Source organism: Pseudomonas sp. LG1D9, assembly GCF_002949995.1.
GTDB lineage: Bacteria > Pseudomonadota > Gammaproteobacteria > Pseudomonadales > Pseudomonadaceae > Aquipseudomonas > Aquipseudomonas proteolytica.
This window is the reverse complement of sequence record NZ_CP026881.1, coordinates 1195774-2110539: the sequence shown is the minus strand read 5'-3', so window position 1 is coordinate 2110539 and position 914766 is coordinate 1195774. Positions and strand designations below refer to the sequence as shown.

Here is a 914766-nt window from a genome sequence, read left to right as displayed (position 1 = left end):
GTTTCCTGGAGGAACCCGGTGCCTGTGAGTTTTTCGCGAGCAAGCTCGCTCCTACATTGATCCAGTTCCTTCAGTTGGGTCTTCAGCCCAGGTTCTTGCCCAGCAGGGCGTGGTACAGCTCGCTGTCCCCCAGAATCCCCACCACCTTGTTGTTGTCGTGCAGCACCAGCTTGTTGCCGGTCTGGTAGCGAATCTGCAACGCATCACGCATGCCGATATTCGAATCCACCAACGTCGGCAACCGCCCCAGGCCTTCCACGGCTTGGCCCGGCGCCCAGTTCTGCAGGTTCATCGCTACGCCATTTTGCCGCGCGCCCTGGATGGTGTTGCCTTCGGCCAGGTCCAGCCACGAGTCGCCGCCCGGATCCAGGCATACCGAACCGTTGACCCGCTTGCAGTTGTCCAGGGTGCGCATCAGGCTGCGGCCGCACAAAACGTTGAGCGGGTTGGTATGGGCGACGAACGTGCGCACATAGTCATCCGCCGGGTTCAGCACGATCTCTTCCGGCACGCTGTACTGGATGATCTTGCCGTCTTTCATGATCGCGATACGGCTGCCCAGCTTGAGTGCCTCGTCGAGGTCGTGGCTGACGAACACGATGGTCTTGCTCAGCTTGCGTTGCAGCTCCAGCAATTCGTCCTGCAGGCCCTGGCGGATCAGCGGGTCGAGGGCCGAGAACGGTTCGTCCATCAACAGGATGTCGGCGTCCATCGCCAGGGCGCGGGCCAGGCCGACGCGCTGCTGCATACCGCCTGAGAGTTCGTCGGGTTTCTTGTTGCGCCATTGGGTCAGGCCGACCAGTTCGAGCTTTTCGTCCACCAGCTTGCGCCGCTCCTTCTCGGGGCGACCCTGCATCTCCAGGCCAAAGCTGATGTTTTCGCGCACAGTCAGCCAAGGCATCAGGGCGAACTTCTGGAACACCATGGCGATGCGCTTGGTGCGCATCATTTTCAGCTCTGCCGGCGTGCACGAAGCGATGTCGATCTGGCGACCTTCATGCTCTACAAACAACTGGCCACGGCTCACGGTGTTAAGGCCGTTGATACAGCGCAACAGGCTCGACTTGCCGGAACCGGACAGGCCCATCAACACGCAGATCTCGCCTTTCTCGATATCCAGGCTGGCTTTTTCAACGCCGACAATCTGCCCGGTCTTTTTCAGGATTTCGTTGCGGTGCATCCCCTCGTCCAACAGCTTGAGGGCTTCGCGTGGGTCTTTGGAGAAGATCACATCGACATTGTCGAATCGGATAATGCTCATGCATCACCCCCTACTTTGGCATCGGGTTGTTTGCAGATACGGTCGAGCATGATGGCCAGCAGCACAATCGCCAGGCCCGCTTCAAAGCCCAGGGAAATGTCGGCGGTGTTCAGCGCGTTGACCACGGGTTTGCCGAGGCCGTCGGCGCCCACCAGGGCCGCGATCACCACCATCGACAACGACAGCATGATGCATTGGGTAATACCGGCAGCAATGCTCGGCATGGCGTGGGGCAGTTCGATGCGCGAGAGCAGTTGGCGGCGCGAGCAGCCAAAGGCCTTGCCGGCATCCATCAGTTCTTGCGGTACATCGCGGATGCCCAGGTAGGTCAGGCGGATTGGCGCGGCGATCGCGAACACCACCGTGGAGATCAGCCCGGGTACCACCCCCAGCCCGAAAAGGGTCAGGGTCGGGATCAGGTAGACGAAGGTCGGCACGGTCTGCATCAGGTCGAGCACCGGGCGCATCATCGTGTAGAACATCGGTTTGTGCGCGGCAACGATGCCCAGCGGCACGCCGATCAACACGCAAACCAGGGTGGCGAACAGCACCTGGGCCAGGGTCTCCATGGTTTCCTGCCAGTACCCCAGGTTGAGGATCAACAGGAAGGAGACGATGACAAAAACAGTCAGCCCCCATTTACGTTGAATGTAGTGTGCAAGCAGCGCAATCAGACCGATCAATGCCAGCGGATTGAACCAGGTCAGCGCGAACGTCACGCCGTGGATCATCGTTTCCAGTGTCGATGCGATCGCGTCGAAATAATCGGCGCCGTTCTGCGTCAACCATTCGACGAAGGCAGCGATGTACTGGCCTAGGGGGATTTTCTGTTCAGTCAGCATGGTAGTGAATGTCCACATGCGAAGAGGGAAAACATCCTGGGCCGGCACGCCGGCCCAGGGTCAGCGATTACTTGTCGAGATAGGCTTTTACGGCGGCAAGTCCTGGTTTGCCATCAAGGGTGGTGACCCCGGCGAGCCAGGTGTCGAGTACTTGTGGGTTTTTCTTCAGCCAGGCCTTGGCGGCGGCATCGGGTTTGATTTTGTCGTCGAGGACGTTACCCATCAGGGTGCTTTCCATGTCCAGGGTGAACACCAGGTTTTTCAGCAACTGGCCCACGTTGCTGCATTCCTCGGAGTAGCCCTTGCGGGTGTTGGTGTAGATGGTGGCCTGGCCGTAGTTGGGGCCGAACGAATCGTCACCCCCGGTCAGGTATTTCATCTTGAAGCGCGTGTTCATCGGATGCGGTTCCCAGCCGAGGAACACGATGGCCTTGTCGCGTTTGCTGGCACGTTCGACCTGGGAAAGCATTCCGGCTTCGCTGGATTCGACGATCTTGAAACCGGCCGATTTCAAGCCAAAGGCGTCCTTGTCGATCAGTGTCTGAATGGTGCGGTTGCCGTCATTGCCAGGCTCGATGCCGTAGATCTTGCCATCCAGTTCGTCCTTGAATTTGGTGATATCGGCGAAGTCTTTCAGGCCCTTGTCGTACAGCGCTTGTGGCACTGCCAGGGTGTACTTGGCGTTTTCCAGGTTGGCGCGCACGGTTTCCACGGTGCCGGCATCACGGTACTGCTTGATGTCGTTCTCCATGGTCGGCATCCAGTTGCCGAGGAAGATATCCATGTTCTTGCCGTCGGCCAGGGACTTGTAGGTCACGGGTACGGAAATCATCGTGGTGCGGGGCTTGTAGCCCAGGCCCTTGAGGATCTCGCTGGTGGTGGCGGTAGTGACGGTGATATCGGTCCAGCCGACATCGGAGAAGTTGACGGTACTGCACTGCTCGGGATCAGCAGCGTGAGCCGCAAGGGGAAGACTCAGCATGGCGGCCAACAACAACGGGGGGGAACCTTTCATGGGTTTGGACTCCTGGTGTTTTTCCGGCGGTGCTTGACCGCGCTTATAAGTGTTGCAGTTGGGGCGTGCGAGCTAGGTGCCGCCTTGGTGCCTTGCAAACGAGTCGAGACTGATCATGTACCAGTGAAAATCTGACGCCTACAGGGTGCGTCGTATCCAGTACAGGGATGGTCGTATCCAGTGTCGGTGACGTCGCTTACAGGTTTTTCCACAGGCAAAACTGCACTTTTTCTCGATCTGCACCGCCAAAAACGGCGATTACGCCCCATTGCGCGGGGACGACGCTGGTGAGCATGGGTATGTCGGTGTGAGACGCCGGACGGCGCAGCGAAAGCTTGATGATGCGGCCATCTGGGCGACTTGAGCGTAGCAGCTCCGCCAACAGGCGTTATTGCGCCTGGACTGTGCTATCGAGGAGTTTCGCGCAATGGCTATCAGCGTTTTCGACCTGTTCAAGATTGGCATCGGGCCGTCCAGTTCCCACACCGTCGGCCCCATGCGTGCCGCGGCGTTGTTTGTGCAAAACCTGCGTGAGCGTGCTCTTTTGGAACAGGTGCAGCGCGTCGAAGTTCAGCTGTATGGCTCGCTGTCGGCCACCGGCATCGGCCATGGCAGCGACAACGCGGTGATCATGGGGCTGATGGGCGAATGGCCGGACGCGATTGATCCGTCGCAGATCGGCCTGCGCATCGAGACCCTGCGCCAGACGCAGACGCTGCTGCTGGACAACCGCGTGCCGGTGCCCTTTGTATGGTCGCGGGACATGCGCCTGATCGACGAGAACCTGCCGTTCCATCCCAATGCCATGACCCTGGTGGTCTACGGCGCCCAGACCGAATTGCATCGCGATACCTACTATTCGGTGGGGGGCGGTTTTGTGGTGGATGAAGCCCAGGCGCGCAGCGGCGTGGCCGATATGGACCGCACCGAGTTGCCCTATGATTTTTCCAGCGCGGTGGAGCTGTTGCAGTTGTGTAACACCCACAATCTGCGCGTTGCCGAATTGATGCTGGCCAACGAAAAGGTCTGGCGCTCGGAGGAAGAAATCCGCAGTGGCCTGATGAAGCTCTGGCGCGCCATGCAGGACTGCGTTGAGCAGGGCCTCAAGCACGAAGGCATCCTGCCCGGCGGCCTGAATGTGCGCCGCCGCGCTGCCAAGTTGCACCGCAGCCTGCAGGAATTGGGCAAGCCGAATGTGATCGGCTCGACCTTGAGCGCCATGGAATGGGTCAACCTGTTCGCCCTGGCCGTCAACGAAGAAAATGCCGCCGGTGGGCGCATGGTCACCGCACCGACCAATGGCGCGGCGGGGATCATTCCGGCGGTGCTGCACTACTTCATGAAGTTCAGTGAGCAAGTCACCGAGGCCAACGTGGTGGACTACTTCCTCGGTGCGGCGGCCATCGGCATCCTGTGTAAAAAGAACGCTTCGATCTCCGGTGCCGAAGTGGGTTGCCAGGGTGAAGTCGGCTCGGCCTGCGCCATGGCCGCGGCGGGGCTTGCCGAGATTCTTGGCGCAACCCCGGAGCAGGTGTGCAACGCCGCCGAAATCGGCCTGGAACACAACCTGGGCCTGACCTGCGACCCGGTGGGTGGCCTGGTGCAAGTGCCGTGCATCGAGCGCAACGCGATTGCGGCGGTCAAGGCGATCAACGCGGCGCAGATGGCCTTGCGTGGCGACGGCCAGCACTTTATCTCCCTGGACCGGGTGATCCGCACCATGCGCGATACCGGCGCGGACATGCATGACAAGTACAAGGAAACATCGCGGGGTGGGTTGGCGGTGAGTGCCGTCGAATGCTGAGACCGAGTCGCCTGCATCGCAGGCAAGCCAGCTCCCACAAAAGTGATTTGTGAATACATTCAAATGTGGGAGTGGGCTTACCCGCGATGGCGGTAGTTCAAACACCGCTGCTCATAAAGTGAACACCCCCGCCAAAAGCGCTGCCTTTTAGCGCGTCGCAAACAGATAAGTAGCTCCCAAACGATATTCCCGCCTGCCACCCGTCGCCCGTGCGTGTGGTGACACCCGTTTCCTACGTCCTGAAAGCGCCTTCCCACAAGTGCTACCGATCTGCTCACAGACCTTGAACGTAGGCTTTTTCCACGTCATATCCTCACGCCGGGCGGGGGCTTATATAGACACCTCACAGGTCGTTTTTAGGATTTATTGAATGCCTATTCAAGTTTAGGCATGGCATTTGCTCTATCAATCCAAAGCCTCTCTCCTGATGGATGAAGAGTGCAATAACAAGAGCCTCGCCTGAGGCCATCACCCGCTTTGTGTGAGGAGATACCGCGATGACGTCGTTCAACTCCGGGGCCCAACCCCAGAACCGTGCGCCTCAATCCATCGGCTTTTTGCTGCTGGACAATTTCACGCTGATTTCCCTGGCGTCCGCAGTCGAACCGCTGCGCATGGCCAACCAATTGTCCGGCCGCGAGCTGTATCGCTGGACCACCTTGAGCGTCGACGGCAACCAGGTATGGGCCAGCGATGGCCTGCAAATCACCCCCGATTGCTCCATGCACAAAGCCCCAGCCCTGGACACCGTGATTGTTTGCGGTGGCGTGGGTATCCAGCGCACCGTGACCCGCGAACATGTGTCGTGGCTGCAAAGCCAGGCGCGCCAGTCCCGTCGCCTCGGCGCGGTGTGCACCGGTAGCTGGGCCCTGGCCTGCGCCGGCCTGCTCGACGGATTTGACTGCAGCGTGCACTGGGAATGCCTGGCATCCATGCAGGAAGCCTTCCCACGGGTGTCGATGAGCACGCGCTTGTTTACCCTCGACCGCAATCGCTTCACCAGTTCGGGCGGCACCGCGCCGCTGGACATGATGCTGCACCTGATCAGCCGCGACCACGGCCGTGAACTGTCGGCGGCGATTTCCGAGATGTTCGTGTACGAGCGCATCCGCAACGAACAGGATCACCAGCGCGTGCCGCTCAAGCACATGCTCGGCACCAACCAGCCGAAGCTGCAGGAAATTGTCGCGCTGATGGAAGCCAACCTGGAGGAGCCGATCGACCTCGATGAACTGGCCGTGTACGTCGCCGTCTCGCGGCGTCAGCTGGAGCGGCTGTTCCAGAAATACCTGCACTGCTCGCCGTCGCGCTACTACCTCAAGCTGCGCCTGATTCGTGCGCGGCAGTTGCTCAAGCAAACGCCGATGTCGATCATCGAAGTAGCCTCGGTGTGCGGGTTTGTGTCCACGCCGCACTTCTCCAAGTGCTACCGCGAATACTTCGGCATTCCGCCACGGGATGAACGCGTAGGTTCCAACACCACCCAGCAAGTGGCGATGATGCCGATCCCGCAGGCGTTGGTGTTGTCACCGTTGGCCGGGCCGATGTCGGCGTTGAGCCAGGCGCGCAATGAGTCGACGTTTGCCAGTGTAAGGCTGTAGACCGAGGCGTCTGTATTCGCGAGCAAGCCCGCTCCCACATTTGACCGAGTTCCACCTTTGAAATGCAGTCAAATGTGGGAGCGGGCTTGCTCGCGAATGCGGTGTATCAGGCCCCGGAGTTCTGCTTGAACTGCACCAGGGCCGGGAACAACTGCTTATCAATCGCCTGGCGCACCGCCGGCAGAATCGTCGCGCTGCCGGTGTACATCTGCTCAACCATGCCCTTGAGCGCCTTGGCCCGCGCTTCACTCAAGCCGCGTACCGCGCATTCACAGGCCTGCTCGGCGGTGGCGCCGTTGGGCACCTCGAAACCCAGGGAGCGCAGTTGGCTCAACAGGTCATCCTGATCAATCAAATCCGCGTGCATCATGATGTTCATCCTGGTTAAGAAAGACTTCAATCAGGTTTGATTCTGGTGGGCCGCCAGCGGGTCGGCAAGGCCTGAATGCTGCAATGGCTGGGACGACTATGAACAGGTCGTTTTCGGGCCAGTTACCGGGCAGCGTTGCGGGCACACTTAGGTTCAAGCAAGCGGTTTGACGGTTTGGTCACCCTCGGGACGCACGCTCACACAAAGCACTCTGCCTCGATCTTGTCACGGCTTGATCGGGGCTTTTTTATGCCTGCTTTTTTGTAGGCGCGAGCTTGCTCGCGAAAAACTCAAGGACGCCGCGTCTAACCAGGCAGCGCGCGTTATCGTTGACGTTCTTCGCGAGCAAGCTCGCTCCTACACGGTTAGCGTTGGGGCAGGCCGATGACGCGTCCGAGCAGGGCAGGCCGGGGCAGGTCTGCTTGCTCGGCGCTGAGCATCGCCAACCGCTGCGCAACCGCCTCGCTGAACGGTGCCGAGCGTGGCCCGGCCAGGTCGACATGCAGCAGCATCTGTTCATTGCCCGCCAGTTCCCGTGCTTCGCCGACCCGATGCAGGCTGTGATAGAGATGCAGGCGCTTGCTGTCATGGGCGATCAGTTGGGTGTGCACTTCAACATCGGCGCCCAGCTTCACTTCGTGCAGGTAATTGAGGTGCAGTTCCAGGGTGAACAACGAATGGCCGCTGGCTTCGCGGTTGTCGCTGTCCAGGCCCAGGGTGTCCATCAACGCATCGGTGGCGTAGCTGAAGATCAGCAGGTAGAACGCATCGCGCAGATGGCCGTTGTAATCGACCCAGTCGGGGATGATTTTGGTGGTGTAGGTGGTCAACGTTGGCATGTCATGAATCCCAAGGTGTACGCAGTCAAAATGTGGGAGCGGGCTTGCTCGCGAAAGCGGTGTGTCAGTTGGTGCATTCGGTGCTGATGCATCGCTTTCGCGAGCAAGCCCGCTCCCACAGGGTTATTCAGTGAAGCTCATGCCGTGTTTGGCCTTGGTGGTCTTCACCGCTTCCAGTACCGCCAGCAAACAATCATCACGATAGCGCTCCAGCGCTGAAATGCTATGGCTGCCCAACTGCTCGCGGGTGCCATCGACCACATCATCAATCAGTTTGTCCGTCAGTTCCGGTGCCGGCAGGTACGTCCACGGCAGTTGCAGTGCCGGGCCGAATTGCGCCATGAAATGCCGCATGCCGGCATCGCCGCCGGCCAGGGTGTAGGTCAGGAACGTGCCCATGAACGACCAGCGCAAACCGGCGCCAAAGCGGATCGCATCGTCGATCTCGCCGGTGGTCGCCACACCGTCGTTGACCAGGTGCAGCGCCTCGCGCCACAGCGCTTCGAGCAAGCGGTCGGCGATAAACCCCGGCACTTCCTTGCGCACATGCAAGGGGCGCATGCCGAGGGACTCGTAGACTTTGATGGCTGCCTGGATTGCTTCGGGTGCGGTGTGTTTGCCGCCCACAACTTCTACCAGCGGCAGCAGGTACACCGGGTTGAACGGGTGACCGACCACGCAGCGCTGCGGGTGGGTGGCGCTCTCATAAAACTCACTGGGCAGCAGGCCCGAGGTGCTGGAGCCGATCAGCGCGTCGGGCTTGGCCGCCGCACTGATCTTGCTGTGCAATTCCAGTTTCAGCTCCAGGCGTTCCGGGGCGCTTTCCTGGATGAAGTCGGCGTCTTGCACGCATTCTTCGATGGTCGCGACAAACCGCAGGCGGTCCTGGCTGGCGCCCGGTGCCAGGCCCTGTTTTTCCAGGGCGTCCCAGGCATTGGCGACACGTTTGCGCAAAGCCGCTTCGGCCCCGGGCGCAGGGTCCCAGGCCACCACATCCAGGCCGTGGGCGAGGGCGCGGGCCACCCAGCCACTGCCGATGACACCGCTGCCCAGGGCGGCGAAGGTTTTGATCTCGGTGATAAAGCTCATTTGGGTAATTTCCAGTGCTAAAGAGGTTCATTGTGGGAGCTGGCTTGCCTGCGATAGCGGTGGGTCAGTGCCATATGTCAACTGATGCACCGCTATCGCAGGCAAGCCAGCTCCTACATTTTTGAGCGGGTTGCGGCAGGGGGATCAGCTGCGTTTGGTCAGGCCCATTTTTATGCGGCCTTCTGCCGGGGTCAGCACTCGCGCGCCCAGGCGGCTGAGGATTTCCCCGGCGCGCTCCACCAGTTGCCCATTGGTCGCCAGTACGCCCTTGTCCAACCACAGGTTGTCTTCCAGCCCGACCCGCACATTGCCGCCCAGCAGCACGGCTTGCGCCGCCATCGGCATCTGCATGCGCCCAATCCCGAAGCCGGCCCACACCGCATCAGCCGGCAGGTTGTCGACCATGGCCTTCATGGTGGTGGTGTCGGCCGGGGCGCCCCAGGGGATGCCCAGGCACAGCTGGAACAACGGGTTGTCGAGCAGGCCTTCCTTGATCATCTGCTTGGCGAACCACAGGTGGCCGGTATCGAAAATCTCCAGCTCGGCCTTCACCCCCAGTTCCTGGATACGCTTGGCGCCTGCCCGCAACTGGGCCGGGGTGGAGACGTAAATGGTGTCGCCATCGCCGAAGTTCAGGGTGCCGCAGTCCAGGGTGCAGATTTCCGGCAGCAGTTCTTCGACGTGGGCCAGGCGGGTCAACGGGCCGACCAGGTCGGTGTTGGGGCCGAACTCCATGGGAGTCTCGCCGCCACCGATTTCCAGGTCGCCACCCATGCCGGCGGTGAGGTTGACGATGATGTCGATATCCGCCTCGCGGATGCGCTCCATCACTTCGCGGTACAACGCTACGTCGCGGCTGAACTTGCCGGTTTGCGGGTCGCGCACATGGCAGTGCACCACGGTGGCGCCGGCTTTGGCAGCCTCCACCGCCGCCGCGGCGATTTGCTTGGGCGTGACCGGCACGTGTGGGCTTCTGGCGGTCGTGTCGCCAGCACCGGTGAGTGCGCAGGTGATGATGACGTCGTGGTTCATGGGGCGGGTTCCTTACAGGCGTGAGGGTGCTGTTCGCGGCCGTTGATGGCCGCGAAACGGGGATTCAGGAGAAGTTACTTGCTGGTCAATTGCAGGTTGGCGGCCGCCGGCTTGCCATCGAAGGTCGTCACGCCTTCCAGCCAGCGCTGCTGGTCCTGGGGGTGATCCTTGAGCCACTGTTTGGCGGATTCCAAGGCATCCTTGTGCTCCAGCAGCGGCTGCATCATCCGGCTCTCGTCGGCGGCGGTGAAGGTCAGGTTGGTCAGCAACTTATGCACATTCGGGCACTGCTCGGCGTAGGTCGGCGTGGTGACGGTCCAGACCGTGGCCATGCCTTCGTTGGGGCCCAGGGCGTCCTCGCTGCCCGACAGATAGGTCATCTGCACATTGACGTTCATCGGGTGCGGCGCCCAGCCGAAGAACACCACCGCCTCCTTGCGGCGCACGGCGCGGTCCACGGCGGCGAGCATGCCGGCCTCGCTGGACTCCACCAGCTGGAACTTGCCCAGGTCGAACTGGTTCTTGGCAATCATCGCCTTGATCTGGGTGTTGGCCCCCGAGCCCGGCTCGATGCCGTAGATCTTGCCGCCCAGTTCTTTGTGGAAATTGGCGATGTCGGCGAAGGTTTTCAGGCCCTTGTCGGCCAGGTAGGTCGGCACTGCGAGGGTGGCGCGGGCGTCCTTGAGGCTGGGCGTGTCGAGGACTTTCACTTGGCCGGCGTCGACGAACGGGGTGATGGTCTGGGTCATCAACGGGTTCCAATAGCCGAGGAACAGGTCCAGGCGCTGGTCGCGAATGCCGGAGAAGATGATTTGCTGGGAAGCACTGGTTTGCTTGGTGGTGTAGCCGAGGCCGTCGAGCAGCACCTGGGTCATGGCGCTGGTGGCGATCACATCGGTCCAGTTCACTACACCCATGCGCACGTTTTTACAGGAGGCGGCATCGGCGGCCCACAGGCTGGTGCTCAGGACGGCGCTGAGCGCGAGCACGCAGCGGCTGATCAGTCGGTTCATGATGGATCCCTCGGCAGGTCGTTATTGTGGGTTCCGGCGTCTTTGTGCACCGTGTCGCCAAGTTACCCACCTTGATGCCCGGTAAAACGCACGGCGGCGACCCGATCTTGCACTGTGGCGACCTGTGCCCTTGAATGGGCGTTGGAACTGACGTATCACAGTGACCACGCTACCCGTCCCACGAGTGCGCACCATGTCCCAGGATTTCTACTTTCTGCTGATGCCGGGGTTTTCCGCCATCGGCTTTATCTCTGCCATCGAACCGCTGCGCGTGGCCAACCGTTTTCGCGGCGAGTTGTATCGCTGGCACGTATTGAGTGCGGACGGCGGCGCGGTGCTGGCGAGCAATGGCATGTCCGTCAACGCGGACGAGGGGCTGGCGCCACTGAAAAAGGGCGCGACTTTGCTGGTGGTCGCCGGCTTCGAACCGCTGGAGTTCGTCACGCCAGCCCTGGAGCACTGGCTGCGCCGCCTCGATCATGACGGTGTGCCTCTGGGCGCCATCGACACCGGCAGCTTCGTCCTGGCCCAGGCCGGCCTGCTCGATGGCTACCGTCTGACCCTGCACTGGGAAGCCATCGATGCCTTCAAGGAGTCCTATCCCGCGCTGGCCGTGACCCAGGAACTGTTCGAAATCGACCGTCGGCGCATCACCTGCGCCGGTGGCACCGCCTCCATCGACTTGATGCTTGACCTGATCAGCCAGGCCCACGGCCCGGAACTGGCGATCCAGGTCTCCGAACAGTTCGTGCTGGGCCGCATCCGCCCGCGCAAAGACCACCAGCGCATGCAGATCGCCACTCGCTACGGGATCAACAACCAGAAGCTGGTGCAGGTGATCGGCGAGATGGAACAACACACCGAACCGCCCCTGAGCACCCTGGCGCTGGCGCAGATGATCAAGGTCACACGGCGCCAACTGGAGCGTCTGTTTCGCCTGCACCTGAACGAAACACCGAGCACCTTCTACCTAGGCCTGCGCCTGGAAAAAGCCCGCAAACTGCTGCGCCAGAGCGGCATGAGCGTGCTGGAAGTGAGCATTGCCTGCGGGTTTGAGTCACCGTCGTACTTCACCCGAAGCTACCGGGCGCGGTTTGCCAAGTGCCCACGGGAGGATCGGCGGCGGTAGGGCATACGCCGACACAAAATGTGGGGCTTGCCTGCGATCGCTGTGGGTCAGCAACTTATCTGCCAACTGATACACCGCTATCGCAGCATGAGTATCTACACGACCCGCTCTTCTGGGTATGTGTACATATCCGTTGCCGCGGTCGCGGCGGGTATGGGTTCCGCTTTTACAGCCAGCCCTTTCAAGGTCTTTTGAGCTTAGCTGCCTTGAGTACCCGATCCGTCGACACGTGAGCATTCGCGGCTTTGCCTTCCAGCCACTCTTTGGGTTTAGGCACCTTTGGCCCCCGTTTGCTCTTGGCGACCGCTTTAGGTAGGACGTTTTTCGCCAGCGTCAGTAAGTACGGAGCCAATCCTGCTTCAGGAATTGGGATCGATAAGGGCTCTGGCGGCAAGGCAATCTGCATGCCTTCATATCCGCTGCGTACCTGTACCGTCAGGTGGAAAATCGATGCTTCCCAATCGTCGGGCAGGATCTGGCGATGAGCCTGCTCAACGCTGCGTTTGAGCACCGCCAAAACGTTGTAAGCCAACACGGCCGACGCAAACCCCAACAGGGCTGCTTTGGGGTTGCCCAAGGTTTCGATTTCACTGTCCAACACCGCTTCCAGGCGCTGGAACATCCCTTCGATACTCCAGCGACGGCGGTACAAATCGGCGATTTGCTCGGCACTGATAGAGTCAGGCAAGTTGCTCCAGAACAGCAGCGTGGTGTCGCCGGATTCGGTGGGTTTTTGCAGCTTCAGTTCGACTCGCCGCCACTGGCAACCACCTTTTACTTCGATGATTTGCTCGCGCACGCTGCCTGCCGCAACCGCGATAGGCTCCTGCCAATCGCCTTCCTTAAGCAGACGTGGATGTTTGCTCTGTTCGCGGATGATGAACGAGGCCCCGGTATCTTCACAGGCCCCCATGACCGGGAGTGTGCAGTAGAGTCGATCAGCCATCCACAGTTGTCCCGCACTGGCTTTTTCCAGCAATGGCAGCACGCTGACGCGTTCGCTGGCATAGGCATCTTCACAAGGCTGAAGATCGACGACCTGGTCCAGATCGGGGTCGTAAACCACAACGGAAAAACCAGGCCGGGCGGCGCCCCGTTCCCTGCGCAAAGCGCCCAGGCGCTTTTCGCTGGAAGGCAGGTGGTTACCGTCAACGACCCTTAATTGCCAGCCAGGCAAAATGGCTGAGTGCCCCAGCTCTTTTATCGTCGGGGCCAAGCGCTCTGCGCTCCCGGTGACCAGGGCGCGCAGCAGCGCAGGCTCTGTGCGGCTGACCTTGTCATACAGCGCCGCCAAGCTAACAGGAAGGTCTTCCATCTGCCGCGCGGCGGCATGCAGAGAAGGTCGCAAGCCCAATGAAACAAGGGACATCAGTTCAACAATGGTTGAAAACAAAAGCTCGCGTGGGTACTGCCGCTGACGATGTTCTTCGAACACCTGATCGACCCATTCAGCAGGAACAGCCTGTTCCAATATCACTTTGGTCATGACACTGGCCGGTGCTTTTTTCTCAAACCGCGCTAGAACTTCTGCCCACATCGATTTCGTTCCCCTGACTGGCGTTTTGGGGGATTTTATCAAAGACCTTGAAAGGGCTGGCTTTTACAGCGGCTCACTTTTGAACAGCGCAAAAGTAAGCAAAACGCTCATGCCCCACCACTCGGCACCTCGCCTAGGCTCGGTGTGCCCGTCATCCGACATTGATTTTGGGAGTCGCCGCGATGGGCCATCCATGGCCCAGCGCGGCTAAACCGGCGTCCTGCCGGTTTACTCCCAAAATCAATATCGGATGACGGCCAGCGTGGTTCAACGGGGCGCTAAGATCAAAATCACAAGCAAAGCGAGGCGGCCTGACAGCCGACCTGATCGTCGAATCGTGCGCGTACCCCTGTGGGAGCGGGCTTGCTCGCGAATGCGCTGGGTCAGTGATGGATATATTGACTGATACACCGCATTCGCGAGCAAGCCCGCTCCCACAGGGGAATGCAGCTTCGCGCTCTGGCGTTGCTGTTGATCTGGCTTTTGATCTTAGGCGCCCCGTTAAACCACGATGGCCGCAGGCAGGTATTGCGCAGTGGGCACCCCGGCAGGATGCCGGGGTAGCCGCGACACGGCCATGGATGGCCGATCGCGGCGGGCCCACGGAGCAATGCCTGACTGCGGGCATGCCGAGCCTAGGCGAGGCACCGAGTGGTGGGGCAAGAGCGTTTTGCTTACTTTTGCGCTGTTCAAAAGTGAGCCGCCGTAAGGGCGGAACCCATGGCCGCCGTGACCGCAGCAATGGATATGCCCCCTACATCAGCCCAAAACCCAGAGCCCAGAAGTATCAGAGAGTTGTGTAGATACTCATGGCTATCGCAGGCAAGCCAGCTCCCACATTGGATGTATGGGGTGGCTTATTTTTTTACCAACGCCGAGCACGCGGTTTTAAAGGCTTCATGCTGATACTTGTTCAGCGTCGCCGGCAGTTCGAAGTTGTGCTTCTTGTACTGCGCATTGATGGTCTGCGGCGACAGCAGGGTCACTTCAACGCCGTCCAGCAACTGCAACACGCCTTCGATCTTGAACGTGGTCGGGCCGCCGGCGAATTCGCCTTTCTTGCTGCGCTTCTTGATCGCGATGCGGGTGATGCCGTTATCGCGCACAAACGCGGCCACTTGGCTGGCGAAGGCTTTGACGTTGGCAGCCTCGTCATCGTCCTCAAGGGCGATTTTCTTGGTGGCCATGGTGACGTGGGTCAGGTCCGGGGCGGCAACGGCGATGATGGCTTCGCTGCCTTTGATTTCGATGCCGCACAGAGTCATGGGTAGCCTTGGTTCAGAGGAAAGGATGCGCGCGATTGTCGCTTATTCCTGGCCAATCGACTCCAAAAACTCCGACCGCTCATCACTCATCCGCGCCAGGCAGTCATTCTGCGCAATGGCGTAGGCCTTGGTGCCGGTAACTGCCGGGAAGGTGTCCACCGCGCAATCGGCATCCCGCAGTTTTTCCCACTTCTGCTGGGCATCCTTCAGACGAGCGGTAATGTCCGCCAGTTTGGTCTTGTCGCTGCCGTAGGTAGAACCCATGCGTTCCAGCAGGCCTTGATAGTTGTCTTTCAACAACTGCTCGGCGGTGGTTTTGTTGTAGGAGGCGCATTCCAGGGTCTGTTTGTCGTTTTCGATGCCATCACACGGGGTGCTGTCGGTGTCTTCGGCCGCGTGGACGCCAGTGGCGAGGAGTGCCAAAGCCAGGAAAATCGGTTTCATTGCGCCTTCTCATATCGGTGGATGGGTCGAATTCTGGCTCAAGCGTAGGCCAAAGAACAGATGCACGACAGACACGTCCGTGCACCCTTTGTCGTGGATTGACGCTTTCGGCAATTCCCCTGTCGTTTTTGCACCCGGCTCGCTCAGTCCCTGGGCATATGCTGGCCCCAAAGCGCCGGCAGACGATTCGGCGCATGAATCGCCAATAAGGGGACGCCTGATGAGCCCAGCCGAACTGCACGCCGACAGCATCGTTATCGACGGGCTGATCATTGCCAAGTGGAACCGCGACCTGTTCGAGGACATGCGCAAGGGTGGCCTGACGGCCGCCAACTGCACGGTGTCGGTGTGGGAAGGCTTCCAGGCCACGATCAATAACATCGTGGCCAGCCAGACCCTGATCCGCGAGAACAGCGACCTGGTGATCCCGGTGAAAACCACCGCCGATATCCGCCGCGCCAAGGAGCAGGGCAAGACCGGCATCATCTTCGGCTTCCAGAATGCCCACGCGTTTGAAGACCAGCTCGGCTACGTCGAGATCTTCAAGCAGCTCGGCGTCGGCGTGGTGCAGATGTGCTACAACACCCAGAACCTGGTGGGCACCGGCTGCTATGAGCGCGACGGCGGCCTGTCGGGCTTCGGGCGCGAAATCGTCGCTGAGATGAACCGCGTCGGTGTCATGTGCGACCTGTCCCATGTCGGCTCCAAGACCAGTGAAGAAGTCATCCTCGAATCGAAAAAACCAGTGTGCTACTCCCACTGCCTGCCGTCCGGCCTGAAAGAGCACCCGCGCAACAAGTCCGATGAAGAACTCAAGTTCATTGCCGACCACGGTGGTTTTGTCGGCGTGACCATGTTTGCGCCATTCCTGGCCAAGGGCATCGATTCGACCATCGACGACTACGCCGAAGCCATCGAATACACCATGAACATTGTCGGCGAAGACGCCATTGGCATCGGTACCGACTTCACCCAGGGCCATGGCCAGGATTTCTTCGAAATGCTGACCCATGACAAGGGCTACGCCCGCCGCCTGACCAGCTTCGGCAAGATCATCAACCCGCTGGGCATCCGCACCGTGGGCGAGTTCCCCAACCTGACCGAGACCCTGCTCAAGCGCGGCCACAGCGAGCGCGTAGTACGCAAGATCATGGGCGAGAACTGGGTCAACGTGTTGAAAGACGTCTGGGGCGAATAAGCCACCGTTTTTTCTCCCCCGGCCATTCGTGCCGGGGCATTACCAAGAATTTTCTGGAGTTAAGTTTCCATGGCCAAGATCGCCCCGCAATTGCCAATCGAAGTCGACAGCGAAACCGGTGTCTGGACCTCCGACGCCTTGCCGATGCTGTACGTACCGCGTCATTTCTTCGTCAACAACCACATGGGCATCGAAGAGGTGCTGGGCGCTGATGCCTACGCCGAAATCCTCTACAAGGCCGGCTACAAATCCGCCTGGCACTGGTGTGAAAAAGAAGCCGAATGCCACGGCCTGGAAGGCGTCGCGGTGTTCGAGCACTACATGAAGCGCCTGTCGCAGCGCGGTTGGGGCCTGTTCAAGATCCAGGACATCGACCTGGATAAAGGCACCGCCAGCGTCAAGCTCGAACACTCGGCATTCGTCTACGTGTACGGCAAGGTCGGGCGCAAGGTCGACTACATGTTCACCGGCTGGTTTGCCGGCGCCATGGACCAGATTCTGCAGGCGCGCGGCAGCAATATCCGCACCGTCGCCGAACAAGTCTACGGAGGCTCCGAAGAGGGCCATGACGACGGTCTGTTCACCGTCAAGCCGTTGTAAGCCGAGGACCGTGCCATGGCTTTCGAAGCAATGTTTGCGCCGATCCAGATCGGCAAACTGACCATCCGCAACCGCGTGCTCAGTACCGCCCACGCCGAGGTGTATGCCACCGACGGCGGGATGACCACCGACCGCTATGTGAAGTATTACGAAGAGAAAGCCAAGGGCGGCATAGGCCTGGCGATCTGTGGCGGCTCCTCGGTGGTGGCGATCGACAGCCCGCAGGAGTGGTGGAGTTCGGTGAACCTGTCCACCGACCGCATCATCCCGCACTTCCAGAACCTGGCTGACGCGATGCACAAGCATGGCGCCAAGATCATGATCCAGATTACCCACATGGGCCGTCGCTCGCGTTGGGACGGCTTCAACTGGCCGACCCTGATGTCGCCGTCGGGGGTGCGCGAGCCGGTGCACCGTGCGACGTGCAAGACCATCGAGCCGGAAGAAATCTGGCGGGTGATCGGCAACTACGCCAGCGCTGCAGGCCGGGCCAAGGCCGGTGGCCTGGATGGCGTGGAGCTGTCGGCGGTGCACCAGCACATGATCGACCAGTTCTGGAGCCCGCGGGTCAACAAACGGACCGATGAATGGGGCGGCAGCTTCGAAAACCGTATGCGTTTCGGCCTCGAAGTGCTCAAGGCCGTACGTGCGGAAGTCGGCCCGGATTTTTGCGTGGGCATCCGTTTGTGCGGGGATGAATTCCATCCGGACGGGCTGTCCCACGAGGACATGAAGCAGATCGCCAAGTACTACGACGACACTGGCATGCTCGACTTTATCGGGGTGGTCGGCTCGGGGTGCGACACCCACAACACCCTGGCCAACGTGATCCCGAACATGAGTTACCCGCCGGAGCCGTTCCTGCATCTGGCGGCCGGGATCAAGGAAGTGGTCAAGTCCCCGGTGCTGCACGCGCAGAACATCAAGGACCCGAACCAGGCCACGCGCATCCTCGAAGGCGGCTACGTGGACATGGTCGGCATGACCCGTGCGCACATGGCCGACCCGCACCTGATCGCCAAGATCAAGATGGGCCAGATCGACCAGATCAAACAGTGCGTCGGCGCCAACTATTGCATCGACCGCCAGTACCAGGGCCTGGATGTACTGTGCATCCAGAACGCCGCGACCTCCCGGGAATACATGGGTGTGCCGCACATCATCGAAAAATCCACCGGGCCCAAACGCAAAGTGGTGGTGGTCGGTGCCGGCCCGGCCGGGATGGAGGCCGCTCGGGTTGCTGCCGAGCGTGGCCATGATGTGACCCTGTTCGAGAAAAAAGACTTTATCGGTGGGCAGATCACCACCGCCTCCAAGGCGCCGCAGCGCGACCAGATCGCGGGCATCACTCGCTGGTTCCAGCTGGAACTGGCACGGCTCAACGTCGACCTGCGCCTGGGCGTGGCGGCGGATGCCGCAACCATCCTCGACCTGCGTCCCGATGTGGTGGTGCTGGCGGTGGGCGGGCATCCGTTCATCGAGCAGAACGAACACTGGGGCGCGGCAGAAGGCCTGGTGGTCAGCAGTTGGGATGTGCTCGACGGCAAGGTGGCGCCGGGCAAGAACGTGCTGGTGTACGACACCATCTGCGAATTCACCGGCATGTCCGTGGCCGACTTTCTGGCCGACAAGGGTTGCCAGGTCGAGATCGTCACCGACGATATCAAGCCCGGCGTGGCCATCGGCGGTACGTCATTCCCGACTTACTACCGCAGCATGTACCCCAAGGAAGTGATCATGACCGGCGACATGATGCTGGAGAAGGTCTACCGCGAGGGCGACAAGCTGATAGCCGTGCTGGAGAACGAATACACCGGCGCCAAGGAAGAGCGGGTGGTGGACCAGGTGGTGGTGGAGAACGGCGTGCGCCCGGATGAAGAAATCTACTACGCCCTCAAGCAAGGGGCGCGCAACAAGGGGCAGATGGACGTCGAAGCGTTGTTCGCGATCAAGCCGCAACCGTGCCTGAGCGAACCGGGGGAAGGGTACTTGCTGTTCCGCATCGGTGACTGTGTGGCCCAGCGCAATACCCACGCCGCGATCTATGACGCCCTGCGTTTGTGCAAGGATTTCTGACGGCCTGTGGAGAACCCTGTGGGAGTGGGCTTGCCCGCGATAGCGGTGGTTCAGTAGACATTTGTGTTGGCTGACACACTGCAATCGCGGGCAAGCCCGCTCCCACAGGAACTGAGCAAGGCATCTCGGGCTGCATGACCCGAGGTCTTTGGGAGCTTCACCATGTTGAACACCCTTCTTCCGATTCTCCTGTTTGCAGCGCTGGGCCTCGCTGTCCTCGGCGCTTTGCGCCGGGTGAACATGTGGCGCCGTGGCCGTGCCGCCAAGGTCGACCTGCTGGGCGGCCTGCTGGCCATGCCCAAGCGCTACATGGTCGACCTGCACCACGTGGTTGCCCGCGACAAATACATCGCCAATACCCACGTGGCCACGGCCCTGGGCTTTGTGTTGTCGGCGATGCTGGCGATTCTGGTGCACGGTTTCGGCCTGCACAATCGCATCCTCGGCTACGCCTTGCTGCTGGCCTCGGTGCTGATGTTTGTCGGCGCCACCTTCGTCTACCTGCGCCGGCGCAACCCACCCGCGCGCCTGTCCAAAGGCCCGTGGATGCGCCTGCCGAAAAGCCTGATGGCGTTCTCGGTCAGTTTCTTCCTGGTGACCTTGCCGGTGGCCGGGATCCTGCCTGCCGACTTCGGTGGCTGGCTGCTGGCCGCGCTGCTCGGTGTGGGTGTGCTGTGGGGCGTGTCGGAGATGTTCTTCGGCATGACCTGGGGCGGGCCGATGAAGCATGCGTTTGCCGGTGCCCTGCACCTGGCCTGGCACCGCCGCGCCGAACGTTTTGGGGGTGGCCGTTCCACCGGCTTGAAGCCGTTGGACCTGAGTGACAAAAGTGCGCCCCTGGGCGTGGAAAAACCCAAGGACTTCACCTGGAACCAACTGCTCGGTTTCGACGCCTGCGTGCAGTGCGGCAAGTGCGAAGCCGCGTGCCCTGCGTTCGCCGCCGGCCAGCCGCTGAACCCGAAAAAACTGATCCAGGACATGGTGGTCGGCCTGGCCGGTGGCACCGATGCCAAGTTCGCCGGCAGCCCGTATCCGGGCAAGGCCATCGGCGAGCACAGCGGCAACCCGCACCAACCGATCGTCAACGGCCTGGTGGACGCCGAGACCTTGTGGTCGTGCACCACCTGCCGTGCCTGCGTCGAAGAATGCCCGATGATGATCGAGCACGTGGATGCCATCGTCGATATGCGCCGCCACTTGACCCTGGAAAAAGGCGCGACGCCGAACAAGGGCGCCGAAGTCCTGGAGAACCTGATCGCCACCGACAACCCTGGCGGTTTTGCCCCCGGCGGGCGGATGAACTGGGCGGCGGACTTGAACCTGCCGCTGCTCGGCGACAAGAAGACAACTGACGTACTGTTCTGGGTTGGCGATGGTGCCTTCGACATGCGTAACCAGCGGACCTTGCGCGCTTTCGTCAAAGTGCTGAAGGCAGCCAAGGTCGATTTCGCCGTGCTGGGCCTGGAGGAGCGCGACAGTGGCGACGTGGCCCGGCGCCTGGGGGATGAGGCGACGTTCCAGCTGCTGGCCGCGCGCAATATCCAGACCCTGGCCAAGTACAGTTTCCAGCGCATCGTGACCTGTGACCCTCACAGTTTCCACGTGCTGAAAAACGAATATGGCGCCTTCGACGGCCATTACCTGGTGCAGCACCACAGCACCTACATGGCCGAGCTGATCGACGCCGGCGCGCTGAACCTGGGCCAGCACAAAGGCAACAGCGTGACCTATCACGACCCGTGCTACCTGGGCCGTTACAACGGTGAGTACGAGGCACCGCGCCAAGTGCTGCGGGCGCTGGGGATCGAGGTCAAGGAGATGCAGCGTTCGGGCTTCCGTTCCCGTTGCTGTGGCGGCGGGGGCGGCGCACCGATCACCGATATTCCCGGCAAGCAGCGCATCCCCGACATGCGCATGGAAGACATCCGCGAGACCGGCGCCGAACTGGTGGCCGTCGGTTGTCCACAGTGCACGGCGATGCTCGAAGGGGTGGTCGAGCCACGCCCACTGATCAAAGACATTGCCGAACTGGTGGCGGATGCCCTGCTCGAAGAGCCTGCACCGGCCAAGACCCCGAATTTGCGTGAACCTGCGGAGGTGCATTGATGAGCGACATTATCCGCCGCGATCCACGGGCCGAATGGATCGCCCGCAACCGCCTGCACCCGCTGCATGCGGCAATGCAGCCGGAGCAGCACAGTTGGATGGGGCCTAACGGCATCATCCGCAAGAATGTGCACGGCATGGGTTTTATCGGCCCCAACGGCATCAAGCGTATCGACCGCAGCGGCGCCCAGCAGGGTGGCGCTACCAAGCGCACGGCAGCGGTGCAAGTGCAGTTGCCGCTGCACCAGGTGCCAGCCCCGGCGTTCTACATCAACGTGGTGCCGGATATGGTCGGCGGCCGCCTGAGCAGCCACGACCGCGACTTGCTGGGCCTGGCGCGGCAACTCGCCGGCAGCGACGGCGCGGTGCTGGCGGTGCTGTTTGGCGAGCACAAGGAAAGCGCGTTCGACACGGCCGGCGTGGACCGCCTGCTGGTGTTGGATGGCCGCGAATTCGACGGTTATTCACCGGAGCAACGGGTCCATGGCCTGCGGGCTGTGGATAACCAGTTCAGCCCGCGTCACTGGCTGCTGCCCGACAGCCGCAGTGGCGGTGGCGAACTGGGGCGGCGCTTTGCCGCGAGCCTCAAGGAACGCCCGGCCACCCGGGTCTGGCAGATCAAGGGCGGCGAGTGTATCGGCCGTGCCGGTGCGGGCCGGGAGGACCTGGCGCGAGCGCTGCCAAGGCTGATCCTGGCCGCGGTGGAATGTGCCGATCCCGTCAGCGATACGCGCCATGAAGTGTTGCCGGTGGAGTTATCCACAGCGCTGGCGCGCAGTTTGCCGCGTATCGAGGACCTGGGCGCGGTGGCGGTGGACCCGGGCGCGATTCCCATGGCCGAGGCCGAGTTTATTTTCTCGGGTGGCAATGGGGTCAAGGACTGGGAGCTGTTCCACCAGACCGCTGCCGCCCTGGGGGCTACCGAAGGTGCGTCGCGGGTGGCCGTGGACGATGGCTTCATGGCACGGGACCGGCAGGTTGGCGCCAGTGGTATCTGGGTCACCGCACGGGTGTATGTGGCCGTGGGGATCTCCGGGGCGATCCAGCACCTGCAAGGCATTGGTGCCTGCGACAAAGTCGTGGCGATCAACCTCGATCCGGGTTGCGACATGATCAAGCGCGCCGACCTGTCGGTGATCGGTGACAGCGGCGAAATTCTCCGGGCCTTGATCGCAGCGGTCCAGGCCCACCGCAACGGCGCCAAGCGCGATGCGGCTTAAGCAAAGGATATGGCCATGACGACCCATGTAATCAGCCTGGTCTCCATAGGCGCCCACCCGACCTCCGGCCGCCCCCGTCGCGCCGAGCAGGATGCCCGCGCCGTGGAATTGGGGTTGCAACTGGCTGGGGATAACCTGCAAGTGTTGCATGCCGGCGACATCGCCGAACCGACCCTGCGCGCCTACCTGGGCATGGGATTGGCGCAGTTGCACGTACTGGAGCAGCCGGCCGGCGCCGATGCCTTGCCGGTACTCGGTGACTATCTACAGGACGCTGGTGCCCAGGTGGTGCTTACCGGCAGCCAGGCAGAAACCGGCGAAGGCTCGGGTATGCTGCCCTTCCTGTTGGCCGAACACCTGGGCTGGCCGCTGATTGTCGGGCTGGCCCAGGTGGAGTCCATCGACAGCGGTGTGGCCCATGTGCTGCAAGCATTGCCGCGCGGGCAGCGGCGGCGCCTGAAGGTGCGCCTGCCGTTTGTGGCCACGGTGGATAACGCTGGGCCCAAGCCGCGGCAAAGCGCCTATGGCCCGGCCCAGCGCGGTGTGCTGCAGGAGCACGACGTGCAGGTGGTGGACGATGAGTTATTCACAGGCGCCGTGCTGCAACCGGCCAAGCCTCGGCCCAAGCGTCTCAAAGTGATCAAGGCCAAGAGTGGCGCCGACCGCATGAAGGCCGCCACGGCCAAGGCCAGCGGCGGCGGTGGCCAGGTGCTCAAGGGCCTGGGCCCCGAGGCGGGCGCCGAAGCCATTCTCAAGCTGCTGATCGAAGAAGGCGTGGTGCGCTGACCCCCTGTAGGCGCGAGCTTGCTCGCGAAGAACCTGAGCGCGCAGCGTTAAACCAGACACGCTGCGTTACCGTTGGCCTTTTTCGCGAGCAAGCTCGCTCCTACAAGGCGTGTGCGTGGGTGTTTACCCACAATCCCTGTTAACCCACCTGTGGATAACCTGTTCGCGGCTGTCCACACCCCATGTAAATCAAGCGCTACAGCCCTCTGTACGAAAAACAACCAACCTAAGCGCCGGTTTTTACTGGGCTTTTTCTGTGGATAAGGAAAAAGCCCGGCCCGGAGTTGCCCCCAAAGTCTGTTGGTGCTTCTGTGGATAAGATGTTCGCTACCCGCTACAGGCCTTATAAATAAAGGCGTGCAGTGGGTTGGTTGAAATATGATCAATGTGGCCGTTTCCGCTTGAATCTTCGCGTAAAGCCTCGATTTTGCTCGGTTGCAGACGGTTTTCCACAGATAGGCCAAAGTTGCCCCCAAAGTCTGTTGGCGCTTCTGTGGATAAGGTGTTTGCGTTCCGCTACAGGCTATATAGAACGTGGCTTGTAGGCTTTAGGTCAAAAAATGATCAATGTTGGATAAAACCCGTTGCTTTGAATAAGTCACGGATTTTCTTGGTTTTATTTCGAGGTAAGAGCGCAGTTGCCCACAATTGCTGTGGGTGGGTTTGTGGATAAGTTGTTGGGGGATGGCTGCAGGGCAGGATAGCAGTGGGCTGACGGCCCTATGCTCAATTTTTGACCAGATGCGGACCCAAATGTGGGAGCGAGCAAGCCCGCTCCCACATTTTTTGATCCCGGGTGGGTCAGTTACTCGTGTGCGGCAATGCCCTTGAGGTACGGGGCCGGTGCCGCTCCCAGGTTGTTGAGCATGCGCTCGCTGTACCAGTCCACAAAGTTCACCACGCCAAACTCATAGGTCTTGGAATACGGCCCTGGCTGGTAAGCGGTGGAGTTGATCCCGCGCTGGTTCTCTTCGGCCAGGCGCCGGTCCTGGTCATTGGTGGCATCCCACACTTGGCGCATGCGGTCGACGTCGTAGTCCACACCTTCCACGGCGTCCTTGTGCACCAGCCACTTGGTGGTGACCATGGTTTCCTGGGCGCTGATCGGCCATACCGTGAAGACGATGATGTGATCGCCCATGCAGTGGTTCCACGAGTGGGGCAGGTGCAGGATGCGCATCGAGCCCAGGTCGGGGTTCTGGATCCGGCCCATGAGTTTCTTGCAGCCCTGCTTGCCATCCAGGGTCATGGAGACGGTGCCCTTGAGAAGCGGCATGCGCACGATGCGGTTCCGCAGGCCGAAGCTGGCGTGGGCGTAAGGGATCTTCTCGGCGTCCCAGGCAGCGGCGGATGCGGCGACGTGGTCTTTAAACGCCTGGTCGGCCCGTGGGTCGGTGACGTCGTCCCATTCCAGCAGGGTTTTCAGCAACTCGGGGTGCGAGGCGTTGCAGTGGTAGCACTCGCGGTTGTTTTCCAGCACCAGTTTCCAGTTGGCTTTTTCAAACAAGGTGGTCTGGATCGCCACCTTGGTGTTTTCCATGTCGTAGGGTTCCATGTAGTGGTTGAGCGTCGACAGAAAGTCATCGATGGCCGGTGGGTTTTCGGCCAGGCTGATGAAGATGTAGCCGCCGGCGGTCTTCACGTTTACCGGCTTGAGGCCGTACTGCTTCATGTCGAAGTCGGCGCCCATCTCGGTGCCGGCGAACAATAGGCGCCCGTCCAGTTCGTAGGTCCACTGGTGGTAATGGCAAACCAGTTTGGCGACCTTGCCCTTGTCGCTGGTACACAAGCGCGAACCGCGGTGGCGGCAGACGTTGTGAAAGGCATGCACCACGCCTTCGGCGCCACGGATCACGATGATCGGGTTCTTGCCGATCTGCAGGGTCAGGTAGTTGCCCTTGGTGGGGATTTCGCAGGTCATGCCGGCGATCAACCATTCCTTCTGGAAGATCTCCTGCATGTCGATATCGAACAGCCGCTGGTCAGAGTAAAACGGCTGGGGCAACGAAAAAGTGCGCTCGCGCTCTTGCAACATTTGCGCGGTGGCCTTGCGTGCGGGTTCCAGCGGATCGCCCAAGCTCAAGGTTGCGGTGACGTCCATCGTATGTGTCCTCAAGGCCATTCTGTGTGGCCGCGATAAGTGGCTAATCAGGTTTGCAGCAAGGCGTAAAGAAAGCGTCGTTGTTGGCTGCGAGTGTGGGCCCGGCGCTGCCCGCAACCTTGTCCATTAACGACATGGCCCACTCTGTTCCCGACGCGCAACCCCAGTGGTATGGGGGCTGGTCGCGATAAGTATGCGAATGTCGCAGATAGGTAAATGGCAGGTCGCGGCGTTACGCAGAATCGCCAGCATCAAGCCGAACTACGGCCGTGGAGAACAGCATGTCCAACACCTTCCTGAATCCTGTCACTACCCAGACCTGGGCCAATGGTCGGCACATCGTCCGGTGCGTCAAAGTCATCCAGGAAACCTGGGATGTGCGCACCTTCTGCTTTATGGCCGACCAGCCGATCCTGTTCTTTTTCAAGCCGGGGCAGTTCGTCACCCTGGAGCTGGAAATCGACGGCCAGCCGATCATGCGGTCGTACACCATTTCCAGCTCGCCATCGGTGCCCTACAGCTTCTCGGTGACCATCAAGCGCGTGCCGGGCGGGCGGGTGTCGAACTGGCTGCACGACACCCTGCATGAAGGGCAAGAGTTGGCGGTGCACGGGCCGGTAGGGCTGTTCAACGCCATCGACTTCCCGAGCCCTAAAGTGCTGTACCTGAGCGGCGGTGTGGGGATCACCCCGGTGATGTCCATGGCCCGTTGGTTCTATGACACCAACGCCAATGTCGACATGACCTTTATCCACAGTGCGCGCTCGCCCAAAGACATCATTTACCACCGCGAGCTGGAGCACATGGCCTCGCGCATCGACAACTTCAGCCTGCACCTGATCTGCGAGAAACACGGCCTGGGCGAACCCTGGGCCGGGTATCGCGGCTACCTGAACCACAAGATGCTGGAATTGATGGTGCCGGACTTCCTCGAGCGGGAAGTGTTCTGCTGCGGGCCGACGCCTTATATGAACGCGGTCAAACGCCTGCTCGAAGCGGCGGGCTTCGACATGGCGCGCTACCACGAGGAATCCTTCGGCGCCACGCCAGCGGAAGCCCGCGCCGATGCGGTCGAACAAGCCGAACAAGCCGCCGACGCGCCGCAAATCGACCAGGCGGATTTGCATCAAGTGGAATTCATTGCGTCGGGCAAGAGCATCCGCGTGGCACCGGGCGAAACCGTGCATGCCGCCGCCGCCAAGCTCGGCCTGCTGATCCCCAAAGCCTGCGGCATGGGGATTTGTGGCACATGCAAAGTGATGAAGCTGGGCGGGGAGGTCGAGATGGAGCACAACGGCGGCATCACCGAAGAAGACGAAGCCGAGGGCTACATCCTGTCGTGCTGCAGCGTGCCGAAGGGGGATGTGCGGATCGAGTTCTGACGCTCAGTACAACTGCGGCCGCCGATCCTGATGCACATGGTTGTGTGCGCTGATGAACTTGTCCCGGGCCTGGGCCAGAGGCAGGTCCGCCACCAGGCACTGTGCTTGTTGATGAGAGGTTGCACCTGCCTGGGGGTAGCCGTCGGCATCGACGATGACTGACCCTCCCACCCAATTGACGCCGCGTTCTTCGCCATGGCGGTCGCAGGCGGCAATGAACAGGCGGTTGACGGCCGCATTGGCCTGGACCCGGACGATTTCTGCCGGCCTTTCGCCGGCGGGGCGCGGGCCATCTGGCCAGTTGACGGGCGCACACAGCAGGTCGGCACCGGCCAGGGCGGCCAGGCGTACCCACTCGGGCAACTCCAGGTCGTAGCAGATCATCACGGCGATGCGGCCGACGGCGGTGTCGACCACCGGCGGGGGCTGGGTGCCGGGAGTGAAGATCAACGTTTCGCGATCCCACAAATGCGCCTTGCGGTACACCGTCAGCTTGCCGTGCGGCTCTATCAGGGCGGCGCTGTTGGCCACCTGCGTTGCCGTCAGCCGCTCACAAAAGCCGGCCACGACAATGATGTTTAGTGAGTTTGCCAGGGTTTTCCACAGGGTCAGTGTCGGGCCATCGAGGGGTTCGGACACCCTGAGGGCTTCCTGCGTGTCAGTGAACACATAACCGCTTTGGGTCAACTCCGGCAGCACCACCACCTGCGCGCCCAGCGCCGCTGCACTGCGGATGGCCTCGGCGCTGAGGGTGCGGTTGTACTCGGCGTCGCCGATACGGGGGGCCAGTTGATGACAGACGACACGTACGCTGTTCATGGGGTGTTTCCTTCCAACATGGCTTCGCTGGCGGCAATCGCACGGCGCTCGGCGTTACGGTCAAGGTTGCGGTTCATTGCACAGTAGACGAGCGCGGAAACGGCCAGGCCGATCACAAACGCAATGTCGGCACCGCCCAGTGCCACGGCGACCGGCCCCACGTAGAAGCTCAACGACATGAACGGCACCATCGAGGCCATGCCCAGGCCATAGGCGATCAGGCCCGCTTTGCCCCACTGGCCATAGATGCCGGCGGAGTTGAAGATGTCGCTGATGGCGTATTGGCCTTTGCGCACCAGATAAAAGTCCGCGAGGTTGACGGCGGTCCACGGCACCAGGAAATACAACATCAGCAGCACAAACGTATTGAAGCTGGCCAGGTAGCTGTCAGGAATGCTCAGGGCGATCAGGAAAATCACCACGGCCACCAGGCCAATGCCAATGATCCGGCTCTTGAGGCGCGGCTGGATCTTCACGAAACCGTCGATGGCACTGATGCCAGTCAGCATGGCGCCGTAGCAGTTGACCGCCATGATGCCTATCAACGCCGGCACTGCGATCAGCACGGTGAAGGTGCCGAAGCCGGGGATCACCTGGTTGCCCACGGTGCGCACGCTGGTGATGGCATCCGGCGAAGGCAGCGCCGAAGCGAGGAATGCGCCCAGGGACATCAGCCACAAGGCAGAGCCGGCAGCGCCCAGGTAAGTCCAGAAAATCACCCGGCGCGACGGCGTTTGGTGGGGCAGGTAGCGCGAGTAGTCCGAGACGTACACGGCGTAGCTGATCTGATAACCGGCAGCGGCGCTGAGCTGAATCAGGAACGCCGACCACGAGAAGTGGGCATCGGCCACCGCTGCGTCGGCCGACAGGCTCATCAGGGCGGCGACGGTCAGCACCGCGAATACGCTGATCATCACGTAGGTCAACCAGCGTTGCACCGTGTGCAGCAGGTCATGGCCGATCACGGCGATTACCACCGCGAGGATGATCATCAGCGCATACCACGGCGCGCGGCTGCCCGGCAGGACCGTGTTGATGGCATCGGTGGCGAGAATCACGTTGAACACGTTGAAGCCGATGTACACAAAGATCACCGCGATAAACGGCACGATGGCCCCGCGCAGACCGAACTGGGCGCGTGACTGGATCATCTGCGGCAAGCCCATGCGCGGGCCCTGGTTGGCGTGGAACGCCATGGCGAAGGTGCCCAGGCACACACCAATGACAATCGCCAGCACGGCATAGACCAGGCTCAAGCCCAACGCAGCCCCGGTGAAGCCGGTGACCATGGTGGTGAGGACGAAGTTGCCCGTGAACCAGAACGGACCCTGGTGCCAGACTTTGCCGTGGCGTTCGCTACGCGGAACGTAGTCAATGGAGCGGGTCTCGATTTTCAGGCCGGGAGCGGCGCGGGGAGCGGTCTTGTCGGATAGGGCGTTCATAGGTTCACGGCTTGTTTTTATAGGGGCTGAGTGCCGGAGCATCGGGTAACTGGCGGGCCAATTGAATCGTGATCTATAAATAATTACTTCAGACTTTCCTTAAGTAATGGTTTTTCGTGGGCGGCGACGGAACCGCTTTGTCTTATTGCAAAGCGATATAACCAGGGTGCGGTCGGTCTTCTAGTCTGGTTTTTAGTCCCGTCGCAGTCGCCTTTAGCCGTGTCGTAAAGGGTGGACGCTCACCCTATCTGCAAGGAAGCCACCATGTCTGCGATTCCCTCCCGTTCCCAGGGGGCCCAGCGGCTGTTGAACAAAAACGTCACGGCGCTGATTCCTGATTTTCCGTTCCATTACGCCCGCTATCTGTGGCAGGCGGCGATCCTCAAGAAACCCCTGGGCCATGTCGCGGTGCCGCATTATGGCGAGCAGGTGTTGATCGTCGGGGCCGGCGTGTCCGGTCTGGTGGCCGCCTACGAGGCGATGCGCATGGGCCTGCATCCGATTGTGGTGGAAGCCTCCGGGCGCATTGGCGGGCGGCTCTACTCCCAGGTGGTGGGTGATCGCAACGACCCGCACGCCCGGGTGATCTGTGAGCTGGGGGCCATGCGTTTTCCCAAGTCCGGCAAGGCGTTGATGCACTACTTCAATAAGGTCGGGATGGACGCAAACTCGACGGACTTCCCCAACCCCGGCTCGCTCGCCGCCCCCAGTACCGTTGTCGATTACGAGAACGAACAGACGTACTACGAACGCAATGACCTGCCGGAAAAATACAAACGAATCGAAGACATGTTCTTCGGCGACTTCCTCGAGCAGGCTCCGATCCGTTTTACCGACATGGAAAATGCGATGCAGGAAACCGCGGTCGATCAGGGCGAAATCAAGGCAATCTGGAACACGATCCTGAGGGCGGGCTGGGATGACCTGAGTTTCTATGCGGCCATGGTCGAGCAAGCCAGGTGGGGCAGGGAAGACATTGACCTGTTTGGCCAGATCGGCTTCGGCACCGGCGGTTGGAACACCGACTATCCGAACTGTTTCCTGGAAGTGTTGCGGGTGCTTTACACCGGCCTGGATACCAACCACACGTTGATGTATGACGGCTCCAGCGAGCTGCCCCTGCGTTTATGGAGCCGCACGCCGGCTTCGTTCGGCGACACCCAGGTCCATTGGCCAGCGGACGCGACCGTGGAGAGCCTGACGCGGCGGGAGATTGCCGACCCTCTCAATCAGGAGGTCCGGCAGATTCACCGCCTGGCCGATGGCACCTTCGATGTGTACCTGCATGACAACAAACTGGGTCGAGACACCCTGCGCAACTTTAAAAGTGTGGTCTATACGCCTCACGTACGGGTGCTCGACAAGTTCCGCTATATGGATGGCAAAGACCGCTTTACGCCGATGAACAGCTTGTTGCCCCAGGCTACCTGGGAAGCGGTCATGTACACCCATTACATGCAATCGGCGAAGATCTTTGCCAACACTCGACGGCCGTTTTGGAATGATGTCGAGAACGGTCGCTACAAGATGAGTGTGACCTTGTCGGACCGGCTCACCCGAGGCACCTATCTGTTGGACTATGCCCCAGGTGCTGGGGTGAACAAGGGCAGCGGCCTGTTCCTCTCCTATACCTGGAACGATGACAGCCTGAAATTCCTGGGGGACCGTAGTGCGCCGTTGCCGACCCATGTGCAGTTGTGTACGACCTTGCTCGATACGGTGTACGCCGACACACAACTGGACCTGGCGGCCGAGTTCGGCATGGTTGACCCCTTCATCGAAATCAACTGGGAAGATGAGCCGTTTTACTTGTGCGCCTTCAAGATGAACCTGCCGGGGCAGTATGAGTATCAGCGCCTGCTGTTTTCCCAGTTCATGAGTGGTGTAAGGGAAGGGGTGCCGGACGGTTTCATTCTGTCTGGCGATGATATTTCCTGGACCGGGGGCTGGGCCGAAGGCGCTGTGACCACGGCCTTGAATGCGGTGAACAAGCTGGCGGTCACGTTTGGCGGTGGGACGCTCGAACACAATCCCGGGCCGATTGACCAGTGGGATGCGTTACAGCCTCTCCAATTGTAGGAGTTTGCCGGCGGAGGCGACCTCAGGATCGCCATCGCCGGCAAGTCGGCTCCTACAAGGGGATCAGGCGCCCATCACTTCGCGAATATCCGCCGCGAGTTCACGCACCCGTTCTTCCTCGGTATCCCACGCACACATGAAGCGTGCGCCGCCCTTGCCGATAAAGGTGTAGAAGCGCCAGCCCTTGGCCGTCAGCGCGGCGATGGCCGGCTCCGAGAGTTGCAGGAACACGCCGTTGGCCTGCACCGGGAACATCAATTCCACGCCGGGAATATCCGCCACCAGGCTGCTGAGCAACTGCGCGCAGTGGTTGGCGTGGCGTGCGTGTTTGAGCCAGGCGTCGTTTTCCAGCAGGCCGACCCACGGCGCTGACAGGAAGCGCATTTTCGAGGCCAGTTGGCCGGCCTGTTTGCAGCGATAGTCGAAGTCTTCAGCCAGTTTGTGGTTGAAGAACAGGATCGCCTCACCCACCGCCATGCCGTTCTTGGTACCGCCAAAACACAGGACATCCACCCCGGCTTTCCAGGTCAGGTCGGCCGGCGAGCAGCCGAGGAAGGCGCAGGCGTTGGAGAAGCGTGCGCCATCCATATGCAGGTTCAGCCCCAGCTCCTTGCAGGTGACGCTGATGGCGCGGATTTCATCCGGGGTGTACACGCTGCCCACTTCGGTGGCCTGGGTCAGGGTCACGACGCGGGGCTTGGGGTAGTGGATATCCTGGCGCTTGAGGGCGATCTCACGGATCGATTCCGGGGTCAGCTTGCCATTCTCGGTGCGCGCGGTGAGCAGCTTGGAACCGTTGGAGAAGAACTCCGGTGCGCCGCATTCGTCGGTCTCGACGTGGGCGGTTTCCGAGCAAATCACGCTATGGTAGCTCTGGCACAGCGAAGACAGGGCCAGGGAGTTGGCCGCTGTACCGTTGAAGGCGAAGAACACTTCACAGTCGGTTTCAAACAGTTTGCGGAAACCGTCGGCGGCGCGGTGGGTCCATTCATCGTCGCCATAGGCGCGTTGATGGCCCTGGTTGGCGAGTTCCATGGCGGCCCAGGCTTCCGGGCAGATACCGGAATAGTTGTCGCTGGCGAATTGTTGGCTCTTGTCGGTCATGGCCCGTTCCTGTGGTCGATGTTGGTGCGCACTTTAACCAAGAATATCCGGCGGGCGCACGCACTGTTAATGCAAAGTCTCTGGGGAATTATGCACGGTACTGAAACGATTCCTGTAAGGCGTGGCCGCGATGGCGCGCTGGACCTGCTCAAATGGCTGGCGCTGCTGAGTATGGTGCTCGATCACCTGCGCTATGTCGGTTTGAGCCTCGATGGCCTGTACGTGCCGGGGCGCCTGGCGTTCCCCTGGTTTTGCCTGGCGATTGCGGCGAACCTGCACCGGGTCAAGGCGGGGCCGGCGATCTTTCAATGGCGTTACCTGGGCTGGTTGCTGCTGTTCAGCGTGATCAGCGAGGTGCCCTATCGGATGTTTATCGAGGATGCCGATACATTGAATGTGCTGCCGACCCTGGCGCTGGGTTTGCTGGTTGCCCGGGGATGGCAGCAGAAGACGCTTTTTGATCGAGGATTGGCGCTGATCGCCTTGTTGTTGGCGGCGGTATTCTCGTCGAGCCTGATGTTCGGTTTTTTTGGTGTATTACTGCCGTTGGCGATGCTGTTGGTGTTCAGTCGCCCCTGGTATTTCAGCGTGTTGCCGGGGTTGGTGTGTGTAGCTGCCAATCAATGGCAGGTCTTACTCAATAGCGGCAATCTCGTCGCGATGCTCGGGTTGGCGACGTGCCTGATTGCGCCATTGGCCGGATTGGTCTTGTTGCGACAGGTCACACATGTCTCACCGCCGGCTATGCGGCGCTGGGCGTATGCACTTTATCCCGCGCATTTCTTACTGCTGCTACTCCTTCGAAAGGTCATCACATAGTCCCTGTGGGAGCGGGCTTGCTCGCGAATGCGGTGGACCAGCCAATGCATGTGCTGCCTGACACACCGCATTCGCGAGCAAGCCCGCTCCCACATTTGTTCGGTGTTGTTCTGGCCATGTCGTAAACGCACCTTTGCGTGGCGTGCGTAGGCATTTGACCTGTCTGCGCCAGCCCTACCATCGCATCAAAGGGCCCTGCACGGGCCTCAACAATACGAAAGGCTGGGAGAGACGCGATGTTCAGCAAACAAGACCAGATCCAGGGATATGACGACGCACTGCTGGCGGCCATGAATGCCGAGGAGCAGCGTCAGGAAGATCATATCGAGCTGATCGCGTCGGAGAACTACACCAGCAAGCGCGTGATGCAGGCCCAGGGCAGTGGCCTGACTAACAAATACGCCGAAGGCTACCCGGGCAAGCGCTACTACGGCGGCTGCGAGCATGTGGATAAAGTCGAGGTCCTGGCCATTGAGCGCGCCAAGCAGCTGTTCGGCGCCGATTACGCCAACGTGCAGCCGCACTCTGGTTCGTCGGCCAACAGCGCGGTGTACCTGGCGCTGCTGAACGCCGGTGACACCATCCTCGGCATGAGCCTGGCCCACGGCGGTCACCTGACCCACGGCGCCAAGGTGTCGTCCTCGGGCAAGCTGTACAACGCCGTGCAGTACGGCATCAACACCGACACCGGCCTGATCGACTACGACGAAGTCGAGCGCCTGGCCGTGGAGCACAAGCCGAAAATGGTCGTGGCCGGTTTCTCTGCCTACTCCAAGACCCTGGACTTCCCGCGCTTTCGCCAGATCGCCGACAAGGTGGGCGCGCTGCTGTTCGTCGACATGGCCCACGTCGCAGGCTTGGTTGCCGCCGGCCTGTACCCGAACCCGCTGCCGTACGCCGATGTGGTGACCACCACCACCCACAAGACCCTGCGCGGTCCACGGGGTGGCCTGATCCTGGCCAAGTCCAACGAAGAGATTGAGAAAAAACTCAACTCCGCCGTGTTCCCAGGCGCACAGGGCGGCCCGCTGATGCACGTGATCGCGGGCAAGGCTGTGTGCTTCAAGGAGGCGATGGAGCCGGGCTTCAAAGCTTATCAACAGCAGGTGATCGACAACGCCCAGGCCATGGCCAGCGTGTTTATCAAGCGTGGCTACGATGTGGTGTCCGGCGGCACCGATAACCACCTGTTCCTGGTCAGCCTGATCCGCCAGGGCCTCACCGGCAAGGACGCAGACGCTGCCCTCGGTCGTGCCCATATCACCGTCAACAAGAACGCCGTGCCCAATGACCCCCAGTCGCCGTTCGTGACCTCGGGCCTGCGCATCGGCACCCCGGCGGTGACCACACGCGGTTTCAAAGTGGCGCAGTGCGTCGAGTTGGCTGGCTGGATCTGCGACATCCTCGACAACCTCGGCGACGCCGATGTCGAGGCCAACGTGGCCAAGCACGTGTCTGCCCTGTGCGCTGATTTCCCGGTTTATCGCTGAGCGCGGTTTTGGAGTAATGACTATGCAACGCTACTCAGGCTTCGGCCTCTTCAAGCACTCACTCAGCCACCACGAAAACTGGCAGAAGATGTGGCGCACGCCGACCCCTAAAAAGGTGTATGACGTGGTCATCGTCGGCGGCGGCGGGCATGGTCTGGCGACCGCTTATTACCTGGCCAAGGAACACGGGATCACCAACGTGGCCGTGGTCGAGAAAGGTTGGCTGGGCGGCGGTAACACCGCGCGCAACACCACTATCGTGCGTTCCAACTACCTGTGGGATGAGTCGGCGCACCTGTACGAACACGCAATGAAGCTGTGGGAAGGTCTGTCCCAGGACTTGAACTACAACGTGATGTTCTCCCAACGTGGCGTCTACAACCTGTGCCACACCCTGCAGGACATCCGTGATTCCGAGCGTCGCGTGAGTGCCAACCGCCTCAATGGCGTGGACGGTGAGCTGCTCAACGCCAAGCAAGTGGCCGACGAGATCCCGTACCTCGATTGCTCGAAGAACACCCGCTATCCGGTCCTCGGCGCCACCGTGCAACGGCGCGGCGGCGTGGCCCGTCACGATGCCGTGGCCTGGGGCTTTGCCCGCGCCGCCGACGCCCTGGGCGTGGACCTGATCCAGCAGACCGAAGTCATCGGGTTTCGCAAGGAAAACGGCGTGTGCATCGGCGTGGAAACCAACAAAGGCTTTATCGGTGCCAAGCGCGTCGGTGTGGTCACCGCCGGTAATTCCGGGCACATGGCCTCGCTGGCAGGCTTCCGTCTGCCAATCGAATCCCACCCGCTGCAAGCGCTGGTGTCGGAGCCGATCAAGCCGATTATCGACAGCGTGATCATGTCCAACGCGGTACACGGTTACATCAGCCAGTCCGACAAGGGCGACCTGGTGATCGGCGCCGGTATCGACGGCTACAACGGCTACGGCCAGCGCGGCTCGTACCCGGTGATCGAACACACCATCCAGGCCATCGTCGAGATGTTCCCGGTGCTCTCGCGGGTGCGCATGAACCGCCAGTGGGGCGGCATCGTCGACACCACGCCGGACGCGTGCCCGATCATCTCCAAGACCCCGGTGCCGAACATGTTCTTCAACTGCGGTTGGGGCACCGGCGGCTTCAAGGCTACCCCCGGCTCAGGCAACGTATTTGCCGCGAGCCTGGCCAAGGGTGAAATGCACCCGTTGGCGGCACCTTTCTCCATCGACCGTTTCCACAACGGTGCGCTGATCGACGAACACGGCGCTGCGGCCGTCGCCCACTAACAGGAGAAATTCCCTATGTTGCATATCTTCTGTCCTCACTGTGGCGAACTGCGCTCCGAAGAGGAATTCCACGCCTCCGGCCAAGCGCATATCCCGCGCCCGCTGGACCCCAACGCCTGCACCGACGAACAGTGGGGCGACTACATGTTCTTCCGCGATAACCCACGCGGCCTGCACCACGAACTGTGGATTCACGCTGCCGGTTGCCGCCAGTATTTCAACGCGACCCGCGACACCGTGACCTACGAAATTCTTGAAACCTACAAGATCGGCGAGAAGCCACAATTCACCGCCAAGGCTTCTGGAGAGAAGGTATGAGCCAGATCAATCGCCTGTCCAACGGTGGCCGCATTGACCGTAATAAAGTCCTGACGTTTACCTTCAACGGCCAGAGCTACAAAGGCTTTGAAGGCGACACCCTGGCCGCAGCCTTGCTGGCCAACGGCGTGGATGTCATCGGCCGCAGCTTCAAGTACTCGCGCCCGCGCGGCATCTTTGCCGCTGGTGCCGAAGAGCCGAACGCGGTGCTGCAGATCGGCGCCACCGAAGCCACGCAGATTCCCAACGTGCGCGCCACGCAACAGGCGCTGTACCAGGGCCTGGTCGCCACCAGCACCAACGGCTGGCCGAGCGTGAACAACGACATGATGGGCATCCTCGGCAAGGTCGGCGGCAAGCTGATGCCGCCGGGTTTCTACTACAAAACCTTCATGTACCCGCAATCGTTCTGGATGACCTACGAGAAGTACATCCGCAAGGCCGCAGGGCTGGGTCGCTCGCCGACCGAGAACGATCCGGACACCTACGACTACATGAACCGCCATTGCGACGTGCTGATCGTCGGCGCCGGGCCTGCAGGCCTGTCCGCTGCCCTGGCGGCTGCGCGCAGTGGTGCGCGGGTGATCATCGCCGATGAGCAGGAAGAATTCGGCGGGTCGTTGCTGGACTCCCGTGAAAGCCTGGATGGCAAGCCGGCGGCCGAGTGGGTCGCCAGTGTGATTGCCGAGCTCAAGGCCCTGCCGGACGTGGTGCTGCTGCCTCGCGCCACAGTCAACGGCTATCACGACCATAACTTCCTGACCATCCACGAGCGCCTCACCGACCACCTCGGCGACCGCGCGCCGATTGGCGTGGTGCGCCAGCGTATCCACCGTGTGCGGGCCAAGCGCGTAGTGCTGGCGACCGGTGCTTGCGAGCGCCCGCTGGTGTACGGCAATAACGACGTGCCGGGCAACATGCTGGCGGGCGCGGTTTCGACTTACGTGCGCCGTTACGGCGTGGCGCCGGGTAAAAAACTGCTGCTGTCGACCAACAACGATCACGCCTACCGCGTGGCGCTGGACTGGTTCGACGCCGGCCTTGCAGTCGTAGCGGTAGCCGATGCCCGCCACAACCCACGCGGTGCGCTGGTGGAAGAAGCCCGCGCCAAAGGTATTCGTATCCTCACCGGCAGCGCTGTGATCGAGGCCCGTGGCAGCAAGCACGTGACCGGTGCGCGAGTGGCGGCTATCGATGTCAAAGCCCACACCGTTACCAGCCCCGGCGAATGGCTGGACTGCGACCTGGTGGCCAGCTCCGGCGGCTACAGCCCGGTGGTCCACCTGGCCTCGCACCTGGGCGGCAAGCCGACCTGGCGTGAAGACATCCTCGGTTTTGTACCGGGCGAAGCCCCGCAGAAACGCGTGTGCGTCGGTGGCATCAACGGCGTCTACGGCCTGGGTGACTCACTGGCCGACGGCTTTGAGGGGGGCGTACGTGCCGCCAGCGAAGCCGGGTTTGCCCCGGTGGAAGGTACGCTGCCCAAGGCCCTGACGCGCCTTGAAGAGCCAACCCTGGCGCTGTTCCAGGTGCCGCACGAGAAGGCCACTGCGCGGGCGCCCAAACAATTTGTCGACCTGCAAAACGACGTCACCGCCGCCGCCATCGAACTGGCGACCCGCGAGGGCTTCGAGTCGGTGGAGCACGTCAAGCGCTACACCGCGCTGGGCTTCGGTACCGACCAAGGCAAGCTGGGCAACGTCAACGGCCTGGCCATTGCTGCGCGTTCGCTGAACGTGACCATCCCGCAGATGGGCACCACCATGTTCCGCCCCAACTACACGCCGGTGACTTTCGGCGCCGTGGCGGGCCGGCACTGTGGGCATATCTTCGAGCCGGTGCGCTACACCGCGCTGCAAGCCTGGCACGTCAAAAACGGCGCCGAGTTCGAGGATGTCGGCCAGTGGAAACGCCCGTGGTACTTCCCACGCAACGGTGAAGACCTGCACGCGGCAGTCAAGCGCGAATGCCTGGCCGTGCGCGACAGCGTTGGCCTGCTGGACGCCTCGACCCTGGGCAAGATCGATATCCAGGGCCCGGATGCCCGTGAGTTCCTCAACCGCATCTACAGCAACGCCTGGACCAAGCTCGATGTGGGCAAGGCGCGTTACGGCCTGATGTGCAAGGAAGACGGCATGGTCTTCGACGATGGCGTGACTGCCTGCCTGGCGGACAACCACTTCCTGATGACCACCACCACCGGCGGCGCCGCCCGCGTGCTGCAGTGGCTGGAAATCTACCAGCAGACCGAATGGCCGGACCTGAAGGTGTACTTCACCTCGGTCACCGACCACTGGGCGACCATGACCTTGTCCGGACCCAACAGCCGCAAGCTGTTGAGCGAAGTCACCGACATCGACCTGGACAAGGACGGCTTCCCGTTCATGACCTGGAAAGAAGGCCTGGTGGGCGGCGTGCCGGCACGGGTGTTCCGTATCTCGTTTACCGGTGAGCTGTCGTACGAAGTCAACGTGCAGGCCGACTACGCCATGGGCGTGCTGGAACAGATCGTCGAGGCCGGCAAGCAATACAACCTGACCCCGTACGGCACCGAGACCATGCACGTACTGCGGGCCGAGAAGGGCTTCATCATCGTGGGGCAAGACACCGACGGCTCGATGACCCCGGACGACCTGAACATGGGCTGGTGTGTTGGCCGTACCAAAGCGTTTTCGTGGATCGGCTGGCGTGGGATGAACCGTGAAGATTGCGTGCGTGAAGAACGCAAGCAACTGGTGGGCTTGAAGCCGATTGATCCGAAGGTGTGGCTGCCGGAAGGCGCGCAATTGGTGTTTGATCCGAAGCAGACGATCCCGATGAAGATGGTCGGTCACGTTACTTCGAGTTATGCCCATAACTCCCTTGGGTATTCGTTTGCGATGGCGGTGGTCAAGGGCGGTTTGAAGCGTATGGGTGAGCGGGTGTTTTCACCGCAGGCGGATGGCAGTGTGATCGAGGCCGAGATTGTGTCTTCGGTGTTCTTTGATCCGAAGGGTGATCGCCAGAACATCTGATAGACCGAGTCGCCTGCATCGCAGGCAAGCCAGCTCCCACAGGGGAATGCATTCCAAAGGTGGGAGTGGGCTTGCCCGCGATGGCGCCAGTAGATTCACCACAGAATTCAAGAAAGGTGCTTTATGACCGCAGCCAATGTGTACCAACAACGCCCCACCGCCGGCGCCAAGGCCGAGTCGTCGCTGCACCATGCCGACCTCGCCAGCCTGGCCGGCAAGGGCCGCAAGAACGCCGGCGTGACCGTGCGTGAAAAGAAACTCCTTGGCCACCTGACCCTCCGTGGCGATGGCCATGACGCCGGGTTTGCCGCTGGCGTACACAAGGCCCTGGGCATCGAGTTGCCCGGCGCCCTGACAGTGGTCGTCAACGGTGAAACCAGCCTGCAATGGCTCGGCCCGGATGAGTGGCTGCTGGTGGTGCCTAGCGGTGAAGAGTTCGCTGCCGAGCAAAACCTGCGTGCCGCCCTGGGGGATTTGCATATCCAGATCGTCAATGTCAGCGGCGGCCAGCAGATCCTCGAACTCAGCGGCCCGAACGTGCGCGATGTGCTGATGAAGTCCACCAGCTACGACGTGCACCCCGACAACTTCCCGGTGGGCAAGGCGGTGGGCACGGTGTTCGCCAAGTCGCAACTGGTGATCCGGCATACCGCCGAGGACACTTGGGAGCTGCTGATTCGGCGCAGCTTCTCGGATTACTGGTGGTTGTGGTTGCAGGACGCGGCGGCCGAATATGGCCTGAACGTCCAAGCCTGACATGACCCTGTAGGAGCGAGCTTGCTCGCGAAAAACGTCAACGAAAACGCGCGCATCCTGAATGAACGCGGCGCCCTTGGATTTTTCGCGAGCAAGCTCGCTCCTACAGTAAGCAGCATCGCTGTATGAGGAGTTAACTGTAATGAGCCGCGCACCCGATACATGGATTTTGACCGCCGATTGCCCCAGCGTGCTCGGCACGGTGGACGCGGTCACCCGCTATCTGTTCGAGCAGGGCTGCTACGTCACCGAGCACCACTCGTTCGATGACCGCCTCTCGGGGCGCTTTTTTATCCGCGTGGAATTCCGTCAACCCGACGGCTTCGACGAACAGGGTTTTCGCGACGGCCTGGCCACCCGTGGCGAAGCCTTTGGGATGATTTTCGAGCTGACGGCGCCTAATTACCGGCCAAAAGTGGTGATCATGGTCTCCAAGGCCGATCACTGCCTCAACGACCTGCTGTATCGCCAGCGCATCGGCCAACTGTCGATGGATGTGGTCGCGGTGGTGTCCAACCACCCTGATCTCAAGCCCCTGGCCGACTGGCACCAGATTCCCTACTACCATTTCCCCCTCGACCCCAACGACAAACCGTCCCAGGAGCGTCAGGTGTGGCAGGTGATTGAAGAGGCCGGCGCCGAGCTGGTGATCCTTGCGCGCTACATGCAAGTGCTGTCACCGGAGCTGTGCCGCAAGCTCGATGGCAAGGCGATCAATATCCATCACTCGTTGCTGCCGGGGTTCAAGGGCGCCAAGCCGTATCACCAGGCCTACAACAAAGGGGTGAAGCTGGTAGGCGCCACTGCGCACTACATCAACAACGACCTGGACGAAGGCCCGATCATCGCCCAGGGCGTGGAGGTGGTGGACCACAGCCATTACCCCGAGGATTTGATTGCCAAGGGGCGGGATATCGAAGGGCTGACCTTGGCCCGGGCGGTGGGGTATCACATTGAGCGGCGGGTGTTTTTGAACGCCAATCGAACGGTGGTGCTCTGATGGACGCCTTCGCGAGCAAGCCCGCTCCCACATTTGACCGTGTTCCAAAGTTGGAATGCAGTCGAATGTGGGAGCGGGCTTGCTCGCGAAGAGGCCCTCACTAACAGCGCAAAAAACAGCATCTGCAACCCGAGCACTTAAACGCGCAGCCCAACCCAAGGGCTACGCAGTTCCATAAAAACAACAGCGAGGTGAAAGCATGTCTGGTAATCGTGGTGTCGTGTATCTCGGCAACGGTCAGGTCGAAGTACAGAAAATCGACTATCCCAAAATGCAGGACCCCCGTGGCAGGAAGATTGAGCACGGCGTCATCCTGCGCGTGGTCTCCACCAACATCTGCGGCTCCGACCAACACATGGTGCGCGGCCGCACTACCGCCCAGACCGGCCTGGTACTGGGCCATGAAATCACCGGCGAGGTGATCGAGAAGGGCAGTGATGTCGAGAACCTGAAACTCGGCGACCTGGTATCGGTGCCCTTCAACGTTGCTTGCGGGCGCTGCCGTTCCTGCAAGGAGCAACACACCGGCGTATGCCTGACCGTCAACCCGGCCCGTGCCGGTGGTGCCTATGGCTACGTGGACATGGGTGACTGGACCGGCGGCCAGGCCGAGTACGTGCTGGTGCCGTATGCCGATTTCAACCTGCTCAAGCTGCCGGATCGCGACAAGGCCATGGAGAAAATCCGCGACCTGACGTGCCTCTCCGACATCCTGCCGACCGGCTATCACGGTGCAGTCACCGCCGGCGTCGGCCCTGGCAGTACCGTCTACATTGCAGGCGCCGGTCCGGTTGGCCTGGCTGCTGCGGCCTCCGCTCGCCTGCTGGGTGCGGCGGTGGTGATCATTGGTGACGTCAACACCATCCGCCTGGCCCATGCCAAGGCCCAGGGTTTTGAAGTGGTCGACCTGTCCACCGACACCCCGCTGCACGAACAGATTGCCGCGCTGCTCGGCGAGCCGGAAGTGGACTGTGCTGTTGACTGTGTGGGCTTTGAAGCGCGCGGTCATGGGCACGACGGTGTCAAGGCGGAAGCCCCGGCCACGGTACTCAACTCACTGATGGGCGTGGTGCGCGTCGCAGGCAAGATCGGCATCCCCGGCCTGTACGTCACCGAAGATCCGGGTGCGGTGGACGCTGCCGCGAAAATGGGCAGCCTGAGCATTCGCTTCGGCCTGGGCTGGGCCAAGTCCCACAGCTTCCACACCGGCCAGACCCCGGTGATGAAGTACAACCGCCAGTTGATGCAGGCGATCATGTGGGACCGCATCAACATCGCCGAAATCGTCGGCGTACAGGTGATCAGCCTGGACGACGCACCACGCGGTTATGGCGAGTTCGATGCCGGTGTGCCGAAGAAGTTTGTGATTGACCCGCACAAGCTGTTCAGCGCGGCGTAATCACAGCCACCGATAGCAATGTGGGAGCGGGCTGATGTGGGAGCCGGGCTTGCCCGCGATGGCAGCACCTCGGTCTATCTGAAACACCGAGTCGATGCAATCGCAGGCAAGCCAGCTCCCACACCAGCCCGCTCCCACATTGGTTGTGTGGTGTTTGAGCGTTAGCGAATTGCCAGCGCGCCCTGGTACACCGTCGGGCCGGTAGGCTGCTTGCTCACCGAGCCACCCTTGGTTTCCGAACTGACCATCAACTCGACCGGCTGGCTGATGGTTTCCTGTTGGCGCGGATTCAGGCCGATGATGCCTTTGCCATCCTCCGGCAACAGACCCAGGGATACCGGCGTGCCGCCCGCCGGCAGGGCCCACAGCTCGAGGCTGCGGTCCGGCTCCGGCGCAGTGGCCGCAATCGGTTGGACTTCCAGGTAATCCTTGTGCGCCATGATTTGCGCAGCCGGTTGTTGGGTGGTGCTCACCAGGGTCGCGGCGGACTTCACGCTGTCCTGTGTGTAGAGCGCGCCGCCGATACCGGCAACCACCACCACGCAGACGCCGATGAACAGGCGCGGGCGGGTCCAGAATGAGGGCTTGTGCTCGATCACTGGGGGTTGGGACGCAGTCATAAGGCTCTTCCTGACAAGTTTTGTAGTGTGTTGATTGACCCTGTGGCGGGCGATGGGTTCCTAGTGGCAGTTTGATGGTGTGAGGCTTTGGGGCTTTTCTGAACAAATCTGTGGTGTGGAACAACCTATTGGATGCTGAGTCCAACGGCTGCTTCAGCTCCTAAATTTACGAGGTTGTCTCGATGAAGATTTCACGCGGTTTTGCCCTGTCCTGCCTTCTGACCGTGGCGGCCAGCCCGGTGTTTGCAGCAGGCTTCAGCCTGGGCGATGTGGCCAACGCCGTCGCCGGTGCCCAGGGTACCAACAAGGCCGCTGCCGCTGCGCCAACGTCACAGACCGCCGGCCTGCTGGGCGCTTTGACCAAGCAGTTGAATGTCACCCCGGAGCAGGCTGTCGGTGGTACCGGCGCCATGTTGGGCCTGGCCAAGAACCAACTCAGCAGCACTGACTATTCGCAGTTGGGCAAAAGCGTACCGGGCCTGGACAAGCTGTCGGGTAGCAACGCATTGGGCAGCCTGGGCGCCCTGAGCGGCATGCTCGGCCAAACCGGTGGCAGCAAGACCAGCGGCCTCGATGGCCTGCTGGGTAACGTCAAGGACACCAACGACCTGAACACCGCGTTCAGCGCCTTGGGCATGGACAGCGGCATGATCGGCCAGTTTGCCCCGGTGATCCTGCAATACCTGGGCGGTCAGGGTGCCGACAGTTCATTGCTTGGCAAGCTGGCCCAGGCCTGGGGTACCGGCAGCTAAGGCCGTTCGGCGCGCAGTTGGGCGATGCGCGCATCCTTCTCCATCCAGAGCTGGTTGACCCAGTTCTGGACGCTCTGGCGAAACGCCGGATCATTCTCGTAATCCCCCTGCCACAACGCTGGATCCAGCTCGCGGGTGCGGATATCGACAATCACGCGGGGCACCGCGCCGCTGATCAAATCCCAGAACCCCGGAATCTTCTCCTGTGGATACACCACGGTCACGTCGAGGATCGCGTCCAGCTGTTCGCCCATTGCCGCCAGCACAAACGCCACGCCACCGGCCTTGGGCTTGAGCAGGCGGGTGAAAGGTGAGCCCTGTTGGGCACGCTTGACTTCGGTGAAGCGCGTGCCTTCCAGGTAGTTGACCACCGTCACCGGCTGGCGCTTGAACAGCTCGCACGCCTGTTTGGTGATCTTCAGGTCCTGGCCCGCCAGTTCCGGGTGCTTGGCCAGGAACGCCTTGCTGTAGCGCTTCATGAACGGGTAGTCCAGGGCCCACCAGGCAAGGCCCAGGAACGGTACCCAGATCAGTTCCTTTTTCAGGAAGAACTTGAAGAACGGCGTGCGCCGGTTGAGGGTCTGGATCAGCGCCGGGATATCCACCCAGGATTGGTGGTTGCTGATCACCAGGTACGAGGTGTCGCCGCGCAGGCCGGTATCGCCGCGAATGTCCCATTGGGTGGGAATGCACCAGGCGAAGATCAGCTTGTCGATCTCGGCCCAGGTCTCGGCGATCCACATCACTGCGGCTGAGGCGTAGTCCCGTGAACGACCGGGGGCCACCAGCTTGAGCAGGGCGAAGACCAGCAGGGGGCCGATCAGGATCAGCGTGTTGAGTAACAGCAGCAGTGTGACGAAACAGCCGGTGAGCAGGCGGCGCATAAGGAACTCTTGCAAGCGGTTGGACGGGCCATGATAAGCAGCTTGAGTCTAGAGGCCAAATCGCAAATGGCCTGACGAATGTTTCACTTTGTGTTGCGTATGCTGGGTAACGATCCAACTTTGGGCTGCGTTTGCAGTCTAGTATTCGCCTACTTACCTCAAGGAATCCTCCTACGTGAAATCTCTCCTTGCCCTATTAGCCGTGGTGGCCCTGCCGGTCATGGCCGCCGAACCGACCCTGTACGGGCGCTACGAATACATCCAACTGCCGGAGATCGGCGAGACCTTCAAGGCCAAGATGGACACCGGCGCGCTGACCGCGTCGCTGTCGGCCCGTGACATCGAGACCTTCACCCGCGATGGCGAGGACTGGGTGCGCTTCCGCCTTAGCGGCAAGGATGTGAGCAACAAGGTCTACGAACACAAAGTGGCGCGCATCAGCAAGATCAAGAACCGCGCGGACGAAGACGAAGACGGCGAAGAAACCAGCGTGGCCAAGCGCCCGGTGGTGGATCTGGAGATGTGCCTGGGCAACGTCAAGCGCACCGTCGAAGTCAACCTCACCGACCGCAGCAGTTTCAACTACCCGCTGTTGATCGGCGCCAAGGCCCTGCGTGAATTCGGCGCCGCCGTGAACCCGGCTCGCCGCTACACCGCCGACAAACCCGACTGCTGATTGACGCCGCATAAGGCATGGGGCACCGTTCACCTTTAGCTCCCAGTGCTCGGACGCCATGCCCCATATCCTGATTGTCGAAGACGAAGCGGCCATTGCCGATACGCTGATTTTTGCCCTGCAAGGCGAAGGCTTCACCACCACCTGGCTGACCCTCGGCCAGGCCGCGCTGGAGCATCAACGGCAGACCCCGGCAGACCTGCTGATCCTCGACATCGGCCTGCCGGACATCAGCGGTTTTGAAACCTGTAAGCAACTGCGCCGTTTCAGCGAAGTGCCGGTGATGTTCCTCAGTGCCCGCGACGGCGAAATCGACCGCGTGGTGGGCCTGGAAATCGGCGCCGATGATTATGTGGTCAAGCCCTTCAGCCCGCGGGAAGTGGCGGCGCGGGTCAAGGCGATCCTCAAGCGTGTCGCGCCGGTTGCGGCGCCAGCCAGCGGCGGGCTGTTCCAGGTGGACCACGAGCGCGTGCAGATCCACTATCGCGGGCAGTTGCTGGGCCTGACCCGGCATGAGTTCCGTTTGCTCAACTGCCTGCTGGAGCAGCCCGAGCGGGTGTTCAGCCGCGAGCAACTGCTGGATGCCGTCGGCGTGGCCGCCGATGCCGGCTACGAGCGCAATATCGACAGCCATATCAAAAGCCTGCGCAGCAAGTTGCGGGGCGTGGCCGCCGATGGCGAGCCGATCCAGACCCATCGGGGCCTGGGCTACAGCTACAGTCCGAGCCACGCCTGATGCGCATGGGGCTGCGGATTTTCCTGGTGTATGCGCTGTTCATCGGCCTGACCGGCTACTTTGTGCTCAACACGGTGATGAAGGAAATCCGCCCCGGCGTGCGCCAGTCCACTGAAGAAACCCTGGTGGACACCGCCAACCTGCTGGCGGAAATCCTGCGTGAGGACGTGAAGCACGGCACCCTCGGCCAAAGCCACTGGCCGACCGTGCTCAAGGCCTACGGCGAGCGCCAGCCCGGCGCGACGATCTGGGGGTTGGCGAAGAATCAGGTCAACCACCGTATCTATGTCACCGACGCCAAGGGCGTTGTGCTGCTGGATTCGGCAGGAGTGGCAGTGGGCCAGGACTACTCGAAATGGAACGACGTGTACCTGACTCTGCGCGGCGAATACGGCGCCCGCTCCACCCGCAGCGATGCCGATGATCCGGCCTCGTCGGTGATGCACGTTGGCGCGCCGATCCGTGATAACGGGCAGATCATCGGCGCGGTCACGGTGGCCAAGCCCAACAGCTCGCTGCAACCTTATGTCGACCGTACCGAGCGCCGCCTGCTGTGGTACGGCGCCGGCCTGGTGGCCCTGGGCCTGTTGCTGGGGGCGCTGTTGTCGTGGTGGCTGAGTGCTGCGCTGCGGCGCCTGACCACCTATGCCCAGGCTGTCAGCGAAGGGCGGCGTGCCGAGTTGCCGCACTATCGCGGCGGTGAGTTGGAGCAGCTGTCCACGGCGGTGGAGCACATGCGCACGCAACTGGAAGGCAAGGCCTATGTCGAGCGTTACGTGCACACCTTGACCCACGAACTGAAAAGCCCCCTGGCCGCGATCCGGGGTGCGGCGGAGTTGTTGCAGGGTGAAATGACTGCGGCCCAGCAGCAGCGCTTTGTCGGCAATATCGCCAGCGAGAGCGCACGTCTGCAGCAGTTGATCGAGCGCCTGTTGAACCTGGCCCAGGTCGAGCAGCGCCAAGGGTTGGAGCAGCAAGCCACGGTGCCTTTGGCCGCGTTGGTGGATGAAGTCCTCAAGGCGCAATGCGCGCGGATCGAACAGGCCGGGTTGCAGGTCGAGCGTCTGATCGAGGCGGATGTAAAGCTGTATGGCGAGCCATTCCTGCTGCGCCAGGCCTTGGGCAACCTGCTGGAAAACGCCCTGGACTTTACTCCGCCCGGCGGCACTCTGCGCTTTAGCGCCCAGGTGCGGCATCACGATGTCGATGTGTGCCTGTTCAACCAGGCCGAGCCGATCCCCGAATACGCCCTGCCGCGCCTGAGCGAGCGTTTCTACTCCCTGCCGCGCCCGGCCAGCGGGCGCAAAAGCACCGGCCTGGGCCTGAACTTTGTCGAAGAAGTCATGAAGCTGCACGGCGGCTCATTGCAGATCGGCAACGTGCCGGGCGGGGTGCAAGTGGTGCTGCATCTCCACACAGTCTCCACATTGCCCTCATAAATCCCCCACAGGCTGGCGCCAGACTCTCCCCATCAAAACAGGGAGATACCCATGAACCGCAGCCTGCTATTCAAACTGGGCGCCATTGCGCTGCTGATCCTGCTATTGCTGATTCCGTTGCTGATGATCAGCGGCATCATCAACGAGCGCCAGGCGCTACGCGACGGTGTATTGATGGACATTGCCCGCAGTTCCAGCTACAGCCAGCAGGTGAGCGGGCCGTTGATGGTGGTGCCGTATCGCAAGACCGTGCGTGAGTGGAAGCTCAATGAAAAGCTCAACAAACGCTATGAAGTGCTCAGCGAAGAGCAAGGCCGCCTGTACTTCCTGCCAGAACATTTCGAGCTCGACGGCAAGGTGCAAACCGAACTGCGGGCGCGGGGGATTTACCAGGCGCGGCTGTTCCATGCCGACAACCGTATCAGTGGCCGCTTTGTGCTGCCGGCGCAGATGGGGATCAAGGAAGACTTTGCCGATTACACGTTTGAACAGGCATTCCTGGCCGTAGGGATCAGCGACATTCGCGGGATCGAAAACGCCCTGAAACTGGAGCTTGGCAGCCAACGCCTGGAGTTCGCCCCGGGCACCCAAGTGAGTTTCCTTGGCGCCGGGGTGCATGTCCCGCTGCCCGCCCAGGACAGCAAGAACCCTGCGCCGCTGGACTTCGCGTTCGATCTGCAGCTGCAAGGTACCGAGCAATTGCAAGTGCTGCCGGTGGGCAAGACCAGTGTGGTCAAGCTGGCGTCCAACTGGCCCCACCCAAGCTTTGTCGGCAACTTCCTGCCGGTGCAGCGCGAGATCAACGACCAAGGGTTCAGCGCCAACTGGCAGACCTCGTTTTTCTCCACCAACCTTGAAGAGTCGTTGTACGGCTGCGTGGTCGCCAGTCGCTGCGACGACTTCAACCAGCGCAGCTTCGGCGTGAACTTTATCGACCCGGTGGACCAGTACCTCAAGAGCGACCGTGCGATCAAATATGCGCTGCTGTTTATCGCCCTGACGTTCGCCGGCTTCTTCCTGTTCGAAGTGCTCAAGAGCCTGGCGGTGCACCCGATCCAGTACGCGTTGGTGGGGGTGGCCCTGGCGTTTTTCTACCTGCTGCTGTTGTCGCTGTCCGAGCATATCGGCTTTGCCCTGGCGTACCTGATCTCGGCCAGTGCCTGTGTGTTGTTGATCGGTTTTTATGTGTGCCATGTGCTGCGCAGCGTGGCCCACGGCCTGGGATTCTCGGCGGGGTTGGCGGCGTTGTACGGCTTGCTGTACGGGCTGCTGAGTGCCGAGGATTACGCGCTGTTGATGGGCTCGTTGTTGCTGTTCGGGCTGCTGGGCACGGTGATGGTGCTGACACGCAAACTGGACTGGTATGGCGTGGGCAAGCGCAAGGCGAGTGAACAGGAGGCGATGCAATGATCGGGCTACGGGAGGACCAGCGGGAGAGGGCGCAACTGGTGGGGAAAATCAACGCACTGTTTGTGCAGTTGCGCGATGCCTTTGGGGCGAGCGGGCCTGTTGTGGCTAACAGGCCTGTTGTGGCAAACGGGCTTGTTGTGGCGAGCGGGCTTGCCCCGCGCTGGGCTGCGCAGCAGCCCCAACCCCAAGCACCGAGGAGTCCCTGACACACCGCATTCTGCTGGATTGGGGCTGCTGCGCAGCCCAGCACGGGGCAAGCCCGCTCGCCACAACAAGCCTGCTCGCCACAAGAGGCCTTCTTGCCACGGCAACCTGGTAGCTGCAGGCCTCAGGCCGGCGGCTGGGTCGCCAGCATCGAAGGCCGCTGGCTGACTTCGGCGTACCAGGCGGCCAGTTTGGGATTGCTCGAACGCCACTGCAGGTCCGGATGGCGAAAATCCACATAGCCCAAGGCGCAGGCGACACTGATGGCTGCGATGTCGAAATGGCAGGCCAGCTCGGCGATAGCGTCCCGTTCCAGCTCGGCCAGGGTGCGGCGGATTTTGTTGCGCTGTTCTTGCAGCCAGCTTTCCCACTGCTTGTCGGCCGGGCGCAGGGCAGTTTCATAGCGCATCAATACGGCCGCGTCCATGATCCCGTCGGCCATCGAGGCCAGGGTCAGGCGCCGCCAGCGGGCCGAGCCGTCACGGGGGATCAGCGGGTTGCCGACGTGCTGGTGGTCGAAGTAGTCGAGGATCACCCGGCTGTCGTGCAACACATTGCCATCGGCCAGGCGCAGGGCCGGGATCTTGCCCACGGGGTTGCCTTCGTTCAGCGCGGGGATCGGGTTGACCGGCGTGACCAACACAGTCTCCAGGGCGACCCGGTCTTGCTGGCCGGTTTCGTGGAGCAGGACCAGGACTTTGCGGACAAACGGCGAAGCGGGGTGCTGGAACAACGTCATGCTGGGCGCGGACATGGGCAATCCTCGGAAAAGGTCGGCCATAGACTAGACAGTTGCGAGGTGACTGGCGAGGGGGATCTGGTTGTTTTTACGGGCCTCATCGCAGGCAAGCCAGCTCCCACAATTTGATTTGTGAACACCATCAAATGTGGGAGCTGGCTTGCCTGCGATGGCGTCCTCAAGGCCTGCGCACCAACCCCCACACCCCGACAACTGCCGGTATTCCCAACCCCAGCCAGCTAAGGGAATCCCAAACCCCATCCCCCAACAGCGCCGCAAACAACCCCCCGGCACTGAGCAGCCCGATTGCCAGCGGCACCCCGAACACCTTCCAGAAATTCGATTGCCGCGGCCTCATGGCTTGGCCGCCTTGCGCCGCACCAGCCACAGGTACACACCGCTGCCCAGCACGATGATGGTCAGCACATCCAGCACCGCCCAGAGGATTTTCATCGGCATGCCGCCATAGTCGCCAAAGTGCAAGGGCTGGGACATGCCCATGGCGTCCATGTACCACGGCCGCCCGGCCACGGCGGTGACGCTCAGATCGCTGGCGTCGATCAGCACCGGCGTCAGCAGGTGCGAGGTCAGGTGTGTGCTGCCTTTCATAAACACCGCGTAATGGTGCTCGCTGGAAAACCGCGTGCCGGGGAACGCAATAAAGTCAGGGGTCATGCCCGGCGCGACCTGTTCGGCGATTTTCAGCAGGTCAGTGGCCGGCGCCCGCAAGGTCAGCGGCGGTGCGTTCTTGTAGGGTTCGATCATCGCGGTCAGGCTGTCATTGCGCCAGGCGGCGATGATCAGGTCGGCACAGGCGCTGATCACCCCGGTGACGCCCACCACCAGCGCCCAGGTCAGGGTGACGACGCCGATCAGGTTATGCAGGTCCAGCCAGCGCAGGCGCGTGGATTTGTCCTGGCGCACGGTGGCGAACTTCAAGCGCCGCATGAACGGCAGGTACAACACCGTGCCGGAAATGATCGCGACCACAAACAGCACACCCATGAACGCCAGCAGCAACTTGCCCGGCAGCCCGGCGAACATATCCACATGCAGGCGCAGCAGGAACATCGTCAAGCCGCCATTGGCCGAGGGCATCTCCACACTGTCCCCGGTGCGCGCGTCCAGCATGAAGGTGTGCGACGAATTGGGCTCGGTCCCGGCGGTGGCCGCCATGATTGCAATCACGCCGTTCTTGTCGTCTTCGTCCCAGGCCAGGTACTGCATGGCTTCGCCAGGACGATGGGCCTGGGCCTTGGCCACCAGTTGCTCAAGGTTGAGCTGCGGGGTATCGGCCGGCATCTGCTTGAGCTCGGGCTCGTTGCCCAGCAAGTGATCGATCTCATGGTGAAAGATCAACGGCAGGCCGGTCAGCGCCAGCATCAGCAGGAATACGGTGCAGATCAGGCTGGTCCAGGTGTGGATGAAGGACCAGCGGCGGATGGTTGTGCTTTTCATTTCATAGCCTTCAGACAAGCCAAAGCCGCCCACGGGAGGCGGCCTGGCTGTGGAGCAGGTTAGCTCAGTGCATTACCACTGGTAGGTGGCGCTGGCGACGACGCTGCGTTGGTCGCCGTAGTAGCAATAGAAGCCATCACAGGTCGAGATGTACTCTTTGTCAAACAGGTTGGTGGCGTTGAGCTTCACCGAGGCACCTTTGAGACTGTTGTCCAGACGTCCGAGGTCGTAATGAACGGCGGCATCGAACACGGTGTAGGCATCGGCCTTGCCTAGCCAAGTATTGCCTTGGTCGCCGTAAGTGTTGCCAGTGTAACGGGTGCCAAAGCCCACACCGAAACCGTCCAACACGCCGTCGTGCCAGGTGTAGTCGGTCCACAACGAGGCGGTTTGATTTGGCATCAGTTGCAGGCGATTGCCTTTGTGATCGCCTTTTTGTACCTCGGACTTGGCCAAGGTGTAAGCCGCGATGACTTTGAGGTTTTCGGTCACGTCAGACACCGCTTCCAGTTCCAGGCCTTTAACCTTTACTTCACCTGTCTGACTGGTGACCGGGATGCTGCCAACTGTAGTGGTGGTTGCCAGCACGTTTTTCTGGGTCAGGTCATAGACCGCTGCACTCAGCAGGGTATTAGTGCCAGGCGGCTGGTACTTGACTCCCAGCTCCCATTGCTTGCCTTCAGTCGGCTTATACGACTCGGTAGGTGACACGCTTGCGTTGCTGGCCGGTTGGAAGGATTCGGCGTACGAGATATACGGCACAAAACCCGAGTCGAACACATAGCTCAGTGCAGCGTTGCCACTGAAGTTTTTGCTGCGGTCGGTGTTAGTCACGCCGCTTTTGTTGAGGTAAGTGGTGCCTTGATGAACCCAGTCTTCACGACCACCCAAGGTCAAACGCCATTTATCCAGCGCCATCTGGTCTTGAACATAGAGACCTGTCTGCACGGTTTTTTGGTCGTAGTCATAGAGGGCATCTGAGCGGGAGGGACGAAGGATCGGTTGGCCGTATATCGGGTTGTTGACGTTGGTTGTCAGGCCGTCACCGAAAATTGAAGTGTAAGAAGTATTGGTGCGTTGATGATCCAGCCCGAGCAGCAGGGTGTGTGTGATATCACCGGTGGCGAAGTCTGCTTGGAAGTTGTTGTCGACGGCAAACTGACCGATATCCTCGTCAGCATTGGTCGAGGTACGACCCACATTGCCGTTGGCATCAACCTGAGTCCAGGGATATGCGCCCACAGTCAGTTGTTGGAACGACAGCTCCGACTTGGTGTAACGCAAGTTCTGCTTGAACTGCCAGGTATCGTTTAAACGATGCTCAAAGGCATAGCCCAGTGCGTAGTAGGTCCGGTCGTAGAACTCGTAGTCCGGGTCACCCAGGTTCTTGTGGTGTGAGATCTTGCCCAGCGGCGATTTGATCTTGGTGCCCTGGATCGGCAGGAACTGACTGGTAGCGCCGGTATCGTCGCGAGTGAACTGCGAGAGCAGGGTCAGCTTGGTATCGGTATCGATATTCCAGGTCAGGCTCGGCGCGATGTTATAGCGCTTGTTGTCGATGTGATCGACTTGTGTGCCGGCGTCCCGCACCACGCCACTGAGGCCATAGAGGAACTGACCTTCATCATCGATCTTGCCGGTGCTGGCGAAGTTGATCTGGCGATAGTTGTCGCTGCCGTACTGCACCTGGATGGCATTGCTCGATTCTGCGCTGGGGCGTCGGCTGACCATATCCAGCAGACCGCCTGGTGGGGTCTGGCCGTAGACCGACGAGGCAGGGCCACGCAGCAGGGCGAGGCGGTCGAGGTTCCAGGTTTCTGCTTTCGGGTTGGCGTAAACGCCACGCGGCAATGGCAGGCCATCGAGGAAATGGGTGGGTTCGAAGCCTCGTACGCGCATCCAGTCGTAGCGAGTGTCACTGCCGTAGCTGGCGGAAACGATGCCGGGCATGTACTTGACCGCGTCATCCAGGTTCTGCACGTTGCGGTCCAGCATCTGCTGGCGGGTCGCTACGGAGATTGAACGTGGTGCTTCTACCAGCGCGGTATCAGTCTTGCTCCCCGCCGCCGTACGCGTAGCGACATAACCTTCCACCGGGCCCCAGGCGCTTTCATAGTTGCCCTGGCCAATGATGCTGGTCTCGGGCAGGGCAACGACACCCTCCGGAACCGGCACCAGGCTGAAGGTGCCGGCGCTGCTCTGCTCCAACTGCAGACCGCTGCCGCGCAAGGCTTCACGCAGGGCGCCCTGGGCGTCGAACTGGCCCTTGACCGGGGCCGAGGTCTTGCCTGCGGCCAGTGCTGGGTTGAGGGTCAATGCCAGGCCGGCCTGGCTGGCGATCTGGTTCAGGGTGCTGGCCAGGGGAGCGGCAGGCAGGTTATAGGCGCGCACGCTTGACGCCTGTTCGGCGGCGATCAGCGCAGTGCTGGCCAGCGGGGCGCTGAGGGCAATGGCCACGGCTAACAGGCTGGGGCGCAACAAGGTGTCTAGCGTGCGGGACATACGGCGGCTCCTGAATGGAAATATTTCTCAATTGCCTGTGTGCCGAGCGAGAATCAAAAAGTGATAGGGCGAGGTGAAAATATTTTTTGTCTGGGGGGAAATGGAGGGCTTTGAGGGCCTTATCGCCGCATAGGTATCTGCACAACTTTCAGAAACAGACGAACTTTCCTGTGGCGAGCGGGCTTGCCCCGCGCTGGGCTGCAAAGCAGCCCTAAACCCGGCCATCGTGGTTTATCTGAAGAAACGCGGCGGGCTTTTTGGGGCTGCTTCGCAGCCCAGCGCGGGGCAAGCCCGCTCGCCACAACTGCGCTATCTGCCTGGATTTAGGCGTTGCGGCAAAGTTGTGTAGATACCGATGCTTATCGCCGGCAAGCCAGCTCCCACATTTTTGAATTGTGAACACCCTCAAGTGTAGGCGCTGGCTTGCCGGCGATAGGGCCCTAAGGCTTACCCGTAACCTTTGGCACCACCGTCACCCACCACGGCGTACGCTGCTGGATCTGCACTGGCAGGGTTGGCAGCAGCGCATTCAAGGCCAGGTCGGTGTCCTGCAACGGGAAGCTGCCAGTGATGCGCAGGTCGGCCACGTTTTTGTCCACACCCAGGTAGCCGCTGCGGTAGCGGCCGAGTTCCTCGACCACATCCGCCAGCCGTGCGTTGTCTACCACCAGCATGCCACGGGTCCAGGCGTCGGTGCCGGGGCTGACGGTCAGCAGTGGGCCGAGGCCGTCATGGCGCATCAACACCTGCTGGCCTTCCTTGAACACCTGCTCCTGCTGCAACGCCTCGGGCTGCGCCGCGACGGCCGACTGCAAAACGCTGAGCCGCGTACCGTCGTCCTCGCGTTTGACGATAAACCGCGTGCCCAGGGCGCGCAGGCTGCCGTCGCGGGTCTCGACGATAAAGGGGCGGGCATCGTTGTGGCCGGTCTCGACGAGGATCTCGCCGTCCTGCAACACGATCACCCGGCGTTTTTCGTCAAAGCGCACATCAATGGCGCTGTGGGTATTGAGGTTGATCAGCGTGCCATCCGCCAGCCTCAGCGTGCGTTGTTCGCCGGTGGCGGTGCGTTGGTCGGCCAGCCAATAGTTGATCGGCACGTAGCGCTGGCCGGCGAACAGCACCAGGCCGCAGACCAGCACCACACTGGCCAGGCCGCTGCCGAGCTTGCGCACCCGCTGGCGGATGTTTTCACGCGATTGCAGCAGCGCCGCCCGCGCCGGGCCGCTGGCCACGCTGAAACGCTGATCGAGCATGCCCAGTTGGCGCCAGGCACGGGCGTGCTCATCGTTGCTGGCCAGCCATTTCCTGAATTCTTCATGCTCCACGGCACTGCGCTCCCCGGAATCGAGGGACAGTTGCCAGGCAATCGCAGCATCCAGCACGCGTGCCGAAACCGGTTTGGAGCTGATCTGAGTCACAGCGGCTCGCCATACAGTGCGATGTAGCACTGGCGAATGCCCTGGGCCAGGTACTGTCGCACCCGCGGCACGGAAACCCCCAGGCGCTGGGCGATTTCGGCGTGGCCCAGGCCATCGAGGCGGTTATAGAGGAAGGCGGCGCGGGCCTTGCTGGAAAGCTTGCCGAGCAGGCGGTCGATGGCCTTGAGGTCTTCGAGGATCAGGTGCTGTTCTTGTGGGGAAGGGTGCTCGCTTTCCGGGATCAGCATCAGTTCGGTGAGGTAGGCCTGTTCCAGCGCCGCGCGGCGGAAATAGTCGAACAGCAAGCCCTTGGCGACGGCCACCAGGAAAGCCCGGGGTTCGCGGGGCTCGCGCAGTTCTTCACGGCCCAGCAGGCGCATGAAGGTGTCCTGGCTCAGGTCCTCGGCACGGCTGGGGCACGCCACGTTGCGCCGCAGCCATGCCAGCAGCCAGCCGCGATGGTCACGGTACAACGTGCCAACAAGCTCACTGTGGGGACTTTGGGCTGACGACAAGGCATCACCAATCGGCAAGTTTAAACTAACGAGAATTATTCGCGATTGTGGCAGAGGCGATGAGGCGGCGCAATTGGCGTTGGTCGGATGATGGCACCACAACCCATTTCAGGAGCCGGGTTGTGGTGTTTAGAAGGACGGGGCTTGCTTGCGACGTTTCCACTGGCTCAGGCGCTGCTGCAACAGTGCCGGGCTGTCCAGCCCTTGCTGGCGGGCGCGGCTGAACAGAATCAACATCAACTCGGCGGTGGCCAGGGCATCGGCGCTGGCATGATGGCGTTCACCGACTTGCAGGTTGAAGTGGGCGATCCAGTCATCCAGGCCCGCTTCGCGAATATGCGCTTGGGGACACAGCAGCGGCGCCAGGTCTGCCACGTCGAGAAACGGATGGGCCAGGCGATAACCCAGGCTGTCCTTGAGCGCCCGGCCGAGCATGTGTTGGTCGAACGGTGCGTGGAATGCCAGCAGCGGGCTGTCGCCGACAAAATCCATGAAATCCAGCAACGCTTCGGCAGGATCGCAACCGGCGGCGATCGCACTGGGGCCCAGGCCGTGGATCAATACACTGGGGCTGAGTTTGGTGTGCGCCCGCAGCAAGGTGCGCTCGAACTGCTGGGAAAAGTCGATGGCACCGTCTTCGATCACCACCGCGCCAATCGACAGTACCAGGTCGCGATTGAGGTTCAGGCCGCTGGTTTCCAGGTCCAGGACCACCCAGCGCTGGTCACGCAAGGTGTTTTCGCCGAGTGCGCCGGCAGTTGGCAGTTGCGCCAGCCGTACTTGTTGATGCTCATCCAGCCCCGGCCGGTGAGGGCGTAGCCAACTGAACAGGCTCACAGCTGATACCTCAGGGCCAGGCTGCTTTGCAGGCGCTGGGCCTGGCGCAGGGATTCGCGCAGGATGCGCCGGTCCAGGTGGTTGAGGCTGTCTGGGTCGACCCGGTTGGAGTACGGCTGGTTCTCGCGGGTCTGCAACTGGTGCTGCTGCATGCGGGTTTGCTGGATAAAGTGGTAGGCCTCTTCATAGGCTGCGCCGTCCAGGCGTTCGATCACCTCTTTATCTACCAGTTGGCGTAAGCGTTCCAGGGTGTTGTTGGCGGCGATCCCATTGGCCAGGGCCAACAGGCGGGCACCGTCTACGAACGGCGTCAGGCCCTGCACCTTGAGATCCAGGGTGGCCTTGTCCGAGCCTTTGCGCGTCAACACAAAGTCCCGGAAGCGCCCCACCGGCGGGCGCTGGCGCAAGGCGTTCTCGGCCATCATCCGTTGGAACAGGCGGTTGTCTGCGACCTGGTCAAGAATGCCCTGGCGCAACTGGTCGCAGCCCAGTTCATCGCCCCATACCACGCGCAGATCGAAGTAGATGCTGGATTTGAGCAGGTTCTCCGGCGTCGCCTCGCGGATAAATGCGGCAAAGCGCCGGGCCCACTCGGCGCGGGACAGGCACAGCTCGGGGTTGCCGGCCATGATACTGCCCTTGCACAGGGTAAAGCCGCACAGCGCCAGGCTTTGGTTGATCTGCTGCGCCAGCGGCAACAGCAGGCCGCGGATCTCGGCCGCGTGGGCGGCGTCCCGCGCATCAAACAGGATGCCGTTGTCCTGGTCGGTATGCAGGGTCTGTTCGCGGCGGCCCTCGCTGCCGAAACACAGCCAACTGAACGGTACGCCGGGGTCGCCTTTATCGGCGATGCTCAGTTCGATCACCCGGCACACCGTGTGATCGTTGAGCAGCGTGATGATATGGGTGATCTGGGTCGAGGACGCGCCATGGGCCAGCATGCGTTCCACCAGTTGGCCGATTTCGCCACGCAGCGCCACCAGGTTTTCCACCCGTGGTGCATTGCGGATGGTGCGGGCCAGGTGCACCAGGTCGACCCGTTGCAGGGAAAACAGGTCACGCTCGGACACCACGCCACACAAGCGTCGATCCTTGACCAGGCACACGTGGGCGATGTGCCGTTCGGTCATGGCGATAGCCGCGTCGAAGGCGCTGTGATCCGGGCTGAGGAAGAACGGCGCCTGGGTCATATGGCGTTCGATGGCCTGGGTGAAGTCGCTGGTGCCATCGGCTACCACATGGCGCAGGTCACGCAGGGTGAAAATCCCCAGGGGCGCCTTGTGTTCATCGACCACCACGATGCTGCCGACCTGCTGCTCATGCATCAACGTGACCGCCTCACGCAGCGGTGTCAGCGGGCTGCACGTTACCGGATGGCGCATGGCCAATTCACCCAGGCGGGTATTGAGTGAATACTGGGTGCCGAGGTTTTCTACGGCTTTCTGCTGGACTTGCTGGTTGACCTGGTCCAACAGGCTACTGACCCCGCGCAAGGCAAAATCGCGGAACGCCCCGGACAGCGCAAACAGCTTGATAAACGCCGGTTTGTTCAATTGCAGGCAGAAGGTGTCTTCGGCGGCCTTGTGCTCGGTGCGGGTGGCCCGCTCCCCCAGCAGCGCGGCCAGGGGGAAGCATTCTCCGGTGGCGATTTCGAAGGTGGTTTCGGCCGAATCCGGGCGCTGCCCGACCACGCGGCCCTGCTTGACGATATAGAAGTGCTCCACGGGGCCCGCCGACGGTTTGAGAATGCTCTCGCCGGGGCCGTAGAAGCGCAATTGGCACTGTTCCACCAGGAACGCCAGGTGGGCGTTTTCCATCTGGTTGAAGGGCGGGAACCGTTGAAGGAATTGCAGGGTGCCGTGAATGTTCTGCAACACCGCAGTTTTCCCTGCCTGGGTGAAAGCATCAGCTTTACTCATAACCATGACCGCAGTTTTTTGTCGTTATCGTCCTTCATGGTCGACCCCCACGCGGCGGGTGCCCATTGGACGTAAGTCTAGGTAGCTATAAGACCTTCGATGACTAAGGAAAAACCCTACATGAATATCGTCCAGACCCGTAGAACGCCCACTAGGAAAACTATCCGACGAAGTGCACATTATTCGCCCTTCCGGCGATGTCTGACTAGTGTGCTGGGAGATTGAGAAGAACTGCCGAGAGACGTATGCCCGACCTAGATATTCTGAGTGACGCCGAGCGCGAAGCGCTGAGCGCCGTGATGCTGGAGCCTGATTTACCGCCGCAGCGGGTGCTGATCGTCGATGACGATAAAGACGCCCGGGAATTGCTGGCCGAAATCCTGGGGCTGGACGGCATTCGCTGCATGACGGCGGACAGTGGCGAGGCAGCGTGGGAATTGTTGAAGTCCAGCACTTCCATCGGCTTACTGATCACCGACCTGCGCATGGCACCCAGCAACGGCCTGCAACTTATCCGCCAGGTGCGCGAATCCACACGCGCGGCATTGCCGATCATCATCATGTCCGGGGACGCCGAAGCGCCGGACGTGATCGATGCAATGCATCTGAGTGTGGTGGACTTTCTGCTCAAGCCGATTGATAGCGTGAAGTTGGCGAAGATGGTCAAGCGCGAGTTGGGGATGGCGCAGTAGTTACCACTCATCGAAACTGTCAATTCTGACAGTAGAACTCATGGTGCTGAAATTGTTTAGTGCTCTGAAAGCACTGGAACGCAAGTTCCATGCTTCATAGACCACTGAACAGGAGCTCATCATGAACGTTAAAAAAATGTCTATCGACGATGCTGAACTAGAAGAAGCCAGGGGCAAGGCTGAAGAGGGGCAAGCCTATATTTTGGTCATTGAGAACAATTCTGCTCGTCTTTTCGTGGCGGATGAGGTGTTTGGATATTTGTCTTGGACAGCGATACTGGGGCCGGAGCCCGAGCGTATTGACCTGCGTTATGGGAGTGACTTACAGACGGGCTTTCATACTTTCGATGCCGTGGATTTAAGGCCTTGGTACCGTGCGCCCGACGGCGAACTTTACACTTCCGCTTTAGAAGGTAAGGTTTTTATCAATGTCACTGGGCCAGGGTCTGGCACTGAGTTTGAACATACTGGCGTACTGCTGAACGTACGTTTCGAGAAGAGTGATGGCTCTCCTATTGTGCTCAATGGCACGTTCAATAACTCATCCACCTGATGGTTTTGTTGTTGGAACCACGCATTAAAAAGCCCTGATCTTTCGATCAGGGCTTTTTTACGTGCGGTTACTCAAAGACCATTCTTGGCCTTGAACTCCCGACGCCGACGATGCAACACCGGCTCGGTATAACCGTTGGGTTGCTTGGTCCCTTCAATCACCAACTCCACCGCTGCCTGGAACGCGATATTGCTGTCGAAGTCCGGGGCCAAGGGACGGTACAGCGCGTCCCCGGCATTCTGCCGATCCACCACTGGCGCCATGCGCTTGAGGCTTTCCATTACCTGGGCTTCGCTGACCACGCCATGGCGCAGCCAGTTGGCGATGTGCTGGCTGGAGATACGCAGGGTGGCGCGGTCTTCCATCAGGCCCACATCGTTGATATCCGGCACTTTCGAGCAACCCACGCCCTGGTCGATCCAGCGCACCACGTAGCCGAGGATGCCCTGGGCGTTGTTGTCCAGCTCGTTGCGGATTTCTTCCTCGGACCAGTCGGTGTTCTGGGCCAGGGGAATAGTCAGGATGTCGTCCACCGAAGCGCGTTCGCGCTTGGCCAGTTCGGCCTGGCGGGCAAATACGTCGACCTTGTGGTAATGCAGCGCGTGCAGGGCGGCAGCCGTCGGCGACGGTACCCACGCGGTGTTGGCGCCGGCCAGCGGGTGAGCGATTTTCTGCTCGAGCATGGCGGCCATCAAGTCGGGCATTGCCCACATGCCTTTACCGATTTGCGCACGACCTTGCAGGCCAGTGCTCAAGCCGATATCAACGTTCCAGTTCTCATAGGCGCCGATCCATTTTTCCGCCTTCATCGCCGCCTTGCGCACCATCGCGCCCGCTTCCATGGAGGTGTGGATTTCGTCGCCGGTGCGGTCGAGGAAGCCGGTGTTGATAAACACCACGCGCTCGCTGGCAGCCTTGATACAGGCCTTGAGGTTGACCGTGGTGCGGCGCTCCTCGTCCATGATGCCGACCTTGAGGGTGTTGCGCGGCAGGTTCAGCACCTCTTCGGTGCGCCCGAACAGTTCGTTGGTGAACGCAGCTTCTTCGGGGCCGTGCATCTTCGGTTTAACGATGTACACCGAGCCGGTGCGGCTGTTCTTGCGGCTGTTGTTGCCGTTGAGGCTGTGGACCGCTGCCAGGCTGGTGATCAGGCCGTCGAGGATGCCTTCTGGCACTTCATTGCCCTGGGCATCGAGGATGGCGTCGATGGTCATCAGGTGGCCAACGTTGCGCACGAACAGCAGCGAGCGACCATGCAGGGTCACCGCATTGCCGTCGACACCGGTGTAGGTGCGGTCGGCGTTCATGGTGCGGGTAAAGGTCTTGCCGCCCTTGGCCACTTCTTCGGCCAGGTCGCCCTTCATCAGGCCGAGCCAGTTGCGGTAGATCACCACTTTGTCGTCGGCATCGACGGCGGCGACGGAGTCTTCGCAGTCCATGATGGTGGTCAGCGCGGCTTCCATCAGGATGTCTTTGATGCCGGCGGCGTCGGTCTGGCCGACCGGGGTGCTGGCGTCGACCTGGATTTCGAAGTGCAGGCCGTTGTGCTTGAACAAGATGGCGATTGGTTGGGCGGCATCGCCCTGGTAGCCGATCAACTGGGCATCGCTGCGCAGGCCGCTGTTGCTGCCACCCTTGAGGCTGACCACCAACTTGCCGTCGACGATCTTGTAGCCGGTGGAATCGACATGGCTGCCGGCGGTGAGCGGTGCGGCTTCGTCGAGGAAGGCGCGGGCGAAGGCGATGACCTTGTCACCGCGCACCTTGTTGTAGCCCTGGCCTTTCTCGGCGCCGTCGGCTTCGCTGATGGCGTCGGTGCCATACAGCGCGTCGTACAGCGAGCCCCAACGGGCGTTGGAGGCGTTGAGGGCGAACCGCGCATTCATCACCGGCACCACCAACTGCGGGCCGGCCATACGGGCGATTTCGTCATCGACGTTTTGTGTGGTCGCCTGGAAATCCGCCGCTTCTGGCAGCAGGTAGCCAATGTCTTGCAGGAAGGCTTTGTAGGCCACCGCGTCGTGGGCCTTGCCGGCGTGGGTCTGGTGCCAGGCATCGATCCGCGCTTGGAAATCGTCGCGTTTGGCGAGTAGGGCTTTGTTCTTCGGTGCCAGGTCGTGGATGACCTTGTCGGCGCCGGCCCAGAACTGGTCGGCGGTCAGGCCGGTACCGGGAATGGCTTCGTTGTTCACGAAGTCGAACAGGACTTTGGCGACCTGCAGGCCACCGACTTGAACGTGTTCAGTCATTGCTTGCCTCACTCTGCGGAGCTAATTCGCTTTTCAGCTTTTCAATTTACCAATGAAGCCTCTGGCCATTTAAACCACAAACCCAAGGCACCAGTACATGCCATCAACGGCGGCTGGGTGGTTCCAATCAACGGCGCAAGGCTTGCTGACGGGCTGTTCGGGGTTCTGACGGCGCCTGGGCAGACATCGACCTAACGTTATGTAGTGCGCGCCGAGGCATACTACATGATGAGTTGCGGTTGTGAAAATTAGACTAAATACGTCGTTTAGCGACCCACTTTGGTTGTACGGTCACAGCGGGGAATGGGATGTTCTCAAAAAACCAATGGATTGTTCCATATAAATATAAAAATGGTACACGATTTGTTTTGCGGCTCGCTCCTACAGGCAGGTGCCTATAATCGAGTATTCATCACCAGAGGACTGTTGCCATGGACCATCTCGTACTCACCGTCATCGCTGCCGACAAACCCGGCGTGGTCGAGCGTGTAGCCCACTGCATTGCCGAGCGCGGTGGCAACTGGCTGGAAAGTCGCATGGCCCATATGGCCGGGCAATTTGCCGGGATCCTGCGGGTCAGTGTGCCAATGGAAAACCGCAGTGAGCTGGTCAGTGCCCTGGAGGACCTGTCCACCCATGGCATTCGTGTGCTGGTCGGTGAAAGCAGCGGCGCGCAGGCATCGGCAAGCAAGCCGATCCTGATGACCCTGGTGGGCAATGACCGGCCAGGTATCGTGCGCGAAATCACCGCGCTGTTGAGCAAGCAAGGGGTGAACCTGGAGCGCCTGAGTACCGACGTGCGCCCGGCGCCCATGAGCAGCGACCCGTTGTTTCACGCCGAGGCCGCGCTGGCGGTGCCTTCCACCCTGGCGCTGGACACGTTGCAGGCTGCCCTGGAAACCCTGGCCGATGATCTGATGGTGGAGTTGCAGCTGCGCAGCGAGGAATAACCATCCACAGGGTTGTTCATGGAAATCTTGCATGGGCCTGTGGATAAGCTGTAGAGACTCGGCGCCAGGCCGCGCCGGCCGTGGCTTGCGGCGTGTTGAGCAAAAAACGAGCAATTTCAAAGGCTTGTGCACAAACGCCGGGGATCAGGTTGTGGATAACCTTGGGGTGAAACCCTGCAAGCCAAGCCGGCTGTGGCTTGCAAGGGTTTGTACATTATTTGATCAGCGTTTGCGCAGGCTCAGCCATGCGTCGATGCTGTAGACCGCAAGCCCCGCCCAGATAAACACGAACGCGACCAGGCTGGCGGGGCTCATGTGTTCGTCGAACAGCAGCACCGCCTGCAGCAGGACCAGGGTTGGCGCCAAGTACTGCAGGAAACCGAGTGTGGTGTACGGCAAGTGCCGCGCGGCGGCGTTGAAACACACCAGCGGGATCAATGTCACCGGGCCTGCCGCCACCAGCCACCAGGCTTCGGATGTGCTCCAGAACGCCATATTGGCGCTATGGGCGGTGGGGTTGAGCAGCAGCCACGCCAGGGCAATCGGCACCAGCATCCAGGTTTCCACCACCAGGCCCGGCAATGCCTTGACCGGCGCCTGCTTGCGGATCAAGCCGTAGAAACCAAAGGTCAACGCCAGCACCAGCGACACCCACGGCAAACTCCCGACCTGCCATACCTGTTGCGCCACACCCACGGCGGCCAGCCCGACGGCGACCCATTGCAGGCGCCGCAGGCGTTCGCCGAGCAGCAGCATGCCCAGCAGCACGTTGACCAGCGGGTTGATGTAGTAACCCAGGCTGGCTTCGAGCATGCGCCCACTGTTGACCGACCATACATAGGTCAGCCAGTTGCCTGCGATCAACGAGCCGCTCAACGCCAGGATCGCCAGGCGCTTGGGGTTGTCCCGCAGTTCGCGCCACCAGCCGGGGTGTTTCCACACCAGCAACAGCAAACCGCCGAACAGTGCCGACCACAGCACGCGGTGGACGATGATTTCGGCGGCCGGCACGCTGGCGATGGCTTTGAAGTAGAGCGGGAACAGGCCCCAGATGACGTAGGCACTCAGGCCCAGGATATACCCGCGACGCGGGTTGGCGGCTTGCATGCAGAATCCTTGCATAGGCAGCTAACAAAGCCGTGATTGTAAGGAAGTTTGTCTATCGATGGGTCGGCTTTTTGTAGGAGCGAGCTTGCTCGCGAAAAACCTGAGGGCGCCGCTGGGTGCCAGGTTTCCCGCGTTATCGTTAACGACCTTCGTCGGCACGCCGCCCGGGAACAAGCTCGCTCCTACATGATGAGCGAGCGTGATTTCCTAGAACAATTTCAGCGGTTCTTCGTTGAGCGCCGACAATTGCTCGCGCAGCGCCAGCACCTGGTCGCCCCAATACCGCTCGCTGCCAAACCACGGGAAGCTGTGGGGGAATGCCGGATCATCCCAGCGCCGTGCCAGCCAGGCGCTGTAGTGCATCAGGCGCAGGGCGCGCAGAGGTTCGATCAGCGCCAGTTCGCGAGGATCGAAATCGTGGAATTCCTGGTAGCCGTCCATCAACTCCGACAACTGCCCCAGGCATTCCTGGCGATCGCCGGCGAGCATCATCCATAAATCCTGGACCGCCGGGCCCATGCGGCAGTCGTCGAGGTCGACGATATGGAACATCTCATCGCGACACATCATGTTGCCGGGGTGGCAGTCGCCATGCATGCGGATGTTCTTGTGCGGCGTGGCGCTGTACACATCCTCCACGCGTTTGAGCAAGTCACGGGCCACGGATTCGTAGGCAGGCAGCAGGCTCTTGGGAATGAAGTTGCCTTCGAGCAACGTGTTCAGGGAGTCATGACCGAAGTTCTTCACCCCCAGGGCTTCGCGGTGTTCGAAGGGGCGGGTGGCGCCCACCGCATGCAAGCGCCCGAGCAACTGCCCAAGGCGGTACAACTGATCGAGATTGCCCGGCTCCGGCGCCCGGCCACCACGGCGAGGGAACAGGGTGAAACGAAAGCCCGCGTGTTCGAACAGGCTTTCGCCGTTATGGACCATCGGGGCGACGACAGGCACTTCGCATTCGGCCAGTTCGAAGGTGAAGCGGTGTTCTTCAAGGATCGCTTCGTTGGTCCAGCGCTGGGGCCGGTAGAACTTGGCGATCAGCGGCTCGCAGTCTTCGATGCCGACTTGATACACCCGGTTTTCGTAGCTGTTGAGCGCCAAAACGCGGGCGTCGCTGAGAAAACCGATGCTTTCGACAGCGTCGAGAACCAGGTCGGGGGTCAATGTTTCAAACGGGTGGGCCATGCGAACTCCTGCGCGCAGCAGGTCGCCGCGTCCGGCCGGGTATGGTAGCGCACCGGGCTGGAGATAGGTGGTGTGTGTACTATCGCCTTCGCGAGCAAGCCCGCACACTTGGCCGGTGTACACAGAAACACTGTGGGCTTGCCCGCGATGAGCATAGGTATCTACACAACTTTGCCGCAACGCCTAGATTCAGGCAGATAGCGCAGTTGTGGCGAGCGGGCTTGTCGGAACGCCGCATCGCCCGCGCTGGGCTGCGAAGCAGCCCCAACAAGCCCGCCGCGTTTCTTCAGATAAACCGCGATAGGCGGGTTTAGGGCTGCTTCGCAGCCCAGCGCGGGGCAAGCCCGCTCGCCACGGGGGAGTTCATTAGTTTGTGAAAGTTGTGTAGATACCTATGCCGCGATGAGGCCCTGAAGATCACCTAGACCGGCGTGCCCAGCAGCACATTGCTCGGCGCAAACTGCACCTGAACCTGCGTGCCTTCACTTGCCGCCACCGCCTTGAGCTGCTCGGGCGCCGCCAGTGCACATAGCACCAGGCCATTGGGCAAGGTGATGCGCACCTCACTGGGGCCGTCATCGGCATCAAGCATGGCCTCGATCACGCCGCCCATGCAGTTGAATCCAGGCGTCGGCGCTTGGTCAGCGGCGATCAGCTCCAGCCAACCGGCCTTGATCAGCGCGACCACTTCAGTGCCGATTTCCAGTTCCAGGCGCAGGGTGCTGTCATGGGTGATTTGCGCATCGAGGGTCAAGCCACCGGCCAGCTCCAGGCGCACTCGATCATTGCGGCCATGGCTGTCGATGGCGATCACTTGGCCATGCAATTGGTTACGCGCACTGGTGCGCAGCATCAGGCGGCCCAGCAGGTTGAAATCGCTGGCGTCTTCGGCAGCCTCCAGGACCTGGGCCTGCACAGTCTGCAAGCGCTGATACAGGCGCAATACCCGTTCACCTTCGGCCGAGAGCCGCGCGCCGCCGCCGCCCTTGCCGCCGACGCTGCGTTCAACCAGGGGCTTTTGCGCCAGGTTGTTCAGTTCATCGATGGCATCCCACGCGGCCTTGTAGCTCAAACCGGCGCTTTTCGCAGCACGGGTGATGGAGCCCTGCTCGGCGATATGTTGCAGCAAGGCGATACGCTGGGGGCGACGAACGATGTGTTGGCTCAACAGAGACGGTAAAGGCATGGCGAACGGCTGCACACTGGCTTGGGATACGCGGGACGTTGCGGGCAGGCGTCGCCGGAGTCAAGTCATGTGCCGGGCTTGGGTGTGCGCGCCAGGCAATACACATCGACCTGGCGCGCGCCGGCGTGTAGCAGCAGGCGGGCCAGGCTGTGGGCGGTGGCGCCGGTGGTCAGCACATCGTCCACCAGCGCCAGGTGCTGGCCCTGTACCTGCGCGCCCGGGGCCAGGGCAAAGGCCTTGAGCAGGTTGCGCTGGCGCTGCCTGGCGTCCAGTTGCTGTTGGGCGATGGTGTCCTGGGGGCGCAGCAGCAGTTGTTCATCCACAGGCAGGTCGAGGTCCCGGCCCAGCCAGCGGGCGAGCATGGCGGCCTGGTTGTAGCCACGTTGGCGCAGGCGTTTGGTGGCCATCGGCACAGGAAGCAGGCGGTCGGGGCGTGCCAGTTCGGCGTTGTCGAAGCGGTCTTGCAGGCATTGCCCCAGCAGGCTTGCCAGCAGATGCCCCAGGGGCCATTTGCCCTGATGTTTGAAGCGGCTGATCAGGCTGTCCAGGGGAAAGCCATAGGTCCAGGGCGCCACGACTTGCTGGAATGCCGGGGGTGAGTGCAGGCATTGGCCGCAGGTCAGGCCGCTGACGGGTAAGGGCAGGGCGCACACCTGGCAGCAATCCGTCAGCCACGGCAGGTCGATTTCGCAGGCATTGCATAGCGTAGCGGGGGAGTCCGTGGCTTCATCGCAGAGCAAACAGGTCTGGTTGCTTTTTAACCAGATGTAAACCTCGTGTTTGTAGTCAGGTTGACAGTGCATGAATCTTCCTTAAATATGCCGAGCATCCGTGTCGTGCCTGTGGGTATTGCCCTTCCCACAGCGCTTGCCCAAGCATAAACAAGGAATCGCCCATGAGCGCCAGCCTCACTGCCACCTTGCGTCACGACTGGTCTTTGGCCGAAGTCAAAGCCCTGTTCGTCCAGCCGTTCAATGACCTGCTGTTCCAGGCGCAGACCGTGCACCGCGCGCATTTCGATGCCAATCGAGTGCAGGTTTCGACCTTGCTGTCGATCAAGACCGGTGCCTGCCCGGAAGATTGCAAATATTGTCCGCAGTCGGGCCACTACAACACCGGCCTGGAAAAAGAAAAGCTGATGGAAGTGCAGAAAGTCCTCGAAGAGGCGGCACGTGCCAAGGCCATCGGTTCGACCCGCTTCTGCATGGGCGCCGCCTGGAAGCACCCATCGGCCAAAGACATGCCCTATGTGTTGCAGATGGTCAAAGGCGTCAAGGCCATGGGCCTGGAAACCTGCATGACCCTGGGTCGTCTGGACCAGGACCAAACCGAGGCCCTGGCCCAGGCCGGCCTGGACTACTACAACCACAACCTGGATACGTCGCCGGAGTTCTACGGCTCGATCATCACCACCCGCACCTACAGCGAACGCCTGCAAACCCTGGCGTATGTACGTGATTCGGGGATGAAGATCTGCTCGGGCGGTATCCTCGGCATGGGCGAATCCCTCGACGACCGCGCCAACCTGCTGATCCAGCTGGCCAACCTGCCGGAGCATCCGGAATCGGTGCCGATCAACATGCTGGTGAAGGTGGCCGGTACGCCCCTGGAGAATGCCGAGGATATCGACCCGTTCGACTTTATCCGCATGCTCGCCGTGGCGCGCATCCTGATGCCGCAATCCCATGTGCGGCTGTCCGCCGGCCGTGAAGCGATGAACGAGCAGATGCAGGCTTTGGCGTTCTTTGCCGGTGCCAACTCGATTTTCTACGGCGACAAGTTGCTGACCACCGCCAACCCGCAGGCCGACAAGGACATGCAGCTGTTCTCACGGCTGGGCATCCTGCCGGAAGCTCGTGAAGAGCACGCCGATGAAGTGCACCAGGCGGCGATTGAGCAGGCGTTGGTCGAGCAGAAAAGCAGCGAGCAGTTCTACAACGCTGTCGTCTGATTGAAATGCCATCCAAATGTGGGAGCGGGCTTGCCCGCGATCAGGGAGGGTCAGTCAAGACATTAGCTGGCTGACACACCGTAATCGCGGGCAAGCCCGCTCCCACATTTTTGATCGAGTTCAATCCCTTGAATATGAGGCCAGCATGTCTTTTGATCTCGCCGCGCGCCTCGCTGCCCGCCGTACAGAACACCTCTATCGCCAGCGTCCGCTGCTGCAAAGCCCCCAGGGCCCGCAGGTGGTAGTGGACGGCCAGCCGTTGTTGGCCTTTTGCAATAACGACTACCTGGGCCTGGCCAATCACCCGCAAGTGATTGAAGCCTGGCAGGCCGGTGCTGCCCGTTGGGGCGTGGGCGGAGGGGCCTCGCACTTGGTCGTCGGCCACAGCACGCCACACCATGAGTTGGAAGAGGCGCTGGCCGAGTTCACCGGGCGCCCGCGTGCGCTGTTGTTCACCACCGGTTATATGGCCAACCTCGGTACCGTCACCGCCTTGGTGGGGCAGGGCGATACGGTACTCGAAGACCGGCTCAACCACGCGTCCCTGCTGGATGCAGGCTTACTGTCCGGCGCGCGGTTCAATCGCTATCTGCATAACGATGCGGTCAGCCTGGCCAAGCGCCTGGAAAGAGCCTGCGGCAATACCCTGGTAGTCACTGACGGCGTGTTCAGCATGGACGGCGACCTTGCGGACCTACCGGCCCTGGCCCGCGAAACTCGGGCCAAGGGCGCCTGGCTGATGGTGGATGATGCCCATGGCTTCGGGCCGTTGGGCGCCACGGGCGGCGGGATCGTCGAGCATTTTGGCCTGAGCCAGGAGGATGTGCCGGTGTTGGTCGGCACCCTGGGCAAAGCCTTCGGGACCGCCGGGGCGTTCGTCGCTGGCAGCGAGGAGCTGATCGAAAGCCTGATCCAATTCGCCCGCCCGTATATCTACACCACCAGCCAACCGCCGGCGCTGGCCTGCGCCACCCTCAAAAGCCTGGAACTGCTGCGCAGCGAGCACTGGCGGCGTGAGCATTTGCACACACTGATCCGCCAGTTCCGCCAGGGTGCCGAGCAGATCGGCCTGGTGTTGATGGACAGCTTTACCCCGATCCAGCCAATCATGATTGGCGACAGTGCGCGCGCGGTGCGCCTGTCGCAGATGCTGCGCGAGCGCGGCATCATGGTCACGGCCATCCGCCCGCCTACCGTGCCGGCCGGCAGTGCCCGTTTGCGTGTGACCTTGACGGCCGCCCACACTGAGGCGCAGGTGCGACTATTGTTAGACGCATTGGAAGAGTGTTTCCGCTTGTCAGACCCGGAGTCCGACCATGCGTGATCGACTGATACTGCTCCCCGGCTGGGGGCTGGGTGTGTCGCCACTGGAGCCCTTGGCCGCCGCCTTGCGCGGTCTGGATGAGCGCTTGCGGGTGGATATCGAACCGTTGCCGGTGCTCACCAGCAGCGACCCTGATGAATGGCTCGACGAGCTCGATGCCACGTTGCCAGACAACGCCTGGCTGGGCGGTTGGTCCCTGGGCGGAATGCTCGCATCCGAGTTGGCGGCACGGCGCGGCGATCGCTGCTGCGGCTTGCTGACCTTGGCCAGTAACCCCTGTTTTGTGGCGCACGAGGGCTGGCCCAGCGCAATGCCGGCCGAGACGTTCGACGCGTTCCTGGCGGGTTGCCACGCCGATTCGCAAGTCACCCTCAAGCGCTTTGGCCTGTTGTGCGCCAAGGGGACGCAAGACCCACGGGGCATCGCGCGCTTGCTGGTCAGCAGCGCGCCGGCTACGGCGTCCAGTGCGCTGATGAGTGGCCTGGAGCTGCTTGCACAACTGGACACCCGCGAGGCCCTGCAGGCTTTTCGTGGCCCGCAGTTGCACGTGTTCGCCGGCCTGGATGAGTTGGTGCCCTGCGAGGCCGCCACTGAGCTGCTGAAGTTATTGCCTGATGTTGAGGTCGGTCTGATTGAACAGGCCGGACACGCTTTCCTACTGGACAACCCCCATGGAGTGGCGGCGGCGATCCAGGCTTTTTTGCATGAGTGCGGCGATGACTGATTTGTCCCATCCTCCACTGCCGGGCGCCTTGCCCGACAAACGCCAGGTGGCGGCGTCGTTTTCCAGGGCGGCGGCCAGTTATGACAGCGTTGCAGCGTTGCAGCGTGACGTGGGCAGCGAGTTGCTTGGGCGCTTGCCATCGGCGTTGATGCCCCGGCGCTGGCTGGATCTGGGCTGCGGCACCGGATTTTTCAGCCGCGCATTGAATAGCACGTTCCCGCAGGGCCAAGGCCTGGCGCTGGATATCGCCGAAGGGATGCTCAGCCACGCGCGGCCCTTGGGCGGTGCCGAGCACTTTGTCGCCGGGGATGCCGAGCGTTTGCCGCTACAGGACGGTAGTTGCGGGCTGGTCTTCTCCAGCCTGGCGGTGCAGTGGTGTGCTGACTTCCCGGCGGTACTCAGTGAGGCGCGGCGGGTGTTGCAGCCCGGTGGCGTGCTGGCGTTTGCCAGCCTGTGCGTCGGCACCCTGGATGAGTTGCGCGACAGTTGGCGGGCGGCGGACGCAATGGTTCACGTCAACCGGTTCCGCCCGTTCAGCACGTACCAACAGCAGTGCGCGGCCAGTGGCTTGCGCGTGGTGAGCCTGGAGCAGCGCCCCCACGTGTTGCATTACCCGGATGTACGCAGCCTGACCCACGAATTGAAAGCTTTGGGGGCCCACAATCTCAACCCGGGGCGCCCTGGCGGCTTGACGGGCCGGGCGCGGATTGTTGCCTTGGTGCAGGCCTACGAGCAGTTGCGCCAGGCCCAGGGCCTGCCAGCCACCTATCAAGTCGTGTATGCCGTACTGGAGAAGCCCTTATGAGCGCTGCCTATTTCGTCACGGGCACCGACACCGATGTCGGCAAGACCACCGTCGCCGCAGGCCTGTTGCATGCGGCCCGACAGGCCGGCAAGAGCACCGCTGCCGGCAAGCCGGTGGCCTCGGGCTGCGAAGTGACCACACGGGGCTTGCGCAACGCTGATGCTCTGGCCTTGCTGGCGGAGTGTTCGTTGCCGCTGGCCTATGCCGAAGTCAATCCACTGGCCTTTGAACCCGCCATCGCGCCGCACCTGGCGGCCCGTGAAGCGGGTGTGGCGCTGACCGTGCAAGCCCTGCTCAAGCCGATGCAGCACATCCTCGACAAACACGCGGACTTCACCCTGATTGAAGGTGCCGGTGGCTGGCGCGTGCCGCTGGCTGATCAGGACAACCTGTCGGATTTGGCCAAGGCCTTGCAGTTACCGGTGATCCTGGTGGTGGGCGTGCGCCTGGGGTGTATCAATCATGCGCTGCTGAGCGCCGAAGCCATCGCCCGGGACGGTTTGCCGCTGGCGGGATGGGTGGCCAATATCATCGATCCGAAGACCTCCCGTCTGGAAGAAAACCTCGCCACCTTGGCCGAACGCCTGCCGGCGCCGTGCCTGGGCCGGGTGCCACGGCTCAAGCAACCCACGGCCGAAGCGGTGGCCGAGTACCTGCAACTGGACTTGCTTGATTAGTTTTTTCTAGGGATAAGGCATTATGCCATTAGTGTTATTGACGGGCCTTTTGCCAGATTGTCTGCTTCAATAAGGATTCACGATTTATTGCAAGGCAGGTTTACGCCATGGAAATCTCTGGAAGCAGTGCGTTTTATTCAGGCCTGAGCACTATTCAGGCCGGGCAAAACCGCGTCGACCAGGCCGCCGGCAAAATCGCCAGTGCTGCCACCAGCCAGCCTTCGGATGCGCAGAATGACCGCTTGCAGGCGGTCAATCGCGGCCAGCCGACCAGCTCCGCGAGCAATATGGTGGAACTGGCTGAAGGCAAGCTCCAGGTTGAGCTGGGCGCGAAAGTCGCCAAGGCTTCCGACGAAATGCTCGGCACGTTGATCGACACCTACGCCTGATCCAGCGGGATCATTGTGGCGAGGGGGCTAGTCCCCCGTTGGGCTGCGCAGCAGCCCCAAAACCTGCCACCTCGGTGTATCTGATAAGTCTCGGTGTGTCTTATCGGGGCTGCTTTGCAGCCCAACGGGGGACAAGCCCCCTCGCCACGACAAGCCTCTAGCCACCCCGATTTCGTCAACATACCTATCTTCCAATCTTTGACCGGTCATGCGGCATCACGCTGCAGGCCTTGTTGCGCCTGGCGTTGACCTGTGTCATGACAAACGGCATCTGCGGGGCGCTTGACAAGGATTGGGCGTAAACGTATGTTTCAAACAACTGTTTGACCGCTACAACAAATCCACGCGGTTGTTCATTCCAGGATTCATCAGCAGAGGTTTATCGCTATGCCTGACTACAAGGCCCCCTTGCGTGATATTCGCTTCGTTCGTGACGAACTGCTCGGCTACGAAGCGCACTATCAGAGCCTGCCGGCTTGCCAGGACGCTACCCCAGACATGGTTGACGCCATTCTCGAAGAAGGCGCCAAGTTTTGTGAGCAAGTGCTGGCCCCGTTGAACCGCGTCGGTGACATCGAAGGGTGCACCTGGAGCGAGTCAGGCGTAAAAACCCCTACTGGTTTCAAAGAAGCCTACAAACAATTCGTCGAAGGTGGCTGGCCAAGCCTGGCCCACGACGTGGCGCACGGCGGCCAAGGCCTGCCGGAATCCCTGGGCCTGGCCGTCAGCGAGATGGTCGGTGAAGCGAACTGGTCGTGGGGCATGTACCCAGGCCTGTCCCATGGCGCGATGAACACCATTTCCGAGCACGGTACCCCCGAGCAGCAAGATGCCTACCTGACCAAACTGGTCTCGGGCGAATGGACCGGCACCATGTGCCTGACCGAGCCGCACTGCGGCACCGACCTGGGCATGCTGCGCACCAAGGCCGAACCTCAGGCCGACGGTTCCTACAAAGTCTCCGGGACCAAGATCTTCATCTCGGCCGGTGAACACGACATGGCCGACAACATCGTCCACATCGTACTGGCCCGCCTGCCGGATGCTCCGGCTGGCACCAAAGGCATTTCGCTGTTTATCGTGCCTAAGTTCCTGCCCAACGCCGATGGTTCGGTGGGTGAGCGCAACGCGGTGTCCTGTGGCTCCCTGGAACACAAGATGGGGATCCACGGTAACGCCACCTGCGTGATGAACTTCGACGCGGCCACCGGTTACCTGATCGGCCCGGCGAACAAAGGCCTGAACTGCATGTTCACCTTTATGAACACCGCTCGCCTGGGTACCGCGCTGCAAGGCCTGTCCCACGCCGAGATCGGTTTCCAGGGTGGCTTGAAATATGCGCGTGACCGCCTGCAAATGCGTTCCCTGACTGGCCCGAAAGCGCCGGACAAGGCCGCTGACCCGATCATCGTCCACCCGGACGTGCGTCGCATGCTGCTGACCATGAAAGCCTTCGCTGAAGGCAACCGTGCGATGGTGTACTTCACCGCCAAGCAAGTGGATATCGTCAAGTACGGTACCGACGACGAAGCCAAGAAACAGGCTGATGGCCTGCTGGCTTTCATGACCCCGATCGCCAAGGCGTTCATGACCGAAGTCGGGTTTGAATCTGCCAACCACGGCGTACAGATCTACGGCGGTCACGGCTTCATCGCCGAGTGGGGCATGGAGCAGAACGTTCGCGACAGCCGCATCTCGATGCTGTACGAAGGCACCACCGGCATCCAGGCGTTGGACCTGCTCGGCCGTAAAGTGCTGATGACCCAGGGCGAAGCGCTCAAGGGCTTCACCAAGATCGTGCACAAGTTCTGCCAGGCCAACGAAGGCAACGCAGCGGTCAGCGAGTTCGTCGCACCGTTGGCGGCACTGAACAAGGAGTGGGGCGAGTTGACCATGAAGGTCGGCATGGCTGCCATGAAGGACCGTGAAGAAGTCGGTGCCGCCTCCGTGGACTACCTGATGTACTCAGGTTATGCCTGCCTGGCTTACTTCTGGGCCGACATGGCGCGCCTGGCTGCCGAAAAACTGGCTGCCGGTACCAGCGAAGAAGGCTTCTACACCGCCAAGCTGCAGACTGCGCGCTTCTACTTCCAGCGCATCCTGCCGCGTACCCGTACCCACGTAGCGACCATGCTGTCGGGTGCCAACAACCTGATGGACATGAAAGAAGAGAACTTCGACCTGGGCTACTAAGCCCCGGCGGGTTCACTGCCAGGCCGCCGCTCTTTCGGGAGCGGCGGCGTTTTTATAGGCGGGTGAAAAAACCTGAGTGGCGCGCTCAGGGATTGCCCGTTGCTGCCGTTACAGTGATGGCAATGTGATACAGGTCACATTGAGTGTGCTTAACTGTCAGCAGTGAAGGCACTGTGCCATCTTTTTTGTGGGTCGGAGCTTTACCCTTGTCGCGCGCGTCTGCTGTACGTTTCAGTCATTTCCTACCATCGTTGCTGTTATTGCTGGCGGGGTTGTCGGCTGCTTACGTCAAGGACCTCAACGTCTTCTTCACCTCGCTGTTCAACGTGCTGCCGACCCTGGTGTTGCTGCTGGGCGGTGCCTATTGCGCGGTGTACCGCCGCCAGCGTGAGCTGTTCCTGATGGCGACGGTGTACGTCGCTTACTTCCTCCTGGATACCCAGACCGATTTCTATCGCGATCATGGCCGCGTGCGCGAAGACGCTGCCGTGGTGTTTCATCTGGTGTGCCTGCTGTTGCCGATGTTGTTCAGTATCTATGCCCTCTGGCAGGAGAAAACCCACCTGTTCCGCGACTTTGTCGCACGTTGCGCGGTGCTGCTTGCCGTGGGCAGCGTAGCCCTTGGCCTGGAGCAGAGTTACCCGGGACCGTTGCTCAACTGGTTGGCGGAGATTCGCTGGCCGGCGTTGCATGGCGCGTGGATGAGCTTGGTCCAACTGTCGTACCCGATGTTCCTGCTGGGTTTTGTCGCCCTGGCAGCCCAGTACTGGCGCGAGCCGCGGCCGTTGCATGCGGCGCAGTTGGTGGGGTTGCTGGGGATGTTCTGGATGTTGCCGCAGACCTTCATTCTGCCGTTCACTCTGAACATCATGTGCAGCCAGGTGATGTTGATGATCGCTGCGGGCGTGTCCCATGAGGCCTATCAAATGGCCTTTCGCGATGAGCTCACCGGCCTGCCGGGGCGTCGCGCCCTCAACGAGCGCATGCAGCGCCTGGGGCGCAACTATGTACTGGCGATGAGCGACGTCGACCACTTCAAGCGCTTCAACGACACCCACGGTCACGACGTCGGCGACCAGGTGCTGCGGTTGGTCGCCAGCAAACTGTCGAAAGTCAGCGGCGGCGGTCGGGCCTATCGGTATGGCGGCGAAGAATTTGCCGTAGTGTTCGCCGGCAAGACCCTGGATGAGTGCCTGCCGCACCTGGAAGCAATCCGCGAGGTCATTGCCAACTACCACATCAAGTTGCGCAACCAGGACAGTCGCCCCCAGGACGATCACCAGGGGCGTCAGCGCCGTTCGGGTGGCGGCGACTCCAGCGTGTCGGTGACCGTCAGCATCGGCGTCGCCGAGCGCCAGGTCGAGCAGCGCACCCCGGAAGAAGTGCTCAAGTCTGCTGACCAAGCGCTGTACAACGCCAAGGGTGCCGGGCGTAACTGTGTGGTGGCGGCCGGCCAGAACCGCCGTGGCGCGGTGCGCATGCAGGGCGCTGCCGGTTGAGTGATGGTGGTGTATTCAGCGCCTGTACAGTGATTGTCCGGGGGCACCTACGGCAGTAGGTTGCAGTCATCTGCCGCCGGAGACATCACCATGCCTGCCTATAAAGCTCCCCTGCGCGACATGCGCTTTCTGATTGATCACGTGTTTGATTTCCCTGCTCACTACGCGGCCCTGGGCGCCACCGAGGCCAGCCCGGACATGGTCAGCGCGATCCTCGAAGAAGGCGCCAGGTTCTGCGAAAACGTGCTGGCACCGTTGAATCGCCCGGGTGATGAAGAGGGCTGCCATTTTGATAATGGCGTGGTGACCACACCCAAAGGCTTCAAGGAAGCCTTTGCGCAATACGTCGAAGGCGGCTGGCACGGCCTGGCGGCGGACCCGGCCTACGGCGGCCAAGGCTTGCCGTCCTCCCTGGGCTTGGTGCTCAGCGAGATGATCGGCTCCAGCAACACTTCCTGGGGCATGTACCCCGGCCTGACCCACGGCGCCATGTCGGCGATCCACGCCCACGGCACTGCCGAGCAGAAAGACACCTACCTGACCAAACTCACCGCCGGCCAGTGGACGGGCACCATGTGCCTGACCGAAGCCCACTGCGGCACCGACCTTGGCATCATCAAGACCCGCGCCGTGCCCCAGGCCAACGGCAGCTATGCGGTAACCGGCAGCAAGATTTTCATCTCCGCCGGTGAACACGATATGAGCGAAAACATCATCCACCTGGTGCTGGCCAAGTTGCCGGACGCGCCGGCTGGCACCAAGGGCATTTCGCTGTTTATCGTGCCCAAGTTCCTCGCCGGTTCCGGCGCGCGCAATGGGGTCAGTTGCGGCTCCATCGAACACAAGATGGGGATCAAGGCCTCGGCCACCTGCGTGCTGAACTTCGATGGTGCCGAGGGCTATCTGATCGGCGAGGCCAACAAGGGCCTGAACTGCATGTTCACCATGATGAACCATGCGCGCCTGGGCACGGGCATGCAGGGGCTGTGCCTGGGTGAAGCGAGCTTCCAGGGCGCGATCCAGTACGCCAACGACCGTCTGCAGATGCGCGCCCTGACCGGCGCCAAGGCCCCGGATAAGCCGGCAGATCCGATCATCGTGCATCCCGATGTGCGGCGCATGCTGCTGACCATGAAAGCCTTCAACGAAGGCAACCGCGCCCTGACTTACTTCACCGCGCAACTGCTGGACACCGCACACCTGAGCGACGACCCGCAGCAGCGCCAGCAGGCCGAAGACCTGTTGGCGTTCCTCACGCCGATCTGCAAAGCCTTTATGACCGAAACCGGGCTGGAGGCGACCAACCACGGCATGCAGGTGTTTGGCGGCCACGGTTTTATCCGCGAGTGGGGCATGGAACAGTTGGTGCGCGACTGCCGGATCGCGCCGATCTACGAAGGCACCAATGGGATCCAGGCCCTGGATTTGCTGGGGCGCAAGGTGTTGGGCAGCCAGGGCAAGTTACTGCGCGGCTTTACCAAAATCGTGCATAAGTTTTGCGCGGCGAATGCCGAGCATCCACAACTCAAGGCCCAAGTCGCGCAGCTCAATGAGCTGAACCAACAATGGGGCGAGTTGACGACCAAAGTCGGCATGGCGGCGATGAAAAATCCCGATGAAGTTGGCGCGGCGGCCCTGGATTACTTGATGTACAGCGGTTACATCATCCATGCCTACCTGTGGCTGCGCATGGCGCTGGTGGCCCAGGCGCAGTTGGATGCAGGCCAAGGCGATGCGGACTACGCCCGTGGCAAGTTGGCGACCTGCGAGTTTTACTTCAAGCGTCTGTTGCCGCGCACCAGTGCACATCGGGCGGCGGTGGAGGCGGGCAGCGATTGCTTGATGAGCCTGCCTGCCGAGCTGTTCGCCTTGTAGGAATCGGTGGTGTGACTGTGAAATACCAATTGGTCACAAGCAGACCCTATGTGTCACAAAAGTTGTTCGGTTACACTCCGGGTCTGTGAAACCGATCCTACCGAATCACTTTTAACGTTCCTACGAGGTTTGCCATGGCTGACTACAAAGCGCCGCTGCGCGATATGCGCTTCGTCCTCAACGAAGTATTCGAGGTTGCCAAGCTGTGGGCGCAATTGCCGGCCCTGGCCGAGACCGTCGACGCCCAAACCGTCGAGGCAATCCTTGAAGAGGCTGGCAAAGTCACCGCCAAGACCATCGCCCCGTTGAGCCGCAGCGGCGACGAGGAAGGTTGCCGCTGGGACAATGGCGTAGTCACCACGCCGGCCGGCTTTCCCGAAGCCTACAAGACCTATGCCGAAGGCGGCTGGGTGGGCGTCGGTGGCGATCCTGCCTACGGTGGCATGGGCATGCCCAAGGCCGTGTCGGCCCAGGTCGAAGAAATGATCAACTCCTCGGGCCTGGCGTTTGGCCTGTACCCGATGCTGACGTCCGGCGCTTGCGTGTCGATCAACACCCACGCCAGTGAAGAACTGAAAGCCACTTACCTGCCGAATATGTACGCGGGCGTGTGGGCCGGTTCCATGTGCCTGACTGAGCCCCATGCCGGTACCGATCTGGGGATTATTCGTACCAAGGCCGAGCCCCAGGCAGACGGTTCCTACAAGGTCAGCGGGACCAAGATCTTCATCACCGGTGGCGAACACGACCTCACCGAAAACATCATCCACCTGGTGCTGGCCAAGTTGCCGGACGCTCCGGCCGGTCCCAAGGGCATCTCGCTGTTCCTGGTGCCCAAGTTCATGGTCAATGCCGATGGCAGCCTGGGCGCACGCAACCCGGTGACCTGTGGTTCGATCGAACACAAGATGGGCATCCAGGCCTCCGCCACTTGTGTGATGAACTTCGACGACGCCGTTGGCTACCTGGTCGGCGAGCCGAACCGTGGCCTGGCGGCGATGTTCACCATGATGAACTACGAGCGCCTGGGCGTCGGCATCCAGGGCCTGGCGACCGGCGAGCGCTCTTACCAGAACGCGGTGGAATACGCGCGTGACCGTCTGCAAAGCCGTTCGCCGACTGGCCCCAAGGCCAAGGACAAGATCGCCGACCCGATCATCAACCACCCTGACGTGCGTCGCATGTTGCTGACCATGAAGGCGGCGAACGAAGGCGGCCGTGCGTTTTCCACTTATGTGGCGATGCAACTGGACACCGCCAAGTTCAGCGAAGACGCCGCGACCCGCAAGCGCGCGGATGACCTGGTGGCGCTGCTGACCCCGGTATCCAAGGCCTTCCTCACCGACCTGGGCCTGGAAACCACCGTGCACGGCCAGCAGATCTTCGGCGGCCATGGTTATATCCGTGAGTGGGGCCAGGAGCAGTTGGTGCGTGACGTGCGTATCACGCAGATCTACGAAGGCACCAACGGCATCCAGGCGCTGGACTTGATGGGGCGCAAGATCGTCGGCAGCGGCGGGGCGTTCTACACCCTGTTTGCCGATGAGATCCGCCACTTCATCGCCACGGCCAGCAGCGACCTGGCTGAGTTCACCCAGCCCCTGAGCGCTGCGGTGGACGAGCTCGACACCTTGACTGCCTGGGTGCTGGATCGCGCCAAGACCAACCCGAATGAAATCGGCGCGGCCTCGGTGGAGTATCTGCATGCCTTCGGCTACATGGCCTATGCCTATATGTGGGCGTTGATGGCCAAGGCGGCTTTGGGCAAGGAGACCGAGGAAGACTTCTACGCCAGCAAACTGGGGACGGCGCGCTTTTACTTCGCTCGTCTGCTGCCGCGTATTCACTCCCTGAGTGCCTCCGTGAAGGCCGGCAGCGAATCGCTGTTCTTGCTGGACGAAGCGCAGTTCTAATCGGGGGAGGTCATGTAAGCATTCTCTTACATGACGTACTGCTAATCGTCCTCTATCGCCAGATTGGATCCACAGCTAATCTACTTCACATGGACGTCGCGCAGGAAGCGCAAAGCAACAACAGGGACACGTAGGATTCTGCCAGGGTGGCGGAGTGAAATGGATGTCAGGGAAACAGTCTGCAAAGCCCCGCTTCGGCGGGGTTTTCTTATTGCCCGCGAAAAAGTTCAGGCCAGCCCGTCTACCGTGCTTGCCGGCCCATGTGGCCCATTCATCACGTCTTCGAGCAAGGTGCGCAGCAACTCCAGCGTGGCTTGCTGACGTTGTACATCCCGGCACACCAAACCTACTTTCAGCGGCACCCGTGGCTCACTCAAGGGCTTCCACAATAGCGCGTGGCTGCTGTGTTCATCCTGTGATCGGCCAGGCAGTACTGTCGCCAGCCGCGTATGAGGCAGGCTGTCGAGAATCCCCACCATGGTGTTCAGCTCGGCCTGGACCTGCGGCCGGCGCCCCAGGTTCGCCAGTTGCGCCTGCCAGATCTGCCTGATCTGGAACTCTTCCCCGAGCAACAGCATGGGCAGTTCCGCTGCTTGTTTGAGGGAGACCTTCTTGAATTCACGCAAAGGATGGTCGGCAGGGATGACTACTTTCAGTTCATCTTCATACAGCAGTACGCCGTGCAACCCCGGTTGGCGTGCCGGTAGGTAGCTGATGCCAATGTCCAGCGAGCCATTGAGCAGGCGACGTTCGATCTCCAGGCCCGTCAGCTCATAGATCTGCACCACCAGGTGGGGCTGGGCTTTGCGCACGCGTTCGAGCATCTGCGGCACCAGGCTGGTGTGCACGGTTTGCAGCACACCGATAGCCAGGGTCCGCAGCGCCTGGCCCTTGAAATGCCGCAGGGCCTCGACGGCTTGCTGCATGCCATCGAGCAACGGCAGGGCATGGTTGTACAAGGTGTGGGCAGCCAGGGTCGGCAACAGGCGTTTACTGCTGCGTTCGAACAAGCTGACATCGAGGTGCTGCTCCAGCTGGCGGATCTGCTGCGACAGCGCTGGCTGGGAGATCGACAGGCGCTCTGCGGCCCGGCCCACATGGCCCTCTTCGTACACCGCGACGAAATAACGCAGTTGCTTGAAATCCATAAGTAATGCTTATCGAAAATGCTGGAAAATCGAAATGGCTGTACGCCCCCAAGGCGCCTAGTCTAGCGCCTATTCATAGGGCTTACAGGGCCAAGACGCGAGATGAATACCGTTTACAGCGATGGTGTTTACATAGGCAAGGCAAAAAACGAATTGCCGGGCTTCCGCCAATCCAGGGTTGCCAACAACCCGTGGGGTGTGCAGGCATGAACCTGTTCAACTTGCGCCGTCCGGCGCCGAGCCTGGACGATCTGTTACTGGACGCGAAAACCCCGATGCTGCGTGATGAGCTTTCCACTCAATCCCTGATGCCCACAGTGGCCCGCCCTCCGCAGGTTTTCGTACGCGGCCAGGGTTCGTGGCTATGGGACAGTGAAGACCGTGCCTACCTCGACTTTACCCAGGGTGGTGCGGCCAACAGCCTTGGCCACAGCCCTTCAGTTTTGGTGCGTGCGTTGGCCGACCAAGCGCAAGCGCTGATCAACCCCGGCAACGGCCTGCACAACCGTAGCCAACTGAACCTGGTGGACCGCTTGTGTCACAGCACCGGCAGCGACCAGGCCTACCTGCTCAACAGCGGTACGGAAGCCTGCGAGGCGGCGATCAAGCTGGCGCGCAAGTGGGGCCAGCTGCACCGTGGTGGCGCTTATCGCATTATTACCGCTGGCAACGCCAGCCACGGGCGCAGCCTGGCGACGCTGGCGGCCTCTGGCGACAATCGCTTCGAGCCACAACTGCCAGGCTTCTGTCACGTACCGTTCAATGACCTGCCAGCCCTGCACGCAGCGGTCGACGCACAAACCGTCGCGATCATGCTGGAACCGATCCAGGGCGAAGCCGGCGTCATCCCGGCCACCGAGCATTACCTCAAGGGTGTGGAGCGGCTGTGCCGGGAGTTGGGCATTCTGCTGATTCTTGATGAAGTACAGACTGGGATGGGCCGTTGCGGCACCTTGCTGGCCGAACAGCGCTACGGCGTGCGCGCCGATATCGTCGCCTTGGGTAAAGGCCTGGGTGGCGGAGTGCCATTGGCTGCGCTGCTGGCTCGCGGCAAAGCCTGCTGCTTTGAAATCGGTGAGTTGGAAGGCACCCATCACGGCAATGCCCTGATGGCGGCCGCCGGCGTCGCTGTGCTCGATAACGTGCTGGGGCACGGCTTTCTCGAACACGTACGTGATACCAGCCAGTACCTGGGCGAAGGCCTGGCGCGGCTTGCCCACCGCTATGGCCAGGGCGAACTGCGGGGCCAGGGCCTGTTGTTGGGCCTGAGCTTGTCAGATGATTCGGCAGATGCGGTGGTAAAAGCGGCGCTTTATGAGGGCCTGATCCTCAATGCCCCACAACCCAACTGCCTGCGCTTTACCCCGGCGTTGACGGTAAGCAAGAGCAATATCGACGAAATGCTACTGCGCCTGGCCCGTGCGTTTTCCCGTGTGCACACCGCCCAACTGCAATGCCGCAAGGGCATCGCTGTTTAACCCTTATTCCTGAACCGTCTCGCGGTATACGCAGCGCCTCCAGCTTGATTCTTTTGGCTGGGGGCGTTTTTTTTGTGTGTAATTTCTGGATTGAAAAGGACGCTTGAGGCTCATCGAGAAAAATGGCTTTTTAGCGGGCACCGGCAGGGAGTGCCGGAAGGGCGCAAAGATTTTTTGTGACCCCTATTTTTAATCTGTACCACCAGGTGGTATGTTTATGGGGAAGGGATGCCTATGAAGCTGCGACTGTTCAAAAGCCGGCATTTTGCTGATGCAGCCAGCAAGGCCTGGATCTGCGATTCGCAATTAAGAGAGGCATTTGGTGAGATGCTCAGGGGCCAGGCGGACAATCTGGGTGGTGGAGTCTGGAAGAAACGCCTCAATCACAACCGGCATCGCTCCATCGTCCTGGCGAAGGGCAGGCATTACTGGGTTTATCAGTTTCTGTTCGCCAAGCAAGACCAAAGCAATATCAGTCACAAGGAATTGACTGGGTTTCGGGCGTTGGCAAAGGCCTATGAAGGCTTAAACGAAATACAGATCCAGCAGTTGCTGGATCTCAGGGAGTTTGTGGAGATACATCATGACCAAAAAATATGAAAGCCAAGCGCTGGAGTCCATTCACCAATCGGCCAGCGCGCTGCATTCGATTGGCGCCATCAGCAAGACCACCCTTCGTGAATTCGATGAGCTGTGCATTGCGCCTGTGCCGGCACAGATACCTGCCGACCAGATCAAGCAACTGCGCGAGCGCAGTCATGTCAGCCAACCGGTGTTCGCCCGCTACCTGAACACCAGTGCGTCGACAATCAAGCAATGGGAGTCCGGCGAGAAGCAACCCAGCGGCATGGCGCTCAAGCTGCTGAGCATCGTGCAAAAGCACGGATTGGAGATCCTTGCCTGAGGAGGATGGCCCGGTGCCAGATTCCACTGAACCCTCACGCGCGGCCAGGGTCGATTAGCTGTACGGCTCACACGAGCCGATTATTCGGAGCTGACCCATGGATTTCATTCGTATCATCATCGCCATTCTGCTGCCGCCACTGGGTGTGTTCCTGCAAGTGGGTTTCGCCGGCGCGTTCTGGCTGAATATCCTGTTGACCCTGTGCGGCTACATCCCTGGCATCGTGCATGCGGTGTACATCATCGCCAAGCGTTGATCGGTCAGCCTTTGGCGATCAGCCGGGAGTTTCGCTCATTGCGAAAAGCCAGGTGCTCGATGGTCTGCGTAGCGTGCTCGGCTTCGAGCCGGGCATTGAGGATGATGCCGTGATCGGCGGATTTGCTGCACACCGGGTCAGCATTGCTGGCATCCCCTGTGAGCATGAACGCCTGGCAGCGGCAGCCGCCGAAGTCCTTTTCCTTCTCGTCGCACGAGCGGCATGGCTCTGGCATCCAGTCGTAACCACGAAAGCGGTTGAAGCCAAACGAGTCGTACCAGATGTGCTGCATGCTGTGGTCGCGCACATTGGGAAACTGCACCGGCATCTGTCGGGCGCCGTGACAAGGTAGGGCAGTGCCGTCTGGTGTCACTGTCAGAAAGATACTGCCCCAGCCATTCATACAGGCCTTAGGGCGTTCCTCGTAGTAGTCCGGCGTGACAAAAATCAGCTTGCACGGATGCCCTTCGGCTTCCAGCTTGGCGCGGTATTCGTTGGTGATGCGCTCGGCGCGGGTCAGTTGTTCCTGGGTCGGCAGCAGGCCAACACGGTTGAGCTGGGCCCAGCCATAGAACTGGCAGGTGGCGAGTTCGACAAAGTCTGCCTCCAGCGCAATGCACAGTTCGATGATGCGGTCGATCTTGTCGATATTGTGCCGATGGGTGACGAAGTTCAGCACCATCGGATACCCATGGGCTTTGACCGCCCGGGCCATTTCCAGCTTTTGCGCAAAGGCTTTTTTCGAGCCGGCCAGCAGGTTGTTCACCTGTTCATCGCTGGCCTGGAAGCTGATCTGGATATGGTCCAGGCCGGCTTTCTTGAAGTCGCTGATCTTCTGCTCGGTCAAGCCGATGCCGGAGGTAATCAGGTTGGTATAGAACCCCAGCTGGCGCGCCTCGGCGATCAGCTCGGCGAGATCCTGGCGCACCAGTGGCTCACCGCCGGAAAACCCCAGTTGTGCCGCGCCCATTTCCCGGGCTTCGCGAAACACCTTGATCCATTGCTCGGTACTCAACTCCTTGCCCTGCTCGGCGAAATCCAGCGGGTTGGAGCAGTACGGGCACTGCAGCGGGCAGCGATAGGTCAGCTCGGCGAGCAACCATAGCGGCAGGCCGATCTCGGGCTTTTCAGGCAAGTTCGATCCAGTGCTGTGCACGCGCCACCTCCATGAATTGCTCGATGTCTTCACCGAGTTCGGGTACGCCGGGGAATTGCTGCTCCAGCTCGCCAATGATGGCCGCCACACTGCGCTCGCCGTCGATCAAACCGCCAATCAACGCGGCGCTGTCGTTGAGCTTGATCATGCCTTCGGGGTATAGCAACACATGGCCCTTCTGCGCTGGCTCGTACTGGTAGCGGTAACCTTGGCGCCAGGTCGGCTTTTTGCTGCGGTCGAAACTCATAGCGTGATCCCTTTATGCCAGACCCGTTGCGCGGTCACGCTGTGATAAGGCGGGCGGTTCAGTTCGTAGGCCATACTCATGGCATCGAGCATGCTCCAAAGGATGTCGAGTTTGAACTGGAGAATCTCCAGCATCCGCTCCTGACCGGCGCGGCTGGTGTAGTGCGCAAGCGTGATCGCCAGCCCGTGCTCGACATCACGCCGGGCCTGGCCCAGGCGGGTACGGAAATACTCGTAGCCGGCAGGGTCGATCCATGGGTAATGCTGGGGCCAGCTGTCGAGGCGCGACTGGTGGATGTGCGGGGCGAACAACTCGGTCAGCGAGCTGCTGGCGGCTTCCTGCCAACTGGCCCGGCGGGCGAAATTGACGTAGGCATCCACGGCAAACCGCACGCCGGGCAACACCAGTTCCTGGGAACGCAGTTGATCCGGGTCCAGGCCCACCGCCTGGCCCAGGCGCAGCCAGGCTTCGATGCCGCCGTCTTCGCCGGGTGCGCCGTCATGATCGAGCAGGCGCTGGATCCACTCGCGACGGATTTCCCGGTCCGGGCAGTTGGCCAGGATCGCGGCGTCCTTCAGCGGGATGTTCACCTGGTAGTAGAACCGGTTGGCGACCCAGCCCTGGATCTGCTCGCGGGTGGCCCGGCCTTCATACATCGCCACGTGGTACGGGTGATGGATATGGTAGAACGCGCCCTTGGCCCGCAAGGCCTGTTCAAATTCGGCGGGGGTCAGCGGTGTGTCGGTCATTGGGGCTCTCCTACAATTCAATGCTCATGCCGTCGTAGGCTACTTCTACATTGCGCCGCGCCAACTCGGCCCGTTCAGGCGAGTCTTCGTCGAGGATCGGGTTGGTGTTGTTGATATGGATAAGTACCTTGCGCTGCTTGGGCAATTGCTCCAGCACTTGCAGCATGCCGCCGGGGCCGTTCTGCGCCAAGTGGCCCATTTCGCGGCCCGTGCGGGTGCCGACGCCACGGCGCTGCATTTCGTCGTCATCCCACATCGTGCCGTCCACCAGCAGGCAGTCGCTTTGCGCCATGATTTGAAGCAGCGGCGCGTCGATTTTGCCCAGCCCGGGGGCGTAGAACAGTTTGCCGCCGGTGCGCAGGTCTTCGACGATCAAGCCGATATTGTCACCCGGGTGCGGGTCGAACCGATGGGGCGAGTAGGGCGGCGCGGCGCTGCGCAGGGGCAACGGGGTAAAGCGCAGGTTGGGGCAGGCAGGAATGCTGAAACTGGCGTCCAGTTCGATACGGTTCCACGCCAGGCCGCCATTCCAGTGGGTCAACATGGTGAACAGCGGGAAGCCGGTGCTCAGGTCTTCATGGACCATGTCGGTGCACCACACCTGGTGCGGGCAGCCCTCGCGCAGGCTGAGCAGGCCGGTGGTGTGGTCGATCTGGCTGTCCATCAGGATGATTGCGCTGATACCGGTATCGCGTAGCGCGCGGCCAGGTTGCATCGGCGCAAAATTTTGCAGTTGGGCGCGGATATCCGGCGAGGCGTTGCACAGCACCCAGTTCACGCCATCGTCGGATAGGGCGATGGACGATTGGGTGCGCGCCTGGGCCCGCAGGCTACCGTCGCGAAAGCCGGCGCAGTTCACGCAGTTGCAGTTCCACTGCGGGAAACCGCCACCGGCCGCCGAACCTAGAATCTGGACGAACATCGCTGCTCCTTTACACAAGACTCAAAATAAAAACGCCCCGGCGAGCCGAGGCGTTGCATTGCAATACAAAAGCAATCAGCGGCTGGCGAAGTACATGGTGACTTCAAAACCAATACGCAGATCAGTGTAAGCAGGTTTGGACCAGGTCATATTCATACTCCTACGAAGGGATGGGACGTTTACTACCAAGTAATACATATAGTCCACCTCCAGTCGGAGATGTTCAGATGCGTGGCGCGATTTTACTCATTTCTGGTCAAGCTAGCGCTGTCTTGGTGGAAAAAGCCTGTTGCAGCATCGGCAACGATCAACGTCATATCTGCCAGTGATCGCCCGCTGGTGCGCCATTGGCCAGGCAGCGCCAGCCGCCTGCGGCTTGGCTGAGTTGCGCCGCCGCCTCCACCAGATGCTGGCGTGTACGGGTCTGGATCAACTCGCTTAATTGTTCAAGATAGTTCGCGCCATGCCCGGCCAACCTGGCCTGCCAGAGCAGCTCGGCGGCTTGGGATGTGGGCAGCGCCTGCGGCGAAAATTGCCGGGCCAGGGCCGCGTTGCCCAGCTCGTCGCTCCCATTGATCAAGGCCGGCAATTGCTTGATGAAGGCCTGGATGTGGTCGAGCAGGTCCGCCAGCGCCACATCGGGCGACTGCACGCCAAACAACAGACCGGTTTGCCCGTTGAACTGTCGGATACCGCTGAATACGGCGTAGCCCACCTGCAATTCGCCCCGTAGACGCTGGTAGAACGGAGTCTGGGCCAAGTGAGCGAGCAATCGCCAGTCGGCCTCGTCGGCCAGGGATTGGCTCGGGGCTGGGCACAGCAGCAGCAAGGCGGCTTCGGTGGAAGCGGTGTCTAGCTGATGCCAGCGATACAGTCCATTGATGGGGTGGGCGATGCGTGCAGTCTCGGCACATTGCCCGGGTAGGCGTGCGGCCGCATGTTTGATCGCTGTTTCGCACGCAGCCGGCAGGCCCATGCCCAGGCCTTGCCACGTGGCAGTGGTCCATCCGTTGGGCAATGGATGGAGGTGCCCAGTGGAGGCAATGTCGGCAGCGCAGGCCGGCAATGCCTTGAGCAGTTCGCGGATGGCCATCTGTGGCGTCGGGCTGGCGGGCGCGTCTTGTTCAAGGTTGGCGTCGGCCTGGGTCAGTTCGCGAGCCAGTTGCTCGACGATAGCGGGCATGGGGTCATGCAGCCCGCTCATTTTCAGCAGCCAACAATTGCCTACAGCTTCGCAGGACATTTCCACGCCGGCCTGGCGGGCGTTGGTCTGCAAAGTTTGCAGGCTGGCGCCTATGCCATGGGCGGTCGAATCCAGTTGCCAGCACAGGTAAAGGGCGCCCTCATCGTGATCGGCGGGCAACGCTTGGCTGAATGAAAGGCCTGGCAGTTCGCGCCGGCCACGGGAGCGATCCTGGGCGAAGGTGCGCAAGCCACGATGGGCGCTGGTCTGGCCGCGAATCAGTCCGGGGCGTGGTTCCTGGGCTTGCGGTCGCAAGAATGGGTTGCCCGGCGGCAACTGCCAGGCCTGTTGCGCAGGAGCCGATTGCAGCAGGTTCAGCAGGGTCTTGAGCGCTTGGCAATGCTGCTCGGACAACGGCGCCTCGAGGTTCTCACTGTCATGGCGGGCCAGGGCCAAGGCGCCATTGATCTGCTGTTGGCGGTTGATCAGCAGCGCGTACTCTTCGCGCAATGCAGTCCAATCGCTGTGGGCGAAAAAGCTCAACCAGTCGTTCAACAGGGCTTCGATTGCCAGGGACTGTTGTGAGCCCTGTGGCCCCAGGGTGAATTCGATATCCAGCAGCGCCTGCCCGGCGAACGAGTACAGCACCCTGGCGTGCAGTGCGCTTGCCCAGCCCCGGGTTTTCAATTCGGCCAGCAGACCACCGGGTGCCGTGGCATTCAGCCAGGTGCAGAGGAAATCCAGGGCTTCGCGGGGCGCGTTACAGGCGATGAGGTGATGCAGGTGCTGGTTGTCGAGGTATTGATAGCGATATTTATCGTCGTCCATCAATGCCGGTGGCGGTTGCTGCGTGCGTCGCGTGCCCGGGCGCAGGCACTCGCCAAAGTGCTCGGCCAAGGCTTGCAGTTCTTCCAGCGATTGCGGGCCGGCCAGGCTCAAGGTCAGCTGTCCTGCTTGATAGAAGTCTTGATAAAACCCCAGCAAGCCTTGTTGGAAATCCTCCTGTGGCACCGGCAGGCTATCTCGGTTGCCCGCATGAAAACCCCGCAGCGGATGCCCGGCAGCGAGGCCTTCAAGGATCGCGACTTGATGCTGTGCCTCGGCATCCTGGGACCAGGCGATAAACTCGGCCTGCAGCACTTCGCGCTCGCGCAGTTGATCGTCCATGGCCAGGCGCGGATGAGCGAGCATATCGGCCAGGCGCTGCAGTGCGCCGTCAAACACCGTGGCAGGTACTTCAAAGAAGAAGTCCGTGGTGTGCTCACGGGTGCTGGCGTTGACCTGTCCGCCATGGCGCTGCACGTAGGCCATCAAACCGTCCGGTGCAGGAAAAGCCTCGGTGCCAAGAAACAGCAGGTGTTCCAGAAAGTGCGCCAGCCCCGGCCAGGCCAACGGCACGTCATGGCTGCCCGCCGCTACCCGCAGGACAGCTGCACAGCGCTTGAGACGTGGGGCATGACGCAGGGAAACCCGCAGGCCATTGGCCAGGGTCAGTTGCAGGTGATGAGGGTGGGCCGGCACAGGCATGAGCACTTCCAGAACGTAGGAAGTGCCTATGCTAGCGCAAAGCGCAGTGGTCAGTGTTTATGCAGCGCGGCATAGAGTTCGGGACGACGGTCCGCCAGGTAGTGGTTGGCCGCCTGCGCGGCGTGTATCACCTGGCGGTCGAGGGTCGCGACGATCAGCGCCTCATCCAGCCCCGCCAGGGCGACGCGTTGCCCATCCGGCGCGGCGATGCTGCTTTGCCCGCAATAGTGGATCTGGTCTTCATGCCCGCAATAGTTGGCGTAGGCCACATAGCACTGGTTTTCAAAGGCCCGTGCGCGCACGGTGACGTCCGCGACGAAGTCGAAGGGCACCATGTTGGCCGTCGGTACCAGGATCAACTCGGCACCTGCCAGGGCCAGGCGCCGAGTGTTTTCCGGGAACTCCAGGTCGTAGCAGATGAGAAACCCCAGCTTCCAGCCGTTCAGTTCGACGACAGGGAACTCGTCGCCACCGGGGCTGAACATCGAGTGATCAAGGTCACCGAACAGGTGGGTCTTGCGGTAGTTGCACAGGCGCTGGCCATTGGCGTCGATCAGCTGCACGGCATTGTAGATCTGGCCGTCCTCGGCCCGTTCCGGATAGCCATAGAGAATCGCCAGGCCCGTGTTGCGCGCCAGTTCGGCAATGGTCTGGGCCGACTGCCCGTCCTGCGCTTCGGCCAGGGCGCCGACTGCTTCAGCACCGATGTTGTAGCCGGTGAGGAACATCTCCGGCAGCACCAGCACGTCGGCATCGCACGCTTCATGCGCAACGCTGTGCAGACGCTTGAGATTGCCAGCGACATCCAGCGGCAATGGCGGGCATTGATACAGGGCAACACGCATGGCTTGGCTCCTTATTCGGCCAGGGCGATAGGGCCGATCTCGTCGAACACATCCCCCGGCCCCGGGTTTTGCGGGTGGGTACTGCCACCGAAGTGGGTCATGATGCCCCAAACCGCGTTCAACGAGGTCTGCACTGCGCCTTCGACCCAGGCTGGGGTCCAGGACACATCGTCGCCGGCGATGAAAATCCCGCGCTGCTCGGCTGGCATATCCTTTTGCATGAAGTGCGCGTACATGCGCTGGTTGTAGCGGTAGTGGCCCGGCAAAGCGCCCTTGAATGCGCCGAGGAAGTGCGGATCGGCTTCCCAGGAAACGGTGATCGGGTCGCCAATGATGCGCGCCTTGATATCGACCTTCGGGTAGATTTTTTTCAGCGCATCGAGGGCCAGCTTCACCCGTTTATCGATGGGCTGCGGGAGCATTTTCAGGGCGTCGCTCATCCACGAGTAAGACAGGCAAATAACCCCCGGCTTGTCGTCGCCATTGTCGAACAGGTAGGTGCCACGGGTCAGGCGATCGGTGAGGGTCATGCTCATCAGGTCGCGGCCGGTTTCCGGGTCCTTGTCCTTCCAGAAAGGCCGGTCGACCATGACAAAGGTTTTCGACGACTGCATATAGCGCGTGCGGTCCAGGGCCATCCACATTTTTTGCGAGAACAGGCTTTCGTCGCATTCGATCTGGGTGGTCAGCAGCCAGCTCTGGCAAGTGGTCAGCACGGCGGCGTATTCCCGGGTGTCACCGTAGTTGTCGGTCACCGCAAAACGCCCATCGGCGGCATGGGCAATGCGCTTGACCCCTGCCCGTGGCGCGCCGTGATGCAGGGAGCTGAGGCTGGTGCCGGCCGGCCAATGGGCGCATCGCTCTGGCACATGGCGCCAGATCCCCATGGGTACTTGCGCCACGCCACCGACCACCAGGTGTTGGTGATCGTCGCAGTTGGTCATCACCACGCGGAAGATTTCCAGCATCGAGTTGGGGAAGTCCGAGTCCCAGCCACCGGTGCCGAAACCTACTTGGCCAAACACTTCGCGGTGATGGAACGACAGCTTGGCGAATGCCTTGGACGTGGCGACGAAGTCGTAGAACGTGCGGTCGTCCCACAGCGGCACCAGCTTGTTCCACAGCTCCTTGAGCCGTGGCACGTCACGGTCGCGAATCGCTTGCTGGATATCACCGAACTGCGAACCGGCCTCCAGGGCGTCGGCCCAGGCGTCAGCCACTTCCTGGAATAGCGCAGGAAGGTCGGAGATTTTCTGTGCGTAGTGAGTCTGGCCTTCCAGGTCGATCACAGTGCTACCCGAGGCCGGTGTCAGCGGGTTGGGGAACGGCTTGGTTTCAAGGCCCAGCTTGTCCACATAGTGGTAGAACGCCGTCGATGACACCGGGAAGCGCATCCCGCCCAGCTCGGCGATGATGCCTTCGGCCCCTTCAAAAGCCTGGGAGCGCAGGCGCCCGCCCATTTTCGAGGCTTCGTACACCACCGGCTTGAGGCCCAGCTTCATCAACTCGTAGGCGGCCACCAGGCCGGCGATACCCGCACCGACAATCGCCACTTCGGCGCCATGGTTGGCGGCGGGAATACTGCCCAGCCCGACGGGGTGTTCGATCCAGTCATCAAAGGCGAACGGAAAATCCGGGCCAAAGATAGTGATGGGGTTTTTACCGTCTGCAGGGTGGCGATTGTTCTTGTAGGTGGCGTTCATGGCTGACCTTGCTGGCACTCGACGGGGCACGACCCGTGAAGTATAGGAAAAGATGGCAGCCATTCTAGGGAGCGTAGCGCTCGTTAATAAGACGCAATGTGTCGTCGTATTGAATTGTTTTTAGTCGAAGTGACGAGGTTGGCGGTCAGATTGGTTGGCCGCGATCCAATTTGTTACTGAGGATGATCGAGGTGGTGGTCTTTTCTACCCCATCGACACTGCCGATCTGGTCCAGCAGTTGATCCAACTGTTCCGGCGAATCGGTACGCAGCCAGGCCACATAATCAAACTCACCACTGACCGCACACAACTGCTGAACCTGGGCCATGGCGCTGAGGCGACGCAGCACTTCCTTGCCGGAGCGCGGTTGCACGGTAATCCCCACATACGCCTGCAACCCACCATCCACCACGCGCTGGCCAAGGCGCACGCCATAGCCGGTAATCACCTGGGTCTTTTCCAGGCGCGCCAGGCGCGAGGTCACGGTGGTGCGGGCAATCCCCAGCTGGCGAGCGAGCATGGCCACGCTTTCACGGGCATTGATCTGCAAGGCGGCGATCAACTGGCGGTCGATCTCATCGAGAACGGGAGGGCGGGGGGCGGACAAGATGGGCTCCGGCGTGGGTGGCAATGGGGGAGCATGTTACAGGCTCGTGTTCGCGGGTGGCGATTGCGGTGACCTTTCATGTGCGCTAGATCCGGACTGCCTAGGATCAGAATTAGGCCGCGCCCGCAGAGTTGACGAGGCTGGCCAATGTGGCATTACACATTTGCGATGCACCTGGCCTGCGTGACAGCCGCCACCCATCATTTAGCAGTGATTTTGGCGGCATCTAACCTACGTTAGGCGTTACCAGTATGTTCAAAGTAACCCCCCAATCCGCCGGCAAGGTCCAACGCTAAGATCATCGATCAACGCGCTGTTGATCGACTGTTGTCCCATCTGATTTGGGGGCAGAGACGGCACCGAGAAATCGTGCCAGGGCTTCAGTCCCCCTCCGTGAACCGCCGCCGCGTCAGGAAAAGCACCACACCCAGCGGCACGGCCAGCAGTGCTAGCAGCTCCAGGTCAAAGCCCAGCACCTGCTGCTCACCCACCTTGAAGAGGCTGACCAAGCCCGTTGCCAGCAGCGCCAAACCCAGCCACTTGCGCAGCGGGTATGGTTTCAGAAACTGAACGAGAATCGCGCCCAGCACCAGAAGGACGACAGTTTGCATGATGTAGGGCATGTGCAGTTCCTCAGACCTTGATGACCAGCGTCACGACAGAGCGCTGTGGGCCAATCCCGCCATGGACCTCTCCCTGGATGCTGACCAGCACGTCACTTGCATGCAGGGTCGGCAGGGCTCCTTTGAGGTACCAGTTGACACCTGTCGTCACGACTGCACCTGAAGCCCAGCCAATGAGCGGCCCGCCCAACGCACCTACCCTCCCGGCAACACCACCTGAGGCCGCAGCAATTCCCTTGGCGACGTTGCCGCGCATAGTGTTGATAGCATCGGCCTGCTGACGGGTGAGGGGATTGGAAATGCAGACTGTCAGCAGGCATGGCAGGTTTCGAGCCTGCATTCGGTCGTACATATCGACGACCATGCTGTTGACTTGGTAATGGGCGCGTTTCGCTTCGCCAAAGTGCAGCTCGCGCAGGCGACCTCGGTCGCTTTCCACGAGGGTGATTTGAGACAGATTGAAGACGATCCCCTCCTCGGACCTGTACTGCGTGGTCTTCTCGAACTTCATGCGCGTATCCATTCGTGCAAAAAGACGACGATTTTCTACAAGCGGTGACTAAGATGCAAACAGTCTTTGATGTGAGGCCCCGGGGAATTTGACGTCTGCATGGGGCTCATCGCCAGCAAGCCAACTCCCCGGTAACAACAAATCGAATGCGTCGGTTTTGGAGACGTTAGGCCCAGGCGCCTCCGCACGAGGCACTGGCCGGGGCGATTCAGACTGTATCTGCGGTGGTCCATCCAGAAACACAAAAGCCGCGCAATGCGCGGCTTTGAGTATGGTGGGCCCAGTAGGACTCGAACCTACGACCAAGGGATTATGAGTCCCCTGCTCTAACCAACTGAGCTATAGGCCCTCAGTAGGTCGCGGATTATAACGATGGTTTCTCCACTGTGCTATCCGAAAAATCTGAATGGGTCATGTGAAGGAAGGTCGCGGCGAAGATGTCGGCGGGTAGGGGCAGGCTGACGATGTAGCCTTGCATTTGTTCGCAGCCCTCGTCGGCAAGGAACGCTTGCTGGGCGGGGGTTTCGACGCCTTCGGCGATGATGGTGAATTGCATGCTGTGGCCCAGGGCGATGATGGCGCGCACGATGGCGGCATCGTGGGGGTCGTCTGGCAGGCCGCGGACGAAGGACTGGTCGATTTTCAGGAAGTCCAGCGGCAGGCGCTTGAGGTAACTCAAGGACGAGTAGCCGGTGCCAAAGTCGTCGATGGCCAGTTGGACGCCCAGGCGTTTGAGTTTATGCAGCACTTCAAGAGCCTCTTCGGCCTGGCTCATGATGAAGTTTTCGGTGATCTCCAGTTGCAGGCAGTCCGGCTCCAGGCGGTTGTCCCGCAGCAGTTGCTCGATGCGCCCCAGCAGGTTGGGGTGGCGCAGTTGGGCGCCGGCAAGGTTGACGGAGAGCGGGCCAAAGTCGTCATAGGTTTTGCGCCACAGGTGCAGTTGGCGGCAAGCCTGTTCCAGGACCCAGTCGCCGATTTGCAGGATCATGCCGTTCTCTTCGGCCAGGGCAATGAAGTGCTCAGGTGGCACGTCGCCAAAGGTGGGGTGGCGCCAGCGGATCAGGGCTTCGGCGCCGATCAGTTGCTGGGTCTCCAGGCTCAGCTTTGGCTGGTAATACAGAAACAGTTCGTCGCGCTCTATGGCGCGGCGCAATTCGTGTTCGAGGGCAACGCGCTCGTTGGCCTGGGCGGTGAGGTCCTGGGTGTAACGTTCGACCCGATTGCGGCCCTTGGCTTTGGAACGGTACATGGCGGCATCGGCGTTTTTGACCAGGGTGGCGACGTCGATGCCGTCCTGCGGGTAGAGGCTGGTGCCGATGCTGGCGCTGATAAAGAACTCGTGCTCGCCCGCCTGAAAGGGCAGGGTGAAGCAGGCCAGCAGTTTATTGGCCAGGTGCTGCGCGTCGCTGGCTTGTTGCAGGCCGGGCAGCAGGATGATGAATTCGTCACCGCCCAGGCGGGCCACGGTGTCGATGTCGCGCAGTTGCTCCTTGAGGCGCACCGCGATGTCCTTGAGCAGCAGGTCGCCAATCGGGTGGCCGAGGCTGTCGTTGATGTGTTTGAAGCGGTCGAGGTCGAGAAACAGCACCGCACCCTGGCTGCCGGTTTCCTGTTGGCCGGTGAGGGCGGTCTGCAGGCGGCTCTCAAACAGTGTGCGGTTGGGCAGCCCGGTAAGCGGATCGTGATGCGCCTGGTAGTCGAGCCGCGCCTGGGCGTGCTTGAGGCTGGAGATGTCGGCAAATACCGCCACGAAGTGGGTGATTGACTGCTCGTGGTTGCGCACGGCACTGATGGTCAGCCAACTGGGGTACAACTCGCCGTTCTTGCGTCGGTTGGAGATCTCGCCTTGCCAGTGGCCGTTGGCGGTCAGTTGATGCCACATGGCCGCGTAGAACGCGCTGTCGTGCAGGCCGGAGGCCAGCAGGCGCGGGGTGTGGCCGAGGGCTTCGGCTTCGCTGTAGCCGGTGATTTCGCTGAAGGCACGGTTGACGGCGCTGATGTTTTGCCGGGTATCGGTGATCAGTACGCCTTCGGCCGTGCTTTCAAAAACCGTCGCGGCCTGTTGCAGTTTTTCCTGCATCAACTGGCGTTCGGTAATGTCGCGGGCGATGGTCAGCATACAGTCGTCATCCCCGATCGGCAGTGGACGACTGGACACTTCGCACAGGCGAATCTGGCCGTCACTGCGCCGGATATGACAGACAAAATCACGCACCAGGCCGTCGCGGTGCAGCAGGTCGAGCATGTGTCTGCGTTCGTTCAAGTCCACCCAGATGCCCAGGTCCAGGGTCGACTGGTCCAGGGACATTGCACTGTTGAAACCGGTGATGCGGCTGAAGCCTTCGTTGACCTCCAGCAGTAGGCCATCATGCTGGCGTGTCAGCAGCAAGCCGTCGGGCGAGGCATGGAAGGCCTTGGCGAACTTTTCTTCGGAAGTCTGCAGTAGTTGCTGGGTTTCCTTCAGTTGGGTGATGTCCCGCACCACCACGACCAGCGCTTCGGTTGCATCGAGTTGGAAGGGTTCGGCGGAGATCAGCCCGGTAAACGCCTGGCCATTACTGCGCAGGAACGGCATCTCCAGGTTGCGGATGCTGGTGGTCTGCACGCGCTTGAGCAGGTTGGGGCCTACGCCCTGGATGCCCCAGATGTTCAGCTCGGTGGCGGTCTTGCCGATGACGTCTGCAGCACTCAGGCCTATCTGGTCCTCGAATGCCTTGTTGACCTCCAGCAGGCAACCATCGGACAGGCGAGCGATCACGAGTATGTCCGGGCATTGCTGGAACACCGAGGCGAACTTCTCCTCTGAGAGCTGCAATGCTTCCTCGGTGCGCTTGGCCTCGCTGATATCGATCATCAGGCCTCGCATGACGGGCTCATGCCCATGCTTGATCAGGCTGACAATGTCCCTGACCCATAGGCAACGGCCGTCGGCGGTGATTACCCGGTAATCGATGCTGTGGTCGCGGTTGGCGCGGGTTTCCCGTTGGCAGAAGGTGTCGGCGCGGGTCAGGTCGGCGGGGTGGATGATATTGCGCCAGAAGCCTGGGATCAGCCAGTGCGCCCTTGGATAGCCCAGTAGTTCCTCGGCGTGGGGCGACACATAGCTGTAGGTGAAGTCATGGATGTCAGCTTCCCAGGCGATGGCTGACAGGCTTTCTACCAACCCGCGGTAATGGTATTCGCTGCTGCGCAACTCCTGTTCCAAGGCCACCCTGCGGGAAATCTCCGAACTGAGCCGACGATTGATCCGAATCACGATGGCCAGCACGGTACTCAACAGCAGCACCGCAGGCAGGCCGTAGAGCAGCAAGTCGGTCCAGAAGGCGCGGTGATCGATGACATTGCCGACCCAGTGCTCCTGGATCTCATCAATTTCCCGGGGGCTGAGGTCGGCGAGGACTTTATCCAGGATGCCAATCAGCATTTTGTTTTCGCGGGGCACGCCCATCGCCAGTTGATAGCGATAAGGCGTTTCGCCACTGACATATAAACCATCGAGCTTGAGTTGGCGCAGGCTCCAGACACTGGAGGCCAGGTCCCCGACGACGGCGTCCACCTCATCGGTAGCCAGGGCCTGTAACGTCGAGCTGACGTTGGGCATCGCCACCAGGTTCAAGTCGGGATGGTGGGTGCGCAGCAACTCGTGGGGGGCATAGTTCTCCACCACGGCAATCTTCAACCCATACAGGTCCTTGAGGGAGCGGGGTTGGGCGCCGCCTTCGTGGGCGAGGATGACTATCGGGAAGTCGAGGTAAGGCCGGGAAAATGCCAGGAAACCCTGACGCTCCGGGGTGGACATAATGCCCGGCAAGAGGTCGAGCTGGTTGTTCCTGGCCTGCTCCAGCAGTGCGCTCCAGTTGGCGGGCTCGATCAACTTGACCTTGATACCCAGGCGATCCTGGATCAGTCGAACATAGTCAGCCGCCAGGCCCTGGTAGCGGCCTTCTTCATCGCGATATTCAAATGGCGGCCACGACGCATCAACGCCCAGGCGCAACTCCGGGTGGTCCGCCAACCAGCCATGCTCTTCATCAGTGAGAGTCAACGCGCCAGCCGTTGCGGTCCAGGTCAGCAGCGACAGCAGCAGCACGGTCGGCAGTCTGGGCATAACGGTCTCGTTATGGCACGGGGAATATTTCGAGTGTAGACGGGCATTGCGAGGGGAGGTAAAGCGGGGGGAGATTTAATCTGCACAAAGCAAAACCCCCAGGCCTGGGCCTGGGGGTTTTGTGATCACTCGTCGAGGAAGGAGCGCAAATGCTCGCTTCTCGTCGGGTGGCGCAACTTGCGCAGCGCCTTGGCTTCGATCTGACGGATCCGCTCGCGGGTCACGTCAAACTGCTTACCGACTTCCTCAAGGGTGTGGTCGGTATTCATGTCGATGCCGAAACGCATGCGCAGTACCTTGGCTTCACGGGCAGTGAGGCCGGACAGTACGTCGCGTGTCGCTTCTTTGAGGCTCTCAACGGTGGCGACATCAATTGGCGACTGCATGGTCGAGTCTTCGATGAAGTCACCCAGATGGGAGTCTTCGTCATCACCAATCGGGGTTTCCATGGAGATCGGCTCTTTAGCGATCTTCAATACCTTGCGGATTTTATCCTCAGGCATTTCCATGCGTTCACCCAGCTCTTCCGGGGTCGGTTCGCGACCCATTTCCTGCAACATCTGCCGGGAAATACGGTTGAGCTTGTTGATGGTCTCGATCATGTGCACCGGAATACGGATGGTGCGGGCCTGGTCGGCGATCGAGCGAGTGATCGCCTGACGGATCCACCAAGTGGCATAAGTCGAGAACTTGTAGCCGCGACGGTATTCGAACTTGTCCACAGCCTTCATCAAGCCGATGTTGCCTTCCTGGATCAGGTCGAGGAATTGCAAGCCACGGTTGGTGTACTTCTTGGCGATGGAGATCACCAGACGCAAGTTCGCTTCAACCATCTCTTTCTTCGCGCGACGGGCCTTGGCCTCGCCGATCGACATGCGACGGTTGATGTCCTTGATCTCGGCAATCGTCAGACCGGTTTCGGTCTGCAATGCAGTCAGCTTCTGCTGGCAACGAACGATGTCGGCCTGGAAGCGACCAATGGCTTCAGCGTATTTGCTTTTGCCCTTGGCCAGTGCGTCGGTCCAGCTTTCGTCAACTTCATTGCCCGGGAACTGGCGCAGGAAGTCGGTACGCGGCATGCGCGCATCACGGACACAGAGCTGCATGATCGCACGCTCTTGTGCACGCAGACGCTCAAGGGCGCTACGAACCCGCTCAACCAGGCCTTCGAATTGCTTCGGCACCAGTTTGATCGGCATGAACAGCTCAGCCAGGGCCAGCAGCTCGGCGGTTGCCTGCTTGCTGCCACGACCGTGCTTCTTCAGGGCCTTGCGCGCCAGTTCCATCTGATCGGAGACCGCGCCAAAGCGCTGGGCTGCGATGATCGGATCCGGGCCGCTTTCGACTTCTTCTTCGTCGTCGGTGCTGGCTTCAGCCTCGTCGTCGTCGGTTTCGTCGTCCGCTTTCACGGCCTTCGGGTCGACAGGTGGCGGTATTTCGGCGGCAGGCGGCGTAATGCCGTCGTCCGGGTCGATATAACCGCTCAGGACGTCGGACAGGCGGCCACCTTCGGTGGTAACGCGGGTGTACTCGGAGAGAATGTGGTCAACCGTGCCGGGGAAGTGCGCAATTGCGCCCATCACTTCGCGGATGCCCTCTTCGATACGCTTGGCGATTTCGATTTCGCCTTCGCGTGTCAGCAGCTCGACGGTACCCATTTCGCGCATATACATGCGCACAGGGTCCGTCGTGCGGCCTATATCGGTCTCCACTGCAGCCAGCGCGGCAGCAGCTTCTTCAGCGGCGGCCTCGTCGGTATCAGCGTCGGCCAGCATAAGGGAATCCTTATCTGGCGCGACTTCGAATACGTTGATCCCCATGTCATTAATCATGCGGATGATGTCTTCCACCTGCTCTGGATCTGAAATATCTTCAGGCAGGTGGTCGTTGACCTCCGCGTAAGTCAGGTAACCCTGCTCACGACCGAGTGTGATCAACTCTTTGATACGAGACTGCTGTTGCGCTTTTCCGGACATAACACCCTATCCACTGAAGGTCTTGGCGGGCAAAAAACAAGCCGAGGATTATACCCGAGCTATGACCTCACACGCCAGCTGAGGTCGGGTTTGATGCGGAAACATTCTGTTTTAAGAGGTCGCGCATCTGCTTTGCTATCTGAATTTGCTCTTCAGCCGACAATCCTGGCTGCCTTGCTTTCTTGATAAGTTCATCGAGGGTCTGCGTGTGCTGACCCGCGGATAACCTAGTAATGGTGTCTAAAAACTGTTGTTCAAGGTTATCGCCGTCAATTAACCACTCCTTTTCTGCGAGTGCTTTCAACAAACGTCCTTGCTCCGTGCCATGCCAGCGAGCCATCAGCTGGATTGAGTTTAGCTTAGGATTTTTCTGCACGGCCTCGATCAGGGCAATCAGCACCTGGGCGTAGGTGTTGCTTTCGTTGGCAAAATGTTCGGCGCTTTCCACTCGGCCCGCCAGTTGCGGGTGGTGGATCAGGGTGCGCAGGGCAATCAGCGTCGGCGCTTCTACGGCCACCGGCGTGCGCGGGGCGTACGGTTCGTCGCGGTCGCCGCGCTTGCCGTTTTTGTTCCAGGGCTTCTTGTCCCATTTCTTGCCGCCGGCGCCGGGTTTTTTCGGTGTCCAGTCCTGTTGCGGCACAAAGGCTTCTTGAGGCTGGTGAAAATCCCCATAGTCCGGCATGGCGTCGTAGTCGAAGCCCGGGTCGTAGGCCGGTGGCGCATCCTGGGGTGCGCTGTGCACCAGCTGGCTGACCGCCTCGCCGCTCAGCCCGGTGATTTCCAGCAAGCGCTGGCGCATCAGGGCCTTGAGGTTGGCGCCGGGAACCTTGTCGATCAGCGGTGCCGCGAGGGTGGCCATGTGGGCCTTGCCTTCGAGGGAGCGCGGGTCGGCTTCTTCGGTCAATTGCTGGAAGAAATAATCGGCCAGCGGCTGTGCGTGCTGATGAATGCGCGCGCGAAACGCATCGGTACCTTCGGAGCGCACCAGGGTATCCGGGTCTTCACCTTCGGGCAGGAACAGAAAGCGCGCGCGGCGCCCGTCCTGCAGGCTCGACAAAGTCGCTTCGAGGGCGCGCCAGGCGGCATTGCGGCCGGCCTGGTCACCGTCGAAGCAGAACAGCACGCTAGGCACCACGCGAAACAGGCGTTTCATGTGTTCTTCGCTGGTGGCGGTGCCGAGGGTAGCCACGGCATTGCGCAAGCCTTGCTGGGCCAGGGCGATAACGTCCATATAGCCTTCAACCACGATTATTTCATCGAGGTTGCGGTTGTTCTTGCGCGCTTCAAACAGGCCGTAGAGTTCCTGGCCCTTGTGAAACACCGGGGTTTCCGGGGAGTTCAGGTATTTGGGCTTGTCGTCACCCAGTACCCGGCCGCCGAAGGCGATGATGCGGCCACGGCTGTCGCGGATCGGGAACATCACTCGGTCGCGGAAGCGGTCATAGCGCTTGCCGGTCTCGGCATTTTCCACCAGCAAGCCAGCGTCGATCATGGCTTTTTGCTGCAGGGTATCGCTGCTCAGGTGCTTGTACAGGTTGTCCCAACCCGGCGGGGCGAAGCCCAGGCCGAAGTCGCGGGCAATTTCCCCGGTCAGGCCGCGGCCCTTGAGGTAATCCACGGCGGCTTTGCGCTGTGGATGGCTTTTAAGGGCCTGGCGGTAGAACTCGGCGGCGGCGGTGAGCAGCGGATACAGCGGCGAATCCGTGGGCTGGCGTGGTTTGTGCGGTCGGCCACTTTCTTCGCGGGGGATTTCCATGCCGGCGGCTTTTGCCAGTTCCTCGACGGCCTGGGGGAAGTCCAGGTTGTCATGGTCCATGATAAAGCCGAGGGCGTTGCCGCCCGCGCCGCAACCGAAGCAGTAGTAGAACTGCTTGTCGGGGCTGACGCTGAACGATGGAGTCTTTTCTTTGTGGAACGGGCAGCAGGCGGTGTAGTTCTTGCCGGCCTTTTTCATTTGCACGCGCGAGCTGACAACATCGACGATGTCGGTGCGGTTCAGAAGGTCGTCAATAAAGCTCTGGGGAATTAGCCCGGCCATGGCGTTCTCGTCATCACTGCGTGTAAATGAGGGCCCGTGACGCACTCAAGTCGCACATGTCGGCGGCTTGATCATCGATTGTCTGTTTGGGCTGTCAGGAAGTCTATCTGTCGAGCGTTCACTGACGTTAGTTCCAATCAGTCTTCGACGTATCTGAAAGTGTTGCCCTGGAGTCCGGTCACGGCCAATGGCGGCCTCGGAAGCTCATCGTGGGGCACAGCCGACCTATTGATCGCCTGTTTGGAAAATAAGTGTGCTCGTCAGTAGCCTTGTTAGGCTCGTCAGAAGAGACGTGCACCGCTGGCAAAAGAGCCAGTCCTGACGTTTGAAACAGTGAAGCTTTGTCTCGGTCGCATGTGCGGCGTCGACGGTGAAGCATCAAGCGATATCCGCAAATGCCAACAGCCCGGCTGAGGGCCGGGCTTGGCAGAAGCTTGCTACGAACGTCTGTGTATTAGTACAGACGAACGGCGCGGCGCTGTTCGCGCTGAACTTTCTTGGCGTGACGCTTAACAGCGGCTGCTGCTTTACGTTTACGCTCAGAAGTTGGCTTCTCATAAAATTCGCGGCTACGAACTTCAGCCAGAACACCGGCTTTTTCGCAGGAGCGCTTGAAACGACGCAGAGCTACGTCGAAGGGTTCGTTCTCTTTTACTTTGACGGCTGGCATCCAGAGCTACCTTCTTTCATTACCGGGAATCAACGTTCTCGTCGCAAAAAATTCGCGGCTGAGGTCGTCGGTTTTTAAGGGTTGCGGATGTTAACCCCTCATTGCCCGGAATGCAAAGCCTCTGATCGAAAACCGCTAGTCGGGAGGGGGCATGGCGACTATTATGCGCGCCTTCGAATTCAGCCTCTACAAGGCGCAAACCCATGTTAGTACTGGGCTTAGAAACCTCCTGCGACGAGACCGGCGTCGCGCTTTACGACAGTGAACGCGGGCTTTTGGCCGATGCACTGTTCAGTCAGATAGACCTGCATCGCGCCTATGGTGGCGTGGTGCCGGAGCTGGCCAGCCGTGATCACGTCAAACGCATGTTGCCATTGATCCGCCAGGTGTTGGACGAGGCCGATTGTGTCGCGACCGAGATCGATGCCATTGCCTACACCGCCGGCCCTGGATTGGTCGGGGCCCTGCTGGTTGGGGCTTCCTGCGCCCAGGCGCTGGCATTTGCCTGGGGTATTCCAGCCCTTGGCGTGCACCACATGGAAGGCCATTTACTGGCGCCCATGCTGGAAGAAAACCCACCCGAGTTCCCGTTCGTCGCTTTGTTGGTTTCGGGCGGCCATACGCAGCTGGTTCAGGTCGATGCAATCGGTCAGTACACGCTTCTGGGGGAAACCCTGGACGATGCCGCCGGTGAAGCGTTCGACAAGACCGCCAAGATGATGGGCCTCAATTATCCCGGTGGTCCGGAAATCGCACGCCTGGCGCAAAAAGGTGTGGCTGGGCGCTATACCTTCCCCCGCCCCATGTGTGATCGCCCAGGCTTGATGTTCAGCTTCAGTGGCTTGAAAACCTCGGCCTTGAATACCTGGCAGCAAAGCGTCAGCGCCGGGGACGACAGTGAGCAAGCCCGTTGCGACATCTCTCTGGCGTTCCAGCAGGCGGTGGTGGAGACTTTGACCATCAAGTGCAAGCGCGCCTTGAAGCAGGCCGGGATGAAGCGCCTGGTGATTGCGGGCGGCGTCAGCGCCAATAAGGCCTTGCGTCTGTCCCTGGAGAAAATGCTCGGCGACATGAAGGGCAATGTGTTTTACGCGCGCCCCGAGTTCTGTACCGATAACGGCGCGATGATTGCCTTTGCCGGGTGCCAGCGCTTGCAGGCAGGCCAGCACGAGAGCCTGGCCATCAGCGTGCAGGCGCGCTGGCCGATGGAGCAGTTGCCGCCCTTGTGAGCAGACGAACATGAGCCGGGCTCACCGGGCATATTTAAAAATGCCGTTCGCGCCCGGCAAACAGGTCGCGTAAATTGCCGCGATGGCGCCAGACGATCAGCAGGGTGAGCACGCTCATCGGCAGCAGCGCTGCCGGCTCCTGCCAGGCCAGTAGTGGCAGGGTCAGGGGGGTGGCGATCAACGCTGCGAGGGAGCTGGTGCGGGTCAGGTAGAACGTCAGCAACCAGGCGGCAATGGCCAGCAACGCCGCTGGTGGGTAGATTCCCAGCAGCATGCCGGCCGCCGTCGCGACGCCCTTGCCGCCGCGAAAGCGAAAGTACAGTGGGAACAGATGGCCGAGCACGGCGCATACGCCAATCCAGGCCTGTTGTTGCAAGGAGAGGCCAGCCAGATCGGCTATCAGTACCGGCAGCAGGCCTTTGCAGACGTCGCCGAACAAGGTCAGCACGGCGAGTTTTTTGCCGGCCAGGCGCAACATATTGGTGGCGCCGGCATTGCCTGAGCCACTCATTCGCGGGTCGGGATTTCCCGTCAGGCGGCTGAGCAAGATGGCAAAGGACAGCGAGCCGAGCAGGTAGGCGAGGGTCGCCAGTAACCAAGACATGCTAACTATTCCGGGCGAGGACGCCTTGATTCTAACGGGGCATTGCGCCCTTGTCGTGCTGTGGAGAAGAGTGCTTGGACAGAGTGTTTATCGAAGGCCTGGAAGTCGACACCGTGATCGGGGCCTACGACTGGGAGCGAGGTATCCGTCAGTGCCTGCGCCTGGACCTGAGTTTCGCCTGGGACAATCGCCCCGCCGCGGCCGGTGATGACCTGACCCTGGCGCTCGATTACGCCAGTGTTTCCGCACGTATCCAGGCCTTCGCCGCGCAGGCGCAATTCCAACTGGTGGAAACGTTTGCCGAGCGCCTGGCGCAAGTCCTGATGGAAGAATTCCAGATTCCCTGGCTGCACCTCAAGTTGACCAAGCCCGGTGCCGTCCCGGCCGCCAAGGGCGTGGGCGTGGAGATCGAGCGCGGATGTCGCTAACTCAGGTTTACCTTGGTCTTGGCAGCAATATCGAGCGCGAGTCCCATCTGTGTGCGGGCCTTGACGCGTTGGCGGGCTTTTTGACGGACTTGCGCTGTTCGGCGGTGTTCGAAAGCCAGCCAGTGGGAATCAAGAGCGGGCCGTTTTTCAACCTGGTGGTGTCGGCATATACCGATTTGCCCTTGATGGAACTGGATCGCCGCTTGAAGTTCATCGAGGCCGACAATGGTCGCTATGCGCCGGATCGCAAGGGCTTGCCTTTGGATATCGACGTGCTGCTGTATGGCGACCTGAGCGGTAACTTCGATGGATTGGTGTTGCCGCGGGCAGAAATCCTGAAGAACGCCTTTGTGTTGTGGCCGCTGTCGTTGATGGCGCCAGAGCGCGTGCATCCGGAGGTGGGCAAGACGTTCGCCACGCTGTGGCGCGACGCGCAGATCGATCAGGTGCTGGCCCCGGTTGCCTTCAAGTGGCGCGACCAGCAGCTCACCCAGGGCCTGTAGAGGGTGGCCTGCCGGCGACGGCGCCCTCTGGTTTGCGGGGATGCTGCTGACGCCATCGCGGGCAAGCCCGCTCCTACACTGAATGCTGTTCTTTGTAGGCTTTCAGGGCGTTGAGTCGTTCACGCTTGAGTGCCTCGCCCAGTTGCGGGCCCTTGAAGCCTTTCTCCAGCAATGGCGCCACTGCAACACCTCGCGCCACCTGCGCAGCACCCCGTAGATAATCCGCCTGTGGATAACTTCTCTGCTCAAGGCCCTTGCGGCCCCGCGCGTCCATTTCGCAGGCGACGACAAACTCTTCAAAGCGCTGTGGCCGACGGAACACGTCAAAACTCTGCAGCAACTCCAGCAGGGTCGAGGCCTTGAGCTCCAGTGCCCGATGCCCATGGGTGTGATACTCGCCGACCAGCAGTGCCAATTCCTGGCAGTCCTTTGGCACTTTGAAGCGCTCATTGACCGCTTTGATCAGCTTCAGGCCTCTCTGCTCGTGAGCGATATGCCTGGGTAACTTATCCACAGGTGTCAGGCCTTTGCCCAAGTCGTGCAGCAGGCAGGCCCAGCGCACAGTCAGGGGGTGGGTGTGCAGGGCGGCTTGCTCCAGCACGCTCAGGGTATGGATGCCCGTATCGATCTCGGGGTGGTGGGCCTCGGGCTGGGGCACACCGAACAGCGCATCCACTTCTGGCAGCAGGGTTTTCAAGGCGTGGCAGTCGCGCAGCACCTGGATAAACACCTGTGGCTGATCTTCCATTAGGGCTCGGGAGATTTCCTTCCAGCTGCGCTCTGGCGTCAGGGCTTCCAGTTCACCGGAGTCACTGAGTTGGCGCATCAATTCCAGGGTTTCGGGGGCGATAGTAAAACCGAGGCCGGCATAACGGGCGGCAAACCGTGCGACGCGCAGCACGCGCAGCGGGTCTTCGGCGAACGCCGGGGAGACGTGGCGCAATACCCGCGCTTGCAGGTCGCGCTGGCCGTTATACGGGTCGGTCAGGTTGCCGTCGTCGTCTTCGGCCATGGCATTGATGGTCAGGTCGCGGCGGATCAAGTCTTGTTCGAGCGTGACTTCGGGGCTGGCATGAAACACAAAGCCGCCATAACCCCGGCCACTTTTGCGCTCTGTACGGGCGAGGGCGTACTCCTCGTTGTTGTTCGGATCAAGGAACACCGGAAAGTCAGAGCCTACGGGCCGATAGCCCTTGGCGAGCATTTGTTCGGTGGTGGCGCCAACAACGACCCGATCTATATCGGTAACGGCAATGCCCAGCAAGCGATCACGCACTGCTCCGCCGACTTTGTAGATTTGCATGAAAAAGCCTCCATTAGCCCTACAGGATAACGCCTGTGCCAGGCCAATGGAGGCATTGCTGCGTCAAAGGTGAACCACGGCCAGGTCCAGGCGGCCGTAGTCGTTGTCGTTGTGGTCGTTGCGCGGCGGAACATGGTGGGTCTTCATGACCTGATCGCCTTGCAGCGTCTCCAGATGGATGTCGAACCCCCACAGCCGGTGCAGGTGCTTGAGCACTTCATCCGTGGATTCACCCAGGGGTTTGCGATCATGCTGCTGGTGACGCAGGGTCAGGGAGCGATCACCACGCATATCGATGCTGTAGATCTGCACGTTGGGTTCGCGGTTGCCCAGGTTGTATTGGGCCGCCAGGGTTTCGCGGATCGTGCGGTAACCGGCCTCGTCGTGGATCGCGGGTACCAGCAGGTCGTCCTTGAGGTCGTCATCCATGATGCTGAACAGCTTGAGGTCGCGAATCACTTGGGGCGACAGGTACTGCAGGATAAAGCTCTCGTCCTTGAAGCTGCTCATGGCGAACTTGATGGTTGATAGCCAGTCACTGCCGGCGATCTCCGGGAACCAGCGGCGGTCCTCTTCGGTAGGGTGTTCGCACATGCGTCGGATATCCCGGTACATGGCGAAGCCCAGGGCATAGGGGTTGATGCCGCTGTAGTAGGGGCTGTCGAAGCCCGGTTGGAAGACCACGCTGGTGTGTGAGGTGAGGAACTCCATCATGAAGCCGTCGGTCACCAGCCCTTCGTCGTAGAGGTCGTTCATCAGCGTGTAGTGCCAGAACGTGGCCCAGCCCTCGTTCATCACCTGGGTCTGGCGCTGTGGATAGAAGTACTGCGCGATCTTGCGCACGATCCGTACGATCTCCCGTTGCCATGGCTCCAGCAGTGGCGCGTGTTTTTCCAGAAAATACAGGATGTTTTCCTGGGGTTCGACGGGGAAGCGCGCATTGTCCTTGTCGCTGTTCTTGTCGGCGCGTTTGGGGATGGTGCGCCACAGATCGTTGATCTGTTTCTGCAAATGCTCTTCACGATCCTTCTGGCGAAGCCGTTCTTCTTCGGCGGAGATAGGGTAGGGGCGTTTGTAGCGGTCCACACCGTAGTTCATCAGGGCATGGCAGGAGTCCAGCAGATCCTCCACGGCGTCGATCCCGTGGCGTTCCTCGCACTGCATGATGTACTGCTTGGCGAACACCAGGTAGTCGATGATCGAACTGGCGTCGGTCCAGGTACGGAACAGATAGTTGCCCTTGAAAAAGCTGTTGTGACCGTAGCAAGCGTGGGCAACTACCAATGCCTGCATGCAGATGGTGTTTTCTTCCATCAGGTAGGCGATGCACGGGTCGGAATTGATCACGATCTCGTAGGCCAGGCCCATCTGGCCACGGGTGTAGGATTTCTCGGTGCTGAGGAAGTGCTTGCCGTAGGACCAGTGGTGATAGCCCAGGGGCATGCCCACCGAGGCATACGCGTCCATCATCTGCTCGGCGGTGATCACTTCGATCTGGTTGGGGTAGGTATCCAGGGCATATCCGGCCGCAATACGGCTGATTTCCCGGTCATAGGCCTGGATCAGTTCGAAGGTCCATTCGGACCCCGTGGAAATGGGTTGGCGCTTATGCTCTTTGGCGGTCATGTCACTAACCTGCGCTGGAAGAGTTCACGGAAGACCGGATAGATATCGCCGGCCGAGACCAGTTGTTGCTGGGCGAAGGTATCGGCGAAGGCTTCACCGATGCGCTCGTATTCGAACCACAGGGCCTGGTGCTCGCGGGGGGTAATCTCCACATAAGTGTAGTACTGCACGAACGGCATGATCTGGTTGACCAGGATGTCGCGGCAGATGGGCGAGTCGTCGTTCCAGTTGTCGCCGTCGGAAGCCTGGGCGGCGTAGATGTTCCACTCGTTGGCCGGGTAGCGCTCGGCCATGATTTCCTGCATCAATTTCAGCGCGCTGGACACGATGGTGCCGCCGGTCTCCCGTGAATAGAAAAACTCTTCTTCGTCGACCTCACGGGCACTGGTGTGATGGCGGATAAACACCACGTCGATCTTGTCGTAGTTACGCTTGAGAAACAGGTACAGCAAGATAAAAAAGCGCTTGGCGATGTCCTTGGTCGCCTGGGTCATCGAGCCGGAAACGTCCATCAGGCAAAACATCACTGCCTTGGAACTGGGGTTGGGTTGCTTGACCAACAGGTTGTACTTCAAGTCGAAGGTATCGAGGAATGGCACGCGGTGAATGCGCGCGCTGAGTTTTTCGATTTCTGCCTCGATTTCCTGGATATCGCCGAAGTTGTCCGGTTCTTCGCGCTTCAAGCGCGCCAACTCTTCCTTGGCCTCCTTGAGTTTGGCGCGGCTGCTGCCGGACAGGGCAATACGCCGGGCATGGGCCGAGCGCAGGGTGCGGATGATATTGATGCGTGAGGGGTTACCCTCGTTGCTGATGCCCGCGCGTACGGTCTTGAACGTGTCGGTGCCGGTCAGGTTGCGCTTGACCAGGTTGGGCAGCTCCAGGTCTTCGAACATGAACTCGAGGAATTCTTCCTGGGTAATCTGGAACACGAACTCGTCCATGCCTTCGCCGGAATTGCCGGCCTTGCCTGGACCTTTACCACCGCCACCGCCTTGAGGGCGCTGGATATGCTCGCCGGTGGTGAATTCCTTGTTTCCCGGGTGAACCACAGTCTGTTTGCCGCCACGGCCGTGATGCAGCACCGGTTCGTCGATATCCCGGCCGGGGATGCTGATCTGCTCGCCGTGTTCCATATCGGTGATGGAACGACGACTCACCGCCTCTTCGACGGCCTTTTTGATGTGGTCACGGTAGCGCCGCAGGAAACGCTGGCGGTTTACCGTGCTCTTGTTCTTGCCATTGAGGCGTCGGTCGATCACATAGCTCATAGGGAGCCCTCCGGGCAGCTTCACGTTACAAGCTTCAAGCCGCGAGCTGGAAGCTTAGAGACAAGCGGTCAGCTGCCAGGCCTGGGGCCCGGCAGCGCGCGCCTGTCGCTGCCTTACTGCGATTTGCGAACCCGCAGGTACCACTCGGAAAGCAGCCGTACCTGTTTGTCGGTGTAGCCACGCTCGACCATTCGTGTGACGAAGTCGTTGTGTTTTTGCTGGTCCTCCTTGCTGGCCTTGGCGTTGAAGCTGATGACTGGCAGCAGGTCCTCGGTGTTGGAGAACATTTTCTTCTCGATGACCACCCGCAGCTTCTCGTAGCTGAGCCAGGTAGGGTTCTTGCCGTTGTTGTTGGCCCGGGCGCGCAGTACGAAGTTGACGATTTCGTTGCGGAAATCCTTCGGATTGCTGATGCCGGCCGGTTTTTCGATCTTCTCCAGTTCCTCGTTGAGGGCTACGCGGTTAAGGATCTCGCCGGTTTCCGGGTCACGGTATTCCTGGTCCTGGATCCAGAAATCTGCGTAAAGCACATAGCGATCGAAGATGTTCTGCCCGTATTCGCTGTAGGACTCCAGGTAAGCAGTCTGGATTTCCTTGCCGATGAATTCGATATAACGCGGCGCCAGGTACTCCTTGAGGAAGCGCAGGTAGCGCTCGCGGGTTTCGGCCTGGAATTGCTCCTGTTCGATCTGCTGCTCCAGTACATAGAGCAGGTGCACCGGGTTGGCAGCGATCTCATGGGGGTCGAAGTTGAAGACCTTGGACAGGATCTTGAACGCGAAGCGGGTCGACAGGCCGTTCATGCCTTCATCCACGCCCGCCGTATCGCGGTATTCCTGGATCGACTTGGCCTTGGGGTCGGTGTCCTTGAGGTTTTCCCCGTCGTAGACGCGCATTTTCGAGTAGATATTCGAGTTTTCCGGCTCCTTGAGGCGCGACAGCACGGTGAACTGGGCGAGCATCTTCAGGGTGTCTGGCGCGCAATGGGCCTTGGCCAGGGAGCTGTTGAACAGCAACTTGTCGTAGATCTTGATTTCATCGCTGACCCGCAGGCAGTACGGCACCTTGACGATATAGATCCGATCGATGAAAGCTTCGTTGTTCTTGTTGTTGCGGAAGGTGTGCCATTCCGATTCGTTGGAGTGGGCCAGCAGGATACCGGTGAACGGAATCGCCCCCAGGCCTTCGGTACTGTTGTAGTTGCCTTCCTGGGTCGCGGTGAGCAGTGGGTGCAGCACCTTGATCGGCGCCTTGAACATCTCCACGAACTCCATCAGGCCCTGGTTGGCCCGGCACAGTGCGCCTGAGTAGCTGTAGGCATCGGCGTCGTTCTGCGGGAATTCTTCCAGCTTGCGGATATCGACCTTGCCCACCAGCGCCGAAATGTCCTGGTTGTTTTCATCCCCTGGTTCGGTCTTGGCCACGCCGATCTGGTTGAGGATCGACGGATAGAGTTTGACCACCCGGAACTGGCTGATATCGCCGCCAAACTCGGCCAGGCGCTTGGTGGCCCAGGGCGACATGATGGTATTGAGATAGCGGCGCGGGATGCCGAAGTCTTCCTCGAGGATCGCGCCATCTTCCGTGGCGTTGAACAGGCCCAGGGGCGACTCGAACACCGGGGAGCCCTTGATCGCGTAGAAAGGCACCTTTTCGATCAGTTGCTTGAGTTTTTCGGCCAGGGAAGATTTACCGCCGCCCACCGGGCCGAGCAGGTAGAGGATCTGTTTCTTCTCTTCCAGGCCTTGGGCGGCATGGCGGAAGTAGGAGACGATCTGGTCGATGCATTCTTCCATGCCATGGAAGTCTTCAAAGGCCGGGTAGCGGCGGATCACCTTGTTGGAAAATATTCGCGACAGTCGCGAATTGTTGGAGGTGTCTACCAGCTCCGGCTCGCCAATCGCCAGTAGCAGGCGTTCGGCGGCAGACGCGTAGGTGCTGCGGTCCTTTTTGCACAGCTCAAGATACTCTTGCAGCGTGAGCTCTTCCTGCTGTGTGGACTCGAAGCGTTGTTGGAAGTGGCTAAAAATACTCATGACGTCGTCACCTCGCTCGATACGTGGAGCCGACGCCGGATCAATCAGTCGATGCTGGCAGCCAGTGGCGCTTGCCGTGGCCATTTCCCCCCAGAACACCCTGAAACGCTACCGATGACCCGCACGCCGGTGTACCGGCTCTCCCCTGTTTTGGATGGCCTGCGCTTAATGATAGTTGGGAATCCGGGAGGTCAAGGCGAGATGCCGAATTAGTTTGGGCGCACCGTTCGTCAGAATCGGCGCAAGCCCAAGCGTCACGCGGGGTAGCGGGGTTTGAAAAAAATTATTGCGAATCGCCTGTGACAATTTCCGCAGGATACGTCGCACGCCATAGCTCAAAGCCACCGTCCAGGCTGTAGACATCGGAGAAGCCCTGGCTGACCAGATAGGCGGCAGCGCTCTGGCTGGAGTTACCGTGATAGCAGGCCACTATCAGCGGCGCGTCGAGGTCGGCTGCGCGGATGAAGTCGGCGATATTGACGTTGTCCAAATGCTTGGCCCCGGTGATGTGGGCAGCAGCGTAAGTAGGCTGGTCACGGATATCCACCACCACGGCGCCCTGCTCGCGCAGGGCCTGGGCTTGTTCGGGGGGGATGCGTTTGAATTCGGTCATGGCGGGCTCCTTGGGCGGGCGGCAAGCGGCGTCTAGCGCTTGGCGGCAGCCGGCTGTGTTACGGGAAGGGGAGATTCACACTGGCAGCTCAGGCGCTCGCCGGTGTCGATGTTCATCAAGGTCATGGCCCCGCCCCATACACAACCGGTGTCGAGGGCGAAGACGCCGGGCTCGTCGCAATGGCCTTCAAGGGCGGCCCAGTGACCGAAGATGATCTTCGTGTCGCGGGTCTTGCGCTCCTTGTGGGCGAACCAGGGTTTGTAGCCGGGCAGGGCGGTTTCGGCGCCTTCCTTGCTCTTGAGGTCGAGTTTGCCTTCGGCGGTGCAGAAGCGCATGCGCGTGAAGTAGTTGGTAATGACCCGCAGGCGGGTGATGCCGGTCAGGTCGTTATCCCACTTCACCGGCTCATTGCCGTACATGCCGTCCAGATAGGTGGCGAACAGGGTGTCATCGGCCAGGACGGTTTCGACTTCGGCGGCACATTTGAGGGCTTTTTTCAGGGTCCACTGCGGCGGGATGCCAGCATGCACCAGGGCGGTATTACGGCTTTCATCGTAATGGACGAGCTTTTGCCTGCGCAGCCAGTCGAGCAGTTCGGCGCGATCCGGGGCCTCGAGGATTTCCCGCAGGGTGTCGCCCTTTTTCAGACGCTCGATGTTATTGCCGGCCGCCAGTAAGTGCAGGTCGTGGTTGCCCAGCACGCAGACCAGGGAATCGCGCAGGCGATACAGGTAGCGCAGGGTCTCCAGGGATTGCGGCCCACGGTTGACCAAGTCGCCCACCAGCCACAGCCGATCTTCGGCCGGGTCGAAGGCTACGCGTTCAAGCAGGCATTTAAGCGGCTCCAGGCAACCTTGCAGGTCGCCGACAGCATAGGCTGCCATCAGTGCAGGGCTCCCGGCACCGCCAGGCGGAAGGGGGCAATGATGGCGTCGAAATGTTCGCCGTCTTCGGCCAGCATCTGGTAGCTGCCCTGCATCGTGCCGACCTTGGAGGTCATCACGGTGCCGCTGCTGTAGGTGTGGCTGGCGCCGCTGTCGATCAGTGGCTGTTGGCCGATGACGCCGGCACCGCGCACTTCTTCGACATGGCCGTCACCGTCGGTGATCACCCAATGACGCGACAGCAGCTTGGCGGGCACTTGGCCGTTGTTCTTCACCGTGACGGTGTAGGCAAAGGCGTAGCGGTTCTGTTCGGGTTGCGATTGTTCCGCCAGGAAGCGGGTGACGACGCTGACGTCGATCTGATAGCGAGGATCGGACATGCAAGAGGCCTTAAGAGCAAAAGCGGAGGACAGCAGATGCGGATCAGTCTAGGCCATGAGGTGGGCACTAGGCCAGACATGCTGTCTGACCGGGTGTCCACCCTTGTAGGAGCCGGCTTGCCGGCGATGGCGCTGGGTCAGTCGGCAGTGGGTGCCGGCTGAATCGCTAGCTGGTCGGCCAAGCGTACGAACGCGGCCAGGTCCAACTGCTCCGGGCGCAGGCTGCCGTCAACACCGGCAGCTTCGATCTCGGCGTTGCTCAGCAGCGCCTTGAGCGTATTGCGCAAGGTCTTGCGCCGCTGGTTGAACGCTTCGCGCACCACACGCTCCAGCAGGCGATGATCCTTGGCCGGATGCGGCAGCACGGCGTGTGGTACCAGGCGCACAATCGCCGAATCAACTTTTGGCGGTGGATTGAACGCGCCCGGCCCCACATTGAACAGGTGCTCGACCCGGCAGTGGTACTGAACCATGATCGACAGACGACCCCAATCACCGCCGCCAGGACCGGCCGCGAGACGTTCGACCACTTCTTTCTGCAACATGAAATGCATGTCGCGGATGATCCCGGCGTTGTTCAGCAGGTGGAAGATCAGCGGCGTGGAGATGTTGTATGGCAGGTTGCCGACCACCCGCAGGCTGTGGGGGGCGGCATTGAGGCTGTTGAAGTCGAACTTCAACGCGTCGCCTTGGTGCAGGTTGAAGTTGGACTTGCCGGCAAACTGCTGGTTGAGGATCGGAACCAGGTCCTTGTCCAGCTCAATCACATCCAGCTGGCCGCCACTATTGAGCAGGCCCTGGGTGAGTGCGCCCTGGCCCGGGCCGATTTCCAGCAGGCGGTCTTCGGGCTTGGCATGGATGGAGCGCAGGATACGGTCGATAACGCCAGCATCGTGCAGGAAGTTTTGCCCGAAGCGCTTGCGCGCCCGGTGTTGGTAATGCTCGGTCATATACGGGTCTCGGCCATCTGATAGGCGGTTTCCAGGGCCACGTGCAGGCTGCCGGTATCGATCTTGCCGCTGCCCGCCAGGTCCAGGGCGGTGCCATGGTCGACGGAGGTGCGGATGATCGGCAGGCCCAGTGTCACGTTGACTGCGGCGCCGAAACCTTTGTATTTCAGCACGGGCAGCCCCTGGTCATGGTACATCGCCAGCACTGCGTCGCAGTGCTCCAGATATTTGGGGGTAAACAGAGTGTCCGCAGGCAGTGGGCCACGCAGGTCCATGCCTTCTTGGCGCAGACGCTCCAGGGTTGGTTCGATGATGTCGATTTCTTCATGGCCCAGGTGGCCGCCTTCACCCGCGTGGGGGTTGAGGCCGCACACCAGGATCCGTGGCTGGGCGATGCCGAACTTGTGTTGCAAGTCAGCGTGCAGGATGCGCGTTACGCGCTCCAGGCGTTCAGGGGTGATGGCATCGGCAATCTGGCGCAAGGGCAGGTGAGTGGTCACCAGTGCCACGCGCAGGCCGCGGGTTGCCAGCATCATCACCACTTGTTCGGTGTGGGTCAGCTCGGCAAGAAACTCCGTGTGACCGGAAAAGGCGATGCCGGCTTCGTTGATCACGCCTTTATGCACCGGCGCTGTGATCATCCCGGCGAAGTCGCCGTCGATGCAGCCTTGCCCGGCACGGGTCAGGGTCTCCAGCACAAAGGCCGCATTGGCCTTGTCCAGATGCCCGGCGATCACCTTGGCTTGCAGCGGGGTATCCCACACATACAGGCTGCCCGCGGGTGCCGGCAGGTTGGGCCAGTTGCCCGGTGCGGCGTCCAGCAGGTTGACAGCCACGCCCAACTGCGCGGCCCGCTCAAGGAGCAGGTCGCGGCTGGTAATGGCAATCAGGGGGTGGGGCTGAGCTTGCGAGGCGAGCAGCAGGCACAGGTCTGGACCTATGCCGGCCGGCTCGCCGGGTGTCAATGCGAAACGCTGGGGTTTCACTGGGCTGCCTGGTCGGTGCCTGTTGTGTCGGCGCCAGGAAGCTTGTTTTCCACGTAGGCTTCGTCACGGATCTGACGCAACCAGGTTTGCAGCTCTTCGTCGTACTTGCGGTTACGCAGTACGGTCAGCGCTTGTTGCTCACGGGCCTGGGTGGTGTTGTCGGTGGCGCGGCGGCCAAGGACTTCCAGGACGTGCCAGCCATATTGGGTCTTGAACGGCTTGGACAGCACGCCTTGCGGCGTATCGTTCATGACCTGCTGGAACTCGGGCACCAGGGCACGTGGGTCGATCCAGTTAAGGTCGCCGCCGTTGAGGGCAGAACCCGGGTCTTCCGAGAAGCTTTTGGCCAAGGTGGCGAAGTCTTCACCGCCTTCGATGCGCTCATAGATCTTTTGCGCCAGTTCCTTGGTTTGAGCCTCGGTGCGAATCTCGCTTGGCTTGACCAGGATGTGGCGGACATGCACTTCGTCTTTCAACGAAGCCTCACCGCCGCGACGCTCCAGCAATTTCAGAATGATGAAACCACCCGGCGTACGCGCAGGTTGGGTGATGCCACCCACTTCCATGGCGCTCAGCTCACGGTCAAACGGTGGTGGCAATTGAGCAGCTTTACGCCAGCCCATATCACCGCCTTCGAGGGCGTTATCGCTGCCGGACTGGGCAATGGCCATCTGGGCAAAGTCAGCACCGGCCTTGAGGCGGTCGTAGATCGCCTGGGTCTTGGCCGCTGCGGCATTGAGTTGCTCGGCGTTGGCGCTGTCTGGCGTCGGGATCAGGATATTGGCCAGGTGCAGTTCTTCGGAGAGCTGCATCTTGCCCAGGTCCGAGGCCAGGAAGTTCTTCACTTCCTGCTCAGAGACCTGCACGCGTTCGGCCACACGGCGCTGGCGCACACGGCTGATGATCATTTCGCGGCGGATCTGGTCACGGGCGTCCTCATAGGAGAGGCCGTCACGAGCCAGGGCTGCACGGAACTGATCAATGCTCATGTTGTTGCGTTGAGCGATGGTGCCGACGGCCTGGTTCAGCTCTTCGTCGGTGATGCGGATGCCGGAGCGGTCGCCAATCTGCAGTTGCAGGTTTTCGACGATCAGGCGTTCCAGCACCTGTTGGTCCAGGACGCTGGTCGGCGGCACGCCACCGCCACGCTTGGCGATGGTTTGCTGAACTTCCTTGACCCGTTGGTCGAGTTGGCTCTGCATGATCACGTCGTTATCGACGATGGCCACTACTTTGTCCAACGGTTGCACTGCAGCGTGCGCCGCTGCAGTACCCAGGAACAACGCGCCCAGCATCAGCGGGCGCAGACAATCAGAAAGCTTGATCTTCACGTTCACGATAACCTTGGATGCCTTTGTCGAGGAAGCTCTCTACCTTGGCGCCAGTCAGGCCGCCGAGTCCCTTGAGGACGATTTGGAGGAAGAGCCCGTGGTCGCCTTTTTCGTTCTGTGGGGCGATCTGGGTGTATTCGTCGTTGGAAACCCAATAACGGTTGATCACACGCAGTTTCCAGCAGCAGTTGTCGTACTCGAAACCACCGAAGGCTTCCAGGGTACGGTTGCGTGCATAGTCATACTGCCAGCGGGTGATCAGGTTCCACTGTGGAACGATCGGCCACATCATCGAGAAGTCGTGTTGCTGGATTTTGTAGTAATCCTTCACGAAGTTCGGTTGCCCTGCTGTCCCGTAGTCGCCGCCAAACTGCCATTTACCAGTCAGTTGGTTGTAGACCACCTGGTCATTGCGATAGCGATAACCGACGTTGATCACCTTGTTCAGGTTGTCTTCCGGCTGGTAGTGGAACATCGCGCTGCCGGAGCGTGCGGAGTGCTCCTCGGTGTCCCAGTTGTAGTCGGCGGTCGCGCGCCAGTCGCGGTTGAAGCGGAACTCGTAGTCCAGGGCGATTGGCGAGACGTCCGACCGGGAGTCGGCGCGATCGGCAGCCACGATGCCAGGCAGTTGAACCTCACGGTCCTTGAAGTACAACGCTTGGCCGATGGCGACACGCTGACGCTCAAAGCCGTTGTCTTCGATCCAGCGGCTGGTCAGGCCCAGCGACAGTTTGTTTTCGTCACCGATCCGGTCAGTGCCCGAGAAGCGGTTGTCGCGGAACAGCGAGTTGTAGTTGAACGTGGTTTCGCTGCTATCGAACACCGGGATATCGGACTGGTCTTTCTCTGGAACATAGAGATAGAACAGGCGCGGCTCCAGGGTTTGGGTGTAGTCCTTGCCAAACCATTGGGTGCTGCGGTCGAAAAACAGCCCGCTATCGACACTGGCGATCGGAATGGAGCGATCTTGAGAACTCTTGAAGTCCTGGCCCGCGCGAGCCATATCGGCCTTGCCAGTGCCGTCAAGGTCCAGGTCATACTTGGTATAGGCGTATTTGAGCTTTGGCGTGATGAAGCCGTAACTCGAGGTCATCGGTAGCGAAATGCTTGGTGCTACGTTCAATCGAGTGCCGTTGGCACGGGTCAACCCAGTTACATATGTATCCAGACGGCGTTCGCCGTCAGGGAACGGGCCTCCGTCTTTATTGAAGATATTGCCAGTCCTCAGATCCCGATCAAACCGGACGGCCTCGGCGTCATAAGCAAAGTACAGCCCGCCAGGACGGTAAGGCAGTGCACCATTGATGGTTAACTGCGGCAACCGGTTGTATGGAGTGATCTGCGAGATCGTCGCCAGTTCGTAGGCTTGAAGATTCAGTTGAGCCGTATAGGTATCGCCACGGTAGCTAGCGGCACCTTGCTGGTTAACGAATTCACGAGATTCAACGCCGATCTGATTGGACTTCAAATCCTGGAAGTAGAACGGGTCGCTGATCTTGGTGTAGTCGATCTCAGTCAACAGCCGCGAATCCAACCCGCCCTTGTGTTGCCAATTGAGCATGTAGCGGGTTTTGTTGTAGTCGCTCTGTTTCTTCCGTTCGTCGCTGTCATCGTTCAGATACGCGCCGCCGAACTGACCTTCGCTGGACTTGGTGAGGTAGCGGAACTCGCCTTCCATCAACATGCCGCGCTTGGTCATGTATTGCGGGTACAACGTGGCATCGTAGTTCGGCGCCAGGTTGAAGTAGTAAGGCGTTACCAGGGTAAAGCCGCTTTCCCCACCCGAGCTGAAGCTCGGCGGCAGGAAGCCGGATTGACGACGATCGTCAATCGGGAAGTAGATGTACGGGGTGTACAGGATCGGGATGTTCTTGACCCGCAACGTCGCGTTGGTCGCCGTACCGAAGCCGGTGGCCGGGTTCAACGTGATGTTGTTGCCACGCAGTTGCCAGGCATTGCTGTCTGGTTCGCAGGTGGTGTACGTACCATCCTTGAGGCGGATGATCGCGTTTTCGGCACGCTTGGCGTACAGCGCGTTACCGCGGATGCGCGATTTGTGCATCACGTATTCGGCGTTGTCGATCTGGGCCGCACCGGTGTCCAGCTGGACCTGGGCGTGGTCGCCGACGATCAGCGCGCCGTTATCGCGCATACGCACGTTGCCGTTCAGCTCGCCACGGTTCTCGGCCTGGTACAGGCTGGCCTCTTGGGCCTCGACCTGCATGCTGCCCTGGCGCATGACTACGTCACCGGCCAGGGTTGCGACTTGGGTTTCCTGCTCGTAACGAGAGGCTTTGGCACCGATGAAGGTCGGCGCGTCGCTCTTGTCCGTCTTGTCGTTCATGCCAGGACGGATCGGCTCGATGTACGCACCGGCGCAATAAGGACCGGTTTCGGCCAGTTGCGCGGCGGTGAGTTTCTCGCGAGGGACCCAGTCCAGGTGGCTGTAGTCGGCGCTGCGCGAGCGCAGGCCACGGCCCTTGGATTCGGTGACCAGCGTGGTCTGCGGCACGGCTTCGGTACCAGCAGCTTCGCCTTGCGGCGTGCCGTTGGCCGAGCTGACGGCACTGCCGTCATGCACCGGACGCGGTGGCAAAGGGGCTGCGCTGGCTTTCGGCGCGCAATCCCAGGCACCCGAAGCAGAGACTGAGCAGTCATACTGTTCCGCGGCGACCACGAATGAGGTGGCGAAAGGTTGCATGGCCAGCAGACTGCCGGTTACCAGCAACGGAAATTTTCTACGAAACGCGGGGGATTTCAATGCCATCTTATTAGTCCGGGCTTCCTGCGTGCCATCTGCCCGCGGTGTGGGCCGCACGCCTCTCGATGGTCTGAAAAAGATGCGTGATAATAAAGCATGACCCGCTTGACGGCTAGCGCCGTCGGAGACCCTTGTAATGCCCGACCAAGATCTACGTTTGCAACACCTGAAAGTCTGGCTTGATCAGCAGTTACCCGAGCTTTTCCATGCCCAGGGTTGGGGGCCCGTCCCCCCGGCTACATTGACTGCGGCCAGCAGCGACGCGAGTTTCAGACGGTACTTCCGTTGGGAAGGCGAAGGTCGCACATTCGTCGTGATGGATGCCCCACCCCCCCAGGAAAACTGCAAACCTTTCGTCGATATCGCACGAATGTTGGCCAAATCGGGAATAAATGTTCCACAAATTTATGCCGAAGATCTGTCCCAAGGCTTTCTTTTGCTCAATGACCTGGGCAAAAACACCTACCTGGATGTGATTGACGGTGAAAATGCCGACCAATTATTTGCCGAGGCCATCGACGCGTTGCTGGCTTTCCAGCAATTGCCGATGGACGCCGGGTTGCCCAGCTACGACGTGCCGTTGTTGCGCCGGGAGTTGGAGTTGTTCCCCGAATGGTACGTGCGCCGGCACCTGGGCATTGAGTTCGATGAGCAACAGGCGGCGTTATGGCAGCGGGTCAGCCAATTGCTGATCGAGAGCGCCCTGGCCCAGCCCAAGGTCCTGGTGCATCGCGACTATATGCCGCGCAACCTGATGATCAGCGTGCCGAACCCTGGCGTGCTGGACTTCCAGGATGCGGTCTACGGCCCCGTGACCTACGACATTACCTGCCTGTTCAAGGACGCCTTCCTCAGTTGGCCCCAAGCGCGGGTGCGTGAATGGCAGCGTGGTTACTGGGAACGTGCTGGCCAGTTGGGCATCCCGGTACAGGCGGATGTTGAAGACTTCCTGCGTGCCAGCGACTTGATGGGGGTGCAGCGTCACCTCAAGGTCATCGGGATCTTCGCGCGTATCTGCCACCGTGACGGCAAGCCGCGCTACCTGGCGGACGTGCCGCGCTTCTTTGCCTATATAGACGCGGTGCTGGCTGATCGCCCGGAACTGGCCGACCTGGGCGAGTTGCTGTCCAGCCTGCGGCAACCGGTCGAGGCCCACGTATGAAGGCCATGATCCTGGCGGCCGGCAAGGGCGAGCGGATGCGTCCGCTTACCCTGCACACCCCCAAGCCACTGGTCCAGGCCGGTGGCAAGCGCCTGATCGAGTATCACCTGGAGGCGCTGGCGAAAGCCGGATTCACCGAAATCGTCATCAACCATGCCTGGCTGGGCCAGCAAATCGAGAGTTACCTGGGCAATGGCGCTCAATACGGCGTGCGCATCCAGTATTCGCCCGAAGGCGAACCGCTGGAAACCGGCGGCGGGATTTTCCAGGCCCTGCCCCTGCTGGGGGACCAGCCGTTCCTGGTGGTCAATGGCGATATCTGGACCGACTACGACTTCGCCCGCCTCAAGCAGCCCTTGAGCGGCCTCGCGCACTTGGTGATGGTCGACAACCCGCCTCATCACCCCACTGGTGGCGATTTCTATATCAAGGACGGTTTGCTTCATGATGCCGCGCCCGATGCCGATAACCTGACCTTCAGTGGCATTTCGCTGCTGCATCCCAAGCTGTTCGCGGGTTGCAGCGCCGGTGCCTTCAAGCTGGCGCCCTTGTTGCGCACGGCGATGGCTCAAGGCTTGGTTTCGGGGGAACACATGGATGGACGCTGGATTGACGTCGGTACGCTGGAGCGCCTGGCGCAGGTTGAAAGTCTGCTGACCGTGGGCCAGTAAGATGCTGTGGCCAGGGACTCTGATCGGAGCCGGGGCGGGGTTTGCCATCGCCAGTATTCCGGGGGCCATGTTGGGCGCGCTATTGGGCCAGGCGCTGGATCGGCGCCTGCAATTGCGCAGTTGGGCGCATCTGCGCGAGCGCCTGGGTGGCCGACCGGCGCTACGCAATGACGAATTGCTGTTTGTGTTGCTCGGCCGCCTGGCCAAGAGCAACGGGCGGGTGGTGGACGGGCATATCCAGCAGGCGCGGGTGGAGATGCGCTCGCTGGATATGACCGAGCCGGCGCAGCGCCGGGCGATCGCGGCGTTCAATCGGGGCAAGTCGGGGACCGATCGTGTGCGCAGTTACCTGCGTGTGCTCAAGTCCCAGCCCCATGCGGCCGAAGGTGTGCTGCGTGCTTGCTGGCGCATGGTCTGGGCTGACGGCAAGGCCAGCCTCGCCGAGCGCGACCTGATCGCGCTATGGGGCAAATGGCTGGGGTGGACGCCACAACAGATCCAGGCACTGGCCCATGATTACGAGCCGGAGCGTAAACCCTTGGCCACTCGCGGCGGCACTTACCAGGATGCGCTTCGGATTCTCGGGGTCAGCGCGACTACTGAGCCGGCGGTCATCAAGCGTGCCTATCGACGGCTGCTCAGCCGTCATCACCCGGACAAGATTGCCGGCAGCGGCGCCAGCCCCGCGCAGGTACGCGAGGCCACGGAACGTACGCGGGAACTGCATAGTGCCTACACGATCATTCGCGAGCAGCGCAATTTCCGCTGAGCCGACGGCCTGTGGCTAGGGGGCTTGTCCCCCGTTGGGCTGCGCAGCAGCCCCAAAACCTGCTATCTCGGTTTATCTGATAGACCGGGGGGAGGCTTATTGGGGCTGCTGTGCAGCCCAACGGGGGACAAGCCCCCTCGCCACAACAAGCCCCTCGCCACGCTGGGATCAGCTTGCGCTGTTTTGCGGGCTCAACCAGCCGCGAATCCGCCGGTACAACTGTTCCTGGGCCGCTGCGCTATTGCCGGGGATCGTCTTCAACGACACCTGCTTATAGTTGTCATTCTTCAGCCGCTTGCTCGCCTGGCCGCGTTCGAGCGCCAGTTTGCTTGCCAGGGCGCTGTCCTGATAGAAGACATCGGCAGTCGCCAACTTCAAGGCCGGCACCAACTGTTGCAGGTCCGGTTGACGACCCACCGGCGTCTGCGCGGCGACCATAACGAATTTCTGCACCTGGGCTGGTTGTTTTTCGCTCAGGTAGCGCGCTGCCCACCAGGCCCCGGTGCCGTGCCCCAGCAGCACGACGCTGCGGGCGTTCTGGGTCTGGGCATAGGCGACAGCGGCATCGATACGGGCGAAGATCCGTGTCGCATCGGTCTTGTCCTGCTCGTCCACGCCGGGAACCACGACCGGGTCGGTGCCCTCGGCTTCGGCGCTGGCCGCCTGTTCGATCGGCTTGGGTGCGGCGCTGCTGGCATCCTTGCTGCTGGTGTCGACGGCCGCGTCGGGCGCCTGCATGACCCGAGGTGGCAGGGTGTCCAGGCTCAGGTCGGGCAGCGACAGGCTCAGGCTGCCCCACGCGGCATCCGGCAATTTCTGGCGCAAAGGCCCGATTGCTTGCGGCCAGTCAGCCGTTTCTCCGGCGCCGGGGACGATAATCACCACACCTTGCGGCTCGGCGCTGTTGGCCGGCTTCCACAGGGCCAGGAACGACTCGTCGCCGGCCTGTAACTGTTGCTGTTCCTGAGGCGGCAGTTGCCGCACCAGGGCGCTGGCTTCTTCTTGGCTGCGCTCGGGTAACGGCTGGCGTTCCGGTGGCTTTTCGGCGGTAGCCGGCGCGGTATCAGCCGCCTGTACGCAAAAGGTGCTGGTAAACAGTAGCGACAGGCACAATGCTGGCAGTGTCGAACGGTGAAGCAGGGGCATAGTGGAATCCCGGCCAGAAGTGATCCCGGCAGCCTAATGGGTTGGATGTGAGATGTGAATGATGATTTTTCGCTGTCTGCTGGTTATCGGCTATCTGTGCTTTCCCTTGATGGCGAGTGCCGCGCCTGCTTCCGTGGTGCCGCCGGCGGTGCTCAGTGCCCAGCAGCGCGAGTGGCTGGCGCAGCACCCGCAACTGCGGGTCGGTGTGGTGTTGCAGGCACCCTACGCACAATACGACCGGCGCCTGCAGCGCTTGTCCGGGGCCAATGTCGAGCTGATGCAGGCGCTGGCCAAGGCGCTGAATATCGAACTGACCTGGCGCAACTTCCCCACGCAAGAGCAGTTGGAGGACGCCTTGCGTGAGGACGCGGTCGACCTCGCGCCTGGCCTGCTGCAAACCCCGGCCGGCCTGCGCCTCTGGCTGTTTTCCGACCCCTATATGCGTGTGCCCCAGCACATCGTGGGTATCCGTGACGGCAGCGGCGCAGTGGACCTGGAAAAGCTCGACGAACACTCGCGGGTTGCGGTGCGCATGCCCAGTGCCGTGGCCGAATACCTGCGCAGCAATTACCCCAACCTGAACCTGCAAGGCGTGCCCCTGGAGCGCCAGGCCCTGCAATTGTTGGTCAGCCAGCAGGCGCGCTATGCGGTGATCGATGAGGCGCAGTTGAGTCGGTTGTCGGTCGAGCCCGAATTCGCCGGCCTGGCGGTGGTCGGTGATATTGGCCTGCCGCAACTGCTGCGGGTGGCCACGCGGCGTGACTGGCCACCCTTGGCGGACATTGTCGAGAGCGGCCTGCGGGCCATTCCCGCCCGTGAGTTGGAGCAATTGCACGCCCGTTGGCTGCAACCCAAATATCCGCGGCTCTCGGAGTCACCGGGGTTCTGGCAAAACCTCAGCCTGCTGCTGGGCCTGCTGTTGCTCGCGTGCCTGGCGATCGCTGTATGGCAGCGTCGGCAAAAACATGCCCTGGAGCACCAGTTGCTGGCCGCCCGTGAGGAAAGCGCGGCCCGTGCCGCCGGCGCCGAAGCGTTGCGCCTGACCCAGTTTTCCATCGACCAAAGCACCGTCGGTATCCTCTGGGTCAATTGGGACAGCCATGTGCGCTATGCTAACGTCGCCGCCGAAGCCATGCTCGGCTACGCCCCTGGCGCGCTGATCGAGCGCCCGTTGATCGAGTTCGAACCCAACCTGAGCATGGACCGCTGGCTGAACCTGTGGAAACGCGCGCGTGCCAGCGAAGACGGCCCCCAGAGCTTCGCCACCCAGTGCCTGCGTGCGGATGGCAGCCTGTTGCCCACGGATGTGTCCCTGAGTTTCCTGCGCTTTGCCGGCGGTGAGTACCTGGTGGTGTACCTCAACGACGTCACCGAACGGCGCCGGGCACTGGCTGCGCTGCAGGAAAGTGAAGCGCGCCTGCAAGGCATCGCCGCCAACGTGCCAGGGCTGGTGTTTCGCCTGGAGCGCCTGCCGTCGAGCGCGGCCATCGACTTTGCGTATATCAGCGAAGGCAGCGAGCGCCTGGTGGGCTACTCGCCGTCCGTGCTCAGCCATCGCGATGTGGGGATTCGCAGCCTGGTACACCCCGATGACCGCGCCAGTTACCACCAGACCCAGGACCAGGCCATCGACAGCGAGAGTAACTGGTCGTGGCAGGGCCGCATCCTCACTCGCCAGGGCGAGCAGCGCTGGGCCGAGATCAAGGCCGTTACCCGGCGCCTGGAGGATGGTGCGGTGGTCTGGGACGGGATCGTTTGGGACATCAGCGACAGCAAGCGAATTGAATTGGAACTGGATGCCTCGCGTGCGCAACTGCGCGAGCTGTCAGCCCACCTGGAGACGGTGCGCGAGGAAGAGAAGGCGCGGATTGCCCGCGAAGTCCACGATGAGCTGGGGCAGATGCTCACGGTGCTGAAACTGGAAACCTCCATGTGCGAGCTGGCCTACGCGCAACTGGACCCCGGCCTGCACGAGCGCCTGAACAGCATGAAGCGCCTGATCGCCCAGTTGTTTCAACTGGTGCGCGATGTGGCCACCGCGCTGCGCCCGCCGATTCTCGACGCAGGGATTGCCTCGGCCATTGAATGGCAAGCGCGGCGCTTTGAGGCGCGCACGCAGATCCCTTGCCTGGTGCAGGTGCCAGATAACCTTCCGGCATTGAGCGACGCCAAGGCCATTGGCCTGTTCCGCATCCTGCAAGAGGCGCTGACCAATGTCATGCGCCATGCCCAGGCGCATACTGTGGAACTGACCCTGGCGGTGGAGGGCGCCAATCTGCGGCTGACCATCAGCGACGATGGCGCAGGCTTTGTCGCCGCGCCGGGGCGGCCGGTGTCGTTTGGCCTGGTGGGCATGCGCGAGCGGGTGCTGATCATGGGCGGGCAGTTGAGCCTGGACAGCGAGCTGGGGGAGGGCACCACCCTGAGCGTGACGGTGCCGTTGGATGCGCCCTAGGCCCCATGTGTGCGGGCTTGCCCGCGATGGCGGTGTCACAGTCAGCGGATGCATGGGCTGCTAAACCGCCTTCGCGAGCAAGCCCGCTCCCACATTTTGAATATCGGCGTTTAATCGTTATAGAGAGGAAAGTCCTGTGATCCGCGTATTGGTAGCCGAAGACCACACCATCGTCCGTGAAGGCATCAAGCAGTTGATCGGCCTGGCCAAGGATCTGCTGGTGGTGGGCGAGGCGGGGAATGGCGAACAGCTGTTGGAAGCCTTGCGCCATACACCATGCGAGGTCGTGTTGCTGGATATCTCGATGCCTGGGGTCAATGGCCTGGAAGCGATTGCACGGATTCGCGCGCTGAACAATCCGCCGGCGATCCTGGTGCTGTCGATGCATGACGAAGCGCAAATGGCTGCCCGGGCGTTGAAGGTCGGCGCGGCGGGGTACGCGACCAAGGACAGTGATCCGGCGCTGCTGTTGACGGCGATTCGCAAGGTGGCTGCGGGCGGGCGCTATATCGACCCGGACCTGGCCGACCGCATGGTGTTCGAAGTCGGCCTCACCGATGCCCGGCCCTTGCATTCGCTATTGTCCGAGCGTGAATTCTCGGTGTTCGAGCGTTTGGCCCAGGGCGCCAATGTCAACGATATCGCCCAGCAACTGGCCCTGAGCAGCAAGACCATCAGCACCCACAAGGCGCGGTTGATGCAAAAGCTCAACATCACCTCCCTGGCAGAACTGGTGAAGTACGCGATGGAGCACAAACTCCTGTAGGCGCCCGGCTTGCCGGTGGTGGCTATCGTTAGGGCGCCATCGCCGGCAAGCCGGGCTCCTACAGGGAGGCGTATCTATTTGCGACACCCCGGCAGCACCCCGCAGCCCATGCCTGCGGCTTGTCGCGTCCTCCTGGCCGCTCAACTGTCCCATGCCCGCCATCCGTGTAGGGCAATCCCTACCCCGAACCTTCCACCGCGCTGATGCCAATCTCTCTTGCGCCCCGATTTTCGTGGGCTGGCGCCTGGACTACGCTTGCTCCACAGCAGTCCAAAACACAAAGGTGCGGGTATGAGCGAGGTGGATTCAAATGATGTGCTGGTCAGCTTTCGTGGTGTGCAGAAGAGCTACGACGGCGAGAACCTGATCGTCAAAGACCTCAACCTGGACATTCGCAAAGGCGAGTTCCTTACCCTGCTGGGCCCGTCCGGCTCGGGCAAGACCACCAGCCTGATGATGCTGGCGGGCTTTGAAACGCCGACCGCCGGGGAAATCCTCCTGGCCGGACGCTCGATCAACAACGTGCCGCCGCACAAGCGTGACATTGGCATGGTGTTCCAGAACTACGCGCTGTTCCCGCACATGACCGTGGCCGAGAACCTGGCGTTCCCCCTGACAGTCCGGGGTTTGAGCAAGACCGATGTCAGTGAGCGGGTCAAGCGCGTGCTGAGCATGGTGCAACTCGACGCCTTCGCCCAGCGCTACCCCGCGCAACTTTCCGGTGGCCAGCAACAACGGGTCGCGCTGGCCCGTGCATTGGTATTCGAACCGCAGTTGGTGTTGATGGACGAACCCCTCGGCGCCCTCGATAAACAGCTGCGTGAGCACATGCAGATGGAGATCAAGCACCTGCACCAGCGCCTCGGCGTGACCGTGGTCTACGTGACCCACGACCAGGGTGAAGCGCTGACCATGTCCGACCGCGTGGCGGTGTTCCATCAGGGCGAGATCCAGCAGATCGCACCGCCGCGCACCTTGTATGAAGAGCCGAAAAACACCTTCGTCGCCAACTTTATCGGTGAGAACAACCGCCTTAACGGCCGCCTGCACAGCCACGCCGGTGAGCGTTGCGTGGTCGAGTTGGCGCGGGGCGAAAAGGTCGAGGCGCTGGCGGTCAATGTCGGGCAGATCGGCGGCCCGGTGACCCTGTCGGTGCGCCCGGAACGGGTCAGCCTCAATGGCTCCAGCGAAAGCTGCAGCAACCGTTTCTCGGGCCGGGTGGCCGAATTCATCTACCTGGGCGATCACGTACGTGTGCGCCTGGAAGTCTGCGGCAAGGCTGATTTCTTTGTGAAACAACCGATCGCCGAGCTGGACCCGGCACTGACGGTCGGCGATGTGGTTCCGATTGGCTGGCAAGTCGAGCACGTTCGCGCACTCGACCCACTTCTAGAGGCGAATTGATCGCCCCCTTGGCTTCACCCAACCCTGCACGTGGAGAGAACAATAAATGTTGAGATCCCTGAAATTGACCGCCCTGGCCATTGGCCTGGCGGGTGCTTCACAGGTCATGGCAGGTCCCGACCTGACGGTGGTGTCGTTTGGCGGCGCTAACAAGGCGGCCCAGGTCAAGGCTTTCTATACCCCGTGGGAAAGCGCGGGCAACGGCAAGATCATCGCCGGCGAGTACAACGGCGAGATGGCCAAGGTCAAAGCCATGGTCGACACCAAGAGCGTGTCCTGGGACCTGGTGGAAGTCGAGTCGCCGGAACTGTCCCGTGGCTGTGACGAAGACATGTTCGAACCGCTGGACCCGAAACTGTTCGGCAACCCCGACGATTATGTGAAAGGCGCGATCCAATCCTGCGGCGTGGGGTTCTTTGTGTGGTCCACAATAATGGCCTACAACGCCGACAAACTGAAGACTGCGCCCACCAGTTGGGCAGACTTCTGGGACACCAAGAACTTCCCGGGCAAGCGTGGCCTGCGCAAGGGCGCCAAATACACCCTGGAGTTCGCCCTGATGGCCGACGGCGTGGCGCCCAAGGATGTCTACAAAGTGCTGGCCAGCAAAGACGGCCAGGACCGCGCCTTCAAGAAACTCGATGAACTCAAACCGTCGATCCAGTGGTGGGAAGCCGGCGCACAACCGCCGCAGTACCTGGCCTCGGGTGATGTGGTCATGAGCTCGGCCTACAACGGCCGGATTGCTGCGGTACAGAAAGAAAGCAACCTGAAGGTGGTGTGGAACGGCGGTATCTATGATTTCGATGCCTGGGCGATCCCCAAGGGCCTGAGCAAGGAACGCGCAGACGTGGCGAAGAAATTCATCGCCTTCTCGGTCGCCCCGCAACAACAGAAAATCTACTCCGAAAACATCGCCTACGGCCCGGCCAACACCCAAGCCGTGCCGCTGCTGGCCAAGGACGTCCTCAAGGATATGCCGACCACCCCGGAAAACATCGCCAACCAGGTGCAGATCGATGTGAGCTTCTGGGCGGATAACGGCGAGCAGTTGGAGCAGCGCTTCAATTCCTGGGCCGCCAAGTAATAAGCCGCGTCACATAACCCATTGTGGGAGCGGCCTTGCTCGCGATGGCGGTGTATCAGTTACACATGAGTCAACTGACAGGCCGCCATCGCGAGCAAGCCCGCTCCCACAGGGGATCTGCGTTGTTCAGCAGATTGCATTTATTTTCGTTACCCGGAGTTTGCCATGGCCATCGCCGTTCCCTCGAACGAGGTCACCACCCCCAGCTTGAAGCAGCGCCTGGCGCGTGCCGAGCGGCTTAACCGCTGGAAGGCCCAGGCGCTGATCGCGCCACTGGTGGTGTTTTTGCTGCTGGTGTTCCTGGTGCCCATCGTCGCGCTGCTCTACAAAAGCGTCGGTAACCCGGAGGTGGTCGCCGGCCTGCCGCGCACCGTGGTGGCGGTGACGGCCTGGGATGGTCGTGGCTTGCCCGGCGAGCCGGTGTACCAGGCCATCAGCGAGGACCTTGGCGAAGCCCGCAAAAACCAGACCCTGGGCGATCTGTCCAAGCGCCTGAACATGGAACTGGCGGGCTATCGCAGCCTGCTGACCAAAACCGCGCGGGCGCTGCCGTTCAGCGAAGTGCCGGCCTCTTATAAAGAAGCGTTGGAAAACCTCGACGAACGCTGGGGCGACCCCGCGTACTGGCAGGCAATCCGCCGCAATACCAGCAGCCTGACGCCTTACTACCTGCTGGCGGCGGTCGATCATCGGATCGACGACCTGGGCGAAGTCGCCCCGGCCACGCCGGACCAGGCGATCTACCTCGATATCTTCGCCCGCACCTTCTGGATGGGCCTGGTGATTACCGTGTGCTGCCTGTTGCTGGCCTATCCGCTGGCGTACCTGCTGGCCAACCTGCCGGCGCGGCAGAGCAACCTGTTGATGATCCTGGTGCTGCTGCCCTTCTGGACCTCGGTGCTGGTGCGGGTCGCCGCGTGGATTGTGTTGCTGCAGTCCGGTGGCTTGATCAACGGCGCGCTGATGAGCATGGGCATCATCGATAAGCCCCTGGAGTTGGTGTTCAACCGGCTTGGGGTCTACATCTCCATGGTGCATATCCTGCTGCCGTTCATGATTTTGCCGATCTACAGCGTAATGAAGGGTATTTCACCGACCTATATGCGCGCGGCGATTTCCCTGGGCTGTCATCCGTTTGCCAGTTTCTGGCGGGTGTACTTCCCGCAAACCTATGCGGGCGTCGGTGCCGGTTGCCTGTTGGTGTTCATCCTGGCGATTGGTTACTACATCACCCCGGCGCTGCTGGGCAGCCCGAACGACCAGATGGTCAGCTACTTCGTGGCGTTCTACACCAACACCAGCATCAACTGGGGCATGGCCACCGCGCTGGGCGGCTTGCTGCTGCTGGCGACCGTGGTGCTGTACCTGATCTACAACTGGCTGGTGGGCGCCAGCCGCCTGCGCCTGAGCTGAGGAGCGCCTGATATGTCCAGCAGTCCTTACATGTCACCCATCGAACGGGTGTGGTTCTACAGCTTGCGGATCCTCTGCGGCCTGATCCTGTTGTTCCTGATCCTGCCGGTGTTGGTGATTATCCCGCTGTCATTCAACTCCGCAAGTTTCCTGGTGTACCCGTTGCAGGGGTTTTCGCTGCACTGGTACCAGGACTTCTTCGCCTCGGCGGAATGGATGCGCGCCTTGAAGAACAGCATCATCGTCGCCCCGGCAGCGACGGTGCTGGCGATGGTATTCGGTACGCTGGCGGCCATCGGCCTGACCCGTGGCCATTTCCCCGGCAAGGCGCTGGTGATGGCCCTGGTGATTTCGCCGATGGTGGTGCCCGTGGTGATTATCGGCGTGGCCAGTTATCTGTTCTTTGCCCCGCTGGGATTGGGCAACAGCTTCTTTTCGCTGATCGTGGTGCATGCGGTGTTGGGCGTGCCCTTTGTGATCATCACGGTGTCGGCGACCTTGCAGGGGTTCAACCATAACCTGGTGCGCGCGGCGGCCAGCCTGGGAGCATCGCCGTTGACCGCCTTTCGCCGGGTGACCTTGCCGTTGATTGCGCCGGGGGTTATTTCCGGGGCGCTGTTTGCCTTTGCCACGTCGTTCGATGAGGTGGTGGTGACGCTATTCCTCGCCGGGCCCGAGCAAGCGACTTTGCCACGGCAGATGTTCAGCGGCATCCGTGAAAACCTCAGCCCGACCATTGCCGCGGCGGCGACCTTGTTGATCGCCTTCTCGGTGGTATTGCTGCTGACCCTGGAATGGCTGCGTGGGCGCAGTGAAAAACTGCGCACCGCGCAGGTCTGACTGCTGAAACCCGATCACCTGTGGGAGCTGGCTTGCCCGCGATGGCATCACCTCGGTACACCTGAGACGCCGGGCCGATACCATCGCAGGCAAGCCACCTCCTACAGTGACCGTGCCTGCCTGGAGTCATCCGACCATTCAGCCGCTGAATGGCAGACAACCCATATTCCCCAGCTATTCTTGTGCCAGCCCCCCAACTTATAAGAGGCCGCGCACATGAGTACCTCCTCATTCAAGATCGCCCATAAATTGCTCACCGGCCCAGGCGCCATTGAACAATTGGCCGCCGAGCTGACCCGGCTGGATATCGATAACCCGCTGATCGTCACCGATGCCGCGCTGGTCAAGTCCGGTACGGTGCAACTGGCGTTGGCGCAGTTGGGTGATCGTCCCTATGAGATTTTCGACCGGGTGTTGCCCGACCCGGAGATCGCCATTGTCGAAGACTGCATGCAGGTCTACCGCGAAGGCGGGCATGACGGCCTGATCGGTGTGGGCGGTGGCAGTGCCATTGATATCGCCAAGAGTGTTGCCGCCTATGCCGGTTATCACGGCGCCCTCGCGGATTTGTTCGGCGTGGACCAGGTGCCGCGCAAGGGACCGCCGCTGATTGCGATTCCCACCACGGCCGGCACCGGTTCGGAAGTGACCAATGTGGCGATTCTTTCAGACAAGGCCGCGCAATTGAAAAAAGGCATCGTCAGCGACTATCTGCTGCCGGATGTCGCGCTGATCAGCCCGCAAATGACCCTGACCTGCCCGCGCAGTGTCACGGCGGCCAGTGGCGTGGATGCCCTGGTGCATGCCATCGAGTCCTATCTGTCGCTGAACGCCTCGCCGATCACCGATGCCCTGGCCATCGGTGCGATCAAGTTGATTGCCAAGGCCTTGCCCAAGGCTTATGCCAACCCGGCCAACCTGCAGGCGCGTGACGATATGGCCACCGCCAGCCTGATGGCCGGCATGGCGTTCGGTAATGCCGGGGTGGGCGCGGTGCATGCGCTGGCCTATCCGTTGGGCGGGCGCTTCAATATTGCCCATGGGGTGAGCAACGCGTTGCTGCTGCCCTACGTGATGCACTGGAACAAGCTGGCCTGTGTCGAGCGCATGCAGGATATTGCCCAGGCCATGGGCGTGAATGTCAGCGCTTTGAGTCTCAACGACGCTGCCGACCAGGCGGTGGAGGCGATGACGCGGCTATGTGCCGCAGTGGAGATCCCCCAGGGCCTGCGCAGCTTCGGCGTGCCGGAGGAGGCGATCCCGGCCATGGCGGTAGAGGCAGCGGGAATCGAGCGGCTGATGCGCAACAACCCGCGCAAGCTCAGTGCGGCGGATATCGAGAAAATCTACCGCGCCGCCTATTAGCCATTGAGTCAGGTCACGGTGCGCGCAGCAAAGCATGAGGTATACAATGCGCGCCATCGTGATTTAGCTCAGAAAAGGTGCGTCATGCAGCCCTTCGTTATTGCTCCATCGATCCTCTCCGCCGACTTCGCCCGCCTGGGTGAGGAAGTGGACAACGTGTTGGCCGCCGGTGCCGACTTCGTGCACTTCGATGTCATGGACAACCACTATGTGCCGAACCTGACCATCGGCCCGATGGTCTGTGCAGCGCTGCGCAAATACGGCGTGACCGCGCCGATTGACGTGCACCTGATGGTCAGCCCGGTGGATCGCATCATCGGCGACTTCATTGAAGCCGGCGCGACCTACATCACCTTCCACCCGGAAGCCACGCTGCACATCGACCGTTCCCTGCAGTTGATCCGCGAAGGCGGTTGCAAGGCCGGGCTGGTGTTCAACCCGGCGACGCCGCTGGACACGCTCAAGTACGTGATGGACAAGGTCGACATGGTCTTGCTGATGAGCGTCAACCCAGGCTTTGGCGGGCAGAAGTTCATCCCCGGCACCCTCGACAAGCTGCGTGAAGCCCGCGCGCTGATCGATGCCTCTGGCCGCGATATCCGCCTGGAGATCGACGGGGGGGTCAACGTCAACAACATCCGTGACATCGCGGCGGCGGGCGCCGACACCTTCGTCGCCGGCTCGGCGATCTTCAACACCCCTGACTATCAGGCGGTGATCGCCAAGATGCGTGCAGAACTGGCGCTGGCGCGTCCATGAGCGGTTTTGAGCAGTTGTTCCCCGGCAAGTTGCCACGGCTGGTGATGTTTGATCTGGACGGCACCCTGGTCGACTCGGTGCCGGACCTGGCAGTGGCGGTGGACCAGATGCTGCTCAAACTGGGGCGCAAGCCTGTGGGTATCGAGTCGGTGCGCGACTGGGTCGGCAACGGCGTGCAGATGCTGGTGCGCCGGGCCCTGGCCAATCATATCGACGCCCAGGGTGTCGATGACGTGGAGGCCGAGCACGCGCTGGAATTGTTCAACGCCGCCTACGAAGACGGCCACGAACTGACCGTGGTTTACCCCGGCGTACGCGACACCCTCAAGTGGTTGCACAAGCAGGGCGTGGAAATGGCCCTGATCACCAACAAGCCGGAACGCTTCGTTGCGCCGCTGCTGGACCAGATGAAGATCGGCCGGTATTTCCGCTGGATCATCGGTGGCGATACCCTGCCGCAGAAAAAGCCTGATCCGGCGGCGCTGTTCTTCGTGATGAAAATGGCCAACATCCCGGCGTCCCAATCGCTGTTTGTCGGCGATTCGCGCAGTGATGTGCTGGCGGCAAAAGCGGCGGGCGTGCAGTGCGTGGCCCTGAGCTACGGCTATAACCATGGCCGGCCGATTGCTGAAGAGTCGCCGGCGCTGGTGATTGACGACCTGCGACTGCTAATCCCCGGTTGCTTGGGAGCGGGCGCTGAGATAACGTTGCCCGACGCCGTCCCATCCCCTTCTGGAAATCCCATCGTGGTGGTCACTCGCAAACTCTGGATGAAAGTCATCAAGGCCCTGGCCCGCTGGCGTTGGCGCGCCTGACTGATCCTGGCCGCGCTGCGGCACGTTTGCATACCTGACCGTTAGACCCTCACGCCACGAGGCACCTCATGATCCGCGAAGAATTCCTGCGTTTGGCCGCTGCCGGCTACAACCGTATCCCCATGGCCCGGGAAACCCTGGCCGACTTCGATACGCCGCTGTCGATCTACCTGAAGCTGGCCGACGAGCCCAATTCCTACCTGCTGGAATCGGTGCAAGGCGGTGAAAAGTGGGGCCGTTACTCGATCATCGGCCTGCCGTGCCGCACGGTCCTGCGGGTGCATGACTATCACGTCAGCATCACCCATGACGGCGTCGAGATCGAAAGCCACGATGTGCAAGACCCGCTGGCCTTCGTCGAAGCGTTCAAGGCGCGCTACAACGTGCCGACCATCCCTGGCCTGCCGCGCTTCAATGGCGGCCTGGTGGGGTATTTCGGCTACGACTGCGTGCGTTACGTGGAACAGCGCCTGGGCAAATGCCCAAACCCCGATCCTTTGGGGGTGCCGGACATTCTGCTGATGGTTTCCGACGCGGTGGTGGTGTTCGACAACCTGGCCGGCAAGATGCACGCGATCGTCCTCGCCGACCCGGCCCAGGCCGATGCTTTCGAGCAAGGCCAGGCCAGCCTTGAGGCCCTGCTGGACAAGCTGCGCCAGCCGATCACCCCACGTCGCGGCCTGGACCTCAGCCGTCCGCCGGCGGCCGACCCGGTATTTCGCTCCAGCTTTACCCAGGATGACTACGAGCGCGCGGTCGATACCATCAAGGAATACATCCTCGCCGGTGACTGCATGCAAGTGGTGCCGTCGCAACGCATGTCCATCGACTTCAAAGCGGCACCCATCGACCTGTACCGGGCGCTGCGTTGCTTCAACCCTACGCCGTACATGTACTTCTTCAACTTTGGCGACTTCCACGTGGTGGGCAGCTCGCCGGAAGTGTTGGTACGTGTCGAAGATAACCTCATCACCGTGCGCCCGATTGCCGGCACCCGGCCCCGTGGCGCCACCGAAGAGGCCGACCTGGCGCTCGAAGAAGACCTGCTGTCCGACGACAAGGAAATCGCCGAGCACCTGATGCTTATCGACCTGGGGCGTAACGACACCGGGCGCGTTTCGGAAATCGGCTCGGTGAAACTCACCGAGAAAATGGTGATCGAGCGTTATTCCAACGTGATGCACATCGTCTCCAACGTCACGGGCGAGCTGAAGGCAGGGCTGACGGCAATGGACGCGTTGCGCGCGATTCTGCCGGCGGGCACCTTGTCTGGTGCACCGAAGATCCGCGCGATGGAAATCATCGATGAACTGGAGCCGGTCAAGCGCGGTGTCTACGGCGGCGCCGTGGGCTATTTTGCGTGGAATGGCAACATGGACACCGCCATTGCGATCCGCACGGCGGTGATCAAGGATGGCGAATTGCATGTGCAGGCGGGCGGCGGGATTGTTGCCGACTCGGTACCGGCCCTTGAATGGGAAGAGACCCTGAACAAACGCCGGGCGATGTTCCGGGCGGTGGCGTTGGCCGAGCAGAGCCCGCAGGACTAACGGCCGGTCCAGATCTAACTGTGGGGCGGGCTTATGTGGGAGCGGCGGTGCGACGATTCGACTTGCCCGCGATGGCGGTCTGTCAGTCACCGATGTAGTGACTGAACCACCGCTATCGCGGGCAAGTCGAATCGTCGCACCGCCGCTCCCACATGGGTTTTATGTTGTTTTTAAGGCCGTATTAGAAATCCAGGCTTACCCCGACACTGACTCCCTGCTGGGTCAGGCTGTCATCCTTCCTTACGTTATAGGCGGCCCGCAACGCCAGCTCCTGGGTCAACTTGTGGCTGACCCCGAGGCTCAGGCGCTCCGAGTTGCTGCGGGGCGTGTAGCCGTCCAGCTTGAAGTCGATCCCCTGCACGCTGTTGAGCGAAATGTTCACCTTCTGGGTGTCATTCTCGAACTCATGCTCGTGAGCCACTTCGCCAAACACCTGGGTTTGTGGGGTGACTCGGTAGCTGCCTTGCAGGCCAACCCCCAGGCGTTTGGAGTCGCGCTGCTGGTCATCAAAGGTCAGCGCCGTGGAGCGGTTGCCTTTTTCCCCGTAGCCATCGACTTCGACCCGCGCATAGTCGGCGCTGATGAACGGTGACAGGTGCCAGTCGCTGCCGACCCCGGCAATGTCATAACCCACGCGGCCGCTCAAGGCCCAGAGCCAGCCGTCGGTGTCGCCTTTTTCGGAGCCTTCGCTGACGCCCAGGGCGAATTTGCGCTTGAGGCTGTCGAAGTCCAGGCGGCCACCGGTCAGCGCGGCATCGGCCCACCAGTGATTGTGCTGATACTGCGCGAATGCGCTGCCCATGTAGCTGTTGAGCTTGTAGTCCGAGTCGTTGGCGCCGGCTTCCAGGGTCTGGCGATACAAGCCAGCCGCGACGCCGACGCGCCAACTCTCGTCGAGCCGATAGCTGGTGCCGACATTCAGGTTGTAGCCACTGCCGTCGCCACTGGCCGAACTGCGTTGATCATCAAAGTCCAGGCGCTGGCCACCGCCGGCCACAATTGCGCGCCATTGGCCAACGGCCTGCCAGTTGCCATTGTCCGCTTGCCATTGGTTGCGCAGCTCATCCTGGTGGGCACGCAGGGTGCCCTGGGCCATTTCCGGCAGCAAGGTCAGCTCCCAGGGGGCGGCCAGCAGGGAATAGGCGTAGTCGGCGATCAGGCGCTGCCCGGCGACGGTGGGGTGGACCGAGTCGTTGTAGATCAGTTTGGTCGGATCCGGGTTGGTGCCGCCAATGCCGTAGACCGGGTTGGCGGTGCAACTGTTGCCACTGAAGCAGGTGCCGGTAAGGTTCTGCCCGGTCGCCAGGCCAAATCGGCCCGGGTCGGCGAAGGATTCTTGCAACAACAGTGGAATATTCAACGGGATGATCTGGGCATCAATCTGCGACAGGCGTTGTACCAATGCCTGGTTGAAAATATTACTCAGGGCGGAGGTCGCTGCCTGCTGTGGTGTGCCGTTGATGGCAGGTGTCAGGCCCAGGTCGGGTAGCATCCACACCATGATGTAGCGCGCACCGGCTTGTTGCAGGACCTGGGCGCTGTCGGCCAGGCGCCCGCCTGCCGCAACGGCGTCGCCAGGGCTGCCGATGCGCTGTTGCAGGAAGTCATTGCCGCCACCGGACAGAAAGTACAGGGCATTGGGGTCGGCGCGCCCGTCGTTTGCCGGCAGGTAGCCCTGGCGACTGCGCAACACCGTGCCCGCGCCCGCATTGCCGGGTGGGATCGCGGTGTTGGATACCGAGGTGATGGAATCCAGGATGTTGTCGGTCCGGTAACCACCGACCGCCCAGTTGTTGCCGTCAGGCAAGCCTTGCGCCGCGCGAACCGGGGAGGTGGAGGCATTCAGGTCGTTTGGCGCTACGCCCAGTTTCGAGCCCAGCAGGGTTGATGACACCAGGCCATAGTCGCCTTGGAATGTCGGACCGGTACGGTTGGTGAAGCGCAGGCTGGCGCCAGACAACCCGTCGGGGAACTGGCCGGCGTCCGCCAGGCTATCGCCGAAAACGACCATGGTTGAATAAGGTGAAGGTGCTGCAAACGCCTGCGCGCAGGCCAGTGCCAAGAGGCAGCCGGCAAGGGGCGCAACAAAATATGGTCTGAGCATACGAAATTCCATGTGATTGTTTTTGTATCGGAAGTGGAACACTAGCAATGTAGTGGGAGTTGCCTGTGAGGAAAAACGTTTTTTCCTACAAACCCTTGGTCATCGCCCCCGTATTTGCTGCTCCATATTGCACGGCCGGCGAGGCTACGTTACTGTGCGGGAACGTATGAATGAGACCCTCCCCGTGTTGATCATCAGCAAACTCTTGATGCGAGTAGTCAAGGCACACGCCCGTTGGCGTTGGCGCGCCTGAATTTTCTCTGCCGGCCCCGCCGGACCTGTACCGATTTGCCTTCTTCACCCTTTGTTCGACGCCCCTTGCCGGCTCACCCTGGCAACCGGAAAGTGCGTCTGGCAGCGGGTCACTCTCTTGGAAGGCGGTCATTCGAAATCAGTGAATTCAAGAGGTTTGAACCCACATGTTGCTGATGATTGATAACTACGACTCCTTTACCTACAACGTTGTGCAATACCTGGGCGAGCTGGGTGCCGAGGTCAAGGTGGTGCGCAACGATGAAATGACCGTGGCGCAGATTGCGGCCTTGAACCCGGAGCGCATCGTCGTTTCGCCCGGGCCGTGTACGCCGACCGAGGCGGGAATTTCCCTTGAAGCGATCAAGTATTTCGCCGGCAAGCTGCCGATTCTCGGGGTTTGTCTGGGCCACCAATCCATCGGCCAGGCGTTTGGTGGCGATGTAGTGCGTGCCCGCCAGGTAATGCACGGCAAGACCAGCCCGGTGTTTCATCGTGACCTGGGCGTGTTCCAGGGCCTGAACCTACCGGTGACGGTGACCCGCTACCACTCACTGGTGGTCAAGCGCGAAACCCTGCCCGAGTGCCTGGAACTGACGGCCTGGACCCAACTGGAAGACGGCTCGGTCGATGAGATCATGGGCCTGCGGCACAAGACACTGAATGTCGAAGGGGTGCAATTTCACCCCGAATCGATTCTGACCGAGCAGGGCTACGAGCTGTTCGCCAACTTTCTCAAGCAGAGCGGCGGCACGCGCTAAGGACTTTCCATGGATATCAAGACTGCCCTGAGCCGTATCGTCGGCCATCTGGACCTGAGCACCGCTGAAATGAGCGATGTCATGCGCGAAATCATGACCGGTCAATGCACCGATGCGCAGATTGGCGCCTTTATGATGGCCATGCGCATGAAAAGCGAGAGCATCGACGAAATCGTCGGCGCCGTCTCGGTGATGCGCGAACTGGCGGACAAGGTCGAACTCAAGACCCTCGACGGCGTGGTCGATGTGGTCGGCACCGGCGGCGATGGTGCGAATATCTTCAACGTATCGACGGCGTCTTCCTTTGTGGTGGCGGCCGCTGGCTGCACCGTGGCCAAGCATGGCAACCGCGCGGTATCGGGCAAGAGCGGCAGTGCCGACCTGCTGGAAGCGGCGGGTATCTACCTGAACCTGACGCCGGTGCAGGTGGCGCGCTGCATCGATAACGTTGGCATCGGCTTTATGTTTGCCCAGTCCCACCATGGGGCGATGAAGCACGCCGCTGGCCCGCGCAAGGACCTGGGCCTGCGTACCCTGTTCAACATGCTTGGCCCGCTTACGAATCCGGCCGGTGTGAAACATCAGGTGGTGGGCGTGTTCAGCCAGGCGCTGTGCCGGCCTTTGGCCGAAGTCCTGCAACGCCTGGGCAGCAAGCATGTGCTGGTGGTGCATTCCAAGGATGGCCTGGACGAATTCAGCCTGGCGGCCCCGACCTTTGTGGCGGAGCTCAAGAACGACCAGGTCACTGAGTACTGGGTCGAGCCAGAAGACCTCGGTATGAAGAGCCAGAGCCTGCATGGCCTGGCGGTAGAAAGCCCGGCGGCCTCCCTGGAATTGATTCGCGATGCCTTGGGGCGCCGCAAGACCGAAAACGGCCAGAAAGCGGCTGAGATGATTGTTCTGAATGCTGGCGCGGCACTTTACGCAGCCGATCACGCCTATAGTCTTAAAGAAGGTGTCGCCTTAGCCCACGATGCGCTGCACACGGGTCTGGCTCGCGAAAAACTCGAAGAGCTGGGAGCATTCACGGCCGTATTCAAAATGGAGAATGAAGGATGAGTGTGCCAACAGTCCTGGAAAACATCCTCGCCCGCAAAGTTGAAGAAGTCGCCGAGCGCCGCGCCCGCGTGAGCCTGGCCGAGCTGGAAGGCCTGGCGAGAAGCGCCGATGCGCCGCGCGGCTTCGCCAATGCCCTGATTACCCAGGCCAAGCTCAAGCAGCCGGCGGTGATCGCAGAGATCAAAAAGGCTTCGCCGAGCAAGGGTGTGATCCGCGAGCACTTCGTGCCAGCAGAAATTGCTGCCAGTTACGAGAAGGGCGGGGCGACCTGCCTTTCCGTGCTGACTGACATCGACTATTTCCAAGGTTCCGACGCTTACCTGCAACAAGCCCGCGCCGCGTGCAAGTTACCGGTGATCCGCAAGGACTTCATGATCGACCCGTACCAGATCGTCGAAGCCCGGGCATTGGGCGCCGATTGCGTGCTGCTGATCGTTTCGGCGCTGGACGACGTGCAGATGGCCGAGCTGGCGGCTGTTGCCAAAGGCGTGGGCCTGGATGTACTGGTCGAAGTCCACGACGGTGACGAGCTGGAGCGCGCACTGAAAACCCTCGATACACGGCTGGTTGGGGTCAACAACCGCAATCTGCATACCTTTGAAGTCAACCTCGAAACCACCTTGGACTTGCTGCCGCGCATTCCCCGCGACCGGCTGGTCATTACCGAGAGTGGGATCGTCAATCGTGCGGATGTGGAGCTGATGGAAATCAGCGACGTCTACTCGTTCCTGGTCGGCGAAACCTTTATGCGTGCGGAAAATCCTGGGGCTGAGTTGCAGCGCCTGTTTTTCCCGGAGCGTGGTGTGCCGGTCAGCGGTTCGACGCTGGATTGATTTGAAACGCGGTCACTGTGGGAGCTGGCCAGCTCCCACACAAGCCAGCTCCCACATTTGCTTTTGTGTTTATTCAGAGAGGTAAATGCCCGATGATCCAGCCCGTAGCGATGACCGTTGAAGCAGGCCTTGCCGCCGAGCAGGACTTGCTGGCCGCCGTCTGTGCGGGTGAGCAGTCATTCGGGCTGCTGTTCTGGCAACCCAGCGACCAGGCATTGGTGATGCCTCGCCGCCTGAGCCGCTTGCCTGCGTTTGAAGCGGCGAGCCAAGTGTCGGCCGCCCATGGTTGGCCGGTATTGCTACGGGAAACCGGCGGTGAACCGGTGCCGCAATCGAGCGCGACGGTCAATATCGCTCTGGTCTACGCACCGCCGCGCAGTGAAGGCGACCAGGGCCGGATTGAAACCGGGTACTTGCGTCTGTGCCAACCTATCTGCGATTTGCTGACTGAGTTGGGGGGCGATGCTTCTGTAGGCGAAATCGACGGTGCCTTTTGCGATGGCCGCTATAACGTCAACCTCGACGGACGCAAGATGGTCGGTACTGCCCAGCGTTGGCGCCAGAGTGGTGGGCGCCCGGTGGGCCTGGTGCATGGCGCACTGTTGCTGGATAACCATCGCGAAGAACTGATTGCTGCGGTCAATCGCTTCAACCAGGCGTGTGGCCTGGAGCAACGGGTTCGTGCCGACAGCCATATCGCCCTGCATGAAGCCTTTGCTGCCCCGGATGCGATCAGCCGCCTCGACGCTTTATACCGGCAGATGCTGGCGCAGGTCTTTGCTCCCTAGCGGGTGCCGAACACCACCATCGTCTTGCCTTTGACGTGAACCAGGTTGCGCTCTTCCAGATCCTTGAGCACCCGACCGACCATCTCCCGCGAGCAACCGACGATGCGCCCGATCTCTTGGCGCGTAACCTTGATCTGCATACCGTCAGGATGAGTCATGGCATCTGGCTGCTTACACAACTCCAGCAGGCAGCGGGCGACGCGCCCTGTGACATCGAAGAATGCCAGGTCGCCGACTTTGCGTGTGGTGTTGCGTAAGCGCTGGGCAATCTGGCCGCTCAGGGCGTAGAGAATTTCCGGATCCTGTTGGGCCAGCTCGCGAAATTTTGCGTAGCTGATTTCCGCGACCTCACACTCGATCTTGGCTCTCACCCAGGCGCTACGTTCCTGTTCTTTGCCGGCTTGCTCAAACAGCCCCAGTTCGCCGAAAAAATCACCGGTGTTGAGGTAGGCGATGATCATTTCACGGCCGTCTTCATCCTCGATCAGGATCGTGACCGAACCTTTGATAATGAAGAAGAGGGTTTCCGAGCGTTCCCCGGCGCAGATGATGTTCTGTTTCGCCGGATAGCGTCGCCGCTGACAATGAGTCAGTAGCTTGTCGAGGTTCTTGATCTTGGGTATGGGGGTAATAGCAACCATGGTTGTATCCCGAAAAGACTGCACGGTGTGGTTGGACTTGTATTTTTTATCGAGCGAGGTCCATCCAATGGATGGCAATGCGCCATTGATTTGGCGCCAGCTTAACAGACGCATTCTGACTCGATCAGGGAATTTATCTATCAAGGCCTACTGTTGAGCGCATTGCGGTAGAAGACTGCGCTCGCGGGGGCCTGTGATAAGCTGGCGCCCCTTTTTTAGCAGTGGAGTCTGGGCGATGAAGGCACGCATCCAATGGGCGGGCGAAGCCATGTTCCTCGGTGAGTCGGGCAGTGGCCATGTGGTGGTCATGGATGGCCCGCCGGAGGCCGGTGGTCGCAATCTGGGGGTACGGCCCATGGAAATGCTCCTGCTAGGCGTGGGCGGCTGCAGTAATTTCGATGTGGTCAGCATCCTGAAGAAGTCGCGCCAAGCGGTGGAAAGCTGCGAAGCCTTTCTGGAGGCCGAGCGCGCCACTGAAGATCCAAAGGTGTTTACCAAGATCCATATGCATTTTGTGGTCAAGGGGCGCGCGCTGAAGGAGGCGCAGGTCAAGCGGGCTATCGAGCTGTCGGCGCAGAAGTACTGCTCGGCCTCGATCATGCTTGGCGCGGCCGGAGTGGCCATTACTCATGATTACGAGATCATTGAGCTGGGTTGACCTTTTGTAGGAGCGAGCTTGCTCGCGAAGAACGCCAGCGACAGCGGGTTTAGTAAGGCCGCCCGCGGTGCTCTTGAGTTTTTCGCGAGCAAGCTCGCTCCTACAATGTTCGTGCGAGGTTTAAATGCGGTAAGTGCTTTTGGTCATGACCTTGGCCATCAGGCTCATGCCAAACCTTACTGGCGCCGGGAAGCGGAATCCGCCGGCATCCAACGCGCTTTCGGCGTGGTGCTCTTCGTCGATACGCATCTGCTCAAGAATCGCCCGGGATTTTTCGTCCTCGGCCGGCAGTTGTTCCAGATGTTCATCCAGGTGCTTGCACACCTGATGTTCGGTCGCCGCGACAAAACCCAGGCTGACCTTGTCGCTGATCAACCCCGCAGCGGCCCCGATACCAAACGACAAACCGTAAAACAGTGGGTTCAGCACGCTGGGGTGGCTGCCCAACTGGCGGATGCGCTGTTCACACCAGGCCAAGTGGTCGATCTCTTCCTCGGCCGCATGCTCCATGGCTGCGCGTACTTGCGGCAGCTTGGCGGTCAGGGCTTGGCCCTGGTACAGCGCCTGGGCGCAGACTTCACCGGTATGGTTGATACGCATCAGGCCGGCGACATGACGGGTGTCCGTCTCGCTCATTTGCGCTTCGGGTTGCACGATGGCGGGTGATGGGCGATACGGCTGGCCGCTGAAGGGTAGCAGCGTGCGCATGGCCGTATCGGCTTGCAGCAGCAGTCGGTCAATCGGCGAGTAGTGACGTTGGGTAGTCATGCTGACCTCCGGGAAAAATCTCGGCGCCCAGTTTACCGCAAGACAGGGGCGTGCGTTTGCGCTGGGTCATGCTTCTTGTAGGGGGTGCGGCTTGCTGGCGATGAGGCTCCTGAGGGTTACGGTGCTCTGGAGGGCGACATCGCCGGCGAGCCGGCTCCTACAATAGGGTTTCAGCCCGGTGGCCAGTTCATCTGGCGTTGACCCAATACATGCATATGAATGTGATAGACGGTCTGGCCGCCATCCTCATTGCAGTTCATGACCACGCGAAAGCCTTTTTCACAGCCTTGTTCCACGGCCAGGCGCTGGGCGGTGTACAGGATGTGTCCAGCCAGGCCTTTATCTTCTTCCGTCAGGTCGTTGAGGGTGCGGATCGGCTTTTTCGGAATCACCAGGAAATGCACGGGGGCCATTGGCGCAATATCGTGGAAGGCCAGGACCTGGTCATCCTCGTAGATAATCCTCGCGGGTATTTCTCTGTTGATGATCTTGGTGAACAGAGTATCCACAGCTGTTTCTCCATTATGAAAGTGCAGGGTGAGTGTACTCAGCAGTTCAACGCGGGCAATAGGCCTTGTTGATGGCGCCGGCAATCTTGCGGGTCAACCAGCGTGGGCTCAAGCGCGGGCTGAACGCCAGCCAGCGATTACGGCGCCCGGGAATAATGATCGCTTTGTTCTTTGCCAGGGCGCGAACGGTGTGCAGCGCCACCTCTTCCGGGCTCATCAACGCCAAGCGGTCCAGCTTGGCGGTGTCCATCTGTGCGGTACCGAAGAACGCGGTGCGTGTCGGGCCGGGGCAAAGTACTGAAACCTTGATGCCGCAGCTCTTCAGCTCTTCGCGCAGGCCTTCGGAGAAGTGCAGCACATAGGCTTTGCTGGCGTAATAGGTGCTCATCCATGGTCCCGGCTGGAAGGCTGCGACCGACGCGACGTTGAGAATCTGCCCGCCACCCTGCAGGGCCATGGAGTTACCCAGTGCGTGGCACAGACGAGTCAGGGCCAGGACGTTGACTTCGATCAGGTCCTGCTCGGTCATCCAATCCTGGGCCAGGAATGGCCCGCTGGTGCCGATGCCGGCGCAGTTGACCAGCAAGTCTATCTGCCGCTCGCCTTCTTCCAGCTCCAGCAGGAACCCGGACAGGCGCAACGGTTCGCCCAGGTCGCAGGCACGGAACAGCACCTCGACGCCAAAGCGTTGGGTCAGTTCTATGGCAATACTTTCCAACTGATCACGCTGGCGGGCCACCAGAATCAAGCTGCGGCCGCGACGGGCCAGTGCTTCGGCCAAGGCCAGGCCGATGCCGCTGGAGGCACCGGTGATCAGAGCGTAACGGGTCATGCGTTTCTCCATCGCAACGCCACCGCGCCTGCGACAGATGCGTCACAGGCGCGGGGCGTTTCTTCATTCTTCCGGAGAGTCTACAGGTTCGGCCGCATCGTCAGCACTTTGCGCGTCTTCTTCACCGGCTATGACGCTCTGGTCCGCGTCTTCATCGGTGGTCATGGAGCTGCTTTCATAGCCGCTGTCCACGCTGCTTTCGAGCTGGTCCAGGTAACCGCCCATGGCCAGCATCACCATAGCGGCGAAGATCAATGGGAGCAGCGCTAGCCACAGGGTGGCCAGGACCTTCACCGCCGTCGAGTTGCGTGGCGGTGGCGCACCATATTGGTTGGCGCCCGCATTGCCTGGCAGCACGATCAGCAGGATCGGGAAAATGCTGCCTACGATCGGTACGAGGTTCAGGAACCATAACCAGCCGGACCAGCCCAGGTCATGCAGGCGCTGTACGGTGATCTGGACACTGATCCACACAGACGCCACGAGTACGACGAAGCCAAGCAGCGAGCCAATGATGATTGCGGCGGTGGGGGAGGCTGCGGCAATACCCAGGCCCACGGTGAACAGGGCGCCCACGATGGCGAACATCGCCAGGCTCAGCACCAGGGTCCAGGCCAGGAAGCGCAGGCGCCCGATACGGCCGTTGACGGTAAACACCTTGAGGGTGGAAAACTCGGGAAGGTTATCCCCCACAGCTGCGCGCGGCGGTGCGTATGGCGAAGCAGCCGCGCTTGAGACGTCAGAGCGGGCGGAGTCAGTCTCGTGAGTTTCAGCCAGGCTGAAGGCCACGGGTTGTTCGGCTTCGATACGTGCATCAATCCCGGTGTTTTTCAGGGCCGTCAGGTAGGTTTCGGCATCGGGGTGAGACAGGTCGCGCTTCAGGGCGACCGGACGACCGGTGAAAAGCTTTTCGATCGCTTCAACGTCGCTTTTAAACAGTTCGGCCAGGTTCAGCTTGGCGGTGGTGCTTTCGACACCCGGGAGCAGGGCTCCATCAAACACAATCTTGAAACGGTTGTCGCTCATGCGGGCATCCTTGTCACTTTCCAGGGGTAGGTAATGCAGGCCTGCTTCAATCGGCAGGCCTGGGGGGGTGTCAGCGTGGCCAGCGCAATTGTGCCGCTTGCTCACGCGCCTTGCGGTATTCGGCATCGAGACGGGCAACCAGTTCATCGACGCTGGGTAAGTCGTCAATTTCACCGACGCCCTGGCCGGCGGACCATACAGTCTTCCAAGCCTTTGCCTCGTCGCTGAGAGGCTTGAGCTTGGAGCCGAAGTTGACTTCACCTTTGCCTTGCAGGGCGGCGAGGTCGAAACCGGCGTTTTCCAGGCTTTGCCGCATAAAACTGGCAGGCACGCCGGATACCGCTGGAGTGTGCACGATATCGGCTGCGCGGGATGTGAGCAGCATCTCTTTATAGGCATCGGGGGCGTGGCTTTCAGTGGTGCCGATAAAGCGGGTACCGAAATACGCGAGGTCAGCACCGAGCAATTGCGCGGCGAGAATCTCGTGCCCATGGTTCAAGCAGCCGGCCAGTAGCAGGGTCTTGTCGAAAAACTGGCGGATTTCGGCGATCAGCGAGAATGGACTCCAGGTGCCCGCGTGACCACCAGCCCCTGCGGCTACGGCGATCAGCCCGTCGACCCCGGCCTCGGCGGCTTTCTCGGCATGGCGTCGGGTGGTGACGTCGTGGAACACCAGGCCGCCGTAACTGTGTACGGCGTCTACCAACTCCTTGACCGCACCCAGGCTGGTGATAACGATCGGCACCTTGTGCTCGACGCAGATCGCCAGGTCAGCCTCAAGGCGCGGGTTGCTGTTGTGCACGATCAGGTTGACCGCGTAAGGCGCGGGATTGTCCAGTAGCGCCAGGCCCGCTTCGATTTCCTCCAGCCAGGCCTTGAACCCGCAGCTCTCGCGCTGGTTGAGTGCCGGGAAGCTCCCGACCACGCCATTGCGACAGCACGCCAGGACCAATTGCGGATTGGAAATCAGGAACATCGGCGCAGCCACCACGGGCAGGCGCAGACGTTGTTCAAGCAAAGCGGGCAGCGACATTGGAAGTACCCCGGTTTAGGTGCGGCTGATTAGAGTTAGAACGGCTTTACGACGACCAAAATTACAATAGCCAGCAATATCAGAACCGGCACCTCATTGAACCAGCGATAAAAGACATGGCTGCGGGTGTTTTCGCCACGGGCGAAACGTTTTACCTGGGCGCCACACATCTGGTGGTAACCGATCAGGATTACTACCAGGGTCAGCTTGGCGTGCATCCATCCACCCTGGCTGAATACGCTTGGGTTAAGGCTGATCAACCAGATGCCGAATACCAGGGTGGCGATCATCGCTGGCAGCATGATGCCCTTGTACAGCTTGCGCTCCATCAGGCTGAAACGCTCCTGACTGACGGCATCCTGGCTTTGTGCGTGGTAGACGAACAGGCGCGGCAGGTAAAACAGCCCGGCAAACCAGCAGACAATGCTGACGATATGAAAGGCTTTGAGCCATAGATAAAGCATTTTTAGTTATTCCCAGGTTCACGGTGACTGGAGATAGTAGAGGTTAGAGTGCGCGCACGTCACGTTGACGGTTGTCGCAGAACGATACGACCCCTATTATCGACGGCTTTCCAGTGGGTTCGTTGAGGGCAGGTTTATGGTCAAGGTCGGTATCGTCGGCGGCACGGGTTACACCGGTGTCGAATTGCTGCGTCTGTTGGCTCAGCATCCGCAAGCTGAGGTGGTGGTCATCACCTCCCGATCCGAGGCTGGCCTGGCCGTTGCCGATATGTATCCGAACCTGCGCGGCCATTACGATGGCCTGGCGTTCAGCGTTCCGGACATCAAGACCCTGGGTGCCTGCGACGTCGTGTTCTTCGCCACACCACATGGGGTTGCCCATGCCTTGGCGGGTGAGTTGCTGGCGGCCGGTACCAAGGTCATCGACCTCTCGGCGGACTTCCGCCTGCAGGATGCCGATGAGTGGGCCAAGTGGTACGGCCAGCCCCACGGTGCTCCAGAGCTGCTTGAGGAGGCGGTGTATGGTTTGCCTGAGGTCAATCGCGAGCAGATCAGCAAGGCACGCCTGATTGCCGTGCCAGGTTGCTATCCTACGGCGACCCAGTTGGGCTTTCTGCCGCTGCTAGAAGCCGGTCTGGCGGATGCTTCGCGCCTGATTGCCGACTGCAAGTCGGGCGTCAGCGGCGCTGGTCGTGGTGCGGCCGTAGGCTCCTTGTACGCCGAGACCTCGGAAAGCATGAAAGCGTATGCCGTAAAAGGGCATCGCCACTTGCCGGAAATTCGCCAAGGCCTGCGTCGGGCTGCCGGCAGTGACGTCGGTCTGACGTTCGTGCCGCACCTGACCCCGATGATCCGTGGGATTCACTCGACGCTGTATGCAACCGTCAAGGATCGCTCGGTGGACCTGCAGGCACTGTTTGAAAAACGCTATGCCAATGAACCGTTCGTCGATGTGATGCCAGCTGGCAGCCACCCGGAAACCCGTAGCGTGCGCGGCGCCAACGTATGCCGGATCGCCGTGCATCGTCCGCAGGACGGCGACCTGGTCGTGGTGCTGTCGGTCATTGATAACCTGGTCAAAGGCGCGTCGGGCCAGGCTGTGCAGAACATGAACATCTTGTTCGGCCTCGATGAGAAGCTCGGTTTGTCCCATGCCGGCATGCTGCCTTAAAGCGTCGGCTGCTGTGCAAAAGGCCCGTTGATCGGGCCTTTTGCGTTTTTAAGGGCGGCTACGCAGATTGATATACCGTAACAATAGTTGACCGCTTTTCTAGGAGAAGCGGATAATGGCCGCCATCACGCATATGGCGGCGCTACGCCGGGAGATTATCAGCATGAGCGTTGAATCCTTCACCCCCACGGCTTTGCAATTCACCCACGGTGCTGCGCACAAGGTGAAGAGCCTGGTCGATGAAGAGGGTAATGATCGCTTGAAGCTGCGCGTATTCGTTACGGGCGGCGGTTGTTCAGGGTTTCAGTACGGCTTTACCTTCGATGAAGATGTGGCCGATGACGACACCATCGTCGAGCGCGAGGGCGTAAGCCTGGTCGTGGATCCGATGAGCTTCCAGTACTTGGCAGGTGCCGAGGTTGATTACCAGGAAGGTTTGGAAGGCTCGCGCTTTGTGATCAAAAACCCGAATGCCACCACGACTTGTGGTTGCGGTTCGTCGTTCTCGATCTGATCGATAGCGGATAGGCAAAACGCCGTTTGGCTCTTATGGGGCCAAGCGGCGTTTTGCTATCTGTGTGTCAGGCGGGGTAGATCGCGCCAAGTACGCGAAGGCCGCGGGCGCCGGTAACGCTTGGACGGTTGGCGGCGATGCCTTCAAGGCAGCAATGGGCCAGCCAGGCGAAGGCCATGGCCTCAACCCAGTCGGGATCGACGCCGTGGGTGGCGGTGCTGCTGACGCGAGTGGCCGGCAGCAAGGCTGCGATACGGTTCATCAGCGTCGTGTTATGGGCGCCACCACCACATACCAGCAGGGTTTCGGTTTGCGGCTGTGCGGTTTTCAGCGATTCGACGATGGTCTGCGCTGTCAGCTCCAGCAGCGTGGCCTGGACATCCTGCGCATTGAATGATGGCAGTCGACCGAGGTGGTGTTCCAGCCATGGCAGGTTGAAGACTTCGCGCCCCGTGCTTTTCGGGCCCTTTGTCAGGAAGAAAGGGTCGCTGAGCAGCGCGGCCAGCAGTTGTGGTTCGATCTTTCCTGTGGACGCCCATTGGCCGTCACGGTCAAAGCTATCGCCCCTTTGCTGGTGAATCCAGGCATCCAGCAGGACATTGCCCGGGCCGCAATCAAAGCCAGCTACCGGTTTACCGGTCTCGATCAGGCTCAGATTGCTGAAGCCGCCGACGTTCAGTACTGCGCGGTTGCCGGCAGCCTCGCCAAACAACGCTTCGTGAAAGGCTGGCACCAGCGGCGCACCCTGGCCGCCGGCGGCCACATCGCGGCTACGAAAGTCACTGACCACGGTGATTCCGGTCAGCTCGGTCAGTAGTGCGGGGTTGCCGATCTGTACGGTAAAACCGCGGGCGGGCTCGTGGCGAATGGTTTGCCCGTGGCTGCCAATGGCGCGGATGTCGTGATGAGTGAGCTGCTGTTGCTCCAGCAAGGCTTGAATGCCATGGGCGGCGAGTGTTACCCAGTTTTGCTGGGCAATCGCCGAGCGGGCAATCTCGTCCGGGCCGCTGGCGCAAAGACCCAGCAGCTCCGCCCGCAGCGTTTCAGGCATGGGAATGTAATGGGTGGCGATCAGTTTGACCGCCGTGTCCTGCTCGATCAGCGCAATGTCCAGGCCATCGAGGCTGGTCCCGGACATGACACCTATATAGAGCGCCATCGCTTAACGCTTCGCCGAAGCCAGCATGGTGGCGCGTTCCTGGTCCATACGTGCCATCAGCGGTTGGCTTTGCTGAAGGAAGCGCGCGCGCTCGGCCTTGGCGATCGGGTCGGCCATCGGCAGCTTCTGGCCCAGTGGGTCGACGTGCACGCCGTTGACCTGGAACTCATAGTGCAAGTGCGGCCCGGTGGACAGGCCGGTGGTGCCGATATAGCCGATCACCTGGCCTTGCTTGACGTTGCCGCCGGTTTTCACGCCTTTGGCAAAGCCTTGCATGTGGCCGTAAAGCGTACGGTAGCTGTTGCCGTGCTGGATGATCACGGTGTTGCCGTAGCCGCCGCGGCGCCCGGCCAGCAGCACCTTGCCATCGCCGGCAGCCTTGATCGGCGTGCCGCGCGGTGCGGCATAGTCGACACCTTTGTGGGCGCGGATTTTGTTCAGAATTGGATGCTTGCGGCCCATGGAAAAACGCGAGCTAATACGGGCGAAGTCAACAGGAGTGCGGATGAAGGCCTTGCGCATGCTATTGCCATCGGCGGTGTAGTAGCTGCTGTTGCCTTGTTTGTTGGTGTAGCGCACGGCGGTGTAGGTCTTGCCGCGATTGGTAAAGCGCGCCGACAGGATATTGCCGGTGCCGACGACCTTGCCGTTGGCCACCTTTTGCTCGTAGATCACGTCGAATTCGTCACCCTGGCGAATATCCTGAGCGAAGTCGATGTCGTAGCCAAACACGCTGGCCATGTCCATGGTCATGCTATGGGACAGGCCTGCGCGTGCCGCCGACTGGGACAGCGAGCTGTTGATCACGCCATGGATGTAGGCAGAGCGCATCACCGGCTTGGTGGTCACGCGATTGAAGGCAAATCCCTTGGCGCCCTTGGTCAAGGTGATGCTTTCAAGATCGCTGAGATTGGTGTGCAGGGTGGTCAGTTGACCTTCTGGGCTCAGCTCGAACTCAAGTTTCTGGCCGCGCTTGAGCTGGGTGAATTGCTTGGCTTGCTTATCGCTGGCCAGCACATCGTTAACGGTCGCGGCTGGAAGGCCGACTTTTTCGAACAGCGTCGACAGCGTGTCGCCTTTGGCCACGATCACTTCGCGATGCTCGGGGCCCTTTGCTACCTGGGGTACAGGTGCGGCCTGGGCGGTTGTCTTGGTGTCACCCGCGCTGTCTTCAATCTGTGCAAATGGCGACTCGACGCTCGCGGTTGTGGCTTGTTGCGCGTCAGAAGCGTCTTGATCTTGTGTCAGTTGTTCAATCGGGCTCTCCAAGTCAAGGCTCAGAGTCGTTCGTTTGGCTTCTACGTCACTGGAAGGGAATACCAGGAGTGCCAGGCTGAGAAGGGCGGCGATACCACTTGCTGCGAGCAGGTGGGTCTTCGGGTAAAGCGGCGGCGCTTTAGACGGTTCAGTGGTCATAGGTAATTTTGACTTTGAAAAGATGAAATGGAAAAGATGAATGACATGATGAAGATGAAATAACTGTATAAAATATAACCAAATCATCTGTGGTGCAAGCTTGCGAATGCCGGGCTCGCCGAATGGTGCTCGTTTGCAGGGCAAAACTTGTAATTAGTCCCTGATCTTGTATGGTTGGTTCCCTTTGAATCTGAGCCTTGCGGGTCTGTTATGAAGTCGGTTGAAGAGCAGCTAGCGCTGATCAAACGTGGTGCGGAAGAACTGTTGGTCGAGGCCGAGCTGATCGAAAAGCTCAAGCGTGGCCAACCCCTGCGTATTAAGGCTGGCTTTGATCCGACAGCGCCGGATCTGCACTTGGGTCACACCGTGCTTATTAATAAGCTGCGCCAGTTCCAGGAGCTGGGGCATCAGGTGATCTTCCTTATAGGTGATTTCACCGGGATGATCGGTGACCCGAGCGGTAAGAGTGCCACACGCCCGCCGCTGACCCGCGAGCAGGTTTTGGACAATGCCGAGACCTACAAGACCCAGGTCTTCAAGATTCTCGATCCGGCCAAGACCGAGGTGGCGTTCAACTCCACGTGGATGGATCAGATGGGGCCGGCGGACTTCATTCGCCTGACATCCCAGTACACCGTTGCGCGGATGCTTGAGCGCGATGACTTCGATAAGCGCTACTCCACCAACCAGCCTATCGCTATTCATGAGTTCCTGTACCCGCTGGTTCAAGGGTATGACTCGGTGGCCCTGCGTGCGGATGTCGAGTTGGGTGGTACCGACCAGAAGTTCAACCTGTTGATGGGGCGCGAGCTGCAGCGCGCGTATGGTCAGGAAGCTCAGTGCATTCTGACCATGCCATTGCTGGAAGGGTTGGATGGCGTGAAGAAAATGTCCAAGTCCTTGGGCAACTATGTCGGCATCCAGGAGGCGCCGGGGGTGATGTACGGCAAGCTGGTTTCTATCCCGGATGCGCTGATGTGGCGTTACTTCGAGCTGTTGAGCTTCCGCTCCATGGATGAGATCAACGCATTGCGTGCCGACGTTGAGGCTGGTGCGAACCCGCGGGACGTCAAGATCAAGCTGGCGGAAGAGATTGTTGCGCGCTTCCATGGTGAAGAGGCTGCGGCCAGCGCTCACCGTGCTGCGGGCAATCGCATGAAGGATGGCGAGCTGCCGGATGATCTGCCGGAGATCGAGTTGACTGCCACCGAAGCGATGCCGATTGCCGCTGTCCTTAATAAGGCGGGCCTAGTGAAGAACTCGGCAGTGGCGCGCGACCTCCTGGGGTCTGGCGGTGTGCGTATAGATGGTGAGGTTGTCGATCGCACCTTTATATACGAGCTGGGCGCGACCCATGTCTGTCAGGCCGGTAAGAAGGCATTTGCGCGTATTACGCTTAAATCCGAATAAACCTGGAATTAACGGTTGACGGCGAATTATATCTGTCTATAATTCGCCCCACTTCCGGCGCAGTCGAAACGTAAAACTCCTTGGTAAACAATGAGTTATGCGAAATTCGACAGCAAGTTGCTTCAGTTCATCGAAGTCAAAAGGAAGTTGAAAAAGAGGTGTTGACAGCAGCGTGTAACGCTGTAGAATTCGCCTCCCGCTGACGAGAGATCGGAAGCGCAAGTGGTTGAAGTTGTTGAGGAAAACCTCGAAAGCTTCTGAAAATAACCACTTGACAGCAAATGAGGCTGCTGTAGAATGCGCGCCTCGGTTGAGACGAAAGATCTTAACCAACCGCTCTTTAACAACTGAATCAAGCAATTCGTGTGGGTGCTTGTGGAGTCAGACTGATAGTCAACAAGATTATCAGCATCACAAGTTACTCCGCGAGAAATCAAAGATGTAACCAACGATTGCTGAGCCAAGTTTAGGGTTTCTTAAAAACCCAAAGATGTTTGAACTGAAGAGTTTGATCATGGCTCAGATTGAACGCTGGCGGCAGGCCTAACACATGCAAGTCGAGCGGTAGAGAGAAGCTTGCTTCTCTTGAGAGCGGCGGACGGGTGAGTAATGCCTAGGAATCTGCCTGGTAGTGGGGGATAACGTTCGGAAACGGACGCTAATACCGCATACGTCCTACGGGAGAAAGCAGGGGACCTTCGGGCCTTGCGCTATCAGATGAGCCTAGGTCGGATTAGCTAGTTGGTGGGGTAATGGCTCACCAAGGCGACGATCCGTAACTGGTCTGAGAGGATGATCAGTCACACTGGAACTGAGACACGGTCCAGACTCCTACGGGAGGCAGCAGTGGGGAATATTGGACAATGGGCGAAAGCCTGATCCAGCCATGCCGCGTGTGTGAAGAAGGTCTTCGGATTGTAAAGCACTTTAAGTTGGGAGGAAGGGTTGTAGATTAATACTCTGCAATTTTGACGTTACCGACAGAATAAGCACCGGCTAACTCTGTGCCAGCAGCCGCGGTAATACAGAGGGTGCAAGCGTTAATCGGAATTACTGGGCGTAAAGCGCGCGTAGGTGGTTAGTTAAGTTGGATGTGAAATCCCCGGGCTCAACCTGGGAACTGCATTCAAAACTGACTGACTAGAGTATGGTAGAGGGTGGTGGAATTTCCTGTGTAGCGGTGAAATGCGTAGATATAGGAAGGAACACCAGTGGCGAAGGCGACCACCTGGACTGATACTGACACTGAGGTGCGAAAGCGTGGGGAGCAAACAGGATTAGATACCCTGGTAGTCCACGCCGTAAACGATGTCAACTAGCCGTTGGGAGCCTTGAGCTCTTAGTGGCGCAGCTAACGCATTAAGTTGACCGCCTGGGGAGTACGGCCGCAAGGTTAAAACTCAAATGAATTGACGGGGGCCCGCACAAGCGGTGGAGCATGTGGTTTAATTCGAAGCAACGCGAAGAACCTTACCAGGCCTTGACATCCAATGAACTTTCTAGAGATAGATTGGTGCCTTCGGGAACATTGAGACAGGTGCTGCATGGCTGTCGTCAGCTCGTGTCGTGAGATGTTGGGTTAAGTCCCGTAACGAGCGCAACCCTTGTCCTTAGTTACCAGCACGTTATGGTGGGCACTCTAAGGAGACTGCCGGTGACAAACCGGAGGAAGGTGGGGATGACGTCAAGTCATCATGGCCCTTACGGCCTGGGCTACACACGTGCTACAATGGTCGGTACAGAGGGTTGCCAAGCCGCGAGGTGGAGCTAATCCCACAAAACCGATCGTAGTCCGGATCGCAGTCTGCAACTCGACTGCGTGAAGTCGGAATCGCTAGTAATCGCGAATCAGAATGTCGCGGTGAATACGTTCCCGGGCCTTGTACACACCGCCCGTCACACCATGGGAGTGGGTTGCACCAGAAGTAGCTAGTCTAACCTTCGGGAGGACGGTTACCACGGTGTGATTCATGACTGGGGTGAAGTCGTAACAAGGTAGCCGTAGGGGAACCTGCGGCTGGATCACCTCCTTAATCGACGACATCAGCTGCTCCATAAGTTCCCACACGAATTGCTTGATTCATTGAAGAAGACGAAAAGAAGCAGCCCGAAATTGGGTCTGTAGCTCAGTTGGTTAGAGCGCACCCCTGATAAGGGTGAGGTCGGCAGTTCGAATCTGCCCAGACCCACCAATTTTGTGTGGGAAACGCCTGTAGAAATACGGGGCCATAGCTCAGCTGGGAGAGCGCCTGCCTTGCACGCAGGAGGTCAACGGTTCGATCCCGTTTGGCTCCACCACTACTGCTTCTGTTTGTATAAAGCTTAGAAATGAGCATTCCATCGTTGTGATGGTGAATGTTGATTTCTAGTCTTTGACTAGTTCGTTCTTTAAAAATTTGGGTATGTGATAGAAAGATAGACTGAACGTTACTTTCACTGGTAACGGATCAGGCTAAGGTAAAATTTGTGAGTTCTCTTAGTTGAGAAATTCGAATTTTCGGCGAATGTCGTCTTCACAGTATAACCAGATTGCTTGGGGTTATATGGTCAAGTGAAGAAGCGCATACGGTGGATGCCTTGGCAGTCAGAGGCGATGAAAGACGTGGTAGCCTGCGAAAAGCTTCGGGGAGTCGGCAAACAGACTTTGATCCGGAGATGTCTGAATGGGGGAACCCAGCCATCATAAGATGGTTATCTTACGCTGAATACATAGGCGTAAGAGGCGAACCAGGGGAACTGAAACATCTAAGTACCCTGAGGAAAAGAAATCAACCGAGATTCCCTTAGTAGTGGCGAGCGAACGGGGACTAGCCCTTAAGTGGCTTTGAGATTAGCGGAACGCTCTGGAAAGTGCGGCCATAGTGGGTGATAGCCCTGTACGCGAAAATCTCTTAGTCATGAAATCGAGTAGGACGGAGCACGAGAAACTTTGTCTGAATATGGGGGGACCATCCTCCAAGGCTAAATACTACTGACTGACCGATAGTGAACTAGTACCGTGAGGGAAAGGCGAAAAGAACCCCGGAGAGGGGAGTGAAATAGATCCTGAAACCGTATGCGTACAAGCAGTGGGAGCCCACTTTGTTGGGTGACTGCGTACCTTTTGTATAATGGGTCAGCGACTTATTTTCAGTGGCGAGCTTAACCGAATAGGGGAGGCGTAGCGAAAGCGAGTCTTAATAGGGCGTCTAGTCGCTGGGAATAGACCCGAAACCGGGCGATCTATCCATGGGCAGGTTGAAGGTTGGGTAACACTAACTGGAGGACCGAACCGACTACCGTTGAAAAGTTAGCGGATGACCTGTGGATCGGAGTGAAAGGCTAATCAAGCTCGGAGATAGCTGGTTCTCCTCGAAAGCTATTTAGGTAGCGCCTCATGTATCACTGTAGGGGGTAGAGCACTGTTTCGGCTAGGGGGTCATCCCGACTTACCAAACCGATGCAAACTCCGAATACCTACAAGTGCCGAGCATGGGAGACACACGGCGGGTGCTAACGTCCGTCGTGAAAAGGGAAACAACCCAGACCGTCAGCTAAGGTCCCAAAGTTATGGTTAAGTGGGAAACGATGTGGGAAGGCTTAGACAGCTAGGAGGTTGGCTTAGAAGCAGCCACCCTTTAAAGAAAGCGTAATAGCTCACTAGTCGAGTCGGCCTGCGCGGAAGATGTAACGGGGCTCAAACCATACACCGAAGCTACGGGTATCATCTTCGGATGATGCGGTAGAGGAGCGTTCTGTAAGCCTGTGAAGGTGAGTTGAGAAGCTTGCTGGAGGTATCAGAAGTGCGAATGCTGACATGAGTAACGACAATGGGTGTGAAAAACACCCACGCCGAAAGACCAAGGTTTCCTGCGCAACGTTAATCGACGCAGGGTTAGTCGGTCCCTAAGGCGAGGCTGAAAAGCGTAGTCGATGGAAAACAGGTTAATATTCCTGTACTTCTGGTTATTGCGATGGAGGGACGGAGAAGGCTAGGCCAGCTTGGCGTTGGTTGTCCAAGTTTAAGGTGGTAGGCTGGAATCTTAGGTAAATCCGGGATTCTAAGGCCGAGAGCTGATGACGAGTTACTCTTTGAGTGACGAAGTGGTTGATGCCATGCTTCCAAGAAAAGCTTCTAAGCTTCAGGTAACCAGGAACCGTACCCCAAACCGACACAGGTGGTTGGGTAGAGAATACCAAGGCGCTTGAGAGAACTCGGGTGAAGGAACTAGGCAAAATGGCACCGTAACTTCGGGAGAAGGTGCGCCGGTGAGGGTGAAGGACTTGCTCCGTAAGCTCATGCCGGTCGAAGATACCAGGCCGCTGCGACTGTTTATTAAAAACACAGCACTCTGCAAACACGAAAGTGGACGTATAGGGTGTGACGCCTGCCCGGTGCCGGAAGGTTAATTGATGGGGTTAGCTAACGCGAAGCTCTTGATCGAAGCCCCGGTAAACGGCGGCCGTAACTATAACGGTCCTAAGGTAGCGAAATTCCTTGTCGGGTAAGTTCCGACCTGCACGAATGGCGTAACGATGGCGGCGCTGTCTCCACCCGAGACTCAGTGAAATTGAAATCGCTGTGAAGATGCAGTGTATCCGCGGCTAGACGGAAAGACCCCGTGAACCTTTACTATAGCTTTGCACTGGACTTTGAATTTGCTTGTGTAGGATAGGTGGGAGGCTTTGAAGCGTGGACGCCAGTCTGCGTGGAGCCAACCTTGAAATACCACCCTGGCAACTTTGAGGTTCTAACTCAGGTCCGTTATCCGGATCGAGGACAGTGTATGGTGGGTAGTTTGACTGGGGCGGTCTCCTCCTAAAGAGTAACGGAGGAGTACGAAGGTGCGCTCAGACCGGTCGGAAATCGGTCGTAGAGTATAAAGGCAAAAGCGCGCTTGACTGCGAGACAGACACGTCGAGCAGGTACGAAAGTAGGTCTTAGTGATCCGGTGGTTCTGTATGGAAGGGCCATCGCTCAACGGATAAAAGGTACTCCGGGGATAACAGGCTGATACCGCCCAAGAGTTCATATCGACGGCGGTGTTTGGCACCTCGATGTCGGCTCATCACATCCTGGGGCTGAAGCCGGTCCCAAGGGTATGGCTGTTCGCCATTTAAAGTGGTACGCGAGCTGGGTTTAGAACGTCGTGAGACAGTTCGGTCCCTATCTGCCGTGGACGTTTGAGATTTGAGAGGGGCTGCTCCTAGTACGAGAGGACCGGAGTGGACGAACCTCTGGTGTTCCGGTTGTCACGCCAGTGGCATTGCCGGGTAGCTATGTTCGGAATAGATAACCGCTGAAAGCATCTAAGCGGGAAACTAGCCTCAAGATGAGATCTCACTGGAACCTTGAGTTCCCTGAAGGGCCGTCGAAGACTACGACGTTGATAGGTTGGGTGTGTAAGCGCTGTGAGGCGTTGAGCTAACCAATACTAATTGCCCGTGAGGCTTGACCATATAACACCCAAGCAATTTGCGTCGAAAGGCCAGATTGCGGTGTGTGAAGACGAAACGAACCGAAAGTTCGATTCTTGCAAACACCGACTTCTATTACATACCCAATTTGCTGAAGCGAGGCCAACTGGCCACGACTCAGTACCCGAATTTCTTGACGACCATAGAGCATTGGAACCACCTGATCCCATCCCGAACTCAGTAGTGAAACGATGCATCGCCGATGGTAGTGTGGGGTTTCCCCATGTGAGAGTAGGTCATCGTCAAGATTAAATTCCGAAACCCCAATTGCGAAAGCAGTTGGGGTTTTGTTTTGGGCGGTCGAAAAGTGCGACAGGGCTGGTGGGTTGTCCAATTGAAGTCCTTGCTTGCTTTCTATGCAATGGCTCTACGCATAGCTATCATGCGTGCCTCATTGTGAGGCGAGACTTGCATGCTGACGTTGTTAACACTTCTGAAAGATGGCCGATTCCACTCGGGTGAAGCGCTAGGCGCAGCCCTGGGTGTCAGTCGCAGTGCTGTGTGGAAGCAGCTCCAGCATCTGGAGGTTGAGCTGGATCTGACAATTCATAAGGTCAGGGGGAGGGGCTATCAATTGGCATCCCCTCTGGTTCTGTTGAATGCTGACGAGATCACCTTGAGCTCGTCGATCTGCGCTGGTTCGATTTTCATATCGGATACCATCGACTCCACTAATGCAGAGGCGTTGCGTCTAATCGATGCGGGGCAGGCGTCGCCATTCCTGGTTCTATCGGAGCGGCAGACTGCGGGCAGGGGGCGTCGAGGGCGCAAGTGGGTCAGTCCATTTGCGCAGAACCTTTACTACAGCCTTGTGCTTCGTATCGATGGGGGGATGCGCCAGCTTGAGGGGCTGAGCCTTGTCGTGGGCTTGGCGGTCATGCAAGCCTTGCGCGACGTTGGTGTCCATGGCTCAGGTTTGAAATGGCCGAATGACGTTCTTGTTGGATCGAAGAAGGTTGCAGGCATCCTTCTTGAGCTGGTCGGTGATCCTGCTGATGTCTGTCATGTAGTGCTCGGTATTGGTATTAACGCCAACATGCAGAGCGCTGAGGAGGTTGATCAGCAGTGGACATCGATACAGCTCGAAACAGGTCGTTCGGTGGATCGAAATCATCTGGTCGCTCATCTGAGTCAGGCATTGCAGGCTTATTTGGAGCGCCATAGGGACTCTGGTTTCTCGGTAATCCGGGATGAGTGGGAGCAGAATCATCTCTGGCAGGGTAAGGCTGTGTCGTTGATCGCAGGTGTTAACCAGGTAGACGGCATCGTGCTGGGCATTGATGATCAAGGTGCCCTGCGTCTCGACGTAAATGGTGTTGAGAAAACATACAGTGGTGGTGAGTTAAGCCTGAGGTTGCGTGATGATTCTTGAGCTCGACTGTGGGAATAGCTTCATCAAGTGGCGAGTCCTCGAGGCAAGCCAGGCAGCCGTTTTTGCTGAGGGCGTTGTTGATTCCGATGTGGCGCTGCTGGGTGCTCTTCATTCGCTGATCGGTCTTTCGCTGCAACACTGCAGGCTGGTCAGCGTGCGCGCCCTGGAAGAGACGGATCGCCTGGTCGGCGTTTTGGTTGCGGCCTTTGGTGTCTCTATCAGTTGTGCTGCGCCATCGCGTGAGATGGCGGGTGTGCGCAATGGTTATGACGAGTATGCCCGCCTGGGGCTTGACCGCTGGCTGGCGATGCTTGGGGGCTTCCAGTTGGCCTCTGGAGCATGCCTGGTACTAGATTTTGGTACAGCCGCCACGGCCGATTTTATTACGGCAGATGGGGAGCATCTTGGAGGATTTATCTGTCCTGGCATGCCGCTGATGCGTAATCAGCTGCGAACCCATACCCGTAAAATACGGTATGACGACGTTGCAGCTGAGCGTGCGCTGGAAAGCCTGGTGCCTGGGCGTACGACTGCGCAAGCCGTTGAGCGGGGTTGTACGCTTATGCTCCGCGGTTTTGCTCACTCACAGCTGGAGTTGGCCCGCAGTTACTGGGGGGAGGATTTCTCGGTTTTCCTTACGGGTGGGGATGCTGAGCTGGTAGCCGACGCCTTGCCGGGTGCTCGCTTCGTTCCGGACCTGGTATTTGTTGGCTTGGCGATGGCGTGCCCTTTGTCTTGAGGTTTTTATGCGTTGGTTGTTTCTGTTGTTGCTGGTTCTCAATGTCTTTTATTACGTCTGGCACCAGCAAGAGGCTCCGTTGCGTGCGAAGGATGTAACGCCCCTGGCGCTATACAAGGGCTCTCAGCAGGATATTCAGTTGCTGAGTGAGTCAGCTGAAGCAATGACGCGCCGTGATCGGTCTCGGGCTCCAGAGGTGCCCGCTGGTTGCTTGTATATCGGCGGTTTTGCCAGTCAGGAGCAGGCGCAGTTCCTTGAGCAGCGCCTGATCAGCCTGGATATCAAGGTGAGGATCCAGCAAATGCTTGCCGCAGGTGTGCCTGCTTTTTGGTTGCGCGTGGCGCCTGAAAGTCGCCGCCTGGCTGACGATCTGCCGTTTGAAAGCCTTGCTAATGAATTCAATGAGTTAAAACATAAAATAATGCCGTGCGAAGGCATTGCAACTGTCGAATAGTTTGCATAGAATGGCGCCCGCTCCACAGTGATGACCCTTTAGGGAAGTTGGTGTGAGGCGATCGTCACGCAGCTAACCTCATATTTTTAATGAGAAAATGCTTGACAGAAGGTCGGCGTAATGTAAAATGCCGGCTCGCTTAGGAGGGGTTCCCGAGCGGCCAAAGGGATCAGACTGTAAATCTGACGTCTACGACTTCGAAGGTTCGAATCCTTCCCCCTCCACCATTTTTAGCGTGAGCTGCAAGCTCCGCGGGTATAGTTTAGTGGTAGAACCTCAGCCTTCCAAGCTGATGATGCGGGTTCGATTCCCGCTACCCGCTCCAAGTTTGCAGGTTGTGCAAGATGTTTCGCTCTTGTAGCTCAGTTGGTAGAGCACACCCTTGGTAAGGGTGAGGTCAGCGGTTCAAATCCGCTCAAGAGCTCCATATAACAAGGCAGATATGAAAATATCTGCCTTTGTTTTAACAGCTGTCTCGGCTTGATTCTGTTTTACCTGGTTTTGCTGGGTTGTTTCAAGTCTCTTGGGGTTGGTTGTTGTAAAGTCTTTTTCAGGCCTGCATAATGGTCGGCCTGATTTTGTTTTAGGTCAGTAGCTCAATTGGCAGAGCGACGGTCTCCAAAACCGTAGGTTGGGGGTTCGATTCCCTCCTGACCTGCCAGATTCACGTGGTGTATCTGGCTTTCTTTTCACAGGATCTTCATAGATGACTCCTAAGGCTGAAGCTCAAAGCTCTCGTTTCGATCTGGTTAAGTGGCTCGCTGTCGTCGCTTTGGTGGTCGTAGGCGTTGTTGGCAATCAGTACTATTCTGCTTCGCCGATCCTGTATCGCGTACTCGTATTGCTCGCTCTTGCTGCTGTGGCTGTCTTCATTGGTCTGCAGACTGTAAAGGGTAAGTCTTTCGCTGTACTGGTAAAGGAAGCTCGCACCGAAATACGTAAAGTCGTTTGGCCGACTCGCCAAGAAACCACGCAGACCACGCTGATTGTTGTGGCTGTTGTTTTGGTTATGGCGTTGCTGTTGTGGGGGCTAGATTCCCTGCTCGGCTGGCTTGTTTCCTTGATTGTTGGCTAAGGGTGTCCCGTGGCTAAGCGTTGGTACGTTGTGCATGCTTACTCGGGTTACGAGAAGCATGTCATGCGCTCTTTGCTAGAGCGCGTAAAGCTGGCAGGCATGGAAGATGGCTTCGGCGAAATTCTGGTTCCCACTGAAGAAGTGGTTGAAATGCGGAATGGCCAGAAGCGCAAAAGCGAACGCAAGTTCTTCCCTGGCTATGTGCTGGTACAGATGGACATGAACGAGGGTACTTGGCACTTGGTCAAGGACACTCCTCGCGTGATGGGCTTCATCGGCGGTACCGCTGACAAGCCTGCGCCGATCACCGACAAAGAGGCAGAAGCGATTCTGCGTCGTGTTGCTGACGGTAGCGACAAGCCGAAGCCGAAGACGTTGTTCGAGCCGGGCGAAGTTGTTCGTGTCACAGATGGTCCGTTTGCTGATTTCAACGGTACTGTCGAAGAAGTTAACTACGAAAAGAGCCGGATCCAAGTGGCGGTGCTCATTTTCGGTCGCTCTACTCCGGTAGAGTTGGAGTTCAGCCAGGTCGAGAAGGTCTAGCTGACAAAGCATCCCAACCCCGCAGCCTTAGGCTGTGGGGTTTTGTCGTCACTGGGATAAACGCGCAAGTAACCGGGGAGCCTTTCGAGGCGCTTGAACCCGTAATTGGAGTGCCTCATGGCCAAGAAGATTACCGCTTACATCAAGCTGCAAGTGAAGGCCGCTCAGGCCAACCCTAGCCCACCCGTCGGTCCAGCTCTGGGTCAGCACGGCGTGAACATCATGGAATTCTGCAAGGCCTTCAACGCCCGTACTCAGGGTATTGAGCCAGGTTTGCCGACTCCAGTGATCATCACTGTATATAGCGACCGTAGCTTCACTTTCGAAACCAAGTCGACCCCGGCTTCGGTTTTGTTGAAGAAAGCTGCTGGTCTGACTAGCGGTTCCGCTCGTCCGAACACCGTTAAGGTTGGCACTGTAACTCGTGCTCAGCTGGAAGAAATCGCGAAAACCAAAAACGCGGATCTGACTGCAGCTGATATGGATGCAGCCGTGCGTACCATCGCCGGTTCTGCTCGTAGCATGGGCCTTAACGTGGAGGGTGTGTAATGGCTAAGCTGACCAAGCGCCAAAAGGCTATCGCCGGCAAAATCGAAGCGGGCAAGTCCTACAACTTTGTAGACGCTGCCGCCCTGCTGACCGAGCTGTCGACTGTCAAGTTCAGCGAGTCCGTTGACGTTGCTGTAAACCTGGGTGTTGACCCACGTAAATCCGACCAGGTCGTTCGTAGCGCTACTGTGCTGCCACACGGTACTGGCAAGACTGTACGTGTTGCTGTCTTCACCCAAGGCCCGGCAGCTGAAGCTGCTCTGGCCGCTGGCGCCGATCGCGTTGGCATGGACGACCTGGCTGCCGAAATGAAAGGCGGCGACCTGAACTATGACGTAGTAATTGCCTCCCCGGATGCAATGCGCGTTGTAGGTCAGTTGGGTCAGATCCTGGGCCCACGTGGCCTGATGCCTAACCCGAAAGTCGGTACCGTAACGCCAGACGTAGCCACCGCGGTTAAAAACGCCAAGGCTGGTCAGGTTCGTTATCGCACCGACAAAAACGGCATCATTCACACCTCCGTTGGCAAGGTTGGCTTCGACGCCGTCAAGCTGAAGGAAAACGTTGAAGCCCTGATCGCTGATCTGAAGCGTATCAAGCCAGCTTCCTCGAAAGGCATCTACGTCAAGCGCGTTACCCTGAGCACCACTATGGGCCCAGGTCTGGTCATCGACCAAGGTTCGCTGGACGTATAAGACACAAATTGGCGCGAGTGATCGTGCCAGTTGAAAAATTGGGGTCCCTGCCTGGCGGGGGCTATCCAAGACCGTAGGCGACGCAAGTCTTAAACCATCAAGCCTACGCAGATGGTGCTCCCGGTTCCTTACCGAATCAGACACCAAAACGACATCCGGCCTAGGCCAGATGAAACGGTAACAAGCAGGAGTTAAACCCGTGGCAATTAATCTCGAAGACAAGAAGGCCATCGTCGCTGAAGTCAACGAGGCTGCCAAAGCTGCTCTGTCCGCTGTCGTGGCTGATGCCCGTGGTGTGACAGTAGGCGCTATGACCGGACTCCGTAAAGAGGCTCGTGAAGCTGGCGTATACGTACGTGTTGTACGTAACACCCTGCTCAAGCGCGCTGTTGCTGACACTGAATACAGTGTCCTCAACGACGTGTTCACCGGCCCGACTCTGATCGCGTTCTCCAAGGACCATCCAGGCGCTGCTGCCCGTTTGTTCAAGGAATTCGCCAAGAGTCAGGATAAGTTCGAGATCAAGGCAGCTGCGTTCGAGGGCAAGTTCCTCGCAGCTAACCAAATCGACGTACTGGCAACACTGCCGACCCGTAACGAAGCTATTTCGCAGCTGATGAGCGTGATTCAAGGCGCTACCAGCAAGCTGGCTCGTACTCTGGCTGCAGTTCGCGAGCAAAAAGAAGCTGCCGCAGCCTAAGGCTGAGCACTTTCTCTCGCGTATTTTTGTTTATTTCGATGGCCGCGTAGGCCGTCCCCCAATTCAGGAAATACAGCAATGTCTATCTCCCAAGACGATATCCTCAACGCCGTAGCTGAAATGTCGGTTCTGCAGGTTGTTGAGCTGATCAAAGCTTTCGAAGAAAAATTCGGCGTTTCTGCTGCCGCTGCTTCCGCCGGTCCAGCTGCTGCTGCTGCCGTTGTTGAAGAGCAAACCGAATTCAACGTCATGCTGCTGGAAGCTGGCGAGAAGAAAGTAAACGTGATCAAGGCAGTACGTGAACTGACCGGTCTGGGCCTGAAAGAAGCCAAGGCTGTAGTTGACGGCGCTCCTGCCCAGGTTCTGGAAGCTGTGTCGAAAGACGCTGCTGACAAAGCCAAAGCTACTCTGGAAGAAGCAGGCGCTAAAGTCGAGCTGAAGTAAGCATCGACCTTGCGTTTCCAGCCCAAGCGTTAAGCTGAAGGCTGATGGCTGGTGGCTCTTGCCACCGGCCTTTTTCCGTTCTTGGCTGTCGACTCGGTCGCCGCCACTAACGCGCTGTAGCCACCCGATGCGGTGGTGCAAACCATGGGGTTTGCAAGATTTTCTGGCTGCTCCCGTCGGGAGGGCCAAACAAGCAGGTGACCAAGCTGGGGAACGCTGATGGCTTACTCATATACTGAGAAAAAACGTATCCGCAAGGACTTTAGCAAGTTGCCGGACGTCATGGATGTCCCGTACCTTCTGGCTATCCAGCTGGATTCGTATCGTGAATTCTTGCAGGCGGGAGCGACCAAAGATCAGTTCCGCGACGTGGGCCTGCATGCGGCCTTCAAATCCGTTTTCCCGATCATCAGCTACTCCGGCAATGCTGCGCTGGAGTACGTCGGTTATCGCCTGGGCGAACCGGCATTTGATGTCAAAGAATGCGTGTTGCGCGGTGTTACGTACGCCGTACCTTTGCGGGTAAAAGTTCGTCTGATCATTTTCGACAAAGAATCGTCGAACAAAGCGATCAAGGACATCAAAGAGCAAGAAGTCTACATGGGCGAAATCCCGTTGATGACTGAGAACGGTACCTTCGTTATCAACGGTACCGAGCGTGTAATCGTTTCCCAGCTGCACCGTTCCCCGGGCGTGTTCTTCGATCACGACCGTGGCAAGACGCACAGCTCCGGTAAGCTCCTGTACTCCGCGCGGATCATTCCGTACCGTGGTTCGTGGTTGGACTTCGAGTTCGACCCGAAAGACTGCGTGTTCGTGCGTATCGACCGTCGTCGCAAGCTGCCGGCCTCGGTACTGCTGCGCGCGCTCGGCTATACCACCGAGCAGGTGCTGGACGCTTTCTACACCACCAACGTATTCAGCCTGAAGGATGAAACCCTCAGCCTGGAACTGATTGCTTCGCGTCTGCGTGGTGAAATTGCGGTCCTGGACATCCAGGATGAGAAGGGCAAGGTCATCGTTGAGGCTGGCCGTCGTATTACTGCGCGCCACATCAACCAGATCGAAAAAGCCGGTATCAAGTCGCTGGACGTGCCTCTGGACTACGTCCTGGGTCGCACCACTGCCAAGGTCATCGTTCACCCGGCTACAGGCGAGATCCTGGCCGAGTGCAACACCGAGCTGAACACCGAGATCCTGGCAAAAATCGCCAAGGCTCAGGTTGTTCGCATCGAGACCCTGTACACCAACGATATCGACTGCGGTCCGTTCGTCTCCGACACCCTGAAGATCGACTCCACCAGCAACCAATTGGAAGCGCTGGTCGAGATCTATCGCATGATGCGTCCTGGCGAGCCACCAACCAAAGACGCTGCCGAAACCCTGTTCAACAACCTGTTCTTCAGCCCAGAGCGCTATGACCTGTCTGCTGTAGGCCGGATGAAGTTCAACCGTCGTATCGGTCGTACCGAGATCGAAGGTTCGGGCGTGTTGTGCAAGGAAGACATCGTTGCGGTGCTGAAGACCCTGGTCGACATCCGTAACGGCAAAGGCATAGTCGATGACATCGACCACCTGGGTAACCGTCGTGTTCGCTGCGTAGGCGAAATGGCCGAGAACCAGTTCCGCGTTGGCCTGGTACGTGTTGAGCGTGCGGTCAAAGAGCGTCTGTCGATGGCTGAAAGCGAAGGCCTGATGCCGCAAGACCTGATCAACGCCAAGCCAGTGGCTGCGGCGGTGAAAGAGTTCTTCGGTTCCAGCCAGCTCTCGCAGTTCATGGACCAGAACAACCCGCTCTCCGAGATCACCCACAAGCGCCGTGTTTCTGCACTGGGCCCGGGCGGTCTGACCCGCGAGCGTGCTGGCTTTGAAGTTCGTGACGTTCACCCGACGCACTACGGTCGTGTATGCCCGATCGAAACGCCGGAAGGTCCGAACATCGGTCTGATCAACTCCCTGGCCGCTTATGCGCGCACCAACCAGTACGGCTTCCTCGAGAGCCCGTACCGTGTAGTGAAAGACGCTCTGGTTACCGACGAGATCGTGTTCCTGTCCGCCATCGAAGAAGCTGATCACGTGATCGCTCAGGCTTCGGCCACGATGAACGACAAGAAAGTCCTGATCGACGAGTTGGTAGCTGTTCGTCACTTGAACGAGTTCACCGTCAAGGCGCCGGAAGACGTCACCTTGATGGACGTATCGCCCAAGCAGGTAGTTTCGGTCGCAGCGTCGCTGATCCCGTTCCTGGAACACGATGACGCCAACCGTGCGTTGATGGGTTCCAACATGCAGCGTCAAGCTGTACCGACCCTGCGTGCCGACAAGCCGCTGGTAGGTACCGGCATGGAGCGTAACGTAGCCCGTGACTCCGGCGTTTGCGTCGTGGCTCGTCGTGGCGGCGTGATCGACTCCGTTGATGCCAGCCGTATCGTGGTTCGTGTTGCCGATGACGAAGTTGAAACTGGCGAAGCCGGTGTCGACATCTACAACCTGACCAAATACACCCGCTCGAACCAGAACACCTGCATCAACCAGCGTCCGCTGGTGAGCAAGGGTGATCGCGTTCAGCGTAGCGACATCATGGCCGACGGCCCGTCCACCGATATGGGTGAGCTGGCTCTGGGTCAGAACATGCGCATCGCGTTCATGGCGTGGAACGGCTTCAACTTCGAAGACTCCATCTGCCTGTCCGAGCGTGTGGTTCAGGAAGACCGCTTCACCACGATCCACATCCAGGAACTGACCTGTGTGGCGCGTGACACCAAGCTTGGGCCTGAGGAAATCACTGCAGACATCCCGAACGTGGGTGAGGCTGCACTGAACAAGCTGGACGAAGCCGGTATCGTTTACGTAGGTGCTGAAGTTGGCGCAGGCGACATCCTGGTTGGTAAGGTCACCCCGAAAGGCGAGACTCAACTGACTCCGGAAGAGAAGCTGTTGCGCGCCATTTTCGGTGAAAAAGCCAGCGACGTTAAAGACACTTCCCTGCGTGTGCCTACCGGTACCAAGGGTACTGTCATCGACGTACAGGTCTTCACCCGTGACGGCGTTGAGCGTGATGCTCGTGCACTGTCCATCGAGAAGACCCAGCTCGACGAGATCCGCAAGGACCTGAACGAAGAGTTCCGTATCGTTGAAGGCGCGACCTTCGAACGTCTGCGTTCCGCGCTGGTAGGCCACAAGGCCGAAGGCGGCGCAGGTCTGAAGAAAGGTCAGGACATCACCGACGAAATCCTCGACGGTCTTGAGCATGGGCAGTGGTTCAAACTGCGCATGGCTGAAGATGCTCTGAACGAGCAGCTCGAGAAGGCTCAGGCCTATATCGTTGATCGCCGCCGTCTGCTGGACGACAAGTTCGAAGACAAGAAGCGCAAACTGCAGCAGGGCGATGACCTGGCTCCAGGCGTGCTGAAAATCGTCAAGGTTTACCTGGCAATCCGTCGTCGCATCCAGCCGGGCGACAAGATGGCCGGTCGTCACGGTAACAAAGGTGTGGTCTCCGTGATCATGCCGGTTGAAGACATGCCGCACGATGCCAATGGCACCCCGGTCGACGTCGTCCTCAACCCGTTGGGCGTACCTTCGCGTATGAACGTTGGTCAGATCCTTGAAACCCACCTGGGCCTCGCGGCTAAAGGTTTGGGCGAGAAGATCAACCGTATGATCGAAGAGCAGCGCAAGGTCGCAGACCTGCGTAAGTTCCTGCACGAGATCTACAACGAGATCGGCGGCCGCAAAGAAGAGCTGGACACTTTCTCCGACCAGGAGATTCTGGATCTGGCGAAGAACCTGCGCGGCGGCGTTCCAATGGCTACCCCGGTGTTCGACGGTGCCAAGGAAAGCGAAATCAAGGCCATGCTGAAACTGGCAGACCTGCCAGAAAGCGGCCAGATGCAGCTGTTCGACGGCCGTACCGGCAACAAGTTCGAGCGCCCGGTTACTGTTGGCTACATGTACATGCTGAAGCTGAACCACTTGGTAGACGATAAGATGCACGCTCGTTCTACCGGTTCGTACAGCCTGGTTACCCAGCAGCCGCTGGGTGGTAAGGCTCAGTTCGGTGGTCAGCGTTTCGGGGAGATGGAGGTCTGGGCACTGGAAGCATACGGTGCTGCATACACTCTGCAAGAAATGCTCACAGTGAAGTCGGACGATGTGAACGGCCGTACCAAGATGTACAAAAACATCGTGGACGGCGATCACCGTATGGAGCCGGGCATGCCCGAGTCTTTCAACGTGTTGATCAAAGAAATTCGTTCCCTCGGCATCGATATCGATCTGGAAACCGAATAACACGTGACGCGAATCGAGAGCGGGGCTGTTTAGCCCGCTCTCTGCTCCGCCAGGAGGAAAGGCCTTGAAAGACCTACTGAATTTGCTGAAAAACCAGGGTCAAGTCGAAGAGTTCGACGCCATCCGTATTGGATTGGCATCGCCTGAGATGATCCGTTCGTGGTCGTTCGGTGAAGTTAAAAAGCCGGAAACCATCAACTACCGTACGTTCAAACCTGAGCGTGACGGCCTGTTCTGCGCCAAGATCTTTGGCCCGGTAAAGGATTACGAGTGCCTGTGCGGTAAGTACAAGCGCTTGAAGCACCGTGGTGTTATCTGCGAGAAGTGCGGCGTTGAAGTCGCGCTGGCCAAGGTTCGTCGTGAGCGCATGGCGCACATCGAGCTGGCTTCGCCAGTTGCCCACATCTGGTTCCTGAAATCGCTGCCGTCCCGTATCGGTTTGCTGATGGACATGACCCTGCGTGATATCGAGCGCGTTCTCTACTTCGAGAGCTATGTCGTTATCGATCCAGGCATGACCACCCTTGAAAAGGGTCAGCTGCTGAACGACGAGCAGTACTTCGAAGCGCTGGAAGAGTTCGGCGACGATTTCGATGCCCGCATGGGTGCCGAGGCTGTCCGCGAACTGCTGCACGCTATCGACCTGGAGCACGAGATTGGTCGTCTGCGCGAAGAAATTCCGCAAACCAACTCCGAAACCAAGATCAAGAAACTGTCCAAGCGTCTGAAGTTGATGGAAGCCTTCCAGGGCTCCGGCAACCTGCCAGAGTGGATGGTGCTGACCGTTCTGCCGGTTCTGCCGCCAGACCTGCGTCCGCTGGTACCGTTGGACGGTGGTCGTTTCGCGACGTCCGACCTCAACGACCTGTACCGCCGCGTGATCAACCGTAACAACCGCTTGAAGCGCCTGCTTGATCTGTCCGCTCCGGACATCATCGTGCGCAACGAAAAGCGTATGTTGCAAGAAGCGGTCGATGCCTTGCTCGACAACGGTCGTCGTGGCCGCGCTATCACCGGTTCGAACAAGCGTCCTCTGAAATCCCTGGCTGACATGATCAAGGGTAAGCAAGGTCGTTTCCGTCAGAACTTGCTCGGTAAGCGTGTTGACTACTCCGGTCGTTCGGTAATTACCGTAGGCCCGACCCTGCGTCTGCACCAGTGCGGTCTGCCTAAGAAGATGGCGCTGGAGCTGTTCAAGCCGTTCATCTTCGGCAAGCTGGAAATGCGCGGTCTTGCGACCACCATCAAAGCGGCCAAGAAAATGGTCGAGCGCGAACTGCCAGAGGTTTGGGACGTTCTTGCTGAAGTGATTCGCGAACACCCGGTTCTCCTCAACCGTGCACCGACCCTTCACCGTCTGGGTATCCAGGCGTTTGAACCGGTACTGATCGAAGGTAAGGCTATCCAGCTGCACCCTCTGGTCTGTGCTGCGTACAACGCCGACTTCGACGGCGACCAAATGGCCGTGCACGTACCGCTGACACTGGAAGCCCAGTTGGAAGCGCGTGCGTTGATGATGTCGACCAACAACATCCTGTCGCCAGCCAACGGTGAGCCAATCATCGTTCCGTCGCAGGACGTTGTATTGGGTCTGTACTACATGACCCGTGAAGCGATCAACGCCAAGGGCGAAGGTCGTGTATTCGCTGACCTGCAAGAAGTTGACCGTGTGTTCCGTGCCGGCGAAGCCGCACTGCACGCCAAGGTCAAGGTGCGGATCCACGAAACCGTCAACGACCGTGACGGCGGCAGCGTGAGCAACACCCGTATCGTCGACACCACTGTCGGCCGTGCGCTGTTGTACCAGGTTGTGCCAAAAGGTCTGTCTTACGACGTCGTCAACCTGCCGATGAAGAAAAAGGCGATCTCCAAGCTGATCAACCAGTGCTACCGCGTGGTTGGTCTGAAAGAGACCGTGATCTTCGCTGACCAGTTGATGTATACCGGTTTCGCTTACTCGACCATTTCCGGCGTTTCCATCGGTGTTAACGACTTCGTTATCCCGGATGAAAAAGCCCGCATCATCAGTGCCGCCACTGATGAAGTGAAAGAGATCGAGAGCCAGTACGCCTCCGGCCTGGTAACCCAGGGCGAGAAGTACAACAAAGTGATCGACCTTTGGTCCAAGGCCAACGACGAAGTGTCCAAGGCGATGATGGCCAACCTCTCGAAAGAGAAGGTCATCGACCGCCACGGCGTCGAAGTCGATCAAGAGTCTTTCAACTCGATGTACATGATGGCCGACTCGGGCGCACGGGGTTCTGCTGCGCAGATCCGTCAGCTCGCCGGTATGCGTGGCCTGATGGCCAAGCCGGATGGTTCCATCATCGAAACGCCGATTACTGCGAACTTCCGTGAAGGTTTGAGCGTACTTCAGTACTTCATCTCCACGCACGGTGCTCGTAAAGGTCTGGCGGATACCGCGTTGAAAACCGCTAACTCCGGTTACCTGACTCGTCGTCTGGTAGACGTTGCACAAGATCTGGTTGTAACCGAGATCGATTGCGGCACCGAGCACGGCCTGCTGATGACTCCGCACATTGAAGGCGGTGACGTTGTAGAGCCGCTGGGTGAGCGCGTATTGGGCCGTGTTATTGCCCGTGACGTATTCAAGCCAGGTACCGAGGAAGTTATCGTTCCTGCCGGCACCCTGGTAGATGAGAAGTGGGTCGAGTTCATCGAACTCAACAGCATCGACGAAGTGATTGTTCGCTCGCCGATCAGCTGCGAAACCCGCTACGGCATCTGCGCCAAGTGCTATGGCCGTGACTTGGCTCGTGGTCACCAGGTGAACATCGGTGAAGCGGTCGGCGTTATCGCTGCCCAGTCCATCGGTGAGCCGGGTACCCAGCTGACCATGCGTACGTTCCACATCGGTGGTGCGGCTAGCCGGACCTCCGCAGCTGACAGCGTTCAGGTGAAGAATGGCGGTACCGTCCGCCTGCATAACCTCAAGCACGTTGAGCGAGTGGATGGCCACCTGGTTGCTGTGTCCCGTTCCGGTGAGCTGGCAATCGCTGATGACTTCGGTCGTGAGCGTGAGCGTTACAAGCTGCCGTACGGTGCTGTGATTTCGGTTAAAGAAGGTGACAAGGTCGACGCTGGCGCAATCGTGGCCAAGTGGGATCCGCACACTCACCCAATCGTTACCGAAATGAAAGGTACCGTGACCTACGTGGGCATGGAAGAAGGCATCACGATCAAGCGTCAGACTGACGAATTGACCGGTATGACCAACATTGAAGTACTCGACGCCAAAGATCGTCCAGCTGCCGGTAAGGACATCCGTCCTGCCGTGAAGATGGTCGATGACAACGGCAAGGATCTGTTGCTGCCAGGCACTGACGTTATCGCTCAGTACTTCCTGCCAGCCAACGCCTTGGTCGGTGTAGCGGATGGTGCGAAGATCGCGATCGGTGATGTTATCGCTCGTATCCCGCAAGAAACTTCGAAAACCCGCGACATCACCGGTGGTCTGCCGCGTGTTGCCGACTTGTTCGAAGCTCGTCGTCCGAAAGAAGCGTCGATCCTGGCTGAAGTCAGCGGCACCATCGCGTTCGGTAAAGAGACCAAGGGCAAGCGCCGTCTGGTCATTACCCCGAACGACGGTAGCGATCCGTATGAAGAGCTGATTCCGAAGTGGCGTCACCTGAACGTCTTCGAAGGCGAACAGGTAAACCGCGGCGAAGTTATCTCCGACGGCCCGAGCGATCCTCACGACATCCTGCGTCTGCTGGGTGTGAGTGCGCTGGCCAAGTACATCGTCAACGAGATCCAGGACGTTTACCGTCTGCAGGGCGTGAAGATCAACGATAAGCACATCGAGACCATCCTGCGTCAGATGCTGCGTAAAGTTGAAATCGCTGAATCCGGCGATTCGAGTTTCATCAAGGGCGACCAGATGGAACTGACTCACGTACTGGTAGAAAACGAGCGCCTGAGCACGGAGGACAAGTTTGTCTCCAAGTTCACTCGTGTTCTGCTGGGTATCACCAAGGCGTCGTTGTCCACCGAATCGTTCATCTCGGCGGCTTCCTTCCAGGAAACCACTCGCGTACTGACCGAAGCGGCGGTAACCGGCAAGCGCGACTACCTGCGCGGCCTGAAAGAAAACGTGGTTGTGGGTCGTCTGATCCCGGCCGGTACCGGCTTGGCCTACCACAGCGAGCGTAAGCGTCGCCGTGAACTCGACAAGCCGCTGCGCGTAAGCGCCAGTGAAGTGGAAGCTGCACTGACCGAAGCGCTGAACTCTAGCGGTAACTGAGTTCTGCGATAAATAAGACCGGGCCCTGGCAGCCCCGTTCGTCGGAACAAGACAGTTTTGTCGGGTTTCGGTGGAGGGGGAGGTCGGGGCCTTGCCTTGACTGGGGGCAAGATCCTCTTTAGACTCTTGTACCCCTAAATTTGGCGGGAATTCGTTCCTGCCATTTTGCTTTTCTTGCAAGACAATAGCGTCGCAAGACAACAGTGGAGCTAGTAGATGGCAACTATCAACCAGCTGGTACGTCAGCCGCGTAAGCGTATCGTCGAGAAATCCGACGTGCCTGCGCTGCAGAACTGCCCGCAACGTCGTGGCGTATGCACTCGCGTGTATACCACTACGCCGAAAAAACCTAACTCGGCACTGCGTAAAGTATGCCGTGTGCGCCTGACCAACGGTTTCGAGGTTTCCTCGTACATCGGCGGTGAAGGCCACAACCTGCAAGAGCACAGCGTGGTACTGATCCGCGGCGGTCGTGTAAAAGACTTGCCAGGTGTTCGTTATCACACCGTACGCGGCTCCTTGGATACTTCCGGCGTTAAAGGTCGTAACCAGGGTCGTTCGAAGTACGGTACCAAGAAGCCTAAGTAGTAGCGGCTTTTTGTAAACTGAATCATCTTATTTTCTGAGTCGATAAGAGTAAGGTCGGAGGCGTCCCGCAAGGGCACCGATTCCGAACGAACCTGAAGACCGTTTGAGGGCTTATCCATGCCAAGAAGACGCGTAGCAGCCAAGCGCGAAGTGCTTGACGATCCAAAATACGGAAGCCAAATCCTGGCCAAGTTCATGAACCACGTGATGGAAAGCGGCAAGAAAGCCGTTGCCGAGCGTATCGTTTATGGCGCGCTGGAAAAGGTTAAAGAACGCAAGAACAGCGACCCCCTGGAAATCTTCGAGAAAGCTCTCGACGCCATCGCTCCGCTGGTCGAAGTGAAGTCGCGCCGTGTAGGCGGTGCTACTTACCAGGTTCCGGTTGAAGTTCGTCCGTCCCGTCGTAACGCCCTGGCAATGCGCTGGTTGGTAGACTTCGCCCGTAAGCGCGGCGAGAAGTCTATGGCTCTGCGTTTGGCCGGCGAGCTGTTGGACGCTGCTGAAGGTAAAGGTGCTGCTGTTAAGAAGCGTGAAGACGTGCACCGTATGGCTGAAGCTAACAAAGCTTTCTCGCACTACCGCTTCTAATCTTAGCTTCACTAATTTTGCGAGGGCTTTATGGCTCGTACTACTCCGATTAGCCGCTACCGTAACATCGGTATCGTTGCTCACGTGGATGCTGGTAAAACCACCACCACCGAGCGCGTGCTGTTTTACACCGGCAAAAGTCACAAAATGGGCGAGGTGCATGATGGCGCCGCGACCACAGACTGGATGGTTCAGGAGCAGGAGCGTGGTATTACCATTACTTCTGCTGCTATTACCGCCTTCTGGAAAGGTTCTGCCAAGCAGTACAAAGACGAGCATCGCTTCAACGTAATCGATACCCCGGGCCACGTTGACTTCACTATTGAAGTTGAACGTTCCCTGCGTGTACTCGACGGCGCGGTCGTTGTGTTCTGCGGTACTTCGGGTGTTGAGCCTCAGTCGGAAACCGTATGGCGTCAAGCCAACAAGTACGGTGTTCCGCGTCTTGTTTACGTAAACAAGATGGACCGTGCTGGTGCGAACTTCCTGCGCGTGATCGGTCAGATCAAGCAGCGTCTGGGTCACACTCCGGTGCCAATCCAATTGGCTATCGGTTCCGAAGACAACTTCCAGGGCCAGATCGATCTGATCACCATGGAAGCCGTCTACTGGAATGACGCCGATAAAGGCATGGTTCCTGTTCGCAAGCCTATCCCTGCAGAGTTGCAGGAACTGGCTGACGAGTGGCGCAATAACCTGGTTGAGGCTGCTGCCGAAGCCAGCGAAGAGCTGATGAACAAGTACCTCGAAGGTGAAGAACTCACCAACGTGGAAATCAAGGCCGCTCTGCGTCAGCGTACTATTGCTGGTGAGATCGTCTTGGCTGTTTGCGGTTCTTCCTTCAAGAACAAGGGTGTTCCCCTGGTTCTCGACGCCGTTATCGACTACCTGCCTGCTCCAACCGACATTCCTGCTATCAAGGGTACCAACCCTGATAACGAGGAAGAAGAGATGGAGCGTCATGCTGACGACAGCGAGCCGTTCTCGGCTCTGGCGTTCAAGATCGCTACTGACCCATTCGTGGGTACTTTGACCTTCGTCCGCGTTTACTCGGGCGTGTTGGCCTCCGGTGACGGCGTGATCAACTCGGTTAAAGGCAAGAAAGAGCGCGTGGGTCGTATGGTGCAAATGCACGCAAACGCCCGCGAAGAGATCAAGGAAGTGCGCGCTGGTGACATCGCGGCCCTGATCGGCATGAAGGACGTCACCACTGGTGAGACTTTGTGCGACGCTGCTAAGCCAATCATCCTGGTTCGCATGGACTTCCCGGAGCCGGTTATCTCGGTTGCCGTAGAGCCTAAGACCAAGGATGACCAGGAAAAAATGGGTATCGCTCTGGGCAAGCTTGCTCAGGAAGATCCATCTTTCCGCGTCAAGACTGATGAAGAGACTGGTCAAACGATCATCTCCGGCATGGGCGAGCTGCACCTGGACATCCTGGTTGACCGGATGCGCCGTGAGTTCAACGTCGAAGCCAACATCGGTAAGCCTCAGGTTTCCTATCGTGAGCGCATCACGAAGAACTGTGAAATCGAAGGCAAGTTCGTTCGTCAGTCCGGCGGTCGTGGTCAGTTCGGTCACTGCTGGATCCGTTTTGCTCCTGCTGACGAAGGTCAGGAAGGTCTGCAATTCGTGAACGAAGTAGTAGGTGGTGTGGTTCCTAAGGAATACATCCCTGCTATCCAGAAGGGCATCGAAGAGCAGATGAAGAACGGTGTTGTTGCCGGCTATCCGCTGATCGGCCTGAAAGCAACCGTTTTTGACGGTTCTTACCACGACGTCGACTCCAACGAGATGGCGTTTAAGGTGGCTGCTTCCATGGCAACCAAGCAACTGGCCCAGAAGGGCGGTGGTGAGTTGCTTGAGCCAATCATGGCGGTAGAAGTTGTTACACCTGAAGACTATATGGGTGATGTCATGGGCGACCTTAACCGTCGTCGCGGCATGATCTTGGGTATGGAAGACACGGTTTCCGGCAAAGTGATTCGCGCCGAGGTTCCGTTGGGTGAGATGTTCGGTTATGCGACCGACGTTCGTTCCATGTCCCAGGGTCGCGCAAGCTACTCTATGGAATTCAAAAAATACAACACAGCTCCGGCGCATATCGCTGAAACTGTATCCAAAAAACAAGGCTGATTCAGTCCTTTAGGCAAGGAGTTAATTGTCGTGGCTAAAGAAAAATTTGATCGTTCCCTACCGCACGTCAACGTTGGCACCATCGGTCACGTTGACCATGGTAAAACCACTCTGACTGCTGCTCTGACTCGCGTTTGCTCCGAAGTATTCGGTTCCGCAATCGTTGATTTCGATAAAATCGACAGCGCGCCAGAAGAAAAAGCTCGTGGTATCACCATCAACACCGCGCACGTTGAATACAACTCGCTGATCCGTCACTACGCTCACGTTGACTGCCCAGGTCACGCTGACTATGTGAAGAACATGATCACCGGTGCTGCCCAGATGGACGGCGCAATCCTGGTTTGCTCGGCCGCTGATGGTCCGATGCCACAAACCCGTGAGCACATCCTGCTGTCCCGTCAGGTTGGCGTTCCGTACATCGTGGTCTTCCTGAACAAGGCTGACCTGGTAGACGACGCTGAGCTGCTGGAACTGGTTGAGATGGAAGTGCGCGATCTGCTGAGCACTTACGACTTCCCAGGCGACGACACTCCGATCATCATCGGTTCTGCTCGTATGGCTCTGGAAGGTAACGACGAAAACGAAATGGGCACCACTGCCGTTCGTAAACTGGTTGAGACTCTGGACAGCTACATCCCAGATCCAGTTCGTGTTATCGACAAGCCGTTCCTGATGCCAATCGAAGACGTATTCTCGATCTCCGGTCGCGGTACTGTTGTAACTGGCCGTATCGAGCGCGGTATCGTCAAGGTTCAGGATCCACTGGAAATCGTTGGTCTGCGTGACACTACCGTCACCACCTGCACCGGTGTTGAAATGTTCCGTAAGCTGCTCGACGAAGGTCGTGCTGGCGAGAACTGCGGCGTTCTGCTGCGTGGTACCAAGCGTGACGACGTTGAGCGTGGCCAGGTTCTGGTTAAGCCAGGTTCGGTTAAGCCGCACACCAAGTTCGAAGCTGAAGTGTACGTGCTGAGCAAAGAAGAAGGCGGTCGTCACACTCCGTTCTTCAAAGGCTACCGTCCACAGTTCTACTTCCGTACTACCGACGTAACTGGTAACTGCGAACTGCCGGAAGGCGTTGAGATGGTAATGCCAGGCGACAACATCAAAATGGTTGTCACCCTGATCAAAACCATCGCAATGGAAGACGGTCTGCGCTTCGCTATCCGTGAAGGCGGCCGTACCGTTGGTGCTGGTGTTGTAGCTAAAATCATCGAGTAATTATCTCTTCTGAGGTAGCTCGGTTTTTTGAGAAGGCCTCCGCTTAGCGGAGGCCTTTTTTATTGGGTTGACACCTATCTGGGGCGTCTATAGAATTGCGCCTCCTTTTAACGGGCGTATTGCGCTCGCTGGGAATAGCAGCCGGAGTCTGAAATCCAATGCAAAATCAGCAAATCCGTATCAGGTTGAAGGCTTTTGACCATCGCCTGATCGACCAATCCACCCAGGAAATCGTGGAAACCGCGAAACGTACTGGGGCACAAGTGCGTGGTCCTATTCCACTGCCTACCCGCAAAGAGCGGTTCACCGTTCTGGTCTCCCCGCACGTCAACAAAGACGCGCGTGACCAGTACGAGATCCGTACTCATAAGCGCGTTCTGGACATCGTCCAGCCAACGGATAAAACCGTTGATGCTCTTATGAAGCTTGATCTGGCGGCCGGTGTGGAAGTACAGATCAGCCTCGGCTAAGACTCGGGTCTTAGTCGTGTAACGCTCTGAAATGGGCGGCCATAGCGGGTGAAAGCCCCGTACACTCATGAGGTTTACAACATGACTATTGGTGTAGTCGGTCGTAAATGCGGTATGACCCGTATTTTCACCGAAGAAGGTGTCTCCATTCCGGTCACGGTCATTGAGATCGAGCCGAATCGCGTCACCCAGTTCAAAACTGAAGAAACCGATGGCTATCGTGCAGTGCAAGTCACTGTCGGCGAGCGTCGTGCTTCGCGCGTGACTGCTGCTCAAGCAGGTCACTTCGCTAAAGCAAACGTTGCAGCTGGTCGTACTGTCATGGAGTTCCGTCTTGAAGATGGTGACTACCAGGCTGGCGATCTGATCAACGCTGAAATCTTCGCCGCTGGTCAACTGGTTGATGTAACCGGTCAGTCCAAAGGTAAAGGCTTCCAGGGTACGATCAAGCGTTGGAATTTCCGTGGCCAAGACAACACTCACGGTAACTCCGTTTCCCACCGCGTCCCGGGCTCTATTGGCCAGTGCCAGACTCCTGGTCGTGTATTCAAGGGCAAAAAAATGTCCGGTCATATGGGCGCTGAGCGCGTGACCGTGCAGTCCCTCGAAGTAGTGCGCGTCGACGCTGAACGCAATCTGTTGTTGGTCAAGGGTGCTGTTCCTGGCGCTACTGGCGGCAACCTGGTTGTACGTCCAGCGGCCAAGGCTCGCGGTTAAGGGGAAGCTGACATGCAATTAAATGTAAATGACGCTCAAGCGATCGAAGTTTCCGAACTGACATTTGGCGGCGAATTCAACGAGACGCTCGTTCACCAAGCAGTCGTGGCCTACATGGCCGGCGGCCGTCAAGGTAGCAAGCAGCAAAAGACCCGTTCCGACGTTCGTGGTGGCGGTAAGCGCCCTTGGCGTCAGAAAGGTACTGGCCGTGCTCGTGCCGGTACTATCCGTAGCCCAATCTGGCGTGGCGGCGGTACCACTTTCGCAGCTCGTCCACAGGATCACTCTCAGAAGCTCAACAAGAAGATGTATCGCGCAGCACTGCGCTCCATCCTTGCTGAACTCGTGCGTACTGATCGTCTGGTCGTGGTTCAGGACTTCGCTGTTGAAGGTCCAAAAACCAAAGATCTGCTGGGCAAGCTGAACAACATGAATCTGACCGACGTTTTGATCGTGTCCGAAGCTGTTGATCAGAACCTGTACCTGGCTGCTCGCAACCTGCCACACGTTGATGTACGTGACGTGCAAGGTTCCGATCCAGTTAGTCTGATCGCATACGACAAGGTGTTGATCACCGTGTCGGCCGTGAAGAAATTCGAGGAGCTGCTGGGATGAACCAGGAACGCGTATTTAAAGTTCTGCTTGGCCCGCACGTTTCCGAAAAGGCTACGGTTCTGGCTGACAAGAAAGGCCAGTTCGTTTTCAAGGTTGCAACTGACGCAACCAAGCTGGAAATCAAGAAGGCCGTCGAAAGCCTGTTCAGCGTGAAAGTAGAGCGTGTTACTACCCTGAATGTTCTGGGTAAGAGCAAGCGCACTGCTCGCGGTCTGGGCAAGCGTAATGACTGGAAGAAGGCAGTTATCTCCCTTCAGCCAGGCCAAGATCTCGATTTCAGCAGCAGTGCTGAGTAAGGAAGGGGTGCATCATGGCAATCGTTAAATGCAAACCGACTTCCCCTGGCCGCCGTTTTGTGGTCAAGGTGGTCAACCAGGAGCTGCATAAAGGCGCTCCTCACGCACCGCTGCTCGAGAAGAAATCGAAGACTGGTGGTCGTAACAACAATGGTCGTATTACCACTCGTCACATCGGTGGTGGCCATAAGCAGCATTATCGTCTGGTCGATTTCCGTCGCAACGACAAAGATGGCATCTCTGCCACTGTCGAGCGTATCGAATACGATCCAAACCGTACTGCTCACATCGCTCTGCTGCTGTACGCAGATGGCGAGCGTCGCTACATCATCGCGCCTAAAGGCGTGAGTGCTGGCGACCAGCTGATCGCAGGTGCCCTGGCACCGATCAAGCCGGGCAACGCTCTGCAACTGCGTAACATTCCAGTTGGTAGCACCGTACACGGCATCGAATTGAAGCCAGGTAAAGGCGCACAGATCGCTCGTTCCGCTGGTGCTTCGGCTCAGCTGATCGCTCGTGAAGGTGTCTACGTGACCCTGCGTCTGCGTTCTGGTGAGATGCGTAAAGTACTGGCTGAATGCCGTGCGACCCTGGGCGAAGTCTCGAACTCCGAGCACAGCCTGCGTTCGCTGGGTAAAGCTGGTGCCAAACGCTGGCGTGGCGTTCGCCCAACCGTTCGTGGTGTTGCCATGAACCCGGTTGACCACCCACACGGTGGTGGTGAAGGTCGTACCTCTGGTGGTCGTCATCCGGTATCGCCATGGGGCTTCCCGACTAAGGGCGCGAAGACTCGTGGTAATAAGCGTACCGACAAAATGATCGTCCGTCGTCGCAAGTAAATAGAGGGATACGACAGTGCCACGTTCTCTGAAAAAAGGTCCTTTTATTGATCTTCACCTACTGAAGAAGATCGAAGTGGCGGCGGAAAAGAACGATCGCAAACCAGTTAAGACCTGGTCGCGCCGTTCTATGATCCTGCCACAAATGGTCGGTTTGACCATCGCAGTACACAACGGTCGTCAACACGTCCCAGTTCTCGTTAACGAAGACATGGTCGGCCACAAACTGGGCGAGTTTGCCGGTACCCGCACTTACCGTGGGCACGTGGCAGACAAGAAAGCCAAGCGTTAAGGGGTTAGGAAATGGAAGTAGCCGCTAAGTTGTCGGGCGCTCGAATCTCCGCCCAGAAAGCCCGCTTGGTCGCCGACCAGATCCGCGGGAAGAAGGTGGGCGAAGCGCTCAACCTGTTGGCTTTCAGCAGTAAGAAAGCCGCCGAGATCATGAAGAAAGTGCTGGAGTCGGCCGTAGCCAACGCCGAGCATAACGAAGGCGCAGACGTTGATGACCTGAAGGTCAGCACCGTTTTCGTCAACGAAGGGCGTTCGCTGAAGCGTATCATGCCGCGTGCCAAAGGCCGTGCTGATCGCATCGTCAAGCGGTCTTGCCATATCACTGTCAAGGTTGCTGACAAGTAACGGAGTCGAAGAGATGGGTCAGAAAGTACATCCCATTGGCATTCGCCTGGGAATCGTCAAGGAGCACACCTCCGTCTGGTACGCAGACGGTCGGACTTATGCGGACTATTTGTTCGCTGATCTGAAGGTGCGTGAGTATCTCCAAGACAAACTAAAAAGCGCGTCCGTAAGCCGTATCGATATCCATCGTCCGGCTCAAACTGCACGTATCACCATCCACACCGCTCGTCCAGGTATCGTTATCGGGAAGAAAGGTGAAGATGTTGAGAAACTGCGTCAGGACCTGACCAAGCAAATGGGTGTGCCTGTGCACATCAATATCGAAGAGATCCGCAAGCCGGAGCTCGACGGTATGCTGGTTGCGCAGAGCGTAGCTCAGCAGCTGGAGCGCCGCGTAATGTTCCGTCGTGCTATGAAGCGCGCCGTGCAGAACGCAATGCGTATTGGTGCCAAGGGCATCAAAATCCAAGTGAGCGGTCGTCTCGGCGGTGCTGAAATCGCACGTACTGAATGGTATCGCGAAGGTCGTGTGCCGTTGCACACCCTGCGTGCCGACATCGACTATGCCAACTACGAAGCTCACACCACTTACGGTGTGATCGGTGTAAAGGTTTGGATCTTCAAAGGCGAAGTAATTGGTGGTCGCCAAGAAGAACTGAAACCACAAGCACCAGCGCCTCGTAAAAAAGCTGCTAAGTAAGGGGTACGCCAAATGTTGCAACCTAAGCGTACGAAGTTCCGCAAGCAGATGACAGGCCACAACCGTGGTCTGGCTCAGCGCGGTAGCAAAGTCAGCTTCGGCGAGTTCGCGCTGAAGTCTGTAGCTCGTGGTCGTCTCACCGCTCGTCAGATCGAGTCAGCGCGTCGTGCACTGACCCGTCACGTAAAACGTGGCGGCAAGATCTGGATCCGTGTATTCCCGGACAAGCCGATCTCCAAAAAGCCTCTCGAGGTTCGGATGGGTAAAGGTAAGGGTAACGTGGAATACTGGGTAGCCCAGATTCAGCCAGGTAAAGTCCTGTATGAAATCGAGGGTGTAACTGAAGAGCTGGCGCGTGAGGCTTTTGCCCTGGCTGCTGCAAAGCTGCCGCTCGCCACCGCCTTTGTTAAACGGACGGTGATGTGATGAAAGCGAATGAACTTCGTGAAAAATCCGCACAGCAGCTGAACGAGCAACTGCTCGGCCTGCTGCGCGACCAGTTCAATCTGCGTATGCAGAAAGCAACTGGCCAGTTGGGGCAGTCTCATCTGCTCTCGCAAGTTAAGCGTGACATTGCTCGCGTGAAGACTGTGCTCAACCAGCAGGCAGGTAAGTGATCATGGCTGAAGCCGAAAAGACTGTCCGTACGCTGACTGGCCGTGTTGTCAGCGACAAGATGGACAAAACCATCACCGTTTTGATCGAGCGTCGCGTTAAGCACCCGATCTACGGTAAATATGTTAAGCGTTCGACTAAGCTGCACGCGCACGACGAAACCAACCAGTGCCACATCGGCGACAAAGTCACTATTCGTGAAACTCGTCCGCTGGCCAAGACTAAGTCTTGGGCGCTGGTTGATGTTCTCGAACGCGCTGTGGAAGTCTAAGGACTAGGGGTCGGAGAAATTATATGATTCAGACTCAATCCATGCTCGATGTGGCCGATAACAGCGGCGCTCGCCGTGTTATGTGCATCAAGGTGCTGGGTGGCTCCCATCGTCGTTACGCTGGTATCGGTGACATCATCAAAGTTACCGTCAAGGAAGCAATTCCTCGCGGTAAAGTGAAAAAAGGCCAAGTGATGACTGCTGTTGTAGTCCGCACTCGTCACGGCGTACGTCGTGCTGATGGCTCCATTATCCGCTTTGATGGCAACGCTGCTGTTCTTCTGAACAACAAGCAAGAGCCGATCGGCACCCGTATCTTTGGGCCAGTGACCCGTGAACTTCGTACTGAGAAGTTCATGAAGATCGTCTCGCTCGCCCCAGAAGTGCTGTAAGGAGATCCGACATGCAAAAGATTCGTCGTGACGACGAGATCATCGTGATCGCCGGCAAAGACAAAGGTAAGCGCGGTAAGGTGCTGAAGGTTCTTGCTGATGACCGTCTGGTCATTGGTGGTCTGAACCTGGTCAAGCGTCATACCAAGCCTAACCCCGCGTCGGGCGTACAGGGCGGTATCGTCGAGAAAGAAGCGCCATTGCACGCTTCTAACGTCGCCATCTTCAACGGCGAAACCAACAAGGCTGATCGCGTTGGTTTCAAAGTAGAAGACGGTAAGAAAATTCGTGTCTTCAAGTCGACCCAAAAAGCGGTTGATGCTTGAACACTGCTAGGTAGATAAGACCATGGCACGACTAAAAGAGATTTACCGGAAGGAAATCGCTCCGAAGCTTAAGGAAGAACTTAAGCTTTCGAACGTGATGGAAGTTCCGCGCGTTACCAAAATCACCCTGAACATGGGTCTGGGCGAAGCGATCGGTGACAAAAAAGTCATCGAGCACGCTGTTGCTGACCTGGAAAAGATCACCGGTCAAAAAGTCGTTGTGACTTACGCTCGGAAATCCATCGCTGGCTTTAAAGTCCGTGAAGGTTGGCCGATCGGTGTCAAAGTGACTCTGCGCCGTGAGCGTATGTACGAGTTCCTGGATCGTCTGCTGTCGATCTCCCTGCCTCGGGTTCGCGACTTCCGCGGCCTGAATGCCAAGTCCTTCGATGGTCGTGGTAACTACAGCATGGGCGTGAAAGAGCAGATCATCTTCCCGGAAATCGACTACGACAAGATCGATGCTCTCCGCGGTCTGGACATCACCCTGACCACCACTGCCAAGAACGATGATGAAGGCCGCGCTCTGCTGCGTGCGTTCAAATTCCCGTTCCGCAACTGATTGGAGTAGGACCATGGCCAAGATGAGCATGAAAAACCGCGAGCTGAAGCGTCAGCTCACGGTTGCCAAGTACGCCAAGAAGCGTGCAGCACTGAAAGCTATCATCGTTGATCTGAGCGCAAGTCCAGAAGCGCGTTGGGAAGCTACAGTAGCTCTGCAGAAGCAGCCACGTGACGCAAGCGCCTCGCGCATGCGTAACCGCTGCCGCCTGACCGGTCGTCCACACGGCGTTTACCGCAAGTTCGGCCTCGGCCGTAACAAACTGCGTGAAGCGGCAATGCGTGGTGACGTACCAGGTCTGGTTAAAGCCAGCTGGTAAGTACTTTCGAAGTCCAGGTGGCCAGGATCGCAAGATACTGACCACCGGTGGCCTAGAATCTGGAACAAGCCCCTTTTGGGGCTTGTTTCATTTCCGGAGTGTGTCTAAAATACGCGGCTCGCCTGAGCCCGTGTGTTTTATGCTCGGAGATTCTCGGTGACATATGTAGCCGCAAGGCTAATTTTTTTGTATTAGGAGCGTCTAGCCCATGAGTATGCAGGACCCGTTAGCGGACATGCTAACTCGTATCCGTAATGCCCAGATGGCTGAAAAGTCCGTCGTAAGCATGCCATCTTCCACGTTGAAGGTAGCTGTTGCCAAAGTCCTGAAAGACGAAGGCTACATTGCGGGTTATCAGATCAGCAGCGAAATCAAGCCACTGCTGTCCATCGAGCTGAAGTACTTCGAAGGCCGTCCGGTCATCGAGGAAGTGAAGCGCGTTAGCCGTCCAGGCCTGCGTCAGTACAAGTCCGTTGAAGATCTGCCGAAAGTTCGTGGCGGTCTCGGTGTGTCTATCGTCTCCACCAACAAAGGTGTGATGACGGATCGTGCTGCGCGCGCTGCCGGTGTCGGCGGCGAAGTTCTTTGCACTGTGTTCTAAGGGGGGATAAGCATGTCTCGCGTCGCTAAGAACCCCGTTAAGCTGCCAGCCGGTGTCGAAGTAAAATTCGCAGGCCAACAGCTTTCGGTGAAGGGTGCCAAGGGTACTCTTGAACTGAACATCCATTCGTCCGTTGAGATCGTTGAAGAAGCTGGTGAGCTGCGTTTCGCTGCTCGCAATGGCGATCAACAAACTCGCGCAATGGCCGGTACCACGCGTGCGTTGGTAAACAACATGGTCCAAGGCGTAAGCCAAGGCTTCGAGCGTAAGCTCCAGCTGGTCGGTGTTGGTTACAAAGCGCAAGCAAAAGGCACGGTTTTGAACCTGGCCCTTGGCTTCTCGCACCCAGTGGATTACGAACTGCCGGAAGGCATCACCGCTGAAACTCCTAGCCAGACCGATATCCTGATCAAGGGCATCGATAAGCAGCTGGTAGGTCAAGTGGCTGCCGAGATCCGCGACTTCCGTCCACCAGAGCCGTACAAAGGCAAAGGTGTGCGCTACGCGGACGAAGTCGTCCGTCGTAAAGAAGCCAAGAAGAAGTAGGGCATAGCAAATGACCGACAAAAAAGTTACTCGACTGCGTCGCGCTCGCAAAGCACGCCTGAAAATGCACGAACTCGAAGTCGTGCGTCTCTGCGTGTTCCGCTCGTCGCAGCACATCTACGCCCAGGTCATCTCGGCCGACGGCAACAAAGTCCTGGCAAGCGCCTCGACTTTGGATAAAGAACTGCGTGATGGTGCCACTGGCAACATCGACGCGGCCACTAAGGTTGGCCAGCTGGTCGCTACGCGTGCTAAGGCCGCTGGCGTCTCGCAAGTGGCTTTCGACCGCTCTGGCTTCAAGTACCACGGCCGCGTTAAAGCGCTGGCTGATGCTGCTCGTGAAGCTGGGCTGGAGTTCTAAGTTATGTCAAATAACGACCAAAAGCGCGACGAAGGCTACATTGAGAAGCTGGTTCAAGTTAACCGCGTAGCCAAGACCGTTAAAGGCGGCCGTATCTTCACCTTCACCGCGTTGACCGTGGTTGGTGATGGTAAGGGCCGTGTTGGCTTCGGCCGTGGCAAGTCGCGTGAAGTGCCTGCTGCGATCCAGAAGGCAATGGAAGCTGCTCGTCGCAACATGATCCAAGTTGACCTGAACGGCACCACCCTGCAGTACGCAATGAAGTCTGCCCATGGCGCTTCGAAGGTGTACATGCAGCCTGCCTCTGAAGGTACCGGTATCATCGCTGGCGGCGCTATGCGTGCTGTCCTCGAGGTTGCTGGCGTTCAGAACGTTCTGGCCAAGTGCTACGGCTCGACTAACCCGGTAAACGTGGTTCACGCCACTTTCAAAGGTTTGAAAGCTATGCAATCTCCTGAATCCATTGCCGCCAAGCGTGGCAAAAGCGTCAAGGAGATCTTCTGATCATGGCTACCGTTAAAGTAACGCTGATCAAAAGCATGACCGGCCGCATCCCTAACCACAAATTGTGCGTTAAGGGTTTGGGTCTGCGTCGCATCGGTCACACTGTAGAAGTCCAGGATACTCCCGAGAATCGCGGGATGATCAACAAGGCTTACTACATGCTGCGTGTCGAGGGTTAATCGATGAAACTCAATGATCTGAGTCCAGCGCCGGGTTCCCGTCGCGAAAAGCATCGTCCGGGCCGTGGTATCGGTAGCGGTTTGGGTAAGACTGGTGGCCGTGGCCACAAAGGTCAAACCTCCCGCTCCGGTGGTACCATCGCTCCAGGCTTTGAAGGCGGTCAACAGCCGCTGCATCGTCGCCTGCCGAAGTTCGGTTTCGTTTCCCTGAAGGCCATGGATCGCGCAGAAGTGCGTTTGTCCGAACTGGCTAAAGTGGAAGGCGACATCGTTACTCTGCAGACCCTGAAAGATGCCAACGTGATCAACGTCAACGTACAGCGTGTGAAAATCATGCTGTCCGGTGAAGTGACTCGCGCTGTCACTATCGGCAAGGGAATCGGCGCCACCAAAGGTGCGCGTTCGGCTATCGAAGCAGCTGGCGGCAAGTTCGAGGAATAAATGGCTAAGCAAGGTGCTCTCTCAGCGCTCGGCAAAGGCGGTATGTCTGAACTTTGGGCTCGTCTGCGTTTTCTGTTCCTGGCGATTATCGTCTACCGAATAGGCGCACACATCCCGGTTCCAGGTATCAACCCGGACCGACTCGCAGACCTGTTTCGACAGAATGAGGGGACCATTCTTAGCTTGTTCAACATGTTTTCCGGCGGCGCGCTGGAGCGGATGAGCATCTTTGCACTGGGGATCATGCCGTACATTTCGGCATCGATCATCATGCAGTTGATGAGCGCCGTCAGCCCGCAGCTGGAGCAGTTGAAGAAGGAAGGTGAAGCTGGTCGTCGCAAGATTAGCCAGTACACCCGCTACCTCACTGTCGTTCTTGCTCTTGTCCAGGCTGTTGGCATGTCCATCGGTCTGGCAGGGCAGGGCGTAGCGTTCACTGGTGACTTTGGCTTCCATTTCGTCGCGGTAACCACATTTGTGGCTGGTGCGATGTTCATGATGTGGCTGGGTGAGCAGATTACTGAGCGTGGTGTTGGCAACGGTATCTCGATGTTGATTTTCGCAGGTATCGTCGCCGGTCTTCCGAGGGCAATCGGGCAGTCTTTCGAGTCTGCACGTCAGGGTGATATCAATATCTTCGCCTTGGTTGCCATCGGTTTGCTGGCAGTAGCGATTATCGGTTTTGTGGTGTTCATTGAGCGTGGTCAGCGTCGTATTGCTGTTCACTACGCCAAGCGTCAGCAGGGCCGCAAGGTCTTCGCTGCGCAGACCAGCCACTTGCCGCTGAAAGTGAATATGGCCGGTGTTATTCCTGCTATCTTCGCGAGCAGCATTTTGCTGTTTCCGGCTTCGTTGGGTGCCTGGTTCGGTCAGTCTGAAGGTATGGGCTGGTTGCAGGACATCTCGCAGTCGATCGCTCCTGGTCAGCCGTTGAATATTCTGCTGTTTAGTGCAGGGATTATTTTCTTCTGCTTCTTCTATACGGCGTTGATGTTCAATCCGAAAGACGTAGCGGAAAACCTGAAGAAGTCCGGTGCCTTTATTCCGGGTATTCGTCCGGGCGAGCAGTCGGCGCGCTACATTGATGGCGTTCTGACCCGTTTGACCCTGTTCGGTGCTCTATATATGACGGCCGTGTGCTTGTTGCCCCAGTTCCTGGTGGTTGCAGCCAACGTTCCGTTCTACCTTGGCGGGACCTCGTTGCTGATCGTCGTCGTGGTTGTGATGGACTTCATGTCCCAAGTACAATCGCACCTCGTTTCGCACCAGTACGAATCCCTGATGAAGAAAGCCAACCTGAAGGGCTACGGCAGCGGCATGTTGCGCTGAGTACCCCATAAGGTTCGAGGAGTTGGTGATGAAAGTTCGTGCATCGGTGAAAAAGCTGTGCCGTAACTGCAAGATTATTCGCCGCGAAGGTGTTGTTCGAGTAATTTGCAGCGCGGAACCGCGTCACAAACAGCGCCAAGGCTGAGTGTGATCCGCTTGAAGCCCGGCAGCTAGTGCGCTGCCGGGTTGATTATTTGTTATTACAGCGATATTATCTCGCGCCCTATTTCTTGGCTTCCGGGGCGTAGGTAGCTGTCAATTGGAGTCCCACTGAATGGCCCGTATTGCAGGCGTTAACATTCCAGATAACAAGCACACTGTTATCTCGCTGACCTACATCTATGGTGTTGGTCGCACTACTGCGCAGAAAATTTGCGCAGTTGCTGGGGTAAACCCAGCCGCTAAGATCAAGGATCTGAGCGACGAGCAGATTGAATTGCTGCGTGGCGAAGTGGCGAAGTTCACCACTGAAGGTGACCTGCGTCGCGAAATCAACATGAAAATCAAGCGTTTGATGGACCTCGGTTGCTATCGCGGTCTGCGTCATCGTCGTGGTCTTCCAGTACGCGGTCAGCGTACCAAGACTAACGCGCGTACCCGTAAAGGTCCGCGTAAGCCGATCCGCAAGTAATCGCCCCAGCGAATCGACAGGAAAATTATCATGGCAAAACCTGCTGCTCGTCCTCGTAAAAAAGTTAAAAAGACAGTGGTTGATGGCATCGCCCACATCCATGCATCTTTTAACAACACCATCGTGACCATCACCGACCGTCAAGGTAACGCGCTTTCTTGGGCTACCTCTGGTGGTTCGGGTTTCCGCGGTTCCCGCAAGTCCACCCCGTTTGCTGCTCAAGTAGCTGCTGAACGTGCTGGTCAAGCTGCGCTGGAATATGGCCTGAAAAACCTCGACGTTAACGTCAAGGGTCCAGGTCCAGGTCGTGAGTCCGCTGTCCGTGCTTTGAACGGCTGTGGCTATAAGATCGCCAGCATCACCGACGTGACGCCAATCCCGCACAACGGGTGCCGTCCGCCGAAGAAGCGCCGCGTGTAATCCAGGAGATTGTAAAGAATGGCTCGTTACATTGGTCCAAAATGCAAACTCGCTCGTCGCGAAGGCACCGATCTCTTTCTGAAGAGCGGCGTGCGCGCGATCGAATCGAAGTGCAACATTGAAGCAGCACCTGGTATCCACGGCCAACGCCGCGGTCGCCAGTCCGACTACGGCACCCAACTGCGTGAAAAGCAGAAGGTCCGTCGTATCTACGGCGTTCTCGAGCGTCAGTTCAGCGGCTACTACAAAGAAGCTGCTGGCAAGAAAGGTGCAACCGGTGAAAACCTGCTGCAACTGCTCGAATGCCGTCTGGACAACGTTGTATACCGTATGGGCTTTGGTTCGACTCGTGCCGAATCCCGTCAGCTGGTATCGCACAAATCCGTCAGCGTAAACGGCCAAACCGTTAACGTCCCGTCCTACCAGGTTCGTGCTGGTGACGTGGTCGCGATTCGCGAGAAAGCAAAAAACCAACTTCGCATTGTCCAAGCTCTCGATCTGTGTGCCCAACGTGGCCGCGTAGAATGGGTAGAAGTAGACACTGAGAAGAAGTCGGGCGTTTTCAAGAACGTTCCTGCTCGCAGTGATCTGTCCGCCGACATCAACGAAAGCCTGATTGTCGAGCTCTACTCCAAGTAAGGGCTAGAAAATAGGTGCATCCATGCAGATTTCGGTAAATGAGTTCCTGACACCCCGCCACATTGATGTGCAGGTTGTCAGTCCAACCCGCGCCAAGATCACTCTCGAGCCTCTCGAGCGTGGTTTTGGCCACACCCTGGGCAACGCGCTGCGCCGCATCCTGTTGTCCTCAATGCCCGGCTGTGCAGTAGTCGAGGCCGAGATTGACGGTGTGCTCCACGAGTACAGCGCCATCGAAGGTGTACAGGAAGACGTAATTGAAATCCTGTTGAACCTTAAAGGTCTGGCTATCAAGCTGCACGGCCGTGACGAAGTTACGCTGACCTTGTCGAAGAAGGGTTCGGGGGTGGTTACCGCTGCCGATATTCAGCTGGATCATGATGTCGAGATCGTTAACCCCGATCACGTAATCGCTAACCTGGCGTCTAACGGCGCTTTGAACATGAAGCTCACCGTAGCTCGTGGTCGTGGTTATGAACCGGCCGACTCGCGTCAGAGCGATGAAGACGAAAGCCGCAGCATTGGTCGCTTGCAGCTTGACTCTTCGTTCAGCCCGGTTCGCCGCATCGCATACGTGGTGGAAAACGCCCGTGTCGAGCAGCGTACTAACCTGGACAAGCTGGTTATTGATCTGGAAACCAACGGTACTCTGGATCCTGAAGAGGCTATTCGCCGCGCTGCAACCATTCTGCAACAGCAGTTGGCTGCGTTCGTCGACCTCAAAGGTGACAGCGAACCAGTGGTAATCGAGCAGGAAGACGAGATCGATCCGATCCTGCTTCGCCCGGTTGACGATCTGGAACTGACTGTACGTTCGGCTAACTGCCTTAAGGCGGAAAACATTTACTACATCGGTGACCTGATCCAGCGCACCGAAGTAGAACTGTTGAAGACTCCGAACCTGGGCAAGAAATCCTTGACTGAAATCAAGGACGTTCTGGCCTCCCGCGGTCTGTCCCTCGGCATGCGCCTCGACAACTGGCCGCCTGCAAGTCTTAAGAAGGACGACAAGGCGACTGCCTGATCGTCGTAATCACCGAACGTGAGTTTGGTAAGGAATGAACCATGCGTCATCGTAAAAGTGGTCGTCACCTGAGCCGTACCAGCTCGCACCGCAAGGCCATGTTTCAAAACATGGCGGTGTCGCTGTTCGAGCACGAGCTGATCAAAACTACACTGCCGAAAGCCAAAGAACTGCGTCGCGTTGCTGAGCCGCTGATCACTTTGGCCAAGACAGACAGCCTGGCTAACCGCCGTCTGGCTTTCGACCGTACCCGTTCGAAAGCTATCGTTGGTAAGCTCTTCAACGACCTGGGCAAGCGTTATGCTACCCGTGAGGGTGGCTACCTGCGCATCCTCAAGTGCGGTTTCCGCACTGGCGACAACGCGCCTATGGCGTACGTCGAGTTGGTTGATCGTGCTACTGCTGGCGAAGCTGTATCCGCCGAGTAAGACGACAGTCTGCTACGAAAAACCGGGCCTAGTGCCCGGTTTTTTGTGGGCGATAGAAAAGCCCATGGCGGGTCTTGATTGAGTTTTGGCTATGCGAGCCATTACATCGTTAGTAATTAACTATCGATAGGCATGATTTAATAAATTTGATGGTGTCATCTTCCTGGTCAATACTTCTTCCAAGCCGATTAGCCGGCAGTTCCAAGACTGACCTGAGGAAATTGAGCATGAGCCAGAAAACCCTTACAACCGCCAGCGGCGCTCCCGTTGCCGATAATCAGAATTCCCGTTCCGCCGGCCCGCGTGGCCCGTTGCTGCTCGACGACTTCCACCTGATCGAGAAGCTTGCCCACTTCAACCGTGAAAACATCCCAGAGCGTCGTGTACACGCCAAAGGCTCGGGAGCGTACGGAACCTTCACGGTCACCAAAGACATCACCCAGTACACCAGCGCCAAGCTGTTTGAAGCTGTTGGTAAGCAGACGCCGACCTTCCTGCGCTTCTCGACAGTCGGTGGCGAGCGCGGCTCCGCAGATACCGAGCGCGACCCACGTGGCTTTGCGTTGAAGTTCTACACCGAAGAAGGCAACTGGGACATTGTCGGTAACAACACCCCGGTGTTCTTTATCCGTGACCCGCTGAAATTCCCTGACTTTATCCACACCCAAAAGCGCCTGCCGCAAAGCAACCTGAAAAGCGCGCAGATGATGTGGGACTTCTGGTCGCATTCGCCTGAGGCGCTGCACCAGGTCACCATTCTGTTTTCAGACCGTGGCATCCCGGACGGCTACCGTCACATGCACGGCTTCGGTAGCCATACCTACAGCTTGATCAGCGCCAATGGCGAGCGTCACTGGGTGAAGTGGCACTACAAGACCAAGCAAGGCATCAAGAATCTGGCGCCTGCCGATGCGGCGCGCATTGCGGGTACTGACCCGGATTACGCCCAGCGCGATCTGTTTGAGGCCATCGAGCGTGGTGACTTCCCGAAATGGCGCGTGTGCATCCAGATCATGACTGAAGCCCAGGCCAATGCTCACTACGAGAATCCCTTCGACGTGACCAAGACCTGGTCGCAAAAAGAGTTTCCGCTGATTGAGGTCGGTGAGTTGGAGTTGAACCGCAACCCACTGAACTACTTCGCCGAAGTGGAGCAGGCAGCGTTCGGCCCAAGCAACATGGTGCCAGGTGTCGGTCTGTCGCCGGACCGCATGCTGCAAGGCCGTGTGTTCGCTTACGCTGACGCGCACCGCTACCGGATTGGCACTAACCATCAGCACCTGCCGGTGAATGCTTCGCGCAGTCCGGTCCATAACTACCAGCGTGATGGCTCTATGGCGTTTGGCAGCAACGGTGGCGCGGCTCCCAACTACGAGCCTAATAGCTATGGGGATGCACCTAAGCAGGCGCCGCAGTACGCAGAACCTGCCTTGGCACTCAGTGGCGCGGCGGATCGTTATGATCACCGTGAAGACACCGATTACTACAGCCATGCCGGTGCGCTGTTCCGCCTGATGAATGCCGAGCAAAAAGCGCTGTTGATCAACAACATCGCCGGTGCGATGGCGGGTGTTTCCAGCGATGTGGTTCAACGTCAGCTGCAACACTTCTTCAAGGCAGATCCGGCTTATGGAGAAGGAATCGCAACTGCGCTGGGTGTATCGCTTAACTAACTCTAAGTGATAAGCAGAACCGCCCTCATTTGGGCGGTTTTTGCGTTATTTCAGCTACTTTTCTCTGAAAATCTTCACTTTTCTGCCGTTCGTCCCGTGACCTGCAGGTCAGCATGGTTCAAACTAGGGCCTTTCAAGCAGGGAGATGTAGGGCGATGCAAGGTCACCCCGACGTAATCGATTACCTCAACACGTTGCTGACGGGCGAACTGGCAGCTCGTGACCAATATTTCATTCACTCGCGTATGTACGAAGACTGGGGCTTTACCGAGCTCTACGAGCGTATCAACCACGAAATGGAAGAAGAGGCACAGCACGCCGACGCGCTGATGCGTCGTATCCTGATGCTCGAAGGCACGCCGCGTATGCGTCCTGACGACCTGGATACCGGCACTACGGTGCCTGAGATGCTCGCCAGCGACTTGCGCCTGGAGTACAAAGTCCGCGCCGCGCTATGCAAGGGCATTGAGCTTTGCGAGAAGCACAACGACTACGTGACCCGGGAAATCCTGCGCGTACAGTTGAACGACACTGAAGAAGATCACACCTACTGGCTGGAAAAGCAGTTGGGCCTGATCAAGTTGATCGGCCTGGAGAACTACCTGCAATCGCAGTTCTGATTCAGCCGGCAATAAAAAAGCCCCTGTCACCGCTATGGTGACAGGGGCTTTTTGTTGGGCCTGGCAATCAGGCCCGGTCGCGCGCCAGTAACGGCTTCAGATAGTAGCCAGTATGGGATTGCGGCATCTCGGAAACCTGCTCCGGCGTGCCCACTGCAATTATCTGCCCGCCCTTGGAGCCGCCCTCCGGACCCAAGTCGACCAGCCAGTCGGCTGTCTTGATCACATCCAGGTTGTGCTCGATCACCACCACAGTATTGCCGTGATCGCGTAGACGGTGCAGCACGTCGAGCAATTGCTGGATGTCTGCGAAGTGCAGGCCGGTGGTCGGTTCATCGAGGATATACAGGGTCTTGCCGGTATCGCGCTTGGACAGCTCGCGAGACAGCTTCACCCGCTGCGCCTCGCCACCGGACAAGGTAGTCGCTGACTGCCCCAGCTTGATATACGACAAGCCCACGTCCATCAGGGTCTGAAGCTTGCGTGCCAGGGCCGGCACGGCGTCAAAGAACACCCGCGCTTCCTCGATGGTCATCTCGAGGGTTTCATGGATGTTCTTGCCCTTGTACTTGATCTCCAGGGTCTCGCGGTTGTAGCGCTTACTCTTGCACACATCGCATGGCACGTAGATGTCCGGTAGGAAGTGCATCTCCACCTTGATCAAGCCGTCGCCCTGGCACGCCTCGCAGCGCCCACCCTTGACGTTGAAGGAGAAGCGCCCAGGTCCATAACCCCGGGACCGGGACTCCGGCACGCCGGCGAACAGTTCGCGAATCGGCGTGAACAGCCCGGTATAGGTCGCGGGGTTGGAGCGGGGGGTGCGACCAATCGGGCTCTGGTCGATATCCACCACCTTGTCCAGGAGCTCCAGGCCCTTGATGCTGTCATGCGCTGCAGCTTCCAGGGTGGTGGCGCCGTTCAACGCCGTGGCGCTGAGGGGGAACAGGGTGTTGTTGATCAGCGTGGATTTGCCTGACCCGGAAACACCGGTGACGCAGGTCAGCAGGCCCAAGGGGATTTCCAGGTCGACATTGCGCAGATTGTTGCCGCGCGCGCCCTTGAGGTGCAGCGCCTGTTTTTTGTTGCGTGGCGTACGCTTGGCTGGCACCTCGATTTTGACCCGGCCAGACAAGTATTTGCCGGTCAGGGAGTCCGGGTGGGCCATGACTTCGGCTGGCGTGCCCTGGGCAACGATGTGCCCGCCATGGACGCCAGCGCCGGGGCCGATATCGACCACATAGTCCGCCAGGCGAATGGCATCCTCATCGTGCTCGACCACAATCACCGTGTTGCCGATATCACGCAGGTGCTTGAGCGTGCCCAGCAAGCGATCATTGTCGCGCTGGTGCAGGCCGATTGAAGGCTCGTCGAGGATGTAAAGCACGCCCACCAGGCCTGCACCGATCTGGCTGGCCAGGCGAATGCGCTGGGCTTCGCCGCCAGACAGGGTGTCGGCACTGCGGTCCAGGGACAGGTAATCCAGGCCCACATTGACCAGGAACTGCAGGCGCTCGCGGATCTCCTTGAGGATCTTGTCGGCAATCTCGCCGCGTCGCCCGGTCAGCTTCAATACACCGAAGTATTCGCAGGCATCACCGATGGGCAGGTTGGTCACTGCGGGCAATGTTTTCTCGCCCACCCATACGTGGCGTGCCTCGCGACGCAAGCGGGTGCCACGGCAATCCGGGCAGGGCTGGGTGCTGAGGAACTTGGCCAGTTCCTCGCGCACGCTGGCCGACTCGGTTTCCCGGTAGCGGCGCTCCAGGTTGGGCACGATGCCTTCGAATGGGTGGGAGCGCTTGACGATATCGCCACGGTCATTCAGGTATTTGAAATCGACGTTCTGCGAGCCGCTGCCATGCAGGATGACTTTCTGCTGCTCTGCCGGTAGCTCGTTGAACGGTACTTCCAGGCTGAATTTATAGTGGGCAGCCAACGACCCGAGCATCTGGAAGTAGTAGACATTGCGCCGGTCCCAGCCGCGTATGGCGCCCTCCGCCAGCGTCAGGTCGCCATTGACCAGGCGCTTGATATCGAAGAACTGCTTGACCCCCAACCCGTCACAGGTCGGGCAGGCGCCGGCCGGATTGTTGAAAGAGAACAGCTTGGGTTCCAGTTCGCTGATGGCGTGGCCGCAGATCGGGCAGGCGAAGCGTGCAGAGAAGATGATTTCTTCACCGGGCTCGTCGTCCATCGGTGCGACCAGGGCGATACCGTCCGCCAGCTTCAGCGCGGTCTCGAACGACTCCGCCAGGCGTTGCTGCAGGTCGGCACGTACCTTGAAGCGGTCGACCACCACATCAATGGTGTGCTTCTTCTGCTTATCCAGCTTCGGTGCTTCGTCCAGCTCATACAGCTTGCCGTTGATCCGGGCACGGACAAAACCCTGGGCGCGCAGCTCTTCGAAGACCGACAGGTGTTCGCCCTTGCGCTCGCGGATCACCGGCGCCAGCAGCATCAGCTTGGCGCCTTCCGGCTGGGCCAGCACCAGGTCAACCATCTGGCTGACGGTCTGGGCTTCCAGCGGGATATCGTGATCCGGGCAGCGTGGAATACCTACGCGTGCGTACAGCAGGCGCAGGTAGTCGTAGATTTCGGTGATGGTGCCCACGGTGGAGCGTGGGTTGTGAGAAGTCGACTTCTGTTCGATGGAAATGGCTGGCGACAGGCCTTCAATGGTGTCGACATCAGGCTTTTCCATCATCGACAGGAACTGCCGGGCATAGGCCGACAGCGATTCCACATAACGACGCTGGCCTTCGGCATACAGCGTATCGAACGCCAGCGATGACTTGCCGGACCCGGACAAGCCGGTGATGACAATCAGTTTGTCCCGGGGCAGGGTCAGGTCGATGTTCTTCAGGTTGTGGGTTCTAGCCCCACGAATCAGGATCTTGTCCAAGATGGCCTCGCACGGCGGGCGTATAAATAATGCAGGAGTATACGGCTAAAGACTGGATGAATATACACTGTCAGTTTGCCCATTTCAGCCTTACATGAAAGCTGCGCGGCAAAGCGCCGCATATACCCTCTCAATCGATGGGACTGGTAGAATCGCCGCCGGTTCACACGAGGTTTTTCCATGCACGATCCCCACAGCGAACGCATGAGTAGCGGCGAGACCCGAGCGGCAAGCGGTCTGGCCCTGGTGTTCGCCTTCCGTATGCTGGGCATGTTCATGGTGTTGCCGGTACTGGCGACCTATGGCATGGACCTCGCAGGCGCGACCCCGGCCTTGATTGGCCTGGCGATTGGTGCCTATGGTCTGACCCAGGCGATTTTCCAGATTCCGTTCGGGATCATTTCCGACCGCATTGGCCGCCGGCCGGTGATCTACCTGGGGCTGATCGTGTTCGCCCTGGGCAGCGTGCTGGCAGCCAATGCCGATTCGATCTGGGGCGTGATCGCCGGACGTATCTTGCAAGGTGCCGGGGCGATTTCTGCGGCGGTGATGGCGCTGCTGTCAGATCTGACCCGCGAGCAGCATCGCACCAAGGCCATGGCCATGATTGGCATGACCATCGGTCTTTCGTTTGCCGTTGCGATGGTGGTTGGCCCGCTGCTGACCCGCGCGTTCGGCTTGCACGGCCTGTTCCTGGCCACCGGCGGCATGGCGCTGGTTGGGATCGTGATCGTGGCCTTTATGGTGCCGCGCTCCACCGGGCCGCTGCAGCACCGTGAATCGGGCGTGGCAAAGCAAGCATTGCTGCCGACGCTCAAGCACCCCGACCTGCTGCGCCTGGATTTAGGTATCTTTGTATTGCATGCGATGCTGATGTGCAGCTTCGTCGCCTTGCCCCTGGCCCTTGTGGAAAAAGCCGGGTTGCCCAAGGAGCAGCACTGGTGGGTCTACCTCACCGCCTTGTTGATTTCATTCTTCGCCATGATCCCGTTCATCATCTACGGCGAGAAGAAACGCAAAATGAAACGAGTTTTACTCGGCGCCGTCGCGACATTGATGCTCACTGAACTATTCTTCTGGCAGTTCGGCGACAGCCTACGGGCACTGGTAATCGGCACGGTGGTGTTTTTCACCGCGTTCAACCTGCTGGAGGCGTCACTGCCTTCGCTGATCAGTAAAGTTTCACCGGCAGGCGGCAAAGGCACGGCAATGGGGGTGTATTCCACCAGTCAATTCCTTGGTTCGGCGCTGGGCGGCATCATGGGCGGCTGGATGTTCCAGCATGGCGGTTTGTCGGTTGTGTTCCTCGGATGCGCCGGGCTGGCTGCACTTTGGCTGGTCTTTGCTGTTACCATGCGCGAACCTCCCTACGTCACAAGTCTGCGTTTGCCGCTATCGCCCGAGGCGATCCGTGAAAGCGGTCTGGTAGAGCGCCTGAAGGCCGTCGTAGGGGTGACAGATGCAGTCGTGGTCGCTGAAGAGGCGGCCATTTACATCAAATTGGACACCGAACTATTGGATCGCGCGACGCTCGAGCAACTGGTCAACCCAGTGCCGACAGCGCGCCCAGCCTAGGAGAACGTTATGGCCCGTGGGGTTAACAAAGTCATATTGGTCGGTACATGCGGCCAGGATCCCGAAGTTCGCTACTTGCCTAACGGTAACGCCGTGACCAACCTGAGTCTGGCGACCAGCGAACAATGGACCGACAAGCAGACCGGCCAGAAGGTCGAGAAAACCGAATGGCACCGTGTATCGATGTTCGGCAAGGTTGCAGAGATCGCCGGTGAATACCTGCGCAAGGGTTCGCAGGTCTACATCGAAGGCAAACTGCAGACCCGCGAGTGGGAAAAAGACGGTATCAAGCGTTACACCACCGAAATCGTGGTCGACATGCAAGGCACCATGCAACTGCTGGGCGGCCGTCCACAGGGCGACCAACAGGGCCAGGGCGGTATGTCCAACTCGGCGCCGCGTCCACAGCAGTCGCGTCCGCAGCCAAGCCAGCAGCCACAGCGTGAGTCGCGTCCAGCGCCACAGCAGGCGGCACCGCAGCCGGCCGCTGACTTCGACAGCTTTGATGACGATATCCCGTTCTAAGGTATCGAAGCCAAACGCTGCAAATTGAAAACCGCGCCGCCGACCAGGCTACGCGGTTTTTTCATGCCCATTATTCAGCTCAAAGCTGTGCGAAGTTCAACATATCGTCGTTAACTCGCTGCTTGTGAGTGTCGGTCAGCCCATGAGGCGCGCCGCTATACACCTGCAAAAGGGCGTGTGGAATCAAACGTTGGCTCTCCAGTGCCGATGGACGGATTGGCACGATTTGATCGTCACTGCCATGGATAATGAGCGTCGGCATACTGAAGTGCGTCAGGTCCTCCCGAAAGTCAGTCTCTGAAAATGCCTTGATGCTATCGAAGGTGTTGATGTGCCCGCCCATTACACCCTGCATCCAGAACGAATTGATCAAGCCTTGGGAACGTTCGATACCCGCGCGGTTGAATCCGAAGAATGGGCCACTGGCCAGATCAAGATACAGCTGCGAGCGATTAGCGATGGAGTTGGCACGCATCCCATCGAAAACCTCGATTGGAGTGCCGTATGGGTTGCTGGGGGTCTGCAACATCAGGGGCGTTACCGAGCAGATCAACCCTGCCTTTGCTACACGGGCAGTGCCATGACGCGCGATGTAGCGTGCAACTTCACCCCCGCCGGTAGAAAACCCGAAAAGTATCAGGTTGGTCAGATCCAGGTGTTCGATCAGTTCCGCCAGATCATCGGCGTAGTGGTCCATGTCATTGCCATCCCAGGGCTGGCTTGAGCGGCCATGCCCTCGGCGGTCATGCGCAATGGCACGAAAACCGTTGTTGGCGAAATGCAACATCTGCGACTCCCAACTGTCGCTGTTTAGCGGCCATCCGTGGCAAAACATTACGGGTTGGCCGCTACCCCAATCTTTGTAAAAAATATCGTTGCCTTCACGTGTTTTAAGATAAGCCATGGCATAGCTCCAATGACGTATTGATGTGGCTGCGATAGCCAGAAAAATCGTCCGTGGACACTACGCTGGCCTCTTTTATTCGTGACCATTTCAAAGGTCGCACCTAGGCTGGTCGAAAATAAGGTTAGTCCGATTTCGCGAGTGTCGCGCCGGGAAGATAAGCAGCTTTTAATGCTGCGCTAATCACCCGCGCTCAAAACCGCTTTAACCCGTGAAGGCACGTTGCCAGATGCAATGGCGCCATTGCCTGCGCCGCCAATCCTGGAGTTTGTCCTCGTGGCTCACAAGATTTAGGCTGTGCCCACCGACAAAAAAGTAGGAACGCCGTGATGACCTGGTCAGCCAAGCAATACACGTTGTTTGAACAGCAGCGTACCCGCCCCGTCCACGACCTAGTGGCGGCCATACCCAATACCGAGGTGCGTACCGCCGTCGACCTGGGGTGTGGGCCAGGCAACTCCACGCAAGTGTTGGCCCAGAGGTTCCCGCGAGCGCAAGTCTGTGGCATGGACAGCTCCGACGACATGTTGGCCGATGCCCGCAAACGCTTGCCGGCGCTGCGCTTTGAGCAGGCCGATATCGGCGCCTGGCAGCCTGCGCAACAGTTCGATGTGATCCTTGCCAACGCCTCGCTGCAGTGGGTGCCCGATCACGCCAACCTCTACCCGCACCTGGTGGCGCAACTGGCACCGGGCGGTACGCTGGCGGTGCAAACCCCGGACAACCTCAACGAACCCGCCCATCGCCTGGCCCGTGAAGTGGCAGCGCAAGGGCCGTGGGCGGGCAAGATCGGCGCGGTCAAACATGAAGCGCGTCACCCGGCGAGTTACTACTTTGAATTGCTGAGCAAGCATTGCAGCGCCGTGGATGTATGGCACACCACTTATTACCACCCGCTCAGCGGCCATGAGGCGGTGGTGGAGTGGTTCAAGGGCACGGGCCTGCGGCCATTCCTGGCGTTGCTGGATGAGGCCGAGCAAGGCGCCTTCCTTGACGCCTATCTGGCGCGCATCCGCGAGGCTTACCCGGCCCTGGCCGATGGCACAGTGTTGCTACCGTTTCCACGCCTGTTCATTATCGCCACGCGCTGACAGTCAGCCTTCAGGCCTTGAGGAACTCGTCCGCCGAAACCACGCTGGCATAGGCAAATGCCAGCGACGCCATGTAGGCCTCATGCACCTGGGCCGCCGCAACAGTCTTGCCATTGAATTCCAGGTCACGGGTGGCACAGGCATCGTGGATCACGGTAACGGTGTAGCCATAGTCCGCCGCCGCCCGAACCACGGCGTCGATGCACATATGGCTCATGCTGCCCACCACCACCAGGTCGGTGATGCTGCGCTGTTCCAGCACCTCGCGCAGGTTGGTTTGGCGAAACGCATTTACAAAATGCTTGAGCACCACCGGTTCGTCATTCTCGTTCAGCACCTTGGGATGCAAGTGCGCGCCTTCGGAACCTGGCGTGAAGAAGGGAGCGTCGTCGGCGGTGAACTCATGGCGCACATGGATCACCGCATCACCTGCCTGGCGAAACGCCTGGAGCAGCTGTTGTGCCTTGTCTGCGGCAGCCTCGACATCAACCAGTGGCCATTTGCCCTGGGGGAAGTAGTCGTTCTGGATATCAATTAGGATAAGTGCTTGCTTGGCCATGAGTATTTTCTCGTGATGGGTTGATGCGTCCAGTATCGTGGCTGGCGCGAGGCTCAGGGATTGGCTGCACCGACAATAACAGGGGGAAAACTGACAATGGCTCTGGAACGCTCGATCGTCGAGCTTGGCGTGCTGATTTACAGCGGTGCGCAGATGGCTGCTGTACACGGTTTGACCGACCTGTTTGGGGTCGCCAACCGCATCGCCGCCGAGCATCAGGCCGAGCAGTTGCCCGTGTTGCGTATCAGCCATTGGCAGGTTGATAGCGATGGTACTCCTGTTCGGGCTTTCGACAGCCTGCCTGGGCTCGAACAACCCTTGATGGCGGTGCTGGTACCGCCCTCGATTGGTGAATTCTGCGAAGAACAGGCACCGCCCCGGCTGTTGCAATGGCTGCGCGAGCAACATGCAGCCGGCACGGTGCTGGGAGGCGTGTGCATCGGTTCGATCATGCTGGCGCGCAGCGGCTTGCTCGATGGGCGCAGCGCCACCACCCACTGGTCTTCGGCCAGCACCTTTGCCAGGCGTTTTCCCGCGGTGCGCTTGGAGGCCGACAAACCTATCGTCGATGATGGCGACCTGATTACCACCGCCGGGCTGATGGCCTGGTCCGAACTGGGCCTGCGCCTGGTCGACCGCCTCATGGGCCCGAGCATCGCGGCCGGCACCGCGCGTTTTCTGGTGATTGAACACAGTGACAGCGCCAGCCAGTGCGGCAGCAATTTTGCACCGATCCTGAGCCATGGTGATGGGGCGATCCTCAAGGTCCAGCACGCCTTGCAGGCCAGCGGGGCGGTGGATGTATCGCTCGCGGCAATGGCGCAGGCAGCCGGCCTGGAAGAACGCACTTTCCTGCGCCGTTTTCGCACTGCCACCGGCCTCAAACCCACCGAATACTGCCAGCACCTGCGGGTCGGCAAAGCGCGGCAGATGCTTGAATTTACCAATACCACCATTGATCACATCGCCTGGACCGTGGGTTATCAAGACCCCAGCGCCTTTCGCGCAATCTTCAAAAAAATCACCGGCCTTGCGCCCAGCGATTACCGCAACCGATTCGGGGTAAAAGCCCCCGCCTGACGACCGGACACCCCGCTCCCACATTTTTGCTCGCTGCCAGGCCCTGCATCGTGCAGAACGCCGGACCCTTGATCACGCTTCGTGCAGAATGAGGCAGGCCAAATGCCATCTCCTTCGCGCTAACCGCTTGATCTGCCAACCTTTTGCCCCGAGCGTAGCTTGGCCTGAACCCTGCAACCCTGGTGCTACACACCTGCAAGCCTTGCCCAAGGGGGACGCATGACCCCGACCAACCGTAAAAAAATCGTGGTGGCCCACTCGATCCGGCCCGACGCGCCCCTTCACGAAGTGGAAACCAACCGCGCCCTCGCTCGCTGGCTGGCGCAAATCCTCGGGCTCGACTACGGCGGTAGTTACAGCGTCGACCTGCACGCCCAGGCGGACCTGTACCTGCTGCCCACCCAGACACTGGTCGGACCGGCCCAGGCATTGAGCCTGGGCGTAAAGGGCCCGGAGGACTTGTGGGGCGGTTACGTTGACCATGACTTCATCTGCACCAAAGCCATTACCCACGGCCTGCAGGGCCCTGACGCGGTGGCGCCCGAGGGCTGGTCGCCGCTGTTTGCCGAGCGGGTACGCGCGGTGGTGCTCGACGGCCTGAGCGTGTTTGCCGTGCAAGATGCTCGCGCGGCCGCCATGCAGTTGCTGGAGCTCGGGCCGATTCGCCTGAAGCCGGTGCATGCCTGCGCTGGTCGGGGCCAAGAGGTGGTCGACAGCCTCAAGCAATTCGACGCAATCCTGGCCCGCGCCGATGTGGCAGACCTGTTCGCCCAAGGTGTGGTGCTGGAACAAGACCTACAAGATGTGGTGACTCACAGCGTCGGCCAAAGCTTTATTGGCGGGCGGGTGTTCAGTTACTGCGGCGAGCAATACCTGACCCAGGACGGGCAGGGCGAAGCCGTCTACGGTGGCTCCAACCTGCTGGTGGTGCCGGGGTACTACGAAGAGCTGCTGACCCTGTCGCTTGGCGAGGATGTGCGCCTGGCCATTGAGCAGGCACAAGTCTTCGATAACGCCGCCGATGAGGCCTATCCTGGTTTTTATGCCTCGCGGCGCAATTACGACATTGCCCAGGGCCTGGACAGCCAAGGTACGCAGCGCAGTGGTGTGCTGGAGCAGTCCTGGCGCATGGGCGGCGCGAGCAGCGCGGAGGTCGCGGCGTTGCAGAGCTTTATCAACGATCCCGGCCTGCGCGCGATTCGCGTATCGTCCGTGGAGACCTATATCGACCAGCCATTGCCCGCCAATGCCATCGAGATCTATCGCGGCCCGGCAGAAAACAGCGACTTTCTTCTCAAGTACGTAACGGTCCAACCCTATGACGGCTAGAAGCGAAACCATCACCATTGATATCGACGATGAACAGATGAGCGGGACCTTTCTCAGTCCCAAGTCAAAAGTGCCCGGGGTGTTGTTTGTGCACGGCTGGGGCGGTAGCCAAGAGCGCGACCTGGAGCGGGCCAAGGGCATCGCCGGCCTCGGTTGCGTGTGCCTGACCTTTGATCTGCGCGGGCATGCTGGCAATGGCATTCCCTTGTCGCGGGTCACCCGGGAGGACAACCTGCGGGACTTGCTCGCGGCCTATGATCGCCTGCTGGCGCACCCGGCCATCGACACCTCGGCGGTGGCGGTGGTGGGCACCAGTTACGGGGGCTACCTGGCAGCGATCCTCACCTCCCTGCGCCCGGTGCGCTGGCTGGCACTGCGCGTGCCGGCGCTGTACCGCGACCAGCAATGGCACACCCCCAAGCGCGACCTGGATAAAGCCGACCTGATGGATTACCGCGGCACGCTGGTGCACGCCGAAACCAATCGCGCACTGCACGCCTGTGCCGCCTTTACCGGGGATGTGTTGATCGTCGAGTCGGAAACCGACGACCACGTGCCTCACGCCACCATCATGAGCTACCGCGCTGCCTGCCAGCAGACCCATTCGCTGACGCATCGGATCATCGACGGTGGCGACCACTCATTGAGCGACCCGGTGTCCCAGCAGGCCTATACCTCGATCCTGGTGGACTGGATCACCGAGATGGTGGTGGGCGAGCGGTTGAGCATCATCCAATCCCAATGACGGGTTTACGCGGGTGTTTTCTTCACCCGCAAAGCCTTGGCCTTCGCCTCTACGGCGAGGTACATCACCAGGGCGATCAGCAACGGCAAGATAAAATAGATCGCCCGGTAGGCAATCAACCCGGCGAGCAGGCTACCCCGTGAGGCTTCATGTTGTAGCAGGGCGATAAACACCGCCTCCAACACGCCAAGGCCGGCCGGAATATGCGTCACCACACCGGCAATCGCGCTGATCAGCAACACCCCTAACACCAGCGGATAGTCGAGCTTGGCCGGCAGCAAGGTAAAAATCACCGCCGCCATCAGCGACCAGTTCAACGCACCGAGGGCCAGTTGCAGGCATGCCATGCGCAGCGACGGCAGGTTGATCTCGATCCCGCGAATCGACCAGGCGCGCGTTTTCGAGAACTGACAGGCAGCCAGATAGCCGAGGCTCGCCACTACCAGCAACACGCCGACACCTTGCAGGGCGGCGCTACTGAGTTTCCAGCCCGGCGGCATCGTCACCAGGCCGCTGCTGAACACCACGCCGGCCAAGGCCATATAGCCAAACCAATTGGTGGCCAGGCTCAAGCCAAGGATTTTCGCAATATTGCCGTTGCTCACCCCCAGCCGCGAATACAGCCGGTAGCGCATGGCAATCCCGCCGACCCAGGCGCTGAGGTTGAGGTTGAACGCGTAACTGATGATGCCCACCGGCAGGATCTGCTTGGCGCGCAAGGGCTGGCGGATGTAGGTCCGCCCGATCAGGTCAAAGCACGCATATACCATGAAACTGCACAGCGTCAGCCCGGACGCGATCCACAAGGTGCGTAGCTTGAAGTCGCTGAGGGTGGCAAATACTTCGCTCCAGTCGATACGCCGCGCGAGCAGGGTAAAGAGTACGATCAGCAACAGGAAGAAGGCGACGGTCAGCGGCTTCTTCCAGCGTTTGAACGCGTGGCTGCGCGCATCAGCTGTGTGGGCTTGGCTCATGGTCCTGGCTCCCGGCATGCACGAAGGGTTTCAAGCGCGGTTTGTGTGCGGGCAGCCAGCCGGTCCAGGCCGGGAAATGCCGCAGTACATGGAACACCACAAACCCCACGGTCACCCGCCATAACCAGCCGCGCGGGGTGCGGTTTTCCGGCATGGTCTTGCAGTGGTTGTGGCTCAGGTCTTCTAGGCGCTCGAACAAGTGTTGATTGAACTCCCGGTCACGAATCAGCACGTTGGCCTCAAGGTTCAGTGACAGGCTCAACGGGTCGAGGTTGCTCGAGCCCACGGTGCTCCACGCCTCATCCACCAGGGCCACCTTGCCGTGCAGGGGGCGCTGGCAATACTCGTGGATCACTACGCCTTCCTTGAGCAGATAGTCGTAGAGCATGCGCGCCGCCAGCTTGGCCAGCAGCACATCGGGCTGGCCCTGCATGATCAATTGCACCTGCACGCCGCGCCGGGCGGCATTGCGCAGTTCCCGCAGCAGGCGGTAACCGGGAAAGAAGTAAGCGTTGGCGATCACCACGCGCTGGCGGGCGTGGCGCAGGGCGTGCAGGTAGGCCTCTTCGATATCGCTGCGGTGTTGCAGATTGTCGCGGTAGATCAGGCGTACCAGGCCTTCAACGTCGTCGGTCGCCCAGGACGGTTGCTGGCGCCGTCGCCAACCGCGCCGCGTGCGCACCGGGCGGCCACTTTGCGCCAGGGCAAAGTGATGCAGGTCCGCCACGGCCGGCCCGATCACCTGCACCGCATAATCCTGCTTGGCCTCGGGGCCGAAGTCCGCCAGATGGTCTGCAGAAAAATTGATCCCGCCGATAAACCCCACCTCAGCGTCCACGACCACGATCTTGCGATGCAGGCGGCGAAACCAGTTGGTGCGAAACCCCAGGGTCTTGGGCGCCGGGTCGAACATCTGGACCGTGACCCCGGCCTGGGACAACTCGCCGAGAAACCCGGGGCTCAGTTCGCCGCAGCCAAAGCCATCAAGACTGACCACTACCTTCACCCCACGCTGGGCGGCCTCGATCAGAATCCGGTGCAGTTCATGGCCGACCTTGTCTTCGAACAGAATGAATGTCTCCAGGAGGATTTCCTGGCGAGCCTGGCGCAAAGCCTCGAAGACTTTGGGGAAGTACGCCTCGCCGTTTTCCAGCAGTTGCACCTGGTTGCCGGGTTGCCAGCCGTAGTCCGGGTCCCTGGCCCTGGCGTCATCGGGTGGCTGATCGGTGGCGATATGTTCCACGGCGCCGTTCATAACTCAATCTCCACCGACAGTGGTGCGTGATCGGACAAGTGCGACCAGGGCCGGGCCGTCAGCACTTGCGCGTGATGGACCTTGAGGTTGCGCACGTAAATGCGGTCCAGCGGCAGCAAGGGCAGGCGCGCCGGAAACGTACGCGCCGGTTTGCCATGGGCCTGCACAAACACTTCCTGCAGGCCGCTGTGCCTCAGATCGGCCTGCTGGCGCCAGTCATTGAAGTCACCGGCGACGATCAGCGGCGCGTCGCCGGGGATCTCGGCCACCCGCTGGGCCAGCAATTTGAGCTGTTGTTGGCGATGCACCTCGCGCAGCCCCAGGTGCACGCAAATGGCGTGCACCTCCTGGCCGGTGCCGGGCAGACGTAGCACGCAATGCAGCAGCCCGCGGCTTTCGTGGCCGCTCTGGGAGATATCGAGGTTGTCATAGCGAATGATCTGGAATTTCGACAGCAACGCGTTGCCGTGGTCGCCATGGGGATACACCGCGTTGCGCCCGTAGGCGAACTGCGGCCAGATACTGTCGGCGAGAAACTCATACTGCGGCATGCTCGGCCAGTTGCTGTAGCGCCGGGGGTGGTGCTCATGGGTGCCATGCACCTCCTGCAAGAACACCACATCCGCTGCGACACCCCGCACCGCTTCGCGCAATTCCGGCAGGATGAAGCGTCGATTGAGGGCAGTGAAGCCCTTGTGGGTATTGACTGTCAGCACCTTGAAGCGGGTGATGGCAGCAGTGGGCGTAACAGGCACCCATTCTGGAATCACAGCCATGGTGGCTCCCGTGGGTTGGCGGGGCAGTGGCCTCCGTTCGTTAATGGCTGACTGTGGTGCTCGCGCGAAAGTTTCGACGATCCTACAAACGGCACCCCACTGCAGGAACCGGCTTGCCGGCGATAGGCATAGGTATCTACACAACTTTGCCGCAACGCCTAAATCCAGGCAGATAGCGCAGTTGTGGCGAGCGGGCTCGCCCCGCGCTGGGCTGCGAAGCAGCCCTAAAACCAGCCGCTACGGAGTATCTGATACACCGCATACGGCTTACTGGGGCTGCTTCGCAGCCCAGCGCGGGCGATGCGGCGTTCCGACAAGCCCGCTCGCCACGGGAGAGTTCGTCAGTTTCTGAAAGTTGTGTAGATACCTATGCCCCGAGCCTTGTACCGCCATTGCGTACGCCATCGCTGGCAAGCCAGCGCCTATAAGCGGGCGGGTCAGGATTGGTTACGAGCAGACCCTTAACGCCACTTAGTAAGTGACGGTTGCGTTACAAACCCGCAAAATGCAACGATTCTGGCAAATACCAACGGCACGGCATCAACGCCTGTCGACAATAGCCATCGTTCCAAACAGACCGGGCCTGCTCAATTTATGCGAATGCGCCTTATGTTACTGGGCGGCGGGAATGCCCTCGGGCAGGCGCTGATTCGCCTCGGTGCGGAGGAAGATATCGGTTTCCTCGCCCCGCGCCCGCCCCAAGACGGCTGGGATGCCGCCAGTCTTACCCAATTGCTCGACGACACCCGTCCCGATGCCTTGATCAACCTCGCCTACTATTTCGACTGGTTCCAGGCCGAGAGCGTGAACGAGGCCCGTCTGGCCGGGCAGGAATCTGCCGTCGAGCGCCTGGCGCAGCTGTGCCAACACCACAACATCACGCTGCTGCAACCGTCCAGCTACCGGGTGTTCGATGGCTCGCGCGCCACGGCCTACAGCGAAAAAGACGAGCCGGTGCCCCTGGGCCTGCGCGGCCAGGCGCTATGGCGCATTGAGCAGAGTGTGCGCGCTACCTGCCCGCAACATGTGCTGCTGCGCTTTGGCTGGTTGCTCGATGACAGTGTCGACGGTGCGCTCGGGCGCTTCCTGGCGCGTGCCGAGAAATCCGAGGAGTTGTTGCTGGCCGATGATCGACGGGGCAACCCGACGCCGGTGGACGATGCGGCACGGGTGATTATCTCGGTGCTCAAGCAACTCGATTGTGCGGCGCCGTTGTGGGGCACCTACCATTACGCCGGGCAAGAGGCGACCACCCCTGTGGCCCTTGGCCAGGCGATCCTCACCGAAGCGCGCAATTTCCATGCGCTGGCGGTCGAAGCGCCAACCGCCCAAGCCCACGCCGCCCGGCCAGACGCCGCCGACGAACCGCAACATGCGGTGCTGGCCTGCAAGAAGATCCTGCACACCTTTGGCATCAAGCCCCGGGCGTGGCGCGCGGGACTGCCGGCGCTACTCGATCGCTTCTACCGGCATAACTAGCTGACTGAACACAAAAAAATGTGGGAGCCCGTCCTGTGCCGGAACTGGCTTGCCTGCGATGCACACACCTCGGTCTTTCAAAGACACCGAGGCGATGCATCGCAGGCAAGCCAGCTCCTACACAAGCCGGGCTCCCACATTGTTGTGTAGCGTTTGTTTAACCTAGCTTAGAACTTGTAGCCGATACCGACCATGTAGACCATCGGATCCACGTCCACATTGACCTTGGCACGAGTGCCCGCCGCCAGGGCGTTGTTGTCGACGGTGGCTTTGGTGCTGATATCGATGTAGCGCACCTGGCCGTTGATCATCCACTTGTCATTGATCATGTAGTCCGCGCCGATCTGCGCGGCCCAGCCCCAGGAGTTCTCGGCCTTGAAGTTGCTGAAGCCTTCGCCCTGGGCGCGGCTACCAACGTGTTCGTCGTAGATCCAAGTGTAGTTGATACCGGCACCGACGTAAGGCTGGAACGCCGATTTGCTGTCCAGCGGGTAGTACACGACGCTCAGGGTAGGCGGCAGGTGCTTGAGGGTACCGAGCTTGCCGTTGGCGGCGCCGAGGGCGGTGTTCTTGATCTTCACATCATGCTCGAACGGCGTGGCGGCCAGCAGTTCGATACCGACGTGGTTGGTCAGCATGTAGGCGAAGTTGAGGCCCAGCTGCGTGTCGCTGCTCATGGTCGCCTTGCCACCCAGGTTGGTGCCGGCCAATGGGCCCTGGTCAACCTTGACGCTGCCGCTATCGGCCTTCGGGTTAACGGTGATGGCACCGGCGCGAACGAGGATGTCGCCAGCTTCGTGAGCGTGGGCGAGAGGGGCGGCGAGTGCAAGCGCGAAGAGGGAAGCGCTGAGCAGTGACTTGTGCATGGGTGGCTCCAAAGGACGTTTTTAGTTGGCTGTGTCCAATGGTAAAGATCGTTACGCGTGAGCCTTTGACTCAGCTCAATGAAACCGTGATCCGATAAGCCTGCTCCCATATTTGATTGAGGGTGCTATTCGGGCAACTCGTAGGCGTAGATCTTCTCGGCTTCCATCTGATAGCCCGCATCCGCCAGTTCGCTGGTAGACGGTTTTACCTGCATCTGCCCCTCGATCCAGTACGGCTGGTACAACTCCTCCAGCTTCACGCCGATCTCACTGCGTACATGGACAATCTGGTTGGACGGCGGCGGCGGCACATGGATGCAGGCGCCGAAGTACGGTACCAGCAGGAACTCAGTGGTGCGGCCTTCTTCGCTGACCTCCAGCGGCACGATATAGCCCGGCAGGCGGATGTGCTGGTCGTTGAGGGTTGCGACCACCGGCGCGTTGGGCAAATCCTGCTTGGCCGCTGGCGCTGCCTCTGCTGACAGGGCGTCGGCCATGTTCGACAGGTCGTGCAGCGGCGTCATATTCGGCACCTCCACCGGAGCGTCCGGTGGAATCATTTCCTGCCACGACAAATCCCGAGGCTCGGCGGCCCAGGCGGGCAGGGCGATCATCAATAACAGCGCAAGCAGGGCATGACGCATCAAAGCCTTCCTCATAAACGGATCGACAGGCCATCGGCCAAGGATTGGCGATAGGCGCGCCAGGCCGGCACGCTGCCCATCAGCAGGGCGGCGCCCAGAATACCGGCGAGCAGCGTCCATTCATACGGGCTGGGCAGCGCCAGCGGCAGGTCCAGCCCGTAATTGGCCTGCAAATAGCCACGGGACGCCGCAATACACACATACAGCAGGCCAACCCCCGCCACCACTCCGGCCAGGGCCAGGGCGAAGGCCTCGAAAATCAGCAGGCTCGCAATATGCCAGGGCCGCGCCCCCACGGAACGCAGGATCGCCATTTCCCGGCGCCGCTCATTGAGGCTGGTGAGGATCGCCGTGAGCATGCCGATCAACCCGGTCAGCACCACAAACAGCGAGATCACGAACAACGCCTTTTCCGCAGTGCCCATCATGCTCCACAGCTCTTGCAAGGCCACGCCCGGCAGGATCGCCAGCATCGGCTCGCCTCGGAACTCGTTGATCTGGCGTTGCAGGGCGAAGGTCGAAATCTTGTTGTTCAAGCCCAGCATAAACGCGGTGATGGCTTGTGGCGTGAGGTCCATATTGCGCGCCTGGTCGGCACTGATCCGGCCCTTGCCCTGGGCCGGCACGCCGTTGTGCCAGTCGATATGGATTGCTTCCATGCCGCCCAGGCTGATATGCAGCGTGCGGTCCACCGGGGTGCCGGTGCGTTGCAGAATGCCGACCACGGTGAAGGGTTTGTCATCGTGCTTGACCAGGCTGACCACCGCCACGCCGTGGGCGAGCACCAGCTTGTCACCGAGTTTGTAATGCAGCGCGTCAGCCACTTCGGCGCCGAGCACCACTTCAAAAGGGTCAGTGGCAAAGGCGCGGCCGCTGGCCAGTTGCAGGTTCTGCCTGCGCCCGTATTGGTAGTGCTCGAAGTAGGCGTCGGTAGTGCCCATCACTCGGTAACCGCGATGGGAGTCGCCCAGGGACATGGGGATCGCCCATTTCACCTGCGGGTTGGCGGCGAAGTGTTCGAAGCTGTCCCAGCGGATGTTGTTGGTGGCGTTGCCGATGCGAAATACCGAGTACAGCAGCAGGTTGACCGAGCCGGAGCGGGCGCCGACGATCAGGTCGGTGCCGCTGATGGTGCTGGCAAAGCTGGCGCGCGCCTCGGTACGCACACGTTCGACCGCCAATAGCAGGCACACCGACAGGGCGATGGCGAAGGCGGTGAGGATCGCGGTAAAGCGGCGGTTTGCCAGGCTGGCCATGGCTAGACGGAACAAATACATCTCAAACCTCGAGCGGCGTGGCGGCGCGATTGAGTTCGGCCAACGACAGGTTGCGGTCGAACAGCGAAGCCAGGCTCTGGTCATGGCTGACGAACAATAGGCTGGCGCCCGCCTCGCGGCATTCGGCGAACAACAATTGAAGGAAGGCTTCCCGTGCATCGTGGTCCAGGGCCGACGTCGGCTCGTCGGCGATCACCAGTTCCGGTTGGCCGATCAGTGCGCGGGCGGCGGCGACCCGTTGTTGCTGGCCGATGGACAGCGAGTCGGCGCGGCGTTCCAGCAAGCCCTCATCCTTGAGGCCCAGGTGCGCGAGCAAGGTCGCGGCGGCTTGATCGATGCTGCCATGCCGCTGGGTCGCGCGTTGCGCGCGCAGCTTGGAGAAATGGCAAGGCAGTTCGACGTTCTCGCGTACTGAGAGAAACGGCAGCAGGTTGAACTGCTGGAAGATGTAGCCGGTGTGGTCGACCCGAAACCGATCACGGGCGCCGGCCGACAGTTCGGTCAGCTCCTGGCCGAGCAAGCGAATGCTGCCACGCGTGGGTTTCTGCACGCCGCCCAACAGGCCTAGCAGGGTGGTCTTGCCGCTACCGCTGGGGCCCTTGAGAAACAGGGTTTCCCCAGGCTCCAGGCGAAACGCCGGGATATCCAGCAACTGGGGGTGCCCGGGCCAGTTAAAGCCCAGGTCGGACAGTTCGATCAGTGCTTGGGTCATGGGAACTCAGTATCACCTGCAGAGCGCGGTCACCTGTAGGAGCTGGCTTGCCTGCGATGCAGACTACGCGGTGTATCTGCGACACCGCGCCGATGCCATCGCAGGCAAGCCAGCTCCTACAGTTGAGCGTGTGGAGTCAGAATTTCAGGGTGGCAGCCTTGGCCGTCGTTTCAACACCCTGCTGGCCGCTCGGGCCGATCAGTTGTACCTGAATTTTCTGGGTGGCGGGGAAGGTCTTGAAGAGGTTCGCCAGGTCGAGGTTTTTCAGCGCGGCAGGGCTGGAGCAGGTGAACTGGTAGTGGGCGTGGATTTCACTGTGGTCATGGTCATGGGCAGCGGCGCCTTTGCCATCGGTGGCGTGGTCATGATCGTCTTCTGGCTTGTCGCCGAACAGCGGGCTTTCGAGCTCTTGGCTGCTGACCACACAACCGGCGGCTTTTGGCAGGCTGAACAGCGCCAAGGGTTGTTCCAACTGTTTACGGGCGGCGGCGACCTTGGCTTTGTCTGCATCGGTGGTGGCCAGGTGTTCGAAACCCACCAGGTTCATCGCCGGGCTTTCCAGCTCCAGTTCCAGGGCCTTGCCATCGAGCACCGCGTTAAGGCGGGCAACGCCATGCTCATGGGCGCCAAGGCTGCCGTGTTCATGGTCATGATCGTGGTCGTGTTCGTCAGCCGCCAGGGCAGCCAGGGGCAACAGGGCAAACGGCAAAGCGAGCAACAGGCGGCGCATAGAAAAACTCCCGGGCGTGAATGAATATTTTGTTATGTAATCTTATAACGAAAGCCAGAGGAGTTTGACCGTCTGCTTGGCGCAGCGCAAGACGCATGGGAGCATGCTCGTCAGAAAAGTCTTGGAGGACGAGCAATGATGCGAATTCGTGGAACCATCGGCGAGCTGCCCGTGGACTTGACCCTGGAGTTGGACGAGAGCGATTGGGCACGGCTGGGCGTACACCTGCAGGCGACCACGCCGGTGACGGGCGAGGCGCCTGTCACCCCCGCGCCGCTCAATCAGGACGCAAACCTGTGGCAGGCCGCCCAGGACCTGCTGCGCGAGGCCGGGCAACTCAGCGGGCTGGAGCTGTCGGATCGCCTCGAAGGCCTGGCCGGCAACGCCCAGGCGGGCAAGCGCCTGTTGGTACGCCTGCGCCATAGCGCCAAGGTGAAGGTGGCCAGCGGCGGGGATACGCCGCAATACAGTTGGATCGCTGATTAGTACAGCGCGGCGAACAACTTGCGGCGATACACCGTGACCAGCGGGTGGTCGTTGCCCAGCAACTCGAACACCTGCAGCAGCGTCTTGTGTGGCAGGCCTTCGTTGTAGCTGCGGTTGCGGATAAACAGCTTCAGCAGGCCTTCCAGCGCCGCGTCGTATTGCTGGCGGGCCAATTGCTGCACGGCCAGTTGATACGCGGCTTCATCGTCCTGCGGGTTTTGCGCCAGGCGGGCCTTGAGGTCGGCGGTATCAGGCAGGTCGGCAGCCTGGCGCAGGAAGGTGATCTGCGCCTTGGCACCGGCGAGGGCCGCCTTGTGTGCGTCGCTCTTGACCGCGTCGAGTACGGTCTGCGCTTCGCCCAGTTCGCCACGCTCGGCCAGGCAGCGAGCGTAGAGGATCAACGCCGCGGCGTTGGTGTTGTCTTCACCCAGCAAGGTCACCAGTACGGCCTCGGCCTCACTGATACGGCCCTCGGCAAACAGCGCCTGGGCCTGCTCCAGCGGGTCCTCATCGGCCGGTGGCGGCAGTTGCACATGGGGCTCCAGCAACGCGCGAATCTCAGACTCCGGCTTGGCCCCGGCAAACCCGTCCACCGGCTGACCGTCCTTGAACAGCACCACGGTCGGCAGGCTGCGAATGCCAAAGCGCGCAACGATATCCTGCTCGGCTTCGCAATCGACCTTGGCCAGCAGCAGCTCGCCCTGATAACTCTCGGCAATCTGCGCCAGCAACGGCATCAGCGCCTTGCATGGCGCGCACCATTCGGCCCAGAAATCCACCAGCACGGGTTTGTGGAACGAGTTTTCGATGACAGCCTGATCGAAGGTGGCGGTGGTGACATCGAAAATGTACGGCGTGGGCTCACTCATGGAGGTTCTCAAGGACGCGTGGGATGGGGCAACTATAAAGACTGGCGGTCTCTATCGGAAGCTGCGCAAGGATCAAGCGCGAGATACGTGCCAAAAAGGGTCCTGATACCAGTTACGAGGGAACCCCATCGCCTTTAGGTTGAGGTTGGGAAAGTCGCTGATCAGGTGATAAAGGTGTTGGTCCCAGCGAGTGCAGGGGCTGACCTGATACATCAGGTGGTTAAGTATGCAAAGTGTCGGAAAAATGCGGGTATGGGGTCCTGGCTGGAGGAGATGGTTTGGCCACGGGAAATTGGCTTTCCTCGGTAATTCAGGACGAATGCCCAGTTGCCGATTCCACATCCGTGAGTGATGGGCGCACATGTTCCGGACAGTGGTCAACGTGTGAAGCCAGGACTGCATCAGGGGGGCGGGAAGTCCCAGACGCCTGGCAATGGCTTTTTTATCCGCGTCCCTGGCCAGGCCTTTGTAGAGATGAGAGAGGTCACCCAGCGTCAACTCTTCCAGCATGGCCCAACTCGGCATGAGAGATGGGTGGTCGTAGGTAATTGGATAGTGGCGCGCGTAGCTTTCTTTGGCTCTTTGGCGTTTGAGATGGTCTTTTCGATTGCTGTCTGTGTGCAGTCGGTCGATGCGCAGGCATTCGCGTTCGTAGTCGCGAGCTGCCACAGACTGTTTGGTGTTTAGCGTTGCAAGCAGGCGTTGGTGGTCAAATGTTGGGTGAAAAGTCTGGCCGTCGATGTACCAATGGCTACCGTAGGCGGGGCCCATGTGATTACTGATGACTGCACGTGATGCGATCTCGACCCGCTCGATAGCATCCATAGCCAATAGGCGAAGACGTCGGTCGAAATCGTAGAGTCGTGCCAGTTGATGAAAATGGGTGCCAGCATGGAAGTGGTGGTCGATATCTTCCGGTTGTTGGAAGGGCCGCATATAGGGGCTTAATCGGAAGAAGCTGACCGACTGCAGGAAGCACCGGGCGCCTGTTTCGTCGTCAATTATCAAGCCCCGAGACTTGAGGAGTTCCAGCTGGGCCGGAACGTCAATGGCAGGTTTGTCGAACGCCCTCATGCCGGAAAATCACCAGGCATAAAAAACCCGCACAATTTGTGCTTGGTCGCTGGCGCAACCAGAGGCATGGCGGGTGTATTGCCAAGCAGGTTATGCAACTGCCCAGGCTTTTGCAACGCCTTTGGAGCGACACCGACCAGCGAAACAATGAGGAAATACATGCAGGTCGATCGTCCACGCCGCGTCGGGAGGACGGCATTTTCCATGTCCTCGCGGCCGCTGTCTTAGTCACTCTATTGCTGAAAATTTGTAACTCAGAGACCTAGCGCCGCGAATGGTACAGGCTCACCTTGCGAAACTCCCAAGGCTCCGCCAGATCCGGCAACGTCAACGCCTCCAGAATCCCCAGCCGCTGATAGTCCGGATGCTGGAAATCCCGCACCCGTGAATCGGCGACCAGCGCTTCTCGCCCGCGGGTGAGGAACTGATCCAGCAGCGGCAGGTTCGCCCGGTCGTACAGCACGTCCGCCACCAGGATCAGGTCGAAACGATCGGCCTCGGCAAAAAAATCCGCCGAATAGCCCAGCGTTACGCCATTGAGTTGAGCATTCGCCCGGCAGGCGCCGAGTGCCAGCGGGTCGAGGTCGCAGGCCACCACTTCCAGGGCACCGGCTTTTACTGCGCCAATCCCCGCCACCCCGGAGCCGGCGCCAAAATCCAGGACCCGCTTGCCCGCCACCCACTGCGGGTTGGCCGCCAGGTAACGGGCCAGTGCCAGGCCGCTGGCCCAGCAGAAGCTCCAGTAGGGCGGCTCGTGCAGGATGCGCCGGGTTTCCTCAGGGCTGAAGGCGCGGTGCATGTTGTCGGCGTCCAGCAGCCATAACGACAGGTCGGTGCCCGGTAACGGGCAGGGCACCAGTTGCGCGTCGCCGATCAGCTCGCTCAAGGCTCGTTGCAGGTGCAGCGGTGGCGTCATGGTGCGCGGACGAGTTGCAGTGGCCCGGTGGTCTGGGTGATCGGCTGCTGGATACGCACCGCCGGCAGATGCAGGATCAACTGCCCGGACTGGCTGGCGCGACCACGCAACTCAACGCGGGCGCCGCTAGGGAAGGCTTGGGGGTTGAAGCGCAGGCGGAAGGCCAGTGGTTTGTTGTTGCCGATCAGCACGCTGCTGGCCAGCAGTTGTTGCGGGCGGCTGCGCTCGTCGATCACCAGCAACGCCAGCTCGACTTCGGCGCCGGCCGGCACGCCATTGAGGGTGCCGCTCACTTCACGCTGATACGCCGGCAAAGGCCCGAGAGGCTCCTGGCCGGGGATTTTTTTCTCTTGTTGCGGCGTGGGTTGCGGGGCCGCTGGTTTTGGTGCCTCGCTGCTGCAGGCGACCAGAAAACTGAACATTGTGAGTAAAACCAGCGGTCGTAACGGCATGTACGGCTCCAAAAAGGGCAAAAATCCGTGAACTAAACATAAGAAACATAATAGTCAGCCTATATACCGTAAAGGCTATGGCTTGTCTTGCCACGGGGATGCGCTACCATGGCCCTCCCTTTTTTTGTTGCCTGCCACCATGCACTGTCCCTTCTGCGGTGCCAACGACACCAAGGTCATTGACTCGCGTCTGGTCGCCGAGGGCGATCAAGTGCGTCGCCGGCGCGAATGCCTGGCCTGCGGTGAACGTTTCACCACCTTCGAAACCGCCGAACTGGTACTGCCACGCCTGATCAAGTCCGACGGCAGCCGCCAGCCCTTCGACGAAGACAAATTGCGCGCTGGTATGCAGCGCGCCCTGGAAAAACGCCCGGTGAGTGTCGAGCGGCTGGAAGCGGCGCTGGTGCATATCAAGCACAAGCTGCGGGCGACCGGTGAGCGCGAGGTCAAGAGCCTGGTGGTTGGAGAACTGGTGATGGGCGAGCTGCAAAAGCTCGACGAAGTCGCCTACATTCGTTTCGCCTCGGTGTATCGACGCTTCCAGGACCTCAACGAGTTCCGCGAAGAGATCGACCGCCTGGCCCGTGAGCCGGTCAAAGAATGAACCTTCCTTCTGCTGAGCAGGCCGTGCTTGACGCCCATTACATGGCCCGCGCCCTCGAATTGGCGCGCAAGGGCCTGTACACCACCCACCCCAACCCACGGGTCGGCTGCGTGATTGTGCGCGACGGGCAGGTTGTCGGCGAAGGCTGGCACGAGCGCACCGGCGAACCCCATGCCGAGCCCAACGCCTTGCGCGCTGCTGGCGATAAAGCCCGGGGTGCCACGGTGTACGTGACCCTTGAACCGTGCAGCCATTATGGTCATACGCCACCTTGCGCCGATGCGCTGGTGACGGCTGGCGTGGCGCGGGTGGTAGCGGGCATGCAGGACCCGAATCCGGAAGTGGCCGGGCGCGGCATGCAGCGCCTGGCCCAGGCCGGTATCGAGGTGCTCAGCGGCGTACTGGAAAGCCAGGCGCGCGCCTTGAACCCCGGGTTCCTCAAACGTATGGAACACGGCCTGCCGTTTGTGCGGGTCAAACTGGCGATGAGCCTGGATGGCCGCACCGCAATGGCCAGTGGTGAAAGCCAGTGGATCACCGGCCCTGCCGCCCGCGCCGCCGTGCAGCGCCTGCGGGCCGAGGCCAGTGTGGTGCTGACTGGCGCCGACACAGTGCTGGCCGATGGCGCGCGCCTGACCGTGCGCGCCGCCGAACTGGGCCTGGATGCGCAGACCACCGCCCTGGCGATGTCGCGCCCGCCGCTGCGCGTGCTGATCGACGGCCGCCTGCGGGTGCCGCTCAACGCGCCGTTCTTCAAGGCCGGCCCGGCGCTGGTCATCACCTGCGTGACCCCCGAAAACCAGTTCCCCCGTGGCCCCGAATGCCTGGTGGTACCGGGTGTCGACGGCCAGGTCGACCTGCGCTCGGCGCTGGTGGCCCTGGCGGCCCGTGGCGTCAACGAGGTGCTGGTGGAAGCCGGTCCGAGCCTGGCAGGCGCGTTTGCCCAGCAGGGCCTGGTGGACGAATACGTGATTTTCGTCGCCGGCAAGTTCCTGGGCTCCGCCGCTCGGCCATTGCTGGACTGGCCGCTTGAGAAGCTGGCCGACGCCCCCCAACTCAAGATCACGCAAATGCGCGCTGTAGGCGACGACTGGCGAGTCACTGCCATCCCGCTCCCCCCAGCGAGCGTATAATTCCGACCGGGCGCCCAGGCGCCCGCACTGTTTTCCAGGAGAAGGCCATGTTCACCGGCATTATCGAATCCATCGGCAGCATCCGCGCCATGACCCCCAAAGGCGGCGACGTGCGCCTGTTGGTTGAAACCGGCAAGCTCGACCTTGGCGACGTCAAGCTGGGCGACAGCATCGCCGTCAGCGGCGTATGCCTGACCGTTATCGAACTGCCGGGCAACGGCTTTGCCGCCGACGTCAGCCGCGAGACGCTGGACTGCACCGCGATGAATGACCTCAAGGCTGGCAGCCCGGTCAACCTGGAAAAAGCCCTGACCCCGACCACCCGTTTGGGCGGCCACTTGGTCAGCGGCCATGTCGACGGCGTCGGCGAAGTGGTGGCGCGCAGCGAAAACGCGCGGGCCGTGGAGTTCCGCATCCGGGCCCCTAAAGAACTGGCCAAGTACATCGCCCACAAAGGCTCGATCACCGTCGATGGCACCAGCCTGACCGTGAACGCCGTGAACGGCGCCGAATTCGAACTGACGATCATTCCCCACACCCTCAGCGAAACCATCATGGCCTCATACCAGCCAGGTCGCCGGGTGAATCTGGAAGTGGACTTGCTTGCCCGTTACCTGGAGCGCCTGTTGCTGGGCGATAAGGCCGCAGAGCCTGCAGCCGGTAACATCACCGAAAGTTTTCTGGCCGCTAACGGCTACCTGAAATCCTGACCAAGGGGGTGCCGCGTGGCGCTCAATAGCATCGAAGAACTGGTTGAAGATATCCGCCAAGGCAAGATGGTCATCCTGATGGATGACGAAGACCGCGAGAACGAAGGCGACCTGATCATGGCCGCCGAGTTGTGCCAGCCTGAACACATCAACTTCATGGCCAAGCACGCCCGTGGCCTGATCTGCATGCCCATGAGCCGCGAGCGCTGCGAACTGCTCAAGCTGCCGCTGATGGCGCCGCGCAATGGTTCGGGGTTTGGCACCAAGTTCACCGTCTCGATTGAAGCGACCACCGGCGTGACCACCGGCATCTCTGCCGCTGACCGCGCCCGCACCGTGCAAGCCGCTGCCGCCAAAGACGCCAAGGCCGAAGATATCGTCAGCCCTGGCCATATCTTCCCGCTGATGGCCCAGCCTGGCGGCACCCTGGCCCGTGCCGGCCACACAGAGGCTGCTTGCGACCTGGCGCGCATGGCCGGGTTCGAGCCGAGTGGGGTGATCTGCGAAGTGATGAACGACGACGGCACCATGGCGCGTCGTCCGGAACTGGAAGCCTTTGCCGCCGAGCACAACATCAAGATCGGCACCATTGCCGACCTGATTCACTACCGGATGATCCACGAACGTACCGTTCAGCGGATTGCCGAGCAGCCGCTGGACAGCGAACTGGGGCATTTCAACCTGGTGACCTACCGTGACTCGGTGGAAGGCGACGTGCACATGGCCCTGACCCTGGGCAACATCTGCGCCGAAGAGCCGACCCTGGTGCGTGTGCACAACATGGACCCGCTGCGCGACCTGTTGATGGTCAAGCAGCCGGGCCGCTGGAGCCTGCGAGCCGCCATGGCCGCGGTTTCCCAGGCGGGCAGCGGTGTCGTGCTGCTGCTGGGCAATCCAGTGGATGGCGATGTGCTGCTGGCGCATATCCGCGAAAGCGCTGACCAGGTACCTGTGAAAAAACCGACCACCTACAGCATCGTCGGTGCCGGTTCGCAGATCCTGCGTGACCTGGGCGTGCGCAAAATGCGCCTGATGAGCGCACCCATGAAATTTAATGCGATATCCGGTTTCGACCTGGAAGTAGTAGAATACGTGCCCTCCGAATAAAGGCCGGCGATTATCGCTCCTTGTTCGCGGTTCAAATATCACTAAGGGGCGCGTCATAGACGCGTCCCGGCTCTTTAAGAGATTTGTCGAATGACCCTGAAGACCATCGAAGGTACCTTCATCGCCCCCAAAGGCCGCTACGCCCTGGTGGTTGGCCGCTTCAACAGCTTCGTGGTTGAAAGCCTGGTAAGCGGTGCCGTGGACGCCCTGGTTCGCCATGGTGTGAGCGAAAGCGATATCACGATTATCCGTGCCCCTGGCGCCTTCGAAATTCCACTGGTTGCGCAGAAAGTTGCCCAGCAAGGCGAATACGCAGCGATCATCGCCCTGGGCGCGGTCATTCGTGGCGGTACTCCGCACTTCGAATACGTGGCTGGCGAGTGCACCAAGGGCCTGGCCCAGGTGTCCATGGAGTTCGGCGTGCCAGTGGCCTTCGGCGTACTGACCGTTGATTCCATCGAACAAGCCATCGAGCGCTCCGGCACCAAGGCCGGCAACAAAGGCGCTGAAGCTGCCCTGTCCGCCCTGGAAATGGTCAGCCTGCTGTCGCAGTTGGAGGCCAAGTGATTTCCGACGAGAGCGATCGTTTCAACCCACGCGAGCCACGTCCTGCGGACGCCGGCAAACCGTCGAAGAACGAAAAACGCCGTGCTGCCCGTCAGCTGGCGACCCAGGCGCTGTATCAGCGTCAGATGGCGGGTACTTCGCTGAACGAAATCGAAGCGCAGTTTCGCGTCGATAACGACTTTACCTTCGCCGACCTGCCGTACTTCCACGACATCCTGCACGGCGTGCATGCCAACCTGAGCGAGATCGACACGGCCCTGGCACCTTGCCTGGACCTGACCCTCGAAGAGTTGGACCCGGTTGAACTGTGCGTGATGCGCCTGTCCACCTGGGAGCTGCTCAAGCGCGTCGACGTGCCGTATCGCGTTGTGATCAACGAAGGTATCGAACTGGCGAAAGTCTACGGTTCGACCGACGGTCACAAGTTCGTCAACGGCGTGCTCGACAAGCTGGCCCCGCGCCTGCGTGAAGCCGAAGTGAAGGCGTACAAGCGCTAACCTGCGCTTGGCTCCCTGATGGGCGAGTTCGAGCTGATCCGCACCTATTTCGCCGCCGCGCCCTGTGCGCAAGGCGGCGAAGGCATTGCCCTGGGGATCGGCGACGACTGCGCCTTGCTGGCGGTTCCCCCCGGGGAACAGCTGGCGATTTCTACCGATACCCTGGTGGCCGGCGTGCACTTTGCCGACCCCTGCGATCCGTTCCTGCTCGGCCAGCGCTCGCTGGCGGTGGCAGTCAGCGACCTGGCGGCCATGGGCGCCTGCCCCCTTGCCTTTACCCTTGCACTCACCACACCTACGGTCGCGGCCGATTGGTTGCAACGCTATGCCCAGGGTTTGAACGCCATGGCCCAGCGCTGTGGCGTGGGCCTGGTGGGCGGCGACACTACCCGTGGCCCGTTGAGCCTGACCGTCACCGTGTTTGGCCGTGTCCCGGCCGGGCTGGCGTTGACCCGTAGTGGCGCGCAACCGGGCAACCTGCTGTGTGTCGGCGGCGACCTGGGCAATGCCGCGGGGGCCTTGCCGTTGGTATTGGGGCAGCGTAGCGCCGCAGCGCAAATCGCCGAGCCGCTGCTGGGCCACTACTGGTCGCCACAACCGCAGTTGGCCTTGGGCATGGCGTTGCGGGGCAAAGCTACGTCTGCGCTGGATATCTCTGACGGCCTGCTGGCCGATTGTGGGCATATCGCCAAGGCTTCGGCCGTAAGCCTGGTGATCGAGCGACAACGGCTGCCGCTGTCGGCCGCGTTGCTGGCCTTTCTCGGCGATGAGCAGGCGCGTTCTGCGGCCTTGAGCGGGGGGGATGATTACGTCCTCGCGTTCACCTTGCCACCCACTGAGCTGGGGTCATTGCTGGCTGAGGGGTGGCCGGTGCATGTCGTCGGGCGGGTGGAGGCGGGAGCGGGAGTGAGGCTGCTGGATGCCGGTGGCCACGACATCACCCCGGCCGTGCGCGGTTATCAGCATTTTCGCGAGACGCCGTGACACGGCTGGCTGCGCTACCCTTTACAACGTTACAGAAAAGGTCGCTTTCCCAGGAGGACGTCATCATGGGCCTACGTCGCTGGTTGCTGATCCTGCTGTGTGTTGGCGCATCTGCCGGGTGGGCCGCTGACACTCCCGAAGTACCCGGCCAGATTCGCCTGGCCAGTGAAGCCTGGAATGACTACACCAACGCCGATGGCAGCGGCCTGGCCTGGGACGTGCTGCGGGAAGTCTTCGAGCCCGCCGGGGTCAAGGTCAAGATCCGCAGCGTGCCTTACACCCGTTCGGTCGGCCTGGCGCGGCGCGGCGAAGTAGATGCCTGGGTCGGCTCCTATCACGATGAGACCGAGGGCGTGCTGTACGCCCGCTGGAACTATGACGCCGACCACATCTACGCCCTGGGCCTGGCGAGCAGCCCAGAGCCGACGCTGAAGACGCTGGGTGCCTACCGCCTGGCCTGGGTGCGCGGCTACAAGTACGAGGAATACCTGCCCAATATTCACCGTTTCAACCAGATCGAACGGCGCGGCGGGATTTTGCCGATGCTCCAGCACGGGCGGGCCGATTTCTACATCGATGCCCTGGCCGAACTGAAATACATCCTTGGCCAAGCCGACGACCCCGCGGTGTTCAAGCTCACGCACATTGCCGAGCTGCCGCTGTTCCTGGGGTTTACCGACAATGAGCGGGGCCGGGCGTTGATGGCGTTGTTTGACCGGCGCATGGAGTCGCTGGTGACAAGTGGCGAGTTGAAACCCATCTTCGAACGTTGGCACCAGCCCTATCCGTTCTGATCACCCCGCTTTTATGTAGGAGCGAGCTTGCTCGCGAAGAACGTCAACGATAACGCTTGGTTGCAGGATAAGCGCGGCGCTCTCTGGTTCTTCGCAAGCAAGCTCGCTCCTGCATGCAAAGCTGAGCATTCATAGAACCAAGGCAAAGGCCAATCGAACCGATTGATCTTTATCAGCGATAATTCAGCTTAAGCGTGTGTAGGAACGTGCTGTTACAATGCCCGCCTCTGTGAAATCTGAAATCAGGAGCACACGGTGCCCGTCGTTTTCGTCGCTGCTTCCAAGCTGCCTACCCCTTTTGCCACGTTCACCATGCATGGCTTTCTTGAAAAAGCCTCCGGGCGCGAGCATGTCGTGCTCAGCCTGGGCGACGTGGCCGATGGCGCCCCGGTCCTGGGCCGGGTGCACTCCGAGTGCCTGACCGGTGACGCACTGTTCAGCCAGCGCTGCGACTGCGGTTCGCAACTGGAAGCCGCGTTGCAAGCCATCGCCCGTGAAGGCCGTGGTGTGCTGCTGTATCTGCGTCAGGAAGGCCGTGGCATTGGCTTGCTGAACAAGATCCGCGCCTACGAACTGCAAGACGGTGGCGCCGATACGGTCGAGGCCAACGAGCGCCTGGGCTTTGCCGCCGACCAGCGCGACTACGCCATCTGCCTGCCGATGCTGGAACACCTGGGCATCCAGTCCCTGCGCCTGATGACCAACAACCCACGCAAGGTCAAAGCCTTGACCGAAATGGGCATCACCGTTGCCGAGCGCGTGCCGCTGCACACCGGGCATAACCCGCACAACAAACTCTACCTGGCGACCAAGGCCAGCAAGCTCGACCACATGATGGGCAACGAGCACCAGGGCGAGGTTGACCGGGCGTGACGCGCGGCCAGGTCAAGCGTCGGCTGTCGTTCAGTTGGTGGCAGTACCTGGCGCTGGCGGTGTTGCCGTTGTTCGTGATCAACCTGGTATTTGGCCAGGGTGAGCCATTGTTGCCGGTGTTGGCGATGCCGTTCTTTATCGCCGGTGTCGCCTCGATGTTTGCCAGCCTGCGTTACTTCCATGGCTACAAACACGCGCTGATCGCCACCTCCAAGGCCCTCGATACGCCTGAAGAGCCCGCCGCGTGGATCACCCTTGCGGCCCGTCGACGCACGGCGTTGCTGGTCGCGGCATTCCCCGCCTGGATCGGTGCGCTGGCGGTGTTCGTCGGCCTGGAAGCGGTGCCGCTGTTTCTCCTGGCCTTGTCGACCCTGGTGCTGTTCTACCTCTATCGCATCCCGCGTCAGCTCGGTTGATGCGCCTCTGGCTGGCGGTTTTGCTGCTGGCCGCCAGCGCGTCGGCGACGGCGGTCGAGCGGGTGGTCAGCCTCGCGCCATCCTTATCTGAAATCGTCGTTGAACTGGGCGCCAGTGATCTGTTGGTGGGCGTTCTCGACGGCGGCGAACGGCCTGACGCGCTGCGCAATGTGCCCTCGGTGGGGCGTTATGGGCAGTTGGACCTGGAACGCCTGCTCAGCCTGCAGCCTGACTTGCTGCTGCTCTGGCCCGGCAGCGTCGGCCCTGCCCAGCGCGAGCAGCTCAAGCGCTTGAACATCCCGATCTACGTCGCCGAACCCCATAGCCTTGAACAACTGAGCAGCCAGGTCGAGGCCATCGCCCGGCAGTTGGGCCGTGCCGAGGATGGTCGCCAACTGGCCGCCCGCTTGCGCCAACGCTTGGCCGAGCTGCGTCAGCGCTATTACCGCAGCGAGCCGTTGCGGGTGTTCTACCAGGTTTGGAACCAGCCGCTGTACACCGTGGGCGGTGGGCAGATCATCAGCGACGCGCTAAGTGTGTGTGGCGCGCGCAATGTGTTTGACGACCTCAAGCTGCCAGCGCCGCAGGTCAGTATCGAGTCGGTGTTACAGCGTGACCCCGAGGTGATCCTGGCGGCGGATCAAGCGCAACTGGACGACTGGAAGGCCTGGCCCCAGGTGGCGGCGGTGGCCCAGGGGCGCTTGCTGATCGTGCCGGATAAAGGGCTGGAGCGGCCCAGTGGGCAGATGGTGGAGGCGGTGGGCAGGTTGTGTCAGGTGATTGCGCCGAACCGCTGAGACCGCTATCGCAGGCAAGCCAGCTCCCACATTTGTTCTGGGGTGCGGCCAAAATATTCTGTACTGCCGCGTGTGAGTACAGTCAAATGTGGGAGCTGGCTTGCCTGCGATGACGTCGGCCCAGACAACCTCAGAGCTGCGGCGTCCACGTCACCCCAACCATCCACGTCCGGCCTTCTTCCCGATACGGCTGGTTGTTCTGGAAATTCGGATCGTTATAGCTGTACCACGCCCGTGTGTAACGGCGATCCAGCAGGTTATCGACCTTAAGCGACAACGCCACTTCCCGACTCAGCGCCCAGCCGCTGCGCAATCCCACCAGGTAATAGCCCGCGAGGCGGTTCTTGTTGTCCTCGGCGTCGTAGCTGCTGCTGATGGCCTGCCAACTGGCGCCCAGGCTCAACTGATCGAACTGCCGATCCAGGTCCAGGTTCAGGGTGCGCCGGGCGCGGCGGGCCAGGGTATGGCCGCTGGTGCGGTCGCGCGGGTCGATGATCGACAGGCCGAGGTTGCCTTGCCAGCCGAACAATTCTTGCTTGAGGGCGGCTTCGAAGCCGTTGATGCGGGCGGTGGCGACGTTTTGCGGTTTGCCGCCGTCGAGAATGATCGCGTCTTTCAAGTCGGTGCGATACAGCGAGGCCTCCAGCCGCGTGCTGTCGCTGAGCTGGCTGCGCCATTGCAGTTCGTAGCTTTTTGACGTTTCGGGCTGCAGATTTGGGTTGCTGTATTGGGGGTCGGGGTAATACAGGTCATTGAAGGTCGGCGCACGAAAGCCTTCGCTGTAACTCAGTAATACGTCGTTGTCGCTATTGACCGGCAAGGTCAGCGTACCGCTCCAACTGTTCTGCGCGCCGAATTGCTGGTTATCGTCGTGACGCAGCCCCAGTTCGGTGGAAAACCACTCTCCCTTGAAGCGATGCTGGATAAACGCTGCGCGGTTCCAGCGGCTGTTTTCGCTGAACGTGGTGCTGCCGTGAAAACGGTCTTCATACCAATCGCCACCCAGGATCAGGCTGTTTTGCTGATCGAGCGTGAGGTCGTTCTGCCAGTTGATCGAGTCGCGGTAGGTGTTGAACACACTGAAGTCAGGGCTGAGCTTGTCGCGTTTGGTATCGCGGTTTTCGCTGTGGCCCAGCTCCACACGGGTCTGCCATGCCTCGTTGAGTTGGGCGTCGATATAGGCGCTGGCGCTGCTGACGGTGTAGTCGGTATAGGGCTTCTGGCCGACACTTTGCCCAGTGGCGAAATCATAGCGACCAAAGCTATTGTCATATTCCGACTTGCCCCGGCTATCCAGCAGGTTGAAGCCCACCTCCAGTTCATCACTGAACTCATGGCTGAGGTTCAGGCTCAGCGACTTATTGCGATAGGCATCATGGTCACGGTCACTGGGGAATGAGGCGTGGCTCCAATCGATACCGGCGGTTTCATCCAGGCTCGCGCCCAGGTTGAAGCGCGTGCGTTCATCGCCGCCCGACAGCCCCAGGCTGCGCTCCCAGGTGTTGTTACTGCCAAAGCCCAGTTTCAGGCGCGGTTGCAGGCCTTGTCCGGCATTGCGGCGGGTGAATATCTGGATCACCCCGCCAATCGCGTCACTGCCGTAAATCACCGAGCGCGACCCGCGCAGCACTTCCACCCGTTCAATCTGATCGACATTCAGGTATTGCAAGCCGCTGTCGCCGGAGGTGGTATTGGCGATCCGCTGGCCATCCACCAGCACCAGGCTTTGCGCCGACTTGGTGCCGCGTATGAAAATCCCCGGCAAGCTGCCCCGGCCCCCGGTCCGCGCCACTTGCACGCCGGGCACGCGGCTGAGCAGGTCAGTGACGCTGGAGGGTTGCAGGCGGTCGATATCGTCGCGGGTGAACACCATGTTAGCGGCGCTGCTGTCATTGCGCGCCTGCACCTGGCGGTTGGCGCTGATCACCACATCGGGAAGCTTCAGGGCGGCGTCGCGGCTGTCGGCGAGCAGGTCCGCAGTGGGTAAAAACAGGAGTGGCAGGGCAAATCGAAGGTATTTCATGGGCCGTCCATGGGTTCCAAGGCAATACAAAACAAATGTGGGAGCTGGCTTGCCTGCGATGCAGACACCTCGGTCTTTCAGATAGACCGGGGTGATGCTATCGCAGGCAAGCCAGCTCCCACAATTTGATCCGGTTTTTACCGGAGGATTGGGTTACAGGCCGAGCAAGGCCATGCGCTGGCGCACCGCGGCCTCGATTCCTGCTTCATCCAACCCGCACTCAGCCAGCATCTGCGCCGGCTTGGCGTGCTCCACGTAGATGTCCGGCAAGCCCAGGTGCAGCACTGACTTGAGGATATTCTCCCGCGCCAGGAACTCGCTGACTGCAGCACCGGCGCCGCCCATGATGGCGTTTTCTTCAACGGTCACCAGCAACTCATGGCTACCGGCGATTTCGCGCACCAGGGCTTCGTCCAGAGGTTTGACGAAGCGCATGTCGATCACCGTGGCGTCGATTTTCTCCGCCACTTTCAGGGCTTCGGCCAGTTGCACGCCGAATACCAGGAACGCGGCCTTGCTGCCCTGGCGACGCACGATACCCTTGCCGATCTCGATCGGTTCCAGGTCTTTCTCGATCACCGCGTTCGGGCCATTGCCACGGGGGTAGCGTACCGCCGCCGGGCCGTTGTACAGGTGCCCGGTGCTGAGCATCTTGCGCAGTTCGTTCTCGTCGCTTGGGGTCATCACCAGCATGCCGGGGATGCAGCGCAAGTAGGACAAGTCGTAGCTGCCCGCGTGGGTCGGGCCGTCTTCGCCCACTAAACCGGCGCGGTCGATGGCGAACAGCACGTCGAGGTTCTGCACCGCCACGTCATGCACCAATTGGTCATAACCGCGTTGCAGGAAGGTGGAATAGATCGCCACCACCGGCTTGGCGCCTTCGCAGGCCATGCCGGCAGCAAAGGTCACCGCGTGTTGCTCGGCAATCGCCACGTCGAAGTAGCGCAGCGGGAAACGCTCGCTGAACGCTACCAGGTCGGAGCCTTCCTTCATCGCCGGGGTAATGCCCACCAAGCGTGGATCGGCGGCGGCCATGTCGCACAGCCATTCGCCAAACACGCCGGAATACTTCGGCCCGCTGGCTTTTTTCGGCGCCGCCACGGGCGCGTCCAGGGGTTCGAGCTTGGTGATGGCGTGGTAACCAATCGGGTCGACTTCCGCCGGGGCGAAGCCTTTGCCTTTCTTGGTGACGATATGCAGGAACTGCGGGCCCTTGAGGTCACGCATATTGCGCAGGGTGGCGATCAGGGTCGGCAGGTCGTGGCCGTCGATCGGGCCGATATAGTTCCAGCCAAGCTCCTCGAACAGGGTGCCGGGGACCAGCATGCCCTTGGCGTATTCTTCGGTGCGACGGGCGATTTCCCACGCGCCGGGTAGGCGCGACAGCACTTTCTTACTGCCTTCGCGCATGCTGGCGTAGGTGCGGCTGGACAGAATTTTCGCCAGGTAATTGGACAAACCACCGACATTGCGCGAGATCGACATATCGTTGTCGTTGAGGATCACCAACATGTTGGCGTCCACTTCCGGCGCATGGTTCAACGCTTCAAACGCCATGCCGGCTGTCAGCGCGCCATCACCGATCACGGCAATCGCCTTGCGATCGCTGTTTTGCAGACGGGCGGCAATCGCCATGCCCAGGGCTGCGCTGATCGAGGTGCTGGAATGGCCGACGCCGAAGGTGTCGTACTCGCTCTCGGAGCGGCGCGGGAAGGCGGCAATGCCCTCCTTCTGGCGCAAGGTGGCCATGCGCTCGCGGCGTCCGGTGAGGATTTTATGCGGATACGCCTGGTGACCCACGTCCCACACCAGCCGGTCGTCCGGGGTGTCGAATACGTAATGCAACGCGATGGTCAGCTCGATGACGCCCAGGCCGGCACCAAAATGCCCACCGGTCTGGCCGACCGTGTAGAGCAATTCCAGGCGCAACTCATCGGCCAGGGTTTCCAGCTCGGCTTCACCCAGGCGGCGCAAGCCGGCCGGCGTGTTGGCACGGTCCAGCAGCGGCGTGGTCGGGCGCTTGCGGGGAATCTCTTGAAACGTCGTGGGCATCAGGCGAATCGTTATAGGTATAGAAGAGGCGGCAGTTTACCTCAAGCATCGCAAACTGCCCACGCAGAGCACCGAACTTGGCCGATATGCGGCGCTAATGGCCGCTGTAATCAGTGGCGGCGTTCGACGATATACCGCGCCAAGTCACGCAGCGGCTCGGCTGCCGCGTCGAATGGTCGCAGGGCGGCCAGGGCCTGGTCACGCAGCTCCAGGGCATAGGCCTTGGCGGCTTCCAGCCCCAGCAGCGACGGATAGGTCGGCTTGTCACGGGCAATATCGGCGCCCTGGCGTTTGCCAAGGGTCGCGGTGTCGCTTTCTACGTCGAGAATATCGTCCTGCACCTGGAACGCCAGGCCGACAGCCCGGGCATAAACCTGCAAGGCGGCCAACTGCGCAGCTTCGGCGCGGCCACTGGCCAAGGCACCGAGGTGCACGGCAGCCTCGATCAGCGCACCGGTCTTGTGCCGGTGCATATATTCCAGGGCTTGCTGGTCCAGCTTGAGGCCCACTGAACCCAGGTCAATCGCCTGACCTCCGACCATACCGGCCGGACCTGCGGCAGCGGCCAACGCGGTGACCATACGCAGGCGGATCTGGGCATCGACGCCGCTCAGGCGCGGATCAAGCAAGGCGCTGAACGCCAGGCTTTGCAGGCCGTCACCGGCGAGGATCGCACAGGCTTCGTCAAACGCTTTATGGGTGGTGGGCTGGCCGCGACGCAGATCGTCATCGTCCATCGCCGGCAAATCGTCGTGTACCAGCGAGTAGGCATGAATCAACTCCACCGCACACGCCGCACCATTGGCTTGCGCGGCGTCCACACCCAGCGCCTCACAGGCCGCATAGGCGAGCAAGGGCCGCACGCGCTTGCCGCCGTTCATCACGCTGTAGCGCATGGCGTCATACAGCCGCGCCAGCTCCGGGCTTGGCGCGACAAACAGCGGTTCCAGCGCAGCATTGACCCGGGCCTGACTGCCGGCCTGATAAACGTCGATCATTGCGCTTGTTCCGCGTCGAAAGGTTCTTCGGCCAACTCCCCATCCCGTTCCAGCAACACCTGAACCTTCTGCTCGGCCTGCGCCAGGGCGCTCTGGCAATCGCGGGTCAGGCCGATACCTTGCTCAAACGCCGTCAACGAGTCTTCCAGCGACAACTCGCCGTTCTCCAGACGCTCGACCAGGGTTTGCAGATCGGCGAGGGATTGTTCGAAATCGAGTGCAACTTTTTTACGGGCCATGGCGGCTATTCCGGTTGACGGTAAACGGGCGCGACACTAGCAGATAGGGGGGGGAGGGGCAAATTGGGGCACGGTGGTGGGGCGGGCTTGATCGGTCAGGGTCACCAAGTGGACGGATCTTCCAGGCTGGCCTTGTGCAGATCATCTTTCCATTTATCACTAGCTAATCTATAAATCTCCTCAAAAAACTCACGAGGATCATCTATTTCATCTTCGTTCCAGGCCATGTTTATGTATTCATCATGGTTGTCCTCAAAGAAAACGTGAAAATTAAAGCTTTTGATATTTAAAGAGCATTTCAAGGCGTCCATAAGTTTGTATCTGTGTCTGTATGAAAGCTGTTCTTCTGGATCAAGGCAATATTTGATGATCAGTTCTTCTCTATCTTTTGGACTGTTTGGGTCGTATTTTGAGAGTTCAACTCCTTTGGTTTCTTCTTGGTCGTAAATGTCAAAAGCGCCTACGAAATAATTCAAGCTCGCATCGAAAGGTGTATGGCTGGAATGTGGGTGAAATAGCATTTCTATCTTCCTTTGCTGGGGAATAGTGTGAATGGTGTTCCTCCGTCTTTATAGAGTGCCTAAGGGGAGAGGCTGTTTAACGCTGCACGAAAACAATGGCCGTAACTGTTCTCAGTCGTTCACGCACAGACTAAATGTTCGTGAGAACGTCAATGGCGAAATTATTGCTATGTTGACTCGGAATTAAATTGAATTATCTTTTTTATATTTGATTTTTATGTGGTTTTTCTTCGTGTTTCCATAAGGCGTGAACTGACGTGTTTTAACCAGTCCTTTCCGCTTTCCCATTCGTATGGATAGTAATAATTGCAACCTAACTCAAAGAATAGATATTCTTGCAATTCCTGCTCTGTTTTGTCTGATAGTAAAACTTCGCGTAACTCTGTATTCACCTTTGTAAGGGTTTTTTTGGATGAGTCAGCTATAAAACTTGAAATTACGTCGTCTGCGCTGGCGTGATCGTCAGGCCAATCTTGATTAAAGTAGCCGGCAAGAAATTGCTGTAATTCAAGATGATTTTTAGTCATGGGCTTGGGTATCCTGTAAGTATTTTATAGCCGTCGGGCATTTTTTTATCTTTCAATAGCACAAGGTAAATTTTAGTTCCCTGTGTAGTTGCCAATGCTCCTCTCACTAAACTGGTGCCAATGGGGCTTTGGGTGTTTTGAATAATTGTGATTTTTTCTTTGCTGCCTTTAGTGAAGTTGTTAATTTTGGTTCTGTTATCAGCAATTACCTGCGAAATTGTCGACTCAGCAGTTGCGCGATCATCGAAGGTAGAGGCTGTGGGCACGTGAGGTTCGTGCTTTAGTCTCGAGGCCAGTTGCTCATTGGTTCTACCAATATGTTTTTTTATCAAATGCCCTCCTGCTGCTTCATGTGCTGCTAATCCCCCACCTGGGACTATTTCGCTATAAGGGCCGTCGGCGACTGTCGAAGCCGGGCAAGCTGCAGTCTTGCAACTCAACCCCAACGGATCCACCCACCCCGTTGGGTTGGGCACATACAAATACCCGTTCACCCCACCCGCCAACTTCACCGGGTCGGGGGTCAGGTAGCGTCCGTTGTCCGGATTGTAGTAGCGATGCCGGTTGTAATGCAGCCCGCTTTCCCGGTCGTAATACTGCCCCTGAAAACGCAGTGGATTAGCGACCTCGCCTACATCCAGCCGAGTGATTTTCCCGTAGGCCTGGTAATGGGCAGACCAGACGATTTTGCCGTCTGCGCTGGTCAGTTCCTGCGGCGTGCCCAGGTGGTCGAGTTGGTAGTGGAATGCTTGTGTATTGGCTGGACCAAATCCCTCCAGCAAGGCCAGTGGCCTGAAGCTGTCAGGCTCGTAGAGGTAGCTGCGGTGCTGACCATGGGTGTGTTCGGCGATGAGCTTGTCGCCTTGCCAGAAAAACTCGGTGGTCTTGCCCGCCACGGTTTTGCTGATGCGCCGGCCAAACGGGTCGTAGCGATAGCTGGCCTGGCTGCCGTCCGGCTGGGTGAGGCCGATCAGGCGGTGCTGGCAGTCGTAGCGGTATTCGGTGACCAGTTGCTGCGCGCGGCCGCGGCGTTCGCGTATGAGGTTTCCGAAGGCGTCGTAGTCGTAATGCCGGTCGCCTTGTAGTAACAGGCGGTTGCCGACGACGATGCCGGGGCCTGGGCGGTCTTGCATCAGCAGGTTGCCCGCCGGGTCGTGGGCGAAGCGTTCTTGCACGTCTTGCGAGTGGTCGGCGCGGGTCAGGCGGTCGAGGGGGTCGTAGTGGTAGTCGTGCTGGCCCTTGCGGGTGTCGAGCAGGCGGGTGAGGTTGCCGGCTGGGTCGTAGGTGTAGCGGCGAAGGCCGTGGCGGTGTTCGTGTTGGGCCAGGCGGCCCTGGTCGTCGTAGCGGTAGTGGCTCAGCAGGTGGCCCTGCTGGCGCTGCTGTTCGCGGCCGGCCTTGAACAGGTGCGAGGTGAGTGTGCGGCCATTGAGCTCAACGGTGGCGAGGTGCCCGCCCTTGTCGTGGTTGAAGGTCAGGTGGTTGTTGTCGGGCAGGCGCAGGTGGTCGAGTTGGCCGCAGTTGTCGTAGCCGTAACGCAAGGTGCCCCAGCCTTGATGTTCGGCGGTCAGGCGGTTTTGGCTGTCGTATTCGTAGTGCAGCGGCCAGTGGCCGTCGTCGACGCTTAGGAGATTGCCAAGGCGGTCGTAGGTGTAATCCACCGTGCTGCCATCGGGCAGGGTTTTTCGGATGAGGCGGCCGGCGTTATCGCGCTGGTAGGCGGTAATCAGCTGACGGTCATCGTCGCCAAACTCGGTTTTTTCCTGCAGGTGGCCGTTGAGGTCGTAGACGTAGGCGGTGCGTTTGCCGTCGAAGCCGGTTTCCTGCTGGATCAGGCCGTTGGGGTGGTACGCCAATTGATAGCGCTCGCCTGACTCGTTTTCGATTTCGGTCAGCAGCAGGCGGGTGTTGTCGTAGCGATAGCGCAGCGCCGTGCCATCGGGGTTGATCCGGCGACTGATCAGGTGCAGTCCGTCGGCATATTCATACCGGGTCACACGCCCCAGTTCATCGCGCTCGGCGGTGACTTTTCCGTAGGGGTTGTAGCTCAATTCGCGGGTGGCGCCGCCCGGCAATACCACCTTGAGCAGTCGGCCTACCGCGTCCCAGTGATAGTGGGTCAGCGCGCCGTGTTCATCTTCACGGGCAATCTGCCGGCCCAAAGCGTCGTAGCGATAACGCCGCACGCCGCCATTGGGCAGTTGTTCCCCCACCAACTGCCCAAGGTCATTCCACGTCAGGCGCTGACAGCTGTGGTCCGGATACCAAACCGCTAAAAGCTGCCCGCGCTTGTCATAGCTGTACTCGGTAACGTTGCCATCAGGATCAGTCTGGCGGGTGATATCGCCCTGATCATTACGCTGGTACTTCCAGACTGCCGCACCCCGGCGCATGACCCGTACGAAGCCATGCTCATACTCGTAGGCGGTAGGCTCGTCATCCCCCGGAAACAGCGCCACCAAGCGCCCAGCCTCGTCGTACTGATAGGCCGTAATCGCGCCGAGGGGATCCTGCTCAACCGTCAGCCGGCCCTGTGCGTCGTAAGACTTGAAATGCTCGCCGCCGTCCGGGTCAACCCGCTGCACCAGCCGTGCGCGCGTGTCATGCACATACACTTCCTGGCTGCCATCGGCGTTGAGCAGGGTGACGCGGCCGTCGTCATCCCAGACATAGCGCGTATCCATCTGCGCAAAACTGGCCCAATGCCGCACACAGCGCGCCGCCTTGCCAGACCGTTCCCACGCCCAGAAGAAACTCGCCCCACCGGCCAACTGCCGCTCAGTGATCACCGCAAGGCTGTCGTACTGATAGCGCTCGCTTTCGCCTACAGCGTTGGTCGCCTCAACCAGTCGCCACTGTTCGTCGTAGCGGTAGGAAACGACGTTATGCTCAGTCACCCAAGCGTCATCCGCTTCGCTTTCCACGCGAAACACCTGGTAGTCCACCGCCACGATGTGCCCGCGCTGGTAGCGAAACAGCAGCGCCCGCCCGGCATCGTTATCCAGGCGCAGAATCCGCCCCAACCCATCGCGGGAAAGGCGCAGGCGGTTGTCATACCGATCGCTGATCGCCGTCAGCACACCGCCCTGGAAGTGGTAGAACGTTGCCCCTTGAGCCAGCACCAACTCATCCGACGCTGCCCCCCGATAAATCGCCGCCTCTGCCAGGCTATTGCTGATGGCCGGTCGGGCAGCCGTGGGCAGGGGAAAGGTGGTGCTGCGGTTCTCGTGATCGGTCCACACCACCGACTCGCCGGCCACTTCCAGCCGCTGCGCCAGGGAATGGCTCCAGCCAAAGCCCAACCCGCTATCCACCTCCACGGCACTGGTGCGATACAGCCGCGTCCAGGCAAACGGCAGCACGCCCTGCAACTCGCCATCGGTCAGGGTCAGCAGTTCTTCGCCAGTGACCATGGACACCGGGCAGCCATGGGTCGCGGTTTTGTCGGCACTGGCGCTGGCCGCGCCGTTGGGGTTTTTCGCGGAGGAGGGCGCGTCGTCCACCGCTTCAATTTGCTTGAGCGTGGTATTGCGCCGCGCCCCCCAGTGCATCTGCAGGCCACCTTTTTGTAAGCCGCCGACGACGCCGCGCACGGCCACCGCCTTGTAGCGATCCACCGCCGCCGTAAAACGCTTGAGGATGTCGAACACGCCTTTGACGAAGCCCACCGCAAGCTCAACCACCTGCGCTCCATACTTCGCCAGCCGCAGCCCCAGATACGCGATCCCGGCACCTTGCAGGGCAATGGTCAGCACCAGCGCAATCAGCAAATCAATGAGCAGCGACACGGCAAAGCCGGCAATCACCTCGGCGGTTTTCCCCGCCACCTGGCTGGGCGGCAACGCCGACAGCCAGATCATCGCCGTGCGCAGCATCAGGTACAGCGCCGCCTCGTCGCTGGCCAGCAACATCGCCTGTTCCATCACCTGGGGCGCCTCACGCGCCAGGGCCGCCAACTCGGCGGCCTGGGTGCCGAGGCGTTCGATGTGCTTGGCCGGGTCCTTGAGGATGTCCTGCACCAGCGACACGCTGTCCCACACCCCGGAAATGGCTGACCAGGTCCCGGCCAATATCCCACTGCCAATGGCGCTCGCGCTGGAGGCCTGCCAGTGCGGTTTGAACCCACTCCACTCCTTGCGCAGCCAGGCTTCCAGCTCAGCGGTCAAACCGTCGTAGGACGCAAACAGCGCCTCGACCTGCGCCGCCGACACCCCGCCCTGCACACGCACCTGATAGCGCCCGCCGGCCACGCAGTGATGGGAGGCCTGACCCTGTTCATCCAGTTGGATAAACGTGGAACTGCCGTCATCCAGGCCAATCACCTGCACCTGGAGATTGCCCAGCGGCACGTCATACACCGACTCGAACTTGCTCTCGATCTTCAGCTCACCGCCTGCCGGGCACACGGCAACACTGGAAGCAAAGTCGCTGTCGGTCATGCTCACCGACATTTGGGAATCCCCGACCCGCAGCACCCGCTCCATGCCCAGTAACGCCGGCAAGTCCGCGGCATGGCTGGCCTTGTCCAGGGCCTGCGCGTACCAGCTGGTGACCTGCTGGCGATATACCGCCAGGCTCTGGTGAAAGCCATTCAGCTCGTATTCGATCAGGTCGATGGGCGATGAATCAGGGGCAGGGGCTGGCATCCATGACGTCTCTGCAAAAGAAAGGCGTCGGAGAATGCCGCAGGAAAAGGGCGGTTGGAGGTGTGGTCTGTTAAATCAGAATGGGCTTACGTGCAGGGAGAATTTACTGGGTGGAATCGCCGCTTATGCCCACATGAGACGGCGATGCTGCTGATTGGCAAAAGCCGCTTTTTAGTCATATAGCCAAGGCTTCAGCTCCTGCAGGTTTTTCACCACAATCTGCTGGGCCTCGGGTTTGGGGTCCAGCCAACGGTTTTGCCCAGCGCTGGGTTGACGCCATGACGCGGGAAATCCTGGCCGAAGAGCGCGCCCTGCAAAACAAATGGGGCGATCTGCTGAACTAGCTGTTGCGCGCAGTGCCAGTTTCCACCAGCCGTGCAAACTGGCACTGACCCTGGGCCTGCTCCAGGCTGCCCTCAAACGCCACCAGCCCTGCATGCACCTGTTGCAGGGCTTCGATCTGCGTCATCAACTCGCGCTTCTTTTGCGCTATCGCCTGGTTGGCGCGCTGCCATGGCAGCTCATCGCCACGGTGCCCGTGCAGAATCTCCTGCAACTCCTTGAGCTTGAAACCCAGCTGTTGCGCGCACTTGATAAACGTCAGCAGCTCCACGCTCTGCGCCGAGTAAACCCGATACCGCCCCTCGCGTTGTGGCGGTGGCAGCAAGCCGATGTCCTCATAGTGACGAATGGCCTTGATTGTCGTACCTGACAGCTGCGCGGCTTTACCGATGTACATGCAGATCCTTTCCTAAAAGAGTGTGCCGGCCTTTTTCAGCCACTTGTCGCGCTGCGCTGCGGTAGAGCCCAGCACAGGCCCGAACAATAAGGTCTTGGTCGGCTTGATGCCGCAAAAATCAAGGGTGGTCTTGCGCATCTGGTGCAATCCGGGCATGCGGTAGAACCAGCGGTAATACCACGGCGGCGTATCCAGGGCCACCAGCAGGTGAGCGGTTCGGCCTTGCAGCAGCTTGTCGGGGAACGCTTTGCCCTTGCGGTATTTGAAGGCGAAGCCGGCAAGAAAAATCCGCTCGATGAACCCCTTCAACAAGGCCGGAACACCGCCCCACCAGATGGGGAACACGAACGTCAGATGTGTCGCCCACAGAATGTCGGATTGGGCGCCGAGCAAGTCGGGCTCCAGGGGTTGGGCCTGGTGATAGGCATGGTGCAGGATCGGGTCGAAAACCAGCTCGCCAAGGCGCAGGATGCGCACCTCATGGCCGGCGTTTCGGGCCGACTGCAGGTAGGTCTCGGCGAGGGCCGAACAGAAGCTGGTGCTGGAGGAGTGGCCAAGGATGACCAGGGTGCGCTGAACCACGGGGGAAGTCCTGAAGGGAGTGATGTTCAGCGTAGGGTCTGCCGTATAGGGGAGAGTCAAGGCCCGCGACAAAAAAGCCTGCGGTTCAAGGCAGGCTTGGCGCTGTTGCTCCCATCAGTCCGGGAGGCTGGAAAGTGGCGACAGGATCTCGTTCCACACCTTGTCCCGCAGATGGGGCAGTTGGCTCTTCTCCAGTTCGGTCAGCCCGTAGCCATCCGGGTTCTCCAGCACATCGAAGAACTTGACGATGCGGCAGTTGAAACGCTTGTCATCCAATCTTTCGTTAACGATGTAGATAGGCAGTGCCTTGACGTTGAACAGGCGAGTAACCCCCAGGAATTTCCCGATGCTGAATTTGAGGGTGTAGGCCAGTTTTGAGTTACGGCTTTCGGGGTGGTAACTGACGAAGTCGCCGAACGCGTAGATCACCAGCGCATCCTGCTTGCCAGGGCGCGGGATAAGTTCTGCGGGCTGGCTGACATGGGCATGGTTGCCGAGGATCGTGTCTACACCGCAGGCAATCACCTTGCGTGCGGCTTCCACGATATTGACGTGGGGGTACATCTCGAACTCCCAGCCCCAGTGGCAGTAGGCGATGATCCAGTCCGCACCCTTGGCTTTGGCGCGGGCGACCTGTTCTTCGATCAGTGAGTAGTCGGGCGCCGGGTTTACATCGTTGAAGCGCACCACGTTGGCCAGGTACGTCTTGTCAGGCGATGGGTCGCGGCCGTTGAGGTCAAAGGTATAGGCCAGCAGGGCAACCTTGATGCCGTTTTTCTCCACCACCACCACGTCATCCTGCTCGGCCTGGCTGGCGGCAGTGCCGGCATAGTAGGCGCCGGATTTTTTCAGTACATCGAGGGTGGCGAGTACGCCTTGTTCACCCCAGTCCAGGGCGTGATTGGTCGCGGTACTGAAGAAGTTGATGTTCGCCTCATCACGGAACTTGCGGAACATCGCCTCGGAGGTGTTCATCTTGGCCGGTTGCCCTTTGGCCTGATAGCGTCCCAGTTCACTGTGCCGATCAACGGTCGATTCCAGGTTGGCGCTGACGATGTCTGCGGTGCTGTAGAAGTCCGTGATGTCATCGAACAGGTGCGGGGTGTTCTCCGGGGTCAGGACATCGACCGCCAGCAGGTCTCCGGCACATGACACCGAGACCGAGCGCAAAGGCGGGTAGCCGAAGCCTGGGTCCAGCGGCGATTGATTGAGGTTGAAGAAGTTGAACGCCTGCGACTCAAACAGCTCCTCCAGCCCTGAGCCTTTCTCGGCCACCTCAAGTTGATTGAACCAGTAGCGATAAAGCCACTTGAGTTTTTGGAAGGGCTTGCCCGAGATGTCGTACACCCCGGTTTCTGCCTGCGGGTAGTGGAATTGCTCATAGAAAACGTAGCTGGCCAGCAGGACCGCGAGCCGGGTCAGGCCGCGCAGGTCAATGTGCTTGAGAGCAGGGGGGATGATCCCGAACGGCGGGCCGTTGATGAGGTCATCGAAGGTGACGCCCGCGCTCAACTTGGCAGGGTCGGCCAGGATTGGCTGGATCGCGGCAAATACCTTTTGCGGGCCCTCCTGGGCCACCCAGCCGAACAGCACCCGGGCGTTTTCCTGCTCCTGGGGGCTGAGCGTTTCGGTCATCTGCAGTTCGCCAGTGGCTACCTGGCTGAGTGTGGCGACGACCTGATCCTGATGCTGGTCGAGACGGGCCTGGATCTTTTGCATGACCTCTTTTAACGCTTGCACCAAATAGGCACTCATCATGAACATCCTCTGTGGTTTGAGTGGGTACCCCACCGATAGTGGGCATTTTTGTCATTCAAGGCGTGTGGCAAGACCGCGCAGGGTCAGCGCCGTCACTTCGCGGGCTTGTTCCAGTACCTGGCGTTTCCAGCGCTCGGTATCGATGTAGAAAGCATCGCGCAACTGGCGCTTGATCTGCACTCGCCGGGCGTGTGCCGTATCCGGATGGGTGTGCAGCCAGTGATCGGCACGTAGGGCCGCCAGCACCCGTGGCCCCGGCTGTGTGCCGTACTCCAGGGTCAAGCCGTTGTATTGCGCGTGGGGGCATTCCTCCATCACGGCCAGGTCCAGGGTGCCGTTGAGCATGGCCGACGAGGAGGTTCCGTCTGCGCTGGTCGTGACCTGCGCGCCCCACCAGCTTCGCGCCCGTGCAATATCGCCGGGGTGGTTGAGCCCTTTGTAGATCCGCTCACCCACGCCACACGGACCTAGCCCCGTGTGCACATCGATCCAGCCGATGCGCCGGCAGTGGTTGCCCAGGCGACGGATAATCTGGCGCAGTTGCTGATTGCTCCAGGTTGGTGAGGTGCCCGCGAAAAACAGGCCATCCGCGTGGCTGTGTTGGCCGCGGGTAATAGCTGACTGCAGGGCTTTGCTGCCATGGCGCAGGGCGTATCCGGCCAGGCCCAACGTGCTGAGCAGGGTCGGTGGTTGCCGTCGCGGCAGCAGCAGTGGGGCAAGGGCGTGGTAGTCAGGGTTGTCGGGCAGCGGTTGCGCGAAGTCAATGAAGTTACGGTTGAGGTCGACATTGTCTTCGTTGACCCGGCGCAGCCAGGAGAAGCCGTAGGGGTTGATCGCATGCAGGTACAGCACCGCCAGGTCCTGGCGCTGGCCGTGTTGCATCCACTCGCGGTTGCGCAGGTGATCGACCTGCACGGCCGAGCCGCAGAAACCTTCCACGCCATGCACACCGCTGCTCAGGACCAGCAGGTTGGTGGCCGTGGGCGAGCCTGCAAGCGCCACGTCCAGGGCCAGTTCCTCGCCATCGCTGCCCGGCAACGGGTGAGCATGGGATTGGACCTCCAGGCCGGCGTTTGCGCAGGCCTGGAGGAATTTTTGCCGAGCTTCGGCGTAGCTTTGTGAAAAGCAGGATAAGTCCATCGGGTGTTCCCTATTGGCAGTCGTGCTGGGCGCTGCGCGCAGCGATCAAGGTGGTGGGGCCGCCGCTGCGCGGCTTATGCCGGGCTGATGGCCGCAGAACCTGCGTCGGGAATGCTGGCCGTGAGTGCGCGGCGACTGCGTTCCGGGTCGATCAGCGCAAGCCCAAGCAGGCTGAACACCAGCAGGGCAATACCAAACAGGCCGATGGCCAGTTCGAAGCCACGCACCAGGTCGCCGTTCTGCCAGCCGATGGCTTGCCCGACCAGCACGGGCGCGAGCATGCCGGCGGTGGTCAGCAGGGCGATATGGATCGCCAGCATGCTCCCGCGTTGGCGAGCCGGGGCGATATGGGCAACGATGCTGAAACCGAAAGCCGACAGCAGGTTGAGGAGAATGCTGCCGAGCAGGAAGAACCCCAGGGTCACGGTCAGGCTGGTGTTGGTAAAGCCCATCAGGATGTAGGTCACGGCGGCGACCAGGCAAGCCAGCAGGGGCGGCACGACCATCGCCTTGCGGATGCTGGCGCCGCGTTTCATTGCGCGTTGCGCCAGGCTGGAAACCAGCAGGTTGATAAAGATCACCCCCAGTGTGGTGGCCAGCACCAGGTAGCCCGATTGCATCGGCGTCATGCCCAGGCCTCTTTGCAGGTAGGTGGGCAACCAACTGTAGAGCAAGGCATTGGGCAGGTAGCTGCAGAACGCAACCAAGGTAATGCAGACAAACGTGCGGTTGAGCAACAGCCGCTTGTAGGGCAGCGTAGGCAGCAGGTCGCCCTGGGTGTCCCGTGTATCGTCATGTTGGCCTTCGCGGCCATAACGTTGCCACAGCAGCAGCCACACCAGGCCGACACCGGCCAGCAGCACATAGCCCGTGCGCCAGCCGTACTGCTCGATCAACTTGGGCAGCGCCACGGCGCCGGCAATCGCACCGAGCATGATCGCAACCTGAATCAGCGCCGCCGGCAGCACCCGCTCGCGGCTGGTGTACCACTTGAAGCAGGCGTGTTGGGTCACCGCCGTGCCCGGGCCGCAACCGGCGCCGAGCAGGACGCGGCTGGCCAACAGGGTAAAGAAACTGGTGGACAGGGCCGCGAGCAATTGTGCGGTCATCCACACCAGGGCCATGCCGGAGAGAATCCAGCGGCTCGGCATGCGGTTGGCAAGAAAACCCACCAGCACCCCCGAGATCGAATAGAGAAAAAAGAACGCGCTGCTGATAAAGCCGAACTGCGCTGGCGTGAGCTTTAACTCATCAATGATCTGCGGGCCGGCGAAGGCGAAAATGGTCTTGTCCAGCACGCTGATAATCACCACTGTCATCAGCAGGGCAACTACGAGCGGGCGTCGGCTATCGGTCAATGAACGCATGGAAATGGCCTTGTTTTAAGGGGAGTGCTAGAAGCGAATGCCGACACTGGCCTCTAACAGGCTGCGATCTGCCACCAGGTTGTAATCGCCGCCACCGGTGTTCAGGTAGCTCAGATCGAAGGTGTACGTGCTTTTGTAATCGCCGCGCACACTGAGTATTTGTGCGTAGCGGCCCTCGGAAAATACCCCGTCATAGGCATGCCCCTTGATGTCATAGACCAGTGTCAGCGACGGCGTCACGTCCAGCCCGGGCAACACATTCCTGTAGTTGATTTCGCCTTTGACGCGGGTGCCCCAGGCAAACGGCGTGATAAACCCGTCATCCGCGCACCTGGCCGCCGGGCCTGTGCACTTCGCGGCTTTACCGTAGGGCGCGCTGCCGAAACCGGAGCGGCCATAACGGATCTGCTCGGTGTCGGGCAGGTCGTGTACGTATTTCAATCCGGCTTCTGCGGACAGCTTCATCGCGCCGCCCAACACCTGGCCAAAAGGGTGGCTGGCGCCCAGATTCAATTGGCTGACGTGGAAGCGGTCGTAGCCGCTTGCCAGGTAGCCCGTCGGGGTTTTGGACAGGTAGCCCAGGGGCCCGCTGCCGGCGAGCAGCCCGGCAATAAAGTCGGCGCCGTTCCACGCAATCGGTTGATTGGGGCGGTAACTGTATTCGGCATAAATCCCGGTGCCGCCCGGTAGCCGCGTCTTGAAGTTGAGGGCATACAGGCGAATGCGGGTTGGATAGGCGCGCTGATAATAAGCCGCCACGCCGGTTGGCGTTGCCTGCCCCACGTTCGCGGCCGGTGGCGTCAGTACGCCAGGGCCGGTGCGCACCACTTGGGTCAGCACTTCGCGGCTACTGTAGTCAGCGAAATACAAGCCGAACAATCCGACGTCCTTCCACAAATACTGCAGGCTGGCGCCGAACTGATTGTTGCCTGGGCGATGGTCCGGGCCGCGGGCCACGTAGTCCAGGGGGTTGTTGAGGGCCTGGCCATCGCTGGTGTAGATCGGCCGTCCGGCGATCGCGCTCATTACGCTGCCGTTAAGGATGAATTGGTTGCAACCCGGTTGGGCGTAGTCGCTGGTCGACAGAAATGTGCCGCAGCCAGAGTAGGCACTGGGGCGCAATTCAAACTGGTTGAACGCATCCACCGACAGGTTCTCGGTCAGGGCCAGCTTGGCGTACAGGGTCGGCATTGGCACGGTGCGGGCCTCGGCAATCGAGGTGGCCCGGCGTGCCGCCGCCCAGTCAAACGCGTTCACCGCCTGCAGGCCACCGCTGATGGTGGTCGGCGTGACCCACGGGATCGCCTGGTCGCCCAGGCGCACCAGCAGGTCATGCCCACCAGGCTGGAAGTTGCCGTAGACGTAGGCATCGTTGAACAGCGCATTGGAGAAGCGCGCCAGGGAATCGAACCCCGAGTCACTGAGTGGTTCTCCCGAGCGATAGCCGTTGGGGACGCTGCCGTGGTCGACGTCCTGGTGTTTCTGGGTGTAGTCGTACCAACCCTTTGCACTGACGAAAACCCCGAGGTTGCGGTGGCTCAGATCGGCTTGCAGGTAGGCTTCGGCGGACGTAGAAACCGCATCGCCGCGCTTGTAGTTGAGGTTGCCGTCGTTGAACAGGTTCATACCGTATTCGGCGCTGGTCAGGCGGTGGCTTGGGTCGTCCATGCGTCGTACCGTGCCCAGGGCCAGGGCGCCTTTGACCTGCAGGCGCGTGTCTTCATGTTGCCATTGCATGCCGTTACCCAGCCCTGACTTGAGGTCACTGAACACCAGCTCCCCTGCGCTGACTGGAGCGCTGATACCCGCACTGAGCAAGGTCGTGGCCAACCCTGCAGCCACTGGCTTGCCGGTACTTCCCCAGGCGTTTCTTATTGTTGTTTTCACTGACTGATACCCTTGTTTTTTTCTTGCTGAGGCCAGGTGTTTTTCAGTCTAGCGTCGAAGCGATTGCGGTAATACGGCGAATACCGACAGCAATGGAGCCAATATCGCCAAGAAAAAACCAGGGATCTGCTGAGCTTTGTCGAGGGGGCAAGCCTCATCGCCACAAGTCAGCGCAGTGCCAGGGCTGGTTTTTATGAGGCGTAGGGCTAATATCGCCAACCATAAATCCAATATCGCCAGGTAAGCCCATGAATGTCCGCGTCGATTTATTGCATGGCCCGCACAATCTCGCTGGCACGCTGTTTAGCGTTATCGACACGCTGCGCACCTTCAACAACCTCTGGCAGCTGCGCAACCCGGATAAGCGCGGGGCGTTTTTCCACTGGCGCTTGATCGATGCGGCGGGCAATGAACTGCCACTTCCGGACTGGCTGTCGGAAATGCGCCCGCCCAGTCCCGGCCGCAAAACCCTGCGGCCCTCGCAGACGGTCCTGTTTGTGCCTGGCGTGCAGATGAAAAGCGTGCCGGACCTGAACCAGGTTCTTGCTCAATGCACCGACGAGTTGAACTGCATTGCGCGGTATCACGCCCAAGGGCGTGTGGTGGCTGCCAGTTTTAACGGCGCCGTGCTGCTTGCCCGTGCAGGGGTACTGGATGGCCGGCGCGCAACCGTCACCTGGATGATTGCCAATTGGTTTGCGTCCGCCTTTCCTAACGTGCAATTGGCGATGGAAGGCCCGGTGGTAGTCGACGGGCCGGTATTCACTGCCGGAGCCCCTGCGGCGGTCTGCGACCTGATGGTGGAATTGATCCGTCACTTCGCCGGCGAAGAAATGGCCCAGATCGCCACCAACGGCCTGCTTTACCACCCGATGCGTTTTGAGCATTCCAGCCTGAACTTCCCCGGCATCTCGGTAAAAACCCGCGACAGCGTAGTGTTCCGCGCCAAGCAATGGCTGCAGCAGCATATTCAGACACCGTACAGCCTGGACGCGGTAGCCGAGGCCGCGACCGCCAGCCCGCGGACCTTGCTGCGGCACTTCAAAGAGGTGGAAGGCATGACGCCCCTGGACTACCTGCACCGCCTGCGGGTTGAACGGGCCAAGCAATTGCTGGAAGTGACCTTGATCGATCTGACGGAAGTCATGGAGTACTGCGGTTATCAGGACGCCAGTGCGTTTCGCCGCCTGTTTTTGCGCACTACGGGGCTGACGCCTTCAGAGTATCGGCGGCGCTACACCATGCGCATATCCAGCCGGCGGTGGCGGGCGGACGAGACGGGGGAGGATTTGATTGAGGGGTTGGGGCTCGACCGCCTGTAATCTGCGCTGTTTCAGCTGGCGCGGTGAGTCTGCCGATACTCGCCCGGCGGCATGCCGGTGCGGCTCTTGAAGGTGCGGTGGAACGAGCGCGGTTCGGTAAAGCCCAAATATTGGGCGATGTCCTGGATCGGCAGGTCGCTGTGCAGCAGGTAGTGCTCGGCCAGTTCCTGGCGCAAGTCGTCGAGGATCTGCTGGTAGGACGTGCCGGCCTGCTGCAACTGGCGTTGCAAGGTACGCACCGACATGGCGAACTGCTCGGCCACCTGTTCCTTGCGCGGCAGGCCTTCCTTGAGCAACTGGCGCAGGGCGTTTTTCACCCTTAGCGCCAGGGTCGAGTCGTCCAGCGTGGCCATCAGGGCCAGGGCGTGTTCTTCCAGGGTCCGCAGCAGTTGCGCATCGGCCTGGCGCAGGGGTGTTTGCAGGTAGCTCAACGGCGCTACCAGGGCCGAGCAGGGTTGCTCGAAGAGCACCGGGCAACCGAAGAAGTCCTCGTATTGGCTCAGTTGCGCGCCTTCCGGCAAAGGGTGTTCGAGCAGCACCTGGCTGGGCGACAGTTCGGCGTCGGCGATCCAGCGTGCATACACCAGCCAGGACGCCAGCACGTTCTCGACCATATGCCGACGGATCCGTGGCTGCTGGTGGCGGCAGTTCCAAATCAGCCGCACCTGCTCACCGACCATCTCCGCGCGGCTGGTGCCCATGTCGCCCACCAGTTTTTCGAACGGCATGATGCGGTTCATCGCCTCGCCCAGGGTGGCGCAGTTCATGGTGATGTAACCCAGCACGCTCCACGAGTTGGGCAACACGAAACGTGCCGAGTTGAGCCCGAACAGCAGGTCCCCGGAGTGTTCGCAGAAATACTCCAGCAGGCGTTCGTGGACGTGCACGGGCAGGCGCAGGCTGTTGTCGTCCAGTTGGCCGGCAGTGATCCCGGCCGCCGCCAGGGCGGGGGCGGTCGCTACGCCGAGTTGTTCGGCATGGCGCAGATATTTCAGCAGAGGAGGGACTGAGGTCGAGCCGAGTGTCTGCATGATCGGGTTCCTGGCGGGGGTGTTGCCGGCGGCATTACCTTGCGCGCTTCGATGGCTGGCAAGGTAATTTGAAACCGTGGCTAAAGTAAATGCTCCCGTGGCGACATCGGGTAATGGACCGATTGACCCAATTGGCTACTCCATTTGTCCTGATGCGACCGTGACAGCTTGCGCCGGCTGATTAGTATGGGTGGACTGAAAATCACACGATCTGCTGGGAGAAACACGCATGCGACGCTGGAACGGCTGGGGCGAAGAAACCACGCAGATGGAGATGCCGGCCCATGGGGCGGCGTTTTTGCGCGAGCGACTGGGCGAGGGTCACACCCTGCCTGACGCCAGCCTGGACAGCGCCCTGGCCAGGGTTCCCGCCTCGCGCCTGGCGCCCCATCCGCTTTACAGCATCGAGCCCCGTGACCGCCTGATGCATGCCCGGGGCCAGAGCTTGCCGGACTGGCTGGCCCTGCGTGAGGGGACGTTGGGCCAGTATCCGGATGGGGTGGCCCTGCCGGAAAGCGTCGAGCAGATCCGCCAGTTGCTGGCCCTGGCCGACAGTGCCGACCTGTGCCTGATTCCCTATGGCGGTGGCACCTCGGTGGCCGGGCATATCAACCCGCCGGCGTCCTTGCGCCCGGTGCTGACGGTGTCCCTGGCCCATATGAATCGCCTGCTCGACCTGGACGAGCAAAGCCTGCTCGCCACCTTCGGCCCTGGTGCCAGTGGCCCCCAGGTGGAGAGCCAGCTGCGGGCCAAAGGCTACACCCTGGGGCACTTCCCGCAGTCCTGGGAACTGTCGACCCTGGGCGGCTGGGTCGCCAGTCGCTCCAGCGGCCAGCAATCGCTGCGCTATGGGCGGATTGAGCAACTGTTCGCCGGCGGCAACCTGGAAACGTTCGCCGGGCCCCTGGCGATCCCGAGCTTCCCGGCGTCGGCCGCCGGCCCCGACCTGCGGGAAGTGGTGCTGGGCAGTGAAGGGCGTTTCGGCATCATTTCCGAGGTCAAGGTGCGGGTCAGCGCCTTGCCCGAGGATGAACGCTTCTATGGCGTGTTCCTGCCGGACTGGCCCCGGGCCCTGCTGGCCATTCGGCAACTGGTGCAGGCACGGGTGCCGCTGTCGATGCTGCGCCTGTCCAATGCCATGGAAACCCAGACTCAGCTGGCGCTGGCCGGCCACCCCAACCAAATCGCCTGGCTGGAGCGCTACCTGGCGCTGCGTGGCGCTGGCGAGGGCAAGTGCCTGCTGACCTTCGGTGTCACCGGCAATCGTCGGCAGAATGCCCTGTCGTTGCGCCAGGCCCGCCAGCATCTGAAGGCCTTTGGCGGCGTGTTCACCGGCACCCTGCTGGGCAAGAAATGGCAACAGAACCGCTTTCGCTTCCCCTACCTGCGGGAGAACCTCTGGCAGGCCGGCTACGTGGTCGACACCCTGGAGACCGCGACCGACTGGTGCCACGTCGACGCCTTGCTGCACGCGATCGAGGCCAGCCTGCGCGATTGCCTGGCGGCCGAGGGCGAGCGGGTCCATGTGTTCACCCACCTGTCCCATGTCTATGGCGAAGGGTCGAGCATCTACACCAGCTACGTGTTCCGCCCGGCGGCGGACTACCCGGCCACCCTCGAACGCTGGAAGGCCCTGAAGCAGGCGGCCAGCCGCACCATCGTCGAAAACCACGGCACCATCAGCCACCAGCATGGCGTGGGAAAGGACCACGCGCCCTACCTGCCGAGGGAAAAGGGCGAATTGGCGATGGCAGCGCTGCACAGCCTGAGCCGGCATTTTGATCCGGCCGGGCGCCTCAACCCCGGCACGCTGCTGGAAGACTAGGCCCATGAGCAATGACTGGAATGCCCAATGGCGCGAGGCCGTGCTGCCGCAACTGGCGAGTGAAACCTGGGACCTGATCGTGATCGGCGGCGGCATCAGCGGCGCCGGGATCCTGCGCGAGGCGGCCCGGCGCGGCTGGCGCTGCCTGTTGCTGGAGCAGCGGGATTTTGCCTGGGGCACCTCCAGCCGCTCGTCGAAAATGGTCCATGGTGGCCTGCGCTACATCGCCAAGGGCCAGTGGCGCCTGGCCCGTGATTCGGTGCGCGAGCGCCAACGCTTGATGGGCGAAGCGCCGGGGTTGGTGGACCCCATGAGTTTCCTGATGCCGCACTATCGTGGCGGGTTCCCCGGGCCGCGGGTATTCGGCGGTTTGCTGTGCCTGTATGACGCCCTGGCCGGTTGTCGCAGCCGGCAGTTCCACAAGCCTGAGCAACTGCGCTATCTGGCACCGGGGCTCCTGGCGCCGGGGCTGCTGGGGGCTTCGCAGTTTCGCGATGCGCTGACCGACGATGCGCGGCTGGTCATGCGCGTGCTGGCCGAGGCCCGTGCCGATGGCGCCTGGGCGCTCAATGGCCTGCGGGTGCGCCAGGTGTTGCGCGACGGCGAGCGAGTGTGTGGGGTCGAGGTCGAGGACACTGAGGGCGGCGCGGTTATGCACGTGCGCTGCGCGGTACTGGCGGTGGCCACTGGTGCCTGGGCTGAGCGCTTGCAACCGGGCGGGGGGCAGCGCCAGTTGCGGCCCTTGCGTGGTAGCCATCTGTTGTTGCCGGGCTGGCGCTTGCCGGTGGCCCATGCCTTCAGTTTCATGCACCGGCGCGACGGCCGCCCGGTGTTTGTCTTTCCGTGGGAAGGGGCCACGGTGGTGGGCACCACCGACCTGGATCACCGCGAGGATCTGGACCTTGGTGCGAGCATCACCTTTGATGAACTCGACTACCTGCTGGAAGCCTGCGCCCAGCCATTTCCCCAGGCCCAAGTGACGGCGGCGGACGTGCTGTGCACCTGGTCCGGGGTGCGTCCGGTGGTGGGCGCCGCCGACCCCCAGGCCAAGCCATCGAATGAAACCCGCGAGCACGTGCTGTGGCAGGAACCCGGCTGCGTGACCTTGGCGGGAGGCAAGCTGACCACCTTCAGGCCCCAGGCCATTGAGGTGTTGCGGGCCTGTGCCGGGATGCTCGGCAAACCTCTGGAAGATGACGGCGCGCCGGTGTTCCAGGCCGTACCGTTGCAGGCGATCCCCGGGCTGAGCGACACCGGCGTGCGGCGCCTGGCCGGGCGTCATGGCCGCGATTTGCCGCGCCTGGCCAGTCTGATCAACAGCCTGGGCAGTGATTGTGTGGGCGCCAGCGATACCCTCTGGGCGGAGCTGGCGTTTGCCGCCGAGACCGAGATGGTTTTGCACCTGGACGACCTGCTGCTGCGGCGCACGCGCCTCGGCCTGCTACTGGCCGAAGGCGCTGCCCACTACTTGGCGGACATCCGTCGGCTATGCCAGCCTCGCCTGGGTTGGGACGACACGCGCTGGGAACAGGAACAGCAGCGCTACCTGCAACTCTGGCAACGCCATCACAGCGTCCCTTGCGCCTCGATCTGAAGAGTGCCTCATGAAAAAAGAGAGCTTCGTGGATAACAACACCCCCGGCAAAGACTATGTGCTGGCGATCGACAACGGCACCCAGAGTGTCCGTGCGCTGTTGTTCGACCTGCAGGGCAACCTGTTGGGCAAAGGCAAGGTCGAGTTGCAGGCCTACTATTCCAGCCAGCCCGGCTGGGCCGAGCAGGACCCGGACTATTACTGGCGCAAACTGGGGGAGGCCTGCCAGCAGTTGTGGGCGCAGACCGGCATCGATCGCAGTCTGATCCGTGGCGTATCCCTGACCACTCAGCGCGGCACCTTGATCAATGTCGATGCCCAGGGCCAGGCGCTGCGGCCGGCCATCCTTTGGCTCGACCAGCGCCAGTGCGAGCCGGAGGGCGGGATCAAGGGGCCCTGGGGTTGGCTGTTCAAACTGGTGGGGGCCGAGGCCACGGTGGACTACTTCCGCGCCCAGGCCGAGGCCAATTGGATCGCCCAGCATCAGCCGGATATCTGGGCTGCCACTGACAAGTTCCTGTTGCTCTCGGGGTTTCTCAGCCATCGCCTGACCGGGCGTTTTGTCGACTCGGTGGGCTGTTGCGTGGGCTACTTGCCCTTCGACTTCAAGCATCTGCGCTGGGCCGCCCCCCGGGACTGGAAATGGCAGGCCCTGGCGGTGCGTGCGGAACAACTGCCGAGCCTGTACAAACCGGGGGAAGAGCTGGGCCGCATCACCGCCGAGGCCAGCCGCCATACCGGGATCCCCGAAGGGTTGCCACTGATAGCCGCCGGCTCCGACAAGGCCTGCGAGGTGCTTGGTTCCGGCGTGGTGGAAGCGACGACCGCGTGCCTGTCCTATGGCACCACGGCGACCATCACCACCACTCGCTCGCGCTACCTGGAAATTGTCCCGCTGATCCCGCCTTACCCAGCGGCGATTCCCGATCACTACAACTGCGAAGTCATGATCTATCGCGGCTACTGGATGGTCAGTTGGTTCAAAAACGAGTTTGGCCTGCGGGAAATGCAACAGGCCCGCGAGCAGGGCCTGGAGCCGGAACAGTTGTTTGATGCGCTGGTCAACGCTGTGCCACCTGGCTCCATGGGGCTGACCCTGCAACCCTACTGGTCGCCCGGCATCCGCGAGCCGGGGGTGGAGGCCAAGGGGGCGATGATCGGCTTTGGCGATGTGCACACCCGGGCCCATATCTACCGGGCGATTCTTGAGGGCCTGGCCTATGCGCTGCGCCAGGGCAAAGAGCGTATCGAGCGCCGTTCGAAACTGTCGATCACGCGCTTGCGCGTGGCCGGTGGCGGCTCCCAGAGCGACGCGGCGATGCAACTGACCGCCGATATCTTTGGCCTGCCCGCCGAGCGTCCCCATGTGTATGAGGCGTCCGGGCTGGGCGCAGGGATCGCCTGTGCCGTGGGGCTTGGGTTGTACGCGGATTTTGATACCGCCATCGCCGCCATGACCCGCACCGCCGAAGTCTTCATGCCTCAACCCGAGGCGCAACAGATGTACGACCGTCTGTACCGTGAGGTTTACCTGCGCATGTATCGCCAGCTCAAGCCGCTGTACCAGAGCATCCGCGAGATTACCGGCTACCCGGCGTAGGCCCCCCTGTAGGGGCGAGCTTGCTCGCGAAGAACTTGAGAGCTCCGCGTTTATCCTGCAAGCACGCGTTATCGTTGACGTCCTTCGCGAGCAAGCTCGCTCCTACAGGGGCATTAGACCCCGCTACGTGGCGCTATTGGTGAGTCGTTTTGGCAAGATCGGACAGTGTCGGGGCATACCCGGATTGTTAGGCTGAACGCATCTACAACAAGAGCGTAAAGCCATGAAGTTGCCGTCGTTGCTGCTGTGTCTGGGGCTATGGAGTTTGTCGCCGGGGGTTGGTGCCTGGTCCAATCACAGCGTGGGCAGCTACCTGGCCCTGCAAGATTTGCCCGCGTTGCGCGAGGCGCCCGAGGTGCAGGTCGAGACGCTTGAGCAGTTTCTTTCCCAGCAATACGCTGGCCTGGTGGCCCTGCTGGACGAGCAGGAAAACTTCGCCCGCAGCCACTTTCCCGACTATCCGCCGCGCCCCGCTAACCTGCGCCTGGCGCCCCAGCCCGGCGCCGATTTGCGCCGCGACTTCCTCATGGCCCTGCGGGTCAATCCACAGATCCACCTGGCCCAGGTGATCCAGCCCATGCCCGGCGAAGACCTGGCGGGGCGCGCGCAACTCAAGGCGGCCGACGTGATGGTCGAACAAACCCTCTCACCGTGGAATCGCCAGCGCTTTATCCAACTGCAACCGGGGCAGAAGGTCGCGCCGCTGGCGGTGCTGGCGACCGCTGCCGACGAGCCGGATTACGGCCACGATATCAACCTGTTCAGCGATAACCCGGGAGCCGTCGGCGCGTTATATGGCTTTGGCGTGCAGTCGTTTGGCGATGCGCGTTTCCAGTACAGCTCCCAGGCGCCGTTCCATATGGGGTTCTTCCACGAGAGCGCGCTGGTGTATGCCGCTGCGCCGTTCCTGCTGCGCAACTGGCCGGACTGGCGGGCCTACCAGTACTTCGGCCTGGCACGTTTTGCCTTCGCCAATGGCCATCCCTACTGGGGTTATCGCTTCCTCGGCTGGGGCATGCACTACCTGCAGGACCTGACCCAGCCCTATCACGCCACCATGCTGCCGGGCGACGATTTGACCAGCATGCTGCTGATGGAAGGCAAGGCCCTGGCCGGCTATGACAGCGACAAGCGAGCGGCGATCGAACGTGTCGCCACGCGCCACAACGAGGTGGAGCGCTACCAGTTTGCCTGGCTACGTCACCTGCTGCTGACGGGGGCGAACAACCCGATGCTGGCGGCCTATGCCGACACCCGCCAAGACGGCGATTACCCCGGCTATTCGGCGGACTACCTGCGCCAGGTGGTCAGCGCCGAGGCGGATGCCCAGGCGGTGGCGTTCGACGAGGCCATCGGCCAGTGGCTGGCCACGCCCGGGGCAACCCAGAGCTTCAGTGCCGGCAACCAGTTGCCCGTCGAGCGCTACGACCATGCCCGGCTCAACGAGCAGTTGGTGCAGTTGCTGCGCCACTTTGGCGCCCACAGTCGCAACTACGTCCGGGCCGGCCTCGATCGCCCGGCGCAGTGAAACCACAACACATCGCAGTGCAATAACAACAAGAAAGATTGCAGGGGAGAGACCGCAATGAGCACGACAGTGCGCGCGCAAGGCTCGGGATCCGAGGGTAAATGGTCCATCAAATCCACTGGGGCGGGTGTCGGCCTGGTAGGCCTGCTGCAACTGTGCAGCAGCGGGGGCGTGCAGGCCATGGAGTTCAGCCTGCTGGACAAGCAGGTCACCGGCTCGCTCGACAGTACCCTGTCTTATGGGCGCCTGTGGCGGGTCCAGGGGCGGGACAAGGGCAACGACGACGTCAACACCAACGATGGCAATCGCAACTTCGATACCGGGTTGGTTTCCGAGGTGTACAAGATCACGTCAGAGCTGGAAGCCAACTACCAGAACTACGGGTTGTTCGTGCGTGGCACGGCGTTCTATGACACCCAGATCATGGATAAGCGCAACGACTACTACCGCAACAACAGCCCATCGCAACCCAGCCAGAGCCATCCCCAGGATAACCACTTCACTGACCAGACCCGGGATATTGCCGGTAGCCGCGTGGAGATTCTCGACTCCTACGTCTACGGCAACTGGGACGTTGGCCAGATGCCGCTGACTGCCCGGCTGGGGCGCCAGGTATTCAACTGGGGCGAGGGCATCTTCTATCGCGGCGGGGTCAACACCACCAACCCGGTGGACGCGGCCAAGTACCGCCTGCCGGGTGCCGAGGTCAAGGAAGTGCTGATGCCGGTGGAAGCCATCAGCTTCAATATCGGGCTGAGCGACAACCTGTCGATGGAGAGTTTCTACCAGTGGAACTGGAAGGAGACACGCATCGATCCGGTCGGCACCTTCTACTCCCAGAGCGACCTGTTCGCCGATGGCGGCCGCACCGGCTACAACAACTTCACCGGCAGCGCCCTCGACACCCCGACGCCCATCGGCGGCAACGTCATCGGGCTATACGACGCCCTGGGCAACAACCCGATGCTCGGGGGCATGCTGCGCAGCACCGGGCTCTACGCCAACGGCATGACCCCGGCCTACGGCAACACCCTCAAGGTGGCGTCGATCGGCAAGGACTACAACGCGCGCAACGATGGCCAGTTCGGCTTCGCCTTCCGTTACATTGCCGAGGAGCTCAATAGCACCGAGTTCGGCCTGTACCTGGTCAACTACCACGCCAAGGAGCCGACCATCGCCGCTAACCTGGCGGGCTACAAAGGTATCGACATGGCGGCCCTGACCAGCATGCTGTCGTCGGTGGCCGGCAGCCAGGCGGCGGCCCTGGCCAATGGCCTGGCGACGGTGGACGTGATGGGCAACATCCAGGCGCACCGGCGCTACGCTGAAGATATCCGCATGTACGGCTTCAGCTTCAACACCACCCTGGGCAAGGCCTCGGTGTTTGGCGAGCTGGCCTACCGGCCGAACCTGCCCATCGGTGTCGCCGCCACCAACGACCTGATCGGCGACCTGGCCAATGGTGCCGGCGCGGCGGCGGGCGGGCAGTTCATCAATGTCGGCGGGCAGATGGTCAACCTCGACAGCCAGATCGACAACTCCGAGCGCGTAGAGGCTTTCAATACCTCCTTGGGCAGCATCTATAACTTCGGCCCGGGCCTGGGCTTCGACTCACTGTTCGGCGTCTTCGAACTGGCCTCCGAGCACCTGCGCGGCAGTGGCCTGAAGTACCAGGCCTACGATGGCAGCACCCGTTACTACGCGGGCAGCGGCAACACTTCCTATGTGTCGGGTGGTGATCGTGATGACCAGGTCAGCCGTGATTCCTACAGCTACACGGTGATGTTCAACGGTACCTGGAACGACGTGTACGCCGGGGTCAACCTGTCGCCCTACGTGGTCTACAAAGACGACTTCAAAGGCAACTCCTACCAGGCCGGCAACTACATCGAGGGCCGCAAGGCTTACACCCTGGGGCTCAAGGCCAACTACCAGAACAAGCTGGAAGCCGAGCTGCAATACACCGAGTTCTTTGGTGGCGGCCAGAACAACGTTATCCGCGACCGCGACAACATCGGTTTCAACCTCAAGTACTTCCTGTAAGCCGCTGCCATGCTGCGGCGCGAGGGCGGTTGCCCGCCCTCGTTCTTTTGGAGATTCGCCATGTTCCACACACCTCGAATGCTCACCGCCGGTTTGGCGCTGGCCCTCGGCCTAGCCGCTGGCAATGCCCTTGCGGCGCTCTCGCCCCAAGATGCGCAACAGCTCAAGACCCAGCTCACACCCTTCGGCGCCGAGCGCGCGGGCAATGCCGCCGGCACCATCCCGACCTGGGAAGGCGGCATCACCCAGGCGCCCAAGGGCTATGAAAAGGGCAAGCACCACGTCGACCCCTTTGCCGGTGACAAACCGCTGTTCACCATCACCAAGGCCAACCTGGAACAGTACAAGGCCAACCTGACGGCGGGCGAGATCGCCTTGTTCAACAGCTACCCCGACAGCTTCCAGATGCCCATCTACCCGAGCCGACGCTCCGGCTCGGCGCCGCAGTGGGTGTATGACAACACCTTCAAGAACGCCACCAGCGCCAAGCTGCTGGACGGTGGTACCGGCTTCGCCGATGCCTTTGGCGGCGTGCCGTTCCCCATTCCGCAAAACGGCGTGGAAGCACTGTGGAACCACATCACCCGCTACCGCGGCACCTACATCGTGCGCCGCGCCTCGGAGGCGCCCGTGCAACGCAACGGCAGCTTCGCCCTGGTCACGGCGCAGCAGGAGGGGCTGTTCAACTACTACCGCCAGGGCGGGCAATACGCCGACCTGAAAAACATCCTGTTCTACTACCTGACCTTCGTAAAAAGCCCGGCCCGCCTGGCCGGTGGTGCGACCCTGGTGCACGAGACCCTCGACCAGATCAAAGACGCCCGCCAAGCCTGGATCTACGACGCCGGCCAACGCCGCGTACGCCGCGCACCGAACCTGGCCTACGACACACCGATCTCATCTTCCGATGGTCTGCGCACGGCGGACGACACCGACATGTTCAACGGCTCGCCGGATCGCTACGACTGGAAATTGCTGGGCAAGAAAGAAATCTACATCCCCTACAACAACTACAAGCTCGCCAGCGCCGACGTGAAATACGCCGACCTGCTCAAAGTCGGCCACCTCAACCCGCAATACACCCGCTACGAGCTACACCGCGTGTGGGTAGTCGAAGGCACCCTCAAACCAACGGCGCGGCACCTGTACTCCAAACGCGTGCTGTACCTTGATGAAGACAGCTGGGGCGCGGCAGTGGTTGATCAGTACGACGGCCGTGGCGAACTGTGGCGGGTGTCGATGGCCTACTTGAAAAACTTCTACGATTTGCCGACTACCTGGAGCGCATTGGACGTGTTCCATGACCTGCAGGCACGGCGGTACTACGTGCAGAACCTGGATAACGAAGAGCCGCAGACGGTGGACTTTGCGCAGCCGATTCCGGAAGACTCGTACTTCATGCCCTCGGCGTTGCGCTTGCGCGGGACTCGATAGGGCTGTCGTTGTTAGTTAGATGGCGAGAGCCGTGCTTGAGGGTGCGGCTCTTTGCTTTTTTTGAGGTGTCTAGCCTGATGGGTAGTCAGGCTGTTGGGGGCGCTTTATTCGGGGCAATTAAAAAGCCGGCTTGTGGCCGGCTTCTCGGGGACTGGTTAAGTCTATTTTTGGTAAACCTCACCAGCCTTCAATCGTTCACTCAAGCGCTCGCCCAAGTGATAAAGGGGGCATCGGCGGGAACTCCTCCGCGTCGCCGGGCAGGGTGTGTGGGCTTTACGCCGACCCTGCCAAATGTGCCGCGCATGTTACTCACATTTATTTGATTTTCCCAGCGTCTGGTCTGATTTAGAGCTGTCGTGGCCGATCAGGTGGTCGTCCAGCGGGACGGGAGGGCGGCGTTTGTTGAGGGTGGACCACCAGAACACCCAACCCAGAATGTGGACGTTTTGCTCGAAGCGCTGGTCGTAGGTCAGGAGTTCGTCGGGGTGTTCGTTGCTGTTGTGGCTGCGGATGCGCAGGCCGCCGCCGGGTCGGTTGTAGAGGTATTTGATGCGCAGCATGCCGTCGTGTTCGAGGGCGTAGATCTCGCCGTCGATGATTTGCGTGCGGCCGCGGTCGATGGCCAGGATGGCGCCGTCCTGGATGATGTCGATCATGCTGTTGCCAACCATATAGGCTCCCAAGGCGCGGTCGGCGGTGACGTTGAGTTGTTCCAGGGTATGCAGGGACAGGCGTAGGGTTTCCTGGGCGTTGAAGGAGGCGTGGAGGGGGACTTCCACGTCGACTTTTTCCGGGCCGCTGCTGGGGTCGCAGAGGTAGTGGCCGCAGTCTTCGCGTGCGGCGGCGTTGTTTGCGCGGTTGGAGCCTTCCAGGTGGTAGTTGGTCGGCGGGTGTTTGGGGCCTTCGCCGGTACGCAGCCAGCGGCTGGTGACACACAGCAGTTCTGCTATTTCGTCGAGCCGGGCCATGGGCACGCCACGCTTGAACCAGTTATTGACGTGCTGGGGCGTGACGTCGCGATTCTTGGCGAAGTCGGAGGCGGAAAGATGCACTTCCCTAAGTAACGTTCTTAAGCGATCACCTGATGTATTCATAAACGCAGAGTTTACTGGCCGGAAAACTAGATCAAATAAACCATGCGTTGAGTTGGTGTATGTAGGTATTTCCTTATTGCAAGTAAAGTCTTGATTGAATTGAGGTTAGTTAAACGTTAGTTGCTGTTTTGTTTATCTAAATGAACTTGCCGTTTATTTTTTCCCACAAAAAAAGCCCCGAATGATCGGGGCTTTTTTGATTGCCGTGGCAATGAGTAGCGGGTATCAGCCTTTGTAGGCGGCTACCGACTTCATGATCTCGGCGCGGGCGGCGTCTGCGTTGCCCCAACCGTCGATCTTCACCCATTTGCCTTTTTCGAGGTCTTTGTAGTTCTCGAAGAAGTGCTTGATCTGCTCCAACAACAGTGGCGGCAGGTCGGTGTATTCCTTCACGTCGACGTACAGCTGGGACAGCTTGTCGTGTGGCACGGCGATAACTTTGGCATCGCCGCCGCCGTCGTCGGTCATGTTCAGGATGCCCACCGGGCGAGCGCGGATGACCGAGCCTGGGGTGACCGGGTAAGGGGTCACGACCAGCACGTCGAGGGGGTCACCGTCGTCAGCCAGGGTGTTAGGGATGAAACCGTAGTTGGCCGGGTAGAACATCGGGGTGGCCATGAAACGGTCAACGAACAGGCAGTCGCTGTCTTTGTCGATTTCGTATTTGATCGGCGCGTGGTTGGCCGGAATCTCGATGGCGACGTAGATGTCGTTCGGCAGGTCTTTGCCAGCCGGAATCTTGCTGTAGCTCATTGGGCGTTGCCCCCGTTGGTGGCCAGGTAAATTGGCCGGATTGGCCTAAAAGTGGCGGCGATTATAGGCATATTCCTGTGCCGATGCCACGCGCCAGACGTCGTACGGTACTTAGCCTTCAGTCTGATAGCGCAGGTCGCTGGCCTGCAGATGTTTCAGGCGGGCCAGGGGATCCTGGCGGTAAAAGTGGCTCAGTTGCTCGTAGACCTGTGGATAACTCTCAGTGAGTAAATCCGGTGCACTGAAAAAATACTCGCTGGTGACGGCAAAAAATTCCGCAGGGTTTTCCGCCGCGTAGGGGTCGATGGCGGTTTCGGCGTCGGGGTTGTGGTCGAGCTGGCGGTTGAGGTCGTCATAAGCGCTCTGCATCACGCTGGCCCAGTCCTGGACGCGCATGTCGTGGTGCAGGGGTGGCAGGCCGTTGGCGTCGCCATTGAGCATGTCGAGTTTGTGTGCCAGTTCGTGGATCACCAGGTTGTAGCCTTCCCAATTGCCACTGGCCAGCACCCCCGGCCAGGCGAGGATCACCGGGCCTTGCTGCCAGGCTTCACCACTGTGTTCGCCGTCCCATTCATGTTCCACGCCGCTGGCGTCGCGATGGCGCTGGGGGCTGCGGAAGTCATCGGGGTAGAGGATGATTTCGTGGAAACCCTGGTACCAATCGAGGTCGCCCAGGTTCATCAGCGGCAGTTGCGCCTGGGCGGCGAGCAGCAGGCGTTGTTCCTGGTGCAGTTCGACACCGGGCAGGGCGGTGAGGTGCTTTTCGGCGAGGAACAGCACGCTGGCCTCACGCAACCATTGGTCCTGTTCGGCACTGATACCGTCGAGGAAGGTCAGGTGATGGCGCACCCGCTGCCAGGTGTCATCGGCAACGGGATGCTTGGCCAGGAGGCGCCGGCGACGCCAGGCGCTGAGGGACCACATGGCCGATCAGTGCGGCTTGGCTTCGGATGAGGTGCGGCCAAAGCGGCTGCGGGCTACGCCAATGATCATCGGCACCAGCGACAGCAGGATGATGAACACCACCAATAGCGAGAGGTTTTTCTTGATGAACGGTACGTTGCCGAAGAAGTAGCCGAGGGTGACCAGGCCGCCGACCCAGAGGATGGTGCCCAGCACGCTGAAGCCGAAGAACCGCGGGTAAGGCATTCTGGCAACACCGGCGACGAACGGCGCGAAGGTCCGCAGGATCGGCAGGAAGCGCGCCAGGGTCACGGTTTTGCCGCCGTGCTTGTCGTAGAAATCGTGGGTTTTTTGCAGGTAGTCGCGACGGAAGATTTTCGAGTTGGGGTTGCTGAACAAGCGTTCCCCGGCGGTTCGGCCGATCACGTAGTTGGTACTGTCACCCATGATCGCCGCCAGCATCAGCAGGCCGCCCAGCAGGACCGGGTCCATGCCGCCGCCTGCAGCTACGGCGCCGGCAATGAACAGCAGCGAATCGCCCGGCAGGAACGGCATGACCACCAGGCCGGTTTCGCAAAAAATCACCAGGAACAGGATGGCGTAGATCCACGGACCGTAATTGGTTACCAGCAAGTCGAGGTACACGTCGAGATGCAGGATAAGGTCGAGCGGGTTGAAATCCATGGATGGCACCTGTGTGGACGGCCTGGCTCAGCGGGCCTGTGCGGAAGCTTCGGGCAATAAGGCTACAGGCGTATGCCGGTTTTCTTACAGTCCTAAAAGGTCGGCATTATACGGATTGAATGACGAAATGCGTGTTGGTTTTGTAGCGGGGGATGTCGCAGCTATTCTGCCTAGCACTGATCCAAATGTGGGAGCTGGCTTGCCTGCGATGCAGGCACCTCGGTGTGTCAGCCAGACCTCGGTGAGGTTATCGCAGGCAAGCCAGCTCCTACATTTTTTTGCGGTGTTTCAGTCTTCGCTGATCGGGAGCGTGTAGTTCTTGAACTCGGTGTCTTCACGAAAGCCCATGGACTCATAGGTCTTCTGCGCCACGGCGTTATCGCTGCTGGTCGATACGCGCAAGCGCACGGCATTGGTTTCCTTGGCCATCTTTTTTGCGGTACGCATCAGGTTATCGGCCACCAATTGGCGCCGGGCATCCTCGGCGACGTAGATGTCGTTGAGGATCCACACCCGTTTCAATGACAGCGAAGAAAAGCTCGGATACAGCTGGCAAAAGCCGAGCAGTTTGCTGTCGTCGTCATCGGGCAGGGCCAGGTAGATTACCGATTCCTTGCGCCGCAGGCGCTTTTCCAGAAAGGCCCGGGATGAGTCAGGAAAGGGCAGCGCGCCATAGAACTCACGGTATTTGACGAATAACGGGGTCAACAGGTCCAGGTGTTCCAGAGTCGCTTGAGTGATCCGCATGCTAGGCCTCAACTTCTATAGGAATACGACGGCAAACGGTCCTTTACTCGGGCGCCCGCTGCTTGATGCTGCCTAAAGCGGCGAAAAATCGCAATCGTGCTGGTATCAGTCCTTGGGCGGGCTGAGTAGGAAGTTGCCTTTCATCAAGTCCGGATCATCCGTTTCCAGGGTCTGAACCTGCGCCTCGTCCTTGAGGTTGACCCCCGACAGCTGTCGCCGGCAGGCCTCGCGCATCAAGTACAGTAAACGGTGGGCCGCCATGCCGTAGCTCAGGCCCTCCAGGCGCACGTTGGAAATGCAGTTGCGGTACGCATCGGTCAGGCCCACCTTGGGGTTGTAGGTGAAATACAGCCCCAGGCTGTCCGGCGAGCTGAGCCCCGGCCGTTCGCCGATCAGGATCACCACCATTTTGGCACCGAGCAACTGACCGATTTCATCGGCGACCGCGACCCGGCCTTGTTCCACCAGGATCACCGGCGACAACGACCAGCCTTCAGCGTGGGTCTGTTCTTCCATGCGTGTCAGAAACGGCACGGTATGTTTATGCACCGCCAGCGCCGATAAACCATCGGCCACCACTACCGCCAGGTCCACGCCACCCGGGTTGGCCAGGGCGTAGTCGCGCAGGGTCTGCGCCGACTCATCGCTCAGGCGCCGCCCCAGGTCCGGGCGCTGCAGGTAGCTATGGCGGTCGGGGGCGGCGCTGTGCAGCAACAGGCTGTCGCGGCCGCGCTCGGCCATCTGGCTGCTCAGGCCGGCATGGTCGAACGGTAGGTGCACCGCGTCCCGCGCCTGGGCGTGGGCGAACTGGAAGTCCAGTTGCGCGCCGGTGGGGATGCTGGTGCCGGTGCGGCCCAGGGCAATCCGCGCCGGGGTCAGGCGCCGCAGTTCCAGCCATGGGTTATCGCTTGGAGGTGTGTCGGTCTGCACTTCAGGCTCCTTCTTCATCCCAATTGCGCCAAGGCATGGCGGAAGGCCGGTGGCAGGTTGTTGCCAAACTGCACCTTGCCATCGGCTTGCGTGAAGATGCCCATTTTCGCCAGCCACTGTTCGAATTCCGGCGCGGGCTTGAGCCCCAGGGTCTGGCGGGCGTAGAGCGCGTCGTGAAAGGACGTGGTCTGGTAGTTGAGCATGATGTCGTCGGAGCCCGGGATGCCCATGATGAAGTTGATCCCGGCCACGCCCAGCAGGGTCAGCAGGGTGTCCATATCGTCCTGGTCGGCTTCGGCATGGTTGGTGTAGCAGATGTCGCACCCCATGGGCACGCCCAGCAGCTTGCCGCAGAAGTGGTCTTCGAGGCCGGCGCGGATGATCTGCTTGCCGTTGTACAGGTACTCGGGGCCGATAAAACCGACCACGGTGTTGACCAGGAACGGCTTGAAATGCCGCGCCACGGCATAGGCGCGGGTTTCGCAGGTTTGCTGGTCGATGCCAAAGTGCGCGTTGGCCGACAGGGCACTGCCTTGCCCGGTCTCGAAATACATCAGGTTTTGCCCCAGGGTCCCGCGATTCAGGCTCAAGCCCGCATCGTAGCCTTCCTGCAGCACATTCAGGTTGATCCCGAAGCTGGCGTTGGCCGCTTCGGTGCCGGCAATCGACTGGAACACCAGGTCCAGGGGCACGCCCCGGTTGATCGCCTCGATGGAGGTGGTGACGTGGGTCAGCACGCAGGCCTGGGTCGGAATCTCGTAGCGCTGGATGATCGCGTCGAGCATCTCCAGCATGGCGCAGATCGAGGCGATGCTGTCGGTGGCCGGGTTGATGCCGATCATGGCGTCGCCGTTGCCGTACAGCAGCCCGTCGAGGATGCTCGCGGCAATGCCCGCCGGTTCATCCGTAGGGTGGTTGGGTTGCAGGCGTGTGGACAGGCGCCCGCGCAGGCCCAGGGTGCCGCGAAATTGGGTAACGACGCGGATCTTCTGCGCCACCAGCACTAGGTCCTGCACGCGCATGATCTTCGACACGGCGGCGGCCATTTCCGGGGTTAGCCCTGGCGCCAGGGCGCGCAGGCTGTGTTCGTCGGCGGCGTCGCTGAGCAGCCAGTCGCGCAGGCCGCCGACGGTCAGGTGGCTGACCACGGCAAAGGCTTGCTGGTCGTGGGTGTCGATGATCAGCCGGGTGACTTCATCGCTTTCGTAAGGGATCAGCGCCTCTTCAAGGAAGTGCTTCAACGGGATATTGGCCAGGGCCATTTGCGCCGCAACCCGTTCGCCATCGTTCTGCGCGGCGACGCCTGCGAGAAAATCCCCGGAGCGTGCGGGACTGGCCTTGGCCATCACGTCCTTGAGGCTGTCGAAACGGTAGGTCAATGCACCGACCGAATGGGAAAAACTTGCCATACAGACTCTCCATGACGACGCGGGCGCTGGCCCGCATCGTGGTTTACGGCGTTTAGTGCAAGGCGGCCTCTGCGGCCTGGATCGCCGCGAATTCTTCTTCCGGCGTGCCTGCTACCAAGTGATGCCGACTGTAGAAAGCAAAGTAAGCAATTAATACTCCATAGATGATCGCCGCGCCAATCACCACGCGTGGATCCACCAGGAAACCCGCCACGACCGCAATGCAGGCCAGTATCAGGGCCAGGCCCGAGGTGAAGATGCCGCCTGGTGTGCGGTAAGGGCGCTCCATTTTGGGGCGACGGATGCGCAGGGTGATATGCGCGGCCATCATCAACACATAGGAAATGGTCGCGCCAAACACCGCCACCAAAATCAGCAGGTCGCCCTGGCCGGTCAGCGACAGGCCGAAGCCGATGATCCCGGGGATAACCAGGGCCAGTACCGGCGCTTTGCTTTTGTTGGTCTGCGACAGCTTGCGCGGCAGGTAGCCGGCGCGGGACAGGGCAAAGATCTGCCGGGAGTAGGCGTAGATGATCGAGAAGAAACTCGCGATCAGCCCGGCCAGGCCCACCAGGTTGACGAAGCTGCCCATCCAGGTGGAACCGCCGTAGGCCAGGGCCAGGGACTCCACCAGCGGGTTGCCGGACTTGACCAGCGCCAGGGTACCGGCGCCACCGGGTGCGATCACCAGGATCAGCAGGGCAAAACTGGTCAGCACCACAATCGCGCCGATCAGGCCGCGGGGCAGGTCGCGTTTCGGGTTCTTGGTTTCTTCGGCGGCCAGGGGCACGCCTTCGACCGCCAGGAAGAACCAGATCGCATAGGGGATCGCGGCCCACACGCCAACGTAGCCAAACGGCAGGAAACTGCTGGCGCCCTTGGCCTCGGTCACGGGGATATCCAACAGGTTGGCGACGCTGAAGTGCGGCACCATCGATACCAGGAACACGCCCAGGGCAATCGCGGCGACAGCGGTGATCACAAACATCAGCTTCAGCGCTTCCCCGACACCAAAGATGTGGATGCCGATAAAGATGATGTAGAACGCCAGGTAGATCATCCAGCCGCCGATGCCAAACAGCGACTCGCAATAGGCGCCGATAAACACCGCAATGGCGGCGGGGGCGATCGCGTACTCGATGAGGATCGCCGTGCCGGTGAGGAACCCACCCCAGGGCCCGAATGCACTGCGGGCAAACCCGTAGCCACCGCCGGCGGTGGGGATCATGGAAGACAGTTCAGCGAGGGAAAAGCACATGCACAAGTACATGGTGGCCATCAGCAATGTGGCGAGGAACATCCCGCCCCAGCCGCCTTGGGCCAGGCCGAAGTTCCAGCCGGCGTAGTCGCCGGAGATCACATAGGCAACGCCGAGGCCGACTAACAGCACCCAGCCGGCAGCGCCTTTTTTCAGTTCACGTTGTTGGAAATATTCGGAGTCGACTTTTTCGAAGTCGACGGAGGATCCTGTCGGTTCGCTAGGCATGGGGAAGTACCTTTGGTTCTTATTGTTTTATCCCGACTGACTTGAGCCGGATGAGATGCCGAGTATTTATGATGATTCAGTGTGGGAGCTGGCTTGCCTGCGATAGCGGTTTCACATTCAACATGAGTATTGGCTGTACTGGCCTCATCGCAGGCAAGCCAGCTCCCACACTTGATTGCATTTCAAGTGTGGGAGTGTGGTGCTGACGAAACTTAGAAGAAACCCAGTGGATTGATGTCGTAGCTCACCAGCAGGTTCTTGGTCTGCTGATAGTGATCCAACATCATCTTGTGTGTCTCACGACCCACCCCGGACTTCTTGTAACCGCCAAACGCCGCATGCGCGGGGTACAGGTGGTAGCAGTTGGTCCACACGCGCCCCGCTTTGATCGCCCGGCCCATGCGGTACGCACGGTTGATATCGCGGGTCCACAAGCCTGCGCCCAGGCCGAACTCGGTGTCGTTGGCGATCGCCAGTGCTTCGGCTTCATCCTTGAAGGTGGTGATGCTCACCACCGGGCCAAAGATTTCTTCCTGGAACACGCGCATCTTGTTGGTGCCTTTGAGCAGGGTCGGCTGGATGTAATAGCCGGTGGCCAGATCGCCGGTCAGTTTTTCCACTTTGCCGCCGGTCAGCAACTCGGCACCTTCGCCCTTGGCGATTTCCAGGTACGACAGGATCTTGTCGAACTGCTGCTCGGACGCCTGGGCGCCGACCATGGTGTCAGTGTCTAGCGGGTCGCCACGCTTGATCGACTCAACCTTCTTCATCACCACTTTCATGAAGTCGTCGTAGATCGACTCTTCCACCAGCGCGCGGGATGGGCAGGTGCACACTTCGCCTTGGTTGAAGAACGCCAGCACCAGGCCTTCGGCGGCCTTTTCGATAAATTGCGGCTCGGCTTTCATGATGTCGGCGAAGAAGATGTTCGGCGACTTGCCGCCCAGCTCAACGGTGGACGGAATAATGTTCTCGGCCGCGCAATGCATGATGTGCGAGCCCACCGGGGTGGAGCCGGTGAAGGCGATCTTGGCGATGCGCTTGCTGGTGGCCAGGGCTTCGCCTGCCTCCTTGCCGAAACCGTGAACCACGTTCAGCACGCCGGGTGGCAGCAGGTCGCCGATCACTTCCATCAGCACGTTGATGCCCAGTGGGGTCTGCTCGGCGGGCTTGAGTACCACGCAGTTGCCGGCGGCCAGGGCTGGCGCGAGTTTCCAGGCGGCCATCAGCAGGGGGAAGTTCCACGGGATGATCTGCCCGACCACGCCCAGGGGCTCATGGAAGTGGTAGGCGGCGGTGTGTTCGTTGATCTCGGCGCTGCTGCCTTCCTGGGCGCGGATGCAGCCAGCGAAGTAGCGGAAGTGGTCGGCGGCGAGGGGGATATCGGCGTTGAGGGTCTCGCGTACCGCCTTGCCGTTGTCCCAGGTTTCGGTGATGGCCAGCAGTTCCAGGTTCTGTTCGATGCGGTCGGCGATTTTCAGCAGCACCAGCGAACGGTCCTGGGCCGAGGTCTTGCCCCAGGCATCAGCGGCGGCGTGGGCGGCGTCCAGCGCCTTGTCGATATCCTTGGCCGTGGAACGCGGGAAGTCGGCGATGGGCTTGCCGTTCACTGGCGAAGTATTGGTGAAGTAGTTGCCGTCGACCGGTGCCACAAATTCGCCACCGATGTAGTTGCCGTACTTGGCCTTGAACGAAACGATAGCGCCTTCGGTACCAGGGTGTGCGTAACGCATGGTGGGTATCTCCTGACTTCTTATGTTTATTGGAGTGCAGCATTGCTGCGCTTGATAAAGCGTAGAGCAAAGGTCGGGCCAGCGCCCTGCAGCGCAGGTAAATCAAGGGGTTGGGGTTTGTTGCAAGGCTTTGCTGTGACACAGGCGGTACAGTCAGGGTGACACTTTGTGCCACAAGCGATACAGCTTGTGACCCATGGGTCGCCGCGGGATTGCAATGCGCCCAGGCCTGGAGGATGCTGGGCGTCCCGGTCCGCGGTGTGTCCCGCGCAACAGGAGAACAATAAGAACATGCACAACGATCATTTCAGCCGCCATGCCCGGCAAGTCCTGACCGTCACCCGTGGGCAAGACCCGTTGCACGGTCCTGGCAGCGACCCATCGATTGCCCGTTCCTGGCTGCGCTGCGTAGAGGACTATCACCTCGACCCGACGTTGACCGTCGCGCCCACGGTGCTCGAGCATGAGCGCCTGCTGGAAAGCCGCGAGCGCCTGCAGCAAGTGCTGCACATCGCCGGCAACGAAATGAACAGTTTGCATCAACAACTCTCTGGCGCCGGCCACGCGGTGCTGCTGACCGATGCGCGCGGGGTGATCCTCAATTGCGTCACCGCGCCCAGCGAACGCAAGGTATTCGAGGGTGCCGGGTTATGGCTCGGCGCCGACTGGAGCGAAGCCTGCGAAGGCACCAACGGTATCGGCACCTGCCTGGTGGAGCGCCAGGCCCTGACCATTCATCGCGATGAACACTTTCGCGGTCGCCATACCGGGCTGACCTGCTCGGCGAGCCCGGTGTTTGATCCCCATGGCGACCTGTTGGCGGTGCTTGACGTGTCGTCGGCCCGCGAAGCGGTATCGCGCCAGAGCCAGTTCCACACCATGGCGCTGGTCAATCTTTCGGCGAAGATGATCGAGAGCTGTTATTTCCTGCGGCACTTCGAAAATCACTGGTTGCTGCGTTTCCACCTACAGGCCGAATCCGTGGGCCTGTTCAGCGAAGGGCTGCTGGCATTCGACGGCGAAGGGCGGATCTGTGCGCTCAACCAAAGTGCGCAAAACTTGTTGGGCCTACCACGGGGGCGCTTGCTGGGCCTGCCGGTGGAGATGTTTTTCGACTGCACCCTGGATCAATTGCTCGGTCGCGCCAATGCCAGCGCCAGTTGGCCTTTGCGTACCCGTGACGGGCGCAGCGTGTTTGCGGCACTGCGTGGCGAGGCGCGGCGCGCCCCGAGCCCGGTGGTGTCGGCGCCGCCGCCGGTCGAGCGGCCCCGGCTGGCGGGGATCTGCCTGGGAGATGAGGCGCTGCAGAGCGACTTTCGCAAGGCCTTGCGGGTGTTTGAGCGGGACGTACCGTTGTTGGTCAATGGCGAAACCGGCTCCGGCAAGGAGGCCTTTGCCAAGGCCGTCCACCATGCCAGCCAGCGCGCCGACAAAGCCTTCGTGGCCCTGAACTGCGCAGCCATCCCTGAAAGCCTGATCGAGAGCGAGCTGTTCGGTTATCGCGGCGGCAGTTTCACCGGGGCCCGCAAGGAAGGCATGCGCGGCAAGCTGCAACAGGCTGACGGTGGCACCTTGTTTCTCGATGAAATCGGCGATATGCCCCTGGCCCTGCAAACCCGGCTATTAAGGGTGCTGGAAGACCGATTGGTGGTGCCCATCGGCGGTGAACCGCAAGCAGTGAACGTGCGCATCATCAGCGCAACCCACCGTGATTTATTGATGCGGGTGGCCGACGGCACCTTCCGTGAGGACTTGTACTATCGCCTCAATGGTCTGGAGGTGGCGTTGCCGGCGTTGCGTGAGCGTAGCGACAAGTCGCAGCTACTGGACTTTGTGCTGGCCCAAGAGGCAGAAGGGCAGGGGATAGAACTGGATGGCGATGCCCGTCAGGCGCTGCTGGACTTTTCCTGGCCGGGGAACGTCCGGCAACTGCGTACGGTACTACGTACCTTGACCGCGCTGTGTGACGGTGGGCGGATAGGGGTGGGCGATTTGCCGGCAATGATTCGCCAGGTGCCTTCCCAGGTGCAAATTACCGTACCGCGGGAAAAACAGCCGCTGGAGGACGCCGAGCGCTTGGCACTGTTGACCACGCTCGAACAGCAGCGCTGGCATATGACCCAGGCAGCAGAACAGTTGGGTGTTAGTCGTAATACGCTATACCGCAAGTTACGCAAGCATGGTATCGCTTTGCGCTCCGCAGCAGAGTGACGTCAAGGGAGACTCCTGCTCTCTTACTGTCTTTTGGAAGACTCGCCCACGCTCGCCTTTTACAAAAGGTACCGGTGGGCAAGTCGGCGATGTTTTGATCGTACTTTGTAGTGCGTAAATATGTTTGATATGAAGTTCTTATGAGGCTTATACAGCGGAGGGCTGGCTGGAAATAATCTTCGGGTAGTGGCTATTTAATATTTTTTTACTTTGGGTGCTGTTCGAAGTAATGGGCGGTTGTTTTGCTTGGGACAAAATTTCATATTCGATTTTAAATGTGTGTTGGGTGGAACTAAGTGTTGTGTTTTTTATACTTAGGGGTAAGGGATGAGTCATTGCGTTGGTTGTTTGGTTTAGGGATAAGTAAAATTAATAGTTACATATCTATACGATGGGTGAAAACATGAATATTACAGGCTCCCCTGTTTCAACCTCCTTTCAGGTAAAGGACCGGGTATCCGAGGCGCCGGGCCAGCAGGCAGTTGCCGGCACGAAAGGGGCTTCAGATTGGAGCGCGTCCGGGGATAAGCAGAAGACGCAAGCATCCAGCGAGGGGAATACCGCTGGTGAATCCTTGGATGGAATCAATACACGGACTAAGAGGGGGTTTAAGGGAGGGGCCTCCAAAATTTATTCTTTTGTAAGTCCAAAGCCCCCCAAGACTAATTTGATAGCAAATGCTTATAAACCGACCTCTACTCTGGGCCCTACCCGGCCAGTAGGCCCCTCAAACACCCAAGGGGTGACTAAATTCAGGGAGATGGTGTTCAAAACGCAGCACCCAGGCTTATCACTCACCGGCCCGGCCAAACCCGCTGTTGCCAAACCCCAAACATTTGGTGATGTGGCGGCCAATCTCGTTTCAGCTGATCGTCTGGTCAAGGCCGGGGTGTTCAAAACGGACACTAGCTTGAAAACCGTCACGCGGGATGCTTTTGTGGGCGCCTCAGTAAACGGACTTGTCAGCACTCCGCTGAGTATTGGTACCTACGCGGGGTCTGTCTGGACGGGCGAAACGATCAAAGGTAATTTTACTGCCAATACCCCGCTACTTCCTCCGGCTCATCAGCCTGCCCCAAGCCAGGCCGCCAATGCTGCTTCTGCGGCGGGAAGTGGTGGGGCAGAACAAAGTGCTGCATTGGTTAAGACGCGTACAGAAAGTGCTGAGTTAAAAATGACGTATGCCGTCAATACGATTCAGGCCATGGTTGAAGGGGGAGATGGTAAGGCCCTGGAAAAAAGTTCGACATGGCCAGTTGACATAAATGAACGCCTTGATTTGATGGAAAAGATTTACGATGCGTCCGAGAAAAACATGGCGGAAGTTTCGGAGCAAAACGGATTTATTTACAAACCCTATAAGGATGATTCAGCAGTAGGGTCGAAAAGTGTTACTGCCAGGTTGGATGCGCTGGATAAAAGGTATGAACATCTCAATAGTAATGGCATAGGCAGACTTCTGGCGGTGCGGGAGGTGGAGACGAGAAAACCTCAGACGGTGTGAGGCAAGTTTCATTGTTTCTGATTCGTTAGCTAGAGTGCATTTGTTTGTTTCGCCAAAGGTGCGCAATCAAGCCTGGTACTGTGCAGCAATGCCCAAGTACCAGGCGTGATTGCAACTCTTCGGGGCGCAGTAAAAGAGTGCGATTTTCCACGCCCTGCGCTAACCTGCCTCGATGTTTTACGAGGTCCACTATGCACATTCATATTCTCGGTATTTGCGGCACCTTCATGGGCTCAATGGCTGTCCTGGCCAAAGAGCTGGGCCATCACGTCACGGGCTCCGACGCCAACGTCTATCCGCCCATGAGCACGCAATTGCAGGCCCAGGGCATTGAATTGACCCAGGGCTACGATCCGGCGCAATTTGACCCGGCCCCAGACCTGGTGGTGATCGGCAATGCCATGTCCCGTGGCAACCCCGCCGTGGAATACGTGCTCAACAAAGGTTTGCCCTATGTCTCCGGCCCGCAATGGTTGGCCGATCATGTGCTGCAAGGGCGCTGGGTGCTGGCGGTTGCCGGTACGCACGGCAAGACCACCACCAGCAGCATGCTGGCCTGGGTCCTGGAGCACGCGGGCATGAGCCCTGGCTTCCTGATCGGCGGCGTACCGCAGAACTTTTCGGTGTCGGCACGCCTGGGTGATACCCCATTCTTTGTGATCGAGGCCGATGAATACGACAGTGCCTTCTTCGATAAACGCTCCAAGTTCGTCCACTACCGTCCGCGCACGGCGATCCTGAACAACCTGGAGTTCGATCACGCAGACATCTTCCCCGATCTGCCGGCTATCGAGCGGCAGTTCCATCACTTGGTGCGCACCATCCCAAGCGAAGGCCTGGTGATCCATCCGACCACCGAACCGGCCTTGCAGCGCGTGATCGACATGGGTTGCTGGACGCCAGTGCAAACCACCGGCGCGGGCGGGCAGTGGCAGGTCAAGTTGCTGCGTGAGGACGGGTCCCGGTTCGAAGTGCTGTTCGAGGGCGAGCCCCAAGGCATCGTCGACTGGGACATGACCGGCCAGCACAACGTCGCCAACGCCTTGGTCACTCTCGCGGCGGCGCGTCATGTCGGTGTGGTGCCGGCCATGGGCATTGCCGCGTTGAGCGCGTTCAAGAGCGTCAAGCGGCGCATGGAAAAGGTTGCCGAAGTGAATGGGATTACCATCTACGACGACTTTGCCCACCACCCTACGGCGATTGCCACCACCCTCGACGGCCTGCGCAAGCGCGTTGGCGATGCGCCGGTGATCGCGATCATCGAGCCGCGTTCCAACTCCATGAAACTCGGTGCACACCGCGACGGCCTGCCGGAAAGCGTCAACGATGCCGACCAGGTTGTGTGGTACGCGCCGGCCAACCTGGGCTGGGACTTGGCGGCCGTTGCCAAACTCTGCAGCGTGCCGTCGATTGTCAGCGATTCCCTGGAAGGCATCATTGAGCGGGTCAAGAGCCAGGCCAAACCGGGGACGCACGTGGTGATCATGAGCAACGGCGGCTTCGGCGGTTTGCACGGCAAACTGGCCGAGGCGCTGCGATGAGCGGCCCGGAGCGCATTACCCTGGCGATGACCGGCGCGTCCGGCGCGCCTTATGGGTTGCGTTTGCTCGATTGCCTGGTGCGTGAAGACCGCGAGGTGCATTTCCTGATTTCCAAGGCCGCGCAATTGGTGATGGCCACCGAGACTGACGTCTCGCTGCCGCCCAAGGTGCAGATGATGCAGGCCTTCCTCACCGAATACACCGGTGCGGCGGCGGGGCAGATCAAGGTCTATGGCAAGGAAGACTGGATGTCACCGGTGGCCTCCGGCTCCGGTGCGCCTGCGGCAATGGTGGTGGTGCCATGCTCCACCGGCACGCTGTCGGCGATCGCCACCGGCGCTTGCAATAACCTGATCGAGCGCGCGGCGGACGTGACCTTGAAGGAGCGCCGCCAGTTGATCCTGGTGCCGCGCGAGGCGCCTTACTCGAGCATTCACCTGGAGCATATGCTCAAGCTGTCGAATATGGGCGTGACCATCCTGCCGGCATCGCCGGGCTTCTATCATCAGCCACAGACCATCGATGACCTGGTGGATTTCGTGGTGGCGCGGATTCTCAACCTGCTGAATATCCCCCAGGACATGTTGCCGCGTTGGGGTGAGCATCATTTGAGCAGTGATGAATAAACTCTTGTTGATGGTGCTGGCACTGCAACTGATGGGCTGCGCCACCGCGCGCACCCTGGATGCGGCCAAACCCGGCGCGCCAGTGGTGTATGCGGGGACGCGCCTGGACTTGTATGCGATGCAGGGTGGTTGTTGCGCCATGGACCGCTTTGGCGCCGAAGCGCCGAGCTATCCGGGCCTTGATCTGCCGGCCAGTGCGTTGCTCGACACACTGCTGTTGCCGCTGTCGGCGTTGACGGTATTGGGGGTTGGGTTCAATGCGACGGGTGGGTTGTAACGCTGAGCCAAGGTGTAACACCGACCTGAAATGTGGGAGCGGGCTTGCTCGCGAAGGCGCAGTGTCAGTCACTCTCGTTGGTGGCAGTTGCACCGCCATCGCAGGCAAGCCTGCTCCCACTTTTGTTTTGCAGCGTATGCAAAATTCCCTGCCGTCCCGAGATCACCTGTGGGAGCGGGCTTGCCCGCGAAAGCGGTGGTTCAGTCACTCTCGTTGGTGGCAGTTGCGCCTTCGCGAGCAAGCCCGCTCCCACATTGGGCCGGTGCAAAACCGTTGAGCAGACTCACTTGCCGAGCTTGCGCAACTCATCCGACTCGACGATCCGCACTCCATCCTGCTCTTCCAGCGCCAGGCGCCACATGGCCCGGGCCAATTCGCATACTTCGATGCCGCGATATTTGCCGGGAATCAGCCGCGACAGCGGGCCCGCGAGCTTTTCCGCGAGCCGGGTCTCCAGCCGTTCGCCCAGCAGCAGCGAAGGCCTCACGATGGTCAACTGCGGCCAGTCCTGGGCCTGCAACGCCTGCTCCATTTCCCCTTTGACCCGGTTGTAGAACACCGAGGACTTTGGATCGGCGGCAATGGCGCTGATCACAATCAGGTGCCGTGCGCCCATCTCCCGTGCGCGCTTGCCGAACGCTACCACCAGGTCCAGGTCGATCGCGCGAAAGGCTTCCTCCGAGCCGGCCTTTTTCAAGGTGGTGCCCAGGCAGCAGAAGGCCAGGTCGACCCGGCCGCTCAGTTGTGGCAGCAATACGTTGGGATCGCCGACCGGGTTTTCCAGGTGCGGGTGTTCGGCCAGCGGGCGGCGGCTGGGCGCCAATACGCGGGTGACGGTGGGCTCGTTGAGCAGGCGGTCCAGCAGATGTTCCCCGGTCAAGCCCGAGGCTCCGGCAAGCAATATATGCTGAGGCGTCAAGTACATGGTATTTCCCCCTTGATACAGTTTCAGCTTAGTTGCTCTTTGCTTCCTTGCTATTGATAGAGACGCTTTCCAGCGCCTTTCGTGCCTGCTGTTTGCGTAATAATTGCCAGCGGGCGATGACGCTCTTGGGGGCCCAGATCTGTGGTTCGGAGGCTTCGAAGTTGTCAGCCATTTCGCGTTCGGTCACATGCCGTTGGGCCAGCTTGAAAGCATGTTGCAAATCGTCGGTCTGGGTCAGGGCCTGGGCGAACAAGGCATCGCCAAAGTAGGTGAAGTCGGCTTCTTCCGAGCAGCCAAACGACACACGATCGGCGCGCGAGGCGGTCATGATCAGGGTGTGATCATCCTTGAGCGCCGGGATAAACCCACCGGAGTAGCAGGCTGAAATCACGATGACCTTGTCGCGGTTTTTCAGCGGCGCCATCACCGCCGCCAGTTCGTCGCTCGGCAGGTCGGCCAGCTCCATGCGGGGTTGGTCGAGCACCAGTTGGTGTTCGTGGGTGCCGTGGCTGGTCAGGTAGATAAACACCAGGTCTTCGGGGCCGGTGCGCTCGGCCAGGGTCTGCACGGCACGGCGCAGGCTTTCGCGGGTTGCCATCGGGCGGTCGGCGATGTGGTCGCGATGGTTGACCAGGCGGATCTGCCCGCGGGCGCCGAAACGGCTGGCCAGCAGGTTGCTGACATAGTCGGCCTCGCGCAGGAATACGCTTTGCTTGCCGTCGCCGGCCACCACCAGGGTGTACAACTCGACCGCCGGGGTCGACGCCGGCACGGCGGCAAGGGCGTTATCGAGCAGACGCCCCTGGGCCAGTACCCCGACTTCCAGGGCATCGGGCAACAGCTTGCCGTCGGCATCGCGTACGCGCAGGCCATTGGCCCAGGTCCCGGCCTGTACCGTGCCATCGGTGAGCACCAGGGTGCCTTGCCCGTGATAGCTGTCGTTGTCGAAGCCACCGATGTAGAAACTGCCATCGCTGAGGTTCAGGCGCCCTTCACCGGTAAAGCGCCAATCACTGAATTGCCCGATGTAATGGCTGCCATCCACACCGGTCAGTTCGCCTTTACCGCTGAGGGCGCCTTCGCGGAACTCGCCGGTCCACACATCGCCGTCGGCGTTTTCGTAGCGGCCCTTGCCGTTGAGTTGGTTCTGCTTGAAGTGGCCGATGTACATGTCGCCTTCGGCACTGTTGAAGGTGCCGTTGCCTTCCAGTTGGCCATTGACGAAGTGACCGCTGAACTGGTTGCCGCTGTCGTCGTTGCGCTGGCCTTCACCGTTGGGTTTGCCGTGGGCGAACAGCCCCTGGTATTGGCTGCCGTCCGCCAACTCCAGGCGGCCGAGGCCGGAATACTGGTCGTCCTTGAATTCGCCGCGATAGGTCATCTGCCCCTCTCTGAGGGTGCCTTCGCCGTTGCGCCGGCCTTGCTTGAAGCCGCCGACATAGGTGTTGGCTGCGGTGGTCAGGGTGCCCTGGCCATCGAACAGACCTTGCTGGAACTGACCTTTATAGACTTCGCCATTGCTGCCGTGCCATTCGCCCTGGCCATGCCACTGGCCCTTGTCGAATTGCCCGGCGTACCAACTGCCGTTGGGGTAGTCCACCCGGCCCTGGCCTTGCAACAGCCCATCGACCACATCCCCGCGATAACGCCCGCCGTCCGGCAGCCGTGCGTCGGGCGGCAACAGGGGTTCGCCGTCGCCGCAAGCGGTGAGCAACAAGGCCAGAGCAAGGGGAACGATTGGGCGCATAGCGGGATCCGGATAATTGAGCGCCGAGTATGCCGCAGCGGGGGAAGCTATACCTAGTGGTCTGTGTGCTAATACAGACTTGTCGGCGATGGCGCGACTGCTGGCGCTATCGCCGGCAAGCCGGCTCCTACAGATGTATCAGACGAAGCACAGTGACAATGATTCGGCGATGTAGGCGGGTTTTTCCTGGCCCTCGATTTCCAGGGTGCAAGTGGCCTTGAGCAGCCACTGCCCCGGCTTTTTCTCGGTGGCGTCGGTGAGGGTCACTGCCAGGCGCACCTTGGAGTTGACCTTCACCGGCTGGATAAAGCGCACGCTGTCCAGGCCGTAGTTGACCGCCATCTTCAGGCCCTCGGGCATGATCAGGATGTCTTCGATCAACTTGGGGATCAACGACAGCGACAGGAAACCATGGGCAATGGTGCTGCCAAATGGGGTCTGGGCAGCTTTTACCGGATCGACATGGATGAACTGAAAATCGCCGGTCGCTTCTGCGAACAGGTTGATACGCTCCTGGTCGATGGTGAGCCATGCGGAACGTCCCAGTTCCTTGCCGACATATTCATTGAGTTGCGCTACAGGTACGAAAGGCATTGCGACTCTCCTTGGTTCATCAATCTATTCCCTTGTAGGAGCGAGCTTGCTCGCGAAAAACCCAATGTCACCGCGTACTGCCTGGGTGCACCCGTTATCGTCGACGGCTTTCGCGAGCAAGCTCGTTCCTACAGGGGGTTATTGTTTTAGGTGGATTCCCGAGAACCAATGTAGATCATCATGGGCAAATGGCCCGGTCAACCCACCATGCTTTTGGCGAATGCCTGTTCATAGGAGCGGCGTGCTTATAATGCCCACGGGCTTTTGGGGGGAGAAAATCCATGCTGTTACGCGGTCTGACTTGGCTGGTGTTGTTTCAATTGCTGGGCACGGCGATCAATCACTTGTTCCTGCCGATCTTGCCGGGGCCGATTGTCGGCCTGCTGTTGCTGCTGGCGTATCTGGTGTGGCGCGGCGAGGTCGGTGAACCGCTGAGCCTGGCGGCCAGCAGCCTGCTGCGTTACCTGCCACTGCTGCTGGTGCCGCCAGCGGTGGGAGTGATGGTATATGCCAAGGACATTGCCGCCGATTTCTGGGCCATCGTCGGGGCGTTGGTCCTGTCGCTGGTAATCGCCATGGGCGTTGTTGGTGTGATGATGCAAAAACTGGTCAAGCGCCAGGCGCGGCGGGAGGAGGGGCAATGACCTTCGATTGGCAGGGCGCGTGGGCGGCGGTGATCCACCATCCCTTGTTTGGTATTGGCATCACGTTGGGCGCCTATCAACTGGTACTGGCGGGGTTCGAGAAAACCCGCTGGATCTTCCTGCAGCCGGTACTGGTCTCGATGTTGCTGGTGATCGGCGTGCTGCTGGGGTGCGGGTTGACCTATGTCGAGTACCGCAAAAGCACCGAGATCATGAGCATCCTGCTGGGCCCGGCCACCGTGGCGCTGGCGGTGCCGCTGTATTTGAACCTGCGGCGGATCCGCCAGTTGTTCTGGCCGATTTTTACTACGCTGATGGTGGGCGGGGTGTTTGCCACCGGCCTGTGTGTGTGGCTCGGCTGGTGGTTTGGTGCCGAACATATGGTGCTGATGACCATGGCGCCCAAGTCCGTGACCTCGCCCATCGCCATGCTGGTGGCCGAGCAGATCGGCGGCGTTGCGGCGCTGGCGGCGGTGTTCGTGCTGATCACCGGGGTGATCGGTGCGATGATCGGGCCGGCTTTCCTGTCTCGCCTGGGGGTGCACAGCCCTGAGGCACGGGGCATGGCCCTGGGCATGACCGCCCACGCGGTCGGCACCTCGGTGGCCTTGCAGGAAAGCGAAGAGTGCGGGGCCTTTGCCGCACTGGCGATGAGTTTGATGGGCGTGGCCACGGCAGTGTTCCTGCCACTGGCCGTGTCTTTGGTGATTTAAATCGGGTTTAAGGAACGCTTTATGAGTCTGGCGCTGTTCCCTCTCAATACGGTGCTGTTTCCAGGCTGCACCCTCGACCTGCAACTGTTCGAGGCGCGCTACCTGGACATGATCGGCCGCTGCATGAAAAAGGGCGAAGGCTTCGGCGTGGTCTGCATCCTTGATGGCCAGGAAGTCGGCCTGGCGCCCGACGGCTATGCAGTGATTGGTTGCGAAGCGCTGATTCGTGATTTCAAGCAGCAGGACAATGGCTTGCTGGGGATTCGGGTCGAGGGTGGGCGCAGGTTTCGGGTGCGCGAGGCGGATGTGCAGCGCGATCAACTGTTGGTAGCAGATGTCGAGTGGCTGGAAGACCTCCCCGAGCGCCCGTTGGACGAGGAGGATGCTGATTTGTTGGCGCTGCTTGAGGCCCTGGCGGAGCACCCGATGGTCGCCTCGTTGGACATGGGCGCCGATGCGCAGGGGCAGCAGGTGTTGGGCAACCGCCTGGCCTACTTGTTGCCGTTCACCGATGCAGACAAGATCAAGTTGCTGCAACTCGACGACCCCCAGCAGCGTCTGGATGCGATCCAATTGCTGCTGGATGAGTTGCAGGGTGAACTGTTTCCCTGAGCCGGGTTGTCTCGGATTGATCCGCGCAAGGTTCGGATTTTTCTTCGATGCCGGGTGCCCATCGCCTGAAATAGTGGAGCTTCAGCCACTACTATCAGGGAATGAACATGATTCGATTGCCGCCATCGGAGCAGCCGATCTGGGATGCTTTTTTTGTCAGTGTGACCGCGCAATTGATTCAGCAGGCTGGCGATCGTGGCCCGGAGTACATTGCCGAGCGGGCTGCCGAAATCGCCGATGAGATGTTGTTCGAACGCCGGGAGCGCTGTGCTGAGCGGCGTAGCACTCCCGTGGACTGGGTTGGTCCGGCCTAGATCAGTAGGCGTAGCGCAGCAAAGCGTGGGAGGTCCCGGTCAGGGCAAAGAACCCCAGAACCGCCACGCATCCCGGCACGATCAGCCACCAGACCTTTGGCGCCATGGGCGGTAGCGAGCTCTGGCGCTGGCTCAGCGTTAGGCTGAAGGCGCAAACCGTCATTGCCAGCAAGGTGCCAGCCAGGATATCGCTCGGCCAGTGCGCCCCCAGATACACCCGTGACAGTGCAATGGCGGCGGCCGGGATCGCCCCGAGCAGCAGCCAGGCCAGACGCATGCGAATCGGTTGGCCGCGACCGGCCAGCACCGCCAGCGCGAGGAAGAACGCAAACGAGCCCGAGGCGTGACCGCTGGGCATGCTGAAGCTGGTCAGCGGGTCGACGAGGATTTCTGGTCGGCCACGGGCAAAGAACAGCTTGCTCCCGGTATTGATCAGCGCGGCGCCCAGCAGTGTGGCGCCGACAAAGATCCCCTGGCGCCATTGCCGTGCCAGGAACAGCAGGCCGGTCAGCACGGCGCTGGCGACGAACATCTTCTTGAACTCACCCAACTGCGTGATCATCACCATGACCCGGTCCATGGTTGGGCTGCGATGCTCCTGGACCAGGGCCATCAATCCCTGGTCAAAGTGGTTCAGGTACGGATAACCGATAAACATCGCAATCAACAAGGCCAGGCTGGCGCAGCCCACCCACAGAGTGGCGCGGCGGTGGCCGCGCAGGGTGCTGTTGAGGGCGATACCGAACAACACGGCCAGGCAGGCGGCAACCACCCCAGCCTCAGGCCAGAACCCTTCGGGCAGCGGCAGGCGGAACGCTGCACCTGCGGCCCAGCCAGGCAACAGGTAGGCGACCGACCAGCCGGCGGCGGCCAGCACGCTGACGGCAGCAAAGCGCGGGAATGGCATGTCGCACATCCCTGCGACCATGGGCAGCATGGGGCGCAGTGGGCCAATGAAGCGTCCTACCAGCAGGCTGACGATGCCGTACTTCTGAAAGTAGGCCTCGGCCCCGTCCATCCATTCGGGATGATGACGCAGGCCGGGCAGGCGCCGGATGTTCTGGTGGAAATGCCGACCCAGGTAGTAGGAAATCCCATCGCCCAGCAGCCCGCCGAGCAAGCCCAGCAGCAAGGTCTCGCCCAGGGACAGCGCGCCGCTGCCGGCCAGTGCGGCAATGGCGAACAGCAGCACCGTACCCGGCACGATAATCCCGGCGATGGCCAGGCATTCCACAAAGGCGACGATAAACACCGCTGCCGCCAGCCATTGCGGATTGAGGGTCAGCCAGCCGGTAATGCCATCGAGCCATGGGCCCATACAATCACTCCATCAATGAACCGCTACCTGGAATGCGCTTCTCAAAACACCGGCGACCCTTGTAGGGGCTGGCAAGCCAGCTCCTACAGGGCATCGGCTGTGTTGCAGATGCCATTTCCAGCAGAAACGGTTGTTTCAGATATTCAAATCAAAACGTAATCGCGGCCTTCGACCTGGCCGCGTCGCAACGGGTTCCGCGTGCAATAGGGTGCGAAGTCAGCATCGACGAAGCGATACATCAGGTGTTCATCGCGCCCGCCGGGAATGCCCAGGCGGGTGGTCTGGATAATTTGCGTGGGCGCCAGGCCCACATCCTCCACGTAGAGCAGCGCCTGGTCGAAGCGCTTGGCGTCCCACATCGGCACTTTCAAACCCAGGGCCTTGCACAGCAACGTCTGCCCGGCGCAGAGCTTGTGGGCCGGGCGCGGGCGGCCGCTGGCGTCGGGATTGTTCAACAGCATCTGTGCCAGGCTTGCAGGCCCTGAAACCTCATCCACCCACGGGTAGGCCGACTTGATCAGCACGGCATTGCCCGGCCCCTGGGCGCTGAAGTTCAGGGAGTCGCCACCACGGGCGTAGTACATATAGATGTGGCCGCCATCCAGAAACAAAGCCTTACGCTTTTCTGTGTAGCCGAGGGACGCATGGCTGCCTTTTTCGGCCAGGTAATAGGCTTCGGTTTCAATAATTCGCGCCGACAGCCACACCTCGCCGACACGATGACGGATGACTTTGCCCAGCAAATCTTTCGCGAGCGTTTGTGCGTCGCGGTCGAAAAACCCATCAGGCAGGGGCTTGGCGGGGTACTTGGGGGGTGAACTGGACATAACGAAGGGCGGTTGCGTAGGCCAAATGTGACAGGATGATATCAACTCCAGGCTTAATCACCGCTGAACGTCGAGTTTTTACAGTTCATTTCGACCATCCGCCCCTCACCGCTGTCCGTAGGACGGCGCGACAGCTATAATCTGCCGCTTTCCTCTTTGCCAAGACCCCACCAGACCATGACTGAGTCCGTTCTTGACTACATGACCCGCCTGGGTCGCGCTGCCCGTCAGGCCTCGCGGTTGATCGCCCGTGCGAGCACCGCGCAGAAGAACCGTGCCCTGCTGGCTGCCGCCGATGCTCTGGATGCCTCGCGCTCCGAGTTGACCGCCGCCAACGAGTTGGACCTGGCCAACGGCCGGGCCAATGGTCTGGAACCGGCATTGCTGGATCGCCTGGCGCTGACGCCGGCACGTATCGACGACATGATCGAAGGGCTGCGCCAGGTGGCCAAGCTGCCTGACCCCATCGGCGAAATCCGCGACATGCGCTACCTGCCGTCAGGCATCCAGGTTGGCAAGATGCGCGTGCCCCTGGGCGTGATCGGCATCATCTATGAGTCGCGCCCGAACGTGACCATCGACGCCGCTAGCCTGTGCCTGAAGTCCGGTAACGCCACCATCCTGCGTGGCGGCTCAGAGGCCATCAACTCCAACCGCGCTATCGCCGCCTGCATCCAGCAGGGCCTGGCCGTGGCAGAGTTGCCGGCCGAAGTGGTGCAAGTGGTAGAAACCACCGACCGCGCGGCCGTGGGCGCGTTGATCACCATGCCTGAGTTTGTCGACGTGATCGTGCCGCGCGGTGGCAAGAGCCTGATCGAGCGCGTCAGCCGTGATGCCAAGGTGCCAGTGATCAAGCACCTGGATGGCGTCTGCCACGTCTTTATCGATGTGGCGGCCGATCTCGACAAGGCGATCCGCATTGCCGATAACGCCAAGACCCATCGCTATGCGCCGTGCAACACCATGGAAACCCTGTTGGTCCATGCCGGTATTGCCGAGCGCGTGTTGCCGCCGCTGGCTGCGATCTACCGTGACAAGGGCGTGGAACTGCGGGGTTGCGAGCGTACCCGGGCGCTGTTGGGCAGCGATGTGATCGAGGCGACCGAGCAGGATTGGTACACCGAATACACCGCGCCGATCCTGTCGATTCGGATCGTCGACGATCTGGACCAGGCCATCGAGCACATCAACACCTACGGCTCCAAGCATACTGACGCCATTGTTTCCGAGCATTTCAGCGATGCCCGGCGTTTCCTTAACGAAGTGGATTCCGCTTCGGTGATGATCAACGCCTCGACACGCTTTGCCGATGGCTTCGAGTATGGCCTGGGGGCGGAGATCGGGATTTCCACCGATAAGCTGCATGCCCGTGGGCCGGTTGGCCTGGAAGGCCTGACCAGCGAGAAGTACGTGGTGTTTGGTGACGGTCATGTGCGCACTTGATGGGTAAACGCATCGGGCTGTTCGGCGGTACCTTCGACCCCGTGCACATCGGCCATTTGCGCAGTGCCCTGGAAGTGGCGGATACCCTCGGGCTGCAAGAGCTGCGGCTGATCCCCAACGCCAGGCCGCCGCACCGGGACACGCCGCAAGTCAGCGCGCAGGAGCGCCTGGCGATGGTGCAGTGTGCGGTGGCCGGCATTGCCCCGTTGGTGGTGGACGACCGCGAACTCAAGCGCGATAAACCGTCCTACACTATCGACACCCTGGAACAGACGCGGGCCGAGTTGGCCGCCGATGACCAGTTGTTTCTGCTTTTGGGCTGGGACGCATTTTGCGGACTGCCCACTTGGCATCGCTGGGAAGAGTTGCTCCAGCATTGCCACATCCTGGTTTTGCAACGCCCGGATGCCGACAGCGAACCGCCGGATGCCTTGCGCAACCTGCTGGCAGCGCGGTCGGTAAGTGACCCACAGGCCCTGACCGGGCCGAGCGGGAATATTGCATTCGTCTGGCAGACCCCGCTTGCGGTGTCCGCCACCCAGATCCGTCAACTGCTGGCCAGCGGTAAGTCGGTACGTTTCCTGGTGCCTGACGCGGTCCTGGCCTACATCGATGCGCACGGGCTTTACCGTGCGTCGAACTGAAAAGGCGCGCTTGAAGGCACGAATAATCGTGTATTGAAGCGCCCGAACTATTGAGCAAAACGAGTTTTATATGACGAACAAAGACGTAAGCAAAGTTAAGCGCAAAGGCACGTTCAAGAGCGCACCGTTGCCGGTGGAAGCCCTGTTGGTCCCGGCTCCTGAGGGTGAAGCGCTGGTAGCGCTGGCCGTCGCGGCCCTGGAAGACGTGAAGGCCCAGGACATTCAGGTCCTGGACGTGCGTGACAAGCAAAGCATCACCGACTTCATGATCATCGCCACCGGTACCTCCAACCGCCAGATCGGCGCGATGCTGGACAAGGTTCGCGAAGCCGTCAAAGCCCAGGGCGTCAAGCCATTGGGTGAAGAAGGCAAGGGCGACAGCGACTGGGTGCTGGCTGACCTGGACACCGTGATCGTACACATGATGACCAGCAACGCTCGCCAGTTCTACGACCTGGAGCGTCTGTGGAAAGGCGCCGAGCAGAGCCGTGCCGCCGATGGCAAGCACCACAGCCCGGAAGTCGGTCACGCGCACTTCGACAAGCTCAACAAAGACCAGGAATAAGGAACGGCTGTGCGCCTGCGTCTGATTGCTGTCGGTTCACGCATGCCCAAGTGGGTGGAAGAAGGCTGGCATGAGTATGCCAAGCGTCTGCCATCCGAGCTTGCGCTGGAACTGGTGGAAATACCGCTCAACACCCGGGGCAAGAACGCCGACGTGGCGCGTTTTATCCGTCAGGAAGGCGAGGCGATGCTGGCCAAGGTCGGTACCAACGAGCGCATCGTCACCCTTGAGGTGCACGGCAAGCCCTGGAGCACCGAGCAGTTGGCGGTGGAGCTGGATCGTTGGCGCCTGGACTCGCGTACGGTCAACTTCATGGTCGGCGGCCCCGAGGGGCTGGCGCCGGAAGTCTGCGCGCGGGCCGATCAGCGCTGGTCGCTGTCGCCCCTGACGTTGCCCCATCCGCTGGTGCGGATCCTGATTGGTGAACAGCTGTATCGCGCCTGGACAGTTCTGTCCGGGCACCCTTACCACAAATAGTCTGCGCCCTGCCTGATGACCCAGCCGATCCGCATCAAGGACCACGAGAAAGACGCACGCCTTGTACGCGCGCGGGTGATCTTTGGCGCTATCGCGGTGGTGGCGTTGATGTGCGTGTTGATCGCCCGTCTGTATTACCTGCAGGTGATTCAGTACGAGTATCACTCCACGTTGTCGGAAAACAACCGGGTGCATGTGCAACCGATTCCGCCGACCCGTGGCCTGATTTTCGACCGCAATGGTGTGGTGATCGCCGATAACCGGCCCAGTTTCAGCCTGAGCATGACCCGCGAACGCTCCGGTGATTGGCCGCAGGTCCTCGATGTGATCGTCGAGGTGCTGCAACTGACCCCGGAAGACCGTGTGATCTTCGAAAAACGCATGAAACAGGGGCGCCGCCCGTTCGAACCGGTGCCGATCCTGTTTGAGCTGACCGAAGAACAGATCGCCAGGATTGCGGTGAACCAGTTCCGCCTACCGGGTGTGGAAGTGGTGGCGCAGTTGGTGCGCCACTACCCGCAAGGGGCGCACTTTGCCCACTCGGTTGGTTACATGGGGCGGATCAACGAGAAAGAGCTGAAAACCCTCGACCCGGTCAATTACAGCGGTACGCACCATATCGGCAAAACCGGTATCGAGCGTTTCTACGAGCCGCAGTTGCACGGCCAGGTGGGTTACGAGGAAGTCGAGACCAACGCCCGCGGCCGCGTGCTGCGGGTGCTCAAGCGGACCGACCCGATTCCCGGCAAGGACATTGTCCTGAGCCTGGATATCAAGCTGCAGGAGGCCGCAGAAATGGCCCTCGGCGGGCGTCGTGGCGCGGTGGTGGCGCTGGATCCGAACACGGGCGAGGTGCTGGCGATGGTCAGCCAGCCGAGTTTCGACCCCAACCTGTTCGTGACCGGGATCAGCTTCAAGGCCTATGCCGAATTGCGCGACTCCATTGACCGACCACTGTTCAACCGGGTGCTGCGCGGTCTGTATCCGCCGGGCTCGACCATCAAGCCGGCGGTGGCGATTGCCGGCCTGGACGCGGGCGTGGTCACCGCTTCCAGCCGGGTCTACGATCCGGGCTATTACATGTTGCCCAACTACGATCACAAGTACCGTAACTGGAACCGCACCGGCGACGGCTATGTGGACCTGGACACGGCGATCATGCGTTCCAACGACACCTACTTCTATGACCTGGCCCATAAGCTGGGGATTGATCGTTTGTCGACCTACATGGGCAAGTTCGGCCTGGGTCAGAAAGTATCCCTGGACATGTTTGAAGAATCCCCGGGCCTGATGCCTTCCCGGGAGTGGAAGCGCGCCACCCGTCGCCAGGCCTGGTTCCCGGGCGAGACCCTGATCCTGGGGATCGGCCAGGGCTACATGCAGGCCACCCCCTTGCAACTGGCCCAGGCCACGGCGCTGGTGGCCAGCAAGGGCAAGTGGATTCGCCCGCACCTGGCCAAGACCATCGAGGGTGAAAAGCCGGTGGATGAGAACCCGATTGCGGACATCATCCTGCGCGACCCGTCCGACTGGACCAAGGTCAACCACGGTATGCAGCAAGTCATGCACGGTGCCCGGGGCACGGCGCGCAAGGCCGCCGCTGGCGCGCAGTACCGGATTGCCGGCAAGAGCGGTACCGCCCAGGTGGTGGCAATCAAGCAGGGCGAGAAGTACGACCGCTCCAAGGTCCAGGAACGCCATCGCGACCACGCCTTGTTCGTCGGTTTTGCCCCGGCCGACAACCCGAAGATCACCGTGGCGGTGATGGTCGAGAACGGCGAGTCCGGTTCCGGCGTGGCCGCCCCGGTGGTGCGCCAGATCATGGACGCCTGGTTGCTGGACCAGGACGGCAAGCTCAGGCCTGAGTTTGCCAACCCTTCAAGCGCGGAGGCTACGGCCCGTGAAGAGTAATTTTGACCGCATTCTCTCCAGTGAGGATGTGATGCGTCGCCGCGCCACCTTGTTGCAGCGCATGCACATTGATGGCCCCTTGCTGATCCTGCTGCTGACCCTGGCGGCCGGCAGCCTGTTCGTGCTGTATTCGGCCAGTGGCAAGAACTGGGATCTGTTGATCAAGCAGGCGTCGTCGTTTGGCCTGGGCCTGTTGTCGATGGTCGTGATCGCCCAGCTGGAGCCGCGCTTCATGGCGCGCTGGGTGCCGCTGGGCTACGTCGCCGGCGTACTGTTGCTGGTGGTGGTGGACGTCATGGGGCATAACGCCATGGGCGCCACCCGCTGGATCAATATCCCCGGGGTGATTCGCTTCCAGCCGTCGGAATTCATGAAGATCCTGATGCCGGCCACGATCGCCTGGTACCTGGCCAAGCGCACCTTGCCGCCGCAGCTCAAGCATGTGGGGATAAGCCTGATCCTGATCGGCATTCCCTTCATCCTGATTGTGCGCCAGCCGGACCTCGGCACCGGCCTGCTGATCCTCGCCGGCGGTGCGTTCGTGCTGTTCATGGGCGGCCTGCGCTGGCGCTGGATCGTCAGCGTGCTGGTGGCGGCCGTGCCGGTGGCTGTCGCCATGTGGTTCTTTTTCATGCATGACTATCAGAAACAGCGGGTCCTGACCTTCCTCGATCCCGAGAGCGATCCGCTGGGCACCGGCTGGAATATCATCCAGTCCAAGGCCGCGATCGGTTCCGGCGGCGTGTTTGGCAAGGGCTGGTTGCTGGGCACCCAGTCCCACCTGGACTTCCTGCCGGAAAGCCACACCGACTTTATTATTGCGGTGATGGGCGAGGAGTTCGGCCTGGTGGGTATCTGCGCACTGCTGTTGATCTACTTGTTGTTGATCGGGCGCGGCCTGGTGATTACCGCACAAGCGCAGACGTTGTTCGGCAAATTGCTCGCCGGTGCGCTGACAATGACTTTTTTTGTTTACGTTTTCGTCAACATCGGTATGGTCAGTGGCCTGCTGCCGGTGGTTGGGGTGCCGTTGCCGTTCATTAGCTACGGCGGAACTTCGCTGGTGACATTACTGTCAGCGTTTGGGGTTTTGATGTCGATCCATACCCATCGCAAGTGGATCGCACAGGTTTGAATAAGGTGAAGATGTCAATGCAAGCAATGCGCGGCTGGGCTGCTCGATACGCGTCCTGTCTGGGCCTGTTGGGCGCCTTTGGCGCTTCGCCGCCCGCCCTGGCCGGCGATTACGACGGCTCGCCCCAGGTCGCCGAATTTGTCGGTGAGATGACCCGTGACTATGGTTTCGCCGGCGAACAACTGATGGGCGTATTCCGCGAGGCGCAGCGCAAGCAGTCGATCCTCGACGCGATCTCCCGGCCCGCCGAGCGCGTCAAGCAGTGGAAGGAATATCGTCCGATGTTCCTGACTGACGCCCGCGTGGCCAGGGGCGTGGATTTCTGGCGGCAGCACGAGGCCGTGCTGGCCCGCGCCGAGCAGGAATATGGCGTGCCGGCCCAGGTGATCGTGTCGATCATCGGCGTTGAAACCTTTTACGGGCGCAATACCGGCAGTTACCGGGTGATCGACGCCTTGTCGACCCTGGGCTTCGATTACCCGCCCCGTGCCGAGTTTTTCCGCAAGGAACTGCGTGAGTTCCTGCTGCTGGCCCGCGAGGAGCAGGTCGACCCGTTGACCCTCAAAGGCTCCTACGCCGGCGCCATGGGCCTGCCACAGTTCATGCCCAGCAGCTTTCGCGCCTACGCCGTGGATTTTGACGGTGATGGCCATATCAATATCTGGAGCAATCCCGATGATGCCATTGGCAGTGTTGCCAGTTACTTCAAGCGTCATGGCTGGGTAGGTGGCGAACCGGTGGTGATCCGTGCGGACGTCACGGGCGATCGCGCCGATGAGGGCCTGACCCAGGGCATCGAGCCGGTGAAAACCGTCGGGGAGTTGCGGGCGCTGGGCTGGTCAAGTCATGATGCGCTGCGCGATGATATGCCGGTTACCGCCTTCCGCCTGGAAGGTGCAGACGGCCCGGAATATTGGATGGGCCTGAAGAATTTTTACGCAATCACGCGTTATAACCGCAGTGTGATGTACGCCATGGCCGTGCATCAGCTGTCAGACATGCTGGTTCAAGCACGGGGCGTCAAGTAATGCGGGTATCGCCGATCAATAAACCGCTCAAGCTGGTGGCGCTGGCCGCATTGTCCTTGCTGGTTGTCAGTTGCTCCACCAGCCGAGCGCCGGTGCAGAAGGCCGGTGGCCCGGTAGTCCGCGCGCAGCCGGGGCTGGACATCAACCGTGCCCACAAGGACGGCGCGCCGTGGTGGGACGTCGACGTCTCGCGTATCCCGGATGCCACGCCGACCCTGCATACCGGCAACTACAAAGCCAACCCCTACACGGTGCTGGGCAAGACCTACTTCCCGCTGCAAGAGTCCAAGAACTACGTGCAGTCGGGCACGGCGTCCTGGTACGGCACCAAGTTCCACGGCCAGAACACCGCCAACGGCGAGGTCTATGACCTGTACGGCATGAGCGCTGCGCACAAGACCCTGCCGCTGCCTGCCTATGTGCGCGTGACCAACCTGGACAACAACCGCACGGTGATCCTGCGGGTCAACGACCGTGGGCCGTTCTATTCCGACCGAATCATCGACTTGTCCTACGCCGCCGCGAAAAAACTCGGCTATGCCGAAACCGGCACGGCGCGGGTCAAGGTCGAAGGCATCGACCCTGCCCAGTATTGGGCGCAGCGCGGCAAGCCGGCGCCATTGATGCTCAACGAACCACAAAGCGCGCAACCGCAGATCACCGCTTCGGCGGGCAAGGTCGAGCAGTGGACGCCGCCGCCCCAGCAACACGCCGCGCCAGTCGTGGCCGTGCCACAGGCGGCGCCGGGCAGTGCGGCTGGCGGGCAATACCTGCAAGTCGGCGCTTTCGCCAACCCGGATGCGGCAGAACTGTTAAGGTCCAAGCTCAGCGGGATGGTCAGCGCGCCGGTGTTTATCAGCTCCATCGTGCGTAACCAGCAGACCCTGCACCGTGTACGCCTGGGCCCCATCGGCTCGGCGGGCGAGATTGCCCAGGTGCAGAACAGCGTGCGACTGGCCAACCTGGGTCAGCCCAGTGTGGTCAGCGCCGAATAAGCAGTAGCGGATCTAGGGTGCTGGTGCGCTTGCGTGCCGGGGCCCTGGTTGCAGGCTCGTCGAATAATAAAAACCCGAAGGCAAGGGTTGAGCTGGCAACTGAATACGCGACAGCCTGGCAACGGGTTGTCTGAATAGTTTTGCCCGCGAGGGCAAGTTTCCATAAGCAATTTCGAGAGACGGATGAACATCACCACCTTAGCCAAACGCCTGTGCCTGCTTGTCCCGCTGATCATCGCGCCCGCTGCCTGGGCCGTCGAAATGATGCCAGCGCCACCGCAACTGGCTGCCAAGTCCTACGTGCTCATGGATGCCGCCAGCGGCAACGTGCTGGTCGAAAACAATGGTGACCAGCGCCTGCCGCCGGCCAGCCTGACCAAACTGATGACCGCCTACATCGCGACCCTGGAAATCCGTCGTGGCCAGATCGGTGAAAACGATCCGGTAACCGTCAGCGAAAACGCCTGGCGTACCGGCGGTTCGCGGATGTTCATCAAGGTCGGCTCCCAGGTGACTGTCAGCGACCTGCTGCACGGCATCATCATCCAGTCCGGTAACGACGCCAGCGTCGCCCTGGCCGAGCACATTGCCGGCAGCGAAGATGCATTCGCCGACATGATGAACAAAACCGTGACTGACCTTGGCATGACCAACAGCCACTTCATGAACCCGACCGGCCTGCCGAACCCAGACCACTACTCGTCGGCCCATGACATGGCGATCCTGGCGCGCGCGATCATTCGTGTCGACCCGGTGCACTACGCCATCTACTCCCAGAAAGAGTTCTTCTGGAACAACATCAAGCAGCCTAACCGCAACCTGCTGCTGTGGCGTGACAAGACTGTGGATGGCCTGAAAACCGGCCACACCGACGAAGCCGGCTACTGCATGGTGTCCTCGGCTGTACGTGATGGCCAGCGCTTGATCGCCGTAGTGTTCGGCACCAACAGCGAGCAGGCTCGTGCGGCTGAAACCCAGAAGCTGCTGACCTACGGTTTCCGCTTCTTCGAAACCCAGACCTTCTACCAGAAGGGCGCTGAACTGGCCCAGGCTCCGGTCTGGAAAGGCACCGAGCGTCAAGTCAAGGCCGGACTGGCTGATGACCTGACCCTGACCATGCCTAAAGGCCAGCTGAAGAAACTGGCTGCCAGCATGACCATGAACCCACAACTGACCGCACCTATCGCCAAGGGCGATGTGATCGGTAAAGTCGAAGTGAAGCTGGACGACAAAGTCGTACACAGCGCCGATCTGATCGCGCTCGACGCCGTTGAGGAAGGTGGTATCTTCCGCCGCGTGTGGGATAGCATCCGTCTATTCTTCTACGGCTTGTTCAACTGATTGTGTGCACCCGCAAAGCCCCGCGTTGATCCGACGCGGGGCTTTGCCCGTCGCCACGGCTTACCGCTTACGAGGCCGTTACGCCATGACCGATAAAGAAGTAAAGGCGCCAAAGATCGAATTCCCGGTGGTGGACTATCCCATCAAGGTGATCAGCGATACCGGTGTAGGCCGTAAAGACCTGATCCTCGAAATCGTGCGCAAGCACGCTACGATCAACGATCAGCGCGTGGATGAGCGCTCCAGCTCTACCGGCAAATACACCACGATCCAGTTGCACATCGTTGCGACTGATCAAGACCAGCTCTACAACATCAACAGTGAACTGCGGGCCACCGGCTTCGTGCACATGGTGTTGTGATGTCACAGGTCCTGGGCTTTCGCGAGCTCGGCCAGATGGCCTACGAGCCGGTTTGGCATGCGATGCAACGGTTCACCAACGAGCGCGGCACTTCGGCTCCTGATGAAATCTGGCTGGTGGAACACCCGCCAGTGTTCACCCAGGGCCAGGCTGGCAAGGCCGAACATCTACTACTTCCGGGTGATATTCCGGTGGTGCAGGTCGACCGAGGTGGCCAAGTGACTTACCATGGGCCCGGGCAACTGGTGGCCTATCTGCTGCTGGATGTGCGCAAGCTGGGTTATGGCGTGCGCGAGCTGGTCAGTCGCATGGAAAACTGCCTGATCGAACTCTTGGCCAGCTACGGCGTAACGGCAGCGGCCAAGCCCGATGCACCTGGTGTGTATGTCGACGGCGCGAAAATCGCCTCCCTGGGCCTGCGCATCCGCCATGGTTGTTCCTTTCATGGCCTGGCCCTGAACGTGGACATGGACCTGGCGCCGTTTCGCCGGATCAATCCCTGTGGTTACGCCGGTTTGGCCATGACCCAGTTGAGCGATCACGCAACACCCATAGAATTTGCCGAGGTTAGTGCCCGGCTGCGCGCGCAGCTCGTCAAACACCTCGACTATGCTGAGCAGACGACCCTGACGGGCGGAATCGACTGATATGACTACTGATGTTGTGCAAACCATGATCCCGACGCTGGACATTACCGACCGTCCGGCCCCGGCTCCGCGTGCCAAGGTGGAAGCCGGCGTCAAGCTGCGCGGCGCCGAGAAGGTTGCACGCATCCCGGTGAAGATCATTCCGACCACCGAACTGCCGAAAAAGCCCGACTGGATCCGCGTCCGCATCCCGGTTTCGCCGGAAGTCGACCGTATCAAGGCGCTGCTGCGTAAACACAAGCTGCACAGCGTGTGTGAAGAAGCCTCCTGCCCGAACCTGGGTGAGTGCTTCTCCGGTGGCACCGCCACCTTCATGATCATGGGTGATATCTGCACCCGTCGTTGCCCGTTCTGCGACGTTGGCCATGGCCGGCCGAAGCCACTGGACGTCAACGAGCCAGAAAGCCTGGCTATCGCCATTGCCGACCTGAAGCTCAAGTACGTGGTCATCACCTCGGTAGACCGCGACGACCTGCGTGACGGCGGTGCCCAGCACTTTGCCGACTGCATCCGCGAAATCCGCAAGCTGTCGCCGAACGTGATGCTTGAGACCCTGGTCCCGGACTACCGCGGCCGCATGGATGTCGCCCTGGAAATCACCGCTGCCGAGCCGCCAGATGTGTTCAACCACAACCTGGAAACCGTGCCACGCCTGTACAAGGCTGCGCGCCCGGGTTCGGACTACCAGTGGTCGCTGACCCTGCTGCAGAAATTCAAGCAGATGATGCCGCACATCCCGACCAAGTCCGGCCTGATGCTGGGCCTGGGCGAAACCGACGATGAAGTGATCGAAGTAATGAAGCGCATGCGCGAACACGACATCGACATGCTGACCCTCGGCCAGTACCTGCAGCCATCGCGTAGCCACTTGCCGGTACAGCGCTTCGTGCACCCGGACACCTTTGCCTGGTTTGCCGAAGAAGGCTACAAGATGGGCTTCAAGAACGTCGCGTCGGGTCCGCTGGTGCGTTCGTCGTACCATGCCGACGAGCAGGCCAAGCTGGTCAAGGCGAGCCTGGTTTCGTAAGCCGCACCGCAATCAATGTGGAGTGCGGGCTTGTGTGGGAGCGGGCTTGCCCGCGATAGCATCACCTCGGTGCAACTGATATACCGAGGCGCCTGCATCGCGAGCAAGCCCGCTCCCACATTGGGTTCTGCGCTACAGATAGGGAGAACATGGATGACCGCTCAAGCGAGTGCCGTCGTACCCGCGTTGCGAGTTGAAGGCACTATCGGCCTGATCGCCCCCGCCGGCCCTGCCGCGCTGGATGTGGAAAAGGCCGGGCAATGGATGCGTACCCGTGGCTACGAGCTGCGGATCTTCTCGGGGGTGTACGAGCGCGACGGCTACCTGGCCGGCAGCGATAAAGTACGCCTGCGCGACCTGCATGCAGCCTTCGCCGACCCCGATATCGACGCCATCTTCTGCCTGCGCGGTGGCTACGGCACTCCACGTTTGCTCGACGGCGTGGATTTCGCCCTGCTGGCCGCCAACCCCAAGCCCTTCGTCGGCTACAGCGATATCACCGCGCTGCACTTGGCGATCAGCCGCTACGCCGGTTTTGTGACCTTCCACGGCCCGATGCTCAATGCCGACCTGCTCGGTGACAAGCAACAACCCACCGAATCATCGCTGTTCAGCCTGCTGCGTGGGCAACTGGGGGCTGGCAGTGTGCTGGCGCACCCGGTGGCCTACCCGTTGACCACCGTTGAGCCAGGCATCGCCAGTGGGCGCCTGCTGGGGGGCAACCTGTCAATGATCGCGGCCGTGATGGGCACGCCGTTCGAAATCGATGCCGAGGGCATCATCCTGTTTATCGAGGACGTCAACGAACCGATCTACCGCATCGACCGCCTACTGACGCATTTGCGCCTGGCGGGCAAGTTGGCGCAGGTTCGCGGTGTGCTGGTGGGGGATGTAGCGGGGGTAGATAGCGCGGCGCTGGACAGGCTGCTGAAACAGACGTTCGCATCGTTATGCATCCCGGTCCTGTCCGGATGGCGCAGCGGTCATTGCGACCCGAACCTGACCTTGCCGATGGGCGCTTTGGTGCGCCTGGATGCGGGGGAGCAGCGGTTGGTGTTGGAGCAGGATGTGGTGCGTAAGCCTGACTTTAGTGGGCCAGTGCTTTTTGTTGACTAGGCACTGCGCTGTGACGAACGGGCTTTTGTGACAAGCCCGCTCACCACCAAGCCCATCAGCGGTTCTGCAACGACTCCAGTAACTTCACCGTCGGGTACCCATCCGCCGGCCAGCCCAACGACTGCTGGGCCGCACGAATCGCCTTGCGCGTATTGGCGCCGATAATCCCATCCGGGTTGCCCGCCTCATAACCCTTGGCACTCAACACCGTCTGCAACTCGATACGCTGGGAGCGGGTCAGTGGCAGTTCGTCCGTTGGCCAATCCCCGCGAATCACGCCGCCCCCGCCAAAACGCTCGGACAACAGGCCGACTGCCAGGGCGTAGGACGACGAGTTGTTGTACTTGAGGATCGCGCGGAAGTTATCCAGCACCAGGAATGCCGGGCCACGGTGGCCTGCCGGCAGCAGCAGGGCAGCGGAGAGGGTGTCTACGTTGGGCGGCACGCTGGCGCCGGCCGGCACCTGCAGCCCGAGTTTCAACCATTCGCCCACCGGCTTGCGCACCACGCCATCGGCCAGGGCGTAGTCGAAGTTCGTTGGCAATTGCTGCACTTCAAAGCCCCACGGCTGGCCCTTCTGCCAGCCAGAGCTTTGCAGGTAGTGCGCGGTGGAGGCGAGGGCGTCGGCGGAGCTGTTCCAGATGTCGCGGCGTCCGTCACCGTCGAAGTCCACGGCGTGGGTGTTATAGGTGGTTGGAATGAACTGGGTCTGGCCCATGGCACCGGCCCAGGAACCGCGCATCTGTTCGGCTGGGATATCACCATGCTGGATGATTTGCAGCGCGGCCAGCAATTGCGCCTGGGCGAATGCCGGGCGGCGGCCTTCGTAGGCCAGGGTCGCCAGGGAGCGGATCACCGAGTTGTTGCCCTGGAAGGAGCCGAAGTTGCTTTCCATGCCCCACACCGAGACCAATACCTGGCGGTCCACGCCGTAGCGTTGTTCGATGCTTTGCAGAATATCGGCATGCTTGATCAGCAATGCCTGGCCATTGCGCACGCGCAACGCCGACAGGGCACCGTTAAGGTATTCCCACACCGGCCGGGAGAACTCCGGTTGGCTGCGGTCGGCACGGATGATCGCCATGTCAGGGGTGACGTTGGCGAAGGCGCTGTCGAACACTGCAGGCGTAATGCCGGCCTTCAGGGCTTCGACGCGAAAACCCGCCTGCCATTCGGCGAAGGTCTGGGTCGGTTGGATATCGAGATTGGTCACGGCCAGGGGCGCAACTACGGCGGGTGCAGCAACCGGTGCGGTCTGGAGTGTGGGCAGGGGCTGAGCGTCGGCGGCGGTGGGTTTTTCGGCGCAGGCGACTAACAGGATCAGGCTGGAGGCAGCAATCAATTGGCGAAGGTGCCAACGACGGGAAAGACTAGAGGGCATGCACAGGTCCAGGAAATACGAATCAGGTGCAGACCTTATCATGCCAGAGGGGCACTTGCCTTCAGGCAGCCAGAAAGTAAGAAGCCTCCCAGCTATTAGACTGGAAGGCTTCGCGGCGGTAGCTGCCTTTGCCTTTGCCGGCTCGTTCCTGGCGACTGCGGAACAACGGCTGGGCGATGATGGATTTGGCCTTGTTGGGGCCATGCTTGGATGGCTTTTTGCTCATGATCGGTGCTCTCCGATAGGTGGGTAATGCGCTGCGAATCATCTGCCGAAGTTGGCCGGCTGTCCAGCCCGGCGCGATGTAGGACATGGCCTCGGTCTGAATGTGAAATGCCGCTCCCACATTGTTTTGTGTTGCTCTGGAGGATTTATTATTCGGCAGGCAGTGTCAGGCGTTGGCCGGACATAAGCAGCGACAAACGACTCAAACTCATCCACGGCGACCCGGCAGCCTGGCCCTTGATCTGCGCATCGATGCGCTGGGCTTCGAGCAACAATTGCGCCCAGCGTTGCGCCGAGTGCCGTTGCAGCGCCTTGCTCATCAGGGGCTTGCGTTTGTCCCAGACCGGCGGGCGGGCCTGGCTGAAACATTTGTCCAGTGGCGTGCCCTGGCTGTATTGCAGGGCAATATTGGCCAGCACGCGCAGTTCGCGGGCCAGGGCCCAGAGAATCACTGGCGGCTCCACACCTTCGCCGCGCAGCCCTTCGAGCATGCGCAGGGCATGCGCCGGTTCGCCATTGAGGATCGCGTCCACCAGCCCGAATACGTCAAACCTTGCACTGTCGGCCACCGCACCTTGCACGGTTTCAACGGTGATCTGCCCGTCTTCGGCCATCAGCTTGAGCTTTTCGATTTCCTGGGCGGCGGCCAGCAGGTTGCCTTCGACCCGAGCCGCAATCAGCTCGACAGCATCTTGGGTGGCAGACAGCCCGGCTTGCGACAAGCGCTGGCGAATCCATTGCGGCAACTGGCTGCTGTCGACTGGCCAGATCTGGATGAACTGGGTTTGCGCCCCTTCCACCAAGGCCTTGCCCCATTTGGTTTTCTGCGCGCTGCCATCGAGCTTGGGCAGGCTGATCAGTAACAGCGTGTCCTCGGCGGGGCGTGAACAGTATTCCATCAGGGCTGCCGCGCCTTTATCCCCAGGCTTGCCCGAGGGCAGGCGCAACTCCAGCAAGCGTTTTTCGGCAAACAGCGACATGCTGGCCCCGGCCTGGAGCAGGGTGCCCCAGTCGAAGCTGGCATCGGCGCTGAACACTTGGCGTTCATCAAAGCCTTGCTGGCGCGCAGCCTGGCGAATGGTGTCGGCGGCTTCCTGGCACAGCAGCGGATCATCGCCACTGACGATGTACACAGGCGCGAGGTTGCCTTGCAAGTGTTTGGCGAGTTGGGCGGGAGCGAGTTTCATAGGCAGGATGAACGGGGCGCTTGACGCGCCCCGTCTGGTTTACTCGGCTGGGACTTCAACAGGCGATTGCTTGGGGATGCTGTTTTCATAGTCTTGCGCGGCTTTCAGCGCTTCGGCATCCGCCTTGGCCTTGGCGTCGGCAGTCTGCTGCAGGGCATCCAGTTGGGCCGGGCTGATCATTTGCAGGCGTAGCACCATACGCTGGACCAGGTCACGGCGCATTTCAGTGCGCACCTGATTGACCTCGGTGTCCGAGCCGACCAGATTGTTGCCGTCATGAGTCACGACCTTCTGCACTTGCAACTTGTCGCTGATCAGCGGCAGTTGGTCGTGGCCCTGGATCTGGAACATGAGAATGTTGCTCAGCTCGATGTCCGAAGAGCGGCCGGCACTGGCGTAGCTGAGATTACGCTGGGTTTCTTTCTCGTCGATCAGTACCAGCTTGTAAGCTGCACCGGGATAGACTTTGACGCCGCTGTTTTCCAGGGTTTGGCGCAGCTGGGTCACGGTTTCGCCATAGGCGTTGCGTGCGCTGACATCCAGTTCCTTGATCGCCAGTTCCGTGGTGCCGGTGCCGCGCAGCTGGAAGCCGCAAGCGCTCAGCAATACGGCAAGGCCCATAACCAGCAGGTTGCGTTTGATCATTTTATTGCTCCCCTTGAAACCATGTGGGCCTTATCGAGGCCCTGGAGGTTTTGTTCGGCGCCAGGGTTCTTGCCCCGGCGCCCGATCCGATTAGCTAGCGACGATATTGACCAGTTTGCCGGGCACCACGATCACTTTGCGGATCGTCAGGCCTTCGGTGAAGCGCAGCACGTTCTCATTGCAGCGAGCAGCGGCTTCGACTTCTTCACGGCTGGCGCTGGCGGGCATGTCGATCTGGCCGCGCAGTTTGCCGTTGACCTGAATCACCAGTTGCAGCGTGTCCTGTACCAGGGCGCTGTCATCCGCGACCGGCCATGTAGCGTCGATCACCGCGCCGCTGTGGCCCAACTGGCTCCACAGGTCGTGGCTGATGTGCGGAGTAATCGGCGCCAGCAGCAGCACGACGGTTTCCAGGCCTTCCTGTACCAGCGCGCGGTCCTGCTCGGTGACCTGCGGGGCTTTTTCCAGCACGTTCATCAGCGTCATCACCTGGGCGATAGCGGTGTTGAACTTGTGATGCTGGCCCACGTCCTGGCTGGCTTGCTTGATGGCCAGGTGAGTGCTGCGGCGAATGAGTTTTTGCTCATCGTTCAGCGATGCCACGTCCAGTTTGCCCGGCAAGCCCTGGCTGACATGGGCATGGGCCAGGCGCCAGACGCGCTTGAGGAAGCGGTGCGAGCCTTCGACGCCGGAGTCCGACCATTCGGCGCTCATATCGGGCGGCGAGGCGAACATCATGAACAGGCGGCAGGTATCGGCGCCGAACTGATCGATCATCGACTGCGGGTCAACGCCGTTGTTCTTCGACTTGGCCATTTTCTCAGTGCCGCCGATTTCCACCGGCAGGCCGTCGGATTTCAACTTGGCGCTGATCACCTTGGCCTTGCTGTCACGCTCCAACTCGACGTCCGCCGGGTTGAACCAGGTGTAGGCGCCATTGGCTTCGCGGCGATAGTAAGTGTCGGCGATCACCATGCCTTGGGTCAGCAGGTTCTTGAACGGCTCGTCGGAGCTCACCAGGCCTTCGTCGCGCATCAGCTTGTGGAAGAAGCGCGCGTAGAGCAGGTGCAGAATCGCGTGTTCGATACCGCCGATGTACTGATCCACCGGCAACCAGTGGTCGGCTGCGGATTTTTCCACCAGGCCGCCTTCATAGTGTGGCGAGGCGTAGCGGGCGTAGTACCACGAGGACTCGACGAAGGTGTCCATGGTGTCGGTTTCACGCTTGGCAGGCTGGCCGCATTTCGGGCAGGTGCACTCGTAGAACTCGGGCATGCGCGCCAGCGGCGAGCCGGCGCCGTCTGGCACCACGTCTTCTGGCAGTACCACCGGCAGTTGGTCTTCCGGCACTGGCACATCGCCACAGCTTTCGCAGTGGATGATCGGGATCGGGCAGCCCCAGTAGCGCTGGCGGCTGATACCCCAGTCGCGCAGGCGGAACTGGGTGCGCGAGGCACCAAGGTTTTTCTTGATCAGGGCGACTTCCATGGCGTCGAAAGCGCCTGCGAAGTCCAGGCCGTCGAACTCGCCGGAGTTGATCAGGGTGCCGTGCTCGCCGTAGGCGTCTTGCCACGGGGCCGGGTTGCTGTCGCCGGAGCTGGTACGTACCACCGACTTGATCGGCAGGTTGTACTTGGTGGCGAATTCGAAGTCGCGCTCATCGTGGGCCGGTACGGCCATTACTGCGCCATCGCCGTAGTGCATGAGCACGTAGTTGGCGACCCACACCGGCAGTTTTTCACCGGTCAGCGGGTGCTCGACGAACAGGCAGGTCGGCAGGCCTTTTTTCTCCTGGGTGGCGACGTCGGCTTCGGCCACGCTGCCGCCTTTGCATTCGGCGATAAAAGCCTGCAGCTCAGGATTGTTCTTGGCGGCCAGGGTGGCCAGCGGGTGTTCCGCGGCCACGGCGACGTAGGTCGCGCCCATCAGGGTGTCCGGACGGGTAGTGAAGACTTTCAGTGCGCCCTCGGCGCCGATGGAATCGACGTTGTACGGGAACTGCACTTCCATGCCCTTGGACTTGCCGATCCAGTTGCGTTGCATGGTCTTGACCTGTTCAGGCCAGCCCGGCAGGTCGTCGAGGCTCGACAAGAGTTCATCCGCGTAGGCGGTGATCTTGAAGTAGTACATCGGGATTTCGCGCTTCTCGATCAGCGCGCCGGAACGCCAGCCGCGACCGTCGATCACTTGCTCGTTGGCCAGGACGGTCTGGTCGACCGGGTCCCAGTTCACGGTGCCGCTTTTTTTGTAGATCACGCCTTTTTCGAACAGGCGAGTGAACAGCCATTGTTCCCAGCGGTAGTAATCCGGCTTGCAGGTGGTCACTTCGCGGGACCAGTCCACGGCCAGGCCCAGGCTGCGCAGCTGGGACTTCATGTAGGCGATGTTTTCGTAGGTCCACTTGGCGGGCGCTACGTTGTTTTTCATCGCGGCGTTTTCCGCAGGCATGCCGAAGGCGTCCCAACCCATAGGTTGCAGGACGTTCTTGCCGAGCATGCGCTGATAGCGGGAAATCACGTCGCCGATGGTGTAGTTACGCACGTGCCCCATGTGTAGTTTGCCGCTGGGGTAAGGGAACATCGATAGGCAGTAGTAAGTCTCCTTGCCTGGCTGTTCACTGACTTCAAAGGACTTTTGCTCATCCCAGAAAGTTTGGGCGGCATTTTCTATTTCACGGGGCTGATATTGTTCGTGCATGGCTACTTTTGAACTGAATAGGGGTGGCCTAATCCTCTTCGGTGCATTGTCCGGGTTGATCGACACCAAAAAGCGGCGCGTCCGTGCCCAAACCCTGCGGGAAGTGGAGTTACAGGAAGCGCCGTAGCATACATGACCCCACTCTATCGAGGGAAACCCTGATTGCGCAGCACAGGCCGTTGGTCGCGGCGCGCGGTTGGTTGCGTCAGCGCAGCTACGCTGTTTATTGGGGAGTGAGACTTATCTTTAATGAGGTGAGGGGATGGTTGATTCGCAGCGAATGAGAACGAAACCTGACGTGTATGAAGGACTGATCGACCGCTTGGGTCGAGCACTGGACGCAGCCAGAACCGCTGGCCGATTGCGTGACGAACGGCCTGATGAGCTGGAACTGCGAGGCTTGAGCCCCGCAGAGTTTGAAGTGATCAAGGCCTACCTGGACTTGAACGCGCGCCCAATCCCGCAATGGGTGGCTCCTGTGCCAGCCAGGGAGGCGGTGCGATCGTCCAAGGTGGTATGGCTCAAGGACTTGTCGGCCAGCCGTGGCCCGGAAAAGCTGCGGTCTGCACGATTCAAGTAACCTGATCAGCGTTATCCACCGCGTGTAAAGATTGTCGCTAAACCCCGTTACACCTTAGGCTTCGGGCATCTTTGGAGATGCTCGATGCCTATTCGTTATTTCATCAAACAATTATTGCTGCCGCCCGGCATTCTCTTGCTGCTGCTGGCCCTTGCCTGGTGGTTTCGTCGCAGCCGCCCGCGCTTGGCCGGGCTGTGCTTTGCCTTGGGGTTTGGCGGGATGTGGCTGATCAGCCTGCCGGTGATGGTGGAGTGGGGCGCACGGGCGCTGGAAACCGAACCACCATTGGCCGTGGACGACTGGGCCAGCCTGGCGCAACGGGCCGATGCCATTGTGGTGTTGGGCTCGGGTCGCGAGCGGGGCGATCCGGCCTGGGGCGCAGACCAACCGACCGGTGTCGGCCTTGAGCGCCAGCGGTATGCGGCGCGCTTGGCCAAGGCGTCGGGGTTGCCGGTGCTGACCACCGGCGGCCTGCACTATGGCACGCCGCCCAGCGAGGCGGAGTTGATGGCGGTGTCGATGCAACAAGACTTTGACGTAGCCGTGCGCTGGAAGGAAGAACGCAGCCGCACGACCTGGGAAAATGCGCAGATGAGTGCCGAAATCCTGCTGCCCCAGGGCGTCAAGCGCGTGGTGCTCGTGACCCAGGCCTGGCATATGCCCCGTTCGGTGTGGAGCTTCGAAAAGGCCGGCTTTACCGTAGTGCCGGCGCCGGTCGGCTTCCTGGGGGTGGACAATGCCCGGCCGCTGGGTGGCTGGATGCCGGAGTTCAAGTCGATCTGGCAGAGCGGGCAGTTGATCAATGAGGCGGTGGGGCAGGTAGGTTACCGCCTGTTCTACCGTTAACGCCGCAAATCAAAATGTGGGAGTGGGCTTGTGTGGGAGCGGGCTTGCTCGCGAAAGCGGTGGGTCAGTTATTGGATATTTGACTGACCCACCGCTTTCGCGAGCAAGCCCACACACACATTGGGTTTTGTGTTTTTCTGCCTAGACCGTCTTGGCCATGCGCCCCGCCAGCAACGCCCAGCCAAACAGCCCCAGGCACAGGATGATCAGCGGCCACGAGCGCCATTGCAGGTACGGCGTCAGGTTGTGCATCGGTACCACTTCACCGTAAAGGATGCCCCGCTGGAACTGCGGGATCTGCTCGGTGATCTGCCCGTACGGGTTGATCAGGCCGGTCACGCCGTTGTTGGTGGCGCGAATCATCCAGCGGCCAGCCTCGAGGGCGCGCATCTGGGCCATTTGCAGGTGCTGCAAGGGGCCGATGGAGGTGCCGAACCAGGTGTCATTGCTGATGGTCAGCAGCAAGTCGCTGCGGGCGGCGAGGCCGGCTGCGAACTCCGGGTAGACCACTTCGTAGCAGATGTACGGCGCGATCTGATAGCCCTTGGCTTGCAGCAACGCCTGGTCTTCAGGGCCGCGGGCAAAGTCCGACATCGGCAGGTCGAAGAACGCAATCAGGCCGCGTAATACATCCTGCAGCGGTACGTATTCGCCAAAGGGCACCAGCTTCTGCTTCAGATAGGTGCCATCGCCTTGGCCGACCACGGTGATGCCATTGAAGTAGCGCTTTTCATGGCGCACTTCCTGGCGAATCGGCACGCCGGTGATCATTGCGCCGTTTCGGTCAGCAGCGAACTTGCCCATCATCCCCAGGTAGCCCTCGACGGACTCCTTGAGCACTGGCACGGCGGTTTCCGGCCAGATCAGCAGGTCGACGCGCTTGGAGGCAAAACTCATGTCGCGATACAGCGCCAGTTGCTCGTTGAGCTGCGCCGGGTCCCACTTCATGCTCTGTTCGACATTGCCCTGAATCGCGGCGACGGTCAGCGGCTCGCCTGCGGGGCTGGTCCAGGCATGGTGCTTGAGTGCCAGGCCAATGGCCCACGGTGCGACCAGCAGTACCAGGCCGGCGCCGACAAACACGTTGCGGCGGGCCGCCAGCATGCGGGGCAGGTTGACGATCAGCGCAGCGCTCAGGGCCAGGGCAAACGAAATCAGCCACACCCCGCCCAGCGGCGCGAGCCCGGCCAGCGGCCCGTCGAGTTGGCTGTAACCGGAGTACAGCCAGGGGAAACCGGTGAGGAACCAGCCGCGAAATGCTTCCTGGCCCACCCACAGCGCGGCAAACGCCAAGGCATCGGCCAGGGGCGCTTCGTTGCGGCGCAGCCAGCGCGCCCAGAGCCAGGCGGGCAGGGCGAAGAACAGGGCGATCGCTGCGGTGAACGCGAGCATCAACAACCCGGCCAGCAACACCGAAGCGCCACCAAAGTGATGGATGCTGTAGTAGATCCAGCTGGTGCCCGCACCAAACAGGCCAAAACCGAAACACCAGCCACGCCCGAAGGCCTGGCGTGGTGTCAGTTGGCGCATGCCGGCATAGAACACCCCGACCGCCACCAGTGCCAGCGGCCAGATATCGAACGGCGCCAGCGCCAGGGTGGTGATAGCACCGGCCACCACGGCCAGCAGGTTACCGGGCCAGCCGGGTGCGGTGAGACGGCGCATATCAGTCCTTAGCGGGCAATAGGTGTCAGGCGGATCAGGTGGATGCGACGGCTATCGGCATTCAGGATGCGGAAGCGATAGGCGCCGATCTCGGTGGTTTCGTTGCGCTTGGGCAGGTGGCCAAACGCACTCATCACCAGGCCGCCGACGGTGTCGAATTCGTCGTCGGAGAATTCGCTATCGAAGAACTCGTTGAAGTTCTCGATCGGCGTCAGCGCCTTGACCAGGAAATCCCCGCTGGGCAGCGGCTTGATGTAGCTGTCTTCTTCGACGTCGTGTTCGTCTTCGATATCGCCGACGATCTGTTCCAGCACGTCTTCGATAGTCACCAGGCCGGCGACGCCGCCGTACTCGTCAATGACGATGGCCATGTGATTGTGGTTGGCGCGAAATTCGCGCAGCAGCACATTCAGGCGCTTGGACTCAGGCACGAAGGTCGCAGGGCGCAGCAGGTCCTTGATGTTGAAGCTGTCGCCGTTCTCCTTGAGGATCAGCGGCAGCAAGTCCTTGGCCAGCAGGACACCCATGACGTCGTCATGGCTTTCGCCGATCACCGGGTAGCGCGAGTGCGCCGAGTCGATCACGGCCGGGAGGAATTCCCGTGGGGTCTGGGTCGCCTTGATGCTGATCATCTGCGAACGCGGGACCATGATGTCCCGGACTTGCAGGTCAGCCACCTGGATGGCGCCTTCGACGATGGCCAGCGCTTCGCTGTCCAGCAACTTGTTCTGATGGGCCTCGCGCAGCAGCTCCAGCAGCTCCTGGCGGTTTTTCGGCTCGTGGGCAAAAGCCTGGGTCAGTTTACCCAGCCATGACTTTTGCCCGTTGCTCGATCGGTCTTCGCTCATAGCGATTACTCTAAATCCTTGATTGTTTCAGTTGAGTGTCGATTAGTGTTCGTCGTCCGCATAGGGATCAGGATGACCCAACTCTGCAAGCAACGTTCGTTCCAGTGCTTCCATTTCTTCGGCTTCTTCATCATCTATATGGTCGTAACCCAATAGATGCAAGCAGCCGTGCATGACTAGGTGGGCCCAGTGGGCCTCCAGGGCCTTGCCTTGTTCCTTTGCCTCGCGCTCCACCACCTCGACGCAGATCACCAGGTCACCCAGCAGCGGGATATCCAGCAATTCATCCGGTACATCGGCGGGGAACGACAGCACGTTGGTTGCGTAGTCTTTCTGGCGCCAGGTGTGATTCAGCTCGCGGCCTTCAGGCTCATCCACCAGGCGGATGGTCAGTTCCGAGTCGGCGGTGCGCTGGCGCAGGGCCAGTGCGCACCATTGGCGGAACTGTGCTTCGCTGGGGGCTGGCGCTTGGGTGGCCAGTTGCAGGTCAAGCTCAAGCATCGCGACGGTTGTCCTTCGACAGGCCATCGTCGCGGTGTTCGAAGCGCTCGTAGGCCTCGACAATGCGCTGCACCAGCGGGTGACGCACCACGTCCTTGGGCATGAAATGGGTAAAGCTGATCCCCGGCACGTCCTTGAGCACTTCGATGACCTGGCCCAGGCCCGACTTGGTGCCCTTGGGCAGGTCGACCTGGGTGATATCGCCGGTGATCACTGCCGTTGAGCCGAAACCGATACGGGTCAGGAACATCTTCATCTGCTCGACCGTAGTGTTCTGGCTTTCGTCGAGGATGATGAAGCTGTTGTTCAAGGTGCGGCCGCGCATATAGGCCAGTGGGGCGATCTCGATCACCTGGCGCTCGATCAGCTTGGCCACGTATTCGAAGCCGAGCATTTCATACAGTGCGTCGTACAGCGGGCGCAGGTACGGGTCGATCTTCTGGGCCAGGTCGCCGGGCAGAAAGCCCAGCTTCTCGCCCGCTTCCACTGCCGGGCGCACCAACAGGATGCGTCGCACCTGTTCGCGCTCCAGGGCATCCACCGCACAGGCCACGGCCAGGTAGGTCTTGCCCGTACCGGCCGGGCCGATGCCGAAGTTGATGTCGTTGCCGAGGATTTCCTTGACGTAGCGCTGCTGATTCAAGCCGCGTGGGCGAATCATGCCTTTTTTGGTACGCAGCGCCACGCTGGCTTCGGCCACCGGGTTGTTGGCCAGGTCTTCCACGGCTGATTCCTGCAGGTACAGGTGCACCGTCTCCGGCGACAGCTCGCTACCCTTGGTTTCGCGGTAGAGGCGACGCAGCAGGTTTTCTGCAGACGTGGTGTGCTGGGGTTCACCAATGAGCTCGAACTGATTGCCGCGATTGCGGATCTCGATGCTCAGGCGTTGTTCGATCAGGCGCAGGTGCTCGTCGAACTGTCCGCACAGATTGGCGAAACGACGAGCCTCAAACGGCTCGAGGAGGAAACGATGGGGTTCTGCTATGGGTGCGTTCAAGGTTGCTTTTAGCCGCCCTTTGGCTGTTTAGGTGAAATAGAGGATAACGCCAGCCGCCGGTGTGCGAAAGCACTTAAATGGACGGGCTTGGCTCTCAGGAACAACGAAGATCCACTGTGGGAGCTGGCTTGCCTGCGATAGGGCCGCCCCGTTCGAAAGAGATACTGCCTGTTACATCGCTATCGCAGGCAAGCCAGCTCCCACATTTGATCTGCATTTGCCTTCGGATCTGCTCCGTCAGTTGATCAACGAGCCGCGCAGCGAGTGCGGTTGCGCCGCGTCGATGTGCACGTCGGCGAACTGGCCGATCAGCGTCGGGTTATCGCAGCGGAAGTTCACGATCCGATTATTCTCGGTACGCCCCTGCAATTCGCCCGGGTCTTTTTTCGAGTAATCGGTAACCAGAATGCGCTGGGTCGAACCGACCATTTGTCGGCTGATCTCGAAACCCTGTTGGTTAAGGCGATGTTGCAGGGCGTTCAGGCGCTCCTTTTTCAGCGCTTCCGGGGTTTCGTCCGCCAAGTCGGCAGCCGGGGTGCCGGGGCGCTGGCTGTAGACGAAGGAATAGGAGAAGTCGAAACCGACGTCTTCAATCAGCTTCATGGTCTGCTGGAAATCTTTCTCGGTCTCGCCGGGGAAGCCAACGATAAAGTCCGAACTGATGCAGATGCCCGGCACGGCGGCGCGCAGTTTGCGTAGTTTGGACTTGTATTCCAGGGCCGTGTGGTTGCGCTTCATCGCCGACAGGATGCGGTCCGAGCCCGATTGCACCGGCAAGTGCAGGTGTTTGACCAACTCTGGCACTTCGGCGTGTGCCTGGATCAGGCTGTCGGAGAATTCCAGCGGGTGCGAGGTGGTGTAGCGGATGCGCTCGATACCGTCCACCGCCGCGACCACGCGAATCAGCTCGGCCAGGTCCGCCAGGCGCCCGTCATGGGTCTGGCCCCGGTAGCCGTTGACGTTCTGCCCCAGCAGGGTCACTTCGCGCACGCCGTTTTCGGCCAGGTGGATGATTTCCGCCAGCACGTCGTCGAACGGGCGGCTGACCTCTTCACCACGGGTATAAGGCACCACGCAGAAGGTGCAGTACTTGCTGCAACCTTCCATCACCGACACATAAGCGCTTGGGCCGTCGATGCGTGGTTCGGGCAAGTGGTCGAATTTTTCGATTTCCGGGAACGAGACGTCCACCTGCGGCAGCTTGGTAATGCGCGCGGCGTCGATCATTTCCGGCAGGCGGTGCAGGGTCTGCGGGCCGAAGACCACGTCGACATAGGGCGCGCGGTCGCGAATGGCGGCGCCTTCCTGGCTGGCCACGCAACCGCCGACGGCGATCACCATCTCCGGGTTGGCCAGTTTCAGTTCGCGCCAGCGGCCCAGCTGCGAGTAGACCCGGTCCTGGGCCCGTTCGCGGATCGAGCAGGTATTGAGCAGGATCACGTCGGCATCTTCGGCGCGAGCCGTGACTTCCAGGGCCTGATGTTCACCCAGCAGATCGACCATGCGCGAGCTGTCGTACTCGTTCATCTGGCAACCGTGGGTTTCGATGTAAAGCTTCTTGGCCATGGGAATCGTCAACTGGTGGTAAAGAACCGCGCATTATAGGGGGCATGCCCATTGGTTCCTAGCACTGTGCATCGGGTGCCATGCTATAGTTCGCGCCCTCATTTATATCCGCCGATGTGCTGCCCACCCCCCATGACCAAACGTGAAGCTCCAATCTATAAGGTGATTTTCCTTAACCAGGGCCAGGTGTTCGAAATGTACGCCAAGCAGATCTATCAAAGTGATCTGTGGGGCTTCCTGGAAGTGGAAGAGTTCGTCTTTGGCGAGCGCACGCAACTGGTCGTCGATCCGGGCGAGGAAAAGCTCAAGGCCCAGTTCGAAGGCGTGGTGCGCAGCTTTGTGCCGATGCATTCGATCGTGCGCATCGATGAAGTCGAGCGCCTGGGCACGCCAAAAATCAGCGAGGCCCGGGGCATGAGCAATGTCATGCCGTTTCCGATGCCGATGCCTGAGAAGTAGTCTTCTAGACCGCGTCGCGCCCATCGCAGGCAAGCCAGCTCCCACATTTTGATTTGTGAACACATTCAAATGTGGGAGCTGGCTTGCCTGCGATGGCGTCAGAAGGGTTTAGAAAATGTCAGGGCAGTGGCGAAAAGGGCGAACGCCCATCCGCACTCTGCAATTCCTGCAGGTAGTTGCGGAAAATCTGGCCCAGCACCTGGGTCGCCACTTCCAATTCATCGCGCTGCATGTGTTCGGCGACTTCGTCGGCAGTGTCCAGCGCGTCTTCGGCGCCGTTGACCGCGGCCATTTTCAGCACGATGTACGCCTGCACGTTATTGGCCGGCACGCCTTCGCCATGGAAGAACATGCTGCCCAGCTTGAATTGCGCCTGGGCATGGCCCTGCAACGAGGCTTTCTCGAAGAAGCTCAAGGCCTTGTTCAGGTCGCGGGCAGGGTTTTTGTCGTCATAGAAGAATTCGCCCAACTCGTATTGCGCCTGCGCATCCCCACCGTCGGCCAGCGTCTGGCAGGCGCTCAGCGCCTCGGCCTGGCTTTCTGGCTGAGTATTGAGGGTGCAGCGACCCATCGCTGGGATCAACAACGAGTTGCCGCCCGCTTGTGCAAGTGCAAGCAGCGGTTGAAGGAGCAACAGGCAGCCCAGAACCAGGGTGCGGCCGGTGCGTTTCATGGGAATCGACTTACCTCTGACGGGGCGCGTGGAGCCACGTGGGGATCCAATAAGCGCGCATTATGAAATAAGCAGACCTCTGCTTACAAAGTCTTTACTCGTTTTTCTGCTGCGTGGGCAAGTTATCTGCCGGATTGCAGGTGATTTCTCGAAAAAAGAAGGAAATTTCTGTAAGCAAGGTAGCAAATCTGACGCCGCCACGGGCGACGTCAGGTTGTGGCTGGCTTACTTCAGTGCGGCAAAGGCACGTTCGGCGGCGTCCAGAGTCAGCTTCAGCTCGGCGTCGCCATGGGCGATGGAGGTGAAACCGGCCTCAAAGGCACTCGGTGCCAGGTACACACCGCCTTCGAGCATCAGGTGGAAGAAGCGCTTGAACAGGTTGGCATCGCTGCCCATCACATCGTCAAAGGTCACGATGTCGTCGGCGCCACTGAAATACAGGCCGAACATACCGCCGGCCTGGGTGGTGACGAACGGGATGCCCGCCGCATCGGCGCGTTGTTGCAGGCCGTCCAGCAGGCGCGTGGTGTAGTCGGTCAGCTCGGCGTGGAAGCCCGGGCGGCTGATCAGGCGCAGGGTAGTCAGGCCGGCGGCCATGGCCAGCGGGTTACCGGACAGGGTGCCGGCCTGGTAGACCGGGCCCAGTGGCGCGATGTGCTGCATGATTTCGCGCTTGCCGCCGAAGCAGCCTACAGGCATGCCGCCGCCGATGATCTTGCCGAAGGTGCTCAGGTCCGGTGTGACACCGTAGTAAGCCTGGGCACCGCCGAGGGCAACACGGAAACCGGTCATCACTTCGTCGAAAATCAACACCACGCCATGCTTGTCGCACTGCTCGCGCAGGCCTTCGAGGAACCCCGGCGCCGGTGGCACGCAGTTCATGTTGCCGGCGACCGGCTCGACGATGATGCACGCCACGTCCTGGCCGACTTCGCTGAGCATTTTTTCGACAGCGGCGATGTCGTTGAACGGCAGGGTCAGGGTGTGCTTGGCAAACGCTGCCGGCACGCCGGCCGAACTCGGTACGCCCTGGGTCAGCAGGCCGGAGCCGGCTTTTACCAACAGGCTGTCGGAGTGCCCGTGGTAGCAGCCTTCGAACTTGATGATGCTGTCGCGGCCGGTGAAGCCACGGGCCAGGCGGATTGCGCTCATGGTCGCCTCGGTGCCGGAGCTGACCATGCGCACCATCTCCATCGACGGCACGATCGAGCACACCAGGTCCGCCATCTCGGTTTCCATGGCGGTTGGCGCGCCATAGGACAGGCCGTGCTCCAGTTGCTTGCGCACCGCGTCCAGCACGTCGGGGTGGCTGTGGCCGAGAATCATCGGGCCCCAGGAACCCACATAGTCCACATAGCGCTTGTCATCTTCGTCGGTGACGTAGGCGCCTTCGGCGTGCTTGAAGAACAGCGGGGTGCCGCCAACGCTCTTGAACGCACGCACGGGGGAGTTCACACCGCCGGGGATGTGTTTCTGGGCATTGGCAAACAGGGTTTCGGAACGAGACATGGGCAGGCTCTCTGAATTCAGGATTTAAGGAGTTCGTTGAAGGCGCGGGCGCGGCGCGTCACTTCCTGGGGGCTGTCGGCACCGAACAGGCCGTGGACCACGGCCAGCAGGTCGGCGCCGTGCTCCACCAGAGGCGCAGCATTCTCCAGGGAGATGCCGCCGATCACGCAGATAGGCACCTGCAAGCGGGCGCGGGCCTGGGCCAGCATTTCGAGGGTGGCTGCCGGGACGCCGGGTTTGGTGCTGGAATTGAAGAAGCGGCCAAAGGCGACATAGCTGGCGCCTTCGCGCGCGGCCTGTTCAGCCAGTTCGATCTGGCTATGACAGGTGGAGCCGATGATTGCATTGCGCCCCAGCAACGCCCGGGCCGGGGTCAACGGGCCGTCGGTCTGGCCGAGGTGCACGCCGACGCCCAGGCGCGCGGCCAGCTCGGCATCGTCATTGATGATCAACTGGGTCTTGTAGCGCGAGCACAGTTCACGCAGGGCCTCGGCTTCGCGCAGGCGGCGGGCCTCGTCGCTGCTTTTATCGCGGTACTGCAGCAAGGTCACGCCGCCTTCCAGCGCAGCTTCGACGTAGGACAGGAACTTACCGGCCAATAGTTGGCTGTCGGTAATGGCATACAGGCCACGTAGTTTCATCGAGCAGGCCCCTTGATATTACGAACAGAAATCCAGTGGCAGGCGACGCGGCACAAACTGCCCCTGGCCCAGTTGTTCGGCGTCCCGCAGGGTGCGCCAGGTGTAATTGAGTGCCGACTCCACGGCGCTGGCCAGGCCTTCGCCTTGGGCCAGGCGACCGGCGAGGGCGCTGGCCAGGGTGCAGCCGGAGCCGTGATAGCTGCCCGGCAGGCGCTGGCAGGTGAAAGTGCGGCGCGTGCCGTCGCGGCTGTACAGGCGATTGTGCACCTCATGCTCGTCGCCGTGGCCGCCGGTGATCAACAAGTGCTTGATGAACGGCAGTAGTTTCTCGGCGCATTCGTCTGCCGTGCCATCGGGCAGTTCGGCGAGGATGCGTGCTTCAGGCAGGTTGGGCGTGGCAATCAGCGATAACGGCAACAGCCGCTCGCGCATCGCATAGCCGACTTCATCCTTGCCCAGGCTGCCGCCGCCACCGGCGCGCAGCACCGGGTCGCAGACCACCGGCAGGTGCGGGTGCTGCTGTAGCAGTTCGACCACGGTATCAACCATCACCGTAGAACCGAGCATGCCCAACTTGACCGCCGCGACTTCGGAGTCGCCAAGCACGGCGTTGGCCTGGGCCAATACCCACTCACGATCGAGCACGCGGAAGTCACTGACATTCACGGTGTTCTGCACGGTCAGCGCGGTCACGGCCGGGGCCGCGTGACAGCCTTGGGCGAGCAGGGCTTCGATATCTGCCTGCAAGCCGGCGCCACCACTGGGATCATGGCCGGAGAGACAGAGGACAACGGGACGAGAGCTGTAGATATTCATGGTGCGCGAGCTTACCACCAAACGCTTTTTGCGTGGCTGTCGGGCGGCGCCTGTATTTCATGGGGAAATACTTGGAAAGATGGCTACGGGCTATCATTCATTTTCAGCAATTTATGCTCTGAAAGTCCCGTCCTAGAGCCATCCGGAAAATTATTTCAATGGTGTCTTTTGGCCTTTACCGGCTATGCTAAAGTGGATCCAAACAACTTAATGTATCGCCGGTGTACGTCTTCTCAAAAGGAATGGGGGGCTTTTGACATAACCGGACAGGCCACGCTGGGGCTCTATGCGCTATTTGCTGATGTTTCTCTTGTGTGGGCTGCCGCTGCTGGCCGGCGCCGTCGAGTTCAACGAGGCCACCCGAAGCCTTCCCTTGGGCCGGGTCATGCAAGTACTCGAAGACCCAAGTGGTAGCGTCACCATTGCCGATGCCCGTTCTGCGCCAATGGCCACTCGTTACACCCGCCATGATAAAGACACCCTCAATGCCGGCTATTCACGCTCGGCGTTCTGGCTCAAGGTCGACCTGCATTACCTGCCCAAGGATCCCCAGGCCCAGCGCACCTGGCTGCTGGAGCTGGCCTACCCGCCCCTTGATCATCTGGAGCTATACGTCCCTGACGATGCCGGTGGCTATCGCCTGGCCGGGCGTACCGGGGATGCATTGCCCTTTGCCAGCCGTGAGATTCGCCAGAACAACTACCTGTTCACTGTCGACTTCAAGGCGGGTGAACAGAAAACACTCTATTTGCGCCTGCAAAGCGAAGGTTCGATCCAGGCGCCATTGACGCTGTGGTCGAGCACTGCGTACCTGGAAGACCAGCCGCTGCGCCTCTATGTGCTGGGCCTGATCTATGGCGTGCTGCTGGGCATGCTGGTGTACAACCTGTTCATTTACCTCAGCGTGCGCGACACCAGTTACCTCTATTACATCCTCTATATCGCCTCGTTCGGCATGTACCAGCTCTCGGTGAATGGCGCGGCGGTCGAGTATTTCTGGCCCGACAACCCCTGGTGGGCGAATGCGGCGACGCCGTTCCTGATCGGCGCGTCGGCGTTGTTCGGCAGCCTGTTTGCCCGCAGCTTCCTGCACACCGCCCTCTATAGTCGTTGGCTGGACCGGTTGCTGCTGGTGCTGGTGGGCACGGGGGCGGTGGTGATGTTGTTGTCGCTCATGACCAGCTACGCCCTGGCCCTGCGCCTGGCGACCGCGCTGGCCCTGGTTTTCACCGTGACCATCTTTGTCGCCGGGATCAAGGCCTGGTGCTGCGGCCAGCGCGTGGCGCGGTATTTCATCATCGCCTGGTCGGCGTTCCTGATCGGCGGGGTGGTGAACACGATGATGGTGCTGGGCTACCTGCCCAATGTGTTTCTCACCATGTATGCGAGCCAGATCGGCTCGGCCATCGAAGTCGCCCTGTTGTCCTTGGCCCTGGCTGACCGGATCAACGCTATGCGCGAACAGCAGGCGCAAATCCTGTTTGATGCCAGCCAGAAACTGGAAGTGCTCAACCAGCAACTGGCCCACAGCAACCAGTTGAAAGACGAATTCCTCGCGACCCTGACCCATGAACTGCGCACGCCGATGAATGGGGTGATCGGTTCATTGGAGTTGATGCAGACCGTGCCCCTGGCCGGGGACCTGGCGCAATACCAGCACACCGCCGCCGGCTCGGCGCGGGACATGATGCGCATGGTCAATGGCATCCTCACCCTCACCGAATTGCAAGCCGGCCGCCTCAGCGCGCAGGCGCAAGTGTTCAGCCTGCGCGGGGTGCTCGATACCTTGCGCCAGCAATTCCAGGGTAATGCCCAAGGCAAGGGCCTGGAGTTCTCCATCGATGTGGCGGGCCAGTTGCCCGATCGCCTGGAGGGCGACGCAGGCAAGCTGATGCAGTGCCTGGAATGCCTGCTGGATAACGCGTTCAAGTTCACCCATGAAGGCGCCGTGCGCCTGCGGGTGGTGGGCGTGCCGCGGCCTGATGGTCATCTGGATCTGACCTTTATCGTCACCGACTCCGGAATCGGTTTTGCGCACTTGGATGAAGCGACCCTGTATCAGCGCTTCTTCCAAGTGGATGGCTCGATCACCCGTGAATATGGCGGCCTGGGCATTGGCCTGGCGATCTGCCGGCAGTTGATCGAATTGCTCGGCGGGCGCCTGACCCATCATTCCGAGCCCCGCAAAGGCAGCCGTTTCCAGTTGGAGGTGACCGTCATTGCGGTGCCACCGGAGCCGGCCCGGGCCGTGGATCTGCACCGCGCACCCCAGGATTGCACGGTACTGCTGGTGGACGACAACAGCGTCACGCAATTGGTCTTGCGCGGCATGTTGCTCAAGCTCGGTTACCGGGTAAAAGTGGCGGACAGCGGCCCCGTGGCCCTGGCCATGCTGCAGGATGGGGCGTTTGATGCGGTGTTGCTGGATGTGCCCGAGGATGGCTTCTCCCTGTGCTGCCAGATCCGGGCCTTGCCCGGCTGCGCTGAACTGCCAGTGATCGGCCTGAGCGACTCCCTGGGCGGCGCACGCCAGCATTGTCATGGCATTGGCCTTTCCGAGCAGTTGCTCAAACCAATACGTTTTGAGCTATTGCAGGCCGTATTGCAGCGGCGCCTGCTGTGCCCGCTAGAGGGCGAAAGCGCCGGCAGTTAGGCGCATATGCCACTTTTTTAAGCGCAGTGACGATGCTTAACTGAATTCAAGGCCTCAATCAGCGTGGCCTTTTATCAGGAGGCCCGTCATGAATCTGCACCAGTTCGCCGAAACCCACGACGTCACCAACCAGCCGCCGTCCCTGGACGGCGCCAATCTGTATCGCCTCGACCTGCCCCTGCAGGAATGGTCGCGGCGCTTTGGCGCGGGCTGGGCCGAGGCGCGTATCGATGCCTATGGCGCCTTGGCGGGCGGGCCGCTGATGGAGGCCGGGTTCCTGGCGAATCAGAACAAGCCGGTGTTCAGCAGCCATGATCGTTATGGTCACCGCATTGACCTGGTGGAGTTCCACCCGGCGTATCACCAACTGATGCGCACCGCCGTTGAACATGGCCTGCCGTCGCTGCCCTGGGCCCATCCCCAGGCGGGCGCCCATGTCGCCCGAGCGGCCCTGACCTACCTGCACAGCCAGGCCGAAGCCGGCACGGGCTGCCCGCTGACCATGACCTTCGCCTGCGTGCCGGCCCTGCGCCTGCAACCAGACCTGGCCGACACCTGGCTGGCAAAAATCCTCAACACCGAATATGACCCGCGCAACGTCGGCATCGCCCATAAGGCCGGCGCAACCATCGGCATGGCCATGACCGAGAAACAGGGCGGCACCGACGTGCGTGCCAATACCACCCGCGCTTACCCCGTGGGTGCTGGCGGTCCTGGCCAGCCCTATGAATTGGTGGGGCATAAGTGGTTCTGCTCGGCGCCGATGTGCGATGCCTTCCTGACCCTGGCCCAGACCGACAAGGGCCTGACCTGTTTCCTGCTGCCCCGGCACCGCCCGGATGACACGCGTAACCAGTTCTATATCCAGCGCCTGAAAAACAAACTCGGCAATTGCTCCAACGCCTCCAGCGAAGTGGAATTCCGGGGCGCCCTGGCCTGGATGATCGGCGAAGAGGGCCGGGGCGTACCGACCATCATCGAAATGGTCGCCATGACCCGTTTCGATTGCATGGTCGGTTCCAGCGCCTTGATGCGCCAGGCCCTGACCCAGGCCAGCCATCATTGTGCCCATCGTTCGGTCGGTGGCCGCGTGCTCAGTGAACAACCTTTGATGCAAAACGTCCTGGCCGATCTCGCCCTGGAAAGCGAGGCGGCCCTGGCCTTGAGCCTGCGCATGGGCCGGGCGCTGGACCATCTGGGGGATGAGCAAGAAGCCAAGTTCGCCCGGTTGGTGACAGCCGTGGGCAAGTATTGGATCTGCAAGCGCGCGCCGGCCATGATCAACGAAGCCGCCGAATGCATGGGCGGCGCCGGGTATGTCGAGGACAGCATCTTGCCGCGCCTGTACCGTGAGGCACCGGTCAATTCAACGTGGGAAGGTTCTGGCAACGTGCAATGCCTGGACGTGCTACGGGCGTTGTCGAAAGAGCCAGGGGTGCTGGAGACATTGTTCGTCGAATTGGGCGATGGGCATGGCGATAAGCGCCTGGCGCGGCATATCGAGCAATTGAAGTCGGCGTTTATGGACACCCAGGACATCCAGTACCGGGCTCGGCAACTGACTGAGGACATCGCCGTGGCGTTGCAGGCCAAGTTGTTGCTGGAGGCGGGCAACGCCAGTGTCAGCGATGGGTTTATCGGCAGTCGGTTGGGTGAGTCGTCGGGGCGGGTGTATGGCACCTTGCCACGGGGTGTGGATGTGCAGGCCATCGTCGCCCGCTCAACCCCTGCCTAAACGTGATCCCATGTAGGAGCAGGCTGGCCTGCGATGGCGGTTTATCAGGAGCAGATAAGCTGACTGACCCGCCGCCATCGCAGGCATGCCAATTCAGAGTTTGCGTCTGGCGGCGATGCAGGCAAGATGAAGGCCTGCACGTCAGAACACAGGATGCTTACCGTGACCGAAGCTTTTGTTGTCGTCCAAACCGCCGAAGAGGCCGTGGATCGGCTGGCAGCTCTGCATGAGCGAGCCACCGGCGCGCTCAACCAGGCTCTCAAGCAATACCTCAAGGATCGCGTCGAGCCCGACGCCGCACAACGTGCGCTCTTTCGCTACCCCGAACTGCGGCTGACCTACCACTGCCATGGCGAAGTCCCACAGACCACTCGCGCTTACGCCAAGGTGCAGTTGCCGGGCACCTACAGCGTCACCGTCACCCATCCGGCGGCGTTCCGCAAATACCTGCTGGAACAACTGGTGCCACTGATGCACGACTTCACCGTGACGGTGGAGGTGGGCGTCAGCCAGCAGAATATCCCGTACCCGTACGTGGTGGAGCAGGGCGACGAGTTGGCCGGCTCCGGCGTGACCGCAGCGACCCTGGCGCGGGTGTTCCCGAGCACCGACCTGTCCGCCGCCACCGATGGTATCGCCGATGGTCTGTATGACTGGGAAAACACCGATCCGCTGCCCCTGGCCCTCTTCGATGCGGCCCGCGTGGATTTCTCCCTGCGCCGCCTGGTGCACTACACCGGCAGCGATTGGCGGCATGTGCAGCCGTGGATTCTGCTGACCAACTACCACCGTTACGTCGACCAGTTCATTGTCCATGGCCTGGAACAATTGCGCAGCGACCCACGCTTTATCCGCATGGTATTGCCGGGCAACGTGATCATCGAAAAAGGCATGGACCATGGCGAAGCGTCTGCCATTGCCGCAGGCGTGGTCTGGCACCGTTATCAGATGCCGGCCTACCACTTGCAGGCCAGCGACGGCCATGGCGTGACCCTGGTCAACATCGGTGTCGGCCCGTCCAATGCCAAGAACATCACCGACCACTTGGCGGTGTTGCGTCCCCATTGCTGGCTGATGATCGGTCACTGCGGTGGCCTGCGCCAATCCCAGACCATCGGCGACTATGTGCTGGCCCATGCTTACATGCGGCGCGACGGCATTCTCGACCGCGTGGTGCCGCCGAACATCCCGATCCCGGCGCTGGCCGAAGTGCAGATGGCGTTGCAGCAAGCGGCGGCCAACGTCACCGGCGAGAAGGGCGAAGAGCTGAAAAAACGCCTGCGCACCGGCACCGTGTTGACCTACGACGACCGCAACTGGGAGCTGCGCTGGGCCCAGGAACGGCCGTTGATCAACCTGTCGCGTGCGGTGGCGGTGGATATGGAAAGCGGCACCATCGCCGCGCAAGGCTACCGTTTGCGGGTGCCTTACGGCACCTTGCTGTGTGTGTCGGACAAGCCGCTGCACAGTGAAATCAAGTTGCCAGGTTCGGCCAACGCGTTCTATGAGCGGGCCGTGAGCCAGCACTTGAAGATCGGCATCGAGGCGGTGGACTTGTTGCGCACCGAGCTCAACTCGTTGCATTCGCGCAAACTGCGCAGCTTTGACGAGCCGCCGTTCCGCTAAATAGCAGGGTGGTTATTTAACGGTCAGGCCACTAGCATGGTCGGTCCTGACCGTTAGATATTCCGTTGCCATGTCCCGTCCTGCCCGTCCCGACTCGCGCCGCCCTGGCGTGAAACCTCCACATGCCGCTGCTCGCCGTGTCGCCAAGGCGCCGCCGGCCGAGCCGAAGTTGATCCTGTTCAATAAACCCTTCGACGTGCTGACCCAATTCAGTGACGAAGGCGGGCGCGCGACCCTCAAGGATTTCATTGATATCCCCGGCATCTACCCCGCCGGGCGCCTGGATCGGGACAGTGAAGGCCTGTTGCTGCTGACCAACGATGGCCAGTTGCAGGCGCGGATTGCCGACCCCAAGCACAAACTGGCAAAGACCTACTGGGTACAGGTGGAAGGCGAGCCCACCGAGGAGCATCTGCAACGCCTGCGCGCGGGGGTGGAGTTGAACGACGGCATGACGCTGCCGGCCCAGGCCCGGCGACTGGAGGAGCCAGAACTGTGGCCGCGCAACCCGCCGGTGCGGTTTCGTAAAAACCTGCCGACCTATTGGCTGGAACTGGTGATTCGCGAGGGACGCAACCGCCAGGTGCGGCGCATGACCGCCGCCGTGGGCTTGCCGACCTTACGCCTGGTGCGGGTGAAAATCGGTGATTGGTCGATTGAAGGCCTGGACCAGGGCCAATACCGCGAAGTGCCGGCGCGCTTATAACGCCCCGGATTCGATCAGGCCGATCACCACGCTCTTGATGATGAACGCGGCCACGCCCAGGCCCAGCACGAAGAACAGAATCATCGAGCCAAAGCGCCCGGCTTTGGATTTCTTCGCCAGGTCCCAGACGATAAAGCCCATGAAAACGATTAGGAGGGTGACCAGCCCGGTCATCATCCACTCTTCAAACAGCACGGGGTCAATCGAATTCATTGGGCAGTTTCCGACAAAGGCAGGCGCGCAGTATAAGGCAAGGCGGCAGGTGCAACGTTGACCTGCGTCGGTGCGTCGCACCCAGGTGTCACTGCCTGAGCGCGCTCAAAATGTGGGAGCTGGCTTGCCTGCGATAGCGGACTGTCAGATGGCATATCAGCGACTGAAATTCCGCTATCGCAGGCAAGCCAGTTCCTACATGGGTTGGGTGGTGAGTCTTAGGTACGCAGGTGAGTCAACGGCAACTCGGTACTGTTAAGCACCTGGTTGAGCACGAAGCTTGAGCGCACGCTGGTCACCCCTTCAATCCGGGTCAGGTGGCCCAGCAGCAGTTTCTGATAGTGATCCATATCCGGCACCACCACTTTCAACTGATAGTCGGCATCCATCCCGGTGACCAGGCTGCATTCCAGTACTTGCGGCAAGGTGCGGATGGCCGCTTCGAAGTTCTCGAAACGCTCGGGGGTGTGTCGGTCCATGCCGATCAACACGTAGGCAGTAAGGCTTAGGCCAAGCATCTTGCGGTCGAGCAGGGCGACCTGGCGCGAGATATAGCCGTCGTCTTCCAATTGCTTGACCCGGCGCGAGCAGGGTGACGGCGACAGGCCGATCCGCTCGGCCAGCTCCTGGTTGGAGATCCTCGCGTCGCGCTGTAATTCCGCCAAAATACTCAGGTCGTATCGGTCAAGTTTGCTCATGGGGATGGCCTTTGTCGTAACTATTGCTGTGAATTATCTATCCAGGGTTAAAAATTGCGCAAGCACTGTTTATTGACGCAATCTTCGCAATCATCTGTCGGCGCCTCACGCCTATGATTACCAACAGAATCACTGCCCGGACATAGAGTCCACTGCAGCCCGCCCAATCAGGCCGGCTGCGGCCCGCCAACCCCACCGGGTTGGGCCGGCCCCCGGGCTGCACACTGTCCACAAGACGGCGTGAGGTGAGCCAACGTCATAAGCGTTGAGCCAGGACGAAGTTCTCAAGGGGCGACCGACGGGTCGCCCCTTTTCTTTTGCCGGCGAAAATTGTTCTGGCGACTGATAACCTGTTGCAGAACCGGGCCCGGCTTTTCCAGTCTCATGCACAGGCCCTAATCCGCAGTGAGGAATAGCATGAAGCGCATCTGGCGTTTGGCAGGTGTAGGGGTGTTGATGGTCACCTTCGGCACGCAGTTGATGGCCGACGAACGAGACAACTCACCACGGCAGGGGCAAGGCCCGCAGGGCGGTGACGGGCAGCGAGAGAGAGGGCATTCAGCCAACCCGCCGCGCCCGGAACACATCCAGCCAAGCCCGCAGGGTGAGCGCGGCGGCCAGAATGGCCAGTGGCAGGCTCGTCCGCAAGGCCACGAAGCACCACGCCCGGCGCCCCAGGCCGGTAGCAACCTGCCAATCCAGGGCCGGCCCGATTCCGTAGGCCAGACCCAGGAGCCGCGCCAGGGCAATTACCGTGACATTCCCAGGCGCAACGACGGCAACCCGCATTGGCAAGCCGGCGGCCCCGGCTCGCGCCCAGGCTACAACGGCCACCCCAATGACAATCGCTGGCCAGGCCGCCCCGACGGGCATGGCAATGGCTGGGGCCCCGGCCCGCAATATCGGCCGGGCTACACGGTGGACCGCTTCCCCGACCGCAATTACCGCGTGCCCTATCGCGGCCAGGATTATTTCTTCTCGGGTGGTTATTGGTATCGGCCCCAAGGCCCGCGCTATGTAGTGGTCGCGCCACCCTACGGGATTCGTGTGCATTACCTGCCGGACTATGCGCGGGAAGTGTGGGTAGGCAGCGCGCTGTTTTTCCTCGCCGCTGGCGCCTACTACAGCTACGAGAGCAGTACCCAGCAGTACGTGGTGGTGCAACCGCCGGTGGCCAGCCTGCCGCCGCAGCCGGCGCCCCAGGGCAATGGGTATGACGTGGTGGCCTATCCCGCCAACGGTCAATCGCCTGCCCAGGTGCAGCAGGACGGTTACGATTGCTATCGCTGGGCGGTGCAGCAGAGTGGCTTCGACCCGCAGACCGTCACCTACGCGCCTGCGCCAGCGGTGGTGCAAACCTACCGCCAGGCCCAGGGCAACTGCCTGGGCAGCCGCGGCTATCAGGTGACCTACTAAGCCTTGTTGCCGGTGACCACTTCCAGCGGGTCGGCGTGCACCAGCACCTCGGCCCGTGGGTAGGCCTGATGGATGGCATCGGCGGCCTGGTCGCTGATGCCGTGGGCCACCGACAGGCTCAACTCTCCCGGTAACTCCAGATGCAACTGCACAAACCAGTGGTTGCCGGAAATCCGCGTGCGTAAATCATGGGCACCCAATACGCCGGGCACGCCACGGGCCAGTTCGAGCATGTGCTGGCTGACTTCGGCCGGCAGCTCCTCGTCCATCAGCACGGCAAAGCTTTCCCGGGCGATCTGGATCGCGCTCCACAAGATGTAGGCGGCGATCCCCAGGCCAAACCAGGCATCGACTTGATGCAAGCCAAAAGCCGCCAGCACCAGCGCCAATAGAATGCTGCCATTGAGCAGCAGGTCCGACCGGTAGTGCAGCGAGTCCGCGCGCACCGCGTTCGAGCCGGTTTCGCGGATCACCCGGTGTTGCAAGATCAGCAGCGCCACGGTCAGCGCCAGCGACAGCACAATCACCGCGATACTCAGCCATGGCGCGCCCACCGGTTCCGGGTGCTGCAAACGCTGGTAAGCCTGGAAGGCGATCAACACTGCACTGCCGGCGATAAACAGCGCCTGGGCCATGCCCGCCAGGGATTCTGCCTTGCCATGCCCATAACGGTGATCGTCATCCGCCGGGCGCAGCGCGTAATGCACCGCCAGCAGGTTGAGCAGCGACGTCACGCCGTCGAGCAGCGAATCGGTCAGCCCGGCGAGCATGCTCACCGAACCACTGAACCACCATGCGACGGCTTTACCGATAATCAGGATGCTGGCCACGCCGACCGAAGCGCGGGTGGCCAGGCGCAAGAGGCGGGCGTGTTCGGTGCTGGTGCTCATGGGGCAATCAAATCCTTACGCGGCAGGTTGCAGGCCCAGAGACGCGAGTTGTTGCACGCTGCCCTTGAACTGGATCAGGCGTGGGTCGTCCAGCGGCAGGCTGCGGCCGGTTTCGTGTTCGATGATGGTTTGCAGCTTGGTGTTATCCACTTTGCCGTCGGCACCGATGGCTTCTTGCAGCTTCTCGGGGGCCACTTGTGCGCTCTTGCCCGGCTCGAAGTAAATCGCGCCGGTGGCGAAGTCCACGCCAAAGGCTATCAGGCCGGGGATCACGTAGAACAGCAGGCCGACCGCATCGAGCACGGCAATAGCCGGGTCGATCTTGCCGTCGATCTGGCCACGGCGATCAGGATAGAAAATCGAACCGCAGGCCGTCAGTTGGCTCAACAGGGTGACGGCCAGAACACCGCCGATGACACGGGAAGCAATACGCATGGGATTCTCCTGAACTTGTATGGGGTGACTATAAAGCAGATCTACCGCGCGCTACCCCTCTAATGTGGGGGCCAGCGCCTACTTTTAGTCGCATTCCAATTGGAGGCGGCACTCCACCGGTATCCAGCAGTTCGCCGTTATACTCGCCGCTCTGCCTTGGAGCCAGTATGAATTCGTTGCCAATCGATGATGTTTTACCCGCCTTGCGTGAAGCCTTGGCGACGCGCCATGAAGCCGTGCTCGAAGCACCGCCCGGCGCCGGTAAAACCACGCGGGTGCCGTTGGCGCTGTTGAATGAAACCTGGCTGGCCGGGCAAACCATCCTGATGCTTGAACCCCGCCGGCTCGCTGCCCGTGCCGCCGCCGAGCGGTTGGCCAGTGAACTGGGGGAGAAGGTCGGGGAGACCGTTGGCTACCGCATCCGCCTGGACAGCAAGGTCGGCCCCAACACCCGTATCGAAGTGGTCACCGAAGGCATCCTCACCCGCCGCCTGCAGGATGATCCGGCACTCGATGGCGTGGGCTTGCTGATCTTCGACGAATTCCATGAGCGCAGCCTCGACGCCGACCTGGCATTGGCCCTGAGCCTCAATGGCCGCGAGTTGTTTCGCGACGAGCAGCCGCTGAAAATCCTCCTCATGTCTGCCACCCTCGAAGGCGAACGCTTGTCGGGTCTGCTGGACAACGCACCGATCCTGCGCAGCGAAGGCCGCATGTACCCGGTGCAGATGCGCTGGGGGCGGCCATTCCAGCCCGGTGAGTTTATCGAGCCACGGTTGGTGCAGACCATCCTTGAAGCCCTGCACGACGAAACCGGCAGCGTGCTGGTGTTCCTGCCGGGGCAGGCGGAGATTCGCCGGGTCAATCAACAACTGGCCGACGCCCTCGGTGAGCGCAGCGATGTGCTGCTCTGCCCGTTGCATGGCGAGCTCGATCTGACAGCCCAGCGGGCGGCTATCGACCCGGCACCCGCCGGCAAGCGCAAGGTGGTGCTGGCCACCAACATTGCCGAGACCAGCCTGACCATCAATGGCGTGCGAGTAGTGATCGACGCCGGGCTGGCGCGGGTACCGCGCTTTGACCCCGGTAGCGGCATGACCCGCCTCGACACCCAGCGCATCTCCCGTGCCAGTGCTACCCAGCGCGCAGGCCGGGCCGGGCGACTGGAGCCAGGCGTGTGTTATCGCTTGTGGTCCGAAGACCAGCATGAAGCGCTGGCGGCCTATGGCAGCGCGGAAATCCTCTCGGCGGACCTGGCCGGCCTCGCCCTGCAACTGGCGCGCTGGGGCGTGACGCCGACGCAGTTGGTCTGGCTTGATGTCCCGCCCACCGCCGCCTATGCCCAGGCCCAGGATTTGCTGGAACGTTTGGGCGCGTTGAAGGACGCGACCTTGACTCCCCACGGGCAGAAAATGGCCAGCCTGCCGGCGCACCCGCGCATCGCGCATTTGTTGTTGCGGGGGCAGGACCTGGGGCTGGCGAACATGGCGTGTGATGTTGCCGCGCTACTGGGCGAGCGCGACATCTTGCGTGGCGCCGGTGCGGACTTGCACAGTCGCCTGGCGTTGTTGTCCGGCGAGGAGCGCGCCCGTGGCACCCAGGGTGGCGTACAGCGGGCCAGGCAATTGGCCCGGCAATATCGCGGCTATCTGAGAGGCAAGGCCGAGCAGCCGGTGGCCGATCCCGATCACCCGCGTTGGCTTGGGGCGTTGCTGGCGCTGGCCTACCCGGACCGGGTGGCGCAGCAGCGTCGTGCGGGCGGTGCGGAGTATCGCCTGGCCAACGGTCGCGCCGCGTTGTTTGCAGAGGCCGACAGCCTGATGAAACAAGCATGGTTGGTGATTGCCGACCTGGGCAGCCGGCAGGGCCAGCGTGAAGAGCGGATCTACCTGGCCGCGGATTTTGATCCGGCGCTGTTCGATTCGGTATTGGCCGAGCAAGTGCGCTGCTTCGATCAACTGGATTGGGATGAGCGCGAGGGCGTGTTGCGCGCTGAACGCCAGCGCAAGGTCGGTGAGCTGATCCTCAGCCGCGAGCCGCTGACAGGCCTGGACGAGTCCGCCCGCAGCCAGGCGCTGGTCAACCTGGTGCGGCGCAAAGGCCTGGAGCTGCTGCCCTGGACCCCGGAACTGCGCCAGTGGCAGGCCCGCGTCATGCTGCTGCGTCAACTGGATGCCGGCAAACCCAGTGAGTGGCCCGACGTCAGCGACAGCGCCTTGCTCGCCAGCCTGGAACACTGGTTGATGCCGTACTTGGGCAAGGTCTCGCGCTTGAGCCATTTCGCCAACCTGGATGTTTCCAGCTTCCTGCATAACCTGTTGCCCTGGCCGCTGCCCCAGCGCCTGGACGAACTGGCGCCCCATCATTTGAAAGTGCCTTCGGGCTCATCGGTGCGCCTGGACTACAGTGAACAGCCGCCGATTCTTGCGGTGCGCTTGCAGGAGCTGTTCGGCCTGGCCGACACCCCACGCATCGCCGGTGGGCGGCAGGTGGTCAAGTTGCACCTGCTGTCCCCAGCACGGCGGCCGGTGCAGGTGACCCAGGATCTGGCGAACTTCTGGCGCAGTACCTACGCCGAGGTGAAGAAGGATCTGAAGGGGCGGTATCCCAAGCATTACTGGCCGGATGACCCCTTGGTGGCAGAGGCGACTGCGCGGATCAAACCGCGCAAGTAATCCCGATCAAGATCTAACTGTGGGAGCTGGCTTGCCTGCGATGGCGGTGGGTCAGTTAGCCAGGTGCTGGATGACAGACCGCTATCGCAGGCAAGCCAGCTCCTACACGAACCCTATTCCACATTGGGTTTGGGGGTGTTTGCTATTGCGCCGCAGGCAGCAGGAACCGCGCAATCACCGGCAAATGATTGGAAATACGCAACGTATCGTCCTGGCGCACTCTGGCTTCGACCTTCTTCAGCCTTGGGCTGAAGAACAGATAATCCACCGTGCGATCCGGCCCATCGAGGCCCGGGTCGTTGGGGAAGTGGGTCAGCCACTGGGCGCGGTCAATCCCGCTGGACTGGCTGTTGCTGGGGACCATCGGGTATTTGTCCCACAGCAGATGCAGTTCGCTGTCCGGTGAGTACTGCCCGCGTCGGCCAGGGTCCAGGCGCAGGAATTGCCCCAGCGGCAACAGGTTGAAATCCCCGCCAATCAGCCACGGCGTGCCTCGGCTTTCGAATTTATCCAGCAGTTTGATGGTTGCCTGCACTTGTTCGCGCACCGCGCTGTGGCCGGGTGCGCCATTGTCCAGGCGGGTGTTGAGCACTGCCAGTTGGCCGCCGTCGCTCAACGGCAGGTAACTGAGCAGCAACGCAGGCTTGGGTTGGAATTGGCGACTGAGCAGGTTGGCCGAGGCCACGGGCAGTTGCAGGCGTTCGGCGTGTTCGATCTGGTAGCGGCTGAGGGTCACCAGCTTGCGGCCGACGCTGCCGAAGATATGCCAGTCGGGCACAAAGTCGGCTTTCCAGTCGAAAGCCTGGACGCTGCAAGGGTAGAGGTCCACCAGACGCTCCTGGAGCAGCGCCAGTTGATCCTGGTAGTGGGATGGCTTGGCGCCTTCGTCCAGCTCCTGCAACAACAGTACGTCTGGCTGTTCGTCACGGATCACCCGTGCCACTTCGTCCAGGCTGGAGGCCATGTCTTCGATGGTGGGGCGCTCGTCCGGGCCGCTGCCGTCGGGGGTGTCGTACCAGAACACGTAGTTCTTGCCCGCCAGGTACTGCACGTTCCAGGTCATCACCTTGAGCGCCTGGCCGGGCAGCAGCGTCGGCGCGCGCGGGGCGACGCAGCTTACGGGCAAGGTCTGTTTGTCGGCGGGGCGCCAGGTCAGGCTGTAGACCAGGGCGGTCAGCACGCCAGCCAGAATCAGCAGACCTACCAGGGTTGTACGCAGTAAACGGTTCATCGGCTCGCCTTATGGCGCTGCAGGACAGGCACGGAGCATACCCGACCGGCAGCCGGGAGCCCAAGGACCATGTTAGCGGGCGTCTGCATCACCGGCGATCAGCATGAACAGGCGGAACAGCACCACGCTGGTAAACAACTGCAAGAAGCTGTGGGCACTGTCGATCAGCACCGCCAGCAGCGGGTTCTGCAGGTCGGGCCAGGCCGCGACGCTGGCGCCCTTGAGCAGCCACAGTGGGGTCATTACGCATAGCAGGCAGATCAGGATGCGCAGGAAATGCCCTCGGGTCAGCCGGAAACTTTCCTTCATCGCCGCCAGCGCAGGCATGCCGCGCAGTACCAGCAGGTATTCGGCGAAGGCCAGGGTGACCATCAGCCATATCCCCGGCAGGAAATACAGCGACAGCCCCAGCAGGATCAGCAGGGTGCTCATGGCGGTCAGCAGCGCATAGCGAGGCCACAGGGTCAGCGCCATGGCCAGCACGTCGGCGGTGCGCGGCGACTCGCCACGGCTGCGGGCGTCGAGGAACAGGATCAACGCGGCGGTGTAGAGCGGATACACCAGCAGCCCGACGATCATGCTGTAGCCGGTGAACGCCTCCGGGCCCAGCGTGCGATCGAGCACTTGTTGCAGTACGGCTTCCAGGATCACCAAGGGCAGGCACAACTGCACGATGGCGCCCAGGTTGCGCTGGAAGAAATAGAAAGAGTCGCGCAGAACGGTCAACGGATTCATCAAAGTCATCACAGGCCAAAAAAGCAGCAGACACTTTAACTGATCACCGACAAACGTAAACCTTGGGTAAAGACCATTGAAACGCCGCGGCCCAGCCCCATTACTGGTGGCGTACCTTGCCCATTGCGGGCGGGACGCAGATTTTTACCGGCAATCTAACGAGGTCGCCATGAACAGCGAAGAGCAAACCCTGATCGATGGACTGTTTTCACGGTTGCAGCAAGCCGAAACGGATTCAGCCCCCCGCGACGCCCAGGCAGAAGCGCGGATCAAGGAGCACATCACTCGCCAACCAGCCGCCGGGTACTTCATGACCCAGGCGATTCTGGTGCAGGAAGCGGCGATCAAGAGCCTGGATGCGCAGAACAAGCAGCAGGCGCAGCAAATTCAGCAGTTGCAGGATGAGTTGCAACGCACCCGGACAGCCCCGCCGGCCGCAAGCGGTGGTGGTTTTCTGTCGAGCATCTTTGGTGGCAGCTCCCGTGAGCCGCAGCCTGCGCCCAGCGCGCCGGCCTCTGGCGCCGGTGGTTGGCGCGAGCCGAGCCGACCGGGCTTCAACAGCGCGCCTGCGCCACAACAGAGTTATCAGCAACCCCAGCCGGCAGCGCCCGCCGGCGGCGGCTTTCTCGGCGGCGCCCTGAAAACCGCAGCCGGCGTGGCCGGTGGTGTGATGCTGGCCCAAGGTATCAGCAGCCTGTTCAGCCATAACCAGCAGCCGCAGGTGGTGGAAGAGATCGTTCGCGAAGAGCCGGCGCCGGCCAGTGACAACAGCGGTTGGGGCAATGATAGCGCTGACAGCTTCGCCGACAGCGGTTACGCCGACGACTCCTCCTACTTTGGCGACGACGATTCCTTCGTCTGACACCCACTGAATCGGGGCGCTCTGTCGCCCCGGTCTGATTTTTCTCGGAAACCTCCTCTTGGCTGGCATACTGAGCGCCTTTGCGGGCCATCACGTCCCCGGTGCCATGAGGATATGCGGTGAAAAAAATAGCAGTGTTCGCCGATGTGCAGAACCTCTACTACACCGTGCGCCAGGCTTATGGCTGCCACTTCAACTACGCCGCCCTGTGGGCTGATATCAGCCAGCGCGGGCAGATCGTCGAGGCGTATGCCTACGCCATCGACCGTGGCGACAGCAAGCAGCAGCAGTTCCAGCAGATCCTGCGCAACCTGGGCTTTACCGTGAAGCTCAAGCCTTACATCCAGCGCAGCGATGGCTCGGCCAAAGGCGATTGGGACGTGGGCATCACCATCGACATCATGGACGCTGCCGACCATGTCGACGAAATAGTGCTGGCCTCGGGTGATGGCGATTTCGACATGTTGCTCGATCGCATCATTCATAAACATGGTGTCGAAGCCGTGGCCTACGGCGTGCCGGGGCTGACGGCCAACTCGTTGATCCGCGCGGCCAGCCGCTACGTGCCTATCGAAGGCGCGTTGTTGCTCAAATAGATTTTCAGATGGGGTTGGAACAGGTTTGGAACGTATAGCGGTCATCGACTTTGAAACCACCGGCATTTCGCCGAGCAGCAGTTGCCGGGCCACGGAAATTGCCGTGGTCATCCTGGAGCAGGGCCAGATCGTGGACCGCTACCAGAGCCTGATGAACGCCGGCGTGCGCGTGCCGGGGTTTATCGAGCAACTGACCGGCATCAGCAACGCCATGCTGCGCAGCGCGCCGCCGGCGGAGCGGGTGATGAACGAGGTCAATGAGTTTGTCGGCACTACGCCGCTGCTGGCGCACAACGCTGCGTTCGACCAGAAGTTCTGGGACTTCGAACTGGGCCTGATCCGCCGCACCCGCCTGCAAAAATTCGCCTGTTCGCTACTGTTGGCGCGCCGGCTGATGCCTGCAGCACCGAACCACAAGCTTGGCACCCTGACCTCCTACGCTCAGTTGCCCCACACCGGCAAGGCTCACCGGGCCATGGCCGACGCGGAAATGGCAGCCAACCTCACCGCCCACCTGGCGCAGGAACTGCGCCGTGCCCATGGCTTGCGCGAGTTGTCCCATGACCTGCTGTGCAGTTTGCAGAAAGTGCCGGCGGCGAAGATCAATGATCATCTGAAGAAACATCGCGGGTTCTGATAGCAATCCCGAGCCCAACCAAGATCAAACTGTGGGAGCGGGCTTGCCCGCGATGGCGGTGGGGCAGTTTAGCCATTCGGGCCTGACACACCGCTATCGCGGGCAAGCCCGCTCCTACACTTATTCGCAGCCAGCCCCGGCAACCCGATCAACAGTAGGCCTGCGCTCAGGCACCGCCATTCTTCCCTTCCAAATGCCCCAACGGCACCCGCCGCTCTATGGCGCTCGACAGGATGATCGAGGTCTTGCTGAAGCCAAACTTCGCCACCCGGTTGATCAGGTTTTCCAATTCCGGCATCGACCCCACCGCCGCTTGCATGATCACGCAGGGGTCGCCGGTGACCCGGTGGCATTCGGTCAGTTCGGGGATTTCTGCCAGGGCGTCGTAGACCTTCTGGCTGCCGTTGTTGGTCAAGCGCAGTTCGATCGTACATTGGATCGGCAAGCCGATCTTGGACAGGTCGACCTTGGCCTGGTAGCCGGTGATTACGCCGCTGGCCTCCAGCTTGGCCACGCGTTCGGCCACGGCGGGGGCGGAGAGGTTAACGGTACGGGCCAGTTGCGCGTAGGTGGCGCGGCCATCCTCCAGCAGGGCGCTGAGGAGCATGCGGTCGTATTTGTCCATGATAAGGCTCTGGCAGTAGGGGGCTTTCGAATACAAGGCTTATAGCCTTGATAACCATGATTTGAAAAGTGTATGGGCGCTTTAAACAGGTTTTGTAACTTATGTTTACTGGCGCGGATTCCTAAAATAGCGATCCCTTGTCTTGCCGCAGAGCTGCCCATGCCTGGCCCACGTCGTTTTCCGTTACCGTTGATCGCCGCTTTTTTTGCGTTGTACGTGATCTGGGGTTCTACCTACCTGGTTATCCGCATTGGCGTGGAGTACTGGCCGCCGTTGATGCTGGCGGGGATTCGCTTTTGTACGGCGGGGGCGCTGATGTATGGCTACTTGCGCTGGCGCGGGGTGCCGGCGCCGACCTGGGCGCAGTGGAAAGCCGCGGGCATGATCGGCATTTTGCTGCTGACGTTCGGCAATGGCGCCGTGAGTGTGGCTGAACACACCGGCGTGACCTCCGGCGTCGCCGCGCTGGCCGTGGCGACGGTGCCGCTGTTTACCTTGCTCTGTGGCTATTTCTGGGGCGCGCGTAATACCCGTCTGGAATGGGCCGGGGTGATTCTGGGGATGATCGGCATCGCCATGCTCAACATGGGCTCTAACCTGCAGTCGAGCCCCCTGGGCGCTGGGCTGCTGTTGTTCGCCGCCGCTTCCTGGGCGTTTGGTTCGGTCTGGAGCCGGCACTTGCCGTTGCCTCAGGGCGCCATGGCCAGCGCCGCCGAAATGCTGATCGCCGGTGTGGTGCTGTTGATCGGCAGCGCACTCAAGGGCGAACACCTGGAGGCGATGCCGCCGGTGGAAGGTTGGCTGGCCCTGGCTTACCTGACCGTGTTTGGCTCGATCATCGCCTTCAACGCTTATATGTACCTGCTCAAGCATGTGCGTCCGGCAGCGGCCACCAGCTATGCCTACGTCAACCCGGCCGTGGCGGTATTGCTGGGGATTGTGTTTGTCGGCGAGACCATCGGCCTGGAAGAAGCCCTGGCGATGCTCGTGATCATCAGCGCTGTGCTGTTGATCAGCCTGCCCCAGTGGCGTAAGCCGAAGCCGGAAATAAGGTAAACTGCCGCGCATTACGCCCTTGCGCTGAATTTTTCCTACGGTAAACACATGACTTTCGCCACACTTGGCCTGATCGAACCCTTGCTGCGCGCCCTTGAGGCGCTTGGCTACCAGACCCCGACGCCGGTGCAGGCGCAAGCCATTCCGGCGGTGCTGGCCGGTCGCGACCTGATGGCCGCGGCCCAGACCGGTACCGGCAAGACTGCCGGCTTTGCCGTGCCGCTCCTGCAACTGCTGACCATGGAAGGGCCGAAGGTCACCGCCAACTCGGTGCGTGCGCTGATCCTGTGCCCCACCCGCGAGTTGGCCGAGCAGGTTCACGCCAGCGTTGCCCAATACGCCGAACATCTGCCCCTGACCACCTACGCGGTGTATGGCGGGGTGAGCATCAACCCGCAGATGATGAAGCTGCGCAAGGGCGTCGACATTCTGGTTGCCACCCCTGGGCGCTTGATCGACCTGTTCCGCCAGAACGCGCTGAAACTCAATCAGCTGCAAACCCTGGTGCTGGATGAAGCCGACCGCATGCTCGACCTGGGCTTCTCGGAAGAACTGGCGAACATTTACCGCATGCTGCCGAAAAAGCGCCAGACCCTGCTGTTTTCCGCGACCTTCTCCGACGATATCCGCCTGCTGGCCGGGCAGATGCTCAATGACCCTTTGAGCATTGAAGTCAGCCCGCGCAACGTCGCCGCCAACACCGTCAAGCAATGGGTGGTGCCGGTGGACAAGAAGCGCAAGGCCGAGCTGTTTGTGCACCTGATGCGCAAGGGCAAGTGGAAGCAGGTACTGGTGTTCGCCAAGACCCGCAATGGCGTGGATGCGCTGGTAGATAAGCTACAAGGCCTGGGGATTAATGCCGACGGCATCCACGGCGACAAGCCACAAGCTACGCGCCAACGTGCCCTGGACCGCTTCAAGGCCAGCGATGTGCAGATCCTGGTGGCCACCGATGTGGCGGCCCGTGGCCTGGATATCGAAGATTTGCCGATGGTGGTCAACTTTGACCTGCCGATTGTCGCCGAGGATTACATCCACCGCATCGGCCGTACTGGCCGGGCGGGCAACACCGGCGAGGCGATTTCCCTGGTGTGTGCCGATGAAGTGAATATGCTCTCGGCCATCGAGATGCTGACCCGCCAAACCCTGACCCGCAAAATGGAACAGGACTTCGAACCGGAGCACCGCGTGCCGGATACCGATGCCAGTGGCCAGGTGGTGAAGAAGCCGAAAAAACCGAAGAAGCCCAAGACCTCGGGTGGTGGCGGCAAGCGCAACCTGGGCAAGTGGGTGGACAGTGGCGAGGTTGCGCCGGCGGAGCCTTCTATCAAACCCGTGCGCAAGGTGCCTGTTTTTAATACAGGGCCACGGAAGAAAAAGTAACTGTTTTTTGTCAGTCAAATAGCAGTCAATGAGTCTGGTGGGCGAGGCAATCTCGCTCACGTTAGTTTGTCGCAATATAATTCGTTAAATAAGTTCTTGGCTTGAAATCAGCGGGTTGTTGTTTTTCGGAAATGCTTTGTGCGCATGTAGAGTTAGTGGTGTTGGAGTTTTTTTTGATCGATAACCACTGTAGGTCTGTAGTGGTTTTCTATTAGTTTCAATTTCAAGTGGAGAATAAATATGCCACTTCCTTTTGTTACGTTCATTATTGCTGGCCTAGGGGGGCTGCCTGCATCGGTGTCTCTACTCGATTAGTGAGCGAAAAGGCTAGTCACTCCTGCGCACTGCCAATCGCTGCCGCTTCCCTTCTATTACGATTGCCAGATAAATTTTGTAACCTATTCCCGCGTAGATTTCGGAATTTATTTTTGCTGTATGCCACTGAGGGTGGCGACGTTAATCGCATGAAATAAATTCTATAGAGAGCGTGTTTTTATGGTTGCTTCCGTGAATTCTGTTGGTTCTTCAGCAGGTGCAACAGTCCATGCCCCATCTGAAGGTGCTGGAGTCAGTAAGGAAATAGAAAGCCAGCGTGAGTCGCTGAAGGATAAAGTCGCAGGACATACGGCTAGTGGGGATTATCCTCAAGCCTATGGGGCCTATAAAGACTATGTTGATCTCGTAAAGAATCACTACGATTTGGACTCGGACCATTTGCAGAAGTTTGACAATGTCCTTGAGGAGTACAGGGTTCGTGCTCACGGGGCGTAAGTGCGCCTTGGTAATTGCCGCGCGTGAGGACCTGCTTTGGTGAGTTTCAAGAGTGACACTGAGGTCCTGTCCCATGGGCCTATAAGCAGGTGCACTGTACGGTTGCTTTCGGGTGATTGAAGTTTCATCAATGCCGAGAGTGCTTTAAAAACTATTTTCTCTCGTTAAACATTTATTTAGATCAGCATCAGGGGGTAAGCCCATGGCTTACCCCCTGGCAGCCAGAGAAGACAGTGCCTGTAAGCAATCAATGCGCCGGATACTTCATCAACGGATTAAGGGGGTATCGTTGGTTCTCAGCCACTCCAATATGCTGCGCCCAGCCACTTGCCCACTGGCAAAACACCCCGTCAGCAAATACCCGCCCGTCGGCGCTTCCCAGTCCAGCATCTCTCCGGCACAGAACACTCCCGGCAATTGCTTGAGCATCAAGCGCTCATCCAGCGCCTCAAACGGCACGCCACCTGCGGTGCTGATGGCTTCGTCCATTGGCCGGGTTTTCACCAGGGTCAGCGGCAGAGCCTTGATATCGACGGCCAATTGCTGCGGGTCTTTGAAATGTTCGGCAGACGCCAACTCGCGCAACAGCGCGGCCTTGACCCCATCCAATCCCAACTGACTGTGCAAATGCTTGCTCATCGAACGTGAGCCGCGGGGCTTGGCCAATGCAGCCTGCACCTTGTCCAGTGGCTTGCCCGGCAGCAGGTCGATATGCACGGTGGCTGAGCCGTCGCGGTTGATGGCTTCGCGAATCGGCGCCGATAGGGCGTAGATCAAACTGCCCTCGATACCGGTCGCGGTGATCACGCATTCGCCCAATCGGGGTTTGTCATCTGCCAAACCGATGGCGACGTTTTTCAGCGGCGCTCCGGCGAATTTGCTCACCATCAAGTCGCTCCAGGCCGTCACCTCGAAGCCACAGTTGCTCGGTTGCAGCGGGGCGTAACGCACGCCTTGGTCTTCCAGCAATTTGAGCCAGGCGCCGTCGGAACCCAGGCGCGACCAACTGCCGCCGCCGAGGGCCAGGAGCACGGCATCGCTGTGGACAGTTTTCTCGCCATCCGGGCTGTGGATAATTAATCCGCCATCGGCATTCCAGCCCAGCCAGCGGTGGCGGGTGTGGATAACTACCCCTTGGTCGCGCAAGCGCTTGAGCCAGGCGCGCAGCAGCGGCGCGGCTTTCATATCGGTCGGAAACACGCGGCCAGAGCTGCCGACAAAGGTTTCTATCCCCAGCCCATGGATCCATTCGCACAACGCCTCGGCGCCAAACTGGCGCAGCAAAGGGGCGATGTCGGGTGCGCGCTCGGCATAGCGTGAGAGAAATGCCGGGTAGGCCTCGGAATGGGTGATGTTCATGCCGCCAACCCCGGCCAGCAGGAACTTGCGACCCACCGATGGCATGCCGTCATACAGGTCCACTCGGACCCCGGCCTGGCTCAATACTTCGGCGGCCATCAGCCCGGCGGGGCCGCCACCGATGATCGTGACGTGAGGGAGCTGGGCTGGAATCTGGGGCATGGCGGTGACTGCGGTTCGGCGAAGTAGGCCGAGCATTCTACCCGAGCACCGCGAAACTGCCTGATCAAAAAACGTACACGTTCCTACACCCTATGTGGCGTGTGCCTTGCAGGCGCTTACGCTCAACTTATCCACAGGCCGTTCCACAGGCATTGTGGGTAACGCACCCACACTTCAATGACAGCCTGATGATGTCCACACCCGTTGGGCACTGTGATGCAGGATGCCATGGCGACGGGCCAGGGCAGGGCGATCCTTGCTGTAGCCGCCGCCAATTACGCCCACCACCGGGATGTCGCGGCCCAGGCAATGGCGCATCACGCTTTCATCACGTGCGGCGACGCCTGCGTCCGTCAGCTTGAGATAACCCAGGGCGTCGTCCTTGTGCACATCGACACCCGCGTCATACAGCACCAGGTCGGGCTGGTAGAGCGGCAACAGGTAGTTGAGGGCGTCGTCCACCACCTTGAGGTAGTCGGCATCGCCCATGCCCATGGGCAGCGGGATATCCCAGTCGCTGGTGGCCTTGCGCGCCGGGAAGTTCTTTTCGCAGTGCAGGGACACGGTAATGGCATCCGGCGTGTCGTGGAGGATGCGCGCGGTGCCATCGCCTTGATGCACGTCGCAGTCGAAGATCAGCACGCGGTTGACCCGCCCGCTGGCCAGCAGGTAGTGGCTGATCACCGCCAGGTCATTGAAGATGCAAAAGCCCGCCGGGTAGTCGTAGTGGGCGTGGTGGGTGCCGCCCGCCAGGTGGCAGGCCAGGCCGTGTTCCAGGGCCTGTTCGGCCGCCAGCAACGAGCCGCCGACTGCGCGCACGGTGCGCCGGGCCAGGGCTTCGCTCCAGGGCAGGCCCAGGCGCCGTTGGTCTTCGCGGGACAACTCACCGCTCATATAGCGTTCGATATAGCCAGGGTCATGGGCCAGGGCGAGGACCTCGGCCGGGCATAATTGTGGGCGCAGCAGTTGGCTGTCCTGGGTCAGGCCGCTGTCGACCAGGTGATCGCGCAGCAGCCGGAACTTGTCCATGGGGAAGCGATGATCCGCCGGGAACTCGGGGCTGTAGTCGTCGTGGTAGATCAGTGGCAAAGGCATGGCAATTTCTGACAGGAACCAACGACGGATCTTAACAGCGCTGTACACTCACGCACATGGCAAGGGAGGGGAACGATGGAGCCGATACTCGAGTTGGAAAGCGCGCGCCTGGTGCTGCGCCAGTGGCGCGACAGCGATCTGCCAGCGTTTGCCAGGATGTGCGCCGATCCGCAGGTGATGCGCTATTTCCCGGCCCCCTTGGATCGCCTGGAAAGCGCGGCATTGATCGGGCGAATACGTGGGCATTTTGCCGAGTACGGCTTTGGCCTGTGGGCCCTGGAACGCAAGGACAGCGGCGAGTTTATCGGCCTGACGGGGTTGCTGAATGTTGGCTTTGACGCCGACTTCACCCCAGCGGTGGAAATAGGCTGGCGCCTGGCCCGCGAGCACTGGGGCCTGGGGTTTGCCAGTGAGGCGGCCTGGACCGCATTGCGCTGTGGTTTTGACCGTTTGCAGTTGGACGAGATAGTGGCCTTCACCACCGAGGCCAACTTGCCGTCGCAGAAAGTCATGCAGGCCATCGGCATGCATTACGATCCGGCCGCAGATTTTCAGCACCCCAGGCTCGCGGCGGACGATCCGCTGCGCCATCATGTGTTGTATCGCATCACCCGCGCCCAATGGTTGGACACGCTGCACGGATAAGCAGGCGGTAATACTTGTAGGCGCGAGCTTGCTCGCGAAAAACGTCAACGATAACGCACAGGGCCTGATACCCAGCGGCGTCTCTGGTTTTTTCGCGAGCAAGCTCGCACCTACAGTAGAAAATAGAAGGTAGAAACCGTTTTGCTCTGAGGAGAGTGTATGAGCCAAGTGTTGGAAGATCTGGTCGATTTGCTGACCCTGGAACCGATTGAAGAAAACCTCTTTCGCGGCCGCAGCCAGGACTTGGGCTTTCGCCAACTGTTCGGCGGCCAGGTATTGGGCCAGTCGCTGTCGGCGGCCAGCCAGACCGTCGAAGAAGCGCGGCATGTGCATTCGTTGCACGGCTATTTCCTGCGCCCTGGGGATGCCGGCCTGCCGGTGGTCTATCAAGTGGACCGGGTACGCGATGGCGGCAGCTTCAGCACGCGCCGGGTCACGGCGATCCAGAAGGGCAACCCGATCTTCACCTGCAGCGCCTCGTTCCAGTACGACGAGGAAGGCTTCGAGCATCAGACCACCATGCCGGTGGTGGTGGGGCCGGAGAACTTGCCGTCGGAGTTGGAGCTGACCCAGCAACGGGCGCACCTGATTCCCGAAGCCATGCGCGAAAAACTGCTGTGCCCCAAGCCGATCGAAGTGCGGCCGGTCACCGAAAAAGACCCGTTCAACCCGCAGCCCACCGATCCGGTCAAATACGTGTGGTTCCGCGCCGATGGCGCCCTGGCCGACTTACCGGCGCTGCATAAATACCTGCTGGCCTATGCCTCGGACTTCGGCCTGCTGACCACCTCGTTGCTGCCCCATGGCAAGACGGTGTGGCAGAAGGATATGCAAGTGGCCAGCCTCGACCACGCGTTGTGGTTCCACGCCGATCTGCGCGCCGACGACTGGTTGCTGTACGCCATGGACAGCCCATGGGCCGGCAATTCCCGTGGCTTCTCCCGTGGCAGCGTGTATAACCGCGCCGGTCAACTGGTGACCTCGGTGACTCAGGAAGGCTTGATCCGCCATCGCAAGGATTGGGCATGAGCCTGGCGCAGGTTAAACACTGGGTGTTTGATATGGACGGCACCCTGACTGTGGCGGTGCATGACTTCGCGGCGATCCGCGTGGCCCTGGACATTCCGCCTGCCGACGACATCCTCACCCATTTGGCGGCGTTGCCGGCGGCTGAAGCGGCGGCCAAGCATGCCTGGTTGCTGGAGCATGAACGCGAGCTGGCGCTGGGTTCGGTGGCAGCTGCGGGCGCGGTGGAGTTGGTGCGGGACTTGGCAGCCCGAGGCTATCGCCTGGGGATCCTGACGCGCAATGCCCAGGAACTGGCTCACATTACCTTGCAGGCCATCGGCCTGGCGGACTGTTTTGCCGTGGAAGATGTGTTGGGCCGCGACGACGCCCCGCCCAAGCCGGATCCCGGTGGCCTGCTGAAACTGGCGCAGGCCTGGGACGTGGCCCCCGGCGAGATGGTGATGGTGGGTGACTATCGCTTCGACCTCGATTGCGGGCGGGCGGCGGGGACGCGGACGGTGTTGGTGAACGTGCCGGAAAACCCATGGCCGGAATTGGCCGATTGGCACGCCAGGGACTGCGCGGCATTGCGCCAGATGATCTAAAGCAAGCATCAAAAATCAAATGTGGGAGCGGGCTTGCTCGCGAAAGCGGTGTGTCAGTCGGCACATGCATCAACTGACAGGCTGCTTTCGCGAGCAAGCCCGCTCCCACATTTTTGATTGGGTTTTGTCTGACGGATTAGTGGAACAGGACCGCCTGCCCCTGCGGCGAGGTGAACATCTTGTCGCCGTCATGCCCCACCCCTGGCACTTCAACCAACCGCTGGCTCAACTGCGGATGGCGTTGCTTGAGGTAGTTGAAATAGTTGTGCCCGCGAATCAGCCGGTAGGCGCCCTGGGTCTCGGCTGCGCAGCTTTTGTCCAGGGCCGGATGGTTGGGGTCTGTGTCCTGCTGGCCGAGCAGGTAGGTGATTTCGCGCGCGGCGTAGGCTTTTTCCAGTTGCTCGGGGCTTTGGCCGTTGGCGTAGGCCGGCAGCTTTTGCATGCCGTACTTCCAGTCGTTGAATCCTGAGCAACTGGCCGGCGCGAATTGCACCGGGCGTTGCGGGCTGAAGTAGGCATAGGACGACGGGTTGGCAATCACATAGCGCAGGCTGATCCCCGCCGCTTGCAGGGCCGGGTGGTCGTGACCGGTCAGGGCAAAGCGTTGCACCACCTGGCCACCCCCGGAATGCCCGGCGATCACTATTTCTTTGAGGGCCGGGAATAGTTTGCGGTTGCCCAGATGCTTGATGATTTGGTCCAGGGCACCGTAGGAACTGATCTGGCCATGGCCGATTGACGACTCGCCCGCCATCCAGGCATTACCGTGCCAGCGCAGCACGCTGTCGCCCAAGTGATGGCGCTGGACATCGGCGTCGTTGAGGAACTGCGGCGCGATCACCAGGGTATTGGCACTTTGCCCGGCGTGGGCGGCGGCGTCTTTGGCGCTTTTGAGGTAGGTCTGGGCGTTGCGCAGCCGGCCATGCACGATAATCAATGCGCGGGTGACCTGTGGCAGCGGCTGGCGCCAGTCCTGGCTAAGGCCCAGGCTCAGGTCGCCGGCTTGCAGGGTGAATCGATCGGGGCTGATCACCTTGACCGCCTGCCCGGCGGCCAGGGTGGCGGTCGAGCAGGTGATCAGCAGGCCCAGTGGCCATCCGCAGCGTTTATTCATTTACAGACTCTTGGCCGAAAACGTGTCGCATTGGCTGATCTGGCCCTGGGCAAACCCGGTCTTGAACCAGCGCACCCGCTGTTGCGAAGTGCCATGGGTGAATGAGTCCGGTACTACGCGGCCTTGGCCCTGCTGCTGCAAGCGGTCATCGCCGATGGCGTTGGCAGCGTTCAGCGCCTCTTCGATATCACCCGGTTCCAGCCAGTTCAGGCGTTTTTGCGCACGGTTGGCCCAGACCCCGGCGAAGCAGTCGGCTTGCAGTTCCTGGCGGACCAGCAGGCCACCATCGCCTTGCATCTGCCGGCCTTGCTGGCGCGCGACCTGGATCTTCGACGAAATCCCCAGCAGGGTTTGCACGTGGTGACCCACTTCGTGGGCGATCACATAAGCCTGGGCAAAATCGCCGGCCGCCTGGAAGCGTTGGGACATTTCCCGGAAGAAGTCCAGGTCGAGGTAGACCTGCTGGTCGGCCGGGCAATAGAACGGGCCGCTGGCGGAGGTGGCGCCGCCGCAGGCGGAATTCACTCGGCCACGGAACAGGATCAGCTTGGGATTCTTGTAGGCCAGGCCGTTTTCCTGGAACACCTGGCCCCAGGTGTCTTCGGTATCGCCCAGCACGGCACGCACGAAGTCCGCCTGTTCATCGTTGGCCGGTGGTGCCTGGCGTGTTTGCGGGCTGACCGAGGGGGCTTGCTCGGTCATCTGGCCGCTCAGTTGCCCGAGAATCTGCATCGGGTCCTGGCCGGTCAGCAGGCCGATGCCGACGATCAGCACGATAGCGGTCAGGCTCAGGCCCTTGCCGCCGCCAAAGCGCATGCCGCCGCCACCGCCGCCGTCACTACGCGCGTCGACCACGTTGTCGCTGCGCCGACCCTTTTTCCATAGCATGTGGCAATCCTCTTGATGATCGTTATGTAGGGGCGAGCTTGCTCGCGAAAAACGCAAAGGCACCGCGTTAAACCAGGCATGCGGCGTTAGCGTTAACGACTTTCGCGAGCAAGCTCGCTCCTACAGTAATCGGGGTTGTGGTGATTGAGTATGGCCGTTATTCGCGGCAATACCCTTCGCCCGTATTGACCACCAGGCAATCTTTTTTATCAGCCAGCCATTTCAAACCGGTCGCGGCACCGTCGCCGGCGCGCAGCACTTGCGGGCCGTCGGGGCGGTTGAAGATGATGCCGTCTTCGCCGGCCTCGCCCTTGAAGGTGCCGGAGGCATCTGCATCAAGGCCGTATTGCATGGTCAGCAGGTAGTGCCCGCGGCCAATGCTGTCGTCTTTGCTGACCGTCAGGTGCAGGCCTTCGACGCCGATCCATTTGCCGACCCATTTGTCGGTGGGCAGGGTTTCCGGGACCAGGGTCGCCTGCACCGAGGGCGGCGCCGGCTTCGGCGCCTCGGGGGCTTTATCGCAGGCGCTGAGCAGGGCGAGGGTCGAAAGGAGCAACAGGGATTTTTTCATGGAGTGGGCCTTGGTTAAAAAGCGTGCAATGGCAGGCTGGCGTGCAGCGTTGGACTGGGTTTGGGCAATTTAGTGCGCTGATCGCCCGCTGTTTGGTTATGCTCTTGAGACCGATGCACCACCCGCTCTAGATTAGCGCGTTGAGTGCCACTGCTTGCGGCGGTCATTTCAGCCTGTCACGCACGAGAATTCAATGACCCTCAGCACCCCTCTTTCCGGCGTCAACCATCCCTTCAAGGGCATCGCGCTGATTGTACTGGCGACGCTCCTGTTTTCCAGCCATGACGCCTTGTCCAAGTACCTGGCCGGGTTCTATCCCATCGTGATGGTGGTGTGGGCCCGCTACATGGTGCATACGCTGCTGATGGCGGGGATTTTCCTGCCGCAATCGGGCTTGCGCGTGCTGCGCAGCAAACGCCCGTTGTTGCAGGTCGCCAGGGCCCTGTGCCTGCTGGGTACCAGCCTGTTTTTTACCGCAGCCTTGCATTACATCCCGCTGGCGGAAGCCACGGCGGTGAACTTTCTCGCGCCGATCCTGGTGACGGCCCTGTCGGTGCCGCTGCTGGGCGAGCATGTGACGCGGGGCCAATGGCTGGCGGTGATCTGCGGGTTTGTGGGGGTGATCATCATCGTGCATCCCGGTGGTGAGTTGTTCACCCCGGCAGTGTTGTTGCCCTTGGTCTCGGCGTTGTTCTTCTGCTTCTACCAACTGCTGACCCGCATCCTCAGCCAGTACGACAGCCCGACCACCAGCAACTTCTTCGCCGGCCTGTGCAACACCCTGGTGATGAGCGCGCTGGTGCCGTTCTTCTGGGAGGTGCCAACCCTGGGTCATGGCCTGTTGATGCTGGCGCTGGGCAGTTGCGGGATGACCGCGCACTTGATGCTGACCCAGGCCTTCCGCTTCGCTGCGCCGGCCTTGCTGGCGCCGTTCGGCTATTGCCAGATCGTGTTTGCGGGGTTGTTGGGCTGGCTGGTGTTCAACCACACCCCGGACCTGACCACGGTGGTCGGGATCGGGGTGATCTGCCTGAGCGGGTTGGCCGCTGCCTGGCAGCAGCGGCGGCGGTGAATCAGACCTCGACCGTCGGGATCTTGCGCGGCGCCATGAAGTACATCCAGGTCAGGGCGAGGAAGTACATCGCCGGGATCAGGGTGAACAGCACGGTGTAGTTGTTGTTGGTCACGGTCAGGATATGGCCGACGATCTGCGTCATGAACATCCCGCCGATGGCCGCGCACATCCCGCCAAAACCGAACACCGTGCTCATCATGTGCTTGGGCGTGTAGTCCATCACCAGGCTCCAGATGTTGGCGGTCCAGGCCTGGTGTGCGCCGATGGCCAGGGAGATGGCAAACACCGCGACCCATAGCTGGCTGGAGCCTGCAGCCATGATCACGCCGACGATGCAGCAGGCAAACAGCAGCATCGACAGCAAGCGCGCTTTGATCGGCTGCATGCCGCGACCGATGAGGAACGAGGACAGGATCCCGCCGCCCACGCTGCCGAAGTCCGCCGTCAGGTAGATGATGATCAGCGGGATGCCCATCTGGGTCACGTTGATCCCCAGGTTGTATTGCTGGTTGAGAAACGGCGGCAGCCAGTACAGGTAGAACCAGAACACCGGCGCGGTCAGGGCGTAGGCAATGGCGAAGGCCCATGTGCCGCGCATGCGCAGGATACGGCTGAAAGGCACGCGCGGTTGTTCCGGCTCGACTTCCTGTTGCACGTAGTCCAGTTCTGATTGCTTCACGCTCGGATGGTCTTCGGGGTTGTAGTACTTCAGGCCCCAGAACACCAGCCAGACCCCACCCAGCGCAGCCATGCACAGGAAGGCAGCCTGCCAACCCCACACATGCAGCACCAGCGGCAACAGCATCGGGGTCATCATGGCGCCGACGTTGGTGCCGGCGTTGAAGATGCCGGTGGCCACTGCGCGCTCACCGGCGGGGAACCACAGGCGGGTGGTCTTGACGCAGGCGGGGTAGTTGGCCGCTTCGGTCAGGCCGAGGATAAAGCGGCAAACCATAAAGCCCACCGCCGAGGTCGCCAGGCCGTGGGCGCCGGTGGCGATGCTCCACAGCAGCACCGCGCAGAAGAACACGCGCTTGACGCCGACCCGGTCGATCAACCGGCCTTGCAAGACAAAACCAATGGCGTAGCCGACCTGGAACCAGAAGTTGATGTTGGCGTAGTCCATCGCCGTCCAGCTCATCTCCTTGGCCAGGATCGGCTGCATCACGCCCAGGGCGGCACGGTCGATGTAGTTCAGGGTGGTGGCGAAAAACACCAGGGCCAGCATGCCCCAGCGGGTTTTGCCGACGGCGAGGGCGCCGCGAATCTTGTCGCCAATGGCCGCTTGCGGGTTGCCGGGGCGCGGGGCCACGGCGGAATTTTGCGAAGGCATGAGAGGTACCCGTTTTTGAAATTTTTATGGTGTGTTCTGGGTCGTGATCACAGGTGCGCGCCAACAAAAAACGGCCCTGGATGCGCAATCGATGGTGCGCAGCGGCTAAAAAATCGTCAATTCACCAATCGCCATTGTGTTCGATAATCGCCCATAAAACTAACCGGTTGGTACATTTTAAATTGCTGCTTTATCGCGCGCGGCCAATAATTTGCCGCAAATAAGACCAGCCTTCATTGCCGGGAGTCACCCCATGCAACGTTCCATCGCCACTGTTTCCCTGAGCGGCACCCTGCCGGAAAAGCTCGAAGCCATTGCTGCGGCCGGGTTTGATGGGGTGGAAATCTTCGAGAACGACTTGCTGTATTACGACGGCAGCCCCCGTGAGGTGCGGCAGATGTGTGCCGACCTGGGCATTGCCATCACGTTGTTCCAGCCGTTTCGTGACTTTGAAGGATGCCGCCGCGATCGCCTGGTGCGCAACCTGGAGCGCGCCGAGCGCAAGTTCGACCTGATGCAGGAGCTGGGCACTGACCTGGTGCTGGTGTGCAGCAATGCCTCGGCAGACTCGACGGGCGAGCATTCGATCCTGCGTGATGACCTCGGCCTGCTGGCCGAACACGCCGGCCGCCGTGGCTTGCGCATTGGCTATGAAGCCTTGGCCTGGGGGCGGCACGTCAACACCTGGCAACAGGTCTGGCAACTGGTGCGCGAGATCGATCACCCCAGCCTCGGGGTGTTGCTGGACAGTTTTCATACCTTGTCACTCAAAGGCGATCCGACGGCGATCGCCCAGATCCCTGGCGACAAGATCTTTTTTGTGCAAATGGCCGACGCGCCGATCCTGGCCATGGACGTGCTGGAGTGGAGCCGGCACTTTCGCTGCTTCCCCGGCCAGGGCGAGTTCGACCTGCCGGGTTTTCTCGCGCCGATCATCCAGAGTGGCTACACCGGGCCGCTGTCCCTGGAGATTTTCAACGATGGCTTTCGCGCCGCGCCCACCCGGGCCAACGCGGCGGATGGTTTGCGGTCGTTGCTGTACCTGGAAGAGAAGACCCGCCAACGTCTGGAAAAACAGGCCGCGCCGGTGGATATCCTGTTTGAGACCCCAGCCGCCAGCGAGTACGACGGCATCGAGTTCCTGGAATTCGCGGTGGATGAAAACCTTGGCGCCCGGTTGACCCAGTGGCTGCAACGCCTGGGCTTCGTCAAGGCTGGGCAGCACCGCTCCAAGAGCGTCAGCCTGCTGCGCCAGGGCGATATCAACCTGATCCTCAACTGCGAGCCTTACTCCTTTGCCCACAACTTTTTCGAGGCCCATGGCCCGTCGTTGTGCGCCACGGCGATGCGCGTCAAGGACAGCGCCAAGGCCCTGGAACGGGCGGTGGCCTACAAGGGCCAACCTTATCGCGGCCTGGTCGGGCCCAATGAACTGGAGCTGGCGGCGGTCCGCGCGCCGGATGGCAGCCTGATCTACCTGGTGGACCAGCACGCGGGCGGGATCTACGACACCGATTTCAACCTGCGGGCCGCCAACACCAGCGGCGGCGGCTTGCTGCGCATCGACCATATGGCCATGGCCCTGCCGGCCGACAGCCTCGACAGTTGGGTGCTGTTCTACAAGAGCCTGTTGGATTTCGAGGCTGACGACGAGGTGGTGCTGCCGGACCCCTACGGCCTGGTCAAGAGCCGGGCGCTGCGTAGCCGCTGCAGCTCGATCCGCCTGCCGCTGAATATTTCCGAGAACCGCAATACGGCGATTTCCCACGCGCTATCGAGCTACCGTGGCTCCGGGGTACATCACATTGCCTTCGATTGTGCGGATATTTTTGCCGAGGTCAGCCGGGCCAAAGAGGCGGGCGTGCCGCTGCTGGATATCCCGCTCAATTATTACGATGACCTCGCGGCGCGGTTTGATTTCGACGATCAGTTCCTCAGCGAACTGGCGTACTACAACGTGTTGTACGACCGTGACGCCCAGGGCGGTGAGCTGTTTCATGTGTACACCGAGCCCTTCGAAGGACGGTTTTTCTTCGAGATTATCCAGCGCAAGAACGGGTACGCCGGCTATGGCGCCGCCAACGTGGCGGTACGCCTGGCGGCGATGGCCAAGTCGCGCAGTGGGGCGTTGCGCCAAGCCAAGTTGTAGGGTGTTGGCGCTTCCTTCGTGAGACCTGGCGGCCCATAATCACGGCCTGCATAAATGGCCGTGAGCGCACCATGACCCCGACGTCCGAACTGCCCGTCGCCCCCGTGGCGCCGCGCAAGAGTCGCAAGAACAACCCGGAAAAGACCCGCGAGAACATTTTGCAAGAGGCCATTGCAGAGTTCGTGCAGCAGGGGCTTTCCGGAGCGCGGGTGGACGCTATCGCCGAGCGCATCCACACCTCCAAACGCATGATCTATTACTACTTCGGCAGTAAGGAGCAGTTGTACGTCGAGGTCCTGGAAAAACTCTACGGTGATATCCGCAACACCGAGACGCGGATGAACCTCACCGCGCTGGAGCCGCGGGAAGCGATTCGGCGCCTGGTGGAGTTCACCTTCGACCACCATGACCAGAATGTGGATTTTGTGCGGATCGTCAGCATCGAGAACATTCACAACGCCGAGTATGTGAAACAGTCGGATGCGATCAAGGCGATGAACAGCAATATCCTTGAAGCGCTGGGCGCGACCTTGCGCCGGGGTGCGGAACTGGGAGTATTTCGCGCAGGGCTGGAGCCGCTGGATGTGCATTTACTGATCAATTCGTTCAGCTTTTACCGGGTGTCCAACCGGCATACTTTCAGTGAGATCTTTCAGATCGAATTGTCGGATGACGCGATCAAGCAACGGCATCGCGCGATGATCTGCGAGTCGGTGCTGCGTTACCTGCAGGCCTGATCCACCGCCGAATTCAATGTGGTGCGGGCTTGTGTGGGAGCAGGCAAGCCTGCTCCCACATTAGGAACCGGTTTCTACAGTGAAGTATTCATGCTCTGGAAATGATCGAGCATCCTTTGTGCATCTGCTTTCTTGCCACTGAACAACTCAAACGCCTTCACCGCCTGGAACACGGCCATATTGCCCCCATCCAGCGTGCGACAGCCCAAGGCCCGGGCCGTGCGCAGCAGTTCGGTTTCCAGCGGGAAGTAGACGATTTCCGCGACCCACAGCGCAGCGCGTAGCAACCGCGCTGGCACTGGCATGCCCGGCAGCTTGGCCATGCCCATGGGCGTGGTATTGACCAGGCCGTCAGCCGCCGCCATCGCGCTGTCCAGATCACTGCCGGCCTGCGCGCGGCCGGGGCCGAAATGCTGGTTGAGGTTATCCGCCAGGCTTTGCGCGCGCCCATGGTCCACATCGAAAATACTCAACTGCCCCACACCCTCGGCCAACAGTGCGTGGGCCACTGCTGCGCCCGCGCCACCGGCCCCCATCTGCACCACACGCTGGCGCGCAGCCTCATGCAGGCCACGGCGAAATCCTTCGGCAAAACCCAGGCAATCGGTGTTGTGGCCGATGCGCTTGCCGTCGCGCCAGATCACGGTGTTGACCGCACCGATGCCCCGCGCTTCGGGCGACAGTTCATCGAGCAGCGCCAGGATCACTTGCTTGCATGGGTAGGTGATGTTCAACCCGGTGAAGTTCATCTGTTCGGCGGCCGTGAGCAAGTCGGGCAGGGCGCTGCTGTCCATGTGCAACTGATCGAGGTCGATCAGGCGATACAGGTAGCGCAAGCCCTGGGCATCGCCTTCCTGCTCATGCAGGGCCGGCGTGCGGGAGGCCTGGATGCCGGCACCGATCAGGCCGGCGAGGATGCGTGGCTTCATTTGAGCACCCGGCTGAAATGCTCAAGGGCCAAGTGATAGCCGTGGCTGCCAAACCCGGCGAGCACGGCCTTGGCGATAGGGGAAACAAAGGAGTGATGGCGGAAGGGTTCACGGGCGTGCACGTTGGAAAGATGCACTTCGATCACCGGCAGTTCACTGGCCACCAAGGCGTCGCGGATGGCCACTGAGGTGTGGGTCCAGGCCGCCGGGTTGATCACGATCCCGGCACAACGGGCGCGGGCACCGTGGATCCAGTCCAGCAGTTCGCCTTCGTGGTTGGTCTGGCGAAACTCCAGTTTCAACCCCAATTGTTCGGCGCTGCGGCCGCACAGCGCGGCGACGTCGGCCAGGGTCTCGTGGCCATAGGTGGCCGGTTCGCGGGTGCCAAGCAGGTTCAGGTTAGGGCCGTTGAGGACCAGCACGATAGGCGCCATGGAAATGTCTCCACTGTTGTTTTTATTGATGGAGACAAAATGTACTGAATGGTTAATTTGGTCAATTGGCCAAACGCCGTACGGTGGATAACCGTTCGATTATCGAACGCTGAATAAAAGCTGGCGAGACCACTCAAGAGTTGATATCAATTGAAAATCATTCTCGACAACGCTTAAGATGCGCGCCTGTTTCCTTTACACCCCCAGGGAGTCGGTTTGTCGGACGTGGATCTCAAGGGCCTGTTTCTCAAGCATGCCGATACCCTGCGTCGGTATCTGCTGCGCAAGGTGCGGGACCCTCAGTTGGCTGCGGACCTGGTGCAGGAGAGCTTCTTGCGCCTGGCACAAAAGCCGTCCAGCGAGCGGATCGACAACTCCCAGGGCTATCTCTACCGCACGGCGAGCAATCTGCTGATCGACCATATCCGCCAGGAAGCACGGCGCAAGACCGACTCCGTGCCCCATGAGGCGTTGGCCGAGATTGAAGATGAAGTGGCCGGGTTGGAGGCTCAGGCAATGGCGCAGCAACAACGACAGGCATTGAAGCAGGCGTTGGCAGAACTGCCGGAGCGCACCCAGCAGATTTTCCGCCTGAACCGCGTCGAAGGCATGACCCATGCCCAGGTCGCGCGGCATCTTGAAATTTCCGACAGTTCAGTGCAAAAGCATCTGGCCAAGGCGCTGGCGCATGTCATACAGCGTTTGCGGGAGGGCGATGTGACGCCATCCGACGAATGAATTACTGAAAAAATGCTGCTCAAACGTCACTGTTTCATACAACGAGAATTCGAGACTCACACGTGAATAGCCAGGAGTCGCAACAGCCCAGCATTACCGAGGTCGCCGCCGATTGGGCGGTGCGCCTGCATGCGGGGGGGCTGGATGTGCAGGAACATGCCGCACTGCAACGCTGGATCGACAGCGACAGTCGCCACGCCGCAGAACTGGAGTTTGCCCAGCAGACCTGGGCGGCCCTGGGTGAACTGCAACTGGATGCGCCGGTGCATCGCCAGCGTCCACCACCTGCTGGCGTGGCACCGCGTCGCGCCCAGCGTCGGCGACCCTGGCGCATGGCTGCGAGTGTCGCGCTGTTGCTGGTGGTCGCCGGTGTTGGCTGGTTGCAGGGGCCGCAAGCCTTGCTGCAGATGCAGGCCGACTACCTGACCGCCAAGGGCGAAGTGCGCATGGTCCGCCTGATTGACGGCAGCACTGTGGAGCTGGACTCCTCCAGCGCCATCCGCCTGGACTTCGACGGCGAGCAGCGGCGGATCAGCCTGTTGGCTGGCTCGGCGATTTTTGACGTGGCGCCCATGGTCGGGCAGGAAACCCGGCCATTCGTGGTGCAGAGTGCCGGCGGCCAAACCCGGGCGCTGGGCACGCGCTTTGTGGTCGGTCGCGAGGCCGACGACCAGGCGTGGGTGGGCGTGCTGCAACACAGCGTGGCGGTGACCCAACAAGACCGAGCGCAAACCACGGTCCTCCACGAAGGGCAGGCCGCCCGCTACAGGGCGCAGGATGGTGTGAGCGGCTTGCCAGATTTTGACCTGGCGCGGGCCACCAGTTGGCGGCGTGGGGTGCTGGTGTTCGATCGCCAGCCGCTGGCCAAGGTGGTTGAAGAACTCAATCGCTACCGCCCCGGCCGGGTGGTATTGAGCAATGCCGACCTGGCCAATCGTGAAGTCAGCGCGGTGTTCCGCCTCGACATGCTGGACCAGGCGCTGGGCACCTTGACCGAAGAGTTGCAGGTGCGACGCTTTGATCTGGCGGGCGTCAGCCTGATCTACTGACCTACCGCAAACCTTCCTGTGAACGGGCGCTTGTGTGTGGGAGCTGGCTTGCCTGCGATCGCATCACCTCGGTCTTCCTGGTAGACCGAGTTGCCCGCATCGCCGGCAAGCCAGCTCCTACACAAGCCCGCATTCCTGGCTGATCTTCAAACAATTTTCAGAAACACTTACTGAGTCCCTATCCCTGACGCGTCTTGCTAATCGAGAAGTATTCGCATAAACAAAAAACGCTCAGCGAAGGGATCACCACAATGTCTGCAATCACCAAAGGGCGCACCACCGGCAGCCGGTTGGCCCTGGCCATTCACTTGGCTCTGTTTGCCACTGCAGGGCAGGCCTACGCCGCTGCTCCCGTGGCCGGCGCTTCGCAGCCTGCGACGCTGATGTTCGATATTCCCGCCCAACCCCTGGGCGGCGCAGTCCTGGCCTTTGCCGACCAGGCCGGCTTGCAGGTGCTGTTCGACAGCCCGCGCCTGCAAGGCCTCAGCAGCACCGCGCTCAAGGGCCAGTACAGTGTCCAGGAAGGCCTGGGACGCTTGTTGGGCAGCGCGCCGGTGGAGTATCGCTTTACCGGCGCACGCCAGGTCACCCTCAATCGCGTGAGTGTCGAACAGGACGGCGCGTTGACTGTCGGCACCACCACCATCCATGCCAATACCAACGGCAAGCCCAGTGACTGGGTGTACGAAACGCCGCGCTCGGTAGCGGTGATCACCCGTGAGCAGATCGACAAGCGCCCACCCCGGCACGCCGCCGACATGCTTGAAGAAACCGCCGGCGTCTACACCGCCGTCAATCAGCGTGACCCTGGCCTGTCGGTGAATATCCGTGGGGTGCAGGACTACGGCCGGGTCAATATGAACATCGATGGCATGCGCCAGAACTTCAACGTCAACGGCCACCAGCAACGCAACGGCACGATGGTGATCGACCCGGAGTTTGTCTCCAGCATCGAGATCGACAAAGGCAGCCAGTCGGGCATGGGCGGTGCGGCGGTGCTCGGCGGGATCGCGTCTTTCAAGACCCTGGACGCCAGTGAGTTTTTGGCCGATGGCAAGGAGTACGGCGGGCGTCTGCGCGCGGGTAACGGCATCGGTAAACTGGGTAACGGCACCCACTTCAACGGCAGCGGCGTGTTTGCCTTTGGCGATGAGCGAGGCGATGTGCTGCTGGGTTATAGCGAGCGACACTTTGGCGATTACCGCGCCGGTACCCACAACGATCAGAAACTGGGCACCAACCTGCGCGCGCGCAAATACCAACCCGAAGCGTTTGACGATTGGTTGAACAGTGAAGTCGGCGACATGGGCAGCGTGACCCGCTCGCAGATCGTCAAGCTGGGCCTGAACCTGCCCAACGATCAGCGTGTGCAACTGAGCTACCTGCAAAGCGACAGCGACAGTAACGACGCGTGGGCCTATACCGCCGATGATGCGCAAAGCGTTTACTACCAGCGTGTGAGCAAGAACAACCTCAACGCCAAGAACGTCGCGCTGGACTACAGCTACACCCCGGACAACCCACTGATCGACTTCAAGGCCAAGGCGTATTACGTCACGACGCAATTGGAGCGGACCAATGCGCCGAACCTGGCGACGCCGGGCACGGGCAACGAGGTCGGCGGCTACACCGATCACTTCCATACCGACACCTGGGGCTTGCAGGCCGACAACACCTCGCGCTTCGATTTCAATACGTTGGGGCGAGTCAGCTGGAACTACGGCCTGGAGATGTACCAGGACGAATTCAAACCGCGCAGCAACAAGGTCGAGGCGGTCAACCTCCAGGGCTTGCTGCCGTACGTCGAAGGCGCCACCCCTGGCGGCAAGCGCACCATCGCCAGCCTGTTCAATAACCTGCAATACGAATACGACAACTGGCTGACCCTGGATGCCGGCCTGCGGTACGACCGCTACCGGCTTGAAGGCCAGACCGGGATGACCCTCTACAAACGTGACCGTTTCTACAACAGCCTGGTGGGCGCCAAGCGGGTGGCCGAGGTGTTTGATATCGACAATGAAGAGGGGCACTTCTCGCCCACCTTTGGCATCGGTATCAAGCCTGGGCTGGAGTGGATGCAACTCTATGCGCGCTGGGGCAAGGGCTGGCGCCCGCCGGCAGTCACCGAGACCTTCATGACCGGTCGGCCCCATGGCGGCAGCTCGTCAGAGCGGGTGTTTCCCAACCCTTATCTGAAGGCTGAAGAGTCGCGGGATTGGGAAATGGGGGTCAACGTGTTCAAGGAAGGGCTGTTTTTCAACGACGACCGCCTGGGCATCAAGGTCGCCTACTTCGATACCAAGATCGAAAACTTCTCGTTCCTCAACCACAGCGTCAGCTTGCCGGAAACCAGCGTTGGCGGTTTCCTGGGGACCATGGCCTACGTCAACAACACTGCACCGACGCGCTTTCGCGGCATGGAATACCAGCTCAACTACGACATGGGCCGGGCCTACGCCAACCTGAGCTACACCCATATGATCGGCAGTAACGACTTCTGCTCGAAAAACTATTACATGGGCGGAGCCAAGACCAGCGGGCCGAGGACTACGCGTATCGAATCCTACATTCGTCCCGACGGCCGTCCGGGGGTCAGGCCCGTCACCACTTATGAGGTGCTGGATGATGAGGTTGCCAACAACAAAGAGAGCTGCGGCCGGATCATGGGCAACGCTACCTATATGCCAGCGGATCGCGGCTCGCTGACGCTGGGCGCGCGGTTTCTGGAAAAACGCCTGGATACCGGGGTGCGGGTGCGCTACAGCTCGGGTAACGGTGCCAACCTCAACCAGCAGGGCTACGACTTCATCGACCAGGCGCTGTGGCCGCAATACACCCTCTACGACCTGTACGCCAGTTACTGGATGACCGACCACCTGAACCTTGGCCTGGCCTTGGAAAACGCCACCGACGAAGCCTATTTCGTGGCCATGGGCGATGCCAACAACCTCAGCCTGGCGCGCGGCCGCACGCTGAGCGGGATGCTCGAATACCGGTTTTGAGCCCCCGCAAGTCCTGGGCATTCGCGGTTACAACCCGGCATTTGAAGCCGTGCCAATCGTTACTAGTCTGTGAGGCAGTCCTGGCATTTGGAAGGAGCCGGCTGTCGGTTGGTGCCCGATCGGGCGCCGGCGGGTAATAAATAACCTAACGGATGGGTTACGATGAGAGTAGGCGCTTACAAGGGACATGTGATTGCAGTGTTGCTCAGGGATGAGCATTGCCCGCCCCACGTACATGTCATGGGCAAGGACTGGGATGCGCGTTTTCGTTTCAGCTTTCTGGATGGGAACGTGGTGTTGTGGGATGTGGATCCTGAGCGGCGGTGCCCCTCCAGTAGCGTTCTGGAGGGCATTCGCCAGACGTTGATGCAGCAGCATTATCTGGCGCGGGCACGAAGGATCTGGTGGGAGAAGCTGCAAACGGTCTGCCTGGACAACCACTCCTGGGATTGGGAGGCCGATGAGGTTGTGCCGGGGCTGGTCATCCGGCCGGGGGTCTACGTGATTGCCAGTGCCCGGCACGATGTTGCGGGGCGGCGAACCATTTTGAATCTGGTGAGGGCGCCAGGATCCGTGGAGATTGAGTTATGAAAAGTGTAAAAGCCAAAGTACGGCCCGATGTCCCGATCACTGAGGCCGACATCGATAAGGCTGTAGCCCGTGGGCGCAAGCTCAAGCGGGTGTACGCCAACGCCAGTTCGGTGAGTTACGCAGACGACTGCATTTGCATTGGCTTCAGCGACGGTAGCCGCATCATGTTGCCAGTGGCCGGTCTTACGGAGTTCGAAGGTTTTTCTGTAGAGGACTTTCGGGCACTGGAGGTCGGGTTTGGTGGCAAGGCGCTGTGCTGTGAAGCCCGTGACCTGCATGTATCGATCACAGGCCTGATCGCCACCAGCCAGCCGTTGATGGACCTGGCTGCGAGCATGGTGGCATCGCGTAATGGCCGTAAAACCAGTGCCGCCAAGTCCGAGGCCGCCCGCGCCAATGGCAAGAAGGGCGGTCGGCCGCGTAAGGAAGAATAAGCCGGGGGATAGCCGCCAATCTAATGTGTACGGGCTTATGTGGGAGCGGGCTTGCTCGCGAATGCGGTAGGTCAGCCAACTACTTGGCAACTGATCCACCGCATTCGCGAGCAAGCCCGCTCCCACATAAGCCCCACATTTTTGGATCTGCTATGGCCTAAAGGGTTAGCGCCGGGTCAGCAGCACGCCCGATTCCATATGGTGGGTCCACGGGAACTGGTCGAACATCGCGCAGCGGGTGATGCGGTGGGTGTCGTGCAGTTGTGCAATGTTCGCCGCCAACGTTTCCGGGTTGCAGGAGATGTACAGGATGTTCTCGAAGCGCCGGGTCAACTCGCAGGTGTCCGGGTCCATGCCGGCACGGGGCGGGTCGACGAAGACGCTGCCGAACTCGTAGCTCTTGAGGTCGATACCGTGCAGGCGTCGGAACGGCCGCACTTCGTTCAGGGCTTCGGTCAGTTCTTCGGCGGACAGGCGTACCAGGGTCACGTTATCCACCGCGTTTTCATCGAGATTGCTCAAGGCAGCATTGACCGACGTCTTGCTGATCTCGGTGGCCAGCACCTTGCGCACGCGGGTCGCCAGGGGCAGGGTGAAGTTGCCGTTACCGCAATACAACTCCAGCAGGTCATCACTGCGATCGCCCAGGGCGTCATAGGCCCAGTTGAGCATCTTCTGGTTCACCGTACCGTTGGGCTGGGTGAAGGCGCCTTCGGGCTGGCGATAACTGAAGGTGCGGCCGCCGACAGCGAGTTTCTCGACCACGTAGTCGTGGCCAATCACATCGCGCTTGCCCTTGGAGCGGCCGATGATGCTGACGTTCAGGTCGGCCGCCAGCTTGTTGGCTGCGGTGTGCCAATGCTCGTCCAGCGGGCGGTGATAGCACAGAGTGATCATCGCGTCGCCGGCCAGGGTAGTGAGGAACTCCACCTGGAACAGCTTGTGGCTCAGGGCGGCGCTGGCTTGCCAGGCGGCCTTGAGTTGCGGCATCAACTGGTTGATACGCAAGCTGGCGATGGGGAACTCTTCGATCAGGATCGGCGTGCGCTTGTCGTCCTGGGAAAACATCGCGTAGTGGCGCTGGCCGTCTTCGCGCCACAGGCGGAACTCGGCGCGCAGGCGGAACTTCTGCAGGGGCGAATCGAACACCTGCGGCTCGGGCGCGTCGAACGGCGCGAGCAGGTCACGCAAGCGCGTGACCTTTTCTTGCAGTTGCAGGGCGTAACTTGCTGCGTCAAAAGTCATGCGGGGAACCAGCCTAGCTTGATCACGAACAGGATCGACAGGATCACCAGCGCTGGGTTGAGTTCACGGTAGCGGCCCGTAAGCAGCTTGATACCGGTCCAGGCGATGAAGCCGAAGGCGATGCCATTGGCGATGGAGTAAGTGAAGGGCATCGCCAGGGCGGTGATCACCACCGGTGCGGCAACAGTAATATCGTCCCAGTCGATTTCCGCCAGGCCCGAGGTCATCAGCACCGCGACAAACAGCAGCGCGGGAGCGGTGGCAAACGCCGGGACGCTGGCCGCCAGTGGCGAGAAGAACAGCGCCAGCAGGAACATGATCGCCACCACGATGGCGGTCAGGCCAGTGCGGCCACCAGCGCTCACGCCAGCAGCAGACTCGATGTAGCTGGTGGTGGTCGAGGTGCCCAGCAGCGAACCGGCCATGGCCGCGGTGCTGTCGGCGATCAGGGCGCGTCCCATTTTCGGCATGTGGCCATCCTTGCCCATCAGGCCCGCGCGCTTGGCGACGCCGATCAGGGTGCCGGAGTTGTCGAACAGATCAACGAACAGAAAGGCGAAGATCACGCTGATCAAGCCTACGTCGAGGGCGCCGGCGATATCCAGTTGCAGGAAGGTCGGGGCCAGGGACGGAGGCATCGAAACCACGCCGCCGAATGGGGTCACGCCGAGCGCGATGGCCGCGACGGTCACCGCAAGGATGCCGATCAACACCGCGCCGCGCACCTTCAGGGCTTCCAGGGCCACGATCAGGAAAAAGCCCAGGGTGGCCAGGATCGGTGCAGGTTTGGCCAGGTCGCCCATGCCCAGCATGGTCGCCGGGTTGCTGACCACGATCCCGGCGTTATGCAGGGCGATCAGCGCCAGGAACAGGCCGATACCGGCGGCAATTGCCGAACGCAGGGGCAGGGGGATGGCATTGATGATCCACTCGCGGATGCGGAAGATCGACAGCAGGAAAAACAGCACGGCGGAGATAAACACCGCGCCGAGCGCCACTTGCCAGGTATGCCCCAGATGCAGCACTACGGTGTAGGTAAAGAAGGCGTTCAGGCCCATGCCCGGTGCCAGGGCAATCGGGTAGTTGGCGATCAGGCCCATGATCGTCGAGCCGATGGCCGCCGCCAGGCAGGTGGCGACAAACAGCGCACCCTTGTCCATACCGGTCTCGCCGAGGATGCTCGGGTTGACGAACAGGATGTAGGCCATGGCCAGGAATGTCGTGATACCGGCCAGAATCTCGGTACGCACGTTGGTGTTGTGTGCCTTGAGTTGAAACAGCTTTTCCAGCATGCCTGCTCCCTGTGGCGCGCTTGGCGCCGTGATTTGTTGACCTCAAAGTCAAAGCACAAACTGCGCCAAGCGCCGCGTGTTTTCTACAGAGGATCGGAAAAAGCGGCGCATCATACCAGCAGGTCGACGGCCTGTGGCGCCCGGCCTCGGTTTTGTTGAGTGTGGCCTTGAGGCATACTCCGTCGACGTTCAGTCCGGGGTCATCCAAAGCATGAAAAAAGCCATCGCGTGGAGTCTAGCTCCGTTCGCCTGCATTGGCCTGTGGCTGGCGGCGGCACCGGCGTGGGGCGCGCCTGCACCGGCCTTGAGCGAGGTGCGGGTGTTCCAGGTGCAATCCCAGGCGTGCAAGGAGTCCGTCGCCGAAGGCGTCGACAGCACCCGGCAGTGCCAGCACCGCGGGCCGACGCGGGTCTCGGTGATGGAAGTGGGGCTGGGCAATAACGCCATCGCCACCTTTGATGGGGCGCGGCTTGCGGGGCAAAAGACGGCGATTTGCCAGGTGGGCTCCATCAGCCAGGCCTGCAATGGCGCTGGCACGTTGATGGGCTACATCTATGTATTTGACGTGGATATCCGCGCCGCGGGCTGGTTCGAGTACAGCAACACGTCGATCAATGTGCCGCGCAATACCCTGAAGACTCAGTTGCGCATCCAATGATGACCCCCTGTAGGAGCCGGCAAGCCGGCTCTTACAGGTTCAGGGCGTTTCGGTCGGGGTATGCATGCGGTCCCGCTTGGCCAGCGTCGGGAACAGCTTGATCCACACCCCGGTCACCACCAGCGTGCCGACCCCGCCCAGCACCACGGCGGGCACCGTGCCCAGCCAGTGGGCGGTGACGCCGGACTCGAACTCGCCCAACTGATTGGACGCCCCGATAAACAAGCCATTGACTGCACTGACCCGCCCGCGCATTTCATCGGGGGTTTCCAGTTGCACGAATGAGGCGCGGATCACCATGCTGATCATGTCCGCCGCCCCCAGCACCACCAGCACTGCCAACGAGAACCAGAACGAGGTGGACAGGCCAAAGGCAATCGTCGCCACGCCAAACACCCCGACGGCAGTAAACATCACGCGGCCCACATGCCGGTCCACGGCAAACCGCGCCAGCCACAACGACATCAGCAGCGCGCCCACCGCTGGCGCCGAACGCAGCAGCCCCAAGCCCCAGGGGCCGGTCAGCAGGATGTCCTTGGCGAACACCGGCAACAACGCCGTGGCGCCGCCCAGCAGCACCGCAAACAGGTCCAGGGAAATCGCCCCGAGGATGTCCGGGCGGCTACGGATAAAACGGATCCCCGCCAGCAACGAATCCAGCGTCGCCTTGCCCTTGTTCAGCGGGGTCTGCCGGGCGGGCAGGTTGAGGGTCAGCAGGCAGGCAATCAGGTACAGCAATACCGTCGGGCCATACACCCAGGCGCTGCCGAAGGCATAGAGCAGGCCGCCCAGTGCCGGCGCGACGATGGTTGCCGATTGCTGGGCTGACTGCGCCGCCGCCACCGCCCGTGGGAACAGGGCAGTGGGCACGATGCTCGGTAGCAGGGCCTGGGTGGTGGGCATTTCGAAGGAGCGGGCCGCGCCCAGCAGGAAGGCCAGGATAAAAATCATCTCGCGGGTGACATTGTCCGTCAGGCTGCCAACCACCAGCGCCAGGGCGATTAACGCCTGCAGTGTCTGGCAGATGGCGGCGACTCTGCGTCGTTCGTAGCGATCGGCCACATGCCCGGTGTGCAGCATGAACAGCACCCGCGGCACAAACTCCACCAGGCCCACCAACCCCAGGTCCAGCACATTGCCGGTCAGTTGGTAGAGGTTCCAGCCGATGGCCACCGTGAGCATCTGGAAGCCACTGGCGGTAAAGATCCGGGCCAGCCAAAACGCAATAAACGGGCGGTGATGACGTAACAGCAGCGGGGTTTCACTGGGCATCGGCAAGCACTGGACTGAACCTGGGAAGCGCCGAGATTAGCATCAAGCTGTAACAAATAGTTGCTGCCAAGGAAATATCCTTAGCAAGGCATCTATTTCGCTGAGTCATCCTGTCACGCGGCAAAAGACCACACAGTCCAAGCCGGAAAATGGGACTACTCTTTCATCGTTGCTTGATCCAGATCAATGCTGATTGGAGCGTTGGTGTAGCGGCCAGAAGGCCAGAATCCCTACGTGGTTGGTAAAAAAAGAACGAATTGCAATTCGCCACACTCCATATCCGTGGGGGCAGTGGGTGCAGGCCCCCAGCCAGCAGCCGGTATTACCTGACAGAGGAAGACTTATGTTCGGTTTGGAGGCGCTAGATCTCGCCCGAATTCAATTCGCATTCACCATCTCGTTCCATATCCTGTTCCCGGCCATCACCATTGGCCTGGCCAGTTACCTCGCGGTGCTGGAAGGCCTGTGGCTCAAGACCCACAACGATACCTACCGTGACCTCTACCACTTCTGGTCGAAGATCTTTGCCGTCAACTTCGGCATGGGTGTGGTCTCGGGCCTGGTCATGGCTTATCAGTTCGGCACCAACTGGAGCCGCTTCTCGGACTTCGCCGGTTCCGTCACGGGGCCCTTGCTGACCTATGAAGTGCTCACCGCATTCTTCCTCGAAGCGGGCTTTCTGGGGGTGATGCTGTTCGGCTGGAACAAGGTCGGGCGCAAGTTGCACTTCTTTGCCACGGTGATGGTAGCGGTCGGTACGTTGATCTCGACCTTCTGGATCCTCGCGTCCAACAGCTGGATGCAGACGCCGCAAGGCTTTGAAATCATCGATGGCCGAGTGATCCCCACCGATTGGCTGGCAGTGATCTTCAACCCCTCGTTCCCCTATCGCCTGGCGCACATGGCCACGGCGGCGTTTGTCGCCACCGCGTTCTTCGTCGGTTCGTCGGCGGCCTGGCACTTGTTGCGGGGCAAGGACAACCCGGCGATCCGCACCATGCTGTCGATGGCGATGTGGATGGCGCTGATCGTCGCGCCGATCCAGGCGGTGATCGGTGACTTCCACGGCCTCAACACCCTCAAGCATCAGCCGGCAAAAATTGCCGCGATTGAAGGCCATTGGGAAAACATTGGGAATGAACCGACCCCGCTGATCCTGTTCGGCTGGCCGGACATGAAGGAGGAGCGAACCAAGTACAAGGTGGAAATCCCCTACCTGGGCAGCCTGATCCTCACCCATTCCCTGGACAAGCAAGTGCCGGCCCTCAAGGAGTTCCCGCCCGAGGACCGCGCCAATTCGACCATCGTATTCTGGTCGTTTCGCATCATGGTCGGCCTGGGCATGCTGATGATCTTCACCGGCCTGTTCAGCCTCTGGCTGCGCAAGGGCGACAGGATGTACACCAACAAACCGTTCCTCTATCTGGCGCTGTGGATGGGTCCGTCGGGCTTGATTGCGATCCTGGCCGGCTGGTTTACCACCGAAATCGGGCGCCAGCCCTGGGTGGTCTACGGCTTGATGCGCACGGCGGATGCCTCCTCCAACCACAGCGTGGTGCAGATGAGCATCACCCTGGCGCTGTTTGTGGTGGTGTACTTCGCTCTGTTCGGCGCGGGCCTGGGCTACATGATGCGCCTGGTGCGCAAAGGCCCGGTCACCCACGAAAGCACCGAGCCGGCCCACGGTGGCCCTGGGCAGCAACGTACCCCGGCGCGTCCATTGTCGGCGGCCGATGACAGCGGCGACGCCGATCACGGCGACACTCTGAACAAGGGGAATTGAGTCATGGGTATTGATCTTCCGCTGATCTGGGCCGTGATCATCATCTTCGGCATCATGATGTACGTGGTCATGGATGGCTTTGACCTGGGGATCGGCATTCTCTTCCCCTTTATCCCGGGCAAGACTGACCGTGACGTGATGATGAACACCGTCGCCCCCGTGTGGGACGGCAACGAGACCTGGCTGGTACTGGGGGGCGCGGCGTTGTTCGGCGCGTTCCCGCTGGCCTACTCGGTGGTGCTCTCGGCGCTGTACCTGCCGCTGATCCTGATGCTGATCGGCCTGATCTTCCGGGGCGTGGCCTTTGAGTTCCGCTTCAAGGCCAAGGATGACAAGCGCCACCTGTGGGACAAGGCGTTTATCGGTGGCTCGCTCGCGGCAACCTTCTTCCAGGGCGTGGCGCTGGGGGCATTCATTGAAGGCATTCCAGTGGTCGACCGCCAGTTCGCTGGCGGTTCATTGGACTGGTTCTCGCCGTTTGCTTTGTTTTGCGGTGTGGCCTTGATCGTGGCTTATGCGCTGCTGGGCTGCACCTGGCTGATCATGAAGACCGAAGGCAAGTTGCAGGAGCAGATGCACAACCTGGCGCGGCCCCTGGCGTTTGTAGTGTTGGCGGTGATTGGCATTGTCAGCATCTGGACGCCCCTGGCCCACCCGGACATCGCCTCGCGCTGGTTCACCCTGCCGAACCTGTTCTGGTTCCTGCCGGTGCCGATCCTGGTGTTGGTGACCATGTACGCCCTGGTGCGCGCCGTGGCCCGCAATGCCCATTACGCGCCGTTCCTGTTGACGTTGGTGCTGATCTTCCTGGGCTATAGCGGCCTGGGTATCAGCCTGTGGCCAAACATCATCCCGCCGTCGGTCTCGATCTGGGACGCTGCCGCACCGCCACAAAGCCAGGGTTTCATGCTGGTGGGTACGCTGTTCATCATCCCATTCATCCTGGGCTACACCTTCTGGAGCTATTACGTGTTCCGCGGCAAGGTGACCCATGAAGACGGCTATCACTAGGAGGCTTGCACCATGAGCGGTAAACCTTCACTGGACGACATCGAACAGGCCGAGAAAAAGCCACTCTGGCAGCGTCTGGGCTGGCTGGCGATGATCTGGACCGGCAGCGTCCTGGCCCTGTTCGTGGTGGCCAGCCTGATGCGCATGTTTATGAACGCTGCAGGCCTGAGCACTCACTGATATCCCACGCTTTTGACCCTCCTTGTGGAGGGTTTTTTTTGCCTGGGATTATTTGCGGGCCTTGAGAATCACGAACTTTGGCGTCGCTGCCACCTGCTCCACACCGCGGAACAACCGCGCCAGTTTGCTGTGATAGCCCAGGTGGCGGTTGCCGACGATGTACAAGGCGCCACCGACCACCAGCGCTTCGCGGGCTTGCTGGAACATGCGCCAGGCGAGGAAGTCGCCCACTACCTGCTGTTGGTGGAACGGCGGGTTGCACAGCACCACGTCCAGGGATTGCGGTTCCTGATCCGCCAGGCCGTCGCCGGGGCGAATGGTCACTGCCCGCTCGCCCAGTGCGGCCTGCCAGTTCTCGGTCGCTGATTGCACGGCCATATAGGACTCGTCGACCAGGGTGTAGTGCGCCTCTGGGTTTTGCAGGGCGCTGGCAATGGCCAGTACTCCGTTGCCGCAACCCAGGTCCGCCACCCGGGCGCTGCCCAGGTTTTGCGGCAGGTGCGGGAGGAAGGCGCGGGTGCCGATGTCCAGGCCTTCGCGGCAGAACACATTGGCGTGGTTGAGCAACTCGATGGCCGGGGCGTCGAGGCGATAGCGCGTGGGGTAGGGGGATACGGCCAACGGTCGATCGGCCGGGGTGGCGATCAGCAACCGGGCCTTTTTCACCGCCAGCGAGGCGTGCATCGGGCCGATGTAACGTTCCAGCAGTTCACCGGCGGCCCGGGGCAGATGCTTGACCATCGCGCCAGCGATCACTTCGGCACCGGGCGCCAATTGGCCTTGCAGACGGATCAACTGTTCCTCCAACAGCGCCAGGGTTTTTGGTACCCGGATCAGGACGCGGTCGAAGGGCCCGCTGAATGCCTGGCTGGCAGGCACGAGCGACAGGGCGTCGAAGGCTTTGCCGTTGCGTATCAGGTTTTTCTGCAAGGCCTGGGTGCCCAAAAACGAGTCACCACTGCTGGTGACGTGCACATGCCCCTCCAGGCTGGCTGCCAGCGCGCCAAAGTTGTCATTGAGTACCAGCACGCGGGTATTGCTGGCCGGTTGCTGCTCGGCCAAGTGGGCAAGCAGGTATTCGTCTGCCGCATCGAATGCTTGCAGCGGCTCATTTGGCTGCTCGGGCTGGCGGATCAGGTCGAGTTGGGCGAAGGGGCTATCGAGCAGGGGCATGGCGGGGGGAACTCTGGCTAATCGGCGGGTGTTCCTCGCGGGGGGAGGAACCTTCTGAGTGGACTGCGACGCGGGCGGCGTCATCACTCAGAACTGGCCGTAAATGTTACGTTTTTTTCAAAGGGAATACATTCAGTGTTTTCAGGGGGCTCGTGCTAGTTGCGTTTAAAAAAGGCCTTGTCTGACTGCGGTAAATACGGCGGCAATCTTGTTGGTGACGCCCAGTTTTTTCATCGAACTGCTGATATGAAAGCCGACGGTGCGTTCTGACAGGCACAGAATCGTCGCAATATCGGCAGCTGTCTTGCCCATGGCTGACCATTGCAGAATCTCGGTCTCACGGCTGGTAAGTTTGTTGGGCCTTTGGAAAAACGGCTCCTTGACATAGGACTGGACGGCAACGGTATGCAGTGCATGGCATATCCACAGGACCTGGCCGGCTTTTTCGTAAAGCTCATGGGCTTTCACCGCACCCTTGCTGCGGCCCAGGATAATCATGCTGAAAAGACCACGGAAGTCATGCACTGACTGGGCCCAGCCATGGTTCAAGCCATGGGCTTGTGCGTGAACCCACATGTCCGGCACTGCAGCGAAGGTTTTTTCGTCCCAGACGATCGGCAAGACATCGCGTTTGCAATGGCCGACCAAGGGATCCATTTCGAAGTAATTCTCTGCCTTGTAGATGTTGTTCCATTCATCTGGATAGTTGTTGAGGCGAACGTTCTTATTGGGGCGGTAAAGAGCATTGGAACCCATCACATAACCACAGTACTCAAAACCCAGCTCATAGGTAATGTTCAGAGCCGCCTCGAACATCGTATTCACCTCATCCTCGCCCTCTAGCTTGGGTAGACGTGTGTTGCGCCATTTGACCATCGGTAACTCTCCATGAGTCGCACACTGACACTTCGTAACGCGGGTCCCCATACCGGTATCGATCGAGTGTAGGACAGCTTCTAAAGTGGGCATGGGAATTTTCGTACTTAGCGCCATGCTTTTTAGTCGGATTGCGAGATGAGCAACAAACTACGTTTTCTTGCGATAGACGATTTTCCTTCTCTTAGAGAGGGTTAGCCGCTTGCCTTTAAACGCGCGCTCAACAGTGGCTGTTTAGATGTGCAGTCAAGGGGCCTGGTTAATCGCGAAATAGTTTGGTTTGCGCAATTAGAGCTATTACTCAAGTACCGTTACAGCAGTGATACATGCCGGTTGTCGCCGGCTGGGCGGATGTCACTACAAACCAACGGTGTTTGCCGGCGCCACTTTGGGCGACACTAGGGGTTACCTGTCGCCCGGAGCCCGCTATGACGGCCAGTGCTGAAAAATTCACCCGCCAGACCCTGATCGATGTGCAGTCATTGACCCCCAGTCTGTTTACCCTGCGGACCACCCGCGACCCGGGGTTTCGTTTCGTCGCCGGGCAGTTTGTCCGCCTGGGTGTGACCAAACCCGATGGCAGCCTGGTGTGGCGCGCCTACTCGGTGGTGTCGTCGCCCTTCGATGAGTTCCTGGAGTTCTTCTCGATTGTGGTGCCCGGCGGCGAATTCACCAGTGAGTTGAGCCGCTTGCGTGCCGGCGACGAACTGCTGGTGGAGCGCCAAGCCACGGGCTTCCTGACCCTGGACCGGTTTGTCGATGGCCGGGACCTGTGGTTGCTGGGGACCGGCACCGGCATTGCGCCGTTTCTGTCGATCCTGCAGGACTTTGAAGTCTGGGAAAAATTCGAGCGCATCATTCTGGTCTACAGCGCCCGCGAGGCTCGCGAGCTGGCCTACCAGACACTGATCCAGCAGTTGGGCGAGCGTGAGTACCTTAAGGAGTACGCCCATAAACTCACCTACCTGCCCATCGTGACCCGTGAGCAGCACCCGGGCGCATTGAACGGGCGTATCACCACCCTGATCGAAAATGGTGGGCTGGAACGTGCGGCGGGTGTGGCCCTGACGCCAGAGCATTCGCGGGTGATGATTTGCGGCAACCCACAGATGATCGACGACACCCGGCAATTGCTTAAACAGCGCGATATGCAATTGAGCCTGACGCGTCGGCCAGGGCAGGTGGCGGTAGAAAACTACTGGTAGCAAAAAGGCGCCCGATCAGAGGCGCCTTTTTCAGTGGCCGACAGGTGTTGCAGGTCGGCTACAGGGGCTTGTTGTTCTGAGCCTTGAGCAGGTCGCGGATCTCGCCCAGCAGTTCTTCTTCCTTGGTCGGCACCGGCGGCAGGCTTGGCGCGGCGGCTTCTTCACGCTTGAGGCGGTTGATGGCCTTGACGCCCATGAAGATCGCGAACGCGACGATCACGAAGTCAATGATGCTCTGGATGAATTTGCCGTAGGCCAGGACCACTGCTGGGACATCGCCCTGGGCGGCCTTGAGCGTTACCGCCAGATCACCGAAATCCACACCACCGATCAGCAGACCGATCGGAGGCATCACCACGTCGCCTACAAAGGACGAAACAATTTTGCCGAAGGCAGCGCCGATGATAATACCGACCGCCATGTCGACCACATTACCTTTGACCGCGAAGGCCTTGAACTCACTGATCACGCCCATAGGTTATTCCTTGTTACAGTTGAGAGGAGAGGAACTCAGTGTAAGTCAGTCTGCAGTGACTTGCTCGACACAACTGTTAACACTGTTCGTTGTAATCGACACATTAAAACGCAAATAGTTTGCAAAGTGCCACCAATCGCGCGCGAAATACCCGCCATTTCAGTGGTTTACCACACTATTTTCTCAATCGAGTGTGTGTGAGTTTTCTATTTATCTTCTGGCGCCAGGATCACTAGCCTCTGGCATGCACCCTTAAAAAGTGCCTATAAAACCAGAGGAATCCTTGATGAAAAACCTTAATAGTCGCAGGCCTATTGCTGCGCGCAATCTGCTGTTGATTGCCGGTATCAGTCTATTGTCATTGTCGGTCAGTGCCGCCAACTTGACGCGCGATAATGGCGCGGCGGTGGGCGACAACCAGAACTCGCAGACCGCCGGCGCCAACGGCCCGGTGCTGCTGCAGGACGTCCAACTGATCCAGAAGCTGCAACGCTTTGACCGTGAGCGCATCCCTGAACGTGTGGTGCATGCCCGTGGCACTGGTGCCCACGGCACCTTCACCGTCACCGATAACCTCAGCGACCTGACCAAGGCCAAAGTATTTGCCGCAGGTGAGGCCACGCCGGTATTCGTCCGGTTTTCTGCCGTAGTCCACGGCAACCATTCCCCGGAAACCCTGCGCGACCCTCGCGGCTTCGCCACCAAGTTCTATACCGCCGAAGGTAACTGGGACCTGGTAGGTAATAATTTCCCGACGTTCTTTATTCGCGATGCCATCAAGTTCCCGGACATGGTGCATGCGTTCAAACCTGACCCACGCACTAACCTGGATGACGACTCCCGTCGTTTTGACTTCTTCTCCCATGTTCCCGAGTCCACCCGCACACTCACCGAGTTGTATTCGGACTCCGGCACCCCGGCCAGTTACCGCGAGATGGATGGTAATGGCGTACATGCCTACAAGTTGATCAATGCCAAGGGTGAAGTGCACTACGTCAAGTTCCATTGGAAGAGCCTGCAAGGCATCAAGAACCTGGATCCAAAACAAGTTGTCGAGGTCCAGGGCCGTGACTACAGCCATATGACTAACGACCTGGTCACCCATATCAACAAGGGCGACTTCCCCAAGTGGGATCTGTACGTACAAGTGCTCAAGCCGGAAGAACTGGCCAAGTTTGATTTCGATCCTCTGGACGCCACTAAGATCTGGCCCGATGTTCCCCAGCGCAAAGTCGGGCAGATGGTGCTAAACCGCAACCCGGCCAACGTCTTCCAGGAAACCGAGCAAGTGGCCATGGCCCCGGCGAACCTGGTGCCGGGTATCGAGCCGTCGGAAGATCGCCTGCTGCAAGGCCGAGTGTTCTCCTATGCGGATACGCAAATGTACCGCCTGGGCGCCAATGCCCTGCAATTGCCGATCAACGCACCACGGGTCACCGTCAACAACGGTAACCAGGACGGCACGATGAACTTCGGCAAGACCAGCAGCGGCGTGAACTACCAGCCAAGCCGCCTGGAACCGCGGGAAGAGCCGCAAAGTGCGCGCTACAGCCAGATGCCCCTGGCCGGCAGCACCCAGCAGGCGAAGATCCAGCGTGAGCAGAACTTCAAGCAGGCAGGCGACTTGTACCGCTCCTTCAGCAAGAAGGAGCGCCAGGACTTGATCGACAACTTCGGTGGCTCCCTGGCGACCACGGATGACGTCAGCAAGCACATTATCCTGTCGTTCCTGTACAAGGCCGACCCGGAATATGGCACTGGCGTGGCCAAAGTGGCCAAGGGTGATCTGGCGCGGGTCAAGGCATTGGCTGAAAAGCTGAACGACTGATCTTAATACCCACTTCTGTAGGCGCGAGCTTGCTCGAGAAGCTCTCAAAGGCACCGCGTACATTCAGGATTAACGCGGTGCCCTTACTTTTTTCGCGAGCAAGCTCGTTCCTACAGGAGCCTTGGAGGATATCGCTTATGCGTAGCTTTATTGGGGCGCTTTTGGCCTGCTGGTCCTTGAGCGTATTGGCCGACCCGCAGGCCCTCAAGGCGCAATTGCAGGACTACTACTTCGACGCCGCCCGGCGTGGCGATGTGGAGATGCTCAACACCTTTATCGAGTCCGGCTATTCCCTGAACACCGTCGATGACAAGGGCTACACCGCGCTGATCCTGGCCGCCTATCACGGGCAGGGACCGGCCGTGGAGCAACTGCTGGCGGCCGGTGCCGATGCTTGCGTGCAGGACAAACGCGGCAATACGGCGTTGATGGGGGCGATTTTTAAGGGTGAGCTGAGCATTGCCCGGCGTTTGCTGGGCACCGCCTGCAACCCTGACCAACGCAACGGTGCCGGACAGACGGCGGCCATGTACGCCGGGCTGTTCAAGCGCGTGGAACTGCTCGATGCACTCAAGGCCCAGGGCGCCGACCTGAACGCCGAGGACCCGTTGGGCAACAGCGCTACACGATTAGCCAACGGTGAAATCCGTACCGCACCGCCGCGCTGAGCTATCATCGCGGTTTTTCGGTTGGAGGTTCTCAGATGGCAAAGGCCAAGCGCATGTACGGCTGCACGGAGTGCGGCGCGACCTTTCCCAAATGGGCGGGCCAGTGTGGCGAATGCGGGGCGTGGAACACCCTCACTGAAACCATGATCGAAAGTGGCGGCGCCGCAGCGCCCACCGGTCGCGCAGGCTGGACCGGCCAGCAAGCCCAGATCAAGACCCTGGCTGAAGTCAGCGTCGAAGAAATCCCGCGCTTTTCTACTGCTTCCGGCGAGCTTGACCGGGTGCTCGGTGGCGGCCTGGTGGACGGCTCGGTGGTGTTGATCGGCGGCGATCCGGGGATCGGCAAATCGACCATCCTCCTGCAAACCCTGTGCAGCATCGCCAGCCGCATGCCGGCCTTGTATGTCACCGGCGAAGAATCCCAGCAGCAAGTGGCCATGCGCGCCCGTCGCCTGGGCCTGCCCCAGGACCAGTTGCGGGTCATGACCGAGACCTGTATCGAAAGCATCATCGCCACCGCCCGTGTGGAAAAACCCAAGGTGATGGTGATCGACTCGATCCAGACGATCTTCACCGAGCAGCTGCAATCGGCGCCGGGTGGGGTGTCCCAGGTGCGGGAAAGCGCGGCGTTGCTGGTGCGCTATGCCAAGCAAAGCGGTACGGCGATTTTCCTGGTGGGTCATGTCACCAAGGAAGGCGCGTTGGCCGGCCCGCGGGTGCTGGAGCATATGGTCGATACGGTGCTGTATTTCGAGGGCGAGTCCGATGGGCGTCTGCGCCTGTTGCGCGCGGTGAAAAACCGTTTTGGTGCGGTCAACGAGCTGGGGGTGTTCGCCATGACGGACCGGGGGCTCAAAGAAGTCTCCAACCCCTCGGCGATCTTTCTGACCCGCGCCCAGGAAGAAGTACCGGGCAGCGTGGTAATGGCAACGTGGGAGGGCACCCGGCCGATGCTGGTGGAAGTCCAGGCCCTGGTGGACGACAGCCACCTGGCCAACCCGCGCCGCGTGACCCTGGGCCTGGATCAGAACCGCCTGGCGATGCTGCTGGCGGTGCTGCATCGCCACGGCGGGATCCCGACCCATGACCAGGACGTGTTCCTCAACGTGGTCGGCGGTGTAAAGGTGCTGGAAACCGCGTCGGACCTGGCGTTGATGGCGGCGGTGATGTCCAGCCTGCGCAATCGGCCGTTGCCCCATGACCTGCTGGTATTTGGTGAGGTGGGCTTGTCGGGCGAAGTGCGTCCGGTGCCCAGCGGCCAGGAGCGTCTGAAGGAAGCGGCCAAGCATGGCTTCAAGCGTGCCATCGTGCCCAAGGGCAATGCACCGAAGGAGGCGCCACCGGGGTTGCAGGTGATTGCGGTGACGCGTCTGGAACAGGCCCTGGACGCCTTGTTCGAATAACCCAAAACCCTGTAGGTGCTGGCTTGCCAGCGATGACGTCGAATCAGTCGCTACATCCCTGACTGACACGCCGCCATCGCCGGCAAAGGTCAGATGTTCAGCAACTCGCCCAGCTCCCGATGCAACTCCTCCTCATCCCCCAGATTCAGCTCGATCAACCTGCGCAAATGGCTGATCGAGTCTAGATCGATATGCTCACAGACAAACCCCAGTTGCCCCTGGTCATCATGGGTCAGCCGCACCTGCATGCTGACGTCGGTCCGGGCGTCCAGGTGAATGTCCACGTCAAACGGCTCATCACCCTTGGCCAACCACGGCGCGGGCTTTTGCACCAGCAGCCCCTTGAGCGATAAATCCACCAGTTGCACCGGCCATTGCTGGCCGTTCTGCTTGAGTTCGGTCCTGGCATCGAAGGCAATCCGCCGAAAACGGCGGCGATCTGACGGCTGGTCGCTCATGGTGAAACCCTCTGTAGGTACAGGGATTGTAGCCTTGCGCCATTATCGGGCATTTATTTCTGTTTTTTTCGCCCCGGCAAGGCTCTAGACCAACGTAGGGGGCTGGTCTTTAGGGCACAGCGCGCTAAACTCCGGATGGCTGTCTTTCTGTCCAACCTGGCTGGAATAAAAAAATGAAAAATAATAATAGCCTGCTCCGCCATCTACCCTGGCTGTTGCTGGCAATCGTAGGAGCGTGCGCCCTGGGCGTAGTGGCTTTGCGTCGCGGCGAGGCGATCAACGCCTTGTGGATTGTAGTCGCGGCAGTCGCCATCTATCTGGTGGCTTATCGTTACTACAGCCTGTTCATTGCAAATAATGTGATGCAACTCGATCCACGGCGGGCCACCCCCGCAGTGATCAACAACGACGGTCTGGACTATGTGCCGACCAACAAACATATCCTGTTCGGTCACCACTTCGCCGCCATTGCCGGTGCAGGGCCTTTGGTCGGCCCGGTCTTGGCCGCGCAGATGGGCTACCTGCCAGGTACCCTGTGGCTGATTGCCGGCGTGGTGCTGGCGGGTGCGGTGCAGGACTTCATGATCCTGTTCCTGTCCACCCGTCGCAACGGCCGCTCCCTGGGGGATATGGTTCGCGAAGAGATGGGCCGCATTCCCGGGACCATCGCGCTGTTTGGCTGCTTCCTGATCATGATCATCATCCTCGCGGTGTTGTCGCTGATCGTGGTCAAGGCCCTGGCCGAAAGCCCGTGGGGCATCTTCACGGTGATGGCGACCATCCCGATTGCGATGTTCATGGGCGTGTACATGCGCTACATCCGGCCGGGCCGCATTGGCGAGATCTCGATCATCGGCGTGCTGTTGCTGCTGGGTTCGATCTGGCTGGGCGGGCAGATTGCCGCTGATCCGGTCTGGGCCAAGGCCTTCACCTTCACCGGGATCCAGATCACCTGGATGCTGGTCGGCTACGGCTTCGTGGCGGCGGTATTGCCGGTGTGGCTGATCCTGGCTCCCCGTGACTACCTGTCGACGTTCCTGAAAATCGGCACGATCATCGCCCTGGCGATCGGCATTCTGGTCACCATGCCTGACCTGAAAATGCCTGCGCTGACCCAGTTTATCGATGGCACTGGCCCGGTGTGGAAGGGCGGCCTGTTCCCGTTCCTGTTCATCACCATCGCCTGTGGTGCGGTGTCCGGCTTCCATGCGCTGATCTCCTCGGGCACCACGCCCAAGTTGTTGGCCAATGAGGCCCACTCGCGCTACATCGGCTATGGCGGCATGTTGATGGAGTCGTTCGTCGCCATCATGGCCATGGTTGCCGCTTCGGTGATCGAGCCAGGCGTGTACTTCGCCATGAACAGCCCTGCGGCGATTGTCGGCACTGATGTGGTGACCGTTGCCCAGACCGTCAGCAGCTGGGGCTTTGCAATTACCCCGGAAGCGCTGCAGGCAGTGGCCAACGATATCGGTGAAACCACCATCCTGGCCCGTGCCGGCGGTGCGCCAACCCTGGCGGTCGGTATCGCGCAGATCCTGCACAGTGTCCTGCCGGGTGAAAACACCATGGCATTCTGGTACCACTTTGCGATCCTGTTCGAAGCGCTGTTCATCCTGACTGCAGTTGACGCCGGTACCCGTGCCGGTCGCTTCATGCTCCAGGACCTGCTCGGCTCCTTCGTCCCGGCGCTCAAGCGCACCGAGTCCTGGACCGCCAACCTGATCGCGACCGCAGGCTGTGTGGCGATGTGGGGTTACTTGCTGTACCAAGGCGTGATCGATCCGCTGGGTGGCATCAACACCTTGTGGCCGCTGTTCGGCATCTCCAACCAGATGCTGGCCGGTATCGCGCTGATGCTCGCCACTGTTGTGCTGATCAAAATGAAGCGCCAGCGCTACATCTGGGTCACGCTGCTGCCGGCTGTCTGGCTGCTGATCTGCACCACCACCGCAGGCTTTATCAAGCTGTTCGACGCCAACCCGGCAATCGGCTTCCTGTCGCTGGCCAAGAAGTACAGCGATGCGTTGGCCAACGGCCAGATCCTTGCCCCGGCGAAGAACATCGACCAGATGCAGCACGTGATCTGGAACGCCTACACCAACGCGACGCTGACGGTACTGTTCCTGTTCGTGGTCTTCAGCATCTTGTTCTATGCGATCAAAGTCGGCGTAGCCGCCTGGGGTACCAAGGAACGTACGGATAAAGAAGCGCCATTCCAAGCCATGCCGGACGCGTGATAGAGGGTTGCAAACATGTTCAATGACATTGGTCGCCTCGGTAAATACCTCGGTCAGGCCGCGCGCCTGATGGTCGGCATGCCCGACTACGACACCTACGTCGAGCATATGCAAACCAAGCACCCGGACAAGCCGATGATGGACTACAAGGCGTTCTTCCGGGAACGCCAGGAAGCCCGTTACGGCGGCAAGGGCGGGCCCAAGTGCTGTTGAACCCATAGGCTTGGGCCTATGTGATCCCTTGTGGGAGCGGGCTTGCCCGCGATGGCGGACTGTCAGTCAGCAGCGATGTTGAATGTGAGATCGCAATCGCGGGCAAGCCCGCTCCCACATTTGTTTTAAGTTTCCTCAAGGAGAATATTTTTGTCCTCTCCCATCCCCGTCACCGTCCTCAGCGGCTTCCTCGGCGCTGGCAAGACCACCTTGTTGCGTCATCTGCTCAAGGCCGAACACGGCTTGAAAATCGCCGTGATCGAAAACGAATTCAGCGACGCCGGTATCGACACCCAGTTGCTGGGCGATGAGCCGGTGCAAGTCATGACCCTGTCCAACGGCTGCGTGTGCTGCACCATCCACACCGACCTGACCAAAGCCCTGTACCTGCTGCTCGAACGCCTGGACAGCGGCGAGATCGCCTTCGACCGCCTGGTGATCGAGTGCACCGGCCTGGCCGACCCGGCGCCGGTGGCCCAGACTTTTTTCATCGATGAAGAACTGCGCGAGCGTTACATCCTCGACGGCATCATCACCCTGGTGGACGCGGCCCACGCCGAACACCACCTGAGCCAGACCATCGCCCAGGCGCAGATCGGCTTTGCCGACCGCCTGTTGGTGAGCAAGCGTGACCTGGTGGACGACGCCAGCTTCGACGCCCTCTGCGAGCGCCTGACCCGCATCAACCGCCGTGCGCCGATCCGGGTGGTGGAGCACGGCAAGATTGACCTCGCCGAGTTGCTGGACGTGCGTGGCTTCAACCTCAACGCCGGCATGACCTTGCGCCCGGTCAGCCAGGCACCGTCCATCGACCGTATCTCCAGCCTGGTATTGCGCACCGACCAGCCGCTGGATATCGACCGCCTCAGTGAGTTCATGAACGAGCTGCTGGAGGAGCACGGCAAGCAACTGCTGCGCTACAAGGGCGTGCTGAACATCGCCGGGGAAGACCGGCGCATGGTGTTCCAGGGCGTGCTCAAGCTCTACGGTTTCGATTGGGATACCGAATGGGCCGAGGGCGAGGCGCGGGAGAGTGTGATTGTGTTTATTGCCGACGAATTGCCCGAAGAGAAGATTCGCGCGGGCTTCCAGCGGGTCTACCAACCCTGACCTGAAATACAGTCAAAAATGTGGGAGCGGGCTTGCTCGCGAAGGCGACCTGTCAGTTGATGCATGTGCCGACTGATACACTGCCTTCGCGAGCAAGCCCGCTCCCACCTTTTGATCTGCATTCCAAACTCAAATCGGCATAAAAAAGCCCGGCTCAAGAGCCGGGCTTTTCATTCAAGCAACTGCAATCAAGCGCCGTACACCGGCAGCTTCTTGCAGATGGCCTTGACCTTCTCACGTACCGCGTCGATCACGGTTTCGTTGGACAGGTCTGCCAGGATGTCGCAGATCCAGCCAGCCAGTTCCTTGCACTCTGCTTCCTTGAAGCCACGAGTGGTCACGGCCGGGGTGCCGAAGCGCAGGCCCGAGGTGACGAACGGCGAACGTGGGTCGTTCGGTACCGAGTTCTTGTTCACGGTGATGAAGGCTTTGCCCAGGGCAGCGTCAGCATCTTTACCGGAGATGTCCTGCTTGATCAGCGACAGCAGGAACAGGTGGTTTTCAGTACCGCCGGAAACCACGTCAAAACCGCGCTCGATGAACACACTGGCCATGGCCTGGGCGTTTTTCACCACTTGTTGCTGGTAAGTCTTGAACTCAGGCTGCAACGCTTCCTTGAAGCAGATCGCTTTAGCGGCGATCACGTGCTCCAGCGGGCCACCCTGGGCGCCCGGGAATACCGCGGAGTTGAGCTTCTTCTCGATCTCGGCGTTGGCGCGCGCCAGGATCAGGCCACCACGTGGACCGCGCAGGGTCTTGTGGGTCGTGGTGGTCACGACGTCAGCGTAAGGCACTGGGTTCGGGTAGACGCCAGCGGCGACCAGACCGGCCACGTGGGCCATGTCGACGAACAGGTAGGCGCCAACCTTGTCGGCGATTTCACGGAAGCGTGGGAAGTCGAGGATCTGCGAGTAGGCAGAGAAACCGGCCACGATCATTTTTGGCTTGTGCTCGACCGCCAGGCGCTCGACTTCGTCGTAGTCGATCAGGCCATTGCCGTCGATGCCGTACTGCACAGCGTTGTACAGCTTGCCGGAGGACGAAACGCTGGCGCCGTGGGTCAGGTGACCGCCGTGGGCCAGGCTCATGCCCAGGATGGTGTCGCCGCCTTGCAGCAGGGCCAGGTAAACGGCCGCGTTGGCTTGGGAGCCGGCGTGTGGCTGGACGTTGGCGTAATCGGCGCCGAACAGTTCCTTGGCACGGTCGATGGCCAGTTGCTCAACCACGTCGACGAACTCGCAACCGCCGTAGTAGCGCTTGCCTGGGTAGCCTTCGGCGTACTTGTTGGTCAGAACCGAACCTTGAGCCTCCATCACCGCAGGGCTGGTGTAGTTTTCCGAAGCGATCAGCTCAATGTGCTCTTCTTGGCGCACAGCTTCTTGCTCCATGGCGGCAAAGAGATCGGCGTCGTACTTGGCAATAGTCAAATCACGGCTGAACATGGCGGTCCTCAAGGATCGGGGGCAGAAAAGAGGGGCATTCTAACCCAATGGGTTTTAGATGGCATATGAAAGGACATCATGTCGCGGACAAGTGGCGCTCATCCAGAGATGGATGGCGTATTTGAGGGCTCCTTCGCGAGCAAGCCCGCTCCCACATTTTGATTTGCGAACACATTCAAATGTGGGAGCGGGCTTGCTCGCGAAGAGGCCATCAGCCTCACCGCAAAACTTCAGTCAAACATGAACAGCGCATCATTACAGAACTGCGCCTCAAACCGATTGGCCGGCATCGGCCGCCCAAACAGATAGCCCTGTACCTCGTCACAGCCATGCTCGCGCAGGAAGTCCAGTTGCTCATGGGTTTCCACGCCTTCGGCGATCACCGCCAGGTTCAGGCTGTGGGCCATGGCGATGATTGCGCGGGCGATCTGCGCGTCCTGCTCGCCGGACGGCAGGCCGTCGACGAAGGTGCGGTCGATCTTGAGCACGTCGATGGGGAATTGCTTGAGGTAGTTGAGCGATGAGTAACCGGTGCCGAAGTCGTCCACCGCGATGCTCAGGCCAAGGTTTTTCAGGCTGGCAAGGATCTGCAGGGCCTCGTTGACCTCGCGCATCAGGATACTTTCGGTCAGCTCCAGTTCCAGGCACGCCGGCGGCAGCCCGGTTTCCTTGAGGATGGTAGCGATCCGCGTACCCAACTGCCCGTCCGAGAACTGCCGGGCCGAAATGTTCACCGAAACCTTGGGTACCCGCACCTTGTTCTGGTGCCAGGTCTTGAGTTGGCGGCAGGCCTCGTCGATCACCCAGTCGCCCACATCCACCACCAGGCCCAATTCTTCCAGTACCGGGATGAAATCCCCCGGCGGCACCAGCCCGCGCCGTGGGTGGCGCCAGCGCAGCAGGGCTTCGGCGCCGGTCAAGCGTTTGCCATCGCCACTGAACTGCGGTTGGTAGTACAGCACGAATTCGTTCTGGTCCAAGGCATGGCGCAGGTCGCTCTCCAGTTCCAGGCGCTCCAGGGCGCTGGCGTTCATGTCGGCCTGGTAGAACTGGAAGTTGTTCTTGCCGCGCTCCTTGGCGTGGTACATCGCCGTGTCGGCGTTTTTCATCAGTTGGCTCAATTCGTTGCCGTCCTGAGGGCTCAGGGCGATACCGATGCTGGCGGTGACAAAAAACTCGCGGCCTTCGAGCACAAACGGCTTCACCAGGCTGGCGAGGATCTGCTCGGCCACATGAATAGCCCGGTTCAGCGCCATTTCGCGGCTGACCCGCGGTTGCAGGAGCAAGGTGAACTCGTCACCGCCCATGCGCGCCACGGTGTCGTCTTCGGCCACACAGCCGAGCAGGCGGGTGGCCATTTCCTTGAGCATGCGATCGCCGGCGGCGTGCCCCAGGGAGTCGTTGATCGGCTTGAAACGGTCGAGGTCGAGGAACATCAGCACCACCCACGACTTCTGCCGTTCGGCCGACTGCAACGCGGTGTGCAGGCGATCCTGGAACAGGGTGCGGTTGGGCAGGTGGGTCAGGGCGTCGTAGTAGGCCAGGCGGTGGATGCGTTGTTCGCTGGCCTTGCGCTCGCTGATATCACTGAAGAAGCACACATAACTGGCCAGGTCGCCTTCATCATCGAGTACTGCGGTAATGCCGACCCAGGCCGGGTAATGTTCGCCGCTGCGGCGCTTGAGCCACACTTCGCCTTCCCAGGTGCTGTGCTGGTGCAACTGCTTGAGCACGTAGCGCAGGTGCGCTTCCTGCTGTTCGTCGACGGTGAGCATGTTCGGCAACTGGTCGAGGACGTCGGCCACCGCATAACCGCTGACCCGGCTGAACGCTTCGTTGGCCTGCACGATGTAGCCGGCCGGGTCGGTGATCAGGATTGCCGAGGTGGAATGCTCGAATACCGTGGCCGCCATGCGCAGGTCTTTCTCGGCGCGGCGTTGCTGGCTGATATCGCGACCCACGCCGAGGATGCCTTCGAACGCGCCGTGCTCGTCCCACACCAGCACCAGGCGCAGCTCGATCGGCACCTTGCGCCCATCGGCCCGCAGGCAGTCGAACAGGAACAGTTGGGTCTGCACGTCATCGCGCAGCAGGGCCAGGGCTTCGGGCTGGTCGAGGGAGCGGCTGACACGTTCTACCAGGGTGTAGATGCCGGTCAGTTGTTGCGGGTTGGCGATGGTCGATTGCCAGCCGTTCTTGAAGATCCAGTCGACTTCATAGCCCAGCACTGCATTCACCGACGGGCTGACATAGTTGAGGGCCAGCTTGCTGTCGGTGGAGAAAATCACGTCGCTGATGCTTTCGGCCAACATCCGGTAGCGCTGCTCGCTGTCGCGCAGGGACTCGCTGGCTTCGATCTGGTCGGTGATGTCCTTGGCCACGCCGATGATCCGCGTGACCTGGTCGGTCTTGTCCCGGGCCAGGGCCTGTTCGCGGATCTCGAAGCGCCGCCACTGGTTGTTGCGGTGCCTAAAGCGCAGCTGGCACTGCAACTGTGCCAGGTACCCGGCGGCGCGCTGTTGCTGGCGCAGTTCGTGGTAGTACTCGGCGTCTTCGGGGTGCAACAGGATCTCCCAGAAGTACTCGCCCATCTGTTGCAGTTCGTGCCGGTTGTAGCCCAGGGTATGGCCCAGGTGGTGGTTGCTGAAGATCATCCGCTGGCTGATCACATCCTGCACATACAGGTGATCCGGCACGGTACGCACCACGTCCGACCAGAACCCTTCGCGCTCCACCAGCGACAGTTCGATCAGTTTGCGGCTGGTGATATCGCTGATGCTGAGGATCACTGCCTTATAGTCGTGCTGTGCTTCCGGCAGGCGCATCACCAGCCACAGGTACTGGTCGTTGCCGTCGATGTCGCTGAGTTGAATCTCCAGCTCCAGCTGTTTTTGCTGGGTCAGCACGGCTTCCAGCACTTGGTAGCCAATGGCGCTGGTGTTCAGCGCGCAACCGTCGATCAAACGGTCCCAGGCCTGTTCGCAGGACGCCACATTCAGCAGGCGCACCGCCACCTGGTTGACTTCAGTGATACGCAGTTCCTTGAGCAGATGCTGGCGTTGCTCGGGGCTGTTTTGCAGCCAGTCCTGCAACTGCTCGCGGGTGTGCAACTGGGCCTTGTCGAAGAACCCCCGCAGGCCCGACAGGTCGAGCACGCACAAGGCCACGCCGGTGCCGTCGAAGATATCCTGATAGCGGCGCCGGCCTTCGTTGACCTGGCGCTGGCGGCGGCGCATGTTCAGCAGCACTAGCACCGGGATCAGCGAAAAGGCCAGGCCCAGCAGGCACTTGCCGATAAACGCCGGCAGCAGTTGCTCCAGCACGGCGGCGCGGTCGAACAGGCCGCGCAGTTGCCAGTCGCTTTTGCTCAAGGGGGTGACCAGTACGGTTTTATTCAGTTCTTCCGGGGTCAGCCCGGACGACCATTGGCTGGGCATGCCGCTGTCGCGACTGACAATCCGATGGTTCAACTGGTTTTCAATCGCCCACATCGGGCGCGGCCCCTGGCCGTCCTGGCGCGTCAGGTTGGCCAGGTAATTGGGGGCCAGGCGCAACGCCCAGTACATTTTTGCGCCGCCACTGGGTTGGTGCAGCAGCAAGTAGATGACGGAGCCGTCGCTGTTGTTGCTCAGGTAATAGGACTGGGCATGGCTGCGCTTGACCAGTTCTTCGAGCCAGGCACCGTCCTGGCTGTTGTCGGCGGTGTCACTGATGATCGCGCCGCTGGGGGCGAGCAGGGCGACGCTGCGTAGTTCCGGCAGCGAGCGTTGCAAGCTGCGCACCAAGGCCTGGTGCTGTTCTTCGTTGCGTGGGGGCTCGACAATCGGCAGCAGGTTGAGGGCGATTTGCGCGCTCAGGGCCATGTTCAGGCTGATCTGTTCGGCCAGGTCGGCGCTGTAATTGATGGTGTATTGCTGCTGGTTCTTCTGGTTTTGCTGCAATTGGTCCAGCAGTTGCCAGAACAATAGCGCGAGCAGCAACAGGACCAGCGTCGCCAACGCGCCCTTGAGGGTTCCGTGCAGGGGGGCGCCCGGCGCAATATGGGCTGCGCGCAACGGGCTTGGCTTTGTTACGTTGGTCAAGCTGTGATCCTGCGGTTTGGCTGTACTGGCGCGCGACGTGCACTATAAGCCGGACGCCCGAAGGGCGGCTAGCATGCCTTGAGTTGTGGCAAAGTGCCAGCGCCGCCTGGCAGGACTATAAGGCCGGGCCGGTACGGATCAACGCATCCGCCAGTTTGAATAGAATTGCCAGTGCAAAGCAACTAATAACCACAGACGCCGTGCGGTTTATGTTTTGCGGGGTCAACCAGGCATGCCCGCTGCGCTTGATACGCGCACCGAAGAGCACCCAGGCGCAGCCTACCGGGATCACTACCGCGGTGAATTGCATGACGAACTGCCCATACAAGGCGGTATCGGCAAAGGTTTGCACGGGCACGATGAACGACACCACCAGCAAGCCCTTGGGGTTGATCAGCGTCAGCAAAAAGAATTGCCGGCGCGATACCCGCGCGCCCGGTATAGCGGGCAGGCCGACGGTGGGCTCGCGCCACAGGCAGTACGAGGTCTTGGCCAGGTAACAGATCGAGACAAACTGCATCACTTTCAGGCACCAGGGCGCGCTGGCACCCATATGGCTGAGCAGGTAGCCCCAAAATGAAATCTGCAGCAGGTAAGCCAGGCATTCCAACAAGCTCAAGGTCCAGGCCCGCTTGAAACCAGAAAGCACCCCAGAGCGCAATAACAGGGTATTGGTCGGCCCCGGCATTAATAGCAGCAACCCAAGTGCAGACATGACGTTGAGCATGAAGGCTGTCTCCCAGGACAGTCAGGGGGTAGGGCGGTTAGTCCAGCAGGTAGATTTCGACACGCTCTTTTTGCGCCCCGATGTTATTGCGCTTGAGGCGGATCTTGCCGATTTCGCCAGTGGTGTTCAGGTGCGTACCGCCACAGGGCACTTGGGAAAACCCGTCGATGTGCCAGCAGCGGCGCAAGCGCGCGGTGTCGGTGAAGCGGCTTTCAATGGGCAGATCGGCCGCGACCAGCGTTTCGACTTCCTGCAGGATTTCGGGAAAGTACTGGCTGACATTCTCTGCCAGGGTAAAGTCGATCCGCGCCTTGGTCTGGCCTATGTGGGCGCCGATTTTCTGCAGGTCGGGGAATTTCTTGTAGAACAGTTCCAGCACGATTTCCGCGGCGAAGTGTAACCGCATCAATGCGTAGCGCCGAGGCCAGTCGATCGTTACGTTGACCTGGTCGCCAACGGCAAAGTCCGGGTCCTGGGCCAGGGCATAGATGATCCGCTCACCTGCCACCGTGGCCTGGCTGACCTCAATGCGGTTGATCGTACCGTGATCAGACTCCTGGCCGCCCGACTCGGCAAAAAAAATCGTCGGGCTGATCTCCACGTTACGCCCCTCGATACTCAGCACACGAGCGTCCAGGGTCGAAAGGTAAGGGGTGCTCCAGAATGCGCGTTCCATATGACTTAGCTGCCTTGTTCACTGAGGGCGGTTAAAAAAAACGAGTAAAAGCGTGGAAAGTCGTCTTCGAAAAAAAAGTGCCCGCCTGGTACGCACTGGCTCTGAAAGGTGGCACTGGTGTAGCAACCCCACTCGTCGAGGCGATGGGGGTCGATCAACGGGTCGTCATAGCCATTGAGGGTATGCAGGGGGACCGGCAAGGGTCGCAGGAAGCGGTAGGTCAGTTGTTGGTTGAGCGCCAGGTCGGCCTTGAGTTTCTTCACGGCGGTACGGGCGAAACTGCACGCAGGGTCCGGTGGCAACGGCAGGGTGCTTTGCGCTCGGATGTGCGCCCATAGCTGCTGATCGTTCATCGCTCCCAGTAACGGGGAATAGCCGGTATGGGGCGGCATGCGCCCGGAAAGAAGCAGGTGGGTGGGTAAAGGGTGGCCCCGTTCGGCCAGGGCATGGGCGATATCCAGTGCCAGGCCGGCGCCGAAGCTGTGGCCATAGAAGGCAAACGGAAGTGTCAGCGCTTGCAGCTCGGTGACTATGGCATTGATCATTTGCTCGACACTGAGCGCTGGCGCCTCCTGGATACGTTCCTCACGTCCAGGCAGCCTGACCCCCCAGGCCGCGATGTCGATGCTGTGTAAGGCGTTCAACCCGAGGAACGGCGCCATGCCTCCACCGCCATAGGGGAAGCACAGCAATATGCGTCGCTGGACGGCGGCGTGCCCTGTGTGGAACGGTGCGAGCCAGCGGGGCTGCGCCAGGGTTGTGTGGTTCATGGCGTCCCTCTCATCCAGTGATCTCGAACAGGCCTACCGCCGGATGAAACATGTGTGACGTCGTCAGTGAACGGTGTTCTGGTGTGGCGGGATAGGGGATCGTCATGGCATTGGTCACGGTCACCCCCCCGATTTTTGCCAGTGACGCCTGGGTGGTGTGCAGGTCACCGACCTTGAAGGCCACGTGATAGATACACGCCTCCACGTCCACCAGCAGCCGGCTGACCACGCTGTCGGCGCGAAAGGGTTCGACCACTTCGACGATCTCACCCGCCGGAGAACGCAATTTGGTGATGAATACGCCAAAGGTCTCGATCGGTTGCCGATGAAACAGCACCTCGAACCCCAGGGTCTTGAAGAACGCTGAGGTTTTTTCCGTGGATCGGGTGGCGTAGGCGATATGGTCGATCGCCAGGTACGAGGGCTGTTCCATGGGCGATCCTTGTCAACTGGCCAGAGGCTTGAGGTCCAGGCCACTGAGGCTCCTGTTCGCCACGCGGTTTTGCTGGTCGGTACAGGTCCCGGCAACTTGCACCACGCCGAATTTGTCCAGGCGATACTCGCCCCCAAACTCTTTCACATAGTCGGTGCCGGGGTAGACCTTCACCCGCCCTGGAACATAGCGCGCCACATACCCCAGGCGGGTTTTGTCCGACGTCGAGTTGGGCAGCGAGGAGTGCATCAGCATCGAGCGGAAGATCACAAACTGCCCGGCTTTCATCACGATCGGCACCGCTGCGGCTTCGTCCGGTTGCCAGGATTTGTCTTTTTGCAGGGTGCTGTAGTCGTAGCCGTTGAAGCCGCGGGCGTATTGGCCCTTGACCACATCTTTATTGGCGACCGGGTCGAACGTCATGCCGATGGACTCGTCGTAGTTCATTTTTTTGTGGGTGCCTGGAATAAACAGCATGCAGCCGTTTTCCGGGGTGGCGTCGGTAAAACCGGTCCACACGTTGATGGCGCCGCCGAATGCTTCATCCTCGGGCCAGACCAGTTGGGGTTCCCCGGAGGCATGGCCGAACGTGTCCGCCTGGTGCCAATCGGTGCCTTCATTGCCGGGATATTTGGGAATGAACTCGCTGCGCCAGCAGATTACGTCCGGGCCCAGGATGCTTTTGAGGCGGTGCACGATCTCTTTGCGAAAGACATGACGGGTCAGCAATTCAACGTCCAGGTGCCGGTCGTAATTGGTGATCGCCACATCCAGGGGCGCGTCATAGGGCGCGTGCGTACGGTTGAACAATTGCGCCCGTACGGTTTTATGCAGTTGCATCATTTCTTCAGGCTCGTAGAGCGTGAAGGGCCCGATAAAGCCGTCCCGGTCGAATTGCTGATGCTCCTGTTCCGTCAACGAAAAGTCAGTGATATCCATGTCGGCTCCTAAGAGAGGTTACTGAGGTTTTCATGCGCTACGTAGTACTGCACCCATTCCTGCAAGGTGTTCAGCCGGGCGACTTCATCGAATGGGGTTTTTCTGCCAAGGGTCTGGTTGATTTGCGTGTGGGCCATGACGACGCTCAGGGACGAGGCGCCATAGGTATAAATGGAGTTTTCAGGCTGCAAGTCGCGGGTGCCCAGGATGCTGGACCAGGCTTCCAGCACCGCGGAGCCTGCAGGGTGGGGCGCAATATGAGCGGCCTGTTCGTCCGCCAGTGATTGCAGCGCGCGTTTATCCACCTTGCCATTGGCCGTCACCGGCAGTTCGAACAACCGATGGATGCGCGATGGCAGCATATAGGGGGGAAGCCGGCTGGATAGCAGGCTCAGTAACTTGCCTTCGTCGGTATCCGGCCAGCCATGCTGGAACACAATGAAGGCATGCAGGCAGCTTTCCAGAGGATTCATGGCGCGGGCCAGCACCACCGCTTGGGCGATGCCCGGTAACTGCATCAGCCCCTGTTCGACCTCGGCGAGCTCGACGCGGTAGCCGTGGATCTTGACCTGTTCGTCGATGCGGCCCTGATAGCGGAAAACCCCATGTTCGTCCTCGATCACATAGTCGCCGGTACGGTAATAGATACCTTCTGGCAGGCGCAGGAAACGCTTGCGGGTCAGTTCGACGTCCAGATAGCCGAGGGCCAGGTTTCGTCCGCCGAGGAGCAACTCGCCGGACGTGCCGGGTGTGACCTCTCGAAGGTCGGCATCGACGACTTTGGCGTAAACCTGGCTGAGCAGATGGCCAATCGGGATGACCTGCGCCTGGGCATCCTTGAGTGTGCCCAGGCTATGCCAGGTGGAAAACACGGTGTTCTCGGTCGGGCCGTAGCCGTTGATGAGGGTGATGCCTGGGTTGGCCGCCAGCAGCGCCCGGGCATGCACCGGCTTGAGTACTTCGCCACCGACGTACAGCACCCGCACTGCGGCGAGCATGTGCAGGCGGTGCTGCGCCACCAGATGAAACAGCGAGGTGGTCAACAGCAGCACGTCGCACCGGGCTTTTTGCACCGCCTCGCAAAGGGTCTCGATATTGAAAGCGGGTTTGTGCAAGGTGACGCAGGCACCTGTCAGCAAAGGGACCCAGACCTCAAACAACGCGGCGTCAAAGCCGATCGAGGAGTGATGAACATAGTTGCGCGCCAGGCCTTGAACTTGCCGCTGTACGTTCTCCACCAGGTTCAGCAGCCCATCCTGGCCAATCAGCACGCCTTTGGGGACGCCAGTGGTGCCGGAGGTGAACATCACCGTGAGCGGATCGATGTCCATTGGATACGGCCGGGTGGGCCGGCGAAAGGCTGGACCTTGGGCGCTAAGGGCGCCGCTTTCGTCAAGACGCAAGTGGGTCAGGCGTGGATCTAAATTGACTGCTTCGGGCTGGTCGAGCAGCAAAACATGGTTGCAGCCCAGTTGATCAAGCTGCGCGACGATGCGCTTGGCGGGGGTGCCGGGATCGATGGCAACATAGGCCAGCCCCAGCTTGGCGCAAGCCAGCAGCGTCACCAGATAGTCCAGGCAACGATTGGCGACCAGTGGCAGGCATGGGGTATCGGCCAGGCCCCGCGGGGTCAATTGCTCGCACAGCCCCAGTACTCGCTCATGCAACTGTTGATAGGTAATCGACGCGTCTTCAGCGACAACCGCGACCGCATCGGGCGTCACCGTGCAAATCGATTGGAACTTGCGAAACACCCGGGTCGTGGACCGATTATGTGCGTTCATCGGCTGGCCTGCGCTGTGTCGCGGGTCAGAAAACAGCTCATGGCCTGGTACAGCTGTTCATGGCCGTCGACAAAGTCGTGATGATGTCCGGCCGGGTCTTCGATCAGTTGGCAGTCAGGCAGCCACTGCGCCACGTATTTTGAAGACGCAGTGTCGGTGTAGCGATCGTTGCTGCCACACCAGACCAGGGTGGGTGTCTTGACGGCCTGGGCGGTGCTCGCCACTTCCAGGCTCGCCAAGTGGTTGAGGAAGGTCAGGTATTGGTGAAAGGCCTGTAGCTCGCGCAAAGGCCGGACCTGTTGGTAGCGGTAGTCGCTGGGGGTATAGCTGCACGCGGTGTGGATCAGGCTGACGGCTTCATACACTTGGGCCCAGTTCCCCTGCGCGATCGATTGCATCATGCGTTCGACGTCGCGTTCATACTGGCTCTTGGCAATTTCATCGCCCCTGAGAAAGTAGGCGCCGTTGAGCAATAGCAATTTGCGGCAGGCACCCTGGGTCGCGGCCAACAGCGCCAAAGGTGCGGAAGAGCAGTAACCCACCAGAGCATCCAGGCATACGCCCTCAGGCAGCGCAGTGCGCAGCTGCGTGAAAAAATCGCTGACCCCCGCGCTCGGTGTCAGTTGCGCTGTGGAGGCATAGGACAGCAGTGCGTCACTTTCCAGAATGATCACATTGAAGCGGCTGATGAAAAACAATGCGGCGTTCTTCATGTAGAAACACTGCGTGCCGACTGGCGATAACAGCAGCAAGGTCTCCCGGGCCGGATCAATTGGCAGGCTCTGTACACAGATCACCTTGCCGGCGCGCGGCAGGTTCAGGGTCAAGGGGAACAGGCTGTGCATGGCGTACCTCATCAGGCGTAATGGGCCGCCGTTGCCGGCTGCAACTGATCGATGATGGTTTGTTTGCACGGCTTGAGGAAAAACTGCTCCATGTTGATATTCGCGCCAAACGCCTCATTGACCCGGCCGATCAATTGAATGGCCGTCAAGGAGTTCGCGCCCAGGTCGAATATGTCCTCGGCATTGGCGACGGGCCTGCGGAAGAACTCTTCGAAGAGGGTGTCGAGTGCTTGTAGGTTCATGGTTCACCTGTGGTTTGGTCGGTGAAAGGGGCCGGTCGCCCGGCCCGTCGGTACGCTTCAGGCCGCTGCGCGGCTACCCTCGGCCTGGAGGAGAGTGGCGTCCAGCAAGTCCCATAACGCTTCCAGGTTATTGAGGAAATCATCGGCGCCCTGGACGATTGCCGTGCTGTTCTCGGCGCTGAGGACTGACCCTACGGCTTCGATGGCATTCTGTTCGTGCTGGCATTCGGCGCCGGTTTCACCGTAGTGCTCCAGCAGGTAGTGCATGGCCGGCTCGTCGAAGCTGGCGCGGTACAGGCCGCTGTCAATCAGGCAGGCTTTTTCTCCGGGTATCAGTTGGCGATTGGAGATGATCTCCAGGGCCAGCGCGGTGCCCAGGCTTTTGTACACATCCTGGGGCGCCGTCGATTTGCGTGCTTCAAAGGTGTGGATGGCTTTTTTGGTTTGCGGCATCAGGCCGGTGGCAAAGTCGTAACCTGGCAGTTGGCCGAGCAACTCGTCGGAGCAACGCTTGAGCATGGACTCGATATGGGCCTGGTCGGACAGGTCGTCGAACAACGCCTTGCCCGGCACTGAACGGTTGATGATATGCCCGGCCATCATCGCCAGTTCCGGGCCATGGTTTTCCTCGCTGTCGACGATTTCCTGCAGCAGATGGCTTTCGGTGGGCAGGCCGATCTGCTTCAGGCCTTCAGGCAGGTTCCAGCCCGGGCGGGTGGCATCGCAAAAGCTGCGTATATGGTGGAACAAGGCGCCGATAGCTTCGGTTCCGGGGTTGACCCGGGCCCAGTTGTGGAAGATGGGGTGGCTGTAGCAGCGATGGGTTTTGACACGGTCCACAAGGGTTTCTATACGCATGATCGATCTCCCAAGGATTGGTTACGACATAGGGTTCCTTACTGCTTTAAAGGAAGGGTGGTGCTTTAGTGACCGACAATCAGGCGACTGCCCGACAGGCCGGGTTTACTGATGGTCACGTCCATGAACCCAGCCTGTTCGAGCAGCGCTCGCCAGCCTTGCTCAGAAGGAAACCGTCGATCCATGAAGTGGGTATGTAAAAACGTGAACGCCAGCGAATAGGCGTTGTTTTGCCAAGGCGTGTCGTCGGGGATGGCGTCCGCAATCACCAGTTTGGCGCGGGGGGATGCGCCCTTGATGGCCGCCAGCAGGCGCGGCAGAACCTGGCTTTGCGTCGGGTTCAGGTCATGGAACACGAAGCCTGCGTGAATGACATCGACGTCCTTGAGCAAGGCCGGATCGTTGATAAGGCTTTCAACCGGTGCATGAATCACCTGGATCCGCTGGCTCAGGCCTTTGCCTTCAATGATTTCCCGGGCTTTCTGGCAAGCGCTGGCACTCAGGTCTATGCCAATTGCCGTGGCCTGTGGCAGTTGCTCAAGCAGGCGGATCAGCAGGCCGCAAGTGCCTGAGCCGAAATCAATGATTTTTTGCGGGTTGGCTTGCAGGATTTCCTTTTCGGCATGGGGATAAAAGTCGGTCGCCCCCATCCATTTGGACGTCCTGGCCACGTGCTCACCATTGCGTACGTAGGTGTCGATAGCACCCTGCATATCATTGGCGAACTGCACAGGGTGTTCGATCAACGGCGCGCAGGACTGCAAGGCCCACAGCAGGTAGCCGCAGTTGTTCACCGCCGCTGGCAGTTCGGCGGTGCCCTTGTAGCTTTCGGGGTCAGGGCCAGGCGCGGCCAGCCCCAGCTTGCATAGCGCGTTGAGGTAGGACACGACGAAATGGTGCTTGGCGCCGCTCAGGTCTACGACCTGTTGCGCATCGAAGGGCTCTGCTTGCAACAGCAGCTCGACAACGCCCAAACGTGCGCCCATTTCCAGGAAAATCGACTTTCCAGCCAGGTTCTGCGCCGAATCCACGGCGGTTGCTGAAATGACCTCTACCACGACTACCTCCTTGTTGTGCGGTAAGCACTCACTTTTAAGTTTTGCGGTCGAAAAAGTTTTCCAGTGCAATAGCGGCCTTTATCAAGTGCTTGCGCACCAACTCCTCGGCGCGGTCCAGATCCTGGTGGGTGGCGGCCTCGACCATCGCCAGGTGTTCGTCCTGTGACATGTGCTCACGGCCCATGGCAGACAAGTGAAAGCGCAGGTAACGATCCTCCACGGACAGTTGTTTCTCGACCAGTTGCAAGAACTTGGCATGGGGCGTCTTCCCGTAGAGGCACATGTGAAAACGCTTGTTCAGCACCCCCAGTTGGTCCATTTCCGTTTCGTCATTCATCTGCTGGATCAAGTCCCTGGCCATCTGCAGATCTTCGTGGGTCAAGTAGGGAATCGACTGCCGTATGGCGGCCGGTTCCAGTGCCAGGCGGATCGCGTAGTTATCAAGGCCATCGGCCTTCGATATCTGCGTCACGATCGCGCCTTTGTAAGGCACGAAATCCACTAGCGCCTGTGCCTCCAGTTTCTTCAGCGCTTCTCGAACCGGCATGCGACTGACGTTGAAGGTCTGCGCCAGCTCCTCTTGGCGCAACACCTCTCCGGGAGGGAGCCGGCCCTCCAGGATTGCCTGCTTCAGCACCTGTTCAATCTGCTCGCTTGCTGTTCTGTGTTGAATCTCACCCAGGTCACTAAGCCGTTTGCTTTTCAAATCTACTACTCACTACTATTCAGACGAAGCAACCAATATCCATTGGATATTGGTTTAGCATCGTATTTTCGATTGTGCAAGTTTGTTCCTGTCACGGCTCGAAAAGTCGACAAGCGAGGTGGCGGTGATGAGTGTTTCAAGCAAGCGATGGAGTGCGCGCAGTGGCCTACCCGTGGCTTGGTGGAGCCTGATCAGCACAGGAGCGAGTGCAGCGCTGATAGGGTTTATCAGTACTTTTTTTATTGTGCTGCAGGGTTTTTACAACGTAGGGGCTTCACCCAGCCAGGCGGTCAGCGCCCTGGCGGTCCTGTGTCTGTTTCAGGGAGGGCTGGGGATCGCCTACTCCTTGTTAACCCGAAAGCCGTACGCGTTTGCGTGGTCGACACCGGGGTCGGCGATCCTGCTTGGGTATAACCAGCCCCTGGTTGGGTTTGGTGAAGCAGTCGGTGCCTTTTTCATGTCCGGGGTACTGATGCTGGCGCTGGCCGTGGTACCGAACATTGCCCGCTATATTGAAAAAATACCCGCCAGCCTGTCATCGGCGATGCTGGCGGGGGTTTTGCTCTCACTGTCCACCTCGTTTGTACCGGCCTTTGAGCGCTACCCCTTGATCATGGGAGTGGTGGCCGCCCTTTGGTTGGTGCTGTTTATCTTCAAACCGTTATTCGCCTTGCCGGTGACGCTTTGCGCGCTATTTGCCTATTTCCTGCTCCAGCCACCGCTGGCACCGGTGGTGGAGGCTTCAGCCCTGACGTTTGAGTGGGTAGTACCGGTCTTCACCTTGTCCTCGTTTATCAACCTGTCCATCCCACTGTTTGTGGTCACGTTGTTTTCACAGAATATTCCCGGCTATCTGATTTTGCGTAATAACGGCTACACCAGCCATTTCCCCGGGATGCTGTTCGTCACCGGATTCGCCACCAGTTGTGCCTCCCTGTTCGGCTGCCACAATCTCAACCTGGCAGCGCTGACGGCGGCCATGTGTGCCGGGCCCTTGGCCTGCGAAGACAAGTCGCAGCGGTATATCGCCAGTTGTGCGGCGGGCATCAGTTACTGGGTCATGGCGTTCTTTGCCGCCGGGTTGGTGAGCCTGTTATCGGTCATTCCTTCGGCGGTTGTGCTGGCGCTGGCTGCACTGGCATTGTTCAGCACGCTGGCGGACGCCCTGAGGGACGCGCTCAAAAGTGATCTTTATTACCCGGCTGTCGCCACCTTGATGATCACCGTGTATTTCCCCGACTTCTTCCATGTGTCTTCTTCATTTTGGGGGGTGGCGCTGGGGTTTGTGTTCTATCTGGCCTACAGCAGGAAAAAGCGCGGCTGAAAAGCACCTGTCAACCTGCCCGCCGCCGCTGACTTAGGTTAACCTTGATCATTCGATGTGCTACGTACAGCGCCATGCCGCTACGCAGGCCCTGTTCTCATCTTTTTACGAGGTCCATATTTTGGCTCAATACGTTTTCACCATGCATCGGTTGGGCAAAGTTGTTCCACCGAAGCGGGAAATCCTGAAAAACATTTCGTTGTCCTTTTTTCCGGGCGCCAAGATCGGTGTGCTCGGCCTCAACGGTTCGGGTAAGTCCACGCTCCTGAAAATCATGGCTGGCGTCGACACCGAGTTCGAAGGCGAAGCCCGCCCGATGCCCGAACTGAACATCGGCTACCTGCCGCAAGAGCCGATCCTGGATCCGTCCAAGACTGTGCGTGAAGTGGTCGAGGAAGCCGTCAGCGTCATCAAGGACGCCCAGGCCCGCCTGGACGAGGTCTATGCCGCCTACGCCGAGCCGGATGCCGACTTCGACAAACTGGCCGCCGAACAGGCCAAGCTCGAAGCCATCCTGCAGGCCGGTGACGGTCACAACCTGGAGCGCCAGCTGGAAGTCGCCGCCGATGCGCTGCGCCTGCCGGCGTGGGACGCCAAGGTCGAGCACCTGTCCGGTGGTGAAAAGCGCCGCGTGGCCTTGTGCCGCCTGCTGCTGTCGGCCCCCGACATGCTGCTGCTCGACGAACCGACCAACCACTTGGACGCCGACTCCGTGGCCTGGCTGGAACACTTCCTCCATGACTTCCCGGGCACCGTGGTTGCGATCACGCACGACCGGTACTTCCTGGACAACGTCGCCGGCTGGATCCTGGAACTCGACCGTGGCGCGGGTATCCCTTACGAGGGCAACTACTCCGGTTGGCTGGAAGCCAAGTCCGACCGTCTGGCCGCTGAATCCAAGCAGCAGTCGGCCCATGAAAAGGCCATGAAAGACGAGCTGGAATGGGTGCGCAAAGGCGCCAAGGCCCGTCAGTCGAAATCCAAGGCCCGTCTGCAACGCTTCGAGGAAATGCAGTCCCAGGAATTCCAGAAGCGCAGCGAGACCAACGAAATCTACATCCCGGCCGGTCCGCGCCTGGGTGACAAGGTCATCGAGTTCAAGAACGTCTGCAAAGGCTATGGCGACCGCGTGCTGATCGACAACCTGTCGTTCTCCATGCCTAAAGGCGCCATCGTTGGCGTGATCGGTGGTAACGGTGCGGGTAAATCCACGCTGTTCCGCATGCTGATGGGCAAGGAGCAACCGGATTCGGGCACCATTGAAGTCGGCGAAACCGTGCAACTGGCCTGTGTCGACCAGAGCCGCGAAGACCTCGACGGCAGCAAGACCGTGTTCCAGCAGATTTCCGACGGTTCCGACCAGATCCGCATCGGCAACTATGAAATCCCGTCGCGCACCTATGTCGGCCGCTTCAACTTCAAGGGTGGCGACCAGCAGAAGTTCGTCAAGGACCTGTCCGGTGGTGAGCGTGGTCGCTTGCACCTGGCCCTGACCCTGAAAGAGGGCGGCAACGTCCTGCTGCTCGACGAACCGTCCAACGACCTCGACGTTGAAACCCTGCGTTCCCTGGAAGAAGCCCTGCTGGACTTCCCGGGCGCCGCGATTGTGATCTCTCACGATCGGTGGTTCCTTGACCGCGTGGCGACACACATCCTCGCGTACGAAGATGACTCGCAAGCTGTGTTCTTCGAAGGCAACTACACCGAGTACGAAGCCGATCGCAAGAAGCGCCTGGGCGAAGCGGCTGCCCAGCCGCATCGTGTACGGCACAAGAAACTGGCCTGAATCGGGTCGGTGGTTTGAAAAGCGGAGCCTTCGCAGACTGTGTGAAAACACAACCTGCCAATGTCAAAAACAAATGCCCCGACTTGTCGGGGCATTTGTTTTTCTAACAGGCAGAACGAAAAAAGGGCCTTTCAGCCCATCAATGCCATCAACTGATGGGCGCCCATCACCTTGATCGCTCTTTTCAGGTTATAGGCCTGCACTGCCAGTGCCATTTCGGCTCTGGCGCCTTTCAGCTGTCGCAGCAAGAACCGGCCATTGCCAAATAGCCATTGCTTGAGATTGCCGAAGGGGTGTTCGACGATGGATCGTCGGCTGACCATCATCTCGGGGTGGGCCTGCATTCGCAGCTTCATACGTTCAAAAGCGGCTTCATGAGCATGGCGTGTGAGATAACGGCGGCTCGCTTTGGTGCAGCGGCTTTTTAACGGGCAAACGCTGCAATCGGCGAGAGTCGCCTGATAAATCCGGTCGCCCTTGCTCATCTGCTTGAGCGTTAGCATCTTGCCGGCAGGGCATTGATAAGCGTCGCTTTGCTCTTCGTATTTGAAGTCCGTGCGATCGAAAAACTCAGTACCGCCACCTTGATTGTTGACTGACCGATTAGGGGGCACGAACGGCGTGATACTGGCGTCTTCACAGGCCTGAAACTGTTCGCCATTGGAGTAGCCGGCGTCGGCAGTGACGCTTAATTGCGATTGCTGTAATTGGGCTTTAGCGGCTTTTGCCATCGGCTCAAGCTGCTGCCGATCTGCGCCATCTTGAGTCACCTCATAGTGCAGAATCAGACAGTGTTCAGCGTCCACGGCGCTTTGGATGTTGTACGCCACGAACTTGCCAGAAGGCGTACGCATTTTTTGCGCATCGGACTCGCCCACAATGTGTTGAACCAGACCTTGAGCTTCCATTAGCACCTGGCAGGTCTGGTTATTGGCCTTTTTTACCTGCAACTCCCGAAGCGCCGCCTGCACCGCTGAGCGGTCAATGGACTCCCCTTCCTCGCCATGATCCGCCTCATCGAGCTGCGCCAAATAGCGTGCAATGCGCTTCTCGAGCGCCGCTTCCTGGTGTTTGAGCTTTTTCGGCGTCATGTGCTTTCGATTCGAAGCCACTGCCTGAAACTTGCTGCCATCGATGGCCACCAGCTCGCCAGCAATCAGGCCCGCGTGTCGGCAAAACTGAACAAAGGCGCGGCAGGTGGCGCTGAACGCCGCACTGTTGTCGCGGCGAAAATCAGCAATGGTTTTGAAGTCAGGGGCCAGTCGGCCCAGCAGCCACATGACTTCAACGTTGCGCTGACACTCGGCCTCGAGTCGTCGCGACGAGCGAATACGCTGGAAATAGCCGTACAAGTAGAGTTTGAGCAGATCGGCAGGATCGTATGAAGGGCGTCCCGTGGCCTTGGGTCTGGCTTTGTCGAAACCCAACTGCTCAAGGTCCAGCAGGGAAATGTAGGCCTCGATCACCCGAACCAGATGGTCATCGGGGATAAGTTCGTCCAGCGAAAGTGGAAACAGCGCGCTCTGGGAGCGGTCTTCACCTTGGATATAGCGCATAAGCAAAATGCCCGTATCTTGCGATACGGGCATTTTCTTTAACCTGCCAGCAGATTGCTAGGTTTTCACACAGTCTGCTTCGGGCTCCGTTTTTTGTGGGCGCATTTCAGGTACGCCGAGGTGACTTCATCGCAGGCAAGCCAGCTCCCACATTAGATCGAGTACCTGCGCTACAACACGATCAAATGTGGGAGCTGGCTTGCCTGCGATAGCGGTTTAACTATTGGTGCATTCCCCGAGTTTAAATCCCCGTTAGGGGGCAGAAAATTAGGGTTATTTATATCCAATGCACCATTTAAATTCACAAAAGCGACATTTTGCCCTGTCGCGGTGCGACATGAATTGATAAAGTCCTGGGCAATTCGCCATTAACGACAATAAATCTGCCGAGACTTTTCATGATCGAATCCGTCGAATCCTTCCTTGCCCGCCTCAAAAAACGCGACCCGGACCAGCCGGAATTCCACCAAGCTGTGGAAGAAGTCCTACGCAGCCTGTGGCCTTTTCTTGAAGCCAATCCCCACTACCTGACTTCGGGCATCCTCGAGCGCATCTGCGAGCCGGAACGGGCCATTACCTTCCGGGTATCGTGGGTCGATGACCAGGGCAAGGTCAAGGTCAATCGCGGTTTCCGTATCCAGATGAACAGCGCCATTGGCCCCTATAAAGGCGGCCTGCGCTTCCATCCGTCGGTCAATCTCGGGGTGCTGAAATTCCTCGCCTTTGAGCAGACCTTCAAGAACTCCCTGACCTCGCTGCCCATGGGCGGCGGCAAGGGCGGCTCGGACTTTGATCCCAAGGGCAAGAGCGACGCCGAGGTCATGCGTTTTTGCCAGTCGTTCATGAGCGAGTTGTATCGCCATATCGGCGCGGACGTGGACGTACCCGCTGGCGACATTGGCGTGGGCGCCCGGGAAATCGGCTTTCTGTTCGGCCAGTACAAGCGCCTGAGCAACCAATTCACCTCGGTGTTTACCGGTAAGGGCATGAGCTACGGCGGCAGCCTGATCCGCCCCGAGGCCACCGGTTTTGGCTGTGTGTACTTCGCTGAAGAAATGCTCAAGCGCCAGGGCCAGCGTGTCGAAGGCAAGCGCGTGGCGGTTTCTGGCTCGGGCAACGTCGCGCAGTACGCGGCGCGCAAAGTCATGGACCTGGGCGGCAAAGTAATTTCCCTGTCCGATTCCGAAGGCACCCTGTATTGCGAAAGTGGTTTGACCGAGGAGCAATGGTCGGCGTTGCTGGAGCTGAAAAACGTACAGCGCGGGCGCATCAGCGAATTGGCCTCGCGCTTCGGCCTGGAATTCCGCGCCGGCAAGACCCCGTGGGAACTGGCCTGCGATATCGCCCTGCCATGCGCGACCCAGAACGAACTGGACGCCGAAGCCGCCCACCACCTGTTGCGCAACGGTTGCATCTGCGTGGCCGAAGGCGCCAACATGCCGACCACCCTCGAGGCTGTGGATATCTTTATCGACGCCGGCATCCTGTTCGCACCGGGCAAAGCCTCCAATGCCGGCGGCGTGGCGGTGAGTGGCCTGGAAATGTCGCAAAACGCCATGCGCCTGCTGTGGACCGCCGGTGAAGTGGACAGCAAACTGCACAACATCATGCAATCGATCCACCACGCCTGTGTGCACTACGGTGAGGAAAATGGCCGGGTCAACTACGTGAAGGGCGCGAACATCGCGGGCTTTGTGAAAGTGGCCGATGCAATGCTGGCCCAGGGTATCGTCTAAGCCATAACGCTGATCCACTGTAGGCGCTGGCTTGCCATCGCTGGCAAGCCAGCGCCTACAGAGGTGTTATTGGCTGCGATAGGCCCGTGCGGCGTCGCGGTCCTTCTCTTGCTGCCAGGCGCGCTCGCGCTCGTCCCAGTGGCGCTCCCGGTAGTCCTGCTGGTCCTCGCTCTCGCGCATGGCCTTGCACTGGCGAAAGCCATCCTCCCAGCCTTCGGCGTAGGTGCGGTCCTTCACATAGCGTGGGACGTCCTTGCGAAACACCCCAGTGATCACCCCGGCCGACTGGCGCCCACTGCCGCAGCCATCCTCAAAACCGTCGGCGAAGGCCGGTGGATAACCCCTGGCCAGCAACTCCTCGTGGGTGGTTTGGCACCCTGAAAGCGCCATCACCACGCCCAGCACCACAGCGAACCGCCACATCTCATACTCCCTGGCCGTTGAGCGGCTGATAAGGGAAGTCTAGAAGGGGATTCGTCGGGGAGATGTGAAAGCTGGGTGAGCTATTTGTTTGGACGGCATATTTTTGGTGGCAAGCCCGCTTGCCCCGCGTTGGGCAGCGAAGCTGCCCCAAAACCAGGCGCCACGCAAAGTCAGATGCAACGCATGCGTCTGTGCTGGGGCCGCTGCGCAGCCCAACGCGGGACAAGCCCGCTCGCCACCGGGGGCCCGGGCCTTCAACTCGTCAGTCGTAGTACCCTACCGTTTTCTTCAGATGGTCTGAGTATTCATAAATCTCATCAATGGATGAAATGGCGTGTCGGGTTTCGTTTTTTTCCTCATCAAAAATACCGATGTACTTCTGGCTGCGGTTGAAGTGGAGTCGGCAAATGGGCTTGCGATTATTGTCGTCGAGTAAAATCCCGAAGTAGCTCTGTGTATCTCGTTGTACGATCCGTTTGGCATCGACCACTGAGCGCACGACAGCTCTTACGATGTGATAACCCTCAAGCTCTTCAAGTGTTGTCAGAACTTTTTCCTCTAACTCGTCGCGTTCAGTCGTGGTTGTATTGGCGCTGGACGAGACGGGTAGAGAGGTTATGGTCGGCTGAATAGCCCCACTCATGGCTGACTTGAGTCGATCATTGATTTGGTCGTTGAGGAATTGGCTTAAAGCCTTTCGGGTCAGTTCATAGAACTGCTCACGGACTTTCTGTGTAATTACTCCTTCGTACACCCGAGATGCGAAAACTTTGACAAAGTCATCATCGGGTTTACTGACCTGTGATGCTATGACTTTTTTGATTTGACTGACGTACTTCAGCTCACCCGCTGCATTGATGATTGAGTCGACATCAAAGGCTGACTTGGTCAGTTTGGTCAATTCTGGAACTGAGTATTCGTCAATATCCAGAAGGTCCAATTCCAGAAACGGTTTTTCATCCATTTTGTTGGGCGCATCCAGATCTGTAAAAAACTTATAGACCTGACCATTGGTGAGAATCGAGATTCTTGCACTTGTAACGTGAAAGTAGCGAAACAATTGAGATGCATGATTGAGGTTCAGTGGCTCACCGATTTTTTTGCATTCGATGAGTATTTGAACCTCGCCTTCCTTGATGATTGCGTAATCAATTTTTTCGCCCTTCTTTGTTCCGATATCGCAGACAAATTCAGGGGTTACTTCCTGCGGATCAAACACGTCGTAACCCAATACCGTGTTGATAAACGGCATTACGAACGCATTTTTTGTAGCTTCTTCTGTTTGAATAGCGGGGCCTTGCAAGCGAACCTTTGCGGCCAGGCTGGTAAGCTTTTCGAAAAATTCCATATAAGCCTCTTACCTATTCAGATCCGTGTATAGACATGGTGGCAATTTGATTGCTGTCCGATACTAGACAAAAAACTTCAAAAAGAGAATTGAGTAAGAGCAACTTTGTGGCAACTAAAGAAAAGCTAGCAGGCTCCAGGAATTTCCCTCTTATATATCAACGAGTTGGGTGCTTGGCTAAAAGTATGTTTGTGCTGGCAGCGAGAACCGTTTTCCGGATTGGATGAGTTTGCCCAAGCAATCATGCCGAAAACCCAGGTGCACAGGTGAGGTTATGGCGAGTGGGCTTGCCCTAGGGGGTTATGTCGTGGGTTGGGTGAGAGCGGCGTGTTCGGCCAATTCCTGCTGGATGAATGCGCTGATCATCGCCCGGTACACCTGTTCAGTGACGTCGGGGTTGGCCCCAAGGGTGTGCGATAGCTCGCGAACCTTGTTGATGACTTGTTCGACACGCTGGGGAGCCTTGACGCCATCGCTGTCTTTTTTGAAGCGCGCGGCCTGGGAGACGAAACTGCCGCGTTCGGCCAGCAGGGCGACGATCTGGCGGTCCAGGCGGTCGATGTTTTCCCGGACTTGTTCAAGGGTGGTGCAGGTGACGGCCATGTCGTTAGAACTCCTGGATGTCAAAATGTGGCAGCGGGCTTGTCGGCGATGGCGGTGTGTCAGCCAGCATATGTGCTAGCTGAACCTCGGTCATCGCGGCATAGGTATCTACACAACTTTCAGAAACTGACGAACTCTCCTGTGGCGAGCGGGCTTGCCCCGCGCTGGGGTGCGAAGCAGCCCCAAAACCAGCCGCTGCGGTGTATCTGGTACAACGCATTCGTCTTATTGGGGCTGCTTCGCAGCCCAGCGCGGGGCAAGCCCACACTGGAATTTCAGTGGGTTTTGCGCCGGGTCAATAGTGATACCACTTCACTTCCAGCATCACTTCGTTCACCGGCGTGGCCATGTGGCTGAACTCGCGTTGTGCGCTCAGGCGTACGCCGAGGTTACGTGACACTTCCCACTGCTGATTCAGGCTGATACTACGGCGTACTTCGCCATTGGTGAAGAAGTCGCCCTTGGCCTCCAGGCTGAGGTTGCCCAGCGGGTTTTTCCACAAGACACCAGTGTTGAAGCCGGCCGCCGGGGAGATGAATTCACTGAAGTCGTTGTTATGTTCCACGCGCACGGTGCCGAGGGCAAAGCCGAGCATGTCGTCGTGCAGTTGCCAGGTGCCGCCGGCGCCGCCATTGACGTGGCTGACCAGGGTTTCGTCGTCATGTTTGCCCGGTACTCGCTCAAGGCCGCCGGTGACTTGCCAGGACAACGGCTGCAGCAGCTCATTGCGCGGGGTCAGGGAGCGGATGGTCGCCAGGTCCAGTTGCTGCAGTTGCCAGTTGTTACCTTCGTACTGGCGCAGTTTCATCTGCAGGATTTCAATCTGCGCGCCCAGGGGGAAGCCTTCGGCGTTGTCATTGAGGTCGTGGTAAGCCATGCGCAGGCCGTATTCGCCGAAGGCCTTGTCGCCACGGGTACCGATGCCTGCTTGCCAGGTGCGCGACTCATGGCCGTTTTCCGGCAGGCCAGGGCGATCGATCTGGAGGTCGGGCGCCGGGTTCTGGTTGATCGCCCGCAGCAACTCGAAACTGCGCTGGGAGCGCTCGCTGTCGCGCTCCAGGCCGTTGGCACGGTAGCGGCCAAGGCGGTAGGCAGCGTCGATGATCAGGGCCTGGCGGTCTTTGCCCAGGCTTTTGAACGTTGGGTCTTGCAGTTTTTTCTGGTCATCGCTGATCTTCAGCACCCATTGTTGCTCGTCGCTGTCCAGGGGCTTGGCGCGCTCCAGCAATTCCCGTTCACGGGACGGGCGGTAATCGATTTTTTCCACCAGGCCGGCGTCCTTCACCGCTTTTACGGTGTCGGTAGGAATGGCAGTCAGCGGGAACTGTTCGGTCAGGCGCAGGCCTGGGCGCGCCACTTGCAGCAGTTCCAGCAGGCGGTACGAGCAGTTTTCATCGAAGAAGAAGTAGTCGAACTGGATCTGCTTGAGCTCCCACACGTGCTCGACCATGCGCTCGGTTTCGACCTGGGTCAGGTTCAGGCGGTATTCCCACAGGTCGCGGTTCTCCAGGCTACGGTATTCCGAGAGTTTTTCCTGGTAGGGCACCAGGGCAAACAGCCCTGGGTAACCGCCCATCAGGCCTTTCCAGGCGTAGAGGATGCTGTTGTCCGAGCCTTCAATGTAGGCGCCGAAATTGATCGCGTAGCTGAGCAGGGCAGTCTTGTTGCTTTGTACGTCGGCCTGGTCGATGCGCAGCAAGGTATGGCCGAACATCGAGGACGGGCTGTTGAGATAGGCCGCCGGGAAGATCATCACCGCGCTGTGGGGCGCGACGTCCTTGAACCATTGCTTGAACTCGGCGCAGTCCACGGCCGGCAGGTCGCTCAGCTGCAACTGGTCTTTGAGCCAGCGGGTGCGGGCCGGGTACACGCATTGGGTGTGTTTTTCGCCAAGGCTGGCCGGGGCGTACAGCGCCTCTACAGTGGCCTTGAGCTCGGCGTCCGGGTGATGGGCACCGTCTTTGGCGATGAAGAATTTCTGGTCGCTGACATAGCTGCGCCAACCGCTGATCTTGCCGGCTTCATAGTGCCCCAGCGAAAGCCAGAACGGATCATTGGCCAGTTGCTGCAAACGTTGATCATCAAGATGCGGCGCCGCAGATAGCGGGGCGCAGGCGAAGAGTGCCAGGTAGGCAAGGCGTTTGAGCATAGGGGCAACTTAAGTCGGAATAAATAAAGACCCAAAGCGGGCAGGTCCAAAAAACAAAACCCGCGCCGGATAAGGGCGCGGGCAGGTCGAGCTTAAGCCTGGGTGGCGTATTTCGCCAGGCGGGCATCGCCTTTGAGAACAGCGATGGTGTTGGAGTGCACGTCTTCTGCGGTTACGTCAGCCTTGCTGAAGATCTGCTGGAAGTGTTCGTGAGTCACTGCTGCGAAGTGATCACGATCCTCTGGAGCAACGCCCAGGACCACGGCATAGGTGGTCAGCGCTTCGCCATTGCCTTTGGCCATGTCTTCGGACAGCTCGTTCATCATGCCATTCATGGCAATCCACGATTTGCCGCCGTAAGTCAGCGCGCTGTTGGTGCTGCAACCGTTGGTGCCCGAGGTCATGCCGAACGTGGCGTTACCGGAGGTGCCGTTGGTGGTGGAGGCCAGAAAGTGGGCCGGCGTGCCGCGCTGGCCTTCGAACAGCATGTTGCCCCAACCGCAGTTCGGGCCACCTGGCGCTTCGGCCATTGCATTGAGGGAGACAACGGTGAAGAGAGTACCGAGAAGGATCCGTTTCATAGCTTTGTTCTCTTAGTGTGCAAACCAATGGACAAGGGTTCAGGCGCCTCATGGCGCCCTAGGGGCCAGTTATTAGTCCAACCCGCGCAGTTTGGAGTTTAGGCATGTTCCAAGGGTTCCGTGGTTTTTTGTAAAACAATCAATGCAGACCGGTTTTTTTGCACGCCGCATCCCGTGTCTATGCTTTACCTCAGTCGTGCCTTGCCAGCCAGCTACGCACGGCGCCAGAATGCCGCCATTGCCCCGCCTGATGTAAGGAAGCCCGATGCCTGATCCTGTTGCTGCCAGCTTGCGTCTAGCGCCCGAAGCGCTGACTCGTCCTTTCTCCGCTGAACAGTTCAGCTTCTCGACCACCAATGACTTGGAGCCCTTTCGCGGTGTGCTTGGCCAGGAACGCGCGGTTGAAGCGTTGCAGTTCGGTGTGGCGATGCCACGCCCCGGTTACAACGTGTTTGTCATGGGTGAGCACGGTACCGGGCGCTTTTCGTTCGTCAAACGCTACCTCAAGGCCGAAGGCAAGCGCCTGCAGACCCCGGCAGACTGGGTCTATGTCAATAATTTCGACGAGCCCCGCGAGCCCCGCGCCCTGGAATTGCCTGCAGGCGGCGCGGCCCCGTTCATTGCCGATATCAGTGGCCTGATCGACAACCTGGTCGCCACGTTCCCGGCGGTGTTCGAGCACCCGACGTATCAGCAGCGCAAAAGCGCCATCGACCGCGCCTTCAACCAGCGCTACGACCGTGCGTTGGACGTGATCGAGCGCCTAGCCCTGGAAAAGGACGTGGCGCTGTACCGTGACAGCACCAACATCGCCTTTACCCCGATGCTCGATGGCAAGGCCCTGGACGAGGCCGAGTTCTCGCAACTGCCGGAAGCCGATCGTGAGCGCTTCCACACGGATATTTCCGAGCTCGAAGAACGCCTCAACGAAGAACTCGCCAGCCTGCCGCAGTGGAAGCGCGAGTCCAACAACCAGATGCGCCAGTTCAACGAAGAGACCATCACCCTGGCCTTGCAGCCACTGCTGGCGCCGTTGTCGGAGAAGTACGCCGAGAACGCCGGCGTCTGCGGCTACCTGCAGGCGATGCAGGTCTATCTGCTCAAGACCGTGGTCGAGTTGTTGGTGGATGACGCGAAAACCGACGCCCAGGCGCGCAAGCTGCTCGAAGAGCAGTACTGCCCGAGCCTGGTAGTGGGCCATGCGCTCAATGGCGGCGCACCCGTGGTGTTCGAGCCGCACCCGACCTACGACAACCTGTTCGGCCGGATCGAGTACAGCACCGACCAGGGCGCGCTCTACACCACCTATCGGCAATTGCGCCCGGGGGCGCTGCACCGCGCCAACGGCGGCTTCCTGATCCTGGAAGCCGAGAAAATGCTCAGCGAGCCGTTTGTCTGGGACGCGCTCAAGCGGGCCCTGCAATCACGCAAGCTGAAGATGGAATCGCCACTGGGCGAGTTGGGCCGCCTGGCCACCGTGACCCTCAACCCGCAAGTGATTCCATTGCAGGTGAAGGTCATCATCATTGGCGCCCGTTCGCTGTACTACACGTTGCAAGACCTGGATCCGGACTTCCAGGAGATGTTCCGGGTACTGGTGGATTTCGATGAAGATATCCCGATGGTCGATGAGAGCCTGGAGCAATTTGCCCAATTGCTGAAAACCCGCACCTCGGAAGAAGGCATGGCACCGCTGACCTCGGATGCCGTGGCGCGGCTGGCGACCTACAGCGCTCGCTTGGCGGAGCACCAGGCACGCTTGTCGGCCCGGATTGGCGACCTGTTCCAACTGGTCAGCGAGGCGGACTTCATCCGCCACTTGGCAGGCGACGAACGCACTGACGCCGGGCATATCGAACGTGCCCTGAAAGCCAAGGCCACGCGCACCGGGCGGGTCTCTGCGCGGATTCTCGACGACATGCTCGCCGGGGTCATCCTCATCGACACGGCTGGCGCCGCGGTGGGTAAATGCAACGGGCTGACTGTGCTCGAGGTCGGTGATTCGGCGTTTGGCGTGCCGGCGCGGATTTCCGCCACGGTGTACCCGGGCGGTAGCGGCATTGTCGACATCGAGCGCGAGGTCAACCTTGGGCAACCGATCCACTCCAAGGGTGTGATGATCCTCACCGGTTACCTGGGCAGCCGTTATGCCCAGGAATTCCCCCTGGCGATCTCCGCGAGCATTGCCCTGGAGCAGTCCTACGGTTACGTCGACGGCGACAGTGCCTCGTTGGGCGAGGCCTGCACGTTGATTTCGGCGCTGTCGAAGACGCCGCTCAAGCAGTGCTTTGCCATCACCGGCTCGATCAACCAGTTCGGCGAAGTGCAGGCGGTGGGCGGGGTCAACGAGAAGATCGAAGGCTTCTTCCGTCTGTGCGAGGCTCGTGGCTTGACGGGCGAGCAGGGCGCGATCATTCCCCAGGCCAACGTCGCGACGTTGATGCTCGATGAGAAGGTCTTGCAGGCCGTGCGGGCAGGGCAGTTCCATGTGTATGCCGTGCGCCAGGCCGACGAGGCGTTGAGCCTGTTGGTGGGCGAACCTGCGGGTGAGCCGGATGCAGAAGGGCAATTCCCCGAGGGTAGCGTCAACGCCCGCGTGGTTGAGCGTCTGCGGGCGATTGCCGAGATGATCAGCGAGGAAGACCTCAAAGAGGCGGAAAAGGAACTGGCGCAGCAGGCGTTGGCTGAGGCCAAGCCAACCTGATGTATCCGTTGTAGGAGCCGGCTTGCCGGCGATGGCGGTCTGTCAGGTATTGATAGGCCAGCAGCTTTGGCGCTATCGCCGGCAAGTCGGCTCCTACAGGGGGTGCCATATTTTTGGCTCAATTGTATGGGGCCAACCACCGTTGGTCCCTACAACCTTGGTTTGTACCGGTTTTCTTCTATTCTCAGCTCAAGGGATATCTACAGGAGTCATGGGATAGAGACAGCCTTGCACTTGGAGGCTGAACACCGGATCTACCGAGGGTCGCCGCCATGCCGCGCAGCCTTTGCCTCACCCGCCAGTGCCTGGGCCTGGTTACCCGAATTGAATGTTCCATTCGTCCTCTTGCGGGGGACGCAGGGATGTGGACGTTGCTGTTTGCCGCCGGAATGACCGGTGAGCAGCCCTCGACCATCAAGTCCCAAGGGCCGTTCCACGGGCCGTTCGTCGCGGAAAACATTCTTGAATCCATCGTGCAAAGCCTGACCCTGCACGGCTACGAACTGGCCGACGACCCGCAGATATGGTGCATTCACCTGCAAGCCCATCTGCGCCAGCTCAACGGCGGCCGGCCCCACGCCCTGCACCTGTAACCCGCAACCCCTGTAGGGGCCGGCTTGCCGGCTCCTACAAATTATTTGGTCTCGGGTTTGTCCAGCTTGACCTCAAAGCCGTACTGCACCGTGTTCAACGCCGTGCGTTGGTAGGTTTCAAGCTCGGTCGGCCGGCCATAAAAGTAATGCACATCAAACAGTGCCGTGCCGTATTCCTGGGCGCGATGGCTGACGCCGAGGATTTCCTTCAAATAGTTGCCGCTGGCGTCCTTGGCAAAGAACCGCCAGCTGTCGGAAGGAAAAAGCGCCTGGTCGACAATCAGCGCGTTGTCCTGGAGCGACAGGCCCTTGGGCAATTGTGCCGTGCTGACGGTGCTTTTTTCGATGGTGGCGAGGAACAGTGGGATCGATCCCACGGCAAACCCTGGGTTTTCCGGGAATAAATTCAGATCGTAGGTGATCGTGCCGCGCCATGGGTCGACCTCAAAGGCCTCGGTGGGCAACTCGATGGGCTCGCCGCGCTTGCCTTCATCGTTCGCCGTAAAGAACGTCAGCGGTGCATCGCTGCTGGTGCGTGTCGAGCCGATCAGATCGTCATTGAACGTGAAAGGATGGTCAAAGGCGATGTGGGCGGCGCTGGCGTCCTCCACTGACTGGCTGATGGTGATGCTGCTTTTCAACTGGTCTTCGGTGAGGCTGGCGCTTTGCAGCCAGTCTGCGGCCTGGTCGTCATACACCGTGACCGGCATGGGCAGGGCCTGCACGGTTTTTTCCAGGCTGTTTTTGTCGAAGCGCCGGATCGGCAGCTCAAGGTCCTTGCGGGTGACAGTTGCTTCGGAAAAGTCCAGTACGCTGACCTGCAGGTTATCGATCTGCCCATTGAAGTAGACCTTGGCGTAGTGGCTGGCCTGCTTTTGTTCAAAGGCTTTCTGCTCGTCCCCCAGCTGTTTCTCAAAGGCGTCGGACCAGGTTTTCTGCTTGCGCATCTGCGCCAGTTGCTGCTCGTAGAACGCCACCTGGGCGGCGCTCTCGTTGATTGAGCCGGAGCGGGAAAGAAACTGCCCCGTAGTGTCGCGGGCCTGGACCAGCAGCGGGTTGGGCGACTCATCCGCTACTTGCGGCGCCAGGGGCGCGGTGTTGGTCAGTTCGATCTCGGCGTAGTTGTTTTCCAGGGCCAGCAGGGTAACGGTGAGGTTTTCCTCGCTGCGTTTCTGGCCCACGTCTTTGCGAGTCAGGTCGAAGGTCAGGACTTTACGCGGTGCGATGACCTCGACCTGGCCCTTGAGTGTGATGGGTTGGGGCTGGCTCTTGTTGTCCGTCTCGATGCCTTCGATGAACGGATAGGTGACGGTCAGGTCGTCCGGGTTGGTCAGGTTGGAGCTGCTGGGGCTCAGTTGAATGCCGGGGTCGGTTTCCGACCATTCCGGCTGGAATGGGATGACCTTGTTGTTGCTCAAGGTCACCGATTGCCATTCCAGGCCATGGGGGAAGGGGAATTGGTCCGGCATATTGACGCTGAACGGGAACACCGGTTGCAGATCGGTCAGGTAGTCCGAGTGCGAGTTCTTGCGCAGGACGAATAGCCCGTTGATGTAGGTATCCACCAGTGCTTGTGGCGTCGGGTAGTGCGCAAGCGCGGCTAGGGTGTTTTCCCCGTACTCGGTCTCGACGGGTTTGGTGTCGAGCTTGATGCGCGCACGCTCCAGCAGCAGTAGCGAACCGCCCAGTTCGGCTACGGCCTCCTTGAGGCGTGGGTCCTGGATGGCGTCCAGGGATTGCTCGAACTGAGCGGTTTTTTCTTCGAGACTGGCTTGCTTGGGCTCGTCGCTGGGGGAGCAGCCGCTGGCCGCCAGCAATGCCACACACAGGCCAAGACTGGCCAAGGGAGATCGCACATCCATTATTTGAGATTCCTGTCCGGCAGCATCGAGCCACTTTGATGAGGCCGACACTAGCAGAAAAATTGTCTTACAGAAGCGCTACAGGTCAGTTTCCGGGTGGTTATGGCGCGATGTACGTGGCTGATATACTCGCCGCCATTTCTAGCCACGCTGTGTGAGATTCCATGGAACGCTTTATCGAAAATGCAATGTACGCCTCCCGCTGGCTGCTGGCGCCGATCTATTTCGGCTTGTCCCTCGGGCTGCTGGCGTTGGCGCTGAAATTCTTCCAGGAAGTGATCCACCTGCTGCCCAATGTCTTTGCGATGGCCGAGTCGGAGCTGATCCTGGTGCTGCTGTCGCTGATCGACATGGCCCTGGTGGGTGGGTTGCTGGTGATGGTGATGATTTCCGGCTACGAGAACTTCGTCTCGCAATTGGATATCGACGACAACAAGGAAAAGCTCAACTGGCTGGGCACCATGGACTCTTCGTCGCTGAAGATGAAAGTGGCGGCGTCCATCGTGGCGATTTCCTCGATCCACCTGCTGCGTATCTTCATGGATGCCAAGAATGTCGATCCACAGCACCTGATGTGGTACGTGATCATTCACATGACCTTCGTGATCTCGGCGTTTGCCATGGGTTACCTGGATAAAGTCACCAAGCATTGATCCAGGCCCGGCGCCTTTTGGCCCGGGATTTTGGGCTCATCAAGCGTAGGGCGAGTGTGCTAGTCTGCTCGCCCTTTTAGTTTGGATAGCACGCAGAAACTGCGCTTTTGCAGGCCTTTGCGGTTGTCCTACAGCGGAGCCTTTCCATGTCCGAAGTTAATCTGTCCACCGACGAAACCCGCGTCAGCTACGGTATTGGCCGTCAGTTGGGCGACCAACTGCGCGACAACCCGCCACCTGGCGTGAGCCTGGACGCGATCCTGGCTGGCCTGACCGACGCGTTCGGCGGCAAGCCAAGCCGTGTTGACCAAGAGCAAATGGCTGCCAGCTTCAAGGTGATCCGCGACATCATGCAAGCCGAAGCCGCAGCCAAGGCTGAAGCCGCCGCAGGCGCTGGCCTGGCATTCCTGGCTGAAAACGCCAAGCGTGAAGGCATCACCACCCTGGCTTCCGGCCTGCAGTTTGAAGTGCTGACCGCCGGTGAAGGCGCCAAGCCGACCCGTGAAGACCAGGTGCGTACCCACTACCATGGCACCCTGATCGACGGCACTGTGTTCGACAGCTCCTACGAGCGTGGCCAGCCGGCAGAATTCCCGGTGGGTGGCGTGATCGCTGGCTGGACTGAAGCCCTGCAACTGATGAATGCCGGTAGCAAATGGCGCCTGTACGTGCCGAGCGAACTGGCTTACGGCGCACAAGGCGTTGGCAGCATCCCGCCGCACAGCGTTCTGGTATTCGACGTCGAGCTGCTCGACGTTCTGTAAGACCTGCTGATGGTTGCGCCTGGCTCTGTGTAGGCGCTGGCTTGCCTGCGATGCAGACGACTCGGTCTTGAGCTACACCGAGGTGATGCTATCGCAGGCAAGCCAGCTCCCACATGAGCCCGGTGCAATCAGGGCTTTTCGGGTTGCTCATGGGTGAAACTTGCCATGCAGCTCTGTCACCGGGCGCAATGCTCGGGCATAGCAGAACAGAAACAGATTCCTCACTACCTCCTTCAGCACCCCAGGTTCACTGGAACTCAGACCGTTGACGTCCAGGTCGCCCTGGTCCTGCAATTCATTCAGCGCTTCTTCTTCGAGCACCGCACACACTTCGCCGGTTTCCCGATGAAGGATCCGCAGGTAAGGGTGCGGACGGTCCAGCCAGGCATCAATCAAATAAGTCATGGTTCGCATCTCCTTGAAAGGTTTCAATGAGAATAATTCTTATTCGTAGAATAGCAAGTCCCTATTGGCAATTTCCTGATTTTTCTGTGTGGGCATTGTGCAAGGTCAAAAGGGATGGCTTTTTGCTACTTGGAGGGAGGTGAAGCGGGGAGGGTGAGACGCCATCCCGCGGCGGGCGCGGGATGGGCAGGCAGGTCAGACCTTGCGGACGAACTCGGACTTGAGCTTCATCGGGCCGATACCGTCGATCTTGCAGTCGATATCGTGGTCGCCATCGCACAGGCGGATGTTCTTGACCTTGGTGCCGACCTTGACCACCAGCGAGGTGCCCTTGACCTTGAGGTCTTTGATCACGGTGATGGTGTCACCGTCTTGCAGGACGTTACCCACGGAGTCTTTCTTCACGGCTTCATCATTGGCTGCTTCGGCTTCACCACCGACGGACCACTCGTGGGCGCATTCCGGGCAGATCAGCTGGGCGCCGTCTTCATAGGTGTATTCGGAATTGCATTTTGGGCAGGGTGGCAACGTGCTCACTAAAGCTCCTTGAAAGTCAGGATGGCTAAAAGTCGCACATTATATAGGGTTTTGCTGGGGCGGGGGCGCTGCGGTCTAAATGTGGGAGCTGGCTTGCCTGCGATGCAGGCACCTCGGTCTATCAGCGGTACCGAGGTGATGCTATTGCAGGCAAGCCAGCTCCCACAGAGCGTTAGTGAGTACGGGCTACCGCAAACTCACTCAGCTCCTCCAGGGCGTCCCGGTATTCGCTGGCGGGGAGGGCTTCCAGGCACTTGATGGCACGGGCCACGTAGTCGCGCGCTAGTTGTGCGGTGTACTCCAGAGAGCCCGAGGCTTCCACGGCTGCGCGGATGCTTTCCAGGTCCTCGATGCCGCCTTTCTGGATCGCCTTGCGCACCAGTGCCGCCTGTTCCGGCGTGCCTTCGCGCATGGTGTAGATCAGCGGCAGGGTCGGCTTGCCTTCGGCCAGGTCGTCACCGACGTTCTTGCCCAGGGTTTCAGCGTCGCCGCGATAGTCGAGCAGGTCGTCCACCAGTTGGAAGGCCACGCCCAGGTGGTCACCAAAGGTGCGCAGGGCTTCGGCCTGTTCGGCAGTCGCCTGGCACAGGGCGGCGGCGCTGTGGGTCGAGGCTTCGAAGAGCATCGCGGTCTTGCCGCGAATCACTTCCATGTAGGTTTCTTCGGTGGTGCTCGCGTCACGCACTTTGGACAGTTGCAGCACTTCGCCTTCAGCGATGATGCGCGTGGCCTGGGACAGGATTTTCATCACCGGCATCGAGCCCAGTTCGACCATCATTTCGAACGAGCGTGAATACAGGAAGTCGCCCACCAACACGCTGGGCGCATTGCCCCACATGGCGTTGGCGGTCTCGCGACCACGGCGCATGCCGGACATGTCGACCACGTCGTCGTGCAGCAGGGTGGCGGTGTGCAGGAACTCGATAGTAGCGGCCAGCAGGCGCAGGTCATCGCCTTCGCGGCCCAGGGCCTTGCCACACAGCAACACTAATAAAGGACGCAGGCGTTTACCGCCGGCCGACGTAATATAGTCGCCAATTTTGGAGACCAGCGGCACTTTAGAAGTCAGTTGCTTCTTGATGATGTCGTCGACGGCGCTAAAATCGTCCGCCACCGCGCGGTAGAAAGCTTGGGGTTGCATCAGCGACAGTCGCTCCAGAAGGGTTGCGCGGCATGCTAGGACCCGCGCCCCCGGGTGTCAAGGCGCGTCCAGTCACCGTGAAAGCTACTGCGCTCGGTAATCCTGCGTCAAAAACAGGCTCGGAATGCTCATTTACAACCAGTAAACTCCGCTTCCTCGCCTGTTTTTTCCTTGTCTTCCCTTCGCTCGCTACGCTTTCACGGCGACTGGCGGCTACTTGCAAGCCTTCCACAGCTTGCGTACAATCGCGCACCCTGAACTTCCTGGGCAGCACCTGCCTTACGCAATTGCATTCGGGACGTCCATCCCATGCAGCCATGCCAGCCAATACCTCTTCTTATAAAGCGCTGGGTGAGCAGGATTATCGGAGAAATACCATGTCGTACGCAGTAATTGTTACTGGTGGCAAGCAATACAAGGTCGCCCCAGGTGAATACCTGAAGATCGAAAAACTGGAAATCGCTACCGGCGAATCCGTTACTTTTGATCGCGTTCTGTTGGTCGCCAATGGCGATGACGTGAACATCGGCGCTCCAGTTGTTGCTGGCGCTACCGTTGTGGCTGAAGTGATCTCCCAAGGTCGTCACGATAAAGTCCGCATCATCAAGTTCCGTCGTCGTAAGCACCACATGAAGCGTATGGGCCACCGCCAGTGGTACACCGAGATCAAAATCACCGGTATTCAGGCTTAATTTCAGCCTAATTCCTCACTAGGAGAATTGACTCATGGCACACAAAAAAGCTGGTGGTAGTACCCGTAACGGTCGCGACTCAGAAGCCAAACGCCTTGGCGTTAAGATGTATGGCGGCCAGAAAATCATTCCGGGCAACATCATCGTGCGTCAGCGCGGCACCCAATTCCACGCCGGTTACGGTGTAGGCATGGGTAAAGATCACACCCTCTTCGCGAAAATCGAAGGCGTGATCAAGTTTGAAGTAAAAGGCGCGTTCAACCGCCGTTACGTGAGCGTTGTCTCGGCTTAATTGCGAGCTCGCTGGAAAAGCCCTGTCTTGCGACGGGGCTTTTTCGTTTGTGGGGTGAGTCTCTTGCAAAGCTGTTTGTGATGGGCTCAAGCGCTGGATTTGCGGTCGTTGATTGAGGTCGCTGCGCTCATTTTTGCAAGAGTCTTATGTCTTGGTTTCTTAAGCTCGTCCGTGCGGCGAGAGGCGTTTTGTTATGAAGTTCGTTGATGAAGTTTCCATCCGAGTAAAAGCAGGCGACGGCGGTAACGGTTGCATGAGTTTCCGCCGCGAAAAGTTCATCGAGAACGGTGGTCCGAACGGTGGTGATGGTGGTGATGGTGGTTCCATCTACATGATGGCCGACGAAAACCTCAACACCCTGGTGGACTATCGTTACACCCGGCACTTTGATGCCGAGCGTGGCTCCAACGGCGGCAGCACCGACTGCACCGGTAAAAAAGGTGAGGACCTGGTGCTGCGCGTACCGGTCGGCACCACGATCATCGACTCTGCGACCCAGGAAGTGATTGGCGACCTGACCAAGGCCGGCCAGAAGCTGATGGTTGTGCAGGGCGGCTGGCACGGTCTGGGTAATACCCGATTCAAGTCCAGTACCAACCGTGCGCCACGCCAGACTACGCCGGGCAAGCCGGGCGAGCAGCGTGACCTGAAGCTGGAAATGAAAGTACTGGCAGACGTTGGCTTGTTGGGCCTGCCGAACGCCGGTAAAAGTACCTTCATTCGCTCGGTGTCCGCCGCCAAGCCGAAAGTGGCGGATTATCCGTTCACCACCCTGGTGCCGAACCTGGGTGTGGTCAGTGTCGATCGCTGGAAGAGCTTCGTGGTCGCGGACATTCCGGGTCTGATCGAAGGTGCTTCCGATGGCGCGGGCCTGGGGATTCGCTTTCTCAAGCATTTGTCCCGTACCCGTCTGTTGCTGCACCTCGTCGATATGGCGCCGCTGGATGAAACCAGTGCCCCGGATGCTGCCGAAGTGATCGTCAACGAACTGGCCAAGTTCAGCCCGTCCCTGGCTGAGCGTGACCGTTGGTTGGTGTTGAACAAGTGCGACCAGATCCTCGAAGAAGAGCACGAAGAGCGGGTCAAGGAAATCGTTGACCGCCTGCAGTGGGAAGGTCCTGTCTACGTGATCTCCGCCATTGCCAAAGAAGGCACTGAGCGTCTGACCCGCGACATCATGCGCTACCTGGAAGATCGTGCCGATCGCCTGGCTGCCGATCCGGCCTACAAGGCCGAGCTGGCGGATCTTGATCAGCGCATCGAAGACGAGGCGCGTGCGCAGTTGCAGGCGCTGGATGACCAGCGTGCCCTGCGTCGCAGTGGCGTCAAGTCGGTCCATGATATCGGTGACGATGATTGGGACGAGGAAGATGTGGATGATGAAGATGGTCCAGAAATCATTTACGTGCGTGACTGATCTGTTGCGATAAACTTAAGCGCCGCTCAATCGAGCGGCGTTTTAGTATCTGGTAATCGGTGGTCACGAATAACGTTATGGGCGGCGCTGGGTCGCGTGGCCCTCAATCTAAGGTTGAAGATGATGCGGAGCAAAGTGACGGGTGCGCAACGCTGGGTCGTAAAGATCGGAAGTGCGCTGCTGACGGCAGATGGCAAGGGGCTGGATCGCGCAGCCATGAGCGTCTGGGTTGAACAGATGGTGGCCTTGCATGAAGCGGGTGTCGAGTTGGTGCTGGTGTCGTCCGGGGCGGTTGCCGCCGGGATGAGCCGCCTTGGCTGGACCGCGCGACCCAGCGCGATGCATGAGTTGCAGGCGGCTGCGGCGATTGGTCAGATGGGGTTGGTGCAGGCTTGGGAATCCAGCTTCGCCGAGCACGGGCGCCATACCGCGCAGATTCTGTTGACCCATGACGATCTGTCTGACCGCAAGCGTTACCTCAATGCCCGTAGCACCTTGCGTGCCCTGGTCGAGCTCAAGGTGATCCCGGTGATCAACGAGAATGACACCGTGGTGACCGACGAGATCCGTTTTGGCGACAACGACACCTTGGCTGCCCTCGTGGCCAACCTGGTGGAGGCTGACCTGCTGGTGATCCTCACGGATCGCGATGGCATGTTCGACGCCGATCCGCGCAATAACCCGGACGCCCAGTTGATCTACGAGGCGCGTGCCGATGACCCGGCGCTCGATGCCGTGGCCGGCAGTGTCGGTGGTGCGCTGGGGCGTGGTGGCATGCAGACCAAGTTGCGCGCTGCGCGCTTGGCGGCCCGCTCTGGTGCCCATACCATCATCGTCGGCGGGCGCCTGGAGCGCGTGCTGGATCGCCTCAAGGCTGGCGAGCGCATTGGCACGTTGCTATCGCCCGAGCGTGGCATGCTGGCGGCGCGCAAGCAGTGGCTGGCCGGCCATCTGCAGACCCGCGGCACCCTGGTGCTGGATGCGGGGGCGGTGTCGGCGTTGTCCCAGGGTAACAAGAGCTTGTTGCCGGTAGGCGTCAAGCTGGTCCAGGGCAGCTTCCGCCGTGGTGAAATGGTGGTGTGCGTAGCGCCGGACGGTCGTGAGATCGCCCGTGGCCTGGCTAACTACAGCGCCCTTGAGGCGCAGAAAATCATTGGGCAGTCGTCTGAGTCGATTGTCGGTCTGTTGGGTTACATGGCTGAGCCGGAACTGGTTCACCGCGATAACCTGATCCTGGTTTAAAGGAAAAGCTGCGATGCGTGTATTGAAGGGGTTGCTGGGGTTGTTGGTGGCGATGCCGCTGCTGGCTTCGGCTGAAGAGATTGGCCAGGTATCGACGGTGTTCAAGTTTGTCGGCCCCAACGACCGAATCGTCGTCGAGGCGTTTGACGACCCCAAGGTTGACGGCGTGACCTGCTACTTGTCCCGCGCCAAGACCGGCGGTGTCAAAGGTGGCCTGGGCCTGGCCGAAGATCGCGCCGAAGCGTCGATTGCCTGCCGCCAGGTCGGGCCGATCCGCTTCAAGGGTGAGCTCAAGGATGGCGACGAAGTGTTCAAGGAGCGCACCTCGCTGGTGTTCAAGACCATGCAGGTGGTGCGTTTCCTTGATAAGAAGCGCAATACCCTGGTGTATCTGGTCTACAGCGACCGCCTGATCGAAGGCAGTCCGCAGAATGCGGTGACGGCGATTCCGATCCTGCCTTGGCCTAGTGCGCAATAAGCCTGACAGTGCAGCGTTGCTTTATGTGGGAGCTGGCTTGCCTGCGATAGCCATAGGTATCTACACAACTTTCAGAAACTGACGAACTCTCCTGTGGCGAGCGGGCTTGCCCCGCGCTGGGCTGCGAAGCAGCCCCAAAACCAGCCGCTGCGGTGTATCTGGTACAACGCATTCGGCTTATTGGGGCTGCTTCGCAGCCCAGCGCGGGGCAAGCCCGCTCGCCACAACTGCGCTATCTGCCTGGATTTAGGCGTTGCGGCAAAGTTGTGTAGATACCTATGCTGCGATAGCGGTTTAACAGTCGACATCTGTGTTGAATGTTATGTGCCCGTCGCAGGCAAGCCAGCTCCCGCATTTGTTTTGGGGTTGGCATAAATCGTAGGCAATAAAAAACCGACCCTGGGGTCGGTTTTTTAACAAGCTTATCGCTTAGGCTGCAACAGCAAGGTTCAGAGCCTTGATGTGGCCATTCAGACGACCTTTATGGCGAGCAGCTTTGTTCTTGTGGATGATGCCTTTATCGGCCATACGGTCGATAACTGGCACGGCCAGAACGTAAGCAGCTTGAGCTTTTTCAGCGTCTTTTGCGTCAATGGCCTTAACTACATTCTTGATGTAGGTACGAACCATGGAACGCAGGCTGGCGTTGTGGCTGCGACGCTTCTCAGCCTGTTTTGCACGTTTTTTGGCGGAAGGTGTGTTGGCCACCGTCGAGCTCCTCGAAAGACTTTTTAGGAAATAGCAAACAAAATAGGCCGCGAATCATGCCGATGAGTTGAAGTCTTGTCAAGGGCGGCTGATGCGAACTGCTGAGTGGTCGATCTGAAGAGGCGGGTTATTTATTTCCGGCGCTTGACCTGTAAACTCGCGAGCTTTGGCTCTGTGCTGTTGCAGGCGCGCAGTATCGCATAAGTGGGCGCTTTGTTCGCCTGCTCTTTATCTATAGGCAAAAACTCTTTCAATGAATCTGCTCAAGTCGTTGGCCGCCGTCAGCTCTATCACGATGATTTCCAGGGTTCTGGGGTTTGTACGTGACACCCTCATTGCACGTATTTTTGGCGCGAGCATGGCCACGGATGCCTTCTTTATCGCCTTCAAGCTGCCCAACCTGCTGCGGCGGATCTTCGCCGAGGGTGCGTTTTCCCAGGCATTTGTGCCGATTCTGGCGGAATACAAAACCCAGCAAGGCGAGGAGGCCACCCGCACCTTTATCGCCTACGTCTCGGGCCTGTTGACCCTGGTGCTGATGCTGGTGACCATCGCCGGGATGCTCGCCGCACCCTGGATTATCTGGGCCACGGCGCCCGGTTTTGCCAACACCCCGGAAAAATTCGCCCTCACCAGCGATCTGTTGCGGGTGACCTTTCCTTATATATTGCTGATCTCCCTATCGTCCCTGGCGGGCGCGATCCTCAATACCTGGAACCGTTTCTCGGTGCCGGCGTTTGTGCCGACCCTGCTTAACGTCAGCATGATCATCTTTGCGTTGTTCCTCACGCCGTACTTCGATCCGCCGGTCATGGCGCTCGGCTGGGCAGTGCTGGCCGGTGGCCTGGCGCAACTGTTGTATCAGCTGCCGCACCTGAAAAAGATCGGCATGCTCGTGTTGCCGCGCCTCAATCTCAAGGACACTGGCGTGTGGCGCGTGATGAAAAACATGCTGCCGGCGATCCTCGGGGTGTCGGTCAGCCAGATCTCCCTGATCATCAACACTGCGTTTGCTTCGCTGCTGGTCTCCGGCTCCGTGTCGTGGATGTATTACGCCGACCGTCTGATGGAATTGCCATCCGGCGTGCTGGGCGTGGCGCTGGGCACCATTTTGCTGCCGACCCTGGCACGTACTTACGCCAGCAAGGACCGCCATGAATACTCGCGCATTCTCGACTGGGGCCTGCGCCTGTGCTTTGTGCTGGTGCTGCCGTGCGCCCTGGCGCTGGGAATCCTGGCGGAGCCACTGACGGTTTCGCTGTTCCAGTATGGCCAATTCAGTGCCTTTGATGCCTTGATGACCCAGCGCGCGCTGATCGCTTATTCGGTGGGGTTGCTGGGGATTATCGTGATCAAGGTCTTGGCGCCGGGCTTTTATGCCCAGCAAAACATTCGTACCCCAGTGAAAATCGCGATTTTCACCCTGGTGGTCACCCAACTGTTCAACCTGATATTCATCGGGCCGCTGGCTCACGCCGGCCTGGCTCTGGCAATCAGTGCCGGCGCCTGCATCAATGCTGGCCTGCTGTTTTATCAACTGCGTAAACAAAAAATGTATCAGCCGCAGCCAGGCTGGGGCGTGTTTGCCCTCAAGTTGCTGTTGGCCGTGGCCGTGATGTCGGCCGTATTGCTGGGGCTGATGCATTGGATGCCGGCGTGGGACGAAGGGCAGATGCTCGAGCGATTCCTGCGCCTGGGCCTGCTGGTCGTGGCCGGGGTGATCGCCTACTTTGGCATGTTGTTGCTGCTGGGCTTCCGTCTGCGGGATTTCAATCGCAAGGCGCTGAATTGATCGCAATCAACAATAAGCTGGCTGTTTTTTCGATTCGAATCATTTGGCCTGTGCTGTTGCCTGTCGTCCGGGGCCGGGTGTGGTTATAATCGACCACTTTATGAGCAAGAAGCGCGTTATGCAGCTGGTTCGAGGTCTCCACAACCTGCGCCCCGAGCATCGGGGCTGCGTCGCCACTATTGGCAACTTTGACGGTGTTCACCGTGGCCACCAGGCTATCCTGGCGCGGCTGCGCGAGCGCGCAGTCGAGTTGGGTGTGCCCAGCTGCGTGGTGATTTTCGAGCCGCAGCCCCGTGAATTCTTCACCCCCGAGACGGCCCCGGCCCGTTTGGCCCGCTTGCGGGACAAACTGCAGCTGCTGGCCGAAGAAGGCGTGGACCGGGTCTTGTGCCTGGCGTTCAACCAGCGTTTACGCAGTCTCAGCGCCACCGAGTTCGTCGACCGTATCCTTGTCGATGGCTTGGGTGTGCAGCATTTGGAGGTCGGTGACGACTTCCGCTTCGGTTGCGACCGGGTAGGGGATTTCGATTTCCTGCAACAAGCCGGCGTAACCCAGGGGTTTACCGTCGAAGCCGCGCAAACCGTTGAACTGGACGGTCTGCGCGTGAGCAGCACCCAGGTGCGAAATGCCCTGGCCGCTGCCGACTTCGCCTTGGCCGAGCGTTTGCTCGGTCGCCCGTTCCGGATTGCCGGGCGGGTCCTGCACGGCCAGAAGCTGGCGCGCCAACTGGGCACGCCAACCGCCAACGTGCAACTCAAGCGCCGTCGCGTGCCACTGACCGGGGTGTATCTGGTGAGTGTCGAGATCGACGGCCAACCGTGGCCCGGAGTCGCCAATATAGGCGTCAGGCCAACGGTTGCAGGTGATGGCAAGGCCCACCTGGAAGTTCATCTTTTGGATTTTGCCGGGGATTTGTATGACCGGCGTTTGACGGTGGTTTTCCACCAAAAGCTGCGTGAAGAGCAGCGATTCGCCTCCCTTGAGGCGTTGAAAACGGCGATCAATGCGGATGTCGCCGCCGCCCGTGCACTAGCCGCACCTAGCGCCCATCGCTAATGAAGAGCCTTAAATGACCGACTATAAAGCCACGCTAAACCTTCCGGACACCGCCTTCCCAATGAAGGCCGGCCTGCCACAGCGCGAACCGCAGATCCTGCAGCGCTGGGACAGTATTGGCCTGTACGGAAAGTTGCGCGAGATTGGCAAGGATCGTCCGAAATTCGTCCTGCACGACGGCCCTCCTTATGCCAACGGCACGATTCACATCGGTCATGCGCTGAACAAGATTCTCAAGGACATGATCATCCGCTCGAAAACCCTTGCGGGCTTCGATGCGCCTTATGTCCCGGGTTGGGACTGCCACGGCCTGCCGATCGAACACAAGGTCGAAGTGACCTACGGCAAGAACCTGGGCGCCGACAAGACCCGCGAGCTGTGCCGTGCCTACGCCACCGAGCAGATCGAAGGGCAGAAGTCCGAATTCATCCGCCTGGGTGTGTTGGGGGACTGGGACAACCCGTACAAGACCATGAACTTCAAGAACGAGGCCGGTGAAATCCGTGCCTTGGCCGAGATCGTCAAGGGCGGCTTCGTGTTCAAGGGCCTCAAGCCCGTGAACTGGTGCTTTGACTGCGGCTCGGCCCTGGCCGAAGCGGAAGTCGAGTACGAAGACAAGAAGTCCTCGACCATCGACGTCGCGTTCCCGATTGCCGACGACGCCAAGCTGGCCGGGGCCTTTGGCCTGGCGAGCCTGGCCAAGCCAGCTGCCATCGTGATCTGGACCACCACCCCGTGGACCATCCCAGCCAACCAGGCGCTGAACGTGCATCCGGAATTCACCTACGCCCTGGTGGACGTTGGTGATCGCCTGCTGGTGCTGGCCGAGGAAATGGTCGAGGCCTGCCTGGCCCGCTACGAGCTGCAAGGCTCGGTGATCGCCACCGCCACCGGCTCTGCGCTGGAACTGATCAACTTCCGTCACCCGTTCTATGACCGCCTGTCGCCGGTGTACCTGGCTGACTACGTCGAACTGGGTTCGGGTACCGGTGTGGTTCACTCCGCGCCGGCCTACGGCGTGGACGACTTCGTGACCTGCAAAGCCTATGGCATGGTCAACGATGACATCCTCAACCCGGTGCAGAGCAATGGCGTGTACGCGCCTTCGTTGGAGTTCTTCGGCGGCCAGTTCATCTTCAAGGCCAACCAGCCGATCATCGACAAGCTGTCGGAAGTCGGTGCGCTGCTGCACACCGAAACCATCAAGCACAGCTACATGCACTGCTGGCGCCACAAGACCCCGCTGATCTACCGCGCCACCGCGCAGTGGTTCATCGGCATGGACAAAGAGCCAGTCGCCGGCGAAACCCTGCGCAAGCGTGCGATCAAAGCCATCGAAGACACCAAGTTCGTCCCGGCCTGGGGCCAGGCACGTCTGCACTCGATGATTGCCAACCGTCCGGACTGGTGCATCTCCCGCCAGCGCAACTGGGGCGTGCCGATCCCGTTCTTCCTGAACAAGGAAAGCGGCGAACTGCACCCACGTACCGTTGAGTTGATGGAAGTGGTGGCCCAGCGCGTTGAACAGGAAGGCATCGAAGCCTGGTTCAAGCTGGATGCCGCTGAGCTGCTGGGCGACGAAGCGCCGCTGTACGACAAGATCAGCGACACCCTCGACGTGTGGTTCGACTCCGGTACCACCCACTGGCACGTACTGCGTGGTTCGCACCCGATGGGTCACGAGACCGGCCCGCGTGCCGACCTGTACCTGGAAGGCTCGGACCAGCACCGTGGCTGGTTCCACTCGTCCCTGCTGACCGGCTGCGCCATCGACGATCACGCCCCATACCGCGAACTGCTGACCCACGGCTTCACCGTCGACGAGAACGGTCGCAAGATGTCCAAGTCCCTGGGCAACGTGATCGCGCCGCAGAAGGTCAACGACACCCTGGGCGCCGATATCATGCGCCTGTGGGTGGCTTCCACCGACTACTCGGGCGAGATGGCCGTTTCGGAGCAGATCCTGCAACGTAGCGCCGATGCCTACCGCCGTATCCGCAATACCGCACGCTTCATGCTGTCGAACCTGACCGGCTTCAACCCGGCCACCGACATCCTGCCGGCCGAGGAAATGCTCGCCCTGGACCGTTGGGCCGTGGACCGTACCCTGTTGCTGCAGCGCGAGTTGCAGGAACACTACGGCGAGTACCGGTTCTGGAACGTCTATTCGAAGATCCACAACTTCTGCGTGCAGGAGTTGGGTGGCTTCTACCTCGACATCATCAAGGACCGCCAGTACACCACCGGCGCCAACAGCAAGGCGCGCCGCTCGGCGCAAACCGCGCTGTATCACATCTCCGAAGCGCTGGTGCGCTGGATCGCACCGATCCTGGCCTTCACCGCCGACGAACTGTGGGAGTACCTGCCGGGCGAGCGTAACGAGTCCGTGATGCTCAACACCTGGTACGAAGGCCTGACCGAATTGCCGGCCGACTTCGAACTGGGCCGCGAGTACTGGGAAGGTGTGATGGCCGTCAAGGTTGCGGTGAACAAGGAACTGGAAGTCCAGCGTGCGGCCAAGGCCGTCGGTGGCAACCTGCAAGCGGAAGTCACGCTGTTTGCCGAGGAGGGCCTGACCGCCGACCTGGGCAAGTTGAGCAACGAACTGCGCTTCGTGCTGATTACCTCCACAGCCAGCCTCGCGCCATTCGCCCAGGCCCCGGCTGATGCGGTGGCTACCGAAGTACCGGGCCTCAAGCTCAAGGTGGTCAAGTCGACCTTCGCCAAGTGCGCCCGTTGCTGGCACTGCCGTGAAGACGTTGGCGTGAACCCTGAGCATCCGGAAATCTGCGGTCGTTGCGTCGACAACATCAGCGGTGCTGGCGAGGTTCGCCACTATGCCTAAATCCAGCCGTTTCGGACGTCTGGGTTGGCTCGTGTTGAGCTTGCTGGTCCTGGTCATCGACCAGGTCAGCAAGGCTCACTTCGAGGGCTCCCTGGAAATGTTCCAGCAGATCGTGGTGATTCCTGACTACTTCAGCTGGACCCTGGCCTACAACACCGGTGCTGCATTCAGTTTCCTGGCTGACAGTGGCGGTTGGCAGCGCTGGCTGTTTGCCCTGATCGCCGTGGTGGTCAGCGCGGTGCTGGTGGTCTGGCTCAAGCGCCTGGGCCGCAACGACACCTGGCTGGCTATCGCCCTGGCACTGGTGCTGGGCGGGGCCCTGGGCAATCTGTACGACCGCATAGCCCTTGGCCATGTGATCGACTTCATTCTGGTGCACTGGCAGAACCGCCATTATTTCCCGGCGTTCAATTTTGCCGACAGCGCCATCTGCGTTGGTGCTGTCATGCTGGCGCTGGATATGTTCAAGGGCAACAAACCCGGAGAAGCCGTAAATGACTGAACAAGTATTGGCCGAACAACGCATTGGCCAGAACACGGAAGTCACCTTGCATTTTGCATTGCGCCTGGAGAATGGCGACACGGTCGACAGCACGTTCGACAAGGCCCCGGCGACCTTCATGGTCGGCGACGGCAACCTGCTGCCGGGCTTCGAAGCGGCACTTTTCGGCTTCAAGGCAGGCGACAAGCGCAACTTGCAGATCCCGCCGGAAAACGCCTTTGGCCAGCCCAACCCGCAAAACGTACAGATCATCCCGCGTTCGCAGTTCCAGGATATGGAGCTGTCGGAAGGCTTGCTGGTGATCTTCAACGATGCGGCGAATACTGAACTGCCCGGCGTGGTCAAAACCTTTGATGACGCTCAGGTGACTATCGACTTCAACCACCCGTTGGCCGGCAAGACCTTGACCTTTGATGTTGAAATCATCGACGTTAAAGCGCTCTAACTGACGATTCCGGCCTATTGTAGGAGCGAGCTAGCTCGCGAAGGTCTTCAACGAAAATCCTGGCATCCTGAATGATCGCGGTGCCTGTGAAATTTTCGCGAGCAAGCTCGCTCCTGCATGGCAAGACACGAGGCACAGCATGCAAATCAAACTCGCCAACCCCCGTGGCTTCTGCGCCGGCGTGGACCGGGCGATCGAAATCGTCAATCGCGCCCTGGAAGTCTTCGGGCCACCGATCTACGTGCGCCATGAAGTTGTCCACAACAAGTTCGTGGTCGAAGACCTGCGGGCTCGCGGCGCGATTTTTGTCGAGGAACTGGAACAGGTGCCGGATGACGTTATCGTCATTTTCAGCGCTCACGGCGTGTCCCAGGCCGTGCGCACCGAAGCGGCAGGCCGCGGCCTGAAAGTCTTCGACGCGACGTGCCCGCTGGTTACCAAGGTGCATATCGAAGTGGCACGCTACAGCCGTGACGGCCGTGAGTGCATCCTGATCGGCCACGCCGGCCACCCGGAGGTCGAAGGCACCATGGGGCAGTACGACGCCAGCAATGGCGGCGCGATCTACCTCGTGGAAGACGAAAAAGACGTCGCCGAGTTGCAAGTGCATAACCCTGAAAAGTTGGCATTCGTGACCCAGACCACCTTGTCGATGGATGACACCAGCCGCGTCATTGATGCCCTGCGTACTCGTTTCCCCGCCATTGGTGGGCCACGCAAGGACGATATCTGCTACGCCACACAAAACCGCCAGGATGCCGTCAAACAACTGGCCGACGAGTGCGACGTAGTACTGGTGGTGGGTAGTCCCAACAGCTCCAACTCCAATCGTCTGCGTGAGCTGGCCGAACGCATGGCTACTCCGGCATACCTGATCGATGGCGCCGAAGACCTGCAGCGCAGTTGGTTCGACGGTGTCGAGCGTATCGGTATCACGGCGGGCGCCTCGGCGCCGGAAGTCTTGGTGCGTGGCGTCATCCAGCAGTTGCAGGCGTGGGGCGCGACAGGCGCCGATGAGCTGGCCGGGCGTGAAGAAAACATCACTTTTTCCATGCCCAAGGAGCTGCGGGTTCGTTCGCTGCTCTGAGCCCTGTCTCGCTGGTGTACCCGCGGCACAATGCCTGCTCGGCCTTGTCGCTGCGCAAGCTGATCCGGCCGCTGGGTGCCAGCACTACCTGATGCAGGCTCAGCGGCTGCTCCGTTGAGCACACATGCACGGTGCCGGCACGAAACCCTCCCGCAGACAGCAGGGGTTCGCCCAGCCCGCTGAAACGAATCTGTGTGCGCACCGGGGTATTGCCTACGATGGGAGTCCGCCCATTGTCCTGGCGCTCCAGCAGTACCGGGTTGTCGTCGTCCAGGTGGCCGCGGCCATTCATGTCCACCACCACCCTCCAGCCTTTGCTCCAGTCGTCATCCAGTGCATGGATGACGACCGTCCGATTGCGAGCAATGGCTTGGGTGCGGGCGTAGCGCAGGCCGGAGGCCAGTGCCTGTGCCGCGCTCAGTCGCGTTTGTGAGTCCATCAGGCTCTTGAATCCGGGCACTGCCAATTGCGCCAGGATGCCGCTGACGATCAAACCGAGCAGCAATTCGATCAATGTGAAACCGCGTTGTTTCATACATCGTCCCTCCGTGGACAGTTCATTTGCTTGTGACAGGAATAGTTATAGCGGCGGTCCACGACTGCGCAGTGATGGCCTTCCTGTCCAAAGTATTTCCCTATATTCCGAGGGGCAGCGCGGCTGCCAGGGCGGCGCTAGTCTTGGACAACCCACGGCCATTTCGGCCGTTTTTATGACCCTCGACAAGGATGACGATGGCTATGCGAGCCTGCCCGATAACGTGTTGTACTCCCGTCCCCGCCGCTCGGGAGGTTGGCATGAGCCTGATCGAAGTACTGGTCTCGCTGCTGATTCTCGGCGTCGGCCTGCTGGGGGCCGGGTTGATCCAGCTGAATGCACTCAAGTACACCGACAGCTCCAGAATGATCAGCCAGGCGAGTTTCATCGCCTATGACATGCTCGACCGGATTCGCGCCAACGCGGGTGCTGACTACTCCTGGGAAAGTGGCGATAGCTGGGCAGCCAACACCTTGGCCGCGAGTGTCCGCGACCTGGACTTGCACGACTTCGAGGCCAATATCCGCCACTTGGCTGGCGATTCCGCCAAAGGTTCGATTGCGATCAGCCAGCGCGAGGTGACTATCAACATCAGTTGGGATGATTCGCGTGCAGCCAATGCTGACAACACCCGTGAAACATTCACCCTGACCAGTCGTGTCGCGGTTGATCCGAGGCCTGTGCGATGAGGCGCTCCAGTGCGGGCTTTGGCCTGGTCGAGGCACTGCTGGCGACGCTCCTGGGGTTACTTGTAGTCCTGGCGGCTGCCCAGGTAACACTGGCTGCCCGAAGCACTGCGGCCAGCCAGCACGCCTCGGCGCTATTGCAGGATGATGGGCGGTTTGTCCTTGGCAAGATGCTCCAGGAGATTCGCCTGGCGGGGATGTTCGGTTGCCTGTCCCTGCCTTTGATTGCTCAGGCGCCTGCTGACTTTTCCAGGCCGGTCAGTGTGCTGGTCAATGGTGCCTCAACCAGCCTGACGCTGGTCACGGGCGATGTCGGCGACCAGGGCAGTCGTCCTGATTGGACGGTGCTCAGCAATTGTATTGACAGCGCTCAGGCCTATTCAGGGGTACCCCCCAAGCCAGGGCCCGGGCAGATCGCTTTTCCCGTGCGCAAGCTGACCTACACCTATGAGTCAGGGCAACTGAAGATCAGCACTCCGGCAACCCCGGCCAAGGCGGTGCTGGTGGATAACGTGGGGGCGTTCGAAATGAGTTTCGGGATGGCCAGCCGGCCCGGGTCCAGTGTCGTGACCCGGTATGACAGCCGCCCCAGCGACGAATCGCTGATCCGCAGTGTGCGTGTGGCGTTGACGCTCCGCGATCCGACACGTCGCGTGCGCGACCAGATCTACAGCGCCGTCGCAGCCGTGCGTAATCGCCTTGAATAATCGGCGCCGGATATCGGCCTCCAGACAGCGTGGCATGGTGCTCTTGATCAGCCTGGTGTTGCTGCTGCTGTTGACGGTTCTCGGGCTGTCATCGATGCAGGGCGCAACGTCGCAGGAGCAACTCGCCGGCAGCATCAGGCACCGCAACTTATCGTTTCAAGCGGCCGAAGACGGGCTCAGGCGCGGTGAGTCGGCTGTGCATGCGCATGGGTTTGGTTTGCCGGCCTGTCAGTCGCAAGTCACCTGCGCACCGCCAAAAGAGGCGTATGCCATCAGCCAGCCGGGTGTCGATCCGGTCTCGGCCATCGCCTGGGTCGGCCTGAAGGGGGGCGTATACGGTATTCAAAACCTGGGGCCCGGTATCGGAATGGCACATTTGCCGCCCAGTACCCCCGCGACTTTATATCGGGTCACGGCTGTGGGGTTCAGCGGTCAGTCGCGCACCCTTCTGGAGAGCGTCTATGCGCGCGTCGACCCGGATGCCGGTGGGGGATTTCGACGAGTTCTATGGCGACAACTTCAATAGGTGAGCATCACGATGAGCGGCAACTGCAAAGGATTCACCTTGATAGAGTTACTGATTGCACTAGCGATCATTGCCACATTGGCTGCGGTGGTTTATCCGGGGTACAGCGCCCATGTGAAAAAGGCCTACCGCACAGAAATCGTCGGGCTGCTCACGGAGCAAGCCCAGCAGCTGGAACGCTATTACGTGAGAAATGGCACTTTTATTGATGCCAGCGGCGTCAGTACCGGTAATGATCGCTATAGAATCACGGTGATACTGAACCCGCAGGACTTCACCCTGACCGCGACGCCTCTTGCCGGCGCGATGCTGGGTGATACTTGTGGTGAGTTCAGTTTGACCAGCACTGGCGCGCGGGCTAATCCCGGCGCGGTGCCCGGCACCACTCGTCAGGAGTGCTGGGGGCGATGAGGCTGGTGGGCGACGGGGTGCCAGGGGTACTCCTTTCTTTTTATGGGCTGGATCGAACAATGACTAAGCAACAGCAAGTCGTAGTGGTGGGTGGTGGTGTTATCGGGCTGTTGACGGCGTTCAACCTGGCAACGCAGGGGCAGGCAGTGGTCGTGCTGGACCGTTCATCGGTCGGGCAAGAGTCTTCCTGGGCCGGTGGCGGGATTGTTTCGCCGTTATACCCGTGGCGCTACAGCCCGGCCGTCACGGCGCTGGCCCATTGGTCCCAGGATTTCTATCCGCAATTGGCCCAGCGCCTGTTTGCCGCCACCGGTGTGGATCCCGAGGTTCATACCACCGGCCTTTATTGGCTGGACCTCGACGACGAGGCCGATGCCCTGGCCTGGGCTGCACGGGAAGGTCGGCCATTGAGCAAGGTGGATGTGTCGGCCGCCCGTGATGCGGTTCCTGTGCTGGGGGCAGGGTTTTCACAGGCCATTTATATGGCAGACGTGGCCAACGTGCGTAATCCGCGCCTGGTCAAATCCCTGAAGGCTGCGTTGTTGGCGTTGCCCGGGGTGACCTTGCATGAGCACTGCGCGGTACAGGGCTTTATCCAGGAGGGCGGCAGCATCGTCGGGGTCAATACGGCTCAGGGTGAGGTGCGTGGCGATCAGGTCGTGCTCGCGGCCGGGGCCTGGAGTGGTGAATTGCTGGACAGCCTGGGGCTGACGTTGCCCGTGGAGCCGGTCAAGGGGCAGATGATTCTGTACAAGTGCGCCTCGGACTTTCTGTCGAGCATGGTCCTGGCGAAAGGGCGCTATGCGATTCCACGCCGGGATGGGCACATCCTGGTTGGCAGTACGCTGGAACATGAAGGCTTCGACAAGACGCCGACCGAACCGGCCCTGGAAAGCCTGAAAGCCTCGGCGGTGGAGTTGATTCCGGCACTGGCGGATGCCGCCGTGGTGGGGCATTGGGCCGGGTTGCGGCCAGGTTCGCCCGAGGGCATCCCTTATATTGGCAAGGTGCCAGGGTTTGAAGGGCTGTGGCTCAACTGCGGGCATTACCGCAACGGCCTGGTATTGGCACCTGCGTCTTGCCAGTTGTTTGCTGACTTGCTGTTGGGGCATGAGCCGGTTATTGACCCCGCTCCCTATGCGCCCGTTGGTCGGATATAAGCGTGGGCCCTTGTAGGAGCCGGCAAGCCAGCTCCTACGGTTCCAGGCTTTCAGCGTTCGATAGACTTTGGTCCCTGCTCGAGGTGCGCCTGGGTGCAGTACCACTCCTGCTGCTGGCTCAATGCCCGGTCCTGAGGCAGATGTACGCCACAGTGGGCACAGCGAACCATGGGCGCGGCGCCTTGTTCGCGGGGCTGTTGCTGCGTAGAAGCGGAGCGCTTGAACTTGCGCCAGAACCATACCGCAGCAGCAATCAGGGCAATCCAGAACAGTAAACGAACCATGGCAGGCAGCTTCTCGACAGGGAATGCGGCAGTTTAGCCAAGGATGTTAACGGCGCACAGGGTAATAAAGTCGCGTCATGAAAAAAGGAGCCCCGAGAGGCTCCTTCTTGCGCTGCCAGACTGGTTTTCAGTCAAAGACACCGAACGTCATGTAGCTGAACCACGAGCGATCCTGGTTGTTGCCCAGGGCCTCTGGTGCTTCTTCCTCGATCACGTCGCCGTTCTCGTCATGGGGCTTGAGCTCGGACGGGATGGAGTCCTTGGCGTCCTGATACTGCTTGAGGATGTCCTGGTTGGCGCGGGTTTCACCTGGCGGCAACGGCGGACGGGACTCGATCAGGCCCAGGGTGTACTTGCTCAGCCACGAGCGGTTGTCCGCTTCGGCAACCTGCGGCACAAACTGGCCGTCTTTCAGGCTTGGGTGGTCTGGGTAGTTGAGTTTCAAGGTCTGCAGGCTGGTGTCCGCCAGGGTATCCAGATGCAGGCGCATGTAGGCTTCGGTCATTACTGCCAGGCCATCACCCACCGAAGGGGTTTCCTGGAAGTTTTCCACTACATAGCGGCCACGGTTGGCGGCAGCGACATAAGCCTGGCGCGTCAGGTAGTAGTGGGCTACGTGGATTTCGTAGGAAGCCAGCAGGTTGCGCAGGTAGATCATGCGCTGCTTGGCGTCCGGCGCGTAGCGGCTGTTGGGGAAGCGGCTGGTCAGTTGGGCGAACTCGTTATAGGAGTCGCGCGCAGCACCAGGGTCACGCTTGGTCATGTCCAGCGGCAGGAAGCGCGCCAGCAGGCCAACGTCCTGGTCAAACGAGGTCAGGCCCTTGAGGTAGTAGGCGTAGTCCACGTTCGGGTGTTGCGGGTGCAGGCGGATAAAACGCTCGGCAGCGGACTTGGCAGCTTCCGGCTCGGCGTTCTTGTAGTTCGCGTAGATCAGTTCGAGCTGGGCCTGGTCGGCATAGCGGCCAAACGGATAACGCGACTCCAAGGCCTTGAGCTTGGCCGTGGCGCTTGTGTAGCTATTATTGTCCAGGTCGGCCTGAGCCTGCTGGTACAGCTCGACTTCACTGAGGTTTTCGTCGACGACGTCCTTTGTTGACGAGCAAGCAGCAGTCATGGCGAGGATGGCGATCAGCAGCAGGTGTTTCACTTGCATGGCGGCTTGCGTCCCTATGACGGCCGCTGTCTTGGGCGGGGCCGTCCTGTTATGATGAGCGCCCCGATGAAAGCCTCGGGGCAAAAGACGCCGTATTTAACCACAAGCGCGCAGCCGAAACCAAAGGCTGTGCCACGCCTAGTCTGAGCATGTCCGATAAAATTGAACTTCGCGCAGAGGTGCCGTCCGAATTGGGCGGCCAACGCCTCGATCAAGTCGCCGCACAACTATTCGCTGAGCACTCGCGCTCGCGCCTTTCCGCCTGGATCAAAGACGGCCGCCTGACTGTGGATGGAGCGGTTATCCGCCCGCGAGACATAGTTCATGGCGGTTCGGTTCTTGAGCTGACTGCCGAGCAGGAAGCCCAGGGAGAATGGATCGCCCAGGACATCGAGCTGGATATCGTCTATGAAGACGACGACATCCTGGTGATCAACAAACCCGCAGGCCTGGTGGTTCACCCGGCGGCCGGGCACGCTGATGGCACCTTGCTCAATGCCTTGTTGCACCATGTGCCGGACATCATCAATGTCCCGCGCTGCGGCATTGTCCACCGCCTGGACAAGGACACCACCGGTCTGATGGTGGTGGCCAAGACCATCCAGGCACAGACGCAGTTGGTCACACAATTGCAGAGCCGCAGCGTCAGCCGCATCTATGAGTGCATCGTGATTGGTGTGGTCGTGGCGGGTGGCAAGATCAACGCGCCTATCGGTCGTCATGGCCAGCAGCGCCAGCGCATGGCGGTGATGGAGGGTGGCAAGCAGGCCGTCAGCCACTACCGCGTGCTGGAGCGTTTCCGTTCCCACACCCATGTGCGGGTCAAGCTGGAAACCGGCCGTACCCACCAGATCCGGGTGCATATGGCGCATATCAACTTCCCGTTGGTCGGCGATCCGGCCTACGGTGGTCGCTTCCGTATTCCGCCGGCCGCCAGTGTGACCATGGTCGAATCGTTGAAGTCGTTCCCGCGCCAGGCGTTGCATGCACGCTTCCTGGAGCTGGATCATCCGACGAGCGGTGAGCGGATGAGCTGGGAATCGCCACTGCCCGACGATTTTGTCTGGTTGCTGTCGCTACTCAAGCAAGACCGCGAGGCCTTTGTCGGATGAGTGACTGGCTGATTCCTGACTGGCCTGCGCCGGCCGGGGTGAAAGCCTGTGTCACTACCCGTGCGGGCGGCGTCAGTCTGGCGCCGTTCGACAGTCTGAATCTGGGCGATCATGTCGAGGACAGCCTTGGGGCTGTACTTGAGAATCGCCGTCGTCTCACTGCCGCGTTCGATATCCAGCCGGCCTGGCTGCGCCAGGTCCATGGTGTCGTCGTGGTCAAGGCCGATCCGGGGCAGATTGCCGAGGCAGATGGCAGCTGGACCGATACGCCCGGCATCGCCTGCACGGCGATGACCGCCGATTGCCTGCCGGCCTTGTTTTGCAACAAAGCCGGGACCCGGGTTGCCGCTGCCCATGCCGGTTGGCGTGGACTGGCCGCGGGAGTGCTGGAAGCTGCCGCCGAAAGCCTGGACACTGCGCCTGCCGACGTACTGGTCTGGTTAGGCCCGGCGATTGGCCCGAAGGCCTTTGAAGTGGGCCCAGAAGTGCGTGAAGCCTTCGTGCAGCAACATCCGCAAACCGCGCAGGCTTTCGTTCCCAGCCATAATCCTGGCAAGTTCCTGGCCGACATCTATCAGTTGGCGCGTCTGCGCCTGGCTGCGCGCGGTATCACCGCCGTTTATGGTGGCGGTTTGTGTACGGTGACCGACCCACGCTTCTTTTCTTACCGGCGCAGCCCGCGCACCGGTCGATTTGCCTCCCTGATCTGGCTCGAACGCTAGACTCTGCTGATCCATATCATGCATTGCCGGCTTGAATCCTCCAGAATCCACCCCATCTATAAGGGTATCTGGCAGGTTTCTTCATTCAGGATGCGTTAATCGCGAGCAAGCTCGCTCGCACATAGCTCCGGCCTGCTCAAAAGGAAGGTGACTAATGCGTATTGATCGTTTAACCAGCAAATTACAATTGGCGTTATCGGATTCCCAATCCCTGGCGGTTGGCCTCGACCATCCGGCCATTGAGCCCGCGCACTTGATGCAGGCGCTCCTCGAACAGCAGGGTGGTTCGATCAAACCCCTACTGATGCAGGTGGGCTTTGACGTCAACAGCCTGCGCAAGGAATTGAGCAAAGAGCTCGACCAGCTGCCGAAAATCCAGAATCCGACGGGCGACGTGAATATGTCCCAGGATTTGGCGCGCCTGCTCAATCAGGCGGACCGCCTGGCTCAGCAGAAGGGCGACCAGTTCATCTCCAGCGAACTGGTGCTGCTCGCTGCCATGGACGACAACAGCAAGCTCGGCAAGTTGTTGCTGGGCCAGGGCGTGAGCAAAAAGGCCCTGGAAAATGCCATCAACAACCTGCGCGGCGGCGAGGCGGTGAATGACCCCAATCACGAGGAGTCGCGCCAGGCCCTGGACAAATACACCGTCGACCTGACCAAGCGCGCCGAAGACGGCAAGCTGGACCCGGTGATCGGGCGTGACGATGAAATTCGTCGCACCATCCAGGTCCTGCAGCGTCGCACCAAGAACAACCCGGTGCTGATCGGCGAGCCTGGCGTGGGTAAAACCGCCATCGCCGAAGGCCTGGCCCAGCGCATCATTAATGGTGAGGTGCCGGACGGCCTCAAGGGCAAGCGCTTGCTGTCCCTGGACATGGGCGCGTTGATCGCCGGTGCCAAGTTCCGTGGTGAGTTCGAAGAGCGCCTCAAATCCCTGCTTAACGAACTGTCGAAGCAGGAAGGGCAGATCATTCTGTTTATCGACGAACTGCACACTATGGTCGGCGCCGGTAAAGGCGAAGGCTCGATGGATGCGGGCAACATGCTCAAGCCAGCACTGGCTCGGGGCGAGTTGCATTGCGTTGGCGCGACCACGCTCAACGAGTACCGCCAGTACATTGAAAAGGACGCGGCCCTTGAGCGTCGTTTCCAGAAAGTCCTGGTGGAAGAGCCGAGCGAAGAAGACACCATCGCGATCCTGCGTGGCCTGAAAGAGCGTTATGAGGTCCACCACCGGGTCGCAATCACTGATGGCGCGATCATTGCGGCGGCCAAGTTGAGCCATCGCTACATCACTGACCGTCAGTTGCCGGACAAGGCCATCGACCTGATCGACGAAGCGGCCAGCCGTATTCGCATGGAAATCGATTCCAAGCCTGAAGTGCTGGACCGCCTGGAGCGCCGGCTGATTCAACTGAAAGTCGAATCCCAGGCGCTGAAGAAAGAGGACGATGACGCGGCGAAGAAACGCCTGGAAAAACTCCAGGAAGAAATCGTCCGCCTGGAACGCGAGTATTCGGACCTGGAAGAAATCTGGACCTCGGAAAAAGCCGAAGTGCAGGGTTCCGCACAGATCCAGCAAAAGATCGAGCAGTCGCGCCAGGAGCTGGAAGCTGCCCGCCGTAAAGGCGACCTGAACCGCATGGCCGAGCTGCAGTACGGGGTGATCCCGGATCTGGAGCGCAGCCTGCAAATGGTCGACCAGCATGGCCACAGCGAAAACCAGTTGCTGCGCAGCAAGGTGACCGAGGAAGAAATTGCCGAGGTTGTGTCCAAGTGGACCGGCATTCCAGTGTCGAAGATGCTGGAAGGCGAGCGTGACAAGCTGTTGCGTATGGAAAGCCTGTTGCACCAGCGCGTCATCGGCCAGGAAGAGGCGGTGGTGGCGGTGTCCAACGCGGTACGGCGTTCGCGCGCCGGGTTGTCCGACCCGAACCGCCCGAGTGGCTCGTTCATGTTCCTCGGCCCGACCGGCGTGGGTAAGACCGAGTTGTGCAAGGCCCTGGCCGAGTTCCTCTTTGATACAGAAGAGGCGATGGTGCGTATCGATATGTCCGAGTTCATGGAGAAACATTCCGTGGCTCGCTTGATCGGGGCGCCACCAGGCTATGTGGGCTACGAGGAAGGTGGCTACCTGACCGAAGCGGTACGGCGTAAGCCTTACTCGGTGATCTTGCTGGATGAGGTCGAGAAGGCTCACCCGGACGTGTTCAACGTGTTGCTGCAAGTGCTGGAAGATGGCCGGCTGACGGACAGCCACGGGCGTACCGTGGATTTCCGTAATACGGTGATCGTGATGACCTCCAACCTGGGCTCGGTACAGATCCAGGAAATGGTCGGGGATCGTGAAGGTCAGCGTGCTGCGGTAATGGATGCGCTGACCAGCCACTTCCGCCCGGAATTTATCAACCGGGTCGATGAAGTGGTGATCTTCGAGCCTTTGGCGCGGGATCAGATCGCGGGCATTACCGAGATCCAGTTGGGTCGCCTGCGCAGCCGTCTGGCAGAGCGCGAGCTGATGCTGGAGCTGAGCAGCGAGGCCTTGGACAAGTTGATCGCCGTGGGTTACGACCCGGTGTATGGCGCACGGCCATTAAAACGTGCGATCCAGCGCTGGATCGAGAACCCGTTGGCCCAACTGATCCTGTCGGGCAGCTTTATGCCGGGGACCAGCGTCAAGGCCACCGTGGAAAACGACGAAATCGTCTTCCACTAAGCGCCGATTGGGTGGTTATAAGCAAAGGCCCCGCATTGCGGGGCCTTTTTTTTCGATAGGGCGTTGAACTGTAAGGCAAAGGCTTGTAAAGTGCGCCCCGCAGCAACGTCAGCCCACGGGTTTCTTCTCCCCAAGGAGAAATCAGAAAGAAGCGCAAATCATTGTCTTAAAAGCAATTTAAAGGGTTGACAGGGGTTTTTAAGATTGTAGAATAGCGCGCCTCAGACACGCTAACGTAGCGATACGGACAGCGTCGAAGAGAAGGATACATCGCAGTAAAAGTTGTACTTTGAAATATGTAGTTCCGTGATAGCTCAGTCGGTAGAGCAAATGACTGTTAATCATTGGGTCCCAGGTTCGAGTCCTGGTCACGGAGCCAATTTCAAACCGGGGTATAGCGCAGTCCGGTAGCGCGCCTGCTTTGGGAGCAGGATGTCAGGAGTTCGAATCCCCTTACCCCGACCATTTTTGGGTCGTTAGCTCAGTTGGTAGAGCAGTTGGCTTTTAACCAATTGGTCGTAGGTTCGAATCCCACACGACCCACCATTTTTGAGACCAGTTCACGCTGGAATCGAATCTTAAGATCAGAGGCCAAAAGCACTGATCGAAGAAGGCGACTTGAAAAGGTCGCCTTTTTTTTACCGGGGTATAGCGCAGTCCGGTAGCGCGCCTGCTTTGGGAGCAGGATGTCAGGAGTTCGAATCCCCTTACCCCGACCATATTAAAAATCCTCGTATCGAAAGATACGGGGATTTTTTTTGCCTGCGCAAAACCTGAAAGTACCGCCGATCCAATGTAGAAGGGGGCTTGCTCCCGATTGCGGTGTGTGTGAACCACCGCTATCGGGAGCAAGCCCCCTCCCATCCGGGACCGTGTTGTTAGTGGAGTTTGAGACGCGGCTCGGTGCCCCGTCCAATCTTGCTGCCCAGCATCAACATCATCGTGCGGAAGAACCCGTACAAGGCCATCTGGTGCATGCGGTACAACGACACATAGAACATCCGCGCCAGCCAGCCTTCAAGCATCACGCTGCCGGTCAGGTTGCCCATCAAGTTACCCACAGCCGAAAAACGCGACAGCGAGATCAGTGAGCCGTAGTCGGTGTACTTATAGCTGGGCAGGGGCTTGCCCTCGATGCGCAATTTCAGCGATTTGGCCAGCAACGACGCCTGCTGGTGGGCCGCTTGCGCCCGCGGTGGAACGTTACGGTCGGTACCCGGCTGCGGGCAGGCCGCGCAGTCGCCAAAGGCGAAGATATTCTCGTCACGGGTGGTCTGCAGCGTTGGCAGCACCTGCAGTTGGTTGATGCGGTTGGTCTCCAGGCCGTCGATGTCCTTGAGAAAGCCCGGCGCGCGAATCCCGGCGGCCCACACCTTGAGGCTGGCGGGAATCACCTGGCCACTGCTGGTGATCAGGCTGTCGGCGGTGACTTCGCTCACGGCGGAGTTGGTCATGACCGTCACCCCGAGCTTTTCCAGGGTTTTATGCACAGGTCCGCTGATCCGCTCTGGCAGGGCTGGCAATACCCGTGGCCCGGCTTCGATCAGGGTGATGGACATGTTTTCTGGTTTGATCCGGTCCAGGCCATAGGCTGCCAGTTCATGGGCAGCGTTGTGCAGCTCCGCGGCCAACTCGACACCGGTGGCGCCAGCGCCAACGATTGCCACGCTGATTCTTTCCACCACATCGGTTTGCCCGGCATGGGCGCGCAGGTAGTGGTTGAGCAATTGCTGGTGGAAGCGCTCTGCCTGTTTGCGGGTATCGAGGAACAGGCAGTGTTGTGCTGCGCCCTCGGTGCCGAAGTCATTGGTGGTGCTACCGACCGCAATCACCAGGGTGTCATAGCCCAGCACGCGCGCAGGCACCAGTTCCCGGCCTTCTTCATCAAGGGTCGCGGCCAGCTGGATTATCTTCTGTTCACGATCAAGCCCGCTCATGCGCCCCAGCTGGAACTCGAAATGGTTCCATTTTGCCTGGGCAACGTAATTGAGTTCGTCTTCAGAGGAGTTCAGCGAGCCGGCGGCAACCTCGTGCAGCAGGGGTTTCCAGATATGGGTCAGGTTGGTGTCCACCAGCGTGATGCTGGCGGTACCGCGCTTGCCCAGAGTCTTACCCAGGCGGGTAGCCAACTCCAGGCCGCCGGCGCCGCCGCCGACGATAATAATACGATGGGTCATGGGGGTATCTCGCAAGGCTAAAAGAAATCGGTGCAGTTACCCGAGCGAGCGCCAGGCAGCTCATAGCGTCAGGTAACTCAAAAGGCGGCTCAGGAGGCCCAGGCCAATCACCACAATCAGCACCACCCCAAGGAGCAGCCACGGCCGGAAAGGCTTGCGCTCAACCTGGTGTTGGGACAGTTGCAGGTACTCTTCGACATGTTCTTGGTCGTCAGGGTTCAGGCGGCTGGTCATAAAGGCCTCGTCAGGTAGACGTTGCAAAAGGGCATCACGTTACAGGCTGATACCCACGTCGAACACTATGCTGCGCCCCAGGTTGTTGCGCAAGAAATCCGGGGCGTCCGGGTGGGCGAACAACACGCGTGCAAAGGTCGGGCCGACCAATGACAGCGAGCGCCAGCCTTGGCGCAGGTATTCCGTGGGCGGCGGGAAATGGCTGTTGAGGTCCAGCACTTCGCGCTTGAGGCTGGCGAAGGCGATGATATCCAGCTCCCCCAGGTCCATGCCGCGTTCTTTATAGTTATGGGCCTTCTTGCGTAGGGTCGGCGCCAGGCGCAGCAGGAACTCATGGGCGGGAATGCGCCTGGGCTTGGCTTCACGCCGCACCAATTGGCTCAGGGAAAAAGCGCTGCGCCGCCGTAGCAGTTCGTCGCGCCATTCGTCATTCAGGCGCCGGCCTTCGTCCAGGACAAAAAACACTTCGAAACTGGCGTCGCGAAACAGCACATCCGGCGGTTCTTGACCGGCGGCATGAAATTCTTCGGCGCGGTAGGGCACATTCAGGCCTTGTAGCAGGCGCTGGCAGACCCAACGCTCACGCTCCCATTTGCGGGCATTGGACAGGAACGCGTTGGCTTGTTCGGCCGCTATGGTGAGCAGGCGCAAATAATCTGAGTCATCCATGGTTCCAGCTTAGCGTTCAAATGATGACCGCAGGAAGTCCCGTGTGAAAAGGCTCGGTGTAGACTGGCGGTTCGGTTGATGGTTTTGCTCAAGGAGTTCGCGGTGAGGTTTTTGGTTGCGGTGTTTCTGGTCTTTCTGCCCCTGTGGGCCCAGGCAGTTGAGCTCGGCGAGCGGCTGGCTCCCTGGACCTTGCTGGATCAATTCGACCAGGCCTATACCCTGGATAATCAGGCGCAGGTCCTGCTGGTGGCGCGCAGCATGGACGCAGCCAAACAGGTGGATGCGGCATTGCAGGGCCAGCCCAAGGGCTATCTGGAGGCGCGCCATGTGGTGTTTGTCGCCGATATCCAGCGCATGCCGAGGTTGATCGCCAAGCTTTTCGCCGTCCCCGCGATGCAGGCCTACAACTACCGGGTCATGCTCGACCGTGATGCACGGATCGCTCCACGTTATCCAGCGCCTGTGGATAAAGTGCTGTGGCTGCAACTGGAAGACGGCAAGCTGGTCGCGCGCCATGAGTACGCCTCTGCCACCGAACTGCGCCAGGCCCTGGAGCAGGTGCAGCCGTGATCAGTGCCGCCGTGCTGGCGCCGCAAACCCTGTGGCTGGGCTGGCTGCTGTATGCGCCGGTGATTGTTTGGGCGGTCCTGCGCTCGTCCTGGGTCGAGTTGTTTGCCGACCGACGGCGCCAGCATTTGTTGTTCGGTACGGTGTTCGCGCTGTTCATGCTGTGGCTGGTGCGTCGGGATTTCGATACCGGCGTGTCCTACCACTTTATCGGCATGACCGCCGTGACCCTGTTGCTCGACTGGCCGCTGGCAATTGTCGGTGGGCTGGCTGCGCAACTGGGACTGGTGCTGCTCGGGCGCCAGGACCTGGCGGCGGTCGGGGTCAACGGTGCACTGCTGATCCTCTTGCCGGTATTGGTGACCGAGACATGTGCGTTGCTGGTGGAGCGGGCGCAGCCGCGCAATCCCTTCGTGTATATCTTCTGTTCCGGTTTTTTTGCCGCCGCATTGTCGGCGTTGCTGTGCCTGTTGGCCGGCCTGGGCTTGCTGTGGCTGGACGGTCGCTTCGCCATGCCCGAATGGATCGAAGACTTTATCGGCTACCTGTGGCTGATCATCTTTCCCGAAGCCTTCATCAACGGCATGGTGATCAGTGCCTTGGTGGTGTTTTGCCCGGAGTGGCTTGAGACGTTCAACCGCACGCGCTACCTCTCGGCGCCCTGGAAGGACGACAATTCGCGGCCTTGATCCAAATCAAAGGCACAACGCGCAAGTGGTCGCATGCTCTGCGAAACTTCCAGGAGCACGATCATGAGTGTGTACGAGTGGGCGCGGCAAGAGATACGCAGGAGTCAGGAAGCGGCGCTGGAAATTGGCTTTGATCCAGGTTTGAGCCTGCGTGCCCTGTTGAGTGCCGTGGTGCAGCAGAGCAAGGGCGTGCGCAGTTTTGAAGACCTGGCCGACGAGTTGCAATACCTTGCGGAAAACCTCGACGACCAGCAGGAATACGCTTTTATGCGGCCTTAATGGGCGCGCGGTGGCAGGTCTTCGGAGAACAGCTCGTCTTCGGCGTCCGGGCTGACCGGAATCTTGTGTTCTTCTGAGGCCCAGGCACCCAGGTCGATCAGTTTGCAGCGATCCGAGCAGAATGGCCGGTTGAGGTTGGTCGCTTTCCATTCCACGGGGGCGCCGCAGGTTGGGCATTCGACGGTCAAGGGTTGGCTCATGTTCGGCCTCCACGCAAAGTAAGGTAAAAGTGGTGCAGTCGCTCGACCTCGGCCTGTAGCCAGGCCAGGTCCTGGTCATTGACCAGTACATCGTCGGCATGGCGCAAGCGATCTTCCCGGGAGGCCTGGGCCTTGAGAATCGCCTGCACCTGTTCTTCGCTGATGCCGTCGCGCAGCAGGGTACGCTGAATTTGCGTTGATTGCGGCACATCGATCACCAGGATGCGTTGGGTCATGGTGTATTGACCCGACTCGATCAACAACGGCGACACCAAAATCGCATAGGGCGAGCGGGCGCGGGCCAGATGGCTGCGGATCTCGTCGGCAATCAGCGGGTGCAGCAGGGCTTCCAGCCACAGGCGCTCTTGCGGCGCCTCGAAAATGCGCTTGCGCAAGGCGGCGCGATCCAACTGGCCATCGGGCAGCAGAATCCCACCACCGAAGTGCTCGGCAATCTTCGCCAGCGCTGGCCGCCCGGGCTCCACCACCCAGCGTGAGGCATGGTCGGCGTCGATCAGGTCCACGCCAAGGTCGATAAAGTGCTGGGCCGCAGCGCTTTTGCCGCTGCCGATGCCGCCCGTCAGGCCAAGAATCCAGGGTGTTGCGACAGAAGTGGTCATTTGAAACCGACAGACTGCAAATAGAAGTCGGTTATTTGACCACCCCAGAGCAATGCAATCCAGCCGGCGATCGCCAGATAGGGACCAAAAGGCAGGGGCACCGAGGTCTGCGCGTTACGCATGCGCAACACAATCACCCCTGCGATCGCACCCACCAGCGACGCCAGCAACAGCGTCAGCGGCAGGATCTGCCAGCCACCCCAGGCGCCGAGCAGGGCTAGCAGCTTGAAGTCGCCATAGCCCATGCCGTCCTTGCCAGTGCACAGCTTGAATAGCCAGAACACCGACCACAGGCTCAGGTACCCGGCAACCGCGCCCAGCACTGCATCGGGCAGCGTTACATACAGCTCGAAGTAATTGAGGATCAGCCCCAGCCACAGCAGTGGCAGCACCAGCACATCCGGTAATAGCTGGTGGTCGGCATCAATCAGGCTCATGGCCAGCAAGCCCCAGCTCAAGAACAGCACTCCAGCGGCCGGCCAGCCGAAGCCGTAGTGCCAGGCGATAAATGCCGAGAGCAGCCCGCAGGCCAGTTCGGTGAGCGGGTAGCGCGGGCTGATGGAGCCGTGGCATCGCGCGCAGTGCCCCCTGAGCAGCAGATAACTGATCACCGGGATATTTTCCCATGGGCGAATCGGCGCCGAACAATGCGGGCAACAGGAGTTGGGGCGCAACAGGTTATAGGTCGGGCCACCGGGCTCCGGAGGCAGGCCGAGTATCTCATGGGCCTGGGCGCGCCAGTCCCGTTCGAGCATTTTTGGCAGGCGCCAGACCAGCACGTTGAGGAAGCTGCCGACGATCAGCCCGAGCACCAGTGCTGCCCAGACGAACAACCAGGGATGGAGGATCAGGAGTTGGTCCAGGGTCATATTCAAAACGCCGTGCCAAGCTGGAAGATCGGCAGGTACATGGCGATTACCAGTGCCCCGACAATGCTGCCGAGCACCACCATGATCAGCGGCTCCATCAGGCTGCTGAGGTTGTCCACCAGGTTGTCGACGTCCGTTTCATAATGATCGGCGACCTTCTCCAGCATGCTGTCCAGCGCTCCCGATTCTTCGCCGATGGCGGTCATCTGGATCGCCATGCCAGGGAACAGGCCGCTGGCGGTCATGGTTCGATTCAATTGCATTCCTATTGCCACGTCCTGGCGCATACGCGTGATTGCCTGTGTGAACCGCTCGTTGCCAGCGGCTGCGGCCACTGAGTCCAGCGCCTGTGCCAGCGGTACGCCAGCGGCAAAGGTGGTGGCGAGTGTGCGAGCGTAGCGGGCGACTGCGGTTTTTTTCAGCAGTGTGCCTGCCAGCGGCAGTTTCAACAAACCAGTGTCCAGCCACAGGCGCAAACCGTTGTGTCGGCGGTAGGCGCGGCGTATTCCCCAGGCACTTGCGATTGCGGTCAGCAATAGCATCCACCATGCGCCTTGCATGAATTCGGACAGCCCGATGACCAGCAGGGTAAAGCGTGGCAGCGGTGTGTCGATGCCGGCGAACAGGCTTTCGAATTGGGGCACGACGTGGATCAGCAAGATGCTGCTGACCAGCATCGCCACGAGCACGACCACCAGCGGATAGGTCATGGCCTTCTTGATCCGGGCCTTGAGGCGCTGGCTCTTCTCCAGGTGGGTGGCTACCCGCTCCAGCAAGGTCTCCAGGGTGCCGGCCTGTTCGCCGGCCGCGATCAGGCTGCAATACAGGGGGTTGAAGCACTGCGGCTGTTTCGATAGCGCGGCGGTCAGGCTGTTGCCGGCGGCAATCTCCTGCTTCAGCCCTTGGACCATTGTGCGCATGGCCGGGCTGTCAAAGCCTTCGCCAATCATGTCGAAGGCTTGTAGCAAGGGAATTCCCGCCTTCAGCAGGGTCGCCAGTTGGCGGGTGAACAGCGCAATATCGGCTGGGGTGATTGGGGTGCCCAGGCCGCAAAGGAGGCTGGAGCGCACGTGTACCCGAACCGGGGTTATGCCTTGCCGGCGCAGTTGTGCCTTGATCACGGCCGGGCTATGGCCACGGGTTTCGCCGGACACCTTGCGGCCATTGCGCAACGTGCCTTCCCAAGCATAGGTGGCGGAGGGGCTCACAGTGACATCATTCATTGGCGGCGATAGCTCATCGGCAGGTGATGAGCTACAGCTTAGTCAGGCCTCTGTGTCCATCCGGCTATTGGGGAGGGGAAAAATGTCAGATTGTGCGTCTTGTGAGGGCCTGGCCCGACGCGGATGAGTACACTGGCGCGGTTGCCAAGGGCAGGGCGCAGGATGTGCCTTGCGATGGGTTTTTATTCTGGAGAGTGAGTGTGATGCGTCAGAACGGCTTTACTTTGATCGAGTTGTTGATCGTCGTGGCGATCATCGGCATCTTGGCCACGATTGGCCTGCCCATGTATACCAAGCATCAGGCCAAGGCCAAGTTCACGGCGGGGCTGGCGGAAATCTCGGCGTTGAAGGCCGGTTTCGAGGACACCTTCAACCAGGGCACGGTGCCCACGCTGGCGCTGATCGGTGGTACCAGCCCGACCGCCAACTGCACGATCAGCGTTGCAGGTGATGTGGCTACGGGCACGGGTTCGATTGCCTGTGAAATTCTCGATGCGCCTGCGCCCATCCAGGGCAAGCTCATTACCCTGGCGCGCAGTGCCAGCGAGGGTTGGAAGTGCACCACGACCGCTGACGAGCAGTACATTGCAAAGGGGTGCGCGGCTGTCAAATGAGGCCGGGTCGCCTGAATCAGTGACGGGAGCCGGGCGTAACGGCTCCCAGGCACTCCACAAGGACGTAAAGATTGCCCATGACGTTATCCGTGCAACAGCGAGGAAGCGTGTTCCTGGTGCTGGCGCTGAGCCTTCTGCTACTGGGCATCACCCTATCCTTCAGTGGTCATGACTGGCAGCGTGTGGTGCAGGTCGGCGTTGGCGTGTGCGCAGTGGTCTATGGCCTGGTGACTCCCGCCGGCAGGCTGGTCGACAGGCCCACCGCGATCGGCCTGGCGCTGGTTCTTGGCCTGGGGTTGGTCTCCACGTGGTTGGCCCACCAGCCACTTTGGGCGTTGACCGAGTGGGCGCTGATGCTCACCTGCGGGGTGATTGCGGTGGCTTTTGCCCGGCTGCGACGCAATGGCGATCAGGCCCTGGATCAGGCGCTGATCCTGTTTGTGTTGCTGCTGTGCCTGATCAAGACCCTTCAATATGGGTACGCAGGCGTGCTGGCGTTTACCAGTGGCGACACGACACTGGACACAGATCTTCTGCTTGGTGGGTTCTCCAACAAGCGCTTCTACGGCCAGTTCCAGACCTTTACCTTGCCCTTGCTGGCGTTGCCGCTGCTGCTTGCGAGCACTTCGCGGTTGACGCGTGGCCTGGTGTTCGCCCTGTTGTGTGCCTGGTGGTTGATTGCAATTGGTGGTGGCACCCGTGGTACCTGGCTGGGGATCGGCGTTGCGGCGGTCATCCTGGCTTTTTTGGGGGCTGCGGGGCGTCGCTGGTTGGCCTGGCAGGTGGCTGCGTTGTGTGGCGGGCTGTTTTTGTACTGGTTGTTGTTCATGGTTTTGGCGCGTTACCTGGGGCTGGAGATTGCCAGTCTTTCCAATGACCGGCTCACCACCAGCCTTTCAGGTCGTGAAGTGATCTGGTGGCAAGCCTGGGACATGATCCGCGAACGGCCATGGCTCGGTTTTGGGCCGATGCACTTTGCTGATATCCCCAACCCGATCGCAGCCCACCCACACCAGGCAATCCTGCAGTGGGCCAGTGAGTGGGGCGTGCCCTCGGCCTTGTGTGTGTCGTTGCTGGCGCTGCGCGGTGGTTGGGCCACGTTGAGGGTGATCCATCGGCAAGGGCCGGCCCGGTCACCGCAAGACCTGTTGCGCCTGTGTCTGTTCGCCGCGTTGCTGGGCGCGACCGTGCAGGCGATGGTCGACGGGGTGATGGTGATGCCCTATTCGCAACTCTGGTTGGCGCTGGTGGTGGGCTGGCTGATGGCATTGCATCCGTGGCACACGCCGGTTGTCGAACCGATGCCGCTGTTGCATCGGGCCTGGCAAGTGACGGCTGTGCTTGCGGTGGCGTTGCTGGTAGTTGTCGTGTACCGCGACCTGCCTGGCTCCACGGAGCGCAGCCAACACTACATCGACACTGCCAAAGGCCACCTGCAGCCACGGTTCTGGGTCCAGGGAGTCATTGCGCCGCACATCCGGTAAGTTGCCGGGCGCCCCATGCAGTGCTAGCTTTAGCCCACCGCCCGTGTAGCTCAGTTGGTAGAGCAGCGCACTCGTAACGCGAAGGTCGCAGGTTCGACTCCTGTCTCGGGCAAAAAGGCACCACAGTTTTCAGATGATCCCAGAATGGTTCTGAAGGCCAGACGAACCGGTATTCATGCCCGTTCTTTTGTATCTGCGCAACCTTGATGACCCAGATGCATCCCCATTCCTCGATCTAAGAGAACGCCATGACCACGACAGAAATGACCCAGCAAGTGCGGCACGCAGAAGCCCTCAAAAAGTACCTCGAGGAGTCGCCGCAGCTTAAGGAAGAGATCAAGGACCTGAGTGCTGATGATCAGCGCGACCAGATCCAGTGGGCATTCGAGGACGAGGCCGAGAGCCAGGGCTTCCAGCCTTGGGAGCTGACCCTCAAGTACACGTCCACGCCAGAGGAGTTCGAAGTGGCACGCCTGGCCCTGCATAAAGAGGCGGCCGAGGTGTTGGGTGTCGAGTGGGAAGAGTACTGCGAGATGAACGACCTGGTGGTTTAAACGCTATCTGTTCGTCTCCCGGTCCTCATCGACGGCTAGCCGTCTCCTACAGAAATTGTGCCGGACCTGTAGGAGCCGGCTTGCCGGCGATGACGGTGGTTCAGTTCAAATACTGAGCCGCATCGACAAATCCACCGCCTTCACATCCTTGGTCATCGCCCCGATGGAGATGTAGTCCACGCCGGTCTCGGCAATGGGCAACAAGGTGCTTTCATTGATCCCGCCGCTGGCTTCCAGCTTGGCCTTGCCGCCGTTCAAGCGTACGGCTTCGCGCATGTCGTCCAGGCTCAACTCATCCAGCATGATGATATCGGCGCCCGCCGCCAGCGCTTCGCGTAACTCTTCCAGGCTTTCCACTTCGACTTCCACCGGCTTGCCGGGGGCGATCTTGTGGGCGGCAGTAATGGCCTGGGCAATGCCACCGCAGGCGGCGATATGGTTTTCCTTGATCAGGAACGCGTCATACAGGCCAATGCGGTGATTGTGGCAACCGCCGCACGTCACTGCGTATTTTTGCGCCAGGCGCAGGCCGGGCAGGGTCTTGCGGGTGTCCAAAAGCTTGACCTGGGTGGCTACGACGAAGTCCGCCAGGTATTGCGCACGTGTGGCCACGCCGGATAACAACTGCAGGAAGTTCAGCGCGCTGCGCTCACCGGTCAACAGCGAGCGGGCAGGGCCTTCGAGGTGGAACAGCGGCTGGTTGGGGCTGACGCGCTCACCGTCGCGCACCTGCCAGTGCACGGCAACCCGTGGGTCCAACTGGCGGAATACGGCATCGACCCAGGCGGTGCCACTGATGACGGCCGCATCACGGGTGATGATCGTGGCCTTGGCCAGCCGTTCGGCGGGGATCAATTGCGCGGTGATGTCGCCGCTGCCGATGTCTTCCAGCAGTGCGCGGCGCACGTTGGCTTCGATTTCGGCGGTGAGGTCGGCGAGGCGTAGATTCGGCATAGCGGGCTCCACATACAAAGTGCCCCGATTATAGGGGCATGGCAGCGCCGAACCCAAGGTATGCAGGCATAACCTGCCTGATTACAAAGCAGCTACAGAGTTTGCTGGCGCTACAGGGTCTAATTGCAAGATAATCTCGCGCCTTGCAATTGGCGTCATAGCTTTGACGTCTCGGTGATCTATAGATAATCGCTACCTGCCGCTGTTCCGCCGGCGGTTGCGGCGAGCGCTCATAAAACCGAACCCCGTCATTCCAGGAGGCCAGCATGCACAATGACGCAAAGGTGGTGCCGATCAATAAGATCGCCGCACAAGCGATGCCATCGCCGCTCGCCCGCCTGCCCGTGATCGTGCTTCAGGTTCGTGACAAGGCCACGCAGCAACTGGACCGGGGTTTGCAGGAGCTGTTCGATAACGCCGACGACACTCTGTTCGAAATGGCCGACAAGGCGCGCAACAACGCCGACCACAATATTTTCTTTGAAGCCATGCGCGACCTGCGCCTCAAGCGCAAGAACTTCGAGCGTGTGTTCATGGAGCAGCTTTTCGCCGCGTTCGCCAACCTGGGGCAGGCCGGGCAAGGCGAACGGCTGCTGCCGACGGTCTCCTACGAGGCCGCGCCGGGGGTGTCGGCTGACGATCTGGAAAAAGCCGTGGCCCTGGAGGCCATGCTCGACAAGGTCATGCACCGTGACGGCCTGGCCCTGGGACAACTGACCGCGCGCCTGGGTGCGTTGTTGGGCAAGCGCCTGGATGATCGGGAAAACCCCCTTGGCCCGGCGATGCTCTGTGAGTACTTCCTGCGGGCCGGGCGCAGCCTGGGGGTGGAGATCCGGGTCAAGCTGATTATTTTGAAACTGTTTGAAAAGTACGTACTCAGCGATGCCGACCTGCTGTACGGCGAGGCCAATCAGTTGCTGGCCGCCACGGGCGTACTGCCCGAGCTCAAGGCCGTACCTTCGCGCCGTTCCGGCGAGCGCGCCAGCAGCGCCCGCCCGCCGGCCGAGGTACCGCCGGCAGCCGACCCACAGGCCGACGAGGCCGAGCAACAAGTCTTCGCGGCTCTGCAGGAGCTGCTGCTGACGGTGCGCGGCAGTGTGGCGCCGACCCTGGAGGCCAGCGCCCAGGCCCAGCCGATTTCCACCCGCGACCTGCTGCGCCTGCTGTCCCATCTGCAGCAGTATGTACCGGAGCCTGCGGTGGAGGACGATTTTGACTTGCGCCGCCAGTTGGAAGAACTGCTCACCCGGGTCAGCGTCAAGAGTGGCAAGTCGCGGGTAGTGGAGGATGCTGACGAGGATGTGATCAACCTGATCGCCATGCTGTTCGAGTTCATCCTCGACGACCGCACCTTGCCTGACTCCTTCAAGGCGTTGATTGCGCGCCTGCAGATTCCCATGTTGAAAGTGGCCGTGCTGGACAAGAGTTTCTTCAGCCGCGGCAGCCACCCGGCGCGGCGCTTGCTCAATGAGATCGGGGCCGCGGCCATGGGCTGGGGCAAGCGTGATGATTATCAGCGTGACAGCCTTTACCTGCGTATCGAGCAGGTGGTGCAACGCCTGTTGAACGACTTTGTCGACGATCCGGCAATTTTCTCGGTGCTCCTGCAAGAGTTCACTGCTTATACCCAGGACGAGCGCCGCCGCAGTGAGTTGCTCGAACAGCGCACCCGCGACGCCGAAGAAGGGCGCGCCCGTACCGAGCAGGCGCGGCAGCGGGTTGCCGATGCAGTCAATCAGCGCTTGCAGGGCAAGGTCTTGCCGCATTTCGTGGTGCAGTTCCTGCAACAGGCGTGGAGCCAGGTCTTGTTGCTTGAATGCCTCAAGCACGGCCAGCACTCGCCGCAATGGCAGGCACGGCTGCGGTCCATGGACGAATTGATCTGGAGTGTCAGCCTGAGTGAGCACACCGAGGCCGGTCGCCGCTTGCTGGAGCAATTGCCCGCGCTGCTCAAGGCCCTGCGTGAGGGGTTGAGCGAGGCGGCGTTCGACTCCTTTGTCACCCGGGAGTTTTTTATCCAGTTACAGGCGCTGCATACCCAGGCATTCCAGGGCACGACGCCGCCCAGCGTGGCGCTGGTCGAAGTGCGCGGGGATGCGAGCGCCGAAATGCCTTCGCAGGCGCTCAGCCTGGCGGAGGATGATCCCGATCTGCTCAAGGTTCGGCAATTGCACATCGGCAGTTGGGTCGAGTTCCGCGAAGATGAAGAAAACACCCTGCGCTGCAAGCTGACGGCGATTATCGCCCCGGCCAACAGCTACATCTTCGTCAATCGCACGGGCCTTAAGGTCCTGGAAAAAACCTGCACGGAGTTGGCCCTGGAGTTCAAGCGTGGCGGGGTCCGTACCCTGGATGACGCGCTGTTGTTCGACCGCGCCCTGGCGTCGGTGATCGGCAATCTGCGGCAACTCAATCGCGCCAAGTGATCGCAACCACCAGGCTGATCACGGCATACTGAGTGCTCCTAAGTCTTGCGCAAGGAACCTGTATGCAGTTGGACCCCACCAGCGGTTGGTGCCAGGGCATTGCCCATTGCCCGTCGCCCAACTTCAATGAACGCCCAAACGGCGAGATTTCCCTGTTGGTGGTGCATAACATCAGCTTGCCACCGGCCCAGTTCGCCACGGGTAAAGTGCAAGAGTTTTTCCAGAATCGCCTGGATGTCACGGAACATCCCTACTTTGCAGGCATCGCTGACCTACGGGTATCCGCGCATTTTCTGATTGAGCGTGAGGGTGCGGTGACGCAATTTGTTTCCTGTCAGGACCGAGCCTGGCACGCGGGCGTCTCCTGTTTCGAGGGACGCGAGACCTGCAATGACTTTTCCCTGGGAATCGAGCTGGAAGGGACCGATGACCAGCCCTTTACCGATGCCCAGTACCAATCCTTGATCGACCTGAGCCGCCAATTGCTGGCCGCTTACCCGGGCATCACGCTTCAGCGCATTTGCGGTCACAGTGACATCGCCCCAGGACGCAAGACCGATCCTGGACCGGCTTTTGATTGGGCGCGTTTTCGTGGCGCCTTGCAGGATGGAGGACATGCACAATGAGTTTCCTGGTGTTGGTGCTGGCGGTATGGATCGAGAAGTTCTCGGCCTTGCGTCAGCGGGTGCAGCGCGATGGCGGCTGGCTGCGCGAACTGGCCCGGCTTGAGTCGAGCGCTCGGCTGGGCAAACAGCCTTGGTTGATCCTGGCGCTGATGGTGTTGCTGCCGGTGGCGCTACTGGGGCTGTTGTTGCTGGTCCTGGAGCCGGTGGCCTATGGCTTGCTGGCGCTGCCGGTGCACCTGCTGGTGGTGATCTACAGTCTGGGCCGCGGTGATCTGCTCGGCCAACTGGGGCCGTTTCGCGATGCCTGGCGCCGGGGCGACCTGCAAGCGGCTGAACATGTTGCCGAGCGCGACCTGGCGATTGGCGCCGACAGCGGCGAGCAACTGCTGGAGCGGGTCCAGGGGCATTTGCTGTGGCAAGCCTACCAGAGCTTTTTTGCGGTGATTTTCTGGTACTTCCTCCTCGGCCCGGTGGTGGCCCTGGCTTACCGCTTGCTGGCGCTGGCCAGTGAACACAGTCAGAACCCACTGGTGGCCGAGCGTGCCGGGCAATTGCGCCATGCGTTCGACTGGTTGCCCGTGCGGTTGCTGGCGGCGAGCTTTGCTTTGGTGGGCAATTTTGTCGCGGTCAGCCGGGTGATGCTGCACGAACTGCTGAACTGGGATATCAGTGCCGCGCAACTGGTGGAGAAGGTTGGCCTGGTGGCCGGCGAGATTCCGGCGCCGGTGGTCGGTGCCGAAGGCATCAACAGCCTGGATCGCTTGTGGGAACTGCTGCTGCGCGCTGCAGTGTTGTGGTATGCCGGGTTTGCGATCTGGACTGTTTTGCCCTGAAAAGCACCCTTTGTAGGAGCGAGCTTGTCTCCGGGCGGCGTTCCGACGAAAAACTTACAGGCGCCGCGTTCATTCAGTAAGCACGCGTTATCGTTGACGTTTTTCGTCGGAACGCCGCCCGGAGACAAGCTCGCTCCTACAGAAGGCGATGACCGCTTAACTGACTGGCAATTAGGGCAAGCCCGCTCCCACAGAGAATCTGTTGTAGCTTCAAAAAATCGGTTGGCGGCTAAGCTCCGCCGATCGCGTTAACCTTAAGTTACAAAACTCCCCGCCGATTTAAGCTATACAGACAGCGCGCCCAATAGTGGCTTTCTGCCGCTGCCCTGCGCCTTCAATAAAAATAAAAGAAAAGGGAGTTCATCTGTGAAGAGCTTGCTCTATCCCGCCATCGCGTTGATGAATCGCCTGAGCTTCGGCATGAAGTTCAGCCTGATCAGTGTGTTGTTTTTCCTGCCGATGCTGGTGACCAACTATTACCTGGTCCGGGATTCCTGGCGTGAGTTCCAGGGCACCCAGGTTGAGTTGCGGAGCCTGGACCTGCTGGGCAGCAGCCTGATCCTGCGCCGCGACCTGGAAACCCTGAACAATCAGGTACAAATCAACGCCACCCTCGGCCAGGCGGGCAAGGCGGGCGATATCGAAAGCCAGATCAGCGCACTGGAACAGCGTGTCCTTGAACGCCTGCAAGGCTTCCAGGCGATGACGGTCGACCCTGAGCAGGTCGCGGTGTTCGAGGGCAAGCGCGACGAGATGATCGCGGCCTTCAAGGTCCAGCAAAGCGAATCCTCGTTGTTGAGCAAAAGTGCGCTGATCGGCAAATTGCTCAACAAGGCGCAGATGTTCAGCCAGATCATCGCCAGCCAGTCTGGGTTGAGCCGTGATGTGCAGGGCGATGTGCGCCAACTCAGCGAACTGGTGACCAGCGTCACCCCGCAAGTCACCCAGACCTTGGGCGAGGGCCGGGCCATGGGCGCGTACTCCCTGGGCCAGGGTTTTCTCAACTCATCGTCCAGCACGCGCTTTGACGAACTGCTGCAGCAATTGGAGAAGCTCCAGGCGGAATACGGCCTGAAAGTGCAGGACGCCCTGGGCTCCAGCAAGGCCGCCCATGGTTCCCTGGACGCTCTGGCCCAAGCCAGCCAGGCCAGTCTCAAGCAGGGCAGCGAACTGTTCGAGGAGCAGGTGGTGATGGCCGAAACCCTGGAGACGCCGTGGCAGGCTTTCTATGATCAAGTGACTGCCTTGATGGCCAAGACCTACCAACTGGACGACGCGACCCTGTCCTTCCTCGACCAGCAATTGCAACAACGCCTGGCCCAGAACCGTACGCACATGGTGCTGCTGGTGGCGGCGCTGGCGGCGGTGTTTTTGTTGATCTTCTATTTGTACGGCGGCTTCTATGCCTCGACGCGCACCACTCTGCGCCGCCTGGGGGCGATGATGGATAAGGTCGCCGCCGGGGATATGACGGTCAGCTTCAAGTCCCAGAGCCGCGATGAGCTGGGTGAGTTGGGTGAAGTGTTCAATGGCACCGTGGCCAAAATCCACGACCTGATCGAACGGGTAGGGCAGACGGTCCAGGAAGTCGAGCATCAGGCCGGGCAAGTGGAGTCGGTTTCGGCGCGCAGCAACCAGGCGGTGTCGGGCCAGCGCAGCCAGATCGAACAGGTGGCCACGGCCATGAACCAGATGTCGGCGACCGCCCACGAAGTGGCGCGCAGTGCGGCGGCGGCTGTCAGCAGTGCCCACAGCGTCAACGATGAAACCCTCAGCGGGCGTGGCCTGGTGCAATCCCAGCAGGGCAGCATCGCGCAACTGGCGTCGGAGATCGACCAGTCAGTGCTGGTGATCAATCAATTGGCCATCGACAGCCAATCCATCAGCAGCGTGCTGGAGGTGATCAAGAGCATTGCCGAACAAACCAACCTGCTGGCGTTGAACGCGGCCATCGAGGCGGCGCGGGCGGGTGAGCAAGGTCGCGGGTTTGCGGTGGTGGCCGATGAGGTGCGCACCCTGGCCCGGCGCACCCAGCACTCCACCGAAGAAATCGAGCAAATGATCGCCAAGCTGCACCAAGGCGTCGGCGCGGCCGTGAAGGCCATGGGCAGTAGCCATAAAATGGCCAGCGGTACGGTCGGCCAGTCGGAAAAAGTCCAGTTGGCCCTGGAGAACATCCTGGGCGCGGTAGGCATGATCGTTGATCAGAACCAGCAAATCGCCGCGGCGGTGGAGCAACAGACGGCCGTGGCCCACGACATTGACCAGAATATTGTCGAGATCAATCGGGCTGGCGAGCACGCGGCCCAGGGCGCGCACCAGACCGAAGAGGCCAGCCGGCAACTGTCCCTGCAGGTGATTGAACTGAAAAAGCTGATCGGTGCATTTCGCGTGTAGGACTCGGACGTAGGCTTTGTCTGTTGGATGTGTGGTGCATGTCCTGTTTTCCCGCGTGAGCTTCTCTCGCAACGAGATTGGGTGAGAATTTGTTTCACACCCCATCCAGCGCTCCCGGGAGGCAGGGCCATGACCGAGACTACCCTTGGCGTGAAAGGGCATTGCGCCCATTGCGATATCACCTTTGCACTCAAGCCCTGGCAGCTCAATGCCATTGCTCTGAACGAGCCTTTTGATTGTCCGTATTGCCACAAAGTCCTGCAGCTCAATTGCCCCCGGCAACTGCGCCAGTTGAAGTCCCTGGACAACCTGGCTTTGCTGCGCCCCAGCATGCTCGTGTTGACCTGCGTGGCTTTATTGGTGGCCCTGGTGGTCGAGTGGGTCGGCCTGATCAGCAGGATCGGGCAACTGAACGTGTCGCTGGTGGCGATCCTGATTCACTTCCTGACCCTGCGCCACGCCCGCCACCGGCATCGCATGACCCTGACGCTACAGGCGGTCAACCCCATCATCGAGCGGCCAGTTGAACAGTTCGCAGGCGTTGCGGGTGCTCGCTTCGGCCAACGCTGAAGGGCTGATGCCCATCCGCTCGGCCAGGGCAGTGCAGATGGCCGGCAGGTGCTGTGGGCTGTTGCGTTGGCCGGGGTACATGGCGGGCGCCATATCCGGCGAGTCGGTTTCCAGCACCACTGATTCCAGCGGCAGTTGGGCGATGACCTTGTGCATGCGCAAAGCCTGGGGCCAGGTCGGCGCGCCGCCCAGGCCCAGCTTGAACCCCAGCTTGATGTATTCGCGGGCTTCTTCGCGGCTGCCGGCGAAGGCATGGATGATCCCGCCCCGGGGCAAGCGGATGCGCTTGAGGCTGGCGATGACGGCCGCGTGGCTACGCCGCACATGCAACAGCGCCGGTAGTTGGAAGTCCACGGCCAACTGCAATTGGGCCTCAAACAGGACTTGCTGACGCTCGCGGTCCAGGTGCTCGAGAAAGTAATCCAGGCCGATCTCGCCGACGGCGCATAGCTGGCGATGCCCCTTGAGGCGTGTCAGCCAATCCCCCAGTTCGACCAGGTCTGTGGGGCGATGCTCATCCAGGTACACCGGATGCAGGCCAAATGCCCCGTACAGGTCCGGGTCCTGTTGGGTCAGGTCCCATAACCGTTGCCAATTACGCTGGTACACCCCCAACACCACCATGCGCCGCACGCCGAGCTGACGGCTGTGCTTGAGCACCTCGTCGCGATCTGCGTCGAAGTCCTCGAAGTCGAGGTGGGTGTGGCTGTCGACCAGCTCCATGCCTATATCTCGTGAATCCGCTGCTTGAAAGTCCGGCCGATGGCATGCACACCCGGCTGGTAGTGCTGCTCTTCAATCGCCGCCAGTGCCAGGCGCAGGGCCGTGTCGGCGATCAGCGCATGTTGCTGGGCCATGGCGTTGACTGGCAACGGCAGGAAGTCCAGTAATTGGGTGTCACCGAAAGTGCCGAGGCGTAGCGATCGGGACTTGAGCGGGAAGTCATGTAGCGCATCAAACACCCCTTGCAGTAGCACGTAGGAAGTGGTCACCAACGCATCGGGTAAATGCCCCAGGCGTTGCAGGAGTTCTTCCATCAACTGGCGGCCACAGTCGCGGCTGAAGGCGTCGCCATGCTCGATCAGAATATCGCCCTTGAAGTCGTGCAGGGCTTGCTGGAAACCTGCCGCACGTTCCTGGCTGATGCTCAATTCGGGGTGGGCGCCGATCAACGCGATCTGCCGGGGCAGCGGTTGCAGCAGGCTGCTGGTCAATTGCTGGCAGGCCTGGCGGTCATCGCTGACCACCGAGCAGAACTGCTCAGGCGCCATCACCCGGTCGATGGCGATCACCGGCAGGCCCTTGGCTTGCAGCTCGCGATAACTGTCATCGCTGGCGGGCAGGCAACTGGCGACGAACAGGGCATCGCAACGCCGCGCGCGGAACAGTTGCAGCAACTGGCGCTCGCTGTTGGCATCATCGTCGGAACTGGCGATCAGCAACTGATAGCCACGGCCCCGTGCGCCTTGTTCCAACAGCTTGGCGATCCGTGCGTAACTGGGGTTTTCCAGGTCCGGCAGGATAAAACCCAAGGTGCGCGTGTGTCGGCTGCGCAGCCCGGCGGCCTGGGGATTGGGGGTAAAGCCATGCTCCTCGACCACCGCGCGCACCCGTTCGACGGTGGCGCTGCTGATCCGTTGCTGTTCGGCCTTGCCATTGATGACGTAGCTGGCGGTGGTCACGGACACACCGGCTATACGTGCGATATCACTGAGTTTCAAACCGGGATTTCCTTGTTTTTTAGAGCTTGCCCCGACATTTTGTCCAATCGTAACCGATTACTGCAGGCGACCATTGTCGCAACTCAAGTGCCGAGTGGTGCTTCAAGAATGCAGAATTACCCAGTAATCTGCCAGAAAATCTAGATTAAACGTTTCAGCAAGGGTATTTTTACGATGTTCGCTGCTGAGTAGTCACTGCCAATTGACTGCTCAGTCAGTTTTTCATGAACAGATTTGCGCTGATTTATTCAAAACAATACCTAGTGCGCACACCGCACTAACTAGGAGAAAGGCATGCTTGAGCTCACCGTAGAGCAGATATCCATGGGCCAGGTGGCTGTGGATAAGTCTGCTGCCTTGCAACTGCTCGCCGAAAAACTGGTGGCCGACGGCCTGGTCGCCGAAGGCTACCTGAGCGGCCTGCAAGCCCGTGAAGCGCAAGGCTCGACCTTCCTCGGCCAAGGTATTGCGATCCCCCACGGCACCCCCGAAACCCGCGACCAGGTGTTCGCCACCGGCGTGCGCCTGTTGCAATTTCCCCAAGGTGTGGATTGGGGCGATGGCCAGATCGTCTACCTGGCGATTGGCATTGCCGCCAAATCCGACGAACACCTGCGCCTGCTGCAACTACTGACCCGCGCCCTCGGTGAAACCGACCTGGGCCAGGCCTTGTGCCGCGCCACCTCGGCCGATGCGCTGCTCAAACTGCTGCAAGGCGCGCCCCAGGAGTTGGCGCTGGATGCCCAGATGATCGGCCTGGGCGTATCCGCCGACGATTTTGAAGAGCTGGTGTGGCGCGGCGCCCGCCTGCTGCGCCAGGCCGACTGTGTGAGCAATGGCTTCGCGGCGGTGCTACAGCAAGTCGATGCACTGCCCCTGGGCGATGGCCTGTGGTGGTTGCACAGTGAACAAACGGTCAAGCGTCCAGGCCTGGCCTTCGTCACCCCGGACAAGCCCATGCGCTACCTGGGCCAACCCTTGAGCGGCCTGTTTTGCCTGGCCAGCCTCGGCGAAGCTCATCAGGCATTGCTCGAGCGCCTGTGCGCCTTGCTGATTGAAGGGCGCGGCCAGGAACTGGGGCGTGCCACCAGCAGCCGCGCGGTCCTCGAAGTGCTGGGTGGCGAATTGCCCGCCGACTGGCCCAGCGCCCGGATCGCCCTGGCCAATGCCCACGGCCTGCATGCGCGGCCGGCCAAGGCCCTGGCCCAACTGGCGAAGAGCTTCGACGGTGAAATCCGCGTACGGATCGTGGACGGGCAGGGCGGTGCCGTGTCGGTCAAGAGCTTGAGCAAACTGCTCAGCCTCGGCGCCCGGCGGGGTCAGGTGCTGGAATTTGTCGCCGAGCCCGGCATTGCCGACGACGCCCTGCCGGCGTTGTTGGCGGCAGTACAAGCCGGCCTGGGCGAAGAGGTCGAGCCGCTGCCGGCCGTCAGTGCGCGGGTCGAAGAGGTCGAGAGCGAGCCGCCACTGCGCGCGCCCGCTTCCGGCAGCCTGATCCAGGCCATCGCCGCCGCCCCCGGGATTGCCATCGGCCCGGCCCATATCCAGGTGTTGCAGCCTTTTGACTATCCACTGCGCGGCGAGTCGGCCAGTGCCGAGCGCGAGCGTTTATCCGCGGGGTTGCGCGAGGTGCGCGCTGATATCCAGGGTTTGATCGAGCGCAGCACGTCCAAGGCGATCCGCGAGATTTTCATCACCCACCAGGAAATGCTCGACGACCCGGAACTGACCGACGAAGTCGACACCCGGCTCAAACAGGGCGAAAGCGCCGAAGCCGCGTGGATGAGTGTGATCGAAGCCGCCGCCAAACAGCAGGAGTCCTTGCAGGACGCGTTGCTCGCCGAACGCGCCGCCGACCTGCGGGATATCGGCCGGCGTGTGCTGGCGCAACTGTGTGGTGTCCAAACCCCACAGGAACCCGACGAGCCCTACATTCTGGTGATGGATGAAGTCGGCCCATCGGATGTGGCGCGCCTCGACCCGGTGCGGGTGGCCGGGATTCTTACCGCACGCGGTGGTGCTACGGCCCACAGCGCCATCGTCGCCCGCGCCCTGGGGATCCCGGCGCTGGTCGGCGCCGGGCCGGCGGTGTTGCTGCTGGCCTCGGGCACGCCTTTATTGCTCGACGGCCAGCGTGGGCGCCTGCATGTGGAGGCCGATGCCAGCACCTTGCAGCGCGCCATCCAGGAACGCGATACCCGCGAGCAACGGCTGCAGGCCGCTGCCGCACAGCGCCATGAACCGGCCTTGACCCGTGACGGGCATGCTGTGGAAGTGTTCGCCAATATCGGCGAAAGCGCCGGTGTGGCTGGCGCCGTCGAGCAGGGCGCCGAGGGTATTGGCCTGCTGCGTACCGAGTTGATTTTCATGGCCCATTCCCAGGCCCCGGACGAAGCCACCCAGGAAGCCGAATACCGCCGTGTGCTCGACGGCCTGGCCGGCCGTCCGCTGGTGGTGCGCACCCTGGATGTGGGCGGTGACAAGCCGCTGCCTTACTGGCCGATTGCCAAGGAAGAAAACCCGTTCCTCGGTGTGCGGGGCATCCGCCTGACCCTGCAACGCCCACAGATCATGGAAGCGCAACTGCGCGCGCTGTTGCGCTCGGCGGACGGTCGCCCGCTGCGCATCATGTTTCCCATGGTCGGCAGCGTCGATGAATGGCGCCAGGCCCGGGACATGACCGAACGTTTGCGCGAGCAGATCCCGGTGGCGGACCTGCAATTGGGGATCATGATCGAAGTGCCCTCGGCGGCGTTGCTGGCGCCGGTATTGGCCCAGGAAGTGGACTTTTTCAGCATCGGCACCAATGACCTGACCCAGTACACCTTGGCGATCGACCGTGGTCACCCAACCCTGTCGGCCCAGGCTGACGGCCTGCACCCGGCGGTGTTGCAACTGATCGACATCACGGTGCGTGCGGCTCATGCCCATGGCAAATGGGTGGGTGTGTGTGGCGAGTTGGCAGCGGATCCGCTGGCGGTGCCGGTGTTGGTGGGCCTGGGTGTGGATGAGTTGAGTGTGTCGGCGCGCAGTATTCCCGAGGTCAAGGCCCGGGTGCGTGAATTCAGTCTGAGCGAGGCCCGGGGCCTGGCGCAGAAAGCACTGGCGATGGGCTCCCCTGCCCAAGTGCGTACGCTTCTGGAGGCCGTGTAAATGGCGAAGATTCTGACCCTGACGCTGAACCCAGCGTTGGACCTGACGGTGCGTTTGGCGTGCCTGGAACCGGGTGAGGTCAACCGCAGCGAAACCCTGCTGACCCATGCCGCCGGCAAGGGCGTGAACGTGGCGCAGGTGCTGGCTGATTTGGGCCATTACGTGAGCGTCGGTGGATTTCTCGGCGCGCAAAACCCCGAGGCTTTCGAGGCCCTGATCGCCAGCCGCGGGTTTGGCGATGCGTTTATTCGTGTGCCGGGCGAAACCCGCAGCAATATCAAGATTGCCGAGCAGGATGGTCGGGTCACCGATATCAATGCACCGGGGCCGCTGGTGAGCGAAAAGGCGCAAGCGCAATTGCTCAAGCTGATCGCGGTGATCGGCCCCGAGTTTGATGCGGTGGTGGTCGCCGGCAGCTTGCCGCGGGGCGTCAGCCCGCAGTGGTTCCAGGGTTTGCTGGAGACGCTCAAAGACCTCGGTTTGAAAGTCGCCCTGGACACCAGTGGCCAAGCGCTGCGTGCTGGCTTGAAAGCCGCGCCGTGGTTGATCAAACCCAACACTGAAGAACTCGCTGAAGCGCTCGACTGCCCCACGCAAACCGTCGCCCAACAAGCCCGCGCGGCTGCGCATTTGCACGCCCAAGGCGTGGAGCATGTGGTGGTGTCCCACGGGGCCGACGGTGTGAACTGGTTCAGCCCCAACGCAGCGTTGCACGCCACGCCGCCCAAGGTCAGCGTCGCCAGTACCGTGGGTGCCGGCGACTCCTTGCTGGCGGGCATGCTGCACGGCCTGCTCAGCGGCGAAGCGCCTGAGCAGACCCTGCGCCGCGCCACCGCGATTGCCGCCATGGCGGTCACGCAGATCGGTTTCGGCATCAGCGACGACGCGCAACTGGCGCGTCTGGAAAGCGGCGTGCACGTACGCCCGCTGACAGAACAATAAGAGGGTTTGTGATGAAATTAGCCATTGTTACCGCCTGCCCCAACGGCATGGTCACCAGTGTGCTGTGCGCCCGCTTGCTGGATGCCGCCGCGCAACGCCAGGGCTGGAGCACCAGCGTCGAAGTGGTGGATGCGAACCACCCCGAGCGCGCACTTTCCCAGGCCACAATTGACGCGGCCGAGTGGGTGTTGCTGGTCGCCAGCACGCCCGTGGACATGCAGCGCTTTGTCGGCAAACGGGTGTATCAGAGCACCCCGGCCCAGGCGTTGCAGGACGTTGAAGCGGTGTTGCAACGGGGCGCGCAAGAAGCCCAGTTGTACGTTGCCAGCGCCAGCGTGCCGACCGAAAAAAACGCACCGCGCATTGTCGCCATCACGGCCTGCCCTACCGGCGTGGCCCACACCTTTATGGCCGCCGAGGCATTGCAGCAGGCCGCCAAGGCCAAGGGCTATGACCTGCAGGTGGAAACCCAGGGCTCGGTGGGCGCACGTACACCCTTGAGCGAGCAAGCCATTCGCGATGCCGATGTGGTGCTGCTGGCCGCCGATATCGAAGTGGCCACGGAGCGCTTTGCCGGCAAGAAAATCTACCGTTGCGGCACCGGCATTGCGCTCAAGCAATCCGCCGCGATCCTCGATAAAGCCCTGGCCGAGGCCCAGCAGGAAAGCGCCGCCAGTGGCGCGGTAGCCAAGACGGAGAAAACCGGGGTCTACAAACACCTGCTGACCGGGGTGTCGTTCATGTTGCCGATGGTGGTGGCGGGGGGCTTGTTGATTGCCCTGTCCTACGTGTTCGGTATCCACGCTTACGAGCAGCCCGGCACCTTGGCGGCGGCCCTCAGGGCGGTCGGCGACCACGCCTTCACCCTGATGGTGCCGCTGCTCGCCGGCTACATCGCCTACTCGATCGCCGACCGTCCGGGGCTCGCGCCAGGGATGATCGGCGGCCTGTTGGCCAGTACCCTGGGCGCGGGCTTTATCGGCGGGATCTTCGCCGGTTTTCTCGCCGGCTACAGCGTCAAGCTGATCACCCGTGTGGTGCCGTTGCCGCAAAGCCTGGAGTCGCTCAAGCCGATCCTGATCATCCCGTTACTGGCGAGCCTGTTCACCGGCCTGGCGATGATCTACCTGATCGGCCCGCCCGTGGCGCAAATGCTGGCTGGCCTGACCGACTTCCTCAGCACCATGGGCACCACCAATGCGGTGCTGCTGGGTATCTTGTTGGGCGGGATGATGTGCGCCGACCTCGGCGGGCCGATCAACAAGGCGGCCTACGCGTTCTCCGTCGGCCTGCTGGCCTCCCAGAGCGGCGCGCCGATGGCCGCCACCATGGCGGCGGGCATGGTGCCGCCGATTGGCATGGCTATCGCTACGTTCCTGGCCCGGCGCAAGTTTGCCCAGACCGAACGCGAAGCCGGCAAGGCCGCGTTGATCCTGGGCATGTGCTTTATCTCGGAAGGCGCCATCCCGTTCGCTGCCAAGGACCCGCTGCGTGTTATCCCGGCCAGCATCGCGGGTGGCGCATTGACCGGTGCCTTGTCGATGTACTTCGGCTGCAAGTTGATGGCACCCCATGGCGGGCTGTTTGTGATGCTGATCCCGAACACGATCAACCATGCGCTGCTGTATCTGGCGGCGATCGTTGCCGGCAGCGTGCTCACCGGGTTGGTATACGCCGTGATCAAGCGCCCCGAGGCCGTCGAACTGGCAGTCGCCTAACTAACCCCCGTAGAAACCGGCTTGCCGGCGATGGCGGCCGCGAGGTTGATGCAAGGCTCAAGGGCCTCGTCGCTGCATCGGTATCTACACCACTTTCAGAAACTGACGCCCCCCCGTGGCAAGCCCGCTCGCCACGGGGGGGCGTCAGTTTCTAGATGTTGTGTAGATACTTATGCTCATCGCTGGCAAGCCAGCTGGAACCATCATGTTTGTCAGTAGACATCCCGGCGGTAACGGCCCTGTTCGATCAGCCGTTCCACGGCTTCACTTCCCAGGACCTCCACCAACACCTGATCGACCCCCGCCGCCATGCCCTGCAAACTCCCGCATACATAAATCACCGCGCCATCGGCCAGCCATTTACGCAGCACATCGGCGGATTCGCGCAGGCGATCCTGAACGTAGACCTTCTCTGCCTGGTCCCGCGAAAACGCCAGGTCCAGTAACGCCAGGTCGCCACTGGCCAGCCAGCCTTGCAGCTCGTCCTGGCAATGGTAGTCATGGGCGATGTTGCGTTCGCCAAACAGCAGCCAGTTACGTTGCTGACCGTCGGCGATGCGTGCCTTGAGCAAGCTGCGCAAGCCCGCCAGGCCGGTGCCGTTGCCCAGCAGAATCATCGGCACTGGGTCGACTGGAAGGTGGAAACTGCTGTTGCGCCGTACACGCAGGCTGATCGCCGAACCCAGTGGTGCGTGCTCGGTCAGCCAGCCGGATGCCAGGCCCAGGCTGCCGTCGCTATGACGCTCCTGGCGCACGATCAATTCCAGCACGCCATCGCTGGCAATCGAGGCGATGGAGTATTCGCGCATGGCCAACGGCACCAGTGCGTCCACCAGGGCGCGCGCATGCAGGCCGACCAGGTGTACGCGATTGTCCGGCAGCTGACGGCCGGCAAGTACCTGTTCCAAGGGGCGCGCCAAGCCATCGATTAGCACTTCGTCCGTGCCGGCAATGCCCAGGCCATCGAGGAAATGCTCGACGGCCCACGGACAATTGCGCGGCACGACTTCCACCAGGTCGCCGGCCAGCCAGTCGCGTGGTGCGGGCGGGTTGAGCCCCAACAGGTAGACACCCGAGCCGCTGCTGTCAGGGTTGAGCAGGGTGCGCTGGCTCAAGGTCCAGTTCTCGTAGCTGGCGCTGGCCCATGCAGCTGCCGGTGCGTGGCCGGTGATCTGGCCCAGTTGTTGTTGCCAGTGCAGCAGGGCTTCTTCGTCGCCGCTGTCGACCTCGACCGGAGCGAACAAGGCGTTGCCGCCCTGATTGGTCAGCCAGAAGTGCAGGCGCCGGGCAAAGCCGCAGAAGTGTTGGTATTGACGATCGCCCAGGGCCAGCACTGAATAGTTCAGGCCCTTGAGACTGAGGTCGCCACCCAGCACGCTGCGTTCGAAGCCGCGTGCGCTGTCCGGTGCTTCGCCGTCGCCGAAGGTGCTGACTACAAATAGTGCATGTTCCGACTGGCGCAAGTCCTCTTCGCTGACGCTGCCCAGGGATCGCACCTTGACCGGCAACCCGGCGGCCTGCAATTGACCGGCGGTCTGCCAGGCCAGCTGTTCGGCAAAGCCGCTCTGGCTGGCGAAACCGATCAGCCAGGCCGGTGCATCACTGCGGTTGCTGCCCAGGCTTTTGCGGGCATCGCGCACCTGGCGTTTTTTGCGACGGCGGTCGAGGTACAGCAGCCAGCCGGTAATAAAGAACAACGGCATGCACAGCGAAGTGACGGTGAGGATGATCCGCCCCGCAAGGCCGAAATAACTGCCCACATGCAGCGCATAGATGCTGGTCAGCAACTGCGCCTTGAGGCTTTTGTCGGCATAGCGCTCGACGCTTTTGACCACGCCGGTGGCCGGGTCCAGGTTGATCTGGTTCAACGCGCGGTCATGGGGAGAACTCTGCAACAGGTAGTAGACCGTGGCCGGTTGCCCGGCGACAGCTGGCATACGAATGTTGTAGGCGCTCAAGTGCGGGCCGGCGGTGCTGTAGATGCTGCTCCAGATGGCGTCATAGTTGGCGACGGGAGCGGGCCCCGCAGGCGCTGGGCCACGGTTGCGCACCCGCTCGTTTTGCGGGGCATCGGACAACAATCGAGTCAGGCCTTTGCTGTACCACTCGTAGGACCAGTACAGGCCGGTGAGCGCGGCCAACAGATAGAACAGCAAGCACCACGTGCCGAACACCGAGTGCAGGTCCCAGTTGAAGCTGCGGCCTTTCTTGCGCCAGTCCAGGGTCAACCAGGCGCGCCAGCTCGCTACCTGGCGCGGCCAGCGCAGGTACAGGCCAGAGAGGCAGAAGAAAATCAGGATCAGCGTACAGGCACCGGTGATTTGCCGGCCGGTATCACCGATGGCCAGGAAGCGGTGCAGTTGCAACATCAAGCCGAAAAAATCCTGGCCGACGGCGTCGCCCAGGTAGTCGCCGGTGTACGGGTCGAAGTAGCGCATCTGCCCCCGGCGTTCGCCCGCTGGCGGCGTGAAGAAGACGCGGGCGGCGTTGCCGCTTTCGCTTTCCACCCACAGCATGGACACGGTCTTGCCTTCGGTGGTTTCGAGTTTGCGCACCAGTTCGGCGGGCGGCAGCACACCGGCAGGTTGCTTCTCCACGGTCAGTACCGTCGGGTTGAGCGCCCGCAGGATCTCATCCTGGAACGAGTACGCAGCCCCGGTAATCCCCATCAATGCCAACACCAGCCCGGCGGTAATGCCGAAAAACCAGTGCAACTGGAATAGGGTCTTCTTCAACACGTCGGACGGCCTCGCTGAGCTGGATAGGAATTTTACGGCGCGCATTATGCCGTGAGTTGTCGAGAAAGATTCTTTTTTACATACAAAAGCCCCAGGCATCCGATGCGCGGGGCTTTTGCGTGAAACGTCCAGCCGCTTAGAAGTGGAAGCTGGTGGTCAACAGCGCTGTACGACCGGCTGCCTGGTTGGCGAAGTGCGCGCCGTAGGCCTTGTCGTAGTAGGTCTTGTCGGTCAGGTTCTGCACGTTCAATTGCAGGTCGACGTTCTTGGTCAGCTTGTAGCTGGCCATGGCGTCGTAGCGGGTGTAGGACGGTACGTAGACGGTATTGCCCGCGTCGCCGTAGACGTCGTCCACATAGAACGCGCCGCCGCCGACGGTCAGCTTCGAGGTGATGTCATACGTTGTCCACAGGCTGAACGAGTTCTTCGGCGTGTTGGGCATTTCGTTGCCTTTGTTGGAGCCGGCAGTGACGACGCCCTGGCGGTTGCCGTTTTTGCCCGGGTCTACCAGCTCGCTTTTCAGGTAGCTGTAGCCAGCGAACACTTGCCACTGCTCGGTGAGCTTGCCGCTGGCCGACAACTCCAGGCCATCGACGCGGGACTCGCCAGCGTTCTCATAGGTGTTGGAGTTCACCAGGATGCGCGCGTTTTTCTTCTCGGTGCGGAACACCGCTGCGGTCAGGGACAGGCGGTCGTGGAACAGGTCCCACTTGGTGCCCAGTTCGTAGTTGACGGTTTCTTCCGGCTTCATGTCGCTGGTGTTGATGCCAGTCGGGATGGCGTTGGAATCGACACCTTCACCCACCAGGCCGCCAGCAGGCGAGGCCGAAGTGGCATAGGAGGTGTAGATGCTGCCGTTTTCCATCGGCTTCCAGACCAGGCCGGCTTGCCAGTTGAAGAACTGGCTATCGTCCTTGAGCTTGGTACGGCCGGTGGCTGCGTTGCTGTTGGCTTCGGTATCGAAGGTGTCGTAGCGCAGGCCGACGTTCAGCAGCCATTGCGGATCAAGCTCAATGGTGTCGAACACGTAGGCGGCGCGGCTGGTGGCCTTGGTGTTGGTGCCTAGGTAGTTGCGGGCGACGCTGCCGGTCCAGGCATCGTCCGGGTTCGGGTTGCTCAACGATGTGCACTGACCACCCTTGCCGCCACCGGCCACCGTGCAGACCGGGTTGGCGTTTGGACTGACGGTATAGCCGCTGACGCGGGTTTCTTCACCGGTAAATTCCAGGCCGGTGGAGTAACTGTGCTTGAAGCCCAGGGCCTGGAAATTGCCAAACAGATCGGTCTGGTTAGTGGTGGTCGTGGTCGTGGACACGCGGCTGTTGGCCCGGCGCCAGACGGTGCCGAACTGGTTGACGTTGTGCTGGCTGTCGTCCGGCTGAGTGAGCACGTAGTCCTGGCCGGTGCTGCCGTGGCGCAGGGTGTTCTTGATCGTCATGTTGTCGTTCAGATCGTGCTCGATGGAGAACGTACTGATATCGGCGCGGGTCTTGCGAAAGTCCCGATCCTTGAGGCCGTAGAAGTTGCTGCTGTCGCCGCCGTCGGTGGGTTTGTCATGTACGTGGGCGGCATTTGACGCGCTGCTGCTGTAACCGTAGGGAATGCCCGAATCCGGCAGGTCGTTGCTTTCCATGTGGTAGTAGCTGAGGTTGACGCGGGTCGGAGTGCCCAGGCCAAAGGTCAGCGACGGTGCCACGCCCCAACGGTCGTAATTGACGGCGTCGCGGCCGGCCACGTTCTGTTCGTGGCTCATCAGGTTCAGGCGAAATGCGGCGGTGTCGAGGAACTGGCGGTTGACGTCGAGTGCATAGCGACGTGTCTGGTCCGAGCCGTAGGTAAAGCCGCCATTGAGGAAGTCCCGCGCTTGTGGGGTCTTGCTTACCAGGTTGAGGCTGCCACCGGCCGAACCGCGACCGCCGAACGAGGAGTTGGGGCCTTTGCTGACTTCGATGGACTCGATATCGAAAATTTCCCGGCTCTGGCCGCCGGTATCACGCACGCCGTCCAAGTAGGTATCGCCCTGGGCATCGAAGCCGCGGATAAACGGGCGGTCGCCCTGGGGGTTGCCGCCTTCACCGGCACCAAAGGTAATACCCGGTACGGTGCGCAAAGCATCTTGCAGCGAGGTCGCGGCGGTGTCCTTGAGTACCTGCGCCGGCACCACGGTGACGGAACGGGGAGTGTCCACCAGTGGCGCGGTGTATTTCTGCGAAGACGCTTTTTCGGTCTGGTACGACGTTGCGTCCTGTTCCTGGCCGGTAATGCTGGTGGCACCGAGGGAAATACTGTTGCGCTCGCCTTTTTGTTCGGTCTCTTCGGCCGCTTGCGCCATATGGGCGACGGAGCTGGCGCTGATGGCCACGCCAATGGCCGAGGCCAGCAAGCGCGGTGAACTGTTTGGTGTTTTTGTAATGTGGCGCGACATGAAATTCCCTACCCCAAGGATGTTAGGGCGCGAAATATATTGTAAACAATTATGCATAGCAATTGAGATGCATTGCTATTTGCGCTCAATTTACAAAATTTACACTTCTGGGATTACGGTTTTTTACGGCTCATACGTCTGCCCGTCGGATCAGGGTTTTACAGCGTCAATAGTAATCAATACCATTGGCGCCCCTCTGCTCTCAGGTAACGCCTCATGCTGCTGCATATTCCCGGCCTGTTCTCCCGCGAAGAGGTGCTGCGCATCCGCGAAGCCCTGGAGCAGGCGGACTGGGCTGATGGCAAAATCACCGCCGGGCACCAGTCGGCCAAGGCCAAGCACAACCTGCAATTGCCGGAGGGCCATCCACTGGCCAAGGAAATCGGCGCAGCCATGCTCGATCGCCTGTGGCAAAACCCGCAATTCATGTCGGCGGCCTTGCCGCATAAAGTCTTCCCGCCATTGCTCAATTGCTATACCGCCGGTGGCAGCTTCGACTTCCATATCGATAACGCCGTGCGCCAGCCCAAGGGCAGCCCGGAGCGGGTGCGTACCGACCTGTCCTCCACGCTGTTTTTCAGCGACCCGGATGAATACGACGGCGGCGAACTGGAGATCCAGGACACCTTCGGCCTGCAGCGGGTCAAGCTGCCCGCCGGTGATATGGTCTTGTACCCCGGCTCCAGCCTGCACAAAGTCAACGCCGTGACACGTGGCGCGCGGTATGCCTCGTTTTTCTGGACCCAAAGCCTGGTGCGTGAAGACAGCCAGCGCACGTTGCTGTTCGAAATGGACGGCGCGATCCAACAGCTGACCCGCGATGTACCGGACCACCCGGCGCTGATCCAGCTCACCGGCACCTATCACAACCTGTTGCGTCGCTGGGTCGAGGTCTGAGCATGGCTTTTCACTTGCGCCGCGAAGAGCGTCTGGACGGCGAACAACTGCGCGCCATGCTCGACGAATCACCGGCCCGTGCGGCCCAGGCGATCCTGATGGCGGCGAAGGAGGGCGTACTCGATGCCCAGGCGCTATTGGGGCAAATCCTCTTGGACGGGCGCGGTATCGAACGCGACGAAGCACTGGCCCTGCGCTGGTTCCAGATAGCCGCACGGGGCGGCCACCTGATGGCGCGCAATATGTTGGGGCGTTGCCTTGAACATGGCTGGGGTTGCGTCGCCGATGAGCGGGCGGCTGCCGGGGAGTATCGTCTGGCCGCACACGCCGGGTTGGATTGGGGGTTGTACAACTACGCCAACCTGCTGGCCACCGGGCGCGGCGTGACGCAGGACCAACAACAGGCATTGGCCTGTTACCGCCAGGCTGCTGGCCTAGGGCACGCCAAGTCGATGAACCTGGTGGGGCGTTATCTGGAAGAAGGGCAGTTCTGCGCCCAAGATGTGCCCGCAGCGCGTGATTGGTATCGCCGTTCGGCTGAAGGTGGGGATTTTCGCGGGCAGTTCAGTTATGCGGCTGTGTTGGCAGACCAAGGCCTGGTCGAAGCGGCGCTGGAGTGGCTGCACAAGGCACTGGAGGGTGGCAATCTGAAGTTCTTGCGGGTGGCGCAGCAAGCGCTGGCTGCGGCGCATGATCCGCAGATTCGCGCCATGGCCGTCGCCTACCAACAACGTGAGGCGCAGCTTGAAACCCTGTAGGAGCGAGCTTGCTCGCGAAAATCGCTAACCATAACGCGCTCATTCAGAATGAACGCGTCGTCCTCGGGTTCTTCGCGAGCGAGCTCGCTCCTACAGTGGGCCGGTGTTAGACGTAGAAGGATTTCAGCGGTGGGAAACCGTTGAATTCAACTGCGCTGTAGCTGGTGGTGTACGCACCGGTGGACAACCAGTACAGGCGATCACCAATGGCCAGGTTCAGCGGCAGGCCGTACTTGTAGTTTTCGTACATGATATCGGCGCTGTCGCAGGTAGGACCGGCGATGACCACTTCTTCCATCTCGCCTTTTTTCTCGGTCCAGATCGGGAACTTGATGGCTTCGTCCATGGTTTCGATCAGGCCGGAGAACTTGCCCACATCCGTGTACACCCAACGCTCGACGGCGGTGCGCGATTTACGTGCAACCAACACCACTTCACTGACCAGGATCCCGGCGTTGGCGATCAACGAACGGCCTGGCTCCAGGATGATTTCCGGCAGTTCGTCACCGAAGTCTTCCTTGAGGAAGCGGATGATTTCCTCGGCGTAGGTTTCCAGGCTGTTGGTACGGGTGATGTAGTTGGCCGGGAAGCCGCCACCCATGTTGATCAGCTTGAGGTGGATGCCGTCTTCTTCTTTCAAGCGCTCGAAGATCACCTTGACCTTGGCGATGGCTGCGTCCCACACGCTGATATCACGCTGTTGCGAGCCGACGTGGAACGAGATGCCGTAGGGCACCAGGCCCAGGTCGCGGGCGAGGATCAGCAGGTCCATGGCCATGTCGGTCTGGCAGCCGAATTTGCGCGACAAAGGCCAGTCGGCCGTGGTCGAGCCTTCGGTGAGGATACGCACATACACTTTCGAACCCGGCGCGGCCTTGGCGATGTTGCGCAGGTCGGCTTCGGAGTCGGTGGAGAACAGGCGCACGCCTTTCTCGTAGAAGTAGCGGATGTCCTTGGATTTCTTGATGGTGTTGCCGTAGCTGATACGGTCGGCGCTGACGCCACGGTCCATGACCTTGTCCAGCTCGTAGATCGAGGCGATGTCGAAGCTCGATCCCTTGTCTTTCAACAGGTCGATGATCTCGACGGCAGGGTTGGCCTTGACGGCGTAGTACACCTTGGCGAATTCGAAACCGGCGCGCAGGTCGTCGTAGGCCTGGCTGATCATCGCGGTGTCGATCACCACGAACGGGGTTTCTTGCTTGTCGGCGAACGCCTTCATTTTGTCAAACGTGGCGCGCGCGAAATAGTCTTCGACATTGATCGACATGCTGGGAACTCCTAAGGGCAAACTGAAATTAACAATGGGTGCAAATGAACGTCCTCCGTATCCCCACTTTGGTTCGCCTACTTCCCAAGGCATGTCGCCGAAAGCAAAAAGGCCATGGGATAAGCTTCCCTTGGCCTTGCTGTCTCGTCGTCAGTACTTGAGCCGGATGGATCGTTTCCAGCATGGACGTTCGGCGCGAACTTTAGGGCGTGAGGGGCTTGAGATCAACTAAAAATGTCGCGTTTTTGCACGCGTTCGTCGCGAGGCGCAGTGCAGCTACTTATGTAACCGACCGGTGTGACGGATTGATGTTCCCCGGATGGGGCTGATCAGATGGATTTGCGGTGTATTCATCGCAGGCAAGCCAGCTCCTACAGGGATTGCATTCCAACTGTGGGAGCTGGCTTGCCTGCGATAGCGGTCTATCAGGCCAAGGCAGTCTCGGCAGGCGACACGATACTGGTCTTGCCCCCACGGGACTTGCCGGAGCTCAGGTACTCGGCAATCGACTCCTGGGTCACTTCACCCAAAAACACCCGCTCGGCATCCATCACCGGCAGCCACGAGCGGTTGAACTCGTACATGCGTGACAACAGGATGCGCAAGTGCTCGTCAAACGCTGCGGTGGCGTTGAACTCGCGCAGGTATTGGGCGCAGGTACCGGTCTGACGATGCAGGTCGCGACGTCGTACATAACCCAGCGCCTTGTTCTCGGCGCAAGTGACCACCACATAGCGGCGGTCATGCTCGTCCATCAATTCCAGGGCATCGGCTACCGGGGTTTCCGGGCTGACCGACGGGGCGTTGTCCGCCGCGTCTTCGGCCTTGACCAGCAGCAGGCGCTTGAGGGTGCTGTCCTGGCCGACAAAGTTGCTGACAAACTCGTCGGCAGGATGGGCCAGCAGAGTGTCCGGATGGTCGATCTGCAACAGCTTGCCGGCGCGGAAGATGGCGATCTTGTCGCCCAGCTTGATTGCTTCGTCGATGTCGTGGCTGACCATGATCACCGTCTTGTTCAGCGCGCGTTGCATCTCGAAGAACTCGTTCTGGATCATCTCGCGGTTGATCGGGTCGACCGCGCCGAACGGCTCATCCATCAGCAGCAGCGGTGCGTCGGCCGCCAGGGCACGGATCACGCCGATCCGCTGTTGCTGGCCGCCCGACAGTTCGCGCGGGTAGCGGTGCAGGTACTGCTTGGGCTCGAGCTTGATCATGCTCATCAACTCGCGGGCGCGGTCGTGGCATTTCTGCTTGTCCCAGCCCAGCAACTTGGGCACGACCACGATGTTTTCCTCGATGGTCATGTTGGGGAACAGGCCGATCTGCTGGATCACGTAGCCGATGTTGCGGCGCAGGGTCACTTCGTCGAGGTCGGTGGTGTCTTCGCCGTTGATCAGGATCTTGCCCGAGGAGGGCTTGATCAGGCGGTTGATCATTTTCAGCGTGGTGCTCTTGCCACAGCCCGAGGGGCCGAGGAATACGCAAATCTCGCCTTCATTGACGGTCAGGCTTACATCGTTGACGGCGGTGACAGTCTTGCCGTTGCTTTGGAAGGTCTTGGACAGGTTTTGAAGTTCGATCATTTGAGCAATCCTTTTGGAGTCAGCGAGCGTTGCAGCCATTGCAGAAGCAGGTCGGCGAAGATGGCCAGGAGACTGACCAGCACGGCGCCAACGATCAGCATCGACATGTCGCTGCGGCTGATGGAAGCCAGAATAAGTACACCCAGACCACCGGCGCCGATGGTGGCGGCAATGGTCATCACACCGATGTTCATCACGACGGCGGTGCGCACGCCGGCGAGGATCACCGGCACGGCGATGGGCAGCTCGACCATGCGCAGGCGCTGGCCGAAGGTCATGCCGATGCCTTTGGCGGCTTCACGAATGCCCGGCTCGACGCCGGTCAGGGCCAAGTAGGTGTTACGCATGATCGGCAGCAGGGAGTAGAGGAACACCGCGGTGATCGCCGGCATCGGCCCCAGGCCCTGGCCGAACTTGGAGTAGAACGGCAGCAGCAGGCCGAACAGCGCAATCGACGGCACGGTCAGCAACACCGTGGCGCTGGCCTGCAACGGGCCGGCCAAGGTCGGGAAGCGGGTCATCAGCACGCCCAGGGGCACGCCTACGACAATCGCGAGGATCACGGCGATACCGACCAGGGTGATGTGCTGCCAGGTCAGGTGCAGGACTTGGGCCCAATCAAGATGGGAAAAGGCGTTCAGGAATTCCATGTCTTCTCCTCTTTTAGTTGAGTGGGTGCTGGCGCAGGAAATCAGCGGCAACGGCGGATGGGCTTTCATGGTCGACGTCGACCCGCGCGTTCAGCTGGCGCATGGTTTCGTCGTCGAACAGCGCGGCCAGTGGCTTGAGGTCGGCGGCCAGTTGCGGGTGAGCATCCAGATACACCTGACGCACCACAGGCGCTGCGGTGTAGTCCGGGAAGTAATGCAGATCGTCTTCCAGCAGCTTCAACTTGAAGGCGTTGAGGCGTCCGTCAGTGGTGTACACCAGCCCGGCAAACACTTGGCCATTACGCAGCGCGGTGTAGACCAGGCCTGCGTCCATCTGCCGGGTGTTCTTGCGGGTGAGGTTCATGTCGTACAGCTTGACCATGCCGGCCATGCCGTCGGAACGGTTGGCAAACTCTGTGTCCAGGGCCACCAGGCGGTTTTCCTTGGTGTCCTCGGCCAGGGCCTTGGTCAGGTCGCTGATGCTGTTGACCTGCGGGAATTCCTTGGCCACGTTTTCTGGCAGTGCCAGCGCGTAGGTGTTGCTGAACTTCGACGGCGACAGCCAGACCAGGCCTTTTTTCGCGTCGAGTTCTTTAACCCTTGCGTAGGACTGTTCGCTGTCGAGCTTTTCGTCCACATGGTTGTAGGCCACCAGGGACACGCCGGTGTATTCCCAGATCAGGTCCAGTTGCCCGCTTTCCTGGGCGCTGCGCGCCAGGTTGCTGCCCAGGCCGCCGGTCACGCGAGTGTCATAGCCCTTGGTGCGCAGGTACTGGGAGGTGATTTCCGCCAGCAGGGTCTGCTCGGTAAATACCCGGGCGCCGATGCGGATCACCGGTTTTTCGGCGGCTTGCGCAATGCCTGCAAACAGCAGGACGCAGCCTAATATCAAGCTCAATTTTTTCATGTCGATTCCTTTACCCAGCCTTAAGACGGACGCAACCCGCGTTCCAGCCAGAGGCGGCTGGCCATGGTCACCAGACCGTCAAGCAGCAAGGCCAGCAGCGCGGTACACGCGGCGCCGAGCAGCAATTGCGGCTGATTGTTCAGGGCGATGCCGGGGAAGATCAGGCTACCCAGGCTGTTCGCACCAATCAGGAACGCCAGCGGTGCGGTGCCGACGTTGATTGCCAGGGCCACGCGCACGCCACCGATGATGATCGGCACGGCGTTGGGCAGTTCGACGCGAAACAACACCTGGCGCGGGGTCATGCCGATGCCGACGGCGGCTTCCTTCAAGGAACCCTGCACGTTTTTCAGGCCTTCGTAGGTGTTGCGCACAATGGGCAGCAAGGAGGCGAGGAACAGGGCGAAGATCGCCGGGCCGCTGCCGATGCCGAGGACGCCGAGGGCGATGGCCAGTACGGCCAGGGGAGGGACGGTGTTGCCGATGTTGAAGATCTGCATGAAGCGTTCTGCACGCCCGACCATGTTCGGTCGGCTAAGCAGGATACCGGCGGGGATGCCCACAACGAGGGCGGCCAGCATGGAGACTAGAACCAGGATCAAATGAGCTTGCAGGTAAAACAACAAATCGTCGCGGTACAGTTCGATCGTGTTGATGCCGATCCAGTGGACCAGCAGGGCCAGGAGAGCGACGACAACCACTCCTCCTATCAGCCCTTTGCCATAGCGAATAGCCACAGGCGGACTCCTTTTTTCTTTTGTCGGCGAACACATTTCCGAGCGGCAATGCCATTCCTGGCTGTCGGCGAATAGGGTCGCGAAAAGCAGCTCGCCAATACCGGCAACGCGGTATCAAATCGAGCCATGAGCGCAGCCTCGTCAGGCTAACTTGCTGATTTTTCAGCCCCTGTTACGAGTGCGGTAGCAGGGGAGTGGACGTCTCTACCTTTTAAAAGGTTCCATACTTGGCAGCATTTAGCCACCCCCAATGGGCTGAACGGTGGTCTGGCTCCCTGGGTTTGCGCTATACTCGCCGCCCTTTTTTGACTCACCTGCCAGGCGATTTCCCATGACCCACCAGGCCGCCGAAGTCGCGAAACGCCGCACTTTCGCCATTATTTCCCACCCCGATGCCGGTAAAACCACCATCACCGAAAAGCTCCTGCTGATGGGCAAGGCAATCGCGGTGGCCGGCACGGTGAAATCCCGCAAGTCCGATCGCCATGCCACCTCCGACTGGATGGAGATGGAGAAGCAGCGGGGTATTTCCATTACCACGTCGGTCATGCAGTTCCCCTATCGCGAACACATGATCAACCTGCTCGACACCCCGGGCCACGAAGACTTCTCCGAAGACACCTACCGCACCCTGACCGCGGTGGACTCGGCCTTGATGGTCCTCGACGGCGGTAAAGGCGTCGAGCCACGCACCATCGCCCTGATGGACGTGTGCCGCCTGCGTGATACGCCGATCGTCAGCTTTATCAACAAACTCGACCGGGATATCCGCGACCCTATCGAACTGCTCGATGAAATCGAAGCTGTCCTGAAAATCAAGGCCGCGCCGATCACCTGGCCGATTGGTTGCTACCGCGACTTCAAGGGCGTGTACCACCTGGCCGATGACTACATCATTGTCTACACCGCCGGCCATGGTCATGAGCGCACCGATGTGAAAATCATCGAGAAGCTCGACTCCGACGAAGCCCGCGCCCACCTGGGTGACGAGTACGACCGCTTTGTCGACCAACTGGAACTGGTGCAGGGCGCCTGCCACGAATTCAACCAGCAGGAATTCCTCGACGGCCAGTTGACCCCGGTATTCTTCGGTACCGCACTGGGCAACTTTGGTGTCGATCACGTGCTTGATGCTGTCGTGAACTGGGCGCCGAAACCCCTGGCGCGGGTTGCCAATGAGCGCACCGTAGAGCCGGTCGAAGAAAAATTCAGCGGTTTCGTATTCAAGATCCAGGCGAACATGGATCCCAAGCACCGCGACCGTATCGCCTTTATGCGTATCTGCTCCGGCAAATACGAAAAAGGCATGAAGATGCGCCACGTGCGCACCGGCAAGGACGTGCGCATCGGCGACGCCCTGACGTTCTTCTCTTCCGAGCGTGAGCAACTGGAAGAAGCGTTTGCCGGCGACATCATCGGCCTGCACAACCACGGCACCATCCAGATCGGCGACACCTTCACTGAAGGCGAAGCACTGGGCTTCACCGGTATCCCGCACTTCGCCCCGGAACTGTTCCGCCGCGTACGCCTGCGCGACCCGCTCAAGTCCAAGCAACTGCGCCAGGGCTTGCAGCAATTGGCCGAAGAGGGCGCGACCCAGGTGTTCTTCCCCGAGCGCAGCAACGACATCATCCTCGGCGCCGTCGGTGTGCTGCAGTTCGATGTGGTCGCCAGCCGCTTGAAAGAGGAATACAAGGTCGAATGCTCCTACGAGCCGATCACCGTGTATTCCGCGCGTTGGATCGATTGCAGTGACAAGAAGAAGCTGGAGGAGTTTTCCAACAAAGCGGTGGAAAACCTCGCCATCGACGGCGGTGGTCACCTGACCTACCTGGCGCCGACCCGGGTCAATCTGGCGCTGATGGAAGAGCGCTGGCCGGATGTGAAGTTCCGGGCGACGCGTGAGCATCACTGATAAAGAGAGTGTTTGGCGCTTCTGACAAATGGAGCGCTATCCACTGCTTATACCCTTGAACCCCCGCAGATTTAAACATCTGCGGGGGTTTGTTATATCCGGTATTTGAAAAAGTTCTGACAGGCCAGCAACTCAACAGCGTTACTGTCAGGTTTGACAGTAGACGCTCTATGGCAATCCTCCTATTTTCCTCAGCGTGAGGGTTCGCCCTCGTGAATGAACCATGAGCGGGAGGAAGGAATCATGTCGGATAAATCGAGCTTGGGCGTTGGTCAGTTGATACTTACGGATAATGGCCAACGTTTTGAAGCGGGTGGCGGCAATATGTATAGCGGTGGAAACTACATTGTATTGGTTGGGAATGCGGGTAGTGTAAGTGACGGTGGGAGTATTCAGTTGTGGTTTTATGATACTCCGGAATTGTGGGCGCTCAATATGCCTTTGGGTTCAAGTTGGAAGGCAGAATTTATTCCGCGTTCAGATCCGGGGCGCACATGGACAGCCAATGCGGGAACTATTAGTGCTGTGGTAAGCCAGCGTGATGCACTTGCAATCGTCTCATTCAAGTTTACTGCGCGATATCCCGGTGTGCCTTTTACTCACGAAATAGAAGGCTTTTGGCATTGCAAAGGGTTTAACGCTCTGACAAAGGACTCTGTATTCAAGGAGTGAGACACAGGCTGCGTAGGGTGGGTACTGATTGAACCAAACCTGAAGAAAGGGCGAAACCTCAAGGTTCCGCCCTTTCTTGTTTGACGACTAGAGTGTATTTGGCCCCACTCGCAGCTGTTTCAAGGAAAGCTCGGCACCCACCCGTACGGCTTCAACCTGCGCAATAACGGCATCTTTCACAATCGCTTCACCAAAGTCAGTCAGTTCTTGATTCTTGATATGTTCCACGCTGAGGTAGAGCAAGTGCAGGGCGACGTCCATGGCACTCTGGAAAGATACCAAGGTATTGTTCTGCCCTAGTTCCTCCATGACCGCTTCCCAGCGGCGATCCGATTCTTTCTGGATATTTTTGAACTCGTCAAATGTAACGTCATCATCTGCGTAGATAGCGGTCAGTAGGTTTTCCAAGGAGCGGGATATGGCGCGATACTTCATGAATGTCTACCTGTTGGTAAGAGGGAAGGCGGTAGACTTTAATCGCAGCTTATAGGGGGGGCAATATTAAAACGGAGGATGTTACATGTTTCGGAAATTGCGAATTTTTGAAGGGTTTTAATGCGATCTTTTTGTAGGGTGCTTCCACTGTTTTTGTTTTTTTTGATAAGCGGACTACAAATAAAGTTGAGTGAGCGGTAGTTCAAAAGCACCAGGAAACGTTGCGCCCAGTGTGCCGGGCGCAACGGTCATTATCAGAACGAAGCAGTCACCGACGCAAAGTAAGCACGCCCCGGCTCGTTATAGGTCTGTGCGCCCGCGTCATCCGCGTTGCCTTTGCGATACAGGCGCTTGTCCAGCAGGTTTTCGATGCCCACGCGCACGCTCAGGTTCTTGGTGAACTCATAACCACTGCTCAAGCCCATCAAGCCGTACGGGTCGACATCCTGCTGGGCGGTGCGATCGTAATTGTTGGCGCTACGGGAGTTGAGGGTGGGCGCCTCTTGCTTGCCGTAGTAGGTGCCGCTGACCTGGAACGACAGCTTGTCGGTGGCCTGCCAGTCGAGTGTGGTGTTGACCGTGTACTTGGGGATGATGCTCAACGGCTCGCCGGTGTCTTTGTCCTTGGAGTCGATCATGTAGGTCAGGTTGGTGTTCCAGTCCAGGTCGTCGCGCAGGGTCATGAACAGGTTGCCCTCGATGCCCTGGACCAATGCCGCGCCGCTGTTTTCCCATTGCAGCACGCGCCGACCACCGTCCAGGCGGAAGGCGGCCTGGTTGCTGGCGTTGATTTTGTTCTTGTAGTCATTGCGGAAATAGGTCGCGCTGGTGCGCCAGGTGCCTTTGTCGAAGGCCAGGCCGATTTCCTTGTTGACGCTGATTTCCGGTTTCAGGTCCGGGTTACCCACCAGGTAGCAGCCACCGGAGTTGGTTTCGCCGGCATTGCAGCCGTTGCCCCGGCTGTACAGCAAGTAGTTGGGGTTGGACTGGTACAAGTTCGGGGTCTTGTAGGCCCGGGCGATACCACCCTTGAGGCTCAGTTCATCGGTCAACTGGTGCGAGGCGTTGAGGCTCGGGCTCCAGTTGCCGCCGTACTCTTCATGGTTGTCGTAGCGCAGGCCGGGGGTAATGATGGTCTTGCTGCCGACTTCGATGTTGTCTTCGGCGAACAGCGCGTAACTCGACGCGGTGGTCTTGGTGCTGCTGCGGCTGACGCCCGGAATGCTGGGAACGCCGCCGGTGCCTGGGTCGTAGCTTTGGGGGCGCAGCGAGCCTGGGTCGTTCATCGACTCATAGAGGTATTCGCTGCCCAGGGTCAGGACTTGCTCAGTGCCCCAGCTCAGGGGCAGGTTGACCTCGGCGGTGGCGCGGGTGTTGCGCAACCGCGATTCGAAACGCCCGGCCGTGGCTGACGGCGCGCCCTCGCCGGAGCCCGCCAGGCCTTCGTTGAGGCGCTCGTTGCGGGTCAGGTCGTGGCTCAGCGAGGCCATGGTCGAACCCCAGTCAAACTCGCCGCGGTGGGTGGCGGAGAAGCTGCTGCGCTGGATCACGCTGGTTTCCTTGCCGACCAGGCTGTTAACGAAGGTGCCGCCGCCGTTGAGCATGGTGTCGCCGGCGAAGATATTGCCCTGGCGGCTGTAGCTGGCTTCCAGGTCCAAGGTTTGTTCAGGGGTGAATTGCCAGCTGAGCAGGCCGTTGACGTCCTTGTTGCGCACGCCTTCGCGGCCCGCTACCAACGAATCGGCGGTGGCCTGCTCGGCCTGGTTGATGTTGGAGTCGTCGGCATCGGTCTTGTTCAGGCCGCCGTAGACCCGGAACGCCAAGGTATCGCTCAACGGGCCGCTGAGGTTGAAGTTGGTGCGTTTGCTCATGCCTTCGGCGTCGTCTTCCGGCAGCGACACATAGGTGGTCAGCGAGCCGTGCAACTGGTCGGTCGGGCGCTTGGTGATGATGTTGATCACCCCGCCCATGGCGCCGGAGCCATAACGCGCGGCAGCCGGGCCACGCAGGATTTCGATGCGTTCGACTTCCTCGGCCGGCACCCAGTTGGTTTCGCCACGGGTGTCGCGATCGCCGCTCCAGCCGTAGCGCACGGCGTTGCGCGAGGTCGATGGCTTGCCATCGATCAGGATCAGGGTGTTTTCCGGGCCCATGCCGCGCAGGTCGATCTGGCGATTGTTGCCGCGGCTGCCGCTGGAGCTGTTGCCGGTCAGGTTGACACCTGGCTCACGGCGGATGATGTCCGACAGATCGTTGGTCGGTGGGCGCTTCTTGATGTCTTCGGCGGTGATGATCGACACGCCGGGAGCTTGTTTGAGCTCTTCGGCGGCGGTGCCCAGAATTCGTGTTTCGCTCAGTTCCAACGCTTGGGAGGTGCCATCGACTGGCAGGTCGCTCGCTTGCACCGGCACTTTGCCGTGTTCTCTTTCCTGGGTGTCCGCGAGCAGTACGGGGGAAGAAAGGGCGGCGATAAACGCCAGGGAGAAATGGCTGAGCCTGAATCGAGGTGACATGTCCGCAAAATCCTTTAGGGAAGGTGGCAACTGAGCGAGACGCACCAGAATTGCCTTCCAGCAGGATTCGGCGCGCTCTATGCGCCGGAATGCTATTCATTATCAAATACAAGTAAATGTCATTTACAACTTTTACACTTTGCCCAAGCCCCGATGCGGCCCCTAAAAACAAAAAAGCCCCTCCGGCCAGACTGATGCGCAATCTGGCGGGAGAGGCTGTACAACTCGGTATTACCGCGATTCCCTGTGGGAGCGGGCAAGCCCTCCAAGACGGTGGGTCAGCACCTCATTCAGTGGCTGACACGCCGCCTTCGCGGGCAAGCCCGCTCCCACACAAGCCGTCCCCACAGGGGTTTAGGCCACGAACTGCTCCGCGTGGTGGCAAGCCACCTGGCGGTTGTCCAGCTCACGCAGCAGCGGCTCTTCACTGCTGCAGCGCTCGGTCGCGTACGGGCAGCGCTTGTGGAAGGCGCAGCCAGGTGGCGGGTTCAGCGGGTTGGGCAGTTCGCCGACGATCTTGATCTTCGGCTTGTTCGGGTCCGGATGGATCGTCGGGGTGGCCGACAACAGCGCCTGGGTGTAAGGGTGCAGGGGGCGTGCGTAGATGTCTTCCTTGGGACCCACTTCCACCGGGCGGCCGAGGTACATCACCATCACGTCATCTGCCACGTGTTGCACCACCGCCAGGTTGTGGGAGATGAACACATAGGCGGTGTTGTACTGCTGCTGCAGATCCATGAACAGGTTGAGCACCTGGGCCTGGATCGACACGTCCAGCGCCGAGGTCGGCTCATCCGCCACCAACACCTTGGGCTGCAACATCATCGCCCGGGCCAGGGCGATCCGCTGGCGCTGACCACCGGAGAACATATGCGGGTAGCGCTGATAATGCTCAGGGCGCAAGCCCACTTGCTTCATCATCGCCTGGACTTTTTCCCGGCGCTCGGCGGCGGACAGGTTGGTGTTGATCAGCAGCGGCTCGCCCAGTTGATCACCGACTTTCTGCCGTGGATTCAACGACGCGTAAGGGCTCTGGAACACCATCTGCACGTCTTTGCGCAGTTGCTTGCGCTGGGCCTTGTCGGCGCCGGCGACTTCCTGGCCGGCGATTTTCAAGGATCCGGACGAGGGCTCTTCAATCAGCGTCAGCGCCCGGGCCAGGGTGGATTTGCCGCAACCCGACTCACCCACAACCGCCAGGGTCTTGCCGGCCTCCAGCTCAAACGACACGCCATTGAGGGCGCGCACGGTGGCGTGGCCCTTGAACAGGCCGCGGGACACTTCGTAGTGACGGGTCAGGTCGCGGGCGGTAAGAACGACGGCCATTACGCCACCTCCTGGTTCAAGGGGTAGAAGCAGCGCACAAGGCTGTGGGCTTGCGGGTCCAGGGTCGGACGGGTCAGGCGGCAGCTGTCTTGCACGTACGGGCAGCGCGGCGACAACAGGCAACCTTGTGGGCGGTCATAGCGACCAGGGACGATACCCGGCAACGTTGCCAGGCGCTCGGCACCCATGCTGTGTTCCGGGATCGCCGCCAGCAATGCTTCGCTGTACGGGTGCGCCGGTACGTCGAACAACCCCGGCACCTGGCCGACTTCCACCGCTTGGCCGGCATACATCACGCACACGCGCTGGGCGGTTTCTGCTACTACCGCGAGGTCGTGGGTGATCAGTACCAGGCCCATGTTCTGTTCTTTCTGCAGGGCCAGCAGCAGCTCCATGATCTGTGCCTGGATGGTTACGTCCAGCGCCGTGGTCGGTTCATCTGCGATCAGCAGCTTGGGCTCGCCGGCAATGGCCATGGCAATCGCCACACGCTGGCTCATACCGCCCGACAACTGGTGCGGGTAGGCGTCCATGCGGCTGGCAGCGCCGGGGATTTCGACTTTTTCCAGCAACTCGATGGCACGTTTGCGCGCTTGCTTGCCGGACATTTTCAGGTGCAGGCGCAGCACTTCTTCAATCTGGAACCCCACGGTATAGCTGGGGTTCAGCGCGGTCATCGGGTCCTGGAACACCATCGCCAAGTCTTTGCCGACGATCTGCCGGCGCTGGCGATTGCTCAGCTTGAGCATGTCCTTGCCGTCGAAGGTCAGCGAGTCGGCGCTGACGATGCCGGGATGCTCGATCAGGCCCATCAGCGCCATCATGGTCACGGATTTACCCGAGCCCGACTCGCCAACGATGGCCAGTACTTCGCCTTTGTCCACGGACAGGTCGAGCCCGTCGACCACTGGCACGGCAGTCTTGTCGCCGAAGCGCACATTGAGATTCTTGATTTCTAGCAGTGACATGGGAATCTCCTCACGCGGCATTCTTGAGTTTCGGGTCCAGCGCATCGCGCAGTCCGTCGCCCATCAGGTTGATTGCCAGCACGCTGAGCAAAATGGTCAAGCCAGGCAGGCTCACGACCCACCAGGCGCGTTCGATGTAGTCACGGGCCGAAGCCAGCATGGTGCCCCACTCGGGGGTTGGCGGTTGGACGCCAAGGCCGAGGAAGCCCAGGGCCGCGGCATCGAGAATCGCCGAGGAGAAGCTCAAGGTCGCCTGCACGATCAGGGGGGCCATGCAATTGGGCAGCACCGTGACGAACATCAGGCGCGGCAGGCCGGCACCGGCCAGGCGCGCGGCCGTCACGTAGTCACGGTTGAGCTCGCCCATCACGGCGGCGCGGGTCAGGCGCACATAGGATGGCAGCGACACAATGGCAATCGCGATCACGGTGTTGATCAGGCCAGGGCCGAGGATGGCGACAATCGCCACGGCCAGCAACAGCGATGGCAGGGCCAGCATGATGTCCATCAATCGCATGATGGTCGGGCCGAGCAGGCGCGGGAAGAACCCGGCGAACAGGCCCAGCAGGATCCCCGGAATCAGCGACATCACCACCGATGACAAGCCGATCAGCAACGACAGGCGCGAGCCCTGGATCAGGCGCGACAGCAAGTCACGGCCCAGTTCGTCGGTGCCCAGCAGGAACTGTATCTGCCCGCCTTCAAGCCACGACGGCGGGGTCAGCAGGAAGTCACGGTATTGCTCGCTGGGGTTATGGGGGGCAACCCACGGGGCAAAGATCGCACAGAACACGATCAGCAACATGAACAGCAGGCCGGCAACCGCGCCCTTGTTCTTGGAGAAGGCTTGCCAGAATTCTTTGTACGGCGACGGGTACAGCAGGCTTTGATCGACTGCTGACACTTGAGTAGGTGTGGTCATGGTCATGATCTCAGCGCTGGTGACGGATGCGTGGGTTGGCGAAGCCGTAGAGGATATCCACCACGAAGTTCACCAGGATCACCAGGCAGGCGATCAGCAGGATGCCGTTTTGCACCACCGGGTAGTCCCGTGCGCCAATGGCTTCGATCAGCCATTTGCCGATGCCGGGCCACGAGAAGATGGTTTCGGTCAGGACTGCACCGGCCAGCAGCGTGCCGACTTGCAGGCCGACCACGGTCAGCACCGGAATCAGCGCATTGCGCAGGCCGTGTACGAACACCACGCGTGCCGGCGACAGGCCTTTGGCCTTGGCGGTGCGGATGTAGTCTTCGCGCAGGACTTCCAGCATCGAGGAGCGGGTCATCCGCGCAATCACCGCCAGCGGGATGGTGCCGAGCACGATGGCTGGCAGGATCAGGTGGTGCAGGGCATCCCAGAACGCGTCCGGCTCATCGGCCAGCAGGGTGTCGATCAGCATGAAGCCGGTGCGCGGCTCGATGTCGTAGAGCAGGTCGATACGCCCGGAAACCGGGGTCCAGCCCAGGCTCACCGAGAAGAACATGATCAGGATCAGGCCCCACCAGAAGATCGGCATCGAATATCCCGCCAGGGAGATGCCCATCACCCCATGGTCGAACAGGGATCCTCGCTTCAAGGCCGCGATCACCCCGGCCAAGAGCCCGAGGATACCGGCGAACAACAGGGCGGCCATGGACAGTTCCAGGGTCGCGGGGAACAGGGCGCTGAACTCGGTCCAGACGCTGGTGCGGGTACGCAGGGATTCGCCGAGGTCGCCCTGGGCGAGCTTGCCGACGTAGTCCAGGTATTGCGCATACAAGGGTTTGTTCAAGCCAAGGCGTTCCATTGCCTGGGCGTGCATCTCGGGGTCGACCCGCCTTTCGCCCATCATGACTTCTACGGGGTCGCCAGGGATCATGCGAATCAACGCAAAAGTCAGCAACGTGATGCCGAAGAACGTTGGGATCAACAACCCCAATCGGCGGGCAATAAAACTAAACATCGTGGTATCTACCTCAATCAGCCGGTTAGGCAGGTCCGGCACCGTCAACGTCGACGGTGCCGAGCGTCTCTTATTACTTCACCTGGGTGGTGGCGAAGTTATTGTTGGTCAGGGGGCTTTGGGTATATCCCTCGACGTTTTTACGCATGGCGGTGAACATTTTCGGGTAAGCCATGGGGATCCACGGTTGGTCCTTGTCGAAAACGTCCAACGCTTGTTCATAGAGTGCGGCGCGCTCGGCGGGTTCAGCCACGGCGCGGGCCTTGTCGATCAAGCCCTGAAACTCTTCGTTACACCAGCGGGCGTAGTTTTCGCCGTTTTTGGCGGCATCGCAACTCAGGTTCGGCGTGAGGAAGTTGTCTGGATCGCCGTTGTCCCCGGCCCAGCCGGCAGAGACCATGTCGTGCTCGCCAGCCTTGGCGCGCTTGAGCATTTCGCCCCACTCCATGACCTTGATATTGACCTTCAGGCCAATCTGCGCCAGATCCGCCTGCATGCGCTGGGCGCCAAGCATCGGGTTAGGGTTGGTCGGGCCGCCGCCATTGCGGGTGAACAGGGTGAACTCGGTGCCTTCCGGCACGCCGGCTTCCTTGAGCAGGGCGCGGGCCTTGTCCAGGTCGCGGGCCGGGTTCTGCAATTTGTCGTTGAAGCCTAGCAGGGTCGGCGGGTAAGGACCGGTGGCGTCGATGGCATTGCCTTTGCCGTACAGGGATTGGTTATAGCCCTGTTTGTCGAACGCGATGTTGATCGCGTGGCGCACCCGCGCGTCGCTCATGTACTTGCGGGTGGTGTTCATCGCGGTGTAGGCGGTGGTCATCGCCGCCAGCTCCGAGACCTTAAGGTTTGGATCGGCCTTGATACTTGGCAGGTCATCGGGTTTTGGATACAGGGCGATCTGGCACTCATTGGCCTTGAGCTTTTGCAGGCGCACGTTGTTATCCACCGCGATGGCCAGGATCAGCGGGTCAGCGGGCGGCTTGCCGCGGAAGTATTCCGGGTTGGCCTTGAAGCGCACCTGGGCGTCTTTCTGGTAGCGGGTGAAAATGAACGGGCCGGTGCCGATCGGCTTGCTGTTGAGCTCGCCGGTCTTGTTGGCGGCCAGCAGCTTGTCGGCGTATTCGGCGGAATGGATGGCGGTGAACGGCATTGCGACATCGGCCAGGAACGGCGCTTCGGGGCGGGTCAGGGTGAAGACCACGGTGTGGTCATCGGTCTTCTCGACGCTTTTGAGCAGTTCCTTGAAACCCATGCTTTCGAAATAGGGGAAGCCGGTGGTGGACTTGTCGTGCCACGGGTGTTTCGGGTCCAGTTGACGCTGGAAGCTCCAGAGCACGTCGTCGGCATTCAGGTTGCGCGTCGGCTTGAAGTAGTCGGTGGTGTGGAACTTGACGTCATCACGCAGGTGGAAGGTATAGGTCAGGCCGTCCTCACTGATGTCCCAGGACTTGGCGAGTGCGGGCCTGATTTCAGTAGTGCCGGGCTTGAAATCCACCAGGCGGTTGAACATGGTTTCGGCGGCGGCATCGGCGGTGACGGCCGTGACGTACACGACCGGGTCGAAGCCTTCCGGACTGGCTTCGGTGCAGACCACCAGCGGCTTGGCCGAAATGCCCAGGGCCACACTCAGCAGTGCAGCGGTCATGGCAGCTTGTAACGGGAGCATTTTCATCGAAGAGCCCTCTGCGATCGATTCAACCACACAAATGTAGACGGCAGGCTCGTCCTGAGCCCGCCGTCTACCTGGTGCGAATTAAAGAATGTTGAATGGGACGGTGGTAACCAGACGGAATTCTTTGATGCTGCCGTCGAACTGGTTGACGCTGCCACGGTGTTCAACGTAGGTGGCACGAATCGCGGTGGCCTTGAGCGGGCCGCTCTGGACCGCGTAGGCCGCGCCAACACCGTATTCCTGGTGTTTCTCGCCGTCTTGAGTTTCGATGCCGGTGTAGGCGTAAGCGCCGTTGCTGTTACCGGTGTAGTGGGTACCGTCGATGCCCCAGCCGCGTGCGGAGTAGACGTTGAACTTCAGGCCTGGCACGCCGTATTCGGCCATGTTGATGGCGTAGGCGACCTGGAAGGATTTCTCGTTCGGGCCGTTGAAGTCCGACGTCAGGGAGTTGGCCAGGTAGATGCCGTTGGTTTCGTGCAGGTAGTCGAAGTACTCGTTACCGTTCACTTGCTGGTAGGAGAAGGTCAGGCTGTGAGCCTGATGCGCCAGGCCGAGGGACAGGGAGAAGGTATCGTTGTCGATTTCCCCCATCAGCTTTTTGCCTTCGTCGACGGTTTTGTAGTAGTTGAAGCCAGTGGTCAGGGCCAGTTGCTGGCTGTCACCCAACTCGTGGGTAGCGCCAAAGTAGTACTGGTTCCAGAAGTCCTTGACGTTGGCGCCGAAGACGCTGGTTTTCAGGCTCGCGAACGGCTGGTAGTTGGCGCCCAGGGTGTAGACCTTGTCGGTTGTAGCGCTGTTGGCGCCTTGTTGGCTGTACTCGCTACGGAACTTCGACAGGCTCTGCTCGGACCGTGGCGAGACGCGGTCAAACACGCCACCTTGGAACGACAGGTTGCTGAACTCTGCGCTGTTGAAGCTCACACCTTGGAAGCTCGATGGCAGGGGACGGTTGCCGATGGTGTCGACAATCGGCGTGCTGAAGTTCTGGCGGCCGGCGGTCAGTGTGGTGTTCGACACGCGGAACTGCAAGTTGGCCAGGCCCAGTTTGCTCCACTGGTCTACGGCATTGCCGTCAGAGTCAGCCAAGGTACGGTTGGAGCCGCCCTTGATATCGCGTTTGCTGCGGTCTAGAACCAGAGCGTTGTACACCGCTACTTCGGCCTTGACGCCCACAGTGCCCTGGGTGAACCCCGAGCTGGCATTGATGATGGTGCCCTGGACCCAGTTGGTACGGTTGCGGTCGGTCTTCGTTACACCGTGCTCTTTGTATTTGAAACTGCCCCCGCGGTACAGGTGTTCATTGGAGTACCAGTTGCGCGTACTGCCGCCCAGGCTGAAGTCTTCGATAAAGCCTTTGGCTTCGCTTTGGGCGCTGGCGCCGGCCAGTGTGGTTGGCACGAATTCCTGGCTTGCAGGTTCGGCGTAAGCGGTGGCGGTGATGCTGCTGATGGCCATGGCCAGTAGCACTTTGCTGCTCAATTTCATGGGTGGAGCTCCTTTGGTTCTCTTTTTTTATGCCGGCCTTATTAAGTGAGCCGGCTATTGGGTGTGTAACTCTTCAAGCTAGGGCAAACGTTTGCTGTAGGAGATTTCGCGAATTACAGCTGCACGTTTGCAGCAGAGCCAACTTCGCTCTGCGCATCCGGTTATTTTCTTATGGGGTAATACTGACGCCCGAGAACACGTTGCGGCCGAAGGGGCTCACTTTGAATCCTTCGACTTTGGTGCTTAACGGCTGGTTGACCGTCGAGTGGGCGACAGGCGTGATCGGCACCTGCTGTTTGAGCAGTTGCTGCGCCTGTTTGTACAGAACAGTCCGTTGTTCTCGGTCGGTGACGACCTTGGCTTGCTTGATCAGCTTGTCGTACGCCGGGTCACACCACATCGAGTAGTTGTTCCCGCCGATGGCGTCGCAGCTGTAGAGGGTGCCCAGCCAGTTGTCCGGGTCACCGTTGTCGCCGGTCCAGCCAATCAGGCTGATATCGTGTTCGCCGTTCTTGATGCGCTTGATGTACTCGCCCCACTCGTAGCTGACGATCTTGACCTTGAGGCCGATCTTGGCCCAGTCGTTTTGCAGCATCTCGGCCATCAGCTTGGCGTTGGGGTTGTACGGGCGCTGGACCGGCATGGCCCACAGGGTGATCTCGGTGCCTTCCTTGACGCCCGCAGCCTTGAGCAGTTCCTTGGCTTTTTCCGGGTTGTAGGCGGCGTCCTTGATGCTGTCGTCGTAGGACCATTGGGTCGGCGGCATGGCATTGACTGCCAACTGCCCGGCGCCCTGGTACACGGCGTTGAGGATGCTCTGCTTGTTCACCGCCATGTCCAGCGCCTGGCGCACTTCGAGCTGGTCGAAGGGTTTGTGCCGCACGTTGTAGGCGATGTAGCCGAGGTTGAAGCCCGGCTTGGTCAGCAGCTGCAGGTTCGGGTCGGCCTTGAGCGCGTCGACATCGGCGGGGCGTGGATGCAGGGTGACCTGGCATTCATTGGCCTTGAGCTTTTGTACCCGCACCGAAGCGTCGGTGTTGATGGCGAAAATCAGTTGGTCGAGCTTGACCTTGCTCGGGTCCCAATACTGTTTATTGCCGGCGTAACGGATCTGCGAATCCTTCTGGTACCGCTGGAACACGAACGGCCCGGTGCCGATCGGCTTCTGGTTGATGTCGCTGGGTTTGCCGGCCTTGAGCAACTGCTCGGCGTATTCAGCGGAGAGGATCGCCGCGAAGCTCATGGCGATGTTCTGGACAAACGCCGCGTCGACCGTATTGAGGGTCATCACCACGGTGTGCGGGTCGGTTTTTTCGACCTTGGCGATGTTCTTGTTCAGGCTCATCCCGTTGAAGTACGGAAACTCCGTGGGGTAGGCCTTGCGGAACGGATGGTTGGGATCAAGCATGCGGTTGAAGGTGAACAGCACGTCGTCGGCATTGAAATCCCGTGTCGGCTTGAATTCCTTGTTGCTGTGGAACTTCACCCCTTCGCGCAGATAGAAGGTGTAGGTCAGGCCATCGGGCGAAATATCCCACTTGGTCGCCAAGCCTGGTACGACACCGGTCTCGCCCTTTTCAAACTCAACCAGGCGGTTGTAGATCGGCTCGGCCACATCGTTGTCGGTGGCGGTGGTGTATTGCGCGGTATCGAACCCGGCCGGGCTGCCTTCAGAGCAGAACACCAGGCTTTTCTTCTCGCCAGCCTGGCCCATCGAAGCGACGGCCAACAGGCTGGTACCCAATATTGCAGATAGAACGGTGGTATGGCGCATGACGGTCCCCAATCCATGTTTATCGTTTTCGTCAGTGAACAGTCGCAACGCCTTACCTGGCATGGCGAAAGCACTGCTCCCATCCACAGCAAATGCCGTATCGGAACTGCGAGTTTGCCTACCTCGACGTTAGGGAACGCGGGCAAGGCAGTAAATGCGCAGAACCGGACAGACCTTGTAGGGATCGGACTTTACCCTTGCAGTCAGCTGCTGTAGGTCGGCAGCGCCTGCGAACGTAGTCCGATTCCTAAGGTCTTGGCGGATGCAATAACGGCGACGTTATGAAACGTCGCCGCCAAGGCGTCCTACTTGCTGACGCTCACCCCGTAGAAGGAATTCAAGCCAAATGGGCTGATCTTGAAGTCCTGCACGTTGTTGCGCATGGGTTGATACACCGTCGAGTGTGCGATAGGTGTCATGGGGACTGCATCTTTGAGGACGTGTTGCGCCTGTTTGTACAGTTCGGTGCGCTTGGCGACATCCGACGTGGCCTTGGCTTCTTTCACGATGCCGTCGAATTTCTTGTCACACCATTTGGAGAAGTTGTTGCCCGCCAGGGAGTCGCAGCCGAACAGCACGTTCAGCCAGTTGTCCGGGTCACCATTGTCACCGCTCCAGCCGATGATCATGGCCTGGTTTTCACCGCCCTTGGAGCGCTTGATGTACTCGCCCCACTCGTAGCTGACGATGTTGACCTTCAAGCCGATCTGCTTCCAGTCGTTCTGCAGCATCTCGGCCATCAGCTTGGCGTTGGGGTTGTACGGACGTTGGACCGGCATGGCCCACAGGGTGATTTCGGTGCCTTCCTTGACGCCGGCTTCCTTGAGCAACTCCTTGGCCTTGGCCACGTCGTGCGGGGCGTCCTTGATAGTCTCGTCATAGGACCACTGGGTCGGCGGCATGGCGTTGACCGCCAGCTGGCCTGCGCCCTGGTAAACCGAGTCGATGATCTGCTGCTTGTTGACCGACATGTCCAGGGCCTGGCGTACGCGCAGGTCGGCCAGTGGGTTGGCCGCCGTCTGGCCCTTGAGCACAGGCATCACGTTGTAGGCGATGTAGCCCAGGTTGAAACCGGCCTGGTGTGGCAGTTTCAGGGTCTTGTCTTCGCCCAGCGCCTTGAGGTCGGCCGGACGTGGGAAGAGGGTGACCTGGCATTCGTTCTTCTTGAGTTTTTGCACACGCACCGATGGGTCGGTGGTGATGGCGAAGATCAGGTTATCGATCTTCACGTCTTCAGGCTTCCAGTAATCCTTGTTGCCGGTGAAGCGGATGTTGGAGTCTTTCTGGTAGCTCTTGAACACGAACGGGCCAGTGCCCACCGGCTTCTGGTTGATGTCCTGGGGCTTGCCGTCCTTCAACAGTTGGGCAGCGTATTCGGCCGACTGCAGCGAGGCGAAGCTCATGGCCAGGTTCTGGATAAACGCGGCGTCCACGGTGCCAAGGGTGAACTTGACGGTGTGGTCGTCGATTTTCTCGATGTTCTTGATGTTGGTGTCCATCCCCATGTCCGTGAAGTACGGGAACTCGGTGGGGTAGGCCTTACGGAACGGGTCGTCTTTGTTGATCATCCGGTTGAAGGTGAAAAGCACGTCGTCGGCGTTGAATTCACGAGTCGGCTTGAAGTACGGCGTGGTATGGAACTTGACCCCTTCGCGCAGGTGGAAGGTGTAGGTCAGGCCATCTTCGGAAACGTCCCACTTGGTGGCCAGGCCAGGAATCACGGCGGTGCCGCCACGCTCGAACTGGCTGAGACGGTTGAACATGGTTTCGGCCGAAGCATCGAAGTCTGTTCCGGTGGTGTACTGGCCTGGGTCGAAACCCGCCGGGCTCCCTTCGGAGCAGAACACCAGATTAGTCGCCGCCTGGGCGAAAGGAGCAGCGGCCATTAAACCGGCGCTGACTAAAAACGGAATGACTGCGTGTTTAAGCATGTTGGCCTCATGATTTGTTGTCATTTTTGGAATTGAGGGCGACCTCGTGAGTCGGCCTGCGGATACTTATGCAGGCCCCATACCCATTGCAAGACGTTGAGAGGCAACAAGCGGCAAAGAGTGGTACGAACGTACAAGAATGTCGCATTCATATAATTTTCGACACAAATCTGCATTTTCGAGGTTTTTTTCGGTGCGCGAAGTGCACTAAATCGGCCCAGCCGAGGTGTCTGGCGCACTCGGTTGGGGCGTGATTGTTACTTATTCAGACTTACGCCATAGAACGGCGTCAGCCCAAACGGGCTGATTTTGAAGTCCTGGACTTCCTTGCGCAGTGGCTGGAAAACCGTCGAGTTCGCAATAGGCGTTATAGGTACTTGATCCTTAAGTATTTTTTGCGCCTGTTGATACCACTTGATGCGCTCGTCACGGTTGCTGCTGAGCTTGGCCTTCTGCACCAGTTGGTCGTACTGCGGGTTACACCATTTTGCATAGTTGCTGCCCTTTACCGCCGCACAACTGTAGAGCACCCCAAGCCAGTTATCGGGGTCTCCGTTGTCGCCGGTCCAGCCGTAAATCATCACATCGTGCTCGCCGTTTTTCGCGCGCTTTATGTATTCGCCCCACTCATAGCTGACGATATTGGCGGTGATCCCGACCTTGGCCCAATCCTGCTGGATCATCTGCGCCGACATTCGCGCATTGGGATTGGAGGCGCGCTGCACGGTCATCGCCCACAAGTTGATGGTGGTACCTGGTGCAACCCCTGCTTCTTTTAGTAGCGCCCGGGCTTTGGCCGGATCGTGCGGCGCGTCCTTGATGTTGGGGTCATAAGACCACTGGGCCGGAGGTAGCGCGTTTTGCGCCAATTGCCCGGCACTTTGGTACACCGCCTGGATAATCGCCGGCTTATCGATAGCCATGTCCAGGGCCTGGCGCACCTTGAGTTGATCCAGCGGTGGATGGGTCACGTTATAGGCCAGGAAGCCCAGATTGAAACCTGCCTGTTGCAGCACGCGCAGGTTGGGATCCTGCTTCATCACCTCTATATCCGAGGGGCGCGGATAGCCGCTGACCTGGCATTCGCCGGCCTTGAGCTTTTGCAGGCGCGACGCGGCGTCGGGGGTGATGGCGAATACCAGGTTGTCGAGCTTCACATCCTCAGGCTTCCAATACTGTTTATTGGCGACGTAGCGAATCTGCGAGTCCTTCTGGTAGCGCTTGAACACAAACGGCCCGGTGCCGACCGGCTTCTGGTTGATATCGGCAGCCTTGCCTTGTTCAAGCAACTGCGCGGCGTACTCGGCCGATTGCACAGAGGCAAAGCTCATGGCCAGGTTCTGCACGAAAGCGGCGTCGACGTTATTGAGGTTGAAGCGCACGCTGTGCTCGTCGAGCTTTTCCACGCTTTTGATCGTGGTGTTCAGGCCCATGTCGGTGAAGTACGGCGATTCGGACGGGTAGGCCTGGCGGAATGGGGTGTTGGCGTCCAACAGGCGCTGGAAGGTGAACAGCACATCATCGGCATTAAAGTCGCGGGTCGGTGTGAAGTACTCGGTGCTGTGGAACTTGACCCCGCCGCGCAGGTGGAAGGTGTAGGCCAGGCCATCCTCGGACACCTCCCAACGGGTCGCCAGTCCCGGCTCGACTTCGGTCCCGCCGCGCTTGAACTGGGTCAGGCGGTTGAACACGGTTTCGGCCGAGGCATCAAAGTCGGTGCCGCTGGTGTATTGGCTGGGGTCGAAACCGGCGGGGCTCGCTTCGGAGCAGTAGACCAGGGTGCTGGCGGCATGGGCCATGGGCGTCAATGCCAACAACCCCGCAGCGAGGAACAGCGTTTTCAAGGCGTTTTTTTCCATGGAGACCCCTGAGATGGCAGGTATATAAGGCTGCCCATACGAAAAACGGCAGTCACCGAGGTTACCGCCGTTCAGGGGATCAGGTAAGTGGCCGTTGTAGCCGTGCCTTGGCTACGAGAGCGTCACGACCTCGATAGTGGTGGGCGCGTCCTTGTCGATGGTGAACTGGCTGTCGAGCTCATTCCCTTCGCGTATCGTGAACGTTCTCTTGATGATCACCTCCACGCCAGGCACCCGGTTGATGTCTTTTTCCGGGTTGGACAGGTGTCCTTTGGATGTGATTTGGACCGTCGTCACATTGCTCGAAGCGTCGTGATGGACGTGGAACTGGGTGTCGTCAGCGCCAAAGTAGTAGCCATCTTGCAGTACCGATCCTCCGTTCAAGTCAATGGTGGCGGGGGCTATCGAACCTTGATGAGCGACCTCGGAAATACGCGCACGCAGGTCGGGGTCCGCAATTGTGCTCTCGAACTGCTTCAGCCTCGCCTGCCGGATGCCCTCGGCCGAGTTCGCTGTGGCGTCCAGTCGGTGGCTGACGGATAGCCCATTTTCTGTGGTGGTGACGGTGTAAGGGTTACGGTTTATATCCAAGACAAAGTTGGGTGAGTACTGGCTCGAACTGTGCTCCGTGGGCTGTGCCTTTTCTCCGGGCTCAACGGAAAAGCCAGTCTCGTCGATGTTCCAGGAAACCCTGAAGTTTGTTTTGATGACGCCTTTATCCTCGAAATTGCTGCTGGCGAACTCGTAGCCGGATCCCGCTTTGATTTTCAAGAAATCGTCGATCTTGTTGGCGCCTTTCATTGGTTTGTCTTCGAGATCGAGGAAATGATTGGCAAAAGATGGAGGGCGCTTCGTGCCATCGCTGACGGGGGATGAGAGACTGCGCCCCTCAGGCGCCCTGACGCCACCTTTTCCATTGGCTGAGACCCACTCGCCATTGCCCGAAGAGTGGACGGTCATCACGGGTCGCCTGGTTTGCTGATCAATGATCTGCACATAGCCGTTGCTCAGTTTGAAATCCCCTCGGATCTCATACACGTTGCTGACACCGCTGGCGTCGGTGTAGCGGATTAACCAGCGATCTTCGTTGGTGGTTGCATCCTTGACCTGATAAATCCCCTTGGCGTTGGGCGTCACATTTTCAATCAACTGTTCGCCATTTGGCAGCGCATGCTGGCTGATATGCCCGGCCTGGCTTGGGCGCAAGGGGTTGGCAGGTTGGGCCTGGCTTGGCACGGTGACTTCATCGGTATTCTTTGCGGGCTTGGGGGCGTGCACGAACTCAAAGTCGTTTGTCTGTGAGTTCTGCTTCCATTGGTAATCTTCGGCTCTTGGGACGCCAGGGACTTTGGCGGGTTCACCTAGCCCGGACTCGACGGCACCTGGCGCAAGTTCGTGGGCCAGTTGCAGGCCTGATATTACCGCCGCTGCATTGCCGCCCACTCGATCCTGCGCCGTCATGCCGTAGAGACTGTCATGGACGCCGAAGACGATATTGCCAGTGTTGCCAATCACGGGCACGTAGCCGAATGTATTGCCCCAGAAGTCTTTCGCCGACTTCCAATCCTGCTGTGAGGAACCAAACACCTGGGTTTGGTCGGACCATAGTGCATTCTTGGCATTCACCGCTTGGTATTGGCTGGCCACACCGCTGTAAAGATTGCCGAACTTCAACTGATACTCGCTGCCTCGGGCTCGGGTGTAATTGAACAGTTGTGACGCCGGTATTTCCTCATCTGAAACCAGGTTGTGATAGCCGGGGAAGTGGGCGTTGGCGCCGGAGATCAACGTGTCAAGTACATAACCCGCGCTGGGCCAGTGTGAATCCTTGCCGCCTTGTATATCTCGGGTGTTGAAGTTTCTCAGCAAGTTGTCCCGGTTGTCTTTGGCCCAGCTTGCAAAGTCGGCATCCCCATGTATTTCACGGACGGTGCCATTCTTCAGGTCTAACATCAATCCTTGGTTGGGCCTGTTTTTATAATCCCCGTCATAGGGCGTGTACGGAATAAATGCATAGCCTGACAAGGGGTAGCCGTAGACATTTGGAACGATGACTTGCCCATTCTTATCCAGTGTCCGCGCGACGGCTTCTTGCCCTTCAGGGCTCAATTTTTTAAAACTCTGCGTATCACTGCGCAAGGTTTGCAAGGTTCCCCTTACTGCGTAGGCGTCCGCTTGTCCCGAGAGGGTTGCGAGTTGGCCAGACGGGTCTCGCATGGGTTTGGATATTTCATGTTCCCAGTGGTTTTGAAGGTTTTTTCCCAACGACTCCAGATTGTCAACCTTAGTTTGATCTTTTGGATCTATCTCCATAAAGTTGAAGTTGATCGGGCCGCCCCGTTGTACTTTGTCGTGCTCTAAAGCACCTGCAGCAATTTCCCAGGCAAAGTAAGTACGCTTTGAGGTACTGCTCAGATTTTCTGGTTTCCCCACCCCCGTGTAGGACGTGAACGTCACCGTGATTTTTTCATGGGGGTCATAGCCTGCGGCCAGTAAACCACCGCTGAAGTAGCCTGCCGGCTCCATGAACAGGCGGGCGTTCTGGAACCTGACGGCCATTTCACCTTGGTTGATGCTGGGTATTTCTTCAATCAGCGTCGTTACGCGAAAAGCGTAGTCATCAATGCGCTGCTTGCGCTCTTGCAGGGTGTAGTCAGCCGAGGGCGCAGACACGGTGTCTGAACCGTAGATAACCCTTTTTTGGACTGCTATTTCAGGGTTTGTAGTTTGCAGCGAGCCAGTGCCCTCTCTCTGCGCTGTATTCTGTGGAGAGGGGGCACGAGTCTGCCGCCGATGGGCGGGGGCAGTAGTATCTGCGGGCAATGGATTGACGGCGGATAATGAATGGGTTGTTGCCGAGTTCGGTAGAGCGGGCGCAGGATTTATATTCATGAACGTCTCGTTTTATTCGCGTTCCCATCCTCCCTGTGAGAGTCCGAATGAAGTTGCCTATATGTCCCTGTCTTAGACATAGGTATTTGTCTATGGGAATATTTTATTAAATGTCTAGTTTGTTGGATAACTTTGGCTTAACTAGGTGGCAGCGTGCAGGGGAATGGTTCATTTTTTATGCTTGGGTTTTAGGTGCGGTTGATCGTTTAAGTAAACCCCTACATCGTTCGTCTTGTTATCGAACAGCAGGCCAAAAAAAACGGCACAAGCTATTAGGCTGTGCCGTCTTTGTAGGTTGAAACGCTTACTGTAAGACTTCAATCACCCCGTCCGCACTCATGCTGACTTGGCTGGTGCCCGCCTCAACCTCTGGCGTCGGCGCTGAATCCATCGCCGCAGCCTTCATCATCATGCCGCCGCGGGCATAAGGCTGTGGATAACCATTAGTGTTGAAGTTCAGGTTGACGATCTTGTAACCCTTGCCACCCAGCGCATCAGTGGCCAATTGCGCGCGGGCCTTGAATGCAGCGACCGCTTCCTTGAGCAGCGCATCTTCGCTGGCCTTGCGGGTCGGGTTGGCGATGGCGAAGTCCATGCTGTCCATTTTCAGGTTGGTCAGCATCTCGCCGGTGAGCTTGGACAGCGCCGCGAAGTCCGAGCTTTCCATGCGCAATTCGGCGCGTTCACGCCAGCCGGTGATCTTCTGGTTCTTGTTGTCGTAGATCGGGTAGCTGTTGCGGCTGCCCTGGCGCAGGGTGACGCCCTTGACTTCGCGGGCCTGGGCCAGCGCCTTGTTCATGGTGGTGGTGATCTCGGCGGCCAGCTTGGCCGGGTCGGCGTTCTGGGACTCGGTGTACAGGGTGACGATCATCTGGTCACGGGCCACTTCCTGGCTGACTTCGGCCCGCAGGGAAATCTGGTTGTAGTGCAGTTGATCGGCAGCCAGCACGGGCAGGCTGGCGACGCTGCCAACGCTGAGGGCAATAAGGGCGGCACTGCGAGTGAAACGTGACATGGAAGCTCCTTGAGGGTGATCGTGTTCGGTAAGACTGTAGACGGGGGATTCGGGTTCGGCGGGTTACAAATTCTCTACACCTTGGCGCGATGCCGACGAACGGTCAATTTGCGTGCGGCGTTCCTGATTGTGTGACCTGCGTCAAAGGGCCACACACACGCTGTCGATACCCTGGCTTCGTTTATACTCCTTGCGATCCGCCTGGAGCGCTCATCAGGAGAGCTCATGCTCGCCCCCGTACAACTGACTTCCGCCACTCGCCAGAACCTCTGGCGCCTGACGTTTATCCGCACCCTGGTCCTGGCCGCCCAAGCCGGTTCCGTGGGGCTTGCCTATTGGTTTGAGCTGCTGCCGTTGCCCTGGCTGCAACTGTGGGTGACTTTGGCTTTTTCCACGGTGTTGTGTGTGTTCACGGCCATCCGCCTGCGCACCACGTGGCCGGTGACGGAGCTGGAGTATGCCCTGCAACTGGCCTGTGACCTGTTTATCCACAGTGTGTTGCTGTATTTCTCCGGTGGCTCCACCAACCCGTTCGTTTCCTATTATCTGGTGCCGCTGACCATTGCCGCCGTGACGTTGCCGTGGCGCTACTCGGTGATCCTGTCGGGTATTGCCCTGGCGCTCTACACCTTGTTGCTGGCGCAGTTCTATCCCCTGGAAACCTTCCCGATCGCCCGGGAAAACTTGCAGATCTACGGCATGTGGCTGAGCTTCGCGCTGTCGGCGGCCGTGATCACGTTTTTCGCTGCGCGCATGGCCGAAGAGCTGCGGCGCCAGGAAGAACTGCGTGCTATCCGTCGCGAAGAAGGCTTGCGTGACCAGCAACTGTTGGCCGTGGCGACCCAGGCCGCCGGCGCGGCCCATGAGCTGGGTACGCCGCTGGCAACCATGAGCGTGCTGATCAAGGAAATGCGCCAGGACCATCACGACCCGGCGCTACAGGACGACCTCGGCGTGTTGCAGGAACAGGTCAAGCAGTGCAAGCAAACCTTGCAACAACTGGTGCGTGCCGCTGAAGCCAACCGGCGCCTGGCGGTGGATATGCAGGACGTCACCCAGTGGTTGGACGAAGCCTTGAACCGCTGGCACCTGATGCGCCCCGAAGCCAGTTACCGTTTCCACCTGTTGGGGCAGGGCGCAGTGCCTCGCATGGCGCCACCGCCGGATCTGACCCAGGCGTTGCTGAACCTGTTGAACAATGCAGCCGATGCCTGCCCGGAAGGGCTGGAAGTGCAGTTGGACTGGGATTCGGAAAACCTCACCATCAGCATTCGCGACCACGGCGCCGGCGTGCCGCTGGCGATTGCCGAACAGATCGGCAAGCCATTCTTTACCACCAAGGGCAAGGGCTTCGGCCTGGGCCTGTTCTTGAGCAAGGCCAGCGTGACCCGCGCTGGCGGCTCGGTGAAACTTTACCCCCATGAGGAAGGCGGCACGCTCACCGAGCTGCGCCTGCCCCGTGCTGCACGAGGAGACATCGATGAGTGACGAGATCCAAGTCGAAGGCGAAGAACTGCCGCACCTGTTGCTGGTAGATGATGACGCCACCTTTACCCGCGTAATGGCGCGAGCCATGAGCCGCCGCGGGTTTCGCGTCAGCACCGCAGGCTCCGCCGAAGAAGGCCTGACCATCGCCCAGGCCGACCTCCCGGACTACGCCGCACTGGACCTGAAAATGGACGGCGACTCCGGCCTGGTGCTGTTGCCCAAGCTGCTGGAACTGGACCCGGAAATGCGCGTGCTGATCCTTACCGGGTATTCCAGCATTGCCACGGCCGTCGAGGCGATCAAGCGCGGTGCCTGCAATTACCTGTGCAAGCCGGCCGATGCCGATGATGTACTGGCAGCGCTGCTCTCCGAACACGCCGACCTCGACACCCTGGTGCCGGAAAACCCGATGTCGGTGGACCGTCTGCAGTGGGAGCACATCCAGCGTGTGTTGACCGAGCATGAAGGTAATATCTCGGCCACCGCTCGTGCTCTTGGCATGCACCGCCGGACACTGCAGCGCAAACTGCAAAAGCGCCCGGTTCGGCGCTGAACGGCGAATCAGAGCGCGGGGTACTGCGCGTCTCAATGACGGCTGAAAGCTTTCCGGGGTTTTTTCAGCCGTCAACATATAGCGTCATGCTTGTATGCTACGTTCAGAACATTGCGAAATAAGGCTCATGAACCGGTCTTTGGGAAGTGAACCGGCTTGTATTCAATTCTAACAACCTCATATTTCGGCGGATCCCCTGCAGGCGCAGTATTGATTTTGACCAACTGACCATTGGCTTTTTTGAGTTCTGGAACTGCATAGCCATTCAAAGCATCTTGCAGTTTGATTTCAGCCAGGTTTTCTGCATTTTCAAGAGAGATTGTTGGATCTGACTGCATGATTTGAGTCACGACCTGATCTCGAATTTTTTTCATGGCTGTTGAACCGAAACTGAGGCTCACCGTCCCATCGTAAGCTTTTACCGGCTTGTTGATCTCTTTTTGAAATTTTGCCGCAAACGAATTGCCTCGCCCCTCCGCAGAGTGACACATTATAAGACGCACAGAGTCATATCTTTCCGGGTCTATGCCTTTTTCTTTCAATAGGGCGACTAATTTTTGAGGTGTGTAGCCTTTTCCATCTATGACAACCTGTGATCCATTGCCTAAGAACTTATCAGCCCAACTTGGTTTGGAACCATGGGCAACAATGTTAAGTCGCTTTCCGGATTTGTAGATGTCTACATAGGTATGGACTTCGTTGGAGACATATTTTAGTTCATTCATCGGGCCGCCCATTTGAACGACAGTAACCGGACCTGTTTCGCTCGCTATGTCCGTACCAATCACCCCATTGTCAGGGTTCTCTGCAGGTTGGGGTGGTTCTTGGTCCGGGGGCGATGCAGTCTCTTCTGGGGCTTTGAATTCACCGATAGACTGCTCCCGGGCTTTACCTATGACTTTGGGTATCGCCACTGTCGCTGCGTTGAACAGGCCGAATACAATTCGATCAGTACCTTTGGCCTTGTTATGTAGGTTGTCATCAACTCCGATGCTGGCAGTTACGCCGCCACTGGCGAGATAAAAAGTGTCCAGGGCCAATGCGACTTCAGGTACCACGAAAGCCAGTGGAGTTAAAAATAGAGCAATTTTTGAAGTCTTTGTCAGGCCTTCAATGATGTTCTTCTTGGTCTCGTCTCTGTCACTGGTTATTTTGACAGCCGCATCTGCATAAGAGCGATCTTTCTGGCGTTTGGTGACTTCTTGGAACGGTAGGTTGTTAGGTTCTGTGGTGATGAATTTTTCAGGATCCCATTTACCGCTAAAGGCCCGATGGTCATAGGAAAGTATTCCTCCTGGGGTTTCACGTGTTTCAGGCCAGGTACCGAGGCCGATCAGTGTTTCGTCTAACCCGGCTCGCTTCCAGCCGTTGGGCTTGTCTTCAAGCTTAAAGTGTGAGGCCAGGGCATTGCGTTTGGCAGGATCAGCCATTTGTTCGGCGAGCCACTTCTTCATCTCTGCCTGGCTATTGAAACTGTGAATGGGTGAGGAGTTTCCGGGTATATAGAGAAGGGTGAGGGGAGGAATCCTCTTCCCGTCGCTGTCAAACGTTACCTTATTATCAGTAATGTATATGAGGTCGGTCGATTGATATTCTCCGATCTTGAGCAACCCGACTTCAATGTTGGGGTCCTTGGGGGGATTTTTTTGTAAGTCATCATAAGTAATGTCAGGCCATGATTCCTGGTTGCCTGATAACCCGGCGGCTCGCATGATCAGTTTTCGACCATCAGTAGTCAAGCTGCCTTCTTGATGTTGAGTCATGGCTGACTTGACGAATGACGCTTTGGCCAGTACCGGGTATTTTTCTATGTGGGTGCTCCAGAACTCATCCAGAAAATTAGTATAAGGCTGTTGAAAGTCAGCCTGCCAAACAAGGTTTTTGAACTCTTTCGGGGTAATTGAACTCTGGTTGGTAGAGTTATATGTCTGTGAGGGAGCGTCGGACGATTCTACATAAATTCCTTGATAAGTATGGGTAACATCCGCGTCTTTACGATAAGGGGAAAACCGGGTTGAGAAGTCAAAGATACCTGGGTTATTCATGGGTAAACTGTTCTGGGTTTTTACATTAGGACCGCCAGCGAAGAATGGGATCTTGTATCCCTTCCCAGTGGGAGTATCTTGCGCATTTTTGATCAGCGCTTGCGTCAGTGAAATACGCTGGATAACCTTTGCCGGGTAAGGCTCTTCCCCCACACTGTTATAGTCGTAGGTCACTAGGTAGGTATTGTCGGGATCAATATCCCATTTCTCCTTGTTAGCGGGGTCTTTCTTTTTCAACTCTGCAAATTTTTCTTTGAGAAAATCAGATGCTTTTTGTTCGACAGTTTTAAATGCACTGGAAATATGCTTTGCAACGGGGTCAACATTTATGTTGAGACCCACATCAATGGGGGGTGGTACTTTTTGACTATTCTCGACATCTTTGCCAGGGGAGGGGTCAACGCTCACCTCAGTGTAACCTCCACCTTGTGTTGCGGGGGCTGGCCTGACTTCCTGCACTAATTGCTGATCCGCCTGCGCGCTGGAATCAATTGAACGTTTGTTGCGATAGCCCGTATTCGATGCAGTTGGTTGATCGTTGGCTGAGTGATTCCAGGGAGTGGCTGAGGCGGTCTTGATTTGCATAAAAGGGAACTCGTAGCGCGTGTCGGAGGAGTAGGGCTTAGTTTCGTCCGTTGTGTGGTCGCGTACGTAGGAAGAGTTCCAGGAATAGCTATGGAGAATACATTTCCCTTATCAGAAGTTTTGCAGGTCTTTCTCCATCAGGTTCGCAGTGCAGATTGCAAGGCGCTCAGTCTGGCGCTGAACGGCGACTGAACAGTTTTCCTCAGGCTGCACGGAGCCCTAAAACTGAGCAATGAACCAGGACGCTGAGTATTCCTCGGGCATGGACGAAGAGGATGGGCGATGTTGTACCAGGCGCTGATTGCTGAACTGCTGGGCTTGAGCATCGTCAACGTCGGACAGCGTGCCAGCCTTGAGAAAATAAAAAAGCCCGCCACCGAGTGATCGGTGGCGGGCTTTTTATCGCTTGAAACCTTATTACTTCTTCAAGCCGTAATGCTCATCCAGCATGCCGGGGGCGTTCGGCGTTTTTGGCGCGTAGTCCCGTGGCGGCTCCTGATTTTCCCTTGGCGGGGTCAGGCGCTCCCGTGGGGCTTGTGTGGCATCGGAATGCAGCGCGGCCAGCAGGCGCTGACGGGTGATGTCATCCAGGGCCAGGCGGTTGGCGCCATCGGCGAGGTGATCCTGTACTTCCTGGTAGCTCTGGGTGAGCTTCTTGACCAGGGTCGCGGTGCTGTTGAAGTGGGTAACAACCTCGTTCTGATAACTGTCAAAACGTTCCTGAATGTCATCCAACTGACGCTGCGTGCGGTTAGGCGCGGCATTCGGCAGCAGGCGAGCAACCAGGAATCCAATGGCGACACCGGCAACCAGGGCAAGAGTCGGCAACAACCAAACTAAGAGCGAGTGTTCCACGAGTCCTTCCTCTATAAACGGCTTTGCTTTACGTTAACGGCTCGGACCTGCGCTGTATACCGCGATTAAGCTCGCAATGATGCCATGCACAGACTTTTAGCTAGACGAGTCGACCCCTTGAGAGGTCACGGAGTTCATTCCTTGCTCATGCGTGAAACCCCCGTTTTGATCGATGGCCCGGTAGGCCAATTGGAAGCCCTGTATCTGGATCACCCCGAGCCACGTGGCCTGGCGCTGATCTGCCACCCCAACCCGGTGCAGGGCGGCACCATGCTCAATAAAGTCGTATCGACCTTGCAACGCACCGCCCGCGATGCCGGTTTGATTACTTTGCGTTTCAATTACCGTGGCGTGGGTGCCAGTGCCGGTACCCACGACATGAGCAGTGGTGAAGTGGACGACGCCGAAGCGGCGGCCGGTTGGCTGCGTGAAAAGCACCCGGGCCTGCCCATCACCTTGCTGGGTTTCTCGTTCGGTGGTTTTGTTGCCGCAAGTCTGGGCGGGCGCCTGGAAGCCAAGGGCGAAAAACTCGCGCACCTGTTCATGGTGGCTGCGGCGGTCATGCGTTTGCGTGATGAGGACGTGCTGCCACAGGACTGCCCGTTGACCCTGATCCAGCCGGAAACCGACGAAGTGGTCGACCCGCAGACCGTCTACGACTGGTCCGCGGCCCTGAAACGCCCCCATGAGCTGCTGAAAGTGGCAGAATGCGGGCACTTTTTTCATGGCAAGCTCACCGATCTCAAGGATCTGGTGCTGCCGCGCCTTTCGAATTGATAGCAGTCTGATAAGCGATTACCCATGACGACTCGTACCCGTATCCTCACCGGCATCACCACCACCGGCACCCCGCACCTGGGCAACTACGCCGGTGCCATCCGCCCGGCGATCCTCGCCAGCCAGGATGCCAATGCCGATTCGTTCTACTTCCTGGCCGACTACCACGCCCTGATCAAGTGCGATGACCCGCAGCGCATCCAGCGCTCGCGTATGGAAATCGCCGCGACCTGGCTGGCGGGTGGCCTGGATGTGAACCGGGTGACGTTCTATCGTCAGTCCGATATCCCGGAAATTCCCGAGCTGACCTGGCTGCTGACCTGCGTCGCGGCCAAGGGCCTGCTCAACCGCGCCCACGCCTACAAGGCCTCGGTGGACAAGAACCTGGAAAACGGCGAAGACCCGGACGCCGGGATCAGCATGGGCCTGTACAGCTACCCGGTGCTGATGGCCGCAGACATCCTGATGTTCAACGCGCACAAGGTGCCGGTCGGCCGCGACCAGATCCAGCACGTGGAAATGGCCCGTGATATCGGCCAGCGTTTCAACCACCTGTTTGGCAAGGGCCGTGAGTTCTTCACCATGCCCGAGGCGTTGATCGAAGAAAGCGTCGCCACCTTGCCGGGCCTGGATGGGCGCAAGATGTCGAAAAGCTACGACAACACCATCCCGTTGTTCACCACCGCCAAGGACATGAAGGACGCGATCTCGCGGATCGTCACCGACTCCCGCGCGCCGGGTGAGGCCAAGGATCCGGACAATTCGCACCTGTTCACCTTGTACCAGGCGTTCGCCACCCCAGAACAGGAACAGCAACTGCGCCGCGAACTGCTCGATGGCCTGGGTTGGGGCGAGGCGAAGAACCGTCTTTTCCAACTGCTGGACGGCCAGTTGGGCGAAGCCCGCGAGCGCTACCATCAATTGATGTCGCGCCCTTCGGACATGGAAGACCTGTTGCTGGTCGGCGCCAAGAAAGCCCGCGCCGTGGCCGCTCCATTCCTGCAAGAGCTGCGCGAAGCCGTGGGCCTGCGTTCGTTCGTCAACCAGGCGAGCGAAGCTGCCAGCGTCAAGAAGAAGGCAGTCAAGGCCGCGCGCTTTGTCAGCTTCCGTGAAGACGACGGCAGCTTCCGTTTCCGCCTGCTGGCGGCTGATGGCGAGCAACTGCTGTTGTCGCGCAACTTTGCCGACGGCAAGGCGGCAGGTGCTGCCACCAAGCAGTTGCAGTCCGGCCAGGCGCTGGATGTGCGCAGTGAGGCCCTGGGCTTCAGTGTGTGGCTCGAAGGCGCCTGTGTCGCCGACAGCCCGGCCTTTGCCGATGCGGCTGCGCGGGATGCCGCCATCGAAGCTGTGCGCGTGGCATTGACCCCCATCGAGGACTGACCCGACCAAGGGTTGATTGCCATTATCCGGGGCCGTCGTTACAGTGACGGCCCGTTTTTGTTGCCTTGCTAACGAAATTATGACGCCCCTAGAACGATATCAAGCTGATCTGAAGCGCCCCGACTTCTTCCATGATGCGGCCCAGGAAACGGCGGTGCGCCATTTGCAGCGCCTGTACGAAGACCTGGTCGCGGCCTCGCAGAGCAAGCCCGGGATGCTCAGCAAGTTGTTTGGCAAGAAAGACCAGGTGCCGGTCAAGGGCCTGTATTTCTGGGGCGGCGTGGGCCGGGGCAAGACGTACCTGGTCGATACCTTCTTCGAAGCGCTGCCGTTCAAGGAAAAATCGCGCACGCACTTCCACCGCTTCATGAAGCGTGTGCACGAAGAGATGAAGACCCTGCACGGCGAGAAAAACCCGCTGACCATCATCGCCAAACGCTTCTCCCAAGAGGCGCGGGTGATCTGCTTCGATGAGTTCTTCGTGTCCGATATCACCGACGCGATGATCCTTGGCACCCTGATGGAAGAGTTGTTCAAGAACGGCGTGACCCTGGTCGCCACCTCGAACATCGTGCCCGACGGCCTGTACAAGGACGGCCTGCAACGCGCGCGCTTCCTGCCGGCCATCGCCCTGATCAAGCAGCACACCGATATCGTCAACGTCGACAGCGGCGTCGACTACCGTCTGCGTCACCTTGAGCAGGCGGAACTGTTCCACTTCCCCCTCGACGAAGCAGCCCATGAAAGCCTGCGCAAGAGCTTTCGCGCGCTGACGCCGGAATGCACCCAGGCGGTGGAAAACGATAAGTTGATCATCGAAAATCGCCAGATCATCGCCCTGCGCACCTGTGACGACGTGGCCTGGTTCGACTTCCGCGAACTGTGCGACGGCCCGCGCAGCCAGAACGACTACATCGAACTGGGCAAGATCTTCCATGCCGTGATCTTGAGTGGCGTGGAGCAAATGAGCGTCACCACCGACGACATCGCCCGGCGCTTTATCAACATGGTCGATGAGTTCTACGACCGTAACGTCAAGCTGATCATTTCGGCTGAAGTCGAACTCAAGGACCTCTACACCGGCGGTCGCTTGAACTTCGAATTCCAGCGCACCTTGAGTCGTTTGCTGGAAATGCAGTCCCACGAGTTCCTGGCGCGGGCGCACAAGCCTTAGGCAAACACCGAACCAAAATGTGGGAGCGGGCTTGCTCGCGAATGCGGTGTATCAGTCGACTTATTCGTTAACTGACACACCGCATTCGCGAGCAAGCCCGCTCCCACATTTGATTGTGCCCGGCTTTAGTTAGGCGGCCTGCTGGAACTGCTGGCGATACTGGTTCGGCGACAACTCCGTGTGCTGCCTGAACAGCCGCGCAAAGAAGCTCGCATCGTCGTAACCCACCTCGTAGCTGATGGTCTTGATGCTCTTGCGGCTGCCCGACAACAACCCCTTGGCGGTCTCGATCCGCAGGCGTTGCAGGTAGTGCAGCGGCTTGTCGCCGGTCGCGGTCTGGAACCTGCGCATAAAGTTGCGGATGCTCATGCCGTGTTCGCGGGCGACGTCTTCAAAGCGGAACTTGTCGGCGAAGTGCTCTTCGAGCCAATGCTGGATCTGCAGGATGATCACGTCCTGGTGCAGCTTCTGCCCGCCAAACCCGATGCGCCCCGGTGCGTAGCTGCGCTGCACTTCGTAGAGAATGTCGCGGGCCACGGCCTGGGCGATGTTGGCGCCGCAGAAACGCTCGATCAGATAGATATAAAGATCGCAGGCCGATGTCGTGCCGCCGGCGCAGTACAGGTTGTCGGCGTCGGTCAGGTGCTTGTCCTGATTGAGCTGGACCTTGGGGAAGCGCTCGCTGAACGCATTGAAGAAGCGCCAGTAGGTGGTCGCCTCCTTGCCATCGAGCAGGCCGGCTTCGGCGAGCCAGAACACCCCGGTGGCCTCACCGCACAGCACCGCACCCCGGGCATGCTGCTCACGCAGCCATGGCAGGATCTGCGGGTAGCGTTTGCTCAGGGCGTCGAAGTCATCCCAGAAGGCTGGGAGCACAATGATGTCGGCGTTTTCCAGGCCGCCGTCCACCGGCATGATCACATCGCTGAAGCTACATACCGGTTGCCCGTCGGGGCTGACAAGGCGGGTTTCAAAGGCTGGCGTGAGGCCCAGGCCTTGCTGTTTGCCGTAACGCAGGCTGGCGAGGTGGAAAAAATCCTTGGCTTGCATGAGGGTTGAAGCAAACACCCGATCAATGGCCAAAATGCTGACGCGCCGCAGGGGCGTGGAGACGAGGCTAGACATAATTTCGATTATTCTTATAGGGGAAAGTGGTCAACTAACGGCTGGATCGTCTTATTTTTTGTCGCATGTGTCCAGTGTCCTGTGACGTCCGTGCAGCTTAGGCTCTGTGATCTTGTTTTTGTCTGACAATCGACGCAGGTGACCCATGATTCCCAGAACCTTGTTCAGCTCCGAGCACGAACTCTTCCGTCAGAGCGTGCGCACCTTCCTTGAAAAGGACGCGGTGCCGTTCCATGCGCAATGGGAAAAGCAGGGGCATATTGATCGCAATCTGTGGAGCAAGGCGGGGGAGGCGGGCATGCTCTGTTCCCATCTGCCGGAAGAATACGGCGGCCTGGGCGCCGACTTTCTCTATAGCACCGTGGTGATCGAAGAGATCGGCCGCCTGGGGCTGACCGGGATTGGCTTCTCCCTGCATTCGGACATTGTTGCGCCGTATATCCTGCATTACGGCAGCGAGGCGCTGAAGCACAAGTACTTGCCCAAGTTGGTGTCCGGGGAAATGGTCACCGCGATTGCCATGACCGAGCCGGGTGCCGGGTCCGACCTGCAAGGGGTCAAGACCACCGCCGTGTTGGATGGCGACGAATATGTGATCAACGGCTCCAAGACCTTTATCACCAACGGCTTCCTGGCGGACCTGGTGATTGTGGTGGCCAAGACCGACCCCAAGGCGGGCGCCAAAGGCACCAGCCTGTTTCTGGTCGAGGCCAATACGCCGGGGTTCGACAAGGGCAAGCGCCTGGAAAAGGTCGGGATGAAGGCCCAGGACACCTCCGAGCTGTTCTTCCAGGATGTGCGCGTGCCCAAGGAGAACCTGCTGGGCCAGGCGGGGATGGGCTTTGCCTACCTGATGCAGGAGTTGCCCCAGGAGCGCCTGACCGTGGCCATCGGCGCCCTGGCCTCGGCCGAAGCTGCATTGCAATGGACGTTGGACTACACCCGCGAGCGCAAGGCGTTTGGCAAGGCGATTGCGGACTTTCAGAACACCCGCTTCAAGCTGGCAGAGATTGCCACCGAGGTGCAGATCGGCCGGGTGTTTGTCGACAAGTGCCTGGAACAGCACCTGCAAGGCAAGCTGGACGTGCCCACGGCGGCGATGGCCAAGTATTGGACCACTGACCTGCAATGCAAGGTGCTCGACGAGTGCGTGCAGTTGCACGGCGGCTACGGCTTCATGTGGGAATACCCGATCGCCCGGGCCTGGGCGGATGCGCGCGTGCAGCGCATTTATGCGGGGACCAACGAGATCATGAAGGAGATCATTGCGCGGGCGCTTTGAATCTTTAGTGCTTTTGAGGGCGCTATCGCAGGCAAGCCAGCTCCCACATTTTGATGTGTGAACACATTCGAATCTGGGAGCGGGCTTGCTCGCGAAGGCGGCCTAAAGGTCAATCAAGGCGCAGGGTTGGGATGATCCTTCTGAATCGCCTCAATCCCCTCCAGCACCTCTTTCGACAGCTTCAGGTCGGCACTGGCGATGTTGCTATCCAACTGCGCAAGCGTCGTGGCGCCAATGATATTGCTGGTCACAAACGGCTGCTGCGTCACAAACGCCAGGGCCATCTGCGCCGGGTCCAGGCCGTGCTCGCGGGCCAGGGCCACGTAACGGCTGCACGCGGCTTCCGATTGTGGGTTGAAGTAGCGGCTGAAGCGGCTGTACAGGCTCAAGCGGCCCTTGGCTGGCCGTGCGCCGCCTTCGTACTTGCCGCTGAGCATTCCGAACGCCAGGGGCGAGTAAGCCAGCAAGCCACATTGCTCGCGGATGGCGATCTCCGCCAGGCCCACTTCAAAGCTGCGGTTGAGCAGGTTGTAGGGGTTCTGGATCGACACTGCGCGGGTCCAGCCACGGGCCTCGGCCAGGGCCAGGAACTTCATGGTGCCCCAGGGCGTTTCATTGGACAGGCCGATGTGGCGGATCTTGCCGGCCTTGACCTGCTCGTCGAGGGCTTCGAGGGTTTCTTCCAGGGGCGTCAGGTCGGGCTCTTCCTGGTGCTTGTAGCTCAGTTGGCCGAAGAAGTTGGTGCTGCGTTCCGGCCAGTGCAACTGGTACAGGTCGATCCAGTCGGTCTGCAGGCGCTTGAGGCTGGCATCCAGGGCGTCGACGATATGTTTGCGGTTGTGCTTGAGGTGGCCATCGCGGATGTAATCAATGGTATTGCCGGGGCCGGCGATCTTGCTGGCGAGGATCCAGTCGGCGCGGTCGCCACGGCTCTTGAAGTAATTGCCGATGTAGCGCTCGGTGGTGGCATAGGTGTCGGCCTTGGGCGGCACCGGGTACATCTCTGCGGTATCGAGGAAGTTGATCCCCGCGCCTTTGGCCCGCTCAATCTGCGCGAAGGCCTCTGCCTCGGTGTTCTGCTCACCCCAGGTCATGGTCCCGAGGCAGATCTCGCTCACGTTCAGATCGGTCCGGCCCAGCTGTCGATACTTCATCGGGTGCTCCTTCGGGAAAACAATCATAAAAGCAGGTTGAATTTTTTTTCGCAATCTGCATAATTGCCCACCTCTTTCTGCAGTGGAAGTGATGCGCCGCCTGCCGAAGAATCTTGCCGTTGAACGGACGCGCTGACCCGAGCCCCCGATAGCGTCTGTATCCGGCTGCCTTTGACTTGTCAAAGTACGCACTATTCAGTAAGATCCGCCGTCTAATTTACAGGGCGGCCCCTGAGGCTATTAAAGAATGACAACTTTTACTGCAAAACCGGAAACAGTTCAGCGCGACTGGTTTGTCGTCGACGCCGCTGGTCAGACCCTGGGTCGTCTGGCCACTGAAGTCGCCAGCCGTCTGCGTGGCAAGCACAAGCCTGAGTACACCCCTCACGTTGATACCGGTGACTACATCGTAATCATCAACGCTGAGCAGGTTCGTGTAACCGGCAACAAAGCAAGCGACAAAATGTACTACCGTCACTCCGGTTTCCCAGGCGGTATCAAGTCTTCGAACTTCGAAGGCCTGATTGCCAAGAAGCCTGAAGCCCCGATCGAGATCGCGGTTAAAGGTATGCTGCCGAAGGGCCCACTGGGTCGCGACATGTATCGCAAGCTGAAAGTCTATGCGGGCGCTGCTCACCCTCATGCTGCTCAGCAGCCCCAAGAACTGAAGTTTTAACGGAATAGTTCATTATGTCGGCGACTCAAAATTACGGCACTGGCCGTCGCAAAACCGCAACCGCACGCGTTTTCCTGCGTCCGGGCACTGGTAACATCTCGATCAACAACCGCACTCTGGACAACTTCTTCGGCCGCGAAACTGCCCGCATGGTAGTTCGTCAGCCGCTGGAACTGACCGAGACCGTTGAAAAGTTCGACATCTACGTCACCGTTATCGGTGGCGGTGTAAGTGGTCAAGCTGGCGCAATCCGCCACGGTATCACTCGCGCTCTGATGCAGTACGACGAAACCCTGCGCGGCGCTCTGCGCAAAGCTGGCTTCGTGACTCGTGATGCCCGTGAAGTTGAACGTAAGAAAGTCGGTCTGCGTAAAGCGCGTAAGCGTCCGCAGTACTCGAAGCGTTAATTCGCTTTACGTTCCACAAAAACGCCCAGCCTCCTCGCGGAGCTGGGCGTTTTTTATTGCCCGCGTTTTGTGCGGGTTTTTTCTGTGTGACAACTTGCCACATCCGTAGACCCCCTATACTACAAGGCTTGGAGGCTAGGCTGCGGGTAATTACCTTGTCAGAGGTGGGGCTTTTCATTACCATTCGGCAAAATTTTTATAAGTTCAGATTTAATACTTAGTAGACGCCTGATTTAACAGGCCAAAAAGCTGATGGGAGAGGACTGAATGAGCAATGACGGCGTGAATGCAGGCCGGCGTCGCTTCTTGGTAGCAGCCACATCCGTGGTGGGTGCTGCAGGAGCGGTGGGGGCTGCGGTCCCGTTCGTGGGGTCATGGTTTCCCAGTGCCAAGGCGAAAGCCGCAGGTGCACCGGTGAAGGTGAATGTCAGCAAGATCGAGCCAGGCCAGCAGATGATTGCTGAGTGGCGCGGCCAGCCAGTATTCATCGTTCGTCGTACCGAGGAAATCCTGGGGAATCTGAAGAAGATCGAGGGCCAGTTGTCTGACCCCGAGTCCAAGAATTCCGAACAACCCGCCTACGCCCAAAACGAAGTGCGTTCGATCAAGCCAGAGATCCTGCTGCTGGTCGGTCTTTGCACCCACCTGGGCTGCTCGCCGACCTTCCGCCCGGAAGTCGCGCCAGTGGACCTGGGCAAGGACTGGGTCGGCGGCTATTTCTGCCCTTGCCACGGTTCCCACTACGACCTGGCCGGTCGCGTCTACAAATCCCAGCCTGCCCCGTTGAACCTGCCGGTTCCGCCGCACAACTACGAATCTGACGACGTTATTGTCATTGGTGTCGATAAGGAGAGCGCGTAATGAGCAAGTTCATGGATTGGGTGGATGCGCGCTTCCCCGCCACCAAAATGTGGGAAGACCATCTCAGCAAGTATTACGCGCCGAAGAACTTCAACTTCTTCTATTTCTTTGGTTCCCTGGCATTGCTGGTACTGGTCAATCAGATCGTTACCGGTGTCTGGCTGACCATGAGCTACACCCCGTCGGCGGAAGAAGCATTCGCCTCCGTCGAATACATCATGCGTGACGTCGAGTACGGCTCGATCCTGCGCCTGCTGCACTCCACTGGCGCTTCGGCGTTCTTCATCGTGGTCTATCTGCACATGTTCCGTGGCTTGCTCTACGGGTCGTACCAGAAGCCACGTGAGTTGGTGTGGGTGTTTGGCATGCTGATCTACCTGGCGCTGATGGCAGAGGCCTTCATGGGCTACCTGCTGCCTTGGGGCCAGATGTCCTACTGGGGTGCCCAGGTGATCATCTCGCTGTTTGGCGCGATCCCGGTCATCGGCAATGACCTGACCCAGTGGATCCGTGGTGACTACCTGATCTCGGGCATCACCCTGAACCGCTTCTTTGCCTTGCATGTGGTGGCCTTGCCGATCGTGATTCTCGGCCTGGTAGTGCTGCACATCCTGGCGCTGCACGAAGTGGGTTCGAACAACCCGGACGGCGTGGACATCAAGAAGCACAAGGACGAGAACGGCATTCCGCTGGACGGCATTCCATTCCACCCTTACTACACCGTCAAGGATATCGTCGGTGTGGTGGTGTTCCTGTTTGTGTTCTGCTCGATCGTGTTCTTCTTCCCGGAAATGGGCGGCTATTTCCTTGAGAAGCCGAACTTCGAACAGGCGAACGCCTTCAAGACCCCGGAACACATTGCCCCGGTCTGGTACTTCACGCCGTTCTACGCCATTTTGCGGGCGATCCCCGACAAGCTCATGGGCGTTATTGCCATGGGTGCAGCCATTGCCGTGCTGTTCGTGTTGCCGTGGCTTGACCGTAGCCCGGTCAAGTCCATGCGCTACAAAGGCTGGCTGAGCAAGATCTGGCTGTGGGTGTTCTGCATCTCGTTCGTGATCCTGGGCGTGCTGGGCGTATTGGCGCCAACCCCTGAGCGGACGTTGTTGTCGCAGGTCTGCACCTTCCTGTACTTCGCCTACTTCATTCTGATGCCGTTCTACACCCGGCTCGAGAAGACAAAACCGGTTCCGGAAAGGGTGACTGGCTGATGAAAAAATTATTTGCTGCATTGATTCTTGCTGCCCTGCCGGTACTGTCCTTCGCGGCCGAGCACGGCGCGGAACTGGAAAAAGTCGACATCGACGTTTCTGACAAGGCTGCCATGCAAGACGGCGCCCGTACGTTCGCCAACTACTGCATGGGCTGCCACAGCGCCAAGTTCCAGCGTTACGAGCGGGTTGCCGACGACTTGGGTATCCCCCATGAGCTGATGCTCAAGAACCTGGTGTTCACCGGCGCCAAGATTGGTGACCACATGAACATCGGCATGCAACCGGCCGACGCCAAGGCCTGGTTCGGGGCTGCACCGCCCGACCTGACCCTGGTAGCGCGCGTACGCGGCACCGACTGGCTGTATGGCTACCTGAAGTCGTTCTACGAAGACCCTACACGTCCATGGGGCGTGAACAACAAGGTGTTCCCGAACGTCGGTATGCCTAACGTGCTGGTCGGCCTGCAAGGGCGTCAGGTGGTAGGATGCAAGCAGGTTCAAGTCGTGGAAAACGGCAAGAAGCAATATGACCCGCTGACCGGCACACCGTTGACCCATGAGGCCTGTGATCAACTGACCATCGTGCCCAAGAGCGGTGCGCTGAACGAGGAGCAGTTCGACGAGAAGGTCAAGAACCTGGTGACCTTCCTGGCGTACTCCGCCAACCCGGTCAAACTGGAGCATCAACGCATCGGTACCTATGTGTTGCTGTACCTGGCTTTCTTCTTCGTATTCGCTTATTTGCTCAAGCGTGAATACTGGAAGGATGTGCATTGATCCAACCTTAGGCAATTGCTGTTAATCTTGCGCGCCCAGCGACGTCTCTGAACGGGTAACGCTCTGGTTGATCCAGGTGTTACGGGAGATGCTTTCTGGGCGCGCTCGTTTTTGAGCTTTCGATAATTTCAACAAGCGAGGAGGACCGCCATGGGCGTGACCAACCGGTTGGCCTGTTACTCCGACCCCGCCGACCACTATTCCCACCGAGTACGCATCGTGCTCGCAGAGAAGGGTGTCAGCGCCGAGATCATCAGTGTGGAGGTGGGTCGTCATCCGCCGAAACTGATCGAAGTGAACCCTTACGGCAGCTTGCCCACCCTGGTCGATCGTGACCTGGCGTTGTGGGAGTCAACCGTGGTGATGGAATATCTGGATGAGCGTTACCCCCATCCACCTTTGCTGCCGGTGTATCCGGTGGCGCGTGCCAACAGCCGCTTGCTGATCCATCGGATCCAGCGTGACTGGTGTGGGCTGGTGGATCTGATTCTGGATACACGCAGCAAAGAAGCGGCCCGTGTGCAGGCGCGCAAGGAATTGCGCGAGAGCCTGACCGGCGTTTCACCGTTATTCGCCGACAAACCTTTTTTCCTCAGTGAGGAACAAAGCCTGGTGGATTGCTGCCTATTACCCATACTCTGGCGTTTGCCGATTTTGGGCATTGAATTGCCGCGGCCTGCCAAGCCGCTGCTTGATTACATGGAGCGCCAGTTTGCGCGTGAGGCTTTCCAGGCAAGTCTGTCTGGCGTCGAACGTGATATGCGCTAAGGCTTAAGGAGCCGTTGATGAACTCCAGTCGACCTTATCTGGTCCGCGCGCTCTATGAGTGGATTGTGGATAACGATTGCACCCCGCACATGCTGGTCAATTCCGAGTTTCCTGCGGTGCAGGTGCCACAAGGTTTTGCCAGTGACGGACAGATTGTCCTGAACGTTTCGCCCAGTGCCGTACGCCAACTGCACATGGACAATGAAGCGGTCAGCTTTGAAGGGCGTTTTGGTGGTGTACCCCATACGCTCTATGTGCCCATCGGCGCGATCCTGGGCATTTATGCCCGGGAAAATGGCCAGGGCATGGTGTTTGATCTGGAGTCGTCGCTTGACGACGACGAAGCGATCGAAGTTGAAGATGACGACCTGCCGCCGCCTGACTCCGAGCCGCCGCGCCCTACGGGCCGGCCGAGCTTGAAAGTGGTGAAGTGATGGAGCATGTGCCTGCGGGCACGTGCTGAAAAAATGCCCCGGCTTTGGCCGGGGTATTTTTTTGCGCGCTACAAAGTCGCGGTGAGCGGTGATCGTACAACCTGCTTGGGCTATGATGCGCCTTCAGATCATCGAGATAATTGGTTACCCATGGAAAACCTCAGCACCGCCCCGCGTCTTCCCCGCAAGCGTCGCAGCCTTGCCCAGGAACTGGTCACGGTGTTGTCCGAGCAGATCCGCGACGGCCAGCTCAATCGTGGGGATAAGTTGCCCACCGAGTCAGCGATCATGGAAGCCCATGGGGTCAGCCGTACGGTGGTGCGCGAGGCGATCTCGCGCCTGCAGGCGGCCGGGCAGGTGGAGACCCGGCATGGCATCGGCACCTTTGTGCTGGATACGCCGAGCCCCAGCGGGTTCCGGATCGATCCGGCGACGGTGGTGACGTTGCGCGATGTGTTGGCGATTCTGGAACTGCGCATCAGCCTGGAAGTGGAATCCGCCGGCCTCGCGGCCCAGCGTCGCAGCGACGAACAGTTGGCCGCGATGCGCGCCGCCCTCGATGCCTTGAATGAAAGTGCGGCGCACGCCAGCGATGCAGTGGCGTCGGACTTCCAGTTCCATCTGCAGATTGCGTTGTCCACCGGCAATCGCTACTTCACCGATATCATGACGCACCTGGGCACCAGCATTATCCCGCGTACGCGCCTGAACTCAGCGCGCCTGGCCCATGATGACCAGCAGCACTACATGAGCCGCCTGAGCCGTGAGCACGAAGAAATTTACGAAGCGATCGCCCGCCAGGATTCGGATGCGGCGCGAGCGGCGATGCGCCTGCACCTGACAAACAGCCGCGAGCGGTTGCGCCAGGCACATGAAGAGGCGCAGGCGCAGCGCGGCTGATGCTCGTCGATGGCGCAGATGCCGGCGTCCCGGCATCTGCGCCTGGTTTCAGGCTGGCGTATTGGGTGTGTAGTTTTGCAGCAGCAGGTAGGTGCTCCAGCCCCACCAATCATTCGTCCACTGTTTGTCGTTGAGGTTGTTGACGTCCTTGCGTCGCAGCACCTTGTCGCCCTCGGCCTTGAACAGCGGTGAGAAGTTAGTACTCGGGTTGTTCACCGCATTCAGGTCCGGCACGTACAGCGGTGCCTTGTACGTGGCCGGGGAGGGCAGGATGCCACTGACATAGGCCTCGAAAATCTCATCGGCCGAGGCCTGCACCGCGCGTTTGACCTGAGCGCGGTTGGCCGCATCATTGCTGTCGAAATAGCGTTTGTCGCCATAGGCGTGCCACTCATCGCCCAGTGCGTTGCGTACCTTGAGCCCGAACTTGCTGTCTTCGTCATGCATGAAGCGGCTGATCAACGACCCCAGCTCACCCGGTGTGACTACGCGAGCCAGTTGCTTGCGCGGTACGCGCAGGTGCCCCGCGGAAAACAGGTCGGTCAAAAAGTGATCAGCAAAACTGTTCATGGCATAAGCCAGTTCCAATTGCTGGTCGCTGCCACTTTGGTGGGCGACGACCGCTTGTTGCAGGGCGCCGGTATGCCCTGCCAGATAGGCTGACAGCGCCCATTCGCCGAAATGATCGGCGTTGTCGGCGGCCAGCTTAAGGTAGCGCCCCAAGGGCACCATGGCTGAAACGACGCTGCCGCCGCCGGTGATGCGATTCCACTCTTCAGACAACGTATCTCCAAGTGCGTCATAGGCTTCATGGGCCTGCTTACCCTCCTTGATGGCCTGCTTGACCGCGTTGATTTCCTTTTGCATGACCGCGAGAATTTTGCCCGCTTCGTCCCGCGACGCCGGCAGCGTGGCCAGGGAGTTGAACGCGGCGGTAAAGCGCTGCACGCGCTCGGCTGGCGATGCACCGTCGCTGATGGGCTGGCCGGGGATCCCATAGAAATCACCGCCCAGGGCGATGATCTGGCCATAGGTCAAAGCCAGACCATTAGGCAGATGCAGTTTGACTTGGGCCCCCGGAATAGAGGGCTCGCCCTGTACGAACCGCAGTAGCGTCTCATCGCCAATAGCGGTGTGCTCGCCGCCTTCGAAGCGTAGGGAGGGGAGGGGCTTGCGGGTGATGACCGATTCAAGTTCTGACATGTTAGCTCCTTGCTATGTCGTAGGATTCTTCCTTGATAGCTGTATGTATATACAGCTATTGCAAGAATAGCGGAGCAATTTCCTACGTCAAGGGGGTTGCAAGTAAACGCCCTCGAGACCCATGCAAGTCGACGAAATAGTGTTGACGAATATTTTTATAGTTGTACGATGACGTACGACAACAAAAACCATTCCCCAGTATCAGTCGTTATCCAGGGTGTTCGAATAATGAATCCACAAGAACTGAAGTCCATCCTTTCCCACGGTCTGCTGTCTTTCCCGGTCACCGATTTCAATGCCCAGGGTGATTTCAACCAGGCGGGTTACATCAAGCGTCTGGAGTGGCTGGCCCCCTACGGCGCCACTGCCTTGTTCGCGGCAGGCGGCACCGGTGAGTTTTTCTCCCTGGCAGCCAGTGAATATTCCCAAGTGGTGAAAACCGCCGTTGATACCTGCGCCACCAGTGTGCCGATCCTCGCCGGTGTCGGCGGCTCCACGCGCCAAGCTATCGAATACGCCCAGGAAGCCGAGCGCCTGGGGGCCAAGGGTCTGCTGCTGCTGCCCCACTACTTGACCGAAGCCAGCCAGGACGGCGTCGCCGCCCATGTCGAGGCTGTGTGCAAGTCGGTAAAAATTGGTGTGGTGGTGTACAACCGCAACGTCTGCCGCCTGACCGCGCCACTGCTCGAACGCCTGGCCGAACGTTGCCCGAACCTGATCGGCTACAAGGATGGCCTGGGCGATATCGAACTGATGGTGTCGATCCGCCGTCGCCTGGGCGATCGTTTCAGCTACTTGGGCGGCCTGCCGACCGCCGAGGTTTACGCCGCGGCCTACAAGGCGCTTGGCGTCCCGGTGTATTCCTCGGCGGTGTTCAACTTCATTCCCAAAACCGCGATGGACTTCTACCACGCGATTGCCCGGGAAGATCACGCCACTGTCGACAAGATCATCGACGACTTCTTCTTGCCTTACCTCGACATCCGTAACCGCAAGGCCGGCTATGCCGTGAGCATCGTCAAGGCGGGTGCAAAAATCGCCGGCTATGACGCAGGCCCAGTGCGCACCCCGCTGACCGATCTGCTGCCAGAAGAATATGAAGCCCTGGCCGCGCTGATCGACAAGCAAGGTGCGCAATAACCCATGAATAAAGCCGCTGAGTGATCAGCGGCTTTTTGCGTCAGGAGAAGATTCGTGTCCCAAGCCAAGCGTTTTGACAACTACATCGGTGGCCAGTGGGTGGCCGGTGCTGACTACTCAAGCAATATCAACCCCTCGGACCTGTCGGATGTGATCGGCGAATTTGCCAAGGCCGATCTGGCCCAGGTCGACGCCGCCATCGACGCCGCGCGCGCGGCGTTCCCGGCGTGGTCGACTTCCGGCATCCAGGCCCGGCATGACGCCTTGGACAAAGTCGGCAGCGAGATCCTCGCCCGCCGCGAAGAACTCGGTACGCTGCTGGCCCGCGAAGAGGGCAAGACCCTGCCGGAAGCCATCGGCGAGGTGACCCGCGCCGGCAATATCTTCAAGTTCTTTGCCGGTGAGTGCCTGCGCCTGTCCGGTGATTACCTGCCGTCGGTGCGCCCAGGGGTGAATGTCGAAGTCACCCGCGAAGCCTTGGGCGTGGTGGGTCTGATCACCCCGTGGAACTTCCCGATTGCCATCCCCGCCTGGAAAATCGCCCCGGCCCTGGCCTATGGCAACTGCGTGGTGCTCAAACCGGCCGACCTGGTGCCCGGCTGCGCCTGGGCTCTGGCAGAAATCATCTCCCGCGCCGGCTTCCCCAGTGGCGTGTTCAACCTGGTGATGGGCAGTGGTCGCGTGGTCGGCGATGCGCTGGTCAACAGTTCGAAGGTCGATGGCATCAGCTTCACCGGTTCCGTGGGCGTGGGGCGGCAGATCGCGGTCAGCTGCGTGTCGCGCCAGGCCAAGGTGCAGTTGGAAATGGGCGGCAAGAATCCGCAGATCATTCTCGACGATGCTGACCTCAAGCAGGCCGTCGAACTGTCGGTGCAGAGTGCCTTCTACTCCACTGGCCAGCGCTGCACGGCATCGAGTCGCTTTATCGTGACGGCCGGGATTCATGATCGGTTTGTCGCGGCCATGGCCGAGCGCATGCAATCGATCAAGGTCGGCCATGCCCTGCATGCCGGTACGGATATCGGCCCGGTCGTGTCCCAGGCCCAGTTGGACCAGGACTTGAAGTACATCGATATCGGCCAAGGCGAAGGCGCGCGGTTGGTCAGCGGTGGTGGCCTGGTGACCTGCGACACCGAGGGCTATTTCCTGGCGCCGACACTGTTTGCCGACAGCGAGGCCGCCATGCGTATCAGCCGTGAAGAAATCTTCGGCCCAGTGGCCAACGTGGTGCGCGTGGCGGACTACGAGGCGGCGCTGGCCATGGCCAATGACACCGACTTCGGCCTGTCGGCGGGCATCGCGACCACCTCGCTCAAGTATGCCAACCACTTCAAGCGCCACTCCCAGGCCGGGATGGTGATGGTCAACCTGCCGACCGCAGGTGTGGATTATCACGTTCCCTTTGGTGGCCGGAAGGGTTCATCCTACGGTTCGCGTGAGCAAGGTCGCTATGCGCAAGAGTTCTACACCGTGGTGAAAACCAGCTACATCGGCTCATAAACCCAGCCCTGGAAAGAGGGGATTTCTGTAGGAGCGAGCTTGCTCGCGAAAAACGTCAACGATAACGCGTACATCCAGGTAGGACGTGTCGCCCTGAAGTTTTTCGCGAGCAAGCTCGCTCCTACAAGAGCCAGCGTTACGCAACACACAACAATTACCCGCAAAAAAAATAATTAGTGGGAGTACATCTACATGCAAGCGACCAAGCCGACGCACGTCCGTTATTTGATCTTGCTCATGCTGTTCCTGGTGACGACGATCAACTACGCCGACCGCGCCACCATCGCCATCGCAGGTTCCAGCCTGCAAAAAGACCTCGGCATCGACGCCGTCACCCTCGGTTACATCTTCTCTGCTTTCGGTTGGGCCTACGTGGCCGGGCAAATCCCTGGCGGTTGGCTGCTGGACCGGTTCGGTTCGAAAAAAGTCTATGCCCTGAGCATCTTCACCTGGTCGCTGTTCACCGTGCTGCAAGGCTATGTCGGTGAATTCGGGGTCTCCACTGCGGTGGTTGCGCTGTTTATGTTGCGGTTTTTGGTGGGCCTGGCAGAGGCACCTTCTTTTCCCGGCAATGCGCGCATTGTCGCGGCCTGGTTCCCCACCGCCGAACGCGGTACGGCGTCGGCGATCTTCAACTCGGCGCAGTACTTCGCCACGGTATTGTTTGCACCCTTGATGGGGTGGATCGTCTACAGCTTCGGCTGGCAGCACGTATTTATCGTGATGGGCGTGATCGGCATCGTGTTCTCCCTGATCTGGCTGAAAGTGATCTACAGCCCGCGTCAGCACCCGCTGATCAACGAGGCCGAGTTCAATCACATCGCTGCCAATGGGGCGATGGTCGATATGGATCAGAACAAGGCCAAGGGTAAGAAAACCGACGGGCCGAAGTGGGATTACATCCGTCAGTTGCTGACCAATCGCATGATGCTCGGCGTGTACCTGGGCCAGTACTGCATCAACGGCATTACCTACTTCTTCCTGACCTGGTTCCCGGTGTACCTGGTACAGGATCGTGGCATGACCATCCTCAAGGCCGGCTTCATCGCGTCGCTCCCGGCGATCTGCGGCTTTATCGGCGGCGTGCTGGGCGGGGTGATTTCCGACTACCTGCTGCGCAAGGGCCATTCCCTGACTTTCGCGCGCAAGGCCCCGATCATTGCCGGCTTGCTGGTTTCCAGCAGCATCATTGCCTGCAACTACGTGGATGTGGAATGGATGGTCGTTGGCTTCATGGCCCTGGCCTTCTTCGGCAAAGGCGTTGGCGCACTGGGTTGGGCGGTGGTGTCTGACACCTCGCCAAAACAAATCGCCGGCCTTAGCGGCGGCCTGTTCAACACGTTTGGCAACCTGGCTTCCATCACCACGCCAATCGTGATTGGCTACATCATCAGCACCACCGGCTCGTTCAAGTGGGCCCTGGTGTTCGTCGGCGCCAATGCGCTGGTAGCAGTATTCAGTTACCTGGTGATTGTCGGCCCGATCAAGCGTGTGGTGCTCAATGAGCCGCCGAGCAAAGGCCCCGAGTTGACTAACCTTTCCCAAGCGCAATCCTGAAGGGGCCGTGTGATGCAGTTGATTGAACATGCCGACTCGCCGCGCTCCATCCGTTTGCACGAGCGCGACAATGTAGTGATTGTGGTCAACGACCAAGGCGTGCCGGCCGGGACCGAGTTCCCGGACGGCCTGGTGACCGTGGAGTTCATTCCCCAGAGCCACAAGGTGACCCTGGAAGATATCCCCCAAGGCGGTCAGATCATTCGCTACGGCCAAACTATCGGTTACGCCTTGCAGCCGATACCGCGCGGCAGTTGGGTCCAGGAAGACCAACTGCGTATGCCCACCGCGCCGCCGCTGGACAGCTTGCCGCTGTCCACCGAAGTGCCCGAAGCCCAGGCGCCCTTGGAAGGTTTCACCTTCGAGGGCTATCGCAATGCGGATGGCACCGTGGGCACGCGCAATATCCTTGGCATCACCACTACTGTGCAGTGCGTGACCGGCGTGCTGGACCATGCGGTCAAGCGCATCAAGGACGAGTTGCTACCCAAGTACCCGCATGTCGATGACGTGGTGGCACTGACCCACAGCTATGGTTGCGGCGTGGCCATCACCGCCACCGACGCCTATATCCCGATCCGCACCGTGCGCAATCTGGCGCGCAACCCGAACCTGGGTGGCGAAGCGTTGGTGATCAGCCTGGGCTGCGAGAAGTTGCAGGCCGGGCAGGTGATGCACGATAACGACAGCTCGGTGGACCTCAGTGAACCGTGGCTGTATCGCCTACAGGACGCCAGCCACGGTTTTACCGAAATGATCGAACAGATCATGGAACTGGCCGAAACCCGCCTGAAAAAACTCGACCTGCGCCGGCGGGAAACGGTACCGGCTGCGCAACTGATCCTCGGCATGCAATGTGGGGGGAGCGACGCGTTTTCCGGGATCACCGCCAACCCGGCGCTGGGCTACGCCTCGGACCTGTTGCTGCGGGCCGGGGCGACGGTGATGTTTTCCGAAGTGACTGAAGTGCGCGACGCCATTTACCTGCTGACTTCCCGCGCCGAAAACCAGGAAGTTGCCCGCGAACTGGTACGGGAAATGGACTGGTACGACCGCTACCTGGCCAAGGGCGAGGCCGACCGCAGCGCCAACACCACGCCGGGCAACAAGAAGGGCGGCCTGTCGAACATTGTCGAGAAGTCCCTGGGCTCCATCGTCAAGTCCGGTAGCAGCGCGATCAATGGTGTGCTTGGGCCTGGCGAACGGTTCAAGGGCAAAGGCCTGATCTTTTGCGCGACGCCGGCCAGCGATTTTGTCTGTGGCACCTTGCAACTGGCGGCGGGGATGAACCTGCATGTGTTCACCACGGGGCGGGGCACGCCCTATGGGTTGGCGATGGCCCCCGTGGTGAAGGTCTCGACCCGTACGGAGTTGGCGCAGCGCTGGCCAGACCTGATCGATATCGATGCCGGAAGGATCGCGACTGGGCGTGCGACCATCGAGGAGTTGGGGTGGGAGTTGTTCCACTTCTACCTGGACGTGGCCAGCGGCAAAAAGCAGACCTGGGCCGAGCAGCACAAGCTGCACAATGACATCACCTTGTTCAACCCGGCGCCTATTACCTGAGACCGAGTTGCCTGTAATCGCGAGCAAGCCCGCTTCACACATTCCTGTAGGAGCACGGACAAAAATGTGGGAGAGGGCTTGCTCGCGAAAGCGGCCTGTCAGGCGGCGCTGGGCTGTTTGGCTTATCATTAGCCACCTACCGAAGCTCACCCAAGGTTCTCCCCAGCATGCTGGCTATATTCCTGCAAACCCTGACAATCACCGCGCCGGTATTTGCCATGTTGTTTCTGGGCGTCCTGCTCAAGCGCATCAATTGGATCAACGACAACTTTATCCACACCGCATCGTCCCTGGTGTTCAACGTCACCATGCCGGCGTTGCTGTTTCTGGGGATTCTGCACGCCGACCTGCATTCGGCGCTCAAGCCAGAACTGCTGATCTATTTCTCTGTCGCCACGCTGGTCGGCTTTGCTCTGGCCTGGGGCTGGGCGATCTTTCGCTGCCCGCGTGAGGACCGGGGTATCTATACCCAAGGGGCATTTCGCGGTAACAACGGGGTGATCGGCCTGGCACTGGCGGCCAGCATGTATGGGGACTACGGCATTTCCCTCGGGGCGATCCTCGCGGGGTTGGTGATCCTGTTTTACAACACCCTGTCGACCATTGTGTTGGCGGTCTACAGCCCAGTGATCAAGTCTGACCCGTGGAGTATCTGCAAGAGCGTACTGGCCAACCCGCTGATCCTCAGTGTGATTGCTGCGACACCGTTTGCCTATTTCCAGATTGGCTTGCCCAATTGGCTGGAAACCTCCGGGCGGTACCTGGCCGATATGACGCTGCCCCTGGCGCTGATCTGCATTGGCGGCACTCTGTCGCTGGCCGCATTGCGCCAGAGCGGCAACATGGCATTAAGCGCCAGCCTGGTGAAGATGATCGGCCTGCCGCTCGTGGCGACCGTCGGCGCCTGGCTGTATGGCTTCCGGGGGCCGGAGTTGGGGATTCTGTTCCTGTATTTTGGCGCACCGACGGCCGCTGCCAGTTTTGTCATGGCCCGTGCGGCCCAGGGTAACCATGAGCTGGCGGCGGCGATTATCGTGATCACCACATTGATGGCGGCGGTGACCACCAATATCGGGATCTTTGTGCTGCAGGCGGGGGGCTGGGTGTAGGAGCGAGCTTGTTTCCGGGCGGCGTTCCGACGAAAAACGTTAACGATAACGCGTACATCCAGGTAGAGCGCGTCGCCCTGAAGTTTTTCGTCGGAACGCCGCCCGGAAACAAGCTCGCTCCTACACAGGGGTTTGCTGATAACTGTCGATCACTTCTTGTGCCGCCCGAAACGCATCGATCGCCGCCGGCACGCCGGCATACACCGCGCAATGCAGCAGCGCTTCGCGAATTTCTTCAACAGTGCAGCCATTGTTCAGCGCACCGCGTACATGGCCCTTGAGCTCCTGCGGGCACTTCAAGGCGGTCAGCGCAGCGAGGGTAATCAGGCTGCGCGTCTTCAGCGGCAAGCCTTCACGGTTCCACACCCCGCCCCAGGCATGTTCGTTGACGAAGTCCTGCAACGGCTGGGTGAATTCGGTGGCATTGCCCAGGGCGCGGTCGACAAATGCATCGCCCATTACCTGGCGGCGCATTTCAACGCCGGATTTCGCTTGATCGGTCATTGCGACTCCCTCTTGTGTTGGCGGTGCCAGGCTCGCAGCGAGGTGAACAACAGGAAGGCCACCAGCGCTGGCAGGACGTAATACAGCATCAGTTGTTCCAGTTTGTTGGCCAGTGGCATGCCGGTGGTAAATGACACCACGTGCAGCCCGTACGCCAGGTACAGCCCCAGCAGCAGCAAGCCTTCGGCGCGGGTGATGCGGTAGCCGGTGTAAAACACGGGCAGGCACAACACCACGACGCCGAGCATCACCGGCAGGTCAAAATCCAGGGCGTTGGGCGACACCGACAAGGGCAGCGGCGCCACCAGCGCGGTAAAACCCAGAACCCCCAACAGGTTGAACAGGTTGCTGCCGATCACGTTCCCCACCGCAATCTCCCGCTCGCCGCGCAGGGCGGCGATCAGCGAGGTCGCCAGGCACGGCAGCGAGGTGCTGACGGCGACGATGGTCAGGCCGATCACCCGCTCGGACAGGCCCAGGTCGCTGGCCACTTCCACCGCTGCGCCCAGCACCAGATGCCCGGCGAACACCAGCAACACGAGCCCGCCGATCATCCACAGCAAACTGCTCAGCCACGGCGCCTGTACCACCGTGTCGCGGGTCCGCGGGCGGCGCGAATGGCGGGTCTGGTACAGCAACAGGCCCAGGTAGGCGAGCAGGGCGGCAAGCAAGGTCAGGCCGTCGAGCGGTGTCAGTGCTTCATCACTGGCGAGAATAAACAGCAGCATGCTGGCGCCGATCATCACCGGGATATCCAGGCGCACCAGTTGCCGCGAGACGCGCAGGGGAATAATCAGCGCCGAAAGACCCAGGGTGACGAGGATATTGAAGATGCTGCTGCCAATCACACTGCCCACGGCAATATCGGTATTGCCGGCCAGGGTGGCCTGCAGGCTGACGGCGATTTGCGGCGCGCTGCTGCCAAAGGCGACGATGCTCAAGCCAATGATCAGTGGCCGGACTTTGAGGCTGGCGGCCAGGCGCACGGCGGCGCGTACCAGCATTTCGGCACCGGCAATCAGTAGCAGCAGGCCGCTGGTCAGTTCAATCAGGCTTATGGGCGAAAGGGCGCTTAATCCGAAAATGGTCCGGGCTCCGTCAGTCAGTTGCTCAGGGCTTGCACGCGCACGCGCGCGGTTCCGCTGCGCAGCATACCCAACTGCTCGGCGGCCTGGCGTGAAAGATCGATCAGCCGCCCACGGGTATGCGGGCCGCGATCATTGATGCGCACCACCACGGTTTTGTTGCTGGCAAGATTGGTGACCTTGACCCGCGTGCCGAATGGCAGGCGCCGGTGGGCGGCGGTCAGGGCGTGTTGGTTGAAGGGTTCACCGCTGGCGGTCTTCTTGCCATGGTGCTTGGCGCCGTAGTAGGACGCGGTGCCGGTTTCGTCGTAGCCGTTGGGGTCGATCATGCCGCTGGCGCAGCCGGTGAGCAGGGAGAACAGGGCGCAGAGGCCGAGTAGACGCTTCATTTTCAAGGTGTCCCCAAAATTGATATGGGAACCGACCCCTGTAGGAGCTGGCTTGCCTGCGATGCGGGCGCCTCGGTTTTTCAGATGTGCCGAGGTGATGCTATCGCAGGCAAGCCAGCTCCCACATAAGCCGGTTCCCACAGGGCGGCAACCGTTATCAGCCTTCGAGCTTGCTCTTGAGCAATTCGTTGACCTGTTGCGGGTTGGCCTTGCCTTTGGAGGCCTTCATCGCCTGGCCCACAAAGAAGCCGAACATCTTGCCGCGCTTGGCTTCGTCGGCCGCACGGTACTGTTCGACCTGCTCCGCATTGGCTGCGAGCATTTCATCAAGAACGGCCGAGATGGCGCCGCTGTCGGTGACTTGCTTGAGGCCGCGCTTCTCGATGATCTCGTCGGCGTTGCCTTCACCGCTGGCCATGGCCTCAAACACGGTCTTGGCGATTTTGCCGGAGATGGTGTTGTCCTTGATGCGCAGCAACATGCCGCCCAGTTGTTCGGCCGAGACCGGGGCTTCGTCGATTTCCAGGCCCTGTTTGTTCAACAGGCTACCCAGTTCGACCATGACCCAGTTGGCCGCCAACTTGGCGTCGCCAGCGATGCTCACGACTTTTTCGAAGTAGTCGGCCTGCTCGCGGCTCGATGCCAGGACGCTGGCGTCGTACACCGACAGGCCGAACTGCGCCTGGAAGCGTTCGCGTTTTTGCGGTGGCAATTCTGGCAGGGTGGCGCGCACGTCATTGAGGAACGAATCCTCGATGACCACCGGCAACAGGTCCGGATCGGGGAAGTAACGGTAGTCGTTGGCTTCCTCCTTGCTGCGCATGGCGCGGGTTTCGTCTTTGTTCGGGTCGTACAGGCGCGTCTGCTGGATCACCTTGCCGCCGTCTTCGATCAGCTCGATCTGGCGACGGACTTCGGTGTTGATCGCCTTTTCGATGAAACGGAACGAGTTGACGTTCTTGATCTCACAGCGGGTGCCGTACTCAACCTGGCCTTTAGGACGCACCGACACGTTGCAGTCGCAACGCAGGGAGCCTTCGGCCATGTTGCCGTCGCAAATGCCCAGGTAGCGCACCAGTGCGTGGATGGTCTTAACGTAGGCCACCGCTTCCTTGGCACTGCGCATGTCCGGCTCGGACACGATCTCCAGCAGCGGCGTGCCGGCGCGGTTCAGGTCGATGCCGGTGGCGCCATTGAATTCTTCATGCAGGCTCTTGCCGGCATCTTCTTCCAGGTGCGCACGGGTCACGCCAACACGCTTGATGGTGCCGTCTTCCAGGGGGATATCCAGGTAGCCCTTGCCGACGATCGGCAATTCCATCTGGCTGATCTGGTAGCCCTTGGGCAGGTCCGGATAGAAGTAGTTCTTGCGCGCGAACACGTTGTGCTGGCCGATTTCGGCGTCAATCGCCAGGCCGAACATCACCGCCATGCGCACCGCTTCCTGGTTCAGCACTGGCAATACGCCAGGCATGCCCAGGTCTACGAGGCTGGCCTGGGTGTTGGGCTCTGAGCCGAACGTGGTGGCGCTACCGGAGAAAATCTTCGATTGGGTGGCAAGCTGGGTATGAATCTCCAGCCCGATCACAACTTCCCATTGCATAGTGTTCTCCTCAGAAGCCGGTTGGGGTGCGAGTGTGCCAGTCAGTATTCAACTGGTACTGGTGCGCCACATTGAGCAAGCGGCCTTCCTGGAAATACGGGGCAAGCAACTGCACGCCCACCGGCAGGCCATCGACGAAACCGGCTGGCATGGACAAGCCCGGCAAGCCTGCGAGGTTGGCGGTGATGGTGTACAGGTCTTCCAGATACGCGGCCACCGGGTCGCCATTCTTGGCGCCGAGTTTCCAGGCCGGGTTCGGCGTGGTTGGGCCGATGATCACGTCGACTTCATTAAAGGCCGCCATGAAGTCGTTCTTTACCAGGCGTCGGATTTTCTGCGCCTTGAGGTAGTACGCGTCGTAGTAGCCAGCCGACAAGGCGTAGGCCCCGACCATGATCCGGCGCTGTACTTCCACGCCGAAACCTTCGCCACGGGAACGCTTGTACAGGTCGGTGAGGTCTTTCGGGTCTTCACAGCGGTAGCCAAAGCGCACGCCGTCGAAACGCGACAGGTTGGAGGAGGCTTCGGCCGGAGCAATCACGTAGTAAGCCGGAATCGCGTGCTGGTTGTTCGGCAGGCTGATTTCCTTGATCACCGCGCCGAGTTTTTCCAGCGCCTTGATGCTGTTGTGCACCAGTTCGGCGATACGCGGGTCGAGACCGGCGCTGAAGTACTCTTTCGGCACGCCGATGCGCAGGCCTTTGAGCGAGGTGTTGAGGCTGGCGCTGTAGTCCGGCACCGGCTCATCGATGCTGGTGGAGTCCTTTGCATCGAAACCGGCCATGCCTTGTAACAATATTGCGCAGTCTTCGGCAGTGCGGGCCAGAGGGCCGCCCTGGTCGAGGCTGGACGCGTAGGCAATCATGCCCCAGCGGGAAACGCGACCGTAGGTCGGTTTCAGGCCGGTGAGGTTGGTGAAGGCGGCGGGCTGGCGGATCGAGCCGCCGGTATCAGTGGCCGTGGCGGCTGGCAGGAAGCGCGCGGCAACGGCTGCGGCCGAACCACCGGACGAACCGCCGGGCACGTGCTCCGCGTTCCACGGGTTTTTCACCGCGCCGTAGTAGCTCGATTCGTTGGCCGAGCCCATGGCGAATTCGTCCATGTTGGTCTTGCCCAGGGTCACGGCCCCGGCTTCGGCCAGCTTGGCGACGACGGTGGCGTCGTAGGGCGCCTTGAAGTTGTCGAGCATCTTCGAGCCGCAGCTGGTGCGGATGCCCTGGGTGCAGAACAGGTCCTTGTGACCGATTGGCGCACCCAGCAGCGCGCCGCTTTCACCGTTGGCGCGACGGGCATCGGCGGCCTTGGCCTGGCCCAGGGCCAGTTCCTCGGTGAGGCTGATGAAGCTGTTGACCTTCGGATCCAGTGCGGCGATGCGCGCCAGGAGGGTCTTGGTCAGCTCTTCGGACGAAAACTTTTTATCGGCGAGACCGCGGGCGATCTCGGCCAGAGTCAATTGATGCATTGCAGGCTCTTTCCCTTTAGTCGATGACTTTCGGAACCAGGTACAGGCCGTTTTCGACCGCTGGTGCGATGGACTGGTAGGCCTCGCGATTATTGCGTTCGGTCACGACGTCTGCGCGCAGGCGCTGGCTGGCTTCCAGTGGGTGGGCCAGGGGTTCGATGCCGTCGGTATTCACCGCTTGCATCTGGTCGACCAGCCCGAGAATGCTGTTCAGGGCTGCGGTGGTCTGTGGAAGATCGGCTTCATTGAGGCCCAGGCAGGCCAGATGAGCGATTTTTTCCACGTCGGAGCGTTCAAGCGCCATGGGATTCTCCAGTGGAAAACAGAACGGAAGCTATCCGTGTGTTAGATTGTCGGAACACTACCGCATTTCTACGGTCATAAGGCCGCGATTGTGGGGTTAGGTGCACAGAAAGTCGGCCAATTTAGCACATTGGCGCCTTGCCCAAAATCCCTGTCGTTGTTAGAGTTTGCCGCACTTTTTTACCCACGCGTTGCCTAGGGTCCCTTTCCCATGTTCAAGAAACTGCGTGGCATGTTTTCCAGCGATCTTTCCATCGACCTGGGCACTGCCAACACCCTTATTTACGTGCGCGAGCGCGGTATCGTCCTGAATGAGCCATCGGTTGTGGCCATTCGGACCCATGGTAATCAGAAAAGTGTCGTTGCCGTGGGCACCGAGGCCAAGCGCATGCTCGGCCGTACACCTGGCAACATTGCCGCCATTCGTCCGATGAAAGACGGCGTGATCGCCGACTTCAGCGTCTGCGAGAAGATGCTGCAGTACTTCATCAACAAGGTTCACGAAAACAGTTTCCTGCAGCCCAGCCCTCGTGTGCTGATCTGCGTTCCATGCAAATCCACCCAGGTGGAGCGTCGTGCCATCCGTGAATCGGCCCTTGGTGCCGGTGCCCGCGAAGTGTTCCTGATCGAAGAACCAATGGCTGCGGCCATCGGTGCCGGCCTGCCGGTTGAAGAAGCGCGCGGTTCGATGGTGGTGGATATCGGTGGTGGTACCACTGAAATCGCCCTGATCTCCCTCAATGGCGTGGTGTATGCCGAATCCGTACGGGTTGGCGGCGACCGCTTCGACGAAGCGATCATCACTTATGTGCGCCGTAACTACGGCAGCCTGATCGGCGAATCCACCGCCGAGCGCATCAAGCAGGAAATCGGTACCGCTTACCCGGGCGGCGAAGTACGCGAAGTCGATGTGCGCGGTCGCAACCTGGCCGAAGGCGTGCCACGTGCCTTTACCCTGAACTCCAATGAAGTACTGGAAGCTCTGCAAGAGTCCCTGGCCACTATCGTTCAGGCGGTAAAAAGCGCCCTGGAGCAATCGCCGCCGGAACTGGCTTCCGATATCGCCGAGCGTGGCCTGGTGCTGACCGGTGGTGGCGCCTTGCTGCGCGACCTCGACAAGTTGCTGGCCCAGGAAACCGGCCTGCCGGTGATCGTCGCCGAAGACCCGCTGACCTGCGTGGCCCGTGGCGGTGGTCGTGCACTGGAAATGATGGATAAACACACCATGGACCTGCTCTCCAGCGAATAAGAACGTTGGTTACGCCATGTTTCGCCAACAGGCAGCACTTTGCAGTGCTGCCTGTTGGCGTTTATCTTCTTCAATCTGCATCCAGGCCGGTTTGATGCCGTATGAATAAAGAGAATATCTGCCCGGGAGGAGCGGCCTATTAAACCGCTCTTCACTAAAGGCCCCTCATTGGGCGTGCGCTTGTTGGTGCTGGTCGTGCTATCGGTCGCGCTGATGGTGGTCGACGCCCGCTTCACACTGCTCAAGCCAGTGCGTAGCCAAATGTCGCTGGTATTGATGCAGTCCTACTGGATCACTGACCTGCCGCAACGGCTATGGCAAGGTGTGGCCAGCCAGTTTGGCAGCCGTACCGAACTGGTTGCCGAGAACGAAAAACTCAAGACCGAAAACCTGCTGTTGCAGGGGCGCATGCAAAAGCTGGCGGCCCTGACCGAGCAGAACGTGCGGCTGCGCGAGTTGCTCAATTCTTCCGCGCTGGTCAACGAAAAGGTCGAAGTGGCCGAGTTGATCGGCATGGACCCCAACCCCTTCACCCATCGCATCATCATCAATAAAGGTGAGCGCGATGGCGTGGTCCTTGGCCAGCCGGTGCTCGATGCCCGTGGCCTGATGGGCCAGGTGGTGGAGTTGATGCCCTATACCTCCCGCGTGCTGCTGCTGACCGACACCACCCATAGCATTCCGGTGCAGGTCAACCGCAACGGCCTGCGGGCGATTGCCAGTGGCACGGGCAATCCGGAGCGCCTGGAACTGCGGCATGTGGCAGACACTGCCGACATCAAGGAAGGCGACCTGCTGGTCAGCTCCGGCCTTGGCCAGCGGTTCCCGGCAGGCTACCCGGTGGCGACGGTCAAGGAAGTGATCCACGATTCCGGGCAGCCCTTTGCGATTGTGCGTGCGGTGCCTACGGCTGCGCTGAACCGCAGCCGCTACCTGTTGCTGGTGTTCAGCGACACGCGCACCCCGGAAGAGCGCGCCAACGACGCCGCCCAGGCCCAGGAAGCACAGGACAAGCAAGACGGCACTGCGACGCCGATCATCCCGGCAACCGTACCCAAGCCAGCGGCACCTGTGGCGACACCGGTTGTACCCGCTACGCCTGCTGCCGCGACACCGGCCAAGCCGGTGGCCCAACCTGCTCGGCCAGTCAAACCAGCGGCGACTGCGCCTGCTGCGGCGCCCACGCCGGCAACCACTCGACAGGGGGCGCAATAATGGCCGGTACTCATTCACGCAATGGCTGGATGGTCTGGTTGACCTTCGCCATCGGTATGCTGCTCAGCGTTTCGCCGATGCCGCAATTCATGGAAATCCTGCGCCCGCTATGGCTGGCATTGCTCCTGGCATTCTGGGCCCTGGCCCTGCCGCATAAGGTCGGCATGGTCACCGCGATGTGCCTGGGGCTGGCTGAAGACGTGATGTATGGCACGTTGCTCGGGCAGAATGCGTTGATTCTTACGCTGATTACCTTCCTGGTGCTGTCGTTGCAGCAACGCTTGCGCATGTTCCCGATGTGGCAACAGTGCCTGGTCATCCTGGTGATCTTCGGCCTGGCCCAACTGGTGCAGCTGTGGCTCAGTGCCTTGACCGGCAACCGCCAACCCACCTTGGCGCTGGTCTTGCCGGCCCTGGTCAGTGCGCTGTTGTGGCCATGGATCAGTTTCGGCCTGCGTGGGTTGCGTCGCCGCTATAAAATCAATTGAGTGGGTCGCGAGGCTCTGCCTGGTTATCGAACCCACAGGGAGAGTCTGCAATGCATGCGCTTTATCTGGCCTCCGGCTCTCCTCGGCGGCGCGAGCTGCTGACCCAGATCGGCGTGCCGTTCACCGTGGTCAACGCCGCCATCGATGAAACACCCCTGGGCGACGAATCGCCCGCGTCCTACGTCGAACGCCTGGCCCGTGGCAAAGCCGCCGCAGGCCTGGCGACATTGACCGATACCGCGAATGCCTGCGTGCTGGGCGCCGATACCGCCGTCATCCTCGATGGCCGGATCCTGGGCAAGCCCCTTGACCAGGCCGATGCCCTTGCCATGTTGCTGGCCCTTTCTGATCGTGAACACGAAGTGCTCACCGCCATTGCCGTGCTCGATGGCCAGCGCTGCGAAACGCGCCTGGTCAGTAGCCGCGTGCGCTTTCGCAAGGTTTCCACACACGAGGCAACGACTTACTGGCACAGCGGGGAACCCCAGGACAAGGCGGGCGGCTATGCTATCCAAGGGTTGGCGGCAGTATTCGTCGCCGGCCTCAATGGCAGTTACTCCGCAGTCGTTGGCCTGCCGGTCTGCGAAACAGCAGAACTGCTGGGCCATTTCGGCATACCCTGTTGGCAACACCTTTCCGTGCGCTGAACGCGTTACTCCAGCGCCACATTTAAGCGATCGGCCACTATTGTGAAAACGCCTGAACGAGACCCAGCCATGAGTGAAGAGATTCTGATCAATATCACGCCGATGGAATCGCGCGTGGCGGTGGTAGAAAACGGTGTTTTGCAGGAAGTGCACGTCGAGCGCACCCAGAAGCGCGGGATCGTTGGCAATATCTATAAAGGTAAGGTCGTGCGGGTATTGCCGGGCATGCAGGCAGCTTTTGTGGATATCGGCCTGGACCGTGCTGCGTTTATCCATGCCTCGGAAATTTCGTTGCGCGAAGGTCCGGCGGTCGAGAGCATCAGCGCCCTCGTGCATGAAGGGCAGAGCCTGGTGGTGCAAGTCACCAAAGACCCGATCGGCTCCAAGGGCGCGCGCCTGACCACGCAGCTATCGATTCCATCGCGCTACCTGGTGTACATGCCACGCACCGCCCATGTCGGCATTTCCCTGAAAATCGAAGACGAAGGTGAGCGTGAGCGTCTGAAAAAGGTCGTCAGCGATTGCGTGGCGGCCGAAGGCATCAAGGAAGCGGGCGGCTTTATCCTGCGCACCGCCGCCGAGGGCGCCGGTGCCGACGAGATCCTCATGGACATCCGCTACCTGCGGCGCCTGTGGGATCAGATCGCTGCCCAGATCAAGACCATCGGCGCGCCGAGCGTCATCTATGAAGACCTGGGCCTGGCCCTGCGTACCCTGCGTGATCTGGTCAGCCCGAAGATCGAGAAAATTCGCATCGATTCGCGGGAAACTTTCCAGCGAACCACGCAATTTGTCGCCGAACTGATGCCGGAAATCGCCGACCGCCTTGAACACTATCCCGGCGAGCGGCCGATTTTTGACCTGTATGGCGTCGAGGACGAAATCCAGAAGGCCCTGGAACGCAAGGTGCCGCTCAAGTCCGGCGGCTATCTGGTGGTGGACCCGGCGGAAGCCATGAGCACCATTGACGTGAACACCGGCGCCTTCGTTGGCCATCGCAACCTTGAAGAAACCATCTTCAAGACCAACCTCGAAGCCGCCACTGCCATTGCCCGCCAACTGCGCCTGCGTAACCTGGGCGGGATCATCATCATCGACTTCATCGACATGGAAGATGAAGAGCACCAGCGCCAGGTGTTGCGCACCCTTGAGAAGCAGCTGGAGCGCGATCACGCCAAGACCAACATCATCGGTATCACCGAGTTGGGCCTGGTGCAGATGACCCGCAAGCGTACTCGCGAAAGCCTTGAGCAAGTGCTGTGCGAGCCGTGCAGCAGTTGCCAGGGGCGCGGCAAGTTGAAGACCCCGGAAACGGTTTGCTACGAGATTTTCCGGGAAATCCTACGGGAGGCGCGCGCTTACCAGGCCGAGGGTTACAGAGTTTTGGCCAACCAGAAGGTGGTGGACCGATTGCTGGACGAAGAGTCGGGCAACGTTGCGGAGTTGGAGGGGTTTATTGGCCGCACCATCCGTTTCCAGGTCGAAACCATGTATTCCCAGGAACAATACGACGTGGTGCTGCTCTGATCCGCATCAGTCCTTTTCAACGAGACCGGCAAACCTTGATCTGCCGTCCGACTATTACCTTGAGGGTCGCCTGACATGGAGCGTCTGCAACGCTTTTTTGCCGCACTGACCCGTTGGGGCCTTGGCCTGTGTGCATTGCTGTTGGTACTGGCGGCGGTCTACGTCAGCCTGGGCCGTGAATTGACGCCATTGGTCGCGGAGTACCGCGGCGAAGTAGAGGCCAAGGCACAGGCGGCGGTCGACATGCCACTGAGCATCGGCAGCCTGGAAGGGCGCTGGAGCGGCTTTGCCCCGGTATTGCTCGCCCATGATGTGATGGTCGGCGAAGGCCCTAGCGCCCTGCGCCTGGACCAGGTGCAAGTGGTGCCCGATCTCTGGGCCAGCCTGCTGGCGTGGGATGTGCGCATCGCCCATCTGGAAGTCAGCGGCTTGCAGCTCAGCGTCAAGGAGGACCAGGACGGCCATTGGGCATTGCAAGGCCTGCCGGTACAGGACGACCAACCCCTGGACCCGGAGCAACTGCTCAAGCGCATGCGAGCGGTGGCGAAGGTCTCGCTGCTGGACAGCCAGGTTACCTTGCAGCCGTTCGACCAAGCGCCGCTGACCTTGACCTACGTGGGCTTGAGCCTGCAAACCGGTGCCACTCGCCAGCGCCTGGATGCCCGCCTGACCTTGCCCGATGGGCAACCGCTGGCCCTGAGCCTGCGCACGCGGATCCGTGCCAGCCAGTGGCGCGACGGCGAGGTCCAGGCTTACCTGAGCCTGCCCCAGAGCAATTGGGCGCAATGGGTTCCGGCGAAGTTGACCCGGGACTGGAAGCTCAGCGAGTTGAAAGCCGGTGGTGAATTCTGGCTGACCTGGGCCAATGGCACGTTGCAAAGCGCGGCCGCGCGGCTCAATGCGCCGCAGGTGAAGGTTCGTTACGCCCAGCGCAAATCCACGAGCATCCAGAATCTGGGGCTGACGGCCTACCTGCAGCGCAGTGACAGTGGCCTAAAGGTGGTCTTCGACTCGTTGGCCATGAACCTGGGCGACACCCGTTGGGAGTCGCACCTGCAATTGCAGCAAACCCTGGCTACCGACAAGGCACAAGAGACCTGGAACCTGCAGGCCGACCGCTTGGACCTGACGCCGATTACCCCTTTGCTCAACGCCCTGGCGCCATTGCCGGAAGGTTTTGCCAAGACCGTAGAAGCGTTGAAGGCCACGGGCGTACTGCGCAATGTGCGGGTCGATTATCGCCCGCAGGAGGCCGGCGACCAGCGCGTCAGCTTCGCTGCCAACCTCGAGCGCGTGGGTTTTGACGCCTATTTCGGCGCGCCGGCGGCCCGCAATGTATCCGGCAGCATCAGTGGCGACCTGGGCCAGGGCGAGTTGCGCATGGACAGCAAGGATTTCGTCCTGCACCTGGACCCGATTTTCGCCAAGCCCTGGCAGTACATCCAGGCCAATGCACGCCTGACGTGGAAGCTGGATAAGCAAGGCTTCACCCTGATCGCGCCGTATATCAAGGTGCTTGGGGAAGAGGGCAAGGTCGCGGCGGATTTCCTGATTCGCCTGCATTTCGATCATAGCCAGGAAGACTACATGGACCTGCGGGTCGGCATGGTCGATGGCGATGGGCGTTTTACTTCCAAATACTTGCCGGCTGTGTTGAGCCCGGCCCTGGATGAGTGGCTGCGTACTGCGATTCTCAAGGGCGCGGTCGATGAAGGTTTCTTCCAGTACCAAGGCTCGCTGAACCACGATGCGGTGACGGCGGCGCGCAATATCAGCCTGTTCTTCAAGGTGCATGACGCCGAGCTGGCGTTCCAGCCGGGCTGGCCCCATGTCAGCAAGGTGGCCGGTGAAGTGTTCGTCGAAGAGACCGGCGTGCGCATCCTGGCCAGCAAGGGGCAACTGCTCGATACCAAGGTCAAGGATATCTACGTCAACATTCCCCATGCGCTGCCCGGCCATGACAGCCATTTGCTGCTGACGGGCGGTTTTGCCGGCGGTCTGGGGGACGGCCTGAAGATCCTCCAGGACGCACCCATCGGCACGGCGTCGACGTTTGCCGGCTGGAAAGGCGAGGGCGACCTACAGGGTTCCCTGGACCTGGATATTCCCCTGGCGAAGGGCACCGAACCGAAAATTGTAGTGGACTTCAAGACCGACAAGGCGCGCCTGCAACTGGCCGAGCCGACCCTGGACCTGAACCAGCTCAAGGGCGAGTTCCGCTTCGACAGCGCCAAGGGCCTGAGTGGCCAGAACATCAGCGCCCAAGCCTTCGACCGGCCGATCACGGCGCAGATTGCGCCTGGGGGCAAGCCGGGCAATCTCAGCACTCGGGTCACCGCCAAGGGCCAGGTAACGGTCAAGCGCCTTACCGACTGGCTGAAAGTCAGCCAGCCGCTGCCGGTATCCGGGGATATCCCGTATCAACTGCAGCTTGACCTGGATGGCGCCGACAGCCAGTTGCGGGTCAGCTCCAACCTCAAGGGCGTGGCGGTGGACTTGCCTGCGCCATTTGGCATGCCCGCCAGCCAGGGGCGTGACAGTGTGTTCCGCATGACTTTGCAAGGCGCGGAGCGGCGTTACTGGTTTGATTATGGAGAGTTGGCGAACTTTACCTTTGCAGCCCCGGCGGACAACTTCGCCCAGGGCCGGGGCGAGCTGTTCCTCGGTGACGGCGATGCCTTGCTGCCCGGTGGCAAGGGCCTGCGGATTCGCGGGGTGCTGTCGGAACTGGATATCGATCCCTGGAAGAAGTTGGTGGAGCGCTACGCCGGCAATGATCCGGGCGGCAATGCCAAGCAACTGCTGAGCAGTGCCGATTTCAAGATTGGCAAGCTGACCGGGTTTGGGACCCAACTCGATCAGGTCACCCTGAAACTGGATCGCAAGCCCGCCGCCTGGGGCCTGCAGCTCGACAGCCAGCAGGCCAAGGGCACTGTTGGCCTGCCAGATGCCAAGGGCGCGCCCATTGCCATCAACCTGCAGTATGTGAAGCTGCCGGCGGTCGACCCTACGGTACAGGCCGATGAAAACGCGCCTGACCCCCTGGCCGGCATCGATCCCAAGGATATTCCCGCGCTGGATATCGCCATTGCCCAGTTGTTCCAGGGCCCCGACCTGATCGGCGCCTGGTCCTTGAAGGTGCGTCCGACAGCCAAGGGCATGGCCTTCAACAACCTCGACCTGGGTCTCAAAGGCATGCAGCTCAAGGGCGCTGGTGGTTGGGAAGGGGCTCCTGGCGCCAGCAACAGCTGGTACAAGGGGCGCCTGGACGGCAAGAATATCGCCGATGTGCTCAAGGGCTGGGGCTTTGCGCCCACCGTGACCAGCCAGGATTTTCATCTGGATGTAGACGGGCGCTGGCCGGGTTCGCCTGCGTGGGTTGGGCCCAAGCGTTTTTCCGGCAGCCTGGATGCGTCGTTCCGCAAAGGCCAGTTTGTCGAGGTCGAGGGCGGTGCCCAGGCGTTGCGGGTGTTTGGCCTGCTGAACTTCAACTCCATTGGCCGGCGTTTGCGCCTGGACTTCTCGGACTTGCTTGGCAAGGGCCTGAGCTATGACCGGGTCAAGGGCCTGCTGGCTGCCAGCAACGGTGTGTTTGTGACCCGCGAGCCGATAATCCTCACGGGGCCGTCGAGCAACCTGGAACTCAACGGTACCCTGGACCTGGTGGCTGATCGCGTCGATGCCAAGTTACTGGTGACCTTGCCGGTGACCAACAACCTGCCTATCGCCGCATTGATCGTCGGCGCGCCGGCCATTGGTGGCGCGTTGTTTTTGATCGACAAGTTGATCGGTGATCGGGTTTCGCGTTTTGCCAGCGTCCAGTACAAGGTGGAAGGGCCATGGAAAGATCCAAAAATCACCTTCGACAAGCCATTTGAAAAACCACAATAAGCGCCTGTGGAGTAGCATGGCCCCATGCTTTTTATGGAGTGTCGGCCCATGTCCTTTGCGGTAATCCAGATGGTCAGCCAGAGCGATGTCCTGGCCAACCTGGCCCAGGCCAGGCGCTTGTTGGAGCAGGCGGCGGCAGGGGGCGCGCAACTGGCGGTCCTGCCGGAAAACTTCGCCGCCATGGGCCGGCGCGATGTGGCCGCCATCGGCCGCGCCGAAGCCTTGGGCGATGGGCCGATCCTGCCCTGGTTGAAACTGGCCGCCCGTGACCTCAACTTATGGATAGTGGCCGGCACATTGCCGTTGCCTCCATTGGATCACCCCGATGCCAAGTCCAATGCCTGCTCGTTGTTGATCGACGCGCAGGGTCAGATCGTTGCTCGCTACGACAAGCTGCACCTGTTTGACGTGGATGTGGCTGACGCGCGCGGTCGTTATCGTGAATCCGACGACTATGCTTACGGCAACCAAGTGGTGGTGGCCGATACGCCGGTCGGGCGCCTGGGGCTGACGGTCTGTTATGACCTGCGCTTCCCGGAGCTATACAGCGAATTACGTGCTGCGGGTGCCGAATTGATTACCGCACCCTCGGCTTTTACGGCGGTAACGGGCGCGGCGCACTGGGATGTGTTGATCCGTGCGCGGGCCATCGAAACCCAGTGTTACCTGCTCGCGGCCGCACAAGGTGGCGTGCATCCGGGACCGCGGGAAACCTATGGTCATGGGGCGATTGTTGATCCATGGGGGCGGGTGCTGGCGCAACAGGATCAAGGCGAAGCGGTGTTGTTGGCCGAACGTGATAGTAGCGAACAAGCGTCGATACGGGCGCGCATGCCGGTGGCAGGCCACCGGCGCTTTTTCTCGCAGGGCGCACAGCGACCTGCTTCAGAACGATGAATTTAAGGCCGAACCTATGAGCGAGTTGTTGTCCTCAGTCAGTGAACACCTCCTGGCGCCCGGTGGCGTGACCATCGAAAGTCTGCAAACCGTACTGGGCGACCTGGCCGGGCCTGGCATCGATGCCGCCGACCTGTATTTCCAGGGGCAGATCTCCGAGTCATGGTCCCTGGAAGATGGGATCGTCAAGGACGGCAGTTTCAACCTGGACCAAGGGGTTGGGGTGCGTGCGCAGTCCGGTGAGAAGACCGGCTTTGCCTATAGCAATGCCATCACCCTGGAAGCCCTGGGCCTGGCAGCCCGTGCGGCGCGCTCGATTTCCCGTGCCGGCCAGAACGGTACCGTGCAGGCGTTCAGCACCCAGGACGTGACCCAGTTGTACGGCCCGGACAACCCGCTGGAAGTGATCAGCCGGGCCGAAAAGGTCGAGCTGCTCAAGCGTGTAGATGCCGCAACCCGTGCCCTCGACCCGCGTATCCAGCAGGTGAGTGTGAGCATGGCCGGTGTCTGGGAGCGCATCCTGGTGGCGTCCACCGATGGCAGCCTGGCGGCGGATGTGCGGCCGTTGGTGCGCTTCAATGTCAGTGTGATCGTCGAGCAGAACGGCCGTCGCGAGCGTGGCGGCCATGGCGGCGGCGGGCGTACGGATTATCGCTATTTCCTCACCGAAGACCGAGCCATGGGCTACGCCCGCGAGGCGTTGCGCCAGGCGCTGGTCAACCTGGAAGCCATCCCGGCGCCGGCCGGTACGCTGCCGGTGGTGCTGGGTTCGGGCTGGTCCGGTGTATTGCTGCATGAAGCGGTGGGGCACGGCCTGGAAGGCGATTTCAACCGCAAGGGCAGTTCCGCCTATAGCGGGCGCATGGGCGAAATGGTCGCCTCGAAGCTCTGCACCATCGTCGATGACGGTACATTGGCCGGTCGTCGTGGCTCCCTGAGCGTCGACGATGAAGGCACGCCCACCGAGTGCACCACGCTGATCGAAAACGGCGTGCTCAAGGGTTATATGCAAGACAAGCTCAACGCGCGCCTGATGGGCGTGGCGCGCACCGGCAACGGTCGGCGTGAGTCCTACGCGCATTTGCCGATGCCGCGCATGACCAATACCTACATGCTGGCGGGCGAAAGCGACCCGGCAGAGATCATTGCCTCGGTCAAACGCGGGATCTATTGCGCCAACCTAGGTGGCGGCCAAGTGGATATCACCAGCGGCAAGTTCGTGTTCTCTACCAGCGAAGCCTATTTGATCGAGGACGGCAAGATCACCGCACCGGTCAAGGGCGCAACCTTGATTGGCAACGGTCCGGAGGCCATGAGCAAGGTGTCGATGGTCGGTAACGACCTGGCGCTGGACAGTGGTGTAGGGATGTGTGGCAAGGATGGGCAGTCGGTGCCGGTCGGTGTCGGCCAGCCAACCCTGAAAATTGATGCGATCACCGTGGGTGGCACGGGATCGTAAGGCGTGGAGCTTCGGGTGGCGAAGACCGCCACCCGGGGAAGAGGATCAGCGCAGGCCGCGTTGAGTCTCGTCCAGCTCACGGATGTACTTGAAGATTTTACGGCTGGTGGCCGGCGCCTTGTTCTGTGCCAGTTCGTGCTGGGCCTGACGGATCAGGGAGCGCAGTTGCTGGCGGTCGGCATCCGGATAGTCCAGGACGAACTTCTCCAATACAGCGTCGTCACCGCCGATCAGGCGGTCGCGCCAACGCTCCAGGTTATGGAAGCGTTCGTTGTACTGGCGGGTGGAAGCATCGAGTTGGTCGAGCAAAGTCAGAATGGCGTCAGTGTCCTGGTCGCGCATCAGCTTGCCGATAAACATGATGTGCCGTTTACGCGCGATGTTCGCGGTGTGCTTGGGTGCATCTGCCAGGGCCCGGCGCATTTCGTCGGTCAATGGCAGTTTGGCAATCAAGTCCGGCTTGAGTGTTGTAAGGCGCTCGCCGAGATCAACCAGAGCATGCAGCTCGCGTTTGACCTGGGTTTTGCTTTTCTCCCCATCGAGGGAGTCGTCGTAAGAATCAACCATGGTGGCAGTCCGCAAAGAAACGCCGCCATGATAACCAGTCGGGGGCCGCTTGTCCGGCCCGGTCGCTCGATGGCCTTAACCGAAAGCAGAATTTGAGTGGAGAAAACCATGAGTGCAGCCCAAAGCGTCGGTCCACAAGCGTTACCGGCACTGCAGGAACAAGTTGAGCAGATCATTGCCGAGGCCAAGCGCCAGGGTGCCAGTGCCTGTGAAGTGGCGGTGTCGCTGGAGCAGGGCTTGTCGACTTCGGTGCGCCAGCGGGAAGTGGAAACCGTTGAGTTCAACCGTGACCAGGGTTTTGGCATCACCTTGTATGTAGGGCAGCGCAAGGGGTCGGCCAGTACCTCGGCCAGCGGTCCGGAAGCCATTCGCGAAACCGTTGCTGCCGCCCTGGCAATTGCCAAGCACACCTCCGAAGACGAGGCATCCGGTTTGGCGGATGCGGCCTTGATGGCGCGCGACCTGAAAGATTTCGATCTGTATCACGCCTGGGATATCACTCCCGAGCAGGCCATCGAAAAGGCCCTGGCCTGCGAAGCTGCGGCATTCGATACCGATAGCCGGATCAAGAATGCCGATGGCACTACCCTGAGCACTCATCAGGGTTGCCGTGTGTATGGCAACAGTCATGGCTTTATCGGCGGCTATGCGTCGACACGCCATAGCTTGAGCTGCGTGATGATCGCCGAGGCCGATGGCCAGATGCAGCGTGACTACTGGTATGACGTAAGCCGCCAGGGTGAGTTGCTGGCGGATCCGGTGAGCATTGGCCAGCGCGCTGCGCAACGGGCCGCGAGCCGCCTGGGCGCGCGCCCGGTGCCGACTTGCGAAGTGCCGGTGCTGTTTTCGGCGGAGTTGGCCGGCGGTCTGTTCGGTAGCTTCCTGGGGGCGATTTCCGGGGGGAACCTGTATCGCAAGTCGTCGTTCCTTGAGGGGGCGATGGGGCAGAAGTTGTTCCCTGAGTGGCTGACCCTGGATGAGCGTCCGCACCTGATGCGCGCCATGGGTAGCTCGGCCTTTGATGGTGATGGCCTGGCGACCTACGCCAAGCCGTTTGTCGAAAATGGTGAGCTGGTGTCCTATGTGCTCGGCACCTACGCCGGGCGCAAGCTTGGTTTGCCCAGTACCGCGAACTCCGGTGGCGTTCACAACCTGTTCGTGACCCATGGCGATGAAGACCAGGCGGCGCTGCTGCGACGCATGGGCCGTGGCTTGCTGGTGACCGAGTTGATGGGGCACGGCTTGAACATGGTGACGGGTGATTATTCCCGAGGCGCGGCGGGTTTCTGGGTGGAGAATGGTGAAATCCAGTTCGCCGTCCAGGAAGTGACCATCGCCGGTAATATGCGCGATATGTTCAAGCAGATCGTCGCCGTGGGTAACGATCTGGAACTGCGCAGCAATATCCGCACCGGTTCTGTGCTGATCGAACGCATGACCGTTGCCGGCAGCTAAACACTATTCCTTACACAGCAGCGCCACCCCAAGGGTGGCGCTTTTTTTTGCCTGGAATCTCACAAGGCCGACAAAGCTATAGGTTCAATAGCTTGTTTTGATTCTCAATATCATTTAATAATAAATATCATTATCGAGTGAGCTTGGATCATGAGTTCTGTCCTGCACGAGGATCCCTACCTGGAAAGCTGGCGCTGGATGAGTCGCCAGATTCGCTGTGGGCTCAACCCTGACGAGCCACGCCTGATCGAACATTACCTAAACGAAGGGCGTTATCTGGCCTGCTGCACGGCCACGCACCCGTGGACCATCGCTGAGACCTCGTTTCGCCTGTTGATCGATACCGCCACCGATATCGCTTTGCCCTGGCATTGGCGGTCCACGTGCCTGGACCAGGCCTGGCGCCCGCTACGCGACCTGGAAAACCTCTCTCACTGTGCCTGCCGCCTGAAGCGCTGGCAGACCTTTGCCTGGCAATTGGCGACCTGTGAATTGTTGCCGTCTATTTCTCACTCCGACTTGGTGCAAGGATCTTCCGATGAGTAATACCCGTATCGAACGCGACAGCATGGGCGAGTTGCAAGTACCCGCAGAAGCTTTGTATGGCGCCCAGACTCAGCGTGCGGTGAACAACTTCCCGATCAGCCACCAACGCATGCCGACCCAGTTCATTCGCGCCCTGATCCTGGCCAAGGCGGCGGCCGCCAAGGCCAATGTCGACCTCAAGCAGATCAGCGAAGGCCAGGGCAAAGCCATCGTCGAGGCCGCCCAGGGCTTGCTGGAAGGCGACTTCATGCAGCATTTCCCGGTGGATATTTTCCAGACCGGTTCCGGCACCAGTTCCAACATGAATGCCAACGAAGTGATCGCGACCCTGGCCAGCCGCCTGCTGGGCGAGGCGGTCAACCCCAACGACCACGTCAACTGCGGGCAGAGCAGCAACGACATCATCCCGACCACCATCCATGTCAGCGCCGCGCTGGTGCTGCATGAGCAGACTTTGCCGGCGTTGCTGCACTTGGTTGAAGTGATCGAGCGCAAGGCGGTTGAAGTCCATCCGTTCATCAAGACCGGGCGTACGCACCTCATGGATGCCATGCCGGTGCGCATGAGCCAGGTCCTGGAGGGTTGGGCGCAGCAACTCAAGGCCAATATCGGTCACCTGCAAGGCCTGTTGCCAAGTCTGCAGGCCCTGGCTCAGGGCGGCACCGCGGTTGGGACCGGGATCAATGCACACCCAGAATTCGCTGCACGTTTCAGCCAGCAACTGAGCCGTCTGACCCAGGTGCAGTTCACACCGGGCAAGAACCTGTTCGCCTTGATTGGCTCCCAGGACACTGCCGTTGCCGTTTCCGGCCAACTCAAATCCATTGCCGTAACACTGATGAAAATCGCCAACGACCTGCGCTGGATGAACTCCGGCCCACTGGCAGGCCTTGGTGAAATCGAGCTCGAAGGCCTGCAGCCGGGGTCGTCGATCATGCCCGGCAAGGTCAACCCGGTGATCCCGGAGGCCACCGCGATGGTTGCAGCACAGGTTATCGGCAATGACAGCGTAATCACCATCGCAGGCCAGTCCGGCAACTTCGAACTCAACGTGATGCTGCCGATCATCGCCCAGAACCTGCTCGGCAGCCTGGAGTTGCTGGCCAACTCCAGCCGCCTGCTGGCGGACAAGGCCATCGCCAGCTTCAAGGTCAACGAACCCAAGCTCAAGGAAGCGCTGTCGCGCAACCCGATCCTGGTCACTGCACTCAACCCGATCATTGGTTACCAAAAGGCCGCTGAAATCGCCAAGAAAGCCTACCAACAAGGCCGGCCGGTGATTGATGTGGCGCTCGAGCACACCGACTTGCCGCGCAGCCAACTGGAAGTCCTGCTGGACCCGGAAAAGCTCACGGCGGGTGGCGTGTAATTACCGACCCTGCTTTGGAGGCTCACCATGGAGCACTGGAAACGCACGATCGAACGGGCCAATCGCTGCTTTATGCAGGGCGAACTGGTGGATGCCCGCGAGCATTACCTGCAGGCCCTGGCCCTGGCCCAAGTGTTGTTTGAGCGCTGGGGTGATGCCGACGAGGCCGTGGCAGCTTGCGTTATTTCCCACCACAACCTGGCGGACCTGCACCTGCGCTTGAACCAGCCTGAGGAAAGCGCCGAATACCTCTGCGCCATTCACCAGCGCTTGCTGCAGACGATGCAGGACACCCGGCTGCCTCAAGCATTGCGCGAGGCGGCCTTGCGCCAGAGCAGCAAGACCTACGTCGAACTGTTGAATTTCATCAGCGATCACGGCGAGTACCCCCGTACCCATCGCTTACTGGGCAGCAATACGGCGCAGACGGATACGCCGACCCGCAACAGCCCTTTTTATGGAGCACATTGATATGTCCTACACCTTGCCTGCCTTGCCCTACGCCTACGATGCCCTGGAGCCGCATATCGATGCGCAAACCATGGAAATCCACTACACCAAGCACCACCAGACCTATATCAATAACCTCAACGCTGCCGTCGAAGGCACCGAGTTTGCAGGCTGGCCGGTAGAAAAGCTGGTCTCCAGCGTCCAGCAACTACCGGAAAAACTGCGTGCGGCAGTGATCAACCAAGGCGGTGGGCATGCCAACCATTCGTTGTTCTGGGCGGTCATGTCGCCCAAGGGCGGTGGTAAGCCCGAGGGCGCCTTGGGTCAGGCGATTGACGCGCAGCTGGGTGGTTTTGACGCATTCAAGGATGCATTCACCAAGGCCGCGCTGACTCGCTTTGGCAGTGGTTGGGCCTGGCTGAGCGTCACCCCGCAAAAGACCCTTGTCGTCGAAAGCAGTGGCAACCAGGACAGCCCATTGATGAACGGCAATACGCCGATCCTCGGCCTGGACGTCTGGGAGCACGCCTACTATCTGCTCTATCAAAACCGTCGCCCTGAGTACATCAACGCCTTCTACAGTGTTATCAACTGGCCGGAAGTCGCTGAGCGCTACCAGGCTGCACTGGCTTAATGCCCTCTCATAACAAGACCTAAGGCCGACTATGGGCACTGAAACACTGGCGATCAGCAGCGTGCGAATGTTCCGCTATGCGTTTGGCTCGCTGCTGCTATTGGCGGGAACTGCATTGCTGGTGGCCCACGGGCTGGCCTGGCTGGACCTGGAACCGCGCATCCTGCGCGCCCTGCAAGGTGGTGCAATCTGTGCCCTAGGCACGGCATTGGGTGCGGTGCCGGTGCTGGTGATCCGGCGGATGCCGCTGGCGGTCAGCGACACATTACTGGGGTTTGGCGCCGGGGTGATGCTGGCGGCGACGGCGTTTTCGCTGGTCGTGCCGGGAATCGCCGCTGCCGAAAACCTGGGGCTGACGCCCTGGGCCTCCAGCGGGTTGATCAGTTTTGGCATCATGCTGGGCGCATTCGGTTTGTTCCTGGTGGACCGCAAGGTCTCCGGTGCCAGCCCGGAAATGCTGGTCGGCACGCCTGACAAACCGGTAATCCCACCGCGCATCTGGCTATTTGTGTTTGCCATCATTGCCCACAACATTCCCGAAGGCATGGCGGTAGGTGTCTCGGCTGGTGGCGGTATGCCCGATGCCGATAGCCTGGCCATGGGTATCGCGTTGCAGGATGTGCCCGAGGGGCTGGTGATTGCATTGGTGCTGGCAGGGGCGGGGATGTCGCGGGTCAAGGCGTTCCTGATCGGCGCTGCATCCGGGCTGGTGGAACCGGTGTTTGCCGTGCTCTGTGCCTGGCTGGTCAGCCTGGCCGAAATGCTGTTGCCCCTGGGCCTGGCCCTGGCGGCTGGGGCGATGTTATTGGTGGTGACTCATGAGGTCATTCCCGAGTCGCGGCGCAATGGCCATGACAAGCTGGCGAGCCTGGGGCTATGCATCGGGTTTTGCCTGATGATGGCGATGGATACAGCGCTGGGCTGACTTTTAGCGCAAAACCAATGTAGGCGCTGGCTTGCCGGCGATAGCGGTGTACTAGTCGATAAAAATGTTGGCTGATCCACAGCTATCGCAGGCAAGCCAGCTCCCACACCAGCCCGTACACATGGGATTTATGTTGGGCAAAGGGCTATTCGCCTTCATCGAAGTAGTTGTTGATCAACTTCACCAGCGCATCCAGCGCTTCCTGTTCCTGCTCACCTTCGGTCTTCAGATGAATCGTGGTGCCTTTGCCGGCAGCCAGCATCATCATCGCCATGATGCTTTTGCCGTCGACCATGGATTCTGGCGTACGCCCGGCCCGGACCTGGCAAGGAAACTGGCCCGCAACCCCGACAAATTTGGCCGACGCGCGGGCGTGCAAGCCCAGTTTGTTGATGATTTCAATTTCCAGAGCGGGCATCGCGAAGGTGTTCCTTTCAGCTAAGGTCGCGGTGGCGAACCTGGACATTCTTGAGGGTTTTCTGCAAGACCTGGCCCAGGCGCTCGGTCAGGTAGACGGAGCGGTGGTGCCCGCCGGTACAGCCGATAGCGATGGTGACATAAGCCCGGTTACTGGCGGCAAAGCGCGGTAGCCACTTGAGCAGATAGCTGGAGATATCCTGGAACATCTCTTCGACATCCGGTTGAGCCGCCAGGTATTCGGCAACCGGCTGGTCCAGGCCTGACTGATCGCGCAGCTCCGGCTTCCAGTACGGGTTGGGCAGGCAGCGCACGTCAAATACCAGGTCGGCGTCTATCGGCATGCCCCGCTTGAAACCAAAGGATTCAACCAGGAATGCCGTGCCGGGCTCCGGCTGGTTCAGCAGGCGCAGCTTGATGGCGTCACGCAGTTGGTAAAGGTTCAGGCTGGTGGTGTTGATCTTGAGGTCGGCCAAATCAATGATCGGCCCCAACAGCTTGGTCTCGTCCTCGATGGCTTCAGCCAGCGAGCGGTTCGAGCTACTCAGCGGGTGGCGGCGACGGGTTTCCGAGAAGCGCTTGAGCAGCGTTTCTTCGTCGGCATCCAGGTACAGCACGTCGCAATGGATATGCTTGGCGCGTACCTCTTCAAGCAATTCCGGGAATCGCGTGAGGTGGCTGGGCAGGTTGCGGGCGTCAATCGACACCGCCACCAGCGGTTGCGCCAGCTCGGTGTGGATCAGCGCGCGCTCCGCCAACTCGGGCAACAGGCCCGCCGGCAAGTTGTCGATGCAATAGAAACCGTTGTCCTCAAGCACGTTGAGGGCAGTACTTTTACCTGAGCCGGAACGCCCGCTGACGATGATCAAACGCATGATTACTGCCCGCTTTGCTCATCCAGGACAACCTGATACAGCGCTTCATTGGTGCTGGCGCTACGCAGTTTCTTACGTACTTCTTCACGGTCGAGCATGCTGGCGATCTGCCTGAGCAGTTCCAGGTGCGCATCGGTAGCGGCCTCCGGGACCAGCAGGACAAACAGCAGGTCAACCGGGGCGCCATCGATGGCGTCGAAATCAGTGGGGGCGTCCAGGTGTAACAGGGCGCTTACCGGAGTTTCACAGCCTTTGAGGCGGCAATGAGGAATAGCGATGCCGTTGCCAAAACCGGTCGAGCCGAGTTTTTCACGGGCAATCAGAGCCTCGTACACGTCTTGCATCACCAGTTCAGGCACTTCGCGGCTGATCAGGTTGGCAATCTGTTCGAGGGCTTTCTTTTTACTGCCGCCCGGCGCGTTCACAAGGGAACGGCCGGGGGTCAGGATGGTTTCAAGTCGAATCATGGGTGGGGAGTGTTAGCGGCCTGTGCCTTGAAGAAGGCTCTGCTGCTTTTCCTTATGCTTTTTGATTTGGCGATCCAGCTTGTCGGTCAGGTCGTCAATAGCGGCATACATATCTGCATGCTCTGCATTGGCGACTACTTCCCCGCCGGGTATACGCAAGGTGGCTTCGATTTTCTGCTTCAGCTTTTCGACAGACATGATGACTTGCACATTGGTGATCTTGTCGAAATGCCCCTCAATTCGTTTGAGTTTCTCGCTGATGTAGGCGCGCAGCGGTTCGGTCACTTCCAGTTGGTGTCCACTGATGTTGACTTGCATACAGCTTCTCCTTCGTTGCCAGTGCATAAAGCGGCGGGTAGGAATACCCGCCACTGGAACGCTGTGGCCCGCCCGTCACATCAACCGCTTACGCTCGCTGGAAGGCGCGATCCCAAGGGACTCGCGGTACTTGGCGACGGTTCGACGGGCGACCTGAATGCCTTGTGCCTCCAGTAAACCAGCGATCTTGCTGTCACTCAACGGCTTTTTCTGATTTTCCGCGGCAACCAGTTTTTTGATGATCGCGCGGATCGCCGTGGACGAGCATTCGCCGCCTTCGGAGGTGCTGACGTGGCTGGAGAAAAAGTATTTCAGCTCATATATACCCCGTGGGGTATGCATGAATTTCTGGGTGGTTACCCGGGAAATGGTCGACTCATGCATGCCAACGGCTTCGGCAATATCATGCAGTACCAACGGCTTCATCGCCTCGTCGCCGTACTCCAGGAAGCCGCGCTGATGCTCGACGATCTGGGTGGCTACCTTCATCAGGGTCTCGTTGCGGCTTTGCAGGCTCTTGATGAACCAGCGCGCTTCCTGCAACTGGTTGCGCATGAAGGTGTTGTCGGCACTGGTATCGGCCCGGCGCACGAACCCGGCGTATTGCGGGTTGACCCGCAGGCGTGGCACCGATTCCTGGTTCAGTTCCACCAGCCAGCGCTCGTTGTCCTTGCGCACGATCACGTCAGGCACGACATATTCGGCTTCGCTGGACTCGATCTGCGAGCCGGGGCGCGGGTTGAGGCTCTGTACCAGCTCGATGATCTGGCGCAGGTCATCTTCCTTGAGCTTCATGCGGCGCATCAACTGGCTGTAGTCGCGGCTGCCCAGCAGGTCGATGTAGTCGGTGACCAGGCGTTGGGCCTCGGTCAGCCACGGGGTCTTGGCGGGTAGCTGGCGCAGTTGCAGCAACAGGCACTCGCTGAGATTGCGCGCGCCAATGCCGGCAGGCTCGAACTGCTGGATGCGGTGCAGCACCGCTTCGATTTCGTCCAGCTCGATGTCCAGTTCCGGGTCGAAGGCCTCGAGGATTTCCTCAAGGGTCTCGTCCAGGTAGCCCTGATTATTGATGCAATCGATCAGGGTCACGGCGATCAGGCGATCGGTGTCGGACATCGGGGCAAGGTTCAGCTGCCACAGCAGATGGCTCTGCAGGCTCTCGCCAACGGAGGTGCGGGTGGTGAAGTCCCACTCGTCATCGTCGTTGCTGGGCAGGCTGCTGGCGCTGGTCTGGTAGACATCTTCCCAGGCCGTGTCCACGGGCAGTTCGTTGGGAATGCGTTCGTTCCATTCGCCTTCTTCCAGGTTATCCACCGTGGGGGCGGCTTCCTGGTAGGACGGTTCCTGGACGTCGGGATTGGGTTTTTGCTCTATGTTGTCGGCCAGTGGGTCGGCATTATCGAAGTCGTCGCCTTCTTCCTGGCGTTCGAGCATCGGGTTGGACTCCAGGGCCTCCTGGATTTCCTGTTGCAGGTCCAGGGTCGACAATTGGAGCAGGCGGATGGCCTGTTGCAGCTGCGGTGTCATCGTCAGCTGCTGGCCCATTCTCAGGACTAGCGATGGTTTCATGGCAGGGGCTTAACACCTTATTCGCCGGCGCAATGCGCCATCCACGACAGGGCGCGTGAGCGCCAAACATAAGCAAATTATATGCCTGATATCGGGGGCTTTGCCTAGAGCGCGGTAACAATAAAAATAATGAGGTTTTTATTGACTCCCGCGCCCGATGGCGAATGTCCTGACATCACAGTGGTTACAGGCGGAACTCGTGCCCCAGATACACTTCCTTGACCAGTTCGTTGGCCAGGATGGTGGCGGAGTCGCCTTCGGCAATCAGTTGGCCGTCGTTTACGATGTAGGCGGTTTCACAGATATCCAGGGTCTCACGCACGTTGTGGTCGGTGATCAGCACGCCGATCCCCTTGGCCTTGAGGTGATGGATGATCTGCTTGATGTCGCCTACCGAAATCGGGTCGACACCGGCGAAGGGTTCGTCCAGCAGGATGAACTTCGGTGCAGTGGCCAGGGCGCGGGCGATTTCCACGCGACGACGTTCGCCGCCGGACAGGCTCATGCCGAGGTTGTCACGAATGTGGTTGATGTGGAACTCCTGCAACAGGCTTTCCAGCTCTTGGCGGCGCCCATCGCGATCCAGTTCCTTGCGGGTCTCAAGGATCGCCATGATGTTGTCGGACACTGACAGTTTGCGGAAGATCGACGCCTCCTGGGGGAGATAGCCGATACCGGCCCGTGCACGACCGTGCATTGGCTGGTGGCTCACGTCCAGGTCATCGATCAATACACGGCCCTGGTCTGCCTGGACCAGGCCGACAATCATGTAGAAACAGGTGGTCTTGCCGGCACCGTTGGGGCCAAGCAGGCCGACGATCTGGCCGCTGTCGATCGACAGGCTGACGTCGCGCACGACCTGACGGCTTTTATAGGCCTTGGCCAGATGCTGGGCTTTCAGGGTTGCCATTACTGGGCCTTCTTCTTCGGCTGGATAACCATGTCAATGCGCGGACGTGGCGCGGTGACCTTGGTGCCATTGGCGCGGCCAGCAGTGGCGACCTGCTTGACGGTGTCGTAGACGATTTTCTCGCCTTCGGTCGAGTTGCCGTCGCTGCTGATCACTTTGGCGCGGTCAGTCAGTACGATGCGGTTCTGCGGCGCGTGGTACTGGATGGTTACGCCGTAGCCTTTGATCGGGCCTGGATCGGCGGCGTTTTGCTTCTGTTCGAAATAGGCAAGGTTGCCCACCGAGGTCACGACGTCGATGTCGCCGGCCGGGGTGCGGGTCAGGGTGACGGTATTGCCGGTAATCTTCATCGAACCTTGAGTGATGATTACGTCGCCCTTGTAGGTCGCGATACCTTGCTTGTCATCCAGTTGCGCATCGTCAGCCTGAATATGGATCGGTTGCTGGCTATCGTTCGGCAGAGCCCAGGCGCTCACGCTTCCCAGTGCTGCGCCCAGACCGAGCAAAATAGGGAGGGTTTTAACGAGCCTCATACTGTCCTCTTACGTTCGATAGCAGGTGTATCCTGCTTTCTTTCAAATACGCTTTCATTCCCTTGCCAGTCGATACACCGCCAGCGCCGTCGATTCTAACGTCTTGCTCGGTCTGCGCATATTGCTTCTGTGGGAATACGGTCATGCGACTGCTGGTAATGATGGTGTCGCGGTTCTGGGCGTCAGTACGCGCAACGCGCACCGAGTCGATCAGTTCCACTTCGGTACCGTCCGGGTTGACCTCGCCACGCTTGCTGGTGACGTGCCACGGGAATTCGGTGCCGCGATACAGATTCAGGTCCGGATTGGTCAGCAATGTGACCTCTGAAGCCTTCAAGTGTTCGACCTTGTCCGACGTCATTTCGTACTGCACCTTGCCGTCAGGCAGGAACTGCACGCTGTAGGCGTTGGTGGCGTAATAGTCGATGGCGCCCTGGTCGGCCTGCACGACAGGCTGATCGAGGAAGCGCTCCGGGCTGATATTCCAGTAGCCCACCGCGAGGAACAGTGCGGCAATGGCTCCGAATATCAGGAAGTTGCGAATCTTTTTGCTCAGCATAGAAGGCTCTATAGGTAGGCGGCGTGGGCCGCTTCAAGGCTGCCCTGGGCGCGCAGGATCAGCTCGCAGAACTCGCGGGCGGCACCTTCGCCGCCACGGGCCTGGGTAATGCCGTGGGCGTGTTCGCGAACAAACGATGCGGCATTGGCCACGGCCATGCCCAGGCCCACGCGCCGGATCACCGGCAGGTCAGGCAAGTCATCGCCCAGATAGGCGACTTGCTCATAGCTTAGGTTGAGTTTGCCAAGAAGCTCATCCAGAACCACCAGTTTATCCTCGCGGCCCTGGTAGAGGTAAGGAATCCCCAGGTTTTGTGCGCGGCGTTCCACGACCGGGGTCTTGCGACCACTGATAATCGCAGTCTGCACGCCAGAGGCCATCAGCATCTTGATGCCCTGGCCGTCCAGCGTATTGAACGTCTTGAATTCGCTGCCATCTTCGAGGAAGTACAGGCGGCCGTCAGTCAGTACGCCATCGACGTCGAAAATCGCCAGCTTGATGGCCTTGCCCCGTTGCAACAGGTCGGTGTTCATTTACATCACTCCTGCGCGCAGCAAATCGTGCATATTCAGGGCGCCAATCGGATGATCGGCATCGTCGACCACCACCAGGGCGCCGATTTTATGGTCTTCCATGATCTTCAGGGCTTCGGCGGCGAGCATTTCGGCGCGGGCGGTCTTGCCATGAGGGGTCATGACTTGATCGATGGTCGCGGTATGGATATCAATGGCGCGATCCAGGGTGCGGCGCAGGTCGCCGTCGGTGAAGACCCCGGCCAGGCGGCCGTCGGCCTCCAGAATCACGGTCATGCCCAGGCCCTTGCGGGTCATTTCCATCAGCGCGTCCTTGAGCAGGGTGCCGCGCTGTACCTGGGGCAGTTCGGCCCCGGCATGCATCACATTTTCCACTTTCAGCAACAGGCGACGGCCAAGGGCGCCACCTGGGTGGGAAAAGGCGAAGTCTTCGGCGGTAAAGCCGCGGGCTTCCAGCAGGGCCACGGCCAGCGCGTCGCCCATGACCAGGGCGGCGGTAGTGGAAGAGGTCGGTGCCAGGTTGAGCGGGCAGGCCTCGTGCGCCACATGCACGTTCAGGTTCACTTCGGCGGCCTTGGCCAGCGTCGAGTCCGGGTTGCCGGTCATGCTGATCAGCTTGATGCCCAGGCGTTTGATCAGCGGCAGCAGGGTCACGATTTCGTTGGTGGTGCCGGAGTTGGACAGGGCCACAATCACGTCATCACGGGTAATCATGCCCATGTCGCCATGGCTGGCTTCGGCCGGGTGCACGAAAAACGCCGTGGTGCCGGTGCTGGCCAGGGTGGCGGCAATCTTGTTGCCGACATGGCCAGACTTGCCCATGCCGACCACGACAACCCGGCCTTTGCTGGCCAGGATCATCTCGCAGGCGCGTACGAAATCTGCGTCGATATGGGCCAGCAAGCCTTCTACGGCTTCAAGCTCGAGGCGGATGGTGCGTTGTGCGGATTGAATAAGGTCGCTGGATTGGCTCATGTCTGAAATCGTATAGCCTGACGAAAAGTCGGCGATTATAGCGGTAATGAACAATTCCCTCACGCAAGTTCGTCAGGGTTTGTTCGCCTCGGATGTGAGAACACTCTCAAATACGCGTTTACCTGTCATGTTTCTGAACAAGCGCTGCTGCGGCCTTGGGCGCTTTATGTCAGCAGTGATATAGTTCGCCGCCAGTTCGGTCCGCGCAGCTCACATGTGTCTAACTGTCGCAAGCAGTTGTCCCAAACGTGGTGTCTGAGTGAGAAGCTGCATCCCAAGGAGTTTAGATGAGTGCCGATAACGCCTACGCGGTCGAGCTGAAGGGCCTTTCCTTCAAGCGCGGTACGCGCAGCATCTTCAATAATGTCGATATTCGCATTCCCCGCGGCAAGGTGACGGGCATCATGGGGCCGTCCGGTTGCGGCAAGACGACCCTGCTGCGCCTGATGGGCATGCAGCTGCGTCCCACTGCCGGCGAAGTCTGGGTCAATGGCCAGAACCTGCCGACCCTGTCGCGCAGCGACCTGTTCGATGCGCGCAAGCACATGGGAGTGCTGTTCCAGAGCGGTGCTCTGTTCACCGATCTTGATGTTTTCGAAAACGTCGCGTTCCCGCTGCGGGTGCATACCCAGCTGTCCGAAGAAATGATTCGTGACATCGTGCTGTTGAAACTGCAGGCCGTAGGGCTTCGCGGTGCCATCGACTTGATGCCTGACGAGCTTTCCGGCGGTATGAAACGACGTGTAGCCCTGGCACGGGCGATTGCTCTCGACCCGCAGATCCTGATGTATGACGAGCCGTTTGTCGGTCAGGACCCTATCGCCATGGGCGTACTGGTGCGCCTGATTCGCCTGCTCAACGATGCGCTGGGCATCACCAGCATCGTGGTTTCCCATGACCTGGCCGAAACCGCGAGCATCGCCGACTATCTCTATGTCGTCGGCGATGGCCAGGTATTGGGGCAGGGCACGCCTGAAGAGCTGATGAATGCTGATAACCCGCGCATCCGCCAATTCATGACCGGCGATCCTGATGGCCCGGTGCCTTTTCATTTTCCGGCAGCGGACTACCGCTCAGATCTTCTGGGGAAGCGCTGATGCGCAAGACATCTTTAATCGAGAAGGTTCGCCTTTTCGGTCGCTCGGGCATCGACATCGTCGAAGTGCTCGGGCGTTCGACGATTTTCCTGTTTCACGCCTTGCTTGGCCGCGGCGGCATCGGCGGCGGTTTTGGCTTGCTGCTCAAGCAGTTGCATTCGGTTGGCGTGATGTCCCTGGTGATCATCGTGGTCTCCGGGGTGTTCATCGGCATGGTACTGGCGTTGCAGGGGTTCAATATCCTGTCCAGCTACGGTTCAGAGCAGGCGGTGGGGCAGATGGTTGCGCTGACGCTACTGCGTGAACTGGGGCCGGTAGTCACGGCATTGCTGTTTGCCGGGCGCGCCGGTTCTGCCTTGACCGCCGAGATCGGTAATATGAAGGCCACCGAGCAGCTGTCCAGCCTGGAAATGATCGGCGTGGACCCGCTCAAGTACATTGTTGCCCCGCGCCTGTGGGCCGGCTTCATCTCCTTGCCACTGCTGGCGATGATTTTCAGCGTGGTCGGGATCTGGGGCGGTTCCTGGGTGGCGGTGGACTGGCTGGGGGTCTACGACGGCTCCTACTGGGCCAATATGCAAAACAGCGTGACCTTCAGCGGTGACGTGCTCAATGGCATTATCAAGAGCATCGTCTTCGCCTTTGTCGTGACTTGGATCGCCGTATTCCAAGGCTATGACTGTGAGCCCACTTCAGAAGGGATCAGTCGAGCCACCACCAAGACCGTTGTGTACGCCTCGCTGGCGGTACTGGGCCTTGACTTCATTTTGACCGCCTTGATGTTTGGAGATTTCTGATGCAAAACCGCACTGTGGAAATCGGTGTCGGCCTTTTCTTGCTGGCTGGCATCCTGGCTTTACTGTTGCTCGCCCTGCGAGTCAGCGGCTTGTCGGCCAGCCCGGCCGCCGATACCTATAAACTTTACGCCTACTTCGACAATATCGCCGGTTTGACGGTCAGAGCTAAAGTGACCATGGCCGGTGTGACCATCGGCAAGGTCACGGCAATCGATCTGGACCGCGACAGCTTCACCGGCCGAGTGACCCTGCAACTGGACAAGAAGGTAGATAACCTGCCGACTGACTCCACGGCGTCTATCCTCACGGCGGGTCTGCTGGGCGAAAAGTACATCGGTATCAGCGTGGGCGGGGAAGAAGCCTTGCTCAAGGATGGTTCGACCATTCATGACACACAGTCGTCGCTGGTATTGGAGGACCTGATCGGTAAATTCCTGCTTAATACGGTTAGTAAAGACGCCAAATGAGGAGTTTGTTCATGATCTCTACCTTGCGACGTGGCCTGTTGGTGCTGTTGGCAGCCTTGCCATTGATGGCTAACGCCGTGGCGGCGCCGTCGGCGCACGACATTATTGATAGAACCACCAAGGAGTTGCTGGCTGACCTTGCGGCAAACAAGGAACAGTACAAGCAGAGCCCAAGCGCGTTCTACGATGCCCTCAACGGGATTGTGGGGCCGGTGGTCGACGCAGATGGCATCTCCCGCAGCATCATGACCGTCAAGTACTCGCGCAAGGCTACGCCTGAGCAGATGCAGCGCTTCCAGGAAAACTTCAAGCGCAGCCTGATGCAGTTCTACGGCAACGCCCTGCTGGAATACAACAACCAGGGTATCGTCGTTTCCCCGGCCAAGGATGAGTCCGGCAACCGCACCAGCGTGGATATGCAGGTCAAGGGCAACAATGGCTCGATCTATCCGGTTTCCTACACCCTTGAGAAAATCAACGGTGAGTGGAAAGTGCGCAACGTGATCATCAATGGCATCAACATTGGCAAGCTGTTCCGTGACCAGTTCGCCGATGCCATGCAGCGCAATGGCAACGACCTGGACAAGACCATCAATGGTTGGGCTGGCGAAGTGGCCAAGGCCAAGGAAGTGACCGAAGAAGCCGCAGAGAAGCAGGCCCCATGACCGAGTCGGCTGTTCGTCAAGGCCAGGCCGGCGAGCTGCTCCTCAGCGGCGTGCTCGACTACAGCACCGGGCCGGCCCTGCGCAAGCAGGGCCAGGCGTTGATCAATGCCAGCACCGCGCAGGCATTGGTTATCGATTGCTCGGCGGTGGTGAAGTCCAGCAGTGTTGGCTTGTCATTGCTCCTGTGTTTCCTACGTGACGCCGCAGCGGTCAATAAACCTGTCAGTATTCGCGCATTACCCGAGGATATGCGTGAAATTGCCCAGGTTAGCGGTTTGACCGAGCTGTTGGCGCATCCTTAATACACATTATTGAAGAAGCCCCCCGTCAGAGTCCTGCTATGCGGGGTTCGCAGGCGCGGGGCTTTTTTGTATGATGTGCGACCCGCGCGCACTGGGCGCCGATAGAGGTTGAGCATGCAGGCCCTAGAAGTTAAAAGCTTCCTTGAAGGAAAGCTGCCGAATACTGAGGTTGCAGTTGAAGGCGAAGGCTGCAATTTCCAGCTGAACGTGATTAGCGATGAACTGGCGGCATTGAGCCCGGTCAAGCGTCAGCAGCAGATCTATGCCCATTTGAACCCGTGGATCACCGATGGCAGCATCCATGCGGTCACTATGAAATTTTTCAGCCGCGCGGCCTGGGCCGAGCGCACCTGAGCCCCCAAGGCGTCGAGATTCTTATGGATAAATTGATTATTACCGGCGGTGCCCGTCTTGATGGCGAAATCCGTATCTCCGGGGCTAAAAACTCGGCCTTGCCGATCCTGGCCGCTACCTTGCTGTGCGATGGCCCGGTTACCGTAGCCAACCTGCCACACCTGCACGACATCACCACCATGATCGAGCTGTTCGGTCGCATGGGCATTGAGCCGGTGATCGACGAGAAGCTGTCGGTCGAAATCGACCCGCGCACCATCAAGACCCTGATCGCACCGTACGAATTGGTGAAAACCATGCGTGCCTCGATCCTGGTACTGGGCCCGATGGTTGCCCGTTTCGGCGAAGCCGAAGTGGCACTGCCTGGCGGTTGCGCCATCGGCTCGCGTCCGGTCGACCTGCACATCCGTGGCCTGGAGGCCATGGGCGCGACCATCGACGTCGAAGGCGGCTACATCAAGGCCAAGGCGCCGGAAGGCGGCCTGCGTGGCGCCAACTTCTTCTTTGATACCGTCAGCGTGACCGGTACCGAGAACATCATGATGGCTGCGGCCCTGGCCAATGGCCGTAGTGTCCTGCAGAACGCCGCGCGTGAGCCGGAAGTGGTCGACCTGGCCAACTTCCTGATCGCCATGGGTGCCAACATCACCGGCGCCGGCACCGACACCATCACCATCGACGGTGTGAAGCGCCTGCACTCGGCGACCTACAAAGTGATGCCGGACCGTATCGAGACCGGTACCTACCTGGTTGCTGCTGCCGTCACCGGTGGTCGCGTCAAGGTCAAGGACACCGATCCGACCATCCTTGAAGCGGTCCTGGAAAAGCTGCGCGAAGCGGGTGCCGAAATCACCACCGGCGAAGACTGGATCGAGCTGAACATGCACGGCAAGCGGCCTAAAGCCGTCAACGTGCGTACCGCTCCGTACCCGGCCTTCCCGACCGACATGCAGGCGCAGTTCATCTCCTTGAACGCGATTGCCGAAGGCACCGGTGCGGTGATCGAGACCATTTTCGAAAACCGCTTCATGCACGTGTATGAATTGCATCGCATGGGCGCCAAGATCCAGGTCGAAGGCAACACTGCCATCGTTACCGGTATCGAGCAGCTCAAGGGCGCGCCAGTAATGGCCACCGACCTGCGGGCTTCGGCCAGCCTGGTGATCTCGGCGCTGTGCGCTGACGGCGACACCCTGATCGATCGCATCTACCACATAGACCGTGGCTACGAGTGCATCGAAGAAAAACTGCAGATGCTCGGCGCAAAAATCCGCCGCGTACCGGGCTAGTCCTCGGGGCTGTCAACACCGTCATTGTGGCGAGGGAGCTTGCTCCCGCTGGGGCGCGAAGCGGCCCTGCTCTTTAAGGCCGGGACTGCTGCGCAGTCCAGCGGGAGCAAGCTCCCTCGCCACAGGACGATGTATGCTGTTAGCAGATTTGTTTCAAATCGAGGCTGTCATGGCCTCGATCTGTGTCTGGCGCCGTTTGCGACCGGACAGCAATAGCCTGATGAAGGACTGACGTTTCCCATGTTGACCATCGCACTGTCCAAGGGCCGCATCCTTGACGATACATTGCCGCTTCTGGCTGAAGCGGGCATCGTGCCGACCGAGAATCCGGACAAGAGCCGCAAGCTGATCATCCCCACGACCCAGGACGACGTTCGCCTGTTGATCGTGCGGGCTACCGACGTGCCGACCTATGTTGAACATGGCGCCGCCGACCTCGGTGTCGCCGGTAAGGACGTGCTGATGGAATACGGTGGCCAGGGCCTGTACGAGCCGCTGGACCTGCGTATTGCCCTGTGCAAGCTGATGACCGCCGGCCGTGTCGGTGACGTCGAGCCCAAGGGCCGCCTGCGGGTAGCCACCAAGTTCGTCAACGTTGCCAAGCGTTATTACGCCGAGCAAGGCCGTCAGGTCGATATCATCAAGCTCTACGGCTCGATGGAGCTGGCGCCGCTGATTGGCCTGGCCGACAAGATCATCGACGTGGTCGACACCGGCAACACCCTGCGTGCCAATGGCCTGGAACCCCAGGACTTTATCGCCGACATCAGCTCCCGCCTGATCGTCAACAAAGCTTCGATGAAAATGCAGCACGCCCGTATCCAGGCGTTGATCGACACCCTGCGCAAGGCAGTGGAGTCTCGACACCGCGGTTGACTCACCTGCGCAGCCTTAGGTCGCGCCCGTCTATCCGCCTCATAGCCAGAATTCTCGGGTGCCCAAGCGGAAACGACTGCTAGTTTAGGGCGCCTGAGTTTTTGCCAATTCTATTGAGGCCCTCGCTATGACCACGTCCACTGCAATTGCCCGACTCAACGCTGCCGACCCGGATTTCGCCCATCATCTGGATCATCTGCTGAGCTGGGAAAGTGTGTCCGACGACTCGGTCAACCAGCGGGTTCTCGACATCATCAAGGCTGTGCGCGAGCGCGGCGATGCGGCGCTGGTGGACTTTACCCGGCAGTTCGACGGCCTGGACGTCAAGTCCATGGCCGACCTGATCCTGCCCCGCGAACGCCTGGAGCTGGCCCTGACGCGCATCACTGCGCCCCAGCGTGAAGCCCTGGAAGTCGCGGCAGCGCGGGTGCGCAGCTACCACGAAAAACAGAAGCAGGATTCCTGGAGTTACACCGAGGCTGATGGCACGGTGCTGGGGCAGAAAGTCACGCCCCTGGACCGCGCCGGCCTGTACGTGCCGGGTGGCAAGGCTTCTTATCCGTCATCGGTCTTGATGAATGCCATCCCCGCCAAGGTTGCCGGCGTGACAGAAGTGGTCATGGTGGTCCCGACCCCGCGCGGTGAAATCAACGAGCTGGTGCTGGCCGCGGCCTGCATTGCCGGGGTTGATCGTGTGTTCACCATCGGCGGTGCCCAGGCAGTCGCCGCGTTGGCCTACGGCACCGAAAGTGTGCCGAAGGTGGACAAGGTGGTCGGCCCCGGCAATATCTACGTGGCCACCGCCAAACGCCACGTGTTTGGCCAGGTCGGTATCGACATGATTGCCGGCCCGTCGGAAATCCTCGTGGTGTGCGACGGCCAGACCGACCCGGACTGGATCGCCATGGACCTGTTCTCCCAGGCCGAACACGACGAAGACGCCCAGGCGATCCTGGTCAGCCCCGACGCCGAGTTCCTCGACAAGGTGGCGGCCAGCATCAATAAACTGCTGCCGACCATGGAACGTGCCGAGATTATCGAGAAGTCGATCAATGGCCGTGGCGCGCTGATCCTGGTGCAGGACATGGAGCAGGCCATCGAAGTGGCCAACCGCATCGCTCCCGAGCACTTGGAGCTGTCCGTGGCCGACCCACAAGCCTGGCTGCCGTCGATTCGCCACGCCGGGGCGATCTTCATGGGCCGCCACACCAGTGAGGCCCTGGGTGACTACTGCGCGGGTCCCAACCACGTATTGCCAACGTCGGGTACCGCGCGTTTCTCGTCGCCGCTGGGGGTTTACGACTTCCAGAAGCGCTCGTCGATCATCTTCTGCTCGCCCCAGGGCGCTTCCGAGCTGGGCAAGACTGCCTCGGTGCTGGCCCGTGGCGAATCGTTGAGCGCACACGCCCGTAGCGCCGAATACCGCATCGTCAAGGGAGAGTAAGGCATGAGCAAATTCTGGAGCCCCTTCGTCAAGAACCTGGTGCCTTACGTGCCCGGCGAGCAGCCGAAGCTGACCAAGCTGGTCAAGCTCAACACCAACGAAAACCCCTATGGGCCATCGCCCAAGGCGCTGGCAGCCATGCAGGCCGAGCTGAACGACAACCTGCGTTTGTACCCCGACCCCAACAGCGACCTGCTCAAGCAGGCCGTGGCCAAGTATTACGGGGTCGATGCGAGCAAGGTCTTCCTCGGCAATGGTTCCGATGAAGTCCTGGCGCACATCTTCCACGGCCTGTTCCAGCACGACTTGCCGCTGCTGTTTCCGGATATCAGCTACAGCTTTTATCCAGTCTACTGCGGGTTGTACGGCATCAAGTCCGACCCGGTGCCGCTGGACGAGCAGTTCCAGATCCGCGTGGCGGACTACGCCAAGCCCAATGGCGGCATCATCTTCCCCAACCCGAACGCGCCGACCGGCTGCGTGCTGGCGCTGGATGCGGTGGAGCAGTTGCTCAAGGCCAGCCCGGATTCGGTGGTGGTGGTCGATGAAGCCTATATCGACTTCGGTGGCGAAACCGCCATCAGCCTGGTAGACCGTTACCCCAACCTGCTGGTCACCCAGACCCTCTCCAAATCGCGCTCACTGGCCGGTTTGCGCGTAGGCCTGGCGGTGGGCCATCCGGACCTGATAGAGGCGCTGGAGCGGGTCAAGAACAGCTTCAACTCCTATCCGCTGGATCGCCTGGCGATTGTTGGTGCGGCGGCGGCCTTTGAAGATCGTGAATACTTCGAGAAGACCTGCCAGTTGGTCATCGACAGTCGCGAGAAGGTGGTTGCGCAGTTGCAGGGTAAAGGCTTTGAAGTGCTGCCTTCGGCGGCCAACTTCATCTTTGCCCGCCACCCACGGCACGACGCCGCCGGCCTGGCGGCCAAGCTGCGCGAGCAAGGGGTGATCGTGCGGCACTTCAAGCAGGAGCGGATTGCCCAGTTCCTGCGGATCAGCATCGGCACGCCAGAGCAGAACCAGGCGCTGGTCGATGGCTTGGGCGATCTTTAAGGCTTAAACCTGTATTGGCTGCCCTGGCCTCATCGCGGCATAGGTATCTACACAACTTTCAGAAACTGACGAACTCTCCTGTGGCGAGCGGGCTTGCCCCGCGCTGGGCTGCGAAGCAGCCCAAAAAGCCCTCCACGTTTCTTCAGATAAACCGCGACGCCCGGGTTTAGGGCTGCTTCGCAGCCCAGCGCGGGGCAAGCCCGCTCGCCACAACTGCTCTATCTGTCTGGATTTGGGCGTTGCGGCAAAGTTGTGTAGATACCTATGCTCATCGCGGGCCAGCCCGGCTCCCACACACAAATGCATTGCAATGTGGGAACCGGGCTTGCCCGCGATGAGGTCATCAGCAACACCGACAATCCGTAGCCTTTAGAGCAACGGCTCGTCCGGCTTCTTGTGCTTCCAGCCGTCATTGCCCGGCAGCAGCAGGTTCAAGCCAATCGCTACCACCGCACACAGGGCGATGCCCTTGAGGCCGAAATCGTCCGGGCCGGTGCCGGTGCCGATCAGCACACCGCCAATCCCGAATACCAGGGTTACCGACACAATCACCAGATTGCGTGCTTCCCCCAGGTCGATCTGGTGACGGATCAGGGTATTCATCCCCACCGCGGCAATCGAGCCGAACAACAGGCACAGAATCCCGCCCATCACCGGCACCGGAATGCTCTGCAGCAGCGCGCCGAACTTGCCGACAAAGGCCAGGGTGATGGCAAATACCGCCGCCCAGGTCATGATCTTCGGGTTGTAGTTCTTGGTCAGCATCACCGCGCCGGTCACTTCGGCGTAGGTGGTGTTGGGCGGGCCGCCGAACAGGCCGGCAGTGGTGGTGGCGATGCCGTCGCCCAATAGCGTGCGATGCAGGCCGGGCTTTTTCAGGTAATCGCGACCGGTCACGCTACCCACGGCAATCACGCCGCCGATGTGTTCAATGGCCGGTGCCAGGGCGACTGGGACGATAAACAGAATCGCCTGCCAGTTGAATTCCGGCGCGGTGAAGTGAGGCAGGGCTAGCCATGGCGCGGCGGCGATCTTCGCGGTGTCGACCACGCCAAAGTAGAACGACATGCCAAAACCCACCAATACCCCGGCAATGATCGGCACCAGGCGGAAAATACCCTTGCCGAACACGGCCACGATCAGCGTGGTCAGCAGCGCTGGCATCGAGATCATCATGGCCGTCTGGTAATGGATCAGCTCGGCACCGTCACCACTCTTGCCCATCGCCATATTGGCGGCAATCGGCGCCATGGCCAGGCCAATGGAGATGATCACCGGCCCGATGACCACGGGCGGCAGCAGCCGGTCGATAAAACCGGTGCCCTTGATCTTCACGGCCAGGCCGAGAAAGGTGTAGACGAAACCCGCTGCCATCACACCGCCCATGGTCGCCGCGAGGCCGAACTGGCCCTTGGCGAGAATGATCGGGGTGATAAAGGCAAAGCTCGATGCCAGGAACACCGGCACTTGGCGCCCTGTCACGATCTGGAACAGCAACGTGCCCAGGCCTGCGGTAAACAGTGCAACGTTTGGATCAAGACCTGTGATCAGTGGCATCAACACCAACGCGCCAAATGCTACGAAGAGCATCTGTGCGCCAGACAGGATCTGGCGCCAAAGCGGGTCGTTGAATTCATCCTGCATGTTCACGCGTCCTTCTGCTTGGTGCCGAAGATTTTATCGCCCGCATCGCCCAGGCCCGGAATGATGTAGCCGTGTTCGTTCAGGCGTTCATCGATGGACGCGGTGTAAATCACCACATCCGGGTGCGCTTTTTCTACGGCGGCGATACCTTCGGGCGCAGCCACCAGCACCATGGCGCGGATGTCCTTGCAGCCGGCTTTCTTCAGCAGGTCGATGGTGGCGACCATGGAGCTGCCGGTGGCCAGCATCGGGTCGATGATCATCGCCAGGCGCTCGTCGATTTCCGGGACGAGTTTTTCCAGGTAGGTGTGGGCCTGCAGGGTTTCTTCGTTGCGGGCGACGCCCACAGCGCTGACCTTGGCGCCTGGGATCAGGCTCAGCACGCCTTCGAGCATGCCGATACCGGCGCGCAGGATCGGCACCACGGTAATTTTCTTGCCGGCGATTTTCTCGACCTGGACGGGACCGCACCAACCGGGGATCTCGTAGTTTTCCAGGGGTAAATCTTTCGTGGCTTCGTAGGTGAGCAACGCTCCGACTTCCTGAGCAAGCTCACGGAAGTTCTTCGTGCTAATGTCGGCGCGGCGCATAAGGCCGAGCTTGTGTCGGATCAGCGGGTGGCGGATCTCACGGATGGGCATGGGGAAAGGCTCCGGCGGCGGGCAAAAAAACCGGTCTAGATTAATCTATCCGAGGGTGTTGTCCTATAGACAACAAGTACGTTAGTCCATAAAGGCTTGAACGTTGCGTCCCAGAGGCGTACCTTCGCCCGCTTTTCTTGCCACAGTACCCCTGGAGAGCGCCATGTCCGCTGATCTCGACCATATCCGTCAAATCATGCGCGAGGCTGACTGCCTGTACACCGAAGCACAAGTCGAAGAGGCTATCGCCAAGGTCGGCGCGCACATCACCCGCGAAATGGCCGACACCAACCCGGTGGTGTTCTGTGTGATGAACGGTGGTCTGATTTTCGCCGGCAAATTGCTGACTCATCTGCAATTCCCCCTGGAAGCGTCCTACCTGCACGCCACGCGCTATCGCAATGAAACCAGCGGCGGCGACCTGTTCTGGAAGGCCAAGCCGGAAGTGTCGTTCATCGACCGCGACGTATTGATCATCGACGACATCCTCGACGAGGGTCACACCCTGGGCGCGATCATCGACTTCTGCAAACACGCCGGCGCGCGCAAAGTGCACACCGCGGTGCTGATCGACAAGGACCACGACCGCAAGGCCCGCCCGGACCTGAAGGCCGATTACGTTGGCCTGCCGTGCATCGACCGCTACATTTTCGGTTATGGCATGGACTACAAGGGCTACTGGCGCAATGCCAATGGCATCTTTGCTGTGAAGGGGATGTAAGCCATGGCGCGTTTTCTTGATCAATCGCTGTTTGCCGAATTGGCCGAGAAAGCCGCCGCCAACCCCCGGGGCCGGCAGAACGTCAACTTCCATCAGATGGAAGAGCCGTGCCATCGCATGGCTGTAGGTTTGCAGCCACACACCTACGTGCAACCTCATCGTCACCTCACCGCTGACAAGGCCGAGACCTTGCTGGTGCTCAAGGGGCGCCTGGGCATTCTGATCTTCAGCGAGTCAGGCGAAGTCCTGGAACGGCGCGTCCTGCAGGCGGGTGGCGATTGCCAGGGCGTTGATCTGTCGCCCGGCGTTTTCCACGGCCTGGTGGTGCTTGAGCCCGACTCGGTGATGTTCGAGTGCAAGGCTGGCCCCTATCGCCCGGTGGGCGAAGGCGAACTGGCCACCTGGGCACCCCGGGAAGGCGAAGCCGGTATGGCTGAGTATCATCGCTGGATGCTGGCCCAGTTCGATTGAACACTTGCTGTGTAGCAGCCAGTAAGCCGGCTCCTACACAAGCGTGTGTCCCGCAGGTAGACTTCGTACCCCCGTGTAAATGTCTGCAGGCTGGAGTCGGCAATGCGTAAAGATAAGAAACAAGTGATTGGTGACGAGATCGGCGACGATCAGATCAAGCTGTTCCTGGATTTTGAACCGGTCGACGCCACTTCACCTTCCCTGCACAAACTGATCAAAGCCTATCGCGGCTTGCGCATCGACGATTTCGGGCGTTTCCTGACCTTTTTCAAGGAGGCCGGCCTGGACCTCGATGGCAAGGACGAGCACGGCCAGACCTTCGTCGACCTGATCAAGGACCAGCGCAATGCGCACGAGTACATCGAGTTGATCGACCAAGCTCGCGGCTGATTGTCCAAGGCATAAAAAAACGCCCCGCTCTCATCACGAGAGCGGGGCGTTTTTTATCGCTTCTTTGTAGGAGCGAGCTTGCTCGCGAAGGGCCTGAGAGCGCCGCGTTGAATCAAGTACGCTGCGTTATCGTTAACGATTTTCGCGAGCAAGCTCGCTCCCACAGGTTTCGCTGCTTTGCTCAACCAGTTCCAGGCTGATGTTGTTCTGCACGCTGATCTTGCGGTACAGCTCGGCATCGGTCTCCAGGATTTTTTCCCGGGCCGGGAAGATTTCCTGCAGCTTGGCCGCCCACTCGCCGGCCGCCTGTGCCGGGAAGCAGCGTTCGATCAGTTCCAGCATGATTGAAACCGTCACCGAAGCACCTGGGGAGGCGCCCAGCAGAGCAGCCAGCGAACCGTCCTTGGCCGCGACCAGTTCGGTACCAAATTGCAGCACGCCGCCTTTCTTCGGGTCTTTCTTGATGATCTGCACCCGTTGGCCGGCCACTTCCAGGCGCCAGTCCTCGGCTTTGGCCTCGGGGTAGAAGCGGCGCAGGGATTCCAGGCGCTGCTCCATCGATTGCATGACTTCGCTGACCAGGTACTTGGTCAGGTCCATGTTGTCGCGGGCTACGGCCAGCATCGGGCCGATATTGCCGAGGCGGATCGACATGGGCAGGTCAAGGAACGAGCCGAACTTGAGGAACTTGGTAGTAAAGCCGGCGTATGGACCGAACAGCAGGGATTTCTTGCCCTCCACCACGCGGGTGTCCAGGTGCGGCACCGACATCGGTGGCGAACCCACGGCCGCCTGGCTGTAGACCTTGGCCTGGTGCTGCTTGACCACTTCCGGGTTGTCGCAACGCAGCCACTGGCCGCTGACCGGGAAGCCACCAAAACCTTTGCTTTCTTCGATACCCGAGGCTTGCAGCAGCGGCAGGGCCGCGCCACCGGCGCCGAGGAACACGAACTTGGCGTCGACATGGCGGGTGTTGCCGCTGTTGACGTCCTTGATGCTCACGGTCCAGCCGGCGCCATTGCGCTTGAGGCCGGTGACGCGCTTGCTGTACTTGACCTGGGCATCTGCCGAGCTGCTCAGGTGCGCCAGCAATTGGTTGGTCAGGGCGCCGAAGTTGACGTCGGTACCGTTCATCACGCGGGTCGCGGCGACTTTTTCGTCAGCGGGGCGGCCGGGCATCATCAGCGGCATCCACTCGGCCATTTCTGCCCGGTCTTCGGTGTAGTGCATGTCCGAGAACGCGTGGTGTTGGCTGAGTGTCTCAAAGCGCTTCTTGAGGAACGACACGCCTTTTTCGCCCTGCACGAAGCTCAAGTGCGGCACCGGGCTGATAAAGGACTTGGACGAGCCAAAGGTGCCTTTTTTGGTCAGGTACGCCCAGAACTGCTTCGACACCTCGAACTGGGTGTTGATGTGCACGGCTTTCTTGATGTCGATGGAGCCATCGCCAGCCTGCGGGGTGTAGTTCAGCTCACACAGCCCTGCGTGACCGGTACCGGCGTTGTTCCACGGGTTGGAACTCTCCGCGGCACCCGAGTCCATCAGCTCAACGACTTCCAGCTTGAGGCCGGGGTCGAGCTCCTTGAGCAGTACGGCGAGGGTGGCACTCATGATGCCCGCACCTACCAGTACTACGTCGACTGCTTCGTTATGCGCCATTTAACGCGTCTCCAAAATCTGCAGCACCAAATTGACGGCATGGCTGCCAGGAGTGACAGGGCGGTTCACGTAATGCCCCAGGTTACCCATGGCCAGGATCGCCATGTCCGATTCTTCGCAATTTTTTTGCAACTTCAGCGGACGCTGCCGACCAGGCCTTATCTGCATATGAACGCATTTCAGGGGCCCTGTGGCAATTCGACTTATGGTCAAGTACGTCCGATCGTGCAACCAAATCCGTAGCGGACAGGCTTCAAGCTCCGGTTTTTGAGGAGTACTCGGTCCTGTGTGGTTGGGCAGTGCCAGACGTTGATGGTGCTTGTACAAACGCAAAACTATTCATTTGCTCGCCACACTCTTGTGAAGTTGTGAAAACCCGTTTTTTTCACGCTCTTTTGAAGACGTGAACCTCAAAAAAGGGCTGCCCCAGTCTGGCACCTGGCCCGAAATCACTGCCGACACGCGGCATAACGGGCAAACAACTCAAGTGGCCGAGCGCAATGGCAGCTCTGGCAGATTCGGTAAAGGCGCAGGTTTGCAGACAAAACAGCCAGCTCACCAGCTTCACTCGATCTGTGTGGGCGGCTCTCTGTGGGCGGTGCGGGGGAGCTAATACCTGGGCATTAGCGATGCTGCGAGGCCCGATCAGGAGACGTCCTTATAATCGGGGGGAGATTGTAGCGAAGAACTGCGGGGAAATGGACGTGTTTTATGACTTTTATTAGCGCTTCGGTCAGGCGGTCAACGGCAGGCGGTGCGATGACCGTGCGCGGCGCGGGCTGACGCGTGCGCGGGCGGGCAGCGGATGGTGCATCCAGCTCAGGCGGATCTCGTCGACTTCGACCCAACCCTCGCCTACGGGCGGCTGGCTGCATTGCTTGAATGCCTGGCAGCGACCTTGCAGGTCGAGCAGGGCAAAGTTGCGACGGACGGGGGTGCGAGCGAAAAAGCGCCAGAGAAGATTGAGCATGGTCGGCCTCCTGATAATGGGGGCAAGCATGCCAGCCCAGCATGACATATCGGTGACATTGAACCGCGGCAGGCGGGCCTGGGTCCGAGGTTGTAACTGGCGCTAGTTCCAGGCGGTGGCGCGCCGCTATACTGCCGGCCTGTCGGTACCTGAATTCTGGAGAGAAAAGCATGTTGCAACGCCTGTTGTTCGGTTTGATCACTGTGACCAGCTTGACCCTGGTTGGCTGCGCGCACAGCCCGCAGCAACTCAGCCCGCAACCCAAGCTCACCACCCAGTTGGCGCCTGTGGGCCATGGCCAGCCGGTATCGGTGCGTGTTGTTGATGGTCGTCCATCGCCGACCCTGGGCACCCGCGGCGGCCTGTACCCGGAAACCAGCGCTATCACGGTGACCGGCGCCGACGTACTGCCCAAGCTGCAAGCCCAGGCCGAAGCGGCTGTGCGTCTGCTGGGCTTCACCCCGACCAGCAACTCGCCAGGCGCACCGCAGTTGACCGTGACCCTGGCCGAGCTGAAGTACCAGTCGCCCAAGGAAGGCCTGTACGTGACTGAAGCCACCATCGGCGCGACCTTCCGCTCTGATGTGTCGGCCGGCAACCGCCGCTACAGCGGCCGTTACGGTGCATCCCTGGACCAACGCTTCGGCATGGCGCCGAATCAGGAAACCAACACCAAGCTGGTCAGCGACGTGTTGAGTGATGCCCTGACGCGCTTGTTCAAGGATCCAAGCATCGGCCAGATCCTCAGCTCGCAATAATCGCTGGTAAAAAAGCCGGGCCCCGTCACGGGCCCGGCTTTTTTGTGCCTGTGGGCGTCATGCCGCCGTTTCGACATAAAAGTCCAGCACACTCACGCCAGTCAGCAGATCCAGCTCCGGCAGGTCGGCATGTTGATGCCCGCCGAGGGCGCAATACACCAGCCAGTGCCGGTCTTGGACATTGAACGCCAGGCCGCCGACCAGCGCCTCTTGCTCATCGCTTGGGGCGATCAGGTACAGCCGATCCTGGTTCTGCGCGTGCAACATGACAAGCTCCCGGGTGTTCGAAGGGCAACAGAGTGGCTTGTTAAGGTGACGTTCAGGTGACGTTGTAAATTACCCGATACATTGCTCGTCAATGGGGGCAGGGAGCTGTAATGCGCGGGAGAGCGCATCTGGATGGACAATTGTCACACTGGGGTTTGAAATGCCGTTGTCTGCGCTACTGATCAATACCGCTGCACTGCTGATTGCGTGCCCTGGCGCGGGGCTGCTGTTCATCACTCGGCTGCGCGAACAACGCGCAATGGCCAATCTGGCCGCACAGAGCGAAGAGCGGGCCATCGACCAGCCGATGTTGTTTCTGGATGTGCGCACCGAGCGCAGTCATCGCCTTGGCTATCGCATTAGCTTTGCCTGTCTTAGCCTGGCGTTGCTGCTGTCCTGGCTCAGTACTCGACTGTAAAAACACCACAAAACAACTGTGGGAGCGAGCTGGCTCGCGAAAGCGGTGGATCAGTCAAATCTGTACTAACTGATCCACCGCTTTCGCGAGCAAGCCCGCTCCCACATTTAGACGGTAGTTTAAAGGGGGATCCCGGCTTTGACCCGGTACTGATTACGCACTGGCGTCGCATATTGCAGCACCAGATACGGTCGGTGCTCTGCCGGGCAGGCATTCAAACGCCGTTCCCACTCCGCTTTCGCCTTGGCCAGCTCGTCCGCCGGGAATACCTCGGCCGCCGTCGGCACCTGCAACTGCGGGTCGGCGTCGCTCCACTGTGCATACGCCAGGTAGTGCACTGGAAACAACCGATACCCGCCGAGAATCTGCCGGTCCATCTCGATGGCCAGCAGCTTGGTGTCTTCAAAACGCTCGGTGATGGGCGGCGCAAAGTTGATATGGACCCGGCCCTTGTAGCCGGTGATGCCCAGGGCAATGCTCACGTCATCCTCGCCTGGCGCCTTGGTGTAGGTCCCGGTGGTGGCGCGGATATACAGCTCGCGGGCCTTGGCGGCGTCGCACGGGTCGTATTCGTAGCTGATGGACACTGGCGTCAGGTTCAGCGACAGGATGACGTCGGCGAATGGCTCGTCCTTGCGGCTCATATGGAACATCTTGAGGATCGCCGACTCGGTGCGATCATCCCCATCCTTGGCGCGACCTTCGGCCTGGGCGATCCAGATCGACTGGCAGTCGTTACGGATCGAATGATTGATGTAGGCCGACAGCAACTGATACGCCGCCATTTTCTCGCGCCGCCCGGTGATGGAGCGGTGCACGATAAAACTCTTGTTCAGGCGCATCAGGTCGCTGACAAACGGCTTCTGCAGCAGGTTGTCACCGATGGCAATACGCGGTGTTGGCAGGCCGGCGTGGTACACCGCATAGTTGACGAAGGCCGGGTCCATCACGATATCGCGGTGGTTGGCCAGGAACACGTAGGCCGTGCCGGACTTGAGCTGCTCGACCCCGGTATAGGTGACGCCGTCGGTCGCCCGGTCAATGGTGTGGTCGACGTAAAACTCGACTTTGTCCTGCAAGGTGGCGACGGTGGTGACACCGGCGAACTCACGGCGCAGCTTCTGGGCGATCAGCGGCTTGAGCAGCCAGCCAAAGGCGCCGGCAAAGCGCGGGAAGCGAAAGTGGGTCAGGATGTCCAGAAAGGCCTTGTCACTGAACAGCCGGGCCAGCACTGCCGGGACTTCGCTGTCGTTGTAAGGTCGGATGGTATCGAATTCGCCCATCATGCTCTCTTGTTAGAAACGGCTAGGGTAAGTAAAGGTTTGGATCGATAAGTGACAGGGCGAGGTCTGAACAAATGGCATCAAACGAAAAAGCCCTGCAAATAGACCGGCGATTATACGCACAAGTCACCTGGGAGACCGCGATGCTCGAAAGTGCGCTGTACGATTGTCCTTATTGTGGTGAACAGAGCGAGACAAACGTGGATTTGTCCGGCGGTGACCAGAACTATGTAGAAGACTGCCAGGTGTGCTGTCGGCCGATCATTTTCGACCTGCAGGTACATGGCGACGAATGGATGCTCGAAGTGCGCAGCGAGAACGAGTAAAGGGAGCGGCCATGCAACGAATCTACGAGCCGGAAAACCTGATGGAAGGTGAGTTGTTGCAGCAAATGCTCGCCAGCGAAGGCATCGATGCCCATCTGGTGGGGCGCCATCTGCTCGGTGGCACGGGTGAGCTGCCGATTTTCGGCCTGTTGGGCTTGGAGGTGGAGAACGACCAGGCCACCTACGCCCGCGAGCTGATTACTGCGTATATCGGTGCGCAACCATTGCCCGGCGACGAACCCGACAGCTACCCCGACGTGCTGGTCTGTTAGGCTGTCGATCGGTTTACCCAAGAGTCGTGTTGCCCCATGTGTGGACGTTATGCCCTGTTTCGCTGGAATCCCGCCTTTGCTGCCTTGCCGGGTTTCCCGGCGGATCAACAGGCCCAGTGGAATATTTCCCCCAATGATTCGGTGCTGATCCAGCGCGCCACTGACGGCCAGCGCACCCTGGCGCGGGCCCGTTGGGGGCTGACGCCGCCGTGGTTGACCGATCTGTCCCGCACCCCGGCCCACGCCCGCGCCGAAACCCTGGCCGAACAGCCGATGTTTCGCGAGGCCTTTCGCCTGCGCCGTTGCCTGCTGCCGGCCAATGGCTTTTATGAATGGCGCGGCACCCAGCGCAAGCGCCCGTACTGGTTGACGCCGGGGGAGGGTTCGACCCTGTTTTTTGCGGCGATCTGGGAGGCCTACCCAGTGCAGGAGCAGGTATGGCTGAGCGCGGCGGTGGTTACCCAGGCGGCGCAGAGCCAGCGCCGGCCGTTGATTCTGGATGCGGCGGGGCAGGAGGCCTGGCTGGATCCCGAGACGCCGTTGCATGTGTTGCAGGGATTGCTGGCCGGTGAGCCCACCGCGTTGCGCGAGCGGGTGCTGGCTAATATGGTCAATGATCCCAAGCTCAATGGGCCGGAATGCCTTACTCCGGGGTGAGCTTGAAGGTTGTGGGGGGATGTACTGCCACCATCGCTGCATAGGTATCTACACAACTTTCAGAAACTGACGAACTCTCCTGTGGCGAGCGGGCTTGCCCCGCGCTGGGCTACGAAGCAGCCCTAAAACCAGCCGCTACGGAGTATCTGATACACCGCATACGGCTTACTGGGGCTGCTTCGCAGCCCAGCGCGGGGCAAGCCCGCTCGCCACAACTGCGCTATCTGCCTGGATTTAGGCGTTGCGGCAAAGTTGTGTAGATACTTATGGCCATCGCTGGCAAGCCAGCTCTCACATTTGAATGTATTCACACATCACATGTGGGAGCTGGCTTGCCAGCGATGAGGCCCTAAAGTCCACTAAAGCCTTCAGACCTTGAACTGATTGATCAACCGCCGCTGCTGCTCCGCCAACTGGGTCAGCCCCGCGCTCGCGGCACTGGACTCATCGGCACCGCCTGCCACTTCGTTGGCCACCTGGCCGATATTGATCACATTCCGGTTGATGTCCTCGGCCACCGCGCTCTGTTCTTCCGCTGCACTGGCAATCTGCGTGTTCATATCATTGATCACCGATACGGCCTGGGTGATGGTCTCCAGAGCCTGGGCGGCCTTGGCGGCATGGTGCACGCTTTCATCGGTGCGCTGCTGGCTGTCTTCCATGACCCGCACCACGTCCCGCGTGCCTTGCTGCAATTGCTGGATCATGGTCTGGATTTCTTCGGTGGCTTTCTGGGTTTTCTGCGCCAGGTTGCGCACTTCGTCGGCTACTACCGCAAACCCCCGGCCCTGCTCGCCAGCCCGGGCGGCTTCGATTGCGGCGTTGAGGGCCAGCAGGTTGGTCTGCTCGGCAATGCCGCGGATGGCAATCAGGATGGCATTGATGTTTTCGCTGTCCTTGGCCAGGGCCTGGACCACGCCCACTGCCTTGCCGATCTCCAGGGCCAGGGCGCCGATGGACGTGGAGGTGTCGCGCACAATCTGCATGCCCTGGCTCGCGGCCTGGTCTGCGTGGGTGGCAGCCTGGGCGGCCTGGGTGGCATTGCGCGCCACGTCTTGGGCGGTGGCGGTCATTTCGTGCACGGCAGTGGCGACCTGGTCGATCTCGACCATCTGTTTGTGCACGCCCTGGTTGGTGCGGATGGCGATATCGGCGGTGTGCTCCGAGGAGTCGCTGACCTTCTGCACCGAACTGACCACCTGGGTAATCATGCCCTGCAACTTGATCAGGAAGGTGTTGAAGCCCGCCGCAATCGCGCCCAGTTCATCGGCGCGGTCACTGGTCAGGCGGCGGGTCAGGTCGCCTTCGCCCTGGGCGATGTCATTGAGCATCGCCACCATTTGCTTGAGCGGCCGGGCAATGCCGTGGCCCACCAGCCAGATCACCAGCAGGCCGATGCCGGCAATCAACAGGCCGACCATGGTCATGCCGAAAATATCGGTTTTGCGTTGGGCCTCGAGGTCGCCTTGCAGGGTGTGCAGGTCGGCCATGACCGCGCCCAAGGGCAGTTGCAGCATCAGGGTCCAACGCGCATCGGTCTGGCCGATGTTAAAGGGCAGGAACAACTCGATATGCCCGTTGGCCTGGTCGATGTCGTAGCGCACCTCACCGGTTTTCAGTTGGCCGAGGTTATCCAGTTCATTTTTGTCGAGCAGGTCGCTGGCCTTTTCCCCCAGCTTGCTAGGGTCCTGGGTGTAGGCCACCAGGCGGCCGTTGTTGGAAATCAGTGCCATTTCACCGGCGCCGTTGTAAAGCTTCTGGTCGGCTGCGGTGAGCATTTCCTGGATGAAATTCACCGACAGATCGGCGCCGACGATGCCCTGGAACGCGCCGTCGACCATGATCGGTTCGATAAACGAGGCCAGCATCACCGTGGTGTTGCCCACACGATAGGGGGCCGGGTCGATGGCGCAGGGCTTCTGGGTTTCCTTGGAGCAGAGGTAGTACTCGCTGGCGCGAATGCCGGTGGAGAGGATTTTCTGGTCAGTCAGGTCGGCGAGTTTTTCCAGGCCCAGGCTGCCGTCCTGGTTGCGGAACCACCAGGGCATGAAGCGCCCGTTGCTGGGTTCTACACCAACCACGGTGGAGTTCAGGTAATGGGCGTCATTGTGGTCGATGGCATTGGGTTCCCAGGCGATATAGGAACCGAGGATTTTCGGGTTGCGCACCACGGTTTCGTGCAGCAGGTTGATCAGTTGTTCACGACTGACCTGCAGCGGGGCGGCGCCGTTTGCGTCTTTCATGCCCATCAGCGCATTGGTGGTGGCCAGGCCTTTGGCGGTCACCAGTGGCGCTTCCAGTTCGCGCTGGATAAGGGTGGCCTGGGTTTGCGCCAATGCCGTAAGACGTTGTTCGATGACTTGCTCGAATTGCGCCTGGGTACGTTGCTGCACCATTTCCTGGGTCCGTGCGCCGGCGAACAGCGCGTACAGCACCAGGGCCGCCACGACGCTCAGGACAATGGCTCCGGCCAATGCCGCGACAGAAAACTGAATCGACTTGAATTTCATGATGGCTCCGGGCGCTGGGGGCATGATCTGCCTTTTTTATATCGGCCACAGGCCCGGCAGACATGAGGCGCTGCCCTGCAAAAGAATCAGGAATGTCGCTTATAGAATGGTCATGGGCGTGAGGGGAGTCTGAAATTAGCGGTTAAGCGTCCGGTGTATCTAGCGCCGATACAGAGGAGGGCCTACGATACGCGCCATGTTTTCAGGGAGAATGTGCATGAAAAAATATTTGGCGGTAACGGCATTGAGCGCAGCCCTGCTGCTCGCCGGTTGCCAGTCGGTCAACACCACCAGCGGCGGTGCCGTGGGTGTGGAGCGCAAGCAGTACATGTTCAGCATGCTGTCGAGCCAGGAAGTCGACCAGATGTACGCGCAGTCGTACCAACAGACCCTGGGCGAAGCCAGTGGCAAGGGCTTGGTGGACAAGACCAGCGCCAACGCCAAGCGCGTGCAGGCCATTGCCAAGCGGCTGATCGCCCAGGCCCCCACCTTCCGCCCGGATGCGGCGCAGTGGAAGTGGGAAGTGAACCTGATCAAGAGCGACGAGATGAACGCCAACTGCGGGCCTGGCGGCAAGATCTTTGTCTACAGTGGGCTGATCGACACGCTCAAGTTGACCGACGATGAATTGGCCGCGGTCATGGGCCATGAAATTGCCCACGCCCTGCGTGAACATGGCCGTGAAGCCATGTCCAAGGCCTATGGCATCGAGATGGCCAAGCAAGGCGCCGGCGCATTGCTGGGCCTGGGCCAGGACAGCATGGCGCTGGCCGACACCGTGGCCAACTACGGCATGACCTTGCCCAACAGCCGCAGCAATGAAAACGAAGCCGACCTGATTGGCTTGGAACTGTCGGCCCGCGCCGGTTACAACCCGAACGCCGCGATCACGCTGTGGAACAAGATGGCCAAGGCCTCGGACGGCGCACCGCCTGAATTCATGAGCACCCACCCGGCCTCCAGCAGCCGGATCGCTTCGCTGCAGGCGGCGATTCCCAAGGTGATGCCGCTTTACCAACAGGCCAAGAAGTCCTGATAGCTCGGACTGTGTGAAACGCCAAATGTGGGAGCTGGCTTGCCTGCGATAGCGGTGTATCAGTTACGTATTTATCAACTGGGCCACTGTTATCGCGGGCAAGCCCGCTCCCACATCAGATCCAGCCGCTGCTTTGCATGGCCTTGTACACCGCCACCAGCGCCAGGATGAAGAACGCCGAGGCCGCCAGGCGCCGAATCAGGGTCAATGGCAGTTTCTCTGCCGCGAAATTCCCCGCCAGAACCACCGGCACGTTGGCAATCAGCATCCCTAAGGTGGTGCCGATAATCACCAGCCACAACTCCGGATATTGCGCCGCCAGCATTACTGTGGCGATCTGCGTCTTGTCACCGATTTCCGCGATAAAGAACGCAATCAGTGTGGTCAGGAACGGCCCGAACTTGCGTGAGGTGCTGGCCTCGTCATCGTCGAGTTTGTCTGGCACCAGGGTCCACAAGGCCGTGGCGCAGAAGCTCGCGGCGAGGATCCAGTGCAGCACCGCGTCCGAGAAGAAACTGCCAAACCAGGCGCCCACGGCACCGGCGGCGGCGTGGTTGGCCAGGGTCGCGGCGATGATGCCGGCGATGATCGGCCAGGGTTTGCGAAAGCGTGCGGCAAGAATGAGCGCGAGCAACTGCGTCTTGTCGCCGATTTCGGCCAAGGCAACGATTGCGGTAGGAACGAGAAGTGAATCCAGCATCAGGTAGGTTTCCAGGGGCGGGTCGACACGGCTATGACACGTACAGCCTTCCCGCCCCGGGTAAGGTGTGCGTGTCATAGGTCTTGTCAAACCCCGGTCCGTCTGTGCGGACTCCTGGGTCGCATACGCCATGGTCTGCTGACCAAGTATGTTGACGTATGCCGGACGAGCATGTTGCTCGTGGGAGACTACTCCCCTAGGACGGAGCGGATTCTGCCTTGGCAAAATCCATTCGGCAAGCCTTCTTTTTCAAACGCCCGTCAGCCGCGCTTGGCGCGGTAGATGCGAAAACCCTGGCCCTCAGCCTTGACTGCGCAGACGCCCAGATGCTCTTCGATCAGCGGTTGATACTTCAGGAAGCTATTGGCGACTAACCGAAGTTCGCCGCCGTTTTTCAGATGTTGACGTGCTTTTCGCAGCAGATTCTCCGTTGCGAAATAGTCCGTATGCACCCCGACATGGAACGGCGGGTTGCTCAGAATCGCATCCAGGCCCATGGGCGCGGCGTCGATGCCATCGCCGGTCAGCACGTCGCCTTCCAGGCCATTGGCCTCCAGGGTCAGGCGACTGCTGGCGGTGGCGAAGGCGTCCACATCAAGCAGCGTCACGGTGTTGTGCGGGTAGCGCCGCTTGACCGCCGCCCCCAGCACGCCGGCGCCGCAGCCGAAGTCCAGCAGATGACCGCTGGGCAGTTTGTCCAGGTGTTCCAGCAACAGTGCGGTGCCGCGATCCAGGCGGCCATGGCTGAACACGCCCGGCAGGCTGACGACCTTGAGCGGGCCGTCGGCCAGTGGCACTTCAAAGACTTGGGCAAGGCTCGCCAGTTCGGGGGCTGGCGGGGCGTCGGCCACGGTAGCCAGCCACAGTTGGCAGTGCCGCGCATTGTCGAGCTTGCGTGGTTTGCCAAAGGCGTTCAGTTGCTTGGCGGCGCTTTCGATGCCGCCGCGTTTTTCGCCTACCAGGTACAGCTCGGCGCCCGGCAGACGGGCGGCCACGGCCTTGAGGATGTAATCAGCCAGGTCCTTGGACTTGGGCAGGAACACCACGGCCGTATCGAATGCGCGATCCGGCACATTCACCCCGAAATGGCTGCGCTCGGCAAACCGTGCATCCAGCGCCGCCTGGTCGCCGGCATGCCAGCACCAGCCATGGGCATTGGGCAGCCGCCCCAGCAGGTCGTCGGCGGGCAGGCCGGCCAGCAACACGTTGCCTTGAAAAAGTTCGGCCTGACGAAGCAGTACTTCACTGCGCGGATCCATGGTCTGCTCCCTGAAAAAGGAGCGCAGTTTATCAACTGACGACGCGCTGCGGTGCGCCGCTGAAAAAGCCTCGGGCGTTTTCGGTCAATTGGCCGACGATCCGTTGCCGCGCCTCGCGACTGCCCCAGGCACTGTGGGGGGTGATGATTAGCCGCGGGATGTCGCCGGCCAGCAGTGGGTTGCCGGTGGTCGGCGGTTCGACGCTCAGCACATCGGTGGCCGCGCCGCCCAGATGACCGCCGCGCAAGGCATCGGCCAAGGCTTGTTCATCGATCAGGCCACCGCGTGCAGTGTTGACCACAAACGCGCCCGGCTTGAGCAGCGCCAACTCGCGGGCACCGATAAAGTGACGCGTGTGTTCATTGAGCGGGCAATGCAGGGTCAGGGCGTCGACTTGCGGCAGCAGTTCGTCCAGCGGTACCCGATCTGCACGGGCCGGGCGGCCAGGAATGGCTCCCAGCACCACGCGCATACCGAAGGCTTCGGCCAGGCGCGCGACGGCGCCGCCCAGTTCGCCGTGGCCGAGCAAACCCAGGGTTTTGCCTTCCAGCTCGACAATCGGGTAATCCAGCAGGCAGAACTGCTTGGCTTGCTGCCACAGGCCGGCGTCGACGTCTTTTTGATAGTCCTTCAGGCGTGTGGCGAGGTTGAGCAGCAGCATGATCGTATGTTGCGCCACCGAAGGTGTGCCGTAGCCCTGGCAGTTACTTACGGTAATACCCTGGGCACGGGCGGCGGCCAGGTCGACGTTGTTGGTGCCGGTGGCGGCGATCAGGATCAGCTTCAGGTCGGGGCAGGCGGCCAGGGTCTGGGCGTTGAGCAGGATCTTGTTACTGATCGCTACCTGGGCACCTTGCAGGCGCTCGACCACCTGGTCCGCCGAGGTCTGCTCGCAGAGCTGCAAGTCGCTGAAAACTTCCCGCAACTCGCTGAGGTCAAGGTCCCCCTGGTCCAGGGAAGGGTGATCAAGGAAGACGGCGCGGCGATTGTTCGTCATCAACTGTACCTTTTGCGACAGGGTTCGAAGGCGTAATCTGCCGAGCCTACCAGATGAAATAATCAGTTACTTCTTGGAGTGTGCATGTACCTCACCGAGTTTTTGACCGTGGCGTTGATTCACCTGCTGGCCGTGGCCAGTCCCGGGCCGGACTTTGCCGTGGTGGTACGCGAGAGCGTGACCCATGGCCGGCGCGCGGGTACCTGGACGGCGCTGGGCGTCGGCTCGGCGATTTTCCTGCATGTCGGCTACTCGCTGCTCGGTATCGGCTTGATCGTGTCCCAGTCCATCGTGCTGTTCAACGCCCTGAAATGGGCGGCAGCGGCCTACCTGCTGTACATCGGTTTCAAGGCCCTGCGTGCGCAACCGGCCAAGCCTGCCAGTGAAGAAGACCTGCACCGCGAAGTGGGCGAGCGCACTGCCCGCGGCGCCTTTACCTCGGGCTTTGTGACCAATGGCCTGAACCCCAAGGCCACGCTGTTTTTCCTGTCGCTGTTCACCGTGGTGATCAACCCCCACACGCCGCTGGCGATCCAGGCCGGTTATGGCCTGTACCTGGCCGTGGCCACCGCCCTGTGGTTTTGCATGGTGGCAATGCTGTTCAGCCAACAACGCGTGCGCGCCGGCTTTGCGCGCATGGGCCATTGGTTTGACCGGAGCATGGGCGCAGTGCTGATTGCTATCGGTGTAAAAGTGGCCCTCACTGAGCGCTAGGCGCGTCATCGGCTGAATGAATGCTGGCGCAAAGCTAGCATTCATCCCGCTCTGCAAATCATTCCTTCGGCTGATTTGGCCGGCGTGCAAGGTCTCTACAGTGCAAATCCTTTAGCCAAGACCGTGCAGTCATAAAAAGGGATTCGTATGTTGCAGACTCGTGTTATCCCGCCCGCAGAAGGCGCCTACCAATACCCGCTGTTGATCAAGCGCCTGTTGATGTCGGGTGCCCGCTACGAGAAAACCCGGGAAATCGTCTACCGCGACAAGCTGCGCTACACCTACCCGACCCTGATCGAACGTGTCGCCCGCCTGGCCAACGTGCTGACCGCAGCCGGGGTCAAGGCCGGTGATACCGTGGCCGTGATGGACTGGGACAGCCACCGTTACCTGGAGTGCATGTTCGCCATCCCGATGATTGGCGCGGTGATCCACACCATTAACGTGCGCCTGTCGCCGGAGCAGATCCTCTACACGATGAACCACGCGGAAGACCGCTTTGTGCTGGTCAACAGTGAGTTCGTCGGGCTGTACCAGGCCATTGCCGGGCAGTTGACCACGGTCGACAAGACCTTGCTGTTGACCGATGGCGACGAGAAAACCGCCGACCTGCCCAACCTGGTGGGTGAGTACGAAACCCTGTTGGCCGCCGCCAGTCCTCAATACACCTTCGAGGACTTCGACGAGCATTCGGTGGCCACCACCTTCTACACCACCGGCACCACCGGTAACCCCAAGGGTGTGTATTTCACCCATCGTCAGCTGGTGCTGCACACCATCGGCGTGGCGACCATCATGGGCAGCGTCGACAGCGTGCGCCTGCTCGGCACCAACGACGTGTACATGCCGATTACGCCGATGTTCCATGTGCACGCCTGGGGCTTGCCCTATGTGGCGACCATGCTCGGCCTGAAGCAGGTCTACCCGGGCCGCTACGACCCGGAATACCTGGTGGAGTTGTGGCGCAAGGAAAAGGTCACGTTCTCCCACTGCGTGCCGACCATCCTGCAGATGGTGCTTAACGCCAAGGCCGCCCAAGGCGTGGATTTTGGCGGCTGGAAAATCGTGATTGGTGGCAGCGCACTCAACCGTTCGTTGTATGAAGCGGCCAAGGCCCGTGGCATCCAGTTGACCGCAGCTTATGGCATGTCCGAGACCGGGCCGCTGGTGTCCTGTGCCCATCTCAATGAAGAACTGATGGCCGGCAGCGAAGACGAGCGCACGACCTATCGGATCAAGGCCGGTGTGCCCGGGCCGTTGGTGGAAGCTGCGATCATCGACGGGGCTGGCAACTTCCTGCCGGCCGATGGCGAGTCCCAGGGCGAACTGGTGCTGCGTGCGCCGTGGCTCAGCGAAGGCTATTTCAACGAGCCGCAGAAGGGCGCCGAGCTATGGGAAGGCGGCTGGATGCACACGGGCGACGTGGCCACCCTGGATGCCTTTGGTGTGATCGATATTCGTGATCGCATCAAGGACGTGATCAAGACTGGCGGCGAGTGGATTTCGTCCCTGGCCCTCGAAGACCTGGTCAGCCGTCACCCGGCGGTACGCGAAGTAGCGGTGGTGGGGATTGCCGACCCGCAGTGGGGCGAGCGCCCGTTTGCGCTGTTGGTGGTCCGTGAAGGGCATGGGATTGGCGCCCGTGAACTCAAGGAACACCTCAAGCCGTATGTCGAGCAGGGCCACTTGAGCAAGTGGGCAATCCCCAGTCAGATTGCCATTGTTACGGAAATTCCCAAGACCAGCGTCGGCAAGCTGGACAAGAAGCGTATCCGTATCGACATCGTCGAATGGCAGGCCAATAACAGCACCTTCCTCTCCACGCTCTGACCCTTTGCGCCGTGCCCGTTCGGGCACGGCAATGCTCTATCACAAGCCTTCGCCTTGTCATTTCCCAGATTTGAGCCATCCTCTCTCGCGTCAGCCTTCGCTGACATGGCGAAAGGGCTGTTGCAGACGGGTTGGTGATGCAAATCACACTTTAGAGGGATCAAGCGATACCCCCTGCTGGCTATAGTCCCTCCCAGAGTTTTTCAAGGATGCGGCGCTGCGGTCCTGGGTGGTACGGCGGCTGTCTGGCATTGGAATCGTTGTATTCCGGCCGTTACAAGCGTGTTTGAAAAGGCTCACTGCCATAACAATAAAATGCACATGGAGTAGCGTCGATGACCTCAGTAAATCAGTTCTGGCGCCGGGCGAGATTGCCCCTGGCGGTCAGTCTTGCCTCGACCCTCGCCGGGCCCGCATTCGGCGTCAGTTTCAACATCGGTGAAGTCGAAGGCAGCTTCGACTCATCCCTGTCGGTGGGGGCCAGCTGGAGCACGGCCAAGCCCGATCGCGACCTGATTGGTGTCAACAACGGTGGCAAGGGCCTGTCGCAGACCTCCGATGACGGTCACTTGAACTTCAAGCGTGGGGAGACGTTCTCGAAGATTTTCAAGGGTATCCATGACCTGGAACTGAAGTACGGCGATACCGGTGTGTTTGTGCGTGGCAAGTATTGGTATGACTTTGAACTCAAGGATGAGAGCCGCGAGTTCAAGGACATCAGCGATCACAACCGCAAAGAGGGCGCCAAGTCTTCTGGCGGGCAGATCCTCGATGCGTTCATCTACCACAACTACTCCATTGCCGATGCGCCGGGTTCGGTGCGCTTTGGTAAGCAAGTCGTGAGCTGGGGTGAAAGTACTTTCATCGGCGGCGGTATCAACTCCGTCAACCCGATCGACGTGTCTGCGTTCCGTCGCCCGGGCGCCGAAATCAAGGAAGGCCTGATTCCGGTCAACATGTTCTACGTGTCGCAATCCTTGACCGATAACCTGTCGGCAGAAGCCTTCTATCAATTGGAATGGGACCAGACGATCACCGACAACTGCGGCACATTCTTCTCCCAGCCCGATGTGATTGCCGACGGCTGCAGCGACAACTTGCGCTTGCTCAGCAAGCGTTCAGTGGTCGCGGCGGGCGGTGGCTTGCCGTTGATGAACGCGTTTGGCGTGAACATCAATGAAGAGGGTGTACTGGTCAAGCGTGGCCCTGATCGCGATGCACGCGACAGCGGTCAGTTCGGCGTGGCCATGCACTACAACTTTGAGCCGCTGGACACTGAGTTCGGTGCTTACTTCATGAACTATCACAGCCGCGCGCCGATTTTCAGCGCCCGGGGCGCCTCTGCGGCGACCTACGCGGCCGCTAACGCGTTGACGACTGTGCCCGGTGCCAGTCAGTTGCGTCCTCTGATTGTGGCCGGCAACTCCAGCTACTTTGTCGAGTACCCGGAGGACATCCGGCTGTATGGCTTGAGCTTCTCCACCACACTGGCAACAGGGACCGCATGGAGCGGTGAGTTGAGCTATCGGCCGAATGCGCCGGTGCAACTCAATACCACCGATATTCTGTATGCGGGCGTAACACCGCTGTTGGGCCTGGGGGCGGCTTCGCCACTCAAAGGCTCTGCTGACCAGGATCTGAACGGCTACCGGCGTAAGGAAGTTACCCAGTTCCAGACGACCTTCACGCACTTCTTCGATCAAGTGATGGGAGCAAGTCGCTTGACGTTGGTCGGTGAAGTGGGTGTGACCCATGTCGGTGGCCTGGAAAGCAGTAACAAAGCGCGTTACGGGCGTGACCCGGTGTATGGCCCAGGGCAAGGCGCCCTCTGTGCAACGCTTAACTCCGGCACCATCGCCGGCGCCGGGCCTGGCACCGATGCCAGCAACCGTACCGCCAATTGCAACAACGACGGCTTCACCACCGCCACTTCCTGGGGCTACCGCGGTCGTGCGATCTGGGAATACCCGGATGTCTTCGCTGGTGTGAACCTCAAGCCTAACGTGGCGTGGTCCCATGACGTGAACGGTTACTCGCCAGGTCCTGGCGGCAACTTCGAAGAAGGTCGCAAAGCGGTGAGCCTGGGGCTGGACGCGGAATACCAGAACACCTACACCGCGAGCCTGGCCTACACCAACTTCTTTGGTGGCGACTACAACACCTCGGTTGACCGCGATTTCGTGGCCCTGAGTTTCGGCGCGAACTTCTAAGCACACTGCATTTCAGGAAGACCAGAACATGAAAATAACCAAAAGTCTGTTGCACGTGGGTGTGCTGGGACTGTCGATCATGGCCAGCAGCGTCATGGCGGCCGTCTCGGCGGATGAAGCCGCCAAGCTGGGCACCACGCTGACCCCGATGGGCGCGGAAATGGCCGGCAACGCTGCCGGCACCATCCCCGCCTGGAAAGCCCTGCCAACCAACGCCGGCGCCGTGGATGCCAAGGGCTTCCTGGCCAACCCCTATGCCAGCGAGCAACCGCAGTTCACCATCACCGCGCAGAACGTCGAGCAGTACAAAGACAAGCTGGCGCCGGGGCAGTACGCGATGTTCAAGCGCTACCCCGAAACCTTCAAGATGCCGGTGTACACCACCCATCGCGGCGCCACAGTGCCAGCCGAAGTGTTCGCCTCCATCAAGAAAAACGCCACCAGCACCAACCTGGTAGGTGGCGGTAACGGCCTGGAAAACTTCGAGACTGCGATTCCGTTCCCAATCCCTAAAAGCGGGGTCGAGGTGATCTGGAACCACATCACCCGTTATCGCGGCGGCAGCGTGACGCGCCTGGTGACCCAGGCCACGCCGCAGGCCAACGGCTCGTACAGCCTGGTGTACTTCCAGGATCAGTTCGTGTTCCGCGACAAGATGAAGGACTACGATCCGGCCAATCCGGGCAACATCCTGTTCTACTTCAAGCAGCAAGTGACTGCACCGGCGCGTCTGGCCGGTGGCGTATTGCTGGTACACGAGACCCTGGACCAGGTGAAGGAGCCACGCGCGGCATGGGTCTACAACGCCGGCCAGCGCCGTGTGCGTCGTGCACCGCAAGTGTCCTATGACGGGCCGGGTACCGCTGCCGATGGCCTGCGTACCTCCGACAACCTCGACATGTACAACGGCGCGCCGGATCGTTACGACTGGAAGCTGGAAGGCAAGAAGGAAATCTACATCGCCTCCAACAGCTACAAGCTCGACGATCCGAAGCTCAAGTACGCCGACATCATCAAGGCCGGCCACATCAACCAGGACCTGGCACGTTATGAACTGCGCCGCGTCTGGCACGTGGTCGCGACCCTGAAGGAAGGCCAGCGTCATATCTACGCCAAACGTGACTTCTATATCGACGAAGACACCTGGCAAGCAGCCGTGATCGACCACTACGACGGTCGTGGCCAACTGTGGCGCGTGGCCGAAGCCCATGGCGAGAACTACTACGACAAGCAAGTGCCGTGGTACGCCCTCGAAACCCTCTACGACCTGCAGTCCGGCCGTTACCTGGCACTGGGCATGAAGAACGAAGAGAAGAAGGCCTATGACTTCGGCTTTACGGCCACCACCAAAGACTTCACCCCGGCAGCCCTGCGTCAAGAGGGTGTTCGCTAACGTGCAGTAAACACGTTGGCCTCTGTAGGAGCTGGCTTGCCAGCGATGGCATCACCTCGGTCTATCTGACATACCGAGGCGATGCAATCGCAGGCAAGTCAGCTCCTACATTTGTTTGGGGGACCTGAACATCGCTGGTTATTTCTTGTTGTAGTCTTTTTCATACAAATGTTGCAAAGATCTACAAAGCTGCCGCTTTTAACGCTAGTCTGCCGACATCTGCAATGCCGACCACAGCCTACTACAAGAGCCCGGCGATGACTGATCTGTCCCGAATCCAAGGGCCTGCCAGTGCGGTAATCCCCACGCTGGAAGGGCGCTTCTATCGACCCCCGCTGCCTGATGGCTATGTGCTGCGCCCGCGCCTGTGCGAGCGTTTGAGCGCGGGCCTGGATGGCCGTTTGCTGCTAGTCAGCGCGCCAGCCGGGTTTGGCAAAAGCTCGCTGGCGGTGGAGTTTTGCCAAAGCCTGCCCGATCACTGGCAAAGCCTGTGGCTGGGTCTCAGTTCGCGGGACAGTGATCCGGGACGTTTCCTTGAGCGTCTGCTGGAAGGTCTGCAACAGTATTACCCGCAGGTAGGCAACCAGGCCCTGGGCCTGTTGAAAATGCGCCAGCGCCATCAACCGTTTGCCTTTGAAGAGTGGCTCGATGGCCTGCTCGATGAACTGACCGTCTGCCTTTCCACCCGCGCGCCCTTGTTGCTGGTGCTGGATGACTATCACCTGGCCCAGGGCCCGGTGCTGGATCGCTGCCTGCAGTTTTTTCTCAACCATTTGCCCGATGGCTTGTTGGTGCTGGTCACCAGCCGCCAGCGTCCCGATTGGCATCTGGCGCGGTTGCGTTTGTCCCGGCATTTGCTGGAGTTGCACGAACAGGACCTGCGCCTGACCAACGATGAATCCCTGGCCTTGCTCGACCGCCATAGCAGCTCGTTGCGCGGTGAGGCACTGGACAACCTGATCCGCCGTAGCGAAGGCTGGGTTGCCGGCCTGCGTTTTTGGTTGCTGGCGGCCTCCGAAGCCGGCAGTGAGGCCGACCTGCCCCAAGGCCTGCATGGTGGGGAAGGGCTGATCCGTGACTATCTGCTGGAAGAGGTGATCGACTGCCTGCCGCCGGAGGTCCAGGCCTTCCTCTATGACACCGCTTCCCAGGAGCGTTTTTGCAGCGAGCTGTGCGACGCCGTGCGCGAGGCCCATGACAGTGCGGAGATCCTGCGTTACCTGCAAGCCCACCAAGTGTTCCTGGTGCCGCTGGACGAGCAGGGCCACTGGTATCGCTATCACCACCTGTTTTCCGATTTGCTGCGCACCCGGCGCTCACCGAACGCGATGCTGCCGGCCGCCAGCCTGCACTTGCGCGCTTGTCGCTGGTTCAATGCCCAGGGCTTGCTCGATGAGGCGGTCGAACAGGCGCTGCGCGCGGGGCATCTGGATGTAGCGGCGAACCTGGTGCAGAACCTCTCCGAAGAGCAACTGCTGGCCGAACAGAACGTCGGCATGCTCCTGCGCTGGAAGATGGACTTGCCCGACAGCCTGTTGATCAGCACGCCACGCCTGATCGTGCTCTACAGCTGGGCACTGGGGCTGGCCTGTCAGTTGGACGCCGCAGAGGAATTGTCCAGCCATCTCAGCCGGTTCTTGCCGGCACCGTCCGCCACGGCGCAGAAGTCGATGCTTGCCCAATGGCTGGCCCTCAGCGGCATCATTGCCCGGGGGCGCGGCAATCGCGAGTTGACCCAGTTGTATTGCAGCGAAGCCCTGGAAAGCCTGCCGCACAAGCGTTACGGCCAGCGCTTGATGTGCCTGTCGACCTTGTCGAACCTGGCCATCGTCGATGCCGACCTGTGGCGCGCGCGGGGCTTGAATCGCGAATCCCTGGAGCTGGCGCAACGCGTCGGCAACCCGCTGTTCGAGGCCCTGGCCCATTACGACCGGGCGCGGGTGCTGCAGGCGCGCGGGGAAATCCTGCGTTCCCTGGAGGAAGTGCGTGACGGCCTGCAACGCTTGCAGGGCCTGGCGTCCCAGCGCCTGTATGCGGTGCGCGCGCGGCTTGCGCTGTACGAAGGGTTCCTGTTGTTGATGCGTTGCCAGCCCGAAGCCGGCCTGTTGCGCCTGCGCGCGGGGCTTGCCGAGGCCCGCGCCTGCCGGGATATCAGCGTGCTGATCGGCCACTGTGTCATCGCCAACCTTGAGGGGCGCCGTGGCGACTTCCCCAAGGCCTTTGCCGAACTGGCCGAAGCCGAGCGGCTGATGCATATCTGGGATGTGCCGCCGATTTACTACCTGGCCATGATTACCCTGATCAAATGCGAGTTGTGGCTGGCCCAGGGCCGTACTGACCTGGCCGATGCCTGGCTGGTACGCCTGGGGCAGACCTATAACGGCGACCAGGCAGCGGCGGCCCCGGAGTTTCATCCACATCTGCCGCAACATATCGAATTGCAACAGGCGGCCCTGGAGGCCATTCGTGGTCACTCCGAAAGCGCCCTGCGTCGGCTCGATGCGCTCGCCCGGCAGGCTGAAGGCAAGGGCCAGCAGATGATCGCGGTGATGGCTCTGAACCAGCACACCTTGTTGTTGCTGGATGATGGCCAGGCAGCGTCAGCTCGGCCGGTTTTTGCCCGGGCTCTGCAAATGGCGAGCGGCGGCGCGTTGCAACCCTTCCAGCGCCTGTTGGAGCGTTATCCCGAGTGGATGCGCGAGCAACTCCAGGCGCCGCGTGACTTGCTACGGCAAAACCTGTGGGCCCTGCTGCCGGCGGTTGCCCCGCGTGAGCCGGTCGAAACCAGCCACTCCAGCGAAACCTTGAGCGCCCGTGAGTTGGCGGTGCTGCAGTTGATCGCCCAAGGGTGCTCCAACCAGGAAATCAGCAACCAGCTGTTTATCTCGCTGCACACCGTCAAGACCCACGCCAGTCATATCAACAGCAAACTGGGGGTCGAGCGCCGCACTCAGGCGGTCGCGCGGGCACAGGAGATGGGGTTGTTGGGGTAAGGGGGAGACTTGCGCTGCAAAAGCCGGATAATGGCGGCCAATTCGTTTGCTCCGCTATTCTGGTAATCCCGCATGGAAATCAAGGTCAATTTTCTCGACAACCTCCGGCTTGAAGCCAAGTTCGATGACTTCACCGTGGTGGCCGACCAGCCGATTCGCTACAAGGGCGATGGCTCGGCCCCCGGTCCGTTCGACTACTTCCTGGCTTCGTCGGCGTTGTGCGCGGCTTACTTTGTGAAGTTGTACTGCAGCACGCGCAATATCCCCACCGACAACATCCGCCTGTCGCAGAACAACATTGTCGACCCGGAAAACCGCTACAACCAGATCTTCAAGATTCAGGTCGAGTTGCCCGCGGATATTTCCGACAAGGATCGCCAAGGCATCCTGCGCTCCATTGATCGCTGCACGGTGAAGAAGGTGGTCCAGGCCGGGCCTGAGTTTGTCATCGAAGAGGTGGAAAACCTCGACGCCGACGCCCAGGCATTGTTGATGCCGGCTTCTGCTTCAGACGCGGGCACCTATATCGCAGGCAAGGACCTGCCGCTGGAGCAGACCATCGCCAACATGTCGGCGATTCTGGCGGGCCTGGGCATGAAGATTGAAATCGCCTCGTGGCGCAATATCGTGCCCAATGTCTGGTCGCTGCATATCCGCGATGCCCATTCGCCGATGTGCTTTACCAACGGCAAGGGCGCGACCAAGGAAGGCGCACTGGCATCGGCCCTGGGCGAGTTTATCGAACGCCTGAACTGCAACTTCTTCTACAACGACCAGTTCTGGGGCGAAGACATCGCCAACGCGGCGTTTGTGCATTACCCGGACGAGCGCTGGTTCAAGCCGGGCCGCAAAGATGCGCTGCCGCCTGAGATCCTCGACGAGTACTGCCTGAAGATCTACAACCGCGATGGCGAATTGCGTGGTTCGCACCTGATCGACACCAACTCCGGCAACGAGGAGCGTGGCATCGTCTCGCTGCCGTTCGTGCGTCAGTCGGACGGCGAGGTGGTGTATTTCCCCTCCAACCTGATCGAAAACCTGTACCTGAGCAACGGCATGAGTGCCGGTAACACCCTGGCCGAAGCCCAGGTGCAGTGCCTGTCGGAGATCTTCGAGCGCGCGGTGAAACGCGAAATCATCGAAGGCGAATTCGCCCTGCCGGATGTCCCGGCCCACGTGCTGGCCAAATACCCGGGCATCCTCGCCGGTATCCAGGCCCTGGAAGAACAGGGGTTCCCGGTGCTGGTCAAGGACGCCTCCCTGGGCGGCGAATTCCCGGTGATGTGCGTGACCCTGATGAACCCGCGTACCGGTGGGGTGTTTGCCTCGTTCGGTGCCCACCCAAGCCTGGAAGTGGCGCTGGAGCGCAGCTTGACCGAGCTGCTCCAGGGCCGCAGTTTCGAAGGCCTGAACGACTTGCCGCAGCCGACCTTCGAAGGTCATGCGGTCACCGAGCCGAACAACTTTGTCGAACACTTCATCGACTCCAGTGGCGTGGTGTCGTGGCGCTTCTTCAGTGCCAAGTCCGATTACGAATTTGTGGAATGGGACTTCTCTGGCCAGGGCGAAGACTCCAACGCCGAAGAGGCCGCCACGTTGTTCGGCATTCTCGAAGGCATGGGCAAGCAGGTCTATATGGCGGTCTACGAGCATATCGGCGCCAAGGCCTGCCGCATCCTGGTGCCGGACTATTCGGAAATCTATCCGGTTGACGACCTGATCTGGGATAACACCAACAAGGCGTTGTTCTTCCGCGCCGATATCCTGAACGTGCACAGCCTGGATGAGGAAGGCCTGCAAGCGCTGGTCGAGCGCCTGGTGGAAAGCGAGCTGGATGACTACACCGATATCACCACCCTGATCGGCATCGAGTTCGACGACAACACCGCATGGGGCCAGTTGACCATCCTGGAGTTGAAGCTGTTGATCTATCTCGCCCTGCAGCAGTATGAAGAGGCGAAAGAGGCGGTGGAGATGTTCCTGCAATACAACGACAACACCGTCGAGCGCGGCCTGTTCTACCAGGCGGTGAATGCGGTGCTGGAGATGCAACTGGACGAAGACCTGGAGTTGGAAGACTACGAGGCCAACTTCCGCCGGATGTTTGGCAACGAGCGCATGGATGCGGCCATCGGTTCGGTGCAGGGCAGCGTGCGGTTCCATGGCTTGACGCCGACCAGCATGAAGCTCGAAGGCCTGGACCGACACCTGCGGTTGATCGACAGCTACAAGAAACTGCACGCCGCACGGGCCAACAGCTAGAAGGGATTACTTATGCACGCGACAACTCCCCGACTGATCCGCGAAACCTTTCCCGTCGGCCCGTTGCAGTGCAACTGCACGATCATCGGCGACCCGATCAGCAAGAAGGCGATCGTGGTCGATCCGGGCGGCAACCATGAGCTGATCCTGGCGCGCCTGGATGCGCTGGGCTTGAAGGTGGTGAGCATCATTCATACCCATGCGCACCTGGATCACTTCCTGGCTTCCGGCCAATTGAAAGAAAAGACCGGCGCCACGCTGCACCTGCACAAGGAAGATCAGTTCCTGTGGGATAACCTGGAAATGCAGTGCCAGATGTTCGGTGTGCCCTACACCCCGGTGCCGTCGCCGGATCGTTGGCTGGCCGATGATGAGGAGCTGGCCTGTGGCTGTGGCGTGGCTTTGCACACGCCTGGGCATACGCCGGGTTCCATGAGTTTCTGGTTTGCCGATGCCAAGCTGCTGATCGCCGGGGATACGCTGTTCCGGCGCGGGGTAGGGCGTACGGATTTGTGGGGTGGCGACCAGGCAACCATCGTGCGTTCGATCCAGCAGCGCCTGTATACCCTGGACGAAGACGCGACCGTGGTGACGGGGCATGGCCCGGATACACGCCTGGGGGATGAAATGCGTGAGAATCCGTTCGTCAGGGCGTGAAATCGCGAGGCTCTGCTAGGGTTTAGGTAGCTGCACCGGCCTCCATCTTTTGTTACAGGACAGAGGCCGGTCATGGAATTTTTGCCGTTTGTCGCGTTCCAAACTCGGCACAGGTCCATTGCCAATGTCCTCTGCATCACAGAATGCAAAAGTAGGAGCTTCCTTCATGTTCACTTCGCGTCGTCTGCTTGTTGTTGCTACCGCGGTAGCCCTATTGTCGGGCTGTGCTTCCCCTAATCCTTACGATGGCAGCCAGGGACAGGCGGACAACGGTTCACAAGGCATGAGCAAAACCGCCAAGTACGGCGGCCTCGGCGCGCTGGCGGGTGCGCTGGCCGGTGCGGCCATTGACCATAACAACCGTGGCAAGGGCGCGCTGATCGGCGCAGCAGTGGCGGGTATCGGTGCTGCGGGTTATGGCTATTACGCTGACCAGCAGGAAAAGAAACTGCGCGAAAGCATGGCCAACACCGGCGTCGAGGTGCAACGCCAGGGTGATCAGATCAAGTTGATCATGCCGGGTAACATCACGTTTGCCACCAACTCCGATGCTATCGCCAGCAGCTTCTATACCCCCCTGAATAACCTGGCCGGTTCGCTCAAGCAGTTCAATCAGAACACCATCCAGATCGTCGGTTATACCGACAGCACCGGCAGTCGCCAGCTCAATATGGACCTGTCCCAGCGTCGTGCGCAAAGCGTGGCCAATTACCTGACCTCCCAAGGTGTCAGCCCGACCAATCTGACCACCCGTGGTGCCGGCCCGGATAACCCGATTGCCAGCAACGCCGACGTCAATGGTCGCGCGCAGAACCGTCGCGTGGAGGTCAACCTCGGTCCGATTCCCGGTCAGCAGTATGGCCAGCCGGCGCAGCAACAGCAGCAGAACAACCAGTTCCAGGGCAATCCGTACCAGCAGTACCAGTAACCACCAGCCACAAAAAAGGGCGCCGTGCAGTCAATGCACGGCGCCCTTTTTTGTGGCTGGTGATTACATCAGTCGATGTATTCGAACAGCTTCACGATTTTCTGTACTCCGGACACACCCTGTACCAGGTTGGTAGCGCGGGTGGCCTCCTGCTGGGTCAACAGGCCCATCAGGTAGACGATGCCGTTGTCGGTCACGACCTTGATCCGAGAGCCGGGAATCGCGCTGTCGGTCAGCATCTGCGCCTTGATCTTGGTGGTCAGCACCGCATCGTTGCTGATAGCCAGCAGGGTGATGGGTTGTGCGACCTGCAATTCGTTGTGGACCTTCTTGACCCGTTGTACGGTCGAGGCGGCTTGTTCAGCCTGGGTCTTGAGGTCGGCGCGCGGGGTTTGCCCGGCGAGTAGCACGATGCCGTTGAAGCTGGTCACGACAATGCGCGATGCACCGTTGCCCAGGTCGGGCGCGGCCTTGGCCACGTTGACGCCGACCTTGGTTTCGATCAGCGAGTCATCGATCTTGCTGCCAAAGGTGCGTGTGCCCCGGTCGTCCTGGATCGGTGTGTCGCGGGTGGCAGTAATGGCCGAGGTGCAGCCGCTGATAGCGAGGCACAGCGTGATGGCCATAAGGCTGAGGCGGTTAACGGTCATTCTTCACTCCCGAACAGTTGGCTGTCGATCAGATCGCACAGGCAGTGGATCGTCAGCAGATGGACTTCCTGAATACGTGCAGTGACATTGGCCGGGACGCGGATTTCCACATCTTCAGGCAATAGCAGCGAGGCCATGCCGCCGCCGTCGCGCCCGGTCAATGCTACGACAATCATTTCGCGATCATGTGCGGCCTGGATCGCTTGAATAATGTTCGCCGAGTTGCCGCTGGTTGAAATAGCCAGCAGCACATCGCCCGGTTGGCCGAGGGCACGGATTTGTTTGGAAAAGATTTCGTTGTAGCTGTAGTCGTTGGCGATCGAGGTGATCGTCGACGAGTCGGTGGTCAGTGCGATCGCCGGCAAGCTCGGGCGCTCGCGCTCAAAGCGGTTGAGCAGCTCCGAAGAGAAATGCTGGGCGTCGCCGGCCGAACCACCGTTGCCGCACGAAAGCATTTTGCCTTCGTTGAGCAGGGCGTTGACCATGACCTGGCTGGCTTGCTCGATGTGCGGTGCAAGTACGTCCATCGCCTGTTGCTTGGTATCGATACTGGCCTGGAAAAGCTGGCGAATTCGGGATTGCATGTCCATCTGTGTGACCTTAAGTAGCGCGGCTGTATGGCACACGAATGTGCAGCCCGCAAAGCAAAGAGCAAAAGTGTGCGGTGAAGATGTCCGATCCGTAGCGGTGGCGCTCAACCATCGAAGGCGTTGCGCAGCCAGTTCAGATCAGCGGTTCCGTGGGCGGTGCTTTCTATGGCGACCACATCGAAACGGCAGGGTGAGTCAGCCCAGCGACGTTCACTGAGCAGGAAAAACTGCGCGGCGAGTATCAGCTTTTGGCGTTTGCGCTCGTCGATACTGGCGAGTGCGCCACCCCATTGTGCGTATTTTCTGTAGCGGACTTCGACAAATACTACTGTATCGCCGTCAAGCATGACCAGATCAAGCTCGCCGCGTTTACACAACCAGTTCTGCGCCAGTAGGCGCAGACCCTGTTGTTGCAGGTGTTCAAGTGCTTGTTGTTCGGCGTCCTTGCCGCTTTGTGCGCTGGAGCGTGGGGGCATCAGCGCGGGGTATCGGGCAGGCGTTCGATCTGGCCACTGACAAACTTGGCCCACGGCATCTGGCGTTCGATCCGCTGGCTCGGGCTCATGCCCAGGTTGCCGGAAAGACCTTCGATACGGGTATCAGGCAGCGCCTTGAGCTGACCCAGGCGCGGCGCCAGGCGGTAGGCATCAACACCCATCGCGTACAGGCGGCCCAGGCTGCCATTGGCTTGTGGCCATTGTGTAGCGACCTGGTTGCGCAGCGGGTCGGTGGTGTTGAGCAGCCACGGCGTCTCGCAGAACATAATGCCGTTCATGTCGTTGTACTGGTTCTTGTCGCCGCTGGCGCTGAACACGTGGGACGTGGCGTACACCGGCACATCACCCGCGTACTGGAAGTTCAGCGTCGGCTTGATCTGCTGGGCCTGTTGCGGTGTCACAGCGAGGAAGATGAACTCGATATCCTGGCGACGCGATGGCTGTGCCGCGACGTCAGCGCCAACCGTGCTTTGCAGGCTCTTGGCGCGACCTTCGCTCTGGCGCAGCTTGAACAGGTCGGCGATTTGCTGGGCCAGGGCCACCGGCTGGTCGACATATTCGACGCCGATCAGGGTGCCGCCGTTGGCTTCCCAGTCCTGGCGGAAGGCCTTGAACACGCGCTCGCCCCATTCGCCTTTGGGCACCATGGCAGCGGCGCGGTGCAGGCCGTCAGCGCGGGCGCGGCGCGACACTTCACGGGCTTCGTCCTCGGCCGCGAGGCCGAACTGGAACAGTTGGGCCGAGCCTTGGTCGCCTTCGCTGTAGTTCAGGGCCAGGGTGGTGATAGGCAATTGCGGGCGGGCGCTGAGTTGCTTGACCAGCGGTTTTTCCAGTGGGCCGACAACCAATTGCACGCCGTCAGCCTGGGCCTGCTTGTAGAACTCATCAATGGAGCTGACGCGCGAGCTGTCATAGACCTCGATGACCGGCGGCTTCTGCCCGGCCTGTTGCGCCTGGTAGTGAGCAGCCATGAAACCTTCGCGCAGGGCCTTGGCCACGCTGGCCAGCGGGCCTTGCTGGGGTAGCAGCAGGGCGATTTTATTCAGCGGCTGGCTGGCCAGCTCCTTGAGCTTGGTCAGCGGCGTCGGCAGTTGCACCGCAGCCGGGTGCGCAGGGTTCTGCGCGCGCCAGGTGTCGATGGCGGCTTGCTGCTGCTCCAGGGTGCCGGCGTTTTTCACGGCCTGCGCCAGGGTGATCCAGCCATCGAGAGTCGGGTTGCCACTGGCTTGCAACTGCTCGCCAGGCACGGCGGCAATCAGGCTCCAGATGGCGTCGTGGTTGCTGGCGGCGGCATCGCCGGTGAGTAGCGGCGCCATGGCTACGCGTTCACGGGCGGCGGCCAGGGTCTGGCCGTCGGCTTCATAGGCACGAGCATGCACGGTGCCAGTGCGGATCTGTTGCTCCGGCGGCAATTCCTTGAGGTTTTGCAGGCTTGGATGGCCCAGCGCCGTCAACGCAGCCTTCGGCTGGTTGCGGGTCATGGCCAGTTCTGCCGTGAGGGTGCTGGCAAAGACCTGGGCGGCCGGCTTGAGGCTGTCCAATGGCACTTGCGCGAGGATCTGCGCAGAGCGGCCGGGGTTGTTCTGGTGAAAGGCCATGTCTGCCGCGCTCAGGCGCAGCAGTGCAGCTTTTTCCGGGGTCTTGGCCGAAGTCGCCTGTTCGAGCAGTTGCTCGATGGTGGCATCCGGGGTCCGTGGGAGTTCGCCAAGGCTTGACGAGGGCGAGCTTGCGCAAGCCGCCAACAGGGCAGCCAGGCAAAGGGCAGAGAACAGCCGCAGGCAAGCGATCATGTAAGTGTTCCTGATACCGATCAAATTAGCGTGGAATTGTACCCAAGCACTGGCCGGGGCGCGATGTTAGTGGCGTGAAACCGTCTATTTAGATCGTTTAAATGTTGCAGGGCGTCGGTAACCGCCGCAAACAGACCTTCTGGACGCAACCTCGTCGGCGCATTTTCTTGACGTCTACGCGCTACAATATGGCTTTTGCCAATCTTCGAGGTGTGCGCTTTGACTGCTCCAGGTCCTTTGAATTCCACTGCTGGCTCGCTTTTTGTGGTGGCGACGCCCATTGGCAACCTGGACGACATCAGTGCACGGGCGCTGAAAGTGTTGCGTGACGTCAAATTGATTGCTGCCGAAGACACCCGGCACTCCCTGCGCTTGATGCAGCATTTTGGTATTGCCACGCCATTGGCCGCCTGCCATGAACATAACGAGCGCGACGAAGGCAGCCGCTTTATTACCCGCCTGCTTGCGGGCGACGACGTGGCGTTGATTTCCGACGCTGGTACGCCGCTGATCTCCGACCCTGGCTACCACCTGGTGCGCCAGGCACGTGCCGCTGGTATCAATGTAGTCCCGGTTCCCGGTGCGTGCGCGTTGATTGCCGCGTTGTCGGCGGCGGGCCTGCCGTCCGACCGCTTTATCTTCGAAGGTTTCCTGCCGGCCAAGGCCGTGGGGCGGCGGGCGCGCCTGGAGTTATTGAAGGAAGAGCCGCGCACCCTGATCTTCTACGAAGCACCGCACCGTATCCTTGAGTGCCTGCAAGACATGGAACTGGTCTTCGGTGGCGAGCGCCTGGCGCTGCTGGCGCGGGAACTGACCAAGACCTTTGAAACCCTCAAGGGTCTGCCTCTGGAAGCGTTGCGCGCCTTTGTCGAGGGTGACAGCAATCAGCAGCGTGGCGAGTGCGTGGTACTGGTTGCGGGTTGGACGGCACCGCAAAGCGAAGACGCGGTGGGTAGCGAAGCCATGCGCGTGCTGGACCTGTTGCTCAAGGAGATGCCCCTCAAGCGTGCCGCGGCCCTGGCGGCGGAAATAACCGGAGTGCGCAAGAACGTGTTGTATCAGGCCGCGCTTGATAAGCAAAAGAGCGAATAGTTCCTGGGTTTAACGTGCACGACGTCGGAACATGATGGCAATGCTGTCTTTTAATACTTGTTCTAAGGCCGCCGTGCCGTTAACCTTCGCGGCGGAGAGTCGATTGGACAGTCGCTGCCCTCTATGAAAATTAGGGGGGGGAGGAAAGTCCGGGCTCCATAGGGCGAAGTGCCAGGTAATGCCTGGGGGGCGTGAGCCTACGGAAAGTGCCACAGAAAATAACCGCCTAAGCACTTCGGTGCCGGTAAGGGTGAAAAGGTGCGGTAAGAGCGCACCGCACGACTGGCAACAGTTCGTGGCTAGGTAAACCCCACTTGGAGCAAGACCAAATAGGGTTCCAAGGCGTGGCCCGCGCTGGAACCGGGTAGGTTGCTAAAGATGTCCAGTGATGGCCATCGTAGACGAATGACTGTTCAAGACAGAACCCGGCTTATAGATCGACTCTCCACCTTTTTCCTTCTGCGCGAGTCTCGGGCAGAAACCAGGTAGTAACGCAAGAATCCCTCCCTGCCAAATCATTGGCAGATGCGTCTTCGTAATACCGAAAAAATCTTACTCTTAATAAATTACTTTAAGTTCAGGCTCTAGCTCTTTGAGCTATTTGGGGTTGTTGAGTCAAAAACATCACCGAACTCTCGTTTCTCCTCCTTTTGCGCTCCTAAATCTCCGTTCTGTAAGGCTTTTCCTTTAATCCGCGCCTTGACGGTGTGGTGGGCGCATTCCTATAGTGTGCGCAAGTGGCGGAAAGTGGCACAAAGTGGGTTTTTTGAACGTAAAACGCTAAAATTTGGAGAAACGCATCTGTGTTTCGCGGAGCTAACGCTATAAGTCTCGATGCAAAAGGCCGTCTCGCCATGCCGAGCCGGTATCGTGACGAGCTCATTTCGCGAAGTTCAGGCCAGTTAATCATCACGATTGATGCCGTTGATCCATGTTTGTGTGTTTACCCCCTCGATGAGTGGGAGTTGATTGAAACCAAGTTGCGCGCTCTGCCTTCGTTACGTGAAGAAAACCGCCGTCTGCAACGTTTGCTGATTGGTAATGCCGTCGACCTCGAACTCGATGGCAGTGGTCGTTTCCTGGTTCCGCCGCGTCTGCGCGAATACGCCAAGCTGGATAAGCGCGCGATGCTGGTAGGCCAACTGAACAAGTTCCAATTGTGGGACGAAGATGCCTGGGATGCTGTTTCTGCAGCTGACCTGGCTGCTATTCAACAACCGGGCGCCATGCCTGATGAACTGCGTGATTTGATCCTGTGACTATTGATAGCGGCTTTAACCACATCACCGTGCTGCTTGACGAAGCCGTCGAGGCTCTCGCCGTGCGCCCTGATGGCTGCTATCTGGATGGCACGTTTGGGCGCGGGGGGCACAGCCGGTTGATCCTCAGCCAGCTCGGCCCGGAGGGTAAACTCCTCGGGTTCGACAAGGATCCCCAGGCGATTGCCACCGGGCAAGCGCTAGCGGCCGAAGACGGCCGCTTTGTCGTTGTGCAGCGCAGCTTTGCCGAGCTGGGCGCGGAAGTCGCCGAGCGTGGCATGGCGGGCAAGGTGGCCGGGGTTTTGCTGGACCTGGGCGTGTCCTCGCCGCAGCTGGACGACCCTGAGCGCGGCTTCAGCTTCATGAACGACGGCCCGCTGGACATGCGCATGGACCCGAGCCGTGGCATCAGTGCCGCGCAGTTCATCGCCACCGCACCCCACGAAGAAATCACCCGAGTATTCAAGGAATATGGCGAAGAACGTTTCGCCGGCCGCATGGCCCGTGCCGTGGTCGAGCGCCGGGAAATCCAGCCGTTCGAACGCACCGCCGACCTGGCTGAAGTACTGAAAGTCGCCAACCCGGCGTGGGAAAAGGGCAAGAACCCGGCAACCCGCGCGTTCCAGGGCCTGCGCATTCACGTCAACAACGAACTGGGTGACCTGGAGGCTGGCCTCGAGGCTGCCCTGGAGTCCCTGGAAGTGGGCGGTCGTCTCGTAGTGATCAGCTTCCACTCCCTGGAAGACCGCATCGTCAAACTGTTCATGCGTCGTCTGGTCAAGGGCGAAACCGATAACCTGCCGCGCAACCTGCCGGTACGTTTCGAAGCCTTTGTGCCGAAAATCAAAATCCATGGCAAAGCGCAGTTCGCTTCCGAAGCCGAACTCAAGGCCAACCCACGTGCTCGCAGCGCCGTCATGCGCGTTGCGGAGAAGCTGCGGTGAGCAAGCTTTTCGCCAAGCCCCTTCCGGGCGGCAGCTTCTTTATGATGCTGCTGTATGTCGGCGTGCTGGTGTCCGCGATAGCGGTGTCCTACAGCGCCCACTGGAATCGTCAGCTGCTCAATAGCCTGTACGGCGAATTGAGCGTGCGTGACAAGGCGCAGGCGGAATGGGGTCGGTTGATCCTGGAGCAGAGCACCTGGACGGCCCACAGCCGCATCGAAGTGCTCGCCGCTGAGCAACTGAAGATGCATATTCCTGGCGCAGCAGAAGTCCGCATGGTGGCGCCATGATGAAACTTGAAGGCGCTCTCTACCCGTGGCGCTTCCGCGTCGTGCTGGGCTTGCTCGCATTGATGGTGGGCGCGATTGCCTGGCGCATCATTGACCTGCAAGTGGTAGACCGCGACTTCCTGATCGGCCAGGGCGACGCCCGTAGCCTGCGGCATATCCCGATTCCTGCGCACCGCGGCCTGATCACCGACCGTAACGGTGAGCCCCTGGCTGTCAGTACCCCGGTTACCACCCTGTGGGCCAACGCCAAGGAACTGCAAGTCGCCAAGGACAAATGGACCGAGCTGGCCCATGCCCTCGGCCAGGATCCCAAGGCCCTCAAGGAGCGTCTTGAGGCCCAGGCCAATAAAGAATTCATCTATCTGGTTCGCGGCCTCACCCCTGAACAGGGTCAAGGTGTGCTCGACCTGAAAATCCCCGGTGTCTATGGCATCGAGGAATTCCGACGTTTCTACCCGGCCGGTGAAACCACTGCCCATATGGTTGGCTTCACCGACATTGATGATCATGGCCGCGAAGGGGTGGAACTTGCCTACGACGAGTGGCTGGCCGGGGTTCCCGGCAAACGACAGGTCATCAAGGATCGTCGCGGCAGACTGATCAAGGATGTCCAGGTCACCAAAAACGCCAAGGCCGGTAAGCCCTTGGCGTTGTCGATTGACCTGCGCCTGCAATACCTGGCCAACCGCGAGCTGCGCAACGCCATCATCGAGAACGGTGCCAAGGCCGGCAGCCTGGTGATCATGGACGTGAAGACCGGCGAGATCCTCGCGATGGTCAACCAGCCGACCTACAACCCCAACAACCGTCGCAACCTGCAACCGGCGATGATGCGCAACCGCGCGATGATCGACGTGTTCGAACCGGGTTCGACCATGAAAGCCATCTCCATGAGTGCGGCCCTGGAATCCGGGCGCTGGAAGCCGACCGACAAGGTCGAGGTTTATCCCGGCACTCTGCAACTGGGCAAGTACACCATCCGCGACGTATCCCGCAGCGAAGGGCCGGTGCTGGACCTGACCGGCATCCTGATCAACTCCAGTAACGTCGGCATGAGTAAAGTCGCCTTTGATATCGGCGGCGAGACCATCTACCACTTGGCGCAGAAGATCGGCCTGGGCCAGCCCACTGGCCTGGACTTCCCGGGTGAGCGCGTCGGCAACCTGCCCAACTACCGTGAATGGCGCAAGGCCGAGACGGCGACCCTCTCCTACGGCTACGGCCTGTCGGTGACCGCGATCCAATTGGCCCATGCCTTCTCCGTGCTGGCCAACAATGGCCGCATGACGCCGTTGAGCTTGATCCACGTGGACGAAGCGCCGAAATCCGAACAGGTCATCCCGGAAAGCGTCGCCAAGACCATGCAGACCATGCTGCAACAGGTGATCGAGGCGCCGCGTGGTGTGTTCCGTGCCCAGGTCCCGGCCTATCACGTGGCCGGCAAATCCGGTACCGCGCGTAAGACGTCGGTGGGCACCAAGGGTTATGCCGAAAACTCCTACCGTTCGCTGTTCGCTGGCTTCGGCCCGATGAGCGATCCGCGCTACGCCATCGTTGTCGTCATCGACGAACCGAGCAAGGCCGGCTACTTCGGTGGCCTGGTCTCGGCACCGGTATTCAGCAAAGTCATGTCCGGCACCCTGCGCTTGATGAACATCACGCCGGACAACCTGCCGCCGACCCAACAAGCCAACGCCGGACCACCGGCTGCTGCGGTAAAAGCCAATGGAGGGCGCGGCTGATGTCTCTTAGCCTGAACAAGATTTTCGCCCACGCTGGCCGCGATCTGTTGATTCGCGAACTGAGCCTCGACAGCCGCAATGTACGTGCCGGCGACCTGTTCCTGGCCGTGCCGGGTGGCAAACTCGATGGCCGTGCTCATATTGCCGACGCCTTGCAGCGCGGTGCGGCAGCGGTGGCCTATGAAGTTGAAGGCGCCACCGTTCTGCCAATCACCGATGTGCCGCTGATCCCGGTCAAGGGCCTGGCGGCGCAGTTGTCGGATATCGCCGGGCGTTTTTATGGCGACCCGAGCCGCCAGCTCAACCTGATTGGTGTCACTGGCACCAACGGCAAGACCAGCGTCACCCAACTGGTGGCCCAGGCGCTGGACCTGCTGGGTCAGCACTGCGGCATCGTCGGGACCCTAGGCACCGGTTTCTACGGCGCGCTGCAAAGCGGCCTGCATACCACGCCGAATCCGATTGCCGTGCAGGCGACCCTGGCCGACCTGAAAAAGGCCGGGGCCAAGGCCGTCGCCATGGAAGTCTCGTCCCACGGCCTGGATCAGGGCCGGGTGACCGCGCTGGCGTTCGACGTGGCGGTGATGACCAACCTGTCCCGCGACCACCTGGATTACCACGGCAGCATGGAGGCCTACGCTGCCGCCAAGGCCAAGCTGTTCGGCTGGAATGACCTCAAGTGCCGGGTGGTGAACCTGGACGATGCATTCGGTCGCCAGCTGGCCGCAGAAAAAAGCGAAGCACGCCTGATCAGCTACAGCCTGGAAGACTCCAGCGCCTACCTGTATTGCCGCGAAGCACAGTTCAATGATGAAGGCGTGCTCGCAACGCTGGTCACGCCCCAGGGCGAGCACCACTTGCGCAGCACCTTGCTGGGCCGCTTCAACCTGAGCAACGTCCTTGCAGCCATCGGCGCCTTGCTGGGCCTGGATTACGCCCTGGACGAAATCCTGCGCGTGTTGCCCAAGCTCGAAGGCCCGGCCGGGCGCATGCAGCGCCTGGGTGGCGGGACGCAGCCGCTGGTGGTGGTTGATTACGCCCACACCCCGGATGCCCTGGAAAAAGTGCTCGAAGCCCTGCGCCCGCATGCCAAGGGCAAGTTGCTGTGCCTGTTCGGCTGCGGTGGCGACCGTGATCGCGGCAAACGCCCGCTGATGGCCGAGATTGTCGAGCGCCTGGCCGATGGCGTGCTGGTCACCGACGACAACCCGCGCAGCGAAGCCCCGAGCCAGATTTTCGATGATATTCGTGCAGGCTTCAAAGACGCCTCCCAAGTGACCTTTGTTGCCGGTCGCGGTGCTGCCATTGCCCAATTGATCGCCAGCGCCAGCGCAGACGACGTGGTGGTCCTGGCCGGTAAAGGCCATGAGGACTACCAGGAGATCAACGGCGAGCGCCACGCTTTTTCCGATCTGGTCGAGGCCGATCACGCCTTGACTGCGTGGGAGGTTGCCCATGCTTAAGGCCATGAAATTCAGCGAGCTGACCCAGGCCCTGGCGGCCCGCGTGTTGTCGAGCGATTGCAGCTTTGACGGCGTCAGCATCGACAGTCGCAACATCAAGCCGGGGCAACTGTTTGTCGCCTTGGCCGGCCCGCGTTTCGACGGGCATGACTATTTGAATGAGGTGGCTGCCAAAGGTGCCGTCGGCGCCTTGGTACAGCGTGAAGTCGCTGACTCGACACTGCCGCAGTTGCTGGTGGCCGACACTCGCCTGGCCCTTGGTCAACTGGGAGCGCTTAACCGCGCAGCGTTTACCAACCCGGTTGCGGCGATCACAGGTTCCAGTGGCAAAACCACGGTCAAGGAATTGCTCGCCGGCATCCTGCGCACGCGCGGGCCGGTGCTTGCCACCCGTGGCAACCTCAACAACGATTTTGGCGCACCGCTGACGCTGCTCGAACTGGCCCCGGAACACACGGCGGCGGTCATCGAGTTGGGCGCGTCGCGCATTGGCGAAATTGCCTACACCGTGGCTATGACCCGGCCGCACGTCGCCATTATCAACAACGCCGGTACCGCCCATGTTGGCGAGTTTGGCGGCCCCGAGAAGATCGTCCAGGCCAAGGGTGAAATCCTTGAGGGCCTGGACGCTTGCGGCGTTGCCGTACTGAACCTCGATGACAAAGCCTTCGAAACCTGGCGTGTACGTGCCGCCGGGCGCAAGGTCCTGAGCTTCGCCGTGCACAACGCTGCGGCTGACTTCCATGCTTCGAACATCACGCTCGATGCCCGTGGCTGCCCGGCTTTCACCTTGCACAGCCCGCAAGGTGACGAGCCTGTGCAACTGAACCTGCTGGGCAACCATAACGTTGCCAACGCCTTGGCCGCTGCTGCTGCCGCCTACGCCCTGGGTGTGTCGCTGTTCGGCATCGCCACCGGCCTTGGCGCCGTGCAGCCGGTCAAGGGCCGCACCGTGGCGCAGTTGGCGACCAACGGCATGCGCGTGATTGATGATACGTACAACGCCAACCAGTCCTCGGTCTGTGCTGCCATTGACCTGCTCAAGGGCTTTGACGGTCGCAAGGTCCTGGTGCTGGGCGATATCGCCGAACTGGGCGACTGGGCCGAACAGTCCCATCGTGAAGTCGGCGCCTACGCCGGCGGTAAGGTCGACGCGCTCTACGCCGTCGGCCCGAACATGGCCCACGCCGTCGCCGCGTTCGGTGCAGGCGCGCGGCATTTCGCGACCCAGGCCGAATTGATCCAGGCGCTGGGTATGGCCGAACAAGACAAACACACAACCATTTTGATCAAGGGATCGCGCAGCGCGGTGATGGAAAACGTCGTCGCGGCCTTGTGTGGCTCAAGTACGGAGAAACATTAATGCTGCTGCTGCTGGCTGAGTATCTGCAACAGTTCCACAAAGGCTTCGCGGTCTTTCAGTACCTGACCCTGCGCGGGATCCTGGGTGTGCTGACCGCGCTGTGTTTGTCGCTGTTTCTCGGGCCATGGATGATCCGTACCCTGCAAAACCTGCAGATCGGCCAGTCCGTGCGCAATGACGGCCCGCAGTCGCACTTGTCCAAGTCCGGCACACCGACCATGGGCGGCGCGTTGATCCTGTCGTCCATCGGCATCAGCACCTTGCTCTGGGCCGACCTGGCCAACCGCTACGTGTGGGTGGTGTTGCTGGTAACCCTCTTGTTCGGCGCCATCGGCTGGGTCGATGACTATCGCAAGGTGATCGAGAAGAACTCCAAGGGCCTGCCAAGCCGCTGGAAATATTTCTGGCAGTCGGTGTTTGGCCTGGGCGCGGCGATCTTCCTTTATATGACAGCGCCGAGCGCGGTGGAAACCACCCTGATTTTCCCGATGCTCAAGGATGCCAGCATCCCGTTGGGCATTGGTTTCGTGGTGCTGACCTACTTTGTGATCGTCGGCTCCAGCAACGCGGTCAACCTGACTGATGGCCTCGATGGCCTGGCGATCATGCCGACGGTGATGGTGGGCGGTGCCCTGGGCATCTTCTGCTACCTGTCGGGTAACGTGAAATTCGCTGAATACCTGCTGATCCCTTATGTACCGGGCGCCGGTGAATTGATTGTGTTCTGCGGCGCGCTGATCGGTGCCGGCCTGGGCTTCCTGTGGTTCAACACCTATCCGGCCCAAGTGTTCATGGGTGACGTCGGCGCCCTGGCGCTGGGTGCGGCTCTGGGCACCATCGCCGTGATCGTGCGCCAGGAAATCGTCCTGTTCATCATGGGCGGTGTGTTCGTGATGGAGACCCTGTCGGTGGTGATCCAGGTTGCGTCCTTCAAGTTGACTGGCCGCCGTGTGTTTCGCATGGCTCCGATTCATCACCACTTTGAACTCAAGGGCTGGCCTGAGCCGCGGGTGATCGTCCGTTTCTGGATCATCACCGTGATTCTTGTGCTGGTTGGCCTTGCCACCCTGAAACTGAGGTAGAAACGAGTGTCCCTGATCGCTTCAGACCACTTCCGCATCGTTGTCGGCCTCGGCAAGAGCGGCATGTCCCTGGTTCGCTTCCTGGCGAACCGGGGCACGTCGTTTGCCGTGGCCGATACGCGGGAAAATCCACCGGAGCTGGTCACGCTGCGCCGTGACTACCCGCACGTGGAAGTGCGTTGTGGCGAGTTGGATGTCGAGTTTCTGTGCCGTGCCGACGAACTCTACGTGAGCCCCGGCCTGGCCCTGGCGACCCCGGCGCTGCAAGCGGCCGCGGCGCGTGGGGTGAAATTGTCTGGCGATATCGAGCTGTTTGCGCGTAACGCCAAGGCGCCGATCGTGGCGATCAGCGGCTCCAACGCCAAGAGCACCGTCACCACCCTGGTCGGCGAAATGGCGGCTGCGGCCGGCAAGCGCGTGGCCGTGGGCGGCAACCTCGGTACGCCGGCGCTGGACCTGCTCAGCGACGATATCGAACTGTACGTGATGGAGCTGTCGAGCTTCCAACTGGAGACCACCGATCAACTCGGCGCCGAAGTGGCCACCGTGTTGAACGTCAGCGAAGACCATATGGACCGCTACAGCGGCCTGCCGGCTTATCACCTGGCCAAGCACCGGATCTTCCGGGGTGCGCGGCAAGTGGTGGTCAATCGCCAGGATGCCCTGAGCCGTCCGTTGATGGGCGAAGGCCTGCCATGCTGGACGTTTGGCTTGAGCAAACCCGATTTCAAGGCCTTTGGTATCCGTGAAGAGAATGGCGAGAAATACCTGGCCTTCGAATTCCAGAACCTGATGCCGGTGCGTGAACTGAAGATCCGTGGCGCCCATAACCAGTCCAATGCCCTGGCGGCCTTGGCGTTGGGGCACGCGGTTGGTCTGCCGTTCGACGCGATGCTGTCGAGCCTGCGCACCTTTGCCGGGCTTGAGCACCGCTGCCAGTGGGTGCGCGACCTGGATGGCGTGAGCTACTACAACGATTCCAAGGCCACCAACGTCGGTGCGGCATTGGCCGCCATTGAAGGCCTGGGCGCGGATATCGAAGGCAAGCTGGTGCTGATCGCCGGTGGCGATGGCAAGGGTGCCGACTTCAAGGACCTCAAGGGCCCGGTGGCTTCCCATTGCCGCGCGGTGGTGTTGATGGGCCGTGACAGCGACTTGATTGCCGCCGCCCTGGGCGACGCGGTACCGCAAGTGCGTGCCACCTCCCTGGACGACGCCATCGCCCAATGCCGTGCCCTGGCCCAGCCCGGCGATGCCGTGCTGCTGTCGCCGGCGTGCGCCAGTTTCGACATGTTCAAGAACTACGAAGAGCGCGGCCAGTTGTTCGCCCGCGCCGTGGAGGGCTTGGCATGAGTCTGGACCTGAAGAACATCATCAAGCCGTACCCGTCGCCGATCATTACCGGGCGCGGGATCGACCTCGACTTCCCGATGCTCGCCGGTTGCCTGGCGCTGCTGGGCCTGGGCCTGGTGATGATCACCTCGGCCTCCTCGGAAGTGGCCGCGGTACAGTCGGGCAACACCCTTTATCACATGATTCGCCACCTGATTTACCTGGTGATTGGTCTCGGTGCCTGCATCGTCACCATGATGATCCCTATCGCCACCTGGCAGCGCCTGGGTTGGCTGATGCTGATCGGTGCCTTCGGCTTGCTGGTGATGGTGATCGTCCCCGGTATCGGCCGCGAAGTGAACGGGTCGATGCGCTGGATCGGCTTCGGCGCGTTCAACGTGCAGCCTTCGGAAATCGCCAAGGTCTTCGTGGTGATTTACCTGGCCGGTTACCTGGTGCGCCGACAGAAAGAAGTGCGCGAAAGCTGGATGGGCTTCTTCAAGCCGTTCATCGTGCTGCTGCCCATGGCTGGCCTGCTGCTGATGGAGCCGGACTTCGGCGCCACCGTGGTAATGATGGGCGCCGCTGCGGCGATGCTGTTCCTCGGCGGTGTGGGCCTGTTCCGCTTTGCCCTGATGGTCGGGCTGGCGGTGGCCGCTGTGACGATCCTGGTGCAGGCGCAACCCTACCGGATGGCGCGACTGATCACCTTTACCGACCCGTGGTCCGACCAGTTCGGTTCCGGCTACCAGTTGACCCAGGCGCTGATCGCCTTCGGTCGCGGCGAGTGGCTGGGCGTGGGCCTGGGCAACAGCGTGCAAAAGCAGTTCTACCTGCCGGAAGCGCATACCGACTTCGTGTTCTCGGTGCTCGCCGAAGAGTTGGGCGTGGTCGGCTCCCTGGCCACTGTCGGGCTGTTCGTGTTCGTCTGCGTGCGGGCCATGTACATCGGCCTGTGGGCGGAGAAAGCCAAGCAATTCTTTGCGGCCTATGTCGCGTACGGCCTGGCCTTCCTGTGGATCGGCCAGTTCCTGATCAACATCGGCGTGAACGTCGGCCTGCTGCCGACCAAGGGCCTGACCTTGCCGTTCCTCAGCTACGGCGGCAGCTCGTTGGTGATCTGCTGTGCCTGTCTGGGCTTGTTGCTGCGTATCGAATGGGAGAGTCGAACCCATCTGGGCAGCGAAGAGATGGAATTCAGCGAGAGCGATTTCGCCGAGGAGCCGACCCATGGGCGCTAACGTGCTGATCATGGCCGGCGGCACCGGCGGCCACGTGTTCCCGGCGCTGGCCTGTGCCCGTGAGTTCCAGGCCCGTGGCTACACCGTGCATTGGCTGGGTACGCCCCGTGGCATTGAAAATGAATTGGTCCCGGCTGCCGGTTTGCGCCTGCACCTGATCAACGTCAGCGGCCTGCGCGGCAAGAGCAAATTGTCCCTGCTCAAGGCGCCGTTCGTATTGCTCAAGGCGGTGTGGCAGGCGCGCAAGGTCATCCGTGAGTTGAAGCCGGTATGCGTGCTGGGTTTTGGTGGCTATGTCACCGGTCCTGGCGGTGTGGCCGCGCGGTTGGCGGGGGTGCCGGTGATCGTCCACGAACAGAATGCCGTGGCTGGTACTGCCAACCGTCTGTTGGCGCCATTGGCGGCGCGGGTCTGCGAGGCGTTCCCGAATACGTTTGCAGCCATGGACAAGCGGCGTACCACCGGCAATCCGGTGCGTACCGAATTGTTCATGGACATTGCCCGCCAAACCCTGGCCGGGCGCAAGGCGCATCTGCTGATCCTGGGCGGAAGCCTGGGCGCCGAGCCGTTGAACAAATTGCTGCCAGAAGCGCTGGCGCAACTGCCTGTGGAACTGCGTCCCGAGATCTTCCACCAGGCGGGCAAGAACCACGATGAAGTGACTGCCGCCCGCTATCGCGAGGCCGGTGTCGAGGCGACGGTAGAGCCCTTTATCAAAGACATGGCCCATGCCTATGGCTGGGCCGACCTGGTGGTCTGTCGCGCAGGTGCGTTGACCGTCAGTGAACTGGCTGCTGCCGGTCTGCCGTCCTTGCTGGTGCCTTTGCCCCATGCGATTGACGACCACCAGACCCGCAACGCCGAATATTTGGCCGGGGAGGGCGCTGCCTTCCTGCTGCCGCAAAGAACGACTGGCGCCGCCGATCTGGCCGCACGCCTGACTGAGGTTTTGATGCAACCCGAACGACTGAACAGCATGGCGAGCACCGCAAGCCGCCTGGCCAAACCCGACGCCACCCGCAGCGTGGTCGATATCTGCCTGGAGGTGGCCCATGGTTGAGAATCAAAAAGCCATGCCGCAACCGGAAATGCGCCGCATCCGTCGCATCCACTTCGTCGGTATCGGCGGCGTGGGCATGTGCGGGATCGCCGAGGTGTTGCTGAACCTGGGTTACCAGGTTTCCGGTTCCGACCTCAAGACGTCGCCGGTCACTGAGCGCCTGGAGTCGTTCGGCGCGCAGATCTTTATCGGCCACCGCGCCGAGAACGCCGCGCAAGCCGATGTACTGGTGGTTTCCAGTGCCGTGAACACCTCCAACCCGGAAGTGGCCACCGCCCTTGAGCGCCGTATTCCCGTGGTGCCCCGCGCCGAGATGCTGGCTGAGCTGATGCGCTACCGCCACGGCATCGCTGTTGCCGGTACCCACGGCAAGACCACCACGACCAGCCTGATCGCCTCGGTGTTTGCAGCCGGCGGCCTGGACCCGACCTTCGTGATCGGTGGCCGGCTGAATGCAGCAGGTACCAATGCACAACTGGGTACCAGCCGCTATCTGATCGCCGAAGCCGATGAAAGCGACGCCAGCTTCCTGCACCTGCAGCCGCTGGTGGCCGTGGTCACCAACATCGACGCCGACCACATGGCGACCTACGACGGTGACTTCAACAAACTGAAGAAAACCTTCGTCGAATTCCTGCACAACCTGCCGTTCTACGGCCTGGCCGTGGTGTGCCTGGACGATCCGGTGGTGCGGGAAATCCTGCCGCTGGTCAAGCGTCCGACCGTGACCTACGGCTTCAGCGAAGACGCCGACGTGCGTGCGATCAATGTACGTCAGCAAGGCATGCAGACCTTCTTCACCGTGCTGCGTCCGGATCGCGAACCACTGGATGTGTCGGTGAACATGCCGGGCAACCACAATGTGCTCAATTCCCTGGCGACCATCTGCATCGCCACCGATGAGGGTGTCAGCGATGAAGCCATCGTCGAAGGCCTGTCGGGCTTCGCCGGCGTGGGCCGGCGCTTCCAGGTCTACGGCCAGTTGCCGGTAGACGGCGGCGACGTGATGCTGGTGGACGACTACGGTCACCACCCGACCGAAGTTGCCGCCGTGATCAAGGCCGTGCGCGGTGGTTGGCCGGAGCGCCGCCTGGTGATGGTCTACCAGCCGCACCGCTACAGCCGCACCCGCGACCTGTACGACGATTTCGTCAATGTATTGGCCGATGCCAACGTGTTGCTGCTGATGGAAGTCTACCCGGCCGGTGAAGAACCGATCCCCGGCGCCGACAGCCGCAAGCTGTGCAACAGCATCCGCCAGCGCGGGCAACTGGACCCGATCTATATCGAGCGTGGCGTCGACCTCGCGCCGATCGTCAAGCCGCTGCTGCGTGCCGGCGACATCCTGCTGTGCCAGGGTGCCGGTGATATCGGCGGCCTTGCCCCTAAATTGCTGGCGAGCCCGCTGTTTGCGGCCGCTGCTGTGCAGGGGAAGTCGAAATGACCACGAACTACGGCTCCCTGTTTTCCACCATCGTGCCTGCCGACTTCGGCCGCGTGGCCGTGCTGTTCGGCGGCAAGAGCGCTGAGCGCGAAGTGTCGCTCAAGTCTGGCAACGCCGTGCTCCAAGCGCTGCAAAGCGCGGGTGTGAACGCCTTCGGCATCGACGTGGGCGATGACTTCCTCGCCCGCCTGCAGGCCGAGAAGATCGACCGCGCCTTCATCATCCTGCACGGCCGTGGCGGTGAAGACGGCAGCATGCAGGGCCTGCTGGAGTGCGCCGGTATTCCTTACACCGGCAGCGGCATCCTCGCTTCGGCACTGGCCATGGACAAGTTGCGCACCAAGCAGGTGTGGCACAGCCTGGGCATTCCGACACCGCGTCACAGTGTGCTGTGCAGCGAAGACGATTGTATTTCTGCAGCCAAGGAACTGGGCCTGCCTTTGATCGTCAAACCAGCCCATGAAGGCTCCAGTATCGGCATGGCTAAAGTGAACTCGGCCGCCGAATTGATCGACGCATGGAAAGCGGCAAGTACCTACGATTCGCAAGTGTTGGTGGAACAGTGGATCCAGGGTCCCGAGTACACCATCGCCACCCTGCGTGGCCAGGTATTGCCGCCCATCGCATTGGGCACGCCCCACACCTTTTACGACTACGACGCCAAGTATGTGGCTTCCGATACCCAGTACCGGATCCCATGCGGCCTCGATGCAACCAAAGAGCAGGAATTGATGGACCTCACGGCGAAAGCCTGTGAGGCGTTGGGTATCGCTGGTTGGGCGCGGGCAGACGTGATGCAGGATGACCAAGGGAATTTCTGGTTCCTGGAAGTCAACACTGCACCGGGCATGACCGACCATAGCCTGGTACCCATGGCTGCACGGGCAGCCGGCCTGGACTTCCAGCAGTTGGTGCTGGCAATTCTGGCGGCTAGCTATACAGAGGCACGAGGTTAAGACCATGCAAGGCGCATCGCTTCGTCATCAGCAACCCGCTCCCGGCCGCAAGCCGGTGCCGCGTGGTGCCAGTCGAATGGTGGCTAAAGAGCCGATGTCGGCGCGCCTGCCGAAAGCCAACTTTGGTTTTCTCAAGGCCTTGTTCTGGCCGGTACTGCTGGTAGCGCTGGGCTTTGGTACCTATGAAGGTGCGCAGCGGCTGTTGCCGTATGCCGACCGCCCGATCACCAAGATCAGCGTGCAGGGCGACTTGAGCTACATCAGCCAGCAAGCGGTGCAGCAGCGGATCGCGCCTTTCGTGGCCGCGAGCTTCTTCACCATCGACCTGGCAGGCATGCGTGCCGAACTGGAACAGATGCCGTGGATTGCCCACGCCGAAGTACGGCGCGTGTGGCCGGATCAAGTGACGATCCGCCTGGAAGAACAACTGCCCGTGGCCCGTTGGGGCGACGAGGCGCTGTTGAACAACCAGGGCCAGGCATTCAACCCGCGCGAGTTGGCCAACTACGAGCATTTGCCGCAGTTATTCGGACCGCAACGGGCACAGCAGCAAGTGATGCAGCAGTACCAGGCCTTGAGCCAGATGCTGCGGCCACTGGGCTTCTCCATTGCGCGCCTGGAATTGCGCGAGCGGGGCAGCTGGTTCCTGACCACCGGGGCAGGCAGTTCCGGCCCGGGCATCGAGTTGTTGCTGGGACGCGACCACTTGGTGGAGAAGATGCGCCGCTTTATCGCCATCTACGACAAAACCCTGAAAGAACAGATTACGAACATTGCGAGCATCGACCTGCGTTATGCCAACGGCCTGGCCGTTAGCTGGCGCGAACCGGCTGCGCCCACGGCAGCGCAACCCGCTGTCGCGAAGAATTAAGAAGAGGCAGGACCCATGGCAAACGTGCAAAGCGGCAAAATGATCGTCGGTCTCGATATCGGCACCTCCAAGGTGGTGGCGCTGGTAGGCGAGGTCGCGGACGACGGCACGCTGGAAATCGTCGGAATCGGCACGCATCCGTCCCGGGGCCTGAAGAAGGGCGTGGTGGTCAATATCGAATCCACCGTGCAATCGATCCAGCGCGCCATCGAAGAAGCGCAACTGATGGCCGGCTGCCGGATTCACTCGGCGTTCGTCGGCGTGGCGGGCAATCACATCCGCAGCCTGAACTCCCACGGCATCGTGGCGATCCGCGACCGTGAAGTCAGCTCGGCCGACCTTGAGCGCGTCCTGGACGCCGCCCAAGCCGTGGCGATCCCGGCTGACCAGCGCGTGTTGCACACCCTGCCGCAGGACTACGTGATCGATAACCAGGAAGGCGTACGTGAGCCCCTGGGCATGTCGGGCGTACGTCTGGAAGCCAAGGTCCACGTAGTGACCTGCGCGGTGAATGCTGCACAGAACATCGAAAAATGCGTGCGCCGCTGCGGCCTGGAAATCGACGACATCATTCTTGAGCAACTGGCCTCGGCCTACTCGGTACTGACCGACGACGAAAAAGAACTGGGCGTGTGCCTGGTGGACATCGGCGGCGGCACCACCGACATCGCAATCTTCACCGAGGGTGCGATCCGTCACACCGCGGTGATCCCGATTGCCGGCGACCAGGTGACCAACGACATCGCCATGGCGTTGCGTACACCGACCCAGTACGCCGAAGAAATCAAGATCCGCTACGCCTGCGCCCTGGCCAAGCTGGCCGGTGCCGGTGAAACCATCAAGGTGCCAAGCGTGGGCGATCGTCCACCGCGCGAACTGTCGCGCCAGGCCCTGGCCGAAGTGGTCGAGCCGCGCTACGACGAACTGTTCACCCTGATCCAGGCTGAACTGCGCCGCAGTGGCTACGAAGATTTGATCCCGGCCGGCATCGTGCTGACCGGTGGCACCTCGAAGATGGAAGGCGCGGTCGAACTGGCCGAGGAAATCTTCCACATGCCGGTCCGCCTGGGCGTGCCCCATGGCGTCAAGGGCCTGGGCGACGTGGTGCGCAACCCGATTTATTCCACCGGTGTGGGCTTGCTGTTGTACGGCCTGCAAAAGCAGACCGACGGCATTTCCCTGTCGGGCATTGGCAGCCGCGAAAGCTACAGCAGTGACGAGCCTAAAGCGCCGTTGCTGGAGCGCCTGCAAGCCTGGGTGAAGGGCAATTTCTAAAGATTTACCGCAACACCGTTTCAAGTAGTAGGCGAAAAAACTAGAGAAATGAAAGGAGAGGGAAAATGTTCGAACTCGTAGACAACATCCCCGCAAGCCCGGTTATCAAAGTAATCGGTGTAGGCGGTGGCGGCGGCAACGCTGTCAACCATATGGTCAAGAGCAACATTGAAGGCGTTGAATTCATCTGCGCCAACACTGATGCCCAGGCGCTCAAGAGCATTGGCGCGCGGACCATCCTGCAATTGGGCACTGCGGTGACCAAGGGCCTGGGCGCTGGCGCCAATCCGGAAGTCGGCCGTCAAGCCGCCCTGGAAGACCGCGAGCGTATTGCCGAAGTGCTGCAAGGCACCAACATGGTGTTCATCACCACTGGCATGGGCGGTGGTACCGGTACCGGTGCAGCGCCGATCATTGCCGAAGTAGCCAAGGAAATGGGGATCCTGACGGTTGCTGTCGTGACCCGTCCGTTCCCGTTCGAAGGCCGCAAGCGCATGCAGATCGCCGACGAAGGTATCCGTCTGCTGTCTGAAAGCGTTGACTCGTTGATCACCATCCCCAACGAGAAACTGCTGACCATCCTCGGTAAAGACGCAAGCCTGCTGTCGGCTTTCGCCAAGGCTGATGACGTACTGGCCGGTGCCGTTCGCGGTATCTCCGACATCATCAAGCGCCCGGGCATGATCAACGTCGACTTTGCCGACGTACGCACTGTCATGAGCGAAATGGGCATGGCGATGATGGGCACTGGCTGCGCCAGCGGTCCTAACCGTGCACGTGAAGCGACCGAAGCGGCCATCCGCAACCCGTTGCTCGAAGACGTGAACCTGCAAGGTGCACGCGGCATCCTGGTGAACATCACCGCCGGTCCTGACCTGTCCCTGGGTGAGTACTCCGACGTGGGTAGCATCATCGAAGCCTTCGCTTCCGAGCACGCGATGGTCAAGGTCGGTACCGTTATCGATCCGGACATGCGCGACGAACTGCATGTGACCGTGGTTGCCACTGGCCTGGGCGCTAAAATCGAGAAGCCTGTGAAGGTCATCGACAATACCGTTCACACCAGCCAGGCGTCTTCGACTGCCGCTCCAGCGCCTGTGCGCCCGGAAATGCCGTCGGTGAACTACCGTGACCTGGATCGTCCGACCGTGATGCGCAACCAGGCTCAGGCCGGTGCTGCTGCGTCCCGTAGCCCGAATCCGCAAGATGATCTGGATTACCTGGACATCCCGGCTTTCCTGCGTCGTCAGGCCGATTGATGGAATGTATCAGGGCTATGAAGGTGATTGGTGTTCAGCAAAGGTCTGGTCTGTTATTATCGCCAGCCTTTGTTGATACCAGTTCGCAATTTGCGCTGAAGCGGTCCAAGCCATGATTAAACAACGCACCCTGAAGAATATTATCCGTGCCACAGGTGTAGGTCTGCACTCCGGGGAGAAGGTATACCTGACCCTCAAGCCCGCACCTGTCGACACCGGCATCGTGTTTGTTCGTGCCGACCTGGACCCTGTGGTGCAGATTCCTGCTCGCGCGGAAAACGTTGGCGAAACCACCATGTCGACCACATTGGTCAACGGTGACGTCAAAGTGGACACGGTGGAGCACTTGCTCTCGGCCATGGCTGGCCTGGGCATCGATAACGCCTACGTCGAGCTCTCCGCGTCTGAAGTCCCGATCATGGATGGTAGCGCTGGACCTTTCGTATTCCTGATTCAATCTGCCGGCCTGGAAGAACAGGACGCAGCCAAGAAGTTCATTCGCATTCTGCGGGAAGTGACAGTAGAAGACGGCGACAAGCGCGCCACCTTCGTCCCGTTCGAAGGCTTTAAAGTGAGCTTTGAGATCGATTTCGATCACCCGGTATTCCGTGACCGCACCCAAAGTGCAAGCGTGGATTTTTCCAGCACTTCGTTCGTAAAAGAAGTCAGCCGCGCCCGTACCTTTGGTTTCATGAGTGACATCGAGTACCTGCGCAAGCACAACCTCGCACTCGGCGGCAGCGTGGAAAACGCCATCGTGGTCGACGCGGATGGTGTACTGAACGAAGACGGCCTTCGTTATGAAGACGAGTTCGTGAAGCACAAGATCCTCGATGCAATTGGTGACCTCTACCTGCTGGGCAATAGCCTGATAGGCGAGTTCAAAGGCTTCAAGTCGGGCCATGCACTGAACAACCAGCTCCTGCGCAAATTGATTGAGCAGAAAGATGCTTGGGAAGTCGTGACCTTCGAAGATGCCAGCACCGCACCGATCTCTTACATGCGTCCCGTTGCGGCGGTGTAAGTAACAACTCTCTTTCTTTAGTTTTTAAAGGCTGCCTTCGGGTGGCCTTTTTTTATTGGCAAACATCCGCCTATAGGGGCCGGCAAGCCGGCTCCTACATTCAAGGCGCCAGCAGTGTGGCCGCATCGACCACGCGGTTGCGCCCGCTATTTTTCGCCTCATACAACGCCCGGTCAGCACTGAGCAGCAACTGCTCCAATGACGCGCTGCTGCGTTTGTCCCAGGTGCTCAAGCCGATACTCACCGTAACTGGCTCACTATCACCCGCAACGGGCGGCAAGTGCTGGATCCCCTGGCGGATACGCTCAGCAATCGCCCGGGCACCGCTGGCATCGGTATTGGGCAGGATCACCGCAAACTCTTCGCCGCCATAACGTGCCGCCAGGTCGGCCGGGCGGCGGATCTGGCTGCCGATCACCTGTGCCACGCTGCGCAGCGCTTCGTCGCCGCCCAGGTGACCATGGCGGTCGTTGAAGGCCTTGAAGTGGTCGACGTCGATCATCAGCAACGCCAAGGGCTCGGCGGAGCGGCGGGCGCGGTCCCATTCCAGGGTCAGGCGCTGGTCGAGGATACGGCGGTTGGCCAGGCCGGTCAGGCCGTCGGTGGCTGCCAGTTCTGACAGCACCTTCTCGGCGCGGTAACGCCGCCGTAGTTCCAGGCGCAACATCCAGCTCAACCATAACAGGCCCACACACAACACCCCGGTGGCGCCTGCCGTCAGCCATGCGGCGCGTTGCCAGGCGGCGAATACATCGTCGCTGGCCAAGGCCACCACCACGATCAATGGCAACTGGCCGACATTGGTGAAGGTGTAAAGCCGGGGGGTACCACTGATCGCAGAGATCGCCCGGAAGCTGCCGCTGCCCTCTTGCAGCATGCGCTTGAAGTTGGGGCGCGAACTCAGGTCCTTGTCGATCATGTCCCGTTCGAGCAGGGGCTGCTGCGCCAGCAGGATGCCCTGATTGTTCAGCAGGTTGATGGTGTTGCCGCTACCAATGGTCAGGCTGCTGAACAACTGATCGAAATACGCCAAGCGCATGGTCGCCACCGCTACCCCGGTAAATTCGCCATTGGGCCCGGTCACGCGGCGGCTGAAAGCGATGCGCCAGATTTGCTCGCAGTCACAGTGGATCTTGAACGGGCGGCTGATAAACAGGCCGGTCTCGGGGTTTTGCTGATGGATTTGGAAGTAGTCGCGGTCGGCGAAGTTGCGCAGGGTGGGGGTCTGCGTCGACGAGTCGGCCAGCACCGTGCCCTGTGCGTCCAACAGCAGGACTTCGCCTTTGTAGGGCGCTGCGGTGGATTGGTCGAATTGCAGTTGGTGCCGCACATCGCCCGGCAGGCCGGACAAATCCCGACCTGCAGCAGCAATCAGCCCTTGCAGCGCCAAGTCATACAGCTCGACGTTGCGCAGCACATCGGCATTGATCAACTGGGTGATATTGCTGGTGGAGCGCTGGGCGGTCTGTAACGTGCTGGCGTGCTCGCGGATCAGCAGCACGGCGACGATGATCAGAATCAGCACAACGGTGAGGCCACTGCCCAGAATCAGCAAAAGCTCCGGGCGTGCAGGCAGTTTAAGGGCGCGGCGTTGACTCATCGGACTGACTTCGGCGGTGACGATGATGGCAGTTTAATTCCGCGCGCCTGAAATTAAGCAATCGGCGAAAAAGATAATTCGCCGTCAGAACACATTGATCGGGTAGTCAACGATTACCCGGTACTCATCCACATCACGGTCCACCGCCGAGTAGCCATTGCTGCCACGGTTGGTCGCCCATTGCAGGCGCACCGCCAAGTCCTTGGCCTTGCCGCCCTGTACCACGTACTTGAGGTCGATATCCCGTTCCCAGTGCTTGGCATTCTTGCCGTCGGCGCTGTACCAGGCCGAGTAGCCGCGGCTGTTGGGGTCGACCTTGGTCAGGTCGGTCTTGCCGCTGATGTACGACACCGCGGAGGTCAGGCCGGGCACGCCAAGGCCTGCGAAGTCGTAGGCGTACTTGAGCTTCCACGAGCGCTCGTTGGGCCCGTTGAAGTCCGAGTATTGCTGGGAGTTGTCCAGGTACACGCTGTCGCCCTGGGCGATGTAGTCGAACGGCGTGTTGCCATTGACCCGCTGGTACGCGGCCGTGACGCTGTGATTGCCCACGCCCACGGTGAAATGCAGGCTGTAGGTGTTGTTGTCGATATCCCCCAGCAGGGCATGGCCGGTGTCTTGGGTGTGGTAGAAGTGCAGGCCGGGGTTGAGGCTGACCAGGTCATTGAGCGCGTAGGTGTAGTCCAGGTCGTAGTAGTACTGGTTCCACACGTCCTTGAGTTCAGAGGCGTACAGGTTGCTGGTCAGCCCTGGCAGGCCGCTCCAGGCCACGCCGGCCCAGTTCATGTGCTGGCTGTCCTGGCCCTTGGGCAGCGCGCCGTAGCTGGTGCCGATACGCCCGTGGCCGCTCTGGTTATAGAGCTTGGCGAAACTGGCCTGGCCACCTTCGAACATCCAGCCGTCAAGGCTGTGGTTGGTCAGGCTGACGCCACGAAAGGTCTCGGGCAGCATGCGCGTCATGCCACCGGCAATCACCGGGTTGTTGAGGAACAGGTCGCCGGCTTTGAGTTCGGTGTCGAAGGCGCGCATTTTCAGGGTGCCGCCACCGGTAGAAAACGAGCCCGGCGCTTTGCCGTTGCCGCTGCCGTACGGCAGGATGCTGGAGCCGTCGGTGCCACCGCCGCCGTCCAGTTTCAGGCCGAGCATGGCATGGGCGTCCAGGCCAAAACCCACGGTGCCTTGGGTGTAGCCAGACTCGAAGACCCCGAGGAAGCCCTGGCCCCACTCTTTGCTGTCGTCAGTGTGGATGTCGCGGCGGTCGCGGCTCATGTAGTAGTTGCGGGTGTTGATAGTGAGGCTGGAGCCTTCGACGAATCCGTCGGTGGGAGGGGCATCTGCGGCATGGGCGAGAGGGGAGATAGTTGCTGCAATCGCGAGGAATAACGGGGTGAATGTCAGCGCGGGTTTCACCGGGGAAGCTCCTTTGGATGAGTCTGAACGGCCAATGTTGTGGGGTGTTCCTGGCCTTTTTTACGGCAAAAAAAAGCCGCTGAAGTCAGCGGCTTTAAGACAGATTCCCAGTGTAGAGCCCTGGAAATAAGTCGAGGGAAATAGCAGGGCGGGTCGGCTGTCTTTGCCGTCTCGCTCGTCGATGCGACATATTGGCGCAGGCGAGCGGTACGGTACAGAGTGTAACAAGATAATGACTGTTGCCCAAATCGCAACAGTCAAGACGGCGATCTACCTATGGGGATGGGCTTGTGTGGGAGCGGGCTTGCTCGCGATAGCGCGTATCAGTCGGTTAGTCGGGCACTGACACACCGCTATCGCGAGCAAGCCCGCTCCCACATTTTGATTGTGTAGTGGTTTAAAAAAATTAGATGGGCAGGGTGATACCAAAGGTATTGCCACCGTGTTCACTGCGCACAAACACATCCCCGCCATGCATCAAGGCAATCGCCTTGACGATGGCCAGCCCCAACCCATGATTGGCCCCGCTGTTACTGCGCGAGGCGTCGACGCGGTAGAAGCGCTCGAACAAGCGCGGCAGATGTTCGCTGGCGATCAGCTCCCCTGGGTTGGTCACGCCAATTAGCACCTGCTGCTCCTGCGTTTCAATCCGTACCTGGATCTCCTGCCCCGGCGAGGTGTGCTGCACGGCATTGTTCAGCAGGTTGATCAGCGCCCGGCGCAAATGAGCCTTTTCGATCTGGACCTGGGCATCGCCGACCACGGTGACCCGCACCTGGGCGTCTTCGAGGATAAAGTCCAGGTACTCGAGGGTCGTCGCCACCTCATCGGCCAGGGAGCACTCAATCAGTTTGGTGGCCTTGCTGCCCTGGTCGGCGCTGGCCAGGAACAGCATGTCATTGATGATCGAGCGCAGGCGTTCCAACTCTTCCAGGTTCGATTGCAGCACTTCGAAGTAGTGCTCGGCCGAGCGGCCACGGGTCAGCGCCACCTGGGTCTGGCCGATCAGGTTGGTCAGTGGCGAGCGCAGTTCGTGGGCCACGTCGGCATTGAAGGACTCCAGGCGTGAGTAGGCGGTTTCCACCCGCTCCAGGGTCGAGTTGAAGGAGTTGACGAACTGCTTGAGCTCCGGCGGCAACGGCGACAACTGTAAGCGCCCCGACAGTTTGGGCGGTGCCAGTTTTTGCGCCTCATCCGACAGCTTGATCAACGGTTTGAGACCGATGCGCGCGACCCAGAAGCCCAGCAGCGAAGCCAGTACCACGCCGACAAACGACAGGCTGATCAACGCCATCAGCAGATGGTGCTGGGTGGCGCGGAAGTTGGCGGTGTCGATGGCGATCATAAAGCGCAGCGGCGGGCGCTGGTCCTTGGCCGGGAACTGACTGACCAGCACCTTGAACGGATAGGCGTGGCCCGGCAGGTACAAATCACGCTTGCCCGTGGGGCCAGCGGCGAATTCGCGGATACGTGCGTCGGGTTTGCCGTACTCATAGGTCGGGTCACTGCTCACCACCCAGAAACGAATGCGCGTGTCCTCTTCCCCCAGCAGCTTGAGTTTGCTGGCCATCTTCACCCAATGATCCGGCGTGCCGAAACGCGTGATCGACGACTCCAGCACACTGTAGCGCGCATCCAACTCGGCCCCCGGCAACAAGCCCAGGCCACGGTCCACCTGCTGGTACAGCGCGCCACCGATCAGCAGGAAAATCACCAGCGCCACCAGGGTGAACATGCCGCTCAGGCGCAGGGCAATCGAGTTACTCGACACTGCGATTCTCCAGCACATAGCCCATGCCGCGGATGGTGTGCAGCAGCTTGTGCTCAAATGGCCCGTCGAGCTTGGCCCGCAGGCGCTTGATTGCCACTTCGACCACATTGGCATCGCTGTCGAAATTGATGTCCCAGACCATTTCCGCAATCGCCGTCTTCGACAGGATTTCGCCCTGGCGCCGGGCCAGGACGCTGAGCAGCGAGAACTCCTTGGCGGTCAGGTCCAGGCGCTGGCCGGCGCGGCTGGCCTTGCGGCTGATCAGGTCGATCCACAGGTCGGCGATGCTCACCTGTACCGGCTCATGCCCGCCGCTGCGCCGGGTCAGGGCTTGGAGGCGCGCCACCAGTTCGAGGAAGGAAAACGGCTTGCCCAGGTAATCGTCGGCGCCTTCGCGCAGGCCGCGAATGCGGTCTTCCACACGCTCGCGGGCGGTGAGCATGATCACTGGCGTCTGCTTGCGGGCCCGCAGTGCGCGCAGCACGCCAAAGCCGTCGAGGCCGGGCAGCATCACATCGAGCACGATCACCGCGTAGTCGCTTTCCAGGGCCAGGTGCAGGCCCTCGATGCCGTCGCGGGCCACGTCCACGGTGTAGCCTTGTTCCGTCAGCCCGCGATGCAGGTAGTCGGCGGTTTTTTCTTCGTCTTCAATAATCAGGACGCGCATGACCCCGCCTCAATGTGTGGTCGCCAACCCGAGGGCCGGTTTGGGTCTGTGGAAAAGTTTCTCAAGGTACAAGTATATGACCGGCGTGGTGAACAACGTCAGCGCCTGGCTCACCAGCAACCCCCCGACCACCGCGATCCCCAGGGGCTGGCGCAACTCCGCGCCGGGGCCTGCGCCGAGCATCAGCGGCACCGCGCCCAGCAGGGCGGCGAGGGTGGTCATGATGATCGGCCGGAACCGCGTGACACAGGCTTCGTAAATCGCCTCGCCAGGTGCCAGCCCACGCACGCGCTGGGCTTCCAGGGCAAAGTCGATCATCAGGATGCCGTTTTTCTTGACGATGCCGATCAACAGCACCAGGCCGATCAACGCCATGATGGAAAAGTCCTGGCCCAGCAGCCAGAGCATGATCAGCGCGCCCAGGCCGGCCGAGGGCAAGGTCGAGATGATCGTCAGCGGGTGCACGAAGCTCTCATACAGCACGCCGAGGATGATATAGACCGCCACCAGCGCCGCGAGGATCAACCACGGCTGGCTGGCCAATGAACTCTGGAACGCCTGGGCCGCGCCCTGGAAGTTACCGATGATGGTGCTCGGCATGCCGATTTCGTTCTTCGCCTGGTCGAGCATGATCACCGCGTCGCCCAGGGCCACGCCCGGTGCCAGGTTGAATGACAGGTTGGCCGCCGGGAACATGCCGTCATGGCTGATGGACAACGGCCCGACCGTCGGCGGGTCGACCTTGGCCAGCGCCGACAACGGCACCATCTCGCCACTGAGCGGCGAGCGCAGGTAGAAATAATTCAGGCTCTCGGCCTTGCCCCGTTGCTGGCTGTCCAGCTCCAGCACCACTTGGTATTGGTTGGTTTCGGTCTGGAATTCATTGACCTGGCGTTGGCCGAACGCATCGTACAGCGCCTGATCGACATCGGTGGCCGTCAGTCCAAACCGTGCGGCCGCCTGGCGGTCGATGCTGATGTGGGTGATGCTGCCGCCCAGTTGCAGGTCGTTGGACAGATCGCGAAAGGCCGGGTTGGCGCGCAGTTTTTCGGTCAGGCGCTGGGTCCAGGTGTTCAGGGTCGCGCCATCGTTGCTCTTGAGCACGTACTGGTACTGGCTGCGGCTGGGCCCGGAACTGAGGTTGATATCCTGGCCGGCGCGCAGGTACAGCACGATCCCCGGCACCTGGGCCAGTTTGGCGCGGATCCGGTCGATAAACTGGCTGGCCGACACATCACGCTCACCCCGATCCTTCAAGGCAATCCAGAAGCGGCCGTTGGCGATGGTCTGGTTGCTGCCGGTGACACCCACCGAATGAGAGAAGTTTTCCACTGCCGGGTCAGCCTTGATGATCTCGGCCAGGGCCTGGTGCTTGGCCACCATATCCGGGTAGGACACATCCGCCGCCGCCTCGCTGGTGCCGAGGATAAAGCCGGTGTCTTGTACCGGGAAAAAACCCTTGGGAATAAACACGTAGCCGGCCACCGCCAGGCCCAGGGTCACGGTGAAGACAGCGAGCATCGTGCGCGGATGGGCCAGTGCCCGTCGCAGGTTCCGCGCATAGCCGGCCAGCAGGCGTTCGCCAAAGCCCGGCTTGTCGTGGGGATGATGGCTAGGGGCGCGCATGAACTGCCCGGCCAGCATCGGCGCCAGGGTCAGGGACACCACCACCGAAATCAGGATGGTCGAGGTCGCCGTCAGGGCAAATTCCTTGAACAGGCGCCCGACCACGCCGCCCATGAACAGCAACGGGATAAACGCCGCCACCAGCGAGAAGCTGATGGACACCACGGTAAACCCGATCTCGCCGGCGCCCTTGATTGCTGCTTCACGCTTGTCCAGGCCGGCCTCAAGGTGGCGGTGGATGTTCTCCACCACCACAATCGCATCGTCCACCACAAAACCCACGGCGATGACGATGGCCACCAGGGTCAGGTTATTCAGGCTGAAGCCCATCACGTACATCAAGGCAAAAGTGGCCACCAGCGATACTCCCAGCACGCTGGAAACAATCAGGGTTGCCGACCATTGGCGCAGGAACAGCGCCATCACCGCCACCACCAGCAACACGGCGATCAACAGGGTGATTTCCACTTCATGCAGCGAGGCGCGAATGGTCTTGGTGCGATCCGACAACGAGCTGACGTCCACCGACGCCGGCAGCATTGCCTGCAGGCGCGGCAACTCGGCCTGGATGCGGTCCACGGTGTCGACGATATTGGCCCCCGGCTGGCGGAAAATCACCAGGTTGACCCCCGGCGTATCACCGGACCAGGCCTGCACGTAGGCGTTCTCCGAACCATTGATCACCCGCGCCACATCGCGCAACTGCACCGGCGCGCCGTCCTTGTAGGAAACGATCAGGTCGCCGTATTCCTCGGGGTGGAACAGTTGATCGTTGGTCGACAGCGTCGACACGCTGTCGCGCCCATACAGCGCGCCCTTGGCCAGGTTCAGGCTCGATTGCTGGAGCACCAGGCGGATGTCGGCCAGGGTCAGGCCGATGGCGGCGAGCTTGTCCGGCGAGGCCTGCACGCGGATCGCCGGGCGTTGCTGGCCGGTGATGCTGATCTGGCCGACCCCGTCGATCTGGCTGATCTGCCGGGCCAGCAGGGTTTCCACGTAGTCGCTCAGTTCGGTGCCGGGCATGTTGTTGGAGCTGATACTGAGGATCAGCACCGGGCTGTCCGCCGGGTTGACCTTGCGCCAGGTCGGCAGGTTGGGCATATCGCTGGGCAACTTGCCGGCCGCGGTGTTGATCGCCGCCTGTACTTCCTGGGCGGCGGTATCGATGCTCTTGTCGAGGGTGAATTGCAGGGTCAGGAGGCTGGAGCCCAGAGCGCTGCTGGACGTCATCTGGGTCATGCCGGGGATGGCGCTGAATTGCACTTCCAAGGGCGTTGCCACCGAGGACGCCATGGTATCGGGGCTGGCGCCGGGCAGTTGGGCGGTGACCTGGATCGTCGGGAACTCCGCCTCCGGCAGCGGCGCGACCGGCAGGCGCGGGAAGGCGATCAACCCCAGTAGCACCAGGGCAAAGGTCAACAGCAGGGTGGCGACCGGATGGTCGACGCACCACGCCGATACCGAGCCACGGCCCTTCATGGCCGGGCCTGCGCTTGGGCGGTCTGGATCACTTGCGGCGGCTCCTTGAGCACCTCCACCTGGGCGCCGGCCTTGAGGCGTGACTGGCCGTCGCTGACCAGCACATCACCGGGCTGCACGCCGGTGACAATCGTCAGGTCGCTGTTCTGGTAGGCCACGTGCACGGGTACCACGTCCACTTTGTCGCCATTGAGGCGGTACACAAAGTGCGAGTCCATGCCGCGCTGGACCACGGTCGGTGGCACCACCAGGGCGGCCTTGTCGAGGGCGGTCTGGATCTTTACCGTGACCAGTTGCCCCGGCCACAGCGTTTGCGCGGCATTGCTGAACTCGGCCTTGGCGCGGATGGTGCCGGTGGTGGCGCTGATCTGGTTATCGATCAGGCTCAGGCGGCCCTCGCCGAGCAGGATAGCGGCCGGGCTCTCGGTGTCGGCACCCAGGAACGCATCGACACTGGCCGGGTGTTGCGCGGCGATCAGGCCTTGCAGGGTCGGCAGCATCTGTTGTGGCAGGGAAAACTCCACCGCAATCGGGTCGATCTGCGTCACCGAGAACAGGCCTTGGGTGTCGCTGGTGCGCAGGAAGTTGCCTTCATCCACATTGCGAATCCCGACGCGACCGCTGACGGGGGAGCGAATCTGCGTGTAGGAAAGCTGGACCTGGGCCGCATCAATCGCCGCCTGGTTGCCCTGGACCGTGGCCTTGAGCTGATTGACCAGGGCTTGCTGCTGGTCGTAAGTCTGCTTCGACACGCCGTCGTCGATGCTCAACTCCTTGTAGCGCTTGAGATTGACCTGGGCCACCTGCAACTGCGCCTGGCTTTCGCCCAACTGGGCCCTGGCCTGGTCGAGGCTGGCGCGGATCGCCCGGTCGTCGATGCTCGCCAGCAGGTCGCCGGCCTTGACCAGTTGCCCTTCCTTGACCTGCAATCGGCTGAGGATGCCGTCGACTTGCGGGCGAATCACCACACTGTGCAGCGACAGCACCGAGCCGATGCCGCTGACAAACCGCGGGATGTCCTGCTGGGCGACACTGACCACCCGCACCGGGATCGCAGTGGAGGCGGACAGCTTGGTCTTGGCCGGCCGGGTCGCGACCCAGGCCACGACCGCCAGGGCCACGACGGCGAGCACAATCAAGGTGGTTTTGCGTTGAATGTGCATGGGCTCGCGGCGTCCGGACAGAGAATGGGAAGAGTGAAGGCTCTTTATAGCCGGCAAACCCGGTCAGCAAAGTGACCGTTAACTGACAGCGCTGACAGCAAAGGTCGACCATTCGTACGGGCAGTGGTTAAAGAACCAGGGCGCGCAGGTATACTGCGCGCCAGCGTGGCCCGCAAGTCGGGCCCGCGTCATTTTTTGCACGCTCCGGAGCTTCCATGAATTGCCCGACACAACCGCCTGTTGAAAGCGCCGAACTCGCTGATCCAGACAGCCTCGACAGTGAGGCCAAGCCGGTGATCCCGGCCTTCAAATTCCCCTTCAAACCGGGTGAACTGGCCGGGGCGAAAGACAGCAATCAGCCGTGGTACAAAAACGGCGCGAAGAACGGCCACACCAAAACCCCTGGTATGGCGCCGCCAGGCACCCGCCGCTCGATGGGTAAACGCTGACGGCAGTTGTGCCTACAGCCATTGCTGACTTTTCGTCTTGTCGGTCCACGACCTTTTCTTGAAAGCTTGCCTGATACCCCTTCGCCGCGCCTGATTGGCAGCAGTTTGGGTTGAGGGTGTGGGTCTTTCAGGAAAGGGATGTCTGCATGGCTTTGGCAAAGATCTTCGTGTTATCCGTTGGGCTGCTGCTGTCGGGCGGCTTTTTTATGGGGGCGGTGGCCGGCACTGCGCCGCGCAGCGAGATCCGCTTCGCGATCTCCCCGCAGTTCCCGCCCTACGAAAGCCGCAATGCCCAAGGGCGATTGGTGGGCTTGAACATCGAACTGGGCAATGCCCTGTGTGCCCAGCTCGATGTGCGCTGCACCTGGGTCGACCAGGTATTTTCCCACAGCATTGATGCCCTGGAACGCCGGCGTTTCGATGCGATCATGGGCATGGCATCCACCCCCCAGCGTCGGCAACTGATCGACTTCACCGACGACCTCTATCCCTTCACCACCCACCTGGTGGCCCGCAAGTACTCCGGGCTGCTGCCGACCGTGCGTGCGCTCAAGGGCAAGCGCGTCGGGGTGCTGGCCGGCAGTAACCGTGAAGCCTTCGCCCTGGCGCAATGGGCGCCGGCCGGGGTGATTATCAAGAGCTTCTGGCTTAACGACCAGTTGATCCGCAGCCTGGTCGCCGGCGATATCGACGCGACGCTGCAAGGCACCGCAGAAATCCGCCAGGAGTTGCTCGACACCGAACAGGGCCGGGCTTTTGACTTCGTCGGCCCGCCGGTGGCCGGCCAGCAGATGGGCACTGCCGTGGCCATCGGCGTGCGCAAGTCCGACCCCGAGTTGCGCAGTGAGCTGAACCGCGCACTGGAGCAGCTCAGGCAGAGCGGCGAGTACCAGCGCATTCTCCAGGGTTATCCACAGGAGGCACACGACGCCGCCAATGCTCAGGACCCGCTCGGGCCGCAGTTTTACCCCGCTGACCCGAAGCTGCCGTTTTCCGAGGCCGTGCGGGTCGGTAATACGCTGTACACCTCCAGCATTGCCGGGGTGGATGCCAACCTCAACCTGGTGAAGGGCGGTACGGGCGCGCAGATGAAACAGCTGATGAATACGCTGCACGAACTATTGGTGCGTCATGAGTCGTCGCTGGACCGCGTGGTCAAGTGCACCTTGATGCTGGTCGAGCTGGAGGACCTGAAGCTGGTCAACGACGTGTACCTGGGCTACTTCGCCCAAGGCCGACTGCCCGCCCGCAGTGTGCTTGCCGTGCGCCGGCTGCCGCGCGGCGCACGGGTGGCGATCGAATGCGTGGCCGTGGTCGGCGACCCTCCCGGATCGTTGACGGGGGCAGCGGGTAACTAAATGCGTGGAACATGAGCTGGATCAGTATTTGCTCAACCGGTGCGCTTAGAGTCGGTGCCCCTGCCGACTCCCTCAACAACCCCGAGCGCGCTTTCCATGAAGATCAATCTCCCGGTCACGGGTCGAAGTGTGGACATTGCCCAAGACGCCAACATCCTCTCGACCACTGACCTAGGTAGTTCGATTACCTACGCCAACCAGGACTTTATCGACATCAGTGGCTACAGCCGTGAGGAACTGCAGGGCGCGCCACATAATCTGCTACGCCATCCAGACATGCCGTCGGCGGCGTTTGCCCATATGTGGCAGACCCTCAAAAGTGGCCGCTCGTGGATGGGCATGGTGAAGAATCGCTGCAAGAACGGTGATCACTACTGGGTCAGCGCCTATGCCTCGCCGGTCACCCGCGACGGGGTGACGGTGGAATACCAGTCGGTGCGCACCAAGCCCGACGCACGCCGAGTGAGAGCGGCAGAGCGCGCCTATGTGCGTTTGCGCGCAGGCTCCCGGCGCATGCGGCCGGTGCTGGAGATGCCGATGAAGTTGTCGCTGGTCACTGGGGCGACGTGCGCGCTGACCTGGGGCGTGGGGACCGGGCTGGCCAGTTATTCATGGGCGTTGCAAGTGCTGGGCCTGGCGGCAGTGGGCGCGGTTGGCGTGCTGGGCATCAATCTGTTGTTGCGGCCCCTGAGGCAATTGAGCGAGCGGGCGCGGCAGATTGCCGATAACCCCGTCAGCCAGGCGATCTACACCGGGCGCGCGGACGAGCTGGGGCAAATCGAATTTGCCATGCAAATGCTCGAAGCCCAGGCGGGCGCGGTGGTGGGTCGGATTGGCGATGCCTCGCAGCGTTTATCCGGGCACGCCGCCGCCCTGGTCCAGCAACTGGACAGCAGCCACACCAGCACCCTGGGCCAGCAGAGCCAGACCGACCAGGTGGCGACCGCCATCCAGCAGATGGCGGCCAGTGTGGCGCAAGTTGCCAGCCACGCCCAACAAGCCTCGAAAGCGGCAGACCTGGCCGGCAGCGAGACCCGTGAAGGCCATCTGCGCGTGGACGAAAGCCGCGATGCGGTGCTGCGCCTGTCCCAGGAACTGGCCAGGGCCACCACCGTGATCCATCAACTGGAAAGCCACAGCGGGGATATCTCCAGCGTACTGGAAGTGATCCGGGCGATTGCCGAACAGACCAACCTGCTGGCCCTCAACGCGGCCATCGAGGCGGCGCGGGCTGGCGAGCAGGGCCGTGGCTTTGCGGTGGTGGCCGACGAAGTGCGCGGCCTGGCGCAACGTACCCAGCAATCCACCAATGAAATCCAACGCATGATCAGCACCTTGCAGGGCGGCGCCCGTGATGCGGTGATGGCCATGGAGCAAAGCAGCCAGCATGTCGAAGTCAGCGTCGACCATGCCCAGCGCGCCGCGTCGGCCCTGGATGGCATCAGCCAGCGGGTCAACCAGATCACGGCCATGAGTGTGCAGATTGCGGCGGCGGTGGAAGAACAGAGCGCGGTGAGCGAGGACATCAATCGCAATATCGTCGGCATCCGCAATGCGGGCGAGGCGACCGTCAGCGCCGGCCAACAGAGCCAGCTCAGCTCGGGCGACGTCGCCGCGCTAGCGGAAGACCTGCGGCGTTTGGCAGAAGAGTTCTGGGGCAAACGCCGCTAACCTGCGGCAGTGACGAGCGAGCGCGCTTGTCGTGGCGAGCGGGCTTGCCCCGCGCTGGGTGGCGAAGCCGCCCCAAAACCTGCTGGCTCGGTATGTCTGAAACAACTGCGGTGCCTGGGGTGGGGCTGCTCCGCAGCCCAGCGCGGGGCAAGCCCGCTCGCCACTACAAGCGCGCTCGCCGCAAGAAATCTACAGTCCAAGAAAACTACTGTGCTGCAGCCCCCCAAACTCCCGACCTGCCGCCGCCCTCCCTGTGGCGAGCGGGCTTGTCCCGCGCTGGGTGGCGAAGCCGCCCCAAAACCTGCTGGCTCGGTATGTCTGAAACAACTGCGGTGTCTGGGGTGGGGCTGCTACGCAGCCCAGCGCGGGGCAAGCCCGCTCGCCACTACAAGCGCGCTCGCCGCAAGAAATCTGCAGTCCAAGAAAACTGCTGCGCTGCAGCCCTCCCCAAACTCCCGACCTGCCGCCGCCCTCCCAGTGGCGAGCGGGCTTGTCCCGCGCTGGGTGGCGAAGCCGCCCCAAAACCTGCTGGCTCGGTATGTCTGAAACAACTGCGGTGCCTGGGGTGGGGCTGCTACGCAGCCCAGCGCGGGGCAAGCCCGCTCGCCACCACAAGCGCGCTGGCCGCAAGAAATCTACAGTCCAAGAAAACTGCTGCGCTGCAGCCGCCCCCAAACTCCCGACCTGCCGCCGCCCTCCCTGTGGCGAGCGGGCTTGCCCCGCGCTGGGTGGCGAAGCCGCCCCAAAACCTGCTGGCTCGGTATGTCTGAAACAACTGCGGTGCCTGGGGTGGGGCTGCTCCGCAGCCCAGCGCGGGGCAAGCCCGCTCGCCACCACAAGCGCGCTGGCCGCAAGAAATCTACAGTCCAAGAAAACTACTGTGCTGCAGCCCCCCAAACTCCCGACCTGCCGCCGCCCTCCCAGTGGCGAGCGGGCTTGTCGTGGCGAGCGGGCTTGCCCCGCGCTGGGTGGCGAAGCCGCCCCAAAACCTGTTGGCTCGGTATGTCTGAAACAACTGCGGTGCCTGGAGTGGGGCTGCTCCGCAGCCCAGCGCGGGGCAAGCCCGCTCGCCACCACAAGCGCGCTGGCCGCAAGAAATCTACAGTCCAAGAAAACTGCTGCGCTGCAGCCGCCCCCAAACTTCCGACCTGCCGCCGCCCTCCCTGTGGCGAGCGGGCTTGCCCCGCGCTGGGTGGCGAAGCCGCCCCAAAACCTGCTGGCTCGGTATGTCTGAAACAACTGCGGTGCCTGGGGTGGGGCTGCTACGCAGCCCAGCGCGGGGCAAGCCCGCTCGCCACCACAAGCGCGCTGGCCGCAAGAAATCTACAGTCCAAGAAAACTGCTGCGCTGCAGCCGCCCCCAAACTCCCGACCTGCCGCCGCCCTCCCAGTGGCGAGCGGGCTTGCCCCGCGCTGGGTGGCGAAGCCGCCCCAAAACCTGCTGGCTCGGTATGTCTGAAACAACTGCGGTGCCTGGGGTGGGGCTGCTCCGCAGCCCAGCGCGGGGCAAGCCCGCTCGCCACCACAAGCGCGCTGGCCGCAAGAAATCTACAGTCCAAGAAAACTGCTGCGCTGCAGCCCCCCAAACTCCCGACCTGCCGCCGCCCTCCCAGTGGCGAGCGGGCTTGCCCCGCGCTGGGTGGCGAAGCCGCCCCAAAACCTGCTGGCTCGGTATGTCTGAAACAACTGCGGTGCCTGGGGTGGGGCTGCTACGCAGCCCAGCGCGGGGCAAGCCCGCTCGCCACTACAAGCGCGCTCGCCGCAAGAAATCTGCAGTCCAAGAAAACTGCTGCGCTGCAGCCCTCCCCAAACTCCCGACCTGCCGCCGCCCTCCCTGTGGCGAGCGGGCTTGCCCCGCGCTGGGTGGCGAAGCCGCCCCAAAACCTGCTGGCTCGGTATGTCTGAAACAACTGCGGTGCCTGGGGTGGGGCTGCTACGCAGCCCAGCGCGGGGCAAGCCCGCTCGCCACGACAAGCCCGCTCGCCACTACAAGCGTGCCCGACACAGCGACAGGCTTACGCCTCTGACGGCCCTCAGGCAGCGCGCAGGGAGATGAACGCGTAGTTGGCCGGCACTTCGGTGGCGATCTGCGCCCCGGCGTCCAGCAACTGCTCGGCAATGTCCATCCCGGAGACATGGAACACCCATTCATTGGCCCCGGCTGGCTGGGTCGCGGCCAATTCAATGGCCTGGGCAAAGGCGCCCATGTCCGGCAGGTATGCGGTAAACCCATCGCCCTTGAGCGCCGTGGTCCGAATCCCCAGCAGGGCGCACACCGCCTCCTTGGTCTGCACATCGTCACGGTCGGCCTGGCGCGAGCGGCGGATCAGGTCTGCCAGTTCCCGGTCCATCAGTTCACCGCCGACGATCAGCGCCGGGCCTTGTTCCCAGGATTGCGGCGGGCAATCCTTGGCGGCCGGGTTCAGAGGGATATGCGGGTTGATCTCCATCGGGTAGATGCGACAGACCAGCGGCCTGCGCTCATAGATGCCGCAACGGTTGTCTTCGTCAAGATTCCGGCAGCGCCCGGCGTTGTAGGCGGCAAAGGTGATTGCCACGAACGCCTGGGTATTACCGCTGGGCACCACCACTGAACGCCGTTCGGCATGCTCGCGCTGTTGCAGAGGCAGGCCCAGGCCATTGCCCAGGAAGCCTTCCACCAGCACGATGACATTGCCGCCATCTGCCGCCCACTGGCGGGCTTCGTCGAGGGTCAGGGGGACATGATGGTCGGTGCAGCATTTGCCGCAACCAACGCAGGAAAAATGGGTATTCATGGAGGATCTGCTACCAGGCCAGGTCAGAGGGCTCTCTTGAGCGGTGACGGGTTTTTACCTCTATCCGCCGCTCGCAGACTCTGGAAGCAAGTTATGCGCCAGTGCCGCTCAGTCTTCGCTGACCACGTCACGCAGCACCAAGACCATGCCGGCGCTCTCATACAGTTGGCGTGCGCGCTGATTGCTTTCCAGCACCTTGAGGTCCACGTAGGGTTCGCCGCGCTGCTTGAACACCTGGAAGCTATGTAGCAGCAAGGCGCGCCCCAGGCCCTGGCCCTGGGCGCAAGGGTGGATGCACAGATGCTTGATAAACGCACTGGTCCAACATTGGGCCACGCCAAGAATACCGTCGGCATTACTCGCCACCAGGCACAGCGTGGGGTCAAATTCCGCATCGGTGATGAATTGCTGCTGCCAGGTCTTCAGGTTGGGCACGTAGCCGCCGCCCTGGGCCTGGGTCATGCGTAACACCGCATGGATCGCCGGGGCGAGCTCATCGCGGTAATGGTCCAGACGGGTGTCGGCTGGCCACTGCGGCGCGGGCAGGCTCTTGGTGAGGTCGCGGCGCAGCAGTTGGTAATACGCTGTCACTTACAGGCCTTTTTGCGCCACGGTCTGGGCCGCGACCACCAGGCATTTGGTCAGCTCGGGTGAGGAGAACTTGGTCAGCACCGAGTCGGCCCCGGCCAAGCGCGCTTTTTCGCTGTTCATCGCGCTGTCCAGGGAGGTGTGCAGCAGCACGTAGAGGTCCTGGAAGTCCGGGGTTTCACGCAGGGTACGGGTGAGGGCGTAACCGTCCATTTCCGACATTTCGATGTCAGATACCACCACATTGATCTGCCCGGCGCTGCCTTGCAGCTCCAGCAGCACATCAATGGCTTCCTTGGCACTGCGTGCGGTGTGGCAGGTCAGGCCGAGGTTGCGCAGGGTGTGCACCGATTGCTGCAGGGCCACCTGGCTGTCGTCCACCACCAGGATGCGCGCATTGCCGAGCACTTCGGCTTCTTCCATGGTCAGGTCGGTGGGCGCGACTTCGATTTGCGCGGGGGCAATGGCGTGGATGACTTTTTCGATGTCCAGCACTTGCACCAGCACGCCGTCCACCTGGGTCACGCCGGTGATAAACGAGCGCGTGCCGCCGGAGCCGAAGGGTGGCGGACGGATGTCAGTGGTCAGGCAATGCACGATCCGGCTCACCGCCTGCACGTGCAGGCCCTGCTTGGACCGGCTGACATCGGTAACAATCAGGCAGCCGCCGTCGGGGTCTTTCAGGGGCATTTCGCCCAGTGCACGGCTGAGGTCGATCACCGACAGGGCCGCGCCACGCAGGGTCGCGATGCCTTTGACGTGGGGATGGGACTCCGGCAGCTTGGTGAGCGGCGGGCAGGCAATGATTTCGCTGACTTTCAGCAGGTTGATGGCCATCAGCTTGCCGCTGCGCAAGGTAAAGAGCAGAAGCGAGAGTGAATCTGCGCGGGCTTTGGTGGTGGACATAAAAACCTTCTGTGGATCAGCGATAACAATCTTCTATGGCAGGTTATCGACGCTGGCCCAAAAAACTGTAGGAGCGAGCCTGCTCGCGAAAAAACCGAGGGCGCCGCGTTTATTCAGGATAGACGCGTTATCGTTAATGTTTTTCGCGAGCAAGCTCGCTCCTACAGTGGGTTGTGTCTTAGCCTTTCCAGACTTGCGGATTCACCAGATCCTGCGGGCGTTGGCCCAACAGGGCGCTGCGCAGGTTATCCAGGGCACGGTTGGCCATGGCTTCGCGGGTTTCATGGGTGGCCGAACCGATATGCGGCAAGGTCACGGCATTGCTCAGTTGGAACAGCGGCGACTCAGCCAGGGGCTCGCGCTCATACACATCCAGCCCGGCGCCGCGAATGCGCTGGGTTTGCAGGGCCTCGATCAGTGCCGGCTCGTCCACCACAGGGCCCCGGGAGATATTCACCAGGATCGCACTGGGTTTCATCAGGCCCAACTCGCGATGGCTGATCAGGTGCTTGGTCTTTTCACTCAAGGGCACCACCAGGCACACAAAATCCGCCTCGGCCAGCAACTGGTCCAGGCTACGAAACTGCGCACCCAGTTCCTGTTCCACTGCGGTCTTGCGGCTGTTGCCGCTGTAGAGGATCGGCATATTGAAGCCCAGGCGCCCACGGCGGGCGATGGCTGCGCCGATATTGCCCATGCCGACGATGCCCAGGGTCTTGCCGTGCACATCACAGCCGAACAACGGCGCGCCGACGCTGGCCTTCCACTGCCCGGCCTTGGTCCACGCATCCAGTTCGGCCACACGGCGGGCGCTGCTCATCAACAGGGCGAAGGCCAGGTCGGCGGTGCTTTCGGTCAACACATCGGGGGTATTGGTGAGCATGATCCCGCGTTCGTTGAAGTAGTCCACGTCGTAGTTGTCATAACCCACCGAGACGCTGGACACCACCTCAAGCTTGCCCGCACCTTCGAGCTGCGCCCGGCCCAGCTTGCGGCCCACCCCGATCAAACCGTGGGCGTGGGGCAGCGCTTCATTGAACTGCGCGTTGATATCGCCTTGCTTGGGGTTGGGGACGATGACCTCGAAGTCCTGTTGCAGGCGTTCGATCATCTGGGGGGTGACACGGCTGAAGGCGAGGACAGTCTTTTTCATCGCAAGTGGGGCTCATCGACAGGGAAGAATGCCAAGCAAGCTAACATTCCTGCACCCACTTGTCAGGACACCGCATCACCAATGTGGGAGCGGGCTTGCCCGCGATGGCGGTGTGTCAGGCATTACATCTGGCACTGATACACCGCTATCGCGGGCAAGCCCGCTCCTACAGGGGATTTTCTATATTTGGGGGCCGTGTTCCAAATCAGGTGGTAAGGCGCACCGCTCCCAAACTGCCGCTTAACTCATACGCCGCCAGTTCCGCCTGGTGCGCCGCCAGGATCTCTGGCAGTGAGCCACGCAGGTATTCCACCCAGGTCTTGATCTTCGCATCCAGGTACTGGCGCGACGGGTAGATGGCGTACAGGTTCAGTTCCTGGGAGCGGTAAGTCGGCATCATCCGCACCAGGGTGCCATTGCGCAGGCCTTCGATGGCCGCGTAGACCGGCAGCAGGCCAACGCCCATGCCGCTGATGATCGCGGTCTTCATCGCGTCGGCGGAGTTCACCAAAAATGGCGAACTGTTGATGCTCACGCTTTCCTGGCCATCGGGGCCGTTGAACACCCATTTGTCCAATTGGATCACCGGGCTGACCAGGCGCAGGCACGCATGGTTGAGCAAATCACTGGGCCGCTGCGCGCAGCCGTTGGCTTTGACGTAGGCCGGCGAGGCACAGACGATGCTGTAGGTGATCCCCAGGCGCTGGGACACAAACCCCGAATCCGGCAACTCGCTGGCGAGCACGATGGACACGTCGTAGCCCTCGTCGAGCAGGTCCGGCACGCGGTTGGCCAGGGTCAGATCGAAGGTCACATCGGGGTGAGTGCGGCGGTAGCGGGCAATCGCATCGATCACGAAATGCTGGCCGATGCCGGTCATGGTATGCACTTTGAGCTGCCCGGCGGGGCGCGCATGGGCGTCGCTGGCCTCGGCTTCGGCTTCCTCGACATAGGCCAGGATTTGCTCGCAACGCAATAAATAGCGCTTGCCGGCCTCGGTCAGGGCGATGCGGCGGGTGGTGCGGTTGAGCAAGCGGGTTTGCAGATGGGCCTCCAGATTGGAGACCGCGCGCGAGACGTTGGCTGTGGTGGTGTCCAGTTGCACCGCGGCGGCGGTGAAGCTGCCGGCTTCGGCGACACAACTGAAGGCGCGCATGTTTTGCAAAGTGTCCATGGGGTGCTCTCAAGGGAGATGGCAAATTGTGACACGAAGTTACGGGGGCGAGTGACCCCGACCAATGGATTATCGCCTGAACGGTAACAAAGATTCACAGGAATCCCACCTTATCGCCATTCCTCGCGCCCCCTAGAATTGCCGCACCGTCCCCGCAACACCACCTCAGGAATTCGCAGCAGTGCCGCGTCGCATCAGCAGAGAGCTGAAGACTCTCAGTGTTTGGGCTTTATCGTTAGCAATCAGCGGCTGCATCGGAACCGGTGGAATTGCCCCCCAAGGCAAGAGCCTCGCCGCCAATAACCTGGCCACCGACGACGCAATCCAGAGCGCCGCCCGGGATGCCCGTTGGCCGACCACCCAGTGGTGGCAAGCCTACGGCGATCCGCAACTCAATGCTTGGGTCGACCTCGCCGTTCAAGGCAGCCCAAGCATGGCCGAAGCCGCCGCCCGGGTACGTGAAGCGCGGGCCATGGCTGGGCTGGCCGAGTCTGCCGAGGCTGTGCAGATCAATGGGGATGCCACGCTCAAGCGCCACAACTGGCCGAGCGATCAGTTCTACGGCCCTGGAAAACTGGACAACTCCACGACCTGGGACAACAACGCCGCCCTGGGCCTGAGCTACGCCCTCGACCTGTGGGGGCGTGAGCGCAACGCCACTGAGCGCGCGCTCGACCTGGCCCATATGAGCGTCGCCCAGGCGCGCCAGGCCCAGTTGGAGCTGCAGAACAACGTGGTACGCGCCTACATCCAACTGTCGCTGCATTACGCCCAGCGCGATATCGTCGCCGCGACCCTGGCCCAGCAACAGCAGATCCTCGACCTGGCGCAAAAGCGCCTGGATGGCGGCATCGGCACGCACTTTGAAGTCAGCCAGGCCCAGACCCCATTGCCCGAAACCCATCGGCAACTGGACGCCCTCGACGAAGAAATCGCCCTGACCCGCAACCAACTGGCGGCCTTGGCCGGCAAGGGCCCGGGGGAGGGCGCGAGATTGCAGCGGCCGACCCTGGCCCTCGCTGCGCCCCTGAAATTGCCATCGGCACTGCCCGCGCAACTGCTCGGCCAGCGTCCGGATGTGGTCGCCAGCCGCTGGCAAGTGGCGGCCCAGGCCCGGGGCATCGACGTGGCCCACGCCGGTTTCTACCCCAATGTCGACCTGGTGGGCAGCCTCGGCTACGTCGCTACCGGTGGCGGCATGCTGGAATTCCTCACCGGCAAGAAGCTCAACTACAGCGTCGGCCCGGCGATCACCCTGCCGATCTTCGACGGTGGCCGCCTGCGCGCGCAATTGGGCGAAGCCAGCGCCGGCTACGACATTGCCGTGGCCCGCTACAACCAGACCCTGGTCAATGCGCTCAAGGGCATCAGCGACCAACTGATCCGCCGTGAGTCCATGGCCAAGCAGCAGACCTTCGCCGCCGAATCGGTGGCCTCGGCGCAGAAAACCTATGACATCGCGATGATCGCCTACCAGCGCGGCCTGACCGATTACCTCAATGTACTCAATGCCCAGACCTTGCTGTTTCGCCAGCAACAGGTCCAGCAACAGGTCCAGGCCGCGCGCCTGAGTGCCCATGCCGAACTGGTCACTGCCCTGGGCGGCGGCCTGGGCGCGGGCAACGATGCGCCGGCAGCAGGCACCACCCTCGCGAGCAAGACCCCGGCGGCGTTGGCCGTATTCGATCACTGATCAGGTTTCCCATGACTCCCTTGCCTGCACCGCTGCGTTGGCTGCATTCCCTGGAATGGCGCCGTGGCTTTTTCGACTGGGCGCGCAGTGACGGCGTGACCTGGGTCTACATCTTCAAAGTGCTGATCGCCGCGTTCCTCACCCTGTGGCTGGCCATGCGCCTGGAATTGCCGCAACCGCGTACCGCGATGATCACCGTGTTTATCGTGATGCAACCGCAAAGCGGCCAGGTGTTTGCCAAGAGCTTCTACCGCTTCCTCGGCACCCTGGCGGGGTCGGCGGTGATGGTGTTGTTGATCGCGCTGTTTGCGCAGAACACTGAGTTGTTTTTGGGCGCGCTGGCGATCTGGGTGGGCGTGTGCACGGCCGGTGCCACGCGCAACCGCAACTTCCGCGCCTATGGTTTTGTACTGGCGGGCTACACGGCGGCGATGGTGGGCCTGCCGGCGCTGGCCCACCCGGACGGCGCCTTTATGGCGGCGGTGTGGCGGGTGCTGGAAATCTCCCTGGGGATTCTCTGCGCGACCCTGGTCAGCGCCGCGATCCTCCCGCAGACCAGCAGCGCGGCCATGCGCAACGCCTTGTACCAGCGTTTCGGCACCTTCGCCCTGTTCGTTACCGACGGCTTGCGTGGCCGCAGCCAGCGCGAAGGTTTTGAAAGCAGCAACGTGCGCTTTATCGCCGAAGCCGTGGGCCTTGAAGGGCTGCGCAGTGTCACCGTGTTCGAAGACCCGCATATGCGTCGGCGCAATGGCCGGCTCAGCCGCTTGAACAGCGAATTCATGGGCATCACCACGCGCTTCAACGCCCTACACCAGTTGCTTGAACGCCTGCGCAGCGATGCTGCCGACCATGTGGTGGCCGCAATCAAACCCGGCCTGCAGGACTTGGCCGAGTTGCTCGATGGCTTCAGCGGGCGCGCCCTGACCAGCCCCGATGCCACGCGCCTGGTCAGCCAACTGACGGCCTATAAAGAGAGCCTTCCCGCCAAGGTCCGCAGCCTGCGGGCGCAGTTCCAGCAGAGCAGCCCCAGCGATGCCGAGCAGTTGGATTTCCACACCGCCTATGAGCTGCTGTACCGCTTTGTCGACGACCTGCACAACTACGCGCAGACCCACGCCTCCCTGGCCGAACACAGCCACGCGCGTGAGCACTGGGATGAGGCCTACACGCCGAAAACCAACTGGCTGGCCTGCGCCGCGTCGGGGATTCGCGCGTCGTTCATTCTGGTGGTGCTGGGCAGTTACTGGGTGGCCACCGCCTGGCCCAGTGGCGCCACCATGACCCTGATCGCGGCGGCCACCGTCGGCCTGTCGGCTGCCACGCCGAACCCCAAGCGCATGGCGTTTCAAATGGCCTGTGGCACCTTGATCGGCGCCCTGGTGGGGTTCGTCGAGATGTTCTTCGTGTTTCCCTGGATCGACGGGTTCCCTTTGCTCTGTGTGATGCTCGCCCCAGTGATCGTGCTCGGCGCGTTCCTGTCCTCGCGCCCGCAATACGCTGGGGTCGGCCTGGGCCTGCTGATTTTCTTCAGCACCGGTTCGGTGCCGGATAACCTGACGATCTACAACCCCTACACCTTTATCAACGACTACATCGCCATGATCATCGGCATGCTGGTGTGCGCAGCGGCGGGGGCGATCATCCTGCCGCCCAACAGCCCCTGGCTGTGGCGCCGCCTGGAGCGCGACCTGCGCGAGCAAGTGGTGTATGCCATCAGCGGCAAGCTCAAGGGCCTGGCCTCGGGGTTTGAAAGCCGCACCCGTGACCTGCTGCACCAGGCCTATGGCCTGGCCGCCGGCCAGCCGCAGGTGCAACGCAACCTGTTGCGTTGGATGTTCGTGGTGCTGGAAGTCGGCCACGCCATTATTGAATTGCGCAAAGAGCAGGCGATCCTGCCGGTGCATCCGGCGTATGCCGAGTCCCAATCGTGGCGCCAGGCGATCCGGGTGATGGGGCGTTCGCTGGTGCGGCTGTTCCTGCAACCGAGCCAGAGCAACCTTGAGCGCGCCTTGATTGCGGTGGACCACGCCATCAGCCGTGTGCAGGCCACCGACGAACCCTTCGCCCCGCACTTCGATACCTCGGCCCTGCGCCGCGTCAAAAGCTACCTGCACTTTATCCGCACGTCCCTGCTGGACCCGCAATCGCCCCTGGCTGCTCTCAAGCTTGAAGGAACCGTTCATGCCGCGTGAAATCGCCTTCCATGGCATCTACATGCCGACCATGACCCTGATGTTTTTTATCGCTGCGGGACTGGCCTGGGCCCTGGATCGCTTCCTGGCCGGCTTTGACCTGTACCGTTTTTTCTGGCACCCGGCGTTGCTGCGCCTGAGCCTGTTCACCTGTCTTTTCGGCGCCATGGCGCTGACCGTCTACCGTTGAGAATGCCCCGATGAAAAAGTTTTTCAGCCTGCTCGCAACCCTGCTGGTGCTGGCCCTGGCGATCTGGATTGGCCGTACGTTGTGGGTGCATTACATGCAAACCCCGTGGACCCGCGATGGTCGGGTACGCGCCGACATCATCAACGTCGCCGCCGACGTCACCGGCGAAGTGGTCGACGTGCCGGTGCGGGATAACCAGTTGGTGAAAAAGGGCGACCTGCTGATGCAGATCGACCCCGAGCACTACCGCATCGCGGTCAAGCAGGCGCAATCATTGGTGGCCTCGCGCAAGGCCACCTGGGAAATGCGCAAGGTCAACGCCCATCGCCGTGCGGACCTTGATGCACTGGTGATCTCCAAGGAAAACCGCGACGACGCGAGCAACATTGCTGATTCCGCTCTGGCTGATTACCAGCACGCGCTGGCGCAGTTGGAAGCGGCGGAGTTGAATTTGAAACGCACGCAAGTGCTGGCTGCGGTGGATGGTTACGTCACCAACCTCAACGTGCATCGCGGCGACTACGCGCGCATAGGCGAAGCCAAGATGGCCGTGGTCGATATGCACTCGTTCTGGGTGTATGGCTTCTTCGAAGAAACCAAGCTGCCCCACGTCAAAGTCGGCGACAAAGCCGATATGCAACTGATGAGCGGCGAGACGTTAAGGGGCCACGTAGAAAGCGTCTCCCGCGGCATCTACGACCGCGACAACCCCGAGAGCCGCGAACTGATCGCCGATGTGAACCCGACGTTCAACTGGGTGCGTTTGGCCCAGCGCGTGCCCGTGCGGATCCATATCGATGAAGTGCCGGAGGGCGTGTTGTTGGCGGCGGGGATTACCTGCACCGTGATTGTCAACCAGGCTCAAAACTAAACAAAGGGCATCAGGCACATCGCCTATCGGTTCGCGGTTTACTGTAGGAGCCGGCTTGCCGGCGAAGAACCTGAGAGCAACGCGGGGAGCATGGTGCTCCGCGTTAGCGTTGACGATTTTCGCCGGCAAGCCGGCTCCTACAGGGGAGAGTTATTGGCCCTGGATATAGGTCTCATGCAAATGCCGCCACAGCAACGCGCCGCTTGCCTGTTTCTCGAACACCACGGTGGCGCGGCGGTCCGTTTGGGTGCCGCTGTCATCGATCTGGTGTTCACGGTAGGTCACCGTGGCACCGCGTGCATGTCGGTCAATACCTGCCATTTCGCTCAAGGTGATTTTCAACCCAGGACGCATGCCGCCCAGGCGGGTGAATAGGGCGTTGACCCCGGCTGTGTTGACCCGTGCGCCGGTGGCGGGGGCGATCATGCTGAACTCCGGGGAGAAGCGCGCCAGCAGGTTTTGCAAGGTGCCATCCGGCGCGACGCCGGCAAACCATTGCTCGATCTCGATGTGGGTCTGGATCACTTCTTCAAAAAAGTCGCTGTAATCAATCATCATTGAGGCTCGCTGGCTGGGTGAAGCAGTGCGCGAACCCTGGAGGTATCCAGGCTCAGCACTGCCAAAAGCGGCAGTAGTGTCAGGGCTGCCGCGATCAAGAAGGTCATGGTGAAGGAATCCGAGGCTGATAGCACGGCGCTGAGTGCCGCTGCACCGAGGCAAAAGCTCAGCTGCCGATTGATATTCCACAGCGCGCTGGCGTGGCCCATGCGCGGGGCGGGGATATCGAGAAAGGCCAGGGTCTGCGCAGTGCTGCTGCACAGGCTGCCGCCCAGGCCCATCAGGCCGTAGGCGAGAATGATCAGGGAAGGCTCGTTGAGCAACACAATACCGCTGCATTGCAGCCCCATGCCCGCCAGCAGCAAGGGCTTGGGGCCGTAGCGGTTGAACAAGGTCTTGCTGAGGTAGATGGCCAGCGCCGATGCCAGTGCCCAGGGCAGCATCAGCGCGCCGGTGTGCGTGGCGTCATAGCCCAGGCCGCGCAGGTAGAGGATGGCGATCAGGCTGGTGCCGATAAACACACCGGGGACGCACAAGTAGATCAGCATCGCGATGCGCAGCATCGGGTTGCCGATCTGTTTGAACAGGTTGCCCATCTCCAGGGAGGGGCGCGCAGTTGCAGGCGCGTCCGGTTTTATCCACAGCCACGCCAGCAGCAGGGTGATTAACGCCAGCGGCAAATTGGCGTGGAAGATCCAGCGCCAGGACAGGCTATCGACCAGCCACCCACCCAGCGCCGGGGACAGCGCCGGCACCAGCAGGGCCACGGACATCACCCGGGCGGTGAGTTGGCTGCGTTCTGCGGCTGGAAAGTGTCGATAAGCCAGGGCCTGCCCCACTGGGATCAGCAGGCCACCGCCCAAACCTTGCAGCAAACGCCAACCGATCAGCGCCTTAATCGAGCCGGCCTGACCAACCATCACTGAAGCGCCCGCGAACAGCAGCAGGCTGGCGGCAATCAAACGTCGTTCTCCGAGCATTGCCGCCAGCCACACACTGAAGGGAATGATCACGGTCAGGCCGAGCAGGTAGGCATTGCTGACCCACGCCAATTGCGTGACCGAAGCCTGCAGTTCGTGGGCGATATCCGGGTAGGCGACGGTGGCGACAAACATGTTCACCAGATCGAGGGCGAAACCCAGTAAAAAGATCCAGGCGATTTTCGAGCGGTAGGTCATTGGGGCGTTCCTGCATTCAATCCCGGCAGGATAGAGTGCTGCGGATACTTGGAGAACGCTGGTTTGACTGTTAGTTTGTCAAAAATATTTTGACAAGTGGAGGCGTGGCCCATGGTCAGCCTGGATCGTTTCGAGACGTTCAAGACGGTGGTGGAGGCCGGCTCGCTGACTGCCGCGGCCGATAGACTGGGGCAGACCCGCGCCGTGGTCAGCTTTAATCTCAAGCGCCTGGAGGCTGAACTCGGTGTCACCCTGCTGACGCGCAACACCCGGCAATTGGCGTTGACCGATGCCGGCGAGCGGTTCTACCTGCGCTGTACACGCATGCTCGAAGAAGCGCAGTTGGCGGTGGAAGAGGCGCGTTCGGAGCACACCCAGCTCAAAGGCACCCTGCGCATCACCACTACCGTGGAATATGCGCTGGCCGTGGTCGTCCCTGCGGTGGAGGCCTTTGGCCGTTTGCACCCGGATCTGAATGTCCACTTATCCACATCCTCCACCCATGCCGATCTGATCTCCGAACGCTTTGACGTGGCGATTCGGCTCGGGCGCTTGCTGGATTCCAATCATCGTGCGGTGCAGTTATCCACGTACCCGATATTCGCCGTCGCGGCGCCTGGTTTTGGCAGCGCCCATACGCTGGATGAACTTGAACAACTGCCCAAGCTGGGGCACGGCCGATTGAACGAGTTGAGTGTGATCGACCCGGCAGGTCGCGAGCATCAATATCGCTCTGGCCCCAGTGCGCTTATGGTTGACAGTGCCGCCGTGCTCCAGGCATTTGCCGTGCGCGGCCATGGCGTGGCAATCCTGCCACAGTGGCTGGTACAGGAGGATCTGGACACCGGGCGATTGGTACACCTGTTGCCGGATCATCGCTTCGTACCCCAAGGGGTGTATGCGCTGTATCCGGACACGCGGCATTTGCCGCTCAAGGTGCGGGCGTTTATTGATTTCATGAAGGAGGGTTATGTTGCTGGTTGGGACGCCATCACGAGCAAGCCCGCCCCCACAGGTTGACCGTCTTTCAAGGATGTACTCGGTAAGTGTGGGAGCGGGCTTGCTCGCGATACAGGCGGCTCGGTCTCGGAATAAACCTAGAGTTGGCCACCCAACCCAAACCGTTTTTTCAACACCTTCTCCAGCAACACCTTGGGCAACAGCGCCGCCATCCACGGCAACGCGCGGCTGCCATTGCCTGAGCGCAACAGGCGCGGTGGTTCAGGTTGTTGCGCGGCCTTGAGCACATCCGCCGCAAACACGCTGGCTGGGGTTGGCTTGTCCTGGGACGCCTGGGAGCGCGCACGGATGCTTTCGCGCAACGGCCACCATGGCGATTGTTCGGTGATCAGCCGTTCGGCCTGGGTGCCGGCGTTCTTGGCGAAACTAGTGTTGATTGCCCCCGGCTGCACTTCCATGACCCGCACGCCAAACGGCGCCAGCTCCATGCGCAGGGCATCGCTCAGGGCATGGACGGCGGCTTTGGAGGCGCAGTAGGCGCCGGCAAACGGGGTGACCAATACCCCGGACACGCTGCCGATGTTGACCACCAACCCTTTGTTACGGCGCAACGCGGGAAACAACGCCTGGGTCACGCCGACGATGGAGAACACATTGGTCTCGAACTGGCGCTGCATCGCCGCGGTACCGCCATCGAGCAACGGGCCCATGGCGCCGTAGCCGGCGTTGTTGATCAGCACATCCAGTTCGCCCACTTGCCCGGCCAGTTGCGCCAGGGCCGCCCCATCGTTGACATCCAGTTGCACGGCCTTGAAGCCGGCTGCCGCCAGGGTCGCGACGTCTTCGGGACGGCGGGCGCTGGCCCACACGTCATAGCCGGCAGCCTTGAAGGCATCGGCCAGGGCGCGGCCGATGCCGCTGGAGCAACCGGTGATAAGCACGTTGGGCATGGCTCAGTCCTTTGTCGTTATTAATTAGTCGCAGAAGCTGCCTTGCAAGCGTTCGGCACGAAACTCCAGGGTTTGCGGGCGATAGCCGGGGCGCAGCGGCGGCATCGGCAGGCAATCTTCCCAGGTGGCGCCGGCCTGCAATTCGCCGGGGCCGCGATAGCGTGGGGCAGCATAGACGTTGTCGGCCAGGTTGACCGTATCGCCCGGCGCATAGGCGGCGACGCGCCAGCGCAATTCGGTGAGGGGGACGTCATTGCCATTGTTGAGTTTGAGCAGCAAGGGGCGATCGGCAGGGCATTGCTCGGGGGCGTAGCTGATGCGTAGCTCCAGGCGCGCCAGTTGCGCGGCTTCGCGGTTGTCCAGCCATACCACCCACATCGCCACGAAACCCAGACCCACTGCTGCTACGAGGGATACAGGCAACGCCTTGGCGGGATAGCGCAGCAGCAGGATCAGCCAGGTGATGATCAGTAGAACGCCGAAGAACATGGAGGCAGCCTCGCGGATGGGGGAACCATCGTACCGTTGGCGGGGTACGGTTGCCTATCGGGTTGCGAGTACGCTCTGGAGATATCCCCCGTTACCTTTTCACTGGAATGGATGGCGTTGTTCGCATCACTTACATAGATACAGCCACAGACTGACAACTGTTGTTCTGCGGGCTTTCTTGTATCTGTCGGGGATAAACACCATGAGTATATCGATACAGAATCTTTCTTCCGGAGCCTACGAATACGAGGTTACCCAAGAGAGCAGCTCAATAAAGCCAACATCCAATACGCAACCAACCACCGGTGCAGGCTCCAGTGATCTGGACAACCGTAACTCGCTGACTCAGACACTGGCAGGCCTGGAGCAAGGCATCACAACGGGTCGCATAACCAATGAGCTTATTTTTCCGGCCTTGCAAACCACGAAGATCCAACTGGAGCCCGATACGAAAGATGCAGGCCCGGCCATAGAAGTCAGCCTATGGCAATACATCACAGCCAACGGCTGGAACATTCCGAAAAATCATGAAGAACTCATCCAACTCAGACAAATCGTGTCTTCACAGGCACCGGAAAGCACTTCCAATGCCTATGCAGTCATTACCGAGCAAGTGGCCAAGGCCAATGTCGAGAAAGCCAAATTCAACAATATTGCCTTAGGCACGGCTGCGGCATTTCCAGACGTGCGCGCAGAAGCCAAAAAGTGCGCGCAAGACATCGTGTTCAAGTTGACCGGCCTCCATGTAGACGCCGATAAGACGTATCTGAATCGTTTTAACGGCACGCAATCTGCTACAACCGCTACCGGCTGGGAGCATATGAAGGAAGAACCTTCCTCTTCAATCACGTTGACCGATGCGGTATTGAAGAACTTCTCCGAAAACGACGGGGTTCCCGGCAATCTGGACTCGGAAGCGGGCTTGTATAAAGACGGCCCCGGACACAGCAAAAAAGCAGGCTACGGCGCTCATAACCAAATTCCCCTGGCGCCTTCCCAGTTTATGAAGGCTCTTTGGAACGTCGACTTCCAAACGGTAATGTCGGAAAAAATCGACGACTTCTGGGAACACCACGCCGATAACTATCGGACTGTCCAGAAGGGGGTGTTCATCCATAAGGCAAGTGAACAACTCAAGTCCCAGGAGGCCAAGTTACCTGCTGAACGAGCGCTGCAGCCGCCCGAGCATGAGTTCACCAGGAGCGACTATAAACAGCTGATGACGGCTGTTTGTGGTGAGGGCGTATCTGAAAACCAGCCCCTGACCTTTGCACAATTGCAGGCAACATCCCCGGTAACAGGTGCTGTCCAGGCCCATGTCTTCGATATCAATGGCTTCCAGTCAAATGACATTGTGCGTTTTACCCTACCCGGCAAGTTGCCCAAAAAATACGTCAATGGTCGTCTGGACGGCGTGCAACTCCTCTACATTCCTGACGCCCAGCCAGCCTTTCTGAAATTCGACTCGTTGGAAAAAATGGATCGATGGGTCAGCGATCAGGCCAGCACGCCCTCCTTGCGTAAAGCCCTGGAGTCGCACTTCTCGCTGGCGGATCGGCAGAACAGTGAAACCGGGGCGGGGGCCGTATTATTTAACACAATAGTGCAGCTAAGCTTCCTGACTGAAGTCCGTCCGAAAGACGGCGTCGATACATCGTTGGAATACCTCGGTGCAGGAACCGTCAGTAATCAAGAGGGCAGGGTCATCGACCGCGGCAACTTCGCGATCAAGGGCGATGTGTTCAGCCACATGGCGCATCTAAGCCAACAGCGCATGAAAAGTGATGCAGACACCGCGATCAAGTCCAACAGCGAGGTCACTCGTGATATTTGGCTCAATGACATCTCGGTCGGCGCAGAGTTGCTAGTCAAGCTGGCCCCGCTGGCGGCTCCAATCGCCGCAGCCGCAGTCATCACGGGGCTCACTGAAGTGGCGCTGGGCACTGAAAAAGAGATCACGGGCGATACTCAAGCTGAACGTCATGACGGGGCGGCGAAGGTATTCGATGGAATGCTCAACGTGTTGTTCTCTTCTGTAGGTGTCGGCTCAAAAGCTGAAGATCCTTTCACGCTGCCGGAAAAGGAGCCGCCAATCCTTGAACCGGCATCCGGCCCTGAATACGCTAGTTTCGACATACCCAATCGCCTGCTGCCGTCACAAGCGGGCAATATCAGCATCTACGCTGTTGCGGATGGCGAGTCATTACTCGCCAAAAGTACAGTTAATGCCAAAGGTATTTATCAATTCAAGGACGAGCTGGGAAAAGACCGTTGGTTTATCCGTTATACCGACCAGACAGGTATCGCCAACACGTATGAGATCAAGAGTGATTTCAAACTCAGTAACGACTATGTCCAGATTATCGACCCCCAGAGCGGCAAGCCTGTATTGACAGTCGACGCTGTTGCTAATGGCCAATGGCGTTCGAGCAGGATGCTGGGCGGGGTCCAAAGTATCGATAGGGATGTGAGCATTGGTCGAAAACGCCTTGCTGAGCCAGGCAGTTCTTCGGGGCCATCCACTTCCGGTGGGCAATCCACCTTAAAACGCCCCAAGTTACCTGAAGCCTTTCCCGGTGAAAAAGCCACCCTGGAACCTCCCATTAAAGGAAAGAACGTCTTCTACAAATACAACAACCGAAGTCGTCATTCCGCTTTCGTCGCTGACCGCTCTTTTTCACCGTCCTCTACCGATTTAAGAGGTGGCCCGCTGCCTAAAGGGCAGGGCAGGCATTACTTCACCGATCTGGCGCCTGAAGATAAGCCTACGGAGGTCATATCCCAGATGATTTTCGGGCGTAACAAATATGGCAAAACGCTGAATAAGATGACCGATTACTTTGAGATAAACACCACCGGTCTGAAGTTGGTGGAAGTCCCCGGACATCCACATATTTTTTATGTGGAGACCCCTTTCTCCATTCCGTTGCAATACAGGGATGGCGCCAGCGATGAACTGGTGAGTCGCGTCATTTCTCGCGGCGAGACGCCGTACACCGCTTGACCGCCAATAGACAAACCGCCCATCACTCGCTGCGGATAGGGGACGCAGAGCGTGATAGGCGGCTGTTTTTTGCGGGGTCTACTGCGCGATAGTTTTCACCGACACGCCACGCTCAACCGGCGTCGAGCGCCCGTAGATATCTTCAAAACGCTCGATATCATCCTCGCCCAGATAGCTGCCCGATTGCACTTCGATAATCTCCAAGGGGATCTTGCCCGGGTTGCGCAGGCGATGCACCGAGGCAATCGGGATGTAGGTGGACTGGTTCTCGCACAGCAGGAACACGTTCTCGTCGCACGTCACTTCAGCGGTACCACTGACCACGATCCAGTGTTCGGCGCGGTGATGGTGCATCTGCAGCGACAGGCACGCGCCCGGCTTGACCGAGATGTGTTTGACCTGGAAGCGCCCGCCCATGTCCACCGAGTCGTAGGAGCCCCACGGGCGGTAGACTTCGCAGTGGTTCTGGGTCTCGCTGCGCCCTTGTTCGTTGAGGGTGTTGACCATCTGCTTGACGCCCTGGACCTTGTCCTTGTGGGCAATCATCATCGCGTCCTTGGTTTCCACCACCACGATGTTTTCCAGGCCGATCACCGACACCAGCTTGCCGTTGCCGTGGATCATGCAGTTCTTGCTGTCCTGGATCACCACGTCGCCCTTGGTCACGTTGCCGTTGGCGTCTTTGTCATTGACCGCCCACAGCGAGGCCCAGCAGCCCACGTCGCTCCAGCCGGCACTGAGCGGCACCACGCAGGCGCGCTGGGTCTTTTCCATCACCGCGTAGTCGATGGAATTGTCCGGGCAGCAGGCGAAGGTGGCTTCGTCGAAGGTCACGGTATCAGCGGTATGCTCGCTGCGCTCGAGGGTCAGCACGCAAGTATCGTAGATGTCCGGGTCGTGTTTTTTCAGCTCTTCGAGGAAGCGGCTGGCGCGGAACAGGAACATGCCGCTGTTCCAGAAATAACCACCGCTTTTGACGAACTCCACCGCACGTTTTTCATCCGGCTTCTCGACGAACTGCTGCACGCGGCTGACGCCTTCGGGCAGCAGTGAGTCGTTGGTGGACTTGATGTAGCCGTAGCCGGTTTCCGGGCGGGTGGCCGGTACGCCGAACAGCACCATCTCGCCACGCTCGGCGGCCACGGTGGCCAGGGCCAGGGCGCGTTGCAGGGCTTTCTGGTCGTCCAGTACATGGTCGGCGGGCAGGACCAGCATCAGTTCGTCACGGCCTTCATTGACCAGCATCATCGCGGTCAGGGCCACGGCCGGCGCGGTGTTGCGGCCAAACGGCTCCATCAGGATGCGCTGGCTTTCCAGCTTGCGGGCGCTCAACTGCTCGTTGACGATGAAGCGGTGGTCTTTGTTGCAGACAATGATCGGGCTGTCCATGCCTTCGAACACCAGGCGCTCCAGGGTTTGCTGGAACAGCGTGTGCTCGCCGGTCAGGGCCAGGAACTGCTTAGGGAACTGTTTACGCGAAAGCGGCCAAAGACGTGAGCCGCTACCACCGGAAAGGATTACTGGGATCATGGGTTTCTCCTTGAATCTGTATGGGTTAGAGCAACGAAATTCAGTCGTTTCACTCTTGTTTTTGTCTCGGTCCGAACTGACGCCTTGATCCCCTGTAGGAGCGAGCTTGCTCGCGAAGCACTTCCAGACACCGCGTTCATTCAGAATGCTCGCGTTATGGTTGGCGATTTTCGCGAGCAAGCTCGCTCCTACAGTGGGTAGCCGTCAGTTCAGGAAATAATTAGCGGGTCGACACCGGGCGCTTGACCCACACTGGCGACAGGCTCGAACCGGAACCGGTGACATACAGCACCGCCGCCTCACCACGCTCCAGCGCCACCGGCTTCACGTCGCCGACTTTTTTATCGCCGTCATACAGCGCCAGGCTGACCTTCACCGGGTTGATCTCGCGCTCGCCACGGCCCTTGGCGGCCACGGCCTTGACCACGTCGGTCTTGCCGTCGGCGGTCTTCAGGGTCAGGGCCTTGTCGCTGAGGTTCTGCACGCGCACCAGGGATTTCTGCTTGTTCTTGAACGGTGGTTCTTCGATCAGTTGCGGCTGGCCGGTGCCGCTGTTGACCAGGGTGTAGTAGTGATCGGCGGCCAGCTTGACCGTGACGTTCTGGCTGCCGACCTTGGCGCTGTAGTCACCGCCCGGCAGGAAGCTGAAGTCGCTGCTGGCCAGTGGCGCCACATCGCTCAACGCAGTGTTGCCGACGCTGGCGCTGACTTCCTGGTTGCTGGCGTTGAACAGGCGCACGAAGCTCGAGCCTTTTGGCGCGATGGGTCCGTAGAGGGCGGCGTCGCCGGCGAAGGCGGACATCGATACGAAGCTCATGCCGGCGGCCAGGGCCAGGGTCTTGGCGAGACGACGAGGAGTAGTAGTGAAAGTCATGTGAGTTACCTCTCTTTCAGTTTTGCGCCCGGTCGGGCGTCTCGGATTTCTGGGTTTTAACGGGTGTGTTGATTGCCATGTTCTGTTGGCGTGTACCGGCTTGCTTGAGTTGCGCAACCCACTTGGGGTCGGCGTCGCCGATTTCGTTGTTCACCGGCAGATAGCGTTCCGGGAACTCCCAGATCAGCACCTGCGGCGGGCTGTTCTTGAAGTCATCGCTTTTCAGGTAGCTGAGCATCGGCAGGATCGGGCCGTGGCCGTCCTCGGAGTAGTTCACCACTTCACTGCCCAGGGCTTGCTTGAGGGCACCGACGAAATTCCAGTTGGGGTTGGCGCTGTAGCTGGTACCCACCAGGGCCACCGGCATCTCGCTGTCGGCAAACAACGCATCGTCGCCCGCTGCCTGGGCCTGCACCGCGTGGGTCACGCGTTTTTGCAGGGGTTCCTTGGGCGGCATCAGGTTTTCGAACAGCGGGTCCAGGGGCAGGAACAGGCGCAGGTCACCGCTGTGGGGGGCGATGCTTTCGGCGTCGGTGACAAACCGCTGGGGCTCGCCGCTGAGCAGGGTCTTGGCGTTGATCACGCTGGCCAGTTGCTTGGCGGCGACTTCGGCGCCATCCGGGGTCCAGTGGGTGTCGGTGCGCAGGAACACTTGCTGGCCGTGGAGCTTGGCCTGTTGCAGCGGGCCCAGCAGGTCGGGGGCGATGATCTTGTCGGCGGCCACCCGGGCATGGAAGTCCTGGTAGAGCCCGGCATGAATACTCGCTGGTTGCACTTCACCCAGGTGCTCGGGGTACAGGCGCACCTTGGCCGGGACAATTGCCATGACCAATTGCACGCCCTTGGCCTTGAGGGTCTGGCGCACGCCTTCGACCAGGGCGTAGTTGTCTTGCAGGTTCTGCTCTTCGTTGACGGCGGGGTTGAACTCCTCGTCGCTGTACAGCCAGTGATCGCGACCCAACACCACGCCGGGGCGGCCTTCGTTGAACAGCTTGTAGTCCAGGGCCGCCCAGAGGTTGGTGCCCAGGCGCTTGATCGGGAACTCATCGTCGTAATGGGTTTCGACCGCCTTGGCCCAGCGCCCGTTGAGCACGGTGGCGTCGGCGTTGGTATTGAAACCGAAGAAACTGCGCACCGACCACGCGCCCAGGGCCAGCAGCAGGGCCATGAACAGCGCGGCGTAGAGGATGCGGAATGAACGGGTCATGGTCGGCTCCCTCAGAATTGGAAGTAAAGGAACGGCGAGAAGCTTTGCGCCGAGAGTTTCAGAATCGAAGCCACGAACAGCAGCAGGATCACCGCGCGCATGGCATAGCGTGGCCAGTCGGCAGTCCAGTAGGCCGGTTGCACGGCGGCGTTGCTGCCGACGCTGAAGCCGGGTTCCTGGATGCTGCCGGGGGTATCGCCAGGCACCGCCTTGATCAGGCTCGGGTCAGCCGGCTTGGCCTTGTCGGCCGGGCGATTGCTGTAGAAGTCGCGCAGGCCGAAGAACGCCAGCGTGGCGTAGGCCACCACCATGGTTGCCACTTGCAGGCCGGTGAGGTTGGCGCGGTTGAGTTCCGACAGCGACCACTCGCCAAAGCTGAACATCGCGCCGTACATGCGCCCGGCAACGTGCAGGTTTTCGGCGCGGAAGATCACCCAGCCCATCACCACCAGCAGGAAGGTGAAGGCCCAGCGCACCGGGTTGAAGCTGCGTGGCGAGGTGTTCAGGCCGATGGCTTTTTCAATCGCCAGCCACATGCCGTGCCAGGCGCCCCACACGATGTAGGTGATGTTCGCGCCGTGCCACAGGCCGCCGAGCAACATGGTCAGGAACAGGTTGCGGTAGGTGGTCAGCGTGCCTTTGCGGTTGCCACCCAGGGTGATGTACAGGTAGTCGCGCAACCAGGTAGACAGGCTGATATGCCAGCGCCGCCAGAACTCGGTGATCGACTGGCTGATATACGGCTGCTTGAAGTTTTCCATGAAGCGGAAACCCATCATCAAGCCCAGGCCGATGGCCATGTCGCTGTAGCCGGAGAAGTCGAAATACAGCTGTGCGGTATACGCTAGCGCGCCGAGCCAGGCATCGCCCGTGGTGGGGTTTTGCAGGGCGAAGCAATGGTCGGCCACCACCGCCAGGGTGTCGGCGATAAACACCTTCTTGATAAAGCCCTGCATGAACCGCGTGCAGCCCTCGGAGAATTTATCCAGGGTGTGGGTGCGGTTGTTGAACTGGTCGGCCAGGTCGCGAAAGCGCAACACGGGGCCGGCGATCAGGTGCGGGAAAATTGCCACGAACGCGGCAAAGTCGATGAGGTTGCGGGTCGCCGGAGTGTCGCCGCGGTACACGTCGATGATGTAGCTGATGGACTCGAAGATGTAGAACGAGATCCCGATCGGCAACAGCACGTGGGTGAGGATAAACGGCTCCAGGCCCGCCGATTTCATCATCAGGTTGATGCTGTCGACGCCGAAGTTGGCGTACTTGAAGTAGCCCAGGATGCACAGGTCGACCGCCACCCCGAGCAGCAGCCAGCGCTGCGCCGGCTTGGTGCGCACGCCTGCCGCACCGACCTTGAGGCCGATCCAGTAGTTCCACAGGGTCACGGCGGCGAACAGCGCCAGGAAGTCCACCCGCCACCAGGCGTAGAACACGTAGCTGGCAATCAGCAGCAGCAGATTGCGATAGCGTTGCCCGCTCAAATAGTACAAGCCGAGAAAGATCGGCAAGAACAGAAACAGGAACACATTGGACGAGAAAACCATCCCGATCTCTCCATGTTTAACCAACAGTCAAGGGCCAACGGCCCCCCCAAACCCCCCACGCAAAACCGGGGAGGGCGGTACTACTTTTTCACTGTCGAAACCGGCTTGAAATGTGGGAGCGGGCTTGCCTGCGATAACGGTGTGTCAGGTGACATCAATGCTGAATGTCAGACCGCTTTCGCGAGCAAGCCCGCTCCCACATTGGGAGCCCGTTCCATCAACGGCCTTTTTCGTGCGCCGGGTCGTAGACCTTGGTCAGGTCGCCGCCCAGGCGGAAGGTCTTGAACGGTTGCATGTCGTGCTTGCGTTCGATCACTTCCGGGGCACAGGTGTAGAGGGTGCAGAAGGGTTCGAGCCAGGCGAATTTGGAGTCCTGCTCCAGGTCATGCATGTCCTGCTCCTTGCCGTTCTTCTGCTCGAAGATGTCCGGATCCTTCACCCCGGCCAGCACCTTGTCGCCCAGGCGCTTGAGCGCGCCGTTGTTCTCACCGCGCACATCCACGCCATTGACCAGGGCAAAACTGGCGATCATCGCCAGCGGCGGCAGGGCGTAGTTGTGGTAGGCCAAGGCCCGTTGCTGGCGCTTCAATTCGTTGGGCAGGTAGCCCTGGGCGTCGACCTGATTGGCGCCGACCTTGTATTCCTTGACGGCCCAATCGAACAGGTCGCGACGGTTGGTGGCGACGGACGTGGCCATCACCGACCAGGCGGCCCAGTACGAGTGGTTGTTGGTTTTTTCCAGGGGCAGGTTGTCCCAGTCGCTGACCACTTGCTCGGCCAGTTTGTTGAACCAGGCTTCGATCAGTTGCGACTCCTGCGGGTACTTGGCCAGCGGTTGCGACTCGGAGAACTTCAGGCGCACATAGGCCGAGGCCATGCTGCCCAACGCCCATTTGCGCATGGACTTGCCGGTGTGGTTGAAGTCCTTGGACATCAGCGCATCGGCCTTGGCCCAGCTCACCAGCCAGTTCAGGGTGCATTGCAATTGCTCCGGGCGACCGTCGCGCATGAACTGCATCACCCGCTTGCTGGTGTCTTTTTCCAGTTTGGTGATGTCGGCGGTGCTGTCGCGAAAGGCTTTTTCCGATTGCACGTTCAGGGTCGAACGGGCTTTATCGGAACCTTCGTATTTGCTGCGAAACTGCAGTGAGCCGGTGTAGGGCGTCGGCATGGCGTCGCAGTCGTTCTTGAAGTCGCCGGTCTTGAACGCTTCAATCGGCGCGAAATAGCCCTGGGGCGGGCGCAGCGGCGCGGCGGCGTTGACTTGGCCTGCAAACATCGCCAGGCCCAGCAGCGTTGGAATCAGTAACTTGTGCATAGGTAACCTCATTGCCCAAGTTGCGCGGTCTGCTGACCGCCGCTTGGGAACACGTTGCGTGTGCAAATTTTCGCTTCGACTTTCTGCGCGGCAGCGCCCGCTTCGGGACCCTGCACTTCCACGGCCAGCAGGTTCTGCGAGGCCCAGTCTTCATCGGTGCGCAGTTCAAAGGCGAAACGCCCGTCTGTCTCGGATGTTTCGGGTTTGTCGATCTTGATGTCCTCGTGGCGACCGTTCATGTACCAGAGGGTGGCTTGCAGGGTTTTCACCGAAGGATCGGCGAAGCGAATGTCGACCTGATGGCGGCTATTGCGCAGGTCCATGTTCTTGCTGTTGACCATCAGCTCGTTCTTGCCGGGCTTGAGGGTGGTGCTGGCGCTCATCTGCGCCGGCTTGCCTTCGCAGCCGTTGTCGAGCAGGGCCATCATCTGGCGGTAGATGGTTTCCTGGTCGAGGCGATACAGCGGCGAGAACTCCCAGATCAGAATCTTCGGTGGGCTTTTCTGGAATTCTTCGCTGCCCAGGTACTGGATCATCGAGCCTTCCAGGCCACCGCCGGGGAAGGCGACGTTAAGGATGTCGGCGCCGATTTCCTGTTCCAGGAAGCCGGCGAAGTTGTAGTTCTTGCCGCTGTGGCTGGTGCCCACCAGGGTGATCTGCGGGTTGCCGGAATCGCCGAACAGGTCGCCGTCCGCAGCCTCGCCCTTGGGCTCGGTGCTGAACTGGTCCATGTACTGGATCGCGTAGCTGGTGCCGCACAACTGCCCGGCCATGTTGTGCAGGGTGCCGGTCTTGCCCATGCGTCCGGATTTCTTGGTCTCGAATTCACGCTGGGGGATCCCGGCGAATTCAGGCATGGCCCGCACCTTGGCCCCGACGATTTTCGCGGTGCGCTGGGCGCCATACGGCGTCCAGTGCTGGTCGCCACGGAAGTAGAAGTCGTGGGCCGGCAGTTCGTCCGGCAGTTGTTCATTGGTCAGCGGCGACAGGTCCGGCACCACGTAGCCCATCTTGGCAAAACGCCCAAGCATGGTTTTGTAGTTGCCCAGGGCCTTGTCGAAATCAAAGCGCGCTTTCTCTGCCGGGTTGAGCTTGTTGCGGTTTACCAGGCCACGGGTCGGCTGGTAGACCACCACCAACTCCACGCCCTTGCTCTTGAACGCATCGTGCAGTTGCTGCATGCGCTTGTAGCCGGCCGGGGTGGTGTCGAATTCGGTGCGCAGGTCTTCCTGGGTACGGAACAGCCAGTCGCCCTGGGCCTGTACCAGGGTGGTGAAGTTCTGCTGGTAGCGAGTGGTGTAGTTCTTTGCGTCGTGAGCCTCGGGGCACAGGTTGCAGCACGGCTCGGCGGTAAAGCTCGGCGCCTTGGCTTCATCGGCGCGCACGCCGCTGCTGGCGGCCAGGATGCCGAGGGTCAAACCCGAGAGGCTGAGCAGCTTGATCATGTGTGGGTGCATAAAGGTCATCCTCAGTCCTGCAATTGGGTCTGGCGTTCGACAGGGTCGATCAGCACGGCTTTTTTCTGGCGTACCAGCAAGTCGAGAATCTCTTCCTGGCGCTCACCAAGAACGCCGGAGAAGCTGATGCCACTGGATTTGGTCGGCGCGAGCATCGACACGCGGTACAGCTCGATGCTCAACGGCGAGTCGATGGACAGCGGCCCGCTGCCATTGGCCGCCAGTTCGCCGCCGACCACGATCAGCGAGACTTTGGTGTCGAACGGGTCGAGCTCAATGTCGCGGTCGGTGTCGGTCAGGTCCTTGATATGGCCGTAGACGCCGGTCAGGCCGTTGGCCATGGCGAGGTTCTCGTACAGGCGGATATTCACGCTGTTACGGATCCGAATGCCGTGGCGACGGTTGCTGATCACCTTGTTGCCCCACAGCAGGTTGTCGCCGCTCTCATAGAGGGTGATGCCGTCGGTGTGGTTGCGGTAAATCTCGTTATCGGCGATCAGGTTGTTCACGCTGTTACGGTCGATCACCAGGCCCGAGAGCTTGTTGTCGTAGCTGCGGTTGTTGAAGATGAAGCTGTCGTTGACCTCACGGGAAATAATGATCCCGTGCTTTTTCTTGGTGCCGTAGACGGTGTTGTCGGCAATGATCAGGCCGTGGGAACGGTCGTGGGGGTCGATGCCGTAGACGATGTTGTCTTTGTAGGTGCTGCCCTTGATCACAAAGCCGGTGGTCTCGTAGCAGTAGAAGCCGTACCACATGTCGGAGAACTCGGAATCGACAATCCAGCCGGTGGGTTCCGGGCGCTTGAGGACCTTGGCCATGTTCGGCGTGTACTGGGAAATACTCACGCCATAGGACTTGCTGTTGGCGTAGCCGAAGCTGGCCATTTTGCTGTTGACGATATAGGTCTGGGTGCCGCCCCAGGCCAGCAGGAACGGGCGGAATTCCTTGGGCGAGCGGAAGGTCGCCGGGCCGTTGGTCTTCTCGCGCCAGCCGGTGATCTTGGTGTCGCGCACAAACAGCTGGCCGTCGTTGACCAGGAACGAACCGGCCTCCTGGGACAGGCGCAATTCCTGGGTCTGGTTATCGATTTCGAGGATGCCTTTTTCGCCGACCACAATCGGCAGCCTGGCCAGGAATACCCCGGGCGAGGTTTCGCTCAGGTATTGCTTGGGCACCTTCTTGAGCAGGTCCTTGAGGTTCATGTAGCCGTCGTCGATAAAGATCGCCTGGGGGATGCCATGCTGGCGCACCACCCATTCGGCCATCTTGTTGTCGCCGCCGATAAAGTCCTTGAGGGCGTTTTCCTGCATCATCCGGCGCACGCTGACCTTGCCGGCCTTGCTGCGCACGATTTTCTTCGCCACGGCTTGTGCGGTGTAGCCCGAGAGGTCCGGCAGCGCCGGCTTGGGCATCTCCAGCGGCGCGGTGGGCGGGCTGGTGATGGTGTAGGTCTTGGCCTGTTGCAGTTCCTTGGCGATGGTGGGCGCCTTGACCTGCGGCTCGACATTGGCAAAGGCCGGGGCGCACGCCAGCAGCATTGCCGCAGCGAGCAGGGCCGAGCCTTTGAGGGCGTGAGGATTCATTGCGCAGGCTCCCATCAGAAGCGCCAGACTACGTCGACAAAGGCGCGGTGCATGTACGAGTCGACTTGCTTGCCATAGGCATCGCCCGGTTTGAACACGCCGCCACGAAAGCGCACCAGGGCCGACGGTTCGTCGATCGACTGGCTGAGCGCTGCGGGCAGCAGGCCTTTCTTGAAGTACTTGGTGACCACCAGGTCCATCTCCTGACCGAGGTCTTTCTTGCCGTCTTCCAACGGCAGGGATGCGCTGGACAACACGGCACCGGTGACGTCGTCGTAGTTGTTCTGCACCGCATCGATGCCGTTGCTGCCCACCGGCTTGTTGCCGTCCACGCGCCAGAACTTGTGGTAGACCAGGCTGGCGTCGTAGTCGTCGCGCAGCTGCCAGGAACCGAACAGGCTCATGGACTGCATATTGTTCATCTCGCCGCGAAACGCCTCGCCAAAACGATGCACCCGCGACTGGGTGCCGGTGAAGTTCGAGCGGTTGCTTTGCAGGCCGTTCTGTTCGTAGTCGGCGCTGGCGCGGGCATAGGCCGCGCCCACTTGCCACTGCGGGTCGAGGCGCAGGCGCACGCCGAGGTCAGTGGCCCAGCCGTCTACATCGGTGTTGCGCTTGGCGTTGGTGGGGCGACTACCGTCGGCGTTCAACGCGTTGACGTTGCTGCGCTCGCCCTGCATGCCGGTGACGCTGGCCCAGTAGTTGACGGTATTGGTGTTGCGCCAGTTGTAGGCGTCACTGTTGGCTTCCAGGCCGAGCCAGGTCAGGTCGCCGTTCTGGCGCTTGTCCAGCGGGTCGGCAGCCACGCCCGGTTGCGGGTAGTCGAGCTTGCCGTCGTCGTGGGTGTGATGCCCGCGCACGCCGACCCAATGGCCGGGAGTCCACTGGTAGGCCGCATCGGCATAGAGGTGCTGGCGGTCCTTGTCTTCGGGAGACAGTTCCTTGAGGTCGGTGCGGTACTCGCTGAAGCGTTCGGCAGCGCCGACATTGGCCTTGAGCAGGGTGGTGTCGAAGGTCCAGTTCAGCGCTTCGATATTGGTGTCGCGCCATTGCCCATCGTTATTGCGCAGGCGCTGGCGGCCGAGCTTGAGGATCTCGCCAGGGTAGGGCGTGAAACCGCTGTAGCCGACCCAGAACTCGCGCAGGGCCAGGTAATTCTTCTTGGTCTTGCGGTCGTTGTTGCTCGACTGCTCGGTGGTGTCGCCATCGGACTGTTGCAGGGTGTCGGTCTCGATGATGTCGCTGGACGCCACCGCCTGGCCCATGGCGTAGGCGCTCCAGGCGCCGCTTTCGCCGTAGATCCACGGGCGCACATCCAGGCCGATGCCGTTGACGTCGCCGCCTTTTTGCGTGCCCAGGTCGCGGTCATCTTCGGACTGGCCGGTGACTTTCACTTCCAGGCCAAAGTTCTTGTCTTCGGTCAGCGCGGCCAGGGTCGGGCACGACCACAGCAGGGCGAAGGTCAAGCCAATGCCGGCCTTGACGAATGGATTGAGTTTCATAGGGATTCCTCGCCGTCTTCTTCTTGCAGGGCGTGCAGTTGCAGCGTGCTTTGGCTCAAGGCGCCACGGGCGGCCAGCTCTTGTTGCAGCAGGCGCTGGCCCTCGGCGCGCTGGGCGGGCGGCAGTTGTTGTTCAAGTTGCGCGGCCAGCTCATTGGCCTGCGGGGTGTCCTGGATTTTTGCCAGTTGGCTGAACACATAGGCGTTGAGCGGGTCGGGCCGTGTGCCCTTACCCTGGGAAAACAATTGAGCGATCGCGAAGTCGGCACTGTTCTGGCCGTTGCGCGCCGCGGTCAGCAAATGGTCCAGGGCCTTTTGCGAGTAGACCTGGCCCAGGTAGCCCCGGCGGTAGATCTGGCCGAGGTAGTAATCGGCAGCCACTTCCTGGCCTTGGGCTTTCTGGAAGTGCGCTTCGGCGGCCTTGGCATCGGCCGGCACCCACTTGCCTTCGTAGTACAGCTTGCCCAGCAACAATTCGGCGCGGGGCTGGTCGGCGGCACGGCCGTTGTCCAGATACTTCATCATTTGCTCGACGTCGCCCAGTTCCGGGAAGTCGTAGAGCAACTGCGCGAGGCTGACCCAGGACGCCGGGTAGCCCGGGGCGATTTTTTCCAGCAGGGCTTGGGCGGTTTTTTCATCAGTCTTGCCCAGGGAGGCATCGCCCAGCACACGGGCCACACTGTCGACCCGCTGGGCGGTGACGGTGCCACGGCTGTAGCCGGCCTCCATCTGCTTGAGCAGTTCGGCCTGTTGCTCCGGTTGCTCGCGCTTCTGGTAGACGGTGGCCAGCTCGACGTAGCAGATATCGGTGCTGCTGAGCGCGGCCTTGCAGATTTTCTCGATGTCATCCAGGTGCTGGTCGTAAGTGCCCTGGGTGCGATACAGCAGCACCTGCGCCAGGCCCGCTTCGGGGTAGCCGGCAGTGCGCCAGGTATCGATCTGCTGCTGTGCGTTGACGCTGGGGAAATCGTGGGGGTATTGCAGGTACAGCATCGCCAGCGGGATCAGGGTGTTGCCCTCGCCATTGGCAAAGGCTTTTTTCAACAGGCTTTCGGCTTCGCGGTGCTCGGCCTCGGTGGCACCGGGCTTGGCCACCAGCAGGCGACCGAGGCGGGCCTGGGCGCGTGGCGATACATCGGCCGCCGCGCGATAGGTGGCCTCGGCCTGCTTGATCTGCGCCGGGTCGCGGCTGCCGACCTGGATATCCGCGAGGCCGACTTGGGCCTCGCTGTAACCCAGGTCTGCCAGTTGCTGATAGTTCTGCGCAGCGGTGGCGGTGTCGCCACGCTTGAGCGCTTCATTGGCCAGGCGCTGGTCGGGCAGGCCGGCGCAACCGGCCAGGCTGACCGCCAATGCCAGCAGCGCCACAGGGCGGATGTGGGAGCGCGCTTTTGTGGGAGCTGGCTTGCCTGCGATGGCATCGTCGCGGTTTGTCTGATGCATCGCGTCGCCTGCATCGCGGGCAAGCCCGGCTCCCACAACAGGCGGTTCCCACAGGGATTGTGTTGTTCTTGAAATAGGGTTCACAGGCATGTCCTCGCTTACAAACCAGCAGCCATGGCTTTATCGATCAGCCAGTTCAGGGACGGGCCACGGTCGCTGGTCACTTCCACCGGGCGGCCGGCGTAGGCGCTGTCCAGGGGGGCGTCGGGCTTGATCTGCACACGGATATCCGAGGACAGGTCGGCGCTGTTGAGGCTGGTGCTGCTGACGATGGTGCCGGTGCGGGTCTGTTCTTCATCGGCGACCTGGAAGCTCACCGGCGTGCCTGGGCGCACATCACCGAACTGGCGATAGGAGAAACGCGCCTCGACGTTGGCCTGGCTGCCGCGCGGCACCAGTTGGAAGATCACATCACCCTTGCTCGCGTATTGACCGTCGGCCACCAACTGCTGGGCGACGATGCAGTCGCAAGGCGAGGTCAGGGTGCCGGTCATTTGCTTGCCGAACAGCTCTTCGACCTTGGCCGGTTGCAGTTGGTCTTCGTCCAGGTGGCCCTTGAGCACATCGAGCATGCTGGTGCTGAAGGTCGCCAGTGGCGCGCCTTTGGCGGCAACGCCGTTGTCTTTGATCAGGCTTTGCACGGTGCCGTCGCGGGGCATCGTGACGTTCATCCCCGGCACGCTGACCAGGCCGGCCTGGGCGTGGCTGACGAAGTACATGCCGTACACCGACTTAAACACAAACCCGAACGCCGCCAGGCCTACCAGGAAGATCGCCAGGCTGAAGGTCACGGCGCGCAGGCGGCCAAAGGCACTCATGCCGCTGCCGCTGTCCTTGACCTTGCGCGCCTTGGTGAAGTTGTCGCGCTGCAAGGTGGCCAGCACGTCACCCATGGTCACGATGTCGCCGGACAGGTGCGAGGTGATCAGGTGACGCAGTGTGGAAATATCCTGGGCATCCAGGTTCTGGAACTGGCAACCGGTGCGGCCGGTCTGGCGGTCGTGGGAGCGGATCAACAGCTCCACGTCCATCGCCAGGCCCAGATTGTCGATCACAAATTGCAGGCGCGCCTTGTGCACATCACCGACTTTCAACGGTTGTTGGGCGGCATTGAAGGCCAGGCCGCCGGCTGACAGGTCGATGACCCGCACTTCCATGGGCGTGCGGTCGGCGCCGAAAAAGCGTAGCTTGGCCGGGATTTTGACCCGGGCGTGTTGGCGCTGGGCTTCGGATTCGTGGACAACGTTGGCGTTTACTTGGCTGTTCATGGCGTACTAATTCCTAGGTTAATTCAGGCTTGGCAGGGTCAGACCATCATCAGCAACACGGCGACGAAAATGCTGCCGGCGGAGAAGGTCATGGTCCGAGACGACCAGGTGTTGAACCAACGTTGAAAGCTGGCCAAATCGCGGGTCAGTTTGGTGTCCTGGCGGGTCCAGGACTGTTGATCGAGGCGGAAGAACACGTAGATCTTCACCAGCGCGCCCATGATCTGGTTGTAATAGAGAATCACCGGGTAGGCGGGGCCGATCTTGTGGCCCGAGCACGACAGCAACAGGGTCAGGATCAGGCGCGTGATGCCAATCCACAGCAGGTAAGCGAGGATGAACGCACCGCCATACTTGAAGGTGGCGAGGATCGCCACGGTCAGGCCCAGCAGCGAAGTCCACATCGACACACGCTGGTCGAACAGCACCACGCTGGTGAACAGGCCCAGGCGCTGCATACCCAGGCCCAAGGCCCGGGAGTTCTGGCGCAGGTTGTTGCCGTACCAGCGGAACATCAGCTTGCGGCTGGCCTTGATGAAGCTCTTTTCAGGGGGGTGTTCCACGGTGTTGATCGCTGCATCGGGCACGTAGAAGGTGTCGTAGCCCAGGCGCATCAGGCTGAACCAACTGGACTTGTCGTCCCCGGTCAGGAACTTGAAGCGGCCCAGGCGCCAGTGTTGCAGCGAGTCGCTTTCCACGTCGGCGATAAAGCCGGGGTCGGTGACGACGCTGGCCCGGAACACCGACATGCGCCCGGTCATGGTCAGCACGCGCTTGGACAGGGCCATGGAGCACATGTTGATGTGGCGCTGGGCGAAGCGCAGTTTGTGCCACTCGCTCATGATGTAGCCGCCGCGCACTTCGCAAAACTCGTTGGTGGTCAGGCCGCCGACATTGCCGAACAGCTGGAACCACGGCACGGTCTTGCGCACCACGCCCTCGGCCAGCACGGTGTCGCCGTCGATTACCGCAACCACGGCGCGGTCGTCCGGCAGGTGGCGGGAGATCGCACGAAAGCCGAAGGCCAGGCCATCGCGCTTGCCGGTGCCGGCGATCCGCACGAAGTCGAGCTTGACGTGATCCGGTGGGTTCATCTTTTCCCAGAGGCTCTTGACCAGCAGCTCATCGGACATTTCCACCAGGGAGCAGACCACGGTGGTAGGGAAGCCGCACTCGATGGCCTCGCGAATCACCGAGCTGTAGACCTGGGCGGTGGTCAGCGCGTCGATCCGAAAACTGGTGACCATCAGGAATACGTGGGAGGGGTCCGCCGCCTTGCCCAGCTTGCGCACTTTGCGCCGCAGGTGCGGGTAGACCACGTACAGGAACAGCATGCCGCGTACAAAGTGCGTGGCGCCCATGGAGTAGCGCCAGATACCGACGGCGCCAATCAGGAAGATGAAATTTCTCGACTGCGAGTCGAATGTGCTCGCCGGCAACGCCAGGGCCAGGCACATCAACACGCTTAAAAACAACAGCCAACCGGCGGCCTGAAGGAGGCCGTGCTTTAGCCTGTGCATAATCTGCATCCGTCTGGAGTCTCGGGCGAGCCTGTGGGGTGGCCCGATGGGGTTGTGGCAGGCTTACAGTGGGGCGCCATCGCCGGCGAGCCGGCTCCTACATGACATGCGCGACCTGTAGGAGCCGGCTTGCCGGCGATCAGCGCGGTTACCAGCAAATGCCTTCGGTACGGCCATTGACACTGGTGGCCTGGGACATGAAGCCCACCAGGTCGATCACTTGCTTGCCGTGCGGGGCGTTCTGCGCCAGGGCGCGGAATTTCTCGTCACGGTTGCCGAGGATGATCACGTCGCTGTTGTTGATTACATCGTCGAAGTCCGAGTTGAGCAGTGACGACACATGGGGGATCTTGCCTTCGATGTAATCCTTGTTTGCCCCATGCACACGGGCGTATTCGACGTTGCTGTCGTAGATGCTCAGGTCGAAGCCCTTGCCGATCAGCATTTCCGCCAGCTCCACCAGTGGGCTTTCGCGCAGGTCATCAGTGCCGGCCTTGAAGCTCAGGCCCAGCAGGGCGACCTTGCGTTTGTCGTGACCGGAGACGATGTCGAAGGCGTTCTGCACCTGGGATTCGTTGCTGCGCATCAGCGAGTTGAGCAGCGGTGCTTCCACATCCAGGGAGCTGGCGCGGTAGGTCAGGGCGCGCACGTCCTTGGGCAGGCACGAGCCGCCGAAGGCAAAGCCCGGACGCATGTAGTACTGGGACAGGTTGAGGGTCTTGTCCTGGCAGACCACTTCCATCACTTCGCGACCATCGACGCCCACGGCCTTGGCGATGTTGCCGATTTCGTTGGCGAAGGTGACTTTGGTGGCGTGCCACACGTTGCAGGTGTACTTGATCATCTCGGCAACGGCGATGTCCTTGCGGATGATCGGGGCGTCGAGTTCTTCGTACAGCGACTGCAGGACGTCGCCCGAGGCTTTGTCCAGTTCACCGATTACGGTCATCGGTGGCAGGTCGTAGTCGGCGATGGCGGTGGATTCGCGCAGGAACTCCGGGTTGACCGCGACACCGAAGTCGACGCCGGCTTTTTTGCCGGAGCAGTCTTCCAGGATCGGGATTACCACGTTGGCCACAGTGCCGGGAAGCACGGTGCTGCGCACCACGATGGTGTGGCGGGTGGTCTTGTCACGCAGGACAAAACCGATTTCGCGGCACACCGCTTCGATGTAGTTGAGTTCCAGGTCGCCGTTTTTCTTGCTGGGCGTGCCGACGCAAATCATCGACAGGTCGGTATCGCGGATGGCGTCGGCGAAGTTGGTGGTGCCGCGCAACCGGCCGCTGGCAATGCCCTGGCTCAATAGTTCGCCCAGGCCCGGTTCAACGATGGGGGATTTGCCCGCATTGATCAGGTCGATCTTATCCTTGGAAATGTCTACACCGACCACTTCATGGCCCCGTGCAGACAGGCAACCGGCACATACTGCGCCCACGTAACCCAAACCAAATATGCTGATGCGCATCGCATTTACCTCTATCTTTATCACGCCATTAAATGGCCGGAGTTCATGTTTTCAAGCGTCACTCATGCACTAGGAAATGCCGTGAATAGACACTGCATTGCCATGTACAGGCATGTTAAAAGTCGAGTGACTAACTAATGCACTCAAGTTGTGCGCAACTTGGCCTTATTGTTGGGGCTTGCCCTGAAATGCAGCCAGTCTTCTGTGAGAAGGGTCTGGCGTCAGTGCCGCAAAGCCTTGATATTGGCGTTTAGCCTTTATCTATCAATGCCTTGGGTTGTCTCACTGACCCATTTAGGTAGGCTTTAGCCCTGGCCTTGTAGGGGATGGTCATGCAACCTGATCGCCCGCCCTCAACTAAGCAGTTGGTAATTAGACCGAGCAGTCAAAGTTATATATGACAACTTTGCTACTTTCGTTGGTCGCTGTGTAAGTCATATCGCACAAGAACAGAGATAATCGTTACCGGTGGTATGAGCGGCACTCGCAGACATAGTTCCTGGCCGCTCATCCTGTTTCTCGAAATTTCTTGAAATATAAGCAAAGATGGCACTAGTACTATATTGATAGCACTTGCGGATTGGGCTAGTGGATATAGGGAGTTGGCGCGGGGATATAGTTTTATGCCACTACTGTTTGAAAAAAGTGGTGCCACTACGAAAAAAACTGACGGATGTCGAGTGAAAGAAACGTTATGAATTCTGAAGAAATATTTTTGGCGCCAAAATAATGACGACTTCATTAGGGGAATGCGGATAAAAATGTGGGAGCTGGCTTGCCTGCGATAGCGGTCTGCCAGTTGCTGAATGTGCAGCTGACCCACCGCTATCGCAGGCAAGCCAGCTCCTACATGGGACTTGCGTTGTGCTGTCGACCTATTCCGGTGCGTGATCGCGCAAAAACACCAGGTTATCCGGCTTGGACTGCTCGGCATTGAAGCGATATCCCTGCACATCGAATTGCTTGAGCTGGGCCGGGTCGTTGATGCGTTCTTCGATCACGAAGCGGCTCATCATGCCCCGGGCCTTTTTGGCGTAGAAACTGATGATCTTGTACTGGCCGTTCTTCAGGTCCTTGAACTCGGTGTTGATGATCCGCGCGTTGAGGGCCGGGCGCTTGACCGCGGAGAAGTACTCGTTGGACGCCAGGTTGAGCAGTACATCATCGCCTTGCTCAGCCAGGGCTTCATTGAGCCACTCGCTGATCCGTGTGCCCCAGAATGCGTACAAGTCCTTGCCACGGGCGTTGGCCAACTTGGTGCCCATCTCCAGGCGGTACGGCATCATCAGGTCCAGCGGGCGCAGCAGGCCGTACAGGCCGGAGAGCATGCGCAGGTGGTCCTGGGCGTAACTGAAGTCGGCATCGCTGAAGGTTTCGGCATTCAGGCCGGTGTACACGTCGCCCTTGAACGCCAGCAGGGCCTGCTTGGCATTGGCGGGGGTGAAGGCCGGGGTCCAGCTGCCGAAACGTGCGGCGTTGAGGCCGCCGATCTTGTCGGAAACATGCATCAGTTCACTGATCTGCGCCGGGCTCAGTTCGCGCAACTGCTCGATCAATTCCTGGGAGTGGTCGAGGTATTGCGGCTGGGTAAAGCGCTGGGTCGCAGGCGCAGTCTCGAAATCGAGGGTTTTGGCGGGGGAAATCACCATCAGCATGAAGTCGTCTCCTGTAATCGTCGGGGGATTCTAGGGGGTAGGGCGGTTTGACTCCACCTATCACGCCAATAGTTGCCATACGGTTGTCCCTGTGGGAGCCGGGCTTGCCCGCGATGGCGGCGTGACAGCTTGCCAATAGGCCAATTGACACTCCGCCATCGCGGGCAAGCCCGGCTCCCACAGGGAGGATTGTGATCGGCTATAGTGGCCGACGAATCAGGAACGGGGGACCCTTTGTGCGAATTGCGCTTTTTTTATGCGCCTGGCTGACGTGCCTGGGCGCCCAGGCGGCCACTGTGGATGTCGCGAGCCTCGACCGTGGCACCTGGCCGGAAAAACTCAGCAGCCCGGCGCTGTTCGATGTGGCGTCACGCGCCGAAATCCTCATGTTCGCCCACACACTGCTGGCCAGCGAGGCGTTGGATGAGGCGGCCCTCAAGCAACGCCTGGGGCTGAAGATCATCAACCAGGGCGCCATCGACGACCTGCGTCGCCACCTCTGGCAACGGTTGCTGGAGAATTACGGATTTGCCCAGCAAAGCTGCGAACAGGACGCCTCGTTCTGCTACCTGGTGGACAACATGGACGACCTGCGCGAGCAGGCCGGCAAATTCGAGGTCAGCGACCAATCCTTCTACATAGGCTGGGCCGGCCCCAGCCGCACCTTTCACCAGCGCTATCTGGACGAGTTGCTGCGCAAGGCGGCTCTGTTCCCGCAGATCAGCAGCGAAGTCGCACGGTTTGGTGATTTCGAGCGCAATGGCGACGAGCTCAACGACCGCCTGTTTCTATTGACCTTCGATGGCGGCCCGGCGCCGCTTAACGGCCAAACCGACTGGCTGGCCGATTACCTGCGCAAGCAGAAAATGACGGCCACCTTCTTTGCCCTGGGCAACAGCCTGCAAACCCGCCTGGAGAAGACGTCGGCCGCTGATGTGCAGGCGTTGTATCAAGGCCAGTGCGTGGGCATCCAGGGCTGGCAGTACCGCTCCCACAGCCATTGGGTCGACTGGCAGAGTTCGATCACCCGCAGTGCATCACTGACTCAGAACCTGCTGCCGGAAAACTATGTGCCGCTGTTCCGTCCGCCCTATGGCCAGCGCCGGGCCGACAGCCAGGGCTTCTTCCAGGCCCAGGGCCTGCAAGTGGCGTTGTGGGATATCGACTCCCAGGATGAGCCCGGCCAGCTCAAGGCTGACGAGTCGGCCCATCGGGTGCTGACGCTGATGTTGTTGTGGCGCAAAGGGGTGATTGTGTTCCACGACACCCAGGACAAGGCGCGGGTGGCATTGCCGATGTTGTTGCAGGCAACGGCGCAGAGTGGCTTGGGTTGGCAGGAGTGTCGCGAGGCATTTCGCTGAAGTGCCCGGCCCTGCTGGGGATGAGGGTTTTTTGGGGTGATTTGCTGCGACATTTCGATGCAGGCGGACTTCCGACTTTAGCGGTGTGCGTGGCGCCCCGCCAGTGCTATTCGTCATCCTGAAAAATAAACTTCAAAAAAGCGTCAAAGTGCTTTTTCCTGTCATGGGTTTTGCGGTATTACGAAGACAGATCGCCGAAACCTGCACCACAGGTGGCGTCTTCCCAGACTCCCTTTGCGGTGTATTCGGTGGTCGAATCGAGGCGCAGCACTGTTGTGGTATTGCGTCGACTGGCTCCCACAAAGGTGACCGAGTATGGATGATCATGGACGTACCCCTTCTTCCGACCAGCCAATCCTTTATGTGCTTGATACCAATGTTTTGATCCACGATCCAAACGCGTTGCTCAATTTCGAAGAACACCACGTCGCCATCCCGATGATCGTGCTTGAGGAGCTCGACAAACTCAAAAGTGGGCACCACAGCGTCGCCGCCGAATGCCGCCAGGCGATCCGCCTGATCGACAAGACCCTGGGTGAAGCCTCGCCCGAGGATGTTGAGGTCGGCGTACCGATCCAGCGTGGCAAGAGCGGGCCCAAGGGCTTGCTGTCGATCCTGATGAGCAAGCGCAGCGAACCCAACAGCCTGCTGCCGGAAAACCTCAACGACAACAAGATCATCAACCAATTGATCGACCTGCATGCGCGCGACAAGGACCTGCGCCTGGTGCTGGTGACCAAAGACATCAATATGCGCCTCAAGGCACGAGCGTGTGGGATCGCTGCCGAGGACTACAGTACCGACCAACTGGTCGACGACGTGTCGATGCTGTCCCGTGGTTATCACACCATGACCGGCTCGTTCTGGGACCGCGTCAGCAAGGTCGAGACCCGCCAGGACCATGGCCGCACCTGGCACCAGGTGCAACTGACCGACAACCTGCCGGCCGTGCACATCAACGAATTCATCATCGACGAACAGGGCTTTGTGGGCTGGATCAAAGAGATCCAGGTCGACAAGCTGCTGATCCTCGACCTGCATCAGGAACCCCTGCTGCACCAGGAAGCCTGGGGCCTGAAACCGCGTGATATCTACCAGAGCCTGGCGCTGTACGCGCTGCTCGACCCGGACATCCACCTGGTCAACCTGACGGGGGCTGCCGGCTCGGGGAAAACCATCCTCGCCCTGGCGGCTGCCATCGAGCAGACCATGGTCACCAAGCGCTATCGCCGCATCATTGCCACCCGCAGCGTGCAGGGCCTGGACCAGGAAATCGGCTTTTTGCCCGGCACCGAAGCAGAAAAAATGGAGCCGTGGCTGGGGGCGATCACCGACAACCTCGAAGCCCTGCATATGGATGACGAAAACACCCATGGCAGCGTCGACTACATCCTCAGCAAAGTACCGTTGCAGTTCAAATCCCTCAACTACATCCGAGGTCGCAGCTTCCAGCAGAGCCTGATTTTGATCGATGAATGCCAGAACCTCACACCGCACCAGATGAAAACCATCATCACCCGTGCCGGTGCCGGTTCCAAAGTGGTGTGCCTGGGCAACCTGGCACAGATCGACACTCCTTACCTGTCCGCAACCAGCTCCGGGCTGACCTACCTGACGGAACGCTTCAAGGACTTCCCGAACGGCGTGCACATTGCGCTGCAAGGGGTACCACGCTCGATTCTGGCCGAATACGCCGAATCCCACCTGTAACCGCGTTCAGTGTGGGAGCGGGCTTGCCCGCGATAGTGGTGGTTCAGTCGATGATAGGTTGATTGACACAGCGCTATCGCAGGCAAGCCAGCCCCCACATTTTGATCGGCGTTGGGTTTACAATCGGGGCTTCTGATCAGGAGTATCCCCGTGCTGACTCATCTCGATTCCCAGGGCCGTGCCCATATGGTCGACGTCACTGACAAAAGCGTGACGTTCCGTGAAGCCGTGGCCGAAGCGCGGGTGCGCATGCTGCCCCAGACCCTGCAAATGATCGTCGACGGTGCCCACCCCAAGGGCGACGTGTTCGCCGTGGCCCGCATTGCCGGGATCCAGGCCGCGAAAAAGACCAGTGATCTGATCCCCCTGTGCCATCCGCTGATGCTGACCGGGGTCAAGGTCGAGCTGGCCGCCGAAGGGGAAAATACCGTGCATATCGTCGCGCGCTGCAAGCTGTCCGGGCAAACCGGCGTGGAGATGGAAGCGTTGACGGCGGCCAGTGTCGCCGCGCTGACCATCTACGACATGTGCAAAGCGGTGGACCGTGGCATGACCATCGAAAACATTCGCCTGCTGGAAAAACTCGGTGGCAAGAGCGGGCATTTCAAGGCGGACCAGGCATGAGTATCAACGTTTTGTTTTTTGCCCGTTACAGCGAAGCGGTGGGCCTCGATTCCCTGGAGGTCGAAGGCGACTTCGCCACGGTCGACGCTGTACGCCTGGCGCTGGCCAGTGACCCAGACTTTGCGGTGCTCAACGAGACCAGCCTGATGTGCGCGCGCAACCAGGAGTTGTGTGGCCTCGACGAGCCTCTGCAGGCCGGCGACGAAGTGGCATTTTTCCCGCCCGTGACCGGAGGCTGACCGTGGCCATTCGTGTACAAACCCAACCGTTCGATCCCGGCGCCGAAGTCAACGCCATGCACGCCGCCAATGTGGGTGTGGGCGCCGTGGTGAGTTTTGTTGGCTATGTGCGCGACTTCAACGATGGCCTCGACGTGGCGGGAATGTTCCTTGAGCACTACCCCGGCATGACCGAAAAGGCCCTGGCCAAGATCGCTGCCGAAGCCGAGCAACGCTGGCCGTTGCTCAAGCTCGAGGTGTTGCACCGCATCGGCGCCCTGGAGCCCGGCGAACCTATTGTGTTCGTCGCCGCCGCCAGTGCCCATCGACAGGCCGCGTTTGATGCTTGTGCGTTTGTGATGGACTACCTGAAGACCCGAGCGCCGTTCTGGAAGAAGGAAAACACCAGCGAAGGGGCGCGCTGGGTGGAAGGGCGGGCCAGTGATCATAGGGCGGCTGATCGCTGGAAGGCGTGAGTGGCCCTCCGTGTGCCCGTCACACCCTATCGTCTGGCCGCTGTATTGGACGAGTCCAGCAGCACGATCAACCCAGGCGACCAGGCGATAACATCGCCTCGGTCAGCCCGGCGCGCTGCAAAGGCTCGGGCAATCCGAGCCCACGCACCAGCGCCGCGCTGGCCTGACCCATCGCCGGCGAGGTCTGGATCCCGTAGCCGCCCTGGGCCGCGATCCAGAAAAACCCCTCTACCTGCGGATCAAAGCCGCATACCAGGTCGCCATCACTGACAAAGCTGCGCAGCCCCGCCCAAGTCCGGGCTGGGCGGCGGATGGTCAGGGTCGTGGCCTCTTCAATGTGATAGATGCCCGTGGCGATATCCAGCTCTTCGGGCTGCACGTCGTGAGGTTCCACTGGGTCGGCGTTGGCCGGCGAGCCGAGGAACATTCCAGCGTCAGGCTTCATGTAGAACGAACCGTCGAGGGCCGCCAACTCCGGCCAGTCATGAATATCCAGCCCGGCAGGCGGGGCGAACACAAAGGCGCTGCGGCGCTTGGGCTGCAGGCCGATTTTTTGTGCACCGACCAGCTCGCCGATGGTATCGGCCCAGGCCCCGGCGGCGTTGATGATCACTGGCGCACTGTAGCGCTGTTGTGAGGTGCGCACTTGCCACTGGCCCTGACCGTCACGGTTGAGCTTTTGCACTTCACTGTCGGTATGAATAGCCCCGCCGTTACGCCGAATGCCGCGCAAATAGCCCTGGTACAACGCATCGGTGTCGATATCGCAGACCGTCGGGTCGTAGATCGCGCCGTGGACTTTTTCCCGGCGCAGGATGGGCAGCATCTGCAGCGCTTCTTCGGTGTCCAGCAGGCGTGTTTCGGCTACCAGCGCCTTGGCGCTCAGGTATTGGCGCTGTAGCTCTTCTGGGTCGCCAAGCAGGTCCACCAGTACTTCGCCACGGGGCGTTAGCAAAGGGTGCTCGGTAAAACCTGCAGGCGGGTGATCGAAGAAGTCGCGGCTGCCCAGGGTCAGGGCGCGCACTTGTGGCGTGCCATAGGCGGCGATATAGAGGGCGGCGGAGCGGCCAGTGGAGTGATAGCCCGGCATGGACTCACGCTCCAGCACGATGACGCGGGCGTGTCGGGACAGCCAGTAACCGGCGCTGGCACCGGCAATACCGCCGCCGATGATGAGGTAATCAGCCTGGTTCATGTGGTCCTCCTTGAATTTGAAAGCGCTGAAGGCAAATGTGGGAGCGGGCTTGCTCGCGAATGCGGTGTGTCAGTCAATCACTTCAGTGATTGTCACACCGCTATCGCGGGCAAGCCCGCTCCCACATAAGCCCGCTCCTGCACCCGTTTTAAGGGCGTTTGCGCTCCACGGCCCGCAACAGGTGCGTCGGCGGCGTTTCGCAACTGATCTTGCGGCCCAGCAGCGTCTCGATCGATGGCAACTGGTACGAGTCATCTTCCCCGGCAAAGCTGATCGACACACCCGCAGCGCCGGCACGCCCGGTACGGCCGATCCGGTGCACGTAATCGTCCGGTACTTCCGGCAGGGTGAAGTTGATGACGTGGCTGATGCCGTCGATATGAATCCCACGGCCTGCCACATCGGTGGCCACCAGCACGCGGATCTTGCCTTCGCGAAAGCCTTCCAGGGTCTTGATCCGCTTGTGCTGCGGCACATCACCGGACAACTGCGCAGCATTGACGCCATCGCGCACCAGGCGTTCTTCAATGCGCCGCACTTCGTCCTTGCGGTTGGCAAACACCATGACCCGCTCCCAACCGTTATCGTTGACCAGGTTGTAGAGCAGCTTGTATTTGTCGGCACCGGCCACGGCATAGATATGCTGTTCGACGTTTTCGCTGGCGACGTTCAGCGCTTCGATCTCGACGATGGACGGGTCGGTGGTCCACTGCTTGGCGAGGTTCATCACGTCTTCGGTGAAGGTCGCGGAGAACAGCAGGGTCTGGCGCTCGTTTTTCGGTGGGGTCTGGCGAATGATCTGGCGCACTTGCGGGATAAAACCCATGTCGAGCATGCGGTCGGCTTCGTCCAGCACCATCACCTCGACCATGTCCAGATGCACGTCGCCGCGCTGGTTGAAGTCCAGCAAACGGCCCGGGGTGGCGACCAGGATGTCGCAGTGCCGCGCTTCCAGGTGCTTGAGCTGTTTGTCGAAGTCCATGCCGCCCACGAACGTCATGACGTTGAGGCCGGTGTACTTGGTCAGGTCGGCGGCGTCCTTGGCGATCTGTACCACCAGCTCCCGGGTCGGGGCGATGATCAGGGCCCGAGGTTCACCCATGTAGCGCTCTTTGGGCGGCGGGGTCTGCAGCAGTTGGGTGATGATCGAGATCAGGAACGCAGCGGTCTTGCCGGTACCGGTCTGGGCGCGGCCGATGGCGTCTTTGCCGGCCAGGGTGAAGCCCAATACCTGTGCCTGGATCGGCGTGCAGTACGGGAAGCCCAGGTCCTGGATGGCGTGCATCAGTTCCGGGGCCAGCTTGAAGTCGTGAAAGCGCGTCTTGCCCTCTTGGGGCTCGACCACGAAGTCTTCCAGCTTCCACGGCTTTACCACCGGTTTTGGCGCGCGTTCGCGGCGCGGCTTTTCCGCACGCGCGGGTTCTTCTGCGGGCTGGGCGGCGACGGGTGCCGGGACAGCAGGCTTTACGGGCGGCGGTTTTGGCGAGGCAACAGGCGCTGTTCGGCCAGGCTGTTTACCGTCGTTGCGGCTGCCTGACGTCTGGACAGGGGCGCTGGGAACAGGGGCGAGTGGTTCAGCCTCGCTTTTACCGAACATCTTCTTGAGTGCTTTGAGCACGGTCATCTCATCAATTGGTTAAGGAATGTACGCCGGCCAGTGTAATGCAAGAATCGGGCGCGGCGTAGTGCGTTGGTCATGCGGCTACACAATGGTCGGTTTTCAGCCCAGGCGGCCGGCCAACCAGGTGCCGATGTCGCGGATTTCTTCGGGTAACACTTCGTGACCCATTGGGTATTCCTGCCATGTCACGGTGATACCGCGCTGCTTTAAATGCTCATAGGCGCTGCGGCCCATGGCGTTGAGCACCACTTCATCGTGCTGGCCGTGCAGGCACAGGGCCGGAATGCGCTGTTGGCTGGCGGACAGTTCCAGCTCATCGCTGAAAGTGGGTGCATAGGTGGAGAGGGCAAGCACGCCACCCAGGGCCCCTTGCCATTTCACAAACGCGGCGTGCAGGACCACGGCGCCACCCTGGGAAAAACCGGCGAGGAAAATTCGCGAGGCGTCTATCCCGCTGGCTTTTTGTTGCTCGATCAAATCGATGACCATTTTGGCCGATTCATCCAGCTGCTCACGGCTGATGGCCCGCGCCGGGCTCATGGCCAATATGTCGTACCAGCTTGGCATCTCGTAGCCCCCATTGACGGTCACCGCGCGGGTCGGTGCCTGGGGCAATACGAAGCGTGTGGACAGCAAGGTTTCCTGCAGCGCTTCGGCCACCGGCAGGAAGTCGTAGCGATCGGCACCCAGGCCATGCAACCAGATGACGCAGGCATCTGCGGGCTTGGCGGGCTGAAGAATCAAGGGGTCGGTCATGTGTGCTCCAAAAATGTGCGTGCGCGCCGATGGGAGGCGTCGGGGCAGTGCGTGGACGGTGGATCAGTTAACAGGATGTCGCATGGTTGACTGTTTTGCGACAGATCCTGGGCGCAAACAGCTCAGCCGACACTCTGGTACGGCGCTTGCTATGTGTAGGTCGATGTCAGAACTATCCGGGACGGTAACACTATCAGTGACTGCCGCATCTGGGATAGCCGCTGCAATGACAGCGACAGCCTCTGCTGCTTGACCCCAAAAAAAGCCAACACGGGTCGATATCGCCTCATAAGGGTGGGCAGGGGTTCGAGCTCCGACACAACAAGAGCAACTGGAGGTTTGAATGAAGGTATTGAAGTCCACCCTGGCCATCGTGACCGCGGCGACCGTATTAGGGATCAGTGGCCTGGCCCAGGCCGGCGCCACCCTGGATGCAGTGCAGAAGAAAGGTTTTGTGCAATGTGGCGTCAGCGACGGCCTGCCGGGTTTCTCGGTGCCGGATGCCAGCGGCAAGATCCTCGGGATCGACGCTGACTACTGCCGCGCCGTGGCCGCTGCCGTGTTTGGCGATGCGACCAAGGTCAAGTTCAGCCAGTTGAATGCCAAGGAGCGTTTCACCGCGCTGCAATCGGGCGAAGTCGACATCCTGTCGCGCAACACCACCATGACCAGCTCCCGCGATGCGGGCATGGGCCTGAAATTCCCGGGCTTTATCACCTACTACGACGGCATCGGCTTTCTGGTCAACAGCAAGCTGGGCGTAAAAAGTGCCAAGGAACTGGACGGTGCAACCATCTGCATCCAGGCCGGTACCACCACCGAGCTGAACGTTTCCGACTACTTCCGTGGCAACAACCTCAAGTACACCCCGATCACCTTCGACACCTCCGATGAAAGCGCCAAGTCCCTGGAGTCCGGGCGCTGCGACGTGCTGACCTCCGACAAGTCGCAACTGTTTGCCCAGCGCAGCAAGCTGGCCGCGCCGAAGGACTACGTGGTGCTGCCGGAAACCATCTCCAAGGAGCCCCTGGGCCCGGTCGTACGTAATGGCGACGACGAGTGGCTGGCCATCGTGCGCTGGGTAGGCTACGCCATGCTCAACGCTGAAGAAGCCGGTATCACCTCGAAAAACGTTGAAGCCGAAGCCAAGGCCACCAAGAACCCGGACGTTGCGCGTCTGCTCGGTGCTGACGGCGAATACGGCAAAGACCTGAAAGTGAAGAAGGATTGGGTCGTACAGATCGTCAAGCAGGTCGGTAACTACGGCGAAGTGTTCGAGCGCAACCTGGGCAAGAGCACTCCCCTGGAAATCGACCGTGGCCTGAACGCGCTGTGGAACAACGGTGGCATTCAATACGCACCCCCTGTGCGCTGATCGCTGATGGTTCTATCACCCGGTGGGCCAACCGCCGGGTGATGTTCTGTTCCATTATTTCTGGGGCACTCAATGCAAACTCAAATCGGCGCACCCAAGCAGAAGCTCAGCTTCAGCGATCCCAAAGTGCGCGCGTGGCTATTTCAGATCATCACCATCGTCGCGGTGGTTTCGTTGGGCTGGTATCTGTTCAACAACACGCAAACCAATCTTCAGCACCGGGGCATTACCTCCGGCTTTGACTTCCTGGAGCGCAGTGCCGGGTTTGGCATCGCTCAGCATTTGATCGACTACACCGAATCGGACAGCTATGCCCGGGTCTTTGTGATCGGCCTGCTCAACACGTTGCTGGTGACCGTGATCGGTGTGGTCCTGGCGACGCTGCTCGGTTTCATCATTGGGGTGGCGCGTCTGTCACCGAACTGGATGATCAACAAACTGGCGACGGTGTATGTGGAAGTGTTCCGCAACATTCCGCCGTTGTTGCAGATCCTGTTCTGGTACTTCGCGGTCTTCCTGACCATGCCGTTGCCGCGCAACAGCCATAACTTGGGCGATACATTCTTTATGAGCGCCCGGGGCCTGAACATGCCGGCGGCGCTGGCGGCTGACGGTTTCTGGCCGTTTGTGGCCAGTGTCGGGGCGGCCATCGTGGCAATCGTGCTGATGGCGCGTTGGGCCAACAAGCGCTTTGAAGCCACCGGCGTACCGTTCCACAAGTTCTGGGCGGGTCTGGCGCTGTTCATCGTGATTCCGGCGTTGTGCGTCCTGATCTTCGGTGTACCGCTGCACTGGGAAATGCCAAGGCTTGCGGGTTTCAACTTTGTCGGTGGCTGGGTATTGATCCCCGAACTGCTGGCACTGACCCTGGCGCTTACCGTCTACACCGCCGCGTTTATTGCCGAGATCGTGCGCTCGGGCATTGAGTCTGTGAGCCACGGCCAGACCGAAGCCGCGCGCTCCCTGGGCCTGCGTCCGGGGCCTACGCTGCGCAAGGTCATCATCCCGCAAGCGCTGCGGGTGATCATCCCGCCGCTGACCAGCCAATACCTGAACCTGGCGAAAAACTCATCCCTGGCCGCCGGCATCGGCTACCCGGAAATGGTCTCGCTGTTTGCCGGCACGGTGCTCAACCAGACCGGCCAGGCCATTGAGGTCATTGCCATCACCATGAGCGTGTACCTGGCGATCAGCATCAGCATTTCCCTGTTGATGAACTGGTACAACAAGCGCATTGCGCTGATCGAGCGGTGAGGAAACCTGCATGACTTCCCATATTTTCAAACCTGACATGCCGCCACCGAACAAAGTGTTCGGGCCGATGGCGTGGATGCGCGCCAACCTGTTCTCCAGTTGGTTCAACACCCTGCTGACGTTGCTGGCGATCTACCTGGTCTACCTGGTGGTGCCGCCGATTTTGCATTGGGCGATCCTCGACGCCAACTGGGTCGGCACCACCCAGGCCGATTGCACCAAGGAGGGCGCCTGCTGGGTGTTTGTCCAGCAGCGCTTTGGGCAATTCATGTACGGCTATTACCCCGGCGACCTGCGCTGGCGCGTAGACCTGACCGTGTGGCTGGCGATCGTCGGCGTGGCGCCGTTGTTCATCTCGCGTTTTAAACCCAAGGCGATCTATGGCCTGGGCTTTCTGGTGTTGTACCCGATCATTGCCTTCTTCCTGCTGCACGGCGGGATCTTTGGCCTGACCAACGTCGCGACCAGCCAATGGGGCGGCCTGATGCTCACCTTGGTGATCGCCACCGTCGGTATCGCTGGCGCCTTGCCGCTGGGTATCGTGCTGGCGTTGGGGCGGCGCTCCAATATGCCGGCGATTCGCGTGATCTGCGTGACCTTCATTGAGTTCTGGCGCGGCGTGCCGTTGATCACGGTGCTGTTCATGGCGTCGGTGATGCTGCCGCTGTTCCTGCCTGAAGGCATGAACTTCGACAAGCTGCTGCGGGCGTTGATCGGCGTGATCCTGTTCCAGTCGGCCTACGTGGCAGAAGTGGTGCGCGGTGGCTTGCAGGCCATTCCCAAAGGCCAGTACGAAGCCGCGGCGGCGATGGGCCTGGGTTACTGGCGCAGCATGGGCCTGGTGATCCTGCCGCAAGCGTTGAAGCTGGTGATACCGGGCATCGTCAACACCTTTATCGCGCTGTTCAAGGATACGAGCCTGGTGATCATCATCGGCCTGTTCGACCTGCTCAACAGCGTCAAGCAAGCCGCCGCCGACCCGAAATGGCTGGGCATGGCTACTGAAGGCTATGTGTTCGCGGCCCTGGTGTTCTGGATTTTCTGTTTTGGCATGTCGCGCTATTCCATTCATTTGGAACACAAGCTCGACACTGGCCACAAGCGTTAGGAGTTGTTGTTATGAGCGAAGCGATCAAACAGCCGGTGAGCCCTGAAGGCATTATCCAGATGCAGGGCGTCAACAAGTGGTACGGCCAGTTCCATGTACTGAAAGACATCAACCTCAACGTCAAGCAGGGCGAGCGCATCGTGCTGTGCGGCCCGTCGGGTTCGGGCAAGTCCACCACCATCCGCTGCCTCAACCGCCTGGAAGAGCACCAGCAGGGGCGCATTGTGGTCGATGGCGTGGAGCTGACCAACGACCTCAAGCAGATCGAAACCGTGCGCCGCGAAGTGGGGATGGTGTTCCAGCACTTCAACCTGTTCCCACACCTGACCATCCTGCAGAACTGCACGTTGGCGCCGATGTGGGTGCGCAAGATGCCCAAGCGCAAGGCCGAGGAAATTGCCATGCACTACCTGGAGCGCGTGCGCATCCCGGAGCAGGCCCACAAGTTTCCGGGGCAATTGTCCGGCGGCCAGCAACAGCGCGTGGCGATTGCCCGGGCGTTGTGCATGAAGCCCAAGATCATGCTGTTCGATGAGCCGACCTCGGCCCTCGACCCGGAGATGGTCAAGGAAGTCCTCGACACCATGATCGGCCTGGCCGAAGACGGCATGACCATGCTCTGCGTGACCCACGAGATGGGCTTTGCGCGCACCGTGGCCAACCGCGTGATCTTCATGGACAAGGGCGAAATCGTCGAACAGGCGGCGCCGAACGATTTCTTCGACAACCCGCAGAACGACCGGACCCGGTTGTTCCTGAGCCAGATCCTGCATTAACCCGCCCCCACTGTGGTGAGCCCGCTCGCTTGTGGCGAGCGGGCTTGTTGTGGCGAGCGGGCTTGTCGGAACGCCGCATCGCCCGCGCTGGGTTGCGCAGCAGCCCCAAACCTCCCCCCTGGTTACACCTGACACTCCTCGGTGATGCTCTTGGGGCTGCTACGCAACCCAGCGCGGGCGATGCGGCGTTCCGACAAGCCCGCTCGCCACAAGCAAGCCCGCTCGCCACAAGGTGGTGCAGGGCATTACCATGGCTCCCTCGCGCGCAATCCCGCCTTGAACCCGAGAGCACCATGCCCCGCCCAGAAAACGCACTTGAAGAATTGCTGATCGACGCCGAAGCCGATGATGACCAGGTGCAGCACAGTCAGCCGGTCGTCAACCGGGCCTGGCTGTTGCTGCTGGGGTTGGTGCTGGTGGCGTTGAACCTGCGCCCGGCATTGTCGAGCATGGCGCCGTTGCTCAACGACGTGTCCGAAAGCCTCGGCCTCTCGGCGGCCAGGGCTGGGTTGCTGACGACGCTGCCGGTCCTGTGCCTGGGCCTGTTTGCGCCGCTGGCGCCGTTCCTGGCCCGGCGCTTCGGCGCCGAACGGGTGGTGCTGGGGATTTTGCTGACACTGGCGGCGGGGATCATCCTGCGCAGTTCGTTGGGCGCTGTCGGGCTGTTCGCCGGCAGCCTGCTGGCCGGGGCCAGTATCGGCATCATCGGCGTGCTGTTGCCCGGGATCGTCAAGCGTGATTTCGCCCGGCATGCAGGGGTCATGACCGGTGTCTACACCATGGCCCTGTGCCTGGGCGCGGCGCTTGCCGCCGGGGCTACGGTGCCGTTGAGCCAGCATTTTGGCGACAGCTGGAAAATCGGCCTGGGCTTCTGGATGGTGCCGGCATTGCTGGCGGCGCTGTGTTGGTTGCCTCAGGTCGGACAGAAACAGGGTACCCATCAAGTGGCCTATCGGGTGCGCGGTTTGCTGCGTGATCCCCTGGCCTGGCAAGTGACGTTGTACATGGGCCTGCAATCCTCCCTGGCCTACATCGTGTTTGGCTGGCTGCCGTCGATCCTGATCGACCGTGGCTTGAGCGCGACCCAGGCCGGGCTGGTGCTGTCGGGATCGGTGATCGTGCAACTGGCCAGTTCCCTTGCGGCACCGTGGCTGGCCACCCGCGGCAAGGATCAGCGCCTGGCCATTGTGGTGGTGATGCTGCTGACCCTCGGCGGCCTGTTCGGTTGCCTGTATGCGCCGCTCGACGGCCTGTGGGGCTGGGCGATTGTCTTGGGCCTGGGGCAGGGCGGTACGTTCAGCCTGGCGCTGACCCTGATCGTGCTGCGCTCACGCGATGCCCATGTGGCCGCCAACCTGTCGAGCATGGCCCAGGGCGTCGGCTACACCCTGGCGTCCCTCGGCCCGCTGGCGGTCGGTCTGGTACACGACTGGACCGGTGGCTGGGCGGCAACCGGCTGGATTTTCGCGCTGCTGGGTGTGGGGGCGATCATCGCTGGCCTCGGTGCCGGGCGCGCCCGTTATGTTCACGTCGCCAGCGAGAGACTCTAGAGGTACACCACTTCCAGAGTCGCCGAGCCATCGAGGTCGGTTTCAACGCTCAAGTCCAGGTTTTTCCGGGCATTGATAACGGTGCTGATTTGTACTGTGGTGTTGAGGGTGGCAATTGCCGTCGGCCCGGCGGTACTGCCCTCGGTGTCGGTGAAACCCAGGTAGCTGGTGGCGCCAATGTCGATGGGGTTCAGGTTGGCCGTGCGCCAGCCCAGGCCGCCGGTGGTGGACTCGGTGCCGTAGATCTGCGCGTTGCTGTCCGCCTGGGTCTGGCGCGGGTCGAAGCTCATGGAGTAGAGGCCGAGCCGATTGCCCGCCGTGTCGAATCCCAGGCCGTAGTAGATTTCGCTGTTGACCGTGGCCGACCCGTCGCGGTTGTCGCGCATGCGCAAGGCATAGCGGCTGGGCCCGTTGCAGTCGATGCTGACCTGCAGGGTTTTGAGCGGCAGACGCGTGCCTTGCTCCAGATTCAAGTCTTGGCGGGAAATCTTGCCGTAGTCGATTAGGCCACTGCCGGATAACAGCGGCGTACAGGCGCGGGGAATGATCTGGCCCTGGACGCTCAGGTCGACCACCGACACGGCCACCGCCGATTGAGCGCAGGTCAGAAACAGCAGGCTGGATAGGGCAACGGTTTTCATGGCGCATACCTCGCAGGGGCAAGTCACAGGTAGATGATTTCGATGGTGCCGGAGCCGTTGATATGGACCACCTGGCGCAGGTCCAGCGACTGCATGGGAGCCAGGTAAGTCTTGATCCGCACGGTGCCGGCCAGGGTCTGGATAGCCACTGGGCCGGTACTCAGGCCGCTTTTGTCGGTAAAGCCCATGTAGCTGTTGGCCGCCATCGGGATCTGGCGTGCGCTGGAGTTGCTCCAGGCGGCGCCGTTGCTGGTGGAGTCGGTCCGGTACAAGGTGCGCAGGGTATCGGCGCTGAACTCGGCGGGGTCGATGGTCAGGTAAAAACGCCCGATTTTGTTATGGCTGGCGTCCAGGTCCAGCCCATAGGCGGTTTCATCGGTGCCGCCGGTGGCCGAGCCGTCGCGGTTGTCATGCATGCGCAGGGCGAAGCGCGTCTGTGCATCGCAGGTGACACTCAAGCGCAGGGTGCGGATGGGCAATGGCGTTTCGGTGGTGGGGTTGAGGTTCTTGGCAAACAGGATGCCGTAGTCCACTACTCCCTGGTCCGACAACGCCGGCTGGCAGGCGACGGGGGCAAAGTGCGCACGCAGCGTCATCTCGCGGTAGCGCCCATGACTGGCGCTGTAGAGCATGCCGGGGACTTCCCAGGTGGTGGCATCGCGCACCCGGGTAGCTTCGGGGTCGGCCCAGGCGCGCAAGGTCAATTGCAGCGACAGGGTTTTGCCCATGCGCACGGCACCGTGTTCTATCGGCGCGATGCCATGCCCGGTGCGCCAGGTGAGCGTGCTGGCGCTACTCACTGGCGGCTGGCCCATGGCAGCAATCAGCCCCAGCTCCACTGCCTGCCCGTCGAGTACGCCGTGACTGACCTCGATTTCGTAGCTGCCGTGCTCGGTAAACTGCAGGCGTTCAGCGGAGGCCGCCAGGGCACGGTAGAACAGGCTCAAGTCGTCGGCCTGGGGGCAACTGAACGTCAAGTTCAGCCGCCGCTCGCCCAGCAGGCGTTCGGGCGCGCTGTCGTTTTGGGCCAGGCGGCTCATCAAGCCAAAATCCACCGTGGGTTCGCTGAGGTTGAGTTGGCATTCCTCCAGCCCATGGGCGCTGCCGGCAATGCCGATCAATAGCCATAAACTCAGGTGGTGCAAGCGGGGAAGGGGCATGGCAGTCGTCCTCAAGGCGCGTGGCAACGGGCCGGGGCAGTTTCGAAGTACACCGAGGGGTCGGCCTTTTGCGCCAGCGTGTAGCGCAAAAGGCAGCGTTGACCTCCCGGCGAGGTTATCCACAGGGGCGGTTGATCGAGCACATTGGGCAGGAATACTTGGCTGCCTTCCTGGACCAGGGTGACGAACTCGCCCTCGGCAGTACTCACTGACGCGCCCGAGGGCAGTGGCGCGCCGTGGTCAGTGCTGACGGTCAGCAAGACGCGGCGGGTCAGGCTGACGCCAAAGTCCACCCGGTCCACTGCGCCGCGCCCGGCCTGGATCATCGCCAGGCCGTTACTGATGTCGGCGTTGCGCGGCAACGAGCGGGTCTGGACTTCCACGGGGCTGCGGCCATAGGCGCTGACTTGCGGCACCACGGCCTGGCCTTGCCAGTCGGTCCACACCGGGCCGCTGGGGGTACTGATGCGGATGCCGCCCATCTGGCCCACCGTCACCAGGGCGAAGGTATCGCGCACCGGATACGGGGAAAACGTGACGCCACCGTCATGCATCACCACCCCACCGCGCGCGCCGCCCTGGTAGCTTGAGCGCTGTGCATCGGAGCGGCTGTAGCTCAAATCCAACTGGCTGTAGCGCGGCAACGCCGAGAGGCCCACGCTGGTTTCGACCTGACGATCGCGCGAGTCACGCTCGGCGCTGACCCGGTAGCTGAGTTGCTCGTCGATCTGTTCGGTCAGCCCCAGGCCGGTGCGGTTTTCGCCAGCGCTGTGGCGTACCCAGCCGCGCACCCGGCGCTGCTCGCCCAGCGGTGCGCTGATGTTCAGGTACACCGCGTTGTCTTGTTGCTGGGCCCCGCCCATTTGCCATTCGGCACTGGCCGATAGCGACACTGCGCCGATGTTGCTGCCCCAGGACATCAGGGCTCGGCTGCTGCTGTCCCCGGCAAAGTTGGCCGAGCGCGACAGCCCGGCGCTGAATGCGCCCAGCCAGGGATGGGACCAGCCCAGGTTGACGCTTTGTTGATCGCGATAGCGTGAGCGTTGCGAGTGCTGGTTGCGCGCGTAGGTGCTTTCTTCCAGCTCGCGATAGCCTGCGCTGCGCCAGGAGTTACTGGTGCTGAAGGACCACTGGTCATTCAGGCGCTGGGCCCAGGAAAGATCCGTCTGCACCCCGGACACTTTTTCCCGCCCATCGGTATTGGACAGTTGTGTCGACAGCTGGACCTGGCTGTCCAGCCACGGTAGCCAGCCCAGGCTCAAGCCTGCGGAGCGGTACTCGCTGGCAGCCAAGACGCCGCTGCCCAGGGTCAGTTGCGGATGCACGGCCGCTGTCCAGCCGGCGCTCACCACCCACGGGTCGTCACCCTGGGCATCGCCGACATTGCGCACCCGCCCGGCGGCCACCGAGTAGCCCGGCGCCGGCAACCCGAGGCCGAGCATGGCCGCCGGCACGTTGAAGCGCCGCTCGCCACCGACGCTTTCTTTGACCGTGACCTCGACGTCCGAACGGGTATTGAGACGACGCACATCGTTCAGCGAAAAAGGCCCGGCGGGCACTACGGTGGAATGAATCAGCACGCCGTTCTGCCGCACCTCCACTTGCGCCGGACTGTTGGCGATACCTTCGATCACGGCGCTCTGGCCTTGCTCTTGTAGGGCGTGCTCGGTGAGGACCTGGACGCCGGTGATCTGCGCCCCGGACAACACCGGGTTGTACAGGCTGATCTGCCCGGCCTGGAGCACCGCCTGATGGCTGGCGAACGTGCGTTGGGCGTAGGCCTCCAGGTGCGTGCTGCGGGACTGGCCCTCCTGCCAGGTCTGCACCTGGCGGCTGCGCACGATCCAGTCGCCGGCGTTGAATCCCACTTCGGTGTTGGCCGAGCCAAAACGGCTGGCGTCATCGCCATAGCGGTTGTAGAAGCCCGTGAGGTCGTAGTTGAGCAAGCCAGCGAAGCCGCCGGTTTCATAGCCTGATATGTCTTGCAGCACCGGACGCAAGGCTTCGGTGGGCACCACCAGCGCTACGCTGAGTGTGGCCGGGTCCGGTTCCACCAGGGTCTGGGGAAATTGCGCGAGGAAGGCGTGGCAGCGCTCGGTGTCGTCCGGGATTATCAGGTTTGCGGCGTCGAGCAAGGCCCGGTCGAAGCACAGGTTGCCCTGTTGATCGAAACTGACCTCCAGCCGGCCACGCCCCTGGCCGTTGACCCGCAGGCTGACCGCGTGCTGCCCGGCGGCAAAACGCGGGGCGTCCAGCAGCAGGCTGGCCAACTGCGGATCAATGCCACGCTGATGCAGGGTCTGGGCGTCGAAGCCGCTGGCCCATGTTTGACTCGGCAGTAGCCCCCACAGCAGCAACGCCATTGCAGGTGCTGCGGGCACGGCTACGCCGTCACGGTAATTCAATACTGTTTTCACGCAAGGCACTCAAATGTTCAACGTCCCGGCCCGGTTGTTCCGGTGCTTGCGGGCATTGCGGTGACGGTCGATGCGCCGTCACTTGCTTAAGCCAGGCGCCGCCTCGTGGCAGGCGCCTGCAGGTGTCCAGTCAGAGGCTCAGAGGTGCTTCGTAGGCCTTGACGGCAAAGCCGTACACCGTGGCTGGTTGCAGCCTGACTTTAGTGGCCGGGCCGCCAGTGGCCGGGACGCTCAGGTTTTCGCCCGGCAACACATAGGTGCGCGGCAGCATCGCCTTGCCGTCGCCGGGCAGCAGCCGCAGATCCTGGGCCAGGCGCACCACATAGGGGGTGTCATTGCGTACGTGCAACCGGCCGTCGCGCAGGGTCCAGGTCAGGTCGGTCCAGGGCGTGCGGTTGAGTGGCAGGCCCTTGGGATGCACGATCACCGGCAGGTTCTGGCGCACGGTCACGCCGACGCGGGCGTGCCCGGCAGCAGGGGCGGCGCGGCCCTGGGGCATGCCTTCGAACACCGCCCGCTTGAGCCGTTGGGTGAGCAGCGGTGTCTGGTTTTGCAGGATGAAACGCACCAGCTGCGATTTGGACGCTTCTACCCGCGATAACGGGGGCGTCACCACCAGCAACGGCTCGGTGTCTTCGGGAATGTCTTGCAAGGTGACGTGCAGCAGCGACAGTTTGCTGTCGGTATTGGTCACCGACACGGCGGCTTCGCCATCGGCTTCGTAAACGATCACCACCGAGGTGTCGGGCACCATGCCGTCGGCTTTGACTTGATTGCTGAGTACAAGCAGCAAGGCAATGAGACCGGCAGCGGTGGTTGAGAGGGTCGTGGTCATGACAGCAGGTTCCGTTGGTGCAACAAAAAGGGCGCGAATCAGAGGTAGCGCAGATCCAGGACGATGGAGCCATCCAGCGGCACTTCCTGATCCAGGGTCAGGAGGCGTGCGGCATTGATGGAGGTGTCGACCCACAACTGGGTGAACAGCTGGCTGATGAAATCCGGCTGGCGGTCGCCCGGCAGGGCAAAGCCCATGTACGCGTGGGGATGGGCGCCAGCCTGGGGTGTCCAGGTTTCGCCGTTGTCGCTGGAGGCCAGCACCTGCATCGGCTGTAAATCGCCGAGGGCTGCGCGATAGGACAGCTTCACGGCTCCCAGCATCTGGTCCGGGGCATAAATGTTGACGCCCAGGCCGAACGTGTCGGGGGCCGGCGCGGAGTCCTGGCGGTTGTCGATGCCCACCAGCGCAAACAGCATCGGCCTTTCGCAGACCACCGTCAGGTCCAGCTTCTGGCTGGGCAGTACCGTGGGTTCGTGGGTATTGAGCTGGTGGGTCGGGATCTCTCCATGCTCGATGGTGCCTAGGTCGGACAGCTCGATATGGCAGGCATCCGGCGTCAAGCGACCGGTCACCGTGAGGTCGACATGGGATAGCGCGTTGGCCTGTGTCGTGATTGCCATACACAGCAGCACGGCTGCAACGTGGGCGATCACTGGCACAGGTGAGCGCCGCCCATGCCCGCAAGCGTTCTGGGCATGGGCGGCCATGGTTACAGGTACTTCACTTCGAGGGTGGCCGAGCCGTCGATGGTCACCTCATTGCTCAAGTCCAGGGAGTCGGTGCGGGCGATCGACGTGCGTACTTCCAGGCCTACCCGCAGCTCCTTGACTGGCAGCGGCTGGGTGTCGTCGTCCATCGAGGCGACCGACATGTACAGACTCGGCTCCCAGGCACTTTCCCGGTACCAGGTCTTGCCCTGATCGCCGGAGGCAATCGGTTGCACCACCACGCCGTCTTCAGCCACCGGGTTGAGCAGGCTCAGGGTGTACCAACCGAGTTTCTGGTTATCGTTGATAAAGCCCAGGCCGTAGTCACTGGGCATCGCTGCCGAGGCGGCGCGGTTGTCGATGGCATGCAGGGCGAACAAGACGGGGGCGTCGCAGTTGACCGTCATGTTCAGCAGGTGCGTGCCGATCAGCGTTGGGTTGTCCGCTCGCAAGTCCTTGGCGGAAATCTTGCCGTGATCGATCACCCCGCTACTGGAGAGGCCGGGAACGCAGGCGGCAGGAATAATCTTGCCCCTGACGACCAGTTCGACGGTCGAGGCGGCAAAGGCGGTGGCGCCACCCAGCAGCAGGGCGCTGGTGGCAAGCGTGGTCAATAGGGTTTTCATCGGAGGAGCTCCTTTTAAATGGGCCTGTTCAAGCCATCAGAGGTAATTGACTTGCACGGTGACGTGGCCATCCAGAGGGACTTCGTCAATAAGCGTCAGGCCGTCGGCGGGGGCAATGTGGGTGAAAAGCGCCAATTCCGCGTCCAGGTTCTGCACGGCAATGGGTACCAACTCGCGGCCTGCAGCGACGGCCGTCAGCGACATCGGGCTTATTACTGCGGCGGGGTGCCAGGTCACGCCGCCGTCGGTTGAAATAATCGAGTTGCGGCTTACGCCGTCGGCTATGAGTCCGTAGAAACCAAAGCCTGTACCCCCCAGCTTTTCACCGTCGGGGGTCATACCCAGGCCGTGATACATGTCGTGGTGAGCCGAGGAGCCCGAGCGGTTATCAATGCTGTTGAGCGTAAAAAAGGTCGGGCCATCGCAGTGCACATTCAACAGCAGCCTTTCATCTGGCAGAGGGGTGTAAGAATCGCTGTTGAGTTGCTTGACGGATATTTTTCCGAAGTCGACCATCCCATCACTGGAGACCAGCGGCTCACAAGCGCTGGGGGTGATCGAGCCCTTGATGGCCAGCTCTGTGTCACTGGCGGCCAACGCCACTGAGGCGGTGGCGTACAACAGTGCAACCAGAGGTACTGCGCTGGAGAGTTTCATTCGATGGACCTTCCTTGTGGGTGAAACGGGAACTACAGGTACAGCACTTCCAGGGTGCCGGAGCCGTCGATGGAGACCTCATCGCTCAAGTCAAATTGATCGGCGCGAGCGATCGAGGTGTTGACATCCAGGCCCAGTACCAGTACTCGGGATGGCAGCAAAGCGCTGGCGTCGTCCATGGCCCCGGCGCCCCACAGCACGCCCAGTTCCCATATGTGTTCGGCAAACCAGGTGCGACCACCGTCTTCCGAAGCAATCGGCTGCACAGCGACGCCGTCGGCGGTCATGTCCTTGGGCGTCAGGTGGAAGCGCCCCAGCTTTTTGTCGCCATTGATCAGGCCCAGACCGAAGTCGCGGGGGCTGGTAGCTGTACCGCTACGATTGTCGATGGGCTTGATCGCGAAAAGCGTGCTGGCCTCGCAAGTGATCGACAATTGCACGGTGGCCGTGGGCAGGTAAGTGGTGTTGCCCTGTACCAAATCCTTGGCCGAGATTTTTCCGTGATCGACGACGTTGCCACCGGCGAATGCGGGTGTGCAGGCGCTCGGGGTGATAGTCCCCCTGACGGCCAGTTCGATGGAGCTTGCGGCAAATACCGAAGGCGTGAACAGCAGGGTGAGCATGAGGCGCGAGGCAAAGTTTTTCATGGTTACAGGACCTGATTTGCGGTTGTTGGGAAGGCTTGGGGGGTGGTGCTCATCAGGTGTCGGGAGGCGTTCATTTCAATTGTCCATTGCAAGGCTGATCGATAAAAAAGATGCACGGCAATGCCTGGCCCCCAATGGGCTGGCAGTGTGCGGGGCGTTGTTTGTTGTGGCTGGCACGCCGAGTGGCGAGCCGTCCCTCTCTGGGGTGGGGCGCAATTTAGCGAGGGCAGGGCGGGGGGCAAATACAAAAAATACGACAATGGGCGGTCGTACGGAAATCCGCGGCAAGTCCGTAAGAATAGGTTTTCAGTGACGTAGGAAAGTTGTTTTTCGTAGTTGTTGTATCGGCGTCGGAGTATCCAAAAGGATATATTTTTGCCGCGATGATAGTCACCGGTGTCACTTAAGGCGCTGCACGGTGCCCTACTGCCTATTACGCCAGCGCTGCCGGAGGTGACTCGGGGCTGCCTGCCTCCAGTCCGATCGCGCACAAGGGGTGCCCATGGGCTCTGTGGTACGTTCAACCACCGGCGAGGGCCGAGCGTCGCAGCCACCCCCCGCACCGCACCTGAACGTACTGGTCGTGGATGATCATTCAGCCTATCGCGCGATGCTGGGCTGCTTCCTGCAAAAACTGGGTGTTGCCCATCAGTCCGTGGCCGATGGCCGCCAGGGCTTGTTAGCCGTTATCAACCGGCCTTCGGACCTGATTATCAGCGACTGCCAAATGCCGGATATGGACGGTTACCGCATGGCTCGCGCCATTCGCCAGCACGAACGGCGCAAGGGGCTCAAGCGCGTGCCGATCATTGCCTTGACCGCCAATCTGCAAAACGACGACCCACAACGTTGCCGCGACGCCGGCATGGATGCCTGGTTGCTCAAACCGCTGGCGCTGGAGCAATTGCATGCGGTGTTGGTGCGCTGGCTGCCGGGTACTTTTTCGGCGTGGGGCCGGCACTCTGCCGGGACATGGCCGACGCGTGCGCAGCTTGTGCAAACCTTCGGCAATGAGCAGGTCGTCGACCAGATGCTCCCCGGCCTGCTGGACGAAGCCTGGGAAGACTTCGCGATCCTGGAACAAGCCTGTTGCACCCTGAGTACTTTATTGACCGCGCAGCGCTTGCATCGCCTGGTAGGCAGCCTGGCGTTTTTGGGCGGGACGGACCTTGAATTAAGAGGGGTGAAGTTGATTGAGCTGGTTCACGCCGATGGCGTATTGGCCCACGCTCCAGCGTTGCAGGCATTCCGGGCGGACTTGCGGCGGTGTCTGGAATATTTGCGCAGTGTGTAAGCGCAGTGGGGAGTGACTTGTGTCGAGATGCATTTGGCAATCTGGCTGTCTGGTTTTTGGCTGTAGGGTGTTTCCTTTTGTTGTGTAGGGAAAGAATTGGTAACTACCAAACACGGGACGCCGCCTTAGGAGGCTTATCCTGAACGGTTGTTGAGGATCGCCAGCGGGGTTATTTTGCGCGGATTCAAGTTGCCATCATCCGTGGGTATCTATGCTTCGAGTAATTATTGCTGACGATCATCCCATTGTGCGTATCGGGCAGAGAGTGGTGATCGAGGCGAATGGTCGCTGCAAAGTGGTGGGGGAGGCCGACGGCCCCGACGCGCTGCTCAGGTTATTGAGTACCACGCCGTGCGATGTCCTGGTCACCGACTTCGCCATGCCTGGAGGGCAGCAGGCAGATGGTTATGGTTTGTTGAGCCTGCTGGCTCGGCAGTATCCCAACTTGCCGGTCATTCTGGTGACGATGTTCGCCAATGTCGCCACCCTGCGGGCCTCCCTCGCCCATGGCGCCCGCGCCATCGTTGCCAAGAGCGCTTCGGCCAGGGAGTTGCCACAGGCCATCAACGCCGTGATCGGCGGCCAGACCTTTGCCAGCGAGTGCCTGCGGGTGCAACTGGTGGAAGCCGGGACGGGGGACCAGTCACAACTGCCGCAGTTGTCGGGCAAAGAGCGGGAAGTGGTGCGGATGCTGGCCAGCGGCTTGACCGTCAGCCAGATCGCCGCACGGGTCAATCGCAGCATTTCCACGATCAGCAAACAGAAAAGTACCGCGATGCAACGCCTGTGCATTTCCACCGATGTGGATTTGTTCGCCTATGCGCGTAATTGCGGGATGGTGCCTTAGGTGGGTCTTGGCAAGCCTGCTGTTGTGCTGAAGGGGGGAATAGGGGCTTTTTGTGGCGAGGGGGCTTGTCCCCCGCTGGGCTGCGCAGCAGCCCCAACCCCAACCCCAACCCACCGAGGTTTTTCAGGCAAACCGAGTTGGCTGGTTTTGGGCCTGCTGCGCAGTCCAGCGCGGGGCAAGCCCGCTCGCCACGACAAGCCTGCTCGCCACGACAGGTCCGCTCGCCACGGCGCGCTCGACACGGGTACAGTGCTTGGCTTGACTACCTACTTTTGGAAGCTGCCCATGAGTGATGCCCATAACGCCCTGATCGTCGAGTTCTATCGTGCCTTTGAGCGTCTGGACGCTGAAGCCATGAGCGCCTGCTACACCGACGATGTGCTGTTCAGCGATCCTGCATTTGGTGAACTGCGTGGGCGCGATGCCGGCGACATGTGGCGCATGCTCACCACCCGGGCCAAGGATTTTTCCCTGACCTTTGACCAGGTGCGTAGCGACGACACCACCGGCAGCGCCCATTGGGTGGCGACGTACCTGTTCAGCCAGACCGGCAACACCGTGGTCAACGATATCCAGGCACGTTTTGTGTTCCGTGATGGCAAGATCTGCGAGCACCACGATCACTTTGACCTGTGGCGCTGGTCGCGCCAGGCGCTCGGTACCAAGGGCCTGTTGTTGGGCTGGACGCCACTGGTACGCAACGCCGTGCGGGCGCAGGCATTGAAAGGCTTGAAAGCGTTCCAGGCCGGTCGTTGATAAGATTGGCGCTCTTTCCACTGGCCTGAATACTTCGTGAACAGTTCGCCTGAACCTGCCGTGCCGAAACCCTGGTTTGTCTACCTGGTCCGTGCCGCCAATGGCTCGCTCTATTGCGGGATCAGCAATGATCCGGTGCGCCGCTTTGCGACCCATCAAAGCGGCAAAGGCGCGCGGTTCTTTCTTTCCAGCCCGGCGGTGGCGCTGGTGTATACCGAGGCCTGCGCAAGCAAGGGCGAGGCCTTGCGCCAGGAACGCCTGATAAAAAAACTCAAGAAAAGCGCCAAGGAGTGTCTGGCGCGGGCTTATCAATCTGACTGATCAGTTCCCATCAGCCCAATGGGTAGGCCACTGCGTTTTTGCACGATAAGCTGGCGGTTCCTTCATCTGGCGGAGTCCGGCATGTCTGAGTTGATCCTGCACCACTACCCCCAATCCCCCTTCGCGGAAAAAGCCCGCCTGCTCCTGGGCTTCAAAGGGCTGTCCTGGCAATCGGTGACCATTCCCCCGGTGATGCCCAAACCCGACCTGACGGCCTTGACCGGCGGCTACCGTAAAACCCCGGTGTTGCAGGTCGGTGCGGATATTTATTGTGACACTGCGCTGATCGCCCGCCGCCTGGAGCAGGAAAAGGCCACGCCCCCACTGTTTCCCGAAGGTCAGGAGCTGGTCAGCCAGAGCTTTGCGGCCTGGGCTGATTCGGTGGTGTTTTCCCACGCCGTGGCCCTGGTATTCCAGCCTGAATCCCTGGCCGTGAAATTTGCCAAGGTGCCGCCGCATTTGCTGCAGGTACTGGTTGCAGACCGCAGCAAGATGTTCGGCGACGGTACTGCCACCCGCGTGCAGCTGGACGTGGCCCGGCACCAGTGGCCGGCCATCATTGCGCGGCTTGAGCAACAACTGCAGCGTCAGTCGGGGGATTTCCTGTTTGGCGAACCGTCGATTGCCGACTTCTCCATGGCCCATCCGTTGTGGTTCCTCAAGGGCTCGTCGGTGACGTCGCCGCTGGTGGATAACTATCCGGTTGTCGGCGCCTGGCTTGCCCGGGTGCTGGGCTTCGGGCATGGCACCGCCAGCGAGATGAGTGCCAGCCAGGCACTGGACATCGCCCGTGATAGCGCGCCTGCGGCGTTGCCGGATGAAGTGTTTGAAGACCCCAACGGGTTCAAGGTGGGCCAGCCAGTGAGCATCGCCGCGACCGACTATGGTGTCGACCCGGTGGTAGGCGAGTTGATATTTGCCGGTCGCGAAGAACTGATCCTGCGCCGCGAAGATGAGCGCGCCGGCACCGTGCATGTGCATTTCCCGCGATTGGGGTTCGGTATCCAGCAGCTGTAGGTTGGATTAGGTGTATCTGTGGTGCAGGTTGGATATTTCAGTGGCGAGGGGGCTTGTCCCCCGTTGGGCTGCATAGCAGCCCCAGTAAGGCCACTGAGTAATCTCAGGCAAAACCGAGGGTGTAGGTTTTGGGGCTGCTACGCAGCCCAGCGGGGGACAAGCCCCCTCGCCACAGTTATTTGAGGGCGGACAGGATCGCGTCCGGGTTGTATTCGCGAATCAGCGTGCCGTTCACATCCACAAACGGAATCCCGCCGCCGCCCAGCGCCTGATAGGCCTTGCGGCCTTCGGGATCCTTGTCGATATCCACGTTTTTGTAGGGAATGCCCTTCTGATCCAGGAATCGCTGGATCTGCTTGCAGTAGCCACACCAGTCGGTGGCATACAGCACCACCCGCGCTGACGCTCGGGTTTGCTCCGGGACCACCTGCGAGGGGTTGAACAGCCGCTCGATCTTGCCCCAGTTCTGGATCGCCACCACCACCAGCAACACCAGCAGGACCTTCTTCAGCACCCCGCCAAGCATCAGTTACGACGCTTGAGCTGGTCGGTGAGCTGGGTCGGCAGGCCCTTGATGATCAAGGTGCCGGCGGCTTCGTCATACTCGATCTTGTCGCCCAGCAAGTGCGCTTCAAAGCTGATCGACAGCCCTTCGGCGCGCCCGGTGAAGCGGCGGAACTGGTTGAGGGTGCGCTTATCTGCGGGAATTTCCGGCGACAGGCCGTAATCCTTGTTGCGGATATGATCGTAGAACGCTTTTGGCCGATCTTCATCGATCAACCCCGACAGCTCTTCCAGGCCCATGGGCTCGCCGAGCTTGGCCTGGCTGCTGGCGTAGTCCACCAGGGTCTTGGTTTTCTCGCGGGCGGACTCGTCCGGCAGGTCTTCGCTCTCGACGAAATCACTGAAGGCCTTGAGCAGGGTGCGGGTCTCGCCCGGCCCATCGACACCTTCCTGGCAGCCGATAAAGTCGCGGAAGTACTCCGAGACCTTCTTGCCGTTCTTGCCCTTGATAAACGAGATGTACTGCTTGGACTGCTTGTTGTTCTGCCATTCGGACACGTTGATGCGTGCTGCCAGGTGCAGTTGCCCCAGGTCCAGGTGGCGCGAGGGCGTCACGTCCAGCTCGTCGGTCACCGCCACACCTTCGCTGTGGTGCAGCAGGGCGATGGCCAGGTAGTCGGTCATGCCTTGTTGATAGTGGGCAAACAGCACATGGCCGCCGACGGAGAGGTTGGACTCCTCCATCAGCTTTTGCAGGTGTTCCACGGCAATTCGGCTGAAGGCGGTGAAATCCTTGCCGCCATCGAAGTATTCCTTCAACCAGCCGCTGAACGGGTGCGCGCCGGACTCGGCATGGAAGAAACCCCAGGCCTTGCCTTGTTTGGCGTTATAGCTCTCGTTGAGGTCGGCGAGCATGTTCTCGATGGCAGCGGACTCGGCCAATTCAGAGTCACGGGCATGGAGAACTGCGGGCGTGCCGTCGGGTTTTTTGTCGATCAGGTGGACGATGCAATGACGGATCGGCATGGGCTTCTCGGCTGGTTGAGCGGGAGCGGTTGGCCTCCCGGAAAAAGTCGCCAGTGTACCGCACCCGTTGGTCGCGGCGTCGTTTGAAGCGGTTTCGGGAGGCCTCTGACGACCCATATGCCTTTTTTTCACGGTTTAGAGCGATAAAGCTGACCAAATGGGTAGGTAGAAGCGGATATTTCCCCGTCTCTGTGCTAGTTTTGCCCCGTCTTACGCGATGTCTCGGCGTTAAGCGTGCATTCAGCATTTGTCAGGTCGAACCAAACCCCGTTTCAAGCATCTATAACCCCGATCTCTCGCGGTTATGGCCAGGGGTGCCAGGCCATGACGGTCGGGCTCGATGGCTGACACTGCACTCTGCAATCCAAATGAATTTGATAGGGAAGGAACACCACAATGGCTATTACTAAAGACCAACTGATCGCTGACCTGGCTGAAGCAGTAGACGCACCGAAAACTACCGTGCGCGCTCTGCTGGACCAACTGAGCCAAGTTGTTGCTGACCAGCTGGAAAACGGTGGCGAAATCACTCTGCCAGGTGTTGGCAAGCTGAAAGTGACCGAGCGTCCAGCCCGTACCGGCCGTAACCCTTCGACTGGCGCTGCCATCGAAATCGCTGCCAAGAAAGTGATCAAGCTGGTTGTGGCCAAAGGCCTGACCGACTCGATCAACAAGTAAGACGCAGTAAAAAAACCGTGCACCGGAGCGATCCGGGCACGGTTTTTTGTTGCCTGCGTTTTTTGCTTTATCTGTAGGAGCGAGCAAGCTCGCTCCTCCAGACGCGGGGTCAGCGCACCCAGCGCTGGCGCCAGATCTGCTGCTCGTTCTTGGTCTGGAAGGTCCAGGCCACAAAACGGCTTTGTTTCTGGCCCTGGGACATCTCCACCACCTGGCTTTCCAGGACACCGGCTTTTTTCAGGGCGGTCTCGATGGCAGGCAGGTTGGACGCTTTTGACACCAGGGTGCTGAACCACAGCACTTTATGGGCGAAATGCGCGCTTTCGGCGATCAATTGCGTGACAAACCGCGCCTCACCGCCTTCACACCACAACTCTGCCGATTGGCCGCCGAAGTTCAGCACCGGCAATTTGCGCTTGGGATCGGCCTTGCCCAGGGCGCGCCATTTACGCTCGCTGCCTTTGGTCGCTTCGTCCATGGAGGCATGGAACGGCGGGTTGCACATGGTCAGGTCAAACCGTTCGCCCGGCTCCAGCAGCCCCAGCAGAATATGCTTGGGATTGGTTTGCTGGCGCAGTTGGATAACCTTGCTCAGGTCATTGGACTGCACAATGGCCTTGGCCGCGGCGACCGCTGTCGGATCAATCTCGGAGCCGAGGAAGTTCCAGCGGTAGTCCATGTAGCCGATCAGCGGATAGACACAGTTGGCGCCCATGCCGATGTCCAGCACCTTGACGATCGAGCCACGGGGAATCTTGCCGTCGTTGACGCTGGCCAGCAGGTCGGCAAGGAAGTGCACGTAATCGGCACGGCCCGGCACCGGTGGGCACAGGTAGTCTGCGGGGATGTCCCAGTGCTGCACGCCATAGAACGCCTTGAGCAGCGCCCGGTTGAACACCCGCACCGCGTCCGGGCTGGCGAAGTCGATGCTTTCCTTGCCGTAGGGGTTGATGATCACAAACTGGGCCAGTTCTGGCGTGGTCTTGATCAGCGCGGGGAAGTCGTAGCGGCCCTGGTGGCGGTTGCGCGGATGCAGGGTCGCTTCCTTGCGCGGCACGACGGGCTTGGCCGTGGCGGCGGTTTTCGGCTTCTTGCGGGGCGGTTTTGGCGTGCTGGGGGCGGTCATGGGCTACGTCGATTCTGGGGTTGCTTCAAAAGTGGTGGGTATTGTCACACATTCCGAAGTTGATCTCGGTTAAATGTGGGAGCGGGCTTGCTCGCGAATGCAGTGTGTCAGTTATTGGGTGTGTGTCTGATATACCGCATTCGCGAGCAAGCCCGCTCCCACTTTGATTGGGTTTTCAACACAAAAAAAGAGGCCCGAAGGCCTCTTTCTTACACACGGTCCACCTTACAGGCTGGAAATCCGCGCATGTTGCTCCGCCAGCTTGCCCAACGCCTGTTCGGCTTCGGCCAGCTTGGCGCGTTCCTTGTCGATGACTTCGGCCGGGGCCTTGTCCACGAAGGCGGCGTTGGACAGCTTGCCGCCCACGCGCTGCACTTCGCCTTGCAGACGCAGGATTTCCTTGTCCAGGCGCGCCAGTTCGGCGCCTTTGTCGATCAGGCCGGCCATCGGCACCAGCACTTCCATCTCGCCCACCAGTGCGGTAGCGGACAGCGGTGCTTCGGCGCCAGCCGCCAATACGGTGATTGACTCCAGCTTGGCCAGCTTCTTGAGCAGGGCGTCGTTCTCGGTGAGACGGCGCTGGTCTTCGGCGCTGGCGTTCTTCACGAACACCGCCAATGGCTTGCCCGGGCCGATGTTCATCTCGGCGCGGATGTTGCGTGTGCCAAGCATCAGGGCCTTGAGCCATTCGATATCGCTTTCGGCAGCCTCGTCGATGCGTGCTTCATTGGCCACTGGCCAAGGTTGCAGCATGATGGTCTTGCCTTCGATACCGGCCAGCGGCGCCAGGCGCTGCCAGATTTCTTCGGTGATGAACGGCATGAACGGGTGCGCCAGGCGCAGCGCCACTTCCAGCACGCGCACCAGGGTGCGGCGGGTGCCGCGCTGACGCTCGATCGGCGCGTTCTCGTCCCACAGCACGGGCTTGGACAGTTCCAGGTACCAGTCGCAATACTGGTTCCAGATGAACTCGTACAGCGCCTGCGCGGCCAGGTCGAAACGGAACTGGTCGAGTTGGCGGGTCACTTCGGCTTCGGTGCGCTGCAACTGCGAGATGATCCAGCGATCAGCCAGGCTCAGTTCGAAGGCTTCGCCGTTCTGGCCGCAGTCTTCGCCCTTGTCCAGCACGTAGCGCGCTGCGTTCCAGATCTTGTTGCAGAAGTTGCGGTAGCCTTCGACGCGGCCCATGTCGAACTTGATGTCGCGACCGGTGGACGCCAGCGAGCAGAAGGTGAAGCGCAGGGCGTCGGTGCCGTAGCTGGCGATGCCGTCGGCAAACTCGTCGCGGGTCTGCTTCTCGATCTTCTTCGCCAGTTTCGGCTGCATCAGGCCCGAGGTGCGCTTTTGCACCAGGGTTTCGAGGTCGATGCCGTCGATGATGTCCAGCGGGTCAAGGACGTTGCCCTTGGACTTGGACATCTTCTGGCCCTGACCATCACGCACCAGGCCGTGCACGTACACGGTCTTGAACGGTACCTGCGGGGTACCGTCTTCGTTCTTCACCAAGTGCATGGTGAGCATGATCATCCGGGCGACCCAGAAGAAAATGATGTCGAAACCGGTGACCAGCACGTCGGTGGAGTGGAATTTCTTGAGGAATTCGGTCTGCTGCGGCCAGCCCAGGGTGGAGAACGTCCACAGGCCAGAGCTGAACCAGGTGTCCAGTACGTCGTTGTCCTGTTGCAGCGCCACGTCCGGGCCGAGGTTGTGCTTGGCCCGCACTTCGGCTTCGTCACGCCCTACATAGACTTTGCCCGACTCGTCGTACCAGGCCGGAATGCGGTGGCCCCACCACAGTTGACGGCTGATGCACCAATCCTGGATATCACGCATCCACGAGAAGTACATGTTTTCGTACTGTTTGGGCACGAACTGGATGCGGCCATCTTCCACGGCAGCAATCGCAGGTTCTGCCAGCGGTTTGGTGGACACGTACCACTGGTCGGTCAGCCACGGCTCGATCACGGTGCCGGAGCGGTCGCCTTTCGGCACTTTCAGGGCGTGGTCATCCACGCTGACCAGCAAGCCTGCGGCATCGAAGGCGGCAACGATCTGCTTGCGCGCTTCGAAACGGTCGAGGCCGGCGTATTCGGCCGGGATCTTGCCGTCGATGCTGTCGTTCAGCGTGCCGTCGAGGTTGAACACCTGGCAGGCCGGCAGAATGGCGGCGTTCTTGTCGAAGATGTTCAGCAGCGGCAGGTTGTGGCGCTTGCCGACTTCATAGTCGTTGAAATCGTGGGCCGGAGTGATTTTCACACAGCCGGTGCCGAATTCAGGGTCGCAGTAATCATCGGCGATGATCGGGATGCGACGGCCAACCAGTGGCAGCTCGACGAATTTGCCGATCAGTGCCTGGTAGCGCTCATCGTTCGGGTTAACGGCCACGGCAGAGTCGCCGAGCATGGTTTCCGGACGGGTGGTGGCGACGATCAGGTAGTCATTGCCCTCGGCGGTCTTGGCGCCGTCGGCCAGCGGGTACTTGAGGTTCCACAGGAAACCTTTCTCGTCGTGGTTTTCCACTTCAAGGTCGGAAATCGCCGTGTGCAGCTTGGTGTCCCAGTTGACCAGGCGCTTGCCGCGGTAGATCAGGCCATCTTCATGCAGGCGCACGAAGGCTTCCTTGACCGCTTCCGACAGGCCATCGTCCATGGTGAAGCGCTCGCGGCTCCAGTCTACGGACGAACCGAGGCGACGGATCTGGCGGCTGATATTGCCGCCGGACTGGTCCTTCCACTCCCAGATCTTCTCCAGGAATTTCTCGCGGCCCAGGTCGTGACGGCTCTGACCGGTGGCTTCCAGTTGGCGTTCCACCAGCATCTGGGTGGCGATGCCGGCATGGTCGGTACCCGGCTGCCACAGGGTGTTGCGACCCTGCATGCGGCGGAAACGGATCAGGGCGTCCATGATCGCGTTGTTGAAACCGTGACCCATGTGCAGGCTGCCGGTGACGTTCGGCGGCGGGATCATGATCGTGTAGGAATCACCCGCGCCTTGAGGGGCGAAGTAATTCTCGGATTCCCAGGTGTTGTACCAGGAAGTTTCAATGGCGTGCGGCTGGTAGGTCTTATCCATGCGCGGCGGGACCCTAGTTGGCATTTATTCAGGAAAGCCGACAAGTATAACGGGGGATAGGGGAGAGGGCGAGACGAAGAGAGGGGCCAAGGCTGGCGCGGGGCAAATGTGGCAACGGGCTTGCCCGCGATAGCGGTGTGTCAGTCATCGACAAATCGACTGATCCACCGCCATCGCGGGCAAGCCCGCTCCTACAGGGGATATCTATGTGGCTTAGGACTGGTACTGGCTGAGCAACCGCTCCATGCGCGCATCCATCCGGCGCTTGATCTCGGTTTCGATATGCGGGGCAAAGTCGTCGATCACGTCCTGCATGATCAATTGCGCTGCGGCGCGCAGTTCGTTGTCCAGGTGCAGCAGCAGGGCATCGGGGGCTTTTTCGGCGGCGGGCTCTGCCTGGACGACGGGCGGCTCCACAGGCTCGACAGCGGCGGGCTTGGCGTTGACCAGGTCGAACAGCAGGGGGATCTGCACCTCTTCTGCGACGGTATCGGTCAGCAGCGGCGGTTGCAGGTTGTCATCACCCAGCAACTGGCGGATCGACTCAAGGTCGTCCAGCAGGTGGTCGGAGGGTTTTAGCGGGTTGGAAGTGTCCATCATGTGCTCAGAGTCGCTGTAATCGGTGATCTTGCAGAGAATAGCCCTGTTCGCGGTAGAAACGGAAACTCTCCCGCGCGGCCTGACGAATAGCCGGGTCTTCCACCACCACTTCCGCCACGCGGGCGAAACCCTTGGCGAAGGCCGGCACTTTCAGGTCCAGGTTGACCAATAGGTCATGGTGATCACCACAACTGTCGCCCAAACCCAGCACCACCAGCCCTTCGGGCTCAGATTCTGCGGGGCCGTGGGGCACGAAGCTCTCACCCTTGAAGCGCCACAGGCGGGCATCGAGGTCGTCACGCTGGGCGGCGTCGCTGCAATGCAGGTAGATGCGGTGGCCCATGCGCCAGGCCTTTTCCGTGAGTTTGCAGGCAAAGTCCAGGCGAGCCGACGGATCGGCGCTGGGCAATATATAGAAGTCGACTTGGGTCATTACATGTCCTGCAGCGGCCTGCACGCTTTCCCCTGTAGGAGCGAGCTTGCTCGCGAAGAACTCAAGAGCAACGCGTTTATTCAGGCTGTACGCGTTATCGTTGACGTTTTTCGCGAGCAAGCTCGCTCCTACAGGGTCAAGCAGGGGCCGTGATGTTTAGGCCTTGGCGCGATCCAGCAGGTACTGGGTCAGCAGCGGAACCGGACGACCGGTAGCGCCCTTGTCCTTGCCGCCGCTGGTCCAGGCCGTGCCGGCGATATCCAGGTGGGCCCAGTTGAAGTTCTTGGCAAAACGCGACAGGAAGCAGGCGGCGGTGATGGTGCCGGCCTTTGGCCCGCCAATGTTGGCGATGTCGGCGAACGGGCTGTCCAGTTGCTCCTGGTACTCATCGAACAGCGGCAATTGCCAGGCGCGGTCGTCGGCAGCCTTGCCGGCGCTGAGCAGTTGTTCGACCAGTTCGTCGTTGTTGCCCAAGAGGCCCGAGGTATGGGAGCCCAGGGCCACGATGCAGGCGCCGGTCAAGGTAGCAATGTCGATCACCGCTTGCGGCTTGAAGCGCTCGGCGTAGGTCAGGGCATCGCACAGCACCAGGCGGCCTTCGGCGTCGGTGTTGAGGATTTCCACGGTCTGGCCGCTCATGGTGGTCACGATATCGCCTGGGCGGGCAGCACCGCCGCTCGGCATGTTCTCGGCACAGGCCAGGATGCACACCAGGTTGATCGGCAGCTTGAGTTCGAGCACGGCACGCAGGGTACCGAAGACACTGGCGGCACCGCCCATGTCGTATTTCATCTCGTCCATGCCGGCGCCCGGCTTGAGGCTGATGCCGCCGGTGTCGAACGTGATGCCTTTACCGACCAGGGCGAACGGTTTGTCGGCTTTCTTGCCGCCGTTGTATTGCATGACGATCAGGCGCGGTGGCTGGTCGCTGCCCTGGCCCACGGCATAGAACGAGCCCATGCCCAGGTCCTTGATCTTCTTCTCGTCCAGGACCTCGACTTTCAGGCCCTTGAACTCTTTGCCCAGGGCCTTGGCCTGTTCGCCCAGGTAGGTTGGGTGGCAGATGTTTGGTGGCATATTGCCCAAGTCGCGGGTGAACGCCATGCCGGCCGCGATGGCCTGGGCGTGGGTGGCGGCGCGCTGCACTTCAGCCTGGGCGGCCTTGATGGTCAGCAGGGTGATTTTCTTCAGGGCGCGGGGTTCGGCTTTCTGGCTCTTGAACTGATCGAAGGTGTAGCCGCCATCCAGCAGGGTTTCGGCCAGCAGGCGGGTCTTGCCGTAGCTGTCGCGGCCCTTGACCACGATTTCGTCCAGCGCCAGTGCCGCATCGCTGCCGCCCAGGCCCTTGAGGGTGCTGAGGATGCCGCTGATGATCTTGCGGAACGGGCGGTCGCCCAGTTCAGCGTCCTTGCCCACGCCTACCAGCAATACGCGGTCGGCTTTAAGGTTGGGCAGGCTTTGCAGCAGCAGGCTTTGCCCGACTTTGCCGGCCAGGTCGCCACGCTTGAGCACGGCGCTGATGGCGCCACCGCTCAGTTCGTCGACTTGTTTGGCGGCGGCGCCGAGCTTGCGGCCTTCGCCGACGGCGACCACGAGGGTGGCGGTCTTCAACGTTTCGGGGCTAACGCTTTTTACAACCAATTCCATGTTCGGGTCCCTTATATAAGGTCAAAGAGCCTGGAGTCTGTACTCCGGCCTGTAGGCTGGGCCACCTGTGGGTGACCGCGACAAAGCCCGCAGTTTGTACCGCGCCGCCCGAGCCTGACAACCCTTGAAGCCAGCTTTGTGCACCGGTGTGAGCAAGCTCCGTGACAGGCGCCGACAATCACAGGATAATGCGCCATCTTTTTCGCCGGCCCGTGTCAACGGGGCGACTTGATATGCTTGCTTGTTTGGCCGCCTTAGCCTGACAACCCTGGAGTGTCTGGTTTGATCGTCTTCCGTTATCTGTCCCGCGAAGTCCTGCTGACCCTGAGTGCCGTGAGTGCGGTATTGCTGGTCATCATCATGAGTGGTCGTTTCGTCAAATACCTGGCCCAGGCTGCCTCGGGTGCCCTGGATCCGGGTTCTCTGTTCCTGATCATGGGTTTTCGCCTGCCAGGCTTCCTGCAACTGATCCTGCCCCTGGGGCTGTTTCTCGGGATCCTGCTGGCCTATGGCCGGCTCTATCTCGAAAGCGAGATGACCGTACTGTCGGCCACCGGCATGAGCCAGCAGCGCCTGTTGGCCATGACCATGGTCCCGGCCACCGGCGTGGCGCTGGTGGTGGCCTGGCTGAGCCTGAGCCTGGCCCCCCAGGGCGCCATGCAGTTTCAGCTGGTGCTCAACAAACAGGACGCCATGACCGAGTTCGACACCCTCGAGCCGGGCCGCTTCCAGGCGCTCAACGACGGCACCCGGGTGACCTACACCGAGCGTATGACCGATGATCGGGCCAACCTCGGTGGTGTATTCATCTCCGAGAAACGCCTGGGCCAGGACAAAAAAGACCGTGGCATTTCCGTGTTGGTGGCCGATAGCGGGCGCCAGGAAGTGCGTCCGGACGGCAGCCGCTACCTGATCCTGGAAAACGGCTACCGCTACGACGGCAGCCCCGGCCAGGCCGACTACCGCGCCATCAAGTACGACACCTATGGCGTCATGCTGGCCCGGCCGGATGTGAGCAACGAGGTCACCGACCGCGATGCGATCCCGACCCAGGCCCTGATCGGCAGCCAGGAACGGCGCTCGATTGCCGAGCTGCAATGGCGTATTTCCCTGCCGTTGCTGGTGTTTATCGTCACCTTGATGGCGGTGCCACTGTCCCGGGTCAACCCGCGGCAGGGCCGCTTCCTCAAGTTGCTGCCGGCGATCCTTTTGTACATGGCCTACCTGACCATCCTGATTTCCGCCCGTGGCTCCCTGGAGAAGGGCAAGCTGTCGCCGACCCTGGGGTTGTGGTGGGTCCACGGCATCTTCCTGATGATTGGCCTGGGCCTGCTGTACTGGGAACCGATTCGTTTGAAAATGCAGAGCCGTCGCGGCATGAAGGAGATGGCTCGTGGGTAAGTTGGATCGCTACATCGGTAGCAGCGTACTGGTCGCCATCCTGGCAGTATTGGGCATCATCCTCGGCCTGGCGTCGTTGTTTGCCTTCATTGATGAAGTGGGCAACGTCACCGATACCTATACGGTCACTGACGTACTGAGCTACGTGGCGCTGACCGCGCCGCGCCGGCTCTACGACATGATGCCGATGGCCGCGCTGATCGGTTGCCTGATCGGCCTGGGCAGCCTGGCCAGCAACAGCGAACTGACCATCATGCGCGCAGCCGGGGTGTCCATTGCCCGTATCGTCTGGGCTGTGATGAAACCCATGCTGCTGCTGATGGCCGCCAGCGTGCTGATCGGCGAATACGTGGCGCCACCGGCGGAAACCACGGCCCAGGCCAACCGTGCGCTGGCCCAGGGTTCGGGCGATGCCCAGAGCTCCAAGCGGGGCCTGTGGCACCGCCAGGGTGATGAATTCATTCACATCAACGCGGTGCAACCCGGCGGCCTGCTGGTGGGTGTCACCCGCTATCGCTTTGATGACGAGCGCCACATGCTGTCGTCGAGCTTTGCCAAGCGGGCACAGTTCAGTGACAACCAGTGGGTGTTGAGCGATGTCACCACCACCCATTTTCGCAATCCTGGCAAAGGCACCGAGGCCAGCACCGAAGTGATCAACGAGCCGACCCAGGCCTGGGACATCGCGCTCAAGCCGGAACTGCTCAATACCGTGGTGATGATCCCGGAAAGCCTGCCGATCTCCGGTTTGTGGAGCTATATCCACTACCTCAAGGAGCAGGGCCTGAACAATGGCCGCTACTGGTTGGCATTTTGGGTCAAGGTGTTGCAGCCGGTGGTGACCGCCGCACTGGTGCTGATGGCGATTTCGTTTATTTTCGGCCCGTTGCGCTCGGTAACCCTGGGCCAGCGTGTATTTACCGGGGTATTGGTCGGTTTCACCTTCCGCATTGCCCAGGACCTGCTGGGGCCGTCGAGCCTGGTATTCGGCTTCTCGCCGCTGTTTGCGGTGCTGGTGCCGACCGGCATCTGTGCCCTGGCCGGGTTCTGGCTGCTGCGGCGGGCCGGTTGATCCGCGCGTGTTGAACAAAAAATGCCCCATTCGCAAGAACGGGGCATTTTTGTTATTGGTCGCCAAAGATGACGTCTGGCCCGAGCATCAGGTACAATTCCCGGCTATTTTTCAGCGGGCAATCTGCCTGCAGCCTTTTTGAGTGTTGATCCGTGAGTGATTTGAGTCATATCCGCAATTTCTCCATCATCGCCCACATTGACCATGGTAAGTCGACGCTGGCCGATCGATTCATCCAGATGTGCGGCGGCCTTGCCGAGCGTGAAATGGAAGCCCAGGTCCTGGACTCCATGGACCTCGAACGCGAGCGCGGGATCACCATCAAGGCCCACAGCGTTACCCTGTACTACACCGCCAAAGACGGTATCAAGTACCAACTGAACTTCATTGACACCCCGGGCCACGTCGACTTCACCTACGAAGTCAGCCGTTCCCTGGCGGCCTGTGAAGGCGCGTTGCTGGTGGTGGACGCGGGTCAGGGTGTAGAAGCCCAGTCCGTGGCCAACTGCTACACCGCCATCGAGCAGGGCCTGGAAGTCATGCCGGTGCTGAACAAGATCGACCTGCCACAGGCCGATCCGGACCGGGTGAAGGAAGAAATCGAAAAAATCATCGGCATTGACGCCACCGACGCCGTCGAGTGCAGCGCCAAGACCGGCCTGGGCGTCGACGAAGTGCTCGAACGCCTGGTCAAGACCATTCCGGCCCCCACCGGCAACATCGAAGATCCGCTGCAAGCGTTGATCATCGACTCCTGGTTCGACAACTACCTGGGTGTTGTCTCCCTGGTACGTGTGCGCCATGGCCGGGTGAAGAAGGGCGACAAGATCCTGGTCAAGTCCACCGGCAAGATCCACCTAGTGGACAGCGTCGGTGTATTCAACCCGAAACACACCGCCACCGTTGACCTGAAAGCCGGTGAAGTAGGCTTCATCATCGCCGGTATCAAGGACATCCACGGTGCACCGGTCGGTGACACCCTGACCTTGAGCTCGACGCCTGATGTCGACGTGCTGCCAGGTTTCAAGCGCATCCAGCCACAGGTCTACGCCGGCCTGTTCCCGGTCAGCTCCGACGACTTCGAGGACTTCCGCGAAGCCCTGCAGAAGCTGACCCTCAACGACTCGTCGTTGCAGTACACCCCGGAAAGCTCCGACGCCCTGGGCTTCGGTTTCCGCTGTGGGTTCCTGGGCATGCTGCACATGGAGATCATCCAGGAGCGCCTGGAGCGCGAGTACGACCTGGACCTAATCACCACCGCGCCGACGGTTATTTTTGAGCTGGCGCTGAAAACCGGTGAAACGATTTACGTCGACAACCCGTCCAAGCTGCCGGATCTGTCGTCCATCGAAGACATGCGCGAACCGATCGTGCGGGCCAATATTCTTGTGCCGCAAGAGCACCTGGGTAACGTCATTACCCTGTGTATCGAAAAACGTGGCGTGCAGCACGACATGCTGTTCCTCGGTACCCAGGTCCAAGTGACCTATGATTTGCCGATGAACGAAGTGGTCCTGGACTTCTTTGACCGTCTCAAATCCACCAGTCGCGGCTATGCTTCGCTGGATTACCATTTCGACCGTTACCAATCGGCCAATCTGGTGAAGCTCGATGTATTGATCAACGGTGACAAGGTGGATGCCCTGGCGCTCATCGTCCACAAGGACAATGCGCACTACAAAGGCCGCCAGCTTACCGAGAAGATGAAAGAACTGATTCCGCGCCAGATGTTCGACGTCGCGATCCAGGCCGCCATTGGCGGGCAGATCATTGCGCGGACCTCCGTCAAGGCACTCAGAAAGAACGTACTGGCCAAATGCTACGGTGGCGACGTGAGCCGTAAGCGCAAGCTGCTTGAGAAGCAAAAGGCCGGTAAAAAACGCATGAAGCAAGTGGGCAACGTGGAAATTCCACAAGAAGCCTTCCTTGCGGTGCTCAGGTTGGATAGTTAGGTCCTATGTCACTAAATTTCCCGCTGTTGCTGGTCATCGCCGTTGCCGTCTGTGGTCTCCTGGCGCTGCTCGATCTGGTGTTCTTCGCCCCGCGTCGTCGGGCGGCCATCGCGTCCTATCAGGGCAGCGTCAGCCAGCCCGATGGCGTGGTGATCGAGAAGCTGAACAAAGAGCCCTTGCTGGTTGAATACGGCAAGTCGTTCTTCCCGGTGTTGTTCATCGTGCTGGTGCTGCGCTCGTTTCTGGTGGAGCCGTTCCAGATCCCTTCGGGGTCGATGAAGCCAACCCTGGATGTCGGCGACTTCATCCTGGTGAACAAGTTTTCCTACGGGATCCGCTTGCCGGTGATCGACAAGAAAATCATCGAGGTGGGTGATCCGCAACGCGGCGATGTGATGGTGTTCCGCTACCCAAGCGACCCGAACGTCAACTACATCAAGCGTGTGGTCGGCCTGCCGGGTGACGTGATCCGCTACACCAGCGACAAGCGCCTGTTCGTCAATGGTGAGTCGGTGGCCGAGAAACTCATCGGTTCCGAGCCGAACACCCTGGGCAGCGCCGAGCTGTACGAGGAAAAACTCGGGGCGGTAGAGCACCAGATCCGCAAGGAAATGAGCCGCTACCGTTCGCCGCCCGACAACCAGTGGACCGTGCCTGCCGGGCACTACTTCATGATGGGCGACAACCGCGACAACTCCAATGACAGCCGCTACTGGGATGATCCAAGCATTCCCAAGGAGCTGCTGGGCATGGTTCCCGACCAGAATATCGTCGGCAAGGCCTTCGCGGTCTGGATGAGCTGGCCGGAACCCAAACTCAGCCACCTGCCGAACTTCTCGCGGGTGGGGCTGATCAAGTAATCCATGCGGCGCTGTGAACACAGCGCCGAATGCTTTTCTGGGGCTTGGACATTGGTCCGGCCTCGAGCAACACACAGCATTGCCAGGATTTGAATTTGAACACAGCGTTAATCGTCGATGGCCTTTGCCGCCACGTACTGAAAGTAGGTAAACCGTGAGCGTTTCTTTGAGTCGTCTTGAGCGTCAGCTCGGCTACACCTTCAAGGACCAGGAATTGATGGTCCTTGCCCTCACACACCGCAGTTTTGCCGGGCGCAACAACGAACGCCTGGAATTTTTGGGTGATGCCATTCTCAACTTCGCCGCTGGCGAAGCCCTGTTCAACCGCTTCCCCCTGGCCCGTGAAGGCCAGCTGTCGCGCCTGCGCGCGCGCTTGGTGAAGGGCGAGACCCTGGCCGTGCTGGCCCGTGGTTTTGACCTGGGCGAGTACCTGCGCTTGGGTTCCGGTGAGTTGAAGAGCGGCGGTTTCCGTCGCGAGTCGATCCTGGCCGATGCCCTGGAAGCCCTGATCGGTGCGATCTACCTGGATGCCGGGATGGAAGTGGCCAAGGAGCGGGTCATGGCCTGGCTGGCGTCGGAAATCGACAGCCTGACCCTGGTGGATACCAACAAGGATCCCAAGACCCGCCTGCAGGAATTCTTGCAGTCGCGCGGCTGCGAACTGCCACGCTACGAAGTGGTGGATATCCAGGGTGAACCGCACTGCCGTGTGTTCTTCGTCGAATGCGAAGTCACCTTATTGAACGAAAAAAGCCGAGGTCAGGGTGTGAGCCGTCGTATTGCCGAACAGGTAGCGGCCGCTGCAGCACTGATTGCCCTGGGCGTGGAGAATGGCCATGACTGATTCAACCGCAACACGCTGTGGCTATGTTGCCATCGTCGGCCGTCCCAACGTGGGCAAGTCCACGCTGCTGAACCATATCCTGGGGCAGAAGCTGGCGATCACCTCGCGCAAGCCGCAGACCACCCGCCACAACATGCTGGGCATCAAGACCGAAGGCAACGTGCAAGCGGTCTATGTCGACACCCCGGGCATGCACAAAGGCGGCGAGAAAGCCCTGAACCGCTACATGAACAAGACCGCTTCGGCGGCGTTGAAAGACGTCGACGTGGTGATCTTCGTGGTTGACCGCACCAAGTGGACCGATGAAGACCAGATGGTGCTGGAGCGTGTGCAGTACGTCACCGGGCCATTGATCGTCGCGCTGAACAAGACCGACCGCATCGAAGACAAAGCCGAGTTGATGCCGCACCTGAGCTGGTTGCAGGAACAACTGCCGAACGCCCAGATCATGCCGATCTCGGCCCAGCACGGGCACAACCTCGAAGCCCTGGAGCGGGTGATCGCTGGCTACCTGCCGGAGAACGAGCACTTCTTCCCGGAAGACCAGATCACCGACCGCAGCAGCCGTTTCCTTGCCGCCGAGCTGGTACGCGAGAAAATCATGCGCCAGATGGGCGCCGAGCTGCCGTACCAGATCACCGTGGAAATCGAAGAGTTCAAGCAGCAGGGCAAGACCCTGCATATCCATGCGCTGATCCTCGTCGAACGTGACGGCCAGAAGAAAATCATCATTGGCGACAAGGGCGAGCGCATCAAGCGCATCGGCACCGAAGCGCGCAAGGACATGGAATTGCTGTTCGATTCCAAAATCATGCTTAACCTGTGGGTGAAGGTTAAGGGTGGCTGGTCCGATGACGAGCGCGCACTGCGCTCCCTGGGCTACGGCGACCTGTAATCAGTCTCCAGTCACATCGCAGTACAAAATGTGGGAGCGGGCTTGCTCGCGAATGCAGTGGATCAGTCACCGGATGCGTTGGCTGGTCCACCGTATTCGCGAGCAAGCCCGCTCCCACATTGGATCGTCGTAGTTTTCAAGACCGTGTTCCGTCAGCGAGAACCCAATGTCCCCAACTCCACCCCCCAGCCAACCCGCCTACGTGCTGCACAGCCGCGCCTACCGCGAGACCAGCGCCCTGGTGGACTTCCTCACGCCCCAAGGCCGCCTGCGCGCGGTGTTGCGCAGTGCGCGGGGCAAGGCGGGGACGCTGGCGCGACCATTCGTGGCCCTGGACGTGGAATTTCGTGGCAAGGGCGAGCTGAAAAACGTCGGGCGCCTGGAAAGCATCGGCACTTCTGCCTGGCTCAATGGCGAGGCGCTGTTCAGTGGCCTCTACCTCAACGAACTGCTGATCCGCCTGCTGCCCGCCGAGGACCCGCACCCTGCGGTGTTCGATCACTACGCCGCTACCCTGTTGGCCCTGGCCGAAGGCCGCCCGCTGGAGCCGCTGTTGCGCGCGTTCGAATGGCGCCTGCTTGACGACCTGGGCTACGGCTTCGAATTGAGCAATGACTTGCACGGCGAACCGATCGCCAGCGACGGCATGTACCGCCTGCAAGTGGATGCCGGGCTGGAGCGGGTCTACCTGCTGCAACCGGGCCTGTTCCAGGGCACTGAGTTGCTGGCGATGGCCGAGGCCGACTGGAGCGCACCTGGCGCCCTGTCCGCCGCCAAGCGCCTGATGCGCCAGGCCCTGGCCGTGCATCTGGGCGGCCGGCCCTTGGTCAGTCGCGAGTTGTTTCGAAAGCCCTGACATCCCCGTGTATGCTGTGCGCCGATTCTTTCCCTTTTCAGGAGCGCTTCCGTGACCACCAGCAATCGCATTCTTCTTGGCGTCAACATCGACCACGTTGCTACCCTGCGCCAGGCCCGGGGCACCCGTTACCCTGACCCGGTCAAGGCCGCGCTGGACGCCGAAGAAGCAGGCGCCGACGGGATCACCGTGCACCTGCGCGAAGACCGCCGGCACATCCAGGAACGCGACGTGCTGGTGCTCAAGGACGTGCTGCAGACCCGCATGAACTTCGAGATGGGCATCACCGAAGAAATGATGGCCTTCGCCGAGCGCATCCGCCCGGCGCATATTTGCCTGGTTCCGGAAACCCGTCAGGAACTGACCACCGAAGGCGGTCTGGATGTGGCCGGCCAGGAAGCGCGGATCAAAGCCGCGGTCGAACGCCTGTCGCAGATCGGCAGCGAAGTCTCGCTGTTTATCGACGCCGACCAACGGCAGATCGAAGCTTCGCGCCGCGTGGGTGCCCCAGCGATCGAACTGCACACTGGCCGTTACGCCGATGCCACCACCCCGACCGAAGTCGCCGACGAACTGCAACGCATCATCGACGGCGTGGCCTGCGGCCTGCGTGAAGGCTTGATCGTCAATGCCGGCCATGGCCTGCACTACCACAACGTTGAGGCTGTGGCGGCGATCAAGGGCATCAACGAACTGAACATCGGCCACGCGCTGGTCGCCCATGCGCTGTTCGTCGGTTTCAAAGGCGCGGTAGCCGAGATGAAAGCGCTGATCCTGGCCGCCGCCAAGCACTGACTCTGAATCAACCTGTAGGAGCGAGCTTGCTCGCGAAAAGCCTGAGAACAGCGCGGGGGGCCAGCATCCCCGCGTCATCGTTAACGACCTTCGCGAGCAAGCTCGCTCCTACAGGTCTCCTGCGGCAATGCGAAGCCTTACTGTTTAGCCTGTGGGGGTGTATCGTATTTGCCCTTTGCGGGCCTTGCGCCCGCGCAGATACGTGAGGTTGTTGTGTCCCGATCCTTTTCCCGTCGACAAATCCTAGGTGGCCTCGCCGGCCTGGCAGTAGTGGGCGTGGGTGCCGGTGGCGCCTATCGCTACTGGCTGGGGAAAGTCGCGGACGCCAGTGCCGGGCGCGATTACGAACTGATCGCTGCGCCACTGGACGTGGAACTGGTGCCGGGGCACACAACCCAGGCCTGGGCGTTCGGCCCGTCGGCGCCGGGTACCGAGTTGCGCGTACGCCAGGGCGAATGGCTGCGGGTACGGTTTATCAACCACCTGCCGGTCGCCACCACCATCCACTGGCACGGTATCCGCCTGCCCCTGGAAATGGACGGCGTGCCCTACGTCTCGCAACTGCCGGTATTGCCCGGCGAGTATTTCGATTACCAGTTCCGCGTGCCGGATGCCGGCAGCTACTGGTATCACCCCCATGTGAGCAGCAGCGAAGAGCTGGGCCGTGGCCTGGTCGGCCCGTTGATTGTCGAAGAGCGCGAGCCCACCGGTTTCAAGCATGAGCGCACCCTGAGCCTGAAAAACTGGCATATCGACGAACAGGGTGAGTTTGTCGAGTTCAGCATCCCTCGCGAAGCGGCGCGTGGCGGTACGGCCGGGCGCCTGTCGACCATCAATGGCGTGCCCCAGGCGGTCATTGACCTGCCTGCCGGGCAAATCACCCGGGTGCGCCTGCTCAACCTCGACAACACCCTGACCTATCGCCTGAATATCCCCAACGCCGAGGCACAGATCTACGCCCTGGACGGCAACCCCATCGAGCCACGGCCCTTGGGCAAGGAGTACTGGCTGGGTCCGGGCATGCGTATTTGCCTGGCAATCAAGGCCCCGCCGGCCGGCGAAGAGCTGTCGATCCGCAATGGCCCGGTGCGCCTGGGCACCTTCCGCTCGGTGGCCAGCACCGACGCCCCTGGCGAGTGGCCGCCCGCGTTGCCGGCCAACCCGATTGCCGAACCGGACCTGGCCAATGCCGAGAAACTCAACTTCAATTTCGAATGGGTCGGTTCGGTCTCGGTCAATGTCGAGAACAGGCCGCCGAGCCTGTGGCAGATCAACGGCCAGGCCTGGGATATCACCGACAAGACCTGCGCCGACCGGCCGATTGCCAAGCTCGAATTGGGCAAGAGCTATATTTTTGAATTGAAAAACATGACCCAGTACCAGCACCCGATCCACCTGCATGGCATGAGTTTCAAGGTGATCGCCTCGAACCGCCGCAAGGTCACGCCGTACTTCACCGACACCTACCTGCTGGGCAAGAATGAGCGCGCCCGCGTGGCGTTGGTGGCAGATAACCCAGGGGTGTGGATGTTCCATTGCCACGTGATCGACCATATGGAAACCGGCCTGATGGCCGCCATCGAGGTGGCGTGATGCGCCAGATTCGCCCGACGGCGATCATCGACCGCAGCCGCGACCAGGACTTTATGCGCGAAGCCCTGGCCCTCGCCGCCCAAGGCGCGGCCCTTGGTGAAGTACCGGTGGGTGCGGTGCTGGTGCAGGACGGCGAAATCATCGGGCGCGGCTTCAACTGCCCGATCAGCGGCAGCGACCCGAGCGCCCACGCCGAGATGGTCGCCATCCGCGCGGCCGCCCAGGCCGTCAGCAACTACCGTCTGCCGGGCAGCACCCTGTATGTGACCCTGGAGCCGTGCAGCATGTGCGCAGGTTTGATCGTGCATTCGCGCATCGCCCGGGTGGTGTACGGCGCACTGGAGCCCAAGGCGGGGATTGTGCAGAGCCAGGGGCAGTTCTTTACCCAGGGCTTTTTGAACCATCGGGTGTTGTATGAAGGCGGGGTGTTGGCCGAGGAGTGCGGGGCGGTGTTGAGTGAGTTCTTCAAGGCGCGCCGGGCTAAACCCACGCTCGACTAACACCTGACCTCAATGTGAGACCCAATCAAGTGTGGGAGCGGGCTTGCTCGCGAAGGCGGTGTATCAGCCAACGAATCAATTGACTGACACACCGCCTTCGCGAGCAAGCCCGCTCCCACATGTTTGATCTTCATTTTTTCAGCGAGATTGAGGGTTATTTCTTGGCGATGATCACCGCTCGCATCGGCGCTGGCAGCCCTTCAATCGTTTTGCTGTGATCCTCAGGGTCGAGGAAGTCACTCAGGGATTGATACTTCATCCACTCGGTCCCGCGTTGTTCCTCGACCGTGGTCACGCTGACATCCACGCAACGCACATCGCTGAAGCCAGCACGGCGCAGCCACAGCATCAACGCCGGCACCGATGGCAGGAACCACACGTTGCGCATCTGCGCATAGCGGTCTTCCGGCACCAGCACCTGCTGCTGATCACCCTCGATCACCAAGGTCTCCAGCACCAGTTCGCCACCCTTGACCAGGCAATCCTTGAGCGCCAGCAGATGCTCGATCGGCGAGCGGCGGTGGTAGAACACGCCCATGGAGAACACGGTGTCGAAACCTTCCATGTTCGGCGGCAGGTCTTCGAACGGGAAGGGCAGGTGCCAGGCGTTGGGAGCCGATAAGTAACGCTGTACCGCCTGGAACTGGCAGAAAAACAGCCAGTTGGGATCGACGCCAATCACGCTGTCGGCACCGGCGCCGAGCATGCGCCACATGTAGTAGCCGTTGCCACAGCCCACATCGAGGATGCGCTTGCCGGTAAGGTTCAGGTGCGGCGCGACCCGCGACCATTTCCAGTCCGAGCGCCATTCGGTGTCCACATGCACCCCGAACAGATCGAACGGCCCCTTGCGCCACGGGCTCAGGCCCATCAACGCGGCATGCATTTGCGTGCGGGTCGCTTCATCGCAATCGGTGTCGAGGGTCAGACCGTTAAGCAGGTCGATTTCACTGGGCAGGATCTTGGGTAATGCGTCCAGCGCACTTTGCCAGCGCGCGAGGTCGCCATGACCCTTTTCCATTTTTGCATCGAGTTGTGCTTGCAGGCCTTGGGCCCAGACGGCCAGGGGCGTGCCGACCAGATGGCGGGCGAGGGGAGACAGATCAATCATGGCAAGGCAATCAACGAGGCAAAGTTAAGACACTGGAACCACGGCACGACTTTCGAGAACCCGGCCGCCAACAGGCGTTCGCGGTGTTCTTCGAGGCTGTCGGGCTTCATGACGTTTTCGATGGCGCTGCGCTTCTGGGCGATTTCCAGCTCGCTGTAGCCGTTGGCGCGCTTGAACGCCACATGCAGGTCGGTGAGCAGTGCATGCTCTTGGGGATCATTGAAGCGCAGTTTTTCCGAGAGAATCAGCGCGCCACCCGGCAGCAGCGCCTGGCGGATCCGCCCAAGCAGCGCCAGGCGTTCCTCGGGGGCGATAAATTGCAGGGTGAAATTCAGCGCCACCACCGAGGCCGGCTGGAACTGCAGGGCGAGGATATCGCCGTCGATCACCTCCACCGGCAACAGCTCCTGGAACATCGAGTCCTGGCCGTTGAGGTATTCGCGACAGCGCTCCACCATCGCCGCCGAGTTATCCACAGCGATCACCCGGCAACCGTCGGTGCGCACGTGGCGGCGCAGGGCCTGGGTCACGGCGCCGAGGGACGAGCCCAGGTCGTACAGCACGCTATTGGGCTGGGCAAACTGCGCGGCGAGCACACCGAGGTTCTCGACAATGGTCGGGTAGCCGGGCACCGAGCGCTTGATCATGTCCGGGAACACCCGCACCACGTCCTCGTTAAAGGCGAAGTCCGGCACCTGGGGCAAGGGCTGGGCGAATAGGCGATCGGGTTCTTTGCTCACGGCTGTTCCGGCGACGAAGGGGAAAAGGCCGGCATTTTAGCCAACTTGCTCCTTGGATGCGCGGGTTGTCTGATGGAACGCCGACGCGGTGATGCCCCACTGGCCCAACCAATAGGTAATGATCAACAGATACGGCGCGGCATCGAAGGTCACCACAAAGCGGTTGATGCCGATCAGCGTGTCGGAAAACACAAACAACGCCGCACCAATGGCCGCCAGTTGCGCCGAGCGCTTGGGTACATCGCTGCCCAGGCGAGCCAGTGCACGCCAGAGCATGGCGCTGATCACCAGCGCATACACCACCACCGGAATCAGCAAGTCGCCCAGGCCGTGGGAAATCAGGATGCTCAACAAGATCGCCCCAACCCCCAGCGCCAGTGCCAGTGGCAACAGTGCCGGGCGGCGGCAGTCGCTGAAGTAGGCCTTGAGGTACGCCAGGTGCGCGACCAGGAATGCGCCCAGGCCGAAGATAAACAGGTCGCCGGGCCAGGCCAGCAACACATCGCCGACCAGGGAGAAGATCAACCCCAGGCTGATCCAGCGTCGATAGTCGCTGGGTGGCGCGTCATGCAGCCAACCCAACATCGCCAGTACCGGCAGCGGCTTGACCAACAGGCAGAGCAATGTCGCGTGCGTGCTCAGGCCGTAGATAAAGGTACCCGCCCCCATCAACGCAAGAATCATCCATGGCATATCAGTTCACCGTAATGGCGCAGTCAAAGGTGTCCACCGGATTCACTTCCGGGGCCCAGGGTTGTTGGGAGGTCAGGCGCAGGCGGCCACTACCGGCGGTGAAGGCCTGGAAGCGCCAGGTCGATTGCCCCGCGGCACCGACCACACCGGCGTCCTCGGGATTGCTGTAGACCTCGGGGCCGAGGCTGCGCAGCACACCGCCGGCCGAATCCTGGATCGCCCAGCGATAACCGGTGGTGGGGTTGCTCGGCAAGGTCAGGGTCAGGTTTTGCCCGGCCTTGAGCTTGAGCGGGCAGGCACTCTGTTTTTCGACGGTGACGTTTTGCTTCGGTGCACTGGCGCAAGCCGCGAGCAGGGCGAGGCTTAGCGGAAGAAGCAGGCGGGCAGCGGTCATGAAGGCTCCGTTTATTGGCGACGAAGGGCGAGCATAACCGAAGATGAGACAAGGTGTTACAGCAGGGTTTTGTGTTGAGGCGGCTGGCGCCATCGCGGGCAAGCCCGCTCCCACATTCGACCGCGTTCCAAAGGATGCACTCGGTCAAATGTGGGAGCGGGCTTGCCCGCGATGAGGCCAGTGCAGGCGCTACAGAACTATCAGAACAACACCTTCGCCACATCCGCAAACCGCTTGGCAAAGTGCACCGTCATGCCCTCTTTGAGGTACTCCGGCAATTCCTCGAAGCTGCCACGGTTAGGCTCTGGCAGGATCAACTCGTGAATCTTCTGCCGCCGCGCCGCAATCACCTTCTCACGCACGCCGCCAATCGGCAGCACGTGCCCGGTCAGGGTCAGTTCGCCGGTCATGGCCACGCCTTTTTTCGGCGGCTGGTTACGTGCCAGCGACAGCAACGCACTGGCCATGGTCACCCCGGCACTCGGGCCGTCTTTGGGCGTGGCGCCTTCCGGTACGTGCAGGTGCACGAAGGCTTCATCGAAGAACTTCGGATCACCGCCAAACGACTTCAGGTTGGAGCTGATGTAGCTGTAAGCGATTTCGGCGGATTCCTTCATCACCTCACCCAATTGCCCGGTGAGCTTGAAGCCGCGATTGAGCGTGTGGATGCGCGTCGCCTCGATCGGCAAGGTCGCGCCACCCATGCTGGTCCAGGCCAGGCCGGTGATGACGCCGGTGCCCGACAGCACTTGCTCGTTGCGGAACACCGGCATCCCCAGGGAGCTTTCCAGGTCCTTGTTGCCGATCTTGATCACTGAATCCGGTTCATCCAGCAGCTTGACCACCGCTTTGCGTACCAGCTTGCCCAGCTGTTTTTCTAACTGACGCACCCCGGCTTCGCGGGCATAGCCGTCGATCAGCGCGCGCAGGGCGCCGTCGGTGATGCTCAGGCTGTTCTTGGCCACGCCGGCTTTTTCCAGCTGTTTTGGCCACAGGTGACGCTTGGCGATGGCGACTTTTTCTTCGGTGATGTAGCCCGACAGGCGAATCACTTCCATGCGGTCCAGCAGCGGGCCGGGGATTGAGTCCAGGGTGTTGGCGGTACACACGAACAGCACTTTGGACAGGTCCAGGCGCAGGTCCAAGTAGTGGTCGAGGAATTCGACGTTCTGTTCCGGGTCGAGGGTTTCCAGCAGGGCCGACGCGGGGTCGCCCTGGAAGCTCTGGCCCATCTTGTCGATCTCGTCGAGCATGATCACCGGGTTCATCACTTCCACATCCTTGAGCGCCTGCACCAGCTTGCCCGGCAGGGCGCCGATGTAGGTGCGGCGATGGCCCTTGATCTCGGCCTCGTCGCGCATGCCGCCGACGCTGAAGCGGTAGAACGGCCGCCCCAGGGACTCGGCAATGGATTTGCCGACGCTGGTCTTGCCCACGCCCGGCGGGCCCACCAGCAGCACGATGGACCCGGCGACTTCGCCTTTATAGGCACCGACGGCGAGGAACTCGAGGATGCGGCTCTTGATGTCATCCAGGCCCGCATGGTGTTTATCCAGGACTTTGCGCGCGTGCTTGAGGTCGAGCTTGTCCTCGCCATACACGCCCCACGGCACCGAGGTGGCCCAGTCCAGGTAGTTGCGCGTGACCGCGTATTCCGGCGAGCCGGTCTCGAGGATCGACAGCTTGTTGAGTTCTTCATCGATGCGTTTCTGCGCCTGGGCCGGCAGCACTTTGCCTTCCAGGCGTTGCTCGAACTGTTCGACGTCAGCGCTGCGATCGTCCTTGGTCAGCCCCAGTTCCTGCTGGATCACCTTGAGCTGTTCCTTGAGGAAGAACTCGCGCTGGTGCTCGCCGATCTTGCGGTTTACCTCGGCGGAAATTTCCTTTTGCAGGCGCGCGACTTCAACCTCTTTGCGCAGCATCGGCAACACTTTTTCCATGCGCTTGAGCATCGGCACGCAGTCCAGCACTTCCTGCAACTCGTTACCGGTGGCCGAAGTCAGCGCGGCGGCGAAGTCAGTCAGGGGCGACGGATCGTTGGGGCTGAAGCGGTTGAGGTAGTTCTTCAGCTCTTCGCTGTACAGCGGGTTGAGCGGCAGCAGTTCCTTGATCGCATTGATCAGCGCCATGCCGTAGGCCTTGACCTCGTCGGTCGGCTCGCTGGGTTGGTGCGGGTATTCGACTTCCACCAGGTACGGTGGGCGGTGGTGCTTGAGCCAGGTCTTGATGCGCACGCGGGTCAGGCCCTGGGCGACGAATTGCAGCTTGCCGTTCTCGCGGCTGGCGTGATGCACCTTGACCAGGGTGCCGTACAGCGGCAAGGCAGAGGTATCGAAATGCCGTGGGTCTTCGGGCGGGGTGTCCATGAAGAACAGGGCCAGGGAGTGATGGTCGGATTTGCTCACCAACTCCAGGGTCTCGGCCCAGGGCTCTTCATTGACGATCACCGGCAACACTTGCGCCGGGAAGAACGGGCGGTTGTGGATCGGGATGATATAGACCTTGTCCGGCAGGTTCTGCCCAGGCAGGGCGAGGCCGGTGTTGGACGACGGAGTTTCGGCGTTTTCGGGGTCGGCGTAGTCGTTGAGGTCGATATCGGGGAATTCTTGCTGGTCGCTCATGGGGCACCTGCATAGTGAAGTATGGAGGTTAGATGGGGCAGGTGAGGGGTGGTTTCAATGGCGGCGCGTTGTTAGCAACAAATTGCATGACATTTTCGAATGTCAGTGCAGCAGCCCTATGGGCGTGGGCCAGTCGGATCGTCGCGCCGCGCCGGTACAAAACAGGGGTGGTTTACGGCCTGTCAGGGCCATTTAGACGGTGATCTGTCGTCAAAATAATGTCAGCCAACCGCCCGCATTTATTAGGTTTACTTCTGCCCAGCGACGGCTAATCTGGGTTTTCCGAATGTGCTCAGTGAACGGGCATTTATTTGACACCGGCTCTGCAGTCGCGAGGGATGCGTATGACAAAAGGACGCTTGAGCTGGGGCGCGGGCACGCTGCCAGGGGGCAAGCGGATGAAATGGCGCCATGCCTTCCAGACCCGTCTGGCCGGGGTGTTGGCGTTATTGCTGCTGGTCGTGGTGGGCGCGGTGTACTTCGCCGTCCAGGGCGCTACCTCCCGCGCCGTGGAAAACCAGGCCCAAGTGCAATTGGAGACCGGCAGCCGAGTGTTCGAGCGCTTGCTGGACTTGCGTGGCCGCCGCCTGCAATACGGCCTGGACTGGCTCACGGTGGACGCGCAGTTTCGCCGCGCAGTTGCCGCAGGCCAGCCGGCACAGATCCTCGCGGCCCTGCAGCGCCACGGCACGGGGATCCGCAGCAGCGAGGTGTTTGTGCTGGGGCTCGATGGGCAGGTCCTCGTCAGTACCCTCGATGGGGTGCCCGCCCAGCAGGCCTTTCCCTATGCCCAGGCGCTGCGCCATGCGCGGCGCAACTCCCTGCAAATGCTCATCGTCGCCCTGGCCGGGCAACCGTTCCTGCTGGTCCAGGAAGATGTCCTGGACCCGCTGCCCATCGCCCGGGTGGTCATGGGGTTCGCCATGGATGAGGTATTCGCCGCCGAACTACGCTCCCTGAGCAATCTGGAAGTGTCGTTCATGAGCCTGGACAACGGCCAGCCAGGCACCTTGTTCAGCACCCAGCCGTTGGCGGACCGCCCGGCTATTATCCAGGCGCTGCAGAACTCGAACATCAACCCATTGGCGCAGATGAGCGAATGGCACGGCCAGCGTTTTCTCAGCCAGGTCCTGGCCCTGGCCAACACCGGCGATGGCGGGCAAGTCATGGCTTTGCTGCAAAGCCCGCTGGACCATGCCCTGCAATCCTTCGCGCCGCTGGACCGGCAATTTCTCGGCATTGCCCTGGCGGCCTTGATGGTTTCTCTGGTGGGCGCACTGTTGATGGCGCGCCGCGTATCGCGCCCGCTGGATGCCCTGGTGCAGGCGGCCGAGCGTATCGGCGCCGGTGATTACCGCACGCCCGTAGCGGTGCGTGGCAAGGATGAATTCGGCCTGCTGGCCCGCGCCTTCAACGCGATGCAGAGCGGCATCGCCGTGCGTGAACGACAACTGGCCCATAACGCCTTGCACGATGCCCTGACCGGGCTGCCCAACCGCGCCCTGGCCATGGAGCGCCTGGGCAGTGCGATCAGTGCGCGGCGGCCGGTGGTGTTGCTGTACCTGGGGATCGAAAACTACCGGGTGATCAACGAAGGCTTCGGCCCCCAGGGCGTCGAGGAAATGCTCCGTGAAGCCAGCCGCTGCCTGCTGTCGAGCCTGGCGGCGGGGGATTCGGCGGCGCGCATTACCGGCAGCGAATTTCTCGTGTTGCTGGAAAACACCAAGCTCGACAGCGCCGTGGCCCGTGCCGACCGCCTCTACAGCCTGCTCACCGAGCCGCAGCGGGTCGGTGGCGATGAATTGCGCCACGAAGTGAGCATGGGCATTGCTGCCTACCCCGAAGATGGCCTGCAGGTTGAAGAACTGATCAGCCGCGCCGCCATTGCCCGCCACGATGCCTCCGCGCTGCCCGGCTATTTGCAGATCTATCAACAGGACCGAGACCTCGCCCACCAACGCCAGATCAGCCTGATCCGCGACCTGCGGCGTGCCGCCATCGAAGACGAATTGTTCCTGTGTTATCAACCCAAGCTCGACCTGCGCCACGGCTACGTGCGCCAGGCCGAAGCGCTGTTGCGCTGGCAGCACCCGACCCTGGGCCTGGTGTCCCCCGCCGAATTCATCCCCCTGGCCGAACGCTCCGGCAGCATGGCCAGCCTGACTCACTGGGTGATTGAAGAAGCGATCCGCCAGTTGGCAGAGTGGAGCGTGCGCGGGCTGGAGGTGCAGCTTTCGGTGAACATCTCGGTCGACGACCTGGGCGACGAAGGGCTGGCGCCGCGGGTGACCGAGCTGCTGGAACTGCACGGGGTGCTGGCCGGGCAGTTGATTTTCGAGATCACCGAAAGCGCGATCATGCACAACCCGGAACAGGCCTTGCGCATCCTCGAGCAACTGCGTGGCTGTGGCATCAGCCTGTCGGTGGACGACTTCGGCACGGGCTACTCGTCCCTGGCCCAATTGCAGCGCCTGCCGGTGCAGGAACTGAAGATCGACCAGTCCTTTGTACGCAACCTCGACAGCACCAGCGGCGACGCGGTGATCGTGCGTTCGACCATCGAGATGAGCCACAACCTGGGGCTCAAGGTCGTGGCCGAAGGGGTGGAGTTCGAGCCGAGCTTGAGGCTGCTCAAGCAATGGAATTGCGACACGGCCCAGGGCTACCTGATCAGCCGGCCGCTGAATGCCATGGCCTTTGAGATGTGGATGCGCCGCGACCGCAGTACTGTCTGAAATGTGTGGGCGCGGGCTTGCGTGCGATAGGCATAGTTAAACTGCCGAATTCTCTGTGGCGAGCGGGCTTGTCGGAACGCCGCATCGCCCGCGCTGGGCTGCGAAGCAGCCCCAGAACCAGCCGCTGCGGAGTATCTGACACACCGCATTCGGCTGACTGGGGCTGCTTCGCAGCCCAGCGCGGGGCAAGCCCGCTCGCCACAACAGCCCTATCTGCTTGGTTTTAATGGTGTGGATAACCATGCCTACCGCAGGCAAGCCAGCTCCCACAGTTGAGTTGTATTGCAAATAAAAAGCCCCGCAATTGCGGGGCTCTTTTGTTGCTGGCTGGCTTAGTCGGCCAGTTTGAACGCCATTACATAGTCACCCTGCTTGGTCCCCAGGGAACCATGACCGCCCGCCACGACCAGCACGTACTGCTTGCCGTCCTTGCCGGTGTAGGTCATTGGGGTGGTCTGTGCGCCTGCAGGCAGGCGGCCTTCCCACAGTTGCTTGCCGTTTTTCACGTCATAGGCACGCAGGTACTGGTCGAGGGTACCGCTGAGGAAGGACACGCCACCGGCGGTGGTGAAGGTCCCGCCCAGGCTTGGCACGCCCATGCTCAGGGGGATGGGAACCGGCGAGCTGTCACGCACGGTGCCGTTCTTGTGCATCCAGATGGTCTTGTTGTTGGTCAAGTCCACGGCTGCCACATAACCCCAGGCCGGAGCCTGGCAGGGCAGGCCCATTGGCGAGAGCATCGCTTCCAGGACCACGCCATATGGCGTGCCTTTGTTCGGCTGCACGCCTTCGGTCTCGCTGACACGCGGGCCCATGGCGGCGATTTTCTCGGCCGGGATCATGGTCGATTTGAACGCCATGTAGCTCGGGTTGACGAACGCGATCTGGCGCACCGGGTCAACCGAGATGCCGCCCCAGTCGAACACGCCGAAGTTGCCTGGGTAGACGATCGAGCCTTGCAGCGATGGCGGGGTGAACGGGCCGTCGTAGCGCAGGGACTTGAAGTCGATCCGGCACAGCAGTTGGTCGAACGGGGTCACACCCCACATGTCACGTTCCTTGAGGGGCGGTGGCATGAAGTTGAGGTCGGACTTGGGCTGGGTTGGCGAAGTGTGATCACCGGCCACCGCGCCTTGCGGCACAGGGATTTCGTTGATCGGCACCACTGGCTCGCCGGTCGCCCGGTCCAGCACGTAGATGCTGCCTTGCTTGGTCGAGGCCATCACGGCTTGTTTCACGCCGGCGGCGGTCTTGATGTCGATCAGGCTCGGCTGGCCGCCCACGTCCATGTCCCACAGGTCATGGTGGGTGAACTGGTAGTGCCAGCGCACTTTACCGGTGTCGATATCCAGCGCTGTCAGGCCGGCAGCGTGCAGTTCCGACGCAGGCGTGCGGTAGCCACCGAACTGGTCCGGGGTCTGGTTGCCCATCGGCAGGTAGAGCATGCCGAGTTTTTCGTCGACGGCGAACATGGACCACATGTTCGGCGAGTTGCGGGTGTAGGTCTTGCCTTCGGCAATCGGCGTAGTGTCGTCCGGGTTGCCGCTGTCCCAGTTCCACACCAGCTTGCCGGTGTGCACGTCGAACGCGCGGATCACGCCGCTCGGCTCGTCGGTGGAGACGTTATCGGTCACGTGACCGCCAATCACCACCAGGTTCTTGGTAACGGCGGGCGGCGAGGTGGAGTAGTAGCCACCTGGGGCGAAAGCGCCGATGTTGGCGCCCAGGTCGACCTGGCCGTTGTCACCGAAGTCTTCGCACATCTTGCCGGTGTCAGCGTTCAGGGCGATCAGGCGGGTGTCGGCGGTCGGCAGGAAGATCCGGCGCGGGCACGCATTGGCGGCTGGCGCAGTGGCGTCAGTGGCCGGGCTTTGCTCGGTGGCGGCATAGGCGGCGTCATCGTGATAGGTCACGCCACGGCAGGTCATGTGCGCCCAGCCCTTGAAGTTCTCGGCTTTCTGCGTCGAGAGCTTAGGGTCGAAACGCCAGATTTCCTTGCCGGTATCCGGGTCAAGGGCGATCACCTGGCTGTGCGGCGTGCACACGTAGAGCATGCCGTTGACTTTCAGCGGGGTGTTTTCCGCGGTGGTTTCACCGGGGTCGCCAGGGCCAGGCAGGTCGCCGGTGCGATAGGTCCAGGCGGGTACTAGCTTGTGCGCGTTTTGCGGGGTGATCTGTGCCAGGGGCGAGTAGCGGTCACCGAAAGCCGAGCGGCCATAGGAGTTCCAGTCGCCATCGGCCTGGGCCGGTGCGGCATTGGTCATGCCCGGTACCGCATCGCGGTCCAGTTGGCCTTTGATTTCACCAGGGTTGGTGAACTGGCTGGCCACGGCGGTTGCACCGGCCAGCACCACGGCCACGCTCAGCGCGCCAGTGCCCAGCGGGGCAGGTTGCCCACGCAGCAAGGGGCGGCGGAACCACGGCAGGAGCATGACGATACCCAAGCCAAACAGCAGGGCCAGGCGCGGTACCAACTGCCACCAGTCCAGGCCGACTTCCCACAGGGCCCACACGGTACTGGCGAACAGCACCACCGCGTACAGGCCCAGCGCCGCACGGCGGGTGGCCAGCAGCAGGAGGCCGGTCAGGGTGATGCCGATACCGGCCAGCAGGTAGTACAGCGACCCGCCGAGCATGCTCAGCTTGATGCCCCCGGCCAACAAGGCCAGGCCCATGATCAGCAGCAAGATCCCCAGCAGCCTGGGCAGCAGGCGGCTTGGACTTGAAGCACCATCAGTGCTCATAGTGTGATTCTCCGTGACGTTTAAGGTAGTCCCGCGCTTGTTCACTGTAGATGACGTTTGCGCGCAGGCTTGGTTCAGGGCTAATTGCGTTTATTGCGATTCAGAAGGACGCTTGCAGCTTGATCCCGCCGACCAGCGCGTCATCCACCTGGGCGACGGCCCCCGGATGACGGATGTACTGCAGGTTCGGGCGCACCGTCAGCCAGTTGCTGACGTGCACGCCGTAATAGAGTTCGGCGCTGTATTCGGTGTCTTGCACCGGCAGGTAGGCGGCGTCGTCAAAGTCGTACACCGCGCGGGCCTGGTTGCTGGCTTGGGCGTTCTTGCGGTACGCCGGGTTGACGTGGACGCGAGCCACGGCAAAGCCGATATCGTCCTTGGCACGGGCATCGAACGGGCCTTTGTAGACCACCCCGGCCTGGACATAGTTATCCACAGCGTTGGTTTTCTTATCGTGCATCGTCGCGTTGGCGAACACGCTCAAGCCCCGGGTGTTGTCGCTGGCCAGGCTGCTGACTTGCTGCTGCACGCCCAGCCACACGCCGTGCTTGCTGGAGGCGCTGCGGTAGGCCTCGCCACTGACGGCCGCGGGCTGGTCGTTGCGGTCCTTGTACACGTCGCTGGCCTTGGCGCTGCTGTAGTAATAGCCGGCGCGGTATTCACCAGCAAGGCCGTGGATCTTCGGGGTCCACACCAGCTCCACCGGCAGCAGGGCGCCTTGGGTGCCGCTGCCGCTGAGCTTGAAGCCATTGCCGCGCTCGAGGTTGGAGGGGTTCTGTTCATAGGCGCCGATTTGCGCGTACAACTCGGGCGTCAGGTGGTACTTGACCCGCAGCGCCCATTGGCTGACCGGCCAGTTGTACCAGATGCCGCCGACCCAGTTGCCCACTTGGGAGCCGCAGAACGCCAGGTTCTGGAAGTCGCAGGGGAAGCTGTTGAAGTCCTCGCCTTCGCCAAAACGCCCAGCCTTGATATCCAGTTTCTGGTCGAAGAACTTCTGCTGGTACCACATCTGCGTCAGGCGCCAGGTCTGGCCACGGCCCCAGACTTCCTGGGACGAGGTAAAGCCGCCGACCCGCGGATCGTTGATGCGATCGTTGGTGATGTTATTGCCACTGCGCTCGGTGATCGTCAGTTGGAACTCGGCGTCGTGCCAGCCAAGGATCTTCTGCAGGTCCAGGTGGCTGCCGAAGGCCCATTGATCGCTGTAGCGCGCAGTGCGGTCGTGGTCCGAGCCGCCGTGCAGGTTGCTGCCCATCTCACCGATGTAGTCGATCTTGAAGTCGTAGCCCTGTTGAGACAGCGCTGTCCGGGAACCGCCGAAATCACCCAGCATCCACGGGGACTCACGGTCAAAGGCCGGCGCGGCCTGGGCGCAGGTGATCAGGCACAAAGGCAGCAGCGCAGCGCACAGGCGCAGTGTTGGGAAAGCAGGCATAGGCAAGGGCAGGTCTTAATAGTTTTTGGTTTTAGTACGCAAACCGCGATTGGCGGGTGCCAACGGGTCAGGTTTGAGCGGCGGATGAAACGTTTCAGGTTGTTGCCGACAAGGATAAAGCGCCGGCTCGGGGAGAGAAAGCGCTAATCGCAAGATGGATTCTTTCGGATTTGGTAACAGTCGGTGCAGGCACCGCAAAACTAATGTGGGAGCTGGCTTGCCTGCGATAGCGGTGGGTCAGTCACTATTTTCAGTGACTGACCCACCGCTATCGCAGGCAAGCCAGCTCCCACAGGTTGCAGGTCAGTGTCTGTTAGAAGGTTGTACGCAAGCCCACCTGCACACTGCGCCCCGGCGCCGGCGCAATATCGCGCAGGATCGAGCTGGCATAGCGTACGGTCTGGTTGGTCAGGTTCTCGCCGTTGACGAACGCCAGCCATTGGCTGCCGCCCAGGTTGAAGCGATAACCGGCGCTGGCGCCCAGGGTGGTGTAGCCGTCGGTCCCGCTTTCGTTGCGCGGTACACGGCCCTGGCCGGCAGCGTGCTCGACATCAATGCGCGCCTGCCAGCGGTCCAGTTCCCACAACAAACCACTGTTCAAGCGCAGTGGGGCGATGCGCGGCAAGGCTTCGCCGGTATCCAGGTTGGTGGCGCGGGTGTAGTCGCCCGACAGCTCCAGGGCGAATTTGCCGTAGGCCCCTTCGCTGAGTTTCCAGTGATCCTGGGCTTCGAAGCCGACGAAACGTGCGCGTACGCCGGAGTAGGTGTATTCCGGGATGCCATCGGCGTCTTCTTCGCCCTCGTCATTCAAGGTGCGGCCGCTGTTCAGCAAGCCAATGTAGTTGGAGAAGTGGCTGTAGAACACGCCGAAGCTGCCCTTGTGGGTGCCATTGTCAAAGCGCAGGGCCAGGTCGCTGGCCACGGCCTTTTCCTTCGACAGCTTGGCATCACCCACTTCATAGGTACCGGTGGCGACGTGGGCGCCGTTGGCATACAGCTCGTAGAAAGTCGGCGCGCGCTCGGTGTAGCCCAAGGTCGCGGCCAGCGACCAGATGGGCGTCAGCGTATACACAGCGCCCGACGACAGGCTGCCGGCGGTGAAGCTGCTGGAGCTGTTGGCCTTGGCGAAACGCTCGTTGCCTTTGCCGTCCGGGTCGACGGTGGTGTGCTCCAGGCGTGCACCCAGGCTCAGTTTCAGGCGTTCGCTGGCCTGCATTTCTTCGAGGATAAACAGCGCGCCAGCATTGGTATCGGTCTGCGGTACGAACGCTTCCTCGCCCAAGGCGGAGAATTCGCTACGGCTGACCTGGGCACCGACGATGCCATCGAAAGGCCCCATCGGCTGGTGGCGCGCTTCGATGCGTGCTTCATAGCCTTTGTTCTTGAAGGTGGTGCCGGTTTCGCCACCTTCGATTTCGCGGTGTTCGTAATCGGTGTAGCCGGCGTCGAGTTTGACCGAGGTAAACGGGCCTTGCAGGTTGCGAATCTCCGATGCGAACGCGTAATGCTCCTGCTGCATGCGGATGCGTACATCCTGTTCGGCGGGGGAGCCGTAGTTGCTGTCGGAGTTGCTGTAGGACAGCCCGGCGTAACCGTCGTCCCACGTGTAGGAACCGCCCACCGCGCCGCCGTCCTGGCGTCCGTCGCTGTTGCCCAGGCGGCCGTTTTTGCCGGGGCCATTCTCGCTTTGGGGGGCGTGGCGGCTGCGGGCGTAACCGGGGATTTTCAGGTCGTTGAATTCCCGCGCGCTGGCATCCAGATGCAGGGCGAAGGTGCCGTTACCGGCTTCCAGTTTGCCGGCGCTGCTGCGGGTGGTGTCGGCGCCGCCGTAGCGCAGTTCACCGGCACCGTGGATGCCTTCGATGGCTTCGGTGGGGATGCGATTGTCGAAGGTGTTGACCACGCCGCCAATGGCGCTGCCGCCGTAGAGCAGGGCAGCCGGGCCGCGCACGATCTCGATGCGCTCGACGTTGACCGGGTCCAGCGGCACCGCATGGTCATAGGACAGCGACGAGGCATCCAGCGCGCCGACGCCATTGCGCAGGATGCGGATGCGGTCGCCATCCTGGCCACGGATGATCGGGCGGCTGGCGCCAGGGCCGAAGTACGACGACGACACCCCTGGCTGCTTGTTCAGGGTTTCGCCCAGGCTGCCTTTTTGTTGCAGGGTCAGGTCATCGCCTTCCAGCACCGTCGTGGGCGAGGCCAGTTGCTGGCTGCCCAGGGGGTTGCCGGTGATGACTTGGGGTTGCAGTTCCAGGGCGTGGGCCTGGGAGCCGATCAACAGGGCAGCCGCCAGCGGGGTCAGGCGCCAGAGAGGGGAGAGGGACATCGGGAGGTTCCTTGGTCGAGCAGAGAGTTGGATATTTATAGTTACAATATAACATCTCTTTTTGGGCCGTGGAGTGGAACTTTTCACAAGCCTTGTAGGAGCGAGCTTGCTCGCGAAAAACTTCAGGACGCCGCGTTAAACCTGATGCCCCGCTTCAGCGTTGACGATTTTCGCGAGCAAGCTTGCTTCTACAGGGGGGCGGGGGTGGGGCTACAATCAAGGTCGTGCTTCCACCGGCCTGGCACCTCGGCTAAGGTGCGCGGCTTCTTCTTCATTTACTTGGCAAAGGCCCGGCATGACCGCACCGAACAACAACCCACTGCACGGCGTTACCCTCGAACAGGTGCTCACCGCGCTGGTGGCGCATTACGAATGGCAAGGCCTTGCCGAGCGCATCGACATCCGCTGCTTCAAGAACGACCCGAGCATCAAGTCGAGCCTGACGTTCTTGCGCAAGACGCCATGGGCGCGGGAAAAGGTCGAAGGGTTGTACGTCAAGTTGATGCGCACCAAACGCCCCCAGGAATGAGGGCATATGTGGCAGGGGCAGCGCTGGCCGGTTGGGCGGGCCTGACGATCCAGCTGTACCTGATTGGCTATTCGCGCTGGATGGCCGATGCCAGCCTGTTGGGCGGCCTGGTGAACTTCTTCAGCTTTTTTACCGTGCTGACCAACACCCTGGCCGCTGTGGTGTTGAGTTATGCACTGGTGAATCGCCCGTCGGCCGCACGCCGGTTTTTCCTGCGCCCGGCGGTCAGCAGCGGTATTGCGGTGAGCATTGTCGTGGTGGGCCTGGCGTATAGCTTGCTGTTGCGGCATTTGTGGAGCCCCGAGGGCTGGCAGTTTATCGCCGACGAATTGCTGCACGATGTGATGCCGTTGCTGTTCCTGGGCTACTGGTGGTTCTGTGTGCCCAAGGGCGCGCTGCGGCTCAGGCACGTCGGGTACTGGGTGATTTACCCGTTGGTGTACTTCGCTTATGTACTGCTGCGCGGGCACGCCCTGGGGCAATACCAGTACCCGTTCATTGATGTAGGGACGCTGGGTTATCCACAGGTGTTTATGAATGCCGGGGGCATCCTGTTGGGGTTTGCGTTGGTGGCATTGGCGCTAGTGGGCCTGGACAAGATCCTGAAGCCGGCAGCGTAGTTCAAAACCCCTGTGGCGAGCGGGCTTGCCCCGCGCTGGGTGGCGAAGCCGCCCCAAACCCTGCTGGCTCGGTGTGTCTGAACTAGAGGGGGCTGCTTCGCAGCCCAGCGCGGGGCAAGCCCGCTCGCCACAGCAGCTCTGTCTGCCTGGAGAAGGGCTATTCCTCGTCGCTGCCCTGTGCACGCCAGTAACCCACGGCCTTGACGAACTCATCGTTGAGCTTGTGCTCGTCAAGCAGCACCCGGCGTACCTGGCGCGACAGCTTGGTCTCGGTGGCGACCCAGGCATACAACGAGCCTTCTGGCACTTGCAGGTCGCGTACGGTGCCGAGCAACTCATCCTGGCCACGCACCACCCAGGTCACCTGCACATCGGCTGCGCTGTCGAGTGTCTGCTTTTCATGCTCATCGGCAATCTCGATCACCACCAGCGCCTTGCGCCCTGCCGGCAGTTCTTCCAGGCGGCGGGCGATGGCCGGGATGGCGGTTTCGTCGCCCACCAGCAGGTAGCTGTCGAAGATGTCCGGCACGATCATCGACCCGCGGGGGCCGGCAATGTGCAGGTGCTGGCCGGGCTTGGCCTGTTCGGCCCAGGTGGAGGCCGGGCCGTCGCCGTGCAGCACGAAGTCGATATCCAACTCGCCGCGGCTCAAGTCGATCCGACGCGGGGTGTAGTCGCGCATCGCCGGTTGTGGCCCCTCGCCCTTGACACTGAATGTCGGGCTTTCCAGTGCCGCCAGCTCGGCAGCGTTCTGTGCGAACAGCAGCTTGATATGGTCATCGCTACCCAGGCTGACGAACCCCGCCAACTGCTCGCCACCCAGGGTGATACGACGCATGCGCGGGGTGATGTCGACCACGCGCAGCACCTCCAGGCGCCGGCGTTTGATCTCGTGGCTCACTCGGTGAATGACAGGCGTACTCATAGGGTTTTCCCCTGTACAGGTGGGACGGCCGGGCCATCCACAATGGCTTGGGCGGTGCTGTTGAGCAGCGCCGCGACGCGGGTGATTTCTTCCGGGCTCCAGCGCCCGTGGTGCAACTGCAAGGCATGGCGCAGGTTGTGCACCGCCTCGTGGATTTGCGGCGGTCGGTCGTGGCCGCGCAATGAGCGTTTGCTGACATCAATGCGCATGCGCACACCGTCCAGCGCAATGGCTTGCTCACTTAAGAACAGACGTCCGGCGTCGGTGATTGTGTAGCGTTTTTTTCCAGCCTGGGCGTCGCCGGTGATCAGTTCGCTTTCTTCAAGGAAGGTCAGGGTGGGGTAGATCACCCCGGGGCTGGGGCTGTAGGCGCCATCGAACAGGCCTTCGATCTGGCGGATCAGGTCGTAGCCATGGCACGGCTGTTCGGCGATCAACGCTGGTAGCAACAGCTTCAGGTCGCCGGGTGCGAAGACCCGTGGGCCTCGACCAGCGCGTTCGCGGCCTGGGCGTTTTTCGAAGCCGTCGCGGTCGTCACCGGGTTCACGGTGGGAATGAGGGTCTCTCATTGTCATGCTCTCTGCTGTGTGGTTTAGACATAACGTAAGATATATCTTAAGTTCCGGCCAGAGGCAGGTGACCAACGGTCATCCGTGGGCGGACGAACCGAGCGCCAAGTTAATTTATTCCCCATAAGTTGCGCTTCATAACTAGTATTAGAGCTAAAGCTCAAACTTTCATTGGCTGGGTTACATTACTGGTTAGTTGCTTTTGTGGTACCGTTCTTACGGACTTTTCATTGCGTATTCGCTGTAACCATTCATGTAGTCTGTATCCTACGGAAGAAATTAAAGTTTTGGCAAAGTGCCATATTTTTCCGAGTTATCCTGTATCTATTGGCTACGGCAGCGTGGGAACTGCCTTGCATATCTGTTTTTAAAGTTGGTGGATCATCTGCCTCGCGTTGCAATCACTTAAGTTTCATCGCGACGGCTCTCATTGTGTGTTGGATCTATGGTTCAACTTTCAGTGGGTCACTAACTTGTCCGAAAACAGGAAATCACCATGTTCAAGAAGTTCGCAATTGCTGCCCCTCTGGCCCTCCTGGCGCTGAATTCGTCGATGGCATTCGCCGCCGGTGAAGCCAACCACACCGTCAACATCAAGGCGAATATCCCGACAACCGTGTTCCACGCGCAGCCACGTGACCCTAACTTCGGCCGCGATGAAAGCATGAGCTACAACCTTGTCAGCGGTGAGCTGGCGCCGTTGACCGCCGTCTACGACGTGAAAAACACCAACGGCTCGGTCCACGCCTACATCGAAGGCGGCCCGGCCGTGCTGTTCAACGGCAACGTTGCACAGAACATTGCGCTGACCACCAGCTTTAACGGTGTAGAGATGACCGGCACCCCTAAAGAAGTCGTCACCGAAGCGGACTCCACCCCAGGCGTCGCTGCTGAACTGCGCATCGTGGCAGCCAAGCCTTCGGCAACCCAGCGCGGTGCCTACACCTCCGCTGTGGCGTTGGTGTTCGACGCGGTGCTGCCAACGACACCTTGATGGTGTAGGTGCCCGCCGGGCTTGTACGCCCGCGGGCATTGGCGTTCGGGCCGGCTGATTCTCCCCGTAGGCCGGCCTGGTTTTTTGTTTTGTCTCTTGGCCCTCAGAGTATTCCTTTCATGTTCCCGATGACGCCCATCGCGGTTGCGCTTGCGCTAGTGATTTGTACGAGTGCCGTGGCCGCGCCCACGCCAGGTACCGTCACGCCCGCCAGTCTGATGACCCAGGCCCAGGGTTTGCCTGCCGGGTTCAGCGATCACTTCTTCGATGTGCCGTTGGCGGTACAGGTTGAACTGGACCAGCAACCCATGGGAGAGGCGCTGATTTCCCTGTCGCAGGACGAACATGTGACGTTGCTGGAGTTCACCGACACCGGCGACAGCAAAGTCCCGGCGGCCACCCGCGACATCTGGCAAGCGGTGCTGGCCAGTGGTGTTGCTCTTGGTGCGTGTACCCAGTCATGCCCACAGCAACTGGTGTCCACCCACTACAACCTTGAAAGCTCGCTGCTGTCGATCATCACCCAGAACGTCGAACATGGCGGTGACGCTCCGCGCTATCACGCACAGCCCGAAGGCGGCAGCCGAGGCTTGATTATCAACAACCAGCTCAACCTCAACGGCGGCGAGGATGAAGACCTGGGCGGGCGTTATGGTCTGCAGGCCAGTGCCAGCCTGGGCAACTGGACCCAGGTGTTCAATTTGCAACTGGCGCGCCAGAGTGGCGATGAAGAACAACTGCGCCACGCGATTCACGAGCTCTACACCCAACGTGAACTGGAAGGTCGCTTTTTGCGCCTGGGCCATTTCACGCCCAACTCCGATGGCCTGACCCGTCAGTTGCGCAGCTTTGGCGCCAGCCCCGATACGGCGCTGGGTGTCATGTACGGCAGCTCCGACAGTCTGGCGATCAACAACACCAAGGCCAGTGTCTATCCGATCTACGTCACCGCCAATCGCCAGGCCGCCGTGGAGATTTACCGCAACGGCCTGCTAGTCAACACCCAGGCGGTGGCGGCAGGCTTGCAGACCCTGGACACGCGACCGTTGCCCGGCGGCATCTACGAAGTCGAAGTGCGCCTGGTGGAAGATGGCCTGACCGTCAGCACCACCCAGGAGCTGGTCTACAAACCCAGCAACTGGCGCAACGCCGAAGACCGCTGGCGCTACAACGTGTTTGCCGGGCGCGAAACCAAGTTGTTCAGCAATTGGGACGAACAGTCGTCCGGCGCGGTTACTGCCGGCGCCTCGCTCAACTACCTGGTACACCCACGGGTGATCCTCGGCCTGTCGGCGCGCGAAGTGCGCGATCAACTGCAATACGGCGGCTCGGCAGACTGGACGGTGGCCAACAACACCAGCCTTTTTGCCAACCTCTATCAGACCCGCGAACACGGCACGGGCATGGACTTGCAGGGGCTCTATACCTTGGGGGCCACCACCCTGGTGTTCAGCCATAACCGCAGCTGGCTCGACACCCGTGACACCTATGAAACCCTGCCGGACGGCACGCGTCTGCGGCGCAATACCTTTGTCGGCCAGACCAGCAACTCGGCGCTCTCGGTCAACCAACGGGTCGACGCAACAAATTCCTGGAACCTGCGCCTGTCCCACAGCGAGGGCAACGTCGAAGGCACCGGGCTGGACCTGGGCTGGAGCCGGCGCGATACCTTGTGGGGCAGCGACGCCAACTGGCGGTTCTCGGTGTTTGATCGACCGGGCACTTCTGGCACCGGCGATCAGCGCAATCGTGGCGTGGACCTCTCCGTGAGCCTGGCCTTGGGCGGCGATGGCCGGCAGATTTCCGGCAGCATCGGTACCCGTACCGACCGCGACGGTGGCCGCGATAACAATGCTTCGGTCACCTACCGCCAGGACCTCACCGAGCACCTGCTGCAAAGCGTCTCGGCCACGGCGATCACCGACACCTACGGCGTCGGCCTGTCGGGCATGGCCAGCTTTGACAGCGATGTCGTCAGCGGTGATGGCTTCGTCCAGCGCAGCTCGTTCAACGGCAACCTCAGCGGTGGCCTGAACCTGCACAGCACCTTCGTTGCCGGTGGCGACCAGATGCTGATGACCAGCCAGTACCAGACCTATGGCGCGGGGATGATCGTCGACGTCGAGACCGACCTCGATGAGATCACCTTGCGTGCCGACGACTTCAGCGGTGGCGGCGCGATCCTGCGGCCCGGGCGCAACTTTGTGCCGGTGGCCGCCTACAAGAGCAGCACGGTGAACTTCGACTTTGAGGGTAACCACCCACCGGCGGCCAACATCCAGCCGGGGCGGACCACTTATCACCTGAACAAGGGCGGGGTGGACTACCGAAAAATCACCGTGATGAAGACCGTGTCAGTGCTCGGGCGCCTGCTCGATGCCCAGGGCCAGCCGCTCAGGGGCCATCACGTGATCAACCACGCCAGCCGTGGAGTCAGCGAAGTCGACGGGTTCTTCTCCATGGAAATGAGCGCCAGCTCACCGACCCTCGAAGTGCGCTACCGCAACCAGTTGCTCTGCCAGTTCCGCCTCGACCCGGCCACCTCCGCCAATGAAAACGACGTGTTGATGATCGGTGACCTGCGCTGCACGCCGGACACCCTGGCTGAAAACACATTCCAGACCGAGACCGCTGGTTAAGGACGTTTATGAAAAAGCAGTTTGAGAGAAATGTGTTTGGCCTGTTGTTGGCTGGCTTATTGGGCGCGGTGTTGGCTGAGCCTGCAAACGCTATTAGCCAAAACATCACCGCCGTCTTTAAACCTGACCCGGCAAATCCGACCAAGAACGAATTTGTTAACACCACACCAGTGACAGGCATTTGCCAAGGGCACATGCCTGCACGATGCAAGCAGATGGGGATTTTCACGATCCGCATTGATGACTCGTTTCGAGCGGACGCCATTGCGCCCATCGAGGCCTATCACGAAGACCCGCGCAAAGGCGCCATGTGGCAAGTGCCTTCGCAGTGGCGCGATGTTCCGGTGACCCATACGCGCACCGGTGAAGTCGAGACAGTGCAGGTACGGATAGCCGGAATTGGGCACCGTTGGGATATTCGGCCAAATACCAGCGCGTGGGCACGGCCAGGTGTTTCCTGGCAGGGACAGTGGCTGAACGCGCCCGCGCCTTGCCAGAGTACGGGGTTCCTTACCGGGCATTCGACGTTAGCGTTGTTCTTCTGGTTGGTGCCGGAAAATGCGGGTGTATGCAGTCGTTTTCCCGGAACCACCATCACCTTTTTTCAATATCGCACGCTCGAATTCGCCTATGCGCTCAGGACTCCCAACCCGCTGAGCATGTCATCGGGTGAGTACACGGGCAGCCTGACTTACACCATGGGGCCAGGACTGGACTTTGACTTTGGCGACGTAGTCATTCCAAACGACTCCCAGCTGACACTGAATTTTAATCTGTCGGTGGAACATGACCTCAAAGTCGATATCCCCCCGGGCGGCAACCGCATCGAGTTGCTCCCCGAGGGCGGCTGGCAAGCCTGGCTCAACCGTGGGCGTGCGCCGACCCGGCTGTACCGCGACCAGACCTTCCGCATCGCCGCCAGTTCGCGTTTCAAGATGCAGCTGGAGTGCTCGATCGTGATGGGCAACACCTGCGGCTTGCGTAACGCCAATGGCGATGAAGTGCCGTTGCAAATCGCCGTGACACTGCCCAGCGGCATCGATGGGCGTGGCAACCAGGCCGTGCAAAAACGCCCCTTGCGCCTGGACGGAGACGGCACCGATCTGTTCCAGCCGTTGTTCTACGTCAACGACCGTCCCGGCACCCTGCATTTTGAAGTCCTGCGGGACGACATGGCCGGCATGCTCAACCAGCCGGGCAGCACTTACTCGGGCGTGGTGACAGTGATCTGGGATTCCGAGATTTAGTCTCGCCGCACCACCGGCGGGCCGGGCCCGCCGCATTCAATCAATGAGGCGTAGTAAACATGAAACAAGCAGCGTTATGGATCGGGTTGAGCCTGATGTCCCTCACCGCCCAGGCCGGGCCGCTGATCAATGTGGGGGTGGTGTATGACTACCTCGAAGGCGATCGCAGCTCCTACCTCAAGCGTGTATTCAATGGCGGCACCAGCACCGCGTTCATCAAGGTCAATGTGCTGGAGATCGTCTACAACGCCGACGGCACCACCCGCGAAGTTCCGGTGGCTTCGATGACCGACGACAAGGGCGCCACTACCAGCCGCGACGGCCTGATGGCCAGCCCGTCACGGCTGATCGTCCCGGTAAACGGCCGCCAGGGCACGCGCCTGTTGTACATGGGCCCGCGTGACAAGGAGCGCTATTTCCGCCTGCGCTTTATCCCCGTGGTTCCGGAAAAAGACGACAACTTCGGCATCACCGATGAAGAGCGCGTCGACTACAAGGACCACCTCGCTGCCGGGATCAACGTGATGGCCGGCTACGGCACGGTGTTTTTCGTGCGCCCCAAAGACACGCGGTTTGATACCCAGATCAACGACACCACCGATCAATACCAACTGCGCAACGCCGGCAACAGCACCGTGGTGCTCGATGAGTTTCACGATTGCTCGGTGACCGACGCCACCGACTGCGTGCCTACCACCAAGCACCACATCCTGCCCGAGCGGCAATTGAAGTTCGAGAAAAAACCGGGCCGGCGCTACAGCTTCGTGCTGGTGGAAGGGCTGGATAAAAAACCGATGAAGGTCGAGAAAAGTAACGGGTGATGATGATGTTCAAGCAACTGACAAGACTCGGTGTACTGGCGGCTTGCATGCTGGCGGCTACCCACACCGCGGCAATCCAGGAGCGCCACTCATTCGATGTTTCGGTGACCATCCCGGTGCATGAGGCCTATGTACTGCCGTCCGAGCCGGACTGGATGGGCCAGGACCAACTATTGGCCTGGAACCTGGTGACCGAGCAACTGGGCAGGCTGCGCAAGAACTTCGACGTGAAAAACCTCAACGGCGGGGTCGCGGCCCGCCTGGGTGCCGAGCCGTACCTGTACAACGGGCGTAACCGCATCGACCTGCAGGTGCAATTCAACCGGGTAGCCCTGACCCTGGACCCGATAGAAGTGGTCAACGCCAACGACGCCCGCGCCGGCCGCCGCGCCGAACTGGACATCGCCGCGATAAAACCCGATGACGGATATCGCGGCGGCGAGTACTACGGCACAGTGCACCTGGTGTTCGACTTCCTGGCCCCCTGAACCGCACTCAAACCCCGCCCTGTGGCGAGCGGGCTTGCCCCGCGCTGGGTGGCGAAGCCGCCCCAAACCCTACTGGCGCGGTGTGCCAGAAATATCTACGGCGTCTGGAGTGGGGCTGCTGCGCAGCCCAGCGCGGGGCAAGCCCGCTCGCCACAAGAAGTCTGCGGGCCACAAAAGTCCTGTAGTACTCCCGCCGCCCGCTGCGAAGTTTCCAAAAAAACCTGACCGGCTGCCCCCCGTCCCTGTGGCGAGCGGGCTTGCCCCGCGCTGGGTGGCGAAGCCGCCCCAAACCCTGCTGGCGCGGTGTGCCAGAAATATCTACGGTGTTTGGAGTGGGGCTGCTGTGCAGCCCAGCGCGGGGCAAGCCCGCTCGCCACAAGAAGTCTGCGGGCCACAAAAGTCCTGTAGTGCTGCAGCCGTCCGCTGCGAAGCTTCCAAAAAAACTGACCGGCTGCCCCCGTCCCTGTGGCGAGCGGGCTTGCCCCGCGCTGGGTGGCGAAGCCGCCCCAAACCCTGCTGGCGCGGTGTGCCTGAAATATCTACGGTGGGTGGAGTGGGGCTGCTGCGCAGCCCAGCGCGGGGCAAGCCCGCTCGCCACAGGAAGCCCGCTCGCCACAAGAGGTCTGCAGGCCACGAGAAGCCCGGTTGCCACAACAGGCCGGCAGGCCAGGACAGGCGCCGATCGTCCGCTCAGTGCTAACTGAACTGGATTAAAGCCTGGCGGGTCAGGCGGCGGGCAAGTTCGTTGTAGTCATTTTGGATGCGCTCGTAAAAACCCAGCACGGTGCTGTCTGGCAATGGTTGTTCGGCAAGTACCACGTTGTGTGGGATAACCAGTTCGTCGGCCAGGGCCACCAGTTGTTCGCGCACGTGTGTCTTGGCCTCTGCCGTCAGTTGGCCTGCGGACCATTGTTGGTGCAGTTCCAGCAGGTCCTGCAGTTGGCTGCCGGCCTTTTCCCGCAGTTCGTCCTGGGTGTTGAAGGCTTGGAGATGGGCGTCGTGCAGGTAGTCGTTCCAGAACGGTTGCTCCAGTACCCCGTTGACCAGCCCGTCGCCTTGCTGCAACTGACGAATCGCACGCGCCGCTTTGTCGAGATGGGCCTGGGTCACCCTGGCGGTGTTGCGGTAGACCATGTGTTCGGACACCCACGGCAGGTTCAGGCGTGTCTTGAGCCCGGTCTGGTAGGCGAGGTAGACCTGCACGTCATCCACCTGGCCTTCACCGCTGCCAAAGGTTTGCCCCAGGCCGCCTTCGCTGACCGGGGTGACGCGGTGCAGGACTTCTTCGCGGGCCAGTCGGTTGACCTGGTCCAGGCGCCAGGATTGCCTGGCCAGGTTCACCAGGCGGCTCTCGCGTTGGAGCAGTGCCTGCGGGGAGTTATCCTTGAGAATGTGTTCGAGCATAGTCTCGACGCCCATGCGATTGAATACATGCGCGCCGGCATCCGCGCAATTGACCGGCGTCGCGGCCAGGCTGAACATCCGCTCGCGAAACTGCGGGTTCTCATCCATCGCAAACAGCAACTGCCAGACCCGTATGGCCAGGTCTTCCCGGCCTTCGCGAAACAATTGCGCATCTATCTCGGTCTGGAACTCCACCGGTGGGCGCAACAGCTTGAGAAGGTCGAAAACTCCCTGGGAGCCATGCTCTTTTTCAACGTCGTCCCAGACGTTGATGGCCACGTCGCGCTCGTCGCCGTCCAGGCCAGACAACCAATACTGCCGCTCACTCGCACCGCTGCGGGGCGCCGTGCGATAGGGGTCGAAACCAAACGCCCGGCGGTAGCTGACAAAACGGTTTTCATCCTCGGGTTCGAGCTTGCCACGGTCCAGCCAACTGCCGGCGACGATACGCGCGCCCACCGAGTCTTCGGCGAATTGCGGCACGCTGCTGACCTCTGTGTGGGTCAGGTCCAGTTCGGGGATCGCCAGTCGGGGGCTGTCCAGGCCGTCTGGCCATTGGGTGATACCGGTTCGGCGCAGGGCCAGTCGGCGCAGTTCGGGCATCAGGCTGATGTCCGGTGGCACTTTCAGCTGGTTGTGCCCCTCCAGGTTCAAGGAGCGCAACTGCCACAGCCGTTTGAGCACCTCGTAGTCATAGCGCACCCACCGGATCGGGTTATGGCCCAGGTTCAGCGCGCTCAGGTGCTTCAGGTCGGTCAGTTGAGGGGGCAGACCGGTCAGTTTGTTGTGGGACAGGTCCACCGTACGCACGCTGGGAAAGTTATGCAGAAAGCCCATTTCCTGGTCCAGCAGGCGCGTACCACTCAGGTTCAGGCGGGTGACATGGCTGAAGTCGGCCCGCAACGGTTCAATGTGGTGTATGTCGCGGCCCAGTACCAGCTCACTCAAGTCCAGCAAGGTGCCGCGAGCGCGGGGTTGCGTTGGCAACATGCTCTGGTAGGCGCCATCCTCCCAGCAGGTGCGCAGCTCCTTGAGGATCATCTTGCGCATCAACAGTTCGTTTTCCGCGAGCACGCTGCCTGCGGGGCCGAGGGTTCGGCGTTTGCGAATGTAGCGCAGGTCTTCGAGCAGCAACTGGTGGTCGGCTTGCAGCTTGCCCAGCAATTGCTTACCCGCGGGAGTGCCGAGAAAGGGCATGACCTGCGCGATCTCCTCCTCGTTGAGCAAGGGGCACAGTGTGCTCAGGGTTTCTCTGAGCGTCGGCGTTTGCGCCGGCCGGCGGCGAAACAAGCGGCGGAAGGCTTCGAAGCCGGGCTTTTGCAGCAGGCGTTGAGTGACGCCCTCGTCGGCCCGGCGTCGGCTGGGTGCTTCCAATACCGTACGGCGTGCGGCCAGGGGTTCAAGTTGCTCCTTGAGCCAGGCCCTGAATATCTCGCCCTGGCCTGCCCGGTAGCCGATGGCGTCAGCGGGGAGCACGCGCAACAGGGCTTCGTAGAAACTGTACTGCGCAACGTCCGGTGCACCGTGGATCTGGTAGCGTCCCTGGCTTTGGTACAACAGGATTTTCTGCGTGCCGGCGTCAGTCGGGCCGACCTGACAACGCAAGGGACCATCGGCCGATTGCCTATGGATGGCGATATTCAGGTCGCCCAGCGAGTCGCTGTTCAAGCGCACGATATTCAAGGCCATGCGCTCGGTATCCGGCGTCAGTAAGGCGTCGTCGTACAGGCCTTCGCTGGCGTGGCTGGCGCGTACTTCGTTGGCCAGTTCCCGGGCGAGGTTTTTCAGGCGCAGGGGGATGCGCTGCTCGCTGCTCATCACCTCCAGATCCTCGGGCGAGGTGCGCAGCAGCAACAGGCTCACCAGATCGCTGGGCAGGTGCGGGAATTGCTGTTGAATCAGTTGGCCGTGGGGCGTGTCGAGCACTTCGCGGGTGCTATAGAGGTGGTTGAAAATCGCGGTCTTCTGCGGCACCAGGCGCTCGGCCAGTTGCCCGCGCAAGGCCTCGACCTGCCCGGATTGCGTGGCGGGCACCGGCGAGGGCAGTAGCGCCTTGAGTTCTGCCTCGCTGAGAAACGCCACGACGTGCTCGGGCAACTTGCCGGCCCGGACATCGTGATGGCTGATTTTCAGGGTATTGGCCTGTGTGGCGTCGGTGGCTCCGTAGCGCATGGCATAGCCGCTCAAATCGTTATTGATAAACACATCGATGGCTTTGTCCGAGGGCCAGCCGGCCAGCTCGCTGATGGTTTGCACTGACCAATTGGTCGGCAGATCAGGCATGGCGCCGGTGCGCATCTGCTGCGGTGCCTGTTCGACTTGCCGGTGCAGGCGGCGGCGCTTGAGGCTGTCGGCCAGCAGGGGCGGCGGCGGTTCGCGGTGGGCGTACATCATGCGCAAGGCGCCGTCGTGGGTGCCGCTGGTTTCACAGGCCTGCTCCAGCTCTGCGGGCGTGAGGCCCTGCGCCAAGGGGCCCAGGCGGGTGCGCAAGGTCTCACGGTCCCAGGTATGCGGGTCTTCTGCCTCATGCAGCCAGGCGCCATGGTCGTTGTGGTCGAGTTTCGGTGCATAGGCGTGCGGCCGGCTCGGGTGCTTGATCCGGTACGTGTCGGTGGTGGGGTCGTGTTCGACCACATAGTGCCGGCCCTCCAGGCGCAGGATGGCGGTGTCGCCCTGGGCATGCAGGCCCAGGGCATCGGGCTGTGCGTCGCTGCGCAGTTGCAGGTCGTTGCGTGCGTAAGGCGTCAGGTCCGGGTTCCACAGGCGGGGTTGCCCGTCGACGTCGATCGGGTGCAAACCGTCGACAAACGACGAGCGCTTGAAGGCACTGCCAAGGCCTGCGCCGGCGGCGAAGGTGGCCAGTTGCACGACATCGGTGGCCACGCTGACAAGGTGGTCGGCGGCTTCGCGAAATTGCCCTTCACCCAGGTCTACCAGGCCTTCGATGGCATCGCTGCTCAGTTGATAGGCGGTATAGGCCAGCATCAACTCACCGAGGAACGGCACGAAGGGTGTGATGACCAGCAGGGCGATGTTGAAAATATCCGCGACGATTTTTGTCAGGTTGTCCCACCAGGCCCAGCGCTGGTGACTGTCAGCGTCGGTGGTGGCGACGGCAATCGTGCGCCCGTCATTGAGAATCTTGTTCAGGGCTTGCTGATAGAGGTGCTCCCACAGATCACCGTCGATACGCACCGCCGAAAACTGCAGGCGGGGATTGTCCAGCGGCGTTTCGCGCCATTGCGGGCGCGGGTCCAGGGGTGATGCTTCATGCCACTGCACCCGGCACAAACGCTGATCCAGCCCGGTAAAGAAATGCCCGCGCAGCCCATGGTCGACAAACTGGCTGAAGAACTGCTGGTAAGTCTGCTGCCCCCGTGAGGGGATCGGCGCGTTGGCTTGCAGTTTGCGCGTCAGGTCGCGCATGAAGGTCAGGCTGGAGTCGTATTCCTTGACCGGGCTTTCGGGATCATGGGGGATATAGACGATCAGTTTTGACACGCTGGATACCCGGTCCAGGTCTGCGGCAATCAGCAGGATCCCGGTCAGTGGCGCATCCAGAATGTGCAATTGGTAGAACTGCAACACCCCGCGTTCACCGCGCAATGCGCGCATCAACACCCCGTAGGCCGCCCGCCCCAGGTCTGGAACCTGTTGGTCATTGGTTTTCAGCGCCGCCAGTTGCGCGGCAGCTTTGAGGGCGGCTTTTTGACTGGCGATGATGCTGTGCTTGAGTGCGGCGCGGGCGGCGGGATCGCTGGGCAGCAGGTGGTCTTGCAAATGCTGCTGATAGCGGGTGCCAAGGTCCAGTTCTCGGCACAGCGCCTTGAACTGCTGGATGGACATTTTGGGGTGCAGGGGTTTGAGGGTGAAGTGGCCCCGGTAGTCGGGTTGAGAGATGTAGCAGGAGTCGTCTTCAAAGGTTTCGCTCGCGGCAAAGTTATGCAGCGCCGCATCCAGCAGTGACACTTTGCGGCTGGTCACGCCAGGGACAATAGTGAGTGCGTACCAGGGTAATTTTTTGGGGATATACAGGTTGAGGAACGTACTTTTGACGTCGACGTTCAGGCGGTATTTGTCGTAGATAGCCTGTTTCAACAACGGCTCGGCAAACGCATACACGTCTTGCACTTCGCGCAGTTGGCGATCCACCGCGTTTTGCGCGCGCCAGCCTTCGGCATTGGTGCGCTGCAGCACTTGGTGTTGGCTGGGCGAGGCGCTGGCGTACCAGGCCGGTCGGGACAGTTCGGCGCTGCCCAATGGGCTGACCCTGGCCAGGGTGGCGGTGGTAAGCCAGTCGGGGATGAGCTGTGTTAGCCGTTCATAGTGGGGCCCTTTATAGAGTGTCGTAGGCGATTGGGCAGGAGTGGGCAGTTCGGGCATGCAGTAACGCTCGCTAGATGGTTTTAAGCATTAGCGTATCTGCTGAAGTTCAGAACAAAAGTTCAAAATCCTGGGGATGATTCGCGGTTCAAGTGCGGCAAAAGTTCATTATTCAAATGCATGACTGAGATAACTAACACCCGGTTGCGGAGCTTGCGTGTATTCAACCGAAGTGGATGCCGGGGCCTGGCACAACGTGTGTGCGCCCGGTTGCAGGTAAGGGCTGAGGATCGGTGCCATCCCCTTGAGCACCTGGACCGGTAGCGCAGAGGTGAAGGTGAAGTTTTGCGCTGAACTGCCGGGGACAAAGGCCGTCAGCGTGCCGAAGTGCTGGTCGCCGATATAGAACACGAAAGTCGCAGTACGGTTGATCGACTTGGAACTGAGAATACGGCCGCCGGCGCCCACGGCCTCGATGCGGTTGTCGCCGGTGCCGGTCTTGCCACCCATGGTCAGGGGCGTGCCATCGGCGAGTTTGAAACTACCCGCCACGCGTTTGGCTGTGCCGGCGTCCACCACTTGCGACAGCGCGGCGCGCAGGGCCGTGGCCACCGCACTGGGCATCACCCGTTTGCCGCGGTCCGGGTCGTTGACCACGCGGGTGTCGTAGGGCGTGGCGGCGGCAAAGTGCAGGCTGTCGATGCGCAGCGGCGGCTGGCGCACGCCATCGTTGAGGATGGTGCCCACCAACTCCGCCAGCGCTGCCGGACGGTCCCCCGAACTGCCGATGGCGGTGGCCAGGGACGGCACCAGGTGGTCGAAGGGGTAGCCGACCTGCTGCCAGCGCTGGTGAATGTCCAGGAACGCTTCAATCTCCAGCATGGTGCGGATCCGACTGTCGCGGGCGCTCTTGTGCCGGCTCTTGAACAGCCAGCTGTAGACTTCCTGGCGCTCATGTTCGCTGGCGGCGACGGCCTGGGAGAACGTCGCGTCGGGGTGGTTGAGCAGGTAGCCCAACAGCCATAGGTCCAGCGGGTGGACCTTGGCGATATAGCCCTGGTCGGGCAGGTCATAGGCCCCGGGGCCGTAGTTGATATAGAGCGTGTCGAGGCGCGCATCGGTGAGTTTTTCGGCGCTTTTGGTCGCCGGCAGGTGGGCCCGGACGAAGCTGTTGAAACTCTGCTGACTGGCCTGCGGCAACAGGTAGCGATGCACGGCGGCCAGGCGCATGGCGGTGGGGTGCATGCTGTCGAGAAAGGTGTCGAGACGGGCCTGGGTGTCCTTGTTGCGGTACTTTTTCCAGAAGCGCAGCAGGAACGTGGTGCCCTCGCGGTCGGCAAAACGAGCCAGGTATTCCTGACGACGCGGGTCGCTGTCGTCCTTGAGCAACTCGGCGCTGTTGTTGGGCCCCTGATAAGTGCTGTAGCGCACCAGGTCACGCATCAGGCGGATGAACGGCAGGTTGATCGACTCGCGCAGGGCATCGCGCAGGGTCGGGTTGCGGCCGTTGTCTTCATTGCGAAAGTTATGGAAGCGATGCAAGCCGCCCCCAGTAAAAAAAGCTTCGCCGGGGCTGGCCGAGTATTGCCGGTCGAGGGCCGTATCGAGCATGTTCGCCAGGCTGTGGTCGTTGTGCTGTATCAGGTAATCCACGGCCCAGCGAGTCAGGCGATCCTGGTCGTTGACCTCGACTTTTTTCAGCGCGGCGGGCGCCTGGCCGGCATAGCGCTCATGCAATTCGCTGATCATCTGCAGGTAGGTGGTCAGCACCCGCAGCTTGGCGGTAGAGCCCAGTTCCAGCTTGCTGCCCTCGTTGATATCGAAGGGTTGGTCGGTGCTGTCGGTCTGCACCCGCACTCGCGCGCCGTCGGCGGTCATCTCGTAGAGGTTGAAGCTATAGCGCACCTGAGCGGTGCTGGTGGGCGTCAACAAGCGCGGGCCGAGCAGCCCCAATTGCGCGGCAAACGCCGGGTCTGCCAGGCGCTTGAGGTAGTCGGTGGCCTGGGTTTGCAGCTCGCTTTGCAGGGTGCTGGTGGCGGCCAGGTCCAGCCGATCCAGATCGTACAGCGGACGGTTGAGCAGGGCGGCCAGGCGGCTGCGCACCACGCTGATACCTTTGTTGGTTTCGATGGGTTGGATTGTCGGCTGTTGCTGCCAGTCGCGGTAAGTCACCTTGCTCGCCAGGGCGGCGTTGATCAGTGTCGGTTCGATCTCGCCACTTTGCCCCAGCAGGCGCAGGTGACTGTCGGTAAGGCTGGCCAGCTCATCGCGGCCCTTGGACAGGTAATGGGACGGGCGGCGCTGGGCGATCATCAGCGACAACACCTCGCGCAGGGCCAGGCCTTTTTGTGCCAGGTTTTTTGCATCGTTGCCTGCCAGCAGGGCGTTGGTCTGGTTGAAGTCGGCGCCGTACCAGACCCGCAGGCCTTCGGCGATGCCATGCACTTCACCATGCCCGGGAACGGCGGACAGCGGCACGCTGTTGAGGTAATCGCGCACGATATTTTGCCGCGCGGCCAGGGTTTGCGGACCGCCCTGGTAGGTGCGCACGCTGGCGGAAATCATCTGGCGGATCTTCTCGCCGCCGGAGAGGGTCAGCCCATCGGGGGAGTGACGATACTTTTCCAATTGCGTGGCCAGGGTACTGCCACCTGCGGTCTGGCCGGGAAGGTGCAGCAGCTTGGCCAACTGCGACCACGCGGCCTTGGCAAAACGCGGCCAGTCCACGGCGGGGTTGGCCTGGGGTTGGGCGGGGTCCAGCAGGTCGCGGTTTTCAATAAACAGAAGACTGCTGACGATCACCGGGGGAATGGCGCTGAAGCTTGGATAGAACTGTTGTGGATAGTTGAACTGGTACAGCGGTTGCGCACGGCAGTCGCTGATCGACAAGCCGGCCTGAATCTTTTCGGCATAGGGTACGAACAGGCCATGGCGGGTGTAGTCCAGCAAGTCCTGGGAAAAGTGGGCCTGGCTCTGAATCAGGTAATTGCGCTGCCGCAGGCGCGGCAGGAAATCACCCAGTGCGCTGTAGCCCAGGCGTTTGTCGAAGGGGCCGTCTCCTGGGTACACGATGGCGTCGCTGGGCCCCGGTTGCACGGTGTACACCAGCGTGGCCGCGACACGGCTGAACTCCCGGGCCTGCCATTTGGAACTGCGCACCTCCCGCGAGGCGGCATACGCCAGAGCGACCAGCCCCACCACCAGCAAAAGCCAGAACCAGCGCCATCCGCGCCTGCGTCTATGGGGAATTTGTGGCAATGACTGATCGTCCGGACTGTCGGTGGGTTGCGCAGCGGTGGTCGAACCGGTTTGCCATAACGCGCCCATAGTCGATTGATCCATTCACGCAGATTGATCGGACTTGCCTGAAGCTTAGACGCTGGTTGGCGGGTAGGCAGAATTTGTATGTGGTCGTGGAGGGCGCCGCCCCAAAGCCTGCTTGCGCGGTGTGCCTGGGGTAACTGGGGTGGGGTTGTTGGGGCTGCTGTGCAGCCCAGCGCGGGGCAAGCCCGCTCGCCACAACAAGCCCGCTCGCCACAACGAGCCTGCTTGCCACAACGGGCGCTCTGGCCGCAGTCGGGGGGCTGGCGCGGTAAATGTGGAGAGGGGGCTTGTCCCCCGTTGGGGGGCGAAGCCGCCCCAAAGCCTGCTTGCGCGGTGTGTCTGGGGTAGCTGGGGTGGGTTTGTTGGGGCTGCTGCGCAGCCCAGCGCGGGCAAGCCCGCTCGCCACGACAAGCCCGGTTGCCATGACGAGCCCAGTTGCCACAACGGGCGCTCTGGCCGCAGTCGGGGGGCTGGTGCGGTAAATGTGGAGAGGGGGCTTGCCCCCCGTTGGGTGGCGAAGCCGCCCCGAAGCCTGCTTGCGAGGTGTGCCTGGAGAAACTGGGGTGGGTTTGTTGGGGCTGCTGCGCAGCCCAGCGCGGGGCAACCCCGCTCGCCACGACGAGCCTGCTTGCCACGACGGGCGCTCTGGCCGCAGTCGGGGGGCTGGCGCGGTAAATGTGGAGAGGGGGCTTGTCCCCCGTTGGGTGGCGAAGCCGCCCCAAAGCCTGCTTGCGCGGTGTGTCTGGGGTAGCTGGGGTGGGTTTGTTGGGGCTGCTGCGCAGCCCAGCGCGGGCAAGCCCGCTCGCCACAACAAGCCCGGTTGCCATGACGGGCGCTCTGGCCGCAGTCGGGGGGCTGGCGCGGTAAATGTGGAGAGGGGGCTTGCCCCCCGTTGGGTGGCGAAGCCGCCCCAAAGCCTGCTTGCTCGGTGTGTCTGGGGTAACTGGGGTGCTGGTGTTGGGGCTGCTGCGCAGCCCAGCGCGGGGCAAGCCCGCTCGCCACAACAAGCCCGGTTGCCATGACGGGCCCGGTTGCCACAGTAAGTGGGCTAAAGCCAGGTGGCGTCCCAGAGGGGGTAGTCACCGATGTGGTCGACCAAGCCGGCACGCAGGGGGTTGGCGACGATGTAGCGGGCAATTCGGCGAATGTCTTCTTCGGCGCGGACTGCGCGGTCATGGTAGCCACTTTGCCAGAAGCGTTCCCTGATGCCCCGTGCGCGGTTGATGGTCAATGTGCTGCGGGACTTGGTCCTGCCGATGACCTGGGACAAGGGGGCGTCGCCTAGCTCAAATAACCAATGCAGGTGATCCGGCATGATGACCCATGCCAGCGAGTTGACCAGGCCCAGGTCATGGGTGTGCTTGAGTTCTGCAACCAATAACCTACCCAGGCGCAAGTTGCTGAATAGTGGATAGCGTTGGTGGACCACGGTGGTGATGAGATAGGCCCGTCCTGGCTCGCAATAGCGGCCCAGGCGTAACAAATGGGAGTTGGGTTTCTGGGGCAATCCTTTGCTCCTTGAGGTATGGGTGGAAGGTTTATTGACCCTAGTACTTGGTGTTGGAACGAGATCCTGAAATCGGTGTGCGGATGTATCTGTGATGGGGTGTTTGCCCTATGGCCGGAGCGCTGTAGCGGGGGGGGCGACGCCAGAACCTTATTGCTCGGTGTGTCTGGGGTAACTGGGGTGGGTTTGTTGGGGCTGCTGCGCAGCCCAGCGCGGGGCAAGCCCGCTCGCCACAACAAGCCCGGTTGCCATGACGGGCGCTCTGGCCGCAGTCGGGGGGCTGGCGCGGTAAATGTGGAGAGGGGGCTTGTCCCCCGTTGGGTGGCGAAGCCGCCCCAAAGCCTGCTTGCTCGGTGTGTCTGGGGTAACTGGGGTGGGTTTGTTGGGGCTGCTGCGCAGCCCAGCGCGGGGCAAGCCCGCTCGCCACAACAAGCCCGCTTGCTATGACGGGCGCTCTGGCCGCAGTCGGGGGGCTGGCGCGGTAAATGTGGAGAGGGGGCTTGTCCCCCGTTGGGTGGCGAAGCCGCCCCAAAACTTGCTTGCTCAATGCCCCTGAAGTCACTGGGCTGATAGCCCGTTCGCCATGATGGGTGCTGGCCTGGAATAGCTGGTTTAGAGCCTTTAAGGCAGGTATATCCGCCGAAGGTAGGGGCATGACGGCGCACCCGCCCTGTGCAATACTCGCCGGCGTTTATTGAAGGCGATTCCTACAGGTCTCAGGGAATGCTCCTCTGTCGAGCCGGGGTTTTCCGGGACTTATCGCTGAACTTTGCTGCTTATTGAGTGAAAAGCCCTACTTGCGGCTTTTTATACTGCACCGCCGCCAAGCTGGCCGGTTTAACCGGGTCAGACGGGCTTGTCCAAAAGGCGAGCCTGGTACGACATCCTTATGGCGACCCGCCGTGAGGATGGACACTGGGTGGTTCCTATCCAATAACAAGATGAGGTTGTACCCCTATGCCCGTTGGCAATCACCTGCCCCACGGCGAGACCGCTTCCGGCGGCCCGCTCAAACGTGAACTGGGCGAACGGCATATTCGCCTGATGGCGCTTGGCGCCTGTATCGGTGTCGGTCTGTTCCTGGGTTCGGCCAAGGCCATTGAAATGGCCGGCCCGGCAATCATGCTGTCGTACATCATCGGCGGCCTGGCGATCCTGGTGATCATGCGTGCCCTCGGCGAAATGGCGGTGCATAACCCCGTCGCCGGTTCGTTCAGCCGTTATGCCCAGGATTACCTCGGCCCGTTGGCGGGCTTTCTCACTGGCTGGAACTATTGGTTCCTGTGGCTGGTGACCTGTGTGGCCGAAATCACCGCCGTCGCCGTGTACATGGGCGTCTGGTTCCCCGATACGCCCCGCTGGATCTGGGCCCTGGCGGCCCTGGTGAGCATGGGCACGATCAACCTGATCGCCGTGAAGGCGTTCGGTGAGTTCGAGTTCTGGTTCGCCCTGATCAAGATCGTCACCATCATCGCCATGGTCATCGGCGGCGTCGGTATCATCGCCTTTGGCTTCGGCAACGACGGTGTGGCGCTGGGCATTTCCAACCTGTGGGCCCACGGCGGCTTCCTGCCCAATGGTGTGCAGGGCGTGTTGATGTCGTTGCAGATGGTGATGTTCGCCTACCTCGGCGTGGAGATGATCGGCCTGACCGCCGGCGAAGCGAAGAACCCGCAGAAGACTATCCCGAACGCCATCGGCTCGGTGTTCTGGCGGATTCTGCTGTTCTACGTCGGTGCGTTGTTCGTGATTCTGTCGATCTACCCGTGGAACGAAATCGGCACCCAGGGCAGCCCGTTTGTCATGACCTTTGAGCGTCTGGGCATCAAGACGGCGGCCGGTATCATCAACTTCGTGGTGATTACCGCGGCGCTGTCGTCCTGCAACGGTGGGATCTTCAGCACCGGGCGCATGCTCTACAGCCTGGCGCAGAACGGCCAGGCCCCAGCGACATTCGGCACCACCTCCAGCAACGGCGTACCGCGTCGTGCGCTGCTGCTGTCGATCTTCGCCTTGCTGCTGGGCGTACTGCTCAACTACCTGGTGCCTGAAAAAGTGTTCGTGTGGGTGACGTCCATCGCCACCTTCGGCGCAATCTGGACGTGGGTGATGATCCTCCTGGCGCAGCTCAAGTTCCGTAAGAGCCTGAGCCCCGCCGAGAACAAGGCGTTGAAGTACCGCATGTGGTTGTACCCGGTCAGTTCGTACCTGGCGCTGGCCTTCCTGGTGTTAGTGGTGGGCCTGATGGCGTACTTCCCCGATACCCGCATCGCGTTGTATGTCGGCCCGGCCTTCCTGGTGTTGCTGACCGTGTTGTTCTACACGTTCAAACTGCAACCGACCCAAGTCAGCGGCTCGCCCCGCTCGGCTTGATGGAACATGCCCCGGCCCATAAAGCCGGGGCATTTTTTTACGTGCGTTGCTGCGCCGCCTGGGCGGCAATGGTCAGCTGGCGTACCAGGCGATTTTGCTCTGCCTGCTCCAGGTCAATCAGTGACTGACGCCGTTCCAGGTACTCGTCCGAGTGCCGGTCCGGTATCTCCTGCTCCAGCAACCCTATTCGGTAGCGGATACTGTCCTTGACGGTCGCAAAGGGCTCCGGATAGCACCTGGCCAGATATTCGATCCAGAACCCCTCCATCAACAGCCACTCGCGCAGCGCCGGACTTTGCCCGAGCGTTTGCAGTTGCGTGCGCGCGTTATCAATGATGTCTGCGGTCACATAGTCCTCAACGGTGTACAGCAGCTCCAGTGGGTGAAAGGGCAGCTTGAACTCCGCTGCCAGTTTTTCGCGGAAGTAGATAGTGACCTCGGCGGGATCGACTGCCTGGCGGGCTACTTCCCGATCATGAATGAACTTGTCGGAAATATAGTCCAGCTGGTTGAGGTAGAAGCGCCCGGTAGACAGCGCGATCAGCGCGCGATCACTGGCTTGGCTGGAGCTCTGCAGCTTGGCCAGGTGGACCTGGTGCTCAAGCTCCATGTTGGTAAAGGCCAGCAGCACACTGTCGCCACAGTTGCCTGAACCATAGGTGTTGAGGAACACGTTATTGCGCAATTCGGTGGATTCCCCCATGGCCCGCAGCAAGGTCCACACTCTTTGGGTCAGCGCGTTGCGCGACGCGCCCGCGGCGATGTACGCATAGGTTTGAGTCAGGTCCGAGAGCACCCGGAAGGCATCATCGGGGCTGGCGCCCTCATGGGCCTTGAGTTGCTCCCATAACGCCCTGCGGGCCGGAACATCGGCAGCGGGTACCCCGCTCAACCATTGGGACACGCCGTCCGTCGCTGGCGGTTGATGCCTGGGGCCAAGTACACCGCCCAGCCGCACGCCCGTGTTGCGTCGGTACTCTTCGATACGCTCCAGGGTGGCCGGCGAGAGGGGGTTGTCGTGCAGCAGGATATTGCGGCGGGGCAAGCCGATGCGTTCCTGGGTGAATACCGCTTCAGGGATCTCGCTGATGGCGTTCTCCTGCAGGTGCAAATCCTCCAGGCGGGCGAGCGTCTCCGCTCCGATGGGCCATTGGGTCAATCCGGTATTCACCAGCTGCAGCCGGTGCAACTGGCTCATGGCGCTCACATCCGGGGTCACGCCAAGATGGGGGTTGTTGTCCATAATCAACTCGCGCAGGTTGACCATGGAGGCCAGGCGCTGGGCCGAAGCCTCGGTGAGTCGGATGTCGTTGCCACTGAGGCGCAAGTGTGTGAGCTGAGTCATGTCAGTGATGGCGCTGGGTAACTCGGTCAACATGCAATCCAGATGCAGCCCTCGCAACCCGGCGAACTTGCTGAGGAAGTCACTGGCCGTTTGAGGAAAGTGATTACCCGCGATTTTCAGGAAGTCGATGTGCGCAAACCCCTGGGTGCCGCTGATGAAATCGGCGGGGGGCAGGTTGCCGTCGTCCAATTGCAGCTCGACGAATTGGGCGTCCAATATCCCCGCCAGATACAGCGAACGACTTTCCCGGCGCCACGCTGAACACAACTGCTGGGCAATGTAGCGGCGGTTGCCCAGGCTCATACCCAGTGGGTCGTGCAGGTGTTCGTCCTCGCTTACGGGCGTGTCGGCCCAGCGTGACAGTGCCGTTTCCATCGCTTGGTATTCGGTACGCCGCCGCTCTATTTCAATCAGCGCCGCCGGCTCGCTCAGGTTCAGCGATTGGATCAGTTGCCGGGCTTGATCGTTGCTCATCCGGGGGTAAAGCTCCTGGACCTTGGTGACCAGGTCGGGGGAGCGATTGCCACTGAACGGCCAGAACCGGCTCCAGAACGGGTACACCAGGAGTGTGCGCTCACCCCCCATTGGCGGCACCATCCAGGGTTGCAGGTGTTTGAGGTCCAGCAGGCTTTTGATTGCTACCCGTTGGTTGAGCGCCAGGGTGAAAATCTGTTGGCGCAGCGCGGCAATGCCCGCGTCGTCGGTCACCTCCAACGCGATTTTTTCGCTGTCGGACAACGTCGACACAATCACCTCCAGCAAGCGGTCCGACGGTTGCCCCACAAGCTTGCCCGACGCGTCGTAAGCCTGATAGCCGCCTTGGGTCCGGGCGATCTGTCGATGTTGGCTGGCGGCGCGCGGACCTGCGCTTTGCAGCAGGTGCCCCTGGAGATTGGCTTGGTGGATGTCGATGCGCAGGTCCGCCGGCCAGGTGGGCAGATCCTTGAGCAAATGTGCGGTGATCCGGTCGCTGTCGGCGTTGCTGCACGCGTCGCTGTACAGACCTTCATAGGCCCGGTTCAGACGCACGTCATCGGCCGACAGGCGCGCCTGCTCGGCAAGGCGCAGACCGGGGGCTTTCTTTTGTTGCAGTTGCTTGAGTTCCCTGGGGGTGGCTTGCCCGAGGATCGCCTGGACACTGCTGGTGGGCAATTGTGGATGGTGGGCTTTGAATTGCCGGACCCATTCAGGACTATCGCTTTCGCTGCGTAGGTAGAGCGAGTTGAGTAATTGCGGCTTTTCCTTTTCGGTGAATTCGACGATCTGTTTCACCAGCTTGAACAAGCGGTCATTGCTGGAGTCTGGCAGTTCACCGAGCAAGGCCTGGGTCACCTCGTCGTTGGTGATAACGGTGTCCAGCAGCCTGGCGTTTTCATAGTCACTCTTTTTGACCAGCAATACCTTGTCGTTTGGCAGGTTGCGATCGGGGTACTGCTGGATGACCCGGTTGTCGCTGTCGATTACACGAATGGCGTGACTGTCGGGCCAGCTTGGCAGGCTGGAGAGCACCAGCAGTTGCAAGTCCGGGCGGGCGATACGCGAGGTAGGGGTGTTGCCCAGTGCTTCGATGAACTGCAGGATTTCCTGTTCGATCTTCAGGCGTTTGCAGGTATCGGCCAGCAATGGGGGGGCGGCAAGCCCTGCATGGTGGATGTGGCGCAGGAGCCTGGGCGGGGTGTTGGTGAGGGCGAGGATATTGACCGACTCGGCCTGGGTAAAGGAGTAGGGGTGATTGCCCAGGCGGTAGAGCAACTCGTGGTCGTTCCAGTTCATCGGGTTTTCGCTGGCCAGGCGCCAGGCACCTTGGCCGTTGTGAGACAGGACGGGGGTGTCGACCCCGATTTTCTCGGGGTGGACCAGGCGCCATTTGTACAGGCTTTTGTCAAACACGACCCGGTACAGAGAACCGAAGAGTGGCAGTAAATGTTGAGCATTCCACTTAAAAATACCCTGGGTGTCCGGTGCCAGGTCGGCGGGCAGCTTCAGGGGCTGTTCGTATTGCATCAGCGAACCGCTGGCCAGGCTGACATACCCCGCCGGGCTGCGTTGGCTGCTCATGTAGTTGCCCAGCTTGGTGCGCAGGCCCTGAGCGTCGGTGGCGCTGTTCATGCCCAGCAACTGACGTTCGTGGGGCTGTAACACCGAACCGATGGCCAGGTAGAAACTGTCCACGGTGGCGGGCACGGGAATCGTACCGCCGTTAGGCATGTCGTATGCCTCATAGACGCCGTTGCCGTAATGGCGCAGTTCCACGGTGGGATCCTGTGGCCCGCTTGAAACGTAGGGTTTGGCGATGTCGCCGGCGACCACTTCGGTGATGACGAACGGGCGCTTGAGGGTGTTGCGCACCAGCGCCGAGGCGAACTCCCTGGCCCATTGGTCAATGTCGTCACTGTAGGCGCGGGGGTGGTACAAGCCGTCGATGGCCGCATCGATGCGCAGCGCGGTACGGTGGTTGTCCAACCGTTCATGAAAGGCTGCCGGCAGCGAACCATGCTGCAAGTAAGCCTGTTGCTGGCGTGGCGTCAGAGGGTGCTCCTGCAACAGGCGTTCCAGATTGGCCGGTGACAAGGGGCGGTTGAGGTCGCGCAGCTTTTTCAGTAAGGGGGTGACGGTCACCAGGGGCGGCGAAGCCTGGGTGGGAAGAAAACGGCGTACATTCGCCGGGGCAAGCGGCTCGCTTTTTTCGTAACCGGCGTAATTCACCAGCGCGCTGAACACACTCAGCCGCTCGTCGCTGACCAGGGTCGTGACCTGCTGGCGCAGCCGCGTGATGCGTTGCGCGGTAGTCTGAGCGCCATGGCCTTCGATGCCCAGGCGCGAGGTGCCAGGTTGCAGCACGATGATCAGGCTCAACAGCGGCTCGTCGGTATTGGAGGGCGGGTGCGCAGCGCCCAGGGCGCTATAGCGTCCATCATCGCCGCGGACAATATTGATGGTGTGTGCGCCGAGTGGCACGACTTCGGTTTTGCTGAAGCTCTCGATCACTGTGTGCTGGGGGGCGCGGATGCTCAAGGTGGCGTTGGCAGGCCACTGCGGCAGTTGTGTCAGCAGGCAAAACACCGCGCTGTCGCCGTAGGGGGGGAGGTAGCCGGGCTCGTTGAAACGGTCGATCAGCAGCTGGATCAATTGATCGGCCTGCACACGCCGCACCCCTTCGGTCAGGTTCAACGGCGCCGGCTCCGAGCGCCAGACCTTGTCCAGTGCAGTACGGGTGGTGGCGGTGCTGCGCAGCATGGTTTGTATCTCTGCTGGCGGTGCCACGGAGGAACCATTGGGCAGCATACGTTGCAGCAACTCGATGTCCGAGAGGGTGTGGGCGTTGTGCAGGTCGAACACCCACGCTTGTTTCGCTGGGTTAAAAATAATCGGCGGTGTGTAGCCCTCGTTGCGTTGGTGCGTGAGCACGTAGCGCATCTGCTGGTCGTCGTGCTTGACCTTGGCCACCAGAAATTGCTCATTCTGGTTCAGCTTGACGTACTGCTCGCCATCGACGTGGTAGATCCCCAGTGCATCGGGGCTGCGGCCGTCGAGCAGCGCCTGGCGGTCGTGGGCATAGGGCTGTGCGTCTGGTTTCCAGAGGCGCTGGTTGCTGATTTTGCGCGGGTTGCCGATGTTCTGCATCAGTGTTTGCATGCGCCGGCGCTGCAAGCGGCTGGCGGTTACGGTCAGCCGGCCGCTGACGATCAGGTCGGCCACATCTGTCAGGCTGCTGGCAAACGCGATGGTTTCGCCTTTTACCGCTTGATCCAGGCCTTGGATCACGCTGTAGGTCAGGCTCCCGAGCATCAGCAGTTGGGTGATACGCATCATGCCGGTGATGCCACCGGGTAGAGGCGTCAGGAGCAAGCCGAGAATTTCGCCCTTGATCTCCTGCACCGCGTCCTTGAGGGCTTCCCAGTCGGCTTCGGCGCGATCAACGGCAAGTGTATCCAGGTCCGTCTTGCAGCGCTGAATCTGTCGGTAAGTCAGGGCCTGCACCAGGCTTACTGGTGGCTTTGACTTGGGGGTGGCGGTGAAGCGGATGTCGTCAAGGGTGCTGGGCGGGAAGGCTTTGTGAAACCCGTCATACAGGGCTCCCTCCAGCCAACCCAGGTTTTGCGGACGCGTCTTACGGCTCAACAGTTTGTTGAAGACGGACATGCCTACCAGGGGTAACTGCCGGGAAAACCAGCCCAGATCTTGTTTTTGATGGCTATCGTGCAGTTGCTGGCGGAACGCCTGTTCGGCGGCGCGTGCGTCGGGGTGATGGCGCAGCGCGCCCCCTGGGCGGAATGGAAAGTACGACAACACACCCAGGGCCGCGACACGAATCAGTAGCAGGGGCACTGAAATGATGTTTTCCCAGGGGACGAAGGGAACGGCCACCACCAAGGTTACGCCCGAGGTCAGGCCTAGTGTTTCAATCTCTGGTTGAGTACCGGTGTTCTCAATCGCCGCGTTCAGCGTGTTGTACATTTCACGGGTAAGACCGCTCTGGGCCCGGTTGCGCCAGGCATCCAGCACGTCGAACTGCAGGAGCGTGCGCGCTGAAGTGCCCATCAGGCGACGAAGCAGGCCATTCTCGCCCAAGGTGGCGTTGATCCGGGTTTTCAGCTGGCCGCCCAGGTCCAGTTCGCGTACCACGTCGATAAACGCCTGCGCCGAGAGGCTGCGGTCATCGCCAGGACCAATCACTTTGCTGGCTTGGACCAGGCTGTAGCCAGACTCGGTAATCCTGCCGTGGGTAAAGCCAAAGTTGACGCAGGCCGCCTCCCATAAGGTCATGCTTTTAACGTGGTCGATGTAGTCCCAGTCTTGCGTGTAGGAGCGGCGGCGAAAGCGTGTGCGTTCGCCGCGTTTGGGCTCCCACGGGAAAGGCTTTTCGACTTTTTCCCGGTAGGTGGTATCGAAGCGGAAGGCTTCGGGATCGCGCCCGCCAATCCGGCTGCGCAGTTGGGCCAGGCCTTCGGTCTTGAAGGCCTGGACCAGGCGGTCCTTTTCGGTTTCGACTGCGGACAGGGCCGTCAGGGACTCGCGCTGCAGTTGCACATAGCGCTTTTGTTCATCGAGCGTGAGGCCGCTCAAGGCTTGCGTGAGGTTTTGCCGGATCTGCTCAATGGCCTCTTGTTGTTCCCAGGAGGTGCTCGATTGCAGGTTGCCGGATAAGCCGTTGAGTAACTCAGAGGTCGGCATAAGGGAGTGGCCTTTCACAAATTAAGTGGAAGGCCGATGTAATCATCGCCGGTGCGTCACCTGGGGCTAACTATCTACCCGCCACCCACTGGCGTTGTCGCGACGCATCCAGGTGCTTGTTGAACTCCAGCCAGGCGGCCAGCGCCGCCATCAGCAGCAGGCCCAGCAGGGCACTGAAAATCTGCATCGGCCAGGCGTCGTTGACCTGGGCGTTGAGCATGTCCGCCAATGGTGCGAGCAACACCCCCAGGCAAAACACTTCCAGTGAATAGCGGCCCATGCGACAGCTTTGCCGGGCCAACCAGTTTTGCGTCCACGCCCGACCCGGCAGCAGCTTGGCGGTGACATAGGCCAGGGCAAGGAAGTGCAACAGGCGCGCCGGCGACAGATCGGTCTTGCTGATGGGGTACAGCAGGTCGCTGATGACGGCGGGCATCACCGCATCGTGGATCTCGGGCCAGCGCCAGGACAGGGTAATCACCGCGGCCAGCAGGGTGTAGGTGGCCGCGGCGATAAACACCGGTTGCCGGTGCAGCGGCCGCGTATCGGGTGCGCGCGGTTGGCTGGCATGCACCGCCGCCGCGCCGCCGAGGATAAACAGAAACTGCCAGGTCACCGGGTTGAAATACCAGACGCCATCGGCAATCGCCGCCAGGTTCCAGCCCAGGCGTGGTGCCAACAGGTACACCGTCATCGACGCAGCCACCACTGCCAACGGCTTGCGCAGCAACAGCGGCAGCACCAGCGGCAGGCCCAGCAATAGCACGATGTACAGGGGCAACGGGTCCATCAGGTTGGGCTTGAAGCGCAACAGCAACTCATCGGTGAGGGCTTGTTGGGGGTTGGTGATGAAGTGCGTCAGGCCCATTTCCTGGACCAGGTCGCGGGTTTCTACCTTGCTGTTGGCGAAGAACACGATGCCCATCAGCATTGCCAGCAAAAAGATATGCACCACGTACAACACCCAGGCGCGGCGCAGGATTTTCAGGCTGGCCATCCAATAACCTTCGCCCTGCAGGATTTTGCCGTAGGCCAGCACGCAGGCGTAGCCGGCGAGAAACACAAAGACCTCGGCGGCATCGCTGAAACCGAAGTTGCGTAGGGTGATCTGGCCCAGTGGGTTTTGGGGGACGTGATCCCAGAAAATGAAGATCAACGCCAGGCCCCGAAAAAAATCGATGCGCGGGTCGCGTCCTTTAAGCATGGCTGCGGGCTCTTGAACAATGGGTTGAATAGTGACGCGAATGGTCCTGCCGTGCGTCGGGCGGGCGCAGGTTGGCGGTATTTGTAAGCAATTGCAAAGGCTGGGTATTACTGAATGTCTCATGCGCGCCCGCTAGGCATCGAGGATCACCCGCGTGTCATGACTGCCGGCCAGTATCCCTTGCGCAGGGCCTTGACCGGCGCAGGGTTGTCGTGACCGACTGTTTACGCGGCTTCCACCTCATGGGGCTCAAAACTGTCTGCCCGCGCCATCTGCCACATCCGCGAATAGAACTCGCCGTTCACCTCGCCAGTGAGCAATTCACCGGGCTTGAGGAACACGTGCAACTGTGAGAACAACTTGATCTCGGTGGCCGACATGCGCCGCACCAGGTGCTTGGCCGACAGTTGCGACGGATGATCCAGCCCTGCTGCCGCGAGCATTTCGGCCAGGGCCTTGAGGGTGTTGCGGTGGAAGTTGAATACGCGCTGGGCCTTGTCCGGGACCACCAGTGCGCGCTGGCGCAGGGGGGCTTGCGTGGCGACGCCGGTGGGGCATTTGTTGGTGTGGCAGCTTTGCGACTGGATGCAACCAATGGCGAACATAAAGCCCCGGGCCGAGTTGGCCCAGTCGGCACCGATGGCCAGGACGCTGGCAATGTCGAAGGCACTGACGATCTTGCCGCTGGCGCCGAGCTTGATCTTGTCCCGCAGGTTCAGGCCTACCAGGGTGTTGTGCACAAACAGCAGGCCTTCGCGCAGGGGCACGCCGATATGGTCGGTGAACTCCACGGGGGCGGCGCCGGTGCCGCCTTCCTTGCCGTCGACCACGATAAAGTCCGGTAGGATCCCGGTTTCCAGCATGGCCTTGGCAATCCCCATGAATTCCCACGGGTGGCCCAGGCAGAATTTGAAACCCACCGGTTTGCCACCGGACAGTTCACGTAATTGAGCGATGAACTGCATCAGCTCGATCGGCGTGGAAAACGCGCTGTGGCGTGACGGCGAGATGCAGTCTTCGCCCATCAGGATGCCGCGGGTCTCGGCGATTTCCTTGGTCACCTTGTGCTTGGGCAGGATCCCGCCGTGGCCGGGCTTGGCGCCCTGGCTCATCTTGATTTCGATCATCCGCACTTGCGGGTTTTGCGCCTGCACGGCGAAGCGCTCCGGGTCGAAGCGGCCGTCGCTGGTGCGGCAGCCAAAATAGCCGCTGCCCAGCTCCCAAGTCAGGTCGCCGCCGTGTTCGCGGTGATAGGGGCTGATGCTGCCTTCGCCGGTGTCGTGGGCGAAGTTGCCGAGCTTGGCCCCTTGGTTGAGGGCGCGGATGGCGTTGGCACTGAGGGAGCCAAAGCTCATTGCCGAGATATTGAACACCGACGCCGAATACGGCTGTGTGCATTGCGGGCCGCCGACGATCACGCGGAACGCGCTGGGATCGCTCAACGGCGCCGGGCGCATGGAGTGGCCGATAAACTCGAAACCGGATTGGTACACATCGATCAGGGTGCCGAAGGGTTTGTCAGCGGTTTCGTTTTTGGCCCGCGAATACACCAGCGAGCGCTGGGATCGGGAGAAGGGCAGGGCGTCGCTGTCGGATTCGAGCAGGTATTGGCGGATTTCCGGGCGGATGCCTTCCACCAGGTAGCGGATATTGCCCAGGATCGGGTAGTTGCGGCGCACGGCGTGCGGGCTTTGCAGTAGGTCGAACACGCCGATCAGGCTGAGTACAGCGGTGACCAGGGTAAACGGCCACAGCCATTCGTGTTGGATAAAGGGCAGGCTGGCGAGGGTGAAAATGACACACACGGCAAAGAATGCATAACGGCTAAGCAACGACAGGCTCATACGGTTTCCTTGGGTTCGGACTCTTTATGACCTGCAGGAACCGGCTTGCCGGCGAGGGCGTTTTCGATAGCAAGCCAGTTCCTACAAGGATCTCCAGGCTATGGATGCCTGTGCTCTCACGGAGCACCAGCTTACGGGCGAGTTCGTTGCCAGGGCAACCGCATAGAACCTGGGCTTCTATCGGTATTGCAATACGTTCTCGTTTGAGTGCATTATTTGTGTTACTGTATAACGTATTAATCTTGCCCAGATGCCCCCGGAGGCCCTATGAAAGCTGGTATCCATCCCGCCTATCGCACCGTACTGTTCCATGACACAGCCGCCGACGTGTTCTTCCTGATCGGCTCCACGGTCGACACGGATCGCACCCACCAACACAGCGATGGCAATACTTATCCTTATATGGCTCTCGACGTGTCCAGCGCTTCCCACCCTATCTACACCGGGCAACAGCGCAAGACCCAGGTCGAAGGGCGGATTGCCGGCTTCAACAAGCGCTTTGCCTCGTTTGGTTCGTCTAGCAAAGCCGCCGAGGCCTGACCGGTTCGAGGCTTCAGGCGCGGTAGTGGTAAATAGCATCATTAGGCCACTATCGGCTAAAAACTGACTAAACTGCTAGGTAATAGCCAGGAGGCTGTTACCTTGACCGTAGGAAGCGCACACCGACGCGACTAGATCCGAGGTGTCCCGTGGGAGAGTCAGTTACCTTTTCTGAAACCGATCGTCCCGTGGTGCTGTTGATCGACACTCACCCGGACGTGCATGACCGCCTCGCGCAGTTACTGCGCCTGGAACCCTTTGAACTGTGCAGCGCCACCACGGCGGTCGAAGCGTTAGCCACGCTGGCGCGCCAGCCTGTGGACCTGGTGATGAGTGCTGCACGCCTGCCGGATATGGATGGGGCCACGTTGCTGGCACAGATCCATCACGACTACCCCCATACCGTGCGCCTGCTGTTGACCGGCGAAACCGACCTGACCCTGATCATCAAGGCCATCAACGAAGGGCAGATCTACCGCTACCTGAGCAAACCCTGGAAGGACGAAGAGTTGCTGCTGGCGCTGCGGCAGTCCTTGGCCCACCAGCATTCCGAGCGTGAGCGCCTGCGCCTGGAACAACTGATCCGCCAGCAGAACGAGGAGCTCAAGCAGCTCAATGCGTCCCTGGAAAAGCGCGTGGTCTCGCGCACCAGTGAACTGCAGCAGACCGCCGATATGCTCGACCTGGCCTACGAAGAACTCAAGCACAGCTACGCCACCGGCACCGAGGTGTTCTCGCTGCTGGCCAACCTGCGCCTGCCGCGCAGCAAGCAGACCAACCGCCAGATCATCGAGCTGGTGCGCACCTGGTGCGTGCTCCATGGCCTGGACGACGCCAGCAGCCGCGACCTGACCATGGCGGCAGCGCTGTACAACATCGGCAAGCTGAGCTGGAGCGACAGCATGATGGTCGCGCCCTCGGACTTGCTGCACAGCACCGACCGCGCGCGTTTTCGCGAGTACGCCACACAGAGCGAATCGTTGTTGATGACCCTGGAACCGATGAAGGACGCCGCGCGGCTGATCCGCCATCACCAGGAGCGCTGGGACGGCAGTGGTTTCCCTGATCACCTCAAGGGCGAGGCCATTCCTTTTGGCTCGCGCTTGCTGAAGCTGGCGGTGGATTTTATCGAACTGCAACGCGGCTTGATTCTTGAGCGGCAGATGAACAGCGACGAGGCGCTGCTGTATATCCGCAAATACGCCGGGCGCCTGTATGACCCGGACATGGTGGAAGACTTCGTCCAGGCCTGCGCGGCCTTCCTCAGCGACGTGACCCTGGGCGACCCGACGGTGAGGGTGCTGGGCACTCGCGAGTTGGCCGAAGGCATGGTCCTGGCGCGCAACCTCAATGCCGACAACGGCATGCTGCTGCTCAATGCCGGCAAGGTGCTGAACCTGCCGCTGGTGGACAAGCTGATCGCGTTTGAAGCCATGGAAGGTGCCAAGTACAGCGTGTTCATCAAGGAACCCGAAGAGTAAGTCAGCTGTGGCTGTGGTGGTGTTTGTGGCTATGGCTATGGCTATGGTTGTGGTTGTGGTTGTGGCGAGCGGGCTTGCCCCGCGCTGGGCTGCGAAGCGGCCCTAATCCGTTCACTGCATACTTTCAGTTAAAACTCATTGGCAGGTCTGGGGCCGCTTCGCAGCCCAGCGCGGGGCAAGCCCGCTCGCCACAACCACAACCACAACCACAAGGTAGCATTGCAGCACGGAGCACAGTCATGTGATCCTTCGCGCCTTTATTCCAAGGCGTTTATTTCATGTCCAAGACCATCCGTATTGCCGCCGCCCTGTTGATCGGCAGCGACGGCCAGACCCTGCTGGTGCGCAAGCGTGGCACCCAGGCCTTTATGCAACCGGGCGGCAAGATCGATGCCGGCGAGCAACCGGCGCAGGCCTTGGCGCGTGAGCTGCACGAAGAGCTTGGCCTGCAGATCGACCCGGCAGCGGCGCAGTACCTTGGGCATTTTTCGGCACCGGCGGCCAACGAGCCGGGGTTTACCGTGGAGGCCGAGCTGTTTGAGGTGCGTATCGACGTACCGGTGACACCCGCCGCCGAGATCGAAGAAGTGCGCTGGATCGATCCGGCCGGCGACGGTGGCCTGCAGTTGGCGCCCTTGACACGTGACCTGATCCTGCCTTTCTATCGCACATCGCTGACCACTATTGCCTGAGCTGTCGGGCACAAAGGACTGAGCCGTGATCCCCCTCAATGACTTGCTGATTTTTGCCGCCGCCTCGCTGCTGCTGGTGCTGACCCCCGGGCCGAACATGATCTACCTGATTTCCCGCTCGATCTGCCAGGGCCGCAAGGCCGGGGTGACGTCGTTGCTGGGGGTGGTCGCGGGTTTTTTCGTGCACCTGTTCGCCGCTGCCGCCGGTTTGACGGCGGTGTTCCTCACTGTGCCGCTGGCTTATGAAGTACTGAAATGGGCCGGTGCGCTTTACCTGCTGTGGCTGGCCTGGCAAGCGGTGAAACCGGGTGCGCGCTCACCGTTCCAAGCCCAGCAATTGCCTGCCGATTCGTCACGCAAGCTGGTGACCATGGGCTTTCTGACCAGCGCACTGAACCCGAAAATCGCCGTGTTCTACCTGTCGGTATTCCCGCAGTTCATCACCCCGGAGCACGGCTCGATCTTCACCCAGAGCCTGATGCTGGGCTTTGCCCAGATCAGCGTCAGCTTTGTGGTCAACCTGCTGATCTCGCTGTGCGCTGCCAGCATCGCCGCGTGGTTTATCCACAACCCCACGTGGCTGGCGGTCCAGCGTTATTTCATGGGGTTCGTGCTGGCAGCCCTGGCGGTGCGCCTGATGCTCGAGCAACGGCGCAGCGCGTGAACAATCAACGGACCGCGCTGACCCCATCGAGGGTTGAAAACGACGTGTCCTTGGCGGTCAGCAAAAAGTCGCGCATGTACGGCGCATCCAGCATATCCGCACGGATCCCGGCGTACAGCGTGGCGAACAAACCTTTCTCCCCCAGCCGCTTGGCCTTCACATAACCCCGCGAGCTGTACTCATGCAGCGCCCAATGGGGCATGCCGCACACGCCGCGACCGCTGGCCACCAACTGCATCATCATCACCGTCAGCTCCGAAGTGCGGACTTGTGCAGGCTCGACATCGGCCGGTTCCAGGAACCGGGTGAAGATATCCAGGCGGTCGCGTTCCACCGGGTAGGTGATCAGGGTTTCGCTGAGTAAATCTTCGGGCACGATATACGGCTTGTTCGCCAGCGCGTGCTGGTTGGCCACCGCGAGCATCGCTTCGTAGGTGAACAGCGGCACATAGGTGATGCCCGCCAGCTCCAGTGGGTCGGAGGTCACCACCAGGTCCAGGTCGCCACGGGCCAGGGCCGGCAGTGGAGCAAAGGCAAAGCCGGAGGCCAGGTCCAGTTCTACTTCCGGCCAGGCATCGCGGAACTGGTCGATGGTCGGCATCAGCCACTGGAAGCAGCTGTGGCACTCGATCGCCATGTGCAGGCGCCCGGCAGTGCCACCGGCCAAGCGCGCGATATCCCGTTCGGCCCCGCGCAGCAGCGGCAAGGTGGCATCCGCCAGTTGCAGCAGGCGCAAGCCAGCGCTGGTGAAGCGCACGGGCTTGGTCTTGCGCACAAACAGCGGCATGCCCATGCGTTCCTCCAGCTCCTTGAACTGGTGGGACAGCGCCGATTGGGTCAGGTGCAGGCGTTCGGCGGCTTCCACCAGGCTGTCGGCTTCGCGCAAGGCGTGCAGGGTCTTGAGATGACGGATTTCGAGCACGGACTCTCCATGAAGATAATTTGTGACAAGTTCGGATAGCGTGAGTTTGTCTCATGTTGCCAAATCTGTCGACCATGACCGCTGGGCGCTCTTCATCAAACTGTCACGTAACTGTGGCAGCGCGCTTGAACAAACTTCATCAGACTCGCGCTCTACTGGGGTTCTGCGTTTCGGTGTTTTTCATGCGCGTGTTGTTTTTACTGGCCGCCTTACTGTTCGGCCTGCCGTCTTTTGCGGCCTCTCGATGTGATGTCAATGTCCCGACTGAGCGGGTCGACCTGGACCAGGTGAGCCTGGCGTACCAGAGCATTGGCCGTGCCTCCGATCCGGCCTTGTTGCTGGTGATGGGGCTGGGTGGGCAGTTGATCCACTGGCCGGACGAAGTGGTGGTCGCCCTGTGCCAACAGGGTTTTCGGGTGATCCGCTACGACAACCGTGACGTTGGCCTGTCCACCTGGCTCCAGGCGCCCGCCAGCGCCAACCTGACCTTTGAAGTGCTGCGCTACAAACTGGGCCTGCCGGTGGCTGCGCCCTACACCTTGACTGACATGGCCGATGACGCGCTGGGGTTGATGGATGCGCTGCAGGTCCGCCAGTTCCATGTGTTGGGTGCGAGCATGGGCGGGATGATCGCCCAGCACCTGGCGGCCATGGCCCCGCAGCGCGTGGAAAGCCTGACCCTGATCATGACCAGCTCCGGCGCCGAAGGCCTGCCCGCGCCGAATGCTGCGCTGGTGCAACTGTTGTCACGGCGCAGCGCACCCAACCGCGAAGTGGCCCTGGAGCAGCAAGCCGATTTGCTCGCGGCCCTGGGCAGCCCTGAGGTCAAGGATGATCGCCAGGCCTTGCTGCAGCAGGCAGCGCAGTCCTACGACCGGGCATTCAACCCCGAGGGTGTGAAGCGCCAGATCATGGCAATCCTTGCCGAACCGAGCCGGGTGCCATTGCTCAATCAATTGCGCGTGCCGACCCTGGTGGTCCATGGCACGGCCGACCCGTTGCTGCCGGTCATGCATGGCGTGCACCTGGCGGCGCATATCCAGGGCAGCCAGTTGCGGCTGATCCCGGGCTTGGCTCATCGTTTCCAGGAGGCATTCAAGGCGCCGTTGCTGGCGGCGGTGTTGCCCTACCTGCAAGCCCACCGCGAAGAGGCGGCGCATTGGGCGCAGGTTGATCGCGCGCTGCCGGCCAAGGTTTTATGAGCAGCGCCTAGGGGTGTATGGTGCGACATTTATGGCGTGTAATGCCTGCGAGGTTGCCTGAATGAGTACTTCCCTGAAAATCGATTTCGTCAGCGACGTGTCCTGCCCCTGGTGCATCATCGGCCTGCGCGGCCTGACCGAAGCCCTGGACCAACTGGGCGCCGAAGTGCAGGCCGAGATCCACTTCCAGCCCTTCGAACTGAACCCGAACATGCCCGCCGAAGGGCAGAACATCGTTGAGCACATCACCGAAAAATACGGCTCCACCGCCGAAGAGTCCCAGGCCACCCGCGCCCGCATCCGCGACATGGGCGCCGCGCTGGGCTTTGCGTTTCGTACCGATGGCCAGAGCCGTATCTACAACACCTTCGACGCCCATCGCCTGCTGCACTGGGCCGGGCTCGAGGGGTTGCAGTACAACCTCAAGGAAGCGCTGTTCAAAGCCTACTTCAGCGATGGCCAGGACCCTTCCGACCACGCTACCTTGGCGATCATTGCCGAAAGCGTCGGGCTGGACCTCAAGCGCGCAGCCGAGATCTTGGCCTCGGACGAATACGCCGCACAAGTGCGCGAGCAGGAACAACTGTGGGTCTCCCGTGGCGTGACCTCGGTGCCGACCATTGTGTTCAACGACCAGTACGCGGTCAGCGGCGGGCAGCCGGCTGAGGCGTTTGTCGGGGCGATCCGCCAGATCATCCAGGAGTCCAAGGCCTAAAGCCGAGCGCAAAGCAAAATGTGGGAGCGGGCTTGCTCGCGAAAGCGGTATATCAGCTAAGTATCTCTTAACTGACCCACCGCTTTCGCGAGCAAGCCCGCTCCCACATTGGATCATTGTTGTCCCCCCCCCTGGCCCATCCCTTGCATTACCCCCTTAAAGCCCAGCCGGCGTGCGGTTGGGCGCTGCCAAGGGGTGAAACATTACCTTGAATATCCTCGATCTCGACCACAGCCTCACAGCCCAGGCACCCATTGCCCGGCGTCTGGCCAGCGGTCACGCCACGCGCCTGGACCTGCTCGACCTGGGCCCGAAACTGCGCCTGTGGTCCACCGAAAAAACCTGGAAACGCTTTGCCCAGCGCCTGGCCCAACGGCCCCGGCCGACCACGGCACGACCCGAAATCTTCTTTGTCGGTTCTGGCGACTATCACCACCTGACCCCGGCTTTTCTCGCCGAGGTGCAGGAGCCCATCAGCCTGATCCACTTCGACAACCATCCCGACTGGGTGCGCCTGGCGCCACGCCGGCACTGCGGTTCGTGGGTCAACCAGGCGCTGAAGATGCCGGCGATCAAACGTATCGTCACCCTCGGCCCGTGCAGCGATGACCTGCATAACCCGCAACTGCGCGGTGGCAACCTGGGCGCGCTCAAGCGCGGGCACTTGCAGTTGTTTCCCTGGCAGCACGCGCCGTCGAAAGTCTGGGGGCGGGTAGGGGATGGCGCCGGCCATGCACAACAGGAAAACCACCTGCACTGGCGCAACCTGGCTGAGCTCGACTGGGGCGCATTCCTTGAGCAAATGATCGCCAGCCTGCCCACCGATGCCGTGTGGATCACCCTGGACAAAGACGTGCTGGCCAGCGAAGACGCCGCCACCAACTGGGACCAGGGCGGCATGCGCCTGACGCATCTGCTGCAAGCCCTGCGGGCGTTGGCGGCGAGCAAGCGGATCATCGGTATCGATGTGTGTGGCGAGTTTGCCCAGCCTGCATTCAGCAACGCGTTCAAACGCTGGGAAGCCAAGTCTGACCAACCGCCGGCCGAGCGCTGGAGCGCGGACGATTTGCTGCGCAACGCGGCGACCAACGAGGCGTTGATCAACCTGTTCGAGGAGCTGTTTCCGTGACCCTGACCGTGGTGGTGTTATTGGTCTTTTCCATCGTGCTCGATGTGATTGGCCAGTTGTGTTTCAAGCTGGGCGTGGACCGCTTGCCCGAAATCAATGGCGGTTTTCGCCTGGGTGCATTTTGGGGCCAGGTGCTCAATGCACCTCTGCTGTGGGCGGGCATCGGCGCCTATGTGATTGAATTTTTCGTGTGGCTGGAGGCCTTGTCCCGTGCGCCGCTGAGCCTGTTGTTTCCGCTCGCGGCGCTGGCGTATTGCCTGGTGGTGCTGGTGGGCAAAGTCGTACTGGGGGAAACCGTCAGCCGCCGTCGCTGGCTGGGTACCCTGGTGATTACGGCCGGCGTGATGCTGGTTGCTGTTGCGGGGACTCAAGCATGAATTCGGAAAATATCGCTATCCGTCCGGTTGGCTGGCTGCACGGTCGCCTGGGGACGCTGGTGTTGTGGGCGTTGTTGATCTTGACCGAAAGCGGCGGCCAGTTGTTTACCAAGGTGGCCGGCGATCAGTTGGGGCAGATGGATTTCAACTGGCAATGGTTGGCGGCGGTTGCGGTCAACCCGGGGATCCTGGCGGCCATTGCCTGTTATATCGGCGCGTTTTTTGTGTGGATGCTGATCCTGCGGCGCAGCAGCCTGTCCCTGGCTTTCCCCCTGAGTTCGCTGGTGTTTGTGGTGGTGTTGCTCGGCTCATGGCTGGGCCTGGGCGAGCACATCAGCTTCCTGCACTGGGTGGGCGTGGTGGTGATCATTGGCGGGATCGCGCTGCTGGCCGAGGGCGAAGAAAACTGAGCCCAGACTGGAATGGAATGCCGGATAAATGTGGGAGCGGGCTTGCTCGCGAAGGCGGTGGGTCAGTTAAGTAATTCCAGTCTGACACACCGCCTTCGCGAGCAAGCCCGCTCCCACATGTTTGACCGTATTCCCACAGGATGGACGCGGTCGAATGGGGCTTGGGCTTTGGACAATCAATCGAAGGTGTAGCTGATCGCCGTCTGCACCTGCCCCTGGTTCACCTCGCCGGTCTGGCGCACGATGCTGCTATCGGCCGCCGAACCTGTCAGGTGGACCCAACTGGCACTGGCCAGCAGCGACCACTTGGGCGCCAGCGGGATCTGCAGGCTCTGGGTCAATGTCAGGTTCTGGAACCCGCCGCTGGCGTTGTACGGGCGAATTCCCGAGGCTTGCGCCTCATGCTCATCGACCCCGAAAAACGTCTGGGTCTGGTTATCGTCGGCAAAGTGCGCCACCAGCCCCGTACTGCCAATGACCCCGCCGCCCAGTGGGTAACCCAGTTCGCCGCCGAGCTTGCCCAATATCCCGCTCTGGTCATGAGCGCCGCCAACACTGCGCCCCAGCTGCGCATAGACCCGCCAGAAGTCGGCCGGTGCGTACTGGATAAACCCACCGACCTCGGCCATGTCCGACACGTCTCGCAGGCCCTGTAGCGGCCCGTTGGCCGTGCGTCCCGGCAGGTAGTTGAGGTACGGCCCGGCACTCAAACCATTGCTGTTGAACGCGCTCCAGGTCAGGCCGTCATCGGTATCGAGGCTGACATCTCCCCAATCCAGGTCGAAGTACGGCACCGGTACCGTCTGATAGCGGCTGGCGGTGGGTTCCCGTGGCTGATAGCTCAGGCCCAGGCCCACCTCGCCGCTGATGCCGGCCGCCGCTGCCGAGTCCATCCATAGCCCCAGGACGCCGGCGCACACCAGCGAAGTCACCCTGAACATAGTGCTTGCTCCTCTTGCAAAACATGCGCGCATGAACGCGCAGGCGCGGGGGCTTGTGCAAGCACTCATGTTGTTTGTAGCGACCTACAAAATTTGTAGCTTGGCCGCCGCCTTTATCACCCGCGCATGCCCGCGAACCCCGGCCCTGCTGGGTTTTGCCCACTTGGCACAGTCCCTGCTCTATCCCTGTCAACGGCGCATCAGCGCGCTAGCATCCAAGGTAAACGCAGATGAATGACTGGCATATCGTGTGTGACTTCGATGGGACCATCACACCCACCGATGTCATCGACAACGTTCTCCAACGCTTCGCAGGCAGAGAATGGGAAACCATCGAGCAGCAATGGCTGGACGGCCATATCGGTTCGCGCGAATGCCTGAGCCGCCAACTGGCGCTGATCAAGGCGACACCAGCCGAGCTGCTGGCGTACTTCGACACGGTCGAGATCGATCCGGATTTCCCGGACTTCGTCGACCATGTCCTTGGCCTCGGTGCCTCCCTTGAGGTGGTCAGTGACGGCATCGAGCAGGGCATCGCGCGGATCCTCTCGCGCAACTACGTGACCTTGCTGCCGATCATCGCCAACCGCCTGCGCCAGGTCGACCAGAACAGCTGGCGCATCGACTTCCCCCATGCCAGCGACGCCTGCCGCGCGGCCTCGGGCAACTGCAAATGCAAGTCCACCCCGCGCAACAAGCGGGTGTTGGTGATCGGCGACGGCAAGTCCGATATGTGCGTATCGACTACCGCCGATTTCGTCTTCGCCAAAGGCAGCCTGGCGCAGTACTGCCAGGCCCACGCCATCCCCCATCTGCGCTTCGACAGCTTTGCCGAACTGCCTGCATTACTGGCCCGACTGCCCCAGGGCATGGCCGCCAACGCCACTCACTTTACTTCTGACACTCAGGAACTCTTTCATCATGTCTGATATCCGTATCGCTACCGCCGAAGACCAGGTTCTGCTGGATAAAGAAGCCAAATACTGCTCCTACGGCGACACCGTCCACTACATCGACCCACCGCGTATTTTCAGCCGCTGCGAAGGCTCCTACGTCTGGGACACCGAAGACCAGGCCTACCTCGACCTGCAAATGTGGTACTCGGCGGTCAACTTCGGCTACGCCAACCCGCGCCTGAACAATGCGCTGAAACAGCAGATCGATACCCTGCCGCAAATCGCCAGCCAGTACCTGCACAAGGGCAAGATCGAGCTGTCGGAAATGATCGCCGTGGATGCCAAGAAAAAATTCGGCCTCGATGGCCGCGTGCATTTCAACGTCGGCGGTTCGCAGTCCATCGAGGACTCCCTGAAGGTGGTGCGTAACGCCTGCAACGGCAAGAGCCTGATGTTCGCCTTCGAAGGCGGCTACCACGGGCGTACCCTCGGCGCGTCGTCCATCACCTCCAGCTACCGCTACCGTCGCCGCTACGGCCACTTTGGCGAGCGCGCCAACTTCATCCCGTTCCCGTACCACTTCCGTGGGCCAAAGGGCATGACCAAGGAAGAATACGGTAGCCACTGCGTGCAGCAATTCGCGCGCCTGTTCGAGACCGAATACAACGGTGTCTGGGACCCGAAAGTCGGCCAGAGCGAATACGCCGCGTTTTACGTCGAGCCGATCCAGGGCACCGGCGGCTACGTGATCCCGCCGATGAACTTCTACAGCGAGCTCAAGCAAGTGCTCGACCAGCACGGCATCCTGATGGTGGTCGACGAAATCCAGATGGGCTTCTGGCGCACCGGAAAGTTGTGGTCGATCGAGCACTTCGATGTGCAACCGGACGTGATCGTGTTCGGTAAAGCCCTGACCAACGGCCTCAACCCATTGGGCGGCATCTGGGCCAAGGAAGAGCTGATCAACCCGAAACTGTTCCCGCCGGGTTCCACCCACTCCACCTTCGCCTCCAACCCGCTGGGCACGGCGGTGGGCCTGGAAATGTTCAAGATGACCAGCGAAGTCGACTACGGCGCGATGGTCATGGCCAAGGGCAAATACTTCCTTGAAGGCCTGCAGGACCTGCAAAAGCGCTTCCCGATCATCGGCGATGTGGATGGCCTGGGCCTGGCCCTGCGCTGCGAAATCTGCGGCTCCGATGGTTTCACTCCGGACAAGGCGACCCTGGACTACATGGTTGAGGAAGGCATGAAAGGCGACATGCTGGTAGACGGCCAGAAACTCGGGCTGATCCTCGATGTGGGCGGTTACTACAAGAACGTGATCACCCTGGCGCCGTCCCTGGAAATCAGCTACCCGGAAATCGACCTGGGCTTGAAGCTGCTGGAGCAACTGCTGACCCGAGCGATGAAGCGGTGAGTCTGGCCGATATCGATCTCGGCGAAGGCAACGCCGGCTTCGTTCTCGGCAACGGTCCGGTCGGGGTCCTGTTGATCCACGGCCTGACCGGCACCCCGACCGAATTGCGTCGGGTTGCCCAGGGCCTGGTCAAGGCGGGTAATTGCACGGTGTACGTGCCAACCCTGGCCGGGCACTGCGGGGGCAACGAGGACCTGCAGGCCACCGGCTGGCGCGACTGGTACGAGGGCGTGCGCAAGACCTTTGTCGGGGTGCAGCAGCGTCATGCACAGGTGTTCGTCGGTGGCTTGTCCATGGGCGCGGTGATGTCGATGTACCTGGCTTCGGAATTTCCGGGCCAGGTCGCGGGGTTGCTGATGTATTCCACGACCCTCAAGTACGACGGTTGGAGCATCAACAAAATGGCGTTCATCACGCCGTTGCTGATCCGCATTCCCTTCGGCGTGCGCCTGTTCCGCTTTACCGAGAAGCCGCCCTACGGCATCAAGAACGAACGCTTGCGGGCGATCGTCGAGCGGCAGATGAAAGAGGGCGAGAGCAGTGAAGCCGGGTTGCTGACCATGGAAGGCGTCACCGTGCGCGAGTTGCACTGGATGAACGCCGTGGTGAAAAAACGCATGCCATCGATCAAAACCCCGGCGCTGGTGCTGCACTCCATTGAGGACGACATCACCAGCCGCTGGAACGCCGACTACGTGGAACGCCACCTTGGCGGCCCGGTGACCAAGATCCTGTTGGACAACTGCTACCACATGATCACCGTGGACCTGCAATACCGGCGGGTGATCGAGTTGAGTGCCGACTTCATCGAGCAGCACGCCACTCCTGTGGACGAATATCGCCGGGCCTGACACCGCACCCTGTAGGAGCGGGCTTGCCCGCGATGGTCGTCAACGATGACAGGTAGCGCCTGGTTCAACGCGGCGCCCTTGAGTTTTTCGCTGGCAAGCCAGCTCCTACAGGGGTTGGCGTTAGATTAAGGAACTGCTGTGATCAGCGCTAAAGCCTATTCAACCATCCACGCCATCGACCGCAGTGCCTGGAACGATTGCTTTCCCCGGGCCCTGGAAGATTGGGACTACTACGTCGCCGTGGAAAACGCCGCTATCGACGACTTCCAATGGCGCTACCTGGCCCTTTATGAGGAGGGGCGGCTGCTGGCGGTGGCCCCGGCGTTCATCACCCATTACCGCCTCGACACCACCGTCTCGGGTATGGGCAAACGCTTCACCCAACGCCTGGAACGCTGGTGGCCGGGCGCATTGTGCCTGGGCCTGTACGCCATCGGTTCGCCAGTGGCCGAGCAATGCCATGCCGGTGTCGCCAGCCATGTGCCGGCGGCGCGCCGTGGTGCCTTGTTGCAACAACTGCTGGCCGCGGCACGGCGGGATGCCGATGCATTCGGCATCGGTTTGCTGGCGGTCAAGGATGCTCCGACCCAGGATCAGGACTGGGCCGACAGCTGCAAGGCCGCCGGCCTGCACAGCATGCCGAGCCTGCCGACCGGGCTGCTGCCGCTGCCCTACGGCTCGGTGGATGCCTACCTGGGCTCCCTGGGCAAATCCACGCGCAAGGACTTGCGGCGCAAGCTCCGCGCGCCGGGGCCACAGGTGGAGTGGCGGGACAATGTCGATGACGTATTGCCAGATATCATGCGTCTCTACGAAGCGACCCTGGCCCGCGCCGACCTGCAATTCGAACGCCTGCCCGCCGGTTATTTCAGCCAGGTGCTCGCTCAGCTTGAACAACGGGCGCGCTGTGTACTTTACTGGGTGGATGGGCAGTTGGTGGCGTTCAACCTGGTGCTGCTCGACCAGCATCGGCTGATCGACAAGTTCTTTGCCCATGACCTGGCCCACAGCCGCGAACATAACCTGTACTTTCGCAGTTGGCTGACCAACGTCGACTACTGCATCGAGCACAATATTGCGTTGTATGAGTGCGGGCAGGCGGGGTATGCCAGTAAGCTACGCCTGGGCTGCGGGTTCGCCGGCAATACCCTGTTTTTCCAGCACCGCAACCGCTTGCTCGACACCCTGCTCAAAGTGCTAAAAGTGTTTATTCGCCCGGACCGATCCGACCCTGCCATGGCTGCTGCAATAAGCGAAACCCGATGATTGCCAAAACCCGCCAGAAAGCCCGCCCGTTTGCCATTTCCCGCTGGAGCCTGCAGCGCAAGCTGGTGTTGGCGTTCTGGTTGGTGACGGTGATCCCGACGATGATCGCCGCGGAGCTGGCGGCCACCACCCTGTCGCAGATTTTCGACAGTAACGTGCGCATCTGGCTGCAAGAGTCGACCCGGATCGTCAAGGACGAAGTCAGCGACATCCTGCACGACAACGCTCGCGTGGCGCAGATCTTCCTGCGTTATGTGCGTCCGCCCTCCACCCATGAAGCGATGCTGCATGACCGTTTGATCGCGGACATTGCCAGCGCCACTGATATTGACGTGGTAACGCTGATTCGCAGCAGCGACGGCAAAGTGATGTTCAGCACCGTGGGCGATGATGTGGTGAAACAAATCAGCCTCGCCCCCAATGCCGTATTGCAAACCGTGCAGGTTGGCGGCGTGGCCACCGGGGCGGTGATTTCCTCGTTCGAAACCACTCAGGACGGTGTCGATTACGAACTGTTGGTGGGCACGTACCTGGACAGCAGCTTCCTGACCAGTGTCGCCGAGGTCCACTCCCTGGACTTGCGCCTGTACCTGGCCAACACCGACGGCTTCTCGGAGATCTTCTCGACCCAGCGTTTTGAAGATCACCCGACCCGCGTGCCGAAATCCGTGGAAACCCTGCTGCGCAGCACCAAGCAGCCTAGCGAGCAATTCACCAGCAACTACAGTGGCCTGTACTGGCCGATCTTCAATGACACCGGCGAGTTGCAGGGCGTGATCTTCAGCGGCCTGCTGCGCCACACCAGCCTGGTGGGGCTGGTGAACCAGAGCAATCTGTTCGTGCTGATCTTCCTGCTCAGTTCCGCCTTGTCCCTGGGCGCCGGCGTGCTGGTCTCCCGGCACCTGACGCGGCCGCTGCGTGAGTTGTCCCAGGGCGTGAGTGCGGTGATCAGCGGCAATTACCAGCACCGCGTGGCCGTCACCGGCGGCGATGAGTTGGCGCAACTGAGCAGCACCTTCAACCACATGACCGAGCGCCTGGGCGAATTGCATCACCTCGAGGCCCAACTGCGTCGGCGCGACCGCCTGCATGCCCTGGGCGAAGTGGCGATGGGCCTGGCCCACGAAATCCGCAACCCACTGGGCATCATCAAGACCGCGACCCAACTGCTGCACCGCCGCACGGACCTGCCGGAGACCGACAAGCGCCACCTGGAATATGTGGTCAGCGAAGTCAGCCGGATCAATGACCTGATCACCGACTTTCTCGATTTCGCCAAACCCAGCGAGCCCCTGCGCAGCCAGCAGCTGGCGCGGCCACTGGTGGAAGACATCCTGGGGTTCTGCGCGCCGGAGCTGGCGAGCCACGCCATCGACGCCCATCTCGACGACCAGGCGCCTGGCGCGACCCTCTATGTGGACGCCAAGCAATTCAAGCAGGCGTGCCTGAACCTGATTCTCAACGCCATCGATGCCATGCCCCAGGGCGGGCGCCTGACGTTAAGCATCAGCCGCGCGGACCAGTCCACAGTGATCAGCGTCAGCGACAGCGGGCAGGGCATCCCGGCAGAGATGATCGAGCGGATCTTTACCCCCTTCGTCACCACCAAGGCCTCGGGCACTGGCCTTGGCCTGGCGAAAGTCTATTCGATCATGGAAAGTCACGATGGCCGCATCGAATGCACCAGCGAGAAGGATGCCGGCGCAACCTTCAGCCTGTACATTCCGGCCAGCGGTGAAGATGACGGCGACGACGAGGACAGTCATGACGCATAACATATTGGTGGTCGACGACGAGCCCAAGCTCTGCGATTTGCTGGCCTCGGCCCTGAGCCAGAACGATATCCAGGTGTTTATCGCCGGCAATGGCCTGCATGCCCTCAAGGTGCTGGAGCAGGAAGATATCGACCTGGTGATCAGCGATTGGCGTATGCCCGGCATGGACGGCCCGCAGCTGCTGGCCGAGATCAAGGTGCGCTACCCACAGTTGCCGGTGATCGTGATGACGGCCTACAGCACTGTGAAAAATGCCGTGCAGTCGATGCGCAACGGCGCCTACGACTACATTGCCAAGCCCTTCGATATCGACGAGCTGGACATCACCGTGGCCAAGGCCTTGCAGTTTCGCGACATCATGCGCGACAACGCACGGCTGCGCGCCGAGCTCGACGAGCATGCGCAGTTCGACAGCCTGGTGGGCGACAGCCCGGCGTTCCGCCGTGTGCTGCAAGCGGTGGATTCGGTGCGCGAAAGCAACGCCACCATCCTGTTGACCGGCGAAAGCGGCACCGGCAAGGAAATGGTCGCCCGCGCCATTCACAAGCATGGCAACCGCGCCGATAAACCCTTTGTCGCAGTCAATTGCGCTGCGATCCCAGAAGGCTTGCTGGAAAGCGAAATGTTCGGCCATCGCAAGGGCGCCTTTACCGGCGCTGTGGCCGACCGGGTCGGGCGTTTCATGCAGGCCGACAAGGGCACGCTGTTTCTCGACGAGGTGGGCGATATGCCCCTGGCGTTGCAGGCCAAGATCCTGCGCGCCTTGCAGGAGCGGGTGATCGAGCCGGTGGGCGACCCCCGCGAGCGCAAGGTGGATGTGCGGGTGATCGCCGCCACCAACAAGAACCTGTTGGAAGCCGTGGCGAACAAGGAGTTTCGCGAGGACCTCTACTACCGTCTCAACGTGTTCCCAATCCCGCTGCCCGCTCTGCGCGAGCGTGTCGAAGACATCGCCCCGCTGGCCCGCCACTTTGCCCGCAGCCTGAGCGCCAATGCCGGTAAACGCATCACCGGCTTCAGCGCAGATGCCTTGCAGGCCATGGCGGCCTACAGCTGGCCGGGCAACATCCGCGAGCTGCAAAACTGCGTGGAACGCGCGACCATCGTCGCGGCGAGCCCGGTGATTGAAGATATCGACTTGCCGGCCTATCTGTTCGCGTCCCAGCCGACGGCGGGTGACGTGACGACGATTCTCAGCGAAGGCCCGGGCGTGCCTCGGGACCTGGATGCCGCGCTGGCAGAAGTAGAGAAGGCGTACATCCTGGCGGCGTTGCAGGAGAGCAATGGCGTGCAGGCGGCTGCGGCGTCAAGGATCGGGATTTCCGAGCGCAGCTTCTGGTACCGCTTGAAAAAGCTCGGGATCCAGATCGACAAGATCGTGCGCTGAAACACTGATCAAAATGTGGGAGCGGGCTTGCTCGCGAAAGCGGTGGATCAGTCAATTTAGATGTCGACTGATACACCGCTTTCGCGAGCAAGCCCGCTCCCACATGTGATTGAGGTGAATCAGGCGTGGATGCGTACCCACACGCTGACCAGTACCGTCGCGGCCATCAGCCAGGCTACTGCGGCGACTGCCAGCGAGGCCTCCAGGCGCATGCGGTCGACCATCACATACAAGGTCGCCAGGTACACAAAGTACGGAATGATCGACCACATGCCGAACACAATCGTGGTTTTCAAGTCGTCCACCGAGCGGCCCTTGCCGACGATGTAGTGGGCGATCAGGGCAAAGGTCGGAAACAGCGGCACCAGGCCAGCGATGTAGTAGTTCCTGGTCTTGGCCAGCACTGCCAGGAGCAATACCACCGCCGCACCGAGGGCGGCCTTGAAAACTAAATCCACGCAGTACTCCTTAGTGGTTCAGGCCGTATTTCTTGACCTTGTCGAACAGGGTGGTCTTGGCCATGCCCAGCTCCAGGCTGGCCTGGGTCAGGTTGCCGCCGCTGCGCTGCAGGGCGTCGCTGAGCAGGTTGCGCTCAAAGGCTTCCACCGCCTCGGTAAAGGCCAGGCCATGGTTGTCGGGGCTGTTGCCGCTCTTCTTGAAGGCCGGCAGGCCCAGGGCAAAGCGTTCGGCGACGTTGCGCAGTTCACGCACGTTGCCGGGCCAGTCGTGGCTCATCAGGCTGGACAGGGTCTGGTTGTCCAGCTCCGGGGCGATGCGGTCGAAGCGCAGGGATGACTGCTGCAGGAAGTGTTCGAACAGTTGCAGGATATCTTCGCGACGCTCGCGCAGGGGCGGCAGTTCCAGGGTCACTACGTTCAGGCGGTAGTACAAGTCGCTGCGGAACTGGTTGGCGCGGCTCAATTCGTCAAGGTCGGACTTGGTCGCGGCGATCACTCGGCAATCCACCGCCACGCTCTGGTTCGAGCCCAGGCGTTCCAGGGTGCGCTCCTGCAAGACCCGCAGCAGTTTGATCTGCAGGTTCATCGGCATGCTTTCCACTTCGTCGAGGAACAGCGTGCCTTCGTGGGCATGTTCGATCTTGCCGATACGCCGCTTGCCCGCGCCGGTGAAGGCGTTGGCTTCGTGACCGAAAATCTCGCTTTCAAACAGGTTTTCCGGCAGGCCACCGCAGTTCAGGGCCACGAATTGGTGGGCGTGGCGGCGGCTGAAGTCGTGCAGGCAGCGGGCGACCAGTTCCTTGCCGGTGCCGGTCTCGCCTTCGATCAGCACGTTGGCCGAGGTGTCGGCGACATTGGCGATCAATTCCCGCAGGTTCTGCATTGCCGGCGAGCGCCCGATGATCCGGCCTTCCAGGGAGTCACGCTCAGCCAGTTGCCGGCGCAACGCCCAGACTTCCCGGGCCAGGCCGCGCTGTTCGAGGGCGCGGCGCACCACGTCCACCAGGCGTTCCGGGGAAAAAGGTTTTTCCATGAAGTCATAGGCGCCGTTGCGCATCGCGCCCACGGCCATGGAGATGTCGCCGTGGCCGGTGATCAGCACCACCGGCAGGCTTTTATCCAGGGCCTTGAGGCGGGTCAACAGCTCCAGGCCGTCGATGCCGGGCAGGCGGATATCGCTGATCACAATGCCGGCAAAGTTCTCGCCGACGCGCTTGAGGGCCTCTTCGGCACTGGCCACGCCGACGCTGGGAATATCTTCCAGGGCCAGGGCTTGCTGGCAGCCGAGCAACACATGGGGATCGTCTTCGACGATCAGCACGGTCAGTTCGGTATTGGGTTGGCTGTTCATATCGATTCGCCGGGTTGATGGCCTGCCAGGGGCAGGCTCAGGACAAAGGCCGTACCACCATCGGCCGGGTGCTCGACGGCCAGGTTGCCGCCGGTGGCCGCCGCGAGGCTGGCCGACAGGGTCAGGCCCAGGCCTAATCCTTGCTCGCCGGGTTTGGTGGTGAAAAAGGGTTCGAACAGGTGCTTGCGGGTCTCTGGGTCGATGCCGTGCCCGTTGTCCCGCACCCGCAGGCGGTATTTGCCTTCATGGATATCACTTTCCAGCCACAGCTCGGGGGCGGGTTGGGCGTGCATCGCGTCCAGGGCGTTGCCGATCAGGTTGACCAGGATCTGCTCCAGGCGCGTCTGGTCGATTTGCAACATGGCCTGGCTGAAACCGCGGTGTACGGTCAGCGGCAGGTTGTCGAGGCGGCTGCCCAGGACCTGGAACGCCGCGTCCACGGCCTTGGCCAGGCTGGCTTCACCCTGGTCGTCACCACGCCGGGCAAACGAGCGCAGGCTGGCGGTGATGCGGCCCATGCGGTCGATCAGTTCATTGATGGTCTTGAGGTTGGTGCTGGCGGTATCCAGGGCACCGCGCTCCAGGAAGCGCACGGTGTTGCCGGACAAGGTGCGCAAGGCCGCCAGGGGCTGGTTCAGTTCATGGGCGATGCTGGTCGACATCTGGCCGATGGCCGCCAGTTTTCCGGCCTGGACCAATTCGTCCTGGGCTCGGCGCAGGGTTTCTTCGGCCTGGCGTCGCTCGCGGATCTGCGCCTTGAGCCGTTCGTTGCTGGCGCGCAGGTCGGCGGTGCGCTCGGCAATCCGCCGCTCCAGTTGGTTGTTGGCTTCCTGCAGGGCCTCGCGGGCGGCCAGGCGTGTGGCGATCACCTTGCGTCGCTCATTCCAGGCAATCAGCAGGAACGCCACCAGGGCAAAGGCCACCGCCACGAGGATGCCCTGGTTGATCGCCGCCTGGCGCAGGTCGTTGAGCGGGGTGAGCAGGGTGAAATTCCACGGCGTGTCGTTCAGTGGTCGGGTCTGGGCCAGGTAGGTGACTTCCTGGTCGTCGGCCACCACTTCACTGTTGGCGGGGAAGGTCAGCTTCTCGGTGCCGGCGTCGAGGTGCTCGCGGGCCAGGGGTTGCAGTTCGTTGAGGGTCGCCCAGTAATACTGCAGGCTGCGGGCCAGGCGTTCCTTGGTCTCGTCGCTCAGCGGGCGCACGGCCTTGAGCCGGCGCGCCGGGTCGCTGGAGAGGATGATGATGCCGTTCTCATCGCTGACGAAGGCTTCCAGGCGCGCGCGCTGCCAGCGTTCTTCCAACGCTTCGAGACGCACCTTGACCACCGCGACGCCAATGATCTTGCCGCGTTCTTCCAGGCCATGGGCCAGGTAGTAGCCGGGTTCGCCATTGGTGCTGCCGATGCCATAGAAACGGCCGGGCTGGCCACGCACGGCATTCTGGAAATAGGCGCGGAACGACAGGTCTTCACCCAGGTAACTGTCGATATCGCGCCAGTTACTGGTGGCCATCACACGGCCGGTGGTGTCCATCACATAAATCGCCCGGCTGCGGCTGCGCCGGTTCAGGCCTTCGAGGTATTCGTTGACGGTTTGCCGGTGTTCCGGGCTTGGCTCGGCCAGCAGCTTGGAGACACTGGACTCCAGCTCCAGCAGGCTGGGCAGGTAGGTGTATTTGCTGATCTCACTTTCGACCGTGCGCGCATGCAGCTCCAACTGGCGCTCACCGTTCTCGCCCAGGGTCCGGATGCCGTAGTACTCGCTGGTCCAGAAGCCGATAAAACCCAGACCGATCATCAACAGGATGATCAGAGGCGGCAGGAACAATTGGCGGATCAGACGGGGCTTCACGGCAAGTGATGGCGGTGCGGCGCGATAGAGGGTGGGGTCGCATTTCATCACAGATGCCTTGGGTCAACCAGCGCTTGCCTGGACCGGTGTGGGAGCGGGCTTGCCCGCGATGACGGTAGGTCAGCCACAGATAGGTTGACTGATACACCGTAATCGCGGGCAAGCCCGCTCCCACAGGGCCCGGGTTCTACAGTGGACGCTGTGTCGTGCTTAGTGCTGCAGGATTTTCTCGAGGAAGTGCTGCGCACGTTCGGAGCGGGCGCTGATATCGCCGAAGAACTCTTCTTTAGGGCAGTCCTCGATGATCTTGCCGGCATCCATGAAGATCACACGGTCGGCCACTTTACGGGCGAAGCCCATTTCGTGGGTCACGCACATCATGGTCATGCCTTCCTGGGCCAGTTGCACCATCACGTCCAGTACTTCGTTGACCATCTCCGGGTCCAGAGCCGAAGTCGGTTCGTCGAACAGCATGACGATCGGGTCCATGGCCAGTGCACGGGCAATCGCCACGCGCTGCTGCTGGCCGCCGGACAGTTGACCCGGGTGCTTGTGGGCGTGCGCCGTCAGACCCACGCGCTCCAGCAATTGCAGGCCTTTCTTGGTGGCTTCTTCCTTGCTGCGGCCCAGCACCTTGATTTGCGCGACCGTCAGGTTTTCGATGATGGTCATGTGCGGGAACAGTTCGAAGTGCTGGAACACCATGCCCACGCGCGAGCGCAGTTGCGGCAGGTTGGTCTTCGGGTCGGCAATCGAGGTGCCGTCGACCACGACGTCACCTTTCTGGAACGGTTCCAAGGCGTTGACGCACTTGATCAGGGTGGATTTGCCCGAGCCGGACGGCCCGCACACCACGATCACTTCGCCTTTTTTGACATCAGTGCTGCAATCGGTCAGCACCTGGAAGTCGCCATACCACTTGTTGATGTTCTTGATAGAGATCATACGGCAAACCTTTTTTGCAGACGCTTGACCAGCAGCGAGGCGGCAAAGCTGATGATGAAGTAGACGACACCGGCAAAGATCAGGAACTCATTGGAGCGGCCGATAATGTCGCCGTTGGAGCGAGCGGAGTTGAGGAAGTCCACCAGGCCCACGGTGTAGACCAGCGAGGTGTCCTGGAACAGGATGATGCTCTGCTGCAACAGCAGCGGGGTCATCTTGCGGAACGCCTGGGGCAGGATGATCAGGCGCATGGTCTGGCCGTAGGTCATGCCCATCGCTTGTGCTGCAGCCATCTGGCCCTTGGGGATCGACTGCACGCCGGCCCGCACGATTTCGCAGAAGTACGCCGCCTCGAACATCATGAATGCCACGACGCAGGAGGTGAACGCGCCGATTGGCGTGTCTTCGCCGGTGATCCAGCGCAACACGAACGGCACCGCCAGGTAGAACCAGGTGATCACCAGCAGCAGCGGGATCGAGCGGAAGTAGTTCACGTAGGCGCCGGCCACGCGGGACAGCAGTTTGCTGGAGGACAGGCGCATCAACGCCAGGATGGTCCCGAGGACGATGCCGCCGACCACGCCCATGACCATCAGCTTCAAGGTCATGACCATGCCGTTCCACAGGCCAGGGAAGGCCGGGATAATGCCGCTGAAATCGAATTCCATTATTTACCCCCCACGGAAATCAGGCCGGGCACTGCGACTTTCTTCTCGACCACGCGCATCAGCAACATCAGGCTCATGTTCAGGGTGAAGTAGATCAGCGTGGCCAGGGTGAAGGCTTCAAACAGGTTGGCCGAGAACTCGGCGGTCTGCTTGGTTTGCGCCAGCAACTCCATCAGGCCGATCAAGGACGCCACGGAGGAGTTCTTGAAGACGTTGAGGAATTCCGAGGTGAGCGGTGGAATGATGATCCGGTAGGCCTGGGGCAACAGCACGTTCCAGTAGATCTGCGACAGGCTGAAACCCATGGCGCGCGCGGCGGCTTCCTGACCGTGGGGCAGGGCCTGGATACCGGTACGCACTTGTTCACATACGCGGGCGGCGGTGAACAGGCCCAGGCACACGACAACGCTCAGGTAGGCCGAGGTGGTCGGGTTCAAGTCTTGTTTGTACCAGTCCTGCAGGTTCTGCGGCAGCAGGTCGGGTACCAGGAAGTACCAGATGAACAGCTGTACCAGCAGTGGCACGTTACGAAAGAGTTCCACGTAGCAGGTGGCGATGCCGGCCACGAGCCGATTAGGCATCGTGCGCATTACGCCCAGTACCGAGCCCAGCAGCAAGGCAACGATCCAGGCCACGATGGCGATGGCGATGGTCCAGCCCAAACCGGAGATGAACCAGTCGAGATAGGTCTCGCTGCCCACGCCGGTGGACTTGAAGAATACGCCCCAGTCCCAGTTGTAATTCATTAGGGTCTCCCCCGAAATCGATCGATGTACAAGCACCCGCTTGGGGAAAATCCATTCCCGCCTGACGGTGAACGTCAGGCACACAAGATCGGCTCGGAAACCGCCAGGTCGAGTGTTCCAAATAATGCCAGCAGGTAGTAACAGACACCTGAGGGAGGGTTGGCTCCCTCAGGGGATAAGGTTAGTTCGGAATCAGGACTTTTTTTCAGCCGTTTTGTCGTCGGCCGCCTTATCGGTCGGGTTCGCGATCAGGGCCTTGAGTTCGTCGCTCATCGGGAACATCAGGTTCAGGCCTTTTGGTGGGATCGGCGAGCTGAACCACTTGGTGTAGATGTTGTTGATTTCGCCGGACTTGTAGGTAGCGACGATGGCGTCATCCACAGCCTTCTTGAACGGGGCATCGCCTTTGCGAACCATGCAGCCGTAGATTTCGAAGGATTGTGGCGTGCCGGTCACGGCCCAGTCGGTTGGCTTCTTGGCTTTGGCCATTTCACCGGCCAGCAGTGCGTCGTCCATCATGAAGGCAACGGCACGGCCGCTTTCCAGCATCTGGAAGGATTCACCGTGGTCCTTGGCGGAGATGACGTTCATGCCCATCTGCTTGTCAGCGTTCATGGACTTGAGGATGCGCTCGGAGGTGGTACCGGCGGTGGTTACGACGTTCTTGCCCTTGAGGTCAGCGAAATCCTTGTAGGTCGAGTCCTTTTTGGACAGCAGACGGGTACCGATTTCGAAGATGCCAACGGAGAAGTCGACTTGTTGCTGACGCTCGACGTTGTTGGTGGTGGAACCACACTCAACGTCTACGGTGCCGTTCTGCACCAGCGGGATGCGGGTTTGGGAGGTGACCAGGTTGTATTTGACCTTCAGCTCGCCTTCCTTCATGCCGAGGTCTTTCTCGACAGCTTTCACGATGGCCAGTTGAATGTCGTGGGAGTAGCCCACTGGCTTGCCAGAGCCGTCCGCGATGTAGGAGAACGGGATGGAGGCGTCGCGGTGGCCCAGTGTGATGGTGCCCGACTCTTTGATTTTCTTCAGCGTGCCGGTCAGTTCGGCGGCGAAGACTGGAGTGCTAATCAGAGCGGCAGCGATGGCTGCGCCCAAAATATGGGGAACGATACGCATCAATACTTCCTCGACATTTGTTTTTTTTATGAAGCCTGGACGGCTCTTTCGATACAGCGAATGCCTGTGACGGCTCCTGAAGCATCTCAGGCAAACACGTCCCAAGTGTAGAGCATGAGTCGTGCCAGACTGTTAATAAAGATATAACTATATGATTTATATAGTGATTAACTTTATGTGACGATGTTTATCCGGTGTTTAAGTCCGGCAAACCGAATCGCCGGCAGTAACGCGTTCGGAAAACCGAATTTGTAGGGGCCGGCTTGAGGCGCAAGCCAAAAAAAGCCCCTGGACCTTTCGGTGCAGGGGCTGGGTAGTCATGCTGCTTCGATCTTGCTGCGGTTCTGCTCCAGCTTGATCAGGTAGCGCTGCAGGTTTTCCTGCTCCTCGGGGGTGGTGAACAGGCCGAGCTTGGTGCGGCGCCATAGAATGTCGTAGGCCTGGGTCGCCCATTCCTCGGCGCACAGGTAGTCCACTTCCCGGGTATACAGCCCGCCACCCAGATGCTCGCCGAGGTCGGCCAAGGATTGCACGCCTTCGAGCAGGCGCCAGGTGCGGCTGCCATAGGTGGTCGACCAACGGCGGGCGATTTCGCTGGGGATCCATTCGTACTTGCTGCGAATGTCCGTGGCCAGGGCTTCTGGCGTGGTCATTTCTTCGCCGCCGGGCAGGCTGGCCTTGGCGGTCCAGCTTGGCTTGATATGGGGGAAGTAGGGGGCCAGTTGCGCCAGTGCCGACTCCGCAAGCTTACGGTAGGTGGTCAGCTTGCCGCCAAACACCGACAGGATCGGCGCTTCTTCACCTGTGCCCGACAACGCCAGGGTGTAGTCGCGGGTAATGGCGGACGGGTTGTCCGACTCGTCGTTGCACAGCGGACGCACGCCGGAGTAGGTGTGCACGATATCGTCGCGGCTCAACTGCTGCTTGAAGTGGGCGTTGACCACCTTGAGCATGTAGTCCGTTTCACCTTCGGTAATCGCCACTTTCGCTGGATCGCCGGTGTACTCACGGTCGGTGGTACCGATGATGGTCAGGTGATTGAGGTACGGAATGGTGAAGACGATGCGCCCGTCTTCGTTCTGCAGGATGTGCGCGTGGGCACCTTCGTACAGTTTCGGCACGATCAGGTGGCTGCCCTGGATCAGGCGGATGCCGTAGGGCGAATCCAGCTTCAGGTCATCCTTGATGAACTTGGCAACCCACGGGCCGGCCGCGTTCACCAGCGCCTTGGCGCGGATCGAGAACAGGCTGCCATCGGCGCGCTCCAGGTGCAGGTGCCACAGGCCCTTGCTGCGACGGGCGCTGACGCAACGGGTCTGGGTGTGGATGTGTGCCCCTTTTTCCCGGGCGGCCATGGCGTTGAGCACCACCAGGCGTGCGTCATCGACCCAGCAGTCGGAGTATTCGAAACCCTTGGTGATTTCGCTTTTCAGCGGGCTGTCGGCACCGAACTTCAGGCTTTTGGAGCCAGCGAGTTTTTCGCGCTTGCCGAGGTGGTCATACAGAAACAGGCCAGCGCGGATCATCCACGCCGGGCGCAGATGTGGACGATGGGGCAGCACAAAGCGCATCTGCTTGACGATGTGCGGGGCCTTGGCCAGCAGCACTTCGCGTTCGGCCAGGGCTTCGCGCACCAGGCGGAATTCGTAATGTTCAAGGTAGCGCAGGCCGCCGTGGATCAGCTTGCTGCTGGCGGAGGAGGTGTGGCTGGCCAGGTCGTCCTTTTCGCAAAGGAATACCGACAGGCCGCGACCGGCTGCATCTGCCGCGATGCCCACGCCATTGATCCCGCCACCGATAACGGCAACATCATAGACTTCGGCAAGGGGTGGAGCAGGCAAGGTGGAGGGGGTCATCGGCTGGCCTCGCGATCTTTATTTATATTTGAATTCGAACATTAATGTTCATTTGCGAAAATGGTAGCTCATAAACGCGGGCGCAGCCAGTCGCCTTCGATTGAAAAAACTCATCGAGGGGCCGGAAAAGGAAAAATTGTGAACATTGAGCCTGGTGTTGGCTCAAGCGAGTTGTGGGCTTATAGGTCGCTATCGCGGGCAAGCCCGCTCCCACAGGTTGATCACATTCCAATGTGGGAGCGGGCTTGCCCGCGATGACGGCAGTACAGGCACCAGAGATTCAGTAGGAGGCTTATACGACTTCCAGGCGAATCTTATGCTGGTTGAGCAACTGCACCAGCGCCGGCACCGGCTGCTGATCGGTAACCAGGCAATCAATCAAGCTGATCGGGCCCAGGCGAATCATGGCGTTGCGCCCGAATTTGCTGGAGTCCGCCGCCAGGATCACCTTGCGCGCATTGGCAATGATCGCCTGGGAAACCCGCACTTCCTGGTAATCGAAGTCCAGCAGGCTGCCGTCCTCGTCGATACCGCTGATCCCCACCAGGGCGAAGTCGACTTTGAACTGGTTGATAAAGTCCACGCTGGCCTGGCCCACCACGCCGCCGTCACGGCGCACATTGCCGCCGGTGAGGAGCACGTCGAAGTCGTCCTTGGCGCTGAGCATCATGGCGACGTTGAGGTTGTTGGTGATGATCTTCAGGTGGCTGTGGTTGAGCAGCGCCCGGGCGATGGACTCGGTGGTGGTGCCGATATTGATGAATAGCGAGGCGTGATCAGGGATCTGTGCGGCAATGGCTTCGCCGATACGCTGTTTTTCATCGCGCATCTGGTCGGCACGCATGGCGTACTCGGTGTTTTCAACGCTGGAGTCATAGGCGGCGCCGCCATGGTAGCGGCGCAGCAGGTTGGCTTCGGCCAGTTGATTGATGTCGCGGCGGATGGTTTGTGGGGTAACAACGAACAGCTGCGCCATTTCCTCGATGCTGACATAGCCGCGTTCGCGGACCAGTTCGAGGATTTGCTGCTGACGGGGAGGCAGATTCATGGGGCGTCCTTTGGGCTGCCGTACAAAAAAGTGGCCCATGATGACGCAGGAATCTGCTCCCTGCCAGTTACAACCCTAAGTGGGTCCGGCGCGTGGCTTATTCAGCGCCTTCGTGGGGTTCCCAGTCGCGGGTGCGGCTGACGGCTTTTTTCCAGCCGGCGTAGAGTTTTTCTTTGGCCGGCTCGTCCAGTTGCGGTTCGAATTCGCGCTCGATTACCGCCTTGCCACGCAGCTCATCCAGGCTGCCCCAGAAGCCACAGGCCAGGCCGGCCAGGTAGGCCGCGCCCAATGCGGTGGTCTCGCGCATTTGCGGGCGCTCGACCTGGGTGCCGAGGATGTCGGCCTGGAACTGCATCAGGAAGTTGTTGGCCACGGCGCCGCCGTCCACCCGCAGGGATTTGAGGCGTTCACCAGAGTCCTGCTGCATGGCGTCGAGCACATCGCGGGTCTGGTAGGCAATCGACTCCAGGGCCGCACGAATGATGTGATCGACACGTACGCCGCGGGTCAGGCCGAACAGTGCGCCACGGGCATAGGGGTCCCAGTACGGCGCGCCGAGGCCGGTGAACGCTGGCACCAGGTACACGCCGTTGCTGTCCTTGACCTTGTTGGCGAAGTACTCGGTGTCGTGGGCGTCGTTGATGATCTTCAGCTCGTCGCGCAGCCATTGCACGGTGGAGCCGCCGTTGAACACTGCGCCTTCGAGGGCGTAGGCCACTTCGCCACGCGGGCCGCAAGCGATGGTGGTGAGCATGCCGTGCTGGGACTTGACCGCCTTGTCGCCGGTGTTCATCAGCAGGAAGCAGCCGGTGCCGTAGGTATTTTTCGCCTGGCCCGGCTCGACGCACATCTGGCCGAACAGCGCCGCTTGCTGGTCGCCGGCAATCCCGCCAATGGCAATCCCGCTTTTGGTGCGGCCGTAGATTTCCGAGGAGGATTTAACCTCTGGCAGCATCTCGCGCGGGATGTCCAGCACCTCGAGCATCTTCGCGTCCCACTCCAGGGTGTGGATGTTGAAGAGCATGGTGCGCGAGGCGTTGGTGTAGTCGGTGACGTGGGTCTTGCCGCCGGTAAATTTCCAGATCAGCCAGCTGTCGATGGTGCCGAACAGCAGTTCGCCATTGCGCGCGCGTTCGCGGCTGCCTTCGACGTTATCGAGGATCCACTTGAGCTTGGTGCCAGAGAAGTACGGGTCGGTGACCAGGCCGGTGGTGTCGCTGATGTATTGCTCATGGCCGTCACGCTTGAGTTGCTGGCAGATCTCGGTGCTGCGGCGGCATTGCCAGACGATGGCGTTGTAGATCGGGCGGCCGGTGATCTTGTCCCAGACCACCGTGGTTTCACGCTGGTTGGTGATGCCGATGGCGGCCACCTGATCGTGGTGCAGGCCGGCTTGCGCCAGGGCCTCGACCATCACGGCGCTTTGGGTGGCGAAGATTTCCATCGGGTCATGTTCGACCCAACCGGCTTGCGGGTAATGCTGGACGAATTCACGTTGGGCGGTGCACACCACGTTGGCGTCACGATCAAAGATGATCGCCCGGGAACTGGTGGTGCCCTGATCGAGGGCAATGATGTAGTTCTTATTCTGTGTGTCGGTCATGTCGATTGCCTTGGACGGAAAAAGGGAGTGGGTAAGTAGCCTGGGCCGCAAAGGGCAGAAGGGCTCAGGCTACCGCTTTCAGGAAGTTCGGGTGTTACCGCTGGCGGCGGTGTCGGCTGCATCAGTTGTAGCAGGTGCAGCGTTGGGCAGATGGCGGGCAATCAACCCGCGATAGGCCGCAGCGCCGAGGCAGGCACCGACAATCGGTGCAAGGATCGGAATCAGGAAATAAGGAATATCGCGCCCGCCGGTGAAGGCCATTTCACCCCAACCGGCGAAAAACGTCATCAGCTTGGGGCCGAAATCCCGGGCCGGGTTCATCGCAAACCCGGTCAGCGGGCCCATGGCACTGCCGATCACCGCGATCAGCAAGCCGATCAGCAGTGGCGCCAGGGGGCCGCGGGGCAAGCCGTTATTGTCGTCGGTCAGGGCCATGATCACTCCCATCAGGATCGCGGTGATAACCATCTCCACCAGGAACGCCTGGGCGGTATTGAGCAAGGCGTGAGGGTAGGTGGAGAAGACCGAAGCCAGTTCCAGGCTGGCCGCCGAGCCACGGACCATGTGGTGAGTTTGTTCGTAATCGAAAAACAGGTTGCTGTAGAGCGTGTAGACCAACGCAGCCGAACAGAAGGCGCCGGCAACCTGGGCGATGATATAGAAGGGCAGTTTGCGCTTGTCGAAATCGGCAAAGATGCACAGCGCGATGCTGACGGCTGGATTGAGATGAGCCCCGGAAATGCCGGCACTCAGGTAGATCGCCATGCTCACGCCGATCCCCCAGATGATGCTGATCTCCCACAAGCCGAAGCTGGCGCCCGCGACCTTGAGCGCAGCGACGCAGCCGGTGCCGAAGAAGATCAGCAGCGCGGTGCCGAGGAACTCGGCCATGCATTGGCTTGAAAGTGAAGGCTGTTGAAGAGCAGTTGTCATTGAAAACCTCGTTTTTTTTCTTGTCTGGCGCTGTGCCTCAACGGGCCTCGCGCGATTTTCACCGTCACCAAAATCCCCATCCCGGCCACGGCTTACTGCTCGGATACTGTGGGTGTATTCCTACAGTATTCGGAAACGAAAAAATATAGACAAGAAACACCGCTGTCAAAGGTCGAAAGTGAACGGCCGGTCATTTTCAAACTATTAGTGTGATGAATGATCGCGCTACTACGTTGGCGCAACGGGCGGCAAGCATGCCCAGGCGCTGCGCGGATTGGTCGCACGGTGCCCTGCACTAGAGCGTTTTGCCTGGGTTTGTCCTAGAATCGGCGGTCTGCTTTTCCACGTTTCCCACAAGCCTGGAGCCCCCAATGACACCCGCATTGGACTTGTTGAAAAAAGTTCGCGCCGAACATCGTATCCACAGTTACGAACATGACCCCAAGGCCGCCTCTTATGGCCTGGAGGCCGCGGAAAAATTGAGCCTGGATCCTGCGCGGGTGTTCAAGACCTTGCTCGCCAGCAGCGAAAAAGCTGAATTATTGGTGGCGGTGGTGCCGGTCGTCGGAAGTCTGGATTTGAAGGCCCTGGCGCATGCTGCGGGCGTGAAGAAAGTCGAGATGGCCGACCCGGCAGCGGCGCAGCGTTCTACCGGTTATTTGTTGGGGGGGATCAGCCCGTTGGGGCAGAAGAAGCGCTTGCGCACGTTCATCGATGTGAGCGCGCAGCCTTTTGCGACAATATTTGTCAGCGCAGGCAGGAGAGGACTTGAGGTGGAGTTGGCGGCGGCGGTGTTGGCAGAGCACACCCAGGCGACATTTGCGCCGATTGGCCGGGCGTAACGTCAAGAACAGCGGGATCAAATGTGCAAGCCAGCCTCTGTGGGAGCTGGCTTGCCTGCGATAGCATCACCTTGATGCAACTGACAGACCCAGGCGCCTGCATCGCGGGCAAGCCCGGTTCCCACACTAGCGCGCTGTCACATTTTGGATCGGGTTTCTTCAACTGGTAGTGCTGTAGCGCCGCACACCTGACTCCACCTGCGGAATCTGCGCCGCCGTGCTCCCCGAGGCCTGGAACAGCACCAGATGCTCGGCCGCCACGCGGACTCCCACCTGCGCACCCACCTGATGGTCGGCATGGCTGGGGAAAATCGATTCCAGCTGGGCCCCGGTCGGCAACTGCAAGCGGTAGAGGGTCGAGGCACCGAGGAACGTCTTGCCGACGATCTGCGCTTTCAGCGTGCTGTCGGGTGCATAAACGACGTCATCCGGGCGCAGTAACACATCCACCGCACTGCCAGTCGGCCACGTATAGGCACGATTGCCGCGCAATTCGCCCAGTTCGGTGCTGACCGATTCCGGCGAACTCAATTGCCCGCGGATGAAGTAACCCTGGCCAATAAAACTTGCGACATAAGGCGTCAGCGGTTCGTGATAGAGGTTGTAGGGCGTATCCCATTGTTCCAGCCGGCCTTCCTTGAACACACCCACGTGGTCGCTCACGGCAAAGGCTTCTTCCTGGTCATGGGTGACCAGGATCGCACTGGTACCACGGGCCTTGAGGATGTCCCGTACTTCATGGCTGAGCTTGCGCCGCAGCTCACCATCAAGGTTGGAGAAGGGCTCGTCCAGCAGCAGCAACTGCGGCTCGGGTGCCAGCGCACGGGCCAGGGCCACACGCTGTTGCTGGCCGCCGGAAAGTTCGTGGGGGAAGCGCTTGCCCAGGTTCTTCAGGTTGACCAACTCCAGCAATTCAGCCACCACACGGTCTTTTTGCGGGTGTTTGCGAATGCCGAAGCCGATGTTGTCGGCCACGCAGAGGTGTGGAAACAGTGCGTAGTCCTGGAACACCATGCCAATGCGGCGTTTCTCCGGTGCCAGGGTAAAACCGGCGCTGGAGATCACTTGGCCGGCCAGGTTTATTTCGCCTTCGTGCACCGGTTCAAACCCGGCAATCGCGCGCAGGGTGGTGGTCTTGCCGCAGCCGGAAGAGCCCAGCAGGCAACCGATATCCCCGGCATTGAGGTGCAGATTGAGGTTCTGCACCACCCGTTGGTCCTGATAGCCGCATGCCAGATTGCGCAGGTTCAGCAGAAGTGGCTGGCTCATGCGTGGTGATACGCCGGTGGCACCAGGAACTCCAGCAGGGCCTTCTGGGCGTGCAGCCGGTTTTCTGCCTGGTCCCAGGCGACGGAGCGCTGGTCGTCTAACAGGTCGAGGCTGATTTCTTCGCCGCGATGGGCCGGCAGGCAGTGCATGAACAGCACATCCGGCGCGGCAAGGTCGAGCAATTCACGGGTGACTTGATAAGGTGCGAACAAGGCCAGGCGCTTGGCGGTCTCGTCTTCCTGGCCCATGGAGGTCCAGACGTCGGTGCTCACCAGGTGCGCGCCGATCACCGCATCTTTCGGGTCGCGCACGATTTGAACGCGGGCGTCGGCCTTGGCCAGGAATTCGGCGCTGGGCTCGTAGCCTTCAGGGCAGGCAATGCGCAGATGGAAGTCGAACTGGATCGCCGCTTCTATATAGCTGTTGCACATATTGTTGCCATCGCCGATCCAGGCCACGGTCTTGCCCTGGATCGAGCCGCGATGTTCGAGGAACGTCTGCATATCGGCCAGCAACTGGCACGGATGCAGGTCATCGGACAGCCCGTTGATCACCGGCACCCGCGAGTTGGCGGCAAATTCGGTGAGGGTGCTATGGGCGAAGGTACGGATCATCACCGCATCGAGCATGCGCGACATGACAATGGCGCAATCGCTGATCGGCTCGCCCCGGCCCAGTTGGGTGTCCCGGGGCGACAGGAAAATGGCTTGGCCGCCGAGCTGGATCATGCCGGCTTCGAAGGACAGGCGGGTACGGGTGGACGATTTCTCGAAAATCATCCCGAGTACGCGGTTTTTCAAAGGCTCGAACAGTACGCCGCGATTACGCAGGTCTTTAAGCTCAATGCCTCGACGGATCACGCTGACCAGCTCTTCGGGCGTGCAATCCATCAGGGAGAGAAAGTGCCTTGCGCTCATCATTAACTACCTTTTTGCAACAGACCGCAGATACTCAAAGCCTTGTTTATTGTGACAACGGGCGAGACCTGCGGCGAAAGCCGCACTGGGCGACGAAATAGGGGGAGGCGCGATATTGACACTAAATGTCGCGTCTTACCAATAGGCTACGGTTTTTTAGAGGGGGTCAAAGGGGCGGGAATTGCACTTTTGAGGCCTGTTTACGGACAGCAGCGGGTCATTTGTACACTGGCGCCGCGACCTTTTGCAATGTGTGATGGCGGCCCCGGGCCAGGTCGCGTCGGTTTCCCGGGCGGTGCGGGAGGTTTTTGAAACATTTACTCATGCTTACCCATGGCCTGGCCTGATGCCCGTTGATTCACAGGGCGAACGTTGCTGGCGTCGCTGGAGGGCGCGGCCCATAGTCGGGCCAAAGCCCTAATAAAGAGACTGGCCATGACCAAGACTCTCCATCACCGTGCCTGCCACCTGTGCGAAGCGATCTGCGGCCTGACCCTGGAAACCACCACCTCGGACGCAGGCAGTATTGCCATCACCTCGATCAAGGGTGACGCCCAGGACACCTTCAGTCGTGGCCATATCTGCCCCAAGGCCGTGGCCCTGCAGGATATCCAGAACGATCCCGATCGCCTGCACCAGCCGATGCTGCGGGTGGGCAGCCAATGGCAGCCGATCCCCTGGGACGAGGCCTTCGCCCTGGTGGCCGAGCGGCTGGCGGGCATCCAGGCGCGGCATGGGCAGAATGCGGTGGCGGTGTACCAGGGCAATCCCAGCGTGCACAACTATGGCTTGATGACCCACAGCAACTATTTCCTCGGGCAGTTGAAGACGCGCAATCGCTTTTCCGCGACCTCGGTGGACCAACTGCCCCATCACCTCACAAGCCACTTGATGTATGGGCACGGGCTGTTGCTGCCCATCCCGGATATCGACCAGACCGACTTCATGCTGATCCTGGGCGGCAACCCACTGGCTTCCAATGGCAGCATCATGACTGTGCCGGACGTGGAAAAGCGCCTGAAGGCGATTCAGGCGCGGGGCGGCAAAGTGGTGGTGGTCGATCCCCGGCGCAGTGAGACGGCGGCCATGGCCGACCAGCATCTGTTTGTGCGCCCCGGTGGGGACGCGGCGTTGCTGTTCGGGCTGCTCAACACATTGTTCGCCGAACACCTGACCCGTGATAGCCACTTGCCGGTGGACGGACTGGACGAGGTGCGCCGCGCCATCGCGGGCTTTACCGCCGAAGCCATGAGCGCTCAATGCGCGGTGCCGGCCGAGCAGATCCGCCAGTTGGCGCGGGATTTTGCGGCTGCAGACAAGGCCGTCTGCTACGGGCGCATGGGGGTATCGACCCAGGCATTTGGCACCTTGTGCCACTGGCTGGTGCAGTTGATCAACCTAGTCACGGGCAATCTGGACCGGGTAGGTGGCGCCTTGTGCACCGAGCCTGCGGTGGACCTGGTGGCGGCCACATTCGGCGGGCACTTCAATCGGTGGCAGAGTCGGGTGTCCGGGCGTCCCGAATACAGCGGCGAGTTGCCCGTGTCGGCCCTGGCTGAAGAAATGCTTACTGCGGGCGAAGGGCAGATCCGCGCGCTGGTCACAGTGGCTGGCAATCCGGTGTTGTCCACGCCGAACGGTCGGCAACTGGAGCAGGCGCTGAATGGTCTGGAGTTTATGGTCAGCGTCGACCTGTATATCAATGAAACCACCCGTTATGCCGACCTGATCCTGCCATCGACTTCGGCCCTGGAAAACGATCATTACGACACCACGTTCAATATGTTTGCGGTGCGTAATGTCACCCGCTTCAACCGGGCGATTCTGCCCAAGCCCGAGGGGGCGTTGCACGATTGGGAGATTTTCGTCGGCTTGGCCCAGGCGTTTGCGGCCCGTACCGGCAGCCCGCTCAAGCCCACGATGGCGCCGGCGCAGATGATTGATTTTGGTTTGCGGGCGGGGGCCTATGGTGACGCCTCCCCGCACAAGCTGTCGGTGGCCATGCTGGCCGATCATCCCCATGGTCTGGACCTGGGGCCTCTGAAGGCCAATCTGGCGGGGCGCTTGAAAACTGCCAATGGCCGGGTCCAGGCGGCGCCGCCGGTGATCCTGGCGGACCTGGCGCGGTTTGCGGCGTTGCCGCTGCCCAAGGTCGACGAGTTACTGTTGATCGGCCGCCGGCATGTACGCAGCAATAATTCGTGGATGCATAATTATCACCGGCTGGTGAAGGGCAAACCCCGGCATCAATTGCTGATGCACCCCGATGACCTTGCCCGTCGGCAACTGAGTGACGGGCAGCGGGTGCGGGTCAGTTCGCGGATCGGCATGATCGAAGTACAGGTGTTGGCCAGCCTGGAAATGATGCCCGGCGTGGTCAGCCTGCCCCACGGTTGGGGCCATGACCGCCCGGGTGTACACATGAACATCGCCAGTGCCCAGCCTGGGGCGAGTGCCAACGACCTGACGGATGAACGGCAGTTGGATGAGTTGTCGGGCAACGCGGCATTGAATGGCGTGCCGGTACAGGTCGCGGCGGCGTGACGCAGTGAGTCTGTCGGGGAGCCCGAGCACCACGCTGGGATTTTGCGTTACAATGCGCCACCGTGCCGACCTGTGAGTCGCAAAGTTCCAGCCGAGGTGTTCCATGGATATCATCGAAACGATTAAAGAGCAGATTGCCAACAACACCATTCTGCTTTACATGAAGGGCGCCCCGAATGCCCCTCAGTGTGGCTTCTCCGCGAAGGCTTCCCAGGCTGTCATGCAGTGTGGTGAAAAGTTCGCTTACGTGGATATCCTGCAAAACCCGGAAATCCGCGCCAACCTGCCGAAGTACGCCAATTGGCCAACGTTCCCACAACTGTGGGTGGCCGGTGAGCTGGTCGGCGGTAGCGATATCATCACCGAAATGGCGGCTGATGGTTCGTTGCAGGCGCTGATCAAGGAGGCTGCTGAAAAAGCGGCTGCCAAGACCGAAGCGTAATTGGCGCACAATAAAAAGCCCCGCTTCTCATTCGAGAGCGGGGCTTTTTTGTACCTGTAGGAGCGAGCTTGCTCGCGAAGGACGTTAACGATAACGCGAGCATTCTGAATGAACGCGGCGCCTTCACGCTTTTCGCGAGCAAGCTCGCTCCTACAATAATTAGAGATTACTCACCCATCTGCGATTGCAGGTAGTTCTCCAGGGTCACTTTGTCGATCAGGCCAACTTGGGTTTCCAGCCAGTCGATATGTTCTTCCTGGTCTTCCAGGATATCTTCCAGCAGCTCACGGCTGCCGAAGTCGCCCTTGGTCTCGCAGTGGGCGATGGCGGCCTTGAGGTCGGCATGGCTCTTGCGCTCGAAACCCAGGTCGCTGTTGAGCATTTCCAGGGTGTGCTCGCCGATGTTCAGCTTGCCCAGGTCCTGTACGTTCGGCAGGCCTTCGAGGAACAGGATGCGCTTGATCAGCGCGTCTGCGTCCTTCATGGCCTTGATCGATTCCTTGTACTCACGCTTGCCGAGTTTTTCCAGGCCCCAGTCGTCATACATGCGTGCATGCAGGAAGTACTGATTGATCGCGACCAGTTCATTGGCAAGGATTTTGTTGAGTTGCTGGATGACTGAGATGTCGCCTTTCATGATTGGGGTCCTGCCCTGTGTTCGCTGTATATAGGGCGGAGTTTGAGCTGCACGATTACTAGTGTCAAACCTAAGTTATTGAATAATAAATGAAAATTAATCGGAATAAGAATGTTTGTGTTCCGCGTCTTGGGCCTAACTAATTGAATTACAGGCATAAAAAAACCGGACACTAAGTCCGGTTCTTTAAAATAGGCTGTTTCAGGCGTGTGTAAATTCTGCCGAGTAGGGGATCGCGGCCTGGGCTACCTGCAGTTTTGTCAGGGTTTCCCGTACGACTTGCTTGGCAAGGCAGGCACATTTGCCGCATTGACTGGCAACGCCGGTGGTTTCACGCACTTCTTTGTAGCTGCAGCAACCTTCATAGATCGCTTCGCGGATTTGTCCGTCGGTGACGCCAGTGCAGAGGCAGACATACATAAGGGAGAACCATCGCGGTTTAAGGCTTAAGTGCGATGGATCTTAATGTTAACGAGAATGATTGTCAAAGTGCTTTCTCAAACCGTTGCCCCCCGTGGGGCCCTCACTGACGAACGGCTTTTTTCAGGTATGATGGTCGGTCTTTACGAAGCGTGATCGCGTCATAGGCCTGTCGTCAATTCGCGGCAGACTCAAGGGCGGTCCATTTACTTCAATTACCATCAGGAGATAACCAATGAGCGTACTCGTCGGCAAACAAGCCCCGGATTTCGACGTACCAGCCGTCCTCGGCAATGGCGAAATCGTTGACAGCTTCAAGCTGTCTGAAGCCATCAAAGGCAAATACGGCCTGGTGTTCTTCTACCCGCTGGACTTCACCTTCGTCTGCCCGTCCGAGCTGATCGCCCTGGATCACCGCATGGACGATTTCAAGGCGCGTAACGTTGAAGTGGTTGCCGTTTCCATCGACTCCCATTTCACCCACAACGCCTGGCGCAACACCGCCATCAATGATGGCGGCATCGGCAAAGTCAAATACACCATGGCTGCCGACATGAAGCACGACATCGCCAAGGCCTACGACGTTGAGTCCGAAGGCGGCGTGGCTTTCCGTGGCGCGTTCCTGATCGACGACAAGGGCGTTGTGCGCTCGCAGATCATCAACGACCTGCCGCTGGGCCGTAACATGGAAGAGCTGATCCGCCTGGTCGACGCTCTGCAATTCCACGAAGAGCACGGCGAAGTCTGCCCAGCCAACTGGAAAAAAGGCGACAAGGGCATGAACGCTTCGCCAGAAGGCGTTGCCGCTTACCTGACCGAGAACGCTGGCAAGCTGTAAGCCAGGGTTGCGGTAAAAAAAACCGGCCTGAGAAGGCCGGTTTTTTTATGCGTGGGATTTGGCGACGCAATCAGTCGCTGAAGTCTTCCCAGCCGCCCATCTGTTTCCAGCGGTTGACGATGCCGCAGAACAGGTCGGCGGTCTTCTCGGTGTCGTAGCGAGCCGAGTGGGCTTCACGTCCGTCGAAGTCGATGCCGGCTGCCTGGCATGCCTTGGCCAATACGGTCTGGCCATAAGCCAGGCCAGCCAGGGTCGCGGTGTCAAAGCTGGAGAACGGGTGAAACGGGTTGCGTTTCATGTCCAGGCGCGCCACGGCGGCGTTGAGGAAGCCCAGGTCGAAACTGCTGTTGTGGCCGACCAGGATCGCGCGTTTGCAGCCGTTGGCCTTCAAGGCTTTGCGCACGCCACGGAAGATGTCGGTCAATGCCGCCTCTTCGCTGACTGCCATGCGCAACGGATGGTCGAGCTTGATCCCGGTGAACTCCAGGGCCGCTGCTTCGATATTGGCGCCTTCAAACGGCTCGACGCGGAAGAAATGGGTGTGTTCTGGATACACAAAGCCCTGTTCGTCCATGCCGATGGTGGTTGCCGCAATTTCCAGCAGTGCATCGGTGGCGCAATTGAAACCGCCGGTTTCTACGTCGATAACGACCGGCAGATAGCCGCGAAAACGCTCGGCCATCGGGTGACGCGAACCGCCGCCACCGTGTTCCTGTTCGTCGTCGTAATGGTCTTCACTCACGGGTGTTCCTCCAGCAGGCGCCAGCGCAGTGTTTCACCGGCGCGCAGCGGGATAACGGTCAGCTCGCCAAATGGCAGGCTGGTGGGGGCGGTCCAGTCTTCACGGACCAGGGTAATACGGTCGGTATTCGCCGGCAGGCCATAGAAACGCGGGCCATTGAGGCTGGCGAAGGCCTCGAGTTTGTCCAAGGCGTTGCGCGATTCGAAGGCCTCGGCGTACAGCTCGATCGCCGCATAGGCGGTGTAGCAACCGGCGCAACCGCAGGCGGCTTCCTTGGCGTGCTGGGCGTGGGGCGCCGAGTCGGTGCCGAGGAAGAACTTCGCGCTGCCGCTGGTAGCCGCATCGAGCAATGCCACCTGATGGGTGTTGCGCTTGAGGATCGGCAGGCAATAGAAGTGCGGCCGAATCCCGCCCACCAGCATGTGGTTGCGGTTGTACAGCAGGTGGTGCGCGGTGATGGTTGCGCCGACGTTGGCCGAAGCCTCGGTGACGAACTGCACGGCGTCTGCGGTGGTGATGTGCTCGAACACGACCTTGAGGGTCGGGAACAGCTCGACCACACGGCGCATGTGCTCGTCGATGAAGATCTTCTCGCGATCGAAGACATCCACATCGCCACGGGTGACTTCACCGTGGATCAACAGCGGCATGCCCACTTCGGCCATGGCTTCGATGGCGGGCAGGATCTTGTCGATACTGGTTACGCCGGAGTCGGAGTTGGTCGTGGCGCCGGCCGGGTACAGCTTGGCGGCGTGCACGAAACCGCTGGCCTTGGCCTCGCGGATTTCGGCGGGCTGGGTGCGGTCGGTAAGGTAAAGCACCATCAACGGTTCGAAGCGGCTACCGGCCGGTCGTGCAGCGAGGATGCGCTGGCGATAGGCGTCGGCTTCAGCGGCATTACGCACCGGAGGTACCAGGTTAGGCATGATGATGGCGCGGCCAAACGTGCGCGCAACATCGGCCACGGTTTGGGGCAACGCAGCACCATCGCGAAGATGAATATGCCAGTCGTCGGGACGCAGCAGGGTCAGGCGGTCGGACATTGGGGATTCCAGGCGGGTCAATCTGGTGGGAATGCTACCGGAAAAGACTCTTGCAGGCACTCGCTATCAAGTTTTGCAGGGTGCGACCGATATCCCTGGGTATGCCTTAACGATGTATGACGCCTTGATGTGTTGTAGAAACCAGTGGAGCCGCCCGTGCGCCAGCAATATCTAGCCCTGCTCAGCGTGTTCGCCAGCCTGCCCGCGATGGCCCTGACATTCCAGACGCGCCTGGAGAATATCGAGTGGAAGGTGGAAGGCGACAAGTTCGAGTGCCGCTTGAGCCAGCCGATCGCCGATTTTGGTTCGGGGGAGTTCGTGCGTAGGGCCGGCGAGCAGGCGACTTTTCGTCTGAAAGCCTATAACGGCGCGCTGGGCGTTGGTTCTGCCACGCTATTGGCGGCGGCCGCGCCGTGGCAGCCGGGGCGCGGTGATATCAACCTCGGTGCCGTGCGTGCGGGCAGCGGTGATGTGCTGTTCAACAGCTCCCAGGCCCAGGCCGGACGCCTGTTCAATGGCTTGCTGGATGGCCGCAGCCCCACCGTGCGCCACTATTCCCGGGACGGCGGTTATTCGGAAATCCGCCTACTGCCGGTGCGATTCAATAAGGCCTATAGCGACTACCAGTTGTGTACCGCGAAGTTGCTGCCGATGAACTTCGAGCAGGTCAAGCAGGCGGAAGTAGGTTTTCCGGGCGGGGGTATCGACCTGGACCCGGCAGCCAAGGCCAAGCTGATGGTGATGCTCGAATTCATCAAGGCCGACCCTACGGTCAACCATATCGAACTGGACGGCCACTCGGACAACAGCGGCAATCGCCTGACCAATCGCGACCTGTCCCGGCGCCGGGGCTTGGCGGTGATGGACTTCTTCAAGGCCAACGGCATCCCCGAGTCGCAGATTGTCCTGCGCTTCCATGGTGAGCGTTATCCGTTGGTACCCAATACCAATCCGGCCAACCGGGCGAAGAACCGGCGGGTCAATATCCACCTCGACCGCGTACCGGCCCCCGAAAAACCGGCCCCCCAGGCCACGGCCCCGGCGAATGCGGCAGCGACCTCCTGATATTACTCTGCGGGAGCTGGCTGCCAGCGGTGGCTGTCAGCGATGACGCTGGGCATCTGATGCCCACGGCAAAGGCGTTTTGAGGTGCGGCCATTCGTCGCTCGCCCGACATAATCTGTCGCTTTATCTTCATTTGCTGTCGCGCCCCTGTAATTTCACGGTTTTGATCGGTAGAATCGACGCCTTTCCGTAAAACCCCGTGGAGTGATGGCATGGCCGACGTAAACAAGGTCGTTCTCGCGTATTCCGGCGGCCTGGACACTTCGGTGATCCTCAAGTGGCTGCAGGATACTTATAACTGTGAAGTGGTGACCTTTACCGCTGACCTGGGTCAGGGCGAAGAGGTCGAACCTGCACGAGCCAAGGCGCAAGCCATGGGCGTCAAAGAGATCTACATTGACGACCTGCGCGAAGAATTCGTCCGCGATTTCGTTTTCCCGATGTTTCGCGCCAACACCGTCTACGAAGGCGAGTACCTGCTGGGTACTTCCATCGCACGTCCGCTGATCGCCAAGCGCCTGATCGAAATCGCCAACGAAACTGGCGCTGACGCCATTTCCCATGGCGCCACCGGCAAGGGCAACGACCAAGTGCGTTTCGAACTGGGCGCCTATGCCTTGAAACCCGGCGTAAAAGTGATTGCCCCTTGGCGTGAGTGGGACCTGCTGTCCCGCGAAAAACTGATGGATTACGCTGAAAAGCACGCCATCCCGATCGAGCGCCACGGTAAGAAGAAGTCCCCGTACTCGATGGACGCCAACCTGCTGCATATCTCTTATGAAGGCGGCGTGCTGGAAGACACCTGGACCGAGCACGAAGAAGACATGTGGAAGTGGACCGTCTCCCCGGAGAACGCTCCCGATAAGCCGCAGTACCTTGAACTGACCTATCGCAACGGCGATATCGTCGCGCTGGACGGCGTCGAAATGACCCCGGCCACCGTACTGGCGACCCTGAACCGTATCGGTGGCGAGCACGGTATTGGTCGTCTGGATATCGTAGAGAACCGTTACGTGGGCATGAAGTCCCGTGGCTGCTACGAAACCCCAGGTGGCACCATCATGCTGCGCGCTCACCGCGCCATCGAGTCCATCACCCTGGACCGCGAAGTGGCACACCTCAAAGATGAGCTCATGCCCAAGTACGCCAGCCTGATCTACACCGGTTACTGGTGGAGCCCTGAGCGCCTGATGCTGCAACAGATGATCGACGCTTCCCAGGTCCATGTGAACGGTGTTGTGCGCCTGAAACTGTACAAGGGCAACGTGATCGTTACCGGTCGCAAGTCCGATGAGTCGCTGTTCGATGCCAACATCGCCACGTTTGAAGAAGATGGCGGTGCTTACAATCAGGCTGACGCTGCGGGTTTCATCAAGCTCAATGCACTGCGCATGCGCATTGCGGCGAACAAAGGCCGCAAGTTGTTCTGAAGTATCTGAAGCCTCATAAAAATGGTCCCTCGGTAAGAAAGAGGGGCCATTTTTTTTGCCTCGAATTAGGGTGAGTGTTTATTGATGTTTAATGTTGTCACTCGAGAGTGAGGCTTGCGGTGTTTCTTAGTATTTTTTCGCTTGGATTTTGTATCTGAAAGTTGGTCCGCCCGGTGCGTGGTGTTAATTGTGTTTAAATCCATTCGGTTGTTTAGTAGGGCGGACGGGGTGTTTTATTTAGTTTGTGGAAATATCTGTCAGATAATTCCAGGTATTGTCAGTAGCTATTGCACAAGGGAACTTTTTTGAAATGCCTTGGGCGGCTGCGACGCCCGCACAAGCGGGCCGTGCAATAGGTATTTACTGTGATTGGCGTGCGTCCCGTTTACTTTTCCGGGGCGCCGGGGGCTTTTTTTGCTCAAAATATGTTTGGCCGCGGAAAGTTCTGAAAGGCTGAACAAAAACCGACACATCCATATAGGCGTTTTTTTGTAGTCCTATTCTCATAACTTTGTGGGTTGGGTCTCTGCTTGTCGTTACTTGGGGGGGAGTGCTATGCCAAGGACGAAACGACTAGGCTATTGTGCTGGTTCTGAATAATTCGAACAGCGAAATTGGACTTGCCCATGAATAAAGTGCTGATCGTGGATGATCATCCCGTCATTCGTCTTGCTGTACGCATGCTAATGGAACGTCATGGTTATGAGGTCGTTGCAGAGACCGATAACGGAGTCGACGCGTTGCAACTAGCACGGGAGCATATGCCGGATATTGTCATCCTGGATATTGGAATCCCCAAACTTGACGGCCTGGAAGTTATTTGTCGCCTGTCTTCCACAAAACAGGTGCAACCGTTCAAGGTACTGGTGCTGACCTCACAGGCGCCCGGCCATTTTTCCATGCGCTGCATGCAGGCCGGCGCAGCGGGCTACGTGTGCAAGCAGCAGGACCTCACCGAGTTGCTGAGCGCGATCAAGGCGGTGCTGTCTGGCTACAGCTACTTCCCCAACCAGGCACTCAACTCGGTGCGCTCCACACAGGGCAACACCAGTGAAGCCGATATGGTCGAGCGGCTCTCAGGCCGGGAGATGATGGTGTTGCAGCAATTGGCCCAGGGAAAGACCAACAAGGAGATCGCTGATGGGATGTTCCTCAGCAACAAGACGGTGAGCACGTACAAGACTCGCTTGCTGCTCAAGCTCAATGCCCGGTCCCTGGTGGACCTGATCGAGCTCGCTCAGCGTAACGGCCTGGTTTAAGAAGCAGGGAGCAACAGGCAGGAAAAGCCTCCATGGCGGAGGCTTCTGTGTGATCGCTTGGCTAGAGATCGAAATCGTATTCGGCCAACTGTTTTTGCAAGCGTCGCTCTTCCAGAAGGTTGTCGATGGTGCGGCGTTTGCTCAAATTGGTCTTGGCAACTTCTACAGGTGCCTCGGCTGCCTCGTCGGCGTCGGTGGCCACAAAGTCATCTTCTACATCCAGTTGTTCTTTGCCAGTGCTCATAAGGTTAACTCCAGGCTAAGACTGCCGTTGGGGCTCCTTATATCGACAATCGTGCACCGGGTAAAAAAGATTTTTTCAATCGACTGATCAATAAAAGCAATGATTGCTCAATCGTCCGACGTCTTTTCCTTGTATTCACACAAATCTTCAATGCGACAGCTGCCACAGCGCGGCTTGCGGGCCTGGCACACATAACGACCGTGCAGGATCAACCAATGGTGTGAGTCGAGCAGGTAAGGTTTGGGTACAAACTTCATCAGTTGCTTCTCCACTTCCACCACATTCTTGCCCGGAGCGATTCCGGTGCGGTTGCTGACGCGGAAAATGTGGGTGTCCACCGCCATGGTCAATTGGCGAAATGCAGTATTGAGCACCACATTGGCGGTCTTGCGGCCTACGCCGGGCAGTGCCTCGAGTGCTTCCCGGGTTTCTGGCACTTCTCCACCATGCAACTCGACCAGCAACCGGCAGGTTTCAATGACGTTTTTCGCCTTGCTGTTGTAAAGGCCAATGGTCTTGATGTACTGCGACAACCCTTCAACCCCCAGGGCGTGGATCGCGGCCGGGGTGTTGGCGACCGGGAACAGCTTGGCCGTGGCCTTGTTAACGCCCACGTCCGTCGATTGCGCAGACAGGATCACGGCAATCAGCAACTCGAACGGCGACGAGTAGGCCAGTTCGGTCTTGGGCTCCGGGTTGTCCTCGTGAAACCGGCGAAAGATCTCCAGGCGTTTTGCGGCATTCATGGGGCGAGCTGTTCCTTCAAAGAGGTGTGCGGCGTTGGGTCCAGGCTTGCCACCCGGCAAGCAGTAACCCGAGCAGGATAAACCCTGTAGGGGCAAGGATGGCGATGCTGCTGCCGAGTAAAAAACGCAATAGGGCGAGTGCGAGCAGCAACCCGGCGGATACGGCGAACAGTTGGAGCCGCGCCCTGCGCCGGTCGGTGGCGAACAAACCCTCATGCTCAAGCAGTACGCATTGCATACCGATCAGCGCCAGGTATGCCCCCACGGGGGTAGACGGGCCTAAGGCAAGGGCTTGCGCCACTAAATGCGCGCAACTGACCCAAGTGGTGGCCAGCAACACATTGGCAGCCAGCCGCCAGTTGCCACTGAGGTGGTTGCGTACCCAGCCGCAGCTGCAGCCATGCAACATCAAGATCGTTACCCACAGAGCCCAGAAGGCCACAGCGCTCGCCTGCGTAGCGCTGACACCCAGCAGCGCAGGCAGTAGCAACAGGCTGCCGAGGGCGAATGGCTTAGTCATGGCCGGTGGTTTCCAGCAGCGCCTGACGATGTTCGTCAAAGTAACGCAAGGCATCATGGATTGCGTTGATCACCGCGCGGGAGGTAATAGTCGCACCGGCCATCTGGTCAAACTGGCCGCTGTCTTTCTTCAGCGCCCAAACCTGTGGGTTTTCCCGCGACATGCCCTTGAATGAGGCCAGCCACGCATTACCAGGCTCGCCAATGTGCCCGCCCAGGCTCGGCGTTTCTCTGTGCTCCAGGGTCTTTACCCCGAGCAGCTTGGCGTTGTGGTCGATGGCAATCAGCAACTCTATGCGCCCACCGTATCCATCGACCTGCGAGCGCAGCACCACCGCACTGGGGGTGCCGGCCAAGGTCGCGCGGTAACCACCCAGCAGTTGACTGTTGTCCAGCATTCCCGAGGTGATGCCTAAAGGCTGCTCCAGCGGCTGATTGTCATAGCTGCCGACGGGCAGCACATCCAACAGCGCCCGACTGTGCATTTCACGCAGCTGCGCGGCAATCGGCTTGGCGGTCAGCTGTTGCAGGCCTATCGTCAGGCCCGCCGCGCCGATGGCGATCAGCAGCACGATCACGGCTTGAGACGTGCGCTTCATGCCTTCACCGCCTGCGGCCGCGTCCAGCGCTCCAGTGCCGGCACCGCCAGGTTCATCATCAGCACCGCAAACGCCAGGCCATCCGGGTAACTGCCCCAGGTGCGGATCAGATAGGTCAGCACTCCCACGCCCACACCAAACAGCAGGCGCGCCCGCGCACTTTTCGCACCCGACACGGGCTCGGTGATGATAAAGAAGGCCCCGAGCATGGTGGCCCCGGTCAACAGATGAAACAGCGGCGAGCCGTGGGAGTCGGACCCGGAGCCGTTCCAGCACAGCAAGCTGATAACAAACAGGCTGGCAAGCATGCCCACCGGCGCATGCCAACTGAAGACCCGTTGCTGCAGCAAAAAGAGGCCGCCCGCGAGAAACGCCAGGTTCACCCACTCGCTGCCTTTACCGGCGATTTGGCCGAAGGCCGGGTGGCGGGCAAACAGCTCATCGATGGTCAGGCTGTTGTTGATGCGCAAAGCGTCCAGCGCCGTGGCTCGGGCCCAGGCATCGGCGGTCTCGCCGTGCAGACCGAACACCTGTTGCAGGCCGGCCAGCAGGTCGAGGCCGTGGGACGCCGGCCAATGGGTCATCGGTTGGGGGAAAGCCAGCAGCATCAGCGCATAACCGAGCATGGCCGGGTTGAAGGGGTTCTGTTTGCCGCCATACAGGTGTTTGCCCAACAGCAATCCACTGCTGACGGCGCCCAGGCATAACCACCACGGGCAATAAGGGGGCAGCGCCAGGGCCAGCAGCGTCGCGCTGACCAGGCCGCTCAGGTCGCTGGAGCCATGACCGCGCAACCGGCGCCCCCCGGCTTCGACTGCCCATGCGCAGGTGCCGGCCAGCAACAGATTGATCAACACGCCCCAGCCATATAGCCAGAACAGCACCAGCAAGCCAGGCGTTGCCGCCATTAACAGGCGCTGCATGGCCTGTTGCTGGCGCTCGATAACGTCAGGCGCCGACATGTTCATCCACCAAGCGCTGGGCCTCATCCAGGCGCTGCCTGGCGTTCGTCAACTCGGTTGTACTGCTGGCAGGTTGGCGCTCGAGTTTGCTCAGGTCGGCGCGGGCATAGGCCAGCGCCGTCTTCAGCTGGCGAAGCTGGCTGCCGATGGGCCGCTTCTCGACACGTTGCAGGTCAGGCCGTGGCTGCTCGGAGGTTTCTTCGGCGGCATGCAAGGCCTGTTCGGCGGCGGTCAGGGCTGTAGCCAGCGTGGCCAGTTGCTCGGCATCGGCCAGGGTGTCCTGGGCTTTTTTCAGCGCGGCGCGGCGCATGGCCAGCTGGATTTTTGCCTGCTTGAGCCCAGGATCTTTGCTGGCCTTGGGAGGCGCCACCGCTGGGGCGTTTGCTTGAAGCGCGATCAATGCCTGTTCGGCGCACTCAAATTGCTGCTGCAGGATGATCAATTGCGACTGCTGCTCAAAGGTCGGCGGATGGCCAAAGGCTTTCAAGGATTTGTGCAGTTGGGCCCGGCTCATGGCCAGGTTGATCTTGGCTTTTTTAAGCGCTGCGTCGATGTCTGCGGCTTTTTGCGCACGCACGCGTTCGATGGCGGCCTGTAGCGGATTGCTATTGATCGCTTCGCTGGGGGCCGGGCGTTGGTTGCGGGCCAGGCGTTCGGCCAGCTTGTGCGCTTCCTCGCGTTGCAGCCGTGCATTGCGCTGCTCGAAGCGACGCCGGGCGCGATCACGCTTGGTCGCCCGCGCCTGGCGCTCCTCGGCCGTAGTGGCATAGCCCGCGACAATCGGCAGTACCGTGGCCTGGGGCAGTGGCAGCATGTCGATGCAATCCACCGGGCAAGGCGCGACACACAGGTCACAGCCGGTGCATTCATCCACGATAACGGTGTGCATCAGCTTGGCCGCGCCGACAATCGCATCCACCGGGCAGGCCTGGATGCACTTGGTGCAGCCGATGCACTCGGCCTCGCGGATGAAGGCAACCTGCGCGGGGGCTTCGCCACGGGCGCGGTCCAGCTCCAAGGGGGGCAAGCTCAACAACTGCGCCAGCTCGGCAATGGTCTCGGTGCCGCCCGGGGGGCACTTGTTGATGGCTTCGCCCTGGGCGATACCCTCGGCGTAGGGTCTGCAACCTGGGTGCCCGCATTTGCCGCATTGGGTCTGGGGCAGCAGGGCATCGATACGTTGAATCAGGCTCATGGTTTGATCATTGCGTTTAAGCCCAGGAACGCCACCGCCAGCAGCCCGGCACTCAGCAGGTCCACGGGCAGGCCTTTGAAGGGCCTGGGGATATCGTTTTCGTCTATTCGCTGGCGCAGGTCGTTGAACAGGCTGAGGACCAGCCAGAACGCGGGGCCGATGCCCAGGCTATAGATCAGCTCGCCTGCGTTGCCCAGGCCCAGGAGGGCCACGCTGAGCACGCCGGTGCTAGCCAGCAGCGGCACCCATAACCCATCGAAGGGCAGTGCGGGCACGCGGCGGGCAAGCGCATTCAGCAACGGCTGGCTCAATAGAATCACCACGGGTACATAAGCAAACAGCCATAACGCGCCCAGCGCCAAGGGTTGTAATACAAATTTATCCAGCAGGCAGGCCGATAGGCCGCTGAATGCGACCAACAACATGGTCGCCAACCCCAGGGCATGCACCCGCCGCCGCTCCAGCTGTGGATCACCGGGCAGCGTCAGACGCAGCAGGTAATGGCTGATCAGGGCGGCGCTGAGAAGGGCGACAAGCAGTTCGGTCATGGTCGAGCCGGTTAAGCAAACAGGGCCTGATTATCCGGCAAGCAGGAAGAGGGTACTAGCGCAAACCGCCCTGTCGCGGCCAATCACCGCGACAGGGCACTTCGGGTTACTTGATGCGCTGGCCAGGCTTGGCGCCGCTGTCCGGGCTGAGCAGGTAGATTTCCTCGCCGCCGGGACCTGCCGCCATCACCATGCCTTCGGAAATACCGAACTTCATTTTCCGTGGCTTGAGGTTGGCGATCATCATGGTCAGCCGACCATCGAGCTTGGACGGATCCGGATAGGCACTCTTGATCCCGGAGAACACATTACGCTGCTCATCACCGATATCCAGAGTCAGGCGCAACAGCTTGTCGGCGCCTTCCACGGCTTCGGCCTTGATGATCAGTGCAACCCGCAGGTCCACCGCGGCAAACGCGTCGAAGTCGATTTCCGGCGACAGCGGATCCTTGGCCAGCTCGCCATTGCCCGCTGGGGCTGCCTGGCCGGTATCGGTCTGGCTGGCGGTCAGGTCTTCCTTGGAGGCGTCCGTCATGGCCTGTACCTTGACCGGGTCGATACGGGTCATCAGCGGCTTGAATTCGTTGAGCTGATGGTTGTTGAGCAGGCTGGTGTGGTCATTCCAGGTCAACGGTGCAACGTTGAGGAACGCCTCGGCGTCAGCGGCCAGCAACGGCAGCACGGGCTTGAGGAAGATCACCAACTGGCGGAACAGGTTGATGCCGGTGGCGCAGATGGCCTGGACTTCATCCTGCTTGCCTTCCTGCTTGTTCAACGACCACGGCGCCTTGTCGGCGATCCAGGCGTTGGCACGGTCGGCCAGGCCCATGATCTCGCGCATGGCACGGGCAAAGTCGCGGGCTTCATAGGCATCGGCGATGCTTGGCGCGGCGGCCAGGAAGGCGTCGGTCAGCTCCGGCGCGGCGTTGACCGACACCATCACGCCAGCATTGCCCTTGTGGATAAAACCGGCGCAACGGCTGGCGATGTTGACCACCTTGCCCACCAGGTCCGAATTGACCTTCTGCACGAAGTCTTCCAGGTTCAGGTCCAGGTCGTCGACGCCACGGCCCAGCTTGGAGGCGTAGTAGTAGCGCAGGTATTCCGGCGACAGGTGGTCCAGATAGGTGCGCGCCTTGATAAAGGTGCCACGGGACTTGGACATCTTCTGGCCATTGACCGTCAGGTAACCGTGTACGGCGATGCCGGTTGGCTTGCGGTAGCCCGAACCTTCGAGCATTGCCGGCCAGAACAGGGCGTGGAAGTTGACAATATCCTTGCCGATGAAATGGTACAGCTCGGCGGTGGAGTCCTTGCCCCAGAACGCGTCGAAGTCCAGCTCAGGCGTGCGGTCGCAGAGGTTCTTGAAGCTGGCCATGTAGCCGATCGGCGCATCCAGCCATACATAAAAGTATTTGCCCGGCTCATCGGGGATCTCGAAGCCGAAGTACGGCGCATCGCGGGAGATGTCCCACTGTTGCAGGCCGGCATCCAGCCATTCGGCGATCTTGTTCGCCACCGCGTCCTGCAGGGTGCCGCTGCGGGTCCAGGTCTGCAGCATTTCCTGGAAGTCCGGGAGCTTGAAGAAGAAGTGCTGGGAATCCTTGAGCACCGGGGTGGCGCCCGAGATCGCCGACTTCGGATCCTTCAGGTCGGTCGGTGCGTAGGTGGCACCGCATTTTTCGCAGTTGTCGCCGTACTGGTCTTCAGTGCCGCACTTGGGGCAGGTGCCCTTGATGAAGCGGTCGGCCAGGAACATTTTCTTTTCCGGGTCGAAATACTGGGTGATCGAGCGCGTGGCAATGTGCCCGGCATCACGCAGCTTCAGGTAGATCTGGCTCGACAGCTCGCGGTTTTCTTCGGCGTGGGTCGAGTGGAAGTTGTCGAAATCCACCAGGAACTCGGCAAAGTCGGCGCTATGTTCAGCCTGGACGTTGGCGATCAGTTGTTCCGGGGTGATGCCTTCCTTTTCGGCGCGCAACATGATGGCCGAACCGTGGGCGTCGTCCGCGCAGACATAAATGCATTGATTGCCGCGATGCTTCTGGAAGCGCACCCACATATCGGTCTGGATGTACTCAAGCATATGGCCAAGATGGATGGAACCATTGGCATAGGGCAGGGCGCTGGTGACGAGGATCTTGCGTGGCTCGGACATGGGGCTCGGCTACTTGATGAAACGGAGGTCGGCCACTATAAAGCGCCGGGAAATTTATTTCACCCCGTGAGGCTGTTTCAGGGTTTTCCAATGTCGCGAAAGCATGCCCCTCAAGCGCGGGAACGGTTAGGATAGCCGCCTGTTTTAGTCTGTCTTTTCCGGGAGTAGCCCATGAGCGCCGTCAATCGCGCAGCGGTGGAAGCCGTTCTTCGCCAGTACACCGATCCCTATCTGAACCAGGACCCGGTCAGCGCCGGCTGTGTCCGGGCCATTGATGTGCAGGGCGATCAGGTCACGGTCCAGCTTGAACTGGGCTACGCCGCAGGTTTGTTCAAGAGTGGCTGGGCACAGATGCTGCAAATGGCCATTGAAGGCCTGGACGGTGTGCGTTCGGCCAAGGTCGACATCCAGTGCGTGATCGCCGCGCACAAGGCCCAGGCCCAGATCCCTGGCCTGGCCAACGTCAAGAACGTGGTGGCCGTGGCATCCGGCAAGGGCGGCGTGGGCAAGTCGACCACCGCGGCCAACCTGGCCCTGGCCCTGGCCCGTGAAGGGGCCAGGGTGGGGATTCTCGACGCCGATATCTATGGCCCCAGCCAAGGCGTGATGTTCGGCATTGCCGAAGGTTCGCGGCCGAAGATCAAGGACCAGAAGTGGTTCGTGCCGATCCAGGCCCATGGCGTGGAAGTGATGTCGATGGCGTTCCTTACCGATGACAACACGCCCATGGTCTGGCGTGGGCCGATGGTCTCCGGGGCCTTGATGCAGTTGGTGATGCAGACCGATTGGGGCAACCTCGACTACCTGGTGATCGACATGCCGCCAGGCACCGGTGATATCCAACTGACCCTGGCGCAAAAGGTGCCGGTGGCGGGTGCCGTGATCGTGACCACGCCCCAGGACCTGGCGCTGCTCGACGCGCGTAAAGGCGTGGAGATGTTCCGCAAGGTCAACATCCCGGTGCTGGGTGTGGTGGAAAACATGGCGGTGCACATCTGCTCCAACTGCGGTCATGCCGAGCATCTGTTCGGCGAAGGCGGCGGCGAGAAACTCGCCACCCAATATGGCGTTGAGCTGCTGGCGTCGTTGCCCCTGTCGATGGGCATTCGTGAGCAGGCCGATGGTGGCAAACCGACGGTGGTCGCCGAGCCCGACGGGCAGATCGCCATGGTCTACCAGGAGCTTGCCCGTCACGTGGGCGCGCGGATCGTCTTGCAGGAAGCCGGTTCCCAGGCAATGCCGACCATCACTGTCAGCGACGACTGATCGACCTCAAGGTAAAAAAGCCTCGACCTTGTCGGGGCTTTTTAATGTCTGGCGTAAACCTTTTGGGAGGCTGGGTACGCATTTCCCTAATGGCCCGTGTAAGCATTCGCTTACTTTTTCGTAAGTGTTTGGTTTTTTAACCGTGCCGGGACGTCTCAAATTATCCGGATACATTTATATCTCATTGAAAAATAACATTTATTTTTCTGATGATGAGGGCGGTTGCGTGTTGTGCTTGAGAATGGATCCCGTTGAACTTGTTCGGGAAGTCTCTAATATCAGCCCTGTGTCCACGGATTGACACGGTCATCAAGGAACGATGACTCAAGGAACCTCGCAGGATGCGATTCATCAGGACGATGAAAAGGAACACAGGGACTAGGGAAAAAATGTGGGCGGGTCAAACCGCCCCTTTTTTTGTCTGCAGAAAAGTGAAAGGCCGGCATGCAGAAACGCAAAAAGGCCCGCAAGGGGCCTTTTGGAGGGGCGCGACGCTGTTAGCGTTCGAGGTCTTTGATCTTGCCTTTTACGCCATCCCACTCGGCTGCGTCTGGCAGCGAGTCTTTCTTCTCAGTGATGTTTGGCCAGATTTCCGCCAGCTCAACGTTCAACTGAATAAATTCCTGCATCTCTTCCGGGACTTCATCCTCGGAGAAAATCGCAACGGCCGGGCATTCTGGCTCACACAGGGCGCAGTCAATGCACTCATCCGGGTGGATTACCAAGAAGTTCGGGCCTTCGTAAAAGCAGTCCACCGGACACACTTCTACGCAGTCGGTGTACTTGCACTTGATGCAGTTGTCGGTGACGACGAAGGTCATTTCTAATTCTCTCCTCAGGCGGCGGCAGCGAAACCCCTTGTGGCAGGGCTCGCGAGGTTCGGGAGCGATAGTCTGCAGGCCAGGCTAAAAGCCCGCAGCATCCCAAACCGCGCGAGAGTCTACCAGCTTGCAAGCGTCTGCGTTATATCCGAGTCTTCAGTGCATATAACATTTCGAGCGCTTTACGCGGTGTCAAGTCATCCAGGTCAAGCTTTGCTAACTCATCCAGCACCGGATGGGGCAGGCTGGCGAACATATCGCTCTGGTGCGGTGCCGCCGGTTTGCTGGCGGCCTTGGCTGGGCTGACGACCACATTCTCATGGGGCAGGGCCGTGGTTTCCAGGCGGCTGAGGTGCTCGCGGGCGCGCAAAATCACGTCGTTCGGTACACCGGCCAACTGGGCCACGGCCAGGCCGTAACTCTGGCTGGCCGGCCCTGGCAGCACATGGTGCAGGAACACGATGCGTTCGTTGTGCTCGGTGGCATTGAGATGCACGTTGGCCACCAGTGGCTCGCTTTCCGGCAGCACGGTCAGTTCGAAGTAGTGGGTGGCAAACAGCGTATAGGCCCGCAGATGCGCCAGGCGCTCGGCGGCAGCCCAGGCCAGGGACAGGCCGTCGAAGGTACTGGTGCCGCGTCCCACTTCGTCCATCAGCACCAGGCTACGGTCGCTGGCGTTGTGCAGGATATTGGCGGTCTCGCTCATTTCCACCATAAAGGTCGATCGGCCACCGGCCAGGTCATCGCTGGAGCCGATCCGGGTAAAGATGCGGTCCACCAGGGACAACTCGCAACTGGCTGCCGGCACGAAGCTACCGATATGGGCCAGCAACACGATCAATGCGGTCTGGCGCATGTAGGTGGATTTACCGCCCATGTTCGGACCGGTGATCACCAGCATGCGCGTATCGTCATCCAGCGACAGGTCGTTGGCCACGAACGGGGTGGTCAGCACTTGTTCCACTACCGGGTGGCGACCCTGGACAATGCGCATGCACGGCTCGCTGACAAACCGCGGGCAGTTCAGGTCAAGGTTCAAGGCGCGTTCGGCAAGGTTGCTCAACACATCCAGCTCGGCCAGGGCCGCGGCGGTGTCCTGCAAGGGGGCGAGCTTGCCGATCAGGTCTTCGAGCAAGGCCTCATAGAGCATCTTCTCCCGGGCCAGGGCGCGGCTCTTGGCCGATAGCGCCTTGTCTTCGAACTCCTTCAGCTCGGGGGTAATGAAGCGTTCGGCACCCTTGAGTGTCTGGCGGCGCTGGTAATCGATAGGCGCCTGTTCGGCCTGCTTGCTCGGCAACTCAATAAAGTAGCCGTGCACGCGGTTATAGCCGACTTTCAGGTTAGCCAGGCCGGTACGCGCCTTTTCGCGGGCTTCCAGGTCGATCAGGAACTGCCCGGCGTTCTCGCTCAAGGCTTGCAGCTCGTCCAGCTCGCTGTCGTAGCCGGTCTTGAGCACGCCGCCGTCGCGGATGATCGCCGGTGGGTTGTCGATAATGGCTTTTTCCAGCAGCGCAGCCAGTTCCGGGTAGGTGCTGGCCGTGACGGCAAGTTGCTGCAGGTGCGGCGCTTCCAGCTCGGTCATCGCCTGTTGCAATTCAGGCAAGACGCCCAGCGCGTCACGCAGGCGCGCTAGGTCGCGCGGGCGGGCATTGCGCAGGCCGATGCGCGCGAGAATCCGCTCGATATCGCCGATTTCCTTGAGCTGCGGTTGCAGCTTTTCAAAGCGGTAGCCGTCCAGCAGGCAGGTAATAGAGGACTGGCGTGCCTGCAGCACGGTCAGATCGCGCAGCGGGCGGTTCAGCCAACGGGTCAGCAAGCGGCTGCCCATGGCGGTCTGGCAACGGTCCACCACCGACTGCAGGGTGTTGTCGCGCCCACCAGCCAGGTTGGTGTCCAACTCCAGATTGCGTCGGCTGGCCCCATCGAGCACTACCGTGTCGTCCAGGCGCTCATGGCGCAGGCTGCGCAAATGGGGCAGGGCGGTGCGCTGGGTTTCCTTGGCGTAATTGAGCAGGCAACCGGCGGCGCCGATGGCCAGAGTCAGGGTCTCGCAACCAAAACCCTTCAAATCTTGTACGGAAAATTGCTGGCACAGACTTTTCAGCGCCGAATCGCGCTCAAAATCCCACGGCGCACGACGCTTGGCCCCACGGCGTTTTTCTGCCGGCAAATCCTTGGGCCAGTCATCCGGGATCATCAATTCCACCGGATTGATCCGCTCCAGTTCCGCCAGCAGGTTTTCCCAGCCCTTGATTTCCAGGACCGTGAAATTGCCACTGGTGATATCCAGCACCGCCAGGCCGAACAGCCGCTCATCCCCCAGCACCGCCGCGATCAGGTTGTCACGCCGCTCATCCAGCAGGGCCTCATCACTCACCGTCCCCGGTGTAATGATGCGCACCACCTGACGCTCCACCGGCCCCTTGCTGGTGGCCGGGTCGCCGATCTGCTCGCAGATCACCACCGACTCACCGAGCTTGACCAGCTTGGCCAGGTAACCTTCCAACGAGTGATAGGGAATCCCACACATCGGAATCGCCTGCCCAGCCGACTGCCCGCGCGCGGTCAGGGTGATGTCCAGCAACTTGGCCGCCTTCTTCGCATCTTCATAGAAGATCTCGTAGAAGTCGCCCATGCGATAGAACATCAACTGATCAGGGTGCTGGTTTTTCAGGCGCCAGTACTGCTGCATCATCGGCGTGTGGGAGGACAGATCGGACGTGTTTTTACTCATTGGATAGTAGGCAAATTCGTTGAAAGTGATGGGGCAAAGGGGGCGCTTGGCCCAGCATTTTTTGCGATGGCGGCAAGGTTAACATGCGAGGTCAGTGCTTCGCAGTTCACAAACGGCCAGGTAAAACGCACCAGGCGTACGTCTAACGCCGATCTTGACTGTAGGAGCGAGCTTGTCTCCGGGCGGCGTTCCGACGAAGAACGTCAACGATAATGCGTGCTTGCTAGGTAAACGCGGTGCTCTGAGGTTTTTCGTCGGAACGCCGCCCGGAGACAAGCTCGCTCCTACAGAAAGCCGGCATGTAGGTGTGGATGTGCGTGGTCAGTGCTTTACAGGTCACACGCCATGCACAAAATATGCAAATTAGCATTTGCCAACCCCCAAAACTCCCGTCACTATCCCGTTTATGCAAAAACGCAACGTTTCAATCGTCTTAAGAGAGCTGCTCGATCGCGACGGGATCTCCCCCACGGAGCTTCACCGGCGTACTGGCGTGCCTCAATCCACTCTGTCCCGGATTCTCAGCGGCAAGATCGTTGATCCGTCGGACAAGCACATCTCGCGTATCGCCGATTATTTTCGGGTGAGCACTGACCAGTTGCGCGGGCGCGCGGGGGCGGCGTGGCAGGAAGAGCGTGACCCGATGCATTCGGAGCTCAAGGACATAAGCCTGTGGGACGACGACACGCCCGTTAATGATGACGAGGTGTCGATCCCCTTTTTGCGCGAGGTTGAATTGGCTGCTGGATCAGGAAGATTCGTCATCGAGGAAAGCGAGAAGGCCAGCTTGCGGTTCGGCAAGCGCAGCCTGCGGCATAACGGTGTGCAGTTCGACCAGGCCAAGTGTGTGACGGTGCGCGGCAACAGCATGCTGCCGGTGTTGCGCGATGGGGCGACGGTGGGGGTGAACGCCGGCAAGAGCGGGATTGGCGATATCGTGGATGGCGATTTGTATGCCATCAACCACAACGGCCAATTGCGGGTCAAACAGCTCTATCGTCTACCTTCGGGGATCCGCCTGCGCAGTTTCAATCGCGATGAGCATCCGGATGAGGACTACAGCTTCCAGGATATCCAGGAGGAGCAGATCAGCATTCTCGGCCACGTTTTCTGGTGGGGCATGTACGCCCGCTAAACCTTATCTGTAAGAAACAGCCCGCCTGAGAGCGGGCTTTTTTTCGCCTGTGGAAAACCTCCAAGTACCCGCTGCTCAAGGGTTTAATGCGTTTGTGCATTTATGCTGCAAAATTAAATGCATTTATGCATTGACTGTATATGCATACATGCATATTCTCCATCTCAAGCCAGCCAACAAGGCCTGGTGGAGGCGGCAAGGATGCTGCCAAGGAAGACAAGGAAGGCACGCAACACTGGCATGGACGCCATCGAGTGATGGCAAGGACGCCAGGCAACACCGGCAAGGATGCCGACGCTCTTTAGTTTCACAGTTTTACAACAGGCAGCGATGAACCGGCCTTGACGGTTCAGAGGGTTGGCAACTGACCCGGGTGTGCAGCGTAAAGCACCAGAAGCAGTTATCCGGCAGACAGGGATCGTGGTCGGAAAAACATCGAGGAAAGATCCGTACCGCGCCAGTAGCGCCGAAAGATCGCACGGACCGTATTACTGAAAAGCCCGGGCCACCGGGCTTTTTGGAATGCCTACCGACAACCCCATCCATCTATTTATCAACGTACCGGCCATCTGCCGGTTTTACGCATTCCAGGAGGCGTGGCATGACAAACGAGCAGCAAGCGTTGGCAGAAATGCCTATCTGGCTGGTGATTATTCTGGCCCTGATCGGCGGCGTATCCGGGGAGATGTGGCGCGCCGACAAGGAGGGCGCCCGCGGTTGGTCGCTGGTCCGCCGCCTGGCCCTGCGTTCCGGGGCATGCATGGTGTGCGGGGTTTCAGCGTTGATGTTGCTGTACGCCGCTGGCATGTCGATCTGGACGGCCGGTGCCTTGGGGTGCTTGACCGCCATGGCCGGTGCCGATGTCGCCATCGGCCTTTATGAGCGCTGGGCCGCCAAGCGCATCGGGATCAACCAGTCCCCGGATTCAAAATGATTGTTGCAAGGAAGCCGCACCATGACCCTCATTGAAAAACCTTCACAGCTGCCGATTGCCATCGGCCAGGCGCTGCGTGCGGCGTTCCCCAGGCTACAGGTAGGCAGCCCGCCGGGCGTTCTGGCGGCGGATGAAACCGGTGTGGCGATCACGCTCGAGCGTAATGGCCCGGGCGTACGCTCCCTTGAAGGGCGCAAGGCCCATGTGCTGTCGATTTCACTCAAGATCATGGCCGCCCAGGGCGCGCAGCCCTTTGAGGCCTGTGACCTGGCGAGCCAATTGATGGACCTGGTGCTGGATAACCGTTGGCAATTGCCGGCGGCCCAATGCGATGTGCCCATGAATATCGTCGCGCTGCCGGCGACCCTGGAGGGTGCCGAGACCCATTACGACAGTTGGACCGTGTCCTTCAACCAAACCCTGTACCTCGGCCCGCCGCTGCTCGACGACCCCATCGGCAAGCCGCTGTTTGCCTGCACCTGGGAGGTGTCGAATATCGACGACCCCGATCAATACCGGCCATTGCAGGAGTAGCCCATGTTCGATGCACTGTTACGCCTGCAACTGGCGCCCATTGTCGAGCGGCTGGCGCAGATGGAAACCCAGCTTGAAGACCTCTATCGGCGGGCCGAGAGCTTTTGCCGGATCGGCGTGTGCCAGGAGGTCGACGCGGCCAGCAATACCTGCAAGGTCAGGCATGGTGAATTGCTGACCCCGGCGATTCGCTTTTTCAACCCCAGCGCCGGGGCGCAGACGGAAACGCGAATCCCCACGGTGGGTGAGCAATGCCTGCTGCTCAACTACGGCGGCGGCGAGGGCGGGGGCCAGTCGGTGGCGTTGTTTGGCCTGAACAGTGACCGCTTTCCGCCGCTGTCCAGTGTGGCCAGCCTGACGAGCCGGCGTTATGAGGACGGCACGCAAAGCGCCTACGACGCCGCAGCACATGTATTGGCTTGGAACAATGGACCAGCGGCATTCAGCGGCTCTCGCGAGCAAGTGGAAATGAGTTTGGGCGCCGCCCGTTTAGTCATGACCGCCGCAACCATCAGTCTGCAGGTCGGAGCCGTCGGCATGCTGCTGGATGCATCCGGCGTGCACTTGAGTGGCCCGGTGGTGGATCACCAGGGCCGAGTTATCAGCACGGCATAAGGATTTGCCATGATCGGAATTGAGAGAAACACCGGGGCCGTGGTGGACGACTGGCCGCAATTCGTCCAGCGCGCCACCCGGGCCCTGACCACGCCTTTGGGCACACGGCAGAAACGCCCGCTTTACGGTTCGCTGATCCCGCAGCTGTTGGGGCAGAACCTGGGCGACGATCTGCTGATCCTCGCCCAAAGCCATGCCGCCCAGGCCTTTTACAACCCGCAGAACGGCATCGGCGATTTTGTGCCGCAAGTCATCGTCGCCAATCGCCAGGGCGCAGGCCTGCTGTTGCGGTTTGCCGGCACCTGGAAAAACCGCAAGCAATCCTTCGAGGTGGTGACATGAGCATGTTGATCCCTGGGCAGAACCAACTGGCGCCGCCCGACCTCATCGCCGTGGATGAATTCGAACCGTTGCTGGCGCAGTTCAAGGCGTTTGTCGTCGACTATGTGGCCGCCCGCGCCCCGCAAAGCGCGGCCAAGCTCAAGGTCAGCCTGGACAACGAAAGCGAGTTGTTGACCCTGGCCCTGGAAGCCTTTTGCGTGCGCCTGCAAACCCATGAGCGCAAGTACAACGCCCGCATCCAGCAGATGCTGGCGTGGTGGGCCACCGGCAGTAACCTGGATGCGCGCCTGGCCGATATGGGTTTGGAACGCCAGGTACTCGACCCGGGCGACCCGGCGGCGTTCCCGCCGGTGCCGCCAACCCTGGAAAGCGATGACGATGCGCGGCTGCGCTACTACCTGGCGCCCCACGCGCCGGCTGCGGGTTCACGCATGCAGTATCGCCGTGAGGTCTTCACCCTTGGCGAGCGGCCGGTGGTGAAAGTACAGAGTGCCGCTGCAGGCGTGGTGACGGTCAGTTATACCTTCGACCCGGATGGTTATGCCGCCCAGGTCAAGGATGGCAACGCTCGGCGCACGGCACCTGGGGAGGTAATGGTCACAGTGCTTTCCCGCTCGGGTAATGGCACGCCATCGACAGACTTGCTTGAAGGTGTGCGCCGCCATTTCGCCCGGCCCGATGTGCGCCCGGAAACCGATTGGGTGACGGTGCAGGGCGCGCAGATCGTGCCCTACAAGATCCGCGTGGTCGCCCGGATCAACGCTGGCCCGGACTCGGGGCTTACGCAAGTGGCGGCCCAGCAGTTGCTGCAACGTTATGCTGAATCCTGCCACCGCCTTGAAGGGCGCGTGGACCCGAGTTGGATCGACTACACCATTCACACCGCCGGGGCTGCGCAACTGGAGATTCTCGAACCGTTGGCACCGATCGTCACCACAGCCTTCCAGGCTCCGTATTGCACGGGTGTCGAGGTGCAGGTGCTGACGCTATGAGTGAGCACACATCCAGTTTATTGCCGGCCAACAGTTCACCGCTGGAGAAGGCGTTGGACCTGGGCTTGGGCAAGTTGCTCGACCGGGTCGAGCCGCCGTTCCCGACGCTGATGAATCCGCTTCAAACGCCGCAGGCATTCCTGCCTTACCTGGCCGCCGACCGTGGCGTGAGTGAATGGAACGCCGCAGCCGACGAAACCGAAAAGCGCCTCACGGTCGCCCTGTCCTGGCAGATCCAGCGCCAGGCCGGCACACCCAAGGCGCTGAGCCACGCGGTCGAATCCCTGGGGTTTACCCCCAACATCCTGGCCTGGTACCAACAGCGTCCGCTGGCCCAGCCCTACACCTTCGACGTGCAAGCGATCATCGGCCGCAGTTGGTCCAGTGGCGACCACAACCGCCTGATCCGCCGCATCAACGCGGCCAAGAGCGAGCGCGACCTGGCCACCATCACCCTGGTGCATGAAGTGTTCGGTGGGCTGCCGATCACCGGCGCCGTCCACCGGGCGCTGAACGACGGCGAGTTGTCGTTGTGCGGCGCGCTGCCGGAACTTGTATTGAGTTCAAGGCTTAACAGTGCGGGCGTCGCCCAGCACTACACCATTAACGACTACGACCTCAGGGCGCAGCCATGACCGATGACACTACGCGCCTGGTGCGCTTCACCTCCAAGGGTTTGGATGAAGTGCTGCAGGCAAAGAACCAAGGCTTGAAAGGCGAAATCACCCACATCGCCGCCGGCACCGGCCGCTACAACCCCACCGGCAACGAAACCGCCCTGCGCAACGAGCGCCAGCGCGTGGCGATTGTGGATTACGAAGACCTGGGCCAGCGCCAACTGCGCATGGCCGCGCTGTTTGATGGCGATGGCGAGTATGAGATTGGCGAGTTTGGGTTTTATCTCGCCAGTGGCACGTTGTTGGCCGTGTACTCGGTGGCGGGGAAGTTGCTGACGTATAAGGCAGCGGCTGCGCGGGTGTTGCAGAAGTTTACGTTGGATATTTCGCCGTTGCCGGTGGATAGCGTGACGATTGTGGTGGGGAGTGAAAACCTGAATGTGTTGTTGACGGAGGAGATTGCGGAGCTTGCTACGGCCAGCGTTGACAATATGGCTCGGCATGTTGGTGTTCTATTTCGGGTCATGGCCTTGGAAGTCAACTGATGAGTTGGCTCAAGAGATAAGTAATATAGGAAGTTAATTATGAGTATGGAAACTACGATCACCAGTTTGGTCGCGGCGGCAAATAAGTTGACGAGTGCAGTAAATGGGAAGGTCGCTGAAATTGATGCTTCTGTTGTGGCAGCGGTTCGCGCGATTCCTGAAATGTCCAGGTCGTTTTATGTCGATGCGGTAAGTGGTAACGATCTGGCCTTGGGCTCGGTCGAGGCACCACTTAAATCAATTAAGGAGGCGATGGGGCGATCGAATACTACCCCTTATGTAACGATTTATTTGAAGGCTGCTCAGACGCATGAATATGCGGCGCCTACTGATCAAACTCCTTATTGGTCAATCTCGAATAAATTGATTTTCATGATGTATGGTACAGGAAGTAAACCGGTTTTTTCTCCGAAGGTTGGCGAGTATATGCCTGGCAGCTCAAATATTCACTTCTTGTCGCTAGAGGGGGGAAGTGTTTACTTTCGATTTGTTGATGTTGTTATGCCTACGGTATTAAAAGCAGGAACGTCTGGCTGGTATTCCTTCGCTTCATCTCTATTTCATCGCGCACATGGCCCGTCCGCTTCCGTGCAGGGCTCGGTTACCTTTTCAGGGAGTAGGCTGACGTTAGGCGCGGTCAATGTTTTTTACTCGGGGTACTCTGCGAACTATAGGGTAGAGTTTACGTATTCTATTGTAGATGCAGAGCTCTCAACAAAACTTGCTGAGTTGAGCGGTGCCACGATGGTGTTGTCGGTGTTTGCGTCGTCGATTACCCAAAACAAGACTTGGGCGCACCTTGTTAGTGGTTTGGTCAAGGACTCCGGTGGGAGTTTGTCCAATTTGCTGAGTAATGTCGGCAACGTCGTAGCTGCTGGAGTTTGATGATGATTAAAGAGTTCAGAAATAAAGATCAGACTTTCTACAATGTGACTGTAGAGCAGTTGCTTGAGATGGGATTTTCTAAAGCCGAAGTCGACACCGCTTTGCAGGTCGAACAGGCCGCTGATATAGCTTTCAATCGTCGCCTGGCTTACCGAACAGATTCGGACCCGCTCTATATGGAGTGGCAGTACGATCAAACCGAGGCCAAGGAGAAAGCGTGGCGGGCTAAAGTCGCCGAAATCAAGGCGCGCTACCCACTGCCGGGTGAGTAATCCGGCAGCAACCATAAACACCGCGAGAGCGGTTTTTTTTCGCATCCAAGAAAGCCCCATCGCTGGGGCTTTCGCGTTTCTGGAGTACCCCCATGGCCAACCGCCAAACCTACACCGTCCTCATCCCATTCCCCACCGGAGGTGGCCACTGGTCCACCGTCGGCCAGGAACTGGACCTGCTGGACGTCGAAGCATCCGCTCTGCGCACTGCCGGCCGCCTGGAACTGACCAGCGTGCTGGCTGCCGCCCAAGACACCCCACCGGCCAAGAAGGCCGTCACCAAGAAGGCTGAATAATCATGGCTGAGGTTTTGAACTTCGAGCATAACGGCATCACCGTCAATGCCAGCGAGTCCCCCGAGGCCATGGGTGGCCTGGGTGACAACGTGATCGGCCTGGTCGGTACTGCGCCCAATGCGCACCTGTCGATCCCGAAAAACGCCCCGTTTCGCATCAACAGCTTCACCGCCCAGGCACTGCTGGACCCCACCGGCGCCGAGTCGGGCACGCTGTTTCATGCGGTGTACCAGATCCTCAAAGTGGTCAAGGTGCCGGTCTATGTGGTGATCGTCGAAGAGGGCAGCACGCCCGCCGATACGCTCAATAACGTGATCGGCGGCAATGAGCCGGTGACCGGTCGCAAACTGGGCCTCGCGGCGCTTGGCAGCGTCCCGGAAGACCTGACCATCATTGGCGCGCCAGGCTTTACCGGGACCAAGGCCGTGGCCGGTGAGTTTGCCGCTTTCGGCAAGCGCATCAAGGCCCGTGTGGTGCTGGACGGCAAAGACGCCAGCGTCGCCGATCAAGTGACCTACAGCGGCGAGCTGGGTGGCGCCGACCTGGGTTTCGACCGCTGCCTGCTGGTACACAACATGCCGTCGGTGTACTCCAAGGCGGCGAAGAAAAACGTGTTCCTCGCGCCGTCGTCCCTGGCCATCGCCGCCTTGGCCAAGGTCAAGCAGTGGGAGAGCCCAGGCAACCAGGTGACCTTCGCCGAAGACGTGTCGCGGGTGGTCGAGTACAACATCCTCGACACCTCCACCGAGGGCGACCTGCTCAACCGTTACGGCGTGAGCTACTACGCGCGCACCATCCTCGGCGGCTTCTCGCTGCTGGGTAACCGCTCCATCACCGGCAAGTTCATCAGCTATGTCGGCCTGGAAGACGCCATCAGCCGCAAGCTGGTCAAGGCCGGGCAGAAAGCCATGGCGCACAACCTGACCAAGTCGTTCATGGACCAGGAGGTCAAGCGCATCAACGACTGGCTGCAAACCCTGGTGGCCGACGAGACCATCCCGGGCGGCAGCGTCTACCTGCACCCGGAACTCAACAGTGTCGAGAAGTACAAGAACGGCACCTGGTTCATCGTGATCGACTACGGCCGCTACGCGCCGAACGAACACATGGTTTATCAACTCAATGCCCGCGATGAAATCATCGAGCAGTTCCTGGAGGACGTTCTCTAATGTTTACCAACCGAGTCAGACAGGCCATTGCGGCCACCCTCCAGGGCCTGCCGCTGTCGGCGACCGTCGAAGAGTTCACCCCGCCGAAGATCGAATTCGAAATGGAGCCCATGTCCGGCGGGCGCTTTATCGCCGAAGAAATGGCCAAGAGCGCCAAGGTGCTGAACGCCAAATTGGTGCTGCAAGGCGCCGGTCCTGAAATCATGCTGGCCCTGGGTGTGCGCTTGGGTGAGGACATCCTGCTCAACGTGCGTGAAGCGGGCCAGGACCAGGATGGTAAAACCTACTTCACCTACCACACCGTCGGCGGCAAGCTCAAATCCCTGGACGAGGCCAAGCTGAAGATGGGCGACAAGGCCACCACTACACTGGATCTGTCCTGCCGCACCTACCAGCGCCTGGACAACGGCGTGCCGGTGATCGACATCGACGTGCGCACCCAGAAGTTCATGCTCAACGGCGTCGACATCCTCGGTGATGCCCGGCGCGCGGTGCTGATGCCGTAAGCCTTTTCACGGATCTGAAATAGGCACGGTCAGTGTGGGAGCTGGCTTGCCTGCGATTGCATCACCTCTGTTCAACTGAAAGACCGCGCTGCCTGTATCGCAGGTAAGCCAGCTCCTCCATTGACCGTGCCCACGACGGGTCCAACATTTTTACTCAAGGAATTTCGCCCATGGCCTGGAAGCCACCCCTGCATATCCTGCTGGCGCCGATCACCGCCGACAGCGGTGCGAGCATCGAGCAGATCCAACTCAAACCCTTGTTCTACGCCGCGCAAAAACAAGCGCTGGCCCGCGCCGGAGAGGACGAGGACGACCAGTTCTTCGAACTGGCCAAACTGGCCACCGGCCTTTCGGAAAAGGAACTCGACCAACTCAAGCGCCCGGACTACGTGAGCATTGCCCAGCACGTACACGACATGTCGACGCGCCCGACCTCGTTCTTTCTGGGCGACTCCACCGAGCCTGGCGAGCAAGTGCAACTGCTGCTGCCGCTGGAAGTGGCCGGCCGCGTGTTGACCAGCGTCACCCTGGAAATGCCAGCCCTGCGTGCCACCAAGGTGATGAAAAAACTCGCCACCAACAAAGAGCGCGCCGAGTTCATTACCTCGCACTGCACCGGCCTGATGATCCCCGACCTGGACGGCCTGGCCGTGCCCGACTGGACACAACTGCAGGAGCGCATCGACGATTTTTTAAACAAACCGGCGGACTTCTTTCGCAGCGCGACATCGAAGTAATCCTCGACGTCGTCCCGCTGGTTTATTCGGTAAACGAAGCGGAAATTCTCGAATGGAATGCCGCCAAAGCATTGCGCCGCTACGACATCGCGATTAATCGCCTTGGCGTCAAATAGGAGTAGAGCGAGATGCAAGACCCTCGATATACGCTCAAGCTCGCCGACGAAGACAAACGCTGGATGACCTTTCCCGGGCTGGCCGAAAGTGGAGCCTTGCAACTGCCGGGCCTGCTTGAGGCACAGGACGAAACTCTGGTTGGCGCCTCCAGTGTGGGCGGCGCAACCGAGCCGCCGTCTGAGCTGAGCTTGGCCCTGGCCAACGCCAGCCTGCATATCCACGCGTTGACCGAGGAACAGGTGCGCCTGCGCGAGAGCCTGGAAACCCTCAATGGCACCCTGTTTATCACGGGTGGACCGCTGGGCGGCACGGTCGCTGAAGCCATGACCAGTGCGCCGCAAGCTGCGCCCGAAGACAAGGCCTCGGCGACTGAGTCCTGGTTGAGCAAGAGTTCCAAATGGGTGGGTGAAAGCTTGCTTGATACGGTCAAGAGCCGGGTATCGGGCAAGGTAGTCGATGCAACGCTGGGTAAGTTGCCCTACGTCGGGAAATTGTTCCGGGACGATAGCAAGGACTGCTGCTGCCCAGGCGCCAGCGAACCCTTGACCGGGCGGCCTCGTTACGGGCCCAAAGGGTCACGAAAAACGGTGAGGCAAAACGGCACTGGCCGCACCAGCCCACCGATGCCGAGAAAAACCTCAGGGACCGGCAGGAGCGCCACTGGGCCCATGGCAATCATGAGGAGCCTGGGCGAGCGCGCAGGCAAGATGTTTGACGGCCTGAAAACGGGGTTCCTGGCGCGGGTGACTGCGGTAAGCGTCAGCCGGCGAAGGGTTTCTACCCGTGGGTTGAGCGCAGGCAAGGCGTTGCTATTAAAGAGTGCATCAGCCCTCGGCCTGCGCAAGGCCCCAGCCTCCCGCCTGGTCCCAACCCTGAGCCGGCTGGGGTCCATCGGCGTGCGCAGGTTGACGCCATTGCGCTCCGCCGATGCCGCCATCAACGTCGTCCAGGGCGTGCGCAGCGGCAACATGCGAGCCGTCGGCAGCGGCCTCAGTACCGCCGGTGCCGCATGGGCCGGCGCTTCTGCCGGAGCGGCCCTTGGCACCCTGGTGTTCCCTGGCGTGGGCACTGCGGTGGGCGGCGTTATCGGTGGCCTGTTGGGCGGCGAGGGCGGTAGTTGGCTCGGTGAAAAATTGTTCGGCCCCAGTGACCGCCTGCCATCACCCGAGGCCTTGAGCAAAAACCTCAACAGCGCCCGCTCGGACAACGTCCAGGTCACCCTGGCACCGAGCATCCAGATCACCGGCGTCAACCCCGCAGACGCTCAGCAGGTGGTCGACCGGGTTCTGCAATCCCTGCAAAACCAATGCGTGCCGATGCTCACCGACTCTTTGGCGGTTCGGCGCAATGCGGCACTGACCGATGGAGGTGATTAATGCGACAGCAGATGGTGCTGGGCGACTTTATTTTCGGGCTGTCCCGAGGGTTCGCCTATTCCACGCTCCAGCGCAGCAGTGATGGCGGCTGGGGCGACCTGGAGATTATTGCCAGCAAGCCCCAGTCGCGACAGAACGGCCAGAAGCTGGAAAAACTGACCTTCGCCGGTACCGCCATGGCGGCCGTTGGCATGCAGCGCCTCGATCAATTGCGTGCCTTGCAGGATGCCCGGGCGCCGCTGCCGCTGGTCGATGGTATCGGCCGCAACTGGGGGCTGTGGCGCATAACCGCGCTCACGGAAAACCAGTCCAATGTGATCGATGACGGCACGGCCATGGTGGTCACCTGGTCGCTGGTGCTGGAGGAGTTCGTCAATGCGTAGAGTGCGAAGTATTGCCGGTGATTCGGTCAACCTGCTGCTTTACCGCGAGCTGGGGCGTTGCGATGACGCGGCCGAAGAAACCCTCTGGCGCTTGAACCCCGGGCTTGCCGAGCAGGGCCCGGTGTTGCCGGCGGGCGTATGGGTGATCGTGCCCGAGATGGATGCGCAACCGGGTGTCGCAACACCCGTTTCAGCCTGGGATTAAGGAGGCGGCATGGCTATGGGATTTACCCCGGTCGTGGAGATCTACGGCGCCAACGCGGCGTTGATCAACCCACGGCTGATGCAGTGGAAACACACCGACGCGGCGGGCATCGAATCCGACCGCCTGGAGCTGACCATCAATATCGAGGGCCTGGAGGGCCTGCCGAGCCTGGGCGCCAAGATCGGCTTGCGCGTGGGGTACCGCGAGTCGGGGCTGGTGGAAAAAGGCGAGTTTGTGATCACCCAGCGCACTCCCTACCTGTTTCCCATGCGCCTGGCGATCGTGGCCACGGCGGCGCCGTTCAGCGTGATGGACCCAAGCGGTTATCGTCAGCGCCGCTCCGCCAGCCATGGTCCCACGACCCTGGGCGCGTTGTTTCGCCAACTGGCCACGCGGCACGGGTTTTCACCCCGGGTGGCGCCGGCACTGGACGGGATTGTGATCGACCATATCGATCAGTCGAATGAGACTGACATGGGCTTCATCACCCGCCTGGCCAGGCGCTACAACGCAGTGACCAAACCGATCAACGAGCTGTATGTGCTGGCCGAAAGCGGTCAGGTCAAGTCGTTGTCGGGCCAGCAGTTGCCGGATGTGCGGCTGTCGGTGACCCATGACAACCGTCCTGGCGAGCAGGCGTTTATCAGCGCGCGGGTGGATGAAAATGCCCGGGCCAAATACCAGGGCTGCCGTGTCAATTGGTGGGATGCCGCGGCTTCTCGCCAGCGTGTGGTCGAGGTGGGGATCGCGCCGTTCAAGACCTTGCGCCAACGTTACCAGGGCGAAGCCGAAGCGCGCTCCGTGGCCGAGGGCGAGTTGCGCCGGGTGGGTCGCGAAGGGCTGACCATCGCCATCGATTGCCCTGGCAACCCGTTGCTGTCCGCCGAAGGGCTGTTGCTGCTGGATGAGACCTGGCCGGGGTATATGCAGGGGCGCTGGTCGATTGACAAGGTGACCCATGCAGGTGACACGGCGACGGGCTATCGCAGCTCGATCATGGCCCGTGGATTGGCCTCTTAGGCCGTGGAGATCAAGGATGATGACACTGACGCAATTGCAACAGATCCTGCCCAATGCCCGCGCCCAAGCGGGCGTTTTTATTTCGGCGCTGAACGCCGCCATGCTTCACCGCGACATCACTGCCCCCCAACGCATGGCAGCCTTTATCGCCCAGGTCGGCCATGAGTCCGGTGAGTTGCGCTACGTGCGTGAACTGGGTGGCGAGCGCTACCTGAGCAAGTACGACACTGGCACCTTGGCCGCACGTTTGGGTAATAGCCCCGAAGCCGACGGTGACGGCCAGAAGTACCGCGGCCGTGGGCTGATCCAGATTACCGGGCGAAGCAATTACCTGGCCTGTAGCCGGGCGCTGTTTGGCGATGAGCGCCTGCTGCACTTTCCTGAGTTGCTGGAGCAACCGCAATGGGCGGCCGAATCCGCCGCCTGGTTCTGGCACAGCCATGGCTTGAATGAACTGGCTGACCAGGACCAATTCACCACCATCACCCGCCGGATCAATGGCGGGCTCAATGGGTTGGAGCATCGCCAGCAACTGTGGGCGAAGGCGAGGGCGGTGCTATGCAACTGAGCGGGCGCATGCTGGTTATTGCTCTGCTGATGCTCATCCCGGCGGCGGCCAGTTGGCAGGTCCAGGCCTGGCGCCATGGCCTGGCCCTTGAACGCCAGGCCGCGCGGCATTCACAGGTGCTCAACCAGCAAAGCCAGGCGGCACTGGCTCAACACCAGGCCGAACAACACAAGCGCCAGGCTCTGGAGCAACAACTGCGCGCCAGCGACCAACAGCACACACGGGAGTTGAGCGATGCACAGCGTAATCAGGTTTATCTGCGTGATCGGTTGGCCACTGCTGATGTGCGCCTGTCAGTCCTTCTCGACGCCAGCGACCCCGCCAACGGCGCCGCTATGCGAGCCACCGCCGCCACCCGCGGCGTGGTTCATGGAGCCCCGCGAGGCCGACTTGACCCGGCGCATGCTCAACGAATTATCGGCATCACCGATGCCGGTGATAACGGACTGATCGCGCTGCGGGCCTGCCAGGCCTATGTGCAGGCTATCGCCCGGTAATCTGTTGACGCTGTCTGCAGCTTGCGTGGCCGATGGGCTCCTGTAGGGTAGGCAAACCCCCGCACTTTCCTGGAGACGACCGTGAAGGAAATAACCCAACTCGCCGCCGAACTTGGCCGGCGTTTGCAGGTGCTCAATGCCCACGTCACCACTGCCGAATCCTGTACCGGTGGCGGTATTGCCGAAGCCATCACGCGGATCCCCGGAAGTTCGGCCTGGTTCGAGGCCGGCTACGTGACCTACTCCAATCGGCAGAAGACCCGCCAGTTGAATGTGCCGCAAGGGTTGTTCCCCAAGGTCGGCGCGGTGAGCCGTGAAGTGGTCGAGGCCATGGCCCGTGGCGCCCAGGAAAAAAGCCTGGCGCGGTTTGCCGTGGCGGTCAGCGGTGTGGCGGGCCCCGATGGCGGCTCGCCGGACAAACCGGTAGGCACCGTCTGGCTGGCCTGGGGTGTGGGTGACGAGGTTACGGCCGAGTGCCAGCACTTCCCTGGCAACCGCGACGAGGTCCGCCGACAAACGGTAAAGGCCGCATTAGAGGGGCTGTTGCGACGAGCTGCAGCAGAAATAGAAAATCAGGGGTAGGCGATCCCCGATCTTTATGGAACAATACTGTCTACTTATACAGGTGTTGGCCGTCAGGCCTTATTGATTACGTGAGGACTTTAATGGACGACAACAAGAAGAAAGCCTTGGCTGCGGCCCTGGGTCAGATCGAACGTCAATTCGGCAAGGGTGCCGTAATGCGTATGGGCGATCACGACCGTCAGGCGATCCCGGCTATTTCCACTGGCTCTCTGGGTCTGGACATCGCGCTCGGCATTGGCGGCTTGCCAAAAGGCCGTATCGTTGAAATCTACGGTCCGGAGTCTTCTGGTAAAACCACCCTGACCCTGTCGGTGATTGCCCAGGCACAAAAAATGGGCGCCACCTGTGCGTTCGTCGATGCCGAGCACGCCCTGGATCCTGAATACGCTGGCAAGTTGGGCGTCAATGTCGACGACCTGCTGGTTTCGCAGCCGGACACCGGCGAGCAAGCGCTGGAAATCACCGACATGCTGGTGCGCTCCAACGCCATCGACGTGATCGTGGTCGACTCCGTGGCGGCCCTGGTGCCGAAGGCCGAGATCGAAGGCGAAATGGGCGACATGCACGTCGGCCTGCAAGCCCGCCTGATGTCCCAGGCCCTGCGTAAAATCACTGGTAACATCAAGAACGCCAACTGCCTGGTGATCTTCATCAACCAGATCCGGATGAAAATCGGCGTGATGTTCGGCAGCCCGGAAACCACTACCGGTGGTAACGCGCTGAAGTTCTACGCTTCGGTCCGCCTGGACATCCGTCGTACCGGCGCGGTGAAGGAAGGTGACGAGGTTGTCGGTAGCGAAACCCGCGTCAAGGTTGTGAAGAACAAGGTGGCTCCGCCATTCCGTCAGGCTGAGTTCCAGATTCTCTACGGCAAGGGTATTTACCTGAACGGCGAGATGATCGACCTGGGCGTGCTGCACGGTTTTGTCGAGAAGTCCGGTGCCTGGTATGCCTACAACGGCAGCAAGATCGGTCAGGGCAAGGCCAACTCGGCCAAGTTCCTGCAGGACAACCCCGATATTGCGGCGACCCTTGAGAAGCAGATCCGCGACAAGCTGCTGACCCCAGCGCCAGACGTCAAGGCCGCCGCCAACCGCGAACCTGTTGACGACATGGCAGAAGCCGACGCTGATATCTGAGCCCAACGATGACCGTTGTACTCGATACGCTGGTTGCGGTACGGCGTACGGCAATGGACCTGCTCGCACGTCGCGAGCATGGTCGTGTCGAGCTGACGCGTAAACTGCGTCAGCGTGGCGCCCCTCCCGAAATGATCGAAACAGCCCTCGACCGCTTGACGGAAGAGGGGCTGCTTTCGGAAGCCCGTTATCTCGAAAGTTTTGTTTCCTACCGGGCACGCTCGGGCTACGGGCCTGCGCGGATTCGCGAAGAGCTGAGCCAGCGAGGCTTGCAACGCGCCGATATCGATCTGGCGCTGCGTGAGTGTGGCATCAGTTGGCAAGCACAACTGGAAGACACCTGGCGCCGCAAGTTTGCCGGCCATCTGCCGATTGATGCCCGTGAGCGTGCCAAGCAAGGGCGTTTTTTGAGCTATCGCGGATTTTCGATGGAGATGATCAGCCGCTTGTTGAGCGGTCGTGATCTGGACGACTGAAGCGTGAGCCCTTTGTAGCAGCCGGCTTGCCGGCGATAGCGGCGGGCCAGGTATCAGTACAATGACAGATAGGCCGCTATCGCTGGCAAGCCAGTTCCTACAAAGATTTTGCGTTTATACAAAAAGGCCCGCTATGAAAATAGCGGGCCTTTTTTGCGTTTTACGACATCACGCTGGCTCCGGCGTCAGCCGTTGCTGTGTTTTACCCTGGGCCTGCGCCCAGTTTTCCGGCAAGTTGATGTAATCCACCAACTCCCGCAACCGCCCTTGGTTGCGGCCGGTGAAATTGAACACCAGACGCGTCAGGTGGCCGAAGCGCGCTTCATCGTGTTCTTCACCCCCATAGGCCAGTTGCTGGAAGTCATCACTCAACCGCAGGTCAGCGAATTCGGTCTGCATATGCGCCAATGCGCGCTCGCTGAGCGGGTGGTTCATGCGTACCACAAACTGGCGCTTGAGCCAGCGGGTGGAGTGGAAGTTGGCGTAGAACTGGTTGATTTCATTCACTGCCTCTTCCGCGCTGTGTACCAGGCGCGCCAGCTTTAGATCCGTAGGCAGGATGTAGCGGTTGGCCTCCAACTGGCTGCGAATAAAATCCAGGGCGCCTTTCCAGAATCCACCGCCTGGCTCGTCTAGCAGCACCACGGGAACCAGTGGGCTCTTGCCCGTCTGGATCAGCGTCAGTACTTCCAGCGCTTCATCCAGGGTGCCGAAGCCCCCCGGGCACAGCACCAAGCCGTCGGCTTCCTTGACGAAAAACAGTTTGCGGGTAAAGAAGAAATGGAACGACAGCAGGTTCTCCGTGCCATCAATGGTCGGGTTGGCATGCTGCTCAAAAGGCAGGGTGATATTGAACCCCAGGCTGTGGGCCAGGCCAGCGCCTTCGTGGGCCGCGGCCATGATGCCGCCACCACCACCGGTAATGACCATCAGGTCTGAGCGGGCCAGGGCTGCGCCCACTTCCCGGGCCAGGGCATAGAGCGGGCTTTCAACCGGGGTACGGGCCGAACCGAAGACAGTGACCTTGCGGCGGCCCTTGAACTGTTCGAGCACGCGAAATGCATGGTCCAGTTCATTAATGGCTTTCAAGGTGATCTTCGCGTTCCAACGGTCACGGTCGTCCTGGGCCATGCGTAGTACGGTGAGGATCATGTCGCGATAAAGCGGAATATTCGGGCTGCTGGGGGCAATCAGGTTGAGTTGCGCTTCGACCTGCTGCGTGAGGTCGGCCCCGTTCTCTGGAAAATGACGGGTCAGGAGGTCATTCGGTTGATCAGGCATTCAGCTTCTCCTTCGTTACAGAGCCCAGGCGTCTTATTGCAGGCTGCTGACGGCGACGAAACAGGCTCTGTATGTTCCTTGTGATTAAAAACCTTGGCACTGCAAGCCACTCGAGGGCAACCTTTTTTACCCTGGAAATGTTACCGGATCACTCGATCATGAGCCCCTAAAGTCTTGTCTGGCAATAACTTAATGGGATTGACGAAGGTTTTGCAGGAGGAGTTGTGGTGAGAGGATGGTCCTCCTCACCACATGCTTCTTGGGGGGGGGCTTACTTTTTCTTCTTGGCCGGGGCCGGGCAATCAGCTTCAACGAACTTGACCGACGCCACCGGGCGATTGGTCTTGTTCTCGGAGATTTCGTAGCGCATCACGGCGCCCTTGGCCATCAACTCGCGATAGCCTTTGTTCAGGCAAACGCTTTGCCCCAGCTGGAAATACACAGCTTTGGGGTTGGCGCGCATTTGTTCGGCCCGTTCTGGCAGCACGCTCAGGTGGTCAATCAGATGCATGCCTTCAACGGTGTAGGCCACTTCCAGGGTTTGTTCATCAATTTCCCTGGGCAGGTCTTTGTTGCTTTCTGCCGCGACGCTTTGCAGTTTCTTGTTCATTTGCAGCTCCACCAGGGAGGCTGCCTGGGCGCCCAAGGGCAATACCAGCGCCAGGGCGACGGTGGGGGCGGCAAGACGCAACATAAGACGCAGCATGAAACTCTCCTGATTCGGTTACTGGTCCATAGACCCGTCACTGCGCTGTGCGTTCAGTGGCGCGGGATTATAGGTGACCGGCAGCCGCGACGGCCAGGCGTATTGGCTGGGCGGCTCTGGTAAACTGCCAGCACTTTTGCCTGCCCCGAGTTTTGTCCGTGTTGATTTTCATCGCTTCACAACGGCACCCGCTATGAGCCACGCAGTGTTCCGTCTGCGTACCCAGCGCCTGGCCCGTGCCGTGAGCCCCTTTGTTGCCCGTGGCTCGCGTGCCGAACGTTGCCCCAGGTGCCGGGTCATCCCCGAATACTGCCTGTGCGCCTGGCGCCCCAAGGTCGCGGCCAAGTCGGCCATGTGCCTGTTGATGCACGACGTGGAGCCGATGAAACCCAGCAATACCGGTTGGCTGATCGCTGATGTCATCGATGACACCAGCGCCTTCCCCTGGGCGCGCACGGCCGTCGAACCTGAACTGCTGGCGCTGCTGGCCGACCCCCAATGGCAGCCCTACATTGTCTTTCCCGGCGAGTTTGTGGCGCCGCAGCGGGTGGTCAACCAGGTCAAGGTGGCGGATGGCAAGCGCCCGTTGTTTATCCTGCTGGACGGCACCTGGAGCGAAGCGCGCAAGATGTTCCGCAAGAGCCCGTATCTGGAACACCTACCGGTACTGAGCCTGGAGCCGGAGCAGCTATCGCGCTACAAATTGCGCCGTTCCAAGCGCGATGACCATTTCTGCACGGCCGAAGTGGCTGCCTTGTGCCTGGAACTGGCCCAGGACCAGCAGGCCAGTGAAGTGCTGGATGCCTACCTGGATGTGTTCAGTACCCATTACCTGGCGGCCAAGTTCCAGTTGACCTTGGACCCGACGGACAGCGTCCACACGCGTCTTGCCCCTTATCTGTAGGCATTGGGGCCAGATGACCTTTGCATGATGGCACTGCAACGCCTGAGCCGGCTAAAATGCCATCAAGCGTAACTGTTCGTGACAGCCGCTGGCTGGCACCTCGTACGTTGGTGAGCACCGAACCCATCGGTGCTCCCATAAAAAACAGGATCATTTAATAAATGGCCACATACGAAATCCTGATTGCCGATGACCACCCACTTTTTCGCAGCGCGCTGCACCAGGCGGTCACACTGGGCCTGGGCCCGGATGTACGCCTGGTGGAAGTGGGCAGCATCGCGGAACTGGAAGCCCGCCTGACTGACAAGACCGATTGGGATCTGGTGCTGCTGGACCTGAATATGCCCGGCGCCTACGGGTTTTCCGGCTTGGTGCTGTTACGCGGGCAATATCCGCAGATTCCGGTGGTGATGGTGTCGGCCCAGGAAGAGGCCGATATCGTAGTGCGTTCCCGGGAGTTCGGGGCCAGTGGTTTTATCCCCAAATCCAGTTCCATGGAGCAGATTCAAACAGCGGTGCGTACGGTGTTGGACGGTGACGTCTCGTGGCCGCCCCAGGCCTTCGAAGAAATCAACGTGTCCGCTGAAGCCAAGGCTGCCCAGGAAGGGCTAGCCAGCCTTACGCCCCAGCAGTTCCGTGTGTTGACCATGGTCTGCGAAGGCTTGCTGAACAAGCAGATCGCCTATGAATTGAGCGTGTCCGAAGCGACCATCAAGGCGCACGTTACCGCGATTTTCCGCAAGCTGGGTGTGCGCACCCGGACCCAGGCGGCGCTGCTGTTGCAACAACTTGAGTCAATTTCCCACTCGTAGGGTGGCTCGATTCACGCTTTTTTGACCAGGCGTGCTCTAGCTTCCTCCCATCTTTTTTGCTCAGTTGCCTACCTATGTCGCCTTTCAAGGGTCAAACCGGTATCAAACGTATCTTCAACGCAGGGGGTTACTCCCTTGATGGCCTGCGTGCGGCTTTCACCGGCGAGGCGGCCTTTCGCCAGTTGGTCTTGCTCAATGTCATCCTGATTCCGTTGAGCTTCTTCCTCACGGTCAGCCGCGTAGAGCGCGCACTGCTGATCGCCGTGTGCCTGCTGGCGTTGATTGTCGAGTTGCTCAACTCGGCCGTGGAAGCGGCAATCGACCGGATTTCCCTGGATCGCCACCCCCTGTCGAAAAACGCCAAGGACATGGGCAGCGCCGCGCAATTCGTGGCGCTGACCATGATCACCGTGGTGTGGGCCGTAATCCTGATCTAGGCGATATTCGGCAGTACGATCTCGTCGCTGCGCTGCACCCCAGCGGTGAAGGCGCGGCACAGTTCGAGGAACTCGCGCATGGCCGAGGTCTGGTACTTCTGTTTATGCCAGATAAAGTAGAACTGCCGGGCCAGGTCCAGGTCCGGCGTCTCCACTGGCACCAGGCTGCCACGGCGGAACGCATCCCGTAGCGCCAGGCGTGAAATGCAGCCAATCCCCAATCCGGACTCCACGGCCCGCTTGATCGCCTCGGTGTGCTCCAGCTCCAGGCGGATGTTCAGCGCGCTGCGATGATGGCGCATGGCTTGATCAAAGGTCAGGCGTGTCCCGGAGCCCTGTTCCCGCAGGATCCAGGCTTCATGGGTCAGTTGCTCCATGGTCGCCTGACCGCGCTGGGCCAGGGGATGCTGCGGCGCGCAGAACACCACCAGCTCATCCTCGACCCAGGTTTGCACCTCGATGTCTGGGTGGCTGCAGTCGCCTTCGATTAGACCCAGATCAATTTCGTAATGCGCAACCTGATGCACGATATGCGCAGTGTTCTGTACATGCAGCTTCACCTGGCTCTCGGGATGCTGCTGCATGAAACTGCCGATCAGCAGGGTGGCCAGGTAATTGCCGATGGTCAGGGTGGCGCCGACCGCCAGGGAACCGAAGCCAGACTTGCCGTTGAGCAGGTCTTCGATCTCCTTGGCCTGGTCCAGCAGCGCCACCGCCTGGGGTAGCAGTTGATGGCCCAGGGCGTTGAGGCTCAGGCGTTTACCGGCGCGGTCGAATAATTGACAGCTGGATTGGCGCTCCAGCTCGGTGATCGAGGTGCTGGCGGCGGATTGAGATAAGGCCAGAAGGCCAGCAGCGCGTGACACACTTTCCTGCTGGGCGACGGCGACGAAGACTTGCAGTTGACGGAGAGTAAATCGCATATCGATATAACCGATAACCCTTATCTTAATAATCCAGTTAACAGATATTGTCGCCGCCATTAGAATACTGTGCAATTGCGCACCTATCATTTTGGCGCAGACCCATTTCCAGGAGTTCCCCGTACATGAGCAACATGAACCACGAGCGTGTCCTCAGTGTTCATCACTGGAACGACACTCTGTTCAGCTTCAAGTGCACCCGCGACCCGGGCTTGCGCTTCGAGAACGGTCAGTTCGTGATGATCGGCCTGCAACAGCCTAACGGCCGCCCGCTCATGCGCGCTTACTCCATCGCCAGCCCGAACTGGGAAGAGCATCTGGAGTTCTTCAGCATCAAGGTTCCGGATGGCCCGCTGACTTCCCAATTGCAGCATTTGAAGGAAGGCGATGAGATCATCATCAGCAAAAAACCGACTGGCACCCTGGTGCTGGACGATTTGAAGCCGGGCAAGCACCTGTACCTGCTCAGCACCGGTACTGGCCTCGCCCCCTTCATGAGCGTGATCCAGGACCCGGAAACCTACGAGCGCTTTGAAAAAGTGATCCTGTGCCACGGTGTGCGTTACGTCAACGAAGTCGCCTATCGCGAATTCATCACCGAACACCTGCCGCAGAACGAATTCTTCGGCGAGGCGCTGCGTGAAAAGTTGATCTACTACCCAACCGTGACCCGCGAACCCTTCGAAAACGAAGGCCGCCTGACCGACCTGATGCGCAGCGGCAAACTGTTCAGCGATATCGGCCTGCCGCCGATCAACCCTGAAGACGACCGCGCCATGCTGTGCGGCAGCCCAAGCATGTTGGATGAGACCAGCGAAGTGCTGAACAGCTTCGGCCTGAAGGTTTCGCCACGGATGCGTGAGCCGGGTGACTACCTGATCGAACGCGCCTTCGTCGAGAAGTGACCCCGGCACATCTGTAGGAGCGAGCTTGCTCGCGAAAGTCGTCAACGTTAACGCGGTCGAGTTGACGCGCTGCCCTTGGGTTCTTCGCGAGCAAGCTCGCTCCTACAAGTGAAGGCGTTTGCAAAGAAAAGCCCGCATTGCCTGTGAAGGCAGTGCGGGCTTTTTCATTGCTGCGATTTACTGCGCGGCAACCACTTCAAGCACACAAATCATCCCCGCCTCGGGATAGTGCCAACGCACATCCACATCCCAGAACCGCACGCCGTATTCGCGCTCTGGCCCGGGCGTCTGATAGGCCGGGCGTGGATCCTGCGCCAGGCATTGTTCAATCAGTTCCACCAACGGCTCGCCAAGGCGCTGAGCGTGGGTGTGAGCCTGTTGCAGGGCGGTCTTCAGCCATTGCACGGGGATCAGCGCCGGTGCGGCACTGGCAATGCTGTTGGTAGCCGTGTCGATGATGTCGGCATACGGCACATACGGCTTGATATCCAATACCGGCGTGCCATCGAGCAGATCGATCCCGGAAACCCACAGCCGGCCCGGCTCCACCTTGTCCAGTTTCACCACCGACTGGCCGATCCCATTGGGGCGATGGGTTGCGCGGGTGGCAAATACACCCATGGATGTGTTGCCGCCCAGGCGCGGTGGGCGCACTTTCAAGCGCGGCTTGTCTTCCAGGGCCTGATGAAACAGGAACAGCAGCCACACATGGCTGACCTGCTCCAGGCCTTGCACCGCCTCACCCTGGTCGAACGGCGCCACCAATTCCAACACGCCCCGTGCGGCGGGCGCCAGCTGTGGCTGGCGCGGGATGGCGAACTTCTCCTTGAAGCAGGAGCGCACGAAGCCCACGGGCGAGACGTTGTAACTCATGGCTTACGCGCGAACCCGCAGGGTCAGGCCCTTGAGGAAGTTACGCAGCAACTGGTCGCCACACGGACGATAGTTGGTGTGGCCGAACTTGCGGAACAGCGCGCTCAGCTCTGGCTTGGACACCGGGAACTCGGCGGCCTTGAGGATGGCGTGCATGTCGTCTTCCTTGAGTTCGAAGGCCACGCGCAGCTTCTTGAGGATGATGTTGTTGGTCACCGGGGTTTCGATCGGCTGTGGTGGACGGCTTTCGTCCTTGCCGCGCTTGAAGATCACCAAGCCATCGAGAAAATGCGCCATGACTTCGTCGGGGCAGAATACGAAGCCTTCTTCCTCGTCTTTCTTGAGGTAGGTCAGCAGGTCGTCCTTGGACACTTCCATGCCGCCGATCTTGATGATCTCGACCATCTTGTTGTCGCTGATGTCGAGCATGTAGCGCACGCTGCGCAGTACGTCATTGTGAATCATGGTGGGCAATCCTGGTATTCGACTGTAGACACCGCCCGGGCGGGCGATGTCGATAGATAGGGTGGCTTAGAACTTTTCTTTGCCGGACATGTAGCGCCACTGGCCGACCGGCACCTTGCCGATGGACACGCCGCCAATGCGGATGCGGCGAATGGCCACAACCTTCAGGCCAATGGCCTCACAGAACAGGGCGATGATGCCGGGCTGCGGATTTTTCAGGGCAAAGCGCAGGCGGTTTTCGTTCTGCCAGCTGGCTTTGACCGCCGGCAATTCCTTGCCTTTGTACATCAGGCCGTGGGCGAGGCGGTTCAGGCCGTGCTCTGCCACGTCGCCTGCGACCTCGACCACATACTCCTGCTCGATCTTGGCGGCGTCGGCCGTCAGCTTGCGCAGGATCTTCCAGTCCTGGGTAAACACCAGCAGGCCGCTGGCCTTGGCTTGCAGATCGGCGCTGGCGGTCAGGCGCAGGAAGTGGCCTTTGAGCGGGCGCTTGCTGAAGCGGTGTTCTTCCGACAGCGTCTCGGCGCTCAGAGATTGCATCGCGCTGTCGACGTCCACGCCGGCCGGGGCATGAAACAGGATAGTCACCGGCTCCGGAGCCGTGGCCTTGGCCTCGGGATCAAGTTCGACTTTTTGTGTCGTGACCTTGAACTGCGGCTCGTCGATCACTTCGCCATCCACCGAGACCCAGCCGCCTTCGATGAACAGCTCGGCCTCCCGACGGGAGCAACCGACCAGTTCGATAAGGCGTTTGGAGAGGCGTATGGGGTCAGTCATGACAAGGGCCGTAACAAAAGGGGGCCGCTATTGTACCTGCCTGGCGCCGGTTAATCCCGGCCCCATTTCAGTGCTCGCGCTTTTTGTGGGAGCTGGCTTGTCTACGATGGCATCACCTCGGCCTACCTGATGCACCGAGTTGACCGTATCGCAGCGTAAGTATCTACACAACTTTCAGAAACTGACGAACTCCCCTGTGGCGAGCGGGCTTGCCCGCGCTGGGCTGCGAAGCAGCCCCAAAACCAGCCGCTGCGGTGTATCTGGTACAACGCATTCGGCTTATTGGGGCTGCTTCGCAGCCCAGCGCGGGCAAGCCCGCTCGCCACAACTGCGCTATCTGCCTGGATCTAGGCGTTGCGGCAAAGTTGTGTAGATACCTATGCGCATCGCAGGCAAGCCAGCTCCTACATTTGATTTGGGTTGTGTCAGCCGCTGCGTGTTTGCTGGGCCTGGCGCAAACGCATGTGCAGCAAGGGATAGGGCTGGCCCATGCCGTCATGCTCGGTGCGCCCGATTACTTCAAAACCTTGTTTGATATAGAAGCCCAGGGCCTGTGGGTTCTGTTCGTTGACGTCCAGTTCATCGGCATTCATCGACGCAACGGCATAGTGCAGCAATTGCCGCCCCAGGCCCTGGCCCCGGTACTGCGGGTCGATGAACAGCATCTCGACCTTGCCTGCGGCGACGCCGGCAAACCCGGTGATCCGTTGGCGCGCGTCCTTGGTACAGATCAGCATCACCGCATCGAGGTAACGCGTCAGCACCAGGTGTCGCAGGCGCTCGATGTAGCTTTGCGGCAGGAAGTCATGGATGGCCCGCACCGATGCCTCCCAGATCCGGGTCAGCTCCGGATAGTCGCTGGGTTTAGGCGTGTGAATAACCGAGTGCTGGCCCATGCCCGCTGCTCCTTGCTGCTTGTTGGCGGTGATGGGGCAAACGATAGACCTAAAAAAGCCCCGCATCTTGTCCAGAAGCAGGGCTTTTTCAATTTTTTACAGCTTAGTCGCGTTTTTGCGCCCAGAGGTCGTACTCGTCGGCGTCGGTGACTGTGCACCACACCTTGTCGCCTGGCTTGAGACCGCTGGCATCGTCGATGAATACGTTACCGTCGATTTCCGGAGCGTCGAAGAAGCAACGGCCTACCGCGCCTTGCTCGTCCACTTCGTCGATCAGTACTTCGATTTCCTTGCCGATACGCAGTTGCAGGCGTGCCGAGCTGATGGCCTGCTGATGGGCCATGAAACGCTCCCAACGGTCCTGCTTGACGTCATCCGGCACCACGGCCAGGTCCAGCAGGTTGGCTGGCGCACCTTCCACTGGCGAGTACTGGAAGCAGCCGACGCGATCGAGCTGGGCTTCGGTCAGCCAATCCAGCAGGTACTGGAAGTCTTCTTCGGTTTCGCCGGGGAAGCCGACGATAAAGGTCGAACGGATGATCAGCTCAGGGCAGATCTGGCGCCAGTTCTTGATCCGCGCCAGGGTCTTGTCTTCAAACGCCGGGCGTTTCATGGCCTTGAGCACTTTCGGGCTGGCGTGTTGGAACGGGATGTCCAGATACGGCAGGATCTTGCCGGCGGCCATCAGCGGGATCAGCTCGTCGACGTGTGGGTACGGGTACACGTAGTGCAGGCGTACCCACACACCCAGGCTGCTCAAGGCTTCGCAGAGTTCGGTCATGCGGGTTTTCACCGGCGCGCCATTCCAGAAGCCGGTGCGGTACTTCACGTCGACGCCGTAGGCGCTGGTGTCCTGGGAGATCACCAGCAGCTCTTTGACGCCAGACTTGACCAGGCGCTGGGCTTCGTCCAGCACATCACCCACCGGGCGGCTGACCAGCTTGCCGCGCATCGACGGGATGATGCAGAAGCTGCAGCTGTGGTTGCAGCCTTCGGAAATCTTCAGGTAAGCGTAATGACGTGGCGTCAGCTTGATGCCTTGCGGCGGCACCAGGTCGATCAACGGGTTGTGATCCTGGCGCGGCGGCACCACCTCATGCACGGCGTTGACCACCTGCTCGTACTGCTGCGGGCCGGTCACGGCCAGCACGCTTGGGTGCACGTTGCGGATGTTGCCTTCTTCCACACCCATGCAGCCGGTGACGATCACCTTGCCGTTTTCCTTGATGGCTTCGCCGATCACTTCCAGAGACTCTGCCTTGGCCGAGTCAATGAAGCCACAGGTGTTGACTACCACCACATCGGCGTCCTGGTAGGTGGACACGACGTCGTAGCCTTCCATGCGCAGTTGGGTGAGGATGCGCTCGGAGTCGACGAGCGCCTTCGGGCAACCCAGGGAAACAAAGCCAACCTTGGGGTTGGCTTTTGCGATGGTGGTGGACATGTCTAACCTCGGTATTGAATGACGCCGCCAGTCGGGCACGACAGGGCAGCGGACGGGCACTTGATGTGCCTCTGATCAAAAAGTGCGCAATTCTAGCGGCGGGAAACGCGCTTGACCAGCTTTATGCAGGGAAATACGACGAGTGCTGCGCTATGCTTCGCGCCGTTGCACTTGTGTAAAGCCGATGGTCAACAAATCATCTGTTACTAGAAGTAAAACAGCGCATGCTGTGGACAGCTTAGGCTTAGCTGTACAGCTGTGCTGTTTATAAAAGACCTCAGGTCAAAAGGGCAGGAGTGGTTGATGGGTCAGGCAAATAGTCAGGCGGCGGATGCCGGGCATTCCAGCGCAAAGCCAATTGGCATGTTGGTGGCAGCTGTCGGGGTGGTCTACGGCGATATCGGTACCAGCCCGCTCTACACCCTTAAAGAGGTGTTTTCTGGCAACTATGGGGTTCAGGTCAATCATGATGGGGTGCTGGGGATCCTGGCCCTGATCTTCTGGTCGCTGATCTGGGTGGTGTCGATCAAGTACATGTTGTTCGTACTGCGCGCCGACAACCAGGGTGAGGGCGGCATCATGGCCCTTACCGCACTGGCCCGACGGGCGGCCGGCAATCACCCGCGGTTGCGCAGTTTCCTGGTGGTGTGCGGCCTGTGCGGCGCGGCGCTGTTCTATGGCGACAGCATGATCACCCCGGCGATTTCGGTATTGTCGGCCATCGAGGGCCTGGAACTGGCGTTCGATGGCCTGGAGCACTGGGTCGTGCCCGTGGCGCTGGTGGTGCTGGTGGGGTTGTTCCTGATCCAGAAACATGGGACAGACCGCATCGGCAAGCTGTTCGGGCCGGTGATGGTCACCTGGTTCCTGGTGCTGGGCGGCCTGGGCATCTATGGCATTGTCCAGCACCCCGAAGTGCTCAACGCGATGAACCCGATGTGGGGCGTGCGTTTCTTCATGGTGCATCCGGGTATCGGTGTGGCGATCCTTGGCGCGGTGGTGCTGGCCTTGACCGGTGCCGAGGCGCTGTATGCCGACATGGGTCACTTCGGCCGCAAACCCATTGCCCGCGCCTGGTTCATCCTGGTGCTGCCGGCGCTGGTGCTCAACTATTTTGGCCAGGGCGCGATGTTGCTGGGCGACCCCGAAGCCGCGCGCAACCCGTTCTACCTGCTGGCGCCAAGCTGGGCATTGCTGCCGCTGGTGGGGTTGTCCACCCTGGCGACGGTGATTGCTTCCCAGGCGGTGATTTCCGGTGCGTTCTCGTTGACGCGCCAGGCGATCCAGTTGGGTTACATCCCGCGCATGCATATCCAGCACACCTCCAGCGCCGAACAGGGCCAGATCTATATTGGCGCGGTGAACTGGTCGCTGATGGTCGGTGTAATCCTGCTGGTGCTGGGCTTCGAGTCCTCGGGCGCCCTGGCCTCGGCTTACGGGGTGGCCGTGACCGGGACCATGCTGATGACCACCATCCTGGTATCCGCCGTGATGCTGCTGCTGTGGAAGTGGCCGCCGGTATTGGCAGTGCCTGTTTTGCTGGGCTTTTTGCTGGTGGATGGCCTGTTCTTCGCGGCCAACGTGCCGAAAGTCGTCCAGGGCGGCGCGTTCCCGGTGCTGGCGGGGATCGTGCTGTTTGTGTTGATGACCACCTGGAAGCGCGGTAAGCAATTGCTGGTGGAGCGCCTGGACGAGGGCGGGCTGCCGCTGCCGATCTTTATCAGCAGCATCCGCGTGCAACCGCCCCATCGCGTACAGGGCACGGCGGTGTTCCTCACCGCCCGCCCGGACGCGGTGCCCCACGCCTTGTTGCACAACCTGCTGCACAACCAGGTGCTGCACGAGCAAGTGGTGCTGTTGACGGTGGTCTATGAAGATATCCCGCGCGTCCCGGCCCAGCGCCGCTTCGAGGTGGACTCCTACGGTGACGGCTTCTTCCGGGTGATCCTGCACTTCGGCTTTACCGATGAGCCGGACGTGCCCGAAGCCCTGAAGCTGTGCCACTTGGATGACCTGGACTTCAGCCCCATGCGCACCACGTACTTCCTCAGCCGCGAGACGGTCATCGCCTCCAAGCTTGAGGGCATGGCGCGCTGGCGGGAAGGGTTGTTCGCCTTCATGCTGAAGAACGCCAACGGCAACCTGCGCTTCTTCAAGCTGCCGGTGAACCGGGTGATTGAGCTGGGCACCCAGGTAGAAATGTAACCCAACAAAAAGCCCCCGTTGCCGTGCGGCAGCGGGGGCTTTTTAGTGCCTGAGGAAACTGGCTCCTACAGGATTACTCGGCCTTGGCCTGGCGCTTCTCGATGATATCCACCAGGCGTTTGGCCAGTGCCGGGTAGTTCTCGTCGAAGTGATGGCCGCCCGGTAGCTTCATGGCTTCACCCACGGCGGTCTTGTCGGTGCAGCCACTCTCGTCGACTTCTTCTTCGCCGTAGATGCACACCACCTTGGCCGCTGGCAGCTTGGCCATTTCCGGGCCGGTGGCTGCCTCTTTGCCGGCATTGCCCAGCCAGCCTTCCACTTCGATCTCAAAGCTACCGGTGCGGGCGAAAGCCAGCAGGATAATAGCGTCTACCCGTTGCTGCTCGGCTTCCGGCAGGCGGTTGTAGATGGCTGGCAGCACATCGGCGCCGAACGAATAGCCGGTCAGCACAAAACGCTTGGTGCCCCATTTTTGCCGGTAGTGTTGCATCAGCTCGGTCAGGTCCTTGGCGCTCTGCTCCGGGCTTTTGTGCTGCCAGTAGTAGCGCAGGGTGTCGATGCCGACCACCGGATAACCGATCTTCGCCATCTCGCCGGCCACGTCGCGGTCCAGGTCGCGCCAGCCGCCGTCGCCGGAAAGGAACAGGGTCACGGTGTCCTTGGCCTGGCCAGCCGGCACTTCAACCACCGGGATCGCCAGGCCGCCATTGTCCGAACCCACCAGTTGCTTGCGCAGCTCGTTGTTCAATACCTGCGGGTAGTTGATGTCGTAGTCGCTGATGCTGGTGGTGGCACGCGGCGTGTCGCGTACGAAGCTGGCGCTTTCGTCGTCAGGGTTATCGTTCCAGGCCACCAGCCAGTTGCCGTGGGCGGCAGTCTTGGGCAGCGGGTCCTTGCAACCTTCCTGGACCAGGGCGAAGCCTACGGAGATGGCGTTGGCCTTGTCGTCGTTCTGCGTTGCCAGCCAGCGCCAGGCCAGCGCGGCGCCAGGGCCGATGCCGCTGACCAGGGTGGCCGGGCCCTTGAGCTGGCCGAGGGCCGCTTGCAGGGCTTGTTCTTGCAGCTTGCAGTCGTCCTTGGGCAGGATCACTTGCACGATCTGCGCGCTGCCGCCCTGGCTCAGGGCAATCAGCTGGCTGTCGGTCAGGCTGGCGTCGGCCATCACGGCTACCGCTACACGGGCCTTGGCGCTGGTGCCAGGGGTCACACGGGTCATGGTCGAGCCGTCGGCCTGGGGCAGTTGTTCCAGGGTCGGTTGAGGGGCGGGGCGATTCCAGTACCAGTAGCCGCCACCGAGGATCAGGGCCAGCACCACCAGGCTTGCCAATACATACCGCCAGGAGCGTCGAATCATCAGCGTTTCACCAATCCAGTCAAGCCGCCCGCGATCAGGGCGGCGGTATCGGCCAGTGCCACCAGCGGATCAAGTCCTGCGGGCACGGCCATGTAACGAGGTTCCCAGTCAGGCTGGAACTTGTCTTTGAAGCGGAGCAAACCTTGGAAGTTATACAGTTGCTCGCCACGGCGGAACACCATCGAGCCCAGGCGCTGGGTCAGCGGTGCGCCACGGCGCGGCTGCAGGCCTGACAACGGCACCATGCCGAGGCTGAAGCGTGCATAGTTGTGGCTCTTATAGTGCAGGATCAAGCCGATCATCATGAACTCCATGGTCAGCTTTGGCGCTTCGGGATGCGCGCGCATCAGGTCGAGGCTGGCCAGATCATGGCTGTAGGTCTCCAGCAGGTTGGCGAACGCCACCGGCTTGCCTTCGAAGCGAATCACCGCAATGCGAAAGTGCTTGAGGTATTCGTCGCTGAAACGGCCCAGAGAGAAGCCTTTTTCGCGCACGTTCTTACCGGTCAACCAGGCATCGGAGATGACTTTCAGTGCGTCCATCGGCGCCTGGCCCGCCTCGAAGATTTCCAGGGACAGGCCGTCCCGGGTCCCGCGGTTCCAGGTGTAGCGCAAATCCTTCATCTCCTTGCCCTTGGCTTCCAGGTCAAAGCGCTTGAGATCGACCCGGGCCTCTTCGCCCAGCTTGATCGCAGTCAGGCCAATGTCCATATAGAAGGGCAGGTTCTCCGCGCGCACCTGGTAGAACACCGGGCGGGCGTGGTGAATGTCGCAGAGGTCGCGGAACTGCCAGATCATCTCGGCCCGGGGCTGGGTCGGGCCGATCGGGTCGTACAGCGCCACCAGGCTGCGGCCGCGCCGGGCGTACATCAGGAACGCTTCGTCGTTGGGGTGAAATAGCAGGGCCTTGTCGCCGGTCAGTGCCAGGCCGCCGTCGGGTTGCGACGACGCCATCAGGATCTTGGTGGCGCGCTCCAGCTCATCGGCGGTTGGCAGGTGGATCACAGGGCGGGCGGTGCGCAACAGCCAGGTCAGGGACACAATCACCAGCAAGATGGCGGCGCCCAGCAGCGAGCGCAGGCCGCGCGGGGCGTTGGCGTCGAGGGTGAACTGCCACCACAGTTGATGGCTATAAGGCACATCCTGGTAAGCAAACAGCAGCAGCCAGATCGAAGCGCCCAGCACGCAGACGCTGGCCACCAGGTACAGCGGCGAAAAGGGCAGCTCGGTCAGGCGACTGGCACGGTAGAACGAGCGCCGGAAGATCGCCAGCAGCACTGCGGTGGTGGTCATCAGGCTGGCTTCTTCCCAGTCGAAGCCTTTGAGCAGCGAGAGCAGGGCGCCCACCAGCAACAGCACCATGGTCAGCATCCAGGCTGCCGACAGGCGTCGACGCAGGCCTTGGGCCAGCAGCAGGCACAGCACGCCGATCAGGCTGGCACCAAAGTGCGAGGCGTCAATCAGGCGGTGGGGAATCAGGAAGCCGATGTTTTCCAGGCGTGAGTCGATTTCCGGGGTGGCGCCGGAGAACAGCAGCACCACCCCGGACAAAAAAACCAGCACGGCCAGTACCGGGGCTGCGAGGCCTGAGGCGACCCGCAGGCTCTGCTGGGTCTGGAACAGCCGTTGGGCCTCGTTGATCAGCAGGAAGATGCACGCGATCAGTAACGGCAGCACAACGTAGATCATGCGATACAACAGCAGGGCGGCGGCCAGCGGCGCGGCGCCGAGCTTGTCGGCAAACGCGGCCAGCAAAATCGCTTCGAACACGCCGACGCCGCCCGGTACATGGCTGAGGACACCCGCCGCCAGCGCCAGCAGGTACACCAGCAGGAATGGGCCGAACGGCGGGGCTTCTGGCAGCAACAGATAGAGAACGGTCGCGGCGGCAGCGACATCCAGGGCAGTGATGATCAATTGCAGGAAGGTCAGGCGGCGCCCAGGCAGGCGCAAGGTGCGGCGGCCGGCCTTGACCAGCAGGTTGTCGGGGTAGGGTTGTTCTGGCAGACGACGGCGATAGATCCCGATACACAGCACGGCAGAGAGCAGCAGTACCGCGCCTGCGATTGCGCCGAGCAGTGCTGCAGGCAAATGCAAGGCACTGGACGCGGCGGGCAGGTTGCTCAAGGTCGCCAGTGCGGCGAGCGGTGGCAGGGCGCAGCCCAGGGCCAGGCTGGCAAATACGGTCATATGGGCCACTTCCGAAGCCCCAATGCCATGCCGTGCATATAAACGGTAGCGCACTGAGCCGCCAGACAGCATCGACAGGCCAATCGCATTGCCGATGGCGAAAGCAGTAAAGCCGCCGTAGGCCAGGGTCCTGGCGGGAAGTTTTACTCCGGCATAGCGCGCCCCGGAAAATTCGTAGCCCAATAGAATGATGAACCCCGCGATCGCAGCGGCGAAGGCGCCCAACAGGGACGGCTTCGGTACTTCCAGGATCGAATCGTGGAGGGCGTACAGATCCAGCTCTAGCAACAAGTGGCGGCAGGCGATCAAAGCGATTGCAAATAGCAGCAACGTGACCGCCAACCCAATGGGTTGCCGATACTTGCTCAACAGATCCAGCCAGCGCAGGCGGGTGGGCGCGATCGGTTGTGTAGCTGTGATGTTGTCTTGTGGTTCAGACGAATTGGCGCGCATCAATCACCTCTTGGATTGTGCGCGACAGGATGGGGGTATCCAGCCAAGTTACCAATCCCTATGGACAAAATAATTACAAATAGTAACGCGGATCACCGGGGCCGGCGACAGCGTCCATTAGTCGCGCAAGGATGTGCTCAAGACTTGAGCATAGCCTGCAAATGGAAGGACTCCGAAACCCGCGCGCGGTTTCATGAAAGATGCCATGCCATTGTTTCAAAAGAACTTTTTCTACGGATACAAAAAAGGCCACTCTTTCGAGTAGCCTTTTTTGATGTTTGGTTGCGGGAGCCGGATTTGAACCGACGACCTTCGGGTTATGAGCCCGACGAGCTACCAGACTGCTCCATCCCGCGTCTGTGGGCGGCATTCTACAGCGCAGCGACGAGGTGTCAACCGTTAATGACATAAAGGGCAAAATAACTGCCAATCAGCCTAAGTGCTCGATTGAAAACGAGTTTTCACTGTAGGCGCGAGCTTACTCGCGAAAAGCTCGAGGGCGGCGGGTTGATGCTGGATGTGCGCGTTATCGTTGACGACCTTCGCGAGCAAGCTCGCTCCTACAGGGGGGAGGAAATAGACGCGCACAAAAAAGGCCACTCTTTCGAGTAGCCTTTTTTGATGTTTGGTTGCGGGAGCCGGATTTGAACCGACGACCTTCGGGTTATGAGCCCGACGAGCTACCAGACTGCTCCATCCCGCGTCTGTGTGTCGGCATTCTACAGAGGAATGGCGGTGTGTCAACCGCTGATTTAAAGAAAAGCGCTTGTGCTTCAATCGCTTAGCTCTCCAAGAGGGCTGCTGGAAGGGTTTGGGGCCAGTCTGGCCGTGGCTTCCAGCTCTATTGAGGGGCGCCTTTCGATTGAGAAAATGAATTCATCAAGGTTTTTTCCGACTGCTTTGTCAGATGATTCAAAGTACTGGTGCTATATACAGGTGTGAATGCGATACTGGCGATCCGTCTACTTTATGTCCCGATCACGCCTCCCTTTATATGACGCAGCGCAAAATCATCCATGTCGACTGTGATTGTTTCTACGCTGCCATCGAAATGCGGGATAACCCGAGCCTGGCGCAAAAGCCGCTGGCGGTAGGGGGCTCGGCTGATCGGCGCGGGGTGATCGCTACCTGCAACTACGAGGCCCGGGCCTACGGGGTGCGTTCGGCGATGTCGTCGCGCCATGCGTTGAAGCTGTGTCCTGACCTGACCATCGTCAAGCCGCGCATGGATGCCTATAAAGAAGCGTCCAAGGAAATCCACACGATTTTCCGTGACTACACCGACATGATCGAGCCGTTGTCCCTGGACGAGGCTTACCTGGATGTTTCCGATTGCGCGCACTTTGGCGGCAGCGCCACGCGCATTGCCCAGGATATCCGTCGGCGCGTTTCCAATCAGTTGCACATCACGGTTTCTGCGGGAGTGGCCCCCAACAAGTTTCTGGCCAAGATCGCCAGCGACTGGAAAAAGCCCAATGGGCTGTTTGTGATCACCCCGGGCCAGGTGGAAGACTTCGTATCGCAGCTGCCGGTGAGCAAGTTGCATGGCGTCGGCAAGGTCACCGCCGACAAGCTGGCACGCCTGGGGATCGAGGATTGCCTGCAATTGCGCGAGTGGAACAAGCTGGCGCTGGTGCGCGAATTCGGCAGCTTTGGTGAGCGGTTATGGAGTTTGGCGCGTGGGATTGATGATCGCGCGGTGCATAACGACAGTCGCCGACAATCGATCAGCGTGGAGAACACCTACGATGTCGACCTGCCGGACCTGCCCAGTTGCCTGGAAAAGCTACCGGAACTGATGGAAACCCTGGCCGGGCGCATGCAGCGTATCGACAGCAGTTATCGGCCGGGCAAACCCTTTGTCAAAGTGAAGTTCCATGACTTTACCCAGACCACCCTGGAGCAGGCGGGTGCGGGGCGGGATCTGGAGAGCTATCGGCAGTTGCTGACCCAGGCGTTCAATCGCGGCGCAAAACCGGTGCGTTTGCTGGGGATTGGTGTGCGGCTGCTCGATTTGAGCGTGGGAAATGAACAGCTAGAGCTGTCCCTGTAGGAGCCGGCAAGCCGGCTCCTACAGAGGGTCAGCGGGTGCCGGGGTCGGCCACCAGTCGGCCGCCGTCCTTGGTCAGGGCCTTGAGAAATTCCTGCTGCAATTCAGGATCATTGCGTGTCAGTTCAATCAAGCTCTGTTCCAGTTCGCTGGCTTCTTCTTCCAGGCCCAGTTCCGACAAGCGCTTGACCCGATGGACCCATTGGTTGACTTCGTCATCCTCCAGGTCGTCGTAGATCAAGGCGTGTGCTTCCAGCAGCTTGCCACGCAGGGTGGTGCTGATGGCCAGGGATGAGTCCGAATGCACATCGTCCTGAGCATCTTCAATGCTGATCCGCAAGGTGCGGACCTTGCTCAGGTCCTGCTCGGCAAACGGGCTGTCCAACAGGTTCAGGCGCAGGACGCCGTTGCGGTCGGTGGTCATCTCGTGGGTCTGCTTGCCGGCCTTTACCTGCACCGGTCGCTCGCTCCACGGCAGGCTGGTGTATTCCAGGCGTCGGTCACGCTGGACTTCATCGATACCTGCCAGGTTCTGTTGCGCCCGGCCATGGGACTGCACGTTCATGAACGGGTTGAGCCCGGCCACGCCGTAGCTGATCCAGTCATGGGTCATGCTGTCTGGCAGGTTGCCCAGGGCAAAGATGTTCGCCACATTGGCCCCGGCGCCCGCCACCACTGCCACGGCACCCAGCGGGATCTCGTAGAGTTCGCGCCAGGGCTGGTAGGGCGTGTAGCGATCATAGTGACGCGTGACTTCAAATTCAGTGACTTCGAAAGTCCGCTGCTCATGAATGCGCACGCGGCGTTGCGGCAACTCGAGTACTTTGGGTTCGCCCACATCAATCTGCAGGCTGTGGTCGAGCAATTTGCGCTCGATCCGTTCCTCGTGCTCGCTACGCTGCGACATCTGATTGGCACAGCCGCTGACCAGCAGGGCGCCGCACAAGGCGGCGCCCCCCAGGGCTTTGGTGTTTCGCTTGAACATGACTTCTCTTGATCTGGTTTTCAGCGACGAATACGCGCCTGAAGGAAGGGCAGCACGTCAGCCACCGGCAACGGTTTGGCTTGGGCTTCGGTCCGGCTCTTGTATTCCAGATTGCCATCGGCCAGGCCGCGGTCACTGACCACGATCCGGTGAGGGATGCCAATCAGTTCCATGTCGGCAAACTTGATGCCCGGGCTGGTCTTCTTGTCGCGATCGTCCAGCAGTACTTCGAAGCCAGCGGCCGTCAGTTCGGCATACAGCTTGTCGGTGGCTTCGCGAACTTGCTCGGTTTCGTAGCGCAGGGGTACCAGGGCGATCTGGAACGGCGCCAAAGTGTCGCTCCAGATGATGCCTTTGTCGTCGTGGTTCTGCTCGATGGCAGCCGCCACCACGCGGGAAACACCAATGCCGTAGCAACCCATTTCCAGGGTTACCGGCTTGCCGTTTTCGCCCAGTACTTCGCACTTCATCGCCTTGCTGTACTTGTTGCCCAGCTGGAAGATGTGCCCCACTTCGATACCGCGCTTGATTTCCAGGGTGCCCTTGCCATCCGGGCTTGGATCACCGGCAACCACGTTGCGCAGGTCGGCCACGGTAGGCACCGGCAGGTCACGTTCCCAGTTGACGCCAAAGTAGTGCTTGTCGTCGATATTGGCACCGATGCCGAAGTCGCTCATCAGCTCGACCGAACGGTCGATGATGATCGGCAGTGGCAGGTTCAGCGGGCCCAGGGAACCAGCGCCGGCGCCAATGGCGTCACGCAGTTCGGCGTCCGAGGCCATGACCAGCGGGCTGGCCACGCCAGGTTGCTGGGCAGCCTTGATTTCGTTGAGCTCGTGGTCGCCACGGATAACCAGGGCGATCAGCTTGCCTTCTTCTTCGGCATGCACGATCAGGGTCTTGATGGTCTTTTCAATCGGCAGATTGAATTTCTCGACCAGGGCCGCGATGGTCTTGGTGTCTGGGGTATCAACCAGGCGCAGCTCTTCAGCCGGCGCCGGACGGGAAGTTTCCCGTGGCACGGCTTCGGCTTTCTCGATGTTGGCTGCGTAGTCGGAGCCGTCGCTGAAGACGATGTCGTCTTCGCCAGATTCTGCCAGTACGTGGAACTCGTGGGAGCCCGCGCCGCCGATCGAACCGTTATCTGCCTCCACTGGGCGGAACTTCAGGCCCAGGCGGGTGAACACGTTGCAATAGGCCTGGTGCATGCGGTCATAGGTGACTTGCAGCGAAGGCTGGTCGGCGTGGAACGAATAGGCGTCCTTCATGATGAATTCGCGGCCACGCATCAAGCCGAAGCGTGGGCGGATTTCGTCACGGAACTTGGTCTGGATCTGATACAGGTTGAGGGGCAGCTGTTTGTAGCTGCTCAACTCGTTGCGCATCAGGTCGGTGATCACTTCTTCATGGGTCGGGCCTGCGCAGAAGTCGCGGCCATGACGATCCTTGAAGCGCAGCAATTCCGGACCGTACTCTTCCCAGCGCCCGGATTCCTGCCACAGTTCAGCCGGCTGAGTGCTCGGCATCAATACTTCCAGAGAGCCGGCGGCGTTCATTTCTTCGCGAACGATCGCTTCGACCTTGCGCATCACCTTCAAGCCCATGGGCAGCCAGGTGTACAGGCCGGAGGCCAGTTTGCGGATCATGCCGGCGCGCAGCATCAGCTGGTGGCTGATCACGACCGCGTCGGAAGGCGTTTCTTTCTGTGTGGCGAGCAAATATTGACTGGTGCGCATGGTAGGCCGTTGTCGGTTGCTTGGACTTGAAGTGACCTGGGATTGTACGGGCGGTCGCCGCCAGAGTACAGGCATCAGGTGGTGACGGGATTTCTGTGGGGCGCCGGCTTCAATGTGGGAGCGGGCTTGCCCGCGATGCAGGCGCCTCGGGGCGCACTTCAAACCGCAGTGATGCTATCGCGGGCAAGCCCGCTTCCACACAAGCCCGGCCCTGCAGGTGTCAGCCTTCTTCGGGGGGATTCAAGCGGATCCGCCGGCTTTCCTGGTACCAGTGCAAGGCAATCAGCAGCAGCGTTGGCACGCCGAGCAGTGCGGTGATCAGGAAGAAGTTGTGATAGCCGAACTTTTCCACCATGACCCCCGAGTAGCCGCCGATCAGCCGTGGCAACAGCAACATGATCGAGCTGAGCAGGGCGTACTGGGTGGCGGAGAACTTCAGGTTGGTCAGGCTCGACAGATAGGCGACGAATGCCGAGGTCGCCAGGCCTGAGCTGAAGTTGTCCAGGGAGATGGTGAAGATCAGCATCTGCAGGTCGGCGCCCATGTCGGCGAGCATCAGGAACAGCAGGTTGGTGCCGGCCGAGGTGATGCCGCCGATAAACAGGATCGGCAGGATGCCGAACCGCACGATCAACAGGCCGCCCATGCCGGCGCCGACCAGGGTCATGATCAGGCCGAAGATCTTGCTGACGCTGGCGATCTGGTCCTTGGTGAACCCCTGGTCGATATAGAACACGTTGGCCATCACGCCCATCACCGTGTCCGACATCCGGTAGGTGGCGATCAGCCCCAACAGCAGCAGGGCCTGCCAGCGGTAGCGCAGGATAAAGTCGTTGACCGGCGTCAGCACAGGCGCCAGACCCCGGCGGCCCATGGCCGAGAGGCACAGGGCGGTGAGGGTGATATAGAGGATGGCGCGCAGGAAGGCGCGGTCTTCCAGCAACAGGTCGAGCAGGCTCACGCCTTCGAACAGCACGCTGGCGAAGTCGGTGTTGTACAACTGGGTGAACATCGCCGGTACCGACACCAACAAGATGATCAGTACAAATACCGACATCAGTTGGTGGGCAAACGTATAGCGCCCGGCCTGCAACTGGGTGCGCAGGGGCACATCGGGTTCACGCATGAAAAAGCTGGTGAGCAGGGCCGGGATCATCAGCACGCCGAACAGCACGTAGGTGCCGGTCCACGCCGAATGCTTGTAGTTGAACCCCGTGGAGCCAAAGCCTTCGGCGAAGAACAGCGCGCCCGCCGTGGCCAGCAGAGCGGCGATGCGATAGCCGGACATATAGCTGGCGGCCAGGGCGGCCTGGCGGCTGTCGTCGGCGATTTCCAGGCGATAGGCGTCCACCGCGATGTCTTGGGTTGCGGAGGCAAATGCGACGATAACGGCAATGGCGATCAGCCAGGACAGGTGTTTCTGCGGGTCGCAGAAGCCCATGCCGATCAAGCCGAGAATCACCAGGGATTGGGACAGCACCAGCCAGGAACGACGACGTCCCAGCTTACCCAACAGCGGCAGGCGCCATTGGTCCAGCAGCGGTGACCAGACCCACTTGAACGCATACGCCAGGCCGATCAGGCTCGCATAGCCGATGGTCTCGCGTGCCACACCGGCTTCGCGCAACCAGACCGAGAGCGTCGAGAACACCAACATGTAAGGCAGGCCGGCGGCAAAGCCGAGCAGTAACAGCACTAATGTCGAGGGGCTGGCATAGGCAGCGAGCGCGGCGCGCCAGGTTTTACGGGGCATGGGCTGGAGTCTGCCTCAGATTTACGGAAACAAAGCGCGCACTCTAACCGCTGTGCTCTACCGGGCGCCAGCCATGACGCTGAATATCAACGCGATTGTTCAGGATACTGACACCTTCACTGCGTAAACGCGCACGTTGTTCATCGCCCGAGACGCTGCCCACCGGCAGACTTATCCGACCGCCGGCGGCGACCACCCGGTGCCAGGGCAACTTCGAACCCTCGGGAAGTTGGCTCAACGTACGGCCCACGAAGCGTGCGGCCCGCCCCAGACCGGCCAGGTGCGCCAGTTCGCCGTAGCTGACCACGCAGCCTTCGGGCACTTGGGCCAAGGTCAGGTACAGCGCGGTTCGGCGCATTTCGGCCGGGTTTTGCGGGGTGTCGGCGGGCTCGTTCACTGTTCTGGCGGCTCAGTTGAAAATAGTCGTGGATATGTAAGAAACGTCTGTAAAGATGCCGTTGAGAATTGAACTCAATACAAAACCTTGAGTCAGTCCTTGCTAAGACTTCAGCTACGCCGATAATGCCTCCTTTTTCGCCAAACTTGAGCCCCGTAACCGCTTATGTTGTCCAGAACCCTGCTGTGCCTCGCTGTCTTTACTGCTTCTACCCCTGTGCTGGCCGATACGGTCTGGTTGAAAAACGGTGATCGCCTGACCGGCAAGATCAAGGTTTTCGACGGCGGCAAGCTGCTGATCCAGACCGAATACGCGGGCGCGATCCCGGTGGACTGGAAACAGGTGAAAACCCTGGAAAGCGACCAGGAGTTGCTGGTCAAGCAGGATGCCTATATCGGCGAGAAGGCCAAGTCCCTGCATCCGGCCGAGGACGGCAAGGTGGTCCTGGCCAACGGCGAAACACCGAAGACGGTGGAGTTGGCCAGTATCCAGCAGATCATCAAGCCCAAGCCTGTGATCGAGGACCTGGTGTGGAAGGGCAATGTCGACGTGGCGCTGGACTACAAGCGTGCGGAAAAAGACACCGACGACTATGACATCGACTTCAAGACCACTGCCCGTCACGGCAAGTGGCGCCATATAGCAGAAGGCGAATACAACCGCGAATTCCAGAACGATGTGGTCACCACCGATAACTGGAGCGCCGAGTACGCGCTGGACCGCTTTATCACCGACCAGTGGTTCTGGCAGGGGCGCCTGACCTACAAGCACGACAAGGTCGAAGACCTGCGTCGCCAGCGCACCGTCGGTACCGGTCCGGGTTATCAGTTCTGGGATGATGAGCTGGGGGCGTTCTCCCTGGGGTCATTGCTCAACCGCACTGACTACGAGTACCAGGATGGCGGCAAGGACAACTTCTATTCCCTGGCGATGAAGTGGGACTACAACCGCTATCTGATCGGCAAGACCGTGGAGTTCTTCACCAACGGTGAAGTGGGCAAGCCCTTGGCCGGCCCCGCCGACTACGCGCTCGATGCCGAAATGGGCCTGCGCTACAAAGTCACCGAATGGGCCTCGCTCAACCTCAAGGCCGAGCGCGACATCATCAGCGGCGGTTCGGACAGCGACTTGAGCAAGACCCGCTACACCGCAGGGTTTGGCGTGACCTGGTAAGCCTGCCAGTGCTTTTGTGGCGAGCCGGCTTGTCGGAACGCCGCATCGCCCGCGTTGGGGCGCGTAGCGCCCCCCCTGATTTGTTTTTCAGTGGTGTTACAGGCGCAACCCGCCATCCAACTCCAGGATGCGCCCGGTGTAGTAGTCGTTCTCGAAGATATAGGCCGCCGAGTGGGCGATCTCTTGCGGCCGGCCCATGCGCTTGAGCGGGATCCCCGACGTCATCTTCTCCAATGCTTCGGGCTTCATGCCCAGGGTCATTTCGGTCTCGATAAAGCCCGGCGCAATCCCCGCCACACGTATGCCATAACGCGCCAGCTCCCTGGCCCAGGTCACCGTCGCTGCGACCACGCCGGCCTTGGCCGCCGAATAGTTGGTCTGGCCCACATTGCCCGCGCGGGAGATGGACGAGATGTTGATAATGGCGCCCTGGTTTTTCAGCTCCACCATCTTCGCCGCCACTTCACGGGTGCAGAGGAACACGCCGGTCAGATTGACGTCGATCACCGCCTGCCACTGGGCCAGGCTCATCTTGGTCATCTCGCCGTCCTTGACCTTGAGCAGCAAGCCATCGCGCAGGATCCCGGCGTTGTTGATCAAACCATGGATCGCGCCAAAGTCATCGGCGATCCGTGCCACGGTATGGGTCACCTGTTCTTCATCCGCCACGTTGCATAGATAGCTGCGTGCGGTGACGCCATGGGACTGGCATGCAGCCACTGCGGCATCGAGCTTTTCCTGATTGAGGTCCACCAGCGCCAGGTGGGCACCTTTGCTTGCAAAATACTCGGCCATGGAGCGGCCCAAACCCTGGCAACCGCCGGTGATAATGATTACTTTGTCGTTGAGATGCATTCGCATGTCCTGTGAGCAGATTTAAGCGGTTGTCCAAGTCCGTTTTGTGACGGATCTTATCGAAGGAGTCATAAGTTGAGCGTCCACGTTGCCAAGAATGCCCGAGAACTACTGCTCAAGGAATACCGTGGGGCGCTCGCCACGCACTCCAAGGCCATGCCCGGTTTTCCCTTTGGTTCGGTAGTGCCTTATTGCCTGGACGCAGAGGGCCGGCCGTTGATCCTGATCAGCCGTATCGCCCAGCACACCCACAACCTGCAAAAAGATCCGAAATGCTCGTTGCTGGTAGGCGAGCGTGAGGCAGATGATGTGCAGGCCGTGGGCCGCCTGACTTACCTGGCTGAAGCCGAAAAACTCGAGGACGAGGAGGCCATCGCCGCCGCCGCCGAGCGTTACTACCGGTATTTCCCCGACTCGGCTAACTACCATAAAGCCCATGACTTTGATTTCTGGGTGCTCAAGCCGGTGCGTCATCGCTACATCGGCGGTTTCGGCGCGATCCATTGGGTCGACCAACTGACCCTGGCCAACCCGTTTGCCGGCAAGGCCGAGTTGAGCATGATCGAGCACATGAACAGCGATCACACCAAAGCCATTGCCCACTATGTCGAGTTGGCCGGCCTGTCGACCTCCGAGCCCGCGCAGCTGGCGGGTATCGATAGTGAAGGCATGCACCTGCGCATCGGCCAGGGCTTGCACTGGTTGCCGTTTGCGGCGACTTGCAATACGCCGACACAAGTGCGCGAAGCCTTGGTTTTCCTGGCTCACGCCGAGCAATGGCCGAAAAAATCCACCACCCAAGCTTGAATTCACGAAAGGGCGACGTCATCTAAGGTCTAGTAGCAAGGCATTCTTGCGTTGAGGAACCATTTGATGCGCCCTTTTTTATTGCTCTTTCTGCTGTTTCCGGTGCTGGAGCTGTTCGTATTCGTCAAGGTCAGCGGGGCTATCGGGTTTTTCCCGGCGCTGCTGCTGATCATTCTCGGCTCGATGCTCGGCGTGTTCGTGCTGCGCATCGCCGGACTGGCCACCGCACTGCGTGCCCGTGAAAGCCTGAATCGCGGCGAACTGCCGGCCCAGACCATGCTTGAAGGCCTGATGATGGCCTTGGCCGGTGGCCTGCTGATCGTGCCGGGTTTTGTCAGCGATGTGCTGGGCTTGATTCTGCTGCTGCCATCCACTCGTCGGTTGCTGGCAGGCAAGTTGCGCCAGCGTGCCGAAGAAGCGGCGGTGCGCCAGCGCGCCTTTGCCGACGACCTGCAGCCACGCGGCGGCCCGGCACCTCGCCAGCCGCTGGGGCGTGAAGGTGATGTGATCGAAGGCGAGTTCGAGCACCGCGACTCCAAGTAACGCCATGCCAGGTAGGGTGCCTTCGGGTGCCCTGCTGACACAAAAATTTTCACCTGTGGCCCTTGTAATAAGCATATACGCCCTTATGTAACGGTCACCGCAAGGTTTCTGGTGGCGACACCAGACAGACTTCCGCGTTTCGCCTGGCGAACCGCGACCGGCCCCGCCGGAATACCACCAGCCGGTACTGATACCGGCCGATGAAACTTACAATTAGGAGAGATCGACAATGAGCAAGCTTCGTCCTCTGCACGACCGCGTCGTTATCCGTCGCAGCGAAGAAGAAAAGAAAACCGCTGGCGGTATCGTTCTGCCAGGTTCGGCTGCTGAAAAAGCCAACCACGGTGTGATCGTCGCTGCAGGCCCAGGCAAGACTCTGGAAAATGGTGACGTGCGTGCGCTGGCCGTTAAAGTCGGTGACAAGGTTGTATTCGGTCCTTACTCCGGCAGCAACACTGTGAAAGTCGACGGCGAAGACCTGCTGGTTATGGCTGAGAACGAGATTCTCGCTGTTCTGGAAGACTGATTCCCCGCTCATTTTCCCGTTACTACAAAGTATTTAAGGAATATCGATCATGGCTGCTAAAGAAGTTAAATTCGGCGATTCCGCCCGTAAGAAAATGCTCACCGGTGTCAACATCCTGGCTGACGCAGTAAAAGCGACCCTGGGCCCGAAAGGCCGTAACGTGATCATCGAGAAGAGCTTCGGCGCTCCGACCATCACCAAGGACGGCGTTTCCGTAGCAAAAGAAATCGAACTGGAAGACCGTTTCGAAAACATGGGCGCGCAGCTGGTCAAAGACGTTGCCTCCCGTGCCAACGATGACGCAGGCGACGGTACTACCACCGCCACCGTTCTGGCTCAGGCAATCGTCAACGAAGGCTACAAAGCCGTCGCTGCCGGCATGAACCCAATGGACCTCAAGCGCGGCATCGACAAGGCCACCATCGCCATCGTTGCTGAGCTGAAAAACCTGTCCAAGCCATGCGCCGACACCAAGGCTATCGCTCAGGTAGGCACCATCTCCGCCAACTCCGACAGCTCCATCGGCGACATCATTGCCGAAGCCATGGAAAAAGTCGGTAAAGAAGGCGTGATCACCGTTGAAGAAGGCACTGGCCTGGAAAACGAACTGTCGGTTGTAGAAGGCATGCAGTTCGACCGTGGCTACCTGTCCCCGTACTTCGTCAACAAGCCTGAGACCATGGTTGCCGAGCTGGACAGCCCGCTGATCCTGCTGGTCGACAAAAAGATCTCGAACATCCGTGAAATGCTGCCAGTGCTGGAAGCCGTTGCCAAAGCCGGCCGTCCACTGCTGATCGTTTCCGAAGACGTTGAAGGCGAAGCCCTGGCGACTCTGGTTGTGAACAACATGCGTGGCATCGTCAAAGTCGCAGCCGTCAAGGCTCCAGGCTTCGGCGACCGTCGCAAGGCCATGCTGCAGGACATCGCCGTTCTGACCGGCGGTACCGTTATCTCCGAAGAGATCGGCCTGAGCCTGGAAAGCGCCACCCTGGAAAACCTGGGTAGCGCCAAGCGCGTGACCATCTCCAAGGAAAACACCATCATCGTTGACGGTGCTGGCGTTGAGCAGGACATCCAGGCGCGCATCACCCAGATCCGTGCCCAGGTTGCTGAAACCTCCTCGGACTACGACCGTGAAAAACTGCAAGAGCGTCTGGCCAAGCTGTCCGGCGGTGTTGCAGTGATCAAGGTTGGCGCTGGTTCCGAAGTTGAAATGAAAGAGAAGAAAGCCCGCGTTGAAGACGCCCTGCACGCAACCCGTGCAGCCGTTGAAGAAGGCGTGGTACCTGGCGGTGGCGTTGCGCTGATCCGTGCTCTGGAAGCACTGACCGGTCTGACCGGCGACAATGCTGACCAGAACGTCGGTATTGCTGTACTGCGTCGTGCTGTTGAAGCACCGCTGCGTCAGATCGCTGCCAACTCCGGCGACGAGCCAAGCGTTGTGGTCAACGAAGTCAAGAACGGCAAAGGTAACTACGGTTACAACGCTGCGACTGGCATCTACGGCGACATGATCGAAATGGGCATCCTGGACCCTACCAAGGTGACTCGTTCCGCGCTGCAAGCGGCATCCTCCATCGGCGGTCTGATCCTGACCACCGAAGCTGCGATCGCTGATGCACCGAAGAAAGAAAGCTCGGCTGGCGGCGGTATGCCAGACATGGGCGGCATGGGTGGCATGGGCGGCATGATGTAAGCCAGCCTTACCCCTGTACTGAAAAAGCCCCGCCAGCGTCATGCTGGCGGGGCTTTTTTATGTGCCTTGTGTAGGAGCGAGCTTGCTCGCGAAGAACCTGAGGGCGATGCGTTTGTTCATGGTGAACGCATTATCGTTGACGTTCTTCGCGAGCAAGCTCGCTCCTACAGGGCTGCGGCGTTCTTGGGTAACTTCCAGCTGAGCAAGTGTTGCTTGAAGTCATAACTGGCCGCCTGGTAGTAAGTGATCGCGCGCTGGATCAGTGGATCATCGCTGTTGCTCCGCGATTCCTGGCTTGCACCCAGGGCCTGCTCGTGGCGCCGCAGGCCTTGGCGGGGGCTGAGGATGGCCAGGTTGGTACCGTCAAACAAGCCCAGGTGCTGATAGTTGCCGACCACCACACGAGGTGGCAGCGGGTTGTCCTGCAACAGGTTGCGGCCGAAAAACGTCGATTCATAGCTCAGGTTCAGCAGGCCCAGAAGGGTCGGGGCGATGTCGATCTGGCTGGCCAGTTGCGCGCTTTCCCGGGCCTCGATCAATTTCGGCGCATAGATAAACAACGGAATCTGGTAGTTGGCGATGGGCAAGTCTTCCTTGCCCGCGCTGCCGGCGGTGTGATCGGCGACAAACACGAAGATCGTATTGTCGAACCACGGTTTTTGGCGCGCTGCCTGCAGGAACTGTCCGATGGCGTAGTCGGTGTATTTCACCGCACCGTCGCGACCCTTGCCGGACTGGATGTCGATCCGGCCGTCCGGGTAGGTATAGGGCCGATGGTTTGAAGTGGTCATCAACTGCAACAGGAACGGTTGCTGCTTGGCATAACCGGCATCCGCCAGCTTCAAGGTTTGCTTGAAGAGGTCCTCATCGGCCATGCCCCAGGCGTTTTTAAAGCTGATTTCGGATTCGTTGACACTGCTCTGGTCGACCACTCGGTAACCGTTGCCGCTGAAAAACGCATTCATATTGTCGAAGTAGCCGCGGCCACCATACACAAACACGCTGTCATAACCGATTGCACTAAGTTGTTGGCCTAGGCTGGCAAAGCCGCTTTCCCGGCCAATCCGCTTGACGATGGAGCGCCCCGGAGTGGGCGGGATCGCCAGGGTAATGGCTTCCAGGCCGCGGTCGGTGCGGGTACCGGTGGCGTAGAAATTGTTGAAATACAGGCTGTGTTTACGCAACTCATCAAGGTTGGGGGTCAGGTTGCGTCCATCGCCGTTACTGCCCATGTATTTGGCGCTGAAACTTTCGATGGTCACCAGGACGATATTGGGTTTGCGCAGGGTGCCGGGGTTGTCGATGGCGCGGCGGATATCCAGTGGGTCAGTGCCGATGAAACGGGCATTGGGTTCACTGAGTTCCGCCCGCAGTTGGCGGGCTACGATATCGGCCGGCAGGCTTTTGTAGAACTGGCTGTAGTCCAGTTCATTGTTGCGGAACGCGGCGAAGAATTGGTAAGGGCCATTGCTGGCCAGTTCGTTGTTATAGGCGTTGCCACCCTGGGTGCGCGGGCTGTCCTGGCTGACCAACTGCAGGCTCAGGCCGGCAACCAGCAGCAATCCCAAGGCATTGAGCACGCGCCCGCGCATGGCCGGCAGGGGCGAGTCGAGTGCTGCGTTGAACGGTTTGCGCAAGGCCAGGCTCAGGACAATCGCCAGTATCGCCAACAGGCTCAACAGTGTGCCGATCGGGTAGGACTCCAACAGGTTGTTCAACACCTCATCGGAATACACTAGGTAATCGACGGCAATAAAGTTGAAGCGCACGCCGAACTCATCCCAGAACAGCCATTCGGCCACCGAGGTGAACAACATGGCGAACAGGCTGACGGTCAGTACGCCTTGCAGGAACCAGCGATGGCCGCGCCGCCGCCATAGAGCGGGCGGACACAGCAGCAGATACAGGCCGAGGGGTAATGCGGCGTAGGCCAGAAAACCCAGGTCATAGAGCAGGCCCACGCCGAATACTGGCAGCAGGTTGCCGCTGACTTCATCCAGATGGGTGATGAGCAGTACGCTGCGGGTCAGTAGAAAAATGCCCAACCAGATGCTGGTTAGCAGTAGCAAATAACGCATTGGCGCAGTCTTGGGCAGGCCCATGTCTAGATTCCTGAGAGCGATGGGCGGCGATATTCACCCTGGCACTGTGGTCGGCTTGTGAACCTATAGTGAAAAACTCGTTAAGCTGCTTAATCGGTTGAAAACAGTAATCGGTTGCTCGTTCAGGCCTAGCGGTAAGCCATACTTGGCCTTAAGCTGCGCGAGCCAACACGGCCGTTACCGCGTACGGAGACACTGCCCATGCGAATTTTATTGGTTGAAGACAACCGCGATATTCTGGCCAACCTGGCGGATTACCTGGGGCTCAAGGGTTATACCGTGGACTGTGCGCAGGACGGTTTGTCGGGCCTGCATCTGGCCGCCACCGAGCATTACGACCTGATCGTGCTCGATATCATGCTGCCCGGCATTGATGGCTACACCTTGTGCAAACGCCTGCGTGAAGATGCGCGTCGCGATACGCCGGTGATCATGCTCACCGCCCGCGATCAATTGGACGACCGCCTGCAAGGTTTCAAGTCAGGTGCCGACGACTATCTGCTCAAGCCGTTTGCCCTATCGGAGTTGGCTGCACGCATCGAAGCGGTGCTGCGCCGGGCCCAGGGCGGCGGGCGGCGTGAGCTGCAAGTCGGCGATCTGTCCTACGACCTCGATACCCTGGAAGTGACCCGCGAAGGGCGTTTGCTCAAGCTCAACCCGGTCGGCCTGAAATTGCTCGCCGTGCTGATGCAGAAAAGCCCTCACGTCCTGCGTCGCGAAGTGTTGGAAGAAGCCCTGTGGGGCGATGACTGCCCGGACAGCGACAGCCTGCGCAGCCATGTCCACCAACTGCGCCAGGTGATCGACAAGCCATTTGCCAAACCATTGCTGCAAACCGTGCATGGCGTGGGTTATCGCTTGGCCGAGGGCCGTGATGGAGTTTAAGCAAAGCCTTGCCCAGCGGATCATCATCGCCTTTGCGCTGATGAGCGCGCTGGTGGCGGGGGCCTTTGCCATGGGCATCGTCGCCACGGTGCACCTGGTGGAAGAAAAACTGATTTCGGCGGGCCTGGGCGGCGACTTGCAACGCTTGCTGCTGATGGACAGTGTCGAAGACTGGCGCCACCGGCCCGAGCCGGACCAGTTGTTCTACTTCAGCGGCGGGCGCGGCGATTTTGAGCTGCCCAAGGACTTGCGGCATCTGGATGCGGGCTTTCACGAAGTGTTTCGCGAAGCACTGTCCTACCATGCCATGGTTGAGATCGTCGACGGCCGGCGTTATGTCCTACTGCAAGACCAGAGCGATTTCGAAGAGCGTGAGCGTGTGCTGTTTGCGGTGGTGCTGGTGGGGTTTGTCCTCAGCCTGGCGCTGGCGGTATTCCTCGGCTGGGTCCTGGCCCGCAAGGTGATGGCTCCGGTGGTGCGCCTGGCGCGCCAGGTGCGTCATCGTGACCAACTGCTGGGCCTGGCCCCGCCGTTGGCCCCGGACTATGCCGCCGACGAAGTGGGCGAGCTGGCAGTGGCCTTCGACGCCACCCTGGGCCGCCTGCGCCAGGCGCTGACCCGTGAGCGCCTGTTTACCAGTGATGTCAGCCATGAACTGCGGACGCCACTGATGGTGCTGGCCAGCTCCTGCGAACTGTTGCTGGAAAACCCGGCCATTGATTCACGGGGGCGCAAACAGGTCGAGCGCATCGCCCGGGCCTGCGAGGAAATGCGCGAACTGGTGCAGACCTTCCTGATGCTCGCCCGCGCCCAGCATGACGACACCACCATGTCACCCCAAGTCACCCTGGCCCAGGTCGCGGAGGACTTGCTGGGGATCTGGCGTGAACCCATCGAACGCAAGGGCATCGAGCTGTTCTACCAGCCGGGCAACCCCCTCGATATCCGCTACAACGCCACCTTTTTGCATGCGGTGATGGGGAACCTGTTGCGCAACGCCCTGCACTACACGGAGCAGGGCTTTATCCGCCTGACCCTGGAACCCACGGGGTTTGTGGTGGAAGACACCGGCGTGGGCATCCCCGAGGACAAGCGCGAAGCGATGTTCGAGCCCTTTGTGCGCGGTAATGAAAAACGCGGCGATGGCCTGGGCTTGGGTTTGTCGCTGGTGCAGAGGATCTGCGATAACCAGGGCTGGGTGGTCAGCCTCAGCACCATGGAGCCTAGCGGCTGCCGTTTCCATGTTGAATTGAGCCACGTCAAACCTTGATCCCTTCCTGCCCCTATCCTGGGCAGACTCCCTGCTGTTCGACGAAGATGGCTTCATGCCATGCTTTTTTTCCTGTAAAACTTTGTAATTCTTTAGGGTTAGACGGGACGTTTTTTTCACAAAGGGTTGACCTGTGGATGACGTGCGGCTGCTTAAAGTCGTAGGCATCAGTCCAGGAGACTCGTTGATGGCTACTCCGATCAAGCTTGAATTTTCCGCAAAGTACGACGACCGCCACGCTCAGCAATATTTGCTCAAACACCAGGACACGTTGGCGCGCCGGCTGTCCCATAAACGCGACGAACAATTGGCCCGTGGTGCGCTGGCGATGGCCGGTGAGCCTGGCCTGGTATTGGACTTGCCGTGCGGCGCCGGGCGTTTCTGGCCGTTACTCACAGAAAAGCCCAACCGGATCGTTATCGGTGCGGACAATTCCGAGTCCATGCTGAACATCGCCATGGGGGCGCAACCGGCGGATGTGGTCAAGCAGGTACGACCCTTGCAGACATCTGCCTTTGATATCGATTTGCCAGACAGCGCCGTGGACAGCATTTTTTGCATGCGCCTGTTGCACCACATCGGCGAGCCTGCCCACCGAATGGCGATATTGAAGGAATTTCAACGAGTTACCCGCGACAGCGTGATCATTTCATTGTGGGTGGATGGCAACTTCAAGGCCTGGAAACGCAAGCGCCTGGAAGTGCAGCGCCGCAACAAAAGTGAGCAGGAGAGTTACCGAAATCGATTTGTGTTACCGGCTGCTACTGTTGAGGCTGAGTTTGAGCAAGCTGGTTTCCGCGTCCAGGAGTATTTGGACTTCATACCGCTGTATGCCATGTGGCGAGTGTATGTATTGCGCAAGAGGTAGCAGGATGGTGGTTGAGTACGTAGCAGGCAGTCACGTAGCTCCCGAAGAGCGGTTCGAATATTTCTGGCGGCAGCAGGGCGAGTGGGTCGAGGCACCCAATCGTCGTCGAGGTGGCGAAAGCGGCGTGCAGCGGGTAATCGGGACCAATGGGCGGCTGCTCTACAGCAAACGTCAGACCGGCCATACCTATCGCAGCTGGCTGCACCCCTTCGGGCGGCCTACGGTGCTGCGTGAGCGTGATGCGCTCAGGGGCCTGCGTTTGCTCGATGTCGGCGTTCCGGAGCTGGTGTTCTGTGGCGCCCGACGTGACCCTGAACATCAATGGAAGGCCTTGTTGGTGACGGCGTCATTGGATGGTTTCGAGGAAATCGACAACTGGTACGCCGCCGGTGGCCGCAAGCAATGCGGGGAACTGGTGCATGAGCGGCTGCTTGATGAACTGGCGCAAACCCTGGCGCGCATGCACAAAGGGCGTTGGCAGCATGGCTGCTTGTACAGCAAGCATATTTTTGTGCGGGTCAGCGGTGCGGGAGAGGGCGCGACGGTCGAAGTGGCGCTGCTGGACCTGGAAAAGTGCCGCCAGCGTTTGACCGCCCGACGGGCCGCAGCCCATGACATGCAGCAATTGCGTCGCCATTCGTCGTGGAATGCCGCTGACTGGCAAAAACTCAGCTACTTTTACGAAGCGGCGTTTGGCAGCGCTATCAAGGGTTTAACCTAATGAAGCTAGAAATAGCACGAGGTTTGTTTCTATTGGGGGCCTTGGGCATCGCCTCCCTGGCCCTAGCTGCCTGGGAGCAGCCCCGCACAGAAGTCCTCAGCGCGGTGCACAGTGGCGGGCAATGCCCGCTACCACGGATCGCCAAAACCACGGGGGTTACGCAGCCTGACCATCAGCTTTTGCTGTTTATGTTCGGGATGTCCCAAGGGATGAGGCCTGCGAGTTGAAGAGATTGACCCCCAGATAAAAGGCCTCGCATAGCGAGGCCTTTTGTTTTGTGCGTACTTGTGGGGAGGGGGCTAGTCCCCCGTTGGGCTGCGAAGCAGCCCCAATCTTTAAGCTCCACTGCGGCTGATCAGATACGCCGAGGTGACAGGCTTTGGGGCTGCTTCGCAGCCCAACGGGGGACTAGCCCCCTCGCCACAAGTACGCACAAATGGATAGGTACTCAATCCGCCAAGGGATCACGCTTGGCCAGCAACGTATACACACACGGCAATACAAACAAAGTAAACAAGGTGCCCACCGACATCCCCGTGGCAATCACCATCCCGATATCAAACCGGCTGACCGCCCCGGCCCCGGTGGCAAAGATCAACGGCACCATGCCAAACACCATCGCTGCCGTGGTCATCAATACCGGGCGCAGGCGAATCGCTGCCGCTTCTTCCACTGCTTCGCGGGCTGTCAGCCCCTTGTCCTTGCGCAACTGGTTGGCAAACTCGACGATCAGAATCCCGTGCTTGCTGATCAGCCCGATCAACGTCACCAATCCCACCTGGGTGTAGATGTTCATGCTCGACCAACCGAGGAACAACGGGATCAACGCCCCACAGATCGACAGCGGCACTGTCACCAGTATCACCAGCGGGTCACGGAAGCTCTCGAACTGCGCCGCCAGTACCAGGAAGATGATCGCCAGTGCCAGGCCAAAGGTGACCCACAGTGCGCTGCCTTCCTGGATGAACTGGCGCGAGGCGCCGCTGTAGTCGAAGGCGTAGCCGGCCGGGGTTTCTTCGAGGGCGATCTGGCGCACGGTGTCGATGGCTTCGCCCATGCTGACAATCGGAAAGCCCGAGATCAGCGCCGAGTTGAGTTGCTGGAACTGGTTCAGTTGACGCGGCCGTGCGCGGTCGCTGACGCTGATCAGGGTCGACAGCGGCAGCAGTTCGCCCTGGGTGTTTTTCACGTAGTAATTGTTCAGCCATTCGGGGTTGTCCCGGTAGGCCCGCTCGACTTGGGCGATGACCTTGTAGCTGCGGCCATCAATGGTGAACCGGTTGATTTCCGCTTCCGCCAGCAAAGTCGCCAGGGTGCTGCCCAGGTCCTGCATCGAGACGCCCATCTGCGCCGCCTTGGCACGGTCGATATCCACCACCACCTCGGGTTTGTCGAACGCCAGGTCGATATCCACGAAGGCGAACTTGCCCGACTCCATGGCGCGCTTTTTCACACGATCGGCCACTTGCAGCAATGACTCATAGTCATTGGGCGTGTTGATCACAAAACCAAAAGGCAGGCCCTCGCCAGTGCCCGGCAGCGATGGCAGGTTGAAGCCAAATACCTGCAAGCCCGGAATCTGCTCCAGGCGCTTTTGCACCTCCGGCAGGATTTGCATCTGGGTGCGCTCGCGCTCGTTCCACGGCTTGAGCAGGAAGCCGCCGATACCCGATTGCACGCCATTGAAGCCATTGATCTGGAACGAGGAGTAGTACTCCGGGAAGTCCTTGAAGATCGCGATGAACTCGTCGGTGTAGGTGTTCAGGTAGTCCAGGTTGGTCGGCTGCGGCGCGCTGGCCATCATGAAGATAATGCCCTGGTCTTCGTCCGGGGCCAGTTGCGACTGGGTGAACTTGAGGAACACCGGGATCAGGCACAGCACGATCAGGGCAAACACGATCACCACCGGCCGGGTGTTCAAGGTGCCGTGCAACAGGCTCTGGTAGCGGCGCTTGAGGCCTTCGAAGATCCGGTCCAGGCGATGGGCCAGGCCGCTGGGGTTTTCGTCGTGGCGCAACAGCAGGGCGCACATCATCGGCGACAGGGTCAGGGCGACGATACCGGAAATCACCACCGCCCCGGCCAGGGTCAGGGCGAACTCCTTGAACAGGGCCCCGGTCAGCCCCTCCAGGAAGCCGATGGGCGCATACACCGCCGCCAGGGTGATGGTCATCGACACCACCGGCACCGCAATCTCCCGCGCGCCTTCCAGGGCGGCGTCCAGTGGTTTCTTGCCGTCTTCGATATGGCGGTGGATGTTTTCCACCACCACAATCGCATCGTCCACCACCAGGCCGATGGCCAGAACCATAGCCAGCAGCGTCAGCAGGTTGATGGAGTAGCCCATCAGTTGCATGAAAAACAGCACGCCAATCATCGACAGCGGAATGGTAACCACCGGGATCACCACCGAGCGCAGCGCCCCGAGAAACAGGAACACCACGACGATCACGATCAGCACCGCTTCAAACAGGGTCTTGACCACCTCGTTGATGGACGCCTGGATAAACAGCGTGGCGTCGTAGGCAATTTCTGCCTTGAGGTTGGGCGGCAGCTGGGATTCCAGCTCCGGCATGATCTTGCGCACCTCTTTGATCACATCCAGCGGGTTGGCGCTGGGCGTGGCCTTGATGCCGATATACACCGAGGGCGTGCCGCCAAAGGAGCTGATGGCGTTGTAGTTTTCCGCGCCCATTTCCACCCGGGCCACGTCGCCGAGCAGCACCCGGCTGTCGCCATCGGTCTTCACGGTGATGGCAGCGAAGGCTTCGGCGGTCTTGAGGTCGGTGTTGGCATTGATGCTGGTGACCACATACTCGCCTTTCACTTCACCGGCGGCAGAGAGAAAGTTGTAGTTGCGCACGGCATTGGTCACGTCGCCGGCGCTCAGGCCGAAACCCGCGAGCTTGACCGGGTCCAGCCACAGGCGCATGGCAAATACCTGATTGCCGAGGATCTCGGCTTCGGCCATGCCAGGCAGGGTCGCCAACTTGGGCTGGATCACCCGCGACAGGTAGTCGGTGATCTGCGGGTTGCTCAGTTGTTGGCTGGAGAAGCTGATGTACATCAGGGCCGACGCATCTGCGGCCTCTTTGCTCAATACCGGATCTTCAGCGTCTTGCGGCAGCTTGTTCTTCACCTCGTTGGCCTTGGCCAACAGTTCGGTGAACAGGCGGTCGCTGTTGGCGCCGATCCGCGCATAGATGGAAATCACCGAGAAGTTCTGGCGACTGACCGAGGTCATGTAGTCGATGCCTTCGGCGCTCGCCAGGCTTTGCTGCAATGGCTGTGTGATGTAGCCCTGGATGGTCTCGGCATTGGCCCCCGGGTAAGCGGTGGTCACCGTGATCAGCGCATTTTCCATGGACGGGTATTGGCGCAACGGTAGTTTGCTGTAGGCCTGGAAACCCAACAGCACGATCAGCAAGCTGACCACCATGGCCAGCACCGGACGGCGGATAAACGTGTCGGTAAACGCCATGGCTCAGTTCCTTGAACCGTCGTTGCGCGGAGGTTGGCCAGGAGTGGCCGGCAGGTTTTTGTCTGCGGTGATAGCAATATGCGCGCCGGTGTCGAGCTTGAGTTGGCCGGCGCTGACCACTTGCTCGCCACTGATCAGGCCCTTGGTCACCAGCACCAGGCCATCGCGTCGTTCGCCGGTCTCGATAAAGCGCCGTTCGGCGATCAATACCGGTTGACCGTTGGCATCCTTTTCGAGGCTGCCGTCTTCGCTCTTCTTCTGCGCCACCACATAGGCCGAGTTGCCGTAGAGGGTGTAGGTGATCGCACTTTCCGGTATCACCACCTGTGCCTGCGGATCGGGCAGCAGCACTTGCAGGCTGCTGAACATGCCCGGCAGCAGTTTGTTATCCGGGTTGGCCAGGGTTGCCCGCACCAGTACGTTACGGGTGCTGCTTTCGACTTTGGGGTTGATGGCGCTGAGGGTGCCGGGGAAGGTCAGTGTCGGGTAGGCCGAGACATGCACCTGTATCTCCTGGCCGACCGCCAGCTTGGGCACCGATTGTTCGGGCACATAGAAGTCCACGTAGAGGCTGCTCAGGTCCTGCAAGGTGGCGATCACCGTGCCGCTGGCCAGATAGTCGCCGACATCCACCTGGCGAATGCCAATGGTGCCGCTGAATGGCGCGACGATGTGTTTCTTGGCCAGGGACGCCTTGAGCTGGTTGACCGTGGCCTTGTTTTTTTGCAGTTGCGCCGAGAGTCGGTCGAACTCGCCCTTGGAGATCGCCTGGCTGCCCACCAGTTGGCTGCCGCGCCCGTAGTCGAGCTGGGCCAGGCCGAGGTCGGCCTGGGCAGTTTGCAGCAGGGCGTCTTCCACTGCGCTGTCCAGTTGCACCAGCGGTTGCCCGGCCTTGACCTTTTGCCCGGACTCGAACTGCACGTTCTTGACGGTGCCGGCAATCTCCAGGGCGAGGTTCACCCCTTGTAACGCCTTGAGTGTACCCACCGCCGGCAGGCGCTGTTGCCAGGGCTGTTCGACCGCCGTGGCCACCGCCACGCTGATCGGTGGTTTGGGCGCGGAAAAGACCTGGATCTGCTGATAGATGGAAAAGGCCTTATAGCCCGCCAACAGCAGGACGATTAGCAGGGCAACGGCCAACATGATCAGCATGCGACGACGCAGCATATTCCGGTTCCTTGGAAAAAACTGAGGCAGACGAAGACGAACGATTTGGCACATTACTCCGAGTGCCTGGGGGATTCCAACTGGCATTTTTTGCCGTCAGCCCCCCTGTAGGCGCCGGCAAGCCGGCGCCTGCGATCAGATCAGATGCAGATGGTTGTCCCAGAGCCCCGCCGGCAATTCCAGGGGCTTGGCCACCAGTTGTGGCTGCCGACAATCGTAGAAGCGGCAGCGGCCCTGGCCTGAAGTCACGACAAACCCATCCGCCACTGCACCCACGCCGGCGCAGTCGGGCAACGGCCCGTCCAGGCGCAGCTCGCCGCTGTCCATGTCCCAGATAAAAAAGCGATTGCCCCGTGGTGCGGTCAGTGCCACCAGGCGCAACTCACTGTGCACGGCGACGCTGGCGGTGTAGTGCCCCATGGCCTGCAATTGCTCGTCGGCCACCGGGAACGCCACGAACGGCTGGCCCGGACGCTTGATCGCCAACAGCTCGGAACGCTCCTGCGAAGGCCCCATGAACTGTTGCCCGGTGAGGATCGTGCCATCGCTGGCGATCCCCATATGGCGCACGCTGTTCATCTGCTGGCCGAGGGTTTCCTTGCTCAACAGCGTACCGTCGCGCTGCATCAGCACCAGGCTGGGCTCCATGGCGTCGAGGTTCATCTCGACCCGGCTCTCGGCCTCGGTGCGAATACCGCCATTGGCCACGATCAGGGTTTCACCGTCGGGCATCCACGACACCTGGTGCGGGCCGATGCCGTGGGTTGAAATCTCACCCGTGTGCACCAGGCGCTCACCTTCGAACTTGTACACGCCCAACAGGCCGCGACCCGGGTCGGTGGTGTCGTTTTCGGTGGCGTACAGCCAGTCGCCGCTCTTGTGGATCACCGCATGGCCGTAGAAGTGCCGGTTGGCCTGGGACGTCACGGTTTGCAGGAGCGTGCCGTCGCGCAGGTCCACCAGGTAGCTCTCGGTGCCTGGGCGGCGGGCCACGAACAGGGCGATGGGCAGGGTCGGGTGGTTGATGATGTCGTGGCAGCGCTGGCCGACCTGGGTGGCGAACACCTGGGTGCCATCCAGGCGATAGCCCACGGCGTAGTGCTTGCCGTCGCCATCATCCCGGGCCGACAGCAGCAGTGGGCTGTCGCCCTTGCGCTTGAACAGCGTCCAGCCGCCCAGAGTAATTGCACTGAGCAGCACGCTGCCGATGGCCAAAGCCTGTCGCCTGAGCATCATCAGTCACCGTCGTTGGCGTTGAAGCCCAGTTGGATGCCCAGCGCCTTGGCCAATTCGCCTTCGTGCAGGCGGTGGACGACGTTGAGGCTGTCGTAGATATCGTTGAGTTGCTGGCGCCCGGCGTCGTCGGCCAGCAGGTCGTTGAGCGAGCGCTGGTTGCTGTCGAACAGTTTCAGGGAAGCAGCGTAGGCCGCATCGACCTTCTCGGCCAACGGCTTCTGGTCGGCGGGCAGCAGACCGCGCAGGCCTTTATTGTCGACCCCGACCCATACGGTCTGGGCCGCCGCGAGGCTGGCTCGCAAGCCTTGCAGGGACGACTGGCTGCGCCATGCATCGGCCTGGAACGGCTGGGGGATGCCCTTGGACAGGCGACCCATGGGCGTGCCGAGCTTTTTCTTCAGGGTGTCGAGGGCCGTGACCTGCACGCGCAGCAGTTCGGCGATGGCTTCGTGGGAATCGGCGTAGCGCTGGTTGGGGAACTTGGTCATCTGCGCGAGCATGCCGTCGGTGCTGTTCCAACTGGCGAGGATTTCCTCGGCGAGTTGTTTCTGACGCTCGCCGATGGCGATCAGCAGCGGGCAGTAGCGGGCTTTCTGGGCGTCGTTGGCGATGTCGGTCTTGGCGTCATACAGGATGTATTCGTAGGCCGACAGGCCTTGCACCACGACGCTGGACTTGGCCAGGGCGGCGGCATCGATCTGCGGCTGGGCGGTGGCCAGTTGCTCGACCTGGCGGCCGACGAGGTTTTTCTTGTCGGGCCAGAACTGCACCTGCCAGGCACGATTGCCCTCGGCCAGCGGGCCGATCAGCAGCGGTTGCAACTCGGCCCAGGCTTTTTGCGCGTGGAGGAAGTCGGCGCGGGCGGTTTCCAGGGATTCCTTGCCTTGGCAGTAAGCCAGGGCGCTGACGGCCAGTTGCCGGTCAGCTTCGACCCAACGGCTGTAGGTCGGCAGGATCACTTGCTTGGCGATGGCGGCCGAAGTAACCGCTTGCGGATCCTGTGGCGAGCAAGCGCCCAGGGCGAGGGCGGCAAGGCTGGTGAACAACAACTTGGGACGGAACATGTCGAGCTCCCTTCATTAATTGGGGCAAAGCTTATAGAGAATTCAGGAACGCGAGCAACGCGGCGCGCTGCTCGGCGCTAAATGACAACACATGCTGCTGCGCCGCCTGGGCTTCACCGCCGTGCCACAGCACGGCTTCAAGCAGGTTGCGGGCGCGGCCGTCATGCAGGAACTGGGTGTGGCCACTGACGTTTTGCGTCAGGCCGATGCCCCACAACGGCGGCGTGCGCCAGTCGCGGCCACCGGCCTTGAATTCGGTACGGTTATCGGCCAGGCCCTCGCCCATATCGTGCAGCAACAGGTCGGTGTAGGGGCGGATCACTTGGTTGGCCAGCTCAGGTTCAGCGGCGTTGGCTGCGGTGGTGAATTTCGGCGTATGGCACGACTGGCAGCCAGCCTGGAAGAACAGGTTCTTGCCGGCCAGCACTTGTTGTTCGTTGACATCACGGCGCGCCGGTACGGCCAGGTTGCGGGTATAGAACAGCACCAGGCGCAGGATGTTATCGCTGACTTCCTGCTCGCCATTTTCGCCGTTGCCGTTGGGCGCCTGCTTACAGGCAACCTGTGCGTCGGTGCAGTCATCGAAGGGGCGCAGGCTGGTCGTCAGGCCCATGTCACCCGAAAACGCGTGAACATTTTGTTGATTGAGGTTCGGTTGCCCGGCTTTCCAGCCGAAACGGCCGAGCACGGTTTTTTGTCGGGCATCATCCCAGACCCAGTTCGGGCGGCCGAACACGCCGTTTTTGTCCGGGCGTTTGCTGGCGTTTTGCAGGATGTCTGCGTCGCTGATGGCTTCGAGCAAACCCAGGCCGATCATCGGCGGAGCCACGCGGGCGGAAAACCGCGTATCGGGGTGCATCGCCCCGTAGCCGAGCTGGGTAATCTGCAGGCTCGGCTTGCGCAACTCGACCACTGTGCCGTCCTTGAATGTGACGTTGACCGGCGTGTAGTCGACCCGCACCTTGCCTTCCGGGACTACGCCGGGCACGGCCATGTCCTGCAACTGCCCGCCGTACACCGGCTCGGGGACGATACCCAGTTGCTCGATGACCTTGGCATAGGGCGGCGAATCCGGGATCGACAGACGTACCAACATCGACACCGCATTGCTGGCCTCGGGCAAGGGCGGATGGCCGCGCCCGTCCTTGATGTGGCAGTTCTGGCAGGCATTGGTGTTGAACAGCGGCCCCAGCCCATCGCGGGCGGTGGTAGTGGCCGGGGCGATCACCCACGGATTGCGGAAAAAGCTGTTGCCGACGCTGAAGTCCAGGCGACGGGTCGGCGCCAGGTTCGCTGAAGGCAGCGAAAAGGCATTCTGGTCTGTCTTCCTTACCGTCGTGCTGCCTCCCGAACGCGCCTCACCCGGCTCGGCCTGGGTAAACGTCGGCGGCGCGGCGTCATCGCAGGCACTCAGGCTCACGGCCACCAAGAGTGCAGACAGGCGAAGAAGCAAACGGGGCATCGATAATCCTGGAAGACGGGCGACGGTGGATGAAATTCAGGGGGCAAAGTCTAACAGGGCGGGGCGGATTGAATAAGAGCAATTATCGTTTGCTCCAATCTGATGCATTCCCGCTAGAATGGCCGCACATTTTTCCTGGAGGTGGCCAATGCAGGCTCTCGACGCTTTGCTCAACCGTGTTTCCGTGCCGCGCCTGCTGGAGCCGGCGCCGACTGCCGAACAGCGCGAAGTGCTGTTCGCGGCAGCCATGCGTGCGCCGGATCATGGCCAGTTGCGGCCTTGGCGTTTTCTCACCGTGGAAGGCCCGGCCCGCGAGCAGATGGGCACCCTGCTGGCCGAAGCGGCCCGCCTGCAAGACCCCGCAGCACCGCAAGCGGTGATCGACAAGGCACAGAACGGCCCGTTGCGTGCACCGTTGGTGGTGGTGGTGATTGCCCGTCTGCAAGAACACTTCAAGGTGCCCAAGTCCGAGCAACTGCTGGCGGCGGCCTGTGCGGCCCACGGTATTCTGCTGGCGGCCTATGCCCAGGGGATTGGCGCAGTGTGGCGCACCGGGGAGTTGTCGTATTCGGCGCATGTGGCCAAGGGGTTGGGGCTGGGCGCGGGTGAGGAGGTGATTGGCTTCCTGTATCTGGGTACCGCGCAGAACCCGCCGCGTACGGCGGCAAAGGAAGACCTCACCGCGTTTGTCAGTGCCTGGACCGGGCTCTAACCTCACACTGTGTGGGAGCTGGCTTGCCTGCGATACAGATGCCTCGGTGCTTCAGTGAAACAGAGGTGATGCTATCGCAGGCAAGCCAGCTCCCACATAAGCCAGCTCCCCCATGGGTATTTGGGTCTACACCCGGAACTGATCCATCAGTTTCATCTGCTGGTTGGCCAATGCATTCAACTGGCTGCTGATCGCCGCTGATTCTGTCGCCTGGCCGGTCAGGGTCTCGGTCACGGTACGGATCGCCGAGACATTGCGGTTGACCTCTTCGGCCACGGCGCTCTGTTCTTCGGCGGCGCTGGCGATTTGCAGGTTCATGTCGCTGATCACCGTCACCGCATCACTGATCTTGCCCAGGGCCTGTACGGCTTGTTGGATCTGCCCGGCATTGCTCTGCGCCTGGCTCTGGCTCGAATGCATGGTGGTCACCACCCCACGGGTCGCGCTCTGGATGCGTTCGATCACCAGGCGGATTTCCTCCACCGAATCCTGGGTGCGTCGCGCCAGGTTGCGCACTTCGTCTGCGACCACCGCAAAACCCCGCCCGCTTTCCCCGGCGCGCGCGGCTTCAATTGCGGCGTTGAGGGCCAGCAGGTTGGTCTGCTCGGCAATGCTGCGGATCACTTCCAGCACCGAGCCGATCTGCTCGCTGTTGACCGCCAGGGCTTCAACTTCGGTCACGGCCTTGCTGACTTCCTCGGCAAGGGTGGTGATATCGCGGGTGCTGCGTTCGATGATCGCCAGGCCCTCGCGGGCTGACTGATCGGCGCCGCGAGCTGCACTGGCAGCGTTAGAGGCGCTGTTGGCCACATCATGGGCGGTGGCGCTCATCTCGTTGGAGGCGGTTGCCACCTGGTCGATCTCGCGGAACTGCACCTGCATGCCTTCACTGGTCTGGCGCGCAATTTCCGAGGATTGATCGGCAGTGCCTCGGGCTTCGGTGATGCTCTGCTTGATCTGGGCAATGGTCGGTTGCAGCTTGTCGAGGAAGCGGTTGAACCAACTGACCAACTCCCCCAGTTCATCTTTTTTCGTGTAGGCCAGGCGTTGGGTCAGGTCGCCGTCGCCGCTGGCAATGTCCTTGAGCATCGCTGCCACGCTGTTGATCGGGCGAGTCACGCCTGTGGCCGTCAGCCATATCAGCAACAGACCCAGCAGGCCGGCTGCGGCGCCCACCAGCAGCGCTTGCAGTGTGCCTCGGGCCTGGGCGTCGTGGAGCACGCCTTGCAACTTGACCGAATCGGCCAGCAGCACGTCCTTGGGTAGCTTGATCACCACGCCCCAGGGCTTGGCCTCGGCAATCGGCTTGACTGGGTACACCGCGCGGATCGTGTCGTCTTGCTCGCGCACCTTGCGCGTGTCACTGGCCAGCAGTTGCACGATCTCTTTGCCTTCGCCACCCAGCACATCAACGATGCTTTTGCCGACCTTGTCCGGCTCACCGCTGTAACTGGCGATCAGGCCGCTGCTGGAGAGGATTTCCATGATCCCCGCGCCATCGAACAATTCTTTTTGCGCGGTATTGGCCGCCGCTTGCAGGGCGTCCAGCGCAATATCGACGCCGATCACACCAATCACCTTGCCATCTGCCAGCAGCGGCAGCGAGATAGTGGTCATCAGCATCGCCTTGCCGGCGACTTCGTCGGCGTACGGGTCCAGCAGGCAAACGTTGCGGGTATCCCGTGGGCAGGTGTACCAGATGTTGTAGGGCGTACCGCTAAGGTTGAGGGTGGTCTTGGTCAGGTCCGCTTCCACCATCACCGTGTTCAGGCCTTCACCGCCGGCGCGGCTCCAGTAGCTGGAAAAGCGTCCGACTTCGTTGGAAGCGCGCAGTTTGTCGTCGACAAATTCGCTGTCCCTGCCATCCAGGCCGTTGGGTTCAAACGACAACCAGATCCCCAGCACCTTGGTATTGCGCTCGAAGGCGGTCTTGATCCGCTGGTTGAGCTCCTCGCGCACGGCCCCGGCTTCCAGCGAGCGCTTGGCGGCCATGTTGCGCAAGTCCTTGACCTGGTCGGCGAGGGCGGTGACCACCAACAGGTTTTCGCCGAAGGCTTTCTGTAGCTGCACGGCTTGCTCGGCGGCCTTGGACTGGAGCAGGTTCTCCACGCTGGTGGTGAGCATGCGCGAGCTGGAGGCGCTGACGAGTTGGTCGTTCTGGTTGGTCTGGTAGATGTTCAGGCTGACGATCAATGCAATCACCCCCAACAGGCAGAGGCCAGACAGCAGCACGATTTTCAAGCGGATGGAGAGGGTGTCGAACATGGGCTTACTCGCGATTGGACTTGTTGGTGTGCAAGCAGGGCAACGGCCAAGTCCATTCGGCGCTATGCCCGCAACATCGGCACCGGCGGGTAATTCATGAGGGGCAGGCGATCAGCGGTAGCGCTCAGGTCGCGGTTTGCGCGAGACGTTCGGGGCGTGACCAGATCCACAGGTTGCCCAGGCTCATCCCGGCGATGGCCAGGTAGATCGGCCAGCCGTGATCGAGCATCACCAGCATCAGGCCGGCACACAGCAGCATGCTCACGGTGGCGCTGACCTTGGCCCGGCGCGCAATGATCTTGCCGTTGCGCCAGTTGAACAGGATCGGCCCGAACAGGCGGTGGTTTTCCAGCCAGGCACTCAGGCGTGGCGAACTCTTGGTGGCAGCCCAGGCAGCCAGCAGGATGAATTCGGTGGTGGGCAGGCCCGGCACGACAATCGCAATCAAGCCGATCCCCAGGCTGACGTAGGCCAGCAGGCCGAACAGGATTCGGGCGAGTTTGGAGGAGGATTGGGTTGTGCCGGTCATAGGTACGATTTGTATGGGGTGCGAAAAATCTGAAAGTGCAGTGCGATCAATATGTAGAGGCTGGCCTGTGTGGGAGCTGGCTTGCCTGCGATGCAGCCGCCTCGGTGTATCAGTTGAACCGAGGCGATGCTATCGCAGGCAAGCCAGCTCCCACACAAGCAGGGGATCAGGCCAGTTCTGGGGCGCTAGCGTACGCCTGTTCCAGCAACACGGTGAAGCGTACGAATGCATCCACCGCACCTTTTTCCGCTGCCGCTTCTTCTTCGGCGCTCAGTTCCAGGCCGTCGAGGGTACGGGTGAAGCTCTTCCAGCCTTCGGCACGGCCACCGGCTGGTTCGCCCAGGTGGCGGGCACCGAAGGTTTCGCTCAGGCCCAGGCCGACGGCGCGCTTGATCAGGAACGCAGCGCCAAGCTTGGAACCTTCGGACACGAACAGCCAGCCCAGGGCTTGGGCCTTGCTCGGGTTCTGCACGGCACCGGCCACAGGGGCGGGTACTTCGGTTTCCAGGTCGGCCAGGTCAAGTTTGGCGGCTTCGGCGCGGCAGCGCTCGGCCAGGTCCGGGAACAGCTTGATCAGCTCGGGATCGTTGTACAGCGCCACCAGTTCCGACTGGAACAGGTACTGGGCGACGACAAAACGGGCGAAGTTGGCCTGGGTTTCGAACGGGGCGTGGGCCTTGACCAGTGCGTCGAGCTTGGTGTGTGGCTCGTTGGTGATCTGGTTCAGGCGCTGGGAGCGCAGGCTTGCACGTTCTGCGGTGGTGGAAGCGGTCATGGGATGTCCTTGAGAAGGAAAAGCGCCTTATTGCCAGGCTGTTATTACTAGACGAACAAGAAGACGCGTCACAGTAAAAAAACCTCACCCCGCTGGCGATAAATCCGGCGGGGTGGGGTTGCAGGGATCAGATGTCCCAGATCAGGTTGATCGCGAAGTTGCGACCGGGCTGGGTCAGCCGGTCCAGGCTGGCCGGCGAGGTCACGCCGGCTTCACCCACACCGTCGTAGCTGCGCACGTCATCCCAGTTCCAGTATTTCTTGTCGGTCAGGTTGTACAGGCCGCCGTTGACGGTCAGATCGTTGGTGACTTTGTAGAAACCCGTCAGGTCGACGATGCCAAAGCCCGGGGTCTTGAACGGGCCGTTGGCGGTGATGCCGTCCGGTGCAAAGAAGGTGGTGCTGTCCACTCGATTCTGTTGCTTGACCAGAGTCCAACTGACCAGCGCACCGTAGTTATCCTGGTCGTAGCCCAGGCCAAACACACCCTTGAGCGGGTTGACGCTGTTCAGCGGCTGGCCGGTTTCGTCATTGCGACCGTGGGCGTACGCAATCGCGCCTTTGGTGTACAGGCCTTGCGGTGCGCCGAAGGCGTCCAGGTTCAAGCGGCCTTTGACTTCCATGCCCTTGATGGTGGCGCGCTTGATGTTGCCTGGCTGGAAGATGGTGCCAGACGGGCCCAGCGCGGCGTTGTCTTCGTCGATGAAGTCGCGGTACTTGTTGTAGAACACCGCGACGTCGAAATTACCGGCGTCGAAATTGCCACGAATCCCGGTTTCATAGCTTTTGCTGGTTTCCGGCTTGAGGTTGGAGTTGGGTTCGACGACATAGCCTTCACCCAGGTTTTCAAAACGGCCGTACAACGCTTTGGCCGATGGTGTGCGGAAACCTTCGGCGTACTGGCCGAACCAGGTGTATTGCTCGGTAAACGCGTAGGTCACGCCGAGTTTCGGCGAGAAGCGGTGCCAGGTTTTATTCGCGTCGTCGTGGGGAAACTTGCGTTCCGGGTCGGTGGTGTTGAGGAACTCTTCGGTCAGCTTGGGTTTGAGCTGGATGTAGTCGTAGCGCAGGCTGGGCAGGAAGGTCCAGTCATTCCAGCTGATCTGATCCTGGGCGAACAGCGCGTAGCTGTTGATGGTTGGGTCAGGGAAGTCGCTGGCTTTTTTCACGCTGTCGCTGGGCGTTGGGCTTGGGGCACCGATGGCCGTACAGCCGGCACCGACAGCCAGGCATGTCGCCGCGCCTTCGCGCGAACCGGTGACTTTCTGTTGCTTGATCGTGGTGCCATAGGTCACGACATGATCGGTGTCGCCGATGGCGAAGGCTTTGTCCAGTTGGGCGTCGAACACCCACTGTTTTTCTTCGTAGAGAGTGTCACGGGTACGCAGCACGCGACGGCCCACCTGATAGATCTCGGCGGTGGACTGGTCGGTCTTGGCTATCTGGTAGTTGAGGCTGGTCTTGATGTGATCGGCAAACGGGGCGTCGAGTGCAAACTTGTTTTCCAGGCCAAAACGCTCGCGGGTGATGGTGTCGTTACCGCGACGGTCACGATAGAAGTTCATGCCTTGACCTTGAAGGAAAAGCCCACCCACCGCGCTTTTCTGGTTGATGTCGCGGTCGTCCTTGTACTTCTCGTAGGTCAGGCCCAGGCGGTTGTCTTCGCCATAGTTCCAGCCCAGCTTGGCCAGCACGTTGGTGGTGCGCACGTCTTCCGGGTTGGCGCCGGTACGGGCCAGGCCGGTGGCGTTGTTGCCGTCGTAGGATTCCATCTCATGGCCATTGCGCTGGCTCAGGTGCAACAAGCCATCGAAGTCCTGCACGCGCCCGGCGACGGTGCCGGAGGTCAGCCAGCTTTCGTCGGCCGAGCTGTAGCCGGTCTTCAGGCGCGCGCCAACGTCCTGGCCGGGCTTGATGATGTCGTCCGGGTCGAGGGTGAAGTAGCTGACGGCGCCGCCGATGGCGCTGCTGCCGTACAGGGCCGAGGCCGGGCCGCGGATGATTTCCACGCGTTTGACGATTTCCGGGTCGACATAGTTGCGACGGGTCTTGGCGTACGGGCCGTTGAAGAAGTTGTCCGGGACTTCTACGCCGTCCACCTGGGTGAGGATGCGGTCACCGTCGATACCACGGATGTTGTAGCCCGAATTACCGGAGCGGGTGCCTGCACCGCCCACCGAGACACCGGGCTCGTAGCGCACCAGTTCGCGGATGGTGTTGACGTTCTGGCGGTCCAGTTCCTCGCGCTCATGCACGCTGACGGTGCTGGGCACGCTATCGACCGCCTGTTCCGTGCGGGTGGCGCTGATGGTCATTTGTTGCAGGGTGATGGCACTCCCCACCGTGCGCTTTTCCAGGACGATGTTGTTATTGCCCAGTTTGCGGTAGTTCAGGTTGGTCCCCACCAACAGCCGGTCCAGGGCCTTTTCCGGGGTCAGCGAACCGCGCGCGCCGGGGGAGGAAACCCCTTGGCCCAGTTCGGCGGGCAGGCCGATCTGCCAGCCGGTGACGGCGGTAAAGGCGTTGAGTGCCGATACCAGGGGTTGCTGCTCGATGCTGAAAGTGTAATTGGCGTGGCTGCGCGCAGCGGGTTCGGCCGCATTGGCCGTGAGCACCGGGCTGCCGGCCAGCAGGATGGCGGCGGTCAGCAGGCACAGCGTGGGCGAAGAGGACCGGCGGTTGAAACGAGAGGACATCGAGAGCGCTCCGAGGGACGAGTCTTATAGTTGCGAGCCTGAATCAAATAGGAATCAGTTGCATTGGCTAAGACGAGACGTACCAGCAGGGGCTATCGAGTAAAAATAATTATTCTCAGTTGAGAATGACTAGCGCCGGGAACTCCGAGAGCTTGGCGGAGGTGATGTGGGCCAGGGAGCGCACCACGTCCAGCGGCTGGTCCAGGCGGTAATTGCCGGTCACGGCGACGCTGGCCAATTGCTCATTGGTATTGACGATCCAGCCCGGGTAATAGCGCCGCAGCTCAGCCAGCACCTCGCTCATCGGGCAGTTTTCAAAGATCAACCGGCCCTGGACCCACGCCAGTTCCTTGGTGGCATCGAGCTTGGCTGGTTGGCCGAAGCCCTTGGGGCCGACGCGGATGCTCTCGCCGGCACTCAGGCGCACCCGGTTGTTGCCGAAGGTGGTGCTCAGGTCGACATCCCCGCGTTGCACCTGGACCTGCGCCTCACCGTTGAGGTAGCGCACGGCAAATGCCGTATCGCTGACGCTGGCGCGCACCGGGCCGGCGTCGATTTGCAGGGGCAGGCCGCGGTTGGCGGCGACTTCGAAAAACGCCTCGCCCTGATACAGGCGGGCAATGCGCTGATGCTCGTCGATGGTGCTGGAAAACGCCGAATTGGTATTGAGCAATACCTTGGAGCCGTCATCCAGTTGCAAGCGCTGGCGCTCACCGACCACGGTCAAATGGTCGGCTTGCAGGCGTACCGGCAGGTTGCTGAAGCTGAACAGCCCGAGCAGCAGCACCGCCGCTGTGGCCAAGGGCTTCCAGTGCGGCTTGATCCGCCGCCAGGCGCTGGGCTTGCGTGGTGCATTGAGGGCCACGGCGGCGCTGTGCACGGGCGCACCGCCCCAGGCGGCCTGGGCCTTGGCGAAGGCTTGAGCGTGACTCGGGTCGGCATCCAACCAGGCCTGGAACTCGGCTTGCTGCCCAGGCTGCGGGCACTGCAACGCGATCAGCCAGTCGAGGGCTTGGTCCATAGCCGCATGTTGCAACACCTCATGAGCCAGCTCATGGGGATGCAGTTTGTTCGGGTCCGTCACGGTGTTCCTCGGGTCTTCGCCACGTTTTATTCAGTGTCTTGCGTATTTTTGCGACATTTCTGTCGGCTTGTCCCGACAAAGCTTAAGGGTGATCGAGTCGTTCGGCCACACCTATGCAGATGGCCATGATCAACTTCAGTTCCTTTTGCACGGTGCTCAAGGACACTTGCAACTGGTCGGCGATCTCTTGATAGCTGCAGCCGTGCAGGCGGCTGAGGATAAAGATCTGCTGCTGACGGGCACTCAACTGCCCGAGGCTGACGCTCAGGTGCTCCAGCAATTGCTCGGCGTGGGCGGCATCTTCAGGGGTGGTGACTGGGGAGGCGACGCTTTGCAGAACGTCCATCGGGACATCTTCCTGCAAGGTGCGGGACTGGATCCTGCGCGAGCGCAGATGATCCAGAGCCAGGTTGCGCGCGGTCTGGAACACGAAAGGTTCGAGGTGATCAATCGGTCGTTCGCTGAGGGCCCGCGTCACGCGCAGGTAGGTTTCCTGCAACAGGTCCTCGGCGGTGCTGGGGTTGTTCACCATCCGCTGCAGGGTTCGCAGCAGCACCAGCCGTTGGCTGAGGAAGACTTGATTGAAGCGAGATAGGCTCACGGGGGTACCAGACCGATAGGCAGTTAATGATAATGCTTATCATCAACGCAAATGGCAAGTAGCGAATGTATGAGCTTGCACAAAGCCCTGTAGGAGCTGGCTTGCCTGCGATTGCATCACTGGGTGGCGGCAGATACACCGCGCCGTCTGCATCGCAGGCAAGCCAGCTCCCACACAAGCCAGCTCCCACAGGGGGTTATTCGGCGTTACACAGCGCCAGGCAGTTATCCAGCATGCGGTTGGAGAAGCCCCATTCGTTGTCGTACCAGGCCAATACCTTGAGCAGCTTGCCGCTGGACTTGGTGTGGTTGGCGTCGAAGATCGACGACAGCGGGTTATGGTTGAAGTCACTGGAAACCAGCGGCAAGGTGTTGTAACCGAGGATTTTCGAGTGTTGGCTGGCTTCCTTGAGCAGCGCGTTGACCTCATCGGCCGTGGCTTCTTTTTTCAATTGCACGGTCAGGTCCACCAGCGACACGTTGATCACCGGCACCCGCACCGCCATGCCGGTCAGCTTGCCTGCCAGTTCCGGGAGTACCAGGCCCACCGCGTCGGCGGCGCCGGTCTTGCTTGGGATCATGTTCTGCGTGGCCGAACGGGCGCGGTACGGGTCGGTGTGGTAGACGTCGGTCAGGTTCTGGTCATTGGTGTAGGCGTGGATGGTGGTCATCAGGCCGCTTTCAATGCCCAGCTCGCGGTGCAGCACCTGGGCGACAGGCGCCAGGCAGTTGGTGGTGCAGGACGCATTGGAGATGATCTGGTGCGATTGACGCAAAATGTCATGGTTCACCCCGTAGACCACGGTCGCATCCGCGCCCTTGGCCGGGGCAGAGATGATCACCTTGCGCGCACCGGCGCTAATATGGGCGGCAGCCTTGTCACGATCGGTGAACAGGCCGGTGCATTCGAACACCACGTCGATCTTGTGTGCAGCCCACGGCAGGTCGGCGGGGTTGCGAATGGCACTGACGGCAATCCGGTCGCCATTGACGGTCAGGCTTTCCTGATCGTGAGCGACCTCTGCATCGAAAGTGCCATGGACGGTGTCGTATTTGAGCAGATGGGCATTGATCGAACTGTCGCCCAGATCGTTGATGGCGACGATCTGCAAATCCTGGCGGTAGCCTTGGGTATAAAGTGCGCGCAGGACGTTGCGGCCAATGCGGCCAAAACCATTGATTGCAATTCGAAGAGTCATTTGAAAGCGCCTGTCGTCGATTTGTTGTAAGAATTACAAGATTATTCGCATAAAAATAGAAAACAAGCCTTTTTAGTGGCAATATTTTGTTCAATCTACAACGAGTGACCTGAATCAACTGGTCCGATTGGTCAAGTAACTCCCTGCCAACCTCTTCGCGGCGGGCTTTTGACCAGCATAGACACTCAGGTCGCCACATCCGTTAGCCTGGAGTTCTACACATGCATCCCCGCGTACTTGAGGTCACCGAACGCCTTATCGCCCGCAGCCGGGCAACCCGTGAGGCGTACCTTGCGCTGATTCGCGGCGCGGCCAGCGACGGGCCGATGCGCGGCAAGCTGCAATGCGCCAACTTTGCCCACGGCGTGGCCGGATGCGGCACCGAAGACAAAAACAGCCTGCGAATGATGAACGCTGCCAACGTGGCAATTGTTTCGTCATATAACGACATGCTCTCGGCGCACCAGCCCTACGAACATTTCCCGGAACAGATCAAGAAAGCCCTGCGCGAGGTTGGTTCGGTCGGCCAGTTCGCCGGTGGCACCCCGGCCATGTGCGACGGCGTGACCCAGGGCGAGCCCGGTATGGAGCTGAGCCTGCTGAGCCGCGAAGTAATTGCCATGTCCACGGCGGTAGCGCTGTCCCACAACATGTTCGACGCCGCGCTGATGCTGGGGATCTGCGACAAGATCGTCCCGGGCCTGATGATGGGTGCCCTGCGTTATGGCCACCTGCCGATGATCTTTGTGCCCGGCGGGCCGATGCCGTCGGGGATCTCCAACAAGCAGAAGGCCGACGTGCGCCAGCGCTACGCCGAAGGCAAGGCCAGCCGTGAAGAGTTGCTGGAGTCGGAGATGAAGTCCTACCACAGTCCCGGCACCTGCACCTTCTACGGCACCGCCAACACCAACCAGTTGCTGATGGAAGTCATGGGCCTGCACCTGCCGGGCGCCTCGTTCGTCAACCCGTACACGCCGCTGCGTGATGCGTTGACCCGTGAAGCCGCGCACCAGGTCACGCGCTTGACCAAGGCCAATGGCAACTTCACGCCGATTGGCGAGATCGTCGATGAAAAATCCCTGGTCAACTCCATCGTCGCCCTCAACGCCACCGGCGGCTCGACCAACCACACCCTGCATATGCCAGCCATCGCCATGGCGGCGGGGATCATCCTCACCTGGCAGGACATGGCCGACCTCTCGGAAGTGGTGCCGACCCTGTCCCACGTCTATCCGAACGGCAAGGCTGACATCAACCACTTCCAGGCGGCGGGCGGCATGTCGTTCCTGATCCGCGAGCTGCTGGAAGCCGGGCTGCTCCACGAAGACGTCAACACCGTCGCCGGCCATGGCCTGAGCCGCTACACCCGCGAACCCTTCCTGGTGGACGGCGAACTGATCTGGCGCGAAGGCCCGATCGAAAGCCTCGACGAAACCATCCTGCGCCCCGTCGCCCGTGCCTTCTCCCCGGAGGGCGGCTTGCGTGTGATGCAAGGCAACCTCGGCCGTGGGGTAATGAAAGTCTCGGCGGTGGCCCTCGAACATCAAATCGTCGAAGCGCCGGCCGTGGTGTTCCAGGACCAGCAGGACCTGGCCGATGCGTTCAAGGCCGGCCAGTTGGAGAAGGATTTCGTCGCCGTGATGCGCTTCCAGGGCCCGCGCTCCAATGGCATGCCGGAATTGCACAAGATGACGCCGTTCCTCGGCGTGCTCCAGGATCGTGGTTTCAAGGTGGCACTGGTGACAGACGGGCGCATGTCCGGCGCCTCGGGTAAGATTCCCGCCGCGATTCACGTCAGCCCCGAAGCGCAGCGCGGTGGGGCGCTGGCGCGGGTCAGGGATGGCGATATCATTCGCGTCGATGGCGTCAAAGGCACCCTGGAGCTTAAGGTGGACGCCGAAGAATTTGCAGCGCGCGCGCCTGCCACGGGCCTGTTGGGCAATAACGTGGGGGCCGGTCGCGAGCTGTTTGCATTTATGCGTCTGGCCGCAAGCTCCGCAGAGCAGGGCGCCAGCGCCTTTACCTCTGCACTGGAGACACTTAAGTGAAGCTTGCGCTGGTAGGTGATATTGGCGGTACCAACGCCCGGTTCGCGTTGTGGCGGGACCAGGCACTGCATTCGATCCGAGTGTTGGCTACGGCGGATCACGCCAGCCCCGAGGAAGCGATCAAGGTCTACCTCGCCGAGGAAGGCTTGGAGCCGGGCTCCATAGGCGCGGTGTGCCTGTCGGTCGCCGGGCCTGTAAGCGGTGATGAGTTCAAGTTCACCAACAACCACTGGCGCCTGAGCAAGACCGCGTTCTGCAAGGCCCTGCAAGTGGACGAGCTACTGCTGGTCAATGACTTCTCGGCCATGGCCCTGGGCATGACCCGCCTGCAACCCGACGAATACCGCGTGGTGTGCGCCGGCACCCCGGAACCATGGCGCCCGGCGGTGGTGATTGGCCCTGGAACGGGCTTGGGCGTGGGCACCTTGCTCGACCTGGGCGCCGGCCGTTGGGCAGCGTTGCCGGGGGAGGGCGGGCATGTCGACCTGCCCTTGAGCAGTCCCCGGGAAACCCAGTTGTGGCAGCACATCTACAACGAGATCGGGCATGTCAGCGCCGAAACGGCCCTGAGCGGCGGCGGATTGCCACGTTTGTACCGGGCGATCTGTGCGGTGGATGGTCATCCGGCGGTATTGGAAACCCCAGAGGCGATTACAGCGGCGGGGCTGGCTGGCGATCCGGTTGCGCTGGAGGTCCTCGACCAGTTCAGCATCTGGCTGGGCCGCGTCGCCGGCAATAACGTGCTGACCACGGGTGCCCGGGGCGGTGTGTATATCGTGGGTGGGGTGATCCCGCGGTTTGCCGAGTTTTTTATCAACAGTGGCTTTGCCAAGAGCTTTGCTGACAAAGGCTGCATGAGTGACTACTTCAAGGGGATCCCGGTGTGGTTGGTGACGGCGCCGTATTCGGGGTTGACCGGCGCGGGTGTGGCGCTCGAACAGGCATTTGCGTAGGCAGTGATGGCCTCATCGCGGGCAATGCATTCCAAAGGTGGGAGCGGGCTTGCCCGCGATGAGGCCCCTGAGAACAACCCATGCTTCAAGGCTTGGCCCATAACAACAAGGAGGCCCCCGTGAGCGTAATCAGTAAATCCATTCTCCTCGTCGATGACGACGAGGAAATCCGCGAGTTGCTGCAAACCTACCTCAGCCGCGCCGGCTTTCAGGTGCGGGGCGTGCCCAATGGCGCGGGGTTTCGCCAGGCCATGGACGAGGCTCCGTGCGACTTGGTGATCCTCGACGTGATGCTGCCCGACGAAGACGGCTTCAGCCTCTGCCGCTGGGTACGCCAGCACCCGCGCCAGGCCCAGGTGCCGATCATCATGCTCACCGCCAGTTCCGACGAAGCCGACCGGGTCATCGGCCTGGAACTGGGCGCCGACGATTACATCGGCAAACCTTTCAGCCCGCGAGAATTGCAGGCCCGCATCAAGGCCCTGCTGCGCCGCTGCCAGTTTGGCCAGGAACGTACCGGCGGCGATGTGCTGGTGTTCGATGAGTGGCGGCTGGATATGATCAGCCATCGGCTGTTTCACCTCGATGGTGAGGAAGTCATCCTGTCCGGCGCCGACTTTGCCCTGCTCAAGCTATTCCTTGATCATCCGCAGCAAATCCTTGATCGCGACACCATTGGCAACGCCACCCGTGGCCGTGACCTGATGCCCCTCGATCGAATTGTGGATATGGCGGTCAGCCGCCTGCGACAACGCCTACGCGATACCGAGAAACCTCCACGGCTGATCCGCACCGTACGTGGCAGCGGTTACCAACTGGCGGCCAGTGTGGTTGCCAGCAATGCCCACTGAGCGTCGGCGTATTCCGGTGCCGCGCTCATTGCTGGGGCGCATGCTGCTGCTGACCCTGTTGGCAGTGCTGTTTGCCCAGGCTTTATCCAGTGTGATCTGGGTGTCGCAATTGCGCGCTACCCAGCTTGAAGGCCTGGTCACCAGCGCCCGCAGCCTGGCCCACTCGATGACTGCCAGCGTCAGCTATTTCCGCTCACTGCCGGTGGCTTATCGGCCGCTGGTGCTTGACCAGTTGCGCAGCATGGGCGGTACGCGCTTTGTCGTAACGCTCAACGACAAGCCCCTGGATATGCAGATCCTGCCGCAAACCCCGCGCAAACAGGCGGTGCTCGGTGCCGTGGATGAAGTACTGCGCCAGACCCTGGGCAGTGACGTGCATTTTTCGGTGGAGTTTGTCAGTGCCGAAGACCTGCGCATTTTCAATGCCGGGCTCAAGCTCGATGAGTTGCCCCGTTCCTGGGCGCATTACGCATTGACCCTGGAACCGGTCAACCCGCCGGTGCTGGTGACGCAGATCGAGTTGGGCGCCGGCGAGTGGCTGTATATCGCCTCGTTGCTGCCCGAACCCTACACCAGCCTCGAAGAACAGGGCCTGCCCTCCCAACAGGTGTGGTTTATCGTGCTGACCAGTGGCTTCCTGCTGCTGTTTATCGGTTTGCTGGTGCATTGGCAGAGCCGGCCGCTCAAGCGCCTGGCGCGGGCGGCGCGGGACCTGTCCCTGGGCGCCGACGTGGAACCGGTGGCCGAAGGTGGCGGTAGCGAAGTGGTGGAAGTGGGGCGTGCGTTCAATGCCATGCGCGAGCGGATCAGCCGCTACCTGACCGAACGCAGCCAGTTGTTCAGCGCGATTTCCCACGACCTGCGCACGCCGATCACACGCCTGCGGCTGCGCGTGGAGCTGCTGGAAGATGAAAAGCTGCAAGCCAAGTTCGGCCGTGACCTGGATGAGCTGGAACTGCTGGTCAAGGGCGCGTTGCAGTGCGTCAAGGACACCGATATCCACGAGAACATCGAGCCGGTGGACCTCAATCATGTGCTCGACTGTCTGGTGGAGCCGTACCTGGCGCCCCATGGCAATGGGCGGGTGACGCAGCACGGTCGGGCGCTGACGGCCTACCCGGGCAAGCCGCTGGCGCTCAAGCGCTGCATTGGCAACCTGATCGACAATGCTTTGAAGTACGGGCAGAACGCTCACCTGCGTATCGAGGACGATGGTGCGCAGTTCATCCTGCATGTGGATGACGAGGGGCCGGGTGTGCCGGAACAGCGTTTGGAACAGGTCTTCGAACCGCACTTTCGCCTGGCCGGTCAGCAGCAGGGCTATGGCTTGGGGTTGGGGATTGCACGCAATATCGCCCACAGCCATGGCGGCGAAGTCAGCCTGCAGAATTTGCGCGAAGGTGGCCTACGGGTGACCTTGCAACTGCCCCGGACCCTGGACTAAACAACACCGCGTCACCCTGTAGGAGCATTGGGTCAGATGCTCTGGCGTAGCCTGGCCAAGTCGCGCAACGGCGGCGCGCCAAACAAACGGCTGTATTCCCGGCTGAACTGCGACGGGCTTTCATACCCCACCCGATACCCCGCCGCCGAGGCCTCCAGGCCTTCGGCGATCATCAGCCGTCGTGCTTCCTGCAGGCGTAGCTGTTTCTGGTACTGCAGCGGGCTCATGGCGGTGATGGCCTTGAAGCGATGGTGCAGGGTCGACACGCTCAGATTCACTTCCTTGGCCAGGTCGTCGATGCGCAGCGGTTGTTCGTAGTTACCGTTCAACCAGGTGATCGCACGGCTGACCCGATGGCTTTGGCTATTGGCCACGGCAATTTCGTACAGGCGATAGCCCTGTGGCCCACGCAGCAGACGGTAGAGAATTTCGCGATTGATCAACGGCGCCAACATCGCGATGTCTTTGGGCGTATCCAGCAGGCGTGCCAGGCGCAGTACGGCATCAAGCAACTGGGTGTCGATCCGGTCGACATACATCCCGCGCGATGTCGGGCGTGTAGGCACGCCCATCGGGCCGGCTTCGGCAATCAAGGCGGTCAGTTGCGCCGGGTCGATATTGATCCGTACCGACAGGTTGGGGTCTTCGGGCGTGGCGTCGATGACCCGCCCGGCCACCGGCATTGCGACCGAGAACACCAGGTAGTTGAGAGGGTCGTAGGCAAAGATTTCGTCGGCCAGGCGCACCTCCTTGCTGCCGTTGGCGAGGATGCACAGGGCGGGTTCCACCAGCACCGGCATGAAATCGCGCGGCGTGTTGTGTCGGTTCAGGTACAACGAAGTGATCGCCGTGCCGTAGGAACCGTCCTCCCAGGTATGCCTGTGCACGATACCGGCCAGTTCGGCGCGCTGTTTTTCCATCTCGGCATCGAGGGGAATGGACTGCTGTTCGGGCGACGACATGGGGCGTCCTCTGCATGCTTCTTTGATGGGCACAGCTTAGCGGTGCCTGTTGCAGTCGTGTTAGGTCGATTCTGCACAATCCTTGCCTGATCCTGCGGCGCGTCTTGAATCAGGCAAGCCCATGGCCTGTCATCTCCCTGAAACAAGGCGCCTATGCGTGGAATAAAGGCGGGCGCCAAACCGTCTTTCCAGGCTTCTGGCAGGATTGTGCAATAAGCCGGCAGGAATCGACTAACCGGCCAGGGGCAGGCGCCCGTATCTTTGATCCTGTGGCAGCACGCCCCCACAGTGCTTGCCGAGCATCACTTCTCAACGGGAGAGTCGAACATGTCCACCCCCATTCCCGCGAGCCATATGGCCTTTATCCGCGCCCGCAGCGGGTGCAGCACCGAACTGGGTGCGCGCTTGAGCAGTTTGATCGAACCGGGCCGCCAGGCTCAGGGTTGCCTGCAGTTCTCGTTGCAGCACTCTCAGGTTGACCCCGATGTATGGCTGGTCTCAGGTTTCTGGAGCAGTGAACAGGCGATGAGTGCCTACTTCAACTCGCCGGCCTTGATGCTGTTTACCGAGCTGTTGAACGACATGGTCGTGCGCAGCATGGACTTCCAGACCTTCACCGACGCATCCGCGGCCAATGCCTACGGCGAGTACCTGCAATTGGCCGGTTAGGGTTTAGAATGGCCGACTTTCCATTGGCCAGGACCTGCAACATGGCACGTAAAGAGTTTGCCCACCACGAAGCTGTTTCCGCCCTAGTGCGTGAAGACCAGGGGGGCTATAGCGCCGCCATCGCCGTCAAGGCACTGGATGGCATGAGCGCTCCGCGCTTTCACAAGATCCTCGATGGCCAATTGTTCAAGACTGCTGATGACGCTGACGATGCAGCGGCCCAGCAATTGGAGCGCTTGATCGATATCGATGAAGAGGGTCAGTTGGCCTGGGCGATCGCAGCAAACTAAAGAGCGCCACCGACCCAGCTGTGGGGTTCTGTGTGGGAGCGGGCTTGCCCGCGATGACTGAGTGTCAGTCGATACATGAGTTGACTGATACACCGCTATCGCGGGCAAGCCCGCTCCCACACAAGCCCGCTCCCACATTTTTAATTGCATTCGATCCAATCAGGGTTTGCCGGCACCCGGGCGGTACATCTTGAACAGCGCTTCCGGGCCCAGTTGGAAGTAATCCGCCGGCCCACCACCTCGCAGAATCGGCTCGGCAGCCGCCGTGTCGTATACCCCATCCTTGAGCAGCCATTTGGCGATATGCACCGCGACCACCTCGCCAAGCACCAGCCAACTGGGCACCAGTTCCTTGTCAGCCCGCTGCAGCTGAATGATCTGCGTAACCTTGCACTCGAATGACACCGGGCTTTCGCCCACTCGGGGCACGGCAATCACCTTGGACGCCACCGGCGTCAGCCCGGCCAGTTCAAACTCGTTGACCTCGGGTGACACGGCGGCGCAGCTCTGGTTCATCTGCTCGGCCAGTGGGCGCGTGGCCAGGTTCCAGACAAATTCGCCGGTCTGCTCGATGTTGTTCAGGCTGTCTTTGCGCCCGACGCTGGAAAAACCAATGATCGGCGGAATGTAGTTGAACGCGTTGAAAAAACTGTAGGGCGCCAGGTTCAGGCGGCCTTCGTTGTCCTGGGAGGAAATCCAGCCAATTGGCCGCGGGCCGACGATGGCGTTGAACGGGTCATGGGGCAGGCCGTGGCCGTTGGCGGGTTCGTAGAAATGGATATCGTCGGGCATGGACGGGGTTCCTGCGGCGGGAAAAGCGCAATAGTGCAGGCCCAAGGGCAGGATTTCTACCGACCGTATGGAATTTTCATTTATCGCCCACCTATTTTTCACCGCTGCACGGCCAGTCTGCACGCCAGGTCGATACCCCCCCTGAGTCGGCCTTTCGAGACTGAACTCTGGAGCCTTCTGCACAATGAACAAACTTCCTCAGATTACCCTGGCGTTCTGGGTCATGAAGATCTGTGCGACCACCCTCGGCGAAACCGCCGGGGACTTGTTGTCGATGACCTTGAACGTCGGCTATGCCATCAGTTCGATGATCCTGCTCAGTGTGTTCCTGATCACATTGCTGACGCAGTTATGGTCGAAAACCTACAATCCGGTGCTGTACTGGATCGTGATTTTGTCGACGAGTACGGCGGGCACCACTATGTCCGATTTTATGGACCGCACCTTGGGCCTGGGGTACGCCTGCGGCTCGATGATTCTGATTGTCCTGTTGCTGATGGTCTTCGCGCTCTGGCACTTGAGCGGCAATTCGCTGAACGTGAACAAGGTGCAGACCCCGCGCGGCGAGTTGTTCTACTGGGTGGCAATCCTGCTCTCCAACACCCTGGGTACGGCGCTAGGGGATTTCCTCGCCGACGACTCGGGGCTGGGCTTTGCCGGCGGTGCCATGTTGATCGGCGCGAGTATCCTGCTGGTGGTGGCGCTCAAGTACTGCACGACGGTTTCGTCGGTGGTGTTGTTCTGGGTAGCGTTTGTCTTGACCCGCCCCTTTGGCGCGACCCTCGGGGACTTCCTGACCAAACCCCATGAGAAGGGCGGCCTGGACTTTGGCACGGTTGGCTCGTCGGCGGTGCTGGCGGCGGTGCTGTTATTGATGATCGCCGGTGCCTGGTATGTACAGCGCCGGGACAACCGCCAGCCGCTGGCTGAGCTGTCCTGACACAGGATGAAAAAAGGGGCCATGTCATTGCATGACATGGCCCCTTTTCTACACCTGGCGAACGGTCAGTCCGTGGTAATCCGCGAATGCTTGCGGGTGTCTTTCATGGTGATGTAGACCAGCAACGAAACGGCAATACACGCGGTCACGTACCAGTAGTAGCCGGTTTCCATGCCGATGCTCTTGAACCACAGCGCGATGTATTCGGCGGTGCCGCCGAAGATCGACACGGTCAGTGCGTAAGGCAGGCCTACACCCAGTGCACGGATTTCGGTCGGGAACAGCTCGGCTTTCACCACGGCGTTGATCGAGGTGTAGCCGCTGACGATGATCAGCGCCGCCATGATCAGGAAGAACGCGCCCCACCAGGTCTGGACGGTGTGCAGGGTGGTGAGGATCGGCACGGTGAACAGCGTCCCGAGGATGCCGAATGCGATCAGGATCGGCCGGCGACCGACCTTGTCCGACAGGCCGCCGACAATCGGTTGCAGGCACATGAACAGGAACAGCGTGGCCGCAGAAATAGTGGTGGAGTCGGAGATGCTCATGCCGACGGTGTTCACCAGGTACTTCTGCATGTAGGTGGTGTAGGTGTAGAAGGCCAGGGTGCCGCCCATGGTCAGGCCGACCACGGTCATCAGTTCCTTGGGGTGGCGCATCAAGGTGCGCATGGCGCTTTCCTTGGCTTTTTCCTTCTTGGTGAACGATTCGGTTTCTTCCATGCCGCGTCGCAGGTACAGGGCCACCACCGCGCACAGGGCACCAATGGCGAACGGGATACGCCAGCCCCAGGCATACAGTTCTTCGGTGGTGAGGAGCTGTTGCAGCACGATCAGCACCGCCAATGCGATGAGCTGGCCAGAGATCAGGGTCACGTATTGGAAGCTGGAGTAGAAACCGCGACGTTCCTTGGTCGCCATCTCGCTGAGGTAAGTGGCGGAGGTGCCGTATTCGCCGCCCACCGACAGACCCTGCAGCAAACGGGCAAATACCAGCAGGATCGGCGCGCCGATACCGATGATTTCATAGCCCGGGCTCAGGGCAATCAGCAATGAGCCGAAGCACATCAGGTAGACCGAGGCCATCAGGGCCTTTTTACGCCCGACTTTGTCAGCGTACAGCCCCATCAACCAGCCGCCGATCGGGCGCATCAGGAAGCCTACGGCGAAGATCGCGGCGGTATTGAGCAGTTGGGCAGTGGTGTCGCCTTTCGGGAAGAAGGTTTTTGCGAAGTACAGCGAGAAGGCGGCGTAGACGTACCAGTCGTACCACTCGACCATGTTGCCGACCGATCCGCTGAAGATCGACTTGATCCGGCTGGAGGTAGTGCGTTCTTTTGCCGGCACGGCGGCCGACCCCAGAGGCAGGGAGTTGGAGTTATCCATTGAAGGATCCTTCATGTCATTGTTTTTGTGGAGCGCGCGTCAGCGCAGCCTGGCGCAAGCTATAGCAGGAGCTGTGCCAAGCAGGTGAAGGCCCGGTTTAGAAGGGTTGGGGGGATTTTTTGAGCGGAAAGTCGCTGATGATTTCTGGGTGATGAGCGGAAATCCGCTTATGGCGGCTGTCCTTATCGCTGCATAGGTATCTACACAACCTTCCGAGACTGACGACCTTCCCTGTGGCGAGCGGGCTTGCCCCGCGCTGGGCTGCGAAGCAGCCCCAAAACCAGCCGCTACGGTTTACCTGGTACACCGCACTCGGCTTACTGGGGCTGCTTCGCAGCCCAGCGCGGGCGATGCGGCGTTCCGACAAGCCCGCTCGCCACAGGAGAGTTCGTCAGTTTCTGAAAGTTGTGTAGATACCTATGCAGCGATGAGGCCTCCAGCAGCCCCCCTCAGTCCATCGACAGAAACATTTCCCGGGTCAGCCCATGGCGTTGCATTTTCTCATTGAACGTACGCCGTGGCAGTTGCAGCTCGGCCAGCACCGCCTTGATATCGCCCTTGTGCCGGGTCAGCGCGGCTTTCAAGCAGTGCGCCTCGAACGCTTCCTGCTGCGCTGCCAGGGACTGCCCGGCCTCGATACCCTCCGGCTCCGGCTCACCGAGGCCCAGCACCTGGCGTTCGGCAGCGTTGGCCAACTCGCGCACGTTGCCCGGCCAGTCATGGCTGAGCAGTCGCCCCAGCTGCGGCCCGCTGAGGGGGGCGGCCGCGCGGCCCAGGCGCTCGGCGGCGCTCTGGGCAAAGTGTTCGAACAGCAGCGGAATATCTTCGCGGCGTTCGCGCAGCGGCGGCAGGCGCAATTGTGCGACGGTCAGGCGGTAGGCCAGGTCCTCACGGAACCGCCCGGCGCGGGCTTCGTCCAGCAAGTCGGGCTTGGTCGCGGCAATGATGCGCAGGTCGACCTTGATGCTCTGGTTGGAACCCAGGCGCTCGAGCTTCTGCTCTTGCAGCACCCGCAGCAGTTTCACCTGCTGGGCCAGGGGCATGCTTTCGATCTCGTCGAGAAACAACGTGCCGCCGTCGGCGTACTCCAGCTTGCCGATACGCTTGCCCTGGGCGCCAGTGAAGGCGCCGCTTTCATGGCCGAACAGTTCGGCTTCAAACAGTTGCTCGGGAATTGCCGCACAGTTGAGCGCGACAAACGGCTTCTTCGCCCGGGGCCCGAAGTCGTGCAGGCAGCGGGCGACCAGTTCCTTGCCGCTGCCGGTCTCGCCACGGATCAGCACGTTGACCGGCAAGGCTGCCAAATCCAGGACCTGGCGGCGCAGTGTCTGCAGGCTGCGGGACACCCCCAGCAGGCTCGACTCCAGCTTGGCCCGATGATCGGCCTGCTGGTGCAGGCGACGGTTTTCCAGGATCAGCCCGCGCTTGTCCAGGGCTCGGCGCAGGCTGGCGAGCAGGGCGTCGGGGCTGAAGGGTTTTTCGAGAAAGTCGTAGGCGCCGTCGCGCATCGCCTCGACGGCCATTGGCACGTCACCGTGGCCCGTCAGCAGGATCACCGGCAAGTCGGCATCGCGTCGTTGCACCTCGGCCAGCAGCTCCAGGCCGCTGAGGCCCGGCATGCGCACGTCGCTGAGAATCACCCCGGGGAAATCCCTGGGCAGTTGCGCCAGGCAGTCCTCGGCGCGGCTGAACAACTGCACCTCGAACCCGGAGAGGTTCAGCCACTGTTCCACGGCCGTGCGGATGCTGGCTTCGTCATCAACCACGATCACCGCGTTCAGCATAGGTCTGGCGCCTCCAGTGCGATGGGCAGGGTCAGGGTGAATACGGCGCCGTCGCCCTGATTGGCAACACTCAGGCGCCCCCCCAGTTCATGCACGATAGCGTAGGACACCGCCAACCCGAGACCGAGCCCGTCACCCACCGGCTTGGTGGTGAAGAACGGGTCGAACACGTTGTTCAGGTGCTCCTCGGCAATGCCGCCGCCGCTGTCGCTGACGCTCAGGTGCCACAGTTGTTGATCGGCGTGCAGGCGGATTTCCAGGCGCTTGCGCGGTTTGTTGGCCATGGCGTCCAGGGCATTGCGCAGCAGGTTGATCAGCACCTGTTCCAGACGAATGGCGTCGCCGCGTACCCAGGCCGGGCGGGTCAGGTCAAGCACAGTGCCGATGGCTTCGTCGCGCAGGCGGGCGTCGAGCAAGTGCAGAGACTGGTCGACCACGGTCGCCAGGTCCAGGCGTTCGCGCAGGCCGCTGGGGCTTTTGCGGGCGAAGGTTTTCAGATGGCCGGTCAGGGCGGCCATGCGGGTGAGCATGTCGTCCAATGGCGTCAGCGCCTGGTACGCGTCGTCGATGCGCCCGTGATCAAGCAGCAGGCGCAAGGTCGCCAGTTGCATGCGCTGGGTGGTCAGCGGCTGGTTGATTTCATGGGCCAGGGCCGCAGACATCTGCCCCAGCGCCGCCAGCTTGGCCGATTGCACCAGGCCATCCTGGGCGGTGCGCAGGGCCTGGGTACGCTCTTGCACCAGGCGCTCCAGTTCTTCGCGGCTGCGCTGGCGCAAGCGGGCCAGGCGCCAACGCTGGGTCAGGAACAACAGCAGGAACACCAGCGCCAACCACAGGCCGGCGGCGGCGAGGCCGGCGTTACGCTGATCTTCAAAGGCCACCTGGGGTTTGCGCAGCAGGTGCAGGGTCCAGCCTTCGGCTTTGAGCGGCAAGGATTCCCAGATGTAGTTGGCGTTGCCTTCAGGGCCGGCCACGCGGACCAGGTGACTGTTTTCGTCGAAGCGCTGCAAGGTCTGGGTGTCCAGGGGCTGCAGTTGCTTCTTGTCGTACTGGCGCGTGGCCTGGAGTTCGGCCAGATCGTTGGCCGACAGCGGGCGCAGGTTGCGATAACGCCATCCGGGTTTATTGGCGATAAACACGATGCCCCGGGCATCGCTGACCAGCAGCAGGTCGTCGCCCTGGGCCCATTCGCGCTCCAGCTCCGGAAATTCCAGCTTGACCACCATGGCACCGAGGAATTGTTCCTGCTCATCCACTACCGCGCTGGAGAGGAAGTACCCCGGAATGCCGGTGGTCACCCCCACCGCATAAAAGCGCCCGGTGCCCTGGCTGCGGGTCTGGCTGAAGTAGGGACGAAACGCGTAGTTGTGGCCGACATAGCTGCTGGGCAGGTGCCAGTTACTGGCAGCCACGGCCAGGCCGGTACGGTCCATCAGTTCCAGGGTGGAAGACTGCGCAGCACCGTTGATGCGCTCCAGTTTGTGGTTGAGCACCTCCTGGGTCGCCGGATCCAGCGGGCTTTTCAGGGCGCGGATCATTTCCGAGTCCAGGGCCAGCACGGCGGGCAGGGCGCGGTAACGTTCGATCAGGGTGTGCAAGGAGTTGGCATACAGCGCCAACTGCTGGTTCGCACGCCCGGCATCGTCCACCAGGGACTGGCGTTCGGCCTGGCGGATGGCAACGCTGGCCGCCAGAACGGCGCCGGCAATAATCAGCAGGGAATAGAAGGTCAGACGCAATGGGCGAGGGATCGCGATCATACGAGAATGAGCAGCTGCAGTAAGGGGCGAGCACCATAACATGCGCCGCTTGGATCTTGTGATGAGCGGGCTGGTGTAACAGCTGGGCTTGTGTGGGAGCGGGCTTGCTCGCGAAAGCAGTGTGTCATTCAACACATCCAGCGCCTGATTCAGCGCTTTCGCGAGCAAGCCCGCTCCCACATGACTGCGTTCACTGTGACCACAAAAAAGGCGACTGCAGCACGGAGCCACAGTCGCCTTTTAACCTTGCAGGGAGGTACTTACTGCACTTCTACCGCCAGGCTCTCACTGATCTTTTTCTGCCAGATGGCAGGGCCAGTGATGTGGACCGACTCACCGTTGCTGTCGACTGCAACCGTTACCGGCATGTCTTTTACGTCGAACTCGTAGATCGCTTCCATGCCTAGTTCGGCGAACGCCACCACACGCGATTTCTTGATGGCTTGCGCCACCAGGTAAGCCGCGCCACCCACGGCCATCAGGTACACGGCCTTGTGGTCCTTGATTGCTTCGATGGCGGTCGGGCCGCGCTCGGATTTGCCGATCATGCCCAACAGGCCAGTCTGCTCGAGGATCTGGCGGGTGAACTTGTCCATCCGCGTGGCGGTGGTCGGGCCAGCCGGGCCAACCACTTCTTCGCGCACCGGATCGACCGGGCCGACGTAGTAGATGAAGCGACCCTTGAGGTCTACCGGCAAGGTTTCACCCTTGTTCAGCATCTCGACCATGCGCTTGTGCGCCGCGTCGCGCCCGGTGAGCATCTTGCCGTTGAGCAGCACGGTTTCGCCCGGTTTCCAGCTCTGCACGTCTTCCGGGGTCAGGGTGTCGAGGTTGACGCGGCGGGCCGACGGGCCGGCTTCCCAGACGATTTCCGGGTAGGCGTCCAGCGGTGGCGCTTCCAGCGAGGCCGGGCCGGAACCGTCGAGCACGAAGTGTGCGTGACGGGTGGCGGCGCAGTTGGGGATCATGCACACCGGCAACGAGGCGGCGTGGGTCGGGTAATCCATGATCTTCACGTCGAGCACGGTGGTCAGGCCACCCAGGCCCTGGGCGCCGATCCCCAGTTGGTTGACCTTCTCGAACAGCTCCAGGCGCATCTCTTCGATACGGTTGGAAGGGCCGCGCTTTTTCAGCTCGTGGATGTCGATGGATTCCATCAACACTTCCTTGGCCATCACCGCGGCCTTCTCGGCGGTGCCGCCGATACCAATGCCGAGCATGCCCGGTGGGCACCAGCCGGCACCCATGGTCGGCACGGTCTTGAGGACCCAGTCGACGATCGAGTCGGACGGGTTGAGCATGGCCATTTTCGACTTGTTCTCGGAACCACCACCCTTGGCGGCCACGTCCACTTCCACGGTGTTACCCGGAACGATGGAGTAGTGGATGACCGCTGGGGTGTTGTCCTTGGTGTTCTTCCTGCTACCTGCCGGGTCGGCGAGGATCGAGGCCCGCAGGACGTTTTCCGGCAGGTTGTAGGCGCGACGCACGCCTTCGTTGATCATGTCGTCCAGGCCCATGGTGGCGCCATCCCAACGTACATCCATGCCGACGCGTACGAACACGGTAACGATCCCGGTGTCCTGGCAGATCGGACGGTGGCCGGTGGCACACATGCGCGAGTTGATCAGGATCTGGGCCATGGAGTCACGGGCGGCCGGCGATTCTTCGCGCAGGTAGGCCTCGTGCATTGCCTGGATGAAGTCAACGGGGTGGTAGTAGGAAATGAATTGCAGGGCGTCGGCAACGCTCTGAATCAGGTCGTCTTGCTTGATCACGGTCATGAGTCGCGCTCCTCTATAAGGGAACATTCAATAAAGGTGGCTTCAGATGGGTGTATCGGTCGCTGGAGCCACCTTTTCCAAGGCACGCCGGGTAGTGCTGGCGCGACGCTAAAAAGGCGCGGCAGTATAACCCGGCGCGGTGGCCGATACACCCGACGATGGTCATGAATGGCCGGCTCGATTTAGCTGTAGGAGCGAGCTTGCTCGCGAAAAACGTGAATCTGGTGGGTTTCGTCAGGCAGCCCGCGTTATCGTTAGCGACATTCGCGAGCAAGCTCGCTCCTACAGCTGAAGAGTTTTATGCCTGAACTGCACGTCGGCGCACGCCACTGGTCGGTCTCCACCGGCAGCAATCTGCTGGATGCCTTGAACCAGGCCGGTGTGGCCGTGCCCTACAGCTGCCGGGCGGGGAGTTGCCATGCCTGCCTGGTGCGTTGCCGGGGTGAGGTCGAGGACAAGCAACCCGACGCCCTGAGCCCGGCCCAGCGCCAGGATGGCTGGCGCCTGGCCTGCCAGTGCCAGGTTACAGGTGATGTGCAGGTTGAGGCCTTTGACCCATTGCGCGACGGCACGGCGGCCACGGTACTGAGCGCGGACTGGCTGCACCCGACGGTGCTGCGCCTGCGCCTGCAACCGGAGCGAGGCCTGCGTTACCGGGCCGGGCAGCACTTGGTGCTGTGGGCGGGTACGGTGGCGCGGCCTTATTCCCTGGCCAGCTTGCCCGGGGAAGATCCGTTCCTGGAGTTCCATCTCGATTGCCGCCTGCCCGGCGAGTTCAGCGATCTTGCCCGGCAGTTACAGGCCGGTGATCAACTGCGCCTGGGCGAATTGCGCGGTGGGGCGTTGCACTATGACCCGGACTGGCAATCCCGGCCGCTGTGGCTGCTGGCATCCGGCACTGGCCTGGGCCCGTTGTGGGGCGTGTTGCGTGAGGCCTTGCGCCAGGATCACCAGGGCGTCATCCGCGTGATTCACCTGGCCCATGATACGCACGCGCATTATCTGGCCGAGCCCCTGGCCCAGCTGGCCGCCAGCCATGAAAACCTCATCGTCGAGTTGTGGACAGCGGCGCAGTTGGCCGGTGCTTTGGCGCAACTGCGGCTTGTTTCCCGGCAAACCCTGGCCTTACTCTGCGGGCATCCCGGCAGTGTCGAGGCCTTTTCCAAGCGCCTGTTCCTGGCGGGCTTGCCGCGTAATCAACTGCTGGCCGATGTGTTCCTGCCCCGTGGTTGAGCGCCTATCTGCGAGACTCGCCATGACCGATGCCATTGTGCTGCAACGTGACCGTGGGCTGCTGATTCTGCAGTTCAACCGCCCCGACAAGAAAAACGCCCTGACCCGCGCGATGTACCACCAGTTGGCCGCGGCGTTGGAGCAGGCCGATGCCGACAACACGGTCAATGCGGTGCTGATCCAGGGCAGTAGCGAGTGTTTTACCGCCGGCAATGATATCGGCGACTTCCTGCAGCAACCGCCCACGGACCTGGACAGCCCACCGTTCCTCTTTATGAAGAGCCTGCTCAATTGCCGCAAACCGGTGATTGCCGGTGTGGCGGGCGCTGCAGTGGGCATTGGTACCACGCTGTTGCTGCATTGCGACCTGGTGTATGTCAGCCGTGATGCCCGGTTGCGCATGCCGTTTGTCAACCTGGGACTGTGCCCGGAGTTCGGCTCCAGCCTGATCCTGCCGCGTTTGCTTGGGCATGCAAAGGCTGCCGAATTGTTGCTGCTGGGCGAAGGGTTCAGCGGCGAGCAAGCTGCACAGTGGGGCATCGCCACGCAAGCGCTGGACAGTGGTGAGGCAGCCTTGGCCAAGGCGCGGGAGGTGGCCGAACGCTTCGAGACTCTGGCGCCGGGTGCAGTGCAAATCAGCAAGCAGTTGATGAAGAGCGTTGATCGCGAGCAGTTGCGCCAGGTGATTGAGGAGGAGGGCGCGCTGTTTACCCGGCGGTTGAGGTCGCCGGAGGCGATTGCGGCGTTGTCGGGGTTTATTGCCCGGCGCTGAAATCGAAGTGGCTGGACCGGCCTCATCGCGGGCAAGCCCGCTCCCACATGGGAGTGCATTTGAAGTGTGGGCTTGCCCGCGAAAGCGCCAGTGCAACCACCCCAGAAATGCAAAAGGCCCTGTCACTCACATGACAGGGCCTTTGCTTTCAGCAGGTCACTCAGACCATTGGGTCGCCAACGTGCAGGATCTTCATGCCGTTGGTGCCACCGATGGTGTGGTAGCTGTCACCCTTGGTCAGGATCACCCAATCGCCTTTCTCCACGACGCCACGCTTGAGCAGTTCGTCGATGGCAGCCTGGCTGACTTGCTCAGGCGGCAACGACGCCGGGTCGAACGGTACGGTGTACACGCCACGGAACATGGCCGCGCGGGCCTGGGTTTCGCGGTGCGGGGAGAACGCGTAGATCGGGATCGAGGAGCGGATGCGCGACATGATCAACGGGGTGTAGCCACTTTCGGTCAGGGCGATGATCGCCTTCACACCCGGGAAGTGGTTGGCGGTGTACATGGCGGCCAGGGCGATGCTCTGGTCGCAGCTTTCGAACACCTTGCCGATGCGGTGGCTGGAGGTCTTGCTGGTCGGGTGCTTTTCAGCGCCGACGCAGATCCGCGCCATGGCCTGGACCGCTTCCAGCGGGTACGGGCCGGCAGCACTTTCCGCCGAGAGCATTACCGCGTCGGTGTAGTCGAGCACGGCGTTGGCCACGTCGGACACTTCGGCACGGGTTGGCATCGGGTTCTGGATCATCGACTCCATCATCTGGGTCGCAACGATCACCGCTTTATTGTGGCGGCGTGCGTGCAGGATGATTTTCTTCTGGATGCCGATCAGTTCCGCGTCACCGATTTCTACGCCGAGGTCGCCACGGGCAACCATCACTGCGTCGGACGCCTTGATCAGGCCGTCGAGGGTTTCGTCGTCGGCCACGGCTTCAGCGCGCTCGATCTTCGCGACCAGCCAGGCAGTACCGCCGGCTTCGTCGCGCAGTTGGCGGGCGTATTCCATGTCGGCAGCGTCGCGTGGGAAGGACACGGCGAGGTAGTCCACTTCCATTTCGGCGGCGAGCTTGATGTCAGCCTTGTCTTTCTCGGTCAGGGCCGGTGCAGTCAGGCCGCCACCACGACGGTTGATGCCTTTGTGGTCGGACAGCGGGCCGCCGATGATCACGGTGCAGTTCAGCTCGGTGACGGTGGCGGTGTCGACGCGCATGACCACTCGGCCATCGTCCAACAGCAGTTCGTCGCCGACGCCGCAGTCTTTCACCAGGTCCGGGTAGTCGATACCCACAACCTGCTGGTTGCCTTCGGTCAGCGGATGGCTGGTGGAGAAGGTGAATTTGTCACCAATCTTCAGCTCGATGCGCTTGTTGGCGAATTTGGCGATCCGGATCTTCGGACCTTGCAGGTCACCCAGCAGCGCGACGAAGCGGCCATGCTTGGCGGCGAGGTCACGTACCAGCTTGGCGCGAGCCTTGTGCTCGTCCGGGGTGCCGTGGGAGAAGTTCAGACGGGCAACGTCCAGGCCAGCCAGAATCAGCTGTTCGAGGACTTCCGGCGAGTTACTGGCCGGGCCAAGGGTGGCGACGATTTTGGTACGACGGACGGACATGCACGGACTCCTGAGTTCTAGCGCTGGGGAAGGCTACTATGCTCTTTGGCTGTAGTCATTGTTCGTTTGCACTACTTATTATCGATTCGCTTGTTTTCACTCTAAGGAGCGGGACGAACAACCCTGAAGATTTTCGCCCAAGGGTCGATACACTGCTCAAGACAGGAGAACACCCCATGCGAGTTTTGATCATTGCTGCCCTGGCCGTCAGTGTTGTCGGCTGCACCCGTTGGTCGATGGACCATCATTTGAACAATGCCTACCGTGCCTACAACGTAGGCGACTGCGAACGGGTCACCCTGGAATTGTCCCAGGTCGACCGCGAGAGCCGCTCACGGCGCTACGTGCAGCCGGAGGTCTCGATGCTGCGTGGGCAGTGCCTGGAGCGGCAGAAGTTGTTTGTGGACGCGGTGCAGACATATCAGTTCATCATCAGCCAGTACCCGTCGAGCGAATACGCGTTCCGCGCGCGTGCACGCCTGGATACGCTGCAACAACTGGGGCATTACCCAGGTGCAAGCCCCGCACGAGCAAGGCCAGCTGCATTGTGATGGCGTCTATCATTTCATAGCTGGTCTCTTGCCGGAGTTGGGCTATCCTTTGGATGTCTGTTTGTACAACTTTCAATTCAAACAGATGCAATTCTCGGATTCGGCGGCGGTAAAGTGCCAGGGCAGAGGTTGCTGTCCCACCGAGAACCATGGAGCGTGGGGTGTTGTTGATAACGCTCCGGTCCGAACCACTGAACGGCCAAATCATGGCCATTGGACGGCATCATGTTTACCAATCGACGGATTGAGCGGCACCAGTTGCCTTGTTGCTTGCAGGTGTTCAACCGCTTCACGGACAAACCCATCGGTTATCTGGGGAACATTTCCAGCGAAGGCCTGATGTTGGTCAGTCAGCTACCGATGATGATCAACGTGGATTTCGAGCTGTGCTTGAAGATCCCCGGGCTTGAGGGAGATGTGCATGCAATTGACTTCACTGCCAGGTGCCTGTGGAGCCGTGAAGACATCAACCCTCAGCATTATGATTCGGGTTTCATGCTGTTACAGGCACCTGCCGAGTACGGGCAATTGATCCTGGCACTGTCGCAGTACTTCAGTTTTGTTCCCCAGCAGGCCTCGGCCTAGCGCGACGAACGTTGTCGGCCCCGTGCTGATCGTTGAACGGATACCTGTAAAAGGTGCACCTTCATAGCACGCCGCCTTTTTTCCAGCCCAGATAACGCGTTACCAGATCCGCACCCAAATCCGACGGGTGAGCATCCAGTACGGCGAAGCCCTGTGCCTTCAGACGGTCATGGAGTTCTTCCCGGGCGTTGAGATAGTCGACGCTGGCGCAGTAGGCCAGCGCTTCCGGCAGGGTTTGCACAGGGGCCTGGCGCAGATGATCCAGTACTTCTTCTCGCAGGCTTGCCACCAATACCCGATGCTGGCGGCTGATGCGCTTGACCGCAGTCAGCAGACCCTCGTCGTCCTCATCACGCAGGTTGGTCACGACGATCACCAGCGCTCGACGTTTCTGACGAGCCAGTAACTGATTGGCTGCGGCCTGGTAATCGGCCGCGCGCCGGGTGCTGTCCAGGTCGTATACCGCGTTGAGCAACTGGTTCAGTTGGCCACTGCCCTTGACCGGTGCCAGATAGCGCGGCTGGTCACAGGCGAAGGTACACAGGCCCACCGCATCGCCCTGGCGCAAGGCCACGTAGCTGAGCAGCAGACAGGCGTTGAGGGCGTGGTCGAAATGCGACAGTTCGCCGTCCTGGCTGCGCATACGCCGGCCGCAATCGAGCATGAAGACAATCTGCTGGTCGCGCTCATCCTGGTATTCCCGGGCGATCGGCGTGCGTTGCCGTGCCGTGGCTTTCCAGTCAATCTGGCGCAGGCTGTCACCCTCGCGAAATTCCCGCAGTTGGTGAAACTCCAGGCCCAGGCCGCGCCGCTGGCGCTGACGTACACCCAGTTGGCTGAGCCAGTTGTCTACCGCCAACAATTGCGCACCGTACAGGCGGGCAAAATCCGGATAGACCCGCGTGTCATCCTGCAGTGGCAGTAGGCGTTTTGCGGTCCATAACCCTAGAGGGCTGGGGAGGTGCACCTCACAACGCTCAAAGCTGAAGTGCCCACGGCTCAAGGGGCGCAGGCGATAGCCCAGCTCGCTGCGTTCGCTGGGGCGCAGTGGGATGGACTGCGGCAGGTTTTCCACGCTCAACCCATCCGGCACATGATCAAACACCTCCAGGGCCAGGGGATGTGCATAGTCATGCTCCAGGGTAATCCGCACTTCGCTCCAGCGCCCCAGCGCCAGGCTGCCCGGCATCTGCCGCCGCAGGCGTGGCGAGGGGCGGCGTTTGAGGCGGACAGCATCAAGCAATGCGAGCAAAAGCAGCGCCAGGAGCAGGCCCCATGCCACGGAGTGCAGGGCGGCTGGCACCTTGAGTTGCAGGGCCATGGCTGTTCCGAGGGCGATGCCCAGACCCAGCAGCACCGCGAGCCAGGCCAGCAACAGGCGAGTGGGTCTCATGGGCAAGTCACTGTCGCGGCGCCGGCACTTGGTCGAGCAACTGGGCAAGCACCTGATCGACTTCCAGCCCTTCGATATCCAGCTCCGGGGCGATGCGTACCCGATGGCGCAACACCGCCAGCGCGCAGCTCTTTATGTCGTCCGGGATCACGAACTCGCCACCACGCAGCAACGCACGGGCGCGGGCACCTCGCACCAGGGCTATGGAGGCGCGGGGACCGGCGCCAAGGGTCAGGCCGGGCCAAGTGCGGGTGGTGCGTGCCAGGCGCACGGCGTAGTCAAGCACCTGTTCATCCAGGGCCAACTCACTGGCGACCTGCTGCAGCATCAGCACATCTTCGGCCTGGAGCACGGTGCGCAGTGGCTGTACGTCGAGCATGTCGGCGCGGGCGGAGCGGGTTACTTCACGCACCATCTCCAACTCTTGCTGGGCGTCAGGGTAGTCCATGCGTACCTTGAGCATGAAACGGTCGAGTTCAGCCTCCGGTAGCGGGTAAGTGCCTTCCTGTTCGATGGGGTTCTGGGTGGCCAGCACCATGAAGGGTTGGCCGATGGGCAGGGCCTCACCCTCCAGAGTGACCTGGCGTTCCTGCATGGCTTCGAGCAAGGCAGCCTGGGTTTTCGCCGGGGCCCGATTGATCTCGTCCGCCAGCAGCAGGTGGGTGAACAAGGGGCCCTTGCGCAGCTTGAACTGCTCGGTGTGCAAGTCGTACACGGCGTGGCCTGTAACATCACTGGGCATCAGGTCCGGGGTGAACTGGATGCGCGCGAAGTCGCCGTCAAAGCAGCGGGCCAGGGCGCGTACCAGCAAGGTCTTGCCCAGGCCCGGAACCCCTTCGAGCAGCACATGGCCGCCGGCGATCAGCGCAGTCAGTACGTCATCGATCACCGCATCCTGGCCAATCACCGCTTTGCGCAGCTCGGTGCGCAAAGCCTGGGCCAGTTGGGTGGCTCGCCCGGTGTCGAGGGGGGTGGATACATCCACTGGAGAGTCGCTCATAGGGCATTCCTGAGGGTTTGCAGGCAAGCCACCTGGCGGCTGAAGTCGGCGCTGGAGAGCCGCTTTGCCGGGAGAGGGCCGAGGGCCTGGCTGATAATTGAAGACGGTTGGCGGGTCAGGCGTTCAAGTACCTGCCGTTGGCCGTCGGTATCCAGTTGCTCGAATCCGGGGTGGCGGCGACGCGCGGTGCGCAGGATGTCACGCTGCAAGGCTTGCAACAGGCTGTTTTGCCCGCTGCGGCGCAGCAGGAAATCGGCACTGGCATTCAGGTGTTCCTGTAATTGGCGGCGGGCTTTCGGGGCGGGCGCCCGGATCGGCCCCAGGCGTATGCCGGCACGCCACAACCCCAGCAGAATCAGGGCGGCAAGTGCCACCAGGGCCTGGGGGAAATACCGCAGCAACAGGCTGAACAGGTTTTCGACGTCGGTGTTGGACAGCAGGGTTACATCGCTGCCCTGGGTCAGGTACCAGAGCAGCCAGGCGTTGTCGTGCAAGCCGATGGCCGGGGTCTTCCACAGCTCGCTGTCGGTGATCACGGTCACGCGGCCATGCCCGAGATTGAGTTGCATCAGGTGACTGGACTTGGCGCTGTTGGCCGAAAACTGGGCCAGGTGCCTGGGGTCGATCAGGGTGTAGTCCGTGTCGAAACTGAAAAACGCCGGTGCGGTTTCGTTATCGACATACAGACGTGTCAGGTCAGGTTTCTTGCCCTTGCGGGCGCTGGGCGGCTGATCGAAGTCATCGCTGAAGGCCTGGCGCAACTGCAGGCGATCAAGCAGCAGGTCGCCGCTGTCCTGGGTTTCTTCATCCCATATGGCTTCGGCCACCAACAGCAGATGGCCGCCGGCCTGAGTCCACTCCAGCAGTTGGTCGACCTTTTGCGGGGTCATGTTGCTGCGCTCGCTGAGCAACAGCAGGCTGGTGCCCTTGGCGGGCAGGGTGGCCAGGCGCTCCAGGCTGAGGGCGTGTTCGACGGCCAGGCCTTGCTGGCCCAGGAAGTGCTCTGCCGCCAGGTAGGGGTTGGCCTGGGCTTCGGGTGACGGCCCGCGGTCGACCACTTCGTTGTAGGGAATCGCCTTGTGCCAGGCGTAGAAGCCCCCGGCTGTCAGCAGGCAAGCCAGGATCAGCCCGAACCAGATCAGCGGCCGGTTCATTGCGCGGCCTCGCTGTCGAACAAGCTGCGCCAATCTGCGCAGAGCTGTTGCTGGGCCAGGGCAGGCGGCACGCGATGGCCGTAGGCGAGGTTTTGCCAGTGCCGGGTCAGGTCGTCGCTGAATGCCAGCAATTGCGGCTGCTGCAAGTGGCGCACACGTTCCAGGACCTGGCCTTCGGTGTCGGCGTTTTTCAGTGGCAGGTTGAAGTCATGCAGCAGCCGGCTGAGCAGGCCGCGATACAGCAGGCCAAGGGCCTCGCGGGGCTTGGTGGCCCACAGTTGTTCGGCGGCACCGGCAATGTCTGTGGGCAGGGTTGCCACGCCCATGTCCAGGCCGAACAGCTGGGACGGCACGGGCTGCTCCGCCTTGGGCCGCGGGGCGCGGCGACGGCTGACAAAGGCCTGCAGCCAGTCACGATAACGCCAGGCGAGCAGGGTAATGCCGGCGATCAGCAGGCCCCAGAGCAGTACCTCCATTACCAGGGCCAGGGACTTGAATGTGTCGCTGTTGAGGTTGTCCAGAAAGGATTCAAGCCAGGCAGGCAACTTGGCATCGGCGACGGGCTTGGTTTTGTTGGCGCCCTGGTCCTCGCCGAAACGGTAGCGGGTAACGGTTTCCGGATTCTTGAACGGGGGTTGTTCCAGCAGGTGCTTGATCGATTGGCTGGCTTGCGGTGTGCTCAATGGTTTCGAGTCGACCGGTGGATTGGCCATGGCCTGAGGGGTTGGCGCGATCACGAGCAGGCCGACCGCCAGCAGCAGGACGGCCACTGCTGCTTCCAGGCGCTGGCGCAGGCGGCGGAACACCAACTCCAGGTCCCAGGCTTCGAGCACGGTACGCCGGTTGAGGTAGAGGCTGAATCCACACGCCACGTAGATGGGCTCCCAGAACACCAGGATCAGGGCGTAGAAGGCATTGCTCAGGTGCTCCAGCCATAGCCAATCCTGGCTGCTGGCCAGCGCCAACTGTTGCCAGTCCCAGTCCAGTTCTACCTGTTGTGGCAGGAACAGGTAGAACAGCGCCATCAAGCCCACCCATAGCGCCGTTTCCAGGTGAATGCCGATCAGCGTCAGCCAGCGCGCCGCGCCAGCGTTGCGTTGTTGCAGGATCCCCAACCGTTGTTGGCGGGCCAGGCCTGCGAGGCCTTCGAGTTGCACCACGGGCATGGTAAAGCTGCGACTGAGGCTAAAGCGCCTCCAGGTCAGGCTGGCCAGCAGTTGCCCCTTGAGCAGGTGCGGCCATTGGCGCAGCGCCTGTTTGAGCGTGGGCGTCTGGCCAAACAGCGCCTTGGACAGGATGTACAGCGGCAAGCGCTCAAAGGCCGGTTTCAACCACCAGAACACCAGCACGGCTACAGACGGGTAATCCCACAGCACTACGCTGATCAGGATAAAGATTGGCAGGCTCACCAGGGCCCAACTGCTCATCAAGAGCACGCGGTGCTTACGGGCCAGTAATACCCCCAGGTCCATGGCTTCCCACGAGGAGCGAGGACGAATCACCACGCTGGCGTCACTCAGGCGCATGACGACTCCTGCCGGCGAATACCAGATAGGCGATCACCAGCGCCCAGAGTGAAGCGCCCACCAGGTATTTGCCCCAGGGCTGCACGGCGGTGGTGGAGGACCAATAGGCTTCTATAAAAGCTGCGATAAGCAGCAATACCATCACGCCGCAGATCATTTGCACGCTCTTGCGGGCTGCCAGCCGCAATGACTCACCCCGGGGCAACGCTCCCGGAGCGATCAACGCCCAGCCCAGCTGCAGGCCTGCCGCGCCGGCCAGGGCAATGGCTGTCAGTTCGAAGGCCCCATGGCCGATGACAAAGGACCAGAAGGTCTGCCCGTAGCCGATTTGTGTCAGGTGCCCGGCAACGGCCCCGATCATCAGGCTATTGAAAAACAGGAAAAACACGCTGCCCAGGCCGAACAGCAAGCCGCCGGCGAAGGTCTGGAATGCAATGCCGATGTTGTGCATGACGTAGTAGCCGAACATCATCCAGTCCTCACTCGATGCCCGCTCGGCCGCGCGTCCCAGGCGACTGGCGTCGGGGTCGTACATGCCTTGCATCTCGGTCACTTGCTCGGTACTGACGATGGTGTAGATCAAGTCGGGGAACAGATAGACCAGCAGGCCAATGCCGACCAGGCTGCCAAAGAACAACAGGCTGGCCACCAGCACGAAGCGCCATTGCTCGCGCACCGTACGGGGAAAGTCGGCCAGCAGGAAGCTCAAGGTCTTGGCGCCGAGCTGGCTGCGATGGCGGTACAGCTGTTGATGGCCGCGCAGGGCCAGTTGTTGCAGCGGGTCTACCAGGTAGCTGCTGTAGCCGCGCTCCTGCGCCAGCGCCAAGTGTTGGCACAGGCGTCGGTAATCATGGGGGAAGCGCGTCAGGTCGTGGGCCTTGGCCTTGCCTTGTTCAAGCAGTGCCAGTTGCGCGGCAAAGGCTTGCCAGTGCGGCTGGTGACGGGTTTCGAACAGGCTTTGTTTCATGTCGGCCCCAGCAGGCCACGGGCCACGCCATTGAGCTGTTCCACGGCGCGTGCCGGGGAAACCTGCAAGGGCGCGGCCAGAATCGCCGCCAGCTCATGGGTCCGCTCGGCGGACAGTTCGCCCTGGCGTTCGGCAAAACCCAGGATTGCGCGCTGCTCGTTCAACTCAAGGGCAAAGGGCAGGCGCAAGGCCGGGGCCTGGGGCAACTGGGGGCGAGCCAGGGGCTGTTCGCGGTAAACAACCAGGGTACCGGCTGCGATATCACCCAGGCGCTTGAAGTGGGGATGTTGCAGGCAACTGATGGCACCGAGGAAGTAGCCGAACGGCAACATATCGACAAAGCGCAGCAGGTTGCGGATCAGCGACGCAGACCAGCCGATGGGCGTGCCGTCATCCTGCACCACGCGCAGCCCCATGACCTGCTTGCCCGGTGAACAGCCTTGGTTGAGCACTTCGAAGAGCAACATGTACCACCAACTGACGAAAAACAGCAGGATCGAGCCGAGGCCGACGCCCAGGTTGCCGAGAAACGCCAGGGCGATGAACAGGATGCCGAGGATCAGGCCGCGCAGTCCCAGGTCGAAACCGAATGCCAGTGCCCTGGGCATTAGCCCGGCGGGGCGCAAGGGCAGGTCTATACCTTCCGGGGTCTCGATCTGGTAGCGAGTGTCCAATGGGGCGGTGGGCATTGCGTTCCCTGGCAGTGCGGTGTGGCTGGGCATGGGCGACCTTCTGGGGCGGCCGGCAAATTGAGAGGCCGATGCTAGCAGTGTCGTCGATGGAAGTAACACCTGAAAATGCGCCAAGGTTTCACTGAATGTTTATCCAGTGCACGTTGCGCTGGCCCCGGGCGGCGTCCAGCGCCTAGACTTTGTCGGTCTTCAGCACAGGAATAGCCCGTGACCTCGATCTTCTGGTACGACTATGAAACCACCGGCATCAACCCACGCAGCGACCGCCCGCTGCAGGTCGCCGGGATTCGCACCGACCTTGACCTCAATGAGATCGGGCCGCCGGTCAACCTCTATTGCCAGCCCAGCGACGATATCCTGCCGCACCCCGCGGCGTGCATGATCACGGGCATTACCCCCGGCCAACTGGCGGAAAAAGGCCTGGCCGAAGCCGACTTCATGACGCGCGTGCATGCCGAACTGGCGGCCCCCGGCACCTGCGGCGCGGGCTATAACACCCTGCGCTTCGACGATGAAATGACCCGCTACAGTCTGTATCGCAATTTCTTCGACCCCTATGCGCGGGAATGGCAGGGCGGCAACAGCCGTTGGGATTTGATCGACGTGCTGCGCACGGCCTATGCCCTGCGGCCCGATGGCATCGTCTGGCCCGAGCAGGACGGGCGCGTGACCCTCAAGCTGGAGCGCCTGACGGCGGCCAATGGGATCGACCATGGCCAGGCCCACGAGGCATTGGCCGACGTACGTGCCACCATCGCATTGGCGCGCCTGGTCCGGGAAAAACAACCGAAGTTGTACGATTGGCTGTTTCAACTGCGCAGCAAGCAGCGGGTCATGGATCAAATCCGCCTGTTGCAGCCCATGGTGCATATTTCCGGGCGTTTTTCCGCCGAGCGCCATTACCTGGGGGTGGTCCTGCCGTTGGCGTGGCATCCGCGCAATCGCAACGCGTTGATCGTCTGTGACCTGGGGCTCGACCCACAGGGATTGCTGGACCTGGATGCCGAAACACTGCGCCAGCGTCTGTACACCCGGCGCGATGAGTTGGCTGAAGGCGAGTTGCCGGTGCCGCTCAAATTAGTCCACATCAACCGCTGCCCGGTGGTCGCACCGCTGAGTGTGTTGCGGGCGCAAGACCAGCAGCGTTTGAATCTGGACATGGGTGAATATCAGGCCCGGGCGCTGCGGCTAACTGACGCACAGGAACTTTGGCGGGATAAATTGCCGGCGATTTATGCCGAAGAAGATTTCGCCGCAACCGCCGATCCGGAACAACAGCTCTACGATGGTTTTATTGGCGATCGTGATCGGCGTTTATGTGAACAAGTCCGGGCTGCTGAACCTGCGCAACTAGCACGCCAGCAGTGGCCTTTTGATGATCATCGTTTGCCGGAATTATTGTTTCGCTATCGTGCCCGTAACTTTGCGTACACCTTGGATGACGAAGAGCAACAACGCTGGAAACTATTCTGTCAGCAACGCTTGTCAGACGCGGATTACGGTGCACCCAATACCCTGGAGAGTTTTAATATGGCCAGGCTTGAATTGGACGTTAGTGCTACAACGTTTCAGCGTCAGGTACTGGATGAATGGCAGCAATATGCTGATGCTTTACGTCAGCGCCTGAGCCTGTAATCAGCGCTTGATAAACAGCGGGCAATAAAAAACGCCAGCAAGCTGGCGTTTTTTATTGTGTCGCGAATCAGGTGACGACCCAGCGAGCCTTAGCCCAGCAGGGTGGCCCAGCCTTCAACCACGTCACCGCCCCACTTGGCTTTCCACTCTTTCAGAGTCTTGTGATTGCCACCTTTGGTTTCAATCACTTCACCGTTGTGCGGGTTTTTGTATTGCTTGACCTTACGGGCGCGCTTGGTGCCGGTAACTTTTACTGCGCCGCGAGGTGCTTTAACTTTCGATTCCGGATCCAGCAGCGCGATGATGTCACGCAGGGATTTGGAGTATTCACCCATCAGGGTGCGCAATTTGCCTTCGAATTCCAGCTCGGTTTGCAGTTTGTCGTCTTGGGACAGATTCTTCAAACGGGCTTGCAGCTCTTTGATAGCTTCTTCGGTGGCACGGTATTCGTTGATCAGGGACATGTGGACTACCTTATGCGGGGCGCTGAGGGACAGGGATAGTGGCCTAATAATAGTCAGACAGTTTCCCCAAGTAAACATTTAAGCTCTGTTTTATGTAATTTACTTTGAACGTTTGTAGTCAGAGACGCTGAGTGCATTATTTAGTGCGCTCGACCGGCTAAAGATATTCTCATTAGATCTTGGCTTATTGCGGTAACAGATGCTTGTGTTGACATAGTGCTGGGGTAAAAACCGTACGCTGTTTAGGGATACCGCCAGCAATCGCTCGAATAAGCGTTGAGGAATACTGCAGTTTTTCTACGGTATCGCTAGAATGGCGGCCTTTGCGAAGTTCTGGAGTTTGCCCCTAATGCGCACTTTTCGTCTGGTGATTGCCTGCCCGGATCGGGTTGGTATCGTCGCTAAAGTCAGTAACTTTCTGGCCTCCCACAACGGCTGGATCACCGAAGCGAGTCATCACTCGGACAATCTCAGTGGTTGGTTTTTCATGCGTCACGAAATTCGTGCCGACACGCTGCCCTTTGGTCTTGAGGCATTTCGCGAGGCGTTTGCGCCCATCGCCGAAGAGTTTTCGATGACATGGCGCATTACCGACACCGAGCAGAAAAAACGTGTGGTGCTGATGGCCAGCCGCGAGTCCCATTGCCTGGCGGACTTGCTGCACCGCTGGCACAGCGATGAGCTGGACTGTGAAATCGCCTGCGTGATTTCCAACCACGACGACCTGCGCAGCATGGTTGAGTGGCACGGTATTCCTTACTACCACGTGCCGGTCGACTCGCAGAACAAACAGCCGGCCTTCACCGAAGTCTCGCGCCTGGTCGAGCAGCATCAAGCGGACGTCGTGGTACTGGCGCGCTACATGCAGATCCTGCCGCCGGAACTGTGCCGCGAATATGCAGGCAAGGTGATCAACATTCACCACAGCTTCCTGCCGTCGTTTGTCGGCGCCAAGCCGTATCACCAAGCCTCCCTGCGCGGCGTGAAGCTGATCGGCGCAACGTGCCACTATGTCACCGAGGAGCTGGACGCCGGTCCTATCATCGAACAGGACGTAGTCCGCGTCAGCCACAGCGACAGTATTGAAGACATGGTGCGCTTCGGCCGCGACGTCGAGAAGATGGTCCTGGCCCGCGGCCTGCGCTATCACCTGGAAGACCGCGTGCTGGTACACGGCAACAAGACCGTGGTGTTCTGACCGACTGTTTTTAGTTGAAGCAAAAAGGGCCTGGGCGTTAAATCACCCAGGCCCTTTTTATTTGTGTCAGCGATGAGGATCCAACGATGAGTGATCCCCTGGATAAAGCCACGTCCAAGGCGCCCGCTACCTTGGGCGAAGGGTGTTTGAGCCGCTATGACCCGGATGACTTGGATGCCGAGGACGGCACGGATTTTCCCGGCGCCGCCCGGTTGTGGGAGCAGTTGCAGGAAGAGTCAGAGCCGCACGACAAGCCCGGCCCTGACAGAAACAACGCAGGTTGAATGTAGGAGAGGTCTAGCCCCAACTCCTACAGTTGATTTGCGCTGTACTCCGGTTTAGATACGGAAACTCCCCACCAGTTGTTTCAGGCGTGCCGCTTGCTGCTCAAGGTCGGAGCAGGCGCGCAGGGTGGACTGCAGGTTTTCCACGCCTTCCTGGTTGAGCGTATTGATTTCGGTGATATCGATGTTGATCGATTCAACCACCGAGGTCTGCTCCTCGGTCGCGGTAGCCACCGATTGGTTCATACCGTCGATTTCACCGATACGCTGGGTCACGCTGCTCAGGCGTTCACCTGCCAGGTTGGCGATTTCTACGCTGTCGAGGCTATGGCGCTGGCTTTCGCTCATGGTGCTGACCGAGTCCCGAGCGCCGACTTGCAGCTCCTCGATCATCTTTTGCACCTGTTGCGCCGATTCTTGCGTGCGATGGGCCAGGTTGCGCACCTCGTCTGCCACCACCGCAAACCCACGGCCGGCTTCCCCGGCGCGCGCAGCCTCAATGGCGGCGTTGAGCGCCAGCAGGTTGGTTTGCTGGGAAATACTGGTGATCACTTCGAGAATCTGCCCGATATTCACCGTCTTACTGTTGAGCGCCTCGATATTGCTGCTCGAGGCGCTGATCATTTCGGACAGCTGTGTCATGGCCTTGATATTGCGCTCCACCACTTGCTGGCCATCTTCGGCCAGGTGCCGTGCATCGCTGGCCTGGTGCGAGGCCTGGGCGGCGTTACGGGCGATTTCCTGGGCGGCGGCGCCCAACTGGTTGATTGCTGCCGCGACGCTGTTGGTGCGGTTGGCCTGTTCGTCGGAATTGACCATCGACGAGTTGGAGGCGCTGACCACGCGCAGTGCCACTTCATTGACCTGGCCGGTGGCGGAAGACACTTCGCGAATCGAGGTATGAATCCGCTCCACAAAGCGGTTGAAGGCTTTGCCGAGGATGCCGAATTCGTCATGGTTCTGGATAGTCAGGCGGCGCGTCAGGTCGCCTTCGCCATCGGCGATGTCTTCCATGGCGCGGGTCATTACATACAGAGGCTGCATCAGCACGCGGATCAGCATGCCTAGCAGCGCGATGATGATCGCTACGGCTATCACGGTGGCAATGATGGCCGAGGTGCGGAATTCGCTGAGCATGGCGAAGGATTTGTCTTTATCTACCGACAGACCGATATACCAGTTCACCGACGGCAAACCCTTGATCGGAGCGAAGGTGACAATGCGGGTTTTGCCATCAACCTCGATTTCGCTGAAGTCGGCACTGATCTTGATGGCCTGGTTCGGGTACGCCTCGCCCAGGGTCTTCATCACCAGGCTTTTATCCGGGTGTACCAGGATCTTGCCGTCGGCACTGACCAGGAACGCGTAGCCCATGCCGCCGAAGCTCAGCGCGCCGATGTTGTCCACCAGGGTTTGCAGGCTCAGGTCGCCACCGACCACACCGACACTTTGCCCAGCCTTGCTGCTGGGGGTGGCGATGGAAATGATCAACTGGCCGGTGGCCGCATCGATATAAGGTTCGGTCAGGGTCGAGCCGTTGCTGGTCTGGGCACCTTTGTACCAGGGGCGCACGCGGGGATCGAAGCCGTCGGGCATCTTCGCATCGGGGCGAATGGTGAAGCCGCCTTTGCTGTCGCCCAGGTAGGTGGCCATGAACGATGAGGTCAGGGCTTTCTGCTCCAGCAGGCTGGCAACCACGGCCGGCTCGGAGTTGATGGCGATGTTCTGGGCGGCGTTTTCCACCAGGACGATGCGCCCGGCCAGCCAACTCTGGGTATTGCTGGCAGTCACGCTGCCCATTTCATGCAGGTAGCTGTCGAGGTCGTCGCGAATTGCGTTTCGTTGCAGGTAGTCGTTGTACAACGTGAACAACGCAAATGCGGCAATGACGATAAGGGCGGCTGCAAGCAGGATTTTGTGGCTGAAGCGCAGATTTTTATTCATGGCTCGTCGTGTCCGCTAAGGTCTTAGTGTCCGAGGCGCGTCTTTTATGCAGACGCGCAAATGGCAGCATTAAATAAAGTGTGATATTTCCATCTGCTCCTGCAGGAATTATCCGGTCTAACTTTTTTAGACTTTTTGGGTCTCTCGCTTTGTCTGTATCGACCGTGCAGCGCTAAAGATTAACCATGGGTGACAAAATGTCTGACTCCTCGCAACTTCTTATTGGCGCAGATCTCGAAGGTCAGCCCATCGCCCAGGCCATGCGTCTGGCTAATCGCCATGGCTTGATCGCTGGTGCCACCGGCACGGGCAAGACTGTGACGCTGCAGCGGCTGGCGGAGGCGTTCAGTGATGCTGGCGTCGCAGTGTTCGCCGCCGATATCAAGGGTGACCTGTGTGGCCTCGGCGCCGCAGGCAACCCCCAGGGCAAGGTGGCCGAGCGTATTGCCGGTATGCCGTTCCTGAATTACGCGCCTAAGGCTTATCCGGTAACTCTTTGGGATATCCATGGTCAGTCCGGTCATCCGCTTCGTACAACCTTGAGCGAAATGGGCCCATTGCTGCTGGGCAGTCTATTGGAACTGACCGACAGCCAGCAGTCGACGTTGTATGCAGCCTTTAAAGTGGCGGATCGCGAAGGCTTGCTGCTGCTGGACCTCAAGGACCTCAAGGCTCTGCTCAACCACCTCAAGTTCCACCCCGAACTGCTGGGGGATGACGCCGCCCTGATGACCACCGGCTCCAGCCAGGCCTTGCTGCGGCGCTTGGCCGTGCTCGAACAGCAGGGCGCCGAAGCGTTGTTCGGTGAGCCGGCGCTGCAGCTGGAAGATATTTTGCAACCGGCCAGCGATGGGCGAGGGCGCATTCATCTGCTGGACGCCAGCCGCCTGGTGCACGAGTCGCCCAAGGTCTATGCGACGTTCCTGTTGTGGTTGTTGGCGGAGTTGTTCGAGCAGTTGCCGGAGCGCGGGGATGCCGACAAGCCGTTGCTGGCACTGTTTTTCGACGAGGCGCATCTCCTGTTTGCCGATACGCCCAAGGCTTTGCAGGACCGTCTGGAGCAAGTGGTGCGGCTGATTCGTTCGAAAGGGGTGGGTGTGTATTTTGTCACCCAGTCGCCGGGCGATCTGCCGGACAACGTGCTGGCCCAATTGGGTTTGCGTATCCAGCATGGCCTGCGGGCATTCACCACCAAGGAACAGAAATCCCTGCGGGCGGTGGCGGATGGTTTTCGGCCGAACCCGGCATTCGATGCACTGGCGGTGTTGACCGAGCTGGGCACCGGTGAGGCGCTGGTGGGCACGCTGCAGGAAAAAGGCACGCCCGAGGTGGTCCAGCGGGTGCTGGTAGCGCCGCCGCAATCGCGGATCGGGCCATTGACCGCCGCTGAGCGCACGGCCCTGATCGCCAGTTCGTCGCTCTTGGGGCGCTACGACAAGCCGGTCGATCGTGAGTCGGCCTATGAAGTGCTGATGGCGCGCAAGGAACTGGGGCCGGAGGCGAGTGCTGCGCCTGCCGCAGAAGAGCCGAGTTTCACCGACAAGGCCGGGGCGTTCCTGGGAACTACAGCGGGCAAGGCCTTGAAGTCGGCGATGCAGCAGGCTGCCAATCAGATGGGCCGCCAATTGGTGCGCGGGCTGTTGGGTTCTTTGCTGGGCGGTAGCAAGCGTAAGTAGTTCTTACGTAGATGGAATCAACTGTAGGAGCGGGCTTGCCCGCGATGAGGGAGTTTCAGTCGATACCTGTATCGACTGACCTCTCGCAATCGCGAGCAAGCTCGCTCCTACATTAGGTTGTGCCGCTCTCATGTTTTGGGCTTGGCGTGTGCGGCCAACCGCTCCAGCGCCGCGCGCAGCTTCGGATCGGTAATGCCGTCCGCTGTCGCCTGGATGGTTTCGGCGGCATTCACCGACAAATCCATGGTATGCCCCACCGCACCTTGCTGCACGGTTGGAGGCTGGACCTTGAACTGGATGCGCAGCAGGCTCTCAAAGACCTCAAATGCCTGGAGCTGGCGCTGCAAGCGTTTTTGCTGATAGCGCAGGCGGGTGGCCCAATGCCCATCTGTGACAATCAGCAGCAGCGTACCGTCACGCCACGATGCTACATGGCAGTGCTCGCGGGCCGCCGGTTGCAGTTGGCTTTCCAGCAGGCGTTGCAGGTGGCCAAGGCGCTGGGCATGGCCGAAGATGGCTTTTAAAGGCTTGGCTTCGCGCAGCAGCACGGCGGGAGCTCGGGCCGTAAGAGGGCGAAATGCCATGGTCTAGACACCTTAGGTAACAGAGCCGCCATGGTAGCAGAAAGCGTGTGCGGCACTGTGGTCATTGCTTTGTCAGCAGTTTATCCATTAAATCAATAAGTAACTTCTCGCTCCAATGGGTTGAAAGTCAGCAAAAAGCCCTTATTTTAAACAAGCCCTCCCGGAACGCTGTGCCTGCATCGTGGAACAACGCCACTTTCCTCACCCTCGTTTCCGGGTAGAATGCTCGTTCGCATGCGGCCGTGAGGGCTGCTCGGGCGACTTACGGGGCGCCCCTTCATCCCTAATGTGTGGAAGAACCTGCCGATATGTTTGCGCCTTTGTTAAAGAAACTTTTTGGAAGCAAGAATGAGCGCGAAGTCAAACGCATGCTCAAGACGGTGCAGCTGGTCAATGCCTTCGAAGAGCAGATGGTTGCTTTGTCGGACGAGCAATTGCGCGCCAAGACCGAAGAGTTCAAGGCCCGCATAGCCAAAGGTGAAACCCTCGACAAACTGCTGCCCGAAGCCTTTGCGGTCGCCCGCGAAGCCGGTAAGCGTGTAATGGGTATGCGCCACTTCGACGTCCAGTTGATCGGCGGCATGACCTTGCATGAAGGCATGATTGCCGAAATGCGCACCGGTGAAGGCAAGACCCTGGTGGCAACCCTGGGCGTTTACCTCAACGCACTGTCCGGCAAGGGCGTGCACGTTGTGACGGTGAACGACTACCTGGCTCGCCGGGACGCCAACTGGATGCGCCCGCTGTATGAATTTCTCGGCCTGACCGTCGGCGTGGTAACGCCGTTCCAGCCGCCGGAAGAGAAGCGTGCCGCCTACGCCGCCGACATCACCTACGGCACCAACAACGAATTCGGTTTCGACTACCTGCGCGACAACATGGCGTTCAGCATGGAAGAAAAATTCCAGCGTGAACTCAACTTTGCCGTGATCGACGAAGTCGACTCCATTCTCATCGACGAAGCCCGTACCCCGCTGATCATCTCCGGCCAGGCCGAGGACAGCTCGCGCCTGTACACCGAAATCAACAAGCTGATCCCGCGCCTTGAGCAACATATCGAGGAAGTGGAAGGCGTCGTGACTAAAGAAGGTCATTACTCCATCGACGAGAAGACCCGCCAGGTCGAGCTCAACGAAGCCGGTCACCAGTTCGTCGAAGAGATGCTGACCCAGATCGGCCTGCTGGCTGAAGGCGAAAGCCTGTACTCGGCACACAACCTGGGCCTGTTGACCCACGTGTATGCCGGTCTGCGCGCCCACAAGCTGTTCCATCGCAACGTCGAATACATTGTCCAGGACGGCCAGGTCGTGCTGGTCGACGAACACACCGGCCGTACCATGCCCGGTCGTCGTTTGTCCGAAGGCCTGCACCAGGCCATCGAAGCCAAGGAAGTGCTCAACATCCAGGCCGAGAGCCAGACGCTGGCCTCGACCACCTTCCAGAACTACTTCCGCCTGTACAACAAGCTGTCCGGCATGACCGGTACTGCTGACACCGAAGCGTTCGAATTCCACCAGATCTACGGTCTGTCGGTGATGGTCATCCCGCCGAACAAGCCACTGGCGCGTAAAGACTACAACGACCTGGTGTTCCTGACCGCCGACGAGAAATACGCTGCAATCGTTGCCGACATCAAGGAATGCATGGCCCAAGGCCGTCCGGTCCTGGTGGGTACTGCAACCATCGAAACCTCCGAGCACATGTCGAACCTGCTCAACAAGGAAGGTATCGAGCACAAGGTCCTCAACGCCAAGTTCCACGAAAAAGAAGCCGAGATCATTGCCCAGGCCGGTCGCCCAGGCGCACTGACCATCGCTACCAACATGGCCGGTCGTGGTACCGACATCCTGTTGGGCGGCAACTGGGAAGTGGAAGTGGCATCCCTGGACAACCCGACGCCTGAGCAGATCGCCCAGATCAAGGCCGACTGGCAGAAGCGCCACCAGGCGGTGCTGGAATCCGGTGGTTTGCAGGTGATCGCGTCCGAGCGTCACGAATCGCGCCGTATCGACAACCAGCTGCGTGGCCGTGCCGGTCGCCAGGGCGACGCCGGTTCCAGCCGTTTCTACCTGTCCCTGGAAGACAGCCTGATGCGCATCTTCGCCTCTGACCGGGTGAAGAACTTCATGAAGGCCCTGGGCATGCAGTCTGGCGAAGCGATCGAGCATCGCATGGTGACCAACGCCATCGAAAAGGCCCAGCGCAAGGTCGAAGGCCGCAACTTCGATATTCGTAAGCAACTGCTGGAGTTCGATGACGTCAACAACGAACAGCGTAAAGTGATTTATCACATGCGTAACACGTTGCTGGCCGCCGACAACATTGGCGAAACCATTGCCGACTTCCGCCAGGACGTGCTCAACGCCACCGTCAGCGCCCATATCCCGCCACAGTCGCTGCCTGAGCAGTGGGATGTTGCAGGCCTGGAAGCTGCGTTGAAGAGCGACTTCGGTGTCGACCTGCCGGTCCAGCAATGGCTCGACGAAGACGATCACCTGTACGAAGAAACCCTGCGCGAAAAACTGATGGCCGAACTGCTGGCCGCGTACAACGAGAAAGAAGAGCAAGCCAGTGCCGAAGCACTGCGCACTTTCGAGAAGCAAATCGTTCTGCGTGTGCTGGACGACCTGTGGAAAGACCACCTGTCGACCATGGACCACCTGCGCCACGGTATCCACCTGCGTGGCTACGCCCAGAAGAACCCGAAGCAGGAGTACAAGCGCGAGTCGTTCACGCTGTTCTCCGAGTTGCTGGATTCGATCAAGCGCGATTCGATTCGTGTGTTGTCCCACGTTCAGGTGCGTCGCGAAGACCCGATCGAAGAAGAAGCCCGCCTGCGCCAGGAAGCCGAAGCCCTGGCCGCGCGCATGCAGTTCCAGCATGACGAAGCGCCGGGCCTTGAGTCGCCGGAAGTGTTGGGTGAAGAGGTCGATGTGGCCCTGGCCCAGGCTCCTGTGCGCAACGAGCAGAAGCTGGGTCGCAACGAGCCATGCTGGTGCGGTTCGGGCAAGAAGTTCAAACACTGCCATGGCGAAATCAACTAAGATTTTTGCCTGACGCTGCAATACCCCGCGCCGCGACCGGCATCAGCCGTCGCGGCGTTTTGCCATTTATTCACCGTCGACGACGACGGTGCAGACATCACATCGTTAAGGAGCGCATTCATGGCTGTTGGTCTTGGTCCTTTGCCCACGTTGCACCCGGTTGCCGGTTTTGAACTCGGTATCGCTTCGGCCGGTATCAAGCGCCCCGGGCGCAAGGACGTGGTAGTGATGCGCTGTGCCGAAGGCTCGACCATCGCTGGCGTGTTCACCCTGAACGCGTTTTGCGCAGCCCCCGTGATTCTCGCCAAGCAACGTGTCGAAGGCCCGGTGCGCTACTTGCTGACCAACACCGGCAATGCCAACGCCGGTACCGGCGAGCCTGGCCTGGCTGCGGCTGCGCGCACTTGCGCCAAGCTGGCGGAGTTGACCGGGGTGGACGCCAGCCAGGTGCTGCCGTACTCCACCGGGGTGATCGGCGAGCCGTTGCCCGTGGAAAAAATCGAAGGCGCCCTGCAGGCCGCGCTGGACGACCTGTCGGTGGATAACTGGGCGGCCGCGGCCACCGGGATCATGACCACCGACACTCTGCCCAAGGGCGCCAGCCGCCAATTCGTGCATGAAGGCGTGACTGTCACCGTGACCGGCATCAGCAAAGGTGCGGGCATGATCCGCCCGAACATGGCGACCATGCTCGGCTACATCGCCACTGACGCCAAAGTCTCCCGCGATGTGCTGCAGAACCTGATGCTCGATGGCGCCAACAAGTCGTTCAACCGCATCACCATCGACGGCGACACTTCGACCAACGACTGCTGCATGTTGATTGCCACCGGTAAAGCCAACCTGCCGGAAATCACCTCCTCCAACGGCCCGCTGTTCGCGGCGTTGAAGCAGGCGGTATTTGAAGTGTGCATGGAAGTGGCCCAGGCCATCGTGCGTGATGGCGAAGGCGCGACCAAGTTCGTCACCGTTGAAGTCAATGGCGGCGGCAATCACCAGGAGTGCCTGGATGTCGGCTACACCGTGGCCCACTCGCCGCTGATCAAGACCGCGCTGTTTGCCTCCGACCCGAACTGGGGCCGGATCCTCGCAGCGGTGGGTCGTGCCGGCGTGCCGAACCTGGACGTGAGCAAGATCGATGTGTTCCTCGGCGATGTGTGCATCGCCAGCCGTGGCGCCCGTGCCGAAACCTACACCGAAGCCCAGGGCTCGGCGGTGATGCAGCAGGAAGAAATCACCATCCGCATCGAACTGGGGCGCGGTGAGTGCAGCGAAACCATCTGGACCACCGACCTGTCCCACGAATACGTGAAAATCAACGCCGAATACCGCACTTGATACCTGCCCGGGGCATTGGCAATGCCCCGGCAGACGCCGGCTTAGAGGACGTAATACCGTGAAACGAGTTCATGTAGCAGCCGCAGTTATTCGCGGTATCGATGGCCGGATTTTGCTGGCGCGTCGTGCAGATACCCAGCACCAGGGCGGCCTCTGGGAATTTCCCGGAGGCAAGGTGGAGGCCGATGAATCGGTTTTCACCGCACTGGGCCGAGAGCTGCAGGAGGAACTGGGTATCCAGGTCACCACGGCGCGGCCGTTGATCCAGGTGCAGCATGATTACCCGGACAAGCAGGTGTTGCTGGATGTCTGGGAGGTCTCGGCGTTTACCGGCGAGCCCCATGGCGCAGAAGGGCAACCCCTCGAATGGGTGGCGCCACGGGACTTGCAGAACTACGAGTTTCCAGCTGCCAACGCGCCAATCGTCGCTGCCGCGCGCTTGCCCGCTGACTACCTGATCACCCCAGGTGAACTGGAAACCCCAGTGTTGTTGCGCGGTATTCAGAAGGCCATTGCCGGTGGCATCAAGCTGATCCAATTGCGCGCACCCAATGGCTATGACCCCAAGTACCGCGACCTGGCGGTGGATGCCGTGGGGTTGTGTGCCGGCAAGGCACAGTTGATGCTCAAGGGGCCGTTTGAATGGCTCGGTGATTTCCCGGCGGCGGGCTGGCACATGACTTCGGCGCAACTGCGCAAATACGCCAGCAAAGGCCGGCCATTGCCCAAGGATCGCTGGTTGGCGGCGTCTTGCCACAATGCCGAGGAGCTGGCATTGGCCGAATTGATGGACGTGGACTTTGTCACTCTGTCGCCGGTGCAGCCGACCCAGACTCATCCTGATGCTCAACCTTTGGGTTGGGAAGAGGCCGGGCAGTTGATCAAGGGCTTCAGCAAGCCTGTGTTTCTGTTGGGTGGGGTTGGGCCTGACGAGCGGGAGAAGGCCTGGCAGAACGGAGCGCAGGGTGTGGCGGGGATTCGGGCGTTCTGGCCTGAGGTTTGAGTCGTCAGTGATGGCCCCATCGCAGGCAAGCCAGCTCCCACATTTGAATGTATTCACCGCTCAAATGTGGGAGCTGGCTTGCCTGCGATGAGGCCCGATAAAGCTCTACAAAACCTCAGTGCGGCTTAGCCGCCGCCTGCCACAAAATCTCCGCAACCCCCTGGCGCCTGGCAATTACTCGCGCTGCGACAAACAGCAAATCCGATAGCCGATTGATATACGCCAATCCCACGCCTTCCAACGGCTCCAGTGCATTCAACTGCTGGCAGCGGCGCTCGGCGCTGCGGGCCAGGCTGCGGCATACGTGGGCCTGGGCGATCAGCGCCGAACCGCCGGGCAGGATGAAGTTTTCCAAAGGCCCCACTTCTTCATTCCAGCGATCGATCGCGGCTTCCAAGCGGTCCACTTCGCCTGCATTCAGTGCCTTGTAGACCGGCATCGCCAACTCGCCACCCAGGTCAAACAGTCGGTGCTGGCAAGGTGTCAGTACTTCGACCACATCCTTCAACGCAGGATGCTGGCCGCTTTGCTCCTCGAGCCCGGCCAACAGCAGGCCCAATTGGCTGTTGAGGCTGTCCACTTCGCCGATGGCTTCCACCCGGGGGTGATCCTTGGGCACGCGGCGACCGTCACCCAGGCCGGTTTCGCCTTTGTCGCCGGTACGGGTGTAAATTTTCGACAGGCGAAAGCCCATGGTCAGTGCTCCAGTTGAGTCAGTTCGAGGGGGGCAAGCTGGCTGCCGGCCAACGGCAGGCGCAAGGTAAAGCAGGTGCCCTGGCCCAGGGTGGAGTGAACCTCCATCTGGCCCTTGTGATTGTTGGTGATGATGAAGTACGAGACCGACAAGCCCAGCCCCGTGCCCTGGCCGATTTCCTTGGTGGTGAAGAACGGCTCGAACGTGCGTTTGCGTACGCTCTCACTCATGCCGATGCCATTGTCTTCCACCTGGATCTCGGCCCAGGGCGGGTTGAGCCGGGTGCGCAGGATGATGCGCCCTGGCTCGCTGTCGTCTTCGCGCAGGTGGATGGCCTGGGCGGCGTTTTTCAGCAGGTTGAGCAGTACCTGCTCCAGCTCGTTGGCGGTGCCGGGCACCGGGCCCAGCGCTGGGTCGAACTGGCGAATGATTGCCTGGCCCTTGAAGTCGAAGCCGATCGCCAGGTCGAAGTCATTGCCGGCGATCTCCACGGCCTGATCGATCAGGGCTGGCAGGTCGCAAGGCGCCATCTGGCGGTTGCTGCGGCGGCTGAAACTGAGCATATGGGTGACGATTTTCGCCGCGCGGGCCCCGGCTTGCTGGATACCGTCGAGCAATTGCGGCACCTCGCGGCTTTGCAGGTAACGGTTCACCGTTTCCAGTTCCACGCCCACCTGCTCGGCGTGCTCCAGGTTTTTCGGCAGCTCCGTCGATAGGCGTCGGCGGATGTTCTGCACGTTGTGCAGGATCGCCCCCAGGGGGTTGTTGATTTCGTGGGCCATGCCGGCGGCCAGCCCGCCGACGGACAGCATCTTCTCTGACTGCACCATCATTTCTTCCAGGGACAGGCGCTGGGTGATGTCATCGATGCGGATCACCACCCCGCGCCCGGCACCGCCCATCAGCGGGTAAAAGGTCAGGGCGTAGTGCTTGGGCTCGTCGTCCTTGATCCAGGTGACGCGCTCGATGCGCTCCACTGTATGTTGCTCCACCGTGGCCTTGAGTTGGGGCAGGTAGGGCTTGAGCGGTTCGAAGGCGAGGAAGATTGGCTGGTTCAGCGCTTGGTCCAGGCGTGTGCCGGAAAGGGCGCTGGCTTCCTGGTTCCATTGGGTAACGTAAAGCTGCTCGTCCAGGGCGATCAAGGCAGAGGGCATGGAGTCGATGATGCTGTTGAGATAATTCTGGAACCCGGTGAGTTTTTTCTCGATTTTGCTGCGCACCTGGACTTCCAGTTCCAGCTTGCGGTTGGTATGGCGCGTTTCCTCGGCCAGGCCCTGGGCCTGGTCATAGGCGGCCTGGGAGTCGTCCCGCGCGCGCTTGAGTTGCTGCTCGCGGGCTTCGATGCGTGACAGCATGGTATTGAACGCTTCGGCCAGGCTGCCGATTTCGTCATGGTTGCCGCGACCGGCCCGCAACGCGTAGTTCTCCTCGCGGGTGACCTGGCGCGACAACTCTTCCAGCTCGTGGATGGGCCGGGTAATCAGGCGCTTGATCTGCTGGGCGATCACCATCCACAGCAGGATGCTGAAAACCAGGATGCCGAGGCTGGCGGTCAGGGTGCCGGTGTAGAAGGCCACCGGCAGTTCGCTGCTGGCCACCAGCAGCAGGTGCCCCGAGGGCAGGCCGGGGCGGGGCAGGGTGATGATTTGATTGCTGCGAAACTCGGTGACCCGCCAGGCTTCGATGTCACGATAGTGCGCCGGCAATTGCAGGCGGTCACCGTGTTGCAACTGCGCCAGGCGGCTGCCTTCGCCGTCGTAGAGGGCCGCCGCGCGCAGTGGCGAGTAACTGGTCAGTTCGTTGAGCAGGGCATCGGCCTTGGCGGGAGAGTCCAGGGCTTGCGCGGCGAGGGCCGGATTGGAAACCAGTCGGCCAATTGCCTGCAGGGCCTGGGGGGCCATGCTTTCCTGGGAGATCCAGTAAGCGGCGCTGATAAAGGTCAGGTTGGCCACCAGCAGCACGGTGGTCAGCAGTACCAGCAGGGCCGCCAGCAGTTTCTGCCCAACGGGGAGATTTTCGAGACGCTGGCGCAGTGGCATCAGGTTGTTCGCAGGCAAGGATCAAGTGGGCAGGGTAGCGCGTGCTTCAGTCGCTGGGCAATCCGCGTGCGTCCAGGTAGCCGGCCAGGCGCACATGCAGTTGTTGCAGGTGCGGCAGGCTCAGGCGATGGCGCAAGGCCGCCTGGCAGGCATGGCCGAGCAGGTAGCGGATTTCAGTGCGTCGGCCGCCGGCCACATCCTGGTACATCGACGAAAAATTCGCTGCCGTCGCCTGGATCACCCGCGCCACTTCGGTCTGCAGGTCCTGCGCCGCCGCTGGCTGGCCGCAGTACTCCAGCAGTTCGGCGAGTTCGGTACACAGGGTCGCTACTTCGCATTGGTGCTGCTGTAGCCCGCCATTGCGGCATTGATAGAGCACGGTCAGTGGATTGATCGCACAGTTGAGTGCCAGTTTTCGCCAGAGGCGCGTGAGGATATCGGTGCTCCACTGGTGGGGAATGCCGGCGGCCTCCAAGTCGTCCAGCCACAGCGGCGCCGTGGGATGGGTAGTGTCACCGAGCCAGGTAAAGCCATGGCCGGCGAAAACCACACTGCCATCGCTCTGGCGAAACGCACCCTCGGTGCTGGAGGCGAAGATACACCGGGCCTGGGGCAGTTGCGCGGCAACCGCATCCTGGCTGCCCAGGCCATTTTGCAGCAGGATCACCTCGGCATTGGGTGTCAGGCGTCGGGCTAGCTGTGCGACGG

Annotated in this window: 820 protein-coding genes, 14 tRNA genes, 3 rRNA genes, 1 other RNA gene, 4 pseudogenes and 1 riboswitch (1 of these 843 only partly in view); of the genes and pseudogenes, 457 read left to right on the top strand and 385 right to left on the bottom strand. The window is 60.6% G+C overall.

The window, feature by feature from the left end:
* Positions 1–82: 82 nt before the first annotated feature.
* The 3 genes from choV to C5F71_RS10130 all read right to left on the bottom strand — a co-directional run bounded on the left by choV (position 83) and on the right by C5F71_RS10130 (position 3118).
* Positions 83–1261, bottom strand: a complete 1179-nt coding sequence (choV, locus tag C5F71_RS10140; RefSeq protein WP_029300678.1) for a choline ABC transporter ATP-binding protein — start codon at positions 1259–1261, stop codon at positions 83–85.
* Positions 1258–2103, bottom strand: a complete 846-nt coding sequence (gene choW / locus C5F71_RS10135; RefSeq protein ID WP_029300676.1) for a choline ABC transporter permease subunit — start codon at positions 2101–2103, stop codon at positions 1258–1260. Before choW ends, choV begins: the two co-directional genes overlap by 4 nt.
* Positions 2104–2170: 67 nt before the next feature.
* Positions 2171–3118, bottom strand: coding sequence for a choline ABC transporter substrate-binding protein (locus tag C5F71_RS10130; protein WP_029300674.1), 948 nt, complete (start codon positions 3116–3118; stop codon positions 2171–2173).
* Positions 3119–3545: 427 nt separating this feature from the next.
* Between C5F71_RS10130 and C5F71_RS10125 the strand changes: the two genes are divergently transcribed.
* Both C5F71_RS10125 and C5F71_RS10120 read left to right on the top strand, forming a co-directional pair.
* Positions 3546–4922, top strand: a complete 1377-nt coding sequence (locus tag C5F71_RS10125; protein ID WP_104911057.1) for an L-serine ammonia-lyase — start codon at positions 3546–3548, stop codon at positions 4920–4922.
* Between the two features lie 497 nt (positions 4923–5419).
* Positions 5420–6523, top strand: coding sequence for a GlxA family transcriptional regulator (locus C5F71_RS10120; protein WP_029300670.1), 1104 nt, complete (start codon positions 5420–5422; stop codon positions 6521–6523).
* 106 nt (positions 6524–6629) lie between these two features.
* Here C5F71_RS10120 and C5F71_RS10110 read toward each other — a convergent pair whose 3' ends face one another.
* From C5F71_RS10110 to C5F71_RS10090, 5 genes are all read right to left on the bottom strand, one after another.
* Positions 6630–6893, bottom strand: a complete 264-nt coding sequence (locus C5F71_RS10110; protein WP_092231017.1) for a hypothetical protein — start codon at positions 6891–6893, stop codon at positions 6630–6632.
* A 365-nt stretch (positions 6894–7258) separates the two neighbouring features.
* Positions 7259–7732 carry a thioesterase family protein gene (locus C5F71_RS10105; RefSeq protein ID WP_070993946.1) on the bottom strand — a complete coding sequence of 158 codons (474 nt, stop codon included), beginning with the start codon at positions 7730–7732 and terminating at the stop codon, positions 7259–7261.
* A 123-nt stretch (positions 7733–7855) separates the two neighbouring features.
* Positions 7856–8821 carry an L-carnitine dehydrogenase gene (locus C5F71_RS10100; protein WP_029300666.1) on the bottom strand — a complete coding sequence of 322 codons (966 nt, stop codon included), beginning with the start codon at positions 8819–8821 and terminating at the stop codon, positions 7856–7858.
* A 144-nt stretch (positions 8822–8965) separates the two neighbouring features.
* On the bottom strand, positions 8966–9853 hold the full coding sequence (locus C5F71_RS10095; RefSeq protein ID WP_029300665.1) for a 3-keto-5-aminohexanoate cleavage protein: 888 nt from the start codon (positions 9851–9853) through the stop codon (positions 8966–8968).
* 74 nt (positions 9854–9927) lie between these two features.
* Complete coding sequence (locus tag C5F71_RS10090; RefSeq protein WP_104911055.1) at positions 9928–10866, bottom strand: choline ABC transporter substrate-binding protein; 939 nt, start codon at positions 10864–10866, stop codon at positions 9928–9930.
* Positions 10867–11059: 193 nt separating this feature from the next.
* Here C5F71_RS10090 and C5F71_RS10085 point away from each other — a divergent pair, with 193 nt between their 5' ends.
* On the top strand, positions 11060–11995 hold the full coding sequence (locus C5F71_RS10085) for a GlxA family transcriptional regulator (RefSeq protein ID WP_092231006.1): 936 nt from the start codon (positions 11060–11062) through the stop codon (positions 11993–11995).
* Positions 11996–12176: 181 nt separating this feature from the next.
* Here the strand turns inward: C5F71_RS10085 and C5F71_RS10080 are convergent, their stop codons facing one another.
* The 3 genes from C5F71_RS10080 to C5F71_RS10065 form a co-directional block, all read right to left on the bottom strand.
* A complete protein-coding gene (locus tag C5F71_RS10080) occupies positions 12177–13481 on the bottom strand; it encodes an IS4 family transposase (RefSeq protein WP_104910675.1) in 1305 nt (434 codons plus the stop codon).
* Positions 13482–14389: 908 nt separating this feature from the next.
* Positions 14390–14797 carry a DUF3010 family protein gene (locus C5F71_RS10070; RefSeq protein WP_104911054.1) on the bottom strand — a complete coding sequence of 136 codons (408 nt, stop codon included), beginning with the start codon at positions 14795–14797 and terminating at the stop codon, positions 14390–14392.
* Positions 14798–14839: 42 nt separating this feature from the next.
* Positions 14840–15241: a lysozyme inhibitor LprI family protein gene (locus tag C5F71_RS10065; RefSeq protein WP_029296999.1), complete on the bottom strand. Its 402-nt coding sequence runs from the start codon at positions 15239–15241 to the stop codon at positions 14840–14842.
* Positions 15242–15461: 220 nt separating this feature from the next.
* On the opposite strand from C5F71_RS10065, the gene C5F71_RS10055 reads away from it, so the two are divergent.
* The 6 genes from C5F71_RS10055 (at position 15462) to C5F71_RS10030 (ending at position 23227) form a co-directional block, all read left to right on the top strand.
* Complete coding sequence (locus C5F71_RS10055; RefSeq protein ID WP_029296997.1) at positions 15462–16439, top strand: dipeptidase; 978 nt, start codon at positions 15462–15464, stop codon at positions 16437–16439.
* 69 nt (positions 16440–16508) lie between these two features.
* On the top strand, positions 16509–17039 hold the full coding sequence (locus C5F71_RS10050; RefSeq protein ID WP_003194877.1) for a DUF5943 domain-containing protein: 531 nt from the start codon (positions 16509–16511) through the stop codon (positions 17037–17039).
* Between the two features lie 15 nt (positions 17040–17054).
* Positions 17055–19115 carry a dimethylglycine demethylation protein DgcA gene (gene dgcA / locus C5F71_RS10045; protein WP_029296994.1) on the top strand — a complete coding sequence of 687 codons (2061 nt, stop codon included), beginning with the start codon at positions 17055–17057 and terminating at the stop codon, positions 19113–19115.
* Between the two features lie 162 nt (positions 19116–19277).
* Complete coding sequence (dgcB, locus tag C5F71_RS10040; RefSeq protein ID WP_104911053.1) at positions 19278–21221, top strand: dimethylglycine demethylation protein DgcB; 1944 nt, start codon at positions 19278–19280, stop codon at positions 21219–21221.
* Positions 21221–22441 carry an electron transfer flavoprotein subunit alpha/FixB family protein gene (locus tag C5F71_RS10035; protein WP_104911052.1) on the top strand — a complete coding sequence of 407 codons (1221 nt, stop codon included), beginning with the start codon at positions 21221–21223 and terminating at the stop codon, positions 22439–22441. The genes dgcB and C5F71_RS10035 overlap by 1 nt, the downstream gene beginning before the upstream one ends.
* A gap of 15 nt (positions 22442–22456) precedes the next feature.
* Entirely contained in the window at positions 22457–23227 is a 771-nt protein-coding gene (locus C5F71_RS10030; protein ID WP_092230994.1) for an electron transfer flavoprotein subunit beta, read from the top strand.
* Between the two features lie 805 nt (positions 23228–24032).
* On the opposite strand, the gene gbcA is transcribed toward C5F71_RS10030, so the two are convergent.
* Positions 24033–25328 carry a glycine-betaine demethylase subunit GbcA gene (gene gbcA, locus C5F71_RS10025; protein WP_029296987.1) on the bottom strand — a complete coding sequence of 432 codons (1296 nt, stop codon included), beginning with the start codon at positions 25326–25328 and terminating at the stop codon, positions 24033–24035.
* A gap of 281 nt (positions 25329–25609) precedes the next feature.
* Here gbcA and gbcB point away from each other — a divergent pair, with 281 nt between their 5' ends.
* The gene (gene gbcB, locus C5F71_RS10015) at positions 25610–26710 is read left to right on the top strand and encodes a glycine-betaine demethylase subunit GbcB (RefSeq protein ID WP_029296985.1); all 1101 of its coding nucleotides are present in this window, start codon (positions 25610–25612) and stop codon (positions 26708–26710) included.
* A 3-nt stretch (positions 26711–26713) separates the two neighbouring features.
* On the opposite strand, the gene C5F71_RS10010 is transcribed toward gbcB, so the two are convergent.
* Both C5F71_RS10010 and C5F71_RS10005 read right to left on the bottom strand, forming a co-directional pair.
* Positions 26714–27529 carry a nitrilase-related carbon-nitrogen hydrolase gene (locus C5F71_RS10010; RefSeq protein WP_104911051.1) on the bottom strand — a complete coding sequence of 272 codons (816 nt, stop codon included), beginning with the start codon at positions 27527–27529 and terminating at the stop codon, positions 26714–26716.
* Positions 27526–28971 carry a cytosine permease gene (locus C5F71_RS10005; protein ID WP_104911050.1) on the bottom strand — a complete coding sequence of 482 codons (1446 nt, stop codon included), beginning with the start codon at positions 28969–28971 and terminating at the stop codon, positions 27526–27528. Before C5F71_RS10005 ends, C5F71_RS10010 begins: the two co-directional genes overlap by 4 nt.
* A gap of 264 nt (positions 28972–29235) precedes the next feature.
* Here C5F71_RS10005 and C5F71_RS10000 point away from each other — a divergent pair, with 264 nt between their 5' ends.
* Entirely contained in the window at positions 29236–31050 is a 1815-nt protein-coding gene (locus tag C5F71_RS10000) for an NAD(P)/FAD-dependent oxidoreductase (protein ID WP_104911049.1), read from the top strand.
* A 63-nt stretch (positions 31051–31113) separates the two neighbouring features.
* Here the strand turns inward: C5F71_RS10000 and C5F71_RS09995 are convergent, their stop codons facing one another.
* Complete coding sequence (locus C5F71_RS09995; protein ID WP_029296975.1) at positions 31114–32154, bottom strand: low specificity L-threonine aldolase; 1041 nt, start codon at positions 32152–32154, stop codon at positions 31114–31116.
* A gap of 90 nt (positions 32155–32244) precedes the next feature.
* On the opposite strand from C5F71_RS09995, the gene C5F71_RS09990 reads away from it, so the two are divergent.
* From C5F71_RS09990 to fdhA, 8 genes are all read left to right on the top strand, one after another.
* On the top strand, positions 32245–32973 hold the full coding sequence (locus C5F71_RS09990) for a TraX family protein (RefSeq protein ID WP_104911048.1): 729 nt from the start codon (positions 32245–32247) through the stop codon (positions 32971–32973).
* Positions 32974–33209: 236 nt separating this feature from the next.
* Positions 33210–34463, top strand: coding sequence for a serine hydroxymethyltransferase (gene glyA / locus C5F71_RS09985; protein WP_092230979.1), 1254 nt, complete (start codon positions 33210–33212; stop codon positions 34461–34463).
* A 22-nt stretch (positions 34464–34485) separates the two neighbouring features.
* Entirely contained in the window at positions 34486–35736 is a 1251-nt protein-coding gene (locus C5F71_RS09980; protein WP_010207084.1) for a sarcosine oxidase subunit beta, read from the top strand.
* 15 nt (positions 35737–35751) lie between these two features.
* Positions 35752–36054, top strand: a complete 303-nt coding sequence (locus C5F71_RS09975) for a sarcosine oxidase subunit delta (protein ID WP_003194855.1) — start codon at positions 35752–35754, stop codon at positions 36052–36054.
* Positions 36051–39068: a sarcosine oxidase subunit alpha gene (locus C5F71_RS09970; RefSeq protein ID WP_104911047.1), complete on the top strand. Its 3018-nt coding sequence runs from the start codon at positions 36051–36053 to the stop codon at positions 39066–39068. The genes C5F71_RS09975 and C5F71_RS09970 overlap by 4 nt, the downstream gene beginning before the upstream one ends.
* Before the next feature lie 123 nt (positions 39069–39191).
* Complete coding sequence (locus tag C5F71_RS09965) at positions 39192–39824, top strand: sarcosine oxidase subunit gamma (protein ID WP_104911046.1); 633 nt, start codon at positions 39192–39194, stop codon at positions 39822–39824.
* 142 nt (positions 39825–39966) lie between these two features.
* Positions 39967–40824 carry a formyltetrahydrofolate deformylase gene (gene purU / locus C5F71_RS09960; RefSeq protein WP_029296961.1) on the top strand — a complete coding sequence of 286 codons (858 nt, stop codon included), beginning with the start codon at positions 39967–39969 and terminating at the stop codon, positions 40822–40824.
* A 199-nt stretch (positions 40825–41023) separates the two neighbouring features.
* Positions 41024–42223, top strand: a complete 1200-nt coding sequence (gene fdhA, locus C5F71_RS09955) for a formaldehyde dehydrogenase, glutathione-independent (RefSeq protein WP_029296959.1) — start codon at positions 41024–41026, stop codon at positions 42221–42223.
* 161 nt (positions 42224–42384) lie between these two features.
* On the opposite strand, the gene C5F71_RS09950 is transcribed toward fdhA, so the two are convergent.
* Complete coding sequence (locus tag C5F71_RS09950; RefSeq protein ID WP_029296957.1) at positions 42385–42843, bottom strand: anti-sigma factor domain-containing protein; 459 nt, start codon at positions 42841–42843, stop codon at positions 42385–42387.
* 182 nt (positions 42844–43025) lie between these two features.
* Between C5F71_RS09950 and C5F71_RS09945 the strand changes: the two genes are divergently transcribed.
* Positions 43026–43595 (top strand): DUF2780 domain-containing protein, encoded by a 570-nt coding sequence (locus tag C5F71_RS09945; protein WP_029296955.1) that lies wholly within the window; start codon positions 43026–43028, stop codon positions 43593–43595.
* Here C5F71_RS09945 and C5F71_RS09940 read toward each other — a convergent pair.
* Positions 43592–44479, bottom strand: coding sequence for an acyltransferase (locus C5F71_RS09940; protein ID WP_104911045.1), 888 nt, complete (start codon positions 44477–44479; stop codon positions 43592–43594). The genes C5F71_RS09945 and C5F71_RS09940 overlap by 4 nt on opposite strands.
* 175 nt (positions 44480–44654) lie before the next feature.
* Between C5F71_RS09940 and C5F71_RS09935 the strand changes: the two genes are divergently transcribed.
* The 4 genes from C5F71_RS09935 to creD are packed head-to-tail and all read left to right on the top strand — an operon-like array spanning position 44655 to position 48740.
* Positions 44655–45155: an ATP-dependent zinc protease gene (locus C5F71_RS09935; RefSeq protein WP_029296952.1), complete on the top strand. Its 501-nt coding sequence runs from the start codon at positions 44655–44657 to the stop codon at positions 45153–45155.
* 58 nt (positions 45156–45213) lie between these two features.
* On the top strand, positions 45214–45891 hold the full coding sequence (creB, locus tag C5F71_RS09930) for a two-component system response regulator CreB (protein ID WP_029296950.1): 678 nt from the start codon (positions 45214–45216) through the stop codon (positions 45889–45891).
* The gene (creC, locus tag C5F71_RS09925) at positions 45891–47330 is read left to right on the top strand and encodes a two-component system sensor histidine kinase CreC (protein ID WP_104911044.1); all 1440 of its coding nucleotides are present in this window, start codon (positions 45891–45893) and stop codon (positions 47328–47330) included. Before creB ends, creC begins: the two co-directional genes overlap by 1 nt.
* Positions 47331–47381: 51 nt before the next feature.
* Positions 47382–48740 carry a cell envelope integrity protein CreD gene (gene creD, locus C5F71_RS09920; RefSeq protein WP_104911043.1) on the top strand — a complete coding sequence of 453 codons (1359 nt, stop codon included), beginning with the start codon at positions 47382–47384 and terminating at the stop codon, positions 48738–48740.
* Positions 48741–49068: 328 nt separating this feature from the next.
* Here creD and C5F71_RS09910 read toward each other — a convergent pair whose 3' ends face one another.
* The 8 genes from C5F71_RS09910 to C5F71_RS09875 all read right to left on the bottom strand — a co-directional run bounded on the left by C5F71_RS09910 (position 49069) and on the right by C5F71_RS09875 (position 58335).
* Positions 49069–49698: a glutathione S-transferase family protein gene (locus C5F71_RS09910; RefSeq protein ID WP_029296945.1), complete on the bottom strand. Its 630-nt coding sequence runs from the start codon at positions 49696–49698 to the stop codon at positions 49069–49071.
* A 163-nt stretch (positions 49699–49861) separates the two neighbouring features.
* Positions 49862–50041: a hypothetical protein gene (locus C5F71_RS29260; RefSeq protein WP_070994483.1), complete on the bottom strand. Its 180-nt coding sequence runs from the start codon at positions 50039–50041 to the stop codon at positions 49862–49864.
* Positions 50038–51141 (bottom strand): PepSY domain-containing protein, encoded by a 1104-nt coding sequence (locus C5F71_RS09900; RefSeq protein WP_070994527.1) that lies wholly within the window; start codon positions 51139–51141, stop codon positions 50038–50040. Before C5F71_RS09900 ends, C5F71_RS29260 begins: the two co-directional genes overlap by 4 nt.
* A 72-nt stretch (positions 51142–51213) precedes the next feature.
* Entirely contained in the window at positions 51214–53643 is a 2430-nt protein-coding gene (locus C5F71_RS09895) for a TonB-dependent siderophore receptor (protein ID WP_104911041.1), read from the bottom strand.
* Positions 53644–54083: 440 nt separating this feature from the next.
* Positions 54084–55064, bottom strand: coding sequence for a FecR domain-containing protein (locus tag C5F71_RS09890; RefSeq protein WP_104911040.1), 981 nt, complete (start codon positions 55062–55064; stop codon positions 54084–54086).
* A complete protein-coding gene (locus C5F71_RS09885) occupies positions 55061–55579 on the bottom strand; it encodes an RNA polymerase sigma factor (RefSeq protein WP_070994528.1) in 519 nt (172 codons plus the stop codon). Before C5F71_RS09885 ends, C5F71_RS09890 begins: the two co-directional genes overlap by 4 nt.
* Before the next feature lie 129 nt (positions 55580–55708).
* Positions 55709–56416, bottom strand: a complete 708-nt coding sequence (locus tag C5F71_RS09880; RefSeq protein WP_092230943.1) for a PolC-type DNA polymerase III — start codon at positions 56414–56416, stop codon at positions 55709–55711.
* Positions 56413–58335 (bottom strand): putative nucleotidyltransferase substrate binding domain-containing protein, encoded by a 1923-nt coding sequence (locus tag C5F71_RS09875; RefSeq protein WP_104911039.1) that lies wholly within the window; start codon positions 58333–58335, stop codon positions 56413–56415. Before C5F71_RS09875 ends, C5F71_RS09880 begins: the two co-directional genes overlap by 4 nt.
* Positions 58336–58580: 245 nt before the next feature.
* Here C5F71_RS09875 and C5F71_RS09870 point away from each other — a divergent pair, with 245 nt between their 5' ends.
* Both C5F71_RS09870 and C5F71_RS09865 read left to right on the top strand, forming a co-directional pair.
* On the top strand, positions 58581–59027 hold the full coding sequence (locus C5F71_RS09870; protein ID WP_070994488.1) for a response regulator: 447 nt from the start codon (positions 58581–58583) through the stop codon (positions 59025–59027).
* A gap of 121 nt (positions 59028–59148) precedes the next feature.
* Positions 59149–59580, top strand: coding sequence for a hypothetical protein (locus C5F71_RS09865; RefSeq protein ID WP_104911038.1), 432 nt, complete (start codon positions 59149–59151; stop codon positions 59578–59580).
* A 71-nt stretch (positions 59581–59651) separates the two neighbouring features.
* Here C5F71_RS09865 and C5F71_RS09860 read toward each other — a convergent pair whose 3' ends face one another.
* Positions 59652–61829, bottom strand: coding sequence for a malate synthase G (locus C5F71_RS09860; protein WP_104911037.1), 2178 nt, complete (start codon positions 61827–61829; stop codon positions 59652–59654).
* A gap of 431 nt (positions 61830–62260) precedes the next feature.
* Here C5F71_RS09860 and C5F71_RS09855 point away from each other — a divergent pair, with 431 nt between their 5' ends.
* A complete protein-coding gene (locus tag C5F71_RS09855) occupies positions 62261–62779 on the top strand; it encodes a glycine cleavage system protein R (protein WP_070994490.1) in 519 nt (172 codons plus the stop codon).
* A 222-nt stretch (positions 62780–63001) separates the two neighbouring features.
* Here C5F71_RS09855 and rarD read toward each other — a convergent pair whose 3' ends face one another.
* The 4 genes from rarD to C5F71_RS09835 form a co-directional block, all read right to left on the bottom strand.
* Complete coding sequence (gene rarD, locus C5F71_RS09850; protein WP_029296920.1) at positions 63002–63886, bottom strand: EamA family transporter RarD; 885 nt, start codon at positions 63884–63886, stop codon at positions 63002–63004.
* Between the two features lie 207 nt (positions 63887–64093).
* Positions 64094–65068: a serine/threonine protein kinase gene (locus C5F71_RS09845; protein ID WP_104911036.1), complete on the bottom strand. Its 975-nt coding sequence runs from the start codon at positions 65066–65068 to the stop codon at positions 64094–64096.
* Positions 65069–65489: 421 nt separating this feature from the next.
* Positions 65490–66254 (bottom strand): TOBE domain-containing protein, encoded by a 765-nt coding sequence (locus C5F71_RS09840; protein ID WP_070994492.1) that lies wholly within the window; start codon positions 66252–66254, stop codon positions 65490–65492.
* Between the two features lie 65 nt (positions 66255–66319).
* Positions 66320–67057, bottom strand: coding sequence for a ComF family protein (locus C5F71_RS09835; protein WP_104911035.1), 738 nt, complete (start codon positions 67055–67057; stop codon positions 66320–66322).
* Positions 67058–67149: 92 nt separating this feature from the next.
* Between C5F71_RS09835 and bioB the strand changes: the two genes are divergently transcribed.
* From bioB to C5F71_RS09785, 10 genes are all read left to right on the top strand, one after another.
* Positions 67150–68205 carry a biotin synthase BioB gene (bioB, locus tag C5F71_RS09830; protein ID WP_029296913.1) on the top strand — a complete coding sequence of 352 codons (1056 nt, stop codon included), beginning with the start codon at positions 67150–67152 and terminating at the stop codon, positions 68203–68205.
* A gap of 145 nt (positions 68206–68350) precedes the next feature.
* Positions 68351–69529: an 8-amino-7-oxononanoate synthase gene (bioF, locus tag C5F71_RS09825; RefSeq protein WP_029296912.1), complete on the top strand. Its 1179-nt coding sequence runs from the start codon at positions 68351–68353 to the stop codon at positions 69527–69529.
* Positions 69522–70253, top strand: coding sequence for an alpha/beta fold hydrolase (locus tag C5F71_RS09820; RefSeq protein ID WP_104911034.1), 732 nt, complete (start codon positions 69522–69524; stop codon positions 70251–70253). The genes bioF and C5F71_RS09820 overlap by 8 nt, the downstream gene beginning before the upstream one ends.
* Positions 70246–71058 carry a malonyl-ACP O-methyltransferase BioC gene (gene bioC, locus C5F71_RS09815; RefSeq protein ID WP_104911033.1) on the top strand — a complete coding sequence of 271 codons (813 nt, stop codon included), beginning with the start codon at positions 70246–70248 and terminating at the stop codon, positions 71056–71058. The genes C5F71_RS09820 and bioC overlap by 8 nt, the downstream gene beginning before the upstream one ends.
* On the top strand, positions 71055–71735 hold the full coding sequence (gene bioD, locus C5F71_RS09810) for a dethiobiotin synthase (RefSeq protein ID WP_029296906.1): 681 nt from the start codon (positions 71055–71057) through the stop codon (positions 71733–71735). Before bioC ends, bioD begins: the two co-directional genes overlap by 4 nt.
* Before the next feature lie 107 nt (positions 71736–71842).
* Positions 71843–72124, top strand: a complete 282-nt coding sequence (locus C5F71_RS09805) for a hypothetical protein (RefSeq protein ID WP_029296904.1) — start codon at positions 71843–71845, stop codon at positions 72122–72124.
* 387 nt (positions 72125–72511) lie between these two features.
* Complete coding sequence (locus C5F71_RS09800; protein ID WP_029296902.1) at positions 72512–74317, top strand: phenylacyl-CoA dehydrogenase; 1806 nt, start codon at positions 72512–72514, stop codon at positions 74315–74317.
* Between the two features lie 206 nt (positions 74318–74523).
* On the top strand, positions 74524–75816 hold the full coding sequence (locus tag C5F71_RS09795) for a diguanylate cyclase (protein WP_029296900.1): 1293 nt from the start codon (positions 74524–74526) through the stop codon (positions 75814–75816).
* Between the two features lie 90 nt (positions 75817–75906).
* Positions 75907–77691: an acyl-CoA dehydrogenase C-terminal domain-containing protein gene (locus C5F71_RS09790; protein ID WP_104911032.1), complete on the top strand. Its 1785-nt coding sequence runs from the start codon at positions 75907–75909 to the stop codon at positions 77689–77691.
* A gap of 134 nt (positions 77692–77825) precedes the next feature.
* A complete protein-coding gene (locus C5F71_RS09785; protein WP_029296896.1) occupies positions 77826–79604 on the top strand; it encodes an acyl-CoA dehydrogenase C-terminal domain-containing protein in 1779 nt (592 codons plus the stop codon).
* 227 nt (positions 79605–79831) lie between these two features.
* Here the strand turns inward: C5F71_RS09785 and C5F71_RS09780 are convergent, their stop codons facing one another.
* Positions 79832–80752, bottom strand: a complete 921-nt coding sequence (locus tag C5F71_RS09780) for a LysR family transcriptional regulator (RefSeq protein WP_029296894.1) — start codon at positions 80750–80752, stop codon at positions 79832–79834.
* A gap of 206 nt (positions 80753–80958) precedes the next feature.
* On the opposite strand from C5F71_RS09780, the gene C5F71_RS09775 reads away from it, so the two are divergent.
* The 4 genes from C5F71_RS09775 to C5F71_RS09760 all read left to right on the top strand — a co-directional run bounded on the left by C5F71_RS09775 (position 80959) and on the right by C5F71_RS09760 (position 83390).
* Positions 80959–82230 (top strand): aspartate aminotransferase family protein, encoded by a 1272-nt coding sequence (locus C5F71_RS09775; protein ID WP_104911031.1) that lies wholly within the window; start codon positions 80959–80961, stop codon positions 82228–82230.
* A gap of 234 nt (positions 82231–82464) precedes the next feature.
* Positions 82465–82830, top strand: a complete 366-nt coding sequence (locus C5F71_RS09770) for a type II toxin-antitoxin system RelE/ParE family toxin (RefSeq protein WP_104911030.1) — start codon at positions 82465–82467, stop codon at positions 82828–82830.
* Complete coding sequence (locus C5F71_RS09765) at positions 82814–83134, top strand: DNA-binding transcriptional regulator (protein WP_029296888.1); 321 nt, start codon at positions 82814–82816, stop codon at positions 83132–83134. Before C5F71_RS09770 ends, C5F71_RS09765 begins: the two co-directional genes overlap by 17 nt.
* A 97-nt stretch (positions 83135–83231) precedes the next feature.
* Positions 83232–83390, top strand: coding sequence for a YqaE/Pmp3 family membrane protein (locus C5F71_RS09760; protein ID WP_007904205.1), 159 nt, complete (start codon positions 83232–83234; stop codon positions 83388–83390).
* 4 nt (positions 83391–83394) lie between these two features.
* Here C5F71_RS09760 and pqqE read toward each other — a convergent pair whose 3' ends face one another.
* From pqqE to rpsU, 16 genes are all read right to left on the bottom strand, one after another.
* Positions 83395–84525, bottom strand: coding sequence for a pyrroloquinoline quinone biosynthesis protein PqqE (pqqE, locus tag C5F71_RS09755; RefSeq protein WP_187699388.1), 1131 nt, complete (start codon positions 84523–84525; stop codon positions 83395–83397).
* Positions 84518–84793: a pyrroloquinoline quinone biosynthesis peptide chaperone PqqD gene (pqqD, locus tag C5F71_RS09750; RefSeq protein WP_070994502.1), complete on the bottom strand. Its 276-nt coding sequence runs from the start codon at positions 84791–84793 to the stop codon at positions 84518–84520. Before pqqD ends, pqqE begins: the two co-directional genes overlap by 8 nt.
* A complete protein-coding gene (pqqC, locus tag C5F71_RS09745) occupies positions 84790–85542 on the bottom strand; it encodes a pyrroloquinoline-quinone synthase PqqC (RefSeq protein WP_070994503.1) in 753 nt (250 codons plus the stop codon). Before pqqC ends, pqqD begins: the two co-directional genes overlap by 4 nt.
* 10 nt (positions 85543–85552) lie before the next feature.
* On the bottom strand, positions 85553–86464 hold the full coding sequence (gene pqqB, locus C5F71_RS09740) for a pyrroloquinoline quinone biosynthesis protein PqqB (RefSeq protein ID WP_104911028.1): 912 nt from the start codon (positions 86462–86464) through the stop codon (positions 85553–85555).
* 75 nt (positions 86465–86539) lie between these two features.
* Positions 86540–86614 carry a pyrroloquinoline quinone precursor peptide PqqA gene (pqqA, locus tag C5F71_RS09735; RefSeq protein WP_003194766.1) on the bottom strand — a complete coding sequence of 25 codons (75 nt, stop codon included), beginning with the start codon at positions 86612–86614 and terminating at the stop codon, positions 86540–86542.
* 163 nt (positions 86615–86777) lie between these two features.
* Entirely contained in the window at positions 86778–89174 is a 2397-nt protein-coding gene (gene pqqF, locus C5F71_RS09730) for a pyrroloquinoline quinone biosynthesis protein PqqF (RefSeq protein WP_104911027.1), read from the bottom strand.
* A 50-nt stretch (positions 89175–89224) separates the two neighbouring features.
* The gene (locus C5F71_RS09725) at positions 89225–90019 is read right to left on the bottom strand and encodes a carbon-nitrogen hydrolase family protein (protein WP_070994506.1); all 795 of its coding nucleotides are present in this window, start codon (positions 90017–90019) and stop codon (positions 89225–89227) included.
* Positions 90020–90030: 11 nt separating this feature from the next.
* The gene (locus C5F71_RS09720) at positions 90031–91722 is read right to left on the bottom strand and encodes an NAD(P)/FAD-dependent oxidoreductase (protein WP_104911026.1); all 1692 of its coding nucleotides are present in this window, start codon (positions 91720–91722) and stop codon (positions 90031–90033) included.
* Between the two features lie 145 nt (positions 91723–91867).
* The gene (locus C5F71_RS09715) at positions 91868–92329 is read right to left on the bottom strand and encodes an Lrp/AsnC family transcriptional regulator (RefSeq protein ID WP_104911025.1); all 462 of its coding nucleotides are present in this window, start codon (positions 92327–92329) and stop codon (positions 91868–91870) included.
* Positions 92330–92709: 380 nt separating this feature from the next.
* Complete coding sequence (locus C5F71_RS09710) at positions 92710–92952, bottom strand: hypothetical protein (RefSeq protein ID WP_070994508.1); 243 nt, start codon at positions 92950–92952, stop codon at positions 92710–92712.
* A gap of 10 nt (positions 92953–92962) precedes the next feature.
* Positions 92963–93463 carry a hypothetical protein gene (locus C5F71_RS09705; protein WP_177410399.1) on the bottom strand — a complete coding sequence of 167 codons (501 nt, stop codon included), beginning with the start codon at positions 93461–93463 and terminating at the stop codon, positions 92963–92965.
* A gap of 272 nt (positions 93464–93735) precedes the next feature.
* A tRNA-Ile gene (locus tag C5F71_RS09700) sits at positions 93736–93812 on the bottom strand.
* 15 nt (positions 93813–93827) lie between these two features.
* Positions 93828–97571 carry a bifunctional diguanylate cyclase/phosphodiesterase gene (locus C5F71_RS09695; RefSeq protein ID WP_092230891.1) on the bottom strand — a complete coding sequence of 1248 codons (3744 nt, stop codon included), beginning with the start codon at positions 97569–97571 and terminating at the stop codon, positions 93828–93830.
* Positions 97572–97696: 125 nt separating this feature from the next.
* Positions 97697–99547, bottom strand: coding sequence for an RNA polymerase sigma factor RpoD (rpoD, locus tag C5F71_RS09690; RefSeq protein WP_092230888.1), 1851 nt, complete (start codon positions 99545–99547; stop codon positions 97697–97699).
* Between the two features lie 67 nt (positions 99548–99614).
* The gene (dnaG, locus tag C5F71_RS09685; protein ID WP_029296866.1) at positions 99615–101585 is read right to left on the bottom strand and encodes a DNA primase; all 1971 of its coding nucleotides are present in this window, start codon (positions 101583–101585) and stop codon (positions 99615–99617) included.
* Between the two features lie 454 nt (positions 101586–102039).
* Positions 102040–102255 (bottom strand): 30S ribosomal protein S21, encoded by a 216-nt coding sequence (rpsU, locus tag C5F71_RS09680; RefSeq protein ID WP_002551877.1) that lies wholly within the window; start codon positions 102253–102255, stop codon positions 102040–102042.
* 203 nt (positions 102256–102458) lie between these two features.
* Between rpsU and tsaD the strand changes: the two genes are divergently transcribed.
* Positions 102459–103484, top strand: coding sequence for a tRNA (adenosine(37)-N6)-threonylcarbamoyltransferase complex transferase subunit TsaD (gene tsaD, locus C5F71_RS09675; RefSeq protein ID WP_029296833.1), 1026 nt, complete (start codon positions 102459–102461; stop codon positions 103482–103484).
* A gap of 34 nt (positions 103485–103518) precedes the next feature.
* Here the strand turns inward: tsaD and plsY are convergent, their stop codons facing one another.
* Positions 103519–104088 carry a glycerol-3-phosphate 1-O-acyltransferase PlsY gene (plsY, locus tag C5F71_RS09670; protein WP_029296831.1) on the bottom strand — a complete coding sequence of 190 codons (570 nt, stop codon included), beginning with the start codon at positions 104086–104088 and terminating at the stop codon, positions 103519–103521.
* A gap of 74 nt (positions 104089–104162) precedes the next feature.
* Between plsY and folB the strand changes: the two genes are divergently transcribed.
* Both folB and folK read left to right on the top strand, forming a co-directional pair.
* Entirely contained in the window at positions 104163–104516 is a 354-nt protein-coding gene (gene folB / locus C5F71_RS09665) for a dihydroneopterin aldolase (RefSeq protein ID WP_092230882.1), read from the top strand.
* Positions 104507–105019: a 2-amino-4-hydroxy-6-hydroxymethyldihydropteridine diphosphokinase gene (gene folK / locus C5F71_RS09660; protein WP_104911024.1), complete on the top strand. Its 513-nt coding sequence runs from the start codon at positions 104507–104509 to the stop codon at positions 105017–105019. The genes folB and folK overlap by 10 nt, the downstream gene beginning before the upstream one ends.
* A 73-nt stretch (positions 105020–105092) precedes the next feature.
* On the opposite strand, the gene C5F71_RS09655 is transcribed toward folK, so the two are convergent.
* From C5F71_RS09655 to C5F71_RS09605, 11 genes are all read right to left on the bottom strand, one after another.
* Entirely contained in the window at positions 105093–106322 is a 1230-nt protein-coding gene (locus tag C5F71_RS09655; RefSeq protein WP_104911023.1) for a multifunctional CCA addition/repair protein, read from the bottom strand.
* A 63-nt stretch (positions 106323–106385) separates the two neighbouring features.
* Positions 106386–107948: a SpoVR family protein gene (locus C5F71_RS09650; RefSeq protein ID WP_029296823.1), complete on the bottom strand. Its 1563-nt coding sequence runs from the start codon at positions 107946–107948 to the stop codon at positions 106386–106388.
* Positions 107945–109216, bottom strand: a complete 1272-nt coding sequence (locus C5F71_RS09645) for a YeaH/YhbH family protein (protein WP_029296821.1) — start codon at positions 109214–109216, stop codon at positions 107945–107947. Before C5F71_RS09645 ends, C5F71_RS09650 begins: the two co-directional genes overlap by 4 nt.
* Positions 109217–109329: 113 nt before the next feature.
* The gene (locus C5F71_RS09640; protein WP_017739508.1) at positions 109330–111252 is read right to left on the bottom strand and encodes a PrkA family serine protein kinase; all 1923 of its coding nucleotides are present in this window, start codon (positions 111250–111252) and stop codon (positions 109330–109332) included.
* A gap of 283 nt (positions 111253–111535) precedes the next feature.
* Entirely contained in the window at positions 111536–111865 is a 330-nt protein-coding gene (gene glpE / locus C5F71_RS09635) for a thiosulfate sulfurtransferase GlpE (RefSeq protein WP_104911022.1), read from the bottom strand.
* A gap of 32 nt (positions 111866–111897) precedes the next feature.
* Positions 111898–112749 carry a symmetrical bis(5'-nucleosyl)-tetraphosphatase gene (locus tag C5F71_RS09630; RefSeq protein ID WP_029296816.1) on the bottom strand — a complete coding sequence of 284 codons (852 nt, stop codon included), beginning with the start codon at positions 112747–112749 and terminating at the stop codon, positions 111898–111900.
* Positions 112749–113129 (bottom strand): Co2+/Mg2+ efflux protein ApaG, encoded by a 381-nt coding sequence (gene apaG / locus C5F71_RS09625; protein WP_029296814.1) that lies wholly within the window; start codon positions 113127–113129, stop codon positions 112749–112751. The genes C5F71_RS09630 and apaG overlap by 1 nt, the downstream gene beginning before the upstream one ends.
* A 137-nt stretch (positions 113130–113266) precedes the next feature.
* Positions 113267–114079, bottom strand: a complete 813-nt coding sequence (rsmA, locus tag C5F71_RS09620; protein ID WP_029296812.1) for a 16S rRNA (adenine(1518)-N(6)/adenine(1519)-N(6))-dimethyltransferase RsmA — start codon at positions 114077–114079, stop codon at positions 113267–113269.
* Positions 114076–115065, bottom strand: coding sequence for a 4-hydroxythreonine-4-phosphate dehydrogenase PdxA (gene pdxA, locus C5F71_RS09615; protein WP_104911021.1), 990 nt, complete (start codon positions 115063–115065; stop codon positions 114076–114078). The genes rsmA and pdxA overlap by 4 nt, the downstream gene beginning before the upstream one ends.
* Positions 115062–116396, bottom strand: a complete 1335-nt coding sequence (locus tag C5F71_RS09610; protein ID WP_169851218.1) for a peptidylprolyl isomerase — start codon at positions 116394–116396, stop codon at positions 115062–115064. Before C5F71_RS09610 ends, pdxA begins: the two co-directional genes overlap by 4 nt.
* Positions 116377–119163, bottom strand: coding sequence for an LPS-assembly protein LptD (locus C5F71_RS09605; protein WP_092239461.1), 2787 nt, complete (start codon positions 119161–119163; stop codon positions 116377–116379). Before C5F71_RS09605 ends, C5F71_RS09610 begins: the two co-directional genes overlap by 20 nt.
* Positions 119164–119293: 130 nt before the next feature.
* Here C5F71_RS09605 and C5F71_RS09600 point away from each other — a divergent pair, with 130 nt between their 5' ends.
* From C5F71_RS09600 to C5F71_RS09590, 3 genes are read left to right on the top strand one after another with little or no spacing between them, the layout of a single operon-like run.
* A complete protein-coding gene (locus tag C5F71_RS09600; RefSeq protein ID WP_070994517.1) occupies positions 119294–120319 on the top strand; it encodes an aminoglycoside phosphotransferase family protein in 1026 nt (341 codons plus the stop codon).
* Positions 120316–120990: an N-acetylmuramate alpha-1-phosphate uridylyltransferase MurU gene (murU, locus tag C5F71_RS09595; protein ID WP_092239459.1), complete on the top strand. Its 675-nt coding sequence runs from the start codon at positions 120316–120318 to the stop codon at positions 120988–120990. The genes C5F71_RS09600 and murU overlap by 4 nt, the downstream gene beginning before the upstream one ends.
* A 1-nt stretch (position 120991) precedes the next feature.
* Complete coding sequence (locus tag C5F71_RS09590; protein ID WP_029296800.1) at positions 120992–121759, top strand: DnaJ domain-containing protein; 768 nt, start codon at positions 120992–120994, stop codon at positions 121757–121759.
* Between the two features lie 168 nt (positions 121760–121927).
* On the opposite strand, the gene C5F71_RS09585 is transcribed toward C5F71_RS09590, so the two are convergent.
* A complete protein-coding gene (locus tag C5F71_RS09585; protein ID WP_104911020.1) occupies positions 121928–122905 on the bottom strand; it encodes an alpha/beta hydrolase family protein in 978 nt (325 codons plus the stop codon).
* 61 nt (positions 122906–122966) lie between these two features.
* Between C5F71_RS09585 and C5F71_RS09580 the strand changes: the two genes are divergently transcribed.
* The 10 genes from C5F71_RS09580 (at position 122967) to trpE (ending at position 135359) form a co-directional block, all read left to right on the top strand.
* The gene (locus C5F71_RS09580) at positions 122967–125360 is read left to right on the top strand and encodes a PAS domain S-box protein (RefSeq protein ID WP_177410428.1); all 2394 of its coding nucleotides are present in this window, start codon (positions 122967–122969) and stop codon (positions 125358–125360) included.
* 136 nt (positions 125361–125496) lie between these two features.
* Positions 125497–126126 carry a response regulator transcription factor gene (locus C5F71_RS09575; RefSeq protein ID WP_029296794.1) on the top strand — a complete coding sequence of 210 codons (630 nt, stop codon included), beginning with the start codon at positions 125497–125499 and terminating at the stop codon, positions 126124–126126.
* 291 nt (positions 126127–126417) lie between these two features.
* Positions 126418–127530 (top strand): ABC transporter ATP-binding protein, encoded by a 1113-nt coding sequence (locus C5F71_RS09570; protein WP_104911018.1) that lies wholly within the window; start codon positions 126418–126420, stop codon positions 127528–127530.
* A 46-nt stretch (positions 127531–127576) separates the two neighbouring features.
* The gene (locus C5F71_RS09565) at positions 127577–128617 is read left to right on the top strand and encodes an ABC transporter substrate-binding protein (RefSeq protein WP_104911017.1); all 1041 of its coding nucleotides are present in this window, start codon (positions 127577–127579) and stop codon (positions 128615–128617) included.
* Positions 128618–128782: 165 nt separating this feature from the next.
* The gene (locus C5F71_RS09560) at positions 128783–130030 is read left to right on the top strand and encodes an ABC transporter permease (protein WP_029296786.1); all 1248 of its coding nucleotides are present in this window, start codon (positions 128783–128785) and stop codon (positions 130028–130030) included.
* A gap of 12 nt (positions 130031–130042) precedes the next feature.
* A complete protein-coding gene (locus C5F71_RS09555; protein ID WP_092239453.1) occupies positions 130043–130870 on the top strand; it encodes an ABC transporter permease in 828 nt (275 codons plus the stop codon).
* 216 nt (positions 130871–131086) lie between these two features.
* The gene (locus tag C5F71_RS09550; RefSeq protein WP_029296779.1) at positions 131087–132235 is read left to right on the top strand and encodes an iron-containing alcohol dehydrogenase; all 1149 of its coding nucleotides are present in this window, start codon (positions 131087–131089) and stop codon (positions 132233–132235) included.
* A gap of 84 nt (positions 132236–132319) precedes the next feature.
* Positions 132320–132994, top strand: a complete 675-nt coding sequence (rpe, locus tag C5F71_RS09545; RefSeq protein ID WP_029296776.1) for a ribulose-phosphate 3-epimerase — start codon at positions 132320–132322, stop codon at positions 132992–132994.
* Positions 132991–133809 (top strand): phosphoglycolate phosphatase, encoded by an 819-nt coding sequence (locus C5F71_RS09540; protein WP_029296774.1) that lies wholly within the window; start codon positions 132991–132993, stop codon positions 133807–133809. Before rpe ends, C5F71_RS09540 begins: the two co-directional genes overlap by 4 nt.
* Positions 133810–133877: 68 nt before the next feature.
* Complete coding sequence (trpE, locus tag C5F71_RS09535; RefSeq protein ID WP_029296771.1) at positions 133878–135359, top strand: anthranilate synthase component I; 1482 nt, start codon at positions 133878–133880, stop codon at positions 135357–135359.
* 181 nt (positions 135360–135540) lie between these two features.
* Here the strand turns inward: trpE and estP are convergent, their stop codons facing one another.
* Positions 135541–137463 carry an esterase EstP gene (gene estP, locus C5F71_RS09530; RefSeq protein ID WP_104911016.1) on the bottom strand — a complete coding sequence of 641 codons (1923 nt, stop codon included), beginning with the start codon at positions 137461–137463 and terminating at the stop codon, positions 135541–135543.
* Positions 137464–137882: 419 nt separating this feature from the next.
* On the opposite strand from estP, the gene C5F71_RS09525 reads away from it, so the two are divergent.
* The 4 genes from C5F71_RS09525 (at position 137883) to C5F71_RS09510 (ending at position 141156) form a co-directional block, all read left to right on the top strand.
* Complete coding sequence (locus tag C5F71_RS09525; protein ID WP_029296765.1) at positions 137883–138476, top strand: aminodeoxychorismate/anthranilate synthase component II; 594 nt, start codon at positions 137883–137885, stop codon at positions 138474–138476.
* A 9-nt stretch (positions 138477–138485) separates the two neighbouring features.
* A complete protein-coding gene (gene trpD, locus C5F71_RS09520) occupies positions 138486–139535 on the top strand; it encodes an anthranilate phosphoribosyltransferase (RefSeq protein ID WP_029296763.1) in 1050 nt (349 codons plus the stop codon).
* The gene (gene trpC / locus C5F71_RS09515; RefSeq protein WP_029296761.1) at positions 139532–140368 is read left to right on the top strand and encodes an indole-3-glycerol phosphate synthase TrpC; all 837 of its coding nucleotides are present in this window, start codon (positions 139532–139534) and stop codon (positions 140366–140368) included. Before trpD ends, trpC begins: the two co-directional genes overlap by 4 nt.
* Before the next feature lie 92 nt (positions 140369–140460).
* Positions 140461–141156, top strand: coding sequence for a lipoate--protein ligase family protein (locus C5F71_RS09510; RefSeq protein WP_029296759.1), 696 nt, complete (start codon positions 140461–140463; stop codon positions 141154–141156).
* On the opposite strand, the gene crp is transcribed toward C5F71_RS09510, so the two are convergent.
* The gene (gene crp, locus C5F71_RS09505) at positions 141153–141797 is read right to left on the bottom strand and encodes a cAMP-activated global transcriptional regulator CRP (RefSeq protein ID WP_029296757.1); all 645 of its coding nucleotides are present in this window, start codon (positions 141795–141797) and stop codon (positions 141153–141155) included. The two genes, C5F71_RS09510 and crp, sit on opposite strands and share 4 nt — an antisense overlap.
* A gap of 235 nt (positions 141798–142032) precedes the next feature.
* On the opposite strand from crp, the gene C5F71_RS09500 reads away from it, so the two are divergent.
* Complete coding sequence (locus C5F71_RS09500; RefSeq protein ID WP_029296755.1) at positions 142033–142455, top strand: OsmC family protein; 423 nt, start codon at positions 142033–142035, stop codon at positions 142453–142455.
* A 120-nt stretch (positions 142456–142575) separates the two neighbouring features.
* On the opposite strand, the gene coq7 is transcribed toward C5F71_RS09500, so the two are convergent.
* The 6 genes from coq7 to hemJ form a co-directional block, all read right to left on the bottom strand.
* Complete coding sequence (coq7, locus tag C5F71_RS09495) at positions 142576–143223, bottom strand: 2-polyprenyl-3-methyl-6-methoxy-1,4-benzoquinone monooxygenase (RefSeq protein WP_029296753.1); 648 nt, start codon at positions 143221–143223, stop codon at positions 142576–142578.
* Between the two features lie 170 nt (positions 143224–143393).
* Positions 143394–143732 carry a histidine triad nucleotide-binding protein gene (locus tag C5F71_RS09490; RefSeq protein WP_029296751.1) on the bottom strand — a complete coding sequence of 113 codons (339 nt, stop codon included), beginning with the start codon at positions 143730–143732 and terminating at the stop codon, positions 143394–143396.
* A 46-nt stretch (positions 143733–143778) separates the two neighbouring features.
* Complete coding sequence (locus C5F71_RS09485) at positions 143779–144564, bottom strand: SDR family oxidoreductase (protein WP_029296749.1); 786 nt, start codon at positions 144562–144564, stop codon at positions 143779–143781.
* Positions 144565–144627: 63 nt separating this feature from the next.
* Positions 144628–145590 (bottom strand): DUF805 domain-containing protein, encoded by a 963-nt coding sequence (locus C5F71_RS09480; protein ID WP_104911015.1) that lies wholly within the window; start codon positions 145588–145590, stop codon positions 144628–144630.
* Positions 145591–145660: 70 nt separating this feature from the next.
* Positions 145661–146623, bottom strand: a complete 963-nt coding sequence (locus tag C5F71_RS09475) for a nitronate monooxygenase family protein (RefSeq protein WP_104911014.1) — start codon at positions 146621–146623, stop codon at positions 145661–145663.
* A gap of 35 nt (positions 146624–146658) precedes the next feature.
* Positions 146659–147087 carry a protoporphyrinogen oxidase HemJ gene (gene hemJ / locus C5F71_RS09470; protein ID WP_104911013.1) on the bottom strand — a complete coding sequence of 143 codons (429 nt, stop codon included), beginning with the start codon at positions 147085–147087 and terminating at the stop codon, positions 146659–146661.
* Positions 147088–147223: 136 nt separating this feature from the next.
* On the opposite strand from hemJ, the gene argC reads away from it, so the two are divergent.
* Together argC and erpA are read left to right on the top strand one after the other, a co-directional pair.
* Entirely contained in the window at positions 147224–148258 is a 1035-nt protein-coding gene (argC, locus tag C5F71_RS09465) for an N-acetyl-gamma-glutamyl-phosphate reductase (protein ID WP_104911012.1), read from the top strand.
* Between the two features lie 163 nt (positions 148259–148421).
* Positions 148422–148772 carry an iron-sulfur cluster insertion protein ErpA gene (gene erpA, locus C5F71_RS09460; protein WP_003176443.1) on the top strand — a complete coding sequence of 117 codons (351 nt, stop codon included), beginning with the start codon at positions 148422–148424 and terminating at the stop codon, positions 148770–148772.
* 67 nt (positions 148773–148839) lie between these two features.
* Here the strand turns inward: erpA and C5F71_RS09455 are convergent, their stop codons facing one another.
* Together C5F71_RS09455 and C5F71_RS09450 are read right to left on the bottom strand one after the other, a co-directional pair.
* The gene (locus C5F71_RS09455) at positions 148840–149931 is read right to left on the bottom strand and encodes an anhydro-N-acetylmuramic acid kinase (protein ID WP_092239437.1); all 1092 of its coding nucleotides are present in this window, start codon (positions 149929–149931) and stop codon (positions 148840–148842) included.
* Positions 149932–149934: 3 nt separating this feature from the next.
* Positions 149935–151347 carry a peptidoglycan DD-metalloendopeptidase family protein gene (locus C5F71_RS09450; RefSeq protein ID WP_092239435.1) on the bottom strand — a complete coding sequence of 471 codons (1413 nt, stop codon included), beginning with the start codon at positions 151345–151347 and terminating at the stop codon, positions 149935–149937.
* A 210-nt stretch (positions 151348–151557) separates the two neighbouring features.
* Here C5F71_RS09450 and tyrS point away from each other — a divergent pair, with 210 nt between their 5' ends.
* The 55 genes from tyrS to bfr (C5F71_RS09165) all read left to right on the top strand — a co-directional run bounded on the left by tyrS (position 151558) and on the right by bfr (C5F71_RS09165) (position 194032).
* Complete coding sequence (gene tyrS, locus C5F71_RS09440; RefSeq protein ID WP_029296731.1) at positions 151558–152757, top strand: tyrosine--tRNA ligase; 1200 nt, start codon at positions 151558–151560, stop codon at positions 152755–152757.
* 496 nt (positions 152758–153253) lie between these two features.
* A 16S ribosomal RNA gene (locus tag C5F71_RS09430) occupies positions 153254–154790 on the top strand.
* Between the two features lie 82 nt (positions 154791–154872).
* Positions 154873–154949: transfer RNA gene (locus tag C5F71_RS09425), tRNA-Ile, on the top strand.
* 30 nt (positions 154950–154979) lie between these two features.
* Positions 154980–155055: transfer RNA gene (locus tag C5F71_RS09420), tRNA-Ala, on the top strand.
* A 247-nt stretch (positions 155056–155302) separates the two neighbouring features.
* Positions 155303–158196 (top strand): 23S ribosomal RNA (locus tag C5F71_RS09415).
* A gap of 150 nt (positions 158197–158346) precedes the next feature.
* Positions 158347–158462, top strand: a 5S ribosomal RNA gene (gene rrf, locus C5F71_RS09410).
* Together the 16S, 23S and 5S rRNA genes with 2 tRNA genes alongside form the textbook arrangement of a ribosomal RNA operon.
* 164 nt (positions 158463–158626) lie before the next feature.
* A complete protein-coding gene (gene birA, locus C5F71_RS09405; protein WP_092230795.1) occupies positions 158627–159586 on the top strand; it encodes a bifunctional biotin--[acetyl-CoA-carboxylase] ligase/biotin operon repressor BirA in 960 nt (319 codons plus the stop codon).
* A complete protein-coding gene (locus tag C5F71_RS09400) occupies positions 159576–160325 on the top strand; it encodes a pantothenate kinase (RefSeq protein ID WP_029299238.1) in 750 nt (249 codons plus the stop codon). Before birA ends, C5F71_RS09400 begins: the two co-directional genes overlap by 11 nt.
* Positions 160326–160332: 7 nt before the next feature.
* A complete protein-coding gene (locus C5F71_RS09395; protein WP_029299240.1) occupies positions 160333–160779 on the top strand; it encodes a hypothetical protein in 447 nt (148 codons plus the stop codon).
* A gap of 142 nt (positions 160780–160921) precedes the next feature.
* Positions 160922–161006 (top strand) — tRNA-Tyr (locus tag C5F71_RS09390).
* A gap of 24 nt (positions 161007–161030) precedes the next feature.
* A tRNA-Gly gene (locus tag C5F71_RS09385) sits at positions 161031–161104 on the top strand.
* Between the two features lie 26 nt (positions 161105–161130).
* A tRNA-Thr gene (locus C5F71_RS09380) sits at positions 161131–161206 on the top strand.
* Between the two features lie 158 nt (positions 161207–161364).
* Positions 161365–161440: transfer RNA gene (locus C5F71_RS09375), tRNA-Trp, on the top strand.
* Between the two features lie 45 nt (positions 161441–161485).
* Complete coding sequence (gene secE, locus C5F71_RS09370) at positions 161486–161854, top strand: preprotein translocase subunit SecE (protein ID WP_029299242.1); 369 nt, start codon at positions 161486–161488, stop codon at positions 161852–161854.
* Between the two features lie 9 nt (positions 161855–161863).
* Positions 161864–162397, top strand: coding sequence for a transcription termination/antitermination protein NusG (gene nusG, locus C5F71_RS09365; protein WP_003176436.1), 534 nt, complete (start codon positions 161864–161866; stop codon positions 162395–162397).
* Positions 162398–162514: 117 nt separating this feature from the next.
* The gene (rplK, locus tag C5F71_RS09360) at positions 162515–162946 is read left to right on the top strand and encodes a 50S ribosomal protein L11 (protein WP_003210097.1); all 432 of its coding nucleotides are present in this window, start codon (positions 162515–162517) and stop codon (positions 162944–162946) included.
* Entirely contained in the window at positions 162946–163641 is a 696-nt protein-coding gene (gene rplA, locus C5F71_RS09355) for a 50S ribosomal protein L1 (protein WP_003176434.1), read from the top strand. Before rplK ends, rplA begins: the two co-directional genes overlap by 1 nt.
* 199 nt (positions 163642–163840) lie before the next feature.
* Positions 163841–164341, top strand: coding sequence for a 50S ribosomal protein L10 (gene rplJ / locus C5F71_RS09350; RefSeq protein ID WP_003176433.1), 501 nt, complete (start codon positions 163841–163843; stop codon positions 164339–164341).
* A gap of 78 nt (positions 164342–164419) precedes the next feature.
* On the top strand, positions 164420–164785 hold the full coding sequence (rplL, locus tag C5F71_RS09345; RefSeq protein ID WP_092230792.1) for a 50S ribosomal protein L7/L12: 366 nt from the start codon (positions 164420–164422) through the stop codon (positions 164783–164785).
* Positions 164786–165004: 219 nt separating this feature from the next.
* Positions 165005–169078, top strand: a complete 4074-nt coding sequence (rpoB, locus tag C5F71_RS09340; protein WP_029299252.1) for a DNA-directed RNA polymerase subunit beta — start codon at positions 165005–165007, stop codon at positions 169076–169078.
* 64 nt (positions 169079–169142) lie between these two features.
* A complete protein-coding gene (gene rpoC / locus C5F71_RS09335) occupies positions 169143–173342 on the top strand; it encodes a DNA-directed RNA polymerase subunit beta' (protein ID WP_029299253.1) in 4200 nt (1399 codons plus the stop codon).
* Positions 173343–173558: 216 nt separating this feature from the next.
* A complete protein-coding gene (rpsL, locus tag C5F71_RS09330; RefSeq protein WP_002555494.1) occupies positions 173559–173930 on the top strand; it encodes a 30S ribosomal protein S12 in 372 nt (123 codons plus the stop codon).
* Between the two features lie 117 nt (positions 173931–174047).
* Positions 174048–174518: a 30S ribosomal protein S7 gene (gene rpsG / locus C5F71_RS09325; RefSeq protein WP_002555493.1), complete on the top strand. Its 471-nt coding sequence runs from the start codon at positions 174048–174050 to the stop codon at positions 174516–174518.
* Between the two features lie 30 nt (positions 174519–174548).
* Positions 174549–176654, top strand: a complete 2106-nt coding sequence (gene fusA / locus C5F71_RS09320; RefSeq protein WP_029299268.1) for an elongation factor G — start codon at positions 174549–174551, stop codon at positions 176652–176654.
* Positions 176655–176684: 30 nt separating this feature from the next.
* Positions 176685–177878, top strand: coding sequence for an elongation factor Tu (tuf, locus tag C5F71_RS09315; RefSeq protein ID WP_029299269.1), 1194 nt, complete (start codon positions 176685–176687; stop codon positions 177876–177878).
* A gap of 158 nt (positions 177879–178036) precedes the next feature.
* Positions 178037–178348 carry a 30S ribosomal protein S10 gene (rpsJ, locus tag C5F71_RS09310; protein WP_003186070.1) on the top strand — a complete coding sequence of 104 codons (312 nt, stop codon included), beginning with the start codon at positions 178037–178039 and terminating at the stop codon, positions 178346–178348.
* Positions 178349–178429: 81 nt separating this feature from the next.
* Positions 178430–179065 (top strand): 50S ribosomal protein L3, encoded by a 636-nt coding sequence (gene rplC / locus C5F71_RS09305; protein ID WP_003194649.1) that lies wholly within the window; start codon positions 178430–178432, stop codon positions 179063–179065.
* 12 nt (positions 179066–179077) lie between these two features.
* Positions 179078–179680, top strand: a complete 603-nt coding sequence (rplD, locus tag C5F71_RS09300; protein WP_029299292.1) for a 50S ribosomal protein L4 — start codon at positions 179078–179080, stop codon at positions 179678–179680.
* Complete coding sequence (gene rplW, locus C5F71_RS09295) at positions 179677–179976, top strand: 50S ribosomal protein L23 (protein WP_002555488.1); 300 nt, start codon at positions 179677–179679, stop codon at positions 179974–179976. The genes rplD and rplW overlap by 4 nt, the downstream gene beginning before the upstream one ends.
* Positions 179977–179990: 14 nt before the next feature.
* A complete protein-coding gene (gene rplB / locus C5F71_RS09290; protein WP_003176423.1) occupies positions 179991–180815 on the top strand; it encodes a 50S ribosomal protein L2 in 825 nt (274 codons plus the stop codon).
* A 16-nt stretch (positions 180816–180831) separates the two neighbouring features.
* Complete coding sequence (rpsS, locus tag C5F71_RS09285; RefSeq protein ID WP_002555486.1) at positions 180832–181107, top strand: 30S ribosomal protein S19; 276 nt, start codon at positions 180832–180834, stop codon at positions 181105–181107.
* A gap of 11 nt (positions 181108–181118) precedes the next feature.
* A complete protein-coding gene (rplV, locus tag C5F71_RS09280; RefSeq protein ID WP_003103908.1) occupies positions 181119–181451 on the top strand; it encodes a 50S ribosomal protein L22 in 333 nt (110 codons plus the stop codon).
* Positions 181452–181464: 13 nt separating this feature from the next.
* Positions 181465–182151, top strand: coding sequence for a 30S ribosomal protein S3 (gene rpsC / locus C5F71_RS09275; RefSeq protein WP_003176422.1), 687 nt, complete (start codon positions 181465–181467; stop codon positions 182149–182151).
* Positions 182152–182163: 12 nt separating this feature from the next.
* The gene (gene rplP, locus C5F71_RS09270) at positions 182164–182577 is read left to right on the top strand and encodes a 50S ribosomal protein L16 (protein ID WP_003232424.1); all 414 of its coding nucleotides are present in this window, start codon (positions 182164–182166) and stop codon (positions 182575–182577) included.
* On the top strand, positions 182577–182768 hold the full coding sequence (gene rpmC, locus C5F71_RS09265; protein WP_002555481.1) for a 50S ribosomal protein L29: 192 nt from the start codon (positions 182577–182579) through the stop codon (positions 182766–182768). The genes rplP and rpmC overlap by 1 nt, the downstream gene beginning before the upstream one ends.
* Before the next feature lie 2 nt (positions 182769–182770).
* The gene (gene rpsQ / locus C5F71_RS09260; protein ID WP_003176419.1) at positions 182771–183037 is read left to right on the top strand and encodes a 30S ribosomal protein S17; all 267 of its coding nucleotides are present in this window, start codon (positions 182771–182773) and stop codon (positions 183035–183037) included.
* 23 nt (positions 183038–183060) lie between these two features.
* Positions 183061–183429: a 50S ribosomal protein L14 gene (gene rplN, locus C5F71_RS09255; protein ID WP_002555479.1), complete on the top strand. Its 369-nt coding sequence runs from the start codon at positions 183061–183063 to the stop codon at positions 183427–183429.
* A gap of 11 nt (positions 183430–183440) precedes the next feature.
* Entirely contained in the window at positions 183441–183755 is a 315-nt protein-coding gene (rplX, locus tag C5F71_RS09250) for a 50S ribosomal protein L24 (RefSeq protein ID WP_029299388.1), read from the top strand.
* A gap of 22 nt (positions 183756–183777) precedes the next feature.
* On the top strand, positions 183778–184317 hold the full coding sequence (gene rplE, locus C5F71_RS09245; RefSeq protein WP_003210069.1) for a 50S ribosomal protein L5: 540 nt from the start codon (positions 183778–183780) through the stop codon (positions 184315–184317).
* Between the two features lie 13 nt (positions 184318–184330).
* Positions 184331–184636, top strand: a complete 306-nt coding sequence (rpsN, locus tag C5F71_RS09240; protein WP_104911011.1) for a 30S ribosomal protein S14 — start codon at positions 184331–184333, stop codon at positions 184634–184636.
* Between the two features lie 208 nt (positions 184637–184844).
* Positions 184845–185237 carry a 30S ribosomal protein S8 gene (gene rpsH, locus C5F71_RS09235; protein ID WP_017848802.1) on the top strand — a complete coding sequence of 131 codons (393 nt, stop codon included), beginning with the start codon at positions 184845–184847 and terminating at the stop codon, positions 185235–185237.
* A gap of 12 nt (positions 185238–185249) precedes the next feature.
* Entirely contained in the window at positions 185250–185783 is a 534-nt protein-coding gene (gene rplF, locus C5F71_RS09230) for a 50S ribosomal protein L6 (protein ID WP_003176412.1), read from the top strand.
* Positions 185784–185793: 10 nt separating this feature from the next.
* Positions 185794–186144 carry a 50S ribosomal protein L18 gene (gene rplR, locus C5F71_RS09225; RefSeq protein ID WP_003186037.1) on the top strand — a complete coding sequence of 117 codons (351 nt, stop codon included), beginning with the start codon at positions 185794–185796 and terminating at the stop codon, positions 186142–186144.
* Positions 186145–186147: 3 nt separating this feature from the next.
* On the top strand, positions 186148–186648 hold the full coding sequence (rpsE, locus tag C5F71_RS09220) for a 30S ribosomal protein S5 (RefSeq protein WP_003186035.1): 501 nt from the start codon (positions 186148–186150) through the stop codon (positions 186646–186648).
* Positions 186649–186650: 2 nt separating this feature from the next.
* On the top strand, positions 186651–186827 hold the full coding sequence (rpmD, locus tag C5F71_RS09215) for a 50S ribosomal protein L30 (protein ID WP_003176408.1): 177 nt from the start codon (positions 186651–186653) through the stop codon (positions 186825–186827).
* A gap of 3 nt (positions 186828–186830) precedes the next feature.
* On the top strand, positions 186831–187268 hold the full coding sequence (rplO, locus tag C5F71_RS09210) for a 50S ribosomal protein L15 (protein ID WP_016969471.1): 438 nt from the start codon (positions 186831–186833) through the stop codon (positions 187266–187268).
* Positions 187269–188597, top strand: a complete 1329-nt coding sequence (gene secY, locus C5F71_RS09205) for a preprotein translocase subunit SecY (RefSeq protein ID WP_018612224.1) — start codon at positions 187269–187271, stop codon at positions 188595–188597. It begins immediately after the preceding gene.
* Between the two features lie 28 nt (positions 188598–188625).
* Positions 188626–188742 carry a 50S ribosomal protein L36 gene (rpmJ, locus tag C5F71_RS09200; RefSeq protein ID WP_002555468.1) on the top strand — a complete coding sequence of 39 codons (117 nt, stop codon included), beginning with the start codon at positions 188626–188628 and terminating at the stop codon, positions 188740–188742.
* A 129-nt stretch (positions 188743–188871) separates the two neighbouring features.
* Positions 188872–189228 (top strand): 30S ribosomal protein S13, encoded by a 357-nt coding sequence (gene rpsM / locus C5F71_RS09195; RefSeq protein WP_024077676.1) that lies wholly within the window; start codon positions 188872–188874, stop codon positions 189226–189228.
* Positions 189229–189258: 30 nt separating this feature from the next.
* Positions 189259–189648 carry a 30S ribosomal protein S11 gene (rpsK, locus tag C5F71_RS09190; protein ID WP_002555466.1) on the top strand — a complete coding sequence of 130 codons (390 nt, stop codon included), beginning with the start codon at positions 189259–189261 and terminating at the stop codon, positions 189646–189648.
* An 18-nt stretch (positions 189649–189666) separates the two neighbouring features.
* Positions 189667–190287, top strand: coding sequence for a 30S ribosomal protein S4 (gene rpsD, locus C5F71_RS09185; RefSeq protein ID WP_003210056.1), 621 nt, complete (start codon positions 189667–189669; stop codon positions 190285–190287).
* Positions 190288–190309: 22 nt separating this feature from the next.
* On the top strand, positions 190310–191311 hold the full coding sequence (gene rpoA / locus C5F71_RS09180) for a DNA-directed RNA polymerase subunit alpha (protein ID WP_003176403.1): 1002 nt from the start codon (positions 190310–190312) through the stop codon (positions 191309–191311).
* 41 nt (positions 191312–191352) lie between these two features.
* On the top strand, positions 191353–191739 hold the full coding sequence (gene rplQ / locus C5F71_RS09175; RefSeq protein ID WP_007918448.1) for a 50S ribosomal protein L17: 387 nt from the start codon (positions 191353–191355) through the stop codon (positions 191737–191739).
* A 227-nt stretch (positions 191740–191966) separates the two neighbouring features.
* Positions 191967–193412, top strand: a complete 1446-nt coding sequence (locus C5F71_RS09170) for a catalase (protein WP_104911010.1) — start codon at positions 191967–191969, stop codon at positions 193410–193412.
* Positions 193413–193567: 155 nt separating this feature from the next.
* A complete protein-coding gene (gene bfr / locus C5F71_RS09165; RefSeq protein ID WP_029299402.1) occupies positions 193568–194032 on the top strand; it encodes a bacterioferritin in 465 nt (154 codons plus the stop codon).
* Between the two features lie 67 nt (positions 194033–194099).
* On the opposite strand, the gene uvrA is transcribed toward bfr (C5F71_RS09165), so the two are convergent.
* Complete coding sequence (gene uvrA, locus C5F71_RS09160) at positions 194100–196934, bottom strand: excinuclease ABC subunit UvrA (RefSeq protein ID WP_029299403.1); 2835 nt, start codon at positions 196932–196934, stop codon at positions 194100–194102.
* Positions 196935–197114: 180 nt separating this feature from the next.
* Between uvrA and C5F71_RS09155 the strand changes: the two genes are divergently transcribed.
* Positions 197115–198509, top strand: coding sequence for an MFS transporter (locus C5F71_RS09155; protein ID WP_029299405.1), 1395 nt, complete (start codon positions 197115–197117; stop codon positions 198507–198509).
* Between the two features lie 9 nt (positions 198510–198518).
* Positions 198519–199034 carry a single-stranded DNA-binding protein gene (locus C5F71_RS09150; RefSeq protein WP_017849542.1) on the top strand — a complete coding sequence of 172 codons (516 nt, stop codon included), beginning with the start codon at positions 198519–198521 and terminating at the stop codon, positions 199032–199034.
* A 79-nt stretch (positions 199035–199113) separates the two neighbouring features.
* On the opposite strand, the gene C5F71_RS09145 is transcribed toward C5F71_RS09150, so the two are convergent.
* On the bottom strand, positions 199114–199938 hold the full coding sequence (locus tag C5F71_RS09145; protein ID WP_104911009.1) for an alpha/beta fold hydrolase: 825 nt from the start codon (positions 199936–199938) through the stop codon (positions 199114–199116).
* A 329-nt stretch (positions 199939–200267) separates the two neighbouring features.
* Between C5F71_RS09145 and tam the strand changes: the two genes are divergently transcribed.
* Positions 200268–201029 carry a trans-aconitate 2-methyltransferase gene (tam, locus tag C5F71_RS09140; RefSeq protein ID WP_104911008.1) on the top strand — a complete coding sequence of 254 codons (762 nt, stop codon included), beginning with the start codon at positions 200268–200270 and terminating at the stop codon, positions 201027–201029.
* Between the two features lie 10 nt (positions 201030–201039).
* On the opposite strand, the gene C5F71_RS09135 is transcribed toward tam, so the two are convergent.
* Positions 201040–201588 (bottom strand): cysteine hydrolase family protein, encoded by a 549-nt coding sequence (locus C5F71_RS09135; RefSeq protein ID WP_104911007.1) that lies wholly within the window; start codon positions 201586–201588, stop codon positions 201040–201042.
* Between the two features lie 96 nt (positions 201589–201684).
* On the opposite strand from C5F71_RS09135, the gene C5F71_RS09130 reads away from it, so the two are divergent.
* From C5F71_RS09130 to C5F71_RS09120, 3 genes are all read left to right on the top strand, one after another.
* Positions 201685–202668: a GlxA family transcriptional regulator gene (locus C5F71_RS09130; protein ID WP_104911006.1), complete on the top strand. Its 984-nt coding sequence runs from the start codon at positions 201685–201687 to the stop codon at positions 202666–202668.
* 219 nt (positions 202669–202887) lie between these two features.
* The gene (locus C5F71_RS09125; RefSeq protein ID WP_104911005.1) at positions 202888–203997 is read left to right on the top strand and encodes a DUF3182 family protein; all 1110 of its coding nucleotides are present in this window, start codon (positions 202888–202890) and stop codon (positions 203995–203997) included.
* On the top strand, positions 203987–204742 hold the full coding sequence (locus tag C5F71_RS09120; protein ID WP_104911004.1) for a S9 family peptidase: 756 nt from the start codon (positions 203987–203989) through the stop codon (positions 204740–204742). The genes C5F71_RS09125 and C5F71_RS09120 overlap by 11 nt, the downstream gene beginning before the upstream one ends.
* A gap of 5 nt (positions 204743–204747) precedes the next feature.
* Here the strand turns inward: C5F71_RS09120 and C5F71_RS09115 are convergent, their stop codons facing one another.
* From C5F71_RS09115 to C5F71_RS09105, 3 genes are read right to left on the bottom strand one after another with little or no spacing between them, the layout of a single operon-like run.
* The gene (locus tag C5F71_RS09115) at positions 204748–205716 is read right to left on the bottom strand and encodes a lysylphosphatidylglycerol synthase domain-containing protein (protein ID WP_104911003.1); all 969 of its coding nucleotides are present in this window, start codon (positions 205714–205716) and stop codon (positions 204748–204750) included.
* Positions 205694–206971: a cardiolipin synthase ClsB gene (clsB, locus tag C5F71_RS09110; protein ID WP_104911002.1), complete on the bottom strand. Its 1278-nt coding sequence runs from the start codon at positions 206969–206971 to the stop codon at positions 205694–205696. Before clsB ends, C5F71_RS09115 begins: the two co-directional genes overlap by 23 nt.
* Positions 206968–207747, bottom strand: coding sequence for an endonuclease/exonuclease/phosphatase family protein (locus C5F71_RS09105; RefSeq protein WP_104911001.1), 780 nt, complete (start codon positions 207745–207747; stop codon positions 206968–206970). Before C5F71_RS09105 ends, clsB begins: the two co-directional genes overlap by 4 nt.
* Positions 207748–208341: 594 nt before the next feature.
* Between C5F71_RS09105 and C5F71_RS09100 the strand changes: the two genes are divergently transcribed.
* On the top strand, positions 208342–209226 hold the full coding sequence (locus C5F71_RS09100; protein ID WP_032867470.1) for a sugar nucleotide-binding protein: 885 nt from the start codon (positions 208342–208344) through the stop codon (positions 209224–209226).
* A gap of 167 nt (positions 209227–209393) precedes the next feature.
* Here C5F71_RS09100 and C5F71_RS09095 read toward each other — a convergent pair whose 3' ends face one another.
* The 5 genes from C5F71_RS09095 to C5F71_RS09075 all read right to left on the bottom strand — a co-directional run bounded on the left by C5F71_RS09095 (position 209394) and on the right by C5F71_RS09075 (position 213455).
* Complete coding sequence (locus C5F71_RS09095; RefSeq protein ID WP_029299417.1) at positions 209394–210092, bottom strand: OmpW family protein; 699 nt, start codon at positions 210090–210092, stop codon at positions 209394–209396.
* 125 nt (positions 210093–210217) lie between these two features.
* A complete protein-coding gene (locus tag C5F71_RS09090; protein ID WP_029299418.1) occupies positions 210218–210736 on the bottom strand; it encodes a DUF3299 domain-containing protein in 519 nt (172 codons plus the stop codon).
* Between the two features lie 11 nt (positions 210737–210747).
* Positions 210748–212013 (bottom strand): ABC transporter permease, encoded by a 1266-nt coding sequence (locus tag C5F71_RS09085; RefSeq protein WP_029299419.1) that lies wholly within the window; start codon positions 212011–212013, stop codon positions 210748–210750.
* A gap of 1 nt (position 212014) precedes the next feature.
* The gene (locus tag C5F71_RS09080) at positions 212015–212725 is read right to left on the bottom strand and encodes an ABC transporter ATP-binding protein (protein ID WP_029299421.1); all 711 of its coding nucleotides are present in this window, start codon (positions 212723–212725) and stop codon (positions 212015–212017) included.
* Between the two features lie 136 nt (positions 212726–212861).
* Positions 212862–213455, bottom strand: a complete 594-nt coding sequence (locus C5F71_RS09075; protein WP_104911000.1) for a DUF2796 domain-containing protein — start codon at positions 213453–213455, stop codon at positions 212862–212864.
* A 135-nt stretch (positions 213456–213590) separates the two neighbouring features.
* Between C5F71_RS09075 and C5F71_RS09070 the strand changes: the two genes are divergently transcribed.
* Positions 213591–213941, top strand: a complete 351-nt coding sequence (locus C5F71_RS09070; protein WP_029299425.1) for a hypothetical protein — start codon at positions 213591–213593, stop codon at positions 213939–213941.
* Here C5F71_RS09070 and trxA read toward each other — a convergent pair.
* From trxA to C5F71_RS09050, 5 genes are all read right to left on the bottom strand, one after another.
* On the bottom strand, positions 213938–214810 hold the full coding sequence (gene trxA, locus C5F71_RS09065) for a thioredoxin (protein WP_029299428.1): 873 nt from the start codon (positions 214808–214810) through the stop codon (positions 213938–213940). The genes C5F71_RS09070 and trxA overlap by 4 nt on opposite strands.
* Positions 214811–214882: 72 nt before the next feature.
* Positions 214883–215884 carry an Abi family protein gene (locus C5F71_RS09060; RefSeq protein WP_104910999.1) on the bottom strand — a complete coding sequence of 334 codons (1002 nt, stop codon included), beginning with the start codon at positions 215882–215884 and terminating at the stop codon, positions 214883–214885.
* On the bottom strand, positions 215881–216045 hold the full coding sequence (locus C5F71_RS28900; RefSeq protein WP_158682858.1) for a hypothetical protein: 165 nt from the start codon (positions 216043–216045) through the stop codon (positions 215881–215883). Before C5F71_RS28900 ends, C5F71_RS09060 begins: the two co-directional genes overlap by 4 nt.
* Positions 216046–216146: 101 nt before the next feature.
* Positions 216147–216800, bottom strand: coding sequence for a methyltransferase (locus tag C5F71_RS09055; protein ID WP_104910998.1), 654 nt, complete (start codon positions 216798–216800; stop codon positions 216147–216149).
* Entirely contained in the window at positions 216797–217252 is a 456-nt protein-coding gene (locus C5F71_RS09050; protein ID WP_029299432.1) for a YbaY family lipoprotein, read from the bottom strand. Before C5F71_RS09050 ends, C5F71_RS09055 begins: the two co-directional genes overlap by 4 nt.
* 139 nt (positions 217253–217391) lie before the next feature.
* On the opposite strand from C5F71_RS09050, the gene nrdR reads away from it, so the two are divergent.
* The 11 genes from nrdR (at position 217392) to C5F71_RS08995 (ending at position 225734) form a co-directional block, all read left to right on the top strand.
* On the top strand, positions 217392–217856 hold the full coding sequence (gene nrdR, locus C5F71_RS09045) for a transcriptional regulator NrdR (protein ID WP_029299433.1): 465 nt from the start codon (positions 217392–217394) through the stop codon (positions 217854–217856).
* Positions 217853–218989: a bifunctional diaminohydroxyphosphoribosylaminopyrimidine deaminase/5-amino-6-(5-phosphoribosylamino)uracil reductase RibD gene (ribD, locus tag C5F71_RS09040; protein WP_104910997.1), complete on the top strand. Its 1137-nt coding sequence runs from the start codon at positions 217853–217855 to the stop codon at positions 218987–218989. Before nrdR ends, ribD begins: the two co-directional genes overlap by 4 nt.
* Positions 218990–219036: 47 nt before the next feature.
* On the top strand, positions 219037–219699 hold the full coding sequence (locus C5F71_RS09035) for a riboflavin synthase (RefSeq protein ID WP_029299435.1): 663 nt from the start codon (positions 219037–219039) through the stop codon (positions 219697–219699).
* A gap of 15 nt (positions 219700–219714) precedes the next feature.
* A complete protein-coding gene (ribBA, locus tag C5F71_RS09030) occupies positions 219715–220806 on the top strand; it encodes a bifunctional 3,4-dihydroxy-2-butanone-4-phosphate synthase/GTP cyclohydrolase II (RefSeq protein WP_029299436.1) in 1092 nt (363 codons plus the stop codon).
* Between the two features lie 90 nt (positions 220807–220896).
* The gene (ribE, locus tag C5F71_RS09025) at positions 220897–221373 is read left to right on the top strand and encodes a 6,7-dimethyl-8-ribityllumazine synthase (protein ID WP_003176356.1); all 477 of its coding nucleotides are present in this window, start codon (positions 220897–220899) and stop codon (positions 221371–221373) included.
* Complete coding sequence (nusB, locus tag C5F71_RS09020) at positions 221370–221870, top strand: transcription antitermination factor NusB (protein ID WP_029299437.1); 501 nt, start codon at positions 221370–221372, stop codon at positions 221868–221870. The genes ribE and nusB overlap by 4 nt, the downstream gene beginning before the upstream one ends.
* 18 nt (positions 221871–221888) lie before the next feature.
* Positions 221889–222854, top strand: coding sequence for a thiamine-phosphate kinase (gene thiL / locus C5F71_RS09015; protein WP_104910996.1), 966 nt, complete (start codon positions 221889–221891; stop codon positions 222852–222854).
* Between the two features lie 65 nt (positions 222855–222919).
* A complete protein-coding gene (locus C5F71_RS09010) occupies positions 222920–223648 on the top strand; it encodes an ABC transporter substrate-binding protein (RefSeq protein WP_029299439.1) in 729 nt (242 codons plus the stop codon).
* 255 nt (positions 223649–223903) lie between these two features.
* A complete protein-coding gene (gene ribA / locus C5F71_RS09005) occupies positions 223904–224521 on the top strand; it encodes a GTP cyclohydrolase II (protein WP_029299440.1) in 618 nt (205 codons plus the stop codon).
* The gene (locus tag C5F71_RS09000) at positions 224518–224937 is read left to right on the top strand and encodes a nuclear FMR1 interacting 1 family protein (protein ID WP_070995307.1); all 420 of its coding nucleotides are present in this window, start codon (positions 224518–224520) and stop codon (positions 224935–224937) included. Before ribA ends, C5F71_RS09000 begins: the two co-directional genes overlap by 4 nt.
* On the top strand, positions 224937–225734 hold the full coding sequence (locus C5F71_RS08995) for a cobalamin-binding protein (RefSeq protein WP_070995308.1): 798 nt from the start codon (positions 224937–224939) through the stop codon (positions 225732–225734). The genes C5F71_RS09000 and C5F71_RS08995 overlap by 1 nt, the downstream gene beginning before the upstream one ends.
* Before the next feature lie 130 nt (positions 225735–225864).
* On the opposite strand, the gene C5F71_RS08990 is transcribed toward C5F71_RS08995, so the two are convergent.
* The 13 genes and pseudogenes from C5F71_RS08990 to C5F71_RS08925 all read right to left on the bottom strand — a co-directional run bounded on the left by C5F71_RS08990 (position 225865) and on the right by C5F71_RS08925 (position 244210).
* Positions 225865–227757, bottom strand: coding sequence for a TonB-dependent receptor domain-containing protein (locus tag C5F71_RS08990; RefSeq protein WP_104910995.1), 1893 nt, complete (start codon positions 227755–227757; stop codon positions 225865–225867).
* A gap of 153 nt (positions 227758–227910) precedes the next feature.
* Positions 227911–229809 carry a 1-deoxy-D-xylulose-5-phosphate synthase gene (gene dxs, locus C5F71_RS08985; protein WP_104910994.1) on the bottom strand — a complete coding sequence of 633 codons (1899 nt, stop codon included), beginning with the start codon at positions 229807–229809 and terminating at the stop codon, positions 227911–227913.
* Positions 229810–229919: 110 nt separating this feature from the next.
* Complete coding sequence (gene ispA, locus C5F71_RS08980; RefSeq protein ID WP_104910993.1) at positions 229920–230807, bottom strand: (2E,6E)-farnesyl diphosphate synthase; 888 nt, start codon at positions 230805–230807, stop codon at positions 229920–229922.
* Positions 230804–231046 (bottom strand): exodeoxyribonuclease VII small subunit, encoded by a 243-nt coding sequence (locus C5F71_RS08975; protein ID WP_029299452.1) that lies wholly within the window; start codon positions 231044–231046, stop codon positions 230804–230806. The genes ispA and C5F71_RS08975 overlap by 4 nt, the downstream gene beginning before the upstream one ends.
* 101 nt (positions 231047–231147) lie before the next feature.
* The gene (locus C5F71_RS08970) at positions 231148–231567 is read right to left on the bottom strand and encodes a hypothetical protein (protein WP_104910992.1); all 420 of its coding nucleotides are present in this window, start codon (positions 231565–231567) and stop codon (positions 231148–231150) included.
* Between the two features lie 215 nt (positions 231568–231782).
* A complete protein-coding gene (locus C5F71_RS08965; protein ID WP_104910991.1) occupies positions 231783–232094 on the bottom strand; it encodes a contact-dependent growth inhibition system immunity protein in 312 nt (103 codons plus the stop codon).
* Positions 232091–236737, bottom strand: a complete 4647-nt coding sequence (locus C5F71_RS08960; protein ID WP_104910990.1) for an RNase A-like domain-containing protein — start codon at positions 236735–236737, stop codon at positions 232091–232093. The genes C5F71_RS08965 and C5F71_RS08960 overlap by 4 nt, the downstream gene beginning before the upstream one ends.
* A gap of 340 nt (positions 236738–237077) precedes the next feature.
* Positions 237078–237476 carry a MerR family transcriptional regulator gene (locus C5F71_RS08950; protein WP_104910988.1) on the bottom strand — a complete coding sequence of 133 codons (399 nt, stop codon included), beginning with the start codon at positions 237474–237476 and terminating at the stop codon, positions 237078–237080.
* A pseudogene (locus C5F71_RS08945) lies at positions 237463–238058 on the bottom strand (NAD(P)H-dependent oxidoreductase). Before C5F71_RS08945 ends, C5F71_RS08950 begins: the two are co-directional and overlap by 14 nt.
* Before the next feature lie 114 nt (positions 238059–238172).
* A complete protein-coding gene (locus C5F71_RS08940) occupies positions 238173–239813 on the bottom strand; it encodes a CapA family protein (protein WP_029292307.1) in 1641 nt (546 codons plus the stop codon).
* 54 nt (positions 239814–239867) lie between these two features.
* Entirely contained in the window at positions 239868–240956 is a 1089-nt protein-coding gene (locus C5F71_RS08935; protein WP_104910986.1) for a M14 family metallopeptidase, read from the bottom strand.
* Between the two features lie 74 nt (positions 240957–241030).
* Positions 241031–242323, bottom strand: coding sequence for an MFS transporter (locus C5F71_RS08930; protein WP_104910985.1), 1293 nt, complete (start codon positions 242321–242323; stop codon positions 241031–241033).
* Positions 242324–242350: 27 nt separating this feature from the next.
* Positions 242351–244210, bottom strand: coding sequence for a DUF1302 domain-containing protein (locus C5F71_RS08925; RefSeq protein WP_256588120.1), 1860 nt, complete (start codon positions 244208–244210; stop codon positions 242351–242353).
* A gap of 248 nt (positions 244211–244458) precedes the next feature.
* Here C5F71_RS08925 and C5F71_RS08920 point away from each other — a divergent pair, with 248 nt between their 5' ends.
* Positions 244459–245532: a GlxA family transcriptional regulator gene (locus tag C5F71_RS08920; protein WP_104910984.1), complete on the top strand. Its 1074-nt coding sequence runs from the start codon at positions 244459–244461 to the stop codon at positions 245530–245532.
* A gap of 11 nt (positions 245533–245543) precedes the next feature.
* Here the strand turns inward: C5F71_RS08920 and C5F71_RS08915 are convergent, their stop codons facing one another.
* The gene (locus C5F71_RS08915) at positions 245544–246563 is read right to left on the bottom strand and encodes an AraC family transcriptional regulator (protein WP_104910983.1); all 1020 of its coding nucleotides are present in this window, start codon (positions 246561–246563) and stop codon (positions 245544–245546) included.
* Between the two features lie 229 nt (positions 246564–246792).
* Between C5F71_RS08915 and C5F71_RS08910 the strand changes: the two genes are divergently transcribed.
* The 6 genes from C5F71_RS08910 to C5F71_RS08885 all read left to right on the top strand — a co-directional run bounded on the left by C5F71_RS08910 (position 246793) and on the right by C5F71_RS08885 (position 256587).
* Positions 246793–248388 (top strand): FAD-binding oxidoreductase, encoded by a 1596-nt coding sequence (locus C5F71_RS08910; protein WP_104910982.1) that lies wholly within the window; start codon positions 246793–246795, stop codon positions 248386–248388.
* A 4-nt stretch (positions 248389–248392) separates the two neighbouring features.
* Positions 248393–249982, top strand: coding sequence for a glycerol-3-phosphate dehydrogenase/oxidase (locus C5F71_RS08905; RefSeq protein WP_104910981.1), 1590 nt, complete (start codon positions 248393–248395; stop codon positions 249980–249982).
* A 10-nt stretch (positions 249983–249992) separates the two neighbouring features.
* Entirely contained in the window at positions 249993–251582 is a 1590-nt protein-coding gene (locus C5F71_RS08900) for an FGGY-family carbohydrate kinase (protein WP_050492741.1), read from the top strand.
* Positions 251583–251805: 223 nt separating this feature from the next.
* Positions 251806–253110 carry a phospholipase gene (locus C5F71_RS08895; RefSeq protein ID WP_104910980.1) on the top strand — a complete coding sequence of 435 codons (1305 nt, stop codon included), beginning with the start codon at positions 251806–251808 and terminating at the stop codon, positions 253108–253110.
* A gap of 57 nt (positions 253111–253167) precedes the next feature.
* Positions 253168–255153: a DUF1302 domain-containing protein gene (locus C5F71_RS08890; protein WP_092230715.1), complete on the top strand. Its 1986-nt coding sequence runs from the start codon at positions 253168–253170 to the stop codon at positions 255151–255153.
* Positions 255154–255213: 60 nt separating this feature from the next.
* On the top strand, positions 255214–256587 hold the full coding sequence (locus C5F71_RS08885) for a DUF1329 domain-containing protein (protein WP_104910979.1): 1374 nt from the start codon (positions 255214–255216) through the stop codon (positions 256585–256587).
* Positions 256588–256892: 305 nt separating this feature from the next.
* On the opposite strand, the gene C5F71_RS08880 is transcribed toward C5F71_RS08885, so the two are convergent.
* The 9 genes from C5F71_RS08880 to C5F71_RS08835 all read right to left on the bottom strand — a co-directional run bounded on the left by C5F71_RS08880 (position 256893) and on the right by C5F71_RS08835 (position 266326).
* Positions 256893–257681, bottom strand: coding sequence for an XRE family transcriptional regulator (locus C5F71_RS08880; RefSeq protein ID WP_029292287.1), 789 nt, complete (start codon positions 257679–257681; stop codon positions 256893–256895).
* Between the two features lie 225 nt (positions 257682–257906).
* Positions 257907–258434 (bottom strand): inorganic diphosphatase, encoded by a 528-nt coding sequence (ppa, locus tag C5F71_RS08875; protein ID WP_003176323.1) that lies wholly within the window; start codon positions 258432–258434, stop codon positions 257907–257909.
* Positions 258435–258545: 111 nt separating this feature from the next.
* Positions 258546–259358, bottom strand: coding sequence for a zinc-dependent peptidase (locus tag C5F71_RS08870; RefSeq protein WP_104910978.1), 813 nt, complete (start codon positions 259356–259358; stop codon positions 258546–258548).
* A gap of 6 nt (positions 259359–259364) precedes the next feature.
* Positions 259365–260021: a DedA family protein gene (locus C5F71_RS08865; protein WP_029292285.1), complete on the bottom strand. Its 657-nt coding sequence runs from the start codon at positions 260019–260021 to the stop codon at positions 259365–259367.
* 288 nt (positions 260022–260309) lie between these two features.
* Entirely contained in the window at positions 260310–260768 is a 459-nt protein-coding gene (locus C5F71_RS08855) for an N-acetyltransferase (RefSeq protein ID WP_029292284.1), read from the bottom strand.
* A gap of 105 nt (positions 260769–260873) precedes the next feature.
* Positions 260874–261716, bottom strand: coding sequence for an ethanolamine ammonia-lyase subunit EutC (gene eutC, locus C5F71_RS08850; RefSeq protein WP_092230698.1), 843 nt, complete (start codon positions 261714–261716; stop codon positions 260874–260876).
* Positions 261713–263107 carry an ethanolamine ammonia-lyase subunit EutB gene (locus C5F71_RS08845; RefSeq protein ID WP_092230694.1) on the bottom strand — a complete coding sequence of 465 codons (1395 nt, stop codon included), beginning with the start codon at positions 263105–263107 and terminating at the stop codon, positions 261713–261715. Before C5F71_RS08845 ends, eutC begins: the two co-directional genes overlap by 4 nt.
* Before the next feature lie 52 nt (positions 263108–263159).
* On the bottom strand, positions 263160–264593 hold the full coding sequence (eat, locus tag C5F71_RS08840; RefSeq protein ID WP_029292281.1) for an ethanolamine permease: 1434 nt from the start codon (positions 264591–264593) through the stop codon (positions 263160–263162).
* Positions 264594–264805: 212 nt separating this feature from the next.
* Complete coding sequence (locus tag C5F71_RS08835; protein ID WP_029292280.1) at positions 264806–266326, bottom strand: aldehyde dehydrogenase family protein; 1521 nt, start codon at positions 266324–266326, stop codon at positions 264806–264808.
* Positions 266327–266617: 291 nt separating this feature from the next.
* On the opposite strand from C5F71_RS08835, the gene C5F71_RS08830 reads away from it, so the two are divergent.
* The 5 genes from C5F71_RS08830 (at position 266618) to C5F71_RS08810 (ending at position 272485) form a co-directional block, all read left to right on the top strand.
* Positions 266618–268537: a sigma-54-dependent Fis family transcriptional regulator gene (locus C5F71_RS08830; protein ID WP_104910976.1), complete on the top strand. Its 1920-nt coding sequence runs from the start codon at positions 266618–266620 to the stop codon at positions 268535–268537.
* Positions 268538–268940: 403 nt separating this feature from the next.
* Entirely contained in the window at positions 268941–270041 is a 1101-nt protein-coding gene (locus C5F71_RS08825; RefSeq protein ID WP_158682857.1) for a hypothetical protein, read from the top strand.
* A gap of 191 nt (positions 270042–270232) precedes the next feature.
* Positions 270233–271582 (top strand): UDP-N-acetylmuramate:L-alanyl-gamma-D-glutamyl-meso-diaminopimelate ligase, encoded by a 1350-nt coding sequence (gene mpl / locus C5F71_RS08820; RefSeq protein WP_029292277.1) that lies wholly within the window; start codon positions 270233–270235, stop codon positions 271580–271582.
* Positions 271579–272208 (top strand): flavin prenyltransferase UbiX, encoded by a 630-nt coding sequence (ubiX, locus tag C5F71_RS08815; protein ID WP_038443595.1) that lies wholly within the window; start codon positions 271579–271581, stop codon positions 272206–272208. Before mpl ends, ubiX begins: the two co-directional genes overlap by 4 nt.
* Positions 272201–272485 carry a YceK/YidQ family lipoprotein gene (locus tag C5F71_RS08810; protein WP_070995633.1) on the top strand — a complete coding sequence of 95 codons (285 nt, stop codon included), beginning with the start codon at positions 272201–272203 and terminating at the stop codon, positions 272483–272485. The genes ubiX and C5F71_RS08810 overlap by 8 nt, the downstream gene beginning before the upstream one ends.
* 283 nt (positions 272486–272768) lie before the next feature.
* Here the strand turns inward: C5F71_RS08810 and C5F71_RS08805 are convergent, their stop codons facing one another.
* The 3 genes from C5F71_RS08805 to C5F71_RS08795 all read right to left on the bottom strand — a co-directional run bounded on the left by C5F71_RS08805 (position 272769) and on the right by C5F71_RS08795 (position 275751).
* Positions 272769–273410, bottom strand: coding sequence for an oxidoreductase (locus tag C5F71_RS08805; RefSeq protein ID WP_029292274.1), 642 nt, complete (start codon positions 273408–273410; stop codon positions 272769–272771).
* A 28-nt stretch (positions 273411–273438) separates the two neighbouring features.
* A complete protein-coding gene (locus C5F71_RS08800; protein ID WP_092230683.1) occupies positions 273439–275157 on the bottom strand; it encodes a C13 family peptidase in 1719 nt (572 codons plus the stop codon).
* Between the two features lie 138 nt (positions 275158–275295).
* Positions 275296–275751 (bottom strand): MaoC family dehydratase, encoded by a 456-nt coding sequence (locus C5F71_RS08795; RefSeq protein ID WP_070995635.1) that lies wholly within the window; start codon positions 275749–275751, stop codon positions 275296–275298.
* A gap of 281 nt (positions 275752–276032) precedes the next feature.
* Between C5F71_RS08795 and C5F71_RS08790 the strand changes: the two genes are divergently transcribed.
* The 4 genes from C5F71_RS08790 to C5F71_RS08775 all read left to right on the top strand — a co-directional run bounded on the left by C5F71_RS08790 (position 276033) and on the right by C5F71_RS08775 (position 278034).
* Entirely contained in the window at positions 276033–276395 is a 363-nt protein-coding gene (locus C5F71_RS08790) for a CidA/LrgA family protein (protein ID WP_029292271.1), read from the top strand.
* Positions 276392–277108 (top strand): LrgB family protein, encoded by a 717-nt coding sequence (locus C5F71_RS08785; RefSeq protein ID WP_029292270.1) that lies wholly within the window; start codon positions 276392–276394, stop codon positions 277106–277108. Before C5F71_RS08790 ends, C5F71_RS08785 begins: the two co-directional genes overlap by 4 nt.
* A 21-nt stretch (positions 277109–277129) precedes the next feature.
* Positions 277130–277720: an LON peptidase substrate-binding domain-containing protein gene (locus tag C5F71_RS08780; RefSeq protein ID WP_070995636.1), complete on the top strand. Its 591-nt coding sequence runs from the start codon at positions 277130–277132 to the stop codon at positions 277718–277720.
* A gap of 107 nt (positions 277721–277827) precedes the next feature.
* Positions 277828–278034 (top strand): hypothetical protein, encoded by a 207-nt coding sequence (locus C5F71_RS08775; protein ID WP_029292268.1) that lies wholly within the window; start codon positions 277828–277830, stop codon positions 278032–278034.
* Position 278035: 1 nt separating this feature from the next.
* Here the strand turns inward: C5F71_RS08775 and C5F71_RS08770 are convergent, their stop codons facing one another.
* Positions 278036–279352 carry a bifunctional DedA family/phosphatase PAP2 family protein gene (locus C5F71_RS08770; protein ID WP_029292267.1) on the bottom strand — a complete coding sequence of 439 codons (1317 nt, stop codon included), beginning with the start codon at positions 279350–279352 and terminating at the stop codon, positions 278036–278038.
* A 143-nt stretch (positions 279353–279495) separates the two neighbouring features.
* Entirely contained in the window at positions 279496–280179 is a 684-nt protein-coding gene (locus C5F71_RS08765) for a DNA-3-methyladenine glycosylase (RefSeq protein WP_070995655.1), read from the bottom strand.
* Positions 280180–280356: 177 nt separating this feature from the next.
* On the opposite strand from C5F71_RS08765, the gene C5F71_RS08760 reads away from it, so the two are divergent.
* From C5F71_RS08760 to C5F71_RS08700, 13 genes are all read left to right on the top strand, one after another.
* Positions 280357–281622 (top strand): glutamate-5-semialdehyde dehydrogenase, encoded by a 1266-nt coding sequence (locus C5F71_RS08760; RefSeq protein WP_029292265.1) that lies wholly within the window; start codon positions 280357–280359, stop codon positions 281620–281622.
* Positions 281622–282266, top strand: coding sequence for a nicotinate-nucleotide adenylyltransferase (gene nadD / locus C5F71_RS08755; RefSeq protein ID WP_029292264.1), 645 nt, complete (start codon positions 281622–281624; stop codon positions 282264–282266). Before C5F71_RS08760 ends, nadD begins: the two co-directional genes overlap by 1 nt.
* Positions 282267–282336: 70 nt before the next feature.
* Positions 282337–282831, top strand: coding sequence for a ribosome silencing factor (rsfS, locus tag C5F71_RS08750; protein WP_032861691.1), 495 nt, complete (start codon positions 282337–282339; stop codon positions 282829–282831).
* 9 nt (positions 282832–282840) lie between these two features.
* The gene (gene rlmH, locus C5F71_RS08745; protein ID WP_104910974.1) at positions 282841–283308 is read left to right on the top strand and encodes a 23S rRNA (pseudouridine(1915)-N(3))-methyltransferase RlmH; all 468 of its coding nucleotides are present in this window, start codon (positions 282841–282843) and stop codon (positions 283306–283308) included.
* A 15-nt stretch (positions 283309–283323) separates the two neighbouring features.
* On the top strand, positions 283324–285219 hold the full coding sequence (gene mrdA, locus C5F71_RS08740) for a penicillin-binding protein 2 (protein WP_029292261.1): 1896 nt from the start codon (positions 283324–283326) through the stop codon (positions 285217–285219).
* Between the two features lie 31 nt (positions 285220–285250).
* Entirely contained in the window at positions 285251–286354 is a 1104-nt protein-coding gene (rodA, locus tag C5F71_RS08735; protein WP_050492738.1) for a rod shape-determining protein RodA, read from the top strand.
* Between the two features lie 17 nt (positions 286355–286371).
* Entirely contained in the window at positions 286372–287382 is a 1011-nt protein-coding gene (gene mltB, locus C5F71_RS08730; protein ID WP_029292259.1) for a lytic murein transglycosylase B, read from the top strand.
* Positions 287382–288377, top strand: a complete 996-nt coding sequence (locus tag C5F71_RS08725; RefSeq protein WP_029292258.1) for a septal ring lytic transglycosylase RlpA family protein — start codon at positions 287382–287384, stop codon at positions 288375–288377. The genes mltB and C5F71_RS08725 overlap by 1 nt, the downstream gene beginning before the upstream one ends.
* Positions 288378–288560: 183 nt before the next feature.
* Complete coding sequence (locus C5F71_RS08720) at positions 288561–289718, top strand: D-alanyl-D-alanine carboxypeptidase family protein (protein ID WP_029292257.1); 1158 nt, start codon at positions 288561–288563, stop codon at positions 289716–289718.
* Positions 289719–289803: 85 nt separating this feature from the next.
* On the top strand, positions 289804–290079 hold the full coding sequence (locus C5F71_RS08715; protein ID WP_015886061.1) for a DUF493 domain-containing protein: 276 nt from the start codon (positions 289804–289806) through the stop codon (positions 290077–290079).
* Complete coding sequence (gene lipB / locus C5F71_RS08710; RefSeq protein ID WP_029292255.1) at positions 290079–290726, top strand: lipoyl(octanoyl) transferase LipB; 648 nt, start codon at positions 290079–290081, stop codon at positions 290724–290726. The genes C5F71_RS08715 and lipB overlap by 1 nt, the downstream gene beginning before the upstream one ends.
* Positions 290727–290751: 25 nt before the next feature.
* Positions 290752–291753, top strand: a complete 1002-nt coding sequence (lipA, locus tag C5F71_RS08705; RefSeq protein WP_166647861.1) for a lipoyl synthase — start codon at positions 290752–290754, stop codon at positions 291751–291753.
* A 153-nt stretch (positions 291754–291906) separates the two neighbouring features.
* On the top strand, positions 291907–292869 hold the full coding sequence (locus tag C5F71_RS08700) for an LD-carboxypeptidase (RefSeq protein WP_104910973.1): 963 nt from the start codon (positions 291907–291909) through the stop codon (positions 292867–292869).
* 55 nt (positions 292870–292924) lie between these two features.
* Here C5F71_RS08700 and C5F71_RS08695 read toward each other — a convergent pair whose 3' ends face one another.
* The 5 genes from C5F71_RS08695 to leuS all read right to left on the bottom strand — a co-directional run bounded on the left by C5F71_RS08695 (position 292925) and on the right by leuS (position 299004).
* A complete protein-coding gene (locus tag C5F71_RS08695; protein ID WP_104910972.1) occupies positions 292925–294250 on the bottom strand; it encodes a lytic murein transglycosylase in 1326 nt (441 codons plus the stop codon).
* A gap of 61 nt (positions 294251–294311) precedes the next feature.
* A complete protein-coding gene (gene arfA, locus C5F71_RS08690) occupies positions 294312–294476 on the bottom strand; it encodes an alternative ribosome rescue factor ArfA (protein WP_003176285.1) in 165 nt (54 codons plus the stop codon).
* Between the two features lie 148 nt (positions 294477–294624).
* The gene (gene holA, locus C5F71_RS08685) at positions 294625–295662 is read right to left on the bottom strand and encodes a DNA polymerase III subunit delta (protein WP_029292250.1); all 1038 of its coding nucleotides are present in this window, start codon (positions 295660–295662) and stop codon (positions 294625–294627) included.
* A 39-nt stretch (positions 295663–295701) separates the two neighbouring features.
* Positions 295702–296307 carry an LPS assembly lipoprotein LptE gene (gene lptE, locus C5F71_RS08680; RefSeq protein WP_104910971.1) on the bottom strand — a complete coding sequence of 202 codons (606 nt, stop codon included), beginning with the start codon at positions 296305–296307 and terminating at the stop codon, positions 295702–295704.
* Between the two features lie 90 nt (positions 296308–296397).
* Positions 296398–299004, bottom strand: coding sequence for a leucine--tRNA ligase (gene leuS, locus C5F71_RS08675; RefSeq protein WP_104910970.1), 2607 nt, complete (start codon positions 299002–299004; stop codon positions 296398–296400).
* Between the two features lie 262 nt (positions 299005–299266).
* On the opposite strand from leuS, the gene C5F71_RS08670 reads away from it, so the two are divergent.
* Both C5F71_RS08670 and C5F71_RS08665 read left to right on the top strand, forming a co-directional pair.
* On the top strand, positions 299267–299584 hold the full coding sequence (locus tag C5F71_RS08670) for a hypothetical protein (RefSeq protein ID WP_092230650.1): 318 nt from the start codon (positions 299267–299269) through the stop codon (positions 299582–299584).
* A gap of 84 nt (positions 299585–299668) precedes the next feature.
* Complete coding sequence (locus C5F71_RS08665) at positions 299669–300430, top strand: YdcF family protein (protein WP_104910969.1); 762 nt, start codon at positions 299669–299671, stop codon at positions 300428–300430.
* A gap of 141 nt (positions 300431–300571) precedes the next feature.
* Here the strand turns inward: C5F71_RS08665 and lnt are convergent, their stop codons facing one another.
* From lnt to miaB, 5 genes are all read right to left on the bottom strand, one after another.
* A complete protein-coding gene (lnt, locus tag C5F71_RS08660) occupies positions 300572–302095 on the bottom strand; it encodes an apolipoprotein N-acyltransferase (RefSeq protein ID WP_104910968.1) in 1524 nt (507 codons plus the stop codon).
* Between the two features lie 8 nt (positions 302096–302103).
* Positions 302104–302943 (bottom strand): HlyC/CorC family transporter, encoded by an 840-nt coding sequence (locus C5F71_RS08655; protein WP_005791724.1) that lies wholly within the window; start codon positions 302941–302943, stop codon positions 302104–302106.
* A gap of 42 nt (positions 302944–302985) precedes the next feature.
* Complete coding sequence (ybeY, locus tag C5F71_RS08650) at positions 302986–303444, bottom strand: rRNA maturation RNase YbeY (protein WP_029292240.1); 459 nt, start codon at positions 303442–303444, stop codon at positions 302986–302988.
* Positions 303437–304441, bottom strand: a complete 1005-nt coding sequence (locus C5F71_RS08645; RefSeq protein ID WP_029292238.1) for a PhoH family protein — start codon at positions 304439–304441, stop codon at positions 303437–303439. The genes ybeY and C5F71_RS08645 overlap by 8 nt, the downstream gene beginning before the upstream one ends.
* Before the next feature lie 237 nt (positions 304442–304678).
* On the bottom strand, positions 304679–306007 hold the full coding sequence (gene miaB, locus C5F71_RS08640; RefSeq protein WP_104910967.1) for a tRNA (N6-isopentenyl adenosine(37)-C2)-methylthiotransferase MiaB: 1329 nt from the start codon (positions 306005–306007) through the stop codon (positions 304679–304681).
* A 132-nt stretch (positions 306008–306139) separates the two neighbouring features.
* On the opposite strand from miaB, the gene C5F71_RS08635 reads away from it, so the two are divergent.
* Entirely contained in the window at positions 306140–306466 is a 327-nt protein-coding gene (locus C5F71_RS08635; RefSeq protein ID WP_003215457.1) for a DUF1820 family protein, read from the top strand.
* 118 nt (positions 306467–306584) lie between these two features.
* Here C5F71_RS08635 and C5F71_RS08630 read toward each other — a convergent pair whose 3' ends face one another.
* The 4 genes from C5F71_RS08630 to C5F71_RS08615 all read right to left on the bottom strand — a co-directional run bounded on the left by C5F71_RS08630 (position 306585) and on the right by C5F71_RS08615 (position 310105).
* Positions 306585–307139, bottom strand: coding sequence for a tetratricopeptide repeat protein (locus C5F71_RS08630; protein WP_029292222.1), 555 nt, complete (start codon positions 307137–307139; stop codon positions 306585–306587).
* 225 nt (positions 307140–307364) lie between these two features.
* Entirely contained in the window at positions 307365–308648 is a 1284-nt protein-coding gene (hemL, locus tag C5F71_RS08625; protein ID WP_029292220.1) for a glutamate-1-semialdehyde 2,1-aminomutase, read from the bottom strand.
* A 17-nt stretch (positions 308649–308665) separates the two neighbouring features.
* Entirely contained in the window at positions 308666–309289 is a 624-nt protein-coding gene (gene thiE, locus C5F71_RS08620; protein WP_104910966.1) for a thiamine phosphate synthase, read from the bottom strand.
* A gap of 18 nt (positions 309290–309307) precedes the next feature.
* Positions 309308–310105: a hydroxymethylpyrimidine/phosphomethylpyrimidine kinase gene (locus C5F71_RS08615; RefSeq protein WP_038443553.1), complete on the bottom strand. Its 798-nt coding sequence runs from the start codon at positions 310103–310105 to the stop codon at positions 309308–309310.
* A 286-nt stretch (positions 310106–310391) separates the two neighbouring features.
* Here C5F71_RS08615 and C5F71_RS08610 point away from each other — a divergent pair, with 286 nt between their 5' ends.
* The 4 genes from C5F71_RS08610 (at position 310392) to C5F71_RS08595 (ending at position 316825) form a co-directional block, all read left to right on the top strand.
* Positions 310392–312758: a 7TM diverse intracellular signaling domain-containing protein gene (locus tag C5F71_RS08610; RefSeq protein ID WP_104910965.1), complete on the top strand. Its 2367-nt coding sequence runs from the start codon at positions 310392–310394 to the stop codon at positions 312756–312758.
* A gap of 88 nt (positions 312759–312846) precedes the next feature.
* Positions 312847–314493 (top strand): acyl-CoA dehydrogenase family protein, encoded by a 1647-nt coding sequence (locus C5F71_RS08605; RefSeq protein WP_104910964.1) that lies wholly within the window; start codon positions 312847–312849, stop codon positions 314491–314493.
* Positions 314494–314619: 126 nt separating this feature from the next.
* Positions 314620–316119 carry an AMP nucleosidase gene (gene amn / locus C5F71_RS08600; protein ID WP_169851182.1) on the top strand — a complete coding sequence of 500 codons (1500 nt, stop codon included), beginning with the start codon at positions 314620–314622 and terminating at the stop codon, positions 316117–316119.
* A 70-nt stretch (positions 316120–316189) separates the two neighbouring features.
* Positions 316190–316825 (top strand): pseudouridine synthase, encoded by a 636-nt coding sequence (locus tag C5F71_RS08595; RefSeq protein WP_029292210.1) that lies wholly within the window; start codon positions 316190–316192, stop codon positions 316823–316825.
* Here C5F71_RS08595 and C5F71_RS08590 read toward each other — a convergent pair.
* Both C5F71_RS08590 and C5F71_RS08585 read right to left on the bottom strand, forming a co-directional pair.
* Complete coding sequence (locus tag C5F71_RS08590) at positions 316820–317029, bottom strand: DUF2788 domain-containing protein (protein WP_029292208.1); 210 nt, start codon at positions 317027–317029, stop codon at positions 316820–316822. The genes C5F71_RS08595 and C5F71_RS08590 overlap by 6 nt on opposite strands.
* 227 nt (positions 317030–317256) lie before the next feature.
* Positions 317257–317736, bottom strand: a complete 480-nt coding sequence (locus C5F71_RS08585) for an Lrp/AsnC family transcriptional regulator (protein WP_003176264.1) — start codon at positions 317734–317736, stop codon at positions 317257–317259.
* Positions 317737–318153: 417 nt separating this feature from the next.
* Between C5F71_RS08585 and C5F71_RS08580 the strand changes: the two genes are divergently transcribed.
* Entirely contained in the window at positions 318154–319152 is a 999-nt protein-coding gene (locus tag C5F71_RS08580; RefSeq protein ID WP_104910963.1) for a DUF6515 family protein, read from the top strand.
* On the opposite strand, the gene C5F71_RS08575 is transcribed toward C5F71_RS08580, so the two are convergent.
* Entirely contained in the window at positions 319149–320042 is an 894-nt protein-coding gene (locus C5F71_RS08575) for a cation diffusion facilitator family transporter (protein WP_029292204.1), read from the bottom strand. The two genes, C5F71_RS08580 and C5F71_RS08575, sit on opposite strands and share 4 nt — an antisense overlap.
* Positions 320043–320057: 15 nt before the next feature.
* Positions 320058–320477, bottom strand: a complete 420-nt coding sequence (locus tag C5F71_RS08570; RefSeq protein ID WP_029292202.1) for a hypothetical protein — start codon at positions 320475–320477, stop codon at positions 320058–320060.
* A 167-nt stretch (positions 320478–320644) separates the two neighbouring features.
* Here C5F71_RS08570 and hrpB point away from each other — a divergent pair, with 167 nt between their 5' ends.
* Positions 320645–323152: an ATP-dependent helicase HrpB gene (hrpB, locus tag C5F71_RS08565; protein ID WP_104910962.1), complete on the top strand. Its 2508-nt coding sequence runs from the start codon at positions 320645–320647 to the stop codon at positions 323150–323152.
* A gap of 142 nt (positions 323153–323294) precedes the next feature.
* Here the strand turns inward: hrpB and C5F71_RS08560 are convergent, their stop codons facing one another.
* Positions 323295–324383 (bottom strand): endonuclease/exonuclease/phosphatase family protein, encoded by a 1089-nt coding sequence (locus C5F71_RS08560; RefSeq protein ID WP_029292198.1) that lies wholly within the window; start codon positions 324381–324383, stop codon positions 323295–323297.
* 72 nt (positions 324384–324455) lie between these two features.
* Positions 324456–325118, bottom strand: coding sequence for a YciC family protein (locus tag C5F71_RS08555; protein ID WP_092230603.1), 663 nt, complete (start codon positions 325116–325118; stop codon positions 324456–324458).
* Between the two features lie 169 nt (positions 325119–325287).
* On the opposite strand from C5F71_RS08555, the gene C5F71_RS08550 reads away from it, so the two are divergent.
* From C5F71_RS08550 to C5F71_RS08540, 3 genes are all read left to right on the top strand, one after another.
* Positions 325288–325980, top strand: a complete 693-nt coding sequence (locus C5F71_RS08550) for a DUF2076 domain-containing protein (protein WP_092230600.1) — start codon at positions 325288–325290, stop codon at positions 325978–325980.
* A 119-nt stretch (positions 325981–326099) separates the two neighbouring features.
* The gene (locus C5F71_RS08545; protein ID WP_029292193.1) at positions 326100–326576 is read left to right on the top strand and encodes an NYN domain-containing protein; all 477 of its coding nucleotides are present in this window, start codon (positions 326100–326102) and stop codon (positions 326574–326576) included.
* Positions 326577–326601: 25 nt separating this feature from the next.
* Positions 326602–327213 (top strand): PolC-type DNA polymerase III, encoded by a 612-nt coding sequence (locus tag C5F71_RS08540; RefSeq protein WP_029292191.1) that lies wholly within the window; start codon positions 326602–326604, stop codon positions 327211–327213.
* A gap of 166 nt (positions 327214–327379) precedes the next feature.
* On the opposite strand, the gene C5F71_RS08535 is transcribed toward C5F71_RS08540, so the two are convergent.
* The gene (locus C5F71_RS08535; RefSeq protein ID WP_029292189.1) at positions 327380–327838 is read right to left on the bottom strand and encodes an Lrp/AsnC family transcriptional regulator; all 459 of its coding nucleotides are present in this window, start codon (positions 327836–327838) and stop codon (positions 327380–327382) included.
* 159 nt (positions 327839–327997) lie between these two features.
* On the opposite strand from C5F71_RS08535, the gene yedA reads away from it, so the two are divergent.
* The 3 genes from yedA (at position 327998) to C5F71_RS28895 (ending at position 331048) form a co-directional block, all read left to right on the top strand.
* On the top strand, positions 327998–328894 hold the full coding sequence (gene yedA / locus C5F71_RS08530; protein WP_029292188.1) for a drug/metabolite exporter YedA: 897 nt from the start codon (positions 327998–328000) through the stop codon (positions 328892–328894).
* Positions 328895–328942: 48 nt separating this feature from the next.
* Positions 328943–330277: a DEAD/DEAH box helicase gene (locus tag C5F71_RS08525; protein WP_029292187.1), complete on the top strand. Its 1335-nt coding sequence runs from the start codon at positions 328943–328945 to the stop codon at positions 330275–330277.
* A gap of 495 nt (positions 330278–330772) precedes the next feature.
* The gene (locus C5F71_RS28895) at positions 330773–331048 is read left to right on the top strand and encodes a hypothetical protein (RefSeq protein WP_158682856.1); all 276 of its coding nucleotides are present in this window, start codon (positions 330773–330775) and stop codon (positions 331046–331048) included.
* A gap of 267 nt (positions 331049–331315) precedes the next feature.
* Here C5F71_RS28895 and C5F71_RS08515 read toward each other — a convergent pair whose 3' ends face one another.
* Positions 331316–332569 carry a TIGR03862 family flavoprotein gene (locus C5F71_RS08515; protein WP_104910960.1) on the bottom strand — a complete coding sequence of 418 codons (1254 nt, stop codon included), beginning with the start codon at positions 332567–332569 and terminating at the stop codon, positions 331316–331318.
* Between the two features lie 174 nt (positions 332570–332743).
* Positions 332744–333664, bottom strand: coding sequence for a histone deacetylase (locus C5F71_RS08510; protein WP_029292181.1), 921 nt, complete (start codon positions 333662–333664; stop codon positions 332744–332746).
* A gap of 75 nt (positions 333665–333739) precedes the next feature.
* On the opposite strand from C5F71_RS08510, the gene C5F71_RS08505 reads away from it, so the two are divergent.
* The 3 genes from C5F71_RS08505 (at position 333740) to C5F71_RS08495 (ending at position 335922) form a co-directional block, all read left to right on the top strand.
* Entirely contained in the window at positions 333740–334309 is a 570-nt protein-coding gene (locus C5F71_RS08505; RefSeq protein WP_070994176.1) for a GNAT family N-acetyltransferase, read from the top strand.
* 159 nt (positions 334310–334468) lie between these two features.
* The gene (gene tesB, locus C5F71_RS08500; protein WP_104910959.1) at positions 334469–335338 is read left to right on the top strand and encodes an acyl-CoA thioesterase II; all 870 of its coding nucleotides are present in this window, start codon (positions 334469–334471) and stop codon (positions 335336–335338) included.
* Positions 335335–335922 (top strand): HAD family hydrolase, encoded by a 588-nt coding sequence (locus C5F71_RS08495; RefSeq protein WP_029292176.1) that lies wholly within the window; start codon positions 335335–335337, stop codon positions 335920–335922. The genes tesB and C5F71_RS08495 overlap by 4 nt, the downstream gene beginning before the upstream one ends.
* A 136-nt stretch (positions 335923–336058) precedes the next feature.
* On the opposite strand, the gene C5F71_RS08490 is transcribed toward C5F71_RS08495, so the two are convergent.
* The 3 genes from C5F71_RS08490 to C5F71_RS08480 all read right to left on the bottom strand — a co-directional run bounded on the left by C5F71_RS08490 (position 336059) and on the right by C5F71_RS08480 (position 338495).
* Positions 336059–337036 (bottom strand): hypothetical protein, encoded by a 978-nt coding sequence (locus C5F71_RS08490; RefSeq protein ID WP_104910958.1) that lies wholly within the window; start codon positions 337034–337036, stop codon positions 336059–336061.
* Positions 337037–337924: a neutral zinc metallopeptidase gene (locus tag C5F71_RS08485; RefSeq protein WP_070994173.1), complete on the bottom strand. Its 888-nt coding sequence runs from the start codon at positions 337922–337924 to the stop codon at positions 337037–337039. It lies immediately after the preceding gene.
* Positions 337925–338081: 157 nt separating this feature from the next.
* Positions 338082–338495: a hypothetical protein gene (locus tag C5F71_RS08480; RefSeq protein ID WP_029292170.1), complete on the bottom strand. Its 414-nt coding sequence runs from the start codon at positions 338493–338495 to the stop codon at positions 338082–338084.
* A 193-nt stretch (positions 338496–338688) separates the two neighbouring features.
* Between C5F71_RS08480 and C5F71_RS08475 the strand changes: the two genes are divergently transcribed.
* Entirely contained in the window at positions 338689–339567 is an 879-nt protein-coding gene (locus C5F71_RS08475) for a DMT family transporter (RefSeq protein ID WP_032861818.1), read from the top strand.
* Between the two features lies 1 nt (position 339568).
* Here the strand turns inward: C5F71_RS08475 and C5F71_RS08470 are convergent, their stop codons facing one another.
* Positions 339569–340903 (bottom strand): MFS transporter, encoded by a 1335-nt coding sequence (locus C5F71_RS08470; protein WP_029292168.1) that lies wholly within the window; start codon positions 340901–340903, stop codon positions 339569–339571.
* A gap of 253 nt (positions 340904–341156) precedes the next feature.
* Between C5F71_RS08470 and quiC the strand changes: the two genes are divergently transcribed.
* Both quiC and C5F71_RS08460 read left to right on the top strand, forming a co-directional pair.
* On the top strand, positions 341157–343052 hold the full coding sequence (quiC, locus tag C5F71_RS08465; protein ID WP_104910957.1) for a 3-dehydroshikimate dehydratase QuiC: 1896 nt from the start codon (positions 341157–341159) through the stop codon (positions 343050–343052).
* A 71-nt stretch (positions 343053–343123) separates the two neighbouring features.
* Positions 343124–343789 (top strand): TetR/AcrR family transcriptional regulator, encoded by a 666-nt coding sequence (locus C5F71_RS08460; protein ID WP_029292164.1) that lies wholly within the window; start codon positions 343124–343126, stop codon positions 343787–343789.
* A gap of 74 nt (positions 343790–343863) precedes the next feature.
* Here the strand turns inward: C5F71_RS08460 and C5F71_RS08455 are convergent, their stop codons facing one another.
* Both C5F71_RS08455 and aroQ read right to left on the bottom strand, forming a co-directional pair.
* On the bottom strand, positions 343864–344718 hold the full coding sequence (locus tag C5F71_RS08455) for a shikimate dehydrogenase (RefSeq protein ID WP_029292162.1): 855 nt from the start codon (positions 344716–344718) through the stop codon (positions 343864–343866).
* Positions 344715–345152, bottom strand: a complete 438-nt coding sequence (aroQ, locus tag C5F71_RS08450; protein WP_029292159.1) for a type II 3-dehydroquinate dehydratase — start codon at positions 345150–345152, stop codon at positions 344715–344717. The genes C5F71_RS08455 and aroQ overlap by 4 nt, the downstream gene beginning before the upstream one ends.
* Positions 345153–345368: 216 nt before the next feature.
* Between aroQ and C5F71_RS08445 the strand changes: the two genes are divergently transcribed.
* The 5 genes from C5F71_RS08445 to C5F71_RS08425 all read left to right on the top strand — a co-directional run bounded on the left by C5F71_RS08445 (position 345369) and on the right by C5F71_RS08425 (position 350966).
* Positions 345369–345890, top strand: coding sequence for an RNA polymerase sigma factor (locus tag C5F71_RS08445; protein WP_029292158.1), 522 nt, complete (start codon positions 345369–345371; stop codon positions 345888–345890).
* Between the two features lie 62 nt (positions 345891–345952).
* Entirely contained in the window at positions 345953–346939 is a 987-nt protein-coding gene (locus tag C5F71_RS08440) for a FecR family protein (protein ID WP_104910956.1), read from the top strand.
* A gap of 251 nt (positions 346940–347190) precedes the next feature.
* Positions 347191–349941: a TonB-dependent receptor gene (locus C5F71_RS08435; protein WP_104910955.1), complete on the top strand. Its 2751-nt coding sequence runs from the start codon at positions 347191–347193 to the stop codon at positions 349939–349941.
* A 162-nt stretch (positions 349942–350103) separates the two neighbouring features.
* Positions 350104–350532, top strand: a complete 429-nt coding sequence (locus C5F71_RS08430; RefSeq protein ID WP_070994169.1) for a DUF4160 domain-containing protein — start codon at positions 350104–350106, stop codon at positions 350530–350532.
* On the top strand, positions 350529–350966 hold the full coding sequence (locus C5F71_RS08425; protein ID WP_092230561.1) for a DUF2442 domain-containing protein: 438 nt from the start codon (positions 350529–350531) through the stop codon (positions 350964–350966). The genes C5F71_RS08430 and C5F71_RS08425 overlap by 4 nt, the downstream gene beginning before the upstream one ends.
* Before the next feature lie 165 nt (positions 350967–351131).
* Here C5F71_RS08425 and trmA read toward each other — a convergent pair whose 3' ends face one another.
* Positions 351132–352211 (bottom strand): tRNA (uridine(54)-C5)-methyltransferase TrmA, encoded by a 1080-nt coding sequence (gene trmA / locus C5F71_RS08420; RefSeq protein ID WP_104910954.1) that lies wholly within the window; start codon positions 352209–352211, stop codon positions 351132–351134.
* Positions 352208–353503 carry an NCS2 family permease gene (locus tag C5F71_RS08415; protein ID WP_029292147.1) on the bottom strand — a complete coding sequence of 432 codons (1296 nt, stop codon included), beginning with the start codon at positions 353501–353503 and terminating at the stop codon, positions 352208–352210. Before C5F71_RS08415 ends, trmA begins: the two co-directional genes overlap by 4 nt.
* Before the next feature lie 211 nt (positions 353504–353714).
* Here C5F71_RS08415 and C5F71_RS08410 point away from each other — a divergent pair, with 211 nt between their 5' ends.
* A complete protein-coding gene (locus C5F71_RS08410) occupies positions 353715–354161 on the top strand; it encodes a DUF4879 domain-containing protein (RefSeq protein WP_029292145.1) in 447 nt (148 codons plus the stop codon).
* A 39-nt stretch (positions 354162–354200) separates the two neighbouring features.
* On the opposite strand, the gene C5F71_RS08405 is transcribed toward C5F71_RS08410, so the two are convergent.
* Positions 354201–355433: an MFS transporter gene (locus C5F71_RS08405; RefSeq protein WP_104910953.1), complete on the bottom strand. Its 1233-nt coding sequence runs from the start codon at positions 355431–355433 to the stop codon at positions 354201–354203.
* 343 nt (positions 355434–355776) lie between these two features.
* Here C5F71_RS08405 and C5F71_RS08400 point away from each other — a divergent pair, with 343 nt between their 5' ends.
* Genes C5F71_RS08400 through C5F71_RS08390 form a run of 3 tightly spaced genes read left to right on the top strand, consistent with a single transcriptional unit; the run spans position 355777 to position 358407 of the window.
* Complete coding sequence (locus C5F71_RS08400; protein ID WP_029292142.1) at positions 355777–357216, top strand: cytochrome ubiquinol oxidase subunit I; 1440 nt, start codon at positions 355777–355779, stop codon at positions 357214–357216.
* A 3-nt stretch (positions 357217–357219) separates the two neighbouring features.
* Positions 357220–358227 (top strand): cytochrome d ubiquinol oxidase subunit II, encoded by a 1008-nt coding sequence (cydB, locus tag C5F71_RS08395; protein WP_029292140.1) that lies wholly within the window; start codon positions 357220–357222, stop codon positions 358225–358227.
* 12 nt (positions 358228–358239) lie between these two features.
* Positions 358240–358407, top strand: a complete 168-nt coding sequence (locus C5F71_RS08390; protein WP_065942821.1) for a DUF2474 domain-containing protein — start codon at positions 358240–358242, stop codon at positions 358405–358407.
* A gap of 48 nt (positions 358408–358455) precedes the next feature.
* Here C5F71_RS08390 and C5F71_RS08385 read toward each other — a convergent pair whose 3' ends face one another.
* Together C5F71_RS08385 and C5F71_RS08380 are read right to left on the bottom strand one after the other, a co-directional pair.
* Positions 358456–359580, bottom strand: a complete 1125-nt coding sequence (locus tag C5F71_RS08385) for a methyltransferase (protein ID WP_104910952.1) — start codon at positions 359578–359580, stop codon at positions 358456–358458.
* A gap of 165 nt (positions 359581–359745) precedes the next feature.
* A complete protein-coding gene (locus C5F71_RS08380; RefSeq protein ID WP_092230549.1) occupies positions 359746–360456 on the bottom strand; it encodes a LuxR family transcriptional regulator in 711 nt (236 codons plus the stop codon).
* Between the two features lie 428 nt (positions 360457–360884).
* Between C5F71_RS08380 and C5F71_RS08375 the strand changes: the two genes are divergently transcribed.
* Complete coding sequence (locus C5F71_RS08375) at positions 360885–361661, top strand: ferredoxin--NADP reductase (protein ID WP_104910951.1); 777 nt, start codon at positions 360885–360887, stop codon at positions 361659–361661.
* A gap of 58 nt (positions 361662–361719) precedes the next feature.
* Here C5F71_RS08375 and mscL read toward each other — a convergent pair whose 3' ends face one another.
* Positions 361720–362136: a large-conductance mechanosensitive channel protein MscL gene (gene mscL, locus C5F71_RS08370; protein ID WP_076963559.1), complete on the bottom strand. Its 417-nt coding sequence runs from the start codon at positions 362134–362136 to the stop codon at positions 361720–361722.
* 286 nt (positions 362137–362422) lie between these two features.
* Here mscL and C5F71_RS08365 point away from each other — a divergent pair, with 286 nt between their 5' ends.
* From C5F71_RS08365 to radA, 3 genes are all read left to right on the top strand, one after another.
* Complete coding sequence (locus C5F71_RS08365) at positions 362423–363964, top strand: catalase (protein WP_092230543.1); 1542 nt, start codon at positions 362423–362425, stop codon at positions 363962–363964.
* Between the two features lie 137 nt (positions 363965–364101).
* Positions 364102–364632: an ankyrin repeat domain-containing protein gene (locus C5F71_RS08360; RefSeq protein ID WP_029292128.1), complete on the top strand. Its 531-nt coding sequence runs from the start codon at positions 364102–364104 to the stop codon at positions 364630–364632.
* Positions 364633–364667: 35 nt separating this feature from the next.
* Positions 364668–366035: a DNA repair protein RadA gene (radA, locus tag C5F71_RS08355; protein ID WP_029292126.1), complete on the top strand. Its 1368-nt coding sequence runs from the start codon at positions 364668–364670 to the stop codon at positions 366033–366035.
* A gap of 89 nt (positions 366036–366124) precedes the next feature.
* On the opposite strand, the gene C5F71_RS08350 is transcribed toward radA, so the two are convergent.
* A complete protein-coding gene (locus C5F71_RS08350) occupies positions 366125–366493 on the bottom strand; it encodes a PilZ domain-containing protein (RefSeq protein ID WP_104910950.1) in 369 nt (122 codons plus the stop codon).
* Between the two features lie 173 nt (positions 366494–366666).
* Here C5F71_RS08350 and C5F71_RS08345 point away from each other — a divergent pair, with 173 nt between their 5' ends.
* From C5F71_RS08345 to yjiA, 3 genes are all read left to right on the top strand, one after another.
* Positions 366667–368733 (top strand): carbon starvation CstA family protein, encoded by a 2067-nt coding sequence (locus C5F71_RS08345; RefSeq protein WP_029292122.1) that lies wholly within the window; start codon positions 366667–366669, stop codon positions 368731–368733.
* 15 nt (positions 368734–368748) lie between these two features.
* A complete protein-coding gene (locus C5F71_RS08340) occupies positions 368749–368946 on the top strand; it encodes a YbdD/YjiX family protein (protein WP_029292120.1) in 198 nt (65 codons plus the stop codon).
* 150 nt (positions 368947–369096) lie between these two features.
* On the top strand, positions 369097–370056 hold the full coding sequence (gene yjiA, locus C5F71_RS08330) for a GTPase (RefSeq protein ID WP_104910949.1): 960 nt from the start codon (positions 369097–369099) through the stop codon (positions 370054–370056).
* A gap of 188 nt (positions 370057–370244) precedes the next feature.
* Here yjiA and glyA (C5F71_RS08325) read toward each other — a convergent pair whose 3' ends face one another.
* The 13 genes from glyA (C5F71_RS08325) to C5F71_RS08265 all read right to left on the bottom strand — a co-directional run bounded on the left by glyA (C5F71_RS08325) (position 370245) and on the right by C5F71_RS08265 (position 384549).
* Positions 370245–371498 (bottom strand): serine hydroxymethyltransferase, encoded by a 1254-nt coding sequence (gene glyA / locus C5F71_RS08325; RefSeq protein ID WP_104910948.1) that lies wholly within the window; start codon positions 371496–371498, stop codon positions 370245–370247.
* A gap of 230 nt (positions 371499–371728) precedes the next feature.
* Positions 371729–375580: a bifunctional diguanylate cyclase/phosphodiesterase gene (locus C5F71_RS08320; RefSeq protein ID WP_104910947.1), complete on the bottom strand. Its 3852-nt coding sequence runs from the start codon at positions 375578–375580 to the stop codon at positions 371729–371731.
* Between the two features lie 115 nt (positions 375581–375695).
* Entirely contained in the window at positions 375696–376307 is a 612-nt protein-coding gene (locus C5F71_RS08315) for a LysE family translocator (protein ID WP_104910946.1), read from the bottom strand.
* A gap of 37 nt (positions 376308–376344) precedes the next feature.
* The gene (locus tag C5F71_RS08310) at positions 376345–376983 is read right to left on the bottom strand and encodes an alanyl-tRNA editing protein (RefSeq protein WP_092230529.1); all 639 of its coding nucleotides are present in this window, start codon (positions 376981–376983) and stop codon (positions 376345–376347) included.
* 5 nt (positions 376984–376988) lie between these two features.
* A complete protein-coding gene (locus C5F71_RS08305) occupies positions 376989–377753 on the bottom strand; it encodes a thioesterase II family protein (RefSeq protein ID WP_092230526.1) in 765 nt (254 codons plus the stop codon).
* A 10-nt stretch (positions 377754–377763) separates the two neighbouring features.
* Complete coding sequence (locus C5F71_RS08300; RefSeq protein ID WP_070994157.1) at positions 377764–378186, bottom strand: VOC family protein; 423 nt, start codon at positions 378184–378186, stop codon at positions 377764–377766.
* A 12-nt stretch (positions 378187–378198) separates the two neighbouring features.
* The gene (locus C5F71_RS08295) at positions 378199–379125 is read right to left on the bottom strand and encodes a chlorinating enzyme (RefSeq protein WP_070994156.1); all 927 of its coding nucleotides are present in this window, start codon (positions 379123–379125) and stop codon (positions 378199–378201) included.
* A gap of 8 nt (positions 379126–379133) precedes the next feature.
* Complete coding sequence (locus tag C5F71_RS08290; protein ID WP_104910945.1) at positions 379134–380909, bottom strand: non-ribosomal peptide synthetase; 1776 nt, start codon at positions 380907–380909, stop codon at positions 379134–379136.
* Complete coding sequence (locus C5F71_RS08285; RefSeq protein ID WP_104910944.1) at positions 380906–381754, bottom strand: alpha/beta fold hydrolase; 849 nt, start codon at positions 381752–381754, stop codon at positions 380906–380908. Before C5F71_RS08285 ends, C5F71_RS08290 begins: the two co-directional genes overlap by 4 nt.
* Before the next feature lie 11 nt (positions 381755–381765).
* Positions 381766–381996, bottom strand: a complete 231-nt coding sequence (locus C5F71_RS08280) for an acyl carrier protein (RefSeq protein WP_029292099.1) — start codon at positions 381994–381996, stop codon at positions 381766–381768.
* Positions 381997–382053: 57 nt separating this feature from the next.
* Positions 382054–382854 (bottom strand): hypothetical protein, encoded by an 801-nt coding sequence (locus tag C5F71_RS08275; RefSeq protein ID WP_070994153.1) that lies wholly within the window; start codon positions 382852–382854, stop codon positions 382054–382056.
* 65 nt (positions 382855–382919) lie between these two features.
* Positions 382920–383912: a trans-aconitate 2-methyltransferase gene (locus C5F71_RS08270; RefSeq protein ID WP_029292095.1), complete on the bottom strand. Its 993-nt coding sequence runs from the start codon at positions 383910–383912 to the stop codon at positions 382920–382922.
* Positions 383913–383946: 34 nt separating this feature from the next.
* Positions 383947–384549 (bottom strand): GntR family transcriptional regulator, encoded by a 603-nt coding sequence (locus C5F71_RS08265; protein WP_235860932.1) that lies wholly within the window; start codon positions 384547–384549, stop codon positions 383947–383949.
* Between the two features lie 196 nt (positions 384550–384745).
* Here C5F71_RS08265 and C5F71_RS08260 point away from each other — a divergent pair, with 196 nt between their 5' ends.
* Positions 384746–385942: a benzoate/H(+) symporter BenE family transporter gene (locus C5F71_RS08260; protein WP_104910943.1), complete on the top strand. Its 1197-nt coding sequence runs from the start codon at positions 384746–384748 to the stop codon at positions 385940–385942.
* Between the two features lie 121 nt (positions 385943–386063).
* Positions 386064–387728: an energy-dependent translational throttle protein EttA gene (gene ettA, locus C5F71_RS08255; RefSeq protein ID WP_029292090.1), complete on the top strand. Its 1665-nt coding sequence runs from the start codon at positions 386064–386066 to the stop codon at positions 387726–387728.
* A gap of 131 nt (positions 387729–387859) precedes the next feature.
* On the opposite strand, the gene C5F71_RS08250 is transcribed toward ettA, so the two are convergent.
* Positions 387860–389284: an IS1182 family transposase gene (locus tag C5F71_RS08250; protein ID WP_177410425.1), complete on the bottom strand. Its 1425-nt coding sequence runs from the start codon at positions 389282–389284 to the stop codon at positions 387860–387862.
* 398 nt (positions 389285–389682) lie between these two features.
* On the opposite strand from C5F71_RS08250, the gene gdhA reads away from it, so the two are divergent.
* The gene (gdhA, locus tag C5F71_RS08245; protein ID WP_104910942.1) at positions 389683–391020 is read left to right on the top strand and encodes an NADP-specific glutamate dehydrogenase; all 1338 of its coding nucleotides are present in this window, start codon (positions 389683–389685) and stop codon (positions 391018–391020) included.
* Positions 391021–391086: 66 nt separating this feature from the next.
* Here gdhA and C5F71_RS08240 read toward each other — a convergent pair whose 3' ends face one another.
* The 5 genes from C5F71_RS08240 to C5F71_RS08220 all read right to left on the bottom strand — a co-directional run bounded on the left by C5F71_RS08240 (position 391087) and on the right by C5F71_RS08220 (position 396124).
* On the bottom strand, positions 391087–391443 hold the full coding sequence (locus C5F71_RS08240) for a hypothetical protein (protein WP_104910941.1): 357 nt from the start codon (positions 391441–391443) through the stop codon (positions 391087–391089).
* Positions 391444–391705: 262 nt separating this feature from the next.
* On the bottom strand, positions 391706–392791 hold the full coding sequence (locus C5F71_RS08235; protein ID WP_104910940.1) for a type I restriction endonuclease: 1086 nt from the start codon (positions 392789–392791) through the stop codon (positions 391706–391708).
* A gap of 300 nt (positions 392792–393091) precedes the next feature.
* Positions 393092–393394: a chorismate mutase gene (locus tag C5F71_RS08230; protein ID WP_092230514.1), complete on the bottom strand. Its 303-nt coding sequence runs from the start codon at positions 393392–393394 to the stop codon at positions 393092–393094.
* Between the two features lie 295 nt (positions 393395–393689).
* Positions 393690–395543 (bottom strand): DUF4105 domain-containing protein, encoded by a 1854-nt coding sequence (locus C5F71_RS08225; RefSeq protein WP_029292082.1) that lies wholly within the window; start codon positions 395541–395543, stop codon positions 393690–393692.
* 92 nt (positions 395544–395635) lie between these two features.
* Complete coding sequence (locus tag C5F71_RS08220; protein WP_029292080.1) at positions 395636–396124, bottom strand: DUF3015 domain-containing protein; 489 nt, start codon at positions 396122–396124, stop codon at positions 395636–395638.
* Positions 396125–396389: 265 nt separating this feature from the next.
* On the opposite strand from C5F71_RS08220, the gene C5F71_RS08215 reads away from it, so the two are divergent.
* Entirely contained in the window at positions 396390–398828 is a 2439-nt protein-coding gene (locus tag C5F71_RS08215; protein WP_104910939.1) for a Lon protease family protein, read from the top strand.
* Between the two features lie 272 nt (positions 398829–399100).
* A complete protein-coding gene (locus C5F71_RS08210; RefSeq protein ID WP_029292076.1) occupies positions 399101–399421 on the top strand; it encodes a hypothetical protein in 321 nt (106 codons plus the stop codon).
* A gap of 41 nt (positions 399422–399462) precedes the next feature.
* On the opposite strand, the gene C5F71_RS08205 is transcribed toward C5F71_RS08210, so the two are convergent.
* Positions 399463–401283 carry a hypothetical protein gene (locus C5F71_RS08205; RefSeq protein WP_104910938.1) on the bottom strand — a complete coding sequence of 607 codons (1821 nt, stop codon included), beginning with the start codon at positions 401281–401283 and terminating at the stop codon, positions 399463–399465.
* A 164-nt stretch (positions 401284–401447) separates the two neighbouring features.
* Between C5F71_RS08205 and C5F71_RS08200 the strand changes: the two genes are divergently transcribed.
* Positions 401448–401936 (top strand): TIGR00645 family protein, encoded by a 489-nt coding sequence (locus tag C5F71_RS08200; protein WP_029292073.1) that lies wholly within the window; start codon positions 401448–401450, stop codon positions 401934–401936.
* Positions 401937–402082: 146 nt separating this feature from the next.
* Entirely contained in the window at positions 402083–402700 is a 618-nt protein-coding gene (locus C5F71_RS08195) for an FKBP-type peptidyl-prolyl cis-trans isomerase (RefSeq protein ID WP_029292071.1), read from the top strand.
* A 147-nt stretch (positions 402701–402847) separates the two neighbouring features.
* Here C5F71_RS08195 and C5F71_RS08190 read toward each other — a convergent pair whose 3' ends face one another.
* The 3 genes from C5F71_RS08190 to C5F71_RS08175 all read right to left on the bottom strand — a co-directional run bounded on the left by C5F71_RS08190 (position 402848) and on the right by C5F71_RS08175 (position 404783).
* Complete coding sequence (locus C5F71_RS08190) at positions 402848–403105, bottom strand: hypothetical protein (RefSeq protein WP_029292069.1); 258 nt, start codon at positions 403103–403105, stop codon at positions 402848–402850.
* A gap of 195 nt (positions 403106–403300) precedes the next feature.
* Positions 403301–403642: a zinc ribbon domain-containing protein YjdM gene (locus C5F71_RS08185; protein WP_029292067.1), complete on the bottom strand. Its 342-nt coding sequence runs from the start codon at positions 403640–403642 to the stop codon at positions 403301–403303.
* 172 nt (positions 403643–403814) lie between these two features.
* Complete coding sequence (locus C5F71_RS08175) at positions 403815–404783, bottom strand: polyprenyl synthetase family protein (RefSeq protein WP_104910936.1); 969 nt, start codon at positions 404781–404783, stop codon at positions 403815–403817.
* 377 nt (positions 404784–405160) lie between these two features.
* On the opposite strand from C5F71_RS08175, the gene rplU reads away from it, so the two are divergent.
* The 5 genes from rplU to C5F71_RS08150 all read left to right on the top strand — a co-directional run bounded on the left by rplU (position 405161) and on the right by C5F71_RS08150 (position 408904).
* The gene (gene rplU, locus C5F71_RS08170) at positions 405161–405475 is read left to right on the top strand and encodes a 50S ribosomal protein L21 (RefSeq protein ID WP_003176051.1); all 315 of its coding nucleotides are present in this window, start codon (positions 405161–405163) and stop codon (positions 405473–405475) included.
* Positions 405476–405509: 34 nt separating this feature from the next.
* Positions 405510–405767, top strand: coding sequence for a 50S ribosomal protein L27 (gene rpmA, locus C5F71_RS08165; protein WP_029292052.1), 258 nt, complete (start codon positions 405510–405512; stop codon positions 405765–405767).
* 193 nt (positions 405768–405960) lie between these two features.
* On the top strand, positions 405961–407184 hold the full coding sequence (gene cgtA / locus C5F71_RS08160; RefSeq protein WP_029292050.1) for an Obg family GTPase CgtA: 1224 nt from the start codon (positions 405961–405963) through the stop codon (positions 407182–407184).
* 123 nt (positions 407185–407307) lie between these two features.
* The gene (gene proB / locus C5F71_RS08155; protein ID WP_057441105.1) at positions 407308–408426 is read left to right on the top strand and encodes a glutamate 5-kinase; all 1119 of its coding nucleotides are present in this window, start codon (positions 407308–407310) and stop codon (positions 408424–408426) included.
* 13 nt (positions 408427–408439) lie between these two features.
* Positions 408440–408904 (top strand): CreA family protein, encoded by a 465-nt coding sequence (locus C5F71_RS08150; RefSeq protein WP_029292045.1) that lies wholly within the window; start codon positions 408440–408442, stop codon positions 408902–408904.
* Positions 408905–409333: 429 nt separating this feature from the next.
* Here C5F71_RS08150 and rpsT read toward each other — a convergent pair whose 3' ends face one another.
* Positions 409334–409612 carry a 30S ribosomal protein S20 gene (gene rpsT, locus C5F71_RS08145; protein WP_029292043.1) on the bottom strand — a complete coding sequence of 93 codons (279 nt, stop codon included), beginning with the start codon at positions 409610–409612 and terminating at the stop codon, positions 409334–409336.
* A 253-nt stretch (positions 409613–409865) separates the two neighbouring features.
* On the opposite strand from rpsT, the gene murJ reads away from it, so the two are divergent.
* The 6 genes from murJ to ispH all read left to right on the top strand — a co-directional run bounded on the left by murJ (position 409866) and on the right by ispH (position 417340).
* Complete coding sequence (gene murJ, locus C5F71_RS08140; protein WP_065944248.1) at positions 409866–411404, top strand: murein biosynthesis integral membrane protein MurJ; 1539 nt, start codon at positions 409866–409868, stop codon at positions 411402–411404.
* A gap of 118 nt (positions 411405–411522) precedes the next feature.
* Positions 411523–412461, top strand: a complete 939-nt coding sequence (ribF, locus tag C5F71_RS08135) for a bifunctional riboflavin kinase/FAD synthetase (RefSeq protein WP_029292040.1) — start codon at positions 411523–411525, stop codon at positions 412459–412461.
* 13 nt (positions 412462–412474) lie between these two features.
* On the top strand, positions 412475–415306 hold the full coding sequence (gene ileS / locus C5F71_RS08130; RefSeq protein ID WP_070994145.1) for an isoleucine--tRNA ligase: 2832 nt from the start codon (positions 412475–412477) through the stop codon (positions 415304–415306).
* Positions 415299–415808 (top strand): signal peptidase II, encoded by a 510-nt coding sequence (gene lspA / locus C5F71_RS08125; protein ID WP_029292036.1) that lies wholly within the window; start codon positions 415299–415301, stop codon positions 415806–415808. Before ileS ends, lspA begins: the two co-directional genes overlap by 8 nt.
* A 7-nt stretch (positions 415809–415815) precedes the next feature.
* Positions 415816–416253: a peptidylprolyl isomerase gene (locus C5F71_RS08120; RefSeq protein WP_177410427.1), complete on the top strand. Its 438-nt coding sequence runs from the start codon at positions 415816–415818 to the stop codon at positions 416251–416253.
* A gap of 139 nt (positions 416254–416392) precedes the next feature.
* Positions 416393–417340 carry a 4-hydroxy-3-methylbut-2-enyl diphosphate reductase gene (gene ispH, locus C5F71_RS08115; protein ID WP_029292032.1) on the top strand — a complete coding sequence of 316 codons (948 nt, stop codon included), beginning with the start codon at positions 416393–416395 and terminating at the stop codon, positions 417338–417340.
* Here the strand turns inward: ispH and C5F71_RS08110 are convergent.
* A complete protein-coding gene (locus C5F71_RS08110) occupies positions 417294–417875 on the bottom strand; it encodes a GspH/FimT family pseudopilin (protein ID WP_104910934.1) in 582 nt (193 codons plus the stop codon). The two genes, ispH and C5F71_RS08110, sit on opposite strands and share 47 nt — an antisense overlap.
* Positions 417876–418078: 203 nt before the next feature.
* Here C5F71_RS08110 and pilV point away from each other — a divergent pair, with 203 nt between their 5' ends.
* From pilV to thiO, 5 genes are read left to right on the top strand one after another with little or no spacing between them, the layout of a single operon-like run.
* Positions 418079–418564 (top strand): type IV pilus modification protein PilV, encoded by a 486-nt coding sequence (pilV, locus tag C5F71_RS08105; RefSeq protein ID WP_371923392.1) that lies wholly within the window; start codon positions 418079–418081, stop codon positions 418562–418564.
* Positions 418561–419268: a PilW family protein gene (locus C5F71_RS08100; RefSeq protein ID WP_104910932.1), complete on the top strand. Its 708-nt coding sequence runs from the start codon at positions 418561–418563 to the stop codon at positions 419266–419268. Before pilV ends, C5F71_RS08100 begins: the two co-directional genes overlap by 4 nt.
* A 34-nt stretch (positions 419269–419302) precedes the next feature.
* Entirely contained in the window at positions 419303–419794 is a 492-nt protein-coding gene (locus tag C5F71_RS08095) for a PilX N-terminal domain-containing pilus assembly protein (RefSeq protein ID WP_104910931.1), read from the top strand.
* A gap of 12 nt (positions 419795–419806) precedes the next feature.
* Complete coding sequence (locus C5F71_RS08090; RefSeq protein ID WP_070994138.1) at positions 419807–420205, top strand: type IV pilin protein; 399 nt, start codon at positions 419807–419809, stop codon at positions 420203–420205.
* A 59-nt stretch (positions 420206–420264) separates the two neighbouring features.
* Entirely contained in the window at positions 420265–421365 is a 1101-nt protein-coding gene (thiO, locus tag C5F71_RS08085; protein ID WP_070994137.1) for a glycine oxidase ThiO, read from the top strand.
* A 50-nt stretch (positions 421366–421415) separates the two neighbouring features.
* Here thiO and C5F71_RS08080 read toward each other — a convergent pair whose 3' ends face one another.
* Together C5F71_RS08080 and C5F71_RS08075 are read right to left on the bottom strand one after the other, a co-directional pair.
* Complete coding sequence (locus tag C5F71_RS08080; RefSeq protein WP_029292019.1) at positions 421416–421649, bottom strand: PP0621 family protein; 234 nt, start codon at positions 421647–421649, stop codon at positions 421416–421418.
* 127 nt (positions 421650–421776) lie between these two features.
* Positions 421777–422802, bottom strand: coding sequence for an outer membrane protein assembly factor BamD (locus C5F71_RS08075; protein ID WP_029292017.1), 1026 nt, complete (start codon positions 422800–422802; stop codon positions 421777–421779).
* A 149-nt stretch (positions 422803–422951) separates the two neighbouring features.
* Between C5F71_RS08075 and rluD the strand changes: the two genes are divergently transcribed.
* The 7 genes from rluD (at position 422952) to C5F71_RS08040 (ending at position 428074) form a co-directional block, all read left to right on the top strand.
* Positions 422952–423914 carry a 23S rRNA pseudouridine(1911/1915/1917) synthase RluD gene (gene rluD / locus C5F71_RS08070; RefSeq protein WP_029292014.1) on the top strand — a complete coding sequence of 321 codons (963 nt, stop codon included), beginning with the start codon at positions 422952–422954 and terminating at the stop codon, positions 423912–423914.
* Positions 423911–424636: a peptidoglycan editing factor PgeF gene (gene pgeF, locus C5F71_RS08065; protein ID WP_029292012.1), complete on the top strand. Its 726-nt coding sequence runs from the start codon at positions 423911–423913 to the stop codon at positions 424634–424636. The genes rluD and pgeF overlap by 4 nt, the downstream gene beginning before the upstream one ends.
* A gap of 154 nt (positions 424637–424790) precedes the next feature.
* Positions 424791–427355 carry an ATP-dependent chaperone ClpB gene (gene clpB, locus C5F71_RS08060; protein ID WP_092230488.1) on the top strand — a complete coding sequence of 855 codons (2565 nt, stop codon included), beginning with the start codon at positions 424791–424793 and terminating at the stop codon, positions 427353–427355.
* 303 nt (positions 427356–427658) lie between these two features.
* Positions 427659–427734, top strand: a tRNA-Asn gene (locus C5F71_RS08055).
* 9 nt (positions 427735–427743) lie between these two features.
* Positions 427744–427820 (top strand) — tRNA-Pro (locus tag C5F71_RS08050).
* 5 nt (positions 427821–427825) lie between these two features.
* Positions 427826–427901: transfer RNA gene (locus C5F71_RS08045), tRNA-Lys, on the top strand.
* A 96-nt stretch (positions 427902–427997) separates the two neighbouring features.
* Positions 427998–428074 (top strand) — tRNA-Pro (locus C5F71_RS08040).
* Between the two features lie 159 nt (positions 428075–428233).
* On the opposite strand, the gene C5F71_RS08035 is transcribed toward C5F71_RS08040, so the two are convergent.
* From C5F71_RS08035 to C5F71_RS08025, 3 genes are read right to left on the bottom strand one after another with little or no spacing between them, the layout of a single operon-like run.
* Positions 428234–429532: an NAD(P)/FAD-dependent oxidoreductase gene (locus C5F71_RS08035; RefSeq protein WP_029292008.1), complete on the bottom strand. Its 1299-nt coding sequence runs from the start codon at positions 429530–429532 to the stop codon at positions 428234–428236.
* Between the two features lie 60 nt (positions 429533–429592).
* Positions 429593–429766 carry a DUF3094 family protein gene (locus tag C5F71_RS08030; protein WP_104910930.1) on the bottom strand — a complete coding sequence of 58 codons (174 nt, stop codon included), beginning with the start codon at positions 429764–429766 and terminating at the stop codon, positions 429593–429595.
* A 39-nt stretch (positions 429767–429805) separates the two neighbouring features.
* Complete coding sequence (locus C5F71_RS08025) at positions 429806–430435, bottom strand: DUF1780 domain-containing protein (RefSeq protein WP_029292005.1); 630 nt, start codon at positions 430433–430435, stop codon at positions 429806–429808.
* 78 nt (positions 430436–430513) lie between these two features.
* Here C5F71_RS08025 and C5F71_RS08020 point away from each other — a divergent pair, with 78 nt between their 5' ends.
* From C5F71_RS08020 to C5F71_RS08010, 3 genes are all read left to right on the top strand, one after another.
* A complete protein-coding gene (locus C5F71_RS08020) occupies positions 430514–431005 on the top strand; it encodes an FAD/FMN-containing dehydrogenase (RefSeq protein ID WP_169390310.1) in 492 nt (163 codons plus the stop codon).
* A complete protein-coding gene (locus tag C5F71_RS08015; RefSeq protein WP_029292001.1) occupies positions 431002–431691 on the top strand; it encodes an energy-coupling factor ABC transporter permease in 690 nt (229 codons plus the stop codon). Before C5F71_RS08020 ends, C5F71_RS08015 begins: the two co-directional genes overlap by 4 nt.
* Before the next feature lie 63 nt (positions 431692–431754).
* Positions 431755–431970, top strand: a complete 216-nt coding sequence (locus tag C5F71_RS08010; RefSeq protein ID WP_029292000.1) for a hypothetical protein — start codon at positions 431755–431757, stop codon at positions 431968–431970.
* Here C5F71_RS08010 and yacG read toward each other — a convergent pair.
* The 4 genes from yacG to C5F71_RS07990 are packed head-to-tail and all read right to left on the bottom strand — an operon-like array spanning position 431967 to position 434882.
* Positions 431967–432170: a DNA gyrase inhibitor YacG gene (gene yacG, locus C5F71_RS08005; RefSeq protein WP_092238375.1), complete on the bottom strand. Its 204-nt coding sequence runs from the start codon at positions 432168–432170 to the stop codon at positions 431967–431969. The two genes, C5F71_RS08010 and yacG, sit on opposite strands and share 4 nt — an antisense overlap.
* A complete protein-coding gene (gene coaE, locus C5F71_RS08000; RefSeq protein WP_029291995.1) occupies positions 432167–432790 on the bottom strand; it encodes a dephospho-CoA kinase in 624 nt (207 codons plus the stop codon). The genes yacG and coaE overlap by 4 nt, the downstream gene beginning before the upstream one ends.
* Entirely contained in the window at positions 432787–433659 is an 873-nt protein-coding gene (locus C5F71_RS07995; protein ID WP_133714623.1) for an A24 family peptidase, read from the bottom strand. Before C5F71_RS07995 ends, coaE begins: the two co-directional genes overlap by 4 nt.
* 2 nt (positions 433660–433661) lie before the next feature.
* On the bottom strand, positions 433662–434882 hold the full coding sequence (locus C5F71_RS07990) for a type II secretion system F family protein (RefSeq protein ID WP_104910929.1): 1221 nt from the start codon (positions 434880–434882) through the stop codon (positions 433662–433664).
* Between the two features lie 203 nt (positions 434883–435085).
* Here C5F71_RS07990 and C5F71_RS07985 point away from each other — a divergent pair, with 203 nt between their 5' ends.
* The 4 genes from C5F71_RS07985 to C5F71_RS07970 all read left to right on the top strand — a co-directional run bounded on the left by C5F71_RS07985 (position 435086) and on the right by C5F71_RS07970 (position 437534).
* On the top strand, positions 435086–435496 hold the full coding sequence (locus C5F71_RS07985) for a pilin (RefSeq protein ID WP_029291989.1): 411 nt from the start codon (positions 435086–435088) through the stop codon (positions 435494–435496).
* Positions 435497–435573: 77 nt separating this feature from the next.
* Complete coding sequence (locus C5F71_RS07980; protein WP_104910928.1) at positions 435574–436980, top strand: O-antigen ligase; 1407 nt, start codon at positions 435574–435576, stop codon at positions 436978–436980.
* A gap of 39 nt (positions 436981–437019) precedes the next feature.
* Positions 437020–437092 (top strand) — tRNA-Thr (locus C5F71_RS07975).
* 136 nt (positions 437093–437228) lie between these two features.
* On the top strand, positions 437229–437534 hold the full coding sequence (locus C5F71_RS07970; RefSeq protein ID WP_070994130.1) for a DUF6388 family protein: 306 nt from the start codon (positions 437229–437231) through the stop codon (positions 437532–437534).
* 105 nt (positions 437535–437639) lie between these two features.
* On the opposite strand, the gene nadC is transcribed toward C5F71_RS07970, so the two are convergent.
* A complete protein-coding gene (nadC, locus tag C5F71_RS07965; RefSeq protein WP_104910927.1) occupies positions 437640–438488 on the bottom strand; it encodes a carboxylating nicotinate-nucleotide diphosphorylase in 849 nt (282 codons plus the stop codon).
* 266 nt (positions 438489–438754) lie between these two features.
* Here nadC and C5F71_RS07960 point away from each other — a divergent pair, with 266 nt between their 5' ends.
* From C5F71_RS07960 to C5F71_RS07940, 6 genes and pseudogenes are all read left to right on the top strand, one after another.
* The gene (locus tag C5F71_RS07960; RefSeq protein ID WP_104910926.1) at positions 438755–440914 is read left to right on the top strand and encodes a DUF1631 domain-containing protein; all 2160 of its coding nucleotides are present in this window, start codon (positions 438755–438757) and stop codon (positions 440912–440914) included.
* Positions 440915–440976: 62 nt separating this feature from the next.
* A complete protein-coding gene (gene ampD, locus C5F71_RS07955; RefSeq protein ID WP_104910925.1) occupies positions 440977–441540 on the top strand; it encodes a 1,6-anhydro-N-acetylmuramyl-L-alanine amidase AmpD in 564 nt (187 codons plus the stop codon).
* The gene (gene ampE / locus C5F71_RS07950) at positions 441537–442373 is read left to right on the top strand and encodes a regulatory signaling modulator protein AmpE (protein WP_104910924.1); all 837 of its coding nucleotides are present in this window, start codon (positions 441537–441539) and stop codon (positions 442371–442373) included. Before ampD ends, ampE begins: the two co-directional genes overlap by 4 nt.
* Positions 442374–442772: 399 nt before the next feature.
* Positions 442773–443864, top strand: a pseudogene (locus C5F71_RS29675) (methyl-accepting chemotaxis protein); the annotation flags it as partial.
* Positions 443841–444770: a methyl-accepting chemotaxis protein gene (locus tag C5F71_RS29670; RefSeq protein ID WP_371128902.1), complete on the top strand. Its 930-nt coding sequence runs from the start codon at positions 443841–443843 to the stop codon at positions 444768–444770. The pseudogene C5F71_RS29675 and the gene C5F71_RS29670, both read left to right, overlap by 24 nt.
* A gap of 129 nt (positions 444771–444899) precedes the next feature.
* Positions 444900–445340, top strand: a complete 441-nt coding sequence (locus C5F71_RS07940) for a hypothetical protein (protein WP_092238363.1) — start codon at positions 444900–444902, stop codon at positions 445338–445340.
* On the opposite strand, the gene C5F71_RS07935 is transcribed toward C5F71_RS07940, so the two are convergent.
* Both C5F71_RS07935 and cra read right to left on the bottom strand, forming a co-directional pair.
* Complete coding sequence (locus C5F71_RS07935) at positions 445260–446063, bottom strand: TatD family hydrolase (RefSeq protein WP_104910923.1); 804 nt, start codon at positions 446061–446063, stop codon at positions 445260–445262. The genes C5F71_RS07940 and C5F71_RS07935 overlap by 81 nt on opposite strands.
* 2 nt (positions 446064–446065) lie before the next feature.
* A complete protein-coding gene (cra, locus tag C5F71_RS07930) occupies positions 446066–447061 on the bottom strand; it encodes a catabolite repressor/activator (protein ID WP_104910922.1) in 996 nt (331 codons plus the stop codon).
* Positions 447062–447355: 294 nt separating this feature from the next.
* Between cra and ptsP the strand changes: the two genes are divergently transcribed.
* From ptsP to C5F71_RS07915, 3 genes are read left to right on the top strand one after another with little or no spacing between them, the layout of a single operon-like run.
* A complete protein-coding gene (gene ptsP / locus C5F71_RS07925) occupies positions 447356–450214 on the top strand; it encodes a phosphoenolpyruvate--protein phosphotransferase (RefSeq protein WP_104910921.1) in 2859 nt (952 codons plus the stop codon).
* Positions 450215–451156: a 1-phosphofructokinase gene (pfkB, locus tag C5F71_RS07920; protein WP_104910920.1), complete on the top strand. Its 942-nt coding sequence runs from the start codon at positions 450215–450217 to the stop codon at positions 451154–451156.
* A gap of 11 nt (positions 451157–451167) precedes the next feature.
* Positions 451168–452874 (top strand): PTS fructose-like transporter subunit IIB, encoded by a 1707-nt coding sequence (locus C5F71_RS07915; protein ID WP_104910919.1) that lies wholly within the window; start codon positions 451168–451170, stop codon positions 452872–452874.
* A 212-nt stretch (positions 452875–453086) separates the two neighbouring features.
* Here the strand turns inward: C5F71_RS07915 and C5F71_RS07910 are convergent, their stop codons facing one another.
* A complete protein-coding gene (locus tag C5F71_RS07910) occupies positions 453087–455612 on the bottom strand; it encodes a sulfite reductase flavoprotein subunit alpha (protein ID WP_092238349.1) in 2526 nt (841 codons plus the stop codon).
* Positions 455613–455748: 136 nt separating this feature from the next.
* The gene (locus C5F71_RS07905; RefSeq protein ID WP_104910918.1) at positions 455749–458037 is read right to left on the bottom strand and encodes a TonB-dependent siderophore receptor; all 2289 of its coding nucleotides are present in this window, start codon (positions 458035–458037) and stop codon (positions 455749–455751) included.
* A 216-nt stretch (positions 458038–458253) separates the two neighbouring features.
* Between C5F71_RS07905 and C5F71_RS07900 the strand changes: the two genes are divergently transcribed.
* Positions 458254–458934 (top strand): Fe2+-dependent dioxygenase, encoded by a 681-nt coding sequence (locus tag C5F71_RS07900; protein WP_092238343.1) that lies wholly within the window; start codon positions 458254–458256, stop codon positions 458932–458934.
* Between the two features lie 2 nt (positions 458935–458936).
* The gene (locus C5F71_RS07895) at positions 458937–459692 is read left to right on the top strand and encodes a tetratricopeptide repeat protein (protein ID WP_104910917.1); all 756 of its coding nucleotides are present in this window, start codon (positions 458937–458939) and stop codon (positions 459690–459692) included.
* 106 nt (positions 459693–459798) lie between these two features.
* On the opposite strand, the gene C5F71_RS07890 is transcribed toward C5F71_RS07895, so the two are convergent.
* The 5 genes from C5F71_RS07890 to C5F71_RS07870 form a co-directional block, all read right to left on the bottom strand.
* Positions 459799–460962, bottom strand: coding sequence for a type III PLP-dependent enzyme (locus C5F71_RS07890; RefSeq protein ID WP_032861941.1), 1164 nt, complete (start codon positions 460960–460962; stop codon positions 459799–459801).
* Positions 460963–461387: 425 nt separating this feature from the next.
* Positions 461388–462545, bottom strand: coding sequence for a betaine/proline/choline family ABC transporter ATP-binding protein (locus tag C5F71_RS07885; RefSeq protein WP_104910916.1), 1158 nt, complete (start codon positions 462543–462545; stop codon positions 461388–461390).
* Entirely contained in the window at positions 462542–463195 is a 654-nt protein-coding gene (locus tag C5F71_RS07880; protein ID WP_027604864.1) for an ABC transporter permease, read from the bottom strand. The genes C5F71_RS07885 and C5F71_RS07880 overlap by 4 nt, the downstream gene beginning before the upstream one ends.
* A gap of 13 nt (positions 463196–463208) precedes the next feature.
* A complete protein-coding gene (locus C5F71_RS07875; protein WP_029291956.1) occupies positions 463209–464102 on the bottom strand; it encodes a glycine betaine ABC transporter substrate-binding protein in 894 nt (297 codons plus the stop codon).
* 20 nt (positions 464103–464122) lie between these two features.
* Positions 464123–464875 carry an ABC transporter permease gene (locus C5F71_RS07870; RefSeq protein ID WP_262375158.1) on the bottom strand — a complete coding sequence of 251 codons (753 nt, stop codon included), beginning with the start codon at positions 464873–464875 and terminating at the stop codon, positions 464123–464125.
* A gap of 295 nt (positions 464876–465170) precedes the next feature.
* On the opposite strand from C5F71_RS07870, the gene C5F71_RS07865 reads away from it, so the two are divergent.
* Entirely contained in the window at positions 465171–466754 is a 1584-nt protein-coding gene (locus C5F71_RS07865) for a peptide chain release factor 3 (protein WP_029291952.1), read from the top strand.
* A 243-nt stretch (positions 466755–466997) separates the two neighbouring features.
* Positions 466998–467426 (top strand): hypothetical protein, encoded by a 429-nt coding sequence (locus C5F71_RS28890; protein ID WP_133714612.1) that lies wholly within the window; start codon positions 466998–467000, stop codon positions 467424–467426.
* Positions 467427–467513: 87 nt separating this feature from the next.
* On the opposite strand, the gene C5F71_RS07860 is transcribed toward C5F71_RS28890, so the two are convergent.
* The 13 genes from C5F71_RS07860 to C5F71_RS07800 form a co-directional block, all read right to left on the bottom strand.
* Positions 467514–467861 (bottom strand): hypothetical protein, encoded by a 348-nt coding sequence (locus C5F71_RS07860; protein WP_104910915.1) that lies wholly within the window; start codon positions 467859–467861, stop codon positions 467514–467516.
* Positions 467862–468115: 254 nt separating this feature from the next.
* Positions 468116–470374: a TonB-dependent siderophore receptor gene (locus C5F71_RS07855; protein WP_104910914.1), complete on the bottom strand. Its 2259-nt coding sequence runs from the start codon at positions 470372–470374 to the stop codon at positions 468116–468118.
* 354 nt (positions 470375–470728) lie between these two features.
* On the bottom strand, positions 470729–471700 hold the full coding sequence (locus C5F71_RS07850; RefSeq protein WP_029291946.1) for a peptide ABC transporter ATP-binding protein: 972 nt from the start codon (positions 471698–471700) through the stop codon (positions 470729–470731).
* A complete protein-coding gene (locus C5F71_RS07845) occupies positions 471700–472668 on the bottom strand; it encodes an ABC transporter ATP-binding protein (protein ID WP_104910913.1) in 969 nt (322 codons plus the stop codon). Before C5F71_RS07845 ends, C5F71_RS07850 begins: the two co-directional genes overlap by 1 nt.
* A gap of 10 nt (positions 472669–472678) precedes the next feature.
* The gene (locus tag C5F71_RS07840; protein ID WP_029291943.1) at positions 472679–473590 is read right to left on the bottom strand and encodes an ABC transporter permease subunit; all 912 of its coding nucleotides are present in this window, start codon (positions 473588–473590) and stop codon (positions 472679–472681) included.
* 10 nt (positions 473591–473600) lie between these two features.
* Positions 473601–474611: an ABC transporter permease subunit gene (locus tag C5F71_RS07835; protein WP_032860135.1), complete on the bottom strand. Its 1011-nt coding sequence runs from the start codon at positions 474609–474611 to the stop codon at positions 473601–473603.
* Positions 474612–474684: 73 nt separating this feature from the next.
* Entirely contained in the window at positions 474685–476280 is a 1596-nt protein-coding gene (locus C5F71_RS07830; RefSeq protein WP_092238316.1) for an ABC transporter substrate-binding protein, read from the bottom strand.
* A gap of 81 nt (positions 476281–476361) precedes the next feature.
* Positions 476362–477765, bottom strand: coding sequence for an OprD family outer membrane porin (locus C5F71_RS07825; protein ID WP_104910912.1), 1404 nt, complete (start codon positions 477763–477765; stop codon positions 476362–476364).
* 169 nt (positions 477766–477934) lie between these two features.
* Positions 477935–479539, bottom strand: a complete 1605-nt coding sequence (locus tag C5F71_RS07820) for an ABC transporter substrate-binding protein (RefSeq protein WP_104910911.1) — start codon at positions 479537–479539, stop codon at positions 477935–477937.
* Positions 479540–479844: 305 nt separating this feature from the next.
* On the bottom strand, positions 479845–481470 hold the full coding sequence (locus C5F71_RS07815; protein ID WP_104910910.1) for an ABC transporter substrate-binding protein: 1626 nt from the start codon (positions 481468–481470) through the stop codon (positions 479845–479847).
* Positions 481471–481727: 257 nt separating this feature from the next.
* Positions 481728–483329, bottom strand: coding sequence for an ABC transporter substrate-binding protein (locus C5F71_RS07810; RefSeq protein WP_104910909.1), 1602 nt, complete (start codon positions 483327–483329; stop codon positions 481728–481730).
* A gap of 111 nt (positions 483330–483440) precedes the next feature.
* Positions 483441–486221: a hypothetical protein gene (locus C5F71_RS07805; protein WP_256588118.1), complete on the bottom strand. Its 2781-nt coding sequence runs from the start codon at positions 486219–486221 to the stop codon at positions 483441–483443.
* Between the two features lie 304 nt (positions 486222–486525).
* Complete coding sequence (locus tag C5F71_RS07800) at positions 486526–487236, bottom strand: SIMPL domain-containing protein (RefSeq protein WP_104910908.1); 711 nt, start codon at positions 487234–487236, stop codon at positions 486526–486528.
* A 225-nt stretch (positions 487237–487461) separates the two neighbouring features.
* Here C5F71_RS07800 and C5F71_RS07795 point away from each other — a divergent pair, with 225 nt between their 5' ends.
* Together C5F71_RS07795 and C5F71_RS07790 are read left to right on the top strand one after the other, a co-directional pair.
* Positions 487462–488724 carry an ATP-binding protein gene (locus C5F71_RS07795; RefSeq protein WP_029291925.1) on the top strand — a complete coding sequence of 421 codons (1263 nt, stop codon included), beginning with the start codon at positions 487462–487464 and terminating at the stop codon, positions 488722–488724.
* Positions 488717–489277, top strand: a complete 561-nt coding sequence (locus tag C5F71_RS07790; protein ID WP_029291924.1) for a response regulator transcription factor — start codon at positions 488717–488719, stop codon at positions 489275–489277. Before C5F71_RS07795 ends, C5F71_RS07790 begins: the two co-directional genes overlap by 8 nt.
* A gap of 125 nt (positions 489278–489402) precedes the next feature.
* On the opposite strand, the gene C5F71_RS07785 is transcribed toward C5F71_RS07790, so the two are convergent.
* Together C5F71_RS07785 and C5F71_RS07780 are read right to left on the bottom strand one after the other, a co-directional pair.
* Complete coding sequence (locus C5F71_RS07785) at positions 489403–491907, bottom strand: dermonecrotic toxin domain-containing protein (protein WP_158682855.1); 2505 nt, start codon at positions 491905–491907, stop codon at positions 489403–489405.
* Positions 491908–492324: 417 nt separating this feature from the next.
* Positions 492325–492762: a YhcB family protein gene (locus C5F71_RS07780; protein WP_029291922.1), complete on the bottom strand. Its 438-nt coding sequence runs from the start codon at positions 492760–492762 to the stop codon at positions 492325–492327.
* A gap of 147 nt (positions 492763–492909) precedes the next feature.
* Here C5F71_RS07780 and C5F71_RS07775 point away from each other — a divergent pair, with 147 nt between their 5' ends.
* From C5F71_RS07775 to zapE, 3 genes are all read left to right on the top strand, one after another.
* A complete protein-coding gene (locus C5F71_RS07775) occupies positions 492910–493539 on the top strand; it encodes an alpha/beta hydrolase (protein WP_029291919.1) in 630 nt (209 codons plus the stop codon).
* 24 nt (positions 493540–493563) lie between these two features.
* Positions 493564–494919, top strand: a complete 1356-nt coding sequence (locus C5F71_RS07770) for a tryptophan--tRNA ligase (protein WP_092238295.1) — start codon at positions 493564–493566, stop codon at positions 494917–494919.
* 79 nt (positions 494920–494998) lie between these two features.
* Positions 494999–496093 (top strand): cell division protein ZapE, encoded by a 1095-nt coding sequence (zapE, locus tag C5F71_RS07765; RefSeq protein WP_029291916.1) that lies wholly within the window; start codon positions 494999–495001, stop codon positions 496091–496093.
* Between the two features lie 129 nt (positions 496094–496222).
* On the opposite strand, the gene C5F71_RS07760 is transcribed toward zapE, so the two are convergent.
* Entirely contained in the window at positions 496223–497143 is a 921-nt protein-coding gene (locus C5F71_RS07760) for a GlxA family transcriptional regulator (RefSeq protein WP_169851207.1), read from the bottom strand.
* A 220-nt stretch (positions 497144–497363) separates the two neighbouring features.
* Here C5F71_RS07760 and C5F71_RS07755 point away from each other — a divergent pair, with 220 nt between their 5' ends.
* Positions 497364–498500 (top strand): acyl-CoA dehydrogenase family protein, encoded by a 1137-nt coding sequence (locus C5F71_RS07755; RefSeq protein WP_029291912.1) that lies wholly within the window; start codon positions 497364–497366, stop codon positions 498498–498500.
* Positions 498501–498613: 113 nt separating this feature from the next.
* On the opposite strand, the gene C5F71_RS07750 is transcribed toward C5F71_RS07755, so the two are convergent.
* Positions 498614–499654 (bottom strand): NADP(H)-dependent aldo-keto reductase, encoded by a 1041-nt coding sequence (locus C5F71_RS07750; RefSeq protein WP_029291910.1) that lies wholly within the window; start codon positions 499652–499654, stop codon positions 498614–498616.
* A gap of 247 nt (positions 499655–499901) precedes the next feature.
* Between C5F71_RS07750 and rplM the strand changes: the two genes are divergently transcribed.
* The 8 genes from rplM (at position 499902) to C5F71_RS07710 (ending at position 505690) form a co-directional block, all read left to right on the top strand.
* Positions 499902–500330 (top strand): 50S ribosomal protein L13, encoded by a 429-nt coding sequence (gene rplM, locus C5F71_RS07745; RefSeq protein ID WP_029291908.1) that lies wholly within the window; start codon positions 499902–499904, stop codon positions 500328–500330.
* Between the two features lie 14 nt (positions 500331–500344).
* On the top strand, positions 500345–500737 hold the full coding sequence (gene rpsI / locus C5F71_RS07740; RefSeq protein ID WP_003171743.1) for a 30S ribosomal protein S9: 393 nt from the start codon (positions 500345–500347) through the stop codon (positions 500735–500737).
* A 267-nt stretch (positions 500738–501004) separates the two neighbouring features.
* A complete protein-coding gene (petA, locus tag C5F71_RS07735; RefSeq protein ID WP_029291905.1) occupies positions 501005–501598 on the top strand; it encodes a ubiquinol-cytochrome c reductase iron-sulfur subunit in 594 nt (197 codons plus the stop codon).
* Entirely contained in the window at positions 501598–502809 is a 1212-nt protein-coding gene (locus C5F71_RS07730) for a cytochrome bc complex cytochrome b subunit (protein WP_003188526.1), read from the top strand. Before petA ends, C5F71_RS07730 begins: the two co-directional genes overlap by 1 nt.
* On the top strand, positions 502809–503588 hold the full coding sequence (locus C5F71_RS07725; protein ID WP_029291902.1) for a cytochrome c1: 780 nt from the start codon (positions 502809–502811) through the stop codon (positions 503586–503588). The genes C5F71_RS07730 and C5F71_RS07725 overlap by 1 nt, the downstream gene beginning before the upstream one ends.
* Before the next feature lie 150 nt (positions 503589–503738).
* Positions 503739–504356: a glutathione S-transferase N-terminal domain-containing protein gene (locus tag C5F71_RS07720; RefSeq protein WP_027604841.1), complete on the top strand. Its 618-nt coding sequence runs from the start codon at positions 503739–503741 to the stop codon at positions 504354–504356.
* Positions 504357–504373: 17 nt separating this feature from the next.
* The gene (locus C5F71_RS07715) at positions 504374–504790 is read left to right on the top strand and encodes a ClpXP protease specificity-enhancing factor (protein WP_029291899.1); all 417 of its coding nucleotides are present in this window, start codon (positions 504374–504376) and stop codon (positions 504788–504790) included.
* A gap of 150 nt (positions 504791–504940) precedes the next feature.
* Positions 504941–505690, top strand: coding sequence for a FadR/GntR family transcriptional regulator (locus C5F71_RS07710; RefSeq protein ID WP_029291897.1), 750 nt, complete (start codon positions 504941–504943; stop codon positions 505688–505690).
* A 48-nt stretch (positions 505691–505738) separates the two neighbouring features.
* Here the strand turns inward: C5F71_RS07710 and C5F71_RS07705 are convergent, their stop codons facing one another.
* Complete coding sequence (locus C5F71_RS07705) at positions 505739–506893, bottom strand: phospholipase (RefSeq protein WP_104910906.1); 1155 nt, start codon at positions 506891–506893, stop codon at positions 505739–505741.
* Between the two features lie 228 nt (positions 506894–507121).
* Here C5F71_RS07705 and kdgD point away from each other — a divergent pair, with 228 nt between their 5' ends.
* The 5 genes from kdgD to C5F71_RS07680 all read left to right on the top strand — a co-directional run bounded on the left by kdgD (position 507122) and on the right by C5F71_RS07680 (position 513765).
* Positions 507122–508033 (top strand): 5-dehydro-4-deoxyglucarate dehydratase, encoded by a 912-nt coding sequence (gene kdgD, locus C5F71_RS07700; protein ID WP_029291893.1) that lies wholly within the window; start codon positions 507122–507124, stop codon positions 508031–508033.
* Positions 508034–508087: 54 nt separating this feature from the next.
* Positions 508088–509533, top strand: a complete 1446-nt coding sequence (locus tag C5F71_RS07695; RefSeq protein WP_092238289.1) for an aldehyde dehydrogenase family protein — start codon at positions 508088–508090, stop codon at positions 509531–509533.
* A 192-nt stretch (positions 509534–509725) separates the two neighbouring features.
* Positions 509726–511090 carry an MFS transporter gene (locus C5F71_RS07690; RefSeq protein ID WP_104910905.1) on the top strand — a complete coding sequence of 455 codons (1365 nt, stop codon included), beginning with the start codon at positions 509726–509728 and terminating at the stop codon, positions 511088–511090.
* A gap of 12 nt (positions 511091–511102) precedes the next feature.
* Positions 511103–512656 (top strand): galactarate dehydratase, encoded by a 1554-nt coding sequence (garD, locus tag C5F71_RS07685; RefSeq protein WP_092238286.1) that lies wholly within the window; start codon positions 511103–511105, stop codon positions 512654–512656.
* Positions 512657–512823: 167 nt separating this feature from the next.
* Positions 512824–513765, top strand: coding sequence for an AEC family transporter (locus C5F71_RS07680; protein WP_092238283.1), 942 nt, complete (start codon positions 512824–512826; stop codon positions 513763–513765).
* Positions 513766–513885: 120 nt separating this feature from the next.
* On the opposite strand, the gene C5F71_RS07675 is transcribed toward C5F71_RS07680, so the two are convergent.
* The 6 genes from C5F71_RS07675 to gatC form a co-directional block, all read right to left on the bottom strand.
* The gene (locus C5F71_RS07675) at positions 513886–514269 is read right to left on the bottom strand and encodes a carboxymuconolactone decarboxylase family protein (protein WP_092238280.1); all 384 of its coding nucleotides are present in this window, start codon (positions 514267–514269) and stop codon (positions 513886–513888) included.
* Complete coding sequence (locus C5F71_RS07670) at positions 514266–515273, bottom strand: calcium/sodium antiporter (protein ID WP_371923373.1); 1008 nt, start codon at positions 515271–515273, stop codon at positions 514266–514268. The genes C5F71_RS07675 and C5F71_RS07670 overlap by 4 nt, the downstream gene beginning before the upstream one ends.
* A 98-nt stretch (positions 515274–515371) precedes the next feature.
* On the bottom strand, positions 515372–515743 hold the full coding sequence (locus tag C5F71_RS07665; RefSeq protein ID WP_029291879.1) for a septal ring lytic transglycosylase RlpA family protein: 372 nt from the start codon (positions 515741–515743) through the stop codon (positions 515372–515374).
* 157 nt (positions 515744–515900) lie between these two features.
* Complete coding sequence (gene gatB, locus C5F71_RS07660) at positions 515901–517346, bottom strand: Asp-tRNA(Asn)/Glu-tRNA(Gln) amidotransferase subunit GatB (RefSeq protein WP_104910904.1); 1446 nt, start codon at positions 517344–517346, stop codon at positions 515901–515903.
* A 10-nt stretch (positions 517347–517356) separates the two neighbouring features.
* Entirely contained in the window at positions 517357–518808 is a 1452-nt protein-coding gene (gene gatA / locus C5F71_RS07655; protein WP_029291874.1) for an Asp-tRNA(Asn)/Glu-tRNA(Gln) amidotransferase subunit GatA, read from the bottom strand.
* Positions 518809–518824: 16 nt separating this feature from the next.
* The gene (gene gatC, locus C5F71_RS07650) at positions 518825–519112 is read right to left on the bottom strand and encodes an Asp-tRNA(Asn)/Glu-tRNA(Gln) amidotransferase subunit GatC (RefSeq protein WP_003216077.1); all 288 of its coding nucleotides are present in this window, start codon (positions 519110–519112) and stop codon (positions 518825–518827) included.
* A 210-nt stretch (positions 519113–519322) separates the two neighbouring features.
* On the opposite strand from gatC, the gene mreB reads away from it, so the two are divergent.
* From mreB to tldD, 8 genes are all read left to right on the top strand, one after another.
* Positions 519323–520360 (top strand): rod shape-determining protein MreB, encoded by a 1038-nt coding sequence (gene mreB / locus C5F71_RS07645; protein WP_002555108.1) that lies wholly within the window; start codon positions 519323–519325, stop codon positions 520358–520360.
* A 168-nt stretch (positions 520361–520528) separates the two neighbouring features.
* Complete coding sequence (mreC, locus tag C5F71_RS07640) at positions 520529–521575, top strand: rod shape-determining protein MreC (RefSeq protein ID WP_029291829.1); 1047 nt, start codon at positions 520529–520531, stop codon at positions 521573–521575.
* The gene (gene mreD / locus C5F71_RS07635) at positions 521575–522063 is read left to right on the top strand and encodes a rod shape-determining protein MreD (RefSeq protein ID WP_029291827.1); all 489 of its coding nucleotides are present in this window, start codon (positions 521575–521577) and stop codon (positions 522061–522063) included. Before mreC ends, mreD begins: the two co-directional genes overlap by 1 nt.
* Positions 522064–522113: 50 nt before the next feature.
* On the top strand, positions 522114–522710 hold the full coding sequence (locus C5F71_RS07630; protein ID WP_070994109.1) for a nucleoside triphosphate pyrophosphatase: 597 nt from the start codon (positions 522114–522116) through the stop codon (positions 522708–522710).
* 69 nt (positions 522711–522779) lie between these two features.
* Positions 522780–524237, top strand: a complete 1458-nt coding sequence (gene rng, locus C5F71_RS07625) for a ribonuclease G (protein WP_029291823.1) — start codon at positions 522780–522782, stop codon at positions 524235–524237.
* 75 nt (positions 524238–524312) lie between these two features.
* Entirely contained in the window at positions 524313–528128 is a 3816-nt protein-coding gene (locus C5F71_RS07620; RefSeq protein ID WP_104910903.1) for a YhdP family protein, read from the top strand.
* A gap of 48 nt (positions 528129–528176) precedes the next feature.
* Positions 528177–529025: a carbon-nitrogen hydrolase family protein gene (locus C5F71_RS07615; RefSeq protein WP_092238265.1), complete on the top strand. Its 849-nt coding sequence runs from the start codon at positions 528177–528179 to the stop codon at positions 529023–529025.
* Between the two features lie 16 nt (positions 529026–529041).
* Positions 529042–530484, top strand: coding sequence for a metalloprotease TldD (gene tldD, locus C5F71_RS07610; protein WP_029291818.1), 1443 nt, complete (start codon positions 529042–529044; stop codon positions 530482–530484).
* 45 nt (positions 530485–530529) lie between these two features.
* Here tldD and yjgA read toward each other — a convergent pair whose 3' ends face one another.
* Positions 530530–531051: a ribosome biogenesis factor YjgA gene (gene yjgA, locus C5F71_RS07605; protein ID WP_029291815.1), complete on the bottom strand. Its 522-nt coding sequence runs from the start codon at positions 531049–531051 to the stop codon at positions 530530–530532.
* A gap of 108 nt (positions 531052–531159) precedes the next feature.
* Between yjgA and pmbA the strand changes: the two genes are divergently transcribed.
* The 6 genes from pmbA to C5F71_RS07575 all read left to right on the top strand — a co-directional run bounded on the left by pmbA (position 531160) and on the right by C5F71_RS07575 (position 536430).
* Positions 531160–532506 carry a metalloprotease PmbA gene (gene pmbA, locus C5F71_RS07600; RefSeq protein WP_070994106.1) on the top strand — a complete coding sequence of 449 codons (1347 nt, stop codon included), beginning with the start codon at positions 531160–531162 and terminating at the stop codon, positions 532504–532506.
* A gap of 150 nt (positions 532507–532656) precedes the next feature.
* Positions 532657–533052 carry a hypothetical protein gene (locus C5F71_RS07595; RefSeq protein ID WP_029291811.1) on the top strand — a complete coding sequence of 132 codons (396 nt, stop codon included), beginning with the start codon at positions 532657–532659 and terminating at the stop codon, positions 533050–533052.
* Entirely contained in the window at positions 533045–534421 is a 1377-nt protein-coding gene (locus C5F71_RS07590; protein ID WP_104910902.1) for a lyase family protein, read from the top strand. The genes C5F71_RS07595 and C5F71_RS07590 overlap by 8 nt, the downstream gene beginning before the upstream one ends.
* 27 nt (positions 534422–534448) lie before the next feature.
* Positions 534449–534892 (top strand): hypothetical protein, encoded by a 444-nt coding sequence (locus C5F71_RS07585; RefSeq protein ID WP_029291807.1) that lies wholly within the window; start codon positions 534449–534451, stop codon positions 534890–534892.
* Position 534893: 1 nt separating this feature from the next.
* Complete coding sequence (locus C5F71_RS07580) at positions 534894–535505, top strand: superoxide dismutase (protein ID WP_029291805.1); 612 nt, start codon at positions 534894–534896, stop codon at positions 535503–535505.
* Positions 535506–535536: 31 nt separating this feature from the next.
* Complete coding sequence (locus C5F71_RS07575) at positions 535537–536430, top strand: ZIP family metal transporter (protein ID WP_029291803.1); 894 nt, start codon at positions 535537–535539, stop codon at positions 536428–536430.
* Positions 536431–536575: 145 nt separating this feature from the next.
* Here the strand turns inward: C5F71_RS07575 and C5F71_RS07570 are convergent, their stop codons facing one another.
* The 10 genes from C5F71_RS07570 to C5F71_RS07525 form a co-directional block, all read right to left on the bottom strand.
* Positions 536576–536848 (bottom strand): HPr family phosphocarrier protein, encoded by a 273-nt coding sequence (locus C5F71_RS07570; protein ID WP_057438107.1) that lies wholly within the window; start codon positions 536846–536848, stop codon positions 536576–536578.
* Positions 536849–536864: 16 nt separating this feature from the next.
* Positions 536865–537722 carry an RNase adapter RapZ gene (gene rapZ / locus C5F71_RS07565; protein ID WP_092238260.1) on the bottom strand — a complete coding sequence of 286 codons (858 nt, stop codon included), beginning with the start codon at positions 537720–537722 and terminating at the stop codon, positions 536865–536867.
* A gap of 2 nt (positions 537723–537724) precedes the next feature.
* Positions 537725–538189: a PTS IIA-like nitrogen regulatory protein PtsN gene (ptsN, locus tag C5F71_RS07560; protein ID WP_029291796.1), complete on the bottom strand. Its 465-nt coding sequence runs from the start codon at positions 538187–538189 to the stop codon at positions 537725–537727.
* A 12-nt stretch (positions 538190–538201) separates the two neighbouring features.
* Complete coding sequence (gene hpf / locus C5F71_RS07555; RefSeq protein ID WP_029291794.1) at positions 538202–538507, bottom strand: ribosome hibernation-promoting factor, HPF/YfiA family; 306 nt, start codon at positions 538505–538507, stop codon at positions 538202–538204.
* A 75-nt stretch (positions 538508–538582) separates the two neighbouring features.
* Entirely contained in the window at positions 538583–540076 is a 1494-nt protein-coding gene (locus C5F71_RS07550) for an RNA polymerase factor sigma-54 (RefSeq protein ID WP_029291792.1), read from the bottom strand.
* A gap of 184 nt (positions 540077–540260) precedes the next feature.
* Positions 540261–540986 carry an LPS export ABC transporter ATP-binding protein gene (lptB, locus tag C5F71_RS07545; RefSeq protein WP_029291791.1) on the bottom strand — a complete coding sequence of 242 codons (726 nt, stop codon included), beginning with the start codon at positions 540984–540986 and terminating at the stop codon, positions 540261–540263.
* Positions 540986–541519, bottom strand: a complete 534-nt coding sequence (gene lptA / locus C5F71_RS07540) for a lipopolysaccharide transport periplasmic protein LptA (protein ID WP_029291790.1) — start codon at positions 541517–541519, stop codon at positions 540986–540988. The genes lptB and lptA overlap by 1 nt, the downstream gene beginning before the upstream one ends.
* Positions 541506–542078 carry an LPS export ABC transporter periplasmic protein LptC gene (gene lptC, locus C5F71_RS07535; RefSeq protein WP_029291788.1) on the bottom strand — a complete coding sequence of 191 codons (573 nt, stop codon included), beginning with the start codon at positions 542076–542078 and terminating at the stop codon, positions 541506–541508. The genes lptA and lptC overlap by 14 nt, the downstream gene beginning before the upstream one ends.
* Before the next feature lie 8 nt (positions 542079–542086).
* Positions 542087–542611 (bottom strand): HAD family hydrolase, encoded by a 525-nt coding sequence (locus C5F71_RS07530; RefSeq protein ID WP_029291786.1) that lies wholly within the window; start codon positions 542609–542611, stop codon positions 542087–542089.
* On the bottom strand, positions 542612–543586 hold the full coding sequence (locus C5F71_RS07525; protein ID WP_104910901.1) for a KpsF/GutQ family sugar-phosphate isomerase: 975 nt from the start codon (positions 543584–543586) through the stop codon (positions 542612–542614).
* Positions 543587–543873: 287 nt separating this feature from the next.
* Here C5F71_RS07525 and C5F71_RS07520 point away from each other — a divergent pair, with 287 nt between their 5' ends.
* From C5F71_RS07520 to hisC, 10 genes are all read left to right on the top strand, one after another.
* Entirely contained in the window at positions 543874–544683 is an 810-nt protein-coding gene (locus C5F71_RS07520) for an ATP-binding cassette domain-containing protein (RefSeq protein ID WP_029291781.1), read from the top strand.
* Positions 544683–545480 carry a lipid asymmetry maintenance ABC transporter permease subunit MlaE gene (gene mlaE, locus C5F71_RS07515; protein WP_029291779.1) on the top strand — a complete coding sequence of 266 codons (798 nt, stop codon included), beginning with the start codon at positions 544683–544685 and terminating at the stop codon, positions 545478–545480. Before C5F71_RS07520 ends, mlaE begins: the two co-directional genes overlap by 1 nt.
* Complete coding sequence (mlaD, locus tag C5F71_RS07510; protein ID WP_029291777.1) at positions 545480–545947, top strand: outer membrane lipid asymmetry maintenance protein MlaD; 468 nt, start codon at positions 545480–545482, stop codon at positions 545945–545947. Before mlaE ends, mlaD begins: the two co-directional genes overlap by 1 nt.
* 11 nt (positions 545948–545958) lie before the next feature.
* Complete coding sequence (locus tag C5F71_RS07505; RefSeq protein WP_104910900.1) at positions 545959–546612, top strand: phospholipid-binding protein MlaC; 654 nt, start codon at positions 545959–545961, stop codon at positions 546610–546612.
* Positions 546609–546914 carry a lipid asymmetry maintenance protein MlaB gene (locus C5F71_RS07500; protein WP_029291773.1) on the top strand — a complete coding sequence of 102 codons (306 nt, stop codon included), beginning with the start codon at positions 546609–546611 and terminating at the stop codon, positions 546912–546914. The genes C5F71_RS07505 and C5F71_RS07500 overlap by 4 nt, the downstream gene beginning before the upstream one ends.
* A 114-nt stretch (positions 546915–547028) precedes the next feature.
* Positions 547029–547268, top strand: coding sequence for a BolA family protein (locus C5F71_RS07495; protein ID WP_010567702.1), 240 nt, complete (start codon positions 547029–547031; stop codon positions 547266–547268).
* A 23-nt stretch (positions 547269–547291) separates the two neighbouring features.
* Positions 547292–548557 carry a UDP-N-acetylglucosamine 1-carboxyvinyltransferase gene (gene murA, locus C5F71_RS07490; RefSeq protein ID WP_029291769.1) on the top strand — a complete coding sequence of 422 codons (1266 nt, stop codon included), beginning with the start codon at positions 547292–547294 and terminating at the stop codon, positions 548555–548557.
* Positions 548558–548797: 240 nt separating this feature from the next.
* On the top strand, positions 548798–549433 hold the full coding sequence (gene hisG / locus C5F71_RS07485; protein ID WP_003188599.1) for an ATP phosphoribosyltransferase: 636 nt from the start codon (positions 548798–548800) through the stop codon (positions 549431–549433).
* A 127-nt stretch (positions 549434–549560) separates the two neighbouring features.
* Entirely contained in the window at positions 549561–550877 is a 1317-nt protein-coding gene (gene hisD, locus C5F71_RS07480; protein WP_029291757.1) for a histidinol dehydrogenase, read from the top strand.
* A gap of 3 nt (positions 550878–550880) precedes the next feature.
* The gene (hisC, locus tag C5F71_RS07475) at positions 550881–551933 is read left to right on the top strand and encodes a histidinol-phosphate transaminase (RefSeq protein ID WP_070994100.1); all 1053 of its coding nucleotides are present in this window, start codon (positions 550881–550883) and stop codon (positions 551931–551933) included.
* Between the two features lie 369 nt (positions 551934–552302).
* Here the strand turns inward: hisC and C5F71_RS07470 are convergent, their stop codons facing one another.
* Entirely contained in the window at positions 552303–553577 is a 1275-nt protein-coding gene (locus C5F71_RS07470) for a uracil-xanthine permease family protein (RefSeq protein WP_029291753.1), read from the bottom strand.
* A 2-nt stretch (positions 553578–553579) separates the two neighbouring features.
* Positions 553580–554218, bottom strand: a complete 639-nt coding sequence (gene upp, locus C5F71_RS07465) for a uracil phosphoribosyltransferase (protein ID WP_029291751.1) — start codon at positions 554216–554218, stop codon at positions 553580–553582.
* A 163-nt stretch (positions 554219–554381) separates the two neighbouring features.
* On the opposite strand from upp, the gene C5F71_RS07460 reads away from it, so the two are divergent.
* The 3 genes from C5F71_RS07460 (at position 554382) to C5F71_RS07450 (ending at position 555800) form a co-directional block, all read left to right on the top strand.
* A complete protein-coding gene (locus C5F71_RS07460) occupies positions 554382–554939 on the top strand; it encodes a hypoxanthine-guanine phosphoribosyltransferase (protein WP_029291749.1) in 558 nt (185 codons plus the stop codon).
* 3 nt (positions 554940–554942) lie between these two features.
* Positions 554943–555410, top strand: coding sequence for a WbuC family cupin fold metalloprotein (locus tag C5F71_RS07455; RefSeq protein ID WP_029291746.1), 468 nt, complete (start codon positions 554943–554945; stop codon positions 555408–555410).
* Between the two features lie 102 nt (positions 555411–555512).
* Positions 555513–555800, top strand: a complete 288-nt coding sequence (locus tag C5F71_RS07450) for a PA4642 family protein (RefSeq protein WP_104910899.1) — start codon at positions 555513–555515, stop codon at positions 555798–555800.
* Between the two features lie 132 nt (positions 555801–555932).
* On the opposite strand, the gene mqo is transcribed toward C5F71_RS07450, so the two are convergent.
* Both mqo and C5F71_RS07440 read right to left on the bottom strand, forming a co-directional pair.
* A complete protein-coding gene (gene mqo, locus C5F71_RS07445; protein ID WP_029291742.1) occupies positions 555933–557459 on the bottom strand; it encodes a malate dehydrogenase (quinone) in 1527 nt (508 codons plus the stop codon).
* A 733-nt stretch (positions 557460–558192) separates the two neighbouring features.
* Positions 558193–558429, bottom strand: coding sequence for a hypothetical protein (locus tag C5F71_RS07440; RefSeq protein ID WP_092238243.1), 237 nt, complete (start codon positions 558427–558429; stop codon positions 558193–558195).
* A gap of 170 nt (positions 558430–558599) precedes the next feature.
* Here C5F71_RS07440 and C5F71_RS07435 point away from each other — a divergent pair, with 170 nt between their 5' ends.
* Complete coding sequence (locus C5F71_RS07435; RefSeq protein ID WP_029291738.1) at positions 558600–559187, top strand: YajG family lipoprotein; 588 nt, start codon at positions 558600–558602, stop codon at positions 559185–559187.
* A 57-nt stretch (positions 559188–559244) separates the two neighbouring features.
* On the opposite strand, the gene C5F71_RS07430 is transcribed toward C5F71_RS07435, so the two are convergent.
* Positions 559245–559454, bottom strand: a complete 210-nt coding sequence (locus tag C5F71_RS07430) for a hypothetical protein (protein ID WP_008434269.1) — start codon at positions 559452–559454, stop codon at positions 559245–559247.
* Positions 559455–559614: 160 nt separating this feature from the next.
* Between C5F71_RS07430 and C5F71_RS07425 the strand changes: the two genes are divergently transcribed.
* Positions 559615–559872 carry a hypothetical protein gene (locus C5F71_RS07425; RefSeq protein ID WP_029291734.1) on the top strand — a complete coding sequence of 86 codons (258 nt, stop codon included), beginning with the start codon at positions 559615–559617 and terminating at the stop codon, positions 559870–559872.
* A 119-nt stretch (positions 559873–559991) separates the two neighbouring features.
* On the opposite strand, the gene C5F71_RS07420 is transcribed toward C5F71_RS07425, so the two are convergent.
* Entirely contained in the window at positions 559992–561155 is a 1164-nt protein-coding gene (locus C5F71_RS07420; protein WP_029297779.1) for a 1-acyl-sn-glycerol-3-phosphate acyltransferase, read from the bottom strand.
* 143 nt (positions 561156–561298) lie between these two features.
* Here C5F71_RS07420 and C5F71_RS07415 point away from each other — a divergent pair, with 143 nt between their 5' ends.
* From C5F71_RS07415 to C5F71_RS07405, 3 genes are read left to right on the top strand one after another with little or no spacing between them, the layout of a single operon-like run.
* A complete protein-coding gene (locus C5F71_RS07415) occupies positions 561299–561481 on the top strand; it encodes a CPXCG motif-containing cysteine-rich protein (RefSeq protein WP_092238237.1) in 183 nt (60 codons plus the stop codon).
* 11 nt (positions 561482–561492) lie between these two features.
* Complete coding sequence (locus tag C5F71_RS07410) at positions 561493–561753, top strand: putative signal transducing protein (protein ID WP_029297781.1); 261 nt, start codon at positions 561493–561495, stop codon at positions 561751–561753.
* 36 nt (positions 561754–561789) lie between these two features.
* The gene (locus C5F71_RS07405) at positions 561790–562410 is read left to right on the top strand and encodes an SOS response-associated peptidase (RefSeq protein ID WP_070994094.1); all 621 of its coding nucleotides are present in this window, start codon (positions 561790–561792) and stop codon (positions 562408–562410) included.
* A 368-nt stretch (positions 562411–562778) separates the two neighbouring features.
* On the opposite strand, the gene C5F71_RS29665 is transcribed toward C5F71_RS07405, so the two are convergent.
* Both C5F71_RS29665 and C5F71_RS29660 read right to left on the bottom strand, forming a co-directional pair.
* Positions 562779–563483, bottom strand: a complete 705-nt coding sequence (locus tag C5F71_RS29665; protein WP_371923391.1) for a methyl-accepting chemotaxis protein — start codon at positions 563481–563483, stop codon at positions 562779–562781.
* A 201-nt stretch (positions 563484–563684) separates the two neighbouring features.
* Positions 563685–563741 (bottom strand): annotated as a pseudogene (locus tag C5F71_RS29660) (hypothetical protein); the annotation flags it as partial.
* Positions 563742–565137: 1396 nt separating this feature from the next.
* Between C5F71_RS29660 and C5F71_RS07395 the strand changes: the two are divergent.
* Positions 565138–565956: a M48 family metallopeptidase gene (locus C5F71_RS07395; protein WP_104910898.1), complete on the top strand. Its 819-nt coding sequence runs from the start codon at positions 565138–565140 to the stop codon at positions 565954–565956.
* Between the two features lie 115 nt (positions 565957–566071).
* On the opposite strand, the gene C5F71_RS07390 is transcribed toward C5F71_RS07395, so the two are convergent.
* The 3 genes from C5F71_RS07390 to C5F71_RS07380 all read right to left on the bottom strand — a co-directional run bounded on the left by C5F71_RS07390 (position 566072) and on the right by C5F71_RS07380 (position 568912).
* On the bottom strand, positions 566072–566656 hold the full coding sequence (locus C5F71_RS07390) for a TMEM165/GDT1 family protein (RefSeq protein WP_029297789.1): 585 nt from the start codon (positions 566654–566656) through the stop codon (positions 566072–566074).
* 89 nt (positions 566657–566745) lie between these two features.
* A riboswitch (yybP-ykoY riboswitch) is annotated at positions 566746–566865 on the bottom strand.
* Positions 566866–566916: 51 nt separating this feature from the next.
* Positions 566917–567915, bottom strand: coding sequence for a class I SAM-dependent methyltransferase (locus tag C5F71_RS07385; RefSeq protein WP_029297791.1), 999 nt, complete (start codon positions 567913–567915; stop codon positions 566917–566919).
* A gap of 31 nt (positions 567916–567946) precedes the next feature.
* Positions 567947–568912: a 2-hydroxyacid dehydrogenase gene (locus C5F71_RS07380; protein WP_029297792.1), complete on the bottom strand. Its 966-nt coding sequence runs from the start codon at positions 568910–568912 to the stop codon at positions 567947–567949.
* Between the two features lie 84 nt (positions 568913–568996).
* Between C5F71_RS07380 and C5F71_RS07375 the strand changes: the two genes are divergently transcribed.
* From C5F71_RS07375 to C5F71_RS07340, 8 genes are all read left to right on the top strand, one after another.
* Entirely contained in the window at positions 568997–569626 is a 630-nt protein-coding gene (locus tag C5F71_RS07375) for a LysE family translocator (RefSeq protein WP_029297794.1), read from the top strand.
* Positions 569627–569773: 147 nt separating this feature from the next.
* Positions 569774–571456, top strand: coding sequence for a fatty acid--CoA ligase (locus C5F71_RS07370; RefSeq protein WP_092238228.1), 1683 nt, complete (start codon positions 569774–569776; stop codon positions 571454–571456).
* Positions 571457–571791: 335 nt separating this feature from the next.
* Positions 571792–573666, top strand: a complete 1875-nt coding sequence (locus C5F71_RS07365) for a DUF1302 domain-containing protein (RefSeq protein WP_092238225.1) — start codon at positions 571792–571794, stop codon at positions 573664–573666.
* Positions 573667–573694: 28 nt separating this feature from the next.
* The gene (locus C5F71_RS07360; RefSeq protein WP_029297800.1) at positions 573695–575059 is read left to right on the top strand and encodes a DUF1329 domain-containing protein; all 1365 of its coding nucleotides are present in this window, start codon (positions 573695–573697) and stop codon (positions 575057–575059) included.
* A gap of 257 nt (positions 575060–575316) precedes the next feature.
* Positions 575317–578052, top strand: coding sequence for a LuxR C-terminal-related transcriptional regulator (locus tag C5F71_RS07355; RefSeq protein ID WP_104910897.1), 2736 nt, complete (start codon positions 575317–575319; stop codon positions 578050–578052).
* A 72-nt stretch (positions 578053–578124) separates the two neighbouring features.
* Positions 578125–580314: an OsmC domain/YcaO domain-containing protein gene (locus C5F71_RS07350; protein WP_104910896.1), complete on the top strand. Its 2190-nt coding sequence runs from the start codon at positions 578125–578127 to the stop codon at positions 580312–580314.
* A gap of 12 nt (positions 580315–580326) precedes the next feature.
* The gene (locus C5F71_RS07345; RefSeq protein ID WP_029297806.1) at positions 580327–580971 is read left to right on the top strand and encodes an MBL fold metallo-hydrolase; all 645 of its coding nucleotides are present in this window, start codon (positions 580327–580329) and stop codon (positions 580969–580971) included.
* A gap of 166 nt (positions 580972–581137) precedes the next feature.
* The gene (locus C5F71_RS07340) at positions 581138–581899 is read left to right on the top strand and encodes an OmpA family protein (RefSeq protein WP_029297808.1); all 762 of its coding nucleotides are present in this window, start codon (positions 581138–581140) and stop codon (positions 581897–581899) included.
* A gap of 68 nt (positions 581900–581967) precedes the next feature.
* Here C5F71_RS07340 and C5F71_RS07335 read toward each other — a convergent pair whose 3' ends face one another.
* The 4 genes from C5F71_RS07335 to C5F71_RS07320 all read right to left on the bottom strand — a co-directional run bounded on the left by C5F71_RS07335 (position 581968) and on the right by C5F71_RS07320 (position 585426).
* Positions 581968–582549, bottom strand: coding sequence for a BON domain-containing protein (locus tag C5F71_RS07335; RefSeq protein WP_029297811.1), 582 nt, complete (start codon positions 582547–582549; stop codon positions 581968–581970).
* Positions 582546–583139: a phosphoheptose isomerase gene (locus C5F71_RS07330; RefSeq protein WP_003171862.1), complete on the bottom strand. Its 594-nt coding sequence runs from the start codon at positions 583137–583139 to the stop codon at positions 582546–582548. Before C5F71_RS07330 ends, C5F71_RS07335 begins: the two co-directional genes overlap by 4 nt.
* 104 nt (positions 583140–583243) lie before the next feature.
* Complete coding sequence (locus C5F71_RS07325) at positions 583244–583615, bottom strand: YraN family protein (protein ID WP_029297812.1); 372 nt, start codon at positions 583613–583615, stop codon at positions 583244–583246.
* Positions 583615–585426: a penicillin-binding protein activator gene (locus C5F71_RS07320; RefSeq protein WP_104910895.1), complete on the bottom strand. Its 1812-nt coding sequence runs from the start codon at positions 585424–585426 to the stop codon at positions 583615–583617. The genes C5F71_RS07325 and C5F71_RS07320 overlap by 1 nt, the downstream gene beginning before the upstream one ends.
* A gap of 219 nt (positions 585427–585645) precedes the next feature.
* On the opposite strand from C5F71_RS07320, the gene rsmI reads away from it, so the two are divergent.
* The 18 genes from rsmI to lpxC all read left to right on the top strand — a co-directional run bounded on the left by rsmI (position 585646) and on the right by lpxC (position 605123).
* Positions 585646–586518 carry a 16S rRNA (cytidine(1402)-2'-O)-methyltransferase gene (rsmI, locus tag C5F71_RS07315; protein ID WP_029297815.1) on the top strand — a complete coding sequence of 291 codons (873 nt, stop codon included), beginning with the start codon at positions 585646–585648 and terminating at the stop codon, positions 586516–586518.
* Positions 586519–586613: 95 nt separating this feature from the next.
* Positions 586614–586967, top strand: an RNA gene (gene rnpB / locus C5F71_RS07310) — RNase P RNA component class A.
* Positions 586968–587321: 354 nt separating this feature from the next.
* Positions 587322–587777 (top strand): division/cell wall cluster transcriptional repressor MraZ, encoded by a 456-nt coding sequence (gene mraZ / locus C5F71_RS07305; RefSeq protein ID WP_003171868.1) that lies wholly within the window; start codon positions 587322–587324, stop codon positions 587775–587777.
* The gene (rsmH, locus tag C5F71_RS07300; RefSeq protein WP_029297816.1) at positions 587774–588721 is read left to right on the top strand and encodes a 16S rRNA (cytosine(1402)-N(4))-methyltransferase RsmH; all 948 of its coding nucleotides are present in this window, start codon (positions 587774–587776) and stop codon (positions 588719–588721) included. The genes mraZ and rsmH overlap by 4 nt, the downstream gene beginning before the upstream one ends.
* The gene (gene ftsL, locus C5F71_RS07295) at positions 588718–589011 is read left to right on the top strand and encodes a cell division protein FtsL (protein ID WP_029297818.1); all 294 of its coding nucleotides are present in this window, start codon (positions 588718–588720) and stop codon (positions 589009–589011) included. The genes rsmH and ftsL overlap by 4 nt, the downstream gene beginning before the upstream one ends.
* Positions 589011–590753: a penicillin-binding protein 2 gene (locus C5F71_RS07290; RefSeq protein WP_166647860.1), complete on the top strand. Its 1743-nt coding sequence runs from the start codon at positions 589011–589013 to the stop codon at positions 590751–590753. Before ftsL ends, C5F71_RS07290 begins: the two co-directional genes overlap by 1 nt.
* The gene (locus C5F71_RS07285; RefSeq protein ID WP_092238215.1) at positions 590753–592216 is read left to right on the top strand and encodes a UDP-N-acetylmuramoyl-L-alanyl-D-glutamate--2,6-diaminopimelate ligase; all 1464 of its coding nucleotides are present in this window, start codon (positions 590753–590755) and stop codon (positions 592214–592216) included. Before C5F71_RS07290 ends, C5F71_RS07285 begins: the two co-directional genes overlap by 1 nt.
* A complete protein-coding gene (murF, locus tag C5F71_RS07280) occupies positions 592209–593579 on the top strand; it encodes a UDP-N-acetylmuramoyl-tripeptide--D-alanyl-D-alanine ligase (RefSeq protein ID WP_104910894.1) in 1371 nt (456 codons plus the stop codon). Before C5F71_RS07285 ends, murF begins: the two co-directional genes overlap by 8 nt.
* The gene (gene mraY, locus C5F71_RS07275; RefSeq protein WP_029297824.1) at positions 593579–594661 is read left to right on the top strand and encodes a phospho-N-acetylmuramoyl-pentapeptide-transferase; all 1083 of its coding nucleotides are present in this window, start codon (positions 593579–593581) and stop codon (positions 594659–594661) included. Before murF ends, mraY begins: the two co-directional genes overlap by 1 nt.
* Positions 594662–594667: 6 nt before the next feature.
* Positions 594668–596014, top strand: a complete 1347-nt coding sequence (gene murD / locus C5F71_RS07270) for a UDP-N-acetylmuramoyl-L-alanine--D-glutamate ligase (RefSeq protein WP_104910893.1) — start codon at positions 594668–594670, stop codon at positions 596012–596014.
* Complete coding sequence (gene ftsW, locus C5F71_RS07265; RefSeq protein ID WP_029297828.1) at positions 596011–597234, top strand: putative lipid II flippase FtsW; 1224 nt, start codon at positions 596011–596013, stop codon at positions 597232–597234. Before murD ends, ftsW begins: the two co-directional genes overlap by 4 nt.
* Positions 597224–598294 (top strand): undecaprenyldiphospho-muramoylpentapeptide beta-N-acetylglucosaminyltransferase, encoded by a 1071-nt coding sequence (gene murG, locus C5F71_RS07260; RefSeq protein ID WP_092238209.1) that lies wholly within the window; start codon positions 597224–597226, stop codon positions 598292–598294. The genes ftsW and murG overlap by 11 nt, the downstream gene beginning before the upstream one ends.
* A complete protein-coding gene (gene murC / locus C5F71_RS07255) occupies positions 598287–599738 on the top strand; it encodes a UDP-N-acetylmuramate--L-alanine ligase (RefSeq protein WP_029297832.1) in 1452 nt (483 codons plus the stop codon). Before murG ends, murC begins: the two co-directional genes overlap by 8 nt.
* Positions 599735–600694 (top strand): D-alanine--D-alanine ligase, encoded by a 960-nt coding sequence (locus C5F71_RS07250; protein ID WP_104910892.1) that lies wholly within the window; start codon positions 599735–599737, stop codon positions 600692–600694. The genes murC and C5F71_RS07250 overlap by 4 nt, the downstream gene beginning before the upstream one ends.
* Before the next feature lie 4 nt (positions 600695–600698).
* On the top strand, positions 600699–601565 hold the full coding sequence (locus tag C5F71_RS07245; RefSeq protein WP_029297835.1) for a cell division protein FtsQ/DivIB: 867 nt from the start codon (positions 600699–600701) through the stop codon (positions 601563–601565).
* Positions 601566–601580: 15 nt separating this feature from the next.
* Positions 601581–602840 carry a cell division protein FtsA gene (gene ftsA, locus C5F71_RS07240; RefSeq protein WP_029297837.1) on the top strand — a complete coding sequence of 420 codons (1260 nt, stop codon included), beginning with the start codon at positions 601581–601583 and terminating at the stop codon, positions 602838–602840.
* A 65-nt stretch (positions 602841–602905) separates the two neighbouring features.
* Positions 602906–604099, top strand: coding sequence for a cell division protein FtsZ (gene ftsZ, locus C5F71_RS07235; RefSeq protein ID WP_029297839.1), 1194 nt, complete (start codon positions 602906–602908; stop codon positions 604097–604099).
* Positions 604100–604211: 112 nt separating this feature from the next.
* On the top strand, positions 604212–605123 hold the full coding sequence (gene lpxC, locus C5F71_RS07230; protein WP_029297841.1) for a UDP-3-O-acyl-N-acetylglucosamine deacetylase: 912 nt from the start codon (positions 604212–604214) through the stop codon (positions 605121–605123).
* A 100-nt stretch (positions 605124–605223) separates the two neighbouring features.
* Here the strand turns inward: lpxC and C5F71_RS07225 are convergent, their stop codons facing one another.
* The 6 genes from C5F71_RS07225 to C5F71_RS07200 form a co-directional block, all read right to left on the bottom strand.
* Complete coding sequence (locus tag C5F71_RS07225; RefSeq protein ID WP_070994085.1) at positions 605224–606723, bottom strand: sensor domain-containing diguanylate cyclase; 1500 nt, start codon at positions 606721–606723, stop codon at positions 605224–605226.
* A gap of 84 nt (positions 606724–606807) precedes the next feature.
* A complete protein-coding gene (locus C5F71_RS07220; protein WP_104910891.1) occupies positions 606808–608130 on the bottom strand; it encodes an OprD family porin in 1323 nt (440 codons plus the stop codon).
* Between the two features lie 406 nt (positions 608131–608536).
* Positions 608537–609901, bottom strand: coding sequence for a heavy metal sensor histidine kinase (locus C5F71_RS07215; protein ID WP_070994083.1), 1365 nt, complete (start codon positions 609899–609901; stop codon positions 608537–608539).
* The gene (locus tag C5F71_RS07210) at positions 609891–610568 is read right to left on the bottom strand and encodes a heavy metal response regulator transcription factor (RefSeq protein ID WP_029297848.1); all 678 of its coding nucleotides are present in this window, start codon (positions 610566–610568) and stop codon (positions 609891–609893) included. Before C5F71_RS07210 ends, C5F71_RS07215 begins: the two co-directional genes overlap by 11 nt.
* A gap of 9 nt (positions 610569–610577) precedes the next feature.
* Complete coding sequence (locus C5F71_RS07205; RefSeq protein WP_104910890.1) at positions 610578–613673, bottom strand: multidrug efflux RND transporter permease subunit; 3096 nt, start codon at positions 613671–613673, stop codon at positions 610578–610580.
* Positions 613670–614836, bottom strand: coding sequence for an efflux RND transporter periplasmic adaptor subunit (locus C5F71_RS07200; RefSeq protein WP_104910889.1), 1167 nt, complete (start codon positions 614834–614836; stop codon positions 613670–613672). Before C5F71_RS07200 ends, C5F71_RS07205 begins: the two co-directional genes overlap by 4 nt.
* 215 nt (positions 614837–615051) lie before the next feature.
* On the opposite strand from C5F71_RS07200, the gene C5F71_RS07195 reads away from it, so the two are divergent.
* From C5F71_RS07195 to C5F71_RS07185, 3 genes are all read left to right on the top strand, one after another.
* On the top strand, positions 615052–615285 hold the full coding sequence (locus tag C5F71_RS07195) for a hypothetical protein (RefSeq protein WP_029297855.1): 234 nt from the start codon (positions 615052–615054) through the stop codon (positions 615283–615285).
* 146 nt (positions 615286–615431) lie between these two features.
* Positions 615432–616643: a transporter substrate-binding domain-containing protein gene (locus tag C5F71_RS07190; protein WP_104910888.1), complete on the top strand. Its 1212-nt coding sequence runs from the start codon at positions 615432–615434 to the stop codon at positions 616641–616643.
* Positions 616644–616739: 96 nt separating this feature from the next.
* Positions 616740–618314 carry a PAS domain-containing methyl-accepting chemotaxis protein gene (locus tag C5F71_RS07185; RefSeq protein ID WP_104910887.1) on the top strand — a complete coding sequence of 525 codons (1575 nt, stop codon included), beginning with the start codon at positions 616740–616742 and terminating at the stop codon, positions 618312–618314.
* Between the two features lie 2032 nt (positions 618315–620346).
* Here C5F71_RS07185 and C5F71_RS07180 read toward each other — a convergent pair.
* The 5 genes from C5F71_RS07180 to C5F71_RS07155 form a co-directional block, all read right to left on the bottom strand.
* Positions 620347–621090 (bottom strand): YkgJ family cysteine cluster protein, encoded by a 744-nt coding sequence (locus C5F71_RS07180; protein WP_070995631.1) that lies wholly within the window; start codon positions 621088–621090, stop codon positions 620347–620349.
* Between the two features lie 108 nt (positions 621091–621198).
* Entirely contained in the window at positions 621199–621681 is a 483-nt protein-coding gene (locus C5F71_RS07175; RefSeq protein WP_104910886.1) for an N-acetyltransferase, read from the bottom strand.
* Complete coding sequence (locus C5F71_RS07170) at positions 621682–622584, bottom strand: chemotaxis protein CheV (RefSeq protein ID WP_070995629.1); 903 nt, start codon at positions 622582–622584, stop codon at positions 621682–621684.
* Between the two features lie 178 nt (positions 622585–622762).
* Complete coding sequence (locus C5F71_RS07165; protein WP_104910885.1) at positions 622763–623737, bottom strand: D-glycerate dehydrogenase; 975 nt, start codon at positions 623735–623737, stop codon at positions 622763–622765.
* Positions 623738–623942: 205 nt separating this feature from the next.
* Complete coding sequence (locus C5F71_RS07155; protein WP_029297870.1) at positions 623943–624911, bottom strand: LysR family transcriptional regulator; 969 nt, start codon at positions 624909–624911, stop codon at positions 623943–623945.
* Between the two features lie 181 nt (positions 624912–625092).
* On the opposite strand from C5F71_RS07155, the gene C5F71_RS07150 reads away from it, so the two are divergent.
* The 4 genes from C5F71_RS07150 to C5F71_RS07135 are packed head-to-tail and all read left to right on the top strand — an operon-like array spanning position 625093 to position 629860.
* Entirely contained in the window at positions 625093–626604 is a 1512-nt protein-coding gene (locus tag C5F71_RS07150) for an efflux transporter outer membrane subunit (RefSeq protein WP_104910883.1), read from the top strand.
* An 11-nt stretch (positions 626605–626615) separates the two neighbouring features.
* Positions 626616–628799, top strand: coding sequence for an FUSC family protein (locus tag C5F71_RS07145; protein ID WP_029297875.1), 2184 nt, complete (start codon positions 626616–626618; stop codon positions 628797–628799).
* Positions 628789–628989: a DUF1656 domain-containing protein gene (locus tag C5F71_RS07140; protein ID WP_029297878.1), complete on the top strand. Its 201-nt coding sequence runs from the start codon at positions 628789–628791 to the stop codon at positions 628987–628989. Before C5F71_RS07145 ends, C5F71_RS07140 begins: the two co-directional genes overlap by 11 nt.
* A gap of 10 nt (positions 628990–628999) precedes the next feature.
* A complete protein-coding gene (locus C5F71_RS07135; protein ID WP_104910882.1) occupies positions 629000–629860 on the top strand; it encodes an HlyD family secretion protein in 861 nt (286 codons plus the stop codon).
* Between the two features lie 150 nt (positions 629861–630010).
* Here C5F71_RS07135 and C5F71_RS07130 read toward each other — a convergent pair whose 3' ends face one another.
* Together C5F71_RS07130 and C5F71_RS07125 are read right to left on the bottom strand one after the other, a co-directional pair.
* A complete protein-coding gene (locus C5F71_RS07130; RefSeq protein ID WP_104912603.1) occupies positions 630011–630415 on the bottom strand; it encodes a DUF4440 domain-containing protein in 405 nt (134 codons plus the stop codon).
* Positions 630415–631596 carry an MFS transporter gene (locus C5F71_RS07125; RefSeq protein WP_104910881.1) on the bottom strand — a complete coding sequence of 394 codons (1182 nt, stop codon included), beginning with the start codon at positions 631594–631596 and terminating at the stop codon, positions 630415–630417. Before C5F71_RS07125 ends, C5F71_RS07130 begins: the two co-directional genes overlap by 1 nt.
* Positions 631597–631707: 111 nt before the next feature.
* On the opposite strand from C5F71_RS07125, the gene C5F71_RS07120 reads away from it, so the two are divergent.
* Positions 631708–632616 (top strand): LysR family transcriptional regulator, encoded by a 909-nt coding sequence (locus C5F71_RS07120; protein WP_104910880.1) that lies wholly within the window; start codon positions 631708–631710, stop codon positions 632614–632616.
* A 77-nt stretch (positions 632617–632693) separates the two neighbouring features.
* Here the strand turns inward: C5F71_RS07120 and C5F71_RS07115 are convergent, their stop codons facing one another.
* Both C5F71_RS07115 and C5F71_RS07110 read right to left on the bottom strand, forming a co-directional pair.
* Positions 632694–633506 carry an SDR family oxidoreductase gene (locus C5F71_RS07115; RefSeq protein ID WP_104910879.1) on the bottom strand — a complete coding sequence of 271 codons (813 nt, stop codon included), beginning with the start codon at positions 633504–633506 and terminating at the stop codon, positions 632694–632696.
* Positions 633507–633530: 24 nt separating this feature from the next.
* Complete coding sequence (locus tag C5F71_RS07110; protein WP_104910878.1) at positions 633531–633995, bottom strand: multidrug transporter; 465 nt, start codon at positions 633993–633995, stop codon at positions 633531–633533.
* A 202-nt stretch (positions 633996–634197) separates the two neighbouring features.
* Between C5F71_RS07110 and C5F71_RS07105 the strand changes: the two genes are divergently transcribed.
* Positions 634198–636999, top strand: a complete 2802-nt coding sequence (locus tag C5F71_RS07105; RefSeq protein ID WP_104910877.1) for a dermonecrotic toxin domain-containing protein — start codon at positions 634198–634200, stop codon at positions 636997–636999.
* Positions 637000–637077: 78 nt separating this feature from the next.
* Here C5F71_RS07105 and C5F71_RS07100 read toward each other — a convergent pair whose 3' ends face one another.
* From C5F71_RS07100 to yaaA, 13 genes are all read right to left on the bottom strand, one after another.
* The gene (locus C5F71_RS07100) at positions 637078–638529 is read right to left on the bottom strand and encodes a mannose-1-phosphate guanylyltransferase/mannose-6-phosphate isomerase (RefSeq protein WP_029297891.1); all 1452 of its coding nucleotides are present in this window, start codon (positions 638527–638529) and stop codon (positions 637078–637080) included.
* Between the two features lie 220 nt (positions 638530–638749).
* Positions 638750–639403 (bottom strand): alginate O-acetyltransferase AlgF, encoded by a 654-nt coding sequence (locus C5F71_RS07095; protein WP_029297892.1) that lies wholly within the window; start codon positions 639401–639403, stop codon positions 638750–638752.
* 16 nt (positions 639404–639419) lie between these two features.
* Positions 639420–640610, bottom strand: a complete 1191-nt coding sequence (locus C5F71_RS07090; RefSeq protein WP_029297893.1) for an alginate O-acetyltransferase — start codon at positions 640608–640610, stop codon at positions 639420–639422.
* A gap of 11 nt (positions 640611–640621) precedes the next feature.
* A complete protein-coding gene (locus C5F71_RS07085) occupies positions 640622–642154 on the bottom strand; it encodes an MBOAT family protein (RefSeq protein ID WP_029297894.1) in 1533 nt (510 codons plus the stop codon).
* Positions 642155–642371: 217 nt separating this feature from the next.
* Positions 642372–643472 carry a mannuronate-specific alginate lyase gene (locus C5F71_RS07075; protein ID WP_070995619.1) on the bottom strand — a complete coding sequence of 367 codons (1101 nt, stop codon included), beginning with the start codon at positions 643470–643472 and terminating at the stop codon, positions 642372–642374.
* A gap of 8 nt (positions 643473–643480) precedes the next feature.
* Complete coding sequence (locus C5F71_RS07070) at positions 643481–644929, bottom strand: alginate O-acetyltransferase (protein ID WP_029297898.1); 1449 nt, start codon at positions 644927–644929, stop codon at positions 643481–643483.
* A gap of 11 nt (positions 644930–644940) precedes the next feature.
* Positions 644941–646530 (bottom strand): mannuronan 5-epimerase AlgG, encoded by a 1590-nt coding sequence (gene algG / locus C5F71_RS07065; RefSeq protein WP_104910876.1) that lies wholly within the window; start codon positions 646528–646530, stop codon positions 644941–644943.
* On the bottom strand, positions 646530–648017 hold the full coding sequence (locus tag C5F71_RS07060; protein WP_104910875.1) for an alginate export family protein: 1488 nt from the start codon (positions 648015–648017) through the stop codon (positions 646530–646532). The genes algG and C5F71_RS07060 overlap by 1 nt, the downstream gene beginning before the upstream one ends.
* Positions 648014–649459, bottom strand: coding sequence for an alginate biosynthesis TPR repeat lipoprotein AlgK (algK, locus tag C5F71_RS07055; protein WP_050492962.1), 1446 nt, complete (start codon positions 649457–649459; stop codon positions 648014–648016). The genes C5F71_RS07060 and algK overlap by 4 nt, the downstream gene beginning before the upstream one ends.
* A gap of 98 nt (positions 649460–649557) precedes the next feature.
* Positions 649558–650727, bottom strand: a complete 1170-nt coding sequence (locus tag C5F71_RS07050; protein ID WP_029297907.1) for an alginate biosynthesis protein Alg44 — start codon at positions 650725–650727, stop codon at positions 649558–649560.
* A gap of 38 nt (positions 650728–650765) precedes the next feature.
* Complete coding sequence (gene alg8 / locus C5F71_RS07040) at positions 650766–652247, bottom strand: mannuronan synthase (protein WP_371923372.1); 1482 nt, start codon at positions 652245–652247, stop codon at positions 650766–650768.
* 148 nt (positions 652248–652395) lie between these two features.
* A complete protein-coding gene (locus C5F71_RS07035; RefSeq protein ID WP_029297911.1) occupies positions 652396–653712 on the bottom strand; it encodes a nucleotide sugar dehydrogenase in 1317 nt (438 codons plus the stop codon).
* Positions 653713–654587: 875 nt separating this feature from the next.
* Positions 654588–655367, bottom strand: coding sequence for a peroxide stress protein YaaA (gene yaaA / locus C5F71_RS07030; RefSeq protein WP_104910874.1), 780 nt, complete (start codon positions 655365–655367; stop codon positions 654588–654590).
* 236 nt (positions 655368–655603) lie between these two features.
* Here yaaA and C5F71_RS07025 point away from each other — a divergent pair, with 236 nt between their 5' ends.
* The 5 genes from C5F71_RS07025 (at position 655604) to moaE (ending at position 659756) form a co-directional block, all read left to right on the top strand.
* Complete coding sequence (locus C5F71_RS07025; RefSeq protein WP_104910873.1) at positions 655604–656728, top strand: polysaccharide deacetylase family protein; 1125 nt, start codon at positions 655604–655606, stop codon at positions 656726–656728.
* Positions 656729–657043: 315 nt separating this feature from the next.
* A complete protein-coding gene (locus C5F71_RS07020; protein WP_029297919.1) occupies positions 657044–658438 on the top strand; it encodes a PhoH family protein in 1395 nt (464 codons plus the stop codon).
* 150 nt (positions 658439–658588) lie between these two features.
* Positions 658589–659062 carry a cyclic pyranopterin monophosphate synthase MoaC gene (gene moaC, locus C5F71_RS07015; RefSeq protein WP_029297921.1) on the top strand — a complete coding sequence of 158 codons (474 nt, stop codon included), beginning with the start codon at positions 658589–658591 and terminating at the stop codon, positions 659060–659062.
* Positions 659059–659301 carry a molybdopterin converting factor subunit 1 gene (gene moaD, locus C5F71_RS07010; protein ID WP_029297924.1) on the top strand — a complete coding sequence of 81 codons (243 nt, stop codon included), beginning with the start codon at positions 659059–659061 and terminating at the stop codon, positions 659299–659301. Before moaC ends, moaD begins: the two co-directional genes overlap by 4 nt.
* 2 nt (positions 659302–659303) lie before the next feature.
* On the top strand, positions 659304–659756 hold the full coding sequence (gene moaE, locus C5F71_RS07005) for a molybdopterin synthase catalytic subunit MoaE (protein ID WP_104910872.1): 453 nt from the start codon (positions 659304–659306) through the stop codon (positions 659754–659756).
* A gap of 67 nt (positions 659757–659823) precedes the next feature.
* On the opposite strand, the gene C5F71_RS07000 is transcribed toward moaE, so the two are convergent.
* From C5F71_RS07000 to C5F71_RS06990, 3 genes are all read right to left on the bottom strand, one after another.
* Entirely contained in the window at positions 659824–660951 is a 1128-nt protein-coding gene (locus C5F71_RS07000; protein ID WP_104910871.1) for an FAD-binding oxidoreductase, read from the bottom strand.
* 148 nt (positions 660952–661099) lie between these two features.
* Positions 661100–662575 (bottom strand): ATP-dependent RNA helicase RhlB, encoded by a 1476-nt coding sequence (gene rhlB / locus C5F71_RS06995; protein ID WP_104910870.1) that lies wholly within the window; start codon positions 662573–662575, stop codon positions 661100–661102.
* Positions 662576–662671: 96 nt separating this feature from the next.
* Complete coding sequence (locus tag C5F71_RS06990) at positions 662672–663328, bottom strand: alpha/beta hydrolase (RefSeq protein ID WP_104910869.1); 657 nt, start codon at positions 663326–663328, stop codon at positions 662672–662674.
* Positions 663329–663671: 343 nt separating this feature from the next.
* Here C5F71_RS06990 and C5F71_RS06985 point away from each other — a divergent pair, with 343 nt between their 5' ends.
* From C5F71_RS06985 to C5F71_RS06965, 5 genes are all read left to right on the top strand, one after another.
* Positions 663672–664703 (top strand): amino acid ABC transporter substrate-binding protein, encoded by a 1032-nt coding sequence (locus tag C5F71_RS06985; protein WP_029297935.1) that lies wholly within the window; start codon positions 663672–663674, stop codon positions 664701–664703.
* A 72-nt stretch (positions 664704–664775) separates the two neighbouring features.
* Entirely contained in the window at positions 664776–665957 is a 1182-nt protein-coding gene (locus C5F71_RS06980) for an amino acid ABC transporter permease (protein ID WP_029297937.1), read from the top strand.
* A gap of 10 nt (positions 665958–665967) precedes the next feature.
* Positions 665968–667065: an amino acid ABC transporter permease gene (locus tag C5F71_RS06975; protein ID WP_029297939.1), complete on the top strand. Its 1098-nt coding sequence runs from the start codon at positions 665968–665970 to the stop codon at positions 667063–667065.
* Between the two features lie 11 nt (positions 667066–667076).
* Entirely contained in the window at positions 667077–667841 is a 765-nt protein-coding gene (locus C5F71_RS06970) for an amino acid ABC transporter ATP-binding protein (protein ID WP_029297941.1), read from the top strand.
* A gap of 293 nt (positions 667842–668134) precedes the next feature.
* Positions 668135–669391: a CynX/NimT family MFS transporter gene (locus C5F71_RS06965; protein WP_104910868.1), complete on the top strand. Its 1257-nt coding sequence runs from the start codon at positions 668135–668137 to the stop codon at positions 669389–669391.
* On the opposite strand, the gene C5F71_RS06960 is transcribed toward C5F71_RS06965, so the two are convergent.
* The 8 genes from C5F71_RS06960 to C5F71_RS06925 form a co-directional block, all read right to left on the bottom strand.
* Positions 669388–670032: a DUF1120 domain-containing protein gene (locus C5F71_RS06960; protein WP_104910867.1), complete on the bottom strand. Its 645-nt coding sequence runs from the start codon at positions 670030–670032 to the stop codon at positions 669388–669390. The genes C5F71_RS06965 and C5F71_RS06960 overlap by 4 nt on opposite strands.
* Before the next feature lie 23 nt (positions 670033–670055).
* Positions 670056–671192, bottom strand: a complete 1137-nt coding sequence (locus C5F71_RS06955) for a DUF1120 domain-containing protein (RefSeq protein WP_092238115.1) — start codon at positions 671190–671192, stop codon at positions 670056–670058.
* Between the two features lie 11 nt (positions 671193–671203).
* Positions 671204–673555, bottom strand: coding sequence for a fimbria/pilus outer membrane usher protein (locus tag C5F71_RS06950; protein ID WP_177410426.1), 2352 nt, complete (start codon positions 673553–673555; stop codon positions 671204–671206).
* A 184-nt stretch (positions 673556–673739) separates the two neighbouring features.
* A complete protein-coding gene (locus tag C5F71_RS06945; protein WP_104910865.1) occupies positions 673740–674444 on the bottom strand; it encodes a fimbria/pilus chaperone family protein in 705 nt (234 codons plus the stop codon).
* 38 nt (positions 674445–674482) lie between these two features.
* Positions 674483–675154, bottom strand: a complete 672-nt coding sequence (locus tag C5F71_RS06940) for a DUF1120 domain-containing protein (RefSeq protein WP_104910864.1) — start codon at positions 675152–675154, stop codon at positions 674483–674485.
* Between the two features lie 2 nt (positions 675155–675156).
* A complete protein-coding gene (locus tag C5F71_RS06935) occupies positions 675157–675780 on the bottom strand; it encodes a DUF1120 domain-containing protein (RefSeq protein WP_104910863.1) in 624 nt (207 codons plus the stop codon).
* A 36-nt stretch (positions 675781–675816) separates the two neighbouring features.
* Entirely contained in the window at positions 675817–676437 is a 621-nt protein-coding gene (locus C5F71_RS06930) for a DUF1120 domain-containing protein (RefSeq protein ID WP_092238103.1), read from the bottom strand.
* Positions 676438–676469: 32 nt separating this feature from the next.
* Positions 676470–677084, bottom strand: a complete 615-nt coding sequence (locus C5F71_RS06925) for a DUF1120 domain-containing protein (RefSeq protein WP_092238100.1) — start codon at positions 677082–677084, stop codon at positions 676470–676472.
* Positions 677085–677586: 502 nt separating this feature from the next.
* Here C5F71_RS06925 and C5F71_RS06920 point away from each other — a divergent pair.
* From C5F71_RS06920 to C5F71_RS06900, 5 genes are all read left to right on the top strand, one after another.
* Positions 677587–678378, top strand: a complete 792-nt coding sequence (locus C5F71_RS06920; RefSeq protein WP_104910862.1) for a response regulator — start codon at positions 677587–677589, stop codon at positions 678376–678378.
* A 211-nt stretch (positions 678379–678589) separates the two neighbouring features.
* Positions 678590–679225, top strand: a complete 636-nt coding sequence (locus C5F71_RS06915; RefSeq protein ID WP_029297509.1) for a response regulator transcription factor — start codon at positions 678590–678592, stop codon at positions 679223–679225.
* A gap of 285 nt (positions 679226–679510) precedes the next feature.
* Positions 679511–679981, top strand: a complete 471-nt coding sequence (locus C5F71_RS06910; protein WP_070996706.1) for a nuclear transport factor 2 family protein — start codon at positions 679511–679513, stop codon at positions 679979–679981.
* A gap of 36 nt (positions 679982–680017) precedes the next feature.
* Positions 680018–680302, top strand: coding sequence for a GIY-YIG nuclease family protein (locus tag C5F71_RS06905; RefSeq protein WP_029297505.1), 285 nt, complete (start codon positions 680018–680020; stop codon positions 680300–680302).
* 81 nt (positions 680303–680383) lie between these two features.
* Complete coding sequence (locus C5F71_RS06900) at positions 680384–681319, top strand: glutathione S-transferase family protein (protein WP_104910861.1); 936 nt, start codon at positions 680384–680386, stop codon at positions 681317–681319.
* 175 nt (positions 681320–681494) lie between these two features.
* Here the strand turns inward: C5F71_RS06900 and C5F71_RS06895 are convergent, their stop codons facing one another.
* Positions 681495–681845, bottom strand: a complete 351-nt coding sequence (locus C5F71_RS06895) for a glutaredoxin family protein (RefSeq protein ID WP_029297501.1) — start codon at positions 681843–681845, stop codon at positions 681495–681497.
* Positions 681845–682849 (bottom strand): nucleoid-associated protein YejK, encoded by a 1005-nt coding sequence (gene yejK / locus C5F71_RS06890; protein ID WP_029297499.1) that lies wholly within the window; start codon positions 682847–682849, stop codon positions 681845–681847. Before yejK ends, C5F71_RS06895 begins: the two co-directional genes overlap by 1 nt.
* 396 nt (positions 682850–683245) lie before the next feature.
* Here yejK and C5F71_RS06885 point away from each other — a divergent pair, with 396 nt between their 5' ends.
* Complete coding sequence (locus C5F71_RS06885; protein ID WP_029297497.1) at positions 683246–683527, top strand: HU family DNA-binding protein; 282 nt, start codon at positions 683246–683248, stop codon at positions 683525–683527.
* A gap of 109 nt (positions 683528–683636) precedes the next feature.
* On the opposite strand, the gene rlmF is transcribed toward C5F71_RS06885, so the two are convergent.
* From rlmF to C5F71_RS06860, 5 genes are all read right to left on the bottom strand, one after another.
* Positions 683637–684653, bottom strand: coding sequence for a 23S rRNA (adenine(1618)-N(6))-methyltransferase RlmF (gene rlmF, locus C5F71_RS06880; protein ID WP_029297495.1), 1017 nt, complete (start codon positions 684651–684653; stop codon positions 683637–683639).
* A 225-nt stretch (positions 684654–684878) separates the two neighbouring features.
* Positions 684879–687725 (bottom strand): valine--tRNA ligase, encoded by a 2847-nt coding sequence (locus C5F71_RS06875; RefSeq protein WP_029297493.1) that lies wholly within the window; start codon positions 687723–687725, stop codon positions 684879–684881.
* 213 nt (positions 687726–687938) lie between these two features.
* Positions 687939–688322, bottom strand: a complete 384-nt coding sequence (locus C5F71_RS06870) for a DNA polymerase III subunit chi (RefSeq protein WP_070995713.1) — start codon at positions 688320–688322, stop codon at positions 687939–687941.
* A 7-nt stretch (positions 688323–688329) separates the two neighbouring features.
* A complete protein-coding gene (locus tag C5F71_RS06865) occupies positions 688330–688758 on the bottom strand; it encodes a DNA polymerase III subunit chi (RefSeq protein WP_029297488.1) in 429 nt (142 codons plus the stop codon).
* Positions 688759–688914: 156 nt separating this feature from the next.
* Positions 688915–690405 carry a leucyl aminopeptidase gene (locus C5F71_RS06860; protein WP_029297486.1) on the bottom strand — a complete coding sequence of 497 codons (1491 nt, stop codon included), beginning with the start codon at positions 690403–690405 and terminating at the stop codon, positions 688915–688917.
* A 282-nt stretch (positions 690406–690687) separates the two neighbouring features.
* Between C5F71_RS06860 and lptF the strand changes: the two genes are divergently transcribed.
* The 10 genes from lptF (at position 690688) to tadA (ending at position 701173) form a co-directional block, all read left to right on the top strand.
* The gene (gene lptF / locus C5F71_RS06855; RefSeq protein ID WP_029297484.1) at positions 690688–691806 is read left to right on the top strand and encodes an LPS export ABC transporter permease LptF; all 1119 of its coding nucleotides are present in this window, start codon (positions 690688–690690) and stop codon (positions 691804–691806) included.
* Complete coding sequence (gene lptG, locus C5F71_RS06850) at positions 691799–692878, top strand: LPS export ABC transporter permease LptG (protein ID WP_029297482.1); 1080 nt, start codon at positions 691799–691801, stop codon at positions 692876–692878. Before lptF ends, lptG begins: the two co-directional genes overlap by 8 nt.
* A gap of 152 nt (positions 692879–693030) precedes the next feature.
* Positions 693031–694830 carry a translation elongation factor 4 gene (lepA, locus tag C5F71_RS06845; RefSeq protein WP_029297480.1) on the top strand — a complete coding sequence of 600 codons (1800 nt, stop codon included), beginning with the start codon at positions 693031–693033 and terminating at the stop codon, positions 694828–694830.
* 5 nt (positions 694831–694835) lie between these two features.
* On the top strand, positions 694836–695690 hold the full coding sequence (lepB, locus tag C5F71_RS06840) for a signal peptidase I (RefSeq protein ID WP_029297478.1): 855 nt from the start codon (positions 694836–694838) through the stop codon (positions 695688–695690).
* 154 nt (positions 695691–695844) lie between these two features.
* Positions 695845–696534, top strand: a complete 690-nt coding sequence (gene rnc, locus C5F71_RS06835; protein WP_029297476.1) for a ribonuclease III — start codon at positions 695845–695847, stop codon at positions 696532–696534.
* Positions 696527–697429, top strand: a complete 903-nt coding sequence (gene era, locus C5F71_RS06830) for a GTPase Era (protein ID WP_029297473.1) — start codon at positions 696527–696529, stop codon at positions 697427–697429. Before rnc ends, era begins: the two co-directional genes overlap by 8 nt.
* Before the next feature lie 166 nt (positions 697430–697595).
* Positions 697596–698285: a DNA repair protein RecO gene (gene recO, locus C5F71_RS06825; RefSeq protein WP_104910860.1), complete on the top strand. Its 690-nt coding sequence runs from the start codon at positions 697596–697598 to the stop codon at positions 698283–698285.
* 51 nt (positions 698286–698336) lie between these two features.
* Entirely contained in the window at positions 698337–699080 is a 744-nt protein-coding gene (gene pdxJ / locus C5F71_RS06820) for a pyridoxine 5'-phosphate synthase (protein ID WP_029297469.1), read from the top strand.
* 213 nt (positions 699081–699293) lie between these two features.
* Positions 699294–700673, top strand: a complete 1380-nt coding sequence (locus tag C5F71_RS06815; protein WP_104910859.1) for a multicopper oxidase family protein — start codon at positions 699294–699296, stop codon at positions 700671–700673.
* On the top strand, positions 700673–701173 hold the full coding sequence (gene tadA / locus C5F71_RS06810; protein WP_092238073.1) for a tRNA adenosine(34) deaminase TadA: 501 nt from the start codon (positions 700673–700675) through the stop codon (positions 701171–701173). Before C5F71_RS06815 ends, tadA begins: the two co-directional genes overlap by 1 nt.
* Positions 701174–701327: 154 nt before the next feature.
* Here the strand turns inward: tadA and cmoB are convergent, their stop codons facing one another.
* The 5 genes from cmoB to lon form a co-directional block, all read right to left on the bottom strand.
* Positions 701328–702284 carry a tRNA 5-methoxyuridine(34)/uridine 5-oxyacetic acid(34) synthase CmoB gene (cmoB, locus tag C5F71_RS06805; RefSeq protein ID WP_104910858.1) on the bottom strand — a complete coding sequence of 319 codons (957 nt, stop codon included), beginning with the start codon at positions 702282–702284 and terminating at the stop codon, positions 701328–701330.
* On the bottom strand, positions 702281–703024 hold the full coding sequence (gene cmoA, locus C5F71_RS06800) for a carboxy-S-adenosyl-L-methionine synthase CmoA (RefSeq protein ID WP_029297461.1): 744 nt from the start codon (positions 703022–703024) through the stop codon (positions 702281–702283). The genes cmoB and cmoA overlap by 4 nt, the downstream gene beginning before the upstream one ends.
* A gap of 36 nt (positions 703025–703060) precedes the next feature.
* The gene (locus tag C5F71_RS06795) at positions 703061–703717 is read right to left on the bottom strand and encodes a lysoplasmalogenase (RefSeq protein WP_092238070.1); all 657 of its coding nucleotides are present in this window, start codon (positions 703715–703717) and stop codon (positions 703061–703063) included.
* Between the two features lies 1 nt (position 703718).
* Entirely contained in the window at positions 703719–704111 is a 393-nt protein-coding gene (locus tag C5F71_RS06790; RefSeq protein WP_029297456.1) for a protease inhibitor I42 family protein, read from the bottom strand.
* Between the two features lie 200 nt (positions 704112–704311).
* Complete coding sequence (gene lon / locus C5F71_RS06785; protein WP_029297455.1) at positions 704312–706732, bottom strand: endopeptidase La; 2421 nt, start codon at positions 706730–706732, stop codon at positions 704312–704314.
* A 398-nt stretch (positions 706733–707130) separates the two neighbouring features.
* On the opposite strand from lon, the gene C5F71_RS06780 reads away from it, so the two are divergent.
* The gene (locus tag C5F71_RS06780) at positions 707131–709467 is read left to right on the top strand and encodes a bifunctional diguanylate cyclase/phosphodiesterase (RefSeq protein ID WP_104910857.1); all 2337 of its coding nucleotides are present in this window, start codon (positions 707131–707133) and stop codon (positions 709465–709467) included.
* Positions 709468–709799: 332 nt separating this feature from the next.
* On the opposite strand, the gene C5F71_RS06775 is transcribed toward C5F71_RS06780, so the two are convergent.
* The 3 genes from C5F71_RS06775 to C5F71_RS06765 form a co-directional block, all read right to left on the bottom strand.
* The gene (locus C5F71_RS06775) at positions 709800–712211 is read right to left on the bottom strand and encodes a glucose/quinate/shikimate family membrane-bound PQQ-dependent dehydrogenase (protein WP_104910856.1); all 2412 of its coding nucleotides are present in this window, start codon (positions 712209–712211) and stop codon (positions 709800–709802) included.
* Between the two features lie 100 nt (positions 712212–712311).
* Positions 712312–713649 carry a carbohydrate porin gene (locus tag C5F71_RS06770; protein WP_104910855.1) on the bottom strand — a complete coding sequence of 446 codons (1338 nt, stop codon included), beginning with the start codon at positions 713647–713649 and terminating at the stop codon, positions 712312–712314.
* A 313-nt stretch (positions 713650–713962) separates the two neighbouring features.
* Entirely contained in the window at positions 713963–715981 is a 2019-nt protein-coding gene (locus tag C5F71_RS06765; RefSeq protein WP_070995720.1) for a TonB-dependent receptor, read from the bottom strand.
* A 295-nt stretch (positions 715982–716276) separates the two neighbouring features.
* Between C5F71_RS06765 and C5F71_RS06760 the strand changes: the two genes are divergently transcribed.
* Both C5F71_RS06760 and C5F71_RS06755 read left to right on the top strand, forming a co-directional pair.
* Entirely contained in the window at positions 716277–716510 is a 234-nt protein-coding gene (locus C5F71_RS06760) for a VF530 family DNA-binding protein (protein WP_029297450.1), read from the top strand.
* Entirely contained in the window at positions 716507–717130 is a 624-nt protein-coding gene (locus tag C5F71_RS06755; protein WP_104910854.1) for a Pr6Pr family membrane protein, read from the top strand. The genes C5F71_RS06760 and C5F71_RS06755 overlap by 4 nt, the downstream gene beginning before the upstream one ends.
* Positions 717131–717287: 157 nt before the next feature.
* On the opposite strand, the gene C5F71_RS06750 is transcribed toward C5F71_RS06755, so the two are convergent.
* Together C5F71_RS06750 and C5F71_RS06745 are read right to left on the bottom strand one after the other, a co-directional pair.
* On the bottom strand, positions 717288–718055 hold the full coding sequence (locus C5F71_RS06750) for a siderophore-interacting protein (RefSeq protein ID WP_104910853.1): 768 nt from the start codon (positions 718053–718055) through the stop codon (positions 717288–717290).
* On the bottom strand, positions 718052–718624 hold the full coding sequence (locus tag C5F71_RS06745; protein ID WP_070995723.1) for a PadR family transcriptional regulator: 573 nt from the start codon (positions 718622–718624) through the stop codon (positions 718052–718054). The genes C5F71_RS06750 and C5F71_RS06745 overlap by 4 nt, the downstream gene beginning before the upstream one ends.
* A 496-nt stretch (positions 718625–719120) precedes the next feature.
* Between C5F71_RS06745 and C5F71_RS06740 the strand changes: the two genes are divergently transcribed.
* From C5F71_RS06740 to C5F71_RS06720, 5 genes are all read left to right on the top strand, one after another.
* Positions 719121–719618, top strand: coding sequence for a CS1 type fimbrial major subunit (locus C5F71_RS06740; protein WP_104910852.1), 498 nt, complete (start codon positions 719121–719123; stop codon positions 719616–719618).
* A 119-nt stretch (positions 719619–719737) separates the two neighbouring features.
* Positions 719738–722257, top strand: coding sequence for a TcfC E-set like domain-containing protein (locus C5F71_RS06735; RefSeq protein ID WP_104910851.1), 2520 nt, complete (start codon positions 719738–719740; stop codon positions 722255–722257).
* A gap of 8 nt (positions 722258–722265) precedes the next feature.
* The gene (locus tag C5F71_RS06730; RefSeq protein ID WP_240160325.1) at positions 722266–723504 is read left to right on the top strand and encodes a hypothetical protein; all 1239 of its coding nucleotides are present in this window, start codon (positions 722266–722268) and stop codon (positions 723502–723504) included.
* Between the two features lie 59 nt (positions 723505–723563).
* Positions 723564–724325, top strand: a complete 762-nt coding sequence (locus C5F71_RS06725; protein WP_092238043.1) for a pilus assembly protein — start codon at positions 723564–723566, stop codon at positions 724323–724325.
* A gap of 5 nt (positions 724326–724330) precedes the next feature.
* Entirely contained in the window at positions 724331–724813 is a 483-nt protein-coding gene (locus C5F71_RS06720) for a CS1 type fimbrial major subunit (protein ID WP_092238445.1), read from the top strand.
* Between the two features lie 696 nt (positions 724814–725509).
* Here the strand turns inward: C5F71_RS06720 and C5F71_RS06715 are convergent.
* From C5F71_RS06715 to C5F71_RS06705, 3 genes are all read right to left on the bottom strand, one after another.
* Positions 725510–730600: an NEL-type E3 ubiquitin ligase domain-containing protein gene (locus tag C5F71_RS06715; RefSeq protein WP_104910850.1), complete on the bottom strand. Its 5091-nt coding sequence runs from the start codon at positions 730598–730600 to the stop codon at positions 725510–725512.
* A gap of 108 nt (positions 730601–730708) precedes the next feature.
* A complete protein-coding gene (locus C5F71_RS06710; protein ID WP_104910849.1) occupies positions 730709–733867 on the bottom strand; it encodes a transglycosylase domain-containing protein in 3159 nt (1052 codons plus the stop codon).
* 1045 nt (positions 733868–734912) lie between these two features.
* On the bottom strand, positions 734913–735371 hold the full coding sequence (locus C5F71_RS06705) for a transposase (RefSeq protein ID WP_070994769.1): 459 nt from the start codon (positions 735369–735371) through the stop codon (positions 734913–734915).
* Between the two features lie 957 nt (positions 735372–736328).
* Between C5F71_RS06705 and C5F71_RS06700 the strand changes: the two genes are divergently transcribed.
* A complete protein-coding gene (locus C5F71_RS06700; protein ID WP_092238031.1) occupies positions 736329–737744 on the top strand; it encodes an amino acid permease in 1416 nt (471 codons plus the stop codon).
* Between the two features lie 37 nt (positions 737745–737781).
* On the opposite strand, the gene C5F71_RS06695 is transcribed toward C5F71_RS06700, so the two are convergent.
* The 3 genes from C5F71_RS06695 to C5F71_RS06685 form a co-directional block, all read right to left on the bottom strand.
* A complete protein-coding gene (locus C5F71_RS06695) occupies positions 737782–744264 on the bottom strand; it encodes an NEL-type E3 ubiquitin ligase domain-containing protein (protein WP_104910848.1) in 6483 nt (2160 codons plus the stop codon).
* A gap of 70 nt (positions 744265–744334) precedes the next feature.
* Positions 744335–745468 (bottom strand): OpgC family protein, encoded by a 1134-nt coding sequence (locus tag C5F71_RS06690; protein ID WP_104910847.1) that lies wholly within the window; start codon positions 745466–745468, stop codon positions 744335–744337.
* Between the two features lie 224 nt (positions 745469–745692).
* Positions 745693–747312, bottom strand: coding sequence for an FMN-binding glutamate synthase family protein (locus tag C5F71_RS06685; protein ID WP_104910846.1), 1620 nt, complete (start codon positions 747310–747312; stop codon positions 745693–745695).
* A 267-nt stretch (positions 747313–747579) separates the two neighbouring features.
* Between C5F71_RS06685 and C5F71_RS06680 the strand changes: the two genes are divergently transcribed.
* The 4 genes from C5F71_RS06680 (at position 747580) to C5F71_RS06665 (ending at position 750689) form a co-directional block, all read left to right on the top strand.
* Positions 747580–747852, top strand: a complete 273-nt coding sequence (locus C5F71_RS06680; RefSeq protein ID WP_029297428.1) for a type B 50S ribosomal protein L31 — start codon at positions 747580–747582, stop codon at positions 747850–747852.
* Between the two features lie 149 nt (positions 747853–748001).
* Positions 748002–749333, top strand: coding sequence for an HD domain-containing phosphohydrolase (locus tag C5F71_RS06675; RefSeq protein ID WP_092238019.1), 1332 nt, complete (start codon positions 748002–748004; stop codon positions 749331–749333).
* A 278-nt stretch (positions 749334–749611) separates the two neighbouring features.
* Positions 749612–750025, top strand: coding sequence for an NUDIX domain-containing protein (locus C5F71_RS06670; protein WP_104910845.1), 414 nt, complete (start codon positions 749612–749614; stop codon positions 750023–750025).
* 25 nt (positions 750026–750050) lie between these two features.
* Positions 750051–750689 (top strand): LysE family translocator, encoded by a 639-nt coding sequence (locus tag C5F71_RS06665; protein ID WP_104910844.1) that lies wholly within the window; start codon positions 750051–750053, stop codon positions 750687–750689.
* Between the two features lie 4 nt (positions 750690–750693).
* On the opposite strand, the gene metR is transcribed toward C5F71_RS06665, so the two are convergent.
* Entirely contained in the window at positions 750694–751611 is a 918-nt protein-coding gene (gene metR / locus C5F71_RS06660) for a transcriptional regulator MetR (protein WP_032859924.1), read from the bottom strand.
* Positions 751612–751793: 182 nt separating this feature from the next.
* Between metR and C5F71_RS06655 the strand changes: the two genes are divergently transcribed.
* The 5 genes from C5F71_RS06655 (at position 751794) to C5F71_RS06635 (ending at position 755444) form a co-directional block, all read left to right on the top strand.
* On the top strand, positions 751794–752813 hold the full coding sequence (locus C5F71_RS06655; RefSeq protein ID WP_104910843.1) for an alpha/beta fold hydrolase: 1020 nt from the start codon (positions 751794–751796) through the stop codon (positions 752811–752813).
* Between the two features lie 61 nt (positions 752814–752874).
* Positions 752875–753528 carry a DsbA family oxidoreductase gene (locus C5F71_RS06650; RefSeq protein WP_070994772.1) on the top strand — a complete coding sequence of 218 codons (654 nt, stop codon included), beginning with the start codon at positions 752875–752877 and terminating at the stop codon, positions 753526–753528.
* 208 nt (positions 753529–753736) lie between these two features.
* Positions 753737–754657 (top strand): arginase family protein, encoded by a 921-nt coding sequence (locus C5F71_RS06645; RefSeq protein ID WP_104910842.1) that lies wholly within the window; start codon positions 753737–753739, stop codon positions 754655–754657.
* Entirely contained in the window at positions 754654–755034 is a 381-nt protein-coding gene (locus C5F71_RS06640) for an EamA family transporter (RefSeq protein WP_029297412.1), read from the top strand. Before C5F71_RS06645 ends, C5F71_RS06640 begins: the two co-directional genes overlap by 4 nt.
* Positions 755031–755444, top strand: coding sequence for an EamA family transporter (locus C5F71_RS06635; protein WP_029297410.1), 414 nt, complete (start codon positions 755031–755033; stop codon positions 755442–755444). The genes C5F71_RS06640 and C5F71_RS06635 overlap by 4 nt, the downstream gene beginning before the upstream one ends.
* A gap of 176 nt (positions 755445–755620) precedes the next feature.
* On the opposite strand, the gene C5F71_RS06630 is transcribed toward C5F71_RS06635, so the two are convergent.
* Positions 755621–756385 (bottom strand): MipA/OmpV family protein, encoded by a 765-nt coding sequence (locus C5F71_RS06630; RefSeq protein WP_104910841.1) that lies wholly within the window; start codon positions 756383–756385, stop codon positions 755621–755623.
* Between the two features lie 230 nt (positions 756386–756615).
* Here C5F71_RS06630 and C5F71_RS06625 point away from each other — a divergent pair, with 230 nt between their 5' ends.
* From C5F71_RS06625 to C5F71_RS06600, 6 genes are all read left to right on the top strand, one after another.
* The gene (locus C5F71_RS06625) at positions 756616–757314 is read left to right on the top strand and encodes an MtnX-like HAD-IB family phosphatase (protein ID WP_029295151.1); all 699 of its coding nucleotides are present in this window, start codon (positions 756616–756618) and stop codon (positions 757312–757314) included.
* On the top strand, positions 757307–758701 hold the full coding sequence (locus C5F71_RS06620) for an aspartate aminotransferase family protein (RefSeq protein ID WP_104910840.1): 1395 nt from the start codon (positions 757307–757309) through the stop codon (positions 758699–758701). The genes C5F71_RS06625 and C5F71_RS06620 overlap by 8 nt, the downstream gene beginning before the upstream one ends.
* The gene (locus tag C5F71_RS06615) at positions 758698–759552 is read left to right on the top strand and encodes a carboxylesterase (RefSeq protein WP_104910839.1); all 855 of its coding nucleotides are present in this window, start codon (positions 758698–758700) and stop codon (positions 759550–759552) included. The genes C5F71_RS06620 and C5F71_RS06615 overlap by 4 nt, the downstream gene beginning before the upstream one ends.
* Positions 759553–759690: 138 nt before the next feature.
* Positions 759691–760818, top strand: a complete 1128-nt coding sequence (locus C5F71_RS06610; protein WP_104910838.1) for a GNAT family N-acetyltransferase — start codon at positions 759691–759693, stop codon at positions 760816–760818.
* Complete coding sequence (locus tag C5F71_RS06605; protein ID WP_104910837.1) at positions 760815–762593, top strand: ATP-binding protein; 1779 nt, start codon at positions 760815–760817, stop codon at positions 762591–762593. Before C5F71_RS06610 ends, C5F71_RS06605 begins: the two co-directional genes overlap by 4 nt.
* Complete coding sequence (locus C5F71_RS06600; protein WP_029295157.1) at positions 762583–763980, top strand: sigma-54 dependent transcriptional regulator; 1398 nt, start codon at positions 762583–762585, stop codon at positions 763978–763980. Before C5F71_RS06605 ends, C5F71_RS06600 begins: the two co-directional genes overlap by 11 nt.
* Positions 763981–764099: 119 nt before the next feature.
* Here C5F71_RS06600 and C5F71_RS06595 read toward each other — a convergent pair whose 3' ends face one another.
* The 11 genes from C5F71_RS06595 to C5F71_RS06545 form a co-directional block, all read right to left on the bottom strand.
* A complete protein-coding gene (locus C5F71_RS06595) occupies positions 764100–764438 on the bottom strand; it encodes a GlpM family protein (RefSeq protein WP_029295158.1) in 339 nt (112 codons plus the stop codon).
* Between the two features lie 10 nt (positions 764439–764448).
* Entirely contained in the window at positions 764449–765729 is a 1281-nt protein-coding gene (locus C5F71_RS06590) for a sigma-54 dependent transcriptional regulator (protein ID WP_235861118.1), read from the bottom strand.
* Between the two features lie 56 nt (positions 765730–765785).
* Positions 765786–767687 carry an ATP-binding protein gene (locus C5F71_RS06585; RefSeq protein WP_104910836.1) on the bottom strand — a complete coding sequence of 634 codons (1902 nt, stop codon included), beginning with the start codon at positions 767685–767687 and terminating at the stop codon, positions 765786–765788.
* A 162-nt stretch (positions 767688–767849) separates the two neighbouring features.
* Complete coding sequence (locus C5F71_RS06580) at positions 767850–768584, bottom strand: amino acid ABC transporter ATP-binding protein (RefSeq protein ID WP_104910835.1); 735 nt, start codon at positions 768582–768584, stop codon at positions 767850–767852.
* The gene (locus C5F71_RS06575) at positions 768581–769252 is read right to left on the bottom strand and encodes an amino acid ABC transporter permease (RefSeq protein ID WP_029295163.1); all 672 of its coding nucleotides are present in this window, start codon (positions 769250–769252) and stop codon (positions 768581–768583) included. Before C5F71_RS06575 ends, C5F71_RS06580 begins: the two co-directional genes overlap by 4 nt.
* On the bottom strand, positions 769252–769998 hold the full coding sequence (locus C5F71_RS06570; RefSeq protein WP_029295164.1) for an amino acid ABC transporter permease: 747 nt from the start codon (positions 769996–769998) through the stop codon (positions 769252–769254). Before C5F71_RS06570 ends, C5F71_RS06575 begins: the two co-directional genes overlap by 1 nt.
* Positions 769999–770190: 192 nt before the next feature.
* A complete protein-coding gene (locus C5F71_RS06565) occupies positions 770191–771123 on the bottom strand; it encodes a glutamate/aspartate ABC transporter substrate-binding protein (RefSeq protein ID WP_029295166.1) in 933 nt (310 codons plus the stop codon).
* Between the two features lie 317 nt (positions 771124–771440).
* Entirely contained in the window at positions 771441–772979 is a 1539-nt protein-coding gene (gene glpD / locus C5F71_RS06560; RefSeq protein WP_070994779.1) for a glycerol-3-phosphate dehydrogenase, read from the bottom strand.
* A gap of 292 nt (positions 772980–773271) precedes the next feature.
* Entirely contained in the window at positions 773272–774027 is a 756-nt protein-coding gene (locus tag C5F71_RS06555; protein ID WP_029295172.1) for a DeoR/GlpR family transcriptional regulator, read from the bottom strand.
* 97 nt (positions 774028–774124) lie between these two features.
* A complete protein-coding gene (glpK, locus tag C5F71_RS06550) occupies positions 774125–775630 on the bottom strand; it encodes a glycerol kinase GlpK (RefSeq protein ID WP_029295173.1) in 1506 nt (501 codons plus the stop codon).
* Positions 775631–775708: 78 nt separating this feature from the next.
* Positions 775709–776563, bottom strand: coding sequence for an MIP/aquaporin family protein (locus C5F71_RS06545; RefSeq protein ID WP_029295174.1), 855 nt, complete (start codon positions 776561–776563; stop codon positions 775709–775711).
* 371 nt (positions 776564–776934) lie between these two features.
* On the opposite strand from C5F71_RS06545, the gene ybaK reads away from it, so the two are divergent.
* Positions 776935–777405, top strand: coding sequence for a Cys-tRNA(Pro) deacylase (ybaK, locus tag C5F71_RS06540; RefSeq protein ID WP_029295178.1), 471 nt, complete (start codon positions 776935–776937; stop codon positions 777403–777405).
* 159 nt (positions 777406–777564) lie between these two features.
* On the opposite strand, the gene C5F71_RS06530 is transcribed toward ybaK, so the two are convergent.
* Both C5F71_RS06530 and argF read right to left on the bottom strand, forming a co-directional pair.
* Positions 777565–778674 (bottom strand): ABC transporter ATP-binding protein, encoded by a 1110-nt coding sequence (locus tag C5F71_RS06530; protein WP_092237980.1) that lies wholly within the window; start codon positions 778672–778674, stop codon positions 777565–777567.
* Positions 778671–779591, bottom strand: a complete 921-nt coding sequence (gene argF / locus C5F71_RS06525; protein WP_092237977.1) for an ornithine carbamoyltransferase — start codon at positions 779589–779591, stop codon at positions 778671–778673. Before argF ends, C5F71_RS06530 begins: the two co-directional genes overlap by 4 nt.
* A 435-nt stretch (positions 779592–780026) precedes the next feature.
* On the opposite strand from argF, the gene C5F71_RS06515 reads away from it, so the two are divergent.
* Both C5F71_RS06515 and grxD read left to right on the top strand, forming a co-directional pair.
* Entirely contained in the window at positions 780027–782135 is a 2109-nt protein-coding gene (locus tag C5F71_RS06515; RefSeq protein ID WP_104910833.1) for a molybdopterin oxidoreductase family protein, read from the top strand.
* 103 nt (positions 782136–782238) lie between these two features.
* A complete protein-coding gene (grxD, locus tag C5F71_RS06510; protein ID WP_029295186.1) occupies positions 782239–782577 on the top strand; it encodes a Grx4 family monothiol glutaredoxin in 339 nt (112 codons plus the stop codon).
* A gap of 166 nt (positions 782578–782743) precedes the next feature.
* Here grxD and bfr (C5F71_RS06505) read toward each other — a convergent pair whose 3' ends face one another.
* Both bfr (C5F71_RS06505) and C5F71_RS06500 read right to left on the bottom strand, forming a co-directional pair.
* Positions 782744–783214, bottom strand: coding sequence for a bacterioferritin (bfr, locus tag C5F71_RS06505; protein ID WP_038442996.1), 471 nt, complete (start codon positions 783212–783214; stop codon positions 782744–782746).
* A gap of 201 nt (positions 783215–783415) precedes the next feature.
* Positions 783416–783634 carry a bacterioferritin-associated ferredoxin gene (locus C5F71_RS06500; RefSeq protein ID WP_038442994.1) on the bottom strand — a complete coding sequence of 73 codons (219 nt, stop codon included), beginning with the start codon at positions 783632–783634 and terminating at the stop codon, positions 783416–783418.
* Positions 783635–783869: 235 nt separating this feature from the next.
* Here C5F71_RS06500 and C5F71_RS06495 point away from each other — a divergent pair, with 235 nt between their 5' ends.
* Positions 783870–784472, top strand: coding sequence for a peroxiredoxin (locus C5F71_RS06495; RefSeq protein ID WP_003172097.1), 603 nt, complete (start codon positions 783870–783872; stop codon positions 784470–784472).
* A 70-nt stretch (positions 784473–784542) separates the two neighbouring features.
* Here C5F71_RS06495 and rnt read toward each other — a convergent pair whose 3' ends face one another.
* Together rnt and pyrC are read right to left on the bottom strand one after the other, a co-directional pair.
* Positions 784543–785214 (bottom strand): ribonuclease T, encoded by a 672-nt coding sequence (gene rnt, locus C5F71_RS06490; RefSeq protein ID WP_029295237.1) that lies wholly within the window; start codon positions 785212–785214, stop codon positions 784543–784545.
* A complete protein-coding gene (gene pyrC / locus C5F71_RS06485) occupies positions 785211–786257 on the bottom strand; it encodes a dihydroorotase (protein WP_070994783.1) in 1047 nt (348 codons plus the stop codon). Before pyrC ends, rnt begins: the two co-directional genes overlap by 4 nt.
* Positions 786258–786413: 156 nt before the next feature.
* Between pyrC and C5F71_RS06480 the strand changes: the two genes are divergently transcribed.
* From C5F71_RS06480 to C5F71_RS06470, 3 genes are all read left to right on the top strand, one after another.
* Entirely contained in the window at positions 786414–787322 is a 909-nt protein-coding gene (locus C5F71_RS06480; protein ID WP_070994784.1) for an OmpA family protein, read from the top strand.
* A gap of 212 nt (positions 787323–787534) precedes the next feature.
* Positions 787535–788752 (top strand): argininosuccinate synthase, encoded by a 1218-nt coding sequence (locus C5F71_RS06475; RefSeq protein ID WP_029295244.1) that lies wholly within the window; start codon positions 787535–787537, stop codon positions 788750–788752.
* Positions 788753–789378: 626 nt separating this feature from the next.
* Entirely contained in the window at positions 789379–790011 is a 633-nt protein-coding gene (locus C5F71_RS06470; RefSeq protein WP_029295246.1) for a response regulator transcription factor, read from the top strand.
* A 61-nt stretch (positions 790012–790072) separates the two neighbouring features.
* Here the strand turns inward: C5F71_RS06470 and C5F71_RS06465 are convergent, their stop codons facing one another.
* From C5F71_RS06465 to metG, 8 genes are all read right to left on the bottom strand, one after another.
* Positions 790073–790255, bottom strand: a complete 183-nt coding sequence (locus tag C5F71_RS06465) for a PA3496 family putative envelope integrity protein (RefSeq protein ID WP_029295249.1) — start codon at positions 790253–790255, stop codon at positions 790073–790075.
* A gap of 107 nt (positions 790256–790362) precedes the next feature.
* Positions 790363–791001 (bottom strand): endonuclease III, encoded by a 639-nt coding sequence (gene nth, locus C5F71_RS06460; RefSeq protein WP_029295251.1) that lies wholly within the window; start codon positions 790999–791001, stop codon positions 790363–790365.
* A 16-nt stretch (positions 791002–791017) separates the two neighbouring features.
* A complete protein-coding gene (locus C5F71_RS06455) occupies positions 791018–791521 on the bottom strand; it encodes an Rnf-Nqr domain containing protein (protein ID WP_104910832.1) in 504 nt (167 codons plus the stop codon).
* The gene (locus tag C5F71_RS06450) at positions 791514–792119 is read right to left on the bottom strand and encodes an RnfABCDGE type electron transport complex subunit G (protein ID WP_104910831.1); all 606 of its coding nucleotides are present in this window, start codon (positions 792117–792119) and stop codon (positions 791514–791516) included. Before C5F71_RS06450 ends, C5F71_RS06455 begins: the two co-directional genes overlap by 8 nt.
* Positions 792116–793081, bottom strand: coding sequence for an RnfABCDGE type electron transport complex subunit D (locus tag C5F71_RS06445; protein ID WP_104910830.1), 966 nt, complete (start codon positions 793079–793081; stop codon positions 792116–792118). Before C5F71_RS06445 ends, C5F71_RS06450 begins: the two co-directional genes overlap by 4 nt.
* Positions 793068–794276 carry an electron transport complex subunit RsxB gene (gene rsxB / locus C5F71_RS06440; protein ID WP_104910829.1) on the bottom strand — a complete coding sequence of 403 codons (1209 nt, stop codon included), beginning with the start codon at positions 794274–794276 and terminating at the stop codon, positions 793068–793070. The genes C5F71_RS06445 and rsxB overlap by 14 nt, the downstream gene beginning before the upstream one ends.
* Positions 794273–794824, bottom strand: coding sequence for an Rnf-Nqr domain containing protein (locus C5F71_RS06435; RefSeq protein WP_104910828.1), 552 nt, complete (start codon positions 794822–794824; stop codon positions 794273–794275). Before C5F71_RS06435 ends, rsxB begins: the two co-directional genes overlap by 4 nt.
* A gap of 106 nt (positions 794825–794930) precedes the next feature.
* Entirely contained in the window at positions 794931–796982 is a 2052-nt protein-coding gene (gene metG, locus C5F71_RS06430; RefSeq protein ID WP_104910827.1) for a methionine--tRNA ligase, read from the bottom strand.
* A 171-nt stretch (positions 796983–797153) separates the two neighbouring features.
* Between metG and apbC the strand changes: the two genes are divergently transcribed.
* Positions 797154–798248, top strand: coding sequence for an iron-sulfur cluster carrier protein ApbC (gene apbC, locus C5F71_RS06425; protein WP_070994790.1), 1095 nt, complete (start codon positions 797154–797156; stop codon positions 798246–798248).
* A gap of 497 nt (positions 798249–798745) precedes the next feature.
* Here the strand turns inward: apbC and fdxA are convergent, their stop codons facing one another.
* Complete coding sequence (fdxA, locus tag C5F71_RS06420) at positions 798746–799069, bottom strand: ferredoxin FdxA (RefSeq protein WP_029295271.1); 324 nt, start codon at positions 799067–799069, stop codon at positions 798746–798748.
* A 142-nt stretch (positions 799070–799211) separates the two neighbouring features.
* Positions 799212–801803, bottom strand: a complete 2592-nt coding sequence (mutS, locus tag C5F71_RS06415; protein WP_070994791.1) for a DNA mismatch repair protein MutS — start codon at positions 801801–801803, stop codon at positions 799212–799214.
* 406 nt (positions 801804–802209) lie between these two features.
* Between mutS and C5F71_RS06405 the strand changes: the two genes are divergently transcribed.
* The 23 genes from C5F71_RS06405 (at position 802210) to recX (ending at position 817748) form a co-directional block, all read left to right on the top strand.
* Complete coding sequence (locus tag C5F71_RS06405; protein WP_104912601.1) at positions 802210–802938, top strand: XRE family transcriptional regulator; 729 nt, start codon at positions 802210–802212, stop codon at positions 802936–802938.
* 601 nt (positions 802939–803539) lie between these two features.
* A complete protein-coding gene (locus tag C5F71_RS06400) occupies positions 803540–803872 on the top strand; it encodes a phage holin family protein (protein WP_104910825.1) in 333 nt (110 codons plus the stop codon).
* 21 nt (positions 803873–803893) lie between these two features.
* Entirely contained in the window at positions 803894–804406 is a 513-nt protein-coding gene (locus C5F71_RS06395; protein WP_029295277.1) for a hypothetical protein, read from the top strand.
* Positions 804407–804409: 3 nt separating this feature from the next.
* A complete protein-coding gene (locus tag C5F71_RS06390) occupies positions 804410–805021 on the top strand; it encodes a phage baseplate assembly protein V (protein WP_104910824.1) in 612 nt (203 codons plus the stop codon).
* Between the two features lie 9 nt (positions 805022–805030).
* Complete coding sequence (locus C5F71_RS06385; protein WP_029295280.1) at positions 805031–805363, top strand: phage baseplate protein; 333 nt, start codon at positions 805031–805033, stop codon at positions 805361–805363.
* Complete coding sequence (locus C5F71_RS06380) at positions 805360–806355, top strand: baseplate J/gp47 family protein (RefSeq protein WP_029295282.1); 996 nt, start codon at positions 805360–805362, stop codon at positions 806353–806355. Before C5F71_RS06385 ends, C5F71_RS06380 begins: the two co-directional genes overlap by 4 nt.
* The gene (locus C5F71_RS06375; protein ID WP_104910823.1) at positions 806352–806990 is read left to right on the top strand and encodes a phage tail protein I; all 639 of its coding nucleotides are present in this window, start codon (positions 806352–806354) and stop codon (positions 806988–806990) included. The genes C5F71_RS06380 and C5F71_RS06375 overlap by 4 nt, the downstream gene beginning before the upstream one ends.
* Positions 806987–807517, top strand: a complete 531-nt coding sequence (locus tag C5F71_RS06370) for a phage tail protein (RefSeq protein WP_104910822.1) — start codon at positions 806987–806989, stop codon at positions 807515–807517. Before C5F71_RS06375 ends, C5F71_RS06370 begins: the two co-directional genes overlap by 4 nt.
* A gap of 39 nt (positions 807518–807556) precedes the next feature.
* Entirely contained in the window at positions 807557–808402 is an 846-nt protein-coding gene (locus C5F71_RS06365) for a hypothetical protein (RefSeq protein WP_092237941.1), read from the top strand.
* Positions 808403–808404: 2 nt separating this feature from the next.
* Positions 808405–808674 (top strand): hypothetical protein, encoded by a 270-nt coding sequence (locus C5F71_RS06360; RefSeq protein ID WP_224791125.1) that lies wholly within the window; start codon positions 808405–808407, stop codon positions 808672–808674.
* Between the two features lie 92 nt (positions 808675–808766).
* On the top strand, positions 808767–808970 hold the full coding sequence (locus C5F71_RS06355; RefSeq protein ID WP_029295291.1) for a hypothetical protein: 204 nt from the start codon (positions 808767–808769) through the stop codon (positions 808968–808970).
* Between the two features lie 2 nt (positions 808971–808972).
* Positions 808973–810139, top strand: coding sequence for a tail protein (locus C5F71_RS06350; protein WP_029295293.1), 1167 nt, complete (start codon positions 808973–808975; stop codon positions 810137–810139).
* The gene (locus tag C5F71_RS06345; protein WP_104910821.1) at positions 810139–810645 is read left to right on the top strand and encodes a phage major tail tube protein; all 507 of its coding nucleotides are present in this window, start codon (positions 810139–810141) and stop codon (positions 810643–810645) included. Before C5F71_RS06350 ends, C5F71_RS06345 begins: the two co-directional genes overlap by 1 nt.
* Before the next feature lie 170 nt (positions 810646–810815).
* Entirely contained in the window at positions 810816–811382 is a 567-nt protein-coding gene (locus C5F71_RS06340) for a phage tail assembly protein (protein WP_029295295.1), read from the top strand.
* A 128-nt stretch (positions 811383–811510) separates the two neighbouring features.
* Entirely contained in the window at positions 811511–812875 is a 1365-nt protein-coding gene (locus C5F71_RS06335; RefSeq protein WP_104910820.1) for a tail tape measure protein, read from the top strand.
* Positions 812875–813258, top strand: coding sequence for a phage tail protein (locus C5F71_RS06330; RefSeq protein ID WP_029295297.1), 384 nt, complete (start codon positions 812875–812877; stop codon positions 813256–813258). The genes C5F71_RS06335 and C5F71_RS06330 overlap by 1 nt, the downstream gene beginning before the upstream one ends.
* Positions 813251–813463 (top strand): tail protein X, encoded by a 213-nt coding sequence (locus tag C5F71_RS06325; RefSeq protein WP_070994803.1) that lies wholly within the window; start codon positions 813251–813253, stop codon positions 813461–813463. The genes C5F71_RS06330 and C5F71_RS06325 overlap by 8 nt, the downstream gene beginning before the upstream one ends.
* 9 nt (positions 813464–813472) lie before the next feature.
* On the top strand, positions 813473–814483 hold the full coding sequence (locus tag C5F71_RS06320) for a contractile injection system protein, VgrG/Pvc8 family (RefSeq protein ID WP_104910819.1): 1011 nt from the start codon (positions 813473–813475) through the stop codon (positions 814481–814483).
* 19 nt (positions 814484–814502) lie between these two features.
* The gene (locus C5F71_RS06315; protein ID WP_029295304.1) at positions 814503–815051 is read left to right on the top strand and encodes a glycoside hydrolase family 19 protein; all 549 of its coding nucleotides are present in this window, start codon (positions 814503–814505) and stop codon (positions 815049–815051) included.
* 8 nt (positions 815052–815059) lie between these two features.
* Positions 815060–815548 carry a lysis system i-spanin subunit Rz gene (locus C5F71_RS06310; protein WP_256588117.1) on the top strand — a complete coding sequence of 163 codons (489 nt, stop codon included), beginning with the start codon at positions 815060–815062 and terminating at the stop codon, positions 815546–815548.
* Positions 815549–815629: 81 nt separating this feature from the next.
* Entirely contained in the window at positions 815630–816130 is a 501-nt protein-coding gene (locus tag C5F71_RS06305; protein ID WP_029295310.1) for a CinA family protein, read from the top strand.
* 83 nt (positions 816131–816213) lie between these two features.
* Positions 816214–817272 (top strand): recombinase RecA, encoded by a 1059-nt coding sequence (gene recA, locus C5F71_RS06300; RefSeq protein ID WP_029295312.1) that lies wholly within the window; start codon positions 816214–816216, stop codon positions 817270–817272.
* 8 nt (positions 817273–817280) lie between these two features.
* Positions 817281–817748, top strand: coding sequence for a recombination regulator RecX (gene recX / locus C5F71_RS06295; protein WP_092237924.1), 468 nt, complete (start codon positions 817281–817283; stop codon positions 817746–817748).
* A gap of 168 nt (positions 817749–817916) precedes the next feature.
* Here recX and C5F71_RS06290 read toward each other — a convergent pair whose 3' ends face one another.
* Positions 817917–819029: a TIGR00730 family Rossman fold protein gene (locus tag C5F71_RS06290; RefSeq protein ID WP_104910817.1), complete on the bottom strand. Its 1113-nt coding sequence runs from the start codon at positions 819027–819029 to the stop codon at positions 817917–817919.
* Between the two features lie 271 nt (positions 819030–819300).
* The gene (locus C5F71_RS06285) at positions 819301–819735 is read right to left on the bottom strand and encodes a PA3611 family quorum-sensing-regulated virulence factor (protein ID WP_092237918.1); all 435 of its coding nucleotides are present in this window, start codon (positions 819733–819735) and stop codon (positions 819301–819303) included.
* 193 nt (positions 819736–819928) lie between these two features.
* Here C5F71_RS06285 and C5F71_RS06280 point away from each other — a divergent pair, with 193 nt between their 5' ends.
* From C5F71_RS06280 to C5F71_RS06270, 3 genes are all read left to right on the top strand, one after another.
* A complete protein-coding gene (locus C5F71_RS06280; protein ID WP_104910816.1) occupies positions 819929–820639 on the top strand; it encodes a tRNA-uridine aminocarboxypropyltransferase in 711 nt (236 codons plus the stop codon).
* 161 nt (positions 820640–820800) lie between these two features.
* Positions 820801–821451 carry a response regulator transcription factor ErdR gene (gene erdR / locus C5F71_RS06275; protein WP_029295324.1) on the top strand — a complete coding sequence of 217 codons (651 nt, stop codon included), beginning with the start codon at positions 820801–820803 and terminating at the stop codon, positions 821449–821451.
* Positions 821452–821525: 74 nt separating this feature from the next.
* Positions 821526–821888 (top strand): diacylglycerol kinase, encoded by a 363-nt coding sequence (locus C5F71_RS06270; RefSeq protein WP_029295326.1) that lies wholly within the window; start codon positions 821526–821528, stop codon positions 821886–821888.
* Here C5F71_RS06270 and C5F71_RS06265 read toward each other — a convergent pair.
* Positions 821885–822811, bottom strand: coding sequence for a LysR family transcriptional regulator (locus tag C5F71_RS06265; RefSeq protein WP_029295328.1), 927 nt, complete (start codon positions 822809–822811; stop codon positions 821885–821887). The genes C5F71_RS06270 and C5F71_RS06265 overlap by 4 nt on opposite strands.
* 125 nt (positions 822812–822936) lie before the next feature.
* On the opposite strand from C5F71_RS06265, the gene fpr reads away from it, so the two are divergent.
* Entirely contained in the window at positions 822937–823716 is a 780-nt protein-coding gene (fpr, locus tag C5F71_RS06260; RefSeq protein ID WP_003172178.1) for a ferredoxin-NADP reductase, read from the top strand.
* Between the two features lie 177 nt (positions 823717–823893).
* On the opposite strand, the gene tsaA is transcribed toward fpr, so the two are convergent.
* The 5 genes from tsaA to rimO form a co-directional block, all read right to left on the bottom strand.
* Positions 823894–824589 (bottom strand): tRNA (N6-threonylcarbamoyladenosine(37)-N6)-methyltransferase TrmO, encoded by a 696-nt coding sequence (gene tsaA, locus C5F71_RS06255; RefSeq protein WP_092237912.1) that lies wholly within the window; start codon positions 824587–824589, stop codon positions 823894–823896.
* Positions 824590–824592: 3 nt separating this feature from the next.
* Positions 824593–825054: a DUF1456 family protein gene (locus tag C5F71_RS06250; RefSeq protein ID WP_057439364.1), complete on the bottom strand. Its 462-nt coding sequence runs from the start codon at positions 825052–825054 to the stop codon at positions 824593–824595.
* A gap of 66 nt (positions 825055–825120) precedes the next feature.
* Positions 825121–825831: an rRNA pseudouridine synthase gene (locus tag C5F71_RS06245; protein WP_029295333.1), complete on the bottom strand. Its 711-nt coding sequence runs from the start codon at positions 825829–825831 to the stop codon at positions 825121–825123.
* A gap of 425 nt (positions 825832–826256) precedes the next feature.
* Complete coding sequence (locus C5F71_RS06240) at positions 826257–826727, bottom strand: GNAT family N-acetyltransferase (protein WP_104910815.1); 471 nt, start codon at positions 826725–826727, stop codon at positions 826257–826259.
* A 103-nt stretch (positions 826728–826830) separates the two neighbouring features.
* Positions 826831–828171: a 30S ribosomal protein S12 methylthiotransferase RimO gene (rimO, locus tag C5F71_RS06235; protein ID WP_029295337.1), complete on the bottom strand. Its 1341-nt coding sequence runs from the start codon at positions 828169–828171 to the stop codon at positions 826831–826833.
* Positions 828172–828474: 303 nt separating this feature from the next.
* Here rimO and C5F71_RS06230 point away from each other — a divergent pair, with 303 nt between their 5' ends.
* Positions 828475–830376 carry a potassium transporter Kup gene (locus tag C5F71_RS06230; RefSeq protein WP_092237909.1) on the top strand — a complete coding sequence of 634 codons (1902 nt, stop codon included), beginning with the start codon at positions 828475–828477 and terminating at the stop codon, positions 830374–830376.
* Between the two features lie 73 nt (positions 830377–830449).
* On the opposite strand, the gene C5F71_RS06225 is transcribed toward C5F71_RS06230, so the two are convergent.
* From C5F71_RS06225 to C5F71_RS06210, 4 genes are all read right to left on the bottom strand, one after another.
* Entirely contained in the window at positions 830450–831730 is a 1281-nt protein-coding gene (locus tag C5F71_RS06225; protein ID WP_029295343.1) for a virulence factor family protein, read from the bottom strand.
* Positions 831730–834372: a bifunctional lysylphosphatidylglycerol flippase/synthetase MprF gene (mprF, locus tag C5F71_RS06220; protein ID WP_104910814.1), complete on the bottom strand. Its 2643-nt coding sequence runs from the start codon at positions 834370–834372 to the stop codon at positions 831730–831732. The genes C5F71_RS06225 and mprF overlap by 1 nt, the downstream gene beginning before the upstream one ends.
* 279 nt (positions 834373–834651) lie before the next feature.
* A tRNA-Met gene (locus tag C5F71_RS06215) sits at positions 834652–834728 on the bottom strand.
* Positions 834729–834998: 270 nt separating this feature from the next.
* A tRNA-Met gene (locus C5F71_RS06210) sits at positions 834999–835075 on the bottom strand.
* 291 nt (positions 835076–835366) lie between these two features.
* Here C5F71_RS06210 and dinB point away from each other — a divergent pair.
* Complete coding sequence (dinB, locus tag C5F71_RS06205) at positions 835367–836425, top strand: DNA polymerase IV (RefSeq protein WP_104910813.1); 1059 nt, start codon at positions 835367–835369, stop codon at positions 836423–836425.
* Positions 836426–836453: 28 nt separating this feature from the next.
* On the opposite strand, the gene C5F71_RS06200 is transcribed toward dinB, so the two are convergent.
* The 4 genes from C5F71_RS06200 to C5F71_RS06180 form a co-directional block, all read right to left on the bottom strand.
* On the bottom strand, positions 836454–837407 hold the full coding sequence (locus C5F71_RS06200; RefSeq protein WP_029295348.1) for a hypothetical protein: 954 nt from the start codon (positions 837405–837407) through the stop codon (positions 836454–836456).
* A gap of 20 nt (positions 837408–837427) precedes the next feature.
* Positions 837428–839143 (bottom strand): proline--tRNA ligase, encoded by a 1716-nt coding sequence (locus C5F71_RS06195; RefSeq protein WP_104910812.1) that lies wholly within the window; start codon positions 839141–839143, stop codon positions 837428–837430.
* Between the two features lie 220 nt (positions 839144–839363).
* Complete coding sequence (locus tag C5F71_RS06185; RefSeq protein WP_029295353.1) at positions 839364–840896, bottom strand: AmpG family muropeptide MFS transporter; 1533 nt, start codon at positions 840894–840896, stop codon at positions 839364–839366.
* Between the two features lie 43 nt (positions 840897–840939).
* The gene (locus C5F71_RS06180) at positions 840940–841293 is read right to left on the bottom strand and encodes an MGMT family protein (RefSeq protein ID WP_029295355.1); all 354 of its coding nucleotides are present in this window, start codon (positions 841291–841293) and stop codon (positions 840940–840942) included.
* A gap of 165 nt (positions 841294–841458) precedes the next feature.
* Between C5F71_RS06180 and C5F71_RS06175 the strand changes: the two genes are divergently transcribed.
* Positions 841459–842466 (top strand): DUF481 domain-containing protein, encoded by a 1008-nt coding sequence (locus tag C5F71_RS06175; RefSeq protein WP_029295357.1) that lies wholly within the window; start codon positions 841459–841461, stop codon positions 842464–842466.
* A 96-nt stretch (positions 842467–842562) separates the two neighbouring features.
* On the opposite strand, the gene C5F71_RS06170 is transcribed toward C5F71_RS06175, so the two are convergent.
* Positions 842563–843321: an SDR family oxidoreductase gene (locus tag C5F71_RS06170; RefSeq protein WP_104910810.1), complete on the bottom strand. Its 759-nt coding sequence runs from the start codon at positions 843319–843321 to the stop codon at positions 842563–842565.
* A gap of 75 nt (positions 843322–843396) precedes the next feature.
* Between C5F71_RS06170 and C5F71_RS06165 the strand changes: the two genes are divergently transcribed.
* The 4 genes from C5F71_RS06165 to groL all read left to right on the top strand — a co-directional run bounded on the left by C5F71_RS06165 (position 843397) and on the right by groL (position 846893).
* Positions 843397–844128: a HugZ family protein gene (locus tag C5F71_RS06165; RefSeq protein WP_092237903.1), complete on the top strand. Its 732-nt coding sequence runs from the start codon at positions 843397–843399 to the stop codon at positions 844126–844128.
* A gap of 66 nt (positions 844129–844194) precedes the next feature.
* Complete coding sequence (locus tag C5F71_RS06160; protein WP_104910809.1) at positions 844195–844671, top strand: FxsA family protein; 477 nt, start codon at positions 844195–844197, stop codon at positions 844669–844671.
* Between the two features lie 229 nt (positions 844672–844900).
* Positions 844901–845197, top strand: a complete 297-nt coding sequence (gene groES, locus C5F71_RS06155) for a co-chaperone GroES (RefSeq protein WP_003175874.1) — start codon at positions 844901–844903, stop codon at positions 845195–845197.
* Between the two features lie 49 nt (positions 845198–845246).
* Complete coding sequence (gene groL / locus C5F71_RS06150) at positions 845247–846893, top strand: chaperonin GroEL (RefSeq protein ID WP_029295372.1); 1647 nt, start codon at positions 845247–845249, stop codon at positions 846891–846893.
* Between the two features lie 164 nt (positions 846894–847057).
* Here the strand turns inward: groL and C5F71_RS06145 are convergent, their stop codons facing one another.
* On the bottom strand, positions 847058–848995 hold the full coding sequence (locus tag C5F71_RS06145; protein WP_029295375.1) for an LTA synthase family protein: 1938 nt from the start codon (positions 848993–848995) through the stop codon (positions 847058–847060).
* A gap of 201 nt (positions 848996–849196) precedes the next feature.
* Here C5F71_RS06145 and colR point away from each other — a divergent pair, with 201 nt between their 5' ends.
* The 5 genes from colR (at position 849197) to C5F71_RS29240 (ending at position 852966) form a co-directional block, all read left to right on the top strand.
* Complete coding sequence (gene colR / locus C5F71_RS06140) at positions 849197–849880, top strand: two-component system response regulator ColR (RefSeq protein ID WP_029295378.1); 684 nt, start codon at positions 849197–849199, stop codon at positions 849878–849880.
* A complete protein-coding gene (locus C5F71_RS06135; RefSeq protein ID WP_029295380.1) occupies positions 849870–851150 on the top strand; it encodes a HAMP domain-containing sensor histidine kinase in 1281 nt (426 codons plus the stop codon). Before colR ends, C5F71_RS06135 begins: the two co-directional genes overlap by 11 nt.
* A gap of 187 nt (positions 851151–851337) precedes the next feature.
* Positions 851338–852018 (top strand): class I SAM-dependent methyltransferase, encoded by a 681-nt coding sequence (locus tag C5F71_RS06130; protein ID WP_029295381.1) that lies wholly within the window; start codon positions 851338–851340, stop codon positions 852016–852018.
* A 4-nt stretch (positions 852019–852022) separates the two neighbouring features.
* Entirely contained in the window at positions 852023–852739 is a 717-nt protein-coding gene (locus C5F71_RS06125; protein WP_070994462.1) for a lipopolysaccharide kinase InaA family protein, read from the top strand.
* Positions 852739–852966 carry a hypothetical protein gene (locus tag C5F71_RS29240; protein WP_029295386.1) on the top strand — a complete coding sequence of 76 codons (228 nt, stop codon included), beginning with the start codon at positions 852739–852741 and terminating at the stop codon, positions 852964–852966. Before C5F71_RS06125 ends, C5F71_RS29240 begins: the two co-directional genes overlap by 1 nt.
* Before the next feature lie 221 nt (positions 852967–853187).
* Here C5F71_RS29240 and C5F71_RS06115 read toward each other — a convergent pair whose 3' ends face one another.
* The 5 genes from C5F71_RS06115 to C5F71_RS06095 all read right to left on the bottom strand — a co-directional run bounded on the left by C5F71_RS06115 (position 853188) and on the right by C5F71_RS06095 (position 861149).
* Entirely contained in the window at positions 853188–856220 is a 3033-nt protein-coding gene (locus C5F71_RS06115; RefSeq protein WP_029295388.1) for a multidrug efflux RND transporter permease subunit, read from the bottom strand.
* 3 nt (positions 856221–856223) lie between these two features.
* Positions 856224–857387 (bottom strand): efflux RND transporter periplasmic adaptor subunit, encoded by a 1164-nt coding sequence (locus C5F71_RS06110; protein WP_104910808.1) that lies wholly within the window; start codon positions 857385–857387, stop codon positions 856224–856226.
* A gap of 135 nt (positions 857388–857522) precedes the next feature.
* Positions 857523–858620 (bottom strand): DUF1513 domain-containing protein, encoded by a 1098-nt coding sequence (locus tag C5F71_RS06105; RefSeq protein ID WP_029295392.1) that lies wholly within the window; start codon positions 858618–858620, stop codon positions 857523–857525.
* A gap of 2 nt (positions 858621–858622) precedes the next feature.
* Complete coding sequence (locus tag C5F71_RS06100) at positions 858623–859687, bottom strand: imelysin family protein (protein ID WP_029295394.1); 1065 nt, start codon at positions 859685–859687, stop codon at positions 858623–858625.
* Between the two features lie 31 nt (positions 859688–859718).
* Positions 859719–861149 (bottom strand): di-heme oxidoredictase family protein, encoded by a 1431-nt coding sequence (locus tag C5F71_RS06095; protein WP_070994459.1) that lies wholly within the window; start codon positions 861147–861149, stop codon positions 859719–859721.
* Positions 861150–861297: 148 nt separating this feature from the next.
* Here C5F71_RS06095 and C5F71_RS06090 point away from each other — a divergent pair, with 148 nt between their 5' ends.
* Positions 861298–861861, top strand: coding sequence for a nitroreductase family protein (locus tag C5F71_RS06090; RefSeq protein WP_029295398.1), 564 nt, complete (start codon positions 861298–861300; stop codon positions 861859–861861).
* 126 nt (positions 861862–861987) lie between these two features.
* Here the strand turns inward: C5F71_RS06090 and C5F71_RS06080 are convergent, their stop codons facing one another.
* The 7 genes from C5F71_RS06080 to gap all read right to left on the bottom strand — a co-directional run bounded on the left by C5F71_RS06080 (position 861988) and on the right by gap (position 871008).
* Positions 861988–864126, bottom strand: coding sequence for a methyl-accepting chemotaxis protein (locus C5F71_RS06080; protein WP_104910806.1), 2139 nt, complete (start codon positions 864124–864126; stop codon positions 861988–861990).
* A gap of 124 nt (positions 864127–864250) precedes the next feature.
* A complete protein-coding gene (locus C5F71_RS06075) occupies positions 864251–864655 on the bottom strand; it encodes a YbaN family protein (protein ID WP_070994457.1) in 405 nt (134 codons plus the stop codon).
* Between the two features lie 166 nt (positions 864656–864821).
* Entirely contained in the window at positions 864822–865430 is a 609-nt protein-coding gene (locus C5F71_RS06070) for a biliverdin-producing heme oxygenase (RefSeq protein ID WP_104910805.1), read from the bottom strand.
* A gap of 127 nt (positions 865431–865557) precedes the next feature.
* Positions 865558–868125, bottom strand: a complete 2568-nt coding sequence (locus tag C5F71_RS06065) for a TonB-dependent receptor (RefSeq protein WP_104910804.1) — start codon at positions 868123–868125, stop codon at positions 865558–865560.
* 115 nt (positions 868126–868240) lie between these two features.
* Entirely contained in the window at positions 868241–869209 is a 969-nt protein-coding gene (locus tag C5F71_RS06060) for a FecR domain-containing protein (RefSeq protein WP_070994454.1), read from the bottom strand.
* 82 nt (positions 869210–869291) lie between these two features.
* A complete protein-coding gene (locus C5F71_RS06055) occupies positions 869292–869810 on the bottom strand; it encodes an RNA polymerase sigma factor (RefSeq protein WP_029295413.1) in 519 nt (172 codons plus the stop codon).
* 196 nt (positions 869811–870006) lie between these two features.
* Complete coding sequence (gene gap / locus C5F71_RS06050) at positions 870007–871008, bottom strand: type I glyceraldehyde-3-phosphate dehydrogenase (RefSeq protein WP_104910803.1); 1002 nt, start codon at positions 871006–871008, stop codon at positions 870007–870009.
* A gap of 221 nt (positions 871009–871229) precedes the next feature.
* Here gap and edd point away from each other — a divergent pair, with 221 nt between their 5' ends.
* The 4 genes from edd to C5F71_RS06030 all read left to right on the top strand — a co-directional run bounded on the left by edd (position 871230) and on the right by C5F71_RS06030 (position 876304).
* Positions 871230–873056, top strand: coding sequence for a phosphogluconate dehydratase (edd, locus tag C5F71_RS06045; protein ID WP_029295417.1), 1827 nt, complete (start codon positions 871230–871232; stop codon positions 873054–873056).
* A complete protein-coding gene (locus C5F71_RS06040) occupies positions 873053–874009 on the top strand; it encodes a glucokinase (protein ID WP_029295418.1) in 957 nt (318 codons plus the stop codon). Before edd ends, C5F71_RS06040 begins: the two co-directional genes overlap by 4 nt.
* Before the next feature lie 119 nt (positions 874010–874128).
* A complete protein-coding gene (locus tag C5F71_RS06035) occupies positions 874129–874860 on the top strand; it encodes a response regulator (RefSeq protein WP_029295420.1) in 732 nt (243 codons plus the stop codon).
* 16 nt (positions 874861–874876) lie between these two features.
* Positions 874877–876304, top strand: coding sequence for an ATP-binding protein (locus C5F71_RS06030; RefSeq protein ID WP_166647890.1), 1428 nt, complete (start codon positions 874877–874879; stop codon positions 876302–876304).
* A 32-nt stretch (positions 876305–876336) separates the two neighbouring features.
* On the opposite strand, the gene C5F71_RS06025 is transcribed toward C5F71_RS06030, so the two are convergent.
* A complete protein-coding gene (locus tag C5F71_RS06025) occupies positions 876337–877266 on the bottom strand; it encodes an AraC family transcriptional regulator (RefSeq protein ID WP_029295424.1) in 930 nt (309 codons plus the stop codon).
* A 327-nt stretch (positions 877267–877593) separates the two neighbouring features.
* On the opposite strand from C5F71_RS06025, the gene C5F71_RS06020 reads away from it, so the two are divergent.
* Positions 877594–877935, top strand: a complete 342-nt coding sequence (locus C5F71_RS06020) for an antibiotic biosynthesis monooxygenase family protein (protein ID WP_029295426.1) — start codon at positions 877594–877596, stop codon at positions 877933–877935.
* An 8-nt stretch (positions 877936–877943) separates the two neighbouring features.
* The gene (locus C5F71_RS06015) at positions 877944–878225 is read left to right on the top strand and encodes a hypothetical protein (RefSeq protein ID WP_104910802.1); all 282 of its coding nucleotides are present in this window, start codon (positions 877944–877946) and stop codon (positions 878223–878225) included.
* Between the two features lie 159 nt (positions 878226–878384).
* On the opposite strand, the gene C5F71_RS06010 is transcribed toward C5F71_RS06015, so the two are convergent.
* On the bottom strand, positions 878385–879017 hold the full coding sequence (locus C5F71_RS06010) for a flavin reductase family protein (RefSeq protein ID WP_029295430.1): 633 nt from the start codon (positions 879015–879017) through the stop codon (positions 878385–878387).
* A gap of 184 nt (positions 879018–879201) precedes the next feature.
* Between C5F71_RS06010 and C5F71_RS06005 the strand changes: the two genes are divergently transcribed.
* Positions 879202–879957 carry a hypothetical protein gene (locus C5F71_RS06005; protein ID WP_104910801.1) on the top strand — a complete coding sequence of 252 codons (756 nt, stop codon included), beginning with the start codon at positions 879202–879204 and terminating at the stop codon, positions 879955–879957.
* Between the two features lie 65 nt (positions 879958–880022).
* Here C5F71_RS06005 and C5F71_RS06000 read toward each other — a convergent pair whose 3' ends face one another.
* The 4 genes from C5F71_RS06000 to C5F71_RS05985 all read right to left on the bottom strand — a co-directional run bounded on the left by C5F71_RS06000 (position 880023) and on the right by C5F71_RS05985 (position 886670).
* Entirely contained in the window at positions 880023–881342 is a 1320-nt protein-coding gene (locus C5F71_RS06000; protein WP_029295432.1) for an MFS transporter, read from the bottom strand.
* Between the two features lie 449 nt (positions 881343–881791).
* Entirely contained in the window at positions 881792–883126 is a 1335-nt protein-coding gene (locus C5F71_RS05995) for a sigma-54 dependent transcriptional regulator (RefSeq protein ID WP_092237869.1), read from the bottom strand.
* Positions 883120–884886 (bottom strand): ATP-binding protein, encoded by a 1767-nt coding sequence (locus C5F71_RS05990; protein WP_104910800.1) that lies wholly within the window; start codon positions 884884–884886, stop codon positions 883120–883122. Before C5F71_RS05990 ends, C5F71_RS05995 begins: the two co-directional genes overlap by 7 nt.
* Before the next feature lie 260 nt (positions 884887–885146).
* A complete protein-coding gene (locus C5F71_RS05985; protein ID WP_070994445.1) occupies positions 885147–886670 on the bottom strand; it encodes a fumarate hydratase in 1524 nt (507 codons plus the stop codon).
* Between the two features lie 300 nt (positions 886671–886970).
* Between C5F71_RS05985 and C5F71_RS05975 the strand changes: the two genes are divergently transcribed.
* Together C5F71_RS05975 and C5F71_RS05970 are read left to right on the top strand one after the other, a co-directional pair.
* Entirely contained in the window at positions 886971–887903 is a 933-nt protein-coding gene (locus tag C5F71_RS05975) for an iron-sulfur-binding ferredoxin reductase (protein ID WP_029295450.1), read from the top strand.
* A gap of 22 nt (positions 887904–887925) precedes the next feature.
* A complete protein-coding gene (locus C5F71_RS05970; RefSeq protein ID WP_104910798.1) occupies positions 887926–888675 on the top strand; it encodes an enoyl-CoA hydratase in 750 nt (249 codons plus the stop codon).
* A gap of 160 nt (positions 888676–888835) precedes the next feature.
* On the opposite strand, the gene pyk is transcribed toward C5F71_RS05970, so the two are convergent.
* Entirely contained in the window at positions 888836–890287 is a 1452-nt protein-coding gene (pyk, locus tag C5F71_RS05965) for a pyruvate kinase (protein ID WP_029295454.1), read from the bottom strand.
* A gap of 176 nt (positions 890288–890463) precedes the next feature.
* Here pyk and C5F71_RS05960 point away from each other — a divergent pair, with 176 nt between their 5' ends.
* The gene (locus tag C5F71_RS05960; RefSeq protein WP_029295455.1) at positions 890464–890838 is read left to right on the top strand and encodes a hypothetical protein; all 375 of its coding nucleotides are present in this window, start codon (positions 890464–890466) and stop codon (positions 890836–890838) included.
* A gap of 225 nt (positions 890839–891063) precedes the next feature.
* Positions 891064–891423, top strand: coding sequence for a PilZ domain-containing protein (locus tag C5F71_RS05955; RefSeq protein WP_029295457.1), 360 nt, complete (start codon positions 891064–891066; stop codon positions 891421–891423).
* A gap of 61 nt (positions 891424–891484) precedes the next feature.
* Here C5F71_RS05955 and C5F71_RS05950 read toward each other — a convergent pair whose 3' ends face one another.
* Genes C5F71_RS05950 through C5F71_RS05925 form a run of 6 tightly spaced genes read right to left on the bottom strand, consistent with a single transcriptional unit; the run spans position 891485 to position 898152 of the window.
* Complete coding sequence (locus C5F71_RS05950; RefSeq protein ID WP_104910797.1) at positions 891485–892816, bottom strand: DUF58 domain-containing protein; 1332 nt, start codon at positions 892814–892816, stop codon at positions 891485–891487.
* Positions 892817–892823: 7 nt separating this feature from the next.
* On the bottom strand, positions 892824–893816 hold the full coding sequence (locus C5F71_RS05945; RefSeq protein WP_104910796.1) for a MoxR family ATPase: 993 nt from the start codon (positions 893814–893816) through the stop codon (positions 892824–892826).
* Entirely contained in the window at positions 893813–894970 is a 1158-nt protein-coding gene (locus C5F71_RS05940) for a DUF4350 domain-containing protein (protein ID WP_104910795.1), read from the bottom strand. Before C5F71_RS05940 ends, C5F71_RS05945 begins: the two co-directional genes overlap by 4 nt.
* Complete coding sequence (locus tag C5F71_RS05935) at positions 894967–896496, bottom strand: DUF4129 domain-containing protein (RefSeq protein ID WP_104910794.1); 1530 nt, start codon at positions 896494–896496, stop codon at positions 894967–894969. The genes C5F71_RS05940 and C5F71_RS05935 overlap by 4 nt, the downstream gene beginning before the upstream one ends.
* Positions 896483–897463: a stage II sporulation protein M gene (locus tag C5F71_RS05930; protein WP_104912600.1), complete on the bottom strand. Its 981-nt coding sequence runs from the start codon at positions 897461–897463 to the stop codon at positions 896483–896485. The genes C5F71_RS05935 and C5F71_RS05930 overlap by 14 nt, the downstream gene beginning before the upstream one ends.
* The gene (locus C5F71_RS05925) at positions 897460–898152 is read right to left on the bottom strand and encodes an RDD family protein (protein ID WP_104910793.1); all 693 of its coding nucleotides are present in this window, start codon (positions 898150–898152) and stop codon (positions 897460–897462) included. The genes C5F71_RS05930 and C5F71_RS05925 overlap by 4 nt, the downstream gene beginning before the upstream one ends.
* Before the next feature lie 210 nt (positions 898153–898362).
* Here C5F71_RS05925 and sbcB point away from each other — a divergent pair, with 210 nt between their 5' ends.
* The gene (sbcB, locus tag C5F71_RS05920; protein WP_104910792.1) at positions 898363–899790 is read left to right on the top strand and encodes an exodeoxyribonuclease I; all 1428 of its coding nucleotides are present in this window, start codon (positions 898363–898365) and stop codon (positions 899788–899790) included.
* Positions 899791–899879: 89 nt separating this feature from the next.
* On the opposite strand, the gene mvaT is transcribed toward sbcB, so the two are convergent.
* Entirely contained in the window at positions 899880–900254 is a 375-nt protein-coding gene (mvaT, locus tag C5F71_RS05915; RefSeq protein WP_029295469.1) for a histone-like nucleoid-structuring protein MvaT, read from the bottom strand.
* 349 nt (positions 900255–900603) lie between these two features.
* Here mvaT and purU (C5F71_RS05910) point away from each other — a divergent pair, with 349 nt between their 5' ends.
* Together purU (C5F71_RS05910) and C5F71_RS05905 are read left to right on the top strand one after the other, a co-directional pair.
* Positions 900604–901452 carry a formyltetrahydrofolate deformylase gene (purU, locus tag C5F71_RS05910; protein WP_029295472.1) on the top strand — a complete coding sequence of 283 codons (849 nt, stop codon included), beginning with the start codon at positions 900604–900606 and terminating at the stop codon, positions 901450–901452.
* An 86-nt stretch (positions 901453–901538) separates the two neighbouring features.
* A complete protein-coding gene (locus C5F71_RS05905; RefSeq protein ID WP_029295474.1) occupies positions 901539–901736 on the top strand; it encodes a hypothetical protein in 198 nt (65 codons plus the stop codon).
* 54 nt (positions 901737–901790) lie between these two features.
* Here the strand turns inward: C5F71_RS05905 and C5F71_RS29655 are convergent, their stop codons facing one another.
* Positions 901791–902555, bottom strand: coding sequence for a methyl-accepting chemotaxis protein (locus C5F71_RS29655; RefSeq protein ID WP_371923390.1), 765 nt, complete (start codon positions 902553–902555; stop codon positions 901791–901793).
* 141 nt (positions 902556–902696) lie between these two features.
* Positions 902697–903536 (bottom strand): annotated as a pseudogene (locus C5F71_RS29650) (cache domain-containing protein); the annotation flags it as partial.
* Positions 903537–903877: 341 nt separating this feature from the next.
* Between C5F71_RS29650 and C5F71_RS05895 the strand changes: the two are divergent.
* Positions 903878–905356: a helicase HerA-like domain-containing protein gene (locus C5F71_RS05895; RefSeq protein WP_104912599.1), complete on the top strand. Its 1479-nt coding sequence runs from the start codon at positions 903878–903880 to the stop codon at positions 905354–905356.
* 128 nt (positions 905357–905484) lie between these two features.
* On the opposite strand, the gene C5F71_RS05890 is transcribed toward C5F71_RS05895, so the two are convergent.
* On the bottom strand, positions 905485–905940 hold the full coding sequence (locus tag C5F71_RS05890; protein WP_029295480.1) for a DUF721 domain-containing protein: 456 nt from the start codon (positions 905938–905940) through the stop codon (positions 905485–905487).
* Between the two features lie 308 nt (positions 905941–906248).
* Here C5F71_RS05890 and secA point away from each other — a divergent pair, with 308 nt between their 5' ends.
* From secA to C5F71_RS05875, 3 genes are all read left to right on the top strand, one after another.
* Positions 906249–908984 carry a preprotein translocase subunit SecA gene (gene secA / locus C5F71_RS05885; RefSeq protein WP_029295483.1) on the top strand — a complete coding sequence of 912 codons (2736 nt, stop codon included), beginning with the start codon at positions 906249–906251 and terminating at the stop codon, positions 908982–908984.
* A gap of 120 nt (positions 908985–909104) precedes the next feature.
* A complete protein-coding gene (gene argJ / locus C5F71_RS05880) occupies positions 909105–910322 on the top strand; it encodes a bifunctional glutamate N-acetyltransferase/amino-acid acetyltransferase ArgJ (protein WP_029295486.1) in 1218 nt (405 codons plus the stop codon).
* Between the two features lie 58 nt (positions 910323–910380).
* Entirely contained in the window at positions 910381–911325 is a 945-nt protein-coding gene (locus C5F71_RS05875) for a Nudix family hydrolase (RefSeq protein WP_104910791.1), read from the top strand.
* A gap of 115 nt (positions 911326–911440) precedes the next feature.
* Here the strand turns inward: C5F71_RS05875 and C5F71_RS05870 are convergent, their stop codons facing one another.
* The 3 genes in view from C5F71_RS05870 to C5F71_RS05860 are tightly spaced (at most 46 nt apart) and all read right to left on the bottom strand, a layout consistent with a single transcriptional unit that may run on beyond the window.
* Positions 911441–912019, bottom strand: coding sequence for a cob(I)yrinic acid a,c-diamide adenosyltransferase (locus C5F71_RS05870; protein ID WP_070994437.1), 579 nt, complete (start codon positions 912017–912019; stop codon positions 911441–911443).
* Between the two features lie 2 nt (positions 912020–912021).
* Positions 912022–914058, bottom strand: a complete 2037-nt coding sequence (locus C5F71_RS05865) for an ATP-binding protein (protein ID WP_104910790.1) — start codon at positions 914056–914058, stop codon at positions 912022–912024.
* A 46-nt stretch (positions 914059–914104) separates the two neighbouring features.
* Positions 914105–914766, bottom strand: the 3' portion of a protein-coding gene (locus C5F71_RS05860) for a putative 2-dehydropantoate 2-reductase (RefSeq protein ID WP_104910789.1). 256 nt of this gene lie beyond the right edge of the window; the window shows 662 of its 918 coding nt (coding positions 257–918); the start codon falls outside the window, past its right edge; the stop codon is at positions 914105–914107.

Excerpts from the sequence above, each read along its gene's own strand:
- mreB (WP_002555108.1), top strand. The coding sequence starts at position 519,323 with ATGTTCAAGAAACTGCGTGGCATGTTTTCCAGCGATCTTTCCATCGAC.
- C5F71_RS06455 (WP_104910832.1), bottom strand. The coding sequence starts at position 791,521 with ATGACTAAGCCATTCGCCCTCGGCAGCCTGTTGCTACTGCCTGCGCTG.
- dnaG (WP_029296866.1), bottom strand. The coding sequence starts at position 101,585 with ATGGCCGGGCTAATTCCCCAGAGCTTTATTGACGACCTTCTGAACCGC.
- pqqD (WP_070994502.1), bottom strand. The coding sequence starts at position 84,793 with ATGAGTTTCGACCGCAGCAAAAAGCCGACCTGGCGCCAAGGTTACCGC.
- C5F71_RS06725 (WP_092238043.1), top strand. The coding sequence starts at position 723,564 with ATGAAACAAGCAGCGTTATGGATCGGGTTGAGCCTGATGTCCCTCACC.
- rplW (WP_002555488.1), top strand. The coding sequence starts at position 179,677 with ATGAACCAGGAACGCGTATTTAAAGTTCTGCTTGGCCCGCACGTTTCC.
- C5F71_RS06970 (WP_029297941.1), top strand. The coding sequence starts at position 667,077 with ATGAGCGAAGCGATCAAACAGCCGGTGAGCCCTGAAGGCATTATCCAG.
- C5F71_RS09705 (WP_177410399.1), bottom strand. The coding sequence starts at position 93,463 with ATGAAGTTCGAGAAGACCACGCAGTACAGGTCCGAGGAGGGGATCGTC.
- C5F71_RS05895 (WP_104912599.1), top strand. The coding sequence starts at position 903,878 with ATGTCTGACTCCTCGCAACTTCTTATTGGCGCAGATCTCGAAGGTCAG.
- C5F71_RS08975 (WP_029299452.1), bottom strand. The coding sequence starts at position 231,046 with ATGGCCCGTAAAAAAGTTGCACTCGATTTCGAACAATCCCTCGCCGAT.
- kdgD (WP_029291893.1), top strand. The coding sequence starts at position 507,122 with ATGAATCCACAAGAACTGAAGTCCATCCTTTCCCACGGTCTGCTGTCT.
- C5F71_RS08810 (WP_070995633.1), top strand. The coding sequence starts at position 272,201 with ATGAATAAACTCTTGTTGATGGTGCTGGCACTGCAACTGATGGGCTGC.
- C5F71_RS07195 (WP_029297855.1), top strand. The coding sequence starts at position 615,052 with ATGAATTGCCCGACACAACCGCCTGTTGAAAGCGCCGAACTCGCTGAT.
- C5F71_RS08220 (WP_029292080.1), bottom strand. The coding sequence starts at position 396,124 with ATGAAACGGATCCTTCTCGGTACTCTCTTCACCGTTGTCTCCCTCAAT.
- C5F71_RS09480 (WP_104911015.1), bottom strand. The coding sequence starts at position 145,590 with ATGAGCGACAACCGTTTCAAGATTGTGTTTGATGGAGCCCTGCTCCCG.
- C5F71_RS09855 (WP_070994490.1), top strand. The coding sequence starts at position 62,261 with ATGGACCATCTCGTACTCACCGTCATCGCTGCCGACAAACCCGGCGTG.
- C5F71_RS07790 (WP_029291924.1), top strand. The coding sequence starts at position 488,717 with ATGAGTGACGAGATCCAAGTCGAAGGCGAAGAACTGCCGCACCTGTTG.
- C5F71_RS06750 (WP_104910853.1), bottom strand. The coding sequence starts at position 718,055 with ATGAGTACGCCTGTCATTCACCGAGTGAGCCACGAGATCAAACGCCGG.
- C5F71_RS07000 (WP_104910871.1), bottom strand. The coding sequence starts at position 660,951 with ATGAACCAGGCTGATTACCTCATCATCGGCGGCGGTATTGCCGGTGCC.
- C5F71_RS07415 (WP_092238237.1), top strand. The coding sequence starts at position 561,299 with ATGCTCGAAAGTGCGCTGTACGATTGTCCTTATTGTGGTGAACAGAGC.
- C5F71_RS07795 (WP_029291925.1), top strand. The coding sequence starts at position 487,462 with ATGCTCGCCCCCGTACAACTGACTTCCGCCACTCGCCAGAACCTCTGG.
- C5F71_RS07750 (WP_029291910.1), bottom strand. The coding sequence starts at position 499,654 with ATGAAGTATCGACAGCTGGGCCGGACCGATCTGAACGTGAGCGAGATC.
- C5F71_RS06075 (WP_070994457.1), bottom strand. The coding sequence starts at position 864,655 with ATGACCGGCACAACCCAATCCTCCTCCAAACTCGCCCGAATCCTGTTC.
- C5F71_RS08300 (WP_070994157.1), bottom strand. The coding sequence starts at position 378,186 with ATGGAACAGCCCTCGTACCTGGCGATCGACCATATCGCCTACGCCACC.
- C5F71_RS08630 (WP_029292222.1), bottom strand. The coding sequence starts at position 307,139 with ATGAAACGCACCGGCCGCACCCTGGTTCTGGGCTGCCTGTTGCTCCTT.
- C5F71_RS08595 (WP_029292210.1), top strand. The coding sequence starts at position 316,190 with ATGTCCCGTCCTGCCCGTCCCGACTCGCGCCGCCCTGGCGTGAAACCT.
- C5F71_RS07880 (WP_027604864.1), bottom strand. The coding sequence starts at position 463,195 with ATGGAATTCCTGAACGCCTTTTCCCATCTTGATTGGGCCCAAGTCCTG.
- C5F71_RS08615 (WP_038443553.1), bottom strand. The coding sequence starts at position 310,105 with ATGAATATCTACAGCTCTCGTCCCGTTGTCCTCTGTCTCTCCGGCCAT.
- C5F71_RS08090 (WP_070994138.1), top strand. The coding sequence starts at position 419,807 with ATGAGCGGCAACTGCAAAGGATTCACCTTGATAGAGTTACTGATTGCA.
- C5F71_RS06095 (WP_070994459.1), bottom strand. The coding sequence starts at position 861,149 with ATGCCCCGTTTGCTTCTTCGCCTGTCTGCACTCTTGGTGGCCGTGAGC.
- glyA (WP_092230979.1), top strand. The coding sequence starts at position 33,210 with ATGTTCAGCAAACAAGACCAGATCCAGGGATATGACGACGCACTGCTG.
- C5F71_RS06790 (WP_029297456.1), bottom strand. The coding sequence starts at position 704,111 with ATGACCGCTGCCCGCCTGCTTCTTCCGCTAAGCCTCGCCCTGCTCGCG.
- C5F71_RS08845 (WP_092230694.1), bottom strand. The coding sequence starts at position 263,107 with ATGGCAAGTTTTTCCCATTCGGTCGGTGCATTGACCTACCGTTTCGAC.
- C5F71_RS10130 (WP_029300674.1), bottom strand. The coding sequence starts at position 3,118 with ATGAAAGGTTCCCCCCCGTTGTTGTTGGCCGCCATGCTGAGTCTTCCC.
- C5F71_RS07800 (WP_104910908.1), bottom strand. The coding sequence starts at position 487,236 with ATGTCACGTTTCACTCGCAGTGCCGCCCTTATTGCCCTCAGCGTTGGC.
- C5F71_RS07755 (WP_029291912.1), top strand. The coding sequence starts at position 497,364 with ATGATTCCCAGAACCTTGTTCAGCTCCGAGCACGAACTCTTCCGTCAG.
- C5F71_RS09840 (WP_070994492.1), bottom strand. The coding sequence starts at position 66,254 with ATGCCTTTACCGTCTCTGTTGAGCCAACACATCGTTCGTCGCCCCCAG.
- C5F71_RS09135 (WP_104911007.1), bottom strand. The coding sequence starts at position 201,588 with ATGGCCAAGCAAGCACTTATCCTAATTGATATCCAGAACGACTACTTC.
- hisC (WP_070994100.1), top strand. The coding sequence starts at position 550,881 with ATGAGCAAATTCTGGAGCCCCTTCGTCAAGAACCTGGTGCCTTACGTG.
- C5F71_RS07690 (WP_104910905.1), top strand. The coding sequence starts at position 509,726 with ATGCAAGCGACCAAGCCGACGCACGTCCGTTATTTGATCTTGCTCATG.
- cgtA (WP_029292050.1), top strand. The coding sequence starts at position 405,961 with ATGAAGTTCGTTGATGAAGTTTCCATCCGAGTAAAAGCAGGCGACGGC.
- gbcB (WP_029296985.1), top strand. The coding sequence starts at position 25,610 with ATGTCCAACACCTTCCTGAATCCTGTCACTACCCAGACCTGGGCCAAT.
- C5F71_RS29260 (WP_070994483.1), bottom strand. The coding sequence starts at position 50,041 with ATGAGGCCGCGGCAATCGAATTTCTGGAAGGTGTTCGGGGTGCCGCTG.
- C5F71_RS09095 (WP_029299417.1), bottom strand. The coding sequence starts at position 210,092 with ATGCACAAGTCACTGCTCAGCGCTTCCCTCTTCGCGCTTGCACTCGCC.
- C5F71_RS08910 (WP_104910982.1), top strand. The coding sequence starts at position 246,793 with ATGCGACGCTGGAACGGCTGGGGCGAAGAAACCACGCAGATGGAGATG.
- C5F71_RS07885 (WP_104910916.1), bottom strand. The coding sequence starts at position 462,545 with ATGATCGAACTTCAAAACCTGTCCAAGACCTTCCAAAGCAACGGCAAG.
- C5F71_RS06315 (WP_029295304.1), top strand. The coding sequence starts at position 814,503 with ATGACACTGACGCAATTGCAACAGATCCTGCCCAATGCCCGCGCCCAA.
- murF (WP_104910894.1), top strand. The coding sequence starts at position 592,209 with ATGCTTAAGGCCATGAAATTCAGCGAGCTGACCCAGGCCCTGGCGGCC.
- rplA (WP_003176434.1), top strand. The coding sequence starts at position 162,946 with ATGGCTAAGCTGACCAAGCGCCAAAAGGCTATCGCCGGCAAAATCGAA.
- C5F71_RS07725 (WP_029291902.1), top strand. The coding sequence starts at position 502,809 with ATGAAAAAATTATTTGCTGCATTGATTCTTGCTGCCCTGCCGGTACTG.
- yaaA (WP_104910874.1), bottom strand. The coding sequence starts at position 655,367 with ATGCTGATGGTGATTTCCCCCGCCAAAACCCTCGATTTCGAGACTGCG.
- mrdA (WP_029292261.1), top strand. The coding sequence starts at position 283,324 with ATGACCCAGCCGATCCGCATCAAGGACCACGAGAAAGACGCACGCCTT.
- C5F71_RS08405 (WP_104910953.1), bottom strand. The coding sequence starts at position 355,433 with ATGCCCAGTGAAACCCCGCTGCTGTTACGTCATCACCGCCCGTTTATT.
- C5F71_RS06870 (WP_070995713.1), bottom strand. The coding sequence starts at position 688,322 with ATGGACACTTCCAACCCGCTAAAACCCTCCGACCACCTGCTGGACGAC.
- C5F71_RS06245 (WP_029295333.1), bottom strand. The coding sequence starts at position 825,831 with ATGACTGACCCCATACGCCTCTCCAAACGCCTTATCGAACTGGTCGGT.
- C5F71_RS06710 (WP_104910849.1), bottom strand. The coding sequence starts at position 733,867 with ATGGGCGCGTTATGGCAAACCGGTTCGACCACCGCTGCGCAACCCACC.
- nth (WP_029295251.1), bottom strand. The coding sequence starts at position 791,001 with ATGAATGCCGCAAAACGCCTGGAGATCTTTCGCCGGTTTCACGAGGAC.
- C5F71_RS29665 (WP_371923391.1), bottom strand. The coding sequence starts at position 563,483 with ATGACCGCCACCGCCCAAGACGTGGCGCGCAATGCCACCCAGGCCGCC.
- C5F71_RS07155 (WP_029297870.1), bottom strand. The coding sequence starts at position 624,911 with ATGGACACTTTGCAAAACATGCGCGCCTTCAGTTGTGTCGCCGAAGCC.
- ispH (WP_029292032.1), top strand. The coding sequence starts at position 416,393 with ATGCAAATCAAACTCGCCAACCCCCGTGGCTTCTGCGCCGGCGTGGAC.
- C5F71_RS07680 (WP_092238283.1), top strand. The coding sequence starts at position 512,824 with ATGCTGGCTATATTCCTGCAAACCCTGACAATCACCGCGCCGGTATTT.
- C5F71_RS05950 (WP_104910797.1), bottom strand. The coding sequence starts at position 892,816 with ATGAGACCCACTCGCCTGTTGCTGGCCTGGCTCGCGGTGCTGCTGGGT.
- C5F71_RS08670 (WP_092230650.1), top strand. The coding sequence starts at position 299,267 with ATGGTTGATTCGCAGCGAATGAGAACGAAACCTGACGTGTATGAAGGA.
- rapZ (WP_092238260.1), bottom strand. The coding sequence starts at position 537,722 with ATGCGTTTGATCATCGTCAGCGGGCGTTCCGGCTCAGGTAAAAGTACT.
- C5F71_RS06230 (WP_092237909.1), top strand. The coding sequence starts at position 828,475 with ATGGGTCAGGCAAATAGTCAGGCGGCGGATGCCGGGCATTCCAGCGCA.
- C5F71_RS08345 (WP_029292122.1), top strand. The coding sequence starts at position 366,667 with ATGAAAAATAATAATAGCCTGCTCCGCCATCTACCCTGGCTGTTGCTG.
- C5F71_RS07385 (WP_029297791.1), bottom strand. The coding sequence starts at position 567,915 with ATGGATCCGCGCAGTGAAGTACTGCTTCGTCAGGCCGAACTTTTTCAA.
- C5F71_RS08855 (WP_029292284.1), bottom strand. The coding sequence starts at position 260,768 with ATGCGGATCACTCAAGCGACTCTGGAACACCTGGACCTGTTGACCCCG.
- C5F71_RS07985 (WP_029291989.1), top strand. The coding sequence starts at position 435,086 with ATGCGTCAGAACGGCTTTACTTTGATCGAGTTGTTGATCGTCGTGGCG.
- C5F71_RS05975 (WP_029295450.1), top strand. The coding sequence starts at position 886,971 with ATGCCTGAACTGCACGTCGGCGCACGCCACTGGTCGGTCTCCACCGGC.
- C5F71_RS07425 (WP_029291734.1), top strand. The coding sequence starts at position 559,615 with ATGCCGTTGTCTGCGCTACTGATCAATACCGCTGCACTGCTGATTGCG.
- C5F71_RS08280 (WP_029292099.1), bottom strand. The coding sequence starts at position 381,996 with ATGAACCTACAAGCACTCGACACCCTCTTCGAAGAGTTCTTCCGCAGG.
- mreD (WP_029291827.1), top strand. The coding sequence starts at position 521,575 with ATGGCCGGTACTCATTCACGCAATGGCTGGATGGTCTGGTTGACCTTC.
- C5F71_RS07580 (WP_029291805.1), top strand. The coding sequence starts at position 534,894 with ATGTCCTACACCTTGCCTGCCTTGCCCTACGCCTACGATGCCCTGGAG.
- C5F71_RS06975 (WP_029297939.1), top strand. The coding sequence starts at position 665,968 with ATGACTTCCCATATTTTCAAACCTGACATGCCGCCACCGAACAAAGTG.
- C5F71_RS06780 (WP_104910857.1), top strand. The coding sequence starts at position 707,131 with ATGAAATGGCGCCATGCCTTCCAGACCCGTCTGGCCGGGGTGTTGGCG.
- mlaD (WP_029291777.1), top strand. The coding sequence starts at position 545,480 with ATGCAAAACCGCACTGTGGAAATCGGTGTCGGCCTTTTCTTGCTGGCT.
- C5F71_RS07895 (WP_104910917.1), top strand. The coding sequence starts at position 458,937 with ATGGCTTTTCACTTGCGCCGCGAAGAGCGTCTGGACGGCGAACAACTG.
- C5F71_RS07420 (WP_029297779.1), bottom strand. The coding sequence starts at position 561,155 with ATGGGCGAATTCGATACCATCCGACCTTACAACGACAGCGAAGTCCCG.
- C5F71_RS08580 (WP_104910963.1), top strand. The coding sequence starts at position 318,154 with ATGAAGCGCATCTGGCGTTTGGCAGGTGTAGGGGTGTTGATGGTCACC.
- C5F71_RS08555 (WP_092230603.1), bottom strand. The coding sequence starts at position 325,118 with ATGAATCCGTTGACCGTTCTGCGCGACTCTTTCTATTTCTTCCAGCGC.
- C5F71_RS08260 (WP_104910943.1), top strand. The coding sequence starts at position 384,746 with ATGAGTGTTTCAAGCAAGCGATGGAGTGCGCGCAGTGGCCTACCCGTG.
- nadD (WP_029292264.1), top strand. The coding sequence starts at position 281,622 with ATGGGTAAACGCATCGGGCTGTTCGGCGGTACCTTCGACCCCGTGCAC.
- rplF (WP_003176412.1), top strand. The coding sequence starts at position 185,250 with ATGTCTCGCGTCGCTAAGAACCCCGTTAAGCTGCCAGCCGGTGTCGAA.
- tldD (WP_029291818.1), top strand. The coding sequence starts at position 529,042 with ATGAGCGAGTTGTTGTCCTCAGTCAGTGAACACCTCCTGGCGCCCGGT.
- C5F71_RS06580 (WP_104910835.1), bottom strand. The coding sequence starts at position 768,584 with ATGATCTCTATCAAGAACATCAACAAGTGGTATGGCGACTTCCAGGTG.
- tam (WP_104911008.1), top strand. The coding sequence starts at position 200,268 with ATGACCTGGTCAGCCAAGCAATACACGTTGTTTGAACAGCAGCGTACC.
- trmA (WP_104910954.1), bottom strand. The coding sequence starts at position 352,211 with ATGACTTTTGACGCAGCAAGTTACGCCCTGCAACTGCAAGAAAAGGTC.
- C5F71_RS07770 (WP_092238295.1), top strand. The coding sequence starts at position 493,564 with ATGACGACTCGTACCCGTATCCTCACCGGCATCACCACCACCGGCACC.
- ampD (WP_104910925.1), top strand. The coding sequence starts at position 440,977 with ATGCAGTTGGACCCCACCAGCGGTTGGTGCCAGGGCATTGCCCATTGC.
- proB (WP_057441105.1), top strand. The coding sequence starts at position 407,308 with ATGCGGAGCAAAGTGACGGGTGCGCAACGCTGGGTCGTAAAGATCGGA.
- C5F71_RS10120 (WP_029300670.1), top strand. The coding sequence starts at position 5,420 with ATGACGTCGTTCAACTCCGGGGCCCAACCCCAGAACCGTGCGCCTCAA.
- gatA (WP_029291874.1), bottom strand. The coding sequence starts at position 518,808 with ATGCATCAATTGACTCTGGCCGAGATCGCCCGCGGTCTCGCCGATAAA.
- C5F71_RS09875 (WP_104911039.1), bottom strand. The coding sequence starts at position 58,335 with ATGAGTAAAGCTGATGCTTTCACCCAGGCAGGGAAAACTGCGGTGTTG.
- C5F71_RS07035 (WP_029297911.1), bottom strand. The coding sequence starts at position 653,712 with ATGCGCATCAGCATATTTGGTTTGGGTTACGTGGGCGCAGTATGTGCC.
- ftsZ (WP_029297839.1), top strand. The coding sequence starts at position 602,906 with ATGTTCGAACTCGTAGACAACATCCCCGCAAGCCCGGTTATCAAAGTA.
- C5F71_RS07060 (WP_104910875.1), bottom strand. The coding sequence starts at position 648,017 with ATGAAACTCAATCCATTCGTCAAGGCCGGCATTGGCTTGACCTTCGCC.
- C5F71_RS06285 (WP_092237918.1), bottom strand. The coding sequence starts at position 819,735 with ATGCTGCGTCTTATGTTGCGTCTTGCCGCCCCCACCGTCGCCCTGGCG.
- C5F71_RS08210 (WP_029292076.1), top strand. The coding sequence starts at position 399,101 with ATGCCGCGCAGCCTTTGCCTCACCCGCCAGTGCCTGGGCCTGGTTACC.
- murC (WP_029297832.1), top strand. The coding sequence starts at position 598,287 with ATGGTTGAGAATCAAAAAGCCATGCCGCAACCGGAAATGCGCCGCATC.
- C5F71_RS08510 (WP_029292181.1), bottom strand. The coding sequence starts at position 333,664 with ATGCCTTTGCCACTGATCTACCACGACGACTACAGCCCCGAGTTCCCG.
- C5F71_RS09720 (WP_104911026.1), bottom strand. The coding sequence starts at position 91,722 with ATGAACGCCACCTACAAGAACAATCGCCACCCTGCAGACGGTAAAAAC.
- colR (WP_029295378.1), top strand. The coding sequence starts at position 849,197 with ATGCGAATTTTATTGGTTGAAGACAACCGCGATATTCTGGCCAACCTG.
- ppa (WP_003176323.1), bottom strand. The coding sequence starts at position 258,434 with ATGAGCTACAGCAAGATTCCGGCTGGCAAAGACCTGCCGAACGACATC.
- tsaA (WP_092237912.1), bottom strand. The coding sequence starts at position 824,589 with ATGAGTTACAACGTCTCGCCCGTGGGCTTCGTGCGCTCCTGCTTCAAG.
- C5F71_RS09170 (WP_104911010.1), top strand. The coding sequence starts at position 191,967 with ATGAGCCAGAAAACCCTTACAACCGCCAGCGGCGCTCCCGTTGCCGAT.
- C5F71_RS06025 (WP_029295424.1), bottom strand. The coding sequence starts at position 877,266 with ATGTCGTCGCCCGAACAGCAGTCCATTCCCCTCGATGCCGAGATGGAA.
- C5F71_RS10000 (WP_104911049.1), top strand. The coding sequence starts at position 29,236 with ATGTCTGCGATTCCCTCCCGTTCCCAGGGGGCCCAGCGGCTGTTGAAC.
- C5F71_RS08770 (WP_029292267.1), bottom strand. The coding sequence starts at position 279,352 with ATGGGCCCATGGCTCGATGGCATTACCGGCTGGCTGACCCTCAATCCG.
- C5F71_RS08995 (WP_070995308.1), top strand. The coding sequence starts at position 224,937 with ATGCGCCTCTGGCTGGCGGTTTTGCTGCTGGCCGCCAGCGCGTCGGCG.
- C5F71_RS07130 (WP_104912603.1), bottom strand. The coding sequence starts at position 630,415 with ATGATTGATTACAGCGACTTTTTTGAAGAAGTGATCCAGACCCACATC.
- C5F71_RS09585 (WP_104911020.1), bottom strand. The coding sequence starts at position 122,905 with ATGCCCCTGCTTCACCGTTCGACACTGCCAGCATTGTGCCTGTCGCTA.
- C5F71_RS08385 (WP_104910952.1), bottom strand. The coding sequence starts at position 359,580 with ATGCCCCTGCTCGATAGCCCCTTCGCCCAACTCGACCTGATCCGCCAG.
- C5F71_RS08110 (WP_104910934.1), bottom strand. The coding sequence starts at position 417,875 with ATGAAACAACGCGGTTTCACATTGATCGAATTGCTGCTCGGTTTGATC.
- C5F71_RS07785 (WP_158682855.1), bottom strand. The coding sequence starts at position 491,907 with ATGCAAATCAAGACCGCCTCAGCCACTCCCTGGAATCACTCAGCCAAC.
- plsY (WP_029296831.1), bottom strand. The coding sequence starts at position 104,088 with ATGTCTTGGTTACTGGCGACCCTCGCCTACCTGCTCGGCTCGCTGTCC.
- dinB (WP_104910813.1), top strand. The coding sequence starts at position 835,367 with ATGACGCAGCGCAAAATCATCCATGTCGACTGTGATTGTTTCTACGCT.
- C5F71_RS10105 (WP_070993946.1), bottom strand. The coding sequence starts at position 7,732 with ATGCCAACGTTGACCACCTACACCACCAAAATCATCCCCGACTGGGTC.
- recX (WP_092237924.1), top strand. The coding sequence starts at position 817,281 with ATGACCGTTGTACTCGATACGCTGGTTGCGGTACGGCGTACGGCAATG.
- petA (WP_029291905.1), top strand. The coding sequence starts at position 501,005 with ATGAGCAATGACGGCGTGAATGCAGGCCGGCGTCGCTTCTTGGTAGCA.
- lipB (WP_029292255.1), top strand. The coding sequence starts at position 290,079 with ATGTCACAGGTCCTGGGCTTTCGCGAGCTCGGCCAGATGGCCTACGAG.
- C5F71_RS06760 (WP_029297450.1), top strand. The coding sequence starts at position 716,277 with ATGACCGCACCGAACAACAACCCACTGCACGGCGTTACCCTCGAACAG.
- mpl (WP_029292277.1), top strand. The coding sequence starts at position 270,233 with ATGCACATTCATATTCTCGGTATTTGCGGCACCTTCATGGGCTCAATG.
- C5F71_RS09590 (WP_029296800.1), top strand. The coding sequence starts at position 120,992 with ATGCTGTGGCCAGGGACTCTGATCGGAGCCGGGGCGGGGTTTGCCATC.
- C5F71_RS06310 (WP_256588117.1), top strand. The coding sequence starts at position 815,060 with ATGCTGGTTATTGCTCTGCTGATGCTCATCCCGGCGGCGGCCAGTTGG.
- C5F71_RS08935 (WP_104910986.1), bottom strand. The coding sequence starts at position 240,956 with ATGGACTTATCCTGCTTTTCACAAAGCTACGCCGAAGCTCGGCAAAAA.
- C5F71_RS08575 (WP_029292204.1), bottom strand. The coding sequence starts at position 320,042 with ATGAGCACCAGCACCGAACACGCCCGCCTCTTGCGCCTGGCCACCCGC.
- rplM (WP_029291908.1), top strand. The coding sequence starts at position 499,902 with ATGACAACTTTTACTGCAAAACCGGAAACAGTTCAGCGCGACTGGTTT.
- C5F71_RS07805 (WP_256588118.1), bottom strand. The coding sequence starts at position 486,221 with ATGAATATAAATCCTGCGCCCGCTCTACCGAACTCGGCAACAACCCAT.
- C5F71_RS08635 (WP_003215457.1), top strand. The coding sequence starts at position 306,140 with ATGACCAAACGTGAAGCTCCAATCTATAAGGTGATTTTCCTTAACCAG.
- C5F71_RS06895 (WP_029297501.1), bottom strand. The coding sequence starts at position 681,845 with ATGCTTGGCGGGGTGCTGAAGAAGGTCCTGCTGGTGTTGCTGGTGGTG.
- C5F71_RS09035 (WP_029299435.1), top strand. The coding sequence starts at position 219,037 with ATGTTCACCGGCATTATCGAATCCATCGGCAGCATCCGCGCCATGACC.
- C5F71_RS08195 (WP_029292071.1), top strand. The coding sequence starts at position 402,083 with ATGTCCGAAGTTAATCTGTCCACCGACGAAACCCGCGTCAGCTACGGT.
- C5F71_RS07720 (WP_027604841.1), top strand. The coding sequence starts at position 503,739 with ATGGGCGTGACCAACCGGTTGGCCTGTTACTCCGACCCCGCCGACCAC.
- C5F71_RS09770 (WP_104911030.1), top strand. The coding sequence starts at position 82,465 with ATGAAGCTGCGACTGTTCAAAAGCCGGCATTTTGCTGATGCAGCCAGC.
- C5F71_RS08310 (WP_092230529.1), bottom strand. The coding sequence starts at position 376,983 with ATGGAACGCGCATTCTGGAGCACCCCTTACCTTTCGACCCTGGACGCT.
- C5F71_RS06565 (WP_029295166.1), bottom strand. The coding sequence starts at position 771,123 with ATGCGTATCGTTCCCCATATTTTGGGCGCAGCCATCGCTGCCGCTCTG.
- C5F71_RS07665 (WP_029291879.1), bottom strand. The coding sequence starts at position 515,743 with ATGAAGCGTCTACTCGGCCTCTGCGCCCTGTTCTCCCTGCTCACCGGC.
- C5F71_RS09540 (WP_029296774.1), top strand. The coding sequence starts at position 132,991 with ATGAGCGGTTTTGAGCAGTTGTTCCCCGGCAAGTTGCCACGGCTGGTG.
- C5F71_RS08790 (WP_029292271.1), top strand. The coding sequence starts at position 276,033 with ATGCTGTTACGCGGTCTGACTTGGCTGGTGTTGTTTCAATTGCTGGGC.
- rplU (WP_003176051.1), top strand. The coding sequence starts at position 405,161 with ATGTCGTACGCAGTAATTGTTACTGGTGGCAAGCAATACAAGGTCGCC.
- C5F71_RS06385 (WP_029295280.1), top strand. The coding sequence starts at position 805,031 with ATGATCGGAATTGAGAGAAACACCGGGGCCGTGGTGGACGACTGGCCG.
- secY (WP_018612224.1), top strand. The coding sequence starts at position 187,269 with ATGGCTAAGCAAGGTGCTCTCTCAGCGCTCGGCAAAGGCGGTATGTCT.
- C5F71_RS08380 (WP_092230549.1), bottom strand. The coding sequence starts at position 360,456 with ATGGTCAAATGGCGCAACACACGTCTACCCAAGCTAGAGGGCGAGGAT.
- C5F71_RS06435 (WP_104910828.1), bottom strand. The coding sequence starts at position 794,824 with ATGACCGAACTGCTTGTCGCCCTTCTCAGCGCCGCCCTGATCAGCCAT.
- C5F71_RS09845 (WP_104911036.1), bottom strand. The coding sequence starts at position 65,068 with ATGGCCCACCCGTTTGAAACATTGACCCCCGACCTGGTTCTCGACGCT.
- rpsU (WP_002551877.1), bottom strand. The coding sequence starts at position 102,255 with ATGCCAGCCGTCAAAGTAAAAGAGAACGAACCCTTCGACGTAGCTCTG.
- C5F71_RS08205 (WP_104910938.1), bottom strand. The coding sequence starts at position 401,283 with ATGGATGTGCGATCTCCCTTGGCCAGTCTTGGCCTGTGTGTGGCATTG.
- lptA (WP_029291790.1), bottom strand. The coding sequence starts at position 541,519 with ATGAGGCTCGTTAAAACCCTCCCTATTTTGCTCGGTCTGGGCGCAGCA.
- C5F71_RS06735 (WP_104910851.1), top strand. The coding sequence starts at position 719,738 with ATGTTCCCGATGACGCCCATCGCGGTTGCGCTTGCGCTAGTGATTTGT.
- C5F71_RS09975 (WP_003194855.1), top strand. The coding sequence starts at position 35,752 with ATGTTGCATATCTTCTGTCCTCACTGTGGCGAACTGCGCTCCGAAGAG.
- C5F71_RS08665 (WP_104910969.1), top strand. The coding sequence starts at position 299,669 with ATGCCTATTCGTTATTTCATCAAACAATTATTGCTGCCGCCCGGCATT.
- C5F71_RS06775 (WP_104910856.1), bottom strand. The coding sequence starts at position 712,211 with ATGAGCACTGATGGTGCTTCAAGTCCAAGCCGCCTGCTGCCCAGGCTG.
- C5F71_RS07890 (WP_032861941.1), bottom strand. The coding sequence starts at position 460,962 with ATGTCGATCAATGTCGAAGACTATTTCGCGCGCGCCACGTTTGACAAA.
- C5F71_RS08240 (WP_104910941.1), bottom strand. The coding sequence starts at position 391,443 with ATGTGGCGGTTCGCTGTGGTGCTGGGCGTGGTGATGGCGCTTTCAGGG.
- C5F71_RS07120 (WP_104910880.1), top strand. The coding sequence starts at position 631,708 with ATGGTCAGCCTGGATCGTTTCGAGACGTTCAAGACGGTGGTGGAGGCC.
- C5F71_RS05995 (WP_092237869.1), bottom strand. The coding sequence starts at position 883,126 with ATGCTGAACGCGGTGATCGTGGTTGATGACGAAGCCAGCATCCGCACG.
- C5F71_RS08800 (WP_092230683.1), bottom strand. The coding sequence starts at position 275,157 with ATGCGCCCAATCGTTCCCCTTGCTCTGGCCTTGTTGCTCACCGCTTGC.
- C5F71_RS06135 (WP_029295380.1), top strand. The coding sequence starts at position 849,870 with ATGGAGTTTAAGCAAAGCCTTGCCCAGCGGATCATCATCGCCTTTGCG.
- C5F71_RS09860 (WP_104911037.1), bottom strand. The coding sequence starts at position 61,829 with ATGACTGAACACGTTCAAGTCGGTGGCCTGCAGGTCGCCAAAGTCCTG.
- C5F71_RS06635 (WP_029297410.1), top strand. The coding sequence starts at position 755,031 with ATGAATTCGGAAAATATCGCTATCCGTCCGGTTGGCTGGCTGCACGGT.
- C5F71_RS06325 (WP_070994803.1), top strand. The coding sequence starts at position 813,251 with ATGCGTAGAGTGCGAAGTATTGCCGGTGATTCGGTCAACCTGCTGCTT.
- gbcA (WP_029296987.1), bottom strand. The coding sequence starts at position 25,328 with ATGGACGTCACCGCAACCTTGAGCTTGGGCGATCCGCTGGAACCCGCA.
- C5F71_RS10035 (WP_104911052.1), top strand. The coding sequence starts at position 21,221 with ATGAGCGACATTATCCGCCGCGATCCACGGGCCGAATGGATCGCCCGC.
- C5F71_RS06600 (WP_029295157.1), top strand. The coding sequence starts at position 762,583 with ATGACGCATAACATATTGGTGGTCGACGACGAGCCCAAGCTCTGCGAT.
- rpsH (WP_017848802.1), top strand. The coding sequence starts at position 184,845 with ATGAGTATGCAGGACCCGTTAGCGGACATGCTAACTCGTATCCGTAAT.
- C5F71_RS07575 (WP_029291803.1), top strand. The coding sequence starts at position 535,537 with ATGGGCACTGAAACACTGGCGATCAGCAGCGTGCGAATGTTCCGCTAT.
- C5F71_RS10125 (WP_104911057.1), top strand. The coding sequence starts at position 3,546 with ATGGCTATCAGCGTTTTCGACCTGTTCAAGATTGGCATCGGGCCGTCC.
- C5F71_RS08295 (WP_070994156.1), bottom strand. The coding sequence starts at position 379,125 with ATGGATATCACTGACTTTTCGTTGACGGAACAGGAGCATCAGCAATTC.
- C5F71_RS06390 (WP_104910824.1), top strand. The coding sequence starts at position 804,410 with ATGTTCGATGCACTGTTACGCCTGCAACTGGCGCCCATTGTCGAGCGG.
- C5F71_RS10090 (WP_104911055.1), bottom strand. The coding sequence starts at position 10,866 with ATGAACCGACTGATCAGCCGCTGCGTGCTCGCGCTCAGCGCCGTCCTG.
- dgcB (WP_104911053.1), top strand. The coding sequence starts at position 19,278 with ATGTTGAACACCCTTCTTCCGATTCTCCTGTTTGCAGCGCTGGGCCTC.
- hemL (WP_029292220.1), bottom strand. The coding sequence starts at position 308,648 with ATGTCTCGTTCCGAAACCCTGTTTGCCAATGCCCAGAAACACATCCCC.
- C5F71_RS07070 (WP_029297898.1), bottom strand. The coding sequence starts at position 644,929 with ATGCACCCACACATGATCAAGCTGCTCAGCCTCTCGGGTTTGACCCTC.
- C5F71_RS06110 (WP_104910808.1), bottom strand. The coding sequence starts at position 857,387 with ATGCTGCGTCGTCGCATGCTGATCATGTTGGCCGTTGCCCTGCTAATC.
- cmoB (WP_104910858.1), bottom strand. The coding sequence starts at position 702,284 with ATGATTGATCTGTCTCCCCTCGCCCGCCATCTGGTCGGCACGCCCCTG.
- murU (WP_092239459.1), top strand. The coding sequence starts at position 120,316 with ATGAAGGCCATGATCCTGGCGGCCGGCAAGGGCGAGCGGATGCGTCCG.
- erpA (WP_003176443.1), top strand. The coding sequence starts at position 148,422 with ATGAGCGTTGAATCCTTCACCCCCACGGCTTTGCAATTCACCCACGGT.
- C5F71_RS07620 (WP_104910903.1), top strand. The coding sequence starts at position 524,313 with ATGGAGCGTCTGCAACGCTTTTTTGCCGCACTGACCCGTTGGGGCCTT.
- C5F71_RS08095 (WP_104910931.1), top strand. The coding sequence starts at position 419,303 with ATGGTGCTCTTGATCAGCCTGGTGTTGCTGCTGCTGTTGACGGTTCTC.
- C5F71_RS08455 (WP_029292162.1), bottom strand. The coding sequence starts at position 344,718 with ATGAAGCCACGCATCCTCGCCGGCCTGATCGGTGCCGGCATCCAGGCC.
- bfr (WP_038442996.1), bottom strand. The coding sequence starts at position 783,214 with ATGAAAGGCGACATCTCAGTCATCCAGCAACTCAACAAAATCCTTGCC.
- argJ (WP_029295486.1), top strand. The coding sequence starts at position 909,105 with ATGGCTGTTGGTCTTGGTCCTTTGCCCACGTTGCACCCGGTTGCCGGT.
- rimO (WP_029295337.1), bottom strand. The coding sequence starts at position 828,171 with ATGTCCACCACCATCGCAAAAGCCAACCCCAAGGTTGGCTTTGTTTCC.
- C5F71_RS06745 (WP_070995723.1), bottom strand. The coding sequence starts at position 718,624 with ATGAGAGACCCTCATTCCCACCGTGAACCCGGTGACGACCGCGACGGC.
- C5F71_RS08490 (WP_104910958.1), bottom strand. The coding sequence starts at position 337,036 with ATGAATAAACGCTGCGGATGGCCACTGGGCCTGCTGATCACCTGCTCG.
- C5F71_RS07595 (WP_029291811.1), top strand. The coding sequence starts at position 532,657 with ATGAGTTCTGTCCTGCACGAGGATCCCTACCTGGAAAGCTGGCGCTGG.
- C5F71_RS07450 (WP_104910899.1), top strand. The coding sequence starts at position 555,513 with ATGCGTAAAGATAAGAAACAAGTGATTGGTGACGAGATCGGCGACGAT.
- C5F71_RS10080 (WP_104910675.1), bottom strand. The coding sequence starts at position 13,481 with ATGACCAAAGTGATATTGGAACAGGCTGTTCCTGCTGAATGGGTCGAT.
- algG (WP_104910876.1), bottom strand. The coding sequence starts at position 646,530 with ATGGGAGCCTGCGCAATGAATCCTCACGCCCTCAAAGGCTCGGCCCTG.
- rplQ (WP_007918448.1), top strand. The coding sequence starts at position 191,353 with ATGCGTCATCGTAAAAGTGGTCGTCACCTGAGCCGTACCAGCTCGCAC.
- C5F71_RS07200 (WP_104910889.1), bottom strand. The coding sequence starts at position 614,836 with ATGCACATTCAACGCAAAACCACCTTGATTGTGCTCGCCGTCGTGGCC.
- C5F71_RS07990 (WP_104910929.1), bottom strand. The coding sequence starts at position 434,882 with ATGAATGATGTCACTGTGAGCCCCTCCGCCACCTATGCTTGGGAAGGC.
- C5F71_RS07105 (WP_104910877.1), top strand. The coding sequence starts at position 634,198 with ATGAGTATATCGATACAGAATCTTTCTTCCGGAGCCTACGAATACGAG.
- rpmJ (WP_002555468.1), top strand. The coding sequence starts at position 188,626 with ATGAAAGTTCGTGCATCGGTGAAAAAGCTGTGCCGTAACTGCAAGATT.
- rpsE (WP_003186035.1), top strand. The coding sequence starts at position 186,148 with ATGTCAAATAACGACCAAAAGCGCGACGAAGGCTACATTGAGAAGCTG.
- C5F71_RS06330 (WP_029295297.1), top strand. The coding sequence starts at position 812,875 with ATGCGACAGCAGATGGTGCTGGGCGACTTTATTTTCGGGCTGTCCCGA.
- C5F71_RS07140 (WP_029297878.1), top strand. The coding sequence starts at position 628,789 with ATGCCGCGTGAAATCGCCTTCCATGGCATCTACATGCCGACCATGACC.
- C5F71_RS06900 (WP_104910861.1), top strand. The coding sequence starts at position 680,384 with ATGTCTGAGTTGATCCTGCACCACTACCCCCAATCCCCCTTCGCGGAA.
- C5F71_RS09090 (WP_029299418.1), bottom strand. The coding sequence starts at position 210,736 with ATGCGTCATGCCCTGCTTGCGCTGTTATTGATGATCGCCCTGCCCGCC.
- C5F71_RS06185 (WP_029295353.1), bottom strand. The coding sequence starts at position 840,896 with ATGCCCCGTAAAACCTGGCGCGCCGCGCTCGCTGCCTATGCCAGCCCC.
- C5F71_RS09450 (WP_092239435.1), bottom strand. The coding sequence starts at position 151,347 with ATGACCACTGAACCGTCTAAAGCGCCGCCGCTTTACCCGAAGACCCAC.
- rpmC (WP_002555481.1), top strand. The coding sequence starts at position 182,577 with ATGAAAGCGAATGAACTTCGTGAAAAATCCGCACAGCAGCTGAACGAG.
- C5F71_RS09150 (WP_017849542.1), top strand. The coding sequence starts at position 198,519 with ATGGCCCGTGGGGTTAACAAAGTCATATTGGTCGGTACATGCGGCCAG.
- C5F71_RS07710 (WP_029291897.1), top strand. The coding sequence starts at position 504,941 with ATGGAAAACCTCAGCACCGCCCCGCGTCTTCCCCGCAAGCGTCGCAGC.
- rplL (WP_092230792.1), top strand. The coding sequence starts at position 164,420 with ATGTCTATCTCCCAAGACGATATCCTCAACGCCGTAGCTGAAATGTCG.
- choV (WP_029300678.1), bottom strand. The coding sequence starts at position 1,261 with ATGAGCATTATCCGATTCGACAATGTCGATGTGATCTTCTCCAAAGAC.
- C5F71_RS08795 (WP_070995635.1), bottom strand. The coding sequence starts at position 275,751 with ATGCCTTTCGTACCTGTAGCGCAACTCAATGAATATGTCGGCAAGGAA.
- rplV (WP_003103908.1), top strand. The coding sequence starts at position 181,119 with ATGGAAGTAGCCGCTAAGTTGTCGGGCGCTCGAATCTCCGCCCAGAAA.
- C5F71_RS06290 (WP_104910817.1), bottom strand. The coding sequence starts at position 819,029 with ATGCCTGATCAACCGAATGACCTCCTGACCCGTCATTTTCCAGAGAAC.
- C5F71_RS09060 (WP_104910999.1), bottom strand. The coding sequence starts at position 215,884 with ATGAGGGCGTTCGACAAACCTGCCATTGACGTTCCGGCCCAGCTGGAA.
- C5F71_RS06625 (WP_029295151.1), top strand. The coding sequence starts at position 756,616 with ATGAATGACTGGCATATCGTGTGTGACTTCGATGGGACCATCACACCC.
- pfkB (WP_104910920.1), top strand. The coding sequence starts at position 450,215 with ATGGCGAAGATTCTGACCCTGACGCTGAACCCAGCGTTGGACCTGACG.
- C5F71_RS08895 (WP_104910980.1), top strand. The coding sequence starts at position 251,806 with ATGAAGTTGCCGTCGTTGCTGCTGTGTCTGGGGCTATGGAGTTTGTCG.
- C5F71_RS07020 (WP_029297919.1), top strand. The coding sequence starts at position 657,044 with ATGGATGATCATGGACGTACCCCTTCTTCCGACCAGCCAATCCTTTAT.
- C5F71_RS06655 (WP_104910843.1), top strand. The coding sequence starts at position 751,794 with ATGCGCGTGTTGTTTTTACTGGCCGCCTTACTGTTCGGCCTGCCGTCT.
- C5F71_RS08350 (WP_104910950.1), bottom strand. The coding sequence starts at position 366,493 with ATGAGCGACCAGCCGTCAGATCGCCGCCGTTTTCGGCGGATTGCCTTC.
- rplP (WP_003232424.1), top strand. The coding sequence starts at position 182,164 with ATGTTGCAACCTAAGCGTACGAAGTTCCGCAAGCAGATGACAGGCCAC.
- C5F71_RS10065 (WP_029296999.1), bottom strand. The coding sequence starts at position 15,241 with ATGAAACCGATTTTCCTGGCTTTGGCACTCCTCGCCACTGGCGTCCAC.
- C5F71_RS06270 (WP_029295326.1), top strand. The coding sequence starts at position 821,526 with ATGTCGCCTTTCAAGGGTCAAACCGGTATCAAACGTATCTTCAACGCA.
- C5F71_RS08960 (WP_104910990.1), bottom strand. The coding sequence starts at position 236,737 with ATGCCAGCCCCTGCCCCTGATTCATCGCCCATCGACCTGATCGAATAC.
- C5F71_RS07405 (WP_070994094.1), top strand. The coding sequence starts at position 561,790 with ATGTGTGGACGTTATGCCCTGTTTCGCTGGAATCCCGCCTTTGCTGCC.
- recA (WP_029295312.1), top strand. The coding sequence starts at position 816,214 with ATGGACGACAACAAGAAGAAAGCCTTGGCTGCGGCCCTGGGTCAGATC.
- rpsI (WP_003171743.1), top strand. The coding sequence starts at position 500,345 with ATGTCGGCGACTCAAAATTACGGCACTGGCCGTCGCAAAACCGCAACC.
- C5F71_RS08930 (WP_104910985.1), bottom strand. The coding sequence starts at position 242,323 with ATGCGTTCATTGACCGATAGCCGACGCCCGCTCGTAGTTGCCCTGCTG.
- C5F71_RS08340 (WP_029292120.1), top strand. The coding sequence starts at position 368,749 with ATGTTCAATGACATTGGTCGCCTCGGTAAATACCTCGGTCAGGCCGCG.
- rpsL (WP_002555494.1), top strand. The coding sequence starts at position 173,559 with ATGGCAACTATCAACCAGCTGGTACGTCAGCCGCGTAAGCGTATCGTC.
- C5F71_RS06400 (WP_104910825.1), top strand. The coding sequence starts at position 803,540 with ATGACAAACGAGCAGCAAGCGTTGGCAGAAATGCCTATCTGGCTGGTG.
- C5F71_RS08775 (WP_029292268.1), top strand. The coding sequence starts at position 277,828 with ATGATTCGATTGCCGCCATCGGAGCAGCCGATCTGGGATGCTTTTTTT.
- C5F71_RS06700 (WP_092238031.1), top strand. The coding sequence starts at position 736,329 with ATGCCCGTTGGCAATCACCTGCCCCACGGCGAGACCGCTTCCGGCGGC.
- C5F71_RS08415 (WP_029292147.1), bottom strand. The coding sequence starts at position 353,503 with ATGCTGGAAAAGCTGTTTCAACTCAAGGCACACAACACCAACGTGCGT.
- C5F71_RS08475 (WP_032861818.1), top strand. The coding sequence starts at position 338,689 with ATGACCCTCAGCACCCCTCTTTCCGGCGTCAACCATCCCTTCAAGGGC.
- garD (WP_092238286.1), top strand. The coding sequence starts at position 511,103 with ATGCAGTTGATTGAACATGCCGACTCGCCGCGCTCCATCCGTTTGCAC.
- C5F71_RS08305 (WP_092230526.1), bottom strand. The coding sequence starts at position 377,753 with ATGAACCACACAACCCTGGCGCAGCCCCGCTGGCTCGCACCGTTCCAC.
- C5F71_RS09080 (WP_029299421.1), bottom strand. The coding sequence starts at position 212,725 with ATGACCCAAGCACTGATCGAACTGTCCGACCTGGGCTTTAACTGGCCC.
- C5F71_RS08190 (WP_029292069.1), bottom strand. The coding sequence starts at position 403,105 with ATGACTTATTTGATTGATGCCTGGCTGGACCGTCCGCACCCTTACCTG.
- C5F71_RS07830 (WP_092238316.1), bottom strand. The coding sequence starts at position 476,280 with ATGAAAATGCTCCCGTTACAAGCTGCCATGACCGCTGCACTGCTGAGT.
- C5F71_RS07815 (WP_104910910.1), bottom strand. The coding sequence starts at position 481,470 with ATGCTTAAACACGCAGTCATTCCGTTTTTAGTCAGCGCCGGTTTAATG.
- C5F71_RS05925 (WP_104910793.1), bottom strand. The coding sequence starts at position 898,152 with ATGCCCACCGCCCCATTGGACACTCGCTACCAGATCGAGACCCCGGAA.
- C5F71_RS06175 (WP_029295357.1), top strand. The coding sequence starts at position 841,459 with ATGTTGTCCAGAACCCTGCTGTGCCTCGCTGTCTTTACTGCTTCTACC.
- C5F71_RS05985 (WP_070994445.1), bottom strand. The coding sequence starts at position 886,670 with ATGACCGTGATCAAGCAAGACGACCTGATTCAGAGCGTTGCCGACGCC.
- C5F71_RS07970 (WP_070994130.1), top strand. The coding sequence starts at position 437,229 with ATGACCACGACAGAAATGACCCAGCAAGTGCGGCACGCAGAAGCCCTC.
- rpsQ (WP_003176419.1), top strand. The coding sequence starts at position 182,771 with ATGGCTGAAGCCGAAAAGACTGTCCGTACGCTGACTGGCCGTGTTGTC.
- C5F71_RS08315 (WP_104910946.1), bottom strand. The coding sequence starts at position 376,307 with ATGCTCAACGTCATGTCTGCACTTGGGTTGCTGCTATTAATGCCGGGG.
- ribF (WP_029292040.1), top strand. The coding sequence starts at position 411,523 with ATGCAGCTGGTTCGAGGTCTCCACAACCTGCGCCCCGAGCATCGGGGC.
- hemJ (WP_104911013.1), bottom strand. The coding sequence starts at position 147,087 with ATGCTTTATCTATGGCTCAAAGCCTTTCATATCGTCAGCATTGTCTGC.
- C5F71_RS07250 (WP_104910892.1), top strand. The coding sequence starts at position 599,735 with ATGACCACGAACTACGGCTCCCTGTTTTCCACCATCGTGCCTGCCGAC.
- C5F71_RS06445 (WP_104910830.1), bottom strand. The coding sequence starts at position 793,081 with ATGTCGGCGCCTGACGTTATCGAGCGCCAGCAACAGGCCATGCAGCGC.
- C5F71_RS05945 (WP_104910796.1), bottom strand. The coding sequence starts at position 893,816 with ATGAGCGACTCTCCAGTGGATGTATCCACCCCCCTCGACACCGGGCGA.
- pgeF (WP_029292012.1), top strand. The coding sequence starts at position 423,911 with ATGAGTGACTGGCTGATTCCTGACTGGCCTGCGCCGGCCGGGGTGAAA.
- C5F71_RS06000 (WP_029295432.1), bottom strand. The coding sequence starts at position 881,342 with ATGGATAACTCCAACTCCCTGCCTCTGGGGTCGGCCGCCGTGCCGGCA.
- hpf (WP_029291794.1), bottom strand. The coding sequence starts at position 538,507 with ATGCAAGTCAACATCAGTGGACACCAACTGGAAGTGACCGAACCGCTG.
- C5F71_RS06470 (WP_029295246.1), top strand. The coding sequence starts at position 789,379 with ATGAATAAAGTGCTGATCGTGGATGATCATCCCGTCATTCGTCTTGCT.
- C5F71_RS07495 (WP_010567702.1), top strand. The coding sequence starts at position 547,029 with ATGCAGGCCCTAGAAGTTAAAAGCTTCCTTGAAGGAAAGCTGCCGAAT.
- C5F71_RS07360 (WP_029297800.1), top strand. The coding sequence starts at position 573,695 with ATGAAAATAACCAAAAGTCTGTTGCACGTGGGTGTGCTGGGACTGTCG.
- rluD (WP_029292014.1), top strand. The coding sequence starts at position 422,952 with ATGTCCGATAAAATTGAACTTCGCGCAGAGGTGCCGTCCGAATTGGGC.
- C5F71_RS09805 (WP_029296904.1), top strand. The coding sequence starts at position 71,843 with ATGGAAATCTCTGGAAGCAGTGCGTTTTATTCAGGCCTGAGCACTATT.
- era (WP_029297473.1), top strand. The coding sequence starts at position 696,527 with ATGACTGATTCAACCGCAACACGCTGTGGCTATGTTGCCATCGTCGGC.
- mqo (WP_029291742.1), bottom strand. The coding sequence starts at position 557,459 with ATGGCGCATAACGAAGCAGTCGACGTAGTACTGGTAGGTGCGGGCATC.
- C5F71_RS06575 (WP_029295163.1), bottom strand. The coding sequence starts at position 769,252 with ATGGAATTCGATTTCAGCGGCATTATCCCGGCCTTCCCTGGCCTGTGG.
- C5F71_RS09900 (WP_070994527.1), bottom strand. The coding sequence starts at position 51,141 with ATGAAAAGCACAACCATCCGCCGCTGGTCCTTCATCCACACCTGGACC.
- C5F71_RS08495 (WP_029292176.1), top strand. The coding sequence starts at position 335,335 with ATGAGCCTGGCGCAGGTTAAACACTGGGTGTTTGATATGGACGGCACC.
- C5F71_RS07430 (WP_008434269.1), bottom strand. The coding sequence starts at position 559,454 with ATGTTGCACGCGCAGAACCAGGATCGGCTGTACCTGATCGCCCCAAGC.
- coq7 (WP_029296753.1), bottom strand. The coding sequence starts at position 143,223 with ATGACTACCCAACGTCACTACTCGCCGATTGACCGACTGCTGCTGCAA.
- C5F71_RS07205 (WP_104910890.1), bottom strand. The coding sequence starts at position 613,673 with ATGAAGGGCCGTGGCTCGGTATCGGCGTGGTGCGTCGACCATCCGGTC.
- bioC (WP_104911033.1), top strand. The coding sequence starts at position 70,246 with ATGACTGATTTGTCCCATCCTCCACTGCCGGGCGCCTTGCCCGACAAA.
- C5F71_RS09940 (WP_104911045.1), bottom strand. The coding sequence starts at position 44,479 with ATGCGCCGCCTGCTCACCGGCTGTTTCGTCACACTGCTGCTGTTACTC.
- C5F71_RS08285 (WP_104910944.1), bottom strand. The coding sequence starts at position 381,754 with ATGCACAGCCTGTTCCCCTTGACCCTGAACCTGCCGCGCGCCGGCAAG.
- lpxC (WP_029297841.1), top strand. The coding sequence starts at position 604,212 with ATGATTAAACAACGCACCCTGAAGAATATTATCCGTGCCACAGGTGTA.
- C5F71_RS06100 (WP_029295394.1), bottom strand. The coding sequence starts at position 859,687 with ATGTTCCGTCCCAAGTTGTTGTTCACCAGCCTTGCCGCCCTCGCCCTG.
- C5F71_RS07320 (WP_104910895.1), bottom strand. The coding sequence starts at position 585,426 with ATGATCGCTTGCCTGCGGCTGTTCTCTGCCCTTTGCCTGGCTGCCCTG.
- C5F71_RS10055 (WP_029296997.1), top strand. The coding sequence starts at position 15,462 with ATGAGCCCAGCCGAACTGCACGCCGACAGCATCGTTATCGACGGGCTG.
- C5F71_RS08175 (WP_104910936.1), bottom strand. The coding sequence starts at position 404,783 with ATGCAACCCCAAGCTTTCTACCGCGCGGTGGCGGACGATTTTAGCGCC.
- C5F71_RS08200 (WP_029292073.1), top strand. The coding sequence starts at position 401,448 with ATGGAACGCTTTATCGAAAATGCAATGTACGCCTCCCGCTGGCTGCTG.
- C5F71_RS08830 (WP_104910976.1), top strand. The coding sequence starts at position 266,618 with ATGCACAACGATCATTTCAGCCGCCATGCCCGGCAAGTCCTGACCGTC.
- C5F71_RS06160 (WP_104910809.1), top strand. The coding sequence starts at position 844,195 with ATGCGCCCTTTTTTATTGCTCTTTCTGCTGTTTCCGGTGCTGGAGCTG.
- C5F71_RS08605 (WP_104910964.1), top strand. The coding sequence starts at position 312,847 with ATGAATCTGCACCAGTTCGCCGAAACCCACGACGTCACCAACCAGCCG.
- C5F71_RS07810 (WP_104910909.1), bottom strand. The coding sequence starts at position 483,329 with ATGGAAAAAAACGCCTTGAAAACGCTGTTCCTCGCTGCGGGGTTGTTG.
- C5F71_RS06340 (WP_029295295.1), top strand. The coding sequence starts at position 810,816 with ATGGCCTGGAAGCCACCCCTGCATATCCTGCTGGCGCCGATCACCGCC.
- C5F71_RS08435 (WP_104910955.1), top strand. The coding sequence starts at position 347,191 with ATGTCTGCAATCACCAAAGGGCGCACCACCGGCAGCCGGTTGGCCCTG.
- C5F71_RS07290 (WP_166647860.1), top strand. The coding sequence starts at position 589,011 with ATGAAACTTGAAGGCGCTCTCTACCCGTGGCGCTTCCGCGTCGTGCTG.
- C5F71_RS06965 (WP_104910868.1), top strand. The coding sequence starts at position 668,135 with ATGCCCCGCCCAGAAAACGCACTTGAAGAATTGCTGATCGACGCCGAA.
- C5F71_RS10070 (WP_104911054.1), bottom strand. The coding sequence starts at position 14,797 with ATGACTCTGTGCGGCATCGAAATCAAAGGCAGCGAAGCCATCATCGCC.
- ptsP (WP_104910921.1), top strand. The coding sequence starts at position 447,356 with ATGCTTGAGCTCACCGTAGAGCAGATATCCATGGGCCAGGTGGCTGTG.
- argC (WP_104911012.1), top strand. The coding sequence starts at position 147,224 with ATGGTCAAGGTCGGTATCGTCGGCGGCACGGGTTACACCGGTGTCGAA.
- gap (WP_104910803.1), bottom strand. The coding sequence starts at position 871,008 with ATGACTCTTCGAATTGCAATCAATGGTTTTGGCCGCATTGGCCGCAAC.
- C5F71_RS09945 (WP_029296955.1), top strand. The coding sequence starts at position 43,026 with ATGAAGATTTCACGCGGTTTTGCCCTGTCCTGCCTTCTGACCGTGGCG.
- C5F71_RS07845 (WP_104910913.1), bottom strand. The coding sequence starts at position 472,668 with ATGTCACTGCTAGAAATCAAGAATCTCAATGTGCGCTTCGGCGACAAG.
- C5F71_RS08585 (WP_003176264.1), bottom strand. The coding sequence starts at position 317,736 with ATGAGCAAACTTGACCGATACGACCTGAGTATTTTGGCGGAATTACAG.
- C5F71_RS09760 (WP_007904205.1), top strand. The coding sequence starts at position 83,232 with ATGGATTTCATTCGTATCATCATCGCCATTCTGCTGCCGCCACTGGGT.
- murG (WP_092238209.1), top strand. The coding sequence starts at position 597,224 with ATGGGCGCTAACGTGCTGATCATGGCCGGCGGCACCGGCGGCCACGTG.
- trpC (WP_029296761.1), top strand. The coding sequence starts at position 139,532 with ATGAGTGTGCCAACAGTCCTGGAAAACATCCTCGCCCGCAAAGTTGAA.
- clpB (WP_092230488.1), top strand. The coding sequence starts at position 424,791 with ATGCGTATTGATCGTTTAACCAGCAAATTACAATTGGCGTTATCGGAT.
- C5F71_RS07525 (WP_104910901.1), bottom strand. The coding sequence starts at position 543,586 with ATGAGCCAATCCAGCGACCTTATTCAATCCGCACAACGCACCATCCGC.
- C5F71_RS07590 (WP_104910902.1), top strand. The coding sequence starts at position 533,045 with ATGAGTAATACCCGTATCGAACGCGACAGCATGGGCGAGTTGCAAGTA.
- C5F71_RS06005 (WP_104910801.1), top strand. The coding sequence starts at position 879,202 with ATGAACAAACTTCCTCAGATTACCCTGGCGTTCTGGGTCATGAAGATC.
- C5F71_RS07330 (WP_003171862.1), bottom strand. The coding sequence starts at position 583,139 with ATGGACATGCAATCCCGAATTCGCCAGCTTTTCCAGGCCAGTATCGAT.
- C5F71_RS09765 (WP_029296888.1), top strand. The coding sequence starts at position 82,814 with ATGACCAAAAAATATGAAAGCCAAGCGCTGGAGTCCATTCACCAATCG.
- C5F71_RS07210 (WP_029297848.1), bottom strand. The coding sequence starts at position 610,568 with ATGCGCGTCCTGATTATTGAAGACGAAGAAAAAACCGCCGACTACCTG.
- C5F71_RS07190 (WP_104910888.1), top strand. The coding sequence starts at position 615,432 with ATGGCTTTGGCAAAGATCTTCGTGTTATCCGTTGGGCTGCTGCTGTCG.
- rplR (WP_003186037.1), top strand. The coding sequence starts at position 185,794 with ATGACCGACAAAAAAGTTACTCGACTGCGTCGCGCTCGCAAAGCACGC.
- C5F71_RS06515 (WP_104910833.1), top strand. The coding sequence starts at position 780,027 with ATGACCAAGACTCTCCATCACCGTGCCTGCCACCTGTGCGAAGCGATC.
- thiL (WP_104910996.1), top strand. The coding sequence starts at position 221,889 with ATGGGCGAGTTCGAGCTGATCCGCACCTATTTCGCCGCCGCGCCCTGT.
- C5F71_RS10030 (WP_092230994.1), top strand. The coding sequence starts at position 22,457 with ATGACGACCCATGTAATCAGCCTGGTCTCCATAGGCGCCCACCCGACC.
- C5F71_RS07390 (WP_029297789.1), bottom strand. The coding sequence starts at position 566,656 with ATGCTGGATTCACTTCTCGTTCCTACCGCAATCGTTGCCTTGGCCGAA.
- C5F71_RS07530 (WP_029291786.1), bottom strand. The coding sequence starts at position 542,611 with ATGAACACCGACCTGTTGCAACGGGGCAAGGCCATCAAGCTGGCGATT.
- C5F71_RS28900 (WP_158682858.1), bottom strand. The coding sequence starts at position 216,045 with ATGTATTTCCTCATTGTTTCGCTGGTCGGTGTCGCTCCAAAGGCGTTG.
- C5F71_RS07550 (WP_029291792.1), bottom strand. The coding sequence starts at position 540,076 with ATGAAACCATCGCTAGTCCTGAGAATGGGCCAGCAGCTGACGATGACA.
- C5F71_RS09010 (WP_029299439.1), top strand. The coding sequence starts at position 222,920 with ATGGGCCTACGTCGCTGGTTGCTGATCCTGCTGTGTGTTGGCGCATCT.
- lptE (WP_104910971.1), bottom strand. The coding sequence starts at position 296,307 with ATGATCAAACGCAACCTGCTGGTTATGGGCCTTGCCGTATTGCTGAGC.
- C5F71_RS08080 (WP_029292019.1), bottom strand. The coding sequence starts at position 421,649 with ATGGTTCGTTTACTGTTCTGGATTGCCCTGATTGCTGCTGCGGTATGG.
- C5F71_RS09655 (WP_104911023.1), bottom strand. The coding sequence starts at position 106,322 with ATGCAAATCTACAAAGTCGGCGGAGCAGTGCGTGATCGCTTGCTGGGC.
- C5F71_RS08250 (WP_177410425.1), bottom strand. The coding sequence starts at position 389,284 with ATGCGCTATATCCAAGGTGAAGACCGCTCCCAGAGCGCGCTGTTTCCA.
- C5F71_RS08505 (WP_070994176.1), top strand. The coding sequence starts at position 333,740 with ATGGAGCCGATACTCGAGTTGGAAAGCGCGCGCCTGGTGCTGCGCCAG.
- C5F71_RS07730 (WP_003188526.1), top strand. The coding sequence starts at position 501,598 with ATGAGCAAGTTCATGGATTGGGTGGATGCGCGCTTCCCCGCCACCAAA.
- yejK (WP_029297499.1), bottom strand. The coding sequence starts at position 682,849 with ATGCCGATCCGTCATTGCATCGTCCACCTGATCGACAAAAAACCCGAC.
- C5F71_RS07850 (WP_029291946.1), bottom strand. The coding sequence starts at position 471,700 with ATGGCCGTCGTTCTTACCGCCCGCGACCTGACCCGTCACTACGAAGTG.
- C5F71_RS10050 (WP_003194877.1), top strand. The coding sequence starts at position 16,509 with ATGGCCAAGATCGCCCCGCAATTGCCAATCGAAGTCGACAGCGAAACC.
- rpsJ (WP_003186070.1), top strand. The coding sequence starts at position 178,037 with ATGCAAAATCAGCAAATCCGTATCAGGTTGAAGGCTTTTGACCATCGC.
- C5F71_RS09475 (WP_104911014.1), bottom strand. The coding sequence starts at position 146,623 with ATGTCGCTGCCCGCTTTGCTTGAACAACGTCTGCGCCTGCCCGTGGTG.
- C5F71_RS07520 (WP_029291781.1), top strand. The coding sequence starts at position 543,874 with ATGAGTGCCGATAACGCCTACGCGGTCGAGCTGAAGGGCCTTTCCTTC.
- C5F71_RS07915 (WP_104910919.1), top strand. The coding sequence starts at position 451,168 with ATGAAATTAGCCATTGTTACCGCCTGCCCCAACGGCATGGTCACCAGT.
- C5F71_RS06070 (WP_104910805.1), bottom strand. The coding sequence starts at position 865,430 with ATGACCGCTTCCACCACCGCAGAACGTGCAAGCCTGCGCTCCCAGCGC.
- C5F71_RS09865 (WP_104911038.1), top strand. The coding sequence starts at position 59,149 with ATGAACGTTAAAAAAATGTCTATCGACGATGCTGAACTAGAAGAAGCC.
- rpmA (WP_029292052.1), top strand. The coding sequence starts at position 405,510 with ATGGCACACAAAAAAGCTGGTGGTAGTACCCGTAACGGTCGCGACTCA.
- rarD (WP_029296920.1), bottom strand. The coding sequence starts at position 63,886 with ATGCAAGCCGCCAACCCGCGTCGCGGGTATATCCTGGGCCTGAGTGCC.
- C5F71_RS06495 (WP_003172097.1), top strand. The coding sequence starts at position 783,870 with ATGAGCGTACTCGTCGGCAAACAAGCCCCGGATTTCGACGTACCAGCC.
- C5F71_RS05990 (WP_104910800.1), bottom strand. The coding sequence starts at position 884,886 with ATGATCGCGATCCCTCGCCCATTGCGTCTGACCTTCTATTCCCTGCTG.
- C5F71_RS06010 (WP_029295430.1), bottom strand. The coding sequence starts at position 879,017 with ATGCCCGACGATATCCATTTCTACGAACCCGCCAACGGCCACGGCCTG.
- bfr (WP_029299402.1), top strand. The coding sequence starts at position 193,568 with ATGCAAGGTCACCCCGACGTAATCGATTACCTCAACACGTTGCTGACG.
- dgcA (WP_029296994.1), top strand. The coding sequence starts at position 17,055 with ATGGCTTTCGAAGCAATGTTTGCGCCGATCCAGATCGGCAAACTGACC.
- C5F71_RS06200 (WP_029295348.1), bottom strand. The coding sequence starts at position 837,407 with ATGTTCAAGCGAAACACCAAAGCCCTGGGGGGCGCCGCCTTGTGCGGC.
- thiO (WP_070994137.1), top strand. The coding sequence starts at position 420,265 with ATGACTAAGCAACAGCAAGTCGTAGTGGTGGGTGGTGGTGTTATCGGG.
- C5F71_RS09105 (WP_104911001.1), bottom strand. The coding sequence starts at position 207,747 with ATGGCTGTGATTCCAGAATGGGTGCCTGTTACGCCCACTGCTGCCATC.
- edd (WP_029295417.1), top strand. The coding sequence starts at position 871,230 with ATGCATCCCCGCGTACTTGAGGTCACCGAACGCCTTATCGCCCGCAGC.
- creD (WP_104911043.1), top strand. The coding sequence starts at position 47,382 with ATGAACCGCAGCCTGCTATTCAAACTGGGCGCCATTGCGCTGCTGATC.
- mlaE (WP_029291779.1), top strand. The coding sequence starts at position 544,683 with ATGCGCAAGACATCTTTAATCGAGAAGGTTCGCCTTTTCGGTCGCTCG.
- C5F71_RS10110 (WP_092231017.1), bottom strand. The coding sequence starts at position 6,893 with ATGATGCACGCGGATTTGATTGATCAGGATGACCTGTTGAGCCAACTG.
- C5F71_RS09640 (WP_017739508.1), bottom strand. The coding sequence starts at position 111,252 with ATGAGTATTTTTAGCCACTTCCAACAACGCTTCGAGTCCACACAGCAG.
- C5F71_RS05935 (WP_104910794.1), bottom strand. The coding sequence starts at position 896,496 with ATGCGCCTGAGTGACGCCAGCGTGGTGATTCGTCCTCGCTCCTCGTGG.
- C5F71_RS06940 (WP_104910864.1), bottom strand. The coding sequence starts at position 675,154 with ATGGCCGCCCATGCCCAGAACGCTTGCGGGCATGGGCGGCGCTCACCT.
- cydB (WP_029292140.1), top strand. The coding sequence starts at position 357,220 with ATGGGTATTGATCTTCCGCTGATCTGGGCCGTGATCATCATCTTCGGC.
- argF (WP_092237977.1), bottom strand. The coding sequence starts at position 779,591 with ATGAGCGCAAGGCACTTTCTCTCCCTGATGGATTGCACGCCCGAAGAG.
- C5F71_RS07355 (WP_104910897.1), top strand. The coding sequence starts at position 575,317 with ATGACTGATCTGTCCCGAATCCAAGGGCCTGCCAGTGCGGTAATCCCC.
- trpE (WP_029296771.1), top strand. The coding sequence starts at position 133,878 with ATGATCCGCGAAGAATTCCTGCGTTTGGCCGCTGCCGGCTACAACCGT.
- C5F71_RS06405 (WP_104912601.1), top strand. The coding sequence starts at position 802,210 with ATGCAAAAACGCAACGTTTCAATCGTCTTAAGAGAGCTGCTCGATCGC.
- C5F71_RS07585 (WP_029291807.1), top strand. The coding sequence starts at position 534,449 with ATGGAGCACTGGAAACGCACGATCGAACGGGCCAATCGCTGCTTTATG.
- C5F71_RS08400 (WP_029292142.1), top strand. The coding sequence starts at position 355,777 with ATGTTCGGTTTGGAGGCGCTAGATCTCGCCCGAATTCAATTCGCATTC.
- C5F71_RS07085 (WP_029297894.1), bottom strand. The coding sequence starts at position 642,154 with ATGGTTTTCTCGTCCAATGTGTTCCTGTTTCTGTTCTTGCCGATCTTT.
- tyrS (WP_029296731.1), top strand. The coding sequence starts at position 151,558 with ATGAAGTCGGTTGAAGAGCAGCTAGCGCTGATCAAACGTGGTGCGGAA.
- C5F71_RS08010 (WP_029292000.1), top strand. The coding sequence starts at position 431,755 with ATGAGTGTGTACGAGTGGGCGCGGCAAGAGATACGCAGGAGTCAGGAA.
- tadA (WP_092238073.1), top strand. The coding sequence starts at position 700,673 with ATGCGCCAGATTCGCCCGACGGCGATCATCGACCGCAGCCGCGACCAG.
- C5F71_RS08940 (WP_029292307.1), bottom strand. The coding sequence starts at position 239,813 with ATGAGTGCCTATTTGGTGCAAGCGTTAAAAGAGGTCATGCAAAAGATC.
- C5F71_RS07185 (WP_104910887.1), top strand. The coding sequence starts at position 616,740 with ATGAAGATCAATCTCCCGGTCACGGGTCGAAGTGTGGACATTGCCCAA.
- C5F71_RS09555 (WP_092239453.1), top strand. The coding sequence starts at position 130,043 with ATGTCCAGCAGTCCTTACATGTCACCCATCGAACGGGTGTGGTTCTAC.
- rpsN (WP_104911011.1), top strand. The coding sequence starts at position 184,331 with ATGGCCAAGATGAGCATGAAAAACCGCGAGCTGAAGCGTCAGCTCACG.
- C5F71_RS29670 (WP_371128902.1), top strand. The coding sequence starts at position 443,841 with ATGACGGTCAGCTTCAAGTCCCAGAGCCGCGATGAGCTGGGTGAGTTG.
- C5F71_RS09895 (WP_104911041.1), bottom strand. The coding sequence starts at position 53,643 with ATGTCCCGCACGCTAGACACCTTGTTGCGCCCCAGCCTGTTAGCCGTG.
- choW (WP_029300676.1), bottom strand. The coding sequence starts at position 2,103 with ATGCTGACTGAACAGAAAATCCCCCTAGGCCAGTACATCGCTGCCTTC.
- C5F71_RS08695 (WP_104910972.1), bottom strand. The coding sequence starts at position 294,250 with ATGCCCTCTAGTCTTTCCCGTCGTTGGCACCTTCGCCAATTGATTGCT.
- C5F71_RS06500 (WP_038442994.1), bottom strand. The coding sequence starts at position 783,634 with ATGTATGTCTGCCTCTGCACTGGCGTCACCGACGGACAAATCCGCGAA.
- C5F71_RS09500 (WP_029296755.1), top strand. The coding sequence starts at position 142,033 with ATGAAGGCACGCATCCAATGGGCGGGCGAAGCCATGTTCCTCGGTGAG.
- C5F71_RS07630 (WP_070994109.1), top strand. The coding sequence starts at position 522,114 with ATGCATGCGCTTTATCTGGCCTCCGGCTCTCCTCGGCGGCGCGAGCTG.
- C5F71_RS09800 (WP_029296902.1), top strand. The coding sequence starts at position 72,512 with ATGCCTGACTACAAGGCCCCCTTGCGTGATATTCGCTTCGTTCGTGAC.
- rng (WP_029291823.1), top strand. The coding sequence starts at position 522,780 with ATGAGTGAAGAGATTCTGATCAATATCACGCCGATGGAATCGCGCGTG.
- C5F71_RS10095 (WP_029300665.1), bottom strand. The coding sequence starts at position 9,853 with ATGAACCACGACGTCATCATCACCTGCGCACTCACCGGTGCTGGCGAC.
- C5F71_RS06685 (WP_104910846.1), bottom strand. The coding sequence starts at position 747,312 with ATGAGCCTGTCGTTGCTTAGCCGTTATGCATTCTTTGCCGTGTGTGTC.
- C5F71_RS05960 (WP_029295455.1), top strand. The coding sequence starts at position 890,464 with ATGCGAGTTTTGATCATTGCTGCCCTGGCCGTCAGTGTTGTCGGCTGC.
- rplX (WP_029299388.1), top strand. The coding sequence starts at position 183,441 with ATGCAAAAGATTCGTCGTGACGACGAGATCATCGTGATCGCCGGCAAA.
- C5F71_RS09155 (WP_029299405.1), top strand. The coding sequence starts at position 197,115 with ATGCACGATCCCCACAGCGAACGCATGAGTAGCGGCGAGACCCGAGCG.
- C5F71_RS06865 (WP_029297488.1), bottom strand. The coding sequence starts at position 688,758 with ATGACCCAAGTCGACTTCTATATATTGCCCAGCGCCGATCCGTCGGCT.
- C5F71_RS08560 (WP_029292198.1), bottom strand. The coding sequence starts at position 324,383 with ATGAACCGTTTACTGCGTACAACCCTGGTAGGTCTGCTGATTCTGGCT.
- C5F71_RS08720 (WP_029292257.1), top strand. The coding sequence starts at position 288,561 with ATGAACATCACCACCTTAGCCAAACGCCTGTGCCTGCTTGTCCCGCTG.
- C5F71_RS06365 (WP_092237941.1), top strand. The coding sequence starts at position 807,557 with ATGAGTATGGAAACTACGATCACCAGTTTGGTCGCGGCGGCAAATAAG.
- C5F71_RS09455 (WP_092239437.1), bottom strand. The coding sequence starts at position 149,931 with ATGGCGCTCTATATAGGTGTCATGTCCGGGACCAGCCTCGATGGCCTG.
- glyA (WP_104910948.1), bottom strand. The coding sequence starts at position 371,498 with ATGTTCAGCCGTGATTTGACTATTGCCAAGTACGACGCCGATCTCTTT.
- C5F71_RS07865 (WP_029291952.1), top strand. The coding sequence starts at position 465,171 with ATGACCCACCAGGCCGCCGAAGTCGCGAAACGCCGCACTTTCGCCATT.
- C5F71_RS08870 (WP_104910978.1), bottom strand. The coding sequence starts at position 259,358 with ATGTGGTCCCTCAGCGCCTGGCGTCGCCGGCGCCTCCTGGCCAAGCAT.
- C5F71_RS05940 (WP_104910795.1), bottom strand. The coding sequence starts at position 894,970 with ATGAACCGGCCGCTGATCTGGTTCGGGCTGATCCTGGCTTGCCTGCTG.
- C5F71_RS07960 (WP_104910926.1), top strand. The coding sequence starts at position 438,755 with ATGCACAATGACGCAAAGGTGGTGCCGATCAATAAGATCGCCGCACAA.
- trpD (WP_029296763.1), top strand. The coding sequence starts at position 138,486 with ATGGATATCAAGACTGCCCTGAGCCGTATCGTCGGCCATCTGGACCTG.
- aroQ (WP_029292159.1), bottom strand. The coding sequence starts at position 345,152 with ATGGCGCCTATCGTGCTGGTCCTCAACGGCCCTAACCTGAACCTGCTT.
- C5F71_RS09820 (WP_104911034.1), top strand. The coding sequence starts at position 69,522 with ATGCGTGATCGACTGATACTGCTCCCCGGCTGGGGGCTGGGTGTGTCG.
- C5F71_RS07100 (WP_029297891.1), bottom strand. The coding sequence starts at position 638,529 with ATGATCCCAGTAATCCTTTCCGGTGGTAGCGGCTCACGTCTTTGGCCG.
- upp (WP_029291751.1), bottom strand. The coding sequence starts at position 554,218 with ATGCCCATCCGTGAGATCCGCCACCCGCTGATCCGACACAAGCTCGGC.
- lnt (WP_104910968.1), bottom strand. The coding sequence starts at position 302,095 with ATGCGCCGTCTCACCGCACCCGGCTGGCCCGGTAACCTGCTGGCCGTG.
- C5F71_RS10005 (WP_104911050.1), bottom strand. The coding sequence starts at position 28,971 with ATGAACGCCCTATCCGACAAGACCGCTCCCCGCGCCGCTCCCGGCCTG.
- radA (WP_029292126.1), top strand. The coding sequence starts at position 364,668 with ATGGCAAAGGCCAAGCGCATGTACGGCTGCACGGAGTGCGGCGCGACC.
- C5F71_RS07905 (WP_104910918.1), bottom strand. The coding sequence starts at position 458,037 with ATGTCGCGCCACATTACAAAAACACCAAACAGTTCACCGCGCTTGCTG.
- C5F71_RS08805 (WP_029292274.1), bottom strand. The coding sequence starts at position 273,410 with ATGTACTTGACGCCTCAGCATATATTGCTTGCCGGAGCCTCGGGCTTG.
- C5F71_RS06910 (WP_070996706.1), top strand. The coding sequence starts at position 679,511 with ATGAGTGATGCCCATAACGCCCTGATCGTCGAGTTCTATCGTGCCTTT.
- C5F71_RS08515 (WP_104910960.1), bottom strand. The coding sequence starts at position 332,569 with ATGCCCCAGATTCCAGCCCAGCTCCCTCACGTCACGATCATCGGTGGC.
- C5F71_RS06935 (WP_104910863.1), bottom strand. The coding sequence starts at position 675,780 with ATGAAAACCCTATTGACCACGCTTGCCACCAGCGCCCTGCTGCTGGGT.
- hrpB (WP_104910962.1), top strand. The coding sequence starts at position 320,645 with ATGAATTCGTTGCCAATCGATGATGTTTTACCCGCCTTGCGTGAAGCC.
- C5F71_RS07500 (WP_029291773.1), top strand. The coding sequence starts at position 546,609 with ATGACCGAGTCGGCTGTTCGTCAAGGCCAGGCCGGCGAGCTGCTCCTC.
- leuS (WP_104910970.1), bottom strand. The coding sequence starts at position 299,004 with ATGCACGAACAATATCAGCCCCGTGAAATAGAAAATGCCGCCCAAACT.
- C5F71_RS09565 (WP_104911017.1), top strand. The coding sequence starts at position 127,577 with ATGTTGAGATCCCTGAAATTGACCGCCCTGGCCATTGGCCTGGCGGGT.
- C5F71_RS06650 (WP_070994772.1), top strand. The coding sequence starts at position 752,875 with ATGAGTACTTCCCTGAAAATCGATTTCGTCAGCGACGTGTCCTGCCCC.
- C5F71_RS06545 (WP_029295174.1), bottom strand. The coding sequence starts at position 776,563 with ATGACAACTGCTCTTCAACAGCCTTCACTTTCAAGCCAATGCATGGCC.
- C5F71_RS07110 (WP_104910878.1), bottom strand. The coding sequence starts at position 633,995 with ATGTTCTTCGGCGTTCTACTGATCATCACCTGGCTGATCCTGCTGCTG.
- C5F71_RS06125 (WP_070994462.1), top strand. The coding sequence starts at position 852,023 with ATGGTGGTTGAGTACGTAGCAGGCAGTCACGTAGCTCCCGAAGAGCGG.
- rplK (WP_003210097.1), top strand. The coding sequence starts at position 162,515 with ATGGCCAAGAAGATTACCGCTTACATCAAGCTGCAAGTGAAGGCCGCT.
- C5F71_RS08950 (WP_104910988.1), bottom strand. The coding sequence starts at position 237,476 with ATGTACATCGGTAAAGCCGCGCAGCTGTCAGGTACGACAATCAAGGCC.
- C5F71_RS07440 (WP_092238243.1), bottom strand. The coding sequence starts at position 558,429 with ATGCTCAATCTTCTCTGGCGCTTTTTCGCTCGCACCCCCGTCCGTCGC.
- C5F71_RS07870 (WP_262375158.1), bottom strand. The coding sequence starts at position 464,875 with ATGTGTTCGCCGACAAAAGAAAAAAGGAGTCCGCCTGTGGCTATTCGC.
- bioD (WP_029296906.1), top strand. The coding sequence starts at position 71,055 with ATGAGCGCTGCCTATTTCGTCACGGGCACCGACACCGATGTCGGCAAG.
- C5F71_RS06885 (WP_029297497.1), top strand. The coding sequence starts at position 683,246 with ATGGCTATTACTAAAGACCAACTGATCGCTGACCTGGCTGAAGCAGTA.
- C5F71_RS10085 (WP_092231006.1), top strand. The coding sequence starts at position 11,060 with ATGTCCCAGGATTTCTACTTTCTGCTGATGCCGGGGTTTTCCGCCATC.
- rlmF (WP_029297495.1), bottom strand. The coding sequence starts at position 684,653 with ATGACCGCCCCCAGCACGCCAAAACCGCCCCGCAAGAAGCCGAAAACC.
- C5F71_RS08375 (WP_104910951.1), top strand. The coding sequence starts at position 360,885 with ATGACGGCCAGTGCTGAAAAATTCACCCGCCAGACCCTGATCGATGTG.
- C5F71_RS06980 (WP_029297937.1), top strand. The coding sequence starts at position 664,776 with ATGCAAACTCAAATCGGCGCACCCAAGCAGAAGCTCAGCTTCAGCGAT.
- ybaK (WP_029295178.1), top strand. The coding sequence starts at position 776,935 with ATGACACCCGCATTGGACTTGTTGAAAAAAGTTCGCGCCGAACATCGT.
- C5F71_RS09550 (WP_029296779.1), top strand. The coding sequence starts at position 131,087 with ATGAGTACCTCCTCATTCAAGATCGCCCATAAATTGCTCACCGGCCCA.
- arfA (WP_003176285.1), bottom strand. The coding sequence starts at position 294,476 with ATGAGCAAAAAGCCATCCAAGCATGGCCCCAACAAGGCCAAATCCATC.
- C5F71_RS08905 (WP_104910981.1), top strand. The coding sequence starts at position 248,393 with ATGAGCAATGACTGGAATGCCCAATGGCGCGAGGCCGTGCTGCCGCAA.
- folK (WP_104911024.1), top strand. The coding sequence starts at position 104,507 with ATGTCGCTAACTCAGGTTTACCTTGGTCTTGGCAGCAATATCGAGCGC.
- C5F71_RS08865 (WP_029292285.1), bottom strand. The coding sequence starts at position 260,021 with ATGGATTTCAACCCGCTCGACCTTATCCTGCATCTCGACGTGTACCTC.
- C5F71_RS07715 (WP_029291899.1), top strand. The coding sequence starts at position 504,374 with ATGAACTCCAGTCGACCTTATCTGGTCCGCGCGCTCTATGAGTGGATT.
- C5F71_RS06360 (WP_224791125.1), top strand. The coding sequence starts at position 808,405 with ATGATTAAAGAGTTCAGAAATAAAGATCAGACTTTCTACAATGTGACT.
- C5F71_RS05870 (WP_070994437.1), bottom strand. The coding sequence starts at position 912,019 with ATGGGCTTTCGCCTGTCGAAAATTTACACCCGTACCGGCGACAAAGGC.
- gatC (WP_003216077.1), bottom strand. The coding sequence starts at position 519,112 with ATGGCGCTTGAACGCTCCGACGTGGAAAAAATCGCTCATCTGGCCTGC.
- C5F71_RS08075 (WP_029292017.1), bottom strand. The coding sequence starts at position 422,802 with ATGCAAGTGAAACACCTGCTGCTGATCGCCATCCTCGCCATGACTGCT.
- C5F71_RS06145 (WP_029295375.1), bottom strand. The coding sequence starts at position 848,995 with ATGGGCCTGCCCAAGACTGCGCCAATGCGTTATTTGCTACTGCTAACC.
- C5F71_RS07395 (WP_104910898.1), top strand. The coding sequence starts at position 565,138 with ATGAAAAAATATTTGGCGGTAACGGCATTGAGCGCAGCCCTGCTGCTC.
- C5F71_RS08885 (WP_104910979.1), top strand. The coding sequence starts at position 255,214 with ATGTTCCACACACCTCGAATGCTCACCGCCGGTTTGGCGCTGGCCCTC.
- C5F71_RS06020 (WP_029295426.1), top strand. The coding sequence starts at position 877,594 with ATGTCCACCCCCATTCCCGCGAGCCATATGGCCTTTATCCGCGCCCGC.
- C5F71_RS06570 (WP_029295164.1), bottom strand. The coding sequence starts at position 769,998 with ATGAATTACAACTGGGACTGGGGCGTATTCTTCAAGTCCACCGGCGTG.
- birA (WP_092230795.1), top strand. The coding sequence starts at position 158,627 with ATGCTGACGTTGTTAACACTTCTGAAAGATGGCCGATTCCACTCGGGT.
- hisD (WP_029291757.1), top strand. The coding sequence starts at position 549,561 with ATGACCACGTCCACTGCAATTGCCCGACTCAACGCTGCCGACCCGGAT.
- C5F71_RS08485 (WP_070994173.1), bottom strand. The coding sequence starts at position 337,924 with ATGCTATGGAAAAAGGGTCGGCGCAGCGACAACGTGGTCGACGCGCGT.
- C5F71_RS08525 (WP_029292187.1), top strand. The coding sequence starts at position 328,943 with ATGACTTTCGCCACACTTGGCCTGATCGAACCCTTGCTGCGCGCCCTT.
- C5F71_RS07615 (WP_092238265.1), top strand. The coding sequence starts at position 528,177 with ATGTCCTTTGCGGTAATCCAGATGGTCAGCCAGAGCGATGTCCTGGCC.
- C5F71_RS08460 (WP_029292164.1), top strand. The coding sequence starts at position 343,124 with ATGACCCCGACGTCCGAACTGCCCGTCGCCCCCGTGGCGCCGCGCAAG.
- C5F71_RS08725 (WP_029292258.1), top strand. The coding sequence starts at position 287,382 with ATGCGGGTATCGCCGATCAATAAACCGCTCAAGCTGGTGGCGCTGGCC.
- mltB (WP_029292259.1), top strand. The coding sequence starts at position 286,372 with ATGCAAGCAATGCGCGGCTGGGCTGCTCGATACGCGTCCTGTCTGGGC.
- C5F71_RS09785 (WP_029296896.1), top strand. The coding sequence starts at position 77,826 with ATGGCTGACTACAAAGCGCCGCTGCGCGATATGCGCTTCGTCCTCAAC.
- C5F71_RS08780 (WP_070995636.1), top strand. The coding sequence starts at position 277,130 with ATGAGTCTGGCGCTGTTCCCTCTCAATACGGTGCTGTTTCCAGGCTGC.
- rhlB (WP_104910870.1), bottom strand. The coding sequence starts at position 662,575 with ATGACCGTGCTCAAAGCACTCAAGAAGATGTTCGGTAAAAGCGAGGCT.
- C5F71_RS06945 (WP_104910865.1), bottom strand. The coding sequence starts at position 674,444 with ATGACCACGACCCTCTCAACCACCGCTGCCGGTCTCATTGCCTTGCTG.
- C5F71_RS07145 (WP_029297875.1), top strand. The coding sequence starts at position 626,616 with ATGACTCCCTTGCCTGCACCGCTGCGTTGGCTGCATTCCCTGGAATGG.
- lptC (WP_029291788.1), bottom strand. The coding sequence starts at position 542,078 with ATGCTGAGCAAAAAGATTCGCAACTTCCTGATATTCGGAGCCATTGCC.
- C5F71_RS06920 (WP_104910862.1), top strand. The coding sequence starts at position 677,587 with ATGGGCTCTGTGGTACGTTCAACCACCGGCGAGGGCCGAGCGTCGCAG.
- C5F71_RS07170 (WP_070995629.1), bottom strand. The coding sequence starts at position 622,584 with ATGTCCACCACCAAAGCCCGCGCAGATTCACTCTCGCTTCTGCTCTTT.
- ispA (WP_104910993.1), bottom strand. The coding sequence starts at position 230,807 with ATGATCGACGTTTATCAGGCCGGCAGTCAGGCCCGGGTCAATGCTGCG.
- rpoA (WP_003176403.1), top strand. The coding sequence starts at position 190,310 with ATGCAGATTTCGGTAAATGAGTTCCTGACACCCCGCCACATTGATGTG.
- C5F71_RS09570 (WP_104911018.1), top strand. The coding sequence starts at position 126,418 with ATGAGCGAGGTGGATTCAAATGATGTGCTGGTCAGCTTTCGTGGTGTG.
- C5F71_RS06915 (WP_029297509.1), top strand. The coding sequence starts at position 678,590 with ATGCTTCGAGTAATTATTGCTGACGATCATCCCATTGTGCGTATCGGG.
- C5F71_RS09710 (WP_070994508.1), bottom strand. The coding sequence starts at position 92,952 with ATGCCCTACATCATGCAAACTGTCGTCCTTCTGGTGCTGGGCGCGATT.
- mprF (WP_104910814.1), bottom strand. The coding sequence starts at position 834,372 with ATGCGCGCCAATTCGTCTGAACCACAAGACAACATCACAGCTACACAA.
- rpsD (WP_003210056.1), top strand. The coding sequence starts at position 189,667 with ATGGCTCGTTACATTGGTCCAAAATGCAAACTCGCTCGTCGCGAAGGC.
- C5F71_RS08715 (WP_015886061.1), top strand. The coding sequence starts at position 289,804 with ATGACCGATAAAGAAGTAAAGGCGCCAAAGATCGAATTCCCGGTGGTG.
- mvaT (WP_029295469.1), bottom strand. The coding sequence starts at position 900,254 with ATGTCCCTGATCAACGAATACCGTGCCACCGAAGAAGCTATCAAAGAG.
- C5F71_RS28890 (WP_133714612.1), top strand. The coding sequence starts at position 466,998 with ATGTCGGATAAATCGAGCTTGGGCGTTGGTCAGTTGATACTTACGGAT.
- C5F71_RS08835 (WP_029292280.1), bottom strand. The coding sequence starts at position 266,326 with ATGCGTTACGCACACCCTGGTACCGAAGGCGCTATCGTTTCGTTCAAG.
- C5F71_RS08535 (WP_029292189.1), bottom strand. The coding sequence starts at position 327,838 with ATGGACAAATACGACCGCATGCTCCTCAGCGCCCTGCTGGAGGATGGC.
- gdhA (WP_104910942.1), top strand. The coding sequence starts at position 389,683 with ATGATCGAATCCGTCGAATCCTTCCTTGCCCGCCTCAAAAAACGCGAC.
- lipA (WP_166647861.1), top strand. The coding sequence starts at position 290,752 with ATGATCCCGACGCTGGACATTACCGACCGTCCGGCCCCGGCTCCGCGT.
- C5F71_RS06765 (WP_070995720.1), bottom strand. The coding sequence starts at position 715,981 with ATGTCCCTCTCCCCTCTCTGGCGCCTGACCCCGCTGGCGGCTGCCCTG.
- C5F71_RS06755 (WP_104910854.1), top strand. The coding sequence starts at position 716,507 with ATGAGGGCATATGTGGCAGGGGCAGCGCTGGCCGGTTGGGCGGGCCTG.
- C5F71_RS09835 (WP_104911035.1), bottom strand. The coding sequence starts at position 67,057 with ATGCACTGTCAACCTGACTACAAACACGAGGTTTACATCTGGTTAAAA.
- C5F71_RS08360 (WP_029292128.1), top strand. The coding sequence starts at position 364,102 with ATGCGTAGCTTTATTGGGGCGCTTTTGGCCTGCTGGTCCTTGAGCGTA.
- fdhA (WP_029296959.1), top strand. The coding sequence starts at position 41,024 with ATGTCTGGTAATCGTGGTGTCGTGTATCTCGGCAACGGTCAGGTCGAA.
- C5F71_RS10010 (WP_104911051.1), bottom strand. The coding sequence starts at position 27,529 with ATGAACAGCGTACGTGTCGTCTGTCATCAACTGGCCCCCCGTATCGGC.
- C5F71_RS06630 (WP_104910841.1), bottom strand. The coding sequence starts at position 756,385 with ATGTTCAGGGTGACTTCGCTGGTGTGCGCCGGCGTCCTGGGGCTATGG.
- C5F71_RS07505 (WP_104910900.1), top strand. The coding sequence starts at position 545,959 with ATGATCTCTACCTTGCGACGTGGCCTGTTGGTGCTGTTGGCAGCCTTG.
- C5F71_RS09485 (WP_029296749.1), bottom strand. The coding sequence starts at position 144,564 with ATGACCCGTTACGCTCTGATCACCGGTGCCTCCAGCGGCATCGGCCTG.
- C5F71_RS06450 (WP_104910831.1), bottom strand. The coding sequence starts at position 792,119 with ATGAAGCGCACGTCTCAAGCCGTGATCGTGCTGCTGATCGCCATCGGC.
- C5F71_RS09075 (WP_104911000.1), bottom strand. The coding sequence starts at position 213,455 with ATGCGCCGCCTGTTGCTCGCTTTGCCGTTTGCCCTGTTGCCCCTGGCT.
- C5F71_RS09600 (WP_070994517.1), top strand. The coding sequence starts at position 119,294 with ATGCCCGACCAAGATCTACGTTTGCAACACCTGAAAGTCTGGCTTGAT.
- C5F71_RS07860 (WP_104910915.1), bottom strand. The coding sequence starts at position 467,861 with ATGAAGTATCGCGCCATATCCCGCTCCTTGGAAAACCTACTGACCGCT.
- rpmD (WP_003176408.1), top strand. The coding sequence starts at position 186,651 with ATGGCTACCGTTAAAGTAACGCTGATCAAAAGCATGACCGGCCGCATC.
- rpsM (WP_024077676.1), top strand. The coding sequence starts at position 188,872 with ATGGCCCGTATTGCAGGCGTTAACATTCCAGATAACAAGCACACTGTT.
- gatB (WP_104910904.1), bottom strand. The coding sequence starts at position 517,346 with ATGCAATGGGAAGTTGTGATCGGGCTGGAGATTCATACCCAGCTTGCC.
- C5F71_RS08235 (WP_104910940.1), bottom strand. The coding sequence starts at position 392,791 with ATGGAATTTTTCGAAAAGCTTACCAGCCTGGCCGCAAAGGTTCGCTTG.
- amn (WP_169851182.1), top strand. The coding sequence starts at position 314,620 with ATGAAGGCCTGCACGTCAGAACACAGGATGCTTACCGTGACCGAAGCT.
- C5F71_RS07075 (WP_070995619.1), bottom strand. The coding sequence starts at position 643,472 with ATGCACAAGTTACTGATTCCAACGCTGCTGGGCCTGGCGATGTTTGCA.
- C5F71_RS09995 (WP_029296975.1), bottom strand. The coding sequence starts at position 32,154 with ATGACCGACAAGAGCCAACAATTCGCCAGCGACAACTATTCCGGTATC.
- rplD (WP_029299292.1), top strand. The coding sequence starts at position 179,078 with ATGCAATTAAATGTAAATGACGCTCAAGCGATCGAAGTTTCCGAACTG.
- C5F71_RS10100 (WP_029300666.1), bottom strand. The coding sequence starts at position 8,821 with ATGAGCTTTATCACCGAGATCAAAACCTTCGCCGCCCTGGGCAGCGGT.
- C5F71_RS09970 (WP_104911047.1), top strand. The coding sequence starts at position 36,051 with ATGAGCCAGATCAATCGCCTGTCCAACGGTGGCCGCATTGACCGTAAT.
- glpK (WP_029295173.1), bottom strand. The coding sequence starts at position 775,630 with ATGACCGACACACAGAATAAGAACTACATCATTGCCCTCGATCAGGGC.
- trxA (WP_029299428.1), bottom strand. The coding sequence starts at position 214,810 with ATGAGTGAGCCCACGCCGTACATTTTCGATGTCACCACCGCCACCTTC.
- C5F71_RS06985 (WP_029297935.1), top strand. The coding sequence starts at position 663,672 with ATGAAGGTATTGAAGTCCACCCTGGCCATCGTGACCGCGGCGACCGTA.
- ampE (WP_104910924.1), top strand. The coding sequence starts at position 441,537 with ATGAGTTTCCTGGTGTTGGTGCTGGCGGTATGGATCGAGAAGTTCTCG.
- C5F71_RS08150 (WP_029292045.1), top strand. The coding sequence starts at position 408,440 with ATGCGTGTATTGAAGGGGTTGCTGGGGTTGTTGGTGGCGATGCCGCTG.
- secA (WP_029295483.1), top strand. The coding sequence starts at position 906,249 with ATGTTTGCGCCTTTGTTAAAGAAACTTTTTGGAAGCAAGAATGAGCGC.
- C5F71_RS07570 (WP_057438107.1), bottom strand. The coding sequence starts at position 536,848 with ATGCCCGCTCTGGAAATTGAAATCATCAACAAACTGGGCTTGCACGCC.
- rsfS (WP_032861691.1), top strand. The coding sequence starts at position 282,337 with ATGACGAACAAAGACGTAAGCAAAGTTAAGCGCAAAGGCACGTTCAAG.
- moaD (WP_029297924.1), top strand. The coding sequence starts at position 659,059 with ATGAGTATCAACGTTTTGTTTTTTGCCCGTTACAGCGAAGCGGTGGGC.
- C5F71_RS07335 (WP_029297811.1), bottom strand. The coding sequence starts at position 582,549 with ATGACCGTTAACCGCCTCAGCCTTATGGCCATCACGCTGTGCCTCGCT.
- C5F71_RS06925 (WP_092238100.1), bottom strand. The coding sequence starts at position 677,084 with ATGAAAAACTTTGCCTCGCGCCTCATGCTCACCCTGCTGTTCACGCCT.
- C5F71_RS06320 (WP_104910819.1), top strand. The coding sequence starts at position 813,473 with ATGGCTATGGGATTTACCCCGGTCGTGGAGATCTACGGCGCCAACGCG.
- C5F71_RS08020 (WP_169390310.1), top strand. The coding sequence starts at position 430,514 with ATGGTTTTGCTCAAGGAGTTCGCGGTGAGGTTTTTGGTTGCGGTGTTT.
- C5F71_RS08700 (WP_104910973.1), top strand. The coding sequence starts at position 291,907 with ATGACCGCTCAAGCGAGTGCCGTCGTACCCGCGTTGCGAGTTGAAGGC.
- C5F71_RS08760 (WP_029292265.1), top strand. The coding sequence starts at position 280,357 with ATGACTGAGTCCGTTCTTGACTACATGACCCGCCTGGGTCGCGCTGCC.
- C5F71_RS06475 (WP_029295244.1), top strand. The coding sequence starts at position 787,535 with ATGGCCGACGTAAACAAGGTCGTTCTCGCGTATTCCGGCGGCCTGGAC.
- C5F71_RS07835 (WP_032860135.1), bottom strand. The coding sequence starts at position 474,611 with ATGTTTAGTTTTATTGCCCGCCGATTGGGGTTGTTGATCCCAACGTTC.
- C5F71_RS06065 (WP_104910804.1), bottom strand. The coding sequence starts at position 868,125 with ATGTCCTCTCGTTTCAACCGCCGGTCCTCTTCGCCCACGCTGTGCCTG.
- C5F71_RS08965 (WP_104910991.1), bottom strand. The coding sequence starts at position 232,094 with ATGACTAAAAATCATCTTGAATTACAGCAATTTCTTGCCGGCTACTTT.
- yjgA (WP_029291815.1), bottom strand. The coding sequence starts at position 531,051 with ATGGTTGATTCTTACGACGACTCCCTCGATGGGGAGAAAAGCAAAACC.
- C5F71_RS07940 (WP_092238363.1), top strand. The coding sequence starts at position 444,900 with ATGACCGAGACTACCCTTGGCGTGAAAGGGCATTGCGCCCATTGCGAT.
- C5F71_RS07345 (WP_029297806.1), top strand. The coding sequence starts at position 580,327 with ATGCACGCGACAACTCCCCGACTGATCCGCGAAACCTTTCCCGTCGGC.
- C5F71_RS09790 (WP_104911032.1), top strand. The coding sequence starts at position 75,907 with ATGCCTGCCTATAAAGCTCCCCTGCGCGACATGCGCTTTCTGATTGAT.
- rplB (WP_003176423.1), top strand. The coding sequence starts at position 179,991 with ATGGCAATCGTTAAATGCAAACCGACTTCCCCTGGCCGCCGTTTTGTG.
- C5F71_RS09560 (WP_029296786.1), top strand. The coding sequence starts at position 128,783 with ATGGCCATCGCCGTTCCCTCGAACGAGGTCACCACCCCCAGCTTGAAG.
- C5F71_RS07935 (WP_104910923.1), bottom strand. The coding sequence starts at position 446,063 with ATGGAGCTGGTCGACAGCCACACCCACCTCGACTTCGAGGACTTCGAC.
- mscL (WP_076963559.1), bottom strand. The coding sequence starts at position 362,136 with ATGGGCGTGATCAGTGAGTTCAAGGCCTTCGCGGTCAAAGGTAATGTG.
- rpe (WP_029296776.1), top strand. The coding sequence starts at position 132,320 with ATGCAGCCCTTCGTTATTGCTCCATCGATCCTCTCCGCCGACTTCGCC.
- C5F71_RS07855 (WP_104910914.1), bottom strand. The coding sequence starts at position 470,374 with ATGTCACCTCGATTCAGGCTCAGCCATTTCTCCCTGGCGTTTATCGCC.
- C5F71_RS09085 (WP_029299419.1), bottom strand. The coding sequence starts at position 212,013 with ATGTATTTGTTCCGTCTAGCCATGGCCAGCCTGGCAAACCGCCGCTTT.
- murJ (WP_065944248.1), top strand. The coding sequence starts at position 409,866 with ATGAATCTGCTCAAGTCGTTGGCCGCCGTCAGCTCTATCACGATGATT.
- C5F71_RS09100 (WP_032867470.1), top strand. The coding sequence starts at position 208,342 with ATGCGAATGCGCCTTATGTTACTGGGCGGCGGGAATGCCCTCGGGCAG.
- hisG (WP_003188599.1), top strand. The coding sequence starts at position 548,798 with ATGTTGACCATCGCACTGTCCAAGGGCCGCATCCTTGACGATACATTG.
- lepB (WP_029297478.1), top strand. The coding sequence starts at position 694,836 with ATGTCACTAAATTTCCCGCTGTTGCTGGTCATCGCCGTTGCCGTCTGT.
- C5F71_RS09980 (WP_010207084.1), top strand. The coding sequence starts at position 34,486 with ATGCAACGCTACTCAGGCTTCGGCCTCTTCAAGCACTCACTCAGCCAC.
- C5F71_RS28895 (WP_158682856.1), top strand. The coding sequence starts at position 330,773 with ATGGTTGCTTCCGTGAATTCTGTTGGTTCTTCAGCAGGTGCAACAGTC.
- fpr (WP_003172178.1), top strand. The coding sequence starts at position 822,937 with ATGAGCAACATGAACCACGAGCGTGTCCTCAGTGTTCATCACTGGAAC.
- C5F71_RS08655 (WP_005791724.1), bottom strand. The coding sequence starts at position 302,943 with ATGAGCGAAGACCGATCGAGCAACGGGCAAAAGTCATGGCTGGGTAAA.
- C5F71_RS06875 (WP_029297493.1), bottom strand. The coding sequence starts at position 687,725 with ATGGATAAGACCTACCAGCCGCACGCCATTGAAACTTCCTGGTACAAC.
- C5F71_RS09055 (WP_104910998.1), bottom strand. The coding sequence starts at position 216,800 with ATGACGCCACCGCTGCACCTGCAACGAGCCTTGAGCGAGCTGATCGGC.
- C5F71_RS05890 (WP_029295480.1), bottom strand. The coding sequence starts at position 905,940 with ATGGCATTTCGCCCTCTTACGGCCCGAGCTCCCGCCGTGCTGCTGCGC.
- C5F71_RS07165 (WP_104910885.1), bottom strand. The coding sequence starts at position 623,737 with ATGAAAAAGACTGTCCTCGCCTTCAGCCGTGTCACCCCCCAGATGATC.
- C5F71_RS09650 (WP_029296823.1), bottom strand. The coding sequence starts at position 107,948 with ATGACCGCCAAAGAGCATAAGCGCCAACCCATTTCCACGGGGTCCGAA.
- C5F71_RS06930 (WP_092238103.1), bottom strand. The coding sequence starts at position 676,437 with ATGAAACTCTCCAGCGCAGTACCTCTGGTTGCACTGTTGTACGCCACC.
- C5F71_RS09695 (WP_092230891.1), bottom strand. The coding sequence starts at position 97,571 with ATGCCCAGACTGCCGACCGTGCTGCTGCTGTCGCTGCTGACCTGGACC.
- pqqB (WP_104911028.1), bottom strand. The coding sequence starts at position 86,464 with ATGTTCGTCCAGATTCTAGGTTCGGCGGCCGGTGGCGGTTTCCCGCAG.
- C5F71_RS07115 (WP_104910879.1), bottom strand. The coding sequence starts at position 633,506 with ATGCCCAACGTGCTTATCACCGGTTGCTCCAGCGGCATCGGCCGCGCC.
- nadC (WP_104910927.1), bottom strand. The coding sequence starts at position 438,488 with ATGCCGAATCTACGCCTCGCCGACCTCACCGCCGAAATCGAAGCCAAC.
- quiC (WP_104910957.1), top strand. The coding sequence starts at position 341,157 with ATGCAACGTTCCATCGCCACTGTTTCCCTGAGCGGCACCCTGCCGGAA.
- C5F71_RS08480 (WP_029292170.1), bottom strand. The coding sequence starts at position 338,495 with ATGAAAAAATCCCTGTTGCTCCTTTCGACCCTCGCCCTGCTCAGCGCC.
- yedA (WP_029292188.1), top strand. The coding sequence starts at position 327,998 with ATGCCTGGCCCACGTCGTTTTCCGTTACCGTTGATCGCCGCTTTTTTT.
- C5F71_RS08890 (WP_092230715.1), top strand. The coding sequence starts at position 253,168 with ATGAGCACGACAGTGCGCGCGCAAGGCTCGGGATCCGAGGGTAAATGG.
- C5F71_RS09525 (WP_029296765.1), top strand. The coding sequence starts at position 137,883 with ATGTTGCTGATGATTGATAACTACGACTCCTTTACCTACAACGTTGTG.
- pmbA (WP_070994106.1), top strand. The coding sequence starts at position 531,160 with ATGAGTGCAGCCCAAAGCGTCGGTCCACAAGCGTTACCGGCACTGCAG.
- glpE (WP_104911022.1), bottom strand. The coding sequence starts at position 111,865 with ATGACCGAATTCAAACGCATCCCCCCCGAACAAGCCCAGGCCCTGCGC.
- rplN (WP_002555479.1), top strand. The coding sequence starts at position 183,061 with ATGATTCAGACTCAATCCATGCTCGATGTGGCCGATAACAGCGGCGCT.
- C5F71_RS08225 (WP_029292082.1), bottom strand. The coding sequence starts at position 395,543 with ATGCTCAAACGCCTTGCCTACCTGGCACTCTTCGCCTGCGCCCCGCTA.
- C5F71_RS05930 (WP_104912600.1), bottom strand. The coding sequence starts at position 897,463 with ATGAAACAAAGCCTGTTCGAAACCCGTCACCAGCCGCACTGGCAAGCC.
- tesB (WP_104910959.1), top strand. The coding sequence starts at position 334,469 with ATGAGCCAAGTGTTGGAAGATCTGGTCGATTTGCTGACCCTGGAACCG.
- C5F71_RS07350 (WP_104910896.1), top strand. The coding sequence starts at position 578,125 with ATGGAAATCAAGGTCAATTTTCTCGACAACCTCCGGCTTGAAGCCAAG.
- C5F71_RS07340 (WP_029297808.1), top strand. The coding sequence starts at position 581,138 with ATGTTCACTTCGCGTCGTCTGCTTGTTGTTGCTACCGCGGTAGCCCTA.
- C5F71_RS05970 (WP_104910798.1), top strand. The coding sequence starts at position 887,926 with ATGACCGATGCCATTGTGCTGCAACGTGACCGTGGGCTGCTGATTCTG.
- C5F71_RS06345 (WP_104910821.1), top strand. The coding sequence starts at position 810,139 with ATGTTTACCAACCGAGTCAGACAGGCCATTGCGGCCACCCTCCAGGGC.
- C5F71_RS06250 (WP_057439364.1), bottom strand. The coding sequence starts at position 825,054 with ATGATTCACAATGACGTACTGCGCAGCGTGCGCTACATGCTCGACATC.
- C5F71_RS06265 (WP_029295328.1), bottom strand. The coding sequence starts at position 822,811 with ATGCGATTTACTCTCCGTCAACTGCAAGTCTTCGTCGCCGTCGCCCAG.
- C5F71_RS07760 (WP_169851207.1), bottom strand. The coding sequence starts at position 497,143 with ATGCAAGCCAAGGATTTTTTCCACCTCGCCAGCCTGCGTTACGGCAAA.
- C5F71_RS08390 (WP_065942821.1), top strand. The coding sequence starts at position 358,240 with ATGAGCGGTAAACCTTCACTGGACGACATCGAACAGGCCGAGAAAAAG.
- C5F71_RS07775 (WP_029291919.1), top strand. The coding sequence starts at position 492,910 with ATGCGTGAAACCCCCGTTTTGATCGATGGCCCGGTAGGCCAATTGGAA.
- ribE (WP_003176356.1), top strand. The coding sequence starts at position 220,897 with ATGACCCTGAAGACCATCGAAGGTACCTTCATCGCCCCCAAAGGCCGC.
- C5F71_RS08915 (WP_104910983.1), bottom strand. The coding sequence starts at position 246,563 with ATGCAGACACTCGGCTCGACCTCAGTCCCTCCTCTGCTGAAATATCTG.
- C5F71_RS08230 (WP_092230514.1), bottom strand. The coding sequence starts at position 393,394 with ATGGCCGTCACCTGCACCACCCTTGAACAAGTCCGGGAAAACATCGAC.
- C5F71_RS07180 (WP_070995631.1), bottom strand. The coding sequence starts at position 621,090 with ATGAATACCCATTTTTCCTGCGTTGGTTGCGGCAAATGCTGCACCGAC.
- C5F71_RS06115 (WP_029295388.1), bottom strand. The coding sequence starts at position 856,220 with ATGGCGTTTACCGACACGTTTATCCGCCGTCCGGTGCTGGCCATGGTG.
- C5F71_RS06225 (WP_029295343.1), bottom strand. The coding sequence starts at position 831,730 with ATGATTCGACGCTCCTGGCGGTATGTATTGGCAAGCCTGGTGGTGCTG.
- holA (WP_029292250.1), bottom strand. The coding sequence starts at position 295,662 with ATGAAACTCGCTCCCGCCCAACTCGCCAAACACTTGCAAGGCAACCTC.
- ftsA (WP_029297837.1), top strand. The coding sequence starts at position 601,581 with ATGGCAAACGTGCAAAGCGGCAAAATGATCGTCGGTCTCGATATCGGC.
- creC (WP_104911044.1), top strand. The coding sequence starts at position 45,891 with ATGCGCATGGGGCTGCGGATTTTCCTGGTGTATGCGCTGTTCATCGGC.
- pyk (WP_029295454.1), bottom strand. The coding sequence starts at position 890,287 with ATGTCCGTCCGTCGTACCAAAATCGTCGCCACCCTTGGCCCGGCCAGT.
- C5F71_RS09965 (WP_104911046.1), top strand. The coding sequence starts at position 39,192 with ATGACCGCAGCCAATGTGTACCAACAACGCCCCACCGCCGGCGCCAAG.
- C5F71_RS08785 (WP_029292270.1), top strand. The coding sequence starts at position 276,392 with ATGACCTTCGATTGGCAGGGCGCGTGGGCGGCGGTGATCCACCATCCC.
- C5F71_RS09725 (WP_070994506.1), bottom strand. The coding sequence starts at position 90,019 with ATGCGTGTTGCCCTGTATCAATGCCCGCCATTGCCGCTGGATGTCGCT.
- C5F71_RS09145 (WP_104911009.1), bottom strand. The coding sequence starts at position 199,938 with ATGGCTTATCTTAAAACACGTGAAGGCAACGATATTTTTTACAAAGAT.
- apaG (WP_029296814.1), bottom strand. The coding sequence starts at position 113,129 with ATGTCCGATCCTCGCTATCAGATCGACGTCAGCGTCGTCACCCGCTTC.
- nrdR (WP_029299433.1), top strand. The coding sequence starts at position 217,392 with ATGCACTGTCCCTTCTGCGGTGCCAACGACACCAAGGTCATTGACTCG.
- C5F71_RS09125 (WP_104911005.1), top strand. The coding sequence starts at position 202,888 with ATGACCCCGACCAACCGTAAAAAAATCGTGGTGGCCCACTCGATCCGG.
- C5F71_RS07135 (WP_104910882.1), top strand. The coding sequence starts at position 629,000 with ATGAAAAAGTTTTTCAGCCTGCTCGCAACCCTGCTGGTGCTGGCCCTG.
- C5F71_RS06280 (WP_104910816.1), top strand. The coding sequence starts at position 819,929 with ATGAGCCACGCAGTGTTCCGTCTGCGTACCCAGCGCCTGGCCCGTGCC.
- C5F71_RS07825 (WP_104910912.1), bottom strand. The coding sequence starts at position 477,765 with ATGAAATTGAGCAGCAAAGTGCTACTGGCCATGGCCATCAGCAGCATC.
- rpoD (WP_092230888.1), bottom strand. The coding sequence starts at position 99,547 with ATGTCCGGAAAAGCGCAACAGCAGTCTCGTATCAAAGAGTTGATCACA.
- C5F71_RS06690 (WP_104910847.1), bottom strand. The coding sequence starts at position 745,468 with ATGCTTAAAGGACGCGACCCGCGCATCGATTTTTTTCGGGGCCTGGCG.
- zapE (WP_029291916.1), top strand. The coding sequence starts at position 494,999 with ATGACGCCCCTAGAACGATATCAAGCTGATCTGAAGCGCCCCGACTTC.
- C5F71_RS05865 (WP_104910790.1), bottom strand. The coding sequence starts at position 914,058 with ATGCCACTGCGCCAGCGTCTCGAAAATCTCCCCGTTGGGCAGAAACTG.
- ubiX (WP_038443595.1), top strand. The coding sequence starts at position 271,579 with ATGAGCGGCCCGGAGCGCATTACCCTGGCGATGACCGGCGCGTCCGGC.
- glpD (WP_070994779.1), bottom strand. The coding sequence starts at position 772,979 with ATGACCCCCTCCACCTTGCCTGCTCCACCCCTTGCCGAAGTCTATGAT.
- C5F71_RS06670 (WP_104910845.1), top strand. The coding sequence starts at position 749,612 with ATGTCCAAGACCATCCGTATTGCCGCCGCCCTGTTGATCGGCAGCGAC.
- rsmA (WP_029296812.1), bottom strand. The coding sequence starts at position 114,079 with ATGACCGAGCATTACCAACACCGGGCGCGCAAGCGCTTCGGGCAAAAC.
- C5F71_RS08920 (WP_104910984.1), top strand. The coding sequence starts at position 244,459 with ATGAATGTCCGCGTCGATTTATTGCATGGCCCGCACAATCTCGCTGGC.
- C5F71_RS09580 (WP_177410428.1), top strand. The coding sequence starts at position 122,967 with ATGATTTTTCGCTGTCTGCTGGTTATCGGCTATCTGTGCTTTCCCTTG.
- ileS (WP_070994145.1), top strand. The coding sequence starts at position 412,475 with ATGACCGACTATAAAGCCACGCTAAACCTTCCGGACACCGCCTTCCCA.
- ybeY (WP_029292240.1), bottom strand. The coding sequence starts at position 303,444 with ATGCTTGAGCTTGACCTGCAACTGGCCACCCAAGCGCCAGCCCCCAGC.
- groES (WP_003175874.1), top strand. The coding sequence starts at position 844,901 with ATGAGCAAGCTTCGTCCTCTGCACGACCGCGTCGTTATCCGTCGCAGC.
- fdxA (WP_029295271.1), bottom strand. The coding sequence starts at position 799,069 with ATGACCTTCGTCGTCACCGACAACTGCATCAAGTGCAAGTACACCGAC.
- C5F71_RS08430 (WP_070994169.1), top strand. The coding sequence starts at position 350,104 with ATGAGAGTAGGCGCTTACAAGGGACATGTGATTGCAGTGTTGCTCAGG.
- C5F71_RS07455 (WP_029291746.1), top strand. The coding sequence starts at position 554,943 with ATGGCGCGTTTTCTTGATCAATCGCTGTTTGCCGAATTGGCCGAGAAA.
- algK (WP_050492962.1), bottom strand. The coding sequence starts at position 649,459 with ATGCATCAGACAAACCGCGACGATGCCATCGCAGGCAAGCCAGCTCCC.
- C5F71_RS06195 (WP_104910812.1), bottom strand. The coding sequence starts at position 839,143 with ATGCGCACCAGTCAATATTTGCTCGCCACACAGAAAGAAACGCCTTCC.
- C5F71_RS08900 (WP_050492741.1), top strand. The coding sequence starts at position 249,993 with ATGAAAAAAGAGAGCTTCGTGGATAACAACACCCCCGGCAAAGACTAT.
- estP (WP_104911016.1), bottom strand. The coding sequence starts at position 137,463 with ATGCTCAGACCATATTTTGTTGCGCCCCTTGCCGGCTGCCTCTTGGCA.
- C5F71_RS06740 (WP_104910852.1), top strand. The coding sequence starts at position 719,121 with ATGTTCAAGAAGTTCGCAATTGCTGCCCCTCTGGCCCTCCTGGCGCTG.
- lspA (WP_029292036.1), top strand. The coding sequence starts at position 415,299 with ATGCCTAAATCCAGCCGTTTCGGACGTCTGGGTTGGCTCGTGTTGAGC.
- rpsG (WP_002555493.1), top strand. The coding sequence starts at position 174,048 with ATGCCAAGAAGACGCGTAGCAGCCAAGCGCGAAGTGCTTGACGATCCA.
- C5F71_RS09870 (WP_070994488.1), top strand. The coding sequence starts at position 58,581 with ATGCCCGACCTAGATATTCTGAGTGACGCCGAGCGCGAAGCGCTGAGC.
- C5F71_RS07245 (WP_029297835.1), top strand. The coding sequence starts at position 600,699 with ATGCAAGGCGCATCGCTTCGTCATCAGCAACCCGCTCCCGGCCGCAAG.
- C5F71_RS09910 (WP_029296945.1), bottom strand. The coding sequence starts at position 49,698 with ATGTCCGCGCCCAGCATGACGTTGTTCCAGCACCCCGCTTCGCCGTTT.
- C5F71_RS09775 (WP_104911031.1), top strand. The coding sequence starts at position 80,959 with ATGAACCTGTTCAACTTGCGCCGTCCGGCGCCGAGCCTGGACGATCTG.
- C5F71_RS08825 (WP_158682857.1), top strand. The coding sequence starts at position 268,941 with ATGAATATTACAGGCTCCCCTGTTTCAACCTCCTTTCAGGTAAAGGAC.
- C5F71_RS06960 (WP_104910867.1), bottom strand. The coding sequence starts at position 670,032 with ATGAAAACCGTTGCCCTATCCAGCCTGCTGTTTCTGACCTGCGCTCAA.
- C5F71_RS07410 (WP_029297781.1), top strand. The coding sequence starts at position 561,493 with ATGCAACGAATCTACGAGCCGGAAAACCTGATGGAAGGTGAGTTGTTG.
- C5F71_RS06530 (WP_092237980.1), bottom strand. The coding sequence starts at position 778,674 with ATGAGCCAGCCACTTCTGCTGAACCTGCGCAATCTGGCATGCGGCTAT.
- C5F71_RS06375 (WP_104910823.1), top strand. The coding sequence starts at position 806,352 with ATGAGTGAGCACACATCCAGTTTATTGCCGGCCAACAGTTCACCGCTG.
- C5F71_RS07470 (WP_029291753.1), bottom strand. The coding sequence starts at position 553,577 with ATGCAGGATGAATTCAACGACCCGCTTTGGCGCCAGATCCTGTCTGGC.
- crp (WP_029296757.1), bottom strand. The coding sequence starts at position 141,797 with ATGGTTGCTATTACCCCCATACCCAAGATCAAGAACCTCGACAAGCTA.
- bioB (WP_029296913.1), top strand. The coding sequence starts at position 67,150 with ATGAGCGCCAGCCTCACTGCCACCTTGCGTCACGACTGGTCTTTGGCC.
- rpsK (WP_002555466.1), top strand. The coding sequence starts at position 189,259 with ATGGCAAAACCTGCTGCTCGTCCTCGTAAAAAAGTTAAAAAGACAGTG.
- C5F71_RS08275 (WP_070994153.1), bottom strand. The coding sequence starts at position 382,854 with ATGCGTATAGAAACCCTTGTGGACCGTGTCAAAACCCATCGCTGCTAC.
- C5F71_RS07050 (WP_029297907.1), bottom strand. The coding sequence starts at position 650,727 with ATGAACAGCCAAGTAAACGCCAACGTTGTCCACGAATCCGAAGCCCAG.
- C5F71_RS07125 (WP_104910881.1), bottom strand. The coding sequence starts at position 631,596 with ATGACCTACCGCTCGAAAATCGCCTGGATCTTTTTACTGGGTTTCGCC.
- clsB (WP_104911002.1), bottom strand. The coding sequence starts at position 206,971 with ATGAACGGCGCCGTGGAACATATCGCCACCGATCAGCCACCCGATGAC.
- erdR (WP_029295324.1), top strand. The coding sequence starts at position 820,801 with ATGGCCACATACGAAATCCTGATTGCCGATGACCACCCACTTTTTCGC.
- C5F71_RS06380 (WP_029295282.1), top strand. The coding sequence starts at position 805,360 with ATGAGCATGTTGATCCCTGGGCAGAACCAACTGGCGCCGCCCGACCTC.
- rplC (WP_003194649.1), top strand. The coding sequence starts at position 178,430 with ATGACTATTGGTGTAGTCGGTCGTAAATGCGGTATGACCCGTATTTTC.
- C5F71_RS06335 (WP_104910820.1), top strand. The coding sequence starts at position 811,511 with ATGCAAGACCCTCGATATACGCTCAAGCTCGCCGACGAAGACAAACGC.
- C5F71_RS07365 (WP_092238225.1), top strand. The coding sequence starts at position 571,792 with ATGACCTCAGTAAATCAGTTCTGGCGCCGGGCGAGATTGCCCCTGGCG.
- C5F71_RS06955 (WP_092238115.1), bottom strand. The coding sequence starts at position 671,192 with ATGCCCCTTCCCCGCTTGCACCACCTGAGTTTATGGCTATTGATCGGC.
- C5F71_RS07995 (WP_133714623.1), bottom strand. The coding sequence starts at position 433,659 with ATGACCCTGGACCAACTCCTGATCCTCCATCCCTGGTTGTTCGTCTGG.
- eat (WP_029292281.1), bottom strand. The coding sequence starts at position 264,593 with ATGCCTAGCGAACCGACAGGATCCTCCGTCGACTTCGAAAAAGTCGAC.
- C5F71_RS06090 (WP_029295398.1), top strand. The coding sequence starts at position 861,298 with ATGCAGGCTCTCGACGCTTTGCTCAACCGTGTTTCCGTGCCGCGCCTG.
- rsxB (WP_104910829.1), bottom strand. The coding sequence starts at position 794,276 with ATGAGCCTGATTCAACGTATCGATGCCCTGCTGCCCCAGACCCAATGC.
- C5F71_RS08215 (WP_104910939.1), top strand. The coding sequence starts at position 396,390 with ATGCCTGATCCTGTTGCTGCCAGCTTGCGTCTAGCGCCCGAAGCGCTG.
- C5F71_RS05955 (WP_029295457.1), top strand. The coding sequence starts at position 891,064 with ATGTTTACCAATCGACGGATTGAGCGGCACCAGTTGCCTTGTTGCTTG.
- miaB (WP_104910967.1), bottom strand. The coding sequence starts at position 306,007 with ATGGCCAAGAAGCTTTACATCGAAACCCACGGTTGCCAGATGAACGAG.
- C5F71_RS09050 (WP_029299432.1), bottom strand. The coding sequence starts at position 217,252 with ATGCCGTTACGACCGCTGGTTTTACTCACAATGTTCAGTTTTCTGGTC.
- eutC (WP_092230698.1), bottom strand. The coding sequence starts at position 261,716 with ATGAAGAAGGAGCCTGAAGTGCAGACCGACACACCTCCAAGCGATAAC.
- pqqF (WP_104911027.1), bottom strand. The coding sequence starts at position 89,174 with ATGCCTGTGCCGGCCCACCCTCATCACCTGCAACTGACCCTGGCCAAT.
- C5F71_RS09070 (WP_029299425.1), top strand. The coding sequence starts at position 213,591 with ATGATGCGAATTCGTGGAACCATCGGCGAGCTGCCCGTGGACTTGACC.
- rplO (WP_016969471.1), top strand. The coding sequence starts at position 186,831 with ATGAAACTCAATGATCTGAGTCCAGCGCCGGGTTCCCGTCGCGAAAAG.
- C5F71_RS07370 (WP_092238228.1), top strand. The coding sequence starts at position 569,774 with ATGTTGCAGACTCGTGTTATCCCGCCCGCAGAAGGCGCCTACCAATAC.
- C5F71_RS06715 (WP_104910850.1), bottom strand. The coding sequence starts at position 730,600 with ATGCCCGAACTGCCCACTCCTGCCCAATCGCCTACGACACTCTATAAA.
- C5F71_RS07325 (WP_029297812.1), bottom strand. The coding sequence starts at position 583,615 with ATGCCCCCACGCTCCAGCGCACAAAGCGGCAAGGACGCCGAACAACAA.
- C5F71_RS09510 (WP_029296759.1), top strand. The coding sequence starts at position 140,461 with ATGATCCAGCCCGTAGCGATGACCGTTGAAGCAGGCCTTGCCGCCGAG.
- C5F71_RS08365 (WP_092230543.1), top strand. The coding sequence starts at position 362,423 with ATGAAAAACCTTAATAGTCGCAGGCCTATTGCTGCGCGCAATCTGCTG.
- C5F71_RS08025 (WP_029292005.1), bottom strand. The coding sequence starts at position 430,435 with ATGGATGACTCAGATTATTTGCGCCTGCTCACCATAGCGGCCGAACAA.
- pilV (WP_371923392.1), top strand. The coding sequence starts at position 418,079 with ATGCGAGCCTGCCCGATAACGTGTTGTACTCCCGTCCCCGCCGCTCGG.
- groL (WP_029295372.1), top strand. The coding sequence starts at position 845,247 with ATGGCTGCTAAAGAAGTTAAATTCGGCGATTCCGCCCGTAAGAAAATG.
- rpoB (WP_029299252.1), top strand. The coding sequence starts at position 165,005 with ATGGCTTACTCATATACTGAGAAAAAACGTATCCGCAAGGACTTTAGC.
- C5F71_RS09130 (WP_104911006.1), top strand. The coding sequence starts at position 201,685 with ATGGCTCTGGAACGCTCGATCGTCGAGCTTGGCGTGCTGATTTACAGC.
- C5F71_RS06950 (WP_177410426.1), bottom strand. The coding sequence starts at position 673,555 with ATGGCGTTGCTGCTGTGGGGGCTACTGCCGAGTCAAACATGGGCCAGC.
- C5F71_RS07705 (WP_104910906.1), bottom strand. The coding sequence starts at position 506,893 with ATGTCAGAACTTGAATCGGTCATCACCCGCAAGCCCCTCCCCTCCCTA.
- rpsC (WP_003176422.1), top strand. The coding sequence starts at position 181,465 with ATGGGTCAGAAAGTACATCCCATTGGCATTCGCCTGGGAATCGTCAAG.
- C5F71_RS07675 (WP_092238280.1), bottom strand. The coding sequence starts at position 514,269 with ATGACCGATCAAGCGAAATCCGGCGTTGAAATGCGCCGCCAGGTAATG.
- C5F71_RS06555 (WP_029295172.1), bottom strand. The coding sequence starts at position 774,027 with ATGAATCTGCCTCCCCGTCAGCAGCAAATCCTCGAACTGGTCCGCGAA.
- C5F71_RS09120 (WP_104911004.1), top strand. The coding sequence starts at position 203,987 with ATGACGGCTAGAAGCGAAACCATCACCATTGATATCGACGATGAACAG.
- C5F71_RS09115 (WP_104911003.1), bottom strand. The coding sequence starts at position 205,716 with ATGAGCCAAGCCCACACAGCTGATGCGCGCAGCCACGCGTTCAAACGC.
- C5F71_RS08425 (WP_092230561.1), top strand. The coding sequence starts at position 350,529 with ATGAAAAGTGTAAAAGCCAAAGTACGGCCCGATGTCCCGATCACTGAG.
- C5F71_RS06695 (WP_104910848.1), bottom strand. The coding sequence starts at position 744,264 with ATGCCGACCTCTGAGTTACTCAACGGCTTATCCGGCAACCTGCAATCG.
- C5F71_RS07980 (WP_104910928.1), top strand. The coding sequence starts at position 435,574 with ATGACGTTATCCGTGCAACAGCGAGGAAGCGTGTTCCTGGTGCTGGCG.
- pqqC (WP_070994503.1), bottom strand. The coding sequence starts at position 85,542 with ATGACCGACACACCGCTGACCCCCGCCGAATTTGAACAGGCCTTGCGG.
- C5F71_RS08035 (WP_029292008.1), bottom strand. The coding sequence starts at position 429,532 with ATGACCCATCGTATTATTATCGTCGGCGGCGGCGCCGGCGGCCTGGAG.
- bioF (WP_029296912.1), top strand. The coding sequence starts at position 68,351 with ATGTCTTTTGATCTCGCCGCGCGCCTCGCTGCCCGCCGTACAGAACAC.
- coaE (WP_029291995.1), bottom strand. The coding sequence starts at position 432,790 with ATGACCACTTCTGTCGCAACACCCTGGATTCTTGGCCTGACGGGCGGC.
- creB (WP_029296950.1), top strand. The coding sequence starts at position 45,214 with ATGCCCCATATCCTGATTGTCGAAGACGAAGCGGCCATTGCCGATACG.
- C5F71_RS06130 (WP_029295381.1), top strand. The coding sequence starts at position 851,338 with ATGGCTACTCCGATCAAGCTTGAATTTTCCGCAAAGTACGACGACCGC.
- C5F71_RS08765 (WP_070995655.1), bottom strand. The coding sequence starts at position 280,179 with ATGTCCAGTTCACCCCCCAAGTACCCCGCCAAGCCCCTGCCTGATGGG.
- C5F71_RS06395 (WP_029295277.1), top strand. The coding sequence starts at position 803,894 with ATGACCCTCATTGAAAAACCTTCACAGCTGCCGATTGCCATCGGCCAG.
- secE (WP_029299242.1), top strand. The coding sequence starts at position 161,486 with ATGACTCCTAAGGCTGAAGCTCAAAGCTCTCGTTTCGATCTGGTTAAG.
- C5F71_RS08610 (WP_104910965.1), top strand. The coding sequence starts at position 310,392 with ATGCGCTATTTGCTGATGTTTCTCTTGTGTGGGCTGCCGCTGCTGGCC.
- C5F71_RS08470 (WP_029292168.1), bottom strand. The coding sequence starts at position 340,903 with ATGCCTTCGCAAAATTCCGCCGTGGCCCCGCGCCCCGGCAACCCGCAA.
- C5F71_RS05905 (WP_029295474.1), top strand. The coding sequence starts at position 901,539 with ATGAGTGATCCCCTGGATAAAGCCACGTCCAAGGCGCCCGCTACCTTG.
- tsaD (WP_029296833.1), top strand. The coding sequence starts at position 102,459 with ATGTTAGTACTGGGCTTAGAAACCTCCTGCGACGAGACCGGCGTCGCG.
- C5F71_RS06720 (WP_092238445.1), top strand. The coding sequence starts at position 724,331 with ATGTTCAAGCAACTGACAAGACTCGGTGTACTGGCGGCTTGCATGCTG.
- C5F71_RS06015 (WP_104910802.1), top strand. The coding sequence starts at position 877,944 with ATGGCCGACTTTCCATTGGCCAGGACCTGCAACATGGCACGTAAAGAG.
- C5F71_RS09645 (WP_029296821.1), bottom strand. The coding sequence starts at position 109,216 with ATGAGCTATGTGATCGACCGACGCCTCAATGGCAAGAACAAGAGCACG.
- C5F71_RS06730 (WP_240160325.1), top strand. The coding sequence starts at position 722,266 with ATGAAAAAGCAGTTTGAGAGAAATGTGTTTGGCCTGTTGTTGGCTGGC.
- C5F71_RS08030 (WP_104910930.1), bottom strand. The coding sequence starts at position 429,766 with ATGACCAGCCGCCTGAACCCTGACGACCAAGAACATGTCGAAGAGTAC.
- C5F71_RS08970 (WP_104910992.1), bottom strand. The coding sequence starts at position 231,567 with ATGCTATTTCACCCACATTCCAGCCATACACCTTTCGATGCGAGCTTG.
- C5F71_RS06370 (WP_104910822.1), top strand. The coding sequence starts at position 806,987 with ATGACCGATGACACTACGCGCCTGGTGCGCTTCACCTCCAAGGGTTTG.
- metG (WP_104910827.1), bottom strand. The coding sequence starts at position 796,982 with ATGTCCGAGCCACGCAAGATCCTCGTCACCAGCGCCCTGCCCTATGCC.
- C5F71_RS08100 (WP_104910932.1), top strand. The coding sequence starts at position 418,561 with ATGAGGCGCTCCAGTGCGGGCTTTGGCCTGGTCGAGGCACTGCTGGCG.
- C5F71_RS09990 (WP_104911048.1), top strand. The coding sequence starts at position 32,245 with ATGCACGGTACTGAAACGATTCCTGTAAGGCGTGGCCGCGATGGCGCG.
- lptB (WP_029291791.1), bottom strand. The coding sequence starts at position 540,986 with ATGGCAACCCTGAAAGCCCAGCATCTGGCCAAGGCCTATAAAAGCCGT.
- grxD (WP_029295186.1), top strand. The coding sequence starts at position 782,239 with ATGGATATCATCGAAACGATTAAAGAGCAGATTGCCAACAACACCATT.
- C5F71_RS07285 (WP_092238215.1), top strand. The coding sequence starts at position 590,753 with ATGTCTCTTAGCCTGAACAAGATTTTCGCCCACGCTGGCCGCGATCTG.
- C5F71_RS09395 (WP_029299240.1), top strand. The coding sequence starts at position 160,333 with ATGCGTTGGTTGTTTCTGTTGTTGCTGGTTCTCAATGTCTTTTATTAC.
- C5F71_RS07375 (WP_029297794.1), top strand. The coding sequence starts at position 568,997 with ATGTACCTCACCGAGTTTTTGACCGTGGCGTTGATTCACCTGCTGGCC.
- C5F71_RS07460 (WP_029291749.1), top strand. The coding sequence starts at position 554,382 with ATGTCCGCTGATCTCGACCATATCCGTCAAATCATGCGCGAGGCTGAC.
- C5F71_RS07380 (WP_029297792.1), bottom strand. The coding sequence starts at position 568,912 with ATGACGAACAATCGCCGCGCCGTCTTCCTTGATCACCCTTCCCTGGAC.
- C5F71_RS06105 (WP_029295392.1), bottom strand. The coding sequence starts at position 858,620 with ATGCTCAGGCGACAGGCTTTGGCCATCGGCAGCGTGCTGCTCAGTGCA.
- thiE (WP_104910966.1), bottom strand. The coding sequence starts at position 309,289 with ATGAAACTACGTGGCCTGTATGCCATTACCGACAGCCAACTATTGGCC.
- mraY (WP_029297824.1), top strand. The coding sequence starts at position 593,579 with ATGCTGCTGCTGCTGGCTGAGTATCTGCAACAGTTCCACAAAGGCTTC.
- recO (WP_104910860.1), top strand. The coding sequence starts at position 697,596 with ATGTCCCCAACTCCACCCCCCAGCCAACCCGCCTACGTGCTGCACAGC.
- C5F71_RS29240 (WP_029295386.1), top strand. The coding sequence starts at position 852,739 with ATGAAGCTAGAAATAGCACGAGGTTTGTTTCTATTGGGGGCCTTGGGC.
- C5F71_RS08990 (WP_104910995.1), bottom strand. The coding sequence starts at position 227,757 with ATGAAATACCTTCGATTTGCCCTGCCACTCCTGTTTTTACCCACTGCG.
- C5F71_RS09950 (WP_029296957.1), bottom strand. The coding sequence starts at position 42,843 with ATGACTGCGTCCCAACCCCCAGTGATCGAGCACAAGCCCTCATTCTGG.
- pyrC (WP_070994783.1), bottom strand. The coding sequence starts at position 786,257 with ATGTCCGACCGCCTGACCCTGCTGCGTCCCGACGACTGGCATATTCAT.
- ribD (WP_104910997.1), top strand. The coding sequence starts at position 217,853 with ATGAACCTTCCTTCTGCTGAGCAGGCCGTGCTTGACGCCCATTACATG.
- rodA (WP_050492738.1), top strand. The coding sequence starts at position 285,251 with ATGCGTCGCCGCGCCACCTTGTTGCAGCGCATGCACATTGATGGCCCC.
- C5F71_RS08410 (WP_029292145.1), top strand. The coding sequence starts at position 353,715 with ATGAAAAAAGCCATCGCGTGGAGTCTAGCTCCGTTCGCCTGCATTGGC.
- C5F71_RS09400 (WP_029299238.1), top strand. The coding sequence starts at position 159,576 with ATGATTCTTGAGCTCGACTGTGGGAATAGCTTCATCAAGTGGCGAGTC.
- lon (WP_029297455.1), bottom strand. The coding sequence starts at position 706,732 with ATGAGCGACCAGCAAGAATTCCCCGATATCGACCTCAACGACTACGCC.
- fusA (WP_029299268.1), top strand. The coding sequence starts at position 174,549 with ATGGCTCGTACTACTCCGATTAGCCGCTACCGTAACATCGGTATCGTT.
- C5F71_RS06355 (WP_029295291.1), top strand. The coding sequence starts at position 808,767 with ATGGCCAACCGCCAAACCTACACCGTCCTCATCCCATTCCCCACCGGA.
- C5F71_RS06080 (WP_104910806.1), bottom strand. The coding sequence starts at position 864,126 with ATGTTCGACACCCTCTCCATCCGCTTGAAAATCGTGCTGCTGTCTGGC.
- C5F71_RS06860 (WP_029297486.1), bottom strand. The coding sequence starts at position 690,405 with ATGGAATTGGTTGTAAAAAGCGTTAGCCCCGAAACGTTGAAGACCGCC.
- C5F71_RS09780 (WP_029296894.1), bottom strand. The coding sequence starts at position 80,752 with ATGGATTTCAAGCAACTGCGTTATTTCGTCGCGGTGTACGAAGAGGGC.
- C5F71_RS07435 (WP_029291738.1), top strand. The coding sequence starts at position 558,600 with ATGTTGCAACGCCTGTTGTTCGGTTTGATCACTGTGACCAGCTTGACC.
- C5F71_RS07875 (WP_029291956.1), bottom strand. The coding sequence starts at position 464,102 with ATGAAAAAATTGAGCTTGATATTAGGCTGCGTCCTGCTGTTTGCAGGC.
- ptsN (WP_029291796.1), bottom strand. The coding sequence starts at position 538,189 with ATGATTCGACTTGAAACCATCCTGACCCCCGGCCGTTCCCTTGTGAAC.
- C5F71_RS06680 (WP_029297428.1), top strand. The coding sequence starts at position 747,580 with ATGAAAGCTGGTATCCATCCCGCCTATCGCACCGTACTGTTCCATGAC.
- C5F71_RS07090 (WP_029297893.1), bottom strand. The coding sequence starts at position 640,610 with ATGACCCGTTCATTCCGCATCCTCTACGCCGCGCTGTTCATGGCCCTG.
- C5F71_RS06620 (WP_104910840.1), top strand. The coding sequence starts at position 757,307 with ATGTCTGATATCCGTATCGCTACCGCCGAAGACCAGGTTCTGCTGGAT.
- C5F71_RS29655 (WP_371923390.1), bottom strand. The coding sequence starts at position 902,555 with ATGGTCAATTCCGACGAACAGGCCAACCGCACCAACAGCGTCGCGGCA.
- rplE (WP_003210069.1), top strand. The coding sequence starts at position 183,778 with ATGGCACGACTAAAAGAGATTTACCGGAAGGAAATCGCTCCGAAGCTT.
- apbC (WP_070994790.1), top strand. The coding sequence starts at position 797,154 with ATGAGCGCCGTCAATCGCGCAGCGGTGGAAGCCGTTCTTCGCCAGTAC.
- mutS (WP_070994791.1), bottom strand. The coding sequence starts at position 801,803 with ATGAGTAAAAACACGTCCGATCTGTCCTCCCACACGCCGATGATGCAG.
- C5F71_RS06795 (WP_092238070.1), bottom strand. The coding sequence starts at position 703,717 with ATGCCATGGATGATTCTTGCGTTGATGGGGGCGGGTACCTTTATCTAC.
- alg8 (WP_371923372.1), bottom strand. The coding sequence starts at position 652,247 with ATGCACAGGCTAAAGCACGGCCTCCTTCAGGCCGCCGGTTGGCTGTTG.
- C5F71_RS06350 (WP_029295293.1), top strand. The coding sequence starts at position 808,973 with ATGGCTGAGGTTTTGAACTTCGAGCATAACGGCATCACCGTCAATGCC.
- C5F71_RS07670 (WP_371923373.1), bottom strand. The coding sequence starts at position 515,273 with ATGCTGGTACGCGCCGCCGTGCGCCTGGCCGCCAGCCTCAAAGTCCGG.
- C5F71_RS07840 (WP_029291943.1), bottom strand. The coding sequence starts at position 473,590 with ATGACCACACCTACTCAAGTGTCAGCAGTCGATCAAAGCCTGCTGTAC.
- yacG (WP_092238375.1), bottom strand. The coding sequence starts at position 432,170 with ATGAGCCAACCCTTGACCGTCGAATGCCCAACCTGCGGCGCCCCCGTG.
- C5F71_RS07225 (WP_070994085.1), bottom strand. The coding sequence starts at position 606,723 with ATGAGTCAACGCCGCGCCCTTAAACTGCCTGCACGCCCGGAGCTTTTG.
- murA (WP_029291769.1), top strand. The coding sequence starts at position 547,292 with ATGGATAAATTGATTATTACCGGCGGTGCCCGTCTTGATGGCGAAATC.
- C5F71_RS06990 (WP_104910869.1), bottom strand. The coding sequence starts at position 663,328 with ATGACCGACCCCTTGATTCTTCAGCCCGCCAAGCCCGCAGATGCCTGC.
- C5F71_RS08570 (WP_029292202.1), bottom strand. The coding sequence starts at position 320,477 with ATGCGTATTGCTTCCCGTGTCATCGGCGGTGTTCTGGCCGTCACCCTG.
- C5F71_RS09630 (WP_029296816.1), bottom strand. The coding sequence starts at position 112,749 with ATGGCAGCCTATGCTGTCGGCGACCTGCAAGGTTGCCTGGAGCCGCTT.
- C5F71_RS06585 (WP_104910836.1), bottom strand. The coding sequence starts at position 767,687 with ATGAAATGCGACCCCACCCTCTATCGCGCCGCACCGCCATCACTTGCC.
- C5F71_RS08880 (WP_029292287.1), bottom strand. The coding sequence starts at position 257,681 with ATGAATACATCAGGTGATCGCTTAAGAACGTTACTTAGGGAAGTGCAT.
- C5F71_RS06605 (WP_104910837.1), top strand. The coding sequence starts at position 760,815 with ATGATTGCCAAAACCCGCCAGAAAGCCCGCCCGTTTGCCATTTCCCGC.
- C5F71_RS07900 (WP_092238343.1), top strand. The coding sequence starts at position 458,254 with ATGCTGCTGCATATTCCCGGCCTGTTCTCCCGCGAAGAGGTGCTGCGC.
- C5F71_RS08290 (WP_104910945.1), bottom strand. The coding sequence starts at position 380,909 with ATGAACGCACATAATCGGTCCACGACCCGGGTGTTTCGCAAGTTCCAA.
- dxs (WP_104910994.1), bottom strand. The coding sequence starts at position 229,809 with ATGCCCACGACGTTTCAAGAGATTCCCCGCAAGCGCCCGACCACGCCG.
- C5F71_RS06465 (WP_029295249.1), bottom strand. The coding sequence starts at position 790,255 with ATGAGCACTGGCAAAGAACAACTGGATGTAGAAGATGACTTTGTGGCC.
- C5F71_RS07820 (WP_104910911.1), bottom strand. The coding sequence starts at position 479,539 with ATGCGCCATACCACCGTTCTATCTGCAATATTGGGTACCAGCCTGTTG.
- C5F71_RS06170 (WP_104910810.1), bottom strand. The coding sequence starts at position 843,321 with ATGCATCTCAACGACAAAGTAATCATTATCACCGGCGGTTGCCAGGGT.
- purU (WP_029296961.1), top strand. The coding sequence starts at position 39,967 with ATGAGCCGCGCACCCGATACATGGATTTTGACCGCCGATTGCCCCAGC.
- C5F71_RS06770 (WP_104910855.1), bottom strand. The coding sequence starts at position 713,649 with ATGCCTGCTTTCCCAACACTGCGCCTGTGCGCTGCGCTGCTGCCTTTG.
- C5F71_RS08550 (WP_092230600.1), top strand. The coding sequence starts at position 325,288 with ATGAACAGCGAAGAGCAAACCCTGATCGATGGACTGTTTTCACGGTTG.
- C5F71_RS07095 (WP_029297892.1), bottom strand. The coding sequence starts at position 639,403 with ATGACTTTCACTACTACTCCTCGTCGTCTCGCCAAGACCCTGGCCCTG.
- ftsW (WP_029297828.1), top strand. The coding sequence starts at position 596,011 with ATGAGTCTGGACCTGAAGAACATCATCAAGCCGTACCCGTCGCCGATC.
- purU (WP_029295472.1), top strand. The coding sequence starts at position 900,604 with ATGCGCACTTTTCGTCTGGTGATTGCCTGCCCGGATCGGGTTGGTATC.
- C5F71_RS06240 (WP_104910815.1), bottom strand. The coding sequence starts at position 826,727 with ATGGGCCAGCACTCGGTTATTCACACGCCTAAACCCAGCGACTATCCG.
- C5F71_RS09605 (WP_092239461.1), bottom strand. The coding sequence starts at position 119,163 with ATGGCATTGAAATCCCCCGCGTTTCGTAGAAAATTTCCGTTGCTGGTA.